Genomic DNA, 911,582 nt, shown 5'->3' on the forward strand with positions numbered 1-911,582 from the left:
GACAGAAACATCACGCTGGACGCCCAGGACGACCGCTGGGAGTGGCGGCGCAAGATCCGTGCGAACCCGCGCAAGCACATGATCTACCGGATCGGCGTCGGCGTGGTCGGGGGCATCTTGATCATCGCCGCCCCGCTCACCGGCTGGCTTCCGGGTCCGGGCGGCATCCCCTTGTTCATCGCGGGTCTGGCCGTGCTGGCCAGCGAGTTCGAGTGGGCCCAGCGCCTGCTCTACCGCGTCAAGGGCTGGGTCCAGGAGCTCACCGCCTGGACCGGCAAGCAACCGGCCTGGCTGAAGGCGCTCGGCACGGCGGCACTCTTCGCGTGTGTGATCGTTGCCATCTGGCTCTACCTGGCAGTGCTCGGCGTACCTGGCTGGCTTCCGGACTCGTGGGAATCGTTCCTGCACACACTTCCGCTGCTCAAGTGACCTGCCGCTGCTGAAGTGATTCGCCGAAGCTGAGGACAACCCGTCAGCGCAGCAGCCATCGCCGAGTGAGTTCGAGCACGTCCTTGCGGCTGCGGTCGCCGTGGCCGGCCGCGATCAGCGGACTGCCGATGCGTAGTGAGAACACCACCAGGCTGCGCACCTCGACGTCCTCGTCGTCGGCGCAGAAGTCGCCGAACAGCGCGCGCAGGTAGTCCATCCGGCGGTTGTCGACGCGCTCGAGCTGGCGGGCGACCTGCTCGTCGCGGCGGGCCCACTCGCGGATCGCGAGATCGGCCGCGGCGCCGGTCATCAGGCCCTCCCCCGAGGCAACCAGGGTGAACAGCCGGTCGAGCTTCGTCCGGCCGTCGCCGCCCGCGGTCTCCACCTGCTCGATCAGCGCCTCGGTGGTCTCGCGCTCCCAGGTGTCGAGGATCTCCGCGAGCAGCGCGTCCCGGTTCCTGAAGTAGCCGTAGAAGCCGCCCTTGGTCACGCCGAGGACCTGCGCCAGCGGCTCGATCCGGACCGCCTCCGGTCCACCGGCCGCGAGCATCCGCAATCCCTCCTCGATCCAGCGGCCGCGCGGTGTCCGCGTCACGCCCATCCTGTGGCTCCTCTCACGCCGGCCCGATCTGTACGGTGCCGTACACAAGGGTCTACGTTGTTGTGTACGGCATCGTATAGAAGGGTCTCCAGCGATGAGACTTCCCATCAGCGAGCACACCGACCGACCCTGGCGGATCCACGAGATCGCGGCCGACTTCGAGGTCGAGGACGTCTGGGCACTGCCGACGCCGGGCGGCCCGAACGACTTCGAGCGACTGCTCAGCCGGTTCTCCGTCGACGACCCCGACGCCCCAGTGCTGATGTCGTCGCGGATCGGGCAACTCCTGATGGCGTTGCGCTGGAAGCTCGGCGCGCTCTTCGGCTGGGACCGGGAGCAGGCCGGCCTCGGCACCCGGGTGCAGACGCTGCGGGACCGCCTGCCCGACGATCTGGCGCAAGGACCGCGCGGACCGGAGCTCACCGGCGTACCGTTCCGATCGGTGTTCCTGACCGACGACGAGTGGGCGGCCGAGATCGCCAACGGCACGGTGCACGCGGTACTGCACCTCGGCTGGGTCCCCGACGGATCCGGCGGCTACCGCGGCCAGCTGGCCGTCCTGGTCAAACCGAACGGCCGCCTCGGTACGGCGTACCTGGCGCTGATCAAGCCGTTCCGCTACCTGTGGGTCTACCCCGACCTGCTGCGGACCATCGCGCGCGGCTGGGACGCCGGCTTGGGAAAGCCCGCGTGAGTGAACCGCGCCCGGTAGTTCGACGCGGTCAGCCCGTAGTGCGACTTGAACCGGCGGGCGAAGTAGTTCTGGTCCGGCCAGCCCACCGACTCCGCGATCCGGCTGATCGGGTCGTCGGTGTGCAGCAGCAGGTCCGCGGCCAGTTCGACGCGGTGACGTGACAGGTAGGCCATCGGCGGCAGACCGGTCGACGACTTGAACAGCCGGACCAGGTAGCCGGGCACCAGGTGCAGTTCGTCCGCCAGCTCGGTCAGCGTCCACTCGTGGGCCGGCTCCGCTTCCAGCATGCGCATCGCGGTCAGTACGGCAGGATGGATCTGCGTCTCCCGCCCGACCACCCCGGTCGCCGCGACCGCGCGCGCCAGACAGCTGAGGAACAACGACAGCCGGCCGACGATGTCGCCGCGGTGCAGGTGAACCAGCTCGCGGCGCAGCTCCCCGAGCCCCTGCAGATGGCCGATGGCTTCGTCGAGCATGACCCGATCGAGATGGGTCGTGAGGATGCCGCGTCGCTGCGCCGAGAACGGCCCCGTCCACAGCAGGTAGCCCAGCAGCGGATCCTCGCGCATCCAGGCCAGTTCACGCTGCATCAGATCGGCCGAGAAGCAGCAGTTGTACAGCTCCAGGTCAACGCAGTCCTCGTACGCGTGCCACACCCCGGGCCGGAGCAGGATCACGTCGCCGACCTCGAGCTCCTGCCGGCCGGCCAGGCTCTCGTGAAAGCCCGTGCCGCCGGTGATCACGGCGACCTCGAAGAAGCTGTGGGTGTGGACCGGATGACCGGTCTCGTGCAGGTACGGCCCGGCGTACGCGACGGCGCCGTCGACGAAGTGCAGCAACGTGCGGGTGTTGCCGACCGGCGGATCCTCCATGCCTCAAGTTAGGCGGCAAAGTGCGTTTTGTGCTAGGTCCGGTGCACTCCGTTCTATCGCCCGTGCGGCGGCGGCCTCAAGATCGGACCTACCAATGAATCGTTTCATCGCTTAGGAGTGCCATGTCGCGATCCGCCGCACCGACACACCTCCGATTCGACCACCACACCGACGCCGGCCCAGTTCTCGGGGTCGGTACCGCCACTCCCCGGCTGTCCTGGCAGATCCCCTCCGCCGACCCCGGCTGGGAGCAGACGGCGTACGAGCTGGAGATCGTTCGGGGCGACGCGGCCCCGCAGACCCACGTCGTCGAAGCCGCCGATCAGGTGCTGGTCCCGTGGCCCGACGACCCACTCAACTCCCGTGAGCAGGCCGTGGTCCGCGTCCGGGTGCGCGGTGCCGAGTGGAGCGAGTGGAGCGAGCCGGCCGTCGTCGAGGCCGGGCTGCTCAGCACCGACGACTGGTCCGCGCGGTTCGTCAGTCCGCGCGAGATCGGCGACCACGACTCCCCCGCTCCCCTGGTCGCCGGCGAGTTCGAGCTGCCGGACGGTATCGTCCGCGCCCGGCTCTACGCGACGGCCCACGGCACCTACGTCCCTGAGCTCAACGGCCGCCGAGTCGGAGATCTCGACCTCGCGCCCGGCTGGACGGCGTACCAGTTCCGCCTCCGCTACCAGACCTACGACGTCACCGACCTGGTCCGCAGCGGCAACAACCGGCTGGAGTTCCTGCTCGGCAACGGCTGGTACCGCGGACGGCTCGGCTTCCACGGCAGGCACGGCCTGTACGGCGACCGCCTGGCCGTGCTCGCTCAACTCGAGGTGACGACCGAGTCCGGCGAGGTCGTCGTGATCGGCTCCGACGACACGTGGACAGCGCGGGAGAGCGCGATCACCGCCGACGACCTGTACGACGGCCAGTCCACGGACCTCCGCCTGAGTCCCGGCGCGGAAAGCCCCGTCGATGTGCTCGACGCGGACCTCGGGCTGCTGGTGGCACCCGACGGTCCGCCGGTTCGGATCACCGACGTGCTGCCGGCCGTGGCAGTGACGACCTCTCCCGCGGGCAAGACCCTGGTGGACTTCGGGCAGAACGTCGTCGGCCGGGTCCGGCTCCGGGTCCGGGGCGGCGCGGCCGGTGACGAGATCGTGCTGCGGCACGCCGAGGTGCTGGAGGACGGCGAGCTCGGCGTCCGCCCGCTGCGCACCGCGAAAGCGACCGACACCTACGTCCTGGCCGGCCCCGACGAGGTGACGCTGGAGTCGGAGCTGACCTTTCACGGCTTCCGGTACGCCGAGGTGACCGGCGTTCCCGAATTGGTTGCCGAGGACATCGAAGCCGTCGTGGTCGGCTCGGACCTGCGCCGTACCGGGTGGTTCGCGTCGTCGAACGAGACGCTCGACCGGTTCCACGACAACGTCGTCTGGGGTATGCGCGGCAACTTCCTCGACGTCCCGACCGACTGCCCGCAGCGCGACGAGCGGCTCGGCTGGACCGGCGACATCCAGGTGTTCTCGCCGTCGGCGAGCTTCCTGTTCGACAGCGCCGGGTTCCTGACCAACTGGCTGGCCGACCTGGCGGCCGAGCAGCACAAGGACGGGTCGGTGCCGTACGTCATTCCCGACGTCCTCCGGGATCCTGGGCCGTCGACGGCGGCATGGGGTGACGCGGCAACAATCGTCCCGTGGGTCGTCTACGAACGGACCGGTGACGTCGGTCTGCTCGCCCGGCAACTGCCCAGCATGAAGGCCTGGGTCGATCGGATGGTCGATCTGGCCGGTGACGACCTGTTGTGGACCGGCGGGTTCCAGTTCGGCGACTGGCTCGACCCCACGGCGCCGCCAGACAACCCGTTCGCGGCCAAGGCGGATCCGGACGTCATCGCGACGGCCCACCTGGCCCGATCCGCGGACGTGGTCGCGCGGGCGGCCGAGGTGGTCGGCGACGCCGACCTGGCCCGCGAGTACGGCGAACTCGCCGACCGCGTACGCCGGGCGTTCGCGGCCGAGTACACGACCGAGGGCGGCCGGGTGCTGAGCGACGCCGCCACGACGTACGCGCTGGCTTTGCAGTGGGCGTTGCTGCCCACCGAGGAGCAGCGGCACCGCGCCGCCGAGCGCCTGGCCGACCTGGTGCGGACGTCGGGCTTCCGGATCAGCACGGGATTCGTCGGAACACCGCTGATGACCGACGCGCTGGCCGATACCGGACATCCTGACCTGGCCTACCGGCTTCTGCTGCAGACAGGATGCCCCTCCTGGCTGTACGCAGTGACCATGGGCGCGACGACCGTGTGGGAACGCTGGGACAGCATGCTGCCCGACGGCAGCATCAACCCCGGCCAGATGACGTCGTTCAACCACTACGCCCTGGGCGCGGTCGCCGACTGGATGCACCGCCGGGTGGCCGGTCTCGCGCCAGGTGATCCGGGCTACCGCACGATCGTCGTGAATCCGTTGCCCACGGCCCTGCTGACCAACGCCTCGGCCCGCCACCTCACGCCGTACGGCGAAGCCGCGGTCGCGTGGAGCCGGGCCGACGGGCAGCTGAAGCTGAACGTCACCGTGCCGGTCGGTTCCACGGCGCAGGTTCACGTGCCCGGTGAGGACGCGCCGGTCGAGGTCGGTCACGGTACGCACGAGTGGACCACGGACGACATCTCCGCCGAGGTGCCGCCGCTGCCGGCCGATGCGAGCATCCGGCAACTGATGGATCACGAGCCGACCTGGGACGCGCTCGTACAAGCTGCCGTGGACCAGGAGGTCGTCACCGACGACGCGGACTTCGCCGCGCGGCTCGGCCGCCACCTCGACCGCCCCGCCAGTCAACTGGTCGACGCCGTCAGCCCGCGGAGCTTCTCACCGTCGGCCGAGGCGCTGCAGTCCGTGCTCGACCGTTTGCTCACCCGCTGATGAACATCCCCTGGAGGTCAACGATGACGTTCCGACGACGCACTTCAGGACTGGCCCTCGCCGCGGCCTGCTCACTCGCACTGACCGCCTGCAGCGCGGGCAGTCTCGGATCCAGCGACGACGCGGGCGGCTCGAGCTCGGTCACCATCACCTACCTGGCCGGCAACCAGGAGCAGGACGTCAAGGAAGCCCAGCAGCTGATCAGGGACTTCATGGCCAAGACGCCGGGTGTGACGGTCAAGCTGGAGAGCCGGCCGGGAGGCACCGAAGGCGACAACATCGTCAAGACCCGGCTGTCCACCGGGGACATGACCGACGTGTTCTCCTACAACACCGGGTCGCTGTTCCAGGCGATCGCGCCGCAGAAGAACCTCGTCCCGATCAGCGACCAGCCCTACATCGGCGACATCGACGAGAACTTCAAGAAGACCGTCACCGCCGGCGACCAGGTGTACGGCGTACCGGCCGGTGGTTTCATGGGCGGCGCGGTGCTCTACAACATCCCGGTCTACACCAAGCTCGGGCTGAAGGTGCCGAAGACGTGGGCCGAGTTCATGGCCAACAACGCCAAGATCAAGGCCGCCGGGGTCGCACCGGTGATCCAGACCTACGGCGAGACCTGGACCTCGCAGCTGTTCGTACTCGGCGACTTCCACAACGTCGCCGCCGTCGAGAGCGACTTCGCCGACCGCTACACCAAGAACCAGGCCAAGTACGCCACCTCCCCGGCGGCCAAGAAGGGCTTCGAGCACACCCAGCAGGTGCACGACGCCGGGTACCAGAACAGCGACTTCGCCTCCGCGAAGCTGCCGGACGGGCTCCGGATGCTTGCCCAGGGCAAGGGTGCGCACTACCCCATCCTGACCGGCGTGGTGAACGACATGATCGACACCTATCCCAACGGCGCCAGGGACGTCGGACTGTTCGCGTTGCCTGGTGACGACGCGAGCACGAACGGCCTGACCGTCTGGACCCCGAACGGCGTCTACGTCCCCAACACCACCACCGGCGACAAGCTGGAGGCGGCCAAGAAGTTCCTCGCCTTCATCGCCAGCCCCGACGGCTGCAAGTCGCTGGCCACCGCCGGCGTCCCGACCGGCCCGTACGCCGTGAAGGGCTGCGAACTGCCGGCCGACGTACCGCAGGCGATCAAGGACATGCAGCCCTACCTCGACAAGCCGGGCGGATCCAGCCTGGCGCTGGAGTTCCTCTCGCCGGTGAAGGGCCCGTCGCTGGAGCAGATCACCGTCGAGGTCGGCTCGGGCATCCGCAAGGCGCAGGACGGCGCCGCCCGGTACGACGAGGACGTCAAGAAGCAGGCCCAGCAGCTCGGCCTGGCGGGCTGGTGACTTGGGTGCGTGAGGTGATGCGAGGACGGGAGGCTCCATGAGTGCCACGTCGGTGCGTCCACGCGCGCAGGCCGAAGCGTCCCCGGCCGCGCCGCCGGCCAAGGGCAAGGTCTACTCGCCGTACTCGAACTGGTTCTACCTGCCGTCGGCGGTGATCTACGGCGTGCTGTTCGTCGTCCCGACGTTCGCCTCGCTGTACTTCAGCCTGACCCGGTGGAGCCTGTTCGAGTCGAAGTTCATCGGGCTGGAGAACTTCCGGCTGTTCTTCCAGGAACCCCAACTGGTCAAGGGCTTCACGAACACGCTGATCTTCGCCGTCATCACGTCCGGGTCGAAGGTCGTGCTCGGGCTGCTGCTGGCGGTTCTGCTGACCTCGCAGATCATCGGCCGCGGGTACCTGCGGTCGGTGGTCTTCTTCCCGGTCCTGGTCAGCACGATCGGCGTCGGCCTGACCTTCACCGTGCTGATGAACCCCGAGCGCGGGCTGATCAACGGCGCGCTGGAGGTGATCGGCATCAACGGGCCGGGCTGGCTGACCGACCCGAAGTGGGCCCTGCTGTCGGTCGCGCTGGTCGACGTGTGGAAGGGCGTCGGGCTCGCGACGCTGATCTACATCGCGGGCATCGTCTCGATCCCCCGCGAGTACATGGAAGCCGCCCGGGTCGACGGGGCCGGGTCGTGGGAGACGTTCCGGCGGATCGTGCTGCCGCTGTCCCGGCCGGCCACCGTCACGGTGATCATCCTGTCGCTGATCGGTGGACTGCGATCGTTCGACCTGATCTGGGCGATGACCCGCGGTGGGCCGGGGTTCACCTCCGACGTGATCGCGTCGGTGATCTACAAGCAGTACCAGGCCGGGTTCTACGGGCTGTCGACGGCGGGCAACGTGGTGCTGTTCGTCGTGGTCACCGCGGTGGTCCTGCCCTTGTTCTGGTACTTGAACCGCAAGGAGGTGGACATGTGAGTACCGCTGAACTCGTCAACCATCGGCCCGGGCGCAGCTACCTGCTGAGCGCCGTGGCGATCCTCGCCTCCATTGTGGTGTTCGTCGTGCCGTTCGTGTTCATCGTGCTGACCGCGGTGAAGGACCGGCAGCAGGCCGCGCTGCTCGACTTCTCCTGGCCGCACCAGTTCCAGTTCGTCGAGAACTTCGTCGCGGTGATCGAGGCGCGCGACTACATGCTGGTGATCGCGTTCATCAACAGCACGGTGCTGACGGTGGTCAGCGTCACCGGCATGGTGGTGCTGGCCGCGATGGTCGGGTTCGTGCTGCAGCGGCGCCGCAGCCGCTGGAACCCGTTCATCAACTTCATCGTGCTGTCCGGGCTGATCATCCCGCCGGCCGTCGTACCGACCATCTGGGTGCTGCAGGGGCTGCAGCTGTTCCGCACGATGACCGGGCTGATCCTGATCGAGATCGCGTTCGGGCTGTCGTTCTGCATCCTGCTGTTCCGGGCGTTCGTCGCGACCATCCCCCGCGAGCTCGACGAAGCGGCGGTGATCGACGGGGCCGGACCACTGCGGTTGTTCTTCCGGGTGATCTTCCCGCTGCTGCGATCGGTGATCGTGACGGTGGTCGTCGTGCAGTCGGTGAACGTGTTCAACGACTTCGTGAACCCGCTCTACTTCCTGCCCGGCGACCAGAACGCCACGGTGCAGCTGACGCTGTTCAACTTCCAGAGTCAGTTCACCACGCAGTACAACCTGCTGTTCATGAACATCCTGCTGATCACGATCCCGCCGCTGGTGATGTTCCTGTTCTTCAACCGCCAGATCGTCGCGGGGATGACGTCGGGCGCGGTGAAGGGTTAGGCGGACTTGCGGTAGATCAGGAAGGCCTGCGCGGTCTTCTCCCAGTCGATCGGCGGCCGGGTCAGCGTCACCACTTCGCTGAACCCGGCCGCCGTCAGGAGCTCGTGGACCGCGGCCGGTTCGTAGGCGTAGACCTTCAGGTCGATCGAGTGCCCGTAGCCCTCGGTCAGGTGGTAGGTGCCGGTGCCGGCCTTGAAGCCGTGGAAGTACAGGCCGCCCGGCGCCAGTACGCGGTGGATCTCGGCGAACACCGTCGGCAGGTCCTCGGCCGGGGTGTGCACGAGCGAGTAGAACGTCAGCGCGCCGGCGAGGCCGCCGTCCGGCAGGTCAAGGCCGAGCAGGGAGCCGACCTCGAACCGCAGCTCCGGGTACTCCTTGCGGGCGAACTCGACCATCGCGGGCGAGAGATCCATCCCGAACGCGTCCAGGCCGAGCTGGGCCAGGTACGTCGTGACGTGGCCTGGACCGCAGCCGAGGTCGCCCACCGGTCCGGTTTCGCCGGCGGCGAGCAGTTCGCCGTACAGGCCCAGCATCGCCCGGTGGTACGGGTCGTCGAACATCGGAGCGACGATCTTGTGGTAGTCGGCGGCGACGGTGTCGTAGGAGCTCCGGGTGCTGTCCAGGTACGAAGTCATGGCCCGGGACCCTAACCATCGCCGCCGACAGTTCTCACACTCCCGCGTAGTACCGCTCGACCGCCTCGTAGTCGACCGACGTGTCCGGCTTCAGCCCGAGCGACTCGTACTTCTTGCGCCGCGCCCGCATGTCGGCCAGCAGGATCGCCCGGGCGTGCACGGCGACCTCGTCGGCGACCTCGGCGGGGACCACGATCACCCCGTCGTCGTCGCAGCCGATCATGTCGCCGGGGTTGACCTGGGTGCCGCCGCAGGCAATCGTCGTCTGGGTTTCGACGACCTTGATCCGGCCCGGGATGATCGTCCGGCCGCGCGCCCGCGAGCAGATCGGCGTGCGCTGCGCGACGATCTCGGCGGTGTCGCGGCAGTACCCGTCGGTGACGATGCCGGCCGCGCCGCTCTGCACCGCGCCCATCCCGTTCTCCGAGCCCCAGAAGCCGACCTCCTTGCCGCCGCCGGCGTCCATCACCACCACGTGCCCCGGCGCGAGGTCGCCCGGCAGCTTGACATTGCCGGTCTCCTCGAACCAGATCCGGTGCGCCTCGACGATGTCCTGGGTGTTGTCCAGCTTCCACATCGGCCGGTTCGACGGGACCGCGCGGATGGTTGCCGCGGGCCCCCAGAACTTCATGCCCAGCCACAACGGCCGCACGTCCGGCGACATCAGCCCGATGTCGAAGTACCCGATGCCGTCCAGGGCGTCGGCGACGTCCACCACCCGCAGGTGCTTGTACAGGCTGCTCAGATCGTTGGCGTCGGCTGTTTCGGTCACAGTCACGGGGAGACCTTTCGGTTGATCCGGTAGTAGTCGGCGGCCGTACCTCCGAGCACGGCCGCGAGTTCGTCCTCGTCCCGCAGCACGCGCTCGAGCGCGGTCCGCAGGTTCGCCCACGCTTCGTCGTACGACGCCCGCAGCAGCACCACGGGCCAATTGCTCGCGAGCATCAGCCGCCGGGCGCCGAAGCACTCGGCCACCCAGCTCAGATACCGCTCCAGCTCCGGCCACTCCCGGAGCTCGGTCAGCAGGTCGATCCCCAGCGACACCTTCATCGCCACCCGCGGACACTCGCTCAGCCGCCGGACCTGTCCCGCCCACGGCTCCCATCCCCCGGACTCGACCGGCGGCCGCCCGAGGTGATCCACGACGATCCGCAACTCCGGTACGGCGTCCGCCAGCCCGAGCACCGCGTCGGTCTGCTCAGCGGTGACCGGTACGACGTCCCAACTGATCCCTGCCGCGGCCAATTCGCGGAACAAGTCCACGGTCGCCGCTTCGGCCAGCCAGTCGAGAGGGTCGCGCCCCACCAGACACCGCACTCCGGCGAATTCCTCGAGTCCATCCAGGCGGTCGATCTCGCGTCGAGCGGCCGCCGCGTCGGACAGCGGCAGCCAGCCGACCACCGCGCCCACGAACGGCGCCTTCTCCGCGTACTGGAGCAGCCGGTCGTTCTCCGCCGGTTCGTCGACCGACTGGATCAGGACCGTGCGGTCGACGCCGGCGCGCGTCAGTTCGGTCGCCAAGTCGTCCGGCGAGTAGTCCCGCGCGATCGCACCGTGCCGGTCGTCGCGCCACGGCTGGTCCTGGGCGGCGACCTGCCAGAAGTGGTGGTGGGCGTCGACGATCATCGGCCCTCCCACTCGATGTCCTCGTGGGCGAGAAAGGCCTTTACGCCGGCCTGGAAGTCGCGGCTGCCGTACACCTCGGCGAGCACGTCCTCGGACTTGGCCGCGGCGCCGTCGCGCAGGATGCGGCGGTCGAACTCCTTCAGCGACGCGAGCGTCAGCGGTGCATTGGAGCAAATCACCCGCAGCAACTGTTCGACCCGCTCGTCCAGGTCCTCCCGCTCGACGACCTCGGTGACGAAGCCCGCGATCGCCGCCTCCGACGACGGCATCAGCCCGGCGGTGAGCAGCAGCGCCATCGTGCGTCCGGCACCCAATCGTTGCTGGAGGCGCGCGATCACCAGCGGCGGCAGCGTGTTGCCGAGCGTCCGCGCGACCGGCGCGCCGAACACCGCGTCGGGCGTCGCGACCACCAAGTCACAACAGGCGGCCAACGCGAGCCCCGCACCGACGGCCGGACCCTGCACCACCCCGACCACCGGCACCCGGATCCGCAGGAAACTCGTCAGCACCGCCGCGATCCGCCGCTCGTAGTCCACTCCCTCCTTCGCGGTCGTGAAGGACGCGAACTGCCGGATGTCCGTCCCCGCCGCGAACGCCTTGCCCCCGGCGCCGCGCAGCACGACCACCCGGATCCCACGATCCTCGGCGACCACCCGCTCCACCGAGGCCAACCCGTCGTACATCGGCCAGGTGATCGCGTTGCGCCGCTCCGGATTCGACAGCGTGAGGCGCAGGATCGCGCCGTCCCGCTCGAGCTGGAGTTCGCTCATTCGCCGAGCACCTCCGCGGTGTGCTCACCGAGCAGCGGTGGGTGCCGCCGGATCCCCGCGGGCGTGCCGCTCAGCCGCACCGGAGACCCGAGTACCCGCACCGTGCCCTCGACCGGATGCTCGATCTCCTGCACCATCCCGCGCGCCTTGACGTGCGGATCCTCGTCCAGCACGTACCGGTAGTCCCGAATCGGCCCAGCCGGTACGCCGGCCGCCAGCAACAGCGCCACCCATTCGTCCGTCGTGGCCGTGGCCAGCCGTTCCTCCAGGACGGCGGCCAGCTCGTCGCGATGAGCCATCCGGTCGGCGTTCGTCACGAACCGTTCGTCGGTGAGCAAGTCGGTGACCTCCAGTGCGGTGCAGAGTCGTAACCACAGGCGCTCGTTGTTCGCCCCCAGCGTGAGGTGACCGTCCTTGGTGCGCAACGCCTGGTACGGCGCCGACATCCGGTTCGCCGAGCCGAGCGGCTGCGGCACCTCGCCGGTCGCCCAGTACTCGGTCGACTCCCACACCGACATCGCCAGCGCCGCCTCGAACAGCGACGTCTCGACGTACTGGCCGACTCCGGTGCGCTCGCGGGCGTGCACCGCCGAGACGATTCCGAAGGCGCAGAACAGTCCGGCGCCGAGGTCCCCGACCGGCAGTCCCGATTTCATCGGCGCGCCGCCGGGTGCGCCGGTGATGCTCATGACGCCCGACATCGCCTGCGCGATCAGGTCGTAGCCCGGCCGGTCGGCGTACGGGCCGGTCTGGCCGAACCCGGAGACGCTGGCGTAGATCAGGCGCGGGTTGAGCGCGGCCAGCGTCTCGTAGTCGACGCCGAGCCGACGGGTCACACCGGGCCGGAAGTTCTCCACCACGATGTCGGCGGTGCGCACCAGCCGGTGGAACGCCGCCAGGTCGTCGGCCGACTTCAGGTCGAGGCAGACGCTGCGCTTGTTCCGGTTGAGGGCGAGGAAGGCCCTGCTGTCCTCGCCGTGCACCGCGTAGCCCCAGGAGCGGCGGGTCTGGTCACCCAGGGCCGGGTTCTCGATCTTGATCACGTCCGCGCCGAGGTCGGCCAGCAGCATCGTGCAGAACGGCCCGGCCATCACCTGGGTCAGGTCGAGCACCCGCAGCCCGTCCAGGGCCCCGGCCGGCCCGGGTGCGTCCGGCGGACCGGCTGTCTGTGCCGTGTCGGTCATCAGCCACCCAGTCCGGCGTTCGCCTCGGTGAAGAACGAGTCGGCCGCCTGCTGCACGGTCTTCTTGCCGAAGGCAATCTCCTCGTACGCCCGGGTGAAGGCCGACTCGAAGGTCGCCTGGTAGCCCGGCGGGTAGAGGATCGTCGGCGGCTTGTTCGCCGCGATCTTCGAGAACAGCTCCAGCTCGTGCTTCTTCAGCGCCGGCAGCGCCGGATCGTCGATCTGGGCCTGCAGCACCTTGGTGTTGGTGGCCGCGCCGTTGTCGGACCTGAACGTCTTGCCGGCCTCGAGGTCGTTGGTGAAGAAGTCGATGAACGCCGCGGCGGTGGGCACGTTGTCGCAGTTGGTCGGGATCGCGAACCCGGAGCTGAACAGCGCGTTGCCCGGGCCACTGGGTCCCGACGGCATCGGCAGCGTGGTCAGCTTCTGTCCACCGGCCTTGCCGGCCAGCGTCGCCGAGGCCGGCGTCAGCGCGTTGCCCGGCATGCTGTCGGTCATCAGCCGGCCTTGGGCGATGAAGTTCTGCTCGGCGCCCTCGGGCTCGTCGGCCTGGGTGTCCGCGCTCATCGTCACGCCCGACTTGCGCAGCTTCTCCCACATCTCCCAGTACTCGACCAGCGACTCCTTGCTGAAGCCGAGCTTGCCGTCGTTGGTGAACAGGTCGGTGCCGTTGGCGAGCTGGTAGGCGATGAAGTAGTTCGGCAGTCCACCGCGGGAACCGGCCGCGAAGACACCCTCGGGCAGCTTGCCCTTGGCGGACGCGATCCAGTCGGTGTACTGCTTCCAGTCGTAGCCCTCCGGCGGCAGCCCGATCCCGGCCTGCCGCGCGAGCGTCTCGTTCACCCCGACCGCGTCGTAGGCCGCGCCGTAGGGCAGGAAGTAGAGCTTGCCGTCCGGGCCGCGGCCGGTGTCGACGACCTCCTTCGGGATGTCGTCGACCTTGATCGCGCCGGACTCGATCATCGGGTCCAGCGGCAGCAGCACCTTGCGCTTGGTGTAGTCCCTGGAGCTGCATCACGCAGGGCAGGGTCTTGCTCGACGCCTGGATGTTGAGCTTGTTGAAGTAGTTGCCGAAGTCGGCGTTCTGCCGGTCGATGGTCACGCCGGGGTGCGCCTTGACGAACAGGTCGGCCACCGCGTTGGTCTTGGCGGCCCGGTTCGCGCCACCCCAGAAGGTGAGCTGCAGGCTGCCGGTCACCTCGCCCTTGCCGTCCTGGGCGCCGGAGTCCCCGGCGGCGCTGTCGCCGACCGACGTACCGTTGCATCCGGCAACCACCAACAGCGCGGCCGTGGCGAGCGCCGCCGTACGAGTGCGTTTCATCGAGAATCTCCAGTCACTTGAGGCCGGTGGTGGCGACGCCCTCGATCAGCAGCTTCTGCGCCACCAGGAAGAAGCCGACGATCGGAGCCAGGGCGAGGGTGGACATCGCGAACAGCGAGCCGTACGCCGATTCGCCGGTGACGTCCAGGAACGAGTTGAGGCCGAGCGAGACCGTCCACAGCTCGGGCCGGTTCAGGTAGAGCAGCGGACCGAGGAAGTCGTTCCAGCTGGCGATGAACGTGAACAGCGCGGTGGTGCCCAGCGCCGGCAGGGCCAGCGGCATGATGATCCGGCTGAAGGTGCGCCAGTGCCCGCAGCCGTCGATCCGCGCCGCGTCGTCGAGCTCACGCGGCAGGGTCCGGATGAACTGCACCATCAGGAAGATGAAAAACGCCTCGACGCCCAGCCACTTCGGCACGACCAGCGGCAGGTAGGTGTTCATCCAGGCCAGTTCGTTGAACAGGATGTACTGCGGCACCAGCGTGACGTGGTACGGCAGCAGCATGGTGGCCAGCAGCACGCCGAACAGGATGCGCTTGAACGGGAACTCCAGCCGGGCGAACGCGTAGGCCGTCAGCGAGCAGGACACCAGGTTGCCCACGATCGACAGCGCGGTGATCGCGACCGAGTTGACGAAGTAGCGGGAGAAGTTGAGCTGTCCCGCGCTCCAGCCGTGCCGGTAGTTGTCCAGCGTGTAGTTCTTCGAGAACAACCCGAGGCTGTTCATCACCTCGGCCGACGGCCGGAAGGAGGCCGCCACCATCCAGATCACCGGGTACAGCATCACGATCAGTACGCCGATCAGCAGCGCGTGCCGCAACAGCCCGATCACCAGCGGGTTCCGGGTCTTGCGCCGGCCGAACAACGGGCGGGCGCCGACCGTCACGGCCGTCATCGCTCGTCCCCGTAGTACACCCACCGTTTGGCGGTGAGGAACAGGAAGCCGGTGAAGGCGGCCAGCACGATGACCAGCACCCAGGCCATCGCCGAGGCGTAGCCCATCTTCAGCTCCGCGAAGCCCTGCTGGTACAGGTACAACGTGTAGAACAGCGTCGAGTCGGCCGGTCCGCCCGATCCCCGGCTGACCACGAACGCGCCGGTGAACACCTGGAAGGCGTGGATCGTGTCGAGCAGCAGGTTGAAGAAGATCAGCGGGGTCATCAGCGGCAAGGTGACGCTGAAGAACCGCCGGATCGGTCCCGCTCCGTCGACCGCGGCCGCTTCGTGCAGTTCGGCCGGCACCTGCCGCAGGCCGGCCAGGAAGATGATCATCGTCGCGCCGAACGCCCACAGGTTGAGCGTGACGATCGTCCACAACGCGGTCCCGGGACTGCCCACCCAACTGCCGTGCGTGATGCCGAACAGCCCGAGCACCTGGTTCACCAGCCCGGTGCTGCCGAACATCTGCCGCCACAGCACCGCGATCGCGACGCTCGCGCCCATCAGCGACGGCAGGTAGAACAGCGCGCGGTAGCCGGACAGAAACTTGATGCCCTTGTTCAGCAGCAGCGCCAGCACCATCGAGACGATCAGCAGCAGCGGGACCGACACCACGACGTAGATCAGCGTGACCTTCACCGACGACAGGTAGCGCGGATCGGCGGTGAACATCCGGCGGAAGTTGTCGAGCCCGATCCAGCGCGGTGCGCTGAGCAGGTCGTAGCTGGTGAACGCGAGGTACGCGGAGTACAGCATCGGCCCGAGCGTCAGCAGCACGATGCCGGCCAGCCACGGGCTCAGGAACAAGTACGCCGTCAGCCCTTCGCGGCCCGTCCGCGTGTTCTTCATGAGCTGCTGCCCTTCCGGGCGCGGGCCTCGACCCGGTCGGCCAGGTGTTGTGCGAGCAGACCGGCCAGAGGTACCTGGACGTCGGACTCGCGCGCGGCCGCGACGACGTCCCACAGGTCCTTGCTCCACGGCCGGTTCCGCACCGGCGTACCGGCTTCGTCGTACGCGGCGGCGACGCGGTCGAAGAAGCCCCAGTTGCGGGTGATCCAGGAATCCCCTGTGCTCGTGGAGACCGCCTCCAGCACCGTCTGCTCCGGTACGCCGTACGCGCCGGCCAGGTCGAGAGCCTCCTGCACACCGGCGAGCGCCGCGAACATCATCAGCTGATTGGCGAGCTTCACCGCGGCGCCTGCGCCCGAGGGACCGACGTGCAGCACGGTCTCCGCGACCGAGTCGAGGACCGGCCTCGCCTGCGCGAGCACGTCCTCCCGGCCACCGGCCATCACGGTGAGAGAACCGGACAGCGCTCTGTCCGCTCCCCCACTGACCGGTACGTCGAGCAGTCCGACGTTCTGGTCCTCCGCTTCGCGGGCCAGCCGTTGCGCCGTTCCCGGAAGGATCGTGCTGTGCACGAGGACCACTGATTCCGCCGCCAGGAGCGGGACCAGTTCGCCCAGGATCTCGGTGACCGCCTCGTCGTCGGGAACGGCGAGAGCGATCACTCCGCACTCGGCCAGGTCCCTCGGACTGTCGACCACGTCGGCCTCCAGCCCGTCGGCGCGCGCCGGTTCCTGGTCCAGCACCTTCAGCGACCACCCGTCTCGTCGCAGGGATTCCGCCATCGGACGGCCCAGGTTTCCCAGACCGGCGAAGCCGATGGTGGTGGTGGTTCGGTCGATTTCCTGGGCCACGAACGCCTCCAGTCCGTCACGCCAACCGTCTATGAACTATTGTCTACAATAGATAATCGACGCTGACAAGAACTCGGGGAACAATGGCCGCCATGACAGAGCACCAGCTGGAGTCGCCGAGCCTCGTGCAGCTCGCCGCCACCGCGATCCGCCGGATGATCCTGGCCGGAGAGCTGGCCGAGGGCGAGCGCCTGATCGAGGAGCGACTGACCGAGCAGCTCGGGATCAGCCGCCCTCCCCTGCGGGAGGCGCTCCGGGTCCTCGAGCAGGAAGGCCTGATCGTCACCCGGCCCCGCCGCGGTTCGACGGTCGCCACCCTCACCGATCAGGACGTCTTCGAGATCCTCACCCTGCGCTCGGCGCTGGAGCGGCTGGCCGTCGAGCTGGGCGTCCCGGTCACGGTTCCCGAGCGGCTCAAGGCCGCCCAGGACGCTTTGCTGGAGATGGAACGCTGCGCCGCCGCCGAGGATCGCGGCAGCCTGGTCCAGGCCGGCTACCGCTTCCACTCGTCACTGGTCGCGCTCGCCGGTCACCGCCGGCTCGAGGAGGCCTACGCCTCGGTGCAGCAGCAGCTCCTGCTCTGCATGGCCCGCAACCTCTACGCCCGCGAGCACTTCTACGAGGACCTGCACGAGCACGTCGCCCGGCACCGCAAGCTGCTCGACCTGGTCGAGGCCGGCGACCCGGCCGCCGTCCTGGCCGAGCTCGCGGTGCACGGCGAGCGCTCGTTCAGCGAGATTCAGAGCAACGTCGGCAGCCGCTCGGCCAGCAACTCGTAGTCGCGCAGACCGTTGTACGCGTGGGCCGACAGCCGGACGAAAACCCGCTCGTCGAAGCCGGTCAGCGTGATCTCGGCCTTCAGCTCGCGCGACACCCTGGCCTTGAACGCCTCCCCCGCCTCCGGCGAGGCCTTCCCGCCGAAGGGCAGCTCCACCAGCCGCATCGTCGCGGCCGGGTGCGCGACGTCGGGCAGGTCGGTGCCGAGCGCCTTCGCGAGCACCTGGGCGCCCTCGTCGATCAACGCCGACAGCTGCGTACGCCGTACCGGCCAGTCCAGCTCGGCCAGCACGCGCAGTGACTCCGGCGCCGCGATCCAGGGCGCGTAGTCCAAGGTGCCCTGCATGTCGAACCGCTCGGGCAGGCGTTCGTCGTACTCGGACCAGGACACGATCAGCGGCAGGGTCGCGGCCCGCCACTTCTCGGCGACGACCAGGCCCGCGGTCGGTCGCGGCGCGGCCGGCCACTTGTGGAAGTTGCCGGTCCAGAAGTCGGCACCGTCCTCGGCCGGCGCGTCCAGCAGCGCCGGGGCGTGGGCGCCGTCGACGATCACCGGGATGCCGGCGCAGGCCTCGACCAGTCGGCGGATCGGGAACACCATCGCGGTCGCCGAGCTGATCTGGTCGACGATCAGCGCGGCGGTGCGCTCGTCCAGCTCGGCCTGGATCGCCGCGACGACCGTGTCGTCGTCGGCCTCGAGAGGTACGTCGACGACGACCACCTCGGCCTGGTGGGCCCGGGCGAACCGCTCGGCCGCGAACAGCACCGCGCCGTACGTGTGATTGGTCAGCACGATCCGGCTGCCCGGCGGGATCGGGATCGCGCCCAGCGCGGCGGTGACACCGGCGCTCGCGTTCGGCACGAAGGCGAAGCCGGCCGGGTCGGTGCCGAGGAAGGCGGCGAGTTCCTGCCGGCTGGTCGTCAGCCGCTCGGCGACCGAGCGGAACCAGAGCATCGGATTGGCCTCGGTCTCGGCCCGCAGCCTGGCCAGCAGCTCCTGGGTACGCCGCGGAACGGCGCCGTACGAGCCGTGGTTCAGGTGCAGGACCTCGGGGTCGAGGGACCACAGGTCGGGGCGGGGGCGAAGATCCGTCACCGTCACCACGGTACATACTTTCGGCTGTGTACCCCTACCTCGACCACGAGGGGCCGATCGCGATGGCCCACCGCGGCGGTGCGCTGCACCCGGACAATCTCGGCTACGAGAACTCGTTGCGCGCCTTCGGGCACGCGGTGAAGCTGGGCTACACCTACCTCGAGACCGACCTGCATGCGACCAGCGACGGCAAGGTCGTCGCCTTCCACGACCACCGGCTGGACCGGGTCACCGACCGGTCCGGGACGATCGCGCAGCTGCCGTGGTCGGAGGTGAGCAAGGCCCGGATCAACGGCCACGAGCCGATCCCGCTGCTCACCGACGTGCTCGAGGAGTTCCCGCAGGCCCGGCTCAACCTCGACATCAAAGCCGACAACGGCGTCGGCCCGGCGGCCGACGTACTGCGGGCGGCCGGCGCGATCGACCGGGTCTGCGTGTCGTCGTTCTCCCAGGCGCGGGTGCAGCGGATCCGCCGCGAGCTCGGGCCCCGGCTGGCCACCGGCTTCGGGCAGAACGAGATCGCCCGGCTGCGGTTCGCGCCGTTCCGGCTCAGCTCGCCCGGCGCGTGCCTGCAGATCCCCGAGGTCTACGGCCGGATCCGGGTGCTGACCCCGGGCCTGCTGCGCCGGGCGCATGCCCTCGGCAAGCAGGTGCACGTCTGGACGGTCGACGACCCGGCCAGGATGCACCGGCTGCTCGACGCCGGAGTCGACGGCATCATCACCGACCGCACCGACCTGCTGCGCGACGTACTGGTCGAGCGGGGGCAGTGGAGCTGATCTGTTACCGATTGGCCCTGCGAAGTACCGGTTGACCTGACACACTCCTGCGCATGGGACTTCTGTCGGCCCCGGCTGCCGTCGACAAGCGTGAGTACTGGGGCTTCAGCCTGTACGACTGGGCGAACTCCGGCTACGTGACCACCACCGGCACCGTGCTGTTCGCGCCGTATCTGACGTCGGTCGCCGAGCAGGCGGCGTGCGGGCGGGTCGGAACCACCGAGGACCCGTGCCACACCAATCTGCAGATCCTCGGCCTCGGTATCGCGCCGGGCTCGCTGGCCTTCTACGTCGTGACGGTCGCGACGCTGGTCTCCGCGCTGTTCCTGCCGATCGTCGGCGCGATCGCGGACCGGTCGCCGCGCAAGAAGCTGCTGATGTGCGGCTTCGCCTGGGCCGGCGCGCTGGCGGCCAGCTCGATGGTGTTCGTGACCGACGGGCGGTGGGCGCTCGGCGCGTTGCTGCTGTTCGTCGGGAACCTGTGTCTGGGCTCGTCGATGGTGGTCTACGACTCGATCCTGATCGACATCGCGCAACCCGACGACCGCGACGACGTGTCGTCGCGGGCCTGGGCGTTCGGGTATCTCGGCGGCTTCATCCTGCTGGCGATCAACCTCGGCGTGGTCACCGCGCACGACGCGCTCGGCATGAGTCAGGGCACCGCGGTCCGGCTCAGCCTGCTCAGCGCGGGACTGTGGTGGGGCCTGTTCACGTTCATCCCGTTCGTCAAGCTGCGCAACCGGCCGCCTACCGGCGTCGTCCCGGTGCGCAGCGGGTCGATGGTCCGGCAGAGCTTCGGGCAGCTCGGCGCCACGCTGCAGCACCTGCGGACCTACCCGATGACGCTGCTGTTCCTGGTGGCGTACCTGTTCTTCAACGACGGCATCCAGACCGTCATCTCGGTCTCCTCGACGTACGGCGAGAAGCAGCTCGGGTTCGAGACGCAGGTGCTGATCGCGACCATCCTGCTGGTCCAGTTCATTGCGTTCTTCGGCGCGATCGGGTTCGGGCGGTTCGCCCGCCGGTACGGATCGCAGCGCACGATCATGGGCGGGCTGGTGATCTGGATGGTGATCGTGGTGGCCGGCTTCACGCTGCCCGAGCGGCAGATCGTGCCCTTCCTGGCGATGGGCGTCGCGATCGGCATCGTGCTCGGCGGCACCCAGGCGCTGTCCCGGTCGGCGTTCAGCCAGCTGATCCCGAAGGGCCGCGAGGCGGAGTACTTCAGCCTGTACCAGGCCGGAGAACGCGGCACCTCGTGGCTCGGCACCCTCGTCTTCGGCCTGGTCCACCAGCTGACCGGCTCCTACCGCCCGGCCATCGTGGCGCTCGGCGCGTTCTTCCTGATCGGTCTGGTGCTGCTGTCCCGCGTGGACATGCGCCGGGGCATCCGCGAAGCGGGCAACACCCAGCCGACGCTGGTCTAGGCGGCGCCGGGGCCGACGTCCGCGGCGGTCAACGGCCGGCGTACGGGCTGGGCGGTGGAGTACTCGTCCGCACCTACGTCGTACGGCGCTGTGCGGGTTTGTCCGTCGAGGTCGTCAACCACCCGGCTGGACTCGGTGGCCGCGTTGATCGCCGCGCTGCCTGCGCCGAGCCGGTGGACGCCGTCGGACCCGGCAACCAGCTTCGGGTCCAGCCGTTCGAAGCCTGACGACGGCAGGTTCCCGTTCGCCGCCGACCCCCAGACGATGTTGCCCGCCCAGGTGATCCCCTGCTGGTACGGCATGTCGACCAACGGATCACCGTCGCCGACCAGCAGGTTGTCGGCGATCCGGCAGCCCAGCGGCGCCAGCGACCGCTGGCTCTCCCCCACCAGTGCCTGGCCGTTGTTCCGCAGGGTGTTCAGCACGATCGTCACCCGGTCGGGCGCGTCGTTGCCCTTCCGCGAATCCGACGACTCCCCGTCGAAGTGGTCACGGACCGACCCGCTGCCGAGCACGATCCCGGCGCCGGCGACTCCACCGACGTAGTTGTTCACGACCAGATGGTCGTTGCCGTAGATCCGGATCCCGTTGCCCCCGGCCAGCACATGGTTGCCCTCGACCCGGTTGTCGTTGCCTTGCCGCAGCACGATCCCGCCCGTCGACGAGCGCAGCGTGTTGTACCGGACGACGTTGCCGGACGACTTCACCGAGATCGCCTCGGGATCGCCGTTCACCCGCTCGAACAGGTTGTACTCCACCGTCGCACCGGCGTCGCTGAGCGCCCGGCTGCTGACGCCGAGCCGGAGCGGTTCACCGCCGTTCAAGCCGGTGAAGCTGTGGTCGCGGAAGTGGTTGCGCAGGATGTGCGTGCGCTGCGCCATCGCATCGCCGGACGGTCCGTCGATCACCAGGTAAGAACCCGCCGTCGACTTGTCGTGAAACACGTTGCGGTCGACCTTCGCGTCGTCGCCGCGGACGACCACCCAGTGCCCGGTCGACGCAGCCAGCGCGAAGTCGTTGCGGGTCAGCCGGATCCGCTGGCAGCTGGCCGGGATCTCCAGCGTCGAGCTCTGCTTCAAGACGAACCCGCTGATCTCGACGTACGACGAGTTCGCCAGCACGAAGCTGTGCGGGCCGGTGAGCGTCACGCCGCCACGGCTCTCGGCGACGATCGAGATCGGCGCGGAGCTGGTGCCGCGCCGGCCGCTGATCGTGATCGGCGCGCCGGACGGTACGGCGTACGAGCCGTTCGCGAGCACGATCCGGCTGCCGGGGGTGGCGCTGTCGATCGCCTGCTGGAGCTGGGCGAGCGAGGTGACGGTGGCGGTGGATCCTGCGAAGGCGTCGGCGGGTCGGGACAGGACTACGGCAGCGGCGAGGCCACCCGCCAAGAAGGTGCGACGGTGCATGAGGAACTCCTAGGGTGGGTCTCCCGGTTCCGCGCCGTAGCGAGCAGGTGCCCGGTGCGGTGGCTCGGTGTGCGGGGGACGAGGTTGCGATGCGAAGCATCGTGGCCTTGGCACCCGTGCAGCGAGATGCCGTGCCGGGTGCCGCGCAGTAGGCGGGGAATCGGGAGACCCGCCCTAGCTGTTGGGGCGGTACAGCTTTCGGTATTCGCTCGGGGTGACCGAGCTGACCTGGCGGAAGACCTTCGAGAAGTACGACTGGTCCATACCGACGGCCGCGGCGATCTCCTCCATCGGCCGGGACGTCGAGGCGAGCTCGCGCTGGGCCCACTCGATCCGGGCCCGCTTGATGTACTGCTTGGGCGACAGCCCGAACTCCGCCCGGAAGTACCGGATGAAGCTGGGCTGGTCCTGACCGAACTGCGCCGCCAGCTCCTCCACGGTCAGCGAATTGCCGAGGTTCGCCTGGATGTACTCGACGACGTCGGATTCGCTCGTCTGCTGCGGGGACAGCTGGACCGTCCCGGGCGGCGCGCTGTCGAGGTAGTGGGCGAACAACGCGGTCAGCGCCGACCGCAGCCGCAGCGGGGTGGCCAGACCGGGCGGGTCCCGATCGGCCGCGCCGACCTGCTCGAACAGCGCTCCCGCCTCCTCGGGCGACTTGCTGCGGACGACGTACGGCAGGGTCAGCACCTCGCCGATGTCGCGGTCGCCGATCAAGGCGGAGAAGTGCAGCCAGTGCTTGCGATAGGTGTTGTCGCTGACTGTCTCGTACGAGATCGGCACCTCGGCCGGCAGGTAGCACAGGTCGCCGGGCTGCGGGTCGAGCACCTGGTCCCCGACGACGAGTCGGCCTTCGCCCTCGAGGATCAAGTAGAGGCGCGAGAACGGGTCGGGCTGCAGCGGGCGGGCCCACTCTCGGTGGACCTTGGTGATCCGGGCGGCGACGACGAGGTCGAGCCGGAGCCGGTCCAGGTGAGTGCGAATCAGCTCGTCCTGCCGGGTGAGGGCGGTGCGCGGCGCGTTCACGAGCTGAACGGCCCGACCTCAGCCGCGGTCAGCGGTCCCCACGCGGGCCGGCGCCGGGAGTATTCGTCCGCGCCGACGTCCGCCCGTCCGTGCCGCTGGTCGCCGTCGAGATCGACCTCGACCCCCGGGTACCAGCGGGTGGCCGCGTTGATCGCCGGGCTGCGCTCCGTCAGCCGCCGTACGCCGTCCGGTCCCGGCGCCAGGCGCGGATCGATCCGCGTGTACGCCGTACCGGGTGCGTTGCCGTCGGCGGCCGCGCCCCAGGTGAGGTTGCCGCCCCACTCGATGCCGTCCGGATACGGCATGTCGATCAACTGTCCTGTGTCGCCCACCAGGAGATTGTCGGTGATCGCGCAACCCAGCGGCGGCAGCGTGCGGTGACTTTCGCCGACGATGCCCGCGCCGCAGTCGAGAATCGTGTTCAAACCGATCCGGACCCCGTCGGGCGCGTCGTTGCCGCGGCGGGACTCCGCGGACTCGCCCGGGAAGTGGTCGCGGATCGAGCCGCTGCCGAGCACGATCCCGGCGCCGTCGATCCGTTCGAGGTAGTTGTTCACGATCAGGTGGTCGTTGCCGTAGATCCGGATCCCGTTGCCTCCGGCCAGCAGATAGTTGCCCTCGACCCGATTGCCGTTGCCGTGCCGCAGCACGATGCCGCCGACGCTGTCGCGAATCGTGTTGCGCCGGATCACGTTGCCCGACGACTTGACCGAGATCGCCTCGGGGTCACCGTGGGCGCGCTCGAACAGGTTCAGTTCGATCACCGCGCCGGCCTTCGACAGGGCCCGCGGGCTGACCCCGAGTCGGATCGGCTCACCGCCGTTGCTGCCGGTGAAGCTGTGGTCGCGGAAGTGGTTGCGCGCGACGTACACGCCCTGGGCCATCGCGCTGGTGCCCGCGCCCTCGATGCCGAGGTAGACGCCGAGCGTGGACTTGCCGTGCCAGACGTTCCGCACGATCGTGCTGTGGTCGGCCCGGACCATCACCCAGTGCAGACCCTCGAGGACGGCCAGCTGGAAGTCGTTGTTGCTGAGCCTGATCCGCCGGCAGTCCGGTGGCAGGTCGAGCGTCGTGCTCTGCTGGAAGACGAACCCGCTGATGGTCAGGTCGGAGGAACTGCTCAGGACGAAGCTCTGCTCGCCGGTGAGCGTCACGCCCCCGCACGACTCGGCGCGCACGGTGATCGGGCGGCGGCGGCTTCCTCGCTTGCCGGTGATCGCGATCGGTTCCGTGACGTTGTAGGTCCCGTCGGCCAGGGCGATGACACTGCCGGGCACCGCACGGGCAATTGCCTCGCGAAGCTCTTCGAGCGAGTGAACCAGGTCCCCGTGAGGGCCAAGGGAGGCAGGCGGGGCGCCGTGGGCAGGCGTGAGACCGAGGGCGCCGCTGCCGGCCATCCCGGCTGCGGTGGCGGTGGCGGTGGCGGTCAGGAAGGTTCTTCGATTCATGAGTTCCTCCGAATCAACGGGGCGGAATGAGGAACAGCTCGATGACCGGGACCGCGACGTCGGGTCGGCGGACGGGGAGCTGAAGGGTGAGAGTGCCCGGCGGCTGAGCACCGGGGCGGGTGTTCTCGGCCGCGCGGGCCGGGTCGTGCTCGACGAGCTGGATCTCGGACGCGTCCGACAGCAGTTGGGCGTAGCTGACCTTCCCGGCCAGCCCCGGCAGGTGCACGTGTTGGAAGGGCCAGCTGAACAGATGCAGGTAGAGCCGGTCCCCGTTCTGCGTGTATCGGCAGTCAGTGGGCGGCTGGTACCGAGAGGCACCGCAGCCGCGGATCGAGCGCTCGTGCAGCCGCATCCACTGCCCGATCGCGGCCAGCCGGGTCTCCGCCTCGGGATCGATCAGCCCTCGCGCGGTCGGACCGACGTTCAGCAGCAGGTTGCCGTCCTTGGACACACCGTCGACGAGCATCCGGACCAGCAGCTCGGGACTCTTGTAGTCGACGTTGTTCCGGTCGTAGCCCCAACTCCCGTTCAGCGTCTGACACGCCTCCCAGGCGACCGGCAGCGGACCGGACGGCTGGTACTGCTCCGGCGTCACGAAGTCCCCCGGCAAGCCGGTCCGGTCGTTGACCAGGAGGTCCGGCTGCAACTCGCGCACCATCGCCAGCAACTCCTGCGCGCCCCAGTCCTCGGCGCCCTTGCCGCCCCACGTGTCCGGGCGGCCGGAGTACGAGAAGTCGAAGAACAGGTAGTCGATCGGTCCGAAGCCGGTCAGCAACTCGCGGACCTGGCCGTGCAGGTACTCCTGGTACGCCGCGATGTCGCGCGGCGCCTGGTGTGTCTCTTCGTCGTCGCGCTGCGGGTGCAACCCGTCGATCGGGAACTGCGGATGGTGCCAGTCGATCAGCGAGTGGTAGAACCCGACCTTCAGCCCTTCCGCCCGGCAAGCCGCCACGAACGGCTCGACCAGATCCCGCCCGTACGGTGTGTTCGTCACCTTGTAGTCGGTGAGCGCGCTGTCCCACAGGCAGAACCCGTCATGGTGCTTGGTCGTCAGTACGACGTACCGCATGCCCGCCGCACGCGCCGTCCGCGCCCACTCGCGCGGATCGTAGAGATCCGGGTCGAAGCGCTCGAAGTACCGCTGGTAGGTGACGTCGGTCATCCGCTCGCGGTTCTTCACCCATTCGTGCCGGGCCGCCAGCGAGTACAGCCCCCAGTGCACGAACATCCCGAACCGCTCGCGCCGGAACCACTCCATGCCCGTCATCCCTTCAACGCCCCCGAGGTCAGTCCCCGCGCGAAGGACCGCTGGAAGAGCAGGAACACCACCACCGACGGCAGCAGCGCCAGCAACGACGCGGCCAGCACGACGCCGGGCGTCACCACGGGGTCGATCCGCAGGGTCCGCAGCGCGAGCGGCAACGTGTACGCCGAGGAGTCCGTTGCCACCAGCAACGGCAGCAAGTACTGGTCCCAGATCATCGTGAAGCCGAACACCCCGATCACACCGAGCGCGGGCTTGCACAGCGGCAGGATGATCTGGGCGAAGATCCGCAGCTCACCGGCGCCGTCGATCCGGGCCGCCTCCTCGAGCTCGCGCGGCACGTCCTTCATGAACTCGGTCATCACCAGGATCGAGAACGCCCAGGCGCCGAGCGGCACGATCATGCCGGCCAGCGTGCCCATCAGGTTGAGGTGCAGCAGCGGCAGATCACCCAGTACGAGTGTCAGCGGCAGCGCGAGAATCTCCTCGGGCAGCATCATCGTGGCCAGGATCGCGACCATCACCAGCGTCATCAGCGGGAACACCTTGCGGGCCAGCGCGTACCCGGCCAGCACCGACACCGCGACCTGCAGCAGCAGTCCGAAGCCGACCACGAAAAACGAGTTCAGCAGGTAGCGCAGTACGCCGTGGTCGAACGCGATCCGGAAGTTGTCCAGCGTCGGACGGCGCGGGATCACGCTCAGCTGCGTCGGGTCCGACACGTGGTTGAAGGAGCTGACCAGCAAGGCGAGCAACGGGCCCGCGAAGACGACGAACAGCCCGGTGTAGACGGCGGCCTTGATCAGCTTCGCGCCGGCGCCTGTGCGTTCGGTCAGGCCGAGTGCGGTTTCGGTCGCGGCGCTCATGCGGCTCTCCTCCTGCGCAGCAGTTGCACGGACACGGTCAGGACGAGCGTCGCGACGAACAGCAGGACCGCGCCGGCCGAGCCGACACCGAGCCGGTTCTGCTCCAGGCCGAGCTTGTAGATCAGCGTCATCACGACCTCGGTGGAGCCGTTCGGTCCGCCGTTGGTGAGCAGGAAGACCTCGGTGAAGCTCCGGAAACCGCGGACGGCGGCGAGCACGAACAGGATCGCGAACACCGGCCGCAGCCCGGGCAGCGTGACGTGCAGGATCCGCTGCCGGGTCGAGGCGCCGTCCACCGTCGCCGCCTCGTACAGGCCGCGGTCGATCCCGGCCAGGCCGGCGAGGAAGATCATCATGTCGTACGGCGCACCACGCCAGATGCCGGTGACAACGATCGAGGCGAGCGAGCTGTCCGGGTGGTTGATGAACCCCGAAGGGCCCAGCCCGACCAGGCCGATCACCTGGTTCATCAGGCCGTCGGCGGTCGGGTGGTACATGATCCGCCACAACTCCGCGACCACCGCCAGCGGCACGACCACCGGCAGGAACGCCGCCGACCGGATGAAGCTGAGCTTGCGCGTCTGCCCCTCGACCAGCAACGCCAGCCCGAACCCGAGCACCATCGACCCGAACGTCTGCCCCACCGCCAGCACGACCGTGTTCCAGGCCGCCGACCGGAATCCCTCCGATCCCAGGATCTCGCTGTAGTTCGCGGCGCCGACCCAGGTGTTGCCGAGATAGGGCTTCACGTCCTGCACGGACATCGAGATGGCCTGCGCCATCGGGATGAACTTGAAGTACAGGAAGAGGATCAGCGCAGGCGCGAGGAACGCCCACGGGATCCACCACCGCCCACTCCGGCGGCGGTCGACCCGCCCGGCCACGCCAGCCGAGCGACGCTTCCCGCCGGCGCCGTCCGCTCTTTCCCCACCCACCACCTGTTGCGACACCGAAGGCGTCGCCTCCTGGGTCGTCACGAAGCCCCGATCCCTTGCTGGCTCAACGCCTCACCCAGCGCGGTGTCCAGCTTCTTCAGCTCCGCCTCGACCGGCAGGTCGCAGTCCGCGATCAGCGCGTTGATGGTGTCCGCGGACGACTGGCGCACAGCGGTCCAGTTCGGGATCGACGGCGCGTAGCGACCGTGCGCCCGGTACGCCTCGGCGTACACCTTCCAGCGCGGGTCGGCACGCACCGAGGAGATGTCGACGGTCTTGTTCACCGGCAGCTGCACGATGAACGCCTTCTCCCCCGCCATGCCGAGCTTCTGTCCCTCGGCCGAGATCGCAAAGCTCGCGAACGCGTCCTGCCCGGCCCGGTTCGCCGACCCGGCCATCAGGTAGACGCTGCCGCCCTCGGCCAGCACCGTCGCGTCCTTCGGCCCGGTCGGCATCGGCACGACCTCGTACTTGTCCTTGCCGAGCGCCGAGTCGAACCGCGGCAACAGATACGGCCCGACGACGTACATCCCGGTCCGCCCGGCCTCGAAGGTCTCGTTGGTCGGCGGCGTGTCCATCGTCGCCGCGCCCGGCTGCACCACCTTCGTCGTACAGGCCAGGTCGCGGAACCACGTGGTCGCGGCCAGCGACGCCGGGGTGCTCATCGCGGGCGTGTACTTGCCGTCGGCCTGCGCGGTGATGAAGTCGCCGCCGGCTGCCCACAGGAAGTTCGAGAAGTACCACGAGGCGTAGCCACGCTTGGTCGAGCCCGGCACCGCGAGCCCGTACGTGTCGGGTTTGCCGTTGCCGTCCGGGTCCTGAGTGGTGAACGCCTTCGCCAGCGCGCCCAGCGCCTCCCAGGAGGTCGGCACCGGCAGGCCCACCTTCTGCCGCCAGTCCTTGCGGATCAGCAGCGCGCTGGCCTGCGCCGAGTACGGGACGCCGTACGTCTTGCCGTCGCCCGCGCGCCCGGCGGCGAGCGCCGGCTCGAGCAGTTGATCGCTGCCCTTGACCGCGGCCAGGTCGACCTCACGCACGATGCCCTGGCTGACCATCGCGCCCAGCTGGGACGAGTCGTTCAGCACCAGATCCGGAAGATCCTTCTGCGCCGCCCGCTGGGACAGCTTGGTTTCGAAGTCGTCGAAGATCGCGGTGACCTCGACCTCCTGACCGCTCGCCTTCTCGAAGGCCGCGGCCAGCTTCTTCATCCCCTTCTCGCCGTCGCCGCCGGGCGTGGTGCGGACCCACAGCTCCAGCGGCGCGGTCGGGTCCTGGGCCACCTCACCGGCGCCGGACGTGCCGCAGGCAGCCGCCACAACGGTGGTGGCCAGACCTGCGGCGACGAGTTTCCACGAGCTGCGCATGCCGTCTTCTCCTGTCGACGAAGAGGCGAATTTGTACTTTCTGCGCCTCATTTCGTCGCAAGATAGCGCTTTCCAAAGGAGCCCGTCAACGGTTCACCACGTCAGCAGCTCCCCCTGCGGGCGCTCCGTGCCCTCCAGCGCCGCGTCCGGCCGGCCGATTCGGCACACTGCCCGGGCCACGGAATGTGTGGCGCGGGACGACCGTTGGCAAGCTCATGGACGCTGACACCAGCCAGCGTTGCTGACGAATGAATTCCGGCTCGCTGGCAACCGGCTGCGGATGGGAATGCTCGTTTCAGACTGTGGTCCGCGACACACGGTCATCTGTGAACAGGCGATGACAGGGGGTCACGACGGGCTCGTCAGGTGCGTACCTTGGCCTCGGGCATGCCAAAATGGGAATGATCCGAGCCGGCCGACCGTTGGCACGGATGACGAAATCTCGGAGGTTTGACATGTCTAATCGCGTTCTGCGTGGTTCGGGGCTGGGTGGGGTCAGCTTCGAGGACGACCGTGGCGTCGAGTTCGCGCCGCGCCAGATGATCACCTACGACTGCCCGCGCGGTCACGTGGTCGAGGTGACCATGGCGCACGACGCCGAGGTGCCCGCTGTCTGGGAGTGCCCGCACTGCGGCAGCGAGGCCGCCCGTTCGACCGGTGAGAAGCCGGAGCCGAAGCAGGAGAAGCCCGCCCGGACGCACTGGGACATGCTGCGCGAACGGCGGAGCATCTCCGAGCTCGAGGAACTGCTCGCCGAGCGCGTCCAGCTGCTGCGCAACGGCGAGATCGGTCCGGCGCACCTGCACCGGGCCCGCAACACCACAGGCAAGCGCACCGCCTGACCTCAGAACTCCCGAACGGGCCGTTCCGCAACGACGCGGAACGGCCCGTTCGCTGTGTTCCCGCTCACACCCCCGCGTCCCTCCAACAGCACCTCTCCCCGCCGAGCCCATTTGATGGGTCAGCCCCCGCCGTGGTGGGTTCCACCGCGTCATGCGGACCTTGAACCCGTCCGTCGTTGGGTTGACCGTCCAAATGCGGACGGCGGGACGGGGCTGGGGCCGGTGGTCTGGGCGGCGCCTCAGGGCGGGCAGTGGCAGGCCTGGCTGGGGCGTCAGCGGTCCTGGGGGCGTGGCGGCTGGTCCGGGTCGATGACCTCGCCCTGGATGACGTCGTCGTTGCGGCGGCGCTGGGCTTCGGCCTGATCAGGCGTGGGCGGGCGGTAGGTGCCGGGCATGAAGCCGGTGATCGGGTTGCCGCCGAGTTGGGCGACGATGCGGCGGCCGAGGAACGCCGACAGCGCGCGGCGGGCGAGCGGCCGGGTGAAGGGCAGGACGAAGAAGAAGCCGACGATGTCGGTGGCGAACCCGGGTGTGAGCAGCAGCGTGCCGCCGATCAGCAGCAGGGCGGCGTCGGCCAGCTCCTTGCCGGGCATCCGGCCGGTGTCCAGCGACGACTTCAGCGCCGCGAACGCCCGTCCTCCCTCGCGCTTGATCAGCCAGGCGCCGAGCGCGCTCTCGACCAGCAGCAACGCGACCGTCGGCCACCCACCGATCACCTGGCCGACCTGGATGATCACGTAGATCTCCACGATCGGGACCACCAGCAACGCCGCGGCGACGAACCAGGGCAGGCCTCGGGTCTTCCGCGCGGGACTACCGGACACGTTGCTCACGGTGCACCTCTCCTACTCCCCGCGCCGACCAGGTCAGACCGGTACCTTCTCAGGACTGGGGGTCGCGGCCGGCGGGGTGCCGGGGTCCGCCGGGCGGCGGGTGCGTCGCGCGACCAGCGCCAGCACTGCTCCCATGATCCCCAGGCCGGTCAAGAGCCACTGCGGCCAGCCGCCGAGCCGGGTCGCCAGCGTGAGCTGGTCACGGACCGGCACCGACGCGACGTACACGTCCGGCACGAACTGGCCCGACTTGTGCTCAATCGTCCCGTCGGGCTGGATCACCCCGGAGATTCCGGACGTCGACGCGATCAGCACCGTCCGCCCGGTCTCGATCGCGCGCATCCGGGTGATCGCGAACTGCTGCTCCGGCTGCCCGGTGCCGCCGTACGTCGCGTTGTTGGTCTGGACGACCAGGATCTGCGCGCCGCCCTTGGCCACGTCGGACACCACGTCGTCGTACGCGAGCTCGAAGCAGATCAGGTCGCCGTAGGTGACCCCGTTGATCGGCATCAAGCCCGGGCCCACGCCGGGCGCGGTCTGCCGGCCGACCATCTCCAGCCGCTTGATGTAGGGCAGCAGCTGGTCGCGGAAGGGGATGTACTCGCCGAACGGCACCGGGTGCCGCTTGGCGTAACGCTGCCCCGGACCGGTGGCCGGGTCCCAAACGATGCCGGTGGTCTGGCGTTCGTTCGGGCCAGGGCCTTCGGTCACCGCGCCGACCAGGATCGGGACCTGCACGGCCTGGACAGCGGTCTCGATGTCCCGCCGGGTCTCGGCGTCCTTGTACGGGTCGATGTCGGTCGAGTTCTCCGGCCAGATCACCACGTCCGGCTTGACCTGCGCGCCGGCCTCGACCTGCTTTTGCAGGTCCAGCGTCGCGTTCATGTGGTTCTTGGTCACGGTCCGGGCCCGGCCGAGGAACTCCAGGCCCTTGCCCGGCACGTTGCCCTGCACCATCGCCGCGGTCACGGACTTGCCGTTGCCCGCGGTCGAGAGCGTGATCAGCGAGCTGCCGCCGACGATCGCGATCCCGGCGACCACCGCAACCGCGCGCAGGCCGAGGCCGCTGCCGCGTCGCAGGACGGCGGCGTAGGCGAGCGCGCCGAGCAGCGCCACGACGAAGCTCAGCCCGGCGATCCCGACCAGCGAGGCGAGCTTGCCGAGCGGTGTGTCGGCGAACGCCCAGGCCAGCCGGCCCCACGGGAACCCGCCGAACGGCACCGACGCGGTCGCGAACTCGGTGGCCACCCACAGGCACGGGATCCACAACAACCACAGCTTGTGTTTGAGGACCTGGCCGGCGAACGCTCCGAAGACGGCGTAGAAAAGTCCCTCGAGGATCGCCAGCGCGATCGCGGCGTCGCCACCGATCACGCTGAGCCATGGCACCAGGACGGCGTAGTAGGTGATACCGAAGCCGGCGCCGACCAGGATGCCGCCCTTGACCGAGACGCCGTTCAGCGCGGCCAGGAACAGCGGTACGGCGACGACCGCGAGCCACGGATGGTCGTGCGGCTCGAAGGCGAGCCCGAGCAGGGCGCCCGCGCCGATCGCCACCACGATCCTGGGCACCAGCCGTGCCAGGGCCTTCAACCGTTCCACTCGGGTCCCCTTCGCCTCACCGTCCGGCACCTACCGGTGCGTACGACGGTACAGCGTGCGAAGTACCAGGAGAGATCCGGCAGAGATCCCGACGGTGTCGGTCAGCTCTCGGGACGGTGTTACGGCTCCGAACAGGCTCGGAAAGCGACGGCCGGCACGAGCGGGGCCGAGGAGCGCGAGCGAGAGAGAGGAAAGAGGCTCGGCCGCCCTTCGGACCAACCGGCGGACCCGCTGGATGCGAGCCGCCCGGCTGTTGTCTACTGGGCGCCGAACCTCTTCCACCTCTGCCCCGCGGGGGGCTGTCCACCGGCGATCTCAGCCCCCGTCGACTCAAGCCTGGCACTGGCCTGGTCAGCGTCGCGGGATCATCCGGTGGCCGAACTTTGTGTGTCCGTTGAAAAAATGGACTCTGACGACTCCCAAAACGATGCTCGCTCGCAGCGGCGGTGTCAACCTCTGCGCCGCCTCCTTCAAGGCGTTGTAACACTTTCGGCTGTCCTCAAGGGAATAACGGTCGCGCGAAAGCGAAGTCACGTTACAGAGCCGTCTCGGCACGCCACGTGTTCGTTACCCAGGGCAACGAACTGTCACGCTACCGGGACAACGACCGTTCCCGTCGCACGGGTGATCAGCAGCGGCTCGGCCAGGACCTCGGCGGCCGACTCCGACTTGTCCGGCCGCCCGCGGCAGACGACGTGGGCGGCGAACTCGAGCTCCCGGCTGCGGGTCCCGACCCGGGAGATCGTCGCCGTCACCTCGACCATGTCGCCGGCCCGCAGCGGCTGCACGAACTGCACGTCGGAGTAGGAAGCGAAAAGACCTTCATCTCCGTCGGCCCGGATGCAGACCTCGGTCGCGACGTCACCGAACAGGCCGAGCACGTACGCGCCGTCGACCAGGTGCCCGGCGTAGTGCGCGTGGCTGTACGGCACGTACCGGCGGTGGGTGACCGACAGACCGACCTCGGCCTTGCTCATGCGCTTCTCCTGTTCGGGGTGCGGATCCGGCGGGTGACCAGGACGTCGACCAGGTAGCTGGCCACCTCGCCCGGCGTCGTGCCGCGGCCGAAGACCCGGTCGACGCCGAGCTCGCCGGCCATCTGCTCGGTGAAACGGGGGCCTCCGGCAACCAAAATCGGGCGGGACTCCTCGGGATAGGCCTCGCGGAAGGCGGCCGACATCTCCTTGGTGTTCAGCACGTGCGCCTCGCGCTGGGTGACCACCTGGGAGACCAGGATCGCGTCCGCCTCCTCGGCCTTGGCGCGCCGGACCAGCTCCGGTACGGCGACCTGGGCGCCGAGGTTGACCACCTTCAGCTCCCGGTAGTACTCCAGGCCCTTCTCCCCCGCGAAGCCCTTGATGTTCATGATCGCGTCGATGCCGACGGTGTGCGCGTCGGTGCCGATGCACGCGCCGACCACGGTCAGCCGGCGGCGCAGTCCCTTGCGGATGGCAAGGTTCGCGTCCTTCGGCGACAGCAGTGGGTAGTCACGCTCGATCACCTCGACCTTGTCGGTGTCGACCAGGTGGTTGACCGGGCCGTAGACGACGAAGAAGGTGAAGTCCGGCCCCATCGGCTTGGCGTGCACGACCAGCGCGGGGTCCATGCCCATCTTGTTGGCCAGCTGCACCGCCGCGCCCTCGGCCCGCTTGTCGTGCGAGATCGGCAGCGTGAACGACATCTGGACCATGCCGTCGCCCGTGGTGTCGCCGTACGGCCTGATGATGCTCACTGCGCCTCCTCGAGCAACTCGATCGCCGGGTTGTAGTACGCCGCAGAGCGCTTCGCCACTCCGTCCAGGCCACGCCCCGCGTCCTGCGGCCGCTTCATCAGCCCGAACGTGCCGTCGCCGATCGCGTTCAGCAGACCGTCGTCGACGATCTTCTCCAACAGCTCCACCGACTCCCCCAGCACCTGCCGGGCCCGGTTGGCGATGAAGCCGTCCGGCGCCGGGTGGAAATCCTCATGAAGGTTGCCGGCAGCACCTAAGACGTAGCGCACGTTCTGCAGCGCCAGGTCGCGGTCGGAGATCCACGGGGTGACCACGGCCTCGGTCATCATGCCGACCAGCAGGATGCCCTGGCCGGTCATCGCGCCGACCAGGTTGAAGAAACCGTCCAGCAGGTAGCCGCGGAACACGTCACCGGTCATGTGCCGGGTCGGCGGCATCCACTTCAGCGGCGCGTCCGGGAACAGCTGACGGGCCAGCATCGCGTGCGCCAGCTCCAGCCGGAACGAGTCCGGGATCTCCGGAGTGATCTCGAACGCGTGCCCCAGGCCGAGCTGCCAGTCCTCCAGCCCCGCCTCCTTGGCGAAGTACTCGTTCAGCAGTTGCGACACCGTGACCGTGTGCGCCGCCTCGACGGCGTCCGCGGTGGTCAGGTAGTTGTCCTCGCCGGTGTTGATGATGATCCCGGCCCGGGCGTGGATCTGGCGGCTGAACCGCTGGTCGACGAAGGTGCGGATCGGGTTGATGTCGCGGAACAGAATCCCGTACATCGAGTCGTTCAGCATCATGTCGAGGCGCTGCAGACCGGCCAGCGTGGCGATCTCCGGCATGCACAGCCCGGACGCGTAGTTGGTCAGCCGGATGTAGCGGCCGAGCTCGCGCGACGACTCGTCCAGCGCCGCGCGCATCAGCCGGAAGTTCTCCTGCGTCGCATAGGTGCCGGCGAAGCCCTCGCGGGTCGCGCCCTCGGGCACGTAGTCGAGCAGCGACTGCCCGGTCGACCGGATCACCGCGATGATGTCGGCACCGGCCCGGGCGGCCGCCTGGGCCTGCGGGATGTCCTCGTAGATGTCGCCGGTGGCAACGATCAGGTAGATCCACGGCCGCTGCTCGGGATCGCCGTGCTTGGCGATCAGCCGGTCCCGCTCGCGGCGCCGCGCGTCCACCTTCCTCAGCCCACCGGCTGCTGCCTTGCGCGCCGCGGCACGAGCCCGTACGGCGTCCCGCCCCTCCGGCAGCCGGAAGGTGACCGACCCCGACGCCGCCTTCTGCGCCAGCACCGCCAGGTCCTCGGCCTCGCCCCGGACCAGCGCGTCCCACACCGGCAGCGCCAGCCCGTGCTCCAGGCCGACGTCGGCCCGAACGGTGTCGGCCAGCCGGTTCACCCACGGGATGCCCTCGGAGTCCGCACCGGCCAGGCCGGCCAGGCGCAGCACGGCCCGCTCGACCGAGACCGTGGTGTGCTGCCGGGCGATGTTCACGATCGGCTTGCCCGCCTTGCGCGCCAGGCTGCGCGCCTTCCGGACGGTGACCGGATCGAGGTCGAGCTTTTTCACCGCACGCGTCACTGGGACCATCCTTCGGAGTCGTACACCAGCCGACCACCGACGGCGGTCCGCAGACAGCTCGGCAGCACGGCCGGGTCGCTGAGATCGGGCAGCACCGGTACGCCGGCGCCCGGGTCGGTCGACCAGGCCGCGACCCGCGGGTCGGGCGTCTGGACGACGAGGTCGGCGTCGATCTCCCACACCGCGTACGTCGAAGCGGAGCCCGGCGCCAGCACGCCGGCGTCGTCGATCCCGGCAGCCCGCCAGCCACCCCGCGTGTGCGCCTGGAACGCGGCCCGGACGGTGATCCGCTCCGCCTCGGTGTGGTGGAACGCGGCCGCCCGCACGGCTTCCCAGCCCCCGAGCGAGGTCACCGGCGCGTCCGACCCGAAGGCCAGCACGACGCCGGCCCGCTGGAGCGTGCCGAAGGGATTCATGCCCTCCCAGCGGTCACCGACGCGCTCGGCGTACATGCCGTCCGGACCACCCCAGTGGCCGTCGAACATCGGCTGCACGCTGGCCACGACGCCACACTTCGCCAGCGTCGCGACGACCGCGGCGTCCGGCATCTCGACGTGCTCGAGACGGTGCCGCGCGGCCAGCAGCGCCGGGACACCGACCTTCTCGGCCGCCAGCTCGAAGCCGCGGGCGATGTTGTCGAGGGCAAGGTCTCCGATGCAGTGGAAGCCCGCCTGGACACCCTTCTCGGTGCAGGCGATCACGTGCTCGGCGATCTGCTCCGGGGTGAGGTACGCGTGCCCGCGGTGATCCGCGCGATCGGCGTACGGCGCTCGCAGCGCGGCCGTGCGTGAGCCCAGCGCGCCGTCGGCGTTCAGGTCACCGGCCAGACCCGCCAGCCCGTACTGGGTGACGTTGTCGAAGACTCCCGTCTCGCCCCAGTACAAGGTTGCCGACAGCCCCAATTCCTCCGCGGCCTGCCGGACCAGCGGCAGCTCCCATACCGGCCCGATGTGCGGCGCGGCCATCTCGTGGAAGGCACCGATCCCCCGCTCGGCCATCGCCTTCACCGCGGCGCGGGCGTAGGCCAGACGCTGGTCGGCGCCGGCCAGTTCGCTCAACACATCCCGTACGGCGTGGTGCGCGTCCCGCTCGACCCGTCCGCTCGCGTCGTATCCAGCCTGGCCGGCGAGCCCGTCGACCGCAGCCGCGAGCGAGGACGAGATGACGCCGGAGTGACCGTCGACGCGGGACAGGTAGACCCTGCGGCCGCCACCGGCGCGGTCGAGCTCCTCGGCCGTCGGCGGCCGGCCCTCGGGCCACTTGGTCTCGTCCCAGCCCGCGCCGTCGATCACCGTGTCCGGGGCGAGCCGTCCGGCGTACGCCGCCAGCCGATCGAGGGCTTCGGTCAGGCTGGTGGTGCCGATCAGATCGAGGCCGGTCAGCAGGGCACCGGTCTGCGCGGTGTGGACGTGGGCGTCGACGAACGCGGGCGTGACGAGCTTGCCCTGCAGGTCGATCACCTCGTCCGCACCGTTCGCGTACGACGACGCGCTGCTGTCGTCGCCGAGCCAGGTGATCACACCGTCGTCGAAGGCGATCGCGGTGGCGTGGGGGTCGGCGGGTGAGTAGACGGATCCGTTCGTCAGAAGTGTGCGCACGGGCTAATCCTGCCCCTCCGCCTTCAGCCGGCTCTCGAAGAGCTGCCGGACACCCGGTTCGGAGCGCAGCAGCTCGAGCGCGTAGTCGGCGTGACCGGGCACGTAGCCGTTGCCGACGAGCATCGTCACGTCCGCCGCCAGACCCTCGGCGCCGAGCGCGGCGGCCGAGAACGAGGTCGCCATCGAGAAGAAGATCACCGTGCCGCCGGAGGCCGTCGCGAGCACCGCGCCGTGCTCGCAGCCGGGCACGTCCACGCACACCACCGTGATGTCGGCCGGTCCCCCGGACGCCTCGACAGCCGCCGCGAGCGCGACGGGATCGCGAGCGTCGGCCAGCGCCACGACGTCGGCCAGACCAGCCGCTTCCAGGCGCTCGCGCTCGGCCTCGACCGGCACGATCCCGATCGTCCGGGCCGCTCCCGACCGACGTGCGGCGGCCAGTGCGAGCGACCCGCTCTTACCTGCGCCGCCAATTACTGACACGACAGGCTTTGTGCCTTTGTCGACATACTCGCGGACCACGCGCGCGGTCAGCGCGGGCGCGCCACAAACGTCCATCACCGCCAGCGACAGCTCCGGAGCCAGGTCATCGGGCAGCTTCGCGACGATCGAGCGGGCGAACAGGATCGCGTGCCCCTCGGCCGGTACCTGCTCACTGCGACCGTCCCAGCGGCGCAGGCCGTCGGTGATCTGCAGCGGCGTCAGGGTCAGCGAGACCAGCGTCGCGACCCGGTCCCCCGGCTTCACGCCGAGCGGCGACTCCGGGCCGACCTCGTCGACGACGCCGACCAGCATGCCGCCCGACCCGGTGACCGGATTCTGCATTTTGCCGCGCTCGGCGACGATCTCCAGCACCGCCTGCCGGACCGCCTCGCCGTCGTGCCCGTGCGCCTCGGCCAGCTGCCGGTACGACGCCGCGTCCAGGTTGAGCCGCTCGACCGCGATCCGGATCTCGTCCGGCCACAGTTCCGGATGCGCGTCCAGCCGGGCCGCGGCCTGCGGCAGCACACCGGCCGGCTCGATCACGCGGTGCAGTCCGACGGGGCTCGACGACACGCTGCCTCCAAGGGTTCGCGGCTCCGAATGAAGCCGGGCAAAATACTACTGATTTCCGGTCTGAGAGGAAATCTTGCGGCGTACTGTTGGATCTGCGGGACGTTCTATCGCTATCCTCACATAAGACCGCATCACCCATGGAGCCCCCGGAGGACTTCTGTGACCGAGCTGATCACCCCGGAGCTGACCGTTCCCGACGGCCAGCCGTACGCCTATCGGCGCGCGGAGCTCGTCGAGCCCGACTGGACCCGGATGCCGGGATTCAAGGACGTCACGGCCGAGCAGTGGCGCTCCGTGCAGTGGCAGCGGTCGCACTGCGTGAAGAACGTCAAGCAGCTGCGCGACGTGATGGGCGACCTGCTCGAGGAGCGGGTGTACGAGGACCTCACCCGCGACCAGGCCGAGCGCGCGACGATGTCGATGCTGCTGCCGCCGCAGATGCTCAACACGATCGTCCCGAACGGCGCCGCCGACTACACCGAGGCGTTCTACGCCGACCCGGTACGGCGCTACATGCTGCCGATGTTCACCGATCGGCGGACGGACTGGCCGTCGCACCCGCACGCGACGCGGGACTCGCTGCACGAGCACGAGATGTGGGCCACGGAGGGGTTGACCCACCGCTACCCGACCAAGGTCCTGGCCGAGGTGCTGCCCACCTGCCCGCAGTACTGCGGGCACTGCACCCGGATGGACCTGGTCGGCAACTCGACGCCGGTGATCGACAAGCTGAAGTTCACGATCAAGCCGCAGCAGCGGCTGGACGACATGCTCGACTACCTGCGCCGCACGCCCGGCGTCCGGGACGTCGTCGTGTCCGGCGGCGACGTGGCGAACATGCCCTGGCCGCGACTGGAGGCGTTCCTGACCAGCCTGCTGGAGATCGAGAACATCCGCGACATCCGGCTGGCCACCAAGGCGCTGATGGGCATGCCGCAGCACTGGCTGGACGACGACGTCCGGGCCGGCGTCGAGCGGGTCGCGACGATCGCGCGGCAGCGGGGCGTGATGGTTGCCATGCACACCCACGTGAACGCGGCCCAATCCGTCACGCCGCTGGTGGCCGAGGCGACCAAGGCGATGTTCGAGGCCGGGCTGCGCGACGTGCGCAACCAGGGCGTGTTGATGCGCGGGGTCAACGACTCGGTGCCGCAGCTGCTCGACCTGTGCTTCGCGCTGCTCGACGGCGCCACGATCACGCCGTACTACTTCTACATGTGCGACATGATCCCGTTCTCCGAGCACTGGCGGGTCTCGGTCAAGGACGCGCAGCACCTGCAGCACGGGATCCTCGGTTACCTGCCGGGCTTCGCCACCCCGCGCATCGTCTGCGACGTCCCGTACGTCGGCAAGCGCTGGGTGCACCAGCTGTCCGAGTACGACGAGGTGCGCGGCATCTCGTACTGGAAGAAGAACTACCGCACCGGCATCGAGCAGCAGGACCCGGAGGCGCTGAACCGCACCTACGAGTACTACGACCCGATCGACACCCTGCCCGCCGAGGGCCAGGACTGGTGGCGCACGCACGCCGGCGACTCGATCGCCGCGGCGACCGAGCAGGCCGCGGCGTCGCGCGCGGCGGCCGAGTCGCAGAAGCTGCTGCAGATCACCTGACGAGGTTTCCGCCGGTGCCGACGGACAGGGGTCGACGGCACCGGCGGAAGACTGCCCACCCGCGGACTGCGTGGTGGATCTGCTACGGGCAGCGACTAACCTTGGCCGGGTGACTGAGCACCTTGCCGCCACGAGGTCGTCGTACGACAACGTCGCGGACGCCTACCACGAGCTGGTCAAGGACCGGATGGCCGGAAACCCGCTCGAGCGGGCGATGCTGACGGCGTTCGCGGAGCTGACCGGCGACCCGATCGTGGATCTGGGCTGCGGCGCCGGCCGGACGACCGGCTTCCTGAAGGCGATCGGCTGCGACATCTCCGGGATCGACCTGTCGCCGAAGATGATCGAGCTGGCCCGCAAGAACTATCCCGGCGTCACGTTCGAGGTCGGGTCGATGACCGAGCTGTCGTTCAAGGACGGCGAGCTCGGCGGGGTACTGGCGTGGTACTCGACCTTCCACATCCCGCGCGCCGAGCTGCCCGGGCTGTTCACCGAGTTCGCCCGTGTGCTGCGACCGGGCGGCCGGGTCCTGATCGGGACGCACTCCGGCCAGGACGAAACGCTGCAGCCGGAGAAGGCGTACGGGATGCCGGTCAGCTACACCGCCTACCTCTACCGGCCCGAGGTGATGGTGGAAGCGCTCGCCGAAGCGGGGCTGGTCGTCACCGCCCAGCTCACCGAGCCCGGCAGCACACCGGGCCGGGGCTACGCCGCCTTCTTCGCGCAGAAGAGCTAGCCTCGCGCGGACGAGCTAGAGCGCCGGAGGCCTGCGCTCGTACGGCGTACTGAGCACGATCGTGGTCGTGGTGGAGACGTTCGCGCGGGCCCGGATCGTGGCCAGCAGGTCCTCGAGCGCGGCCGGCGAGGCGACCCGGACGATCAGCACGTAGCTGGAGTCGCCGGCCACCGAGTAGCACGACTCGATCTCCCGGACGTCGCGCAGCCGCTCGGGCGAGTCGTCGGGCTGCGACGGGTCGATCGGGCGGATCGAGATCAGCGCGGTCAGCGGCAGGTCGAGCGCGGTGTGGTCGATCGTTGCCGCGTACCCCAGGATGATGCCGCGCTGCTCCAGCCGCTTGACCCGCTGGTGCACGGCTGACGTGGACAGGCCGGTCGCCTTGCCGAGGTCGGTGAAGCTCATCCGGCCGTCCGACGCCAGCAGTGCGACGATCTTGCGATCCAGGTCCTCCACGCTGGAGACCCTACTGCCCCCGGGCCCCGGCATGAAAGCATCACCCCATGGCTGAGACTCCCCAGCGTTTGATGCTGCTGGACACCGCGTCGCTGTACTTCCGCGCCTTCTTCGGCGTGCCGGACACGATGAAGGCCGCCGACGGCACGCCGACCAACGCGATCCGCGGGCTGCTCGACTTCATCGCGCGGCTGGTCGAGAACCACCGGCCGACCCACCTGGTCGCCTGCTGGGACGACAACTGGCGGCCGTCGTGGCGGGTCGAGCTGATCCCGTCGTACAAGGCGCAGCGGGTCGAGTTCGTCGCGGCCGGCGGCGAGCAGGTCGAGGACGTGCCGGACCGGCTGGAGGTGCAGGTGCCGTTCATCCGGGCCTGCCTGGACTCGCTCGGCATCGCGATCGCCGGGGCGCCCGACCACGAGGCCGACGACGTGATCGGCACGCTGTCGCACCGGGCGACGATGCCGGTCGACGTGGTCACCGGCGACCGGGACCTGTTCCAGCTGATCGACGACTCCCGCGGCATCCGCGTCATCTACACCGCCGCCAAGGGCGTCGGCCGCGCCGAGGTGTACGACGAGAAGGCACTGCTGGCCAAGTACTCGATCCCCGCCAACCGGTACGCCGACTTCGCCACGCTGCGCGGCGACGCCTCCGACGGCCTGCCCGGCGTCAAGGGCGTCGGTGAGAAGACTGCCGCCTCCCTGGTCACCGCGTACGGCGGCCTGGCCGAGATCCGCGCCGCCGCGGCCGACCCGTCGACGCCGATGGCTCCGGGGGTCAAGCGCAAGATCCTGGACGCCGCCGACTACCTCGACGTGGCCCCCAAGGTCGTCGCGGTCGCGACCGACGCGCCCGTCAACGTCCACCACCCGGAGATGCCGACCGAGGTCGCCGACCCGCAGCGCTGGCTCGACCTGGTGGAGCTGCTCGAGCTCGGCAGCAGCGCCCAGCGGGTGATGCAGGCCCTGAACGTCGGCCCGAAGGACGCCGTATGAGCGACCCGGACAAGCTCTCCGAAATCGCCCAGTTCGTTTTCGACCTCGCCCGCAACGGCGACGACGAGCGGCTCGCCGCCTATCTCGACGGCGGCGTGCCGGTCGACCTGACCGATGCTTCCGGCAACACTCTGGTGATGCTTGCCTCTTACAACGGTCAGCCGTCGACGGTGCAGCTGCTGACCGACCGAGGCGCCGACGTCAACCGGCTCAACGACCGCGGCCAGTCGCCCCTCGCCGGTGCCGTCTTCAAGGCCGAGCCCGAGATCGTCCGCACGCTGCTCGCGGCCGGCGCCGACCCCACGGCCGGCAGCCCGAACGCGCTCGACACCGCCCGGATGTTCGAGCAGACCGACCTGATCAGCCTCCTGGAGGGCACCGAGTGACCAGCACCCTCGACCTCGCCGAGCGGTTCCGTTCCGAGATCGTCGACCTGCGCCGCGCGCTGCATCAGGTCCCCGAGTACGACCTCGACCTGCCCAAGACGCAGGCCCTGGTCCTCGAGGCCCTGGACGGGCTGGACCTGGAGATCACGCTCGGCAAGGAGCTCTCCTCGGTCACCGCCGTCCTGCGCGGGACCGCCCCGAGCGAAGGCGTCCGGCCGGTCGTCCTGCTGCGCGGCGACATGGACGCGCTGCCGGTCACCGAGCGGGTCGACGTACCGTTCAAGTCCCAGCACCCCGGCATGATGCATGCCTGCGGCCACGACCTGCACGTCGCCGGTCTGGTCGGCGCCGCGAAGATCCTGCACGCGCTGCGCGACCAGCTGGCCGGCGACGTGGTGTTCATGTTCCAGCCCGGCGAGGAGACCACTGGCGGCGCGCCGATCATGATCCGCGAGGGCGTGCTCGACGCGGCCGGACGGCGGGCGGACGCGGCGTACGGCCTGCACGTCGGGTCGGCCGGCCAGCCGTTCGGGATGTGGAGCAGCAAGCCCGGCTCGTTCATGGCCGCGGCCGACCAGTTGCACGTGCGCATCGTCGGGGCCGGCACCCACGGGTCGACGCCGTACCGGGGCAAGGACCCGATCCCGGTGGCGTGCGAGATGGTGACCGCGCTGCAGACGATGATCACCCGGCAGTTCGACGTGTTCGACCCGGTTGTGCTGACCGTCGGGCGGATCGCGGGCGGCACGAAGGAGAACATCATCCCCGACGATGCCTTCTTCGACGCGACGGTGCGGACGTTCTCCGAGCAGACCCGGGCCAAGGTGCAGCAGACGTCGGTCCGGCTGGTCGAGTCGATGGCGGCCGCGCACGGGCTGACGACCGAGGTCCAGTACCAGATCGGCTACCCGGTGACGGTGAACAACGCCGCGGAGTACGAGTTCGCCCGCGAGACCATCGTCGACGTTTTCGGCCCCGACCGGTTCCGCGAACGTGCCAATCCGCGCTGCGGGGCCGAGGACATGTCCTACGTCCTCAACGAGGTCCCCGGCGTCTACCTCAACCTCAGCGCCTGCGCCACCTCCGACCCCGAGGCCGCCGCCGACAACCACTCCCCGCTGGCGAACTTCGACGACTCGGTCCTTCCGGACGGTTCGGCGCTGCTCGCCGAGCTCGCCATTCGGCGCATCGCCCGCGGCTGACCGCCGCCCCTCACCCCAGGCCCGCGGTGCGGGCCTGGACGATCGCCTCGGCCCGGTCGGCCACGTGCAGCTTGGCGAAGATGTTCGAGACGTTGTTGCGAACGGTCTTCGGGGACAGATAGAGCTCGGCGGCGATCTGCGGGTTGGACCGGCCGGCGGCGACCAGTGCGAGGATCTCGCGTTCCCGCGCGGTCAGCTGCGGGAACGGGTCGCCGTCCGGCGCCGGCGTAGCGGCGAAGAACTCGGTGACCCGGCGGGCGACCGCCGGTCCGAAGATCGCCTCGCCCTGGGCCACGGCGGTGATCGCCCGCAGGATCTCCGCCTGGTTCGCGCCCTTCAGCAGGTAGCCGCGCGCACCGGCCCGCATCGCCGCGAACAAGGTCTGGTCCTGCTCGGCCATGGTCAGCACAACGACCCCGATATGTGGGCTGTCGGCAACGATCCTGCGGGTGGCCTCGATCCCGTCCAGCCGGGGCATCTGCACGTCCATCACCACTACGTCCGGCTGCAGCTCGCGGGCCCGTTCGACCGCCTCCAGCCCGTCGCCCGCCGTACCGGCCACCTCGACGCCTGGCAGGGACCCGAGCAGCGCGGCCAGTCCGTCGCGGTAGACCGGGTGGTCGTCGACGAGCATCACGCGCACCGACTCAGACATGCAGCACCTCCGGTACGGCGTCCAACGGCAACCTCACCTCGACGACGGTGCCACCACCGGCCGGGCTGGTCACGCTGCACACGCCACCGAGCTCGGCCGCCCGTTCCCGCACCGAGACCATGCCCACCCCGGCGGCGGTCTGCTCGCCGATGCCGACTCCGTCGTCGGTGACGGACAGTTCCAGCGCCGGTCCGGCCCCGATCGCAAGCCGGATCTCGCACCGCGAGGCCGCCGCGTGCCGCGCCACATTGGTCAGCGCCTCCGACGCTATCCGGTACGCCGCGACCTCGACTCCCGCCGGCAGCGGACCCAGCGGCACCGCCTCGACGCGCACCTGCAAGCCGGACAGCCGGAACCGCTCGGCCTGCTGCTCGATCGCGCGCACCAAGCCGAGCTCGTCCAGCGCCGGAGGTCGCAGATCGTGCACCAGCCGCCGGACGTCGGCGAGCACCGAGGCCACCTCGGCCGTCGCCTGGTCGAGCATCCGGTCGGCCTCGTCGGGCGCGGAGCGGGCCAGGTTGCGCGCCGTTTCGATCCGCAGCGCGACCGCGCCGAGCGACGGGCCGAGACTGTCGTGCAGGTCCCGCCGGATCCGGCGTCGCTCCTCCTCGCGGGCCGCGACCAGGCGGCTCCGTCCACGCTGCAACTCGGTGCTCAACTCGCTGGCTCGCGCCGCGGCCGCCGCCTGCCGCGCCAGATCGCCGAGCAGTCGCTGGTCGCGTTCGGACAAGCTGCTGCCGTCGCCCGGGCAGAGCACCAACTGCCCGACCGGCTCACCGCGGTAGCCGACCGGAAGCGCGATCGTGGGACCAGTTTGCCGGCCGTACTCGACGATCGCGCGCTGCCCGATCTCGACCCGTACGTAGGGCAGCCGGAACGCCTCGGCCAGCGTCCGGGCAACCGCGCGGAGTTGCTCGTCCGGATCGGCCGCCGACTCCAGTCGCTCGGCGAGTGTCGCCACCGTGGCGTACGGGTCGTCGCGGGATCCGCGGACCAGCCGCCGCGCAGCGCGCCAGAGCCGGCTGCGCAGCGGGGCGTAGACGACGGCGACCACGGCGATCGCGGCCAGGGCGGCGTCCCGCTCCCCCAGCACTCCGCCCGCCAGGGCGAAGACGGCGAGGTCGACCGCGACCACCAGCAGCGCCAGTACGCCGTACAGGAAGGTGGCCGGCAGCAACCGATCGATCGCGTAGAGGCGGTGCTTCGTGACGGCACCGACGATCGCGGCCGAGGTCAGCGCGATCGCGAGTCCGAATACGATCGCGCCCACGGCCGGCGGGTTCTCCAGCGGGATCAGCAGCACGAACATGTCCACCAGCGCGGCCCACATCAGCCAGCGGATCTGCGCCCGGCGCTCGGACCCGGCGGCGCGGTAGCGGTGCACGGTGACCGCGAACGGGATCACCAGGCTGACCAGCACAGCGGCGTACGCGAACCGCATGATCGGCTCCCACACGGCGTACGGGAGATCGATGCCGAACGGGTCGAGCGGGAGCCGGGTGATCTCGGGCGGGAGCGCGGCGTCGTGGTAGCGGATCATCACGTCGACCGGGACGACCACGAGCAGCAACGGCAGCACGGAGGTCAGGGCCAGGCTGGCGAGCGACAACCAGCGCCACAGCCGAGCCCGCACGAGCCGGCCGTCCGGGAACAGCAGGATCAGCAACGGCAGGCCGAGCAGCAGCATCGCGCCGAAGCGGGAGTAGAACCAGTACGCCGCCGCGGCGCCCGGCAGACCGGGTGACGTGTAGATCGCGTACGCCGCCCAGGTGGACGCGAAGCCGTCGACGATCCAGAGCAGGCCGTTGAGCGTCAGGACCCAGGCGACGGGATGGCGCGGAAGGCGGCGAAGCAGGAGGAGCCCCGGCAGGGTCTGGGCGAGTCCGGAGAGCACGGCCGACCAGCCGGCATCGAGCTCGGCCTGTGGCGGGACCCGACCGTGGTTGGCGAGGTCGAGGGCGACCGTCGCGACGGCGAGCATCACCGCGGCCACGCACAGCGCGGCCGCCGCCTGGCCCGCCCGTCGCGACTCCCCCACCTCGGTCTCCCCCACCTCGGTCACCGTTGCATTGTCACCCAACCGGCGTCCCGCCGTCGCGGGCCGGTTGTCCCGTCTTTCGTCGGGACAACGCCGGGACGTACTTGAGGACCGGCGTCCCTGCCGCCCGGGCCGGGAAGCGCCGCAGGGTGGGTGAAGGGGGTGCGCAGCGTGCCCCAGGGGAGGAAGGAACCACCATGACCGAAACACCGGCCCGCACCCGGCCCGATCTGCCAAGTGCTGGTACCGCACCGTTCGGGGTCCAGCAGATCCGCCGGCTCGGACTCGGACTGACCGCGGGCACGCTGGCCTGGTGCGCGAGCATTTTCGCGTTCTCCACCGTCAGCGAAGGCACCCCCGAACGGATCGGCGACCTCACCGGGCTCGCGTTCCAGCTCGGGCTGTTCTGCCTGCTGACGATCCAGTTCCGCACCCGCGCGACCGGGCTCAGCCGGCCCGCAGTCCTGATGCTCAAGGTGGAAGCGGTCGTGCTCGGCATCGCCAGCGTGTGGTCGCTCCTGCACGGCGTCTTCCCGGCGAGCCTCCAGGACGCCACCTGGCTGATGGTGCTCGACATCTGCTGGCCGCTCTCGATGATCGGCATGATGATCATCGGCATCAAACTCGCCTTCGCCGCGCGTTGGCGAGGGCTGCTGCGCTGGTGGCCGCTGGTCGCCGAGAGCTGGGTGTTCGTGACGATCCCGGCCACCGTGGTCTTCGGGGACGCAGCCGCCCGCTGGGTCGGCGGCGGCCACCTGCTGGTCGGTTACGCGACGCTCGGAGTCCTCTTGGCGCTCCGGCCCGACCTGGTCGTCGCCGACGACGTGCCCCGGCGCTGACCCCGGCGGCCCGACTCCGCGGCGACGATCGCGTCGAGCAGGCCGGGGAACGCCTTACCGACCTCGTCGCCGCGCAACGAGTTCATCCGGGACGTTCCCACGTAGTACTGGCGGATCAGCCCCGCTTCGCGCAGCACCTTGAAGTGGTGCGTGGCGGTCGACGTGCTGACGTCGAGGTCGAAGCCTCCGCACTTCACGTCGTCCGCCGCGTGGGCCAGCTGGGTGAGGATGCTGCGGCGGACCGGATCGACCAGCGCCTCCAGCACCTGCTGCAGCGGAACGTCCCGGGGGTCCGGGTGCGGTGGGATCCGAGCGTCGCTCACCGGACCATAGTACGACACTCGTCATAGTTTGAGAGCCATCAAAGTTTGACAGCCGTCAAACTTGGCGGTTCACTGTCCGGTGTGACGAGTGAACAGGCGACAGTGGTGCGGTTCCACGAGCTGGGCGGTCCGGAGGTGCTCCAGTTGCGGCAGGAGCCGATCGGTGCGCCGGGGCCGGGCGAGGTGCGCCTGCGGGTCGATGCCATCGGCATCAATCGGGCCGAGGCGTTGTGGCGCAGCGGGCACTACATCGAGCCGGTCCGGCAGTTCCCGGCCGGTCTCGGGGCGGAGGCGGCGGGCGAGATCGAACTCACCGGTCCCGGGGTCGGCGACCTGCGCCCGGGCGACGCGGTGAGCGTGGTCCCGGCGTTCTCGCAGAACGACTACCCGGTCTACGCCGACCGCGCCATCGTTCCGGCCGCGGCGGTGGTACGCCGCCCGGACGGCGTGGACGCGATCACCGGCTCGGCCACCTGGATGGCGTTCCTCACCGCGTACGGCGCTCTTGTCGAGGGCGGCGGCGTCCGGCCCGGAGACACCGTGCTGCTCAACGCCGCGTCGAGCAGCGTCGGCCTCGCGCTGATCCAAGTCGCTCGGCACCTCGGCGTCCGCACCATCGCCCTCACCCGGACGTCGGCCAAGAAGCCCGCACTGCTCGACCACGGCGCCGACGAGGTGATCGTCACCAGCACCGAGCACGTGCCCGCTCGGGTCGCCGCACTCACCAACGGCCGCGGCGTCCGGATGGTCCTCGACGCCGTCGCCGGCTCAGGCATCACCGACCTGGCCCGCCTGGTCTCCCCCGGCGGAACGCTGCTCGTGTACGGCGCGCTGAGCGGCGAGCCCACGCCGTACCCGGGCGTCGAGCTCGGTCTGCCCGCGCTCAGCATCCGCTCGTACACGATGCACGAGACCAGCCGCGACCCGCTCCGCCTCGCCCGCGCTGAAGCGTTTATCACTGCAGGCTTGCGCTCCGGGGCCTTCCGGCCGGTGATCGCCGGGACGTTCCCGCTGGACGAGGTTGTTGCCGCTCACACCCAGCTCGACGCCAACGCTCACATCGGCAAGCTCGTTCTCACGGTTCGGCCCTGACACCAGGCGTCAGGCACCAGCTACTCTCACGAGCTCAGGTGACACGGGCTTCCAACCAGTCCATGAACGCCGCGTAGTTCGCGCTGATCGACATCGCGATCTCGATGCCGTCGGCATCGAGCGTCATCCGGCCGATCGGATCCAAAGCGACCCGATGCCGGCCGAACCGGATACCCGGCCACAGCATCGCGGCAGCCAGGGTGAGCGCATCGTGCTGCATCGATCCCGGGTACTGCTCCATCCACCGGTCCAGGTGTGCCCGCAGGACAGGCGCCCACGGCGGACGACCCGCCGTGCCCCACTTCTGGTAGATCGGAGAGTCGGCCAGGATCTCCATCGCCGGGTTGAACGTCACGTCGGACACCACGAACGACGGCACGGACATCTCCAGCACCGGCAGCATACGGATCGCTGCCTCCGGATCCATCCGGAAGTTGTGCTCGGCCCGCGTGGGATCCCGGTAGTTGATCGCGCCACCCATCTGCGTCACGACCATCTTCGCCACCAACTCCGGCCGCGCGTCGTGCAGCGCGGCCAGGTTCGACAGCGGCCCCATTCCCACCCACCGCACCGGCCCCGCGGTTGAACCGCAGACCGTGTCCACAGCCCCGAGCAGATCCGCATCCTGCTTGGCCACGTCCGCCGGGAACAGTCCGTCGGCGAAGTACAACCGGTCGTTCCCGAGATCCGACCCGGCCACCACCGGCACTTCCGGCCGCCCCGCCAAGTCCAGCAGGTACCGGGCAAACCGTGCGCGCTCCCCGCCGTACTCGTCGCTGGTCACCACCAACGCTAGCTCGGGCACGGACCGGGCCGCGACCACCAACGCGACCGAGTCGTCCGGATCCCCACCCGCGTCGGTGTCGATGATCATCGGCGCGCGGGTGATCGCGGCTGGCCCGAGCGGCGGTGGTGGTCCACCGGGCGAATCGCCGATGTCCCCGAACTCCTCAAAGCTCTCGCTCAGCTCCACGATCGCGAGCCACTCCTCGGTCGGGTTCTCGTCGTCCTGCCGCCCATGCAAACCTCCGCCGATCTGTGCTGAGTTGAGGACATTCTGTACGAACACCCGTTTGTCGTCGTCCGCGGCGCAGCGGTCGTACGCCGCCCAGAGGGCTTCCGCGCGTGCCTGCGGAACCCGGGCCTGTTCCAGGGTCCGGTCGAGCAGCTCCGCGTGCTCTTTGTCGGTGCGATGCACAAAGGCGTCCAGAAGATCCTTCAGCCTCGGCTCGACCTCACCGCCGACGATCCAGGCCCGGATCTGGCTACGGTAGCGCCGGGCACCGGCCTCCAACCCGACTCGGTAGTTCTGACCTGCGTCGCGCTGGACAGCAGCCTCCTTCGCGCGGTCAGCGATCGCGTACAGGTTCACGACCTTGACCGCCTCCCGCACCCGCCACGACCGAAGCCGCGGTGAGATCCGGCCACGACTCAGACCTCGCAGCAGCTCGGGCTGGTGGCGTTGACCGGTCTGCACCGGCCGCCCGGCCGCGATTCTCACCGCGGTCGACATCGGACCGTCGAGCAGTTCTTCGACCGCGTTGATCCCGAGCTGGTGCGCGAACGTCTTCGACTCGTCCGCGGGCAGCTCGTAGAACGGCCGGCCCTCCCGCGTCTGGGCGGCGCTCAGGTGGATCTCGTACCCCTTCTTGCTGCCCGGATGCGGATCGTGTGGAGACTCGCCGAGGAACGCGTAGCGCCCGGCGAAGGTCGTCTCCGGATACACGGCCGCGAGAAGCCCCTGCACGGTGCCCTTGAAGCTCGTGTCGAACACGGTGACCCGGCTCTCCGGCATCCCGACCGGCACGCCGTCCGACTGCAGGTACTCACTGAGCACCCGGAATCCGCCGTCCGTGTCGGCCGGATCCACCCGCGGCGCCACTCGTCGATAGCCGTGGACCTGGGGAAACCGCATGGCATGGTGGCGCTCGAGGTCCTGCAGCGCGTTCTCGACCAGTGCGCGCGAAACGACCAGGTTGGACACGTGGCTGCCGTAGAACGCCGGCTCGAGCCTGCGCATCGCGATGGCCAGACTGTGCCCATCGCGCCCCAGCGCCAAGATCCGGTCGGTCCGGCGCGACCCGACATCGTCCCGCAGGTCGGCCAGCATGTCGTCGGCGACCTTGACGATGAGCGGTGCCGCGAACTCGTACGTGGCGAGGTAGGCGTCCGCCAGCGTCTGGAGTCCTGTTCGCCGGGCAGGCCGGCCTTGGTGCCGAAGTGCCGGGCCACCGCGAGGCTCTGACTTCGAACTGTTTCTGGGAGTTCAGTCGCCATGCCTCAAGTACGTCACATCCGTCGACCGCGCGTCGGGAGTTATCCACAGGGTGCAGGCGCCGCCCCGCGTGGGCGGCGCCTGCGACCCGTCAGGGAGTGAGGGTCGACTCGTCCTCGTCGTCCGCCAGAAGCTGGGCGGTGGTCGGGACGGGCGGGACCGGGGTCGGGGCCGACTCGTCCTGGTCGTGGTCCACGACGGCCGCGCTGAACTGGGCGTTGTAGAGCCTGGCATACGCGCCGTTGGCGGCGAGCAGCTCGGTGTGGGTGCCCTGTTCGACGATGGCTCCGTTCTCCATCACCAGGATCAGGTCGGCGTCGCGGATGGTGGACAGGCGGTGCGCGATGACGAAGCTGGTGCGGTCCGAGCGCAGGGCGGCCATGGCGCGCTGGACCAGTACCTCCGTGCGGGTGTCGACCGAGCTGGTGGCCTCGTCGAGGATCAGCAGCTGCGGGTCGGCCAGGAAGGCCCTGGCGATGGTGAGCAGCTGCTTCTCGCCCGCGCTGACGTTGCTGCCCTCCTCGTCGATCACCGTGTCGTAGCCGTCCGGCAGGCTGTGCACGAAGCGGTCGACGTACGTCGCCTTGGCCGCGGCGAGTATGTCCTGCTCGGTGGCGTCGAGGTTGCCGTACAGGATGTTGTCGCGGATCGTGCCGCCGAACAGCCAGGTGTCCTGCAGGACCATGCCGATCCGGGAGCGCAGGTCGTGCCGGGTGAGCTCGGTGATGTCAACGCCGTCCAGCGTGATCCGGCCGGCGTTCAGCTCGTAGAACCGCATGATCAGGTTGACCAGTGTGGTCTTGCCGGCGCCGGTCGGGCCGACGATCGCTACCGTCATGCCCGGTTCGGCGACCAGCGAGAGGTCGGTGATCAGCGGCTCGTCCGGCTTGTACGAGAACGACACGTGCTCGAACTCGACCCGCCCGCGGGCCTGCGTCACCTTCGCCGGCGTGGCCTCCTCCGGCCGCTGCTCCTCGGCGTCGAGCACCTCGAAGACCCGCTCGGCCGAGGCGACCCCGGACTGCAGCAGGTTCGCCATCGAGGCGACCTGGGTGAGCGGCTGGGTGAACTGCCGCGAGTACTGGATGAACGCCTGCACGTCACCCAGCGACATCGTGCCGGAGGCGACCCGCAGGCCGCCGACCACCGCGATCACCACGTAGTTCAGGTTCCCGATGAACATCATCGAGGGCATGATCAGCCCGGAGATGAACTGCGCCCCGAACGCCGCCTGGTAGAGCTCCTCGTTCTTCTTCGCGAAGTTCGCCTCGATCTCCTGCTGCCGGCCGAACACCTTGACCAGCTCGTGGCCGGTGAAGGCCTCCTCGATCTGCGCGTTCAGCGCACCGGTGTGCCGCCACTGCGCGACGAACCGGGCCTGCGAGCGCTTCGCGATCACCGCGGTCAGGATCATCGAGATCGGGATCGTCACCAGCGCGATCAGTGCCAGCAGCGGCGAGACCACGAACATCAGCGTGACCACGCCGATCACCGTCAGCAGCGAGGTGAGCAGCTGGCTCAGGGTCTGCTGCAGGCTGCTCGACACGTTGTCGATGTCGTTGGTGACCCGGCTCAGCAGCTCGCCGCGCGGCGCGCCGTCGAAGTAGCTGAGCGGCAGCCGGTTGAGCTTGTCCTCGACCTCGGAGCGCAGCTCGAACACGGTCCGCTGGACCACGCCGTTCAGGATGTAGCCCTGCATCCACGACAGCAGGAAGGCGCCGACGTACAGGCCGAGCACCAGCAGCAACACGTTGCGCAAGGCATCGAAATCGACGCCGACGCCGGGGATCAGGTCGATGCCGCTGATCAGGTCGGCGTACCGGTTGTTGCCCTGGGCCCGCAGGTTGTCGATCACCTGTTGCTTGCTGACACCCTCGGGCAGGGTCTTGCCGATCGCGCCGGAGAAGATGATGTCGGTGGCGCGGCCGAGCAGCTTGGGACCGAGCACGGACAACCCGACGCTCGCGACCGCGAGCAGGATCACCCCGAACACCTGGACCCGGTGCGGCCGCAGGCGGCGCAGCAGCCGTTTGGCCGACGGGCCGAAGTTCATCGACTTGTCGCCGGGAATACCGCCGGGTGGGCCGAACCCACGCCCGGTCGTCGGTCGCTCGGTTGCTTTGACCGTCGCCGTCCCGCCGCCTTCGGTGGTCTCTTCAGCAGTCTTCTGCTCGGTCATGCCGCCTCCTCCGCGGACCGCTGGGACTCGACGATCTCGACGTACGTCGGGCAGCTCTGGAGCAGCTCGTCGTGCCGGCCGATCCCGACGATCGCGCCGTCCTCGAGCACGACGATCTGGTCGGCGTCGATGATGGTCGAGACCCGCTGGGCGACGATCACCACGCAGGCGTCGGCGGTGACCGGCGCGAGCGCGGCCCGCAGCCGGGCGTCGGTAGCCAGGTCGAGCGCGGAGAACGAGTCGTCGAACAGGTAGATCTCGGGTTTGCGGACCAGCGCGCGGGCGATCGCCAGCCGTTGCCGCTGGCCACCGGACACGTTGGTGCCGCCCTGGGAGATCGGCGCGTTCAGCTGCTCGGGCATCGCCTCGACGAAGTCCTTGCCCTGGGCAATCTCCAGCGCCTGCCACAACTCCTCGTCGGTGGCGTCGGGGTTGCCGTAGCGCAGGTTGCTGGCGACCGTGCCGGAGAACAGGTACGGGCGTTGCGGGACCAGCCCGATCCGCCGCCACAGCGCCTGCGGCTCGATCTCGCGCACGTCGATGCCGTCCACCAGCACCCGTCCCGCGGTCGCGTCGAACAGTCGCGGGACGAGCGAGACCAGCGTCGTCTTGCCGGCGCCCGTGCTGCCGATCACCGCCGTGGTCTGCCCGGGTGACGCCGAGAAGCTGAGGTCGCGCAGGACCGGCTCGGCCGCCCCGGGGTACTGGAAGCCCGCCTTGTCGAAGACCAGCTCGCCGCGCCCGGTGAACGTCGTGATCGGCGTGACCGGCGGGACGACCGTCGACTCGGTGTTCAGCACCTCGCTGATCCGGTCGGCGCAGACCGCGGCCCGCGGCACCATGATCATCACGAACGTCGCCATCATCACCGAGAACAAAATCTGGATCAGGTAGCTGATGAAGGCGGTCAGCTGGCCGACCTGCATCGCGCCGCTTTCCACCCGGGTGGCGCCGAACCACAGCACGGCCACGGTGGACGCGTTGAGGATCAGCATCACGACCGGGAAGACCAGCGCCATCAACCGGCCGGCCCGGACCGCGGTGTCGGTCACGTTCGCGTTCGCCTCGCCGAAGCGCGCGGTCTCGTGCGGCTCGCGGACGAAGGCGCGGACCACCCGGATGCCGGTGATCTGCTCGCGCAGCACCCGGTTCACGCTGTCGATGTTCACCTGCATCTTGCGGAACTGCGGAACCATCCGGCTCGCGATCAGCCCGATCGAGGCGGCCAGCAGCGGGACGGCGACGGCGACCAGCCACGACAGCCCGACGTCCTCGCGGACCGCGGCGACGATGCCGCCGACCATCGTGATCGGCGCGGCCACCAGCATCGTGCAGGAGGTGACCACCAGCATCTGGACCTGGGTGACGTCGTTGGTGCTGCGCGAGATCAGGGTCGGCGCCCCGAACTGGTTCACCTCGCGGGCGGAGAACTGGCCGACCTGGTGGAAGACCGCGGCCCGGACGTCGCGGCCGAACAGCGCCGCGGTCTTGGCGCCGAAGTACACGGCGAACACGGTGCACAGGATCTGCACCACGCTGACACCGAGCATCCAGCCACCGTTCTCGACGATGTAGCCGGTGTCGCCCTTGGCCACGCCGTTGTCGATGATGTCGGCGTTCAGGCTGGGCAGGTAGAGGGAGGCGATCGTCCCGACGAACTGCAGGACGACCACCAGGGTCAGGTTGCCGGCGTACGGACGCAGGTGCGTGCGTAACAGGCGAAGAAGCATCAGGCATCCCCAAGGTGGTGAAGGCGGACACCGTCGAGGGCGAAGTCGACGATCTCCTCGGCGGTCATCGGCCGACCGTCCGAAATCAATGGGTGGGTGGCGGAGAAGGTGACCAGCCGCAGGCGGCGCACCACCTCCTCGGGCGGGACCCGGAACAGGTCGGCGTCCGGCCGGAGCAGATCGGTGAAGATCCGGTCGGCCTGCTCGGCGTCGGCCTTGCGCCTGGCCATGTCCTCGGCGTCAGCCTCGCTGGGCTGCGGCGGCCTTTGCAGCCGCAGCGCGAACATCAGCTTGAAGACCGCCCGCAGCCGGTCCTGACCGACCTCCACCGCCGCGATCATCCGCTCGCGCAGCGGCAGGTCCGGGTCGACCTGACGCAGGCTCTCCAGCAGCGGCGCGGAGTCGAAGGCGGTGCGGACCGCGGCGTCGATCAGCGCGTCCTTGCTGCCGAACGCGCGGAAGATCGTGCCCTCCGCGACGCCGGCCGCTTCCGCGATCTGGCGGGTGCTCACATCGGTGCCGTGCTCCTCCAGCAGGGGCAGCACGGCGGCGACGATCGCGGCACGGCGTTCGTCGGGGGGCATCGGGGTGGCTCGCGGACTCACCCGGCCGAGACTAACTGAGTGAGTACTCACTCACAACTATGTTTTCCTACCGGTCGGCGAGCAGCGCGGCGATACCGTCCAGAACCCGGGCGAGACCGAAAGCGAATCCGTGCTCGGAGTCGTAGGCCGCGTCGAACTCCTCCCCGACCGCGGTCCCGACCCGGCTGGCGAGCGGGAACTTCTGCGCGTCGCCGATCTTGTCCAGCAACGGCGCGTGCGCCAGCCACCAGTCCTTGTCGGTGATGCCGGACGACTGGATCACCCGCTTGGCGTCGACGGCACTCCGGACGGCGCCGTGCACGTAGCCGTTGACCAGCGCGACCGCGGCGTCCATCTCGACGTCGGTCAGGCCGATCCCCTCGACCGCTTCCAGCTCGTACTCGTACTTCGCCATCAGTCCCGGACCCAACGGCGGCCGGCTGCTCGCGACGTACAGCAGCCACGGGTGCCGCAGGTAGAGCTCGCGGTTCTGCAGCGCGACCGCCTCCAGCTTGGCGCGCCAGTCGCCGTCGACCGGGCGGCGCGCGAACTCGCCGTACACGCTGTCGAGCATCACGTCGAGCAACTCGGCCTTGCCCGGCACGTACCGGTACAGCGTCATCGCGCCGACGCCGAGCTCGTCGGCGACCCGGCGCATCGACAGCGCGGCGAGGCCCTCGACGTCGGCGATCCGGACCGCAGCCGCGACCACCTGGTCGACGGTGAGCCCGGGTTTCGGCCCGCGGGTCGGCTTGGACTGCAGTCCCCAGAGCAGCTCCAGGCTCTTCGCGGGATCGCCGGCACCGCTGTACTCGGAATTCATGTGCGTGATTCTCTCCGACTGGCTACACTCCAGCGACTACCCCGTACAGCGTACCCAGTATGGCGAGGGTTGACCTCTAGTTAAGTCGAGGTCCTACCGTCGTCGGAAAGTGTCGGTGGTCCGCGGGACCATCGGCACACCCTGGCCGACCGAGCATGTCCGGAGCACAGCCGTGAGCATGGAAATGACCGCGTGGAACTCGCTGTACCACGCGATGCACGCACAGGACGAGAAACGTCCCTTCTCCAAGGAGACCCTGCGCCGGATCCTGGCCTTCGCGCGGCCGCACCGCAAGCTGCTGATCACGTTCCTCGTGCTCAGTACGGCGGCCGCCGTACTGGCCGTCGCGACGCCGGTGCTGGCCGGTGAGGTGGTCGACGCGATCGTCAAGGGCCGGTCGGTCGAGCTGGTGGCCTGGCTGGCCGGGCTGATCGCGGTGATCGCGGTCGCCGAGGCCGCGATCAGCCTGTTCACCCGCTGGCTGTCGGCGCGGATCGGCGAAGGTCTGATCCTCGATCTGCGCACGGCGGTCTTCGACCACATCCAGAAGATGCCGATCGCGTTCTTCACCCGGACCCGGACCGGCGCGCTGGTCTCCCGGCTGAACAACGACGTGATCGGCGCGCAGCGGGCGTTCAGCGACACGCTGTCCGGCGTCGTGAGCAACCTGGTGATGCTGGTCCTCACGCTCGTGGTGATGCTCAGGGTGTCGTGGCAGATCACGTTGCTCGCGCTGGTACTGCTGCCGGTGTTCGTGATCCCGGCGCGCCGGATGGGCACCAAGCTGGCCGCGCTGGAGCGGGAGGCGGCCAACTACAACGCGACCATGAGCACGCAGATGACCGAGCGGTTCTCGGCGCCGGGCGCGACCCTGGTCAAGCTGTTCGGCCGGCCGGTGCGGGAGTCCAAGGAGTTCGCCGTCCGGGCGAGCCGGGTGCGCGACATCGGCGTCCGGACCGCGATGGTGCAGTGGGTGTTCGTCACCGCGCTGACGCTGGTCTCCGCGCTCGCGCTGGCGGTCGTCTACGGACTCGGCGGGTTCTACGCGCTGCGCGACCAGCTGGACGCCGGCGCCGTCGTGTCGATGGCACTGCTGCTCACCCGGCTGTACGCGCCGCTGACCGCGCTGGCCAGCGCCCGGCTCGAGGTGATGACCGCGCTGGTCAGCTTCGAGCGGGTCTTCGAGGTGCTCGACCTCAAGCCGCTGATCCAGGAGAAGCCGGACGCCCGGCGGGTTCCGGACGGCCCGGTGACGGTGGAGTTCGACGACGTACGGTTCGCCTACCCGTCGGCGGACAAGGTGTCGCTGGCCTCGCTCGAGGAGGTCGCCAAGCTCGACAACCGCGGCGGCGAGGAAGTTTTGCACGGGGTGTCGTTCCGCGCCGAGCCGGGGCAGATGGTCGCCTTGGTGGGCACGTCCGGCGCCGGCAAGTCGACGATCGCGCAGCTCATCCCCCGCCTGTACGACGTGGACTCCGGAGCCGTGCGACTCAGCGGCGTCGACGTCCGGGACCTGACGGCCGAGTCCTTGCGGGAGACGCTCGGCATGGTGACGCAGGACGGGCACCTCTTCCACGACAGCATCCGGGAGAACCTGCTGCTGGCCCGGCCGGAGGCAACCGAGGACGAGCTGTGGGACGCGCTCACCCGGGCGCGGCTCGGCGACCTGATCCGGTCGTTGCCGGACCAGCTGGACACGGTGGTCGGCGAGCGTGGGTACCGCTTGTCCGGTGGTGAGCGGCAGCGGCTGACGATCGCGCGACTGCTGCTCGCGCAGCCGCGGGTGGTCATCCTCGACGAGGCGACCGCCGCGCTGGACTCGACCTCGGAGGCCGCGGTCCAGGCCGCGCTGGCAGAGGCGCTGGCCGGGCGCACGGCCGTGGTCATCGCACACCGGTTGTCGACGATCCGGGCTGCCGATCTGATCCTCGTGGTCGAGGCGGGCGTGGTCGTCGAGCGCGGCACGCACGCGGAATTGCTGGCGATGGGCGGGCGGTACGAGGAGTTGTACCGGACGCAGTTCGACCAGCCGCCGGCGGAGGACCAGGCGGTGGTCGTCGGGGCGTCGTGAGGGGAACGTCGTACCACGCCGGGAGAATCCGGCGGGTACGACGTACGCGCTGCTCGGTGCGGCGCAGTGCAGGCCCGGCGGGGTGGGTGATCGCGAGGAAGGTGTGCGGGGTTGGTAGTGGCAGCTGGGATTTCGGCTGAAGTTGCACGTCTGGTGGCTGTCTTCCGGCCCGCCGATCCACCACGGTCCGGGACCGTCGCGTTCTGGTCCCCCGACGAGTCACCGCTGCCTCTTGGCGTCGGCGAGCACATCGACCTTCAGGTGGTCGCTGCGGTCGACGGTGGAATCGAGCAGCGGGTCGTCCGCGCGGTCGAGCTGCCGGTGAGCGACGTGGTTTCCGTCCTCGGGCGCGCGCGCAAGACTGCCGGCGCCCACGCGTCGGTCAGCTTCTGGGGCGCGGTGTCGCTCGTCGCGCTCCAACTGGTTGCGCGCGGCCGGCTGCTCCCCGGCGTGTCCCCCGCCGGGCACGACGCCTGGCGCGCCGGCCCGTACGACCAGCCCGACGTCGAGCGAGTGCTGCAACTCGCCGAGGCGATGCCGCCCGAAGCCAGATCCGTCCCGCTGGCCCAAGGCTCCCCCGCTCGCACAGCGGTCGGCGCACCTGCACCCCAAGGCTCGCCGGAAACGCACCAGGCAACCGCTCTGCCTGGCGACGACAGCACCGGCGAGGTGCGGCTGCCGGTCGCCGAAGACCTCGTGCGCGCGTTTCTCGACGCGGTCGCCGACGGAATGCCCCGCTCGGCCGCGGCGCCGAAGGCACACGGCACCGACCTGTTCACCGCGAAGGCGCCCCAGCGGGCCGAGCGGTTGCGGTCGTGGGCCGACGAGGTGTCGGCGGGCCTCGACACCGGCGTCCGGATCTCGCTGCGGATCGACCTGATCGAAGGCGGGCACGAGCTCGCGCCGGACGCCGATGACGAGATCGGCGGTGCACACCGGCTCGGATTCCGGGCCAACGTGCAGCTGCACAGCCTGCAGGATCCGACCCTGGTGCGCGACGCGGCGGACGTCTGGGCCGGCGACGTCCCGGGATTCGGGCCGCGGGCAAGGATCGACGCGACGCTGGCGATCCGCCGCGCTGCCCGCGTCTGGCCTCCGCTGCAGCAGTTGCTCGACGCCGCCGTACCGGATCGGATGGAGCTGACCGACGAGGAGGTCGCCGGACTGCTGGCGACCGGGGCGCAGCGGCTCGCGGCGGCCGGCGTCGACCTGCACTGGCCGCGCAGCCTCGGCCGCGCGCTGACCGCGCGGGCCGCGATCACGACCACGCCGGACACTGCCCCGTCCGACCTGCCGGGCTTCTTCTCCGGCGGCAGCACGCTCGACTTCAGCTGGCAGGTTGCTCTGGGCAATGATCCGCTGACCGGTGAGGAGATGGACCGGCTGGCGGAGGCGACCCGCCCGGTGGTCCGGTTGCGCGACCAGTGGATGCTGGTCGACCCCGAGCTGGCCCGCAAGGCCCGCGAACGCATTCTCAAGCCCGTCACCGCGATCGACGCGCTCGGCGCCGCGCTCACCGGCACGGCCGAGATCGACGGGAAGCACGTCGCGGTGACGCCGACGAAATGGCTCGACGACCTGCGCGCCCGGATTGCCGATCCGGACCGCTCCGACGACCTGCTCGAAGCGCCTGCGGGCCTTCAGGCGACGCTGCGGGACTATCAGCTGCGCGGTCTGCAGTGGCTGAACCGCATGACCTCGCTCGGCCTCGGCGGGTGCCTCGCCGACGACATGGGTCTGGGCAAGACGATCACGTTGATCTCACTGCACCTGCACCGGCAGACCAGCGAGCAGACCGCGGGCCCGACCCTGGTCGTCTGCCCGGCATCTCTGCTCGGCAACTGGGAGCGAGAAATCCACAAGTTCGCGCCCGGTACGCCGGTCCGCCGTTTCCACGGGACCAGCCGCTCGCTCGACGACGCCGACACCGGGTTCGTGCTGACGACGTACGGGACGCTGCGGCGGGACGCGAAGAAGCTCGCCGATCACCGGTGGGGCCTGCTGGTCGCCGACGAGGCCCAGCACGTGAAGAACCCGTCCTCCGGGACAGCCAAGGCTCTGCGCACGGTCCCGGCGATGGCCCGCGTCGCCCTCACCGGTACGCCGGTCGAGAACAACCTGTCCGAGCTCTGGGCGATCCTCGACTGGACGACACCGGGACTGCTCGGCCGGCTCGGCACGTTCCGCAGCCGCTGGGCGACGCCGATCGAGGCCGACAAGGACCAGGAGGTCGCCGACCGGCTGGCCACGCTGGTCCGCCCGTTCCTGCTGCGCCGCCGCAAGTCCGATCCCGGCATCGCGCCCGAGCTGCCGCCGAAGACCGAAACCGACCAGACCGTCTCGCTGACTCGCGAGCAGGCCGTGCTGTACGAGGCGACGGTGCGCGAGCTGATGGACGCCGTCCGGGCCAGCGACGCGATGGCCCGGCGCGGACTGATCGTCAAGCTGCTGACCGGCCTCAAACAGATCTGCAACCACCCGGCGCAGTACCTGAAGGAGCCGGCCGGCGCGAAGCTCACCGGCCGCTCGGGCAAGCTCGAGCTGCTGGACGAACTGCTCGGCACGATCCTCGCCGAGGACGGCGCGGTGCTGGTCTTCACCCAGTACGTCGCGATGGCGCGGCTGCTCGAACAGCATCTCGCCGACCGTGGCGTCGCCACCGAACTGCTGCACGGCGGTACGCCGGTGCGCAAGCGCGAGCAGATGGTCGAGCGGTTCCAGGCCGGCGAGGTGCCGGTGTTCCTGCTGTCGCTCAAGGCCGCCGGGACCGGGCTGAACCTGACGCGTGCGGACCACGTCGTGCACTTCGACCGCTGGTGGAACCCGGCGGTCGAGGACCAGGCCACCGACCGGGCCTACCGGATCGGCCAGACCCGGCCGGTGCAGGTCCACCGGTTGATTGCCGAGGGCACCATCGAGGACCGGATCGCGGCGATGCTGTCGAGCAAACGCGCCCTCGCGGATGCCGTCCTGACGGCCGGTGAGGCGGCGCTGACCGAGCTGTCCGATGCCGAGCTGGCCGATCTGGTCGAGTTGCGAGGTGGGGTGCGATGAGCGCGGCGAAGGGGTTCCCGCCGTTCCCGGCGCAGCGCGGGCGCAGTACCCGCGGGCGGTCGTGGTGGGCGCGCGCCTGGGTGCAGGCGATGGAGGACACGTCCCTGGACAACGGACAGTTGCGCAAGGGCCGCCAGTTCGCGAATTCCGGCCAGGTGGGCACGATCACCGTCAGCCCCGGGCGGATCGCCGCGGTCGTGGAGGCGCCGGAGGACCGGTACGAGTCGGTGGTGGTGGTCGACCAGCTGTCCGAGGACGAGTGGAGCAGATTCCTCGACCAGGTCGGGTCACGCGCCGGCCACATCGCCGCTCTGCTGGACGGCGACATGCCGCACGATCTGGTCAGCGCCGCCGAAGATGCCGGCGTCCGGTTGCTGCCGGGCATCGGCGACCTCGACCCGTCCTGCACCTGCGACGCCTGGGAACTCCCCTGCCAGCATGCCGCCGGCTTGTCGTACCAGGTGGCGTGGCTGCTGGACGACGATCCCTTCGTCCTGCTGCTGCTCCGCGGCCGCTCCCGGGAGGATCTGCTGGACGAGCTCCAGCGGCGTGCGACCAGTGGTCCAGTTGACGACGGCAACGAATCGGCCGAGGTCGAGGAGATCGGTGTCGACGCTGGTGCGGCCTTCGCCGCCGAGATCGCTGCGCTGCCATCCGACCCGGAACTGCCCGGCAAGGTGTTGATCGACGACCTGCCGATCACCGGCACGGCCCCGCTGTCCGAGGCTGGAGTCGGCGGTTCGGACACTTCCGTTTCGTTGCCGTTGCTGGTGCTCGATGCCGCTCGACGCGGACGGGCTCAGTTGAACGCGTTGCTGACAGGATCGGCGGAGCCGTGGGCTCTGGACGAGTGGCAGGACTCGGTGCGGCTCGCAGCCGAGTATCCGGAGTTGCGAGCCCGCCTGGACGACACCGATCAGCTCGAGGTCGGCGTCCAGGCCTGGACGTACGGCGGGGCGCCGGGGCTCGACGTACTGGTGAGCTCGTGGACTCCTGACGGCGGCGAATTGGTCCGGGCCCGGACCGAGCTCCAGGCGGCGGCCGACGAGCGGCTGGAGCTGGAGATCTCGGGGAACTGGCTGACCTCGTCCTCGGTGCAACTCCGGCTGGACAAGGTCGGCCGCTGGCATCCCTACCAGCGTGCCGGCGACTCCTGGCTGCCCGCCGGTCCGGCCGATCGGGATCCGGCGGCGGCGTTCGCGCTAAATCAGGCGACGGAGTGATCGGCAGGCAGTAGCGTGAGGGCCCACGATCAGGAAGAGGAGTTGAGGTTGATGACCGCGCGACGTTCGTCCCTGCCCAACTCCCTCTGGTCGAAAGGTTCTTCCGTTGTCTTTCTGGATCACCCGCGCCGAGACGCCCGCTGACGCGGCGGCCGTCGATGCCGTCAACTTCCACGCGTTCGGCCGTCGCTACGAGGCCGACCTCGTCGCCCGCCTGCGTGCCGACAGCACCATCTGGCTCTCCTACGTCGCGACCACCTCGGGCGATGAGGTCGTCGCGCACGCGCTGCTGAGCCGCTGCCACATCGACGACAGCCCGGCCCTCGTCCTCGGGCCGTGTGCCGTCCTTCCGGCGTACCAGCGGTCGGGCGCCGGCAGTGCGACGATCCGCACCGCGCTGGAGGCCGCCCGCACCGCAGGCGAGCACGCGGTCGTCGTGCTCGGCCACGACGACTACTACCCGCGCTTCGGCTTCCGCCAAGCGACCGAGTTCGGCATCCACAGCCCGTACGACGGACCGAACCAGATGGCGCTCGCCCTCGACCCGGACCGTCCGCTCCCCCGCGGCACCATCCACTATCCCGAGGCCTGGCAGGTCTGATCCGGCGTCGCGCCTGTTCCCCTCCGGGAGCAGGCGCGACCGCGCAGGAAATCCTTCACCCGCCATCGCACCGAATCGGTAAAAGGTTGCAGCAAACTCGCCGAACCCCTTGCGCCGAGGGGTTGTATACATGAAACAGTCGACGGAACCGCTCACCCCAGGAGGACGAAATGTTCCGTCGAACTCCGTCGCCACTGAACCGTTCCAGCTGGCGGAGAACCGCTCCCCCCGCCGCCCTGCTCGCGCTGGTACTCGCGGCCACCGCGTGCTCGCCGGTCCAGTCGAACGACGCGCAGACCGGCGGTGACCAGGCCGGCTCCTCGACCCAGGACGTGTTCGGCGACGCGGCCGACCCCGCCCAGGTCAAACCCGGCGGCACGCTGACGGTCGCGCTCTCCGCCGATCCGGACAAGCTGGATCCGACGCTGTCGCGCAGTCTGTACTCGCGCTACGTCTTCCACACCATGTGCGAGAAGCTCTACGACCTCGGCCCGGACGCCAAGATCGTGCCGCAGCTGGCCACCGCGCTGCCGACCGTCGCGGCCGACGGGCTGAGCCTGACCATCCCGCTGCGCGAAGGCGTGAAGTTCGCCGACGGCGCCACGATGGACTCGGCGGCGGTGAAGACCTCGATCGAGCGCGGGCTGACCTTGGCCGGTTCCGGCCGCAAGAGCGAGCTGGGCCCGATCAGCGCGGTCGAGACACCCGACCCGAAGACCGTCGTGATCAAGCTGTCCAAGCCGTTCGCGCCGCTCACCGCCGCGCTGGCCGACCGGGCCGGCATGGTGCTCAGCCCGGCCGCGGTGGCCAAGCTCGGCGCGAACTTCTCCACCGCGCCGGTCTGCGTCGGCCCGTTCAAGTTCGCCAGCCGGGTCGCGCAGAACTCGATCAAGGTGGTCAAGGACCCGCAGTACTACGACGCGGCCAAGGTGCACCTGGACGCGATCGAGTACCGGATCATCACCGACTCCAGCATCCGCTCGGCCAACCTGCGTTCCGGTGACGCCCAGATCGCCGACTCGCTGTCCACCCAGGACGCGCCCGAGCTGCAGAAGGACAGCAGCATGTCGGTCCTGCAGTCGCAGTCGCTGGGCTACCAGGGCCTGACCGTCAACGTCGGCAACGCCGAGGGCATCGGCAAGCCGGTCAAGCAGCTCGACACCCCGATCGCCAAGGACCCACGGGTCCGGCAGGCGCTGGAGGCGTCGATCGACCGCGAAGCGCTGGTCAAGTCGATCTTCAACGGGCTGAACACGGTCGCCTGCTCGCCGATCTCGCCGAAGAGCGAGTTCACCAGCGAAGCGGTCCAGTCCTGTCCGGCGCACGACCCGGCCAAGGCCAAGGAGCTGCTCGGCCAGGCCGGCGTCAGCACGCCGTACAAGGTGGAGATGATCACCTCGAACAACCCGGACTCGCTGCGGCTGGCCCAAGCGCTGCAGGCGATGGTCAAGGAGGGTGGGTTCGAGCTGGTGATCAAGCCGGTCGAGTACGCGTCGCTGCTGGACCAGCAGGACCGCGGTGACTTCGAGCTGCTGCAGCTCGGCTGGTCCGGCCGGGTCGACCCGGACGCGAACATCTTCAACTTCGTCGGCTCCGGCGGCAGCCAGAACGTTGCCGGGTACAACAGCCCGGAGGTGGACAAGCTGCTCACCGACGCCCGGCAGTCCCAGGACAAGGCCGAGCGGATCAAGCTGTACGGCGACGTGGTGACCAAGCTGCAGCAGGACGATCCGCTGATCTACCTGTACCGCCAGCGCAACCTGACCGGGGTCAGCAAGAAGGTGCTCGGCGTCCAGACCTACCCGGACGGGGTGATCCGGACCGCCTTCGCCGGCTTCGCGAAGTAGGCGCCGGCGATGCGCCGCTACCTGCTCGGCCGGCTCTGGCAGTCGGCCGTGACCTTGCTGCTGGCAACGATCGTGGTCTTCCTGGGGGTCCGGGCGCTGCCCGGCGACCCGGCCCTGGCGCTGGCCGGGGAGGACCGCGACCCGGAGTCCCTGCGGGCGATCCGCGAACAGTACGGCCTGGACGACTCGCTGCTGGTGCAGTTCTGGCAGTTCGTCAGCCACGCCGTCCGCGGTGATCTCGGAACGTCGATCAGAACGGGCGAGAGCGTGACCGGCATGTTGCGCGGCGCTCTCCCGGTCACCCTGGAACTGTCGATGCTGGCGATCGCCGTCGCCGGTCTGGTCGGCGTCGGCGCGGGCGTCATCGCGGCCGTGTACCGCGGGCGACCTGCCGAATGGGCGGCGAACGCGCTGGCGCTGCTCGGCCTGTCGGTGCCGAACTTCTGGCTCGGCCTGATGGCGATCCTCTACCTGTCGGTGGCGATGGGGCTGTTCCCGGCGTCCGGCTTCGTGCCGTTCTTCGAGGACCCGATCGCCAACCTGCACCACCTCGTGCTGCCCGCCCTGATCCTCGGGACCGGACTGGCGGCGGTGATCATGCGCCAGACCCGGTCGTCGATGCTGGACGCGCTCTCCGCGGACTACATCCGGACCGCGGAGGCCAAAGGGCTTCCGTCGAGCGCGGTGATCGGCCGGCACGCGCTGCGCAACAGCCTGATCGTGGTGGTCACGATCGTCGGGCTGCAGCTCGGCGCGCTGATCTCCGGCGCGGTCGTGACCGAGCGGATCTTCGCGCTGCCCGGCTTCGGCAAGCTGACCGTCGACGCGGTCTTCCAGCGCGACTACCCGGTGATCCAGGCCGTCGTGCTGGTCACCGCCACGGCGTACATCGTGATCAATCTGCTGGTCGACCTGCTGTACTCCGTGATCGATCCGCGGATCCGCGTCCGAGGGGAGGCGTGATGGCAGTTCCCGATGTCACCGCTGTGACCGTCACCGCCGGTACGCCGCTGTCGTCGCGCCGCCGCAAGGTGGTCAAGCGGATCCTGCGCAACCCGCTGGCGATCGCCGGGCTGGTCGTCTTGCTGATCGCGGTCGTGGTCGCGGTCTTCGCGCCGTGGCTCGCGCCGCACGAACCGACCGACACGCACCTGAACGAGGCCTTCGGCCCACCCGGTACGCCGGGCTACCTGCTCGGCACCGACGACCTCGGCCGCGACGTGCTGGCCCGGATCATGTTCGGGCTGCGGGCGTCGTTGCACGTCGGGCTGCTCGCGGTCGCCACCTCGCTGGTGGTCGGCGTACCGCTGGGACTGATGGCCGGGTACTTCCGGGCCGTCGACGCGCTGATCTCGCGGTTCACCGATCTGGTGCTGGCCTTCCCGTTCCTGATCCTGGCGGTCGGGCTGGCCGCGATCCGCGGCGCGAGTCTGGGCAACGCGGCGATCGCGATCGGCATCGCGCAGATCCCCGGCGTGATCCGGATCGTCCGGTCGGAGACGCTGCGGCTGAAGTCGCTGGACTTCGTCGCCGCCGCGATCGTCGAGGGCGCCGGCGACCTGTGGGTGCTCGGCCGGCACATCCTGCCCAACGCCGCGTCGGTGGTGATCGTGCAGGCCACGGTCGCGATCCCGGCCGCGATTCTCGGCGAGGCGGTGCTGTCGTTCCTCGGGCTCGGCATCCAGCCACCGGCCCCGAGCCTGGGCACGATGCTGTCCGACGCCCAGCAGTTCGCGACCCGGGCGCCGTGGGCGGCGGTGATGCCGGGCCTGGCGATCATGCTGCTGGTGCTCGCGTTCAACATCGTCGGCGACAGCCTGCGCGACGCCCTCGACCCGAAAGCGAGCCGCCGATGAGCATGCCGATGCCCAAGGCAAACAACGGGTCCGCGGGCCCCGGCCGGTCGTCGGCCTCGGCCGCGCCGGTGCTGCGCGTCCGTGACCTGTCGGTCACCTTCCGGACCGAGGACGGCCGGATCTCCGCCGTCGACAACGTGGACTTCGAGGTCGCCGACGGCGAGGTGCTGGCCGTCGTCGGCGAGTCCGGCTGCGGCAAGAGCGTGACCGCGATGAGCCTGGCCGGGCTGCTGCCCCGGACGGCGACCGTCGAGGGCTCGGTCCAGCTCGACGGGGTCGAGCTGATCGGCGCCGGCAAGCGCACGCTGCGGTCGATCCGCGGCCGCGAGATCGCCTACATCTTCCAGGAGCCGATGACCTCGCTGAACCCGGTCTTCACCGTCGGCCGGCAGATCGGCGAGGTCCTCGGCGTGCACAACGGGCTGTCCCGCGCGGCTGCCCGCCGACGCGCCGTCGAGCTGCTCAAGCTGGTCGGCATCCCGTCGGCGGAGCGGCGCGTCGACGACTACCCGCATCAGCTGTCCGGCGGGATGCGGCAACGCGTGATGATCGCGATGGCCGTCGCCTGCGACCCGAAGGTGCTGATCGCCGACGAGCCGACCACCGCGCTCGACGTGACCATCCAGGCCGGCATCCTCGACGTACTGCGAGAACTGCGGGAGCGCCTCGGCACCAGCATCGTGCTGATCACGCACGACCTCGGCGTCGTCGCGGACCTCGCCGACCGGGTCGCCGTCATGTACGCCGGCCGGGTGGTCGAGACCGCCGAGGTGCACGACCTGTTCGCCCGTCCCACTCACCCCTACACGGCCGGCTTGCTCGGAGCATCGCCGTCGGCCGGACGTCACGCGGGCACCGACCGCCTCAACGAGATCCCTGGCCTGGTCCCGGTGCTCGCCGAGCAGCCCGACGCGTGCACCTTCGCCGACCGCTGCCCCCGAGCACTGGACACCTGTACGACAAAGCAGCCGCTCCTGACCGGCGACGCTCACCAGGTGGCCTGCTGGAACCCAGTCCGCGAGCCGGTGGAGGCCCGATGAACGCGCTGGAACTGACCGACCTCGTCATGCACTTCGGACCGGTCCGGGCCGTCGACGGGGTGTCCCTGCGAATCCGCAAGGGCACGGTGGTCGCACTGGTCGGTGAGAGCGGCTCCGGCAAGTCCACGGTCGGCCGCTGCGTCGTCCGGCTGCTCGAACCGACCGGCGGCACAGTCCGACTCGCTGATGCCGACATCACTCACCTCAACCGCCGCCAGCTGCGCAAGCACCGCCGGAACGTGTCGATCGTGTTCCAGGACCCGGCCGGCTCGCTGGACCCGCGGCTGTCGGTCGGCGACATCGTCAGCGAACCACTCCGGCTCATGCGGCAGCGTGACACCGCCGGACCGGTCGCTGACTCGCTACGCCGGGTCGGGCTCCGGCCGGAGGTCGCCCAGCGCTCACCGCACGAGCTGTCGGGTGGTCAGCGCCAGCGGGTCAGCATCGCCCGCGCACTGATCTCCAAGCCGAGTCTGCTGGTCGCCGACGAGCCGACCAGTGCGCTCGATGTGTCCGTCCAGGCGTCGGTGCTCAACCTGCTGGCGGATCTGCAGCGGGACCTCGGGTTCGCATGCCTGTTCATCACCCACGATCTGTCGGCCGTCGAGTACCTGGCCGACGAGGTCGCCGTGATGTACCTCGGTCAGCTGGTCGAGCAGGGGCCGCGCGAGCGGATCTTCGGCGTACCAGCTCATCCGTACACGCAGGCGCTGCTGTCCGCCGCCCCGGTGCCGGACCCGACGACCCAGCGGGCGCGGCGGCCCGTCCTGCTCGGCGATGACCTGCCCTCACCGATCGACCCGCCGTCCGGCTGCCGGTTCCACACCCGGTGCCCGGTCGCGGTGGACAGATGCCGGACGGTCGTCCCGGAGTCGCGGGTGATCGGCGAGGGTGGACACCGGGTCGCGTGCCACCTGGTGAACGACGACGGCACCGGACCGGACGTACGGCGTACGCAGGACACCACCACTGACACAGGAGCTGCCCGATGACCTTCACCACCCGGCCCACGCTGCGCGGTACGTTCGGGATGGTCTCGTCCACGCACTGGCTCGCGTCGCAGTCGGCGATGCGGATCCTCGAGCTCGGCGGCAACGCGTTCGACGCCGCCGCCTGCGCGGGGTTCGTGCTGCACGTGGTCGAGCCGCACCTCAACGGCCCGGGTGGAGAGGTCCCGGCGATCGTCGCGACCGCCGACGACCCGACGCCGCGAGTACTCGCCGGGCAGGGCGTCGCGCCGGCCGGAGCGACCATCGAGCACTACCGTTCGCTCGGGCTCTCGCTGGTCCCCGGATCCGGTCCGCTGGCGGCCACGGTCCCCGGTGCTGTCGACGCGTGGCTGCTGTTGCTCCGCGACCACGGCACGCTGCCGCTGCGGACTGTGCTCGAGCCGGCCATCGACTACGCGCGCAACGGGCACCCGGTCGTCGCGCGGGTCGGTGACACCGTCGAAACCGTGCGGGAGCTGTTCACCGAGCACTGGCCGACCTCTGCCGCGCTCTGGCTGGCCAACGGCCGTCCGCCCGCGCCCAACGAGCTGGTGAAGAACCCGGCGTACGCCGACACGCTGGAGCGACTCGTCACCTCCGGCGAGGAAGCCGGTACGGACCTGGTGGCCCAGATCGAGCGGGCGCGGCTGGCGTGGCGTGAAGGGTTCGTCGCGGAGGCCGTCGACGAGTTCTCGAAGCTGCCGCACCGGGACTCCAGCGGTGAGGACCACGCCGGGCTGATCACCGGGGCCGACATGGCTGCCTTCACCGCGACCTGGGAGGACGCGGCGACGCTGGACTGGCACGGGCACACCGTGGCGAAGACCGGGCCGTGGGGCCAGGGTCCTGCGCTGCTGCAGTCGCTGGCGGTGCTGGCCGAGCTGGGCGATCCCAGTGACCTCGACCTGACCAGTGCGGATGCGGTGCACACGACAGTCGAGGTGATGAAGCTGTCGTACGCCGACCGCGAGGCCTGGTACGGCGACGGCGCCGACGTACCGCTCAAGACGCTGCTCTCCCCCACGTACGCCGCCGCCCGGGCCGCGCTGGTCGGTCCGGACGCGTCGCTGGAGCTGCGGCCCGGCATGCCCGACGGCCGGAAGCCGTTGCTTCCTACGATGACCACCGGCGACGTCACCGTCGACGCGACAGTCGGTGAGCCGACGGTGGCGCCGGACGGCGGGACGCGCGGCGACACCTGTCACGTCGACGTGGTGGACCGCTGGGGCAACGTCATTTCCGCGACGCCGAGCGGTGGCTGGCTGCAGTCGTCGCCGGTGATCCCGTCGCTCGGGTTCCCGCTCGGCAGCCGGGCGCAGATGTTCTGGCTGGAGGAAGGGCTGGCGTCGTCACTGGCTCCGGGCAAGCGGCCGCGGACCACGTTGACGCCGACGCTGGTACTGCGCGACGGCGTACCGGTGCTGGCTTGTGGATCTCCTGGTGGCGATCAGCAGGACCAGTGGCAGTTGCTGTTCCTGCTGCGCCATCTGGCCGGTGGGCAGGAGTTGCAGGTGGCGATCGATGCACCGGCCTGGCACACCACCGGCTTCCCGTCGTCGTTCTATCCGCGCGCGACCGAGCCGGGCGGCCTGGTGCTGGAGACCCGGCTCGGCACGGCGGTTCGGGACGAACTGATCCGCCGGGGACACGTGGTCACCGAGTCGGACGCATGGAGCCTCGGTCGGCTGTGCGCGGTCGGACGCGAGCCGGACGGCGTACTGTCGGCCGGTGCGAACCCGCGCGGCATGCAGGGGTACGCCGTCGGTCGTTAGGGCACGTCTCCCAATTCCGCGCCGTAGCGAGCAGGTGCTCGGTGCGAGGTGCCGTGCCGGGTGCCGCGCAGTAGGCGGGGAATTGGGAGACGTGCCCTAAGGCAGAGCTGCCGCGGCTGCGGCCTCGACATGGGCTTCGGCCGCGGCCACTGCGGCTTCGGCGTCGCCTGCAGCGATGGCGTCGACCAGGCGGATGTGTTCCTCCCAGGAGTGCGGCGCACGCTGTGCCGCACCGACCCGGAACACCCAGTGCACGTGGTGGTACATGGCAGACGACAGCGAAGCCAGCCAGCGGTTGCCACTGATGTCGATCACTGCGACGTGCAGTGCGCTGTTCAGCTCGGCGACCCGCGCCAGATCCTGGGCCTCGGTCGCCTTGCTGGCCTCTGCCAGCAGTGCACGCAGCCTGGCCACGTCGTCCTCGGTGGCCCGCTCGGCGGCCAGCCCGGCGGCCAGGGTCTCCAGCTGCTTGCGGACGGCGAACAGATCGCGGATCGCCGTCTCGTCCAGCGTCGCCACGACCGCGCCACGGCGCGGGAGGATCTCCACGAACCCCTCGCTCTCCACCACCCGCAGCGCCTCGCGGACCGGGTTGCGCGACACCCCGAAGTCGTCGGCCAGCCGGTTCTCGGTCAGCCGCTCGCCCTGCGCGTAGTCCCCGTCGACGATCCGGCGCCGCAGCTCGCTCAGCACCTGCTCCCTGAGCGCGACGTGGTCCGCACCGATCGTGCGCACCTGCTCGCCCCCGTACCGCTGGTCCACCCCGGACTCCCCTCTGCTTCGGCCCGTGCCGTTGCGAGGCACCGTACCGGACCGCGGGGCGCAGAACCCGTTTGCCGCCGGGTGGTGCGGCTGGATACGTTGACGCCTTGTCCATCACGATCACGCCGCTGACCGATCCCGACTACCGGCCGTTCAGCCGCCGGCTCGCCTGGCTCGCGGCCGGCGACCACCCGGTCGGTTCGGCGTACCTGCGGTTGAACAGCAAGCCGACCCAGCAGCACCTGGCCGAGCTGGAGCTCGCCGTGCACCCGGCCGACCGCCGCCAGGGCATCGGCACGCAACTGCTCGCCGCAGCCGTAGAAGGGGCCGCTGACAACGACGCGACCACCGTGCTCGCGGACGCGACGGTCGGCTCACCCGGTGACCACTTCCTCGCCGCGCGCGGCTTCACGGTCGGCCTGTGCCTGGTCTACACGCGGTTGCCCCTGGCGGACCTCGACCCGCGTGATCTCCCCGACCGCCGGTGCGCCGGCTACCGGCTGACCTCCTGGGCGGGTGCTGCTCCGGAAGGTTTGATCGAGTCCTTCACCCGCGCCCGAGCCGCGATGAGCGACGCGCCCGTCGGCGACATCGCGTACGGCGTGGAGGTCTGGGACGTCGAACGCAGCCGGCACGTCGCCGAGGTCGTGGCCCAGCGGGGCGAACTGCTCGAGACAGTGGCCGCGCTCGACGAGGCCACGGGCGAGGTGGTCGCCTTCACCGAACTCGTCGTACCTGGTGACGGGCGTGGCGACGCCCAGCACTACGGCACCGCGGTCATCCCCTCCCACCGAGGCAAAGGCCTGTCGCGCTGGGTCAAGGCAGAGCAGATCCGCCAGACCCGCACCCGGCACCCGCAGCTCGCCGGCCTCCTCACTGACACCGCCGCCACGAACCATGCCATGCGCCGAACCAACGAATCCCTCGGCTACCGCGAGACCCACCAGGTCAACCGCTACCACTACCTGATCACCTGAGCCGCCAGCCGCTGCACTGGGTTGTGTTCGACCCAGTGCACCAGGTCAGGCCAGGTCGGCGTCGTGGGCCAAGAGGGCGATCTGCACGCGGTTGTTCAGGTCGAGCTTGGTGAGGATGCGGGTCAGGTGGGTCTTGACGGTGGCCAGGCCGAGACCGAGGTCGGTGGCGATCTCGGCGTTGCTTTTGCCTTGGGCAACGGATGCTGCGACGTCGCGCTCGCGGTCGGTGAGTTTGGCGAGAGCGGCGACGGCCTGAGCGCGGCGAGGGCCGCCGGAGTCACCGGCGACGTAGTCCATCAGGTGCCGGGTGACGCCGCCGGACAGGATCGGCTCGCCGTCGGCCACCCGGACGACGGCCTCGACGATCTCCGCCGGTGCGGCGTCCTTCAGCAGGAACCCGGCGGCACCGGCGCGCAACGCCTGCAGCAGGTGCTGCTCGGAACCGAAGGTGGTCAGCATGACGACCTCCGGCGCGTCCGGCAGGCGCCGTACGGCCTCGGTCGCGGTCAGGCCGTCCATCACCGGCATCGTGATGTCCATCAGTACGACGTCCGGCCGCAGCTCGCGGACCGTGTCGATCGCTGTCTGCCCGTCGGCGGCGTCGCCGACGATCTCCAGCTCGGCCGCGCCACCGAGCATGCTTCTCAGACCGGCACGTACCAGCGGGTCGTCGTCGACCAGCACCACCCGAACTGCCATCCGCCCATGTTAGTAGCGGACCCCGGACGCTACGCGGTCGGCCAGGGCAACCAGGCGGTCAGCCGGAACTCCCCCGCCCGTACGCCGTACTCCAGTCGCCCGCCGGCCAGCGAGGCCCGTTCGGCCAGCCCCACCAGCCCTACCTGTGACCCCGGTGCAGCACCGCCCGCGCCCAGTCTGTTCCGCACCTCGATCGTCAGCCCGTCGCCCGGACCACCACTCAGCACCACGCGGACGGGCTCCCCCGGCGCGTGCTTGCGCGCGTTGGTCAGGCCCTCCTGCACGATCCGGTAGCCGTGGCGGCCAGTGGTCGCGGGCAGCCCGTCAACCCCACCGGCCAGCGGCTCGAACATCACCCGCGTCCCCGCCGCCACCGACTCGTCGACGAGCCCGGCGATCTCCCCGATGCCTGGCTGCGGCCGCCGTCCGCCCGGCTCACTCAGCCCGGGCCCGCGCAGTACGCCGACGATCTCCCGCAGGTCGTCCATGCACTCCCGCGCACTGGCGCGAATCACTCCGGCCGTCACCGCCAGCTCCTCCGGAGGCATGTCCGGCCGGTACTCGAGCGCACCGGCGTGCACGCTCAGCAGTGACAGCCGGTGGCCCAGCGCGTCGTGCATCTCCCGAGCGATCCGCTCCCGCTCCCGGCGCTGACCCTGCTCGACCCGCAGCTCCTGCTCCGCCTCGGCCCGGCGCGCCCGCTCCTCCAGCGACCGCATCAGCTGCCGCCTGGTCCGGACGACGATGCCCCACGCCACCAGCGCCAGGCAGCTCAACGCAACGAAGCCCACCACGAACTGGTAGCCGTAGGGGATGTCGATGTCGGCGGGGTAGATCCAGAACTGCACCGCAGCCGACGCGACGGCCAGCGCGAGCATCGACAGGCTGACCGCGGGCCGCCGGTGCACGGCGACGCTGAACAGCGCCAGCCCACTGGACGCACCCACCGCGGGGACGAACACCGACAGCACGGTCAGCACGACCACGAGCTCCACCGGCCAGCGCCGTCGCAGGAGCAGGGACACCGCGGCCAGCAGTCCCAGCCACAGGTTCACGCCGTCGGGAACGATCGGCAGCTTGGGGTTCGGCCCCTGAGCGGCCGGCAGCAGACTCACTCCGGCCGCCAGTACGACGAACAGCGCGTCGACCACCCAGTCGCGTGGAGTCCGCTGTCCGTGGCCGGGCGCGGCGCGCGAGCCCGGCGTGAACAGCGCAGCCACGACCCCAGGGCGATCGAATTCCGCGGACATACCCCCAGACGTTAGCTGGCCGCGGCGAGAATCTTCTGGACCGCGGCGGTGGTGATCGGGTGGTAGCCCGGCCGCGCCGACTCGAACACCCGGGCCGCGAACTCCCGGCCGGCCTCCGTCCGGCTCAACGCCCGGTAGACCGGCAGCACCAGCTTCATCCGGCCGACCCGGGTCAGGAACGTCGCCAGCTCGTCGTACGCCGGGGTGTAGGCGCTGGCGGCAACGATCGAGTACCAGCGGCGGGCGATCTCGCCGTTCGCCGTACCGGTCAGGCCGAACTCGCGGTCGAGCTGCTGCAACTGCTCGGCGTCCAGCACGTCCGGCGCGGCGTCCAGGAAGCGGAGCCACTCCTGCGTCGTCCAGGTCTTGCCACCGGCCGGCAGCTCGCCGGTGCTCAGCCAGCTGTGCCGCAACCGGTCCACGACCTCGAACCGGTCGGACTCCGCTCGGACCGCGAACTGCGGAATGCCCGGCTCGTCCAGCCAGGCCGCGATCTCCTCAGCCGACACCACACCGGGCCGCGGTGTGAGCAGGTGCTCCTGCAGGTGCGCCACGAAGTCCTCGGAGTTGATGCTGCGGAACGCGAACCGGTCGAAGTAGCCGCGCAGGAACGGGTCGAACACCTCCCGGCCGAACCGCTCCTCCAGCCAGGACAGGAACCAGCAGCCCTTCAGCGGCCCCAGCGAGGTCGTGCCGTGGTACTCCGAACCGTGGTTGAGCCCGGGCAGCTCCACCGCCAGCTCGGCCGGGCTGAGCGGGTCCAGCTTGACCACCGTCGAGTGCTGCTTGATCGCGGTCTCCATCACCGCCAGCTCGGTCCCGTAGACCGCCTCGACGATCCGGTTCTCGACGTACGACGTGAAGCCCTCGTTCAGCCAGATGTCGTCCCAGCTGTCCTGCGTGACCAGGTTGCCCGACCAGCTGTGCGCCAGCTCGTGCGCGATCACGCTGACCAGGGACTTGTCGCCGATCACCACCGTCGGCGTCGCGAAGGTCATCCGCGGGTTCTCCATCCCGCCGTACGGGAAGGAGGGCGGCAGCACCAGGACGTCGTACCGGCCCCAGCGGTACGGGCCGAACAGCGCCTCGGTGACGCGCATCATCTCCTCGGTGTCGCTGAACTCCGCCGCCGCCCGCTTGGCCATCTCCGGCTCGGCCCACACGCCGGACCGCTCACCGATCGGCTCGAACACCAGGTCACCGGCCGCGATCGCCAGCAGGTACGACGGGATCGGCTCCGGCATCACCACGTCGTACGAGCCGGTACGGCGCGACTGCGTGCCGTTGTCGGCGCTCATCAACACCATCAGCTCGGGTGGCGCCGTGACGTGCGCGGCATAGCTGAACCGGACGCTCGGGGTGTCCTGCACCGGCACCCAGCTGCGGGCATGGATGGTCTGCGACTGGCTGAACATGAACGGCAGCACGCCGCCCGCCGTCATCTCCGGCTCCAGCCACTGCAGCCCGGTCGCGGTCGGTGCGGTCCGGTAGCTCACGCGGACCTGCTCGTGCCCGGCGGTCCGGATGGCCAGCGCGGAACCCAGCTCGTCGTCGGGCAGGCCCAGGTTGTGCTCCAGCGGTTCCCAGCCGTCGGCCGTCGACCCCTCGACCGACAGTACGGTCAGGTCCCGGGTGTCCAGCACCAGGCGATCGCCGGGGCCGCTCCAGGCCAGCGTGTGCGTGGCCGCGCCGATCAGAACCTTCGCGCTGAAGTCGAGGTCGAGCTCCAGGTCGAGGTGGGTGGTGCGGACCAGAGCCGGTTCGGCGTAGGAGTGGCGGTCGTGGGTCACAAGGGGCTCCCGAGCAGGCAGGGGTCGTTGGCCGCGGTCGATCGCAGACGTCGTTCGCAGGACATTACCCAGGCGGCAGGTCGCTGACGCGGCCGATCAGCGCCAGGGGCAGCGCCGTGCCAAGTTGCCCGCCGTGGGCAGGATGGAGGCATGCGACTCACCGTCCTGCTGACTCTGCTGGCGGCCACCGCCTGCACCAGCAGCACTGTGACGCCGACGCCGTCGACCCCTCCGACCTCCGCCCCTGCTCCTACGCCTCCAGTTTCTTCTTCGCGGCCGACACCTCGGCCGTCGCTCGACTCCCCGATGGCGACCGTCCGCCACCTGGCCGGGCTGGGACCGCGTGAAGCGACCAGTGCCACGTATCTGAAGGCGTTGACCTGGCTGGAGCAACGATTCGTCGCCGCGGGCTACCAGGTACGGCGTCAGCGGCTGCAGGTCCCCGCGGGCGACTCCTGGGGAGTCCAGGTCCGTGCGGGCACCACTTGGAACCTCGTCGCCACCAGACCCGGCTTCGACCCCAGCAAGCCGCATCAGGTCGTGGGCGCTCACCTCGACACGGTTCCGCAAGCTCCTGGCGCCGAGGACAACGCATCCGGCGTCGCTGTCCTTCTCCAGGCATCTCAGCTCACCACATCGCGCTCGCTGCGCCTGCCGACCGTCTTCATCGCGTTCGGCGCCGAGGAACCGCGCGGAGACGGCGACAACCGCCACCACTACGGCTCACGCGCCTACGTCGCCGCTCTGCCCGCCGCGCACCGCCGAGCGATGCGCGGCATGGTCTCGCTCGACCGGGTCGGCGTCGGCGACGTCGTACCGGTCTGCTCGGCTACCGACACGCAGACGGCGACGCGGAACGCGGTGCGCGCGGCGGCCGCGCGGGTCGGCGTACCGACTCGGGCGTGTGTGAACAGGTCGAGCGATCACTGGTCCTTCGTCCGGGCCGGTCTGCCGGGCGCGCGCATCGGCAGTACGCCGTACGCGGCCTACCACAGCCCCCGGGACCTCCCGAACGTCGTCAACCCGGCGCAGCTCGACCGGGTGGGCAAGGTCGTCGTCAGCTGGCTCGGCTAACGCAGGTCCGCCAGGATCTGCTCGGCCCGCGCCCCGGTGACGACGCGCGGGCTGAAGTCCGCCCCGATCACGTACGGCGTCAGTCGCGCGGCCTTCAGCGTCTTGCCCCAGTAGGTCAGCTCGAGCAGGACGCCTTCCTGGGTCTGCCGGGCGAAGTCCATGTCGAAGACCAGGTTGCCGAGCGAGTGAACGACGGCTTTGCTGGCGCTGAACTGCGCGCTCTGCACCCAGTGCGGGTGTCCGCCGATCACCAGGTCGGCGCCGGCGCGGGTGAGCGCGGCCGCGACGGTCCGCTGGGCCGGTACCGGCTCGTGCGTGTACTGCTGGCCCCAGTGCGGCAGGACGGCGACGACATCGACCTGTTTGCGAAGGTTCTGGATCGCTGTGGTGAGTGCGTTGAGGTCTGCTTGGTTGAGCGGGCCGGTCCGCGGCGGCATGCGCAGCTCGAACGCGCCGGGCGAGGTCGCGGTCGCCCGCGGCGTCTCGCCGATCGCGTTGAACGCGAGGAACCCGAACCGCACGCCGTCCCGCGTCACCACCACCGGCCGGGCCGCCTCGGCATAGTTGCTTCCGGCACCGACTGGCTGAAGGCCGCCGGCCCTGAGCTGCCGGACCGTCTCGACCAGCGCGCGGTCCTGGAAGTCGCCGGTGTGGTTGTTGGCCAGCGAGACGACGTCCACGCCGACGTCCCGCAAGCCGGCGACGACGCCTGGTGGAGCCGCGAACGAGTCGCCGCCCTGCTGTGCGGTTCCGGCCCGGGAGAGCGTGCTCTCCAGATTCAGCACGGTGAGGTCCGCGGCCTTCAGGCGAGGGCCGATCGCGCGGAGGGGTCGCGCCGCGTCTCCCGTTCGCGCGGCGGCGGTCGCCACCCGGCGGCCGAGCATCACGTCGCCGCCGACTGTCAGGTTCACGACCTGTTGCGGCGTCCCGCCGGCCGTCGTCAACGGGTAGCGCTCGGGGTCCGCCAGCGGATCGACGCCGTTCACGGTCCAGGGCCGCACGACCGGCGACACCTGCGAAGCAGGCACCACCGCCAGCGCCCTCACGTCGCGGGCTACTTGGTCAACGCTCTCCACCACTCGGAAACCACGCCAGCTGGTCACGCCGCCGTTCGCCACTCGCCGAGCGGTTCCGGCATCCACATCCTGCACAGCCCGGGTCGGATGAACCACCAGCGCCAACGGCTCGCGCTGCGGCGCAGGAGAGGGCGAACGCGGAGGTGATCCACTCGGAGGCGTCGCCGACTGACTGGGTCCGCCGTCCCGCGGCGAACCGCCGTCTTCCGAACACGCGACACCCCCGGCGACCGTCGTACCGACGAGCGCCAGCACCACCCAGGGCCTCACCCGCACACCCATGCCGCCAAAGTAGCCGCCCGGTCCCAAACACTCGGGTCTGCGGGGCGGTGTGCCTGTTCGGAGCCGGGAACTTGCAGACTGTAGGCATGATGCCGGAGAGCAGCCCCGAGGTGGTGCTGCAGCGCAGGCCGTTCGGATCGTGGTTGCTGGGGCCGGTCGACCAGAGTCCCCGGATGCTGCGGATCCGCGCGCAGATGCTGCTGACCTTCTTCTCGATCGGCACCAACATGGTCGGCGCCGCGGTCGTGTTCACGCTCGCCGTCTGGGTGCTGCCCGGCCCGCCGAGCGACAGCGACGAGCTAAACCTGGTGCGCTGGGTCGCGTTCCCGGCGTACTTCGTGTTCGCGCTGCTGGTCGGCGCGATCTGGAGCACCCGGTTCGCGCTGCGCGTGACCGACTGGGTGCTCGAGGACCGCCCGGCGACCCGCGAGGAGCAGATCGCCACGCTCCGGCTCCCGTTGCGGCTGACGACGATCCAGGTCCTGCTCTGGCTGCTCGCCACGGTCTTCTTCACCCTGCTCACCCTCGCGCTGGAACCAGAGAGCGTTCTCCGCGTTCTGATCACCACGGTCGACGGCGGTACCGTCACCTGCGCGGCGTCGTACCTGCTGAGCGAGTTCGCACTGCGTCCGATCGCCGCCCGGGCCCTCGCCGACGGCGCCCCGCCGCGTCGGCTGCTGGCTGCCGGACTCAAGGCGCGCACGGTGTTCTTCTGGGCGGCGGGATCGGCCGTACCGGTGATCGGCCTGATGCTGACCGCCGTGATCGCGCTGATCGAGAAGGACGTCTCCGCGACCAGGCTGTCGGTGATCATCCTCGTGATCGGCAGCGCCGTCCTGGTCTTCGGCTGGCTGCTCACGTTGCTGTCGGCAAGGTCCGTGAGCGCACCGGTGCGATCGGTGCGGACCGCGCTCACGCTGATCGGCGACGGCGAGCTGAACGTCCGGATCCCGGTGTTCGACGGCACCGAGCTCGGCTCCCTGCAATCCGGCTTCAACCAGATGGCCGCCGGTCTGCGCGAGCGCGAACGCATCCGCGACCTGTTCGGCCGGTACGTCGGCGCCGACGTCGTCCGCGAAGCCCTGACCGGCGACTCGCTCGGCGGCGAGGAGCGCTTCGCCGCCGTCCTGTTCGTTGACCTGGTCGGCTCGACCGAACTGGCCGCGAACCGGCCGCCGACCGAGGTGGTCCAGCTGCTCAACCGGTTCTTCGCGATCGTCGTCGACGAGGTGGACCGCCACGACGGCTTCGTGAACAAGTTCGCCGGCGACGCCGTCCTGGCCGTGTTCGGGGCCCCGACCGAACTGCCGGACGCCGCGGGGAGCGCTCTGCGGGCCGGCCGCGCGCTGACCCGGCGGCTGGCCGAAGAGTTGCCTGAGGCAACGGCCGGGATCGGCATCGCGGCCGGCACCGTCGTGGCCGGCACGGTCGGCGACGTGCGCCGCTACGAGTACACGGTGATCGGCGACCCGGTCAACGAAGCCGCCCGGCTGAGCGACCTGGCCAAGCAGACCGACCACCACCTGCTCGCAGCGATGGCTGCCGTCGAGGAGTCGGCCCCATCGGAGTCCGAGCACTGGCAGCCCGGCGAGGAAGTCACCGTCCGCGGCCGCTCCACGTCGACCCGCCTGGCCCACCCGAGGAGACACGCGCCCTAGCGGCCGCCGGCGACGTCGACCATCGAACCGGTCATGTACGACGCCCGGTCCGAGGCGAGGAACACGATCAGCTCGGCCACTTCCTCGACCGTGCCCGGACGCCCGAGCGGCGGCGTCGAGCCGATCCGCTCCAGCCGGCCCTCGGCGTGGATCTCGGTCTCGATCAGGCCCGGCCGGATGCCCAGCACCCGGATCCCCTCACTGGCGACCTCGTTCGCCAAACCGATGGTCAGCGTGTCCACCGCCGCCTTGCTCGCCGCGTAGTCGACGTACTCTCCCGCCGAACCGAGCACCGCACCGCGCGACGACACGTTGACGATCACCCCGCCGGCTCCCCGGTGCGCCGTCGACATCCGGCGGACCGCCGCGCCCGCGACCAGGAACGCGCCGATCGTGTTGATCCGGAACACCCGCTCCAGCCGCTCCACGTCGTACTCGTCGACCCGGCCGGCGGGAGACACCACGCCGGCATTGTTGACCACGGCACCGATCGGGCCGAGCGAAGCCGCCACGCCGTCGAACAGCCGCTCGATGTCCTTGGCCTCCGCGACATCGGCCGCGACCGCCACCGCCCGCCGGCCGATCGCCTCGCAGGTCCCCACCACGCGCGCTGCCTCGTCCTGGCGGGTCCGGTAGCTGATCCCGACGTCCCACCCGTCCCGCGCCAGCCCGATCGCCGCCGCGGCACCGATTCCACGACTCCCACCAGTCACCAGCGCGACGCCGCGCGCACCCTCAGTACCAGTCATACCGCCTACCTTTTCACGCCTCGCCGCGGCAGATCGACGGCTACGGCGCGGGTTTGGTCACCTGCACCTGCGTCTGCGTCCCCTCGAACCCGAGCGCACGGTAGATCCGGATCGCCAGGTACTCCGGATCCGCCACCATCACCAGCGTCTTCGCCCCCAACTCCCCCAGCCCGTACTCCGACGCGCGGTGCACGAGCGTGGTCGCGATGCCCTGCCCACGATCGTCCGGGTGGGTCTGCACATTCTGGAACCGGGCCACCCCGGAGCCGTCGGTCAGCAGCCCCAGCGACGCCTGCAGCCGATCACCGTCGAACGCGCCGAACCACTGCCCGTGACCCGCTTCGACCACCGCCCGGTGCGCGGCGACCCGCCGACGCACGAACTCCTCGTGCCCCTCCCGGTCCGTCGGGTTGGCGGCCAGGTCGAGCGTGACCAACTGCTGCCAGTCGTCGTCGCTCGTCAGGAACCGGTACGTCGAGGTGGTGTTCGGGCGGCTCGGCGGGACCACCGCTCGGGCCGTCATCACCGTGCTGCGCTCGATCTCGAGGCCGGCCGCGGTCAGCTCGGGCTCGTCACCGGCCCGGCCGTCCACCGAATCGATGCCAAAGGCAACATGCTTGGCGTCCGGGAAGGTGCTCGCGAAATCCCGCAGGCGCTGGTCGAGTTCACCGGGCTCGATCGGCGACCGGAGCAGCAGGAAGTTGCCCCACCAGTACGTCGGGTTGGCCGGCGTCCGGACGACGACGTGGTCGCCGGCGTCGGTGACTTCGCTCCCGCCGAGCGCCAGCAGCAAGAGGTCGGTGCGGTAGCCGAGGCTGGTGATCTCCATCCATCCATGGTCGGCACGCCGTCAAGACGATTTCGCCTCGTCCGATCCCGCTTGCTGCTCCGCGGCGTGCGCGATGTTGCGCTGCATCCCGCCGAACACGATGCCGTGGAACGGCTTGATCGCCCACCAGTAGAGCTGGCCGGGCAGCCCGTGCGGATGGAAGAGCGCTCGCTGGCGGAAGACCGTCCGGCCCTGGTCGTCCTGGTCGACGATCAGCTCCAGCCAGGCGAGTCCCGGCAGGCGCATCTCCGCGCGCAGCCGCAGCAGCTTCGGTTCGTCGATCTCCTCGACCCGCCACCAGTCGAGCGGATCGCCGACCGACAGATCTTTCGGGTTCCGCCGGCCGCGCCGCAGTCCCGGCCCGCCGAACAACCGGTCGAGCAGACCACGAGCCCACCAGCCCAGCCGCCACGAGTACCAGCCGTTGCCGCCACCGATTCCTTCGATCACCGTCCAGAGCCGGTCGGGCGACGCGGAGATCGCGCTCTCCCGTTCGTCCACGTAGAGGGACCCGCCGGCCCAGGCCGGATCGCTCGACAGCGGGTCGCTCGGTGCGCCCGGCGTGGCGGCGGAGGCCCAGCTCGTGGTGACGTCGAGATCCTGCACCCGCTTCAGCGCCAGCTCGACCGCCTGGTCGAAGCCGATCAGCCCCGGCTGGGGGTCCGGCACGTGCCGCGCGATGTCGTGCTCCTTGCAGACCACTTCGTGGATCAGGCTGTCGACCAGTGGCCGCGCGATGCTGTTCGGCACCGGCGTCACCAGGCCGACCCAGTGGCTGGACAGCGATGGGGTGAGCAGCGGAAGCGTCACGATCCGGCGCCGCCGCAGGCTCGACACGTCGGCGTACCGCTGCATCATGTCCCGGTACCTCAGCACGTCCGGACCGCCGATGTCGAAGCCGCGGTTGACGCCGCCCGGCATCTCCGCGCTGCCGACCAGATAGTGCAGGACGTCGCGGACGGCGATCGGCTGGATCCGCGTGCTGAGCCAGCGCGGCGTCACCATCACCGGCAGCCGCTCGGTCAGGTAGCGCAGCATCTCGAACGACGCGGATCCGGACCCGATGATCACGGCAGCCCGCAGCACGGTCGTCGGTACGCCGGACGCGAGCAGGATCTCGCCGACCTCGCGGCGCGAGCTCAGATGCGGCGACAGCTCCTCGTCGTCGGGGTAGAGCCCGCCGAGGTAGACGATCCGGCCGACGCCCGCCTCGCGCGCCGCGGCCGCGAACGTGCGAGCGGTGTGCCGATCCCGGGCCTCGAACTTCTTGCCGGTGCCGAGCGCGTGGATCAGGTAGTACGCGACGTCGACGTCCTCGAGCGCGGCCTCGACCTGGTGCCGGTCCCCCGCGTCGGCCTCGACGACCTCCACGTCGTCGTACCACTCGCGGCCCTCCAGGCGACGCGGGTTCCGGGCCATCGCGCGGACGCGGTAGCCGGCCTTCAGCAGTTCGGGCACCAGGCGTCCGCCGATGTAGCCGGTCACACCGGTGACGAGGACGAGCTTCGGGCCGTCGGAAGCGGGGGAGGTCACGCCACAGCGGGTTCCCGTTCGCGGGCCTCGCCACGCCGAACGTGCGCAACGGGATCGCCGACGGCGACAGCCCGGCCGAGATTGCGGGCTCCTGCTCCAGTTGACATGCAGCCTGACGGCTGCCTATTGTCGAAAGGCAGCCAGCGGGCTGCCTGTTAGGAGTGGTACAGCGTGATGGACGACGTGTTCCGCGCTCTCGCGGACCCGAGCCGGCGGCGGCTGCTGGACGAGCTGAACGCGCGCAACGGCCAGACCCTGCGCGAACTCTGCGCCGTGCTCGAGATGGCCCGGCAGTCGGTGAGCAAGCACCTCGCCGTCCTGGAGGCGGCCAACCTCGTCACCACCGTGCGGCGCGGCCGGGAGAAGTTGCACTACCTGAACGCCGAACCGATCAACGCCATCGCGGACCGCTGGATCACCCGGTACGACCGCCGGCGGGCGCGCCTGTTCGCCGACCTCAAGACCGCATTGGAGCAGCAGACCATGAGCGACACCGACTTCGTCTACACCACCTACATCCGGACCACGCCCGAACGGCTGTGGCGCGCCCTGACCGAACCGCAGTTCACGCAGCAGTACTGGGGTCTGCACCACGAGACCGACTGGCAGCCCGGCGCACCGATGACCTGGAAGATGGGCGACGTCACGATGGCCGGCGCCGGTCAGAAGGTCGTCGAGCACGAGCCGTACCAGCGGCTGTCCTACACCTGGCACACGATCACGCCGGAGTTCGCGCGCGCGGTGGAGCTGAGCGCCGAGGACGAGGCCGCCACCCGCGCCGAACCGCTGTCGACGGTCACCTTCGAGCTCGAGCCCGACGGCGATCAGGTGAAACTGACCGTCATCCACACCGGCTTCGAACCCGGCAGCCGGATCCGCTCGATGGTCAGCGAAGGCTGGGTCAAACTCCTGTCCGACCTGAAGTCCTTCACCGAAACCGCCGAGGCCCTCCAGGACGCCTGACCCACACCGCGACCAGGCCGTCCTGAGGTGGCGGGATGACTACGGGCGGCGATGGATGAGCAGAGGCAACACAGCCGCAGCCCCGGCCTCCCGGAGTTTGGCGGCGGCCACTGTGATCGGCCACTGGGACGACGACGCGTCGACGACCAGCAGGACCGAGCGACCGGTGACGGACTGCGCCGTGGCGCCGTCGATCTCGATCGCGTCCCGCCAGACCTTGGCCTCCTCGGCGGAGGACAGATCGTCGATCGAGCCGAACGGTTGCAGCGGAAGGTCCGCCCGGTCGAGGCGGCCGATCTCGGCCAGGTGGTCGGCGACGGCGGTCGTGAGGGCGCGGCTGCCCGCGGCGGGCAACGGAACGACGACCTCGGGACGCCGCGACCACGCATCCCGCCAGCGCGACAGCGCCGCTACGCATCCCGCCTTCAGCGCGTCGAGCGCTGCCGGATCCGGAGTGTCTGTGCCGAAGGTGGAGCGGAGCACCTCCCGCCACTCGGGGGCGTCGGCGAAGACGATGGTCCGGCCCGGGTCGGCGAGCAGGCCCGGAGGGATCCGGCCCTTGGCGCCGAAGGCTCCGCCCGGCCACATCTTGCGCGGTTCGAGCACGTGCGTCTCCCCGCGGAGCTGGCGCGTGATCGCCTGCACCGTCTCCGGGTCGGGGCTCGCGGTGAGCGGGTCCGGAAGCAGGCCGAGGCAGACCGAGCACCGGCCACACGGCTCGGCGGTCGGGTCGTCCAGGGACTCCTGGAGAAGTTGCATGAGGCAACGTTCGCCGCGGGTGTAGGCGCGCATGATGTCGGCCTCGCGCCGACGTACGGCGACGATGCCGTCGTAGTGGGCCGCGTCGAAGGTCCACGGCACGTCGGTCCGCACCCAGCCACGCTCGACCCGCTCGACCGCGCCGTCCACAGCCAGCTGCTTCAGCATCAGCTCGACCCGGCCGCGGCGCAGCCCGGTCTCGGCCTCCAGCGACGGCACGGTCGCCGGCTGGTCGGGCCCGTACGCCGAGAGGCCGGCCAGCAGGCGGTTCACCTGCTCGGGCACCGGGATGGTCGCGGTCGCGAAGTAGTCCCACACGCCCGCGTCGGCGTCCGACGGCAGCAGCGCGACGACGGCGTGATCGATCCCTCGGCCGGCCCGCCCGACCTGCTGGTAGTACGACACCGGCGACGGCGGCGAGCCGACGTGCACGACGAAGCCGAGGTCGGGCTTGTCGTACCCCATGCCGAGCGCGGACGTCGCGACCAGCGCCTTCAGCCGGTTCTCTCGCAGGGCGTCCTCGAGACTCTCCCGCTCCCCCGACTCCAGCCCACCCGTGTACGCCGCGACCGGTACGGCGGCGCCGTGCACCTCCTGGATCGCCGAAGCCAGACGCTGCGCGTCGGCGACGGTCAACGTGTAGACGATGCCGGAGCCGGGCAGCTTCGGCAGATGGTCGACCACCCAGGCGAAGCGGTCGAGCGGGGACAACGCGTTCACGACCGCGAGCTGCAGGCTCGACCGCGCGAGCGGACCACGCAGGACCAGCGTCGACTCGCCGAGCTGGTGCGCGACGTCCTCGGTGACGCGGCTGTTGGCCGTCGCGGTCGTCGCGAGCACCGGGGTCTGCGGGTTGAGCTTCTGCAGGACCTCGGAAACGCGCCGGTAGTCGGGCCGGAAGTCGTGTCCCCAGTCGGAGACCGCGTGCGCCTCGTCGATCACCAGCAGGCCGATCTGGCCGGCCAGCCCGTCGAGGACGCGGCGCCCGAAGCCCGGGTTGGCCAATCGCTCCGGCGAGACGAGCAGGACGTCGATCGCGCCCGAACGCAGGTCGGTCTCGATCGAGGACCAGTCGTCGACGTTGGACGAGTTGAGCGTCGCGGCCCGCAACCCGGCGCGCGCGGCGGCGGCCACCTGGTCGCGCATCAAGGACAGCAGAGGTGAGACGACAAGCGTCGGCCCCGCACCCTCGGACCGGCGGATCGCGGTCGCGGCCCAGTACACCGCGGACTTGCCCCAGCCGGTCGCCTGGACGACGAGCACCCGCGCGTTGGGCTCGCACAGCGCGGCGACCGCGGTCTCCTGGTCGTCCCGCAAGCGCGCGGAATCCCCCGCGATCGCCGAGATCACCCCGGCGGCGGTCGCGGCGCGGGACTCGGACAACTTCAACGCATCACCCATGCCGACGACCCTAGACGCCCGCACCCCCAACGCGTGGGCCCCGGACCTCAACCTGTGGAAAACCTGGGGTGAGAAGAGGCGCCTCCGGACCGCTGGAATTTAAGCGCTGACCTCGCACGTGGTGTCCGCGCAGGCGTTGGGGCGGCAGGGAGTGCCGGCGGTGTCCACGAGACGCCGGGGCCCCGGGCCGCGGGCCGCCAACGCGTCGTACGGGTTGGCCAGGGCGCAGCGGTCGAGGGACAGGCAGCCGCAGCCGACGCAGTCCTTGAAGTCGTCGCGGAGTTGTTCGAGCTGGACGATGCGGCGGTCGAGCTCGGCCTGCCAGCACTGGGAGATGCGTTCCCAGTCCTGCCGGGTGGGAGTGCGGTTGTCGGGCAGCAGCGCCAGGATCCCGGCGACGTCGGCGAGCGGGATGCCGACCCGCTGGGCGATCCGGATCAGAGCGACCCGGCGCAGCGTGTCGCGCTTGTAGCGGCGCTGGTTACCGGACGTCCGCCGGCTGACGATCAGGTTCTGGCGTTCGTAGAAGTGCAGCGCGGAGATCGCCACACCGCTGCGTTCGGACAGCTGCCCGACGGTCAGTTCACCCGGTTCGATGTCCATGCCAACTCCTCCCGACCGACCTCAACCGAAGTCGAGGCTAACCCACGGTCAGGCAGCAGGCACCAGGCGCCGTCCGATGCTCGCCGACATCAGCGCCGCCGCGGCGCACAAGCCACCGGCCAGGTACCAGGCCAGGTTGTAGCTGCCCTGCACGTCCCGGATCGCGCCGGCGCCGGTCGCCGCGAGCGCGGCCCCGATCTGGTGCGACGCGAACACCCAGCCGAACACGATCGGCCCGTCCACCCCGAACCACTCCCGGCACAGCGCGACCGTCGGCGGCACGGTCGCCACCCAGTCCAGCCCGTAGAAGATGATGAACACCCAGACGCTCGGCTGCGCGGACGGCCCGAGCAGCGACGGCAGCACCAGCAGCGACAGCCCACGCAGCGAGTAGTACGCGATCAGCAGGTACCGCGGGTCCCAGCGGTCGGTCAGCCAGCCCGAGATGATCGTGCCGCCGACGTCGAACACCCCGACCAGAGCGAGCAGCGACGCGGCCGTCGTGACCGGCATCCCGTGGTCGTGCGCGGCGGTGACGAAGTGGGTGCCGACCAGCCCGTTCGTGGACGCGCCGCAGATCGCGAAACCACCCGCGAGCAGCCAGAACGCCGGCCGTCGTGCCGCGTCGCGCAGCGCCGTCAGCGCTCGCATCGAGCTGCTCCCGGTCGTGGTGACCCGCTGGCCCGCCGTACTGCCCTCCGGGGCGCCGTACGCGCGCAGTCCGACGTCGCTCGGGTAGTCACGCAGGAACAGCAGCACCAACGGCACCACCGCCAGCGCGGCAGCCGCGGCGACGAGCGCCGGCACCCGCCACCCGTACGACGTCGCCAGGGCCGCGATCAGCGGCAGGAAGACGAGCTGGCCCGCCGCGCCCGCGGCGGTCAGGAGGCCGGTCACCAGCCCACGTCGCGCCACGAACCAACGCCCGGTGATCGTGGCGACGAACGTGAGCGACATCGACCCGGTGCCGACACCGACCAGCAGCCCCCAGCACAGCAGCAGCTGCCAGGACGAGTCCATGAAGACCGTGAGCCCACTGCCGAGCGCGATCAGCACCAGTGCTCCGCTGACCACCTTGCGCAGGCCCAGCCGGTCCATCAGCGCCGCCGCGAACGGCGAGATCAGACCGTAGAGCAGCAGGTTGATCGAGATCGCGGCCGAGATCGTCGTGTGCGACCAGCCGAACTCCTCGTGCAGCGGGTCCAGCAGCACACTCGGCACCGACCGGAAGCCGGCGGCGCCGATCAGCGTGACAAAACCGACGGCGGCGACCGGCCAGGCGCGGTGCAGCCGGTAGGTCTTCTTCTCCAGGATCTCGGTCACCCACCGAGTATCGAAGCTTTGCCGCGCCGAAACAGTGGCCTGAATGCCAACATGTGTCAAGATGTGGCCATGGCCGCATCCAGTACGCCGCACCGCATCGCCGTGCTCGCCCTGGACCCGGTGGTCGGATTCGACCTGACCATCCCGTCCACCGTCTTCGGCGCCGCCGCCCGCGCCGACGGCACCCCTCTGTACGACGTGAAGGTCTGCGGGGTCCGCGCCGAGCCGGTGCGCGCCTCGGCCGGTTTCACGGTCGTCCCGGACTACGGCGCCGAGGTGCTGGCCGAGGCCGACACGGTGATCATCCCGGGGACCTACCTCCCGCAGGCGCGCCATGAGGGCACCCTGCCGGACGATGTCGCCGAAGCGCTCGGGCTGATCCGCCCCGGCACCCGGATCGCGTCGATCTGCACCGGCGCCTTCGTGCTCGCCGCGGCCGGACTGCTCGACGGCCGCCCGGCGACGACGCACTGGATCCGCGCCGACATGTTCCGTGCCCTCTACCCGCAGGTGAAGCTCGACGAGGACCTGCTGTTCATCGACGACGGCGACGTGATCACCTCGGCCGGACTGGCCGCCGGCGTCGACCTGTGCCTGCACCTGGTCCGCAGCGACTTCGGCAGCGAGGTGGCCAACCGCGCGGCCCGGCACTGCGTCGTACCGCCGTGGCGGGACGGTGGTCAGTCGCAGTTCATCGAGCGGGCCGTCCCGGACGAGGGCAGCGACGGCACCGGGCCCACCCGCGCGTGGGCGCTGGAGCGGCTCGACCAGGAGATCAGCCTGGCCGCCATGGCGTCGTACGCGCGGATGAGTGTGCGGACGTTCAGCCGGCGCTTCAAGGCCGAGACCGGCCAGTCCCCCGGCACCTGGCTGCTGCAGCAACGGGTCCGCCATGCCTGTCACCTGTTGGAGACGACAGACCTGCCGGTGGACCGGATCGCTGAAGCCGCCGGACTCGGTACGGCGGCCTCACTGCGTCACCACCTGCGGAGCAGCCTCGGCGTCTCGCCGCTGGCGTACCGGAAGACTTTCCGGGCGGTTTAGACGACCAGGAGGTCGTGCGGACGCTGGTTGACCGACTCGACGCCGTTCTCGGTGACGATGACGATGTCCTCGATCCGCGCACCCCACCGGCCCGGCTGGTAGATGCCCGGCTCGACGCTGAACGCCATCCCCGGCTCCAGCACGAGTTCGTTGCCCGCGACGATGTACGGCTCCTCGTGCACGTCCAGGCCGATGCCGTGCCCGGTCCGGTGGATGAAGTAGTCGCCGAACCCCGCAGCCGCGATCACCGACCGGGCCGCGGCGTCGATCGACTCGGCCGTGACACCAGGCCGTACGGCAGAAACCGCCGCCTGCTGCGCCTCCTGCAGTACGGCGTACGTCGCGCGCACGTCGGCGTCCCGCGGCTCACCGACCGCGTAGGTCCGGGTGGAGTCGGAGTTGAAGCCGGACGGCAGCGGCCCGCCGATGTCGACCACCACCACGTCGCCGGCCTCGATCACCCGGTCCGACACGTCGTGGTGCGGGCTCGCGCCGTTCGGTCCGCTGCCGACGATCACGAAGTCCGCCAGGACATGACCTTCCTCGACGATCGCCGCCGTGAGGTCCGCGCCGACCTCTGCTTCGGTCCGCCCGGCCCGAAGGAACTCCGGGACCCGCGCGTGCACCCGGTCGATCGCCGCCCCGGCCGCCCTCAACTCGGCGATCTCAGCCGCGTCCTTGCGCATCCGCAGCTCCCGCACGATCGGCCCGGCCAGCACCTGCTCGGCCGACGGCATCGCCTGCCGCAACGCGAGCACGTGCAGCGCGATGGCGAAGTCGCTGACAGCCACGCGGTCCGCCTTGCCCAGCCGGTCGCCGACCAGCGCGTACGGGTCGTCGCCGTCGACCCAGGTCAGCACGTCGACACCCAGCTCGCTCAGCGGCACGTCGGCGTACCCAGGCGCTTCCAGCTTCGGTACGACGAGCGCAGGGGCGCCGTCGGCCGGCACGACCAGTGCGGTCAGTCGCTCGAACGAACCGCCTCCCTGCCCGATCAGGTAGCGCAGATCGGAGCCCGGCGCGATCACCAGCCCGGTCCCGGCAGCCACCTCCTGCGCTCGCTCCAACCGCCTCCTGAGCACACCCGGCTCCGGAGCTACTTGATGCAACGCTCGACGACTCATGTGCCCGACACTATGTCGGCGGGCCCTGTTAGAACTACCGCCATGCCACTTCACCACGTCTCCTACGGCGAGGGCGTACCGGTCCTGGCCGTGCACGGCTGGACTCCTGACCACCGGCTGATGTCCGGCTGCCTGGAGCCGGTCTTCGCCGACCTCACCGGCTATCGCCGCATCTACCCGGACCTGCCCGGCATGGGACGGAGCCCCGCGGGGTCGATCGACAGCTCGGACGGCATGCTCGACGCCGTGCTGGAGTTCGTCGACGACGAGATCGGCACGGAGCCGTTCCTGCTGCTCGGTGAGTCGTACGGCGGTTACCTGGCACGCGCGATCGCCGCACGGCGGCCCGAGCAGGTGCTCGGGCTCGGCCTGATCTGCCCGATCGGGCTGGCGGTCGAGAACGCCGAACGAACTGTTCCGGAGCATGTCGTCCTGCGTTCCACCCCCGGTCTGCTGGACGGACTGGACGAGCAGGCGGCCGCCGACTTCACCGAGATCACTGTCGTGCAGACGCGCGAGACGCTGCAGGCCTTTCTGGCCGACGTGGCGCCGGGACTGGACGTCGCCGACACCGAGGCGATGGCCCGGATCCGCAAGAACTGGACGCTGTCCACACCTCCTGAAAGCGGACCGGCCTACGAGCGGCCGACGCTGATCCTGTGCGGACGGCAGGACTCGTCGACCGGGTACGCCGACCAGTGGCCGCTGCTGCCGCACTACCCGCGCGCGACGTACGCCGTACTGGACGCGGCCGGGCACAACCTGCAGCTCGAGCAGCCGGAGCTGTTCGCGGCGCTCGTCCGCGAGTGGTTGCGGAGGGTGTCGCTGGAAGCTACCTGAAAGTAATATCGATGGCATGGACAGACGCCCGCCGGGATGGCCGTTGCTCGTCGCGTTGATCAACGGGCGGAGCGGGATCCCGGACGCCCGGCTGAGCGACGCGGTGCGGGACAAGGTCGTGCTGGTCACCGGGTCGTCGTACGGGATCGGTGAGGCGACGGCCCGGCGGCTCGCGGCGGCGGGGGCGACGGTGCTGCTGGTGGCGCGGACGGCCGAGCAGCTGCGGGCGGTCGCGGACGGGATCACGGCGTCCGGCGGGCGCGCGCACATCTATCCGACCAATCTGGCCGATCCAGCGGCGATCGAGCAGCTGGTCGTCGACGTGCTGCGCGACCACGGGCAGGTCGACGCCCTGGTCAGCAACGCGGGAAAGTCGATCCGGCGCTCGATCGCGGACTCCTACCAGCGGTTCCACGACATCGAGCGGACCAACTCGGTCAACTACCTCGGCCCGGCGAAGCTCGTGCTCGAGCTGCTGCCGTCGATGCGGGAGCGCGGCGCGGGACACATCGTGAACGTGTCGACGGCCGGCGTCCGGACTCCCCCTCTGGCGCGCTGGTCGGCGTACCTGGCCTCGAAGAGCGCGTTCGACGTGTGGCTGCGGTGCATCTCGCAGGAGCTCCGGCACGACGGCGTCACCACGTCGACCGTCTACATGGGGCTGGTGCACACGCGGATGAGCCAGCCGACTCCGGTTCTGCACAGCCTGCCGGGACTGACGCCGGAGCAGGCTGCCGACCAGGTCTGCCGGGCGGTGGCCGAGCGGCCGCACAACATCACGCCGCCGCTGGTCCGGCCGGCGGATGCTCTCGGCAACCTTCTGCGGGTGCCGACGGACCGGCTGTTCGAGTTGTACTTCCGGCAGAGCTCCGCACGAAAGCGCACGTCGTGATCCCGATCCGCCCGATCAAGCCGATCCGTCCTCCGGACTGGCTGGTCCGGCGTGCGGCCGAGGCCGGCGCGGTGTCGCTGGCGCTGGCGCGTTCTGGAGTCTGGCGCTCCGCGGGGCCGACGCAGTTGCCCGGGATCGAGCGGGCGTTGCGGCGCTGGGGGCAGTCGATGGCGGCGCTGGGCGCGGTCGCCGCGATCCGGTTCCCGGACCGGGCGGGAGTGATCGACGAGCGGGGCCAGCTGACGTACGGCGAGCTCGATCGCTGGGTGGCGGCGATCGCGGCCGGGATGCACGCGGAGTTCGGACTCGTTGCCGGGAGCAAGGTCGCGGTGCTGTGCCGGAACCACCGGCACTTCCTGGCCGCCACGCTCGCGGCCTCGCGGCTGGGTGCCGACGTGTTGTTCGTGAACACGGAGTTCGCCGCGCCGCAGACGGCCGCCGTACTGGAGCGGCATCGGCCGGACCTGCTGGTGCACGATGACGAGTTCGTGGTCGAGACCGACGTTCCCGCCGTACTGGGGTGGCGGGAGGACGGCAGCGGGCTCGACGACCTCGCGACGCTTGGTGCGCCGGAACCGCCGGCGCCGGACCGGCCGGGGCACATCACGATCCTCACGTCGGGCACCACCGGTACGCCGAAGGCCGCGCCGCGCGCGCCGACCGCGCTCGGACTGGCGGGCCTGACGGCTTCTGCCCTGCAGCGCTTCGGGTTGCGGGCCGGTGAGCCGATGGTGATCTGCCCGCCGCTGTTCCACGGGCTCGGACTGCTGACCTCGATGCTGGCGTTGTTCCTCGGATCGCCGCTCGTGCTGGCCCGCCGGTACGACGCGGCGGCGGTGCTCGGCTCGATCGAGGCGACGCGCGCGGGGTCGGTGGTCGCCGTACCGGTGATGCTGCAGCGGATGCTCGAGCTCGGGCCCACCGAGCTCGCCCGGTACGACGTGCGATCGGTGCGGGCGGTGATCTCCGGGGCGTCCGCGTTGCCGCCGTCGCTGGCGGCGCGCTTCATCGAGCAGTTCGGGCCGGTGCTGTGCGACGCGTACGGATCGAGCGAGATCGGCATCGCGACGATCGCGTCGTCGGCCGACCTGCTGGCCGCGCCGGGCACGGTCGGGCGTCCGTGCCTGGGCAGCTCCGTCCGGATCCTCGGGCCTGACGACCGGCCGGTGCCGACCGGCGAGACCGGGCGGATCTTCGCCGGCGGCGGGCTGGTCTTCGGCGGGTACTCCGACGGCAGCAGCAAGACGGTCGTCGACGGGCGGATGAGCACCGGGGACCTGGGCCATCTGGACGCACACGGGCGGTTGTTCGTGGACGGGCGCGAGGACGACATGATCGTGTCCGGCGGTGAGAACGTCTATCCGGGCGAGGTCGAGGACTGCCTGCTCACGCATCCGTCGGTGACCGACGCGGCGGTGGTCGGCGTACCGGACGAGGACTTCGGTCAGCGGCTGGTCGCGTACGTCGTACTCGACGGCCACGCGACGCCGGAGGAACTGATCGAGCACGTGCGTGGCAACCTCGCGCGCTACAAGGCGCCGCGGGAGATCGTGGTCTTGGACGAGCTGCCGCGGACCGCCACGGGCAAGGTGCTCAAGCGGGACTTGGGGTCAGACTCCGGGCAGTGAGCGCGGGGCCGGGCCCGTGTACGTCGGGTTGATGCCCTTCGGCAGTGGGCCCTTGATGCGGGTCGGCTCGTTGCGCTGCTCCCAGGCGTGCGCGAGCAGGCCGACCGAGCGGGACAGTACGAACAGCCCGCGGGCCAGCTCGGGGGCGAAGCCGAGCTCGGCGTAGATGGCGGCGGTGGCACCGTCCACGTTCATCGGTACCGGCTTGGTGCCTTCGGCAAGCACTTGCTCCAGGGCAAGGACCAGCTCGAGGTAGTCGCCGCGCACTGTGCCCGCTTCGGCGGCTTGCTGGAGAGCGGTGATCAGCGGGTCGCGGCGTGGGTCGCGCGGATGCCAGCGGTGGCCGAAGCCCGGGACGAAGGCCTTGCGGTGCTTGTAGTCGGCAACGAGGGCGCGGGCTGCGGACTCGGGCGTCTCGCCGGCCTCGACGGTCGCCCGTAGCTGGAGAAGGACTTCGAGGCATTGCTGGCCGGCGCCGCCGTGCACATCGCCGAGCAGGTTGACGCCGGTGGCCATCGCGTTGTTGAGGTCCAGGCCGCAGGAGGCCGCCATCCGGGTCGCGGCGATGGACGGGGCCTGGGGGCCGTGGTCGACGGCGGCGACCAAGGTGAGTTCGAGCAGCTTGGCTTCGGCCGCGGTCGGCAATTCGCCGCGGGTCATCAGCCAGACCATCTGCGGGTAGCTGACCGCGCCGATGAGATCCTCGACGGCGTAGCCGCGCAACCGGATGACGCCCGGCCCGATGTCAGTGATCGCGGTCGACCACCAGTCCCCTACCGACTCGCTCATACGGCTCCTTGGGCTCGCAGGTCGGCGATCTCCGCCGCGGTGTAGCCGGCTTCGGCCAGGATCTCGTCGACGTGCTCACCGAGCTGCGGCGGCCGCCGGGCCGGGCCGACCGGTCGTCCGTCGACATGGACGCTGCTTCCGAGAACGCGCAGAGAGCGCTCCCCGGCGATCTCGGACGGCAGCTCGTCGCCTTGGGCCGTCGTGGGCATGGGAACGTCGTGCAGGAGCCGACGCTCGGTCACCTGATCCAAGGCAAGCACTTGCGGCACGGTCAGCACCGGCGCCACCGGCACCCCACTGGTCGACAGCAACTCGTCCCACTCGACGGCAGAGCGCTCTCCGAGCGTTCTCTCCAACTCACCCTTCAGCTCCGCGCGATGCAGTTTGCGCGCCTCCCGGGTCGCGAAGCGCTCGTCCGCGATCAGCTCCGGCCGCCCGACAACCGTGCACAGTTCGACGTACTGCTCCTGCTTGTTCGCCGCGATGTTCAGCGCGCCGTCGGCGGTGGCGAAGGTGCCGGACGGCGCGGAGGTCGCGTTCTCGTTGCCCATGGCCCGTGGTTCCCGGCCGGCGACCAGATAGTCCGACACAACCCACCCCATCGCGGCCACGGCGGTCTCCAGCATCGACACGTCGAGGAAACTGCCGGTGCCGGTGCGGGAGCGCTTCACCAGCGCGGCCGAGATCGCGAACGCCGCGGCGTACCCGCCGAGCGTGTCCGCGATCGGGAACCCGGTCCGCGTGGGCGCGCTCTCCGGCGTACCGGTGACGCTCATCATCCCGGACAACCCCTGGATGATCTGGTCGTACGCCGGCCGGCCGCGCATCGGCCCGGTCTGCCCGAAGCCGGAGACCGCGCAGTACACGAGCCCGTCGTTCAGCGCGTGCAACACCTCCCAGCCGAAGCCGAGCCGCTCCAGGACACCGGGCCGGAAGTTCTCCAGCAGCACGTCGGCGCCGCGGACCAGCCGCTCGAACACCTCGCGACCGCCCGGCGACTTGAGATCGAGCGTGAGAGAGCGCTTCCCGCCGTTCTGGGCCAGGAACGAGATTCCCAGCCCGCGCGCGCTCAGCTCCGGATCGGCACCGAGATTGCGCGCCAGATCGCCGGTGCCCGGCACCTCGATCTTCACCACGTCCGCGCCCATCAGCCCCAGCTGGTAACCGGCGAACGGCCCGGCGAGCACGTTCGTCAGGTCCAGCACCCGCACGCCGGCCAGCAGATCAGCCGACACCCCCGCGGTCGAACCGCTGTCAGGACGCACTGAACCCGCTCCAGCCGGTCGACCCGATCGTTCGGGCGCAGCGTCGTACCGCCTGCACGTAGCCCGGCAACCGGTCCTCGTTGAAGCGCGTCGTCGGTCCGCCGACGCCGACCGCCGCGACCACGCGCCCGTCGGATCGCACGACCGGCGCGGAAACGCCGGAGGCCCCGAGTTCGCGCTCTCCGTGGGTGATCGCGAAGCCCCGCTCCCCCGTCGCCGCCGCCAGCGCCCGCAGCTTCTTCGGAAAGTCGCTGCCGTACGGTGACTCGGCGGCGACGTCGTCGATCACCGACGGATCGGCCGCCAGCACCGGCGGGTCGCTGAGCAGCACCCGCGACGCTGCTCCACCCCACAGCGGCAGCGCCGACCCGACCGCGATCGAGTGCCGCACGCTCAACGTTCCCTGCGCCTGCGCCAGGCAGACGCGCGTCCGCCCGACCCGGATGTACAGGTTGGCCGTCTCCCCTGTGTCGGCGGCCAGCTTGCCCATCGCGGACCGGACGGCCGGCGGGATCTCCATGCTCGCGCTGCTCAACCGCGACCAGCGCAGGAAGCCCGGCCCGATCGCGTAGCGCCCCGGACCGATCGCGGCCACCAGACCACGCTGCTCCAGCGTGGTCACCAGCCGCAGAACCGTTGTCTTGGGCAACTTGCTCGCCACCGTCAGTTCGGCCAGGGTCCAGGTCGGGTGCTCGTCGTCGAAGCGCTCCAGCAGATCGAGAGCCCGGTGCACACTCCGGACTCCCGCCAGCTCACGCTCTCCAGCAGGCCCACCGTCCGTCATGCCGCCCCTTTCCGCCGGTCACTTCCACTGCCGAAGATAACCCGTGGGTCCGCAGAACGGAATCTCTGTACCTCCTGGTGGAATGCTGCTACGGTCGCCAGTGATCCAGGCCACCCCTGCCCCCGCGTGCCCTGAAGGAGGTACCCGATGTCGCGATTCCTGACGCGGCTCGTGCCACGCACCACCGCCGGTCGCCGAACCAGGCGTCCGTCCCGGCGCTCCGCGTTCGTCGCCGCCGGGCTGTCCGTGAGCCTGGTGCTGTCGGGCTGCTCGGCCCTCGAGAGCGACAGCGTGGCCGGCGACTTCCCGTCCCGCAACCTCGAGATCATGGTGCCGGCCGCGCCCGGCGGCGGCTGGGACCTGACCGCCCGCCAGTTCCAGCACGTCGTCCAGGAGGACGACTTCCTACCCGGCCGCTCCACCTCGGTGGTCAACGTGACCGGTGCCGGCGGCGCGGTCGGCGTGTCCCGGCTGGTCACCAAGAGCCGCAAGGACCCGCACACACTGATGATCACCGGCCTGGTCATGGTCGGCGCGCTGACCCTGAACCAGTCCAAGATCACGCTCTCCGACACGACCCCGATCGCCACTCTCACCGCCGAGCAGGAGGTGTTCGTGGTGAAGGCCGACTCGCCGCTGAAGTCGCTGAAGGACCTGGTCGCCAAGTACCAGGCCGATCCGGCGTCGGTCAGCTGGGGCGGCGGCACGATCGGCGGTACCGACCACATCGCCGCGGGGGTCCTGGTGAAGACCGCCGGCGCGGATCCGTCGAAGGTGAAGTACATCAGCTACTCCGGCGGAGGCGAGGCGACCGCCGCGATCCTGTCCGGCGACGTCACCGTCGGGATCTCCGGACTGAGCGAGTTCGAGGAGCAGATCACCGCCGGCAAGATGCGGGTGCTGGCGACCACCGGAACCGAGCCGATGACGGTGGCCGGCAAGCAGTTGCCGACGCTGAAGTCGGAGGGCTACAACACCGAGGTGCTGAACTGGCGGGCGATCGTCGCGCCGCCGGACATCCCGGAGGCCGACCGGCAACGACTGATCGAGTTCGTGACCAAGGTCAACAGCTCGCCCGAGTGGGCCGAGATCCGCAAGAAGCAGGGCTGGACCGACTTCTTCAAGACCGGCGACGAGGCGACGAAGTTCATCGCCGACGAGACCACCCGGGTCGAGGGACTGCTGCAAGAACTGGGGATCGTTTGACGTCCTCCCTGTCCGGTGGACGGGGATTTCAACGACTACGTGGAGGTAGCGAGTTGAGGTTCACGCTTCGGCGAGGCCCTTCCGGGCACCTCTCGGCGTGCGCTGACGGCCCGTCCGGCCGCGATGTTGACGGCCGCATTCACATCCGCATTCGCCCGATGTCCACAAGCCACGCACCGGAACACCGCTTGGCTCTCGCGGTTTTCAGGTGTGCGGTGCCCGCAGACGCTGCAGGTCTGGGACGTGTACGCCGGGTTCACCTTCTCGACCCTGCCCGCAGCCTTGTGCTCGAGGCGTCGCACGAGCACTCCCCAGGCGTTGGCGAGAATGCCTCGGTTCAACCCGGCCTTCGCGCGGCGGCCGTTGGGGAGGTAGGCGCCTGGTCGGTCAGGGTCAGCAGTCGGCGTCGGGCGTCTGGTCAGCTGAGCGACGCGCAGGTCTTCCACGCGGATGACATCGAAGCGCCCAGCGAGTCCGGTGCTGGTCTTCTCCACCCAGTCCTTGCGTCGGTCACGGGCCCGGGCGTGCACCTTCGCTATCGCGACCTTCTTGCGGCGGCGCCGATTCGAGCCACGTCGGCAGCGGGCAAGGCCGCGCTGCAGCTGCTTGAGCCGCGCCAGCTCGCTCACCGACAGACCGGGACACGACAAGAGTTCTCCCGTGGACAAGGCTGCCGACACGGTGACTCCGCGGTCGACTCCGACGACTTCGCCCGTACCAGGTGCGGAGATCGGTTCGGGAACGACGGCGAAGGCGAGGTGCCAGCGCCCCACCCGATCGCGAGTGATCCGGTAGGACTTCGCACTCGGCACGGCACGGGACAGCCGGAACCGCACCCAGCCGACTTTGGGCACACTGACCTTGGCCCACTTCCGATTGATCTTCACCACCCGGGTTGCCTGGCCGCCGACGATTCGGAACCCCTCCTGCAAGCCTGCCTTGCGCCAGGTCGGCCGCCGATGGGTGGCTGCGTAGAAGTTTCGGACGGCCCGGTCGAAATCTCGGAGGGCCTGTTGCTGCACCGTTTGCGATCCGGCCCGCAGCCAACCGACCTCCGCCCGCGCCTCGGTCAACTGCCGTGCTTGCTCGATATACCCAGGCGTTGCGCCTTTGTCGCGGCTCCACATCGACCACTGCTCGAGCGCCAGGTTCCACACATACCGGGCATGCCTGCACTGCTCCAGCAAAGCAGCCTCCTGCGCGGGGGTCGGATCCATCCGAAACCGAGTCACATCGATCACCCAACCCGGCGGAACCGACAGTTTTCGTCGTCGAAGGAAGGGACCTCTCGTGAGTGAGCAAGTCGAACAGGTGCGCACCGCCGACGTCGAGGTCGAGGCGTCGCGGCTGGTTCGCATCATCGCGGCCGTTGTCCTGATCGTACTGAGCGCCACCTTCCTGGTCGGCGTGTTCGACATCCGCAGCCCGAAGGGGCTGGACCCGCAAGGGCCGCGGTTCTTTCCGCTGCTCGTGACGTCCGCGTGGCTGCTGCTGTCGATCGGCTACCTGGTCGAAGGGCTGCGCGCTCCCCGCCGTACGCCGGAAGCCGGACCCGCTGAGCCCACCGAGACCGGCGGCGGCATCGCCGACCGGAGCTGGTTCGAGCCGGTGGCGATCTCGGCGCTGCTCGTGCTCTACGCGTTCCTCGTCGTACCGCTGGGCTACCTGATCGCGACCGCGCTGCTGTTCTTCGCCGCGGCCCGGGTGCTCGGCAGCCGGCAGGTCGCGCGCGACATCGTCGTCGCCGTCGTGCTGTCGGTCGTCGTCTACATCGCCTTCACCCAGTTCCTCGACATCTCGCTGCCGGAAGGGGTGCTCGGCCTGTGATCCCACTTGCCGTCTTCGGTGACCTGATGCACGGGTTCGGCACCGTGCTCGACCCGATGAACCTGCTCTGGGCCGTGCTCGGCGTGACGCTGGGCATGCTGGTCGGCATCCTGCCCGGCATCGGCCCGGCGCTGACCATCGCGCTGCTGCTGCCGATCACGTTCAACTTCTCCGACCCGATCGGCGCGTTCATCATGTTCGCCGGCATCTACTACGGCGCGATGTACGGCGGGTCGACCACCTCGATCCTGATCAACACCCCCGGCGAGTCCGCCTCGGTGGCGACCGCGATCGAGGGCCACAAGATGGCGCTCAAGGGCCGGGCCCGGGCCGCGCTGGCGACCGCCGCGATCGGGTCGTTCGTGGCCGGCACGATCTCGACCGTGCTGCTGACCTTCGTCGCCGAACCGATCGGCAGCCTGGCCAGCAAGTTCCAGGCCACCGACTACTTCGCGATCACGCTGCTGGCGATGGTCGCGGTGACCGCGCTGGTCGGGCACTCGCTGATCCGCGGGCTGCTGTCGCTCACGGTCGGCTTGTTCATCGGGCTGATCGGCTTGGACAGCCTGTCCGGCGCGCAGCGGTACACGTTCGGCACGTTGCGGCTGCTCGACGGCGTGGACGTGGTGATCGTGATCGTCGGGTTGTTCGCGATCGGGGAGACATTGCACGTCGCGTCGAAGTTGCGCAGCGCGCCCGACCGGCCCGCCGTACTGGAGAAGGGGCGGCTGCGGACCGGCTACCTGAACAAGTCGGACTGGTCGCGGTCGTGGGCGCCGTGGTTGCGCGGGACCGCGCTGGGCTTCCCGTTCGGGGCGATCCCGTCCGGTGGCGCGGAGGTACCGACGTTCCTGTCGTACACGATCGAGAAGCGGCGGGCCCGCAAACGCGCCCGGCGGGCCGGACGTCAGCACCCGGACGAGTTCGGCGACGGCGCGATCGAGGGCGTGGCCGGGCCCGAGGCGGCCAACAACGCGTCGTTCTCCGGGGTCCTGGTGCCGCTGCTCACGCTCGGCCTGCCGACGTCGGCGACCGCGGCCGTGATGCTGGCGGCGTTCCAGATCTTCAACGTGCAGCCCGGGCCGCAGCTGTTCGAGGACCAGGGCACGCTGGTCTGGACGCTGATCGCGTCGCTGTACGTCGGCAACCTGATCCTGCTGATCATGAACCTGCCGCTGATCCAGATCTGGGTCCAGGTGCTCAAGGTCCCCCGGCCGCTGCTGTACGCCGGGATCCTGGTCTTCGCCTGCCTCGGCGTGTACTCGCTGTCCGGCTCGGGCTACGAGGTGCTGATGGCGCTGCTGATCGGTGTGATCGGCTTCTTCATGCGCAAGCTCGACTTCCCGATCGCGCCGGTGATCCTCGGCGTCATCCTCGGCCCGACGATGGAGGAGCAGTTCCGGCGCGCCCTGGTGATCTCCAACGGCGACGGCAGTGTGTTCTTCACCCGGCCGCTCAGCCTGATCATCATCGTGCTGACCGTGCTCGCGCTGTTCGTCCCGTACCTGCCGCGGCTGGTCGCCCGGGTCCGCGGCACCCAGCCCACCCGCGACCGCCTCACCTTCGGCGAGGACGACTGACCCCGGACGTGCACCACCCACCAACCGCCGTTTCCGGCGGTCGCGGCGGCCCGGCTGAGCGTGACGCGCCGGATCCGCGAGCGCTTGGTGGGTGGTGCAGGTCCGACCTGATGGGAGAGTGTGAGTTGTGAAGATCCTCGTCGGCTACGTGCCCACCCCCGAAGGAGAGGCCGCGCTGACCGCGGCCGCCGCCGAAGCCGAGCTGCGCGGAGCGGGGGTGCTGCTGCTGAACACCAGCCGCGGCGACGCCTACATCGACAGCCGCTACGCCAACGCCGACGAGCTCGCCGCCGCCGAGGCGAAGCTGCGCGCGCTCGGCGTCGAGGTCACCATCCAGCAGGCCGTCGGCGCCGGCGACGTCGCCGCGGAACTGCTCAAGGCAGCCGCCGCCGAGGACGTCGCCCTGATCGTGCTGGGCCTACGCCGGCGCAGCCCGGTCGGCAAACTCATCCTCGGCAGCACCGCCCAGCGAGTCCTGCTGGAGTCCCCGGTCCCGGTCCTCGCGGTCAAGGTTCCGAGTCCCCGGGACTGACTCAGTCGCGCTGCTGAATGCGGACGATGTTGCCGGCCGGGTCACGGAAGGCGCAGTCGCGGACGCCGTACGGGTGGTCCTCGAGCTCCTGAACGACGTCCGCCCCGGCGGCGCGAACCTGCTCGAAGGTCTTGTCGAGGTCGTCGGCGGCGAACACCAGCATGTAGCCGCCCTTGGCGATCATCTGTTCGAGCACCTTGCGCTCGTCGTCGGTGAGGTCGGCAGCCTCCGGCGGGGTCAGCACGATCGACGTCCCGGGCTGGTCGGGCGGGCCGACGGTGATCCAGCGCATCCGGTTGGCGCCGACGTCGTTTCGGACCTCGAAGCCGAGAACGTCGCGGTAGAAGGCCAACGAGGCGTCGGCGTCGGTGTGCGGGAGGAAGGTCCAGTGGATTGTGAGGTTCATGTCTCGACCGTAGGTCCGGCGGTCCGCGGGGTGCTTCTCGATTCCTGATCGGTTGCCAGGGGGTAATCCGGGTGAGCGATTGGAGTGGGGCATCTAAACTGATCGTTGCCATGCCTGATGCCCGGACCGAGTCGTCCCGTCCCACCCCAGCCACCGGTCCCGCCCAGGACCCCGCGAACGCGACCCCCGACCGCCGACGGCCCCGCCGTCGCGGCAAACGCGGTCGCCCAGCCGGTGACACCCCCGGCGCAGCACGCACGGGAACCGGCTCCGCCGGAGCGGAGGCCGGTGCGGCCGACCGGAGGTCCGGCGCAGCCCAGCGCGGGACCGACGGCACGGGCTCGGGCGAGGCGACCGCCGAAGCGCGGACGGCCTCCGCCGATCGCCGGGCCCGCGGGGCTGAAGTGGACGCCGACGGCGGACCGAGTGTGGCCGAGTTGCTGCCTCGGTTGGAGCAGTTGACGGTTCACGACCGCGAGCAGCTCGGGCGGCGTCTCGAGCGGGTGCGGACGACGCGGGAACCGGCCAAGCGGGCCCAGGCCTTGCAAGGAATGCTCGGCGCGATCGAGCAGGCCGAGCGCCGCGTCGAGCTGCGCCGGCTCGCCGTACCGGAGATCACTTATCCCGAAGAGCTGCCGGTCAGTCAGCTCAAGGACGACATCGCGGCGGCGATCCGGGACCATCAGGTCGTCGTGATCGCCGGTGAGACCGGGTCGGGCAAGACCACGCAGATCCCGAAGATCTGTCTGGAGCTCGGCCGTGGTGTCCAGGGCCTGATCGGGCACACGCAGCCCCGGCGGCTCGCGGCCCGCACCGTCGCGGAGCGGATCGCCGAGGAGCTCGGGACCGAGCTCGGCGACACCATCGGGTACGCCGTGCGCTTCACCGACAAGGTCAGCGAGCGCTCCCTGGTCAAGCTGATGACCGACGGCATCCTGCTCAACGAGCTGCAGCGCGACCGCGACCTGAGCCGGTACGACACGCTGATCATCGACGAGGCGCACGAGCGCAGCCTCAACATCGACTTCATTCTCGGCTACCTCAGGCAACTGCTGCCCCGCCGGCCCGACCTCAAGGTGATCATCACCTCGGCGACCATCGACCCGGAGCGGTTCGCCGAGCACTTCGCCGACGCGAACGGCGTACCGGCGCCGATCGTCGAGGTCTCGGGCCGCACGTACCCGGTCGAGGTCCGCTATCGCCCGGTCAACGACCCCGAGGACCCGAGCACGCTGGAGCGGGACCAGACCCAGGCGATCCTGGACGCCGTCGACGAACTGTCGGTCGAGGCGCCGGGCGACATCCTGGTCTTCCTCAGCGGCGAGCGGGAGATCCGCGACACCGCCGACGCGCTGAACGACAAGTTCGCCCAGCAGCGCGGCCGGCCCGGCGCGGTCGAGGTGCTCCCCCTCTACGCCCGCCTGTCGAACGCCGAGCAGCACCGCGTTTTCCAGCCGCACGGCAGCAGCCGCCGGATCGTGCTCGCGACCAACGTCGCCGAGACCTCGCTGACCGTGCCGGGCATCAAGTACGTGATCGACCCCGGCACCGCGCGGATCTCGCGCTACAGCCATCGCACCAAGGTCCAGCACCTGCCGATCGAGCCGATCTCGCAGGCCAGCGCGAACCAGCGCAAGGGCCGCTCCGGCCGGACCAGCGACGGCATCTGCATCCGGCTGTACTCCGAGGAGCACTTCGAGAACCGCCCGGAGTTCACCGACCCCGAGATCCTGCGCACCAACCTCGCCTCGGTGATCCTGCAGATGACCTCGATCGGGCTCGGCGACATCGCGGCGTTCCCGTTCATCGACGAACCGGACAAGCGCAGCATCACCGACGGCCTGCAGTTGCTCACCGAGCTCGGCGCGATCGAGCCGGCGAAGGCCGGCGAGCGACACCGCCGCCTGACCCCGGTCGGCCGCCAGCTCGCGCAGATCCCGCTCGATCCGCGCCTGGCCCGGATGATCGTCGAGGCGGACAAGCACGCCTGCGTCCGCGAGGTGATGGTGATCGCCGCGGCGCTGTCGATCCAGGACCCGCGCGAGCGCCCGACCGACGCCGAGGCCCAGGCCACCCAGGCGCACGCCCGGTTCCGCGATCCGAACAGCGACTTCCTCGGCTACCTGAACCTCTGGAGCTATCTCAAGAAACAGCAGAAGGAGCTGTCCGGCAACCAGTTCCGCCGGATGTGCCGCAGCGAGTACCTCAACTACCTGCGCGTCCGCGAGTGGCAGGACATCTTCGCGCAGCTGCGCCAGGTCGCCACCCAGATCGGCGTCACACTGAACAGCGGCGAACCGGCCGACCCGCAGAGCGTGCACATCTCGCTGATGTCCGGCCTGCTGTCCCACCTGGGCATGAAGGACCCGGCCAACCAGCACCAGTACTTGGGTGCCCGCGGCACCAAGTTCGCGATTTTCCCCGGCTCCGGCCTGTTCAAGAAGCCGCCGCAGTTCGTGATGGCCGCGGAGCTGGTCGAGACGTCGCGACTCTGGGCCCGGGTGAACGCGAAGATCGAGCCCGAGTGGGCCGAGGACCTCGCCCAGCACCTGATCAAGCGCAGCTACTCCGAGCCGCACTGGGAACGCAAGGCCGGCGCCGTGATGGCCTACGAGAAGGTCACCCTGTACGGCGTACCGATCGTTGCCCGCCGCAAGATCAACTACGGCGCGGTCGACCCCGAGGTCTCCCGCGAGCTGTTCATCCGCAACGCGCTGGTCGAGGGCGACTGGGACACCCACCACAAGTTCTTCCATGCCAACCGCAAGCTGCTCGAAGAGGTCGAGGAGCTGGAGGAACGGACCCGGCGCCGTGACCTGCGGGTCGACGACGAGACGCTGTTCGCCTTCTACGACGAGCGGCTCGGCCCCGAGGTCGTCACCGGGCGGCACTTCGACACCTGGTGGAAGAAGGCCCGGCAGCGCGATCCCGATCTACTGGACTTCGAGCGGTCGCTGGTGGTCCGCGAGGGCGCCGAGGTGCGCGAGGAGGAGTTCCCGCTCACCTGGTCGCAGAACGGCATGACCTTCGACCTGACCTACGCCTTCGAGCCGGGCACCGACGCGGACGGTGTGACCGTGCACCTGCCGCTGCTGGTGCTCAACCAGGTGAGCGCCGACGGGTTCGAGTGGAGCGTTCCCGGCTTCCGCGAGGAACTGGTGACGACGCTGATCAAGTCGTTGCCGAAGGCCATCCGGCGCAACATCGTGCCGGCCCCGGACCACGCCCGCCAGGTGCTGCCCCACCTCGACCCGTCGTCCGGTCCGCTGACCGACGCGCTGGCCCGCGAGCTGCGCAACCTGCGCGACGTCGTGATCGAGCCGTCGGACTGGGACTGGAGCCGCGTCCCGGAGCACCTGCGGATGACGTTCCGGGTCGTCGACGACAACGGCAAGACGGTGGCCGAGGGCAAGGACCTGGCCCGGTTGAAGGAGCGGCTGAAGCCGAAGACGACGGCCGCGATCTCCAAGGTCGCGTCCAAGGCGGTCAACGGGCTCGAGCGCACCGGGCTGACCGACTGGACGATCGGTGACCTGCCGCGCAGCTTCTCCGAGCATCGCGCCGGGCTGACCGTCGCCGGCTACCCGGCCCTGGTCGACGAGGGCAAGACGGTCGCCGTGCGGCTGCAGGAGAGCGAGCGCGACCAAGCCGCCGCGATGTGGGCCGGCACGCGCAAGCTGCTCCTGCTGACCATGCCGTCGGTGGTCGACGTCGTGCAGAAGAACCTGACCAACCAGCAGAAGATGACGCTGCTGGCCGGACCGCACCGCAGTGTCGGCGACCTGCTGGACGACGCGATCTCGGCGGCGATCGACCAGTTGATGGCGGCCGCCGGAGGCCCGGCGTGGAACCTGACCGCGTTCTCGATCCTGCGCGACGCGGTCCGCTCGGACCTCGCCGACACCGTGCTGACGATTTTGCAGCAGGTCGAGCAGGTGCTCGCGCACGCCCGCACGGTCGACAAGCAGATCTCGCGGTCGTCGAGTCCGGCGCTGCTGGCCGCGCTGTCCGACGTCCGCGGTCAGCTCGAGGGGCTGGTGCACCGGGGATTCATCACCGAGACCGGTGCGAAGCGGCTGCCCGATCTGATCCGCTACCTGCGCGGGATCGAGCTGCGCCTGGACAAGATCGCCGCGAACGCGATGCGCGACCGGTCCGGGATGGCGATCGTGCAGATGCTCACCGACGAGTACCAGAGCCGCCTGCGCGCCGTACCGGCCGGCAAGTATCCGAGCCCGGAGCTCCTCGAGGTCCGCTGGATGCTCGAGGAACTCCGGATCAGTCTGTTCGCTCAGACCATCGGTACGCCGTACCCGGTGTCGGACAAACGCATCCGCAAGGCGCTGGCTACGGCGTGACCGGCTGGGACGCCTCGGGCATCGGGGCGTCCAGGAAGCCGAGCACCAGTTCGCGGAACAGGTCGGTGCGGGCCAGGCCGAAGAAGTGCGTGCTGCCGGGCACGACGGCGAGCTGGTGGGGTGGCAGGCCGACGAAGTCGGCGTTCACGTCGCCGCCGAGCAGCTGGTAGACCTTGACCGCGTGCTCCAGCTTGTAGTTGTCGTTGTCGCCGACGGTGATCAGCGTCGGGACGGTGATGCCGCGGATCTGCTCGTCGGTCCACTCCGGAACCCCCTGGTTGAAGGTGCCGAGCTTGTCGAGCAGGGTCTGCAGGTGCTCCAGGTCGGGGTGCGGCGACTTGGCCAGGTAGTCGGCCTCCATCGGCGTCCCGGCGATCATCTCGACCTTCATCTCGCCGACCGCGGAGTTCTCCGGCCGGTCGCCGGCGTGCTGGAACGTCGCCGACGAGATGATCGCCTTGCGGATCAGCTCGGGATGGTCGATCACCAGGTGCTGCGCGACCGCGCCACCGACGCTGAAACCGAACACGTCCACCTGCGGTACGCCGAGGTGCTCGAGCAGGCCGACGACGTCCGAGGCGAGGTCCGGGCAGGTCAGCAGCCGGTCGATGTCGTTGGTCCGGCCGTGGGCCTGGAAGTCGGTGGCGATCACCTGGCGGGTCGCCGCGAGGTGCGGCAGCAACTCGCCGAACTGCAGGTCGATGTTGAACAACCCACCGTGCAGCAGGAGCAACGGCGTACCACCCTCGCCGTGGATCTCGTAGTACATCTCGAGCCCGTTGACGTGGGCGTAGCCGGTGGTCTTCTCGGTCACAGCGTCTCTCCCCTGGTCGGTGGGCCCCCAGTATTGGGTACCGGGGGCCCACTGACTCCGGTTACGGATAGTTGGTGACGTAGCGCTGCTGGGTGGCGGCGTTGGCGGTGCCGCCGGTGTTGTTGATGACGTTGCTGATCGTGCCGACGCCGCCGAGCGAGACCGAGACCAGGCCGTGGAACCGGACGCCCGGGGTGTCGGGGACCTCGAAGGAGCGCGACACCACGATCGACGGGTTGGTGTTGAAGAACGAGTAGCTGCCGACGCCCCACGCCTCGTGGTTGGTGACGCCGTTCGCGACCTTGTACGCCGCCCAGCCCTGGGTGCCGGGGCCGCTGGACCAGCCGGCCTGGTTCGGAACGTCGTACGGGAACTCGTTCTGGAAGAAGTACGTGCGGCCGTTGTTGCCGTTCCAGAGCACCTCGTACTGCTGGTAGTGCTCGACGAACAAGCCGTACATCGTCACGTTGTTGCCGTTGACGACGAGTCCGTTGGCGGCGGTGTTGACGTCCCAGCCGATGCCCTCGCCGTGGTCGCCGCGCCACAGCCAGAGGTGGTCGCCGATCACGTTGTGACTGTTCACCCGGACGCTGACGGTGGCCTTGCCGGCGTGCGCGCCGCCGATCCGGGCGTAGACGTCGTGCAGGGAGGTCGGGTTGGCGGCGTGGTTGGCGTTCGAGCCGGCCGGGCCGACCTCGATCAGGACCGGCGAGTTGACCGGGCCGGCGTCGACCAGGAAGCCGGCCAGTTTCACGCCGTCGACGTCCGCGACGGTGATCGCCGCCTGGCCGGTGTCGGGAATCAGCGTGGCCAGCCCGAGGCCGAGCACGACGGTGTTGGGCCGGGTCACCCGGATGGCGTCGTTGAGGTGGTAGATGCCCGGGGTGAAGAGCAGGTGCTTGCCCTGGTCGAGCGCGGCGTTGATCGTGGCGACCGGGGCGCCGGGCTTGACCACGTAGAAGTCGGCCAGGCTGATCGACGTACCGGCGGCCGGGCCGTTCGACCAGCTGGTGCCGCTCGTGTTGTTGCGCAGCGCCGGGACGAACACCTTGTAGTTGCCGTCGGCCCCGAAGTAGAGGAACGGCTTCTCCCGGATCTGCGGGGTCTGGCCGACCACCGTGTGGGACGGGTTCGGGAAGTTCTGCGGCGGGGCGCCGTTGACGCCGACGAAGACCATGTTCCAGACCGAGCCGGCCCAGCCGTTGCCGAACTCGGAGTTGCGCGACAGCCACTGCTGCTGCGAGCCGGAGACCACGCGGCCGTCGATCTTGGTGTCGGCGAACAGGCCGCCGCTGGCCCAGCCGTCACCGCCGTTCCAGAGCTGGATCTCCGGCGCGCCCTTGAGATGCATCCGCCGGTACGGCGCCGCCTGCGAGACGGCCCAGCGCTCGATCTGGCCAGGTGGTGTGGTGACGGCCAGGTTCTCGGCCGAGCGCCAGAAGTTCTGGGTGGCGTTGCCCAAGTTGTTCGGGTTGTCACCCTGCTGCAGCCAGTCGGCCTCGACCCGGACGTGGCCGTTGAGGTTGACGTCGTCCGGGGACAGGCCGAGGCCGGCGACCTGGGTGTAGAAGCCGAGGTTGACGTCGGCGGTGTAGGTGCCGGGCTTCCAGAGCGCGGCGTACCGCTGGGTGCCGAACTGGTTGGTGTGCATCTCGGCGGCAATCTGGTTGAGCTTGTTCTGCATCTCGGCCTGCGGGGTGCTCGGGCTGAAGACCGAGACGTTCGGGCCGAAGTCGGGGTTGCGCGGATCGGTCGGCGGGATCACGGGCCCGGAGCCTGTGTCGGTGCCGCGGACCGCGACCTCCCAGAGCGAGTAGCCGTAGCCGGTCGCGCGCTGGGTGCCGGTGATCCGCAGGTAGCGGCCGGTGCCGGCGACGTCGAGGGTCTGGTTGCCGCCGGTACCGGTGGTCGTCGCGTAGACCTGGCTCCAGTTGGAGGCGTTGTCGGACACCTCGATCCGGAAGGCCTTGCCGTACGCCGTCTCCCAACTGAGGGCGACCTGACAGATCGGCCGGCTGGATCCGAGATCGATCTGCAGCCACTGGGGATCGGAGAACGCGCTCCCCCAGCGGGTTCCCGGATTGCCGTCGACGGCGGCCGCGGCCGGGACACCGGCGTTCTCGGTGGACGACGCGGTGGCCGGGCGGCCTTGGGCGAGGTTCGCCGTACCGCAGACGGCGGCCTGGTGGTCGACCGCCGCGTCGGCCTCACCAGAGACGACGAGGGCGGTGGCCAGCAGGAAACCGGTGGACACGAGCGCGAGAGACCGGCGCAGGAGCACCGGAGAGCGCGTGCTGAAGGACATGGGCGGGACCAATCAGACGAGGAACAGGGCGGGTGAGAGAGCGCTCTCTCAGAGAGTGACCGGCGCGCGACCAGCTGTCAAGGGAACGTTCCCCGAGCGTGGTTCCGGAACTCGGCGACTACGGTTCTGGAAGCGGGGTGGTGCCTGGTCAGGTGGTTGGTGCGTCGCCGAGCAGGCCGCGTTGGTACGCGATGGCGACCGCCGCTGCCCGGTCCTTCGCCTCGAGCTTGGCGTAGATGTGCAGCAGGTGCGTCTTCACGGTCGCCTCGGTGATGAACAGCCGGCCGGCGACCTCGCGATTCGTGGTCCCGCGGGCGATCAGCGCCAGCACCTCGAGCTCGCGGGGACTCAGTTTCTGGTGCTCCGGCGTCGCGGTCCGGCGGGTCAGCGCGCCGGCGACGGTCGGCGAGAGCACGCTCTCTCCACGGGCGGTGGCCTTCACCGCGCGCCGCAGCTCGGTCCGTGGAGTGTCCTTCAACAGGTAACCGGTCGCCCCCTCGTCGATCGCCGCGAGTACCTCGGCGTCGTCGTCGAAGGTGGTCAGTACGAGGACGCGCACGTCCGGCTGATGTGCGCGCAGTGCGCGAATCAGGCCAGCGCCGCTGAGTCCGGGCATGCGCAGGTCGAGCAGTACGACGTCTGGCGCGAGCCGCCCCGCGAGCGCCAACGCTTCCGAGCCGTCCCCCGCCTCGCCGACCACCTCGAACGCCGCGTCAGCCTCGAAGATCCCGCGCAACCCGTCGCGAACCACCGGATGGTCGTCGACGATCAGCAACCGGATCACTCCCGCACCTCCGCGACCGGCGGGATCACCGCAACGGTCGCGGAGATCGCCGTACCGCGGCCAGGTGCGGATTCGACGACCAGGGACCCCGCCAACCGCGCGACCCGCTGCCGCATCACCACCAATCCGAACGATCCGGCTCCCCCATCGGATCGAGGGACGAAGCCGCGACCGTCGTCATGGATGTCAAGGGCAACTACATCGTCCAGGTAGGAGAGCGTGACGACCACCTGGGTCGCGGCGGCGTGTTTGGTGACGTTGGCCAGCGCCTCCTGGGCGACGCGGAGCAGCGTCGCCTCGACCTCGGGATGCAGTGCCAGCGGATCACCCGTCACGGTGACCGTGGCAGGCACTCCCCCGGCAGCCGACCAGTCGGCGGCGACCTTCTCCAGCGCGGCGGTGAGATCGCTGTCCTGCAAGGGTCCTGGGCGCAGCGCGTGGATCGATCGGCGGGCTTCGGCGAGGCTTTCGCGGGCGAGACCGCCGATGGCCGACAGGCGAGTCCGGGCCGTCGCGGGATCGTCCTCGGCAGCTTCGGCCTGGGTGACGATGCCGGTCAGCCCCTGCGCGATCGTGTCGTGGATCTCCCGCGCCAGCCGCTGGCGTTCGCCGAGCACTCCCGCCTCGCGAGCGCTGGTGAGCAGGCGTGCCTGGAGCTCGGCGTTCTGCTCGGCGAGGGCCGCGAGTTCGGCGCTGGTGCGGCGGAGGTCGGCAATGAGTTGCCGCCGCTGCTCGGACTGGTCGGCGATCTCGGTGAACAGCAGTCCGGTCGCGGAGGCGATCAGCACCGCGACGAGAAACGACGCGATCAGATCACCGGTGCTCTGGCCCGATGACGGCCGAGCCAGCACCAGTACGGCGGCGGTCGCGGCGACCCCGGCGTACGCGAGCTTGCCCGGGAGGACCGTGAAGATCTGCAGGAACAGGCCGACGCCGGTGACGGAGAACAGCGAGTCGGCATGAACCAGTACGCCGAGGATCGCGAGCATGCCGACCAGATAGACGACGGCCAGTGGTCGCCGTGCCTGGAGGCGGTCCGGGCGGTAGAGCAACGCCATCCAGGCCAGGGCAAGCACGCTGACGACCAGGATCATCGGGCGCCAGTCGCCGAGCAGCGCGAAGGTCGCGGGCAGGAGCAGGAACAGATACGGCAGAACCGGCAGAGCGCGCTCCCACGCCGGTACTTCGCCGGCGTCGGCTCGCAACTGGGCGACGGCCGGCTTGCTCATGCGCGGAAGACCCGGGCCGCGAGTGCGGTCGTCGTCACGCTCATGGCCGCCATGACGATCAGGGTAGTGGCGGACAGCGGCTGTCCGGACCAGGCGGCGCGGATCGTCTCGACCACCGGCGCCATCGGGGTCCAGTCGCCGATCGTGCGCAACGCACCCGAGGTCAGCTCGCGCGGGATCATCGCGCCGGACACGAACACCATCGGGAAGAACAGACCGAGCCCGAGCAAGGTCGCGCTGCGGTTGTTCGGTACCAGCGCCCCGATCAGCAGGCCGACGCCGCCGAGACTGGTCGCGCCGAGCAGCCAGGCGAGCAGCACCGTGGCGACGTTCGCCGGTGCGGCCAGATCGAAGGCGAGGACGCCGATCGCCACCAGCACCGCCGTACCGGCAGCGGCCAGGACGAGATGGGCGATCCACTGCGCGCCGAGCAACAAGCCGGGCGCGGCCGGGGTGGCACGCAGGCGCTTGAGGATCCCTCGTTCCCGGTACTGCGCGATCGTGCTCGGCAGGACCACCAGCGCGGCCAGGCCGATCACGAACACGGTCAACATCGGCACGTTCGCGTCGATGTCGCGTACGCCGCCCGGCAGCGAGTCCGAGCTGCGCATCTTCACCCAGAGCAGCACCGCCGGGAACGCCAGCGCGAAGAACGCCGACGACGGGTCTCGCACGATCAGCCGAAGCTCAACGACGACGACTTGCAGCAGGCCTTTCACGACAGCTCCTCTCCGGAGAGCACCAAGTACGCGCTCTCCAGCGACTCCGTGGCGGTCCGCGCCACCAGCTCGGCGGGACTCCCACCGGCAACGACCCGGCCGTCGGCGATCACCAGGACCTGGTCGCAGAGCGCCTCGGCCTCGTCCATGAAGTGCGTCACCAGTACGACGGTGAGCCCGCGTTCGCGTAGCGCCTTGAGCATCGTCCAGGTGGTCCGGCGGGCGACCGGGTCGAGCCCGGTGGTCAGCTCGTCCAGGAACACGATCTCCGGATCACCGACCAGCGCGAGCGCGACGAACAACCGCTGCTTCCATCCACCCGACAGGCTTGCGAACCGGACCCGCTGCTTGTCCGCCAGATCCCAGTCGGCCATCACCGTTCGCCAGTCGCCGCCGTCGTACAGGGCGGCGTACAGGCGGAAGGCTTCGCCCACCTTCAGAGCGTCGGGGAGCGCGGACTCCTGCAGCTGGACGCCGATCCGTTGCTGGAGCTGTCGGCGTTGGGTCCACGGATCCATGCCGAGCACTCGCAGCTCGCCACCGTCGCGGGACCGCAGCCCGGACATGCACTCGACGAGCGTCGTCTTGCCGGCTCCGTTGGCGCCGGCGATACCGAGGATCTGACCGCGCTCCACCCGGAGCGAGATCCCGTCCACCGCGACCTTCGACTGGTAGTTCTTCCTGAGCTTCTCGACCTCGATCACTGTCATGCTTCGAGGCTCCCGTCCGGCGGCCCGCCCGGCATCAACCGATCGGTGGACTGCTCGGCGTCAGGGGACGAAGGCGCGCTGGGCCTGGTGGCGGAACGTCCGCGGCGAGACCTGGTGGGCCGCGGTGAACCGGCGGGTGAAGTACGACTGACTGCTGAAGCCGCAGCGGCGGGCGATCTCGGCGATCGGCGAGGTGGTTGCCGCTAGCAACGATGCAGCCTGCTCGAGCCGGAGGTCGGTGACGTAGTCGGTGGGCGTGGTGCCGTAGGCGGCGCGGAGGGAGCGCGAGAGATGGGCGGGACTGACGCCGGCGAGTTCGAGCAGGCGCGGGACGCCGCCCCGCAGGTTCTCCTCGGCGCGCATCGCCGTACAGGCTTCGGTCAGCCAGGCGGGCGCCGTGTTGCCGGCGCGGGCCGGCAGTTCCTCGGGTGAGACGAGCGGGAGCAGGTCGATCCAGAACCGGAGCAGGTCGTACTGGGCGGGCTCGGCCTGGAAACGAGAGAGCGCGTTCTCGAAGATCTCGATCGCGGCGGCCGGGTCGTGCGGGCGAAACGTCACCGGTTGGCGGGCGGCGTCCCAGCTGCCGGTCGGGTTGGTTCTGGTCAGGTTGAGAAAGCCCTGCCAGGCCGAACTCGGGAACGCGACGTTGACGAACTCCAGACCGTCCGGCGCGCCGCCGCGGATCGCGTGCCGGTCGCGCGGCCGAACCAGCACGACGTCGCCGGCGTCCAACGGGAGCGTGCCGGTCGACAGCAGGTGCTCGCCGTGACCGGAGACGACTCCCATCAACTCGTGGAAGTCGGCGTGCGTGTGCAGCTCGGAGTCACGGGCGCGCGCGGCGAACCGCACCCGCGCCGCGTGGTACGGCCGGCCGAGCGCCGACCACTCGAATCGCAAGACCTGGCTCACCTCAAGAGAGTACAAGTTCCCGTCAGTGCACTGCTAGCGCTCGGCACTCCGGCCACGGACGATCGGAGCACGGCGACCCGAAGGAGCACCCGATGACTTCCGTGGCAGACAACGACATCGGCGCGCAGGCTGTCGCGGCGTACCAGCGGGACGGGTACGTGGTGTTCCGCAACGTGCTCGATCCCGAGCTGATCAAGGAAGTGAACGACCACGTCGACTGGCTGCAGGCCCGGCATCCCGACGTACGGCCGGAGCAGCTCGGGCACGTGTTCCTGCGCGACGACCCGTTCTGGATCCGGCTGGTCAGCGATCCCCGCCTGCTGGAGATCGCCGCGCTGTTCGTCGGGCCGGACCTCGCGCTGTTCGCGTCGCACTACATCTCGAAGCCGCCGTACTCGGGTCAGCCGGTGCTCTGGCACCAGGACGCGGCGTTCTGGCCACTGGACCCGATGAGCGTGGTGACGCTGTGGCTCGCGGTCGACCACTCGACGCCGCGCAACGGGTGCGTGCGGGTCATCCCCGGCAGTCATCGCTCACCCGTGGCGGCGATGCGCGACATCACGAGTGTGGAAAGCGTGCTCGGCAAGGAGATCGCGGTCGAGGTGGACGAGTCGCAGGCGGTGGACATCGTGCTCGCCCCCGGCGACGTCGAGGTGCACCACCCGAACATCGTGCACGGCAGCAACGCCAACACCTCGCCGGACCGGCGGTGCGGACTGACGATCCGCTACATCCCGACCTCGACCCGGATCACGGATCCCGAGGTCCCCTACCCGAGCGCCTTCCACCTGCAAGGCTCCCCCGGTGTCAACAGCTACCAGCCCCGGCCGCGGTACGTCGAGGGTCGCCACTACCCCTTCGCCGGTCGCTCGGAGTGGATCTGACCCGCTGCCTCACCCGCGGTCGCCGCTGGCATGATGGCGCCGTGCCCACCGACACCCTGACCGTGATCGCCGACGCGTTGCGGGCCTGGCTCGAGCCGGACCGCGTCGCGTACGTCCGCACGACCCCCGGCAGCTTCACGATCGACGACGGCGAGGTCACGGTCGAAGTGGCGATGGACGGCCAACGCCTGGTGGCGCGCAAGAGCGTGCGCGGCGCCCACCGCGCCGTGGTGATGGCGTCCGGCGATCCCGCCGATGTCGACCGCTTTCTGACGATGACGTACGCGAGTGGGGTTCGAGCGCGTCGCGGGCTCAGCCGGCTCCGTCCACTCAGGCCGGCGAGCAGCACGCCGGGCAGCATCGCGCCCGGGTTCGAGCTGGTCGGCGACCTCGACCGCGGATTCGAGTTGATCTCGCCCGGGACGGACGGCGAACGGCGGCGCTACTTCGCGAGCGACATCGAGGCCGCCCGTTTCTCCTACTACGCGCAGCTCGACGCCGGCGACCTTCGTCGACGAGTGCTGCGCGCGTCGGACGACCTGCTCGACGAAGCTGTCGAGGTCTGAGACGGCCGGTTCCCGCCCATCCCCCTGCTCACATCGAGGAGACGTTCGTGCTGGAAACGGTGACGGCCCAGTTCATCCGATCGGCCACGCAGTTGCCGCCGGACACGCTGGCCCGAGTGGTCGACGAGGCGCTGGCGCGGTGGCGGCACGGCGGCCGGGAGGCGAGCAAGGCCACCAAGATCCTGTCGGCGCCGGAGTACTCCGCGATTGATCACGCGGTCCGGTCCGCGCTCCTGCCGCGGGCGGAGGAGCTCGACACGTTCCGCAAGCAGCTGCACTCCGACGCCATCGGTACGACGCAGATCGCCGCGCGGGCGGTGCTGAAGCGGACGCGCATCGCAGAGGAGCATCTCCGGGTGCTGGTGGAGCCGTTCACCGCAGCGGGAGTTGCGACACCACCGCGGGACGTCTAGCCGCTGGACCGAAACGGCGAACCGGCCGTGGTCCACATGGACCACGGCCGGTTCGAAGGCCGGGCGGCCCTGCCGGCCGCGCTGGAGCAGCGCTACTCCAGGCAGATCCGGAACGGGTGCCCGGCCGGGTCGGCGTAGACACGCCAGCCGCGCTCGTTCTCCGCGGGCGGGGCGTCCACCGGGTCGAGCGGCTCGGCGCCGAGCGCGACGACGGCCGCGTGCCCGCTGGACAGGTCCTCGACGATCAGGTCGAGGTGGAGTTCCTGCGCTTCGGTTCCCGGCCAGGTGGCGGGGACGTAGTCCTCCGAGCGCCGGAAGGAAAGCGTCGGGAAGCCCAGCGTCGACCCCGGCGCGCTCAGGCTGCGCCAGTCGTCGTCACCGTGCTCGTCGATCTCCAGACCGAACAGCGTCGAGTAGAACCGGGCGAGCTCGAGTGGGTCCGGGCAGTCCAGCACCACCGAGCCGAGCCGCCCGGCGGTACTGCCCGGCTGCTCTGCCACCTGCGTCATCTGTCCTCCAGCTTCCTTGTCAGGAGTTGGGCCCGTCCTGGTCAGAAGGCCCGGCCAACCATGACAGGTCCACCGCCCTGTGCGCACCTTTCGACACGGATGGTTTCCACGTCAGGCTGATCCGCACTCGCGACGCGGGAGACGAACCTGGCAGAGTGCGCCCATGACCGTGCCGCCCGCCGCGTTCGTGAAGCACCGGCTCGACGCTCCGCCGGGATTCTTCGAGGTCGAGGCCGCCGGACTGCGGTGGCTGGCCGTACCCGGTGGCGTCCCCGTGGCCCAGCCGCTCGACGTCACCCCCACCAGCCTGACCACTCCGCACCTGGACACCGTGCCGCCGACAGGTGCAGCAGCCGACGAGTTCGGCCGGCTGCTGGCCGTCACGCACGACGCCGGCGCCCGCTGGTACGGCGTACCGCCGGACGGCTGGCCGACCGACGGCTTCATCGGCACCATCGAACTGCCGCACAGCCTGGAGCCGCTCGACGCGTGGGGCGCGTTCTACGCCAACCTGCGGCTCCGCCCGTACCTGCGCGCGGCGTACGACGCGGGCACGATCGACAGTCATCACCTGAAGGTGTTCGAGCGGCTCTGCCACAAGCTGGAGGGCGGCGCGTACGACGACCCGGCGGAGCGGCCCAGCCGGCTGCACGGCGACCTGTGGTCCGGCAACGTCGTCTGGTGCCCGGACGGCGTGCACCTGATCGACCCGGCCGCGCACGGTGGCCACCGGGAGACGGATCTGGCCATGCTCGGCCTGTTCGGCATGCCGCAGCTGGAGCGGGTGCTGCGCGCCTACGACGAGGCGCACCCGCTCTCCGACGGCTGGCGCGAGCGCGTCGCCCTGCACCGGCTGCACCCCCTGCTGACCCACCTGGTGATGTTCGGCGCCGCCTACGCACCCCGTGCGCTGGCCGTCGCGCACCACTACTAAAGAAGACAGTCGTCCGAAATCTTGACTCGGGCTGTGAGCGGACGAACACTTCCGGTCATGACACGACTCGCCCGCCCCCGTCGTCAGGTCGTCCTGGCCGGTCTCGCCGCAGCCGCCCTGCTGGCGTCTCCACTCCTCGCCACTTCTCCAGCCGCCGCCGAGCCCGCGGAACAGCAGCAGCCTGCTGCGAGCACCGCTCCGGCCTTGATCCCCAAGCCCGCCAACCAGCAGGCCCTGCCCGGCCAGACCTTCACGCTGCAGCCCTGGAGCCTGATCGGCGTCGAGTCGAGCGCCAAGGAGAGCCGCGCGGCTCGCAAGGTCGCCGACGGGCTCGCCGGGCAGCTTCGCCGTTCCACCGGCTACCCCCTCCGGGTGATTCCGGCCCTGCCCGGCCTGGTCGACGTGAAGCTGTCCACGAACGGCCCGGCGTCGCTCGGCGCGGAGGGCTACCAACTGCGCGCCGACCGCTCGGCCCTGAGCATCGTCGCGGCCACGCCGGAAGGCCTGTTCCGCGGCGTGACCACGCTGCGGCAGCTGCTGCCCGCCAAGGCCGAGGCCAAGACCCGCCAGGCCGGACCGTGGCGCATCAGCGGTACGGCGATCGCCGACTCGCCCCGCTACGGCTACCGCGGCGCCATGCTCGACGTGTCGCGGCACTTCTTCTCGGTCGCGGAGGTGAAGCGCTACATCGACCTGGCCTCGCTCTACAAGCTCAACAAGCTGCACCTGCACCTGTCCGACGACCAGGGCTGGCGGATCCAGGTCGACAGCTGGCCGCGCCTCACGACGTACGGCGGCAGCCTGGAGGTCGGAGGAACGCCCGGTGGCTCCTACAGCAAGGCCGAGTACGCCGAGCTCGTCCGGTACGCCGCCGACCACTTCATGCAGGTCATCCCCGAGATCGACACCCCCGGTCACACCAACGCGGCCCTGGCGTCGTACGCCGAGCTGAACTGCGACGGCGTCGCTCCCCCGCTCTACACCGGCACCAGCGTCGGCTTCAGCTCGCTGTGCGTCGGCAAAAACCTCACCTACGACTTCCTCGGCGACGTGTTCCGCGAGGTGGCCGAACAGAACCCCGGTGACGTCCTGCACCTCGGCGGCGACGAGGCGCACTCCACTCCGCACTCCGACTACCTGACCTTCGTGCCGAAGGCGGCCGCGCTGGTCACCCAGCAGGGCAAGCGGGTGATGGGCTGGCAGGAGATCGCCGAGACACCGCTCCCGGCCGGCAGCATCGCGCAGTACTGGGGAACCGACGACGCCCGCTCCCGCGAGCTGGCCCGCAAGGCCGCGGCCCAGGGCGCCCAGGTGGTGCTGTCCCCGGCCAACCGGGCCTACCTGGACATGAAGTACAACGCCAGTACGCCGTACGGGCTGAGCTGGGCCGGGCTGGTCAGCGTGCAGAAGTCGTACGACTGGAACCCGTCGACGCTGATCCCGAACCTGCCGGAGAGCGCGATCGCCGGCGTCGAGGCGCCGCTGTGGACCGAGACGCTGGACGACCTGGACAAGCTCGAGTTCATGGCGTTCCCGCGGCTGCCGGGCATCGCCGAGCTGGGCTGGTCCCCGGCGTCCGCGCTCGACTGGACGACGTACGCCGACCGGCTGGCCGGTCAGGGCTCGCGCTGGGACGCGCTCAGCGTGAACTTCTACCGCGCGCCGGAGATCGCCTGGCGGTGACCTGCTGATTCGCCTGAACTACTGACCAGGGCCCCGGAGACCGCTCTCTCCGGGGCCCTGTCCGTTCCCGAGAACGCGATCGAGCAGCCAGGCCGCGTCCTGGTCCAGGTCCTGCTCGGCGACGACCACAGCGGCCAGTCGGTCGCCGTCGGCGAGCTCCAGCCGGTACACGTAACGGTCGGGCTGCGGGCGGCCCGTGCCCGGCGGCCGCTCGGTCAGCCGTCCGGCGACAGCCTCCAACCGGTCGGCGTCCGGCTCGGCGGAGGTGTCCAGTTCGCCACTGGTCCGCAATCCGGCGAAACCGCCGCTGCGGCTGACTTTGAGAAACACCGAATACTCCCCGGGTCGTGGTCTGCCCAAACCTTCCCGGAGCCATCGGATTCTGTCCAGGTCCGCGCGACACGCCGACGAATTCGAACCTGCCGCGAAGGCCATCACCCGGCGTACAGGACGCGATGTCCGACCTTGTCGCCGGACCGAAAGGCTCGCAGCTCCGGGCGCCGGGACGAATCAGCAGGTCGCCGGGGGTTTCGTTGTCTCCGCACGCTCCGACGACGGCCCGCCGGGCGCGTTGTCGGGCCGTCAGGACCCGGTCACGCAGCGTGGCAGGCGGCAACTTTATGCGACACGTGTTCGTGGTCACCCCTTCCACCAAGCCCCAGATCGGCTACAGTTGTCGCGTTGCAGTTTTGGACTCCCATTGACTTTCGCTGTGCTGCATGGCCGGTTTTGTCGTCTGGGGCCTTTCGGCGACACGTGGCTCATGAGGTGTGGGTCACGGTTTGTTACAAGCCATCAAGGAGATAGACACAAATGGCTGTCGGTACTGTCAAGTGGTTCAACGCTGACAAGGGCTTCGGCTTCATCACCCCGGATGACGGTGGCGCGGACGTGTTCGCGCACTACTCGGCCATCCAGACCTCGGGCTTCCGCTCGCTGGACGAGAACCAGCGCGTCGAGTTCGAGATCACCCAGGGCCAGAAGGGCCTGCAGGCGGAGAACATCCGTCCGATCTGATCCCCGGATCAGCTCGACCCTTCCAGCACGAGACGAACGGGCCGTCCACCTTCGGGTGGGCGGCCCGTTCGCCGTTGCCGGCCGGTCACCGCACCGATTGCCGCGAGCATGGTTCGGGGTACCAGGTCGGCCACAGCGAACCGAGGAGACTGATGACCGAGCAGAACGGCAACTACAGCCGTGAGCACGAGACCGAGGGCGAGCGTCTCGACCGGCACTGGAACGAGTTGCTGCAGGAACTGCGACTGGCCCAGACCGGCACGCAGATCCTTTTCGCGTTCCTGCTCAGCATCGCCTTCCAGGTCCGGTTCCAGGACTCCGACGAGTTCACCCACGGCGTCTTCGCCGTCACGCTGATCGCCTGCGCCCTCAGCGTCTGCCTCTTCCTCGCCCCGGTGTCGTTCCACCGGATGGTCTTCCAGCAACGGCTGCGCGACCGGCTGGTCCCGATGGCCCACCACCTGGCCAGCGCCGGCATGGCTTTCCTGATCCTCGCGATGAGCGGCGGCGTCCTGCTCGCCCTCGACGTCGTCCTGCACCGGACCACCGCGATCATCACCGTCGCGGTCGTCTTCGTTCTCTTCGTCCTGTTCTGGTACGCGCTGCCCGCCTACGTCAGGTCGCAACGCGAAGACGAGGAATGACCTCGGTCGCCACCTTCTCCAGCACCGCTTCGCTGCCGGCGTAGACCCCCTCGGCGCGTGGCCAGTGGGTGATCACGTCGGTGAAACCGAGCGCCGCGGCGCGGCCGACGACGTCCTCGAAGGCGTCGGCGCTGCTCAGCGCGTACTGCTTCGAGTCCAGCGACAGGTACCGGTCGAACGACCGCCCCTCCTCCAGTACGTCGTCCAGGCGGTGGCTCAGGTCGGCGACCGTGGCGAACCAGCTGTCCAGGTCGTCGGCCTTGCCGCCGGTGGTCACCCAGCCGGCGCCGTACCGGGTGGCCAGGCGCAGTGACCTCGGGCCGTTGGCCGCCATCACGAACGGCACACGGGGTTGCTGCACGCAACCAGGCAGCGTCCGGCCGTTGCGGGTCTCGAAGTACTCGCCCCGGTGGTCGACACGGTCGGTGGTCAGCAGCTTGTCGAGCAGCTCGGTGAACTCGGTCAGCCGGTCGACCTTCTGGCGCGGGCTCAGGTCGGGTCCGCCGAGGATCGTCGAGTCGATGCCGCCGCCGGATCCGATGCCACACAGCAAGCGCCCGTTCGAGATGTCGTCCAGGGCGAGGATGTCGCGGGTCAGCGTCAGCGGGTGACGGAAGTTCGGCGAGGTGACGAACGTGCCCAGCTTCACCGTCGACGTGACGAGCGCGGCCGCGGTCAGGGTCGGCGTGGTGCCGTACCAGGGTGAGTCCTGGAGTCCGCTCCAGGTCAGGTGGTCGTAGGTCCACACGTGGTCGAAGCCGAGCTCCTCGGCCGCGCGCCACTTCGGCGCCGCCTCGCTCCAGCGGTACTCCGGCAGGATCGTGATTCCGAATCGCATGCTGCGCAGACTAGACCTCGGCGGCACGCTGTGGCGGGGGCCACACGATAGTTGCATTTCGCCCCGATCTTCGGCACGGTCGTAAGGCAGTTCCCCCGACACTTCGAAAAGGAGGCGCGCCGCAGCGAGGCGTGTATCACCAGTGGCGATCGACATCGACGGTCAGCACGTGTTCCCCGACCACGAGAACGAGCACCCTGCACTGGCAACCCCGCCACCACCTGGCAGCCGAAGTCACGGCTCAGGACTGGACCGCGTCGTCTTCGGTGTGACCGCGGTCATCGCCGTGGCCTTCGTCGTCTGGGGCTTCGCCGACTCCGGCAGCCTCGGTACGGCGTCCGACAGCGCGCTGAGCTGGGTCGAGACCAACACCGGCTGGCTGTTCGTGCTGCTGGCGTCGGGTTTTGTCGTCTTCGTGCTGTGGCTGGCCGCCGGCCGGTACGGACGAATCCCGCTCGGTGCCGACGACGAGCAGCCCGAGTTCCGCACGGTGTCGTGGGTCGCGATGATGTTCAGCGCCGGGATGGGCATCGGCCTGATGTTCTACGGCGTCAGCGAACCGCTGTCGCACTTCACCGCTCCCCCACCGGGCACCGTCGAGGCCGGATCGTCGCAGGCGCTGGAGACGGCGATGGCGACCACGTTGTTCCACTGGACCCTGCACCCGTGGGCGATCTACGCCGTCGTCGGCATTGCGATTGCCTACGGCACCTTTCGGCGCGGCCGCTCGCAGCTGATCAGCTCGGCGTTCGCACCGCTGCTCGGCCGGCGGACCGAGGGACCGATCGGCAAGACGATCGACAGCCTGGCGATCTTCGCGACGCTGTTCGGCTCGGCCGCGTCGCTCGGACTGGGTGCGTTGCAGATCGGGTCCGGCGTGCGGATCCTCGGCTGGATGGACCAGACCGGCAACGGCGTCCTGGTCGGCGTGATCGCGATCCTGACCGCGGCCTTCGTCGCCTCGGCCGTCTCCGGTGTTGCCAAGGGCATCCAGTGGCTGTCGAACATCAACATGGTGCTCGCGGTCGTGCTGGCCGTGTTCGTGTTCGTGGTCGGCCCGACCGTGCTGATCCTCAACCTGGTGCCGACCGCGATCGGCGACTACTTCCGCGACCTGGCCTCGATGGCCGCCCGGACCGAGGCCAGCGGCGGCGACGCGATGGCCAAGTGGCTGTCGGGCTGGACCGTCTTCTACTGGGCCTGGTGGATCTCCTGGACGCCGTTCGTCGGCATGTTCATCGCCCGGATCAGCCGCGGCCGGACGATCCGGCAGTTCGTCACCGGCGTGCTGCTGGTTCCGTCGATGGTCAGCCTGGTCTGGTTCTGCGTGTTCGGCGGCGCCGCGATCGACACCCAGCGCAACGGCGTGGACATCGCCGGCCAGTCGACGTCGGAGGGTCAGCTGTTCGGGCTGCTGGACCAGCTCCCGCTCGCGTCGGTGACCACGATCCTGGTCGTCGTGCTGGTGGCGATCTTTTTCGTGTCCGGCGCGGACGCCGCGTCGATCGTGATGGGCACGCTGTCCGAGCGGGGCGCGATCGCGCCGAAGAAGCCGACCGTGATCTTCTGGGGTGTGCTGACCGGTGCGGTCGCGGCGGTGATGCTGCTGGCCGGCGGTGGCGGCGCCGAAGCGCTGCAGGGCCTGCAGAACCTGACGATCGTGGCCGCGCTGCCGTTCGCGCTGGTGATGGTCGGGCTGGCGGTCGCGCTGGCCAAGGACCTGCGCACCGATCCGTTGATGCTGCGCCGCGAGATCGGCACCGAAGCGGTGGAGAACGCGGTGATCGAGGGCGTGAGCGCGCACGGCGACGACTTCGCGCTGGTCGTCACCGGCAACGGGCACGACAAGCATCCCGATGTCCCGGAGTCGCCGCAGCCGCAGGACGCCGTACCGGCGCCGAAAGGCGCACCCCAGGAATAGATGAGGGCTCAACTACTTGGAAGTGGTACGACTTCCGAGAGGTGAACCCTTTTGGTACAGGGCTGTCGAAGCGCCCCTGGCAGATCGGCTGACTGATGGTCCGGGGCTCGCCCCGGACCATCAGCGGGTGGGAGTCGGGAAGTGCGCCAGGGTGCTGGTGCCGATGCTGCTCAGCCAGACCCTGCCGTCGCGCTCGCGAACACCGGTGGGCATGTGGAACTTCGGGTGCGTGCCTCGCAGGTCGTGCACCAGGCGACCGGCGTCGTCGTACGCCTGGATCTCGATGATGTCGGCCGGTTTCGGCTTCAACGCGTCGGGCAGGGCCCAGACGATCTTGCGCAGGACCGGCGGCTTGGGCAGCAGCACGTCGAGCACGGTGTTGCGCGGTGAACCGATCGCGACCCAGATCAGCCCGTCGGAGCCGCGGGAGATGTTGTCCGGCAGTCCCGGGATCGGGGTGACCAGCTCGGGTTCGGCGCCGTCGGTGGTCAGGTCGAGCTTGAAGAGTCCGTACCCGGCGGTCTCGGCGTAGAACAGCGTCTGCTGGTCGCCGCTGAGCGCCACGCCGTTCGGGAACGCCCGTCCGGTCGCGAGGCGCGTGAGTTCGCCGTCCGGGCGCAGGCGGTAGACGCTGCCGGTCGTCGTGTGCTCGAGCAGGTCGGCCATCCACTCGTCGACGCCGAAGCGGGTCGAGGAGTCGGTGAAGTAGATCGTGCCGTCGTCGGCGACGTCGGCGTTGTTGCAGAACCGCATCGGCCGGCCGTCGACCTCCCCGAGCAGCGTCGTCACCCGGCCGTCGCGATCCATGGTGAGCAGGCCGCGGTTCGCGTCGCAGATCAGCACCTCGCCGTCGGCGAGCCACTCCAGCCCGAGCGGGCGTCCACCCGTGTCGGCCAGTGTGGTGATCGTCCGGCCGTCGGCGCTGATCCGCAGGATCCGCCCGTCGAGCAGGCCGGTCAGCACGCTGCCGTCCTCGTCGATCAGCGTGTCCTCGGGCCCCTCCCCCGGCATCGCGACGACCTCGACCGCCAGATGCTTGGGCTGCCGGATCGGGGGCGAGGGCGGCGGTGTCCAGCGAACCGGCTCGATACGCGACTTCATGGGACCTGAGCCTAGAAGGCTTGGTCCCTCGGTGGGAACAACTCGCGCGTGTCCCCGCCACCGGCCCAGACGCCGATCGCGAACGCGGCCGTTGCCTCCAGCAACCGAGCGCGCTGCAGGCCGCCGGCGTGGATGGGCTCACACCCGAGATCGCGGACCAGTACGGCGACCTGATCGAGGGCCTCCCGGTCGTCGCCGCAGATCGGCACGCCGAGCCGCTGACCGGGTTGCGGCGCTCGGCGCCAGACGCTGTCGGCGGCCAGGTTGAACGCCTTCACGACGCGCGCCTGGTCGGCGTAGCGGCTGATCGTCTCGGCCATCGCGTCGACGGCGAGCACGACGCCGGGATGGGTGATCGCGTTCGTACAGTCGATCAGGGTGCGGCCACGCAGGTCGACGGCCTGGACCGTCGCGATCGCGGCCTCGGCCGGTACGGCGAGCAGGACGACCGGGCCGAACTGCGCGGCCTCCTGCAACGTGCCGCCCCGCGGCGCCGGCTGCGTGCCGCGTGACGCGCGGCTGAGCTGCTCGGCGAGCTTCCGGGCTCGCTGCGGCGATCGGCCGCCGACGAAGATCTCGTGGCCGGCCTTCGCCCACTGCCCGCCGAGGGCTTCGGCCATCAGGCCGTTGCCGAGGATTCCGATTCGCATGCTGCCTCCTTCATGGTCGAGGCCGTGACGCTAGCCGGGACGAAACGCACCTGCTGGTGCCTTTCGCGGAGTGCACACTGGACCGGTGACGACGTTCTACGCGGACTGCCAGGCCCGGGTCGCCGCCGACCTGATCAGCGGGACCTGGCCGATGGTGGTCATCTACTCGCTGTCCAAAGGCCCGGCCCGCCCGGGCGACCTGCGCCGCAAGATCGGCGGCATCAGCCAGAAGGTGCTCACCGAAACGCTGCGCCGCCTCGAGCACAACGGCATCGTCGAACGCCGCCGCTACGCCGAAGCACCGCCACGGGTCGAGTACTCGCTCACCGAGGCCGGTCGCGACCTGCTCGTCCCGATCGAGGCCCTGGGCGACTGGGCTGCCAAGCACGCGTCGACGGTCCTGGACGCGCAGGAGCCGGCCTGACCGCTGGTCCCCGGTCGTGGCGGGCCGCAACTATCGCGGATCGGACGTACCGAGGAGGCGGCGGGTCAGGGTGTCGCGGGCGGACAGCAGTTCGGCGGCTGCGGCTTGTAGGTGCTGGTCGCCGGGAGTCGCGCCGGCTTCGGCGGCGAGCAGGACGGCCCGTCGTACCAGCTCCTTGGCGAAGGAGGCCGTGGTGCCTTCGGTCTCGGCGACGATCCGGTCGATCACCGCCGGGCTCAGGTCGAGGGTCGGGCCGTAGAGCGTGAGCAGACGGGCTCGACCGGCCGCGTCGGGCAGCGGGACCTCCACCGCGAGGTCGACCCGGCCGGGGCGTTCGGCCAGCGCCGGTTCGAGGATGTCGGCGCGGTTGGTGGTCAGCAGGAACGCCACGTCGGCGTCCTCGGCCAGGCCGTCCATCTCGTTCAGCACCTGGAACAACAACGGGTTCTCGCTGCCGTGGAGGTGGTCCCGCGACTCGGCGATCAGGTCGCAGTCCTCCAGGACGACGAGCGCCGGCTGCAATTTCCGGGCCAGCGCGCACGCCTCACCGACGTACCGGATGCTCATGCCGGCCAGCAGCACGACGGTGAACTCCGGCAGTCGCGACAGCAGGTACCGCACGGTGTGCGTCTTGCCTGTGCCCGGAGGTCCGTACAGCAGGACGCCGCGGCGCAGATGCTGGCCGCTCCGCAGCAGCGCCTCCCGATGCTCGGCGACACCGATCACTTCACGCTCGACCCGCTCCAGTACGCCGTCCGGCAGCACCACGTCGTCGCGCGCGATCCCCGGCCGCGGGTGCAACCGGAACGGCCCGACCCCGTGGCCGAAGTCGTGCGGCTCGAACGACACCACCTTGCCGCGGAACACGTTGTGCTCGCGGATCAGGTCTGGCAGCGCCCGCAGCAGCCGCTCCCCCGCGTCCTTCGACGTGGCCAGCACCTCGAGCTGCACCGTGATCCGCCCGAACTGCGGGTTCGCGGCCCGCAGCAACGCTGCGTACCGGTCCTCACCGCGCCGGCCGAGGTAGAAGCCGAAGGCGACACAGTCCATCTCGACGCCGACATCGACCGCGACCCGCTGGTAGTCGACCGCGCCGATCGCGAACCGGCCGTGACCGGCCGCCAGTTCGAGCAGCTCGCCGAGCGAGTGGTGACCGCGGTCGCTGCCGGCCAGACCGATCACCTCCGCGCTGTCGAACCAGCTCTCCAGCGCCAGCTGCACGTTCGGCAGCTCGAACGGCGGGAAGGTCGCCGCGATCACCGGCAAGTCCGCGGGCTCGACCTCCAGATGGGCGCGCAGCCGGTCGCGCAGGTTCTCCCGGGCGATCCCGGTCGGCGTCTGGTGCATCCGTTCCAGGAACGCCCGGAACAGCCGGGCGAACTCCGCGACCTCGTCCTGCTCCGTCATGACGCCCCCAGCCGGGATCGCGGATGTAGCGGAGGGGTCCTCCGATACGCCCTATAGGATTCTCACTATGACATCGACTGAGTCCACCGAGCGCCCGTACGCCGCCTTCCCGGTTCGCATCGGTGTTCAGATCCAGCCCCAGCACGCGCAGTACGCCGACATCCGCCGCACCGTCGCCAAGGTGGAGGAACTCGGCGTCGACGTGGTGTTCAACTGGGACCACTTCTACCCGCTGTCCGGTGAGCCCGAAGGACTGCACTTCGAGGCCTGGACGATGCTGGCCGCCTGGGCGGAGGCGACCGAGCGGATCGAGTTCGGCGCGCTGGTGACCTGCAACTCCTACCGCAACCCCGACCTGCTGGCCGACATGGCCCGCACGGTCGACCACATCAGCGAGGGCCGGCTGATCTTCGGCATCGGCTCCGGCTGGTTCGAGAAGGACTACGACGAGTACGGCTACCCGTTCGGTACGGCGGGCGGGCGGCTCGACGCGCTCGGTGAGGCGCTGCCGCGGATCGAGCAGCGCTGGGCCAAGCTGAACCCCAAGCCGACCCGGGACATCCCGGTGCTGATCGGCGGCGGTGGCGAGAAGAAGACCCTGAAGCTGGTCGCCCAGCACGCCAACATCTGGCACGGCTTCGGCGACGCCGAGACGATCGCGCACAAGCACGCCGTACTGGACGGCCACTGCGCGACGATCGGCCGCGACCCGGGCGAGATCGAGCGGTCCGCGGCGGTCGGCGACAAGAGCCCCGAGGAGGTCGGCAAGGCGATGCTCGACGTCGGCACCCGGCTGTTCACGCTGAGCACCTCCGGCCCGGACTACGACCTCGGCCTGGTCCGCGACTGGCTGGCCTGGCGCGACGAGGTCAACGCCAAGGCCTGATCCGACCGTGGTGCCCGTGCTCGCAGCGTGAGCACGGGCACCTTGCCTTTGCCGGGGGCCACCCTGGGCGGGCTCGGCCGGGGCTTCGCTAGGATTTCCGGCATGCCTACGCTGCCTACGAACGGTTCGGTGCTGCCCATCACGCGGTGGGGCGAGGACGTGATGCACCGGCTGAACAAGCCGGTCACCGACTTCGGCGACGAACTGCAGAAGCTGGTCGCCGACATGGTCGCGACGATGAACGCGGCCGAGGGCGTCGGGCTGGCCGCGAACCAGGTGGGCGTCGACCTGCAGCTGTTCGTGTTCGACTGCCCGGACAAGAACGGCGTCCGCCACCAGGGGGTCGTCTGCAACCCGAAGCTCGAACTGCCCGAGGGCAAGGACCGCCGGCTGGACGAGGGCGAAGAGGGCTGCCTGTCGCTGCCCGGCGCGTTCACCAAGTGCGCCCGCCCGGACTTCGCGCGGGTGACCGGCGTCGACCAGCACGGCGAGCCGGTGTCGTACGAGGGCGACGGACTGCTCGCGCGCTGCCTGCAGCACGAGACCGACCACACGCAGGGCATGGTGTTCGGCGACCGGCTGTCGCGGAAGTACAAGCGCCGCCTGTTCGCCGAGGCCGAGGAGCTCGCCCCTGACTACCCGGCGGACTGGCCGGTCTCCCCGATGCTGAACGTCGAGCAGCACGAGGGCCAGCCGGTCAGCGAGTAGTTGCCGTCGGCCTGACTCGCTCAGCGCGGGTGACGGCCCGACACGTCACTTGCCGGTCAGGGCTTCGGGGGTCCTGGTCGGGTTGAGGGAGGCCGGGGTAGTGGCCGGCTGGGCGAGTTCTGGGGGCTTGGGTTGCTGGGGCAGTTCGGGCTGGGGTTGCTCGGACGGCTCGGGCTCGTCGGCTTTCGCTGTCGCCTTGGACGGCGCCTCGGTGGGTGTCGAGCGTTCCAGGAAGCGCAGCAGCTCGACCGGGAAGGGCAGGACGAGCGTCGAGTTCTTCTCGGCGGCGACCTCGACGACGGTCTGCAGCAGGCGGAGCTGGAGCGCGGCGGGGTGCTCGGCCATCACCTCGGCGGCCTGGCCGAGCTTCTCCGAGGCCTGCAGTTCGCCGTCGGCGGTGATGATCCGGGCCCGGCGTTCGCGCTCGGCCTCGGCCTGGCGCGACATCGAGCGCTTCATCGTCTCCGGCAGCGCGACGTCCTTGATCTCGACGCGTTCGATGTGCACGCCCCAGTCCAGCGCGGGGCTGTCGATCATCAGCTCCATGCCCTGGTTGAGGCGTTCGCGGTTGGACAGCAGGTCGTCCAGGTCGCTCTTGCCGATGATCGAGCGCAGCGAGGTCTGCGCGACCTGACCGATCGCGGAGGTGTAGTCCTGCACGTCGACCGCCGCTCGCACCGGGTCGACCACGCTGAAGTAGACGACCGCGTCGACGCGCACCGTCACGTTGTCGCGGGTGATGCCGTCCTGGGCCGGGACCGGCATCGTGATGATCTGCATGTTGACCTTCTGCAGCCGGTCGACGAACGGGACCAGCATCGCCAGCCCCGGTCCGCGGACCTCCGGCAGTACGCGTCCGAACCGGTAGACCACCCCGCGCTCGAACTGCTTGACCACGCGCACGGACAGCGCCGCTCCGACCAGTACTGCGGCCACGACGGCGAGCATCACGATCAGGAACACCATGTCTCCTCCGATCCCGCCGTTATATCGTAACACGATATAGTCGCGGTGGCGCCGGTGGACGGCGACCGAAGGAGGATGGTTGTGCAGGCCGACAGCAAGCCGTTGACGAAGGCGGATTTCGAGGCACTGGCCCGGTTCCGCTTCGGAATCCGGCGCTACCTGCGGTTCAGCGAGCAGACCGTGCGCGGTCACGGGCTGACACCGCAGCAGTACCAGCTTCTGCTCGCGCTGAAGGGGTTTCCGGGCCGCGAGTGGGCGACGATGAGCGAGGTCGCCGAGCGTCTCCAGCTCCGCCACCACAGCGCCGGCGAGCTGGTGAACCGCGCTCAGTCCCAGGGGTTGGTTCAACGCCTCCCCCACCCCGAAGACGCGCGATCGGTCCGCGTCGAGCTGACGGAGGACGGTCAGGACGCGTTGGCCCGCCTCAGTTCCCTGCACCGCGACGAGCTACGCCGGATGGAGGAGGCGTTGGCCCTGCCACACTGGAGTGAACCGTCCTGAACATCCTTTGCCCATAGCAACTAGTGCGCCTGGAGGACTTCGGTGAACGACGTACCTGGTGCTGTCGCGACCGCCGTCGGTCGGTAGGCGGTCGCGATGCGAGAACTCACGGCCTACGAGCGGGCAACGCTCGAGCTCGACCTGCCGGTGATCCAGCGATGGGCGGCGGCACACCCCGAGCTCGGCGCCGAGGCGGTGGTCGATCGCGACGAGTACGACTCGAACGTCGGGCACGTCCTGCTGGTCGTCTGGTTGCGCGACCACTCGGCCGTACGGCGTACGCGCGAGCAACTGGTCGAGGTGATGGCCCGGCCGGAGCATCTGCGCGTACGCCGGTGGATGCCAAACCCGGCGGAGGTCGAGCGGCTGCGGGAGATCGTACGAGCGATGCGCGCCGAGGGACCGGGGCGTGCGCAGATCAGCGTCACCGGGCTCGACGGCGAGACTGGTTTCTTGGTGGTCGGGCTGGATCGGCAGGACGCGGACTTCGCGGCGGAGATCGAGGCGGTGCGGCCGGGGTGGGTGCGGGTGCTGCCGGACCCGATCGGTGTCGCGCCGCTCGGTGACGACCGGCCGGAGCCCGGCTAGTTGACTCTTGCGTGCTGGGCTCGGGCGTCGGCTGCGGCCAGGCCTGCTCGGAGGGAATCTTGGGCGCCCGGCGGCCACGGGCCTGAGGCGGCCAGGGGGATTTCGGCGATGAAGCGGCGCTCGGACTCCGGGATCTTGGCGGCGACGAGGTCGGGGTTGTTGGCGGCGGTCGCGTAGAGGTTGGGGCCGTCGGCGTAGAAGAGGTCGGCGGCGACCAGTCGGCCGTCGGTGGTGCGCATCACGTTGGACGGGTTGGTGTCGAGCGGGCCGCACCAGGGCAGCTCGCGCAGGGCCTGGTCGTGGATGCGGCGTACGACGTCGACGAGTTCGGCGACGTGCGGGGCTCGCGTGGTGATCGCCTGGTGGAACGCGGTCGCCTCAGCCGCGGGGACCGGGTTGAGCCACTCCATCAACTGGAAGTCGCCACCCCCGGTGAGGCGGCGATGGGCGAACAGCAACGGGACCTGCCAGGTGTGGGCGGCTTCTCGGTAGAGCGCCGCGGTGTACGGCCCGGTGGGATCGAACGGGCTGATCCGCGCCGCGGCAGTGCCGTCCGGGGAGCGCAGCGCGATGGCCCAGTCACCAGCGCCGCACGGCGTCCAGCCGGCGGCGAGAAGCGCTCGCTCGATGTCGCGGTGATCGGCGTCCGGCCCGATCAGCGCGAGCGTTTCGCGGTAGGCGTCGGCGTCGTCCGGTCTCACGGTGTGCTCTCCTCGAGGTGGTCGGTGCCGATCCCCATCTCACCATCCCCGTCCACCGGTTTTCGTCGCTAAGCTGCCCGGGTGCCGTCCATGCCGAGCGAACCAGGGGCCAAGCGCCCGGTCACGCTCGACGACGTCGCGCGGCACGCGGGCGTGTCCCAGCCGACGGCCTCGCGGGTGCTGAACGGCAGCGCGCGCAAGGTCGCCGAGAGCTATCGCGAACGGGTCCTCGCGGCGGCTCGTCAGCTCGGCTACACCCCGAACCTGCCGGCCCAGGCGATGGCCCGCGGTACGTCGCGCACGGTCGCGCTGGTGATCAGCCTGATCGCCGACCCCTACTTCTCCGCGATGGCCGCCGAGATCATGAAGCAGGCCGAGGCGATCGGACTGCACGTGTCGATCGCCGTCACCGAGCGGCACGCCGAGCGCGAGCTCGACCTGGTCCGCGAGCTCCGCGGGCAACAGCCGCGGGCGATCATCCTGGCCGGCACCGGGTACGTCGACCCGCCGTCGGAGCAGGACCTGATCGACGAGCTGCGCCGCTACGAGGAGACCGGCGGGCGCGTCGTACTGATCAGCCGCAACGATCTGCCCTTCGAGACCGTCGACTTCGACAATCACGAAGGCGCGCGACAGCTGGCCCGTGAGGTTGCGCGACTCGGCTACCACCGTTGCCTGGTGCTCGGAAGCGCCACTCCCCTGCTCTCGATGCAGCGCCGGGTCGATGGTTTCGTGCAGGGGCTGATCGAGTCGGGTGCGGGCGACGCGCGGGTGCATCACCCCGAGTTCAGTTGGGTCGGGGCCCGCGACTACATCTTGTCCCTGACCGACGACGAGCTCCGCGACCTGCAGCTGGTGTTCGCCGTCACCGACGACATGGCGCTCGGCGCGCTGGCGGGTCTCCGCGAGCGCGGCCTGCGCATCCCCGAAGACGTCGGCGTGGCCGGCTTCGACGACATCAGCACCCTGCGCGACGTCGTACCGAAGCTGACCACGGTCCACGTCGACCTGGCCGCGGTCGCGGAGGAGGCCGTGTACCGGGCGACAACCCACGACCCGGACCTGGTACGTCGTACGGCGCCCGCGTACCCGGTGCTGCGGGACAGCACTCCCCCCATCAGGCCAGGGGTTTGAGCGCGCGAGCCGAGTTCCACAAGACGCCTCGGTTGCCGCGGTCCGGGTAGGCCTCGACGACGGCAGCGTAGAGCTCCTCGGTGGTGTGGGTGCGCTCGACGATGGCGGCGAAGTCCTGCAGGTAGCGGCGGGTCTCGCTGATCCAGCGCGGGCTGTCGTCGCCGTCGAACGGTTTGTGGCCGGCGACAACTGCTTTCGGGTTCAGGGCTTCCAGGGTGTCGAGCGCGGCCAGCCAGTGCTCGAGGCCGTCGTTGCCGGACTCGGCGAGATAGGGGTGGATGTTGTCGTAGACCGAATCACCGGCGACGACGAGGCCGATCGACTCGACGTACAGGCCGGTGGTGCTGTCGGTGTCGGTGTGGCCGAGGTCGAGGGTGGTGAGTTCCTCGCCTTCGAGGACGAGCGTGCCTTCGAGCGGTTCGGCGACGACCGGGTGGTCGGTGAGCTGGCCGGGGAAGCGTGGGAGCCAGTAGTCGTCGAGCCAGCGCGCGGTGAGCTGGCCACGCATGGCCTCGACTACGGCCGGTGTCGCGACGACCTCGGCGGACGGGAATCGCGCGAGGATCTCCGGTACGCCGAAGAAGTGGTCGCCGTGCCCGTGGGTGATGAAGATCGTGGTCAGTTCCTTGCCCTTGGCAGCGATCCAGCCGGCCAGGTCCTGCCCCTCGGACCGGGTCATCAGGGCGTCGACCAGAACAGCGTCGCGGTCGCCCGTGATCAGCGTCGCGCTCGTCGGCGACCACATCCGGCGGGTCTCCCCCGGCGGCAAGTCGGATGAGACGACTGGTTTCGACGGTGCGATGTACGTGGTGTAAGTGAGCATGCTCGCGTTCCTCGAGTCGAGCGGCGCGGTTGCCGCACTCACCACGGTCCCGCGCTCGGCGGGCGCTCAGAAGGGCGGGACTTCCTAGGTGTCCGGCTCCTACGAAGTCGCGAGCAACTCCAACGCGGCCGCGCTCGGGCTGCCCGGCTCGGCGGTGCCGACCAGGAGCTGCAGTCCAGCAGCGGCCCGGACGTCGAAGGTCTGATACGTGAGCTCGATCCGCCCGGCGCGAGGGTGGAAGAAGATCTTGTACGCCCGGCTGAACCCCCGCGCGGTCTGGTCGGACCAGATCGTCGCGAAGTCCGGCGACGTGGCGAGCAGCTCGTCGACCAGCGTGCGGATCCCCGGGTCGTCCGGGAAGGTCCCGGCGTTCAGTCGTACGGCGTGCACCGCGCGGGTCGCGACGGCGGTCCAGTCGCCGAAGATGTCGCCGGCCTTCGGGTGCTGGAACATCATCCGCAGCATGTTCGTCATCCCGAACGGCGCGAGCAGCGCCTCGGCGACCCGGTTCGCCGCGAGGATCTCGTACGCCGGGTCGAGCACGTACGCCGCGGCCGTCGGGAAGTTGTCGAGCAGCTGGAGCAACGCCGGATGCACGCTGTCGCGCGCCGCCCCCAACGCCGGCGCGGGCGTCAGCCCGGCGAGCCGGAAGAGGTGGCTGCGGGCATCGGCGTCGAGCCGGAACGCGTGAGCGATGCCGTTCAACACCTGCGGCGAGGGGTTCCGCTCGCGGCCTTGCTCGAGGCGGGTGTAGTAGTCCGCGCTGACCACCGCCAGCACGGCGACCTCTTCCCGCCGCAACCCGGCGACCCGCCGGTCCCCACCGCCCGGCAACCCCACCGCCGCGGGATCCACCCGCGCCCGCTGCGCCCGCAGAAACTCCCCGAGCTCGCCGTTGCTCACGACTTCCAAGCTACCGGGCCGCGTCGCGCCAAGCGGCTGCTGTGAGGGAGTAGATCGTCGCGTCGAACTTCACACCGTCCTCCTCGAGCTCCGCGGTGTGGTCGAAGCTCATGCCGAGGCGTCGCATCACGGCGATGCTGCGCAGATTCGGTGTGTCCGTGACGGCGATGACTCGGGGCAGATCGAGGTCGAGGAAGGCGTGAGTGAGCCAGGAGGCCGCCGCCTCGGTGGCGTATCCGTGGCCCCAGTGTTCGCGGGCCAGGCGCCAGCCGAGCTGGAGTTCGTCGGGATACCACTGTTCCCGGCTCAGACCGCAGGCTCCGACGAAGGCGCCGTCGGACCGGCGTTCGATCGCCAGGAACCCGAAGCCGTGGGCGGCGTACTGGGCGTTGACCTGCTCGGCGATCAGGTCGGAGGCGGCGCGGGTGAGCGGTTCGCCACCGAGAAAGCGCATCACCTCGGGGTCGCTGTTCAGCGCGGCCCAAGGGTCCAGATCGGACGCCTGGAAAGGTCTGAGCAGCAGGCGTTCGGTCGTTCGCATGGTCAGGGCCGGGTCGCGTAGAACGCCACGGCGGCCGAGGACGCCACGTTGAGGGAGTCGACGCCGCCGGACATCGGGATGCGCACGATCAGGTCGGACTCCGCGAGCACGTGCGGTTTGAGGCCGTGGCCTTCGGTGCCGAAGATCAGGGCGAGTTTCTCGTCGCGGCGGGCGGTGAGGGCGTCGAGGGTGATGGAGTCGTCGGTGAGGGCGAAGGCGGCGGTGACGAAGCCGTGCTGCTTCAGCTTGGCGAGATCGCCGGGCCACGACGTCAGGCGCGTCCACGGGACCTGGAAGACGGTGCCCATGGAGACCTTGACCGAGCGGCGGTAGAGCGGGTCGGCGCAGGTCGGCGTGACAAGGACCGCGTCGACGCCCATCGCGGCGGCGGCGCGGAAGCCGGCGCCGACGTTGGTGTGGTCGACGATGTCGTCGAAGATCGCGATCCGGCCGTGCTGGACGCCGGTCAGAAGGGTGTCGAGGTCAGCGGGCGGCCGGCGCTTGTACGACGCGAGGGCGCCGCGGTGCACGTGGAAGCCGGTGACACGCTCGGCGAGTTCCTCGGAGACGAGGTAAACGGGTGCCTCCGGCCACTTCTCCACCACGTCGGCGAGGGTTTCCAGCCAGCGCGGGGCGAGCAGGAAGGAGCGCGGCGCGTAGCCGGCGTCGGCGGCCCGGCGGATCACCTTGTCGCCTTCGGCGATGAACAGGCCGTGCTCCTCCTCGAGCAGCCGGCGCAGGTTCACCTCCCGCAGCTGCACGTAGTCCGCGAGCCGCGGGTCGTCGGCGTCGGTGATGTCGACGATCACCCGCACCACCCAGATCCCTCCCACGCGGCCGGTACGCCGGGACGGCCGATGCGGCTCACCGGCGTACCTGCGCTGCGACGTCGACGACGTCACCGATGACAACGATCGCGGGCGCGCCCAACCCGGCCGACTGGGCGGTCTCGGCGATCGTGGCCAGGTCGGCCGTGACCATCCGCTGACCCGGCAGGGTGCCGTCGGCAATCACCGCGGCGGGCGTCGCCGCCGGACGGCCGTGTTCCATCAGCGTGGCGGTGATCTTCGGCAGGTTCTCGACAGCCATCAGCAGAACCAGCGTGCCGGTCAGCTGCGCCAACGCCGCCCAGTTGATCAGCGAGTCCGGGTGGTCCGGCGGGATGTGGCCCGAGACGACGGTGAACTCGTGGGTCACGCCGCGATGGGTCACCGGGATACCGGACACGGCGGGCACCGAGATCGAGCTGGTGATGCCAGGAACCACGGTCCAGGTGACCCCGGCCTCGGCGCAGGCGATGGCCTCCTCGAAGCCGCGGCCGAACACGTACGGATCGCCGCCCTTCAGCCGTACGACGAGCTTGCCGGCCAGAGCCCGGTCGACGAGGATCCGGTTGATCTCCTCCTGCTGCGCCGAGCGGCCGCGCGGCAGCTTGGCGGCGTCGATCAGCTCGACCTCAGGGTGCAACTCGTCGAGCAGCTGCTGCGGCGCGAGGCGATCGGCAACAACGACGTCGGCCTCGGCGAGCAGACGGCGGCCGCGAACGGTGATCAGGTCGGGATCGCCCGGTCCCCCGCCGACGAGGTAGACGCCGGGTTGCTTGTCGAGCGAGTCCCGCGCGCCGAGCGCGCCGGTGCGCAGCTCCTCCAGGATCGCGTCCCGTACGGCGGCCGACCGGCGATGGTCACCGGCCCCGAGCACGCCGATGGTGACGTGATCGTGCTGCCCGGACGCGGGCGTCCAGGCGGTGGCGCGGGACCGGTCGTCGGAGCGGACGCAGAAGATCCGCCGCTCCTCGGCCTCGGCCGAGACCTGGTCGTTGACCTCGGCGTCGTCGGTCGCGACCACGACGTACCAGGCGCCCTCCAGGTCACCGGGCGTGTAGCCGCGCTCGACCCAGCGCAGGTCGGGGTTGGTCAGCAGACCCTCGATCGTCGGGGTGATCGCGGGCGAGATCACGTCGATCTGGGCGCCGGTCTCGAGCAGGCGCGGCAGCCGCCGCTGAGCGACACCGCCGCCACCGACGACCACGACCCGGCGCCCGGTCAGCACCAGGCCCGACAAGTACGGCGAAGGCTCGGTCACGCGTCCTCCCCAGCAGTGATCCCGGCCGACTCGAAAGTCGCCATCTCCGACAGGGCCCGGACGGCGCAGGTGAGAATCGGATACGCCAGTACGGCGCCGGTGCCTTCGCCCAGGCGCAGATCCAGGTCGACCAGCGGCTGGAGGCCGAGGGTCTTCAGCGCGACGGCGTGGCCGGGCTCGGCGGAGCGGTGCCCCGCGACGCAGTAGTCGATGGTCGACGGGTGCAGCGCCTGGGCGACCAGCGCCGCGGCGCCGGCGATGACGCCGTCCAGGATGACCGGGACCTTGTTGGCGGCCGCGCCGAGGATGTAGCCGGTGAGGGCCGCGTGCTCGAGGCCGCCGTACGCCGCGAGGGCGCTCAGCGGTTCGGTGGCGGGGACCTCGTGCAGGGCGAGGGCGGCCTCGACCACGGCCGTCTTGTGCGCCAGGGTGGCGTCGTCGATGCCGGTACCGCGGCCGGTGACCTGGCCGGCCGTCGTACCGGTGAAGGTGGCGATCAGGGCGGCCGAGGCGGTGGTGTTCGCGATGCCCATGTCGCCGGTGAGCAGGCAGCGGTAACCGTCGGCGACGAGCTGGTCGGCGAGCTCGAAGCCGACCGAGACGGCGGCCAGCACCTCCTCGGCGGTCAGTGCGGCACCGACCGACAGGTCGCGGGTGCCGGGGCGGACCTTGGCGTGCACGATGTCCAGGTCGTCCACGTCGGTCGCGACGCCGACGTCCACCACGCGGACATCGACCCGGTTGTTGGCGGCGAACGCGTTCACGGCGGCGCCGCCGGCGGCGAAGTTCGCGAGCATCGCGGCGGTCACCTCCTGCGGCCAGGGGGAAACCCCCTGAGCGTGCACTCCGTGGTCGGCCGCGAACACCGTCACCACGGCCGGAGCCGGAACCGCCGGTGCCCCGGTGCGCGCCCCTGCCATGCCCGCCACGCGCACGGACAGCTCCTCCAGTACGCCGAGTGAACCGGCCGGTTTGGTGAGCAGCTGCTGACGCTGCGTGGCGGCCGCCATCGCCGTCTCGTCGGCCGGGCCGATCCGGGCCAGGTACTCCTCCACCGCAGCTCCTCCAGTTCGTCGTCCGGCCGTCTGGACACGGCCAGCCCTGATCTTCGCATCTCCGCCCCCGTGCCCCGCCCGGAGTGCGCGACAGATGGACAGTAATGTCGGAATCACCACATGTCGCGAGATCCCGGGAGGATCACAGATGTCGCTCGAACGGCCGGTCGCGCAGGACCCGTACGAGAAGCTGCCCGCGGTGGGCTCCTTCACTGTCACCAGTACCGACTTCACCGACGGCGAGCCGCTCGCCGACGCGCAGGTCTTTGCCGGTGGCAACACGTCGCCGCAGCTCAGCTGGTCCGGGTTCCCGGAGGAGACCAAGGGTTTCGTGGTGACCTGCTACGACCCCGACGCGCCGACCCCGTCCGGGTTCTGGCACTGGGTGCTGGTCAACCTGCCCGCCGACGTCACCGAGCTGCCCGCTGATGCCGGCGCGACGGAGCGGCTGTCGAACGGCGCGTTCCACGTCCGCAACGACTACGGCACGAAGAACTACGGCGGCGCGGCCCCGCCGGCCGGCGACCCGGCGCACCGCTACTACTTCGTCGTGCACGCGCTCGACGTCGAGAAGCTGGACGTCGACGAGGAGGCCAGCGCCGCGGTGGTCAGCTTCAACCTGGCCTTCCACACCCTGGCCCGCGCGATCGCCACACCGGTGTTCCAGACGGCCGAGTGACACCCTGTACGGCGGGGAGCCAACTCCCCGCCGTACAGGTGTTCAGTCCTTGATGCCCGACTGGGTGACGCCCTGGATCAGGTAGCGCTGCAGGAACGCGAAGATCAGCACCAGCGGCAGGATCGACACCGCCACCGCCATGAACAGCTCGTGGATGTTGATCGTCTGCGCGGTGACGAAGGTGGACAGCGCGACCTGGATGGTCCACGACGACGAGTCCTGCCCGATCACCAGCGGCCACAGGAACGAGTTCCAGTTGCCGATGAAGGTGATCGCCGCGATCGCCGCGAAGAACGGCAGCGAGTTCGGTACGACGATCCGCCAGAACGTGCCGAAGTGTCCGGCACCGTCGACCCGCGCGGCCTCCTCGAGCTCGCGCGGGAAGCTCAGGAAGTACTGCCGGAACAGGAACGCGGCGAACCCGCTGAACAGCGTCGGGATGATCAGTCCGCGCAGCGAGCTCACCCAGCCCAGCGACGAGACCACGATGAACGTCGGGATGAAGGTCACCGCGCCGGGGATCATCAGCGTCGCCACGACGGCGTAGAAGACCTTGTCGGCGTGCCGGTACGGGATCCGGGCCAGGCCGTAGCCGGCCATCGATGCCAGCAGCAACTGCCCGCCGGTGCCGAGCACCCCGACCACGGCCGAGTTCCACAGCGCCCGGGCGATCGGCACGCTCTCGTCGTTGAACAGCTCGCTGACGTTGCCCCATTGCAGATCCTTGGGGAACAAAGTCCAGTCCGGCGCCGTGATGTCGGCCTCGGTCGCCAGCGCGTTGCGCAGCACCAGGTAGAACGGCAGCAGGAACAGGACCACCGCGATCGCCAGCGCGACCCAGCGCAGGCCCTGGGTGATCCGGCCGAGCCCGGTGCGGGAGTAGCCGATCGGCTGCGGCGTCCCGGTGGTGCGCTCCGCCGTGGCCATCAGTCGCCCGCCTTCCCGAATCCGAAGATCTTGTTCTGCAGCAAGGTGACCAGCATGATGATCGCCGCCAGGATCAGCGCGCCCGCGCTGCCGCGCCCGAGGTCCTGAATCGTGCCGAGCGAGATCCCGTACAGGTAGACCAGCGGCGGCCGGGCGAAGTTGACGTTGCCGAGCAGGTTGTAGAACTCGTCGAAGGCCTGGTACGCCGCGATCAGGTTCAGGATCAGCACCGCGACCGCCGTCGCCCGCAGCTGCGGCCAGGTGATGTGGCGGAACACCTGCCAGCCCGGTTTCGCGCCGTCCACGTACGCCGCCTCGTACAGCGCGGGCGAGATCCGTTGCAATCCGGCGATGAACAGGATCATGTAGAAGCCGAGCTGCAGCCACAGCCGGACGGTGATGATCGGGATCCAGTACCAGGGCGGGTCGACGGTCGACAGCCAGGCGATCTGCTCGATGCCGAACCAGCCGAGCACGGTGTTGGCCAGGCCGAACCGGACGCCGTTGAAGATCGACAGCTTCCAGATCAGCGATGCCACGACGTACGAGCACGCGGTGGGCAGGAAGAACACCGACCGGAAGAACGCCCGGGCCACCTTCACCTGGTTGACCAGCAGGGCCAGGGCCAGCGACAGGACGAAGGTGAGCGGCACGATGAACAGCGCGAACACCGAGAACGTGCCGAGGCTGGACAGGAAGTTGTCGTCGGTCAGCATGTCGACGTAGTTCTGCACGCCGACGAACTTCGTCGGCGTGACGGTGTTCTGGGCCTCGAAGAAGCTCAGCACCAGACTCCACAGGATCGGCAGGTAGCTGAAGATCAGCAGGCCGATCACGAACGGCCCGACGAACAGCCAGAACGACCAGGTGGTGCCGGCGATGCCCGTCGAGGTGGTGCGCCGGCTCATCCGAACAGCCGGGACAGTTCCGTGCCGACGGTCTTCTCGGCCTTGCTGATCTCGGCGGCCGGATCGGCGCCCTTGCGGATGATGTTGGTCAGCATGTCACCGAAGGCGGTGCCCATCTTCGGCGTCCAGGCCGGGTTGTCGGTCCGGCCGTACTGCTCGTTGAGCTTCACCGTCTCGGCCGCGGCACCGGCCTGCAGCTTGGCGGCCTTCGCGGCCAGGCTCTTGCGCGGCGGGATGTGGAAGCCGTAGTTCAGGCACCAGTCCTCCTGGAACTCCGCCTGGTCGATCCACAGCCACTTGACGAACTTCTTCGCCGCATCGACATTCGCGCTCTTGGCGGACACGAACTGCGTCCAGCCGCCGGAGTAGACCGCCGGTGTGCCCTGCGCGTCCAGCGCCGGGAAGGCGAACACGCCGAGGTCGTCGCCGAACGCCTTCTGCATCGCCGGCAACGCCCACATCCCGATCCACTGCATCGCCACCAGGCCCTGCAGGAACGCGCCGGGGTCGGTCCAGTCGGTCGGGGCGCCGAGCAACGTCGCCTTGCTGGTGTACAGCTCGCGCAGCTTGCCGAAGGCCCGTGCCGCGCGTTCGCCGGTGAAGCCGGGCTGGTTGTCCTTGGTCAGGTACGCGCCGCCGGACGACCACAGCGCCGGACCGCCGAGCGCCACGCCGCCGTCGTTGCCGACGAAGATGCCTTTCACCTTGTCGGTGGTGAGTTCCTTGGACGCCGCGATCAGGTCGTCGATGGTCTGCGGCGGCTGGATTCCCGCCTTGTCGAACAGGCTCTTGCGGTAGTAGATCACCTGCGGATCGACGATCATCCGGATCCCGTAGACCTTGCCGTCGACGGTGTTGGTGGACAGATCCTCGGCGCTGAAGTCTTCCTTCACGCCCTCCAGCAGGTCGTCCAGCGCGACCACCTGGTTGCTCTTCACCATCGCGATGTTCAGCTGGCTCTCGAAGACGTCAGGACCCTTGCTGGACAGCAGTCCCGACGACAGCTTGGCGCCGTAGTCGCCCGGCGTCCACTGCACGCTGACGGTCGCGTCGCCGTACGCCTTGGCGTACTTGAGCGCGGCCTCACGGGTGCCGGCTTCGCCGTACTGGTGGTACCACTGCGCGAGGGCGGGTTTGCCGCCACCTCCCCCGCTGTCCGCGGGGCGTCCGGTGTTGCCGCCGCAGGCGGCGGTGAACGCGGCGAGGGCGGCCAGGCCGCCGGTTCGTTTGAGCAGATCGCGCCGGGACAGACCGGCATTCGGGCGACGAGCAGCCATCACTCCACCTCCGCGAGCAGCGTCCGGGACCCGGAGATCCCGGCGGGGTCGGCACTACGTGAATCGTTGGAGAAGTGATCCGACAATGAACGAAAATCGCCGCTCGCGCAAGACCGCGGAACCGCTCAGCTGAAACGTTTCCCCTGTGTGGCCAGCGAGACCAGCAGGGCCGGGGGTTCGAAGCGTTCGCCGTACGACGCGGCGAGTTCGCGCGCCCGGGCGACGAAGCCGGGCAGGCCGCCGTCGTACTGGTTGACGTAGTGCAGAGCTCCGCCGTACAACGTTGGGAAGCCGATGCCGAGAATGGATCCGATGTTGGCGTCGGCAACCGACCGCAGCACGCCCTCGTCCAGGCACTTCACGGTCTCCAGCGACATCGCGAACGTCATCCGCTCCTGCAGATCGGCGAACGGCACGTCGGCCGTCCCGGCGCCGAAGTGCTGCCACAGCCCGCGCCACAACCGCTTGGGACCGTCGGCCGGGTAGTCGTAGAAGCCCGCGCCGGCCGCCTTCCCACGCCGGTCGAACTCGGTCACCAGCCGGTCGGTCACCGCCATGCCCGGGTGCTCGCCGAAGGCGCCCGCGCTGTCCCCGGCCGCCCGGGCCGCGTCGCGGATCTTCTGCGGAAGCGTCAGCGTCACCTCGTCCAGCATCGCCAGCGGCGGCGCGGGGAAGCCCATCTGGGTCGCGGCCCGCTCGATCGTCACCGGGTCGACGCCCTCGGCAACCATCGCGGCGCCCTCCATCACCAGCGTGCCGAAGACGCGCGAGGTGAAGAATCCCCTGCTGTCGTTGACCACGATCGGCGTCTTGCTGATCTGGCGCACGACGTCGTAGGCCTTGGCCAGCGCGCGATCCGAGGTCTTCTGCCCCACGATCAGCTCGACCAGCGGCATCCGGTCGACCGGCGAGAAGAAGTGCATGCCGATGAAGTCGTCCGGACGATCGATGCCGTCGGCCAGTGAGGTGATCGGCAGCGTCGACGTGTTCGAGCACAGCAACGCGTCGGGCTCGACCACGCCGGCGATCTCGGCGAAGACCTTCTGCTTCAGCTCCTCGCTCTCGAACACCGCCTCGATCACCAGGTCGCAGCCGGCCAGGTCGTTCGGGTCGGCGGTCGGCGTGATCCGACTCAGGAAAGCCTCGACCTTCTCCGGTGTCGTCCGCCCCTTCTTGACCTGCTTGGCGAGCAGCTTCTCGGAGTACAGCTTGCCCTTCTCGGCCGCGTCCAGCGAGACGTCCTTGAGCACGACCTCGAGGCCCACCTTCGCGCAGGAGTAGGCGATCCCGGCACCCATCATCCCGGCGCCCAGCACGCCCACCTTGCGCGCCCGGTACGCCGGTACGCCGTCCGGCCGGGACGCGCCGGCGTTGATCGCCTGCAGCTCGACGAAAAACGCGTTGATCATGTTCTTCGCGATCTGCCCGGTCGCCAGCGAGACGAAGTAGCGCGACTCGATCCGCGACGCCGTGGCGAAGTCGACCTGGCTGCCCTCGACCGCCGCGCTCATGATCGCCCGCGGGGCGGGGTAGGGCGCACCCTTGAGCTGCTTGCGCAGGTTGGCCGGGAAGGCAGGCAGGAACGCGGCCAGCTTCGGCGAGGCCGGCGTACCGCCGGGGATCTTGTAGCCGTCGCGGTCCCACGGCTGCTTGGCGTCACCGTCGTACGCCTCGATCCAGTCCTTCGCGCGAGACAGCAGCTGATCCGCGGGCACGACCTCATCGACGATGCCCACCGACTGCGCGTGCGCGGGCTTCATCCGCTGCCCCTGCAGCAGGACCTTCATCAGCGCGTCCTGCAGGCCGAGCATCCGGACCGTGCGCGTCACGCCGCCGCCACCGGGCAGCAGACCGAGGGTGACCTCCGGGACGCCGAGCTCAATCCCGTTGTCATCGGCAACGATTCGGTGATGGCAGGCGAGCGCGATCTCCAGGCCACCGCCGAGCGCCGACCCGTTGATCGCGGCCACCACCGGGACACCGAGCGTCTCCAGGATCCGGAGCTGACGCTTGATCTCCTCGACCGTCTCGAACAGCCGCGCGGCGTCCTCGGGCCGGGCCTGGGAGATCAGTCGCAGGTTGCCACCGGCGAAGAAGGTCTTCTTGGCGCTGGTGACCACGACGCCCTTCAGCGACTCCTTCTCCGCCTGCAGCCGCTCGACCGTCGCGGCCATCGAGCTCAGGTAGAGCTCGTTCATCGTGTTCGCCGACGCGTCCGGGTCGTCCATCGTCAGCGTGACGATCCCGTGCTGCTCGGTCCAGGAGATCATGCCGCCAGCCTCTCGATGATGGTCGCGACGCCCATGCCGCCGCCGACGCACAGGGTGGCCAGACCGTAGCGGAGCTCGCGCCGTTCCAGCTCGTCCAGCAGGGTTCCGATCAGCATCGCGCCGGTGGCCCCGAGCGGGTGCCCGAGCGCGATCGCGCCGCCGTTCACGTTGACCTTCTCGTGCGGCACGCCGAGGTCGGCCATGAAGTGCAGGACCGCGGCGGCGAACGCCTCGTTCATCTCGAACAGGTCGATGTCGCTCACCTCGAGCCCGGCCTTGGCCAGCGCCTTCCGCGCGGCGGGTGCCGGGCCGGTCAGCATGATGGTCGGGTCCGCGCCGCTCACCGCGGCCGCGACGACCCGGCCGCGCGGCGCCCGGCCGAGCGCCTCGCCGGCCTTTTCGTTGCCGACGGCCACCAGCGCCGCGCCGTCCACGATGCCGGAGGAGTTGCCGGCGTGGTGCACGTGCTCGATCCGCTCGACCGTCACGTACTTGTCCAGCGCGACCGCGTCGAACCCGCCGTGCTCACCGATCGCCGCGAACGACGGCGGCAGCCCGGCCAGGGTCTCGACCGTCGTCCCGGGCCGGACGAGCTGGTCGTGGTCGAGGATCCGCAGACCGTTGCGGTCGTCGACCGGTACGACGGAACGCGCGAAGTACCCGTTCGCCCAAGCCTTCGCGGCGCGGGCGTGCGACTCGGCGGCGTACGCGTCGACGTCGGTCCGGGAGAAGCCGTCGATCGTCGCGATCAGGTCGGCGCTGACACCCTGCGGGATGAAGCCGGTCCGCAGCGCGGTCTCCGGGTCCATCGCCCAGGCGCCGCCGTCGGACCCCATCGGTACCCGCGACATCGACTCGACGCCACCGGCCAGGATGAAGTCCTCCCAGCCGGAGCGCACCCGCTGGGCCGCCTGGTTGACCGCCTCCAGACCGGACGCGCAGAAGCGGTTCAGCTGGACGCCGCCAGTGGTCTCCGGGTAGCCCGCGGCCAGGACGGCGGTGCGGGCGAGGTCCATGCCCTGGTCGCCGATCGGGGTGACCACACCGAGCACGACGTCGTCGATCGCCGCCGGGTCGAGGCCCGGATGCCGCGCGCGCAGCTCGGTGAGCAGGCCGGTCACCAGCTGGATCGGCTTCACCTCGTGCAGGGCGCCGGTCGGCTTGCCCTTGCCGCGAGGGGTCCGGATCGCGTCGTACAGGAAGGCTTCGGTCATGGGCGTCCCGTCGTCTGAGGTGAACAGACCGATTGTGACAGCGATGGTGTCACAGTGGTCAAGGGCGGGTGACTAAGATCTCCGCCATGGCCGAAGCGAGCTCGGAGACCGGGCCGGACGAAGCGACGCTCACCGTCGACGAACTCTCCACCCGGGTCGGCATGACCGTGCGAACGCTGCGGTTCTACGCCGGGCGCGGGCTGATCCCCCCGCCGGTCCGCCGCGGCCGCGTCGGGTACTACGGCCCCGAGCACATCGCGCGCCTCGACCTGGTCCGCGAGCTGCAGGCGCACGGCTTCACGCTGTCCGCGATCGAGGGCTATCTGGAACGGATCCCGCCGAACGCCTCACCGCAGGACATCGCCCTGCACCGGACCCTGCTCACGCCATGGATGCGCGACCTGCCGGAGACGCTCGACCGGCCCACGCTGGTACGGCGTACCGGGCGGGAGTTGAGCGACGACGACATCGAGATGCTGGTCGCGCTCGGCGTGGTCGAGCCGACGCCCGACGAAGACGTGTTCCGGGTCGCCACCGCCCACCTCAGCCTCGGCGTCGAGCTGCTCGATCTCGACCTGCCGGTGGACGCCGTGCTCGCGGCCGGGCGGATCTTCAGCGAGCACGGCCGGGCGATCGCCGAGGAGCTGACCGAGGTGTTCCGCACCAAGGTCTGGCCGCACTACCGCGACTCCGGCGGCCCGCCGGAGCACATCCAGCAACTGGTCGAGCGCTTCAAGCCGGTCACCATCCAGGGTCTGGTGCTGGCCTACGAACGCGCGGTCGGCGAGACCCAGCGCGACACCGTCCGGCGCTCCAGCAGCAAACCGCGACGCTGACGGCCGGCGCCGCGACCCGCCCTAGGCGTTGGGCACGCGCAGGTAGGTCAGCCCGCGCAGGTCGACGTAGGTGTCGGTCGGGGTGGTGACGACGCGCAGCAGCACGTCCTCGCAGCCCGGGCAGCGGGCGACCAGACCCGGCGCGTCGGCGTACAGGCGTGCCTCGGCGAAGACGCCGGTGTGGCCGCAGCCGTTGCAGCGGCCGGTCGCGGCGGTGAGGTCGACGGCGAACACCTCGCTGAGCGCGCCCGCCGCCGCGTTGCCGTCCAAGTGGGTCGGGACATCCGCGGTCATCGCGGTCCTCCTGTCGGTCCGAAACGTTCGGTTCTGACCCGGGCCGGGTCGTGGCCGGCGGCGACCAGCAGGTCGGCGACCGTCTCCACGAACGGCGTCGGGCCGCAGACGTAGGTGGTCAGCTCGTCGCTGGGCGCAAAGGCCTTCGCGGCGAGCAGTTCGGCGTCGATCCGGCCGACCCGGGGTTCGCCGGGCGGCGCCTCCCGGGTGTAGACGAAGGTCAGGTCCACGTCGTCGGACGCCGCCAGGGTCTTGAGGTCCTCGCGGTAGATCACCGAGGTCGCCCGGCGGACCGAGTACAGCAGCCGGGCCGGCGCCGTACTGGACGCGTGGGCGTGTTGCCGCAGCATCGCCATCAGCGGTACGACGCCGGAACCGCCGCCGATCAGCTGGATCGGGCCGGTGCTCTCCGGCCGCCAGACGAACCACCCGCCGACCGGGCCACGCACCTCCAACTGGTCACCGACACCGAGCACACCCACCAGGTACGACGAGACCTCGCCGTCCGGCACCTGCTCGACCGTCAGCTCCACGGTCGTACCGGTCCAGGCGGACGCGATCGAGTACGACCGGGAGGCGCGGTAACCGTCCGGCGCCGTGAGCCGGACGTCCAGGTGCTGCCCGGCCAGGTGCCCGGGCCAGTCCGGCAGGTCGAGCACGATCGTCCGGGCGGTCGCGGTCTCCTCGCGAATCTCCGTGACGGTGCCGGCCTGCCAGGTCAGTCGCCGGCGTACCGCTGTTCTTTCCATGGGTCTCCGTACTCGTGATAGCCCGCGCTCTCCCAGAACCCGAGGTCGTCGCTGTCGGACAGCGCCAGGCCGCGGACCCACTTGGCGCTCTTCCAGAAGTACAGGTGCGGCACCAGCAGCCGGGCCGGACCGCCGTGCTCGGCGCCGAGCGGCTCGCCCTCGAACTCGTAGGCGATCCAGGCCTGCCCGTCGAGCAGGTCCTCCAGCGGCAGGTTCGTGGTGTAACCGCCGTAGCTGTGCGCCATCACGAAGTCCGCGCCGGTCTCGACGTCGGCGAACAGCGTGTCGAGAGAGACGCCCTTCCACTCCGACTGCAGCTTCGACCAGCGCGTCACGCAGTGGATGTCCCGGGTGATCTCCTCACTCGGCAGCTGCAGGAACGCCTGCCAGTCCCACTTGTGCACCTCACCGGTCTCGGTGGTGATGCTGAACTCCCAGTGCTCGGGCAGGATCCGCGGGGTCGGCCCGGCCGACAGCACCGGAAAGTCCCGCGTCAGGTACTGCCCCGGCGGCAGGTCCGACCCGCTCCGCCGACCGGTGAACCCCGGCGACACGATTCCCATCAGCCGACCTCCCTCGTTGCACGACTCGCTGCCCGAAGTCTGGCACGAGTTGGCGCCGAATCACCCCAGGGACCTGCCCGGGCGTCAGATTCCCAGGGTCCGGCCGATGACTTCCTTCATGATCTCGGTGGTGCCGCCGTAGATGGTCTGCACGCGGGTGTCGAGGTAGGCCTTCGCGATCGGGGACTCGGTCATGAAGCCGTAGCCGCCGTACAGCTGCAGGCAGCGGTCGACGACCTTCTGCTGCAGCTCAGTGGTCCACCACTTCGCCATCGCGGCGTCGCTGACGGTGAGCGTGCCGGCGGTCAGCTCCTCGATGCAGCGGTCGACGAACACCCGGGCGATCTGGGTCTCGGTGGCCAGCTCGGCCAGCACGAAGCGGCTGTTCTGGAACGAGCCGATCGGGCGGCCGAACGCCGTCCGCTGCTTCACGTAGGCCAGCGTGGACTCCAGCACGTTCTCGCACGCCGCCGCGGCGACGACCGCGATCGCCAGGCGTTCCTGCGGCAGCTTCTCCATCAGGTGGACGAAGCCCTGGCCCTCCTGGCCGAGCAGGTTCGAGGCCGGCACCCGGACGTCGTCGAAGAACAGCTCGGCGGTGTCCTGCGCCTTGAGGCCGATCTTGTCCAGATTGCGGCCGCGCTCGAAGCCCGGTGTGCCACGCTCGACGACGAGTAGCGAGATGCCCTGGTAGCCGGCGTCGGGATCGGTTTTCGCGACCACGATCACCAGGTCGGCGAGGATGCCGTTGGAGATGAACGTCTTCTGGCCGTTGAGCACGTAGGAGTCGCCGTCGCGGATCGCCGTCGTCCGGATCCCCTGCAGGTCGCTGCCCGCGCCCGGTTCGGTCATCGCGATCGCGGTGATCGTCTCGCCGCTGCAGAACCCCGGCAGCCAGCGCGCCTTCTGCTCGTCGGTGGCGTAGTCCAGCAGGTACGCCGAGTTGATGTCGGTGTGGATGCTGAACCCGACCCCGCTCGCCCGCGCCCGGGTCAGCTCCTCGATCAGGACGGCGTTGAACCGGAAGTCGCGCGCGCCGCCCCCGCCGTACTGCTCCGGCACCATGAAGCCGAGCAGGCCCGCGCTGCCGGCCGCCGTCCACAGCTCGCGCGGCACGATGCCGGCCTCCTCCCAGGCGTCGTGGTGCGGCACGATCTCCTTGTCGCAGAAGGCCCGCACGGTTTCACGGAAGGCGTCGTGATCGGGGTCGAACAGCTGACGATGCACGGGCGGTCTCCTCTGGTCAGTCCTGTTCCGGTCAGTTCTGTACGGCGGCACCGGAGCGCAGCAGCTCGTCGACGTCCGTGACACCCCAGTCGGTCAGCGCCTCCCGCGTGTGCTGACCGGGCCGTGCGGGGGCGTCGCCCAGTCCCGTCGCAGTCCGGGAGAACCGTGGCGCCGGCGCGGGCTGCCGTACCCCGTCCTGCTCGCGGAAGATCTCGCGGGCAACGAGATGTGGGTGGTCGCCAGCGAGCGGCAGGACCGGCGCGACGCACGCGTCGGAGTTGTCGAACACCTCGGTCCACTCGGCCTGGGTGCGTTGCCGGAAGGCATCCACGAGTTGTTTGCGCAGCTCAGGCCAGTTCGCCGGATCGTTCCGGTCGGGAACGGCGATGCCGAGACCGGCGATGAGCTGGTCGTAGAAGGCAGGTTCGATCGCGCCGACTCCGACGTACTGGCCGTCCGCGGTTTCGTAGACGTCGTAGAACGGAGCGCCGGTGTCGAGCAGGTTCGTCCCGCGCTGCTGCGACCAGTTCCCGGCGGCCAGTGCGCCCAGCAGCATCGTGGTCAGATGCGCCGAGCCGTCCACGATCGCCGCGTCGACGACCTGGCCCTGCCCACTGCTTCGCGCTTCGTACAGCGCGGCGAGCACGCCGATCACCAGGTACAACGAGCCGCCGGCGAAGTCGCCGAGCAGGTTGGCGGGAACCTGCGGTGGTCCACCCGCGCGGCCGATCGCATGCAGCGCACCGGACAGGCCGAGGTAGTCGATGTCGTGCCCGGCGGTCTGCGCGAGCGGACCGTCCTGCCCCCAGCCGGTCATCCGCCCGTAGACCAGTCGCCGGTTGACCGCCCAGCAGTCCTCCGGACCGAGTCCCAGCCGTTCCGCGACGCCAGGCCGGAATCCCTCGACCAACGCATCGGCCTGACCGACCAGCTGCAGCACGGCTGCGACCGCTTCCGGCTTCTTCAAGTCCAGCGCGACGCTTCGCCGTCCGCGATTGAGCAGCTCGAATTCGGGCGGGCCCATCGCCAGCCCTCCCCCGGGCCGTTCGATCCGCAGCACCTCGGCGCCGAGCTCGGCCAGCAGCATGCACCCGAACGGCGCCGGCCCGATGCCCGCCAGCTCGACGACCCTGACCCCGCTCAGTGGACCCATGCCGCTCATTGTGACAGTTCTACTGTCACAGTCGTCAAGTCATCCTGCGCGCCCGATCCCCGAGGTGGTCGGCGAAGGTGATCGTCCCGTACGACGGCCCGTCGACGAGCCCGGCGCCGTCGGCGAAGGCCCCGAAGATCTGCCCCGGAACGCGCACCGGCACCACCGGCCGCCGGGATCCGCGCGCCGCCTTCCAGACCCGGGCGAGCTCCGGCAGCGGCCGGCGTTCCGGCCCACCGATGTCCGGCGCCCGACCACTGACCGGCTCGGCGACGAGCTCGGTCACACGCGTGGCGACCTCGTCGACAGCGATCGGCTGCAGCGTCATCGCCGGAGCGAAGAGCGCCGGCACCTTCACGCCGAAGATCCGGTCGAGCAGCTCGTGGAACTGCGTGGCCCGCAGGATCGTGAACGCCGTCCGCGACTCGACCAGCCGCTCCGCCTCGAGCTTGTGGCGGTAGTAGGGCAACGGGTTCCGGTCGATCCCGACGATCGACAAGTACAGTACGCGCGTCGTCGCCGGAGTCGCGGCGAGCAGGTTGCGGGTCTGCTGGACGTCGCGTTTGCCGAGGCCCGTGGCGAGATGGACGACCATGTCCACGCCATCGACCGCCGCGGCGACGCCTTCGCCGGTGTTCAGGTCGCCGGTCACCAGGTCCGGTCCGGTTCGGCGGCTGAGCACGCGGACCGTGTGGCCGGCGGCGCGAAGGCGTGCGACGGTCGGCCGCCCGAGGGTCCCGGTGCCGCCGGTGACCAGCAGAGTCTTCATCGTGGTGTCCCTGCTCAGTCCGTGCGGAAGGTCTCCGCGGCTTGGTGGATCTTGCCGTAGTACTCCGACCAGCCGGCCGCGTCGAGCATGTCGGCGTCCGCGCCGCCCGTGCCGTCGATCAGTTCGCGGACGATGTCGGCGTGGCCTGCGTGGTGTGCCGTCTCGTCGACGACGCGGACCAGCAGCACGCCGAACGTCGTACGGCGGTTGCCTTCCGACCAGTGCGGGACCTCAGCGGGAGTGTCCAGGTCGAGCGTCGCCAGGGACTCGTCGCTGTGCGCGCAGGCTTCCCGGTAGAGACCGGTCAGGTACTCACTCGACTCCGACGGCAGGGCCCACATGTCCGCGCCCTCCCAGACCGAGCCGTCCTCCTCCCACGGCAGCTGCCGCTCGGGCGGGCGACCGACGCTTGTGCCCAGGTAGACGTACTCCACGCCGGTCAAGTGTTTGACCAGGCCGAGCAGGTTCGTGCCGGAGGGGACGAGCGGGCGGCGCATGTCGTACTCGCTGAGCCCTTCGAGCTTGGCGAGCATCACCGCTCGGGTGCTTCGCAGGTACTCGTGCAGCACGGGTTTGAGGTCCATGGCCGGACGCTAGTCGACGCCTCCGACAGTTCAGGGCGCCCCGGGCGGGACGAACGGCAGCCCGGCCGGCGCACCCTTCTCGATCAAGGTCAGCAGGGCGCCGGTGTCGAGGTGCTCGTCGATCGCGTCGGCCAACCGGTTCAGCCGGTCCTCGCGCAGGCCCGCGAACGAGACCGTGCCGTCGGGCCCGCGCTTACCGGTCAGCCCGGCGATCTCGCCGAGGAACCGATGCCGTGCCGCGTCGTCGTCCAGCAGGCCGTGCCAGATCGTGCCCCACACGACACCGCTGCGGCAGCCGCCGGGAAACTCCTCCGCGTCACCGGTCACCTCGACCACCCCGTGATGGATCTCGTACGCCGTGGGCGCCGGCCGCGCGAGCACCTTGGCTTCCGCGAACTCGGTTGCCACCGGCAACAATTCGAGCCCGGTGTGCCGGCCGCCGCCCTCCACGCCGTACGGGTCGTCGATCGCGCCGCCGAGCAGCTGGTAGCCGCCACAGATCCCGAGCACCGGGCGCCCCGCGGCGACCCGCGCCCGGACCGCGTCGGCCAGACCGGTTTCGCGCAGCCAGGCGAGGTCCGAAGTGGTCGCGCGGGATCCGGGCAGGACGACGAGGTCGGCGTCGCGAACCTCCGCCGGGGTGGCGGTGAAGAACACGCTGGTGGTCGGCTCGACCGCGAGCGCGTCGAGATCGGTGAAGTTGCTGATCCGCGGGAACCGCACGACGGCGATCGTCAGCACGTCGGGGTCGTGCTCGGTGCGGCGGGCGGGGATGTCGAGCGCGTCCTCGGAGTCGAGCCACAGGTCCGGCAGCCACGGCAGCACGCCGTACGTCGGACGGCCGGTGACCGAGCCGAGCATGTCGATGCCCGGCTGCAGCAACGAGACGTCGCCGCGGAACTTGTTCACCACGAACCCGCTGATCAGCCGCTGGTCCTCGGGCGACAGCAACGCGACCGTGCCGAACATCGAAGCGAAGACGCCGCCCCGGTCGATGTCGCCGACCACGACAACCGGCGCGCCGGTGTGCTGGGCGAGCCCCATGTTCACGTAGTCGGACTGCCGCAAGTTGATCTCGGTCGGACTGCCCGCGCCCTCGCTGACCACCACGTCGTACCGGCTCGCGAGATCGTCGTACGCCGCGAAGGCCGCCTCGGCCAGCTCGGCGCGTTCGGTGAGGAAGCCGCGGGCGGTGAGTTCCCCCCACGGCTCCCCCATCAGTACGACGTGGCTGCGCCGGTCGCTGCCGGGCTTGAGCAGGACCGGGTTCATCGCCGCCTCGGGTTCGGCGCCGGCGGCAACGGCCTGGATCCACTGCGCCCGCCCGATCTCGGCCCCGTCGGCGCAGACCATCGAGTTGTTCGACATGTTCTGCGCCTTGTACGGCGCGACCCGGACGCCCTGGCGCGCCAACCACCGGCACAACCCCGTCACCACGGTCGTCTTGCCCGCGTCGGACGTCGTACCGGCGATCAGCAGCGAGTTCACCCGGCCGATCCTAGGCTCAGACCTGATTCGCCCCGCCGTCGACGTAGAAGTTCGCGCCGACGACGTAGCTGCTCTGCTCCGAGGCCAGGAAGGCCACCATCGCGGCAGCCTCGTCGGGCCGGCCCATCCGCCCCTTCGGCACCGTCGCGGCCACATTCTCCTTGACCGCCCGAGCGGTCTCCTCGTCGCCGAACGCGGCCATGCCGCCAGGAGTCTCGATCCAGGCCGGCGAGACCACGTTGACCCGGATGCCCCGGTCCTTGAGCTCGGTGGACCAGGTCCGCGCGAACGACCGGACGGCCGCTTTCGACGCCGAGTACGCGCCGAACGAGGCCACCCCACGGTCGGCCGCCGTGGAACCGACGAGGATCACCGACGCACCGTCGCTGAGCAGCGGCAACGCCTTCTGCACGGTGAACAGCGTGCCGCGGACGTTGACCCCGAACATCTGGTCGAAGTGCTGCTCCGTGGTCTGTTCGAGCGACACGAACGAACCAACCGCCGCGTTCGCCACGAGTACGTCCAGCCCGTTGCCGCGCGCCCGGACCGCGTCGTAGAGCCGATCCAGGTCGGCGGGTCGGGAGACGTCGCCGGCCACACCCGTCGCCCGGTCCGGCCCGATCGTCTTGACGGCGGCTTCCAGTTCGGCCTCGCGCCGTCCGGTGACGAACACGTACGCCCCCTCGTCCGCGAGCCGTACGGCGGTGGCCAGACCGATCCCGGTGCTTGCCCCGGTCACCACCGCTGTCTTGCCTTCCAGCTGTCCCATGTCCAGTCTCTCCATCAATGTCTCGCTGTCGGTTCTTCCGCTACCGATATTGCTTGCGGAACGCAGTACGATCCATGATGTGAAGTCCACAATTCTTTACGTATCGTCCAGGAGGCGGTGAGCGGTGCTCGGCTTTCAGGATCCGGTGGCCGACGCGATCGGCCTGTTGCGGCCGCGCACGGTGATCGAGCCGAGCCTGCGGGCCGTGGGCACGTGGGCCTTGCGCTTCGACCCGTTCCTGCACGTGCGGATCGGCGGCCTCGTGCGCGGCAAGTGCTGGCTGATCCTCGAAGGTCACGAACCGGTTCTCCTGCACGAGGGTGACACCTTCATGCTGGGCAACCCGCCGCCGTACGTGCTGGCGAGCACGCTCGACGCGAGCGCCCGCCCGGCGGCCCCGGTACTGGCGGGTGCGGACGACGGGTTGGTGCGGATCGGTCCGGAGTCGGAGGACGACCTCTACCTCTGCGCCGGGCACATCACCTTCGACGACCAGAACGCGGCCTTGCTGACCGATCTCCTACCGCCGCTCGTGATCGTCCGCGCAGCCGATCCTCACGGCCGACGGCTCGGGCAGTTGATCGATCACCTGGCCGGCGAGGTCGCGATCGCCGCCGCCGGTGGCCCGCTGGTGCAGAACCATCTCGCCCAGATCCTGCTCGTCCACATGCTGCGGGCACACGCAGGCCAGACAGACCGGCCCACCGGCTGGCTGGGCGCCCTGAACGAGGACGGCATCGGTGCCGCTCTGCGGGCCGTGCATGCGGACGTGGCCCGTCCCTGGACCCTGCAAGAGCTGGCCGAGATCGGTCACATGTCGCGGTCCGCGTTCGCCCAGGCGTTCAAGAGCCACGTCGGCGTCCCACCGCTGGAGTACCTGATCCAGTGGCGCATGAGCCTCGCCCGCGACGCCCTCGCCCGCGACACGCTGTCGATCTCCGAGGTCGCGCGGGCCACCGGCTACCGGTCCGAGAGCGCGTTCAGCACCGCGTTCCGCCGCGTGGTCGGTTCGTCGCCCAGAACCTTCCGGGACGCGGCGCGGACGTCGGCATCCGGCCGGCCGGACCCGCCGGCCTGAGCACACCGGATACCGGCGCCGTCGCGCCGCCGTTGGCCGGATTCGGCTCAGGTGTCCTTGGGCGGATCCTCCTGGTCGCCGCCGTTCGGGACGATCGGGGTGATACCGCGGTCGTTGGCCTTCGTGCTGGGCAGGCGCGGGGTGGTGCCCTGGAAGCGGGTGGACGACGCGCGCTCGCGGGCCGACAACGGGGTCGCCACGTTCTCCAGCGACTGTTGCTCGGCGTCCACGCCGAAGAACCACGCGATCAGTCCACCGACGAGCATCACCACGGCGCCGACGATGTAACCGGCCGTCAGCGGACCGCGGGCCGGGTTGTCGCCCTCACCGATCAGCGACGCGAACAGGAACGGCGCCACCACACCACCGGTCAGCTGCGAGATCGCGAAGAAGAACGAGATCGCCTGGCCACGCAGCTCGATCGGGAAGATCTCGCTGACCGTCAGGTACGCCGACGACGCGCCCGCCGAGGCGAAGAAGAAGACCACGCACCACAGCCCGGTCAGCGTCACCGCGTTCAGCGCACCGGCGTTGAACAGCAGCGCGGTGACGAACAGCACGACCGCCGACGTGGCGTAGGTGGCCAGGATCATCTTGCGCCGGCCGATGGTGTCGAAGAAGTGGCCGAGCAGCAGCGGACCGGCCAGGTTGCCGATCGCGAACGGGAAGAAGTACAGCGCGATGCTGGAGTCGTTCAGCCCGAAGTACGCCTTCAGCACCAGCGCGTAGGTGAAGAAGATCGCGTTGTACAGGAAGGCCTGGGTGACCATCATCGAGAAGCCGAGGAACGACCGGCTGCGGTAGTCACGCAGCATCACCCGGGCGATCTCGCGATACGTCACCGGCGGGTAGTCGATCAGGTTGATCGCCTCGTCGTCGCGGACCTCGCGCAGCTCGCCGCCCTGCCGGCGGACCGTCTCCTCGATCCGGTCGACGGTCGCCTCGGCCTCCGCGACCCGGCCGTGCGTCATCAGCCAGCGCGGGCTCTCCGGGATGTGCCGGCGCAGGTAGATGATCATCAGGCCCATCACCGGCCCGATCAGGAAGCACAGCCGCCAGCCCCACTCGATCGGCACCAGGTCGTCGTTGAGGAAGACCAGGCCGATCGCCGAACCGATCAGGGCACCACCCCAGTAGGTGCCGTTGACGCCGATGTCGACCCGGCCGCGGTACTTCGACGGGATCAGCTCGTCGATCGCGGAGTTGATCGCGGCGTACTCGCCGCCGATGCCCATACCGGCGATGAACCGGCACACGGCCATCGACCAGAAGTCCCAGGTCAGACCGGCCGCGCCGGAGGCGAGCAGGTAGACCATCAGCGTGATGATGAACAGGTTGCGGCGGCCCCAGCGGTCGGTCAGCCGGCCGAAGAACAGGGCACCGACGACTTCGCCGGCCAGGTAGATCGAGGCGAGCAGCCCGACCTGGGCGGTGGTCAGTCCAAGGGTCTGCGACTCCTTGAGCACGTTGCCGACCAGCGAGACCAGCTGGATCTCCAGCCCGTCCAGGATCCAGGAGACGCCGAGGCCGACGACGATCATCCAGTGGAACCGGGTCCACGGCAACCGGTCCATCCGGGCGGGCACCAGGCTCGGTATCGCCTTGCCCTCCTCCAACGCGTGTTCTGTCATACCCCGCCCTCCTCCTGGCCGGTCTGAAGTTGTCCGCCCAAGCCCGTACCCCGGGCGTCACGCGCCGCAAACGCGTGGTCACACGATCGGCGGCTTCCGGCACTCGGGCACCCAGGTCCCCCGCCTGCGGAGGCTGGCTACAGTGGCGGCATGGACAACGACGTGACCGTCGCAGACGCCCCCGAACAGCATCGGTACGAGGCGCGCGACGCCTCCGGTGCGCTGATGGGGATCGCCACCTACCGACGGATCAGCGACCACATCACCTTCCTGCACACCGAGACGATGCCGGAGTTCCAGGGCCGCGGCGTGGCCGGCCAGATCGCCAAGCAGTCACTCGAGGACGCGCGCGCCGCAGGGCTCAAGGTCAAGCCGGCCTGCCCGTACTACCGCCAGTACTTCGAGAAGCACCCCGAGTACGCCGACCTGCTGGGCGAGGTGGCGTCGTAGTGACCGGCCCCCAGCTCGGCAAGCTCGAGTGGCAGCCGGCGGCCGACGTACCGGACCTGCTCGCGGAGCCGGTCCGGGCCGCGGTCGGTGACCTCCCGGCGTACGCGGCGGCCATCGATCCGGAGCTGGCCGACACGGCGGCGTTCTGCGCGCAGTACGACGTCCCGATGGCAGCGTCGGCGAACTGCGTGATCGTGCACGGCAAGCGGGCCGGCGAGTCGACGTACGCGGCGGTGCTGGTGCTGGCCACCGACCGGGCCGACGTCAACGGGGTGATCCGCAAGCACCTCGGGGTCCGCAAGATCTCGTTCGCGGCCCAGGACGACGCGGTCGGCTCGACCGGCATGGAGTACGGCGGCATCACGCCGATCGGGCTGCCCGCCGACTGGCCGGTGCTGATCGACGAGGCGGTCGTCCAGGCCGGACCGGTGGTCATCGGCAGCGGCATCCGCGCGTCGAAGATCCTCGTCGAGGGCGCCGACCTGGCCAAGCTGCCCAGCGCCACCGTGCTCGCCCTGGCCGTCCCGTCGGCCTGAACCGTTCCGACGCCGAAGCCTTCCGGGTCAGCGGGCGGCTGACCGGCGCAAAGCCGCGCCAGATCCGCCCGGGCGGGATAACATCGGGAAGGTCTTCGGGTGAGAGGCAGCTGTCGGGTGCCCGGGACGGGCAGCGCAGGGAGGCTGGGGAAGGCGTGATGAGGTCGTGACCGTGGCAGGCGGGGACGACGGCGGGCCGACCGCTCTGCGGATCATGCTGGGCGGGCACCTGCGCCGGATGCGCGAGGCGGCCGGGATCAGCCGGGCCGAGGCGGGCTGGCAGATCCGCTCCTCGGAGTCCAAGGTGAGCCGGATGGAGCTCGGCCGGGTCGGCTTCAAGGAACGTGACGTCGCCGACCTGCTGGAGCTGTACGGGCTGACCGACGAGCGCGAGCGGGACCGGTTGATGGACCTGGCCCGGGCCGCGAACAACCCCGGCTGGTGGTCCCGGTACGGCGACGTGATGCCGGCCTGGTTCTCCAACTACGTCGGCCTCGAGGTCGCCGCCAAGCTGATCCGCACCTACGAGGTGCTGTTCGTGCCCGGCCTGCTGCAGACCGAGAACTACGCCCGCGCGGTGGTCCAGTTCGGCAAGGCCTACCTGCCGCAGGAGGAGATCGACCAGCGGGTCGCGCTCCGGGTCACCCGCCAGCAGATCCTCACCCGCGCCAACCCGGTCAAGCTCTGGGTGGTGATCGACGAGGCCGTGCTGCACCGGCCGGTCGGCGGCCGCGAGGCGATGTGCGAGCAGATCGAGCACCTGATCAAGATGACCAAACTGCCGAACCTCACCCTGCAGGTGATGCCGTTCAGCAGCGTCGGTTACCCCAGTGCCGGTGGCGCGTTCAGTATTCTGCGCTTCCCCGAAGGCGACCTGCCCGACGTGGTGTACATCGAGCACGCGGCCAGCGCGCTGTACCTGGACAAGGTCGAGGACCTCGACGAGTACGCCGCGATCATGGACGCGCTGAGCATCGCGGCGGCGCCGGTCGGTGAGACCCAGCGATTGTTGCTCGAAGCCCTCGAACGGATGAACTGAAGCTCTGGACGATCAGGATTCTGATCGTCCAGAGGTTCGCGGGATCGCTCAGGCGACCGCGAGGTCGACCTTGATGTTGCCGCGGGTGGCGTTGGAGTACGGGCAGACCTCGTGCGCCTTCGCGACCAGTTCCTCGGCCACCGATCGCTCGACGCCGGGCAGGCTGATCACCAGCGCGACCTCGAGGCCGTAGCCGGCGCCGCCGTTGATCGGGCCGATGCCGACCTCGGCGGTGACGGTCGAGCCGTCACTGTCGACCCGGGCCCGGCGGGCGACCAGCTTCAGCGCGCTGTGGAAGCAGGAGGCGAAGCCGGCCGCGAACAGCTGCTCGGGGTTCGTGCCCTCGCCGTTGCCGCCCATCTCCTTCGGCGGCGCGACGGTGACGTCCAGCTTGCCGTCGTCGCTGGCGGTGTGACCGTCCCGACCACCCTGAGCGGTGGCGCGGGCGGTGTAGACGACTTTCTCGACTGCGATGGTCATGCGGATCGTTCTCCCTGGAATGGAGTTCAGCGGGTGGGGTCGAGCAGGAGCTTGCCGACGGTCCGGCGGGCGCGCATGTCCTCGTGCGCACGGGCGACCTCGGACAGCGGGTAGTCACCACCGACGACCGGGTGCAGCTTGCCGGCGACGGTCAGGTCGAACAGCTCGCGCAGCGGGTCCGCGAGCAGCGCCGGCGTCTTGAAGCAATCGGCCAGCCAGAAACCGGCGATGGTCTTCGACCCCTTCATCAGGCGGCCTGGCGCGATCGCCTCGGCGGCCTGCCGGGACGCCGAACCGAAGGTGACCAGCCGGCCGAACCGGGCCAGGGCGTCGAAGGACTCGTCGAAGGTCTTGCCACCGACCATCTCGAGCACGATGTCGACCCGCTTGCCGCCGTTCGCCTCGATGATCCGGTCCTTCAGTCCCTCAGGCGTGCCGTCGATCGCGGCGTCCGCACCGAGGTCGAGTGTCTGCTTGCGCTTGTCGTCCGACGACGCGGTCGCGATCACCCGGCCGGCACCCCACAGCTTCGCGAGCTGGACGGCGAGGGACCCGACTCCCCCGGCGCCGGCGTGCACGAGCACGGACTCGCCCGGCGCGAGGTGCGTCGAGGTCTTCAGCAGGTGCCAGGCGGTCGTGCCCTGGAGAACGAGCGCGAGCGCGTCGCCGTCGCTCACACCGTCGGGAACGTCGAACGCGTACGGTGCGGCGGCCACGGCCTGCTCGGCGTACCCGCCCGAGCCGACCAGCGCGACGACGCGCCGGCCGTCCGCCGTACGGCCGACGACCTCGCCGCCGGGGATCAGCGGAAGTTCGGTCTTCGACAGGTAGCTGTTCTCCACCTGGTGGGTGTCGGCGTAGTTGATGCCGGCCCGGTCGACGGTGATCAGCACCTGGCCGTCGCCGGCCACCGGCGCGTCGACCTCGCTGACCTTCAGCACCTCAGGGCCGCCGAACTCGGTGATCTGCACTGCACGCACGCCTGACACTTCCTTCCGATGGGGTTTACTCCTTACACCGTACAATACAGTGTACGTTAGCGAATCCGAAGGGTGACCCACGAAAGGTGACGATGCCGACACGGACGCCGAGGAACACCCTCAACCCCGACCTGATCATCGCGACCGCGCTGGAGCTGATGGAGACCCGCGGTTTCGAGGCCTTCAGCCTGCGCGCACTGGCCGGCGAGCTGGGGGTCGGTCCGATGGCGATCTACACCTACTTCCGCAGCAAGGACGACCTGTACGACGCGGTCCGCGACCACCTGATGGGTCTGCTGCCGCCCGCGCCGGACGGCGACGCCTGGCCCGACCAGGTGCGGGCCGTCTGCCGGGGCCTGCGCCGGCTGATGCTGCAGCATCCTTGCCTCGCGCAACTACTCGCCGGCCGGCCACTGAGCGGGCACGAAACCGCGCGGGTGGCCGAGGGACTGCTCGGCGTGCTGCGCTCGGCCGGGTTCGACAAGCAGACCGCGGCGCGGACGCACACGACGCTGTTCACCTACGTGCTCGGGGCGACCTCGTGGGAGATCCAGATGGCCACCGAGCAGCGCGACCCGAAGGGCCTGCGGCGGCTGCGGACCACGATGGCGTCGTTGTCTCCGAGCGAATTCCCGACCGTTGTCGAGCTGGCGCCGGAGCTGGCCCGGACGACCGGCGGCGACGAGCAGTTCGACTACGGGCTCGACCTGCTGATCAGTGGACTCAGCGCCACGGCGACGAGCTGAGGCTCAGAGCACCATCGTGACGATCGCGACCGCGCCGATCAGCACGATCAGGCAGCGCAACGCGACCGGCGGCAGCTTGCGGCCGTAGCGGGCACCGACGAAGCCGCCGATCGTCGAGCCGACCGCGATCAGCGCCGCGGCCAGCCAGTCGACGTCCGCGACGATCACGAACAGGATCGCCGCGACGGTGTTGACGAAGGTGGCCAGCACGTTCTTCAGGGCGTTCATCCGCTGCAGGTTGGCGTCCAGGCCGAGGCCGAGGATCGCCATCAGCAGAACACCCTGGGCGGCGCCGAAGTAGCCGCCGTACACGCCGGTGAGGAAGACCGCCGGGATCACCCACCAGGCGCCGCGATGGGTGTGGGTCGGCACGCTGATCCATTTCGACAGCCAGGGCTGGAACGCGACCAGCACGCAGCCGAGCAGGATCAGGACCGGGACGACGGCGTGGAAGGCCGAGGCCGGCAGGGTCAGCAACAGCACCGCGCCGACCACCCCGCCGATCAGCGAGGCCGGGACCAGCCGGATCATCCGGCCGCGCTGTCCCTCGAGCTCACGCCGGTAGCCGATCGCGCCGGCCGCCGTACCGGGTGAGAGACCGACGCTGTTGCTCACGTTCGCCAGGACCGGTGGAATCCCGACAGCCAGCAACGCGGGGAAGGTCAGCAACGTGCCCGAGCCCACCACCGCGTTGATCGTGCCCGCGCCCACACCCGCCACCAGGACGAACAGCGCCTCGAACCATGTCATCGCTGCCCGACTTTACGCACCTGACCTGACCGGTGGCGCACGCGTCCAGTCGTTGAACGCGCAAATGTCCGGGGCACCAGAACGGCCCGGCGCCCACCGAGAGGTGAGCACCGGGCCGGATGCCTTACCAGGAAGGCGAAACCCTACTGCTGCTGCGGCGGCGACGGCGGGGTGGCCGGCGGGACGGTGTCCTGCGTCGAGGTGACGGCCGGCGTGGCCGGCTGCTGCGCCCGGGAGCTGACCGCGGCACGCTGCGCGGCCTCGATCGCCTCCTGAACGGCGTTGTCGGCCTCGGCGACCGCGGCGTCCGGCGTACTCGACAACTCCGGGGTCGGCTCGTCCTGCTGGACCTCGTGCGGCTCCGGGAACGGGCCCTCGGCCTTCTGCGGGATGCCGGCGATCTGGCCAACGGCGCTGCCCAGGCCCTCCATCGCCTTGCCGATCTCGCTCGGGATGATCCACAGCTTGTTGGAGTCGCCCTGCGCGATCGACGGCAGCATCTGCAGGTACTGGTAGGCGAGCAGGCCCTGGTCGGGCTTGCCGGCGTGGATCGCGTTGAAGACCGTGGTGATGGCCTGCGCCTCACCCTGCGCCTTCAGGATCCGGGCCTCCCGCTCGGCCTGCGCGCGCAGGATCCGGGACTCCTTGTCACCTTGCGCGGTGAGGATCGCGGACTGCTTCTGGCCCTCGGCCGACAGCACGGCCGACTGCCGCATACCCTCGGCGGTCAGGATCGCCGCGCGCTTGTCGCGGTCGGCGCGCATCTGCTTTTCCATCGAGTCCTGGATCGACGGCGGCGGGTCGATCGAGCGCAGCTCCACCCGGTTGACCCGGATGCCCCACTTGCCGGTCGCCTCGTCCAGCACGTACCGCAGCTTCTCGTTGATCTCCTCGCGAGACGTCAGCGTCTGCTCCAGGTCCATGCCACCGATGATGTTGCGCAGCGTCGTCATCGTCAGCTGCTCGATCGCCTGGATGTAGTTGGAGATCTCGTACGTCGCGCGCACCGGGTCGTTGACCTGGAAGTAGATGACGGAGTCGATCGACACCATCAGGTTGTCCTCGGTGATGACGCCCTGCGGCGGGAACGCGACCACCTGCTCGCGCATGTCGATCGTGTAGCGCACCTTGTCGACGAACGGGGTCAGCAGGTTCAGGCCGGGCTGCAGACCGACCTTGAACTTCCCGAACCGTTCCACGATGCCGACGGTCTGCTGCTGCACGACCCGGACGGACTTGACCAACGTGACGACCACCAGTAATGCCACCAGTGCCAGCACGATGAGGAACGCTTCCACGTGACCCTCCACTCGAACGAATCAGGATCGACAGTCTTTCCTATCGACGGGCCACTGCCCAGCCCGGTTCCCTCACGATCCGGCGTCGGGCCGGAGAACGGCCGGCGGCGCTCAGCGCGGCGGGTCGGAATCGGGTTTCGCGTCGGTCGTCGGCTGGGTGTCGGGCCGGTCGGACTCGTGCTGGTGATGGCCGAGCGGCAGGCCGACCGGGTAGACGACGGCGGTCGCGCCGTCGATCTGCATCACCTCGACCCGGGTGCCCGGCGCGATCGTGGTCAGGTCGTCGAACGGCCGCGCGGTCCACAGCTCACCGCCGAGCTTGATCGAGCCGAGGCTGTCGGGGTGGATCTCCTTGACCACCACGCCGGTGCGGCCGACCACGTGCTGGGAGCCGGTCTTCATCTCCACCCCGTGGTGGATCTTGCGCACCAGCAGCGGGCGGATCGCGCCGAGCATCGCGGCCGCGGTCAGCAGACCGACAACGATCTGCAGCCACAGCAGGCCTGGGAACAGTGCGGCCGCACCGGTCGCGGCGAGCGCGCCGGCGGCCAGCATCAGCAGGGTGAAGTCGAGCGTGGCCAGCTCCGCGAGGCCGAGCACGACGGCGATTCCGAGCCATGCCGCCCAGACGTTGTCCCGCAGCCAATCCATCATCTGCCAACCCTATCCGCGATCGGGACCTCTGGCAGGTCCACCACCCGTCGGACGCAGCCCGAAGTCCGGCGGATTCCCCAACCGGGACTTCGAGGGTGCCTGTCTTCGACAGTACCGCGCGGACAGGGCAGACCGGTTGCGGTCGGACGCAACGATTGCGGTGGGGTGGAACGGTTTGCGGCGGGGTCGGTCGCTGAGGATCGCGGGGTGGGCGGAGGGGTCAGAAGGCCCGGGCGGTGTACCGGCCGTCGCTGTGCTCGAGGGTCAGGGCCAGGTCGAAGGTCTCGCTGAGCGTCTCGGCGGTCAGCGCCTGGTCCATCGGGCCGGCCGCGACGACCCGGCCCTGCTTCAGCAGCATGGCGTGGGTGAAGCCGGGCGGGATCTCTTCGACGTGGTGCGTCACGAGCACCATCGCCGGTGCGCCCTCGGCGGTCGCGATCGAGCTCAGCGAGCGGACCAGCTGCTCACGACCGGTCAGGTCGAGACCGGCGGCCGGCTCGTCGAGCAGCATCAGCTCCGGGTCCGTCATCAGCGCCCGGGCGATCTGCACCCGCTTGCGCTCCCCCTCGGACAACGTGCCGAAGGTGCGGTCGCTGAGGTGACCGATGCCCAGCTCGGTCAGCAGCTCCTTGGCGCGCTGGTGGTCGACCTCGTCGTACTCCTCCCGCCAGCGACCCAGTACGGCGTACGAAGCGGACACGACGACGTCGGAGACCCGCTCGCCCTTCGGCAGCCGGTCGGCCAGCGCCGCGCTGGTCAGGCCGATGCGCGGACGCAGCTCGAAAACGTCGACGGTGCCGAGCACCTCGCCGAGCAACCCGACCACGCCGGACGTCGGGTGCATCTGGGCCGCGAGCACCTGCAGCAACGTGGTCTTGCCGGCGCCGTTCGGGCCGATCACCACCCAGCGGTCGGTTTCGTTTACGGTCCAGTCGACGCCGTCGAGCAGACGCGTCTCGTCCCGGACGATCGTGATGCCGGCCAGCTCCACCACTGCAGTCATGAGGCAAAACCTACGGGGTGGCCGAACAGGTCCGGCGACGACCCTGCTGGTGTCGCCGCCGGTACGGCGTGATGGGAGACTTGCGGACGTGCTGACGACTGCCGCCTCGGTGCGTTTCACCGTGTGGACGAACGCGATGCTCGCCGGGACCTGTGACCCCGACACCGCCGCGCACAAGATCGTCGGCCCGGACGTCGGGCACCATGTCGCCGGGCTCGCAGCGCATCCCGAGCCCGCGACGTTGCCGGTGGCGCTCAATCTCCTGCGCGCCGCCGGTGCGCGCGAGGCATACCTGGCCTTGCCCGTGCCGGGTGACCCGATCGGGCTCGCCGGACCGCCGGCGTTCAACGAGTCCGCGCTCGAGGCGGGCGAGGCCGTCGTACTGGCTGGGGCCGGCATCGGGCTGGTTCCGGCGTACGTCGGGCCGGCCGTGCAGTGGTCGGTGCTGGCCGCGCAGACTCCCCCGCCGGCGGACTTCGGTGAGGCCGACCGTGGGTTGCGGGCGGCGCTGATCGAGGCGGCCGAGTCGCTGGCGGCGCTGGACGTCGCGCGATGGAAGCCGGAGATCGCCGACGCGCTGATCGACATCCGCAAGATCGGTCAGGGCCAGGGCGACGACCTCGCTCCCGGGTACGACGCTCGCGCGGTGAAGGCGGCCGCGACGGCGCGGCGTTGTCTGGCGATCGCCGACGCGGCGCTGGAGGACGACGGCGCCGCGGTGACCGGCGCGGAGGCCGATGCTCGTCGCCGTGCTCTGATCGGCCTTGCCGCTGCTGCTCGGCGAGCTCTTGTTGCTGCGTGCGGGCCTTTCACCCTCCGCTGACCTGACGCCGCTCCCCTGCAGTCGGCTCCTTCACATCCCCCAGGGACTCCGGCCACCAGTTGACGGCCGGGTGGCAGGCAGACGGGATGTGGACCGGGCGTCCAGGGGCCGGGCGGACTCGGCTAGCGTTCTGTTCTGCGATGACAGGACAGGCTGAGCAAGAGACGCCCCCGCTGAACCGCCCGACGCTGCTGGTCACGTTGACCGGTACGGACCGTCCGGGTCTGACGTCGGCGGTGTTGTCGACGATCGCGAGTCGCGGGCTCGAGGTGATCGACGCCGAGCAGGTCGTGCTGCGGGGACGGCTGGTGCTCGGGGTGCTGCTGTCGGCGCCGCGGGACCACAAGGAGCTCAAGAAGGAACTGAAGGAGCTGGCCGAGCAGCTCGACGTCGACATCGACGTGAAGAAGGGTGTCGGCGACAACGAACCGCGCCGCAAGGGCCGGACCCAGGTCACGGTGATCGGTTCGCCGTTGACCGCCGAGGGGTTCGCCGCGATCGCCGGCCGGATCTCCGACACCGGCGCGAACATCGACCGGATCAGCCGGATGGCGCGCTACCCGGTGACCGCGGTCGAGATCGCGGTGTCCGGTGCCGACCCCGACGCACTGCGGCCTGTGCTCGCGATGGAAGGTGTCCGGCAGCGGCTCGACGTCGCCGTACAGGCCGGTGGGCTGTACCGGCGGGCGAAGCGGCTGATCGTGATGGACGTCGACTCGACCCTGATCCAGGGCGAGGTGATCGAGATGCTCGCCGCCCACGCCGGTCGTGAGGCGGAGGTCGCCGCGGTCACCGAGCAGGCGATGCGCGGCGAACTCGACTTCGCCGAGTCGCTGCGGCATCGCGTGGCCCGGCTCGAGGGACTGCCGGCCACCGCGCTCGACGAGGTGTACGACGCGATCCAGCTCGCGCCGGGTGCGCGGACGCTGGTCCGGACACTGAAGCGGCTCGGCTACCAGTTCGCGATCGTCAGCGGCGGGTTCAGCCAGATCACCGACAAGATCGCGGCCGATCTCGGCATCGACTACGCCGCGGCCAACGAGCTGGAGATCGTCGACGGCAAGCTCACCGGCAAGGTGGTCGGCGACATCGTCGACCGGGCCGGCAAGGCCGTCGCGCTCCGCCGCTTCGCCGCCGCCTCGAACACCCCGCTGTCGCAAACCGTCGCGATCGGCGACGGCGCCAACGACCTCGACATGCTCGCCGCCGCCGGCCTCGGCGTCGCGTTCAACGCCAAGCCGGTCGTCCGGGCCGCCGCCGACACCCACCTCAGCGTGCCCTACCTGGACACGATCCTGTACCTGCTCGGCATTTCCCGCGAAGAGGTCGAGGCGGCCGACAGCCTCAGCTGAAGGCTGCCGTCGCTCAATCCGGCGCGTAGCCCAGCAACTCCAGGAAGGCCGTGGCCGCTGGACTGCGCGGACCGCGGCCCCAGATCAGATACTCGGCGCGGGCCGGCGCGTCGACGACCTCGATCGCGACGAGGCCGGCCAGCGTCTCGACGTACGACGGCGGAAGCATTGCCACGCCCAGGCCGGCGGCGACCAACCGCGTCAGGTAGTCCGCGTTGGTCACTTCGAAGGCGACCTGGCGAGTGAGGCCGGCGGCGGTGAAGGCCAGGTCGGACTGCGCGCGGCCCGCGGTCTTGGCCGGCAGGTCCACGAAGACCTCCTCGGACAGGCTGCGCAGGTCGATCGTGGTCTCGCCGGCCAGGTGGTGGTCCGGGGAGACCACGGCCACCAGCCGTTCGGTGGCCAGCTCGCGAGCCACGACGCCTTGCGGGCGCGCGGTGGCCGGGATGCCGAGGAAGGCGACTTCGAGCTCGCCCTGCCGGACCTGCTCGGTGAGCTCGTTGCTCGCGCCGACGTCGAAGCTGACCCGCACCTTCGGGTGCCGCTGGTGGAACTGTTTGACGACGGCGGGAAGGTTTACGGCCGCCACCGAGGGGATCGTCCCGAGCGCGAGGTGGCCGCGCACCTCGCCGATCGTCGCCGCGACCTCGGCGGCCGCCCGCTCCGCCGCGTCCAGGCACTGACGGGCGACCGGCAGGAACGCCGCGCCGGCCGCGGTCAGCCGGACCCGGCGGCTGGTGCGTTCGAACAGCCTCGCGCCCAGCTCGTGCTCGAGCCGCGCGATCTGATGGCTGAGCGCCGACTGGACCACGAGGCAGCGCTGGGCGGCCCGGGTGAAGTTGTTCGTCTCGGCGACGGCGACGACGTACCGCATCTGCTGGAGCTCCATTCGATCAATCATGATCGGAGATCAATCGAGTGACAAGCATGTGTTGGACTCATTGATAGGCAACGCCCAAGACTGGGGGCCATGACCACTCGTGAAGACAGGACAGCCACGTCGTCCCAGCAGGTGTCCCCGATCCGGGGATGGCTGGGCGTGGCTGCCATCACCGCCAGCCTGTTCGTCTTCCTGACCACCGAACTGATGCCGATCGGCCTGCTCACCCCGCTCAGCCAGAGCCTCGACGTCTCCCTCGGCGCGGCCGGCCTGATGGTGACGGCTCAGGGAGTCGCGGCCGGGCTCGGCGTACCGTTCATCGTCGCGTGGAGCCGGCGCGTCAACCGGCGCAAGCTGCTGACGACGCTGCTGGCCGTACTGGCAGCCGGCAACCTGATCACCTCGATCGCCCCGAACTACCCGCTGATCCTCGGCACCCGGATGGTGATGGGCTTCGCCAGCGGCGTCTTCTGGGCGATCGGCGTCAGCATGGCGATGCGCATCGTCGCGCCGAAGCACGCCGGGCGGGCCGCGGCCGTCGTGATGTCCGGCATCTCGATCGCCACCGTGGTCGGCATCCCGCTCGGCACGCTGCTGGAGAGCGCGACCAGCTGGCGCACCACGTTCGCGATCTGGGCGGCGCTCAGCGCGGTGGTCCTGCTCGCGGTCGCCGCCACCGTCCCGTCGCTGCCCTCGGCCAACGCGGTTTCGGTCCGCGAGGTCTTTCAGCTGCCGGTCAGGAACGTGTCGCTGCGCGTGGTGCTGCTCATGGTCGTGCTGTTCGTGCTCGGCCACTTCGGCGCGTACACCTTCGTCCGGCCGTACCTCGAGCAGAACGCGTCGGCCGGCGTCGGCTTCGTCACCGTCGTCCTGATCGTCTTCGGGATCGGCGGTGCGATCGGCAACTTCCTCGGCGGCCACACCGTCACCCGCAGCCTGCGCGGCAGCTTCGTCGGCGGCGGACTCGCCATGGTCGCCGCGCTCGTCCTGCTCCTGGTCGCCGGTACGAACGACGCCGGCGTGATCGTCGCGATGATCCTGTGGGGGCTGGCCTTCGGCGTCGTACAGCTCAGTCAGATCTCCATGACCCTCGCGGCCGCGCCGCAGGCGTTCGAGGCCGCGATGTCACTCAACACGATGGCGTACAACACCTGCATCGCGCTCGGTGCGCTGATCGGCGGACTGTTCGCCGACCAGGTCGGCGTGACGAGCGTGGTCTGGTTCGGCATCGTGCTGGTCGCGCTCGCCGTCCTGCTGCGCGGCCTCACCGGATCGGCCCGCGATGTCAGCTGAGGTCGAGCTCACCGATCTTCGCGGCGGGTGGCGGGGTGACGGTCAGCTTCTGGCCGAAGCGGCTGAAGGTGGCGACGACGTCCGCGTCGTCCAGGGTGAACCGCAGCTGGACCGGCAGGCAGCGGGCGTCGACGGCGATCCGCAAGGTGAGTGCCTCAGGCAACTTCTTGGCGTCGGCCGCGGTGAGGAACCCGCCCAGCGCCTCGGCCGCCGTGGCCCGGGGCAGGTCGAGCGTGACGACGTACTCCTGGGCCGCTGCGCCGTTGACCGTCACCCGGTCGCCGCGCTGGAAGGCGGTGGCGTGGGCCGCGCCGCCGATCACCTCGTGGACTCGGGCCGCGCGGACGAGCTGGTCGGCGTACCGGGCGGCGTCACCGTCACCGGCGATCTCCAGCCAGGGCCGCGACCTGCTGTCGGTCAGCGCAGCATCCTTGAGATAGAGCGCCTGGCCGGTCCTGACCACCTTCCGGCCATGACCGTTCGCGACCAGGTCGGTGCCCTCGCGGGTCAGCTTCAGGTCGGCGGTGACGAGCACGACGTCGCGGCCCGGATTCTGGGTCCGGGAGACGACCCGGAACGTTCCCTTCGCCGCCAACTGGCTGAGCAACTCCGACGCGAGGTTCGCGGGCGACAGGTTGTCGTCGCTCCGAGCGGGAGTCGAAGGCGCCGGCGAAGCGGACGACGTACTGACGGACGGCGCCGGCCCGGTCTGCGCCGTACTGTCCGCACCGGCTCCACAGGCGGCCAGCGCCACAACAACGACGGCGGCGCCGAGACCGGCCCTCACGGTACGCACAGCGACACTCCTCGTTGGCGGGAAGGAGGGGCCTTGCTGCTCTGTTCAGGTCGACCCGGTTCGCTCACATCGTGACAGATCCGGGGGTCGCCGCAAACACTGTGTGACCTACCACAACCTGCCACTTTTGCGGAGAGCGGCGGGTGCGGGGCAAGATCCCGCGCATGGCCCCACTCCTCGACCTGCCCGTCGGCTGCACCGCGCGCCCAGCCACGACCGCCGACGTACCGGCGATTCATGCCCTGGTGAGCGCGGTGGAACGCGACCTCATCGGCGTCGTCGAGACAGGCGCCGACGGAATCGAAGCCGCGCTGAACCGTCCGGGCCTGGACGCGGCCGTCGACAGCCTGGTCGTGCACGCCGCGGACGGGCGGCTGGCCGGATGGGCGTGGATCAATCGAGGCCGGCGCGCCCAGGTCGATGTGGATCCCAGCTTCCGCGGTCAGGGGATCGGCAGCGCCCTGCGGGCCTGGACGGAGGCGCGGGCTGCGGAAGTCGGTACGGACTGGGTCGCGCAGACAGTCGACGACCAGGACCTGGCCGGCACCGAACTGCTGCGATCCCGCGGGTACGAGGTGCTGGCGACGAACTGGCAGCTGACGATGCCGACCGCGGACCTCGAGATCCGGATCCCCGACGGGCTCACGGTCCGGCCGTTCGCGCCCGGTGACGAGCAGGCGGCGTACCAGGTGATCGAGGACGCGTTCGACGACTGGCAGCCGCGGCGCAAGTCGTACGACGAATGGGCGCGGCTGAGCATCGAGCGGTCGAGCTTCGCCCCGGAGCTGTCTCCGCTCGCCTTCGCCGGCGACGAACTGGTCGGCGCGGTGCTCAGCCTCGATCTGCCGGACACCGAGGACGGGTACGTCGAGCAGGTCGCCGTCCGCAAGGACCATCGGGGTCGCGGGGTCGCGAAGGCGCTGCTCGCGATCGCGGCGCAGGCGATGCACGCCCGGGGCCGCACGTCGCTGACGCTGTGGACGCACTCCGGGACCGGCGCGCTGGCGATGTACGAGCGGCTCGGGATGACCGTGCGGCGCAGTACGACGGTCTACCGCGGCCAGATCTGACCGCGCGGAATCGTGACGAGCTGTTGACTCCGGGCGATGAGAGCGCTCCCATAGGCGTAACCCATCCAGGGAGGTCATGATGCGTTCCCGCCCGAACACACCGTCCAGGACCAGGCTGAGGACCCTGCTCAGTGCGCTGGTCGCCCCGATCCTGGTCGCCGTCCCGCTGACCATCGCCGCTCAGGCCAGCGTGCCGCCGCCACCGGCGGGCTGGACCACGGTCTGGTCCGACGACTTCAACGGCCCGAGCGGCAGCCTGCCGTCCAGCGCGAACTGGATCGTCGACACCGGCCACGGCTACCCCGGCGGCCCGGCCAACTGGGGCACCGGCGAGATCCAGAACTACACCAGCAGCCCGGACAACCTGTCCCTCGACGGCGCCGGCAACCTGCGGATCACTCCGCGGCGCGACGGCGCCGGCAACTGGACGTCGGCCCGGATCGAAACCCACCGCGCCGACTTCAAACCGCCCGCCGGTGGCGTCCTCGCGATCGAGGGCCGGATCCAGATGCCCAACGTCACCGGCAACGCGGCGCTCGGCTACTGGCCCGCGTTCTGGGCGCTCGGCCAGCCGTACCGGGGCAACTACTGGAACTGGCCGGCCATCGGCGAGTTCGACATCATGGAGAACGTCAACGGGATCAACTCGGTCTGGGCCGTGCTGCACTGCGGCGTCAACCCGGGCGGTCCGTGCAACGAGACCAGCGGCCTCGGCGCCAGCCGCGTCTGTCCCGGGGCGAGCTGCCAGTCGGCGTTCCACACCTACCGGTTCGAGTGGGACACCAGCAGCTCGCCCAACGCGTTCCGCTGGTACGTCGACGGCCAGCAGTTCCACTCGGTCACGCAGGCCCAGCTGCCGGCCGACACCTGGGCGAGCATGACGTCGCACGCGGGCTACTTCCTCCTGCTCAACGTCGCGATGGGCGGCGCGTTCCCCGACGCGCTGAACGGCCCGACCCCGCGCGCCGAAACCGTGCCCGGTCACCCGATGGTCGTCGACTACGTCGCGGTCTCCACCAAGGGCGGCGGCACGACTCCCCCGACCACGCCGCCTCCTGGTGGCACCGGCGCGTACGGGACCTTGCAGGCCGAAGGGTTCGCTCAGCAGTCAGGTGTGGCCCTCGAGACGACCAGCGACTCCGGCGGCGGCCAGAACCTCAGCCAGATCGGCAACGGCGACTGGGCGCTCTACCGCAGCATCGACTTCGGCAGTACGCCGGCCCGCCAGTTCGTCGCACGCGTCGCCTCGGGCGCCGCGGGAGGCGTCAGCGGCCTGGTCGAAGTCCGCCTGGACAGCAGATCCAACGCCCCGATCGGCAGCTTCGCCATCGGCAACACCGGCGGGTGGCAGAGCTGGCGGTCCGTTCCGGCCAACATCTCCGCGGTCACCGGGGTGCACGACGTCTACCTGACTTTCACCAGCGGCCAACCGGCCGACTTCGTGAACGTCAACTGGTTCACCTTCGGCCACTGAGCGCTGCCACCGCGGAGCAGGCTGCCTGCTCCGCGGTGGCAGGATGCGGATACGGGAGTAGCGGAAGCCGTTGTAGGCCAGCGCCTCGGTCCGCCACGACCGCAGCGTCCGCCCCAACCCGGGCGATTTCCGGGATCGGGCAGCGATGGGAGCTCTCGAGTACCGCACCAGAAGCGGTAGCGACCCATCAGATGAACCTCAGCATGTGAAGGGCCGCCCCTGACACCAGGCCTCCACGAAGTCTGCACCGCCCGTTCACCTGCCCAGCAGGCGGTGCAGCCACGCCGCGCGGGCAGCAAACGCGTCCCTGGAGATCGCGGCGGACGGTGCCACGACGTCGAACCCGTGGAAACCGCCGGGCCAGACGTGCAACTCACCGCGGCCGCCGGCCTGCCACAGGCGGCTCGCGAAGGCGACGTCCTCGTCCCGGAACGTCTCGGCTGAGCCGACGTCGATGAAGGTGGGTGGCAGGCCGGACAGGTCCGCGGCGCGGGCCGGCGCGGCGTAAGGGGACACATTCGGCCCCCCGCGCACGCCCTCGCCGAGGAGCGCGTTCCAGCCTGTCTCGTTGGAGCGGTTGTCCCAGATGCCGATGCCGCGCATCTGGCGCGCCGAGGGCGAGTCGTTGCGGTCGTCGAGCATGGGGCTCAGGAGCAGCTGTCCCGCGATCGTCGGGCCCCCACGGTCACGGGCTATGAGGGCGACACCTACGGCCAGTCCGCCTCCGGCGCTCATGCCCGCGACGAGGACGCGCTCAGGGTCTACGCCGAGCTCGTCGGCGTGCTCCGACAGCCAGCGGAGACCGGCGTAGCTGTCCTCGACAGGCCCCGGGTGGGGAGTTTCCGGCGCGAGCCGGTACTCGACCGAGACCACCGCCGTGCCCAGCGGTTCAGCCAAGTCCAGCATCTCGGGGAGGCCGAACCGGTTGTCGCCGACGATCATCCCGCCGCCGTGGATGAAGTAGATGGCCGGAACCGGCGTGCGCACCTGCCGCGGGAGGCAAACAAGTAGCGTGACGTCCGGGTCCCCGTCCGGACCAGGCACGGCCCTCTCGCGCACGAGGTAGGCGCCGTCCCGCGACAGGACGTCGTCGGTCGGGGTCGGTACGCCGGGGACGGGCTGGCGCATCTCGACGATGGTGTCCGGGCGGTACGCGTCCGGGGGCCGGATGCTGGTCAGCACGTCCAGGACGGGGGCGAGTTCGGGATCGAAGGGGGGCGGCGGTCCGACCGGCTGGACGGGGGGCGGTGCGGTGACGTGAGTGGTCATGGGGTTCCTCGTCGGTGACTCATCGAGTGTTCCAAGGGTTGTCTCGACGGGGCGGCCACTCCTTGAGGCCGCCCCCATGGCTCACACGGTCGGGACCGTGCCGCCGTCGATGACGTACTCGGCGCCCACGATGGCCGACGCGCGGTCCGACACCAGGAACCCGACCAGGTCGGCGATCTCCTCGGGCTGGGCGAACCGCCCAAGGGGAACCCCGCCGAGGGAGTCGTAGATCGTTTGCTTGGCGGCCTCGCGGGTGAGCCCGTTGCCCTCGGCGATCCGGTCCACGAACCGCTCGTAGGCCTCGGTCTCGATGCCGCCGGGGCTGATCGCGTTGACCCGCACGCCGCGCGGTGCGAGCTCGTTGGCGAGGCCCTTGCTGTACGTGCGCAGCGCCGCCTTGGCTGCCGCGTACGCCAGCGACGCGTCGTACTGCGGTAGTTCCCGCTGGATCGAGGTGAAGTGCAGCACCACACCCGACCCCGCCCCGGCCATCGCCGGCAGAAGGGTCCGGTCGAGCCGCACCGCACCCAAGAAGTTCAGGTTCAGTTCGGTCAGCCACTGCTCTTCGGTGATGACCGCGAACCCACCCGACGGCGTCGAGGCGCCCCCGACGACGTGCACGAGGACGTCGAGCGCGCCGACGGACTCGGCGATGCGGTCCGCCACGAGCTGCGCGCCATCGACGGTCGCCGTGTCCGCCTCGATGAACCGGTCGGGGCGGTCGTACCCGTGGGGCATCGTCCGGGCCGTGGTCCACACGTCGGCGCCCATCTCCCGCAGGCGGGTGACGACGGCCTTGCCCGAACCCTTCGACCCGCCCGTGACGAGCGCGTGGCGGCCGTCGAGGCGGTCACGTTCCTTGCTGGACATTCTTCCTCTTCCTTTGACAGTTCGGTGGTGTGCGGTCGGGCTCAGGCCTCGTGGTTGGCGATGACGAGCTCGGCCACGAGGTTGCCGCGGAGGGTGAAGCGGTAGTCCAGCTCGGCGACGCCGCCCGGGAAGGTGCCCTCGAGGCGCAGGGTCACCACCCAGTGGTCGTCGTCGACGCGGCGGGCGCCGATCTGCTCGGTGGTGTACTCGAACTCGGCGCCGGCATCGCGCAGGAACGCGTGCACCTCGTCGCGGCCCCGGAAGGTCTCGTTCTGGTCGACGATCACGATGTCTTCGACGAGGAACGACGAGGCAGTGTCGGCGTCGTGCACGGTGCTGGCTGCGAGGAAGTCGCGGACGGTGGTCGGGAGGTTGTCGGAGCGGAGGTCGGTGTGTGTCATGTCGTCACCGTGCGGCCTCGCGGCGCAGGAGGGTCAAGTGTTGGACCCTCCCCCAGGGGGAGCCTCCACACTGGACGCGTGCTGACCATCGGGGAGTTCTCGCGTCTGACCCACCTGAGCGTGCGGACCCTGCGCCGCTACCACGAGGGGAAGCTGCTCGAGCCGGCCGTCGTGGACGAGGCGACCGGCTACCGCTACTACTCGGTCGAGCAGATCCCGACCGCGCAGGTCATCAACCGGCTCCGCGAGCTCGACGTCCCCTTGAGCGACGTGCAGCAGATCCTGCGGACGTCGGACCCCGGCGTCCGGTCGACCCTGGTCGCGGGTCACCTGCGGCGCTTGGAGGCCGAGCTGGATCGCACCCGGGCCGCGGTGACCTCGCTGCGGCGCCTCCTGCAGCCCGATCCCGCGCCGATCGAGGTCGAGCTGCGCGCCGAACCCGCCCGCGAGGTCGCCGCGGTTGAGGCAGTGATCGGCCACGCCGACGTCGGGGCGTGGTTCGCCGGCGCGATGGCCGAGCTCGAAGCGGCCGTAGGCGCAGGTGTGACCGGCCCGCCGGGGGGTACCTACGACAACTCCCTGTTCGAGGAGGGCCGCGGTCGGGTGCTGGTCTACCTGCCGACCTCCACCCCGCCGCGCACCGGACGGGTGCACGCCGTGACCCTGCCCGCCGCGGAACTCGCGGTCACCACCCACGTCGGCGAGCACGAGGGCGTCGACGTCACCTACGGCGAGCTCGGTGCGTGGGTCGTGGAGAACGCGATGTCGGTGGCTGGGCCGGTGCGGGAGGTCTACCGCGTGGGGCCCCGGGATGTGAGCGATCCGGCCGCCTGGCGCACGGAGATCGGGTGGCCGGTGTTCCGCGTGACATGAAGACTTGTGGACAGTGGACCGCCGTCCTGGCCGACGCTGCTCGAGGTCGTGTGGTGTCGGCGGCTGGTTTCCCGGTGCTGGTCTTCACGAGGCTGTGGCCGGTCTCGGGCCCCGCAAGAAGCGCGACGCGATGACGTGACACGTGAGCGCCGCTGGTCTCATGGCGTGCGTGGCGTTTGGTGACGGCCTGTTCAAGCTCCTCGCGGTCTCCGCCAACCTCAAGGGGCCGGAACCAACTTGCCCTAGGCAGCTGGAAGGCGGATGACCATCCGCGTGCCCGGAACAAATGGTGTCGAGAACCGCACAGCGCAGCAATGGCGCCGAAAAGCAAGGCTGCGTCATCGACGCATCCGGGCAGTGAACCACAGGCAAAGGTGGCACCCGCTGCGACCTACGCCGAGACAGCTGGCCGGAACACGGTCCGACGAACATTCATTCGGTGCAGCACCCCGTTGCTCGGGTAGGTCGCCGCCATCACGTTGCATCTCCGAAGAAACAGAGGTCACTGCTTCGTAGGCCCGAAAGCCCACCGCGACCCTCTGCTCTGTTCTCAGGCGATCTCGGCGGCTGCTGGGGCGGTGATCGTCACCGGCTCGCCGAACTTGCCGAAGGTGCCGGTGACCTTTGCGCCGTCGACCTCGTAGGCGGACGTGCGCGGCAGGGACTCGGCGTCCACCATGATGTCGACCGCCAGCGAGGTCACCTTGCTCTGCGCCACCGCGTCCGCCGTGAGGTAATGCCCGAACGCCTTGGCAGCGGAGGCCTTCGGCAGGTCCACGGTCATCGTGTACTTCGTCGTCGCGACCCCGTCGACCGGCTCGCCCGGGGTGGCGTCGAACTTCGTCGCGTACGGCGCACCGGCCACGATCCGGTACTGGTCGAGCTGCGCACCGAGCAACTGCAGCATCCCGCCGGCCAGCATCGCCGCCGGGTCCTTCGCGGCCACGTTCTTCGCCGCCGGGTCGTACTTCACCCACGGCTTGTTCGGGTTGCTGGTCAGCTGGCCGCCCTTGCCGTACAGCGTGCGGCCGATCCGGACGAAGGTCGTCTGTACGCCGGTCCCGTGCGCGTCCGCGGTCGCGCCGGTCAGCCGGATGTTCGTGGTCAGCGTCGCCGGCCCGTCCGCGTCGGTCGTGGTGGTCACCACCTGCAGACCGTCGGACGGAGACGAGACTTGAGCAAGTCGTACCGGGCTGTTCGTGGCTGCTCGAGGAAGCGAGTAACGGCCTCCTGGCAGCAATCGATGTCATCAGGCCTGGACCTTTGGCGAAATCAGGCGACCAACGAACGCCTATTCTCGACGCAAAGAAGTCCCGCTGGGCGGGGAACGAAGAACTCGCGGCGGCGGGGCCTCGATCCGGCAGATCGTCTACGGCGCTACTGAAACTGTCGGACACCTTCCCCTGCTTGGACGCGAGAGCGGCGCCACGTTCTCGCGCTGAAGCAAGAGACGGACGTCACTGCTTCGTCAACCCAACCTACGACAGCTACCAGTACTCTGTTCTTCTCTCTGTTCTTCTCTCTGTTCTTCTCTCTGTTCTTCTCTCTGTTCTTCTCTCTGTTCTTCTCTCTGTTCTTCTCTCTGTTCTTCTCTCTGTTCTTCTCTCTGTTCTTCTCTCTGTTCTTCTGATCCTGGGGCGGCTGGGCTGCGGCGTCGTGGTGGACCGTGCCGCGCCTTGACCTATTCTTCGGCTATGTCTCAACAGGTGGTGAGCAGCGGGCCGGGTGCTCTCTTCGCGATCGGCGGAGCCGAGGACAAGCTCAAGAAGCGCACGGTGCTGCAGGAGTTCGTCGAGGCGGCCGGTGGGCCGAAGGCCCGGATCGTGGTGGTGCCGACGGCGTCGGCGCTCGGTCCGGACGTCACCGACGTGTACTCCGCGCTGTTCTCCGCACTCGGTGCGGCCAGCGTCGTCGGGGTCCGCCCGGAGAACCGCGAGGACGCCGACGACCCGGCGTTCATCGAGCCGCTGGACGAGGCGACCGGCATCTTCATGACCGGCGGCAACCAACTCAAGCTGAGCGGCGTGGTCACCGGTACGGCGTTCGGCCGGGCCGTCACGGCCGCGCACCGGCGTGGTGCCGCGGTCGGTGGTACGTCGGCCGGCGCCAGCATCCTGGCCGAGCACATGATCGCGTTCGGCCGCTCGGGGGCGACCCCGCGGCAGCGGATGAGCCAGCTCGCCGGTGGCCTCGGCCTGGTCCAGGGCGCGATCGTCGACCAGCACTTCGCCCAGCGCAACCGCTACGGGCGGCTGCTCTCGTTGGTTGCCCAGTCCCCCGGTCTGCTCGGCATCGGCGTCGACGAGGACACCGCGGCCGTTGTCCGGGGCACTCATCTGGAGGTGGTCGGGCGGGGTGCGGTGACCATCTTCGACGGCAGCCGGATCACCTCCAACGCACACTTCGCGAAGCGGTCCGAGGCGATGCTCGCCTCCGGCGTCGTACTGCACGTGCTGCCCGCCACCGCGACCTTCGACCTGCGCGACCGGGTGCTGCTGTCGTACGGCTCGCAGCCCCCGGCCGAGGAACTGGCCGAGATCGAGGCGGCCGAGGCGGATCTGCGCAAGCTGGCCCGCGACATCGCGGCCGAAGGCGTCTCCCCGCGCTACTACGCCGAGCAGAAGCGCCGGGCCGGCAAGCGGGTGGCCCGGCGGGTCTCGTCGGCGGCCGAGTCCAGACCGGAGGCGACCGAGCCTTTGAGCGCGGGCGCCGAACTCAGCCGACCTGACACCAAGCCGGCCGCCGAGCCGGCGACACAACCAGACAGTGGGACTTCATGACCGACACCGCCCCCCAGCAGAGCACGACGGCGCTCGGCAGCCCGAGCCCCGATCTGAAGATCATCGAGACCCGGGTCTACCGCGGCCCGAACGTGTGGAGCTACGAACCGGCCATCCACCTGGTCGTCGACCTGGGATCGCTGGAGAACTTCCCGTCGAACACGATCCCCGGCTTCACCGAGCACCTGCTCGCCGACCTGCCCCGGCTCGACCAGCACCACTGCTCGCGCGGCCGCCGCGGCGGCTTCATCGAGCGGCTGGACGAAGGTACCTGGCTCGGCCACATCGCCGAGCACGTCGCCCTGCAGCTGCAGCAGGAGGCCGGCCACGACATGCGGCGCGGCAAGACCCGCCAGGTCAAGGGCGTGCCCGGCCGGTACAACATCATCTACTCGTACGCCGACGAGTCCGTCGGCCTGGCCGCCGGCGAGCTGGCGGTCCGGTTCGTCAACCACCTGGTCCAGCCCGACCCGGAGTTCGACTTCACCACCGAGCTCGAGCGGTTCATCAAGCAGGCCGAGCGGACGGCGTTCGGCCCGTCGACGCAGGCCATCGTCGACGAGGCGACCTCACGCGACATCCCGTGGATCCGGCTGAACAAGGCCAGCCTGGTCCAGCTCGGCCAGGGCGTGCACGCGAAGCGGATCCGCGCCACGATGACCTCAGAGACCGGCTCGATCGCGGTCGACGTGGCCGGCGACAAGGACCTGACCACGCGGCTGCTGGCCTCGGCCGGTCTGCCGGTCCCCCGGTCGGACTCGGTGCGGACCGTCGAGGACGCGGTGGCGGTCGCGAACAAGATCGGCTACCCGGTCGTCTGCAAGCCGCTGGACGGCAACCACGGCCGCGGCGTCTGCCTGAACCTGGCCGACGCCGACGCGGTCCGCGAGGCGTTCCCGATCGCCGCCGACCAGTCCCGCCGCGGCTGGGTGATCGTGGAGAACTTCGTCACCGGCCGCGACTACCGGTGCCTGATCATCAACGGCCGGATGGAGGCGATCGCCGAGCGCGTGCCCGCGCACGTGGTCGGCGACGGCGTGCACACGGTCGCCGAGCTGGTCGAGATCACCAACGCCGACCCGCGCCGTGGCGTCGGGCACGAGAAGATCCTGACCCGGATCACCGTGAACGCCGCCGCCCGCGAGCTGGTCCGCAGCCAGGGCTTCGAGATGGACGACGTCCCGCCCGAGGACGTGATGGTCAAGCTGACGCTGACCGGCAACATGTCCACCGGTGGGATCTCGATCGACCGCACCTACGAGGCGCACCCGGAGAACGTCGAGATCGCCGAGGAAGCGGCCCGGATGATCGGGCTGGACATCGCCGGCATCGACTTCATCTGCCCCGACATCACCCAGCCGGTGCGCGAGACCGGCGGCGCGATCTGCGAGGTGAACGCCGCGCCGGGCTTCCGGATGCACACCAACCCGACGATCGGCGAACCGCAGTACATCGCCAAGCCGGTGGTGGACATGCTGTTCCCGCCGGGCGCGACCAGCCGGATCCCGATCGTCGCGGTGACCGGCACCAACGGCAAGACCACCACCTCGCGGATGATCAGCCACGTCTTCAAGCAGATGGGCCGCAAGGTCGGCATGACGTCGACCGACGGTGTCGTGATCGACGAGCGGCTGGTGATCCGGGCCGACGCGTCCGGGCCGAAGTCGGCCCGGATGGTGCTGCAGAACCCGCGGGTGGACTTCGCGGTCTTCGAGGTCGCGCGGGGCGGCATCCTGCGCGAGGGCCTGGGCTACGAGCGCAACGACGTCGCCGTCGTACTGAACATCCAGCCCGACCACCTCGGGCTGCGCGGGATCGACACGCTCGAGCAGCTGGCCGACGTGAAGGCGGTGCTGGTCGAGGCGGTGCCGCGGACCGGCTTCGCCGTCCTGAACGCCGACGACCCGCTGGTCCGCAAGATGCGCCGCAAGTGCTCCGGCCAGGTGGTGTGGTTCAGCATGGCCGAGGCGGGCAGCGAGGTCCGCGAGTACATCGAGGGGCACTGCCGCCGCGGCGGCCGGGCCGTCGTGCTGGAGCGGTCCGAGCTGGGCGACATGATCATCATGAAGCACGGCCGGCGGTCGATGCAGCTGGCCTGGACACACTTGCTCCCGGCAACGTTCGGCGGCCGGGCGATGATGAACGTGCAGAACGTGATGGCGGCCGCCGCCGCGGCGTTCGCGGCCGGTGCGCCGCTGCACGACATCCGGCAGGGCCTGCGCACGTTCAACACGTCGTACTACCTGTCGCCGGGCCGGCTGAACGAGATCGAGGTGGACGGCCGGCACGTGATCATCGACTACTGCCACAACGCGCCGGCGATGCGCATGCTCGGCGACTTCGTGAACCGGCTGGGCGAGAGCCTGGGTGCGTCCTCCGACGTCGGCCGGCCCTCGCGGATCGGCGTGATCGCCACGGCGGGCGACCGGCGCGACGACGACATGCGCGAGCTGGGCGAGGTCGCGGCGCAGCACTTCGACGTACTGATCGTGCGGGAGGACACCCGGTTGCGCGGTCGCAAGCGCGGCGACTCGGCCGGGCTGATCGTCGAGGGTGTCCGGGCCGCGATGGACAAGGGTGCCCGCTGCCGATCGGTGGAGACGGTGCTGGAGGAGCTCGACGCCGTCCGGTACGCGCTGACCCGGTCGAACCGCGGCGACCTGGTCGTGCTCTGCGTCGACCAGCACCAGTCGGTGCTCGCCGAGCTGGAGTCGGTCTCCCACCTCGCGCAGGCCGGCGCCCGGTCCGGCGACGAGGGCGGCGACCCCGACTTCGTTCGCCCGGACGGGGAAGCTGACACGGCAACGGAGTAGACGGACGGTGAGCGGGGACACACCGCGTGTCCCCGCACCGGAGGGAACTCGGGTCCGGGCACCGTCGTTGGCCTGTCCGTGAAGACGAAGTTGCTGATGGCCTGTGCGGTCGTTGCCCTCCCCCTCCTGCTGTCCTCCTGCGGTTCCAGTGACTCGGCGGCCGCCGCCGACACCGCCCCCTCGGTCAGTACGCCGAGTGTGCTGGTCGAGGACGCCTGGGTACGCACCACGACCGGCGCGAAGGACACCACGATGACGGCGGCGTTCATGTCGCTGACCAACCCGGGCGGCAGCGAGATCAAGTTGACCTCGGCAACTTCCCCGGTCGCGGGAACGGTCCAGCTGCACGAGATGGCGATGAAGGACGGCAAGATGGTGATGCGGGAGAAGGCCGGCGGGATCGCCGTACCGGCCGGCTCGCACGCCCATCTGGCGCCGAGCGGCGACCACGTGATGCTGATGGACCTCAAGCAGCCGTTGAAGCCCGGTGACGAGGTGCCGTTGACGCTGAAGTTCTCCGACGGCAGCAGCCACGATCTGACCGTGCCGGTGAAGAAGTTCACCGAGGAGGAGGAGCACTACCACCCCTCCCAGACCCCCACACCTGCCTCTTGACCTCTGCAGACCAGCCCACCCGGCCCTCGCGCCGACAGCTCCTCGGGTACGCCGGAGCCGCCGCCGCTGGGGCCGCCGTGACCGGCGGCGTTGTTGCCCTCAGCAACCAGCCGGTCCCGGCCGAGGCGACGCCGAGCCGCGTCGTCAGCCCGTACGGCGACCACCAGCCGGCCATCGCGGCGCCCACCCCGAAGCACGCCGAACTCGTCGCCCTCAACCTGCTCAGCAGCACCGACCGGGCCGCCCTCGGCCGGCTGATGCGCTTGTGGAGCACCGACATCGTCGCGCTGACCGAAGGACGTCCGCCGCCCGGGGACACAGCACCCGAGCTGGCCGTTCCGAACACGGCGCTCACCGTGACGGTGGGTTTCGGGCCGCGGGTGTTCACCCGGCCCGGCCTCACGGCGTACAAGCCGAGCGGGCTCGACGACCTGCCGGTGATGCGGCACGACCGGCTGCTCCCGGCCTGGTCCGGCGGTGATCTGCTGCTCCAGGTCGGCGCCGACGACCCCGTCAGCGTCGTGCACGCTGTACGGCGGTTGGTGGCGGACGCGGCACCGTTCGCGCGACCGGTGTGGCGGCAGACCGGCTTCTGGAATTCGACCGGCCCGGACGGCAAGCCGGTGACCGGGCGGAACCTGTTCGGCCAGGTCGACGGGACGGGCAATCCGGCGGTCGGGACGCCGGAATTCGACGCGACGGTGTGGGCCGACGGGCCGGAGTGGTTCCGCGGCGGCACGACGCTCGTCGTACGGCGGATCAAGATGAACCTGGACACCTGGGACGAGCTGACCCGCTCCGAGCAGGAGCGCGCGGTCGGGCGGAAGCTGTCCACCGGCGCGCCGATCACCGGGACGGCCGAGCACGACGAGCTCGACCTGGACGCGCGCGACGCCGACGGGCGGCTGGTGATCGCCGAGAACGCACACGCGCGGCTCTCGCACCACAGCGAAAACGACGGTCGCCGGATCTTCCGCAAGGGCCTCAACTACGTGCACGACACCGGGGCGACCCGGGAGAGCGGCCTGATCTTCCTCAGCTACCAGGCCGACGTGGCCGGCCAGTTCCTGCCGCTGCTGACCCGGCTGGACGCCGCCGACGCGCTGAACGAGTGGACGACGACGATCGGCTCAGCCGTCTTCGCGATCCCTCCGGGGTGGCACGAAGACGGCTGGCTCGCGCGAGACCTGCTGGCTTAGGGAGACAGGCCCTATCCGGCCCGGAAGCTGAGGAACTTGGTGCTCGGGTAGCTGTGGAAGTTGTTGGCCGGCTCGAGCGACGGCGTACCGGAGCAGTCGGCGGTGCGGTACAGCAGCACGTCTTCGGTCGACCAGTTGAACAGCGCGCCAGGCGCGAAGGGCAGCACTGTGCAGGCGGTCGGCACGTCGTCGTAGACGACGCTCTTGCCACCGAAGCTCGTGGTCTCGAAGAAGCAGGCCTGACCCTGCCGGCAGTCGGAGGCGCTGGTCTGCTGCGCGGCGGATGCGGGAGTGACGGAGACAGCGAGCGCGGCAGCGGCGACAGCGGCGGCACCCAGGGCGGGACGAATCTTCACAGTTCTCCTCCAGGGAAGGCGGATTCCCAACTGGAGCCGAGCCTATTGTTGAATGTTCATCGACGTCGTGCGGGGCGGCGCGTCGTTGCGGTTTTACGTCCGGGCAACGCAGCGGCAACAGCCCGCTGCCAGCCTGATCGGCATGGAACAACTGCGGAGATCGGTCGCGGCCGGATCGGCGTGCGACGTCTGCGGGCGGTTACCCCACCCGCATCGCTTCCGGCTGTCGCTGGCCAAGCTCGCCGCCGTCCTCCCGGTCGAGCTCGCCCTGCACGCGCTCGTCCTGGCCGTGCACCCGCCGTACCTGCTCGCGGTGGGGCTTCTGGCCGTCACCAGCACCGCGCTGGTGATCTGGGTGGTCGAGCCCTCGGCGATGCGGCTGCTGCGCGGCTGGCTGCACGCACCGGATCGGCGGACTCGCCGAGCCGCCCACGAAACCATCGAGCGGGCACCGTCGTTGTGGCGGATCCGGGTGACGCTCGACGATGAAACCGGCCAACTGGACCGGCTCACGGGGCAGCTTGCGGAGCTGGACGTCAACATCCTCGACCTGACCGTGCACCCGCTCGCGGACGGCGTACGGGACGAGCTGGTGGTCTGTACGTCGGACACGCTGGCCGCCGACGATCTGCTCGTCGCGGTCGAAGCAGCCGGTGGACGGGACGTACAGCTCTGGCCGACGACCGCCCTGGCGCTGGTCGACGGCCAGACCGAGGCGCTGAACCTCGCGGCCCGAGTGGTCGCCGATCCGTCGGAGCTGCCGCACGCGATCAGCGAGCTGCTCGGAGCGCGAGTGGTCACCGACAGGCTCGCGATCAGCCATGGCCTGTTCCCGTCGGACGGCTCGGTACTCAAGGTGCCGTCACCGTGGAGTGGGCTGATCGTGTTCACCCGCGCCGGAGAGGCGTTCACGCCGGCCGAGTCGGCCCGGGCTCACCGCTTGGCCCAGATCGCCGAGCTCTCTCGTACCGAGCGGCCTCTCGTCGAGCGTGGCTAGGACTGCGGTTCAGCGACCGACTCACGGCGGGCGAGCAGTTTGCGTTCCGGTTCGGCCTGGTCGATCCAGTCGAGGTCGTCGGACAGGACCGCGTCGTTGGTGCGGTCGGCGTACGGGTCCGGGGGCGGGGGTGGCGGCGGCAGGGCGCGCAGCTTGAGGGCGGTCATCGGGATCGCCAGCAGGACGGCGAGCACCATCCACGGCCAGTAGTCGCGCAGCAGAGGTTCGAAGGACTGGAAGAACGCGTCGGTCCCGGCGTCGGCGATGTCGTCGGCCGGGCGGCCCGCACCGGCGGCGACGGCGCGCAGGGCGTCGACGATCGCGAACGAGACCAGGTAGGCCGCGATCAGCACCGGCCAGAAGTACGCCGAGCGCCAGCCGCGCCGCCAGCAGCAGACGTACAGCACGATCGTCAGCCCGACGGCGACGAGCAGCCCGTTGAGCTGCCACAGCCATCGGAAGTCGCCGAGGTCCGCGGCCGGGCGGGCTGCGTACCAGGCCAGTGGCAAGGTCAGCGCGAAGGCCGCGACGACCGAGCTACGGGTGCCCAGGGCACCGAAGAAGGCGCCGAGGGCACTTGCCGCGAGCAACGTGATCAGCAGGTCCCGGGCGGACAGCGTGTGCCCACTGAGCCACCAGGTGCCGCCGGCAACGACCAGGACCAGCGGTACGGCGTACCGGATGCGGCCGAGCAGGAACCCGGCCGCCGCTCCCCCGGCGACTCCGCCGAGCACGAGCAGGTCGACCCGGCCGCTGGTGGCCGGGACGAACATCGTGGACGCGTCGGGCAGCCCGGCCAGGTACGTCGGGGCGAAACCCGCCACGAACCAGCCGACCACGGCGGCCGGAACCGCCCACAGATAACGCATCGCACCTCGATTCCGCCCCCGCGACCCGAGGGCCGGGGCTCAGTGCTGGGCTCGCTCGACCTTGCTCTTCAAGATCTCCGGTGTGTCGACCGTAGCCCCCTCGGACTGCAACCAGTCGTTTAGACTCGCCCGATCCTGCAGAGACATCACCGCGACCACGTCACCGGGCCCGGCTTCGCCGACCAGCGCCTTCGCGGCATCCAGCTCGGTGGGGAACGACGGGACGTCATCGACCCCGACGGAACTCGTCCCACTGCGGAAGACGGCGTCCAGCTCCTCCGGCGGCCGGCCGCGCAGATAGGTGTCCTTGTGCCCGATCACCACCCGGTCGGCGCCGCGGGCCCCGATCGCACCCATCGCCGCGACCATCTCGCCGGACCGGTCACCCGGTGAGCCCAGCGCGAGCAGCAGCCGCCCACCCGGCCGGCGGACGCCGTTCATGATCTCCAGCAGCGCCTCGAGCCCGGCCTCGTTGTGCGCCAGGTCGATCACCACGGTGAAGTCCCGGATCGAGTACATGTTCATCCGGCCGGGGTTGTTCTCGTTCGGCGAGAAGCTGGTCAGGCCCTCGATCACCGCGGCCCGCGGCAGGCCGAGCCCGAGCGCCGCCGAGGCCGCGGCCAGCGCGTTCTCGACGTTGTAGTGGGACAGCCCGGACAGGGTCATCGGGATGTCGACGACCTTGACCAGCGGCTCGGCGTCGCTGCTGTTGTCCAGCACGGTGACGAAGCCGTCCAGCACCGTGGTCGCGCGGCCGCCCTCGTCCAGCACGGTCCGGATCGACGGCGAGTCGGGATCACGGGAGAACACCCAGCACTTGGCCGGCGAGTCCAGCCGCATCCCGAACGTCCGCGGATCGTCGCCGTTGACCACGCACCAGCCCCGGGGCCGGGTGATCTTGGTGATCACGGCCTTCACCTCGGCCAGCTGGTCGACGGTGTCGATCCCGCCCAGCCCGAGGTGGTCCGCGCTGACGTTGGTGACCACCGAGACGTCGTTCGAGGCGACGCCGATGCCGCGCCGCAGGATGCCGCCGCGGGCGGTCTCGGTGACGGCCAGCTGAATCCCCGGCTGCGACAGCACCCGGCCGGCCCCGCTCGGGCCGGAGAAGTCGCCGTACTCGACCAGTTCGCCGTCGAAGTACACGCCGTCGGTGCTCGACCAGCCGACGTGCAGCCCGGCTGCGCGACCGATGTGCGCGATCATTCGCGAGGTGGTGGTCTTGCCGTTCGTCCCGGTCACCGCGACCACCGGGACCTTTGGCCGCAGCGTCGGCGGTGGGTTGCCCGGCGGCTCGTTGCGGACCCGCTCACCGACGGCCGTCACGAGCTCGGCCAGCTCGCTCTGCTCGGCGCCGAACGCGTCGACCACCTCGACGATCGCCGCCGCCAGAGCGCGAGCCCGCTGCTCGTGCGCCCACGGGAACGCGACCACCAGCCGGTGGACGTCGCTCTCCGGCCGCACCCGTACGCCGATCCGCCCGATGCCGGCCTCGCGCGCGATCCGGCGCACGATGTGCCCGACCACGCGGATCGCGAACCGCTGCCGGAAGCCCGACCCGATCCGGCCGGGCCGGGTGGCGCCGAGGCCGAGCGCCGACGCGTACGCCTTCGCGGCCGGCGCGGGTGCGTCGATCACCGCGGACAGGTCCAGCGTCAGCTTGACCGCGGCGCGGCTGAAGTAGAGGTTGGCTCCGTCGAGGACGCGGAGCTCTACCTGAGAAGTTGGCACAGCTAGGCACCCATCGCGTGGTAGCCGCCGTCCACGTGGACGATCTCGCCGGTGGTGGAGGGGAAGAAGTCGCTGAGCAGGCCGACGATGGTCTTGCCGGTCGGCTCCAGGTCGGACGGGTCCCAGCCCAGCGGGGCCCGCTCCAGCCACGGCTCCTCGAACTTCTCGAAGCCCGGGATCGCCTTGGCCGCCAGCGTCTTCAGCGGCCCGGCCGAGACCAGGTTGCAGCGGATGCCCTGAGCCCCCAGGTCGCGGGCCAAGTAGCGGGAGGTCGACTCCAGCGCCGCCTTCGCCACGCCCATCCAGTCGTAGCCCGGCCAGGCCACGGTCGCGTCGAACGTCAGCCCGACGATGCTGCCGCCACGGCTCATCAGCGGCGCGCACGTCACCGCCAGCGCCTTCAGGCTGTACGCCGAGACGTGCACCGCCCGCGACACGTCGTCCCACGGGCCGTCCAGGAACTTGCCGCCGAGGATCGTCTCCGGATTGCCGTAGGCGATCGAGTGCACGACGCCGTCCAGCCCGTCGACGTGCTCACGGATCTTGTCCGGCAGCGCGGCCAGGTGCTCGTCGTCGGTCACGTCGAGCTCCAGCACCGGCGGCTCGACGGGCAGCCGTTTGGCGATCCGCTTGGTGATGCTCAGCGCGCGGCCGAAGTTCGAGATCAGCACGGTCGCGCCTTGTTCCTGCGCCACCTTGGCCGTGGCGAAGCCGATCGAGGAGTCGAGCGTGACTCCGGCGACCAGGATCCGCTTGCCGTCGAGGATGCCCACCGGCGTCCCTTTCTCAGAAGAAGTTGGTGATCAGTGGCCCATGCCGATGCCGCCGTCGACCGGAATCACCGCGCCGGTGATGTAGCCGGCCTCCTCGGAGGCGATCCAGCGCACGGCGTTCGCGATCTCGGTGGTCAGGCCGAACCGGCCGAGCGGGATCTGGCCCAGGTACTGCTTCTGGGTCTCCTCCGGCAGGACGGCGGTCATGTCGGTCTCGACGAATCCCGGCGCGACGACGTTGGTGGTGATGCCGCGGCTGCCCAGTTCGCGAGCCATCGAGCGGGCCATGCCGATCATGCCGGACTTGCTGGCCGCGTAGTTCACCTGGCCGGGCGAGCCGAGCGTGCCGACCACCGAGGAGATGAACACGATCCGGCCCTTGCGCAGCCGCAGCATGCCCTTGGCGGCCCGCTTGGCGACCTTGAACGACCCGGTCAGGTTGGTCTGGATGACCGCGTCCCAGTCGTCGTCGGACATCCGCAGCAGCAGCGTGTCCTTGGTGATGCCGGCGTTGGCGATCAGCACCTCGACCGGGCCCTGCTCGGCCTGGATCGTCTCGAACGCCGCCTCCACCTGCTCGGTGTCGGTGACGTCGCACTTCACACCGAGGAATCCGGCCGGTGGCTCACCGCTGCGGTAGGTGACCGCGACGTTGTCGCCGGCCTCCTTGAACGCGGTGGCGATGGCAAAGCCGATGCCCCGGTTGCCGCCGGTGACGAGTACCGATCTAGCCACGAACACTTCTCCTCACTAGGTGAACCGCTGCTGCGGCACGAACGCTATCGCCCGCCCCCGGCCCGGCCGCGAACCGGGCGGGCACGGGAGCGGCGTACGGCGTACTGCTCAGGCGTCCTCGAGGCGGAAACCGACCTTCAGCCCGACCTGGTAGTGGTCGATCTGGTTGTCGACGATGTGCCCGCGGATCTGGGTCACCTCGAACCAGTCCAGGTGCCGCAGGGTCTCGCCGGCCCGGCCGATGGCGTTCTGGATCGCCGCGTCGACGCCCTCCTTGGACGTGCCGACGAGCTCGGTCACCCGGTAGGTGCGATCTGTCATCGTGCTCTCCTTCACAGCTGGCTGCGGCGCCGCTGGTACGGCGGCGTACCGTTGTCATTGGTGAGGAGAATAGATGCCCAGACGACGTGAGACCGACAGCGATTCGGTCATCTCGGTGACCAGTGCCCAGCCGGGCCACTCCGAGGACCTGGACAGCCGGATCGCGCGCTACGCGTGGATGATGTCGCTGCGGGTCGTCTGCTTCGTCGCCGCGGTGATCGCCCCATCGCCGTGGCGCTGGATCCTGCTGGTCGGCGCGGTGTTTCTGCCGTCGGTCGCGGTGGTTTTCGCCAATGCCAAGCAAAAGCGCACACTGGCCGGCGCCGACCCGTACGACGCGCCGCCGCGGCCGCAACTCACCGACCGGCCTGGACCGGTGGTGCAGGGCGAATACGTGCCCGATCAGCAGTTGCGTGACGACACCGAAAAGTGATCTCGGCCGGGACTGGATTCTGCCACCGGATCCGTGTCAGAATCTCCCGCGTGCTCTGAAGTTCACGGATGAAATTCAGGGACTTGATGCGGCGTCGGACGGCTCCCCCCGTGGCTGTCCGACGTCGCTTCATTTTGCCCAGGCTTTTGATAATTGAGTGGTCAGGAACAATTCCGCATGACTGAAGAAGCACCGGCCTCCGTCTGCTCTGCAAGAGGATGTGGCGCTCCGGCGCGCTGGGCGCTGCGCTGGAACAACCCGAAGATCCACACCGCCGAACGGCGGAAGACGTGGCTGGCCTGTGACGAGCACAAGCAGTCGTTGAGCGACTTCCTCGGCGCCCGCTCTTTCCTGCGCGAGGTCGAGCCTTTCACCGGCTGAGAACAACTCCGGCCGGCATTCAGGGTGAAAAAGTAAATTTCCGGTTCAGATTCGCACGGCGGTGTATCAACCGCCGATGGCCGACATCGGCCGGGCGGGCTGAAGGAAGGACGGATCGGCGATGCCGTGGCCGGGCAGTTTGCCGCGCATCGCGGTGCGCCAGCGGTCGGCCAGTTCCTCGTCGGAGGCGCCGCCGCGCAGTGCCGTCCGCAGGTCCGACTCGGTCCGGGCGAACAGGCAGTCGCGGACCTGACCGTCCGCGGTCAGGCGGACCCGGTCGCAGTCCCCGCAGAACGGGCGCGTGACGCTGGCGATGATGCCGACCGTCTGCGGGCCGCCGTGCACCGTGAACGACTCCGCCGGCGCGCTGCCACGGGTCGCCGCGTCGGTCGGCTCCAGGCCGAACCGGTCGCTGAGCTTCTCGAGGATCTCGTCGGCGGTGATCATCGTCGACCGGTCCCAGCCGTGCTGGGCGTCCAGCGGCATCTGCTCGATGAACCGCAGCTCGTAGCCGTGGTCCAGGCAGAACTGCAGCAGCTCGGGCGCCTGGTCGTCGTTGACACCCCGCATCAGCACGGCGTTGACCTTGACCGGGGCCAGTCCGGCGGCGTGCGCCGCGGCGAGGCCGGCCAGCACGTCCTTGAGCCGGTCACGCCGGGTCAGCTGCTCGAAGGTGTCCTGCCGGACGGTGTCGAGGCTCACGTTCACCCGGTCCAGGCCGGCCGCGCGCAGCGCCTCGGCCTGACGGGCCAGGCCGATGCCGTTGGTGGTCAGTGAGACCTGCGGCCGGGGCAGCAGGTTCGTCGTACGGTCGACGATGCCGACCAGGCCACGGCGCAGCAGCGGCTCGCCGCCGGTGAACCGGATCTCGTCGACGCCGAGGTGGGTGACCGCGACCGAGACCAGCCGGACGATCTCGTCGTCGGTGAGCAGCTCGGGTTTGGCGAGCCAGTCGAGGCCCTCCTCGGGCATGCAATAGGTGCAGCGCAGGTTGCATCGGTCCGTCAGGGAGACCCTGAGGTCGGTGGCGACCCGGCCGTAGTTGTCGGCCAGGCCCAGCTGCGGTGTCGTGGTCACGTGTCCAGGGTACGGTGCCGTGGGCGGCCGCGAGGTGTTTCGGGTGATGGCCTAAGTTCGAGACGTGCGTCGTTTGATGACTTCCCGGTGGATCGGCTCCGCGTTGGTGATCGTGATCCTGGCCGGAGCCTGCGTTCAGCTGGGCCGCTGGCAGCTGCACCGGCTGGACGAGCGGGAGGCGCGCAACCACGTCACCAGCAGCAACCTGGCCGCTCCCCCGGCGCCGCTGGCGGAGATCGTCGGCGCGGACCACGTGGTCGGCGAGCAGCACGACTGGCGGACCGCGGTGGTCACCGGCAGGTACGACGCGAGCAAGCAGATCGTCGTGCGCTACCGCAACGTGAAGGACCGGCCCGGCTTCGAGATCGTCACCCCGCTCGTGCTCGCGGACGGGACTGCGGTGCTGGTCGACCGCGGCTTCCTGGCCCGGCAAGGTGCCGAACTCGCGCCGTCGACGATTCCGCCCGTACCGTCCGGTGAGGTGACGGTGACCGGCCGGCTACGGCGCAGCGAGCACGGTGGCCACACCAGCGGCGGTACGCCGGTCGATGGCACCGCGCGCCTGATCAACGGTCCGGACTACGCGAGCGCGCTGGGCCTGAAGTTGTACGACGGCTATCTCACCGTCGACCAGCAGCAGCCCGCCGCGGATCCGGCGTTCGGCAAGTTCCCCGGCCCGGAGATCGACGACGGGCCGCACTTCTTCTACGCGTTGCAGTGGTTCTTCTTCGCGCTGCTCGCGATCGGTGGGCTGGTCTACTTCTCCCGCCAGGACCTGCAGGACAAGGACGCGGCCGAAGCCGTCGGCGATCCCGACGTTGCCGATCGCAACCGTCCGGCCAGCGCCGTCGGCGTGTCGGACGGTTCACCTCGGCCGCCGGACCAGTAGCCCGGGAGGCTGCTGGGCACGGGCGGCTCGCGATGAGACCCGCGTTCATCAGCTGAGACGGGACGCCGCTCCGGCGGCGCGCGGCTCAGCGGGCCGTGGCGGAGTACGGCAGGATGGTGGCCGTGGACCTCGGACTTCGCGATCGCACCTACATCGTCACCGGCGCCAGCGGCGGGCTCGGTCTGGCCACCGCGCGAGTACTGGCCGCCGAAGGCGCCAACCTGGTGATCTCCAGCCGCAGCGAGCAGTCGATCGCGCGGGCCGCCGCCGAGCTCGGTGAGAACGTGGTCGGCATCCCGGTGGACAACGCCGATCCCGAAAGCGCCGAGCGGCTGGCCGCCACCGCGATCGCCAAGTGGGGCGCTCTGCACGGCGCGCTGATCAGCGTCGGCGGACCCCGCCCCGGTACGGCGCTCGACACCGACGAGGACGACTGGCGGGCGGCGTTCGACAGCGTGTTCCTCGGCGGCCTGCGGATCGCCCGCTCGGTTGCCCGGGCCGGTGCCGAGGGGACGTCGCTGGCGTTCGTGCTGTCGTCGTCGGTGCGCTCCCCGATTCCCGGTCTGGCCATCTCCAACGGGCTGCGTCCCGGCCTGGCGATGGTCGCCAAGACCCTGGCCGACGAGCTCGGCCCGAACGGCGTCCGCGTGAACGGCCTGATGCCCGGCAAGATCGCCACCGACCGGGTCCGCGAGCTCGACTCCAAGGGCGGGGACCCGGACGCCACCCGCCGTTCGGCCGAGAAGACGATTCCGCTGCGCCGGTACGGCACGCCGGAGGAGTTCGGCCGGGTCGCCGCGTTCGTGCTGTCGCCCGCGGCGTCGTACCTGACCGGCGTGATGATCCCGGTCGACGGCGGAGCGCTGCGCACCATCTGAGCGACGCCGTACCGGGTTGCGGAGGGTTCGCCGGGGTACCTCCGCTACGCGTGGGCGGAAGGAGCGACCGGTGGACCAGAACCAGCGAGGTGCGGCAACTGCTCTGGTGCTGATTGCCGTTGTCCTGGCGCTGGCGGCGGCGATCGCGGTCGTGGACATCCGGCGCCCGGACGACGACCCGCTCGGACAGCATCGGCTCGGCCGGGCCACACCGGAGTCGGGCGACGTCGTGGGCGCTGCTCAGCAGAGCTTGATCAGCTACTGGTCCAAGGAGCTGCCGAAGGTCTATCAGCAGGATCTTCAGCCGTTGGCGGGTGGATTCCAGCCGAAGACGCCGGACAGCGAGCCGTTCAGCTGCGGCGGGCAGCGGCAGACGTACGACGACCTGCGCGGCAACGCCTTCTACTGCGGGGCTCCCGACGACGACTACATCGCGTGGGACGCCGCCGAGCTCTTCCCCCAGCTGGCGCAGCGGTTCGGCGGCATCGCACCGGCGATCGTGCTCGCGCACGAGTTCGGGCACGCCGTTCAGGCCCGCGTCGGGGTCGACGCGCCCTCGGTCGTGCAGGAACTGCAGGCGGACTGCTTCGCGGGCTCGTGGACCCGCTTCGCGGAGACCTCGACGGAGGACTCGGTGGAGCTGACCGACGGAGCGTTGGACAGTGCCGTCGCGACCATCCTGACGCTGCGGGACCAGCCGGGCCGGGCGGCGACCGCTCCGCAGGCACACGGTCTCGGGTTCGACCGGGTGAACGCGTTCCAGACCGGCTACGAGCAGGGCGCGAGCCAGTGCGCGAAGCTGCCGTCGGAGGGAGTCGTCACCACGGAGCTGCCGTTCCGTACCCGGGCGGAGGCGGAGTCCGGTGGTGATCTGCCGTTCGCCGAGGCAGTTCAGGTTCTGTCGAGCAGCCTCGACGCGTACTGGTCGTCGATCTTGCCGCGCCTGGCCGACGACCGCAGGTATCAGTCGCCGGCGATCAGCCCGGACGACGGCACCGACGTACCGGAATGTGCGGGCGCGGAGGATCCGGCGGGCCTGATCGCCGACTACTGCCCGGCCACCAGGACGATCGCCTGGAGCACCCCGCGCCTGCTGGCCGCCCACGACCAGATCGGCGACCTCGCCACCGGCGCGACTCTCAGCGACGCCTGGGCCGAGGCCGGCCAGAGCCAGGCAGGCCTCCCGACCTCCGGCCAGGACGCCGGCCTCCAGCGCGACTGCTTCACCGGCGCCTGGATCGCCTCGCTGGCCGGCGACGACCTGTCCCGCTCTCCCCTGTCCCCCGGCGACCTCGACGAGGCACTGACCTCCATCGTCGCCGCCGGCTTCACCGACGAAGCCGAGTCGATGGACCGAGGCGGCGCCTTCGCCCGTACCAAGGCGCTCCGCACGGGCCTCTTCGACAACCTGTCGGGCTGCGTCTAGTCCTTCGGGCGGTCGCGGTCCTTCGAGGGTTGGACTCGTTTGGGCTCGCCGGGCATCTTCGGGTACTCCGGCGGGTAGGGCAGGTCGCCTTCGCCGTGGTCGCGTTCGTGCTTGGCGGACAGTTCGAGCAGGGAGTCGAGGGAGAAGGCCTGCTCGCCGACCGCGGCGTGCAGGTCGCCGACCTCGGCGAAGCGGGCGGGCATGGTCAGTACGTCGAAGTCGTCCGGTACGACGTCCTCCAGCTCCTCCCAGCGCAGCGGGGCCGAGACGCGGGCGCGGGCGTTCGGCCGGATCGAGTACGCCGAGGCGATGGTGCGGTCGCGGGCCATCTGGTTGTAGTCGATGAAGATGCGCTCGCCGCGTTCTTCCTTCCACCAGTTGACCGTGACCTGGTCGGGCAGGCGGCGGGCCAGTTCGCGGCCGAGCGCGATCACCGCGCGGCGGGCCTGGACGAAGTCCCAGCGCGGCTCGATCGGCACGTAGACGTGCAGCCCGCGGCCGCCCGACGTCTTCGGAAAGCCTTCGAGGCCGTGCTCGGCGAGCAACTCGCGCAGCGCCGGCGCGACCGCGACCGCGCTCTTGAAGTCCGTGCCCGGCTGGGGGTCCAGGTCGATCCGCAGCTGGTCCGGGGAGTCGAGCTCCGGACGGCGTACCGGCCAGGGGTGGAAGGTCAGGGTGCCGAGGTTGGCCGCCCAGGCGACGACGGCGAGCTCGGTCGGGCAGACCTCGTCGGCGGGGCGGCCGCTGGGGAACGTGATGGTCGCCGTCTCGACCCACTCCGGCGCGCCCTTGGCGACCCGCTTCTGGTAGAACGCGTCGCCCTTGTTGTCCATCCGGGTGGACAGTTTCGCGCCCTCGAACCAGCCGCCCGGCCAGCGCTCCAGCGTGGTCGGCCGGTCCCGGAGCGCGCCGAGAATGCCGTCGCCGACCGCGACGAAGTAGTTCACGATGTCCAGCTTGGTCAGCCCGCGGTCCGCGAAGTACGGCTTGTCGGGGTTGCTCACCCGGACCGTGCGTCCCGCGATCTCGAGCTCGATTGCCTTGGTCGCCGCCATGGCGCGACGCTACCGCCCGGCGCGGACCAAAACCGCCGGACGCCGCCGGAAAACACAACTTTCCCGAGCTCTGGCCACCCTGGGTGACCGGGCGGTAACGTTCCTGCACCTCGTCCCGGGGCGTGAGGCCCCCGGGACACTCTTGAAGGAGCACGAGGATGAACAGATCCGCCCTTCTCGCCGCTGCCACCGCAGTCGCGACCGCCACCGCCCTCGGTCTCGGCACCGGAACCGCCACCGGCGCCCCGCAGGCGGAACCCGCGCCGTCCCCGGCCACCGCGGTCGCCCGGGCCAAGGCCGCGATCGGCCAGCACCTCGGCCCCCTGCGCGCGACCGGCGCCGACACCTTCGCCGTCCGCCACGTGATCGTCGACCCCGACGGCACCAGCCACGTCCGGATGGACCGCAGCGTCGGCGGCCTCGAGGTGCTCGGCGGCGACGTCGTCGTGCACCAGGCCAAGGACGGCGCCTGGAAGGACGTCAGCCTGACCCTGACCCAGCCGGCCACCGTCCCCCGTACGCCGAAGATCTCCGTCGCCGGTGCCACCGCCAAGGCACTCGCGGGCGGCGGCAAGCTCGAAGGCAAGCCGGCGCTGGTGATCGAGGCCCGCAAGGGTGCGCCCCGCCTGGCGTACCAGGTCACCACCGCCGGCACCCAGGCCGACGGGACCCCGAGCCACCTGACCACGACCGTCGACGCGCTCACCGGCGCCAAGCTGGTCACCGAGCAGCACATCCACACCGCCGGCGGCGACGGCAAGAGCCTGTACAGCGGGACAGTGCCGCTCGACACCACGCCGGCCACCGGCGGCTTCACGCTGACCGACCCGGCCCGCGGCAACGGCTACACCGCCGACGCGAACAACAAGACCGACTCGATCCTGTGCCAGGTGTTCGGCTTCGGCTGCCCGACGCCGACCCGGTTCACCGACGCGGACAACCGCTGGGGCACCGGCCTGAACACCGACCGCGCCTCGGCCGCCGTCGACGCCCATTACGGCGCCGCGAAGACGTTCGACTACTTCAAGCTGCTGCACGGCCGCAACGGCATCTTCAACGACGGCAAGGGCGTGCCGAGCCGGGTGCACTACGGCACCAACTACGTGAACGCCTTCTGGGACGGCAAGCAGATGACCTACGGCGACGGCGACGGCGTGGTGGCCGGACCGCTGGTGTCGATCGACGTGGCCGGGCACGAGATGTCGCACGGCGTCACCACCGCGACCGCGAACCTGACCTACTCCGGCGAGTCCGGCGGCCTGAACGAGGCCACCAGCGACATCTTCGGCACGCTGGTCGAGTTCTCCGCCGGCAACAGCTTCGACCCCGGCGACTACTACATCGGCGAGGAGATCATGAAGGACCGCCCGGCCCTGCGGTTCATGGACAAGCCGAGCCGGGACGGCCAGTCCAAGGACTGCTGGTACGCCGGCATCGGCAACCTCGACGTGCACTACTCCTCCGGCGTCGCGAACCACTTCGCGTACCTGCTGGCCGAGGGCAGCGGCCCGAAGGAGTTCGGCGGTCTGCCGCACGACTCGACCACCTGCAACGGCACCTCGGTGACCGGCATCGGCCAGGAGAAGCTCGGCAAGATCTGGTACCGGGCGCTGACGACATACATGACCACGAGCACCAACTACGCCCAGGCCCGGACCGCGACGCTCAACGCGGCCACCGACCTGTACGGCGCCGCGAGCCCGGAGCGCGCCGCCGTCGCCGCCGCCTGGTCCGCGGTGAGCGTCAACTGATCGCCGACAGCAACTGATCCGCGACCTGGTTGTGGTCAGCTGATCGTTGGACTTGGTCACCGGGCCCTGTCCCACTGGGGCGGACAGGGCCCGGTGATCAAACGCTTTCACCATTGCCGCGGCCGGTGCGCGGATCTACCTTCGATTGCATGGGTGGGGAACCCGGCGCGAAATCGAGCCTGCGCGAGGCGCGGCCGCTGCTGCTCGTCGTCGACCGCGATCCGTTGCGGCTGGACCGGATCGAGAACGAGCTGGAGCGCAGCTTCGGCGTCGACTTCCGGGTGCGCGGCGAGCTGACGGCCGCCGCCGCGCTGTCGTGCCTGGAACTGGCGCACGAGCTGGAGCAACGGGTCGCCGTCGTCCTGGTCGACCACGCGTTGCCGGCCGACGAGCGGTCCGCCGTCCTGACCCGAGCGCGGGCGCTGCACCCTGATGCGCGGCGCGCGCTGCTGATCCCGTGGGGCGCGTGGGCCGAGCGGGACACGGCCGCGGCGATTCTGGCCGCGATGTCGAAGGGCGACATCAACTACTACGTGCTCAAGCCGTGGATCGCGCACGACGAGCTGTTCCACCGGACGGTGGCCGAGTTCGTCCAGGAGTGGTCGCGCAACGAGATCGCGAACCTGCGCGAGGTGGTGGTGATCGCCGACGACCGGTCCGCCCGCGGGCATGCGATCCGGGCGCTGCTCGGGCGCAACGGGATCCCGAGTGCCTTCCGCCCGAGCGGCAGCCCGCTCGCGGACGCCGTGCTGCGGGAGATCGGCGAGCCGGACCCGGGCGACGGCGTCCTGGTGTGGATGCCGGCCATCGGCGGCACGGTGCTGCACGACCCGACCGACGTCGAGATCGCCGAGGCCTGGGGCGTGCCGACAGGTCTGGACGACGGGCAGCGCGACTTCGACGTACTGGTGATCGGCGGCGGACCGGCCGGGCTCGCGACCGCGGTCTACGCGTCGTCCGAAGGCCTGCGCACGCTGGTCGTCGAGCGGGAGGCGATCGGCGGTCAGGCCGGGACCAGCTCGCTGATCCGCAACTACCTCGGCTTCTCCCGTGGGATCAGCGGATCTGAGCTCGCCCAGCGCGGCTACCAGCAGGCGTGGGTGTTCGGCGCGCACTTCGCGCTGATGCGTGAGGTCGTCCGGCTCGATGCCAAGGGCAACGGATCTCCGGCGGGCTTCACGGCCGAGGTCGACGGCGTCGGCGAGGTGTCGGCCAAGGCCGTGGTGCTGGCGACCGGGGTGTCGTACCGGCGGCTCGGCGTACCGGCTCTGGAGGCGTTGACCGGTGCGGGTGTGTACTACGGCGCCAGCGTCTCGGAAGCGCACGGGCTCACGGGCCTCGACGCCTGTGTTGTCGGCGGAGGCAACTCCGCGGGGCAGGCCGTCGTACACCTGGCGCGGTACTGCCGGCAGGTGACGTTGGTGATTCGCGGGCCGGACCTGTCGGCGAGCATGTCGCAGTACCTGATCGACGTGATCGACGCGGCGCCGAACATCGCGGTCCGGCCGTCCAGCGAGATCGTCGACGGTGGCGGCGACGGGCGGTTGCAACACATCACGCTGCGAGACCGGCTGACCGGCGCGCAGGACGTGGTCGGCGTCGACGGGTTGTTCGTGATGATCGGAGCCGAGCCGCGGACCGGGTGGTTGCCGGCCGAGGTCGGCCGGGACGCTCACGGGTTCGTGCAGGCCGGCGCGGACGCGGCCGCGTCGGAGCAGTGGAGGTCGGACCGGGCTCCGCAGCCCTACGAGTCGACGGTGCCCGGGCTGTTCGCGGTCGGGGACGTCCGGTGCGGCTCGGTGAAGCGGGTGGCGTCCGCCGTCGGCGAGGGATCCGTCGTCGTGTCACAGGTCCACGAGCACCTGAAAACGCTACGGATCGCGGAGCAAGCCGCCTCCGATGGTTGACGCTCCCCCGGCTCGGCCGAAGTTCGTGTACTCGGCGGCGATGGTCGTGCTGACCGGCGCCGTCCTGCTGCTCCCGCTGGTCGCGCTGGCTCTGCTGCTGCGGGAGCCCGGGCTCGACGTGCACTGGGAGCACCACCCGTTGCACTTTTGGCTGGTCCTGCTGACCGCCGCGCTCAGCGCCGTACTGGCTCAGGCGATGGGATCCGCGGCACTGCGGCGTGGCGATCCGCGGGTGCTTCTGGTGTCGCTCGCGTTCCTGTCGGCGGCCGGATTCCTGGCGTTGCACGCGTTGGCCACCCCCGGCGTCCTGCTCAGTACGCCGAACGCCGGGTTCGTGCTCGCGACCCCGGTCGGGATCGCGCTCGGGTCGGTCTGCGCGGTGCTGTCGAGCTTGCCGTTCGAGGGGCAGCGGTCGGTGAAGGCTGTGCGCCGGGGCCGGCTGCTGCGGATCGCGCTCCTCGTCCTGATGGCACTGTGGGCCGTTGCCTCGATCACCCGGCTTCCGCCACTGCACGACACCGCCGTACCGGAGGTTGCCGACGGCATCCTCACCGCGCTCGCCGTACCGACCGTCCTGCTGTACGCCGTCGCCGCCGCGCGCTACCTGCGGATGTGGTCCGCGCGTCCGTCGTTGATGCTGCTGTCGCTGGTGTCGGCGTTCGTGCTGCTGGCCGAGGCGATGGTCGCGCTGGTGTTCGCACGGAACTGGGCGCTGTCGTGGTGGGAGTGGCACCTGCTGCTGCTCGCGGCGTTCGTGCTGGTGGTCGCCGGGGTGCGGATCCAGTGGTACGAGGAACGGTTCTCCGACCTGTACGTCGCGGACACGGTCTCCGGGCGCCGGGAGTTGTCCGTGCTGTTCGCGGATCTGCAGGGGTTCACCACGTTCTCCGAGCAGCACGAACCCGGTGAGGTGACCGCGATGCTGAACACGTACTTCGAGAACGTCGTCCCACCGGTGGTCGGGCGGCACGGCGGCGAGGTGGACCGGATCATCGGGGACGCGTTGATGGTCACGTTCAACAAGCGCGGCGACCAGCCCGACCACGCCCGGCTGGCGGCGGCCGCCGGTCTGGCGTTGCAGGAGGCGGCCGAGGTGGTGCGGGCCGGGCATCCGGACTGGCCGCGGTTCCGCGTCGGGATCAACACCGGAATCGCGTCGGTCAGCCTGCTCGGCACGGAGGGTGGCCGGACGCACACGGTGATCGGTGACACCGTCAACGTCGCCAGCAGGATCGAGGGCAAGGCGCCCGGCGGAGGCGTCGCGATCGGGCCGGCCACCAAGGCACTGCTGCCCGGCGCGCTGACCGAGTCGCTGGGCCCGATCAGCCTCAAGGGCAAGGCCGAACCGCTCGAAATCCATCGGCTGATCGCCCTGAACCCCTGACTTCCGCGCATGATCACCCTCGCATTCGGGGCATCGTCAGGAGTTCACGTCCTGGGCCTTGGCGGGGTCGGATCCGGGTGTGAGAATCCGGCTCATGTCTGCCCAGAACCGATCACGGCGCCGCCTGGGCGCCCTCGTGATCACACCCATTCTTCTCCTGCCGGGCGTCGCCGCGATCGCGGCCGCCCCGGCGCAGGCCGCCTCGTCCACCGTGGTCATCACCGAGGTGTACGGCGGTGGCGGCAACTCCGGCGCGGCCTACACGAACGACTTCGTCGAGCTGACCAACAACAGCAGCGCACCGGTCGACCTGACCGGCTGGTCGATCCAGTACGCATCGTCCGCCGGGGTCTCCTGGGCGAACAAGATCACCCTGTCCGGCACGATCGCGCCCGGTGGCGTCTACCTCGCGCAGGGCGCGTCCGGCGGCGCCAACGGCCAGCCGATGCCCGCGCCCGACGCGACCGGCAGCGTGAACATGTCCGCCTCGGCCGGCAAGATCGCGCTGGTCACGTCGACCACCAGCCTGACCTGTACGACGGCCTGCGCGACCGCGCCCGGAGTTGTCGACTTCGTCGGCTACGGCTCGGCCAACGACTTCGAGACCGCCGCGGCGCCCGGGTTGTCGAACACCACGTCGGCGACTCGCAAGGACCCGACCAAGGATGCGGACAACAACGCAACCGAGTTCGAAGCGGTGAACCCGTCGCCCAAGACGCTGACCACCGCGCCGCCGGCCGAGGACCCGCTGCCGGCGAAGATCCACGACATCCAGGGCGCCGCGCACCTGTCCCCGCTGCGCGGCAAGCTCGTCGGCGACGTCACCGGAGTGGTCACCGCGAAGAGCGGCAACGGCTTCTGGTTCCAGGACACCCAGCCGGACGCCGACCCGGCGACCAGTGAAGGCCTGTTCGTCTTCACCAGCTCGGCCCCGACGGTCGCGGTCGGCGACGCGGTCTCGGTCCAGGGCACCGTCACCGAGTTCCGTCCGGGTGGCTCCGGCGGGTCCGACAACCTCACCACCACCGAGCTGACCAACGCCACGGTCACCGTCGTCACCTCGGGCGCCTCGGTTCCCGCGCCGACCATCGTCGGGCCCGGCGGCCGCGTTCCGCCGTCCACGGTGATCGACGACGACTCCGCCGGCGACGTCGAGACCACCGGCACGTTCCAGCCGGCCACCGACGGGCTCGACTTCTGGGAGTCGCTCGAAGGCATGTGGCTCGGCATCGACAAGCCGGAGGTGACCGGGCCGACGAGTTCCTTCCGCGAGCTGTCGGTGGTTCCGGCCGGATCCGGCCTGCGGACGATCCGCGGCGGGATCGTGCTGCGGGAGACCGACAGCAACCCCGAGCGGGTGCTGCTGGACGACGTACTGGCGCCGATTCCGGACGCGAAGACCGGCGACACGCTCGCCGGGACGGTGACCGGCGTTCTGGACTACGGGTTCGGCAACTTCAAGTTCCTGGTCACGCAGACGCCGACCGTTGTCGACGGCGGGTTGCAGCGTGAGAAGACCAAGCCGTCGTCCCCGCTGCAGGTCTCGGTGGCGACGTTCAACGTGGAAAACCTCGACCCGACCGACGGGACCGCCAAGTTCGACGGGCTGGCCCAGGCGGTGGTGCGCAACCTCGCCTCGCCGGACATCATCGGGCTGGAAGAAGTGCAGGACAACGACGGCGCGACGAACTCGGGCATCACCGCCGCGGACGTCACGCTGAACACGCTGGTGGCGGCGATCCAGCGGGCCGGCGGCCCGAAGTACGCCTGGCGCCAGATCGACCCGGTCGACGGCAAGGAAGGCGGTGAGCCGGGCGGCAACATCCGCGTCGCGTTCCTGTACCGCACCGACCGTCCGGTGAAGTTCGTCGAACGCGCCGGCGGCGGCTCGACCACCCCGACCACGATCACCACCGACCGGTTCGGCCGCCCGCACCTGAGCGCGTCGCCCGGCCGCGTCGACCCGGCCAACCCGGCCTGGGAAGCGGCCCGCGTCCCGCTGGCCGGCGAGTTCACCTGGCACGGTCAGAGCCTGTTCGTGGTGGTCAACCACTTCAGCTCCAAGGGCGGCGACGACCCGCTGTGGGGCCGGATCCAGCCGCCGGTGCAGTCCTCCACGGTCAAGCGCCATCTCCAGGCGCAGTCCGTGCGCGGCTTCGTCGACCAGATCCTGGCCAAGGACCGGGGTGCGAACGTGATCGTGCTCGGCGACATCAACGACTTCGAGTTCAGCACCACCACCGACATCCTGGTCGGCTCGGGCCGGACGTCGCTGATCTCCCTGCCGCGCACGCTGCCGGCCAACGAGCGGTACAGCTACGTGTTCGAGGGCAACAGCCAGATCCTCGACCAGATCCTGATGTCGCGGAACCTGCAGCCGGCCTCGTCGTACGACGTGGTGCACATGAACGCCGAGTTCCCCGACCAGATCAGCGACCACGACCCGCAGGTGGTCCGGGTGATCCCGCTGCCGTCGTGGTACCGGTGATTACGGGGCGCTGACGCCGGGGCCCCGGGCGGGGTTTCGCTTGTCCGGCCGCCGATAATGAAGAGGAGCCGGTTTCCCCGGGGAACCGGCTCCTTGACCTTGAGGAGGTACGGGCACCGTGACCGACGGCACCAAGCAGTACGCGATCGACAAGACCGACGAGGAGTGGCGCGCGCAACTGTCCCCCGCGGAGTACCAGGTCCTGCGCAAGGCCGGCACCGAGCGGCCGTTCACCGGCGAGTACACCGACACCAAGACCGTCGGCGTCTACAAGTGCCGGGCGTGCGACGCGGAGCTGTTCCGGAGCGAGACCAAGTTCGACTCGCACTGCGGCTGGCCGTCGTTCTTCGCACCGCTGGCCGAGGACCGGGTGGAGTACATCGAAGACCACGCGCTCGGCATGAAGCGCGTCGAGGTCCGCTGCGCGAACTGCGGCTCGCACCTCGGCCACGTCTTCGAGGGCGAGGGCTACGGCACTCCGACCGACCTGCGCTACTGCATCAACTCGATCAGCCTGACGCTGTCCGAGGCCTGATCACCTGAACGCCGAAAGGCCCGGCACTCGACGAGTGCCGGGCCTTTCGTCTGTCGTATCTCAGATCGGAGTGGCGAGGGCCACTGGATTGCCGTCGGGGTCGAAGGCGTAGGCCTGGCGCTCGCCCCACGGCATGTTGGCCGGTTCCTGGACGATCTGGTAGCCGGCCGCGCGCAGCGTCTCGATCTGGGTCTCGACGTTGTCGACGTACAGGAACAGCTCGAAGCGCGGCGCCGTGCCGACGGTGATGCCGAGTTGCGCCTCGGGCCAGCTGGTGTGGGTCAGGCCGAGCGACGACTCGCCCCGCTCGAGGCCGACGTAGTGCGGGTCGCCCTCGAGCGGGAACTGGTACGTCTGCTCGTAGCCCAGCAGCGTGTAGAACTCGACCGAGCGCCGCATGTTGCCGACGTACAGGACGGGGAACGCTTTGTGTTCCATGTCAGGCGAAGTTGGCGACCAGCTCGCCGAGCTCTGTCCGCTTGCCGGTGTAGAACGGGACTTCCTCGCGCACGTGCCGCCGGGCCGTCGAGGCGCGCAGGTCGCGCATCAGGTCGACCATCCGGTACAGCTCGTCGGCCTCGAAGGCCAGCATCCACTCGTAGTCGCCGAGCGCGAACGACGCCACCGTGTTGGCCCGGACGTCGGGGTAGCCGCGGGCCATCTTGCCGTGCTCGGCGAGCATGTGCCGGCGCTCCTCGTCGGGCAGCAGGTACCACTCGTAGGACCGGACGAACGGGTACACGCAGACGTAGGCCCGCGCCTCCTCGTCGGCCAGGAACGCCGGGATGTGGCTCTTGTTGAACTCGGCCGGCCGGTGCAGCGCGAGCTGGGACCAGACCGGCGCCAGGTGCCGCCCGAGCCGCGACCGGCGCAGCGCGTGGTAGGCCTTCTGCAGCGCGTCGGACGACGGCGCGTGCCACCAGAGCAGGAAGTCGGCGTCGGCGCGGAAGCCCTCCACGTCGTACCAGCCGCGGATCACCACGTCGTCGGCCGCCAGCTTGCCGACCAGGTCGGTCAGCTCAGCGGTCAGCTCGTCGCGGTCCGTGTCTCCCAGCGGGGTCTCCACCTTGAAGACGGACCACATCGTGTAGCGGATCACGTTGTTCAGCTCGCGGGCCTTCGACTTCGCGGGCGTGGCGCTCTCGGGTGCTGCAGGCGTGTCGGTCACCTGGCCATTGTCGCCAATGCGTCCAGGTGGGTTCGCACCCGGGTTGCCGCCTGAGCCCCCGAGGCGACACAGGCCGCGATTCCCACCCCCCGGTACGCCGCTCCGCAGACCGCGAGTCCGGCCTCATCGGCGACGGCCGCCTCGACCCGGTCGACCCGGCCCAGATGGCCGACGGCGTACTGCGGAAGCGCGCCGCCCCAGCGGGTCACCAGCGAACCGGCCACCGGCGCGTCGAGCCCGATCGCCGTGCGCAGGTCGGCGATCGCGAGCGCGGTCAGCTCTTCGTCGGACCGCTGCAGCACGTACTCCTCGCCGAGCCGTCCCACCGACGTTCGTAGTACGGCGAGCTCGCCGCCTGCTTCGGACGACCATTGCCACTTGGCGTGTGAGTACGTCGCCGCTTTGATCGTGCGGCCTTCGTCGGAGGGCACGAGGAATCCGGAGCCGGTCGCGCCGGCCGGCCAGTCGGTCTTGCGCACCGCGAGCGTGACGATCGCCATGCTCGCGTAGTCGATCGCCGCGAGCTCGGTCGATGCCGTGGGCACCAAATCGGCCAGCATGCGGGCCGCGGGGGTTGCGGGCGTCGCGAGGATCACCGCGTCGGCATGGATCAGCTGCGGCGCCGGGACGGGTCCGGTCTCCAGTACGAAGTGGCCGCCTACAGTGCCAGTGTCAGCCGTCCGGGTGATCCGGCGTACGGTCGTCGACCTCCGGATCTCCACCCCACGCGCGGTGAGGTCGGCCTCCAGCGCCTGGATCAGCCGGTTGATCCCGCCGCGGATCCCGGCGAAGACCGGCGAACCGTCCGAGGCCCGCCGCTGGCTGGTCGCCCGCATCTCCGCCGTCGCGGCCAGCAGACTCGGCGCGGTCTTCAGCTTCGCGTACAACTCGGGCACAGCGGCCGCCAGCGAGATCTCCTCGGCGCGCCCGGCGTACACCCCACCGAGCAACGGGTCGATCAGCTTGCTGGTCACCGCCGGGCCCATCCGCTCCGCGACGTACCGGCCGATCGCCACGTCCTCGGTCAGGGCGGGCGCCGACAGTTCGCGCTCACGGGCAACCCGCGCGGCCGCCTCTTCGCCGAGCACGTCCACGGTCTCGGCCGGGTCGACCGGCACCCCCATCACCGTCGGCGGAATCGCCCGGATCCGGTCACCCACCCACAGCCCGGCGGAGGTGGTCGCCGGATGGACGATCTCCTCCCCCAGCCCGACCGCCTTGATCAGCTCGACCGCCTCCGGCCGCCGCGCCAGCACCGACTCCGCGCCGAGATCGACCGGCACCCCTTCGAGCACGTCACCGGCCAGCTTCCCGCCGAGCCGGGGCGAGCCCTCGAGCACCGTGATCCGCGGCGGGTTGGGCCCGGTCGCCAACGCGTACGCCGCAGCCAGCCCACTGATCCCGCCACCGACAACCACCACCGCCCGAGCATCCACGGCCCCATCTTCACTCACCCCTCTAACCCGCCCGACACCCACCACCCCACTTGGTCGGGGGCCGCGGCGGGCCCTCAGCGCTGGATCGTCGCGGCCGCGCGGCGCAAATCGCTGAGCACCGTCCGTACGGCGCGCCGCGCGGCACGCTCCGGGCGGTGGAGCACGTCGATGTGGCGTCCGGTGTGCACGCCGCTGAGCGGCCTGAGCACCAGTGCGGGGTGCGGACGGGCGGTCCACCGCGGCATCAGGGCCAGGCCTCCGCCCGCCGCCACGATCTCGGCGACCACCGCGAAGTCGTTGACGCGGTGGACGATGTCGAGTCGCCGGTTCGCGGCGGTCGCGATGGCGTCGATGGTGGCCATCAGCGGGAAGCCGTCGTGAACCGTGATCCAGGGGTGATCCGCGACATCGCGCGGGGTGAGGCGTCGTTGCGCGGCCAACGGGTGGTCGGCCGGTACGGCGATGTCGAGCGGTTCGCGCAGCAGAGTGACGGCAGTGACTGTGGCCGGCCACGGAGGCGCCTGGTCGAGACGGTGGGCGAGTACGAGGTCGTAGTCCCGGGTCAGTCGCGGGAACTGGTCTTGCGCGACGTCCTCGTCGGCGAGCGAGAGCCGCGGGCTTCCCGGGCGGGCCTCGGCCAGGAGCAGAGGGAAGAACGCGGCGGCCGCGCTGTTGAAAGCCGCGACCGACACCTCGGCGTCCGGCTGGTCGACGAACTCCTCGACGGTGTGCCGTGCCTTGGCCAGCGCGGTCTCCACCTCGATCGCAGCACCGGCCAAGACCTGCCCGGCGTCGGTGAGCACCAGCCGCCGCCCGTCCCGTTCGGTGAGTGGAACCGGGATCGAGCGTTGCAGCAGCCGAAGCTGTTGGGAAACGGCCGAGGGAGTCATCAGCAGCGCCTCGGCGGTCGCGGTGACGCTGCCCAGCTCGCCGAGCTCCCGCAGGATCTGCAACTGCCGTTCGTTCATCCAGAAAGTGTAGTGATTCTTCAGGATCGTTGAAGAAACACGTCCTTGGCTTCACAGTGGAAGCACTGCAGCGTAGGGGCGTGTTCTACGCCCGCCGCACTGACGCAGTGCTTCTGCTCGTCGCCATCGTCTGGGGCTCCAGCTACCTGGCCGCGAAGACCGTGACCTACGTCCTGCCCGTCCTGATCGTGCTGTTCGCGCGGTATGCGATCTCGGCGATCGCGTGCCTGGCCCTCGTCGCCGCCCAGCGCCGGAAGGGGCGATTCACGCGGGACGAACTGCGGGTCGGATCCCTCCTGGGCGTCACCCAGGCCGCCGTCCTGGTGCTCGAGACGTACGGCGTCGCGCACACCAGCGCGGCCAACGCCGGCCTGATCATCAGCCTCACCATCGTGCTCACCCCGCTGCTGGACCGCACGTCAGGCAACGGCCGCCTGCCCCTGCGCTTCTTCGCCGCCACGGGTGTGTGCCTGCTGGCCGTCACGCTGCTGATGTCCGGCAACGGCTTCCAAGCTCCCCGGAACGGCGACCTGCTGATGCTCGCCGCCGCGGTGGTCCGCGCGGTGCACGTCGCGCTCGTTGGGCGACTGACGAAGGACCGCGTCGTCCGGCCGTTGCAGCTGACCACCATCCAGATGGTTGCCGGCTCGGCGCTGTTCGTCGTACCGGCGTCGAGCAGCTTGCCGACGCTGACAAAGGTGGATGCAGCAGTCTGGGGCCAGCTCGTCTATCTCGCCCTGTTCTGCAGCGTGTTCGCGTTCCTCGCGCAGACCTGGGCGGTGCAGAACAGCTCCGCGAGCCGGGCCAGCCTGCTGCTCGGCACCGAACCCGTCTGGGCGGTTGCGGTCGGCATCGGCCTCGGCGGCGAGAAGTTCACCGCCCTGGCGGGTCTCGGGGCGGTGCTCATGGTCACCGGAACGTACTGGGGACAGAGCATCGAACGCGCCACCAACGAGGTGCCGCCGCCACGCCCGGCACCGCCTAGGACGCCGACTTCTCCTGCACGGCTTTGACGATGCGGTGCAGGACCTCCGGGTCGGCGGTCGGGGGGACGCCGTGGCCGAGGTTGAAGATGTGGCCGGGGGCCGCCTTGCCCTCAGTGAGGATGCGGTCGAGCTCGGGCTCGATGGCGTCCCAGCCGGCGAACAGCAGCGCCGGGTCGAGGTTGCCCTGGACCGGCTTCGGCGAGCCGCCGGCGGCGACGACCCGGCGGACGGCCTCGTCCAGCGGGACGCGCCAGTCGACACCCACGACGTCGGCTCCGGCCTCGCTCATCAGGCCGAGCAGCTCGCCGTTGTTCACGCCGAAGTGCAGCCGCGGTACGCCGTACTGCTCCAGCGCGGCGAAGACCTTGGCGGAGTGCGGCTGCACGAACTGCGCGTAGTCACGCGGCGACAGCGCCCCGGCCCAGGAGTCGAAGAGCTGGATCGCCGACGCACCGGCCTCGACCTGGACCGACAGGTACGCGATCGCCACGTCGGCGAGCCGGTCGGCGAGCGCGTGCCAGAGCTTCGGGTCGCCGTGCATCATCGCCTTGGTCCGGGCGTAGTCCTTGCTCGGCCCGCCCTCCACCAGGTACGACGCGACAGTGAACGGCGCCCCGGCGAATCCGATCAGCGGCGTCCCACCCAGCTCGGACACCAACTGCTGAACCGACTCGGTCACGTAGGGCACGTCCGACGGCTCGACCGGCCGGACGGCGGCCAGGTCCGCGGCGGACCGCACCGGCGACGCAATCACCGGGCCGACGCCGGGCTTGATCTCCAGGTCGACCCCGACCGCCTTGAGCGGGAGCACGATGTCGGAGTAGAAGATCGCCGCGTCGACGCCGTAACGGCGTACCGGCTGCAGCGTTATCTCAACGACGAGGTCGGGTCGCGTGCAGGACTCGAGCATCGAGATGCCCTCCCGCACCGCGCGGTACTCCGGCAATGAGCGGCCCGCCTGACGCATGAACCAGACCGGCGTGTGCGGCCCGGGCTCACCCCGGGCGGCGAGCAGGAAAGGAGACCGGTCGAGCGCAGCGGACGGTGTCGAAGGCACGTCCGATGATCCCACGCCGAGGCCGTCGTCCTGACATCTGGTCACCACCGGCGCCCCTCGAACCCCAGCAGCACCCCACATCACACCACCGGCGCGTCGAGACCCGCGTCGGTGCGTGATCAGTCGTAGGCTGCGAAGCATGGGTGCCCGCAAGCAGGTCGACGCGCCACCCGCGGAGTTCGCCGAGGCCCTGACGCAGTTGCGTGAGGCCCGGTTCCGGCCCGAGGTCTTCGTCGAGGAGATGCCCGCGCCGCAGCGGATCGCTCCGCACGCGGCCGCGGTCAGCGCCGACGTGACGGTCGACGGTGACGATGTCGCCACCGGCCGTCTGGTCGTCCTCTACGACCCGGACGGGAACGACGCCTGGCAGTCGACCTTCCGCTGTGTCGCGTACGTGCGTGCGGCCGTCGAGCCGGAGATGGTGACCGACGCGCTGCTCGGTGGCGTGGGCTGGACCTGGTTGATGGAGGCGCTGGCCGACCGGGGTGCCGACTTCCTGGCGCCGAGCGGTACCGTCACCAGGGTGGTGTCGGAGAGTTTCGGCGGGATGGCCGACGACGACGCGACCGCGGAGATCGAGATCCGCGCCTCCTGGAGCCCGATCGCGGGCCCGGACGGCGGAATCGACGTGACGCGGCACGCGGAGGCGTGGGGCGAGGTGCTGTGCACCGCGGCAGGGTTGCCGCCGGTGCCGCCAGGCGTGGTCGCGATGCCTACCCGCCGCGGTCAGCGGGGCCAATGAGCCCGGCCGAGACCCAGCAGTCGCCCGTCCCCGAGGATCCCACCGAGACCCTGCCACTGCTCGAACTGCGCGACGGACTGTCCGAGGTCGTCGACACCGGCAGTGCGCTGAGCGAGGTCGTCGAGGCCTTCCGCAGCGGCACCGGACCGGTTGCGGTGGACGCCGAGCGAGCCTCCGGCTACCGGTACTCCCACCGCGCGTACCTGGTGCAGCTGCGCCGTGAGGGCTCGGGCTCGGCGCTGGTCGACCCGATTCCGTTCGGTGACCTGTCCGCGCTCGGCGACGCGATCGTCGACGCGGAGTGGATCATTCATGCCGCGAACCAGGATCTGGCCTGCCTGGCCGAGGTCGGCATGGTTCCGCGCAAGGTCTTCGACACCGAACTGGCCGGCCGGCTGCTCGGTTATCCCAAGGTCGGTCTGGCCTCGCTGGTCAGCGAAGTCCTCGGGTACCGGATGCGCAAGGAGCACTCGGCCGCCGACTGGTCCACCCGCCCGCTGCCCAGCCCCTGGCTGGTGTACGCCGCGCTCGACGTCGAGATGCTGATCGAGCTGCGCGACGCGATCGAGCTGGAACTGCGCCGCGAGGGCAAGTGGGAGTGGGCCGAGCAGGAGTTCGCCGCGATCCTGTCCGCGCCGCCGCGCGAGCCGAAGCCCGACCCGTGGCGCCGGACGTCCGGCATGCACCGGGTCCGAAACCGGCGCAGCCTGGCCGTCGTACGGGCGTTGTGGGAGGCCCGCGACCAGATCGCCGCGGCCGCCGACATCTCCCCCGGCCGGATCCTGCCCGACGCCGCGATCGTCGAGGCTGCGGCCGCGATGCCGGTCGACCGCGAGACGCTGCAGCGGCTGACCGCGTTCAAGGGCCGCGGCGCGCATCGCCACATGCGGACCTGGTGGGAGGCGATCGACCACGCCCGCCGGCTGCCCGACAGCGAACTGCCCAAGCAAGGCCCCCGGTACGACGGCCCGCCGCCGGCCCGCGCCTGGGCCGACCGCGACCCGGACGCCGCCGCCCGGTTGTCGGCCGCCCGTGCTGCGGTCGGCGAGATCGCCGAGGCGCACCGGCTGCCGACCGAGAACCTGCTGTCCCCCGACACGATCCGCCGGCTGGCCTGGTCTCCCCCGGCCGACCCGCAGCTCGACGTGGTCAGCACGTTCCTGCGCGAGCACGGCGCCCGCGAGTGGCAGATCGGCCTGACCGCGCAGGTCCTCACCGACGCCATCACGGTCACCGCTCCGGCCAAACCGCTGGACTGACCCGGCCGATCGCCCCCACGTCGCTTACGGCCCGTCACCCGCCGCCCACTGCCGGCGGCCGCCGCAACCCCTCACCACCAGCCACCAGCCACGGCCAGATGGTGGGTCAACCCACGAAATGGCCCGTTGGCCCACCAAATACCAGTAGGCCAACGGGCGAATTGCCGGGTTCACCCACCAAATGCCCACCGGTGCGACCCGGATGCGCGAGCGGGTGGGGCGGGGTGAGGTGGGCGGGGGCGTGAGTCTGGGGCGGTGCGGGAGGCCGGGGCGGGGGCGTGAGGCCGGGTGGGGCGAAGGTGGGAAGCGGGGTCAGGCCGGCAGCTGGGCCTCGATGGCTTCGACGACCTCCGGGGATTCCGGGGTGGTCCGGGTGCGGAAGCGCGCCGCGACCGTGCCGTCGGGGGTCACCAAGAACTTCTCGAAGTTCCACTGCACGTCACCGGCGTTGCCCTCGGCGTCCGGGGCGAGCGTGAGCTCCTGGAACAGCGGGTGCCGGTGATCGCCGTTCACCTCGAGCTTGTCGAGCATCGGGAACGTCACGCCGTACGTCGTGGAGCAGAACTCCTGGATCTCCTCGGCCGTGCCGGGCTCCTGACCGCCGAACTGGTTGCACGGCGCGCCGAGCACAGTGAACCCGCGGGACGCGTACTTCTTCTGCAGGTTCTCCAGCTCGGAGTACTGCGGGGTGGAGCCGCACCGTGACGCGACGTTCACGACCAGCACGGTTTTGCCCTTGTACTCCCCAAGCGACGTCTCGGCGCCGGACAGGGTTCGCAGCGGGATGTCGTACAGACTCATGTGGTTCCTCATTCGGCAGGCAGGTGGCGGGACAGGAAAGCGGTGGTGCGCTGCCAGGCCAGCGCGGAGGCCTCGGCGTCGTGGAACGCGGGCATCGGGTTGTCGAACGCGTGCCCGGCGCCCGGGTAACCATGGACCTCGGCGTCGCCGAGCGCGGCGACGATCCGGTCGATGGTGTCCGGCGGCAAGTAGTCGTCGGCGTCACCGAAGTGGTGCAGGCTGGTCGCGTCGACCTTCGGTGCGAGCTCCAGCAGGTTGGGCAGGGCGGAGCCGTAGTAGCTGACCAGGACGTCGGGCGGCGAGACCGCGGCGACGTTGAAGCCGAGCCCGCCGCCGAAGCAGAAGCCGATCACGCCGACCGGGGTGTCGCGGCCGCGCAGGTACTCCAGCGCGGCGACCGCGTCGGAGACGGCCAGGTCCCAGTCGAGGCGTGCGACGACTGCGAGGGCGCGGTCGAGCAGGTCGGGTGCGTCGGGGTCGAGATCGACGTCGTCGAGGCGCCAGAAGATTTCGGGGGCGACGACGTGGTAGCCGAGTGCGGCGAACTGGGCGCCGCGCTCCTGGATGTAGTCGGAGACTCCGAAGATCTCCTGCAGGAGCAACAGACCGGGACCGGTCCCCGAGGGGGCCTCCCAGACATGCACGGGCATCAGGCCGGAGCCGGTGTCGATTTCCAGGGGCACGCCTGCGAGCCTACAGTTTTGTTCGATGTCTTAGCTCTGTGTATCAGCGGGCGTCGACCGACTCTTCCGCGGTGCGGGTGATGCGCTGGAGTCGAGACGACTTGGCCGGGACCCATCTCTTGCACTCGTCGATGGCGGCGCTCAGCAGCCGGTACAGGCGCTCGTCCGGGTCAGGGACGCAGGCCTGGGAGATGCCCTCGACCGCGCACGACACGGCTCGGGGCGCTGTGCGACGGGCGTAGTCCGGCGTACCGCGGTGGGCCTTGGCGGTGAACGCCCGGGCCCACTTGGTTGCTGCCGGGACCGAGTCGAGTGCCTCCTGCGAGGCCGGGTCCAGACTGTCCAGCGGGCGGCCGTCGAGCTGGGCGAGTTGCCTCTCCCCCACGATCAGCGCGACGGCCAGGATGTACTGGCGTTCCTGCGAGACCACCGGCAGGGCTTCCTGGATGCAGACGGCCGTCACCCGCGGAACGACGTGCGGGTCGTCCGGCGTCAGCCCGATCACCGACGGGATCAGCGGCGCCAGCCGGGACCGGCCGGCGTCGGTGGTGCAGTCGTTGACGTCGCGGGCGACTCCCGCCAGCAGCGGGTGCGTGCAGGCGGGGTGGTCCGACCAGGGTTCGCCGGCCAGATAGGACGCGAACTCCATGAAGCAGGCGCCCTTGCGCGGATTGCGGTGCTTGCCCCGGCTCAGGACCGGTACGGCGAGATCGAAGTTGTTCATCAGAGCGACTCCCGAAGCGTGCCTGTGTCCAGCATGCGCCCGATCCCGCCCGCGCGCCACGTCCAATCGCCGCGGAACCTGTGCATCGTCCGGACCGCTGGAAGCGCTGCGTCCCCACCCGCCACCAGGTTGTGAGCAGCCGCACAGGCGTGGCTGCTTGGGGCGGTTCGTTACCCACGGGTAGCATCGGGGTGCTACCCCCTTTCGAAGGCTGACAAAGGAGGGCCTCGTGCCCCGTGAGATCCGCGATGTCGTGTTCGTCGACGGCGTTCGCACCCCGTTCGGCAAGGCCAAGGGCCAGTACGCCGAGACGCGCGCCGACGACCTGGTGATCAAGTGCATCCGTGAGCTGCTGCGGCGCAACCCGTCGCTGCCGCCGGAGCGGGTCGAGGAGGTCGCGATCGCGGCCACCACCCAGATCGGCGACCAGGGCCTGACGATCGGCCGGACCGCCGCACTGCTGGCCGGCCTGCCCAACACCACCCCGGGCTACGCGATCGACCGGATGTGCGCGGGCGCGATGACCGCCGTCACCACCACCGCGTCCGGCATCGCCTTCGGCGCGTACGACGTGGTCGTGGCCGGCGGTGTCGAGCACATGGGCCGGCACCCGATGGGCGAGGGCGTCGACCCGAACCCGCGGATCATCTCCGAGAAGCTGGTCGACACCTCCGCGCTGGTGATGGGCTCCACCGCCGAGAACCTGCACGACCGGTTCCCGACCATCACCAAGGCGCGCACCGACGCGTTCGCGGCCGCCTCCCAGGAGCGCGCCGCCAAGGCCTACGCCAACGACCTGATCCAGCCCGACCTGGTCCCGGTCGCCACCCGCTCGGCCGAGCTCGGCTGGGGTCTGGCCACCACCGACGAGCCGATGCGTCCCGGCACCACGGTGGAGGACCTGGCGAAGCTGAAGACGCCTTTCCGCCCGCACGGCCGGGTCACCGCGGGCAACTCGGCCGGCATCAACGACGGTGCGACGGCCTGCCTGCTGACGTCGGCCGAGGCCGCCGAGGAGCTCGGCCTGAAGCCGAAGATGAAGCTGGTCTCGTACGGCTTCGTCGGCGTCGAGCCCGAGGTGATGGGCATCGGCCCAGTCCCGGCCACCGACAAGGCGCTGAAGCTGGCCGGCCTGACCATCGACGACATCCAGGCCTTCGAGGTCAACGAGGCGTTCGCCGTGCAGGTGCTGGCCTTTCTCGAGCACTACGGCATCGCCGACGACGACCCGCGGGTCAACCCGTACGGCGGCGCGATCGCCTACGGCCACCCGCTCGCCTCGTCCGGCGTCCGGCTGATGAACCAGCTGGCCCAGCAGTTCGAGCAGCGCCCCGAGGTCCGCTACGGCCTGACCACGATGTGCGTCGGCCTCGGCATGGGCGGAACGGTCATCTGGGAGAACCCGAACTGGGAAGGAAACGCCGCGTGAGCGAGCGCCAGCGAGTGAACCAAACAGCACAGCACGGTCTCGCTCACTTGGGCGACGAGCGAAGCGAGGAGTCCAAGTGAACCTGCAGCAGCTGATCGACGAAGCGGTCGCGATCGAGACCGACGAGGTCGTCACGCACGCGCACAGCCGCGACGTCGTGCTGCCGAACAACGCCGGCACACTCGCGCTGATCACGCTCGACAACGGCCACGACCACACCAAGCCGAACACGTTCGGCCCGAAGGGTCTGGCCGAGCTGAACGCCGCGATCGACGCGGCGCTGGCCCGCGACGACGTCGCCGCGATCGCCGTCACCGGCAAGCCGTTCATCCTGGCCGCGGGCGCCGATCTCACCGGCGTACCGAAGCTGGTCGACCGCGAGCAGGCGCTGAACCTCGGCCGGATCGGCCACGGCGTGATGCGCAAGCTGGTCGACGGCGGCAAGCCCAGCTTCGGCTTCGTCAACGGCGTCGCGCTCGGCGGCGGCCTCGAGGTCGCGCTGCACGCGCAGTACCGGACCGTCTCGGTGGCCGCCGGGATGATCTCCACGCCGGAGGTCTTCCTCGGCCTGCTGCCGGGCTGGGGCGGCAACTTCCTGCTGCCGAACCTGATCGGCGCCGACAAGGCCGTCAAGGTCGTGGTCGAGAACGCCCTGAACCAGAACAAGATGCTGTCCGGCCCGGAGGCGGTCAAGCTCGGCATCGGCGACGTGCTGCTGGACTCGGCCGACTTCCTCGAGCAGTCGATCCTGTGGGCGAGCAAGGTGCTGACCGGCGAGATCACCGTCGAGCGCCCGGAGATCGACCGGGGCGACGCGTGGGACGCGGCGGTGGCCCGCGGCAAGGCGTTCGCCGACCTCAAGGTCAGCGGTGCCGCCCCGGCGCCGTACCGGGCGCTGGAGCTGATCGCGGCGGCCAAGGACAACGACCGCGACCGTGGCTTCGCGGCCGAGGACGAGGCGCTGGCCGACCTGATCATGAGCGAGGAGCTGCGCAGCGGGCTCTACGCGTTCGATCTGGTGAACAAGCGGGCCAAGCGCCCGGCCGGTGCGCCGGACAAGTCGCTGGCCCGCCCGGTGAACAAGGTCGGCGTCGTCGGCGCCGGCTTGATGGCCGGTCAGCTCGCGCTGCTGTTCGTCCGCCGCCTCGAGGTGCCGGTCGTACTGACCGACCTCGACCAGGAACGGGTCGACCGCGGCGTCGGCTACGTGCACGGTGAGATCGACAAGCTGCTCGGCAAGGGCCGGATCCGCCCGGACAAGGCCAACCAGCTCAAGGCGCTGGTCACCGGTTCGGTCGACCGAACCGTGTTCGCCGACGCGGACTTCGTGATCGAGGCGGTGTTCGAGGAGCTGCAGCTGAAGAAGACGATCTTCGCCGACCTGGAGAAGATCGTCACGCCGGAGGCGATCCTGGCCACCAACACCTCGTCGCTGCCGATCACCGAGATGGCGGCCGACTTGCAGCACCCCGAGCGCGTCGTCGGGTTCCACTTCTTCAACCCGGTCGCGGTGTTGCCGCTGCTGGAGATCATCCGCGCCGACCAGACCGACGACGCCACCTTGGCGACGGCGTTCGCGGTGGGCAAGAAGCTGAAGAAGTCGTGCGTGCTGGTCAAGGACGCGCCGGCCTTCGTGGTGAACCGGCTGCTGACCCGGTTCCTCGGGGAGGTCAGCGCGGCCGTCGACGAGGGCACGCCGATTCCCGAAGCGGACAAGGCGTTGTCGGCCCTCGGCCTGCCGATGCCGCCGTTCGTGCTGCTGCAGCTGGTCGGTCTGCCGGTCGCGCTGCACGTCGCCGAGACGATGAACCGGGCCTACCCGGACCGGTTCGCGGTGTCGGAGAACCTCGCCAAGGTAGTTGCCGCAGGCAAGAGTTCGTTCTACGTCTGGAGCGCGGACGGCAAGCCGTCGGTCGATCCTGAGGTCGAGGCGCTGGTGACGGTCGGCGACAAGCCGTCCAGCGCCGACGAGCTGCGCACCCGGGTGCTGACCGCGCTGGCCGAGGAGATCCGGATCATGCTCGACGAGGGTGTGGTCGCCGAGGCGCAGGACATCGATCTGTGTCTGCTGCTCGGCGCCGGCTGGCCGTTCCACCTCGGCGGCATCACGCCGTACCTGGACCGCTCGGGCATCGCCGAGAAGGTCAACGGCAAGCGGTTCCTGCCCAAGGGCGTGGCCTCGCTGGCCTGACACCACCTCCCCGAATTGCTGGGGCCGGTCCGGGCCGGAAGCCCGGACCGGCCCCAGCAGCACGATCAGCCGCGGAATTTCCTGACCGCCGCGGCCAGCCCGGCCGGAGTCTTGCCGGTGTGGCGCTTCAGGATCGCGCTGTACGCCGCCTCGCTGGTGCCGTGCACGGCCAGGTCGGCGTACAGGGCAGCGACCTTCTTGATGCCGATGTCGTCGGCCAGGTACTCCACCGCCCACCAGCTCTGGCCGTAGGCGCGATCCCCGTTCTCGTCGAAGCCGGCGCTGTCGGGCAGCTTCTTCATGCCCGGCAGGTACTTCGAGCGCACGCTGCGCCGGTAGGGATCGACGGTCCACTGCGGATCGTCCTCGACCGACCGGCACCGCACGTACTCGGCCAGGCCCTCGGCCAGCCAGATCGGCACCTGGCCGCCCAGCGGCACAGTCGCGACGTGCGTCATCTCGTGCACCAGCAGGTCCTCGTCGAGCTCCTTGCGCAGCGCGGGATTGACCACGATCCGGCTGCCCACCGGCGCGCCCTTGGTGCGCCCGGCCTGGTCTCTGTCGTACAAGGTGACCGCCTTGGCGGCGATCGTCCAGCCGCGGCCGTTCCCCGTCGTCCACAGCGTCGCCATCACGCGCGGCTCGGCCATCGCGACCACCATCACCGAGCCGTCCCACCCCCGCGGCCAGTGCCGGCGGACGGCATCGACCGCGTCCTCGGAGATCCGGGCGATCTTCCGCCCGAGCGCGAGCTCACGCCGGTCGACCACCACGACGACCTTGCCGCGGCGGACCAGCTCGACCTCCTGGAAGTCCCACGGCTGCCGGTGCCCGTCGCGGCTCAGCGTCTCGTCGATCCCGCCGTCCTCGACCAGCAACCACAGGTTCGACCGCTGCACGAATGTGTAGCCGAGATCGGTCTGCACCGGCCGCGGGTCCACTCCGGCGATCTGGTACCGCATCATCACCCGGGTGGTGTACGTCGTGGGGCCGAACTTCTCGGCGAGCTGCGGCGCCGCCCAGGTGTCGGCGGTGAAGTACTTCAGGCTGCTGAACCTGAACTTGCGAAGGTTCACGAACAGCAGCCGCTGCCGCGCGACCAGCTTCGGCTGCTTCGGGTCGACGGCCGCCAGGAAACCCTCCAGGTCGCCCGAGAGCACCGCGACCGCCCGCTTGCCGAGCAGGAGGTCGACCTCGCGTTGCCGGCTCTTCTTCGCCGCCTCGCTCAGCTCCGGCGTCGTCTGGTTGCCCGGAGCACCCAGCACCGCCGCCGTACCGCCGGTCGGTCCACTGCCGTCTCCCGACCGGGTGACGGCCACTGCCCCGGCGGCCCCGGTGATGGCGACCGCGGCCACGGCCGCCACCAGGCGTCTCGGGTGCTTCATGACTCGATCCTGCCCTCAGCCGACATCGACTGAGGGATCGTACCGTCAGGCCCGGGTGATCTCCCCGGTCTGCTCCTCGCGGCCGACGCGACTGCGGCGGTAACCGTAGACGGCGTACAGGGCGAAGCCGATCGCCATCCAGATCGCGAACCGCAGCCAGGTTTCCAGCGACAGGTTCAGCATCAGGTAGATGCAGATCAGCGCGGCCAGGATCGGGACCACCGGGTTGCCCGGCACCCGGAACGAGCGCTCGATGTCCGGGCGGCGCCGGCGCAGCAGCGGGACGGCGATCGCGACCATCGTGAACGCGGCCAGCGTGCCGATGTTCACCATCTCCTCGAGCTTGCCGATCGGGGTCAGCCCGGCCACCAGCGCAACGAGCAGACCGATGCCGAGCGTCAGCCGGTACGGCGTACCGAACTTCGGGTGCGTCTTGCCCAGCTTGGCCGGCACCAGGTGGTCGCGGCTCATCGCGAACACGACCCGCGCGGCGCCGATCATCAGCGTCAGCACGACGGTGGTCAGACCCGCGACCGCGCCGGCCGAGATCAGCGTCGCGAAGCCGGGACGTCCGACCGACCGGAACGCCTCGGCCAGCGCCGCCTCACCGTTGATGTCCTTGTAGTTGACCATGCCGGTGATCACGATGCAGACCAGCACGTAGAGCACGGTGCAGATCGCCAGCGAGCCGATGATGCCGCGGGGCAGGTCGCGCTGCGGGTTCTTGGCCTCCTCGGCGGTGGTGGCGACGACGTCGAAGCCGATGAACGCGAAGAACACCAGCGAGGCGCCCGAGACCAGGCCCATCACGCCGAACGTCGACGGCGTGAACCCGAACAGTGCCTGGAACAACGGGGTCGTGATGCTGACCTCACCGCTCTCGGACGGCACGCTGTCGGGGATGAACGGCGTCAGGTTCGAGCCCTTGACGTAGAACAGGCCGGCGACGATCACGAACAGCACCACGAACAGCTTGACCGCGACCAGCGCCAGGTTGACCCGCAGCGACTCCTTGATGCCGATCGTGGCCAGGACCGTCAGCACGATCACCAGCAGCATCGCCAGCACGTTGACGCTGGAGTCCGGACCGATCGCCTCCGGCCAGCCCAGCCCGATCTGCTCCAGGAACAGCGCGGCGTACGTCGACCAGCCCTGCGCCACGACGCTTGCCCCGAGCATCAGTTCCAGCAGCAGGTCCCAGCCGATGATCCAGGCGAAGATCTCGCCCAGCGAGAAGTACGAGAACGTGTACGCCGAGCCCGACACCGGAACGGTCGAGGAGAACTCGGCGTAGCACAGGGCCGCGAGACCGCAGCAGATCGCGGCGAGCACGAACGACAACGCGATGCTCGGCCCGGCGTAGGCCTGGGCGGCGCGGCCGGTCAGCGTGAAGATGCCGGCGCCGATGATGACGCCGATGCCGAACACGGTCAGGTCCAGCGCGGTGAGGCGTTTCTTGAGCTGGTACTCCGGCTCGTCGGTGTCCGCGATCGACTGCTCGATCGTCTTGGTCCGCAACAAACTCATCAACGCCTCCTTGGATCGGACGGAACATCCCCGAGGGTGCTCCCCTGACGCCATGAGGTCAATCCGCCACTCAGCGTTGGGGCCGGTACGCCTTCAGTGAGATCCACAACGTTGCTTCGGTGTACCCAGTTCGGGTCAGCAGGATGCGGTCGCGATTGGCCTGGTCGGTGCCGTGCCGGGCCAGGTCCTCGTACAACTCCTCCACCGCCCGGATGCCGAGCTCGCGGACCAGGAAGCGCACGGCCAGCCAGCTCACGCCGTACACGTCGGCGTTGCTTTGGTAGAAGCCGAGATCCGACGGCAGCGCGGACAGTCCGGGCAGCGCCTGGTCGATCACCTCCTGCTCCCACTGGGCGACCTCACCCGGCCCGCTGACCGCCTCGATCCCGCGCCAGGACACGTATTCGGCGGCGCCCTCGGCCAGCCAGAGCGGTTCGTAGCCGCCGAGGTCGGCGGTGGCCACGTGGGTGATCTCGTGCGACAGCAGGATCTCGTCGATCCGGTCGCGCTCCTTGGGATTGACCACGATGTACGCGCCGCCGACCGTTCCGTCCGCGGTGTCCTGACCGGGCAGCGAGGTGAACGTCGAGCCGGCGCTGGCCGCGGACTCGACGTCCTCGTCGGCGAACCGCGCGTCCCGGACCTCGGTGTCGTCCAGCGCCGCGATCAGCACCGACCCACGCCAGCGTCGCGGCCAGTAGCCCGCGACCTGGGCCAGCGCTTCGTTGGCCTCGGCAACGATCGCCTCGGCCCGGTCGGTGTCGCCCTTCTCCACGATCGCCAGCACCCGCGGCCCGCGCCGGACCTCGATCCGGCCCAGGTCCCACGGCTCGCGGTGCGCGGTCGGGCCGAGCTCGTCGTCCAGGTCGTCGTCGTCGGTGATGATCCACCGGCCGCCGCGACTGACGAACGTGTAGCCGAGCTCGGTGGTCACCGGGTCGTGGTCGACCTTCGGGATCTGGTACCGCATCAGCACCCGGACCAGGTACGTCGACGGGCCGTGCTCGCGGACCACCGTCTGGTCGAACCGCTCCTCGGCCTGGCTGTAGCCGATCTCGGCGAAGCGCAGGTCGACCAGGTTCGCGAACAGCGTGCGCTGCTCCTGCCGCAGCTTGGTGTCGGCCGGGTCGACGTCGGCCAGGAACAGCCGCTCGTTGCCGGTCCGGACCGCCTTCGCGCGGCGCAGCAGAATGGTGTCCACGGCGAGCCGCCGGGCGGCGATCGCGGCCGCGGTCTTGGACGGCGGCTTGTTGCTCTGGTTCGGTGGGGCGCTCGGAGTGGCGGTCACCGGGGGCCGGCTGCGGGCGTCGTCCTCGCGCTGCTCGACGGCGTACGCGACGCCGCCACAGGTCAGCGCGACCACCACCAGCAGACCCAGCCAGCGGCGGGGTCCGGGGGGCGGTGCCTGAGCACCGCGCCGGGCAGCCTCAGGGGGTGACACACTCACGTCGGGTCGATTCCTCCGGTCCGCCCGTCCAGCGACAGCCCGGCTACCCTACTCGGTCCAGCCGGATCCACCACCGACACGCCGGGTATACAACTTGCCCCGGGATTCCCTGGGAATCCCGGAACCGGTTTCATCATCGGTCAGGCCGCCGCGGCGGCTTTCAGTGCCCGGAAGAGGCCCGCCTCGGTGATGCCGAGATGCTCCATCATGATCCGGTCGCGCTCCCGCTGCGTCTGCCCGAGCGCGGCCATCTCCTGGTAGAGCGTGACCAGCTCCGTACCGCCGTACCGCTCGTGGATCAGGTCGACGGCCAGCCAGGCCAGCGGGTACGACGCGACCGAGTCGCGGAAGAACGTCGCGTCCGGGGGCAGTGCCTTCGCCTTGGCCAGGTACTTGGTGCGGACGGTCTGCCGGTAGGTGCCGACCGCGAGATCCCGCGCGCCGTCCATCGGCAGGAACTCGACCCAGGTCGCGGCTCCTTCGACCAGCCAGCGCGGGGCGAACGGCCCGTACGGCGCGGTGGCGACGTGGGTGAACTCGTGTGCGAGCGTCCGGGCGTCGACCTTGCCGCGGTTGCGCGGGTTGATCACGACGTAGGAGTCGGTGCGCTCCCCCACGCCGCTGACCTCGCCGGGCAGCGACCGGTAGACCCAGGTCGCCATCGCGAGCGCGTCCTCGGCGTTTTTCGGCAGGGTGTAGTCGGCGCCCCGGACGATCTTGTCGTCGAGCGCGATCACGACGCCCGCGCCGGTCCAGCCGCCGGGCCAGCTGCGGCTCACCGCCGTGACCGCGCTACCGGCCTTGGCGAGCAGGCTCGTCGCCAGCCTGGCCTGGTCCTTCTCCACCACGACCAGCGTCCGGGCGCCGCGCTTGACCAGCACCTCGCCGACGTCCCACGCCTCCTGGTGGGAGCCGCGCGGGAGGCGCCTGTCGAGGTCGGTGTCGGAGACGAGCATCCATCGGTTGCCGGGGCGCTGGACGAACGTGTAGCCGAGCATCGTCCGCGCCGGGACCGGGTCGATGCCGCGGATCTGGTAGGTCATCGCGATCGCGACGACGAAGGTGCTCGGGCCGTAGCGATCGGTGATGGCCTGGTCGTACTGCTCCTGGAGGCGCTCGTAGCGCAGGCTGGAGAACCCGAACTGGCGCAGGTTGGCGAACAGCGTGCGCTGCCGGGCGACCAGCGCCTTGTTGGCCGGGTTGACCGCCGCGAGGAACTGGTCCGGCTTGTTCAGCTTGACCGCCTCCGCCCGGGCCGCCAGGACGGCGTCCACCCCGGAGGCTCGCGCGGCGCGATCGATCTCAGGCGTTTTCGGAGCGGCGCCCGTAGCCGCCGGCGGCGACGTACTGCCGGTGCCGGACTTGTGCAGCGCCAGTCCCCCGGCGACGGCGGTCGCCACCAGGAGCAGAGCGATCAGAACCGGCCCGACGCCTCGCCGCCGCGGTGCTGCCGCGTGACGACCCCGGACCGGCTCCGGGTCAGGCGCCGCGGGGCCGGCCGCGCGCGGTGTCGGGCTCACTGGTGATCGCGTCCCCCTGGTGCCGGGTGATCATCTCGATCACGTCGCGGGCCAGTTCCTGACCGGTCAGACCGATCTCCTGCAGCACCGCGGCCCGCTTCGCGTGGTCGAGGAACCGCTGCGGAATGCCGAAGTCGCGGACCGGCGTGCTCACCCCGGCATCCCGGATCGCCTGCGCGATCGCGGCACCACAACCGCCGACGCGGCCGTTGTCCTCGATCGTCACGACGTACTTGTGCTTGCCGGCCAGCTCGACCAGCTCCGGCGCGACCGGCTTGACCCAGCGCGGGTCGACGACGGTGACGCCGAAGCCCTGCGCGCCGAGCCGCCCGGCGACGTCGACGGCCGTCGCGGCCATCGAACCGATCCCGATCAGCAGGACGTCGGTGCCGGTGCGGACCAGGACGTCGGTGCCGCCGATCCGGTCGATCGCCTCGATGTCGGGGAACACCTCGCCCTTGGCGTAGCGCAGCACGGTCGGCGCGTCGTCGACCTCGATCGCCTCGTTGAGCAGTTCGCCGATCCGCTTGCCGTCGCGCGGCGCGGCCAGGCGCAGGCCGGGCACGACCTGGAGCAGCGACATGTCCCACATGCCGTTGTGCGAGGCGCCGTCGTCACCGGTCACGCCGGCCCGGTCGAGCACGAAGGTGACGCCGCACTTGTGCAGCGCGACGTCCATCAGCAGCTGGTCGAAGGCGCGGTTCAGGAACGTCGCGTAGAGGCCGACGACCGGGTGCAGACCGCCCATCGCGAGCCCCGCGGCGCTGGTCACCGCGTGCTGCTCGGCGATGCCGACGTCGAAGATCCGGTCCGGGAACTCCTGCGCGAACGCGGCCAGGCCGGTCGGGTGCAGCATCGCCGCGGTGATCGCGACCACGTCGGGACGGCGATGACCGATGTCGACCAGTTCCTCGGCGAACACGTCGGTCCAGCCGCGCGGCTTGTGCAGCGGGCGGATCTGGTGGAAGTTGTCCTCCTCGTCCTGCTCGGCGGCGGCGTACCCGAAGCCCTTCTGGGTGACCGCGTGCACCAGGACCGGACCGCCGAAGGCCTTGGCCTTGCTCAGCGCGTCCTCCATCGCCTCCCGGTCGTGGCCGTCCACCGGGCCGACGTACTTCAGGCCGAGGTCCTCGAACATGCCCTGCGGGGCGAGCATGTCCTTCAGGCCCTTCTTCACCCCGTGCAGCACCTCGTACATCGGCGGGCCGACGTACGGCGTCCGACCGAGGTTGGTCTTCACCAGGTCGAGGATCTTCTCGTAGCGCGGGTTGGTGCGCAGGCTGGTCAGGTGCGTGGCCAGGCCGCCGACCGTCGGGCTGTACGAGCGGCCGTTGTCGTTGACGATCACGACCAGCTTCAGGTCGTCGCAGGCGGCGATGTTGTTCAGCGCCTCCCAGGCCATGCCGCCGGTCAGGCCGCCGTCACCGATCAGCGCGACCACGTGCCGGTCCTCGCCGCGCAGGCGGTAGGCCTTGGCCAGACCGTCGGCGTACGACAGCGAGGTCGAGGCGTGGCTGTTCTCGACGATGTCGTGCTCGGACTCGGACTGGCTCGGGTAGCCGGACAGGCCGCCCTGCTGGCGCAGCGTGTCGAACTTCGCCGCCCGGCCGGTCAGCAGCTTGTGCACGTAGGTCTGGTGGCCGGTGTCGAAGACCAGCCGATCGCGCGGCGAGTCGAAAACCCGGTGCATCGCCAGGGTGATCTCGACCATGCCCAGATTGGGACCCAGGTGACCGCCGGTCCGCGAGACCGTCTCGACGAGCACGTCGCGAACCTCCGCGGCCAGCTCCGTCAGCTGCTGATCGGTCAGTCCCTTGAGGTCCGCCGGCCCTCCGACCGTGTCCAGCAAGCGCACGAGCTCCTCCGCAGGTTGTCCTCGAATGGTCGAGTCTATGCACCCCGGTGACCGAAACCCGAACGCGGCCGGGCCACCGGAGTGATCTCACCCTACGGGACGCCGCCGAGGCCCGAGTGGTTCACCGGTGCCGCCCATCTCACCTAGAGTAACCGCCATGGAGATGGTGCGGACCCTGTTCCGCAAGTACGACGGCCGCCCGCACCGGTTGATGGAGTCGGTCGACCTCGGCGAGGACGACCACGGCCTGTGGGTCGGCTCCCGCCCCGGCGACCCCGCCCAGCGCGCCGACGGCACCTGGATCACCGTCGACCACCACCGCGTCCGCCTGTTCCCCCGCGGCCAGTGGTGGAGCGCCTTGTTCAACGACGCTCCGCACACCACCGAGATCTACTGCGACATCACCATGCCCGCCGAATTCGGCGTCGCCTCGGTCACCGCCGTCGACCTCGACCTGGACATCCGGCGCCTGCGCGACGGGACCGTCCGGGTGATGGACGAGGACGAGTTCGCGGCGCACCAGGTCCACTACGGCTATCCACCCCAAGTAGTCGCCACGGCCCAGGCGACGTGCGAGTGGATCGTGGCCAACATCACCACGACGGAGCCGTTCCTGACGGTCTACAAGACGTACTTGGACCGCATTCGCGAGCTCAGCGGCTGACCGGCGTACGAGGGACCTCGTCCGTACGCCGGGCGCTCGGTCAGCGGCCGAGGACCTTGTACTTGGCTTCCGCGGTGCCCTTCTGGGGCTCCCACCAAGCGGTGTTGGCCTTGTACCAGTCGATGGTGGCGGCCAGACCCGCGTCGAAGTCGGCGTAGCGGGGGGCCCAGCCGAGTTCGGTGCGGATCTTGGTGGAGTCGTTGGAGTAGCGCAGGTCGTGGCCGGGGCGGTCGTTGACGTGGACGAAGGCGTCCTCGGGCTCGCCCATCAGGGTGAGGATCTTCTGGATGATCTGCTTGTTGCTGCGCTCGTCGCCGGAGCCGATCAGGTAGGTCTCGCCGAGGCGGCCGTCGGTGATGATGCGGTGCACGGCGTCGTTGTGGTCCTCGACGTGGGTCCATTCGCGGACGTTCTCGCCGGCGCCGTACAGCTTGGGCTTGTCGCCGATCAGCACGTTGGTGATCTGGCGCGGGATCAGCTTCTCGACGTGCTGGTACGGGCCGTAGTTGTTCGCGCAGTTCGACAAGGTGGCGGCCACGCCGTACGAGCGGGCCCAGGCGCGGACCAGCATGTCCGAGCTCGCCTTCGAGGCGGAGTACGGGCTGGACGGGTCGTACGCCGTGGTCTCGGTGAACTGCTCGACCGAGTCCAGCGGCAGGTCGCCGAAGACCTCGTCGGTGGAGATGTGGTGCATCCGCTTGTCGTGCTTGCGGACCGCCTCGAGCAGCGTGAAGGTGCCGATGATGTTGGACTTGATGAACGGCGATGGGTCGTTCAGCGAGTTGTCGACGTGCGACTCGGCGGCGAAGTGCACCAGGACGTCGGTGCCGGCGACCAGCTTGTCGACCAGCTCGGCGTCGCAGATGTCGCCGTGCACGAACGTGACCTGCTCGGCGACCGGGTCGAGGTTGCTGCGGCTGCCGGCGTAGGTGAGCGCGTCGAGCACGGTCACCTCGGCGTCGGGGTAGCGCCGCACGGTGTCGTGCACGAAGTTCGAGCCGATGAATCCGGCGCCGCCGGTGATGAGCATCCGTCGCATCGGCACAGGATAGCGATTCAGGAGGTGACCGGCCGCGCCGGTACGGTGACACCATGCGCAAGGTGCGGGTTGTGTATCGCAAGTACGACGGCAAGCTCCACTGGCACCAGTGGATGACGTTCCTGGGAGAGGACCAGTACGGCGTGTGGTTGGGTGCGCCGGCCGGTGCGATCGCCCAGCGCGGCGAGGAGCCGGAGATCGCGATGAGCGCGGCCGTCGCCCAGCTGTTCCCGCGGGACAAGTGGTTCACGGCCAGCTTCAACGACGCACCCCAGAAGACCGAGATCTACTGCGACGTGACCACGCCGGTGACCTTCGGCGAGGACGAGTTCACGATGATCGACCTCGACCTGGACGTGGTGAAGCGGCGCGACGGCAGCTTCTACGTCGACGACGAGGACGAGTTCGCCGAGCACCAGGTCAAGTACGACTACCCCGCCGACGTGATCCGCGCCGCGCAGGCCTCCTGCGACTGGCTGGCCTCCGCGGTGCTGACCGAGGAGCCGTTCCTGACGGCGTACAAGACCTATCTGGACCGGATTCGCTGATCGAGGGTCCTCAGCCCTTGCGCGCGGAATGAGGATCTGCCTGCCACACTGTGCGCGTGGAAATCGCGATCGAGATTGTCGCCCTGGTCGCGCTGGTGGCGACGGGTGCCGCACTGGCCCGCCGGATCGGGGTGTCGGCTCCCCTGCTGCTGGTCGTGATCGGGGTCGGAGTCTCATATCTCCCCTTCGTCCCGCGGGTCGAGCTGTCGCACGAGGTGGTGCTGGTCGGCTTCCTGCCGCCGCTGCTGTACTCGGCGGCGATCAAGACCAGCCTGGTCGACTTCTCCCAGCATCGGCGGTCGATCGGCACACTGTCGGTCGGTCTGGTCGCGTTCACCGCGGTCGGGGTCGGCCTGGTCGCCTACTGGCTGCTCGGCGGCCTGGCCGAGGGTGACGGGCAGGAGCGGTTGCCGCTGTGGGCCGCGTTCGCGCTCGGGGCGGTCGTCGCGCCGCCGGACGCCGTGGCGGCGACCGCGATCGCCAAGAAGGTCGGCCTGCCGCGCCGGGTGGTCACGATCCTCGAGGGCGAGAGCCTGCTGAACGACGCGACCGCGCTGGTCTGCCTGCGGACCGCGATCGCGGCCGCGGTGATCACGCCGACGTTCATGCACGTCAGCCTGGACTTCCTGCGCGCGGCCGGCGGCGGTGTCGTGGTCGGACTGGTAGTGGCGATCACGCTGGCGAAGATCCGCAAGCGGTTCACCGACCCGGTGCTGGACACCACGCTGAGCCTGACCGCGCCGTTCATCGCGTACGTCGCGGCGGAGAACCACTACGTGCACGCGTCCGGCGTCCTGGCCGTGGTCGTGACCGGTCTGCTGCTCGGGCACAAGGCGCCGATCATCCAGTCGGCCGCGTCCCGGATCTCGGAGCGGACCAACTGGCGCACGTTCCAGTTCCTGCTGGAGAACACGGTCTTCCTGCTGATCGGCCTGCAGACCCGGTGGATCCTCGACGACCTGGCGATGAGCCCGCTGTCGGCCGGCACGATCGCGATCGCGACGATCGGGGTCTTCCTCGCGGTCGTGCTGCTCCGGCCGATCTGGATGTACCCGGTGACCATCTTGTCCCGCAAGATCCTCGGCCGCTCGCGCCCGGGACCGGTGTCCTGGCGAGAGCTGACCGTGCTGTCGTGGGCCGGCATGCGCGGCGTGGTGACGCTGGCCGCGGTGTTCGTCCTGCCGGAGGACACGCCGCACCGCGAGGTACTGGTCTTCATCGCCCTGGCCGTCACCGCCGGGACACTGCTGCTCCAGGGCTCGACGCTGCCCTGGCTCGTACGACGGATGCAACTGCCCGGTCCAGACCCGGCTGAGGACGCGCTGCAGGAGGCCGCCGTACTGCAGGGTGCGCACAAGGCCGGCGAGGAGGAGCTGGACCGGGTGCTCACGCCCGACGACCCGCCGCAGGTGGTCGAGCTGCTGCGTCAGCGCGGCGAAGCCCGGGCGCTGGCCGCGTGGGAACGACTCGGCCGGCCCGAAACCGAGTACGAAACGCCGAGTGAGGCATATCGTCGACTTCGGATGACCATGCTGCAGGCCGAGCGTGGTCACATCCTCAAGGTCCGGGACGAGGGCCTCGTCGCCGACGAGGTGCTGCAACGGGCACAGATCGCACTCGACATCGAGGAGTCCATCTTGGATCGCGCAGAAGCCGACGACGTCGGCGGACAGTCCGACGACCTCCGCGTGCCGCCCCCTCCGGGCGGTCCGTGCGACCACCTGGCCCACGCACCACTGGTGCTGGCACCGAACACTCCTGACGGCTGCGAGGAGTGCCTGGCCGAGGGCGGGACGTGGGTGCACCTGCGACTGTGCCTGGGGTGCGGTCACGTCGGTTGCTGTGACTCGTCCCAGCACAAGCACGCCAGCAAGCACTTCGACTCGACCGAGCATCCGGTGATGCGCAGCTTCGAACCCGGCGAGAACTGGCGCTGGTGCTTCGTGGACGAAACCCTCGGCTGATGGCCGACTGCCTGTTCTGCTCGATCGTCGCGGGGTCGACCCCGGCCCACCTCGTGCTGGAGACACCCGAGGTGGTCGGGTTCCTCGACATCCGGCCGGTGTTCAAGGGGCACACCCTGATCGTGCCCCGCGAACACGTCGCGACGATGGTCGAGCTGCCGGACGAGCTGACCGTGCCGCTGTTCGGGGCGGCGCGGTCGGTGGCCGCGGCGGTGCGTACGGCGTACGGGGCGCAGGGGTCGTTCGTCGCGGTGAACAACGTGGTGTCGCAGTCGGTGCCGCACCTGCACGTCCACGTGGTGCCGCGGACCAAGGGCGACGGGCTGCGCGGGTTCTTCTGGCCGCGGACCAAGTACGCCGACGACGCCGAGGCCGCGTCGTACGCCGCCGACCTGCGGTCCGCGCTCGGCTAGAAGTTTTTCGGCGGCCGCTGTCCATCCGGGGCCGGGTCGTTCGTGGTGATGGCGTACCGACCGACCGAACCGAGGAGAACCACCGTGAAGTACCTGCTGCTGATCAACGCCGCCGTCACGCCCGAGGGCGACGTCGAGGGCTGTACGCCGGCCGACTGGATGGCCTACGACAAGGAGGTCCGCGACGCCGGGATCTTCGTGTCCGGGGAGTCGCTGGCCGACCTGGTCACCGCCACGACCGTGCAGGTCGACGCCGACGGGCGCCGCACCGTCACCGACGGTCCGTTCGCCGAGACCCGCGAGGTGCTCGGCGGCTTCTACGTGATCGACGTGCCGGACCTGGACGTCGCCCTCGACTGGGCGGCGCGCTGCCCCGGCTCCCGGGGCGGCAGCAACATCGTGGTCCGCCCGGTCGCCGACTTCGGCTGATGCCCGACCACCCGCCGACCATGTCCACCGAGCACTCGGTGGGCATGGTCGAGCAGGTGTTCCGCGAGGAACGCGGGCGCTTGCTCGCCGCGCTGTCCCGGCGATTCGGGGATCTGGATCTGGCCGAGGAGGTGACCTCCGAGGCGATCGAGATCGCGCTCGAGAAATGGCCCGTGGACGGCGTACCGCCGAAGCCCGGCGCCTGGCTGATGACGACGGCCCGGCGCAAAGCGGTCGACCGGCTCCGGCGGGACAAGACGTACGCCGCGCGCCTCGCCGTCCTGCAGGTGGAAGCCGATCGGACCGGCCCAGCGCCCGCGGCCGACGTCGACGGCGAGCTGCCGGACGACCGGCTGCAGCTGTTCTTCACCTGCGCGCACCCCGCGCTGCCGGCCGAGGACCGGGTCGCCCTGACGCTGCGCTGCCTCGCGGGCCTGACCACCCCGGAGGTCGCCCGCGCGTTCCTCGTCCCGACGGCGACGATGGCCAAGCGGATCGTCCGGGCGAAGAAGAAGATCCGCGAAGCCCGCATCCCGTTCCGCGTCCCGGCGGCCGACGAGTTGCCCGAGCGCCTGCCCGGCGTGCTCCAGGTGACGTACTCGATCTTCACCGAGGGGTACGCCGCCAGCTCGGGCGCCGAGCTGCAGCGGGTCGACCTGGCCGAGGAGGCGATCCGGCTGGCGCGCATCCTGCACGGGCTGATGCCGGCCGACCGCGAGGTGGCCGGCCTGCTCGCGCTGATGCTGCTGATCCACGCCCGCCGCGACGCCCGCACCGGCCCGGACGGCGAGCTCGTGCTGCTCGACGGGCAGGACCGCGGCCGCTGGGATCGCGCGATGATCGAGGAGGGCCACGCGCTCGTCCTGCAGGCGATCACCGGCCCACCCGGCCCGTACGGCGTCCAGGCCGCGATCGCGTCCCTGCACGACGAGGCCGCCGACGTCGCCACCACCGACTGGCCGCAGATCGTCGCCCTGTACGACGTACTGCTGGCGCTCGTGCCGTCCCCCGTGGTCGCACTCAACCGCGCGGCCGCGATCGCACTGCGCGACGGTCCCGAGGCCGGCCTCGTCCTGCTCGACGAACTCACCGACGAGCCGCTGCTGCGCAACTACCACCCGTACCACCTCGCGCGGGCCGACCTGCTCCAGCGCCTCGACCGCCTGCCCGAGGCGGTCGCGGCGTACCGGGAAGCGCTCGAGACGGCCGGCACGGACCCGGAACGCCGGCACGTCGAGCGGCGCCTGCGCGCGCTCGAGGACGACTGCTGATCGACCGAGGCCCGGCTATCGCTGGACGTAGTCCGGGATGTCGGCCGCGTCGTAGTAGATCGGCAGCCCGCGCGCCTCGGCGATCTCCACGTCGCGGTCCGCGCCGTGGGATTCGCCGGACAGGCGGAGGACGGCGTCGCAGTGCTGGAGAAGGCGGCCGGCGACGTCGTACATCACGTCGCCTTCCGGCGCTTCCGCTGGCGCGGGCTGGTCGGCGGCACCGCGCAGGACAGGCAGGGCGACCCACTCGCCGATCATCGGGATGTGGCCCTTGTGATGGATCGGCCAGGCGGCCGATTCCAGGCGGCGCAGGTTGGCGGCGATCCGGTCGGGGTCGCCATCGGTGCCGGAGCGGTAGGGACCGGCGATCAGGACAAGCATCGGTTTGTTCACAGTCCCGACCATAACGTGCAACAATGTGAACAAACAAGGAGGAACGTGAATGTTGGCGGCACAACGACGGGACGTCTTGCTCGAGCGGCTGTCCACCCACGGACGGATCGTGGCCAAGGACGTGGCCGACGAACTCGGGATCTCCGAGGACAGCATCCGCAGGGACCTGCGCGAGCTCGCAGCGGCCGGACTGTGCCAGCGGGTCTACGGCGGAGCGCTGCCGATCTCACCCGCGGTCGCCGACTACACCACCCGGCAGAGCGTCGCGATCGCCGGCAAGAACGTGGTCGCCGGCCTGGCGGCGAGCCTCGTCCGTCCGGGCAGCGCGGTGATCCTGGACGGCGGTACGACGGCGCGGGCGGTGGTCGCCGCGCTCCCACGCACGCTGGAAGCGACCGTGATCACGCACAGCCCGACGATCGCCGCGGCGCTCACCGAGCATCAGGGGATCGAGATCTTCCTGATCGGCGGCCGCGTGTTCAGGCACTCCATGGTGGCCAGCGGCGCCGCGGCGGTGGAGGCTGCGCAGGCGGTGAGCGCTGACTTGTTCCTGCTCGGAGTGACCGGGGTGCACGCGGAGGCCGGGCTGACCACAGGCGACGCCGACGAGGCCGCGATGAAGCGGGCGCTGTCGCGCCGGGCGGCCGAGACGTATGTGCTCGCCAGCGCGGAGAAGCTCGGCACGGCTTCACGTTTTTCCGTACTTGCCCTGCACGATGTCGCCGGGATCCTCACCGACGCGCCCGACGACGATCGCACGGTCCGCGAGCTGCGGGGCGCCGGCGTCCAGGTGACCAACCCGTCCTGACCGCGATCCGGCGGACATTCTTCCGGACCGATGTCCATCCCCGCTTCCGTCGTTCGTGGTGATGGAGAAACCGACCGACGGAAGGAACCCACCATGGAAGACCGCGCGATCCTTGCTCTGACCATCGCCGAGCGGCTCAGCCTCGCCGACTTCTTCGAGAGCCTGAGCGAGGCCGAGTGGCGGGCCGACTCGCTGTGCGCCGGCTGGACGGTGCACGACGTCGCGGCGCACATGACGCTGTCGACGCGGACGACGTTCCGGATGGTCGTCAAGGAGGCGATCCGGGCGCGCGGCAGCTTCGACCGGATGGAGTACACGCTGGCGACCGAGCGCGCCGCCCGGTTCTCCCCCGCCGAGCTCGTCGCCCAGCTGCGCGAGACGGCTTCCTCACCGCACCGCACTCTCGGGGCCGGCATCGTGGACCCGCTGCTCGACGCGCTGGTTCACGGTCAGGACGTCGCGCGCCCGCTCGGGCGTGCTCGTCAGATGCCCGCGGAGGCCGCGGTGATCGCGCTGGAGCACGTGCTCGGCAGCAAGTTCTACGGCGCGCACAAGCGTCTGCGCGACACGCGGCTGATCGCCACCGACCACCCGTGGTCGGGCGGCGCAGGCTCTCGCGAGCTGCACGGCCCGCTCGCCGATCTGATCCTCACCGCCACCGGCCGGCCCGCTGGATTGACCGGCCTGTCCGGCTCGGCGCTTCCCCAGGTGCAAGCCGCACTGGCCGCGGCCTGATGCGTCAGCCGAGGCTGCGGTCCAGCCGGGCCGCCAGCCTCTCCAAGGCCTTCTCCACAGCTGCCCGGACGGTCGGGTCAGGATCGTCACGCAGTGCTTCGATCGCCTCGACGTGCTCGTACTCCCCCGCCGCACCCACCGCCCGTACGCCGGCCGCCCGCACCCGCGGCAGTTCGTGATCGAGCATCGGCAGCAACGAGTCGACCAGCTCGCCGAGCTCGCGCTGGGCGGTGATCCGGGCGACGTGCTCCCGGACCCGCCAGGCGGGATCGTCCGCCACGGCCCGGAGCGCGTCGACCGCCTCGTCGCGCCACGTGTACATCAGCGCCCGAGCGGCCCAGACCCGCACCCAGTAGTAGTTCACCGGGTCGACCGGCTTCGACCACCCGCCCGGATCCGGACTCCCGGTGATCGCGACGAGCTTCGGCAGCTCGGCGCCGAACGCCTCCTCGCCGGAGATCTCGCCGGTCAGCAGCGCGACGCACCAGCCGACGACCACGTCCTCGCCGTACTCGGCGCACGCCGCCCGGACGACGTCCTTCGGATGCCCGCTCATCACCCCAGTACAGCGCGGCCCACCGACAGAAACTCAGAGCACCGACCGGAGAATCACGACCACCGACGAGACCGCGGCCAAGGTGAGCACCGCCTGCCGCAGCCGCGGGCCGTTCAGCCGCTTCTGCAGCGGGACCGCCACGGCGAATCCGATCGCCAACGCCGGCAACCACACCGCGCCGTACGCGAGCTGGTGCGCGGTGAGCTCGCCGCCGATCGCCAGCGCACCCAGCGACACCATCGACCCGACCACGAAAAACGCGCCGAGAGTCGCCCGCAGCCGCGGCCCTGGCTCGTGCTGCAGGACCACCGCGGCCGGTGGTCCGCCGATCGACGCGGCGGTGCCCGAAATGCCCGCGATCGCCCCGGCGATGACCAGGTTGCGCCGGCTGGTCGCGACCCGGAGCTTCCACGCGGTCAGTGCGACGGCGACCAGCACCACGACGCCGACCACCGCGCCGATCGCCCGCGCCGACAACCAGCCGAGCAGCAGCACGCCCAACGGCGTCGTGACCGCGCGAGCGCCGGTCAACCAGCCGGCCTGCGACCAGTTGACGTGCTGCCACTCGTGAATGACCGTCAGGACCGGCAACGCCATCCCGAGCACGAGCATGCCGCCGGGCATCAGCGACGGGTCGAGCAGCGTGACCACCGGTGCCGCGACCAGCATCAGGCCGAGGCCCATCGTCGACTGGACGACGGAGGCCAGCACGATCACCAGCCCGCCCAGTACCAGCACACTCAGCTCCACTGCGCAGATCCTGCCCCACGAAACCCGAACTGACCTGTAACGACGGTCATACTCCCGGACATGGGTGGGGCATGAGGAGTACATCGAGCCTGCCCCCACCGGTGCGGATCGGCGCCGTCCCGGACCACGAGGTGAGGTTCCGGGACCTGTTCGAGCAGCAGTTCCGCGGGCTGCTCGGCTACGCGTTGCGCCGGGTCGGTTCGCCCGACGACGCGGCCGACGTCGTCGCCGAGACCATGCTGGTGGCCTGGCGCCGGATCGACGAGGTCCCCGCCGACGAGACCGCCCGGCTCTGGCTGTACGGCGTCGCCCGGCGCGTAGTGGCCAACCACCGGCGCGGCCAGCTCCGGCGTGACGGCCTCGCCGTACGGCTGCGGCAGCACCTGGCCGAGACGACGCCGGACGCCGCCGACCTGATCGGTTCGGCCACGGTGATCCGGCAGGGCCTGGCCACCTTGAGCGACGACGATCGCGAACTGCTGATGCTCACCGCCTGGGACGGCCTCGAGCCCCGGGAGGCCGCGGTCGTGCTCGGCGTACCGGCGCGCACGATCCGGACCCGGCTGCACCGGGCCCGGGCCCGGTTACGCAAGTCGGTCGGAGACGCCTTCGACGATGCCGGACACGTACGGGAAGACCACACCCCGCAAACAGTTCAGGAGGAGCGATGAACGACAACGAGCTCGACCGCCTGCTGATGCGGGCCAACCCGTACGGCGACGAAACGGTCCGGAAGCTGACGACCGACGACGCCGTGTCCGACCTGTTGGAGGACATCATCAGCACCGACACACCGACTCCGAAGCTGCGGCGGTCCGTCCGTCGCCGCACGGTCGTCCTGGTCGCGGCCGCGGCCGCGGTCGCCATCGCGCTCACCGGCGTGTTCTTCCCCCGGGGCAATCCGGCCGCGCCGGTCTCGGCGTACGGCGCGGAGTTCCGCGCGGTGACCGACGCGACACCGCGGTTGGTGATCGACGATCCGGCCTGGAAGATCGTCGACATCCCGGCGTTCAGGGCCGACGAGGGTGAGATCAGGTTCGGCCGCGACAAGAAGCGGCTCCAGGTGAACTGGTATCCCGTCTCCCTGTACGCCGGTTACCTCCAGGGAACGAAGGATCCCGGAAAGCCTGCGCACGGCAGCCCGATCGAGGCGCTCGGTCAGAAGGGCACGGTCTTCCAGGTCGGCACCTCGACGGATCTGACGGCCTACCTGCCGCCGAAGGGGCGTCACTTCCTGATGATCCGCGGCGATGTCGGTTCGCTTGCGGCGTATCGCAGCCTGCTCGCCAAGCTGAAGACCGTCGACACCGAAGCCTGGCTCGACGCGATGCCGGACACGATCGTGAAACAGTCCGACGCGCCGCGGGTGATCGACGAGATGCTGGCCGACGTACCGGTCCCGAACGGCTTCGACCGGACGCCGTTCCTGAAGATCCTCGTGCTGAGTCGCTACCAATTCGGCGCCAAGGTCACCGGCGCGATCAGTTGCGGGTGGCTCGCCCAGTGGAACGCCGCGAAGAAGGCGGGTGACGCCGAGAAGATGCAGGAGGCCGTGACGGCGCTGGCCGGCAGCCGATCCTGGAAGATCCTCCAGGAGATGGACAAGCAGGGTGGCTGGTCGTACTGGATCTGGGCCGGCGGCGACGCCCTTCGCAAGGGCGACATGGCCAGGGTGGCGACGGCCCTGGACTGCAGAAGCTGATCTGAGTACGGCGAAGGCCGGCAGCCCCCTGTCAGGGCTGCCGGCCTTCGTACGTCGTACGGGGTGACTCAGCTCGCGATCAGCGAGCGCAGCACGTACTGCAGGATGCCGCCGTTGCGGTAGTAGTCCGCCTCGCCGGGGGTGTCGATCCGGACCACGGCGTCGAACTCCTTGACCGCACCGTCGGTGCCGGTGACCGTGACGTGCACGGTGCGCGGGATCTGGCCGTCGTTCAGCGCGGTGACCCCGGTGATGTCGAAGGTCTCCTCGCCGGTCAGGCCGAGCGACTCCGCGGTCTCGCCCTCGGGGAACTGCAGCGGCAGCACGCCCATGCCGATCAGGTTCGACCGGTGGATCCGCTCGAACGACTCGGTGATGACCGCCTTCGCGCCGAGCAGCGCCGTGCCCTTGGCCGCCCAGTCGCGCGAGGAACCGGAGCCGTACTCCTTGCCGGCCAGGATGACCAGCGGCGTACCGGCTTCGGCGTACGACTCGGAGGCCTCGTAGATGCTGGTGACCGGCGCGTCCGGCTTGGTGAAGTCGCGGGTGAAGCCGCCCTCGGTGCCCGGCGCGATCTGGTTGCGCAGGCGGATGTTGGCGAACGTGCCCCGGATCATCACCTCGTGGTTACCGCGCCGCGAGCCGTAGGAGTTGAAGTCCTTGCGGTCCACGCCGTGCTCGGCCAGGTACTTGCCGGCCGGGCTGTCGGCCTTGATCGAGCCGGCCGGGGAGATGTGGTCGGTGGTGACCGAGTCGCCCAGCTTGGCCAGCACGCGCGCGCCGGTGATGTCGGTGACCGGCGACGGCTCCTTGGCCATGCCCTCGAAGTACGGGGGCTTGCGCACGTAGGTCGACTCGGCGTCCCAGGCGAAGGTCTTGCCCTCCGGCGTCGGCAGCGACTTCCAGCGCTCGTCACCGGCGAACACGTCGGCGTAGTCCTTGGTGAACATCTCCTTGCTGATCGAGGAGGCGATCACCCGCTCGACCTCGTCGGCGGCCGGCCAGATGTCGCGCAGGAACACGTCGTTGCCGTCGGTGTCCTGGCCCAGCGGGTCGTTCTCGAAGTCGAAGTCCATCGTGCCGGCCAGCGCGTAGGCGATCACCAGCGGCGGGCTGGCCAGGTAGTTCATCTTGACGTCGGGGTTGATCCGGCCCTCGAAGTTGCGGTTGCCGGACAGCACCGACACGACCGCGAGGTCGGCCTCCTGCACACCGGCCGAGACCTCCTCGGGCAGCGGGCCCGAGTTGCCGATGCAGGTGGTGCAGCCGTAGCCGACCAGGTGGAAGCCGAGCTTCTCCAGGTACGGCGTGACGCCGGCCTTCTCGTAGTAGTCGGTGACGACCTTCGAGCCCGGCGCCAGCGAGGTCTTCACCCACGGCTTGCTGGTCAGGCCCTTGTCGACGGCGTTCTTGGCCAGCAGCGCGGCGGCCAGCATCACCGACGGGTTCGACGTGTTGGTGCAGGAGGTGATCGACGCGATCACCACGTGGCCGTGGTCGAGCTCGACCTCCTGGCCGTTCAGGCTGATCGTCGTCTTCTTCGAGGGGCGGCCGTTCGCCGGGTGCGGCGCGTGCGGCTGGGCCTCCTCGGAGTGGTCACGCCCGTTGGCCGGCGGGTCGCTGGCCGGGAACGACTCGACGACGCTCTCGTCGGCCAGCGACGGCACCGCGTCGATCGCCGCGACGCCGACCTGGTCCTGCTCGGGCACGTAGTCGGCCAGGGCGCCGCGGAAGGCCTGCTTGGCCTCGCTCAGCGCGACCCGGTCCTGCGGCCGCTTCGGGCCGGCGATCGACGGCACGACGGTGGACAGGTCGAGCTCCAGGTACTCCGAGAAGCGCGGCTCGACGTCCGGGTTGTGCCACAGGCCCTGCTCCTTGGCGTAGGCCTCGACCAGCGCGACCTCGTCGTCGGCGCGCCCGGTCAGCCGCAGGTACTCCAGCGTGACGTCATCGATCGGGAAGATCGCGCAGGTGGAGCCGAACTCCGGGCTCATGTTGCCGATGGTGGCGCGGTTGGCCAGCGGGACGGCCGCGACGCCGTCGCCGTAGAACTCGACGAACTTGCCGACCACACCGTGCTTGCGCAGCATCTGGGTGATGGTCAGCACGACGTCGGTCGCGGTCGCGCCGGCCGGGACCGAGCCGGTCAGCTTGAAGCCGACCACCTTCGGGATCAGCATGCTCACCGGCTGGCCGAGCATCGCGGCCTCGGCCTCGATACCGCCCACGCCCCAGCCCAGCACGCCCAGGCCGTTGACCATCGTGGTGTGCGAGTCGGTGCCGACGCAGGTGTCGGGGTAGGCCTGGCCGTTACGGACCATCACCGTCCGGGCCAGGTGCTCGATGTTGACCTGGTGGACGATGCCGGTGCCCGGCGGGACGACCTTGAACTCGTCGAACGCGGTCTGGCCCCAGCGCAGGAACTGGTAGCGCTCGCGGTTGCGCTCGTACTCCAGCTCGACGTTGCGCTCGAAGGCGTCCTGGCGGCCGAAGACGTCGATGATCACCGAGTGGTCGATCACCAGCTCGGCCGGGGCCAGCGGGTTGATCTTGGTCGGGTCGCCACCGAGCTCGGCGACGGCCTCACGCATGGTGGCCAGGTCGACGACACACGGCACGCCGGTGAAGTCCTGCATGATCACCCGGGCCGGGGTGAACTGGATCTCGGTGTCCGGCGCCGCCGCGGCGTCCCAGTTGCCGAGCTTGGTGATGTGGTCGGCGGTGATGTTCGCGCCGTCCTCGGTGCGCAGCAGGTTCTCGAGCAGCACCTTGAGCGAGTACGGCAGAGTCTGCGCGCCCTCGATGCCCGCCAACCTGAAGATCTCGTACGACTGTCCGTTGACCTCGAGTGCACCCTTGGCACCGAAGCTGTCGACGCTGGCCATCAACCTGCTCCTCTGTCCGTCTGTTCCGCTGGAACCATCCTGCCGAGCGCTCCGCCCGGCCGCGAGATCAGGCTGCCCTAACCTCGCCCACCAAGTCTCTCGACATCAAGATACACGACATCGAGCCACCACTCACAGCCCAGCCGGGGGCGGATATTCGTTTGCCGGGTGGGGTGGGCGGCTGGTCGACTGCCGGGTGGCCGAGTCGCGTCAGGACGTGTTGATTGCCGCCTTTGTCCGGTGGACGTGGGTGCGGGCCGTGCTGCACAACGGGTGGTGGCTGGTCACCTCGGTTTACCTGGTGGTGGATGCGGGGCTGACCGCCTCGCAGATTGTGCTGATCGGTGCGGTGCAGGGAGTCTTCGCGCTGTGTTGCGAGGTGCCTGCGGGCGTGCTGGCTGACACGTTCAGTCGTAAATGGTCGCTGGTGCTGTCGCAGGTGCTGATGGCGACCGCGATGGTGACCACCGGGCTGGTGACGTCGTTCGTCGCGCTGCTCGGGACTCAGGTGCTGTGGGGATTGTCGTGGACGTTCGCGAGCGGATCGGACATCGCGTGGATCACCGACGAGCTGGACGCGCCCGAACGCATCTCGGCCGTGCTGTCCCGGACCGCCCGGGCGCAGTTGACCGGCGCGGCGGCCGGGCTGGTGGTGATTGGGGCGCTGGCCTGGGCGACGCGGCGCGATCTCGCGATCGTGGTCGCCGGCTTGGCGATGCTGCTGCTGGGCGGTTACGTCGCCGTGCGGTTCAGCGAGCAGCGGTTCGTGCCGGCTCAGGGTCCTCGGTGGTCGGCGTCGTGGACGACGTTCCGCCGAGGCGTCTCGCTGGTTCGCCGGAGTCCGGAGCTGCTGCGGATCTTCCTGGCGACGTTTCTGATCAACGGTGCTTCCGACGCCGGCGGCCGACTGGCTCCGAAGCAGATGGTCGATCTGGGTCTGCCGGCTCGCCTCGACCCGATCATCTGGTTGACCGGGCTGGGCGTGATCGCGCTCGCCGTCGGCGCCCTGGCCCTGCGGATCGTGCAACGGCGACTCGACGGCCACCACGCGCGCCACTCGTACGGCGTAGCGGCCGCGATCGGGGCGGTGGGAACCGCCGGACTGGCGTTCGCGCCGGAATCGGTCAGCGCCGGCGTGGCGCTGATCGTCGTGTCGGGCATCGCCGTGCCGCTCACCCGGGTGATCGCGATGATCTGGGTGAACGCGCGCACGACCAGCGACGTACGGGCGACCACGCATTCGTTCCTCGCCCAGGCGGAGTACCTCGGCGAGGTGACCTGCGGGCTGCTGATCGCGCTGGTCGCGCACCTGGTCGGGCTGCCGCTGGCCCTCGCGGGGTCCGCCGCACTGTTCGCCGTGACCGCGGCGATCATGCGGCGTCCCGCGAGGGCGCTCGCTCAGGAAACGTGAGGCAGGACGTCCGACGCGATCAGGTCGAGGTGGTCCAGGTCGGTCAGGTCCATGATCTGGAGGTAGAAGCGGTCGGCGCCGAGCTCGGCGAACTGGCCGAGCTTGTCGACGACCTGCGCGGGGGTGCCGCCGACGCCGCTCTTGTGCAGCTCCTCAACGGACCAGCCGGCGGCCGCGGCGCGGCGCTCGACCTCGGCGTCGTCCTTGCCGACGACCACGCGGTGCGCGGCCGACAGGGCGAGGGTCTCCGGGTCACGGCCGGCCGTCGTACAGGCTGCGCGGACGCGGTCGAACAGGACCTTGGTGCCGTCGAGGTCCCGGAAGCCGGCGTTGAACTCGGCGGCGTACTGGGCCGCGAGCGCGGGCGTCCGCTTCTTGCCGGCGCCGCCGACGATGATCGGCGGGTGCGGCTGCTGCACCGGCTTGGGCAGGGCCGGCGAGTCCTTGAGCTGGTAGTGCTTGCCGGCGAAGTCGTACTTCTCCCCCACCGGCGTGTCCCACAGTCCGGTGATCAGCTCGAGCTGCTCGGTGAGCAGGTCGAACCGGCCGGGCGTGTCCGGGAAGTCCAGACCGTACGCCGCGTGCTCGGCCTCGTACCACCCGGCGCCGAGCCCGAGCTCAACCCGGCCGCCGCTCATCTGGTCGACCTGCGCGACGCTGATCGCGAGCACGCCCGGGTTGCGGAAGGTCGCGGAGCTGACCAGCGTGCCGAGCTTGATCCGCTGGGTCTCGCGCGCCAGCCCGGCCAGCGTGATCCACGCGTCGGTCGGCCCGGGCAGCCCGTCGCCGTCACCCATCACGAGGTAGTGGTCGGAGCGGAAGAACGCGTCGAACCCGCACTCCTCGGTCCGGCGGGCGACGGTCAGCAGGTCGTCGTACGAGGCGCCTTGCTGGGGTTCGGTGAAGATCCTGAGCAACATGGGGACAACGCTATCCCGCGGTGATGTACAACTGCTCCAGGTACGACGGCTGCCAGTCGAAGCCGCGGCGGTAGAGGCGGCGGACCAGGCCTTCGACGTCGAGTTCACTCGGCAGGTTGGTGTCCCACCATTCCGGCACCTGGTCGTACCAGCGGTCGATCCGCAGCGTTCGGCCGGCGGCGTCGATGCGGGCGAACAGCCAGCCGCCGTGCTCACTCTGCGCCTCGGCGATCCAGAGGTCGCCGAGCAGTTCGCTCAGGCGCTCGTCGGGCCACTCGGGGTCGTCGACGTCGGCCGGCTCGAGGTCGAAGCGGTACGACGGTCGCGCGGGGTCGAGGACCTGGACCTGGATGGTGAAACCGGAGGGGACGACGTTGGTCCGTACGCGGCACCATGCGCGGAGGGCCTCGAAGGCTGGGGATTCCGCCGGTTTGGGGCGGGGGCGCTCGGGTTCGGCGCGCATCGCCTGCTCTACGCCGAGTGGGAAGGGGACGGGGGTGCCGCGGTTGGTGAGCTCGGGGATGAGCATGGTGGCGGCGGGGTCGGGATGCTGGCCGTTGGGGGCGGTCGTCGGTGCGGCGGGAGGGGTATGGCCGTTGCGGCCGGTCGAGTTGTCCGGGGTGTGGCCGTTGAGCTCGGTTGCGGTGTTTGCTTCCGGGGTTGCGCCGTCGGGCTCGTCGGTCTCGGTGAGGTCGGCGGGCTCGATCGGCTCGGCGGACGCGTCGTCGAGGTCGACTACCTCGGCGGGTTGCTCGGGGTCGACTCCGGCTGCCGCCTCGTTGTCGAAGGCAACGACTGCAGCGGCTTCCTGGGACTCGTTTTCGTCCGACGACTCGTCGGACTCGAGCAGTTCGGCGGCTTCGTGCGGATCGGCCGGCGCTGCGGTTTCCTCGGGCGCGGCATCCTCTGCGGTTGTCTCGGACGCGACGTCCTCTGCGGTTGTGTCGGACGCGACGTCCTCTGCGGTTGTCTCGGGCGTCAGGTCTTCTGCGGTTCGCTCTGGCGTGAGGTCCTCTGCGGATTCCTCCGCCAACGCTTCGTCACGGGGGTCCTGTGCCTCGTCGACCTCAGCCGCAGGCGGCTCCCCCGTCGTCGGATCGTCAACTTCCACCGTTGGCGCTCCAGAGGCCTCACCCTCAACTTCAGGTCGACCTTCACCGGAGGCTTCAACCGATGCCGGTGCCCCAGCGCTCTCCCCCAACTGATCCGCAGTCCAGTCCGCACTGCCGAGAATCTCGTCGTGGAAAACGTCGGTCGCGTACTCGTAGTCGTCGTCCGCCGAACCGCCGTACTGATCACTCAACGGCGGATAGGTCCGCGGCCCGTCACCCACCGCCGCGCTGTCACCGGAGTCGACCCGCGCGATGTCCTCATCCGGCTCGGACGGCAACGCCGCGATCTCGGCGGTCGGCGCCTCGTCGTTGCCATCCTCGATGTCGGCAACCACCGGCCCGTCACCCGCGGCCTCGTCGTCGGCGCGCGGCGCTTCGGCGGTGTCTAGCTCGTCGTCATCAGGTACATCAGCTCCGACGCCGTCAGCAGCCCGGACCTCGACGTCGTCCCGTACGCCGGCCTCGCCGTCACGCACGTCGGCGGTTCCTCGTACGTCCGCGTCATGTTCGTCAAATTCAGGTGCGGCGCGCTGATCGTCTGCTCGTACGCCGAGTGCGGCGGCCTGGTCCACTGCTCGTACGTCGCGCGGATCAGCCTCGGCGCCGTACTGGTGTGCGACTTGATGCGACGGCGCGTCGGACGAGTGGTCCGGGTTGGCCGGGTCGAGGGGATGGTTCCTGCGCTGGCGGCGTGCCGGGCGGGGCGGATGGGCGAGGTGAGGGTTGGCAGCGAGGTACGCGGCGGCGTCCTCGATCCACTCGCCGTTGATCCAGGCACCGCCGACCCACTCGCGTTCCATGGGCGACGGGGGCACGGACTCCGCGGTGGTGTCGGACGCGCCGCGGAAGTCGTCGAGCGGGGAGGTTGGTCGGTGGGGGTCTTGGGGCGCGGTCGGTTCGAGGGCGTCCAGCTGGGCGGTGGGCTGGTCGCCGTCGAAGCGCGAGGGGACATCCAGCGGCGCGGTGGGTTGCTCGCCGTCGAGTCGCGGCGGGACGTCCAAGGGTGATGTCGGGTCCTCGGCCTCCGCGGACGAGGCCGACTGCGGGACATCCAAGAACGCGGTTGGTTCCTCGGTTCCGACTGGCTCCGGGGACTCGACGTTCAAGAACGCGGCCGGCTCCTGGGCCCCAACTGGCTGCTCGACGTCCAGGAGCGAAGTCGGCTGGTTGGGATCCAAGGGCGAGGTGGTGGGGCCGAGGTGCTTGAGGGCCTCGGTGTCGTCGTCCGGGGTGGGCGCGGCGGCCTTGGCGGACGAGCTGGGGTCGGTGATCGGAGGGACGACGCCGGTGTCGTCGCCTGCCGTGAAGGCGTCCACTGTCCCGGCGTCGGCCACAGGCGGGACGAGGTCGACTTCGTCGTCGGCGGCGGACGATCGGGCCACGTCCTCCGGACCGGAGGCGGAGTCGTCAACGTCGCCCGAGTCGCCGACCGACGAAGTACGGCTGGCGTCGTGCGTGGACGACGGTCCGCGTACGTCGTCCCGACCGGCGGTGAACGCGTCAACGGCTGAGTCGTCATCGGCGCTCGACGCCCTGCCGTCGTCCTCCGTGCCGGACCAGCGGTGCTCGTCGATCCGACCAGCGGTGAACGCGTCACCGGACGAGTCGCCATCGGCAGACGGAGGTCTGGCGTCGGCATCCGTCGCCGACCATCGTTTGTCGTCGCGGTCGGCTGTCAACGCGTCGATGGTGCTTGGCTCGGCTACCGGCGTGATGGCTCCGGTGTCGTCGTCGGGCTCGACGGGCTGTGGTTCGAGGTCCGCCGCGGGCTGTTGATGTAGGTCCCGCCGGTCGCTGTCCGCGTCGTCGGACGCCGAGGCCTGGGGATCGGCGTCGACCGGCTCGAAGGCGCCGTCGTCGTCTGCCGCTGAGTCCTGGGCGTCGACAGGCGGGAAAACTCCGGTGTCGTCGTCTGCGGCCGACGCCTGCGGATCGGTGTCGATGGGTGCGAGGGCGCCGGTGTCGTCGTCCGCGATCGAGGTCCGGTCGTCGATCTCGACGGGGTTCAGGACACCGGTGTCGTCCGACGCGCTGGTCGGCGACATTTCAGGGGCGAACGGCCTAGTCGCCTCGGTTGAAGGGGCGGCGGGTGAGCCGGATTCGCGGGACGAGTGGGGTGAGGCGTCGGATGGTGACTGCGCGGAGAGCGCGTCGGATCCGCGGAAGGGCTCGGACGTCCGTTCCAGCGGCGACTGGCCGCCGGCACCTGGCGCGAAGGGCGAACCAGGAACAGCTGACTGGTCGTCGGCCGGCGGCGCGAAGGGCGACCCGGACGGCGCAGACTCGTCGTAGTCCGCCGCGAACGGCGAACGGGTCGGCGGGTGCCCCTCCGCGGAGGCAGGAGAGCCCTCGGCAGGTGTCTCCGGGGCATAGGGCGACTCGCCCGCCCGGTCCTCCAGGAACGGCGTGCCGGCCGTCTTCGCGTCGGGAGTGAACGGGGTGAACGGCGCCGTCTCGTCCCCGGTGGGGACGGCGGCGAGCTCGCTGGTGGCGTCGTCCGGGGACGCCGCGGGGTGCTGCGCGGTGGGGGTGTCGGGGGTGTACCTGACCGCCGCGGGGCCGTCGGCGAAGAGGCTGGCGTAGAAGTCTTCGCCGTCTTCGACCGGGGCGCCTACGCGTGGCGGCTCCGAGGACGGGAGCGGGCGGTCATAGGTCGGCGGGGCGGGAGCAGGCTCGGGGTCGGGGGCCGCGAGGCCGAGGCCTGCCAGGGAGGAGTTCTCCTCCTCGCGTTGCTTCTTCTTGCGGCCGAACAGGCGCGGCTTCTTGCTGACGACGCCGTAGTCCGCGGGCGGCGACTCCGGGGCAGGAGCCGGCGGCTCGTACGCCGGAGCCGGGCTGTACGCCGGAGCCGGGTTGTACGGCGGCTCAGGCTCGTACGGCGGACGCTCGGCGTACGGCAGCTGCGGGTCGTGCGGGGTCTCGGCGCCGATGATCGGGTCGGCGTCGTCGGTGATCGGCTGGTTGGTGAAGGGGCTGACGCCCGGCGGGACGATGAAAAGTTCTTCCTCGTCCTCCTCCTCGGACTCCTCGAACCGCTGCTCGCCGACCAACTCCCCGCGATAGGGCTCCCCGGCATACGGCTCCCCCGCGTACGGCTCCCCCACGTACGGCGCCGCAACCGGCTCCACACCAACCGGCCCAGCAGCCTCGGCACCAACCACCTGATCGAACTGCGCAGCCGCCGCCAGCGCCGCGTACAGATCCGGCTGCTGCGGCGACCTCGGCCCGATGCCCAGCCGCGCGAAGAACCCGTCCAATTCCTCCGCCGACAACCGCGACTCCGCCGCCGACCGGATCAGCGCCACCCCGAGCGGCAGCAGCTCGTCCAGCCCGCCCAGGTAGTCGGCCCACTCCGCCGCCCACTCGACCAGCTCGCGGGCCGACTCCTCGTCGGACGTGATCCACTGGCCGATCGGTGCGAAGCCGTCGTCGACCGGCTGCCACGGGTCGCCCTCGTACGACGCCCGCGCCCACGTCCCGTTGAACGACCCGTAGACGAACCCGAGCGTCCCCGCGGCGATCCGCTGCTTAACCTCCGGCTGCCCGATCCAGTCCGGCGCCCCGGCGAGCAGGTCCGTGCCGGCTGTCCGGCTGTGCTGGGTGTGGTACCCGAACAGCACCGACCGCCCGCCGTCGAGCCGGACCATGCGCAGGTCCGACCCGGTCTCGTCCTGGTGGTACCAGCCGTCGGCGTCGGCGTACCAGCGGCGGTCGAAGCCGGTGGCGTGAGCGACCGCGGCGAGGGCGCTCCAGCGGGCGCGCAACTCCTCCGGGTCATCCAGGTCGACGAGCGGCATCGGGTATCGGGTCTCCAGCAGAATTCCCGGAGCTCACGGTCCGGGGAAAGGTGCAGCGTCAGGTACAGCCAGTACCAGCCCAGAACCGTACCCGAGCCGCCGGGGTCCTAACTAGTCACGGGTTCGAGCACGGCCACGCACTCTATGTGATGGGTCATGCCGAACAGGTCGAAGGCGCGCAGCGAGCTCACGCCGTAGCCGAGCTCAGCGAAGGTCTTCAGATCCCGTGCCAGCGCCGCCGGATCACACGCGACGTAGGCCACCTTCCGCGGCGACAGCCCGGCGATTCGCCGTACGACGTGCTTGCCGGCTCCGGTCCGCGGCGGATCCAGTACGACGAGGTCGACGCGCTCGAGCCCCTGCGCGACGGCCCGGTTCAGCACCCGGTCCACGTCGCCCTGCTCGAGCGTGACGCCCGGCAGGTCGTGCAGGTTGCGCCGGGCGTTCTTGACCGCGGCCTTGTCGCCCTCGATCGCCAGCACAGGGCACCCGGCCTGGGCCAGGAACGCCGCGAACAGCCCGACCCCCGAGTACAGGTCGAGGGCGGTCTCGCCCTCAGCAGGCTCCAGCCCGGCCAGTACGGCGTCGACCAGCGTCGTCGCCGCGGCCGGGTGGACCTGCCAGAAGCCGTCGGCCTCGACCCGGAACCGCCGGTTGCGGACCGTCTCCACGACCCGGCCACCGGACACCGTGTCGGTCAGCACCGCGGTCTTGCCCTCCGACGACACCACCGCCTGCACCGATTCCGTGCCCGGCCAGCGCTGGTCCAGCACCGTCGGCGTGTCCGGGTGGGCGATCAGGCACTTGTCGACCTGGATCAGCTCGTGCGAGCGATGCACGCGCATCGCCGGGCGCCCGTCGGGGCCCACGGCGTACCGCATCCTGGTCCGCCAGCCGAGCCCGTCGTCGCCCGGCGACTCCATCACCACGGTCCGCTCGATCCCGCCGATCCGCCGCAGCGTGTCGGACACGACCGTCGCCTTCAGCCGGCGCTGCTCGACGATGTTGGCGTGCTGGAAGTCGCACCCGCCGCAGCGGCCCGGACCGGCGTACGGGCAGGGCGGCTCGATCCGGTGCGGTGACGGCGTGAGCACCTGGACGACGTCGGCCCGCAGGTACTTGGCGGTCCGCTCGGTCACCCGGGCGTGCACCAGCTCCCCCGGCAGGCCGTGCCGGACGAAAACGACCTGGCCCTCGTAGCGCGCGACACAGTGCCCACCGTGCGCCACCGGGCCGATCTCCAGCTCCAGCACCGTCCCGACGATGTCGTCGTCCCTCACCGATCTCCTGACGTCTTGCGGGCGGGCCGGCGGACTTGCCCGGCCACCCGTTCCACCCGGTCCTGCCGTTCCTGGGCCGCCTCCGAGGAGATCAGCTGGTACGGAACCGATGTGACCATCACACCAGGTGTGAACAAGAGCCGCCCCTTCAGCCGCAGTGCGGACTGGTTGTGCAGGATGTGCTCCCACCAGTGGCCGACCACGTACTCGGGGATGTAGACCATCACCACGTCGCGCGGCGACTGCCGCCGGATGTCGCGCACGTACTGCAGGATCGGCCGGGTGATCTCCCGGTACGGCGAGGCCAGCCGCTTCAGCGGGATCGGGATGTTGTGCTCGTCCCAGTCGGCCTGCAGCGTCTCCGACTCCGCGCGGTCGACGTCGACGGTGACCGCCTCCAGCGTGTACGGCCGGGCCGCCTTCGCGAAGGCCAGCGCCCGCAGCGTCGGCTTGTGCAGCTTGGAGACCAGCACGATCGCGTGCACCCGCGAGGGCAGCATCAGCTGCTCGTCGCCCTCGATCGCCATCTCCTGGCCGACCGTGTCGTAGTGCCGGCGGATGCCCTTCATCATCACGAACAGCACCACCATCGCGATGATCGCGATGTAGGCGCCGTGGGTGAACTTGGTGATCAGCACGATCACCAGCACGGTCCCGGTCATCGTCAGGCCGATCGCGTTGATCACCCGTGAGCGCACCATCTGGGCCCGCCGGGCCGAATCGGTCTCGGTGCGCAGCAGCCGGGTCCAGTGCCGGACCATGCCGGTCTGGCTGATCGTGAACGAGACGAACACGCCGACGATGTAGAGCTGGATCAGCCGGGTCACCTCGGCGTCGAAGGCGAGGATCAGGAAGATCGCGGCCGCGGCCAGGATGATGATGCCGTTGCTGAACGCCAGCCGGTCACCGCGGGTGTGCAGCTGCTTGGGCAGGTAGCTGTCCTTGGCCAGGATCGAGCCGAGCACCGGGAACCCGTTGAACGCGGTGTTGGCGGCCAGCACCAGGATCACGCCGGTGGCCGCGGCGACCAGGTAGAAGCCGGGGCTGAAGTGGTCGAAGATCCCTTTGGCCAGCTGGCCGATCACCGGGTCCTGGTGATAGTCGGGCCCGAGCGGTACGCCGTTGTTCAGCAGCTGCGTGGCCGGATCCTCGGCGAACCGGACCTTCATCACGTTGGCCAGCGTCACCACGCTGATCATCATCGCGATCGAGATCGTGCCGAGCAGCAGCAGCGTGGTCGCGGCGTTCTTGCTCTTGGGCTTCTTGAACGCCGGGACGCCGTTGCTGATCGCCTCGACACCGGTCAGCGCCGCACAGCCCGACGAGAACGCCCGCAGCACCAGGAAGGCCATCGCCAGTCCCCCGGCGCCGGTCGCGAACTGGCCCTCGGGCGCGATGTCGAACGACGCCGTCGCGGCGTCCGGCAGGTCGCCGAACAGCATCCGGCCGAACCCCCAGGCGGCCATCCCGAGGATCGTCACCATGAACACGTACGTCGGGATCGCGAACGCCGTACCGGACTCGCGCACGCCGCGCAGGTTCATCGTGGTCAGGAACAGCACGGCGACCACCGCGGCCGTGGCCTGATGGCCTTCCAGCGCCGGGATCGCCGAGGCGGCGTACTGGGCGGCCGAGGAGATCGACACCGCCACCGTGAGCACGTAGTCGACCAGCAGCGCGCTGGCCACGGTCAGTCCGGCGGTCGGCCCGAGGTTGGTGTTGGCGACCTCGTAGTCACCGCCGCCGGACGGGTAGGCGTGCACGTTCTGCCGGTACGAGGCGACCACCACCAGCATCACCAGCGCGACGACGATCGCGACCTTCCAGGAGAAGGTGAACGCGGTCAGACCGGCCAGCGACAGGGTCAGGAAGATCTCGTCCGGCGCGTAGGCGACCGACGACAGAGCGTCACTGGCGAAGACCGGCAAGGCGATCCGCTTCGGAAGCAACGTCTCACCGAGTTGGGTACTGCGAAGTTTGCGGCCGATGAGCAGTCGCTTGCCGATGTCGCCAAGAGCGGGGGTCACACCGAGGATGTTAGAGGGCACCCCAGGTCGGTGTAGCGTCTACACCGCCGAATGGATGCCAGCGGCCCCTCAACGGGGCAGGGAGTGATCACGGAGTGCACGTCGTCATCATGGGCTGCGGACGCGTCGGGTCGACGCTCGCGCGGACCCTGGAGAAACGCAGCCACACAGTGGCGATCATCGACCAGTCGGCCGACTCGTTCCGCCGGCTGAGCCCGAACTTCTCCGGCCGCACGATCACCGGGATGGGTTTCGACCGTGAGGTGCTGATCGAGGCCGGGATCGAGACCGCCGAGGCGTTCGCGGCGGTCAGCAACGGTGACAACTCCAACATCCTGGCCGCCCGGGTGGCGCGGGAGAACTTCGGCATCGAGAACGTGGTGGCCCGGATCTACGACCCGGGCCGCGCCGAGGTCTACCAGCGGCTCGGCATCCCGACGGTCGGCACGGTGAAGTGGACGGTGGATCAGATGATCCGCCGGCTGCTGCCGAGCGGGTCGGAGCCGGAGTGGCGCGACCCGTCGGGGACCATCCGGCTGGCCGAGGTGCACGTGCACTCGGGCTGGGTCGGCCGCGAGGCGTTCGACATCGAGAAGGCCACCGGCGCCCGGGTCGCGTTCCTGACCCGGCTCGGCGAAGGTGTGCTGCCGAAGGCGGACACCGTCATCCAGGAGGGTGATCTGGTGCACGTCGTCATGCTGGAAAGCGAAGCCGCGGCGATCGAGGCCCAACTCGGCGCCAAGCCTGAGGAGCTGTGATGCGGGTAGCCATCGCCGGCGCGGGCAACGTCGGCCGCTCGATCGCCGGCGAACTGCTGGAGAACGGCCACGAGGTCCTGCTGATCGACAAGGACCCGCGGGCGATCAAGGCCGAGTCGGTGCCGCGCGCCGAGTGGCTGCTGGCCGACGCCTGCGAGCTGTCCTCGCTGGAGGAGGCCGCCCTGCAGCGTTGCCAGGTGGCGATCGCCAGCACCGGTGACGACAAGGTCAACCTGGTCGTCTCGCTGCTGGCCAAGACCGAGTTCGGCGTTCCGCGGACCGTTGCCCGGGTCAACCACCCGCGCAACGAGTGGATGTTCAACGAGGCCTGGGGCGTGGACGTGTCGGTGTCGACGCCGCGGATCATGTCGGCACTGGTCGAGGAGGCGGTCTCGGTCGGCGACCTGGTCCGGCTGTTCACCTTCCGCCAGGGCGACGCGAACCTGGTCGAGCTGACCCTGCCGGAGGACTCCCCGATGATCGGCCTGCGGGTCGGCGACATCGACTGGCCGACCGACACCGCGCTGGTGACGATCATCCGCGAGGGCCGCGTGCTGCGCCCGGATCCCGAGGGCACGCTCGAGCTGAACGACGAGTTGCTGTTCGTCGCCGCCGACGAGACCGAGGAACAGCTCGAGGACATGCTGTCCCCGCACCACCGCAAGTAGCAGCGTGGAAACGAACCGCCCGTACGCCGCCGGCGTACGGGCGGTTCGTTCGTGTTACTTCAGACCGAAGGCCCGATCGATCCGCTGGTCGACCGTGGCGCCGGAACCGCCGGCTCGCGCGCGCAGGCTGACGAAGGCCGCACCCCGTGGCGCGTCCAGCCGCGTCGTCCACCCGTCGCGAGTCTGCCGCAGCGAGACGCTCCGCCACGTCTTCCCGTCGTACGAGATCTCCAGCGTCGGCTTCGCGATGCCGGTCGTGGAGTTCGTCTCCGACCAGCGCGGTGTGACAGTCAGTTCGGAGCGCCGACCGGCCCGGCCGGCTGCGTCGGTGTCGACTGCGTAGTCCAGCTGAATCAGCGACATGACCGTGTCGGTCGCCGCCGAGCTGAAGCCCCATTCGGTCCGCGTGGCCGTCGAGTACGGATGTGGGTAAGTGCCGCGCGTGTTGTCCGCCACCAACCGGTAGGGCAGCCGCTCCGGCTTCAGCCCGCTCACCGACAACTGGTCCCGTTGCTCCTGCCCGACCAGCGTGTCGCCCTGGTACAGGCTCAGCTGCTGGGTGATGTCCCAGTTGCCGAACGCCGTACCGACGTGATCGCCACCGTCACCCCATCCGGGCGACGCCGCGGTGATCCCCTCGCCGTCCCGCACCGGCGACAGGCCCTTGGTCAGCCGCGGCCGCTGCACCGGACCGAACCACTGCAGGCGGGACTGGCTGCCGCCCTGGTAGCTGCGCCAGCCGGACTCGGTCTGCTGGACCTCGCCGGAGATCTCCGCCTTCGCCTGGTACGGCACACCAGCCGTGACCCAGTCGGTGCGGTCGCCCTGCACGGGCGTGCCGGAGGTGTTCATCGCCGACTCCCAGTCGGTGTTCCACACGTCGTACCGGTTCTCCAGCCCGAAGTCCGGCCGGAAGTTGCGGAAGGCAACATCGACGCGGGCGAGCTCACGAACCCCCGGCCGGTACGCCGGTACGGCGGGCACGTGGTCCCAGAAGCGCGACAGGTCGTAGCGGTAGTCCGGCTCAGGGTTCGACGTCACGGTCAACGTGCGCCGGCCGGCGGCGAGCTGACCGATCAGCTGCTCGCCCTCGTCGTGCGTGAGCGTGGCGATGGTGATCGGCGGCGGGTTCGGCGCGTAGATCGAGTCGGTCCACGGCTCCAGCTTGCCCGGGCCGTCGTTGACCACGACCAGCACCTTCGCCCCGGCCGCGGCAGCCGCCGACGCCTGATCCTCCAGCGACACGGTATCCGACCGCCGAACGACCACGGCCTTCCCGCGGTGGCTCCCGGTCCGGTCGGCGATGCCCTGCTCGACGAACACCGCGTCCAACTGCTGACGGCCCTCGGGCAGCGGCTTCGCGGCCCGGCGGACGAGCATGTCGTCGAACGTGCGCGTCGACGACGCCATGGTCAGCGCAGGCTGCTCCAGCCGCCAGCGCGCCCCGGCGACGAAGTCCCCGTCGGTGACCTTGCCGGTCGGCAGCACCCACACGCTGTCGTAGCTCGGGTCCGGCCAGCGCGAGGAGCCGACGGAGAAGTCCCGGCCGAAGTCGCGGTAGACGTTGGCGCGCACCTCGCCGAGCGTGGTCGCCTGCGGCGCGGTGGCGGTCAACCTGCGCGCCTGGCGAGCGTCGTACGTCGCTGTCTTGTCCCGGTCGAGGTGGATGTCGACCAGGGTGAGCACGGCCATGCCCTTGCTGCTCGGGCCGTTCGCGCCTTCGACGTCGGTGGTCAGCCAGGTGGTGTAGTCGCCCGGCGGCAGCCGGAGCTCGGCGCCTTCCTCGCCGACCACGAACTGGCCGTAGCTACCGCGGCCGATCAGAATCGCGTCACCGGCCAGCGGACGCCCGCTGCGGTCCTTGGCGTTCAGGGTGAGCTGGTACCGCTCCCCCTCGCGCCCGACGCCGATCACTGTGCTCAGCCGGACTCCGGCGGAGTTGGTCGCGACCAAGTGCCCGGACAGCTGCTTGTCGACCGGTACGTCGTTCACCGCGACGGTCACCTTGACCTGTGCGGTGCCGTGCGCGGGGACGGTCACCTTGGGACTCGACAGGGCGAACAGACCGGTCGGCGCGTCCTTCACCTGCGTCGACAGGTCGAGCTCGACCGCTTGGTCGCCGTCGTTGGTGTAGGTGACGGTCCGCTCGACCGACTCGTTCGGCTGGACCGGCCACGGGTGGTAGCCGGAGTACACCGACGCTGTGGCGCGCACGGTCGACCTGCTGGCCGTGGCGACGTCGAGCCGGCCGTTGCCGCCCTGGTACGGGATGTAGTCGGGCGTCGGCTTCGCCGTACTGACGATGGCCTCCTTGAGCTGCTGCCCGGTCCAGTCCGGGTGCTGCGCCGCGAGCAGCGCCACCGCGCCGGCCACGTGCGGCGTCGCCATCGACGTACCGCTCATCAACTGGTAGGCGCCGGAGCCCTCGGGTGCGTGCTGCGAACGGGCGGCGAGGATGTCGACGCCGGGCGCGGTGATGTCCGGCTTGAGGCCGCCGTCGCCGACCCGCGGTCCCCAGCTGGAGAACTCCGCGAGCTTGTCGGCACCGTCGACCGCACCGACGGTCAGCGCCGCGTCGGCGATGCCCGGCGCGGACGCGGTGTAGTAGCCCGGCCCGGCGTTGCCGGCCGCGACGGTGAACAGCGCGCCGGTCTCGGCGGACAGCTCGTTCAGCGACTGGCTGATCGGGTCGCTGCCGTCGGTCGGACCGCCGCCCAGGCTCATGCTGACGACCTTCGCGCGCTGGTCGCGCGCGGCCCATTCCATCCCGGCGATGATCCAGGACTCCTGGCCGCCGCCCTCGTTGTTCAGCACCTTGCCGACGTGCAGCCGGGCGCCCGGCGCGACACCGCGCTCGGTTCCGCCGGACGCCTCACCGGTTCCGGCGATGGTCGACGCCACATGGGTGCCGTGCCCGTGCCGGTCGGTGACCTCCTCGTCCGGGACGAAGCTGGTCGCCGCGGCGACCCGGTCGTCCAGGTCGGGGTGCTGCTGGTCGATCCCGGTGTCCAGCACGGCGACGTCGACGCCCGCACCGGTGTTGCCGCCGCGCCAGACCTCCGGCGCACCGATCTGCGCGGTGCTGTCGGCCAGGTCGACGACGAACTTGCCGTCCAGCCAGACCTTCTCGATCCCCCCGGCGAGCGTGGCCGCGCCGGTCGAGCGGGCCGTCGTACCGGCGGTCAGCGACTGCCAGAAGGCGGCCGGCTGGTCGGTGGACAGGGCGGCGCCCTGGATGCTGGTGAGCGACCGCTGCTTGCGGGCACCGGACGGGACCCGCTGGCTGCGCGACCAGGTGGCCGCGTCGGTGTAGGTGACGATCAGCGGGAGCTCGTCGCCGTACCCGTCGGCCAGCAGGCGGGTGACGTTGAACAGGTTCTCGTCCAGCAGCTCGGCCGCGAGGAACCGTGCGGCCGAGCGCGGGTAGACGAAGGTGTCCTGGCCGTCCACGTGGACGTCGTGGTCGGCCAGCCGGCCGTCCGGGCCGGTCACCCGGTACTGCGGCTTGCCGTCGGCGCCGGTGGTCACCTCGACCTTGTCGCCGGTGATCAGGGTGACGGTACGGGGCGTGGTGCTGGGAACTGCGGTCGGCGATGAAGCTGCCGAAGGGGCGGGCGACGCGGCGGCGGAGCCACCGGTCAGGGCCGCGGCGAGAGTCAGGGCCGCCGCGAACACGGCGGTCACCTTCCGCCCGCGACCAGGACGTGGAGTCACGAGTGCCTCACAGGGTTTCTACGGACAAAGTCGCGAAATCGTAGACACCCTGGTCACGCGCAGTCGCGGGAATGCGCTGGCACATAGTTGACACGTCGTCTACGCGACAGCGCCGGACAGCCCCTGGCGCGGGCTTACTTCTTCTTGCCGCCGCCCAGCAGGTGCGTGACGTGGTCCCGGGCCTCGTCCCACTTGTCCGGCGGCATCGAGTTGCGCAGTACGGCGTACGCGAGCCACAGGGCCAGCGCGTACAACGGCAGGCCCATGCCCACCTTCGCGATGCCGAGCGCGTTCAGGCTGCCGGTCAGGTACAGCGGCCCCTGGACGATCAGCCGCAGCGCGAACAGACCGACGAACACCAGCGTGGCCCGGTTGAACCCGCGATACATCGCCGGGTCACGGCGCCAGCCCGTGCCGGTCTGGGTGATCACGCCGTACAGCACGCCGAACAGTGGCCAGCGGATCAGCACGGTGATCAGGTAGAGCAGGCCGTAGCCGATGTTGGTCAGCAGGCCGGGCAGGTAGACGTCCTCCGCGTTGCCGCTACGGTTGGCCACCCAGGCCGAGATCAGCACCCCGACGAAACCGCCGAGCACGTTGCGCAGCGGCTGCTTGCGCAGCAGCCGGAGCACCGCGACCGCGGCCGCGCAGGCGATCGCGACGATCAGCGCGAGCCGCAGGTCGTTGTCGCTCAGGCCGTAGACGATCAGGAACGCGATCCACGGCAGCCCGATGTCGAGCAAGGCGCCCCAGCCACCGAGCGCGTGGAAGAAGTCCTTGTCGGTGGTCTTGGGCTTGGTCTCGGCCGGCTCCTGCCGGTCCGGGCCCTGCCCGTCGGTCAGCTCGTGCTCGGCCGCCTCGAACTCCGGCCGGAGGATCTCGACCAGCGTCTCGTCCAGGTCGTCGTCGGTCCGGCGGTCCCGCGGCCGGCCGGCGTCGGGCCCCAGGGCCGGGCTCGCGCCGGAGTCACGGTCCAGGTCCCGGTCGACGCCGGAGTCCTGACCCGAGCGCGGGTCAGCCATGCGCGGCCGTCGGGCGCAGCTCGTAGCGCGGGTTGAACATCACCCGGTCGCCGTCGACCACACCGATCCGGCCCGACGCGATCAGCTCCGAGCCGGGGTGGATGCCGGCGATCTTGCGCCGGCCGAGCCAGACCAGCTTCACCGTGCCGGTGCCGTCGTACAACTCGCCCTCCAGGGCCGGGACGCCGCCACGCGGGCTGAAGGTGATGGTGCGCAGTGTCCCGTACAGCGTCACCAGCTCCCGGTCGTGACAACCGGTGATCGACCGCGCGCCACAGTCGTGCGCGTAGTCCTGCAGTACCTCGGCGTCCTGCTCGTCCTGGTCGCCGGCCAGGCCGCGGAAGGCACGTCGCCACAATCCCTCGGGTTTGTCGCTGCCCATGAGATCAGTGTAGTCCGCGTCCGGACGTGCTCAGCCGGTGCTCGGGCACGTCGATCAGGCCTCTTCCTCGGCGGCCGGCTGGGCACCGGCGGGCAGCTTCAGGGCGAGCGACTCGCGCGGCGCCATCGGCTCCGAACCGCGGACCACGATCACGTTGCGGAAGGCCTCCTCCATCGGCGGGGCCGCCTCCGGCTCGACCGCCGCGCGACCGAGCACGGTGCCGCGCAGCAGCCAGCGCGGGCCGTCGACGCCGATCACCCGGGAGGTCTGGCTGAAGATCTGGCCCTCGGGGTCCTGGACCGGCACGACCAGCACCAGCTCGGTGCCGAACGGGCCCTCGGTCTCCGACGCCGTACCGCCCATCTTGGTGGCCTCGGCGGCGATCTCCTGGCGGACCTCGTCCCAGATGCCGGCGGTCTTCGGGGCGGCGAACGCGCGCAGCTCCAGCGCGGAGTCCTCCAGCACCAGCAGGATCGCCTGCACGTCGCCGCTCTGCTCGTCGACCTGCAGCCGCAGCTCCATGCCCGGCAGGCCGGTGATCACCAGCGCCCCGAGGTCGATCCGGTCCTCGGCCTCCAGCGTCGCCGGGTCCACCTCGGTGACGTCGAACGGGCCGGCGGCGCTGTTCCCGGCGGCCGGCTCCTCGGTGCCGCCGTCCTGGGCGGTCGGCTCGGTCGTCTCCTCGACGGCGTCCACCGTCGCCGGGGTGTCCTCGTTCTTGGCCTTGCGGCGGAAGATCACTGCTCTTGCCTACTTCCTCGGTCGTCAGTCTCCAGGGGCCGAAACCCCGCCGTAGTCTCGCTCACCCGCAGGTCAGCGGGCCGCACCTGCTCAGCGTGTCACACCACCGAAACCACCGGTCGAGCCGTGTCCCCCCGCACCGCGCGCGGAACCCGGCAGCGTGGTCACCTCGACGAACCGCGCCTTCTCGACCTGCTGGATCACCAGCTGCGCGATCCGGTCGCCCCGGCGCAGCGTGATCTCGGCGTGCGGGTCGTGATTGATCAGGCACACCTTGATCTCGCCGCGGTACCCCGCGTCCACAGTGCCCGGTGCGTTGACCAGCGACACCCCGTGCTTGGCGGCCAGTCCGGACCGCGGATGCACGAACGCCGCGTACCCGTCCTGCAACGCGATCGCGATCCCGGTGCCGACCAGCGCCCGCTCCCCCGGCTTCAGCGTCACGTCGTGCGACGCCACCAGGTCCGCCCCGGCGTCCCCGGGATGCGCGTACGCCGGAATCGGCAGCTCGGGGTCGAGTCTTTGGATCAGTACCTCGGTCATGGGGCCTCCTGGTCTGGACTGAGGAGTGGAAGGAGCGAAGCGACTGGAGCGACGAGGGAAGACCAGGAACCAAGGCCCCAGGACCCACCGCGCCGGAGGCGCGGCATGTGCAGAGTCATGGGTTCACCTCGTAGTCGTGGACTTGCTCGGTCGTCATGTCGGTGCCGTGCTCGACGAAGTGTTCCGGCGGGACCACCACGAACACAGCGCTCGCCCTGAGGGCCACACTGCCTTCCGGACCGCCCAGCCGCCCGACCGCCTTCGCGTACATCCGCCGGCCGGAGAACCCCAGGCACCGGGCCTGCAGGAACAGCGTCGTACCGACCGGCACCGGCCGGATGTAGTCGGTCTCGAGCCGCCCGGTCACCATCGGCCGTCGCAGCAACCACGCGAGGCCGCCCAGCGTCTCGTCCAGCGCCAGTGCCAGTACGCCGCCGTGTGCCAGACCGGGAGCTCCCTGGTGGTCAGCGGTGACGGTGAACTCGCCGGTGATGGTCACCTCTGGGCCGGCCGTCGACACCAGCCGCAGACCGGTCGGGTGCGACGGTCCGCAGGCGACACAGTTCTCGTAGTGCGACGGCAGCACCGTGCCCGGAGCAGGTGCCTCCGGGTGACGCTCCGGCGGCTCCAGCTCACGCTGCGGCGTCGCAGAGCGGGTCGGGGGCTCGATCACGAGAGGCGACCCTACCGACGCCGTTCCCGGAGCCACGTGCCAGGCTGGTGCTGTGGCTGACTCAGGGACTGATTACCGCGAGCGGTTGAGCGTGCCGGTGCGCTGGTGGATCGTCGCGGCCCTCCTCGTCCTCACCATCTGGCTGATCATCGCGGTCCCGGCCGGCCAACTGGCCGGCCTGATCGCCGGTGGAGTCGTCGCGGTCCTGCTGACCGTCCTGTTCATCCGGTACGGCGGTGCGCTGATCGAGGTGGACGCCGAGCGCCTCCGCGCGGGCCGGGCCACGATCGAGCGGGTGCACCTGGGCAAGGCCGAGGCGCTGACCGGCGAAGCGGTCCGCCACGCGTTCGGCCGCGACTGCGACCCGGCGGCGTACCTGGTGCTGCGCAGCTACCTGCCCGGCGCCGTCCGCGTGGAGATCACCGACCCGCACGACCCGGCGCCGTACTGGCTGATCGCGACGCGGAACCCGGAGCGGCTGGCAGCGGCCCTGACGTCCAACAGCGTGGCAAGATCCTGAGTCAGGGGTCCCTAGCGAGGAGGCAACGGTGATCGGAGCCAAGATCGGCTGGAAGCTGGTGCTGGCCGTCTTCACGATGGTGGTCGGACTGGTCGCCAACAAGGCGGTCACCACGGCCTGGAAGCTCGGTTCGGGCGGCAAGCCGCCGAAGGGCAGCGAGGCCGGTTACGTCGAGGTGGTCAGCTGGGCGGTCGCCAGCGGCGCGGCCGCGGCGGTGGCCAAGCGGTTCGCCGAGCAGCGCGCGGCGCAGTACTGGCTGAAGTCGACCGGGCACCTGCCGCCCGGATTCGAGAAGCAGGCTGTCAAGGGTGCCGCGAAGGACGTCGTCAAGGCCTGACCGGCACCCGGTCTCCGCGCCGACCGGCCCTGGCCGCTGAGGTGCCCGGAACGCACCAAGGGACCGGCCCCCGTGCGGGGGACGGTCCCGGGTGGTACGACTCAGCCGAGCAGGGCGACGGTGCTGCTGTTGTCAGGCAGCGCAGTCGCGGCAGATCAGCTGGCCGTTCTTGCTGTTCGCGAGCTGGCTGCGGTGGTGGACCAGGAAGCAGCTCGAACAGGTGAACTCGTCGGCCTGGCGTGGGAGAACCCGTACCGCCAGCTCCTCGTGGCTCAGGTCGGCGCCGGGCAGCTCGAAGCTCTCGGCCGCCTCGGCCTCGTCCTCGTCGACCTTGCCGGAGTTCTTGTCGTGACGGCGAGTCTTCAGCTCTTCGATCGACTCCTCGCTGGAGTCCTCGTCCGTCTTGCGCGGGGCGTCGTAGTCAGTCGCCATGGTGTTTCCCTGCCCTCTTCGTACCCGTGGTGTTGCCTGCTGAGCCCTGGAACGGATAACGCACCCGAGAAATTCCGCCTGGAATCCTCTGGTCCCCCGAAACCCTTGACAGACAGGCTGGGAGCGGACTCGCTTCCGCTCCCGAGGCAGGGATTGTGCCCTATCAACCGGTCTTCGCGCGCGTCAGGGTCCACCTTGTGACCCGCGTGTCGAAGAAATTGTCAGGACCGAACAGATAGTTGCGCATTACCGCCACGTACGGACACTTTGACTGCACAAACGAGCAGGTCCTATGCGCGCAGCGGATCCGCGGCGGCGAGTGCGTCGTGTAACGCATCGAACACCGCCGGCGTGGCGGCGATCGACATCTCCGGCGAAACCTCCGCACCGTGCAGCCCGCCGATCCGGGCGCCGGCCTCGGCGGCGACGAGCGCGCCGGCGCCGTAGTCCCAGGGGTTCAGCCCACGCTCGTACACGGCGTCCAGCCGGCCGCAGCCGACGTAACACAGGTCGATCGCGCCGACCCCGATCCGCCGGATGTCGCGGACCTTGGCGATCAGCTGCTGGACCACCTCGGCCTGCACCACGCGCCGGTCCGGGTCGTAGCCGAAGCCGGTCCCGACCAGCGCCCGGTCCAGCGACGTGCAGTCCGAGACCCGGATCGGCTTGCCGTCCAGGAACGCGCCGCCGCCGAGGGTGGCGGTGAACACCTCGCCCTTGGGCGCGTCCACGACCACGCCGGCGACCGTCCGGCCGTCCTGCTCGACCGCGATCGAGACGGCGTACGTCGGGAGGTCGTAGAGGTAGTTGACCGTGCCGTCGATCGGGTCGACCACCCAGCGGACGCCGCTGGTGCCGTTGATGTCGTCGCCCTCCTCGCCGAGGAACGAGTCGTCCGGCCGCGCGGCCAGCACGCGGGCCCGGATCAGCTCCTCGGACTCGCGGTCGACGGCGGTGACGATGTCGGTCGCCGTGCTCTTGGTGTCCGCGACGGTGATCGTGCCGCGGCGGCGCTCGACGATCAGGTCGGCCGCCTCGGTGGCGACCGTGACGGCCAGCTTCAGCAGCTCCTGCGGGGTGCTCATGCGATGTCCTTCGGTCCTGCGGTCGTGGGCTGGTCGGTCTCGGGAGTCTGCGTCGGCCGGCCCTGAGCGGGCCGGCGCAGCGCTGGGCAGCAGTCCGGGCGGCAGTTGTCCCAGCCCGGCCCCAGCTTGCCCACACAGGGCCGCTCCGGCTGCTCGCCGCGCTCGGCCTGGGCCCGCTCGACCACCAGGTCGCGCAGCATCGTCACGAACCGCGGGTCGGTCCCCGGCGTCGCCGCCCGGGCCATCGGCAGGTGCAGCTTGTCCGCCGTCGCCGCCGCCTCGGTGTCGAGGTCGTAGATGACCTCCATGTGGTCGCTGACGAATCCGATCGGCACCACAGCCACTCCGGGCACACCGGCCGCGGCCAGTTCCTCCAGGTGGTCGTTGACGTCCGGCTCGAGCCACGGCACCTGCGGCGGTCCGGACCGCGAGCAGTAGACCAGGTCGGTCCGCCGGGTGACCCCGGTACGCCGTTCCAGCTCGGCGGTGATCTCGGCGGCCACGTCCTGGTGCCAGGTGATGTACCCGTTGCCGTCCGGCCCGCTGGTCTCGTTCATCGCGGTCGGGATGGAGTGCGTCACATAGGCGATCGCCGCGTCCTCCGGCAGCTCGCTCAACGCGGCCATCGTGGACTCGACGAACGAGCCGACGAAGCCCGGGTGGTTCGCGTAGTGCCGCAGCTTGTCGATCACCGGCGCGTTCTCGACCGCGGCCGTCGCGTCAGCCAGGTTCTCCCGGTACTGCCGGCAGCCCGAGTACGACGGGTAGGCGCTGGTGACGATCACCACAGCGCGGCCAATCCCGTCGGCGGCCATCTCGCGCAGCGTGTCGGTCAGGTACGGCGCCCAGTTGCGGTTGCCCCAGTAGATCGGCAGGTCCAGCCCGATCTCGGCGAAGGACTCGCGCAGCGCGGCCAGCAGCGCCCGGTTCTGGTCGTTGATCGGGCTCTTGCCGCCGAAGCCGTAGTAGTGCTCACCGACTTCCTTCAGGCGCTCGTCGGGGATCCCCCGGCCGCGGGTGACGTTCTGCAGGAACGGCAGCACGTCCGCGGGCTTCTCGGGGCCGCCGAAGGACAGCAGCAGCACGGCGTCGTACGGGGTGGGATCGGTGCGGGCCGGAACAGGCGACACGGGGTGGGGCATGTACCGAGTTTGTCAGGCCGTCCGGATACGGTGTGCACGGTCCCCCATGCTGATGCCCTACGTCCACCTCATGCGCCGTCCCGGTGCCGCCGCGTTCTGCGCCGCCGGGATCCTCGGGCGTATGCCGATCTCGATGATCGGGCTGGGCATCGTGATCCTGATCGCCCAGGAGAGCGGCTCGTACGGACTGGCCGGTGCGGTCTCCGGCGTCGCCGTGGTCGCCGGTGCGATCACCGGGCCGATCCAAGGCCGGCTGGTCGACCGGTTCGGCCAGCGGATCCTGCTGCTGATCGGCAGCGTGCTGTGCACCGTGGGACTGGCCGGGCTGCTGCTCGCCGTCCGGGCCGACGCTCCGACCGCCGTGCTCTACCTGCTCTCGTTTGTTGCCGGTGGCACCCGTCCGCAGGTCGGCTCGTTCGTCCGGGCCCGCTGGACCCACCTGCTCGGCCGCGGCCGGGCCCTGCAGACCGCGTTCGCACTGGAGGCGGTCGGCGACGAGGTGGTCTTCATCATCGGGCCGGTGCTCGTCACCGCCCTTGCCACCCAGGTCAGCCCGTACGTCGCGCTGGCGACCGCCGGTGTGCTCGGCCTGGCCGGCGGCATCTGGCTGGCGCTGCTCCGCCGGTCCGACCCGCCGGGGCGCGGCAAGGCCAACGGAGCCGAGCAGGCTCCACTCCCCTGGCTGTCGCTCCTGCTGCTCAGCCTGATCGGTCTGGGTCTCGGGGCGACGCTCGGTAGCGCCGAGGTCGTCACGGTGGCGTTCACCGCCGAGCAGGGCCAGCCGGGCATGTCGGGCGTCGTACTGGCGGTCTGGGCGTTCGGGTCACTGCTGGCCGGGCTCTGGTACGGCTCGGTGCACTGGCGGGCTCCGGTCGAGCGCCGGCTGCTGATCGGGACGATCCTGCTCGCCATCTCGCTCGCGCCGCTGCCCTGGGTCGGCAGCACGGTCGCGCTCGGCGGAGTGCTGTTCTGCGCCGGTCTGACGATCGCCCCGACGATGGTGGCCGTCACCGCCTGCGTCGAGGAGTGGGTGCCGCCGCAGCGGTTGACCGAGGCGATCACCTGGACGGTGACCGGCATCCTGCTCGGCGTCGCTCCCGGCAACGCGGCCGCCGGGCACGCGGTCGACCTGTGGGGCGCCTCGTCGGCGTACTGGGTGCCGGTGTCGATCGGGGTGCTCTGCGCGGGGGTCGCCGCGATCTCGATCACGTTCGCCCGGCCGAAGACCCGGTTCGCGCACAACTAGCGCGGGAGCGGTGCGTTCCAGCCGCGGCGGATGGCGAGCAGGCGGATCACGAAGCAGATCACCGCGCCGGTGATCGGCACCCACAGCTCCTCGTAGTCGAGCGCCGCCGCCACGACGACGATGCCCGCGCCGAGCAGCGCCGGCGTGGCGTAGATCTCCGACCGCAGCACGACCGGTACGCGGCCGGACAGCACATCACGCACCACCCCGCCGCCGATGCCGGAGATCGTGCCGAGCAGTGCCGCGGGTAACGGCGACAGGCCGTAGTCGATCGCCTTCACCGCGCCGGTCACGCAGAACAGGGCCAGGCCGGCCGCGTCGAAGATGTTCACCAGGCGCTCCACCCGCCCGATCCGCGGATGCAGGAAGAACGTCACCAAGCCGGCCGTCACCGGCACCACGAGGTACCGCCAGTCCTGCAGCGCGGCCGGCGGCGTCGCGCCGATCAGCACGTCCCGCAGGAACCCGCCACCCAGCCCGGTCACCAGTGCCAGCACCAGGATCCCGAACACGTCCAGCTTCTTCCGTACGCCGACCAGCGCCCCGGTGATCCCGAACACGAAGATCCCCACCAGATCCAGCACGTGCAGCACCACAGATCCGTCCACGCCCGCACGGTAGCCGTCCGGGGCCGCGAAGAATTCGGAGGCTCGCGGAGTGGTCGGGCGGCTAGGGTCTGCGGCATGTCCGGGCCGCCAGTTGTCGACTACAGCGCCACCTCCGCGCGCCCGGGGTGGAGCAGTCTGCCCAGCGCTCTGCGAGAGACGCTGGCTGTTGCCCTCGGCACCGAGATCGCCGAGCCCGGCCCGGTGGTCGGCTCGGGGTTCACCGGCGGCTTCGCAGCACCGGTCCGGCTGGCCGACGGCCGCGAGATCTTCGTGAAAGCCGCACCGGACACGATGCACGCGTACGGCGCGTACCAGCGCGAGGCCGAGATCGTGCCGCAGCTTCCGTCGGCAATCCGGGTGCCGGCGATCGTCGCGACGGCGTCTGTCGAGGACTCCGATACCAAATGGTTCGCCGTCGCCTCCGAGCGGATCCACGGCCGGATGCCCGGTGCGCCCTGGACCAGCGACGACTTCGCGACCGTCACCGCCGCCTGCGAGGTGATGGCCGAAGCGCTCACCCCGGCCCCACTGCCCGGCCTCGAGGTCCTCGTCGACGACATCGCCGGCGGCGGCTGGCCGATCGACCTGCCGGCCGCGATCCGATCCGGCGACCGACCCCTGCCGCCCGGCTTCCAGCCCTGGCTCCAGACCGCCCTGCCCGAGCTGTCCGACCTGATCGCGCTCTACCCCGAAGCGCTGACCGGCGACACCGCCATGCACAGCGACCTGCGCCCCGACAACCTCCTGATCGACCAGGCCGGCCAGTGCTGGACCGTCGACTGGAACTGGCTGTCCATCGGCCCGGCCTGGTTCGACTGGCTCTGCCTGCTCCCGGTCGCGCAGTACGAAGGCGTCGACACCCAGGCCGCGATCCGCCGTATGCCGCTCACCGCCGACGTTCCCGCTGATCACCTCGACTGCGCCGCGGCACTCATCGCGGCGTACATGCTGGACGACCTCGACGCCCCGCCGCCGCCCGGCTGCACCCCGGAGCTCCGCCGCCACCAGCGCCTGTCTGCCTGGACCTTCCTCGACTGGCTGGCCCTCCGCCGCGGCTGGACCAGCTAGTCGAGGTGGAAGCCCAGCTCCTTGGCGGCCCTGGTCGGGACCGGGTCGGCCCAGCGGTTGGTGTAGTTCGTGGACGTTGCCAGTGAGCGCGGCTCCAGCTTGTCGACGTACACCGTGCCCGCCAGGTGATCGGTCTCGTGCTGGAAGATCCGCGCCTGCCAGCCGGACAGCGCGAGCCGGCGACGCGCCCCGGCGAGGTCGGTGTAGGTGGCGTCGACCTCGAGCGGTCGGTTCACCACTCCGGTGTAGCCGGGCATGCTCAAGCACCCCTCGTAGAAGCCACGCCGATCCCGCCCGCGCGCCTCGTACGACGGGTTCAGCACCGCGAGGAACTCCAGCGGATACCGCTCCCGCGCCTCCGCGACCTCCTCGGACACCTCCGCCGGGTCTTCCAGCACCGCCATGCGCAGCGGGATCCCGACTTGCGGCGCGGCCAGCCCGACACCGGGCGCTGCCTTCATCGTCCGCCGGAGCAGCTCGACGAACTCCGTCAGGAGCTCGCCGTCCAGCTGTCCGTCGTACGGGTCGGCCTGGCGCCGCAGCACCGGATCCCCGAGCGCCACGATCGGCGCGACGTCGTCGCGGTACAGCTCGACCAGCGCCTCGACGCGGTCCTTGACGGTGCTGGCTGTGCTCATGGCTCCTCGGGAGGTGGTGGTCACGTGGTGGGTCAGCGGTGCGACGAGCGAGCTCGCCAGCAGCGTCCGCCGGGTCATCCGCACGGTGCGCTCCGATCGGTCGGTTCCACCCCGCAGCATAGGATCGACGCCATGGGCAAAGGGCCGGTGACGCGGTACAAGGTCGAGGTGCTGGACGGCGAGACGACGTCACGCCGCGAGGACGTCGTGGTCACCGAGGAGCCGCTCGAGCTGCGCCTGGAGTGGCCGGGCCGGCCTGCCGAGCCGCTGACCGTGACGATGCGCACGCCGGGCTCCGACTTCGAGCTGGCCGCCGGGTTCTGCCTCGGCGAGGGCTTCGCCGTCCGGCCGGACGCGATCCGGACCGTTGCCTACTGCACCGATGTGAAGCTGACCCGCGAGCAGCAGTTCAACACCGTGACGGTCAGCTTCGACGGTCCACCCGACCGCGAGCCCCCGCAGCGGTACGGCGTGACCTCGGCCGCGTGCGGGGTCTGCGGTCAGCAGAGCCTCGACGAGCTGGCCGAGCGCGAGTACGCGCCGGTCGACCCGGTCGAGGTCCCGCTGGACGTCGTACTGCGGCTGCCGGACCTGCTGCGCGAGGCCCAGCCCACCTTCGGCCGGACCGGCGGACTGCACGCGGCGGGCCTGTTCACCGCTGACGGCCGCAAGGTGGTCGTCAAGGAGGACGTCGGCCGGCACAACGCCGTCGACAAGGTGATCGGCTGGACCGTGCTCAACCAGCACAGCCGCAAGGGCCTCGTGCTCACGCTCAGCGGCCGCGCCGGGTACGAGCTGGTCCAGAAGTCCGTCGCGGCCGGGATCGGCATGATCGTCGCCGTCGGCGCGCCCTCCAGCCTGGCCGTCGACCTCGCCCGCAGGTTCGGCGTCACGCTGGCCGGCTTCACCCGCGGCGCGCGCTGTGTGATCTACAGCTCACCGGAGCGTATTCTCCGATAGACCCATCCGCCGCGGTGGTCGCTCCGAATCTCTTCCGACCCAAACGCGGCGAGGGAAGAGGATGTCCGTGACCGAGGAGTCGATGGCCCTTCCGTGGCCGGTGGTGACCGGACCCGGAGGGACGACGCCCGCCGAGCTGATGGCCCGGGTGGCGCGCGGGGACTCCGACGCGTTCACCCAGCTCTACGACCAGATGGCGCCGAGGGTGTTCGGACTGATCCGGCGGGTGCTGCGCAACCCGGCCCAGTCCGAGGAAGTCACCCAGGAGGTGATGGTCGAGGTCTGGCGCACGGCCACCCGGTACGACGCCGACCGCGGCTCCCCGACGTCCTGGATCCTGACGATGGCGCACCGGCGGGCGATCGACCGGGTCCGGTCCGAGCAGTCCTCCAGCGACCGGGAGCAGGCGGTGGCCGCGGCCAGCACCACACCGGCGTACGACGAGGTCTCCGAGGCGGTCACCACGAACCTGGAGGTCGAGCAGGTGCGGCACTGCCTGTCCGCGCTGACCGAGCTGCAGCGGGAGTCGGTGACACTGGCCTACTACGGTGGCTACTCGTACCGCGAAGTGGCCGAACTGCTGGACGCCAAGCTGGCGACGATCAAGGCGCGGATGCGCGACGGCCTGATCCGGCTGCGCGACTGCTTGGGTGTGACAGGGAAGTGAGGGCCATGACGACGCCGGACGTGCACATGCTGACCGGTCCCTACGTACTGAACGCACTGCCCGAGGACGAGCGGATCGGGTTCGAGGCACACCTCGCCGACTGCTCCTCGTGCAGCGCGGAGGTCGCGGAGCTGCGCGAAGCGGCCACCAAGCTCGGTACGGCGGTCGCCGTGCCGCCGCCACCCGCGCTGAAGGCTCGGGTGCTCGCCGAGATCGCGACCACCCGGCAGCTGCCGCCGCTGGTCCGTGATCCCGAGCCGCGACCGGTGGACGAGCTCGCGCAACGCCGCTACAGCCGGCGCTCGGTCTTCGGCCTGGCCGCGGCCGCACTGGCGGTCGCCGGGGCCGGCGGGATCGCCGTCGACCAGTACCGCGACAACCAGCGAACCGAACGGCAGAACGAGCAACTGGCCGCGCTGCTGTCCCAGCCCGACGCCAAGACCGCCCGCGGCGAGGTCGCCGGTGGCGGCCAGGCGACCGTGGTCATGTCAGCCGGCCAGGACCGCGCCATCGTGCTCCTGCACGGCCTGGCGAAGCTGCCGGACGGCAAGACGTACCAGCTCTGGCTGCAGGACCGCTCCGAGGCCATGCACTCGGCGGGCATCGCCGGCCCTGACGACACCAAGCTGATCCAAGGCGGCATCACCGACAAGATCGCCCTCGGCATCACCGTCGAGAACACTCCCGGTGTCCCCGCTCCCACCCAGGCTCCCGCAGCGTTGGTCCCGATGGTCTGAGACACACCACGGCCCACCAGGAACAACAGGCCGTCGCCACCCGCAAGTCCCCCGGCGGCCTGTGATTCAGTCGAGCTTGATGAAGGTTGCCCTCGGCACGTATTCGTAGCGCTCGGGCATGCAGGTGAGGATGATGACCTGGCCGTGGTCGCCGGCGCGGCCGAGCAGGGCGCCCATGTCGCGGAGGCGGGCCTTGTCGGACCAGCCGAGGGCGTCGTCGAAGATCACCGGGACGCTGTTCTCGGTGGTGCTGACCAGGTGGCTGATCGCCAGGCGGGTGATGATCGCCAGCTGCTCCTGGGCGCCGGTGGACAGCGCCTCGACGCGCAGGCGGTTGCCGTCCAGCTCGCGTTCGGCGACGGCCAGGTCGTCGTCCAGCCAGACGCGGAACGTCGGGCCGTAGACGCTGCGGCCGAGCGCCTCGATCCTGCTCTGCAAAGGCTCCGAGTACTTCGTCTGCGCGGCGGCCCGGTGCCGGCCGAGGGTCTCGTACACCCGCCGTGCCGCGTCGGCCCGGCGCTGCAGGTTCTCGTGCTCGGCGCGGATGGCGGCCAGCTCCAGGTCCGCCGCGTCCTGCCGAGTCGCCAGACCGTCCCGCCCGGACTGCTCCAGCCGGCCTTCCGTCGTACGGAGTGAGTCGCGGAGCGCGTCCCGCTCGGCCTGCAGCCGGTTGGCGACCGCCAGCGCGTCCGTCAGCTCGCCCTCGACGTGGTCGGCGCCGGCGGCGTCCACCTGCTCCTGTACGGCGGTCAGCTCGTCCAGCACGGCCTCGACCTCGGCGGTCGCCTTCTCCTCCGCCGCCTCGACGTCCTCGTCGGCCAGCACCGCGCGCGCCGCCTCCAGCTCGGCCGTCGCCGCGGCAACGCGCTCGGCTGCCAGCTCCGCCCGGGCCCGCGCCTGCTGTGCCTCCGACCGGTCCTCGTCAGCCGCCTTGCGCGCCTGCGCCGCCGCGAACTCCGCGTCCGCCAGCAATCGCTCCGCCGTCGCCAGCTCGCTGCGCGCGTCCTCCAACGCCCGTTGGGCGCCCGCCAGGTCGTCCGGCGCCAGCGGCTCCACCAGGTCCTCGAAGTCGAAGGTGTCCTCAGCGAACTCCTCGAACAACGACATCTGGCCCGGCACGTTCTCCACCGCCGGCTGCTGCTTCCCCTTCGGCGCGGCAGCCTCTTCCTCCGGCTCTTCGTCGCCAGTGACGCCCAGCCGCGCGCTCAGCAATGCGATCCGCTCGCCGGGGTCTCCCCCGGCCGTCAACGACCTCTCCGTACGCCGAGCCTCCTGCAGCTCCGCCGACGCCGTGTCGCTCTTGCGCAGCAACTCCCGCGCCGCCTGCAGGTCGCGGACCTTGGCCCGCTTCAGCAGATCCGTCTCACGCCGTACGGCCTCGTCCACCAGCGACCGCAGCGACGCCGCCTCACCACCCGCGCGGACCGTCACCTCCACCTGCCCCGGTACGCCGACGTGCAGTTCGCCCGACACCAGCACCGATACCTCGGCGCCTTCGTCCAGCTCCGACGGCACGGCCGACCCGCCGCCGTCGAGACCGGTCCCCGACAGCGAGACCGTGTCAGCACCGACCCGCCGTACCAGCACATCCGGTACGCCGGCCGCCAGCGCCGCGCGGGCCTCGACGACCTTCGCCCGGGCGTCTTCGAGCTCGGCGACCAGAGCGTCGGTGACCTTGATCCCGTCGAGCACCCGCGACGCCGCCGCGATCCGCGCCCGGACGTCGGCCAGCTCGGCCTGCTGCCCGGTCAGGCGGTCCAGCTCGGCGCGGTCCATCAGCTCCGAGACGCGCTGCTCCGCGTGCTGCACGTCGCTGCGCCGGTCGTCCTTGAGCTCGACCACCTCGGCCAGCGCGGCCTCGGCGGCGTGCAGCGTCTCCATCGACGCCTTCGCGACCTTCTCCGCCTCGGCCTTCAGCTCGGCCAGCTCGGCTGCCGACTGCGTGAACCGCTCGACCTCGGCCAGCAGCCGCTCCCGTTCGAGCCGGGTGCGGGTGTGGTTCTCCAGCCGGGCCCGGGCCGTCTCCGCCCGCGCACGCACCGAGTCCCGCCGCAGCAGGATCTCGTCGGTCTCCTTCTTGCGGACCCGCAGCTCTTCCACGGACTTGAGGTGCTCGGCCAGCCGTGTGCTCAGGTCGTCGAGGTCCAGCGCAAGCCGCTCGGCCCGGCGGATGTCGGCGACGACCTCCTCCATCGCCTTGGCGGCCTGCGTGGACCGCAGCTCGGCCGCGGCCACGGCCTGAGCCGACTTGGCGAAGTCACCGGTCGGGCGGCCGCGCGGCGTCCAGTAGCGCAGGTACTCGTGCTCGACGGCCGACACCAGCGGCATCGACGCGCCGTCGACCGGCGTACCGGACTCGGCGGTGACCGCGGTGATCAGCGGCTCGGCGTCGGCGGGTGTCGGGAGGATCAGCGACTGTCCCTGGGTGACCATGAGGGTCTGCCAGAGCACCGGGTCGACGTTCTCGTTGAAGAGGCGCTCGGCCTCGTTGTGCGCCTCGCGGCCGGTCCACGACCGGCGGCGGCCGTCCGGCTCGACCACGGACAGCTCGGTGGAACGGTTCTTCAGCCAGCGCTTGGTGTAGGTCAGCTCACGGCCGCCCAGCGTCAGCTCGACGGTCACCTCGGGCGCGACGTCGTGGCCGACCGGCTGGACGTCGGCGATCCGCTTGGACTTGGAGTCGTCCGGGTAGTCGAAGACCAGTGTGAACGCCTCGACCAGACTGGACTTGCCGACCTCGTTGTCGCCGACCACGACCGTGGTGCCGATCGCGGGCAGCTGAACAGTGCGGTCCGCGACGCCACGGAAGTTCCGCAGCGTCAAGCTGTGCAGCCTCATCCCGCGTCCCGCGCCAAACGGTGCATCAGGGTCAGCGCGGCACCGGCCGACTCGTCGCCGCCGGCCAAAGCCTGCCGCAGCTCCTCCATCGCGGCCCGGGCCGGACCACTCAGCTGCAGCGCGTCCAGGTCGGCGGCTTCCGGTGCCGGGCGGACGGTCCAGAACTTGGCCCACCGCTCGACACTGGCGAAGACCTCGCCCTGGGCGTCGACCATCGCGTCCAGCCGGCTGAGCAACGGCAGCGGCAACGACCCGTCGGCGGCCAGCCGCACGTAGGTCCGCTCCTTGTCCGGCAACTCGGCGAACCAGTCCTCCAGCGCCTTCAGCGACTCCTCGCCGTCCAGCTCCGCGTGGTGCTCGACCATGTGCCACGCGCCGACGCGCTGCGGCTCGACGGTGATCGAGTCACCGGCCAGCGTCACGGCCAGCACGTTGCCCGGGTCGTTCTCCTCCGGCGCGGTGACCTCCTGCGTCCCGGAGAACCAGATCCGCTCGGTCACCTGGGTGGTCGAGTGCCGGTCGCCGAGGCCGACGTACTGCAGCCGCCCGTCCGCGACAGCCGCTTCGAGCGCCGCCTGGTCGATGGTCGGTACGTCGGACATGCCGCCGCTCAGGCTGGTCAGCTGCCCGTGCGCGAGCAGGATCCGCCGTACGCCGTCCTCGGCCGGCGCGAGCCCGGCGTACCCGGGGGCCGCCGGGTCGGACACCGGCCGGCGCGACCGCCACGGCGCGCCCACGATCTCGACGCCCGGCACGATCTCCAGCGGCGTCGTGCCGGTGACCACGGTGACGTGGTCGGGCTTGTGCGCGGTCCACTGCGCCGAGGTCCACAGCGACCCCGGCTCCAGCGCGTCGTGGTTGCCCGGTAGCAGCACCACCGGCACCGGAATCCGCTTCAATGCCTCGCACGCGCGCAGGATGGTCTGCCGCTCGACCTGGTTGTGCTCGAACACGTCCCCGGTGACCACCAGGAACCGCGCTCCGGTCCGCTCCGCGACGTCACCGATCCGCGCGACAGCGTCCAGCCGCGCCTGACCCCACCGGGCCTGACCGTCCGGCCCCAGGAACCGGCGCATCATCCCCAGCTGCCAGTCCGAACTGTGCAGAAACGTGATCGATTCGTCCATCGCGCGAGAACGCTAACCCGACCCACCGACTACCGCCCAACCCAACACACCCCCAACCCCTGGACTGCCCGGCATCCGAACACTCTTTCGGACCCTGCCTGACTCCTCAGCGACTTTCGGGCCGTCGAACGCCGGTCCGTCGCCGCCCGGCCCGGTCCGCCGATAACCGGTGGCCCCGAGCCCGGTGACCGGTCAGGATCGGCGGTGTGGACATCTACCTGGAGACCGAGCGGCTGGTGCTGCGGCGGTTCACGACCGGGGACGTCGAGCTCCTGGTGGAGCTGGACTCCGATCTCGAGGTGATGCGGTACCTGACCGGCCAGGCGACGCCGCGGGACGAGATCGAGCGGAAGGTGCTGCCGGGGATGCTGGCGGTCTACGCCCGGCATCCGGGGCTGGGGACGTTCGCGGCGCACGAGAAGGCCACCGGCGAGTTCGTTGGGTGGTTCGGGCTGCAGCCGACGACGGCTCCGGCGACGCTGGACGTGGGGTACCGGCTGCGACGGCAGGTCTGGGGGCGTGGGTATGCGACGGAGGGCACGCGCGCGCTGATCGCGAAGGCGTTCACGGACCTCGGCGCCGAGCGGGTGGTGGCGGACACGATGGCGGTCAACACCAAGTCCCGCCGCGTGATGGTCAAGTCGGGGCTGCGGTTCGTACGGGTGTTCCACGTCGCCTTCGAGGACCCGCTGCCGGGCACCGAACACGGCGAGGTCGAGTACGCCGTCGACCGGGAAACCTGGTCAGCCACGGCCCTCGGCGACGCATAGGAGACACTGGCTCCGTGCCTGACGACAAGCCGCCGTACGCCGTACTGGACATCGACGCGACGCTGTCCGACACCAGCAAGCGGATCTACTTCCTGCAGAAGCGGCCGAAGGACTGGGATTCCTTCTTCGCGCACGCCAAGGAGGACGCCGTCCTGGACGAGGGCCGGGCCGTCGCGACCAAGCTGGCCGAGGGGCACGAGATCGTCTACCTGACCGGCCGGCCCGAGCGGCTGCGGCGCGAGACCGTGCAGTGGCTGAAGGACAACGGCTTTCCCGACGGGCAGCTGTTCATGCGCCGCAACAACGACCGCCGCCCGTCGGCCACGATGAAGCTGAACCGGCTGGACCGCCTCAAGCAGGACCGGCCGGTCGCGATCCTCGTCGACGACGACGTCAAGGTGTGCGCCGCCGCCGAGAAGGCCGGCTACCCGACGATGAGGGCCGACTGGGGACTCGACGCGGAGACCCAGCCGACCCTCTTCGAGGCTCAGGAGAAAGAGGGCCGCACCTGACTGCGATCGGTCAGCTGTTCGTCCGCACTCGGATCACGGCGAGATGCCCGGATCCAGTCACGAGTGCTGGTTCGTCGAGTTCCACCACGTCGCCGGACGCCACCGTGACGGTGGCGTCCGCTGCCTGGAGGCTGACTGATCCGTCGACGCCCACGATCACCAAGTGATCGGCCTGTCCGAGCGGCCGCGCGCCCAGCACCTGCTCAACAACGACGGTAGCGCTGGCCCGACCGCGTCGGGTCATGACGTTGAGGTCCCGGGTCGGACCTGGCACTCGGCATCGGACATCGACGCCTCCGTCGAAGCTGAAGGGCTCGAACCGGGTCAGTGCGTGCTCGGTCCCGGACAACTGCAGGGACATCGACTCACCCTCGACCAGCAGGATCGTCCGGTCGACGTCCGGGAACACCGAGAAGTCACAGTTCTCGACGACCTCGGCCATGCTGACCCGCCAGACGAAGTCGGTCGTGGCGCCACCACCCGGCGGGTCGCTCGCCAGCTCCGTGGTCAGTCCAGCACCGTTGCGCCAGGCCACCCGGTTCTGCTCGGAGGCTCGGCGATAGCGCAGACTCATGGTTCCTCAGCTCTGATCTGGAGTGATGGACCTACTTGCTCAGCCCGACGATCAGCGTGTTCGGGTACGGCGGGTAGGCCGACAGGTAGAAGTCCTGCACCTTCGAGCCGTGCAGGAAGCGATGGACTTGAAACCCAGCGAGAGGACGGTAGGCCAGAGTCTTCCACCATCGTGACGCATCTTGAATGGTGAGAATGTCAGTTCACGTAGTGGAGATTTGTAGGCTTCGCGGGAAGAACCGCGGCCCGGCCGGGGTTGTTGACGGGCAACAGCCGACAACCGGTGGGAGAAGCTTGATGAAGGCCGTTGTACACAGTGAGTTGGGCGACGCGGACGTTCTGCGCGTGACCGAGATCGACGTTCCGGAGCCGGCCGCGGGCGAGGTCCGGATCCGGGTCGCGGTGTCCGGGGTGAACCCGACCGACTGGAAGGCGCGCAGCGGCTTGTACGGCCAGGGCGAGATCTCCTTGTCGGTCCCGAACCAGGACGGCGCCGGCGTCGTCGACGCGATCGGGCCGGGCGTCACCGGGCTCGCCGTCGGAGACCGCGTGTGGGTGACGCTCGCGGCGTACGAGCGGCCGGCGAGCGGGACCGCGCAGGAGTACACGGTCGTGCCGGCCCAGCGCGTGTTCCCGTTGCCCGCCGGGGCGAGTTTCGAGCTCGGCGCGAGCACCGGCATCCCGGCCATCACCGCGCACCGCGCGCTGACCGTCGGCGAGGACCTGCCGTCGCGGCTGGCGCCCGGCGTCTTCGACGGTCGGACGATCCTGGTCGCGGGTGGCGCGGGAGCGGTCGGGCATGCGGCCGTCCAGCTCGCCCGGTGGGCCGGCGCGACCGTCGTCACCACGGTGAGCGGAGAGGCCAAGGCGGCGTCCGCGCGAGCCGCCGGCGCGCAGCATGTCGTCAACTACCGCGACGAGGACGCCGCGGAGCAGATCCGCGCGATCGCGCCGGACGGTGTCGACCTGATCGTCGAGGTCGCCGCGGGACGCAACAGCGAGCTCGATCTGGCGGTGCTCAAGCCGCGCGGCACGATTGCGATCTACGCCAACGACGGCGACACCCCGTTCGCCGTGGACGTCCGGCAGAACATGGGCCTCAACACGCGGTACCAGTTCGTGCTGCTGTACTCCGTCGGCTGGGACAAGCTGACCGCGGCGGCCGAGGACATCAACGCCGCGATCGAGGACGGCGCCCTTCCGGTCGGCGACGCGGCCGGCCTGCCACTGGTCGAGTTCACGCTCGACCAGACCGACGACGCGCATCGCGCCGTCGAGTCCGGTGCCGTCGGCAAGGTTCTGATCAAGGTCGCCGACCTCTGAGTGTCACTCCTGGTCGACCAGCTCCCATCGCCGCCGCGGCCACAGCTTCCCGGCGAGCAGTGCGAGCAGAGCGCCGACAACCGCTCCCGGGATCGCCCAGCGCCAACCCGTGAACGCGTCGCTGTCGCCCGTGGTCGTGGTCGCCGTCGTGACGTCATCGGTGACCGCGGCCTCGGGCGTCGCGCCGTCGTCGGACGTCGCGTCGTTGTCTGCCGTCGCGTCGTCGTCTGCCGTCGAGTCGTTTCCCTGCCTTGACAGCAGTCCGAGCTCGCCGAGGACCTTCATCAGCGCCGGACCGTCGGCGGCCGGGTGCCACACCGGCTTGCCGCCGAGCCCGCCCGCGCCGGCGTGATCGTCCTGCGTGGACACCCAGGGACCGCCCTCGGCGTCGGGATAGATGTGGTCGATCCGCCACACCGACATGTCGTGGATGAGCCAGGTCGCCCGGATTACCCGGGAGTTCGTCCCCGGGTGATCCGGATGGTCCTTGGCCTCGGTCCCGATCGCCCGCAGCAGTTCGCCGTACCGCGCGTCGTCGTAGCCGGTGGCAACCACTTTCTGGATCGCCGGCGCACTCAGCAACACACTCGTCGGCCCGCCCGCCGCAGCCGGCACCGCCACCCAGGCCGACATCAGAATCAGCAACACACCGCCCCACCGCACCAAAGTCTTCATGTCTCAGCTACACCGCCGGCGGCCGCGGGGTTCCACGGGTAATCCGGTTGCCGACCTTGCCGTCTGCGACCAGGGTGGTCCCCATGCGTGACTTCGATCCTGCCGCCGCCTTCGGCCCCGCCGTCTCCGCCTGGTACGACCAGACGCCGCGCGGCGACGAGACCGTCGCGGTCGACCTGCTCGCCGAGCTGTCCCACGGCGAATCAGCGCTGGAGTTCGCCATCGGCACCGGCCGGATCGCGCTTCCGCTGGCCGAGCGCGGCGTCCGCGTCGACGGGATCGAGCTGTCCACCGACATGGTCGACCAGCTCCGCGCCAAACCCGGCGGCAGCGAGCTCGACGTCGTGGTCGGCGACATGGCGGCGACGACGACCGGCCGGACCTACCCGCTCGTCTATCTGGTCTTCAACACGATCTTCAACCTGCTCACCCAGGACAACCAGGTCCGCTGCTTCGAGAACGCCGCCCGGCACCTGACCGACGACGGTGTCTTCCTGGTCGAGGCCGCCGTGCCCAGCGCCTGGCTGCCGAGCAACCAGTACGTCAACGCCGAGCAGGTCGAGTCGTCGTACGTCGTACTCGACGTCTGCCGCTACGACCCGGCCACGCAGATCCTCGACGAGAACCATGTCCGGCTCGACACGGGCGGCGTGCGGCTGAGCCCGATCTCCTGCCGGCTGGCCTGGCCGTCCGAGCTCGACCTGATGGCCCGCCTGGCCGGGCTCGAGCTGGTGGACCGCTGGGGCGGCTGGGAGAAGGAGCGCTACACCGGCGAAGGCAAACACGTCTCCGTCTACGGCCGCCGCTAGCGGGTCACCGACGCGGCGATCTCCACGGCTCGGTCCTTACCGACGGCACCTTCCAGCCGGAACGTCAGTCCGCCGTACACCCACACCAGCGTCGGCCCGGCGACCCGCTCGAAGCGCTCCTGGCCGTAGCGGTCCTCCAGGATCAGCTCGTGCGGTGTGCTGAACCAGTAGCCGTTCACCGCCGGTGCGAACTCCAGCGAGTCGTAGTACTTCTTCACGTAGAACGGCGACAGCCGGTCCGCGAACTGCTCCAGCCGGATGACCCCGTCGGCGGTCTCCCAGCTCATCGCGACCTTGCCGCCCGAGGCCTCGACGCCGGTCGGCGCCCCGAGCCGTTGGGGCACCAGCGGCGTCAATCCGGCTCGGCGTCCCGCCTCCTCCACCGACAGCCGTCCGGTGACAGCCGGCGGGCCTGGCGCGCTGGTCGGGCCGCTGGGGACAGGCCGCGCCTCGACGCCACCGATGTTCAGCCACTCGGCCACAGCGGCCCGGACGGGCGGTGCGACTACAGCGCCTGCCACCAGGATCGCCAGCAACGCCAGCAGCGCGCGCCACTTGCTTCGAATGACCTCCACGGCGGTACGGCGTACTGGCTGCTCGGCGATCCGCTCCAGCACTGCGGTGGCCAGGTCAGGAGCGACAGGAGGTGCGACCGAACGGCCGAGCGCACGCAGTTCCTCAGTCAACCGGTCGTCCGTCATCGCTGCACCTCCTTGTCCGGCAGTTGGGTTCGTAGCTTCTGCAGTGCTCGATGCAGCCGCGACTTGACGGTGCCACGCGGCCAGCCGAGCACTGTGGCGGTCTCCTGCTCGTCCAGCTCCAGCAGGTAGCGGCAGGTCACCACGAGCCGGTACTGCTCGGGCAGAGCCTTCAACGCGTCCAGCAACTCGCGCCGCCGCTCCGACGACAGCGCGGCGGTCGCCGGGTCGAGCACCTCGTCCGGGAGCGTCGCCAGCTCTTCCCGGCGAGCCCTGCGGTGTTTGGAGCGCAGCAGGTTGCGCGTCTCGTTGGCAACGATCCGCAGCAGCCACGGCCGGAACGCCGACTCGGTCCGGAAGCTGCCGAGCGCCCGGTAGGCCTTGACGAACGACTCCTGCACCACGTCGTCCGCGTCCGCGCCGGCCCCGAGCAGCACCGCCATCCGCTGCGCCACCTGGGCATGCCGGTTCACCAGTTCCGCGTAGGCGGCCGAATCACCGCCGCGGACCCGGTGCACGATCGCGGCCTCGTCGCTGATGCCGCCTCCTTTCCCGTCCACCCGAACTACACCACGGGCGCCCCGGAGGTTCCGTACGGTCGGCAGCCGACTTTTTCGGGGGTGCTGTCGATTCGGGCGGGGCAAGCGGGTCATCGTGGTGACAGACAACCGACGGCAGGAACTGGTGAGACGATGACGCGGTTCTTGATCTTGCTGGCCGAGCCCGATCACTTCGCCCGCTGGGACGACGCGGACGACGCGACCCGGGAGCAGGCCTTCGCCGACTACCGCGCCTTCACAGCGGCGGTCCGTGAGCGCGGCCGATTCCGCGGCGGGGAGGCCCTGGTCCATCCCCGCGACGCCCGCACCCTGCGGCCCGACGGCGCGGGCCGCCAGGTGACGGAAGGCCCGTACGCGGAAACCGTCGAGCAGCTCGGTGGGTTCTACCTCGTCGAGTTGCCCGACCTGGCCACCGCGATCGAGGTGGCGTCGCTGTTGCCGCGCGACTACACGATCGAGGTCCGCGAGTGCCTCGACGTCGGAGTCCCGGACGAGTGACCCCGCTGGAGATCGCACTGCGCGACCACTGGGGCCGGCTGCTGGCGCTGCTGCTCGCGCAGTTCCGGCGTCTCGACCTCGCCGAAGACGCCCTGGCGGACGCCTTCGAGGCCGCGGCGCGCACGTGGCCTGACGACGGCGTGCCGGCCAACCCGCCGGCCTGGCTCCTGACGGCGGCCCGGCGGCGCGCGCTCAACCGGCTGCGCGCGGAGGCGGTCGCCGCACGATCGATGCCGCTGCTGGCAGTCGAGGCCGACGTCGTCGACGGCGCGCGCCGCGTGCTGGCCGACGGCGCCGGACCGGGCGAATCCGGCGTGGTGGACGAGCGCCTGCGGCTGATCCTGCTGTGCGCTCACCCGTCCTTGGCGCCGGAGGCTGCCGCGGCGTTGACGTTGCGGCTCGTTCTCGGTGTGCCGACGACGGACATCGCGCGGCTGTTCCTCGTCTCGCCCGCGACGATGGCCGCCCGGCTGACCCGGGCTCGCAAGCGCCTGGCCGGTGCACGCTTCGAGGTGCCGACCGGAGAAGCACTCCGGGCGCGGATCTCGGCGGTCGCCGACATCGCGTACCTGGCGTTCACCGCGGCGTACGCGCCCGGATCGGGTTCGGACGTCGTCCGGGCCGCCGAGGCCGGCGAAGCGATCCGGCTGGTGCGGGTCCTCCGCGAGGTCGCGCCTGAAGCGTCGTACGACGTGATCGACCCGCTGCTGGCGCTGATGCTGCTGCAGCACGCTCGCCGGGACGCGCGCGTCGACGGCGGACGCCTGGTGATGCTGCCCGACCAGGATCGCGGCCGTTGGCACGTGACCGAGATTGCCGAGGCACTCCGGCTACTGACACCGCTGGCCCGGTCAGCCGCCTCCACGCCGTACCTGCTGCAGGCATTGATCGCCGCCGAGCATGCGATCGCACCGCGGGCCGAAGAGACCGACTGGTCACGCATCGCGGACTGGTACGAAGAGCTGGAGGCCATCACCGGGTCGCCGGTGGTGCGAATCAACCGAGCCGTCGCCGTCGCCGAGGTGCTCGGCCCGGCGGCCGGCCTGGAACTGCTCAAGGGACTGGAGGTGCCGGGCCATCGCCTCGCCGCCGTACGGGCCGAACTCCTGGCGCGCACCGATCGCCTCGAGGAAGCACTGGCCGCGTACGACGCCGCGCTCGCGACCTGTGGCAACCAGGCCGAACGCGACCACCTGATCGGCCGGCGGGCAGTGGTTCACGACGCGAAATCGTCCGGGACAGGCAGCAGAATGCGGCCATGAGCGCACAGTTCGGACCCCACCGCTGGTCGGCGGGCCACGACCGCACCGCCGACACCGACCGCTTCCACGGCACCCGGTTTCACGTCGCGGACCTGCGCGAGGCCCGCTTCGTCGACTGCGACCTGAGCCGGGTCAAGCTCGTCGACTGCACGCTCGTCGACGTCGATGTCTCCGGCTACTTGGAGAACCTCGTCGTCAACGGCGTCGACGTCACGGCGTACGTCGAGGCCGAGCTCGACCGCCGTCACCCTGAGCGCGTCCAGCTCCGCTCGCTCGCGAGTCTCGACGACTTCCGCGCTTTGTGGGACACGATCGAGGACCTCTGGGCCGCCACCACCGAACGCGCCGAGCAACTGCCAGAACGGCTGCTGCACCAGCGCGTCGACGACGAGTGGTCGTACGTCGAGACGCTGCGCCACCTCGTGTTCATCACCGACTCCTGGGCGAGCCGCACGATCCTCGATCAGCCGAACCCGTTCCACCAGTTGGCCCTCCCCCAGACCGCCTACAACCCGGGCGACGCCGCCGCACTCGGCATGACCCTGGCCGCGACCCCGGCGTACGCCGAAGTCCTTGCCGCCCGCCGCAACCGCCAAGCGGTCGTCCGCACCATCCTCGACACCCTCACCCCCGCCGACCTCGGCCGCCCCTGCCCACGCACCCCCGCCCCTGGCTATCCCGAAGGCGACCGCCCGGTCGCCGAGTGCCTGTCGGTCGTGATGGAAGAAGAAATAGACCACCACCGCTACGCCACCCGCGACCTCACCACCCTCGAGCCGTCGTGACCCGCGCTCGCCACCTCGGCATCTCGACGCGCTCAGGGAACTGACAGACGGTGTCACGAGCCACTAGAACTGACCCATGACTCCGGACAGAACGGCCCTGGCCTTCGGCGAGCTCTTCGGCGGCGTGCGGGGTGAGCTGGACCGGGGCGGTCGCATGCTGCGGTGGATCGAGGCGGGCGACGGCGAACCGGCGGTCGTCTTCGAGGCGGGCGCGGCGACGCCGGTCGTCGGGTTCGCGGCGTGTTTGAAGGCGCTCGCCCCGGACCACCGGGTGATCGCCTATGACCGGGCCGGGTACGGCGTCAGCGACCCGGTCCCACTCGGATTGGACCAGCAGATCGGCGACCTGATCGCCGTACTGGAAGCGGCGGGACCCAGCATCCTCGTCGGCCACAGCTGGGGTGGGCTCCTGGCCGAGCTGGCCGCCTGGGAACACCCGGAGCTGATCGCCGGACTCGTCCTGGTCGACCCGTCGCACGAGTCCGTCCACGCTCTCCACGCGAAGCTCGCTCCGCCGCAGGTCGTCGCGGAGCTGAGACGTCACCCCAGCCGCAGCACGCCCGCGAGTGAGGACTCGCGCAGCGCGGACCTGCTGGAGTCCGCTCGTCAGCGAGCCGCGCAGGTTGCCCGCAGTGTCGGCGGCGACCACCAGGACCAGCTCGTCGAGGCCTACCTGTCCTACCTGGAGACCGACGAGCAGCTGTTCACCCAGCTCGACGAAGTCCCGATGGCCGTCGACCATACCGACGACATCGCCGTACGCCGCGCGCAGAGCGTCTGGCCGCAGGTGCCGGTGGTGGTGCTCACCGCGACGAAGGGCAAACCCGCGCCCGTGCTGGAGCCGATGATGGCCGTCCAGAACGAACTCGTTGCCGCCGCCAACGGCCGGCACGTCGTCGTACCGGACGCCGGCCACGACCTCCACGTCGACCGGCCCGACCTCGTCATCCAGGCGGTCCGCGACGTCGCCGCCGGCCTCGACTCCCACGGCGGGTGAGGCGTTACCGAACCCGCCGCCGCCAGGCGTCCGTCGAAGCCGCACGGAAACCGTCGGGACGACGTACTAAGGTCGTGCCGTGCCTGACCTCGACGAGTCCTTCCTCGCCCTGCCGCGCCACGAGCTGGCCGCCGCCGCCCTGCAACGTGCCAAGGATCTCGGCGCGAGTTTCGCGGAGTTCCGGCTGGAGCGGATCCGGTCGGAGTCGATCTCGCTGCGCGACGGCGTGCTGGAGAACGCCGGCGACGACGAGGACCTCGGCCTCGCGGTCCGGGTGATCCACGACGGCACCTGGGGTTTCGCCGCCGCGGTCGCGCTGACCGTCGACAGCGCGGTCCAGGTCGCCGAGCAGGCGGTCAATCTCGCGCAGGTCTCCCGGCCGATCAACACCGAGCCGATCGAGCTGGCCGACGAGCCGGTCTACGACGACGTCACCTGGATCTCGTCGTACGAGGTCGATCCGTTCAACGTGCCGCGGGCGGAGAAGGTCGCGCTGCTGGCTGACTACAGCCGCCGCCTGCTCGCCGCCGACGGCGTCACTCACGTCACCGCGCACGTCACGTCAGTGCACGAGTGCAAGTTCTACGCGAACTCCGAAGGTACGTCGTACACGCAGCAGCGGGTCCGCGTCGGCCCGTCGCTCCAGGCGGTCGCCGTGGACGCCGAGACCGGCCGCTTCGACACGATGCGGACCTGCGCGCCGCCGGCCGGCCGCGGCTGGGAGTACCTGACCGGCACCGGCTGGGACTGGGACACCGAGCTCGCGAGCATCCCCGGCTGGCTGGCCGAGAAGATGGCCGCCCCGAGCGTCGAGCCCGGCCGGTACGACGTGGTCGTCGACCCGACCAATCTCTGGCTCACGATTCACGAGTCGATCGGCCACGCCACCGAGCTGGACCGCGCGCTGGGCTACGAGGCCAACTACGCCGGCACGAGCTTCGCAACGCTCGACCAGCTCGGCACGCTGAAGTACGGCTCGCCGATCATGCACGTCACCGGTGACCGCACCGCCGAACACGGCCTGTCCACCGTCGGGTACGACGACGAGGGCGTCGCCGGTCAGCAGTGGGACCTGGTCAAGGACGGCATCCTGGTCGGCTACCAGGTCGACCGCCGGATGGCGAAGGTCAACGAGGACGTGCTCGGCACGCCGCGCTCCAACGGCTGCGCGTACGCCGACTCGTCGGGCCACATCCCGATTCAGCGAATGGCCAACGTCTCCCTGCAACCCGCGCCGGACGGGCCCTCGACCGAGGAGCTGATCAGCCGGGTGAAGAACGGGATCTACATCGTCGGCGACAAGTCCTGGTCGATCGACATGCAGCGCTACAACTTCCAGTTCACCGGTCAGCGGTTCTTCAAGATCACCGACGGCAAGCTCGACGGCCAGCTGCGCGACGTCGCGTACCAGGCGACCACGACCGAGTTCTGGGGCTCGATGGAGGCCGTCGGCGGGCCGCAGACCTACCTGCTCGGCGGCGCGCTGAACTGCGGCAAGGCCCAGCCGTCGCAGTCCGGCGCGGTGACCCACGGCTGCCCGTCGGCCCTGTTCCGCGACGTCAACATCCTCAACACCACGCAGGAGGCCGGCCGGTGACGATCGCCATTCAGCTCACCCCGCAGGACACCGTCGAGCAGGCGCTCGAGCTCGCGGCCGCCGCGGGCGCCGAGGGCTGCGTCGTCCTGGTCGCCGAGACCTCCAGCGCGAACCTGCGCTGGGCCAACAACACCCTGACCACGAACGGCGCGATGCGCGGCACCAGCGTCACGGTGATCGCGACCGTCGGCGCGGGCGAGGGCACGGCGGTCGGCGTCGTCAGCCGATCCTCCGTCACCGACACGACCCTGCGCGACGTCGTCGACGCGGCGGTCGCCGCCGCCCGCGACTCCGAGCCGGCCGAGGACGCCCGCCCGCTGGTGGCCGGCACGGTCGGCCCCGGCTGGGACGACGAGGCCGACGAGACCTCGGTCAACGTCTACGCGAAGTTCGCGCCGGCGCTCGGCGAGGCGCTGAGCCGCGCGGGCCGCGAAGGCCGCTGGCTCTACGGTTTCGCCGACCACGAGGTCGTCACCCTGTACGTCGGGTCGTCGGCCGGGATGCGCCTGCGGCACTCGCTGCCCCGCGGTTTCGTCAGCGCCACCGGTAAGTCCTGCGACCTGAGCCAGTCGGCCTGGGCCGGGGCGGCGACGCGCGACTTCAGCGACATCGACCCCCTCGCCCTCGACGCGGAGCTCACCCGGCGACTCGGGTGGGCCACGCGGACCGTCTCGGTCGATGCCGGGCGCCACCCGACGATTCTGCCGCCGGCCGCCGTCGCCGACCTGACGACGTACCTGTTCTGGACGCTCGACGGCCGGGACGCCGCGGACGGCAAGAGCCCGTTCTCCAAGCCCGGCGGCGGTTCCCGGATCGGCGAGGTGCTGTCCCCGCATCCGGTCAGCCTGCGCTCCGACCCGCAGTTGCCGGGCCTGGAAACCTTCCCGTTCGCGGTCGCCCGCTCGTCGGGCGGTGCCTCCAGCGTCTTCGACAACGGTCTGACCCTGACGGCGACCGACTGGATCCGCGGCGGCAAGCTGGAAAACCTGATGCACAGCCGGTTCACCGCGGACCTCACCGGCGCCCCCGCCGTCACGCCCGCGATCGACAACTACGTCCTGTCCGTCGACGGCGCCTCCGGCTCGGTCGACGACCTGGTCGCCGGCCTCGACCACGGCCTGCTGCTGACCTGCCTGTGGTACATCCGCGTCGTCGACCCGCAGACCCTGCTCGTCACCGGCCTGACCCGCGACGGCGTCTATCTCGTCGAGAACGGCGAGGTCACCGCCGCCGTCAACAACTTCCGCTTCAACGAGAGCCCGATCGACCTGCTCAGCCGCTTCACCGCGGCCGGCGCGACCGTGCCGTCGTTCTCCCGTGAGTGGGGCGACGACTTCTCCCGTACCGCGACGCCCCCGCTGCTGGTGCCCGACTTCAACATGTCCACGCAGAGCCAGGCGAGCTGACCGCGCGGCGGGTCAGGCGGGCTTGGCCTGCGTGACCCGCCACAGCTTCCGCGAGCCTTCGTCGTACGCGTCGACCCCGCCGAGCTCCCACCGCTCGGCCAGCTCGTGAACAAGCTCCAGATCGAAGAACCGCCCGGCGAACCCGTCCCTCGCGTACAGCCCGTCACCGACCTCCGGACACTTGCCGAAGTGCGGGTCCTCGGTCGACCACACCGAGTACACGAACAACCCACCCGGCCGCAGCACCCGCCGGATCTCGTTCATCAGCGACCGCAGCTGCGCCCGCGTGAACGCCATGTTCATCAACAGGTTCGCGTACACCGCGTTCACCGTCGCATCAGCAGGCGGTAACGGATCGCGTACGTCGTGCAACGCCGCGGTCACCCGGTCGTCCAGCCCGTCCCGCTGCGCGTCCAGCCGCAGCTGGTGCAACGCGGACGAGCTGAAGTCCGTCGCATGCACGCTGAACCCCTGCCGCGCCAGGTACAACGCGTCCCGCCCGTGCCCCGCACCCAGCTCCAGCACGTCATCGATGCCCGCGGCACCGAACAACCGCACCGTCCACCGCGCCGCCGCCGACGGCTCCGGCCCGTGCAGCCGCGGATCCTCGTCGTAGGCCCGCTGCCACCTGTCCTGCTGAGCCCTGCCGAGCTCCTGCTCAGTCTTCATCCTGCTCCCCGTGGTTCGCCGTGCCGATCGGAAGACCAGCCAGACCGCAGCAGCCTACGCGACGACCACCCCATCCGTCCCCACGCGCCCCGGGGATTCCGTTGCCCCAGGCCCCTTCCCGCGCCTCCACCAGCCCGCGGACGGCACCGGCGGCCGCCTCCGCAACGACCACGCGGCACGACTGTCGCTCAGTCGCAATCTCCGCACAGTGAGAATCCCGGCCGGTCAGGGGCATGGTGGCGCAGGTCGGCGCCGAGGACTCGTGCGTGATCGAAAGTCAGGACATGTCGTCGGCCTGGCGACAGCCCTCCCCCGGTCCGCGACACGAGCCCGCCGGGCCCCCGTTGATTGCCCAAAGCAACTAGTTTCGGCCTGCCGAGCGGCGTCCGCCTCCCGCCACCAGGCCCGCTCTCGCCACCGAGACACACCGACACACCGCGCGGACCGACCGCTTCCGCTCGCATACTGGGTGTGAACCACGATGGAGCCGGGGGGCTGATGGCCAACCGCGATGATCCGGACTCATCCGAAGCCGTCGTACTGACGCATGCGCTGCGGGCGCTCCGGATGCGGGCCGGCGTGGTGCTGGCGCGGCTCGAGGACACCAAGAACGAGGACGTCGCCTCGCTGCTCAACCTGCCCGTGGTCCGCGCGCACGCGGCGCGGCAGGAGATCGGGCGGCCGGACGCGGCGTTGCAGATCATCGCCCAGGCGGTCCGCGACACCGGTGACGCGACGCACCGGATCGTGGCGGACGCCGTACTCGGCCTGGGGGTGCTCGCCGACGTCTACGCGCAGTACGGGATCGACGAGAAGGTGGTCCTGGCCCTGCGCGCGGGAGCCGTCGGACGGCGGCGCGCGGCGCTCTTGGCGAACTGGCGGCGCCTGCACGAAGCGATGGGCGCTCCCGCGACCGAACCGCCGAGCGACCGCACGCTGCGGGGCAGCACCGAGCCCGAGGTACTGCGTCAGCTTGCCCGCCGGCTGATCCAGCCCGGCCCGGTCTCCCCCACCGCAGGCCCACTCTCCAGCGCGAACGAGCCCGACCCGCCGCCGAATGCCCCGGCCGGCCGCGTCATCGTGGTCGGCGGTGCGGTGATGGACGCGATCTTCCGGACCAGGATGATCCCGCAGCACGAGACCTCAGTCCCGGCGCACGACTTCGCGCTCACGCCGGGCGGGAAGGGCGTCACCCAGGCGGTCGCCGCCGCGCGGCTCGGGCTGAAGGTGTCGCTGGTCGCCGCGGTCGCCGACGATCAGTTCGGCCACGACATCGTCCAGCACCTGCGCGCCGAGAACGTCGACACCTCGCTACTGAAGATCGTCCGCGGCGCCCGTACGCCGATGACCGGGGTCTTCGAGCTCTCCCTCGGCGACAGCATCGCGGCGGTCTGGCGCAACGAGAAGGAGATCAGCCTCACCGTCCGCGACGTGGACCTGCTGGCCCGCCAGATCGCCGACTGCGACGCTCTCCTGCTCACCTTCGAGGTCCCCCGCGAAACCGTCCAGCGCACCCTGAGCCTGGCCCACTCGAACCCGGCCACCCGCCCGATCGTGATCGTCACCCCCGGCCAGCCACACTCCGACGGCCGGATCTCGCGGTCGGCCCTCGGGCAGATCGACTACCTCGTCGCCCACGCCTGGGAGCTCGAGCGCTACCGCCCCGCCGACCAGGACCGCTTCGACGCCGACCATCTCGGCGAGCACCTGCTGGACGCCGGCGTCGACACCCTGTGCCTGCTCGGCAACGGCGGCGGCCTGATCTACTCCCGCACCGCGCCCACGATCGACCGCCTCCCGACGGTCTCCCGTTCCCCGTTCAAAGAGGTCTCCATCACCCGCGACGCCTTCTGCGCCGCGCTCGCTGCCAAACTCATCGACGACGGCCCTGTCCTCACCTCACCCATCGCCCGCTGGGTCACCGCCGCGATGGCCTGCGCCGCCGAGGACTTTCCGCTGTCGACCACGATGCCGGATCGCGACCGCATCAACCGCAAGCTGCGCGAGGCCCAGAACTTCTGAAGCTGCCAGTTGGCAACCGAACCGCCGTTTTGGCAACGTCAAGGCCGGTGGGTTGCCAGAATTCAGGTCTCCGGCCGCCGAATTGGCTATGTCCGGACCTGGCGGGGATGCCAAACAAAATCATTGACACCCATTTGCCATGCGCTTCACTGATATCAATCAACCGAAGCGGTGAAGGGACCCAATCTAGCGCACACCGCGAGGAATGCAAGCCCGGAGAAAGTGAGGGGCCGAGATGACCGAGAACAGCGCCCTCGTACTCATCGTGATGCTGATCATCGCCGTCGCCCTGTACAAGTTCTGGAAGCAGATCATCGGGATCCTGGTGATCTCCATCGTGATCGGCTTCGGGTACGGCGTGTACAGCTTCGCCGTCGCGATGACGAACTGACCGACCGGACCGCGATCACCGCGAGGCGAGGCATCCACCGACGACGCTGGATGCCTCGCCTTCCCTTACCAGCTTGGGGTCACGAGCGCCGGCGCACCCGCCGGCGCTCGCCGGGCTCGACCGCCTCGGTCACCCCGCGCACCCGGCAGCAGTAGATCATCGAGTCGGCGAGCGTGGCGCGGCTCTGCTCCGCCAGTACGCCGTACCGCAGCCGCACCTCGGCGAGACTCTGCGTCCCGTACCGCAGCTTCATCTGACGCGGACTGATCGCCATTCCGTCGACATACAGATACGGCCGCGGCCGCACCGACATCCAGTACTGCCAGTTCGCGGCCCGGTAACTCGACCCGGTGAATCCGAGATTCTGGTCGACGACGGTCGTGAGCAGTTCCGCGGTCGGCTCCGATCTCCGCAATTCGTTCCGCACGCCTTTCAGCAGCGACGAAATGGCATTCGCCGGCGCGACGTCGAACGAGTAGACCCGCGAAACGTCCCACATCCGCTCCACCGGTACGCCGAACTGCCGGCTGAGCTGCTTGCCCACCAGCGCCCAGTCCATCGGCGAGACGCTGCACAAGGTCACAGGGCGCCGGTGGATCGGGTCGACGAGCGCGAAATTCCGCGACCCCGGCCGGGCACTGCGCAGGTAGTGCAGATTCCCGAAGATCGCGTCGGCGTCGTCCGTCTCGCACTCGACGAACTGCAGCGCACTGAGCGGATACGCGTCGATCGGCACCAGGTCGATGACCTTGGCCTGATCAGCCCGCAGCAGCACGGCGCTGTTCCGCAACTCGGCATCGAGATCCCGGCGCCGAACCCGCCCGCTGTGCGCCGCAACTCGCGGCAGTTGCAGCAAGGTCCGTACGGCCAGCGCCCGCGGCTCGACACCGTGACGCCGGGCCGAAGCCGCGACAAGCGTCGCGAACGCCTCGTCGCCGGTACGGCAGCCCTCGAGGGTGAACGTGGTACGGGTGGAATTCGGTCGGGCAGAAACTGCTGCCCCGGTGGCAGGGACGCTCATACTCCCGCCTCCTGTCCTGCAGAGGTGCTCGAGGCACGCTGAAACGATGGTACTCAGGCGCGCCGTGGCCGCAGATAGGACGAATCGGGCGCCAAATGGTTCCGCTGCGAGCTGGTGGCTCAGATTCCCCGGGCGAGGTTGGCTTCCAGAACGAGCAGGCGCGGCTGCACCAGGTCCTGCGCCACGTCCCTGGGCGCAAGGCGCGCGCGGTCAGCGGCGTAGTCGACGCCCAGCTGCTCGAGCACCTCGTCGTGCGGCAGACACAGGACCGGATGGCTCCGCAGCGGCTGGATCTGATCACCGGTCAGGTCAATCACGTACCGGTCGGGTTCAGCCGCGAGCCCGACCTCCACCCAGCAGTGCGCGGACAGCAACGCCGACCGGGTGCCGGCGCGGTAAACGTGCCCATAGCAATAGAACAGTGTCGCCTCGTCGACGTGTTCGATCAGCTGTTTGATCAGCCACGCGGAACTCACACCGCATTGACCGCGAGATTCGCTGGTCTGGTCGACGAAGGGCTCCGGCGTGCCGTCGTACCTGGTCCGGTCCGACCAGGCGCCGGACAACCGCGCCCGATGGTTGCCGAGCTCATCGGCCCAGCGGGGCAACGGTCGCCGCGGGATCTCGTGGGACGGCACGTGAGGGGCGACCTCGGTGAGCGACACAGGCTGACGTCCTAACTTGCTGAGCTCGGCGAATCCGTCGTTCCTTGGTACTGCCGTGGTCAGCCCGGTTTCCGGTTGCACCCCGTGCAAGAACGCCCCCTGCCGCCGGACGATCGACCGGCGACGGTAGATCATCTCGCTCCAGGGGTGATCGGGCAACGGTTTCGGCGATCGTCCCGAGACTTGTTGCCCGCTGTTTGCCATCCGCGCGGTGACGCAGAACACATACGGCGTAACAGTACGTCACTCCGCGCGTTTCGGTGGAATCGACGCGGCGGTGTGCAACGCGTTCGGCAGTGTCCCCGCCTTGGGAATCGGTGGGCGGGTGTCGAGATCGCTGTACCCGAGGGTCAGGCGGTAGCCGTTGAGGGGATAGCGGGTGAAGGACTCGCCGGTCAGAGCGGTGGACTCCAGGCGAGCCGCGTGGTGTGGGTTGTTCGCAGCGTAGAGGTCGAGCTCGCCGCGGAGAAGGCCCCAGAGGTCCACTTCGGGGATCAGCGTGGAGAGCGGATTCAAGACCCCCAAAAAGAGCGCATCCACCATGTATTGCCGCAGCACGTGCCAAGGCTTCCGGGGCAGGACCCGGTCGTGAGAGTCCGGCTCCATCCCCCGCTCCGCGATCGGGACCGTGGACAGGTTGACGTCGTCCACCAGATCCTTCACGACCAGCCGGGACGGGAGCCCCGACGGATCGCAGATGATGGCGAGGTTCTCGCCATGCGGGTTGACCGTGATGCCGTAGTGGTGGAGCAGGTGGAGCAGCGGGCGGAGGATCGTGGAGAGAAGATGGCTGATCCACACCTCCGGGTCCACGCCGGAGCGTTTGATGTACGTCGTGACGAGGGGCTCGCCCGTCGGGTCGACGTGCAGAACGGCGGCCAAGGGCCAGGCGGTTTCGCCGGCGCGGAGGCGGGGCTCCAAGGGATCTCGCCAGATACAGCCCAGGGTTTCGGTCCACTGGTAAGGGATCCCAGGGGCCGCGGCCAGTTGCGGGTGGCGAACGGTGACAGAGGCGACCTCGCCCAGGAGTTCGGCTCCCAGGGACTGGATGACCTCGTCGCGGTACCACAGGCCCCGGAGCCACTGCGTGAGCATCGGAGCGGCCAGGGTGCAGTGGATCGGGATGCCCCGGTAGACCGACGTGTTGAGGATCTTCAGCGGCAGCTTGACCTGGTAGCGGCCGGGCTGGGTGATGTTGACCATCGTGCGGATGGACTGTGTCGGCAGGTACTCGTCCGGCCCGTCCCCCAGGACGACGATCTCGCCGGTCGCCAGCTCGCGGGACCACTGGGTGCGGACGACGTGGTCGAGCTGCCAGGGGTGGACCGGGAGCCACACGTAGGAGTCGGGGTCGACAAGCTTGGAGCGGAAGGCGTCCACCGCCTCGGAGCCCAGCTCCCGTCCGACCACCGCGTGCTCCGACAGGTCAGGTGTCCCCCGGAACTCCGCCAGCCCCCGCCGTACGGCGAGCCAGACCAACCGGAGCGGCGTACGGGCTTCGGGGGTGTACCGGGCGCTGTCGGAGGCGGAGAAGCCCAGGCGGCCCTTGTTCGCCACCAGGATCGGGTGGCCGGTCAGGTGGCCTTCCAGCTGGGTGTGGTGGAGGTCGGCGAGCTCAGCGGCCGGCAACGCCGTCTCAGCCATCCGTACGTCGGCCGCGAGTGTGCTCGACAGTTCGGCCATATAGCCGGCCAGAGTCGGCCCGTCCAGGCCCAGCACGCCGGCGGCGTCCAGCATGAACTGCAGCGGGTCGACAGCCGGTTCGCTCTCGTCGTTGCCCAAGATGCCCGCGGTGGTCCGCTGCACCGACCCCGGCCTCACCCGGTACGTCGCGAAGGCGCCCTCGACGTACTCGAAGGTGTACACCACCGACCCAAGCTCCAGCCGCCCGTCCACCGGGGTCAGCAACGCCTCGCTGCAGAACTGCGAGATCAGCTTCGCCAGCAGCTCCTCCGAGCACCGCGTCCAGCTCATGCGGGCAGTCCGAAGCTCGTGAAGGCGGTGGACTTCGGCAATCGGAACACCTCACGCCCGGCAACAGCGTTCAGGATCGTCGCGTTGCGCACGGCACCGATGCCCAGGTCCGGAGCCGCTACGCCGTGACTGTGCAGGTCCGCGTTCGCCACGAACAGCCGGCCGGCCAGCGCCCCCTCAACACTGTGGTCGCGCTTGATCGCCCACCGACCGGCCGCGTCCCGCTCCACCAGTGAGTCGACGGAGGCCTGCAGGAACGTCAGAGGACGGTTCCGGTACCCAGTAGCAGCGACCACCACGTCGCACGAGTGCTGGAAGGTCCGGCCCGTGTCGGTGTGCCGCAGTGTCAGCTCAACGCCGTCGGCGCCGACAGCCGACGACTCCACCGCAACACCGCACTGCAGCTCGACCGGCGCCGAGCCCAGCTCGCGCTGATACAGCAGGTCGTGGATCTGGTCGAGCGTCTCCGACGAGATGCCCTTGTAGTGCCGCCACTGCTCCTTGACCAGCCTGTCGCGCACAGTTTCGTCCAGGGAGTGGAAGTAGTCCACGTACGACGGTGTGGTCATCTCCAGCACCAGCTTGGAGTAGTCCAGCGGCGCGAACGACGCCGTGCGAGTCAGCCAGCTGACAGCAGGCCCATCGGCTCGCAGCAGGTCCAGCGCGCACTCCGCGCCCGACTGCCCCGACCCGACGACCGTGACCCGCCCAGCGCGCAGCAGCTCGTCACGCCGGTACAGATAGTCAGCAGAGTGCAGCAACCGATCAGCAGGCAGATCAGCAAGCGCAGCCGGTACGGCGGGCTCAGTGCCGACGCCCAGCACCAGGTGCCGAGCGGACATGCGCTCACCGCCCACCGTCACCACGAACACCGACCCGTCCCACTCGACCTCCGTGACCTCACGCCCGAAGTGCAGCGAGTCCAGCTGCCCCGCGCACCAGCGCAGGTAGGCCTCGTACTCCCGACGGGTCGGGTGGAACTTCTCCCGCACGTAGAACTGGTACAGCCGGTCGTTGTCCCGCAGGTACGACAGGAACGACAGCCGGTGCGCCGGCTCGACCAGACTGACCAGGTCGGCCAGGAAGGACACCTGCAGCATCGCGTCGTCGAACATCAGCCCGCGGTGCCAGGTGAACTCCGGCCGGCTGTCCAGTACGGCGACCCGCAGGTCCAGCCCGTCCGCGAGCGCGGCCAGCCCGAGGTTGAACGGACCGGCGCCGATCGCGATCACGTCGTACGGGGCGTCACCAGAACCAGGACTCATCTCATGCCTCCACGGTCCGGGGACGGACCATCAGTAGTGCGGTCTTCTCGGGCAGCTGTAGCTCCCCGGCCGGCTCGAACCCGGCAGCGGCGAACGCGCGCACCGACGGGGTGTTGCGGACGTCGGGCTCGGCCACGACGCGGTCGCAGCGGGGATCGGCCCGCAGTACGGCGTCGCCGAGAGCCCCGAGCAGCCGGCGTCCCAGCCCCTGCCCCACCTGGCCGACGTCGCCGATGGCGATGTGCAGTCCCCAGTCGTGTTCCTGCCAGGCGTAGTACTCCGCGAGCCGGTCGTGCCTGACTCGGTACAGCTCGACGTACGCGAGGTCCTCGTCCTTGAAGGCGACCACGCAGGGGATCGAGTGCTCCCCCGCGGCCTGCTCCTGCAGCTCCTGGTCCCAGCGCTCCACGGGCCAGTCCTGCTGCCACCAGGGCACCACGTGCGGCTGCGCCATCCACTGCGCGACCGTGGCCGCGTCCGCCGAGGTGGCCGGGCGGAGGTCGAAGCCGTCGTCCAGGTGCAGCAGCGGCGCGACCTCACACCTCACCGGGCCGCACCCATCCGCAGGGGGTTCGGGATCTCCAGGTAGACCGACTGGTTGTCCAGCGGCGCGACAACCTCGTCGATGCCCTTCAGCCGGGTCAGCATGTTCGCCTTGCAGGGCAGGCGATCTGCGGTGAGCCACCGCTGAGCCAGGCGGTCGCCGTCAGGCCCAGCGGACTTCAGCGACGGTAGTGCGTCGGACAGCCGCTCCCGTACGACGTCCAGCAGGTCCAGCTCGTCGGCCACCCCGTCGACTCCCAGCGCGCTCACCACAGCCAGTGCCTGGTTGTGCAGCAGGTAGTAGGTCAGCCGGTCGTCCACGATGGCGTCCTCGACCACGGCCAGCGTGGAGTCGCTCAGACCGGTGACCGCGAGCAGCCCCTTCAAGTACGACGACGCGAGGTAGTAGCCCTGGTTGTCGCGGTACGCGCCGCCGATGATCCGTCCGGAGTCGTCGAGCCGGACCAGCGTGTTCTGCTGGTGCGCCTCCAGGCCGATGCCCGTCTCGGCGTACAAGCCGAGCATGGGAACGAGCACCTGATCGACGTACGACGCCACCCACGCCCCCGGGTTCTCCTGTACGGCGGGGAGCGCGCTGAGGCGGCTCACTCCGCCGAGGCGCGGCGCGACGAGTCCGGCGAGACAGGCGTAGCTGTCGACGTCGGCCGGGACCTCGCGGACGGCCACGTCGAGGCCGGTGAGCGTCTCGCCGCCTTCGTCCAGCGCGACCCACGCCGGGTCGCGCACGATCGAGAAGCCCGGGTGGGCGGTCGCCGTACCGGCGTTGTACGCCGCGTCGAGCAGCCGGTTGATCTCCAGGCCGCGGCGCAGCTCGGTCGAGGTGGACTCGCGGCGGGAGTTGGTGATCCGCAGGCCGAGGGACAGCTTGAGCATGACCGGCAGGTCCGGGTGGTAGACCGTGCGCAGGCTGGAGGTCGGGTGCCACTGCGCGCCGAGCGGTCCGAGCGGCCGGACCCGGCCCTCGCGGATCAGCTCGGCGACGCGCGGGCGGTGCAGCAGCGACTCGGCCTGCCACGGGTGGGCCGGGATCAGCGCCGCACCCGCGGCAGGCGTCGTACCGGCCAGCGCGGCCATCAGCTGCAAGGCGTCCAGTCCCTGCAGTGAGGGCGCGCCGGCCACCTGGTCGGAGGAGACCAGCTCCTGGTCGACCTCGAACCAGTGCACCGCGAAGCGGCCACCCAGCTCCGGCGAGTACTCCGCCAGCTCGGCCCCGCTCAACCCGTCCCGGCTCTTCGGCGCCGGATGATGCTGGTGCCCGACAGTCAGGGCCTGCTCGTGCTCGAGGAACCGCCCGAGCCCGGTCTCCTGATCGGCAGCCTCCGGTCCGGCGAAGAACGTCGCGACGTTGCGCACCGACTCGGCGGTGCGAGCGGCCAGGTCGTCGACCTCGGCCGGGTCGGCGTCCACCGCCAGGAGCCGGACCAGCTCCTCAGGCGCGGGCGCCTCCCCGTCGACCAGGACGTCGGCGAACAGGTGCAGTCCGGTCGGTGACGCGTGCAGGACCTGAGCGGTCACCGCGGCGTCACCCACCTTGAACGTCAGCAGCCCGGGCGACACCGGCACGCCCGCCTCACGGGTGTAGCAGCGCAGGATCGCGTTCAGGTGGGTGGTGACCGCTGCTGCGGTGGTCGGGGTCATGCCGCTCCTTCGCCGCCGGCCGACCGAACGTCGTGGCCGGTGGCCACGACGAGGTCGAGCAGTTCTTCGATGTCCGACGCGGTCGCGTTCGGGTTCAGCAGTGTCAGCTTCAGCGCGACCGCCGCCGGGCGGTCACCGCGGGCCGGGATCTTGGTCCGGCCGATCAGCACCTGGCCCGAGGTCAGCAGCCGGCGCCGGATCTCACCCTGGAGCGCGTCCAGCCCGGGCGCGTCCAGCTCCCGCGCGGCGACCCGGAACAGCACCGTGGTCAGCGTCACCGGCGCGAGCAGCTCGAGGTTGCTGTCGGCAACGACTCTGGCCGCCGCGGCGTGCGCGAGCTCGTGGCAGGTGTCGAGCATCCTGCCCAGACCGGCCCGGCCGTACGCCGACAGCGTGGTGGCGATCTTCACGGCGTCGGGACGGCGGGTCGTCTGCAGGCTCCGCCCGAGCAGGCCGTCCAGCCCGGAGTCCACGTCGTCAGCCGGGTTCAGGTAGTCGACCGATCGCCCGAGTGCTGCGAACCGTTCCTGGTCCCCGACCAGCAGCACGCTCGTCGCGGCCGGCTGCCAGCCGATCTTGTGCAGGTCGAGCGTCACCGAGTCCGCCGACGGCAGTTCCGCCAGCAACGGCGCCAGCCGGTCGGAGAACAACGCCCCGAACCCGTACGCCGCGTCCGCGTGCACCCAGGCGCCGTACGGGCGGGCCAGCTCGGCGATGCCGGCGATCGGGTCGATCGAGCCGTAGTCGGTCGTACCGGCGGTGGCGACGACCGCGATCGGGGTCCGGTCGGGCCGGGCCAGTTCGTCGGCGAGCACGTCGAGGCGCATCCGGAAGTCACCGTCGGTCGGGATCACGACCACCGCGTCCTCGCCCAGCCCCAGCGCGGCGCAGGCTCGCTGGATCGAGAAGTGCGCGAGCTCGGAGCAGAACACCACCGGCCGGCGCATGCCGTGCACGCCGTGCCGCCGGACGTCGAGACCGGCCGCCGCGGCCGCGCTGTCCCGCGCGATCAGGACCGCCAGCAGGTTGGAGATCGAGCCGCCCGGCGTCAGTACGCCGTCCGAGGCCGGGCCGAAGCCGGCCAGCGCGGCGAGCGAGCGGACCACCCACTGCTCGATCGCCAGTGTCGCCGGGCCGGAGTCGTAGGTGTCCATCGAGGCGTTGCTCGCCGAGGCCAGCGCGTCCGCGTCGACGGCGACCTGCAGAACCGGCGGCTGCAGGTGCGCCGCGGCCCGCGGGTGGCTGAGGTCGATCCCGTAGCTGTTCAGCAGTCCGGCGACCAGCTCCAGCGCCGCGGACTCGCCGACTCCCGTCGACGGCACCTGCGGTTCCCCGAGCACTTCGGCCGTCCGCCGCAGCACATCCGCCGGCAATCCGGCCGGCAGCGGTCCCCGATCGCGGTCCACGACGGTGGACGCCAGTGGCCAGGCCGGGACGGTCAGTTGGTACGGGCTGTGCGGCGCCCGGGCCGATGAGCTCAACGCGGTGAGACCCACTTGCTGCGGCATCCAGCTTCTCCAGGGAAGTTGTTGAGTAAGGCAAGCCTTACTAAGGCAGGCCTAACCTACTTCGTCCCTGGCACGCTGTGTCAACCGCGCTGCACCAGCAGTGGCGAGTTTCACCCCTGGTACGTCGGCCCGCCCGTTCCCGGTCGCCGGCCGTCGACATCGGTGAACCCGTACTCGCGGCCGAGCGCGGCCGACCGGACGACCTGCCCGGAGTACCGCATCACGTCCGGATCGGCCGCTAGCGCCGCCACCGCCCGGCCGATGAACTGCGGGGACTCCGAGTCCGACATGTCGAAGAACTCCGCGGCTCGCAGCACCGACTCCGTGCGCACCAGACCCGGGTAGAGCGACACCGCGGCGACGCCGTGCGGGCGCAGGTCGTGCGCCATGCACGCGACCATCCTGTCGGTCGCCGACTTCGCCACGCCGTAGCTGACCCCGGCGTCGGTCTTCTCCGCGGCGTCCGACGAGACGTTCACGATCAGTCCCGAGCCCTGCGCGACCATCGTCGGCGCCGCGAGCACACTGGTGACGTAGTGGGCGCGGACGCCGGTGCCGAACATCGAGTCCCACCGGGCGATCGGCTCGGTCCAGAATCCGGCCTCGCGCCAGAACTCGGTCCCGTCCCAGAAGTGCTCGTAGCCGCCCCAGACGTTGTTGACCAGCAGGTCGAGGCGCCCGGTCTCCGCGACGACCCGCTCGACCGCCTGACGGCTCTGCTCGTCGTCCGCGTGATCGCAGACCACCGCGACGCCGCGGCCGCCGAGCGCGGTCACCTCGTCGGCCGTCTCCTCCACGGTGCCGCCGAACGGCGTCGTCGCCGGCCCGCCGACGGCGGCACGGCCGGTGACGTAGACCGTCGCGCCCTGCTCACCGAGCCCGAGCGCGATGCCCTTCCCCACGCCGCGACTCGCTCCGGTGACGAGCGCGACCCTCCCCGCCAGCGATCCCATCCACCGACGGTATCAGCGCCCGTACGGCGTCCGGGTGAGGATGAACGTAGCCAGATCCAGGTGCGTGATCCGCTCGCCGTCACGCACCACGCGCAGGCGCTCGCCGGCCACGTAGCCGTCACGCCCTTGGTACAGGTCGACGGCCAGCGGTGAGAAGCGCGAGGTGAACGCGCCGGACATCTGCAGGATGCCGCCGCACACCGAGATCGTGACGGGCGTGTTCCCCCAGTACCAGTGGCCGAGCAACTCCTCGCCCTGCGCGAGCTCGGGCTCGGGGACCCACTCCTGCGGCAGCCAGGGTTCGTGCTTGATCAGCACCCGCATCAGATCCAGCGGGACCGACGCGCACTTGCCGTACGTCGCGTTGGCGAGCGCGACGGCACCGATCCGCCGAACCCGGTCGACGAACAGACCGGCCACGAAGCCCGGCATCGACCCGGTGTGACCGACGAACAGGTACGGATCGTCGGCGTGCAACCGCAGCCCCAGCCCGTACGCCGCGTTGAGCGCCTCGCGGGGATCGGCCGACGCCGGGGTGGCCATCTCCTCGACGCTCTCCCGGCTGAGCACCTCCGGCACCGGGTCGATCCAGAAGCACGCGTACTTCGCCAGGTCCTCGATCGTGCTCCACAACTGCCCGGCCGGCGCCATCGCGCCCGCGTCGTAGGCCGGCTCCTCGGCCAGCCGCCCGCTGAACGGATGCACCGAGAATCCCTGCGCCGCCGGGTCCTGGGGGAAGTACGTCGTTCGCCGCATCTCCAGCGGCGCCAGGATCCGATCGCGCGCCAGCTCGGTCCAGGGCGCGCCCCGCAGCCGCGAGACGATCTCGCCGAGCAGGCCGTAGCCGAGGTTCGAGTAGTGGTAGCGCCGGTCCGGGACGCCCGCGGCCTGCGACTCGTTCATCGCCGCGGCCAGCGCCTCGAACGAGACCCCGGGATTGCGTTCCCACCAGGGGCCTTCCGGCTCGGCGTTCATTCCCCCCGAGTGCGACAGCAGGTGCCGGATCGTCAGGTCCCCGAACGCGATCCCCGGCAGATGCTTGCCGACGGCATCGTTCAGCGCGAGCAGCCCGTCGTCCCGCGCCTGCATCACCAGGACGGCCGTCAGCGTCTTGGTGATCGACCCGATCCGGTACTGCCGCGCCGGACCCGGCAACCCGCCGTCCGCCGTCGCGAACTGCCCGCGCGCCCCGGTCCAGACCAGCGCGCCGTCACGCACGACGCCCGCGGTGATCGACGGCAGCTTCCACTCACTCTGGGCCGCCGCCACCTCGGCGTACAAGGCGGCGGCGGTGTCAGAACGGAGGGTCACTCAAAGGCCTCCGGCGAGGGGCAGGAGCAGATCAGGTTGCGGTCGCCGTACGCGCCGTCGATGCGGCGGACCGGCGGCCAGTACTTCGCGGTCCGGTCGACCGACTGCGGGAACGCGGCCTCCTCGCGGGTGTAGGCGTGCTCCCACTTGTCGTTGATCACCGCGGACGCGGTGTGCGGGGCGTTGACCAGCGGGTTGTCGTCGGCCGGCCACTCCCCCGCCGCGACCCGGTCGATCTCGTGCCGGATCGCGATCATCGCGTCGATGAAGCGATCCAGCTCGCCGAGGTCCTCGGACTCGGTCGGCTCGACCATCAGCGTGCCGGGCACCGGGAACGACATCGTCGGTGCGTGGAAGCCGTAGTCGATCAGCCGCTTCGCGACGTCGTCGACGGTGACGCCGGTCTGCTTGGTGATCGGCCGCAGGTCGAGGATGCACTCGTGCGCGACCAGGCCGTTCTCGCCGGTGTAGAGCACCGGGAACGCGTTCTCGAGCCGCTTGGCGACGTAGTTCGCGGTCAGCACGGCGGCCTTGGTGGCCTGCGTCAGCCCCTCCGCGCCCATCATCCGGATGTAGGCCCAGGAGATCGCCAGTACGCCGGCCGAACCGAACGGCGCCGCACTGATCGGGCCGACGCCGGAGTCCGGACCGGCCTGGCCCAGCAGCGGGTGGTTCGGCAGGTACGGCGCGAGGTGCTCGGCCACCGCGACCGGGCCGACGCCGGGGCCACCGCCACCGTGCGGGATGCAGAACGTCTTGTGCAGGTTCAGGTGGCTGACGTCGCCGCCGAACTCGCCCGGCTTGGCCAGCCCGAGCAGGGCGTTCAGGTTCGCGCCGTCGACGTACACCTGGCCGCCCTTGTCGTGCACGATCCGGCAGACCTCGGTCACGCTCTCCTCGTACACACCGTGCGTGGACGGGTAGGTGATCATGATCGCGGCCAGCTTGTCCGCGTGCTCCTCGGCCTTGGCCCGCAGGTCGTCCAGGTCGATCGTGCCGTCGTCGTTGCCCTTGACAACAACAACCTTCATGCCGGCCATCACCGCGGAGGCGGCGTTGGTGCCGTGCGCGGACGACGGGATCAGGCAGACGTTGCGCTCCTCGTTGCCCTGGGCCCGGTGGTAGCCGCGGATCGCCAGCAGACCGGCCAGCTCACCCTGAGAGCCGGCGTTCGGCTGGATCGAGACCTTGGAATAGCCGGTCACCTCGGCCAGCCAGCGCTCGAGCTGGCCGATCAGCTTCACGTAGCCGGCCGCGTCCTCGATCGGCGCGAACGGGTGCACGTCCGCGAACTCGGGCCAGGTGACGGCTTCCATCTCGGTGGTCGCGTTCAGCTTCATCGTGCACGAGCCGAGCGGGATCATGCCGCGGTCGAGCGCGTAGTCCTTGTCGGACAGCTTGCGCAGGTAGCGCAGCATCGCGGTCTCGGAGCGGTGGGTGTTGAAGACCGGGTGGGTCAGGAACTCACTGGTCCGGACCACCTCGGTGGCCAGGCTCGCGCCGGTCAGCGACGCGTCGTACGTGACGCCGAACGAACCGCAGACCCGGCCGAGCACGGCGGCGTCGGTCTTCTCGTCGCAGGAGATCCCGACGTGGTCGGCGTCGACGAGGCGCAGCCAGATGCCGTTCTGCCGGGCGGTGTCGACGACGTCGGCCGCACGACCGGGGACCCGGGCCAGCACGGTGTCGAAGAACTGGTCGTGCACGACCTCGACGCCACCGGCGCGCAGCGACGCGGCCAGGCTGTCGGCTCCTGCGTGCACGCGCTCGGCGATCGCCTTCAGGCCGTCCGGGCCGTGGTAGACCGCGTACATCGACGCGACGACGGCGAGCAGGACCTGCGCCGTACAGATGTTGGAGGTCGCCTTCTCGCGCCGGATGTGCTGCTCGCGGGTCTGCAGCGCCAGCCGGTACGCCGGGGCGCCGTCGGCGTCGACCGAGACGCCGACCAGGCGACCGGGCAATGACCGCTCCAGGCCGGTCCGGACCGACATGAAGCCGGCGTGCGGGCCACCGTAGAACAGCGGGACGCCGAAGCGCTGCGACGAGCCGATCACGATGTCGGCGCCGGCCTCACCGGGTGCCTCGAGCAGCGTCAGCGCGAGCAGGTCGGAGGCGACCGCGACCAGCGTCTCGCGCTCGTGCGCGGCGGCGATCAGCGGCTTGAGGTCGCGGACCACGCCACCGGAGCCCGGGTACTGGACCAGGAACCCGAAGAAGTCCCCGTCCGGCAGACCGTCGGTGGTGTCGGCGACCACGACCTCGAGGCCGAGCGCCTCGGCGCGGGTCTCGACGACAGCGATGGTCTGGGCGAAGCAGTCGGCGTCGACCAGGAACCGGTTGCTCTTGGACTTGCGGTTCGACCGGTGCGCCAGCGTCATCGCCTCGGCCGCGGCGGTGCCCTCGTCGAGCAGCGACGCGTTCGCGGTCGGCAGGCCGGTCAGGTCGGACACCACGGTCTGGAAGTTCAGCAGCGCCTCGAGCCGGCCCTGGGAGATCTCCGGCTGGTACGGCGTGTACGCGGTGTACCAGGCCGGGTTCTCGACCAGGCGGCGGACGATCACCGACGGCGTGAAGGTGCCGTAGTACCCCTGGCCGATCATCGAGGTGGCGACGGTGTTGCGCGCGGCCAGCTGGCGCAGCTCGGTCAGCGCGTCGACCTCGGAGGCCGGCTCGGGCAGCCGGAGCGGCTCGGCCGAGCGGATCGAGGCCGGCACCGCGGCATCGACCAGCGCGTCGACGTCGGCGTACCCGAGGGTCTGCACCATCCGCGCGACCTCGTCGGCGCGCGGACCGATGTGCCGGTCGGCGAAGGTGGCCGAGAGCTGGGGGGAATCGTTCACGAGAGGCTCCGTTGCTGACAGTCTGCCGGTGGCCTCCCCCTCTGTCACGCGCACAGCGCTTCAGAGTCGCCTGCGGCACCCGGTCCATGGGCCTGAGAGGTTCCGGGGAGGAATTGCCCCTTCGGCGCCCAGGCGAACCTGGGACTCTCCCGAGTGCTGTGTACGGCTCCCCCGAGGCTACCAGTTGCCTGCGTCGAGTTCGGGCAGCAGCCGCCGTGCGGACGTCCGCGCGGCGGCGGCCAGGCGCGGGTCGGCCGAGGCCATCGGCCAGCGGACCCGCGTGCCGACGTCGGCCCAGCCACCGACCGCGGCGAGGAACTTGTCCAGCGCCGGGTTGGACAGGCCGATCTCCTGCAGCGGCGCGATGTGCGCGGCGAAGAACTCGCCGATCCGCCGCTCGACGTCGAGTGCCGCCTGGTGGTCGGACTGCATCAGCTCGTACCACCTGACGGAACCGGTCGGTGAGAGCGCCGCCACGTTCGAGTAGCTGCCGTCCGCGCCGAGCGGCGTCATGCTCGCGAGCCGGTGTCCGGGCACGAACAACGCCAGCCCAGACTCCCGCGCGGCGTCGAACCACGCGGCGTCCCCACCAGCACTCTTCGACCCGACCAGTGCCGGTACGGCGCGCGCGAGATCGGCAAGTTGCTCCGGGCCGACCTGCGTCTTCGCATGCGGTGGGTTGTAGAGCACGAGAGGTACGCCGTCGGCCGCCTGAGCGACGCGATCCAGGAAGACGAGCACTTCGCCAGGGGTGAGCGGCAGCCAGTCCGGCAGGATCACCTGGATCGCCGAGGGACGCAGCGCGGCGGCCCGGCGTACGCGGTCGAGCTGGAGCTGGGCGGAGGGATGACTCGCGCCGAGCTGGAACGGCAGGTCAGCTGCTTCGCAGCGGGTAGCGAGCAACTCGTTGATCCGGTCGTACTCGGACTCGGTCAGGGTCTGGAACTCACCGGCGGTGCCGTGGGCGTAGAGACCGTGCAGGCCGGCCTCGACGAGATGGTCGAGCTGCGTCCCGAGGCGGGCGAAGTCGATCGTGTCGTCGGGTTCCAGGGGCAGCAACAACGTCGCCCACACACCACGCAGACCTTCCGCGGTGAGTGGGCGCACTGTTGTCGCTGAGGCAGATCAGCCGGTCATCCGGGCGCGGCGGCGAGCGGCGAGCTCGTCGTTCGCGTGCGGACCGGACTCCTCGTCGCTTCCGTCGGCGCGCTCGGTCGGCAGCTCCGACAGCGACCCCTCGACCTCGCGCCAGACACCACCGAGCGCGATGCCGAAGACTCCCTGGCCGCCGGCCAGCAGATCGATCACCTCGTCCGGCGAGGTGCACATGTAGACCGAGGCCCCGTCGCTCATCAGCGTGATCTGGGTCAGGTCGTCGATCCCGCGCTTGCTCAGATGGGCGATCGCGGTGCGGATCTGCTGCAGCGAGATCCCGGCGTCCAGCAGACGCTTGATCACCTTGAGCAGCAGAACGTCGCGGAAGCCGTACAGCCGCTGCGTGCCCGAGCCGGTGGCCGGGCGGACCGACGGCGAGACCAGGCCGGTGCGGGCCCAGTAGTCGAGCTGGCGGTAGGTGATCCCGGCAGCGGCGCACGCGGTCGGGCCGCGGAATCCGACGTCCTCCGGCATGGGCCGCAGGTCGTCGTCGAAGAGCAGGCCCTGCACCCCCGCTGCGGCAGCCGCGTCGGCGTGTGCTTCGGACGCCGACTGCGCCGTCAGATCAGTGTCGCCGGTGCGTGTCACGCCTGAGCCTCCCTGGGTACCGACTGGAACGGACTACATCCGTGGAGTTACAACTCCTCACAACTCCTTCAAGGTAAGCCGCCGACTTGAACCGGTCAACGACAACCGCGTGGAGCCGAGAGCGTGTCGCGCTCACAGTCCGAATTGTTACTCGCCCAGGAGAAGCCAAGTACCCAGGTGTAAACGCCGAAACCTCAGCTCTTGTCGAAGTCCTCGGGTGACACCTGGTCCAGGAACTCCCGGAAGCGCTCGACCTCTTCCTCTTCCTCGACCTCGTCGTTCTCGTCGTTCTCGCTGTCGGGCACCGGGATGCCGGCCTCGGCCAGGATCTCCTCGGTGCAGAAGACCGGCGTACCGGTCCGCAGCGCCAGCGCGATCGAGTCCGACGGCCGGGCCGAGATCTCGGTCTTGTCGTCGAAGACCAGGACCGCCTCGAAGACGCCGTCGGTGAGATTGACGATGCGGACCTGGGTCAGCGTGTGACCCAGAACACGGATCACCTCGGCGAACAGGTCGTGCGTGAGCGGACGAGGGGGCTCCATCCCCTGCTGCGCGAACGCGATCGCGCTGGCCTCGGCCGCACCGATCCAGATCGGCAGGTACCGCTCACCGCCGACCTCCCGGAGCAGCACGATCGGCTGACTCGAGGGCATCTCAACCCGGACTCCGACCACGTCGACTTCGCGCACATCCTCAGCCTACTCTCCGGCCCCAGCCCGAGCTGGCTCCCGGGGGCGGCGTCAGCGTTGCCGGAAGGACCGGCGGTAGGCCAGCGGGGACAGCCGCACCCGCCGGGTGAAGTGCTGGCGCAGGTTGATCGCCGTACCGAATCCGCAGTGCCGGGCGATGTCCTCGACCGGCAGTGTGGTCGTCTCCAGCAACTCCTGCGCGTGCCGGACGCGCTGGGTGAGCAACCACTGCAGCGGAGTCGCTCCGGTCTGTTCGCGGAAGCGCCGGTTGAGCGTGCGCGGGCTGACGGCCGCCTGGCCGGCGATGTCCGCGAGCGTCAACGGATCGCCGAGCCGCGCACGCATCCAGCGCATCGTCGGCTCCAGCGATCCACTGTCGTCGGAGGGTTCGTGGTGCACGATGAACTGCGCCTGACCACCGTCGCGTTGTGGCGCCACGACGACCTGGCGAGCCACCTCGGCCGCGACGGCGGCACCGAAGTCGTTGCGCACCATGTGGATGCACAGGTCGAGTCCGGTCGCCGCGCCGGCCGACGTCAGCACGTTGCCGTCGTCAACGAACAGCACGTTGGGATCCACCTCGACCCGGGGATACCGCCGGGCGAGCGTGCCGGCCGACGTCCAGTGGGTGGTCGCGGGCCGCCCGTCGAGCAGGCCGGCCGCGGCCAGCAAAAACGCGCCGGCACAGATGGACGCCAGCCGGGCCCCACGGCTGTGCGCCTGCCGGAGGACGTCCAGCACCTCCGCCGACGGCTCGCCGTCCGTCCGCGCGCCCGGCACGATCACCGTGTCGGCGGACAGTGCCTCACTGAGCTCGTACGGCGCGGTCAGCTGGAACAGCTCGGCGCCGCCCCGCCCGGTCACGTCCAGACCGGGACGCTGGCCGCACATGATCACGTCGTACAGCGCGGTGCCGTCCTCGGAGCGAGCGCTGCCGAAGACCTGGCCCGGGATCGCGAGATCGAGACTGTCGACGCGATCGGCCGCGACCACCGCGACGCGGTGTCTGCGCTGCATGGCGACAATCTATCGGAGACGGGCATTCTTGCCACTGTCGAGGCAATCCGGAGCTCGCGACGATGGGCCGCGTGCCCATCCTTCAGCTTGTCGTCTCCGTCGTCGCCATCCTGCTCATGGCTCTGCTCGGCCGGCTGGCCGACCAGCTGACGCGCCCCGGCCGCGGGTTCAGCGAGGCAGGCGCGAGCGAACCAGCGCGGCGTGCAACCGGACCGCCAGGGCGGCCAGCTCCTGAGTCCGCTCGGTACGCCGCGGGCCGGTGACCTGCTCGATCAGCCCGACCTCGCGATCGGCCGCGGCCCGGAACGGGCGCAGGTGCCGCGGTTCCACGCCGTACTGGCCGAACTGCGCCGCCGCCTTCGCGACCAGGATCGCGTCGCCGTCGTAGTGGTTGCCGCGGGCCACGATGAGCTGGTGACTCTCCAACTGCTCGAGCAGCGCCTCGTCGATGCCCGCGGCCGCCCGCAGCTCCTCGCGGGTCAGCTTCAGCTCGGTCCGGTCGGCGCCGAAGTCCTCGGCGACCGGCAGCCCGGCCGGCTCGGCCGCCTGCGGCGCCGCCGGAGGTCCACCCGGCGTCGGCCGCAACCCGCGGTCCATCGCGCCGAGGTGTTCCTTGATCACCTTCAGCGGCAGGTACTGGTCGCGCTGCGCGGTCAATACGTACCGCAGCCGCTCGACGTCGGACGCGCTGAACTTGCGGTACCCGGCAGCGGTCCGCGCCGGCGTCACCAGGCCCTCGGCCTCCAGGAAGCGGATCTTGGAGATGGTGACGTCGGCGAACTCGGCCTGCAGGACCTGCAGCACCTGTCCGATGCTGCTTCCTCCGGCGTCAGGCTCAGGCCTGGCCACTGGCGTAGTAGACGAGCCGGTACTTGCCGATCTGGACCTCGTCGCCGTTGTTCAGCAGGACCTCGTCGATCCGGTCCCGGTTGACGTAGGTGCCGTTCAGGCTGCCCACGTCGCGGACCTTGACCCCGGCCGGGTCGCGGCGGAACTCCGCGTGCCGGCGCGAGACGGTGACGTCGTCCAGGAAGATGTCGCTGTCCGGGTGGCGCCCGGCGGTGACCACGTCGACGTCGAGCAGGAACCGGCTGCCCGCGTTCGGGCCGCGCTGGACGATCAGCAGCGCGGACCCGGCCGGCAGCGCGCCGACGGCGGCCTCGTCCTCGGCGGTCAGGCCCTCACCGGCCAGGTCGACCCGCTCGGTGTCGGGCTCGGCGCTGATCGGGGTCAGCATCGCGGTGTCGGTGACGCCGGGGGCGGGCACCGGACGGTCCGCGCCAGGGAGCATCGTTCCGCACTGCGAGCAGAACCTGCTGCCCTCGGAGTTCTCGTGCCCGCACTGGTTGCAGAACGGCATGCTGTGATCCTCCCGATCGCCGGCGGTCCGGCGACGTTGTCGTAGATCCCCGTGGTGAACAGTGTGGACTGGGCCTCAACCCTCGACCAGCGGTTGAGGCCGCCAAACCTATCAGTAACCGATCGTCAGCTCTGGTCGAGCTGGCCCTTGTAGGTGTCGGCGTCCATCAGGGCCGCCACCTCGTCCTCGTCGTCGACCCGGATGTCGAGCAGCCAGCCCTCGCCGTACGGGTCGGTGTTGACCAGGTCGGGCTGGTCGGCCAGCGCCTCGTTGACGGCGGTGACGGTGCCGTTCACCGGCGCGAACAGGTCGCTGACGGACTTGGTCGACTCCAGCTCGCCGCAGGCGTCACCGGCCCGCACCGCGGCACCGACCTCGGGCAGCTGCACGTAGACGATGTCGCCGAGAGCGTCCTGGGCGAAGTCGGTGATACCGACCCGCACCGGGCCCTCCTCGCCGGCCTTGACCCACTCGTGCTCGGCCGTGTACTTCAGGTCTTCGGGGTACACCTCGGGTCCTCTTTCACTCAGGATCTCACTTGGTCGGGCTGGGCGCCGGGCGAGCGTAGCGATGCTCCTCCGGGGCGTGCAAGGCGGTGATCTGGACCTGCCGCAACTCGGTCACCTCGGCGGTGCCACCGATCTGCGGGCCGGTCACCTCGCTGACCAGGCCACCGGGGAAGTTGGCCGCCTCGGCCAGGTTGTGCGACTCGCCGATCGCCTCGATCACGTACGGCGAGGTGACCTTCTGGCCGTCGACCCGCACACCGGGCGCGTCGTCGATCAGGTCGGTGCTGGCCACCACCCGGACCGTTCCGTTGATCTGGATCGCCTCGGCCCCGGCGTCGCGCAGTTCCTCGATCGCGTCCAGCAGGTTGCCGGACGTCATCTTGCCCTCCGGGTCGTTCAGCGTGATCCGCACCCCCGGCCCCTGGGCCGGCAGCGTTCCGGCCAGGATGCCGAGGGTCCGGACCTGCTGCTCGGCCTGCTCGCGCGCGGTCTGGGCCTTGTCGGCGCTGGACGACAGCGTGTTCTTGCGCTCCTCCAGCTCGGTGATCTCGCTCTCCAGCCGGCGGTTGTTCTGGTTCAGGCCGTCGAGGATCGCGATCAGGTCCTCGCGGCGGGCGTTCTGGTAGCCGTCGTCGGCGCGGTTCACCCGGACCTGGACGACCGCCGTGCACGCGACCAGCGCCAGCACGACGGCGACGATCGCCTGGCCGCGGGACGGCTTGAACCCGGCCCGCAGCCGGCGCAACGCGAGGTTCGGGCCCTTGGGGCGCGCGGGCGGCATCGGGGTCGGGGCGGCGGGGTGGGCCGGATCGGGCGTCGGAGCGGCAGGTTTGCCTTCGGACGCCGTACTGGCCGAGGCGCCTTCGGACGCCGTACCGGCCGAGGCGCCTTCGGACGCCGTACCGGCCGAGGTGCCTTCGGACGTCGTACCGGCGGGTGTCGGACCGGCGGCGGGCTTCGGGGCTTCGGACGGCTTGTCGGCGCGGTGATGGGCGTCGCCGCGGTGCTGCGGCTCGTGCCGGCGCTTCGGCTCCTCCGGCGGCGTGCCCTGCGGCGGTTGCTGGTCGTCGCTCATGATCAGGCCCGGAAGACGTGCCGGCGGATCGCGGCCATGTTGGTGAAGATGCGGATGCCCAGCACGACCACCACGCCGGTGGACAGCTGCGAGCCGACGCCGAGCTGGTCACCGAGGTAGACGATCAGGGCGGCGATCAGCACGTTCGAGACGAACGAGACGACGAACACCTTGTCGTCGAAGATCCCGTCCAGGAACGCGCGCAGCGCGCCGAAGACCGCGTCGAGCGCGGCCACCACGGCGATCGGCAGGTACGGCTGGGCCCAGTCGGGCACGTCGGGTGCGACCAGCAGGCCGATCACCACGCCGATCACCAGACCGAGCACGGCGATCATCTCGGCCCCACCTTCGCGTATCGCAGCGCGATGGTCGCATCGGCTGGCACCAGCAAGGAGTCCTCCGTCGTGGTCGTCATCCGGACATCGAAGTTGCTCACCAGGTACTGCACCCACTGCCCGCCGGAGCTCTGCGCGAACCGGGCCGGCAACGTCGCGGTCTCACCGATCGCGAGCACCGTGTACGGCGGGTTGAGTGAGCTGTAGTCGACCGTGATCGCGCTGCCGGCGCCCCGGATCGCGGTCAGGCTGGTCAGCCGGTGGCCGTTCACCGAGATCGCCTCGGCGCCCGCGGTCCACAGCCCGTTGACCAGCTGCTGGAGGTCGACGTCGAGCAGCCGGCCCTCCTTGTCGTCGGCGTTCTTGGCGTCGTCGACGACCACCTTGATCCCCGGCCCGGTCACCGCGACCGACCCGACCTGCAGCTCCAGGTCGTCGACCTTCTGCTGCAGCGCCGCGTCGGAGTCGGACAGCGCGCCGGCCTGCAGACCGCGCACCTCCCCGGCCAGCGCGGACTGCCGGTTGCGCAGGTCGTTCAGCCGGTTGTCGGCCTGCTCGACCCGCTCGATCAGCTCGTTGCGCTGCTTCTCCGCGGCCGGCGCGCTGCGGTAGTTCTGCGCCGCGGCGACCGACAGCAGGAAGCCGAGCACGACGAACGCCACCACCAGCATGATCCGGTGCCGGGCCTTCTTCGGCCCGTTCTGCGGTGGGCGCAGCCGGGCGCTGATCGCATACCCCTCGTCGAGCGGGTGCGCCATCAGGTTGTTCAGCAGCGACATCGACGCGTCCACGCGCCGCTGTCCCGGTGGAGCTTGCTGAGTCACGATCGACCCGGTCGCCCGCTGATCGGTTCGACGGTCTGGATCAGGTGCCGCAGCTGCACGAAGTACAGTGCGCCGGCCCAGTAGTACAACGCCGTGCCCCAGATCGCGAACGCCCAGCCGAACACGCGGGCCAGCAGGTTGAGCGTGCTGTCGCCGTCCCCGAGCAGCAGCAGCGGGAACGCGTACAGCAGGCAGAAGGTCGCGGACTTGCCGAGGAAGTGCACCGGCAGCGCGTTGAAGCCGCGGCGGTGCAGCGCCGGCAGGGTGAAGGTGAGCAGCAGATCGCGCAGCGGCAGCGCGATCGCCAGCCACCACGGGATGATGTCGCGCAGCGCCAGGCCGAGCACGGTCGCGAAGATGTAGAGCCGGTCGGCGACCGGGTCGAGCATCTGGCCGAGCCGGGTGGTCTGGTTCATCCGGCGGGCGATCTGGCCGTCGGCCCAGTCGGTGAAGCCGGAGACGGCGAGCACCAGCAGGGCCCAGCCGTCCTCCTCCGGGCCGAGAATCAGCCACAGGAACAGCGGCACACCGAGCAGCCGTGCGAAGCTCAGTGCGTTCGGGATCGTCAGTACCCGGTCGGACACCTCCACGTCCGGCACGCGACCCTCCCCCTTTTCCTCTGGCTCGGTCCCTGGAACCCCAGTCCCGCCGGTAACTCTACTGGGGCCCGCCACTGGGTTTCGCCCCGGCCACACCGGGGTAGCCCCGGATTCGTCCCTGACTACTCGAACGCCTCCGAACCGGCCCCGCTACGCACGTCACCGACCGGTGACCTGATCGAGACCGAAGGGAGACTGCGTGCCTCCGGATGGCGAAAACCCGCCGCGTGGTCAGACCCGGTCGAGCAGCTTCGCCAGAGCCTTCGGTACGCCGGTGCGCCAGCCGCCGTTCATGATCGTGTGGGCCTGGCGCTGGAGCGGGTCGTCGGGGTCGAAGCCTTCGTGCAGCAGGAACAACCTGGTCCCGTGCCCCTCGGGCTGCAGCGTCCAGGTGATGGTCCAGTCGGCGTCTCCGCCGGCCGCGTCGCGCCAGCCGAGGCGGAGCAGCTTCTCGGTCTCGAACGCGAGCACCTCGGCCTCGACCAGACCGGAGAAGCCGCTGGCGGCCACCGGGCGGGACTGCATCGTGTAGCGGTGCCCGACCTGCAGCCGGAAGTCGCCGGGCATCAGCCACTGGGCGATCAGCTCGGGCTCGGTCAGCGCCCGCCAGACCTTGCCCGGCGGGTGCGGGTAGAACTGGTCGACCTCGATCGTGGTCAGGTCCTCGGTCATGCGTCCTCCATCCGGTCCAGCACGTCACCCAGCGCGGCCATCCGCTCGCGCCAGAACCGCTCGTACGGCGTCAGCCACTCCTGCACCTCGGCCAGTGGCACCGGCTCCAACCGGTACAGCCGCTGCCGCCCTTCCTTGCGCTCACTGACCAGCCCGGCGTCGCGCAGCACCCGCAGGTGCTCGGAAAAACTCGGCCGGGCCATCGCGAAGTGCGCGGCCAGCACCCCGGCCGGCTGCGGACCGCCGTCGCGCAGCAGTCGCAACACCTCCCGGCGGACCGGGCTCGACAACGCGGCGAACACCCTGTCTTCGATGCTTTCGGCAACAACACTCGGGCGCGGCGGCATGGGCTCCACTATAGGTAGGTTTAATCCTACATATCAAGTCCTAGGCTGGTCCTCTCAGCGGAGGAGAGGCGACCGATGAAGTTCCTGATCCTGATCTACGGCAATCCCGAAGGGCGTGAGCTGTGGAACCAGCTGTCCGAGGAACAGCGCCGGGAGTCGATGGCCGGCTACACCGAACTGGAGAGCGCGTTGAGTGCGACCGGTGAGCTGCTCGCCAACGAGTCGCTCGACGATCCGGGGCTGACCAAGCAGGTGCTGGTGCGCGATGGAAAGGCAGTCACCACGGACGGCCCGTTCGCGGAGATCAAGGAGCAGCTGGCGGGGTTCTACCTGGTCGAGTGCGACACGGTCGAGCGCGCGACGGAGATCGTCACGCAAATCCCGGAGGCGGCGTTCAGCATCGTGGAGATCCGTCCGGTGCGGGACCTGAGCTTCCTGCGGTGAGCACCGGTACGCCGGACGCGGCGCGGCCGGGTGGGCCGGAGCCGGGTTCGCCGGAACTCGAGGGGCTGCTGCGGGAGCTCGCGCCCCGGATCGTCGGTCCCTTGGTCCGCCGGTACGGCGCGTTCGATCTGTGCGAGGACGCCGCACAGGAGGCGCTGCTCGCGGCCGCCACGCAGTGGCCGGTCGACGGCGTTCCCGACCAGCCGCTGAACTGGCTGATCACCGTCGCGTCCCGGCGCCGGATCGAGCTTCTGCGCAGCGAGGCGGCCCGGCGCAAACGCGAGGAGACCGTCGCCGCCACCGAGCCGACCGACCCCGCTCCGGCGCCGCAGACCGACGACACCCTCACGTTGCTCTTCCTGTGCTGCCATCCGGCCCTCACTCCGCCGTCGCAGATCGCGCTCACCCTGCGCGCCGTCGGTGGCCTGACCACGGCCGAGATCGCCCGGGCCTTTCTGGTGCCTGAGGCAACCATCGGCCAGCGGATCAGCCGCGCGAAGGCGTCGATCAAGGCCGGCGGCGCGACCTTCCGGATGCCGCCGCCCGACGAACTCGGCCCGCGCCTGGCCGCCGTACTGCACGTGCTCTACCTGATCTTCAACGAGGGTTACACCGCGAGCTCGGGCGAGAGCTTGCACCGCGTCGAGCTGAGCACCGAGGCGATCCGGCTGACCCGCCAGCTGCACGAGCAGCTCCCGGCGGAGGGCGAGGTGAGCGGCCTGCTCGCGCTGATGCTGCTGACCGACGCGCGCCGTCCCGCCCGGACCGCGCCGTCCGGCGCCCTGGTCCCGCTTCCCGAGCAGGACCGCTCGCGCTGGCACCGCGCGTCGATCGCCGAAGGCACCGAACTGATCACCCGCACGTTGCGCACGGCCCCGATCGGCCCGTACCAGCTGCAGGCCGCGATCGCCGCCGTGCACGCCGAGGCCCTGGATCCCGCGGACACCGACTGGCGCCAGATCCTGGTCCTCTACGAGTTGCTCGAGACCCTCTCCCCCGGACCGATCGTCACCCTGAACCGCATCGTCGCGGTCGCGATGGTGCACGGACCGCGCACCGGCCTTGACCGCCTCGACCGGGCCGCCGAGGACCCGGCCCTCGCGAACCACTACCGCACGACAGCCGTCCGAGCCCACCTGCTCGAGCTCGCCGGCGACGCCGAAGCCGCCCGGACGGCGTACGAGCAGGCGGCCCGGCAGACCCAGTCGTTCCCCGAACGTCAGTACCTGACCGCCCGCGCCGCAGCACTCTGACCTGGGCCAGTGCGTTCAGACGGTGAGAACGATTTTCGCGCGCGCGTGCTCGACCTCCAGATGACCAATCGCCGCCGGGGCCTGCTCCAGCGGATACTCCCGATCGATGGCCGGGACGATCTTTCCGGTCTCCGCGAGTTCGGCCAGTACGCGCAGGTTCGCGGCGCTCGGCACCGCTTCGAGCACGACCACGCGATGACGGCGGGCGAACTTCCCGATCAGAGCGCCCCGGACGATGAGCGCGATCGGACCGATCAGGCTCCCGCCCCGCGACACCCCGCCGCCCGACAGAACCAGCGTGCCGCCCGGCTTCAGCGTTCGCCGCAACTCCCTCAGTGAGTGGTTCCCGACGAGATCGAGCAGTACGTCGTACCGGGCGCTCTCGCGGGTGAAGTCCGTGTGGGTGTAGTCGACGACATGCTCGGCACCGAGAGAGCGGACCAAGTCGACGTTCCGCGTGCTGCAGACGCCGGTCACCTCCGCGCCGTACGCCGTGGCGATCTGCACCGCGAAGGTGCCGACCCCGCCGGACGCGCCGTTCACCAGCACGTGCTGACCGGCTGTCAGGTCGCGCAGCCCCATCAGTGCCGTGTTGGCGGCGAGCGGCAGAGCAGCCGCCTGCTCGAAGGTGAGGTTGGGCGGCTTGGCGACGAGCCGCGTCTGCGGCGCGCACACGTACTCCGCGAACGCCGCCTCCGCCTCGCCGAACACCTCGTCGCCCGGCTGAACGCTGTGACGCCGGCCCCGACCGACTCGACCACGCCGGCGAAGTCGGTTCCCCGCACCGGTTGCCGGGGACCGCGGCGGCCGAACGTCGTGCGATCCATCAGGCGAGCCACGTACGGGTCGCCTCGCATCAGGTGCCAGTCCCGCGCGTTGACCGCCGCCGCGCGAACCCGCACCAGCACGTCGCTCGCCCCCGGCACCGGCCGGTCGATCTCCCACAGCTCCAGCACGTCCGGCGCGCCGTACCGATCTTGTCCGATCGCCCTCATCCACATCCCCACCCTCGAGCCCCAGGCCGTGCCCCGAACCTAGCCAGCCGGGGTGCGGGTGCGCATCGGGGAGCCACCCCGAGCCGACCCTCAGCGGCCCTGGTCGCCACGACTGCATCGGATGTGGTCTCAGCGGTGGTCGGCGCGGCCTCGGCGTGCTCCTGCCGCGGGGGCGAGCGGCTAGGCCCAGGTCGTGGCGCGGGCCGCGAACTCCTCCGGATCGGAGTGCACCGGGATCACGCACACCAGCTGCCCACCCGGCACCCGCAGCGTCCGGCAGCCCTGCCAGCTCGACACCTCGACCGCTCCGAGCCCGATCAGCCGCGCCGTCTCCGCGTCCACGTCGTCGGTCTCGATGTCCAGGTGGTACCGCGACTCCCCTTGGTCCAGCGCCTGGATCGCGGTCACCATGCCGGGCACCGCGTCGTGCAGGCTGATGTACTGCGGCTCCCCCGGCGGACTGCCCGTCCGCACCCCCAACGCGGAACTCCAGAACTCCGCGGCCCTCGGCGCCTCTTCCCGCGGTACGTCGATCAGCAACGTCGAAACCCGGCTCTTGTGCATGCCACCAGATCGTAGGCGTCAACGCCGGCACGCGCCGCCGGATTCTCGCCGTACCCGAACGAGGTCTACCCCACCGCACGGTCGGCTCCTGCTCGTAGGTGGTGGAGTTGGTGATGAGCTCGCTGGAGACGTCGCCAGGTGGACGGCCGGCGGTGACAGGGCAGGCGGAGATGACGGGCACCGGCGAGGGAATGGCTGGCAGGGCAGGAGATCCGGTACGGCGTCAGGTGGTTTCCGGCGGCGCGTGAGGGACCGGCGGAAGCCCGCACCGCGCTGGGCGGGCAGGGATGCGCGGCGAGGAGATGGCGGCGGGCGTAGCGCAGGTGGCGGTGGGCGGTGAGTCGGTGACGTTGCCGGTGCGCGGCCAGGAGGTGGCGCCGGGCGCAGACCAGCTGCCCCTCGGTCGAGTGGCGGCAGGTGCTGGACACGCCGGCCAAGCCCCAGGTGGTGGGGTCAGTCATAGCTGGCCTCGATCCACCAGTGGGTGTTCTGTACGGCGGCCAGCCAGGCGCGTCCGTCCGCGGTGACCAGCTGGAAGCGGGCCAGCCGGTTCTCGGCCTCTTCGTCCCACCAGCGCTCCTCCACCGGCCACGGGCCCGCCCAGGCGGTGACCGGATGCAGTTTGTTGCTGTCGGCAACTTGCGGCCCGGGCAGCAGGCGGAAGGCGGCGGGGGCGCCGGACAGGCCGCCGCGGGCGCTGACCGTGACCTGCCGCCCGTCGGCCGCCAGCACCTCCGCCGGACGAGGCGAGGGATAGACCAGCGTCGGCACCGGCACCGGCCAGCCCGAGGTGGACGGCAGGGGCAGCGGGGTCGTGGTGCGTGGCCGGCGGGACACGGTGGCGGAGGACTCCTGCCTGGAGGCGCTGGGGGCGGTCGATTCGGAGCTGGAAGGTGAGAAGACCTGAAGACCTCCGATCACGTGCTCGGTGCGAAGGACAGGCACGGAGCTGACGGGCGGGGAAATCGCAGCCAGAGAAGCAGCGGTCTGCGTGGAGAGACCGGAGAACGAGTCGTCAGGCACAGGAGTAGGTGGCGAGGTAGGAGCGGGAAGCGAACCAGGCCAGGGATCGCTGGGCGGACGCGCAGGCGTGAGCGGATCCCCCCAGGGGATCAAGGTCTGGCGTTCGGCATAGCCGCGGCCGCCGCTGATCACCGGGGTGACCACGGCGCCGTGGCCGAGCATGCTCTGGACGCGGGACAGGGCGCGGTGGATCCGTTCGTCGGGACCGCTGCCCCAGAGCGTGTCGACGTGGGCGCCGACCGGGTCGACCCGCTCAGGGACCAGGCGGAGGCGCACCACTGGTGAGGTCAGCTCACTGGTCGCCGTGCCGCTGCCTTGGAGCTGCCAGCGGACCCGGTCGACCACGTCGCCGGGGGCGAACCAGCGGGGATGCAACCACTCCCGCTCGTGCACCCGGCCGGACTCCGTCCCGACCTCGACGCGCAGTGTGGTGCAGACCAGGCCGAGCGCGGCCAGCCGGCCGACCAGCTCCTCCGCGACCGTACGGACCGCGAACGCGACCTGGTCGACCCGGTCAACCGGTGGTTCGAAGTCGAGGGTGCGGGTCAGTTCGGGTGGGACCTCCCGGGCCACCACCGCGCGGTCGTCGTCGCCGCGGGCCAGCCGGTGGGCGAACGCGCCGTCCGGCCCGAACCGGGTCAGCACCTCGGTCGCCGGGAGCCGCGCGAACGCGCCGAGCGATCGCAGGCCGAGCCGCCGCAGCAGATCGGTGAGCTCCGGTCGCTCCAGCGTGTCGATCGTGAGCGGCGCCAGGAACTCGGCCGACCCGCCGGGCGGAATCACCCGCACCCGGGTCTGCGCCGACGCGGCCCGCGCGGCCTGCTCCGCCGCGAACGGGCCGTCGGCGACCCCGACCCGCCCACCCGGTACGTCGTACGTCTCCAGCCGGTCGAGCAACTTCTCCGCGGCGGCCGGCTCGCTGCCGTAGTACCGGCTCGGGCCGCGGGCCTTCAGCGCGCACATGCCCGGGCGGATCACCTGGATGCCCGGGGTGAGCGCCTCCAGGCAGCTGATCACCGGGTCGAACGCCCGCGCGTCGACGACCGGGTCGTACTTGAGCACCAGCAGGTCCGGGCAGCGCGACTGGGCGTCCCGGGCCCGGAGCCCGCGGCGTACTCCCTCGGCGCGGGCCGCTGCCGAGCTGGCCAGCACCCGGCCCTTCTGCAGGACCGCCAGGGCGGCGGACGGCGAAACCCCTTCCACCGAAGCCGCCGCGAGCACCGGCCAGTCCGGCACCCACACCACCATCGTCCGCTGCCCCACCTGCCGGGTGGAACCGGAAGCCTTCAGCTGCTCCGTCACCGTCATCAGCCGACCGCCTCCTGCAACCAGCGGGTGCTGTCGTCGACCACCCCGTCGTCCACCGACCGGATGGTCCCGTCGAGAGCCGGCAGCCAGAGCTGATGCCGCCGAGGCCGTACGGCGGCGCCGCGGCCGGTGACGGCGATCGTCGCCTGCCGGGCGGTGAGGTGGCCCTCACCGGCGCCCAGCCCGCTCCAGGTGTTGGCCTGGACCTCGAGGCGGGCTTCGCTGCCCGGCCACGAGCCGACGGCGATCAGCATCGCGCCCCTGGTGCGGAGCCGGGCGGACAGCCGGGACGCCTCGCCGGAGGTGACCTCGCCAGGCGGACGGACCACCACCACGGTCAGGGCGTCGACCAGCGCGGCGACCACGCTCAACCAGTCGTGCTGCGGGTCGGGGACGAGCACCAGGCGCTCGAGATCGACCCCGAGAGCACGGGCCGCCTCCGCGCCGAACGACGGCATCCCGACCACTCCGCACCAGGCGCCTTCGGCGGACGGGCCGGCCATCATCGCCATCACCAGGGCGCTGGAACCGCGCACGGAGTACACCGCGCCGCCGCGCAGTGGAGCCCCGGACAGCAGTTCGGAAACGGCCGGCAGCGTCGGCAGTGACCGCTCCGCGCCGGCGGTGTCGAGCGCCTGCTGGACCCGGGTCTCGGTGGTGCGCGGCGCCGAAACCGCTCGGGAGCGGGCGGTGTCGAGCGTCGGCAGAGCGGTCAGCACCCCGGACGGACTCTGGGCAGGAGGAGCCGCGGTCTCGGCTTCGCGGGCCGCCTTCTGGGCGTGGGCCCGGGCCAGCAGGTGGCGGGCCTGATCAAGGGCCGTGGCGCGGCGGGCAGGCTTGGGCCGGGCCGAAGCGGCTTCGGCCTGAGTCAGTACTGCTCGGTCTCCCGATGTCCCCGTCACCCCACCATGTTCGAACACCTGTTCGACTCGTGTCAATCGAGTCGTCCACAGGTCCGGCCCCGGGAGTCAGACCCGCAGGTCAGGGCGCCGAGCGCGGATCCAGGCGCCGATCGGCCCGGCCGGCCAGTCGGGATCGAAGGACCCCAGCGGGATCCCGATGTGCCGCTTTCCGGACGCTTCGTCGACGGGCATCGCGGCGAGCGCCTGCCGCATCACCGCGGGTGTCCGGGCCGGCAACGTCACCGTCGACCACCCCTGCACCCCGTGATCGGCCATCGACGCCTGCACGGTCCGCGGGACCGGTCCGGCATGCAAACGCCGCCGCGGCGCGAGCTGCACGTTCACCGGTCCGACCCCGGTCACGTCCGCCCAGGCCACCTCGTGGACGACTCCCCCACCGGCCTGCCAGTGGATCCCCCGGTCGTCGAACCGCAGCACGTTGGCCGCCGTCAGCCGGTTGAGCTTCAGCATCAGGTACGTCACGGCGGCGATGGTGCCGATCGCACTCGCCAGGATCCCGACCACCAGTCCGCCCAGCGACCCGAGCAGCAAGAGCACCACCGCGAACAGCACCAGCAGGCCCACCATCGGCAGCAGCGCCCGCCCGCGGGTCTCCGGAACCATCCGGAACTCGGCAGGCCCCGGCACACCGGCGTACTGACTCATCGGGGCGAGCCTACAAGCCACCTAGACTCGCCTGCATGCGCCGAGTCGACCACCCACGCTTCCGGGCCGCGGTCGCCGAAGTCGAGCAGAGCATCGACGCGGCCTGGCGGCACTTCCGCGCCGACGCCGGTACGACGGACGACCACACCCTGGCCGAGGTGGTCCTGCAGGACCCGGCCGAGTTCGACTGGCGGGTCGTCGACGGCGCCCTGAAACAACTCCGCTGCCCCGACTGCGGCGAGCAGCTCGGAGCCGGCCCGCTGGACTGCCACCGCTGCGAGCTGGCCAACGGCTACCGCTTCGCCGCCCGGGAGACCGACCGCACCGCTGTTGCTGCAGGCAACGAGCATGCCATCCGGGTCGCCTCGGCGGTGGCCCGGACCCGGCACCGGTACACCGAGCGAGCGCGCTGCGGCTACGAGCTGCTCCTGCCCGACCTGCTGGCGGGAGCACTGCCGACCACAGCGCAGGCGCAGCGGTTCAAGGCGCTGATCAACAAGCTCGGCGACGACGAGCTCGAGCAAGTGGTCCATCCGGACGAACTGCTCCGGATGGACTTCGCATGACCGACCAGATCGAGGCCGAGGTCGTCCGGCACCACGAGGACCTCGCCCGCTGGCTGGGCAGCGAGGCGGAGGACGGCCTGCTCGACACCTTCCGCCAGATGCATCACCCGGAGTTCAGTCTGGTCGCCACCGACGGCGCCCGGGTCGACCTGGTCGGGCTGAGCAACGCACTGGCCGGTGCGCGCAACGCCGTGCCCGGACTGACGATCGGGATCGAGCAGTTCCAGCTGGTGATCCGGACCGACCAGGTGGTCGTCTGCCGGTTCCTGGAGCGGCACTCGGTCGGCTCGTCGCGACGCGTCACCGCCGTACTGGTCCCCGACGAGTCAGCCCGGTACGGCGTGCGCTGGCTGAGCGTGCACGAGACAACGGTGCCCTGACCGGCGGGACTAGGGTGGGCGGTATGCCGAGAGCGATTGCCACCAACACCAAGGTCGACCTCGACGGACTGCTGGAGTTCGTCCGTCCGCGTCACCACATGCTGCTGATCACCACCCGCCAGGACGGTACGCCGCAGGCCTCGCCGGTGTCGGGCGGTGTGGACGCCGAGGGCCGGATCGTCATCTCCTCCTACCCCGAGCGCGCCAAGAGCACCAACGTGCAGCGCAACCCGCAGGCCAGCGTGATGGTGCTGTCGGACGACTGGAACGGCGCGTGGGTGCAGGTGGACGGCACCGGTGAGGTCATCCTGCTGCCGGACGCGGTCGAGCCGCTGGTCGACTACTACCGCTCGATCTCCGGCGAGCACCCGGACTGGGACGAGTACCGCGAGGCGATGCGCAAGCAGGGCAAGTGCCTGATCCGGATCACCCCGACCCGCTGGGGCCCGATCGCCACCGGCGGCTTCCCGGCCCACCTGGCCGACTGACCCAGGTCCCGCTCACTGCTCCTTGGTGTACCGCCGGGCCATCGTCTCGCTGATCCGGCGGAACGCACCTTCCAGGTGCTCGCGCAGTGCCGCGTCCGCGCCCTGCTCGTCGTGCGCCAGGCAGGCGTCCAGGATCGCCTGGTGCTCGCGCCGGGTCTGCTCGATCCGCGCCTTGGTCTGGCGCGAGCCGAACCGGTAGCGCTCGCTGTTCTGCCAGACCGGTTCGATCGCGCGCGGCAGCCAGCGCGACCCACCGGCCCGGTAGATCGCGAAGTGGAACTCGGTGTGCGCCTGCCGGGAGGCGATGATGTCGCCCACCTTGGACAGCCGGACGTGCTCGGCCAGCGCCGCCTTGGCGACCACCGCGTCGGACTCGGCGAACCGGGTCGCCGCGGCACGCACCGCGAGCGTCTCCAGCGCCAGCCGGGTCTCGTGGGTGTCGCGCAGGTCCTCCATCGACAACTCGCGCACCCAGGCGCCCTTGTGCGGGACGATCTCGACCAGGCCGAGCGCCTGCATCCGGCGCAGCCCTTCCCGGATCGGCATCTGGCTCATGTCCAGCCGCTTGGCCAGTTCCTCCAGCCGCAGGGCGGTCCCGCTCGGCAGCTCGCCGGACAGGATGAGCTCGTGCAGCTCGGCAGCGGCTTCCTCGGCGAGAGTGCGCCTGCCACTGGGCCCCCCGGGCGTGAGCTCGAGTCGTCGGGTCATCGGGTGCGGGCTGCCTCTCTCGTCCACTGCATACACGTCTGGGAGGTAACCGTAGCGGTGCAGAGGCCCGCGCGGGGGTTCCGGCGGCGGATTGGCCACCGCGCCCCCGCGCCACCGCGTGCCGCGCCGGTCGTGCAGCCGGCCGCCTGACCAGCGGTCCAGCCTGTCATCGCAGCCGCCGCCCGTCCACCGCTCAGCGCAGCCGGGTCAGGTCGAGCAGCACCCGCCGCTCCGCCGTACCGCCGACCAGCCGGTCGAGCGCCTCGTCCACCCGGTACGCCGGGATCATGTCCAGCTCCGGCGTGATCGGTGCCGGCGCGATGTCCGCCAGCACCTGGGACACCGTTCCGGCCTCGATCGTCGTGCGCTGCATGTTCACCGGCAGCACGCGCAGATCCCGCCCGATCAGCTGGTGCAGGTCGAGCGTGGCGAACTCCCCGGCCGTGTAGCCCAGTACGGCGATCCGCCCGCCCGGCGTGATGTGACTCATCACCCCGCTGGTCACCGGACCACCCACTGTGTCGATCACCGCGTCACACCAAGGCAGCTCTCGCCCGACCTGGCCCAGCTCGTCCACCCGGACCACCTGGTCCACCAGCCGGGTCAGCAGGTCCACGGAGTCGCCCGAACGGGCCAGACCGATCACCTTGCCGGCCCCGGCGGCTCGAGCGACCGCAGCACACAGCCGCCCGACCAGACCGGTCGCGCCGGTGACCACGACCGTCTCACCGTGGACGACTCCGGCCACTCGCCGTACGGCGGTGTGGGCGGTCAAGGCCGGCGCCAGCAGGGCCAGCGCCTCGGCCGTGTCGAACCCGATCGGCAGCGGGTGCACTGACGAGTCCGGCACCACCGCCATCGAGCCCCAGGTCCCCGGCCGGGTCACGCCGACGCCACCGCCGCGGATCACCACCCGGGTGCCCGACGGGTACAGCTCCGAGTCGACCACCACGCCGCCGCCTTCGGACCCCGGGACGAACGGCGGTTGCAACTGCTGGGCGAGCTTGCCCGCCAGCACGGTCCGGTCGAGCTGGGTCACCGAGGCGACGTCCATCTCGACCAGCGTCTCCCCCGGTCCGGCGGCCAGCTCGACCTCGTCGGCCTTCAACTGCTGCCCAGGCCCGTAACAGCGCAGCACAGTGCTCTGTCGCGCGCTCATCCACCCACCCCACTCGTGCCCGTCGCCCCCAGTTGGGTTTGATATCTGATCACATCTCGTTGCTGCGGAAAAGCTCTCGTCACGCCGAACGAACCCCCTGTCCGAGCGGACGGGTCAAAGCCTCGGCGGCCTGCGCCCGGCGCGGATCCACCCGGTCACTGCCCATCGGGAACGGCCAGTCGCTGCCGGCCAGTACGTCCCCGAAGGTCGACTCCAGCAGCGGCAGGACGGCCGGATCGTGCACCAGGTCGTCGGCCACGAACCGCTGCAGCGCCTCGGCCACCGCCAGCGACGGCGCCTCGATGCCCGGCCGCTCGGTGTCGATCCCGCGCTGCCACCGCCCGGCCAGCGCGGCCGTCACGCCGCCGCCGTGGCACAGGCAGAACTTGATCCCCGGAAACCGTGCCGGTACGTCGGTGAAGACCAGCTCGGCCGCGGCAAGCCCTGTTTCGTAAGGGTTTCCGAGCAGGTTCGACAGGTAGAACGCGTCCAGCCGCCGGTCCGCGCTGTGCCCGGGATGAACCAGCGTGAACGCGTTCAGCCGGTCCAGCACCGCCCAGACCGCGTCCAGCCCGGCGAAGCCCGGCGTACCGAGGGCGAAGCCGCTGAAGACGCCCTCTTCTCCCAGCGCCGCGGCGATCGCCGGAGCGCTGGCGTGCAGGAGCGGGATGTGCGCCAGCACCCGCAGCTGCGGCCCGGCCAGCTCCCGAAGTCCCTGGTTGAGCAGCGCGGTCCACTCCGCGCCCTGGTCGTAGCGGAACAGCGCGGGCGGTACCGACACCACCGCGCCGTCCAGGTCCTGATCACTGACCCACTGCAGTAGTGCGGCCGGGTCGGCGAGCTTGCCGAGTGGCAGCCGGTGCTGTCCGTCGACCACCAGCGAGTTGCCCTCGACGGACAGGCCGAAGTCGCCGCTGCGGGCAGCAGCGAGCACAGTGGGTGGTATCAGATGCGTGTGGACGTCCCAGCCGGCCATGTCAGCGTGCGTCCTCGTCGTTGTCGTAGAAAGACGGCCGCTCCGGGTAGTGCGGGCCGTCGTACACCTCCAGCAGGACGGAGGTCTCCTCTGCTCGCGTCGGTCCGTGCACGACGCCCTTCGGGTTCCAGTAGAAGCTGCCCTTGGTCAGCGTCGTCCCGGTCGGCAGGTACACGTACCGCCCGGACAGGCAGAACATGAACTGGTTCGACGCGTGCTTGTGCTCCGAAGGGATCCCCGACCCCTGCTCGAACTTCACCAGCGCGATCGACGCCTCGGTCTCCGGATCACGCCACAGCATCTTGTGCGACAGCCCGTCCAGGGACTTGTCCACCCAGTCCAGGTCGTCGGTCTGCAGCAGGATCTCGCGCAGCGGTTCGTCGAACGTCATGACGCCTCCCGGGGAACAGGCCGACCGGTCACTCGCGTGTAGAGCTCCTCGGCAACACCGGGTGCCGCCGGAGCCACCGCGGCGATGTGGCCGTCGGGCCGGATCAGTACGACGCTGTCCGCCGGTACGCCGTACCGGTTGGTCGCGATGCTGCCAGGGTCGAACAGCGACCGGTCGCGCAGCCCGGAGTCGTGCGGCGCGTCCCACCGCGAGACGGCGTAGTGCCGCAACGCCGGCGAGTCGTTGACCGGGATGTCCGGGCGGCGGCGGACGTCGGTGAAGTACAGCGCGACGAACGTGTCCCGGCACAGGTCGTGGATCGTGACCCGGCCGGTCTGACTCTGCAGCGCCAGGTCGGGTGCGCGGTCCCCCGCGCGCACGGCCGGCGGTGTCGTACCGGTCGCGACCATCGACCAGTCGCCCACGCCGTCGACGTCGAGCCGGACGCTGAGCAGCGTGCGGTTGTACGCCGTCGCCCACGCGCCGGTGTCCTCGGTGACCGCACCGCGCTGCAGCGCCATGTACTTGCGCGCGGCCTCGGCCATCTCGCCGGAGCCCTCGACCGCCACCGGCCGCTGCTCCTGCTCGTACCCGTCCAGCAACGACGGGTCGGCCCAGCCGCGCTGCACCCAAGCCAGCCGCCAGGGCAGGTTCGACGCGTCGAGCGCGCCGGTGTTCAGACCGAGCGCCCACATCGGAGTGATCAGGTGGGCGGCGTCGCCCATCAGGAACACCTTGCGGTCCTTGGTCCACTGCTCGGCGACCCGATGGTGCACGTTGTAGACGACCGTGCCGAGCAGCTCGATCCGGTCGACCTCCCCGATGAACTGCTTCACCTTCACCAGCAGGTCCTCCGTGCCCGGTGGCTCCGCGCCGGGCGCCAGCGGGAACAGGAACCGCCAGTTGTCCGGCTGGCGGATCAGCACCATCCACTCGGCGGCGTCCGCGAAGTACGCGAGGTACGGGTAGTCGCGGGCGTTGTCGACGTCCAGGTCGACCGCGACGTCGATCAGCATGTACCGCTCGGGCAGGGTCTCGCCGACCACCTTGACCCCGAGCGCGTCCCGGATCTTGCTCCGTCCACCGTCACAGGCCAGCAGGTACGACGCCTCGAGCTCCTGCGGACCGTCCGGTGTGTCCAGCTGCAGCACGACCCGGTCGTCACGCACCTCGAACGAGGTCAGCCGGTGCCGCGTGCGGACCGGCTGCGGCAGCGCGTCGGCCAGGATCGGCTCCATCATCTGCTGCGGCAGGTTGATCACGAACGGGAACTGGGTGTCGTTGACCAGCTCGGCCAGCTGGACCGAGGCGCGCGGGGTGTTGGTGGCCCGGTCGATGTCGCCGATCTCGTCGATCCGCACCGCGGCGCCCAGGATGCCCTCGACCGCGCCGTACCGGTTCCAGATCTCCAGGGTGCGGCTCAGCGTCGTACCGGCCTTGGTGTCGGAGGACAGCACCGCGTCCTCCTCGAGCAGCACGTACGGCACGCCGTAGTGCGCCAGGCCGAGCGCGGTGGTCAGGCCGATCGGCCCGGCGCCGACCACGGCGACGGGCAGTTGCTGGTCAGTCGAGGTCACTCATCACTCCGTGAGGTCGGTCAACCGGGCGAAAGCGCGCTCCCGGGTCAGCTGGGACCCGGTCATCGCGGCGGCGTCGGAGAGCAGGAACAGCAGCGGTCCGACGACGTCGGCAGGGTCACCGATGCCGGTGGTCTCCCGCCAGTGGTCGAGGTCGGCACCGGCGTTGGCGGCCCGGAACTGGTCGGTGTCGATCACGCCGGGCGCGACGATGTTCACCCGGACCCGGTGCTCGGCCACCTCGGCCGCCAGCGTCCGGGCGAAGGCGGTCAGCGCCGCCTTGCTCGAGGCGTACGCCGCCGCCTGCGGGAAGCCGGTCGCGGCGAGGCCGGAGGTGAACACCACGACCGAGCCGGCCGACCGCTCCACCATGTGCGGGACGACGGCCTGGCAGACCCAGACCACGCCGTCCAGGTTCACCTGCAGCGTGCGGGTCCAGTCGGCCGGGTCCATCGCCAGTACGGCGGACCGCGGCTGCACGGCCGCACCGGCGACCAGCCCGTCGATCCGGCCGTGCCGCTCGACCACCGTGCCGACCGCCTTGAACACCGCGGCCCGGTCGGACACGTCGACCTCGACGTACTCGACCCGCTCGTCGGCCGGCGGGCTGACGTCCAGCACCACCGCCGTACCGCCGTGGGCCACGACGGCCGACGCCAGCGCGGCACCGATGCCGTGCGCACCACCGGTCACGACCACGACCTCGCCGGTCGCGTCGAAGCTCACCTTCATGACGACGTCTCCTTCTGTTTCGACGTCATCGTCTCGGTGATCCGCTGCACCGCGCCAGCCAGGTGGTCACGCAGCGCCTGCTCGGCGGCGTCCGGGTCCTTGGCGACGCAGGCGTCCAGGATGGCCTGGTGCTCCCGCCGGTTCTGCTCGATCTGGAACGGCGTCTGGCGGCTGCCGAAACGGTACCGCTCGCTGTTCTGCCAGACCGGCTCGATCGCGCGGGCCAGCCACTGCGAGCCGCCCGCCCGGTAGAGCGCGAAGTGGAAGTCGGCGTGTGCCTGCCGCGCTCCGATCGAGTCGTCGGCCCGGCACATCCGCAGGTGCTCCTCCAGCGCGACCACGGCCTTCTGCTCGTCCTCGGCCTCGAAGTGCTCGGCAGCAGCCCGTACGGCGAGGCTCTCCAGCGCCAGTCTGGTCTCGTGGGTGTCGTGCAGGTCCTCCAGCGACAACTCGCGGACCCAGGCTCCCCGGTGCGGGATGATGTCGATCAGCCCGAGCGCCTCCAGCCGGCGCAGCCCCTCGCGGACCGGCATCTGGCTCATCTCCAGCCGGTTGGCCAGCTCGACCAGCCGCAACGGCGTACCGCTGGGCAGCTCACCGGACAGAATCAGCTGGTGCAGCTCGGCCGCCGCGGTCTCGGCGAGCGTACGGCGTGCGCCACGACCCCCGCCGGGCAGAAGCTCCAGCCGGCTGGTCATGTCAGCTCCCGGTAGACCAGCGTGTTGCGCAGCTCGCCGATCTTGGCCGCCCGGGTGACGACCTCGTCGCCCTCCTTCAGGAACACCTGCGGCTCGCGGGCGTTGCCGATGCCGGACGGCGTACCGGTGAGCAGGAGGTCGCCAGGGCGCAGGGTCATGCCGAAGGACAGCTCGCTGATCAGCGTGGCGATGTCGTAGGCCATCTGCTTGGTCGAGGCGTCCTGCATGACCTCACCGTTGAGCAGGCACTGCAGCCGGACGTCCTGCGGGTCGCCCAGCTCGTCCGGCGTGACGATCCACGGGCCGAGCGGCATGGTCTGGTCGATGCTCTTGCCCTTGAGCCACTGGCCGCCGTGCGCGCGCTGCAGGTCGCGCTGCGAGACGTCGTTGGCCAGCGTGTAGCCCCAGACGTGGTCCAGCGCGTCCTCGACCTTGATACTGCGGCCGGTTCTGCCGATCACGAGCGCCAGCTCGGCCTCGTAGTCCCACTTGGCCGACAGCGCCGGGTCGTAGGCGATCGGGTCGTACGGCCCGACCACGACGTCCGGGCCCTTGGTGAAGAACGTCGGGTGCTCGGGCCGGTCGACGTCCTGGCCCTCGCGCTTGCCGCGGCTCTCCTCGAAGTGGTCCCAATAGTTCCAGCCGGTGCACAGGATGTCCCGGCGGAACCGCCGCAACGGCGCCCGCAGGTCCTGCTCCCGGAAGGGGATCCGCTCACCGGTCGGCACCACGTCGGCACCGGCCTCGATCACGGCCACCAGATCGTCGTACTGGAGCAGGACGACCTCGTCGCCGTCCAGTACGCCGGGCCGCTCGCCACCGGCGTACGCCACTGTCACGAACCGCATGTCACACCCACTCGACAGAACGCATTTCGATCACCTGCCTTCCTCATGCGATCACCGCGATCGCGGAGATCTCGATCAGGTAGTCGGGGTGGGCCAGCTTGCTGACCTCGACCATCGTCGAAGCGGGCAGCGGCTCGTGGAAGTACCGCGCGCGGACCTCGTGGATCTTCGCGAAGTCCTCCATGTTGCGCACGTACACGTCCACCCGGCAGACGTCGTCCAGCGTGCCGCCGGCCTCGCGGACCGCGGCCTGCACGTTCTCGCACACCTGGCGGGTCTGCTCGGTGACGTCGCCGACCCCGGCGATGCTGCCGTCGGGCCGGCGCGCGGTCATCCCGGAGACGAACACCAGCCGCCCGGTCGCCTCGATCACGGTCGCCTGCGAGAACACCCCGTTCGGGCTGCGCAGCGCGGCGCTGGTCAGTTGGGTCTTCGGCATCAGTTCTGCACCCCTCCGGTCGGAACCACGGCGCCCACCGCGCGGGCCGCCGCCAGCAGACCGTCCAGCCCCGACCGCTCGATCAGGACTCCGGTCCGCCGCTGCTGCCGGGCTCGATCCGCCTCGATCTCCCCCGGCAGGTACACCCGGTCGACACCGGGCGCGGTCGCACTGCCGCGCACCCGCTCGGCCAGCGCCGACGACCGCTGCCGGAACCCCTCGATCCCACCCAGCAGCTCCGGGTCGATCGCGAGGAACAGGTGTGCGCAGTCGTTCGGCCGGTCCGGCTCCCGGTACAGCGGCCGGACCTGCTCCCCCCAGCCACCACCACTCAGTACGCCGGTCAGCACGTCGATCATCAGCGCCAGCCCGAACCCCTTGTGGCCCGCGGCCGGCAGCAGCATGCCCAGGACGGCGGACTCGGGATCCGTGGTCGGCAGGCCCGACGCGTCGGTCGCCCAGGTGTCCGGGATCGGCCGCCCGGCCGACGCCGCCAGCCGAATCTTGCCCAGGGCAACGGCCGACAAGGCCATGTCCAGCACGATCTCGGCCCCGGCCTGCGTCGGTACGGCGATCGCCAGCGGGTTGTTGCCGACGATCCGCTCAGCGCCGCCCGGAGCGGGCATCAGCGGGGTCGTGTTCGACATGGCGATGCCCAGCCGGCCCCTGTCGGCGGCCTGGACGGCCCAGCGGCTGGCGGCCCCGAAGTGGTGCGCGTTGCGGACCGAGACCAGCCCGATCCCGTACCGGCCGGAGCGTTCGATCGCGAGCCCCATCGCCTGCGGGCTGGACAGCTGCCCCATCCCGCCGCGCGCGTCGGCGACGATCGCCGCGCCGGCGTCGTGCAGGATGTCCAGCTCACGTTCCCGGGTGACTCCCCCGGAGTTCAGCCGTTCGACGTACATCGGGACGAGCATGACGCCGTGCGAACTGACGCCGCGCAGGTCGGCCTCGACCAGCGAGTGCGCGATCTGGGCCGCGTCGGCGGGCTCGAAGCCCAGCGCGGTGAAGACCGACGACACGGTCGCCTCGAGCCAGGCCGGCCGCACCAGCACCTGGTGGTCGGCGTCCGGCGCCTGGGTGGTCATCGGGTCTCCTCGGCCCAGGGCAGCAGCAGGTGCTCCAGCAGGACCAGGCCGTAGAACAAGACGATGCTCATGATGCTCAGCAGGCCGATCGCGGCGAAGGCCAGCGGGGTGTCGGCCGAGGCACCGGAGTTCCAGATCACGTAGCCGAGGCCCTCGGTGGAGCCGGCGAACTCACCGATCACCGAGCCGATCACGGCCAGGGAGATCGCCACCTTGAGCCCGGTGAAGATCTGCGGCAGCGCGTAGGTCAGCCGCAGCTTGAAGAACTCCTGCGTCCGGCTGGCCTTCAGCGAGCGCAGCAGCTCGACCAGCTCGGCCGGCGTCGACTTCATGCCCTGCGCGGTCGAGATTACGATCGGGAAGAAGCAGACCAGCAGCGCCATCATGATCTTGGGCAGCTGGCCGAACCCCATCCAGACCACCAGCAGCGGAGCGATCGCGATCTTCGGGATCGCGTTCACCGCCAGCAGCAACGGGTAGACCAGCCGCTCCAGGATCGCCGAGCGCACGATCACCAGCGCGATCGGGATCCCGATCACGATCGCCAGGCCGAACCCGGCCAGCGACTCGACCAGCGAGACCCAGGTCTGCTGGAGCAGGTAACCCGGCTGCTCGAGGAAGCGCTGCAGGACGTCGTACGGGCTGGGGAGGAGGAACTGCTTGATGTCGAAGAGCACGATCACCAGCCACCACAAGGCGATGGTCGCGATCACGCCGACCACCGGCAGCAGGATCGCGCTGGTGCGCGAGGTGGTCAGCCAGGAGGAGCGGGTCTTCATCGGTTCGCCTCGGGAGCGTCCGCGGGGTGGGTCTTCTCGGCCAGCAGTCCGTGCAGACGGCCGCTGATCTCGGCCACCTCGGTCAGGTGGGCGTTGGTGCCCAGGCTGCGCGGCCGCGGGATGTCGATCTCGACGATCTCGCGCAGCCGGCCGGGCCGGGGCGTCAGGACGACGACCCGGTCGGCGAGCAGCACGGCCTCCTCGATCGAGTGCGTGACGAACACGATCGTGGTGGCCAGTTCCATCTGGATCCGCTGCAGCTCGTCCGACATCTCGGTCCGGGTCAAGGCGTCCAGCGCCGAGAACGGCTCGTCCATCAGCATCACCTGCGGCCGCCGGATCAGCGACCGGCACAACGACACGCGCTGCTGCATGCCGCCGGACAGCTCGTGCGGCAGCCGGCGTTCGAACCCGGACAGGCCGACCAGCTCCAGCAGCTCGTGGGCCCGGTCCCGGTACTCCTTGCGGCCGCTGTCGCCCCCGGAGATCTCCACCGGGAGCATCACGTTCGACAGCACCGAGCGCCACGGCAGCAGCGCCGGCCGCTGGAACATGAACGACACGTCCCGCCGCGGCCCAGTCACGGGTTCCCCCGCCACCGTGACCGCGCCGTACGTCGGTGGCAGCAGTCCCGCGATCAGCCGGAGCAGTGTGGACTTGCCACAACCGGACCGGCCGATCAGCGTGACGAACTCGTTCTCCCGGACGTGCAGGTCGATGTCGTCGAGCGCCTGAACCCGGCCCCCGCGGCCCTCGAAGACCTGACCCACTCCGCCCAGCTCGATCATGGTCAGCCCTTCGGTGCCAGCGCGTCGTTGACCACGTCGGCCGGCTTCATCGAACCCTTCGGCTTGACCGCGTCGGCCTCCTCGAGCAGGTTGATGATCTTCTGCACCCGGTTCGGGTCGACCTCACCCAGCGGACCGGTGAAGTCGTCCGGCTTGACGTACGGCTTCATCAGCTGGAGCTCGGCGGTGGCGACGTCGAGGTCGGTGTTCGGCACGTACTTCTTCAGTGTCTTGGCCGCCGAGGCCGGGTCGTCGATGGTGTCCTGCAGACCCTTGAGCAGCGCCGTGGTGAACTTCTTCACCTGGTCCGGGTGGTCCTTGGCCAGGTCGTCCCGGGTGATGATCGCGTTGCCGTACAGATCCGGCAGCAGGTTGCCGTACGGCAGTACGACGGCCTTGCGCTTGTCCGGGTCGGCCTTCTCGACCAGCGGCACCCCGACCACGAACTGGCCGATGCCGTCGACCTTGCCGGCCGCGAGCAGCTGCGGCAGCGCGGGCGGCGGGTTGGCGACGAACTTGGTGTCGGCCGGGTTGATCTTGGCGGCCTTGGCGTAGACCGGGAACATCACCTGGTTGGTGGAGCCCGGCTGGTCGCCGATCCGCTTGCCCGGCAGGTCCTCGGGCCGGTTGATCTTGCCGCCCTCGAGCGCCACGATCGCGGCCAGCGACTTCTGGTGGATCATGCCCACCGTGGTGACCGGCAGCTTCTGGTTCCCCAGCGTGATCACGGTGGCGGTGAAGTCACCGATGCCGTAGTCGGCCTGACCGCCGGCGACCAGCTTGAGCACGTCGACCGTGCCGCTGCCCGGAGTGATCGTGACGTCGAACCCGGCGTCCTTGAAGTAGCCCTTCTCCAGGGCGACATAGGCGTAGGCCTCGCGACCGAAGGTGTTGAACGAGGTCAGGTAACTGACCTTCTCCAATGAAGCGTCCCCGTTCTGGCCAGCCTCGCCGTCGTTGCACGCGCTCACCAGAGCAAGTGCGAGGACCGCCACCCCAGCGACAGCCGAACGTCTGAACCTCATACTGGATTTCTCCTCTCCGATATTTGATCAAACATCAAATATGGAAGAGCGGTCAATCGGCCTCCGGGGACTTCACAGTGTCTTTACGTCCACTGTGGCGGGCCCCCTCAGAACCCTTGTGCCGCCCGTCCTGGAGCCGTTTCCCCATGCCTGTCCGGTCCGGACGGGCAACCCGCCCCGACCACAGACCGTACCCGCCCGGACAGCAGATCGCGACGTCCGAAAGGGTCGAATGTGTGCCTTCCGCGACAAATTTGGGTAAAGCCGCTACCCGCTGTGACTCACGTCATGGGGATGGTTCGGCCGCATCCTGGTCGAGGGCGTGGTGCCCGGCCCTCGAGCCACCCACGCCGTGCCCCTCCGGTGAGGGAGGACGCTCACCCTCCAGAGGGAAGGCAGCGGACCTCGGCTTTGACAGGATGGAGTGGTGGCGAACGTGCTGTTCCGCGGGTCGACGTACCTGCGCTGGGTGTACCTGCTGCTGGGTGCTGCCCTGGTGCTCGCGTTCATCCTGGTCGACAGCGCACTGGTCGCTCTGGTCGCCAGCCTCGGGTTGCCGCAGATTCCCACCGTGTTGCTCGACGCCGTGCTGATTGTCGCCCCGCCGGTGTTGCTCGGGCTCCTGCCCGCCGTGCGCGAGGTCGAGGGCATCGCGGTCGAGTCGTTGCTCGGGGTTCGGTTCGAGGAGCGGCCGCTCGGCCCGTCCCGGACCTGGCCGCAGCGCCGGCGGACCGCGCTGTGGTTCTGCCTGCACCTGATCACCGGCGGCTTCGTCGGCGTGCTCAGCACGATCGTCGTCGGGCTCGGCGCGGTGTTGCTCGCGGCCCCTTTCCGGCAGCCCGGCCGGCACGAGCTGGTGCCCGGAATCGACTACCAGGTCACCGGCAACTGGACCGACCTGTGGATGCCGGCCGCCGCGCTGGCCGCGACGATCGCCCTGATGCTGCTCTCGGCCCCGATCGGCGCGCTGCTCGCCTACTCCGCTCCGCGCATGCTCGGCCCGACCCCGGCCGAGCGGATCGAGCTGCTCGAACGCCGTACGGCGACCCTTGCCGAGCGCAACCGTCTCGCCCGTGAGCTGCACGACAGCGTCGGCCACGCGCTCAGCCTGGTCACCCTGCAGGCCGCCGCCGCGCGCCGGGTGCTCGCCACCGACCCTGCCTTCGCCGAGACCGCACTCGCCGCGATGGAGACCTCCGCCCGGGCGGCGCTGGCCGACCTCGACCACGTGCTCGGCCTGCTCCGCGACGACCGCCGGCCGGGCTCCGCGACCGCGCCCCAGGCGACGCTCGGCGACGTCGCGCGGCTGGTCGAGGCGACCCGGGCGGGCGGAATCACCGTCGAGGTGCACCGCTCGGGCGACCTGTCGACGTTGCCGGCCGCGGTGTCGCGCGAGGCGTACCGGATCGTCCAGGAGGGCCTGACCAACGCGATCCGGCACGCCGGGCGCCCGGCCGGCGAGGTCGAGGTGAACCTGTCGATCAGCCTGGACTCGTCCGGGCTGCTGCTCGAACTGACCAACCCGGTCGCCGCCGTACCGGCCGCCGAGGGTGACTCCACCCGCGGTGGCCGAGGGCTGGCCGGGATCCGTGAAAGGGTCGCCGTACTGCGAGGAACGGTCGAGGCCGGCCTGGTCGGGGGCCGCTGGCGGCTCGCGGTCACCTTGCCGGTGGCGGTGACGACGAAAGGATGAGTGTGAACATCCCGGTGGTCGTGGTGGACGACGAACCGCTGATCCGGAGCGGACTGCGCGCGATCATCGACGCGGAGCCCGATCTGACGGTGGTCGGCGAGGCCGGTGACGGGGCCGAGGTCCTCCCGCTGGTCCGGCGGACGGGCGCGGACGTCGTCCTGATGGATGTCCGGATGCCCGCCCTCGACGGCATCCAGGCGACCCGGCTGCTGCTCGACGCCCTCGATCCCGCGCCGCGGGTGCTGGTCGTCACCACCTTCGAGAACGACGACTACGTGTACGACGCGCTGCGCGCCGGTGCGTCCGGGTTCCTGCTCAAGCGGACTCCCCCGGACGACATCATCGCGGCGATCCGCACGGTCGCCGGCAGCGAGTCGCTGCTGTTCCCGGAGGCGATCCGCAGCCTGGCGCTCGCGCACCTCGACCACCAGCCGCACCAGCCGGCCGGACTCGACCAGTACGACCTGACCGAGCGGGAGCAGGAGGTGCTCCGCCTGATGGCGAAGGGGCTGTCGAACGCGGAGATCGCCGGCGAGCTCGTGCTCGGCGTCCAGACGATCAAAACCCACGTCGCCAACCTGCTCGGCAAGCTGGGTGCCCGCGATCGCACCCAGGCGGTCATTCTCGCCTACGAGTCAGGCTTCGTGCCGCTGCGCTGACCCGCGGCGCCGCCGGCACGGTCCCGGGCTTGAGATCAGCGGGGCTTCACCGGGTGGGGAGTTCTCCGTGCTCGGCCAGCGTGCAGGCGTTGGCCACGGGGTCAACCGCGTTCGCCTGCTGGGCGACGCGCTGCAGCAGCATCCGGAAGACCATGCGCTCGCCGTCGTCCAGACCGCCCATGACCTCGTTCTCCGTCGCGCGAAGGCGGCGTTCCAGGTCGCAGAGCAGCTCCACGCCCTTCGGCGTCGCGACGATCAGCCGCGCCCGCCGGTCCGCCGGATCCGGCTGCCGCTGGACCAGCCCGGCCTTCTCCAGATCGTCCAGCAGGTACGTCATCACCGTCCGGTCGATCTCCAGCTGAGTCGCCAGGTCGAGCTGCCGCTTCGGACCCTCCGCGTTCGCCGTGGCGAGCACCTGGTAGCCGCGCGGCCCTCCTGGCACCTCCTCCAGCGCGGCCGCGCTCTGCTTCGCGTACCGCCGGAAGACCACGCCGAGCGCCCACCCGAGGTCGGCCTCCACGGACGTGCCGCGGACCCCTCCGGTGGTGCTGACGTTCGCTTCGGGCGTTGGGCTGCTCACGCCTCCATCGTACGGGGTGTAGGCCAACTGGAATACGATCTGACTTGAAGATGTTCTGCATGACAGACTATCTTCGGTACAGCTCACTCCGAGCAGACCCCTCTGGAAGGAACGACATGACCACCCTGCTTCGCATCGACGCCAGCCTCCGGCTCGACGGCTCCGTCAGCCGAGCGCTCGCCGACAGCGCCGAGGCGGCCTGGAAGTCCGAGCACCCCGACGGCGTCGTCGTCCGGCGCGACCTCGGACTGCACCCGATTCCGGCCGGTGTCTGGCCTGCCCTGGTCTCCGACCGGTTCGGCTGGGAGGTTCCGACCGGCGCCGACTTCGTGGACCCGTCGGACGCCAAGTCCATTGCCGCCGACGCGATCGCCGAGTTCAAGGCCGCGGACGCCGTGCTGCTCGCGGTCCCGCTGTACAACTACGGCATCGCCTCGCACGTGAAGACGTACATGGACTTGCTGCTCACCGATCAGGACCTGCTCGCCGGTACGGCGGTCGCCGGCCGGCCGATCATCTTCACGCTGGCCCGCGGCGGCGGCTACGGCCCCGGCACGCCGAAGGAAGGCTGGGACCACGCGACGCCGTACCTGAACCGGATCTTCGGCGAGGTCTTCAACATGCACATCCGTACCGCGGCCGCCGAACTCACCCTCGCGCCGGTCACGCCCGGTATGGAGGAGCTGATCGACCTGTCCAAGGTCTCCGAGCAGGACGCCCACACCACCGCGGGCGAACACGCCGCCGAGGTCGCGCGCGCCCTCACCAGCACCGCCGCCTGACCTTCGTCGCTGTTCGAGCGACGGTTCTGCTCCCCGAGTGCCGAGCTCGAGCCGGCACTGGGGGACGTCAGGCAGTCCGCCAGGACGACACGGTGACGGACAAGGTGACGTCCGTCGGATCAGCCAGTACGCCGATCCGCTCGCTCCGCGCCTGCTTGTCGACGTGCCGCGCGCTCGGTGTCATCCCGACCAACTGCTCGATCGCGCCATGGTCGAGCCGCATCGTCGACTCGACCACTCGCTGCCCGACCCGGTCGAATCCCGCGAGCGACTCCACCAGCCGGCGTTCCTTCTCCCCGTCGACCGAGACCATGCCCAGCACGTCGATCAGTTCCCCGAGGTGCGCTTGGTTGGGCGTCACGACGAGCAAGGTCCCGCCCGGGGTCAGCACCCGCGCCATCTCTCCTGCGTTGCGTGGCGCGAACACGTCCAGCACGACGTCTGCCACGCCGTCCCGGACCGGCAACTCTCGCCAGGCGTCGCCGACCACGGACCCGATCGCCGCGTCCACTTTGGCCGCGCGCCGGGCCGCATAGCGGGAGACGTCCACCGCGATCCCCCGCCACGTGGAGAGCTGCGCTGCTGGTCGGGTGTGGATGGCCGACGGCACGTTCGACGATGCACCCTCCGCGTGCTGCTTGTTCCCCGCTTCGAGCACACCCGCCAGGTAGTACGCCGTACCGGCTCCGACCTCCACGACCAAGGGGGCGGCGCTCGTGATCGGCGGCAGGCTCTCGATCAGCGCTTCGCGGATCGGCTCGTACCAGCCTTGGGCGAGGAAAACACTGCGCGCCTCGACCATCTCGGCGCTGTCGCCCTCGATCCCGTTGGATGCCGAGGGCAACAGGTTGAGGTAGCCCTGCTTGGCCAGGTCGTAGGCGTGTCCCTGCCCGCAGCGCGCCGTACGGTCGGTCAGTTCCAACCCGTCGGCACAAACCGGGCAGCGCAGGACGGAGACCAGATCAGCACGCACCGGGCCATTCTCCCCTCCCGGTTCACCCGTTGACGTCGCGGCTGGTCAACCGGGCCCACGCGGCCGCGTAGAACACGGCCAGGTAGGCGCCCTGCATCAGCAGGTTCCGCACGATCGCGTCCCAGTACGGCGGGTCCCGGAGCAGGTCCGCGAACGAGGTCCAGCCGTACATCAGCAACCACGGGTGGATCTCGTCGATCTGCGGGATCGCGCCCAGGATCCCGAACACGATGAACGCCCCGAACGTCGCCGCCATCGCGGCCAGCGGCGTCGAGGTCAGCGAGCTGACGAACAGCCCGATGCCCGCGAGGCCGAGCAGCGAACCCGCGATCAGCACCGCGATCCCGAGCGCCCGCAGCAGGCCGTCGGTGAGTGACACGGTCGAGCCCGACAGCAGCACGACGTCGCCGACCGGGAACAGCACGAACCCCGCGATCAGCCCGCCGAGCCACACGGTCAATGTCGCCGTCAGGCAGAACACCGCGAGCGCGACCATCTTCGCCGCCAGCAGCCGCGATCGCCCGGCCGGCGCGGTCAGCAGACTGCGCAGCGTCCCGAGACTCGACTCACCGGCCAGCGACTCCCCCGAGATCACCGTCACCGCGGTCGGCAGGAAGAACGGCAAGGAAAGACCGAGACTCGCCACGATCAGGAAGAACCCGTTGCCGGCCACCTGCCCGATGAACCCTTCGGCGTCACCCGACGACCCCGACAACCGGATCGCCACGCCGACCAGCAGCGGCACCAGCCCCAGCACGGCGAGCAGCACCCACGTCCGGGCCCGCCCGAACACCAGATGCAACTCCGCCCCGAACAGGGCCAACGTGTGCCGCCCAGCCCCCGGCCGCTGCGCCGACTCTGGCAGCTGTCCTGAGTTCGACCTTCGCGCCACGGCCTGTACGTCACTCGGCGACATCGAAGCCCTCCCCGGTCAGCGCCACGAACGACTCCTCGAGACTCGGCCGCTGCAAACCGAACCCGTGCAGCCGTACGTCGGCCGCGACCAACGCCGCCGCCAGCTTGTCGATCGGCAGATCGCCCGGATCACCCTCCACCGCCGGTACGCCGTCTGTGTGGTCGCCCGGGTTGTCACTTTGCCGACGAAGGTCTCCGACGCCGAGACCCGCCAGCGTCTGCTCGGCCCGCTCGAGATCCGGCGTCCGCACCACCAGCCGCGGCCGCAGCTCGGACCGCAGCTCAGCCATCGTCGACTGCCGCAGCAACTGCCCGCGGCTCATCACCGCGGCATGCGTGCACAACTGCTCGACCTCGGCCAGGAGATGGGTCGAGGTGAAGATCGTCGTACCGTCGTTCGCCAGCTCGCGGATCAGCGAGCGCACCTCGCGAGTCCCCTGCGGGTCGAGTCCGTTGGTCGGTTCGTCCAGCACCAGCAACTCCCGGCGCTGCATCAACGCCACCGCGATCGCCAGCCGCTGCCGCATACCCAGCGAGTAGGCCCGCACCTTCTTCTTGGCCGCGTTCGACAGCCCAACCCGCTCCAGCGCCTCGCCGGCCCGCAGCTTCCGGGTCTTCGGATCAGCGGTCCGATCCGCCGCGTCGAACCGCAGCAAGTTCGCCTGCCCGGTCCAGAACGGGTAGAACGCCGGCCCTTCCACCAACGCACCCACCCGAGGCAGCACCGCCAGCTGAGCCTTGGGCATCGGCTCCCCCAGCAATTGCACCGTCCCCGAGGTCGGCGCGATCAACCCGAGCAACATCCGGATCGTCGTCGTCTTACCTGAGCCGTTCGGCCCGAGAAACCCGAAGATGCTTCCCGCCGGCACCTCCAGATCGATCCCCGCCACCGCAACCTGTCCACCCCGGAACCGCTTCGTCAGGCCCCGCGTGACGATCGGCGCGGGGCCGTCCCCGAACACGGGCTGAACAGCTTGTCCGGAAGAGGCGCGACCGCCCTGCGCGGCGGCAACACCCGCCGAGGCCGACGCGGCAGGTGCCGGCGCAGCCGACCCGGCAGACGCCGGCGCAGCCGACGCGTCAGGCGCCGGCGCGGCGGACGATCCAGTCCCCGCGTCCGCGGTCGAACCTGGCGCGGCGTCTCCGCTCCCGGTCTCCGAAGCCGACCCGATCCCAGCGTCCGCAGTCCGCTCGCCCCCGCGATTCGCACTCGGGTCCGATTCACCGCCCGCAGCCGGGCCACCACCAGGCGCCGATGCGGCATTCACCCCGGTGGCTTCCGGTCTGGCTGGGTCGTCGGTGGCGTCGGACTCGGCGGTTTCGCCTGCGTCGGACTCCCCGCCCGCGGGCGACGGCGTCGTGGCTTCGGCGTACGTGGCCGGGTCGGAGTCTGCGGAGGGGCAGCCGTCGAGGGACTCCGCTGGTTGGCTGGACACGGTTAGCGGGGGGCCTGGGGCGCGGCGGCGGCCAGGGTGTCGGCGGTGACCAGGCCGACGAGGACTCGGCCGTCGTCGGTGATCAAGGCGCTGACCATCTTGCTGGTGAGGATCTTGCCCGAACCCCACGAGCCCTGGACCGTGCGGGCGTTGGCGAGCAGCTGGGCGAGCGGACCGTTGCCGGGATCGAGCTCGACCCCGCGGAAGACCGCGATCGTCTCCCAGCCCTCACCGATCACCGTCGGGCGGTCGGCCGTGGCCGGCTTGTTCGGGTCGGCCTTCGGCAGCGCCTTGGGGGTCGAGTGCTTCTTCGGCGTGATCGCCGGCAGCGTCTTCTCGGTGACCTTGACGCCCTTCGGCGGCGTGAACGCGAACGTACTCGCCGCCGGTACGTCGAACGACACCGACGAGAACCCGACCTGCAGCGCGGGATCACTGCCCGTCCGCGGCAGCACCGTCACCTCGAGCGGTACCCAGGTCTTGGAGTCGATCGCCAGCGTCACCGACCCGACGGTCGTCTTGTCCGTCTTCGGCACCAGCCGCAGCTTGTACGCGTCGCGGCCGGCGACCGATTCGGTGCCGGTCACGTCGACCGCCGTGCTCGGGTCGATCGCGGCCAGGAACTTCTTCGCCACCGCCTGCGGGTCGTACGCCTCGCGCTCGGGCGCCACCTTCGGCGCGGCCGGGCGGGCCGGCAGCGCCAGCTTCACCGCCTCACGCTTCGCGGAGTCATACGCCCAGGCGGTCTTGCCGTCGGTGGTCAGCACCCGCTCGGCCATGTGGTCCAGCACCGAGACGCGGGCCTTGTCCGGCCCCGCGAAGGCCACCCGCGCGGTGTGCTCCCCGGTCAGCAGGTCGGGGATCTGGCTTTCCCCCTCGACGCCGGGCAACGCCGGCAGGCCGAGATCCGCGGCCGAACGCACCGTCCCGCTCAGCCCGTCGACCTTGGCGGTCTGCACCTTGGCGAGCAGGTCCTGCGCTGTGATGCCTGGTAGATCGGGAGAGGCGTCCGCGACCACTGGCCCGAGCGCACCCACGCCCGCCACCACCGCGATTGCCGTGACCGGAACCAACCACCGTCGACTGCGCCTCGCTGCTCCCATGTCCTCAAGACTCGCACCGCGACCGGCCGGAACCAAGGGCTCTCAGGGTCAGTTCACCCAAAAGAGTGAGTCATCCGGTACGACGGGCTACCGCCGTACCGGATGACGTCACGACATCAGCGGCTCTGCAGCGCGTCCAGCGCGACCGTCATCGCGGCGGCGACCCGGAAGTCGACCCGCGAGTCGTGCACGGTGACCCGGTACCGGTCGCGGACCGAGACCTTCCGCTCGACCGACAGCACCGGCTGCCCGCTCGTCCGGTCGGTGAAGTCGAAGTGGAAGATGAACGGCAGCGGGATGTCACCGACGAACGGGACGAACTCCCAGACCCGCCGGACGATCGCGATGGTGGGGTTGCGCTCGGTGCCGTCGGACTCGAAGCCCGGTCCGGTGAGCTGCCAGCTGGACCGCAGCAGGCTCTTGCCGAACTCCTTCTTGAACCAGCCGATCGCCTGCCCGGAGGCGTCGAAGACGTCGTAGCCCGCGCCCAGGTCGAGCCGCTTGCGCGCCTTGAACGAGAACACCACCTCGGCCTTGCGGTCGTCGGTGTAGAAGGTGACCTCCTCCTTGAAGGCCATCCGCTTCTGCTGCGCGAAGGCGAGCAGCGGACCGTCACTGCCGTCGGGGTTGGTCGCGATCAGTTCGTACTTGTTCGCCATCATCGTGATCCGCTGCTTCATCGAGAACGCGGGCACGTGCATGGGCGCTGAGCCTTGTGGTGGGACCGTCATGCGGATGAGTCTGACACCGTTTCCGGCTCATCCTGACCGTTCGCCACGGCACCGCACGCAAGTGCACCCCAGCGAATGCCCTGCGTGAGCCGTTCGGCGATCTCCGACTCGGCGACGCACTCCACCAGCAGTTTCCCGGCGCCCTGCAGCACCAGGTCGCGCGCCACCTCGACTCCGAGCTCGACAGCCTCGTCAGCAGTCCGGGCAGGCCGCCACAGCACACCGAAGTCCGCAGCAGGTCTCTCAGTTCCCACCTGTACGACGAGAACGTCCGCGTCCCCCAGGTGCTCGGCCACCTCTCCGCCATCCACCACCCGCACCCGCACGACCTGCCGACCACTAGCCACCCGCTCAGGCGACTCCGCAGCAGCAACCGCAGCTTGTACGGCGACCGCCGGGCTCGGCTCCTCCCCCGGCAGTCCCCGCTGGCCCCACTGCTCCTGGTGCACCGCCCAGGCCAGCGGACGCCGCGCAGCCCAGCCCGACCGCACCAGCTCGGGCGCAGCCCCGAACTCCGACACATGCCCGACGCAGAGATACCCGACCAGGTCCACATGCGCCGGCAGACCGAGGACAGCAGCAACCTCGCCTGGCTCGAAGAACGACACCCAGCCGACGCCCAGCCCCTCCGCACGCGCGGCCAGCCACAGGTTCTGCACCGCGATCGCGGCGGAGAACCAGACCGTCCGCGGGTCCGCATGCCGCCCCAGGACGTGCCGACCCCCGCGTCCGGGATCGCACGTGACGGCGATGTTCAGCGGAGTGTCCAGGATGGCCTCGATCTTCAGCCCGTCGAACGCCGACCGCCGGTCCGCCGGCAGCGACGCGGCGAACGCGTCCCGCTGAGCCGAGGCGAGGTCGTGGATCTTCCGCCGCGTGGCGACGTCCCGGACCAGCAAAAAGTCCCAGGGCTGGCTCAGCCCCACGCTCGGCGCCCGATGAGCTGCTTCCAGCACGCGCGTCAGCAGTTCGTCGTCGACCGGCTTGTCCAGGAACCCCCGCCGTACGTCACGCCGCTCAGCGATCACCCGGTGCACCACCTCGCGATCACTGAGCGAGTAGCCCGGCGCAGCGACAGCGTTCAACCTCCCGACAGCCACGGTCGCGCCGGGCGACTTCAGCTTCGGCACGACAAGCTCTGCCCCGCTCAGCACCACTGCAGCCTCAGCCACACTCGCCGTCCCGGCCAGCTGCCCCACTTGGTCGCTCGGTGTCGGCACGACCTGCTCGGCCAGCTCCAGCGACGTCGCAGTCAGCAATTGCGCGTTGAGCGATGCCACCAACCGTTGCAGTCCCGGCTCCGACTCTCTGCCCTGGACAGTGACCACACTGCCGACAGAACCCTCTTGACCCGCCAATGCGCGGTTCACCAGGTCACGGAGTTCTCGGTACGGCGTACCGGCGCGCACGCCGATGCCGAGGACCAGCGTCACTGCTCGAGTCCTGCGTAGATCCGTGCGGCGGCCACCAGCCTGGCGGGCACGTCCGGAGTCGCCGTCCAGTGCAGATGCAGGTACGACGCGTGCACCGACGGCCGGGTGATCCCCTCGACCGTGCCGCCCGGCAGGTACCACGCCGGGTCGCCACCGTCGACCAGCTCCACGGCAGTCCGGTGGAACTCGTGCCCGCGGACGCGTCGGCCCTCGTCGAAGAACGCCGTTGTACTAGCAGCGATCGCAGTGCGATAGCCCAGCGTCAGCTTCGGAGTCATGCGGGCCGTGGCGGGCAGTACGCCGGTCATTGCGTGGCCGTCCAGCTCACGGCACAGATAGAGCAGGCCGGCGCACTCCGCGATCACCGGGAGCCCACCGGCGACAGCGGTCGCTACCTGTGTGCGCAGTTTCTTGTTGTCAGACAGCGCCTCGGCATGCATCTCCGGAAAGCCGCCCCCGAGGTACAGCGCAGCCGTCCCCTCCGGTAGCGAGTCGTGCAGCGGGTCGAAGCTCGCGACGTCCGCCCCGGCCGCCGTCAGTAGCTCAGCCGTCTCGGTGTAGCGGAACGAGAACACCGGTCCACCGGCCATCGCGACCACCGGTCGGCCCTCCTCCGCCGGCGTCACCTCAGCCGTCGGGTCCCAGGCCTCGGTCTCCAACGGGCTCGCAGCCCTGGCCGCCGCAACGAAGGCCTCCAGATCAACACCGGCCCGTACCAGCTCCGCAGCAGCGTCCACTGCCGCCTCGGCCTGAGCCCGCTGCTCGTCCGCCGGCACAAGGCCCAGGTGCCGACTCGGTACGGTCAGCCGGGTATCCCTGCGCAACACTCCAAGCACCGGTACGCCGGTGGGCGCGACGCCGGCCCGCGCCTCCGCCTCGTGCCGGTCGGTGCCAACCTTGTTCAGGATCACGCCGACGATCCGTACACCGGTGTCGTAGGCAACAAATCCCTGGACCACCGCGCCGACGCTGCGACCGGCCGCGGACGCGTCGACCACCAGCACGACCGGTGCCTGCAGCAACTTCGCGACGTGCGCGGTGGAGGAGAATCCCTCGGTGCCGAGCGCGCCGTCGTACAGGCCCATCACGCCCTCGACCACGGCGATGCCGGCCCCGGCCGCACCATGGGCGAACAGCGGGGCGACCCGCTCCTCGCCGGACAGCATGGCGTCCAGGTTGCGGCCCGGGCGGCCGGTCGCGACGGCGTGGAACCCGGGATCGATGTAGTCCGGCCCGACCTTGAAGCCGGCCACCGTGTGCCCGGCCCGGCGCAGCGCCGCCATCAGGCCGACGGCGACCGTCGTCTTGCCGGCACCGGACGCGGGCGCGGCGACGACGATCCGTGGGATCACCACTCGATTCCCTTCTGGCCCTTCTGGCCCGCGTCCATCGGGTGCTTCACCTTCGTCATCTCGGTGACCAGATCGGCGGCGTCGATCAGCCGCTGGTCGGCGTTCCGGCCGGTGATCACGACGTACTGGTGGCCGGGGCGGTTGGTCAGCGTGTCGACCACCTCGTCGACGTCGATCCAGCCCCACTTCATCGGGTACGTGAACTCGTCGAGCACGTAGAGATCGTGCGTTTCGGCGGCGATCCGGCGCTGGATCTCACGCCAGCCCTCCAGCGCGTCGGCCGCGTGGTCCTCGTCGGTGCCGGCCTTGCGCGACCAGCTCCAGCCCTCGCCCATCTTGTGCCACTCGACCGGGCCGCCCTCACCCGTTGCCTCGTGCAACTTTCCGAGCGCGCGGAACGCGCTCTCTTCGCCAACCTTCCACTTCGCACTCTTGACGAACTGGAAGACGCCGATGTTCCAGCCCTGGTTCCAGCCGCGCAGCGCCATCCCGAACGCCGCCGTCGACTTGCCCTTCATCTCGCCGGTGTGCACCATCAACAGCGGCCGGTTCCGGCGCTGCCGGGTGGTCAGGCCGTCCTGCGGTACGACGCTCGGCTGTCCCTGCGGCATCAGGCCGCCCTCCGTTCGGTGACCGTGCGAATGAGGTTGCCCGCGGCAACGTCTCCCAGATCCAGGTACTCGGCCCGCAGCGTCGTCGCGAGCTCGGCGGCGAGGCCGAGCCGGACTCCCCGTCGCGGTTCGCAGTCGACGACGACGGTGGGAATGCCCTGGTGGGCGATCCAGCCGGCGGCCTGCTGAGCGCGCGCGAAAGCGCTCTCTCCGTGCGTCGCGCGCCCGTCGGTGACCAGCACGAGCAGCGGCCGGCGGCGCGGGTCGCGAATCGCCGCGATCCGGAGCACCTCGGCGGTCTGCAGCAGTCCTTCGGCCAGCGGCGTACGGCCGCCGGTGGGCAGCGACTCCAACCGGCGTACTGCAGTCTCGACGCTGCCGGTCGGCGGGAGTGCGACGGTGGCCTCGGCGCGGGCGAAGGTGACCAGGCCGACCTTGTCGCGGCGCTGGTAGGCGTCGAGCAGCAACGAGACGATCGCGGTCTTCACCTCGCCCATCCGCCGCTTGGTGCCCATCGAGCCGGACGCGTCGACGCAGAACATCACCAGGTTTCCCTCGCGACCTTCGCGGACGCCGAGCCGTACGTCGGCGGCACGGACCGCGAGTCCCGGGCCTGAGCGTCCCCGCGCGTGCTGGTGCGGCGCTGCGGCCCGGAGGGTGGCGAGCAGGTGTGGGCGGCCGGCCTCCCGGCCGACCCGGGCGCGGTCGCCGACGACGCGGCCGACATCGGTGATCGCGCGGGACCGACGCCCGGCGACGCCGGTGCCGGCGGACTGGATGCTGAGCAGGCGTGCCTTGTACGGCTCGGAACTGGCGGCGACGTCGCCGGTCGGGGCGGCGCCGGAGAGCGCGTTCTCGGAGTTTCCCGAGTTCTCGGGGTTGCCGGGACGGCCGGTTGATGGGAACTGGTCGGCTCCGTCGGAGGATCCGCGGTCAGCGTCTGCCGGGTCCGAGGATCCGGCGTCCGTGGAGCGCGGATCCGAGGTCCCTGCATCCGAGGTCCGTGCATCCGAGGACCCTGCCTCCGAGGAGCGCGGATCCCGGGATTCCGCGTCCGAGGAACGCGCATCCGAGGACCCCCGGTTGCCGTCGGCATCGTTGGGATCGCCGTCAGGGCCCCGGGAACCGCCGTCCGGTCCCGGGTTGTCCGGGTCGTCGTCCGGGTCCCGCGGCGGGGTGCTGTCGTTGATCACCTGGTCGAGCCGGTCCTCGTCCAGACCGGGCGCGTCGAACGGGTTGCGCCGGGTCCGGTGCGGCAGTGCGAGCTTCGCGGCGGCGCGCACGTCCTCGACTTCGACGACGGTCCGGCCCGACCAGGCCGCGTGCGCGACCGCCGTCCGGGCGGTGACCAGGTCGGCGCGCATGCCGTCGACGTCGAACGCGGCGCAGATCTCCGCGATCTGCCGCAGCGCCGGATCGGTCAGGATCACGTCGGGCAGCAGGTTCTGCGCCTTGACGATCCGCTCGGCGAGCTCACGCTGCGACGCCTCGTACCGGCGGACGAACGCGGCCGGATCGGCTTCGTACGTGAGCCGCGCGCGCATCACCTCGACCCGGACCGCGGGGTCGCGGCTCGCGACGACGTCGACGGTCAGTCCGAAGCGGTCGAGCAGCTGGGGACGGAGTTCGCCTTCCTCAGGGTTCATCGTGCCGACGAGGACGAAGCGGGCGGGGTGAGTGATGGAGACCCCGTCGCGCTCGACGGTCGCCCGGCCCATCGCGGCGGCATCGAGCAGGACGTCGACCAGGTGGTCGTGCAGGAGATTGACCTCGTCGACGTACAGGAGTCCCCGGTGGGCGGCGGCCAGCAGGCCGGGCTCGTACGCCGTGATGCCTTCGGAGAGCGCTCTTTCCAGGTGGAGGGATCCTAGGACCCGGTCCTCGGTCGCTCCCACCGGCAGCTCGACCAGCCGGGCCGGGCGGGAGGTGGCCGACGGGGCGGGCGCGTCCGAGGACGTGGAGGTGGATCCGGGCAGATGACCGAGCGGCGCCACCTTTGTGGTCGACGGACCCGACTGATCCGACGGGCTCATCAGCTCCGAGTGCGAACCGAGAGCGCTCTCCGGCGTTTCATGCGGACCATCCGGACACAGCGGATCGGGAGCAGCCGGATCGCACGAGAAACGGCAGCTGGGAACCACCTCGACGGGCGGCAGGATCTCCGTGAGAGCGCGCACCGCGGTGGACTTGGCGGTGCCCTTCTCCCCACGGATCAGCACCCCGCCGATGGCCGGCGACACGGCCGCGAGGACCAGCGCGAGTTGCAGGTCCTCCATGCCGACGACCGCGGTGAACGGAAATCCAGTGGTCGGAGCAGACCGCACGGCGGTACATCCCTTCGTCCTGCGGGTGTCCACGCCCGCGTCGAAAACGGTGCGCCGGGGAAACGCGGAGAGCGCTCCCTGGCGGACGGACGAAGATGTCCTGGCTTCCGGATCACTCCGGTCACAGTGGCGGGACCGCCCCGGACTCCGGCCCGCGGGCCGTCACCGGTGTTCCTCTTCAACCGTCCCGGCGATCATTCCACATCCCCGCCGGCACGCCGCCGCCCGGAGACCAACCTCACCTGCCGCAGGCTGATCCGTGAACCAGCCGATCGCCTCCGTCCCGGCGAGCACGTCACGGCCGAGGCGCGGCGCCGGCGTTTTCAGGTAAGGCCAAGCCGAGGCTCAGGCGAGTTGCTCGTCCAAATACGTCGCAGCCCCGTCGCCAGGCACCTCGCGGATACCGACGATCGGCGTCACCGTCACATACCCGGCGGCCAGCAAGGCCTCGTCGGTGTCGGGCTCCGGGGCGGTCGCCGGCGGTTCGAGCCTGATCATCGGCTCGCCGTTCGGGCTCTGGCCACCCGCGATGCGAGAACGCTCGATCGGGGCGAGCCGCGCCCGGCGTACCCCCTCCAGCTCGTCGAGCGGACGATCAGGCACGTTCACCGTGAGCACCGTCCCGACCGGCTCCGAGATCAGCCAGTCGAGCGCCCGCGTGGCGATCGCCGCCGCGGTGTCCAGGTGTTTGGGATCCTCCGAATCCATGCTGACGGCAATCGCCGAGCGCCCTTGCCCGGCCGCGGTGAGCGCGGCCGCGACGGTGCCCGAGTGCAGGATCGGTACACCGATGTTGTGGCCGTGATTGATCCCCGACACCACCGCGTCCGGCACCGCGCCGAACGAACCCACCAGCGCCAGCGTCACCGCCAGCGCCGGCGTCCCGTCGACACCGATGTACGTGACGCCCCCGGCGGTCTCCTCCGCGGTCCGGATCGGCCGATCCACCATCCCGGCCCTCGCCGAACCAACTCCGCTCTGGTCGTCCAGCGGCGCGACCGCGAGCACGTCGTGACCCGCCGCGGCCAGCGCCGTACCGAGTGCACGGATCCCCCGCGCCTGGTAACCGTCGTCGTTGGTGATCAGGACGCGCAGAGGGGCCATACCTCCACCCAATCACACCTGCCGGAGGTCAGCCGCGATCCTCGATGTCGCCCTCGGTCTCCAGTACGGCGCTACGCAGCGTCTCCAGTGCCTCGGCCGACGGCTCGGCCCACAGCCCGCGCTGGGCTGCCTCGAGCAGCCGCTCGGCGATACCGTGCCGCGCCCACGGGTTCGACTTGCGGAAGAACTCGGCGACCTCGGGGTTCGCGACGTACTCGGTGGTGAGGGTCTCGTACATCCAGTCGTCGACCACCCCGGCGGTGGCGTCGTAGCCGAACAGGTAGTCCACCGTGGCGGCCATCTCGAAGGCGCCCTTGTAGCCGTGGCGCTGCATCGCCGCCATCCAGCGCGGGTTCACCACCCGGGCCCGGAAGACCCGCTTGGTCTCCTCCTCCAGCGTGCGCGTCTTCACCTGCGCCGGGACGGCGGAGTCGCCGATGTAGGCCTTCGGGTTGGCGCCGGTCAGGTGCCGGACCATCGCGACCATGCCGCCGTGGTACTGGAAGTAGTCGTCGGAGTCCATGATGTCGTGCTCGCGGGTGTCCGCGTTCTTGGCCGCGACCTGGATCCGCGCGTAGGCGCGCTCCATCGACGGCCGCGCCTCGGCGCCGTCGAGGTCCTTGCCGTAGGCGTAACCACCCCACACGGCGTACACCTCGGCCAGCTCGGCGTCGGTGCGCCAGTTGCGGGCGTCGACCAGCGGCAACAGCCCCGCGCCGTACGAGCCGGGCTTGGAGCCGAAGACCCGGGCCGTCGACGAGCGCATGTCGTTGCCAGCAGCAACATCGTCGAGCACGTGCGCGCGCAGGTAGTTGTCGGCGGCATCCTCGTCCAGCTCCGCGACCGTGCGGACCGCCTCGTCGAGCCAGGCCACCACGTGCGGGAACGCGTCGCGGAAGAAGCCCGAGATCCGCACCGTCACGTCGATCCGCGGCCGGCCGAGCTCGGCGACCGGGACGACCTCGAAGCCGGACACCCGCCGCGACGCCTCGTCCCAGACCGGACGGCAGCCGAGCAGCCACAGCACCTCGGCCAGGTCGTCGCCCTGGGTGCGCATCGCCGACGTACCCCAGACGGTCAGGCCGACCGATCGCGGCCACTCCCCCGTCTCGGCCTTGTGGCGCGCGAGCAGCGAGTCGGCCAGCGCGACGCCGACATCCCAGGCGTTGCGGCTCGGGATGGCCTTCGGGTCGACAGCGTAGAAGTTGCGACCGGTCGGCAGCACGTTGACCAGACCACGCGTCGGCGAGCCCGACGGGCCGGCTTCGACGAAGCGCCCGTCCAGTGCCCGCAGGACGTTCGTCAGCTCGTCACCGGTCCGCGCGAGCCGCGGCACGACCTCCTCGCAGGCGAAGCGCAGCGACGTCTCCACGCCGTCGGACTGCCGGCCGAGCACCTCCCCGACGACCACGGGCACCTTTGCCGCGTCCCAGCTCAGTGTCTCCATCCCCAGCACCAGCTTGCGAGCCACAGCCTCCAGCAGGTCCACACCGTCCGCCGCACTCACCGCAGGCAGGTCCGCCAGCTCTGACAGCGCGGCCAGCTCAGCAGGCACCGCACGACCCGGATCGGCGAGCAGAGCCGCCTCGTCCACGTCGAACGTCTCCCCGAGCGCCTTCCGCAGTCCCGGTACGGCGCCTGACGCGCCACCCCACATCTGCGAGGCCCGCAGGATCGCCAGCACCAGGTTGACCCGAGCCTCGCCGACCGGCCCACCGCCGAGCACGTGCAGCCCGTCGCGGATCTGCACGTCCTTGATCTCGCAGAGGTAGCCGTCGAGGTGCAGGACGAACTCGTCGAACTCCTCGTCGTCCGGCTTCTCGTCGGTGTGCAGGTCGTGGTGCAGCTGAGCCGCCTGGATCAGCGTCCAGATCTGCGCCCGCAGCGTCGGCACCTTCTCCGGGTCCAGCGCCTGCACGGTCGCGTACTCGTCCAGCAGGTACTCCAGCTTGGCCATGTCGCCGTACGTCTCGGCCCGAGCCATCGGCGGCACCAGGTGGTCCACGACGACCGCGTGCCCGCGCCGCTTGGCCTGCGTACCCTCACCCGGGTCGTTGACGATGAACGGGTAGACCAGCGGCAGGTTGCCCAGGACGGCGTCCGGCGCGCAGTCGGCCGCCATGCCGATGCCCTTGCCCGGCAGCCACTCCAGCGTGCCGTGCTTGCCCAGGTGTACGACCGCGTGCGCGCCGAAGCCGCCCTCCGCCTCCGGCGCTTCCAGCCAGCGGTACGCCGCGAGGTAGTGGTGCGACGGAGCCATGTCCGGGTCGTGGTAGATCGCCACCGGGTTCTCACCGAACCCGCGCGGCGGCTGGATCATCAGTACGACGTTGCCGAACCGCAAGGCGGCCAGTGCAATCGCCGGCTCGGGCCCGGTCGTGTCGACGTACAGCGAGCCGGGCGCCTCACCCCAGGCCTCGGTCATCGCGTCGCGCAGCGTCTCCGGCACCCGGCCGAACCACTGGGCGTACGTCGACAGCGGGATCTTCGCGACCGCACTGGCAAGTTGCTCGTCGGTCAGCCAGTCGACGTCGTGACCGCCGGCCGCGATCAGCCGGTGGATCAGGCCGTCGGCGCCCTCGGCACCCTGCAGGTCGTCGAGGTCGAGGTCCGGGCCGAGGTCGTAGCCCGCGTCCTTGAGCTGCCCGAGCAGGACGACCGCGGACGCCGGGGTGTCCAGGCCGACCGCGTTGCCGATCCGGGCGTGCTTGGTCGGGTACGACGACAGCACCAGCGCGAGCTTCTTCTCGGCCGGCGGAACGTGCCGCAGCCGGGCGTGCGCGACGGCGATCCCCGCCAGTCGCTCACAGCGCTCCGGGTCGGGCCGGTAGCTGGCGATGCCCTCGGCGTCGTACGCCTTGAACGAGAACGGGATCGTGATGATGCGGCCGTCGAACTCCGGGATCGCGACCTGGGTCGCCGCGTCCAGCGGGCTGATCGCGGCGTCGCTGTCCAGCCACTGCTCGCGTGTCGAGGTGAGCGCGAGGCCCTGGATCAGCGGGATGTCGAGCGAGGCCAGCGCGCCGGCGTCCCACGCGTCGTCGGAACCACCCGCGCTGGCGTTCGCGGCGACGGTGCCGCCCGCGGCCAGCAAGGTGGTGACGAGGGTGTCGCACCGGCGGAGCAGATCGAAGAGCTCGGCGTTGTCAGGGCTCGACGGGTCGAGGCCGCGCAAGGTGCCGCAGTAGATCGGCAGCGGCTGGGCGCCCGCCGCGTCGACGGCGTCGGCGAGCGCGTCGACGAACGCGGTGTTGCCGGAGATCTCGTGCGCGCGGTAGTAGACGATGCCGACCACCGGGCGACCGTCCGGCTCGGTCGAACGGCCGGCCCGGACGCCGTACGTCGGGAGGCTGTGCGGCGGGTCGAAGGCGTCGCCGGTGAGCAGCAGGGTGTCGCGGAGGAAGCCGGCCAGGTTGCGTAGATTCTCCGAGCCGCCCTCGCGCAGGTAGGCCAACGCCTCGGTCACCGCGCCGGCCGGCACGGTCGACAGCGACATCAGCTCGGCGTCGGGCGCGGCCTCACCGCTGAGCACCACCACCGGCCGCCCGGAGGCGATGACGGCATCCAGCCCCTCTTCCCAGGCGCGCCGACCGCCGAGCAGCCGGACAACGACGACCTCGACGCCGTCGAGCAGCGCCGGTAGTTCGGCCACCTCGACCCGCGCCGGGTTGGCGACCTTCCAGCCGGCCTGGGCCTGTGAAGCGGCCAGCAGATCGGTGTCGGCGGTGGAGAGCAGCAACAGGTTCGCGGGCATGCGCGTCCGGTCCTTCCTCGGGGTGTCCACGCCCCGGGTGGGCAGTTCGACGGCAGCAGTTCCTGACTCCCACGCGAACGTGGTCACAGTGGCGGGACCGCCCCGGACTCACACCGGGTTCCTGCAAACGACCGTCGATGACACCGAGACTCTAGCCGACCTGGCGCCCGCACCGATCGCCGATGCATCTGTTTCAAGCGCGTCGGCGCGTTGACCGTCGTTCGGCCCAGGTGTAGGCCGGGAAGGACAGCGGCTTGTCTGCGGACGCCCTCCCCGGCTCGCAGCAGCAGTCTCTTCAGCACAGGCCACCCGGCAGCCACTGAAGGAGACAGTCATGCGCCGCACCCACCAGCTTCCGGCGGTCCTGCTCGCAGCCGGCCTCGCCGCGTCGGTCCTGACCGCACCGGTCCAGGCGGCCGGTGAGACCCGTGCGGACCCGGCGGTGATCGTCGGCTGGAACACGATCGCCAGCCGCACCATCTTCACCGAGAACGCCACCCCGATCCCGGCCTCCCCGCTGTACTACGGCTTCGTCTCGCTGGCCGTGTACGACGCCGTGGTCGCGATCGAAGGCGGGTACGAGCCGTATCTGCGACAGCCCCGGGTGCACGGCCCGGCCTCCTCCGAAGCGGCGGCTGCGACCGCGGCGTACGAGGTGCTGCGATTCTACTTCCCAGCTTCGGCGAGCAACCTCGCGACAGACCATGCGGCCTCGCTGGACGCCGTGCCCGACGGCCGGGCGAAGGCGACCGGCATCGCCGTCGGACGGCACGCGGCGGAGAAGCTGATCCGCGCGCGGCACAACGACGGGAGAGGTGCGGCGATCGCGTTCACCCGGGCCCCGCGTACCGGAGTCTGGCGGCCGACGCCGGACGCGCTCGCGCCGATGGCCGTTCCCTGGCTCGGCTTCGTCCGCCCACTCGCGCTGCACTCCCCGACCCAGCTCCGGCTCCCGGGACCGGATCCGGTCCGCTCGAAGGCCTACGCGCGTGACTTCGCCGAGGCGAAAGCCATGGGTTCGGCCACCGGTTCGAAGCGGACCGCGGCTCAGACCCAGACGGCGCTGTTCTGGAACGCCAACGCGGTGCTGCAGTACCAGGTGACGCTCGGCCAGGAGCTCGGCGCGCGCGGCTGGAACCTGGTGCGCACCGCCCGGGCCTTCGCGCTGCTCGGCATGGGTACGGCCGACTCGTTGATCGCCTGCTGGCGCGCCAAGTACGACTACGGTTACTGGCGGCCGATCACCGCCATCCGGCTCGCCGGTGAGGACGGCAACCGTGCGACTCGGCCCGATCCGGCCTGGACCTCGCTGATCCCGGCGCCGCCGTACCCGGAGTACCCCAGCGGGCACGCCTGCGTCACCGGCGCCGCGACCGAGACGTTCGGCCACCTCTTCGGCAGGCGTTCGATCGACGTCGAGGTGTTTTCGTCGGTCACCGGGACGTCCCGGCAGTTCCGCACCGCCGCCGCGCTCGACGCCGAGACGCAGGACGCGCGCATCTGGCTCGGGATTCACTTCCGGCGGGCGATGACGGATGGCAACGAGCTCGGTCATCGCGCCGCCGCTTGGACGATCGCCCACGAACTGCGGCGACGTTGATCCCTAGTGGCCGCCTGCTGAGTAGTGGGCGGCCAACAGGTCGGTGCCCCAGTCGTTGCGGAGGTCTCGCCAGACGGAGTGGATGTGGTTGGCGCCGGACTGGGTGTTGTCGTACTCGGCGAGGAAGGACGGGCCCGCGATCGAGTAGTAGTGACCGGCGCCGGGTTCGCTGGAACCGGCCCAGGCGAAGGTGAGGTGGTCGAGGCCCTGGTCGCGCAGGTCTGCCCAGGCGCGCTCGGCGGTCGGGGCGGCGGCGCGGCCGACGTACTGGTCGATCAGGCGGGTGAAGAGGTCGCGCTGGTCGCCGTCGAGGTCTCCGAAGGCAATGCCCCGGTGCAGGAGCGACGGGTCGGCGACGGGATCGTGGCGGGTGAGGATGTCGTCGGGAGCGTCGGGAGAGACCAGGGCGACCTCACGCTGGGCCGGCTCCAACGCGTGCAGGAGCTGGAAGCCGAGGTCCTGCTCGGCGGCGAGGAACCGGCGGCCGGCGTACGGGCCCTCGCGGACCTCGGCTGGATTGGAGCCGATGAAGTTCGGGACGAAGACGAGCCGGCCGTCGACGACCGTGACGTGCACGGCCAGGTGGTGACCGTTGAGGCGCCAGGCCCACGGGTCCGTGCCGGACGGGTCGCCGAGGATGCGGAGGAAGTAGCGTTCGCCGACGACGGTGCCCTGCCACCCGCCGGTCGCGCCGACGTCCGGCAGGTCTCGCAGGATGATCTCGGCGGCCATTACCGCGAGCGCGTCGCCCACACCGCGTTCGCTGCAGGCCAGCTCGAGCAGCTGGTGCACGTACTGCTCCTGGTCAGCAGTCAGTTCCGCCAGTGTCAGACCGGGCCGGTCGCCCGGCAAGTAGGTCCACTCACGATGGTCCGGAGTGTCGAACGGCGCCGTCGCCTTCGCGCGCTGGTCCGGAGTCAGTGCCGCCAGCAACTGCCGCGCGGCCTCGCGGGTCTGGTCTACAACCATGCCGAACGCTCCCGTTCCGTCGGTTCGTGTTCCGTCCACTGCTCGAACGGCCGGTCCAGCTTGTACCGGAAGTTCGGCTGGCGCAGCAGCACGCGCGTCTCGGCGTTGGCGGGGTTGCGCAGCGTCTCGAAGAACTTTACCGACCAGTGGAACCAGCGCATGCAGAACAGCCGCATGGTCAGTCCGTGCGACACCAGCAGCACGTTGCGCGGCGAGTCCGGCGTGTCGAAGTCGCGGTGCATCGTCTCCAGGAAGCTGGACACCCGGTCGTACACGTCCGAGCCGGACTCGCCGTGGGTGAACCGGTAGAAGAAGTGCCCGTAGGAGTCGCGCAGCTTCTCCTGCCGCTCGATGTCCTCGGTGTCCTGGAAGTTCGCCCAGTCCTGCTCGCGCAGCCGCGGCTCCTCCCGGGCGAGGCCGATCAGGTCGTCGATGCCGAGCGAGTCCAGTGTCTGCAGGGTCCGCAGGTACGGCGAGACGTAGACCCGCACCGGCTCGCCCTCGAACAGCGTGCGCAGGTACTTGCCCGCCTCGGCCGCCTGCTCGTGCCCGTGCGGCGTCAGCGGTACGGAGTGGTCGGGCAGCGTCTCGTAGATCGACTTGTCCAGGTTCGCGACCGACTCGCCGTGCCGGATCAGCGCGATCCGCAGCGGCCGCTGGCTCAGGTTCATCAAGCTCCCCACCTCGTCCCGGACCGCATTTGGCGGGGGCGGGTGATGAGGAGGGCGGCGGTTGCGGCGAGGGCCGCCGAGGCGTACGCGACTCGCCGGGCCAGGACCGCGGTACGCCGTACGTCGGTGACCCCGGGCCGGAGCCCGTCGCCGAGTGTGCCGCGGTCCTCGACCTCGGCGCCGTACGTGTTGGTCCCACCGAGCCGCAGGTCGAGCGCGCCCGCGAACGACGCCTCGACCGGTCCCGCGTTCGGGCTCGGATGCCGGCCGGCGTCCCGCTGCCAGATCCGCCACACCTCGCGCGGCCTTCCCGACGTCAGCCCGGTCAGCACCGCGCAGACCCGCGCCGGCAGCAGGTTGACCAGATCGTCGAACCGCGCCGAGGCCCAGCCGAAGTTGCGATAGCGAGCCGACTTGTAGCCGACCATCGCGTCCAGCGTGTTCGCCGCCCGGTAACCCACCAGCCCTGGTACGCCGAACAGCCCGCCCCACACCAGCGGCGCCACCGTCGCGTCCGAGGTGTTCTCCGCGATCGACTCCACCGTCGCCCGCGCCAGCTCGTCGGCGTCCAAGTCGGTGGCATCGCGGCTGCACAGATGACTCAACCGCTCGCGAGCCTCCGGCAGGTTCTTGGCCTCCAGCAGCCCGGACATCACCGACGCCTCGCGCTCCAGACTCCGGCCGCCGAGCACGGCCCAGGTCGCGGCCGCCGTCACCAGCGTCCGAGCGACCGGCCGGTCCTTGGTCAGCCGCTCGGCGACGACGCCGGCCGCCGTGGCCGACGCCACCAGCACCGCCGCGTACGCCGTACCGGCTGCGCGCGAGTCGGCGTACGTGGCACGCTCGAGGCGGGACGCGAGCCGGCCGAAGCCGGCGACCGGGTGGTAGCGGCGCGGGTCGCCGAGGAGGCGGTCGGCGGCGAAGCCGAGGATCAGGCCGAGTGCTCTGGACACGGGTGCAGTCTGCCAGGCAGTCCCAGTCCGCAAGCCCGCTACATCAGATTGGGTCAGCATGTGGAAAAGTAACCATCATGGCTATTGCTGACCTGCTGGGCGAAGTGGGCGGTCGAGGCGCGTTCGGCGTCTGGCTCGGCCGGCTCGACGGCGCCGCGGTGTTCACTCACGACGCGGACCGTCCGCACTACTCCGCCAGCACGATGAAACTGCCGGTAGCAATGGCGATGCTACGCAAGGTCGACGCGGGTGAGCTCGCCCTGGACCAGCCGGTGACCGTGCACAACGACTTCGCCTCGGCGGCCGGTGGGCGGTTCGGAGTGAACCGGGCCGAGGACGAGGCGCCGGCCACCTGGACGAAGCTCGGCGAGCAGGTCACGGTGGACTGGCTCGCGACCGAGATGATCACCCGGTCCAGCAACCTGGCGACCGATCTGGTGCTGGAACAGGTCGGCGTCGACGCGGCGAACGCGATCCTCCTCCAGTACGCCGGGGACGCGAGCGCGATCCGGCGCGGCATCGACGACGTGGCCGCGCAGGCGGCGGGAATCAGCAACCTGATGACCCCGGCCGGTCTGGCCGCCGTACTGGTTGCTGCTGGCAATGATGACGGGGCCTCGGGCAAGTACCTTCGCGACCTGCTGGCCGCGAACGAGTGGAACGGGGAGATCCCGGCCGGCGTCCCGGCCGGCACCCGGGTCGAGCACAAGAACGGCTGGGACGTGCGGATCCGGCACGACGGCGGCATCGTCCGCCCGGCCGACGCCGAACCCTTCGTCCTGGCCGTCTGTACGACGTCCGAGCTGGCCGACCCCGACGCGCAGAAGCTGATCGCCGCGATCGCCGGCGAAGCCTGGGCCCACCGGCACGACCTGGAGGCGGTGCGCTGATGAAGATCTCCACCCACCTGGTCTCGGCTCCGCTGCACACGCCCTTCGTGACGGCACTGCGGACCGCGACCCACGCCGACTCGTTGCTGGTCTCGATCAGCGACGGTGAGCACACCGGCTGGGGCGAGGCCCCGCAGGTCTGGAAGGTGACCGGCGACTCACTGGCCGGCGCGCAGGCCTGCGTCGAAGGCCCGATCACCACGGCGCTCGACGGACTCGGACCGGACGACCTGACCGAGGCGTTGCGTCGTCTGCAGGGCGCGGCGCAAGGCAACTTCGGTGCGAAGGCCGCGGTCGACGTCGCGCTGCACGACCTGGCGGCGCGCCGGGTCGGGCGGACGCTGCAGGGCTTCCTCGGCTCGACCCGGACGACGGTCGAGACCGACGTGACGTTGTCGGCCGGCGACGCCGACGCGCTGGTCCAGGCCGCGACCGATCGGCTGCGCGACGGGTTCGGCGTACTGAAGGTGAAGGTCGGGACGGGTGACGCGGCCGCCGACTTCGAGCGGGTCCGCCGGGTGCGTGAGGCCGTCGGACCCGAGCCGCGGATCCGCCTGGACGCGAACCAGGGCTGGAACCGTCGCGACGCCGTCACCGCGATCCGCGCGCTGGAGGACGCCGGCTGCGCGATCGAACTGGTCGAGCAGCCAGTTGCCGCCGCCGACCTGGACGCGATGGCCTGGATCACCGACCGGGTCAGTACGCCAATCCTGGCCGACGAGAGCGTGTACGGCGTCCGGGATCTGGTGAACGTGATCCGGTACGGCGCGGCTGACCTGGTCAACGTGAAGCTGGCCAAGTGCGGCGGTCTCGGGCCGGCCCGGACGCTGCTGGAACTCGCCCGTGCGCACGGGCTCGGCGCCATCGTCGGCTCGATGATGGAAAGCCACGTCGGCGTCGGCGCGGCGGCCGCCCTGGTCGCTGCGTACCCGACGACGGCGGTGAACGATCTCGACGCGGCCTGGTGGCTGAAACAGGCGCCGGTCGAGGGCGGGATCAGCTACGAAGGGTCCACCATCCACTTGCCCACGACTCCTGGGCTCGGCGTGACAGGCTTGATCGCATGAAGGTAGTAGCCGCCAAGGTCCCGGTCAGCACCGTGTGGACCTCCCCCGAAGCCCCGCGCGACATCGACGCCCCGGCCGTCGCCGCCGTACCGGACGTCGCCGCGTGGACCAAGTCGATGGACACCGAGACCCGCCTCGGCCTGCACGGCCGGACCCTCACCCAGCTGCTGTACGGCGAACCGGTGATCGTCCGCTCCGAGCGGGACGGCTGGTCCGAGATCGTCGCGCCGTGGCAGCCGTCGTCGGCCGACGAGCTCGGTTATCCCGGTTGGGTCCCATCGGCGCATCTGGGTGAGCTGCCGAGCTCGGCCACGGCGCCGGTCGCCGTCACTGTTCCGGTCGCCACGCTGACGGCCGAGCCGGGAACTGCCCGCTCCGGCTCGATTGGCCTCGACTCGCCGGGCACTGGCGCCGACGCTGCGGGCGCCGGCGCGCTGGCCGAGCTCTCGTTCGGCACGGTGCTGTCCTCGGTCGAGCACGTCGACGGCTTCACCCGCGTCGCGCTTCCCGACGGCGCCCTCGGCTGGCTCGCCGACAACGCCCTCCGGGACGTGGACACCCCGGCCACCACGGAGGAGCGGCTGCGGCTGGGATCGCTGTTCCTGGGACTCGAGTACCTGTGGGGCGGCACCTCGACGTACGGGCTGGACTGCTCGGGGCTGATCCACGCCGTGAGCCGCGTGCTCGGTCAGCGGATCCCCCGCGACGCGCACGACCAGGCGGACGCGCTGGAGTCGGTGCCGATCGACGAGGCGAAGCCGGGTGACCTGTACTTCTTCGGCCGCCCGGGCCGGCAGATCCACCACGTCGGCTTCGTGTCCCCCGAAGGCATGCTGCACGCCTCGGAAACCGGCAAGCGCCTGGAGAACCAGCCGCTGCTGCCGGAACGCCACGAAACCCTGGTCGCCGCGGCCCGCCTCTGACCACGCAAACCACTCGGGCGGCGACCCTTCGAGAACGCTGTCGCGCACCCCTGTCCGCCACCGCCCGACACTGCTAGCGTCATTGCTGCGCCTGGGGGGCGCTGGGGAGGGGGCATCGAGCCACCGGCGTGATTGGTCGCTGACGCGGTGGGGAGCCAGGGCGAAACCGGCCTGCCCAGTTTGCCGAGTACTGGTCAAACTGGAGGTCTGCCATGTCCATCCACAGGTCCATCCATTCGTCTCGTCCTGCCTTGGGTCACGGGCTCCTGGGACGCACCGGCCGGCGGGTCGCCATCGCCGTGAGCGTCCCGGCACTGATCGCCGCCGCGGTGGCGACCAGCCTGCCGTCCGCGTCCGCATCGGTCACCTCGACAGCGTCGGTGACCGACGGCGTGAACGGCGTCGTCTACGCGAGCACCCACGTCGGTGATCGCACCATCATCGGCGGCGAGTTCTCCTGGGCGGGACCGGCCACCGCGGGCGCGGTCCCGGTCGACGGCAGCACCGGCGTACGGACCGCGCTGCCTCGGGTGAACGGTACGGTCAGCACCGCGGTCCGCGACGGATCCGGCGGCTGGTACGTCGGCGGCACGTTCGAGTTCGCCGGCGGCTTCGTCCGCAACGGTGCCGCGCGGGTCACGTCCACCGGAACGGTGACCGCGTGGGACCCGCGGCCGACCGGACTGATCAAGTCGATCGTCAGCGTCGGCAACGTGGTCTACCTCGGCGGGTCGTTCACCGCCATGGGCGGCTCCGCCCGGAGCGGGCTGGCTGCGGTCGACCGCGTGACAGGTGCCCTGCTCCCCTGGAACCCGGGCGTGTCCGGAACGGTCTCCGCACTCGCGGCCAGCGCCGACGGCACCACCGTGTACGTCGGTGGCTCGTTCAGCGAGCTCGGCGGACAGGGCCGCGCCAACCTCGGCGCGGTCGGCAGCAACGGTGCCGTCAGCGCGTGGGCCCCCGCCGTCGACGGTCCGGTCGCGGCACTCGCCGTCCAGGGCGGAACCGTCTACGCGGGCGGATCCTTCGTCAACGCCGGCGGCGCGGCCCGGGCGAACCTGGTCGCGCTCGACGCCGGCGGCTCCGCGCTGGGCTGGAGCGCCGACACCAACGGGCCGGTCAACGCACTCGCTGCGACGGCCGCCACGCTGTACTTCGGCGGTGCGTTCAGTCAAGCCGGCGGACAGGCCCGCTCGGGGCTCGGCGCGGTCGACCTCGCTACGGGTGCGCTCACGGCGTACGCGCCCGCGGTCGACGGTGCGGTCAACTCGCTGACAGTGAACTCGACGGCGACCACGATCTACGCCGGTGGAGCCTTCACCACCGCGGCCGGTCAGTCCCGGCTCCGCGCCGCCGCCTTCACCTCGGCCGGCGCGCTGACCGCGTGGGACCCGCGAGCTGAGGCAACCGTCAGCACTGTCGCCTTGTCCGGTGGCACGGTGATGGTCGGCGGCGACTTCAGCATGCTGAACGGGTACCCGCGCGCCAACGCGGCGGCGATCCGCGCCGACGGCAGTGTCGACCCGACGTGGAACCCGTCCCCGAACGGCATCGTGTACGCCGTGGCCGCGACCGCCGACGGCTCGCGGGTCTTCCTCGGTGGCACGTTCACCTCGGTCGGCCCGTCCGCACGCACCTATCTCGCCGCCGTGGACACCGCCACCGGCGCGACGGATCCCAACTGGCAAAAGGCCGCCAACAACACCGTCCGCGCACTCGCGGTGTCCGGGCAGACCGTCTACGCGGGCGGCTCGTTCACCCGGGCCGGTGGCGGCGACGCGATCCGGCTGGCAGCCCTCACGGTCGCCACCGGTACGCCGGTCGCCGGCTTCTCCGCGAACGCGAACAACACCGTCAAGGCGCTGCTGGCCTCACCCGACGGCACGAAGCTCTACGCCGTCGGCGGCTTCAACGCCGTGAACGGTGCGAGCCGGGCCGGCGCGGCACAGCTCGACGCGGCGACCGGTGCACTCACGGCGTTCGCTCCGAGCGCGGGTGGCGCGGGCATCGCGGCCGCGCTGACCCCGGACGGCACGCGGTTCTACTTCAGCACGACGTCGAACCGCACCTACGCCTACGACCCGGCCGGGGCCTCGCCGAACAACCCGGTGCACACCATCCGGACCGGCGGCGACGTCCAGGCGATCGGTACGTCGGCGACCGAGGTCTATGTCGGCGGGCACTTCACCAACCTGCCGGTCGAGAAGCTCGCCCGGCTGCACGCCGCCGCGTTCTCGGTCAGCACCGGAACGGCGACCGCGTGGGATCCGCAGCCCGACGGCATCTTCGGCGTCTGGGCGATCAGCGTCTCGGCGTCCACGGTCACCATGGGCGGCGACTTCCTGAAGGTCGGCGGCAAAACCCAGCCAGGGTTCGCCCGGTTCGCCGGGACTCCCTGACGCCGCCGCCGGGCGGCTCCTCGCCGGTCCCTTCCCGTTGAGGAGCCGCCCCTGCCCCTGGACAGGACAGCGCCCGCACCGAGTACTCGGTGCGGGCGCTGCTCACGACTGCCGGGTCAGGGCTTCTTCGAGTCCGTCCGGTGCAGCTCGGCCTCGGCCTTGGCCTTGGCGTCCTGGTCCACGACGTCCTGCGGCCGCGGGGTCGCCTCGTCCAGCTCGCCACCGGCGGTCTCGGCCGGGGTGGTCTGGGCGGTGCCGTTGGCTGCCTCGGTGGCCGCGATCTGACGCGACTTCCACAGGCTGAGCACGGTGGTGATGCCGAGCGTGACGATGATGAACCCGAGCGACACCGAGATCGGGATCTCCGGCGCCCACTTGATGTGCTCGCCACCGTTGATGAACGGCAGCTCGTTCTCGTGCATCGCGTGCAGGACCAGCTTGACGCCGATGAACGCGAGCACGACCGACAGGCCGATCGACAGGTAGATCAGTCGCCGCAGCAGGTCGCCGAGCAGGAAGTACAGCTGCCGCAGACCCATCAGCGCGAACACGTTCGCGGTGAAGACCAGGAACGGCTCCTGGGTCAGGCCGTAGATCGCCGGGATCGAGTCCAGCGCGAACAGCAAGTCGGTCGTACCGAGCGCGACGATCACGATCGCCATCGGGGTGAACAGCCGCTTGCCGTTCTTCATCACGGTCAGCTTGACACCGTTGTAGTCGTCGCTGACGTTCAGCCGGCGACGGGCGAACCGGATGACCGCGTTCTCCTTGTAGTCCTCGTCGTCGTTCTCGCCCTGCATCGCCAGGTGGATCGCGGTGTAGACCAGGAACGCGCCGAACAGGTAGAAGACCCAGGAGAACTGGTTGATCGCGGCCGCGCCGACGGCGATGAAGATGCCGCGGAAGAACAGCGCCAGGATGATGCCGATCAGCAACGCGGTCTGCTGGTACTTCCTTGGCACGTTGAACCTGGACATGATGATCAGGAAGATGAACAGGTTGTCGACACTGAGGCTGTACTCGGTCAGCCAGCCGGCGTAGAACTCCCCGGCGTACTGGCCCCCCGAGAACGCCCAGACACCCAGGCCGAAGATGACCGCGAGGCCGACGTAGAAGGCGATCGCGGTGGCCGATTCCTTGGTGCTCGGCTCGTGCGGCCGGCGTCCGATGATGAAGACGTCGAACGCGAGCAGGGCGAGCAGGACCCCGACCGTGATGTACCAGACGTAATCGTGAACGTGCACAGGCATCCTCCGGAGCGCATGCGAAAGTGGACTCCGAAGGTCTCTTCCGCCTGGCTCGAAAACTCGGGCCTGGCCGGCGGCACCGGGCTGGGACAGAACTCCCTGACCGTGATGACGATACCGCCGCGAAGGAATACTCCCCTTCAACGCCCCCATTCTGGCGGGTCGATGTCCGAGTTTCCAAATCGGCGGCCCGGTACCCTCCTGTCGGGATGATCACGCTGCGCGACAGGAATATTTCTGCCGCGTGATCAGGTTGACCCCAATGAGCTGTCTTCAGACGGGCCGGCGGCTCTTGGGCAGCTTGCCGACCACGCTCCGGTACGACGCGTCGACCAGCTCGAGGACCTCGTCGTCCGGTACGGCGCCGCCCAGCCGCACGGTGTTCCAGCCGTAGCGGCCGATGTAGGCCATCGTCGACACGTCGCCGGGGTAGGCGTGCACGAGTTCGTCGGCCTCGTCGCGGTTGCCGCCGTTCTTGATCCCGACCGATTCGTCGCCGAGAAACGCGAAGATCTTGTCGCCCACCTTCGCGACGAGGTCACCCTCCCACGGCTCGTCCTGCCACGCGCCCGGCTTGGCCAGACAGTGCTCGAGCAGGTCCTTCCCGGTCAGTCGCATCGTCGCCTCCCGAACATCAGGAGCAGCGGCACCGATCGCCGCTGCTCCTGTTCAGTGAACCGCAGGTTCAGCTCAGGCGGTTGTAGATCGCGTGGCCGGGGTAGGCAGTGACGCCGAGGCGGGTCGCGTAGCCGCCGTACTGCGCGGTGCCGTGGTAGAAGGTCCAGCCGCCGATCCCGCGACCGTGCAGGTTGGTGTACTGGCCGTTCATCGCCGCGTCGTACGTGCGCAGCCCCCAGTGGACGTGGGCTCCGCTGGCCGCTCCACCGGCGCACACGTCGACGCCGATCACGCCGAGGTAGGCGCTGCGGCCGACCGCCGTTCCGTTGTAGTACGTCGTGCTGTGCATGTGGTAGTAGTCCGTCGAGAACCCGTTCGGGTGGATCACCCGGGTCCAGCCGCCGCCGGCGCCGCACATCGAGGTCGCGGTGCCGGAACCCGACGAGCGCACGATGCCGCTCGCGTTGCCGCCGGCGAAGTCCAGGCTGCTCCAAGGTCCGGAGCCGCCGTCCCAGGCGTGCGGGCCGCCGGACATCGTCATGTAGTAGTCCGGCATCCAGGGCAGCAGCAGACCGGTCGCGGCGAGGGTGCCGTTCGTGGCCGTCGCCTTCTTCTCCGCGAAGGCCTTGAGGGTGCCGCGCTCGGCGGCCGGCACGAGCGGAGACGTCGCGACCAGCCCGGCGAACTCCTGGTCACCTTCCAGCCCGGTCACCCACCGCCCGCCGACGTGCCGAGCGACGAACAACCAGCCTTGCGGCGCTGCGTGCTCGACGCTCGGCGCCTCGATGTACGCGACCCCTCGGGCCCAGCCGGCGGTCGCCGACCTGACGTCCACGACGAGGTCGCGCTTGGCAGCGGCCAGCCGGGAGGCAGCCAACGCGGGCGCGGCGCCACCAGTCTCCGTGCTCTGCGCGAGCGCATCGACCGCTACAGCCTGAGCCAACGCGCGAGTCGACTGGTCGGACAGCGCCCGCTGCGCCGACCGGAGCGTGACGGGCAGCCCGCCCGGCGCTCCCACCGCAGCACCGGCCTCTGAGACTACCGCCGCACCCGAGGCGACGCCGGACTCGGAGCGGGCAGCCGCAGCAGACGCCACGCCGGACTCGGACCCCGCAGCCGCAGCCACGCCGGCTCCGGAGGCTGGGACGCTTTCAGGGACGGGCGCTGCGCCGGCAGCGGTGCTCAGGCCGGTCGCGACCGCCAGGCCGAGCCCGGCGGTGAGGGCGAAGCCGGTACGGCCTGCGGCGAACGGTTTGATCGAACGGGGCCGGACACGAGACAACGGCGAGATGCGCATGGGCGGGCCAATCTCTACGGGGGCGGAACGCTCGCGGGGCGGCGAGCGCACCTAGGTTTTCCCCGACAGTTATCGCCGCGAAACTCTCCGTGTTGGTAATCCTTTGACCATTCACCCGGTCGGCACCTGCCGGCCGACTACCTGGCGCCGGCGTTCACCATCTGCCGCAGCTCCTTCTTCAGCTCCGAGATCTCGTCGCGGTAGCGGGCGGCGACCTCGAACTGCAGCTCGGCCGCGGCCGTGTGCATCTGGTCGGTGAGCTGCTGGATCAGGTCGGCCAGGTCGGACGACGGCATGCCGCCGGCCAGCTCCTTCGCCTTCTCCCCCGCCTTGCCCTTGCCGCCGCCGGGCACCGGAGCCTTGCCGCGCGACTGCGTACGGCCGTTGCCCAGCAGTTCGGCGGTGTCGGCGTCCTCGCGGGCGAGCATGTCGGTGATGTCGGCGATCTTCTTGCGCAGCGGCTGCGGATCGACGCCGTGCTCCAGGTTGTACGCGACCTGCTTGGCGCGCCGCCGGTTGGTCTCGTCGATCGCTTGCTCCATCGACGGGGTGATCTTGTCGGCGTACATGAACACCGCGCCGGACACGTTACGAGCCGCACGGCCGATGGTCTGGATCAGCGACCGGCCCGACCGCAGGAAGCCTTCCTTGTCGGCGTCGAGGATCGCGACCAGCGACACCTCGGGCAGGTCGAGGCCCTCGCGCAGCAGGTTGATACCGACCAGGACGTCGTACTCGCCCATGCGCAGCTCGCGCAGCAGCTCGACCCGGCGCAGGGTGTCGACCTCGCTGTGCAGGTACCTGGTCCGGATGCCCATCTCGAGCAGGTAGTCGGTCAGGTCCTCGGACATCTTCTTGGTCAGCGTGGTGACCAGGACGCGCTCGTTGCGCTCGACCCGGAGCCGGATCTCGTGGATCAGGTCGTCGATCTGGCCCTTGGTCGGCTTGACGATCACCTCGGGGTCGATCAGGCCGGTCGGCCGGATGATCTGCTCGACGAAGCCGTCGGACTTGTCCTGCTCGTACTGCCCCGGGGTCGCGGACAGGTACACGGTCTGGCCGATCCGCTCCAGGAACTCCTCCCAGCGCAGCGGCCGGTTGTCCATCGCCGAGGGCAGCCGGAAGCCGTGCTCGACCAGCGTGCGCTTGCGGGACATGTCGCCCTCGTACATCCCGCCGATCTGCGGCACGGTGACGTGCGACTCGTCGATCACCAGCAGGAAGTCCTCGGGGAAGTAGTCCAGCAGGCAGTGCGGCGCCGTGCCCGGCGCGCGGCCGTCGGTGTGCCGGGAGTAGTTCTCGATGCCGGAGCAGGTGCCGATCTGGCGCATCATCTCGATGTCGTACGTCGTCCGCATCCGCAGCCGCTGGGCCTCCAGCAGCTGGCCGCCGCGCTCCAGCTCGGCCAGCCGCTCGGCCAGCTCCGCCTCGATCGAGTTGATCGCGCGCTCCATCTTCTCCGGCGCGGTGACGTAGTGCGTCGCGGCGCCGATGTAGAGCTCGTCCTCCTCGCTGAGCACCTCGCCGGTCAGCGGGTGCAGCGTCATCAGCCGCTCGATCTCGTCGCCGAAGAACTCCACCCGGACCGCGAGCTCCTGGTACACCGGGAAGACCTCGAGCGTGTCGCCACGGACCCGGAACGTGCCGCGGGTGCCGGCCAGGTCGTTGCGCGCGTACTGCACGCCGACCAGCTTGCGCAGCAGCCCGTCGCGGTCGGTCTCGTCGCCGACCTTCACGTGGATCATCCGGTTCAGGTACTCGTCGGCCGAGCCCAGGCCGTAGATGCACGACACCGTCGCGACCACGATCACGTCGCGCCGGGTGAGCAGCGACCAGGTCGCCGAGTGCCGCAGCCGCTCGACCTCCTCGTTGATCGAGGAGTCCTTCTCGATGTAGGTGTCGGTCTGCGGGACGTACGCCTCGGGCTGGTAGTAGTCGTAGTAGGAGACGAAGTACTCGACCGCGTTGTCGGGGAAGAACTGCCGCAGCTCGTTGGCGAACTGCGCGGCCAGCGTCTTGTTCGGCTGCAGGATCAGCATCGGGCGCTGGATCCGCTCGGCCAGCCAGGCCATCGTCGCCGTCTTGCCCGTACCGGTGGCGCCGAGCAGGACCACGTCCTGCTCGCCGGCGTTGATCCGGCGCTCGAGCTCGTCGATCGCGGCCGGCTGGTCACCCGCCGGCTCGAAGTCCGCCACCACCTTGAGCGGGGCGACCATACGCTGGAGATCCGAGACCTGTCTCATGCCCTCCACCGTACGGGCACCCACCGACAGTTTTCGAGCGAGCGGCCGCCGGGCGCTCAGAAGGAGCGGACCAGGGTCCCGTTCATGTTCAGGATCTCCTGCTTGCGCTGCGCCCAGACCTCGCGCTGCAGGGCCGAGTCGGTCGCCGTGGTCTGGCCGGTGTGGTCCTCGAAGGTCTGGATGAACCCGGAGAACACCACCGGCTTCTTGCCCTTGACCGGCACCACCGCGGAGTAGTTGGTCGCGTAGCACAGCTTGAGCGCCTTGTTCGGGCACTTGCGGAAGCCACCCTTGCCGATCACCACGTGGTGCAGGTTGTTCGACTCGACGTCGACCAGGTGCTCGGCGAACCGCTTGGCGCCCATCAGCCGGGTCTGCCGGATCCAGAAGTAGCCGTCGATCGCGCCCGGCCGGCCCGGCTCGGGCAGCAGGTAGCTGTGGCCGGAGCGGCTCGTGTCGGGGTCCTTGATCCAGCCCTTCGCCGGGGTGAACCAGACGCCCCCGCCGATCTCCACGCCCTTGTCGTACGGGCCCTTGGTGATCTGCGTCGCGGTCGGCGACGGCGTCGGCGGGGTGTACAGCGTGCCGACCGGCTGCGGGGTCAGCGTCTCGGCCGGCGTGGGCGTCGGGGCGGCGACCTCGTCCTTCGGTCCCGACGTGACCAGCAGGACCACACCGGTGGCGATCAGCACGACGGCCAGCGCCGCGCCGCAGATCACGATCCACTGGGTCCGCCGGTGCTTCCGGCCGCCCGGCCGGAACTGCTGGGGGTAGCCGGGCCCGGGTCCCCAGCCACCCGGCCCCGGCGGCGGGTACTGCTGCTGGTTCTGGGGCTGGTACTGGGGAGGTCCGTACTGCTGACTCATCTGGGCCTCTCGCGATGTGTCGTCTGGTTGAGCGGGGTGGTCACAGACTGTCGATGACCGACTGCTTCATCGGTGCCGCGTCGGACTCGGCCTTGGCCGCGTAGTCCGCGCGGCTGCGGAAGTCCAGCGCGGTCACCACGCCGTCCTTGCGGCGGTACGCCTCGACCGAGCCCTTGACCTTGCCCTCCTTGGTGTCGGAGGTGTAGCTGATCGCGACGCACTCCACCAAGACGTCGCGCGGGCACGGCAGGTTCCGTACGGCGCCGAGCTGGGCGATGTCCTTCTCGGTCTCGCCCTCGACGATCGCCAGCAGGTAGGTCTGGGCCGAGACGTTCAGCTTCTGCCGGACCCACAGGAACGCGCGCGGTTCGCGGTTCGGGGCGTAGGTGACAAGCTGCTTGCCCTGCTTCTCGTTGGCGAACACGCTCCAGCCGGCCACCGGGACGATCGAGACGCCGTAGTCGACGGCGATCGCGTTCGCGGGCGGCGTGTACGTCGAGGCCGGCGGCGTGGTCACGGTGGGAGCCGGCGTCGGGTCCTTGGCCTTGTCGTCCCCACCGGTCAGTACGACGAGCGCTACGGCGACCAGCAGCACGACGGCGATGCCTCCGGCGAGCGGCAGCAGCAACGGCGGGACCGGCGGCTTCTTCTTGACCGGCTCCGGGCGGCGCAGCGACGGCGGACCGACCTTGTCGCCCCAGGAAGAGCTGGTCCGGGTCGCACCGCCGGCAGCATCGCCGGACCAGCCACTGGCACCCGTTCCGGCCGGACCGGTCACCCCGGCCTGGCCAGGACCGCCACCGGCGCCCGGAATTCCTGAACCGGCCGTCCCCCAGCCGCCCGCGGCCGCGCCGGCGTCGCCGGCCTTTCCCCAGCCGCCCGCTCCCGGCGTACCGGTGTCGGGAGTGGTGGGCTGCGCCGGTTCGGCCCGGCCCCAGCCGCCGTGGGCCGGAGCGCCTGACTGTGCCGGGCGTGGCGGTACGTCCAGCGACCACGGAGACGGCGGCAGCTCCTCCTGCGGAGCCCCGCCCTCGTCGTCGGCCGGATCGGTCTTGCGGACCCAGGGGTTGTCGGCCGGGCCCTTGTCGCGCTTGTTGCTCACTGGCTCGCAACCACCGACCTGAACATGGCAGTCGTGTCCGGCTGCAACGTCGCGGACTTGTCCTGCCGGCCGTACACCCGAACGACCGTCATGATCCCGTCATTGCGCTCGATCACGCCGACGAACCCGACCACGCCGAAGCTGCCGGCCTGCCCGGTCGCGACGGACTGGAACGCCTGGGTCGAGACCTGCTTCACCGGGCTCTTCTCGTCCGGTCCGGGAGCATCGCGCCGCACCTCTTTGACCTTGAAGCCGGTCGGCTGCGCCTTGCGCTCGGACGCGATCAGCACCGGCAGCACGGTGTCCGCGGTGTCGTTGCCCGCCTTGACGGTCTGCACCATGAAGTAGCCCTCCCCCTGCTTGAGCAGGTAGACGCCCTTGAAACCCTTCAGCGTCCTGCGAAGGTACCCCGCGGCCGGATCGACGAAGACGCCCTCCCCGACCTCGATGCCTTTGTCGGCGTCCTGACTCGGCTGACCGGTCGGCTGCGGGTTCGGGTCGGGCTGGACGTTGTTGCCGTCACTGCGGCCGAAGACCAGCGCCAGCACGACGCCGATCACCACGACCACGGCGAGCGCACCGCCGGCCAGCGCCAGGATCTTCTTGCTGCCCTGGCCCCGACCGCCACCGCGCTGGAACTGCGGTCCCTGTGGCCCCCACTGCTGCGGCGGCGGCCCACCCGGGAACCCCTGCGGCGGGTACTGCTGCTGGTACGGCGGCGGCGGTCCCTGCTGGTACGGCGGCTGCTGCGGCGGACCCTGGTACGGCGGCGGCTGCTGAGCAGGCGGCCCGTACGGCTGCGGCGGCCCTTGATACAGCGGACGCTGCTGCGGCGGCGGCCCGTACGGCGGCTGTCCCTGCTGCGGAGGCGGACCCTGGTACGGCGGCTGCCCCTGCTGCGGCGGAGGCCCCTGGTACGGCGGCTGCCCCTGCTGCGGAGGCGGACCCTGATACGGCGGCCGGCCCTGGTACGGCGGTTGCTGGTTGCTCATGCCACGACCCCTCGCTCCGACTTGGGCACCGACCGCACCGCGTTGCCGCAGGCCGAGCAGAAGTCCGAGTGCGGCAGCAGCGGCATCTCGCACCGGGTGCAGAAGCCCAGCTCACCGGACGCGTGGTTCGACCCGCCACGAGCGGCCGACTCCAGCGCCGCCTCCAGCAGTCCCTTGTGCAGCACGGTCCGGACCAGCACGATCAACGCCCCGAGCAGCAGCACGCCCCAGACCACACCGAGGATCGCCCCGATCCAGGAGCCCTGTCCGCCGACGAAGCCGAGCAGGTACACACCACCCTGGAACAGCGCGTTCACCGCGATCGCCTGCAGCACACCGATCACCCAGCGCGGGGTGAACCCGTCGTAGCCCTCGCCCAGCCCGGAGAACTCCGCGACAGCCAGTCCGGCCGCCGACCCGTAGATCAGCGGCTTCACGAACCCTTGCAGCACGACGATCGAGATCCACGTGCCGGCACCGGAGCCAGGACCGGTGAACCCACCGCTGATCCACCCCCAGTGCAGCACCAGCGTCTCGAAGCAGGCGAACCCGACACCGGCGACCACACCGAACGTGAAGCCGTCCATCAGGTCGTCGTAGCGCGGCCGCGAGGCCAGGTAGAGCGGTCCAGCCTGCTGGATCAGTACCGACACGACCGGCACCAGCAGCAACAGGATCAGCAGGTCGCGTCCGGCCGGACCCGCGTCGTTGCTGCCGATGGTGTCCAGCGACCGACCGATCCGGTCCGACCACAGCCAGGTGAAGACAGCCGCCAGTACGCCGGTCAGCAGGAACGCCGCCGCGACGACCGGGATCGGCTCGTCCTCCCAGAGGTTCACGTCGTACAGGTAGAGGATGTAGACGATCGGGATCGCGAAGGCAGCCACCATGATCGCCACCGGCAGCGCACCGAGCGCCGCGGCCACGACCGTGAGCAGCAGCGCGACGCCGAGCGCGACCTTGTAGGTGTACGGCTGCCGGCCGGAGCCCTGCGGCATGATCGTCGACACCAGCTTGAACGAGGCCACGGGCTCGTCCGGTCTGGCGGCGTACGCGTTCTTGCGCCCGGGGTCCGTCGAGTGCAGTCCGGTGCCACAGTGGTGGCAGAACTGCGAGACGTCGGGGACCTCAGAGCCGCAGCGCGGACACTCCACGCTTCCTCCCTACCTAGGTCGTGCGGGACCGGCGTGATTCTCGTACAGACCGGCCGGATTTCATCATTTCCCGCGCAGGGGTCAAGCGTTCGTGTCCGGACCGTGCCCTGGTCGCCGGGCGGTGAGCTCCGCCCAGACCTCGTCGATCCGCCGGTCCAGGTCGTCCAGACTGCCCGCGTTGTCGATCACGACGTCCGCCGCCGCCAGCCGGTCATCGCGCGTCGCCTGGCTCGCGATCCGCCGCCGCGCCTCGTCCTCGGCCATGCCGCGCTGCGTGGTCAGCCGCTCGACCTGCACCTCGACCGGTACGTCGACCACCAGCACCAGGTCGAACTTGTCCGCCTGTCCGGTCTCCACCAGCAGCGGGATGTCGTGCACGACCACCGCGTCGGCCGGCGCCGCCCGCTCGATCTCGGCGGCCCGCGCCCGGACCCGGGGATGGATCACCGCCTCCAGCGTGCGCCGCGCCACCTCGTCGCCGAACACGAGCTTGCCGACCGCGGGCCGATCCAGCTCGCCGTCGGGCGTCAGTACGCCGTCCCCGAACGCCGCGACCACCTCGGCCAGCCCGTCCGTCCCGCGCGCGACCACCTCCCGCGCCAGCAGGTCGGAGTCGATCACCACGGCACCGCGGTCCGCCAGCCGCCGCGACACCGAGCTCTTGCCCGACCCGATTCCCCCGGTCAATCCGACTCTCAGCACCCGTGCACCCTATCGAGCCCGGCCGACGGCCGAACGAAGAGTGGACCCGCCGAGCGGAGCGAGGCCAAAAACACAGCCGTCCCCGAGAATGGGCGCACCGGCGAGCGGACAGGAGGACCGACGTGGAGATCCGGCTGCTCGGGCCGTTCGAGGCGCTGCGCGACGACGAACCGCTGCCTGGGCTGACCGGTCGGGTCCGGGCGTTGCTGTCGGTCCTGGCGCTCGCCGTACCGGAGTCTGTGTCGGTCGACGCGATCGGGCAGCGGCTGTGGGGTGACGCTCCGCCGGCGAACCTGCGGGCCAGTGTGCACACCACCGTCGCCCGGCTCCGCACACTGCTCGGACCCGAGGTGCGCGTCGACACCACTCCGGGCGGCTATGCCCTCCGTGTCGAGCCGCGGCAGGTCGACGCGTTGCTCTTCACACAGCTGGTCCAGGACGCCACCCGCGCAACCGATCCGCAGGCCGAGCACGAGTTGCTGACCGCAGCACTGGCCCTGTGGCGCGGTGAGCCGTTCGGCGGCATCCGCTCCGACTGGCTCGACCGTGAGCAGGCTCCCCGGCTGACCGAGGCCTACCTGACCGCCACCGAACGCCGGATCGACCTGGACCTCGCCGCCGGTCGCCACGACGTGGTCCTGCCGGCCCTGCGCGAGCTGACGGCCAAACACCCGCTCCGCGAATCACTGTGGCGTCGGCTGCTCACCGCCCTCAGCCGCTCCGGCAGACCGGCCGAAGCGCTCACCCTGTACGACGAACTGCGGCGCCGGCTGGCCGACGAGCTCGGCGTCGACCCGGAGGCCGAGCTGCGTGGCTTGCACGCCGAGTTGCTGCAGGCCTCCGAACCCAGACGCCCCGCCAGGCAGTCGTCGCAGGCACCGCGACAGCTCCCGCCTGGTCCAGCGCGCTTCACCGGCCGGGCGGACGCCCTCGCTCGGCTGGACGCGCTGAGCGCGGCGCACGGCACGAACGGAGCCCTGCCGATTCTCGCGGTCCACGGCCAAGGCGGAGTCGGCAAGACGTCGCTGGCGCTGCACTGGGCACACCGGGTCGCCGACCGCTTCCCAGACGGCCAGCTCTACCTGAACCTCCAGGGCTACGGCCCGGGCGAACCGATGCAGCCAGATGTCGCGCTCGACCTGCTACTGCGTGGCCTCGGCGTTCCTGGAGACCAGATCCCCGATCGCGGCCCGGCCCGTACGGCGATGCTGCGCACGGTGCTCGCGCAACGCCGGGTGCTGCTCGTGCTCGACAACGCTCGCGACGCCGAGCAGGTGCGTCCGCTGCTCCCTGGGCCGGGCTGCCTCGTGCTGATCACGAGCCGGAGCCAGCTGCGCTCCCTGGCCGCACGGGAGGGAGCTCACCGGGTCGCACTGGACCGCTTCGGTGCCGACGACTCGGCGGCGTACCTGATGGCGACCTTCGAGCCGCATCAGGTGCGGGCGAGCCCGGCGGAAGTGGCCGAGCTCGCCGAGCTGTGTGGACAGTTGCCGCTGGCCCTGGCGATCGCGGCCGAACGCGTCACCAGGGAACCGGCGACCGGCGTACGGGCGCTGATCGGTGAGTTGCGGGATCACCCGGACCGGCTGGGTGTGCTGGACGTCGACGAGGACGACGACGGTGCCCTGCGGGTCGTTTTCGACTGGTCGTACCAGGTGCTCGCGCCGGAGCAGGCGCGGATGTTCCGGCTGCTGGGACTGCAGCCGGCGCAGGACATCAGCCTGAACGCCGCAGCCGCGCTCGCTGCGGTCGGCAAGAGCGAAGCGGCCCAGCGCCTGGACGGGCTGGTCGGCGCGCACCTGGTCGAGCATCCCGACAGCAGGTATCAGCTGCACGACCTGCTGCGGCTCTACTCCAGCACTCTGGTTCAGCAGGCCGAGGAGCCCGCAGAACGAGAGGAGGCTCGCGCCCGGTTGCTGGACTGGTACGCGCACTCGGCCCGCAGCGGCAAGGCCGCGCTGGAGCGGTTGGATCCCCTGCTGGACTTCGGCTCGCCCCTGCCCGGCGTCACTCCGCTGACGTTCGACGAGACGGCTGAGGCGGCCGATTGGTTCACCGCCGAGCGTCACGTCCTGATCGCCGCGGTGCACGACGCGGTCCGGCACGGGCACGACCGGGCGGCGTACCGGCTGGTCTTCTCGCTCTGGCCGTACCTGATCTACCTGCGCGCGATCGACGAACTCTTCGAGCTGCAGCAGGTCGGTCTGGAGGCAGCCCGGCGTACGGGCGACGTCGCGGGGGAAGCCGCGTTGGCGCAAGGCCTCGGCAGCGCGTACCTGCAGCGCCGGAACATCCCCAAGACGTCCGAGTACCTCACGCACGCACTGAAGCTGTTCGACTCGATCGGCGCCGAGCGGTGCCGGGCCGCCGTGTTGACCGACCTCGGCCGGATGTACCGGTACGCCGGTGACCGCCCGGCCGCGATCAAGCACCACCAGCAGGCGATCGAGGCACTGGAGAAGTTCGGCTGCGACGTCGAGGTCGCTCGCAACCTGGCGGGCCTGGCCGAGACGTACCTTGCCGACGGGCACCACCAGCAGGCGATCGAAGCAGCCGAACGCTCCGTCCGGCTGAACCACGCGTCCGGCGAGCGTCGCGCGGAGTCGTTCGCGCTGAGCACGCTCGCCTCGGCCCAGCTGGCCGGCGGCAACCAGACCACCGCGATCCGCTACTACCAGGAGTCGTTGGAGATCAGCAGAGCCCTGTCCGATCGCTGGGGCGAGGCCGTCTGCCTCACCAGCCTCGGTCACGCCCACCGGCAGTTCGGCGATCTTCCCCAGGCCCGCCGGTACTGGCGTGAGGCTCTCGCCGTCCTCACCACGAACGGTCTCCCGGGCTCGCCCGAGCTCAACCCCGCCACACTGTCAGCTCTCCTGGCAGATCAGGACTGACGCGCACACTCACCGTAGTCCGCGTTCGGGCCGTCGCCAGGACCACAGCCGGTCGACCTCCCGGAACCCGGCCCGCGCATACAGCCGCTTCGCCGCCGACCGGTCGCGGTCCGGATCGTCAGGCGCGTCGTCGTCGACGAACAAGATCACCTCGTGAGCGCCTCGAGCCGCCAGGATCTCCGCCGCCGCTCCGAGTAACCCGGCTCCCAGTCCTTTCCCGCGGAAGGCCGGTGCGACGGCAATCCACCACAGCACGCCGACTTCGCCGACCGGTTCGCCCACCGTCGCTTCCGCCACCACGTTTCCGTCCCGCACGAGATCCAGCTGCAACCGGCCCGGCTCCTCGCTCGGGCGAACCTCGACCTCGGTGGCAATCGGCAGACCAGACATCGGCAGCCGTGCGTAGAGGTAGCTCCACACGTCTTCGCCGACGAAGCCGGCTGCGACCAAGGCGTCACGAGTCGCGGGGCGATGCCGTACAGGCAGGGCTTCCAGCCCGAGGCTCAGCGCGGAGGCGAAGTCGAACGCGAGGATCGCGCGCTGTGCAAGGCGATCGAGGGCGTGGCCGATCAGCGCGGCGGCAACGTCAGGGGCTTCGCGGCAGTGCAGCCACAGGATCACGCCGACCTGGTCCGACGGGCGTACGGCGTACGAGATGACGCCGAGCACCTCGTCGTCGGTGAGTACCTCGGTGACGGGAGGGTTCAACTCGGTCCAGAAGCTGCTGTCCACCGGCGATCGGCCGGCGAGCGCTTCGGCGAGCATCGCGGGAGTGGTGGGCGGTTGACCGGTCAGGCGGTCGGCTTCGATCAGTGCGAGTACGGCGTGCTCGTCGGTACGGCGGTAGGGCCGCAGCGGCATGCGTCCTCCCGGAAACGGGCGAGACCCCCGCACCCAGTACGGGGGTGCGGGGGTCTCGGGTCCTGCAGGTGGATCAGCCCTGGCCGGTCAGCTTCTCGCGCAGAGCCTGGAGCGCCTCGTCGGAAGCGAGCGCGCCCTCGACGGGAGCGTCGTCCTTCGCGGCCGCGCCGCCGCCGCCGGTGGAGGCGGAGGAGTACGTCGACGCCTCGCCGGCCTCGACGTCCGCGGTCTTGGCGTCCTCGATCTGCTTCTTGTGGGCCTCCCAGCGCGCGTGGGCCTCGGCGTACTGCCGCTCCCACTCCTCACGCTGCTTGTCGAAGCCCTCGAGCCACTCGCCGGTCTCGGGGTCGAAGCCGTCGGGGTAGACGTAGTTGCCCTGCTCGTCGTACGTCGCCGCCATGCCGTACAGCGTGGGGTCGAAGTCGTCGGAGACCGGGTCCAGCCCCTCGTTGGCCTGCTTCAGCGACAGCGAGATCCGGCGACGCTCGAGGTCGATGTCGATGATCTTGACCATCGTGTCGTCGTTGACCTGGACGACCTGCTCCGGGATCTCGACGTGACGCTCGGCCAGCTCGGAGATGTGCACCAGACCCTCGATGCCCTCCTCGACCCGCACGAACGCACCGAACGGAACCAGCTTGGTGACCTTGCCGGGCACGATCTGGCCCATCTGGTGGGTCCGGGCGAACTGCTGCCACGGGTCTTCCTGGGTCGCCTTCAGCGACAGCGAGACGCGCTCGCGGTCCATGTCGACGTCCAGCACCTCGACGGTGACCTCCTGGCCGACCTCGACGACCTCGGTCGGGTGGTCGATGTGCTTCCAGGACAGCTCGGAGACGTGCACCAGACCGTCGACGCCACCCAGGTCCACGAACGCACCGAAGTTGACGATCGAGGAGACGACACCCTTGCGGATCTGGCCCTTCTGCAGCTGGGTGAGGAAGTTCATCCGCACCTCGGACTGCGTCTGCTCCAGCCACGCCCGGCGGGACAGGACCACGTTGTTGCGGTTCTTGTCCAGCTCGATGATCTTGGCCTCGATCTCCTGGCCGACGTACGGCTGGAGGTCGCGGACCCGGCGCATCTCGACCAGGGAGGCGGGCAGGAAGCCGCGCAGGCCGATGTCCAGGATGAGGCCACCCTTGACGACCTCGATGACGGTACCGGTGACGACGCCGTCCTCTTCCTTGATCTTCTCGATCGTGCCCCAGGCCTTCTCGTACTGGGCGCGCTTCTTCGAGAGGATCAGACGGCCTTCCTTGTCCTCCTTCTGGAGAACCAGGGCCTCGACGTGATCGCCGACGTTGACGACCTCGTTCGGGTCGACGTCGTGCTTGATCGACAGCTCGCGCGACGGGATGACGCCTTCGGTCTTGTAACCGATGTCGAGCAGGACCTCGTCCCGGTCGACCTTGACGATGGTCCCCTCAACGATGTCGCCGTCGTTGAAGTACTTGATGGTCTGATCGATCGCCGCGAGGAAGTCTTCCTCCGACCCGATGTCATTGACCGCTACCTGCGGGGTGGTGCGCACTGCGGGGTCGAGAGGTGCCTCGATGCTGGCCGTCATGTGGTGGGTTGCTCCGTGGGCTGATGGTGTCGTGCGGGTGCGCACGGGCCGTTGGATCGCACCAAACCGCTGGAAAGCTCTGAGAGGACAGAATCACCAACCGACTGCTGCGAGCACGAGCCTACTCCGTCCGAGGTCGCGCAGGCCCATAGCGCAACTGACAGAATACGTGTTCCGGCTCGGGCAGCACAACCCGGGGCACCCGGTCGCTACCGGCCGCCCGCCGAGGTCACCCGACGTCCCTGACACAACACCTGCTCTCAATGTACGACGTCCGGATCCGGGCGGCCCGCGGCCAGGTCCCCAGTGTCGGCCATCCGGGTGATCAGCGAGTGCGCGGCGCTGGCCACCGGGTTCTGCCCGGCGCGCGCGGCGAGGTCGATCAGCGCCCACAGATCGGCCCCGCGGCTTCGCTCGACCAGGCGGTCCCCGAGGTCCGGACCGGTCTCCCGGACGACCCGCAGCGCGGCCCGCTCCAGCACCGGGTCCGCACCGAATCGCAGCAGGTTCCCCAGATCGGCGTACGGCGAACCGGCGTGCGCGAACTCCCAGTCGATCAGCCCGGTGATCCTGGCCGTTTCCGGGTCGACCAGCAGGTTCTTCGCGTTGAAGTCGCTGTGCACCAGGCAGAACCGGTCCACCCCGCTGTCGGCCAGATCCTCGGCGCGGTCGATCACCTCGCGCAGGCGGTCCACCTGCTCGCGCGTCAGCCCGAAGGACTCGACGTGGTGGTTCAGCCACTGCGCGAGCCCTCCCGCCCCGAACGACTCGATCCGCAGCTCACTGCCGTGGAACTCCCCGAAGCTCAGGAACGGCATCCCGCTCAGACGCACCAGCAGCTCCCCCAGCTGCGCGCCGACCGACTCCCGCCGCCTGTCGTCGGCCGTCTCGAGGAAGGCCTGCAAGTTGATCCCGGGCAGCCGCTCGGTCAGCACGTACGTCGGATCGCCGCCCACCTGGTCGACCTGCGCGTCCAGCACTCGCGGCACCGGCAGCAGCCCTCGCACCAGCCGAAGCAACGCCGCGTCGACGGCAGCCCGGCCCGGCCGCCGCGCGTACAACTTCAGTACCGCGTCCTCACCGGCCGCGCTGACGGCAAACGTCTCTCCGCCGTACCCACCGGTCAACGGAACTGCGCTGGCCGCGATCGCCTCGAACCCATCCACCCGCCCGATCCTGCCAGCACCGGCCGACCGATCGGTGCCGGCGGGATCTCGGGGGCGGATCCGGCGCCGACCGAACCTCGGCCGGGCCGGATCCGGCGCCGCTCAAACGTTCGCCGGCGTACCGATCGCCGCCAGGATCGGCGGCACCGCGTTGCGCAGTCCGGCCGCGTTCGGGTGCAGCGGCACGAGGCCGTTCGTCGTCGCGCTGGGGATCAGACCCTCGATCCATCGCGTCCCGGCCGGCTTGCACATGTCGTGGCCGACACTCGGCGTCGCCAGGTCGACGTACGTCGCTCCGTGCGCGTTCGCCTGCTCCGCCATCCGCACGTTCAACCGGGTCAGCGCCGCCTGCAGGTAGTCCGCGTCCACGCCCCAGACCGGGACGAACGGCCAGCAGCCGCCCTTCTTGATCCCCGTCGGGTAGCCGACCATCAGGATCTTCGCGTGCGGCGCCCGCTGCCGGATCCGCTCGATCACCGTGCCGTACGTCGGCGCGAAGGCGTCGATCTTCTGCGCGAGCCGGTCCACGCCGCCCGCGGTGTTGGTCGCCTTGCAGGAGGTCCCGATCCCCTGCGGCAACAGGTTCACGCACGAGAGCGCGAGCCCGACCAGGCCGATGTCGTTGCCGCCGATCCCGACCGAGACCACCGTGGTGTCCGCGCTGAGCGCGTCGTACTGCGGGGCCGCCGTGCCCGCGATGATGCCCGGCTGGGGGTTCGCGAAGTGGGCGGTCGTCGCGCCGCCGCAGGTCACGTCGCGGAACTTCGCCGGCTTCAACTGCTGCGCGATCAGCGACGCGTAGTTGACCGCCGAGCGCGCGCAGGTGAGCACCTCCTTGGCCGGCAGCACCAGCGAACCGGCGGCGAACGAGTCGCCCATCGCGACGTACACCAGGGGCGGGGGTGCGGCCGTGGCCGCCGGAGTGGTGACCGAGCCCCCGACGAGCAAGCCCGTCGCCGCGAGCATCGCGGCCGTTCGGGTCCGTACTGATCTCTTCTGCATGCCGCCGCCTTCAACGTTATGTGACTGGTCGGTAACAGGTCGTGCGGATCAGCATGAACATCACTCACCTTTTCGGCAAGGCCTGAAGGGCGAAAGAAATGCATCGCCTTGATTACGCTACTTCGGTATCGTAAAGTCATGACCAGAGGACGCCCCCGCGACACCGCGATCGACCGCAGGGTGCTGGCGGCCGCGGCGGAAGAGCTGCGGCAGGGCGGGTACGACGGCCTGTCGGTCGACCGCGTGGCCGAGCGCGCCGGCGTCGCCAAGACCACGCTGTACCGGCGGTGGGCGTCGAAGGCCGAGCTTGTCGTCGCGCTGATCGCCGACCTGCGCTCCGACGTCCCCTTCGAACCGACCGACGATCCGCGCCGCGACCTGACCGAGCTGGTCAGCGCGATCGCCGCCAATCTCACCGCGACCCCTACCAGCCTGATCGCCGACCTGGCCGCAGCGGCCGCCCGAGACCCGCGCGTCGGCGAGAGCGTCCGCGCGCTCTGGGCCGACCGGCATCGCGCCGTCACCGCGGTGGTCGCCAAGGCGCAGCAGACCGGACTCGTGCTCGACCACGTCGCGCCCGCCGTACTGGTCGATCAGCTGGTCGGCCCGCTGTACTACCGGCTCCTCGTCACCGGCGAGCCGCTCACGCCTGACTACGTGAGGACGCTCGTGCGCAGCGTCCTCGGCCCTGAGGAGCCGAGATGACCGTCACCGCCCACCGAAGTCCCGTACGCCGCCGGCTGCTGATCGGCCTCGGCGCTGTGCTCGTCCTGCTGACCGGCTACAGCGTCTACGCGATCGCCCGCCCGACCGTGCTCCGCACCGAACTGGAGATCGACGCCACGCCCGATCAGGTCTGGAGCGTGCTCGCCGACCGCGCCTCCTACCCCGACTGGAACCCGTTCATCGTCTCCTCGACCGGGGACCTCGTCGTCGGCAGCACGATCACCAACGTCCTGCGGGACACCAAAGGCAAGGAGACCGAATTCGCCCCGAAGCTGCTCGCGGTCGACCCGGGCCGCGAGCTGCGCTGGATCGGCAGGATCGGCCTCGGCGGCGTGTTCGACGGCGAGCACGCCTTCCGGATCGAGGCCCTTCCCGGCGGCCGCTCGAAGCTGATCCAGGAGGAGACCTTCCGCGGCGTCGCCGTGCCGTTCACCACCGGCATGCTGCGCGACACCATCGAGCCCCAGTTCCACGCGATGAACCGGGCGATCGCCGGGCGAATCGAGTTGAAGTTGCCGTAAGGGCAGCCTCTAGCGTCGTACTCGTCAGTCGATGGGAGGACGGGATGGGCTGGTCGATCGCGGAGGTCGCGAAGGCTTCGGGGGTGACCGCGCGGACGTTGCGGCACTACCACGCGATCGGGCTGCTGGAGCCGGCCCGGACCGCGCACAACGGACGGCGGTACTACGAGCAGGAGCAGCTCCTGCGGCTGCAGCGGATTCTGCTGCTGCGCGAGCTGGGGCTGGGGCTGGACGTGATCGCGGACGTGATCAGCCGGCAGAGCAGGCAGGACACGGTCGAGGTGCTCGCCAGGCATCGCGACTGGCTCGTCGAGGAGCAGCTCCGGCTGCGGCGACTGGTCCGGACCGTCGAACGCACCATCGAGAACATCGAGAAAGGAGGAGAGATGGCACCCGACAAGGTGTTCGAGGGCTTCGAGCACAATCCGTACGAGGCGGAGGCGCGGGAACGGTGGGGTGACGACGCCGTCGACGCGAGCTACCGCAAGATGCAGTCGTGGTCGGCCGACGACGCGGAGAAGGCCCGGACCGGCTACAGCCGCGTCCACGAGGAACTGGCCGCGTTGAAGGCCGCCGGCGCGCAGGTGGCCGACCAGCGCGTGCAGGACGTCGTCCAGCTGCACTTCGAGGTGACGAGCCTGTTCTGGACGCCGACCGCCGAGGCCTACCGCGGACTCGGGCAGTTGTACGTCGACGACGAGCGGTTCCGGCGCAACATCGGGTCCGGCGACGACTCGCTGGTCGAGTACCTGCGCGACGCGATGAACGTCTACGCGGACGCCCAGCTGTGAGCATCCCGGGGGGCTGCAGACCCCCGGGATAGGGTGACCGCGTGGTCGAGCCGCAACGTATCGAGCTGACCGAGGCGCAGACCTCGAAAGCCAGCCGGACCTACTGGGACTCCGCGGCGAGCGAGTACCTCGAAGAACACGGCGCCTTCCTCGGCGACGACCGCTTCGTCTGGTGCCCCGAAGGAGTCGACGAAGAACACGCTCAACTGCTCGGCCCGGTCCGCGGCAAGCGCGTCCTCGAGATCGGCTGCGGCGCCGCCCAGTGCGCCCGCTGGCTGACCGAGCAGGGCGCCCGGGCCGTTGCCTTCGACATCTCGGTCGAGCAGCTCCAGCTCGGCAAGGCCCTCGACCGCAAGACCGGTACGCCGGTCCGCACGGTCGCCGCCGACGCGACGGCGATCCCGTTCGCGAGCGAGACCTTCGACATCGCCTGCTCCGCCTTCGGCGCGCTCCCGTTCGTGGCCGACGCCGAAGCCGCGTTGCGCGAGATCGCCCGGACGCTGCGACCGCACGGCCTGCTGGTCTTCTCGGTCACCCATCCGATCCGCTGGAGCATGCCGGACGACCCGAGCCCGGCCGGCCTGCGGATCACCCAGTCCTACTTCGACCGGACGCCGTACGTCGAGGTCGACGAGCGCGGCGTCGCGGTCTACGCCGAGCACCACCGGACCACCGGCGACTGGATCCGCGCGATCACCGGCGCGGGCTTCGTCGTCGACGACCTGCTCGAACCGGAGTGGCCGGCCGGGCACGACCAGATCTGGGGCGGCTGGGGACCCGACCGCGGCCGCCTGGTCCCGGGCACCGCGATCTGGTCCGCCCACAAGGCCTGATCAGCTCGCCGACGGCTGGCGCGATCCGAGCCGCCGGCCGGGTCCGAGCCCACCGGCCGGCCGAGTCGGAACCGGCGGCCGGGCTCAGGCCGCGCGCCGGGCCTTCGGCCGCCGCCACAGGAACCCGGCGGCCGCGAGCAGCACCAGACCCAGGATCAGCGACAGCAACGGCACCCAGTAGCCGATCAGGTTCAGCTGCGAGGCCTTCTCCTGGTAACCACCTTCGGCCCGCCCGTCGACCTGCGCGCCCTCGACGTTCTTCTTCACCGTCGCCTCGTCGTACCCGATCGTCGCGTCCGTTGCGGTGATCTTGGCCTCGCCCTGGTAGTCGATCGTGGCGATCTGCTTCTCCTCGCCCTTGATGATCGCGCCGGTGACCGGCTCGATCCACAGCGTCCGGGTGTTCTGGTAGCTGCGCTGCACCTCGACCGACGGCCGGCCCTTGAGGTCGATCAGAGCGCCCGGCACCTTCAGCGGCGTCACCTGCGGCACCTCCGACTTCGGCACCTCCTGGACGAACTTGTAGACCTTGAGCCCGAGCAACTCGGTCTCGCCCTTGAACTCGATCGGGAAGGCCTTGCGCAGCGTGCTGTCCCAGAACGTGTAGGTCTTCTTCTGGGTGCCGAACGGGAACTTCAGCACCAGCCCCTCGTGCCCCTTGAAGACCGGGTCGCCGGGCCGCTTGCGGTCCTCGGGCTTCAGCGTCGTGGTGATGTACTCACCGCTGTTGTCCTTGCTCGGGTCGGGATCCCAGCGGACCGCCTCGCCGGTGTGCGCGTCGAGCACCACCCGCTCCTGCACGAAGCTGAGCGGCGCCTTCTCGTCGCGCTTGGCGTCGTCCTCGCTCGGGAACTCGTACGCCGGGTCGTCGTCGGTGACCACCGCGGTGTCGAAGACCACCACCTTGCGGTCCAGTGCCTTGCTGATCTTCTCGGCCGCGACCACGTCGCCGCGCACGGTCCGGGTCGAGGTCAGCGGCAGCCGCGTCTCCCGCTGCGTGGCCACCACGAACACCGTGCCGTCCTGCGTCGTCCTGGACGTGGTGTGCGCGACCTGGTCCGGCGGCGCGACCGCCAGCGTCGGATAGGCGTAGAACCTGGCCATCACGGCCACCCCGACGAAGAAGATTCCCAGTGCCAGCAGCACGATGCGACTGCGATTCCCCACAACAACCCCTCCCGGTCTGTCCGCGGGACGCTACCAGCGAGTAGCGTCCTTGAACAGGGATCGTTCGGGGTGGATCCGAACTGAGATATCGTCCCGCCCCATGAGGGGGAACCAGGGCACGCCGGCCCGCGGCCGCACGGCGCCCGACGCGGCAGTTCTGCGCGCCGCGATCATCGCCGTCGCGGTGGTCCAGGCGGTGGTGCTGGGCCTGCTCGCGCGCCGCGGCCACTGGCTCAGCGACGACCTCGAGTTCCTCGTGCAGGGCGGCCGGGGCTTCGCGCCGCGCCAGTTGCTGACGCCGCTGAACGATCACATCGCGCCGGGCCTGCGCTTCGTCTACGCGACGTTCGCCGAGCTCGCGCCGCTGAACTGGGACGTCACCGTCGGCTGGCGGGTTCTCCTGCAGGCGTTGGCGATCGTGCTGCTCGGCCTGCTCCTGTTGCGCCTGCTCGGCTCCAGCTGGTGGGTCCTGATCGGCACGGTCGTCTACGCGCTGACTTCGCTCAGCATGCCGTCGTTCATGTCGCTGTCCAGCGGCGTCAACAACCTGCCGGCCCACGTCTTCGGCCTGCTCCTGCTGCACGCGACCGTCGACTGGTCCGCCGGCCACCGTCGCCGAGCGGTTGCCTATGGCCCCCTTTCGTTGCTGATCTCCTTGGCCTGCTGGGAGAAGTCGGGCCTGGTCCTGGTCACCGCGCTGGCGCTGTCGCTCTACCTGCGCGAAGTCCCCCTGCGGCTGTGGCTGCGCCGGACCTGGCCGTACGCCGCCGCACTGACCGCCTCGGTTGTTGCCTTCGGCATCTTGTACGCCACGCACGGCAACCCGTCGGCGGGAGGGCTGCCGGGCTGGTCCGATCTGGTCGAGCTGGCGGGCCGGTCCTTCGCCGTACCGCTCGGCGCGCTCGTGGGCGGACCGTGGACCTGGAACCCGATGTCCGGAGTCTTCGGCCTCGCGGACGCGCCGGCCGTCGTACCGGTGCTCGGTGGGATCGTCGCGGCCGTCCTGCTGGTGACCGCGTGGCGCCGGGACCGGCGAGTGCTGCTGCTCTGGGCGGCGGTCGGCGTGTACACGGCGGTGACGCTGATGCTGGTGTCGTACGGACGGTTCGGGGTCTTCGGTGATGTCTTCACCGTGCACTACCACTACTGGTCCGACCTCTCGATCCCGCTCACGCTCGCCGTCGTGCTCACCGCGCGGTCGATGCCCGCGCTCCGCTTCGCGCCGTTCGTCGCCATCGGTGCGCTACTCGCCTGGACCGCGGGCGCGGTCGTCTCGATCGTGACGTTCGCGCAGTTGTGGGACGACAACCCGACCCGGCCGTACTTCAGCACGCTGCGCGCCGAGCTGGAGGCGGCCGGCCCGGCGGTGAATCTCTGGGACACCCAACTGCCCGGAACAGTGGCGGCGGTCGCGCTGGCCCGCGATCCGCGCCTCTCCCCCGTGCTCCGGACGGCCGGGATTCCCTTCCAGCTCCAGGCCTCGTCGAGTGAGCCGCGCATGGTCGACGAGACCGGCCGGATCCGCCCGGCGCAGCTGAGCGCCTGGGCCAAGGCCGTCATCCCACCCAAGGGCAAGAAGTTCTGCTCGGTGCACCTTCAGGGTGCCCACACGATCACCCTGCCGCTGCAGGCGACCACCACCGACCGCCCGACGGCCAACTGGTTCGCCAAGGTTGGCTACCTGAGCACCCGGGAGCACACCGTCGAGGTCGAACTGGTCGGCACGAACGGCCGAAGCGTCGCCGTACCGGCGTCGGCCACCGCGTGGCCGGCGGGACTGTCCAACACCTATCTCGGCCCGGCACCCGCGACCGACCTCGCCGCCGTCCGGATCCGGACCACCGACCCGAAAAGCAACCTCTGCATCGGCAGCGTCGAGATCGGCCTTCCGCAGGTGAGTCAATGAGACAGGTGACCGGATGAGACGGACACGCTTTCCCGCGCTGGACGGTCTGCGGGCCGTCGGGGCCCTCGCCGTGCTGACCACCCACGTCGGCTTCCACAGCGGCGCCTCTTTGAACGGGCCCTTCGCCGGCCTGCTGTCGCGGCTCGACGTGGGCGTGGCGATCTTCTTCGCGATCTCCGGCTTCCTGCTCTACCGCCCGTACGTCGTCGCCTGGTTCGGCGAGACCGAGCCGCCGCTGCTGCTGCCGTACCTGCGCAACCGGGCGCTGCGGATCCTGCCCGCGTTGTGGGTGGCCGTCGTGCTCGCAGCGCTGCTGGTCCCCCGCAAGGACGGCGTCACCTGGACGACGTACCTGCTGCACGCATCGTTGGGTCAGGTCTACGTCGACACTCCTGCCGCCGACGGGCTGACCCAGATGTGGAGCCTCGCGACGGAGGGCGCGTTCTACCTGCTGTTGCCGTTCCTGGCCCGGCTGCTGATCAGCTACGAGCGACCGACCCGCAAGGCCGTACGGCGCCGGCTGGCGGTGCTGACCTGCTTCACACTGCTCGGACCGATCTGGATGGCTGCCGTCAACGCGACCGGCAACCCGATCGCCGGGCTCTGGCTGCCCGGGTACCTCGGCTGGTTCGCGGTCGGCATGGGCTTCGCGCTCTGGCAGGTCGCCCGCAGCAGCGGACGGCTCGGGCCGTCCGCACTGGACACGCTGGCCACGATCCCCGGCACGATCTGGGCGGTCGCGGCCGCCCTACTGCTGATCGCGACCGGGCCGATCGCCGGCCCGTACGACCTGACGTCGTCGAGCCCCGGCCAGGCGTTCGTGAAGAACCTGCTCTACACCGCGATCGCCGCCTGTGTGGTGTTCCCGGCGATCATGCCGTCGACGCGGACCGCGGCCATCCTCGGCGGCCGGGTCGCGCACGTCGCGGGCGACATCTCGTTCGGCGTGTTCTGCTACCACCTGATCGTGCTGAGCCTGGTCGAGCAACTCTTCGGCGTGGATCCGTTCGAGGGCCACTTCGCGAAGCTGTTCTGGCCGACGCTGATCGGGTCGGCCGCAGTCGCCGCCGCGAGCTACTACCTGATGGAGCGCCCCATCATGCGGCTCGGCCGCCGGGACCGGTCGTACGACGTCTCGCCGGTCGGCCTGGACAGCACGGCCAGCGCGATGGCGAGCAGCACGGACCCCTGGACCACCCCGGAGGTCAGTCCGGCTCCGCCGTCCGGCCAGGGCTGAGCCGCGGCCACCGCAGTACCGAGCAGGACCGCGACGCACACCGCACCGATCAGGACGATCCTGCGGCCGTCCAGGTACCAGGCCAGCACTGCGGCAACGACCGTGACGGCCAGACCGATCCAGCCGGCCATGAAGGTGCCGGCGACCACCAGCAGGACCGTCGCGGGCCAGGGGCCGAGCCGCTGAGCTTCGCGCAGCCGGTGGCCGGAGTGCCTCGACCGGCGACGCGAGCAGATCGCGAGCCCGGCCACGAGGATCAGAGCGACCAGTCCGACGAGCAGCCCGGCGCGGTAGTCACGGTCGGGGACGAAGCGCGCGGTGACCTGCTGCTCGGGGCCGGCGGGCAGCAGCCAGCCCTGCTGCCATCCCCCGACCCTGATCGGTACCAGCTTGCGACCGGTGCCGTCGTAGGCCTCCCAGCCCTTGCTGAAGTTCTGCGCGACGGTCAGGACCGAGTCCTCCGTGGCGAGCGGAGCTTCCAGGGTCAGCTGGGACGGACTGGGCCGCCAGACGTTGACGCCCTGGGCCGCCGCGTTGGCAGGCGACGCCGCATCGGTCCTCGTCAGTTGCACCTCGACCGGCGTGAAGTCCTTGCTGGCAACGACATCCAGGGCGTGCCGGCCGGCCTGCAGCGGCACCGACGGCTGCTGGCACAGCGAGTACTTCACCGGTCGCCGCTGCAGCACGTCCCGGATCGTGGCGTCCACCTTGGTCGCGGCGGGCACGCCGTCGACGCGGACCGTCGGACCGAACCCACACACCGCACCGGTCGTGGCGTTGGGGTTGATCGGCTTGCGCAGGTCGTTCGCGCCCAGGATGCGCAGCTCCGCGACGCCGACCGGCAGCCGGCGGGACAGACCGGTCGCGGAGTCGACGTCGATCAGGTCCTGCGTCCCGGTGAAGGTCAGCTCGACCGTGCGGAACGCCGTGAACCGGTCGGGGAACGTCACGAACCCCTCCGGCGTCACCGGCAGCGTCGTCGGCGTACCGCCGTCGAAGCGGACCTCCACCTCGCTCGGCCGCGCCGCGGCCAGGTATGGGTCGCTCAGGAACTGCAGCCCCTGCAGCTTGCGGGCCTGCGGCAACTTCAACGTGAGGGTCGGACGCTCGTCCAGCGGCGCTGCCACCCAGCCCGTGCCGAGGTCCTGGTCGACCACCGCACCGGGCCGGCCTTCCGGCGCGGTGACCGCCCGCGAGGAGGCCGTCGCGGTGACCGAACCCGGCACCTCGAGCAGCCGCTCCAGCGAAGCGCCGTCCCGCGGCAACGCCGTTCCCTGCAGCTTGTACGACGCTGCGTCCGGCAGGTCGACGCTGCGATAGAGGCCGGTCGCCTCCTCCGAGTCCTTCGCGACACTCTGCCGGCACAACGGCCGTACGCCGGCGTGCAGGCAGGCCGACCGACCGATCTGCTCGTTGCGGAAGACCAGCGCGTCGGGCTGCTTCTGCAGTCCGCCCGGCACCGCGAGCCGGCTGACCGGAGCCAGCCCGGGCAGCACCACCTCGGCGATCGCGACGCCGTTCGGGTTCTTGCCGTCCGTCACGCCGACGCTCAGCCGCAGCCGCTGCGTGAAGCCGTCCGGCGCCGGGACGCTCTGCGGCCGGTCGGTGCCCTCGACCACTGTCGTCAGCGATCCCGCGTCGGTCTCCACCTGCAGCGTGCGGACCGGGTCGGTCGTAGGCGCCTGCAGCGAGAACTGCACCTTCAGGCCGGACACCTTGCGCGGCGCGGTGAAGTTCAGCTCCAGCCACTCGCCGCTGCTGCGCCCGAACGTTCCGGAGATCCAGCGCGTCGACGGATCGCCGTCGACAGCGGCGAACGGCCCGTTGCCCGGTCCGGTCCGCAGGGTCGCGTCGGCGTCGGCCGCTGACGACGAGGCACGCACGTCGGCGATCCCGCCGTCCCACACCCGAGTCGTCGGCTCGGACGGCGGGTCGAGCAGATAGTCGAGCGTCTTGCGGTTCAGCCGGCCGGGGTCGCTCGCGGTCATCACCGGCGAGTAGTTCTCGGCCGGGCGGCCGACGGACACCTCACGCCGTTGCAACCCGTCGGTCTGGACCAGCGGCAGGTCGAGTCCGGCAGCGGCAGCGTCCGGGCTCAGTACGGCCTCGCGGTTGCCACCCAGCGCGGTCAGCACCGACGGTACGTCCTCCGAGCCGCCGCGGACCGCGACGAGCTGGGACTGCGGGACCAGTCGGGCCGGGCTGACGTCCCCGACGTCGTAGATCTCCACACTCGGATACGGCAGCCGGGTCCGCTCGTCGAGCGTCATTCCGGGCGACTCGATCGAGCTTCCGGTCGCAGGGCCGAAGTACGCCGCCCGCGCGATGCCCGCCTCGGCCAGGCTCTCGTGCACCGCGATCGACGGACTCACCTGCGCGTCGTACCGCAGATCGTTGCGGACGACGACGTACCGGACTCCGGCGCGGGCCAGCGCCTGCTGCAGTGTCCGGTCGCCCACGCCGGAGCCGAGGCGGCGTTCCACCTCGTCCAGCCAGCGCGTCGTACCGGCTGAGCCGAGCGGTACGGCGTCGCGTACTGCCATCGGCCGCTTCAGCAACGCCTGGAACGGCTCGTCCTTCGTGGAGCCCCAGGTGAAGTCCGCGAACGACGCAGCCGGTACGACGAGCACGCTGCCGGTCGTCGGCTGGCTGTCGAGCCAGGACGCGGCTTCGTGCCAGTGTGCGGGGATCGCCTCGTAGCTCTCCGGCCTGGGCAGCTGCGCGAAGATCGCGGGAGTCGCCACGGACACGGCCAGGCACGCGGCGAGCGCGGGCACCAACTGGCGCTGCACGCCCTTCGCAGTCGCCCAGCCCGTCAGTCTGGTCAGCGCGTGCGCGGCCGCGAGGGCCAGGGGCAGCCGCACGACCAGCTCGAACTTATGGGTGTTGCGCAGCGCTGCGAGCGGCCCGTCGAGCAGCTCCTGCACCTGGCCGGACAGGGGTGAGCTGTGGTGGCCAAGTGTCAGCAGGAGCAGGCCGACGACGACCGAGAGCTGCAGAAAGCCCCTGTTCTTGAGCGACCCCATCGCCAACCCGACCAGGCCGAGCAGGGCGATCGCGGCGGTCGCGATGATCAGCGCCGGCTGCGTGACGAACAGCCAGCCGGCGGGCCAACTCGGTCCACCACCGGTGGCCAGGAAGTTGAGCCACTGCGACGTGCCGCGGAACGACTCGAAGATGCTGGCGGTGTTCGTCGTGGTCGCCGCGTTCTCGATCCAGTCCAGGAACGGCGGGCTGTACCGGCCGAGCAGCAGCAACGGCACCAGCCACCAGAACGACACCGCGACGATGCAGCCGAACCACGCGGCCATGATCTTCAGCGTCGACCGGTCCAGCCGGCGGGTCAGCAGCCACAGCGCGGGCAGCACCAGCGTGGCGCCGGTCGCGACCGCGTTCACTCCCCCGACCAGACCGAAGGCCACCGCCGACCAGCCGACCCGCCACCACCCGGAGCGGGCTCGCGGCGTCACCAGCGGCAGCAGCACCCAGGGCGCCATCGCGAGCGGCCAGACCTCGATCGACGTGATCGCGACCTCGCCCAGCATGCGTGGGCTCAGCGCGTACAGCAGCGCGACGGTGAAGCGCGCCCAGGGAGCGCCGTACCCGAGTGCTCCGGCGAGCTTCCAGACACCGACGAACGCCGTACAGAGGACCAGCGACCACCACAGCCGCTGAATCGCCCAGCCGGGCACGCTCACCGCGTCCAGCAGCCAGTGGAACGGCCCCATCGGGAGCAGGTAGCCGTACGCCTGGTTCTGCAGCTGGCCGAACGCGCCCTGCGGATCCCACAGGTGCAGCGCCCGTGCCAGAAAGGCACCCGGGTTGGCTGTGAGATCGAGCTTGGTGTCCGGCACGATCTTGCCCGGCGCCTGATGGAAGCACAGGGCGATCAGCAGCAGGCAGCCCAGGACAAGACGTGCTCGCCAGACCACCTGCTCCGGGCTGCCCGCCCTCAGTCGCTTGAGTGGTCCTCGCAGTAGGCCGCTCATGTCCGCCGCAGCACCAGGACGAGGTTCCAGGTCACGACCTCACGCACCCCGGGCACAGCCAGTACGCCGTACGCCCAGCGCGGGTGGTACCTCGGCACGGCGGCCACCAGCTCGGCCTCCGTGCACTGCCTGGCCCAGCGCAGCCCACCGGCAACGGTGATCGGGAAGAGCGACTCACCGAACTTGTTCTTCGGTGGGTGGCCCTGCTGCTTCTCGTACCGGCGCGCGGCCCGCTCACCGCCCAGGTAGTGCCAGGGCGCGGTCTCGTGACCGCCGTGCGGACCCCACCAGCCGGTGTAGGACAGGAAAACCGTGCCGCCGGGCTTGGTGACCCGGACCATCTCGTCGGCCATCAGCCACGGATCCGGTACGTGTTCCAGCACGTTCGAGGAGAAGCAGATGTCGACCTGCTGGTCGCCGATCGGCAGAGCCATCCCGCTGCCGAGCACGGTGCCCGGTGAGGGCTCGCCACGACCGCTGAGCTCGCCCAGGTCCGAGTCGATCGCGTAGTAGCGAGCACCGGCGGCCCGGAAGGCGTCGGCGAAGTAGCCGGGTCCTCCGCCCACGTCGAGCATCCGCGCACCGCGCAGCTCGACGTACGCCGAGAGCTGGCCGACCGAGTCGGCGGCGAGCGTTCCGTAGAAGGTGTCCGGGTCGCTCTGCTCGACCCCGAACGCCCGGAACAACCGCAGCGCGCGACGCACGTCGGCGGTCCACCTCACGGGGGTGTCAGGGCTCGAGATCGCAACGCGCACAGGCGGGACGATAACCGATCTCACGAGCTCTGGCGGACATCGTTACTCCCTGGTAACCTCGCCGCCCATTACCCGGGGGTAGCTACGTCGAGGGTGGGGGTTGCCGCGTGCGCGGACAGAGCGTGCTGTTGCTGAACTGGCGGGACACGACCAATCCGGAAGGTGGAGGCTCGGAGCGGTACGTGGAGGAGGTCGCACGAGGCCTTGCAGACATGGGCTGGCAGGTGACCGTGCTGTGCGCGGCGTACCCCGGCAGCCCGCGAGAGGCGCGGCGCCACGACGTGCGCTACCTCTACCGGGGCAGCAAGGTCACCGTGTACCTACAGGGCCTGCTGCACACGATGCTGCGCGGGCCGGACCGCGTGGTGGACGTACAGAACGGGCTGCCATTCTTTACCCGCCTCGTACGTCGTACCGGCGTCGTCGTGCTGGTCCACCACGTGCACCAGGAGCAGTGGCCGGTGGTGTACCCGGGTTGGCGCGGGCGGTTCGGGTGGTGGCTGGAGTCGCGGGTGGCACCGAAGCTCTACCGCGACTGCCGCTACGTCACGGTGTCCTCGGCCTCGCGGGACGAACTGGTCTCCCTGGGCGTCGACCGGACGCGGGTGGAGGTCGTGCACAACGGCACCGACCCGGCGCCGGCTCGGCAGGTTCCGCAGTCCGCCGTACCGACGGTCGTGTGCGTCGGGCGGATCGTGCCGCACAAGCAGGTCGAGCACGCGGTCGACGCCGTCGCCGCGGCCCGAGCCGTCTTGCCTGACGCGCGGCTCGTCGTCGTGGGCTCCGGCTGGTGGGAGGACTCACTGCGCGAGTACGTCACCGAGCGCGGACTGCAGGACGCCGTCGAGTTCCGCGGACACGTGAGCGAGGCCGACAAGCACGCGGCGTACGACGAAGCGTGGGTGCAAGCCCTGCCGAGCCTGAAGGAAGGCTGGGGGCTGGTGGTCGGCGAGGCCGCGGGTCACGGCGTACCGACGGTGGCGTATCGCAGTGCGGGCGGGCCGACCGAGTCCGTGCAGGACGGGGTGTCAGGGGTGCTGGTGGACGATCCCGCGGAGTTCAGCGAGACGATCACCGCGCTGTTGCTGGACGAGAGCCGGCGGCGGGCCCTGGCGGCCGGTGCGCTGGCAAGTGCCGGCACCTACACCTGGGCCGCCACGGCGAGCGCCTTCGACCGGGTCCTGACCGGCCGGCCGGCTCTCGAACGGCAGCGGACCTACTTGTTCCCGTAGGCGACGAGCGGTACGTCGGCCTGGCCCTGCGCCGCCTCCGGCGGCGGCTTGGCCGGGTCTTCCTGCACGTTCTTCACCACGCCGATCACCGCGGCCGACGCGATGCCCGCCCCCGCGAGCACCGCAATGACAGCACCGATCAAAGGTCCCATGAAACGTGTCCCCTCCTCGAAGTAAACCGAAGAGTAACAACGAGGCGCGGGCTCGGCTAGAGCCTGGAACGGACGCGTTGGACGGCGGGTAGGGCACTCAGCAGCGTCACCACCAGGACGGCGGCCGCGGCGATCCAGGCGGCGGCGACCAGAACGACGCGCCAGGGCGCGAAGTGCTGGGGAGCGGGTGTTCCGTCCAGGCGGAAGACGGTGACCGTCGTACCGGTGTACTCCTCGGTGAGCCGCGGGATCAGCTGCCGCGGAGGTGGACCACCGGCCTCCCGGTCGACCACGATCCAGCCGATCCCCTGGCGCAGCAACTCCGGCGACGGATCGGCACCGGACCGTACGGCGGTCCGCAGCGCGTTCGCGACCGCGGCAGCGCGCGGGTCCTCGCCGGCCAGCCGGTTGCCGCCGACGATCAGCTCGTCCGGCACCACGGCGGGTTTGTCGAAGTAACGGGGCATCGGGTCAAGCACCGGGCGGCGGGCGTTCCAGCTCGGTGCGCGGTAGGACTCGAAGGGCCAGGGCATCAGGTCGCCCGTGTGCGAGTCCGCGCCGAGCACCTGGCGGGCTCGTTCCCAGTCCGTGGGGTACTGCGAGACGCGGAAGCCTCCGCCGACCAACTGCGGCAGCGCGGCGATCGGCATGAGGACAGCCGTCGCTCCGACCAGCCAGGGCAATGGTGCGAAGCGCAGCAAGGCGGCGACCGCAGCGCCGAAGCCGACGGACTCCAGCAGCGCCAGCGGGCCCAGATAGCGCTGACCGTCCCGGAACAAGCCCGCTCCCGGGACATGAGCCACCAGCCACTCGAACGGCTGGGCGGCCACGACACCGGCCACCGCGATCACCAGTGCCACTCCGGCCGCAGTCACCAGCGCCAGTGCGAGTCGCTCACGCCGGCACCACAGGACGACGCCGACACAGGAGGCCAGCAGCATGGCGAACGCCAGCACGAGCGGGACCAGGTCACCGCGGCTCGCGGGGACGACGTTCGCGTTCCAGACTCCGCCGAGCGTCAGCAGACTCGGCACCGCTCCCCCGTATCCCTCGTCGCGCGCCGCGAAGGCCGGGACGGAAGCTGGGTCGGTCGTGGCGGCCGACGTACGGGCCAGGCCGGCGACAATCCAGGGCAGGTTGAGCAGGACGGCTCCGACCAGTGGGCCCGGTCTGCTGCCCCGCGGCCAGAGCAGGATGAGCGCGGCCACCAGCAGACCGACGATGCCACCGGACGCCGTCAGCGCGCAGAGTGCGGAGGCCAGGAGGAAGCCGACCCAACCCTCGCCCCGACGGAGACGGAGAGCTGAGCGAACCAGCCACGGCAGAGCGGCGTACCCGAGCAGGAGAGCCCAGGCGCCGAGGCGGAGGCGCTCGGCGACGAAGGGGTTCCACATGTAGAGCGTGGCCGCCGCGGCACCGGCCAGCGGTCCGCCGAGTCGCAGCTCACGCCACAGCGCCGTCAGGCCGAGACCGGCGAGCAGCGGTACGGCGACCAGGACCAGTTTGTTCAGCACCTCGCCGCCGGCCACCTCGTCGAGCAGCGCGACCACGACGTCGGAGGGAACTGCGCGCGGTAAGGCAGTTGTGACACCGAAGAGGTCACGCCGTAGCGTGAGGTCCGGCACGAAGACCAGGTCGTAGCCGACCACGTACCCCGGAGCGAGCAGCGGAGCGGTGATCAGCACAGTGAGCAGAACCGGCCAGGACCACGGCATCAGCCGGGCCAGCCGGTTGGTTCCCCCCTCCACGACCGCCTCCTAGCAGTACTGTTCCAGCGCAACCTACTCGCCGACCGACCAGCAGAACAGAAGTTTTATGACCTCAGAGACGACTCCAGACCAGCAGCAGCCGGCCGCACCCAGGCTGGCCTTCCTCCGCAGCGCCACCGTGGTCGCCGTCGGTATGGCCATCATGAACGTGGCCGCCTACGGTTTCACCCTGATTGCGGTCCACCGGCTGATCCCGGAGCAGTTCGGAGCCGTCACGGCCCTGCTCGGGCTGCTGCTGATCGGCAACGTCGCCTCCCTGGGGCTGCAGGCCTCCGGCGCCCGCCGGATCGCGACCCACACCGGTCCGGGCGAGGCCGCGCTGGCCGACAGCATGCTGAAGGCCGGTCGCCGCGCGGCGGTGGGCCTGACGGCGGTCTGCCTGGTCGCGACCCCGCTGATCATGTGGCTGCTGCACATCGACTCGATCGTCGCGGCCGTGATGGTCGCGCCGACGCTGGGTTTCCTCACGGTGATGGGTTCGCAGCTCGGCGTGCTGCAGGGCGGCAAGAACTGGACCGAGCTGGCGGCCGTCTACACGTCCACCGGTGTGGGCCGGTTGGTGTTCGGCGGCGGTGCGCTGTTCGTCCACCCGAGCGTGACGTCGGCGATGATCGGCCTCGCGATCGGCGCCGCCGTACCGGCGCTGCTGGGCACGTACCTGCTGCGCGGCTCGACCGGCGGCTCCGTCGAGCAGGTCAAGGAGGTGCTGCGCGAGACCGTGCACGGCACCCACACCCTGCTCGCGTTTTTTGTCATCGCGAACGCCGACGTGCTGCTCGCGCGCGGCCTGCTCGACAGCCGGGACAGCGGTTACTACGCGGCCGGCGTGATCGTGGCCAAGGCGTGCCTGTTCCTGCCGCAGTTCGTGATCGTGGTCGTCTTCCCGTCGCTGGCCACGAGTCCGGGCGACACCCTGCGTCTGCGCCGAGCCATTCAGGCCGTGGCCGCGCTGGGGGTGTGCACCGTGCTCGGCGCGCTGGTCCTGCCCGACCTCGTCGTCAAGATCGTCGGCGGCCCGGACTACGCCCCTGTCGGCCCGATCGCGTGGTTGTTCGCGCTGGCCGGTTCGTCGTACGCCGTACTGCAGCTGGTCGTGTACGCCGCGATCGCCCAGCAGGAGAAGCGCGCCGCGCTGCTGATCTGGGTCGGCCTGGTCAGCCTGGCGGTCGCCACGTTCGTCATCCTCGGCACCGAGATCGCCACCGGCATGACCGGCGTCAAGGTCCTCGTCGCGATGACCAGCACCTGCGCCCTGGCCCTCTCGATCGCGCTCGCTTCAGGCCTGCACCGCCAGAACACCACCGAAGCGGCCACCACCGACTGATGCGCATCTGCGTCCTCACGGTCAACCACGGCACCACCTCGTACGCCGAACTACTGCTGGCGTCGCTCCTGCACCACCACGACCGCGAGGACCTGGACATCGTCCTGCTCGACAACGCCTCCACCGACCTCGACCGGCTCAGTCGCTTCGAGTCGGTGGAGGTCGTGCAGACCGGCTACACGACCAGCCACACCCTCACCACCCACGGCGAGATCCTGCGCGACGCCGTACTGGCCCGGCCGGACCACGACGCGTACCTGTTCGTCGACTGCGACGTGTGCTTCGTCGCCGACGGAACCATCGACACGATGGCCGCGGACCTCGCCGCCGACCCAGCGGCCTTCGCCGTCCAGGCCCGCTGGCTGACACCCGACGGCGGCGAGCTGCCGCCGTCGGGCGAGGACTTCCACCCGATCTCCTACGTCCGCGAGTCCGTGCGCAGGTCACCGGACGCCGAGTGGTCCGACCCGATCGAGTACTCGCTCGAGCTCCAGCTCACGGACCGCGTGCACCCCTTCTGCGCCCTGCTTCGCAACGACGACGTCTTCCGGCGGACGGTCGAGGTGATCGGCCTGTCCCCCGCCGCCGTGCAGGCCGAGCGTGGCGGCAAGTGGTGGGACACGCTCGGCCTGCTGACGCAGGTGATGAAGACGCACGGCCGGCACTGGAACCTGTCCGCGCACGGCGTCATCCACTTCGGCAACGTCAGCTGGAGCTCGGACTGGGCGGCCGAGAAGGCGGCCGCCCGGGACCGGCTGCTAGCTGCCTACTCGTCAGCGGCAGGCTCACCAGAGGCTGGACTTGGCGAAGCGGCGCGCGAGGGTGTTGGCGACGACCAGTAGAACCAGACCGACCAGCGAGCGGAACAGACCGATCGCGGCCGCGTAGCTGAACTGCGGGATCTGGGAGACGAAGCCGAGCTTGTAGACGTAGGTGTCGATCACCTCCGAGGTCTGCAGGTTCAGCGGGTTCTGCAGCAGCAGGACCTTCTCGAAACCGACCGACATGATCGCGCCGATGTTGAGGATCAGCAGGATCACCGCGACCGGGCGGATCGCCGGCAGGTCGACGTGCCAGACCCGGCGCAGCCGCGAGGCGCCGTCGACGATCGCGGCCTCGTGCTGCTCGGGCGAGACGGCGGTCAGCGCGGCGAGATAGATGATCGCCGAGAAGCCCATCGTCTGCCACGCCGCCGACCAGACGTAGAGGTGCCGGAACCAGTCGGGATTGCTCAGCACCTCGATCGGCCCGATGCCGAGCAGCCCGAGGAACTGGTTCAGTACGCCGGTGTTCGGGTCGACCAGGACGACGATCAGGCCAACCACCACCACGGTCGAGATGAAGTGCGGCGCGTAGGTGATCATCTGCACCGATCGCCGGTACCAGCGCCGGCGGGCCAGGTTCAGCCCGAGGGCGAGCAAAATCGGCAGCGGGAACGTGACCAGAAGCTCGTAGCCGTGCAGCACCAGCGTGTTCTTGATCAGCCGCCAGAACTGGTACGACTCGACGAACCGCTCGAAGTGCTTCAGCCCGACCCAGCGACTGCCGAGGATTCCGTCGATGACGTTGTAGTCCTTGAACGCGATGATCGCGCCGTACATCGGCCAGTAGGCGAAGATCCCGAGCCAGATCAACGGCAGCGCGAGCATCGCGTACAGCTGCCAGTTCTTCTTCATCCGCGCCCCGAGCCCCAACGCGTGCTTGCGGGGCTTCGGAGTGGAGGTCGAGGTGGCGGCCCGGGGCCGCTCGACGGTTTCGACGGCCATGGCGTCAACCCTGCAGGGAGCCGACCATGGCTCCCTTGACGAAGTGCTTCTGGACAAAGGGATAGACCAGCAGCGGCGGGATGGTGGCGATCACGATCAGCGAGAACTTCAGCTGTTCCTGCAGTTCCTTCATCCGCAGCAGTTCCGCGACGTCCCGGACCTGCGAGGGATCGACGTTGCTCTGGACAAGGATCTGCCGCAGCACCAGCTGCAGCGGGAACAGGTGCTCGCTGGTCAGGTAGATCAGCGCGTTGAACCAGGAGTTCCACTGCGCGACCGCGTAGAACAGCAGGTTGACCGCGATGATCGGCTTGCTCAGCGGCAGCACCACCCGCCAGAAGAAGCCGATGTCACTGCACCCGTCGACCCGCGCCGACTCGGCCAGTTCCTCCGGGATCGTGGTCTGGAAGTACGTCCGGGTGATGATCACGTTCCACACCGCCATCGCGGTCGGCAGGATCATCGCCCAGCGAGTGTCCAGCAGACCGGTCCGGTCGACCACGAGGTAGTTCGGGATCAGGCCGCCGTTGAACATCATCGTGAACAGGAACAGCCCGAGGATCAGCCCCTTGCCGGGCAGGTCGCGGCGCGACAGCGGGTACGCCGCGAGCAGCGTCAGCGCGGTCGCCAGCAACGCACCGCCGATCGCGTAGACCACCGAGTTGCCGAAGCCGCGCACGATCCCGTCGTAGTCGAAGATCGACCGGAACGACTCCAGGCTCAGCCCGACCGGCCACAGCCAGACCTCGCCCGACTGGACGTTCCTGGGTTCGCTGAAGGCGGCGCTCAGCACGTACACCAACGGGTACAGGACCGCGAGCGAGAACAGCCCGAGCGCGGTGTAGTTGCAGATCAGCACGATCCGGTCGGCGCGGGTCTCCTTGACCGCGGCCGGCAGGTAGTCGTCGGACTCGCGTTCGGGTGCTGCCGGGGTCGTCGTCATCGCCGTCACCCCTGGAAGCTCTCGTAGGCGGCCTGCTGGATGTCGAGGTACGGCCGCAGCCCGATCTTGTCGAGCCGGCCCAGGTAGTCGTTCCACTGCCCGTCGTCGGCCGGGTCACCCTTGCCGGTGACGAAGCGAGCCATCGTCTGTACCACCTCACCGCTCAGGTCGAGACTGAGCGACGCGTCGAGCGCCGCCTGGTCGCCCTCGAGCGCGACCGGCGGGAACTGCTGCTCGATCGGCACCCGGTACGGGAAGTACCGGTCCCGGGTCTGCTCGTACAGCGGCTTCTCGAACGTCGGCTTTGTCGGGTCGACGCGCTCGGACAGGCGGAAGTCGCCGGAGCGGTAGTTGGGGTTGCGCTGCGCCCAGGTGTCCTTCGTCTTGTCCGGCGCCCACGTCCCGGAGATGCCGAACAGGGCCTGCTTGCCGCTGATCGCCTTGTCGCCGCGCTTGGCGAAGCTCCAGCTGCCGGGACCGGCGTACGCCGCCATCATCACCTCGAGGTCGAGCTGGAAGTCGGCCCAGCGCACCAGGAGATCCGGGCGGCGGCACTTGCGGGTGATCACCAGCCTCGGATCGAAGCCGGTGTAGTGGTCCCAGTTGGCCACCCGGAACCCGTCGGGGCCCTCCAGCGGCGGCAGGGCTTCGTAGTCGTGCCAGCGCGCGGTCGGGTCCTCCACGTCGACGTCCATCGCGCTGCCCCAGTAGTTGCCCTGGAACACGCCGAGCAGTGGGCCGTCCTTGTTGTTGCCGGCACGCTGCAACTGCTCGGCGGTCATGCTGAACGCGTCGCGGTTCAGCAGGCCTTCGGCGTACAGGGTCCTGAGGTACTTCAGCCCCTCGCGCCAGCCGTCCTGGGAGTACGCCGCGTTGACCTTGCCGCCGTCGACCACCAGCCAGGGAGAGGTCGGGTTGTAGAGGAAGGCGTTCATCACGAACTTGTCGACGGTGACCTGGTTGGTGCCGTCCTCCTTGTAGCCGACGAACGGCAGGGTCCGTCCACGACCGGCCGGGTCGGCCTTCTTGAACGCCCGCAGCACCTCGCGGAACTCGTCGGTGGTCTTCGGCATCGCCAGTCCGACCTGCTTGAGCCAGCGGGTGTTGATCCAGGTCCGCGACTTGCCGGCCCGGCAGTGGTAGCAGTCGTTGAAGGACGGGTAGACGTACACGTTGCCGTCCGGGGACGTCGCCAGCTTCTTGGCCAGCGGGTAGTCACGAAACATCTGCTGCAGGTTCGGCGCGTACTTGTCCGTGTACGGCGTTTGGTCGACGAACAGGTTCTGCGCGCCGTACAGGTAGAGCTGGGACTTGCTGAAGTTCACGCCCATGAACGCGTCCGGGATGTCGCCGGCCGCGATCATCGCGTTGACCTTGATCGTCACGTCCTCGTCGGCGCCGGCGATCTGGCGGAACTCGATGGTGATCCCGGTCCGCTGCTCGAGCCACTTGGTGAACTTGTTCTTCGCCCAGTCCCCGACGGTCAGGTCCTGCGGCACCACGACGACGAACTTCGTCGGCTCGGTGACGATCGGCCCGAGCTTGCGGGCGACCGGACCGACGTATCCGTCCGGGTACGGGATGCCGCCGAGCTTCGGCCCGGGCGTGGCCGGTGGCGCCGCGAGACTCTCCGGACTCGCTCCGACCGCCTCGTCCGGGCCGCAGCCGCTGAGCAGCCCGCTGGTGGTCGCCGCGGTCAGCCCCGCCGCGCCGGCGACGAACGTGCGCCGCCGGATCCTGCCTGTCCTCACTGCTGGTTGCATGCTGCCTCCCAGACGGTTCATATGAGATATCCGATAGGATCCAGGATTGTTGAGACGTGAGGATGGCACAGATCCCGTCGGGCCGGAAGCCCTCGGCGTCACGATCAGCTGATCTCTGCTGACTGTCGGCGACTTTCGCTGAACCGCTTTTGTTTGCGTCGCCCGCTTCAGCTTTCTTGCGTCAAGTAACCCGGACCTGACTAGGGTCGGGGGTATGACGACGCCGAAGTTCATCCTCGCCCTGCGCGAGAAGATCGGTCACGATCTGTTGTGGATGCCTGGAATCACCGCCGTGGTGCTGGACGAGCACGAGCAACTCCTGCTCGTCCGCCGCGCCGACGACGGCCGCTGGAGCCTCCCGGCCGGCATTCTCGAACCAGGCGAGCAGCCCGCGGTGGCGATCGTCCGCGAGATCCACGAGGAGACCGCGGTGCACGCGGTGGTCGACCGGCTGGTCCGCGTCGAGTCGCTGCCGCCGTCGACGTACCCGAACGGCGATCAGGTCCAGTACCTCGACCTCTGCTTCCGCTGCCACCCGGTCGGCGGCACCCCGCGCGTCAACGACGACGAGTCCCTCGAGGTCGGCTGGTTTCCCCTCGCCGACCACCCGGCACTCCACCCGCGCGATGAAGTCTGCATCGCCGACGCCCTCGCGGACAATCCGGCGCCGTTCCTCGTCACGTCCTGACGCGCTCGTCCTTCAAGGGAAGGACCAGCACCGCGCCCAGTACCAGCACCGTGCTCAACGCGACGACGTTGAGCGGCACGTCACTGCCGGAGTACATGTGCAGGTGCTGCAGGTGATAGGCGAAGTGCAGTGCGTTGAAGACCGTCCAGGCTGTCGCCGTCAGCCGGACGACGGTGGTGTCCGCCGCCTTCCAGATCGCGAAGACGGTGAGCGCCGCCAGCCCGAGGTACATCGCGCCGACGTCCTTCACCAGATGCTGGTTGTAGGGCCCGAGCACCGGCAGCCAGTGATGCCCGAACCCGGGAAACGTCCGGTACCAGTGCTCGGAGGCGAAGTAGGCCCAGCCACCGACCCCCAGCCCGGACAACGCCAGCAACCCCAGCAGCACCACTCGAACAGATCTCGTCATACCCCGGAGGACACGGCCCACCGCCCCGAACGTGACATCGGACGCCCACTCCCCTCGCCGACCCCCCGGCGCCGCTGCTCGTCACCAGCTGACGGCTACCGCCGAAGCGCCTGCTGAAGCCCGCGCAACCAACGCTCCGACGCGGAGGGCTCGTGGGCGAGCCGATCGGCCAGCCGCCGGCGGATCACAACACCGTCGGGCAGGTTGTACAGGCTGTCGAGCGCGCCCGTCCGCAGGGGCCTGGAGCCCCTGCGGACAGTCTGGTGCGGTCAGTGGGCGGCTTCGTGCCAGGTGCGGCCGACGCCGACCGAGACGTCCAGCGGCACGGCCATTTCCACGGCGGCGCCCATGTCGCGGCGGACCAGCTCCTCCAGCGCTTCGCGTTCGCCGGGGGCGATCTCGAAGACCAGTTCGTCGTGGACCTGGAGCAGCATCCGGGACTTCAGGCCGGAGGCGCGCAGCGAGGCGTCGACCTTCAGCATCGCCATCTTGATCACGTCGGCGGCCGAGCCCTGGATCGGGGCGTTCAACGCCATCCGCTCGGCCATCTCGCGGCGCTGGCGATTGTCGCTGGTCAGGTCGGGCAGGTAGCGGCGGCGGCCGAGAAGGGTCTCGGTGTAGCCGCTCTTGCCGGCCTCGAGCACGATGCTGCGCAGGTAGTCGCGCACGCCACCGAAGCGCTCGAAGTACTCGTCCATCAGGCCCTTGGCCTCGTCCACGCCGATCTTCAGCTGCTGGCTCAGCCCGTACGCCGACAGGCCGTAGGCCAGGCCGTAGTTCATCGCCTTGATCTTGGCGCGCTGCTCCTGCGTGACGTCGCCGGCCTCGACCGAGAACACCCGCGCGGCGGTGACCGAGTGGAAGTCCTCGCCGGAGTTGAACGCCGAGATCAGCCCCTCGTCCTCCGACACGTGCGCCATGATCCGCATCTCGATCTGGCTGTAGTCGGCCGACATCAGCGCCTCGTAGCCCTCGCCGACCACGAACGCCTCGCGGATCCGCCGGCCCTCCTCGGTCCGGATCGGGATGTTCTGCAGGTTCGGGTCGGTCGAGCTGAGCCGCCCGGTCGCCGCGATCGTCTGGTTGAACGTGGTGTGGATCCGGGCGTCGCGCGGGCTGATCGTCTTCAGCAGCCCCTCGACGGTCTGCCGCAGCCGGGTCGCGTCGCGATGCGCCAGCAGATAGGCCAGGAAAGGGTGCTCGGTCTTCTCGAACAGCGACTGCAGCGAGTCGGCGTCGGTCGTGTACCCGGTTTTGGTGCGCTTGGTCTTCGGCATCTGCAGCTCGTCGAACAGCACCACCTGCAGCTGCTTCGGCGACCCCAGGTTGATCTCCTTGCCGATCACCTCGTACGCCGAGGCGGCGGCGTCGCGCACGCCGGTGGCGAACCGTTCCTCGAGCTGCTCCAGGTACGGCCGGTCGACCGCGATGCCGTCGCGCTCCATCGCGGCGATCACGTCGATCAGCGGCAGCTCGACGTCGGCCAGCAACCGCGTGCCGGCCTGCTTGTCCAGCTCGGCGTCGAGCGTGTCGGCCAGGTCGGCGATCGCCCGGGCGCGCAGCATCGTCGCGTCGGCGGCCGGACCGCCCTCGACGTCGTCGAAGCTGAGCTGCCCGTTGTCGGCCTCCTCGGCGCGCAGCTCGCGCTTGAGGTACCGCACGGTCAGGTCGGACAGGTCGTAGGACCGCTGGTCCGGACGCGCCAGGTACGCGCTCAGCTGGGTGTCGGACGTCAGCCCGCCCAGCGTCCAGCCGCGCTCGAGGAACCCGAGCAGCGGCCCCTTCGCGTCGTGCAGCGCCTTGGGCTGGTCGGGGTCGGCCAGCCACGCCTGCCAGGCCGCGTCGTCGTCCGGCGTCAGGGCCGCGGGGTCGAACCAGGCCGCGGCACCCGTCGCGGTCGCCAGCGCGAGCCCGGTGATCTCACCGGTCCCCCGGCCCCAGCTGCCCTGGACCGCGACGCCGGTGCGCGCACCGGTCGACACGTGCTCCTTGATCCAGGCCGCGACCTCGCCCGGCTTCAGCTGCGTGCCCTCGAGGTCGAAGCCGTCCTCGATCGTCTCCTCGACCTGCTCGTGCTCGGCGACCAGCCGCTCGCGCAGCACCCGGAACTCCAGGCTGTCGAACAGCGTGTGCACCTTCTCGCGGTCCCACGGGTGCCGGACCAGGTCGTCGACCGAGACGTCCAGCGTCAGGTCACGGACCAGCTCGTTGATCTGCCGGTTGCGGATCACGTCGGACAGGTGCTCGCGCAGCGACTCACCGGCCTTGCCCTTGATCTCGTTCACCCGGTCGATCAGGTCGTTCAGCGAACCGAACTGGTTCAGCCACTTCGCGGCGGTCTTGGCGCCCACGCCCGGTACGCCGGGCAGGTTGTCGCTCTTCTCGCCGACCAGCGCGGCCAGGTCGGGATACAGCCGCGGGGGGATGCCGTACTTCTCTTCGACCGCGGCCGGGTCCATCCGGGCGATCTCGGACACACCGCGCTTGGGGTACAGCACGGTGATGTTGTCGTTGATCAGCTGGAAGGCGTCGCGGTCCCCGGAGCTGATCAGCACCTCGAAGCCCTGCTCGTCGGCCTGGGTGGCCAGCGTCGCGATGACGTCGTCGGCCTCCCAGCCGTCGATCTCGGTGGTCGGGACGCGCAGCGCCTCCAGCACCTCCTTGACCAGCGAGACCTGTCCCTTGAACTCGTCCGGCGACTTCGACCGGCCGGCCTTGTACTCGGTGTACTGCTCGGAGCGGAAGGTCTTGCGGGACACGTCGAACGCGACGCAGATGTGCGTCGGCTGCTCGTCGCGCAGCATGTTGATCAGCATCGAGGTGAACCCGTACACCGCGTTGGTGTGCTGACCTGTGGTGGTGGAGAAGTTCTCCACCGGCAGCGCGAAGAACGCCCGGTACGCGAGCGAGTGCCCGTCCAGCAGCAGGATCCGCGGCCGGGGCGAGTCGCCCACGACGGGGTCCTTGGTCGTCGTCGAGGTGTCGGTTTCTGGAGCCACACAGAGACTCTAGTGGTTGGCGCCGACAGTTCTGTCACGACCGGCGAAGGTAGTCTGCGCGGTGTGAGCGATCAGAGCAACGAAGGTACGGCGCTGCCCCCGGACATGAACATCGACGGCACGCTACTCAGCGCGATGGGCATCGTCGTCACACAGGCGTCACCCGAGCGGGTCGTCGCGACCATGCCCGTGAAGGGCAACACCCAGCCGTACGGACTGCTGCACGGCGGCGCGTCCTGCGTGCTCGCCGAGAGCCTGGGCTCGATCGGGTCGGCCATGCACGCGGCGCAGTACGGCAAGGTCGCCGTCGGGGTGGACATCAACGCGACCCACCACCGGGCCGTCCGGGAAGGCGTCGTCACCGGCGTCGCCACGCCGGTCTACCTGGGGCGGACCACCACGTCGTACGAGATCGTGGTGACCGACGAGCGGGACAAGCGGGTCTGCACCGCCCGGATCACCTGCCAGCTGATTCAGGTTCCGCCGGGGAGCTGAGGTCGGCGGTCTCGCCGGGGTGCCGGCCGAGCTGAGCCCGGCGGGCGATCACCGAGCGGCGGGACGACAGCATCGCCAGCAGGTTGGGCGCGTGCTCGGCCGCGAGCCGGCGGCGGACGGTGTGCGTCGCGGCGAACCGCAGGACGGCGGCCTGGCTGAGTCCGAGCCGAGCCAGGAATCGGTTCGCCTCGCGGGCCACCGCCGGGGCGACGACGCCCAGGTACGGGCAGTTCTCGTGCTCGGCCCACGCTGCGGCCTCGGCGATCAGCGCCTTGCCCAGGCCGTGCCGCCGGGCGCGGTCGGTGACGTGCAGGTACTCCACCGTCATCGTGTCCTCGGCGTGCCACGGGCTGATCGGCGTACGGCGCAGGTACACCATGCCGCTGAGGTGTCCGTCCAGCTCGCCGACCAGCAGCCGGCCCGCCGGGTCGTTGCCGAGCCGCTCGATGGAGGCCCGGACCGACTCCGGCGTAGGCGCCGCCAGCACCCGCTGGTGCCCGGCGCCGATCGACATCTCACCCCACAGCGTCATCAGGCCGGCGGCATCGTCGGGGCGTGCGTCGCGCACCTCGATGGCAGCAGCCACGTCGGCCTCCTGGTCTGATCCACCCCCGAGGTGAACGGGACCGGCGGATACGCTCGTCCCCGCGCAACAGTAGGGCTTCGGCGGGCCGTTGCAAAGCGACGCGCGCCGCCATGAGGCAGTCCCCCCACCGGCCGTCACGGCCGGCGATCGGAGAGCACGCTTGTTCATCGGAATCGGTACCGTCGTGAACGTCGCGACGGTTCTCGTCGGCTCGGTCCTCGGCGTCCTGATCGGTCACCGTCTGCCCGGCCGGACCAGGGACCTCGTCACCGACGCGCTCGGCCTGGTCACGCTGCTGATCGCGATCACCTCCGCACTCACCGTCGGTGACGCCGCGCTCAGCGACGCCGTCGGCGACAGCGCGCCGGTGCTGATCGTGCTCGGCGCGATGCTCGTCGGCGGCATCGCCGGGTCGCTGCTGAAGATCGAGCAGCGCCTGGAGGGCTTCGGGAGTTGGCTGCAGCACCGCTTCAGCCGCGGCGACAGCGAGAGCACGTTCGTCGAGGGCTTCGTCACCGCGTCGATGGTGTTCTGCGTCGGCCCGCTCACCTTTCTCGGCGCGCTGTCCGACGGCTTGGGCCGAGGCGCCGACCAACTGTTCCTGAAGGCGGTCCTCGACGGCTTCGCCTCCATCGCCTTCGCCGCGTCCCTCGGGTGGGGCGTCGCGGCGTCCGCCCTGGTCGTACTGGTCGTCCAGGGCCTGATGACCGCCGTCGGCGCGCTGCTCGGCGACGTCCTGCCCGAAGCCCACGTCACCGCCCTGGGCGCCACCGGAGGCCTGCTGCTGATCGGCGTCGCGCTGCGGTTGCTGAAGATCAAGCAGGTCGCGGTCGCCGACCTGCTGCCCGCGCTGATCGTCGCCCCGCTGCTGGTCCAGCTCCTGGTTGTCGTCCGCAACTGATCTGTTGCGGACAGCAAAGAGCTCCGGTCCCGCGAGCGGAACCGGAGCTCTTCGTCGCCGTCCGGCCGGTCAGTCCTCGCCGAGGTACGCCTTGCGTACGTCGTCGTTGACCAGCAACTCGCGGCCGGTGCCCTTGACAACGATCTTGCCGACCTCGAGCACGTAGCCGAAGTCGGCGCGCTTCAGCGCCGCCTGGGCGTTCTGCTCGACCAGCAGGATCGTGGTGCCCTGGCGCTGCAGCTCGGTGACCGTCGTCATGATCCGCTTCATCATGATCGGCGACAGCCCCATCGACGGCTCGTCGAGCATCAGCAGCTTGGGCCGGCTCATCATCGCCCGGCCCATCGCGAGCATCTGCTGCTCACCGCCGGAGAACGTCCCGGCCGGCTGCTTGCGCCGCTCCCCCAGGATCGGGAACAGCTCGTACGCCGCGTCCAGGTCCTTGCGGATGGCCGGCTGGTCGTTGCGGGTGAACGCACCGAGCAGCAGGTTCTCCTCGACCGACAGGCGGGGGAAGATCCGCCGCCCCTCGGGCGAGTGCGCCAGGCCCATCGTGACGATGTCGTGCGCCGGTACCTGATCGATCCGCTGACCCTGGAACAGGATCTCACCGCGGGTCGGCCGGAGCAGACCCGAGATGGTCCGCAGCGTCGTCGTCTTGCCGGCACCGTTGGTACCGATCAGCGTGACGACCTGTCCCTGTTCGACCGAGAAGCTGATCCCCTTCACGGCAACGATCTTGCCGTAGGCAACCTCCAGGTCCCTGACCTCGAGCATCGCGGTCATGACTTGCCCTCCTGCTCGGCGACCGTGGTGTCCTGGACGTGGGCGCCGCCGGGGCCGGCCTCGTCGTCATCGTCGTCCTCGCCGGTCCCGATGTAGGCCTCGACCACCCGCGGGTCGGACTGCACCTCACCCGGGGTGCCCTCGACCAGCGCCTCACCGCGCACCAGGCACAGCACCCGGTCGCACAGGTTGAAGATGAAGCGCATGTCGTGCTCGATCACCACCACCGACAGACCCGAGTCCCGGATCTTGAAGATCAGGTCACTGGCCTGCCGGGTCTCCTGCGGGTTCATTCCGGCCGTCGGCTCGTCCAGCAGGACGACCTTGGGGTCGGTGGCCAGCGCCCGGGCGATCTCGAGCCGCCGCTGGTCGCCGTACGGCATGTTGCGGGCCAGGTGCTCGGCCGATCGGCCGAGCCCGACGAACTCCAGCAACTCCTGGGCCCTTGCGCGGGTCTCGGCCTCCTCGCGGCGGAACTTGGGCCCGCGCAGGACCGAGGTCACCGGGCCCGCGGTGGTCCGGCAGTACCGGCCCACCATCACGTTCTCGAGCGCCGTCATGTTCGCGAACAGCCGGATGTTCTGGAACGTCCGCGCCATCCCGGCCCGGACGACGGCCCGCGGCTTGGGCGGCAGCGGCTGCAACGCTCCGGTCGGCTGGTTCGGCTCGACCGCACCGGCGGACGCCGGCTTCTTCGCGGCCTTCGGGACGCTGGCGAACCGGACCTGACCGCTGGTCGGCTTGTACAACCCGGTCAGGCAGTTGAAGAAGGTCGTCTTACCGGCGCCGTTCGGGCCGATCAGGCCGACGATCTCGCCCTCGCGGACGGTCAGGTTCACATTGTTGACCGCCAGCAGACCACCGAACCGCATGGTCACGCCGGAGGCCTCCAGAACGGGCTCGCCGATGGCCGACGCCGGCCGGCGTACTTCGTTCGTGACGGTCATTTCGCCTCCTCGGCCAGTTTGCTCTCGACGGCCACTGCGAGCTGCTCGTCTTCTTCGTGGAACTCCAGCTGCCGGCGCCTGCTGGCCACCAGGCCCTCGGGCCGGAACCGCATCATCAGCACCAGCAGCAGACCGAACAGCAACAACCGGTACTCGGAGAAGAACCGCAGCTTCTCCGGCAGCAACTTCAGGATCGTGGCGCCGAGCAGCACGCCGGCGATCGTGCCCATACCGCCGAGCACGACCGCGGCCAGCAGGAACGCCGACTCCAGGAAGATGTACTGGTCCGGGCTGACCGCGACGTCCTGGTGTGCCTTGATGGTGCCGGCCACGCCGGCCAGGAACGCACCGACGGCGAACGCCAGCAACTTCAGGCCGAAGACGTTCACCCCCATCGCCTCAGCGGCCTTCTCGTCCTCGCGGATGGCGACCCAGCCGCGCCCGATCCGGCTGTCGTTCAGCCGGGCGAAGACCAGGATCACGAAGCCGATCAGCAGCAACAGCAGGAAGTAGTAGTTCGAGAAGCGGCCGAGCTCGAGTCCGGCGACCGTGTGCTCGTCGCCGAAGTTGAAGTTGCCGATCTGCAGTTCCGGGATACCGGGGATGCCGTTCGGGCCGTTGGTCAGCAGCGGACCGTTGGTGCCGTCCAGGTTGAACATCGCCAACCGGAAGATCTCACCGAAGCCCAGCGTCACGATGGCCAGGTAGTCACCCGAGACCCGCAGCGTCGGCGACCCGATGATGAGGCCCAGGGTGGCCGCCACGCAGGCGCCGATCAGCACCACGACCGGGAACGGCGGGTGCCAGTCGATCGTCGCGAACGCCGATTCCGACAGCATCGCGGCGACGTACGCGCCGGAGCCGAGGAAGGCGATGTAGCCCAGGTCGAGCAGACCGGCCAGGCCGACCACGATGTTCAGACCCATCGCGGTGGCCGCGAAGATCAGCACCTGGGTGGCGATCGACATGTTCGCGTCGGAGCCGCCCTGGGTGAACGGGAAGAAGAACGCCACCACGAAGGCCGCCAGCGTGAGTACCTTCTTGTGCCGCTGAGCGACGTGGCCGAACCAGCTCATGACGCCGGTGCGGAACAGCGCCGTGATCACGCCGGTGATGAAGACCAGGCAGAGCACGAACGCCCAGGCCTCGGTCAGGCCCAGCGCGAAGGCCGCGGCGAACAGGATCGCCGCCATCATCAGCGCGATGGTGAGGATCTCGAACCACCCGGGCAGCCGGGCCTGGCCGAGGTCACGCAACTGCCGCAAGGGCAACAGCCGCGAGCCCACCAGGAGCAGGACGGCACCGACCAGGCTGACATAGCCGCCCGGGTTGACGTTGATCAGTCCGTCGGACTCGACCGAGATCGCGATCAGGACCAGCGCCATGTACAGCGTCAGCATCAGGCCGAGCGCCCGCAGGCCCAAGGTGGCGTCGAGCCACTGCCCGAGCCGGCTCTCCAGCGGGCCCTTCTCGATCAGCAGCAGCACCAGGCCGAGCACCGCGAGGATGATCGCGAGGATCTGCAGCGAGCCGGGATAGAAGTTGATCGACAGGTCACCGAGGATCGAACTGTCGTAGCTCCAGGACAGGAACGATCCGGCGATCACCAGCACCACACCGGCCAGGCCGAGGGGCCAGGCCGCGGGGTGGCCGCCGGAGGTGCGCGTTGTCAGATCGCCGCTCATGCGCGGTCCACCACCCTCGCTCCGAGAAGACCCTGCGGCCGGAAGACCAGGACCAGGATCAGGATTGCGAACGCCCAGACGTCCTTCCAGGAACTACCACCGAACTGACCCGGGATGTACTGCGTGGCGAGCGCCTCCACGATCCCCAGCACCAGGCCGCCGACGATGGCGCCCTGGATGTTGCCGATACCGCCCAGCACCGCGGCGGTGAACGCCTTCAGGCCGGCCAGGAAGCCCATCCGGAACTCGATGTTGTTGTTCTGCATGCCCTGCGAGATACCGGCCACCGCGGCCAGTGCCGCACCGAGCGCGAACGCGACCACGATGATCCGGTCGACGTTGATGCCCATCAACCGGGCGGTGTCGCGATCCTGCGCCACGGCCTGCATGCCGCGGCCGAGCCGGGTCCGGTTGATGAAGTACCACAGCAGGGCCGAGCACACCACCAGCGCGACGATCGTGAAGATCGCCGAGCGCTGGATGGTGACGCCGCCGATCTGGAGCGCCTGCCCACTGACCACGTCGAGCTGCGGGAACGGGATGCGCTGCTTCGCGCTCGGCCACTCGATCGTGGCGAGCAGTCGACGGTAGACGAGCCACGAGATCTCCAGCAGCACCGTCGTCACCACCGTGATCGCGGCCAGCGCCTTGACCAGCTCATGGGCGCGTCCTGCGCCGCCGGTGAACCGGGCCACCAGGAAACCGATCGCGGTACCGAGCACGGTGCCCCCGACCACCACGCCCAGCGACACCAGGATCGACAGGTCCCGAACGGCCAGCCGGGCGATGATCCAGACCACCAGCGCGACAGCGCCGGCGGTGAGCAGCGGCGCCCGGTCGCGCCACTTGGTGATCGGGTGGTTCAGCGGCACCGTGGTCAGACCGGCGCCGACCAGGTAGGCCAGGCCGAGCGCCAGCGCGGCCATCACCGGCACGGTCCAGTTCGGACGTTCGTAGAAGATCCGGATGAACTCCTGCAGAAAGACCGAGATGCCGATCGCGGTGATCAGCGGCGCGAGCCGTGGCGCGTTCCGCAGGGGACGGTACGCGACACGTTCCATCAGCACGGCGGTTCCGACCGACGCGATCATCGCGCCGATGATCATCAGCGGCAGAATCCAGATGCCGGTCTGGCCGTCGAAGAACAACAAGTACGTCGTCAGTGCGCCGAACGCACCGATCATGAAGACCTCGCCGTGGGCGAAGTTGATGAGCTGCACGATGCCGTAGACGACGGTGTACCCGACCGCGATCAGCGCGTACAGCGATCCGAGAGTCAGCCCGTTCACGAGCTGCTGAAAGAACTGGTCCACGTCGACCTCCCAACTGCCTCAGTTTTCGACATGCCACGGGGGTGGGACGGCGTGACGTCCCACCCCCGGGTCACGAGGTCGACTACTTGGTTTCGAAGTCCTTGGTCTCCACGGTCGACCACTTGGTGCCGTCGACCTTGTAGACGGTCAGCACCTTGGAGGTGGTGTCGCCGTACTGGTCGAAGGCGACCTTGCCGGTGACGCCGTCGAAGGAGACCTTGCCGAGCTCCTCGACCGTCTTCGGGCGAGCCGTCTCGACGCTGTCGGCGTCCTTCAGCGAGACCTTGAGCGCGTTGATGATCGCGTTCGCGGCATCGTAGGAGTACCCGCCGTAGGCCGCGTAGGGCTCCTTGAAGCCGGCCGCGTTGTAGTCCTCGACGAACTTCTTGGCCGAGGGCAGGGTGTCGACCGGGGCGCCGACCGAGGTGGCCAGGTCGCCGGCGGCGGTCTTACCACCCAGCTGGATGTACTTCGGGTCGTAGATGCCGTCGCCGCCCATCAGCGGCACGTTCAGGCCGGCGGCCTTCATCTGCTGCGACAGCGGACCTGCCTGCGGGTACTCGCCGCCGTAGTACACGGCCTGCGGTGCGGCCGGCTTGACCGCCGAGACGACCGCCTGGTAGTTCGAGTCGTCCGGGTTGATGGTCTCGGCCGCGACGACCGTACCGCCCAGCTTCTTGAACTCCTCGGTGAAGGTGCCGACCAGGCCCTGGCCGTACGCCTTCTTGTCGTGAATCGTGGCGACCTTGGTGATCTTGGCCGTCTCGTACAGGTACCGCGCCGCGAACGGACCCTGGACCGCGTCCGTGGTGCAGGTGCGGAAGTACGTCGGGTAAGGACGCTTGGGGCTCTTCTGCCAGTCGGCGCCCTGGGTCAGGCCCGGGCCGGTGTTGGCCGGCGAGACCTGGACGATGTTCTTCGGCGCGAGCACCGGCTGGACCTGCTGGCTGGTGCTCGTGTTCAGGGTGCCGACGACACCGATCACGTCGGCGTCGGAGGCGAGCGCGGTGGCCGCGTTCTTGCCGACGTCCGGCTTGGCCTCGTCGTCCTGCGCCGAGACCTCGAGCTTCCAGCCCGGGATCGCGTTGGAGTCGTTGGCCTGCTTCACGGCCAGCTCGACCGAGTGCTGGATACCCAGACCAAGCGCCGACAGGTCACCGGAAAGCGGCGCGATCACGCCGATCTTGGCGGTCTTGGTCGTTTCGCCGGAGCCCCCGCCACCGTTGTCGTCGCTGCGTGAACCGCAGGCAGTCAGGGCCAACGACGCAACGATCAGCGACGCGCCGACCCGTACTACGGAACGCTGGTGCACTGTTCCTCCCATGTCTGGATAGTCCGAGCAATCCCCGGACCCCCGCGATTGCCGCGAGCACCCGCAGGTTAGACCCCGCCGAGCAGTCAAGGCGAACGTGACCCAGCGTGTGTTGTGAGGTCGTTACCGCTGTAAGCATCGTCCTGATCGGTCGCCACTGGCTTTGCCGAGCGCCGTTACTCACCGCGAGCAGACGGCGTACGCAGAGCCACATTGGGAACCGATGCGTGCGGGCGCCCTTCGGCCCGGCGCCACGCTGTGTGACGGCCGTCTCATTCTTCGGACGATGCGCGGGTGCGCGCCACGCCAGCACGGGTGGCGAGGTGCCCGGAAACATGGCATGAAGTCGCCCCGGAGGGTCTTCGACCGCCCCCAGGGCCGGAGCCGCCCGGGGAGTCCGGCGGGCGGTCCAGGCGGGCCCTCGCCTAGGAGCCGGCCTCGTCGACGACCAGCTCGGCGACCTGCCGCATCGAGACCCGCTTGTCCATCGCGGTCTTCTGGATCCACCGGAACGAGTCCGGCTCCGACAGCCCGAACTTCGTCTGCAGCACCGACTTGGCCCGGTCCACCAGCTTGCGCGTCTCCAGCCGCTCGGACAGGTCGGCGACCTCCCGCTCCAGCTCCGCGAGCTCGACGTACCGGCTGGCCGCGATCTCGATCGCCGGCAACAGGTCGGTCTTGGAGAACGGCTTCACCAGGTACGCCATCGCTCCGGCGTCCCGGGCCCGCTCGACCAGCTCCCGCTGCGAGAACGCTGTCAGCATCAGCACCGGCGCGATCCGCTCCCCCGCGATCTTCTCCGCCGCACTGAGCCCGTCCAGCTTCGGCATCTTCACATCCAGAATCACCAGATCAGGCCGAAGCTCCGTCGCCAGCCGGATGGCCTCCTCGCCGTCCCCGGCCTGCCCGACGACGTCGTACCCCTCCTCAGCCAGCATCTCGGCCAGATCCATCCGGATCAGCGCCTCGTCCTCAGCGATCACCACACGCTTAGCAGTCACACCGGACACCATATCCAGGTGCCACTCAGCTCTTCGGCCCGACGAACCCATCGAGCGCCACAACACCCTCGCGCCGGCTCACCGCGACCACGTTCACCCGCGGCTGCCGCCAAGGAATCGCGAGCTGATCGAGCGCGTCGGTCAGGATCCCACGGATGTCGGCCGACTCGTTCGAGAACATGTAGCGGATGTACTCGTAGCGCTTCCGGCCGCCGCCCGGGGCCGGTTTGGTCGCCCAGTTGACGAACCGGGACCCGTCGGAGTGGAAGAGCCCCCGCAGCAACAGCTCAGGCTCGGCTCGAACGATCTCGTGCTGCCAGTCGACCAGCGCGATCCGCCGCAGATGCTTGCGCCCCGGCCCGTGCTGCGGAAACACGCACGGCCAGTGCTTCCACCGCGCCTCGATCCGCACCGCCGTCGACCCACCCCGCAGACAGGGACTGGCAGTCGGCTTGACCCGCCGGATCGTTGCCGCGATCTCCTGGTTCAGCACCGGGTACTTCTGGTCGTTGGAGATCTGCAACGTGTAGACCCCACGCCGGGCCGCCACGATGTGCCCGTCCCCCAGGTACCACCCCAGCAGCAACGCGTACGCCGCCTCGTCCAGCTCCGCCCCGTCACACCGCGGACACGGCGTCGGCCGGAACCCCTGCCCCCGCGGCAGTCCACGCCGCTGGTACTGCCTGCGCCACCGCCGAATGGTTTTGATCGCCACGCCGTGGATCTCAGCGTTGACCCGGTCGACGACCCCCGCGTCAGACATCCGCAGGGCGGAGTCCACCGTCTCCTGCGACCGAAAGTGAACCATGTCTCATGCTGACGCACAGCACCGACATTTGTGCCGGGTGTGGGATTCGAACCCACACGCCCTTGCGAGCAACGGATTTTGAGTCCGTCGTGTCTGCCATTCCACCAACCCGGCGAGGTTGCGGGACAAACTCTAACCGAGAGTCCGGCCAGGACGAGCATCACCCGCCGGTCGGGTCCGACGACTCACCCGCCCGGCAAGTTGCTTCAACCACTGCGGCCGGTCACCCGACCGGCCGCAGTCACCACAGACTCAAACTCTCTTTGCGTGCTCTGTTGCTGACTACTCCCGGTACGCCGGCGCCACGCCCGAGATCGCGTCGCCCATGCGGTGGACGCGCAGGGCGTTCGTGGAGCCCGGGATGCTCGGCGGGGAACCGGCGACGATGACGACCATGTCGCCCTTTTCCAGCTTGCCGAGTTCGAGCAGGCGCTGGTCGACCTGGCGGACCATGTCGTCGGTGTGGTCGACGGTGGGCACGATGTGGGTCTCGATGCCCCAGACGACGCTCAGCCAGGCGCTGACCGACGGGACGGGGGTGAAGGCCAGTACCGGGATCTCGGTGCGGTAGCGGGCCAGGCGGAGCGCGGTGTCGCCGGACTGGGTGAAGGCGACCAGATACTTCGCCTCCAGCGCGTCCGCCACGTCTGCGGCGGCCTTGGCGATCACGCCGCCCTTGGTCCGGGGCTCCCAGTCGATCTCCGCGACCCGGCCGAGGCCGTGCTGCTCGGTGGAGGCGACGATCCGGGCCATGGTGCGGACCGTCTCGATCGGGAAGCGGCCGACGCTGGTCTCGCCGGACAGCATCACCGCGTCGGCGCCGTCGAGCACCGCGTTGGCGACGTCGGAGGCCTCGGCCCGGGTCGGGCGCGGGGCGGAGATCATCGACTCCAGCATCTGGGTGGCGACGATCACCGGCTTCGCGTTCAGCCGGGCCTGGTCGATGATCAGCTTCTGGACCAGCGGGACCTCCTCCAGCGGGAGTTCCACTCCGAGGTCACCGCGGGCGACCATGAAGCCGTCGAAGGCCTCGATGATCTCGTCGAGGTTGGCGACCGCCTGCGGCTTCTCGATCTTGGCGACGATCGGAACCCGGTGGCCCTCCTCGTCCATGATCTTGTGCACGATCTGGATGTCGGAGGCCCGCTGCACGAACGACATCGCGATCATGTCGGCCGGCAGGTGCAGGGCCCAGCGCAGGTCCTCCACGTCCTTCTCCGACATCGCCGGCACGCTCACCGTGGCGCCGGGCAGGTTGATGCCCTTGTTGTTCGACACCGGCCCGCCGACGGTGACCCGGCAGATCACGTCGGTCTCGGTCACCTCCTCGGCGACCAGAGCGATGCGGCCGTCGTCGATGAGCAGCGGATCACCGGGCTTGACGTCGCCGGGAAGCCCGTCGTACGTCGTACCGCAGATGGTCACGTCACCGGGGACCTCACGGGTGGTGATGGTGAAGCGCTCGCCGTAGGTCAAGGTGACCTTGCCTTCGGCGAACTCCGCCAGCCGGATCTTGGGGCCCTGCAGGTCGACGAGGATGCCGACGTTCTTGCCGGTCTCCTCCGCTGCAGCGCGAATCCGGTGGTAGATGCGCTCGTGCTCGGCGTGGGCGCCGTGGCTGAGGTTCAGCCGAGCGACGTCCATACCTGCTTGGACGAGTTCCAGGATGCGCTCCGGGGCGGCCGTAGCCGGGCCGAGCGTACAAACGATCTTTGCGCGACGCACGTCACAAAACCCTACTCCTACAAGACCACTGGCTCGCTGGTCCGCCCCCGTTACTGGACGGTCAACATCGCGTGACGAGCGGGAAAACCCGCTTCCGGGGCAGCGATTCGTCAGGCCGGCAAGGGCCGGTAGGCCCCCACGGTGACCTCGCCGGTGAGTTCGGCGGTGACGGTCTGCAGACCCCGCGGCTGGCCCTCGGCGTACGTGATCAGCGTGACCTGCCCCGGCCGGCGCAGCGTGTACCCCAGCGCGAACGCGTACGCCGCTCCCCCGGTCGTCCCGTTCGTGTACGTCGTGACCGAGCGCCCGCCGACGGTCTTCGTCTCCGGCCCGACCTGCCGGTGCAGGTGTCCCGAGACCAGCAGCGACGCGCAGCCGCGCGCAGCGGTCTCCTGGTACGACGAGGGGTCGTGCACCACCATCGTCGAGATCGGCTCGTCCTCGGCCTGGGCGCAGGCGACGCCGGCCAGCCGCGCGGACTGCTCGGCGGTGGTCTCGTCGCCCGGCGTGTCGGCGCTGCCGAGCCCGGTCCGGGTCGGGTCGCTGTCGCCGAGGAAGCGGATCCCCTCGACCTCGACCGGCTCGCTGTCCAGCACGGTGAACTTGTTGCGGCGCATCGTCTCTTCGACGAAGCCGCCGGAGTCGTGGTTGCCGGCCACCGCGACCACCTTCAGGTCCCTGAAGTGCTGGGCCAGCGAGTTGATGCTGAACGCCTCCCAGGACTGCCCCGACGAGGTGTCGTCCCCGGCGTCGATCAGGATCTTCGCGCCGGCCACCTTCGCCACCTCGGCGGCGAACGGGTCCATCCCGATGTTGTCGTGCCGGTCCGAGACCAGCAGCGCGACGGTCTCGCCCTCACCGGCGGCCCGGATCCGCCCGCCGACCCGGCTGACCCGGTCGCGCAGCTGCCCGTAGAACTCGGTGGACCGTTCGTACGTCTCGAACGCCGTCCGGATCACCCCGACTCCCCCGTCGGTGGAGAACCCGGAGGCCACCTCGACGGTCTTCAGCCGGTCGTCGAACGACACCTCCGGCAGCAGGTCCCCGAGCGGTCGCCACTGCGTCGGCGGCGCCTGGGCCTGTCGCATCTGCCCGGGCCCGATCACCGACGCGACGGTCACCAGCAGCGCCACCAGTACGACGATCGCCCGGTGCTGCACCCGTCGTTCCCCCCGGTGCACCAAGGCGAACAGCTCCCGCCGCCGGCGCGGACCGACCATCGCCCACAGCGTCGCGACGAGGACCGCGACCAGCAGCCCCGACCCGGCCCCGGCGACCGCGTTGTCGACCGCCATCTGCTGTACGACCTCGCGGATCCGCGCGATCTCACCGTCGGGCTGGGAGGCGATCAACGCGTCCCGGGTGAGCAGGTCGTTCAGATTGGCGGCGTCGGTCTCCTGGACGTCGAGGTTGACGCCGAGGCCGAGCGGCAGGTTCATGTCCAGCCGCAGCCTGGGCAGGATCGCGCCGAGGTCGATGGTCGCGTGCGAGTCGAAGGTCGGCGAGACCTGGGCGGTGTGCGCGCCGACGGTGACCCGCTCGGAGTCGTTGGCGAACCCCAGCAGACCGACGACGAGCGAGACCACGAACCACAGCGCCACCAACGCGGCCCACGGCGCCGCCCGGCGCAGCCGCGCACGGGTGATCAGTCGTCGAGGCACGACCACCAACTTAGGGGTCCGGATCAAACCCTTGGCTCAGCGGGCGCGGCGTTTCTCCAACCCGCGCCCGCTGTTCACCAGGGGTCAGACCACCAGCGGCCTGGCGGTCGGCGGAATCGGCGTCGGCAGCGTCGACGAACCGGTCAGGAACGCGTCGACACCGTTCGCGCAGGACCGGCCCTCGGCGATCGCCCAGACGATCAGGGACTGCCCGCGGCCCGCGTCACCGCAGGCGAACACGCCGTCGACCGAGGTCTGGTACGACTTGTCCCGCTTGACGTTGCCGCGCTCGTCGAGCTCCACGCCGAGCTGGTCGAGGAACCCTTCCTTCTCCGGGCCGAGGAAGCCCATCGCGAGCAGCACCAGCTGCGCCGGGATGGTCCGCTCGCTGCCCGGCACCGGCGTGAACTTGCCGTCCACCAGCTCGACCTCGACCAGGTCCAGTCCGGCAACGTGACCGTTGTCGTCGGCCACGAAGTTGTTCGTCGAGACGGCGTACACCCGCTCGCCGCCCTCCTCGTGCGCCGATGCGACCCGGTAGATCATCGGGTACGTCGGCCAGGGCTGGCCGGCCGGCCGCTCGTCGGACGGGCGCGGCATGATCTCCAGCTGGGTGACGCTGCGCGCCCCCTGGCGGTGCGCCGTACCGAGGCAGTCGGCGCCGGTGTCGCCGCCGCCGATGATCACCACGTCCTTGCCGGTCGCAACGATCTGGTCCTCGACCGTTTCGCCGAGCGCGACCCGGTTGGCCTGCGGCAGGTACTCCATCGCCTGGTGGATCCCGGCGAACTCACGACCGGGCACCGGCAGGTCCCGGGCGGCGGTCGCGCCGGTGGCGATCACCACGGCGTCGTAGCGCTGCTTGAGCTGGGTCCCGGTGACATCCACGCCGACGTTGACGCCGGAGCGGAAGACCGTGCCCTCCTCCTTCATCTGCTGGATCCGGCGGTCGACCTGGATCTTCTCCATCTTGAACTCCGGGATGCCGAAGCGCAGCAGGCCGCCCGGCGCCGAAGCGCGCTCGTACACCGCGACGGTGTGTCCCGCGCGGGTCAGCTGCTGGGCCACGGCCAGGCCGGCCGGGCCGGAGCCGACGACCGCGATCGTCTTGCCGGTCAGCCACTCCGGCGGCTGGGGCCGGACGTCGCCGGCTTCCCAGGCCTTGTCGATGATCGCGACCTCGACGTTCTTGATCGTCACCGGCTCCTGGTTGATGCCGAGCACGCAGGCCGGCTCACACGGGGCCGGGCAGAGCCGGCCGGTGAACTCGGGGAAGTTGTTGGTCGCGTGCAGCCGCTCGATCGCCCCGGTCCAGTCGTCGCGCCAGACCAGGTCGTTCCACTCCGGGATCAGGTTGCCCAGCGGGCAGCCGGAGTGGCAGAACGGAATCCCGCAGTCCATGCACCGGCCGGCCTGCTTGCCGATGATCGGCAGCAGCGCCTTGCCCGGTCCACCGGGATAGACCTCTTTCCAGTCCCGCTTGCGTTCCTCGACCGGGCGGCGCTCGGCCACCTCGCGCGGAGTGGTCAGGAATCCCTTCGGGTCAGCCATCAGATGGCCTCCATCATCGCTCGCGTGGTGGCGTCCTCGTCCAGCCCGTCGCGCTCGGCGGCCGCCTTGGCCGCCAGCACCCGGGCGTAGTCGCGGGGCATCACCGTGGTGAACCTGGCCTCGGCGGCGGTCCAGTCAGCGAGCAGCTTGGCCGCCCGCTCCGAACCGGTCTCCTCGTGGTGACGGCGGACCAGGTCCTGCAACAGGTCGGACTCCTCGGTGGTGAGCGGGAGCAGGTCGACCAGCTCCGGGTTCACCAGCGCGGGGTCCAGGTCGAGCACGTGGGCCACGCCGCCCGACATGCCCGCCGCGAAGTTCCGGCCGACGGCGCCGATCACCACGACACGTCCACCGGTCATGTACTCGCAGGCGTGGTCGCCGACCGCTTCGACCACGGCGGTGGCGCCGGAGTTGCGCACGCAGAACCGTTGCCCCGCGCCACCGTTGATGAACAGCTCACCCGACGTCGCGCCGTACGCGATCACGTTGCCGGCGATGATCTGGTCGGCCGCGTCGAACCGCGCCTCGCGGTCCGGGCGGATCACCACCCGCCCACCGGACAGGCCCTTGCCGACGTAGTCGTTCGCGTCGCCCTCGAGCCGCAGCGTCACACCCTTGGGCACGAACGCCGCGAACGAGTTGCCGGCCGACCCGGTGAAGGTCAGGTCGATCGTGCCGTCGGGCAGCCCGGCGGCGCGGTACTTCTTGGTGATCTCGTGGCCGAGCATCGTGCCGACGGTGCGGTTCACGTTGCGGATCGGGAGCTGGGCGCGGACCGGTTCGCCGTTCTCGATGGCCGGCGCGCAGATCCGGATCAGCTCCTTGTCGAGCGCCTTGTCCAGGCCGTGGTCCTGCGGCACCGTCCGGTGCAGCGAGGCGCCCTGGGGCAGCGACGGCACGTGCAGCATCGGCGACAGGTCGAGCCCGTCGGCCTTCCAGTGGTCGACGGCGCGCTCGATGTCGAGCACCTCGGCGTGGCCGATCGCCTCGTCCAGCGAGCGGAAGCCGAGCTCGGCCAGGTACTCGCGGACCTCCTCGGCGATGAACTCGAAGAAGTTCACCACGAATTCCGGCTTGCCGGCGAAGCGCTCGCGCAGCACCGGGTTCTGGGTGGCGACGCCGACCGGGCAGGTGTCCAGGTGGCAGACCCGCATCATGATGCAGCCCGACACCACCAGCGGCGCGGTGGCGAAGCCGTACTCCTCGGCGCCGAGCAGCGCCGCGACCACGACGTCCCGGCCGGTCTTCAGCTGACCGTCGGTCTGGACGACGATCCGGTCGCGCAGACCGTTGAGCAGCAGGGTCTGCTGGGTCTCGGCCAGGCCGAGCTCCCACGGGCCGCCGGCGTGCTTGAGCGACGTCAGCGGAGCCGCGCCGGTCCCACCGTCGTGGCCGGAGATCAGTACGACGTCCGCGTGCGCCTTGCTGACGCCCGCCGCGATCGTGCCGACCCCGACCTCGGAGACCAGCTTGACGTGGATCCGGGCCGACGGGTTGGCGTTCTTCAGGTCGTGGATCAGCTGGGCCAGATCCTCGATCGAGTAGATGTCGTGGTGCGGCGGCGGCGAGATCAGGCCGACGCCGGGCGTCGAGTGCCGGGTGCCGGCCACCCACGGGTAGACCTTGTGGCCGGGCAGCTGGCCGCCCTCGCCGGGCTTCGCGCCCTGCGCCATCTTGATCTGGATGTCGTCGGAGTTGGTCAGGTACTCCGCCGTCACGCCGAACCGGCCGGACGCGACCTGCTTGATCGAGCTGCGCCGCGCCGGGTCGTGCAGGCGGTCGGAGTTCTCGCCGCCCTCACCGGTGTTCGACTTGCCGCCGAGCTGGTTCATCGCGATCGCGAGCGTCTCGTGCGCCTCGGCGCTGATCGAGCCGTAGCTCATCGCGCCGGTGCTGAACCGCTTGACGATCGCGCTGACCGGCTCGACCTCGTCGACGCTGATCGGCTGCCGGTCCGACTTGAAGCCGAACAGACCGCGCAGCGTCATCAGCCGCTCGGACTGCTCGTCGACGCGCTGCGTGTACTGCTTGAAGATGTCGTAGCGCCCGGTCCGGGTCGAGTGCTGCAGCCGGAACACGGTCTCGGGGTCGAACAGGTGCGGCTCGCCCTCACGCCGCCACTGGTACTCGCCGCCGACCTCGAGCTTGCGGTGCGCCGGCAGGATCCCGTCGGCCGGGTAGGCCCGCAGGTGCCGCTGGCGGACCTCCTCGGCGACGACGTCCAGCCCGATGCCGCCGAGCTTGCTCGACGTACCGGTGAAGTAGGCGTCCACCAGGTCCGGCGACAGACCGGTCGCCTCGAAGATCTGCGCGCCCGTGTACGACGCGACGGTGCTGACGCCCATCTTGGACATCACCTTGAGCACGCCCTTGCCGAGCGACTTCACCACGTTCTTGACCGCTTGCTCAGGGTCGATCCCGGGCAGGTAGGTGCCGCGCCGGGCCAGGTCCTCGACCGACTCCAGCGCCAGGTACGGGTTGATCGCGGCCGCGCCGTACCCCATCAGGAGCGCGACGTGGTGCACCTCGCGGACGTCACCGGCCTCGACCACCAGACCGACCTGGGTGCGGGTCTTCTCCCGGACCAGGTGGTGGTGCACCGCGGAGGTGAGCAGCAGCGACGGGATCGGTGCCTTCTCCGCGTTGGAGTGCCGGTCGGACAAAACCAGGATCCGGGCCCCGTCGGCGATCGCCGCGGACGCCTCGGCGCAGATCTCGTCCAGCCGCCGCTTCAGCGCGTCGCCGCCGCCCTCGACGTCGTACACGCCGCGCAGCACCATCGTCGCCAGGCCCGGCATGTCGCCGTCCAGGTTGATGTGGCGCAGCTTGGCCAGCTCGTCGTTGGTGATCACCGGGAACGGCAGCACCACCTGACGGCAGGACGCCGGGCTCGGGTCGAGCAGGTTCGACTCCGGGCCGAGCGACGACGACAGCGAGGTCACCAGCTCCTCGCGGATCGCGTCCAGCGGCGGGTTCGTCACCTGGGCGAACAACTGCGCGAAGTAGTCGAACAGCAGTCGCGGCCGGTCGCTCAGTACGGCGATCGGCGTGTCGGTGCCCATCGAGCCGATCGGCTCGGCGCCGGTCTTGGCCATCGGGGTGAGCAGGACCCGCAGCTCTTCCTCGGTGTAGCCGAAGACCTGCTGGCGGCGCGTCACCGACGCGTGGCTGTGCACGACGTGCTCGCGCTCGTGCAGGTCCTCGAACCGGATCAGCCCGGCGTGCAGCCACTCGTCGTACGGGTGCTCGTCGGCCAGGGCGGCTTTCACCTCGGCGTCGGTGACGATCCGGTGCGCATCGACGTCGACCAGGAAGATCCGGCCCGGCTCGAGCCGGCCCTTCTGGGTGACCGTCGCCGGGTCGATGTCCAGGACACCGGCCTCGGAGGCCAGCACGACCAGACCGTCCTCGGTGACCCAGTACCGCGACGGGCGCAGGCCGTTGCGGTCGAGCACCGCGCCGACCTTCGTGCCGTCGGAGAAGACCACCGACGCCGGGCCGTCCCACGGCTCCATCAGCGTCGAGTGGAACTCGTAGAACGCGCGCCGCTTCGGGTCCATCGTGGTGGCGTTCTCCCACGCCTCCGGGATCATCATCAGCATCGCGTGCGGCAGCGACCGGCCGCCCAGGTGCAGCAGCTCCAGCACCTCGTCGAACGACGCGGAGTCCGAGGCGCCCGGCGTACAGATCGGGTACAGCTGCTCCAGGTCGCCCGGGATCAGGTCGCTGGCCAGCAGGGCCTCGCGGGCGCGCATCCAGTTCCGGTTGCCCTGAACGGTGTTGATCTCACCGTTGTGGGCGATGTAGCGGTACGGGTGCGCCAGCGGCCAGGACGGGAACGTGTTGGTGGAGAACCGGCTGTGCACGACGCCGATCGCCGAGGCGAGGTCGGGGTCGGTCAGCTCGGGGAAGAACTTGTCCAGCTGGTCGGTGGTCAGCATCCCCTTGTAGGTGATGGTCCGGCCGGACAGCGACGGGAAGTACGTCGCGGTCTCCCGCTCGGCCCGCTTGCGCAGCCGGAACGCCATCCGCTCCAGCGCCAGGCCGAGCACCCGGCCGGCCTTCGCGGCGACGAACAGCTGGCGGAACACCGGCATCACCGAACGGGCGGTGGCGCCGAGCAGGTCCGGCGTGGTCGGCACGTCGCGCCAGCCCAGGACGGTGAGGTTTTCCTCGTCGGCCAGCTCCTCGATCCGCGCGACGGCCTTGGCGGCGTCGTCGGGATCCTGCGGCAGGAACGCGATGCCGGTGGCGTAGCCGCGCGCGACCGGCAGGTCGAAGTCGCACACCTTGCGGTAGTACGCGTCCGGCACCTGGATCAGGATGCCGGCGCCGTCGCCGGAGTCGGGTTCGGCGCCGGAGGCACCACGATGCTCGAGGTTGCGCAGGGCGGTCAAAGCCTTGGCCACGATGTCGTGGCTCGGTTCACCGGTCAGGGTGGCGACGAAGGCGACACCGCACGCGTCGTGCTCGTGCTTGCCGTCGTACAAACCCTCAGCGGGGAAAGGGGGGCGACCAAACATCCAGGGGCTCCCGTCGTCCTACGGTCAACTACTGGCCGCGGGACAACATTGGCCCAAGCCGGGAGTCCCGAGACTACCTCATGACGCCCGACAGATGGACAGTCGTTTCACCGCCGGACGCCCTTTCACCGTTCAGTGTCACGCCCTGTAAGCAAGCGCTCACTCCGGTGCTCCATCTTCGCAGTAACGACGCCGCCCGACCAGCCGAATCCAGGTGAACATCCGGCGCTTTCTCCGGCAGGCTGGGCGCTGTGCATCCCTCCTGGACACCGCTGACGGCCGGCACTGGGCAGTACACCGGCGGGGTCTGGCGTACGCCGGACGGCGCGGTGGTCAAACGCCTCGTGCGCGGCCCTGGAGAGCCCCGTCACCACGCGTACTGGCGCCGGCAAGCCCTGGTGGGCGAGTCGGGGCTGCTGGAGCACACACCGGGCCTGAGAGCGCCGGAGACGCTTGCCGTCGAGGAGGACGGCGAGGGACTGCTTCTGTGGATGCGGTGGGTCGAGCCGGTGGCGTCGGACGACTTGGTCCTGGCCGCGGCGCTGGGCCGGTTCGCGGCTGCGGCTGTGCCGGAGCAGCCGTGGGGTGCCCGGGACATCCTGCGGGTTCGGTTGGAGACCGTGGCGCGGCGTGGCGGATGGTCGCCGCTCGACGGTGTCGTCGACGGTTCGTTGCTAGCGGCCCTCAAATCGCTGTGGGACCGCCGCGAGTCGTTGCTTGCCGAGCTCGCTGCGCTCCCCCACGTTCCTACCCACGGGGACGCCCATCCGGTGAACCTGATCGGCCGCGCCGGGGACGACGTGGTCGCAATCGACTGGGAGCAATTCGGCCACGGGCCGCTCGGCTTCGACCTCGGCTACCTGCTGCTCGCCTCGTCGCGATCGCTCGACGAACTGGTCGGCGCGTTCGGAGATCCGTCGGTGCGGCGGGGCGCCGTACTGGTTGCCGCGTACACCGCGGCCTCGCGGGCCGCTTGGTTGCTCACGCAGCCGTCGCCTCGTGAGCATCTGCGCCGGTTGACCGAGCTGCGTCACGTGGTGCTGGAGGCGGCTACCTAGCGCGCAGCCAGGCGGTGTGGTAGGCGGTGTAGCTGGGGTAGCGGGTGGTGGTGGCTTCCTGCAGCACGTCGTACTGGGGGTTGGTGCCGCGGAAGGCGTCGCCTTCGCCGAGCAGGACGAGGCCGGTGCGAGCCATCACGTAGGCGGTCGTGCGGTCGTCGACGGGGGCGCCGAGGGCGAACTCCTCGGGGGCCATGAAGCGGGTGCTGCCGAACATGCGGCCCATGGTGTTGCGGTACGGGCCGTGCACGTAGCTGTCGAGGTCCATGACGGTCAGCTGGTGCTGGGTGAAGTCGTAGAGCAGCGCGCCGTCGTAGAAGTCGCCCTCGACCCAGCCGGCGGCGGTGAGGTCGGCGTGCAGGTCGTAGAGCCGGTCGAGTGCGGCGACGATCCGCTCGACGGGCAGCGCGCGGAAGCGCTGGAACGGTGTGGACGGGTCGTCCCGTCGCTCGGCGGGCGTGCCAAGGTGCTCGCCGTCGCGCCAGTCGTAGACGAGGATCGGGCCGCCGGGCGACTCGATCAGCTGGTGGAAGTCCGGGAGCAACGGGTGCCGGACAGTCGTCGCGAGGCGGGCGGCGTTGCGGAGGAGTTGGCCGCGGGCCTCGAAGTCCAGGTAGGGAGCTTGGTCGTCGGGGTCGCCAGCGGTTTTGCAGAAGTAGCGGGCGTCGCCGGTGTCCACGCCGTACGAGATGTTGCCGGAGTCCTGGGTGTCGGCGCCGAACCGGGCGAAGACCCGGCCGAGGGACTGCAGGTAGTCGGCCGGTTGCTGGGTGATCTCTGCGGGAAACACGCGCCGGACGCTACCGGCCCAGGGCTTCGAGGGCGACGGCATTCGACGAGGCGGACGTGCAGCACTCACCAACCTTCCGCCGTCGGCCGGTGGCAGGCGTGGAGGACCGCTGAGCAGGCGCTCCGGGGGTGGTTGGTGAGTGGTGGAGGTCCGGCTCAGCCGATGCCTGGACCGACGAGGGTGCCGACGAAGTACGTCAGCGCCGCGGCCGCGCCACCGAGGAGGAGCTGGCGGAGGCCGGAGTACCACCAGGAGCGGGTGGTGACGCGGCTGACGACGGCGCCGCAGACGAACAGCGCGGTCAGCGACAGCACGAGGGCGGGCAGGACGTTGGAGGCGCCGAGCAGGTACGGCAGGAGCGGGACCAGGGCGCCGATGGCGAAGCAGACGAACGACGACGCGGCGGCGACGACCGGCGACGGGAGGTCGTTGGGGTCGATGCCGAGCTCCTCGCGGACGTGTTCCTCCAGGGCCTGGTCGGGGTCGGCGTGGAACTGCTCGGCGACCTTGCTGGCCAGGTCCGGATCGAGGCCCTTCGCGCGGTAGGTCTCGGCGAGCTCGAACTCCTCGTCGACCGGATGCCGCTGGATCTCGCGCCGCTCGACCTCGATCTCGGCGTGGGCCAGCTCGCGCTGGGAGGCGACCGAGGTGTACTCCCCCGCCGCCATCGAGAACGCGCCCGCGGCGAGTCCCGCGAGCCCGGCCAGGACGATGAACTTCGAGCCGGATTCGGTGCCGCCGTCCATGCCCGCGATCAGCGCGAAGTTGCTGACCAGACCGTCCATGGCGCCGAACACGGCGGGACGCAGCCAGCCACCGGTCACGTCGCGATGGGTGTGGTCGCCGGAGTGCTCCGGCGAACCACCTGGTGCGCGAGGCGCCGACGGCGCAGGTCCGGCGGAGGCCGATGCGACAGGCGCAGCGGAGGCCGACGAAGCAGGCGGCACCGAGGCCGAAGAAGCAGGCGGCACCGAGGCCGCCGCCTGCTCTTCGCCCGCAGGCGGCGTGTTGCCTGCGGGACTTCCGTCAGTCACGAGACCCGTCGATGGACGGCTTGTCCGGGCCGGTCGTCGCGTCGGCCTTCGGCGTGGCTGGGTCCGCGGGCGCCTCGTCCTCCGGGCGGGTGCCTTCGACCACCGGCGTGGGCTCGGCAGGCAGGGCCTCGCCCGGGGTGTCGTCGCCGGCCGCCGGAGTCGTGCGGATGTCCTCCTGCCCAGGCCGCGTGCGGGCGCTGATCACGAAGAACACGACCGCGAGCACGAACAGGATGATCGACGTCCAGACGTTCAGCCGCAGGCCGAGCACGTGTTCGGCGGCGTCGACGCGGAGGGTCTCGATGTAGCCGCGCCCGACGGTGTACGCCGCGACGTACAGGGCGAAGGCGCGGCCGTGGCCGAGCTTCCAGCGGCGGTCGGCCCAGATCACCAGCGCGATCACACCGAGGTTCCAGATCGCCTCGTACAGGAACGTCGGGTGATGCAGCGTCTGACCGATGACGTTGCCGTCCACGTCCTTGGTGTCGATCTCCAGGGCCCACGGCAGATCGGTGACCCGGCCGTACAGTTCCTGGTTGAAGTAGTTGCCGAAGCGCCCGAGCACCTGCGCGAGCGCGATGCCCGGCGCCATCGCGTCGGCCACTGCCAGGAACGGCACCTTGTGCCGGCGGCAGGCGATCCAGGCGCCGAGCGCGCCGAACGCGATCGCGCCCCAGATCCCCAGCCCGCCGTTCCAGATCTTCAGCGCGTCGATCGGGTCGTTCGGGGAGCCGGAGCCGAAGTACTGCCCCCAGTCGGTGAGCACGTGGTAGATCCGCGCGCCGACCAGGCCGAACGGGACCGCCCACATGAAGACGTCGGCGAGCACCTCGGCGGATCCGCCGCGGGCGACCCAGCGCTTCCGGCCGAGCCAGTAGCCGGCGAAGATGCCGGCCAGGATGCACAGCGCGTACGCACGCACCGGCAGCCCGAAGACGTGCCAGACACCCTGGCTGGGACTGGGAATGAAGGCCGGTACGATCACGGCGGTCAGCTGACTAAACATGGCAAGCACGAACGCTACTCGACCGCCCCCACCGCGACCACCAACCGGCGGTCACGATGGGGACTCGGAGTGCAGGGGCGTGGTGACCGAGGGCATGCAGTCGCGAGCAGGTGCCCGGTGCGGTAGCTCGGTGTGCTGGAGTGAAGGCCTCGATGCTTTTCCATCGTGGCCTTTGCTCCAGTGCGCCGAGGTGCCGTGCCGGGTGCCGCGCAGCACGCATGCCCTCGGTCACCACGCCCCTAGCCCTTGGCCTCGGTGACGGCGGCGGTGATGCCTTCGGGGGTGAGCTGGTCCGAGGGCAGCATCTTGTCGTTGACGAAAACCGCCGGCGTGCCCTCGACCTTGCGGGCGGTCGCGGCCTGGCCGACCGACTCCAGCCAGCCGCCGTACTTGTTGTCCTTGACGGCCGCCTCGAAGGTGGCGTCGTCGATCTTCAGCTGCTTGCCCAGCTCGATCAGCTGGTCCTCGGTCCAGGACTTGGCGAAGTCGGCGTACAGCTCGTCGGCGTAGCTGCGGGCCTTGCCGGCCGCGGCGGCCGCGGCGAACGCGTTCGCCAGCCGCGGCGAGGCGTCCCGGCTCACGAACGTCATCGGCCAGTAGGTCACCGTGGCGGTGCCGTCGTCGACCAACTTGTCGATGGTCGAGCTGGTCTCGTCCTCGAAGTCCTTGCAGTGCGGGCAGCGGAAGTCCAGGTAGAGGTCGATGTTCGCCTTCGCGCCCGCCTTGCCGACCTTCACGCCCTGGCCGCTGGTGCCCGGGCCGGTGATCACCGTCGGCTCCGGTCCGCCGTTCGAGCTGACCTCGACGCCGGAATTGCTGCGCCAGTACTGGACGCCGACGCCCGCGCCGAGCGCGAGCACCAGGACCACCACCACGACGACGCCGGGACCGATCCGTCGCTTCTTGTTCTCCACCAGCGGGTTGACCGGGGGTTTCCTCTTGCTCACGACGCCGTTACTCCTGTCGATACGTGGGGATTCGATTCGAGCGCGAACTTGCTGAACGGGCGGGCGAACAGCCAGCCCGCGAGGACCAGCAGACCGGTGTCGCGCAGGACCTCCTGCAGGTACTCGGTCCGACCGGCCGCGACCGTACCGCCGCCGCCGAAGCAGCCGCAGTCGATCGACAAGCCGCGGGCCCAGGCGGACGAGACCGCGGCGATGAACACCACCATGAACACCCCGGCGGCCACACCGGCCGGACGGGTGCCGAAACCGGCGATCAGCAGCAGGCCGATCGCCATCTCGAGGAACGGCAGACCCCACCCCACCGGGGTCACCAGTGCCTGCGGCAACAACTCGTAGGCACGGACGGCCTGGACGGCCATCGCCGGGTCGGCGACCTCGATGGCACCGGCCACCAGCATCACGGCACCCAGCGTCAGCCGGGCCGCCGTCGACACCCTGGGCAGCCAGGCCCGCCGGATCACCGGTTGTCCTCCACCAGCTTGCCGAAGTCGTGCGCCATGTCACCGATCGCGGCGTTGGACAACCACAGCACGGTCGCCTTCTCGTCCTTGCCGAAGCCGAGCACCTGAGCGCCGTGACCGACCTCGTAGCCGCCGGACGGCAGTTTCTTCATGCCCTCCACCGGTACGCCGACCGCCTTCGCGATGTCCTTGATCGAGGCCAGCGACCCGGTCAGCCCGACGAACGACGGGTCGAACCGGTCCAGGTACTTGCGGATCACCGGCCCGGTGTCCCGCGCCGGGTCGGTGGTCACGAACAGCATCTGGACGTCGTTGCGGACCGGATCGTCGAGCTTGGTCAGCGCGGAGGCGACGTCGGCCATCACCGTCGAGCACACGTCCGGGCAGTTGGTGTAACCGAAGAACACCAGCGTGACCGGCTTCTTGGTCGACGTGCGCAGGTTGAACTCGTTGCCCGAGGTGTCGGTCAGCGACTTGGCCGGCAGGGCGTACGGCCGGTCCAGCACCGCGCCACGCAGCCCGTTCGGGTCGGCGGAGGCGGTCCGGATCACCGCCCCGCCGGGGTTGTCGGCGGTTTGCTGCTTCTGCCCGCTCCCGCAGCCTGCGAGGGCCAGCAGAGCCACCGCGGCGACGAGGACGGCCGCGTTCCTGGTTCGACTCACGGGCGTTCTAACGAGCGGCGGCGGCCGTGGGTTCCCGCCGGACGCCCTCGGCGAGACTTTCGGTCAGCGCCCGGACGCCGGCCGGTCCACCGTCGCCCAGCGCCTTGACCAGCGCCGCTCCGACGATCACCGCGTCCGCGAACGCCGCGATGCCGGCCGCCTGGTCGCCGTTGGAGACGCCGAGCCCGACGCCGACCGGCAGCCCGGTCGTCGCCTTGGTCCGGGCCACCAGCGGCGCGGCCAGGTCGGAGGCCTGCTCGCGTGCGCCGGTGACACCCATCACAGCGGTCGCGTAGACGAAACCGCGGCAGTTCGCCGTGGTCAGCGCGATCCGCTCGTCGGTCGACGAGGGCGAGACCAGGAACACCTTGTCCAGGTCGAGCTTGTCGGCCGCCGCGATCCACTCGGCGCCTTCGTCCGGGATCAGGTCGGGCGTGATCAGCCCCGCTCCCCCGGCCCCGGCCAGGTCGGTGGCGAACCGGTCCACGCCGTAGCGCTCGACCGGGTTCCAGTACGTCATCACCAGTACCGGTACGTCGGCGTACGCGGTGATCTTCTCGACCGTCGCGAGTACGTCGCGGGTCCGCACACCGCCGGCCCGGGCGATCTCGGTGGCGCGCTGGATGGTCACGCCGTCCATCACCGGGTCGCTGTACGGCAGGCCGATCTCGATCACGTCCACACCGCCGTCGACGAGCGCCTTGATCCCGTCCACGCCGCCGTCGATCGTCGGGTAACCGGCCGGCAGGTAACCGACCAGCGCGGCGCGGCCCTCGTCGCGGGCGGCCCGGATCGCGCGCCCTGCATTGCCCAGGGCAACCACTTGCTCGCTCATGCCCGTACGTCCTTCGGTTCGATCTTCGCGTCGATCAGGCCGAACCACTCGCCGGCGGTGTCCATGTCCTTGTCGCCGCGGCCGGACAGGTTCACCAGCAGCACGGCCTCCGGGCCGAGCTCGCGGGCGATCTCCAGCGCGCCGGCCACCGCGTGCGCCGACTCGATCGCGGGGATGATGCCCTCGGTCCGGGCCAGCAGCTTCAGCGCGTCCATCGCGGCCGCGTCCGTCACCGGCCGGTACGTCGCCCGGCCGGTCTCGGCGAGCCACGCGTGCTCCGGGCCGACACCGGGGTAGTCCAGACCGGCCGAGATCGAGTGCGACTCGATCGTCTGCCCGTCGTCGTCCTGCAGCAGGTACGACCGGGCACCGTGCAGTACGCCGATCTGCCCCGCCGTGATCGTCGCGGCGTGCCGGCCGGTCTCGTAGCCGTCACCGCCGGCCTCGATCCCGTACAGCTTCACGCCGGTGTCCGGCACGAACGCGGCGAACAGGCCGATCGCGTTCGACCCGCCGCCGACACAGGCGATCGCGGCGTCGGGCAGCCGGCCGAGCAGTTCGAGCGACTGGGCCCGGGCCTCGTCGCCGATGCCGCGGACGAAGTCGCGCACCATCGCCGGGAACGGGTGGCCACCGGCCGCCGTACCGAGCAGGTAGTGGGTGTTGTCGACGCTGGCGACCCAGTCGCGCAGGGCCTCGTTGATCGCGTCCTTCAGCGTGCGCGACCCGGTCTTGACCGGGATCACCTCGGCGCCGAGCAGCTTCATCCGGGCCACGTTCAGCGCCTGGCGCTCGGTGTCGACCTCGCCCATGTACACCACGCACTCGAGGTCCAGGTACGCGCACGCGGTCGCGGTGGCGACGCCGTGCTGGCCGGCGCCGGTCTCGGCGATCACGCGGGTCTTGCCCATCCGCTTGGTCAGCAGCGCCTGGCCGAGCACGTTGCGGACCTTGTGGGCGCCGGTGTGGTTGAGGTCCTCGCGCTTGAGCAGGATCCGGGCGCCGGCCACGTCGGACAGCCGGGTCGCGTCGTACAGCAGGCTCGGGGTGCCGGCGTACTCGCGCAGCATCCGCTCGAACTCGTCGGTGAAGGCCTTGTCGGCCATCGCCTCCTGCCACGCGGCGGTCAGCTCGTCCAGCGGGCCGATCAGGGCCTCCGGCATGAACCGGCCGCCGAAACGGCCGAAGTGCCCGAGCTGGTCGGGCAGCAGTGTGGTCATCTCTTCGCCTTCCGACCCCGGCCGGCCAGGGCCCGGAAACCGCATCGCGGGCCCAACAGAGGTTGAGCCCGCAGACGGTAACAGACCCTGCCGAACAGGGTTCTACGTCTCAGTGACGCTGCTGGATGGCGGGGTGCGATCCGGCAGCGACCAGATCGGCGACCGAGGAGCGGGGATCGCTGCCGGTCACCAGGGTTTCACCGACGAGGACGACATCGGCCCCGGCGCGCGCGAACTCGATTACATCACGCGGGCCGCGCACGCCCGACTCCGCCACCCGGACCAGGTTGGCCGGGATGCCGGGCGCGACCCGGGCGAAGGTGTCGCGGTCGACCTCGAGGGTCTTCAGGTTGCGGTTGTTCACGCCGATCAGCTGAGCCCCGGCGTCGACGGCCCGCTTGGTCTCCTCCTCGTCGTGCACCTCCACCAGCGGGCACAGACCGATCGACTGGGCCCGCTCGATCAGCGAGACCAGCGCCTCCTGCTCCAGCGCCGCCACGATCAGCAGCACCATGTCCGCACCGGCGGCGCGCGCCTCCCACAGCTGGTACGACGACACCACGAAGTCCTTGCGCAGGACCGGGACGTCGACCCGGCCGCGGACCGCGCGCAGGTCCTCCAGGCTGCCGTTGAAGCGGCGCTTCTCGGTCAGCACCGAGATCGCCGCCGCGCCGCCCTGCTCGTACTCCCCGGCCAGCGCGGCCGGGTCGGTGATCTCGGCCAGCGCGCCCTTGGACGGGCTGGACCGCTTCACCTCGGCGATCACCGCGATCCCGTCGCCGCGGAAGACCGGCATCGGGTCCTTGGCATCGGGCATCCGCTGCGCCTCGAGCTTGAGGTCGTCCAGGCTGACCAGCGCCTGGCGCTCCGCGAGGTCCTCCCGGACCCCGGCGAGGATGTCGTCAAGCACAGTCATGTCGTGGTCCGTCCGTCAGGAGTGGTCGCTGGACTTGGCACCGAAGCCGAGCAACTGCATGACCTTGCCGACCAGACCGCCCGCCACCGCGATCGCGGCCGAGATCCAGAACAGCACCCAGTTCGGTCCCATCACCATCGCGATCGCGCCGAGGGTGAAGCCGACCAGCACGATCACCACGGCGGTCCAGGCCGCCGGAGTGCTGCCGTGCAGGCCGCCCGCGTGGGCGTCCTCGCTCTCGTACGTCAGCTGCTGGTCCGTGGTCGTTTTGTCCGTCACCTGCGCCACTCCTCGTCGTCGTCCGTCCTATTGTGGCGGTAGCCCGCCGCGATCAGATCGTCGGGTCCTCACCCGCGTCGATCGCCTTCCACTGATCCGCGGGTGTGGCGGCCGGATCACGCTCGTAACGCTGGGTCGGCCGGCGCCAGCGATGCGCCGTCAGTACGCCGGTCAGCCCCGCCGCGACCAGCGCCAGTCCACCGGCGAGCGCGACCCAGGGAGCCGGTCCGGTCCCCAGTCCGACGTGGTCGGTGACGGCCTGGCTCAGCTCCGGCCGGAGCCGTCCCAGCTCGGTCGTGTTCGGCCGGACCTCCAGCGCCACCCAGACCGCCGCGACACCCATCAGCAGCACGAGGGCCGACAGCACCCGGCGCAGCGCCGTACCGGCGAGCTTGGCCACGACCACCGCGACCACGGCCGCCAGACCGAGGGTCAGCGGCGCACGGCTCACGGCGTACCCGTTGAAGTCGACCGCCGGCCGGCCGCTGCCCGGGTCGGCGGTCGACCAGGTCAGGTAGGCCGACAGGGCGAGCAGACCCAGCGCCGCCAGGGCAAGCAGGTCGACTACACGTTGCGGGCTGCGCATCAGACCTCGGAGAACGTTCCTGCGACGGCGATCGCGTTGAGTACGGCGGCGGCCTTGGTACGGCACTCGGCGTCCTCGGCGGCCGGGTCGGAGTCCGCGACGATGCCGGCTCCGGCCTGCACGTAGGCCGTCGTGCCGCGCAGCACCGCGGTCCGGATCGCGATCGCGGTGTCGGCGTCACCGGCGAAGTCGAGATAGCCGACGACCCCGCCGTACACGCCGCGGCGGGTGACCTCGAGCTTGTCGATGATCTCCATCGCCCGCGGCTTGGGGGCCCCGGACAACGTCCCGGCCGGGAACGCCGCGGTCAGCGCGTCGAAGGCGGTCTTGCCGGCCGCCAGCCGCCCGGTCACGGTCGACTCCAGGTGCATCACGTGGCTGTAGCGGCGCACGTCCATGAAGTCGACCACCTCGACGGTGCCCGGCGCGCAGACCCGGCCGACGTCGTTGCGGCCGAGGTCGACCAGCATCAGGTGCTCGGCGCGCTCCTTGGCGTCGGCGCGCAGCTCCTCCTCCAGCGCGTGGTCCTCCTCCGGCGTCAGCCCGCGGCGGCGGGTGCCGGCGATCGGGTGCAGGATCACCTTGTTGTCGGTGACCTTGACCAGCGCCTCCGGGCTGGAGCCGACGATGTCGAAACCGTCCAGCCGGACCAGGTACATGTACGGGCTCGGGTTGGACCTTCTGAGCACCCGGTAGATGTCGAGCGCGCTCGCGGTCGTCTCCAGCTCGAAGCGCTGCGACACGACGATCTGGAACGCCTCGCCGGCCCGGATCTCCTCCTTGGCGTGCTCGACGGCCTCCCGGTACTCCGCGCTGGAGCGCTGCCGGTGCGGCTCGGGCTGCGCCTGACGATCCGCGCGGACGACGTACGACGGGGTCGGCTGGGCCAGGTCGCGCTCCATCGCGTCGAGCCGGCGGACGGCGTCGGCGTACGACTCGTCGACGCGCTCGTCGGAGTCGTCCCAGTTCACCGCGTTCGCGATCAGCCAGATCTCGCCGGTCTCGTGGTCGAGCGCGGCCAGGTCGGTGGCGAACAGGAAGGTCAGCTCGGGCAGGCCGAGGTCGTCGACCGTTGTGTCCGGCAACTTCTCCAGCCGGCGGACCGCGTCGTACCCGAGGAAGCCGACCATGCCACCGGTCAGCGGCGGCAGATCGGGCAGGCGCGGGGTGTGCAGGATCTCCAGGGTCTCCCGCAGCACCTGCAGCGGGTCACCGGTGGCGGGCAGACCGACCGGCGGCGTGCCGGTCCAGATCGCCTCGCCGTTGCGCTCGGTCAGCGTCGCGGCGCTGCGGACACCGATGAACGAGTAGCGCGCCCAGACGCCGCCGTTCTCCGCCGACTCCAGCAGGAACGTGCCCGGCCGCTCGGCCGCGAGCTTGCCGTACACCCCGATCGGCGTCTCCGCGTCGGCCAGCAGCCGGCGAGTCACCGGAATGACCCGCCGATCCTTCGCGTACTCCCGAAACGTCTCGAGGTCCGGGCTGTTCATGCCTCGACCTCGATCTCGCCGTGCTCGAAGCAGCTGCGCGTGCCGGTGTGGCAGGCGGGACCTTCCTGGTCGACGAGGACCAGCAGGGTGTCGGCGTCGCAGTCGACGAGGATCTGCTTCACGTGCTGGCGATGCCCGCTGGTCTCGCCCTTCACCCAGTACTCCTGGCGGCTGCGCGACCAGAACGTGCTCCGCCCGGTCGCGGCGGTACGGCGGACGGCCTCGGCGTTCATCCAGCCGACCATCAGCACCTCGCGGGTGTCGTACTGCTGCACCACCGCCGGGATCAGCCCGGCCGCGTCGAAGGTCAGCTCCTCGATACTCACCGAACCATTGTCCCTCAGCCCGGGCCACCCCCTGACCAGGAGGTCAGGACTGGACGCACCGGCCGCCTGACAGCCACGGGCCGGGCTGACAGGATGTGGGGATGACGACGAGTGTGGCGCGGGTGCAGACGCTGTTGCAGGAGCATCCGCTGATCGACGGGCACAACGATCTGCCGATCGCCTTCTACGAGTTGTGCGGCTACGACCTGGACGCCTACGACCTGAGCGTGTCGGTCCCGAAGCTGAACACCGACCTGCCGCGGCTGCGGCTCGGGCAGGTCGCCGCGCAGTTCTGGTCGTTGTGGGTGCCGCAGGACGAGCACGCCGTGCGCCGGACGTTCGAGCAGCTCGACTTCGTGCACCGGCTGGTGGAGCGCTTCCCGGAGTCGATGGTGCTGGCCCCGACCGCCGACGACGTCGAGGCCGCGTTCAAGGAGCGCCGGATCGCGTCGCTGATGGGCATGGAGGGCGGGCACTCGATCGGCGAGTCGCTCGGCGTCCTGCGGGTGATGCGCGCGCTCGGCGTCCGGTACATGACGCTGACGCACAACAACAACGTCTCCTGGGCCGACTCGGCCACCGACGAGCCGGTGCTCGGCGGGCTGAACGAGTTCGGCGAGCAGGTGGTCGCGGAGATGAACCGGATCGGCATGCTGGTCGACCTGTCGCACGTCTCGGCCGACACGATGCGGCACGCGCTGCGGGTGACGACGGCGCCGGTGATCTTCAGCCACTCGTCGGCCCGGGCGGTCTGCGACGTACCGCGGAACGTGCCGGACGACGTACTGACCACGCTGGCCGGGAACGACGGCGTCTGCATGGTCACCTTCGTGCCGTACTTCGTCTCGCAGCCGTTCGTGGACTGGGTCGCCGAGGTGCGCGAGCCGGCCGAGTCGCGCGGCCTGGATCCGCTGAAGCCGGCCGACCAGAAGAAGCTCGAGGCGGAGCTCGGCAAGCCGCGTCCGCGGGCGACGCTGGAGGACGTGGTCGCGCACGTCGAACACGTCCGCGAGGTGGCCGGGATCGACCACATCGGCCTGGGCGGCGACTACGACGGCTGCCCGCAGTTCCCGGTCGGGTTGCCGGACGTCGCGTCGTACCCGTCGCTGTTCTACGCGCTGGCCGACCGGGGCTGGTCGGACGAGGAGCTGGCGAAGCTTGCCGGAGGCAACATCTTGCGGGTGCTGCGGGCCGCGGACGAGGTCTCCGGCGCGTAGCCGCCGCGCCGCGTGCTCCCGTCAGGAGCACGCGGCGCACGTGGGCTTGGGCGTTCCTGCCTATTCCTTGCGGTACTGATCCCGCCGCTGCGGCAGCAGCGCGAATCCCGCGCTGCGGTACGTCGCGACCGCCCCCTCGTTGGTGCACGGCGTCAGCACCTGCGCCCTCGACGCCCCCAGCTCGCGCAACGCCGCGGCACCAGCCACCGTCATCGCGCGCCCGTACCCGCGACCGCGGTGCTCACGCACGACCCCGAGCGGCTCGATCAGCCCCGGCCGCCCCTTGCCCGCCGACCACACCGTCACCGCGCCGACCGCGGCACCCCTCGCGTCACGTCCGATCAGACACCGCGCCCGCGCGTACGGCGTACCGTCGGCCATCGCGTGCCACCGCTCGTCGGTGAACGTCGACCCGTCGAACGAAGCCCGCTGAATCGCCGTCCGCTCCGCCGCCGTCTCCGCCGTCACAATCTCGATCGCCAGCCCGCAGTCCTCCACCGGCTCGGCCAAGTCACGCTCCAGCGGCTGCCACGGGTCGTCGGCGTCCCAGCCCTCCAGGAACAACAGATCCCGAACGCGCGACTCCATCGGCGCCTCCAGATACACCTTCCCGGCGATCAGCACGCCCTCTTCCGGGTCGACCGCGTCGGCGACGATCTGCCGCGCCAACTCCTCGTCGCCGTGCGCCTGCGGCGCGATCGCCAACCGCAGCAGATCCGGCTCGTCCAGCATCCCGATCGCCAGAATCTCCCCGTCCCGCGCCCACGTCCGCACCGCGCCGGCCGTCCGCTCCACCCCGAACCGCCAGAACCACCCCAGATCCCCCGGATGCAACTGCACCGGCCCGTCGTCCACCTGCCACTCCGCCAGCCGCGCCGCCACCAACTCCAGCCCACCAACCGCGGGCGTCTCCCGCACGATCGTCATGCCCCGATCCCACACCACCCACCCCCGATCCCGCATGCGACTTTCCGGGCAGGCCACGGGTTTCGCGCAGGCCGTGTTTGATGAATTCCCGATCGGGCACGGGGCGGGCTCACCGTGTCATCGAGACGAGGAGTAGTTGTGCTGACCTTGACCGAGAACGCGACTCTGGTCATCAAGAGCATCACGGGTGTCGACGGAGCGCCGGAGGGCGCCGGGGTGCGGATCTCCCAGGAGAACCCGACCGATCCCTCGCTGGCGGTGACGACGACCGAGGCTCCGGTGCCGGGTGACCAGGTGCTCGAGGAGAGCGGCGCGCGGGTGTTCCTGGAGCAGAACGCGGCGAACGCGCTCGACGACAAGATCCTGGACGCCGCGGTGGACGACAAGGGCGGCGTCGAGTTCCTGTTGGTGCCGCAGCCGGGCGCCGGCCGGGAGAACGGTTCCGTGCCGACGCCGTAACCAGCTCGGGCGTGTTGCCTCACCAACAGGCCCGCCCCGAACGACGAAGCGGGCCGGAGCCCCTTTCCTACTCCGGCCCGCTTCGCCGTGTACGGAGGTGGCGGGAGCGGGATCGAGTACGGCGACAACGCTGCTGAACGGACGTGAGGACCGGACCGCACGGCCCGACGCGGGTTAGCGGCCCCGATCAGCCCGCCGAGCGCTGAGCGATCCAGCTCGAGTGCAACCGCGAGTAGACCCCGCCGAGCCGCACCAGCTCCGCGTGCGGGCCTCGCTCGACCACTCGGCCTTCGTCGAAGACGAGGACCTCATCCGCGGCTTCGGCTGTGGAGAGCCGGTGGGCGATGGTCACCGACGTACGGCCGGTCATCAGCCGTTCGAGCGCCGCGTTGACCCGGACCTCGGTGCCGGGGTCGACGGCCGAGGTCGCCTCGTCCAGCACGAGCAGATCCGGGTCGGCGATGTTCGCCCGGACCAGTGCGACCAGCTGCCGCTCCCCCGCCGACAGCGACTCACCCCGCTGGCCGACCGGCGAGTTGAGGCCGTCGGGCAGCGACTCCAGCCAGTCGGTGAGGCCCAGCGACTCGAAAGCGGCCAGCAGCTCGGCGTCCGTCACCTCCGGGCGCCCGAAGCGCACGTTGTCCGCCAGCGACGAGTCGAACAGATACCCGTCCTGCGGCACCATCACCACTCGCTCCCGCAGCGAGCTGAATGCGATCGTCCGCGCGTCCGCGCCGTCCAGCAGCACAGCTCCGGACGTCGGGTCCATCAACCGTGTCAGCAGCTTCGCGAACGTCGTCTTGCCCGACCCGGTCTCGCCAACGACCGCGACCCGCTGGTGCGGCTCCAGCCGGACGTTCACGTCCCGCAGCACCAACTCGCCTTCGGGGTAGGCGAAGTTCACGTCCGCGAACTCGACCGTGATCGGCCCGCGCGCCTGCGTCACACCGTCCGCGCCGGGGTCGACGACGTCGGCCGGCGTCGCGATCACGCCGAGCACCCGCCGCCATCCCGCGAAGGCGCTCTGCGCGTCGGTCAGCACCTGCGTCGCGATCTGCACCGGGTCGGAGAACAGCGCGACCAGGAACATGAACGCCAGGATCTCCCCCAGCGTCGCCTTCCCGTCCACGCCGAGCAGTACGCCGGCCGTCAGCACACCGGCGTTCGCCAGGCCGGCAGCCAGACCACCGATCGAGAACGTGATCCCGGTGATCGCCTGCGCCCGCGTCGCGGTCTTGCGGTAGTCCTCGATCGAGGCGTCGATGCGCTGCTGGGTCCGCCGCTCGATCGCGTACGCGCGGACCACCTGCGCGCCGACGACCGGCTCCGCGATCGCGGACAGCATCTCGCCGACCTTGGCCCGCACCACGCCGTACGCCGACGACATCAGCCGCTGCAACGACTTCAGGCTGGCGAACAGCGGGATGAAGCAGATCAGCACGACCAGCGCGAGCTGCCAGGAGTAGACGAACATCACCACGGTCGCGAGCAGCATCTGCCCGATGCTGACCAGGAAGATGAACCCGCCGAACTGCAGGAACTGCGACACCGTGTCGACGTCGGAGGTGACCCGGCTGACCAGCGCGCCGCGGCGCTCGGTGCTCTGGGTCAGCACCGGCAGGTCGTGCACGTGCCGGAACGCCTTGATCCGCATCGTCGCGAGGCCGCTCTCGGAGTTCACCGCGAGCCGCACGGTCGTCAGGTACGACGCGAACGCGGTGACCAGGATCCCCGCGGCACAGACCGCGCACATCCACGCCACGAACGACATGTCCGGACCACCGGGACCGGACAGCCCCTTGTCGATGGTCTGCTGCACCGCGATCGGTACGACGATCCGCCCGGCGGTCATGGTCAGCGCGAGCAGACCGGTGATCCACCAGCCGCGGGCCAGCTCCGGCGAGACCTTGATCCCCTGGCGCAGGGTCTCGAGTCCTCCGGCGTTGTCCCCGTGGTCGAGCCGGGTGGCCTCGGCGGCACTCACGCGCTTGCTCCTTCGCTGTCCAGATCGTCCAGTTCGGCCGCGAGCTCGGCCTCTTCCGCGCGCCGCGCGGCGTCCTTCTCGTAGGCGTCGACCAGGTTGCGGTACTCCGGCGACTTCTCCTGCAGCTCCAGGTGCGTGCCCTGGGCCACGATCCGTCCCTCGTCCAGGAACAGCACCTCGTCGGCCAGCGAGATCGTCGCCTTCCGGTACGCGATCACCAGCACGGTGGTGTCCGAGCGCCCACCCTGTACGGCGCTGCGCAGGCCGGCCAGGATCCGGGCCTCGACCTGCGGGTCGACCGCGCTGGTCGCGTCGTCCAGGATCAGCAGCCGCGGGCGCCGGACCAGCGCCCGGGCCAGCGCGATCCGCTGCCGCTGGCCGCCGGACAGCGTCGTACCGCGCTCGCCGACCTTGGTGTCGAGCCCCTCGGGCAGCGACCGGATGAAACCGTCGCCCTGCGCGATCCGCAGCGCGTCCCAGATGTCGTCGTCGGCGTAGTCGCCGCCGAGCGTGATGTTGCCGCGGATCGTGTCGTCGAACAGGAACGCGGTCTGCGCGACCAGCGCGACCGAGCCGGCCAGCTCGTCGCGGGCCAGATCGCGGACGTCGACACCGTCGATCCGGACCGCGCCCTGCTCGGGGTCGACCAGCCGGGTCAGCATCGTTGTCAGCGTCGACTTGCCGGCGCCGGTCGGGCCGACCACGGCGACCGTGCGGCCGGGGCGGACGGTGAAGTCGACGCCGGTCAGCACGTCGCGCTCGGGCAGGTAGCCGAAGTGCAGGTCCTCGACGTCCAGCCGCGCGGCGTGGATCGAGGTGAGCTTCTGGTCGCCGTACTCCATCCCGCCCTCGGCGGTGAGCACGCGCTGGACACGGTCCCAGCCGACGACCGAGCGGGGCAGCTCGCCGAGCACCCAGCCGAGCGCGCGGATCGGGAAGCCGATCAGCGTGAACAGGAACGCGACCTGGACCACGTCGCCGGCGTCCGCCGCGCCGGAGCGCACCCGCCCGACGCCGACCAGCAGCACGAGCAGGACGCCGATCCGCGGCAGCCCCTCGATCACCGGGTCGAAGGCGCCGCGGGCCTTGTTGACCGCGATGTTCGCGTCGCGCAGCGCCATCGTCGGCGCGGTGAAGCGCTCGGTCTCGGCCGCCTCGCGGCCCATCGTCTTGACCACCAGCGCGCCGTCGAACGACTCGTGCGCCACCTCGGACACGTCAGCACGCAACTCCTGGGCGCGGGTGGCGAGCGGCTGCAGCGTGCGCTGGAAGATCACGTTCGCGACGAAGACCAGCGGGAAGACCAGGCACCCGACCAGCGCCAGCCAGAAGTCGGCGGCGAACATCGCCGCGGTGGCGAAGGCGAGCATCGCGATCACGCCGATCGCCATCGGCAGCGGGGCGATCACGAACCAGATCGACTCGACGTCGGCGTTCGCGTTGGACAGCAGCTGGCCGGTCGGGTGCCGGTGGTGCCACTCCAGTGGCAGCTTCAGGTACTGCCGGGTGACCCGGCGCCGGTACGTCGCCTGCAGCCGGAACTGCATCACGCCGGCCCCGATCCGCCGCCCGACCACACCGATCGCCCGCAGTACGGCGATGCCGAGGAACAGTGAGACCAGCGCCGCGATCGCTCCGAAGGTGGTGTCGCCGCGCTCCAGCGCCGGGCGGATCACGTGGTCGGTGGCCCAGCCGAGCGCCCAGCCGTCGGCGACCGTCATCGCGCCGTACAGCATGCTCGCCGCGACCGAGAGCGCGAACACCCACGGCTCCTCGTAGATCGCGACGCGCAGGACCGCGAACCCGCGCCGGGTCACGCTCCCCTTGCTGGGGACTTTCGGCAACGGCACAGGAGACCCTTCGCGACGGCAGTGTCAGGTGTACGGCGTTGTCAGGTGTCAAGGCAGCCAGTGAGACTGACAACGAATGACATTCTGCCATTGGGAACCGACAACTACGATCGGGTTGTGACCGACTACAGCCGGGTGGAACGACTAGCTCTGTGTGATCTGTTCGACCAGGTCGGGCCTGACCAGCCCACGCTGTGCGAGGGGTGGACGACCCACGACCTGGCCGCCCACCTGTACGTCCGGGAGTCCGACCCGATCGCTGGGCCGGGCATCATGATTCCCGCGCTGGCGGACACCACCGAGCGGCGGATGGCCGCGGTCAAGAGCCGGTACAGCTTCACCGAGCTCGTCGGGAAGGTCCGTTCCGGGCCGCCGACGGTCTCGATCTACAACCTGCCGGTGATCGGCCACCAGCTGAACACGACCGAGTACCTGGTGCACCACGAGGACGTCCGGCGGGCGGTCCCCGACTTCCAGGTCCGGGCGCTGCCGGCCGCGCAGCAGGAAGGTCTGTGGAAGCAGCTCAAGCTGGCCGCGCGGTCGATGGTCCGATCGGCGCCGAGCGGGATCGTGCTGCGGCTGCCGGACGGGCGGGAGGCGGTCGCGAAGAAGCCGACGGCGGCCGGTTCGGTCACGGTGACCGGCGAGCCGGTGGAGCTCGTGCTGTTCTGCTTCGGCCGGCAGTCCGTCGCGCAGGTCGACCTTGACGGGGACCCAGAGATCACCGCGCAACTGCAGAGCAAGTCGTTCGGCGTCTGACCTGTGGTCGGGCTCAGCCGGCGTGAGGCTCCGGCTCGCCGGCTGCTTCTGCCCCGCCGGTCTTCTTCCGGCGATGCCGCTGAACCAGGCTGCTGACAACCGTCGTCAGCAGCACCAGCACGATCGCGGCCAGCACGCCCTGCCACGGCTCGTCGAACAGCGCGTACCCGAGCAGGCCGATCGCCATGTAGACCGCCGCCCACAGCGAGGACGCGGTCAGGTCGACCACCGCGAACCGGTGCCACGGGTAGCCCGCGAGCCCCGCGGCCAGCAGCACCGGCACCCGTCCGCCCGGGATCAGCCGGGATGTCAGCAGCACGGTGATCTCGTGCTCGGCCAGTCGCTCCTTCAATGCCTCCAGCGACGCGTTGTCGCGCAGCCAGCCGATCCGCTTGGCCAGCCGCTCCCCGCCCGCGCGGCAGCCGGCGTACACGATCAGGTCGCCGAGATAGGCGCCACCAGCCCCAGCGATCAGTACGCCGAGCAAGCCGAAGACCGGGTTGTTGTTGTGCGAGGCGAGCACCGCCCCGGCCGACACCGCGGCGCCGGTCGGCAGCACCGGCAGCACCGCGCCGAGCAGCACCGCCCCGGCGAGCACGACGAGGTACCAGATGTCGAAGTGGGCGTCACCGCTCACGGCAGCACCACCTCCGTCGACTGCCCGGGCTCCAGGACCTCCACCGTCACGCGCTCGTCGATCGCGGCCATCGCCGCCTTGAACCGGTCCCCCGGCGGCAGGAACAGCTCAGGCTTCAGCCACTCGCAGCCGATCGGCCAGAACGTCCCGAAATGCACCGGTACGGCGTACCGCGCCCCGACCCGCCGAACCGCCTCGGCGGCGCGGACCGGGTCGAGGTGTCCGACTCCGAGCGACGGACCCCAGCCGCCGACCGGGACCAGCGCCAGGTCGACCGGGCCGACCTCCGCCGCCAGGCCGTCGTACAGGTCGGTGTCGCCGGCGAACCAGACGCTCGGTGAGCTGCTGGACTCCACCCGGTAACCGAGCGCGGGCGCGCTGTACGACGACCAGGGCAGCCGGCGGCCGTCGTGGTCGGCGGTGACCGCGGTGATGTCCAAGCCGCCGATCCGCATCTGGTTGCCGGGGGCAACCTCGATGCAGCGGTCCGAGAAGGCCTTGCCGGCGTCGGCGTGGATCAGCCGCGCCGCTCCGCGCGGCACGATCAGCGCGGCGTCCGGCGAGACCAGCGGCAGCGACGTCAGGTGCAGGTGGTCGGCATGCAGATGCGAGATCAGCACCGCGTCGCAGCTCCCGGCATCGGCCAGCGGCAGCGGGCCGCGGCGACGGCGCAGGTGTGCGATCCGGGACGTCAGTACGGGATCGGTGAGCAGCCGGGTGCCCTGGTTCTCGATGGTGGTGGTGGCGTGCCCCCACCAGGTGATCCGCACCGCGTCAGGCCTCCACACTCGCGTCCTTCGGGCCGACCCGCTCGCCCGCGTCGACCAGGTCCACCGTCTCCACCTCCGGCCGCCTGCGCTGACCGAGCTGGTCGAGCCAGCCGATCAGCAGCTCGTGGACCGCGTCGGAGCCTACGGGAGGCTCGTTGACGACCCAGCGGCGCGGGTGCACCAGCACCGCGTCGGTCTGCCAGCCGCCGATACCGCCGTGGCAGCCGACCAGCTCCTCGAACGCGGCCACCTCGTGGGTGTACTCGTCGAGCCGGCTGACCACCACGAGGTCGCCGTTGTGCGGCATCTCGGCCTGCCGCAGCATCGACGCCGCGGCCATCGGCCCGTACGGCGCGAGCGGATCCTCCCCCTCGATCCGCCCGGTCCGCAGCACGTGCACCCCGGCCCGGCCGATTGCCACCGGCCCCTCGGCGAGCGAGTCGATCACGACGAAACCGATGCCCGGATGCGTCGCCAGACCGGGCACCAGCCGCGGGTGCAGCAGCTCGATCTCCTCCAGCGGGACCCGGCCCGGGGTGGTCGCCAGGTAGATCAGGGCGAGGTTGCCGGAGGCCGTGACGACCATCTGCTCGTCGGCCGCGACCGGCGGCTCGCAGTCGCGCGGGCCGAGCTCGACCTCACCCCGTGGCGCGTGGCCGTGCAGCGCCTTGCGAGTCACCGTCCCGGCGACGCTGCGGCGCAGGCTCAGCTCGGTCAGGAACGCGTTCACCGGTCCCCAGCCCTCGGACCGGCCGGTCGCCGCGACCGGCTCCTTGGTGGTGTCGACCAGGTCGTCGACCACCTGCGTCAGGGTCCGGCCGTAGCGCTGCAGGAAGGTCGATCCCTGGCTCTGGCCGTGGTCGGACAGCACGACGATCTCGTACGAGTGCGGCAGCGTGTCGATGATCCGCTGCAGCGCGCCGAGCACCCGGTCGAGGCCTTCCAGCGTCTGCAGCGACTCGGGCCGGGTCGGGCCGGCGTGGTGCGCGACCTCGTCGTAGTCGACGAAGTCGCAGTAGATCACCGGGGTGCCCTTGACCAGTTCGTCGGTGATCAGCGAGACGTTCAGGTCGCGCAGCAGCACGTTGGAGATCGCCCGCAGGAAGATGTAGGCGCCGCCGCGGTTGACCCGCGGGACCAGCTTGCGCCGGCGCTGCCGCCGGGCCTGGTGCAGCTCCTTGATCATCTCGCCGACGCACAGCACCAGTCCGCGGGCGGCACCCTGCGGGCTGGTGAAGAACCGGACGTAGCCGCGGCTGCGGGTCGGCGGCAGCGCGGCGCGACTGAAGACGAGCACCGAGTTCGGCGCGTCGCCGGACCAGTTGTTGCTGATGCTCACTCCGCCGTCGGCCAGCAGGCCGCGACCGGTCGACATCCGGGCCTCGATCTCGGCGGCGTCGCGGGACCGGTTGGTCACCATCACCCGGCCGGTCTCCTTCTCGTACCACCGGAACGCGGGGATCTGCCCGGAGCCGCCGTGCAGGATGCCCGCCTGGCTGGCCGGGGTGGTCGCCGGGACGCCGGTGTGCCAGCCGAGCATCGAATGGCTGCCGTCGCGGATCCAGCCGCCCAGATGCGGCAGGTTGCCCGACATCACCATCCAGTTCAGCAGCGGCTCGGACAGCCCGTCGATCTGGATGATCAGCAGGCCGGTCTTCGGCGCGGGCTGGATCCGGCGGGCCTTGCGGCGCACCCCGCGCATCACCTCGGCGACGTACGCGTCGTCGCTGCCGGCGTACGCGATCCAGCCGACGAACGCGCTGACCGAGGACATCACGATCGAGACCAGGACCGGCGCCTCGACCCCGCCGTGCAGGTTGACGCCGGGGTCGAGGGTGACGCCGAGATAGACCACGCCGAACTGCGAGAGCAGACCGCCGACCAGGACACCGAGCGAGCCGATCAGGATCGCCAGCCCGGCGAGCAGCCACCGCACCAGCAGCCCGATCACAGCCAGCAGCAGCACCAGCCGCAGGACCGGGAGGGTGCCGTCGCTGCTGATCTGCGGCAGGGTCCAGAAGGTGATGACCAGGGAGACCAGCGAGGCCAGACCGCCGAGCAGCAACGCCTGCAGACCTCGGGTGGTCCGGCGTACGTCGAGCCAGATCGGACGCCGGCGCCGGTCGCCGGAGATCTGTTCAGGTGGTTTGGCCAACCTTCGGACTCCCCGTTCGAGTAGTTCACTACTGGAACGAGACTACGAGGCCGGACCGACAGCCGGACCACCGCGCCACGCAACGGACGGGTCCTTCCGGGGAGAACCCTGAGCCCGGCGCGGGTGAACCCTCACTGCAGCTCGAAGTAGTCGACCTCCGCGTAGGCGTTGCCCTTGGTCAGCCGGATGGTGTTCCAGCCGGCGTTCAGCGTCACGCCGACCGAGGCCTGCCGCCAGTTGTCCCAGCCGGTGACCGGGTAGCTGACCGAGCCCTGGCTGTTGCCGTTGACAACCACACCGTGGCTGGCGGTGCTGCCGGAACCGTTCGCATAGCCGACCCACAGCGTGTAGCTGCCGGCTCGCGGCGCGTAGATCGTGTTTTGCACCCACGAGTCCGCGAAGTCGATGTACGCCGCGACCGCGCCGCCCGAGGCTCCGGCCGCGCCGCTACGGACCCGGCAGTTGTTGAGCGTGCCGCGCTCGGCCTCGGTCCGGACCCGGCTGCCGCGGACCACCGGGTAGTCGTTGGCCCAGCCGAGGTCGGCGACGTACAGGTGGCGGGAGCCGTTCACCCAGCCGTGCAGGAAGACCTTGTCGTTGGTGAAGTCCGCGCCGCCCGGGCCGCAGACGTGGTTGTCGAACGTCGCCGTCGTCATCAGCGGGCGATAGGCCGTCGTCCAGGGGCCGGAGAGGCTGGGCGCGACGGCGTACGACGTGAGGTACTCGCAGCCGGTGTAGCTGCCGCCGGAGTAGAACAGCACGTACTGGCTGCCGCGCTGGACCAGGTCGGGCGCCTCGATCACGCCGCCGGAGGAGATCAGCGCGGTGTTGCCGCCGGTGAGGGCAGTGCCGTTGTTCGTCGTACGGGTGAGCCAGAGGGTGGAGTTGACGCCGATCGCGTTGCCGTCGTTCTTCCAGAGCAGGTAGCGGGTGCCGTCGTTGGCGACGAACGTGTTCGCGTCGATCGCGCCGCCGAGATTGAGCGGGCAGATCAGCGGCTGGCTGCCGACGGGGTTGAACGGGCCGAGCGGTGAGTTCGCGGTCGCGACGCCGATGCATTGGCGGCCGGAGGCCTTGTGCCAGGCGGTGTAGGTGAGGGTGAAGCTGCCGTCCGGGTTGGGGTGGACGTCGGGCGCCCAGGTCCGGCCGGACTGGGCCCAGCCGGCGGACGGACCGCCGGGCATCGCGTCGCCGCGGATCGTCCAGGGGCCGTCGGGGCTGGGAGCGGAGGCGGTCGGGACGTGGCCGCGGCCGTTGTTGGTGGAGTAGGCGTACCAGGTGCCGTTCACCTGGATCACGTCCGGGTCGGGGAAGTCCTCGTTGATCACCGGTCGGGGGAAGACCGCGGCGGTGACTCTCTGCTCGGCGGTGGCCGTTTGCTCGGCGGCGACGGCGGCCGGGGCGGGGCTGGTGGTGGCGAGCGCGGTCAGGGCGACCAGCGCGGCCAGAATTCGTCTGCGCATCAGAACTCCTCAGGTGGGGCGGTACCTGTGGAGCCCACTTTTCCATCGATTCACCTGGATGAGTAGAGGCCGGCCCGGACGTGCAGCACCGACCAACCGCGCGACACGCCGTACGGAGCTGGCCTGCGGCGGCGTGTCGCGGGAGTTGGACAGTGCTGCACGTCCGCTTCGCCGATCGCTGGACCCCGGGGCTCCGGGGGTGTTGACTCCGTTTAGTTGTTTTCCGCCAGAGGGGTTGGAGTTCTCGTGAAGTTCTTACCAAAGGTGTCACCACGGGGAGTCGTCGCGGTCGCCGCGGCGCTCGCGGCAACCGCGGGGCTGGTCGGTCAGACCGCCGGATCCCCCGCCGCCGCGCCGACCGGGCTGCAGCAGCAGCTCGACACGTTGCTGGCCGACGCGCGCTTCCAGGGATCGCAGGTCGGGCTGGTGGTGCGCGACGCGACCACCGGCGAGACGCTGTACGACCGCGCCGGCGGCACCCGCCTGCTGCCGGCCTCGAACACGAAGCTGTTCTCGTCCACGGCCGCGATGGACACGCTCGGGCCGGACTACCGCTTCCACACCGACGTACTGGCCACGGCGCCGGTCCGGGGCGGTCAGCTGCACGGCAACCTCTACCTCAAGGGGTACGGCGACCCGACCGCCCTCGAGTCCGACTACGTCGCGCTGGCCAAGCAGGTCGCGCAGGCCGGCGTACGGCGGATCGACGGTGACCTGGTCGCCGACGACACCTACTTCGACCACGTCCGCCTCGGCGACAGCTGGGCCTGGGACGACGAGCCGTTCTACTACAGCGCCCAGATCTCCGCGCTGACGCTCGCGCCGAACACCGACTACGACTCCGGTACGGCGATCGTCGAGAGCCGCCCGGGCAGCACGGTCGGGGCACCGGTGAGCCTGAAGCTGGTCCCGGCGACCAGTGTGATCAAGCTGGTCAGCACGGCGACCACCGGCGCGGCCGGGTCGGCCAACACCCTCAACATCGAGCGTGACCACGGCACCAACGTCGTACGGGTCACTGGTTCGGTCCCCGCCGGCAGCAGTGTCGGCACCGAGTGGGTGACGGTCTGGGAGCCGGAGGTGTACGCCGCCGACGTGTTCCGCCGGGCGCTCGCCGCGCAGGGCGTCCGGGTCGACGGGCGGATCAAGGTCGCCGCGACGCCGGTTGCCTCCGCGCGCCGGCTGGCGCGGGACGAGTCGATGACGGTCGGCGAGCTGATGAGCCCGTTCATGAAGCTGTCCAACAACATGCACGCCGAGACGCTGGTCAAGGCGATGGGCGCGGTCGCCAAGGCCGACGGCAGCTGGTCGAGCGGACTCGGCGTGGTCACCGACTACGCGCGCAGCGTCGGCGTCGACACCAGCAAGATCCGGCTCTCGGACGGCTCCGGGCTGTCCCGCAAGGTCAACGTGACCGCCCAGAGCGTCACCGATCTGCTGATCGCGGCTCAGAAGGAGCCGTGGTTCGCGCAGTGGTACGCCGCGCTGCCGATCGCCGGTAACCCCGACCGGGCCATCGGCGGAACGCTACGCAGCCGCATGGCCGGCACTCCGGCGGCCAACAACGTGCACGCGAAGACCGGCTCCCTCACCGGCGTCACCGCCCTGTCGGGGTACGTGTCCACGAAGGATGGGCGCAAGCTGGTCTTCTCGATGATCAGCAACAACTACCTCACCAGCCCGCGCTCGGTCGAGGACGCGGTCGCGGTCACTCTCGCGTCCTGGTCCGACGCAGCGCCGCCTGCCGCGATCGCCCCGAACGCCAAGCGCACGGCATCGGCGGACGAGGCGTGCGGGGAATGGGTGAAGGCCTGCTGAGGCAGTTCGAGTCGACGAAATTGCGATGGACAGCGCGGTGCGTCGTCTCCACGATGTGGGGATGACCGCCGCGCTGCCCGCAGGGCTCACCGTTCGATCCGCCGAGCTCGCCGACGCGGAGGAAATCGCGGCGCAGATGGGCGCGTACACGTCGGCGCTGCTCGGGTTCCCGCAGCACAGCCCGGAGAACGTGGCCGACTACCTGCGCGATCCGGCGATGGATCTGGCCACCGGCAGTTGGCTGGTGCACGACGGCGACAAGCTCGTCGGCAGTGCGACCGCGGTGCGGATCGCCGATCGGCGGCAGGTCGACGTCGATGTGTTCGCGGCAGATCCGGCGATCGCGGCCTGGTTGTTCGACACCGCCACCGAGGGCGCGATCGACCGCGCCCGCGCCGACGGGTTGCCCGACGTACGACTGCATTTCGGGCAACTCCAGCAGGACGAGACGGCCGCGCGACTGGCGACCGCCCATGGCTTCACCGTGACCACGTCGATCCAACTGATGCGCATCGAACACCCGACCGCGTCACGACCCGCGGCCGCACGCCCCACACCCGAGCGTGACTCGGGGATTGAACTACCCGAGCCGCCGGCCGGGGTGACGCTGCGCGTCGGCGCCTTCGACGAGGCGACGAAGCGGGCCGCGCACGCAGTGATCGCCGGGGCGTTCGACACGCAGCCCGGCTCGGCTCCTCGCCCGTACGACGACTGGGTCGCGTCGCGGGAGTCGCGGTCGACGTTCGACTGGTCGCAGCTGGCGGTCGCCGAGCTGGACGGCGAGCCGGTCGGCGTACGCGAGTGCAGCGACACATTCCTGAGCAGCGACAACTGCAACTACATCGGCCGGCTCGGCGTCCTGCCCCAGGCGCGAGGGCGGGGGTTGGCGAAGTTCCTGCTGCGGGACCAGTTCGCGCGGGACGCGGCGGCCGGGCTGACCGGAACGATGCTGCACGTCGACAGCTCGAACCCGACGCCCGCGGTCGGGCTCTACCTGGGCGTCGGCATGCGGCCGACGGTGATCACGGCCATCTGGGAGAAGAGCATCCCGCTGGCCGACTGACCTCGCCGCCGCCGCCCGCCTGCTCTTTCCTTGTTGAGTTGACAAGCGCAGGGCCGGGATCGAGCAGAGTCGTCCACAGGCACACCGGAAACCAGGGGCGACGACCTCGCCGGGGCGGTCGCGGTCCGCCCCGGCGAGGTGTCAGTTCAGTACCACGCGCTGGCCGGTGGAGCCGGCCAGGATGCGGCGGCTGCCGATGGCGGTGCGCAGGTCGAGTTCGACCTTGACCGGTCCGGTCTGGGGCTTGAGGCACTCTCCGCCGTCCGGCTCGTCCGGCGCCACCACGTAGCGGTACGCCGCGATCCGGACCGTGGTCGCGTCCTGGTCGAGGATGCGGACCATGGTGTGCGGGTAGCACCCCTCGCCGGCCTGACCGGCCCGGGCGGCCTCGACCGCCAGGACCGAAGGAGCGCCCGGTACCGGCCGCACAGCCGTCACCGGGATCTCCTTCTGCAGCAGCATCAGAGTGGTACCGAACTTGAACTGGGCCGGCGGCGGCCCGTCGTCCAGCACGCCGAGGGTCGGCGTACTGATCGGGGCGGACGGCTCGGCTCCACGCTGGACGTCCTGCGTGGTGATCGTGGCGACCGTCGCGACTGCCACCACAGCCGCGACGGCCAGCAGGTTGCGTTGCCGCCGGCGCCGGCGGGCTCCGTGCTCGACGCCGGCGAAAGGCGGGGCCTGCTCGGGGGTCTGCTCGTCGACGTACTCGACCAGCAGCTCGGTCCTCAGCTCAGCCACGGGGCACCTCCTCCTGTACGGCGAGCAGCGGGGCCAGCGCCTGCCGGGCTCTGGCCAGCCGGGACTTCACGGTGCCCGGCGGTACTTGCAGTTCGTCGGCGATCTGGTCGACCGGCAGATCCATCACGTGGTGCAGCACCACCACCGCGCGCTGAGCCGGTGCAATCCGGGCCAGCGCCGCGGCGACGTCGAGCGCGTCGCCGTCCGGCTCCCGAGCCTGCTCCGCGCGGCCGAACAACTTGGCCGACGCCTTCGCCGCGACCTGCTGCCGCCGCAGCCGGCTGATCAACGTCCGTACGGCGACCGCCCGCACCCAGGCCTCCGGGTCGTCGTACCGGCGGATGCTGTCCCAGCGGCCGAGCAGCTTCACGTACGCGTCCTGCGCGACCTCCTCGGCATCGGCCCGGGACCCGCCGATCGACACGAGCACGCCGATCAGCCGCGGCCAGGTCCGGGCGTAGAGCGCCGCGACCTCCGCGTTCGGATCGGTTTCGCTGTGCCTCACACCGCTAACACGCGCCGGCATCGGACCAGGTTCCATCTTTTCTCGAACCATTGCATCAGCGAGATGTGAGAGATTACTCTCGAAACATGTCTCTCAGAAATCCGTACGGCGATTTCGAGGTCACCGACCCGCAGGCGATGCGCGCGCTGGCCCATCCGGTCCGGCTGGCCGCGTTGAGCTATCTGCAGCGGAACGGGCCGGCTACCGCGACCCAACTGTCCGAGCACGTCGGCGCCTCCCCCTCGGTGACCAGTTGGCATCTGCGGCACTTGGCGGGGTTCGGCCTTGTCACCGACGGGCCGCCGCCGGAAGGCACCGCGGACCGGCGGCAGCGCTGGTGGCAGGCCGTCGCGCGCGGATTCCGGTTCGACATGCCGGAGACGCCGGAAGGCGCCGAGGCCGGCCGGCTGCTGCGCGCCGAGGTGATGAACCAGGCACTGGAAGCCGCCCAGCACTGGCTGGCCGAGACCGAGCCGGCGCTCGATCCCGAGTGGAGCCGCGCGGGCGGCTCGTCGAACACGCTGCTGCACGTCACCCGCGACGAGCTCGACCAACTGGAGAACGCGATCCAGGACCTGCTCGCGCCGTACGTGCAGCGTGGGTCGGGCGACGCCCCGGCCGACGCCCGGCCGGTCCGGCACCTCCGCATGCTGTTGCCTGAAGCAACCGACTCCTGAGACCGAAGTGAGGCCGCCGATGAAGACCCTGTCCGCCACCAGTCTGCTGCGGGACCGGCAGTTCCGGACCCTGTGGTCGGCGCAGGCCGTCTCGGAGTTCGGCGATCGGATCAGCGAGCTCGCACTGCCATTGATCGCCGTCACGTTGCTCGACGCCAACGCCTTCGAGACCGGACTGCTGACCGCCGCCGTCTGGTTACCCAACCTGTTCTCCCTCTTCATCGGTACGTGGGTCGACCAGCACCGCGACAAGCGGCCGCTGATGATCGCGGCCGACCTGACCCGGACCGTCGTGCTGCTGTCGCTGCCGGCGGCGTACTGGCTGGACGTGCTGACGCTGGGACAGCTCTACGCGATCGCGATCCTGGCCGGTACGGCGCACGTTGTGTTCAGCACCGCCAACGCGGCGTTTTTCGTCCGGGTCGTACCGCGGGAACAGTTCCTGGAGGCGAACAGCAAGCTGTCGGCGACCCGGTCGTTCTCGTTCATGGCCGGCCCGGCGGTCGGCGGCGCCCTGGTGCAGTGGCTGACCGCGCCGGTGGCGATCGTCGTGGACGCCTTCTCGTTCCTGTTCTCCGCCCTGCAGGTCTCGCGGCTGAAGGTCGAGCCGGGCGCCGCCGACGAGACGACCGAGACGCTGTGGCGTCGGGCGCGCGACGGCATGGGCTACCTGATGCGGCATCCGTACCTGCGCAGCAGCCTGGCCTGCGCGACGACGGTGAACTTCTTCAACATGATCGGGATGGCGCTGCTCGTGCTCTTCGCCAGCCGGAACCTCGGCCTGTCGGCGGGAGTGATCGGTCTGGCGTTCGGCATCGGCGCGACCGGTGGGCTGCTGGGCGCGATCGCCGCGGCGCCGCTGGCGCGTTGGCTGGGCGCCGGTCGATTGATCGCCCTCGGCGCCGTGGTTTTTCCGTTCTCGATCGGCATCCTGGCGCTGGCGGACGGCCCGCTGTGGGCTCGCGCGACTGCCCTCGCGGCCGCCGAGTTCGTCGGCTCCTTCGCGGTGATGTGCTTCGACGTCCCGCTCAACTCGTTGCAGGCCGCGGTGATGCACGACCACATGCGCAGCCGAGTGGTCGGTGCGTTCAGCAGCATCAACTACGGCGTACGGCCGCTCGGCGCGGTCATCGGCGGTCTGCTCGGGACGTGGATCGGAGTCCGCGAAACGCTCGTCGTCTCGGCCGTCGGAGGTGCCTTCTCGGTGCTTTGGCTGCTGCGCTCCCCCATCATCAGCACCAAGTCGCTGGACAATCTGCAGCCACCCGAAGGGGTTCTCGTCAGCAGCGAACGTCGGTGACACCCGGAGGCGTCACCGACGTTCGGCGTCCTGGGGTCAGTCCAGGTCGATCGGCTCGTCGAGCTTCGCGACGGTCCGCCGCAGCGGGACCTCCTTGATGAAGCAGACCGCCACCAAACTCACCAGCGCGCACGCCGCGGCGATCAGGAAGATCCGCCCGGTCGCGTCGCCGTACGACTGACGAACGAGTTCGGCCAACTGCGGGGGCAGGTGGTTGACGTCGAGCAGACTGGTGCCGCCGCCGTCCTGGAGCTTGCCGGCCGCGGCCGCTCCACCCGGGCCGCGCAGCACTCCCTCGATCAGCAGATCCTTGACCCGCGCCGCGAGCACCGCGCCGAGGACCGAGACCCCGACCGCGCCACCGAGGCTGCGGAAGAACGCGACCGTCGCGCTGGACGCACCGATCTGGCTGACGTCGACGGTGTTCTGCACGGCGAGCACCAGGTTCTGCATCATCATGCCCATGCCGATGCCCATCGACAGCATGCCCAGGCCGACGTACCAGTACGGCGTGGTGTGGTCGATCGTGCCGAGCACGACCAGGCCGATCACCAGCAGCACCCCACCGCCGATCAGGAACCGCTTCCACTTGCCGAACCGGGTGATCAGCTGACCGGAACCCACCGACCCGAAAAACGAGCCGAGCATCATCGGGATCGTCAGCAGACCGGCCTCGGTCGGGCTGTAGCCGCGGGCGATCTGGAAGTACTGGCCGAGGAACAGCGCGCTGCCGAACATCGCGACGCCGACCGCGAGGCTGGCCACGATCGCCAGCGCGGTGGTCCGCTCCCGGACGACCTTCAGCGGCACCAGCGGCTCGGCGGCCCGGCTCTCCACGACCACCGCGAGGATGCCGAACAGCACCGTGCCGCCGACGAACAGCGCGGACTGCCACGAGATCCAGCCGAAGTCGTGACCGGCGAAGGTGACCCAGATCAGCGGCAGGCTGGCGGCCGCGCTGATCAGCACCGCGCCGAGGTAGTCCATCCGCACCCGGCGCTTGGTCAGCGGCAGGTGCAGGTACTTCTGCAGCACGACCAAGCTGACCACGGCGAGCGGGACACAAACGTAGAAGCACCAGCGCCAACCCAGCCAACTGGTGTCGACGATGACACCACCGATCAGCGGTCCACTGACGGTCGCGACCGCCATCACCGCACCCATGTAGCCGGAGTACCGGCCGCGGTTGCGGGGCGGGATCGCCGCGCCGATGATCGCCTGCGCGAGCGCCATCAGACCACCCATCGCCAGTCCCTGGAGCACCCGCGCGCCGATCAGGAACGGCACGTTGTGCGCCATACCGGCCAGGGCGGAGCCGACCACGAACAGCGAGATGGCCAGCTGCACGAGCAGCTTCTTGCTCATCAGGTCGGACAGCTTGCCCCAGATCGGGGTGGAGACGGTGGTCGCCAGCAGGCTCGCGGTCAGGACCCAGGTGTACTGCGTCTGGCTGCCCTGCAGGTCGGCGATGATCGTCGGCAGGGCGTTGCTGACGATCGTCGAGCTGAGCATCGCCGTGAACAGCGCGGCGAGCAGCCCGACCAGGATCTCGAGGATCTCGCGGTGGGTGAGTTCCGGCGCGGCAAGGGCGGGCCGGGTCTCGGTGACAGTCATCGTTCTCCAGTCGCAGTGGTGGGACGCCTCACGGATGCGGCAGCCTCGGTGACGGCTCCGGCGATCGTTCGCAGGGTCTCGGCGGCGGCTGCCAGGTCGTCGTCGTCCCAATCGGCCAGAGCGGTGCGCAATCGCTGGGTGTAGCTCGCGTACAGGGCCTCGAGCCGCGAGCGGCCGGCCGGGGACAGCGCGACCAGCGACACCCGCGCGTCGGCCGGATCGGGCCGACGGCTCACCAGACCGTCGGCTTCGAGCGCGGTCAGCTGGCGGCTCACGACGGACGCGTCGACCCCCAGCTTCGTGGCGATCTCCCCACCCCGCTGCTCGCCGTCCTTGGCCAGGACCTTCAGCACGCCGGCGTCGGCCCGGCGCAGGCCGGAGTCGGGCCACAGATTGCGGTGCTCGATACAGCGCACGGCCCGGATCAGGGAGCTGACTCCCTCGAGCACTTCCTGGGCCGGCGTGTCCCGTTCCACCCCCGGGACAGAGGGTTGCTGGGCTAGTTGCATAACCCAACTATATATTCGGATGGTTGGTTTCTGCAACCATATGATCGAGAAGAGCTGTGGCGATTACCCAGGGTGATCAGCCGAGGCCGGAGAGATCAGCTGAGGTCGGCGTTCAGGCGGCCGAGCAGGCGGGCCAGGTCGGTCAGGTCGGCGCTGTCCCAGCGGTCCAGGATGGCGCGGAACTCAGCCTGGCGCTGGGCGCGCATCGCGTCGTACCGCTCGGCGCCCGCCGTGGTCATCCGGAGCAGCCGCGCCCGGCCGTCGTCCGGGTCGCCGACGCGTTCGATCAGGCCGAGCGACTCCAGCTGGCTCAGACCCCGGCTAACCGTCGACTTGTCCAGGCCGAGGGCCTGAGCGACATCGGAGGCGCGGACGCCGGCCCCGCCGGACGCCGTACCGAGGTCGATCTGGGAGATCAGCGCGTAACCGGCGGCGTCCATCTCCGGGTGCACCCGGCGGGCCAGCAGCATCTGCGCGGACCGGGCGCGCCGGAGCAGGATCGACAGCTCCTGCTCGACATCGGCGATCAGACCGGGCGGACGTCCGGTGGAACGCCCGGCGGTCGGTCCGGCGCCGGGCGGCAGTTCGGTCGAGGACTCGGGCGTCTGGGCAGCCGCCATGTCGTTCACCGGACCACGACGCCGGCGTCGCGCAGCGCCTTCTTGACGTCGGCGATCCGCAGGTCGCCGAAGTGGAACACGCTCGCCGCCAGCAACGCGTCCGCACCCGCCTCGACCGCGGGCGGGAAGTGCTCGGGTGCTCCCGCTCCGCCACTCGCGATCAGCGGTACGTCGACCACCGCGCGGACCGCCCGGATCAGCTCCAGGTCGAAACCCTGTTTGGTGCCGTCGGCATCCATCGAGTTCAGCAGGATCTCCCCCGCGCCGAGCTCGGCGCCCTTGCGGGCCCACTCGATCGCGTCCAGCCCGGCCGACTTGCGGCCGCCGTGCGTGGTCACCTCGAATCCGCTCGGCTGGTCCGCGGACCGCCGGACGTCGAGCGACAGCACGAGCACCTGGTTGCCGAACCGATGCGCGATCTCCTGGATCACAGCGGGCCGGTGGATCGCGCCGGTGTTGATGCCGACCTTGTCCGCGCCGGCCCGCAGCAGCCGGTCGACGTCCGCGGCCTCCCGGACGCCACCTCCGACGGTGAGCGGGATGAACACCTGCTCGGCGGTCCGCCCGACCACGTCGTACGTCGTCTCGCGGGAGCCCGACGACGCGGTGATGTCGAGAAAGGTCAGCTCGTCGGCACCTTCGGCGTCGTACAGCTTGGCCATCTCGACCGGGTCACCGGCGTCGCGCAGGTTGACGAAGTTGACACCCTTGACCACCCGCCCGGCATCAACGTCCAGGCAGGGAATCACACGCACGGCGAGGCTCACGGGGACAAGGCTAGCGAGCGCGTCCAGTCCAGACCGCAACTGACCCGGCGAAGGCCGGAACAACCACGCCGCCCGGCACAAGAGCTCACGCGAAGTCACGACCTCCACCACCGACCAAGGCGCTCGGCCCGGCAGACGACGAGCGCGGAACACCTGTCAGCAGGTGTTCCGCGCTCGGTTGGTCGGTGGTGCAGGTCCTACTTCCAGGCGCGGCGCTTGCCGGCCTCGGGCTGGATCGGGGTGGTGGCTTCCCAGACCCGGCGCCAGCGGGCGGCGTCGGGGCCGGACTGGGACGGGGAGGTGCCGGCGGCGACGCGGCGGCGGGCCTCGTACCAGTTGCTGGATTCCTCGTCGAGCAGGGCGGAGACGGCGGCCGCGATCCGGGGAGCGAAGTCGCGGGGGCTCTCCCCCTCGGCGGGGCGGAGCGGGTCGCCGTAGCGGACGGCGACCGTCGGGCGGCCGGGGACCGGCCAGCCGCGGCCGCGTGGCATCGCGGCGAACGAGCCCTTGATGCCGACCGGGATCACCGGGACGCCGTGCTCGACGGCCAGGTACGCCGCGCCCATCCGGAAGCGCTCCATCCAGCCGTCGGGCGAGCGGGTGCCCTCGGGAAAGACGACCACGTTCCACCCGTCGGCGAGCAGGTCGCCGGGCGTCGAGCTGAGCTTGCCGCCGCGGCGCTCGATCGGGAACGTGTTGAACACGATCGCCGACGCGGTCGCCCGCCACCAGGTGTCGAAGAAGTAGTCGGCCGCCGCGGCCACCGCGGTCTTGCGGCGCATCGCGTCCGGCAGCGTGCACAGCACCAGGGGCGTGTCCAGGTGCGAGGAGTGGTTGGCCACGATCAGCGCCGGGCCGTCCAGCTTGACCAGCGAGTCCAGGCCGCTGACCTGCGGGTTCACCTCGAACCGCAGGACCGAGTTGAGCGCGCCCTTCTGCAGCACCTCGCGGATCGCGATCGCGGCGGGCTTGCGGGCCCACTTGGTCGGGAAGACCGAGGTCTCCTTGGGGATCACGTACGGCTCGGCCGAGCGCGGGACCTGGGTCCGGCGGCCCCACCGCCAGCCGCGCGCGACCTGCTTGACGTCGCGCGCGGTGTCCCGGCCGAACTTCACCAGGTTGGCCCCCATCAGCGAACGTCCGCGAGCAGGTGCGGCGGGTTGTGCAGGTAGGTGATCGACGGCGACCGGCCGACCGAGTGGCTGACCATCTCCAGCGCGTCCTGCAGCGTCGAGGCGGACCGGAAGCCCATCCGCTCGACGGTCTTGCGGTTCGCGCCGACCCAGACGATGTCGCCGCAGTGGTCCAGGGCGTGCGAGATCCAGTACCACATGTAGAACGGGTGCACGCCGTGATAGGCGTACGACGTCCGGTACAGGTGGATGTACCACGGGTCCTCGGCGTACTGCTTCTCGAACTTCGCCTCGATGGTGGCCGGGTCGGTCGACTCCGACAGCACCTCCTCGAAGAAGTCCACGTACGACGGGTGGTGCAGCTGGCTGAACTCGTAGTCCACCGGGTGGTACAGGATCACCGCGCCGTCCTTGCGGACGACCGGGTTGCCCCGGTAGGAGTTGAAGTAGTAGCCCAGCCCCATGCAGGCGGCCAGGATCGGGTTCATCACCGAGTTCACGTTGTACGGGCCGACGAACGGCACGCCCATGATCGCGACGTCGGACTGCCCCTGCACCTCGACCAGGTGCTGCTTGTGCACGTTCTCGATCGTCTTCTCGTGCACCGGCTCGATCGAGCCGGCGTGGATCCCGGTCAGCCCGTAGTTCGACCGGACGTCCTGGAAGATCTTGCGCCGGGCCTTGGCCGGGGCCAGCGCGAGCCCGCGCTTGGCGCCGAGCATCGCGGCCTGGTCCTTGATCGACCACTCCCACTCGCGCTTCTGCAGGAACTCCAGCGGACCGCCGAAGATGTCGTTGTTCAGCGTGGTCTCGATCTGGAAGACCTTGACGTGCTGGGTCAGGATCTCGCCCATCCGCCAGGCCGAGTGGTGCATCTTCGAGGCCTTGTGGTCCATGAACGACCGCGAGTGGATCATCGTGTGGCTGTTGTGGTGGTGCTTCAGCGACTTGTACGACGCCAGCCCGATCGACGTCGACTTGTGGCCGCCGTCCATCGCCACCAGGTTCACGTTCACGTAGACCAGCAGGTCGGACTCGGCCGCCCGCTTGGAGATCTCGACGTCCTCGCCGTGCCGGGTCTGGCCCAGGTGGGTCAGGTTCTCGGTGTCCTCGGCGTCGAAGTTGTACAGCTTGCCGTCGGGGAAGAACGACCGGAAGACCCGCTCGCCGACGATCTCGCGCAGCTCGTTCGGGGTCAGCCGGCGGTGCAGCGCGTTGGCCGAGATCAGCTCGACGTCGTCGACGCCGGCGTCGGCGGCCATCGTCAGCACGGCCTCGATGATGCGCTGGCGGATGTCGGGCTTCTTCATCGGCGGCAGCGGCAGCGAGATGTCGTCGAAGGCGATGGTCAGCCGCATCCCCGGCCGCAGCAGCTCCGGCAGCGGCTCGGACTCCAGCGGGTGCAGCAGCGCGTTCTGGATCGCCTCCTCCACGTCCCGGACCGGCGGCAGCGCCTCCGGCGGGTACACCACCCGCGTGCCGAGCGGGAACCGCTCCAGCAGGAAGCCCTCGCCGTTGTGCACGAGCAGCGGCGGCGTCCGGTCGTCCACCTCAAGCACAAACCCTGGCCGAGCCATGTCAGAACCTCTCTCGTCGTACGTTCAACACTGCGTCCACTGCGGCGATCATGAGGCCCTCACGTCGAAAGCCACCTTCACGGTGCCCAGGCGGCCGGCGGACTGCGCGTGGTCCAGCGCCTCACGCCACCGGTAGAGCGGGTAACGCGCCCCGACCACTCCGTCCAGCGGAGCCTTCGCGGCGATCTCGAGCGCGGTCTCGAAGGCGGGCCGGCCGTTCGGCTCCTCCCGCGACGACGCGTAGGTCCCGGTGACGTCCAGCTCACGGAACCACACCGGCGACAGGTCCGCGCCCGTGGACGGCATCCCGGCCAGCACGACCCGGCCCCCGGCCTTGGTGACCCGCAGCACGGTGTCGATCGAGTCCTTGCTGCCGACCGCGTCCACGGCGATGTCCACGCCGCCGAGCAGGAACTCCTTGGCGTTCAGCTCCGGCTGCAGCCGGAACGCGCCGGTGGCCCGGCGGACCCCACGGAAGACCTCGTCGGGCGCGACCACGTCGCTCGCGCCGAACGCCCGGGCCAGCTCGCGCTGCTTGGGGTGCTTGGCGACGACGGTGATCCGGCCGGCCTGGGTCAGCTCACGCAACGCGAGCGTCGCGAACAGCCCGACCGCGCCGGCCCCGCTGACCAGCACCGACTGCCCCGGCTCGACCTTCGCCCGCAGCGCGGTGTGCACCGCGCCCGACAACGGCTCGGTCAGCACGGCCCGCTCGTCGGACAGGCCGTCCGGTACGGCGTACAGCTGGCTGCGGTGGGCGACCATGACGTTGCCCCAGCCGCCACCGGTGTCGGAGCAGAAGCCGGTCTGCAGTCCGGGCGAGACGTGACCGACGGTGATCCGGTCACAGCGGTTGGTGTGACCGGTGGCGCAGCTCTCGCACGGCTCCACGCCGCGGGCGGCGCAGGTCAGGACGGAGTCCATGACCACCCGGGTGCCCTTCGGCAGGTCCTCGCAGTCGTCGAGCAGCTCGCCGACGATCTCGTGTCCCGGGACGAACGGCATCGAGACCAGCGCCGAGAAGTACAGCTTGGTGTGCCCGGTGACCATGCCGAGGTCGGAGCCGCAGATCCCGGACAGGATCGGCCGGATCCGCGCCCAGCCGTCCCGGTCGGCCTTCGGCTCGTTGATCGTGACCAGGCGCAGCGGCGCTGCCGGTCCGGTCAGGATGCCGGGGATCCGGCTGCCGACCGCCTTGGCGGCCAGGAACTTGGCCGGCGAGCGGTACATCTCCAGTGCGAGCATCATCGGGCGTTCACCCCGGGGATCTCCAGACGCGACGAGGTGGACGGGGTCTTCCAGTCGACGATCTGCCAGCGCGCGGCCCGGGCGGCCCGGAACAGCGAGACGTCCGGCGAGACCGCGACCGGGTTGCCGACGGTGGTCAGCATCGGCAGGTCCGAGTGGCTGTCGGCGTAGGCGTAGGACTTCGACAGGTCGATGTTCGTGCCGCGGGCCCGGTGCTTGATCCAGGCCGCGCGGGACTCGCCGACCAGCGGCGGGCCGGTCAGGTAGCCGGTGCAGCGGCCCCGGTCGTCGACGGCCAGCTCGGCCGCGACGATCTCGTCGAACAGCGGCTCGAGCGGCCGGGTCAGGGGCCGGATCGCGCCGGTGATGAGGATCGTCTTGTGCCCGGCGGCGCGGTGCTCGCGGATCCGCCGGACGGCGGCGCCACTGAGCCGCTCGAGCACGTGCCCGGCCAGGACCTCGTCGACGATCTGGTTCAGCTCCTCCAGATCGGCGCCCTCGTAGCGGCGGTAGATCGTGCGCAGGAACGTGCCGCGGTCCTTGCGCTCGGCCGAGATCAGCTTCGGCAGCTTGCGCAGCATCGCGCCGATCTCGCCGGCCCGCTGGTGACTGTCCAGCTCGGGCAGCCGCATCCACAGGTAGGTCTCGATTACGTTCGACGACAACAGCGTGCCGTCCATGTCGAACGCGGCGATCACCTCGGCGTCGTCCGACGGCGTGACCTTCTTCAGCGTGCCGGCCGACTCGGCCAGCGCCTTGTTGCGCTTCTTCCGGACGACGTCCAGCCGGCGCAGCGAGTCGGTGACGCTCGGGCAGTGCACTTCCTGCAGGTAGTGCTGCCAGTCCACGATCGAGGTGTCGCACCAGAACGTGTCCCGGTCCTCACCCTCGAGGGCGTTGTGCAGTGCGAGCACGTTGTCGTCGATGAACTGCAGCTCGGCCTGCGCGTACTCGGCGTACAGGTCCATGTAGCGGCGCAGGAAGTCGAGCCGGCGCTTCTGCACGTCCAGCTCGCGGGCGTACTTGCGGGTCCGCTCGCCGCGCGGGATGTGGGTGATGATCGTGTCGGCGATCTTGTGCGCGCGTTCGCCGTGACGCAGCAGGTTCTCGACCGAGTCGCCGCCGGGGAACTTCCACACCGGCAGCCGGACCGCGCCGCGCTCGCCCAGGTCGAACGGGTGCTTGGAGAAGTACGCGCGCACGCCGGCGTACAGCTGCTCGAAGGTCAGCGGGTTCCGGGCACCGGAGCTGACGTGGTAGTACTCCGGCTTCGACAGCTCGGGCTCGGTCGCCATCACCGCGCAGATCGCGCCGACGACGTGGTCGACGGGGATGATCTCGACCACCGAGTCCGGGCTGGCCGGGAACTCCGGCAGCTCACCGCGGCCGTAGGCCAGGATCAGCGGCTCGGCCATCTTGAAGCCCTCGATCCAGCCCGGGTGCGGGCTCTGCACCGCGGACTCGATGATGGCCGGCCGGACGATCGACGTCGGCAGCTTGCTGGCGAACTCCTCGACCACGCGCTCGCCGAGCGCCTTGGTGAAGGTGTAGCAGTCAGTCCAGCCGAGGCTGCGGGCACGCTCGGTGCCGGTCTCGATCAGCTTCTTGGCGACCCACTCGGTCCGGCGGCGCTCGGTGTCGGCGGCCGCGGTCAGGTGACCGGCCCGGCGGTGCAGCTTCTCGGAGTCCTTGCGGAACTTGGCCAGCATCGGGGCCGAGCGCGACATGCCCTCGATCCGGGCCTTCATCGCCATGCCGGCCTCGGCCTCGGTGCGCCAGTCGACGCTGTGGTCGACCGGTGCCTCGGGGATCGCGCCCCGGCGACGGCCCGCGGTGTACGCCGTGGAGATGTGCACGTAGTGGATCCGGCGGTCCGTGCCCTGGCGGCTCTCGTCGATCCGCTCCAGCAGGCTCTTGGTGCCGAGCACGTTGGTGGTGAACGCCTCGTGGATCGGCGGGTCGAAGCTGACGTCGCCGGCGCAGTGCACGACGATGTCGAGATCGGTCGGCAGCTCCGGGACGTCGGCCAGGTCGCCCTCGACGACCTCGACCCGGGCCGCGGACAGCGCCTCGGCGTCGGCGTACGGGGTGCCTTCGCCGTAGAACGGCTTGAAGATGTCCTTCTTCAGCAGCTGGGCCATCCGGTCGGTGCCCTTGAGCGAGCCCTTCGGCCGGATGATCGCGACCACCGTGGTGCCCGGCAGGTCACCGATGATGCGGTGCAGCAGTGCCTCACCGACGAACCCGGTCACACCGGTGACCAGGACCTTCTTGCCGTCCAGCTTGTCGGCAAGCCTCACTTGTCGCCTCCACGGGTGAATTCGAGTGCCTCGGTCAGGGTGAACGCGCCGGCGTACAGGGCCTTGCCGACGATGACGCCCTCGACGCCGTCGCTGACCAGCGTGCTCAGCGCGCGCAGGTCGTCCAGGCTGGAGACACCGCCGGACGCGACGATCGGCTTGTCGGTGCGCGCGCACAGGTCGCGGTACAGGTCCAGGTTCGGGCCCTGCAGCATGCCGTCCTTGGTCACGTCGGTGACGACGTACCGCTCACAGCCGGCCTGTTCGAGGCGTTCGAGCACCTCGTAGAGGTCGCCGCCTTCCTTGGTCCAGCCCCGCGCGGCCAGCGTCCGGCCGCGGACGTCCAGGCCGATCGCGACCCGGTCGCCGTAGGTCTGGATGATCCGGTCGCACCACTCCGGGTTCTCCAGCGCGGCGGTACCGATGTTCACGCGACGCGCACCGGTGGCCAGGGCGGCTTCCAGGGACTCGTCGTCGCGGATCCCGCCGGACAGCTCCACCTGGACGTCGAGCTTGCCGGTCACGTCGGCGAGCAGCTCGCGGTTGCTGCCGCGGCCGAACGCCGCGTCCAGGTCGACCAGGTGGATCCAGTCGGCGCCGGCCTCCTGCCACGCCATCGCGGCGGCCAGCGGGTCGCCGTACGAGGTCTCGCTGCCGGCCTCTCCCTGCACCAGCCGCACCGCCTGCCCGTCCGCCACGTCGACGGCAGGCAGCAGCACCAGGTTCGACCGGGGCGGTGGGGTGGGGAAAGAATCCAACGCAGACATGGCCCACACCCTAGATGCCCAGGGTTCCGGTTTCGTAACCCACTGCCCGCTTGAGTCGTTGGGATCCGATCTGTCTCAGCGATACCAGTGCGGGTTGTGGTCTGGCCCGTAACATCGTCGGGCATGACCACTGTGGCGGAGCTGGCGGACGATCCGCACGCGGCGTTGGCGGCGGTGCGGCCGGTGGGCTGGCTGGACGCGCTCGGCGGGTGGGTGGTGAGCGGGCGCGAGCTCGCGGTGCGGGTGATGCGCGATCCCGAGACGTTCACGGTCGACGACCCGCGGTTCTCGACGGCGCAGGTGGTGGGGCCGTCGATGCTGTCCCTGGACGGTACGGCGCACGTCGCGCACCGGGCGCCGTTCGAGAAGGCGTTCGGGCTGGCGGAGACGCGGGCGCGGTTCACGGAGCCGGTGGCCCAGACGGTGGCGTCGCTGGTCGAGGAGATCGCGGCGGACGGGGCCGCTGATCTCCGGCGAACGCTCGCCGGGCCGCTGTCCGTGGCGGTCGTGGCCTACTCGCTCGGGTTACCGCCGGCGTCGGCCTCGACGGTGCTCGGGTGGTACGAGGCGATCTCGGACTCGGTGACCGGCGTCGCGGCCGGTCGCCAGGTCACGGCGGCCGGGGCCGAGGCATTCGCGCGGCTGCACGCACATGTTGCCGGCGGCATCGAAACGTCGGACTCGCTGGTCGCCGAGGCGGCCGGTGCGGGCCTGGGCGTGGACGAGGTGGTCGCGAACGCCGCGGTGCTGATGTTCGGCGGGATCGAGACGACCGAGGGCATGATCACCAACTGCCTCTGGCACCTGCTGACGCATCGGGACCAGCTCGAGCTCGTGCTGGCCGATCCGACTCTGCTGGCCAACGCACTGGAGGAGTCGCTGCGCCTCGAACCCGCGGCGGCCGTCGTCGATCGCTACGCCACCCGGGACGTCGAACTGGCCGGCTGCCCGGTGCGTCGCGGGGACCTGGTCACCGTCTCGCTGGCGGGCGCCGGTCGCGACCCCGAGGTCTTTCCCGATCCGGACCGGTACGACGTACGCCGTGCGAACGCGCGCCGCCACCTGGCGTGGGCCAGCGGGCCGCACATCTGTCTTGGGATGCACCTGGCTCGGCTGGAAGCGCTGACCGCACTGCGCGCCGCCCTCGCACTCCCGGGGCTGCGGCTTGATCCGTCGTCTCCTCCCCCGCGCGGTCTGGTCTTCCGCAAGCCGGCGGCGGTGAAGGTGCGCTGGGACGTCGAACAGGCGCCTCCACCTCAGGTCTAGCCGCGCTGCTCCTGGTGCCAGTACGCCGCGGTGGCCGACGTCTGCTTGCGGATCACGTCCGGCGCCGGCTCCGCTGGCCACAGCTGGAGCAGGTAGTGGTCGACGACCGGCTCGTCGCCCAGGACGACATCGACTTCCTTGCCCTTGTCCATCCCGGCGGCGCAGTAGCGGGCCCGGTAGCTGACAACCGGCAACTCGGCCTTCACGAACGGGCCGGAATCCAGCCCGTGCAGCGTCAACGCCGAACCGGCCGGCACGAGCGAGACCTCGACGACTTCCTCCCACTGGTCGTCCAGCGCCGGTTCCGCGTCCAGCCGCTCGACGCGCAGGCCGACGGCGCCGCTGTGCAAGCCGGTCATCAGCAGCAGCCGTCCGGGTTGTGCCGCTCCGCAGAGCCCGTTGACCTGACCGCGCCGGGCGTCGTCGAAGTCCGGCCAGTCCACCCCACCGGTCATCAGGTAGATCTGGCCGAAGGTCAGGCCCATCCGGCCGTCGAAGATCGTCGTCATGTCGCGACCCTAGGGCGACCGGCGCGGAGCCGGCGGAGGATTTGCACGAACGGGCAACGCGCCGGCCGCCCGTACTGTCAGTGCGAGCGCCGGAGCACCATCAAGCTGGCCGGGATCACCGGGGTCTCGCGATCGGGATCGGCCTCGGCGTCGCGGCGGAAGGCCGCGAACCCGGCCTCGATCTCCTCGGCCGGAAGGTGCTCGAACGTCGACAGCGCCCGCGTGCTGACCCGGTCGTACAGCGCGGCCAGGGTGCGCGGCCGCTCGGCGCTGATCAGCCGCAACTCGTCGTCCGGCACGAGACCGGCCGCGCGCGCCATCCGCTGGGTCTCCGCGACCGTGCGGTACATCGCCGCGTCGGCAGCCGGCGCCGACGGGAAGTACTCGTACCAGGGCAGCTCCGGCATCCGGTCCGCGAACTGGCTCCTCAGCAGCACGACACCACCGGGCCGCAGGACACGGTGCAGCTCGCGCAACGCCTGCTGCTGATCGGCGAAATGGTGGAACGACAGGAAGAGCAGCGCCACGTCACACGAGGAGTCCGCCAGGGGGATCGCCTCGGCGGATCCTTCGAGATAGGTGACCCGGGGATGCGGCGGGGACTGCTCGCGCATCCGGGCGGAAGGTTCCACCCCGTACGCCGGCCCGCCGAACGTCTCGGCCAACGCCGGAGTGAAGCGGCCGATGCCGGAGCCGAGATCCAGCACGGTCAACGGGCGCTGCGCCGGAACGACCTCGGCGTACGCGCGCATCCAGGTGTCGATGGTTTCCTGGTCGACGGCCCGGCCGGCCGCGTACACGCGGTGCAGGCGATCGTCGTAGTCGACCATGGCTAGTCCTTCCAGGCCCGATGCCAGACGGGCGGCTGCTCGGCGTGCAGCTCGACGGTGAAGTGGGTGTGGCCCACCTTCATGTGCGAGACGGTAGACCATCCGGAGTCAGTACGACGGTGGCGCCGGAGTCGGCTGCGGCCTGGACCAGTCGCAGCGTCGCCAGGGCCGGGTGGTCGTCGAGCAGCTTGGCCGAGTTCGCCATCGAGCGCAGGGCCGCTGCCTCGCCGCGGGCGCGTTCGAGAGCGGCGCGGCCGCGCTGACGCTCCACCGCGGTCTCGGCCAGCGCGACGCGCAGCTCGCCGACGACACCGAGGTCGCGGATCGCCGCGTCGAGCACAGTGATGCCGAGGTCGGTCGCTTCCGCCTGGACCGGAGCGCCCAAGGCCGCCGCGACCGCGTCCCGGCCTTCGGGGCGCAGCAGCTCGTCGAGCTCGTGCCGGCCGACCGCGTCGCGGACCGCCAACTGGAGAGCGACATGCAGCAGTTCCTCGGGGGCTTCGGCGCGCTCGACGAAGGCGCGCGCGTCGGACACCTTCCAGCGGGCGATCGCGGTGACGCGCACGGTCACGCCGTCGGCGGTGAAGATCTCCTGGCCGGAGACCGACAGCTGGCGGATCCGCAGGTCGATGCGCTCCTGCCGGGTCCGGCGGGCCTGGCGGACGGCGTACCGGCCGGGTTCGAGCTGGGACTCGAAGGCACCGTCGCGGTACACCAGTACCTGCTCGTGCGTCTGCACGGTGATCTTCGCCATCGTCCACTCCCCTTCGTCCGGTCGTCGCCTGCTGTCGTCGCCTGTCTGTGTACGCCGCGATGCGGACGGCCTGTCCCGGTGCTCACCCCGGACCCCGGCGGAGGAACCGGCTCGTGACGAGCAGCCGGGCCTGCAGAGCCGGGGGTCGGGCCAGCGCGAGCACCGGGACAGACCTGGAGAGCCTTGTCCGTTGCAAAGCGGCAGACGTACCGCACCGGGTACAACGCGCAGAACGGTTCCGGCGAACGCCGGCGCCGCTGCTGATCCGGCCGTACGCCGATCAGTGTGCGGGCCGGTGTGGGCCCGGAGCAACCGGATTCCCGATCAGTTTGTTGCCCCGAGCAAGGTTCAGGCGAAGAAGACGTCGTAGCCGAGGCGCAGGATCAGTGCGCTGACCACGACCAGGAAGATGATCCGGACGAACTTGCTGCCCCGGGCGACCGCCGTCCGGGCACCGAGCAGACCACCGACCATGTTGGCGGCACCCATCGCTAGACCGAGGCCCCACAGCGGCGCGCCGTGCGCGGCGAAGACGGCGATCGCGCCGAGGTTGGTGGCGACGTTCGCGATCTTCGCCTTCGCGCTGGCCTGCAGGAAGTTGTAGCCGAGCAGGCCGACCAGCGCGAAGATCAGGAACGAGCCGGTGCCGGGACCGACCGCGCCGTCGTAGAAGCCGATCAGCAGACCGACCGCCCCGGCGGCGACGTAGTGGTTGCGGCCGTCCCACCTCAGCGCGGTCCGGGCGCCGAGCGCCGGTTTGAGGGCGGTGTAGATCGCGACGCCGATCAGCAGTACGAGCACGATCGGCTTGAACCAGCTCATCGGGATCTTGGTCGCCACCAACGCTCCGGCGGCGGCACCGACTCCGGCCAGGATCGTCAGCGGCAGCACGGTACGCCGGTCCGGGCGGACCTTGACGCCGAACGTGACCGCGCTGGTCGCCGTACCGCACAGTGACGAGATCTTGTTGGTGGAGAGGATCTGCGCCGGCGAGGCGTTCGGCAGACCGAGCAGCATCGCGGGCAACTGGATCAGCCCGCCACCGCCGACCACCGCGTCGATCCAGCCGGCCGAGAAGGCGGCGACCACCAGGAAGACGAGGGTCCACAACGAGATGTCAGGCACGGCGGCACCGGCGGCGGGAAAAATTCACGTCCCCCATGATCAAGTAAGGACGTAGTACGGGAAAACCCTTACGTCGCCCGACGTGATCGACCCCACTCGCGCCGGGTTCAAACCAGCGGACACCGACCCCACGACTCAGCACAATGGCGGGGTGAAGTTCCTACTGCTGATTCACAACAACCCCGAGGCGCTGGACGGGCTCACCCCGGAGCAGCGCCGGGCGCTGGTCGGTGGGCGGGAGGTGGCCGAGCGGATCCGCCAACTGCGCGACAGCGGCGAGCTGGTGACGGTCCTCGCGCTGCACGACCCGTCACAGAGCAAGACCGTGCAGGTCGTCGGCGGGACGCCGGTGATCTCGGACCGGCCGTTCCTGGAGACCAAGGAGTTCCTCGCCGGCGGGCTGGTGGTGGAGGTGACGACGCCGGAGCGGGCGCTGGAGATCGCTGCCGAGATCCCGTACGCCGCGGTGCAGCGGATCGAGGTCCGTCCGATCCGCGACTTCGAAGCGGAGGCACTCGCGGACCTGGACCTGGATCTGGGCCAGTGACGCCGGGCTCCCCGGAGGACGTGCCGCACGGGGAGCCGGGCGCTTCTCAGGCTGCGCCGGAGAGTTCGGCGGTCGCGCGCGATGGGGAGCTCGAGGGTGCGATCCGCGCGGCCGCGCCGAAGGCACTGGCGCTCCTCGTCCGCCGGTACGGCGTGTTCGACCAGTGCGAGGACGCCGTCCAGGAGGCGCTGCTCGGCGCGTTGACGCAGTGGCGCGCGAACGGCGTACCGGAGCAACCGGTCGGCTGGCTGATCAGCGTCGCGACGCGGCGGCTGATGGACGGCTGGCGGCGCGACAACGCCCGGCGGCAGCGCGAGGTCACCGACTTCCTGCGCACGCCGGCTCAGCCGGACGAGGACGGCGTCGAGAACACCGACGACACCCTTCGGTTGCTCGTGCTGTGCTGCCATCCGTCGCTGACCCCGGCCTCGCAGATCGCGCTCACCCTGCGCTCGGTCGGCGGTCTGACCACCGCGGAGGTCGCGGCCGCGCTGCTGGTCGGCGAGACCACGGTGGCCCAGCGGATCAGTCGGGCCAAGCGCCTGATCAAGGAATCCGGCGCGCGCTTCGAGCTGCCCACCGGTGAGGAGTACGACGAGCGGCTCCGTGCCGTACTGCATGTGCTGTACCTGATCTTCAACGAAGGGCACACGGCCAGCGCCGGCGACCAGCTGCAGCGGCTGGACCTCGCCGTCGAGGCCCTCCGGATCACCCGCATGCTGCACGAGGCCGCTCCCCGCGCGGGCGAGGTGACCGGGCTGCTCGCGCTGATGATTCTCACCCACGCCCGTCGTGACGCCCGGACCGGACCAGGCGGCACCCTCGTCCCGGCCGACCGTCAGGACCGCACCCGCTGGTACGCCGACGAGATCGCCGAGGGCACGGCCCTGGTCGAGGCCGCGTTGTCCTCGGGCCGCGTCGGGCCGTACCAGCTGGAGGCCGCGATCGCCGCGGTGCACAGCGAGGCCGACTCGGTGGAGTCGACCGACTGGGTGCAGATCGCCGAGCTGTACCGGATCCTCGCCGAGGTCGATCCGGGGCCGATGGTGACGCTCGGCGCGGCGGTGGCGGTGGCGATGACCGAGGGACCCGACGCGGGGATCGCGATCGTCGACGGCCTCGCCGACGACCGGCACCTCGGCGACCACCACCGCCGCCTGTCCGTGCTCGCGCATCTGTACGAGCTCGCCGGCCGGGATGCGGAGGCCCGCGAGCAGTACACCGCAGCGCTCGCTCGTACGCGGAACATCGCCGAGCAGAACTACCTGCGCGAGCGTATCGCCCGGCTCAGCCGCTGACGGTTCAGTTGATCCGCCCGGCCGGCGGGACTGTCAGCGCCGTACGGAACACCTCGGTCGGGTCGACCTCCTGCTTCAACGCCGCCAGCCGGTCGCTGTGCGGCTTCGGGAAGCAGCGTTCGAGGTCGTCCGCCGTCGGATGCGACAAGAAGTTGCCGTAGGCCCGTTCCGGCGCGAGCGCCTGCCACATCGCGTCGAAGTCCTCGATCTGCGCGCCGTGCATCGCGGTGGATCCGAGCAGCGCCGTGTTCACCATGAACCTGGCCTCGCGATGCGCGAAGGCCGTCGCGTCCGGATCGACCGCGCCGAACGCGCCGCCCAGCGCGCGAATGTCCACCGCCATCATCGGCATCCGCCGCCGCGCCTCGGCCAACCGCTGCCCGAACTCCGGCGACCAGCGATCGAACAGCCCGTTGCGCATCCGCGGCGTCCAGTCCGGCGGCATCTGCTCGCTCGCCAGCACCTGCGCGTACGGCATCTCCGCGACCGAGTCGGTCAGCACTGTCCCGAGCGCGCGGAGCGGCGCCAGCAGCGCCTCCCGAGCAGCGAGGTCGCCCGCGATGCACACCGCGACAGCGATCGGCGCCTGCCCCTCCGCCACCATGGTCGGCGGCAGCTGCACCGACGACGACAGGTCCCTCGGCGCGTCGAGCATATACTCGACCCAGCCGGTCAGCACCTGCTCCAATTGCGCCGACGGGAACAGCAAGCTGCCGAAGAGCACCGTCGGCTGGTGCACCGCCGCAAACTCGTACGACGTCACCACGCCGAGGCTGCCCGCCGCACCGCGCACACCCCAGAACAACTCCGGCTCCTCGACCGCATCGACCCGCCGCACCACCCCGTCAGCGGTTACCATTTCGGCCGCCAGCACGTTGTCCAACGCCAGGCCGTGCTTGCGCACCATCCACCCGATTCCGCCGCCGGCGACCAGCCCGCCGACACCGACACCAGCCGTGTCACCGGACGTGATCGCCAGTCCCGAACCGGCCAGCTCCCCGGCTACGCGCCCCCAGGTCGCTCCGGTGCCGACCCGAACCGTCCCGCCCGGCTCTTCGGACAGGATCGTGACTTCGTCCATCGGGCCGACGTCGAGCACCACTCCCCCGTCGTTCGTGCCGAATCCCGCCGGGTGATGGCCTCCGCTGCGCACTGCCACCGGCAGCCCCAGCTCCGCGGCGTACCGCAACCCCGCCGCGACGTCTGCCGGGCCCGTGCACCGCAAGACCACTTCCGGCCTGCCCTGCACCGTGAGCGTCCGGCTCAACCCCTGGTACGCCGAATCTCCCGCGGTCAGCACTTCGCCGACCACCGCCGCGCGAAGCCCGTCGATTCCCTCAATTCGTCCTGCTGCCATCGTCCACCCACTCCAATCACGAGCACCCGTCGTGGGCGCCTCACCTCCTGATCGCAGCCGCTTGCCGATCCTCGACATGTCTGGCGAAGAATTTTCGGAACACCTGGTGGTCGGTGGCGGCTGGTCGGACGAGAGCTCGCGGAAGGAGTGACGGAGGGCGGAGAGGCTGGTTCAGCTCACCGATCGGGACGAGCTGAGCTCGGGCTTGTCACATCAGCAGCGCCTCGAGCTCCGGAAGCCGGCCGTACAGATCCGGCAGACCGCGGACGCCGTTGCGCACCGATTCGTGCGACAGCGCGAGGTCAGGGCCGGTGCTCGCCTCGACGCCGGCGAGGCAGCGGAGGATGTTCCACCTCGTGAACCCGAGCCAGCCGCCGATCAGGAACACGAACCAGCTCGGACCCGGCGGCGGCAGCGCTCCGCCTCCAGCTACGTAGCCGTCGACAACCGAGCGGAAGCTGGCGGGCTGGATGTCGTCGAAGCCAGGTCCCTTCGCGAGGCTCAGAGCGGTCGAGCCGAGTTCACCGGCCAGGTCGAGCGGCCCCGAGAGCTCCCAATCGAGCAACACCGGCCGACCGTCTCGAGCGAGCAGGTTCCACGGCTGGATGTCCCTGTGGGTCAGCACGACGGGACCGGGCCGTTCGCAGGTGTCGACGAAGTGGGCGATGGCGAGGAACGTCTCGACCCGCGAGGCGAGCTCGTCGGCCCACGGCTGACCGGTTTCCGCTGCCCGCTCGGCGAGCTCCGGCCAGTCCCGTGACGCCGGCTCCTCGATCGGCACGTTGGTCCACTTGACATCGAGCGCGTGCAGGCGCGCGAGGATCTCACCGATCTCGAACCCGTACGCCGCCGGTACCGGTGCCTCGGGCACCTTCTCTCCCTCGACCCACCGGTGCACGAGCATGCCGTGGCCGGCCCAGATCGGCTCCGGCATCGGAATGCCCGCCGCGAAAGCCGCCCGCTCCAACCTGAACACGTCCTCGACGTGATAGGCCGAACGGCGGTCGACGAGGTTCAGCTCCTTCACCGCGAACGACCCCTGGTCGGTGTCGAGCCGGTACAACCGGTTGGCGAACCCGCCGTGGACGCGGATCATCGGCCCGCTCGGCGCGCCGAGGAACGAGAGGTGGGAAGGTACGTCGTCCGCGGTCACGCCACGCAATCTAGGGGTCGAAGGTCATGGCCGCACCGGGATTTTCCAAGCCCGGACCGGCATCCACGACGGCCAGAACAGCACCGGGGATGGGGACTGCGACGGGGACGAGGACGGGGAGGGCGACGGCGGTGGGGACGGCGAGCCTACTGGTCACCATCCTGGGTGGCGGGCAGCACCTCATGAGCTAGCGGCGGCACCCACGCCCGCTCCAGCACCAGATGCCGGGACGCCCGAGTGATGGCTCAGCGTCGGGCTTGAGCCGCGGCAACCATCTCGTTCAGGCATGTCCCGTGGGTGCGTCAATCGCCGACGAGCGCCTCGTGGGTCGCGGTCAGCGTCGGGGCCGCGGCGTCGTCGCTGGTCCAGTCGTTCAGCGGGCGGTCGCCGTTCCACCGGGGCACGAGGTGGAAATGGAGGTGCAAGACCTCCTGGCCGGCCGCGCGGCCGTTGGCCTGCAGGACGCTGATCCCGTCGGCGGGGAGCCGGGTCGAGAGGATGCGCGCGGTTGCCTCCAGCGCCGGAGCAACGGCGGCGAACGCCGTCGCGGCGCCCTCGGCGGTCAGGTCGGCGACGTGCTGCCGCGGCACGGCCAAAGTGTGGCCCCGGCGCAGTGGTCGGATGTCCAGGAACGCGATCGCGTCGTCGTCCTGGTAGACAAAGCGCGCCGGGAGTCGTCCCGCAGCGATTTCGCAGAACGTGCAGGCATCGCCCACCGACCTGTCATTCATGACCGGCGATCACCGTCCCTTCATCTCCACCGGCGATCGCCACCCCTCCGATTCATCGGCGATCATCTCCCCGTCGTCTCCGCCGACGTCCACCCCCGTCGTCTCCGCCGGCGCCCACCCCGTCGTCTCCATCGGCGCCCACCCCGTCGTCTCCATCGGCGCCCACCCGTCGTCTCCATCGGCGACCACCATCCCCTGCGATCTCCATCGGCGCCCATCCGGTCAGCCGAACCGCGTTTCCCCCGCGCCAGAAACCGCGGAAGCCCCCGCCGCGACAGGCAGGGGCTTCCAACGAACGGACGAACTACCCGCGGACGACCGCGACCAGGTGGTCAACGACCTCGGCAACCGGGACGTCGGTGCGGTCGCCGGAGCGGCGGTCCTTGACCTCGATGGTGCCGTCGGCCAGGCCCTTGCCGACCACGGCGATCGTCGGGATGCCGAGCAGCTCGGAGTCCTTGAACTTCACGCCCGGCGACACCTTCTCGCGGTCGTCGTACAGCACGGTCAGGCCCCGGGACTCCAGCTCGGTCGCGATCTCCGCGGCCTTGCTGAACACCTCGGCGTCCTTGCCGGTGGCGACCAGGTGGACGTCGGCCGGCGCGATCTCGCGCGGCCAGATCAGGCCGAGCTCGTCGTGGTTGCCCTCGGCGATCGCGGCCACGGCGCGCGTGACGCCGACGCCGTACGAACCCATCGTGACCGTGACGAGCTTGCCGTTCTGGTCGAGCACCTTGAGGTCGAGCGCCTCGGCGTACTTCTGGCCGAGCTGGAAGATGTGTCCCATCTCGATGCCGCGCGCGGTCGACAGCGGACCCGACCCGTCCGGCGCCTCGTCACCGTCGCGCACCTCGGCGGCCTGGATCGTGCCGTCGGCGGTGAAGTCGCGGCCGTGCACCAGGTTGATCACGTGGTAGCCGGACTTGTCCGCTCCGGTCACCCAGGCCGAACCCTCGGCGACCCGCGGGTCGAGCAGGTACCGGATACCGGAGGTGTTGTCCTTGCCGAGCACGCCCGGGCCGATGTAGCCCTTGGCCAGCGCCGGGTTCTTGACGAAGTCGGCGTCATCGAAGGCGACCACCTCGGCCGGCTCGACCTGCGCGCCGAGCCGCTTCTCGTCCAGCGCCCGGTCCCCCGGTACGCCGATCGCCAGCGGCTCGCGCGTGCCGTCGGGGTGCACGAGCATGACGAGCACGTTCTTCAACGTGTCCGCCGCCGTCCACTCCCGGCCGTCGGTGCGCGGGTGCTTGGCGTTCAGCGCGTCGACCAGCGTGTCGATGGTCGGCGTGTCCGGGGTGTCGACCACCTCGGCGGCGGGCACGGCGGAGGCGTCCACCGGCGGCGACTGCGGCACGACAACCGCCTCGACGTTGGCCGCGTAACCACCCGGCGAGCGGACGAAGGTGTCCTCGCCGTTCTCCGCGATCGCCAGGAACTCCTCCGAGGCCGACCCGCCCATCGCGCCGGACATCGCCTGCACGATCACGTAGTCGAAGCCGAGCCGATCGAAGATCGCGATGTAGGCCTTGCGGTGCAGCTCGTACGAGGCCTGCAGCCCGGCCTGGTCGATGTCGAAGGAGTAGGAGTCCTTCATCACGAACTCACGCCCGCGCAGCACGCCGGCCCGCGGCCGCGCCTCGTCGCGGTACTTGTTCTGGATCTGGTAGATCGACAGCGGCAGGTCCTTGTACGACGAGTAGAGGTCCTTCACCGCCAGGGTGAACATCTCCTCGTGCGTCGGCCCGAGCAGCATGTCGGCGCCCTTGCGGTCCTTGAGCCGGAACAGGTTCGGTCCGTACTCGGTCCAGCGGCCGGTCGCCTCGTAGGGCTCGCGCGGCAGCAGCGCCGGGAAGACCAGCTCCTGCGCGCCGATCGCGTCCATCTCCTCGCGGACGATCTTCTCCACGTTGCGCAGCACCCGCAGCCCCAGCGGCAGCCAGGTGTACATCCCGGGCGCGGTGCGGCGGATGTAGCCGGCGCGGACGAGCAGCTTGTGGCTCGGGACCTCCGCGTCCGCCGGGTCCTCGCGAAGGGTGCGGAGGAACAACGACGACATGCGCAGAATCACGGGAGTCTCCAGGCGAATACCAGTAGGACAGTGGAACAGCTGACGTCCAGAAGGATATCCGCCTCCGGGACCTGCTCCGACCCATTATCCCCAGGCCGCGCGCACGCACAGTCACCCGGTCCGCCCGGGAGGTGATCAGCTGGTCTCGCGGGAGGCTTTCAACGCCGCGCGGATGAGCGGGATCTGCAGCGGCAACCGGCCGAACGCGAGCGCCTTCGCCTGCGTCGATCCCTTGCGGTTCACGTCCAGCGCCATCTGCACGTTGGCCGGGAACACGGCGGCCAGTAGCGCCGCGCTCGCGAGCCCGGCGGCCCGCCGCGTCCGCGGGTGGAGCAGCCCCGCGGCGCAGACCAGCTCGGCCACCCCGGAGGCGTAGACCAGCTCCTTCTTCGCCGGCACCGCCTTCGGGATGATCCGCTCGAACGGCTTGGGCTGAACGAAGTGCAGCACACCCATCACCGCGAACAACCCCGCCAGGCCCGTCGTGCTCCTGCTCCGTCGACTCATGCGAGCACCCTATGACCTGCTGCGATCACGGCAGGGTCCCGTACGGCGCCGCCGCGGCCTTCGCGGCGTACAGGAAGGCGGCCTTGTTCTTGGGCCAGAACGTCGAGTCCACACACGAGTACGCCGGGAAGAACCCACTGCACGTCCCGGACACCGCGCCCACCTCGAACGTGTACGACGCAACGCCACGCGTGCCGTACAACCAGTCGTCGGTCGACCCGGGTGCGAAGTAGCCGACCCCGCCGTCGCCGGTCGACACCGGGTACCCGTTGAACGCGCCCATCTTCTTGCCCAGGGCAACCAGCGCGGCCCGGTTCGGCGCGGCGGTGTTGGTGTACCCGTACGGCGCGAGGATGTCGTTGCCGAAGCTGTGCAGGGTCACGAAGACGCCGGTCGTGTCCGCCGCGGCCGGGTCGTCCACGCCGGCCTTCGTGTCCCGGAACAGCTTGCCCAGCAGCCCTTGCACTGCGATCGTCTCCGGCTCCGAGACCGCCTTGGCCCCCGGATAGGTCTCGTCGCACGGTCCGCCCTGCTGCGGGTCCCACTGGAAGTTCGAGTTGCGGTTCAGGTCGACCCCGGCGTCGGCAGCCGGGCACCCACCGACCGAGTTGTTCACGTTCTTGCGGTGCATGGCCGGCCGGCTCGGCGAGGCGGACACCACGTCGACGCCGTCGGGATTGCCGATCGGGACGACCCACAGCTCCCGCGTGTCCAGCACCGAAGTGATCGCCGGGTCCTTGCCGTACGACGACACCAGCAGGTCGATCCATCGGTAGGCCAGCTCGCCGGTCGACAGCTCGCGGGCATGGATCTGGGCGTACAACACGAACTTCGGCTTCTTGCCCGTACTGCTCAGTGCGCAGTCCCCGGCGACGAGCTTGCTGATGCACAGCGCCTGGATGTCGTGACCGCCCTGGCCCTTCGTCTTCTTCCACGAGTCGCCGATGTCGTAGAGCTTGACCAGGTCCGGGTGCGTCGCGGCGACGGACGCGTTGTGCTCCTCGTGCCCGATCGTCGTGTGGTAGCCGCCGTAGAACGTCGTACCGGCCGCGTCAGCGTCGACGCGGTCGAGCGGCTGGTAGACCTCGCCGATCCGGCCGGCCTCGATGCCTCGGTCACGCAGCTTCGCCACCTCGGCGGGCGTCGCGACCAGCACCGGACGGGATCCGTGCCCGTGGCCGATGTCGTAGCCCTCGCGGACCAGCCCGGCGACCGTCGTACCGGCCGGAAGCCTGAGTGAGTAGTAGGCCGGCTCAGAGTCGGCAGCGGGTTGCGTCGCGCTGCCCGAGGGCGCGGCGACGACCGCGGCAGCAGCGAGGGCCAAGCAGGCCAGGGGGACAGCGATTTTCCGCATGGGGTTCCTTCCGCGGGGCGGGGCGGTTCGCATCAGCAAACCTCACCCGCCGTCGCCACACCATCACAGTGAGCGCTCGACCTCAGAACAGGATCGTCGCGAACGTCTCGATGGTGCGGAACCCGACCCGCTCGTACGCCGCTCGCGCGGGCGTGTTGAACGCGTTCACGTACAGCGTCACGACCGGCGCGATCTGACGGGCCAGCTCGACGACCGCCGCCATCCCGGGCGCGGCCAGCCCTTGCCCGCGGCGTTCCGGGTCGACCCAGACGCCCTGGATCTGGCAGACGCCGGTGCCGACCGAACCGACCTCCGCCTTGAACACGACCTTGCCGTCCTCGATCCGCGCGAACGCGCGACCGGCGCGGATCAGCTCGGCCACCCGCGACCGGTAGAAGGTGCCGTCGGGGCCGGTCTGCGGCGGGACGCCGACCTCCTCGGTGTACATCGCGACGCAGGCCGGATAGAGCACGTCCAGCTCGACCGGTTCGACCGCGCGGACCAGCGGATCGGGCTCGATCGCGGGCGGTCCGTCGATCACCATGAACGGCTGCTCGCCGCGGATCTCGCGCGCCGGGCCCCAGTGCGGTTCGAGCGCGGACCACAGCTGGTCGACCGCCACGGCCGGGCCGAGGATCTGGAAACACGTCCGGCCCCGGCGCAACGCGTACGCCGCGAACGCGCGCAGCGCGGCCTCGCCCGCGCCGACCGGAACCATGTTGCCGCCGGCGTGGCACAGCGACTCGAGCACGCCCTTCTCGACGTAGCCCCAGACCTCCGCACCGCGCCGCGGATCGAGCCCGGACGCCTGCACCAGGCTGTCCACGAACACGTTCACGACAGGGTCGCGGGCGATGACGGCCCTCGCCGCTGAGAGGTCACGAGGACCGAGAACCCGTACGCCCACGCGGAGAACCTAGCCGATTCCCGCCACGTGAGCGCGCAACGGGTCGGCTCACGCCCCAGCGGGTCGGGTCAGGGCCCGGCCGGATCCACCTCGGCGGCCAGCCGGCGCAACGGCGAGGTCCAGGCGACCAGAACACCGGTGAACGCGAACACCCCGAGCACCAGCATCGCGGACCGTACGCCGAGGTGGCTGCCGATCACGCCGCCGGTCACCGAGCCGAGGGTCGAGCCGACTCCCCACGACAGCATCCGACCCGCGGTGTTGACCCGGCCGAGCAGGTGCTCGGGCGTCACCTGCTGGCGGTACGAGATCGAGTTGACGATCACCATCACGTACGCCGAACCCCAGACCAGCAAGGCGATCGCGGCCAGCGGCCAGGTTGGCATCAGTGGTGTCACAACGCCGAGCGCGGCCGACGCGGGCAAGGCGTAGAGCGTGATCCCGGCCGGTTGCAGACGGCGGAGCAGCTTGGGCAGACCGACCGCGGCCGCGAGCGCGCCGATCCCCCACGCGCCGTAGACCAGGCCGAACCGCAGTCCCGACGTACCGATGTCGAGCACGCGGTCGGTCCAGACCACCATCAACGCCATGAAGCCGCCGCCGGCGAAGGACTGGATGCTGCCGACAATCGTCATCGTGCGGACGCCGGCGTGCCGGACCAGGAAGCGCACGCCCTCCGCGATGTCGGCGAACACGACCCGGGGCCGCAACGGCGCGCGGCCGTCGCGCTGCTGCGACATCGCCCGCACGATCCCGCGGACCGCGAGCGCCGAGGCGGCGAAGCTCAACGCGTCGAGGGTGAGCAGAGCGGCCGGGCTGATCGCCGCGAGCGACAGGCCGACCAGAGCCGGCACGAACAGCTCGATCAGGCTCGACGCCGTCCAGACCGCGGCGTTCGCCTGGGCGACTCGGGCTCTGCCGACCAGAACCGGCAAGGCGCCGAAGTTGGCGCCGTCGAAGAACGTCGCCACGCCCTGGACCAGGAACGCGACCACCAGCACGTGCACGACGGTCAGCCCGTCGAGCCAGTAGGCGATCGGCACGGAACTGATCAGCAGGGCGTTGAGCAGATCCGCCGCGACCATCACGCGCTTGCGGTTCCACCGGTCCGCCAACGCACCGGCGAACAACCCGGCCAGCAAGTACGGCGCCGCCTCGAGCGCGGTCACCAACGCGGTCAGGAACGGCGACCCGCTCAACCGGTAGACCAGCACCGGCAGGGCGATCGCCGTCACCATCGAGCCCATCGTCGACAAGGCCCGCGCCAGCCAGTACCGCCGGAAGTCGGGGTCGTCGCGCAGGCGTAGCGGCGTACGGGGTTCGGCGGTTGACGCGTCGGTCGCGGGGGCGTCGGTCGCCGGATCGGTCGCCGCGGCACTCACGGCTTCGGCGTCGTCAGAGCGCACGACTCATCCACACCAACTCGTCGCCGAGCTCCCGGGACGGCGTCCACGCCGCCGGGTCGAGCTTCCCCATCACCCAGAACCCCTCCTCCTGGCCGGTCACTCCGACGAGCTCCCCCGCGAATCCGTAACGACCGGTGTGACCCCGCGGACAATCGCGCACTCGACCGTGTCCCGCGAGCGTCGCCCGGCGATCACGCGTGTACCCGAACCGGTTGGCCGTCGGGATCGGTGATGGCAATCGTGGAGCCGGTGAGCTCTGCGGCGTACCCGGCGGCCTTCAGACGAGCCAGGACGTCAGGCAGCGGCTCGGTCGTCCGCAGCTCCAGCCGTACGTCGAACTCGCCGGCGGGCGGGCCGAAGGTGACCTCGGGGCTGCCGAACAGCTCGAGGAACGACGTCCATTCCGCCTCCGCGGCGCCGGACAACCGCGGGACCACCGTCAACCGAGGGTCCGGAGCGGTTCGATGGAGCTTGTAGCCGTAGAGGTCGTCCGAACGCTCGTCGATCCAGATCACCACCCCGCCGGGAGCAGTGACCGACAGGACCCGGCCGTACGCCTCGTCCCAGGTGGTCGCCTCTTCGTGGCCCGCGGCAACCAGTCGGTCCTTGAGCAGGTCGATGTCCGCGGCCTCGAACGAGAGACTGGTGTCCCCGGCCTTGCCACCGGTCGACGACGTCGCGGCGTCGTGCAGCGCGGCCATGCCGCTGCCCGCCACCAGGTCCACCCAGCCTCCCCTCTCCCCCTCGATCCGGGGACGCAGTCCGAGCGTCTCCAGGAACGCGCGCATCGCTTCGACGTCCGCCGTGAACCGCAACGGTCGGATCACCACGTCATTCATCCCGGCCCTCCTTGTGCTTGTCCAGGTACTCGGCCAGCGCCTGCTCGACCAGCGCCGACAGGCTCGCGCCCTCGTCGATCGCCTGGTGCTTCACCCGCCGAATCAGCTCCGGCGGCAGGTACACGTTGAACTGCGCCTTCTTGGCGATGTCGTCCGGCATGTCTAGGATGCTAGCACGCTATCAAGCTATCGGGGAGCCGTGATTTCTGTCGAGGCGCACAACGCAACCAGCGGCCGACCCCATCGGGGCCGGCCGCTGGTTGGCGTCGTCAGACGGCAGCGAGCAGCGCGTCGTCCAGGTTCTTCAGCAGCCAGGACTTCGGCCGGGCGCCGACGACCGACCAGATCAGCTCGCCGTGGTGGAACAGCATCAGCGTCGGCATCGCCATCACCCGGTAGCGGGCCGGGATCTCCGGGCTCTCGTCGGCGTTCAGCTTCACGATGTCGAGCTGGTCCGCGCGCTCGCGCGCGATCTGTTCCAGCACCGGCACGATCTGATGGCACGGCGGGCACCACTGCGCCCAGAAGTCGACCAGGACCGGTTTCGCGGCGCCCAGCACCACCTCGTCGAAGTTGCCTTGGTCAACACTCAGCAGGTCGCTCATGGACGGGTCTCCTTCTCCAGTTCTCGGCATCGGCGAGGAGGCCGGTGAGCTTGCCGCGCAGGTCGGTCAGCTCGGCGATCCGCCGATCCACCTCCGCGATCCGCAGCCGGTACGCCGTCAGCGACGCCGGGCACACGTCGGCCCGGTCGTTGCCCGCCCGCAGGCACTCGATGAACGGATAGGTCTGCTCCGCGGTCAGCCCGAGACTCAGCAACGCCTTCACCTCGCGGACGATCACGACGTCCTCCGCGGTGTACCGGCGATAGCCGTTCGGTTGCCGCTCGGGCTTCAGCAGCCCCTGCGACTCGTAGTACCGCACCGCCTTGACCGTCACGCCGGCCTCGGCCGCCAGGTCCCCGATGTGCATCCCGCCTCCTCGTCACCGACGCTAAACCCTGCCCCTGAGGTCAAGGTCAAGCCTACGGCGGACCGCGAGCGTCGCAGGGGACAGAATGGCCGGCATGATGCTCGGAACCTTCCGGCACGACCCGGACCTCGACCTGACCGGCCGGACCCTGCAGCGCACCGCCGTCCGGGGCGCGCTGTTCCGTGATGACGAGCTGCTGCTGCTCGGTTCACGCCACGGCGACTACAAGTTCCCCGGCGGTGGCGTCGAACCCGGCGAGTCGCCGTCGGAGGCGCTGGAGCGCGAGTTCCGCGAGGAGTGTGGGCTGACCGACGTCGAGGTCGGCCTGTCCTTCGGCAGCACCGTCGAGTACCTGCGGGCGAGCGAGCCGGAGTACAAGATCTTCAAGATGACCTCGCACTACTTCTTCTGCTCGTCCTCCGCGAATCTCGGAGAGCAACAGCTCGAAGGCTACGAGACCGAGTTGGAACTGGTCCCCCGCTGGGTGACCGTCGCCGACGCGCTGCGCGCCAACCTGCAGGTTCAGGAAAGCGGCATCGGCGTCATGCGGTGGCTGGCGCGGGAGACGAAGGTCCTCCAGCATCTGCAGACGCTCGGGCGACCCGAGCCAGTGGACGGGTGAGCGCCGCCGAGACGAGCAACGACCCGACGGCGAGCCCGGTCATCGCCGGCGCGGGCCCGACGAGGTCCGCGGCCGCGCCGGCGACGACCGCGACGATGCCGAAAGTGGTCATCCGCAGCGCCGACTCGAGCCCCAGGACCTGACCGCGGAGCTCGACGGGAGTCGCGTCGGTGAGCAGCTCCTGCTGGGCGAGCGAGGCGCCGTACCCGATGCAGGCCACTGCGACCAGAGCCGCCAGTACGCCGAGCGGCAGGTCGAAGGCGAATCCGAGAAACGGCACGGCGAGCAGGAAGCGCAGGTACGCGCTCACGGTCCGGCGTGACGTCCGGGTGAGGAACCGGCCGACGACCAGATCGCCGGTCATCATGCCGGCGGCTCCGGCGGCCAGGAGCAGCCCCGCGCCTGATCCGGCGTACGGGACGAAGAGGGCCTCGCAGCCCACGATCAGTCCGTTCGGGATGCAGAGGGCGAGCAGGAGCGGCCGGGTGCTCGGGCGCGACAGCAGGATCCGGTTGCCTCGCCAGGTCTCGCGGGGACTCGTCCGGGCCAGCCGTCGCGGCGGGCGGTCGGCCAGACCGAAGCGCAGAACCGGGATCGCCAGGGCGGCGAAGGCCGTCGCCAGCCAGAAGACCTGAGCCGGGTCGAGCACCTGGAGCAGCAGCCCGGCCGCGCCGAAGCCCGCGATCTGCATCGCGCCGACGGACAGGTTCATCGCCGATCGACCGAGCACGAACTGGTCGGGCGCGACCACCTCGTTGAGCAGTCCCCAGCGCACGCCGGCGCCGATCGACAGCCCGTACGCGACCGCCAGGGTGAGCAGCAACCGAGCGGCCGGCGAGAGGTCGAACGCCGCCTGCGCCGCGACCGCGAAGGTCGACAGCATGGCAAGCAGAACCAAGATCCGCCGCGGCCGCGCGGTGTCGGCCGCGGACATCAACGTCGACGCGCCGACCACCTGCGCCAGCGACGGCCCGAACATGACGAACGCGGACAGCAGCGCCGAGCCGGTCCGCTCGTTCACCACGATCGCCAGCGTCAGGCTGGTCATCGTTGACGAGGCGTTGCCGAGCGCGCTACTCAGCCACAGACTGCGGAACTCGGTCCGGCCGAAGGTCTCCCGGTAGGTACTCATGGCGAAACCCTCGCCGCCGATCGCCGGGACGCCTACAGTTTCGGTTGGAGGCGAAACCTTGTCCGAGTTCCTCGTCGACGCCGACGTGCTGGCCAACGCCCGGTTCGGCACGTCACAGCTGACCGAGACGGTGTCGGCGCTGAAGATGCTCCGTCAGCCGTCGCAGCCGTGGTACCGGGCCTGGCGCGAGCTGCACCTGCCCGGGTGGTCGGCACAGCTGGCCGAGCGACCGCTGGGCGCGGCGATCATCGACGCCGCCTTCGGGCCGCGGTGGACGGCCGATTTCCTGACCGTTCCGCCACTCGCGCCTGATCTCACCTTCGAGCAGGAGATCGCGCCGCTCGCCGCACTCAGCGACGACGAGATCCGGGCGGACCTGCTGGTGACCCGCTCACCGTCGCGGCGGACTCGTCCCACCATCGCGGACGACGACGCTCCCCCACTCCCGCGTTTGATTGCCGAGGGCCACGATCTCGCCTCGGAGGTGACCACCCTGCTGCGCTGGATCTGGACCGAGACGGTCAAGCCTGACTGGCCCCGGCGGTACCGCGTGCTGCAGGCCGACATCGTCTCCCGGACGTCGAGCCTCAGCGCGCAGGGCTGGGCCGGCGTACTGCGCGGGCTGGGACCCGACATCCGCTGGCTCGGCGACGGCCGGATGCAGGTCAACCGCGCGGACTTCCCGCCGACCGACGTCCGGGGACACGACCTGATGTTCATCGCCACCCACAGCCTGCGATCGAGCGTGACCTGGCGACTGCCGGGCCAGTTCGCGATCACGTACCCGGTCACCGGCATCTTCGCCTCCGCCCAGCCGCTCGCCGAACCGCTGGTGCGCCTGCTCGGCCGCAACCGCGCCCGCATCCTGGTCGAGGCCGCGGCACCGATCAGTACGACGGCGCTGGTGGCGACCACCGGGCTCTCACTGGCGAGCGTCGCCGACCACCTCCGCGTGCTGTCCGACGCGGGTCTGCTGCACCGTCGGCGCTCGGGCCGGCAGGTCCTCTACTGGCAGACCGCGACAGGCCGGGACGTCACACTCGGCCAGCAGGCCTAGCCGACCTCCTGGCGGACCCACTCGCCCAGGACCTTCGCGCTGGCGTCGACCTGAGCGGGCCAGTCCAAGGCGGCTTCGTCGGCGGAGTCCGAGACGTGCTTGACCAGCCGCACCGGTACGCCGAACTCACGGCAGGCGAAGGCGACGCCGTACGCCTCCATGTCGACCAAGTGCGCCCGCTCGGCCAGGCGCTCCCGGACCGCCGGGTCGGTGACGAAGACGTCGCCGGAGGCCAGGACCGTGCCGTCGCCGCCCTCGATCGGCAGCGACTCCTTCGGATCCAGGCCGATCGCCCGGATCGCGTCGGCGTTGACGTCGTGGTTGACGACCTCGCTGGGAAGGAAGAGACCGGACAGGCCGTCGCGCAGGGCGCCCGTCGTACCGACGTTGAGCACGACCAGGTCGGTCGTGTCGGTCGTCGCGAGCGCCCGCGCGGTGGCCACCGCCGCCGCGGTCTTGCCGATCCCGGTCAGCACGACCGGGATCCCCTCGGGAACGTACTTCGCCTCACCCGCGATCGCGCTGACCACCAGATACCGAGTCACAGGCCGAACAGTAGCCTCCGCTCAGGGCAGGTCGACGTACGGCGCCAGGAAGGTGCGGGCCGACACGGTGTCGAGCCGGTAGACGACGTTCGTGGCGTAGCACGGAACGTCACCGGTGATCGTCGTCGCGGCGAGCACCAACTGGCCGTTCAGGGTCACGAAGTTCGGGCCGCCCGAGTCGCCGTAGCAGGCGCCGCCGTTGCCCTGCGGGGCGATCATCGAGAGCCGCACCCAGGTCTTGTTCAGCGCGTTGAAGTCCTCGGGAGCCTTCAGCCGAACGCCGCCGCCGGGATGCGTGTGGCCACCCGGACCGCGGACCGCCTCCTGCGTGCCGTAGCCGACGACGAGCCACGACGCCGCGTCGAGCGCACGGCTGCCGAGGGAGTCCAACTGGCCGGCGGTCGGCAGGGTGGCCGGGGTGAAGTCCCACACATCGGCCGGAGTGGTCTGCCGGTCGGCGAAGTCGATCACGCCGATGTCGTGGGAGTCGGCCGAGTTGCCCGGGTACGCGGGGTCCTGGTGGGGATCGCCCTCGACGGCGTGCCCGTCGGCGACGAAGTCGGCCGCCGTCTGCGCGGGTGTCAGCCCGGCCGCGGCCGCCTGGTCGAGCAGCGACTGAACGTCCTGCTCGAGCGACACGTAGAACCGCGTCCCGGCCGGCCAGTCGTCGGTGCAGTGGGCCGCGGTCAGATAGGTGTCGTCGTCGATCATCGTCCCGCTGCAGACCCAGTCGAACCGGTCGGGCACGGCGTCACCGGTGGTGTCCCACAGCGCCATGAACGCGCCGACCTCGGTGCGTTCGGGTGCGGGGCTGGAGTTGTAGGAGTTGATCGCGGCGGCCGGCAGGGTGGCCGCGCAGGCGGCGGCTCCGGCGGCGAGCACGGCGATGATCTTGCGCTTCATGATTTGCCTCCCGACGGCCCGCCGCGGAAGTGTGCGGGCCGGTTCGCAGACTATGCGCAAGATCGAGGCGGTGGAAGGCGCCTGCGACAGACGAGGGAAACCCTGCACGCCGGTACGGCGGGGACGGCGTGCGCTCCACCAACCCAGCTCGGGCGGGAGTCCCGAGGGAACAGTCCGGCCTGCTCCGGCCGGACCGTTCCGGGTGGGATCAGCCGACGGTGACCGTCGGCTCGCCGCCCTCGACCGACTCGCCCATCTCCTCGGCGATCCGCATCGCTTCCTCGATCAGGGTCTCGACGATCTGCGACTCCGGCACGGTCTTGATCACCTCGCCCTTGACGAAGATCTGGCCCTTGCCGTTGCCGGAAGCAACGCCGAGGTCGGCCTCCCGCGCCTCGCCCGGGCCGTTCACCACGCAGCCCATCACCGCGACCCGCAGCGGCACCTCCATGCCCTCGAGCCCGGCGGTGACCTGCTCGGCCAGCGTGTAGACGTCGACCTGCGCGCGACCACACGACGGGCAGGACACGATCTCGAGCTTGCGCTCGCGCAGGTTCAGCGACTGCAGGATCTGCAGGCCGACCTTGACCTCCTCGACCGGCGGCGCGGACAGCGAGACCCGGATGGTGTCCCCGATCCCCTTCGACAGCAGCGCGCCGAACGCGACCGCCGACTTGATCGTGCCCTGGAACGCCGGGCCCGCCTCGGTGACGCCGAGGTGCAGCGGCCAGTCGCCGCGCTCGGCCAGCAGCTCGTAGGCCTTCACCATCACGACCGGGTCGTTGTGCTTGACCGAGATCTTGAAGTCGTGGAAGTCGTGCTCCTCGAACAGCGACGCCTCCCAGACCGCGGACTCGACCAGCGCCTCGGGCGTGGCCTTGCCGTACTTCTGCAGCAGCCGCGGGTCCAGCGAGCCGGCGTTCACGCCGATCCGGATCGAGGTGCCGTGGTCCTTGGCGGCCGCGGCGATCTCCTTGACCTGGTCGTCGAACTTGCGGATGTTGCCCGGGTTGACCCGGACCGCCGCGCACCCGGCCTCGATCGCGGCGAACACGTACTTGGGCTGGAAGTGGATGTCGGCGATCACCGGGATCTGCGAGTGCCTGGCGATCTCCGGCAGCGCGTCGGCGTCGTCCTGCGACGGGCAGGCGACCCTGACGATGTCGCAGCCGGCCGCGGTCAGCTCCGCGATCTGCTGCAGCGTGGTGTTGACGTCGGCGGTCAGCGTGGTCGTCATCGACTGCACCGACACCGGCGCGTCGCCACCGACCAGCACCTTGCCCACCTTGATCTGGCGGGTCTTGCGGCGCGGGGCGAGGGTCGGCGGAGGCAGCGCGGGCATGCCCAGGGAGATGCTCATTGGTCCTTTGTCCGTGAGGGGGTGAGGGTCATCCGTTGAACAGACGGATCGGGTTGACGATGTCGGCGACGACGAGCAGCACGCCCATCACCACGATGACGCTGGCCGCCACGTAGGCGATCGGCAGCAGTTTGGCGACGTCCACGTAGCCGGGATCGGGACGGCCGAGCAGCTTGGCGAAGCCGCGCTTGATGCCCTCCCAGATCGCGCCGACCATGTGCCCGCCGTCCAGTGGCAGCAGCGGGATGAAGTTGAACAGGGCCAGGAACAGGTTCAGCGAGGCGAGCAGCTGGACCAGGAACGACAGCCGCGCGGCCACCGCCAGGTCGCTGTTCGAGGCGACCTCGCCGGCCACCCGGCTGGCGCCGACCACGCTCATCGGGCTGTCCAGATCGCGCTCGCCGCCGACGATCGACTTGGCCACCCCGACCAGCTTCTCGGGGAACCGGCCGAGCGCCTGGACGGTGGCCACCGTCATCCGGCCCATCTCGTCGACCACGAACCCGAAGTCCTGCCGCTCGATCTTGCTCTCCGGCGACACCCCGAGGAAGCCGACCGAGACGAACTTGTCCGAGCCCGGCTCCTCGCGGACCTGGTTGACGATCGTGCTGGTCTTCAGTTCCGTCTGCCGGCCGTCGCGCTCGACCATGATGGTGGCCGGCTTGTCGGTGTTGTTCCGGATCAGCGGGGTGAGCTGGTCCCAGCTCTCGATCGGGGTGCCGTTGAAGGAGACGATCTTGTCGCCCACCTGGAATCCGGCCGTCTTGGCCGGCGACTCCTTGTCGCCGCTCTGGCACTTGCGGTCCGCGGAGGCCTGCGAGGCCGGGATCACACAGTCGGTGACGGTGGCGACCGTGGTCTGCGCGACCGGGCTGCCGTACAGCATGTAGAGACCGCCGAACAGGACGAACGCGATCACCACGTTGACCAGCGGTCCGGACGCCATCACGATCAGCTTCTTCCACCACACCTTCTGGTAGAACAGCCGGCCGTCGTCGGCGGCGGAGATCGTCTCGTACTCCGCGGAGCGGGCGTTCTCCACCATCGACTGGATCGGCCCGGTGTTGGCCTTGCGGACCTTGGTCGGGTCCTGGCCCTTGGCCGGCGGCAGCATGCCGATGATCCGGACGAACCCACCGGCCGGGATCGCCTTGATCCCGTACTCGGTCTCGCCGCGCTTGACCGACCAGACCGTCCGGCCGAAGCCGACGAAGAACTGGGTGACCTTCATCCCGAAGGCCTTGGCCGGGAGCATGTGACCCAGCTCATGCAGGCCGACCGAGACAAGGATGCCCACGACGAACAGAACGATGCCGATGAAGGTGAGCAGTGCGGTCATGCCGGTAGGGTCTCCTGGCCGTTGTCGTTCCCGATGGCGGTGAGCTCACGGGCCCGGGCGCGGGCCCAGGCGTCCGCGGCGAGCACGTCGTCGATGGACAGTTCCTCGTACGAGGGTACGTCGTGTTCGGTCACCACCCGGGCGACGGTGTCGACGATCGCCAGGAACGGCAGGCGGCCGTCACGGAACGCCTGCACGCAGACCTCGTTCGCCGCGTTGAACACCGCCGGAGCGGTGCCGCCCCGGGTCCCGGCCTCGCGGGCCAGCTGGACCGACGGGAACGCCTCGTCGTCGAGCGGCAGGAACTGCCAGGTGCTCGCCTCGGCGAAGTCCCATGGCGGCGACGCGTCCGGTATCCGGTCGGGCCAGCTCAGGCCGAGCGCGATCGGCAGCGTCATCGTCGGCAGCCCGACCTGCGCGATCGTGGCACCGTCGTGGAACTCGACCATCGAGTGCACCGCCTGCTGCGGGTGCACGACGACGTCCACCCGGTCGATCGGGATGCCGAACAGCAGGTGCGCCTCGATCAGCTCGAGCCCCTTGTTGACCAGGGTGGCGGAGTTGATCGTGACGACCGGCCCCATCGCGAAGTTCGGGTGGGCGAGCGCCTGCTCGACGGTCACGCCGGCCAGCTCGGACCGGGCGCGGCCGAGGAACGGGCCGCCGCTCGCCGTCAGCAGCAGCTTGCGGACCTCGTCACCGCTGCCGCCGCGCAAGCACTGGGCGATCGCGCTGTGCTCGGAGTCGACCGGCACGATCTGGCCCGGCTTGACCCGCCGGGTGACCAGCGGGCCGCCGATGACCAGGGACTCCTTGTTCGCCAGGGCGAGGGTGTTGCCGGCGTCCAGCGCGGCCAGCGTCGGCCGCAGGCCGAGCGAACCGGTGATGCCGTTCAGTACGACGTCGCAGGGCAGCGCGGCGAGCTCGCTCGACGCGTCCGGCCCGGTGAGGATCTTGGGGATCCGGAACTCGCCCCGCGTGTACCCCCGGCGCTGCGCCTCGGCGTAGAAGGCCAGCTGCAGGTCCTGCGCGACCGTGGCGCGGGCGACGGCCACCACCTCGACCTCGAACTCCAGCGCCTGCCGCGCGAGCAGGTCGACGTGCTCCCCGCCGGCCGACAGGGCGCAGACCCGGAACCGGTCGCGGTTCCGGCCGATCAGCTCCAGCGCTTGGGTGCCGATGGAGCCGGTCGAGCCGAGGATGACGACGGTACGCGGATTCACCCAGCCATTGTTTCAGGTCAGCACGGTCGCCAGCGATTCGCCGTACGACGGCCTGTGGACAGCGGTTTCGACCGGGTCCCGGCGCTACCGTGAACCCATGAGTCTGGAACAGCCGCCACCAGCCCGCCGTGCCTCCGATCGCGACCGGGAGCAGGCCGCCTCGCTGGTGCAGGAAGCCCACGGCGACGGCCGGCTCGACTTCCAGGAGCTGGACGAGCGGCTGACCCAGGTCTACTCGGCCAAGACCGAGCTCGAGCTGCGCGCCGCCACCGCGGACCTGACCCCCGCCGAGCCCACCGGCCCCGCCGAGGTGGTCATCCGGGCCAAGCACAGCTCGCAGAAGCGCGAAGGGGCCTGGCAGGTGCCGGCGCGGGTCGTCACGCAGGCCGAGCACTCCAGCATGAAGCTCGACTTCACCGACGCTCTGGTCCGCCGGCCCGAGGTGCAGGTGGTCGCCGAACTGAAGCACAGCTCGATCACCATCATCGTGCCGAGGGGCTGGGTGGTGAGCCTCGACGAGATCGACGTGGTCGGCAGTTCGACCAGCAACAAGACCGGCCCGGCCGAGCGCGACGGTGTCCGGCTGGTCGTCACCGGCCAGGCGAAGTGGAGCTCGGTCGTCGTCCGGCATCCGCGCACGCGGCGCTGGTGGTGGCCGTTCTCCAGCAAATGAGGTTTTCCGCAGCTGCTGAGGTGAGGCGTTCCACAGGTCACTGTGGGGTTCACCGCAGGGACGGCCGGTGCGGGTTGCGGATAGTTTGACGGCATGACCGTTTCCCTGGATCTCGTGGACGTGGACTCGCTGCTCACCGAGGAGGAGGTCGCGATCCGCGCGACCACCCGCCGGTTCGCCGACGAGCGGCTGCGGCCGTCGCTGCCGGAGTGGTTCGAGGCGGCCAGCATCCCCGCCCGCGAGCTGGCCAAGGAGCTCGGCTCGCTCGGGCTGCTCGGGATGCACCTGACCGGGTACGGATGCGCCGGGCTCGGTCCGGTCGCGTACGGGCTGGCCTGTCTGGAGATCGAGGCGGCCGACTCCGGCATGCGCTCGCTGGTGTCGGTGCAGGGTTCGCTGGCGATGTACGCGATCTGGAAGTACGGCAACGAGGAGCAGAAGACCGAATGGCTGCCGCGGATGGCGGCCGGCGAGGCGATCGGCTGTTTCGGGCTGACCGAGCCGGACTTCGGCTCCAACCCCGGCGGGATGCGGACCAGCGCCCGCCGCGACGGCGACGACTGGATCCTGAACGGGTCGAAGATGTGGATCACCAACGGCTCGATCGCCGACGTCGCGGTGGTCTGGGCGCGGACCGACGACGGGGTACGCGGGTTCGTCGTACCGACGTCGGCGCCGGGCTTCTCGGCGCCCGAGATCACCCGCAAGCTGTCGTTGCGCGCGTCGGTGACGTCGGAGCTGATCCTGACCGACGTCCGGCTGCCGGCCTCGGCGATGCTGCCGGAGGCGCGCGGGCTGTCGGGTCCGCTCGGGTGCCTCAACGAGGCCCGGTTTGGGATCATCTTCGGCGCGATGGGCGCGGCCCGGGACTGCCTGGAGACGGCCGTGTCGTACGCCGGTGAGCGGCAGGTCTTCGACAAACCGCTGTCGGCGTACCAGCTGACCCAGGCGAAACTCGCCGACATGGCCGTCGAGCTGAACAAGGGCATCCTGCTCGCCGTGCACCTCGGCCGGCTGAAGGAGAAGGGCGCGCTGCGGCCCGAGCAGGTCAGCGTCGGCAAGCTGAACAACGTTCGCGAGGCGATCGCGATCGCCCGCGAGTGCCGCACGATCCTGGCCGCGAACGGGATCAGCGGGGAGTACCCGGTGCTGCGGCACGCCAACAACCTCGAGTCGGTGCTCACCTACGAGGGCACGTCCGAGGTGCACCAGCTGGTGATCGGCCAGGCACTGACCGGCCAAGCCGCCTTCCGGTGACCCGACCGCCCGGACGGTTGTGCATGGCAACCGTCCGGGTGGGTACTGGGAGTGAACAAGGTTGACGCAGTGTCACCCGCCCCCGCCCGAGTGGAAACGACCGTGCTTTGAGCCGGAGCCGCCACCTCTGGACAGGGAGGAAGAGTATGCGTATCAGCGTCGGGATCTTCCTGATCGCCGCCGGAGCCATCATCGCGTTCGGCATCCGGGACACCTCCGGACCGATCGACTTCACCGTGGTCGGCATCGTCGTCATGCTGGCCGGTGCGGCCGGAATCTGGCTGTCGTACAGCGTCGCCAACCGCAATCGCGCCCAAACCGACGACACCCCGGTGATCGCCCCGCGGGTCGAGGAGCAGTACAACACCGACCCGCACACGTACCCGCTGCAGCACGAGATCGACGTCACCCCGACCGAGTACAAACCGGACCGGCACTAGTCACAGCCGCTTGATCAGGTAGTCACACGGGTCGGCATGAGACCGAACGATCGCGCCGTCCGCGGCCTTCTCGGTCCAGATGTCGATCACTCGCGGACCTGACCACCTCCGGTACCCAAGACGCTCGTACAACCGCCGAGCGCCCGGGTTGTCGGGACCGACTCCCAGACCGATCACGGGTCGCGCCCACTCCACCGCGACCGCTTCGGCCGCCGCAATCAACGCCGTACCGACGCCTTGATTGGGAGCGTAGGCGTGCAGCCCGTTGATCTCGGCCGGATCCACATCGGCGCGCACTTCGGCGTACTTGGACTGTCGCAGCACCATGCTGTGCCCGACGATTTCGCCCGCCCGATGGGCCAGCAGGAACAGTCCGTCTCCACGCTCCTGCGTCGCCCACCGCTCTCGGGTGTGATGCAACACCACCGGATTGTCGGCGAACCCGTCGATCAACCGCTCGACGTCCGCCAGTGTCGCAGGCCTGATCCGCATCCACCGACCGTACGACGCCGGCCACCGCGCGGCATTCGGATTACTTGGCGACCTCCGTCGCGCGGGACTCGCGGACGACGGTGACACGGATCTGGCCGGGGTAGGTGAGTTCCTCCTCGACCTGCTTGGCGATGTCGCGGGCCATCACCTGCGCGGCGATGTCGTCGACCGCGTCCGGCAGCACCATCACCCGGATCTCCCGGCCGGCCTGCATCGCGAACACCTTCTCGACACCGTCGTGGTGCATCGCGATCTCCTCCAGCCGTTCGAGCCGCTGCACGTAGGCCTCCAGCGACTCGCGCCGCGCGCCCGGCCGACCGCCGCTGACCGCATCGGCGGCCTGGGTCAGCACCGCCTCGACGGTACGGACCTCGACCTCGTTGTGGTGCGCCTCGATGCAGTGCACGACGTCGTCGTTCTCGCCGTACTTGCGGGCCAGGTCGGCGCCGACGATCGCGTGGCTGCCCTCCGACTCGTGCGTCAGCGCCTTGCCGATGTCGTGCAGGAACGCGCCGCGCTTGCACAGCTTCGGGTCCAGCCCGAGCTCGGCCGCCATCATGCCGGCCAGGTGCGCCGACTCGACCAGGTGCTTGAGCACGTTCTGCCCGTACGACGTCCGGTAGCGCAGCAGGCCCATCGTGCGGACCAGTTCCGGGTGCAGATCGGTGATGCCTACCTCGGCCATCGCGTCCTCGGCCGCTCGCTCGCACAGCTCGGCGACCTCGCCCTTGCTGCGCTCGTAGATCTCCTCGATCCGGCTCGGGTGGATCCGGCCGTCCAGCACCAGCGAGTCCAGCGTCAGCCGCGCGGTCTCCCGGCGTACCGGGTCGAAGCAGGACAGCAGCACCGCCTCGGGGGTGTCGTCGATGATCAGGTTGACGCCGGTGGTCTGCTCGAACGACCGGATGTTGCGGCCCTCGCGGCCGATGATCCGGCCCTTCATGTCGTCGCTGGGCAGGTGCACCACCGAGACGACCGACTCGCTGGTCTGCTCCGACGCGAGCCGCTGAACCGCGCCGGTGATGATCCGGCGGGCCTTGCTCTCGCCCTCGTCCTGCGCCTGCCGCTCGATGTCGCGAACGATCGCGTGCGCGTGCCGCTTCGCTTCGGCCTCCATCGCCGCGACCAGCTCGGCCTTGGCCTGCTCGCTGGTCAGGTTCGCGACGCCTTCGAGGATGCGGCGGCGCTCGTCCTCCAGGTCGCGGATCTCGGCGCGCTGCCGGTCGAGTTCGGCGAGCTGGGCGGCCAGCTCGTTCTGCCGTTCCTCCAGGGCGCGCAGCTGTTCGTCGAGGCGTTCCTCCCGCTCGGTCAGCCGGTGCTCGCGGCGTTCCATCTCGAGGCGCTGCTCGCGCAGGTCGTCACGGATCGACTGCGCCTCGGTCTCGGCGTCCCGCCGTACGACGGACGCCCGCTGCTCGGCCTCGCGGCGGATCTCCGACGCACGGTCCTCGGACTCCCGACGCGCCTCGTCCGCGCGCTGCTCGACCTCCTTCGCGCGCTGCTCGGCGTCCTTGCGCAGCGCCTCAGCCTGCTGCTCGGCCTGCCGGCGCAACTCCTCGGCGCGCTGCTCCGCGTCCTTCGCGCGGGTCCGCAGTGCGACTGCCTCGTCCTCGGCCTCGCGCCGGATCCGGTCACCGATCGACTTCGCCTCGGCGACCGCGGTCGCGGCCTCGAGCTTCGCGTTCGCCTCCGCGGCCGCCACCTCGGCACCCTTGCGCCGGGTCAGCGTCAGCCCGATCCAGGCGAGCAGCCCGACCACGAGGAGACCGACCACCACCAACCCCACCGACGTCGCCGGCGGCGTCGCGGCGTACGAGATCACGGCGGCCGGACCCAGGATGAGCTGCGGCATCGGCGTCTCCCCTCATCGAGTCACGCCCCGGGCGTGACCAGCTCTTCGGCGAAGGGATCACCACACAGCGGCCCAGAAGACGGTACGCCGGAACGCGCCGACCGGGATCTCGCCGTCGGCGATCGTGCCGACGGCCTTCGTCCCCCGGTGAGCGCCGGGTCCGTTCCTATGCGGCGGCGGGCGGTTCGCCCACCGTCGGCAAGCTCGGAAGAGCTCTGGTTTCGTATCTCCGGACCACGCCTGCGCGCGCTCCGGTTGCTCGGCCAGCAGGCCGACCTCTGCGATGTCGTCAACCGTCCGGGTGGACAGTTCCCTTGCTGATTCCGAGGCTAGGCGCGGCCATCCACAGGGTCAAGGTGGACACTCGCGCGCGGCGCCACGATCCGGAGCGCGCGCTCACGATCTGCCACCGGGCGACTCCAGGCCCTTCCACCTCTGGTAACGCAGCACCCCAGCCCCGGAGGCTTGGCGCCACCGCGGACTGGGGTGCTGAAGTGGTCTCCGCTCCAAGCGACCCACCTGAACGGGGACCGCTCGTGCTCTGACCGAGTCGACCTGCTGCGACCTACCTCGGGCCCGGAAGCCCTCCGTCCGACGTACCGGTGGCCGTGCCGCCTGTCTCCGCGCCCTCGGTCCGCGAGCCGGCCGAGCTGGCGTCGTTCTCGCTCACGTCGGGAACCTGGCCGCCGACCACTCCACCGTTCGCGGCGGTGCCACCCTCGCTCCCGCTGGAATCGGCGGTGCCGGCCCCAGCCGTCTGCGTCGGCGCGTCCGCCGCACCGTCGTCCGGCCCGGTCGCCGGCTCCCCGCCGGTCTGATCGCTGGGCGCGCCACCGGACTGGTCACCCGCCGCGCCTCCGGCCTGGCCGCTCGGCACACCGCCGGACTGACCGCCCGCGGCACCTCCGGCCGGACCGCCCGCGGCCCCGCCCGACTGCTTCTCGACGTACGTCCCGACCTTCTCCTGCACCGAGTCGAGCTTGTCCGCGTACTTGCCGCCGGTCTGCTTGTCGATCAGGTCGCCGGCCTTCTCCACACCTGCCTTGATCTTGTCCGGGTTCTGCTTGACGACGTTCCGGAGCCAGTTCTTCGCCTGTTCCTGGAAATCGTTCATTGCACCCTCCAAAGAGGTGTCAGGGGCGGATCTCTACAGAAAAATGCCAGCCTACGGACCGGCCCCAAAAGCCGGTCTCTCTTCGGATGAGACACCCGCGGCCGACACCCGTCAACATCCCTCGCCGTCCACCCCCCGCATTGCAACCCGCCCCCACACGGTTCACCGACCCCCGAAAACCCGCGCGAAACCGCCCGAAATCCCGCTCATCGCCCCTGGAAAGCCCCACTCTCCAGGTAGTCCCGGTACAGCCCCAGCACCACCTCGGTCTGTGGCTGCAACACCCCGGGCGGGTCGTCCACCGCCCAGAATCCAGCCTCAATGACCTCCTCCGGCTCCGGCCGCAGCTCCCCCGTCCACCGCCGCGCCTCGAAACAGAGCGCGAAACAGTGCATCCGGTCACCGTTCGGATAGGTGATCTCGTGCACCTCCGGCTCCGACAACGACGCGAACGGCACCAAATCCTCCTCGCACACCCGCAGTCCGGCCTCCTCGAACAACTCCCGAACCGCCGTCCCCCGAAAACTCGACCCCGGCTCCGCCGCCCCTGCCGGAAACTCCCACAACCCCGAATCCCGCCGCCGCTGAAACAGCACCCGCCCCGCTTCCCCCACGACCACCACCTGAGCCCCCGGCATCAGCAGCAACTCCGCCCCCACCCGCTGCCGCAACCGCCATGTGTAAGACCCGACGTATCCCATCGGGCCAGTCTCTCCCGCCCGGCGAACTCACCTGGTCAGGGCGCGACCCCAGGACGATCGCCTGCGTGGCAATCGACGCCAGCACACCTGTCCCCGTCCCTGTCCCCGTCCCTGTCCCCGTCCCCGACCCTGTCCCCGTGCCTGTCCCGGTCCCCCGACCCCGTCCCCGTCCCGGCCAGCTGCCCCGAACCCACGGCTCCCGTCCCGGGCCCCGCCAACTGTCCCGTCCCGATCCGCCCTCTCCCATCTCCGTCCCCATCCCCCGCCCCCTTTTCGGGGGCCAGATCACCCCGGCGAAGGTCAGCAGCACACCGAACGCCCCCCGCCGTCGCGTGCGGGACGAACACGTGCAGCAGTCCGTGACGACGTACGTTGCCGCACGTGGTGGCCGTGGAACCTGACGTGAGCTGACCGCGGACGCACCGGCTCGCCCGACGCGAACAGCACTGCATCCCGCAAGCGCTTTCGCGCGGCGCAGCCGGGCAGCCGACGACCCGGCTGAGTCGGTGCGGCCACCGACAGGCTGAGGTGGTGCGGCCGCTGACCCGGCGAGTCGGTGCGGCCACTGACTCGGCTGAGTCGGTGCGACTACCGACCCAGCCGGTGCGGTTGCTCCCCTCATCACCGCACAGTCGCTCCAGGTGTTCAGGCTCGGCGACGCAGACGCGGGCGATCGCGGGAAGTTGCGTCCTCGACGCCGCTCAGAGGAACGGCCGCACCTCGATCTTGCGATCGCAAACCTTCGATGCCTCGGTCGCCAGCGCGAGCGCCACGTCCAGATCGGGCGCCTCCCACACCCAAACACCCGCGAGATACTCCTTCGATTCCACGAACGGCCCGTCGGTCACCACTGCCTGCTCGCCCCGGTTGTCGATGACCGTGGCCTCGTCGGTGTCCGCCAATCCGCCCGCGAAAACCCAGTAACCCTCGGCGATCAGCCGATCGTTGAACTCGCTGATGGCCGGCTGCCGGTCCGTGCTGCCGGGTTTGCTCTTGTCATCGATCACGGAAACCAGGTACTGCATCTGAACTCATCTCCTTGTGGTGTCGGGAACGTTTGTGCGGTGGTCAGGGCCATCAGGTCGTCGCATACTGCGGGCGCCCGGCCGGCCGATAGCGCTGGATCGTCACGCCCTTGGAGTCGACCCGCGATTCCACCAGCTCGAGCGCAAGATCCGGACCGGTCTCCGCGAACAGTCTCGCGCCCTGACCGAGAATCACCGGGATCACGATCAGCACCATCTCGTCAACCAGCCCGTTGTCCAGCAGCCACCGAGTCAGAGCACCACTTCCGTGCACCTGCAGCTCACCCCCAGGCTTGGCCTTCAACTCGTTGACGCCCGCCACGAGATCACCACGGAGCACAGTCGTGTCCGTCCAACGCGGCGCGGTCAGCGTGTTCGAGGCCACGTACTTGGGCGCATCATTCAACGCCACGCCAATGGGATGCGCACGCATCGATCCCCACGACTCGGCGAACAACTCATAGGTACGCCGACCGAACAGAAACGCCTCGGCACGCTGATAGGCCTGCGTGATGAATGCCCTCGTCTCGTCGTCCCCCGCTCCCCGACCCCATCCCCCACGCTCGAACCCGTCTCGGCGGTCCTCATCCGTTACGCCGCCGTTTCCCTGCATCACTCCGTCGAGCGTCACCTGGGTCATGGTCGTCAACTTCACAATCGCGGTTCCTTCACCTCGGCGCCGCCCGTTCTGGCCGGCCTCACCCCTGCAACGAACCCCACCGCCCCGATCCGACACCACCTCGCGGAGTTCTTCGCAGGTTTCTCCGCGGCAGGAGGCACAGTGCTGGCGATCAGGGGACAGCGCTTCGGCCGAGCACCGGCGCCCAACCAGCGGGCGGCCGGGCTGTGGTGATCCCGTCGCGGTCGCTGCCGCGGCGGCGCCCTACCCAGGTGGTGTTCGCGAGTGGAGTTCCCGCCACGGCGTCAGGTCATGGCCGGGGCGGCGCCGCGTCATACCGCTGAGACTCTCGACGCAGGTCCGTGTCGGGTGGAGTCGTGATCGCCGCGCTGCCCCAGGTCTTCCCAGGAGTCGGTGGGTGGCACCCGCGCACCGGCGACTCCCAGGCCCGCGACTCGCTTCGCCCCGCGACGGTCTGCCCAAAACGCTCCACCGCCGTGAAGCCGATCGCTCCGATCAGGCTCGCCGCCACCAGCACGGGCGTCAGCGGTCCGAGGGCAGTTCGTTGGTCGCGCTCAATCGACAGCACGACTGGTTCGCGGCGACGCGTTGGAGACTGACGAACGAGAGTCCGCAGCGGCGAGCTGAGCACCACGTTGGTCGACCGGAAGCTGACGTGCTCAAGCGCCTTGATCGCGTCCGACAGCGCGCGCTTTCGAACGTGCAGGCTCTTGGACGTGCGCGCTTGGAGGTGCGCGCTGGTGGATGTGCGCGCTTGGAGGTGCGCGCTGGTGGACGTGCGTGCTTGGAGGTGCGCGCTGGTGGACGTGCGCGCTTTCGGAACGCGCTCACTGCGGACGATCTCGTCGACCACAGCGGATCCGCGAAGTCCTGGGCAATCCTCACGGCCGACCTAGGCCGCCATGCCGCGTCCTGCGTCTGCGCCCGCCAGGGCGGCGGGGAGTTACTCGGCTTCGAGACCGGAGTCGTTGAGGAGGGGCAGCTCTTCGTCGGAGGCCGCGAGCTCTTGTTTGACGACGGTCATGGCGAGGCCGCCGGGGTAGCCCTTGCGGGCGAGCATGCCGATCAGGCGGCGCATCGCGACCTGCCGATCGAGCGAACGCATCGAGCGGAGCTTCTTGCGAACCAGCGCGCGGGCAGTCTCCTCCTCCTGGCTCGAATCGAGTTCCTCCAAGGCGTCGCGAGCCAGCTCGTCGTCGACGCCTCGACGACGCAGTTCCTGAGCGAGGGCTCGCTTGCCCAGTCCTCGGCCCCGGTGTCTCGATTCGACCCACGCGGTCGCGAACGCGGCGTCGTTGATCAGCCCCACCTCGGTGAACCGATCGAGCACCTCATCGGCCACCTCGTCGGCAATCTCACGATCCGCTAGTACGTCGGCCAGCTCCGCCCGCGTCCGCGGCTGCCCCGTGAGCTTGTCGAGCAGAATCGTCCGCGCCACCTGGTACGGATCAGCGTCCTGGTCCACGGAAGGATCCGCCGGCATCCCCGGTTCGTCCCCATCCCGAGCACCCCGCCGAGGCCGATTCCCGAACCCACGAGTCGGCCGCCGTCCAGAACGTCCACGAGCCGACCGGCCACTGGATTCAGCACTGACACCGTCGCTGGATCCCGCCCCGACACCGTCGCGCCCCGCCGATGAGCCCGCTTGCGCGCCGCTACTTCCAGCACTCCGGCCACCTATCGGCGATCCAACGCCGATCCCGGTTGACGAGGTGCTCCCAGCGCCTCCACGACCTGTCGGCGATCCGCTCGCAACGCCACCTCGCCTCGGCGACGAACCCTCTTGCGCTCCGCCATCTCCAACATCCCGGACACCGACCGGCGATCCGGTTCCGGCCGATGATGCGCTCTCAGCGCCTCCACCGTCGACCGGCGAACCGCTTCCAGCGCCCCCGCGCCTCGGTGACGAACCCGCGCGCTCCCCACCGTCTCCAGCGTCCCCGCCTGCAACCGGCGAGCCTTCCAAGTCCATGGCGCGACCAGCGCGCCCGGCACCGTCCGCGCGTCCAGGCGCTCTGGTTTCGTCCGAGCCCCGTAGCGGTCTCCCGCTCGCATCCTGCTCCGAGCCTGGCGTGGGTCCAGCACCCGCCGACTTCCCCAGGCTCCTGGTCCGGCCGGAGCTCTTGGCCCGGGCGGACGCCTTGGTGCCGCCGGAATCCACGGCGCTTGTCGCGGCATCGTCAGCTTCTCGCGCACCGAGAAGGTGCGCAGCGGGCGCAGCACCGTTCGTGCCGTCGTCGACCGCAGCGTCGTCCGACGAAGGCGCACGCCGGCGACTCGCCGAAGTCGCGCCCTTGGCATCGAGCGAGTCCCACGGGTCAGCCTCATCGGCCGTCGGTCGGGCTTTCTCGGAACCGGCACTGTCCAGCGAGTCCCACGGATCGGGCTCGTCGGAGTCCGCACCGCTGCTGGGAGACGTACCGATTTCGAGCGAATCCCAGGGATCCGGCTCTTCAGCCTGGGCCTGCCGTCGTTCGGCCTTGCGGCGGCGGGTTTCGTCCTCGAGGGCGTCCCACGGATCCAACAACTCCGGCGCGACGGCACGAATGCCGGAGACCGCGCCGGAGCGACCCTCGTACGACGGCCAGGCGTCGTCTTCGTCAGGGGTTTGCCGAGCGGCGGAAGTCCTGCCCAGGCGGCGGCTCTGCCCCGCTCCGGTCCCAGAGGACTTCGCGCCCCAGGCCCGCGGGGTAACACCAGACGAGTCCCGCAGGTCGGCTGCCTGCGATTCCGCCACGGCGCCGAGTGATTCACCATCTGCCGAAGTAGTTGCTACAGGCAAGTTGTCGGGCTCCGAAGCTCTGCCAGGCGCGGCGTCACGCTTGGCACGAGGTGAGCCCGAGGCCGCTGACGTGCGGCTCTGCCTGCGGGTGGCCCGAGAGGTCTCGGGCCGGGAAGTCTCTGCCCGGGAGGCGTCGCTTGCAGACGTCTCCGAGGCGGGAGAGCTGGACCGCCCCCGGGTGCGGTCCGCGGTGTTGTCGCGGTCCGCACCGTCGGGGGTCCAGAGGGTGGAGCCGGTTGGCCCGTCAGCCAGGAGCTTGCGGGCCAACGCCAGCCGCTCGGCCTGGGTGAGGCCGGTGGCGGGCTGGGGATCAGAAGTCGACATCGACCTCGACCGGCGGCGTGTCGGCAGCGACCTCACCCTGGCCGATGCCCATCTTCTCCTTGATCTTCTTCTCCAGCTCGTTGGCCAGATCGGGGTTGTCGCGCAGGAAGTTCCGCGCGTTCTCCCGGCCCTGGCCGAGCTGGTCGCTCTCGTAGGTGAACCAGGCGCCGGCCTTGCGGACGAAGCCCTGCTCGACGCCGAGGTCCAGCAGGCTGCCCTCGCGGCTGATGCCCTGGCCGTAGATGATGTCGAACTCGGCCTGCTTGAACGGCGGGGCCACCTTGTTCTTCACGACCTTGACCCGGGTCCGGTTGCCGACGAAGTCGGTACCGTCCTTCAGCGACTCGATCCGGCGGACGTCCAGCCGGACCGACGCGTAGAACTTCAGCGCCTTACCACCGGTCGTGGTCTCCGGGGAGCCGAACATCACGCCGATCTTCTCGCGCAGCTGGTTGATGAAGATCGCGGTGGTGTTGGTCCCGCTGACCGCACCGGTCATCTTGCGCAGCGCCTGGCTCATCAGCCGGGCCTGCAGACCGACGTGGCTGTCACCCATCTCGCCCTCGATCTCGGCCCGCGGCACCAGCGCGGCCACCGAGTCGATCACGACGATGTCGATCGCGCCGGAGCGGATCAGCATGTCGGCGATCTCCAGCGCCTGCTCACCGGAGTCGGGCTGGGAGATCAGCAGGGCGTCGGTGTCCACGCCGAGCTTGCGGGCGTAGTCGGGGTCGAGCGCGTGCTCGGCGTCGATGAAGGCGGCGATACCGCCGGCCCGCTGGGCGTTGGCGACGGCGTGCAGCGCAACGGTGGTCTTACCCGACGACTCCGGACCGTAGATCTCCACCACGCGACCGCGCGGCAGCCCGCCGATCCCCAGCGCGACGTCGAGCGCGATCGACCCGGTCGGGATGACCTCGATCGGCGCCCTGCCCTGCTCACCCAGCCGCATCACGGAGCCCTTGCCGCACTGCCGCTCGATCTGCGTCAGCGCGGTCGCCAGCGCCTTCTCGCGATCCGCCGCGGCCCGCTCCGCACTCGCTGCTGCACCAGCCATCTGACTGCCACCTGACCCATCTAGTCGTTTCGGACCGCTGACCCAGCCGCCCGGAGGAATTTCGTTGTCGTCAGTGAAGGTATGGGTTGCCACCGACAATTTCCGAAGCGGTCCTGAATCTGTGGACAACTCCGGGCCCCGCCTGCGAAACCCGTACGGCACAAAATAACCCGAACACGTGTTCGAATCCCAACTGACACGCCGACAACTCCCGAGAACCCGGCGGCACCTACGCTGGCCGACGTGACAGACCGTCCCGACGTCCCCGACTCCGCCGTCGTCCTCGCGCTCAGCCGGGTCGAGTTCGGCATCGACTCGGTGCTCGACGCGCTCCGCACCCAGGACCCGTTCGGCATCCGCAGCATCCTGACCGAGTACTCCGCCCAGGAGCAACCCAACCTCGCCGAGAAGGCGCTCATCCTGACCATCGACCGCCTGCTCCGGATGAGGGTGCCCGGTCACGCCGAGTGGCCGACCCTCCCGCTGGCCGAGCGCTGCGACTGGTGGGTCGAGCGGCTGGGTGGGTTCGCCGCGGTCATCGCGGGACTCCCCCGGCTCAGTGGTGCGGCCGCGGACGCGCTGCCGATCAAGGACACCCTCGGCGCCGCAGTACAGGCGATGGTGATCGGTGCCGTCTGCCGCGAGTACGGCGTGGAGGCGCACGCGGACCGTACGGCGGTGATCGCCCGGGTCCTGACCAACCGGCCGATCACCCCTGACGACGTGCTCCGGTACGACGACCCGACGCAGGCCGGCCAGGACGTGGCCAAGCAACTGGGTCTCGGCGACGACTCCGGGGAGCGCGGCCTGCGCCAGGGAGTCCGGCTCGTGTGGCGGATCTCCAAGCTGTTCGGCGGACTCGGCGAGGTCTTCGAGGACCGCCCGCGCGGCAGCCTCGGCGCACGGGCCATCGGCAAGCTCCCGGGCGTCGGTGTGGTCGGCGGCTTCTTCGACGAGCGCAAGGGCATCCGCAAGGCCGCATACGCCGCCGCGGACCTGCTGACCAGCAGCGTGTTCCGCGTCAAGCCGGTCTGACCCGCCGCGAAGGCGGGCAACCACGACGACCAGCTGCACCTGTGCGAGCTCGGTCCGCGCTGGGATGATCGGGCCATGAGTTCGTCGATCAGCATCGTCCGGCCGGACCCCACCTGGGCGGCACAGTTCGCCAAGACCGCGGAGACCATCCGCAGGATCGTCGGCGACACCGTCACCCGGATCGACCACATCGGCTCCACCTCCGTTCCCGGTCTGGCGGCCAAGGACGTGCTCGACATCCAGGCGACGGTCGCCGGCGAACCCCAGCTCGACGACGCCGCAGAGCTGCTCGTCGCCGCCGATTGGGAGCTCAGACCGCCCCGCCGCGACCATCCGGTTCCGGGGTTACCGACGGAGGAGCTGCAGTGGGTCAAGCGGCTCGTCGTCGAACCGATGTACCGCCGCCGGGTCAACCTCCACATCCGGATCGAGGGCCACGCCAACCAGCGGTACGCGTTGCTCTTCCGCGACTACCTGCGCGCCCACCCGGACACGGCAGCGGCGTACGGCATGTTCAAGGAGCGAGCGGCCGCTCTGCCGTTCGAGACCGTCGGCGAGTACGCCGACCTGAAGGATCCCGTCTGCGACCTGATCTACCTGCCGGCCGAGGAGTGGGCCGCGCGGACCGGCTGGACTCCGTAGCTGTCCCGCACAGCGTGACCGCAGTACTACTCCGGGCTCGTTGACGCCTCCTGCGGGCAGCGAGCACGCTGGATCGCGGGGTGCCGTCGTCGTTGACCCGGCGGACGGCGGGCGGGCGGTCGCCCCGGGGGGCGTGATCGGAGTGAGCGGAATCGGCCGGCTCGCGGCGTTGCCGTGCGGCAAGGTGTCCAAGTGGGTCGTCCTGGTGCTCTGGGTCGCCGCGATCGCGGTGTCCTTCAGCCCGGCCGGCAAGCTGACGGGTGCACAGGACAACGACGCGGTGTCCTGGTTGCCCGGCAACGCCGAGTCCACCGAGGTGCTGCAGGCAACGGCCCGGTTCAGCTCGCCGGACGAGATCCCGACCGTGCTGGTCTACGAGCGGCCCGCCGGACTGACGCCAGCGGACCAGCAGGCCGTCGCCGCCGACGTCACGGCGTACGGCGAACTGCAGGACGTCGACCGGGAGGTGATCGGTCCGATCCCCTCCGAGGACGGCCAGGCGCTGCAGGTGATCGTGCCGATCAACGCGGGCTCCGGCGGTTGGGAGACGCTTGGCGAGCGGGTCGCCGACCTCCAACGGATTGCCGCCGACCGGCCTGACGGGTTGAGCTTCCACGTCACTGGGCCGGGCGGGACCGCCGCCGACTCGCAGAAGGCGTTCGAGGGCATCGACGGCAAGCTGCTCTACTCGGCGGCCGCGGTGGTCGTCGTGATCCTGCTGCTCACCTACCGCAGCCCGGTGCTCTGGCTGCTCCCCCTGATCTCGGCGGGGACCGCTCTGTTCGCGGCCCAGGCCGTTGTCTACCTCCTGGCGTCCAGAGCCGACCTGACGGTGAACGCGCAGAGCGCGGGAATCCTCACTGTGCTGGTGTTCGGCGCCGGGACGGATTACGCCTTGCTGCTGGTCGCCCGCTACCGCGAGGAGCTACGCAGGCACGAGGACCGGCACGAGGCGATGGCGTTCGCCCTCCACCGGTCCGGACCGGCGATCGTTGCCTCCGGCTCCACTGTGGTCGCCGGCATGCTCTGCTTGCTGCTGGCATCGATGAACTCGACCAGCGGACTCGGTCCGGTTGCAGCGGTAGGCATCGTTGTTGCCCTGCTGGCCATGCTCACCCTGCTGCCCGCACTGCTCGTCATCTGCGGCCGCTGGGTCTTCTGGCCGTTGCGGCCGACCTACGGCTCCGCGGACCACACCGAGACGAGCATCTGGGGCCGGATCGGTCGCCGAATTGCGGTCCGGCCCCGGCTGACCTGGGTGACCACCACAGTCCTGCTGGGCGCGGCCGCGCTCGGCATGCTGTCGCTGAACCCGGACGGGCTGTCCAACGAAGAGTCCTTCACCGGTACGCCGGACTCGGTGATCGGCGAGCGGATCGTCGCCGCACACTTCCCCGCCGGGGCCGGCAATCCGCTGGTTGTCGTGAGCAACGCAGACCAGGCCTCCGCCGTCAGTGCTGCGCTGGAGTCGACTCAAGGCGTCGCGGCAGTGGCTGAACCGCGGACGTCGGACGGGCTGGCCTACATCGAGGGAACGCTGCAGGCTCCGGCCGACAGCCAGGCCGCGAAGGACACGGTCGATCGCGCCCGAGCCGCCGTCCACGCGGTGCCGAACGCCGATGCGCTCGTCGGCGGCGGTACGGCGATCCTGCTGGACACGCAGCGAGCCGCCGACCGCGACAACAAGGTCATCATCCCCGCCGTACTGGTGGTGGTCCTGCTGATCCTCGCGGTGCTGCTGCGGTCGCTGCTGGCTCCCGTACTGCTCGTGGCGACCGTCGTACTGTCGTTCGCGGCCGCGCTCGGGATCAGCTCGCTGATCTTCACCCAGGTGCTCGGGTTCGAAGGGGCGGACTCGTCGCTGCCGCTGTTCGTTTTCGTCTTCCTGGTGGCGCTGGGCATCGACTACAACATCTTCCTGATGACCCGGGTGCACGAGGAGGCCAAGCAGCACGGGACCCGGCGTGGCGCGCTGATCGGAGTCGCCGCGACCGGTGGGGTGATCACCTCGGCCGGGCTGGTGCTGGCCGGGACGTTCGCGGTGCTGGCGACGCTGCCGCTGGTGGCGTTCGCGGAGATCGGGATCGCGGTGGCGCTCGGCGTACTGCTGGACACGATCGTGGTCCGGTCGGTGCTGGTGACCGCGCTGAACCTCGACATCGGCCGGCACCTGTGGTGGCCGAGCAAGCTGGCACAGCGGCGTGACCCAGAGCCGGAGGCGCCGATGCCCGAGCCGGAAACGACTCTGGCGAGCAGCTAGGTTCGGCTGCTCGCCAGAAGTGCGTGGACTACTCGTCAGCGTTCGTTGGGCGGGAGCTGGAGGTGCGCCCAGACGGCCCGCCAGACCGTCTTGGCGTGCTCGCCCTCGGCCAGCGCTTCGGCAACCGTTCGGCCGCCGAGGCCGCTGATCACCTGCGTCTCGGCCCAGGTTCGCGAGTACGCCGGGCCGAGCGCGTTGTCCATCCGGTCCCAGAATTCGGTGAGCCTCATGCCCGCCCGTCATCCTGCGGGGGTCGGCCCCAGCCCGGCTGCTGCCCCTGCGGCGGCTGCCCCTGCTGAGGAGGCTGACCCTGCTGAGGAGGCTGTCCCGGCTGCGGCGGCTGGCCCCAGCCACCCTGCTGCTGCGGGGGCTGCTGCTGGTGCGGGGGCTGGCCCCAGCCCTGCCCACCCTGCTGCGGCGGGCCCTGCTGACCACCCCACTGGCCGGGCTGACCCTGCTGCGGCTGCCCCGGGTACTGCGGCTGGCCCGGGTACTGCGGACCACCGGGCGGCCCGTACTGCTGCCCCTGCGGACCCGGCTGACCGTACGGCCCCGGCTGCTGTCCGTACTGACCGGGACCCTGCGGACCGCCGTACTGCGGACCCTGCGGACCCCACTGGCCCGGCTGCCCCGGGTACTGCCCGTATTGGCCGCCACCCGGGTACGGCTGCTGCTTGTTGCGGCTCCGCAGCACGAAGAACACCGCCGCGGCCGCGGCCAGGAGCACCAGGACGATGATCAGGATGATCGCCCAGACCGGGAACGAACTGCCGGCCTCCGAGGTCAGCGAAACCTTGCCGAGCTTGTCCAGGCTGTCGTACGTCGCGGTGCGGCCGCTGATCTGCGCGCCGTCGTCGTGCTCGATGATCTTGCCCGGCATGGTGATCTTGAAGTTGATCACCGGCTGCTGGACGCTGTCCGGGAGCTCCCGGCTCAGGCTGCTGTCCTTGACGCTGACGACGAACTTGTCGCCGTCCTTGCGGAAGCCGACGCCGCTGGTCGTGGAGGTGCCCATGTCGGCGAACGACACGCCGTCGAACGAACACTCCGAGCCCACGTACTTGTCGTCTTCGAACGGCTTGCAGCTGACACCTTCGGTCGCGGTCTTCGTGATCCCGGTGTCGATCTGCTTGCGGATGGCGTCCAGCGACTGACCGCTGGACTCGACCAACTGCTTGTCGACGCCGAGCTTCATGCTGCCCGAGACCGTCTCGTTCGAGTTCACCTTGAAGTCGGCGTCGAGCTTCACGCATCCGGTCAGACCGACCAGACACGCGACGACGACCAGCGCCATGCGCAAGCGGTTCTTCATGGCGCAGATCATTCCAGACCAGGGGGACACCACGCGTCCGGGCTCCGGTCCGTGCCGCGCCGCGCGAAACTGTCGGAGCGACCCGGCAAGATGGACAGCGTGCAGAAGTCCACCGCGCTCAGCCGCTTCTCGCCCGCGACCCGGGCGTGGTTCGGCGACGTCTTCGAGGCGGCCACCCCGGCCCAGCTGGAGGCGTGGGACGCGATCACCGCGGGCCGGGACGCGCTGGTCGTCGCGCCGACCGGTTCCGGCAAGACGCTGGCCGCCTTCCTGTGGGCGCTGGACCGGCTGGCCACCACTCCCCCACCGGACGACCCGAAGCTGCGCTGCCGAGTGCTCTACGTCTCACCGCTGAAGGCTCTCGCGGTCGACGTCGAGCGCAACCTGCGCGCCCCGCTGATCGGCATCCGGGAGACCGCCCGCCGGCTCGGTGAGGCGCCGATCGACGTCGAGGTCGCGGTCCGCTCCGGCGACACCCCGGCGAGCGAGCGGCGCAAGTTCGCGACCAAGCCGGCCGACGTACTGATCACGACGCCGGAGTCCTTGTTCCTGCTGCTCACGTCGCAGGCGCGGGAGTCGCTGCGTGGTGTCGAAACGGTGATCATCGACGAGGTGCACGCGGTCGCCGGGACGAAGCGCGGCGCGCACATGGCGCTCACGCTGGAGCGGCTGGACGCGCTGCTGCCCAAGCCGGCCCAGCGGATCGGGTTGTCGGCGACGGTCCGGCCGGTCGAGGAGGTCGCCCGGTTCCTCGGCGGCGAGCGGCCGGTGACCGTGGTCCAGCCGAAGTTCACCAAGCAGTGGGACCTGAGCGTCGTCGTACCGGTCGAGGACATGGCCGAACTGGCGAACACCGAGATCGAAACCTCCGGCTCGGCGGCCGGCGCACCGAAGCACGCGTCGATCTGGCCGCACGTCGAGGAGCACGTCTTCGACCTGATTTCCGAGCACCGCTCGACGATCGTCTTCTCCAACTCGCGCCGCCTGGCCGAGCGGCTCACCGCCCGGCTCAACGAGATCGCCGCCGAGCGAGCCGAACTCGAACTGCCCGACGTCGGGTCGCCGGCGCAGCTGATGGCGCAGTCAGGCGCGTCGCTGGCCGCGCCGCCGTTGATCGCCAGGGCGCACCACGGATCGGTCAGCAAGGAGCAGCGCGCGCTGATCGAGGCCGACCTGAAGTCCGGGCGGCTGCCGTGCGTGGTCGCGACGAGCAGCCTGGAGCTCGGTATCGACATGGGCGCGGTCGACCTGGTCATCCAGGTGGAGGCGCCGCCGTCGGTCGCCAGCGGTCTGCAGCGGGTCGGGCGCGCCGGTCACCAGGTCGGGGCGACGTCGCGCGGGGTGCTGTTCCCGAAGTTCCGCGGCGACCTGGTAGACACGGCCGTAGTGGTCCAGCGGATGCGCGACGGGCTGATCGAGAGCCTGCACATCCCGGCCAACCCGCTCGACGTGCTCGCCCAGCAGATCGTCTCGATCGTTGCCCTCGACACCGTTGACGTCGACGAGCTGTACACGCTGGTCCGCCGGTGCGCACCGTTCGCGACCTTGCCGCGCTCGGCGTACGACGGGGTGCTGGACATGTTGTCGGGGCGCTACCCGTCGGACGAGTTCGCGGAGCTGCGGCCGCGGATCGTCTTCGACCGGGTCAGCGGGGAGATCTCCGGCCGGCCAGGGGCGCAGCGGCTCGCGGTCACCAGCGGCGGGACGATCCCCGATCGTGGGCTCTTCGGGGTCTTCCTGGTCGGCGAGTCGACCAACCACCGGGTCGGCGAGCTGGACGAGGAGATGGTCTACGAGTCGCGTGTGGGCGATGTGTTCACGCTCGGCGCGTCCAGTTGGCGGATCGAGGACATCACGCACGACCGCGTTCTCGTCTCGCCGGCGCCCGGTCAACCCGGGCGGCTGCCGTTCTGGAAGGGCGACGCGGTCGGGCGACCGGCCGAGCTCGGAGCGGCGACCGGCGCGTTCGTTCGGACGATGGCTTCGCTGCCGCCGGCCAAGGCGATCAAGCGAGCCCGCGACGCCGGCCTCGACGAGTACGCGGCGAACAACCTGGTCGCCTACCTCGGTGAGCAGCGCGACGCGACCAGCCGGGTGCCGGACGACGTGACGATCGTGGTCGAGCGCTTCCGCGACGAGCTGGGCGACTGGCGGGTCTGCATCCATTCGCCGTACGGCGGTCAGGTGCACGGCCCATGGGCGCTGGCGATCGCGGCGCGGCTGCGCGAGCGGTACGGGATGGACGCCCAGTCGGTCTCGGGTGACGACGGGATCGTGCTGCGGCTGCCGGAGACCGACGAGCCACCGCCGGGCGCGGAGCTGGTGCTGTTCGATCCGGCGGAGATCGAGGACATGGTGACTGCCGAGGTCGGCGGGTCCGCCCTGTTCGCGGCGCGCTTCCGGGAGTGTGCCGCGCGGGCTCTGCTGCTTCCCCGGCGCAATCCGGGACGGCGTTCGCCGTTGTGGCAGCAGCGGCAGCGATCCGCGCAGCTGCTCAGTGTGGCCAGCAAGTACGGGTCGTTCCCGATCGTGCTGGAGACGCTGCGCGAGGTGCTGCAGGACGTCTACGACCTGAATGCGCTGAAGGACCTGCTGACCGGGATCGGTGAGCGGCGGATCTCGGTGGTCGAGGTGGAGACTCCGGAGGCGTCGCCGTTCGCGAAGTCGCTGCTCTTCGGCTACGTCGGCGCCTTCATGTACGAGGGCGACGCACCGCTGGCGGAGAAGCGCGCGGCGGCACTGGCGCTCGACCAGAGCCTGCTGGCTGAGCTGCTCGGCCGGACGGAGTTGCGTGAGCTGCTCGACGCCGAGGTCGTACTGCGGACCGAGGCCGAGCTGCAGCGCTTGGCGGAGGATCGCCGGGCGCGCGACGCCGAGGGGCTGTTCGACGTGCTGCGGCTGGTCGGTCCGCTGTCGTTGCACGAAGCCTCGCAGCGCTGTGTGGACGGGTCCGATGCGGAAGCTTGGCTGACGGACTTGGCCGCGGCTCGCCGGGTCGTCCGGGTTCGCGTCGCGGGCGAGCACCGGTGGGCAGTCGTCGAGGACGTTGCCCGCCTGCGTGACGCGCTCGGCGTACCGCTACCGCCGGGGATCGCCGAAGCGCATGCCGAGCCGGTCGCGGATCCGCTGGGCGATCTGGTGTCGCGCTACGCCCGGACTCACGGGCCGTTCCGCGCCGTGGATCTGGCGACGCATCTCGGCATCGGCGTCGCAGTGGTGACGGATGCGCTGCGGCGGCTTGGTGCGGCCGGCCGCGTGGTCGAGGGCGAGTTCCTGCCCGGCGGCATCGCGATGGAGTGGTGCGACAGCGAAATTCTTCGACTGCTCCGGCGCCGGTCACTGGCCGCGCTGCGCAAGGAGGTCGAGCCGGTCGAGCCGGCCGCGCTGGCCCGGTTCCTGCCTGCCTGGCAGGGGATCACGAGCAGCCGTGGCAGAGGGTACGACGTGCTGCTCGGTGCGATCGAGCAGTTGGCGGGATGTGCCGTGCCGGCTTCCGCGCTGGAGTCGATTGTGCTTCCAGCCCGCGTCCCCGGGTACCAGCCCTCCATGCTGGACGAGCTGACCGCGACGGGCGAGGTGATCTGGGCCGGAGCCGGTTCGCTGCCGGGGACGGACGGGTGGGTCTCGCTGCACCTGGCGGACAACTGCGACCTGACCCTGCCCGATCTGGATCCTGCGTTCGAGATCGGTGAGACGCATCAGGCCGTGCTGGATGCCTTGTCCGGGGGCGGCGCGTTCTTCTTCCGGCAGCTCAGCGACGCGGTGGGAGCGGCGGCCGGTGTGGTCGACGACGAAACGCTCGTCGGAGTCCTCTGGGATCTCGTCTGGGCTGGGCAGCTGACGAACGACACGCTGGCTCCGGTGCGTTCGCTGGTCGGCGCCGGTCGCGGAAGCCACCGGACGAAGCGGGCCGCACCGCGCCAACGTCCTGGGCGGGCGCCGCGACCAGGACGACCGGCGATGCCTTCACGCAGCGGTCCGCCGACCGCCGGTGGGCGATGGTCGTTGCTGCCGGAGCGGAGTGAGGACGCGACGCGCCGGGCGCATGCCGCGGCCGAGACGCTGCTGGACCGCTACGGAATCGTCACGCGAGGCTCGGTGATCACCGAGCGAACTCCGGGCGGATTCGCGGCGGTCTACAAGGTTCTGAGCGCCTTCGAGGAGTCCGGGCGGTGCCGCCGCGGCTACTTCGTGGCTGGGCTCGGAGCGGCGCAGTTCGCGCTGCCGGGGGCGGTCGACCGGTTGCGGGCGATGGCTGACGGTGGCGTCGCGCGGCAACAGGAAGAGCAGGCCGCGCGCGCCGTCGTACTGGCTGCGTCGGATCCTGCGAATCCGTACGGGGCGGCACTGCCGTGGCCTGAGCGGGAGAACGCGGGCGGGCATCGCCCGGGCCGCAAGGCGGGTGCACTGGTCGTGCTCGTCGACGGCAAGCTCATCGTGTACGTCGAGCGCGGCGGGCGGACGGTGCTCAGCTTCACCGAAGATCCCGACATGCTGCAGCCGGGCGTCGACGCGCTGGCCCTGGCGATCAGGGACGGGCATCTGGGCAAGCTGAGCGTCGAGACCGCAGACGGCGAGCAGGTCCGCCACACGGCCTTCGGTGACGCACTGGCCAAGGCCGGATTCCACGCGACGCCGCGCGGGCTGCGGCTGCGCGTCTGAGGCGGCTGGCATGCCCGAGGGAGACACCGTCTGGCGCGCGACCAAACGGCTCGACCAGGCGCTGGCCGGGAAGGTGCTGACCAAGACCGACTTCCGCGTTCCGGCGCTCGCCACGACCGACCTGAGCGGCCGGACGGTGGTGGAGGTCGTGCCGCGCGGCAAGCATCTGCTGATGCGGCTGTCGGGCGGGACGACGATCCACAGCCACCTCCGGATGGAAGGTAGCTGGCATCTGTACAAGCCTGGCGAGCGGTGGAAAGGCGGGCCTGACCACCAGGTGCGGGCCGTGCTGGAAACGGGCTCCTGGGTCGCTGTCGGCTATCGGCTGCCGGTGCTGGAACTGGTCGCGACCAGCGCCGAGGACAGCGTGGTCGGGCATCTCGGGCCTGATCTACTCTCGCCGTCCTTCGATCGGGCGCTCGCGCTGGCGAACCTGGCCGCCGAGCCGGACCGGACGATCAGCGAGGCCTTGCTCGACCAACGCAATCTCGCCGGGATCGGGAATCTCTACCGCAACGAGGTCTGTTTCCTGCTCGGACTGCATCCCTGGCGACGGGTGGCGACGGTCGATCTCGAGGCCGCGGTCGACCTCAGTCGGCGGCTGATGAAGGCCAACCTTCGGCACGGTTCGCAAGTCACCACCGGGGTGGACCGACCGGGCCGGCGGACCTGGGTGTTCGAGCGGCGCGGCAAACCGTGCCTGCGGTGCAGCACGACCATTCGGACCGCCCAGATCGGCGAACCGCCGCAAGACCGGGTCACCTTCTGGTGCCCGCAGTGCCAACCCGAGAACTGACCTGTGGACAACCCCTTCGCACTGCTCTGAGACGGATACCTTCTCTGACGAGATCGAACACCTGTTCGACTCAGAGAGGAGAAGGTCATGATCGACGTCCGCCGAGAGCCGCCCAGCGGGGAGTACGCCGACAGGGTGCTGAGGCTGATCGGATCGCACGGCTGGACCGTCGAGCACATCGGGTCGCCGGACGGCCGGAGGCCGGCCATCACGTCGACGGTCGGGTTGTGCTTGCGCGGGCATCCCGAGTTCGTGGTGTTCGGTTGCGACGTGCTGGAGGGATTCATGCTCCTGGAGCCGCTGGCGCTGGCCGTTGAGAACGGGAAGCGTTTTGAGTCCTGTGCTGAACTGACCGACCTCTCCGCGGGTTCGGAGCGGTTCGGGCTGATCTCTTACCCGAACTCCACCCGGCACCTGCCGACCGTGAACGAGTTGTTCCGCCGGGAGGGCACCGCACCGATCCCGGCACTGGTGCTCTTCAGGTCAGGCCTTCCCGAAACGCCGACGCCACCCGGCACGGCGAGGCGTGCGCGATACACGACGTACAGCGTCGCCACGTACGAGGCGATGCGAGCGGCCGCCCGGGCGGAGGCGCAGTGAGCACGCCGCTGTGCGCCGAAACGGCACCGAACTACGCCGCGGCGGCGGTGCAGGACGCCTGCGGATCAGGCCGCAACGACCTCGGGCTCGATCCTCGTGTGGGCCAGCACCAGGGCTTCTTCGCGCGCCAGGTCCTCGCTCACCTCGGCGAAGATCATCGAGAGCGGCACGTCGAGGGCCGTGCAGATCGCTGCCAGCAGCTCGCTCGAGGCTTCCTTCTGACCGCGCTCCACCTCGGAGAGGTAGCCCAGGCTCACCCGGGCCTCGGCGGACACCTCGCGCAGAGTGCGCCCCTGGCGCAGTCGCTTACGCCGCAGTACGTCGCCCAGCAGGCCACGAACCAGCACCATGAGGTTTCTCCCTTCCGCCTGTCGGACCGAACCTACTCGCACCGTAGCTCGACCGTCGGATCCCACGGTACCCGTTGCAAGGTCTCTACTCCTGGCAACGTCCAGCTTCGGTGCGCCGCTCCAGTCTGCCCTACCTGTGCCCATGCTGGTCTCAACACCCCGATCAGCGGGAATCTTCCGCCATCAAGTCTGCCCCGAGCCGCAGGACCGCCTCGACACTCCCCCAGCGAACGGCGCTGCGGTCCCCGTCCAGAGACAGCTTGCGGACCAGGACCGTGTCCGGACCGGCGGCAGCGACATACACCGTGCCCGCCTCGATCCCGGCCTGCGGATCGGGTCCGGCCACACCGGTCGTGGCGAGGCCGTAGACGGCCCCCAGCCGCTCCCGGACGCCCGCTGCCAAGGCCGAGGCCGTGTCGGCGTGCACAGGACCGACAGCGGCCAGCAAATCCTCGGGAACGCCGGCCAGGGAGGCCTTCAGGTCGGTGGCGTAGACGATCACGCCGCCGCGGTAGACGGCCGAGATTCCCGGGACGTCGGTCAGCGTCGAGCCGACCAGGCCGCCCGTCAGCGACTCGGCGGTGGCAACGGTGGCTTTCCGCTGCTTGAGCAGCTCCACGAACCGGGCCAGGGCGTCGTCCAGTCCGCGGTGGTTTCGCCCAGTGACGGAAGAGATCGGCGGGTTTGCGCCGTCCTGCGGCGCGGGCGGGTCGGCCGGCGTCATGGGAGGGGACGTTTGGCGGCCGCGCGGAGGCGAAGCGCGCGGCCCACGTAGTCGAGACCAGTGGCGATCGTCACGAGGACAGCCGCGGCCATGAACGCCACGGCGGTCCAGTGCAGGACGGCCACCGAGTGCCAGGGAAGGAGGTAGAGACCGAGTGCGATCGCCTGCAGAACCGTCTTCAGCTTGCCGCCGCGGCTGGCCGGCATCACGCCGTGCCGGATCACCCAGAACCGGAGCGCGGTCACCCCCCACTCGCGGACCATCACCACGATGGTGACCCACCACGGCAGGTCGCCGAGCAGGGACAGCCCGATGAAGGCCGCCCCGGTGAGCGCCTTGTCCGCGATCGGGTCGGCGATCTTGCCGAAGTTCGTGACCATGTTCCAGCGGCGCGCGATGTCACCGTCGAAGCGGTCGGTGACGATCGCGACCACGAAGGCGGCCGTCGCGAGCAGCCGATTGCCGTCCTCGGCCCCGGCGTCGCGCAGCAGCAACCAGACGAACAACGGCACGAGCGCGAGCCGCAGGACCGTCAGCGCGTTCGCCACGTTCCAGGCGCTCGGAGCGCTGAGCGGACCGGCGGCCGCGCGCGGCACCGGATTCGTCGGCGGGATCGTCACGCGGTCAGGTTAGCTGCCCGGACGACTTCCTGCGGCTGCACGTGCGCGGCGTACTGCGCGACGAGATCCACTCCCTCGCTCGCCGTCACGGTGGCAGCGACAAGATCTCCGACCGCCAGACCGGTGGGCAGACCGGTCAGCGTGGTGGAGCCGTCGACCTCCGGGCCTTGGTGGGCAGCGCGTCCTTCGGCGGTGTCGCCGTCGATCGACTCGACCAGCACCTCGACCGTCTCACCGATCCGCGCCTCGGCGCGGGCCGAGGTCAGGTCCTCGGCCAGCCGGGTGACCCGGTCGAGCCGGGCCGCGATCGTGTCCTCGTCCAGCTTGCCGTCGTAGGTCTCGGCTTCGGTGCCGTCCTCGTCGGAGTACCCGAACACCCCGATCGCGTCGAGCCCGGCGCGGGAAAGGAAGTCGCAGAGAATGTCCACATCTTGCTCGGTCTCCCCCGGGAAACCGACGATCACGTTGCTCCGGATCCCCGCGGTCGGCGCCTGGGCCCGAACCGACTCGATCAGTTCGAGGAAACGCTCCGCGTCGCCGAACCGGCGCATCCGGCGCAGCAACGGTCCGGACGCGTGCTGGAACGACAAGTCGAAGTACGGCACGACTCCCGGCGTCGAGGTCATCGCGGTGATCAGCGTCGGGCGCATCTCGGCCGGCTGCAGGTACGAGACGCGGACCCGGGTCAGCCCCGGAACCGCCGCGATCTCGCCGACCAGCGTCTCGAGCAACCGCAGGTCGCCCAGGTCCTTGCCGTACGACGTCGAGTTCTCCGACACCAGGAAGACCTCGCGCACGCCGTTCTCGGCGAGCCAGTGGGCCTCGCCGAGCACCTCGGTCGGGCGCCGCGACACAAACGCGCCCCGGAAGGCCGGGATCGCGCAGAACGCGCACCGCCGGTCGCAGCCCGAGGCCAGCTTCAGCGGCGCCATCGGGCCGCCGTCCAGCCGTCGCCGCATCACGCGCGGTCCACTGGCCGGCGCGCTCATCAGGTCCGGCGCGTCGATGGTCAGCTCCGACCGATCGGACGGCTTGACCGCGCGGCCCTTCAGCTCGGCGGTCGCACCGGACGTCAGCCCGTCGATGTCCGCCGCGGCGTCGGTGCTGCCGTTCACCGGCTTCAAGGAGGTGGGGATGTGAGAGCCGTTCACCACTACGTCGCCGTGGCCTGGCACCGCCACGTCGTGGACGCCGGCGCGGTCGGCCGGCGCGAGCGGCAGCAGCTTGCGACGGTCGCGCGGTACGTGCGACTGGTGCTTGGTGCCGGACAGGATCGACCGCAGCTTGTCGGAGATGTCCGCGTAGTCGTCGAAGCCGAGCACGGCGTCGGTCTCGGGCAACGCGTCGGCCAACTGTTCGCCGTACCGCTCAGCCAAGCAACCGACCGCGACGACGGCCTGCGTGCGGCCGGAGTCCTTGTAGTCGGAGGCGGCGAGCAGCGTGTCGACCGAGTCCTTCTTCGCGGCCTCGACGAATCCGCAGGTGTTCACCACCACGGTGTCCGCCTCGGAGGCATCCTCCACCAGCCGGAAGCCACCGGCCTCGAGACGGCCGGCCAGTTCCTCGGAGTCCACATCGTTGCGAGCACAGCCCAGCGTGACCAGGGCGACAGTCGTGGGGTTCGTAGTCATCACCCCGAGTATGACTGCTGGCACCCCCGCGCCCATAACCAACCACCTCGTCCGCTGCCCGAACAAGTGCCGGGCGGCCAGGCTCCACCGCACCGCGGACGAGCCGAATCCCCGGTCTACGGAGCCTTCTGGATCGCGCCGGTGGGGGTGATCAGAAATCGTTCCGACTTCGGGGCGACCTTCTGACCGTTGATCGTGATGACGAGGTTGTCCAGCGAGCCCACGGAGACTCTGATCGAGCCGGGATAGGAGACGGTCTGCGTGGAGCCGGTGCCGAGCAGGCCCTGGAAGAGCTTCTCACCGTGGTAGTTGCGCAAGGTGACGTACGAGCCGTCGCCGGTGGCCTTGAGGACCACGACGACCCTGGCGGCCGGGGCCGGCGTCGCGGGCGGCCTGGGCTTCGGGGACGGCGGCGTGGTGGTCGTCGGGTTGGCAGCCGGCGTGGTGATGGCCGGCGTCGGACTGGCGGTGCGGGAGGCATTCGCCTCGACGTCGCTGGGCAGCGTGAACAGGCGGACCATGCCCCAGCCCATCAGACCGACCAGGATCGCGCCGACCACAACCGCCCAGCGGGGACGGACCGGGTGCAGGCGTGGTTTGCGAGGCTCGATGCGCTCGTCACGGCGGGCACGATCGGGCTCGGTGGGCGGATAGGCCTCGTCGAACGAGGCCAGCAGCGGCGCCGGGTCGGCTTTGACGACCCGGGCGATCGAGCGGATGTGACCGCGCGCGTAGAAGTTGCCGCCGCACCGGGAGAAGTCGTCGGCCTCCATCGCGACCAGCAGACCTGTTCTGATCCGGGTCGCGGCGCTCAGCTGCTCCACCGACAGGCCCGCCCGTTCGCGGGCCGCCGTGAGCTCGCTGCCGATGGTCACGCCCCCACCGCCTCTCCACCGCCCGAGTACCGCACCGATCCGCCGACATCAACTCAACGGCGTTGGCCCGACCGGGTCACGGCAGCGTCAGGACTGTTCCCTGACCGGACATCTCGCGTCCGCCAGCAAGTGCAGCGTCTGGACCACTTCCCCGTTCGACGGTCGCGCCGTCAATCCGAACGGTACCGCGAGAGAGGTCCCGGTGAGGCGCCGATTCGCGTCAGTGGTCCTGCGCGTCGCGGCCGGCATCGCGGCCAGGACCGGTCCGGGGTCGAGCAGGTGCACCGCGATCCGGCCGTCGTCGAGCGGGTGCCGGCGACGCAGCACGGTGACTTCCTCGATCTCGTCCCAGCGGGTGCCGATCCACTCGTCGCCGATCCGCAGCCGGATCCCGACCCGGTCGGCGACCAGCATGTCCCCGACCGTCAGCGCGCGGGCACAGACGATCGCGAGCGCGGCGAACGCGGCCGCCGCGATCCAGCGCAGCACACCGGTCGGCGAGGTGGACGCGGACACCGCGAACCCGATCGCGACCAGCGCGGCGCCGACGGCCAGGCCGCCGTGCACCTTCTGCGACGCGCGCACGGTGAACTCGTTGGCCAGCTCGCCCGGTTCGCCGTCGTACTCGGCGGGGTCGAACTGCGCCGCCTCGTACGAACCGGCGGGGTGCCCGGGACCGGCGTCACGCCGGGTGGTGTCGTGCTGTGTCGACTCGAAGCGTCCGGGCTCGAACTGGCCGCGGGGCATGGTGGTATGGGCCGTCACGGCTCACTCTCCTCGCAGGGTGGCGACGAAGTCCTCAAGGTCATCCGGTTTGACCAGGACGTCGCGGGCCTTGGAGCCCTCGCTCGGCCCGACCACTCCCCGGCTCTCCAGGATGTCCATCAGGCGGCCCGCCTTGGCGAAACCGACCCGGAGCTTGCGTTGCAACATCGATGTGGAACCGAACTGGGTGGACACGATCAGCTCGGCGGCCTGGATCACCAGGTCGAGGTCGTCGCCGATCTCGTCGTCCAGGTCCTTGCTCGGGCCCGCGACAGCGGTGACGTCCTCGCGGTAGGTCGGCTGCAGCTGCTCCTTGCAGTGCTCGACCACCGCGCGGATCTCGCTCTCGGTGACCCACGAGCCCTGGATACGCATCGGCTTGCTCGCCCCCATCGGCAGGAACAACCCGTCACCCTGCCCGACCAACTTCTCCGCGCCCGGCTGGTCCAGGATGACCCGGCTGTCGGCCAGCGACGAGGTCGCGAAGGCCAGCCGGGACGGCACGTTCGCCTTGATCAGACCGGTCACGACGTCCACCGACGGCCGCTGGGTGGCCAGCACCAGGTGGATGCCGGCCGCACGGGCCAACTGCGTGATCCGGACGATCGAGTCCTCGACGTCGCGGGGCGCGACCATCATCAGGTCGGCCAGCTCGTCGACGATCACCAACAGATACGGGTACGGCGTGAGGACGCGCTCGCTGCCCGGCGGCGGCTTGACCTTGCCGCCGCGGACGGCCTTGTTGAAGTCGTCGACGTGCCGGAACCCGAACGCCGCCAGGTCGTCGTAGCGCATGTCCATCTCGCGGACGACCCACTGGAGCGCCTCGGCGGCCTTCTTGGCGTTGGTGATGATCGGCGTGATCAGGTGCGGGATGCCCTCGTAGTTGTTCAGCTCGACCCGCTTGGGGTCGACGAGGATCATCCGGACCTCGTCCGGCGTGGCCCGCATCAGCACCGAGGTGATCAGCGAGTTCACGAACGACGACTTGCCGGAGCCGGTCGCGCCGGCCACCAGCAGGTGCGGCATCTTGGCCATGTTCGCGACCACGAAGCCGCCCTCGACGTCCTTGCCCAGCCCGGCCACCATCGGGTGGTGGTCGTTGCGGGCGGTCGCGGACCGGATCACGTCGCCGAGGCTGACGATCTCCTTGTCGACGTTCGGGATCTCGATGCCGATCGCGGACTTGCCCGGGATCGGCGACAGGATCCGGACGTCGGCCGACGCCACCGCGTACGCGATGTTCTTGCTCAGCGCGGTGACCTTCTCGACCTTCACCGCCGAGCCCAGCTCGACCTCGTAGCGGGTCACCGTCGGGCCGCGGGTGTAGCCGGTGACCTGCGCGTCGATGCCGAACTGGTCGAACACCTCGGTCAGCCGGTCGACGACCGCGTCGGACGCCTTGGTCCGCGCCTTGTGCACCGAACCGGGCTTCAGGATCTGGCCGTCGGGCAGCGTGTAGGTGATGTCGCCGGACAGGCTCAGCTGCTCGACCCGCTGCGGCAGCGGCGTGTGCGGCGGCGGCTCCGGCGCGGACTCGGGCTTGCCCGACTTCGACGAGGCAGCCGAGGCGGCGGCGGTCGACGCGGCGATCGGGTCGGAGGCGTCGTGCTCGCCGTCGACGTCGTACGGGTCCTCTTCGACCGGGGGCTTGGTCTTGCGGCCGCGCTTGGAGATCTCGCGACCCTCCAGCACCGGCGAGTCGTACGGCTTGACGGTGGGATCGCCGTCGTCGTCGAGCGCGGCCTTGGCCCGGCGCTCCTTGCGGGTCAGCCGGACCGTGTCGTCGGTCCCGGCGGTCACCGACGGAGCGTCGGCAGGGATCTCGGTGCGTCCGAGCAGTACGTCGAACGCGGCGCGCACCCGCAGCGGGATCGCGTAGATCGGCGTGCCGGTGACGACCAGCGCGCCGAAGATCGTCAGCAGGACCAGCAGCGGCGAGGCGACGTACTGGGTGAGCAGGTCGGACAGCAGCGACGAGACGACGTAACCGATTGCGCCGCCGGCGTCCTGCAGCGGCGGGTCGCCCGCTTGGCTCGGCCGCGGGATGCCGTGCGCGATGTGTACCAGACCGAGGATGCCGAGCGAGATCGAGGTCCAGCCGATCACCTGGCGGCCGGCCGGGCCGTTGCGGTCGGGGTGGCGCAGCGTGCGCAGCGCGATGAACAGCAGCATCAGCGGCACGGCCCAGCCGAGCATGCCGACGCTGCCGCTGACGACTGTGCGGATCGCATCGCCGACCGCGCCGGGCAGCGTCCACCAGATCGCGGCCGCGACGATCACGGCCAGTCCGATCAGCGCCAGACCGGCGCCGTCGCGGCGGTGTGCGGGATCGAGGTCGCGGGCGCCGTTGCCGACGCCGCGCACGATGCTGCCGAGCAGATGGGCGAAGCCGAGCCAGACCTTGATCAGGCCACGGCCCAGGGCGATCATCGCGGCCGCGAACGGGCCCGCTCCCCCACCGGGTTTGGGCGTGCTGGTCCGCGCGGCGGTGCTGCCACCGCGCTTCGCGCTCTGCCCACGCTTCTGGGCGCCTGACGGACGGGAGCGTCCACCGGCCGCCGATCGCGCCGAACTCGGGCGATTGGCTGCCGACTTCTGCGCCCGCGCCGGGGAAGACGTGCGGGTCGCCATGTCTAGCAGGCTACCCCGAGGACCACTCGAGTCACACGTGTCACACGCCGGTCACGCTGCCCCATCCGTCGTGTCACGGCGTGACCAGGCCGCGGTGTAGCGTCCCCGGGCGGGCGCGGATCGCGGGCGCTGCTGACCGAGTGCGGGATCGCGCACCGCGCGGGACGACTGGGAAAGTCGGGTCCGACGCCGAACCGAAGCGGCGCGACCGGCATCCGACCTCACGGTGCACGAGCCTGATCGAGATGCCGGAGGAACTCGGCGGGATCGTCACCGAGGTCGGCGATGACAAGTGAAGGTGGCGAGGGTGAAGAAGGTACGGGTCCGACTCGTCGCGACGGTCGCGGGTCTGACCGTGGCGGCGGCGATCCTCGGCGGGACGCTGGCGTTCCGGCAGGTGCCTCGGCCAAGCTTCAGCGCGGCCGGGCCGCTGTCGAAGGCGCCGGCGACGCCACCGTCGACCGAACAGAAGACCCCGACGCCGGCTTCGGGCACGGCCGCCACACCGCCAGAGGTGAAGGTCGACCTGGCTCGGCTGCCGCTGGGGCGTGGGCCGCAGATGGCGTACCTGGTCGACCGGACCGTGCGCGGCGGGACCGGGCCGGTCGCCGTGGTTCCCGGCAAGCAACCGATCACGGACGTCGTGCGGTTCGGCGGTGGATTGCTAGTGATGCTCTCGTCCGGCGACTTCACCAGCGAACTCAGGAGACTCGAGCCGTACGGCGAGACCTTTTCTCCCGGCCGGGTGACCGGCGTGACCAGTTTGGTCGGTTCACCCGAGGAGGATCTGGCCGCGTATGCCGTGGAGGGCAAGGGCGCGGTCCACTGGGTCGACTCGCGGGACAGCGAGCTCGTCCAGCGATCGTTGCAGCGGCCCGAGTTCGGGCGTACCCAAGTGCTGGCGGTGCGCGGCGACGTTGTCCATTTCGGTGCCGAGGGCAAGGGATATCCGGCCCCGGAGACCTACTACCGGTGGGATTCCAAGACCGGTCAGGTGACCGCGGTGAAGACCGTCCACAGCCTCGAAGGACTCAACACCGCCGGCACGGCGGCGGCCGATTACCTCAGTGGTGCCGCGCAGACCTTCTGCAGTGCCGTCACCGAACTGGCGACCGGCAAGCAGCGGTTCCGGACCTGCGACTACTCGCTCGACGGATTCACGCCGGACGGCCGAACCGTGGTCGCGAGCGAAGACTTCCGGGGCGGCGGCGCCGAACCGCTCGCGGCGGCGCTGGACTCGACCACCGGCCATATCCGGCGGCAGTGGGTGGGACCCGAGTTCGTGATGGCGGTTGCCGAGGACGACGACCACCTGCTGATGGTGGTCGACTCGGGCGAGCAGACGCCGGTCGGCATCATTCGCTGCAGCATCGCGACCGGGACTTGCGAGGCGGCACTTCCGCTGGACCGGTACGGGCGGGACAACGTCAGACTGCTCGGCGCCCGGACCTGATCAGGTACGCCGTAGCCTCAGCACCTGCCAGACGAGCACATAGACGGCGAGCGCGGCGACGGCTCCCGAGGCGAGCCCGGTGAGCGCGAACCGTACGACGGCCTCGCCGACCAGTTCGTCGGACTCCGCGGCGGCGCGCATCACCGTCAGGGCGGCGAACGCGAGAGCCAGGGCACAGGCAGCCGTCAGTACCACGTACCGGGCGGCGGGGGTGAGTCCGGCTTCGCTGGGGCGAGCGGTCGTGCGGCGCCACCAGAGGAAGAGGTAGATCGCGAGGGCGGCGATGCCGCCGGCGCTGCTGACGTACTGGAGCACGCGGTTGACGTCCCAGGTGGGCGTGATCGCAGCGCTGAGGAAGGACCAGTGCTGGACGAAGTAGCCGTCGCCGTGGGTGAAGGAGTCCCACAGCACGTGGGTGAAGCCACCGATGAAGACCGAGACGACCGTCCAGAAAACGCCAAGGCGCTGAGGTGCCGGGAGTCGGCCCGCGAGGGCAGGCGGCGCCAGGGCGATCAGCGGGCGCTTGAGGAGCAGGTGGAAAACGAGCAGCGCCAAGAGTGCGAGGAGCGGGTCGAGCCACAGCGCTGAGGTGAACTCGTGAGTGAGCGTCAGCGTGAAGTTGCCGTGGATGTAGCGGGTGGCGAAGGTATAGAGCGGGCCGATGTAGAGCAGATCGGGGGCCAGCGCCCCGGCGACCAGCGCTGAGGGCACAAAAGGGTGCCGCAGCAGCGGGAGGACGGCGGCCGGGTGGGCCAGCGGGAAGGGCACCGCCGCAGCGTAGGCGGCTAGGGGCTCAAAGCAATCAATACGGACCGGTCAGGCTCCCGTGACGCCGTCCAGGTGTTCGCGGAGCAGGTCTGCGTGGCCGCAGTGGCGGGCGTACTCGCCGATCAGGTGGATGTAGATCATCCGCAGCGTCGACTCCTGGCCGGCGAACGTGAAGCGGTCGTCGAGCGAACGCCCGGCGACGGACGCGTCCGACAGCTTCCACTCGTCGACGAGCGCCTCGTACTCCGCCTGGGCGTTGGCCGCATCGGTCAGTTCGAAGTCGGCGTCCTTGCCCAGCGCGGGATCGAAGACCGGTTCGGCGGGGTCGTCGGCGAAGTGGATGCGGAACCAGATCCGCTCGACCTTGCGCGCGTGCCGGATCAGCCCGAGCAGCGACAGCGTCGACGGCGGCGCGCTGCGCTCGGCGAGCTGTTCGCCGGTCAGGCCGGCGCACTTGTGCAGCAGGGTGTGGCGATAGAAGTCGAGGTAGCCGGCCAGCAGATCGCGCTCGGGTGCCACGAGCGATCCGGACGGGCGCTCGACGGCGGGGGCAGTCCAAGTCATCCCCGCATCTTGCCCTGCGGCTGCAGCATCGCGCACCCAAATACTCGAGCCCCTGCCTCACACACACCCGAGGACTTGCGTGGCGAGGCGCGCAGCCCAGCGGAGACGTACGCCAAGTTCCCCATCTCACGATCCGGTGCTCAATCTCAAGTAATGGGATTGCTGCTGGCGCACCCAGCCCCTCCATGGTTAACGTCTTCGCCAGGTCATGAGAGCCAGCGACAAGCCCCGGCTAGCTGGACGGCAACCCTCCACCGCGGTGGGGTGCCCCGGGTGAGGACCAGGCCGTGCGGACACCCCGTTCGGCAAGTGCGGATTTCCGGGAGCAGCAGCATGTCGATCCTCTCCATTCTCGAGCCGGCCACCAGCACCGCTCAGCGGCCGCCCGTCGCCCGGCTCACCACCGGCACCATTCCCTCCACCGTCGGCGCCGACCTCCTGGTCCCGCTGGCCGACGGCCGGGTCACCGACTACGCCAACTTCGATCACGGCGCGAGCGCGCCGTGTCTGGAGTCGGTCCGGCGCGCGGTCGAGGCCGCGCTGCCGTCGTACGCGTCGGTGCACCGTGGCAACGGGTACGCCTCCCGGATCACCACCCAGTGGTACGAGCGGGCCCGCGCCGAGGTGCACGCCTTCGTCGGCGCCCGTGCGGACGACCAGGTGATCTTCACCCGGCAGACCACCGACGCCCTCAACCTGCTGGCCAAGGCGGTCCCGGCCGACGCGACCGTGATCGTGTTCGAGTCCGAGCACCACGCGGCCCTGCTCCCCTGGCCCGCCGAGCGGACCGTCCGGCTGCCTGCCCCGGCCTCCAGCAACGCAGCCGTCACCGCAGTGGCCGACGCTCTTCGCCAAGCCCCCGAGGGACCGCGGCTGGTCGTCGTCACCGGCGCGAGCAACGTGACCGGCGAGATCTTCCCGATCGCCGAGCTGGCCGCCGTCGCCCGCGCCCACGGTGCCCGCATCTGCCTGGACGCCGCCCAGCTCGCCCCGCACCGCGAGGTGGACATCGAGCAACTGGACGTCGACTGGGTCACCATCTCGGGCCACAAGCTCTACGCCCCGTACGGCGCCGGCGCGCTGATCGGTCGCGCCGACTGGCTCAACGCCGCCGACCCCTACCTGTACGGCGGTGGCGCGACCGCCGCCGTCACCGGCGACCTCACCGTCTGGAACGAGGGCCCGGCCCGCCACGAAGGCGGCTCCCCCAACGTCATCGGCGCGATCGCCCTCGCGGCGGCCTGCGCCACGATCAGCAAGCACCGCGACGCGATCGAGCAGCACGAGCGCAGCCTGCTCGCCCGGCTGCGCACCGGTCTCGCCCAGATTCCCGGCGTCACGACGTACGACATCTTCGGCGCCGAGGCCGACCGCGTGGGCACCGTTTGCTTCACCGTCGAGGGCGTCAGCTCGACTCTGGTCTCCGCGGCGCTGTCGGCCGAGTACGGAATCGGCGTCCGGGACGGCAAATTCTGTGCGCACCCGCTGGTCGGCCACCTGCTGCAGAACTCCCCCGAGCACGGTACGGCGGTCCGCGCGACCCTCGGCCTGGGCACGACCCGCGAGCACGTCGACCGCCTCGTCGGCGCCGTCCGTGCGCTGGCCGGCCCCGGCCCCCGAACCGAGTACACCGAGTCCGCGCACGGCTGCCAGCCGACCGACGACCCCCGCGATCTCGAGGCTCCCCGGATCTGGTGAACCTCCACCACTCACCAACCCGCTGACACCGGCCGACCCACCGCTCGGCGAGGCCGCCCGCGGCGCCCAGGGGCAACGGTTGGTGAGTGCTACAGCTCCGGCTTGAGACCTGTGTGGTGAGCGGCGAACGCCAGCAGGTCGGCCCACTCCGACGCGACCATGGCGGCGGGTTTCCCGAACCCGTGGCCGGTGTCGACCTCGATCCTGGCCAGAACCGGAGCATCGCCCGCCTGCACGTGCTGCAGCGTGGCGACGAACTTGTGGCTGTGCAGCGGCACCACCCGGTCGTCGTGGTCACCGGTGACCACCAAAGTGGCCGGGTACGCCGTACCCTCGCGCAGATTGTGCAGTGGTGAATAGGCGAGCAGATCCTCGAACTGCGAAGGATCGTCGGGCAGACCGAAGTCCGACGCCCAGCCTGCTCCCACGGTGAACAGGTGGAACCGCAGCATGTCCAGTACGCCGACCCCCGGCAGCGCGACGGCGAAGAGGTCCGGCCGCTGCGTCATCACAGCGCCGACCAGCAGACCGCCGTTGCTCCGGCCGTGAATCGCCAGCTGCGCAGGTGTCGTCACGCCGGTCGCGCACAGGTGCTCGGCGACCGCGATGAAGTCGTCGAAGACGTTCTGCTTGTTCTTCAGCCGGCCCGCGTCGTGCCACTCGCTGCCGAACTCACCACCACCGCGCAGGTTGGTGATCACCAGCACTCCCCCGGCTTCGAGCCAGGCGGCCCAGCCCGGCCGGTAGTCGGCGAAGACCGGGATGCGGAAGCCGCCGTACCCCCACTGCAGCGTCGGCCGCGGTGCGTCGACCGGCAAGTCGCTGCGGCTGATCACGTAGTAGGGCACCTCGCGGCCGGGCTCCACGCGACGCGACACAGTCACCGACGGAGGCGTGTACGAAGCACCGGCCGGCACCAGCTCCCGCAGCACCTGCACAGAGCCATCGACCGCTGACACGGCATAAGCGACAGTCGGCTCGACCGTCGAGGAGAATCCGACGAACACCTCGTCCGACTTCGCGCTGGCGTTCAGAGCGACCAGGCCGCCCTCGCCCAGCTCCACGACGCGCGGGTTCCCGCCGTCCAGGTCGTACAGCGTGACGACAGGCTGGGCGTCGACCAGCGACACGGTGACCAGACCGGACGCCGTACCGTGCACCTCGACCAGCGTCGACGACGCTTCGGGGATCACGTCGACGAACGAAGCGGCCAGGTCGCTGCTGACGATCCGACCGCGCGGAGCGTCGCGATCGGTCCGCAGGATCAGCCGGTCGCCGGCCATCCGGACGAACGTCGCCTCGTAGGCGAACTCGTCGATCACCTTGACCGGCTCGCCCAGACCGCCGTCCTGAATCGGGTAGACCCACAGCCGGGTCCGCGGGTCGGTGCCCTCGAAAATGTGCAGCACGACGTACCGGTCGTCCTCGGTCACCTCGACCTCGAAGTAGAGGCGCTCGTTCGGCAGCCGGAGGACCAGCTCGTCCTCGCTCTGCGGCGTGCCGATCCGGTGCAGCTTGAGCTCGCCGGCGCCGAGTGCCTTCGTCTCGGTGCCCTCGCTGCGACCGCCCGAGGGATAGTGCACGTACAGGTACGCCGACGAGTCCGGCAACCAGGTCGCCTCACTGAACTTGGCCTCACGCACCACGTCGTCGACCGGGTCACCGGTGGCAATCTCCAGCAGCCGGAAGGTGACCCAGTCGCTGCCGCTCTCGTTGACGCCGTACGCGAAGTACTTGCCGTCCGGGCTCACGGTGAAGCTGCCGAGCGAGTCGGTGCCGCCCTCGGACAGCGTGTTCGGGTCGATCAGCACCCGGCCGCCGGTGAGCAGCTCGGCGAGCGACTCCGCGACGTACACGACGTCCTGGGCCTGGGTGCCGTCGTTGCGGCCGACGAAGTACCAGCCGGACTTGCGCACCGGTACGCCGGCCCGAGGCCGGGCCAGAATCGCGCTCATCGTCCGCTGGAACCACGGCCGTTCCTCGTACGACGCGAGCTCGGCCTCGGTGAAGGCGTTCTGCCGGTTCACCCAGTCCTTGGTGTCCGCGGAGTCCGGGTCCTCCAGCCAGCGGTAGGGATCGGCGATCTCGCGGCCGTGCAGCAGGTCAACGACGTCGTCGCGGCGACTCGACGGGTAATCCATGGGCCCAACCTAGCTCGGCACCGGGCCGCCACGACGACGGTTTTCCCTACCGCCTCCCAGTCGGCGCGATGTCCTTGCGCCACAGCACCGCACCCCGCAGGTCGCGCAGCGACACCGTGAAGACCTCGGTCCGCGGATCGATCTCGACGTGGCCGAAGAACTGGTTGCCGCCGCTCGGCGGCTGGTTCGGGAAGTCAGCTGCCTTCACGAACTCCAGCCGGGGCCCGAACGTCGAGTCCAGCGCGTTCGGGCCGAAGGTGCCCGCGTTGATCGGCCCGGCGACGACCTCCCAGAACGGGTCGAAGTCGGTGAACGCGGCCCGCGACGGGTCGTAGTGGTGGGCGGCGCAGTAGTGCACGTCCGCGGTCAGCCACACGGTGTTCTTGACCTTGCGGCGCTTGAACTGGCTGAGCACCCAGGCGATCTCGTGCTCGCGCCCACCCGGAGCACCGGCCAGGCCGTTCGCGACCGCCTCGATCTCGGAACCGTCCGGCACCAGTACGCCGATCGGCATGTCGCTGGCGATCACCTTCCAGGCGGCCTTCGACGCGGCGACCTCGCGGACCAGCCAGGCGGCCTGCTCGGCACCCAGGATCGCGACCGGACCGGCGACGCCCGGCGCCGGGTTGGCATCGCGGTAGGTGCGCATGTCCAGGCAGAACACGTCGAGCAGTGGGCCGTAGCTCACCTTGCGGTAGAGCCGGTTCCGGCCACCCTGGTGGGCGATCGGCAAGTACTCGAGAAACGCCTTGCGCGCCCGGGCCGCGAGCACGTCGACGCGCTTCTCGGTGTACCGGTCGTCGGTCAGGATCTCGCCGGGGTACCAGTTGTTGACGGTCTCGTGGTCGTCCCACTGGCTGACGATCGGTACGTCGGCGTACAGGTCGCGCACGTTGTGGTCGAGCAGGTTGTACTTGTACCGGCCGCGGTACTCGGCCAGCGTCTCGGCCACCTTCGCGACCTCCTCGGTCACCACGTTCTTCCAGACCGTGCCGTCGGCAACCTTCACCTCGGCCTCGATCGGGCCGTCGGCGTAGATGTTGTCGCCGGAGTGCAGGAAGAAGTCCGGGTTGGTCCGGTGCATCGCGCGGTAGGCGACCATGCCACCGAAGTCGGGGTTGATGCCCCAGCCCTGGCCGACGGTGTCGCCGGTCCAGACGAAGCTGACGCCGCGGTTGCGGCCCGGCGTACTGAACGATCCCTGGAGGCTCTCGCCGCGCCGGCCGTACGCGTCCTCGAACGCGACCCGGTAGTCGTAGCGCTGCCCCGGCCGCAGCCCCTTCAGCGGGAGCTGGGCGGTGAAGTCGTCGTCCGGCCCGGTGACCGGGCCGCGCAGCCGGATCGCCCGGTCGAACCGGCCGTGGCTGGTCAGGTCGACGACGAGACGGGAGCGGCGGTCGGTGCGGGACCAGACGACGGCGGAGTTGGCGGTGACGTCCCCGCTCATCAGGCCCGACGGCAGGGCCGGACGATCACGCCGTACGACGGACGGCACGGCGGCAGCGGCGGCGACGCCGGGAACGGCGAGCGAGGCACTCGCCACGGTGGATGCGGCCAAGAGCTGGCGGCGGCTCAGGTTCATGCTGCCGAAGGTGCTCCTCGCGGGTGACCGCCGCGTGACGGCGAGGCGAACTGCCTGACAACTCAGCCGCGCTGCTTCGGGCTTGTGCCGGACCCGATGATGGAGACAGTTGCCCGGGAAGGGACGATTCACCGCATGAGCAGGGAACGACGTCTCACCCAGGTCTTCGTCGAGCTGGCCGACACACTCGTCGACGAGTTCGACCTGGTCGACTTTCTCGGCATGCTCGCCGAGGCGACGGTCGAGCTGCTGTCGGTGGACGCCGCCGGGCTGATGCTGGCCGACGACCACGGCGTACTGCACGTGATGGCGTCGTCGGACGACCAGACCGAGCTGCTGGAGCTGTTCGAGCTGCAGCAGGATCAGGGACCGTGCCTGGACGCCTTCCGCACCGGACAGCCGGTGATCGACGCGGACATCTCGCGCTGGCCGGAGTTCGCCGCGACCGCCACTGCCGGTGGCTACCTGTCCGCGCACGCCCTGCCGCTGCGGCTGCGCGGGAAGATCATCGGCGCGATGAACCTGTTCCGTTGCGACGTCGCGCCGCTGGACCCCGACGAGGCCGCGCTCGGGCAGGCGCTCGCCGACATGGCGACGATCGGCCTGCTGCACGAGCGTGAGATGCGCGGCTACATCGAGCTGACCGCCCAGCTCGAGCACGCTCTGGACAGCCGCGTCGTGATCGAGCAGGCCAAGGGAATGCTGGCCGAACGGACCGGCCTGACCCTGGCCGCGGCCTTCACCACGATGCGTTCGCACGCCCGTCGCACCGGGCAGGGGCTGACCACCGTGGCCCGGGCAGTGCTCGACGGCTCGCTGCAAACTTGTGCACTGCCTGCCCATTAGTTGCGTGTCGCGTCCCGCCGTGGTTCCGTTGAGGTTCAGACAGCCACTTACTCGTGGCGCTGCCCCGGACCCGGTAGCGCATCGACTGATGCACTCCCAGGGAACGAGGCGTTTCTTTTGTCACAGGCCATCACCGATGACTCGCGTCCGCAGCAGCGATTCACCAGTCTCTACACCGATCTGTCCCACACCGTGCGGGACCTCGGGCTGTTGCGCCGCCGGCAGGGCTACTACTGGACCCAGATCGGGTTCGTGGTGGCCGCGCTCGCCGGAATCGTCACCGGCTTCGTGCTGCTCGGCAACTCCTGGTTCCAGCTGCTGATGGCCGGTGCCTTGGCCTTGGTCCTGGTCCAGGTCGCATTCCTCAGCCACGACAGCGCCCACCGGCAGATCTTCGACTCCGCGGCGTGGAACGAGTGGACCGCACGGATCCTGGCCGGCGGCCTGGCCGGCATGAGCATCCACTGGTGGCGCGGCAAGCACAACAAACACCACAACGCGCCCAACCAGCTCGGCAAGGACCCCGACATCGCGATCGGCGTGATCGCGTTCACCCCCGACCACGTCGCGCGCCGGACCGGACTGGTCAAGTGGCTCGGTGACCGGCAGGGCTGGCTGTTCTTCCCGCTGCTGACGCTCGAGGGCTTGAGCCTGCATGTCGCCGGGCTGCAGCACGGGTTCCGCCGTGGCGCGAGCAAGGTGGAGCGCGTGGAGGCCGGCGTCATCGTCTCCCGCCTCGGTCTGTACGTCGCCGCGCTGTTCCTGGTCCTGCCGCCCGGCAAGGCGGCCGCGTTCCTGGGTCTGCAGCTCGCCGTCTTCGGCGTGTTCCTCGGCGCGTCGTTCGCCCCGAACCACAAGGGCATGCCGCTGGTCCCCGCCACCATGAAGCTGGACTTCCTGCGCCGCCAGGTGCTGATGTCACGCAACATCCGCGGCGGCGTCGTGGTCGACTTCCTGATGGGCGGCCTGAACTACCAGGTCGAGCACCATCTGTTCCCGAGCATGCCCCGCCCGCACCTGCGGCACGTGCAGCCGATCGTGCGCGAGTACTGCGCCAAGCACAACGTGAAGTACACCGAGGTCGGCCTCGGCGAGTCGTACAAGATCGTCATCGACTACCTGAACAACGTCGGCCTGCGCGCCCGCGATCCGTTCCAGTGCCCGCTGACCGCGGCGTACCGGACCCGCTAGGCCGGCGGAATCTCCCCTGACCCACGAATGGTGAGCTTGACCGGGACGCGCACCGTGCGTCCCGGGCGGTGCGGCTCGGGCAGGCGTTCGGTCATCAGCTGGATCGCGGTCCTAGCCATCACGTCAGCCGACTGCGCGACCGCGGTGAGCCCCGGGCTGAGCAGGTCGCCCAGTGCCAGGTCGTCGAACGAGACGAGCGCGACGCGGTCGCGGCGTCCGGCCATCCCGCGCAGCACCTCGGCGGTGGTCATGTTGTTGGCCGACAGCAACGCGGTCGCCGGCTCCGGCCGGTCCAGTACGGCGGACAGCGTGATCCCGATGCCTTCGGTCGTCGGCTCCGACAAGTGCACCAGGTCCTCGTCGACCTCGATCCGGTGCCGGGCCATCGCCGCGCGGTAGGCAACGACACGCTCCCGGGCGGTGAAGATCCGCTCGTCGTCGCCCAGATACGCGATCCGGCGGTGCCCCTGGCGGACCAGGTGGTCGATCGCCTGGTCGATGCCACCGGCGTTGTCGGCCAGGACGGCGTCCGCCTCGATGCCGTGCGCGGGACGGTCGATCGTGACGACCGCCATCCCGGCGTCCACGTGCGGCGCCAGGTAGTCCTGGGTCTCCCCGATCGGCGCCATGATCAGCGCGTCGGGCCGCCGGGCGACGAACTCCAGGCAGACGTCGCGCTCGCGGTCGGGATCCTCGTCGGTCAGGCCGATCATCACGACCGAGCCGCTGGAACGGGCCCACAGCTCGACCGCGCGCCCGAGCGAGGCGAAGAACGGGTCACCGATGTCGCGGATGACCACCGCGATCGTGCCGGTCCGGCCGCGGCGAAGCATCCGGGCCGACTCGTTCGGCGTGTAGTTGAGTTCCTTGATCGCCGCCTGGACCTTGGCAGTCAGCTCGGGGCTGACGTTCGGCTCCTCGTTGACCACCCGCGACACGGTCTTCAGCGCCACGCCCGCTCGCGCCGCGACCTCTTTCATGGTGGGCCGGCGCTGCCCGGCTCCATTGACACCAGTGACGCTCATGCCTGGCCCACCCCTTCCACCGCTGGTCAGCTCTCCACGACGACCGGGATGATCATCGGCCGTCTGCGGTGAGTATCGCTCACCCATTTGCCGACCACCCGGCGAATCACCTGCTGCAGCTGGTACATGTCGTCCACCCCGCTGCCGATCGCCTTCTCGATCTCCGCCTCGATCTTCGGTTTCAGGTCGTCGAAGACGGTGTCGTCCTCGGCGAACCCGCGGGCCTGGATCTCCGGTCCCGCGGTCAGTTTGCCGGTCACGGAGTCCATCACGGCGATCACCGAGATGAAACCCTCGTCGCCGAGGATCCGCCGGTCCTTCAGCGACGTCTCGGTGATGTCGCCGACCGTCGAGCCGTCCACGAACACGTAACCGCACTCGACCTTGCCGGCCACCACCGCCTTGCCGCCGACCAGGTCGACCACCACGCCGTCCTCGACGACCACGACGTTCTCGGCCGGTACGCCGGTCTGCCGGGCCAGCGCGGCGTTCGCGTGCAGGTGCCGGATCTCGCCGTGCACCGGCATCACGTTGCGCGGCTTGACGATGTTGTAGCAGTAGAGCAGCTCACCGGCCGACGCGTGACCGGACACGTGCACCAGCGCGTTGCCCTTGTGGATCACGTTCGCGCCGTGCCGGGTCAGGCCGTTGATCACCCGGTAGACCGAGTTCTCGTTGCCCGGGATCAGCGAGGAGGCCAGGACGACGGTGTCGCCGGGCTGGATGTGCACGACGTGGTGGTCGTTGGCCGCGATCCGCGACAGCGCCGACATCGGCTCGCCCTGCGACCCGGTGGACACCAGCACCACCTGCTCGGGCGGGTAGTCGTCCAGCTCGCGCATGTCGATCAGCGTCTCGCCGGGCACGTTCAGGAAGCCGAGGTCGCGCGCGACGGCCATGTTGCGGACCATCGAGCGGCCGACGTAGGCGACCTTGCGGTGGTGCTTGACCGCGGCGTCCATCACCTGCTGGACGCGGTGCACGTGACTGGCGAAGCAGGCCACGATGATGCGCTGGTTCTTCGCGTTGGTGAAGACGCGGTCCAGCACCGGCGCGATGTCGCGCTCGTGGGTGGTGAAGCCGGGCACCTCGGAGTTGGTGGAGTCGACGCAGAACAGGTCGACGCCCTCCTCCCCCAGCCGGGCGAACGCGCGCAGGTCGGTGATCCGGTTGTCCAGCGGCAGCTGGTCCATCTTGAAGTCGCCGGTGTGCAGGACCATTCCGGCCGGGGTCCGGATCGCCACCGCCAGCGCGTCCGGGATCGAGTGGTTGACCGCGACGAACTCGCACTCGAAGGGCCCGAGCCGGACCGTCTCGCCCTCGACCACGGTCTGCTGCGGCACGTTGCGGTGCCGGTGCTCCCTGAGCTTGCCGTCGAGCAGGGCCAGCGTGAGCTGCGATCCGAGCACCGGGATGTCGCCGCGCTCGCGCAGCAGGTACGGCAGGCCGCCGATGTGGTCCTCGTGCCCGTGGGTCAGGACGACCGCCACGATGTCGTGCAAACGCTCCCGGATCGGCTGGAAGTCCGGGAGGATCAGGTCGACACCGGGCTGGTTTTCGTCCGGGAACAGCACACCGCAGTCGACGATCAGCAGCTTGCCGTCGTACTCGAAGACGGTCATGTTGCGACCGACCTCGCCGAGGCCGCCGAGCGGGATCACCCGCAGCGCGCCGGGGGCCAGTGGTTCCGGGGCGGCCAGGTCGGGGTGGGGATGACTCATGCAACCAGTCCTGACGTCTTGAGATCGGTGGTGAGCGCGTCCACCTGCGCGGTGGTGGCCTCGACCAGGGGCAGCCGGACGGTCGCGTGCTCGATCACGCCGAGCAGCTTCAGCGCGGCCTTCACCATGATCGCGCCCTGGGTCCGGGTCATGATCGCCTCGACCGCCGGGATCAGCCGCCGGTCGATCTCCCGCGCCGTGACCAGGTCCTGCGCGACCGCGGCGTCGATCAACTGCCGGTACGCCGGGCTGGCGGCGTGCGCGACCACGCTGGCGATGCCGACCGCGCCGATCGACAGCCAGGCGAGGTTGAGCTCGTCGGCGCCGCAGTAGTAGGCCAGGTCGGTGCTGGCCATCACCTTGGTGGCGGCGGCGACGTCGCCCTTGGCGTCCTTGACCGCGACGATGCGCGGGTGGTCGGCCAGGGCGATCAGCGTCTCGGTCCGGATCTCGACGCCGGACCGGCCGGGGATGTCGTACAGCAGGTTCGGCAGGCCGGTCGCGTCGGCGACGGCGGTGAAGTGCGCCTTCAGGCCTTCCTGCGGAGGCTTGTTGTAGTACGGCGTGACGACGAGCAGCCCGTGCGCGCCCGCGGCTTCGGCGGCCTTGGCCAGCTCGACGGTGTGGGCGGTGTCGTTGGTGCCGACGCCGGCGATGACGCGCGCGCGATCACCGACGGCCTCCAGGACGGCGCGGACCAACTGGTCCTTCTCGGCGTCGGAGGTGGTCGGCGCTTCGCCGGTGGTGCCGTTGACGATCAGCGCGTCGTTGCCCTGGTCGGCCAGGTGTGCGGCGACCTTCTGCGCAGCGTCCAGATCGAGTGAGCCGTCGGGCCCGAACGGGGTGATCATCGCGGTGGTCAGCCGGCCGAACGGCGGCTCCACCACGGCGGAGGTTGCGCTTGAGGACATGGGGGTCAGATTACCGCTCCGAGCGCCTCAGGAAATGAGTAGGCCTGGTGGCTGTCCGCTCGGGGGTCCGGGCAGCCACCAGGCTCACTCGTCCTATCGGGCCGGCCCCAGGAGTCGTTACAGCAATCGGCGAAAAAGTCAGAAAAACTTTTTGGAAATACGCTGCGTCGATCGATTTCACTCTCCGCAGCGAAATCCGGCCCCGCTGCGCGGCACAAAGGTGTCACGGTCAGATTCCTGCCACGCCGGATTCCGACAGCCGTTGGGACTCGCCACTGCCACCGGCCGGCCGCAGGCTGATGCCAAGTCCCCGCCGGCCGCTCCCCCGGCGTACTGAAGGAGAAGCATGAACAAGCATCTGGCCTGGCCGATCGCCATCGCCACTGTCGCGCTGTCCGCGTTCGCGGCGGGTCCCGCCCAGGCCGCCCCGACGCAGGACGCCGCGCCGGCGGCGGTGACCGCCACCACCGAGTCGATCGCCGACCAGGCGCGCCGGTTGCTCGGTCCCGATTTGCTCGCCGCGGCGACTGCCGCCAACGAGCGGCTCGGCATCCACGAGTCCCCCGCGCTGCAGGCCGCCCTGCGGGCCATCGACCCGAGCGCCTACGCATGCGCGCCGAGCACCCCGCTGACCGACTGGGTGGCGGGCACCATCACGGACTGGACCCAGCTCGACAAGGTGTACGCGTACGCCGCCGCGCTGACGAACCTGGCGGGCTACGCGAGCATGGTCAACACCCCGCAGGACTCGCCGTACGGACCGAACGGCGAGTTCACCACCGCGATCACGCACACCTTCCGCGATCTGCGGCCGTTCTGGGACGTCCAGTCGGCCGACATCCAGCTGCGGCCGATGCACAGCGCGATCATGGCCGACCGCGACGCGCTCTACCGGACGTACCGGACCGTGCTGCACCGCAGCGAGTTCGACGCCGCGTACTGGGCCGGTGTGTTCTCCACCTGGGCGTCGCAGCCGAAGTTCCGCGACCACCCGCTGCTCAGCCTGAACGCCTACGCGTTCACCGGCGTGGGTGACCCCGATCCGGCGCTGGCCGCGCTGCCCGACCAGATCGTGATGGGCGACGGCATCCTGCAGGGCTTCCGGGCGGTCGGGCTGGGCGACGTCGCGCCGCAGGCGATCCTGGCGCACGAGTTCGGCCACCACGTCCAGTTCGAGAACAACCTGTTCGACTCGCCGCTGACCGGCCCGGAAGCGACCCGGCGGACCGAACTGATGGCCGACGCGTTCGGCTCCTACTACCTGGCGCACTCCCGCGGCGCGAGCATGCAGTGGAAGCGCGTGCAGCTGTTCACCCAGGTCTTCTACGGCGTCGGCGACTGCGACTTCGGTCATGACGGCCACCACGGCACCCCGAACCAGCGCGCCCGGGCGACGGACTGGGCCTACAACCTGGTCACCAGTGCCCCGAACCAGGGCCACATTCTGCCCAGCCTGACGGTCGCCGCCCGGTTCGACGCGGCGCTGCCGGACCTGGTCGCGCCCGACGCCCACTGACCGGCCCCGGCCCACGCCGGAGCCCCACCCCGCTCGTGGGTGACCGAAACGCCCCACTCCCCTGAGTCGGTCACCCACGAGCCCTCCCCTGCCCAGCTCGACCACCATCGACGTTCTGCCAAGGAGTACGGCATGAAGAAGTCCCTCGCCGGATCCGCGATCCTGCTCGCGCTGACGCTGACCGGCGGATTCGCGGCCACCTCGTCGCCCGCCCTGGCCACCGCCACGGCGTCCACGCAGGCACGGACCGGTACCGACGCGCCCAGCACCGGCGCGGCCCTGAGCCCCGCGGCGACGCTGGCGCTGGCCGACAAACTGAAAGCCCTCGAGCCGGTCGGTCTGCCGACCGCCGAGCTGAAGGAACGGCTCGGCGCCGACGAGCTCGGCACACTCGTCGATGCCGCGCTCAACCCGGCCGACTACGTCTGCAACCCGGCCACACCGGTCCGGGACTGGGTCACGGCACAGAAGGCCGGCTGGACTCCGGAGGATGTCCAGCTGGTCGACGCGATCCGCTGGTACGACCCGATCTTCTACGACGCGCTGCTCTGGCCGGGCGAGGCCGGGGCGCAGTTCGGGGTGAACGGTGAATTCACACTGCCGACCACACACACCTTCCGCGATCTGGGCAAGTTCTGGGACATCCGGGCCGACGGCATCCAGCACCTGGTGCCGCTGCACGGCAGCGTGCTGCTCGACCGGGCCAAGATGTTCCGGATCTTCCGCGTCGCCTACGGCCTGTCGGAGGCGACCTCCACCGCGTACACCGACGAGGTGGTGACCGCGATGAACCAGGCGAAGTTCGGCTTCGGCAACCACCCGTTCTTCAGCTTCAACGCGTTCGCGTTCGCCGGCCAGACCGTACCCGGGTTCGGGGTGATCCCGAGCTCGATCCTGATGGGCGACGGCATCCTGACCGCGTTCCAGGCCCTCGGGTACGACGACGTGACGGCGCAGGCGATCCTGGCCCACGAGTACGGGCACCACATCCAGTTCCAGCGCGGCCTGTTCCAGAGCACGCTGACCGGTCCCGAGGCGACCCGGCGGACCGAGCTGATGGCCGACGCGTTCGCGTCGTACTTCCTCACCCACGCACGGGGCGACGCGCTGCAGTGGAAGCGGATCCGGGAGTTCGACCAGGTCTTCTTCCAGCTCGGCGACTGCAGCTTCGGCTCGACCAACCACCACGGCACGCACAACCAGCGGCTCGCCGCGTCCCAGTGGGGGTACGCCGTGGCGGCCGGCGCGGCGAACCAGGGACACGTGCTGCCGACGCTGACGTTCGCGAGCCGGTTCGACCAGAAGCTGCCGGAACTGGTCGCGCCGGACGCATGAGCACGCGCGGTTGAGTCGCCGCGCCTCGTGGTGTCCACCTCGGGAGACACCACGAGCCGCTAACGTCTGTCCCGTGTCGAACCCCCTGAACGTTGCCCGTCCGGCCGCCGCCGCGTCGCTGATGCTGATCGTCCGGACGATGCTGCTGGCCATCCCGCTGATCACCGTCGCGCTGTGGTTCGTGCTCGCCGCCGATGGGCTCGGCCCGTTCCCGCCGGTCTGGGCGCCGTTGGTGGTGGTGGCCGCGGCCGTCGGCGGGTACTCCGTCTGCGAGCTGATCGGCTTCCGTACGGCACCGCTGGAACACGGTGGACGGCCGGCCGACGTCGAGGCGGAGTCGTGGCGGCGGTTCACCTCCTCGACGTTCCTGCGGTTCGCGATCTGCGAGGCGGTGTTCCTGATCTCGCTGCCGCTCGGCTTCCTCGTCGACAGCTTCTGGGTGGTGCTGATCGGCGCGGTCCTCGCGATTCCGCTGGTGACACTGGAGGTTCTGCCCGGGGCGCGCAACCAGCAGCGCTTCGCCGCGTCGCTCGAGGCCCGCGGCGTTCCGTCGTACTTGACCGGGCGCCCGCAGGACTACTGACCGGCTGCTGTGCGGTAGACCAGGCAGCCGCGCCTGGTCAGCGCATGCACCCACTCCGGTACGACGGTGAGGTCGAGCCAGCGCAGGTCGAGCTTCTCCAGCGCCGGGAACGCGTCCGGGTCGAGATCCGGCAGCCGGGTGATCCGGTTCGCGCGGAGGTCCAGGTGCCGCAGGTGCGGGAGTCGGCTGAGCGCGACCGGGAAGTCGGTCAGCGTCGCGCCGCGCAGGCTGACCACGCGCAGCTCGGTGAGCTGGTCGAACGTGCCGGGCAGCTCGACCAGCGGGTTGCGGTCGAGGTGGAGTTCGCGCAGTGCCGACAGGTCGCCGTACGAGGTGGGCAGGGTGGTGAGCTGGTTGCCGTAGAGGCGCAGCTCGACGAGCTCGGTCAGGCGTCCGAGCGACTCCGGGACCTCGGTGAGACCGTTGTCGGTGGCACCGAGATACAGCAGCGAGCTCAGTTCGCCCAGGGAGTCGGGCAGAGCCTTCAGGGCGAGATCGCTGACGTAGAGGAACTCCAGGTTGGTCAGCTGCCCCAGCGTCGACGGCAGCGAGGCCAGCGGTTGATGGCTCAGGTCGAGGATCCGTAGCTCGGCGAAGCCGCCGATCCAGTCCGGCAGGCTGGTGAGCTGGTTGCCGTGCAGGTACAGCTCGCGTACGCCGGTGTGCTCGCGCAGCGCCGGGTCGAGCTCCACCAGGCCGGTCTCGCCGAGGTTGACCGTGCGGTTCATCGGCCCGCCATCCAGACCGAGGTCGTCGACCAGATCGTTGTGGCGAGCTGCTCGACCAGAGCGAGGGCGCCGGGCAGCAGGAGCACGCCGCCGACCACCAGCGCCGGGGCGATCAGCAGATTCTCGACCGGGCCGTTGGTGCGGAAGCGCAGCAGCTTCGGCAGGCGGATCTCGTACCAGGTTTCGCCGCGGATCGGCAGCGGCCACAGCCACGGGCAACCGGAACGGGTCAAACTGTCACCGAGGCAGTGCACGAACATGCCGACGGCAACGGCCGCACCGATCCAGCTGCCGATTTCGTCCAGGCCCCCGCGCAAGGCCTCGACGGCCGACGTCCCCGGCAGCCAGGTGCCCGCGATCGTCCACGCGCCGGCCGCGACGACCACCGCCAGCACCCAGTCACCCAGTACGTCGGCCGCGAGGATCAGCCCGAGCAGTGCGATCGCCAGGACCGTGCGCCAGCCGCCGACCGCGCCCGCCGTCGAGGTGGCGAAGCCGAGCAGGACAGCCGCGACCACCGTGTGGCTGAAGTGCCGGTGCTGACCCGTGCTCTTCTCGTCGCGCGGACCCTTGGTCAGCGAGTAGAGCAAGGCGGAGAACGCCCGGATCACACCGGACACGAAGCCCGTCAGCGGTCCGAGCAACCGGGACGCGCTCGCGCCCGGGTGGTCGAGATCGGGCAGCAGCGCGTAGCCCGCGGTCGCGGCGGCGAACGGCACCACCTCGGCCACCGACGTCAGCCCCACCATCGGCGCGACGGCCAGGCCCGCGCACCAGCCGGACAACGCATGCGAACGCCCCATCACGGCGCCCCACCCCCATCTGTCGTGAGGCACCGATTCTTTCAGCGCTCACCGACACAACGGCGCAGGCACCACGGTCACGCGTCGAAGTCGAGTGTGACGTTGGCCGATGTCGGGTGCGACTGGCAGGTCAGCACGTAGCCGGCCCGGATCTCGTCCGGCTCGAGTGCCCAGTTCGTGTCCATCCGGACGCTGCCTTCGACGACCTTCGCCCGGCAGGTCCCGCACACGCCGCCCTTGCACGCGAACGGAGCGTCCGACCGTACGGCGAGCGTCGCGTCGAGCACCGCCTTCGCGTGCTCACCGAGCGGGAACGTCGAGCGCCGTCCGTCGAGGATCACCGTCACCTCGGCGGCGTCCTCGTCGACGGGAGCCTGTTCGACCCGGGCGACCGGCGCCTCGTCGCCGACGTGGAACAGCTCGGCGTGCACCTGCTCGCGCGGCACGCCCTGCTCCAGCAGCAGTTCCTGCGCACCGACGACCATCGCGTACGGCCCGCACAGGAACCACTCGTCGACCGTTTTCACCGGCAGGATCGCGTCGAACATCCGGCGCAGCCGATCGGTGTCGATCCGGCCGTTGAACAGCTCGACCTCGGTGGACTCCCGCGACAGCACGTGCACCAGATGCAGGCGTTCGGCGTACGAGTCCTTGAGGTCGGCCAGCTCGTCGGCGAACATCACCGAGCCCGCGGTCCGGTTGCCGTACAGCAGCGTGACGCGGCTCAGCGGCTCCACCTGGAGGACGGTCGCCACGAGGGACAGCACCGGCGTGATCCCGCTGCCCGCGGCAACGAACGCGTAGTGCTTGTCGTGCTCGGGATCGAACGTCGTACCGAACCGGCCGAGCGGCGTCATCACCTCGAGCGTGTCGCCGGGCTTCAGCTCGTGCGCGGCGTACGAGGAGAAGTCGCCGCCGGGGATCTTCTTCACACCGATCCGCAGCACGCCCGAGCCGGCCGGCGAGCAGATCGAGTAGCTGCGCCGGACGTCCTCCCCGATACGCCGTACGGTCAGGTGCTGGCCGGCGGCGAACTCGTACTCGGCGGCCAGCTCCGGCGGCACGTCGAAGGTGATCGCGACCGCGTCGTCGGTGATCGCGTCGATCGCCTTGACCTTCAGCGGATGGAAGGTCGCGCGGCGCTTCGGCAGTACGGAAGTCATCTAGATCGCCTTGCTGTGCTGGTTTCTCAAAGGTCTTTGAAGTGGTCGAAGGGCTCGCGGCAGGAGTTGCACCGCCACAGCGACTTGCAGGACGTCGACCCGAACCGGCTCAACTCACTGGTGTCCGGCGAACCGCACAGCGGGCACCGGATCGTCAGCGACACGCTCACCGGTCCCCCGACCGCGCGCTTGCCGGTCGGCGGCGCGATCCCGTACTCGGTCAGCTTCGCCTTGCCCGCGTCGCTCATCCAGTCGGTCGTCCAGGCCGGCGACAGCACCGTTTCGACGCGGCCCTCGACGCCGAGGTGGTTCAGCGTCAGCTCGACCTCGTGCCGGATCAGGTCCATCGCCGGGCAGCCCGAGTACGTCGGGGTGATGGTCACGACGACGTCGTCGCCCTCGTGCCGCACGTCCCGCAGGACGCCGAGGTCAGCGATCGTGAGCACCGGTACCTCGGGATCCGCGACCTCACCGACCGCCGCCCAGATCGCTGCGTCCGAAGAACCGTGCGCTACAGCGCTCGCCTCTTCGGACGCAACGGGGTGGCGGGTCACCATGTCGCTCCCGGGTGCGAGCGGGCGACGTGCTGGAGCTCGGCGAGCAGGTAGCCCAGGTGCTCGGTGTGCTTGCCGTCGCGTCCACCGCTGTGCTGGTACGCCGACGTCGGGCGCTCGCAGGTCGACTCGTCGATCACGCGCGTGACCCGGCGTACCCACTCCTGTTCGAGACCGGCCGGGTCGACCGCGACGTCGAGCCGCTGGACCAGCGGGTCGGAGGCGAACATCTCGCCCGTGTACGGCCACAACGCGTCGAGCCCGGCCTGCATCCGGCGGTGACTCTCGTCGGTGCCGTCGCCGAGGCGCAGCACCCACTGCGTGGCGTGGTCGACGTGGTACGCGACCTCCTTGACCGCCTTGCCGGCCACGCCCGCGAGAATTTCGTCGGCCGAGCCCAGGAGCTGTTCGTACAGCAGGTGCTGGTACGTCGCGAAGTACAGCAGGCGGGCCATCGCGTGCCCGAAGTCGCCGTTCGGGAGCTCGCAGAGCTGGAGGTTGAGGAAGTCGCGCTCGTCACGGAAGTAGGCCAGGTCGTCCTCGGTCCGGCCGGCGCCCTCCACCTCGGCGGCGTACTGGAGCAGCGAGCGGGCCTGCCCCAGCTGGTCGAGACCGATGTTGCCCAGAGCAACGTCTTCCTCGAGCTGCGGCGCGGCCGCGATCCACTCGGCGGTCCGCTGCGCCGCGATCAGCGCGTCGTCACCGAGCCGGAGCGTGTAGGTGAAGAGGTCGTTCACAGGTGGTCGACACCTTCCGGGACCTGGTAGAAGGTCGGGTGCCGGTAGACCTTGTCGCCGGCCGGGTCGAAGAACTCGTCCTTCTCGTCCGGGCTCGACGCGGTGATGTCGGACGCGCGGACCACCCAGATCGACACACCTTCCTGGCGGCGGGTGTAGACGTCGCGGGCGTTGCGCAGCGCCATCGTCGCGTCGGGCGCGTGCAGGCTGCCGACGTGCGTGTGCGACAGGCCGCGGCGCGACCGGACGAAAACCTCCCAGAGCGGCTCGATCACGGGGCCTCCCGGTCTGGACTGAGGAGTGGAGGGAGCGAAGCGACCGGAGCGACGAGGGAAGACCGGGAGCCAAGGCCCCGTGATCCGCCGTGCCGGAGGCGCGGCATATGCACTGTCATGCTGCGGTCTCCTGTTCGCGCGCTTGCTTCTCGGCGTACGCCGCGGCGGCCTCGCGGACCCAGGCACCGTCCTCGTGTGCCTTCACCCGGTGGGCGAGCCGCTGCTTGTTGCACGGCCCGTTGCCCTTCACCACCTGGTAGAGCTCCTCGTAGTCGGGCTCGGTGAAGCTGTAGTGGCCCGTCTCCTCGTCGTACCGGAGGTTGTCGTCGGGCACCCGCAGCCCCAGGACGTCGGCCTGCGGCACGGTCATGTCGACGAACCGCTGGCGCAACTCGTCGTTGCTGTGCCGCTTGATCCCCCACGCCATCGACTGCTCCGAGTGCGTCGACGCGGCGTCCGGCGGGCCGAACATCATCAGGCTCGGCCACCACCAGCGGTCCAGCGCGTCCTGCGCCATCGCCTTCTGGGCGTCGGTGCCGTTGCACAACGTGTGCAGGATCTCGAAGCCCTGCCGCTGGTGGAACGACTCCTCCTTGCAGACCCGCACCATCGCCCGCGCGTACGGTCCGTACGAGCAGCGGCACAGCGGGACCTGGTTGACGATCGCGGCGCCGTCGACCAGCCAGCCGATCGCGCCGATGTCGGCCCAGGTCAGCGTCGGGTAGTTGAAGATGCTGGAGTACTTCTGCTTGCCGCTGTGCAGCAGGTCGAGCAGGTCGGCCCGGTCCACGCCGAGCGTTTCGGCCGCGGCGTACAGGTACAGCCCGTGGCCGGCCTCGTCCTGGACCTTGGCCATCAGGATCGCCTTGCGGCGCAACGACGGCGCGCGGCTGATCCAGTTGCCCTCGGGCTGCATGCCGATGATCTCCGAATGCGCGTGCTGGGCGATCTGCCGGATCAGGGTCTTGCGGTAACCCTCCGGCATCGCGTCGCGCGGCTCGATCCGGCCGTCGGCGTCGATGGTGGCCTGGAAGCTGTCCATGCCGTCAGCATAGCCCAGATGTGACACTTATTCGCTAGATCGGACATGAAGTGTCACATGAGCGGACGGTGGCCTCGGCGGCCCGGGCCCACTTCGGTGACTTTCTCCCCAGAGGTGTCCTGCCGATCGGCGTCCCGGTGTGCTTTGCGAGGATGGAGCCCATGAGCAGCGAGTTCGGCGTACCGGAACCTGAGAGCCTGGCAGCGATGCACGGGGAGTCGCCGATCGCGGAGACCAGCGTGCGGCTGGCCCTGCCCGCGGAGGCGAACGCGATCGGCGAGGTGCAGGTCGCGGCATGGCGCCGGGCGTACGAAGGAGTACTGCCGGCCGACGTACTGCTCGATCTGAACCCGGCGCAGTTCGCCGCGCAGTGGCGGGCCGCCCTGCTGTCACCCGGCGAGGCCCGCAACCGGGTGCTGGTCGCCCTCGCCGGCCGCGACCTGGTCGGCTTCGCCGCGATCACACCCTCCGATGACCCGGACGGCGATCCCCGCAAGGACGCGCTGATCGCCGAACTGGCCGTCAAGCCGGAAGCGACCCGCGCCGGCCACGGCTCCCGCCTGCTGAACGCCGTCGTCGACACGGCGCGCGCCGACGGGTTCAGCCGCGTCACCGTCTGGGTCACCTCCACCGACGACGTCCTGCGCGCCTTCTACACCGACGCCGGCTGGGCCCCCGACGGCGCCCACCGCGAGCTCGACCTGTACGGCGACGGCAGCGTGCGCATCAAGCAGGTCCGCCTGCACGCCGCGCCGGGTACCGACGACTAGGGCGTGAGAGACACGCCCTAGTCCCAGCGGCTGCGCAACCACTTCACCGTCGCCTCGCCCGACCGGGCTGCCGGGCCCGCATGCGGCGCGTCGTTTCGTCGGCCGGCTGACTCGCGGCGTGCAGCCAGTACGACGCCAGTGCGACCAGGAACGCGTCAACGGCCACGGGATCAGCAGCGGCTCCTCGGCTCGACCGCAGAAGTAGCTTGTCCGCGTCAACCCGCCGATCCTTCCGGGCGCCACCGAATTGGCTCAGGCCGGCGAGGGACTCAAGGTGAAGCGGCGACGATAGCTGCTCGGCGTGAGCCCGGTACTGCGTTTGAGTTGCAGGCGAAGGTTGGTGGCCGTGCCCAGCCCGGAGCGGCGGGCGATGTGGTCCAGGCCGGATTCGCCGCGTTCGAGCAGGCGGCAGGCGAGGGCGACGCGTTCGGTGGTGAGCCAGCCGAGCGGAGTCGTCCCGAGCTCGGACTGGAAACGCCGGTGGAGTGTGGCCGGGCTGACGCCCGCGCGGTCGGCGAGGCCCGTCACGGTGAGCGGCTGGTCGAGGTGGGCGCGGGCCCAGTCGAGCAAGGGTGCGAGGGACGTGTCCGCCACGGCCGGGACCGGCTGGTCGATGAACTGGCGTTGACCGCCCTCGCGGTGGGCGGTGAACACGAGCCGGCGACTGACGGCGTTCGCGACCTCGGCGCCGTGGTCGGTGCGGATCAGGTGCAGGCCGAGATCCAGGGCGGCCGCGCTGCCGGCCGCCGTATAGACGTTGCCGTCAGCAACAAAGAGGACGTCCGGCTGGAGCTCGACCGCCGGGAACATCCGCTCGAACGCCGAGGTCCAGCGCCAGTGGGTTGTGGCCCGGCGGCCGTCGAGCACCCCGGCCGCCGCCAGCGTGAAGGCGCCGGTGCAGAAGCTGACCAACCGGGCACCGCGCGCGGCGGCCCGGCGTACGGCGTCGAGAACCGCGGGCGACGGCGGCTCCTCCGGGTCCGGCCGGTTCGGGACGATCACCGTGTCGGCGGTCTCGACCTCACTCAGATCTCCGACGCCGCTGAGCGTGAAGAAGCCGTGATGCATGCGCGTCTCGGGCTCGGGCGTGCAGAGCGCGAAGTCGTACCAGGGCCGGTCGAGCTCCGGCCTACGCAAACCGAACAACTCCGTCGCCACGCCCAACTCGAACGGGTTGGACCCGGCGTCGGCGATCATGACAACCCGAGGCTGCGAGGATTCTTTCGGCACGTGCCATTTCTAGCACTCACTCGGCCGCCCGACCATCGGCAAAGCTGAGCTCATGAACGAACCAGTCGACCTGCACACCGTCCTGAAGACCTTCGACGACCTCTGGAGCCCGCGGATCGCCGCCCGGCTGAACGACTACGACGTCCGCGTGACCAAGGTCGCCGGCTCCTTCATCTGGCACCTGCACGAGACGACCGACGAGCTGTTCCTGGTGCTCGACGGCGAACTCGGCATCGGCCTGCGCGACCCCGACGAGCGGACCGTCACCCTCTCCCCCGGGTCGCTCTTCGTCGTCCCCCGCGGCATCGAGCACCGCCCCTTCTCCGACGGCGGCGCGTCCATCGTCGTGATCGAGCCCGCCGGCATCCCCACCACCGGCGACCGGCACGAGGAGATCCCCGAGCACATCAAGACCCACACCGGCCTCACACTGGAGCCGTGACCTGGACACCGCCGGAGACCCGAGAGCTCTCTCATGACGCCAGAGTCCTGCGGTACTGCGTCTACGGCAGACCTGACGGAACACCGGTGGTTTCACTGCACGGTACGCCGGGGACCCGCTGGGAGCGCCCGGATGTCGTTGCCGCGATCGACGATTCCGGCCTGCGCGTCCTGATCCCCGGCCGTCCGGGCTACGGCTCGACGCGCCACCGGGGCCGATCGGTGGCCGATATCGCGGACGACGTCCGGAGACTGGCTGACGCGGAGGGGTGGGCCCGGTTCGCCGTCACCGGATTCTCCGGAGGTGCGCCGCACGCGCTGGCGTGTGCGGCGTTGCTGCCCGACCGGGTGACACGGTGCAGCACGGTTGCAGGCATCGGCCCGCTGGACGAGCTCCACCTGGACTGGGCAGCCGACGCCCGCCGAGGCGAGCAGTACCTGCGAATCCACCTGGCCCGCCGAGCAACCGAACTGCTTGCGAGGCTCGATGGCCGGCCCGGTGCTGAGTCCGGCGGCAGCCGCCCAGACGACAACGGCCGTCGCCGACGGCTGCACGCCAGCCTCGTCGACGGGCTGGACGGCTGGATCGACGACTACCTCGCGCTGGTCCGCCCGTGGGGCTTCGACGTCGGCGCGATCCAGGTCCCGGTGTCGGTCTGGTACGGCTCGGACGACACCAACAGCACGCTCGACCACACGAACTGGCTGCTCACCCACATCCCCGGTGCGGTTCCCCGCCGCTACCCCGGCGACCACGACCCGCCCGACGCCGTACAGCGCGCCATCTTCGCCGAGCTCAGCGCCGCCTGACCCAGCTGCGTCTGGAACCACTCGCCGCCCTCAATCCCGGGCGCGACAGAGATCCCGCAGCAGGCAGATCTCCGCGCCGTGGTGGATCGTCTCGCGGTTGATGTGTGCGATCAGCGCGAGCATCGAGTCGTCGGCGTACGGGCCGCCCTTCGGGCCCAACGGGCGGGCCAGCGCCTCCTCGTCGAGCGAACGAATGCCGTCGTGCCACCGGGCGTACCAGTGGTCGAGGAACTTCAGCCCGGCGTCGGCGGTCGCCGGCAACTCGGCCGGGATCTGCCGTGGATCGAACATGTCGGCGTCCGCGGGCGTCGTGCCGTCGTTGAAGAAGGCGTTCGCACGCACCGCGAAGCACCCGACGGCGATGTGCGCCATCCGCCACGCGATCGTCGTCACCGGCGGCGGATCCGGCGCCGGGTCCTCCAGGTCGTACGTCACCCGACCGGTCTCGTCGACGCGCAGACTCCAGCTCGGCTGGGCCGGCTCCCAGAAGTACTCCGCGTCGGTCAGCCCGTCGAGCCGAGGTCGCAGATGCACGTCCCAGTAGAACTCCAACTGCCCGATCAGCAGCTCACCGGCTCCCATCACACCCACCTCTCCCAGACGTCGCCTCAACCCTAGGACCCGGCGCCGACAGAACTCCGGTCAGCGTTCGTCGACCAGGTCCAGCCGCTCCACCGTCGCGTCCTGGACGAGCGCGAAGGCCGCCTGCGCCTCCGGCCAAGTCGGCGCCACCGCGGTGACCGCGTCCAGCGCCTCGCCGGACTCCCAGCGCCAGACGTCCAGCCAGGTCTCGTCGTCGACGCGGGCCAGCTTGGTATCGGTCAGGCCGTCGGTGGTCTTGCGCACCGCCTCGATCAGGGCAGCCCGGCGGACCAGCATCTCGTCGACGTCGGTCGGGGTCGCAGCGCCGTTCAGCGTAGGGATCGGCGTGCTTCGCGAAGAGCGGCCCAGCCGTCCGCGACCGGTCCGAGGTGGCCGAGCTTGTCGGGGTTGCTCACCGCATGGATGGTCTGGACCTGCCCGTCGGCGATCTCCAGGGTCCAGACATTGAGGACCTTGCCGTCGCGGTCGCGGAAGATCGCGCCGGGGCGGCCGTTCACCTCGTGTGGCTCCAGGCGGGCGCCGATCCGTGCGAACAGCTCGACGAGGACGGTGAGCACCCGCGCCACGCTGCGGGCACCGAGGTACCGATCGGCCCACTGCGGCCCCTTGCCGCCACCATCGCCGACCAGCTGGACGTCGCCCGCCAGCAGCTCGGTCAGCCCGCGGACGTCTCCTTCCCGGAAGGCCTCCAGGAATCTTCCGGCGAGTGCGTCTCGCTCAGTTCGGTCTGCATCGAACCGAGGCCGTCCAGCGTCCACATGCCGCCGGGCCCGGACGGCGAGTTGGCGGCACGCGGTCTCGGTTCGCCCCACCACCGAGGCGATCTCCGCGAAGCCGAACCCGAACACCTCGCGCAGGACGAACACCGCGCGCTCCAGCGGACTCAACCGCTCGAGAAGGAGCAGGGACGCCATCGACACCGAGTCGGCCAGCTCCGCCGACCGCTCCGGGTCCTGGTAGGGGTCGGTCACCAGGGGCTCGGGGAACCAAGGACCGACGTACTGCTCCCTGCGAACCCGCGCCGAGCGCAGTACGTCGATCGAGATGCGGGTGACCACGGCCGACAGGAACGCCTTGGCCGATCGGGGCGGCTTCGGCGTCGACTCGAACCGCAGCCAGGTCTCCTGGACGGCGTCCTCGGCCTCGCTCACGCTGCCCAGGATCCGGTAGGAGATCGAGAACAGCAGCGGCCGCAACTCCTCGAACTCCATGGCCCTCGTCACGCCGGCTCCGCCTCGAAACCCCGCATCCGCCCACCCCTTCTGACCAGAATCTGTTGCTCCCACACCCAGACACCACGAAGCGGTGATCTGTGACTCCAGCCTGAAATCACCAGGGCACTGGCCCTTCCTCGGCGAAGAACCCTGCGGTCGGCCCGTCCGCGCCGACCGTGGCCAGCCGCACCAGCACAGCGGCGCCCTGCGCGACGGTCAGGAATCCGGTGTGATTGTTGCTGTCGGTGTCGACGAATCCGGGCGCGACCGCGTTCACCAGGATTCCGTCCTTGCGCAGTTCGTTGGCGTACTGCACCGTCAACGCGTTCAGTGCGGTCTTGGACGGCGAGTACGCCGCCGACGACGGCAAGGAAGCCAACGGACCGTCCGGAGCACTGTTGATGGTCAACGAAGCGGCATGACTGGTCACGTTGACGATGCGCGGCTCCGGGGACCTCCGCAACAGTGGCACCATCGCGTTCGTCACCGCGATCACCCCGAACACGTTGGTCTCGAAGACGGCTCGGACCATCTCCAGGTCGACCGTGCTCGGCAGTTGGTCGACGGCGTCCTGGGGCGAGACCTGGCCGGATCCGGTGATCGCCGCGTTGTTGATCAGGACGTCGAGGTGCCCGAACCGTTGCTCGATCTCCCCGGCGGCCCGCTGGATGACGGCTTCGTCGGTGACATCCAGAGTCACCGCATGAACGTCACCACCCGCCGCTCGCAGTGCCGCCGCGGCCTCCTCACCACGCCCCGGGTCCCGTACGCCGAGCAGCACCGTCATCCCCAGGGCGGCGAGTTGCTCGGCCGCCCCTCGCCCGATCCCCTTGTTCGCGCCGGTGACCAACGCAACCTTTCGCTCGCTCACAACCAACTCCTCGTCTTGGGATCCTGCCTTCGGATTCCAAGACGAGACAGCCTGCCCGGCCTGTGACATCCGGCCACGTGGAAGGCGACGAGCCGGGGGTGGTGTTCGACCGCGGGAGGCTGACGTGACAGATTGCGACGGTCCCATCACGAACGGACATCCCTGGAGGATGCATGAAGTTCCGTACCCTGGCCGTTCTCGGCCTCGGTATCAGCCTTCCCGCCCTGCTCGTCGTTCCCGGCTCCGGCGCGACTGCCGCCGTCGAGCCGGCGCCGGTGCTGAACAGACCCCTCTACGTCGCGAACCGCTACCTGGACCAGAAACCGGTCTGGAAGAGCTGCGGCGACCCTGAGTTGCGCGTGACGTGCGCGAAGATCACCGTCCCGCGGGACTGGTGGCACCAGGGATCCCACGCCGACGACATCCAGATCGCGGTCAGCAAGGTCGCGCCGAAGTCCGGCAAGCCGAGCCGGGTCGTTTTCGGCAACCCCGGCGGACCCGGTGGCGCGGGTCTGGGCATGGCGCCGTTCCTGGCCGGCCGTGCCGCGCTCGCCAAGGACCACCTCGCCGTGGGCTTCGACCCCCGCGGCACCGGCGACAGCACGAACGTCAGCTGCGAAGGCGCGCCCGGGTACACGATGGACGCCCGTGACCGCGACCCCGCCAACCTGGACCTGATCGCCGAAGCCACCGAGCTCACCCGCCCGTACTGCGACCGCCAGTCCCGCGGCCTGCTCCCGTACGTCGACACCGCCCAGACCGCGCAGGACATGGACCTGATCCGCCACCTGCTCGGCTACGCGAAGATCGACTACGTCGGGTACTCGGCCGGCACCTGGCTCGGCGCCTACTACCAGACCTTCTTCCCCGAGCACGTCGGCCGCTTCGTGCTCGACTCGAACACCGACTTCACGCGGCCCTGGCTGGACACGTTCGTCGCCCAGCCGCAGGCCTTCGAGCGCCGGTTCCGCGAGGACTTCGCGCCCTGGGCGGCCAAGTACGACAGCGAGCTGAAACTCGGCAACACTCCGCGTCTGGTGCTGCGCACCTACGAACGCCTGCGCGCCGACCTGAAAAAGCAGCCCGCGGTCGAGGAATACCTCGACGGCTCGGTGAAGATCAGCTACGACCAGAACACGCTCGACAACCTCGTGATCGGCGATATGTATACAAAGGCGGATTTCTACAGTCTCGCCGTTGATCTCGCCTTTCTCCGCGACCTGTCCAAGGCCCAGAGCACCGGCGGCCCGCGCGCCGCGCAGCGCCAGGTCGACGCCCTGCCGGTCGAGCGGCAGCGGCAACTCGTCCAGCGTGCGTCGCGGCCGGCCGTCGGACTGAGCCCGTTCAGCCGGCCGTTCGCGGACGACGCGCAGCAGGCCACCTTCACCGCCGTCACCTGCAACGACAGCGACTGGCCGCAGGGCCGCGAGTACGGCGAACTCCTGTCCGCGCGCCTCGGCCCGCACTACCCGCTGCTCGGCTGGGGCATGAACCAGAACCCCTGCCTGGCCTGGGATCAGCCGCGCCGCACCCTGCCGACACCGACCGGCGCCGGACTGCCGACGACCCTGATGGTCCAGTCGGTGCACGACCCGGCGACCAACGTCGTACTGGCTCGGTCGGCCCATCAGCGGTACGCCGGTTCGCGACTGATCACGATCGCCGGCGAGGGCGACCACGGCATCTACGGCGGCGTGAACAAGTGCGCCGACAAGCTGGTCGACGCCTTCCTCGGCTCGGGTCGCGCGCCGGCCAAGGACACCACCTGTCAGGGCGAGGGACTGCCCGCACCGACGATGCCGCCTCCGCCGGAAGGCGGCGAAGGCGCACCATTGCACCGGATCGCCGGATTCACCCGCAACCTTTCCGGTTATCTGCACTGAATTCCGGCCGGGACCGGGTGAACAGGCCCGAATTCAACGGAATTTCCGGTACGGACTGCCAGGTCGTGGTCACACTGCGCGAAAACAACCCGACGCTTTCGTTGTCACCACCGCTTTGTCAGGGCGATGTCAGGGTTGCGTCCCTGTGCGACGGAGCGTGACCAGGACAACCTGGAGTCAGCGCGGGAGAACCGAACGTCGACGGGGAGGGCCGGCGATCGGGGGACATCGCCGACGCGGCTTCGGCCGGCTGTGGGGTGGGGGGACTGCCTGGGGGGTCAGACAGGGAACACAGCCGGCCGGGCCCACGTCCTGCTTTGTAGGCCCGGCACAGATCCCTCGCGGGGTACCTTCGATCCCCCAGGTCGTGGTGCCTCGCGAGGCCGGTCTCGGAGACGGCGGGGCGGTCGTCTCCGGACCACCGGCCCGGGTGGCTCGTCCTGGTGACGCGCCGCCCGGGTCCCGGTGACTGCGGCGGGCTCGATCCCGCCGCAGTACGACGCCGGTCCGCGCGTGAGCGTCAGCGGTGCCGGTCCAGGCACTGCGCCTGGTACAGCGACGGCGGGAACAGCCCACGCCGGTTCGCCCCCTCGATGTAGCCGGCCGGCTGCTCGAACGGCCCGTCCCCGGTGATCACTCCCTGACACCCGATCGCGTAGTTCTGCGCCGTCGGCGGCTTCTGGACGACGAGCTTCGCGGTCCCGGTGTCGCAGTTCCACCCGACCGAGTGCGAGGTCGCCCAGCCGTGACCGGTGCCGTAGTCGCCGCGGTTGTAGATGCCGAGCACCAGGTCGACCTTCGGATCCCGATCGACGAAGTTGTCCCACAGCAACCCCTGGCTCCACCGCCGGTGGCCCTCGCTCGACGCGAGTGCACCCACCGACGTACCGCGCAGGAAGACGATGCCCGACGCGCTGCTCGCGCCGTTGGAGATGAACGCGTGCCGCGCCTTCGTCGCGTGGCAGTCCACGAACAGCACCTGCTGCGAGAACGCCTCGCAGTTGAAGTTGTAGCGCAGCCCGCCGGTCACCACCGACGCCGGATCGAGCGCGTCGCAGTCGCGCACCGTCACCCGCGTCGCCTCGGTCGTCTCCACTCCGGCCTTCGCGAAGTGCAGGAACGTGCTGTTCCGGACCCACGCGTCCTCGACCTGCCGGACCTTCACCGCGACGAACGCGTGCGCCTCGTCGGTGTCCGGGTCGCCCGCGAACTGGATGTCGATCCGCACCCTCTCCACGCCGACCTCGGTGACCAGACCGGCCCGGTCCCAGACGTACAGGTAGGACTGCGAGCGATCCCGGCGCAGGTGCTCGAAGACCGGCACGTCGATCGTGACGGTGGTTCCGCGGATCCCGGTGATCCGGCGGTTGTACGTGATCGGCTGGCTGTCGACCGTCCAGCCTGCGTCGGTCGCCGTCCCGCCGTGGTCGACCGCGGCCAGCCAGGCCTCGGTGCACGGGTGCACGATGATGATGTTGTCGCCCGCTCGCAGCCCGCTCGCGTCGGCCACCTCGAACGAGCGCGACCCGACCTGCACCCAGTCGGACGTGATGTCGGTCCGCGTCCCGGCCACCTCACCGCGCCAGCCGGTCGCAGGGCCACTCCCACCCAGTACGACGACGTCGCGGGACACCGGGGTGTTGCCGGTCGCCTGGATGATCGTGTCGCGGCGCGGGTCGGCGCCGTCACCGGAACCGCGCAGCACCACCCCGGACTGGTTCACCCGCACCGTGCCCGCGACGGGATAGTTGCCGGGAGCAAGCAGTACGGCGCCGCGGTGGCCGGTCCGGCCGAGCGGCCGGGCACCGACTTCGTCGAGCGCGGCCTGGAGGTGGGCGGTGTTGTCTCCCTCGATCGGCCGAACCGTCTTCACGGTACGCACGTGCGGGATCGGGCGGTCGCCGTGGCGGTAGCCGGCATGACTGAAGTCGGGGATGCGGTTGCCTTCGGTGTCCTCGCGGTAGACCAGGCGGTAGCGCGCGTCGTACCGGACGAGCTCGGACTGCCAGACAGTGGTCGCCTCGGCGCCGCGGGTGCCGAGCACCGCGGTCGCGGCGAGGGCGCCGCCGGCTCCGAGCACGCTGCGGCGAGTGAAGTTCTTGGTCATCGAAAACCTTCCTGATGGGCGGATCAGGAGGGACAGTCTGCGGTGCGGGCTACGCCTTGGCAAGCGCTTGCCAGATGATTGAAACGAATTCCCGCCAGGTGGAACTCGGGCAGAGCTACAGCCGGGTCGACCGGTCCGGAGCGGCCCACGGCCCGGGATAACCGTCCGCGACCGCCGACAGCGGCGTCGCACGACCGGCCGACCACGCGGCGCGGAACGCGCGCCGGTCCAGCACCTGCTCGATCGCCTGCCGAGTGGCGGCCCGATCGGCCTTCTCGATCTCCGGGATCGGCGCGCCGATCACCTCACGAATCCCGTCGGCCGCACCGAGCAGGAACGCGGCGTACTCCGTGCGTCCGCGCTCCTGCGCCACGGTCGCCAGTTCCTCCAGCACGCTCGCCGACCGCCAGCGATCCCCCAGGTCCCGGTGCTCGGCCAGGCTCTCGTCGAGCAGGTGCACCGCGCGATCGGTCAGTCCCCGCCGGCGTTCCACGATGCCGAGCTGGTTGAGCGACCAGGCGACGCCCTCTCGATACCCGAGGCGTTGCGACAGTGCCAGGCTCTCCTGCAGCAACTCCTCCGCCTCGCCGAGCTCGCCGCCGTACTGCGCGATGGTACCGAGACTGATCAGCGACCAGGCGAGCCCTTCGCCGTCCCCGAGCGTCCGGAACCTGTCCCGCGCCCGCCGGCATCGCCGGGCTGCGATCTCGAGGTCTCCGCGCAACCACGCCACGAAGCCGAGCTGGTTGTGCGCCCAGGCCATCCCGGCCCGGTCGCCGAGGCTCTCGAACAGGTCGTAGCTGCGGCAGTGAAGGTTCTCGGCGGTCACGTAGTCGCCACGCTCGCGCGCGACGCTGCCGAGCCGTTGCATCGCCAGCGCCGTACCAGCCGTGTCGTTCAGTTCCTCGTACTGCGCCAGTGCTGCTTCGAGTCGCGTGGTCGCCACGTCGTACTCGCACTGGAGGAAGGCGAGCATGCCCGCACCGAGCAGGGCCTTGGCCTTCGCGGACTGCAGCTCGGGCTGGTCATCCACCATTGCAAGTGCGCGTTCCAGCCAGCCACTGCCCTCGGCGTAGTGGCCGCGCAGGTAGCAGAACAGCCACAGTCCCCCAGCCAGCCGGATCGCCTCGGCGCTCGACTCGGTCCGCAGCGACCAGTTCATCGCGGCCCGCAGGTTGTCCAGCTCGCCTTCGAGGCGGTCGAGCCAGGCACCCTGGTTCGCGCCGCGCAGGTTGGTCTCGGCTTCCTCGACCAGAGCGAGGTAGAAGGCCGCGTGATTGCGTGCGACCTCCCCGGACCGGCCACTCGCCGCGAGCCGGTCGGCGGCGAACTCACGGATCACCGCAAGCATGTCGTACCGTCCGATCCCGCCCTCACGACTGAGGCGGATCAGCGACTTGTCCACCAAGCGGCCGGTCAGGTCGAGCGTCTCGGCCCGCTCGCGTGGACCGGGCGTCGTCGTACCGGACAGCACGGCCGCGGCGGCGTTGAGCGTCCAGCCGCCGACGAACACCGACAACTCGGCGAACAGCTCTCGCTCCGGCGCGGTGAGCAGGTCGTAGCTCCAGCCGATCGCGCCCAGCAGCGACTGCTGCCGCGGTCCCGCCGTACTCGCACCGCCGGCTAGGATGCCGAACGACGTCTCCAGCTCGGTCGCCAGTTCCTCGACGGTCAGCACGTTGGTCCGCGCCGCGGCCAGCTCGATCGCGAGCGGCATGCCCTCCAGCCGGCGGACCACTCGGGCGACCTGCTCGATCTGCTCCCCTGGCGCGTTGCCCCGAGCGGTCGCCCGGTCGACGAACAGCCGGACCGCCGGCGACGCATCGGGCTGCTGCTCCAGCTCCGGCAGGGCCAACGGCGGTACGACGTACACGCTCTCGCCCGGCACCCGGAGCAGCTCGCGGCTCGTCGTGAGGACGGACAGGTTGGGGCAAGACTCCAGGAGCCTGCCGCAGACCACCGCCGCGTCGGCGACGACGTGCTCGCAGTTGTCCAGTACCAGCAGGAGTTTGCGGTGTCCGATCAGCTCGGCGATCCCGTCGACCAGCCGGGCACCGTCGAGCGGGTGCAGGCCGATCGCGGCGGCGACCGCCGACGCCACCGCGGCCGGATCGGCGATCGGTGCCAACGGCGCCCAGCACACCCCGTCGTCGAACTTGGGCCCGATCCCGCCGGCCAGCGCAAGCGCGAGCTGGGTCTTACCGACTCCGCCCGGGCCCGTCAGCGTGAGCAGCCGGGTGGCCCGCTCGCCGACCAGACGACCGATCTCGGTGAGGTCGGTGGAACGCCCGATCAGCTGGTTCGCCGGGACCGGCGGTGGCCGCAGCGTCGCGCGGGAACTGTCGCTCTCGCGCCGGGCGGCGGCCCCGAGCTCGGCCCGGTCGGACGCGCCGAGCTGGAGAGCGTCTCCGAGCAGCCTCAGGGTGTGCGGCCTGGGCGCACGGCGACGACCTCGTTCGAGGGCCGCGATCGCGTCGACGCTCAGCCCCGCGAGCTCGGCCAACCGCTCCTGCGACAGTCCGGCCTCTCGCCGGTGCCGGCGCAGCAGATCACCGAAACCCGTGGTTCGCACGTCGTCCGAGCCACGGCGAGACCCGTCAGACGGCACAGGACGGCTCCACCCAGTCTCCGACCCGTACACGGCGGTTGCCGCGCACTCCCTGAAAATAGCCGCAACTCGACCGGGTTGTCTTCCGTTACCACCGGTTCCCGGCGAACTCTCGGATACCGGCCAGTTCACGCAACCGTTTGTTCACAGCCGGTTGCGTCCGAAGAACCGTGCGCTACAGCCCTCAGTTCTTCGGACGCTGTGGTTCCTGGTCGTGGCGGGTGATCGCGGTGCGCATCGAGGCTCGGGCACGGCGCCGGTCGCCGGCCGCGTCGTACGCCGTCGACAGCCGGAACCAGGTACGCCAGTCGTCCGGCTTCGCCTCGACCTCGGCCTGGTACTGCGCGAACGCCGCGTCCGCCGCCGATCGCTCGATCCGCCCGGAGGGACGCCGGGGCAGGTCGTCGACCGGCAGCCCGCCCTCCAGATCGAGCTCGTGGGCCAGCTCCTCGGTCCGGCGGCCGAACTGCAGCTCGCGCCAGACCAGGTAGGCGCCGAGCACCGGGATCACCAGGACGGCGACGCCCAGCCCGACCGCGACCGGGTCGCCGGTGCCGATCAACAGCACACCACGCCAGCCCAGCAGTACGGCGTACGCGACGAACACGACCGCGATCACGATGGCGGCCCGTTTGGCGGTCATCCCCGTGGTCCCGCCGTCAGTCCAGGTCGAGGAAGTGTTCGAGGCCGACGGTCAGCCCCGGGGTGTCGACGATCCGCCGGACGCCGAGCAGAACGCCGGCCATGAACGACTCCCGGTGCATCGAGTCGTGCCGGATGGTCAGCGTTTCGCCGGTGTCGCCGAACAGGACCTCCTGGTGCGCGACCAGGCCGCGCAGCCGGATGCCGTGCACGCGGATCCCGTCGACATCGGCGCCGCGGGCGCCTTCGAGGCCGGTCGTGGTGGCGTCCGGGATCGGGCCGGATCCGGCCTCGCGGCGGGCCGCGGCGATCAGCTCGGCTGTCCGGCGCGCCGTACCGGACGGGGCGTCGACCTTGTCCGGGTGGTGCAGCTCGACGATCTCGACCGACTCGTAGTACTTGGCGGCCTTCGCGGCGAACTGCATCATCAGCACCGCGCCGATGGAGAAGTTCGCGGCGATCAGAACGCCGGTGCCCGGGCTCTGCTCCAGCTGCCGGGCCAGCGTGGCCAGCCGCTCGTCGTCGAAGCCGGTCGTGCCGACGACCGCGTTGATCCCGTGCTCGATGCACCAGGCCAGGTTGTCCATCACGACCTCGGGCCGGGTGAAGTCGACCACCACCTGGGCGCCGGCCTTGGTCAGCTCGGCCAGGTCGTCGCCCTGGTCGAGCCGGGCCACCAGCTCCAGCCCGTCCGCGCCCTCGACCGCCAGACACGTCTGGGCGCCCATCTTGCCCTTGGCCCCCAACACCCCGACCTTGATCATCCGCACCCTTTCCACACGACTCGTCGGGCCAAGGATCTCATTGGCGCCGAGCCCGCCGGACCGCGGTCGGTCAGGTCAGGGACTTGGCGTAGCAGAGCGCGGTGGGCTGGCTGACGTACTTGCCGTACGCCGGGATGCGCCGGTAGCCCATCGCCTCGTACAGCGTGATCGCCTCCGGCTGCCGTACGCCGGTCGCCAGCCGGAGCGAGGTCGCGCCACGGTGCCGCGCGACGGCCTCGGCCGAAGCGATCAGGCGGCGGGCGATGCCGTGCCCCCGATGGTCGGGGTGCACGTACATCCGCTTGATCTCGCCGACGCCGTCAACGATCGGCATCAGTCCGATGCAGCCGACCGCGCGGCCGCCGGCGTCGGCGACCAGGAACGACGTGGCCGGATCGACCGGGTGTGACGTGCTCGCCGGGTATCGCGTGAACAGCTCCGTCAGCGCCAGGTCGAGCAACAGCACCAGGCCGAGGTCATCGCGCGGCCGCGGCTCGATCAGGACTTGGGTCAGCACGCGGTCAGGATGACATGACAGAGGTGTACTCCGCCTGTGCTTTCTCCGCGAAGTGACAGGCCACCTGCTGACCCGACTCGATCACCCGCAGCTCCGGTACGTCGACCGAACACTTCGCCTCGGCCTGCAGGCAACGGGTGTGGAAGCGGCAGCCCGACGGTGGCGAGACCGGCGACGGCGGGTCGCCCGCGAGCACGATCCGGCGGCGACCTCCGTGCCGCGCCAGGCCCGGCTCGGCCGACAGCAGCGCCTGCGTGTACGGGTGCGCCGGTACGTCGTAGACCTCGTGGTGCTGACCGAGCTCGGCCACCTTGCCCAGGTACATCACCGCCACCCGGTCGGAGACGTGCCGGACCACCGACAGGTCGTGCGCGACGAAGATGATGCTCAGCCCGAGCTCGCGCTGCAGGCGCATCAGCAGGTTCACCACCTGTGCCTGGACCGACAGGTCGAGCGCCGACACCGGCTCGTCGCAGAGCAGGACGTCGGGGTTGAGCGCGATCGCCCGGGCGATGCCGATGCGCTGCCGCTGACCGCCGGAGAACTGGTGCGGGAACTTCGTCTCGTCCTCGGCCCGCAGCCCGACGAGTTCCAGCAGCTCGCGGACCCGCTTGCGGATGTCCGTCCCCTTCGAGACGTCGGGGTGCACCTCCAGCGGCTCGGCGACGATCTCACCAACCCGCATCCGCGGGTTCAGGCTGGAGTACGGATCCTGGAACACGACCTGGACGTTGCGCCGCCAGCGCCGCAGCTCGCGGCCCTTCAGCCGCGCCACGTCGACACCGTCGTACAGCAACGAGCCGTCGGTCGGCTTCTCCAGCGCCGCGAGCAACCGGACCAGCGTCGACTTGCCGCACCCGGACTCGCCGACGATGCCGAGCGACTCGCCCTTGCGCAGGACGAGGTCCACGCCGTCGACCGCCCGGACCAGGGTCCTGGCCCCGAACGACAGCGCCGGGCTGATGTCGTAGTGCTTCACCAAATTCGTTGCCACCAGCAACTCGTCCCTCATCGGACGGCCTCCTTCAGAGCGCTGCCGGTACGCCGGATGCAGGCCGCGTCCCGGCCGGGCGCGACGGTCAGCAACGGTGGAACCTCGTGCGCGCACTGCTCGATCGCCAGCTTGCACCGGGTCCGGAACGCGCAGCCGGACGGGATCGCCCGCAACGACGGCGGCGTACCGGGAATCGTCGGCAGCTCCTGGCCCTTGAGGTCGGCCGACGGCATCGACCCGAGCAGTCCTTCGGTGTACGGATGCATCGGCAGCTCCAGCGCCTCGGCCGTCGCGGCCCGCTCGACCACGTGGCCGGCGTACATCACCACCACGTTGTCGGCGACGTCCGCGACGACGCCGAGGTCGTGCGTGATCAGGACGACGCCCATGTCCCGCTCGGCCTGCAGCTCCGCGATCAGCTCGAGGATCTGGGCCTGCACGGTGACGTCGAGCGCGGTCGTCGGCTCGTCCGCGATCAGTACGTCGGGATCGAGCGCGAGCGCCATCGCCAGCATCACGCGCTGCCGCATCCCGCCGGAGAACTCGTGCGGGTAGTCGTTCACCCGCTTGGCCGCCGCCGGGATCCGCACCTGGTCCAGCATCTCCGCGGCCCGCCGCATCGCGTCGGTCCTGGACATGCCCCGGTGCACCCGGTAGCACTCGGCGATCTGCTTGCCGACCGACTGCACGGGGTTCAGCGCCGACAGCGAGTCCTGGAAAACCATCGTGATCCGGTCGCCGACGATCTTGCGGCGTTCCTTCACCGACATCGCGATCAGGTCCTCGCCCCGGTACTTCGCCGTACCGGAGACGATTCGGCCCGGCGGCATCTCGAGGATGCCGGTCAGCGCCTGGGTCGACACCGACTTCCCCGAGCCGGACTCACCGAGGATCGCCAGCGTCTCGCCCGCGCGTACCTGCCAGGAGACCCCGTCGACGGCCCGCACGGTGCCGCGCGGTGTATCGAACTCGACGCTCAGGTCTTCGACCTGCAGCAATACCTCACCGGTTCTCATCGCATCAACTTCGGGTCGAGGGCGTCGCGGATCGAGTCGCCGATGATCATGAAGGAAATGGTCATCGTCGAGATGAACAACGCAGGCCAGATGAACAAGTGCGGAGTGTCCCGGTACGCCGCGGCGACGCCGAACTGCGAGCCCCAGGAGATCGACGGCGGCTGCAGCCCGACGCCGAGGAAGGTGAGCGCCGCTTCCAGGCCGACCATGCCCCCGATGCCGAGTGTCGTCATCGCGAGCAACGGCGCCATCGCGTTCGGGAACACGTGTCTGCGCAGGATGCGTAGCGGCGGAACCCCGGTCGAGCGCGCGGCCAGCACGTACTCGCGGTTACGCACCGAGAACACCGTCGAGCGCATCAACCGCATCCCACCCGGCCAGCCGATCAGCAGGATCACGCCGACGATGATCCAGATGCTGCGGTTCGGCACCGAGTTCAGGATCACGATCAGCACCACCAGGCCAGGGACGGCGAACAGCACGTCGGCCGTCCGCGAGATCAGACCGTCGACGAACCCCGGGAAGTAGCCGGCGAGCAGGCCCAGCGAGCCGGCCAGCAGGAACACCCCGAAGCTGGCGATGATGCTGACCAGCACCGACGGGCGGGCGCCGTACACAACGTTGGCGAAGTAGTCGCAGCCCTGGATGTCGAACCCGAACGGATGCCCCGCGGATCGGCCCTGCCGGCTGCGGGACAACTCGCACAGTCGCGGATCCACCGACGTGAACAGCCTCGGCACCGCTGCCATCGCGAAGAACACCAGCAGGAGCAGCGAGCACAGCACGAACTGTGGCTTGCGTAGCAGCGCGCGCAGGAGCTCACGATTCGACAGCGTGCGCCCGTCACCGAGCTCCTGGGCCTCGGCTCCGACGACCGCCTGGATCTCAGACATGGCGCACCCGCGGGTCGAGGATGCCGTAGAGGACGTCCACGGCGAGGTTGATCAGGATGAAGGAGACGAACGCCAGCGTGGACAGCAGCACCACCACTCCACCTTCCTTCAGTTTGATCGCCTGGAACATGAACTGGCCCAGGCCGGGCAGGTTGAAGATGGACTCGGTGATGATCGCGCCGCCGAACATCCCGGCCAGGTCGAGCCCGATGAACGTCACCACGGGCAGCAACGCGTTCGGCAGGATGTGCTTCCACAGCACGCGCTGCTCCCCCAGTCCCTTGGCCCGGGCCGTCTTCACGAAGTCGGCGTTCACCGTCTCCACGATCGACGTCCGCATCAACCGGGCCAGTCCGGCGAAGCCGAGCAGGCCGATCACCAACGCCGGCAGCAGGTACGAGTGCGGGAAGCCCTGCAGGACGCCGGACACCGGGAACCACTTCAGCTCGACCGCGAACACGTACTGAGCGGCGAAGTACGCCACCAGTCCGGGGACGGCGAGCAGTACCAGCGTGACGAGCAGCAGCGATCGGTCGACCAGACCGTTGCGCCGGAAGCCGGCGTAGATCCCGAACAGCAGACCCAGAGTCCACTGGAACGCGTTGGCGAGCAGCGTGAGCTTCAGTGTCACCGGGATCCGAAGCCGAAGCTGAGCGGCGATGTCGGCTCCGGCGAACGTGGTCCCGAAGTTCCCCGTGAAGATGTCCTTCATCGACAGCAGGTACTGCACGATGAACGGCTGGTCCAGGTGGAACTGCGCACGCTTGGCGGCAAGCACCGCGGCCGGGATGGGCTTGTCACCGGCGAGTTCGCGCAGGGGGTCTCCTGGCATCGCGAAGACGAGCGCGAAGACCCCCAGCGTGACGATGAACCCGATCGGGATCGCGGTCAGCACGCGGCGCAGGACGAAGCGGATCACTTGAACGTCGAGTACAGCGCCTGGACGCCGGTGTACTTCGACACCCGCGGCTCGATCTTGGCCGAGTGCAGGTAGGCGTTCTGCTTGGCGTACAAGGGGATCAGCGGCATGTCCTCGAGCGCGATGTCCTCGGCCTGCTGGTAGAGCTTGATCGCCTTGTCCTGGTTCGGTTCGGCGTCGCCCTCGGCCAGCTTCTTGTCCAGCTCGGGGTTGCTGTAGCCGGAGAAGTTCGCGTCACCGGTGGACTTGAACATCGGGGTGAGGTAGTCCTCGATCGAGGGGTAGTCGTGACCCCAGCCGCCGAACCGCAGGCCGTCCAGCTTGCGGGTGTCGGCCAGCTCGGTGATCTCCGACCCCTGCTTGCCGGTGTACTTGACCTCCACGCCGAGGTTCTGGCGCAGCATGTTGCCGATCGCCTCGGCGAAGATCTGGCCGGTCGCCGACGTCGTGCTGTAGTTGATGTTCACCGGGCCGGAGAAACCACCGGCCTCCTGCAGCAACTGCTTGGCCTTTGCCGCGTCGAACGAGCAGTACTTGCAGGCGTTCTCGCGGTATCCGTTGATGTCCGGTGCGATCAGGCCGGACGACGGCGTGGCCAGACCGACCAGGTCGGACAGCGACTTGCGGTCGATCGCCAGCGAGAACGCGTGCCGCAGCTTCGGGTTCTTGTATCGCGAGTCCCATGCGGGCAGCACCAGGTAGTTCGCGCCCGAACTCTCCGAGGTCACCCACTGGTCGGGGGCATCGTCCTTGAACGTCTTGATCTTGGTGGACGGTACGTCGACGAAGTCCACCGTGCCGGCCAGGAACTCGTTGTACGCCGTGTCGGCGTTCGGGATGAACCGGTAGGTGAGCGCGTCGGCCTCGGGCGGGTTCGGGCCCTTGTAGCCGTCCCACTTGACCAGCTTGATGTCGTCGCCGGGGTTCCAGGCGCCGTCCAGCTTGAACGGGCCGTTGCCGATCGGCTCGCGTTTGTAGGCGTCGGGATCCTTGCGCACCTCCTCCGGCAGCGGGGCCAGGCCGAGGTACTGCAGGGTCAGGCCGAACTGGGAGAACGGGACCTTGAGCTTGACCGAGAAGGTCAGGTCGTCGATCTGCTTGAGGCCGCTGAGCGTCTTGACCGAGGTCGGCTTCGGCGTCGCGCCGTCCGGCGTCGGCGGGTTCAGCGCCTCGTAGCCCTCGACCTTGGAGAAGAAGCCGTTGTTCTTCCAGGCGGTCGAGCCCTGGGCGGTCAGGTTCCAGCTGTCGACGTAGTCCTTGGCGGTCAGCGGCTGGCCGTTCTGGAAGCTGTTGCCGGGCTTGAGCTTGATCGTCCAGGTCCGGCTGGCCTTGTCCGGCGTGACCGAGTCGGCCAGCACGTTGACGGTCTTGCCGGTGTTCGGGTCGGTCGCGACCAGCGGGGCGAACACCGCCTGCGCGATCTGGATCCCCGGGCTGCCGTTCTCGTTCAGCGGGTTGATGAACTCCAGCGGGTCGGCGGCGATCGCGATCACCGCGCTCTTCGCCCCGCCTCCCCCGCTGTCCCCACTGCTGCTGCCGTTGCCGTCACCGCAGGCGCCGAGCACCAGGGCCAGCCCCAGCGTCGCCCCCAGAACACCAGTCACACGTCGCACGTCGTACCAACTTCCTCGGCGGAGAACCGCTAGGCGGGCGGATGTGCCGGATATGTTTGCTGGTCGTTAGTGCGCATGTCAACGTTGTCAGTAACAAAAAGCATGCGCGTAACAAACACGTTACTTAGCGGAGCCATTAGGAAAGACATCAGAGCACCTGACCACGGCGACGGCGTACCATCGCCCATATCTCCGTCAGCGGATCGAAGTCATCAGAGCACAACTCAGGATTTTGCCTGACCGGCGAAGATCTCGGCGAAGCGTCCGGGTGTCGCCGCGAGCAGTTCGTCGTACCGGCCCTGCTGGACCACGACGCCGTCGTCGAGCACGTAGATCCGGTCCATCTCGCGCAACGTCCAGGCCCGGTGCGAGACCACGACGGTGATCCGTTCGTGCCGGGTCCGGCACAGCTCGGAGAAGATCTCCCGCTCGGCCTCGGCATCGATCGCGGACGTCGGTTCGTCGAGGATCCAGACACCGGCGTCGCGCAGGTAGATCCGCGCCAGCGCGAGCCGTTGCCACTGGCCGCCGGACACTCCCGTCCCGCCCCACTGCTGCCCGAGCTGGGCGTCCAGACCGGACATGCGCCTGGTGAACGCTTCGGCCTCGGCGCAGACCAGCGCCCGCCGTACGGCGTCGTCGGTCACGTCGTCCGGCGCGCCGAGCGCGACCACGTCCCGCAACGAGAACTCGAACTTGCCGAACTCCTGCACCAGCAGACCGAAGTGCCCGAGCCGCTCGGCCTCGGTCAGCTCCGCGGCGTCGCGCCCGTCGAGCAGCACCCGGCCCGAGGACGGCGACAGCATGCCGACGAGCGTGTTGACCGCGGTCGTCTTCCCGGCGCCGTTGACGCCGACCAGCGCGATCATCTCGCCACGCTCGGCCCTGATCGACACGTCCCGCAACGCCGGCCGGTCCGTGCCGGGATAGGTGTAGCCGACGCCGTCGAGCTCGATGCACGCCACGTCACGCACGACGACCTGCGGTTCGGCCGGCGGGACCGAGTTCACGAAGTGGCGGTAGATCCTGGCCTGCGGGGCGGCGGTGACGATCATGCCGAAGGCGTAGCCGCACAACCGGATCGCGTTCAGTCCGGAGATCGTCCCGGCCACCGCGGCCGCCGTACCGGCACCGGACGCACCACCTCGGACGAGTGCGACCAGCGCGCCCCCGAACAGCACGGCAGTCGCCAATGCGGCCGCGAGTTCCCACAGCATCGCCTTGCCGATCATCCGATCGAGCACTTGGGTCGCCTCGGTTCGCCGTACGGCGACGAGGTCCGCGACCTTGCGCCCCGAACCGAGGACCGCCAGCTCGGTGCCCGGCCGCTGCTGCACCAGCTGCTCGGTCGCGTACGCCGCCCGCCGGTCGGAGGCGGCGACCAGGGGCCAGCCGCGCGCCTCCATCCGGGAGATGCCGGTGAACGCGAGCACGGTCGGCACCAGCGCGGCGAGAACGAGCAGGCCCGACACCGGGTTGAGCTGCCAGACCACGGCGCACAGGACGACGGAGGTCACTCCGGCCCCGAGCACCTGCAGCGCCTTGCCCGCCACCGCATCCATCACCGCGGTCGCCGTCTGGCTCGCCTCCAGGTCGGTCGTCACGTCCGGCTGAGCCAACCGGCTCGGAGTCAGCCGGGCGGCCGCCTGCGCGAGCTCCGTCCGGTACCTCAGCCGCAGTCGCAGCGCCAGCCGTTGCGTTGCGGCCAGGCCAACTTGGCCGAGCGGGTACATCGCCCCGACGACAACGGTCAGCCCGAGCAACGGCCCCCATGACGACCGGCCGGCCGCCAACCCGTCGACGAGCCGTTCCAGGAAGACCACCTGCCCCGCTGGCAGCACGGCCTGCAGCAGCAGGAGAAGCGCGGAGACCGCCAGCCAGCCGGGCGCCGATCGCGCCGAGTCGACGAGCGAATCTCCGGCAGTACGCACGGACACCCGGAGCGCGTCACGGGTCGAGAAAGCAGCAGCAGGCACGGAGCACCTCATTCATCGCAGGCCGAAGTCCCAGCCGGCGGACCGGCGGGACACGTGGGCCGCTAAATGCGATGCGATTCAGCCAGCGAATCCAGAGGCAGATAACGTACGGCGGTGTCGCCGTGGGCAACTCTGCCACACGGCGACGTCGCGCGCAGCCGAGCACCTACAGGTCGAAGACCGTGGTGTCCTCGTCGAACGGGCCCATCACGGTGAGGGCCGGGGTGCCGGCGTAGAGCTCGGCGGCGAGCGCGTGCACGTCGTCGAGCGTGACCGCGTCGATGCGCTCGAGGATCTCGTCGACGGTCGGCAGTTCGCCGTACACGAGTTCGGCCTTGGCGATCCGGGTCATCTTGGCGCCGGTGTCCTCCATGCCCATCACGACCGACCCGCGCATCTGGCCCTTGCCGCGCAGCAGTTCGTCCGGCGTGATGCCGCCGGCCGCGATCGTGCTCAGCTCGGCGCGGATCACGTCCAGCACCTCCGGCGCCTTCTTCGGCAGGCAGCCCGCGTAGACCCCGACCATGCCGGAGTCCGCGTACGCCGAACCGAAGGTGAACACCGAGTAGGCCAGGCCGCGCTTCTCCCGCACCTCCTGGAACAGGCGCGACGACATCCCGCCACCGACGATCCCGTGCAGCACGCCGGCGACGTACCGGCGTTCGTCGTTGCGCACCAGCCCGGGCATGCCGAGCACCAGGTGCGCCTGCTCGACGTCGCGGTGGTGGACCCGCACTCCCCCGTACGTCGGGAGACGGCGACCCGATCCGCGCCGGACCGGTGCCGGCTCGGCCTCGCCGGTGACCCAGTGCCGCTCGAACGCCTTGCGGACCAGGCGGACGACGTCGGAGTGCTCCACGTTGCCGGCCACGGAGACGACGATGTTCTCCGGCCGGTAGCGGCGCCGGTACCAGCCGACGACCTGGCGGCGGGTCAGACCCGCCACGGACTCCGGCGTACCGGTGATCGAGCGGCCGAGCGGGGTCGGGCCCCACAGCTGCTCGGCGAACAGGTCGTGGATGTGGTCGGAGGTCTCGTCGGCGTGCATCGCGATCTCCTCGTCGATCACGTCACGCTCGGACTCGACGTCGTCCGGAGCCAGCGTCGCCGAGGTGATCATGTCGCAGATCACGTCGACGGCCAGCGGGAGGTCGGAGTCCAGCACCCGCGCGTAGTAGCAGGTGTACTCCTTGCCGGTGAAGGCGTTCATCTCCCCGCCGACGGCGTCCAGCGACGCGGAGATCTCCAGCGCGTCCCGGCGCTCGGTGCCCTTGAACAGCAGGTGCTCGAGGAAGTGCGTGGCGCCGGCCAGCTGGACCGGCTCGTCGCGCGAGCCGACCCCGACCCACACGCCGAAGGTGACCGAGCGGAAGCCCGGGGCGGACTGGGAGAGCACGCGGAGCCCGGAGGGCAGGACGGTCCGTTTGACCGGACCGCCCTGTTCCGGGCTCAGCAACGTGCTGGTGGTGGCTCGACTCACTCGGCGGCAGCGGCCTTGTCATCGGCGCTGTCGTCGTCGGCGGCGTCGGCCTTGTCGCCATCCTCGCCCTCGATCACCGGGATCAGCGACAGCTTGCCCCGGTCGTCGATCTCGGCGATCTCGACCTGCAGCTTCTGGCCGACCGAGAGGATGTCCTCGACCGCCTCGACCCGCTTGCCGCCGGCCAGCGGACGCAGCTTCGAGATGTGCAGCAGACCGTCCTTGCCCGGCAGCAGGCTGATGAACGCCCCGAAGTTGGTCGTCTTCACGACCGTGCCCAGGTAGCGCTCGCCCTTCTCCGGCATGGTCGGGTTGGCGATCGCGTTGATCATCGCGCGCGCCGCGTCGGCCGAGGGGCCGTCGGTCGCACCGATGTAGACCGTGCCGTCGTCCTCGATGGAGATGTCGGCACCGGTCTCGTCGGTGATCTGGTTGATCATCTTGCCCTTGGGGCCGATGACCTCGCCGATCTTGTCGACCGGGACCTTCACCGAGATGACCCGCGGCGCGAACTCGCTCATCTCACCCGGGGCGTCGATGGCCTTCGACATCACGTCCAGGATGGTCAGGCGGGCTTCTTTGGCCTGGGTCAGCGCACCGGCCAGCACGCTGGCCGGGATGCCGTCCAGCTTGGTGTCCAGCTGCAGGGCGGTGACGAAGTCCTTGGTGCCGGCGACCTTGAAGTCCATGTCGCCGAACGCGTCCTCCGCGCCCAGGATGTCGGTCAGCGCGACGTACTCGGTCTTGCCGTCGACCTCACCGGAGATCAGGCCCATCGCGATGCCCGCGACCGGCGCCTTCAGCGGCACACCGGCCGACAGCAGCGACAGTGTCGAGGCGCAGACCGAACCCATCGAGGTGGAGCCGTTCGAGCCGAGCGCCTCGGAGACCTGACGCAGCGCGTACGGGAAGTCCTCGCGCGACGGCAGTACCGGCACCAGGGCCCGCTCGGCCAGCGCGCCGTGACCGATCTCGCGGCGCTTGGGCGAACCCACCCGGCCGGTCTCACCGGTCGAGTACGGCGGGAAGTTGTAGTTGTGCATGTAGCGCTTGCGGGTCTCCGGCGACAGCGTGTCCAGCTGCTGCTCCATCCGGAGCATGTTCAGCGTGGTGACACCCATGATCTGGGTCTCGCCGCGCTCGAAGATCGCCGAGCCGTGCACCCGCGGCAGCACCTTGACCTGCGCCTTGAGCGGACGGATGTCGCTCAGGCCACGGCCGTCCATGCGGACCTTGTCCTTGAGCACGCGCTGGCGGACCAGCTGCTTGGTCAGCGAGCGGAAGGCCGCGGACAGCTCCTTCTCCCGCCCCTCGAAGTCGGCGGCCAGCTTGGCGACCACGGCGGCCTTGATGGCTTCGGTGGCCTCCTCGCGGTCGTGCTTGCCGGCGATCGTGAGAGCCTGCGACAGCTCTTCGGTCGCGGCGGCCTCGACAGCGGCGAACGCGTCGTCCTGGTAATCCGGGAAGACCGGGAACTCACCGGTCGGCTTGGACGCCGCGGCGGCCAGCGCGGACTGCGCCTCGACCAGGGTCTTGATGAAGCCCTTCGAGGCCTCGAGGCCCTCGGCCACGATCTCCTCGGTCGGCGCCTGCTTGCCGGCGGCAACGGCGTCGAAGGTGCCCGGGGTGGACTCGGCCTCGACCATCATGATCGCGACGTCACCGGTGTCGGTCACCCGGCCGGCCACGACCATGTCGAAGACGGCGTCCTCGAGTTCGGTGTGGGTCGGGAACGCGACCCACTGCTTGTCGATCAGCGCGACGCGGGTGGCGCCGATCGGGCCCGAGAACGGCAGCCCGGCGATCTGGGTGGACATCGACGCGGCGTTGATCGCCAGCACGTCGTACAGCGTGTCCGGGTTGAGCGCCAGGACGGTGATGACGACCTGGATCTCGTTGCGCAGGCCGGACACGAACGACGGCCGCAGCGGGCGGTCGATCAGCCGGCAGGTCAGGATGGCCTCTTCGCTGGGCCGGCCCTCACGACGGAAGAACGAGCCGGGAATGCGCCCGGCGGCGTACATCCGCTCCTCGACGTCGACCGTCAGCGGGAAGAAGTCGAACTGCTCCTTGGGCTTCTTGCTGGCCGTCGTGGCCGACAGCACCATCGTGTCGCCGTCGAGGTACGCGGCGGCCGAACCGGCGGCCTGCTGGGCCAGACGGCCCGTCTCGAAGCGGATGGTGCGGGTGCCGAAGCTGCCGTTGTCGATCACGGCTTCGGCGTACTGTGCGCCCTCCATGGGCGCGTTGGTGGATCCCGACACGGGATACCCCTCTCTACCTTGAGACGACGGTGAGGCGCGGGGTCCGGGGGTGCCGGTCTTCGATCGAGGCCCGCGGGTCGAGCGCTGTACCGCTGGGCGCTGTCCCGAAAGCCACTACCGAGGACCGGTCGTTGTCCCGGTACGCGTTCGCGTCGTCTCGTTGTCGTTGATTCTTCAGTTGTGCCACCCCCGGAAGCCCGGGCATGGATACGCGAGAAGCGGCCACCGGAGTGCGGTGGCCGCTTCTCACGACGTCATCGGCGCAGACCGAGCCGCTCGATCAGCGAGCGGTAGCGGTTGATGTCCTTCTTCGCCAGGTAGTTCAGCAGCCGGCGGCGCTGACCGACCAGCAGGAGCAGACCACGACGGCTGTGGTGGTCGTGCTTGTGCTCCTTCAGGTGCTCGGTCAGGTCGGCGATGCGGTGCGTGAGCAGCGCGACCTGGACCTCGGGGGAACCGGTGTCGCCCTCGGTCAGGGCGTACTCGCCGATGATCTTCTTCTTCGCCTCAGGATTGGCAGACGACACGTTGATCCTCTCGATGTCCGTTGCGCGGCGCACCGGGGCTTTTGTCACCCGGGCACTCTCGATCCGCGGCCGTTCAGACGGCAGCGTCCAGGGTATCAGCCTGTGGACAGGCGGGGCTAATTCCCCGCCCCGGCCGGGGTGTCCCCCGCGCCGTCGCCGGTCAGCAGCCGGCGGGCCTGGTCGACGTCGGCCTTCATCTGCACCAGCAGCTCGTCGATGGTGTCGAACCGGATCTGCGAGCCGCGCAGCCGGGCGACGAAGTCCACCGCGACCCGCGCGCCGTACAGCTCGAGGTCGTCGCGGTCCAGCACGTAGGACTCCACCCGCCGGTCGATCCCGTCGAACGTCGGATTGCTGCCGACGCTGATCGCCGCCGGGAACGCCTCCCCGTACGCCGGGGCGCCGGGCGCCGGCTCCAGCACGGTCAGCCGGCCGGCGTACACGCCGTCGAGCGGGATCGCCGAGCCCGACTCGGCCGGGATGTTCGCGGTCGGGTACCCCAGCTCGCGACCCCGCTTGTCGCCCTCGATCACCGTGCCGACGACCCGCAACGGCCGGCCCAGCGCCGTCGCCACCCGCTCGACGTCACCGGCGGCGATCAGCTCGCGGATGTAGGTCGACGACCACGGCTGGTCCTCGCCGCGCAGCGCGAGGCCCTCCACCTCGAAGCCGGCCGCGGCACCCGCCTCGACCAGGGTGTCGACGTGCCCGGCGGCCTTGTGGCCGAAGCGGAAGTTCTCGCCGACCACGACCGCCTTGGCGTGCAGCGTGCGAACCAGGACGCGGTCGATGAACTCCTGCGGCGACCAGGTCGAGGTCTCCTTGTCGAACGGCAGGATCAGCACCGCGTCGGCACCGGCGTCGCAGAGCAGCTGGGCCCGCTCCTCGGGCTCGCTGATCGTCGCCGGCGCCTTGTCGGGCCGCAGCACGGCCATCGGGTGCGGGTTGAAGGTGAGCGCGACCACCGGCAGCCCACCGAGCCGCTCGGCCCGCGCCCGCGCGTGCTCCAGCACCTCCTGGTGCCCGCGGTGCACGCCGTCGAAGTTGCCGATGGTGACGACCGACGGACCGTAGTCGGGGCCCACCTCGTCCAAACCGTGCCAGACACGCATGGCAGAAGGATTCCACGAAACCGTTCGGGCCGGTGCACCAGGTCCCCGATCACCCCTTGTAATCGACCGGTCACACAACCTACTGTGGGCCGCACTGCCCCATCCCGGAGGTCCCGTGAGAATTCCCCGTGCAGTCGCAGCGTTCACCGCGCTCGCCACGATCGGCGCGTTGTCCGTCACGGCCCCCGCCCGGGCGGCCGCACCGGATCGGTCCGCCGTCACGCCGAAGGCGGCGTACAGCAAGTACGTCGCGCTCGGTGACTCCTACACGTCCGCGCCGCTGGTCCCGCTGCCGGAGCTGCTCTCGCTGGGCTGCCTGCGCTCGACCAGCAACTATCCGAAGCTGCTCGCCGGTCTGCTGCGGGTGCAGCGCTTCACCGACGTGAGCTGCGGTGGCGCCGACACCACCAACATGACCCAGCCGCAGAAGACGCCGTTCGGTGTCGCTCCCCCGCAGTTCAACGCGCTGACCCCGGACACCGACCTGGTCACGGTCGGGATCGGCGGCAACGACTTCGGCGTGTTCGGCCGGATCATCGGCACCTGCCCGAAGCTGCGCGCCAACGACGCCGGCGGCGCGCCGTGCAAGCAGCACTTCACTGTCGACGGCGTGGACACGCTGAAGGCCGACATCGCCAAGACGCAGGGCCGGATCACCGAGGTCGCCAAGGCGATCAAGGCGAAGGCACCGCAGGCGACCGTCGTCCTGATCGGCTACCCGAAGATCGCGCCGGAGCAGGGCACCTGCCCGGCCATCCTTCCGTTCGCCGACGGTGACTACCGCTACCTGTACTCGATCGAGCAGGAGCTCAACAAAGCCGTCGAGAACGCGGCGACCGCGGCCGGCGTGCTCTACCTCGACACCTTCGGCCCGTCCACCGGCCACGACGCCTGCGCCCCGAACGGCCAGGCCTGGATCCAGGGCAAGGACATCAACCTGCTCCGTGCCTACAGCTACCACCCGCGGTTCGAGGGTCAGGCCGGTGTCGCGGCGCTGACCGTCAAGAAGCTCACCGGCGTCCCGCAGACGGTGACGGCGGCCGAGCAGGCCAGGTTCGCGCGGCAGGCGCGCGAGCTGAGCAACCAGGCCGCGAAGACCCGCCTGCCGGAGGCCTACCGTGCACAATCGAGGGCCCACTTGGACCGCCTACGGACCGGCGCGCAACGCTGACCCTTTCCAATCCGTACGGCGGACGCCGGGCCGGCCCACTTCACGCGTGGGCCGGCCCGGCGGTTTTTTGGGCCCGCGGGCTGTCTCGTGGAGCCCGGCTCAGCCGAGCGCTTCGGTCAGCTCCGTCAGCGCCTGGCCCAGCGGCAGGTCGACGCGGTGCGTCGCGAGCGGGTCTCCCCGGGTCAGACCGTGGTTGATGATCAGCACCGGCTTGCCGGCCTTCGCGGCGTACCGGACGAAACGGAAACCCGACATCACGGTCAGGGACGAGCCGAGCACCAGCATCGACTCGGCCTCGTCGATCAGCTCGTAGCAGCGCTCGACCCGCGGCTTCGGCACGTTCTCGCCGAAGAACACGACATCGGGCTTCAGCAGTGGGGATCCACAGTTGCGGCACGGAACCAGCTGGAACCCCCGCACGGTCTCCTCCGGCAGGTCGACGTCACCGTCGGGATTGATGCGCAGCGCCTGGCCCTCGAAGTCGGGATTCGCCGCACGCAGCCGGCGGTCGAGTTCCTCGCGCGGGCTGGTGTCGCGGCAGTTCAGGCAGATCACGCGGTCGAGGTTGCCGTGCAGCTCGATCACGTCGCGGGCGCCGGCCGCCTGGTGCAGGCCGTCGACGTTCTGGGTGATCACGCCGCTGAGGTAGCCGCGGGCCTGCAGCGTGGCGACCGCGCGATGGCCGGCGTTCGGGTCGGCGCGGGCGATGGTCCGCCAGCCGAGGTGGCTGCGTGCCCAGTACCGCTGCCGGCCGGACTCGCTGCCGACGAAGTCGCCGTACGTCATCGGGGTGTGGGTCCGCAGACTCCCGGTCGCACCCCGGTAGTCCGGGATGCCCGACTCGGTCGAGATCCCAGCCCCGGACAGCACCACCGCACCACCCGCGGCCACCGCCTCGATCACCGGCGCGAGGTCCGCCGTACCGGGCTCGAGCGCCAGCACCTCAGGACCGGGTGTCCAGCTCAACGTAGGTCGGGAACGCACACCTCCAGCCTACTGACCGCGTTCGACCGCGAGGGTGGCGATCAGGTCTTCGTGCAGCTCGAACCAGACCGTGTGGCAGGAGTCCTTGCCCGACCCGTCCACCCAGGTGTTGTCGCGCGGCACCCGGCCGAGCGCGGTGGCGAAGCGTTCGTCGTACCCGCCGAGACGCTCCAGTACGCCGGACAGCCGGGTGACCAGCTCGTCGAGACGCACACTCAGCGCGGTCAGCGTCTTGACGACCCGGGCGTCCCACGCCGCATCCGTGTGGTCGTTGAACGCCATCGGATCGTCCTCGGACGGTCGCAACTGCCAGTCCGTGCAGGCCTGCTGGAGCCGCGCGTTGAGCGGCAGGAACTCCTGGTACACCTCCCGAAGTACGGCGTCGCCCGCGTCCTTGCGCTCGACGGCGAGCCGTCGTTCGTTCTCCGCCCGCCCGGCCGGTGTCAGCGACCAGCCACCGGTCCCGGCGAACTCGCTCCACGTCACCCAGCCGTAGGCCTGGTAGTCGAGCAGCAGCTCGTCCGCCATCGCCTGGTCGAGGCCGAAGCGGGCCGCGACCGTGCTGACGTCCGCCATCCCCTTCAGCCGTACGGCGTGCAGCACGAGCAGCCCCGGGTCCGACGCCCGGGTCATGCCTCCGCCTGACGCGCTGCCAGCCGATCGAGCCGCTGCTGACAGGCCTGCGGGGAGTTGAGCCCCAAGGCCTGGGCCATCTGCGCCCAGGTCAGCCCGAGCCCGCGCGCCGCGAACAGCAGCCCGGTCTCCAACTGGTCGAGTTCGGCCCGTGCTGCGGGCAGCAGCCGGAGGGCAGCAAGCGCCGCCTCCTGGTCGCCGCCCTTCCAGAGGAAGAACTGGAGGAGGTCCACCGCCGACGGTGGCACCGGTGGCGGCTGCCACGGTCGCCGCTCCAACTCGTCGGCACCCCGGTTCAACAGCTCGCGGCGCGCCTGGCGCTCCCGCTCGGCCTGCTCGTGATCATCGCTTCGCACCCTCGAACAGTCCACCATCAACAGGTTGTTGTCAACAGAATGTTGAGGTCAATCGTACTGGTTGCCCCCTGCACCTATCCAGCCGTTGACAGCTCGTAATCCCTGACCTACGGTCAGATTTCAGTAACTGATTGTGATCGGCAACAGTCGGCCCGATGGGCCGCCGCCGGTCGAACGGGGTGCGAACACGCCACCAGGCGGCAGGACGATGGAAGATCCTGCCGTGCGTGGCGGTCTCCGATGTCCTGTCCGGGCCCAGACCCGCCCGATCGCTAGATGTCGTTCTGACGTCCGCTGATCCTCCTGCGGGACCGAATGTGCTCGGGGCAACAAAGCCGTGCCGATCAGTCGATCGGACCGCGGCTCATCGAGGGACTGAGGATGACACCGACCATGAAATCGTCCATCTCCGCAACGGCCGCCGGCCGGTTGCGCCTGAGCGCCCTTGCCGTCGCGGCAGCGCTCGTCGTCTCCGCCGGCGGGCTGCTGGCCACCGGCGGCACCGCTCAGGCGGCCGCCGTACCGGTGCCGCTCGGAACCGCCGAAAGCTTCGTCGTCCTGGCCGGGGCCGGGATCACCAACACTGGTCCGACCGTGCTGACCGGTGACATCGGCAGCTTCCCGAACCCGTCGATCACCGGGACCGGAACGATGACGATCACCGGCACCAACCACGCGGGCGACTCGGTCACCCAGGGGGCGAAGGACGACCTGGTCACGGCGTACAACGTCGCGGCCGGGGAAGGGCCACCGATCCCGGTCACCGACGACCTGGGCGGCAAGCGGCTGACCCAAGGGGTCTACAACTCGGCGTCCACGCTGGGACTGACCGGCGCACTGACGCTGGACGCGGAGGGCGACGCGGGGGCGGTCTTCGTGTTCCAGGCGGGCTCGAGCCTGACCACAGCTACCAGCAGCAGTGTGGTGCTGGTCAACGGCGCGAGCGCGTGCAACGTGTACTGGCAGGTGGGCAGCTCGGCGACGATCGGCACCTCGACGCAGTTCCGCGGGACGATCCTTGCGCTGACGTCGATCACGATGAACACCGGCGCCACCGCGGTCGGCCGGATGCTGGCCCGCAACGGGTCGGTGACGCTGGACACGAACACGCTGACCAAGCCGTCCTGCTCCCCCACGACGCCGCCGACCACGCCGCCGACGACTCCGCCCACCACACCGCCAACCACTCCGCCCACGACACCCCCGACCACACCTCCGACGACTCCTCCCACGACGCCGCCGACAACGCCCCCCACCACACCTCCGACAACACCGCCCACAACGCCTCCGACAAGCCCGCCGACAACACCCCCGACCACTCCGCCCACCTCACCCCCGACGACACCGCCCACAACACCGCCGAGCACACCGCCCACGACTCCGCCGAGCTCGCCGCCCACCACACCCCCGACGAGCCCGCCGTCCAGTCCGCCGAGCTCCCCGCCCACCACTCGCCCGCCGGCACCCCCGACGTCCCCGCCGCAGCCGCCGACCTCCCCCCGGCCGCCGCAGGTCACCGAGACCCCCGAAGGCCCCGTCGGAACCGGTGACGCGTCCGGCCTGGCGTCGATGTGTCTCATCGAGCCGGCCACACCGTGGTTCGGCTGGATCGGTTCCGGGGCCCGATGAAGACCGGCGCAGCGGTTCTGCTTCTGACGGCCGTCGTGACGGTGACCGGGTGTACCTCTGAGTCGGGCACGGGGCCGACTCAGCCCGGCCCGCCCGCGACCGGCCTCGCAACGAGCGGAACCGCTGCGCCCACCACCAGCGTCATCACCCCGACCAGGCCCACCGCCAGTACGCCGTACCGCAGCACGCCGGCGCGCAAGCCCAAGCCCAAGCCCGACCCCACCCCGAAGCTCCGCCCGGAGCCTTCCGCCGAACCGTCCCGGCCATCATCCCCCGGTCAGGGACGCGGAAAGCCGGTTCCGCTGCGGAGGTCCACCCCGACGCGGGTGAGCATTCCCGCGATCGGGGTGGACTCGAGCCTGATGCGCCTCGGCCTCCAGTCCGACGGCGCGCTGCAAGTCCCGCCGAACGGCTTTCCGGCCGGCTGGTTCACCGGAGCCCCGACGCCCGGCGAGCGAGGCCCGGCCGTCATCGCGGGCCACGTCCGCTGGTCAGGGCGCGCCGGTGTTTTCGCCAAGCTCTCCCGGCTGAAGCCCGGCGACAAGGTCACGGTGACGCGGCAGGACCGCTCGACGGCGGTGTTCCGGGTGAGCCGGGTCCAGCAGTACGCCAAAACCGGCTTCCCGAGCGCGGCGGTGTACGGCGACCTCGACCATGCGGGATTGCGGTTGATCACCTGTGGCGGGTTCGACCCCAGGTCGAAGGAGTACGAGGCCAACCTGGTCGCGTTCGCCGAGCTGATCGCGTAGCCGTTTGCGTCGGACGGCGAAACCGGCGATCATCAACGGATTGTTGTCAACAGTTTGTTGAAGCCGGAGGTAGGCGTGATCGTCGCACTGACCGACGCCACGGTCGCGGTGGCCGGACCCAAAGCGGCGGCGCTCGGCGTGCTGGTCCGCGCGGGCTTTCCGGTTCCAGCAGGTTTCGTGGTTCCCGCCGGTATCGAGGATCTGACCGGCGCGGTGGCCGAAGGGCTGGCCGCTTTGGGCGACGGACCGGTCGCCGTACGGTCGTCGGCTGCGGGCGAGGACACGGCGGGCGCTTCGGCTGCCGGGCAGTACGAGAGCTTCCTCGGGGTCCAAGGGGTGCCGGCGGTGATCGACAAGATTCTGGCGACCCGGGAGTCGCTCTGGTCCGACCGCGCGGTCGCCTACCGCGACGGCCGGACGGCCGCGTCAATGGCGGTGATCGTGCAGCAGCACGTCGACGCCGACGTCGCCGGGGTGTTGTTCACCGTCGAGGGCGGCGACAGCGTGATCGAGGCGTCCTGGGGGCTCGGGGAGAGCGTGGTGCAGGGCCTGGTGACGCCGGACGCCTTCGCTGTCGGCGCGGAAGGCGTTGCCGGGCGCCGCTGCGGGGGCAAGCGGACGCGGATCGATTGCGGACCGGCCGGTCCGGCGACCAGCTCGGTGCCGCCCGATCGGCAACAGGTGCTGTGCCTCACTGACGAAGAGCTTCAGCGGTTGCATCAGTTGGGCCAAGAGGTCGCGGCTCACCTCGGCGGGCCGCAGGACATCGAGTTCGCGGTGCGGAACGGCCAGATCTGGCTGCTCCAGGCCCGCCCGGCCACCGCCGAGCTGCCGTTGCTGGAGGCAACTACCATCACCGCCGCGCGCGGCCCGGCGGATGCCGCGGAACGCGCGGCCGGCGCGGACTGCGCCGAGCGGCCGGAGTCCCCGCTCCTCCGCGGAACCCCCGGCAGCCCAGGCACCGCCACCGGCCCGGCCCGAGTAGTCCACGGCCCGGAAGATTTCAGCCGAGTCCAACCCGGCGACGTCCTCGTCTGCCGCTTCACCGATCCCACCTGGACACCCCTGTTCGGCGTCGTCTCCGCAGTGGTCACCGAGACCGGCGGACGGCTGTGCCACGCGGCGATCGTCGCCCGCGAACGCCGGATCCCCGCCGTCCTCGGCATCCCCACCGTGTTGACCGCCTTCGCGGACGGTCAGCCGATCACCGTCGACGGCACCCACGGCACCGTCGGCTAACCGACAAAAACCGCACTCGGTTTGGCCAGCGGACCGTGCGGCGCGTACAGCGCCAGGAACGTCCCGTCCGGCGCGAACATCGCCGTCTCCCCCGCGTCCAGCTTGAGCCCTGCCAGCGGCCGACCGGTACGAATGGCGGCCTCCTGCTCGGCATCGGCGTCGAAGCGGGCGAACGTCTGCGCGGCGACGTCAGCGATCGGCAGCAGCACGAACTTGTCGCCGAGCGCCTCCAGTGTGTGCGCCGCGGACAGGTCGAACCCGCCGACCCGCGTCCGGCGCAGCGCGGTCAGGTGTCCACCGACACCGAGCACCGCGCCGAGATCCCGCGCCAGCGCGCGGATGTAGGTCCCGCTCGAGCAGTCCACCGAGATGTCGACCTCGATGCCCTGTTCATCCCGCCGGATCTCCCGTACGTCGTACCGGCTGATCGTGACGGCCCGCGCCTTGAGCTCGATCTCCTCGCCGGCCCGGACGCGTTCGTACGCGCGCTTGCCGTCGACCTTGATCGCCGACACCTTCGACGGGATCTGCGAGATGTCGCCGCGGAACGGCTCGATCGCCGCCGAGATCGCCTTGGTGGTGATCGCGGCCAGTGCCTGCGGGGACGCGGTGCTGAGCAGCTCGCCCTCGGCGTCGTCGGTGGTCGTGGTCGCCCCGAGCAGCACCGTCGCGTCGTACGACTTGTCGGCCAGCTGCAGGTGGCCGAGCAGCCGGGTCGCCCGGTTCACCCCGACCACCAGTACGCCGGTGGCCATCGGGTCGAGCGTGCCGGCGTGCCCGACCTTGCGGGTGCCGGCCAGTCGCCGGACCCGGGCGACCACGGTGTGCGAGGTCAGCCCGGCCGGCTTGTCGACGACGACGATGCCGTCGGCAACGATCGGTTCACTCGTCGTCGTCGTCATCGTCCTCGCGGCGCTTGTACGGGTCGGCGTCGCCGGCCGGCTTGGCGCCCGCGGCGGCCTTGGCCACCTCGGCGTCGGCCTGCCGCGCCTTGGCCAGCAGTTCCTCGATCTGCCCGGCGGTCTCCGGGATCGCGTCGAGGTAGAACGCCAGGCTCGGCGCCCGGCGCAGGCCCAGCGCCTTGCCGACCTCGCTGCGGATCAGCCCACGGGCCGACTCCAGCGCGGCCGCCGTGCTCGCGCGCTCCTGCTCGCCGCCGTACACCGTGTAGAAGACGCTGGCCTCACCGAGATCGGCGGTCAGCTTGGCGTCGGTCACGGTGACGAAGCCGAGCCGAGGGTCCTTGACCCGGCGCTCCAGCAGTTCGGCCACCAGGACCTGGATCCGGTCGGCCAGCTGCTTCGCCCTTGCTTCACCCATCCGGGCTCACTCCCTCATTCATACGTAACGTCCGGAGCGGCGGCTGTGACACCGCCGCTCCGGACGTTACTCCGCGAGCTGTCCGCCGGGACCGATGGATCCCGGCGGACGGCTCTTTGTCAGCTTCGCGGCTTCTCGCGCAGCTCGAACGACTCGACGATGTCGCCGATCTTGATGTCGTTGAAGTTGTTCACCGTCAGACCACACTCGAAGCCCTCGCGGACCTCGGACGCGTCGTCCTTGAACCTCTTCAGCGACGACAGTTCGCCGTTCTCGACGATCACCGCACCGTCGCGGATCAACCGGATCTTGGCGTTGCGGCGGACCAGCCCACTGGTCACCCAGCAACCGGCGATGTTTCCGACCTTCGAGGAGCGGAAGATCTCGCGGATCTCCGCCTGGCCCAGCACGACCTCTTCGTAGATCGGCTTGAGCATGCCCTTCAGGGCCGCCTCGATGTCGTCGATCGCGGAGTAGATCACCGAGTAGTACCGGATGTCGACACCCTCGCGCTCGGCCACGTCGCCGGCCTTGCCCGCCGGCCGCACGTTGAAGCCGATGATGACGGCGTTCGAGGCCATCGCCAGGTTGACGTCGTTCTCGTTGATCGCACCGACACCACGGTCGATGACGCGCAGGTTGACCTCGTCGTCGATCTCGATCCGGACCAGCGCGTCTTCCAGCGCCTCGACCGAACCGGACACGTCGCCCTTCAGGATGAGCAGCAGTTCCTGCGTCTCGCCCTTCTCCATCGAGGCCATGAAGTCCTCGAGGGTACGACGTGCGCGCCGCTTGGCGTTGGCCGCCGCACGAGCCCGTGCCTCGCGCTTCTCCGCGATCTGGCGAGCCATCCGGTCGTCGTCGACGACCAGGAACTTGTCGCCGGCGCCCGGGACCGCGGTCAGACCGAGGACCAGGACCGGACGCGACGGCGTGGCCTCGTCGACCGCGTCGCCGTGCTCGTCCAGCATCGCCCGGACCCGGCCGTAGGCCGGACCGGCCACCATCGAGTCGCCGACCCGCAGCGTTCCGCGCTGGACCAGCACGGTCGCCACCGGACCACGGCCCTTGTCGAGGTTCGCCTCGATCGCGATGCCCTGGGCCGGCATGTTCGGGTTGGCCCGCAGGTCGAGCGCCGCGTCCGCGGTCAGCACGACACTCTCGAGCAGCCCGTCGATGTTGATCCGGGACTTCGCCGAGACGTCGACGAACATCGTGTCGCCGCCGTACTCCTCGGGGACCAGGCCGTACTCGGTCAGCTGACCGCGCACCTTGGTCGGGTCCGCCGCGGGGACGTCGATCTTGTTGACCGCGACCACGATCGGCACACCGGCCGCGCGGGCGTGGTTCAGCGCCTCGATCGTCTGCGGCATCACGCCGTCGTCGGCCGCGACCACCAGGATGACGATGTCGGTGGCCTGCGCACCACGAGCACGCATGGCGGTGAACGCCTCGTGACCCGGGGTGTCGACGAAGGTGATCGCGCGCTGCACGCCGTCGACCTCGGTGGTCACCTGGTAGGCACCGATGTGCTGGGTGATGCCGCCGGCCTCCTTGGCGACCACGTTCGCCTCGCGGACCGCGTCCAGCAGCTTGGTCTTACCGTGGTCGACGTGACCCATCACGGTCACGACCGGCGGCCGCTTGACCAGGTCGTCCTCGTCGCCCTCGTTGGTGCCGAAGTCGATGTCGAACGACTGCAGCAGCTCGCGGTCCTCGTCCTCCGGGGACACGATCTGCACGTCGTACTCGAGCTCGGTGCCGAGCAGCTGCAGGGTCTCCTCGTTGACCGACTGGGTCGCGGTCACCATCTCACCGAGGTGGAACAGAACCTGCACCAGCGACGCCGGATCCGCGCCGACCTTCTCGGCGAAGTCCGTCAGCGAGGCACCGCGGGCGAGCTTGACGACCTCGCCGTTACCGTGCCGGACGCGCACGCCGCCGACGGCCGGAGCCTGCATGTTGTCGAATTCCTGGCGCTTGGCGCGCTTGGACTTGCGACCACGACGGGCCGGACCGCCCGGACGCCCGAAGGCACCCTGCGTCCCGCCCCGGCCCCGGTTGCCCGGGCCCGGACGACCGCCGCCACCACCGGGGGGACCGCTCGGGCCACCACCGGGACGGAAACCGCCGCCACCGCCACCGCCGCCACCGCGCGGACCGGCACTCGGTCCACCCGGACCGCCGCCGCCACCGGGGCGACCACGGCCGCCACCCGCCGGAGCGGACGGACGACCGGTGAACGTGCCGGCCGACGACTTCGGCATCATCGCCGGGTTCGGCCGGGGAGCACCCGGTACGCCGCCCGGACGCGGACGGTCGTTGCCGCCGCTGCGAGCCTGCGGCGGGCGCGGGGGCATGCCGGCCGGGCTGGCGCCCGCCGGAGCCTGCGCGCCGCCACCACCCTGACCCGGGCGGGCGCCACCGCGCTGCATGCCCTGGGTCGAGCTGAACGGGTTGTTGCCCGGACGCGGAGCACCCGGACGGGGACCACCAGGTCCACCGGCGCCGGGACCACCCGGACGACCGCCACCGGGACGCGGAGCACCACCCGGACGGGGGGCACCACCGGGACGCGGCGCGGAGCTCGAGCCACCCGGACGGGGAGCCGAACCCGGACGCGGACCGGAGCCCGGCGTACCGGGACGCGGTGCCGGACGGGTGTCCTCACGCGGCGCGCGAGCGGCCGGAGCCTCGGCGGCCGGGTCCTGCGTCGGCTGGCCGGAAGAAGCCGGAGCCGACGAAGCGGCCGGAACCTCGGGCTGAGCCGGAGCGGCCGGAGCCGCCGGGGTGGCCTGCGCGGCCGGAGCCTCGAAAGCCGGCTCGCTGGTCGCCGGGGCGACCGGAGCAGCAGGAGCCTCGGTCCGCGGACCGGGCCGGGGGCCAGGTCGCGGGCCCGGACGAGCCGGCGCCGGGGTGGCACCGCTTGCCGCGGGAGCGCTGGTCTCCTTGGCCGGAGCTTCGGTGACCGGAGCGGCCGGAGCCTGCGCCGCGGGGGCGGAGACCTCGGGAGCCTTCGGTGCTGCCGGGGCCGGAGCGGCCTCGGCGGCCGGCGCGGCTGCGCGCTCGGCCGGTGCCGCGGGGGCAGGGGCTGCCTGCTGCGCGGCGGGCTCCGCAGGGGTGACCGGAGCGGTCGCCTGCGGTGCGGTGGACGTGCTGGCGGCGGCCTTCTTGGCCGCGCGCTTCTTCGGCGGGTTCTTCTCGAACTCCTCCGCCAATCTACGGACTACGGGTGCCTCGATCGTCGAAGACGCCGATCGGACGAACTCTCCCATGTCGTTCAGCCTGGTCAGTACGACCTTGCTGGTAACCCCGAGCTCTTTCGCGAGCTCGTAGACCCGGACCTTTGCCACTACTCTCCCTCTGGTCCGAGCCTTGGGGGCCGCGGACCGTTAGTTGACGTACATGCTCATCGCATTGCACTCATCGTTCGACACTCATCGAGTGGTCATGAGTCGATGACCCGCCTTCATGTCGTCACGGCTCATGGCCGTGGGCGGCCGGGCGGCCGCACTTGGTCGTGCTCTTGGTGCTACTGCTTCTCGACCTGTGCCCGCAACAGACTCAGATCAAGCGGCCCCGGGACCTTGAAGGCCCGCGGAAACGCTTTGCGCCGCTCAGCGAGGTCGAGACACTCGGTCATCGGGTGCAAGTGCGCCCCACGGCCGGGTGCTCGATGCGCGGGATCCGGGAGGACACGTCCTCCGGACACCGTCATCCGCAGCAAGCCGGTCGGACTGTCTCGTTTCCGGCACCCGATACAGGTGCGCTCCCGAAGCTTTCCGGGGCGCGCGTCTGCAGTCTCTGTCACAGTTCCTCAGGGTGTGGTGACGACTCAGTCGACCGACCGAGACATCAGTCTACCTTCTCGTTCCCACGAGTCACATCGGTATCCGGCCGGATGTCGATCCGCCACCCGGTCAGGCGGGCGGCCAGCCGGGCGTTCTGCCCCTCCTTGCCGATCGCCAGCGACAGCTGGTAGTCCGGTACGACGACCCGCGCGGAGCGCGTCGCCGCGTCCACGACCTCGACCGAGGAGACCTGCGCCGGCGACAGCGCGTTGCCGACGAAGGTCGCCGGGTCGTCGCTGTGGTCGATGATGTCGATCTTCTCGCCGTGCAGCTCGTGCATGATGTTGCGCACCCGCTGGCCCATCGGGCCGATGCAGGCGCCCTTGCCGTTCACTGACGGGTTCAGCGTGCGGACCGCGATCTTGGTCCGGTGGCCGGCCTCACGGGCGATCGCGGTGATCTCGACGGTGCCGTCGGCGATCTCCGGCACCTCCAGCGCGAACAGCTTCTTGACCAGGTTCGGGTGCGTGCGGGACACGGTGATCTGCGGGCCCTTGAAGCCCTTGCGCACCCCGACCACGTAGACCCGCAGCCGCGAGCCGTGCTCGTACTTCTCCCCCGGCACCTGCTCCGGCGCCGGCAGCACGGCCTCGATCTTGCCCAGGTCGACCATCACCGAGCGCGGGTCGCGGCCCTGCTGGACGACACCGGAGACGATGTCGCCCTCCTTGCCGGAGAACTCGCCGTAGCGCACCTCGTCCTCGGCGTCGCGCAGCCGCTGCAGGATCACCTGCTTGGCGGTGGTCGCCGCGATCCGGCCGAAGTCGGCCGGGGTGTCGTCGTACTCGCGGACCAGGTTGCCCTCGGCGTCCATCTCCCGGGCGTAGACCATCACGTGCCCGGTCTTGCGGTCCAGCTCGGCGCGGGCGTGCTGCTGCGCGCCCTCGGTCCGGTGGTAGGCGACCAGCAGCGCCTGCTCGATCGCCTCCACCACGACGTCGAAGGCGATGTCCTTCTCCCGCTCCAGCGAGCGCAGGACGGCCATGTCGATGTCCATCAGTTCTCCTCCACCGTGCCGTCGGCGTCGCGCTCGGCAGGTTCGTCGTTGCCGGCAGGCCGGTTGAACTCGATCTGGATCTTGGCCTTGGCCACGTCGGCGTACTGCACCGTGCGGACCTGGCCCTCGACGTCCAGTTCGGCGGCCTCGTCGGAGACCGTCTTGATCCGGCCGGTCAGCTTGTCGCCGCTGTGCAGCGTGACCGTGACCAGCCGGGTGAGATTGCGCCGCCAGTGCCGCGGCTGCGTGAGCGGCCGGTCGACACCGGGGCTGGAGACCTCCAGGGTGTACGCGCCCTCGCCCATGATGTCGTCGGCGTCCAGCGCCTTGGAGATCGCGCGGGTGATCTCGGCGACGTCGTCCAGGCTGATCCCGCCGTCGCGGTCGACCAGCACGCGCAGCAGCCGGCGACGGCCGGCCGGAGCGATGTCGGCTTCCTCCAGGTCGCAGCCGAACTGCGCGACGATCGGCCGGAGGAAGTTCTCGAGGCTCGTGGTGTCCGTGTGGTCAGTCCTTCGGCTCACAGGTAAACCTGCCTCTCTCCAGTTGTGCACCCGTCGTGCCCCGATTCGCAGGGCAGTAGCCCACCTTATCCGGCCCGCGACCTTGTTCTCACCAACGGCTCGACCGCGCCCCGGCCGAGCCGCCGAGCGGATAGGGTTTCGGCCGTGCCGATCGATCCCCACCGCCTGTCGCGCCGTACCGCGCTCCGGACCGCCGTCGTGGTGGCGGGTGCCGCCGCCCTGGCCACCGGGTGCGACGACGACAAGCCGGACGCCGGTACGCCGGGCGCGTCGACCGGCCCGGACGGCGAGGTGCAGGCGCCCGAGCCGAGCACCGACCCGAAGGTGGTCGCCGCGCTGACCACCGCGGCCACGCAGATCCAGCAGCTGGCTCTGCGGGTCAGTCAGGCCGGCCAGTCCGTCCCTGCTCTGCGCGGACAGCTGGCGATCGCGGTGCAGAGCCACGCCGCTCATGTCGCGAAGCTGAAGGAGCTCGGCGACTTCGAGCCACCCCAGCCCGGCAAGCTCCCGCCGCTACCGAAGGCATCGGCCGCAGTGCTGGCCGATCTCGCATCCCGTGAGCAGCGGCTGTCCGTGGCTCACGCCACTGCGGCCGGCAAGCTCACCGGCCCGGCCGCGCGAGCGCTGGCGATGATCGCCGCCTCGGAGAGCCAGCTCGCGGCCTCGCTCACTGCGAAGAAGGTCACCCGATGACGGAGGTCGAAGCGCTGCAGGCGGCGATCGCCGGTGAGCACGCGGCCCTGTACGGCGTGGGCGTTGCCGGGGGCAAGCTCAGCGGCGCCCGGTTCCGGGCGGCGACCACGCTGTACGAGCGGCACCGGTCCCGCCGCGACCAGCTCGCGGCGCTGCTGGTCGAGAGCGGCCAGACCCCGGCCGCGGCCGAACCGGCGTACGACCTGCCTCAGCCGGTCACCAACGCGGCCACCGCCGCGGCGCTGATCCTCGGCATCGAGCGCCGGCTGACCGCGGTGTACGGCGACCTGGTCGAGGCCGCCGAGCAGGACCGGACCCGGGCCTTCGCGGTCCAGGCGCTGATCGCGACCGCACGTGACCAGCTCGGCTGGGGCGGCCGTCCGGCCGCCTTCCCCGGCCAGGTCTGACCAGCTTCAACCAACCGATCGCTTTGTGTGCCCGGTCCGGCACAGAATGCGGTCGATTCCGGCGCGTAACGAATGATTTCCGGTGCGGTTACGCGTTTTGAGCAATTCGTTGTGTACTCCCCTTTACTCCGAGCGTGACCTTCCCTATATTTCCGGTCACGGAGACTGGGGGGTCGCCGGTTTCACCTCGCCGTACGCCGCCGCGTACAGCCGGGTGCTCACCAAGGCTGAATTCAAGCGTCTGGTCCGTACCTTCATTTCCACAACTTCTCGAGCCGCGCGCACACGCGGTTACGGAGGGTAGTGAAGCATGCGTACATTCGACTTACCCACCGGCGAAAGCCTCTTCGTGAACGATCTTCGCGTGGTCCGCTGGGAGCAGTACGGCCTCGGCGCCACGATGCCTTTCCAGGCGATGTGGTACTCGGTCCCGCCGGGCGACGAGAGCCCGATCGACCAGCACCCCGAGCTCGAACTGTCGATCGTCGTGGCCGGTACGGCGCACGTCCTGGCCGGCGGCACCGAGATCGAGGTCCCGCACGGCAACGCGTTCCTGCTGGACAGTTCGGAAGCGCACGTCGTCCAGAACCGCTCCGCCGACGAGGTGCTCACCGTGTTCAGCGCCTACTGGTATCCCGAAGCGGCGGCCGCCGCGGCCGGCGCGCTCGCCCAGCAGGCCGCCGGACCGGCCCTGACCGTGACGGCCGGCCATGACTGATCCGGCCGCGGAGTCAGTCACGGTTTTCACCTTTCCCCAGCCGACCGCGAACGGGCCGCTGCACGTCGGCCACCTGTCCGGTCCCTATCTCGCGGCCGACATCGCCGCCCGGGCCGCGCGGGCCCGCGGCGAGCGGGTCGTGGTCACCACCGGCCTCGACGTACACCAGAACTACGTCCTGACCCGTGCCGAACTCGAGGGTCTCGACGTCGGCGAGATGCTCGCGGACTTCCGGGCCGGCATCCAGGAGACCTACCAGCAGGCGCGAATCGGCTACGACCGCTTCAGCGACCCGCTGTCCGACGAGCACGCGCCGGTCATCCGTGACCTGATGAACCACCTGGTCGTGAGCGGTGCGGCCCCGTTGCGCGAGGTCACCCTGTTCGCCTGCGAGGACTGCGGCCGGACCCTGCACGAGTCCTACCTGAGCGGGCTCTGCGGGGGCTGTCACGCGCCGGCCGCCGGTGGGGCGTGCGAGCAGTGCGGTGCCTTCACCCAGGTCGAGACCATGGTCGATCCGGTCTGCGGCCGCTGTGGCGGCGCGCCCCGCCCGTTCCAGGCGACCGTGCCCGTCCTGCGGATGGAGGACTACCGCGAAACGCTGACCTCGGTCTGGCTCCGGGCCCAGTTGCCACCCGCCGTCCGGGCGCTGATCGGGCGGCAACTGGCGGCCGGGCTGCCGGAGATCGCGCTGGCCTACCCGACCAACTGGGGCATCGAGGGCGACCGGGCACTGACCGGCCTACGGATCGGTCCGTACACCGAGGTGGCACTCACCGACCTGGCGAACATCGCCCGCGCGGTCGATCCGGCGGCCACCGATCTGCCCGGCTATCTGGCCGCCCTCGGCCGGGTGGACTCGCTGTGGCACTTCCTCGGGCTCGACAACGCCTACTGGTACGCCGTGTACTGGCAGGCGCTGTGGGCGGCCTGCGGAATGGCTGAATTGCCGCTTTCCGGCCTGGTCGTGAACGAGTTCTACACCCTCGACGGCGAGAAGTTCTCGACCAGCCGCAATCACGCCGTCTGGGCGAACGAACTGTTGCAGAAGGAAGACCCGTCAATCGTTCGTTTGTTCCTCGCCTGGGACCGTCCGGACCGTTATCGCAGTGATTTCACCTGGAATTCTTTTCGCGTCTTCGCCGACCAGGCCGAATCGTTGCTCGCCGACCGGCCACTGCCGCGTCAAACGCTTGATCCAGCGCTCGCCGAGCGGGAACTGGCCCGGGGCGAGGCCGCTTTGCGCCCGGCCGGTTTCGACCCGGCACTGGCCGCGCGCAGCCTGTTGCGGCTGCTCGACGGAGGGGTCCGCGAGACCGGACACCTCCGGACGGCGCTGACCGGAACGGACGAGTAGCCCGATGCGGATCTGCGTGATCGGTGCCGGAATCGCCGGCACCCTGCTGGCCTGGCGGCTGAGCAACCACTCGGGCACCGGCCCGGCGGTGGCGGTCGACCTCGTCACCGGCGTACCGGGGCCGGACGCCACAGCGGCGTCGGGCGGCGGGGTTCGCGGTTTCGAGACTCATCCGGAGCAGCGCCGGCTCGCGGTCGAGAGCCTGGCCGAGCTGTTCGAGACACCCGGGCTGCTCGACCGGGCCGGATACACCGAGACCGGTTCGACGTACCTGCTCGACGGGTACGCCGGGCTGGAGGACGCCGTCGCCGAGGTGGAGCACGCGCACCCCGGCTCCACTGAACTCGTCGACGGGAGCACGCTGCGCCGCCTCGGCTGGCGCGGGCTGCCGGACGGGACGGTCGGCGTACTGGAGAAGCGGGCCGGATTCATCCGGCCCGACCAACTGCGGACCCTGGTGATCGACCAGCTGGCCCGCACCGAGAACAGCAGGGTCGTCACCGGCCCTGTGCTCGGACTGCGCCCGCACCCCGACGGCTCGGTCAGCTGCCGCACACCCAGCGGCACTGCCCGGTACGACGTCGTCGTGGTGGCGGCCGGTCCGTGGACGCCCGGGCTGCTCACCGGCAACGCGTTGCCGGCCGAGCCGTACCGGACGAAGGCGATCCAGGTCGCCGTGCACCGCGTGGCGGGAGCTCTCCCGACCATGTTCGTCGACGAGACCAGCGACCTGTACGGGCGCCCGACGGCAGACGGCGGTCTGCTGCTGGGCGTCGACACGCACCGCTGGTCCGTCCCACCCGGCAGCAGCGCGCCGCTGCCCGACCTGACGGCCCAGGCCGTCCGGCTCGCGGGCGAGCGACTGCCGCACCTTCGGCTGCTGGAGACCGCGCACACGGTCACCAACGCCGACTGTTACGCCGATCCGCCGGTCCTGACCCTGTGGTCGGTGCTCGGCAGCACACATCGGCTCTTCACCTTCACCGGTGGGTCCGGCGGCAGCGTGAAAACCGCGCTGGCCGCGAGCCGGACGGCCGCGAGCGATCTGCTCGGGCCACTGGCCACCGGTGAGTACACGCGCACCACCACTTCGCGGACGGAGAACAAGCGCATGACCATCATGGAACCCGGCACCAGACGAAGCACGCCGACCACCAGCCTGACCCGTTACCACACGATCGGGATCGGAGCCGGGCCGTCGAACCTCTCGCTGGCCGCCCTGTACAAGAACGTCACCACCGAGCGGCTGGCGCTGTTCGACTCCCGGCCGGTGGCCGGCTGGCACACGCCGCTGCTCTACCCCGGCGTACGGATGCAGACCGGGTGGATGAAGGACCTGGTGTCGCTGGTCGACCCCCGGCACGAGCTGACGTTCCTGAACTACCTGGTCACTTCCGGGCGGCTGTACGCGCTGATCAACTCCCAGTTCGACTCGCTGCCCCGGATCGAGTACGAGCGCTACCTCGCCTGGGCCACCGAGCGGCTCGGCGTGGTGAACTTCAGCTCCCGGGTGGACTCGATCGCGATCACCGACGACGGCTTCGAGGTGTCCGTCGACGGTACGCCGGTCGCGGTGTCGGAGCACCTGGTGCTCGGCCTCGGGACCCGGCCGGTCTGGCCCGACTACGTGCGCGACCTGCCGTCCGGCCGGGCCTTCATCGCCGACGAGCTCGGTGTCCGGATGCCCGACCTCGAGGCTCACAAGGCGGACCCGGTCGCGGTCGTCGGCGGCGGCCAGACCGGTCTGGAGTGCGTGCTGCGCCTGCTCGGCTCCGGGTTCACCGACATCCGCTGGCTCGGCCGCAACCAGTGGTTCCGTAGCATCGACGACTCGCCGATGGCCAACGAGCTGTACCGGCCGTCGCACATCGAGTACCTGCAGGGCCTGACCCGCACCAAGCGCCGCGAGATGATCGTCGACTCCCGCTACAGCGGCGACGCGATCACCCCCGGCGGGCTCCGGGCGCTGTACCAGGCCAATTACGACGGGCTGCTGACGCTGGGCCGGTTCCCGGTCACGCTGCTGCCGGGCCGTGACGTCACGTCGTCCGAGCTGCTCGCCGACGGCATGCTGCGGCTGCGCTGCTCGACGGTCGCCGCGCCGGAGGAGCACGACGTCCGGCACGTGGTGGTCGCCGCCGGCCGCGAGCACGTGCAGGCGCCGTTCAGCGACGACCTGCGGGAGCGGATCGACTACGACGACGACGGCGAGATGCTGGTCGAGCCCGACTACTCGGTGCGCTGGAAGGGCATGAACGGCCACCGGATCTACTCGTTCAACGCCAGCCGGTACAGCCACGGCCTGACCAACGCCGGGCTGACCCAGCTGCCGGTCCGGGCCGCGATCGTGCTGAACTCGATGTTCGACCGGGAGATCTACCCGATCTCCGACGAGCTGTGCGCGGTGCAGTGGTGACCGCCGCCGCTTCCGAGCACCCGCTGGTGCCGGACGTCGACGGCGTCTGGTTCCGGCTGGTGGTCGACGACCCGGCCGGCGGTGCGCCGTACGGGCAGTACCACCGCGACCACGACCTGGTCTGGGCCGAGTTCTACGCCGGCGGCACGCTGCGCTTCGGCCGGCTGGTCGGGCAGTTGCAGGACGACGGCTCGATCCGCGCCGCCTACAGCCTGCTCACCGTGGCCGGTGAGGTGGTCAGCGGCGAGTGCGTCAGCATCCCCGAGTTCGATGCCCGGGGCAACATCCGGATCGCCGACCACTTCCGTCGCAGCGACGGCAGCAGCGGCGTCACCTACATCGAGCAGATCCCCGCTCCGGTCCGGGAGGCCTGAGATGAATCCGACCACCGAACGTCCGCACCTGCTCGTGGTGGCGACCGGGATGCGCTTGTTCCGCGAGTACATCCTGCGCTCGATCGCGCCGCAGTACCGGATCCACATGTTCCTGCACGCCGAGCCGACCTGGGAGAAGGACTATATCGAGGCGTGGACCGTGCTGGAGACCACGCTGGACGCCGAGGCCCTGGTCATGGCCGCGCAGAAGCTGCACGCCGAGCAGCCGATCGACGGCGTGCTCTGCTGGGACGAGGCGCGGATCCTGCAGACCGCCCACGTCGCCGAGGCACTCGGCCTGCCCGGCGGAGACGTCGCGATGATCAACCGCTGCCGCGACAAGCACCTCACCCGGACGGCGCTCGCCGCGCAGGGCGTGCCGCAGCCGGAGTCCGTACTCGTCGACACCGTCGACGAGGCGCTGGTCACCGCCGAGAAGCTCGGCTACCCGGTGATCCTCAAGCCCCGCGCGCTGGCGGCCAGCCTCGGCGTGGTCAAGGTGAACTCGGCCGACGAGCTGAAGGCCAACTGGGCCTTCGCGCACGACACGACGGTGCCCGAGGCGCCGCACTACGACGTCAAGGTGCTGGTCGAGGAGTTCGCCGACGGCTACGAGATCAGCATCGACTCGGCCGTGTACCAGGGCCAGGTGGCGCCGTTCTGTCTGGCCCGCAAGGAGATCGGCTACCCGCCGTACGCGGAGGAGATCGGGCACTTCGTCGACGCGGCCGACCCGCTGCTGGCCGACGAGCAGCTGTTCCAGGTGCTCGCCGCCGCGCACGCGGCGATCGAGTTCACCGACGGCATCACGCACACCGAGATCATGATGACCGCCGACGGCCCGAAGGTCATCGAGATCAACGCCCGGATCGGCGGCGACATGATCCCCTACCTCGGGCTGCAGGCGACCGGTGCCGACCCGGGGCTGGCCGCGGCGGCGGTCGCCACCGGGCGCGCGCCGGAGCTGGTCCCGGACCGGACGATGGTCGGCGGGGTGCGGTTCTTCTACGTCGACGAGAACGACACCGTGCTGGACTCGGTGGAGTTCGACGCGACCGACCTGCCGGCCACGATCGACCAGCTGGTCCCGCTGATGGAAGCCGGGCAGACCACCAGTCCCCCGCCGGAAGGCACGCTGTGGGGCCGGATCGCGTACGCGACCGTGGTGGCCACCTCGCTGGACGACTGCCGGGCGGGACTCGACGCGGCGGAGAAGGCGCTGCGCTGGTCCGGCAAGGTGAAAGAGCCGGAGGAGGCGGCGTCATGACCGAAACCACGGAGGACACCGGCATCTGGGTGACCATCCGGGAAGCGCCCGTCGCGGTCAAGGCCTTGCTGATCGGCAACTTCGTCAACAAGCTCGGCTGGTTCCTGCAGGTCTTCCTGGTGCTGTTCCTGACCACCTCGAAGGGCTTCAGCGACGTCCAAGCCGGTACGGCGCTCGGCGTGTACGGCGGCGGCACGGTGATCGGTTTGATCGTCGGCGGCTCGCTGTCGGACAAGATCGGGCCCCGGGCCGCCGTCCTGATCAGCATGTTCGGCATGGCCGGCTTCGTGCTGGCGATCGCCTACGTGCCGAGCTACACCGCGATCCTCGTCGTCGTCGCGCTGGCCGGAGCGGTCGGGCAGTTCTACCGGCCCGCCTCGGCGGCACTGCTGACCGAGCTGACCCCGAAGCACCGCCAGGTGATGATCTTCGCGGTCTACCGGTTGACGATGAACGTCGGAGCCACGGCCGCACCGCTCGTCGGTGCGGCCCTGGTCGCCGTCTCGTGGGACCTGCTGTTCATCGGCGAGGCCTTGGCCGCGCTGGCCTACGCGGCCGTCGCGATCATCGCGCTGCCGAAGCGGCGGTCCACGGCGACGGAGGCGGCCGAGGAAGGCGAGGTGCAGGACGCACCCGCCGACCGCGGCAACTACCTCACCGTGCTGCGGGACTACAAGTACGTGCTGTTCCTGGTCTGCATGTTCATCAACGCCGCGATCTACATGCAGTACCTCGCGGTGCTTCCGCTGCACATGAAGGCCGACGGGTTGTCGACCTGGTGGTTCAGCGCGGTGGTCGCGCTGAACGGGTTCATCGTGATCACCTGCGAGCTGCTGGTCACCAAGGTGGTCCAGCACTGGCCCGCCAAGCTGGTGGTGATCGCGGGGTTCATCCTGCTCGGTGGCGGTCTGGCGTTCTACGCGCTGCCCGGCGGAGTAGCGATCTTCGTGGTCGGCACCCTGCTGTGGACGCTGGCCGAGATCATCGCCGGACCGACCATGTTCGCCTACCCCGGCATGGCCGCGCCGCCGCACCTGCTGGGCCGGTACGTCGGCTCCGCGCACGCGATGTTCGGTCTCGGCTCCGCGCTCGGCCCGTTCCTGGGTGTGTGGGTCTGGAACAACTCCGGGACCCAGGTGTGGCTGTGGTGCGGACTCGCCGGCGCGGTCGGTGTCGTCCTGGCCTACTTCGGAATGCCCGGCAAACCCGAGGCCGCGGAGGAACCGCCGGCCGCGGTGGACACCGTCGGAGTCGCCGAACCGTTGCCGAGCGAGAGCTCGTAGAAGGAGTTCTTCATGTCTGACTACACGATCATCGTGGACCCGTTGTCCACCGGGCAGGAATACCCTGCCGCGTTCAAGGAGGCCGGGCGGATCCCGGTCGCCGTCCTCAGCGGTCCGGAACCGCCGCCGGCGTACACCACCAGCTGGCATCCGGACGACTTCGAGCACGTGCACTACTTCACCGGGGACGTGGCCGCACTGGCCGAGGAGCTTCGGCGCTACGAGCCGGAGTACCTGATCCCCGGTGCCGAGAGCGGCGTCGAGCTGTGCGACCAGCTGATCGAAATCCTGGTCCCGGGCACCGGCAACGTGCCGGAGCTCGCGTCCGCGCGGCGCGACAAGTGGGAGATGGCCGAGGCGCTCCGCCGCGCGGGGGTTCCCCGGCTGCGGCAGGTGCGCACCGCGGACCCGGCCGAGGCCGAGCGCTGGCTGAAGGAGAACGACCTGCTCGGCCGGCGGCTGGTGATCAAGCCACCGAAGAGCGCCGCCGGCGACGAGGTGTACGTCGTATTCGAGGACGGCGACTGGCGGGAGCGGTTCGACCGGGTGCTCGGGCGGATCAACAAGATGGGCCTGACCAACGACGCCGTCCTGATCCAGGAGTACGCCGAGGGCACCGAGTACCTGGTCGACAGCTACACCGTCGACGGCAAGCACTCGCTGGTCGACGTGTGCCGCTACACCAAGATCAGCCGGGGCGACAAGATCGGCATCTACCACCGGATCGACTTCCTCGCCGCCGACGATCCCGAAGTGCTGGCACTGTGGCCGTACACCCAGCAGGTGCTCGACGCGGTCGGCATCCGCACCGGGTGCGGGCACGCCGAGGTGATGATGACCGCGGACGGCCCGCGGCTGATCGAGGTCGCCGCGCGGCCCGCCGGCGGCGGTCACCAGATGGTCAGCGAACTGGCCACGGGCGACAACCACATCAAGCGGACCGTCGCGCACCGCGTCCGCGGGGAGGTCCAGGACAGCTTCGACCTGGTCCAGCACCTGCGCGGCATCTTCGTCTCGGCCTATCGCGAGGGCTACTTCCGCAACCGCGAGGTCTTCGACGGCATCGAGTCGCTGAAGTCGTTCCACTGGATGAAGATCCTGCACGACGAGGACGCCGTGGTGCCCGAAACCGTGGACCTGTTCACCTGCCTGGCGTGGGTGATCCTGATTCACAGCGACCCGCAGACTCTCGACGACGACTACCACCGCGTGCTGGAGATGGAGGCCGCGATCGTCATCGACGAACCGTAGGACCGCGCGCGGGACTCGGCCTTGACCCCCCAGTCGGTCCGCTGATTCCCCACCCACTCCCTGCCCGGGTACGGACGTTCTCCCGAACGCCCGTGCCCGGGCCGTCGTCCGTTCACCTTCGGTCCGCATACTGCGACTCATGAGCCTGAGCAATCTGGCCACCGGCCGCCGGCGCCTGGCCGCGTACTGCGCCGCCGCTGTCGTGCACGTCGCCGCGGTCGCCGTCGACGCCAAGATCCTCAAGGTGGCCAGCAAGGCGACCTTGATGCCGCTGCTGCTGTCGTGGTCGCGGACGCAGAACGCCTCCGCGCTGCTCCAGGCCGCGCTGCTGGCGTCGGCTGCCGGCGATCTGTTGCTGGAGACCGACTTCCAGCTGGCCGGGATCGCCGCGTTCGCCGCTGCCCACTCCTGCTACCTGGCCGAACTGCTGTCCCAGCCGGGCCAGCGGTCGTGGCGCGTGGTCGCGGCGTACGGCGCGCTCTGGGCGGCGCTGATCGCCGTGCTGTCCCGGGACCTCGGGTCCCAGCGGGTCCCGGTCGCCGCGTACGCGTTGTTGCTGACGGCAACCGCTGTGGTGTCCCGGTGGCACAGCCCGCGCAGTGGCGCGGGCGGCGCGTTGTTCCTGTTCTCGGACGCGCTGATCGCGGTCCGGCTCGCCGGGCACGACTTCCCCGGCCGGAGCACGCTGGCGATGGCGACGTACGCCGGAGGCCAGTACTTGCTGACCTCCGGCGTCACGGATCAGCGCCGGCGTCGCCAGGGACCGGTGATCGCGTAGGTGATCCCCGGCGTGTAGACGTTGAAGAACATCGTCCGGCCGTCGGCGGAGAAGCCGGCGCCGGCGAGCTCGCCGTACTCGGGTTCTGTGGGGGTGCCGTTGTTCACCCGGTTGCGGGCGAACTTGAAGACCTCGCCGTCCTCGGTGGTGCCGAGGATGTGCTGCTCGCCGAGGCCGTCCTCACACATCATCAGCCCGCCGTACGGCGACATTGTGATGTTGTCCGGGGCGTCGAACTCGGGGTCGTCCGAGCCGGGCTTCGGCCGGGTGAAGATGACCTCGAGCCGCAATGTCTTGCGCCGCGGGTTGTAGCGCCAGACCTGTCCGTCGTGGTCGACCTTCGGGCCCAGCTCGGTCCGCGCGAACGAGGACACGAAGTACACGCACCGGTCGAGCGCACCCCACCAGCAGCCCTCGAGCTTGTAGCCGCCGGTGATCGGCTTGGCGTAGTCCTGCGCCCGGACCGACTCCGACCCAGCCAGCGGGTCGGGCACCCTCACCCACTGCACGCCCCCGAACTCCGTGCCCGCCTCCTGCACCACCGACAGGTCCGGCAGGTCCGGGACATGCATGGCCTGCAACTCACCGCCGGCCCGCAGACTGGCCCAGCCGCCGCGCGGGCGGTTCGGCAGGAACCGGTAGAACCCACCGAGCGGCGCGACGAACGCGTCCTCGGTCTCGTACACGATCCCGGTGGCCGGATCGATCGCGACCGCCTCGTGCTGGAACCGGCCCATCTCCATCAGCGGCCACGGGTTCAGATTGCGGCGGCCGTCGTACGGGTCGACCTCGAAGATGAAGCCGTGGTCCTTGGTGTAGCCGCTCTCGCCGGCCTTGAGCTCGGTCTCCTCACAGGTCAGCCAGGTGCGCCACGGCGTGATGCCGCCGGAGCAGTTGATCGCCGAGCCGCCGAGGCTGGTGAACTCCTTGACCGTGCGGTTGTGCCTGTCGACCACCAGCGTGCTGGTGCCACCGGCCGCGCCCGGGTCGTAGGTCAACTCGGCCGGTGCCTTGACCGGGATGGTCGCGGTCGGGCTGCACTCGTGGTTGCGCACCAGCCGGTTGCCGCCGTGGCGGTCCGGGAACGTGCCCATCCCGTCGAACCGGCTCGGTGTCTTCAGCCCGTCCTTGCGGACGTCGCCCTCGCGCGACAGCACCTTGTACCGGAACCCGCGGGGCAGGTCGAGCATTCCCTTCGGGTCCTCGATCAGCGGTCCGTACCCGATCTTGGGCCCGGACGTGCCGAGCGCCGGCTGAGCGGTGTACAGCGCCTCGACGGACCCCACCACACTGACGGCAACACCCGCCGCGGCGGCGCGAGCGACGAACTGCCGTCTGGACAGGGGATTTGATGCGGTCACGGCCGGCCTCCTTGTGCGTACAAGCAGTTGACGCCAGTGAACGTACGGTAAACAACAACCCAACAGCAAGAGAACGAGTGTCAGACACTCACCGTGACCGCTTTCAATCTACTGGTAACAGGGCTTGCTGAACTCGTGCGCGGCCGCCGTCTTGCCGGTGAAGAAGTTCTTCTCCACCGCCACACCGGTCGGCGACGGCGCGTCGACCTTGGAGATCAGGCTCTGCCGGAAGACCCGGTCGTTCGGCTCCCCGCCGTACTTGCCGGCATCGGCCGGGAGCATGCCTTCGTAGTCGACGGTGGTCAGCGACTTCACCGCGGCCAGCAGCCCGGCGCGGGTCAGGTCCTTGCTCTCGACCGCCTTCTCCAGTGCCGCCTTCATCGGGTACGACCAGACCCAGCCGGCGGTGTACCCGTCGCTCGGCGCGGCCCTGAAGGCCGCCTCGCCCACGGTCTCACGCAGCGCCTTGTGCCCCGGCGTGTCCGTCCCGTACGGGCCCCACGGCCCGGACTGCAGGTACAGCGCGGTCAGCGCGGGCGCCGCCGGGCTCTTCAGCAGCGCCGGGTTCCAGGTCGGGCTGGTGCCGATGAACTTGCCCTTGAAACCGGCCTGCGCGGCGCCGCCGACGATCGTCGCGGCCTCGGTCGGGCCGGTGGTCAGGATGACCACGTCCGGCTTGGCGGCCACCAGCTTGGTGATCGCCGCGCCCTGGTTCTCCTGGCCGGGCGCCGTCGGGATGTCGGTGAAGGTCAGCCCGTTCGCCGCGGCGGCGATCTTCGCGCCGGCCGCGGCGTCGTCCCCGTAGTCGCCGGGGAAGTGCACGGCCGCGACCGACTTGGCCTTCAGCGTCTCCGCGCCGTAGTCGACCGAGTTCATCGACTCGAAGCAGTAGTTCGTGCCGGACTCGAGAATCACGTCCTCGAAGGCCCAGGCCGAGGTCCACGACGCCGGGACGGCGATCACGTTGCTCGCCTTGAGGTCGGCCAGGATCGCCGCGGTCGGGGGCGAGCCCAGGGTCTGCGCGAGGCCGAGCACGTTCGGCTTGATCTCGGCGTACACCTCGTTGTGCACCTGCGGGTTGTACTTGTTGTCCTTGGTGTACTTGACCACGTCGACCTCGTAGTCACCGACGCCGCCGGCGGCGTTCACCCGCTTCCAGAACGCCTTCTGCCCCTCCGTCACCGGCACGCCGAGCGCCTTGAACGGCCCTTCGGTCAGGTCGGAGATCACGCCGAGGTAGATGCATCCCTTGGCCTGGTCGACCGCGTCAGGGCACGGTTCCTGGGTCACCCCGACGTCGAACTTGACGCCCTCGCTGCCCTCCTGCGTCTCGGGGGCGTCGTTGCGGCATCCCGCCACCGCCAGTACGGCGGCCACCAGGCCCACCGCGACCGTCCTGCGCCGTGTGTTCATCGCTGTTCCTCCTCGGTCTCCCCAGCGCCGGCCCGGTCGGGTCAGTGCGAGAAGGGCCACGCCTTCCAGTAGGTGCGGATGCGGATCCAGATCCCGAACAGCCCGCGCGGTTCGAAGATCAGGAAGCCGATGATCAACAGGCCGTACAGAATCGCCTCGACCTGGAAGACCGTGATGCCACCGGCGGTGGAACTGCTGCTCACGAACGGCAGCACCGCCGGCAGTTCGCGGGTGAGCCGCGGCAGCAAGGTGATGAACAGCGCGCCCAGCACCGATCCGGAGATGGTCGCCACGCCACCGACCAGGATCATCGCGATGTACTGCACCGACAGCGCGAGGTTGAACGACCCCGGCTCGACGAAGCCGATCATCACGTACAGCAGCGCCCCCGCGACGCCGGCGTAGAACGACGACACCGCGAAGGCGATCATCTTGTACCGGGTCACGTCGACGCCGATCACCTCGGCGGCCAGGTCCCGGTCCCGGACCGCGGCCAGCGCCCGGCCGATCCGCGAGCGGACCAGGTTGCGGGCCAGCACGCCGAAGATCACCAGCAGCACGAACATCAGCAGGTAGAGCTTCTGCGCCTTGGTGAACATCGCGCCGTCGACGGCGAACTCCAGCCCGAACAACTCCGGTACTGCGGCCGGCCGCCCGACCCCCACTCCCCCGGTCAGGTCCCGCCAGTGCTTGAACACGTGCTCCCCGATGAACACCAGTCCGAGCGTCACGACGGCGAGGTACAGCCCGCGCAGCCGGGCGGCCAGCGGAGCGACGATCAGCCCGGCCAGCCCGGCGACCAGACCGGCCGCGAGCAGCCAGACCGGCAGCGACGTGATCCCGAACCCGATCAGCCGCGTGCTGTCCGGATCGCCCGACAGGGCCGCGGCCGTGTAGGCCCCGATCGCCAGGAAGAACGCGTGCCCGAGCGACACCTGCCCGGCGTACCCGGTGACGATGTTGAGGCCGATCGCCCCGATCGCCGCGACGAACGCGGTGGCCAGCACGACGAGCAGATCGTCCTCGAGCACGAACGGCAGGGCGACCGCCGCGACGACCAGCACCAGCGTCCACCAGCGTTTCGCCGGGGTGTTGAGCAATGCCATGTCCTGCCCGTACGACGTGGCGAGCCGGCCGCTCATATCCGTTCCACCTCGCGGGTTCCGAACAGGCCGTACGGTCTGACCAGCAGGACGAGCAGCATCAGCAGGTACGGCACGACCAGGAAGAAGTCGCCGCCGAAGACCGGGCTGAGCGAGCCGCCGTAGTTGCCGACCAGCGCCTCGACCACGCCGATCGCCAGGCCCGCGACCACCGCGCCGCCGAGCGAGTCGAGCCCGCCGAGAATGATCACCGGCAGGGCCTTGAGCGCGGTCAGCCACAGGTTCTGTTCGAGGCCGATGCCGGTGGACAGGAACACGCCGGCCAGTCCGGCCAGCATCGCCGCGAGTGCCCAGGACAGCGCGAACACCGCGCCGACCGAGACGCCTTGGGCTTGAGCGACCTCCTGGTCCGACGACGCCGCGCGCATCGCCAGCCCGGTCCGGGACCAGCGGTAGAAGGCGAACAGCGCCGCGACGACAACCAGGGTCGTGACGAGGGTGGCGAGGTGCCGCTGGTCGATCGTCACTCCGCCGACCGCCAGTTGCTTCAGGCCCCAGGGATCGCCCATTTGCCGGATGTCCACGCCGATGAACGAGTTCACCACCGTTCGGATCACGATGTCGACGCCGAGGGTGATGATCGCGATCACGAACACCGGCTTGCCGATCATCGGCCGCAGCGCCAGTCGTTCGACGCCGGCACCGAGCAGGCCGGTGAGCAGCAGGGCGACCACGACCGCCAGGAAGAAGTTCATCGACAGCACCAGGTAGCTGACGAGCAGACCGCCGACCATCATGAAGGCCGGCTGGGCGAAGCTGATCACCCGCATGGACTTGTAGACGATCACGAAACCGAGCGCAAGCAGCGCGTAGATCGACCCGTTGCCCAGGCCGCGGACCACCGTGGCGACCAGATCGTTCATCGCGCACCCACCCGGTACATCGACTCGACCAGCTCCTCGTACGCCGACGCGACGGCGCTGCGCTTCACCTTCTGCGTCGCGGTGAGCTCGCCGTCCTCGTGCTCCAGCAACTTCGGCAGCAGCCGGAACGTCTTGACCTGCTCTACGGTCGCGAACCGCTCGTTGACCTCGTCGACCACGCCCTGCACGAGCGCGATCACCTCCTGCTTGGAGCTCAGGTCGCGGTACGTCGAGTACGGCAGCCGGCGCTGCTGGGCCCAGTGGCCGACGGTGTCCGGCTCGATCCCGATCAGCGCGGTCAGGTACTTGCGGCCGTCGCCGATCACCACCGCCTCCTTGACGTACGGCGAGGCCTTCAGCGCGTTCTCGATCTCCGACGGCGCGATGTTCTTGCCACCCGCGGTGATGATCAGGTCCTTCATCCGGTCGGTGATGCGCAGGTGGGTGCCGTCCACCCACTCGCCGACGTCGCCGGTGTGCAGCCACCCGTCCGGGTCGATCACCCGCGCGGTGGCCTCGGGGTCGTGCCAGTAGCCGGCGAACGTGCCGTCGTGCCGGGTGAGGATCTCGCCGGTGAGCTCGTCGATCCGGATCTCGGCCCGGTCGTGCGGCTCGCCGACCGTACCGACCTTCACCCGGCCGGGACGGTTCGCGGTGGCCACCGCCGAGTTCTCGGTCATCCCGTACACCTCGTGCATCGGCAGCCCGAGCCCCATGAAGAACCGCAGCACCTCGGGTGCGATCGGCGCGGCCCCGGACGCGGCGTACCGGACCTTGCGCAGGCCGACGCGGTCGAGCAGGGCGCGGTAACAGACCAGGTAGCCGACGGCGTGGACCAGCCGCGAAGCCACCGTGTGCCGGCCGCCATTGGCCGCCAGGACGTCGCCGATCCAGTCCGCCCGGCGCAGCCAGAATCCACCGGCGGACCGCTTGAGCGGGCCCGCCGACGCGATCCGGATCTGTACGCCGGCCGCGATCTTCTCCCAGATCCGCGGGACGCCGAACAGGATGGTCGGCTGCACCTCGTGCAAGTTGCCGGCGACGGTCTCGATCGACTCCGCGAAGTGCACGCAGACCCCGGCGCCGGCGCCGAACCAGCAGCTGAAGACCCGCTCGGCGACGTGGCACAACGGCAGGTACGACAGCACGCTGTCCTTCGGCGAGGGCGGTGCTCCGGTGAAGCCGCCGCGCTCGACCAGCTCCCGGATGGCGAAGTCGACGTTCGCGACGGTCAGCATCACGCCCTTCGGCGGGCCCGTCGTCCCCGAGGTGTAGACCAGCGTCGCCACGTCGTCCGGGCGGGCCTGGTCCATCCGCTCGTCCACCGCCGCGGGGTGGGCGGCCCGGTGTTGTTGGCCGAGGGCAAGGAAATCGGGCCAGGCGAGCAGCCGCGGGTCGTCGTACCGGTTCCTGATGCCGCGTGGCTCCAGGTAGACGATGTGCTCCAGGTCCGGCAGTTCGTCGGCGACCGCGAGGGCCTTGTCGACCTGCTCCTGGTCCTCCGCGACCAGCACCCGGGAACCGGAGTGACGCAGCAGGTAGGCGACCTCGGCGACCGGGTTCGTCGGATAGAGCCCGACCGTGGCGGCCCGCACCGCGACCGTGCCGACGTCGGTGTACAGCCACTCCCGGCGGTTCTCCGAGTGGATCGCCACCCGGTCCCCCGGTTCGATGCCGAGGGCAAGCAACGCGTGACCGACCAGCGTCGCGGTGTCCCAGTACGCCGACCAGCTGACCTGTTGCCAGAGCCCGAGATCCTTCTCCCGCAGGGCGATCACGTCCGGGGTCGTGCGGGCCCGCTCGCGCACCCGCGTCGCGATCGTGGCGAGCCTGGTCCCGGCCGTGACGGTGCTCATGACCGGTCCACGATCCGGTGCTGTTCGCCCAGGTAGGCCCGCACCACGTCGGGATCGGCGGCGACCTCCCGGGGCGGACCGGTCCGAATCGGGCGGCCGAAGTCGACCACCAGGATCCGGTCGGCCAGGTCCATCACCAAGCCCATGTCGTGCTCGACCATCACGATCGGCAGTCCGAGCTCGTCGCGGATGTCGAGGATGAACCGGGCCATGTCCTCGGTCTCCTCGAGGTTCATCCCGGCGACCGGCTCGTCGAGCAGCAGCAGCTTCGGTTCCGCGGCCAGGGCCCGGCCCAGCTCGACGCGTTTCTGGACGCCGTACGGCAGCAGGCCGACCGGCATCCGCCGCCACGGGGCCAGCTCGAGGAAGTCGACGATCCGCTCGACCGCGAGGCGGTTGGCGCACTCGTTGCGGCGGGCCTTGCCCAGCCACGCGAACGCCGCGAGCACGCCGTACGGGTGGTGGTGATGGCGGCCGAGCATCAGGTTGTCGAGCACGGTCAGGTTGGAGAACAGTTCGATGTTCTGGAAGGTCCGGGCGATGCCGAGCCGGGCGATCGCGTGCGGTTTGCGCCCGATCAGCTCGTGGTCGCCGAACCGGACCGAGCCGCGCTGCGGGCGGTACACACCGGACAGCACGTTGAAGATCGAGGTCTTGCCCGCTCCGTTCGGGCCGATCACCGCGAACAGTTCGCCCGGTTCCACGGTGAAGCTGACGCCGTTCAGCGCGGTCACGCCGGAGAACTCCAGCAGCACGTCGTCGAAGCTCAGCACCGGCGGCGGCGCCGGGGCCGTCTCCTCCGGCCGGGTCTGCGTGGCGGTCACGACAGCCACCGCTTCCGGCGCCGGTAGTGCTTCACGTCCCGGAACGACCGGGCGCTGCCCTCGGCGCCGAGCCCGAGGTAGAACTCGCGGACGTCGCCGTCGGCGAGCAGTTCGGCGGCCGGCTTGTCCATCACCATCGCGCCGTTCTCCAGCACGTACCCGTGCTCGGCGATCGCCAGGGCCATCGCCGCGTTCTGCTCGACCAGCAGCACTGTCGTTCCGGCCCGGTTGATGTCGACGATCACGTCCCGGATCTGCTGGACGACCAGTGGCGCCAGGCCGAGACTGGGCTCGTCCATCAGCAGGTACTCCGGATCCGACATCAGCGCCCGGCCGATCGCCAGCATCTGCTGCTCGCCGCCGGACAGGTATCCGGCCACCGTGCGCCGCCGGTCGGCCAGCACCGGGAACAGGTCGTAGGTGCGGTCCAGGTTGACCTTCAACGACTTCGGCCGGACGTGCCCGCCGATCCGCAGGTTCTCCTCGACCGTCAGCTCGGTGAAGATCCGGCGGCCTTCCATCACCTGTTTGATGCCCAGGGCAGCGATCCGGCTCGGCCCCAGGCCGTGCACCGGCTCGCCGTCCAGCGTGATCGAGCCGCGGCTGACCTTGCCGCCGTGCAGGTCCAGCAGGCCGGACAACGCGCGCAGCAGGGTGGATTTGCCGGCCCCGTTCGCGCCGAGCAGCGCGACGATCCGCCCCTGCGGGACCTCGAGGCTGACCCCGCGCAGGACCAGCATCACCTCGTCGTAGACGACTTCGAGATTCGTCGCTGCCAGCACGTCCGGCCTCCTGGATCCCCGAAGGTTCCCACCGTCCTGGCGAGTGAGTGTGACAGCAGCGATGTCGTCTACGGAAGAGCTCCGGCCCGGAAACCGGACGCCGATGCCCGAACCGTGATCGGCGCCCGCGGGCGGCGTTCGTGCTGGTCAGGAGTGAACTGGCGCGACGCCTGGGTACAGCCGGGGGCGGAACGGCTCAGAGCGAGCGGACCCAGTTGGCCAGCAGTTCGGCGCCGGCGTCGCCGGACTTCTCCGGGTGGAACTGGGTCGCCGACAGCGGCCCGTTCTCGACTGCGGCGACGAAGCGGTCACCGCCGTACGACGTCCAGGTGACCTTCGGCGCAACCGACTCGCGGGCGTCGATGAGCTCCCACTCGCGCACGCCGTAGGAGTGCACGAAGTAGAAGCGTTCCTTCTCGATGCCCTCGAACAGCGTGCTGCCGGCCGGCACGTCGACGGTGTTCCAGCCCATGTGCGGGACCGGCTCGGTGCCCTCGGGCCGCAGCCGCTCGACCGTCCCGGGCCATTGCTCGCAGCCCTCGGTCTCGACGCCGTGCTCGATGCCCTTGGCGAACAGGATCTGCATCCCGACGCAGATCCCGAGCACCGGACGGCCGCCGGTCAGGCGCTTGTCGACGACGGCGTCGCCGCGGACCGACTTCAGTCCGGTCATACAGGCCTCGAACGCGCCGACGCCGGGCACGAGCAGACCGTCGGCGTCCAGCGCCTGCTGGTAGTCCGAGGTCACCGTGACGTCGGCGCCGACGCGCTGCAGCGCCCGTTCGCCGGATCGGATGTTGCCCGAGCCGTAGTCGAGCAGGACGACCTTCTTGCTCACAGTGCTGTCCTCACAGGGCGCCCTTGGTGGAGGGAATGCCTGGCTGCCGCGGGTCCAGCTCGGCCGCGTCGCGCAGTGCCCGCGCGAACGCCTTGAACTGCGCCTCCACGATGTGGTGCGGGTCGCGGCCGGACAGCACCCGGATGTGAATGCAGATCGCCGCGTTGAACGCGAGCGTCTCGAACACGTGCTGGGTCAGCGAACCGGCGTAGTCGCCGCCGATGATCGCGTAGACCTGACCGTCGGGCTCACCGGTGTGCACGCAGTACGGCCGGCCGGACAGGTCGACCGTGCAGTGCACGAGCGCCTCGTCCAGCGGCACGGTCGCGTCGCCGAAGCGGCGGATGCCCTTCTTGTCGCCCAGCGCCTCTCGCAGCGCCTGGCCGAGACCGATCGCGGTGTCCTCGACGGTGTGGTGCGCGTCGATCTCCAGGTCGCCGACCGTGTTCACGTGCAGGTCGAGCAGCGCGTGCTTGGCCAGCGCGTTGAGCATGTGGTCGTAGAAGCCGACCCCGGTGGAGATGTCGGCCCGGCCGGTGCCGTCCAGGTCGAGCTCGACCAGGACCTTGGACTCGCTGGTCTCCCGGTCGATCCGGGCTGTGCGACTCATGACTGCCTTCCCACGTCGGTCTTCAGAACTTTCTCCAGCGACGCCCGGAACGTCGCCATCTCGGCGCCGGTGCCGATCGACACCCGCAACCAGCCGTCCGGCCCGGTCTCCCGGATCAGCACGCCGTCGTCGAGCAGCGCCTGCCAGACCGCGTGCCGGTCGGCAAATGTGCCGAACAGGACGAAGTTCGCGTCCGAGTCGACCGCGCGCAGGCCCTGCGCCCGCAGCCACTCGACGGTCTCGTCCCGCTCGACGCGCAGCTGACCGACCCGGCCGAGCAGCTCGTCGGAGTGCCGCAAGGCTGCCCGCGCGACCGCCTGGGTCACCGCGGACAGGTGGTACGGCAGCCGCACGATGCGCAGCGCGTCCACCAACTGCTTGCTCGCGGCAAGATAACCGACCCGGGCGCCGGCCAGCGCGAACGCCTTCGAGGTCGTCCGCGCCACCGCGAGATTCGGGTACGCCGGCAGCAGGCTGACCGCGCTCGGCGTCCCCTCCCGGCGGAACTCCGCGTACGCCTCGTCGACCACCAGCACCGCGCCGATCGACGCGGTGCGGCCGGCGAGTGCTTCGATCAGCTGGATCGGCAGCGCCGTACCGGTCGGGTTGTTCGGCGAGGCGAGCAGCACGACCGAGGGGCGGTGCCGCGAGATCGCCGCGAGCGCCTTGCTCTGGTCGAGCGTGAAGTCGTGCGACCGGCGGCCGACGACCCAGCCGGTGTTGGTGTCGCGCGCGTACTCCGGGTACATCGAGTACGTCGGGGCGAACGACAGCGCCGTGCGGCCCGGACCGCCGAAGGCCTGCAGGAGATGCAGCATGACCTCGTTCGACCCGTTGGCCGCCCAGAGCTGCTCGGCGGTCAGGTGCGCTCCGGACTCCCGGCCGAGGTAGGCCGCGAGGTCGGCGCGCAGGTCCATGAACTCGCGGTCGGGGTAGCGATTGAGCCCGGCCGCGGCCGCGGCGACCGACGCGGTGATGTCCGCGACGACGGCCTCGCTCGGCGGATACGGGTTCTCGTTGACGTTGAGCAGCACCGGGACGTCGAGCTGCGGTGCGCCGTACGGTTCGAACGCTTTCAGCTCGTCGCGGATCGGCAGCCCGTCGAAGCGGCCCATCAGTTGTCCCTGGTGATTCGCTCGGACGCGGCGATCTCGGCCAGATCGCCGGACAGGGACGCGGCGTTCTCGTCGCTGTCCCCGGACGCGGCGGTGCCGGCCCCGGACGCCCCCGGGCCGGGGAAGCGCGCGGACACGGCGGCGCCGTGCGCGGGCAGGTCCTCGGCGTTCGCGAGCGCGACGACGTGGCCGGCGACCTCGTGCAGCGCATCGCGGCTGTAGTTCACCACGTGCATCGCCTTGAGGAAGCTGCGCACGGACAGGCCGGACGAGTGGCACGCGCAGCCCGCGGTGGGCAGCACGTGGTTCGACCCGGCGCAGTAGTCGCCCAGCGAGACCGGGGACCAGCCGCCGACGAAGATCGCGCCGGCGTTGTTGATCAGCGCGGCCCGCTGCTCGGCGTCCTCGGTCTGGATCTCCAGGTGCTCGGCGGCGTACGCGTCGACCAGCGCGGTGCCCTGGTCGAGGTCGTCGACCAGCACGATGGCCGACTGCTGCCCGGCGAGGGCTTCCGTGACGCGCTCGGAGTGCTTGGTCCGGGCAACCTGCCCGGGCAGCTCGGCCTCGACCGCGGCCGCGAGCGACTCGCTCGGCGTGACCAGCACGCTGGCCGCCATCGGGTCGTGCTCGGCCTGGCTGATCAGGTCGGCGGCGACGTGCGCCGGTTCGGCGGTCGCGTCGGCCAGCACGGCGATCTCGGTCGGGCCGGCCTCGGAGTCGATGCCGACCTGGCCGAGCAGGAACCGCTTGGCCGCGACGACGTAGATGTTGCCGGGGCCGGTGATCAGGTTGACCTTGCGGCACCCGTCGAAGCCGTAGGCGAACCCGGCGATCGCCTGCGCGCCGCCCATCGCGTACACCTCGTCGATGCCGAGCATCGCGCAGACCGCGAGCACGGTCGGGTGCGGCAGGCCACCGAACTCCTTCTGTGGCGGCGATGCCACAGCGAGCGACGGGACGCCGGCAACCTGGGCCGGAACGACGTTCATCACCACGCTGGACGCCAACGGCGCACGACCGCCCGGCACGTACAGCCCGACGCGCTGGACCGGCACCAGTCGCTGGGTCACCCGGCCACCCGGCGCCGGCTCGGACGCGACGTCGCCGCCGAGCTCGTCCTCGCTGACCTCGCGGACCCGGCGGATCGACTCCTCGAAGGCAGCACGCACCGTCGGGTCGAGCTCCTCCAGCGCCGTCTTCAGCGCCTCGGCGGGGACCCGGAGGTCGTCCACGCGGACCTGGTCGAACTTCTCGCCGTACTCCCTGATCGCCTCGAGACCACGATGCCGGACGTCCAGACAGATCGGTCGGACGACGTCGAGAGCCTTCTCGACGTCGAACACGGCTCGGGGCACCAGGGCGTGAACTTCGGCAGGGAGATCAAGGAGCTCTCCGGCCGCCACTCGGCCCCGCAGGTCGACGCGGCGAATCATGGGCCCCAGTCTAGTGGTCACCACCCGCGGGCCGTGGCTCGGCGTACAACCTGTGGATGGTTGCCCTAGGCTCGACGGTATGGACTCTCGGCTGCCGCTGCTCACCGTCGAGACGGTGATCTTCCCGGGGCTGGTGCTCCCACTGCCGATCACGGACGTCCAGGGGCGGTCGGTGATCCGCGACCTGGTGGAGAACGGCGGCGAGATGGCGTGCGGCGCGATCGCGGTCCGCGACGGTTACGAGCTGGGCGACCGGGTCTTCCGCTCGCTGTACGGCACCGGCTGCGCGGCCACGATCTCCGAGATCACGCTGGACCCCGACGACGAGGGTCCGGTCGAGGTGACGCTGACCGGCAACCGCCGGTTCAAGGTCGACGAACTGGACAGCACCGGCGACTACCTGGTCGCCGACGTCGAGTGGCTGGCCGAGGAACTCGGCGACGACCCGCTCGGTACGGCGATGATCGCCGTACAGCGCTTCCGCCGGTACGCCGCCGCGGTCACCGAGATCTCCCGCCCCGGCCTGCACATCGGCTCGCTGCCGGACGATCCCGGCACCCTGTCGTACTTGATGTCGGCCGCCACCACTCTGCTCACGCCCGAACGCCAGAAGCTGCTCGAGGCTCCCGACACCACCACCCGGCTGGCGCACCTGATCGGCCTGCTGGACAACGAGCTGTCCGCCATCGCCGCCATCCCGTCACTGCCCGACACCGACATGTCCTGGGCGACGATGCACCCGAACTGAGCCATACCGGAGTGAATCCCACAGTGGTATCGTCGTGGTATGAGCAAGCAGATCACCGTACGCCTGCCCGACGAACTGGTGGAGTTCATGGACCGGCTCGTCGACGACAACAAGGCGCCGTCCCGAGCCTCCGTGGTGGCCCGGGCGATGGAGCGCGAGCGCCGCCGCGAACTGGCCGCGCGTGATCTCGCGCTGCTCGCCGAGTACGGCGAACCGTCCGACCTCGACGGCCTGGCCGCGAGCGCCGGCGGAACCGTGCTCACCGACCTCGACTGATGCGCCCGATCCACATCGCCCGCCTGGACAAACCCCGCCCGGTGGTGGTCCTCACCCGCGAACTGATCCGCCCCCGCCTCACCAATGTCACCGTCGCCCCGATCACCAGCACGATCCGCGGCCTGTCGACCGAAGTCCTGGTCGGCCCCCAGAACGGCCTGGACCACCCCAGCGCGATCAGCTGCGACAACATCCAGACCATCCCGAAGGTCCAACTCGGCCGCCTGATCGGCTACCTGCTCCCCGACCAGGAGCCGGCCCTCACCGAAGCCGTCACCCTCGCCTTCGACCTGGAACTCCTCTGACCCGAGCCGCGCTCCCCCACCGCTGAACGCCCTTCTTGATCGGTTGTTGTGGGGCGAGGCACGAGGTTGCATCCGATCACCGTCCGGCCGGGTCGGTTCCGGCATGATGGCGGGGTGGAGCTCATCGAGCGGATTGAACGGGCCGAGACCGAGCTGATCTGGAGTTTCGGTGACATCCCCGGACCCGGCCCGTCTCTGCTGGGGCTGACGCGCCGCCGGTTCGGCTCGGTCGTGGCTCTGGCGGCACCACGGGACACTTTGTCGTTCTGGTCCCAGGCGTCCGGGTTCGGCCTGGACAGGCCGGTGACCTCGGCTGCCATCGGCGAGGTCCTGGCCTATCTGAAGGCGGCCGGTTGTACGACGGCCAGCCTGAGCATCGCCCCGAGTGCGCTTCCGCCGGATTGGGAGGCCATCGCCACGTCGTACGGGATCACCGCCGGCCAGACCACGGTCCAGGTCGTGCACGCGGCCGCGCCCATCGTGCAGGCACCGTCCGACTTCCGCATCGAGCCGATCGGGCCGCGCTATGCCGATGTGTGGGCGCGGCTTCAAGTGGACGCGTACGAGATGCACGACGACGGTTTCCGCGCCATGCTCGCGGCGTACACCGACTGGCCCGGCGTCACCGCGTACGCCGCCTGGGACGGCGACACGATGGTTGCCACCGGCTCCCTGCATGTCGTGGACGGCGTTGGCCGGCTGCGCAGCGGCGCGACCCACCCGGCACACCGGGGAAGAGGGGCGCAGTCAGCGCTGCTCACCCGCCGGGTCGCCGACGCCTTCGCGCAAGGCTGCGACCTGGTCACCACGGGCTCGTACAAGCCCGAGCCAGGCAGGCACAACCCGTCGCTGGCCAACTTGCTGCGGCTGGGTTTCGAGGCGCTGACAGAGCGCACACCGCAGATCTGGCGCCTTTCTTGACTGGCTACGTCTGCGTGATCGAGCGGTTGGGCACGTCGAGCGTCCCGGTCGGCTGACCGGACCCACGGCGGTCCGGGTCGGCCTGACCCGGACCCGCCGCGATGTGCTCGGGTGGTCAGCCGAGCTTGGTGACGTCTCGGACGGCGCCCTTGTCGGCGCTGGTGGCCATGGCGGCGTAGGCGCGGAGGGCTTGGGACACCTTGCGGTCGCGGGACTTGGGTGCGTAGACGCCGGCCAGGGCCTCGCGGCGGGCGTCGAGTTCGGCGTCGTCGACCAGCAGCTCGATGGAGCGGTTCGGGATGTCGATGCGGATCTGGTCGCCGTCCTGGACCAGTGCGATCGTGCCGCCGGAGGCTGCCTCGGGTGAGGCGTGGCCGATGGACAGGCCGGACGTCCCGCCGGAGAAGCGGCCGTCGGTGACCAGCGCGCAGACCTTGCCCAGGCCGCGCCCCTTCAGGAACGACGTGGGGTAGAGCATCTCCTGCATGCCGGGCCCACCCTTCGGCCCCTCGTACCGGATCACCACGACGTCGCCGGGCTGGACCTGCTTGGCGAGGATCTTCTCGACGGCTTCCTCCTGCGACTCGCAGACGACGGCCGGGCCCTGGAAGGTCCAGATCGACTCGTCGACGCCGGCGGTCTTCACCACGCAACCGTCCTCGGCCAGGTTGCCCTTGAGCACCGCCAGACCGCCGTCGGTGGAGTACGCGTGCTCGAAGTCGCGGATGCAGCCGCCGGCCGCGTCGGTGTCGAGGGTGTCCCAGCGCTCCGACTGCGAGAACGCCGTCGCCGACCGGACACAGCCCGGCGCAGCGTGCCACAGCTCGACGGCCTCGGCGGACGGCGAACCGCCACGCAGGTCCCACGTCTTCAGCCACTCGTCGACCGAGTCACTGTGCACGGTGTGGACGTTCTCGTTGAGCAGGCCGGCCCGGTACAGCTCGCCGAGGATCGCCGGGATGCCGCCGGCCCGGTGCACGTCCTCCATGTAGTACGTGCCGCCCGGCGCGACGTTCGGGGCGACCTTGGCCAGGCACGGCACCCGGCGCGAGACCGCGTTGATGTCGTCCAGGCCGAAGTCGACCTCGGCTTCCTGGGCCGCGGCCAGCAGGTGCAGGATCGTGTTGGTCGAGCCACCCATCGCGATGTCGAGCGCCATCGCGTTCTCGAACGCGGCGCGGGAGGCGACGTTGCGCGGCAGCACGGTCTGGTCGTCGGTGTCGTAGTACCGCTTGGTGATCTCGACGACCGTGCGGCCGGCGTTCTCGTACAGCGCCTTGCGGGCGGTGTGGGTGGCCAGCACCGAGCCGTTGCCGGGCAGCGACAGGCCGATCGCCTCGGTCAGGCAGTTCATCGAGTTCGCGGTGAACATGCCCGAGCAGGACCCACAGGTCGGGCAGGCGTTCTCCTCGATCCGCTGGATGTCGGCGTCGGAGACGTTCTCGTTGACCGCCTCGGACATCGCGTCGATCAGGTCCAGCTTGCGCACGGTGCCGTCGACCAGCGTGGCCCGGCCGGCCTCCATCGGCCCGCCGGAGACGAACACGGTCGGGATGTTCAGCCGCAGCGCGGCCATCAGCATGCCCGGGGTGATCTTGTCGCAGTTGGAGATGCAGATCAGCGCGTCGGCGCAGTGCGCCTCGACCATGTACTCGACCGAGTCGGCGATCAGGTCGCGCGACGGGAGGCTGTAGAGCATGCCGCCGTGACCCATCGCGATGCCGTCGTCGACCGCGATCGTGTTGAACTCACGCGCGATACCTCCGGCGGCGTGGATCGCCTCGGACACGATCCGGCCGACCGGCTGCAGATGCGTGTGGCCGGGCACGAACTCGGTGAAGCTGTTGGCCACGGCGATGATCGGTTTGCCGAAGTCCTCCCGGGCTACCCCGGAGGCCTGCATGAGGGCGCGGGCGCCCGCCATGTTGCGGCCGTGGGTGACGGTACGGGACCTCAATGCGGGCACGACGGTGTCTCCTCGCTACTCGGACTGCTCCCTAGCATGGTGCCACTCCCCGTCCGGATGCCGAAACGCCGGTCCCACATCCCGGCACGCCCGCCGCTGGTGGCCCGACCGGGCGAGTCGTCTCCGGCGTACGGGCGGCTACCGCGAGGCCGAGGTCGGCCAACCCCGCCCGGCGAACTCGACGGCCTTCGGGTCCGGACCGAAGCGGTTCGGTCCGGGTGTCCCGGCGGTCACGCAGAAGACCAGCAGGACGATCCAGCCGACGACCGGCAGGAAGGCCATCAGCAGCCACCAGGCCGTCCGGTCGACGTCGTGCAGCCGCCGGGCCGTCACCGCGACGGTCGGGACGATGATCGCGAGCCCGTACACCCAGGTCAGGACACCGGTGTCCAGCAGGACATCGTCGGTGCCGAGCAGCCAGTCCGCGAACTCGATCACGATCGAGATGATCAAGTCGACGAGGTGAACATCCAGAACTCCCGGCGCCGGGCGCGACCGCTGAACACGGCGTACCGCTTGACGACCTCGAGATACCACCGCACGGGAGTCCCCCTCCGTTCGAGCCGGTCCCGCACCCTAACCTGCGCCGAGGTCCGTACCAGGACAGACGCCGAGCATGCGATCTCTTCTCTGAACACCACCAGCGGCACGTCGGCGCGCCCCACCATCTGCAGACCGCCGAGCAGATCCCGAACCGCTTCGACCTCGGAGATCCAGCCACTCAGCTGACGGCCTTCAGGCGGTGCTGGGTGTGGAGTTTGGTGAGCCAGGCGGCGAAGGCGCGGAGGTCTTCGACGTTGGTTTGGGGCCTCCGGCACGACTGTCCTTGCCCATGTGCGGCTGCCGGTCGCATGCAGCCGGGAGATCTTGTGCCTGCTGCGGTTCGGGCTGCTGCCACTCACATCGTCAACGGGTGAGCCGGAGGCGGCCCTCGCCCGCCGCCGGGCTGAGCGGGAGCTTTTGTCCCGGGCGCGATCTAGCCTGGAGGGATGGAGGACCTCGAGCTGCATGTGCACCGGGTGCATCCCGCGCTGCGCCCGTATCTCGACGAGCTGGTCGGCTACTCCTACCGCGGTGATCCGCCCGCACTGCACCGGGGACTCCCCTCCCGCTCGCTGACAGTCGTGATGACGCTGGACGACCCACTGGGCATCGCGTGGCCGGGTGCGCCGGCGGAGAAGTTCGAGACGTTGGCCGGCGGACTGCATTCGACCGCCGTCCGGATCAGCCAGTCCCCCAACCGGGCCGGGCTCCAGTTCGCGCTGACTCCGGCCGGTAGCCGGGCGTTGCTCGGCCTGCCACCGGGTGAACTGGCGTCGATGGTCGTGCCGCTCGACGACGTGCTTGGCCGCTCGGCGCGTGAGCTGGCCGAGCAGCTCCGGGAGACTTCCAGTTGGGAGCAGCGGTTCGCGATCGTGGAGCGGCTGCTGCTCGAGGCATGGCGGGACGAACCGATCCCCGAGCCCCGCGCCGAGCTCAGCTGGGCCTGGCAACGGCTGGCGCAGTCCGGCGGCGGCGTCGGCGTACAGGATCTGGCGGCCGAGGTCGGCTGGGGGCGTCGGCACCTGACCGAACGCTTCCGCCGGGAGTACGGTCTGGCTCCCAAGGTCGCCGCGCGGGTGATGCGCTTCGAGCAGGCCGTACGGCGACTGCGGAGTTCGCCCGGGACGAAACTCGCCGACCTGGCCGCTGACCTCGGATACGCCGACCAGGCCCACCTGTCGCGCGAGTGGAACGCGCTGGCCGGCTGCTCGCCGCGGCAGTGGATGACCGAGGAACTCCCATACGTTCAAGACGGGGCCGCCGTGCGGCGGGCAGAGTCGCGGGTATGAACACGACACAGAACACAGTGAGAATCGGCGTCTGGCCGACGCTGATCTACCGCGACGGGCCGGCCGCACTGAAGTTCCTCACCGAAGGGCTGGGGTTCACGGTGGTCGCCTCCTACCCCGGCGAGGCCGAGGGATCGATCGCGCACGCCGAACTGCACTGGCCGCACGGTGGTGGGGTGATGGTCAGCTCGGTCGATCGCCACGCCGAACCCAACGAGTTCGACCGGTTCGTCGACCAGGCACAAGGAATCTATCTCGTGCACGACGACCCGGATTCCCTTTATCCACAGGTGATCGCGGCCGGTGCGAAGGTGCTGCGGGAGCTGCGCGACGAGGACTTCGGATCGCGCAACTTCAGCGTCACCGACTTCGAGGGCAACGCGTGGAGCATCGGGACCTACGCCGGGGAGGCCCCGTAATCCACAGGGCCCCACCGGGTGTCCACGGATCTCCGTAGAATCGCCGTGTGGCCGAAACGACACCGGAACTGCCAGACTCCGAAGCCCTGCAGGTACTGCACCGGGTGTTCGGGTACGACGCGTTCCGCGGGCAGCAGCGCGACATCATCGAGACCGTCGTCGGTGGTGGTGACGCGCTCGTCCTGATGCCGACTGGAGGCGGCAAGTCGCTGTGCTACCAGATCCCGGCGCTGGTCAGGTCCGGCGTCGGCGTGGTGATCTCGCCGTTGATCGCCCTGATGCAGGACCAGGTCGACGCGCTCACCGCGCTCGGCGTCCGGGCCGGCTTCCTGAACTCGACGCAGGACTTCGAGCAGCGCCGCGAGGTCGAGCAGGCCTTCCTGTCCGGTGACCTCGATCTGCTTTACCTGGCCCCGGAGCGGCTCCGGGTCGAGTCGACCGTGCGGCTGCTGGATCAGGGCAAGATCTCGTTGTTCGCGATCGACGAGGCGCACTGTGTGTCCCAGTGGGGACACGACTTCCGGCCCGACTACCTGATGCTGTCGGAGCTGCACGAGCGCTGGCCCGACGTGCCGCGGATCGCGCTGACCGCGACAGCGACCGAGGCCACCCACGCCGAGATCGCCACCCGGCTCAACCTGACCGAGGCCAAGCACTTCGTCGCCAGCTTCGACCGGCCGAACATCCAGTACCGGATCGTCCCGAAGGACAACCCGCAGCGCCAGCTGCTCGAGCTGCTGCGCACCGAGCACGAGGGTGACGCGGGCATCGTCTACTGCCTGTCCCGCAACAGCGTCGAGAAGACCGCGACGTTCCTGACCCAGAACGGGATCGAGGCCGTGCCGTACCACGCCGGCCTGGACAGCCGGACCCGGGCGAAGAACCAGTCCCGCTTCCTGCGCGAGGACGGCCTGGTCGTGGTCGCGACGATCGCGTTCGGCATGGGCATCGACAAGCCGGACGTACGGTTCGTCGCGCACCTGGACCTGCCGAAGTCCGTCGAGGGGTACTACCAGGAGACCGGTCGCGCGGGCCGGGACGGACTGCCCTCGACCGCCTGGCTGGCGTACGGGCTGCAGGACGTCGTGCAGCAGCGCAAGATGATCGACACCTCCGAGGGCGACGCCGCGCACCGGCGCCGACTCGGCACGCATCTCGACGCGATGCTCGCGCTCTGCGAGACCGTGCAGTGCCGTCGGGTCCAACTGCTCGCGTACTTCGGCCAGCAGGGCGAGCCGTGCGGAAACTGCGACACCTGTCTGACCCCACCGGAGTCGTGGGACGGCACGATCCCGGCGCAGAAGCTGCTCTCGACCGTGTACCGGCTGCAGCACGAGCGGAACCAGAAGTTCGGCGCCGGTCAGGTGATCGACATCCTGCTCGGTAAGCAGACCGAGAAGGTCAAACAGTTCCGGCACGACGACCTCAGCGTCTTCGGCATCGGCACCGAGCTCAAGGACACCGAGTGGCGCGGGGTCATCCGCCAGTTGCTGGCCCAGCGGCTGCTCACCGTCGAGGGCGACTACGGCACGCTCGTGCTGACCCCGGACAGTGCCGAGGTGCTCGGACGCCGGCGCGAGGTGATGATGCGTCGTGAACCCGAACGGGTCACGCGCTCGCGGTCGTCGTCGGGTGGCGGCAAGAAGAAGATCGTCGACCTGCCGGCCGAGGCGGCGCCTGTGTTCGAGCGGTTGCGCGCCTGGCGCGCGGCGACGGCCAAGGAACAGGGCGTCCCGGCGTACGTGATCTTCCACGACGCGACGCTGCGGCAGATCGCGACCGACCTGCCGAGCTCGCTGACCGAGCTGGGCAAGATCAGCGGCGTCGGCGAGAACAAGCTGGCCAAGTACGGCGACGGCGTACTGGAGGCGCTGGCCGGGGAGTAACCCGTGGGGCGAGCCACAGGACAGGTCTGCGCGGCTGTTCGTTGCCGTCGGCCACGAGGTCGTCCTGCACACCGGCAGCATGCAACACGCGGACGACGCACGCGCCGCGACCCCGCACCGCCGCGGCTTTCCCTTCGGGATGCACCGCGGCGGGCACTTTGTGCTCGACGACCTGGACCAGCCGTCGGAGACGGTGGTGTCGCTGGCGAGACCGATCGTCGGCTGACCGGCGTAGGGCTGGATCAGCCTTCGACGAGGTAGAGCACGTTGCCGTCGGGGTCGTGGAAGGTGAACATCGGCGGGACGCCGGGCCAGCTGAGGAGGTCGTCGACCGGGACGCCTCGCTCGGTCAGGGCGGCGTGCGCGGCGGTCGCGTCGGAGGTGGCGAAACGGATGCCGGTGTCGCCGCCGGCCGGGGTCTCGTCGCCGGCGGGGACCAGGGCGAGCGCCGCGGCCGAGCCGGGCGGCGCGACGACGATCCAGCGGCCGCCGAGCTGTGGCAGCGGAGCGTCCATTTGCAGGTCGAAGCCGAGGGCGTCGACGTAGAAGGCGACAGCCCGGTCCTGGTCGGTGACCGGTACGGCGACGGTGCTCACGGCGGTGATGTGGTTCATCGGTTGTCCTCTCGGGAGTGGTGGTTCACCCCGAGGTAGAAGCTGGATCAGCGGTTTCGACATCGGCCGGAGACGAATTCAGCAATTGCCGCATCCGGGAAGCCACCGTGGGCGGGAAGGCGTAGACGACGAGCCACTGGTGCGGCTGGTCGAGCACGGCGACGACCTCGTAGCCGATGGTGATCGGGCCGAGCTGCGGGTGCCGCAGGCGTTTGCCGCCGGTGACCCGCTCGCGGACGTCGCGTCGGGCCCAGCGGGCGGCGAAGTCGGGGCTGGTGCCGATGAGTTCGTCGACCAGCGCGCGGAGGGCGGGATCGTCGACCAGGTGCCCGGCGGCGGAGCGCAGATGGGCGACGGTGTCGTCGGCGACTTCGGGCCAGTCGGCGAACAGCGTGCGGGCGGACGGATCGGTGAACACGTAGCGGGCGTTGTTCGAGCCAGGACCGGGCCGCTCCCCCGGCTGCGGCAAGCGACCAGGGAAGAGCAGGGTCGCGGCGCGGTTCCACGCGAGCACATCGCCGGTGCGGCCGAGCACCACGGCCGCGGTTGGTGGAACGAGCAGGCCGATCAGCCGGAGCGCCGACTGCGAAACCTGCTCGGTCGGCGGCACGGCCGGTGCGACACTCTGCCCAGCCAGCGCTTTCAGGTGACGCGACTCATCGGCGGTCAGCACGAGCGTGCGGGCGAGAGCGTCGAGCACGGCCGTCGACGGATGCGGCGCGTGCCCCTGCTCCAGACGGGTGTAGTAGCCGACGCTCAGACCGGCGAGTTCGGCGATCTCCTCGCGCCGCAGCCCCGGCGTACGGCGTGGAGTGTCCGGCAGCCCGGCCTCGGCAGGAGTGAGCCGGTTGCGGCGTTCGCGCAGGAACGCGCCGAGCTCGCGTGACCGGCCGGCGAACCGCGACATCGGATCTCCTGACTGTCCCTGACAGGTGCACCCGGCAACCTTTTTCCGGTCGCCGGCACCGACCACGGTAGTAGGCATGGCTGTCACCACCACGACCCGACCGGCGCTCGCGTCCGGCCTCGCCGCCGCGTCCTTCTTCCTGATCACGCTGAACGCGTCGCTGGTGACCGTCGCGCTGCCGTCCATCGGCCGCGACCTCGGCGCGGGGCCCGCCCTCGCCTGGATCCTCACCGGATACTCGCTGACCTTCGCCGTCTGCCTGCTGCCGGCCGGCACCTGGTCGGACCGGATCGGAGCGCGGCGAGCCTTTGTCATCGGGATGATTGGTTTCGTCGCCACCTCGGTGGTCTGCGCGGTCGCGAGCAACCTGCCGGTCCTTCTCGCCGCCCGGGGCATCCAGGGAGCGGCCGCCGCCGCGATTCTCCCGTCGGGGCTGGCGTTGCTCACCGCCGCAGTGCCCGATCCAGTACGCCGTACGCGGGCAGTCGGCCACTGGTCGGCGGCGGGCGCGGTCGCGCTGGTCGTCGGCTCGCCGGTCGGCGGAGCGATCACCACGGCGCTCGGCTGGCCGGCCACGTTCTGGCTGAACGTCGCCGTCGGCCTTCCGGTGCTGATCGGCGCGTTCGGTGTGCCCGCCGGCGCGCGCTCGGGCGCGCGGACGAGGCCCGGTCCGGTCGGCGCGCAGGTCGTGGTGAGCACGGTGACCGGGTTCGCGGTGAACTTCGCGTCGTACGGGGTGATCTTCGGGGTGACGGTCTTTCTGCAGCAGTTGCTGCAACGATCGGCGTGGATCAGCGGGCTGATCTTCGTCCCGATGACACTGCTGATCATTCCGGCCAACCTGCTCGCCGGCCGGTTGACCGCGCGGTACGGGCCCGGGCGGGTGCTGACCGGCGGCCAGGCGTTGATGCTGGTCGGTCTCACCGGGCTGTGCTCGGTCGACGAGCGGGTCGCGCTGTGGGTGCTGGTCGGGTGGCTGCTGCCGATCGGTGCGGGGGCCGGACTGGTCGCGCCGGCAATCACGACCATGATGCTGGACGGAGTCGCAGCGGCGCGCGCGGGCTTCGGCGCCGGTCTGCTGAACGCGAGTCGGCAGGTCGGGAGCGGGGCGGCGGCCGGGCTCTTCGGCGCCCTGCTGGGGGCAGCGCACTTCCTGGCCGGCTTTCGGCTCAGCCTGCTGATCGCTGGGCTGGTGGTTGCCCTCAGCATCCTCTTGGTGCACCTGACAGGTGTACCCACACGGCGCGCGGAGCGGCGAGACTGACCGCATGCCGATTCACTACGAGGACAGCGGCGGCAACGGTACGCCGGTACTCGCGCTGCACGGGACGTTCGGGCGCGGGCTGACCTTCGCGGCCGTGGCCGAGCGATTGGCTCCGGAGTTCCGGGTGATCGCGCCGGATCTGCCAGGGCACGGGCTCACCGCCCAGCACCGCGAAGCGCAGGGCCACCAAGACTTCGGGCGGGATGAGTTCGTGGCTGCGGTGGCCGAACTGGTGGAGCAACTGGAGCTCCCGCCGGTCGTCGTGATCGGGCATTCGCTCGGCGGAGTGACCGCGTTCCAGCTGGCGGCCAGGCGGCCTGAGTTGGTGGCGGCGGTTGTGGTCGAGGACGTCGGGGCGGTGACGGATGCCTCCGTGCTGCCGCAGCCGGTGCTGGACGTGACGGGCTGGCCTACCCGGTTCGCCAGCCGGCAGGCGGCCGAGCAGTTCTTCGCGGCGACACCGGAGCCGGCGTACTTCCTGGAGAGCGTGGTGGAGCGGGACGGCGGCTGGGAGCTGCTGTTCGACCTCGACGACATGATGGCGGTGCAGCACGGCAACGCCGGCGTCTGGTGGGACGACTGGACCGCCGTACGCCGGCCCATGTTGTTGCTGCGAGCAACGGACAGCTTCCTGCTCAGCGCTGCGCTGGCCGACGAGATGATCCGGCGGCGGCCGGCCACCGAGCTGGTCGTGTTCGACCGGACCGGGCACTGGATTCATCGAGAAGACCCGGACCGCTACACCGCAGCGGTCCGGGCCTTCGTCGAGCGCGTGATTACTTCGCGACCACCCGCAGGGTGAAGTCGGCCTGCCCACCCTCGGTGTGGCGGACCGTCACCCCGGCCGAACGCAGTGCAGCGGCGTCCTTGTTGGACTTCAGCTCCTCGCTCAGCGAAGCCATCGCCTCGAAGTCCACGAAGCCGGCCAGTACGGCGCCCTTCGAGTCCGGAATCGCCTGCTTGAAGCTCTCCGACTGTCCGAGGTTGCCGCCCTCGAGCACCTGATCGGCGTAGCTCTGGTCGGTCGCGACCACCAGCGTGTCGTCGTCCTGGGCCCTCTGGACCGGGATGTTCGCGCCGGTGCGGGTGCGCAGCACCTTCATCGCCTTGTCGACCACCACGCCGGCCTTCGCCGGGTCGGTCTCGGTCCGCACAGCGATCTTCGGGCCGTCGTCGCGGTCGCGGTCGACCGCGACCGCGAAGTTCTTGCCGAGCAGCGTCTTCAGGTCGTCCGGCAGCGTCAGCCCGTACTCGGCGGTGAAGTCCCTGGTCAGGTCGTCCAGGTTCAGGCCGCTCGACTTCTTCAGCTGCGCCCACGCCGTGTCGACCACATCCGACCCGCCCGACAGCGCCAGCCCACCGGCCGAGCTCTCCGGCAGCTGCGCCAGCAGGTCACCGGCGTCCGCCGCGCCGACCTTCACGGCGTCGTCACTGCGCACGACCCCCTTCAGCTCGACGAAGTTCGCGTCGAACCGCAGCGCCGCGGCCATCGAACCGGCCGGCACCGCCTTGCGCTGGTCCTCGGTCATTCTCTGGTCGGCCAGCAGCGCCAGCCCGGCGGTGTCGGCCCAGAACGACGCGAAGCCCTGCTCGCCGAGCGCGGACATGTCGCCGTCGAACTTGGCGTTCTTGCTCAGCGGGCTGTCCTTGGCGGTCGAGGCGGCCGCGTCCACGATGCGCTGGTTGTCGCCGAGCAGCACGTAGCCGTCGGTGAAGACCCGGCCCGGCTTCTCGTCCTCCTTCGCGAACAGCTTGTCCAGCCCCGCGTTGGCCTTGCCCTCGTTCTTCACCTGGACGGCGACCACGACGTCCGGCGCCTTGCGGTCACCCGACGGCGGTAGCGCGGCCAGGCCGGCCCGGTCCCCCAGCCACGGCTTGACGTCCTTCTCGAAGTCGACGTCGGCCAGGTCGTCGCCGGCTTCTTTCTTGATCAGCTCGAACAGCTTCTGCCGCAGGTCGTCGTTGTCGCTGGTGAGGCCGATCCGCTCCTTCGCGGACGGGAACTTCGTCAGGTACCGCAGCGCGGCGACGCGCTGGCCGGCCGACGGGTTGAGGTCGATCCGGGCGTAGGCGACCGCCGTACCGGGCAGCACCTCGGCCGGCTGACCGCCGCCACCGTTGAGCCGCGCGTAGGCGAACAGGCCGCCGCCGCCGATCACCGCGAGCACCGCCAGCACGGCGACGAGCGGGATCAGCTTGCCGCGCTTCTTGCGCGGCTCCGGCTGCCACTGCTGCGCCGCCGGACCGAAGCCCGGCCCGTACGGCGGCTGACCGCCACCACCCTGCGGTCCCCCGTACTGCGGACCACCGCCCTGCGGCGCGCCGTCCTGCGGCTGCCCGTACTGGGGCTGTCCGTACTGCGGCTGCCCGTACTGGGGCTGCCCGTACGGCGGCTGCTGCGGCTGCCCATACGGCTGCTGCTGGCCCTGCGACTGCTGGCCGTACGGCTGCTGCTGGCCCTGCTGCGGCCACAACCCTTGGTTGCCCTGAGCCCCGAACTGGTCGCCTTGCGGGCCAGGCGCGGAGTACGGCCCGTTCGGGCCCTGTGGGCCGCCGGTTGCACCGGGGTGGTGCGGGTAGACCGGCGGATTGGTCTGGTCGGACATCGTGCCCCCTCGCGTCACCGGTGAGATGCCACCGGGCCGGAACAGGCTATTTGACCTGCGCCGAGGATTCTGACGCGGCAGATACCGATGTGGTTGCAACTGGTTCCGCGCGCCAGGTCAGCGCGGCGATGATCGCCGCCGCGAGCGCCGCGCCGACCAGCCAGGAGGCCAGCGGGGTCCAGGTGTGCAGCTCGAGCGGAGCGGCAAGCAGATCGCCCGGCTTCGCCGCCTGGAGCCGGGGCTCCAGCGGGTCGTGGCCGAGCAGCATGCCGACACCCCAGGCGACGGCCGAACCGATCACCGAGCCGACGGCCACCACGGCCACCGCCCAGGGACCGTAGTCGCGCAACCACCAGAACAAGGCGGCCCCGAGCAGCAAGGCGGTGAGGAAGCCGATCGCGACGAACGTGCCGTCCGGGCCGAAGACCCGGGTCATCTGCTCCTCGCCGAGCGACCCACCGTTGTCGTCGATCGTGTACTGGGCGAGCGGCGCGTACTGCTGCCAGGCCCACCCGGCGATCGCGCCGGCCACCAGGAACACGGCGACGGTGACCGCGATCGCCCGGCTCCACGGCAGCTTGGGCGCGGGCTCCGGCGGCGCCCCGAAGGAGGCGCCGAACGGCTGCGGCGCGTACGGCCCGCTGCCCCCGGAGTACACAGCACCGGACTGCCCCGACTGACTCGGCGCTGCGGGCGCGAACCCGGATTGGCCCGGCGCAGATCCGGGCTGCCCCGACTGCCCCGGCGTCGCGGGCGCGACGCCAGGCCGGCCCGGCGCCGACCCCGGCTGACCCGGCGCGCCGTGCGCGGTCCCCTGCTGGAACGGGCCTGCGGCCTCGGGGCCCTGGTGTGGTGGCTGACTCACGGGGCCAGTGTGACGTACCGGGTCAACGCTGTCGCTCACCGGTGCCTCAGCCGGCCAGACACGACGGTCCGAGCAATGCCTTCAGGTCGGCCATCAGCGACGACGTCGGGGTGACCCGGAACCGGTCGCCGATCCGCATCACCGTCGTCTTCTGCCGGGCCTGCAGACGCAGCTGAACCTCGGTCATGCCCGGGTGGGACTGCAGTACGTCGCGCAGCTGGTCGACCACCGGCGGGGTGCAGCGGTTCACCGGCATCGTGATCACCACCGGCCCGCTCGGCCCCTCGGTGAGGTCCGGCACGGTCACCTCGTCACCGCTGAGCTCGAGCCGGTCCTCCCGGCGCCGGACCCGGCCCTTCATCAAGATGATCGCGTCGTTGGTCAGCAGGTGCGCGTGCAGCTGGTACGCCGAGGAGAACATCATCACCTCGATCGAACCTTCCAGGTCCTCGATCGTGACGATCGCGTAGATGTCGCCGCGCTTGTTGACCTTGCGCTGGACCGCGGTGACCAGACCGCCGATCGTCACCCGGGTGCCGTCCGGCCGGTCCTCGTCGGCGAGCAGCTGACCGATCGTGCAGTCGGTGCCGTTGGTCAGCACGTGCTCGACGCCGAACAGCGGGTGGTCCGACACGTACAGCCCGAGCATGTCGCGCTCGTGCGCCAGCTTGGTCGCCTTGTCCCACTCCTCGATCTCCGGGACGCGGACCGTGAGCCGGCTGTTGCCGTCGGCGGAGTCGGTCTCCTCGTCGCCCATCGAGAACAGGTCGAACTGGCCGTGCGCCTCGTTGCGCTTGAGGTCGATCGCCTCGTCGACGGCCTGCTCGTGCACCGCGACGACCGCGCGCCGGGCGTGTCCCATCGAGTCGAACGAACCGGCCTTGGCCAGCGACTCGATCACCCGCTTGTTGCAGACCGGCAGCGGCACCTTGTCGATGAAGTCGACGAAGTCGGTGAACCGGCCCTCGGACTCGCGGGCGGCGACGATCTCGGCCACCACGTTGACGCCGACGTTGCGGATCGCCGACAGCCCGAAGCGGATGTCGGTGCCGACCGGGGTGAAGTTGGAGTCGGACTCGTTGACGTCCGGCGGCAGCACCTTGATGCCCATCCGGCGGCACTCGTTCAGGTAGATGGCCATCTTGTCCTTGTCGTCCTTGACGGACGTCAGGACCGCGGCCATGTACTCGGCGGGGTAGTTCGCCTTCAGGTAGGCGGTCCAGTACGAGACCAGCCCGTACGCCGCCGAGTGCGCCTTGTTGAACGCGTAGTCGGAGAACGGGACCAGCACGTCCCACAGCGCCTTGATCGAGGCGTCGGAGAACCCGTTGGCCTTCATGCCCTCGGAGAAGCCGACGTACTCGGCGTCCAGCACCTCGCGCTTCTTCTTGCCCATCGCGCGGCGGAGCAGATCCGCCTTGCCGAGCGTGTAGCCCGCCAGCTGCTGCGCGATGGCCATGACCTGCTCCTGGTACACGATCAGGCCGTACGTCGTACCGAGGATCGGCTCCAGCGCGACGGCCAGCTCGTCGTGCGGGTAGCTGATCTCCTGCTGCTTGTTCTTGCGCAGGGCGTAGTTGGTGTGGCTGTTCGCGCCCATCGGTCCCGGGCGGTACAGCGCGCCGACCGCGGAGATGTCCTCGAAGTTGTCCGGCTTCATCAGCCGCAGCAGCGCCCGCATCGGGCCGCCGTCGAACTGGAAGACGCCGAGGGTGTCGCCGCGGCCGAGCAGCTCGAAGGTGGCCTTGTCGTCGAGGGTCTTGGCCAGCTCGTCCAGGTCGAGCTTGATGCCGCGGCTGGCCTCGACGTTCTTGACCGCGTCGTCCATGATCGTCAGGTTGCGCAGGCCGAGGAAGTCCATCTTGACCAGGCCGAGCGTCTCGCAGCTCGGGTAGTCGAACTGGGTGATCACCTGGCCGTCCTGCTCGCGGCGCATGATCGGGATCAGCTCGATCAGCGGCTCCGAGGACATGATCACGCCGGCCGCGTGCACACCCCACTGGCGCTTCAGGTTCTCCAGGCCGCGCGCGGTGTCGACGATCTTGCGCACGTCCTGGTCGGACTCGTAGAGCTGGCGGAACTCGCCGGCCTCGGAGTAGCGCTTGTGCTGCGGGTCGAAGATGCCCGACAGCGGCACGTCCTTGCCCATCACCGACGGCGGCATCGCCTTGGTGATCCGGTCGCCCATCGCGAACGGGTAGTCCAGCACCCGGCCGGCGTCCTTGATCGCCTGCTTGGCCTTGATCGTGCCGTAGGTGACGATCATCGCGACCCGGTCGTCGCCGTACTTCTCGGTGACGTAGCGGATCACCTCGGGGCGGCGGCGGTCGTCGAAGTCGATGTCGAAGTCGGGCATCGACATGCGCTCGGGGTTGAGGAAGCGCTCGAAGATCAGGCCGTGCTGCAGCGGGTCGAGGTCGGTGATGCGCATCGCGTACGCGCACATCGAACCGGCACCCGAACCACGGCCCGGACCGACCCGGATGCCGTGCTCCTTGGCCCAGTTGATGAAGTCGGCGACGACCAGGAAGTAGCCGGCGTAGCCCTTGGAGGTGATGACCTCGATCTCGTACTCGGCCTGCTTGCGGACGTGGTCCGGCACGCCACCGGGGTAGCGCTTGTGCAGGCCGGTCTCCACCTCGGAGACGAACCAGGACTCCTCGTTGTGACCCTCGGGGCAGGGGAAGCGCGGCATGAACCGGCCCTCGCCCTCGGTGAAGCTGACGTCGCACTGCTCGGCGATCAGCAGCGTGTTGTCACACGCCTCGGGGTAGTCCTTCCAGACCTCGCGCATCTCGGCCGCGGTCTTGACGTAGAACTCGTTCGCGTCGAACTTGAACCGGTTCGGGTCGGACAGCGTCGAGCCGGACTGCACGCACAGCAGCGCCGCGTGCGCCACCGCGTCCTCGGGCTTGGTGTAGTGCAGGTCGTTGGTGGCCACCAGCGGCAGCCCGAGCTCCTTGGCCAGCTTCAGCAGGTCGCCCTGCACGTTGCGCTCGATACCGAGGCCGTGGTCCATCAGCTCGCAGTAGTAGTTCTCGGCACCGAAGATGTCGCGGAACTCCGCGGCCGCCTCCAGCGCCTCCTTGTACTGCCCCAGCCGCAGCCGGGTCTGCACCTCGCCGGACGGGCAGCCGGTGGTCGCGATCAGGCCCTTGCCGTAGGTGTTCAGCAGCTCGCGGTCCATCCGGGGCTTGAAGTAGTAGCCCTCGAGACTGGCCAGCGAGCTCATCTTGAACAGGTTGTGCATGCCGGAGGTGTTCTTGGCCAGCAGCGTCATGTGCGTGTACGCACCGGAGCCGGACACGTCGTCGCGGCCGGAGTTCGCGTCGCCCCACTTGACCCGCTTGCGCTCGCTGCGGTGGGTGTGCGGGGTGAGGTAGGCCTCGACGCCGATGATCGGCTTGACGTCGTACTTCTTCGCGGTCTTCCAGAACTCGTAGGCCCCGAACACGTAGCCGTGGTCGGTGGTCGCGATCGCCGGCTGGCCCATCTCCTGGGCGGTTTTGAACAACTCGTCGATCCGCGCGGCGCCGTCCAGCATGGAGTACTCGGTGTGCACGTGTAGATGCACGAAACTGTCGCTGGACGCCATGTCTGCGCAGACCTCCCAGGGCGTGAGTGAGCGGGACGGGGATCAGCTTAGGCAGGTCCTGGGGACAGTTTCCGCCGACCCACCGTCCGCCGCCGGACGGACCCCTGATAACGCCCGATATCCGGGCGCCCGGCCGATCCCGCACACTGGGATCGTGGTGCGCTTCGCGGTGATCGTGGCAGCGGTGCTGATGCTGGTGCTCGCCGCGATCTGGGGATTCCAGCGGCGTCTCATCTACCTGCCCGACGCGGCCGACGCCGGGTCGGCGGCGACGGTCCTGCCCGGCGCCCGGGACATCACGCTCGAGACCGACGACGGCGTACGCCTCGGCGCCTGGCTGGTCCCGGCAACCAAGGCGGACCGGGGCGTCGCGGTCCTGGTCGCGGCGGGAAACGCCGGCAACCGCGCGACGCGAGCGCCGTTGGCCCGCGCGCTCGCGGCCGAAGGGCTGACGGTCCTCCTGTTCGACTACCGCGGCTACGGCGGCACTGAGGGCCGCCCGAGCGAGAAGGGTCTGGCCCGGGATGTCCGTGCGGCCCAGCGGCACCTCGTCCAGGAGGCCGGCGTACCGGCCGACCGCATCCTGTACGTCGGTGAGAGCCTCGGCGCGGCCGTTGTCACCGAGCTCGCCACCGAGATCGCGCCGGGCGGCCTGGTCCTGCGATCGCCGTTCGTCGATCTCGCCTCGGTCAGCCAGGTCCATTACCCGTTCCTGCCGGTCAGGCTGCTGCTTCGCGACGAGTACCCGCTGGCCGAGCAACTGGCGACGGTGAAGGTCCCGGTCACCGTGGTGCTCGGCGCCGAGGACTCGATCGTTCCGCCGGATCAGAGCCGGGCCGTCGCCGCGGCTGCGCCGACGCTGCGGGACCTGGTCGAGGTCGCCGGTGCGGATCACAACGACCCGGCCCTCGTGCACGGCAAGGCGCTGACCGCGGCCGTCGTCGATCTCGCCGAGGCGGTGACCGCTGGATCGTAGGCGCGCCGATCTATTGACAACATGTTGTCATCATGACAAGCTCTTGTCATGACCGAGAACAGCAAGCGCACCGTCCACCTCGCCGTCTACGACACGCTGGCCGACTGGGAGATCGGGTTCGTCACCGCCCACGTCAACAGCCCGGCCTGGCACCGGAACCCCGGCAGTTTCCAGATCCACACCGTCAGCGCCGGCACCGACCCGGTCACCACGATGGGCGGCCTGCGGGTGCTGCCCGACCTGACGCTCGACGAGCTGACCCCCGACGACAGCGCGATGCTGGTGCTGCCCGGCAACGACCTGTGGCCGACCGAGGCGTACCAGCCGTACATCGCCAAGGCGCGCGAGTTCCGCGCGGCCGGCGTACCGGTCGCTGCGATCTGCGGAGCCACCGGCGGTCTGGCACTGGCGGGCATGCTCGACGACCACGCGCACACCAGCAACGCCAAGGAGTTCCTGGCCGGGCTCGGCTACGGCGGGGCCGAGCTGTACCGCGACGAGCCGGCGGTGAACGACCGCGGCCTGATCACCGGCGGAGCCCAGGCGCCGGTCGAGTTCGCCCGGGCGATCTTCGCCGAACTGGGCATCTACGAGCCGGGCGTGCTCGACTCCTGGTACAAGCTGTACGGCGAGCAGAACCCGGCGGGGTTCTACGAATTGATGGGTGCGTGACCGAGTGAATCGAGACCAGGAGCTGCTCAGTGCGGCGGCGTTGACGGCCTTCAAGCTGAACGGGCAGTTCCTGGAGCTGGCCGAGAGCCTGGCGAAGCCGGTCGGGCTGACGGCGGCCTGGTGGCAGGTGCTCGGCGCCGTGCTCCAGACGCCACTGCCGGTCGCGTCGATCGCCCGCGAGATGGGGATCACCCGGCAGGCCGTCCAGCGCACAGCCGACGTACTGGTGGAGCGGGGACTGGCGGAGTACCGGGACAATCCGGCGCATCGGCGAGCGAAGCTGGTCGCGATCACCACCGAGGGCCTGGACGCCGTACGGGCGATCAATCCCGAGCACGCCAAGCAGGCGAAGCGGCTGAGTGAGGTGCTCGGGCAGGAGGAGTTCGCGCGCGCTGTCGAGGCGCTGACGACACTGTCGAAGGCGCTGGACCAGCTGAACTAGTTGTACTGATCAGGCACGTTGGTTGAGAAAGTGTGACGACACGCGGTGAGTGTGGTTGATGGGTGAAGACCTCCCGGCGTGGAGTGGAGCTGTCTAGGAACCAGCTCTACGCACAGGAGGTCTTCGTGTCCCACGCTAACGCTGCTTTGACGCCTCGTGCCCGTTTGCGGCTGGCGCGTCTGGTGGTGGATGACGGTTGGCCGGTGGCTCGGGCAGCTGAGTTGTTCCAGGTGTCGTGGCCGACCGCGAACCGCTGGGCCGGGCGGTACCGCGAGCTCGGACCGGCCGCGATGACCGACCGGTCGTCTCGCCCGCAGCATCAGCCGAACCGCACACCGGTACGCATCGTGCGCAGAATTGTGAGCCTGCGGCGACGTCACCGTCTCGGCCCGGTCCAACTCGCCGACCGAACCGGCGTACCTGCCTCGACCGTGCACGCCGTACTGACCCGGTGCCGGCTGAACCGGCTGTCCCACCTCGACCGCCACACCGGCGAGCCGATCCGCCGCTACGAACACCCATACCCCGGCGCCATGCTGCACGTCGACGTCAAGAAACTCGGCAACATCCCCGACGGCGGCGGCTGGCGCTACCTCGGCCGGGCCCAGGGCAAGAAGAACCGTGCCGCCACCGCCGGCAAACCCCGCAACAACCACCGCAACCCCAGAATCGGCACCGCGTTCATCCACACCGTCCTCGACGACCACTCCCGCGTGGCCTACGCCGAAATCCACGACGACGAAACCGCCGCCACCGCCACAGCAGTACTGCGCAACGCCGTGACCTGGTTCACCGACCGCGGCATCACCAGCATCGAACGCGTCTTGTCCGACAACGGATCGGCCTACCGCTCCCACCTATGGCGCGACACCTGTCACGACCTCGGCATCACACCCAAGAAAACCCGCCCCTACCGGCCCCAAACCAACGGCAAGATCGAGAGATTCCACCGCACCCTCGCGGACGGCTGGGCCTTCAAACAGCTCTACCCCACAGAACAAGCCCGCCGCGACGCCCTCCCCGCCTGGCTCCACCACTACAACCACCACCGACCCCACACCGCCATCGGCCAACTCCCACCCATCACCCGCCTAACCAACCTTCCTGGGCAGTACAACTAGTCGAGCACGGCGGTGGCTTCGACCTCAACGAGCAGGTCGGGTTCACCCAGCGCCGCGACGCCGAGGAGGGTGATCGGCTTGACCGGGTCGACGCCCAACGTGGCCGCGGCCCGGGCGACCCCCTCCCCCAGCTGCGGTAGCTTGTCCGCGCTCCAGTCGACGACGTAGATCGTCAGCTTCGCCACGTCGTCGAACGAGCCGCCGATCTCGGTCAGCGCGTTGCCGATGTTGAGGTACGCCTGCTCGACCTGGGCCGCGAAATCGCCCGCGCCGACCGGGCGCCCCGCACTGTCGCGGGCGACCGGGCCGGCCAGGAACACCAGTCGCGAACCGGTGGCGACGGACAGCTGCCGGTAGACGTCCGGCTTCGGCAGGCACTCGGGGTTGATCAGTGTGACGCTCATGACGCGCTCCTGTTCGATGGGATGCTCAAACCATAACAGCGTTATGTATAGTTGCGCCATGGCGAGGACGAAGGATCCGGGCGTCCGGGCGTTGCTGATCGAACGGGCCGCGCAGATGCTCCGCAAGCGCGAGCCGATCACGCTGCGGTCGCTGGTGGCCGGCACCGGGGTGTCGACGATGGCGGTCTACACGTACTTCGATGGGATCGACGGGCTCTGGAAGGCGGTGCGGCAGGAAGGGTTCACCCGGCTCACGGGCGTCCTGGCGGGCCTCGCCCCCACGGACGACGCGGTACGGGACCTGGCTGCCCTAGGGTCGGCGTACGTCGCGAACGCGGCGGCCAACCCTGACCTCTACCGGGTGATGTTCGACGCCTCGGTCGAGCTGGAGGACCCCGCCGGAGCGGACGCCGGGCTGCGGCCGCTCGTCGAGACGGTCGCCCGCGCGACGGCCGACGGGCGCTTCTTCGCCGGGACCGATCCTCTCGCGCTCGCCACCCAGAGCTGGGCGATCGGCCACGGCCTGGCGTCGCTGACCATCAACGGTCCGCTGCCGCGCGAGGCGCTCGGTTACGCGGTGCCGATGCTGACAGCTCTGTTCGTCCAGGCCGGCGACGAACCCGATCGTTGTCGGGCATCGGTCAGCCAGGGCTGGGGTTAGACGAGCGTCCGGGTTTCGCCGTTGATGACCAGGGCCTGGCCGTCGCTCAGCGGCACGTACGGTACGGCGGTGCGCTCGTACAGCTCCCGGACCTTCTCGATCAGTTCGGTCTCGGGGTGACCGGGTGAGTTGAGGTGCGGGACGAAGGCTTCGTCGAGTACGCCGAGGCCGTCCCAGACGACGTCCTCGACCTCCGACACGTCGTCGCACAGTTCGAGGCCGCGCAGGCTCGGGGCCAGGACGCAGCCGCCGGCGCTGTAGCCGGCGTAGACGAGCCGCTCGGAGCGGATGAGCTCGGGCAGGATCGCATCCGCGCCGCTGCGGGCCATCGCGGCGCGCAGGACGAAGACGTTGCCGCCGCGCACCCACATCCCGTCGAACCCGGCCAAACGGGCGCGAAGGCCTTCAGCTCCCGGCTCCCCCGGCACGAAGTCCCGCAGGTCGACTTCCTCCGGGCGCAGGCCGAGCTCAACCAGCCAGCGGTGCTCGGCGGCGACCTTCTCCTCGCGCAGCACCGGCTCCTCGCTGTCGATGGCGTTGCAGATCACCGCGATCCGAGCCTTCGGCGGCAGCATCGCGACGAGGTGCTCGGGATGGTCGCCGAGGCGGAACGAGGACAGATAGAGCTTCACTGGGTGTCGACGAGGCGGTCGAGCGCCTGGTCGAGGTCGTCCGGGTACTTGGAGGTGAACTCGACGTACTCGCCGGAGCCGGGGTGGGCGAAGCCGAGGCGCATGGCGTGCAGCCACTGGCGGGACAGCTGAAGGCGCTCGGCGAGGACCGGGTCCGCGCCGTACGTGAGATCGCCGCAGCACGGGTGGCCGATCGCGGCCATGTGGACGCGGATCTGGTGCGTCCGGCCGGTCTCCAGCGTGATCTCCAGCAGTGTCGCGTAGCGGAACGCCTCGAGCGTCTCGTAGTGCGTGACACTTGGCTTGCCGCCGGCCACCACGCCGAACTTGTAGTCGTGGTGCGGGTGCCGGTCGATCGGCGCGTCGACCGTGCCGGTGAACGGGTCCGGGTGGCCCTGCACCAGCGCGTGGTAGATCTTCTTGACCGTGCGCTCCTTGAAGGCGCGCTTGAGCACGGTGTAGCTGTACTCGGTCTTGGCCACCACCATCAGGCCGGACGTGCCGACGTCGAGGCGGTGCACGATGCCCTTGCGCTCGGCGGCGCCGCTGGTGGAGATGCTGAAGCCCGCGCCGGCCAGGTGCCCGATCACGGTCGGGCCGGTCCAGCCCGGTGACGGATGCGCCGCGACGCCGACCGGCTTGTCGACGACGATGATCTCGTCGTCGTCGTGCACGATCCGCAGGTTCTCCACGGTCTCCGGTACGACGGTGACCTCGCCCGGTGGCGGGGGCAGCTCGACGTCCAGCATCACGCCGGCCGAAACGCGGGCCGACTTGGCCGCCGTCGCGCCGTCGACCTGGACCAGGCCGGACTCGATCAGCTCGGCGGCCTTCGTCCGGGACACCCCGAACAGCCGCGACAGCGCCGCGTCGAGGCGCTCGCCGGCCAGTCCGTCCGGCACCATCACGGTCCTGGAGTCGCTCACTTCGCGCTCACGTCCTTGGTGCCGTCGAGCTTGATGCCGCGCAGGGTCTGGATCACCAGCAGGATCGCGGCCGAGGTGACGGCCATGTCGGCGACGTTGAAGATCGCCCAGTGCGGGGTCTGCAGGAAGTCGACCACGTGGCCGTGGAACGGCGACGGCTCGCGGAAGATCCGGTCGGTGATGTTGCCGACCGCGCCGCCGAACAGCAGCCCGAAGGCGACCGCCCAGCCGACCGAGCCGAGCCGGCGCGACAGCCAGATCACGCCGAGCGCGACGACGATCTGGATCGTGCTGATCACCGGCGTGAAGTCGGAGCCGAGGCTGAACGCGGCGCCGGGGTTGCGGATCAGGTTGAACTTGAGCAGCTCACCGATCACGTTCACCGGGTCGCCCGGTGTCAGGTGCTGCAGGGCGAGCGCCTTGGTCAGCTGGTCCAGGCCGAGCACGAGCACCCCGACCACGGCGAACAGACCGACCAGCCGAGGACGGGACCTGGGCTTGACCGGCCCGGCGGCCGCCTCGGCGGCGTCCACGTCCTCAGGCGTCGCCGGCGTACCGGTGGCGCCGTCGGGGGACGACGCCGAACCGGCCGGCTCGAGGCCGGCCGGTTCGGAATGCTCCTGGGCGTCCCCTGAGGAGTGGGACGACTCGGATGGGTTCAGCGGCGTTCTTCGCGTTCTTTGCATGACACGCACAGTGTCGCACGCGGGAACGCCTGCAGCCGTCCCTTGCCGATCGCCTTGCCGCAGCTCTCGCAGACGCCGTAGGTGCCGTCGTCGATCTTGGCCAGCGCCCGCTCGATCTGGTCGAGCATGTCGCGCGCGTTGTTGGCCAGCGACATCTCGTGGTCCCGCTCGAGCGTGGTCGAGCCGACGTCGGCCTGGTCGTTGCCGGCCCCGTCACCACCGTCGCGGAGCAGGCCGACGATCTCCTGCTCGGCGTCGCGGATCTCCTGCTTGAGGTGCACCACGTCCGCTTCGAGCTCGCTGCGCAGCTCGGTCAGTTCGGCCGCCGTCCACGGGGTCTCCCCCTCGCGAACGGTCAGGTTCTCGGCCTTCTTGGGCGTCTTGGCCGGCGCCGTTGCCGGGGTCCTGTTCTCGTTGGTCTTCATGGCCACCCTCTTCGTCGGGGCTTTCCTGGCAGGGGACTTCGGGGCCGCCTTCGTGGCCGGCTCGGTGGATGCCGCGGCGCTCTTCTCGGCCGCGGCGGTGCGCTTTCCGGGGGCGGACTTCTTTGCCGATGTAGCCATGGTCGACTACCCCCTGCCTTCGTCGGAGACTGAAGCGGACTGGTCGCAAGACAGTAGGACACGCAACCCTCACGTGCCAGCCCGACGCGCAGACCGTGGACATACGGTAGTCGCTTCTTCAAGCCCGCTCGACGTCACGCGCGTCCCGAGATGCCCGAAAGTGTCACAGCATTGTCACCGCCGCGCCTCGACCTGGCCAGTGATTAACGATTCGTGGTGGACCGGTGCGGAGTCGTACACTTTTTCCGCCACCGCAAGGCAGCGATGAGGCCATCACCTCGGAGCCGCCGGAAGAACGGTCCTGACGGACTCACTAGACCCGGCAGCGGAGCGTAACGAAGTGGGTGACCCCGGCCGGAGCAGGACACCGGTCAGGTCTCCAAGGAGGGTGGTACCGCGGAGCCCGGCGACGTCGCCGAGCCTCGTCCCTTCGTCCGGCAAGCAGCGCGACGAAGGACGGCCAGTGATGGCGCAGAACACCGGGGACACCCCGACCACTCCGTGGCAGCAGGTTCCGGCACAGGTGGACCTGACGGCGATCGAGCACGACGTGCTCAAGACCTGGGACGACCAGGACACCTTCGCCAAGAGCCTCGCGCAGACCGCGGGCGGTCCGTCGTGGACCTTCTTCGAGGGCCCGCCGACGGCCAACGGCATGCCCGGCACCCACCACATCGAGGCCCGGGTCTTCAAGGACGTCTTCCCCCGCTACCGGACCATGAAGGGCTTCTCGGTCGAGCGCAAGGCCGGCTGGGACTGCCACGGCCTGCCGGTCGAGGTCGCGGTGGAGAAGGAGCTCGGCTTCAGCGGCAAGAACGACATCGAGGCCTACGGCATCGCCGAGTTCAACGCCAAGTGCCGCGAGTCCGTGCAGCGGCACGTCGACGCCTTCGCCACGCTGACCACCCGGATGGGCTACTGGGTCGACATGGACCACCCCTACCGGACGATGGACCCGCAGTACGTCGAGTCCGTCTGGTGGTCGCTCAAGCAGATCTTCGACAAGGGCCTGCTGGTCGAGGACTACCGGATCACGCCGTACTGCCCGCGCTGTGGCACCGGTCTGTCGGACCACGAGCTGGCCCAGGGCTACGAGACGGTCGTCGACCCGTCGGTCTACGTGCGCTTCCCGCTGACCTCGGGCCCGCTGGCCGGCCAGGCGTCGCTGCTGGTCTGGACCACGACGCCCTGGACGCTGGTCTCCAACACCGCGGTCGCCGTGCACCCTGACGTCGACTACGTCGTCGCCACCGATGGCAACGAGTCGCTGGTCGTCGCGGAGCCGCTGCTCGGCACGCTCGGCGAGGGCTGGACGGTCACCAACACCTTCGCCGGCCGCGAGCTGGAGCACTGGACCTACCAGCGGCCGTTCGAGCTGGTCGCGTTCGACGAGCCGGCGCACTTCGTCGTGCTGGCCGAGTACGTCACCACCGAGGACGGCACCGGCCTGGTGCACCAGTCCCCCGCGTTCGGCGCCGACGACCTCCAGGTCGCCCGGGCCTACAACCTGCCGGTGGTCAAGCCGGTCGGTCCGGACGGGCGGTTCGACGCGGACCTGCCGCTGGTCGGCGGGCAGTTCTTCAAGAAGGCCGACGAGGACCTGGTCAACGACCTCGAGAGCCGGGGCGTGCTGTTCCGCCACGTGCCCTACGAGCACCCGTACCCGCACTGCTGGCGCTGCCACACGCCGGTCATGTACTACGCGCTGCCGTCCTGGTACATCCGCACCACCCAGGTCAAGGACGCGCTGCTGCGCGAGAACGAGCAGACCAACTGGTTCCCCGACTCGGTCAAATGGGGCCGGTACGGCGACTGGTTGCGCAACAACATCGACTGGGCGGTCTCCCGGTCCCGCTACTGGGGTACGCCGCTGCCGATCTGGCGCTGCGCCGAGGAGCACCTGGTCTGCGTCGGTTCGCTGGCGGAGCTCGGTGAGCTGGCCGGCCGCGACCTGAGCGGCACCGACCCGCACCGCCCGTACGTCGACGACATCACCTTCGACTGCCCGACCTGCGGGACCGAGGCCCGCCGGGTCGCCGAGGTGATCGACGCCTGGTACGACTCGGGCTCGATGCCGTTCGCGCAGTGGGGTTACCCGTGGGTGGAGGGCTCGAAGGAGAAGTTCGAGCGGTCCTACCCGGCCGACTTCATCTCCGAGGCGATCGACCAGACCCGCGGCTGGTTCTACACGCTGATGGCGATCGGCACGCTGGTCTTCGACGAGTCGTCGTACCGCAACGTGGTCTGCCTGGGGCACATCCTGGCCGAGGACGGCCGCAAGATGTCCAAGCACCTGGGCAACATCCTCGAGCCGATCTCGCTGATGGACAACCACAGCGCGGACGCGGTGCGCTGGTTCATGGCCTGTTCGGGTTCGCCGTGGAAGGCGCGCGGCATCGGCCCGAACGTGCTGAACGAGGTCGTCCGCAAGGTCCTGCTGACGTACTGGAACACGGTCGCCTTCCACGCCCTGTACGCGCGGCTGGCCGACTGGTCGCCGACGGCCGACGCGCCGCCGGTGGCCGAGCGCTCGGTGCTGGACCGCTGGCTGGTCAGCGAGACGCACCGGCTGGTCCGCGACGCCGACGAGGCCTACGCCGGCTACGACACCCAGAAGCTGGGCCTGCTGATCAGCTCGTTCGTCGACACGCTGTCGAACTGGTACGTCCGGCGCTCGCGCCGGCGGTTCTGGTCCGGTGACGCCGGCGCGCTGGCGACGCTGCACGAGACGCTCGACGTACTGACCCGGCTGATGGCGCCGCTGACGCCGTTCCTGACCGAGCGGGTCTGGCAGGACGTGTTCCGGCCGGTCACGCCGGGGCTGCCGGAGTCGGTGCACCTGGCGACGTTCCCGGCGTACGACGAGACGCTGATCGACGACACCCTGGCCACGCACGTGTCGATGGCCAAGCGGGTCGTCGAGCTGGGCCGGTCGGCCCGGGCCGAGGCGAAGGTCCGGACCCGGCAGCCGCTCAGCCGCGCGCTGGTCGGGTCGGCGGCGATCGCGGACCTGTCCGACGAGCTGCTGCGCGAGATCGCCGACGAGCTGAACGTCGGCTCGGTCGAGCCGCTGTCGTCGGCCGGTGCGGACCTGGTCGAGCACTCGGCCAAGGGCAACTTCCGCGAGCTGGGCAAGCGGTTCGCCAAGCAGACGCCGGTGGTGGCCAAGGCGATCGCCTCGGCGGACGCGGCCGAGCTGGCCGCCGCGCTGAAGGCGTCCGGTACGGCGACCGTGCTGGTCGAGGGCGAGCCGGTCGAGGTGAGTGCCGACGAGGTGCTGATCTCGGAGCGGCCGCGCGAGGGCTGGTCGGTGGTCAACGAGCAGGGCGAGACGGTCGCGCTCGACCTGGAGGTCACACCGGAGCTGAAGCAGGCCGGTCTGGCCCGCGAGGTCGTCCGCACCCTGCAGGAGGCCCGCAAGAACGCCGGCCTGGAGGTCTCGGACCGGATCACCGTCTGGCTGAGCGCCACCGACGCCGAACTGGCCGATGCCCTCGGCAAGCACGCGGACGACGTCGCCCGCGAGGTGCTGGCCACGTCAGTCGTGCAGTCGGCGCCGGAAGCCGCTGACGGCCTGGCCACTGGTTCGGACGAGGAGCTCGGGCTGACCTACTGGCTGCAGAAAGCCTGACTTCTTGACACCGTCCGTCGACCCGGCTGCGCCGGGTCGACGGACGGAAAGAGAAAAAGGCGGGACATGGAGGGACCGTCCGGGAGGGCGGCGAATGCGGGCCGGACCGAAGGGCGCGGCGGGGCATGCAGGTGCGGGCCGGGACCTTGGGCGCGGGCTGGCTCAGCGAGGTGGGCGAACCGTGCGGGTTCGTAGTGACGGGCTCGCGCCGAGTTGGTCGATGACCTCGACCAGCAGCATCCGGGCGGCCTCGACGCGGTCGGCACCCAGTGCCTTGCGCAGTTGCCGTTCCACCGCGGCGCGGTGCTCGCGCGCCGCTGCGATCACCGCTTGACCGCGCTCAGTCAGTACGACGTTGCGCGCTCTGGCATCGGCCGGATCGGCCTCCCGTGCCAGGTAGCCGCGCTTCTCCAGGTCCGCGACCGACTTGGAAGCGGCCTGCTGCGTGACCCCGAGTCGCTCGGCGAGCACGCTGATCGTCACCGGGCCGCCCACCAGGTGCTGGAACACCACCCCGTCGGCAAACCGCGCGTCACCGAACCCGTCCGCCGCGAGCCTGGCCTGCAACTCGTCGGCCAGCGCCCAGCCGGCCAGCAGCGACGCGATCGAGAGGTCGGCGGCGGCCGGATCGAACTCCATGCCGACACTGTACAACCCGGGTTGTGTGTTTGCTAATGTACAACCATGGTTGTGCACAAGGAATTCGTGGACAGAGCCCACCGGATCGTGTGGTGCACCGTGGCGACGGTCGGCAGCGACCAGCGGCCCAGGAGCCGCATCCTGCATCCGATCTGGGAACTGGACGAGGCGGGCACGGCACTGACCGGATGGATCGTCACCAAGGCGACCCCGATCAAGGTGCGCCACCTGGCCCACAGCCCGTACGTGAGCTGCAGCTACTGGGAGCCGGGCCACGACGTCGCGGTCGCGGACTGCCAGGCCGAGTGGGTCACGGATACCGCGACGCGGCAACGAATCTGGGAGCTGTACCGGGACGCGCCGGCGCCGCTCGGGTACGACTTCTGGACCGTCTTCCCCGACGGGCCAGCCGCGGAGTCGCCGTCGCTGCTGCGACTCACGCCGTACCGGTTGCGGCTGACCGACGTCGAAACGCTCAGCGGCCGCAAGCCCGTCGCGTCCTGGCCCTGATGCGCCCACAACCGCAGCGGGGCCCGGCCTGGTGATCAGGCTCGGGCCCCGCTGCGGTGCTTCGCGGCTTGTGTTAAGAGTGCGTTCAGTTCATTGTCCGGACGTGATTCTGACTCAGCGTGACCACGGCGGCGCGGTCAGTCAGAAGTTCCCGGACACGACGAAGAGGCGGTGCCGCCGGAAAGCACCGCCTCCTCGTTCGAGGTGTTGTTACACGCCGTGACCGCCGTGCGCCTGCGCACGCGCCTCGGGACGGAACCCGTTGCGCGGGCTGAGCGTGTCGTCGCCGTTGCCGAGCGCCTTGAGCTGCTCGGTGAAGTACGTCTTCAGGCGGCTGCGGTACTCGCGCTCGTAGGCGTGCAGGTCGTCGATCGTGCGCTCGAGCTGGCCCTTCTGCTTCTCCAGGGTCCCCAGCATCTGCGCGCGCCGCTCGGCGATCTCGCCGTCGAGCTTCTCGGCGCGGGCCCGGGCCTCACCGGTCATCCGGTCGGCCTTGCCCCGGGCCTCGTTCTCCAGCCGCTCGGCCTTGGCGCGGGCCTCGCCGATGATCTTGTCGGCGGTGTCCTTCGCCTCCTGGACCAGGTCGTCGGAGTGCTTGGTGGCCATCTCCAGCAGCCGCACGGCGGAGCTGGACGCGTCGCCGACGGTTCCCGCTGCCGCAGCAGCCCCCGCGGCCGCTACCGGAGCAGCAACGACTGGTGGCTTCTCCTCGGGCTTCTCGACCACGACGGGAGCGGGCTTGGGCTGTTGCACGACGGGCGGGAGAGCGGCGGTCTGGTCGACCGGCCGTTCCTGACCCGCACCGGCGCGCTGAGCCGCCGCCAGCTTCGCGCGCAGCTCCTCGTTCTCGGCGAGGAGGCGCTCGAGCTCGGCCTCCACCTCGTCGAGGAAGGAGTCGACCTCAGTGACGTCGTAACCCTCCCGCAATCGGACGGGCGTGAACTGCTTCGAGCGGACGTCATCCGGCGTCAGCGGCATCTTTCACCTCGTTTGTCTGTGTCTTGGCGGAGTCTGGGGCGCAAACCCCGGCGACTCAGTAGATCACGTTATCGCTTCGTTGTGTTCTGGCGGAATCCGGGCCGGGCGGCAACATCGACCAGTTGCCCCGTGCCCGGGTCTGGTTCTACCCCTCCTGCCGATCGCTCAAGCCCCGCGCCGCTGTGCGGCCGGCCACTGCCGGGCTGTTCACAGCGACCGGATCGCGGTGTTGTTGATCGACATCGCCAGCGAGACGAGCACGAACAACATCAGCATGGACAGGTCGATCCGGATCCCCCCGGCCCCGATCGGGGGCAGGATGCGGCGCAGCGGCCGCAGGAACGGATCGGTGGCGGAGTAGACCAGTTCGAACAGCAACAGCAGCGGGCCCTTGGGGTGCCACTGTGGCGCGAACATGACGATCAGACTGAGCACGAACCGCGCCACCAGGATCAGGAAGAAGGCGAGCAGCACCCAGCTGAGAACACTGAGGACGAGCGCTAGAGCAACCATGTCGTCAATGAGTGTAGAAGACCGGTGGTAGCAGCGGTCAGCTCTGGTTGTAGAACCCGTCCGCGGCGATCTTCTCCTTCTCCTCCGCGGCGACCGTCACGTTCGGCGGGCAGACCAGGAACACCTTGGTGGTGATCCGCTCGATGGAGCCGCGGCAGCAGAAGATCAGGCCGGCGGCGAAGTCCACCAGCCGCTTGGCGTCGGCGTGGTCCATCTCGGTCAGGTTCATGATGACGGGCGTGCCGTCACGGAAGTGCTCACCGATCACCCGCGCCTCGTTGTAGCTGCGCGGGTGCACGGTGGTGATGCGGGCCAACTCGGTAACCTCCGGGGACGGTAGAACTCCACGCCGATCTGGAAACTTGCTGACCGTCGCGCCCTGCTCCTCGCGGTCACGCAGGTCACGACCGTCGCGGACCTCGCGACCGTCGCGTGCGTCCCGGGACTCGCGGACCGGCTCGGTCTCGTGGGACTCCCCGTCGACGACGTCGTCCTCGTACTCGTCGTAGTCGTCGTACTCGTCGTCGTAGCGCGCGTTGTAGCGCTCGCCGTCCTCGACCAAGCCGAGGTACACACCCATCTTGCGCAACGCGCCGCTCATGGCCCTCCAGCCCTTCGATTCCGGTCCAACGCCCGACAAGTGAGCCGATCTCGCGATCCACTCGATGTCGACACTAGCCCAGTGAGGGACGCGTTCCGAGTAATGCGCGCCCGAGCCGAACGTGTGTCGCTCCGTGCCGGATCGCCGCTTCCAGATCGCCGCTCATCCCGGCGGAGATCCAGTCGGCACCACCGTGTTCGGAGCGTAGCCGCGAGGACACGTCACGCAGTGCGGCGAACGCTTCGTCGGCGTCGGATCCCAACGGCGCAACGGCCATCACCCCACCGAGCTCCAGCCCGTCGGCCGCGGCCACCGCCGCCGCCAGCTCCGGTACGTCGTCCGGCGCGACGCCGCCCCGGCTCCTCCCGGTCGCGGCGTCCTGAGGCCCGTACGCCGCCAGGCTGACCTGCAGCAGGCACCGCACGGTCTTCTCCTCGGCCACCGCGGCCTTCGACAGCGCGCCGACCAGCGACAACCTGTCGACGGAGTGCACCACCTGTGCGAACCGCACGACCGAGCGGGCCTTGTTCGACTGCAGTTGCCCGACGAAGTGCCAGGTGAGCTCGGACGCGTCGGGCGCCTTGACCTTCAACTCCTGTTCGCGGTTCTCCCCGGTGTCGGTGACGCCGAGCGCCGCGAGCGCCCGGACGTCCTCGATCGGGAACGTCTTGGTGATCGCCACCAACGTGACCGATTCCTCAGGACGCCCAGCGGCCTCGCAGGCCGCGCGGATGCGTTGCCTGACCTGCTCCACGTTGGCTCGGAGCTCTGCCCCGCGTTCGGTTGTCACCGGCCGAGCCTGACCAGTCCGGCCATCCGGCCGCTGACCTGGCCTTCCCTCCGGTAGGAGTACAGGTCCTCGGACTCGATCGTGCAGCGCGTCGCGTCGACCACCTCGACACCGAGCTCGGCCAGCTGGGCGGTCACACCGGCCGCGACGTCGATCGACGGCGTACCCCAGCTCGTCTCCGCGTACGACGCCGGCACGCGCTCGGCGACCTCGGCCCGCATCTGTTCCGGGACCTCGTAGCACCGGCCGCACGCGTACGGCCCCAGGACGGCGGTGATCCGCTCGGCACCGAGATCACGCATCGCCTCGACCGTGGCCGGCACCACCCCGGCGTACAGGCCACGGCGGCCGCAGTGTGCGGCGCCGACGACGCCGTTGGCCGAGTCGGCGAGCAGGACCGGCAGGCAGTCGGCCGCGCGGACCGCGAGCACGACGTCGGTTCGCGTGGTGACCAAGGCGTCGGCCTTCGGGTTCGGCCGGACCGGGAGCTCGTCGTCCGGCCCGACGACGTGCACGTCGCGGCCGTGCACCTGACTGACCCGGACCACCGCCTCCGGCGGCACGCCGAACGCGGCCGAGACCCGGCGGAAGTTCTCCGCGATCGCCTCGGCCTCGTCACCGGCCGCGCTGCCGAGGTTCAGCTCGCCGTACGGCGGAAGGCTGGCTCCCCCGTAGCGATCGGTGAAGGCGAAGCGGACCCTGCCGAGAACCTCGTCGTAGCCGAACACGTCTGAAGGCTACCCAGCGACCGGGATCGACTCGACCACCGCCCGGGCTTCCTCCTCGACGCCGAGCCGCGCCGGCTCGGCGGGCAGCGTCAGGACGTGCTCGACGGCCTCCCGGTACGCCGCGTCGAACGCCTCGGCGGCGGGCACCTCGAGGTCGGGCACCACCCCGACGCCTTCCCAGTTGGTGCCGGAGAAGGGGTTCACCGCACGCTGGACCGGGACGGTCGCCTCCAGGTGCGCGTGCAGCTTGAAGCCCTCGCGCGGATGAGCGCCGCCGCCGGTTCGCTCCCCCACGATCCGGGCGCGACCGAGCTGCTGCAGGTCGTAGGTGAGTTCCTCGCCGCCGGAGAAGGTGGATCCGCTGGTCAGCACCCAGATCGGCTTGCTGCCGCCGAAGCGTGGGCCGGTCACCGGGCCGGTCCAGTACTGGCGGATCGTGCCGGTGGCCGGTGTGACCTGGTCGTTCAGATGGACCGGTTCGGCGTCGAAGAGGTGACTGCAGACGAAGGCGACCTGCTCCGGCGAACCGCCCAGGCAGCCACGCAGGTCGAGCAGCAGCGCATCAGTTGCCGCGAGCAACGACATGGCGGCGCTGACGGCCGCGCCGGCGTGCACGGGGTGGTAGAGCAGCGGCCGGATCTCGAGCAGGCCGATGTTGCCGGCCAGGCGCTCGACCCGCGCCACTCCCCCGGCGTCGAGGCGGGCGCGGTCGGCCCAGTGCTGCTCCTCCGCGACCAGATCGGTCTCGTCGGGAATCTCGCCCCGGTGGAACTTGAGCCGCAGATGCTTGTCCTGGTTGCCGATCTGGAGGTCGGCCGTCACCTGTGCGGCCAACTGCTCGGGGTCGGTCAGTACGTCGTACCGGCCCTCGGTCGCGGCTGCTCTCAGCCGGGCCGCCACCTCCTGGCCGACGTCGGGGAACACGTAGTGCTCGCTTACCAGAGCGGCCAGCCGCTCCACGATGCTTCGGATCTCGTCGCTGTGCATGGCGGTGAGTGAAGCACGCGGTTTGACAAAGCGTCAAGAAGTCTTGACGCTTGATCCATGGACGACGAGTACGAGGTCTCGACCGCGGCGCAGTTCAAGGCGCTCGGGCATCCGTTGCGGCACCGCCTGCTCTTCGCCCTCGGCCACGAGGCCGCCACGATCAGCCAGCTCGCCACCACCCTCGGCACCGCGAAGGGCAACATCGCCCACCACCTCGGCGTCCTGCGCGAGGCCGGCATGGTCGAGGTGACCGAAACTCGCCAGGTCCGCGGTGGGACCGAGCAGTACTACCGCCGGACCGCCCGCAAGTTCAGGTTCACCGGCGAGGGCGCGCGGGAGAACAACACGGTCGCGCTGCAGGCCGTCGCCGCTGATCTGCAGACCGGTGAGGAGCTGCTGCTCAACATCCGCAACCTGCGCCTGACCACAGCCCAGGCCCAGGATCTGGCCGCCCAGTTGGAGCGGATCGTCACCACGCTCGACGACGCGGGGCCCGGTGAAGCCCGGCACGGTGTGGTGGTCGCCGTCTACCGGCCGGAGAACTGAAAAGCCCCGGCCGAAAACGGCCGGGGCTGCAGCGAGCTGCTACTTCAGGAAGTCGGGGATGTCGAGCTCTTCCTCGGGGTCCGGCTTGCGGGTCGGCCGCGTCGGCGGCGTCTGGGTCGCCGGCGCCGGGTTGGACGACGGCGTCGAGTACGGCGCCGGGTTGTGCTGGGCCGGCGGCGGCGTGCGGACCGGCTCGCCGGGCTGCGGGCGGGCCGAGTGCGTGGTGCCGGTGCCGGGCCGGTTCTCGGTGGGAGCCGGGACCGGGACAGTGTCGTCGCTCGGCGTACCGAACTGGCCGTGCGTCACCTGCGCGCCGCCTTGATCCTCGGCCGGAGCCGGGGTCTGGTTGGCCGGCGGGGTGGAGGTCGGCGGCGGGTTGCTGCTGCTGAACGGGATCGTGCCCGGGACCTGCGGCGGCGTGTGCTGCGCAGGCTGACCCTGCGAAGACTGCCCGTGCGAGGTCTGGCCCTGCATCGACTGGCCCTGTGCGGACTGGCCGTGCGACGACTGCCCCTGCCCGGACTGGCCCTGGCTCGACGCGGCGTTGTTCTGGTTGGTCCCCACGCCGCCCGGGCTGTAGCCGGGCGGGTTGTTGCCGGCCGGCGCCTGACCCGGCTGGTGCATCGGGGCCGAGAACCCGCCACCGTCCTGCCGCTGCGCCGAGAAGCCTCCGCCGTCCTGGCGCGGCGGTGGGAAGCCCGTGTTGTCCTGGCGCTGCGGCGGCGCCTCGGCGCTGCCGGCCCGGTTCTGCGGGCGGGCGCTGTTCATCGCCTGCTCGCGGCGCTTCGGCATGCCGCCGTCGAAGCCGGCCGCGATCACCGTGACCCGGACCTCGTCGCCGAGCGCGTCGTCGATCACCGCGCCGAAGATGATGTTGGCGTCGGTGTGTGCCGACTCCGAGACCAGCTGGGCGGCCTCGTTGATCTCGAACAGGCCGAGATCGGACCCGCCGGCGATCGACAGCAGCACGCCGTGCGCGCCCTCGATGCTTGCCTCCAGCAACGGCGAGGAGATGGCCGCCTCGGCCGCCGCGACCGCACGGTCCTCACCGCGCGACGAGCCGATGCCCATCAGCGCGGAGCCGGCGTTCGACATCACGGCCTTGACGTCGGCGAAGTCGACGTTGATCAGGCCGGGCGTGGTGATCAGGTCGGTGATGCCGGACACACCCTGCAGCAGCACCTGGTCGGCCTGCTTGAAGGCGTCCAGCACCGACACGGCCCGGTCGGAGATGGTCAGCAGCCGGTCGTTCGGGATCACGATGAGGGTGTCGACCTCTTCGCGCAGGGCGGCGATGCCGTCTTCAGCCTGGGTCGCCCGGCGCTTGCCCTCGAAGGAGAACGGCCGGGTCACCACGCCGATGGTCAGCGCGCCGAGCGAGCGCGCGATCCGGGACACCACCGGGGCGCCCCCGGTGCCGGTGCCGCCGCCCTCGCCCGCGGTGACGAAGACCATGTCGGCGCCCTTGAGCGCCTCCTCGATCTCCTCCGCGTGGTCCTCGGCCGCCTTCTGGCCGATCGCGGGGTTCGCGCCGGCGCCCAGGCCGCGGGTCTCCTCGCGGCCGATGTCGAGCTTGACGTCCGCGTCGCTCATCAACAGCGCCTGTGCGTCGGTGTTGATGGCGATGAACTCAACGCCCTTCAGACCGTGCTCGATCATCCGGTTGACGGCGTTCACGCCGCCTCCGCCGATACCGACGACCTTGATGAGTGCCAGGTAGTTCTGCGGTGCCGCCACGTCCGCGCCTCTCGCCTCGTTCTGTCCCGTTGTGACCAGTTGGCCGTGTTTCTCAGCCGTTCCCGGCCGTGTTCCAGCGAAAGTTCCAGCGAAAAGACTGAACCTCAAGTGGATGCTTAGAGTTGTCTCGACTTTATCGATTGCGTCGCACGCTACGGGACGCGTTCAGGCAATGTCCACGCGCCTCGCCGCCCGTCCCGTGATGTGGTTCGGGATGTGACGCGTTACCTCTTTTCCCCTTTGGTGACAGGGAGATCGGGGGCGGACACGTCGTACACCTTGGCCTGGCGCCGCATCAGCACGCTGAGTACCTCGGCCTTGCGCGCACTGTCATCGGAACCACCCCAGACCACCTTCACCCCCGCCCCGAGGTTGAGGGTGATCGAGTCCGGCGACGACGCCGAGATCGACCGTACCTCGGACCGCAGCGAGACCGGCAAAGCGGCTGACACGGTCACCACCGAACGGATCGTCACGTCCCGGCGGGCTCCGACGACCAGCGCTTCCGGCAGCCCGTCGGGCCGCGAGGGCACGGTCTTGAACGACGTACCGGTGGCGTCGACGAGCTCGAACTGCTTGCCGTCGGTGACCACCACGACGGGCACCCGCTCGGTGACCACGATCTCCAACTGGTTCGGCCAGGCGCGGGTGACCTGCGCGTCGGCGACCGAGTGGATGCCCCGCACCCGTTCGGCGATCACGCTCAGGTCGACCTTGGCCAGCGGTGTGCCCAACGGAGCCGCGGCGACCTGGGTGACGGTTGCCACCGGCACCGTGTCGACGCCCGTCACCCGGACGCCGTCGACGGCCAGCGCGGACGAGAAGTAGAACAACCAGACGGTGATCGCGGACAGCAGCACCAGCGAGCCGCCGACCGCCCAGGGCAGCCAGCTCTTCCAGCGGACCAGCCGCTGCCGGCGCGCGAACCGCTGCTGGGCCCGGGCCAGGTCGGCGTTCTGACTCATCCTCGGGTCACCCCAGGGCTCACTCGATCATCGCGGCGTTGTGCGCCGCCCGCTCGGCCAGCAACCCGACCACCTCGGGCCCGATCAGCGTCACGTCGCCGGCTCCGAGGGTGACCACCAGGTCGCCCGGCAGGGCCAGGTCGGCGACCACCCGCGGTACGGCGGACCAGGACGGCTCGAACCGCACCTGCTCGGGCTTCAGCGGCACGTGGTTGGCGATCAGGGCGCCGGTGACGCCGGGCTCCGGGTCCTCCCGGGCCGCGAACACGTCCATCACGACGACCTCGTCGGCCAGTGCCAGTGCCTCGGAGAACTCCGCGGCGAAGATCCTGGTCCGGCTGAACAGGTGCGGCTGGAAGCAGGCGATCACGCGCCCCTCCCCCGCGACCTGCCGCGCCGCGGTCAGGTCGACGGCCAGCTCGGTCGGGTGGTGGGCGTAGGAGTCGTAGACCCGGACGCCGTCCTCCATGCCCTTGAACTCGAACCGCCGGCCGGTCCCGGTGAACGACGCCAGCCCTTCGGCCAGGTCGGCCGCGGAGAAGCCCAGGCCCAGCCCGACCGTCAGCGCGGCGGCGGCGTTCAGCGCGTTGTGCTTGCCGGCCTGCTGCAGGTGGACCACCGGGAGCTTGCGGCCGCGCCAGATCGGCACGAACGACTGCACCGCACCGGACGCCGTGATCTCGGTGACCCGCAGGTCGGCGTCCGCGGACTCGCCGTACGTGCGGACGTCGACGCCACGCTCGCGGGCGAACCCGGTCAGCCGGCGTGCGCCGGCGTCGTCGACGCAGATCACCATGAATCCGCCCGGGTTCACCCGGTCGCAGAAGTCCTCGAAGGCCTTGAAGTAGCTGGCCTCGTCGCCGTAGTTGTCCAGGTGGTCCGGCTCGACCGAGGTGACGATCGACACCTCGGGGCTGTAGGTCAGGAACGACTTGTCGGACTCGTCGGCTTCGGCTACGAACAGGGTGCCGGTGCCGTCGTGCGCGTTCGAGCCGGACTCGTTGAGGTTGCCACCGATCGCGTACGACGGGTCGACGCCGCAGTGCTGCAGCGCGACCGTCAGCATCGACGTGGTGGTGGTCTTGCCATGTGTGCCGGCGACCGCGATCGTGCGCCGGCCGGCCATCACCGAGGCCAGCGCGGCCGCCCGCGGCAGGATCGGGATCCCGGCCGCTTGCGCCGCGACCACCTCGGGGTTGGTCTCGCGGATCGCGGTGGAGACCACGACGGTGTCCACGTCGGCGACGTGCTCGGCGGCGTGGCCGACCCAGCAGGTGGCACCGAGGGCGCGCAGCGCGGACAGCACCTTGCCGTCTTTGGCGTCGGACCCGGAGACCTCGATCCCGCGCGAGGCCATGATCCGGGCGATGCCGGACATACCGGCACCGCCGATGCCGACGAAGTGCACCCGGCCCAGCTTCTCGGCGGGCAGCAGGGTGTCAGGAGCGGTGACGATCACGAAGAAGACCTCACCACATCGAGAATGATTCGCGCCAACCGGTCGTCGGCGTCGGTCCGGATCACGCCTTGCGCTGCAGTGGACATGGCGGTCAGACGCGCGCGGTCGTGCAGAAGTTGCGGAACCGTCGCACGAACCCAGTCCGGCGTCACCGCCGCGTTCTCGACCAGCAGCCCGCCGCCCACATCGACCACGGGCTTGGCGTTCAGGCGCTGCTCACCGTTACCGTGCGGCAGCGGAACGTAGATGGCCGGCAGCCCGACGCCGGAGACCTCGGTCACGGTGTTCGAGCCGGACCGGCAGACCACCAGGTCGGCGGCGGCGTAGGCCAGGTCCATCCGGTCGACGTACGACAGCACCCGGTACGGCAGGGGGCCGGTCTGCTCGACCTCGAGCGTGTTCTTCGGCCCGATCGCGTGCAGGACCTGGATCCCGGCGGCCTGCAGGTCGGCGGCTGCCCCGGCGAACGCCTGGTTGAGCTGCTGGGCGCCCTGGGAACCACCGGTGACGAACAGCGTCGGCGAGTTCGGGTCCAGTCCGAAGAACTGCTGGGCCTCGGCGCGCAGCGCGGCCCGGTCCATCGTGGCGATCGCCCGGCGGATCGGCAGGCCGACGTACTGGGCGTGCGGCAGGTCGGTGCCGGGGAACGAGGTGATCACGTTCTCGGTGCAGTAGCGGGCGGCGAACTTGTTCGCGATGCCCGGTACGGCGTTGCCCTCGTGCACCACGATCGGCGTCTTGCGCCGCCAGGCCGCGACGTAGGCCGGTGTGGACACGTAGCCGCCGAAGCCGACCAGTACGTCGGCCTTCGCGTCGTCGAGCACCTTGCGGGCGGCGCTGACCGAGCTGAGCATCTTGCCCGGTACGGCGAACAGCGCCGGCGTGGGCTTGCGCGGCAGCGGCACCGGCGGGATCAGCTCCAGCCGGTACCCGGCCTCGGGCACGACCCGGGTCTCCAGTCCGCGCTCGGTCCCGAGGGCGACGATCTCGATGGTCGGATCGATCCGGCGCAACGCGTCGGCGGTCGCGATCAGGGGTGAGGTGTGGCCGGCGGTTCCCCCACCGGCCAGAACGATGCTCGGCACAGCTTTCAACGCTCCCGCGTGTTCTCACGGCCGCTCGGGCCAGGTGTACGCCACGACGACATCCACCCGAACAACGGCCGCCGGTGTTCCTTCAGGGCGGCCTGCGCGCCGGGCTCGGCCTTCGCGAAGGACAGCAGCATGCCGACCGCGATCAGCGTCGGCAGCAGTGCGGACCCACCGTACGACAAAAGCGGGAGCGGGATTCCCACGATCGGTAGCAGGCCGATCACCGCACCGAGGTTGACCAGTGTCTGGGCCATGATCCAGACCGTGATGCCGGCCGCGCAGTAGCGGATGAACGGCTCGGTCGAGCGGGTCGCGATCCGGATCCCGGCGTAGGCCAGGGTGAGGAAGAGCGCGAGCACGGTCAGCGACCCGATTAGCCCGAGTTCCTCGCCGATCACGGCGAAGATGAAGTCGGTGTGTGCCTCGGGCAGGTTGCCCCACTTCTGCCGGCTGTTGCCGATCCCGACGCCCCACCAGCCACCGGTGGAGAGCGCGTAGAGCCCGTGGTAGGCCTGCCAGCCGACGCCGCTGGGATCCGCGAACGGGTTGACGAAGTTGGTCAGCCGGTCCATCCGGTGCTGCGCGGTGATCACGAAGTACGACGCGATCGCGCCGACCACGACGATCGCGGCGACGAACAGCCGGGTCGGCGCGCCGACCACCCAGATCAGCCCGATCATGATCGCCATCAGCACCAGCGAGGTACCGAGGTCGCGCTGACCGACGATCAGCGCGATCACCAGGCCGCAGACCGGCGCCATCGGGATCAGCAGGTGCTTCCACTGGGTCAGCAGCTTCTGCTTGCGCGCGTACAGGTCGGCGCACCACATCACCAGCGCCAGCTTGGCGAACTCGCTGGGCTGGATCTGCAGCGGGCCGCCGAACGACAGCCAGTTGGTGTTGCCGTTGACGTTCTTGCCCAGGCCCGGCACATAGGTCAGCACCAGCAGGAACGTCGATCCGAGCAGTGCGACGTACGCGAGCATCCGGAAGTGCCGCGGTGTCATCCGGGACGCGACGTAGGCCATCGGCAGACCGACGCCGACCCAGATCAGCTGCCGGTAGAAGATCGCGTACGAGTTGCCGTGGTTGATGTTGTAGGACAGCACGCTGGAGGCCGAGGCCACCATCAGCAGACCGAGCACCAGCAGCAGACCGGTCGCGCCGAGCACCAGGTGGTACGACGTGAGCGGCCGGTCGAGCACGTTGCGCACCGCGGCCAGCAGCGTGTTGCCGGACGCGCGCTCGGGGCCTGACTTCTGCTCGGGCCGGTCAGTGATCGTCACGCGATCCCCTCCGGCGTCAGGAACCCAGCCGGTTCACGGCTTCGGCGAAGGCGTCCCCGCGGGCTCCGTAGTTGGCGAACATGTCCCACGAAGCGCAGCCCGGCGCCAGCAGCACGGTGTCGCCCACCTGTGCGAGCTTGGTCGCCTCCCCCACCACCGTCTCCATGGCTCCAGTGTCCGTTGACTCGACCACGATCACCGGGACATCAGGCGCGTGTCGGGCAAGTGCTTGCGCGATCACCGCCTTGTCCTGGCCGAGCAGAACCACTGCGCGCAGCCGGTCCCGGGCGGCGATCACGAGTTCGTCGAACGTCGCACCCTTGGCCTGTCCGCCGGCGATCCAGACCACGTGCTCGTAGGCCAGCAAGGAGGCCTGCGCGGCGTGCGGGTTGGTCGCCTTGGAGTCGTCCACATAGTTGACTCCGGCAACGTCCGCGACGTGCGCGATCCGGTGCGCGTCCGGCCGGAAGCCGCGCAGCCCGTCGCGGACCGCCGTCGCCGGTACGCCGAAGGAGCGGGCCAGTGCGGCCGCCGCCAGCGCGTTCGCGACATTGTGCGGCGCCGCCGGGACGACGTCGGCGAGCGTGGCCAGTTCGAGCGCCGACGAGGCGCGTTGCTCGACGAACGCGCGGTCCACCAGGTACTCGTCGACCAGGCCGAGCATCGACAGCCCCGGCGTCCCGAGGGTGAAGCCGATCGCGCGGCAGCCCTCGATCACGTCGGCGTCCTCGACCAGCTTCTCGGTCGCCTGGTCGGCGACGTTGTAGACGCAGGCGACCTGGCAGTTGGTGTAGATCCGGCCCTTGTCGGCGGCGTACGCCTCGAGCGAGCCGTGCCAGTCGACGTGGTCCGGCGCGAGGTTGAGCACGGCCGCCGAGTGCGCCGACATCGAGTCGGTGAAGTGCAGCTGGTAGCTGGACAGCTCGACCGCGATCACGTCGTACGGCTCGGGGTCCATCACGGCTTCCAGCAACGGCAGACCGACGTTGCCCGCCGCGACCGCGCGGTGCCCGGCGGCGGTCAGGATCGCGGTCAGCATCTGGACCGTGGTGGTCTTGCCGTTGGTCCCGGTGACGCACAGCCAGGGTGCCGCGTTCGCGGGATCGCGCAGCCGCCAGGCCAGCTCGATCTCGCTCCAGATCGGTACACCGCGCTCGGCCGCGGCGGCCAGCAGCGGGGCGTGCGGCGGGATACCCGGCGAGGTGACCACGATCTCGACGTCCGCAGGCAGCTCGGCCGTGCTGCCCGCGCCGAGCCGGATCTCCGCGCCGAGCGTGCCGAGGATCTGGGCCTTCTCCTGCAGCTGTTCGTTGTCCCGGTCGTCCAGTACGACGACGTGCTCCGCCCCGACCTGCAGCAACGAGTCGGCACACGCGTAACCCGCCGTACCGAAACCGAGGACGACGAACCGTGTGGCCGCCCAGCCCTGGTCAATACGTGATTGGAGAGTCACGGGGCCTCCCGGCCTGGACTGAGGAGCGGAGGGAGCGAAGCGACTGGAGTGACGAGGGAAGGCCGGGAACCAAGGCCCCGTGACACGCCGTGCCGGAGGCGCGGCAAAACAACACAGCTCATCCGGCCACCCACTCCGCGTAGAACAGACCCAGACCCGTGGCGACGCACAGACCCGAGATGATCCAGAAGCGGATCACCACGTTGACCTGTTCCCAGCCGAGCATCTCGAAGTGGTGCTGCAGCGGTGCCATCCGGAACAGCCGTTTGCCCACTCCACCGGTGCGCTTGGTGATCTTGAACCAGCTGACCTGCAGGATCACCGACGCGGTGATGATGACGAACAGCCCACCGAGCAGCAGGACCAGCAGCTCGGTCCGGGTCATCACGCCGAAGCCGGCCACCGCGCCGCCCAGGGACAGCGAACCGGTGTCACCCATGAAGATCTTGGCCGGTGACGCGTTCCACCACAGGAAGCCGAACAGCGCGCCGGTCAGCGCCGCCGCGACCACCGCGAGGTCGAGTGGATCCCGGACCTCGTAGCACTTGGAGCCCGGCGCGGTCGCGCAGCTCTGGTTGGACTGCCAGATGCAGATCAGCGTGTAGGCACCGAACACCATCATCGACGCGCCGGTGGCCAGACCGTCCAGGCCGTCGGCGAGGTTCACACCGTTCGACATGCCGGCGATCAGCAGCAGGATCCAGATCACCACCAGCACCGGAGCCAGGTGCAGCCAGTTGATGTCGCGGATGAACGAGATGAACGGCGAGGCCGGCGTCTGGCCGCGGTTGTCCTCGAACTGCAGCGCGAGCACGGCGAACACCACCGCGACCATCGTCTGCCCGGCCAGTTTCGCCTTGCTGCGCAGGCCGAGGCTGCGCTGGCGGAAGATCTTGATGAAGTCGTCCAGGAAGCCGACCGCGCCCATGCCCGCGAACAGGAACAGCACCAGCAGCGCCGAGGCGCTCGGCGGCTTGCCGGTCAGCAGCTTGGCGGCGAAGTAGCCGACGATGGTGGCCACGATGAACACCGTGCCGCCCATCGTCGGCGTACCGCGCTTGGTGTGGTGCGAGGTCGGGCCGTCGTCGCGGATCTCCTGGCCGTAACCACGCTTGGCCAGGACGGCGATCGCCCACCGGGTGCCGAGCAGGGTCAGGACCATCGAGATCGCGCCCGCGAACAGGATCGAGATCACGACGCGCCCTCCTCGAGCAGCGCGTCGGCCAGGCTGCGCAGGTTCGACGCCTTGGAGGACTTCACCAGGACGACGTCACCACTGCGCAGCTCGGCCCGGAGCAGCTCGAGCGCTTCGGGGATCGTGTCGAAGTACGCCGACTCGTTGCCCCACGAGCCCTCCAGCGAGGCGCCGAGATGAATCGGTTTCGCGCCCGGGCCCACCGCGACCAGCCGGTTCACGTCCAGCCGGACCGCCAGGCGGCCGACCGCGTCGTGCTCGGTGGACGAGGTGTCGCCCAGCTCGAGCATCTCGCCGAGCACCGCCCAGGTGCGGGCCTCGCGGGCGCGCCCGATCGCGACCAGCGCCTTGAGCGCGGCGCGGACCGAGTCGGGGTTGGCGTTGTAGGCGTCGTTGATCACCGTCACGCCGTCCGCGCGCTCGGTGACCTCCATCCGGGCCTGCGAGACCCGGGAGGCCGTGTTCAGCCCGTTCGCGACCTGCTCGGGCGTCAGCCCGACCGCGAGAGCGGCCGTGGCGGCGGCGAGCGCGTTGGAGACGTTGTGCTCACCGATCAGCTGCAGCTGGACGTCGAAGCTCTGCCCGTCGGTGTGCAACGTGAAGCTCGGCCGGCCCTCGCCGTCGACCTTGACGCCCGTGGCGCGGACGTCGGCCTCCGGCGCCTCGCCGAAGGTCCGCACGGTCTGCTCGGTCCGCGACGCCATCGCGGCCACCCGCGGATCGTCGGCGTTCAGCACCGCGATCCCGCCGGCGACGACGTTCTCGATCATCTCGCCCTTGGCCACCGCGATCGCGTCCTGGCTGCCGAACTCGCCGATGTGCGAGTGGCCGACGTTCAGCACCAGGCCGACCTTCGGCGGCGTGATCCGGCACAGGTAGTTGATGTCGCCGGTGTGCCGGGCACCCATCTCGGCGACCAGGAACCGGGTCGAGCTGTCGGCCTGCAGCGCGGTCAGCGGGTGGCCGATCTCGTTGTTGAACGAGCCGACCGGTGCCACCGTCGCGCCGTACGGCGTGAGCAGCTGAGCGATCAGGTCCTTGGTACTGGTCTTGCCCTGCGAGCCGGTCAGCCCGATCACGGTCAGGTCGGGCAGCTGCGCCACGACGTACCGGGCCAGCTCACCGAGCGCCGCCTGGGTGTCGGCCACGACGATGCACGGACAGCCCTCGACCGGCCGGGTGGTCAGCGAGACCGTCACGCCCGCCTCGGTGACGGCCGGCACGAAGTCGTGGCCGTCGACGCGTTCGCCGGGCAGCGCGACGAACAAACCGCCCGGGACCACCTCGCGCGAGTCCTTCGCCACCGCGCCGTCGACGACGGCCGCCGGATCGGCACCGGCGAGCTCACCGCCCACGGCCTTGGCGATGTCACCGCAACTGACAGGGATCACCGGGTCTCCTCCAACAACTCACGCACTGTCTGACGGTCGTCGAACGGGTGGATCACGCCGCCGACGTCCTGGCCTGTCTCGTGGCCCTTGCCCAGCACGACCACCGTGTCACCGGGGCCGGCCAGCTCGATCGCGGTCCGGATCGCGGCCCGCCGGTCGCCGACCTCGCGCAGGTCCACGTCCGGTACGGCGGCGCGCGCGCCCTCGAGCGCGGCGGCGCGGATCGCGGCCGGGTCCTCGCTGCGCGGGTTGTCGTCGGTGACGATCACCACGTCGGCCGCCCGGGCCGCGGCGGCGCCCATCGCCGGGCGCTTCCACGGGTCGCGGTCGCCACCGCAGCCGACCACGGCGTACAGGCGGCCCTTGGTCGCGCCACGGGCGGCGCGCAGCGCCAGCTCCACCGCGTCGGGGGTGTGGGCGAAGTCGACGATCACCGCGAGGCCGTCGCGCTGGAAGGTCTCCATCCGGCCCGGCACCCGCGCGTCGCGCAGACCGGCGGCGATCTCGTCGGCCGGGACGCCGACCTGCCGCAGCATCGCGACCGCGAGCAGCGCGTTGGCCACGTTGAAGTCGCCGGGCAGCACGATCTCGATCGTCAGCTGTTCGTCCGGACCACGGACGTCGATCACCGTGCTGCCGTGCTCGGACTGGTGGGTCCCGGCGACGGTCCAGTCAGCGTCGCGGGTGGTGGAGACGGTCACCAATGGGACGACGGTCTGCGCGGCCAGGCGCCGGCCGTACTTGTCGTCGATGTTCACCACGGCCAGATCACACCGCTGCGGGGTGAACAGCGACGCCTTCGCGGCGAAGTACTCCTCGAACGTCTTGTGGAAATCCAGGTGGTCCTGGCTCAGGTTCGTGAAGCCGGCGACCGCATAGCGGGCGCCGTCGACGCGGCCCTTGGCCAGCGCGTGGCTGGAGACCTCCATCGCGCACCAGGCCACCTGCTGCTCGCGCATCACCGCGAACAGCGCCTGCAGGTCGGTCGCCTCCGGCGTGGTCATCGCGCTCTTCACGACCTGGTCGCCGATCCGCGTCTCGATCGTGCCGACCAGAGCGGCGGGGCCGAGCCGGCGCAGCACCGCATCGAGCAGGAAACTCGTGGTGGTCTTGCCGTTGGTGCCGGTGACGCCGAGCAGCCGCAGCTCCTTGGTCGGTTCGCCGTACACCTTGGAGGCGACGGCGCCGAGCACAGCGCGCGGGTCGGAGACCACCAGCAGCGGCAGCCCGGCCGTCAGCGCACGCTCGACCCCGGCGGGATCGGTCAGTACGGCGACCGCTCCGCTCGCCTGCGCACCGGCGACGAAGGCCGCGCCGTGCGTCGCGGCGCCCGGCAGAGCGGCGTACAGGTCGCCGGGGCGGATCGAGCGGGAGTCGAGCGAGACGCCGGTGACCAGGACCTCGGCGGCACCCGCCGGGACGTCGGCTCCGGCGGTTCTGGCCAGGTCGGCGAGGGCGACCGGTACGGTGTGCCGCGGCCTGATCGCGGCTACGGCTCCGCCTGCGGCGGTAGGGGTGGACACGGCCCCAGAGGCTACCGTTCCGGGGCCTGTGACACCTACCTGACCCTCGGTCACCGTGCGGGCGGTCACCAGGTGATCGGAACGTTCGGCTGCTTCGCACCGGTCGGCGGTACGGCGTATTTCTGCAGCGCGTAGCTCATCACGTCCCGGAACACCGGACCTCCCTGGAAACCACCACCGCGCCCGTTGGTCGGGTCCTGAAGTACGACGTACGTCACGAACCGCGGGTTGTCGGCCGGAGCGAATCCGGAAAAAGACGTCGCCCACTTGCGGTAGCAACCGCAGGCCGAGTCGACCTGCTGCGCCGTTCCGGTCTTGCCGGCCACCCGGTAGCCCGCGATCGCGGCCTGCGGCGCGGTGCCGTTGTCGGCGGTGACCGCCTCCATCATCGTCGAGACCTGCTTCGCGGCCGACTCGCTGACCACGCGGCGCGGCTCGGCGGCCTTGTTCGGCGTGACGTTGCCGTCCGCGTCGATCCAGTTCTTCACCAGCTTCGGCGGCATGTAGACCCCGCCGTTGGCCACCGCGTTGACCGCCGCGGCCATCTGGACGGCGTTGGCCGACAGCCCCTGGCCGAACGCGACGTTCGACCGGGTCAGCTCGCTCCACTCGTCGCCCGGCGGCATCAGGCCGCGGCTTTCGCCGGGGAAGTCGATCCCGGTCGGCTCGCCGAAGCCGAACTTCTTCAGGTAGTGCACGAAGTCCGTGACCGGCATCTGCTGGGCCGCCATGATCGTGCCGACGTTCGACGACTTGGCGATCACGCCGGCCATCGTCAGGTTCAGCACACCGTGGTCGAAGTGGTCGCGAATGGTCCGCCGCTGCACGGTGTAGGAGCCGGGCACCTTGAGCTTGGTGTCCAGCGAGATCAGCCCGGCGTCGGCCAGCGCCGCCATCGTGACCACCTTCTGCACACTGCCCGGCTCGTAGACCTGCTCCAGCGCGCGGTTCTTCAGCGCGCTGGTCTTGACCGGCTTGTTCGGGTCGAAGCTCGGGTAGTTGGCCATCACCGGGATCTCGCCGGTCTTGGTGTCCATCACGACCACCGTTCCCGAGCTGGCCTTCCACTGCTTGACCGCCTGCTCGATCCGCCGCTCGGCGAACCACTGCAGGTCGGCGTCCAGGGTGAGCTGCGCGGTCAGGCCCGGCTTCGGCTCCTCGACGGTGTGGTCGGCGTTCGGGATCTTGTTGCCCTTGGCGTCGACCTCGTACATCGCCTTGCCGTCCTGGCCGGACAGCTTGTCGTTCAGGCCGTACTCCAGCCCGGCCAGCCCCTTGCCCTCGGCACCGACCACGCCGACCACGTTGGCCGCGATGGTGCCGTTGGGGTGACTGCGGACCGGGTCGGCCTCGGTGTAGAGGCCGGCCAGCAACGGTTTGTGCTGATCTTTGGGCAGGCCCTTGTTCTGGTCCTTGATCGCGGTGTTGCGCCGCTTGATCTCGTCGGTGATCTGGTTCCAGGTCTGCGGGCTGACCTGGTTGGCGAGCACGACGTACCGGCCCTTGCCGGTGAGCTTCTTCATCAGCGTCGCGTAGTCGGTCGACGACAGCCGGGGCGCCAGGACGCCGGCCAGCTGGCTCGCGATCTTCGCGGTCTGGGTCGGGTCGGCGGTGATCGCCACCGCGTCCTCGGACACCGACAGCGGGACGCCGTTGCGGTCCAGGATCGAGCCACGCGAGGCGTGCAGCACGAACGGCTTGGTGTTCTCGCGCACCGCGGCGGCGGCGTACCGGTCGGGGTCGACGCCCTGCAGCATCACCAACCGGCCGGCGAACAGCGACAGCACGAAGGCCATCACCACGAACGTCGCCCGCAGCCGCAGCGTCGGCCGCCCGAGCTTCAGCAGCCGCGGCGGCTTCTTCGGCCGCGGCTTGCGCGGCGGCCGCCGGTTCTGCGGCGGGCGCTTGCGCGGAGCCGCGGTCTTCTTGGCGAGCGGCCTCCCGTCCGGGCCGACCTTCCTGGCCTGCGGTCGGCCGTCCGGCCCGACGCGCCGGGCGCTGTCGGCACTCTTGCGCGGCCGGCTGGCGGCGGTCTTTTTGGTGGCTCGCCGCGGTGCTTCCTGCTCGTCCCGCGTCCGTCGTGGCTCTACGGGGCGCCGACGCGGCTGGTCCTCGCGCTGACGTGGTTCTCTGCGCTTCCGCTCGTCCGGAGCCGGGCGGCGGGGACGCTGTGCAGCCGGGCGGCCGCTCTCTGTGGCGGGACGACGGGACGACGGAGCCTTGCGGGGCGGGTTGCCTCGCCCCGGCTCGCCACGTTTGCGTGGTGGCTCGTCTCCCCGTCGTTCCGTCATCCGATCATCCCCCGGTCGGTCGGTTGGTCCCTGTGGTCGTGGCCGCAGGCGGCTTGGTGGTCGTGGCGGCCGGCGGGTTCACCGTCGTACCGGCCGGTGGGTTGGCGGTCGTGTTCGCGGGCGGCCGCGCCGTACCGGCTGGTGGCGGTGAGGCGACCGGCGGCTTCGGCTTCGGCTTCACCGGCTGCTGCTCCGGGCCGAACATGGCAGCGCCGGACCCCGCCTTGCCCTCCTCCGGTACGCCGAGCACCCGCCCGTCGGACAGCCGCAGGAACACCGGGTTCGGGTTCGGCACCATGCCCATCCGCAGCGCCCGGTCGGCCAGGTTCTGCGGCGACTCCAGCGTGCGGACCTGCCGCTCCAGCTGCTCCTGCTGGTCGCGCAACTGGTCGGCCTGCTGGTTCAGCGCCGTCACCTGGAACGTGCCGCGCTGCAGCTCGGTGTTGAGCAGCAGCAGGCCGACCAGTCCGGCCGCGAGCAGCGCGACCACGAACAGGACGAACGGCATCCGCGGCGGCCGGAACGGCGCGCCGTACACGATCCGCAGCTTCGGCTCTTGCTTCTTGACCGGTGCGGCCGGCGTGACCCGTGCTTTCGACGGGCTGAAGACAGTACTCATCAGGCCACCAGCCCTTTCACGCGGACCCGTTCGGCGGCCCGGACCCGGACCGAGGCGGCCCGCGGGTTGTCCGCCAGCTCCTCCTCGGTCGGCCGTTCGGCGCCCCGCGTCAGCAACTTGAGGTACGGCTCGTGCCCGGCCGGGATCACCGGCAGGTCGTCCGGTACGTCGGACTTCGTGCCCGCGGCCAGGGTCTGCTTGGCGATCCGGTCCTCGAGCGAGTGGTAGCTCATCACCACGATCCGCCCGTGCAGCGCGAGCGCCGCGACCGCGGCCGGCAGCGCGCGGCGCAGCACCTCGAGCTCGCCGTTGACCTCGATCCGCAGCGCCTGGAAGGTCCGCTTGGCCGGGTGTCCCCCGGTCCGGCGGGCCGCCTGCGGGATCGCGTCGCGGACCAGCTCGGACAGCCGGGCGCTGTTGGTGAACGGCTCGGTCTCCCGGGCCCGGACGATCCGGTCGGCGATCTTGCGGGCGAACTTCTCCTCGCCGTACTGGAACAGGATCCGGGCCAGGTCGGCCGCGCTGTAGGTGTTCAGGATGTCCGCGGCCGTGGTCGGCGCGGTCGAGTCCATCCGCATGTCCAGCGGCGCGTCCTGGGAGTAGGCGAACCCACGGTCGGTCTCGTCCAGCTGCATCGACGACACCCCGAGGTCGAACAGGATCCCGTCGATCGCGGGAACGCCGAGGTCGTCGAGCACGCGCGGCAGTTCGTCGTACACGGCGTGCACGAACGTGGTGCGATCCGCGTACGGCGCCAGGCGCTCACCGGCCAGCCGCAGCGCGGCGGGGTCCCGGTCGAGCCCGATCAGCCGGGCTTCGGGGCAGCGCTGCAGGAACGCCTCGGAATGCCCACCGAGCCCGAGCGTCGCGTCGACGAGGACGGACCCGGGCTGCTGGAGAGCCGGCGCGAGCAGAGCGACGACCCGGTCGAGCATGACGGGGACATGGCGCTCGGACGGCTGCTGGGGACCGGTCATGGGGCCTCCCGCCCTGGACTGAGGAGCGGAGGGAGCAAAGCGACCGAAGTGACGAGGGAAGGGCGGGAGTTCGAGCCCCATGACCCGCCGTGCCGGAGGCGCGGCATCAGAACGGTCATGGCGTCAGCCCACCCGTTCCCTGCGCGTCGCGCTCAGCACCGTCCATCTCGACCCTTCCGTAGCCGCGGGAGCGACCCTGCCCCCGCGGGTGGTGTGTCCTGCCGTATTGCTTGTGGGGGCGACTGGAATGTCGGGTGGAGCGAAGTGGAGCAAACTGTCCGTCCGGTCAGATCGCGGGTTCGCCTCCCGGGGAAGTACCCGTGGCCTTGGCGCCGGGGAAGTGGCGCCAACACCCGAGTCGGAAGTCGGACCCGTGATCTCACCGGACGTACGGCGACCACTTGTCCTCTTGCGGCAAGGCCTTGCTCGGTGCTGCTCAGAAGATCCCGGGCAGTACCTCCTCGGACAGGTCGGCGAACGCCTGCTCCTGCTCCTCGGAGTACCTGTTCCAGTTCTCCGTGTTCCAGATCTCCACCCTGTTCATCGCCCCGATGACGACGCAGTCGCGATCCAGTCCTGCGTAATCGCGCAGCATCGGCGGGATGGTGACCCGGCCCTGCTTGTCCGGCACCTCGTTCGAGGCTCCGGCGAACAGCATCCGCAGGTAGTCCCGGGCACCTTTGTTGGTGATCGGAGCCTGTTTCAGCTGCTCGGTCAGTTGTACGAACTCGGCTTCGGGCCACACGGACAGCGATCGCTCCTGTCCGCGGGTGATCACCAGACCCTCGGAGAGTTCGTCGCGGAACTTCGCCGGCAGGAACAGCCGTCCTTTGTCGTCGAGCTTGGGGAAGTGAGTTCCGAGGAACACACGCTCCACCTCCCCGTTGCGGACTCTCCGTCTCAGGTCGAGCTGTTGTCCACCACATCAGTACCACTGCGCTCCACCTTACTCCACTTTGCCCCACCGTCAACCAAATCCGCCCCGTTTCGCTCCCCCGCGCCCATTTCGCTCCCCCTCGTACATTGGGTGGGAAGGATCCACGCCGACCGGTGACGAATCAGCGACCGGCGGTGAGGCTTACTTTCGTCCGTGCCGAAACGCCCGGTAACGAAATCCGCGCAGGGCTAGGCCCGACCCCGGGCCCGGGTCAGAATGAGTCGGCCAACAACCAATGGGGAGGACTCAGGGTGAGCACCACCGCGACCAGCTCGGCCATGGACTTCGACGAGCTGACGGAGGTGGCGGGACGGGTCCGCCGAGCCATCGAGACAGTGATCGAAGGCAAACCCGACGTCGTCGAGACAGCAGTCACCGTGCTGCTCGCCGAAGGACATCTGCTGATCGAGGACGTACCGGGCGTCGGCAAGACGATGCTGGCCAAGGCTCTGGCCCGCTCGATCGACTGCACCGTGCGCCGGATCCAGTTCACGCCCGACCTGCTGCCGTCGGACATCACCGGCGTGTCGGTGTTCAACCAGGAGGTCCGCGACTTCGAGTTCAAGCCGGGCGCGGTGTTCGCGAACATCGTGGTCGGCGACGAGATCAACCGCGCCTCGCCGAAGACCCAGGCCGCGCTGCTGGAGTCGATGGAGGAGCGCCAGGTCACCGTCGACACCACGACGTACCAGCTCGAGGCGCCGTTCATGGTGATCGCGACGCAGAACCCGATCGAGATGGAGGGCACCTATCCCCTGCCCGAGGCGCAGCGCGACCGCTTCATGGCGCGCGTCTCGATGGGGTACCCCGAGCCGGCCGCGGAGCTGCGCATGCTCGACGGCCACTCCGCCACCGACCCGCTGAACAACCTGCAGCCGGTGACCGACAGCCAGCAGGTGCTGCGACTGGTCAAGACCGTCCACTCGGTGCACGTCTCGGAGTCGGTCAAGGAGTACGCCGTCGCGCTGGTCGGTGCGACCCGTCGTTCGCAGGAGCTGCGCCTGGGCGCCAGCCCCCGCGCGACGCTGCACCTGATCCGGGCCGCCCGGGCCGCCGCCGCGCTGGACTCGCGCGAGTTCGTGCTGCCGGACGACCTCCAGGAGCTCGCCGTACCGGTGCTGGCCCACCGGGTGCTGCCGGCAGCCGAGGCCCACCTCGGTGGGCGGGGCGCGTCGGACATCATCACCGGGCTGGTCGCCTCCGTGCCGCTGCCCCGCACCCGCCGGGACTGAGACATGAGGCAGGCACTGCGCGGACTCACCACCAGGGGGCGGGCATTCGTCGCTGCCGGGATCACCGCGTCGTTGTGCGCACTGCTGCTCGGCCAGAAGGATCTGCTGCGGGTCGGCATCCTGCTGGTCGCGCTGCCGCTGGTGGCCGCGCTGGTGGTCGGCCGCACCCGGCTCCGCCTGCAGGTACGCCGCAGTCTCGCGCCGGCGCAGGTCTCCGTCGGCAGCCAGGCCACCGTCGAGCTCATGCTGAGCAACGAGGGCCGGATGCCGGCCGGACTGCTGTTACTGGAGGACCGGATCCCCTACGTGCTCGGCCACCGGCCGCGGTTCGTGGTCGACCGGGTCAGCCCGAACTGGAAGCGCACGGTCACCTACCCGGTGAAGTCGGACGTCCGGGGGCTGTTCCAGGTCGGGCCGTTGATGCTGACGGTCGCCGACCCGTTCGGGCTGGTCGAGACCAGCCGGACCTTCGCCCGCAGCCAGCATCTGCTGGTCACGCCGCGCGTGTACAAGCTGCCCGAGGTGCGGCTCGGCTCCGACCGGGCCGGCTCCGGCGAGAACCGGCCGCGCGCGATCGCGTCGGCCGGCGAGGAGGACGCCACCGTTCGCGAGTACCGCGACGGCGACGACCTGCGCCGGGTGCACTGGCGCTCGACCGCCCGCCGGGGCTCGCTGATGGTGCGCCGCGAGGAGCAGCCCTGGCAGAGCCGGTGCGCGATCTTCCTCGACGCCCGCACGATCTCGCACCACGGGCACGGACCGTCGTCCAGCCTGGAGTGGTCGGTCAGCGCGGTCGCCTCGATCGGCGCGGACCGGATCCACCGCGGCTACGTCACCACGCTGCTCGGCGGACCGACCACGCTGTCCGCGATCACGCACCGCAGCTCGACCGCGGTCCACCAGCCGCTCACCACGCAGGAGCTGCTGACCGAGTGCGCCACGGTGGAGGAGCACAAGTACGCCGAGATCGGCCCGCTGCTCGGCGTGGACCGGCACATCCAGGAGCCCAGTCTCGCGATCGCCGTCCTCGGTGCCTGCACCAGTGACGACGTCACCGCGCTGAACCGCTGGCGGACCGGCCAGGCCACCGGTGTCGCGCTGCTGCTCGACGCGGCCACCTGGGCGGTCGGTGCCGAGGGCACCGAAAAGGCCAACCGGCTCGCCGCCGCCACGGAAGCCACCGAGCACGAGCTCCGCCGCAACGGCTGGCGCGTGGCCCGGGTGCGACGCGGCGACCATCTACCGACCGTGTGGTCCGGCCTAGGACTGAGGAGCGGACGAATCGCATGACAGGTCACGTCAGAATCTCGCTCGCCGCGTGGGCGGCGACGGTGCTCGGGTCGCTGGTGCTGGCGCCGGTGTTCTCGGGGCCGTTCCTGTTCATCAGCGCGTTCCTGTGCGCGCTCGTCACCGGCACCGGGATCCTGCTGCAGAACCTGCGCGCCCCGCGGATCGTCGTACCGGTGGTGCAGCTGGCGGTGCTGGTCGAGCTGCTGTCGCTGATCTTCCTGCGCGACACGCTGCGGTTCGGGCTGGTGCCGTGGAAGGAGACCGCGCTCGAGTTCAACCAGCAGATGGTGAACGCGATGAGCGCGATCAACCGCTTCAGCGCGCCGCTGCCGCCCGACGACCACCTGACGCTGTTCGCCGCGTCGGTGATCGCGGCGACCGGACTGCTGATCCACCTGATCGCCGTACAGCTGCGGCAGGCCGCGTGGGCCGGGCTGCTGCTGCTCACCATGTACACCGTGCCGGCCGCGACCGTGCACGGCGGGCTGCCGGCGCTGCTGTTCATCCCGCCGGCCGTCGGCTACATCGTGCTGCTGTCGGCCGAGGGCCGGACCAGACTCAGTCGCTGGGGGCGCCGGATCTCCGGCGTCTCGCACCTGGACGCCTCCGAACCGATCGAGGCCTCGGCGCTCGGCCAGGCCGGCCGCCGGATCGGGCTGACCGTGATCGTGCTGGCCGCCCTGGTGCCCGCTCTGCTGCCGACGTTGCCCGAAGGCGTGATCGGCAACGGCCTGGCCGGCGGCGGTGGCAGCGGCGGCGGGATCGGGGCTTCGATCTCGTCGACCGACCCGATGCTCGACATGGGCAAGAACCTCAAGCGCGGCGACAACGTGACCGCGCTGACCTACACCGGCGGCCCGGCCGGCGGGACCTACCTGCGGCTGACCGCGCTCGACCAGTTCGACGGCAACATCTGGCGGATCTCGCAGCGCAACCAGGGGCAGAAGATCACCAACGCCGACATGCTGCCGCCGCAGGGCTTCAACGGCGACCTCGCCAAGGTGCCGACCACCAAGATGAAGGTCGAGGTGAGCCGGAGCTTCCGGTCCCAGTTCGCCCCGGTGCCGTACCCACTGCGCTCGATCTCGCTGAAGGACCGCTGGCGCTATGACCCGGCCTCCCTCGACGTCGTCTCCACGAACGGCGGGGTCGTCGGCGGCAAGGACTACAACCTGGAGGCCTACCAGCTGCCGCTGACGCCGGAGCTGCTGCGCGACACCCCGCCTGGTGCCGAACCGGACAGCTACACCAGCCAGGTCCCGACCAGCAACATGGACGAGATCCGGCAGCTGACCAACGACGTCGTCGCCGACGCGAAGGGCAACCGGTTCCAGCAGGCGGTCCTGCTGCAGAACTTCTTCCGCAGCAACGGCAACTTCACCTACAGCACCGACACCGACACCAAGAGCGGGATGACGGCGCTGCGCATGTTCCTGCTGGACGACCGGGTCGGCTACTGCGAGCAGTTCGCCACCGGGATGGCGCTGATGGCGCGGGTGGCGGGCATCCCGTCCCGGGTCGGCATCGGCTTCCTGCCCGGCCAGGCCGGCAAGGACGGCCAGTACGTCGTCCGGATGCACGACATGCACGCGTGGCCGGAGCTCTACTTCCAGGGGCTCGGCTGGGTCCGGTTCGAGCCGACGCCGTCGGCGCGGGTCGCGACCACCCCGACCTGGACCGAGCAGGCCGCTCCGGTCCCGTCGACGCCGACCACCGCGCCGACGACCGCGCCGACGACGCCGGGCGCTTCGGTGGACCCGGAGCTCGAGCGCCCCGGCGACCGGAACCTGCCCGACGACAACGGCCTCGCGGTCACCGAGACCGGCAACTGGTTCAGCAACGGCGGCGCCAAGGCGATCGGGATCGGCCTGCTCGTCGTCGTCCTGCTCGGCATTCCGTGGCTGATCCGGTCGCTGACCAGGCGGCGGCGGTTCGCGCGTCCGCCGGGACGTGCCGGGGTCGAGGGGTTGTGGGCGGAGATCCGGGACACCTCGCGTGACCTCGGCCTGGACTGGTCCGACAGCTCCACTCCTCGACAGCTCGGCGAGTGGATGGCCGGGAAGGTGCCGGAGCCGGTCCAGCCGCAGGCTCGCCGGCTGGCGCGCGGCCTGGAGGCCGTCCGGTACGCGGTAGTCACGGACGTCGAGGTCGACCTGCGCAGCGAAGCGGCCGACGTACGGAAGGCCCTGTGGAGTCAGGCGAAACTCGTACGGCGCTGGCGGGCGCGGTTGCTTCCGCCGTCGTGGCGCTGGTACCTGAACCGCGGCAGCGCCGAGGCGTCCGATCTGCTCGACGAGTTCGACCTGTTGCTGGCGAGAATTCGCACGTCGCTGGTCCCCCGGCGCAGCAGGCACGCGGACTGAACGACAAAGAACCCCCGGTCCACCTGGACCGGGGGTTCTTGTTCGTGGGTGGTCAGCGGCTGCGGCGACGGGGCTGCTCGGGCAGGCCGCTGGCCGAGGGATCGAGCTCGACCGTGCGCTCGGTGCTCGGCGGTTGCTCGGTGACCGGCAGCTCGTCGGCCGGCGGCGCGGTGCGCGGCTTGTCCACCGCTTGCACGGGGTCGAAGTGGTCGCCGAGCTCCGACTGGACCGGCTGCGGACTGGTCGACTGAGTGGGGGTGGTCCGCGGCTTGGCCGGCTTCGTCACCGGGGACTTGGACGCGTGACCGTCCGTCACGTGCTCGACGCGGGTGTGGTGCTGGTCGTGCGCGTGGCTCGCCTCGATCGTGCGGTACTGCTCCTCGACCGCCGGATCGATCGCGTCGGTCGGCACCCGGCGGCGGTCGTTGGTGATCTTGTACGACAACCAGATCCCGGCCGCGCCGGCCAGCATGATCACCACCCCGACGACGGTCAGATCGACCGCCCCGGCGTCGTCGTCCCGGATTCCGAAGGCGAGGATCGCGCCGACGGCGATGAGGAAGATCCCGACACCGATGCTCATACTCTCGACTCCCAACGACGACCGTGGCGGTCGGCTGGACCGCCCTGTACGGGTGCGGTCCACCGGTACCCACAGTCACCGGGAGTGATGTATCGCAGCGCAAACCAGAACCACACCCGGCGCGGAGCGCGGGTGTGGTCGCAGGATTCGCTCAGCCGGCGGTCAGAGGTCCTCGTCGCGCCGCCGGCGCCAGCGGTCTTCCATCCGCTCCATGAAGCTGCCGGACGACTCGTGTCTGGTCCGGTGCTTCTTGCTGGGCGGCGGAGGCGGCGGCAGGTCGTCGCCGTCGCCGGCGTTGCTGATGCGTTTCATGCTCAGCGCCGCGACGTACAGACACGCCACCATCACCACGAAGCCGATGACGCCGATGATGGTGTTGGGGATGATCGCGCCGGCCATCAGAATGACGATGCCCAGCACGAATCCAACGCCGGCCAGAACTGCCCGGCGCTTGTAGTACAAGCGCACATTGGTCCCTCGCATGGCGGAGACGAACTTCGGGTCTTCCGCAGCGAGGGCACGTTCGAGCTGCTCGAACTGGCGCTGCTCTTCTTCCGAGAGGGGCACCGTCGATCCCTCCATGGTGAGCGCGATCTCGATAGGCCGAGACCAGTCTAGGCCGCCGGTGCGGTCCACGAAACCCTGACCGCCTGTCCCGCGCGTCACGGTACGGCAACCGATCCGGATCGGCCGATTCCCAACAAGTGTTTAAGTCAGGCACTTGACTTAAATCTGACTGAGAGCGAAGCTGTACGCACAGGCACCGACCGATGACAGAAGGTGACGCGATGCCGCTCGACGCCGCTGCGCAGCCGTCCTATCCGATGCCCAAGGCAACTGGTTGCCCGTTCGACCCGCCGCCGGAGCTGCGCGCCCTGCGGCCGCCGAGCCGCTGTCCAAAGTACGGCTGTTGGACGGCAGTACGCCGTGGCTGGTCACCCACTTCGCCCACCAGCGGGCCCTGCTGGCCGACGACCGGGTCAGCTCCGACCGGAACCAGCACGGGTTCCCGATCCTGCAGCCAAACATTCCCAGAACCGGCAGCTCGGTCGGGTTCATCTCGATGGACGACCCGGAGCACGCCCGGCTGCGGCGCATGGTGACCGCGCCGTTCATGATCAAGCGGGTCCGCGCGATGGAGCCGGGCGTGCAGAAGATCGTCGACAACCTGATCGACGCGATGCTGGCCGGGCCGCGACCGACGGACCTGATGGAGGCGTTCGCGCTGCCGGTGCCGTCGCTGGTGATCTGCCAGCTGCTCGGCGTCCCGTACGACGACCACGAGTTCTTCCAGGTCACCAGCAAGGCACTGATCACGATCGAGACGCCGCTCGAAGAGCGGATGGCGGCGCGCGAGCGGCTCACGGCGTACCTGGACGACCTGGTCGGCCGGAAGACCACCGAACCGGGCGATGACGTCCTGACCGAGCTGGCCGCGCGCGTGACCGCCGGGGAGCTGACCCGCGAACAGACCGCCGGGATCGGCGTCCTGCTGCTGGTCGCCGGGCACGAAACCACCGCGAACATGATCGCCCTCGGCACGCTCGCCCTGCTCGAACACCCGGACCAACTCGCCGTACTGCGGGACTCCGACGATCCGGCCATCGTGAACAGCGCTGTCGAGGAGCTGCTGCGCTACCTGACCATCACACACCTCGGCCTGACCCGGGTGGCGCTGGAGGACATCGAGATCGCCGGCCAGACGATCCGCGCCGGCGACGGCATCGTCTTCCCCAACGACATCGCGAACCGGGACCCGGAGGTCTTCCCCGACCCCGACCGCCTCGACCTGCGCCGCGACGCCAAGCGCCACGTCGGTTTCGGTTTCGGAATCCACCAGTGCCTCGGCCAGCCGCTGGCGCGGATGGAGCTGCGGGTCGTCTACAGCACGCTCTACCGCCGGATCCCGACGCTGCGCCGGGCGGCGCCGCTGGCGGAGATCCCGTTCAAGCACGACGCGATCGTGTACGGCGTGCACGCGCTGCCGGTGACGTGGTGACCTGACCATGACGCTCGAGCAGACCGCTCATCCGGCGTATCCGATGCCGGGGGCAACTGATTGTGCGTTCGAATTGATGTCCCTGGAGGAATCCTCGTGAAGGTCACCGTCGACCAGGACGCCTGCATCGCCTCCGGTCAGTGCGTGCTGACGACTCCCGAAGTCTTCGACCAGCGAGACGAGGACGGCATCGTCGTACTGGTGACGCCGGATCCGCCGGAGTCGTTGTCGTCGCAGGTGCGCGAGGCGGCGGTACTCTGCCCGGCGCGGGCGATTCAGGTGGTCGACTAGCCATCTCTCCTCCCGACGCGCACCACCCACCAACCCCTGTCTCCGGCGCCAAGACGCTGCCGGTGCCCGAGGTCGGTGAGCCGCCGTCAGAGCACGCCGACCTGCTGGTGAACCACGGCGCGACCACGTGGATCTACCGCACCAACCACCCGATCAAGCCCGACGAGCCGATCACCTGGGTCCGCTCACCCCCGCTTCGCGCGCTCTGCGTCAGCGAGTAGCGAGGATGTGCAGCTGAGGCGCCAACGCCCGGAAGGCCGGGTGCTGACTGGCGGCGCGTTCGAGGTCGGCCAGCGCCTCGGCGGCACCTGGCTCGGAGTCGACCATGGCGGCCGGGACCAGATCGGTGAAGGTCCGAACACCATGCACGGTGTGCACCATGAACCCGGCCTCGGCCAGTTGCCCCACGATCGCCGTCTCGTCGAACCGGCGCGGCATCGGGTCCGCCGCACCCCAGCGTCCGTCCGGATCCTGCAGCGCGGTGCGAGCCTCGGTGAGGTGCCCCGCCAGCGCGCGAGCCAGCACCACAGCGTTGCGCTGGGCAACCAACAGGCTGAGTACGCCGCCCTCGCGCAACACCGACGCCATCGCCTGCAGCGCCTGCGCCGGGTCGTCGACGACCTCGAGCACCCCGTGGCAGAGCACCGCGTCGGCGCTCGCCTCGCCCGCCACCTCGGACAGGTCCGCGGCATCGCCCTGGACTCCGCGCACGAGCTTGCTGACGCCCTCGTCGGACGCCCGCCGTTCCAGCGACGCCAGCGCGTCCGGGCTCGGATCGATCACGGTCACCCGGTGCCCCTCGACCGCCAACGGCACCGCGAAACCGCCGGTGCCTCCGCCGAGATCCACGATGTCGAGCCCTGCGGCCGGGTCGGTCCGGAGCCGCCCAGCCAGCGCCACCCGAAGAGCTTCGGCCACCAGCGCCGTCCGCAACGAACGCCGACGTCGGTCGACCATCAAAACCCCTCCTCGTAAGCCCGAACCCCGCTGATCACGCCGGCGGACCCACTGGTCCTCCCGCGTCCCACACCCTACTTGCCACCGCCCCGCCTCCCCCGCACCGGAGCCCCGGTCAACCCCCAAAGGCGTTGCTGCCGATCGCCACGCCGACATAACCGACTCACTGCCGGGTGACCCGGCGCCGGTGCGCCGCCTCGAGGCGGCGCTGCCGCTGTGTCGTGCCGCCGTTCACCATGGAGGAGCTGGTACTACAACCAGTTCACCCGCGAGCGGGGCTGCCGACCAGCGGCCACCGCCAGCCGCGCCAGGTCGCCGAGCCGCCGGCGAGTCAGCGGGGAGCGGCCCCGCTGGCACGGACCCTCGATCCCGCGGTCTGGGACTCGCTGAAGAACCGTTGCGCCGTGTCGGCCAGCCGGGCCTGCCGGGCGAAGCTGTCCCAAGCGACTCCGGACGTGATGCTGACGGACCTGCGGATCCCCGGGGTGAACGTCACGGCGATCAGGGAACTGCGCGACTCGGCCTCCGCTCGCGCGGCGAGGACGCGGAAAGCTGACAGCCCAGGCCCTGCCAGATCCCGACCAGCGGCGAAACCGAACTGGTCCAGCTGCGCCTCGTGCTCATACTCACGAGGTACGACACCGACAGCTACGTCCCTCGGCGATCGAGACGGGTGCCAGCGGCCAACTGTTCAACGACGCCCTGCGGGGCGAGTTGGCTGCCGGGTCGTCCCGCACCGCTTCCCTCGCCGAGTCCGCAGAGCCTGCTCGACATCCTGGTCGACCGGCTGGCCGGCGTGCTCTGGGCGCCGGTGCCGATCCGTGGACGCCCGACCGAACTGGGGTGCGCTCGCGTCGAACGCTTCGACCGCCCGCTGCGTCTCGGAGGGCTCACCTTCTTCGCGCCGGTTCACCGACGGCGTGCACTTGCTGGTGACCGACCAGGCGGCGACGGCAACCTCCCGGTCGCGATCCCGCGTGTCCTGCAGCTGATGCAGGACCTGGGCGACGAGCCCGACGGCGGCAGGGTGATCGCAGCCCGCGCGAGCGCGCTGCTCCGCGATCTGGAGGGTTCGCCGCGGCGGCTGAACGTCGATACCGCACGTCGCCGCGGTGTAGTGCACGCCGTACGGGCTGCCGGGCGGGTCGAGTTGGTCCTCTCCCCCGCTGTCGCCGGGCTGCTGAGAAGCCGGGCGGGCTGCCGGGCGAGCAAGTTGGCGCTCTCCCGCTGTCGCCGGCCTGGTGATGAGCCGGATGAGGGCACCTGTCGCGGGGTGCGCACGCCGTACGGGCTGCCGAGCGAAGCAACTCGGTCCTCTCCCCCGCTGTCGCCGGACGGCTGATGAGCCGGATGAGGACGCCTGTCGCGGGGTGCGTACGCCGTACGGGCTGCCGGGTGGACTGAGTCGGTTCTCTCCCCGTGCCGCCGGACTGCTGAGAAGCCAGGCGAGGACGCGTGCCGCCGTGGCGTGGTGCACGCCGCACGGGCTGCCGGGCGGAGCAAGTTGGTGCTCTTCCGCTGTCGCCTGGCTGCTGATGATCCGGATGAGGACACCTGCCGCGGGATGCGCACGCCGTACGGGCTGCCGGGCGGAGCAAGTCGGTCCTCCCCGCTGTCGCCGGGCTGCTGATGAGCCGGGCGGGGACGCGTGCCGCTGCGGCGTGGTGCACGCCGTACGGACTGCCGGGCGGTGCCGGGTTTCTCGCTTTCCCCCGTCCGAGCCAGCCGCCGGTGAAACCGCGGAAGGACACCCGACGGACTTACGCCGTTCTCCGATGGACACTCCCGCGGACGTACGCCCTACCGCCCGAAGGACTCCCCGCGGACGTACGCCGTACCGCCCGAAGGACTCCCCGCGGACGTACGCCGTACCGACTGAAGCCCTCACCGGCGAACGTGCGCCCTACTGGCCACCGCACCCCCGCACAAGCTGAAGGACCCCGGTGGATTGGCGGGCCGGGGTCCTTCAGGTGGGTGGGCGGGTGATGAGGCCGCCCGGATCGGGGGGTCAGCTCGCTTGCATCCAGGGCTGGGCGAGGACCGACTGGGGGTCGGAGTACTTGGGCTGGGACTGCTGGGTGGTCAGGTGCAGGCTCTCTTCCACCAGGCCGTAGAAGGTCTCGACCTCGCGGATCAGGTCGTCGGCCTCGCGGGTGGTGACGGCGCGCTCCAGGCCGGCCTCGGCGGCGGCGCGCTGGGCTGCGCCGGCGGCGAAGAACGACGCCCACTCGGCGAACTCCGGGGCGACCTCGGCCAGCAGGACCCAGGCGTTGCGCTGGACGCGGCGCCTCGGGCCCGAGCGGACCGGGCGGGCCCGGACGGCGAGCACCGCGGCGGCGACGCGCAGGGCGGCGACGTGGGCGCTGGAGTACTTGAGCAGGTGGTCGTTCGTCTCCCGTGCCTCGGCCAGGGCCGCGCGGGCCCGGGACAGGTCGCGGGTCGCCGACCCCGCGGCGGCCGGGGAAACCGGTGAAACGGTCATCGGTCACTCACCCTTTCCAGTTGCCAGCGGCCGGAGTCGGGGTCGTGCGCGAGGTCGAACATCTCGCGCCGGCCCTGCCGGCCGCAGCCTGCTTCCACGCGGAAGACCGCGCGCTGCGGCCCCCACTCGGAGTCCAACACCCCGACGGCCGCGGATGATGCCCCCGCCATCGCGGTGGCGGTGGAACCGATGCCGGAGCCGATCACGCCGCGCTCCCACCAGGCGGCGGTCTCGGTCCAGTGCGCCTCGACCGAGCAGACCCGCCAGAGGCGTCCGCGCCAGAGGAACTGCTCCGGAGACTCGATGCCGTCCACGACGCCGGAACGCACCTCAACGGCTTCGTCGAACTCCCACATGCTCCATCGCCTCCTGAGTGCGAACGTCTTCCCCTGGGCAGTGGCCCGGTGGGTGGGCGCCAGGTGGGGGTCGAGGTCCACCACGGCGCCCGGCCCACCGGGACCACCGGTCACCGATGCGGCCGCAACTCCGCACCGGAGCCGAGCAGTTGTGCCGATCCCCTCGCACCGGGCTCCCGACGAGCCCGGATCCGAGGCAATCGAACATCTGTTCGAACACTCACAGCGTAGCCCCGCCCGCCGACAGACGTCAACGGGCCGTAATCCCCGGCGCGCCCCACGCCCGGCGCCTTCCGGCCAGACTGGTGCCACCCCTCCGTGGGCCCCACTCCGGACCGGACGAACGAGAGCGAGCGAACCGATGACCCCGAACCGCACGGTGATCGCCGTGGCCGCCGGTGCAGCCGTCGTCGCGGCAGCGGTCGCGCTGCCGTTGTTCCAGCCGTGGCGGGTGTTCACCGACACGGTCGTCGACGAGGCACTGCCGGGCGGGCCGCCGGCGACGGTGTCCACCGCCGGTCCCGCAACGCCCGTCACCGCTTCTCCGTCCGTCATGCCCTCATCCTCACCGGCGCCACCGACAATTTCCGGTGATCGGCCGAGCACGCCCGCCCAGGCGCCGGTCACGCTCGGTCAGGGGCGGCTGATCAGTCACGAGCACGACACCTCGGGCACGGTCGCGATCCTCCGACTGCCGAACGGCTCCCGCACCCTGCGGATCGAGGGTCTGGACACGTCGGACGGCCCGGACCTGAAGGTCTGGCTGAGCGACGCGCCGGTCCGCGAAGGCAAGGCCGGCTGGCACGTCTTCGACGACGGCAAGTACCACAACCTGGGCAAGCTGAAAGGCAACAAGGGCAGCCAGAACTACCCGATCCCGGCCGACGTCGACCTGTCCACGTTCAGCAGCGTCACGATCTGGTGCGACCGGTTCAACGTCTCGTTCGGTGCGGCCGAGCTGAAAACCTGATGCTTCACCGAGCGTCACGCCTCTAGGGTCGGGACGCATGACGGCCTTCACCCCGGCCCGCGAGCTCGGCCGCGGCTTCCACACCGACGTGATCCGTCCGCTGCTCGGCACCACCCCGTACGCCGCGGGCCTGCTCGGCTGGGGTTCCGACGTGCTCGGGTACGACACGCAGCGATCCACCGACCACGGCTGGGGCCCCCGGCTGCATGTGTTCGTGGACGACAGCGACGTCGAGCGGGTCAAGGAACTGGTCGAGCAGAACCTGCCGGACGACTACCGAGGCCACCCCGTCCGCTTCGGCTGGGACACCCAGCATCCGGTCCACCACATCACCGTGACGACCGTCGCCGACTGGCTCGTCGACCTGCTCGGCTTCGACGCCACCACGGACCTCAGTACGGCGAACTGGCTGATCACCCCGCAGCAGAAGCTGCTCGGCGTCGTCGCCGGAGCCGTGTACGCCGACGACGGGCGGCTCCAGCCGATCCGCGACACCCTCCGCTGGTACCCCGACGACGTCTGGATCTGGATGCTCGCCTGCCAGTGGTCCCGGATCGCCCAGGAGGAACCGTTCGTCCAGCGCACGTTCGAGGTCGGCGACGAGCTCGGCTCCCGCATCCTCGCCGCCCGGCTGGCCCGCGACGTGATGCGCCTTGCGCTGCTGATCGACCGCACCTACGCGCCGTACTCCAAATGGCTCGGTACGGCGTTCAGCCGGCTCGACCACCCCGACAAGCTCGACCAGGCGCTGGCCGCGGCCGTCAGCGCCCAGGATCAAGTCGATCGCGAGCACGCACTCGTCACGGCGTACGAACTGGTGGCGCGGCGGCACAACGAGCTGGGCGTCACCGACCACGTCGATCCGACGCCGAGGCAGTTCCACGAGCGCCCGGCGACCGTGCTGGACGCCGGGCGGTTCGCCGAGGCCTGCGTGACGCGAGTACAGGACTCCCGCCTGCGGGAGCTCGAGCTGGTCGGCTCGATCGACCAGTTCGCCGACAACACCGATCTGCTCAGCAACCCGGCAGCGTACCGGCGTCTGATCACCGTCTTCGAGAAGTAAGGTCACGCACGTGAGCACTCATCCCAACGTCCAGCGAGTCGCGGACGCACTGGCAGCCGCCGGCGCCACCGTTGAGATCCGGATCCTCGACGAAGCAGTGCCGACCGCGGCTGCCGCGGCCGCGGAGCTCGGCTGCGAGGTCGGCGCGATCGCGAACAGCCTGATCTTCGACGGCGACGGCACGCCGGTACTGATCCTCACCTCCGGCGCGCACCGGGTGGACACCGCGAAGCTCGCCGCCGAGCTCGGACTGACCAAGCTCAAGCGAGCCACCCCGGACTTCGTGAAGCAGCACACCGGCCAGGCGATCGGCGGCGTCGCACCGGTCGGTCACCCGGCGCCGGTCCGCACGCTCGTCGACACCGCCCTCGACCAGTACGACGTGGTCTGGGCGGCAGCCGGCATCCCGCACTCGGTCTTCCCGACCACGTACGACGAGCTGCTGCGTCTCACCAACGGCACCCCGGTGGTCGTCAATTAGCCCGCTGGAGCACGTCTACTGGATCGGCGGCGGCAGCGGCGCCGGCAAATCGACCGTTGCCCAGCGCATCGCCGCCGAGCACGGCCTGCGCTACTACTCGACCGACGACGCAATGAGCGACCACGCCGCCCGCAGTACGCCGGACAGCGCGCCGGAGCTGCATCGCTTCCTGGCCATGGACATGGACGAGCGCTGGGCGACCCGCTCCCCCGACGTGATGCTGGAGACGTTCCACTGGTTCCGCGGCGAGGGCTTCGAGCACATTGTCGAGGACCTGACCGCCACCCCCGAGCCGGTGGTCGCCGAAGGCTTCCGCCTGCTCCCGGAACTCGTCGCGCCACTCCTTGCCAACAGCAACCAAGCCGTCTGGCTGCTCCCCACTCCGGAGTTCCGCCGGCACGCCTTCGACACCCGCGGCACCACCTGGCACCTCGCGAACACCACCGGCGACCCGACCCGGGCCCTCGGCAACCTCCTCACCCGCGACCACCTGTTCACCACCCGCCTGGCCGAGCAGACGAAAGCCCTGCACCTGAACGCGATCCAGGTCGACGGCGGCCGGACCGAGGACGAGCTGTGTCAGGCGATCGCGGGGATCTTCTTCCGCAAGTAGGTACGCGTCAGTTCGGCGCGGTGCAGGCGCCAGCTGACCGAGTTGTCGAGCGCACCGCCGTACCGGCGGCGGCGGATGTCGTTCACCACGGCCGACGGCGCGTCCAGGGCGATCAGGCGGTCGAGCGCCTCGCCCTTGGTGATCAGCGCGCCGGTCCGCAGCGTGGCCTCGGCGCGGGCGAGCGTGACCAGCCCGAGGTCGACCCAGATGTCCCGCCGCCACGGCGCACGCTTCCTGGTGACCGGGTACCAGAAGGTCAGCAGGTCACGGCGGACGAAGGCGGCCAGCTCCTCGTCGGTGGTTGCCGGGAGCAACGACGAGGGAGGTGGGCCGGTCAGCGCCCGGTCGCCCAGCGACAGCTCGCGCCGGGTGACCGGGGTCACCGGACGACTGAAGTATCGCTCCTGCGCGAAGGTCGGGTGCCGAAGCGCAGCGTCGGCCAAGGCATCGCGAGGCAGATACGTGCAATGCAGCCGGCGCCCGAGCGGCGAGTCCAGGGACCGGTGGATCCGCTTGATCGTCGCCGGATCCGCCGGTCCGGAGGTCACGCACACCAGGTCCAGGTCACTGCGGGACGGGACGAAGTCACCGAGAGCCAGCGAGCCGTGCACCCAGATCGCCTCGACCGGGAGCACCTCGCGAGCGGACGCGACGAAGCCGTCCAGCAGCGACTGGACGGCTTCGTCGGTCATGCGTCAGACGGCCGGACGCAGGTCCACGTCGGCGGCCCGGACGTAGGCCATCCGGTGGCCGAACCAGATCAGGTAGTACCGGTCCTTACCGAGAACCTGGACGTGGTCCGTCGGCGGCTGGCCGTCGAAGGTCGTGGCCCGGTAGTAGTCGGTCTCGATGGTCGCGTCGCCGACCGGGTAGGCCTGGCCCGCGCCGATCGAGTACTGCAGCGGGGTCACCGCCTGGTACGGGATCCCCTCCGGGTACGCCGACTGCTCCGGGTACGCGCGGCCGTAGACCGGCACGGACACCTTGCCCGGCTTAGGCTTGACCACGAGACCGGGCTTCGCGAAGGCGTCAGGCGCCGAGGCCGGGCTCTTGAACCACGCCAGCGCGCCGAGGTACCACACGGCGACCCAGTCCCCCGAGCGCTGTGCCACGACGTACCGCGAACCAGCAGCCGCCCGAGCGCCGATGTCCGACACCTGCGTCGTCGAGGCCGACGAACCCGGGCGCAGGCCGAGGTCCTTGACCAGCGGCGCGGCGTCGTCCGGGGCCTGTCGCAGGTAGACGAAGTTCGTGCCCTGCGGCGCGCACGTCGTCCCGGGGCCGGTGCAGTTGGTGACCACCTGCACGTTGTCGTCGAATCCGGGCTTGATCGTGACGATCGAGCCGGCCTTCACCGGGAAGATCTGGTGCCCGTAGATCGGCGCGCCGAGCAGGTCGAAGTAGTGCTCCCAGTCCCAGTACGGTCCCGGGTCCCAGTGCATGCCGGCCACCGTGGACGGCAGCGTGCCGGGGATCTGGTCGTGGCCGATGATGTGCGCGCGGTCCAGCGGGATGTTGTTCTTCTTCGCCAGGTACTTCACCAGCCGGGCCGAGTTCCGGTAGAGCGCCTCGGTGTACCAGGTCGCGCCCTGGGCGGCGAAGCCCTCGTGCTCGATCCCGATGCTGTGCATGTTCACGTACCAGTTGCCGGCGTGCCAGGCGACGTCCTTGGCCTTCACGTGCTGCCAGGTGTAGCCGTCCGACGAGCGCATCGTGTACTGCCAGCTCACGTACGTCGGGTCCTGCACCAGGTTCAGCGTGCCCTGCCAGCTGGTCTCGGTGTCGTGGATGACGATGTAGTCGATCTTGCCGGTCTTCGGCCGGTTCGCCAGGTCGTGGTTGCCGTAGTCACCCGGCGCGGTCACCTGGTACGGCGCGGGCAGCCACTCGCAGTTCAGCTGAGTCGGGCACTCCACGTCCGACGCCGCCGTGTCCCGGGCAGCACCGGACAGCTTCAGCCGCGACAGCTGCTCGCGCTGCGGCGTCACCTTCAGCGCCGGCATGCTCACCTGCTGGCCGACGTTCGTCGTACGGGCCGCACCGCGGGCCAGGATCGCGTAGACGTCGTCGGCGAAGGTCGAAGCGCCGACGCGGTCCGACGAGCCGGAGTACTGAGCGACGGCGGCGTACCAGTCGGCTGCAGAGGTGTCAGCACCGACCGGCAGCCCCAGCGACTTCTGGTACGACGCCAGCAGCGCGGCACCACCCGCGACGTTGGCCGCCGCGTCGGTGCGCAGCGCAGCCGGGTCCAGCCCGGTCAGATCCGACGCGGTGTACAGAGTGCGCAGCGACTCACCCTTGGCCAGCTTCTGGCCGGAGGAGCGCTCCACCAGCTCACTGGGGTCGGCAGCGGTCAGGTGCATCGGGCCGAAGCCGCCCGACGTACTCGACTGGCCCTTGTGGTCGTCCCAGCGGGTCTCCGCGTACGAGACGGCCAGCAGCACGGACTCCGGTACGCCGTACTGCTGCGCGGCCGACTGGAACGCGGCCGCCAGCCCAGGCGCCGGCGTGGCCGCGACCGCGGCGGGTGGAGCCCCGGACGACACGCCGGTCGCGGCTATGGGCAGCGCCAGCGCGGCCAGTGCGGCGAGAATCTTCGGACGACGACGCATGTTCGATCTCCCTGATCTGGAGTGTGTGGCGGTCACACAGACCGGCAGCCTGTTCACTCTCGGTCGAGGCGAAGCGGATGTCAACGGTTAACTAAAATTCGCGGCGCGACGTTCGTCGTTGACTGCGATCGAGTTCGGAGCAGCAGCATGGAAGCCTTGCCGTTGGCCTTCACGTCCGGCTGGGCGAGCGGGATCAACGCCTACGCGTGCGTTCTGGTGCTCGGCCTGCTCGGCCGCTTCGCCGACGTCGACGACGTACCGGCGGCACTGACCGGCAACGGCGTCCTGATCGCCGCCGGCGCGCTGTTCCTGATCGAGTTCGTCGCCGACAAGATCCCGTACGTCGACTCCGCCTGGGACACCGTCTCGACGCTGATCCGGCCCACGGTCGGCGCGGTGATCGCCGCGCTGATGGCCGGCGACGCGAGCAACCTGGAGCAGGCCCTGGTCGCCACCACCGGCGGTGTGGTCGCGCTCGTCTCGCACCTGGTGAAGTCGAGCCTGCGGCTGGCGATCAACACCTCGCCCGAGCCGGTCACCAACATCGCCGCCTCCTCCGGCGAGGACGTCGCCGTGCTCAGCGTGGTGTCGCTGGCCGCCTTCCACCCGACCGCCGCGCTGATCGTGGCCGCCGTACTGCTGGTGCTCGGTCTGATCGGCGTCTACCTCGCACTCCGCGCGATCCGGCGCGGCCTCGTCAGGTTCCGCGCCTGGCGGGAACAACGCAGCAATCCAGCGACTGGGAGCACCACCCTCTGATGTCCCGCGTGATCGTCATCGGGGCCGGCCTCGCCGGTCTCGCCACCGCCGTCCGCCTGGCCAAGCTCGGCCACCAGGTCACCGTCTGCGAGGCCGAGGACCGTCTCGGCGGCGCCCTCGGCCGGGTCGAGGCCGACGGGTTCAGCTGGGACGCCGGCGCCGCCAGTACGACGCTGCCGGCCGCCCTGCGCGACCTGTTCCGCAAGTCCGGCCGGCCGATCGAGAGCCTGGTCCAGCTCGACCCCGTCACCACTCCGCGCCGGCACCTGTTCGGCGACGGCTCGGTCCTTGACCTGCCGGTCGGCGATCGCGCGGCCCAACTCGGGGCCTGGACCGACCTGGCGGGCGAGCAGACTGCTCAGCGCTGGACCGATCTGGTCGACAGCTACAGCGAGACCTGGCAGGTCCTGCGCAAGACCTCGCTGGAGCCGCCGCTGATGGACCGGCTCCCCCTGCCCGCGATCCGCGAGCTGAAGCCCTGGCAGTCCCTGGAGACCGTCGCAGAGCGCCGGCTCGACGACGACCGGGCCCGGGCCGTCCTGCGCTACTACGCAACCCAGCAGGGCTCGGAGCCTCGGCTCACGCCCGGGTACGTCGGCGTCTGGTCCTACCTGGAACGCACCTTCGGTCGCTGGACCGCCCCCGGTGGCTTCGGCGCCGTCGCGGACGCTCTGGCCCAGCGCGCGGCCGAGCGCAAGATCGACGTCCGCACCGGCGCCGAGGTGGCGAGCGTGACCACCCGGAACGGCGTGGTCACCGGCGTACGGCTCGCCGACGGGACCGAGCTGCCCGCCGACATCGTGGTGAGCGACATCGATCCACGCGTGCTCTACACCCAGCTCGTCGCCGACCCGGCGGCCAAGAAGGTCCGCAAGCAGGTCGAGCGCACGCACCAGGCCCAGGCGGCGTACGTCGTCCATCTCGGGCTGCGGGAGCCGTTGCCGGAGCTGCCGTTCGAGACCGTGCTGCACGGGACGCCGACGGTGACCGTGCGGACCGGCGGTCAGGCGCCGGCTGGGCACCAGGCGTGGTCCGTGCTGGTGCACGGCTACCCCACCGACGACGTCGTCGACCTACTGGTCGCCCGCGGGCTGCACATCCGGGACAAGGTCGTGTCCCGGCAGACGTCCGCCTCATGGTGGGCCGGGGTCGCCTGGGAGGGGTACCGGACCGCCCGCCGCCGGGCTGCGAACACCTCACCGGTGAAGGGCCTGTACTGCGTCGGCGCGGGCGCTCATCCCGGTGGTGGGGTGCCCGCGACGACGCTCGGCGCGGCGATCGTCGCCGACGCCGTCGGCAAGGCCTGAGGCCCAGGGCGGGACCGGCCTGGGGTCGGCCGGGACCGCGCACTAAGATTGATCGTTCATGTGTTCCGTGTCGGGGGAAAGCGCCCCGGCAGTAGAGAGGACCCCGGTGGACCAAACCCCCACGTCACCCGATCCCGAGTCGGTCGAGCGGGCTGAGCTGGAGGCCGAGCAGCAGCATGTCGACCGGGTCTACGACCGGGTCGAAGCGGCCTCCCGGTCGGCGTCCCGGATCGCGGTCGAGGGTCATCAGCGCGCCCAGGCGCAGAACGTCGGCCGGGTCCGCGAGGAGGAGCAGACCGGCCTGTACGAGCGCGACGTCCTGGTGTTCGCGGCCGCCCGGCGGATCGCGGAGCTGGATGCCGAGCACGAAGGCCTGGTGTTCGGCCGGCTCGACTCCGACGGCGGCGAGGACGGGCCGCCCGCGGAGCGCGCGGCCGACCTGGAGAAGCTGTACGTCGGCCGGATCGGCGTCCGCGACGCCGAGTACGAGCCGCTGGTGATCGACTGGCGGGCCCCGGCCGCCGAGCCGTTCTACCGCGCGACGTCGACCGACCGGCTGGGCGTCGTCCGCCGGCGGGTGCTGCGCAACAAGGGCGCGAAGATCATCGGCATCGAGGACGACCTGCTGGCGCCCGAGCGCGCGCCGGAGGACCTGCCGGTGATGGGTGAGGGCGCGTTGATGGCGTCGCTGTCGCGGGCCCGTGGGCACACGATGCGCGACATCGTCGCCACCATCCAGGCCGAGCAGGACCAGGCGATCCGGGCTCCTGCCCGCGGTGTCACGGTGATCGGCGGCGGGCCGGGCACCGGCAAGACCGTCGTCGCGCTGCACCGCGCGGCGTACCTGCTCTACAGTGACCGTCGCCGCTTCGAGCGCGGCGGGGTGCTTGTGGTCGGGCCATCGGCGGCGTTCATGGCCTACATCGAGCGGGTGCTGCCGAGCCTCGGTGAGAACACCGTCTCCCTGCGCGCGGTCGGCGAGCTGGTCGACGGCGTCCGCGCGACCGCGATCGACGAGGCCGACGTGGCCGCGATCAAGGGCTCGCTGCGGATGACCGGCCTGCTGTCCCGGGCTGCCCGGGACCGGGTCCCGGAGGCGCCGACCACGCTGCGCGTCTTCGTCGGCGGCGGAACGGTCGAGCTGGACGCGAACCAGCTCGACAACGTCCGCCGCAACGCCCTGCGCCGGACGCCGCGCAACCGCGCCGCCGCCGAAGCCCGCAAGGGACTCGTCGCGGCGCTGTGGAGCCGGTTCCCCGAGGACCTGCGCAACGGTGTGTACGCCGATCGCGAGTCGTTCGGCGACCAGGTCACCGACCTGCCGGCGTTCCGGAGCTTCTTCGCCGCCTGGTGGCCGGTGGTGACGCCGCTGACCGTGCTGCGCTGGCTCGGCGATCCGCGCCGGCTGACCCGCTGGGCGCGGCACGACCTGACCCCGCAGGAGATCGAGACGCTCGCGGCCGGGATCCGCGGCACCGACGAGATCACTGTCGCCGACGTCGCGCTGCTGGACGAGCTGACCCACCTGCTCGGCCGGCCGCCGGTTCCCGAGGCGGGCAAGGACGAGGAGTTCGACTGGCTGGAAGGCCTGTCGGACGGCGTGAACGAGGTGCTCACCACGTCGGAGCGGCGGGCCCGCGCGGCCGCGGCGGCCGAGGCCGACGAGCCCGAGGAGTACGCGCACGTGCTCGTCGACGAGGCGCAGGACCTGTCCCCGATGCAGTGGCGGATGGTCACCCGGCGCGGTCCGCAGGCGAGCTGGACGATCGTCGGCGACCCGGCGCAGAGCTCCTGGCCGGACCCGGACGAGGCCCGGACCGCGATGGAGACGATGCTGTCGCACCTGCAGCGGCACACGTTCCGGCTGTCCACCAACTACCGGAACTCGGCCGAGATCTACGCGTTCGCCGGTGAGGTGATCCGGCAACAGATCCCGGACGCCGACCTGCCGGACGCGGTCCGCCGGACCGGCGTCGGGCCGGAGCACCGGATCTTCGACGCGGACAAGGTCGCCGAGGCCTCGGCCGACGCGGCCGCCGAGCTGCTCGGCCTGGTCGAGGGCACGGTCGGGGTGATCGTGCCGCCGAAGCTGCGCCCGGCCGTCGACGCGGTGCTTGCCGAACTCAACGATCCCCGGATCGCCACCCTCACCCCACTGGAGTCGAAGGGACTCGAGTACGACGCCGTGGTGGTGGTCGAGCCGGACCGGATCGTCAGCGACACCCTCGGGGGCGTCCGCGCGTTGTACGTCGTACTGACGCGTGCCACCCAGCGGATGATCACGATCAACAGCACGACTCACTGGTTGCCCGCCCGCGCCTCCTGACCGGAGGTAGTTGGGCGTTTGAAGAACGGCGCTGTGCGGGGTGTGGCGATTGTGGCCGCCCGTTGCGTCTGTGACCGCAGTGGTCGCCGGGCAGTTCGGCCCGGCGACCGTGTCACGCTGAAGTGGGGCGCCTGCCCCGACGGCAGCAGGGCAAGGACGACGCGGCTACGACGGTCATCGAGGCGGTGCGGATGCGCCAGGCGCTGAAGGGCTACCCCCGCGGGATGACGTAGGAGACCAGGTCGCAGTCGTCGGGGGCCAGGTCGGACCAGCGGACGGTGTGGTGCAGGACGGTGAGTCCGCTGGTCGGGTACTTGCGGGTCAGCTCGACCCGCTCCGGGCTGGTGCCGTCGAGCGCGAGCTGGTCGGCCAGCCACGGGATGCCCGGCGCGTGGCCGACCAGGATCACCGTGCGCGCCTCCGGCGGAGCCTCCCGGACGACGTCGAGCAGGCCGTCGGTGTCGGCGTTGTAGATCCGCCGGTCGAACCACAGGTCGGCGGTGATCGCACCGGCCTCGGCGGCGTACTCCCAGGTCTCCTGGGTGCGGATCGACGGCGAGCACATCACCAGGTCGGCTTCGATGCCCTCGGCAACCAAGTACCGGCCGACCGCGGCCGCGTCGGCCCGGCCCCGCTCGGCCAGCGGGCGGTCGAGGTCGGTCATCGACTCCGGCGGCACCGCCTTCGCGTGCCGCAGCAGCACCAGCGTGCGATCGATCACCAGGTCACTCGGGTCAGCCATCTGCAAACCCTAGCCGCAGGACGCCGGTGGTCCCACCCGAGCCGTCCGGGCGCCCGTCACTTCCGGCGCCCATCGCTTCCAGCCGCATGCGTGACTGGACTCCCCTGCGTCAGACCGTCGTGCCCTGCAGGTTCAGGTACACCTGGCGCGTCGCGGTCGAGCGGTTGAGGGTGATGAAGTGAATGCCGGGCGCACCACCGGTGAGCAGCTTGTCGCACAGCTCGCTCGCGATCTCGATGCCGACCTCGCGGACCGCCGCCGGGTCGTCCTCGACCGCGTGCAGGCGGTCGGTGACAGCGGTCGGCAGGGCCATGCCGGTCAGCTCGGCCATCCGGTGGATCTGCTTGATGTTGGTCACCGGCATGATGCCGGGCAGGATCGGGATCTCGCAGCCCAGCGCCGAGGCGCGGTCGACCAGCCGGAAGTAGTCGTCGGCGCCGAAGAACATCTGGGTGATCGCGTAGTCCGCACCGGCCTCGGCCTTCGCGGCCAGCACCCGGGCGTCGAAGTCGAGGTCGGCGGCCTCCGGGTGCTTGTCCGGGAACGCCGCCACCCCGACGCAGAAGTCGCCCAGGGACTTGACCAGCTCGACCAGCTCGATCGCGTGGTTCAGCCCCTCGGGGTGCGCGACCCATGGCTGGCGCGGGCCGCCCGGCGGGTCGCCGCGCAGCGCGAGCACGTTGCGGATCCCGGCGCCGGCGTACGCGCCGACGACCGACCGGAGCTCGTCGCGCGAGTGCGCCACGGCGGTCAGGTGGCCGAGCGGGGTGAGCGAGGTGTCCTGCGCGACCCGCTCGGTGACCCGGATCGTGCCGTCACGGGTGGTGCCGCCGGCGCCGTAGGTGATCGAGACGAAGGTGGGGCGCAGCTGCTCGATCTCGCGGATCGACCGCCACAGCACCTCCTCGGCCTCCGGGGTCTTGGGTGGAAAGAACTCGAAGGAGAACGAGGGGTCGCCGGTCGCGAGCAGTTCACGGATCGTCGGCGTGCTGCCGGGAAGCGTCGAAGGGAAACCGTTGACCATCCCGTCAGCCTACCGGGGCATGGGCTCGCGAGAGGCGACCGACTACCCTCCGAGACGTGCATGCCGACGCAGACATCCCCACCGAGATCCAGCGCACGCTGACCGCGTTCCTCGACGTTCAGGAGCAGCGGCTGGCCGAGATCGGTCCCGAGCTGGCCGAGCAGGTCCAGGCCGCGCGGGACGCGACCAGCGGGGGCAAGCGGCTCCGCCCCTCCTTCTGCTACTGGGGTTTCCGGGCCGCCGGCGGCGACCCGGAGCGGCCGATCCTGTCCGCCGCCGCGAGCCTGGAGATGCTGCACGTCAGCGCCCTGGTGCACGACGACGTGATGGACTCCTCCGACACCCGCCGCGGAGCACCGTCGGCGCACAAGCGGTTCGAGGCGCTGCAGCGGGCCCGGTCCGAGGCCAGCGGCGCTGGCGGCGACCCGGTCGGCTTCGGGATCGGCGCGGCGATCCTGCTCGGCGACCTGTGCCTGATCTGGGCCGACGAGATGCTGCACACCTCGGGGTTCGACGCGGCGGCGCTCGCGCGGGCGTCGAAGTTCTTCGACGCGGTCCGGGTCGAGGTGACCGCCGGGCAGTACCTGGACCTGGTCGCGCAGGCCAGCGGCGAATCCGACATGGACCTGGCGCTGCGAGTCCTGCGCTACAAGGCGGCGACGTACACGGTCGAGCGGCCGCTGCACGTCGGCGCGGCGCTCGGCGGGGCCGACCAGCACCTGATCGACTCGCTGTCGGCGTACGGGCTGCCGCTGGGCGAGGCCTTCCAGCTGCGGGACGACCTGCTCGGCGTGTTCGGCGACCCGACCGTGACGGGCAAGCCAGCCGGTGACGATCTGCGCGAGGGCAAGCGCACCGTGCTGATCGCGCACGCGGTCGACCACGCGTCGCCGGTGCAACTGGCCGAGTTCGAGCGGCTGTTCGGCCGGCCGGATTTGGACGACGACGAGATCCAGCTGCTGCGCGAGATCTTGCAGGACAGCCGTTCGGTGCAGGCCTGCGAGGACCTGATCAGCGAACGCACCGCCGAGGCGATGCAGGCCCTCGACCGTTCCCCGATCCAGGACGAGACGTCCCGCAAGGCACTCGCGGACCTGGCGATCGCGGCGACCTCCCGGCACCTCTGACGTCGCCCGCTCGCCTCACCCCTCTTCGCTTCGGCGCCCTGCGTCGCCCCGCCCCGATGTCGTCCCGCCCGCTTCAGCTCACCCCGCTGCGCCCGGCCTCAGCTTCACACCGTCCCCGCCTCGTCTTACCCCCGCGCCGCCTCACCCCGGACGCCTCGCCCGGGTCGCCTCACCCCGCGGTCGCCCCCCCACCATTCGATGGGTTCACCCTCGAAATGGGGAGGTCGGGGCAGGGCGAGGGGCGGAGGGCGGGTCGGACGTCGCGGGTCGGGCGTCCGAGGGTCGCGGGTCGGAGGGCGCGAGTCACGGGTTGGGCGACCGGGGTCGCGGGTCAGCGCTCGGGTGACCGGGGTCGCGAGCCGGCGGTCGGGGGTTCGGGGTCGGGGGCGGCGAGGTCGCGCTCAAGCCCGGCACCACGTCGTACTACCAGGTCGGACGGGGTCCGAGGTCGCGAGGTTGGGATCGGGGCGCCCGGGATCGCAAGTCTGGGCCCGGGTCAGGTTTCGACGATGGTCTGGATCAGCCGGAGCAGGTCGGCGGTGACGTCGAGGTCGCCCAGCACGATGACCGTGAGCACGCCCCGGCTCTCGTCGTACGCGAGTTCGACGCGCAGCCGGCCCAGCCCGCCCTGGTTGATGGACGCGGTGACGTACGTGCTGATCCGGTCGGCCGCCGGGCGGTCCACGCCGTCGATCCGGACGACGCTCGACACCTCCGCGTGTCGCTGGGCCGCGACCGAACCCGGCGCCGGAGTGCCGGTGAACTCCTCCAGGTCCTCACGGGAGATCCGGTACTGCTTGCCGATCCGGGTCGCTTTGAGCCGGCCGTCGCGCACGTAGTTCCGGATCGTCCGGACGTGCAGGCCCAGCTGTTCCGCGACCTGCTCGACCGAGTACAGCTCCTGACGCATCTGATTCCTTAGAATTCCCTATAGAGTCCGCGATAGGGACTTATAGGGTAGTTTACGGATATGACGTACCGATCTTCCACTGGCCAGTCCATCGTGCACGCCCGCTACCGCGAGCTGCTCACTGACTGGCCGGTGCCCAGCGATCAGCGGCTGGTCGATACCCGCCAGGGCCCGACGTTCGTGGTGTCGAGCGGCCCGGCCGGCGCGCCGCCGCTGATCCTGCTGCACGGCTCCGCCGGTACGGCGATCGACTGGTCGTACGACGTCCCGACGTGGAGCCGACACTTCCGCGTACACGCGATCGACGGGATCAGCGAGCCGGGGCTGAGCGCCTCGCCGCGGCCCGAGATCGGTTCTCCGGCGTACGCCGAGTGGCTGGACGATGTGCTCGAGGGTCTGGAGGTCGACCGGTTCTCGATCGTGGCTCTGTCGCTGGGCGCGTGGTTCGCTCTGGACTACGCGACGCGGCGGCCAGGTCGCGTGCACCGCATGGCCTTGCTGTCACCGACCGGATTCAGCCGGCAGAAGGTGCTGCCACTGCTGCCTGCCCTCGCCGTTCGGCCGTTCGGTGCCTGGGGTGTGCGGAAGGCCGTGTCGATGGTGATCGGTCCGCTGCCCGAAGGTCTCGACTGGCAGCACCTGAGCTTCGGGCTGCTGGTCAACAAGCACTTCGAGCCGCGTCGGGTCAGGCTGCCGATCTTCACCGACGAACAGTTGGCGAAGCTGGACCTGCTGGCGATCGTGGGGAGCAAGGACCGGATGCTCGACTCGGCCGGGACCGCGCGGCGGCTGCCGGGGCGGTCGGTGGTGATCGACGGAGGCGGGCATCTGCTGCCGCCGCAGACCGAGCGGGTGCTGGAGTTCCTGGGATGAGCGTCTACGTCAGCGAGAAACCATTGGCCGGCGTGCAGGACGCGATCGATCTGATCGGCGACGCGTCGTACTGGCATCAGGCTGCGTGGGTCGCAGTGCGGATCGAGGATCTGCCGGCTGGGTTCTTCGATCTGAGCAGCGGGGTGGCTGGGGACATCGTGCAGAAGTTCGCGCAGTACGGGATGGGGCTTGCAGTGGTCGGCGACGTTTCGGCGTACGAGGCGGGCAGTACGCCGTTCCGCGACTGGGTGCGGGAGAGCAACCGCGGCTGGCAGTTGTGGTTCGTCGCCGATGTGGAGGCGCTGGAGCGGAAGCGGCGGGAGACCGGGCGCTAGATTGCGCAGATGGGAGAACCCGTCACGCCGAACGCGCCGCCGCTCCCCCGGCCGCGCATCCTGCGGCAGTCGTGGCTGGATCTGACATTCGTGCACTGGGCGGTCGATCCAGCATCGATCGCCCACTTCTACCCCGCGGGTACCCGACCTGACGTCTTCGAGGGTCGCGCGTACGTCGGATTGATTCCGTTCCGCATGGTCGCCACCGGCTTCGCCCGTGGGCCGGCGCTGATCGGCGACTTCCTGGAAACCAACATCCGCCTCTACTCGGTCGACGCCACTGGGCGGCGCGGGGTGTTCTTCCTGAGTCTCGACACCAACCGGCTGGACGTCGTCGCCGTCGCTCGCACGGTCTTCGGGCTGCCCTACCGGTGGGCGAGCATGCGGTACGCCGTGGACGCCGATGTCCACACCTACACGACCACGAAGCTCCGGCACGTCGTCGGGCGGGCGGAAGACACCCGCGCCGCAGACGAGGCGGTCGCGAGCCAGGGCGGGACTGGCGCCGGCACCGGCGAGTCCGACGAGGCGGTCGAGGCCGGCGCAGGCGCAGGCGCAGGCGAGTTGAACGACGCGATCGCCAGCCGGGTCGTCGTCCGCGTCGGCAAGCCCGTCGACCCCAAGCCACTCGAGCACTTCCTCACCGCTCGCTGGGGTCTGCACGTCCGCCGGGCCGGCCGCACGTGGTATCTGCCGAACGAACATCCGGTCTGGCCCCTGCGCTCCGCCGAACTGCTCGACCTCCGCGCCGCCCGCCTCCTGGCCTCAGTCGGACTGCCCGACCTGACCGCCAGAGCGCCCGACCACGTCGCGCACAGCCCCGGCGTACGGTCGTACTTCGGCCTGCCTAGAGGATCGGCAAGTCGCTGACCAGATCAGGAACGTCGGCCGCCTCGCGGAGCAGAACCCGAAGCTGCCCGGATTCCAACGTGTCCTCGCTGAAGATCTGCAGTGCGACCTCGACCGTGTCGTGGTCGTGGTCGAGCAGTTCGCGCCAGCCGTCCCACAGCACGATCTCCGGCTCGCCGGTCGACCGCTCGCCCAGTGAGTCCGCCAGGGCGTCCCAGTTCCGCCCGAACCAGCGCGGCAGGTCGAAGGCGGTCGCGCAGACGTCCAGGAACCCCGCCTTGTCCAGTACGCCGGTGGTGTCGAGCCGCACGAAGCCCCAGCCGGCCACGATCACGCTCGCGCTGACCTGCTCGGCGGGCACGTCGGAGCGCCAGCGGTAGACACCGGGACGCAGTCCGGCGTCCAGCAGTGCGCGCAGCTCAGTCATTCGTCGGTCCCCCCGTCCGCCGCGATCCGGCGGAACGACTGGTAGTGGTCGTCGGTGTAATAACGCTCGCCGCCTTTCCCGGTCACGATCCGGCGTGCGCCGCGGTCCTTCTCGCCGGGCGTCTTCACGGTGTACTCGCGGTAGTACCCGCGGTTCTGCTTGGGCAGGATCTTCTCGAAGTTGCCGAAGACGACGCCGTCGCGGCTGTACGGGTACGGCCCGCCCTGGTCGATCAGCGTCAGCGTCTGCCGCGCCTCCTTCGGCAGGTCCTCGACCGCGACGAACGGCAACCCGCTGACGGGATCCTTCGACGGCTCACCCGACGCCGCGCCGCCCGATGTGCCACCCGACGGGCCGCAGCCGAACAGCGACGCCGCCAGCGTGATCACCAGCATCGCCACGACGACGGCCGCGACGATCCGGGCGGCCTTCGGGTTGTTGATCATCCGGCGCCACGCAACCGCCGCGCGAACTCGCCGGCCGCCGCGGCCGGGTCGTCGGCCTGCGTGATCGCCCGTACGACGACCACGCGGCTCGCTCCGGCCTCGATCACCTGGTCGAGCCGCTCGAGGTCGATCCCACCGATCGCGAACCACGGCTTGGACTGCTGGCGACTCGCGGCGTACGAGACGAGTTCCAGGCCGGCCGCGGTCCGGCCGGGCTTGGTCGGGGTCTCCCAGGTCGGGCCGACGCAGAAGTAGTCCGAACCGGCCTCGGCGACCGCGGCGTTCACCTGACTGAAGGTGTGCGTGGAGCGGCCGACGATCACCTCCGGGCCGGTGAGCGCCCGGGCGTGCTGCACCGGCAGATCACGCTGGCCGAGGTGCAGGACGTCGGCGCCGGCGACGTACGCGATGTCGGCGCGGTCGTTCACGGCGAGCAGCTTGCCGTGCCGCTTGCAGGCGTCGGCGAAGATCTCGAGCGCCGCGAGTTCGTCGGCCGCCTCCATCTCCTTCTGCCGGAGCTGCACGATGTCGACGCCACCGCCGAGCGCGGCGTCGAGGAACTGTTCGAGGTCGCCCTGCTGTTGCCTGGCGTCGGTGCACAGGTAGAGCCGGGCGGCGTCGAGTCGGTCGCGGAGTGGCGCGGTGTGCTCAGTCACAAGCCCAAGCCTGCCATGTGTATACCGAAGTAGTGTTGGCCTATGACGGAGTCGAGGTCCGAGGTCGTGGTGGTGGGCGGCGGACTGATCGGTTTGTCGATCGCGTGGCGGTTGGCTGCAGACGGTATCCAGGTGACGGTATGTGACCCGACACCCGGCAGCCGGACCTCGTCGGTCGCGGCCGGCATGCTCGCTCCCGTCACCGAGGTCGAGTACGGCGAGGACGCCCTGCTCGCGCTCAATCTGGCCGGCAACGCCGCCTGGCCATCGTTCGCCGAAGAGCTCGAAGCGCTCACCGGTCTCCCGGCCGGCCTGCACCGAACCGGCACCCTCTCGGTCGCGTACGACGCCGACGACGCGGCGGCGATTCGCCGGCTCGCCGAGTACCAGCGCCGCCTCGGTCTCGAGGTCGAGGAACTCACCGGCCGCGAGACCCGCAAACGTGAACCCCTGCTCGCCGCCGGCGTGGCGGCCGGTGTCTGGGTGCCCGGCGACCACTCCGTCGACAACCGCCTGACCGTCGCCGCCCTGCTGCGCGCGGCCGAGTTGTCGGGCGTCACGCTGATCCGCCGTTCGATCAGCCGAATTCTGATCGAGGGCACGAAGGCGGTCGGCGTCGAGCTGGACAACGGCGACACGATCCGCGCCGAGCAGTTGGTCGCCGCGGCTGGTCCCTGGACCGCACAGCTCAACGGCATCCCCGACGAGCTTCGCCCACCGGTACGACCGCTGAAGGGTGAGATCCTGCGGCTGCGTGTCCCGGAGGCGTACCGCCCCGTTCTGCACCACACCGTACGAGCGACCGCGCGCGGCTTCTCGGTCTATCTGGTCCCCCGGCCCGGCGGTGAACTGGTCGTCGGCGCGACGACGTCGGAGCTCGGCTACGACACCAGAGTCCTGGCCGGCGGGGTGTTCACGCTCTTGCGGGACGCACGGATGGTCCTGCCGATCACCGACGAGCTCGAGCTGGTCGAGAGCATCGCGGGGCTCCGGCCCGCGACACCCGACAACGCGCCGGTGCTGGGCGCGTCAGGGCTCGACGGACTGCTCTGGGCGACCGGCCACTACCGCAACGGCGTACTGCTGACGCCGATCACGGCGCAGGTCGTCGCCGAGACCGTTCGGACCGGCGTACTGCCGAAGGTGGCGGAGCCGTTCCTGGCGAGCCGGTTCACGCGATCTCACGGGGACGACCGGGCGGGTACCGGCGCTGCGGACGCGCCTAAGGTGATGGGGTGAGTGAGGTCATGAACGTGCTGGTGAACGGCTCCGCCGAGCAGATCGACGCCGGGACGACCGTCGCCGACGTGGTGGAGCGATGGGCCCGCAGCCCGATCGGGGTCGCGGTGGCAGTCAACGAAGCGGTGGTGACCCGGGCCGAGTGGCCGGGGACGGCGCTGGCCGAGGGCGACCGGGTGGAAATCCTCACCGCGGTCCAGGGCGGTTGAGGAGAAGACATGAGTGACGACACCCTGGTGATCGCCGGACGCGAGCTGACGTCCCGGCTGGTGATGGGCACGGGGGGAGCGCCCAGCCTCGAGGTACTGGAAGAGGCGTTGATCGCGTCCGGCACCCAGCTCACCACCGTCGCTCTGCGGCGGCTCGACCCGAACCAGCAGGGCTCGGTGCTCGACGTCCTGCGCAAGCACGACATCGCCGTACTGCCCAACACCGCGGGCTGTTTCACTGCGGGTGAAGCAGTGCTCACTGCGCGTTTGGCCCGCGAGGCGCTGGAGACCGATCTGGTGAAGCTGGAGGTCGTTGCCGACGACCACACCCTGCTGCCCGACCCGGTCGAACTGCTCGACGCCGCGGAAACCCTTGCCGCCGACGGGTTCCAGGTGCTCGCCTACACCAACGACGACCCGATCCTCGCGCGCCGGCTGGAGCAGGTGGGCTGCGCGGCGGTGATGCCGCTCGGAGCGCCGATCGGTTCGGGGCTCGGAATTCGCAACCCGCACAACATCAGCATGATCGTCGAGGCCGCCAAGGTGCCCGTCGTGCTCGACGCGGGCATCGGTACGGCGTCCGACGCGGCGCTGGCGATGGAGCTCGGATGTGACGCTGTGCTACTGGCGACGGCGGTGACCCGGGCCGAACGACCGGCCCTGATGGCCGCCGCGATGCGCGACGCGGTGACTGCCGGACGCAACGCTCTGCTGGCCGGGCGGATCCCCCGCCGGTACCACGCGGCGCAGGCCTCCTCGCCGCTCGAGGGCCGCGCCGAGCTGTAGTTCGCCCCTCCCCATCGATGCCGTCGGCACCTGTTGCCGATGGCATCGGTCGTACGGCAAACCCCTTGTGGGCGCGTCGATTGTGAACCACATCCATGTAGTTCAGGCGTCAACTGTAAACATTACGTAACAGCCGTAACCTCTGCCCCGTCGGTCCCTGTTGTCACATCAGCATCACCACTTACGGTCAAAGGACGTTGACACGGGGAGATGGACAATGACGAACACGAGCGCCACGGCGCCTGAGCCCGAGCACAACGTCCGAACCGAGCCGCGGAACCGGCGGCGTACCGTCGTCAAGATCCTCACCGGCCTCGCGGTCCCGCTGATCGCGGCCGGTGTGATCACCGCCGGATCGCCCGGCTTCGGGCAGTACAAGGTCAAGCAGGGCGACACGCTGAGTCACATCGCCGCCCGGTACGGCACCACGGTCAAGACGCTGGTCGCACTGAACGACCTGCCCGGCAACGGGAACGCGATCTACGCCGGCGAGGTCCTTCAGTTGCCCGGCGGGCCGAAGAAGGCACCACCACGCAGCACGGCCGCCGGACGAGGCCGGATCAGCTACTTGGTGAAGTCCGGCGACACGATCGGCGGGATCGCCCGGCGGTACCACGTCAGCCAGGCCTACCTGCTGTCGGTGAACGGCATGAAGCGCAGCGACCGGATCTACGTCGGCAAACCGATCCTGGTGCCGGTTCCGGTGCCGAAGGCAACCACGAAACCCGGCAAGAAGAAGAACAACACCTTCAACGGGCGGATCTACGCCGACCACGTGGTCGAGGCCGCCGACAAGAACCGGGCCACACTGAAGAACCGCAAACTGCCCAGCCGCGGCCAGATCCGCTCGATGATCATCGCGACCTCGCAACGCTACGGCGTCGATCCCGAGCTGGCGCTGGCGATCTCCTGGCAGGAGTCGGGCTGGAAGCAGCGGGTGGTGTCGCCGGCGAACGCGGTCGGCGCGATGCAGGTGATCCCGTCCACCGGGCGGTACGCCTCGGCGATCGTCGGGCGCAAGCTCGACCTGCTGAAACCGCAGGACAACATCACCGCGGGCGTCGTCCTGCTGGACCGGCTGACCGGCGCGGCCAAGCTCGACATCGCGGTCGCCGGGTACTACCAGGGCCTGGGCGGCGTACGCCGCAACGGGATGTACCCCGACACCAAGCGGTACGTGAAGAGCGTGCTGCAGATCAAGACCCGCCTCGAGAGCGGGTGGAACCCGGCCTGATCTCGCTTGCCGGAGTAGAGGCTCCGGAGCGTGACCGTCAGTGGTCCCGGCGCGGCGGCAAAGCTGCGCCGGGACTGCTTATTTACACTCTCATTGCAGACTGGCTTCGAGAGGCGGCTCACCGCACGTGACGGACGACGTAGACACCCAGGTCGGCGACCGCCTGGTCGGGCGGGTGCTCGACGGGCGGTACCGCGTGGGTGCGCGCGTCGCCAAGGGCGGTATGGCGACCGTCTACGAGGCGCTCGACATGCGGCTGGACCGGGTCGTCGCGCTCAAGGTGATGCATCTGGGCATGGGCGACGACGCCGAGTTCGGCCGCCGGTTCGTCGCCGAGGCGCGGGCCGCCGCGAAGCTGTCGCACCCGAACGTGGTCGCCGTGTTCGACCAGGGCGAGGACGACGGCACACTGTTCCTGGCGATGGAGTACGTACCGGGCCGGACGCTGCGCGACGTCGTCCGGGAGCAGGCTCCGCTGTCGCCGGCGCGCGCGCTCGACCTGCTGATGCCGGTGCTGTCCGCGCTCTCGGCGGCCCACGACGCCGGCATCGTGCACCGCGACATCAAGCCCGAGAACGTGCTGATCTCCCACGACGGCACGGTCAAGGTCGCCGACTTCGGCCTGGCCCGCGCGGTGACGACCACCGGTCAGACCGCGACGCAGGGCCTGCTGATGGGCACGGTCTCCTACCTCGCGCCCGAGCTCGTCACCGACGGCAGCGCCGACGCGCGCTCCGACGTCTACTCGGCCGGCATCCTGCTGTACGAACTGCTGACCGGCAGCAAGCCGCACACCGGCGACACGCCGATCCAGGTCGCGTACGCGCACGTGCACGCCGACGTCCCGGCGCCGTCGTTGCTCGAGCCCGGCATCCCGCCGTACGTCGACGCGCTGGTCCAGCGGGCCACGGCGCGTGATCGCGATCTGCGCCCGGCCGACGCCCGGGTGATGAGCCGGCAGCTTCGCCGGGTTCGCAGCGCGCTGGAGGAAGGGCTGCCGGACGATCCCGAGCTGACCGGCGACCTGACCGTGCCGCTGCAGGCGGTCCGCGAGGAGTCCGGGTACGACGACGGCTACAGGCGCGGCAACGGGTACGTCGAGCACCGCCGCGACAGCTACCCGCCGTACGAGGAACCGCGGTCCAACGGCTACCACCCGCCGGGACGGCCGAACGAGACGATCGTCGTGCCGCTCGAGCGCGATGCGGCACCCGCCACCCGGGTCACGCCGGTGCCGGTGCGCCGGGGTCGTGGCCTGATCGCGCTGATCGCCGTACTGGCGCTCGCGATCGGTGTCGGCACGGCCGGCTGGTACTACGGCATCCACCGCTACACCTCGACGCCGGTCCTGCTGAACCTGTCCGCCACCGACGCGTCGGCCAAGGCGAGCGAACTCGGCCTCACCACGAAGCTGGCGAACCAGGACTTCTCCGAAGACGTCCCGCGCGGTCAGGTGATGGGCACCAGCCCGTCGCCCGGCGAGCGGATCCGCAAGGACGGCGAGATCGCGCTCACCGTCTCGAAGGGCCCCGAGCGCTATCGGGTTCCGCAGTTGAAGGGCCTCGACGAAGAGGCCGCGCGGCGCGCGCTGGAATCGATCAAGCTGGTCACCGGCCGGGTCACCAACAGCTACAGCGAGACCGTGCCGGCCGGGCGGGTGATCGCGTTCACGCCGAAGTTCGACACGGTGATGAAGCCCGGCAACACGGTCAACCTCTGGATCAGTCTCGGCCGGCGCCCGATCACCGTGCCCGACCTGACCGGCAAGACCTACCAGGAGGCCAACCGCACGCTGCGCAAGGCCGGCTTCGTGGTCGAGCGCACCAACGAGTACGACGCGAAGGTCCCGGCCGGCTCGGTCGTCTCCCAGACGCCGAACAACGGCACCCTGTTCGCCAAGGACAAGGTCAAACTCGTCGTCTCCAAGGGCCCGCCGCTGGTCGAGGTCCCCAACGTCCGCCGCAAGGGCCTGGCCGACGCCCAGAAGATCCTCACCGAGGCCGGCTTCAAGGTGAAGGTCGAGCAGGCCCCGTTCCACCTCGGCCTCAACCTGGTCGCCGGCCAGAACCCCGCCGCGGGCCAACAGGCCCAGCCGGGTACGACCGTCATCGTCACGATCGTCTGACGCTCAGCCGGCGGTGCCACGGTCGTCCGACGCCGAGCCGCCGGCGGCGTCGAGCCGCTGCTTCAGACGGGTCATGTTGCCGCGCATCTCGCGGCGGGACTGCGGCCGTACCAGCAGTGGAACCAGGACCTTGCCGATGCCGTGTCCCTCAAAGTCGACGTCGATCCGCACCTTGCACGCGCGGCGTCCGGGGACCGGCTCGACGGTCACGTCGACCGCGGCGCGGATCGGTCCGTCGATCCCGCGCACACCCCAGGCCCGCGGCGGGTCCAGCCGGACCAGCTCGGACACCACCGTCCGTTCGCGCCCACCGATCCGGCGAGTCGTCGTGCACTTCGCGCCGACCTCGGCCGTCTCCCCCTCCAGCTGCCCACCCAAGACGCCGGCCTGCCACTCCGGAAACCGGTCCGGGTCGACCACGTACGCGAACACCTCGTCCGGCGTACCGGCAACCTCCACCGTCGACACGATCGCTGCCATCTCGAACTCCCGTCCTCGATCCACCCTGCAGCAGCTTGACGAACAACGTCTCTCGGAATCGACAGCGACGACTAGGACCTGACGTCGTCCCAGACGTACTCGGTGCGATCGAGGTGCGGGTTGTAGATCGTGACCACGCTTCGGGTCTCGGCGACGCTGACCAGGCGCGACCTCTCCCCCGTCGCTGAACCCGACCGGGTGGGCCGCGCCGACGCCGAGTTCGTCGAGCAGCGCGAGAAAGGCCCGCGCGTCCTCCGCGTAGAAATCCGCGGAGTACTCCCGCGGCTGCGGACCCGACCGGCCCGACCCCGGCAGGTCAGCCGAGACGACTCGGAAGCCGTCCTCCAGCTCAGCCCGCAACCGCCCGAACTCGACCGCGCTCCCCGCCCACCCCGGCAGCAACAACACCGCGTCGCCGCGGCCGGAGTCGTCGTACTGGATCGTTCCGAACGTCGGCATCAGGTCATCGTGGGGCGAGCCTGCGCGAAGGTCCAGCGATGGCCTTCCAGGTCTTCGGCCTCGTAGCGGCGGTAGCCGTGCTGGTGGATCTCGCTGACGATCTTGGCCCCCTGCTCGGTACTGCGGGCGAAATGCGCGTCGAGGTCGTCGACGTACACCCAGACGGCGTGGTCCGCGCGAGGTGCGCTGTCGTCTTCGAGCTCGAAGAGCAGGATCGCGGAGATGCCGACCTGCAACTCGATCCAGGGAGCGTGCTCGCCCTCGGCGGGGATGCGATCCCAGGAGTCGAGGCCGAACGTGGTGTGCAACCAGCGCGCGGCCGCGCCCGGATCCCTGTAGTACAAGGCGATCGAGAGCCGGTCGATCTCGCGCGGCGTGGACGGCGCGGAGTCGCGGCGGGACACCCAGTTCGGGAACCAGCCGATGACGTTGGGCCACATGTAGAAGGCCTTCTCGCCTCCGGGCAGCAGTCTCTGCTCGACGGTGACGCGGGTGCCGGCGTCGACGGGTTCGAACGCGATCTCGGTTTCGGTGTCGTCGACGGAACTGCGGTAGCCCAAGCGCGCGCCCGGCTCCCAGATCGTGATCCGGCCGAGCTCGAGCGCGTCCTCGCCGGAGGGATCGGCCGTGACTCGATAGACCTCCAGGATCCGGCCGCCGACGCCGGGCTCGATCCGCATCTGCACCGCGCGGGCGGAGTCGAAGAAGTTGATCGGGCCGCGGACCCACCACAGGTCGATCTCCTCGGTGAAGATCCGGAATGCCGTCGCCGGATCGGCGGCGACCTCAACGGTTGCGGACGCGGACTGCTCGGTCACGGTGTCTCCCTCTCGTCGACGTGCTTCTTGAACGCCCCCAACTGCTCCTGCCAGTGCGCCTGCACCTGATCGAGCCAGGCCTGCACCGCGACCACCGGCTCCGGCCGCAGCCGGAACACCCTCACCCGCGCGTCCTCCGCGACCCGCTCGTCGGTCACCAGGCCGGCCGCCAGCAGGATCCGCAGGTGCCGGCTCATCGCCGGGGACGAGACACCGGTCGCGGCCGCCAACCGACCGGCGCGCTGCGGCCCCTCTCCCAGCAGACGCACCACCTGTCGCCGGGTCGGGTCCGCCAGCACCTCGAAGAACCGGTCGACCTGATCGTTCACCATGCCGCAATAGTTACGCTGACGGTTAACTATTGGCAAGACCTCGCAGCACCCGGATTTTGGTCGCCCTGTCAGGTGTCTGCTTAGCTTTGCTCGTGAATCACCCGCGCGTCGCTGTGATCGCCCTGCTCGCGGTCGCCGCGGCCTGGGGGTCCACGTTCTTCCTGACCAAGGACCTGCTGGACAGGATGGACGTCGCCGACTACTTGGCGTTGCGCTTCCTGATCGCCGCCGTCGCGCTGATCCTGGTCCATCCCCCGGCGATCGCCCGGCTCAGCCGACTCGACCGTGGCCGCGGCGTCGCGCTCGGCGTCACGTACGGCATCGCGCAGCTCGTCCAGACCGAGGGCCTGCGGCACACGTCGGCGAGCGTCTCGGGGTTCGTCACCGGCATGTACGTCGTGTTCACGCCGTTGCTGGCCGCGGTGATCCTGCGGCACAAGATCGGCCGCTGGGCCTGGATCGCGGTCGTGCTCGCGACGGTCGGCCTCGGCGTACTGTCCCTGCGCGACTTCAGCCTCGGCACGGGTGAGCTGCTCACGCTGGCTTCGGCCGGCCTGTACGCGCTGCACATCATCGGCCTCGGCGCCTGGTCGACACCGTCCAACGCGTTCGGCCTCTCGGCACTGCAGATGGTGGTGATCACCGTCGTGTGCGCGATCGGCGCGATCCCCGGTGGCTTCACCCCGCCGTCCGGCGGTGGCGACTGGGTCCGGGTGGTCTACATGGCGCTGGTCGCGGGAGCGCTGGCGCTGATCGTGCAAACCTGGGCGCAGGCGCATCTCACGCCGACGCGCGCGGCGATCGCGATGACGATGGAGCCGGTGTTCGCGTCCGGGTTCGCCGTACTGTTCGGGTCGGAGAGCGTGACCGCACGGATGCTGATCGGCGGCGCGTTCGTGATGGCGGCGATGTACCTGGTCGAACTGGCGCCACGGAAGAAGATCGAGGCCGAGGTCCAGCACCTCGCCCAGTAGGGAGCCGGTGATGCGGGACGACAGCGCGCGACGGGTCCGGGGATTCCCGGCCGCCGTGATCGCCGTCCTGCTCGCGGTCCTTGCCGGCGGCACCATCTCCAACCTGGACCGGAATCCGCAGCCGCAGCTGGTCGCCGACGGCATCCCCGGCAGACCATTGCCCGCAGCCACCGCCACCACGCCGTACGCCGAACTCGTGCGGCACGCGCTCGCCGATCTCGACGCCCTCACCCTGGCCAACGGCGCGACCTTGGCCGGCAACGACGGGCCGTGGCGGTTCGTCTGGCCGCGGGACGCGTCGTTCGTCGCGGCGGCGCGCTGCGCGATCGGCCAGTACGACGAGGCGGCGCGCGTGCTCGCGTTCCTCGACCGGGTCCGCCCGAGGGCCGGCCGCTGGGAAGCGCGCTACTTCGCCGAGACGGGCGGCGTACCGAACGATGGGCGTGAGCCGCAGCTCGACGGATCCGGTTGGGTGGTGTGGGCGACCTGGTTCTGCGATCGGGACCTGGCGAGGTACTGGCCGATGGTCAAGGAGTCCGCCGACCAGATCGTCGCCGAGCTCGGCCCGAACGGCCTCCCGGGCCCGTCACCCGACTATTGGGAACGGCCGGAAACCGAGGTCACCCTCGGCACGGTCGCTCCCCTGCTCACCGGCCTCCGCGCGGGTCTGGCGATCGCCCGAGAGCTCGGCCATCCAGCCGATGCCGAACGCTGGCAGACCGCGCTCGACCGGTTGTCCAAGGCAACAAATCGCCACTTCGCTCCCGACTACCCGCGCACTCCCGCCCGGTCGGTCAGCCTGCTGGAACCAGGCCTGCGCATCGGCGTCGGCGGCGGCGCCGACGCGATCGTCACGATCCTCGGCCCACCCTTCGCCCCCGCCGATCCCTGGATCGACGAAGTGATCACCCGGACCAGACACGTCCTGACCCAGCCGAACGGCGGCGTCACCCCCGGCGAACAGTGGCGCGCCGACGGCGTCGCCTGGACCCCACAAACCGCTCTCTTCGCTTTGAGCGCCGCAGCCCGCGGCGACCGAGCGACTGCCGAGGAACTTCTGCGGTGGCTCGACACACATCGCACCCCGAGCGGAGCCCTACCGGAGAAGGTCAACCGCGACCTGCAGCCGGCCGGCGAAGCCCCGCTCGGCTGGACGTCGGCGGTCGTCGTACTGACCGTCGCGGCGCTGGATCGCCCGCTTCCGGTGCCCTAGCAGATCTCCATCACGTCATGGGTCGGTGCCTCGGGGCGGGTGGTGCTGGTCTTCGACGAGTAGAAGAACGCCGTCGACGCGATGTCGTCCTGCAGCGGCAGGTAGCGGCCGCCCGAGCGCCAGCCGAGGGCCTGGACGTCGACGCGCAGCGACTCGCGGAAGCGGATCGGGTCGGGTAGGTGGAAGCGGTACATGCCGAACCGCTGCTGGCTCGCGTACTGGCCGTCCGGCCGGATCACCTGCGGCATCCCGAGGTACGGCGTACTGAACTCGGCGTAGCCGCCGCGGTCCGGCCCGAGGTCGAAGTTCCAGGCGCCGCCGAAGTAGTCCTCGGTGCCGGTGCCGCAGATCGTCGGGTACTCCTCGCCGTCCAGGTAGAACTTGACCTCACCCTCGCCCCACCAGCCCGAGCTGTTCACGCCCCACGCGATGTAGGTGCCGACGTAGTGGCCCGGCCCTTCGACGCCGTCGAGCAGGGTGTGCACGGTCTTCGACGGCAGCGGGTTGCTCCGCCGCCACTGCGCATGCAGGTACGCCGACTTGGCCGCCACCTCGCCGAGCCAGTAGTCGACCTGGAAGTAGACGATCACCTTCTCGTCGGACGTGTTCTCGATCGTCAGCCGGGCCTGCTCGCGGAACGGCATCTCCCAGTAGCAGTTGAAGCCGCCGTTCGGGTTCACCGAGACCGGCAGCGCGTTGACCTGGGCGAACCGGCCCCAGCCGGAGCAGAAGAAGTCGCCGACCGGCGCCTCGACCGCGGGCGCCTCGTCGCCGTCCCAGTACGAGCGCAGCACCAGCCGCCGCCAGTTGTCGGTGTGCGTGGTGAGCCAGATGTGGGTGATGCAGCCGCTGCCGGCGATGTCCGCGAGCGTCGCGGTCTCCCCCGGCCCGATCTCGATCGACGGCGACACCTTCCAGCCCTGCCCGAGGTCGCGCGCCGCGTGGGCGCCGGTCCCCTCGGTCCGGCGTCCACCCTGGCCGGGCTCGCCGGTCGGGTTCTCCGCGCTGATCGAGCGGCTCTGGACGTTGGCGACGGCGCTGATTCCGGTCAGATTCCCAAGAGTCATGCCCGGGAGCCTAAGCCGGTGATCGGCCGGATGGTGATGTGAGAAATCGATTTCTCATCTGCTGGACGGCTTGCTCTTACATGCTGATCTGGTTATATCCGGCCATGGCATCTGAGCGCGGCACGCTGCACGCCACCGACGACGGGCGGGTCGCGATCCGCTTCGTCCGGTTGTTCGCGCATCCGCCGGAGAAGGTGTGGCGGGCGCTGACCGACCCGGCGCAGCTGGCGGCCTGGTTTCCCGCAATCGTGGATCTGTCGACGCCGGCCGGGAAGGAACTGTTCTTCGGCGTGACCGAGCGTCAGCGCGCGACGTACGGGATGGCGGACGATCCGGAGCGCACGCCGAACGGCCGGATGCTTCGGAACGAGCCGCCGCACCTGCTCGAGTACGAGTGGATGGGCGAAATTCTCAGCTGGGAGCTCACCGGTACGGCGGACGGGTGCCGGCTGGTGTTCACCAACGTGCTCAGCGATCGCGAGGTTGCCGGGCCTGCGGCCGCCGGGTGGGAAGCCGGTCTCGAGGTGGTCTCGGCGCAGCTCGACGGCGTACCGGTGACGTGGGATCCGTTCGTGCGGGCCGAGGAGCTGGCGCGCGAGTACTGATCAGCAGGCGCGAATCTTCGCCGTGAAGCCGTGCTCGAAGGTGAGGCAGGCCCAGGGGCGGCCCTTGTTCTTGTCCGGGCGCACGATCAGCGGGTACTCGGTCGCACCGCGGGGCTCGGGCGACTTCTCGGTGACCGGCGAGCCGATCGCGCCACCGCGGGCTTCGGCCGCCGCTTTGACGTGGTCGACGGTGACGGCACTCATCGCGTCCTTCGTCGCGGCCGCTTCGGCGTCGTCCGCGACCGCGAGCGCGAAGTCGATCTCCGGTGGGGTCGCCCAGGTCGTCGATGTCACCGGGAAGACGAAGCCGAACATCAGCATCCCGACGCCGGCGATGATCCGCCGGGCGCGGCGTCCGTTCTCAACCCCGAGCACGGCCGCGCAGCCGAGCGCGAGCAGCAGCGTGAGCCCGCGGACCAGCCAGTGCCGATCGAGCCGGCTGTCCACCGCGAGCGCGGCGATCAGCGCGATCAGGACGCAGGCAACCGCGGCGAGCATCGCGCGGACCTTCGGGGAGGCGGTCAGACGCCCGAGGGTGCCGGAGGTCGATGCCGCTCCCGCCCGGCCGTCGGGGGAAACAGAACTCATGCCGCAGACGATAGAGCAGGCGCAGCGGGCCGCCGCGGTCGGCGGCGGCGCGCGGTGGCGCGGCCGTTCGGCGCAGCGAATCGTCCGTTCGTCGCGTGACCCGCCGTACAGGCTCAACGACTACAGACACTGCTGGCAGATTCGGATTCGTCCCACCGCCCCGAGGGATTGGATCCGACCGTGAACCACGAAGACCCCGCTGTCTGGAGCATCTCCCGTCGTCGCGCTCTGCAACTCACCGGCGGCGTCGCCGCGGCTGGATCGCTGCCGATCACCGAAGCCGCGGCCTCAGCCGAGCAAAGGACCGGCGGCAACCACGCCACCTTGACGCAAGGCACGAACTTCATGGTCGCGGTCTCCCCGGACGGACGCCGGCTGGCGTTCGATCTGGTCACCGCGATCTGGGTGACCCCGGCCAGTGGCGGCCGCGCGACCCGGCTGACCGACGACCTGCAGGACGCCACCCGGCCGCGGTGGTCACCGGACGGGCAGCAGCTCGTCTTCCAGTCCTACCGCGACGGCAACTTCCACCTGTGGACGATTCGCCCGGACGGGCACGGACTCCGCCAGCTCACCAAGGGCCGGTACGACCACCGCGAGCCGCACTTCACGCCGGACGGCCGGGCGATCGTGTTCTCCTCCGACCGCGGCGGCAGTAGCTACGGCATCCACCGGCTGGATCTGCGAACCGGCGCGATCGTCGCGCTCACCGACGACCCGACCGAGGAGGCCGAGCCGGCCGTCTCCCCCGACGGCCGGAAGATCGCGTTCACCGTCGACACCGCCGCGATCGTCGAGCTCGACCTGACCACCGGCGCCCGGCGGACCGTCGTACCGGCGCAGGCGGGGACGACGGTGTTCGGGCCGTCGTACTCGCCGGACGGGAAGCTCGCGTACGTCCGGCTGACCGGACCGGCGAGTGATCTGGTGATCGGCGACGCGGTGGTGACCAGCGGCAAGGACGTCTTCGCCCTGCCGCCGTCCTGGGCGTCGGCGAACGAGCTCTTCTACACCGCGGACGGCCAGGTGATGAAGCACCGGGTCGGCGGCGCGGCACAAGCGATCGCGTTCACCGCGGTCGTGCCGGTCACGTCGGGGCGCCCCCGGCCGAAGCGTCCGGACATCGAATCGACCAGGCCTCGAGCGGTGAAGGGGATCGCGAGCCCGGCCGTCTCCCCGGACGGACGGTGGCTCAGCTTCCGCGCGCTCAACGCGCTCTGGCTCGCCCGGACCGACGGCAGCGGCACCCCGCGCAAGATCGTTGCCGACGGCTACTTCAACTCCGACCCCGACTTCTCCCCCGACGGCAAGACGTTGCTCTACGCAAGCGACCGCGACGGTACGGCGGACCTGTGGCTGCACGACCTTGCCAAGGGCACCGACACCAAGCTGTCGTCGTTGCCCGGGGCCCAGACCGCGCCGAGGTTCTCCCCGGACGGCAGGCAGATCGCATACCAGGATCAGGACGGCATCGCCTGGATCCTCGATCTCCGCTCGCAGCAGGTACGTCAGATCACGCCGACGCTGTTCCAGCCCGGCCGGGTCAGCTGGTCGGCGGACGGGAAGACCATCGTGCTGGCGGCGGTCAAACCGTTCTCGAAGCGGTTCCGGGAGGGCACCAGCCAGCTCCTGTACGTCGACGTCGCCACCACCGCCTTCGAGTACGTCGAACCGATGCCGTTCCGCTCACTCGCGACCCGCGGCGACGACGGCCCGGTCTTCTCCCCCGACGGCCGCCGGCTGGCCTTCGTCGTCGAGAGCCTGCTGTACGTCGTACCGGTTGATCGGCGCGGGCGGTTCACCGGCAAGCCGCGCGCCGTGACGAGTGAGGTCACCGATTCGCCGGTCTGGCTGGACGACCGGACCCTGCTCTACCTGAACAACGGGCGGTTGCGCCGTACGGATGTCGACGGCGCTCGGCCGCGGACCGTCCGGCTCGACCTCACCTGGCGACGGGCGACGGTGAACCAGCACGTCACGATCCACGCCGGAGCACTCTGGGACGGCCGCGCTCAGGAGCTGCGCGAGGACGTGGATGTGGTGCTCGACGGGTCGAAGATCGCCGCCGTCCGCCCGCATCGCGGCACTGCCGACATCGACGCGTCCGGATTGACCGTGATGCCCGGACTGATCGACGCGCACAACCACTGGCACCTGCGTGGCCGGGCCTGGGGTGCGCGGCAGGGCAATCTCTGGCTGTCGTACGGGATCACGAGTACGCGCTCTCCCGGCGATCCCGTGTACCAGATGCAGGAGACGCGGGAAGCGCTCTCTCACGGTTCTCTGACCGGCCCGCGGTACTTCGCGACCGGTGAGGCGATCGACGGCTCGCGGGTCTACTACAACTTCATGCGTCCGACGTTGTCGTTGCGGCAGCTCGGAATGGAGATCGATCGGGTCGAGGGCATCGGCTACGACCTGGTCAAGACGTACGTGCGGTTGCCGGTCGAGTACCAGCGGCGGGCGATCGCGGCCGTGCACCGGCTCGGGCTGCAACTGTCGTCGCACTACCTCTACCCCGCCGAGCATCTCGGCATGGACGGGATGGAACACACCGGCGCGACCAACCGGCTCGGCTACTCGCACACGGTCAGCCGGCTCGGCCGCGCGTACGCCGACGTGATCACGCTGTTCACCCGCGCCGGGCTGTCGGTCACGCCGACGCTGTTCAACTCGACCATCGCCCACGTCGACGACCCGTCGCTGCTGACCGATCGGCGGACCACCACGCTCTTCCCGAGCTGGGAGTACGCCGCGTTCCAGGCCGAGGTGAACACCGCGTCCGGACCGGCCGGGGCGACGACGCGCGAACTGCTCCGCGGCAACGTCGACATGGTGCTGCGGATCCATCGCGGCGGCGGGCTGGTGATCGCCGGCACGGACGCGCCGCTGGACAACGTCGCGGTGTCGCTGCACGCGAACCTGCGCTCGATGGTGGCCGGCGGCTTCACGCCGTACGAGGCACTGACGACCGCGACCCGGAATCCGGCGCGCTGGCTGAATCTGGAGGACACACTGGCCGTCGTGAAACCGGGCGCGCAGGCGGATCTGTCGTTCGTACGGGGCAATCCGCTGGCCGACATCCGGCATGCCGCCGACGTGCAGCAGGTGATGGTCGCCGGGCGGCTGCACACGGTCGACGAGTTGCTCGAGCCGTTCGCGACGACGGCCAAGGCGAGCGCAGGGCCGCGGCCGCTACGCCGGGATCAGGCTCACTCGCACGACAGCGAGTACTGGTGGCACGAGCCGGAGTGGCTGCACCGCGTGTGCTGCGAAGGCTGAGGCGATCGGGAGCACCGGGCGTCCGGTGCTCCCGATCTCGTCGCCGTCAGAACGGGAGCTTGGGCTGCGGCGGGCCGTGCGTCGGGTCGACGCCGTCGAACAGGCTGCTGACCGATTCGCCGTCGTGGATCCGCTGGATCGCGGCGGCGAACAGCTTGGACACCGAGCTGACCTGCAGCTCCGGGAAGCCGTCCGGACGCGGGACGGTGTCGGTGCTGATCACCTCGGTGATCGACGGGTGCGCCCGCAACCGCTCGACCGCCTTGCCGGCGAACAGCCCGTGCGTGCAGGCAACCGCGGCCTGCGTGCAGCCGAGATCCTTCAGCCGGTCCAGCAGCTCGATGATCGAGCCACCGGTCGCGATCTCGTCGTCCAGCACGATCGCCTTCTTGCCGGCCACGTCGCCGACGATCGCGTCGATCACCACCCGGTCGTCGGCCAGCCGCTGCTTGCTCCCCGCCGCCACCGGCAGTCCGAGCAACCGCGCGAACTGGGTCGCGGTCTTCGCGTTGCCCAGGTCCGGGCTGACCACGACGGTGTTGCTCAGGTCCGTGCCGCGGAAGTGGTCGGCCAGTACGCCGATCGCGGTCAGGTGGTCGACCGGCACCGAGAAGAACCCGTGCACCTGCGGCGCGTGCAGCGCCATCGTCAGCACCCGGTCCACGCCCGCCGCGACCAGCAGATCGGCCACCAGCCGGGCGCCGATCGAGATCCGCGACGCGTCCTTCTTGTCCGACCGCGCGTACGCGTAGTGCGGCATCACGGCGGTGATCTGCGCCGCCGAGGCCCCCCGCGCGGCGTCGATCATCAGCAGCAGCTCCATCAGGTGCTCCTGCGTCGGCGGCACCAGCGGCTGGACGATGTAGACGTCGCGCTGGCGGCAGTTGACCTGCAGCTGAACCTGCAGGCAGTCGTTGCTGAACCGGTGGATCTCCACCGGCGACAGGTCGACTCCGAGATCGGCACACACCTGCTCGGCAAGGCCGGAATGAGCACTACCGCTGAACACGACGATCTCTCGCACGGCTCTCCCCGGACGCTGTGACCCGACGCCGTCAGCCTACCTTGAGCCCACCCGACGCCCGCCGCCCCTGGCGATTAGTGGACAGCGAACAGCCCGGCGTTCAGGAAGTCCGGGCCGAAGGCACCCTCGACGCCGGACCGGACCGCCCGCAGCTCGACAACGTCGAGCGGCGCGAAGATCGCCGCCAGGTCGTCGAGCGAGAAGGCCATGCCCCCGGCGGTGTCGCCGGTCAGCACGATCTCCTCGTCACCCGGCGTCGCCATCCGCTCGGCCGCGAACGTCACGATCCCGAACCGCCCACCCGGACGCACCAGCGGCAGCACCCGCTCATGGTAGGTGATCCGTCGGTGCGGTGCGATGTGGTGAAAGCAGCCCGAGTCGTACCCGCCTCAGCGTCAAGGACCAGCAGGTTCTGTTGCTCAACGCCTGGGAAGGGCTGTCCGGCAGCGAGCTCGCTGTCGCGCTCGGCTGTTCCACCATCGCGGCCGGAGTCCGGCTGCACCGCGCCCGGCGGCGGCTCAGGTCCGCCGCCGGGATCCAGCCAGAACCCTCGTCACCGCCGGCGCCCGCCGTCGACGCGTCGGATTCGACGGCCAGTGGGTCCGGACGGACAACTGGGACGGCCAGCAGTCGCACGGGCACTCGTACACGATCAGGCCGGCGGACTTCAAGGACGCCACCTTGTTGATCGAGGCAACGGATTTCAACGCCCCGCCGAGCGGCAACCGGTGGATTACCGGGGAACGGATGGGCTTCGTGCGCACCGGCACGTTCGGGCCGTGCGTGCTACGACCGGCCGGTCCGCGCTGACTCGCTCAGTGCAGCAAGCCCGCGATCGTCTCCGCGGCCTGACGGCAGTCGTCGGCCGAGGCGTCGAGGTGGGTGACCAGCCGGAGCTGCGTCGCGCCCACTCCCCCGACCAGCACCCCGGCCTCCTTCGCCCCCGCGACCACCTGGGCGACCGTCCGCCCGGTGGTGGCGAGGTCGGCGACCACGATGTTGGTCTCGACCTGGTCTGGCTTGACCGAGCCGGGGGCCGCGTCGGCGAGGATCTCGGCGATCCGGCGGGCGTTGGCGTGGTCTTCGGCGAGGCGTTCGACGTTGTGGTCGAGGGCGTAGAGACCGGCCGCGGCGAGCACGCCCGCCTGGCGCCAGCCGGCGCCGAGACGCTTGCGCCAGACCCGGGCCTCGCGGATCAGCTCGGCCGAACCGGCCAGGACCGATCCGACCGGCGCACCCAGGCCCTTCGACAGGCAGACGCTGACCGCGGCGGCCCGAGACCCGAACGCGGCCATCGGTACGCCGGTCGCGACCGACGCGTTCCACAGGCGGGCGCCGTCGAGGTGCAGCGGCAGTCCGGCCTCGTCGAGCAGATCGGCCAGCGCGTCGTAGGAGTGCTGGATCGAACCGCCGCCGAAGTTGTGGGTGTTCTCGACCGAGACCGCCGCGGTCTGCACGAAGTACGGGCCGAGGTCGGGCGCGATCAGCTCGCGGATCTGGTCGAGGTCGATCTGGCCGTCGGGGGTGGTCCAGTTCCGGGTGGTGACACCGCTGACGGCCGCGTGGGCGCCGAGCTCGGCGCGGGCGATGTGGGCCCGCGACTCGCACAGCACCTCGGAACCAGGCGGCACCAGCGCGCGGACGCCGAGGATATTCGCCAGCGAGCCGGTCACGACGAACAGCGCCGCCTCGTGCCCGAGCAGGTCGGCGACCCGCTCCTCGAGCGCGGCGATCGTCGGGTCCTCGCCGTACACGTCGTCGCCGACCGGCGCGCTCGTCATCGCCGCCAGCATGCCGGCTGAGGGCCGCGTGACGGTGTCGGAGCGCAGATCGATCACGACTGTGCCCCGCGCAGCCGCTCGGCCACCATGAACGACAGCTCGAGCGACTGGTGCCGGTTCAGCCGGGGGTCGCAGGCGGTCTCGTACCGGTTGACCAGGTCCTCGGCGACCAGTGCCTCACCGCCGCCCAGGCACTCCGTGACGTCGTCGCCGGTCAGCTCGACGTGCAGACCACCCGGCCAGGTGCCGACCTGCTCGTGGGCGTCGAAGAACCCCTGCACCTCGTGCATCACGTCGTCGAAGTTGCGGGTCTTGTAGCCGTTCGGCGTCTCGTAGGTGTTGCCGTGCATCGGGTCGCAAACCCAGGCGATCGGCGAGCCGTGGTCGCGGACCGCCTCCAGCAGCGGCGGCAGCGCCTCGCGGATCTTGCCCGCGCCCATCCGGGTGATGAACGTGAGCCGGCCCTCGATGCCCTTCGGGTTCAGCTTGTCGATCAGCGCGCGGATGTAGTCCGGCGTGGTGGTCGGGCCGATCTTCACCCCGAGCGGGTTGCTCAGCGACGCCAGGAACTCCACGTGCGCGCCGTCCAGCTGCCGGGTCCGCTCGCCGACCCAGAGCAGGTGACCGGACACGTCGTACGGCAGCTCGGTGCGCGAGTCGATCCGGGTCAGCGCGTGCTCGTACTCCAGGATCAGTGCCTCGTGCGAGGCGTAGAAGTCGACCGTGCGGAACTCGTCGGAGGTGGCGCCGCAGGCCCGCATGAAGGCCAGCGCGCGCTCGATCTCACCGGCCAGCCGCTCGTACTTCTGCCCGACCGGCGAGGACCGGACGAAGTCGGTGTTCCAGGCGTGCACCTGGTGCAGGTCGGCGTAACCACCGGTGGTGAACGCGCGGGTCAGGTTCAGCGTCGCGGCGGCCGCGTTGTAGACCCCGCGCAGCCGCTCCGGGTCCGGGATCCGGGCCTCGGGGGTGAACTCGATGCCGTTCACCGCGTCACCCCGGTACGACGGAAGCGTGACGCCGTCGCGGGTCTCGTCGCCGGAGCTGCGCGGCTTGGCGTACTGGCCGGCGATCCGGCCGACCTTCACCACCGGCACGCTCGCGGCGTACTGGAGCACGACCGACATCTGCAGCAGCACCCGGAGCTTGGCGCGGATGTTCTCCGCGGTCACGCCGTCGAACGTCTCGGCGCAGTCGCCGCCCTGGAGCAGGAACGCCTCACCGCGGGCGACGGCGCCGATCTTGGCGGTCAGGTCGTCGCACTCCCCGGCGAACACCAGCGGCGGCAGCTTGCGCAACTGGCCGATCACCTGCTCCAGCGCCACCGGGTCCGGCCACTCGGGCTGCTGGAGCGGTTTGAGGTCCCGCAGCTCGTCCAGGCTCGGCACACCCGGCACCACGCCTTCGTTCAACGTCGCGAATTGCATACGCCAACCATATTCGAGCCGCCACGATCGGTGCGCGGCCGTCTCACTCCAGCGAGCTGAGGTCAGGTGGTACGTCGACCGCGTGCTCGCGCAGCACCGCCAGCGGGATCGTGTCGAGCGCCCGCCGGTGCGTCGAGGCCAGCACGACGGGCGCCGCGACGCCCGCGTGGTACGCCTGCAGCCACCGCACCGCGACCACGCACCACCGGTCCCCCGGCTTCAGCCCGGCGAAGCCCAGCTCCGGCCGCGGCGTACTCAGGTCGTTGCCCACCGACTGCTGGTAGGCCAGGAACTCGGCCGTCATCACCGCGCAGACGGTGTGGCTGCCCAGATCCTCGGGTCCCGTGCTGCAACAGCCGTCCCGGAAGAACCCGGTCACCGGATCGGTCCCGCACTCCTCCAGCTCGGCACCCAGCACGTTCAGCTCGTTCTCCACGGGCACCATCCTCACCTACGTCTGGTCGCCGCGGTGAGGTGCCGATCGACGAGTGAGGCTCAGGAGGCCTTGGTGTCGTCCAGCCGGGGCTTGAGGTGGTCGTCGATGTTCTCGCCGGCCTTGAGCAGTTCCTTGGCCTTCTCGGCGTACATGTCGACGTACTCCTGGCCGGACAGCTCCATCATCGCGTACATGATCTCGTCGGTGACCGAGCGCAGGACGAACCGGTCGCGCTCCATGCCCTCGTAGCGGGAGAAGTCCAGCGGCTTGCCGATCGCGACGCCGGGGCGGACCAGGCGCGGCAGCCGGCGGCCGGGCTCCTTGACGAACCACTTCGGGATCACCGTGCCGGGCGGGTTGATCTTCTCGGTGTCGATCATCGCGACCGGGATGACCGGAACGCCGGCCACGATCGCCATCCGGGCGACGCCGGTCTTGCCCTTGTACAGCCGGCCGTCGGGCGAGCGGGTGCCCTCGGGGTAGATGCCGAACAGCTCGCCCTTGCCGAGGATCTCCAGGCCGGTGTTCAGCGCGGCCAGCGACGCGCGGCCGCCGGAGCGGTCGATCGGGATCTGGCCGATCGAGCGGAAGAACGTGGCGACCAGCTTGCCCTTGAGCCCGGGGCCGGTGAAGTACTCCGACTTGGCCGGGAAGACGATCTGGCGCGGGACGGCGACCGGCAGGAAGATCGAGTCGGAGAACGCGAGATGGTTGCTGACCAGCAGCGCCGGGCCGGTCTCCGGGATGTTCTCCAGCCCGGTCACCTTCGGCCGGAACAGGAGCTTCGCGATCGGAGCGACCAGGAACCGCCTGAGGAACAGGTACAGCACGTGCCCTCCACCTCCACCCTTCGGCCAGCTCCAGTGTCGCTCATCTCCGGGCACAGTGCACCCGCCGGGCAGGACCTTACGTTCCAGCTTCCTCCTCAGGCAACGTCACTGCCAGGGAATGAGGGGGTTGCACTCCGTGTTGACCTGTGGTTGCAGACTGGCACTGTGGCCGGACCGACACCCTGGACGGGGTGGGCGACGGGCCGGCCGGCTGCGACCATTACGACTCAGGCACCACGCGAACGCTGAGGAGCACCTGTGCCCGTGTTAGCCCATGCGGAAGAGTTCCGCAGTCCCGGCTCCGGCCCGAACGCCGGCATCGGGATCCTGCTCAGTCACGGCTTCACCGGGTCGCCGAAGTCGATGCGCCCGTTCGCGGAACACCTGGCCGCCGAGGGGTACGGCGTCGCCGTCCCGCGACTGCCTGGGCACGGCACGCACTGGCGCGAGGCGAACACGACCACCTGGCACGACTGGTACGCCGTGCTCGACAACGAGTTCGAGCGGCTGCGCAAGGAGCACGACCGGGTCTTCCTGGCCGGGCTGTCGATGGGCGGGTGCCTGGTGCTGCGGCTGGCCGAGCAGCACGGCGAGGACGTGGCCGGACTGATCCTGGTGAACCCGTCGGTGCGGACCGACGACAAGCGCCTCGCGCTGCTCCCGGTGCTGCACCGGATCGTGCCGTCGTTCCCCGGCATCTGCAACGACATCAAGAAGCCCGGCGTGGACGAGGGTGCCTACGACCGGATGCCGCTGCGCGCACTGTTCTCGCTGTCGCAGCTGTGGAAGATCACCCGCGAGGACCTGCCGAAGGTGACTCAGCCGGTGCTGCTGTTCCGCAGTACTGTCGATCACGTCGTCGAACCGAGCTCCGGGCGCACGGTGCTGTCCCGGATCTCGTCCCGCGACGTCACCGAGACCCTGCTCGAGGACAGTTATCACGTGGCTACTCTGGACAACGACGCTCCCCGCATCTTCGCCGGCACGACCGACTTCGTCCGCCGGATCGGCACCGATGCGTGACAACGGCCTGACCGCCGCGACGTACACGTCGATGGGCGGCATCGATCCCCTGGTCACCACCCCGGTCCTGTCCGCCCTGGCCGAGGCCGGGATCGCGGCGTACTGCGCGCCGCCGGGGTCGGAGGAGGAGACCAAGCTGTCCGCGGAGCCCGAGCAGCCCGAGGACCTCGCCCCGGCCGACGACGAGCCGATGGTCGCCGACAGTTCGTCGAAGGCGGAGGCCCCGGCGAAGGCGGAGGTGCCGGCACGCAAGGTGCCGGCCGGGTTCGAGGAGATCTTCGTGGACGCCGACGCGGTGGACAAGGCCCGCGGAGTGATCGACCGCAGCACCGAGGACGCCGAGTGGAAGTCGCTGGTCGAGCAGTTCAACGCGCCGTCGGCTCCCGGGCACGACGAGCCGCCGGTGCCGCGCTGGCCGGCCAGTGAGGACGTCGACGAGAACTCGTACGAGCCGCTGATCGACGTACCGGCCGGTCTGATCGTCGGCGACACCGACGAGGAGCCACCGAAGGAGCCCCCGCCGCGGCGCAGTGACGACCCGCACGACCACTACATCCCGCCGGAGCCCGCCCGCGGCCCGCGGCTGGACTGGATCAGCCGCGCCGCCTGGCTCGGCCTGACCGGTGGTCCGCTGCTGCTCATCCTGGCCGCGCTGCTGGACTTCGGCACCGGCCGGATCACGCTGCTCGGCGTGGTCGGCTTCATGGCCGGTTTCCTCACTCTGGTGATCCGGATGAACGACCGCCTGCCGCCCGAGGACACCCCGGACGACGGCGCCGTGGTGTAGCACCTGCTTCAGGCGCTAGAGTGGCGGATCGTCGGACAATCCGACATCCCCGCTGACGGAGGAGGCACCCCGTGCAGGTCACCGAGACGGTCGAGATCACCGGCCACCTGATGGACTCCGGGCTGCTGTCCCGGGTGCTGGACGACATCCGTGGCTACGGCGGCGAGTACACGCTGGACAAGTTCGACCTCGGCTACGACAAGGACGACCCGTCGACGGTCCGGATGACGGTCGGCGCCGAGGACGAGGAAGCGCTGCAGCGGCTGCTGATGCGGATCCAGACCAAGGGCGCGAACCTGGTCAATCCCGGCACGGCGGAGATCACCGAGGTGACCCAGGACGGCGTCTTCCCCGACGGTTTCTACTCCACCACCAACCTGCCGACCAGCGTCCGGCTGGACAACCACTGGGTGCAGGTCACCAACCCGGAGATGGACTGCGGCCTGCTGGTCGAGAACGGCGGCGTGCGGACCATCCCGATGTCGGACGTGAAGGCCGGGATGCGGATCATCACCAGCGCCCAGGGCGTCAAGGTGACCCCGCCGATCGTGGCGAACACCGAGGAGTCGTTCGGCTTCATGGAGTCCGACGTCTCCAGCGAGAAGCCGCAGCGGGTGCTGGTCAAGCAGGTCGCCGACGGAATGCGCGAGGCGAAGGCGAACGGCCAGAAGGTGCTCTGGGTCGGCGGCCCGGGCATCGTGCACACCGGCGCGGCGCCGGCCATGGTCGCGATCGTCGAGGCCGGGTACGTCGACGTGCTGTTCGCCGGCAACGCGCTGGCCACCCACGACATCGAGTCCTCGCTGTACGGGACGTCGCTCGGCGTCGACCTGGCCCGCGGCCGGGGCGTCGAGCACGGCCACGAGCACCACATCCGCGCGATCAACACGATTCGCAAGGCCGGCTCGATCGCGGCCGCCGTCGAGCAGGGCGTGCTCACCTCCGGCGTGATGCACGCGCTGGTGAAGAAGGGCGGCACGTACGTGCTGGTCGGCTCGGTGCGTGACGACGGTCCGCTGCCCGACGTCTACACCGACGTCCTGGAAGGTCAGCGGGCGATGCGGGCCGCGCTGCCCGGCGTCGGCTACTGCCTGATGGCGGCGACCATGCTGCACTCGGTTGCCACCGGCAACATCCTGCCGGCCTCGATCCCGCTCACCTGCGTCGACATCAATCCCGCGACCGTGACCAAGCTGGCCGACCGCGGCTCGTCGCAGGCCCGCGGCATCGTGACCGACGTCGGCCTGTTCATCGAGCACCTGGCCCGTGAGCTGAACCCGGACTACGACCGGGCCAAGTAACCTCGGGTTCTATCGTGGGGGCGAGTCCCAGCGCGCCCACCCGAGGGAGACCTGATGACGTTGCAGTTCGAGTCGTTCCTGCGCCGGTTCGAGGAAGCCAACACCGCCTTCGTCAACGGGGATCCGTCGTTGTGGCTGGCGCTGGTCTCGCGCAGCGAACAGACCTCGATCTTCGGCGGCTTCGGCGGGCACGAGGTCGGCTGGTCGCAGATCGGCCCGCGCTACGAGTGGGCCTCGGCGCAGTTCCGGCCGAGCGGCGCGAAGGTCGAGTTCGAGTACTTGGACAAGCACGCCGGGTCCGACACGGCGTACACGGTCGCGATCGAACGCTGCACGGTGCGGTACGTCGACCGGCCGGGTGAACACCCACACGTGCTGCGGACGACGATGGTGTTCCGCAAGGAGCACGGCGACTGGGCGATCGTCCATCGGCACGGCGATCCGCTCAGCCCGAAGGCACCGCCGTCGTGAGCTGGACCCTGCCGTGACTTGGCGGCAGGGTGTGATCCATGGCACTCCGAACGAAAGCACACTGGTTCGGCGTCGCACTCGACGCACCGGACGCCCGGGAACTCGGCCGGTTCTACCAGCGGCTGCTCGGCTGGCAGATCTTCACCGACGAGCCGAACTGGGTCACGCTCGCGCCGTCCAAGGACGCCGGCTACAACCTGGCCTTCCAGACCGAGCCGAAGTACCAGCGCCCGGTCTGGCCGGCCGAGAACGGCAAGCCGCAGATGTCGATGCACCTGGACCTCGAGGTCGACGACCTGGACGAGGCGGTCGCCCACGCACTCGAGGCGGGCGCGGAACTGGCCGACTACCAGCCCCAGGACGACGTCCGGGTGATGCTGGACCCGGCCGGGCATCCGTTCTGCTTGTACGTGGACTGAGCCGTTTGCCCGTCGACTGAACCCCGGCGCCGAACCTTTCCCCCGCTCCGCCACCCGCCACCTGTCCTCCCTTGTCCGCATTTGATGGGTTAACCCCCAAATGAGGCGAGGCGGGAAGAACGGGATGGGAGGTGTGGGGCCGGTTACGGCGTACGGGTGTGTCGGCAGGGCAGGATGGCTCGCATGAGCGAACTGGTGCATCTCGAGCTGGCCGACGGCGTCGCGACGATCACGCTGGACTCGCCGCACAACAAGAACGCGCTGTCCCAGCAGCTCACCGGTGAACTGCTGGAGCGGCTGGAGACGGCCGGTGCGGACGACGCGGTCCGGGTCGTGGTGATCCGGTCGGCACTCGACGTGTTCTGCTCCGGCGCCGATCTGTCCGAGGCGACGACGGTCGGCATGGGCGTCGGCGCGCAGCGCATGGTCGACGTGCAGCGCGCGATCGTCGCGAACCCGAAGCCGGTGGTCGCCCGGGTCGCGGGGCCGGTGCGGGCCGGCGGGATCGGCATCGTCGCGGCGGCCGACATCAGCGTCGCCGGGACCAGTTCGACCTTCGCGCTGACCGAGGTCCGGCTCGGGCTCGCGGCCGCGACGATCTCGCTCACCGTGCTCCCCCGGCTCACCGATCGCGCCGCCTCGCTCACCTTCCTCACGGGCGACGGCTTCGACGGCACGGAGGCCGCACGCCTCGGACTGGTCACTCGCGCGGTCCCGGACGAGGAGCTGGACGACGCGATCGGCGGCGTACTGGCGTCACTGCTCAAGGGCGCACCGCAGGGACTGCGCGAGACCAAGAAGCTGCTCACCCGCGAACTGCTCGCCGACATCGATGCCCGCGGCAAGGAACTGGCGGAGCTGTCGGCGAGCCTGTTCGGTTCGGACGCCGCGCAAGAGGCGATGCTTGCCTTCCTCAACCGCCGGAAGAAGTAGTCAGGGCTTGAAGCCCCCGTTGCTGTAGAGCAGCTGGCCGTTCATCCAGCCGCCCTGCTCCGAGCAGAGGAAGCTGATCAGGTTCGCGGTGTCGCGTGGAGTGCCGAGGCGGCCCAGAGCGGTCGCCTCGATCCCCCACCGCTTGATCTGCGGCGACATCCAGCCGGTGTCGACGGGCCCCGGGTTGACCACGTTCGCGGTCAGGCCGAGATGCTTCAACTCCTCCGCGGCGGCCAGCGTGATCCGGTCGAGCGCACCCTTGCTCGCGCCGTACGGCAGGTTGTGCGTCGTGTGGTCGCTGGTCAGCGCGACGATCCGCCCGGTGCCGAACGGCGCGTCGTACTGCTCGGCGTACGCCTTGATCAGCAGCCAGACCGCCCGCGCGTTGACGGCGAAGTGCCGGTCGAAGCTCTCGACCGTCGTGTCGAGGATGCTGCTGTCGACGCTCTCGCAGTGCGCCATCACCAGCGCCCGCACCGGCCCCAGGCCTTCGCGCACCTGTGTGATCAGCGCGGCCGGCGCCTCGACGTCCTGCAGATCGGCTTCGACCGCGAGCACTCGGGCGCCGTGTGCTTCCAGTACGCCGGTGAGCTCGGCCCGGGCCTCGGCGTCGGGGCCCCACGGCATGCGTTCGTCGTACCCGGTGAGGTAGCTGAAGGCAACGTCCCACCCGGACGCGGCGAGGCCTTCCGCGATGCCCGCGCCGATCCCGATCCGGCGTCCGACTCCGGTGACCAGTGCGACCGGCCGCTTCGTCTCGCTCATGGCTTCATCCTGCCGTCGAGCTCGGTGCGGCGGCCACTCGTTATTCGGTCAGTTCGATCAACAGGGGAAGGTGGTCCGAGCCCTTCGCGAGATCCTCGCGGGTGACGCCGTCGACGGTCCCGAGCGGGATCACGCGGCCGGTCAGCTCGGGCGACAGGTGCGCGCCGTCGATGCGGCGTTCGGGATTGTCGGAGTGGAACGTCGGGCCCGCGTCGGCGCCGAGGTCGGTGAGGCCTTCGTCGGCCAGCCGCTTCCACACCGGGCCGTCGGGTTCCTCGTTGAGGTCACCCACGAGCAAGAACGGGACGCCGAACGACCTGCAGCCCTTCAGCACCTGCTCCAGCTCGTGCTGCCGGCCGCGGATGTGCAGACCGAGGTGGCAGACGGCGAGGGCAAGGTCGGTCGAGCCCAGGGTGACGCGACCGCCGATGGCGCCGCCGGGGAGCTGGGTCGCGATCAGCCGGAACCGCCGCCGGACGAACGGGCGCCAGACTCGCCAGTGCGAGGGGTCGACCACTTGGGTGCTGCCGGCAACCAAGATCGCGTTGCGCGCGGCACCGGCGACGTACGTCATGCCGAACGTCGCCGCCATCGCCCGGCGCTTGCGCCGCGTCCCCCACCAGGTCGGCGCTTCCTGGATCAGCGCGACGTCCGGCGCGCAGGCCCGGACGACGCGCGCCAAGGCCTCGCGGTCGTCACCCCACCGGTGCACGTTGTACGACAGCACCCGCAGCGACGGGCCCTGGCTCATGCCTCCGGGTCGCCCTGCAGCTCGGCGGTCTTGTTCAGCTGGAGCTGACCGGGCTGCAATTCCGGATCGACAGCGGCGCGCATCCCGGTCCTACGGCTCGCGGACTTGCGGGCGGCGCGATCCAAGCGGGTCGAGCGTCCGCCGCGAGCCGCCGCCGTCTTCGCGGTCACCGCGGTCGTCTTCACCCGGACCCGGCGCAACCAGGTCGCCTCCTCGCGCGCGAGGTCCGCCGCACCGACCATGCCGGCCTCCGGTCCCAGTACGGCGCGCACGATCCGCGCCTCCGGCCGGAATCCCCGCCCGGTCAGCGTGCGCTTGAACGCCTCCCGCGCCGGCGCCAGCAGCAGCTCGCCCGCGTCCGACACCCCGCCGCCGATCACGAACGTCCCCGGGTCGAGCGCGGCCGCCAGGTTGGCCAGGCCGATGCCCAGCCAGCGGCCGACGTCCTCGAGCAGCTCGACCGCCACCGGGTCGCCGTCCTTGGCCAGCTCGGTCACCATCGGCCCGTTGATCTTGCGCGGATCACCCGCGGCGGCGCGCAGCAAGTTGTGCGCGACGGGCGATCCGGACAGCGCGAGCTCCCGAGCCTCGCGGGTCAGCGCGTTGCCCGACGCGTACTGCTCCCAGCAGCCGCGGTTGCCGCACTCGCACCGGTGACCGCCCGGCACCACCTGCATGTGGCCGAACTCGCCGGCGATCCCGAACTTCCCGCGCTGCAGAGCGCCGTCGTTCAGGATCGCGCCGCCGATGCCGGTCCCGAGCGTCACGCAGACCAGGTGGCTCTCGCCCTGTCCGCCACCGAAGCGCCACTCCGACCAGGCCGCGGCGTTCGCGTCGTTCTCGACCACCACCGGCAGACCGAGCCGGCGTTCGACCGCGTCCCGCAGCGGCTCGTGCCGCCAGGCCAGGTGCGGGGCGAACAGCACCGACGAGCGCGTCCCGTCGACGAACCCGGCCGCGCCGATGCCGACCGCGATCACGTCGTGCCGCGACTCCAGGTCCCGGACGATGTCCGCGATCGCGTCCTCGGTCTCGCGCGGGTCCTTGGTCGGGGTGTCCCGGCGCAGCCGGTCCAGGATGTTGCCCTCGGGGTCGACCACCCCGGCGGCCACCTTGGTGCCGCCGATGTCGATCCCGATCGTCAGCGCCTGTGTCAGAGCCATCGCACGACCCTCCTCGCCGTACCCCCAGCAGCCTCCTGGACCACTCCCAGCCAATCACGCCGGACCAACAACCGCCTCCCGCGCAGCACGGCGGGTCGCGAGGCGGCGCCGCGCGTGGCAGCCACCCGCAGGTTCACTGCGGCTGCTCCGCGGCGGCGCCCGGTGCGTCCGAGGGCGCCGTCACCTCGGGCGCCTGGGCAGCCTGCGGCGCCGCCTTCTCCTGCGCAGGCGCTGGGCGACGGGCCAGGTCGGCCGCACCGATGATGCCCGCGTCGTTGCCCAGCTCGGCCAGGCCGAAAGTCGGGTGCGGCCGGTTCGCGCGCGCCGGCAGGTTCTTCTCGAACGCGACCTTCGCCGAGTTCAGCAGCAGCTCCTTGGCCGCGCTCACCCCGCCGCCGATCACGATCGTGCTCGGGTCGAACAGGGTCGCGAAGCTCGCCAGTCCCTCCCCCAGCCACCGGCCGAGGTCGTCCAGCAGCTCGACCGCGCATGGGTCGCCCGCGGCCGCCGCCATCGTGATCATCGGGCCGGTCAGCTCGGCGGGATCGGTGATCCCGCAGACGCTCAGCATCTGCGCCGCCGCCAGCGAGCCGGACTCGGCCTGCGCGCGCCCCTCCCGAACCAGCGCCCGGCCGGACGCGTACTGCTCGAGGCAACCACGCGCGCCACAACCACACCGATGCCCACCCGGTACGACGCGCATATGGCCGAGCTCGGCCGCCACGCCGTGCGCGCCGCGCAGCAGCTCGCCGTCGATCACCACGCCGCCGCCGATGCCGGTGCCGACGGTCACGCAGATCATGTGCTCGACGTCCTTGGCGGCGCCGAACGCGAACTCGCCCCAGGCGGCCGCGTTGGCGTCGTTCTCCACCACGACCGGGACCTGCAGTACGTCGGCGACCCGGCGGCCGAGCGGCTCGTCGCGCCAGGCCAGGTTGGGCGCGAACAGCACGGTCGAACGGTCCGACGAGACGAAGCCGGCGGCACCGATGCCGACCGCCTCCACGTCGTGGTCCGCGATCAGTTCCGCGGCCGCGTCGCAGATCGCCCGGGCGGTCTCGTCGACCGAGTTCGCCGGGGTATCGCGGTGCGCGCGGGCGCCGATCGTGCCGTCGGTGCCGACGACGCCGGCCGCGATCTTCGTACCGCCGACGTCGATGCCGATGGTCAGTCCCATGGTTCGGGGTCCTCACTCACGTCGATCCGGTCCACCCGGGACCGAGCTGGGCGTTGTCTGTCCTGCTCCCCGGCGGCCCGCGACTCTGCGTCCACCTTCGCCTGCCGCGCCGCCTCCGCCGCAGCTTCCACCAGTCCGCGCACCGCTCCCAGCACACCTGCGGCCGCCGACGAGAGCTGCTCGACGGTCTCCGGGCTGGTGGTCCGCACGCGGTTGATCACCTGACACAAGGGACACCATTGACACTCGGGCCCGTGGCCGATCCCGTGCGGCGGGTGGTCTTCGGGGCCGGCGCTTTCTGGACCGGCCTCAGCCTCCGCGGCCTCCCCGGCCGCATCCCCGCCGGCCCCGGCCCCAGCAGCAGCACCAAAATCCGCCGCCCCCGCCGCCCGCAGTACGGCGAACAGCTTCGCGGCCTCCTCGGCCACCGTGCCGACCGGCTCCTTCGCCGTCATCGAGTCGCCTCCGGGATCGCCGTCTCGTCGAACTCCATCTGCTCCCGGAACTCACCGAGCTCCGGCCCACCGACCGGCGTCCGCGGCAACGGATCCCGCGGCGCGAACCGCACCTGCAGCTTCCCGTCGTCCAACCGGGCCCCGGCGACAACACCGCGCGCCAACGCGGCCGGCAACGGAATCACCCGCCGGTAGGACCCGACCGTGACGATCAGCTCGTCCCCGTGCCGCGCGAGCTCCAGATCGGCAGCCGATGCCAGCGGCAACGGCAGCGTCAGGATGTACGTCCGCCCATCGGTGTCGATGTGCCGATCCACCAGCAGCGACGTCTCGTCCGAAGCCCGCGCGAACGGGTCGTCCCCGCCGTACATCTCCACAGCAAACGCCGCCAGTTCCTCGACCCCGACCGGCTCACAGGCCCGGTACGGCGACTCCCAGATCGGCAGCGGGCTGAACGAGTCGGCCACGTCCTCGAGGATTCCCCGCTGCGCCGCGACCCACTGCCGCCGCCAGTTGTCGGCGCCGGCCGCCGGGAACACCCGGTTCGCCACGATGCCGTCCACGCGGTACCCGTACAGCGACAGCGTCGTCATCGACCGCCGCGCCTCCGCCACCACCACGGCCTCGGGCGTCAGCACCAACCGCACCGAGGCATCGGGCCCGGCCAGCAACGCCCGGATGTCGGTCAGATCCCGCTGCAACCGCCGCAGCGCGTCGAAAACATTGTCGTCCGGCATCGGCAAGCCCGACGCCTTGCCGAGCAACGGCCGGAACGACCGCAGCACCTTGCGCTCGGCGTTGATGATCCGGTCCATGTACCAGCTCAGCGCCTCGGGCAGCGCGAGCAGCCGCAGCGTCTCCGCCGTCGGCGCGCAGTCGACCACCACCACGTCCCACCGCCCGGACCGGACGTGGTCGCGCACCTCGAGCAGCGCGAGCACCTCCTCGGCCCCCGGCAGCACCGTCAGCTCCTCGGCCTCCATCGGGTCGACCCCGACGACGTGCAGCACTGACCGCAGGTAGGCCTGGATGTCTCCCCACGAGCGCTCGAACCGCCGCTGCGCGTCGATCTGCTGCACGAACAGCAGGTCGTCGATCTCGGTCGGCTCACCGCCGACCTCGCAGTCGAACGCGTCCGACAGCGAGTGCGCGGCGTCGGTGGACAGCACCAGCGTGCGCAGGCCGCGCAGCGCGGCCAGCGTGGCGGTGCCGGCCGCGGACGTGGTCTTGCCCACGCCACCTTTTCCTGTGTACAGCAGAACGCGCGTCACGGAATCAGGACTCGACGCGCTTCTTCAGCCCCTTGAGGGCCGTGTCGATGATGACCTTCTCCGCCTTGCGCTTGAGCATCCCGATCATCGGGATCGCCACGTCGACGGCCAGCCGGTAGGTCACCTCGGTGCCCTCGGCCCCGAGGTCGCGCAGCACGTACGCGCCGTCCATGCCCTTGACCATCTTGGCCTGCACCAGCGACCAGGTCACCTCGTTGCGGGACCAGACGTAGTCCAGCGTGTACTCGTCGGAGATCGCCCCGGCGTCCACCTTGAACCGGACCTGTTTGGGCCGGCCCGCCTCGTCGGTCGACAGCACCTCGGTCTCCCGCATCGAGTCCGCCCATTCCGGGTACGCCTCGAAGTCCGCGATCACCGCCATGATCGCTTTCGGGGTCGCGTTCACGACGATGGTCGAGGTGGTCTGCTCTGCCATCGATTCACCTCTTCGCTGCCGGGACGGTGGCCGGTCCGCGTGCCTGGTCGGCGGCGCGGCCGGGTGCGGGGCGCCGGTGCCCCTCCCGGAGACTATCGCGGGTTCCCAGCCGGACCTGCGCTCGCCCGCGGCGCGGCCCGTCTCGACTTCGTCCTTGAACCGCCAGATCCGCTCCCGGTACCGCGCGACGTACGACTCCTGCAACCGCCGCAACCCCCGTACGCCGGTACGCCGTACCGGGTCGACGCGCAGGTACCAGTGCACGACGACCCCGTCGCGCACCTGCTCCAGCCACCATTCCGCCGTACCGACCGCGGCGCCGGTGACGGCCCAGCGAACTCCCTCGAGCCCGCGGCGCTCCGACGGCGTCAGCTCCAGCTCCGGCCACCACTCACGCCAGAGGGTGTCCGAGCCGAGCCGCTCCGCGACGTAGGCTGGATCCGCGACGATGAGGTCGTCGCAGCTGATGTCTAGCGAAGGCATGCGCCTGACCTTAGTTCCCTGGGTCACACTGACCTGCTACTTGGGTAAGTGACTGTAACGTGCGCCGGAGCCGACCATCCTGACTGAGGAGACGCGGATGCGTGAGTACACCGTTCCTGCTGTGATCGACCCTCCGACCACGGGTGGACTGGCCGATCCGGTGTGGGCGAACGCATCGTCGCACCCCGACACCGCCGTGTTCAGCCGCCGGGTCGAGGGCGGCTGGCTGGACATCACCGCGGCGCAATTCGCCGACCAGGTCGCCGGGGTCGCCAAGGGCCTGATCGCGGCGGGCGTCGAGCACGGTGACCGGGTCGCCCTGCTGAGCGCCACCCGGTACGAGTGGACGTTGATCGACTACGCGATCTGGACCATCGGCGCGGTCACCGTGCCGATCTACGAGACCTCGTCGGCGTCGCAGATCGAGTGGATCCTGACCGACTCCGACGCGGTCGCCGCGATCGTCGAGAACGCCGCGCACGGAGCCGTCGTCGAGTCCGCCCGCGGCGACGCCCCGGCCCTGCGGGAGACCTGGCAGATCGAGGCCGGCGCCGTCGACGAACTGACCGTGCTCGGCCAGCAGATCAGCGACGCCGAGCTCGACAAGCGCCGTACGGCGGTGACGCCGGGCGACCTGGCCACGCTGATCTACACCTCCGGTACGACCGGCCGGCCGAAGGGCTGCAAGATCAGCCACGCCAGCTTCATGGACGAACTCGGTACGGCGACCAAGGTGCTGCCGAGCCTGTTCCGGCTGGACGGCGCGTCGACGCTGCTGTTCCTGCCGCTGGCGCACGTGTTCGCCCGGATCATCCAGGTCGGCTGCGTGATGATGCGGGTCAAGGTCGGCCACACCGCCGACGTGAAGAACCTGGTCAACGACCTCGGCGAGTTCAAGCCGACGTTCATCCTGAGCGTGCCGCGGGTGTTCGAGAAGGTGTTCAACACCGCGAGCCAGACCGCGCACGCGGCCGGCAAGGGCAAGATCTTCGACGCCGCCGCGCAGACCGCGATCGACTACTCGCAGGCGATGGACAAGGGCCGGCCGGGCCTGGGGCTGAAGGCCAAGCACGCGCTGTTCGACAAGCTGGTCTACACGAAGCTGCGCAACGTGCTCGGCGGGCAGGTCGACTACGCCGTCTCCGGCGGCGCGCCGCTCGGCGACCGGCTCGGCCACTTCTTCCGCGGCATCGGCGTACCGGTGCTGGAGGGCTACGGCCTGACCGAGACCACCGCCGCGGTCGCGGTCAACCTGCCCGACGACATCCGCATCGGCACGGTCGGCCGCCCGCTGCCCGGCGTCACCGTCGGCGTCGCGGACGACGGCGAGCTGTGCTTCAAGGGTGGCCAGGTGATGCTCGGCTACTGGAAGAACGACGAGGCCACCGCCGCCGCGATCGACGAGGACGGCTGGTTCCACACCGGTGACCTCGGCGAGTTCGACGCCGACGGCTTCATCCGGATCACCGGCCGCAAGAAGGAGATCCTGGTCACCGCCGGCGGCAAGAACGTCGCCCCCGCGGTCCTGGAGGACCGGATCCGCCTGCACCCACTGGTCAGCCAGTGCATGGTCGTCGGCGACGGCAAGCCGTACATCGCCGCGCTGATCACCATCGACCCCGAAACCATCGGGAACTGGGCCGACAAGCACGGCAAACCTCGCGACGTCGAGACACTGTGCACCGACAAGGACCTGATCGCGGAGATCCAGACCGCCGTCGACGAGGCCAACACCGCGGTGTCCAAAGCCGAGGGCATCAAGAAGTTCACCATCCTGCCCACCGACTGGACCCAGGAGAACGGCGAGCTTTCTCTGAAGCTGTCGTTGCGCCGGCACGTGGTGATGGAAAAGCACGAGGCGGACGTGGAAGCGTTGTACGCGCAGTAGAACTCAGTTGGGTTGGCCGGGGCTTTCCGCGGCCAACCTGTCAGCCACTCCCGGGCAACCCCGCTTCCTCAGCTGAACGTCGCCTCCGCGGTGGTCGTGATGCCTGCCGTGCGACCTGGCGCCTGGTGGTTCTCCCAGTAAAGGTTGGTGTGGGCGATCACCAGGTCCGGCGTCGGAGCGCCGTACTCGGAGAGGTCTTCGGTCGTGTGCGCGTCGGCGACCAGCGTGGCGTCGTACCCGCGCGTGATGGCGCCGTGCAGCGTGGAGCGGATGCACTCGTCGGTCTGAGCGCCCGAGACGATCAACCGGCCGATGCCCCGCTCGGCAAGCACGGGCTCCAGGTCGGTCGCCTCGAAGGAGTCCGGGTACTGCTTGTGCACCAGCGCCTCACCCTCGGCGCGCACCAGCTCCGGCACGTACTGCCACTCGTCGCTGTCCTTCTTCAGCCCGTCATCGCTGTTGTGTTGCACCCAGACGACATCGACTCCCTCCCCACGGGCCTTCTCGACCAGCGTCGCGATGTTGCTCACGACGCCGTCGCGGTTGTGCGTGCCCGCCATCACGCCGTTCTGCACATCGATGACGAGCAACGCCGTCCTGGGTCGATCGTTCAGCGTGGTCATGAGCCCCTCCCGGCACTGGCAAGCCTGATCTCATGATGCTAGATCCGCCCACCGACAATCTCCGTCGCGCGATGTCGATCCCCCGGCGACCTGTTCGACGCCAGGGTTGAGAGGTGGTCCAGCCGGGATCGCCGGACCTCAAGGAGCGATCGCGCATGCGACTGACACTGCACACCTTCCTGACCTACGACGGCGTCATGCAGGGCCCGGGCGGACCCGACGAGGACCGCACCGGCGGGTTCGACCAGGGCGGCTGGGTGGTCCCGTACGCCGGCGACGAGTTCGGCGAGATCGTCGACAGCTGGTTCGCGCAGGCCGCCGCGATCCTGCTCGGGCGGACGACGTACGACATGATGTTCGCCTACTGGTCCCAGGTGACCGACCCGGACAACCTGGTCGCGACCAAGCTCAACGGCCTGCCCAAGTACGTCGCCTCGCGCACGCTGCGCGATCCCGAGTGGCAGCACACAACCGTGCTGGACGCCGAGGTCGTCGAGCAGGTGCGTGCCCTCAAGGAACAGCCGGGCGGCGAACTGCAGATCCACGGCAGCTGCGGCCTGGCCCGCGACCTGCACCGCGCCGGGCTGATCGACGAGTACCGTCTGATCACGTTCCCGGTCGTGCTCGGCCAGGGCAAGCGCCTCTTCACCGAAGGCCTGCCGCCGACGGCCTTCACGGTGGTCGAGTCCCGTGGCGGGAGCAACGGCATTTCGTACGCCGTACTGACGCCGGCGCCGATCACCACCGGCGGCGAGTACGTCATCGTCGACGGCAAGGAAGCGATCGCCTGAGCGCCTGGTGAAACTCCCTGGGAAAGTGCTCATTGGGTGAGCACTTATCTGTCGTTTGATGGAGTCATCGCGGTGGACACGCCACCGCGAGACCCCAGGGAGACACCGATGTTCCGAGGATTCGCCACCATCAGCTTCTACGCCGACGACCTGGCCGCGGCCCGCGACTGGTACACCGAACTGCTCGGCCAGGAGCCCTACTTCGCCTTCCCACCGGCACCTGCCGCCCCGGCGTACATCGAGTTCCGGATCGGCGACGACGAAGACGAACTGGGCTTCATCGACCGCAAGTACGCCCCGCCCGGCGCCGGCAACGCCCCCGGTGGCGCGGTCATGCACTGGCACGTCGACGACCTGCCGGGGACGTTCGAGAAGCTGCTGGCGATGGGCGCGAAGGAGTACCAGCCGATCACGTCCCACAGCGACAGCGACTTCACCACCGCGTCGGTCGTGGATCCCTTCGGCAACGTGCTCGGGATCATGCACAACCCGCACTACTTGGAAATTGTCGAAGCCCGTCGGGCTGCCCGCTGAGGGTCGGGCGGCGTGGGCTGAGGGGTGGAGGTCCGGAGCAAGTGTCCGGACGGCTGTCGACACCGTTCGCTCCCGGGCGGATCTCCACCACTGATCAACCAGCGCCGAGGACGCCCAGACCGGCGTGTCGACGGCGTGTCGCCCTCGATCGCGCGGCTTGGTCGGTGGTGGGGATCCGCCCGTGGCCGAGCTGAAGCACGCTGCGCGCCCGGGAGCGGATGCCCGCTCGCGGCAGCGAGCCCGGCGCGGGCGGAAGGCTGGGCGACCGCGAGGGCGGACGTGCAGCACTCACCAACCGGCTGGATCTCGCCGCACAAGCCGCGTCGCCCGCTCAGGCCGGCGTGGTTGGACGGGTTGATGAGTGGTGCACGTCCGCCTTGAGCGCGAATGCCTCGACGATCTGCTCGGCGGCCGGCGAGCCGGCGAGGCGCCGCACGGCGCAGCGGCCGGTCCCCGCGGGGATTCCGGCCGTCGCCTCGACCCCGCCGACGGCGAACCGGCCGCCTTCGAGCCGAGCGACGAATGCCGCTTCCCCGCTGGGCCGATCTCCACCACTGATCAACCGGCGCCGCGGACACACCGAGCGGCGTGTCGACGGCGTGTCGGCATCGATCGTGCGGTTGGTCGGTGGTGGAGATCCACGCTTGGGGCGGTAGTGAGCGCGGGGCGTCTGCGCTCTGCGGTGAGCGAGGGTCGACGGCGGAGGGCTAGCGACGGAAGGCTGGGCGACCGCGAGGGCGGACGTGCAGCACTCAGCAAGACATGGCCAGGTTGAGTGATCGTGCGGCGGAGGCGCCTCGATCTCGCCTCGGCCGGCCTCGCCGCCTGCTCAGGCCGGAGTCGTCGGGCGGGTTGGTGAGTGCTGCGCGTTCGTCTCGAAATCGAAGGCCTGGACGATCCGCTCGGCGGCCTGCTGTGGGGTCAGGCTGGTGTTGTCGATCCGGATGTGGTTGTGCTGCTCGATCAGGTCCTCGGCCTTGGTGCGCGTGCCGCCGGTGTTCAGCGTGTACTCGGCGTCGAGGTCGAGCAGGTTGCGCCGGGACCTGTCGAGGTCACGCTTGCTGGCCTTCTGCGCGAGCCGGAACTCGGTCGCGTTGCGCGCCAGCCGCTCCTCCTGCTCGGCGTACAGCTCGACCAGGTGGGCTCGGCCGCCGGCCGACTCGGCGATCTCGATGTACGACGCGATCACGTCGATCTCATGGGAGTCGTCCAGGCCCCACACGAAGGTGAAGACCAGGCCGGGCAGGTCCGAGGTCGCGGCTTCCTCGATCACGCGGCGCCGGAACTCCGAGACCAGCCGATTGAACGGTTCCGAACCGAACGGGAAGATCCCCAGCACCGGCTCGATCGTCGCGTGGTTGTGGAACAGCTTGAATCCGGTCAGCTCGCACAGCGCGTGCCCCACGGTCATCTTGCCGACAGCTGCCGGGCCGAAGACGATCACCAGTTCCATGCCGGACATCGTGCCAGTCACCGGCCGGGCGGACGACCGGATTCAGCCTGCTGCTGCGAGTGCCTTCTCCAGCGCGGGCTCGAGGAATCTGGTGATGCGGCTGATCCGCTCACCGCGCACCGCGAGCACGAATCGCCCGGCGTACCAGACCGTCGTGTCGTCGACGAAGTAGCAGACGAAGCCCGGCTGGAGGTTGCACCCGCTGGGGTCCAGCCGCAGTCGCTTGCCGCGTCGCCCGGCCGCGCTCGCCCGAAGGAACTCCGCGATCGCAGCCGGTCCGTGGTACTCGTGCGGCGCCGGCGGCATCGCCAGCCACGCGTCGTCGGTGAGCAGCCGCGTCACCGCCTCGATGTCATCGGCAACAAAAGCCTCCGCGAACCGCCGGGCCACCATCCACTCCCCCGCCGTCGCCGCGTCCGCCGAGCCCGACCCCGCGCCGATCTCGGCGGTCACCTCGGACGAGCAGTCGGCGGCCGCGCGGCTGTCATCGGAGACGCGTCCGTCGAACCTCCTGCCCTCATCGCCTACAGCCCGCCGCGTGTCGACCGCACCCTCGTCCATCGCTGGACAGCCCGCGGCCCGCCGCTTTTTGACTGCATCGGCCTCCCGGCGCATAGCCGCCCGAGCGCGCTGGAGAGCACCTTTGACCGCGGTCGGACCGGTGTCCATCAGTTCCGCGACCTCGGCGATCGTGAAGCCCAGCACGTCGACCAGGACCAGCACCGCGGCCTGGCGGGGTGGCACTCGTTGGAGCGCGGTGACGAAGGCCAGCTCGACGGTCTCCCGGCGTACGGCACGATCCTCAGGCAGTTGATCGAGCCAAGCGTCCGGGTACGGCTGGAGCCAGGTGACTTCGCCTCGGCGGGTTGGTTCGGGCGGCTCGAACGGAGGCATCGGCTCGGTCGGTGGACGGCGTTTGCCCGCGCGGATCGCGTTGAGACAGCGGTTGGTGGCGATCCGGTAGAGCCACGTCCGGACCGACGACCGCCCGGCGAAACCCGCGAGACCACTCCAGGCGGCGAGCAGGATCTCCTGCATCAGGTCGTCGGCGTCGGTGACCGAGCCGAGCATGCGGTAGCAGTGCAGGTGGAGCTCGCGGAAGTACGGCGCGGTGAGCTCCTGGAACGCGCGCTCGTCCCCACCTCGGGCCAGCTCCAGCACCGAACTCGTCATCGACACATCGTCTCAGCCGGTCCGGACAATTCCCGGGCACTCATCAGGGCGGCACGAAGGGGCGAGCGTTCCGATCGCGGCGTTCGTGGTGTCTGCACTGTCATGAGCATCTCGACCGGAAAGGATCAACCGATGACCGACGCCACCGCACTCGACGTCGCCCTGGCCTACCACCGTGCCTGGACCGGCCACGACTTCGAGGCGGCGATGCAGTACGTCGCCGACGACATCGTCTGCCAGAGCCCGGGCGGGCCGATCGAGGGCGCCGAGGCGTTCCGCGGCTTCATGGAACCGTTCTCGAAGATCCTGCTCGAGTCCGCCCTGCTCTCGGCGTTCGGGGACGAGACGACCGCGCTGCTGATGTACGACACGCGGACCGTCCCGGTCGCCGACGCGCCCGGCGCGGAGCTGCTCACCGTGCACGACGGCCGGATCACGCACCTGCGCATCATCTTCGACCGTCTGCCGTTCACCCAGGCAGCGGCCGCCGATGCGCAGTGATCGCCGCCGCGGCCAGGACCTGCTCGACGAGCTGTCCACCGCGTACGACGGCCTGCCGGGCGTCGACCGCTCGCTCATGTTCGGCAGCGAGGGGCTGCGCGTCGGGACGAAGTTCTTCGCCTTCGTCGGCGCTGAGGGCGAGCTGATCCTCAAGCTCCCGGCCGACCGCGTAGCCGAACTGCTCGCCGCTCGCGCCGCGGAACCGGTCCACATCGGCCGCAACCCCGCCAGGGAGTGGGCGGGTATCCCGTACCCGCCAGCCGACGAGGGTCAGTGGCGCGACCTGCTCGCCGAGGCCCACGCCTTCGTCGCCGCCGAACGTGGTCAGCCACCACGATCGCGTCGGCGCGCCACGGAAGGCAGCTAGCCGGCCCCGGCGCGCCCAAGGAGCACAACCAGCCGGCCTCGGCGCACCTCAGAACAGCTAGCCGAAAGCAACCGTCTTCGCGTGCGGCACGACCTCGACCCGGTCGCCGAGCGCCCACTCGGCGACCCGGGACACAACCGCGGCCGGAATCGCCTCACCCAGCCCGTCAGCCGCCGGTACGCCGGTCGTGCCGTGCGCGTCGTGCGGCAGCACCACGCGATACCCCCGATCCAGCGCCGTGCGAGCCGTCGCGCTCACGCACATCTCCGACATCAGGCCACAGATCGCCAGTGAACGAATGCTCCGCTCGGCCAGCAGCTCAGCCAGCGACGTCTCCCGGAACGCGTCGTCGTGCGCCTTGCGAATCACCACCTCACCAGCCAGCGGCCGAAAGTGAAGCTCCCACCCCGCCGTCCCAGGCTCGTCCACCTGACCCGCATCGCCGTCGTTCTGCACGTGAACCACCAGCGCATCCGCCTCCCGCGCCGCGTCGAGCAGGTCCGCGACCTGCTCGGCGAGCCGAGCGGCGTCAGGTACAGCGTGCTCCCCCTCGACGTGCCCGGCCTGGACATCGATGATCAGCAGGCCTTCAACAGGCTTCACGCTCTCGGACATGCGTGGATCATCGGCGAGCCGCGCCACCTGGTCAACCGGATTCCACCCACACAGGTCGGCGTCACCGCCCGCCGGTGAACGTGATCCCGTTGGTGATCTGCTTTTGCGCCACGAAGAAGATCACCAGGCACGGCAGCGTGATCAGCACCGAGGTTGCCATCAGCAACGGCGTGTCGGTGCCGTTGACGGACTGGAAGCCGGCCAAGGCCAGCGGCAGCGTCTTCCACTGGTCGGAGTTGATGTAGATCGCCGGGCCGAGGAAGTTGTTCCAGTAGCTCATGAACAGCAGGATCGAGACGGCGACCACAGCGGGACGCGCCAGCGGCAGGTACACGAGCAGGAACATCTTGAACCAGCCGCACCCGTCGACCACCGCGGCGTCAGCCAGTTCGGCCGGCATCCGGGAGAAGAACTGCCGGAACAGGAAGATGTAGAACGGCGACCCGAAAAACGCCGGCAGGATCAGCGGGTACAAGGTGTCGATCATGCCCAGGTTGTTGAACAGCATGAACTGCGGAACCATCGTCACCTCCCCCGGCAGCAGCATGGTCGCCAGCACTACGGCGAACACCACACCGGAGAAGCGCACCCGCAGCCGGGCGAACGCGAACCCCGCCAGCGCACAGGAAAACACCGTGCCGACGATCGGGATCAACGTGGTGATCAGCGAGTTGAGCGCGTACCGCCAGAACGGGAACGACGTGATCGCCCGGGTGTAGTTCTCCCAGAGGAACTCGCTCGGCCAGATGCTCGCGCCCGCGCTACCGACCCCGGCGAGCGATCGCAGCGAGGTCGCGATCATCCACAGGAACGGGTAGACGAAGGCCAGCGACCCGAGCGCCAGGACGGCGTACAGGACAAGGGTGAGCGGTAGGTTGCGCCGCCAGTACGGCCGGTCGGCGCGACGGACGGTCGTGCTCGGGCCGGCGGCGTGGCCGGTCTCGACCAGTACGGCCATGGCTCAGCCCTTCCTCAGGCGCGGACGGCGCCGCCGCCCGCCCATCTCGGTCTCGTAGTAGATCGCGAAGGCGCTTCCGCGCAGCGTCACGGCGGTGAGCGCCATGATGATCACGAACAGGATCCACGCCAGCGCGGAGGCGTAGCCCATCCGGAAGTTCTGGAACGCGTTGTCGTACAGGTAGTAGACGAAGAACAGCAGCGAGTCCTTCGGGCCGCCGTTCGCGATGAAGCCCTGGGTGAAGATCTGCAGCGCGCCGATGATCCCGGTGAGCACGTTGAACAAGATGATCGGGCTCAACTGCGGCAACGTCACGTGCCAGAACAGCCGTAGCCGTCCGGCCCCGTCGAGCGCCGCCGCCTCGTACAGGCTGGTCGGCACGTCCTTCAGGCCGGCCAGGTAGATCACCATCGCGCCGCCGACCGTCCACAGGCTCATCAGGATCACCGTCGGCAACGCCCAGGACGCGTCGTTGAACCAGCCCGGCCCCTGGATCCCGGCCTTGCCGAGCACGTCGTTCACCAGCCCGTACTGCGGGTTGAAGACCCAGAGGAACAACACGATCTGGGCCACGCCGGACACCAGGCTCGGCAGGTACCAGATGGTGCGGAACAGGCGAATGCCCGGCAGGTCGACGTTCATCAGCAGGGAGACCGCGAACGCGAGCGCGGTCTGCAGCGGGACGCTGATCACGGCGTACAGCAGGGTGACCTTGATCGCCTGGCCGACCCGCGGGTCCTGGAACGCCTCGGTGTAGTTGGCCACGCCGACGAACTTCGGCGGGGTGATCAGGTCCCACGAGGTCAGGCTGACGTAGACCGAGGACAGCATCGGGCCCACGGTGAAGACCAGGAACCCGATCAGCCAGGGCGAGATGAACAGCCAGAAGGCGATCGTCTTGTCCGCCCGCGGCCACGCCCGCTTGGCCCCGTACGCCGCGAGTCCGATCACGGCGTACAGGGCGACGAGCAGGACCAGGAACGGGACCAGCGGCACCAGGACCGCGGGAACTCCCCAGGACTCCGCGAGCTGGCGGATCCATCCGATGGTCGGGTTCACGGTCTACCTCACTGCTTCAGGGCCGCGGTGCACTTGTCGTTGAGACCGGGCAGGATCTTGGCCACGTCGTCCTTGCCGCTGCCCAGCGGCGTGTAGCTGGTGATGCCCTTGTCGGCGTCACCGGAGATCTGCCCCTCGCGCGGCACCGACGGGCTGATCAGCCCGGTCTTCAGCGCGGTGGTGAAGGCCGCCAGGTTGCGCTCGGGCGGCAGCACCTTCTCCAGCGTCGGCGTCGAGGCCGCGATGATCGGTACGCCGAGCGCCGTGTTGCCCTGGATCAGCAGGTCCTGAGCCACCTGCTGCGTGCTGACGAACTCGACGAACTTCTTCGCGGTCTCCAGCTTCTTGCCGCTCGCGTTCTTGGCGATCGCCAGGCCGCCGACCTCCATCGGGAATCCCTTGCCCGGCACCGGAACGAGAGTCCAGTTCGGCTTGCTGATCTTGGCGAAGTCGGCGACCGTCCACGGCCCGAAGTCGCTGAACGTGCCCAGCCGGCCGGCCGCGAACCACTGCGCCTGGTCCTGGCCCTCGATGTCGATCGAGCTCGGCGCGTAGCGCTGCTTCTGCAGGTCCACGATGTACTGCGCGGTTGCGACGCCCTGCTGGTCGCCGAAGGTGCAGGCCGTGGCGTCGGCGTTGTAGAAACCGCCGCCCGCGGCCGTGAGCCAGCCCTTGAACCACATGTTGCTCGTGCCGTAGACGCGCTTCTTGCCTTCGCCGTGCGACAGCTTCGCGACGATCGTCTTGAACTCGTCCAGGCTCAGCGGAGTGGTCGGGCTCGGCGCCGGGAGCCCGGCGGCCTTGAAGGCGTCCAGGTTGACCGCCATCACCTTCGGCTTCGCGGTGAACGGGGTGGCGTAGTACTTGCCGTCGTACTTGAGGGCTTCGGAGATGTTCGGCTGCACGAACTTCGTGGGGTCGACCTGCTGCTCGGCGAAGCTGGGCGCGAACCCGGCCAGGCTGGTGTTGCTGATCTCGATCACGGTGGCCTGGGTGCCGGCCGCGATCGAGGTCTGCAGCTTCTGCTCGTAGTCGGCCTGGATCCAGTTCGTGGTGACCTTGGTGCCCGGGTTGGCCTGCTCGAAGGCGGCCGCGATCGCCTTCAGCGAGGCGGCCTCGGAGTTGGTGCCCCAGAACGAGAACGTGATGTCGCCGTTCTCGTCGGCGCCACCGGAGTTGGCGGCCGGCTGACTGCCGGTCGCACAGCCGGCGGCGAGCAGCAGTGCGGCGAGTCCGGCTCCGAACGGGAGCAGGCGGTTGCGAAGTTTCATGAGGGGTCCTTCGTCGGAGTGGTCACCCGGGCGGTGCCGCCGGGCGCGATGCTGCAGGGACCGGCGGAGCCGACGGTCACGGTGAGCGGCCCCGGTCCGCTGTGCACGGTGACCTCTGTCGTGTGCCGTCCTTCTTGGGCGATGCGTAGGTCCCACTCACCGACCCGGACGTGGTCCGCGGTCAGCCAACCGATGTCGGCCGGCAGGTGGGAGTCGATGGACAGTGCGGCCGACGCGGCGTCCGGCCGGAGCCCGAGCAGCCCCGCCACGAGGTGGTGCACCACCGTGAAGGAGACCTCGGGGTAGTCGTCGCGGCTGTCGATCAGGTGCCGCAGCCACCGCCAGGCCGACTCGTCGCGGCCGTGCCGGAAGAACACCTCCGGCAGATAGCTGAAGGCCTCGATGTTCCGCGGTGGGGACAGCTCGAGCTGCTTCTCGACGAAGTCCAGGAACAGCTCGTTGCGCGGGCCGTCGCCGGTCAGCCCGGTCATCGGCGCGATCCAGCTCGACTCCAGCCCCCAGCCGAAGTCGAGACCGTGGCCGACGGTCCGCCCGCGGGCGAACCGGCCGAGCTGCTCGTCCCACCACGTGGCCAGGAAATCCTGCTGGATCCGCGTCGCGCGCTCGCGGAACTCGTCGCCGTACAGCTTGCCCAGAGCGTTCAGAGCGGCGTACTGCAAGGCGATTCCGTCGGCCGCGACGATCAACGGGTGGTCGGCGTCCTGCTCGTTGTAGGTCGCCGACCCGACGAAGATGTCACCGGTTCCGGGCGCCTCCGGCACACCGTCGCCGTCGCTGTCGTGCAGCTCGACGAACTCGCCGACCGAGCGCCGGTAATACGCCGCGAGGTCTGGATCGTCGAGCCAGCGCCGGTCGCCGGTCCAGTCGTACTGCTCCAGGGCGCGCCAGGTCAGGTCGAACACGGCGGGGATCTCCCGCACGAAGTCGTCGTCGCCGCGGTAGTCCAGCGCGGCGATCTCGCCGTCGAAGTGGAAGGCCCACACCGGATACCACTTGCGGGCCGCGGTGGCGGACCGGGCGAAGTGGCGCAGCATCGCGAAGTTCTCCGCGTCGAGGCCGAGCAGGTGCGCGCCGCCGGCCTGGTGGCAGACGTCGCGCGAGTAGAACATCGCCCGGGACGGATAGCCCGCCCAGTACGACGCCAGGTTGCCCGGCGCGGCGTCGGTCGTCACCCAGGCCAGCGCCCGCTCACGGGCCCAGACGAAGGCGTTCTCGACGTACGCGCTGTCCGACGTCACGGTCGGTCCGGGCATCGCGGTCCCCTTTCGACGGGTCCGATATTAGCGGTAAAACTAGCATCGATCCGGAATTCGTCAATAGTTGGGACATGATCGATTTTACCGCTATAGTCGATGCCAAGCGTGAAGTGCCGATGACGGGAGTCGCCCCATGACGTCAGCTGTTCCGCAGGCCTCGTTCGAGGTCCGCTCCCCCGACGGCTCGACGGTCCGGACCGCCACCGTCTCGGGCGGCGCGTCGGTCCGGGAGCTGCCCGATCCAGTCGCCGGTGTGCGGCTGATCGAGATCGTGGCCTCGGACCTGCGGGCGGAGCCGGTGCGGATCCGCTGGACCTGGCCGGTGGAGGGCGCCGCGACACTCTGGCGAGCCACGCAGGGATCGCAGCGGGAGTTGCCGACCGACTGGGGCGCGCATCGCGACGTCCGCTCGGTCCGCTCGGCGCCGGTCGCCGCACTGGTCCGGACCGACGACATCAGCCCGCTGACGGTCTCGTTGTCGGCCGGCGTGCGGGGCTGCGACTTCGCTGTCGGGGTGAACGAGGAGACCGCCGAGCAGTTGGTCGAACTGGCGATCGAGGACGTCGAGCCGGTCGAAGGGCAGCATCGCTTCACGCTCCGGATCGACCTGCGCGGCCTGCATTTCGCCGCGGCTTTGCGTGGAGTGACAGCGGCCTGGACGGACGAGCTGGGCGACCGGATCGCGCCGGTGCCGGAGGTGGTCCGGACCGCGATGTACTCGACCTGGTACTCCGATCACCAGCACGTGTCCGAGCAGTCGGTCGAGCGGCACGCGGCGACCGGCGCGCAGTACGGCTGCAGCGCGGTCATCGTCGACGACGGCTGGCAGACGGACAACACGGCGCGGGGCTACGCGTACTGCGGCGACTGGGAGCCGACGAGCAGCACTTTCCCCGACATGGCCGAGCACGTCCGGCGTGTGCACGAGCACGGAGTCGCTTACGTGCTGTGGATCGCGCCGCCACTGATGGGCCGGCACTCGAAGGCGTGGGACCGCTTCAAGGACCAGGCCCTCGGTTTCCTCGACGAGGAGCAGACCACGGTGGCGCTCGACCCGCGCTACCCGGAGGTCCGCGAGCATCTGGTCGAGTGCTGCATCCGGCCGGTGCGTGACTGGGGCGTCGACGGACTGAAGCTCGACTTCATCGACAGCTGGGCCTGGAGAAATCCACCGGCGGCACCGGACGGCGACTGCGCGACGGTGGACGAAGGCGTCGAGAAGTTCTTCGCGGAGGTGAGAGCCGAGCTGCAGCGGCTGCGGCCGGACCTGCTGATCGAGTTCCGGCAGGACTACGTGAACCCGCGGCTCTGGCAGTACGGAACGTTCCTGCGGGCCGGCGACTGTGCGCTGGACGCGGTGGAGAACCGGGTCCGGACGGTCGATGCGCGATTGCTCGCGGGAGACCGGGCCGTGCACTCCGACATGTTGATGTGGCATCCGGACGCGTCGCCGGAAGCTGTGGCGGAGCAGTTCATCGGGGTGCTGTTCAGCGTCGCGCAGGTGTCGGTCGAGCTCGAATCGTTGCCGGCCGCGCACGATCGGGTCGTGCGGTACTGGCTCGGGTTCCTGCGGGACCATGCGGCGACGCTGCTGCGGGGTGAGCTGGTGCCGGTGCGGCCGGACGCGCGGTACACGCAGGTCGCGGCGATCTCCGCCGAGGAGACGATCGTCGCGGTGTACTCCAACCCCGTCGTGCGGCTGGCCGCGCCGGCCGACGTACTGCTGCTGGTGAACGGCGGCAACGATCCGATCCTGCTGCTCGACGGCGCCGGCGATGGCCCGGTCGAGCTCGTAGTGTCGGACTGCTCGGGTGCCGAGGTGGCGCGGAGCAGGACGACGCCGCCGCGGGGGCTGTGGGCGATCGAGGTCCCGGTCGGCGGCGTGGCGAGGGTCGAGCGGGTTTGATGGGTACAACACGGGTCGGCAGGCAGAGCGGGTGGGGCAACGAAGGGACATGATGGCGGCCGAGCAGAAGAAGTCGATCGCGTACCGGCGCACGACGGTGGCCGACGTGGCGCGCAGGGCCGGGGTGTCGGCGATGACCGTGTCGAACGTGCTGAACGCGCCGCACCGGGTGAGCGACCAGACGGTGGCCACGGTGCAGGCCGCGATCGACGAGCTCGGGTACACGCCGAACCACGCAGCCCGCGCCCTGTCATCCGGCCGGAGCCAGGTGATCGGCCTGCCGCTGTACCTCGACGACGACGTGGTGAACGAGCAGAATCCAGGGCTGGGTGGTTTCCTGCACGGGTTGCTCGGTGGGCTGGTCAAGGCGGCGTCCGTCGGCGGGTACGGCGTGCACGTGACGACGCCGACGGAGGGCAAATCCGAGATCGCCCTGTACGAACAGCTGATCGCGGCGCGCCAGGTCGACGCGATCATCGTGCTGGAAACCATGCCGAACGATCCGCGCATCGAGTTCCTCAGCACGCGGGGCTTCCCGTTCGTCGCGTTCGGCCGGACGGGTCCGGGGCACCGGCAGTGCTGGGTCGACGTGGACAACGTGGAGTCGATGGCGACGATCGCGCGCTACCTGCGATCCACCGGGCGGACCCGCGCGGCGTACCTGGGCACGAGAAGCGAACTGCCGTGGGTCCACCAGCGCGAGGAGGGATTCCTGCGCGAGTTCAGCTCGCCGCACTCGACGCGGTCCTTCGAGGATCTGGACGCGGTCGGTGCCTACGTCAGCGCGGCGATGGACGCCCCCGACCACCCGGAGGTTTTTGTCGCCGACAACGACGCCTTCGCCGTGGTCGCGATCCGGGCGCTGCAACGCCGAGGCGTGAAGGTCGGCGAGGACGTCGCGGTCACCGGCTTCAACGACTTCCCGTTCGCCAGCATGCTCGACACGCCGCTCACCACCGCGCGTATCCCCCTGCGCGACATCGCGCACTGCCTGTTCACCCGAGCCCTGCACGAGATCGCCGGCGAACCGGACGAGCCGGGCCAACTCGTCAGCGCTCCCCTGGTGATCCGCGCCAGCGCCTGAGGCTGGGCGCAGCTGGCCGAGAGTGCTCGAGGCAGCGCCGCCGACCGACGACTCCGAGCAGCTCGAGCATCACCCGCTGCTGTTCGCCGCCGGCCAGGATCACCCGCACCAGCTCAGTTCGCGCTGACGACCTTGCGGGCCAGCACCAGCACCGTCAGCACGCCGAGCACTCCGGCGAACGCGATGGTCAGGTTGGGCCGCACGAACGTCCCGACCGCACCGGCCAGCGCGATGGTCAAGCCCTGCACCGTCATCATGCCGCTGGTCTGCACGGTGAACAGCCGCCCCCGGTACGCCGGGTCGGCCGCGGCCAGGATCATCGGATCGACGGCCTGGTTGAAGGCGTGACCGCAGCCCGAGACCGCCAGGAGCAATGCCGCGCTCGCAACCGACGGCGTGAAGACGAAGACGACAGCCGGAAGTTGTGTTGCCAGGAGCAACGGTACGAGGAGACGCCGGCGTGTTCGCGGGGCGAGGCGGGTGCCGACGAGTTCGCCCAGGACCGTGCCGGCGGCGTACCCGGTGAACAGCGCGCCGGCGGCGGAAGCGGCGGCGCCGGTCTGCGCGGCGTACGCGACGGCCAGGCCGTCGGGTACGGCGGAGAACGCGGGCGCTGCCCAGGTGAGCAGGAGAAGGTTTCGCACCTTGGGTGTGGTGAAGAGATAGCGCAGCCCTTCGCGCGACGCCTGCAGGGTGTTGCCGCCGGTGCCGGGTGCCGGCGTGGACGGAGTGCCGAAACGGATCAGCAGCGCCGACAGCGCGAAGGTCACGACGTCGAGGGCCAGGAGCCAGGTCGGGCCGACCGCGGCAACGGCGACGGCACCGAGGGCGAAGCCGCTAAGCACCGTGATCTGGCTGATCGCGCGGAGCAGGGAGCGGCCGGTCGGGAAGAGCTCCGCCGGCAGCAGCTGAGTGAGGCTGGCGGAGCGGGCGCCCGCGAAGATCGGGGCGATCAGACCGGTGAGCAGCAGCAGGCCGAGCAGAGCGGGCACCGGCAGGTCCGGGATCAGCATGACGGCGATGCAGCCGGCGCTGAGCAGGTCGCAGGTGACCAGAAGAGGGCGCGCCGGGTAGCGGTCCGCGATCGAGGAGAGCAGTGTGCCGCCGAGCGCATACGGCAGGAAGGAACAGGCCAGGACCAGCGCGGAGAGCAGAGGCGAGCCGGTGCGGTCGAAGACCAGGATGGACAACGCGACCTGGGCTGCGACGGTGCCGACCATCGAGACGGCGTGGGCGGCGAAGACCGCGCGAAGCCCGGGGACACGCAGGACGGTCAGATAGCCAGTGGCAGCGATCGGTGGAGAGGTCACCTGCCGAGAGTGCTCCCTGCGTCGCCGGCAGGACTATAGTTTCGGAAATGACCGAAAGTTTGCATCGGCGATGACTGTCCTCCGCTTCACCCGCGCGGATGCCGTGCGGTGCCGGTTCGGGATGTCACCGCTGTGGGAGACCGTGTCGGCGGTGCGGGTGCTGCACGGGAGCAAGCACCGGCCGCTCTACTCGCCTTGGATCGCAGCCAAATCCGAGGCCGCCCGAACGCTCGACCTGGGGATGTTGCGAGCTGTGCAGCCGCGCAGCGGGTTCACGCCGGACTTCATCACTCCCCCGCCGAAGGCCTCGCGGGCCAAGTTCAGCACCGAGATCGCGCGGGTCCGCAGTACGCCGCTGGACGTCGTCCGGGCCGAGCTGCGGCGCTCGCGGGACGAGATGAACAATCCCGCCGCCGCCACGATCGACCGGATGCTGGCCGACCCCGCCGGGACGCGGGAGCGGATCGCCGACCAGATCGAGAGCGCTTGGACCACCCTGATCGAACCCGACTGGCCGGCGATCAGCCGGGTGCTCGAGGACGACATCGCCCACCGCGGCGAGCAGTTCACCACTGGCGGGCTCACCAAGTTGTTCGACGATCTGCATCCGACGCTGTCGTGGGACGACGGCGAACTGGTCGCGTCCCGCTACCGCGAACCGGACCGCGAGCTCAGCGGGGAAGGCCTGCTGCTGGCCCCCGGCGTCTTCGCCTGGCCGCACCTGGTGATGATCGTTGCCCCGGGCTACCAACCCACCCTGGTCTATCCGGCGCGCGGAGCAGCCAGGCTCTGGGACGACGCGCCCACCGCGCCCGATCCCCTGGCGACGCTGCTCGGCCGCACACGAGCGACCTTGCTGACGGCGCTCGACCCGCCCGCGACGACCAGCGCGCTCGCGGCGCAGTACGGGCTCGCGCTGGGGACGGTGGCCGAGCACCTGGCCGCTCTGTACGGCGCTGGGCTGGTGACGCGTCGCAGAACGGGACACCAGGTGCACTACCGGCGTACGGACGTCGGGCAGGCCGTGGTCGACGCATCCGTCGGCTAGGCCATCGCAGGGGCCAGAATGCTGGAGTGAACAAGGTCCCGAAGGCAACGGCGCCCAGTACGAAGCACATGCGGCGCTGGCCGGCCTCGCTGGCGGTGCTCGTCGTACTGGCCCTGCAGTTGGCCGTCCCGGCGCAGGTGCTGTCGCTGCCGCGCTGGCTGCTGCCCGCCCTCGGCGTCGCGCTGCTCGTGCCGCTGGTGTGGGCCAATCCCTTCCACCTCCGCCGGGACGAGCCCTGGCTGCGCTGGATCGAACTGGTCCTGCTGGGCGTGCTCGTGGTCTTCAACGGCATCTATCTGGCCGGACTGATCGACTACCTCACCTCCGGCCGGGTGGACAACGGCATGGTGCTGGTGAAGGCCGCACTGCTGATCTGGGTGACCAACGTGGTCGCGTTCGCGGTCTGGTACTGGGAGATCGACCGCGGCGGACCGTTCGCCCGGGCGCCCGAGCACGAGCGGGAGGTGGAGCGCGCCGATCTGCTGTTCCCGCAGATGACCGCCGAGATCCCGGGCTGGGAGCGCTGGCTGCCGGGATTCACCGACTACCTGTTCGTCGCCTTCACCGCGGCGACGGCGTTCAGCCCGACCGACACGATGCCGCTGTCGGCGCGGGTGAAGACACTGATGACCGTCCAGTCGGCGATTTCGTTGCTCGCTGTAGCGGTAGTGGCCGCCCGCGCGGTCAACGTGCTCTGAGACGACCAAGCGGTGAGAATCACCCTCGACGCGGTGTAATGGGTGTGCCAGCATTACGCCCATGACTGAGACAGCTGCCCGGACCAAGTCGATCGGGCTCGGGTTCGCGCTCTTCTCGGCGATCACCTTCGGCGGGTCGGGACCGTTCGCCAAAGCGCTGATCGGCGCCGGGATGTCGCCGCAGCAGGCCGCCTGGCTGCGGATCCTCGGCGCGGCTGCTTTGCTCGTCCCGCTCGTGCTGATCTTCCGCGGCACGGCCGGGCTGCGGGCCGCTCGCGCGTCCTGGCCGCAGCTCGTGCTGTACGGGCTGACCGGGATCGCCGGCTGCCAGACGCTGTTCTTCATCGCCGCCAGCCGGTTGCCGGTCGGCGTGGCGATCCTGCTCGAGTTCTCCGGGCCGGTGCTGGTGGTGGCCTGGCTCAAGTTCGGCCGCAAGGTCGCCGTCCCGAAGTCGGCCGCGCTCGGCGTCGGGATCGCGCTGGTCGGGCTCGCGACGGTGGTCGAGGTGTGGTCCGGCGTACAGCTCGACCTGATCGGACTGCTCGCCGGACTCGGCGCCGCGGCGTGCCAGGCGACGTACTTCATCCTGATCGACAAGCTGACCGGCCTCGCCGATCCGCTGGTGATGACGGCGGCGGGCAGTGTGGTCGGCGCCGTGCTGCTGACCGCCATCGCCGCACCGTGGGGCATCCCGTGGAACGCGCTCACCGACACGATCGCGATCGGCGAGCGGTCGGCTCCGGGCTGGGTGTTCGCGGCTTGGCTGATCGTGGTCAGCACGGTCGTCGCGTACCTGGCCGGCGCCGCCGCGGTACAGCGGCTGTCGGCGGCGATCGGCGGCGCGGTCGCGTACGTCGAGGTGGTGGCGGCGACGCTGTTCGCCTGGTTGCTGCTCAACGAGACGCTGTCGACCAGCCAGGTGATCGGCGGCGCGATCGTGCTGCTCGGCGCGTTCGTCGCGCAGTCGTCGGTCGGCAAGGTGGCACCGCCCGAAATGCCGATCACCGAGGACGTCCCGGAGTCGGTGCGAGGATAGTCGGCATGGAGCCGGTCATCGCGGTCGAGGGCGGACAGATTCGGGGCGTCACGACCGAAGGCGTGACCGCCTGTCTCGGCATCCCGTACGCCGCGAGCCCGGTCGGCTTCGACCCGCCGCGACCGGTGACCCCGTGGGACGGCGTGCGCGAGGCCACCCGGCTCGGGCCGACCGCGCCGCAGCCGCCGTACGATCCGCCCTTCGACGTCCTGCTGGCCAACCCGATCACACCCGGCGACGAGTTCCTCAACCTCAACGTCTGGACTCCGGGCGGCGAAGGCCTGCCCGTGATGGTGTGGATTCACGGCGGCGCGTTCCGCAACGGCTCCAACGCCACCCCCGCGTACGACGGGACGGCGTTCGCCCGCGACGGCGTCGTGCTGGTCGGGATCAACTACCGGCTGGGCGTGCAGGGGTTCGGCGTCGTGCCCGACGCGCCCAGCAACCGCGGACTGCTCGACCAGATCGCGGCGCTGCGCTGGGTCCGCGACAACATCGCGGCCTTCGGCGGCGACCCGGAGCAGGTGACGATCTTCGGCCAGTCGGCCGGCGGGATGAGCGTGGCGACGCTGCTCACGATCCCCGCGGCGCAAGGGCTGTTCCACCGCGCGATCGTGCAGAGTGGGTCCGCCGAGGCGACCGCGCTCGACAGCGACCTCGCGCTCGTGACGGCCGAGGTGGCCAAGCGGCTCGGCGTACCGGCGACGGCGGCGGGGTTCGCGTCGGTGGACGTCGCGGAGTTGATCGCGGCGCAGCGGCAGGTGTCGGTCGAGCTGCGGGCGGCGCCCGATCCGGCCAGGTGGGGCAAGACGACGGTCAGCGCCGGGGGCGGCATCATGCCGGTGCTTCCGGTGATCGACGGCGAACTGATCCACCAGCGGCCGCTCGAAGCGATCGCCGCGGGTGCGGCGGCCGGTGTGGAGCTGATGGCCGGTACGACGCGGCACGAGTTCAACCTGTTCAGCGTGCCGAGCGGACTCGCGGCAGGCATCACCGCGGAGATGCTGCCGCTGCTGCTGCTGCAGAGGGCAGGGCTCGACCCGGCGCTGGCGCTGGAACACACCGGGACTCCCGGCGAGATCTTCACGGCGATCAGCAGCAACCGTGTCTTCACCGAGCCGACGATCCGGTTGGCCGAGGCGCAGCAGGCGGCAGGCGGTACGGCGTACGTCTACGAGTTCAGCTGGGAGTCGCCGCTGGAGGGGCTCAGGTCCTGCCATGCGCTGGAGCTGCCGTTCGTGTTCGACACTCTGGCGACCGCGGCGTCGCCGCTGTTCGGGCCGGAGCCGCCGCAGGAGCTGGCGGACCGGATGCACAAGGCCTGGGTCGACTTCGCGAAGACCGGGAGCCCGGGCTGGTCGCCGTACGACGTGACAGCCCGGGCCATCCAGGTCTTTTAGAGCAAGGAGTCGACCAGCTCGCGGGGCAGGCCATGGGTCTCGTGCAGGTACTCGAAGTCGCTGTCGTCCAGCGGCTTGCGGAACCGGTCGTGGCTGAGCACCTTGCGCCCGCGCTCCAGCAGGTTGGTGAACCGGATCTCCTCGTCGATCATGATCCGCCGCACCAGCGTGACCAGTTCGCCCTGGTGGAAGTGGTTCAGCGTCTGCTGGAACAGCTCGATCGGCAGGTCCGACAGCGACCGCGACTCGTCCTCGCGCCACAGGATGGTCAGCACCCGGCGGATCAGCCGGCGCAGCACGTAGCCGCGCCCGGTGTTCGACGGGTGCACGCCGTCGCCGACGATCACGATGCTCGACCGCAGGTGGTCGATGACGATCCGCTCGGAGGTCTCGTCCAGCTTCCACAGCCGCGGCACGGTCCGCATCCACGGCTCGAACAGGCTGGTCTCGTAGACCGACTGCTTGCCCTCGAGCAGCATCGTCAGCCGCTCCAGGCCGAGCCCGGTGTCGATGTTGCGCTGCTCCAGCGGTTCGAGCGACCCGTCGCCGAGCCGGCGGTAGCGCATCATCACGTGGTTCCACACCTCGACCCAGCGGTCGTCGGTGGTCGGCGTGCCCTCCGGTGACCCCTGGCCGGTCCAGACGAAGATCTCGGAGTCCGGGCCGCAGGGACCGGTCGGGCCGTTCGACCACCAGTTCTCGTCGGTGGTCAGCTCGATCGGCAGGCCGAGCGACTGCCAGGTGCGCAGCGACTCCTGGTCCAGCTCGACCTGGTCGTCGCCGCCGAACACGGTGACGTAGAGCCGGCCGGGGTCGATCCCGAACCGCTCGGTGAGCAGCTCGTAACCCCAGCGCAGCGTCTGCTCGCTGCCGTAGTCGCCGAACGACCACGAGCCGAGCATCTCGAACACGGTCAGGTGAGTCGGATCACCGACCTCGTCCAGGTCGGTCGTGCGCAGGCATCGCTGCACCCCGACCACGCGTCTGCCCAGCGGATGTGGCTCACCCTCCAGGTACGGCGTGAGCGGGTGCATGCCCGAGGTCGTGAACAGCACCGGATCACCGGGGCGTGGGATGAGCGAGGACCCCGTGGTCGGGACGTGGCCGCGCTCGGTGAAGAAGTCGACGAAGGTCTTGGTCAGGTTCATTTCGGGTCCTTGTCTGGATCGGACCGGAAACAGTGCTGGCCTCGGAAACGCGAAAACCGGCGGACCGTTTCCGGTCGCCGGTTTCTGGAAGAAGATGTCAGGCAGCGGCAGCCGGAGAGCGGAAAGCTCGTACGGCTGCGGCGAGGCGGGACATCTGATGCATGGACCCAGAGTACACACATTTGCTCAGACGTCGAGCAGCTTCCGCAGCTTCGCCCCGGATCGGGCCCAGGTCCACTCGGCCTCGACCCACGCGCGACCGGCCGCACCGAATGCTTGCGCCCGGCCCGGATCGGTCAGCAGCTCGACCAGCCGGACGGCGGTCGCAACCGGGTTGTAGGGGTCGACCAGGTAACCGGTCTCGCCGTGCCGCACGGTGTCCGCCGTACCGCCGGAGTCGCCGACCACCACCGGTTTCCCGGTCGCGGCGGCCTCCAGCGTGACGATGCCGAGCGCCTCCGGCTCGAGCCCGAACCGCCTGGTCCGGGTCGGCATCGCGAATACGTCCGCCGCATCGACGTACGGCGGAATGTCCTGCCAGGGCACGGCTCCGGCGAACCGAACCGACCCTCCGAGCGGCCGCGCCAAGGCCTCCAGCCGCTCTCGATCAGGACCGTCGCCGACGAGCAGCAGCACAGCATCCGGTACGTCGGCCAGCACGCGCGGCCAGGCGCGGATCAGGGTGTCCTGGCCCTTCCTCGCGATGAGTCGCGAGACACAGACGACCACCGGACGGCCGCCGAGGCCGAGCTCACCGCGGACCGCCTCTCCCCCACAGCCGGGAAAGAAGCGGGACGTGTCGACGCCTGGCGTCAGGCGCTCGATCGTTGCCTTGGGCGACAGAGCGGGGGCGATGCGCTGCTCGCACCAGGCGGAGACCGTGGTGACGACGTCCGCGGCGTCGCCGATCCGGCGAAGCGCTTGCCGGGTCGCCGGAAGGGAAGCCCACCAGGTCTCGTGACCGTGGCTGAGGGCAACGATCCGGCGTGCACCGGCCTGGCGCAGCGCGGGCGCCATCAGGCCGAGCGGTGCGGCGGCGCCGAAGACGACCCGGTCGGCGTCGTACCGGCGCATCAGGTCGATCGCCCGGCGGGTGACCCGCGGTGTGGGCAACAGCATCGAGGTGCGATCGCGGACGACCGGGAAGGGCAGCGTGGCGTCGTACGCCGTGTCGCCGGGGCTGCGCGAGGTCAGGACGACGAGCTCGGACAACTCGTCGCACAGCGAGCGGACAAAGGTCTCGATGCCACCCTGGCGGGGCGGGAAGTCGTTGGTGACGACGAGAACGGTCATCACTTGACCAGTGGCGGCACCGGGTCGCCGTGCTCGCTCCCCCACGCGCGGCCCATCGCGATCCGCTCCGGCGGCGTCGGGTGGCTGGCGAACATCCAGTACCGCCAGCGGCTCGGTTCGAGGCCGGAGATGTTCCGCACCGAGAGCGCGTGCTGCATCTCGACGAAGTTCTGCGGGTCGTTGGTCAGGCGCAGCGAGTGGTAGTCGGCGCGCGCCTCGATCCTGCGGCTGACCAGGTTCTGCACCGGGGCCGCCAGGGTGGTCCCGGCCACGATCAGCGCCAGCAGCAACGCCGTACGGCGTGGGTCGGCCATCCGGGATCCGAGCAACAACCGCAGCAGCACCACGGCGAACGCCGCGCCGAGCGTGCCGATCAATGTCCCGTGCAGCACGTCGTTCTCCGCGGCGTGCCCGAGCTCGTGCGCGACCACCAGCCGGACTTGCGCCGGCGGTGCGTCCCTCAGCAACGTGTCGTAGACCACCAGCCGCCGGGTCGAGCCGAACCCGGACACGTAGGCGTTCAGCGCGGTCGTGCGCTTCGAGGCGTCGGCGACCAGCACGTCCCGCACCGGGACGCCGTCCTCGCGGGCGAGTTGCATGAACTCGTCACGCTGCGGGCCCGGCGCCATCGAGGTGAACTCGTTGAACCGCGGCTCGACCAGCACCGGATAGGCGAACGAAACACCCAGCACCAGCACCGCGCCGGCGATCGCCGCGGGCACCCACCACCAGGACCGCCACTTCTTCGCCAGCGCGATCAGGCCGAGCGCGATCGCGATCAGCGCGGCCGACATCAGCAGCCAGTTCACGGTGCGGTCGCGCAGCCACAACCCCCAGCTCTCGGTGGACAGGCCGTAGTCGCGGGTGACCTGCTCGGCGAACGCGTCGGTCGGCAGGGTGATCAGCGACGTCAGCAGGCCGAGACCCGCGACGAGCACCGGGACGGCCAGGTACCAGCGGCGGATCCGCAGTACGTCGTACAGGCGGCGGCCGAGCGGGCTGAAGCCGATCACCAGCGGGACCAGCACCGACAGCACCCAGGAAGTGGTTGACCAGGGCAACAGCTCGTGCCGGAACCGTTGCTGGCGGTCGATCTCGCTGGAGGTGAAGTCCAGCGCCGGATCGGGCTTCGGCAGGTCGATCAGGTGCCACGGGGTGGTGGTGACGATGATCACGACCAGCGCGGCGGCGACCAGCACACCGGCGATCCAGGGGATCCGGCGGGCGGCCGCCTCAGACACCGGCGAGCCTCTTGATGTAGTTCTGCCAGTCGGCGACGAACTGCTGCTCGGTGGTGCCCAGCACGGTGCGGAACGCGTCGGCCAGCCCGGTCGGGCTCTTCGACGCGTGCACGGTCCGGTAGAACTTGACCAACTTGCTCTGTCCCTCCCGCTCGGCGATCAGGCGACACGCCAGCCAGCCCGACTCGTAGGCCTGCGGGAGCTCCGTCGACGACGCGGCGAACGCCTCCGGCGCCGGTAGCGCCTTCGGCACCCGGCCCGCGCGGATCGCCTTGAACAGCTCCTTCGCCGCCGACTCGTCCTGCACGGACACGGCGGTGAACGCGACGTAGTCGGCGAACCCCTCGGCCAACCACAACGGTACCGGCGAGGCGGTAGCGGTCGAGGCGACATGGGTGGTCTCGTGGGTCAGCACGATCCGCCGGCCCTGCTTGCCGAGCTCGTCGAACAGCTTCGGGTTCGCCACGATGCGGACCGGCGCGCCGACCTGCGGCGTGTCCAGCTCGGCCATCGTGACGGCCGCGATCTGGGTGTAGGTGCCCTGCTGGGCGCCGAGCACGTTCTCCATCTGGGACTGCTTCGACGGCAGGTAGACGACCGCCTTCTGCCGCCAGTTGCGGCCCCAGACCTTGCTGACCGACTCGACCGCGCGGTCGGTGACCTCGGCGTAGTCGTCGGCGTCGGCCTGCGAGTCCAGGCTGATCACCAGGCTGTGCTCGCTCTTGGCGACGTCGATGCTGCCCAGCGCCCAGATCGGCCGGCGCTGACCGGCGACGAACCGGTCCGAGAAGGACGTGGCGTACGTCGTACCGTCGCGGGTGACGAAGGTCACCGGCAGGGTCTCGCGGGCCGGCTTCGCGTCGTACCCGGACAGTTGCCAGGAGACCTCGACCTGGGCGAGCCAGGACTCGGTGCCGCCGAGGTCGCGGGTCCGGTCCGGCTCGAGCGCGCCCGGGTCGTCGCTGACGTAGCGCATCTGGAACGTGGCGAGGGGAAGCTTGCTCAGGTTGGTGTAGACGGTGCGCGCCTGGTCGGTGAACGACTTGGCCTGCGGGTCGACCGTCTTCAGGAACTCGGCGCGGTTCTCGGCGCGGACGGCGTCAACCATCTTCTGCAGCACCGCCTCGCCGGCCACCGCCCGGCGCACTCCTTCGGAGGCCTCGGGCGGGGTGGTCGAGGTCTGCCCCGGGGTGGGGGTGCCGTTCGCCCCAGCCGGGTCGGCGGGCGCGTCGGCCAACTGCCGGAGCCCAGCGAACGCGGCCACGCCGACCACTCCCACCGCGGCGCCCAGGGCGATCCGCTTGACCAACGGCCGCGGCAGGGGCCAGACGACGCCCTTCCACGGTCCGTCGGCCGGAGGCTTGTCGCCGCCGCCGCTGAGCAGAGCGGTGGAGGCGGCAGGCCGCTCAGTCTTTGCTGTGTCGGTACGAGGGGACGACTGCTCGGTGCGCGTGGTGCCTGCCTCTGCCCGAGGGGACGACTGCTCGGAGTGGGCGGGCACAGCTTTGGTGCTCGGCTGCTCGGTGCGTGAGGCCGGCTGCTCGGAGCGGGCGGCCGGCGCCTCGGAGCGGGAGCTCGACTGGCTGAGGCGGCTGGAGGCTACTGGCGAGATCTTCTGCTCGGCAGGCGCGTCGTCCCACCAGCCGCCTGGTGCCGACGCCTGCTTCGACGGCTGCGGCTGCGGCTTCTCGGCGCGAGATCTCTCGGCCTGGGGCTTGCCCGCACGCGGCTTGTCGGCGCGCGGCTTCTCGGGCCGGCGCGCCGCGTGCTGGGCGGGGATGACCACCGTGGTCTGATCCGACGGCGGTTTGTCGGACCGGGGGCTGTCCGGCCGCGCCTCGGACTTGCCGTTCGGGCGCGACGGCTCGGGATCCGCCGGGGCGTCCGGCTGGCTCGGGATCACCACCGTCGGCTGCTCGGCGGAGGACGCGGCGTGCGGCGGAACGGCCGGCAGGGGCGTCGTCTCGCGCTGGTCGTCGTTCACCTCGGCCCCTTGCTGCTCACCTGCCCCAGTCAGGGGAGTCACTTTATGCGTCCTCCCGGACAGGAGAACACATCCGGTGGTGAAACGACGCGGCCCCGGGGGTCTCGCCCCGGAGCCGCGATCATCGATCGGTGACGCGCCGGGTCAGCCCGGACGGACCGCACCGCTGTACGGCATCTGGTCGATCGAGTCGGTCTTGACCGGCTTGCCCGGACGGCTCGCGTGCACCATCCGGCCGTTGCCGATGTACATGCCCACGTGGCTGATCGGGCTGTAGAAGAACACCAGGTCACCCGGCTGCAGCTGGCTCTTGCTCACCCGGCGGCCTTCGCCGATCTGCGCCCTCGAGGAGTGCGACAGCGAGACGCCGGCCTTGCCCCAGGCCGCCATCGTCAGGCCGGAGCAGTCGAACGAGCTCGGGCCGGCGGCGCCCCAGACGTAGGAGTCGCCGAGCTGGGCCATCGCGTACTGGACGGCGATCGCGGCGCGCCCGCTGGCCGGGACGTTCGGCAGCTCTTCGTCGCCGTCGTCCATCCGGCCGTCGCGGCTGGGCCGCTGCTCGCGGGCCTCTTCCTCTTCCTTCTCGTTCTCGGCCTCGATCCGGGCCCGCTCGTCGTCGCTGAGCTTGTCGAGCACCTTCTCGGCGGCGTCGAGGTTGGCCTGGATCTGCTTCTTCAGGCTGTCCTGCTGCGCCTGCACGGCCTGCAGCGCGGCGAGCTCGGTCTGCTCGCTGGCCTGGAGGTCGGCCAGCTTGCCCTGGGCGGCCTGGAACCGGCGCAGGGCCGAGTTCTGCTGGCCGGCGTACGCCTGGGCGGTGGAGGCCTGGCTGAGGAACTGGTCGGGGTTCGTCGACAGCAGCAACTGGGCCGTCGTCGTCATCCCGGAGGTCTGGTAGCCGGCCACGGCCAGCGAACCGATCTGCCGCTTCACCGCGTCCACCTGGGCCTGCTGCTTCTTGATACCGGTCTGCAGCGCCTTCACCCGGTCGCTCGACGCCTTGATCTGGCCACGCAGATCGTTGGCGGACTCACCGGCCTCCTCGGCCTTGTGCTGCAGTGCCGCGACCTGGGCCCTCGCCTGCGCCAGTGTGGGCTTCGGTTCCGCGTCCGCGGCGCCCTGGACGAACAGCACGCCCGCCACGACGGCGGTGGTGGTGATGGCGGCGAGGGCGATTCCCTTGGTGCGGTTGATGCGTCCGGTGGACACAGCCCGGTTGGTCCCTTCCTCTGCTCACGCCGTCCCCGTCGACCGCGCACTCGTGGCGCCGAACCTATCGCAGCAGGTCCGTCGCCAGCCGGCGGGTCACCCTTCGGCTGGTGCTGCCCGGCCGGTCCGGTAGACCGACACGCTGAGGCAACGAGAGGTAACAGTAGTAACCGATTCGTGACCGGTGCAATTCGCCCCTCGGGTTTGATCCAAAATTAACGTCCACCAACCCCTTGCCCGCCGCACCGGTCGCGGTCAGGGCGCGACCGGACGGCGGTCAGACGGCGTCGGCGGCCGAATCGCCTTCTCCAGCAGTGTTTGGCTCGACACTGCTGACGGCATGCACCAGCCGCAGCGGTGGCACCAGACCGGACTGAGCCAGTACGTCGAGCGCCGCGCGCTCGTCGTCGTCGATCCGCAGCTCGCCGGTCCGCTCGGCCGTCAGCCCGAGCACCACCGTGACCACGCAGTCCTGGCAGCCCGGGCCTCTCATCACGCACGCGTCGCAGTCGATCAGCACAACGTCCTCCAAAGGGGGAAGCATCCGGACTTGCATCCGGCTGACAAGGACGCTAGAGAGCCCCACCGACAGTTTTCGGCAGAGCACCGATTCAGGACGGGTGGATCCGTTGCCGTGACGCGCGAATCAGCGGCCGGGGACGGACGCGGTGAGACTCCTTCAGGCGCGGGCGATCCGGGCGATCAGGCTGGCCGCGGACAGCGCCCGGGCGCCGAGCTGGACGATGCTCTCGGCAACCTCCCGGTCCGACGAGACGACCACGATCGGCCGGCCCGGCGGTTCGGCGCGTACCAGTTGCCGGATCACCTCGTCCGCGATCACCCCGGCCGGGCTGAATCTGACCCGCACCCCGCGCGGCGGCGTCAGCTGCACCGGTCCGGACAGCTCCGCGCCGTCGAAGACCACGGTGACCTCGACCCGGCGCTGAGCCACCAGGGCGCCCAGTGCGGTGACCAGGCGCTGACGCTGCGAGTGCAACGGCGAGTTCGGCCAGGCGGTCTTGGTGACGTTGTACCCGTCGATCACCAGATGCACCTGCGGGAGCGCGAGCAGCTCGTCGAACAGCGCCGGGTCGTCGTCCGGTGCCGATCGCCCGACCGGCGCCGCGGACGGCTCGATCCCGGCGACGGTGTCGGCCGGCCGGAGGTCTCCCCCGGGCGGCAACGCCAGCTCACGCCGTAGACCACCGGCGGCCTCGACCAGTGTGTCGAGCAGCAGTCTGGTCCGCGTCGACGCCATCTCCCGCTCCTGCCCCGCCGTACGACGGGCCGCGTGCTCGACAGCTTCCAGCTCGGTCACCCGGGCGCGCAGCTTGCGCACCTCGCGCTCGACCTCGGCCCGGGCGGCCGCGACGCGCTCGTCGGCGGTGGTCGCCTCGAGCGTGCGCTGCTCGAGCTCGCTCTGCAGACCGTTGATCCGCTGGCGTGCCTCGTTCAGCTTGCGGCGCAGAGTGGTGTTCTCCGCCTTGAGCTCGTTGACCTGCTCGCGCAGCCGCTCACGGACCTGACGGGTCTCGGTCCGGGCCTGGTCGAGCTGCTCGGTGAGCCGATGGACTGCCTGGTCGTCGACGGCGGGCGCCTCCGGCTGCACCTGGGCCGCGGCGAGCACTCGCTCCTCCCAGTCGTCCGGGCGCAGCAGGTAGGCCAGGGCCGCCACTTCGACCGGCTCGGCGGCCGGTACCGCGACGCCCTCGGCGACCGCGTCGCCGAGCGCCGGGTGCTCACGGCGTACCTCGAAGGCGATCAACCGGCGAAAAGGCTCGTCGGTGGCCAGGATCGGACCGAGCACGGACGCCGACAGCTTGGCCCGCTTGGCCGGCGCGAAGCTGGCGAACCGCCGCAGCGGCGCAGGGATGTCGGTCGCGGGCAGCTGACCGAGAGCCTGGGCGGCGAGAGCGAGAACCCGTTGCCGAACCGGTTCGGGCAAGGCGGTGGCAGCGGAGCCGGCGGCGGTGCCTGCCTCAGTCACCGGTCCGCAGTCCGGCCCGGACGGAGGTCTGGCTCAGCCAGTGACGCAGACCACAGAGGCCGGGCGGAAGGCCCGGAAACACGGTGGTCGCATGGATACGCATACCCGCAGCGTAGTCGGTCCGGCCGCGTGTCAGCGCAGGAATTGTCGGCGGGGGCTTCTAGCGTCATGGCCATGAGCAGCCCCTCGCCGGATCCCGCCGCTGCCCCGGCGCCCGGACCGCTCCAGCCGATCCGTGGCGTGCAACCGAGTTTCGACGACCTCGGCACACCGTTGCGCGACGTCACCTTCTGCGTCGTCGACCTGGAGACCACCGGCGGTGCGCCGGGCGACTCCGGCATCACCGAGATCGGCGCGGTCAAGGTGCGGGCCGGCGAACTGCTCGGCGAGTTCCAGACCCTGGTCAACCCGGCCGAGCCGATCCCTCCCTTCATCGCCGTGCTGACCGGCATCACCGATCTGATGGTTGCCTCCTCACCCCGGATCGGCTCGGCGCTGCCGGCCTTCCTGGAGTTCGCCCGCGGTTGCGTGCTGGTCGCGCACAACGCGCCGTTCGACGTCGGCTTCCTCAAGCACGACAGCCAGGTGCACGGGTACGACTGGCCGGACTTCCCGGTCGTCGACACCGCGCTGCTGGCGCGCCGGGTGCTCACGCCGGACGAGGTGCCCAACTGCAAACTCGGCACACTGGCCAAGCTCTTCCGCGCCACCACGACGCCGAACCACCGGGCGTTGTCCGACGCGCGCGCCACGGTGGACGTGCTGCACGGCCTGTTCGAGCGGGTCGGATCGCTCGGCGTACAGACGCTGGAGGACCTGCAGACGTTCTCGTCGCGGGTCGCGCCGGCCGTGCGCAAGAAGCGGCACCTGGCCGAATCGTTGCCGCACGCACCTGGTGTGTACCTGTTCACCGACGACCGCGGCGAGGTGCTGTACGTCGGCAAGTCCAAGGACCTGCGGACCCGCGTCCGGTCGTACTTCACCGCCTCGGAGACCCGGACCCGGATCGGCGAGATGATCGGCATCGCGTCCGGCGTGCGCGGCATCGAGTGCGGCACGTCGCTGGAGGCCGAGGTCCGCGAACTGCGGCTGATCGCGGAGCACAAACCGCGGTACAACCGGCGCTCCAAGTTCCCCGAGCGGCAGCACTGGCTGAAGGTGACCGTCGAGCCGTTCCCCCGGCTGTCGCTGGTCAAGCAGGTCCGCGACGACGACGCCGGCTATCTCGGGCCGTTCAGCTCGCGTAAGACCGCCGAGCGGGCGATGGCCGCCTTGCACGAGGCGTTCCCGATCCGGCAGTGCACCGAGCGGATGTCGCGAACGCCACGGATGTCGCCGTGCGTGCTGGCCGACATGGGCCGCTGCGTCGCGCCGTGCGACGGGCGGATCGACATGGCGGCGTACGGCGAGTTCGTGACCGCGCTGCGGACCGCGCTGGTCTCCGACCCGAGCCCGGTGGTCGACGCGCTGACGCGGCGGATCGACGTACTGTCGGCGGACGAGCGGTTCGAGGACGCCGCCGTGCATCGTGACCGGCTGGGCGCGTTCGTCCGCAGCAGCGCGAAGATGCAGCGGATGGCGGCTCTCACCAGTTGCGCGGAGATCTGCGCAGCCCGGCGGACCGAGGACGGCGGCTGGGAGCTGCACGTGATCCGCCGTGGGCGGCTCGCCGCGGCCGGAATCGCTGCGCGCGGGACGGACCCACGCAAGTACCTGGACATGCTGCGCGCCTCGGCCGAGACCGTCCTGCCGGGCATCGGCCCGGTCGCGTCGGCCTCGCCGGAGGAGATCGAGCTCGTGCTGCGCTGGCTGGACCAGCCCGGAATCCGCCTGGTCGAGATGGACGGCACCTGGACCTGCCCGATCTCCGGCGCCGGCCGGCACCTGCGACGGCTCGACCCGCCCCGGTCGGAGGACCACCAGCACCCGTCCGAGCGGCGCCGCCGCCGGATGCGCCCGGTCGGCCCGGCCCGGATGAGCGGCTGACAACTATGCTTCAGCGCGGCAGGCGGTAGCGGTACGACGGAGAGGACGACATGGTCACGGCGATCGTGTTCATCAAGGCGGACGTGGCACGGATTCCCGAGGTGGCCGAGCAGGTCGCGGCGATCGAGGGCGTCAGCGAGGTGTACTCCGTGACCGGCGGGCTCGACCTGATCGCGATGGTCCGGGTCGCCCACCACGACGACCTGGCCAGCGTGATCCCCGACCACGTCAACCGGGTGCCCGGCGTCCAGAGCACCGAGACGCACATCGCGTTCCGGACCTACTCGACGCACGACCTGGAGGCGGCCTTCAGCCTGGGCCAGGAGGACGGTCTCTGAGCCTGGATCGCCCGGCCTGACTGACACCCCGCTGAAGTTACGGTGAACCCATGAGCAACCCTCCCGCCGGCTGGTATCCGGACCCCACCGGCCAGCCGGACACCATCCGGTGGTGGAACGGGACGCAGTGGACCAACAAGACCGAGCGCGAGACGCCGGACGAGCCCACCCCCGAGCCGGAGGCGACCACCGCCGAGCCGACCACTCCCGAGAGCAGTTCGGGTGGGTCCGACGCGTCCTCGGGAGCGTCTGGGCGTTCGGCCGAGTCGGCCGCGGGTGCTTCGGGGTCCGGAGGGTGGAGCGCTGGGACGTCTGGGCCTGCTGTATGGGGTCAGACCGGCTCTGGAGCTGCGGGGGCCGGTGGCTCGACTGGGACTTCCGGTGCTGGTGGTTGGGCCGAGGTCGGGGCTGCGGCTGCCGGGGACGGGCAGAGCGGCGTACAGGAGACTGGGCGTGATGCCGCTGCTGAGGCTGCGGCCTTCAGTGCTGCGGAGAAGGCCCGCGCTACCTGGACGCAGAAGTTCGCCGGTCCGACCAACTCGCAGCATTGGACTCAGCAGGCGGCTCCGGAAGCAGGCGACCAGACCAGCGGACCAGATCCGGCCACTGTCACCGGTGACGTGGAGCCGGCGCAGAGTGGCTGGACGTTGTCTTTGGCAACAGACCCGGCCAGTACGGCGAACGCCGGAACGTCAGCGGGGACAGACACCGCGACGGGTGGGGACGAGAAGCCTCAGTTGTGGCAGGTGCCGAACGAGACGCCGGGCGACGACTTTCCGGACCACTGGCGGGATCGCGGCGAGCAGCAGTCGGAGCCGGAGCCGGCTACTGGTCAGCAGGGCCAGTGGGGACCGGTTGCGGCCCAGCAGGGTGCTCCAGTTGCTGGTGAGCAGGGACCGTGGGCGGACCAGCAGACCACTCCGCAGTGGCAGACAGCCGGCCAGCACAGCGACCCTTGGCACGCGACCCAGACGGCTGGGCCCCAGCATGCGGCGGCCAGCCAGACCGGCACCGCGGTAGGTGCGGGTGGATGGGGTCCGCAGCAAGGTGGTCCGGCGCAGTGGCAGGCCGCATCGCCTGGCCCGACCGGCGGTGGCAAACGGCAGAAGTCCGGTGGTGACAAGCCGGGCGGTCCGCCCAAGACGATGCTGATCGTCGCCGGTGCCGTCGGGTTGGTGCTGATCATCGTGGCCGGCGTGTTCTTCGTCGCCAACCGCGAAGACAAGAAGGTGGCGCCCGAGCCGACGACCAGCGTGCCGACCGGGACCGCGACCGGTACGCCGAGCCCGTCGCCGACCGCTGCGACGAGCCAGCCGACGACACCGCCCGGCAGCCAGAGCACGATCAAGCCCGGCCAGTCCAAGAACCCGAAGCTGCACGAGGGCGCCCGGATCGCCTCCGACGCGATCTCGTTCCCGCGCCAGCGTCCGCCGTGGTCGGACCGCAAGCGGCTCGTCCCGCAACTGATCAACTCCAGCGGCCAGTACGTGCTGCTGCAGGAGAACTTCGACGGCAAGAACAGCTGGTACGCCGACGCGTTCGTCGGCGCGCTCGGCACGTCCGTCCTGTTCAACGGCGACCCGAAGGCGACCGCCGCCGACCTGTCGACGCAGATCCGCAGCTCGATGTACGGCAACATCCCGGTGCAGTTCAAGTGGGTGCGCGACGGCGCGGTCAAGCGCTCCGGGAAGAACGGCTGGTACTACCAGCAGTCCGTCACCACGACCAGCCCGAAGGTCACCGCCCGGGTGCTCACGCTGACGGTCGCCGTGTTCGACCTCGGCGACGGCACCGCGGTCGCCTACATCAGCGACATCCCCACCACCCGGCCGGACCTGAGGGCCGCCGAGGCCCAGATCTTCAAGGGAATCAACGTTGGCTGAGAACGAACCCCCGCTCCCGCCCCGGCACAGCGCACCCCCACCGGAGCCGCCGCGTCGCCCGGATGCTTCGTCGGACGCGTCTGGGGGCGGTCCGTCGGATGCGCTCGGGGGTCCGTCGGGAGCGCTCGCAGGTGGTGAGGCGCGTCCGCTCCATGGTGATGAGCCTGACGCGCTGGCCGGTGGTCAGTCGGACGCTTTGAGCGGTGGAGCTTCGGACCCGTTGTTCGGACAATCGCCGGCGCCCGCTCCCCCACCTCCACCTCCTCTTCGCGCCGACGAGGCACCAACCGCCGGTGCAGCCGCGCAGACACCCGCCAGCGGGCCGGCCCAGCCGAAGCAGCAGCGGCCGAGCGCGCCCAGCACGCAACCGACTCATCAGCCGAGCGGCGCGCCGCACGTGCCGGCGCAGCCGCCCGGTGCTCCGCAGGCCCAGTCGCAGCAGGTGCAGCAGGTGCAGCCGCCGCAGCGGGTCGCGGTGCAGCAGCAGCCGGGCGCTCCCGGTCAGCATGCACAGCAGCCCGGCAGTCTCGGAGCGCAAGCCGCGCAACAGAGCAGTCCCACCGGGCAGGGGCTCGGCGGGACCGGTCAGCACGCGCAGCAGCCCGGTGGGCCCGGTCAGCAGCCAGGTGGCCGCGGGCCGCAGGGTCAGTCGCCGAGCGGTGCGGGCCAGCATGCCCAGCAGCAGGCGCCGTACGGGCGACCGCCGCAGCAGGGTCCGCAGGGGCCAGGGCAGTACGGACCCGGGCCGCAGGGGCCAGGGCAGTACGGGCCGCAGGCGCAAGGGCCCGGACAGGCAGTGGGCCCGCAGGGACCTCGTGGACCCGTGGGGCCGGTTGGCGGTGCACCGCATGCTCCGCAGGGGCCTGGTTCTGCTGTGCCGTACGGGCAGCTTCCGCTGCAGCAGGAGCAGGGGTCTGCGCCGCAAGGCGGTCCGCATGGACCGTGGCAGGCTGGACCGCAGGGACCTTCGCAGGGTGGACCGCTGGGACCTTCGCAGGGTGGACCGCAGGGACCCTGGCAAGTTGGACCGCACGGACCTTCGCAGTACGGCGAGCCGCAAGGACTCCCGTCAGGTGCACAGGGACCGCAGCACGGAGGTCCCCAGGGGCCCGATCCGCGCGGGCCGCGACCACACACGCACGGGGCGCAGGAGCCTGGCACCCCGGGAGTCGCGCCGCAGGAGCCTGGCACCCCGGAAGCCCCGCCGCAGGAGCCTGATGTTCTTGGCCAGCCGCAAGGAGCGTCCGCAGCGGGGGCTCACCGGCTCGGATCCACCACCACCGGCCGGCGCGCGGCGCGCGGCGGATGGCAGGAGCAGCACGTCACACCGCCCGATGACAGCGGAGACGACGACTCCTACGGCGTCGTCACGCGCCCGCCCGGTGGCAACGTCCACCGCGCCCGCCTGATCGGCGCCGTGGCCCTGGTGCTCGTCGCCGCGTTGACGACCGCGTTCAGCGTGTCGTGGTTGTGGTCGAACGCCGCCGCGGTGTCGCCGGTCGACGTACCGGCGGGAACGGCGGGCGACGTGAAGACGATCAGCCCGTCCCTGCCGCCTTCACCGACGCCGACGCCGGAGGGCAAGGTGATCGGTGGGCTGTTCTACACCGGCACGCTCGACACGATGCCGATGATGTCGTCGGCCTGGAAGTCGTCCTCCGACCGTGCCGGGCTGGCTGCCGGTGCGGGCAGCTATCTCGCCGTGCACGAGAACTACGACGGCAAGGCCGACTGGGTGAGCTACGTCGGCTTCGGCAGTCTGAGCAAGTCGATCCCGTTCACCAACACCCCGGCCGGTCTCAAGGACGCCACCATCAAGGCCACCACCAACGCCCTGGTCGCCCTCTACGACCCGAACGTGAAGCTGATCGGCAAGGCCACCCACCGGCCGATCACCGTCGCCGGGCACCAGGGCCACGAACTGACGATCAAGGTCGACGTGCGCAAGCCCAAGCTGCCCGAGACCTTCTCGACGGTGATGGTCGCGGTGATCGACCGCGGCGACGGTACGGCGGTGGTTTCCGTCGCGGACATCGCCGGCTCCACGCCGCAGTGGCTCCCGGTCTGGCGTACGGCGGTGTCCCAGATCGAGTTCGGCGACTGAACCCAGGACGGCAAGAAAGGCGCCCGCTCCACAAAGGAGCGGGCGCCTTCGACGTCTGACGGATCTGACCGCCGACCGGTGAGGCCGAGCTCAGCCGCGGACTTCCAGGCAGATCGCGATCCACCGCTCCAGCACGTCCTTGGCCGCGCCCGAGTCGATCGCCTCGGCGGCCCGGTCCATCCCGGCCCGGATCCGTGTCTGCACGGTTCCCGGCTGCGCGTCGTACGCCGCCAGCGCGGCACCGGCGTTGAGCAGCACGACATCGCGGACCGGTCCGGTCTCGCCGTCCAGCAGGGCCCGGACGACCTTCGCGTTGTACGCCGCGTCGCCGCCGCGCAGGGCTCCGGTCGGCACCGGCTCGATTCCCAGCTCGCGCGGATCGACCGTCACCGGCCCTTCGACCGTTCCGCCACCGACCGACCAGACCTGCGACGTCGTCATCGTGGTCAGCTCGTCGAGCCCGTCGTCGCCGTGGAAGACCAGCGCGTCGATCCCGCGTCGGGCCAGCACACCGGCCATCAACCCGGCGATCCGACTGTCCCCGACGCCGACCGCCTGGGCCGACGGGTTGCCCGGGTTCGCCAGCGGGCCGAGGAAGTTGAACGTCGTCGGTACGCCGAGCTCGCGGCGCGGGACGGCCGCGTGCCGCAGCGCCGGGTGGAACGCCGGCGCGAAGCAGAACGTGATCCCGGCCCGCTCCCCCACCGCGGCCACCTGGTCGGCGGTCAGGTCGAGCGGAATGCCCAGCTCCTCCAGGACGTCGGCCGCGCCGCACGCCGACGAGGCCGCACGGTTGCCGTGCTTGAGGATCTTCGCCCCGGCTCCGGCCGCGACGATCGCCGACATGGTGGAGATGTTCACAGTGTGGGCTTGGTCACCGCCGGTGCCGACGACGTCCAGCGTGCGGCCGGACACCGACAGCCGGGTCGCGAAGTCGCGCATCGTCGTGACCAGGCCCTCGACCTCGGCGACCGTCTCGCCCTTGGAGCGCAGCGCGACGACGAACCCGGCCAGCTGGGCCGGGGAGGCCGCGCCGGACAGGATCTGCTCCATCGCCCAGGCAGTGGCCGTGCCGTCGAGGTCCTCGTGCCGCAGCAGCGGGTTGAGCACCTGCGGCCAGGTGAAAGAGCTGGTCATCGCCGGATCAGGTCGTCGCGGGCAGCGACGCGACCCGCTGGCGCAGCAGGCCGGCGGTGACCTCGGCGAGCCGGACCGGGTCGATCGGGTGCGAGACCGCGGCCTCGGCGCGCGACCAGGTGGCCAGCCAGGCGTCCTGCGGACGGCCGGTGATCACCAGGATCGGCGGGCAGCGGAAGATCTCGTCCTTCAGCTGCCGGGCGATGCCCATGCCGCCGGCCGGAACGGCTTCGCCGTCCAGGATGGCCAGGTCGATGCCGCCCTTGTCCATGGTCTTGATCACGGCCGGCTCGGTCGCGCACTCGAAGTACTCGAGCTCGGGCAGGTCGGCGGCGGGCCGCTTGCCCAGGGCCAGCCGGACGGACTCCCGCGTCGTACGGTCGTCGCTGTAGACCAGCACCTTCAGCGGACGCTCTGAACTCATCGCTTCATCCCAAGCTCTGTGTGGACCGGCAGATGTCACCGCGCATGCTACCGGGGTCCCTGGCCGGCTCTGCGCGCCTGTTCGTCCAACCGGTCCAGCCGGCGGTCCTCCCGCCGCGCTTCCCGCTGCGACTGTCGCACCCACTGGACGAAAAGCACGCCGAAGAAGATGATCCCGACGATGTCGCCGGAGCCCCAGAGCAGACCGCCGGCGATGTACTGGTCACGCAGGGGCGAGGGCGGCCACGGCCGGGCGAAGGCGGTGTACCAGTCCTCGGCGATCAGCCGGTTGGCCGACATGATCGTGATCCCGAGGAACGCGTGGAACGGCAGCGTCAGGAAGGTCAGGATCAGCCGGAACGGGTAGATCACCCGGCCGGGCACCGGGTCCAGGCCCAGCAGCGGCCAGAAGAACAGCGCGCCGACCGCGATGAAGTGGAAGTGCAGCAGGTCGTGCAGGACCGCCGAGCGCAGCGTCGCGTCGTACCAGTCGCTGAAGTAGAGCGCCCAGGGGCTCAGCACGAACAGCGTGAAGCCGATCATCGGGAAGCAGATCACCTTCGCGAACCGCGAGTGCAGTACGGCGAGCAGCCAGCCGCGGGGCCGCAGCGGAAGAGTGCGCAGAGCCAGCGTCACCGGAGCCCCGAGCGCCAGCGCGAGCGGGGTCAGCATCGACAGGATCATGTGCTGGGCCATGTGCACGCTGAGCAGCACGGTGTCGTAGGTGCCGAGCGCCGACTGGGTGGCGATCACCGCACTGCCCAGACCGAGGCCGACGAAGGCGAACGTGCGGCCCTTCGACCATTTGTCGCCGCGCGCGTGCAGGCGGTGCACGCCGTACAGGTAGAGCGCGCCGATGACCAGGAGCACGGTCAGCAGCACCGGTTCGAAGGTCCAAGCGGTCAGCAGCCGCAGCGGTGTGAGCGGCTCGATCTGATCGCCGGGTCCGGCGTGGAGGGGAAGCACTCTCCCACAGTAGAAACAGCAAAGCGCCGACATGCATGGGGGTGGGCGTGCTGTCAGATACCTCGACCGACATAATGACCGCGTGGCCACTGCAACCGCGCTCCCAGCGTCCCGTGAACACGGACACCACGACCGTCCCAGCATGGTCAGTGTCGGCACGATCGTCTGGCTCTCGAGCGAACTGATGTTCTTCGCCGCCCTCTTCGCGGCGTACTTCACGATCCGGTCGGTGACGACCGCCGCCGCGGCACCGGGCGTCGAAACGCTGTGGGACAGCTCCACAGCGCTTCTGAACATCCCGTTCGCGGCGATCAACACCACGATCCTGGTGTTGTCGTCGTTCACCTGCCAGTTCGGCGTCTTCGCCGCCGAGCACGGCCGGGTCGGCCGGACCGGTTCGGTGCTGAACGTCCGCTCCTGGGGCATGCGTGAGTGGTTCATCCTCACGTACCTGATGGGCGCGGTCTTCATCGCCGGCCAGGTGACCGAGTACGCCACGCTGATCCACGAGGGTATGACTATCGCCTCGTCGCCGTACGGATCTGTGTTCTACCTGACCACCGGCTTCCACGGTCTGCACGTGACCGGCGGTCTGATCGCTTTCGTGTACGTGCTCGCGAGGACGTACATGGCTCGCAAGTTCACCCACGAACAGGCCGTCTCGGCGATCGTCGTGTCGTACTACTGGCACTTCGTCGACGTCGTCTGGATCGCCCTGTTCGCGACCATCTACCTGCTCAAATGAGTGAGAAGAGACTTTCCTTGTCACCGGCGCGCTTCCTGTCTGCGCGACGACGGCACCGGTCAGCCGGCCTCGTCGTGCTCCTGTTCGGCCTGTTGGCAGTGGGGACGGCGTACTCCGCCTTCGCCCCTGACAACGCTGTCGCCGACAACTCGGCCCAGTCACAGCAGATCGAAGAGGGCAAGAAGCTCTTCGCGGTCGGCTGTGCCAGCTGCCACGGCCTGAACGCCGAGGGCGGCAGCAACGGCGAGGGCGACCTGGCCGGCCCGTCGCTGATCGGCGTCGGCGCGGCCGCGGTCGACTTCCAGGTCGGTACCGGCCGGATGCCGGCCATGCAGCCGGGTGCCCAGATCCCGCGCAAGGCCCCGACGTACACCCCGGAGGAGATCGAGGCCCTGGCCGCGTACGTCGCGTCGCTGGCGCCCGGTCCGGCGGTCCCGGCCTCGGAGTCCTACGACATCAGCAAGGCCACCGACGAGCAGGTCACCCGCGGTGGCGAGCTGTTCCGGACCAACTGCACGGCGTGCCACAACTTCGCCGGCAAGGGTGGCGCGCTGCCCAACGGCCGCTACGCGCCGTCGCTGATGGGTGTCGACCCCAAGCACATCTACGAGGCGATGCTGACCGGCCCGCAGCAGATGCCGGTCTTCTCCGACCAGGTGCTGCAGCCCGACGACAAGCGCGACATCATCGCGTACCTGAACGCGCTGCAGGAGCAGAAGGACCCGGGTGGCTTCGGTCTGGGCCGGCTCGGTCCGGTCTCCGAGGGTCTGTGGGGCTGGCTGGTCGGGATCGGCCTGCTGGTCGGCGTAGCGGTCTGGATCGGCGCCAAGGGCGTCAAGGCCAAGGGAGCGAAGGCCGAATGAGCGACAAGTCCAACCTGCCCGCCGTGAGCGGGGACGACGACCACGGCCACGGCGCCGTGGAGCTGTCCGAGCCGATCGCGGATCCGGGTATCGAGCCGCACGAGCTGCGCATCACCGACATCGACCCGAAGGCCGCCGACCGCGCCGAGCGGCAGGTCGCGACGATGTTCGCGCTGGCCGGCCTGCTCTCGCTCGGTGCCTGTGTCGCGTACTTCGCGATCCCGCGCGACGCGATCGTGGAGTTCGGCCCGCTGTCGGGCAACGCCAACAACATGGCGCTGGGCCTGTGCCTGGGCCTGGCGCTGTTCCTGATCGGCGCCGGGGCGATCCAGTGGGCCAAGAAGCTGATGGTCGACACCGAGATCGTCGAGCTGCGCCACCCGGCCGGCTCCTCGCCCGAGCAGCGCGCGGACATCATCGAGGGCTTCCAGACTGGCGCCGCCGAGTCCGGGTTCGGCCGCCGCAAGCTGATCCGCAGCTCGCTGATCGGCGCGATGGCGCTGCTCGGCCTGCCGGCCATCGTGCTGCTGCGCGACCTGGGCCCCGCCCCGGGTCGCAAGCTCTACAACACGATCTGGGCCCAGGGCATCCGCGTCGTCAACGACGTCACCCTGCGCCCGATCAAGCCGTCCGACCTGGTCGTCGGTCAGCTCGTCAACGCCGCTCCCGCGAACCTGGCCCCGATCCAGGAGGAGAGCGCTGTCGAGTACCAGAACGAGAAGGCCAAGGCCGCGGTGATCGTGGTCCGGATCGCTCCGAACGAGATCCGTACGCCGGCCGGCCGCGAGAACTGGGGTGTCGACGGCATCCTGTGCTACTCCAAGATCTGCACCCACGTCGGGTGCCCGATCTCGCTGTACGAGCAGACCACCCACCACGTGCTCTGCCCGTGCCACCAGTCGACCTTCGACCTGGCCGACGGCGCCAAGGTCATCTTCGGCCCGGCCGCCCGTCCGCTGCCCCAGCTACCCTTGGCAGTGGACGCCGAGGGCTACCTGGTCGCGCAGAGCGGCTTCACCGAACCGGTCGGCCCGAGCTTCTGGGAACGAGGGTGACAACAGTGGCCACGAAAGAACTTCCCCCGCCCGTCGCCTGGGTCGACGACCGGCTCGGCATCGCCAAGCTGGGCAAGAAGAACCTGCGCAAGGTGTTTCCCGACCACTGGTCGTTCATGCTCGGTGAGATCGCCCTCTACAGCTTCATCATCCTGCTGCTGACCGGCGTCTTCCTCACCTTCTGGTTCAAGCCGTCGATGGCCGAGATCGAGTACCAGGGCTCGTACAGCCTGCTCAAGGGCCTGCACATGTCCGAGGCCTACGCCTCGACGCTGGACATCTCGTTCGACGTCCGCGGCGGTCTGCTGATGCGCCAGATCCACCACTGGGCCGCGATCCTGTTCGTCGCCTCGATGATGGTCCACCTGCTGCGCATCTTCTTCACCGGCGCGTTCCGCAAGCCGCGTGAGCTGAACTGGGTGATCGGCTTCGGGATGCTGTTCCTCGGCATCATCGAGGGCTTCCTCGGCTACGGCCTGCCCGACGACCTGCTGTCCGGCACCGGTCTGCGAATCACCCAGGGCATGATCCAGGCCTCCCCGGTGATCGGGACCTGGCTGAGCTTCTTCATCTTCGGTGGCGAGTTCCCCGGTGACGACATGGTGTCTCGGTTCTTCACCGTGCACGTGCTGCTGATCCCCGGCCTGATCCTGGCCCTCGTCACGGCCCACCTGATCCTGGTCGTGTACCACAAGCACACCCAGTACCCGGGTCCCGGCCGGACCGAGAAGAACGTCGTCGGCTACCCGCTGATGCCGGTCTACATGGCCAAGGCCGGTGGCTTCTTCTTCGTCGTGTTCGGCATCACCGCGCTGATGGGCGCGCTGCTGCAGATCAACCCGGTCTGGCTGTACGGCCCGTACAACCCGGCCGAGGTGACGGCGGGCTCGCAGCCCGACTGGTACATGGGCTGGCTGGAAGGCTCGGTCCGCCTGATGCCCGGCTTCGAGTCGGAGTTCTGGGGCGTGACGCTGAGCTGGAACCTGCTGATCCCGGCCCTGATCGTCCCGCCGGCGTTCGTCACCCTGGTGGCCCTCTACCCGTTCATCGAGCAGTGGATCACCGGCGACAAGCGGGAGCACCACCTGCTCGACCGGCCGCGCAACATGCCGACCCGGACCGGGATCGGGGCGGCGTTCATCACCTTCTACGGCCTGCTGTGGATCGGTGGTGGCAACGACCTGATCGCCACCCACTTCGGGGTCTCGCTGAACTCGGTCACCTGGTTCCTGCGCTTCGCGGTGTTCTTCGGCCCGGTTCTGGCCTTCTGGGTCACGCGGCGGATCGCGATCTCGCTGCAGCGGGCCGACAACGACCGGCTGCTGCACGGCCTGGAGACCGGTGTGATCATGCGGTCGCCGGACGGTGAGTACACCGAGCGGCACGCGCCGATCTCGCCGTACGAGGCCTACGAGCTGACCGCTCGGGACCGGATCCTGCCGCTCGAGGTCGGTCCGGAGACCGACGAGAACGGCGTCCGGGCTCCGCGGCGCGGGCTGACCAAGTTCCGTGCGGCACTGTCGCGCTTCTACTTCGCCGACTCGGTGCAGAAGCCGACGGCGGCGGAGATCGAGCAGGCCCACGCGCACGGACACGGTCACGACGACCACGAGGAGCTCGGCCACAGCGGCGAGGTTCCCGGGGTCACCGGCACCGTCGAGACGGACGACGAGACCGCACGCGAGCAGATCTCCAAGCACTGACCCGCACCACCTGAAAGGCCCCGGCTCTCAGAGCCGGGGCCTTTCGCTTTCTGCGGAGGTGGACTCAGTTGACCAGGACGATCTTCCCGCGGGCGTGACGGCTCTCGCTGAGCTCGTGCGCGGCCGCGACCTCGGCCAGCGGGAACGTCGCCGCCACTGGGATCCGCAGCCGGCCCTCGTCAGCGAGCCCGACCGCCGTCGCGAGACCGTGCACGGCCAGCGGATCGGCACCCGCTCCGACCGCGGCACCGGTCTCGTCCGCCGGCGCGCTGTGCGACATGTGTACGCCGTGCTGGGCGGCGGTGAAGTCGGCGATCGTCACGACCCGCGCCGGGTCGCCGGCGATGGCGATGAGCTCCGGCAGCGCGCCTCCCGCGCAGTCGAACACCGCGTCCACGCCGTTCGGTGCCAGCGCCCGGACCCGATCCCCGAGCCCCGGCCCGTACGTCGTGGGCTCGGCGCCCAGCGACCGCAGGAACTCGTGGTTGCCTTCGCTGGCGGTACCGATGACCCTCGCTCCGCGGGCGGCGGCGAGCTGAACGGCGACGGTCCCCACTCCCCCGGCGGCTCCCTGGATCAGGACCGTGTGGCCTGCGCGGACGTTCAGCAGGTCCAGGACGCGCGTGGACGTCTCGACGTTGCCGGCGGCCCCACCGGCCTCCTCCCAGCTCCAGACGGCCGGTTTCGGCGCCCAGGCGGCCAGGACCACGAAGTCGGCGTTCGCGGCCCGGTCGGTCATCGTGACGAGGCCGAAGACCTCGTCACCCAGGCTCACTCCGTCGACGCCCTCGCCGAGCTCGTCCACGACTCCCGCGGCGTCGAAGCCGGTCCGGTACGGAAAGGTGACCGGCACGAACTCCCGGAACCGCCCGCCGCGGAGCGCGGTCTCTCCCGGCGACAGCCCGGAGGCCTTCGCCGCGATCCGGATCTGCCCCGGGCCGGCGTGCGGCTCGGGCGTCTCGGCGACGCGCAGGACGTCAGGTGGTCCGTACTCGGTGAACTCGATCGCTCTCATGCCGCGAACGTAGCGGAACACCCCGTCCGGTTCGGTAAAGTGAGAGCAGTGACTACTCAAGTGGGAACGCCGGTCGCAGGGCGGCCCGCCGGCGCGCTGCGCTCGGACGCCCGGGACAACCGTGAGCGCATCCTGGTGGTCGCGCGGCTGGCGTTCGCGGCCGAGGGACTCGACGTGCCGATCCGCGAGATCGCGCGGCGGGCCGAGGTCGGCGTCGCGACGCTCTACCGGCACTTCCCGACCAAGGAGGCCCTGCACGTCGCGGCCTTCGCCGAGCAGATGACGCTTTGCTCAAGGATCGTGCAGGACGGCCTGGACGCGGCCGACCCGTGGCAGGGCTTCAGCCAGCTGATCGAGCGGATGATGGAGCAGCACGCCCTCGACCGCGGCTTCGCCCGGGCCTTCACCTCCAGCCTCCCACCGGCCGCCGGGTTCGCCGCCGAACGGGACCGGACGCTGCGCTCGCTGCTCGAACTCATCCAGCGGGCCAAGTCCGCCGGTGCGCTGCGCGAGGACTTCGTACTGGAGGACCTCTTGCTGGCCATGATGGCCAACGAGGGCATCCGCGCGGCGTCCCCCGAGCAGCGCGTGGCGGCCTCCCGCCGGTTCGCCGCCCTGATGCTCCAGTCGTTCCAGGCGAATCCCGTCGCGGCGCCCCTGCCGCCGGCCGTGCGGCTCCCTGTCAGCAGGTGACCGCGGGCCTCTCGGTGGATCCAGGCGGGCGCGTCAGGTCAGCATCGTGCAGCTCGCCTGGTCAGTCCGCCGAGTCGCCGTGCCAGGACCGCCACAGCGCCGCGTAGGCACCGTCCCGCTCGAGCAGCTCCTGGTGCGAGCCGAGCTCGATGATCCGGCCCGCTTCCATCACCGCCACCCGGTCGGCGTCGTGCGAGGTGTGCATCCGGTGCGCGATCGCCAGCACCGTGCGGCCGTCCAGAATCACCGCCAGCGCCCGCTCGACGCTCCGAGCCGTCGTGGGATCCAGCATCGAGGTGGCCTCGTCCAGCACGACCGTGTGCGGATCAGCGAGTACGACGCGCGCCAGCGCGATCTGCTGCGCGTGCGACGTCTCGAGCGCCAGTCCACCGTTGCCCAGCACCGTGTCCAGGCCGTCCGGCAGGTCGTCGATCCAGCTTGCCCCCACGGCCGCCAGCGCGGCGCGCAGCTCCTCGTCGGTCGCCGTCGATCTGGCGATCAGCAGGTTGTCGCGGACCGTGTCGGCGAACACATGGTGGTCCTGGGTGACCAGGACGATCTGCTCGCGCAGCCGTTCGGGCGGAAGCTCGGCGACCGAAACCCCGCCCACAGTGACCGACCCGGTCCGAGGATGCTCGATACCGGTCAGCAGACGACCCAGCGTCGACTTCCCGGCCCCGGAGACTCCGACGATCGCCAGATGCTCCCCCGGCTGGATGGCCAGGCTGACGTCGGTCAGCACGTCAGGGCCGCCCGGATACGCGAAGCTGACGCCGCTCACCTCGATCCGGTCGCCGACCGGCTCGGCTGACGTCGTCCGGGCGGGCCGGGCCATTGTCTCGATCCCCTCCAACCGGGCGAAGGAGGCCGACGAGCTCTGGATCTGGTCGATCAGCAGCTCCAGCACTTCCAGCGGCCCGGCCAGCTGACGAAGGTAGAAGACGGCGGCAATGATCGCGCCGAGTGTGAGCTGCCCGTTGCCGTACAGGGCCCCTCCCACGAGCAGTACGCCGACCAGCGGCAGCACGTAGGAGACATCGACGACCGGGAACAGCACGGTCCGCAGTGCCAGGGTCCGTAGCCGGGTGTCGCGGGAGTGCTCGATCGCCTCGACACTCGCCCGCAGCCTGCGTTCCTGGAGCCCGAAAGCCTCGACGGTCCGGCCACCGGAGACCGTCGCCGTGAGCACCTCGGTCAACGTCGACGCGGCGGCGCCGGCCTCCAGGTACGCCGTACGCGCCCTGGCCAGGTACCAGCGGCCGGCGAACCAGATCCCCGACAGGCCGACCACGGCACAGGCACCCATCAGCGGATCGACGGCGAACACCGCGACGAAGATGAACAGCGTCTGCAGGACGGCGATGAGGGCATCCGGTACGGCGTCCCGCAGCGTGTACGCGACCGAGTTCACGTCGGTCGCCGCCCGCGAGGTGATGTCGCCGGTCGGCACCCGCTCGGCGACGGCGGCCGGCAGCCGCAGCACCCGGCCGAGGAACTGGTCGCGCACCTGCGCCGAGGTCCGTTCGCCGAACCGCGCTCCGACGTTGCGGGCCCAGCGCGTCAGCACCAGCTGCAACAGCGCACACGCCACGATCAGCAGGGCCAGCCGGTCGATCTGCTCTCCCCCACGACCGCTCGCGACCGCGTCGACGATCTTTCCGAACAGCCAAGGGCCGCCGAGTGCGGCCACGGTGGCCAGCACGTTCAGCAGCACCATCAGGGCGAAGGTTCGCCGCGCGGTCCGAATCAGCGACAACCCGGCCCGCCACGTCTCCCGCTTGGTCGCCACCGGAAGATGACCGTCCGGCCCGATCGGATCGCCGGCCATCAGCTGCGTCTCGACGTCGGCGTCTCGCCGGAGTCCTGGTCCGGCGCGGACTCACCGAGGGCGCGGGAAACCAGCAGCTGATAGCCCGGTACGGCGTCCAGCAGTTCGTGATGCGTGCCGGTCGCGACGACCTTCCCGTCGGCCAGGAAATGCACCACGTCGGCCACATCCAGGACCGCCGGTGAGGTGGTCGCCACCAGGGTCGTCAGCTCTGCACGGGCGGCTCGCAAGCGCTGCGCGATCAGCGTCTCGGTGTACGCGTCGACCGCCGAGGTGGGTTCGGAGGCCAGCAGGAGTTCAGGCTCCGCCGCGACGGCCCGGGCCAGCCGGATTCGTTGCCGCTGGCCCCCTGAGAAGTTCCGTCCCTGCGGGGCAACCCTGGTCGCCAAGCCGTCGGGCGCCGCGGCCAGGATGTCGTCCGCCGCGGCAGTGTGCAGTGCATCGACCAGCAGCGCGTCGTCCCGGTCGACCCGTCCGGACACCACTTCGCGAAGCGTTCCGGCGAAGAGGTCGGCGCCGTTGTCGGCCACCAGAATCCGCCGCCGGACCTCGGCAGGGTCAATCGCTGCCAGCCGCCGGCTGCCCCACGTGACCTCCGACCGGGTGAAGCCACCCAACCGGTCGATGACGACCAACGCATCGCCAGGGCGAGCACTGGCGACCGCGGTGAAGCTGCCCGGCTGGAGTGTCACGCCGGAGTCCGGATCACGCAGTACGGCTCCGGCGGCCGGTCCCGGCTCACCCGCAACCTGCTGCGAGTCCGGGCGGGCGCCCAGGAAGTCCACGACCCGCCGCGCGGCCACGAGGCCCTGGTTGATGTCCGACGCACTCTCGATCAGCGCCGCGAGCGGTACGACGAGAAACGCGACGTAGCCGTAGGCACCGATCAGCTCACCGACCGAGAGATCCCCGGCGACGACCATCCGCGCAGCCAGCCAGGTCACGCCGGCGAGGAAGACCACCGGCGCTCCGACCCCGATGGCCGGGATCCAGCTCGCGATCGCGGCGACCCGGTAGCCCTCGTCGCGTAGCTCGCCCGAGCCCTGCGCGTAGCGGCTGGCGAACCGCGGCTTGCCGCCCACGCCGTTCAGCACGTGCAGGCCCTGGACGATGTCCACCAAGCGCGCGGTCAGGTGTCCCTGACGCTCGCGGTAGACCGTCGCGCGGTTCTGCAGCCGGCCGAGGATCGGCCCGATCAGCACGGCGATCACGGGCAGCCCGAGCAGCACGACCACGGCCAGCAGCGGCGACATGGAGAACAGCAGGAGCGCGACGACGACACAGGCCACGACCGCGCCGACGCCCGGACCGACCACAGCCAGCGTGTTGCCGATCACCGAGGCATCGCTGATGCCGATGGTCGCCAGCTCGCCCGTGGTGGCCTTCCGGTTCAGCTCGTTGCCGAGCACCGTCGAGTGAACGACGACGGCGTGCACGGTCCGGTAGGCGCCGTCCAGCCTGACCTTCGTCATCGTGCGATGCCGCAGGATCGACACGAACGCGGTCAGCACCCCGGTCGCGAGCAGAGCACCGATCCACGGCAGCAGCGTCGGAAGCCCGCCTCGGCGCAGCCCTTCGTCGGTCGCCCGCGCCAGCAGGTACGGCGTCAGGACGAGCAACATGAACCAGACGATGCTGAGGAACGACCCCAGCGCCGCCCGGCCGCGCTGACGACCCACCAGCCACAACAGGTACCGCCGAGCGCTCCGCAGCGCACCTGGTCGAGGTACGCCGTACGTCGCGGTCACCGCGGCCCGATGGCTGGATCGATCAGGCGAGCGCCGAGCCGGCCTTGTACGCCGTCCAGGACTGGTTCCAGTCGGTCCAGCCGTTGCCGGACTCCATACCCCGGGTGGTGCCGGTGACGATGACAGGGTCGCCGCGCAGCGTCTGCGCGAAGTACCACGCGCCGTCCTTGAGGCTCATGCCGACGCAGCCATGGCTGACGTTCTCAGTGCCCTGGCTGCCGCTCGACCACGGAGCGCCGTGGATGAACTCGCCGGAGCTGGTCACCCGCTGGGCGTACTGGACGTCGTGGATGTCGTAGTACTCGGGGTCGCCGGGCTGAATGCCGACGGTGCGGGCGTCCATCCGCTTGGTCCGGTACTTCTCCATGATCACCTTCACCCCGCTGCGGGTGGTGAAGCCGTCCTTGCCGGCGGTGATCGGGATGGTCCGGGCGAGCTTGCCGTTGATGGTCACGGTCATCGTGTGCTTCTTCACGTCGACCTTGCTGACCACCGACTTGCCGATCGCGAAGTTGATCTGCCGGCTCGCCGAGCCCCACACGCCGTTGCCCGCGTTCACGCCCTGGGTGGCGATGTTCACGGTGATCTTGGTGCCGGCCGGCCAGTAGTCCTTCGGCCGGTAGTTGACCTGCTTGCTGCTCACCCAGTGCCAGCTGCCCTCGACCGGGACCGAGGTCTTCACCGACAGCCGCTTCTCGACCGCGGCGCGGTCCTTGACCGGGTTGTTCCAGTAGATCTGGACCGGCATCGCGACACCGACCGTCTCGCCGTTCAGCGGCGCCACTGACGCCTTCAGCCGGGCACTCGCGGCCAGCGTCTTGAACGTCGAGCTGATCTGCACGGTCTTGCCGTCGCTGCCCTGCGCGGAGCCGGACACGGTGTACGTCGTGCTCGGCTTCAGCTGCGGCAGCGAGGTCCACTCCGACTTGGCGTCGTTGAACGTCCCGCTGACCTTGCCGCCGTCGCCGTCGCGAACAGTGATGTCCGTGAGCGTTCCGGAACTGGTGACCACCTTCACCGGCTGGTCCGGCCGGACCGCGGACGCGTTTTTCGCCGGGGTCACGGTCACGGTCGCCGCGGCCGGATCGGCCGACGGGCTGTTGCTCGTGGTGGTACTGGCCCCCGGGGTGGTCGACGCGCCGGGCGTCGAGCTGCTCTGGGAGCCTCCGGCGGGTGGGTTGCCGGCCTCGGAGTCACTGCATCCCGCGGCGACCACCAGCATCGCGCAGATCCCCGCCACGGCCAGGCCGCGCTTGCGCACCGAACTACCCAACACCCTGTTTTCTCCCCTGAATTCCGTCCACCGCCGCGGCAAGCCTAGCTCGCGCCCCCGTCGGCCCCAACGCACCGGATCGTCACCAGCACGGCGGGCCACCGGGCCCGCAGTACTGATGACGATCGGTACGGCGAAATAGTTCGGTTGTCCCGGCCCCGGAGAGCCGGTGTCACGCACGGTCAGTGCGCGTGGTCACCACGGTAGTACTCGAAGATGAAGCCGGACAGCGCGATGATGCCGAGTCCGCAGCCGATGATGAACAGCCACCAGCCGAACACCAGGCCGAGCACGACCACCGACAGCGTCGCGGCACACCACAGCGGCCACCACGAGTACGGCGGGAAGAAGCCCAGCTCACCGGCGCCCTCGGCGATCTCGGCTTCCTTGCGGTCCTCCGGCCGGGGGTCCATCCGGCGGGCGGTGATGCTCAGGTAGAACGCCACCAGCAGCGACAGGAAGAACGTCATCACCAGCGCGGTCGTACCGGTCGGGTCTTCCGACATGATCCAGTAGATCGGGGTGACGATCAGGACGAACAGCGTCAGGATGCCGAAGACCCAGGCCTCGACCTTCATGCCTTACCCTCTCCGTTCCCGGTCGTGCCGGTGCCCGCGTCGATGTTGCGTTCCAGGTTCTCGACCCGGCCCTGGTCCTCGCCGGCGTCGAGCAGGTTGTCCCGCGGCGCCCCACTGTCGCCGTACTCCGACAGGGCGATGTCCGGGTGGTGCAGGTCGAACGCCGGGCTCTCGGACCGGATCCGCGGCAGCCGCAGGAAGTTGTGCCGCGGCGGCGGCGAGCTGGTCGCCCACTCCAGCGAGCGGCCCCATCCCCACGGGTCGTCGACGCCGACCAGCGGCGCCTTGCGCGACTTGTAGACGTTGTAGAAGAACGGCAGCATCGACAGGCCGAGCACGAAGGCACCGATGCTGGAGACCTCGTTCAGCGTGGTGAAGCCCTCGTTCGCGCCGTACGACGCGTAGCGCCGCGGCATGCCCTCGACGCCCAGCCAGTGCTGCACCAGGAACGTGGTGTGGAAGCCGATGAACAGCAGCCAGAAGTGCAGCTTGCCGAGCTTCTCGTCGAGCATCCGGCCGGTCATCTTCGGCCACCAGAAGTAGAACCCGGCGAACATCGCGAACACCACCGTGCCGAACACCACGTAGTGGAAGTGCGCCACCACGAAGTACGAGTCCGACAGCTGGTAGTCCAGCGCCGGCGAGGCCAGGATGACGCCGGTCAGACCGCCGAACAGGAACGTCGTCAGGAAGCCGATCGACCACAGCATCGGGGTGTCGAACGACACCGAGCCGCCCCACATCGTGCCGATCCAGTTGAAGAACTTCACGCCGGTCGGTACGGCGATCAGGAACGTCATGAACGAGAAGAACGGCAGGTTCACCGCTCCGGTGACGAACATGTGGTGCGCCCAGACCGCCACCGACAGCACGGCGATCCACAGCGTCGCGCCGACCAGGCCGATGTAGCCGAAGACCGGCTTGCGGCTGAACACCGGCAGGATCTCGGTGATGATGCCGAAGAACGGCAGCGCGATGATGTAGACCTCGGGATGGCCGAAGAACCAGAACAGGTGCTGCCACAGCAGTGGACCGCCGTTGGCGGCGTCGAAGACGTGAGCCCCCAAGGCTCGATCCGCCTCCAGCATCAGCAGCGCGCCGGCCAGGATCGGGAACGCGATCAGCACCAGGATCGAGGTCACCAGGATGTTCCAGGTGAAGATCGGCATCCGGAACATCGTCATGCCCGGAGCGCGCATGGTGATGATCGTGGTGACGAAGTTGACCGCACCCAGGATCGTGCCCAGACCGGCCAGGTACAGACCCATGATCCACAGGTCACCGCCGACGCCCGGCGAACGGACCGCGTTCGACAGCGGGGCGTAGGCGAACCAGCCGAAGTCGGCCGCGCCGCCCGGGGTGAAGAAGCCGCTGATCGTGATCGTGCCGCCGAACAGGAACAGCCAGTAGCTGAACATGTTCAGCCGCGGGAACGCGACGTCGGGGGCGCCGATCTGGATCGGCATGATCACGTTGGCGAAGCCGACGAACAGCGGTGTCGCGAACAGCAGCAGCATGATCGTGCCGTGCATCGTGAACAGCTGGTTGTAGACCTCTTCGTTCACGATCTGCAGGCCCGGCTTGGCCAGCTCGGCGCGGATCAGCAGCGCCATCACGCCGCCGATCAGGAAGAAGACGAACGAGGTGATCAGGTACAGGTGACCGATCAGCTTGTGGTCGGTGGTGGTCAGCCACTTGACCGCGATCTGGCCCTTGCTGCGCCGCCTCGGCAGCGCTGCCGCGGCCGCTGTGGCGCCGCTGCGCTCGGCGAAGTCGGTCACTTCTCGCCCTCCTGCTCCCCGGTGCCGGGAATGGTGGTTGCGTCCTGGCCACCGGTGGCGGCGCCGGTCTGGCCCTTGGCCGCCAGCTCACGCAGGTGCGCCTGGTACTCGTCGGCCGAGACCACGCGGACGGTGAAGACCATCCGGCTGTGGTAGAGGCCGCAGAGCTCGGCGCACTTGCCCGCGAAGGTGCCGGTCTTGGTCGGGGTCAGCTCGAACCGGTTCGTCCGGCCCGGGATGACGTCGAGCTTGAAGTAGAACGACGGCACCCAGAAGGAGTGGATCACGTCCGGCGAGGTCAGCTCGAACTCGACCGACTCGTTCACCGGAAGCACCAGCTCGGCCGGCTGGTCGAGCGTGCCGGTCTCCCAGACGCCCTGCTGCCCGTCGACGGTGTCCTTGTAGTTGAAGGTCCACTGCCACTGCTGGCCGACCACGTTGATCCGGTGCGCGGAGTTGCCGGAGTTCGCGGTGACCTGGTTGCCGTTCTCGACGGTGTAGAAGAACAGCACACCGATGATCGCGAACGGCGCCAGCGTGTAGAGCACCTCGAGCGGCAGGTTGTAGCGCGTCTGCCGCGGGGCGTCCTCGCTGCGCCGGCGGTACCGGACCACGGCGAACAGGATCAGGCCCCACACCATCACACCGATGATCAGGGCGGCGATCCACGCCCCGATCCACAGGCTTCTGACTGCCTCGGTCCGGTCCGAAGCACCCTCCGGCAGTCCAAGTCGTTTCCACTGCGCGTTGGTCTCGGCCGAGCAGCCGGTCAGCATCAACGTGCTGACCACTACCACTGCCGGGACCAGCAGGCGTCGCTTCGCCGGACGTGCGGCGGCGCGGGTCTGCTGACCCGCCGCTCGCGCGACCACTCCGGACGTGCCGTTCGAACCCACGGGGCGCCTTTCCCTTCCCAGGTGAGACTGACGACAGAACACTACTGGACTGCCTCTGCCGTTCTGCGCATAGGTAGGGCTTAGCGTTTCCCGTGTGAGCAACCGTGCATATCTGGACGCCGCAAGTGCCGAGGAACTGCACCCTGCCGCGCGGGAGGTGTTGCTGCAGGCACTCGATTCCGGGTGGGCGGATCCGGCCCGGTTGCACCACGAGGGACGGACCGCGCGGCTGCTGCTGGACAACGCCCGGGCGGTGCTCGCCGAAGGCCTCGGCGTACGGGCTGACGAGCTGTATCTGACGACGTCCGGGACGGCCGCGATCCATACCGGTCTACCCGCGGTGGCGGCGGCCCGGCGACGGATCGGGACGACCGTGGTGCATTCCGCGGTCGAGCATTCGGCCGTGCTGCACGCTGCGGCATCAGCCGGTACGCCGTACGAGGTGGGCGTCGACCAGTCGGGTCGCGTGGATGCCGAGGCGTTCGCGGCCCAGATCCGGCAACCGGGAGTAGCGGTCGCCGCGGTGCAGACGGCGAATCACGAGGTCGGCACGCGCCAGCCGGTGACGGAGCTCGGCGAGGTGGCGGCCGCCGCGGGCGTCCCCTTGTTCGTGGACGCCGCCGCGACGGTCGGCCACGAGGAGATCCCTGGCGGCTGGTCGGTCCTGACCGCCAGCGCGCACAAGTGGGGTGGTCCCGCCGGGGTCGGCCTGCTCGCCGTACGGAAGGGCACGCGGCTGGCGCCGGCCTGGCCGGTGGACGAGCGCGAGGACGGCCTCTCCCCCGGCCATCCGAACGTCCCCGCCGCGCTGGCCGCCGCAGCCGCGCTGCAGGCGCGCCTGACGGAGGCCGAGGAGCTCGGCAAGCAGCACCGCGCCTGGATCGCCGAGCTGCGGACCCGGGTCGCCGCCGAAATCACGGACGTCGAGGTGGTCGGTGACCCGGAGGATCGGCTCCCTCACGTCCTGACCTTCTCTTGCCTGTACGTCGACGGCGAGGCCCTCGTCACCGCCTTGGACGCCGAGGGCTTCTCGGTCTCCAGCGGATCAGCCTGTACGGCGAGCACGCTGCGCCCGTCGCACGTGCTGGCCGCGATGGGCGTTCTGACCCACGGCAACGTCCGGGTCTCCCTCGGTCGCACCAGCACGTACGACGACGTGGACCGCTTCGCGCGGGTGCTGCCCGGTCTGGTCCAGCGGATCCGTGCGGAGGTGGGGATGTGACGACGCTCGACTGCCGCGGCATGCTCTGCCCGCTCCCGGTGATCAAGCTCGCCCAGGCGTTCCCGGAGCTGGCCGTCGGGGAGACCATCGCGGTGCTCGCCGACGATCCGGCCGCCGCGACCGACATCCCCGCGTGGTGCCGGATGCGCGCCCAGGAGCTGGTCTCCGCCGACGACGGCCGGTACGTCGTCCGCAAGCTGAGCTAAAACCGTTGGCGCCCGGCAACCCGAGCAGCTCAAGCTACCGATCGTGACCGATTTCTCGTACAAGCCGACTCTGACCGGTGAGCTCGTTGTCCTCCGGCCGCTCGGGGAGCAGGACTTCCCGATGATGAAGGCCGCGATGGACGACCCCGAGGTGGCCAAGCTGACCGGGAGCCACGGCACGATCAGCGACGAGAAGGCGCTCGAGTGGCTGCGGACCCGCAAGGACCAGCCGGACCGGCTCGACCTGGCGATCGTCGACAAGGCCAGTGGTGAGGCGGTCGGCGAAGTGGTGCTCAACGAGTACGACCCCGACAACCGCTCCTGCAACTTCCGGATCCTGATCGGCCCGGCCGGCCGCAACCGCGGGCTCGGCACCGAGGCGACCCGGCTGATCGTCGGCTACGGCATCGAGCGGCTCGGCCTGCACCGGATCAGCCTGGGCGTCTACGCGTTCAATCCGCGCGCCCAGCGGGCCTACGAGAAGGCCGGGTTCGTGGTCGAGGGCCGGCTGCGCGACGAGCTGTACTGGGACGGCGAGTGGGTCGACTCGATCGTGATGTCGGTGCTCGAGACGGAGTGGCCGGTAAGTTCGCCGATGTGACCGAACGATTCGCCGTACTGACCGGGGCCGGGATCTCGACGGCGTCCGGCATTCCCGACTTCCGTGGGCCGCAGGGACTGTGGACCAAGGACCCGGCCGCGCAGGCGATGTTCGACATCGACGAGTACGTCGCGTCGAGCGCGGTCCGGGCCGCCGCCTGGAAGCACCGGCTCGCCGCCCCGATCTGGACGGCCGAGCCGAACGCCGCCCACCGGGCGCTGGCCGATCTGGAGCGTCAGGGCCGGCTGACCGCGCTGATCACCCAGAACATCGACGGCCTGCACCAGAAGGCCGGATCGACCAACGTGCTGGAGCTGCACGGCACGGCCTGGTTCGTCGACTGCCTCGACTGCCACCGCCGGATCCCGATGGCCGAGCTGCTGCCCCGGCTTGACGCCGGCGAGGAGGACCCGGCGTGCCTGGTCTGCGGCGGGATCCTGAAGTCCGCGACGGTGTCCTTCGGCCAGTCCCTCGACGAGCAGGTGCTCGACGCCGCCGTCGCCGCGACGAAGACCTGCGACACCTTCCTGGCCGTCGGCACCTCGCTGCAGGTCTATCCCGCCGCGGGGCTGTGCGACGTGGCCCTGACGGCGGGCAAACGGCTGGTCATCGTGAACGCCGAGCCCACGCCGTACGACGAGCAGGCCGACCAGATCCTGCGCACCCCGATCGAGAGCACGCTGCCCGAACTGCTCGCGTCGTGACCTGAGCGCGACCTTCGAGGCCTTCCCCCACCCGGAGTCGCGGGCTAGCGTCCCGGGCAGATTGTTCTGTCTTGGGAGGGGAACCCGCGATGCTCAGGTTCGTCATGCGCCGTGCCCGCCTGCTGGCCGGAGCGACCGCGGTCGCCGTGGCCGCGGTCGGGCTCGGTACGCCGTCCGCCGCACCCGCCGCCACGTCCGCCGAGCGAGTGATCACGCTCGCCGGGTCGCTGCAGAACGAGCTCGGCTGTGCCGGCGACTGGGACCCGGGCTGCGCCGCGACCACGCTCGGCACAGCAGCGCCGTACGGGAAGGTCTTCGAGGTGCCGGCCGGCTCGTACGAGTACAAGGTCACCGTCAACGGCGGCTGGGACGAGAACTACGGTGCCGGCGGCGTGCTGAACGGCGCGAACATCCCGCTGACGCTCGAAGGCCCGGCCAAGCTGCGGTTCAGCTACGACGACACCACGCACGTGGTCAGCGTCGCGCCGGTGGACGTGGCCGGCCCGACGCCGACTCGGGCCGACAAGGCGCTGGCGAGCCCGAGCCTGCGGCAGGACCTGACCAAGGAACGGTTCTACTTCCTGATGGCGGACCGGTTCGCCAACGGCGACAGGTCGAACGACGCCGGCGGCCTGACCGGTGACCGGCTGACCACCGGGCTCGACCCGGCCGACAAGGGCTTCTACCACGGCGGCGACCTGGCCGGCGTGATCCAGAAGCTGGACTACATCAAGTCCCTCGGGACGACGAGCATCTGGCTGACGCCGTCGTTCAAGAACCGGCCGGTGCAGGGCTCCGGCGCGGACGTCAGCGCCGGGTACCACGGCTACTGGATCACCGACTTCACCCAGATCGATCCACATCTGGGCACGAACGCGGACATGCAGAAGCTGATCCAGCTCGCCCACGGCAAGGGCATGAAGGTCTTCTTCGACATCATCACCAACCACACCGCCGACGTGATCGCCTACCAGTCCGGCCAGTACGGCTACGTGCCGAAGAGCACCTCGCCGTACAAGGACGCCGCCGGGAACGTCTTCGACGACAAGCAGTACGCCGGCGGCGACACCTTCCCGCCGCTGGACAGGAACGTCAGCTTTCCCAACGTCCCGGTCTTCCGGACCCCGGCCGACGAAACCGTCAAGGTGCCGAACTGGCTGAACGACCCGACGCTCTACCACAACCGCGGCGACTCGACCTTCGCCGGGGAGTCGGCCGAGTACGGCGACTTCGTCGGCCTGGACGACCTGTTCACCGAGCAGCCGAAGGTCCGCGACGGCATGATCGACGTCTACAAGGCGTGGGCCGAGATGGGCATCGACGGATTCCGGATCGACACCGTCAAGCACGTGAACCTGGAGTTCTGGCAGAAGTTCTCGCCGGAGGTCCTGAAGGCCGCGAAGGCCAAGGGGTCGAAGGACTTCTTCATGTTCGGCGAGGTGTTCGATGCCGACCCGCGGTTCATGTCCACCTACACCACCGCCGGCGCGCTGCAGGCCACGCTGGACTTCGGCTTCCAGCAGAACGCGGTCGCTTTCGCCAAGGGCGACCCGAGCACCAAGCTGCGCGACTTCTACGCAGGCGACGACTACTACACCGACGCCGACTCGAACGCCTACCAACTGCCGACGTTCCTCGGCAACCACGACATGGGCCGGGTCGGCACGTTCCTCAAGCAGGCCGGGGCATCCGGTCAGGAACTGCTGCAGCGCGACAAGCTCGCGCACTCGCTGATGTTCCTGACCCGCGGCCAGCCGGTGATCTACTACGGCGACGAGCAGGGCTTCACCGGTGCCGGCGGTGACAAGGACGCGCGCCAGGACATGTTCGCGACCAAGACCAGCGAGTACGCCGACGACGAGGTGGTCGACGGCACCGGGACCTCGACGATCGGCAGCAAGGACTCGTTCAACGTCAACGCGCCGATGTACCGGCACATCGCCGGGCTGCAGAAGCTGCGGGCGAAGTACCCGGCCCTGGCCGACGGCACCCAGATCCACCGGTACTCGTCGAACACCGGCGGCCTGTACGCGTTCAGCCGGCTCGGCGCGGACAAGGTCGAGTACCTGGTCGTCTCGAACAACTCGACCACCGCCAAGACCGCGACGATCCCGACGTACGGGTCGAAGGTCTTCCGGCCGGTGTACGGCGGTTCGAAGTCCTTCGTCACCGACCGGGAAGGCCGGGCGCAGCTCACCCAGCCGCCGTTGTCGGTGACCGTCTACCAGGCGCTCTCCAAGGTCCCGTCCCGGTCCAAGGCGCCCGCGGTCTTCATGAGCTCGCCGGAGCCCGGCGCGACCGTCGGCGGCCGCGCGGAGATCGCCGCGGCCGTGCCGGCGAACACGCCGGTCACCGTCACCTTCGGCGTCCGCCCGGTCGGTACGACGGCCTGGCAGCGGCTCGGGTCGGACGACAACGCGCCGTACCGGGTCTTCCACGACGTCTCGAAGCTTGCCAAGGGCACCCTCCTGGAATACCGCGCCGTCCTGAAGGATGTGTCCGGCAACTACTCGGTCTCCAGCTCGTACGGCGTGGTCGGCGACCCGCCGGCGCCCGGCGGAGGCGGTGGCGGCGGGACGGGTCCGGTCACCCAGCCGGCCAACGTCAGCGTGCCCGGCGACCACAACAGCGAGATGGGCTGCCCGGCGGACTGGTCGCCGGACTGCGAGCAGGCTCAGCTGACGCTCGACCCGAAGGACAAGGTCTGGAAGGGCACGTACTCGATCCCCGCGGGTGAGCACGCGTACAAGGCGGCGATCAACAAGACCTGGGACGAGAACTACGGGGCCGGCGGCAACCTCAATGGCGCGAACATCTCCTACACCGCGCCCGCGACGCCGACCACGTTCTACTACGAGCACGGCCGGCACTTCGTCACCTCGGACGCGCAGGGGCCGATCGTCACCGTGCCGGGCTCGTTCCAGTCCGAGCTGGGCTGCCCGGCCGACTGGTCACCGGACTGCATGCGACCCTGGTTGACCGACCAGGACGGCGACGGCACGTTCACCTGGTCGACGAGCGAGTTGGGAGCGGGCAGTTATGAGGCGAAGGTCGCGCACGGTCTGTCCTGGGACGAGAGCTACGGCGCGGGCGGCAGCCCGACCGGTGCCAACATCCCGATCACCGTTCCCGGGGACGGGCTGGTCGTCACGTTCTCGTACGCACTCGCGACCCATCAGCTGACCGTGACGACCTCCAAGCCCGGGGCACAGCCCGATCTGAAGCAGGCCAAGGCGTACTGGTTGGCCAAGGACGTGCTCGCCGTACCGCCGGTCGCTCACCCGGAGCGGTCGCGGTGGCGGCTGCACTGGTCGCCGACCGGCTCGCTCGCGGTCGACGCGGACGACATCGGCGGCTCGTCGGCCGGTCTGCGGGTGGATCCGGCGGGTCTGCCGGCGAAGGTGCTGGCCAAGTTCCCGGCGCTGAAGGGGTACACCGCGTTGCGGCTCGACGGTGCCGATGCGCGCAAGATCCTGACCGGGCAGCTCGGCCTCGCCCAGTACGACGACGCCGGGCGGCTGCTCGACGCGACCGGGGTGCAGATCCCCGGCGTACTGGATGACCTGTACGGCGCGGCGGCCGGTCGCTCGTACGGCGTGACGTGGCACGGCGGGGTCCCGCGGTTCACCCTGTGGGCGCCGACCGCGCAGAACGTGGCTCTGCTGGTCGGCTCGCAGCGAGTGGCCATGCGGCGCAACGCCGACGGCTCGTGGACCGCGGACGGGCGACGGGCGTGGTCCGGGGCGCGGTACCGGTACGAGGTGAAGGTGTTCGCGCCGAGCACCGGGAAGGTGGAGACGAACCTTGTCACCGACCCGTACTCGGTCGCGCTGACCACCGACTCGACGTACTCGGTGGCGGTGGATCTCGACGACCCGGCCGGAAAGCCGGCGCTCTGGGCGAAGACGCCGGCGCCGAAGCTCGCGCGTTCGGTGGACTCGACGATCTACGAGCTGCACGTGCGGGACTTCTCGATCAACGACACCACTGTGCCGGCAGCGCATCGCGGCACGTACCTGGCGTTCGCGGACGAGGGCGCCGGGACCAAGCACCTGCGCAAGCTGGCGCAGGCCGGGCTGAACACGGTCCACCTGCTGCCGACGTTCGACATCGCCTCGATCCCGGAGGGCGCGCAGGAGAAGCCCGCCTGCGATCTGAAGGCGCTGCCGCCGGACTCGGAGCAGCAGCAGGCGTGCGTCGCCGCTGTGGCGGCCAAGGACGGCTTCAACTGGGGCTACGACCCGTACCACTGGCTCGCGCCGGAGGGTTCGTACGCCGTACAGAAGGACGGGCTGAGCCGGGTCGCGGAGTTCCGGACGATGGTCGGCGGCCTGCACAAGTCCGGCCTGCGGATCGTGCTCGACCAGGTCTACAACCACACGCCGGCCGCCGGTCAGGCGCCGACCTCGGTGCTCGACAAGGTGGTCCCCGGCTACTACCAGCGGCTGAACGCGTCGGGCGCCGTCGAGACCTCGACGTGCTGCAGCAACATCGCGACCGAGCACACGATGGCCGAGAAGATCATGGTCGACAGCACGGTCTCGTGGGCCCGCAACTACCGGGTCGACGGGTTCCGGTTCGACCTGATGGGGCATCACAGCAAGGCGAACATGCTGAAGGTCCGCGCGGCACTCGACCAGCTGACGCCCGCCCGGGACGGCGTCGACGGCAAGAAGGTGTTCCTGTACGGCGAGGGCTGGAACTTCGGCGAGGTCGCGAACGACGCGCTGTTCGAGCAGGCCCGGCAGGGCAACCTCGGCGGCACCGGGATCGCGACGTTCTCGGACCGGCTGCGGGACGGCGTCCGGGGCGGTGGGCCGTTCGACGAGGATCCGCGGGTACAGGGCTTCGGCTCGGGCGCGGCGAGCGACCCGAACGGTGCCCCGGTCAACGGTTCGCCCGCCGATCAGGCGAAGCGGCTGGCGCACGACACCGACCTGGTCCAGCTGGGACTGGCAGGCAACCTCCGGGCGTACTCGTTCCGGTCGGCGGAGAGCGGGGCCGTCGTACGGGGTGACGGGGTGGACTACAACGGATCCCCGGCGGGGTACGCCGACCAGCCGGACGAGGTGATCACCTACGTCGATGCCCATGACAACGAAACCTTGTGGGACTCGCTCACCTTCAAGCTGCCGGCGACACTGCCGATGGCCGACCGGGTGCGGATGAACACGCTGTCGCTGGCCACGACCGCGCTGGCGCAGACGCCGTCGTTCTGGCACGCAGGCACGGATCTGCTGCGCAGCAAGTCGCTGGATCGCAACTCGTACGACTCGGGTGACTGGTTCAACCTGCTGGACTGGACGGGTGCGGACAACGGCTTCGGGCACGGGCTGCCGCCCAAGCCGGACAACGAGGCGAAGTGGTCGTACATGAAGCCGCTGCTCGCCAATCCGGCTCTGAAACCGACGGCCGGCGACGTGGCAACGGCTTCCGCGGCGGCCGCCGATCTGCTCGAGCTGCGCTTCTCCACTCCCCTGTTCCGGCTGGGTTCGGCGGAGCTGATCAACCAGAAGCTGAGCTTCCCGTTGAGCGGCACCCCGGCGGCCGTCCCAGGAGTCGTGACCATGCGCATCGACGACTCCGTCGGACCGAACGTCGACCCGGCGCTCAAGGGCGTCGTGGTGGTCTTCAACAGCACAGGGTCGACCGTCACCCAGCAGGTCCCGGGCCTGACCGGCGCCAACCTGTCGCTGTCACCTGTGCAGCTCAACGGCTCGGACCCGGTCGTCAAACAGACGACCTGGACAGCCGCGACCGGCACGGTGTCGGTCCCGGCGCGCACGATCGCGGTGCTGGTCCAGCGCTGAGCCGTACCTGCACCACTCACCAACCCCGGGCCCGGCGCCGACGGCACGCCTCACGGCTGTCGGCGACCGGGTCTGGCGGGAGGTTGGTGAGTGGTGCACGTCCGCGTCACCGCACGGCGCCACGCCTGGACCACTCGGCCAGGGCGGTCACCCGCCGGCGACCCGGCGGACGGTCCTCCGTCAGTTGCCCGGGATCCGGACGACCAGCGCCGACGGGTCGACCTCGGCGCTGAGCGTGCGGCCGTCCTCGATCGTGTCGCCGTCGAGCTGGCGGCCGACCACCCTGGACGCGCGGACCTGAATGCGCTCGCCGGTGAACCGGTCGATGTGGCTCTCCCGCAACCGCTTGATCAGCAGGCTGAGCGCGAGCCGGGGCCACTGGCCGACCCGGCGCGGTGCCAGGACGACGGCGTCGATCCGGCCGTCGTCGGGCGACGCGTCGGGCAGCAGCGGGATGTTCGCCTGCAGGGTGCCGACGTTGCCGATCACCACCGTGCGGGCCCGGCGCCGGACCGGCGGCTGGTCGTCGACGGTGATCTCGACCCGGATGAACGGGTGGTTGAGGTTCTTCACCGCCGAGATCACGTACGCCGCCCAGCCGACCTTGGCCTTCAGCTCCGGCCGGGCGTCGGCGATGATCGCGGCGTCCAGGCCGAGCCCGGCCATCACCACGAACCGGTCCGTGTCGAGCTGGTCGCCCGTGATCATCACGCTGTCGATCCGCTTCTCGGAGCCGTCCAGCAGCTCCGCCAGCGCGACGTCGAGGTCGAGCGTGATCCCGAGGTTGCGGGCCAGCAGATTGCCGGTGCCGGCGGGCAGGATGGCGACCGGGATGTTGGTCCGCGCCAGTTCGGCGCAGACCACCCGGACCGTCCCGTCGCCGCCGGCCACCACGACCAGGTCCGCGGTCTCCTCGATCGCCCGGTGTGCCATCGCGTAGCCGGCGTCGTCGACGGTGGTCTCCAGCCAGAGCGAGTCGTCGTACCCCCGCTCGGACAGCGCGGCGTCGACCTTGGCGCGGAACTCGTCGGCGTCCGGCACCTTGATCGGGTTCAGGATCACCGCGGCCCGCGGTCGGCCAGTCGGTTCTGGCTGGTCGTGGGTTTCAGGGTTCACCGGGTGCCTGTCCGTTCGGGAGTCGTACTGGGAGGGAGCAGCATTCCACGCTGTGCCCCGGAAACCCAGTTGTACTCGCCCGGCGCTCAGACCGGCCGGTAGACGGTGTGCAGCACGCCGGTCGAGAACGTCGTGGCGGAGACCAGCTCGAGCGGCACGGTCTCGCCCTCGTCGAACAGGCGGGCTCCGTGACCGACGGCGATCGGGTGGACCAACAGGTGCAGTTCGTCGAGCACCTTGGCCCGCAGCAGCGACCGAACCAGCGTGGAGGACCCGACGACGCTGATGTCCTTGCCCGGGCTGTCCTTCAGCGCCGTCAGGGACTCGAGCGGGTCGCCCTCGACCAGCGTCGAGTTCTGCCAGTGGTCGACGCTGTCGAGGGTGGTGGACACGACCAGCTTCGGCGTGTTGTTCATCTGCGCCGCCATTTCGTCGGTCGACGAGGGCCAGTACGACGCGAACTCCTCGAACGTCCGGCGGCCGAGCAGCATGGTGTCGGCACTGGCGCTCAACGCGCCGACCGCCGCGCCCATCTCGTCGTTGAAGTACGGGAAGTGCCAGGTGTCGGGGGCCTGCGTGACGCCGTCGAGGGAGATGAACAGGCCGGCCACGATCTTGCGCATGAGGGTGCTCCTTGGTCTTGGGCTGGACTTGCTTCTGCCCGTGCGTCGACCGGGCCGGAACGGAATCGACATCGGTGCCGGAAACTTTTTCCGGCCGGGCGTCTCACCGGCGAAGAAGGCGGATGAGTTTGTCGGTGCCGAGGGCTAGCGTGCTGTCGGTGACCAACCTTCCGCGCAGTACGCCAGAAGCTCAGGGACTGTCCAGCGCCGGGCTGGAGGGGTTCGTCTCCGCGCTGGACGCCTCCGGCCAGGGGATCCAGACCATGATCTTGGTGCGCCACGGGCATGTGGTGCTCGAGCGCGAGTGGTCGCCGTACCGGCTGAGCGACCGGCACCTGCTGTTCTCGGTGTCGAAGAGCTTCACCTCGATGGGGGTCGGGCTGGCGGTCGAGGCCGGGCTGCTGTCGGTGGACGACAAGGTGGTCTCGTTCTTCTCCGGTGACGACCTGCCGGACAAGATCAGCGACAACCTGGCCGCGATGGAGGTCCGGCACCTGCTGACGATGTCGACCGGGCACGACGCCGACACCGTCGACCGGCTGGGCCGGACCGGGCGGATGGTGCAGGGCTTCTTCCAGCTCGACGTGGAGAACGCCCCGGGTGCGCCGTTCGTCTACAACAGCGGCGCGACGTACATCCTGTCCGCGATCGTGCAGAAGGTGACCGGCGAGAAGCTGATCGACTACCTGCGGCCCCGGTTGTTCGAGCCGCTCGGTGCGACCGAGGCGATCTGGGAGACCTCGGACGAGGGCATCAACATGGGCGGCTGGGGACTGAGTCTCAACACCCACTCGCTGGCCAACTTCGGGCAGCTCCTGCTGCAGCGCGGCGTCTGGAACGGCGAGCAGCTCGTGCCCGCGGAGTGGATCGACGCGGCGACGTCGGCGCAGGTCGACAACAGCGTGGAGTCGAACCCGGACTGGCAGCAGGGCTACGGGTACCAGTTCTGGCGCGGCCGGCACAACACCTACCGCGGCGACGGAGCCTTCGGTCAGTACTGCCTCGTGCTGCCCGACCACGACACGGCGCTGATCATCACCAGCGCGACCGCGGACATGCAGGCGACGCTCGATCTCGTCTGGGACCGGTTGCTTCCGGTTCTGAAAGGTGCGGGCGGCGCGGGCGGTGCGGGAGCGACCGGTGAGCTGAAGCTCTCGCCCCCGAGCGGCCCCTCCCCTGCGCCCGGCGACGGGCGGACCTACACGTTCCCGGCCAACGACGCGGGCATCTCGGCGATCCGGCTGGACCCCGACGGCACCGGCACCTTCACGTTCGTCGCCGCGCGGCCCTGGGAGACCGGCTCCCAGGAGATCGTCTTCGCGCCCGGGGACTGGAACGAGCAGTCCTACACCCTCACCGACCCGGTCCAGCGCATCGTCACCTCCGCCCACGGCGACGGCGAGACCTTCGTCGGGACCCTTCGCGTGCTCGAGACGCCGTTCGTGCTCACGCTGCGCTGCCGTCCGACGGGCGACCACCTGACGGTCGACGTCAGCTACAACGTGGGCTTCGGCACGACCGACCACACCATCGTCTCCGGGTAGCCCGCGATGACCACGCGGACCGAGCGGGACGTGCTCGACCGGATCGACGAGCAGCGACTGGTCGAGCTGACCCAATCGTTGCTGCGGGCAACCGGCGAGAATCCGCCGGGTGGGGAGGCGGCGACGGTCGCCGTCCTGGCGGCCGCGGCGGCCGAGCTCGGCCTCGACGTCGTCGAAACCCCCGTCGAACCCGGCCGCGGCAACCTCAGCATCACCCTGCCCGGCGGCGACGAGCCGGGACTGCTCCTGCTCGGCCACACCGACGTCGTACCCGTTGGTGGCGGCTGGACCACCGACCCGTACGGCGGCGAGCTGATCGACGGGCGGATCCACGGCCGCGGCGCCTCGGACATGAAGGGGGGCCTGGCCGCGTCCCTCGCGGCGCTGGCCGCATTGCGAGGCGTCGGCCTGTCCGGTTCCGTCGAGCTCGCCGCGCTGGTCGACGAAGAGGAGACCGGCAAGGGCATCCGCGCGTACGTCGGTTCGGTGGACCGCGCGTTCCGTGGGTGCATCACGACCGAACCCACAGACCTGCAGACGATCATCGGCGCTCGCGGCGACTCCTACCTGCGGGTCGAGGTGCACGGGCGGGCCTGTCACGCGGGCAATCCGGCGGACGGAGCCAACGCGATCTACGGCGCAGCGGCCGTGGTGGCCGTAATCGAGCGGCTGCACGCGGAACTGGCGCGCGCGCCGCATCCACTGCTCGGCCCCGCGACGTGGAGTGTCGGGCAGATCAGCGGTGGCACCGGCGGCTCGATCGTGCCGGCGGAGTGTGTGCTGGTCGCCGACCGGCGGCTGCTGCCCGGCGAGTTGCCCGCAGCCGTGCTCGACGACCTCCGGGAGCGCGTCGCCGCACTCCACCTCGAGGACCGCGGCCTCAGCGTTGATCTCGCGATGCCGATGGAGATGCCCGCTTTCGAAACCCCCGCCGACGCCGACCTCGTGCGGATCACCGACACCGCACTCAGGGCGGCAGGCGGCCCGGGCCTTCCCCTCGGCGGCTGGACCGCGGCGTGCGATGGCGGGTACGTCGCCCGCGACCTCGGCGTACCGGTGGTCGTCCTGGGTCCTGGTTCGGTCACCACGCAGGCGCACCGCGCCGACGAGTCCGTCGCCGTCGACGAGCTGCTGACGGCCGCCCGCGCCTACACCCTGACCGCGCTACGCCTGCTCACTCCGGGAGCATGAAGTTCGCGCTCTGCACGTACTCCATCGCCGCGATGTACTTCGGGTCGGCCATCCGTTCGGCCATCTCCCCCTCGGACAGGTCCGCGACCCGGGTCTGGAGCCAGTAGAGGTTGCCGAACGGATCACGGACCCGTCCGACCACGTCGCCCCAGAACAGCTCGGTCACCTCGGTCACCGAGGTTCCCCCCGCGGCGACCGCCTGCCGGTGCGTCGCGTACGCGTCCTCGACGTACAGGCGCAGGAAGGCCGGGGTCGGGGGCCATTCGGGTCGCGCGTCGAACATCATCACCATCGCGTTCCCGATCCGCATCTCAGCGTGGCCGACCACGCCCTGGTCGTCGACCACCCGGCCGCAGTCCTCGGCGCCGAACGCCCTGGTCAGGTAGTCCATCAACGCGGTGGTGTCCGGCGAGATCATCCACGGTGTGACGGTCGTGTAGCCGGCGGGGATCGGGTTGACGGTCATCTCGGTGCCTTCCTGCTGCGGTTGCGGACAGCAAGAACGCTAGGGGTCGTAGTGGCCAGGAGCTGTCCTCTACTCCGGCCGGTTCGCACAGCCGGCAGGTTCAGCGGGCATTCTGGCGGCGGCGGGTCGGGGTGAGCACGAAAACCGTGGGAGTCGCGCCGGAGTACTTCAGCAGGCGGTCGCGGACCAGCTTCAGGCCGGGGGTCCGAGCGACGGCGTCCTTCAGCAGGCGCTTGTCCTCGGTCAGCAGGACGGCGCGACCGTCCGGTCGCAGGACCCGGGCGATCTCCTTCAGGGCGGCCGGATAGAGCTTCGCGTTGTCGCCGTGGCTGCCGACGAGTTTGCCGAACGGCAGGTTGGTCACCACCCGGTCGATGGTGCCGGAGGCAACGGCCAGCTTCTCCGCAGGACCGACCGACAGCTCGGCCCGGACGCCCGCGCGGGACAGGTTGGCGCGAGCGAGTTCGATCGCCTTCTCGTCACGGTCGGAGCCGATCAGGCGTCCGTAGGCGAACGGGTGCGCCGCCAGCAGGATGGTGCCGGTCCCGCAGAACGGGTCGAGCAGGTGGTGCTCGGTGCCGACCTTCGCCAGCCGAATCATCACCTCCGCGACCACCGGCTTGGTCGACCACGGGAGCCGGTCCAGCTGCGGGTAGTTGCGCGACCAGTGCAGCGGACCGATCTCGCCGAGCCAGCCGCCGGCCGGGTCAGCGACGAAGTTCACCGCCCAGTCCGAAGGGTCTTCGGCCCACCCGAGCTTGTCGACGAGCAGGTCCCACAACGCGCGCGCGTCCGGCGTACCGGGGGCGATCCGGAACCGCACCGGACCCTCGAGCGCGGACAGTACGCCGGACTCGGCCGAGCGCAGTACGGCGGCTGCATCCACGAGCTGGACGGCGGCGGTGATGTAGAGCCGCGTCTCGGACAAGGCTCGCAGCGGCCCGTCGACCCGGCAGGTGACCGCGCCGTCGGAGCGGCCGACGACGTCCAGTCCGGCGATCAGGTCCTCCGCACCGCCGACCGTGGTGAGCACGAGCTGATCCTGGACAGGACGATCCAACAGCAAGGTGACTCCCGAGATGAGCGCCGGAGACGGCAGCCACCGACCGTACCAGCTTGCTCGTGGTCGTCGCCGTTCTCAGTCCCGCGGCACCATCGACGCGAGGCCGGCGACGATCACCTGGGCGCCGAACTCGAACCGGTCGTCGCCGCTCGCGCCGGTCGTCATCGCCGCGGCCAGGGCGATCGTGAGCGGGAACCGCGCCGGGTCCAGCGAACCGAAGTACGACCGCAGCTGGTCGACGAAGACATCGAGATCCTCCGGTGCGACGCCGGCCGCGCCCTGCACACTCTCCTCGAACGCCGTCGCGGTGATGAACAGCGGAATCAGGTCGACCGCCCATGCCGCCGCCTGGTCCGGAACGCCGCCGGCCTTGAGAATCGCCAGCATCCGCTCGGTGGTCAGCAGGGCGTGCTCCCCCAGCGGCACCTGCCCGATCGCCGCGCGCGCCAGCCCGGGGTAGGCCCGCATCACCCGGAGGATCTCCCGCATCGCCGCCTTGAGCTGCTCCTGCCACTGCTCGGGATCGACGTCCGGCAGGTCCATCTCCGCCGCGGCGCGGTCGAGCATCAGCTGGTCGAGCTCCTTCTTGTTCGCCACGTGGGCGTAGAGCGAGGCCGGGCCGGTGCCGAGTGCCTGCGCGACCTTGCGCATCGAGACCGCCTCGTAGCCCTGCTCGACCAGCAGACGCAGCGCGGCGTCGACGATCCGCTCCCGCGTGAGCGGCTCCCGGGAGGCGCGGACCGGCTTGGCGGGACTGATCGGCTGCCACGGCGTCTGATTCACCCGTCCACTGTAGCGAACACCGTACTTGACACGAACACCATTCGTGCGTAGAACGATGTTCGTCAACGAACAGTGTTCGAAAGTACGCCGCACGCCTCAGGGAGAGCGCCCGTGACCACTTCAACCAACACCTCGCCCGGCGAGGTGACCTCAGCCACCGGTACGCCGTACCGGTGGCGCTGGATCGTGCTCGGCACCGTGCTGGTCGCCGAGATCATGGATCTGGTCGACGCCACGATCGTGAACATCGCCGCGCCGTCGATCCAGGCCGACCTCGGCGGGTCGAACGCCGCGGTGCAGTGGATGCTGGCCGGGTACACGCTGGCGTTCGCGATCGGGCTGGTCAGCTTCGGCCGGCTCGGGGACCTGGTCGGGCGGCGCCGGCTGTTCGTGATCGGCGCGGTCGGCTTCACCGTCGCCTCCGCGCTCTGCGGGCTGGCCACCTCCCCCGAGCTGCTGATCGGCGGCCGGGTCGCGCAGGGTCTGCTCGGCGCGGTGATGATCCCGCAGGGCTTCGCGATCCTGAAGTCGGTGTTCCCGCCGGACGAGCTGGGCAAGGCGTTCGGGCTGTTCGGGCCGGTGATGGGTCTGTCCGCGGTCGCCGGGCCGGTGCTGGCCGGCGTACTGATCGACGCGAACTGGTTCGATGCCGGGTGGCGGATGATCTTCTGGATCAACGTGCCGATCGGGCTGGCGGCCGTCGTCGGGGCGCTGCGCTGGATGCCTGAGGTGAAGACGCCGGACGCGCGCGGTCTGGACCCGGCCGGCGTGATCCTGGTCAGCCTGGGCGCCGGGCTGCTGATCTACCCGCTGGTGCAGGGCCGCGAGCTGGGCTGGCCGTTGTGGAGCATCGCGATGATCGTCGCCGCTGCGCCGGTGTTCGCGCTGTTCGGCCGGCGGGAGCGCCGGTCGGGCAACCCGGTGATCGACCCGTCGCTGTTCCGCAGCCGCGGGTACGTCGCGGGGCTCGCGGTGATCAGCACGTTCTTCCTGGCGATGTCCGGTTTCACGCTGGTGCTCAACCTGTTCACCCAGCTCGGCCTGCACTACAGCCCGTTGAAGGCCGGCCTGGCGATGGTGCCGTTCTCGCTCGGGATCGCGATCGGCGCGGGACTGTCCGGCGGGTGGCTCGCGCCGAAGCTCGGCCGGATCGCCCTGCAGCTCGGCATCGGCGTGATGACGGCGGCGATGGTGTGGGTGTGGTTCACGCTGGTGCGCAACGGCGACGCGACCACGATCTGGGACCTGGTGCCGCCGCTGCTGGCGGTCGGGATCGGTTCGGGCATCGTGTTCGCGCCGCTGTTCGACATCATCCTGGCCTCGATCGACGACCGGGCGGCCGGGTCGGCGTCCGGCGTACTGACCGCGATGCAGCAGTTCGGCGGGGCGATCGGGGTCGCGGTGATCGGCACGATCTTCTTCCAGCTGCTGCCGTCGGCCGGCTTCCTGGACGCGGCGAAAACCAGCACGCTGGTCGCGACGGGCCTGTTCGTCGTGTCGCTGGCGCTGACCTGGCTGTTGCCCCGGCGGGCCCGCGCGGAGACCGGCGCCCACTGAGCCTGCGGACACGACGAAGCCCCCGGCACCATCAGGTGCCGGGGGCTTCGAAGGGGCTCAGTTGAACGAGTCGCCGCAGGCGCAGGAGCCGGTCGCGTTCGGGTTGTCGATCGTGAAGCCCTGCTTCTCGATCGTGTCCACGAAGTCGATCGACGCACCCTTGAGGTACGGCGCGCTCATCCGGTCGGTGACGACGCTCACACCGTCGAAGTCGGCGACCACGTCACCGTCGAGCTGACGCTCGTCGAAGAACAGCTGGTACCGCAGGCCGGAACAACCACCCGGCTGCACGGCGACACGCAGCGCGAGGTCGTCGCGACCCTCCTGGTCCAGCAGCGCCTTCACCTTGGCGGCGGCCCCGTCCGTCAACAGGATCCCCGTCGCGGCGGCGGTGGCCTGCTCGGTCTGCGCTTCAGTCATTCCTGACTCCAGTCATCATCGTGAGCGCTCGACTGCGAGTGGGCAGCCAGTCGGGCGCGAAAGTTCTGCTGTCAACACGGGCCAACAGCTGCCGGCCCGTCTTCATTCCCATGGTCGCACACCAATTTCGCAGATCAACATCCGTGCCTGCGGCGTGGTCAGCGCGCCCAGGTCCGGGCCACGCGCTCGGCGACCGCGGCCAGCGAGCCGTGCGGATCGGCGAAGGCCTGCTCCTCGCCCACCGCGTCGACCAGCGAGTACGCCGACTCGACGCCCATCGTGCGCATCTCGCGGGCGCCGATCAGGACCTTGCCGGCCAGCACCACGCAGGGCCGCATCGCGTCGTTCGCGACCTTCGCCACGCCGGCGATCACCTTGCCGTCGCGGGACTGGAAGTCGAACGCGCCCTCGCCGGACAGCACCAGGTCGACCCGCCCGGCCTTCTCCTTCAGCCCGGTCAGCTCGGCCACCAGATCGATGCCCGAGACGCGCTCGGCACCGAGCAGGAGCAGCGCGTAGCCCAGTCCCCCGGCCGCGCCCGCGCCCTTCTTGTCGGCCGTCTTGCGGTCGGCGAGCTCGGCGAAGTGGGTCAGCCAGCCGTCCACGACCGGCTTGCGGTCGTCGGTGACGCCCTTCTGGCTGCCGAACACGTTGGTCGCGCCGCGCAGACCGAGCATCGGGTTCTCCACGTCGCTCGCGGCGACGAACTCGACGCCCGCCATCCGGCTCCGGGCCGGCTCCAGGTCGACCCCGGTCAGCCCGGCCAGACCTGCCGCACCCGCGTCGAGGCTGCCGCCTGTGCCGGTCGCGCCGAGGGCCGCGAGCAGGCCCGCGCCCGCGTCGTTCGTACCGGACCCGCCGAGCCCGAGGATGATCCGCTTCGCCCCGGCGTCCACCGCGGCCGCGATCAGCTGGCCGACGCCGTACGTCGTACCGTCCTCAGGCCGCCGGTCCGCCGGCTCGACCAGGTGCAGCCCGCACGCCTGCGCGGTCTCCACGTACGCCGTCTCGCCGGCCACCAGCACCGTCGCGGGGACCTCACCGCCGAGCGGTCCGCGTACGGTCACCGACAGCAAGTCGCCGTCGACAACAGCCGCCAGGACGTCGATGAACCCCGGCCCACCGTCGGCCATCGGCGCCACCAGCACCTCGGCCTCCGGGTCCCGCCGACGCCACCCCTCCTCGATCGCGGCCGCAGCCTCGACCGCCGTCAGCGTCCCAGCGAACTTGTCCGGAGCAATCAGCACGCGCATGGGCCCATCCTCGCAAACCGGTGGCCTGTGGTGCGCCACCGCAGCCCACCCACCGGACGCGGGAGTCGGAACCGCGCCGGCGGCCGATGTGCTGCGGCCTCTGCCCGGTCGGCCCGCGGGGCCGTCGTCGCGGGCGCCCACCCGGTAGCCTGCGCCCGGTGCATCCGAGTGTCGACGAGGCGATCGCGATCCAGGAGCGGCTTCGCGCTCAGGTCGACGCCGTCGGGCCGGGCCCGCAGCACCCGCGGTACGTCGCCGGGCTGGACGTCGCGTACGACGGCGACGAGTACGCCGCGGCGGTGGTGGTGCTGGAGGTCCTCGGACGGGGTGACCGGGGATCGGCGGACCCAGGATCGGCCGACCCCCGACCGGTCGAGCTCCGGGAAGTCGATCGCGCGGTTGTGCGCGGCCGGACCAGCTTTCCCTACGTCCCAGGGCTCTTCGCGTTCCGGGAAGTTCCTGGACTGCTGGCCGCGCTCGACCGGCTTCAAGTGACCCCCGACCTGCTGGTTTGTGACGGCCAAGGCCTCGCGCATCCCCGGCGATTCGGCCTCGCGTGTCACCTCGGCGTGGTGACCGGACTCCCGAGCATCGGAGTCGCCAAGACCGCCTTCGTCGGCGACTGGGACGAACCAGGTCCGCTGCGCGGGAACGCGAGCGACTTGGTGCTCGACGGTGACGTCGTCGGCAAGGTCCTGCGCACGCAGAACAAAACCAAACCGGTGTTCGTCTCGGTCGGGCACCGGGTCTCCCTGGCGACGGCGGTGGAGCGGGTGCTGGAGCTGGCGCCGCGGTACCGGCTCCCGGAGACGACGCGGGCGGCCGACCGGGCGTGCCGGGACGGACTGGTGGCGCGATGACCAGCACCCGCGAGTCTGGAGACCACTACGCCAGGTACGCGGTGACGGCGTTCGCCGCCCGCCGGCCAGAGACTAGGGCACCCTGCAGCGAGGCGGTGTCCCGGTGGTCGCCCGCGACGAAGCGCCCCTCGCCGAGGTCGACCGGGTGCCGGACGTCGAGCGGCGGCGGCTGGTGCGGCAGGGCTTCCGCGATGTCGTGCCGTACGACGAGCTCCCACGCGCCGGCCGATCGCCCGTACATCCGGGTCAGCTGGATCCGCACGTCACTCTCGACCGCCTCGGCCGGCCAGAGCGTGGTCGCCTGGATCAGATGCCGGCCCGGCGGCGCGTACGACGGCGCGACGTTCGACATCACGGCGGTGTTGACCACCGGCCCGTCCCGCCGGCCGTCGACCACCAGCAGCTTGTCGGTGCGCGGTGGCTCGTCGGTCGCGTACCAGTACGTGCTCAGCCCTTTCATCCGCGGCGCCCGCACCCGCACGAGGTCGGCCGCCGACGACGGATCCGTGGCCACCACCACGGCCCTGGCCCGCAGCTCGCCCTCGCCGGTCCCGACCACCACTTCCCCGTCGACCGGCCGGACCGCCGTCGCTCCGACTCCCAGCCGCACCGAGTCCCGAAGCCGCCCCGCCAGCTGCTCGGGCAACGCCCGCATCCCGCCCCCAGGCAGTGCCGGTGTCCCGAGCAGGAAGCTCCGCACCAGCAGCCGCACGAATGCCGCCGAACTCGACCCGTCGTCCTCCGCCAGCACCCCGGCAAGGAACGGCTCGAGGATCTCCCGCCGTACCCGTCCCTCCACACCCGCCCGGTCGAACGACTCCCGCAGCGTCAGATCTCCTCGCTCCGCGTCGGCGAGCAGGCGGTGGACCGGCCCGAGCGCCGGCGCGGCCCAGGCAGCGAGCCGGGTCAACTCCTTGGGCTGCACATAGCCGCTCGCCAGCGACCGGCCGATCAGGCCCGGGCTACGTCGCGGATCCGCGACGACCGTCGTACCGGCAGCACCCGCCACCGCGACTCCTGCGGCGAACGAATGGAGGTCGAGCGCGGCCAGGTCGACGTACCGGCGTACGGCGGGATAGGCGGGGTTGAGCAGCTGGAAGCCGCGATCGCAGAGGTAGCCGTCGATGGCGTCTGTGCGCACCCGCCCGCCGACCGCGTCGCCGGCCTCCAGCACCGTGACTTCCAATCCGCACTGCTGCAGCGTGAGGGCGCAGTTCAGCCCGGCGAGTCCGGCTCCGACGACGATGACGTCTGCCATCTCCCGATGCTTGCACAGGCGACCACCAGGCGCGGGGAGGTTCGCGGGTTTCGCATTCTGGGCAGTGACGTGGACCACGCGGTCCGGCGGCCCAAGCGTGCGACGATGTTGACGTGACGACGATTGCCGAAGGCGCGAAATCTCTTCCGCTGCTGTTCCTGGGCCGCGACACCGACCCGCACTCCGAGCGTGGGGTCGAGTGCCCGGGGGCGCTGCCGCCGGCCTCCGACCCGGACCTGGTCGAGCGGGCGCAGAAGGCCAAGGCCGCGCTCGGTGACCAGGTGTTCGTGCTCGGTCACCACTACCAGCGCGACGAGGTGATCCAGTTCGCGGACGTCACCGGTGACTCGTTCAAGCTGGCCCGGGACGCGGCGAACCGGCCGGACGCGCCGTACATCGTGTTCTGCGGTGTGCACTTCATGGCCGAGTCCGCCGACATCCTCACCAACGACAACCAGACGGTGATCCTGCCCGACCTGGCGGCCGGCTGCTCGATGGCCGACATGGCCCGGATCCAGCAGGTCGAGGCGGCCTGGGACGCCCTGGCCGACGCCGGCGTCGCGGACGTCACCGTGCCGGTCACCTACATGAACTCCAGCGCCGACATCAAGGCGTTCTGCGGCCGCAACGGCGGCGCGGTCTGTACGTCGAGCAACGCCGACGTGGCGCTCGACTGGGCCTTCCAGCAGGGCGAAAAGGTGCTGTTTCTGCCCGACCAGCACCTCGGCCGCAACACCGCGGTGCTGAAGATGGGCATCAGCCTGGACGAGTGCGTCGTGTACGACCCGCACAAGCCGGGCGGCGGCCTGACCAAGCAGCAGCTCGCCGACGCGAAGATGATCCTGTGGCGCGGGCACTGCTCGGTGCACGGCCGGTTCACGCCCGAGTCCGTCGACGACGTCCGTGCGCGGGTCCCCGGGGTGAAGGTCCTGGTCCACCCCGAGTGCCGCCACGAGGTCGTCACCAAGGCCGACCTGGTCGGATCGACCGAGTACATCATCAAGGTCCTGGACGAGGCCGAGCCCGGTACGTCGTGGGCGGTCGGCACCGAGCTGAACCTGGTCCAGCGGCTGGCCAAGCAGCACGCCGACAAGAACATCGTCTTCCTCGACAAGACCGTCTGCTACTGCGCGACGATGAACCGCATCGACCTGCCGCACTTCGTCTGGACCCTGGAGAACCTGGTCGCCGGCCACGTCGTCAACCCGATCAAGGTCGACGCCGACACCGAGCACTACGCCAAGATCGCGCTCGACCGCATGCTCGCCCTGCCGGGCAAAACCGCGCGCGACTGAGGAACTCCGCCGATACGATCGCAGCGTGAGCGACTCCTCGTACCACCTGGTGGCGACCGGGACCGACCTGCTCGACGCGGTCGGCCCGGTCGACCGCCTGCTCGCGCTCAACGGCGCGGACCAGGTGCTGGTCGACGTCGAGTGCGAGACCGACACCCACGCGCTCGCGCAGTGGTTGTCTGTGGCAACTGCCGACCGCACGGCGGCCGAGATGCTGTTGCCTCCGGCAACCGCAGTGGAGATCGAGCACCTGCTGGTCGCCGACGGACGGTCGCGCGCCGGTGTGGACGGTCCCGACGGGGTTCACCTCTGGGTACACCCGACCGACACGGCCGCGCTCGACCGACTCTCCACGCTGCCACCCTTTCCCGTCCGCGTGTACGTCACAGAGCTGCCGCCGAGCGACTTCTCCTGGGACCTGATCCCACCCGCGCCCGCGCGGACGTTGGTGTACTGGACCGACTGCTGGTGGCCGCCCGCTCCGGGCTTCCGGGGCGAGTCCAAGCACGCCGGAGTCGCCTTGGCCGTCAACGCCTCGACGCTCTGGGACCTCTACCCCGGACCGACCGGCTTCCGGGCGTACGTCGAGACTCGGCGGGACGACGTCGAACTCGCCCGCCGACTCGCCGCGGCCGCCGGGCTCGCGGTCATGGCCGAGCCGGAGTCCCTCTGACGCTCAGGGGTTGGTGACCCGCGCGTCGGCGTACCAACGGGCGAGCAGCGCAGGCAGGCGGTCCGGTCCCCAGCGGTCGACCGGGGTGATCCGGCCCTTCAGCGACGCGAGGCCCTTGGCGAGTCCGCCGACGACATCCCCACGCCAGTCGACGACGACGCCTTCGTCAGGGCCGACGATGACGGACGGGCCGCCGCGGTCGACGCAGACGACCGGGCAGCCGCTGGCGAGGGCTTCGGTGACGGCCCAGCCGGCGGCCTCGCGCAGAGCGGGAGCCAGCAGGGCGTCGGCGCGCAGCAGCGCGGCCAGGACGTCTTCTCGCGGAAGCTGACCGGTGAACTCGACGCGGTCGCGGACGCCCAGCTGCTCGGCGAGGCGTTCGGCGCGGCGCCAGTCGGGGCCGTCGCCGACGACCCGGAGCTCCCAGCCCGCCGCCTCGGGTCGCGCCAGCGCGCTGATCGCGAGCAGCAAGCCCTTCCACGGGATCAGCCGGCCGACGAACAGCGCCGTCTTCACCCCGGGCCCACCGAACGGCTCGTACGGGCCGGAGGCACTGGCGAAGCGCCGGATCGCGACGTTCGGCTGGACGACGATCTCGTGGGCGTGCGGACCGAAGACCTCGGCCACGTCGTTGTTCTGGGCAACGACCAGGTCGGCCTGCTGCGCCAGCTGCCGGCCGATCAGTCGCCGGGCGACCCCGGTCCACGCGCGCCGGACCAGCTCCCCGATCAGACCTTTGGCGCCCAGCCAGTGCGCCATCGACAACGGCACGGCGGTCGATCCACCGATCGGCCCCCAGATCACCTTCGCCGTCGTCCGCCGCACGACGCCCGCCGGCATCCAGTCGACCGCGAACGTGAGGTGGTGGATGACGTCGAAGGACTGCTCGCGGTGCAGCCGCTCCGCCGTCCGCCCGGCCTTGCGCTGCCACAGCGGGTAGTACCAGTACACGTCCGCGGGCCGCCGCCGCAGTTTGAGCAGGAACTTCGACAGCTCCAGCGGTACGACGGTCAGCCCCGGCACCGGCCGGACCGCCAGCTCCTCGGCGATCTCGTGCGCGAACTTGCCGCGGGTCAGCAGCCAGACGTCATGGTCCTGCGCGGCCGCCTTGGCCCACGCCCAGCCCGCGCCCGGCTCCGACCCGCCCTTGGGCCGGCAGGCGTACGCGCTGACCAGGATCTTTCGCCGCGCCGGGCGGCCACCGGCCGGGACCGGATCCGTCCCGGTGCCACTTGCGGGATTCGTCGCCGGATCGGTCACAGCGTCCCCTCCAGCAGTCTGCGCAGGTCCGTGCTGGAGGTCGACGCGGTGTACGGGAAGTAGTGCACCCGGGCCCCGACCTCGCCGAGCAGCTTCTCCAGCCGCATCCCCTTCTCGGTGCCCTTCCAGTCGTCACCCTTGAACAGCACGTCGTAGCGCAACTGCTTCCACATCTCGAACTTGTCGCTGGACCAGTCCTCGACCACCTCGTCGACGATGCCGATCGCACGCACGACCTCCATCCGCTCGTCGTGCGGTACGACGGGCGGCCGGCCCTTGATCCGGGCCACGACGTCGTCCTCGACGACGCCCGCGATCAGGTGGTCGCAGTGCTCCCGGGCCCGGCGCAGGATGTTCAGGTGCCCGATGTGGAACATGTCGTAGACGCCCGGGGCGTAGCCGACGACACCCATCAGCCCTGCACCCGCGCGGCCGGGGCCGGCTGCAGCGCCGCCATCTCCCGGTACCACTTCGCGATCGCGGCCAGCAGGAACAGCAGGTTCGCCAGCAGCATCAGCCCGTACAGAGCGGTGAACAGTGTGGGCCGGCCGAAGGTGAGGAAGACCAGGCAGAGGATCCCGTAGTCGGTCGGTGCGATCACCAGCGACTTCAGCACCGAGTCGCCGCGCGCGTTGGCGGTCGAGGCTCCGTGCCGGCGGCGCAGCTGGTCGATCAGGATCAGCCCGAAGAACATCACCGCCGACACGCACAGGTACGCCAGTGGGACCAGCAGGACGAGTTCGTTGCTGAAGGCATCGAAGCGGTAGAGCGAGATGAGCACCGCCGAGTGCAGCAGCGCGATCTTCACGCAGTCGATCATGTGGTCCAGCCACTCGCCGAGCGGCGAGCCACCGCCACGCAGCCGGGCCAGCTGGCCGTCGGCCGAGTCGAGCGCGTAGCCGAGCACCAGCAGCGCGGTGACCACCAGCGCCAGCGGCACGCTCGGCTCGATCGTCGCGATCAGCACGATGCCGATCAGCGAGCACAAGCCGCTGGTCAGGCTGACCTGGTTGGGCGTCCGGTTGAGCAGGAAGGCACCGGCGGCCAGGTAGCGGCCCAGCTTGCGGTTCACGAAGCGCGAGTACACCGGCGTACCGGCGGACGGCTTCTGTGCGCGCACGAGTTCGGCGACCACGTCGCCGTAGGACCGGCGGCTCATGCGACCGAACTGCGCGACTGCCGCTGGTCGATCGCGGCGCGCAGGATCTGGCTGCGGGAAGCGCGACGGCTGGGCAGCTCGCTGATCAGATCGGCGGGAACCTCGTCCAGCTCGTCAGCGGCCAGCACTCCGTCGGTCCCGTCAGCGGCGAACACGGTCCCTACCCCCAGGACTCCGGTCAGCCAGTCGGCCTCGACGCCGTTCACCACGACCACCTCGTCCACGCAGCGCAGCTGCTCGAGGATCTGCGCCCGCTCGACCACCGGCACGAACGGCCGTGCACCCCAGGCCTCCAGCGCCCAGTCGTCGGTGAGCACGCCGACCACGAGCCGGTCGCACTGCTGCCGGGCCTGTTCGAGCACGTCGAGATGACCGACGTGGAACAGGTCGAAGACCCCGGTCAGATAACCGATGCGTTGCGGCACCCTGCGCTCCCCCACTGAGCCTTCGCGGACTCTTCCCGCCGCCGGTTCCCGCCGGCGGTCGACGTGACCCCCCACGCCTGCGCGCACTTTATACCGCGTGATCGGTTCCGGCCCAGGACCCGGGGCGCTCGGCGATCGCTGCTCCGGCAGGTACTCCTGGGGCAGGCGGCCGCTTCACTGGTCGGCCGCGTGCCGCGCGATCGCATCGGCGTAGATCCTCTCCGTGGCCGCCAGATCGCGCTCCGGGGTGAAGCGCTTCAGATAGACCTGGCGGGCCCGCTCGCCGCAGGTTACCGAAGTCACCGGATCAGTGACCAACCGCAATGCCGATCGCAACGAGACCGGATCACCCGGCTCGGCCAGCGCACCGGTCACGCCGTCCTCGACGAGCTCGGCCAGCGCGCCGATCCGGGACGCGACCACCGGCACGCCGTGCGCGAACGCCTCCACCACGACGAGCCCGAAGGTCTCGTACGACCGTGCCGGTACGACGACGGCGCGCGCGGTGCGGACGACGTCCATGCTTTCGGCCCACGGCAACGCCCCGAGCACCCGCACGGACGGATCGACCGCGGCGCGGGCGTCGGCCGCCGCGCGCAACGGCCCGTCGCCGACGACGACCAACTGCCCCAGGGAGGAGTCCCAGGCCTCGAGCAGATCGGCGAACCCCTTGTCCTCGGTGAGCCGGCCGAGAAAGACGACGGCCTCGCCGGGACCGGTCCGGACCTGCCCGGCGAACGCGACGGCATGCGGTTTGACGACGATCTTGTCCGCCGGGAATCCGCCGGCGACGTACCGGGAGCGGACGAACTCCGATGGCGCGATCAGCGTCGTGACGTACCGCTGCCAGGTGCGCAGGCCCTGGTGGGCGGTGATTCCGGCGACCAGCGGAAGACTCTGCACGGTCGACTCGCGGTAGCAGCCGTGCACCACCCCGCGCCACGGGATCTTGCCGACGCAGGACTCACACGGGCGCCCGTCGCGCTGCAGTACGGCGTTCGCGCACATCAGGCGGAAGTTGTGCAGGGTGGCGACGACCGGCAGGTCCGCCTTCCGGGTGGCGCGCAGTACCGACGGGCTCCACAACGGAAAGGTGTTGTGCACATGCACGATGTCCGGACGCCGTTGCTGTAAGCGGAACGTCAAATCGCGTTCGGCCGAAAATGACCAGACGGAGCGGAACGGTAACAGCGCGCGATCTTTGCCCGGCATCGTCGCGATCGTGTCGCTGTGCTGCTCGTACAGCTCGACGCTATGTCCTGAGCTACGCAGAAAATCAGCTGTTTGATCGACGACCGTGTTCTCGCCACTGGGTTGACCGGAACGATAACGGTTGTGCAACATGGCGACCCGCATGGCACCACCTTAGATGTGTCGCGGTGGTGACAACTGGTTCGTGGGGCCGCACCCGGGGGAAGTTGTACCGCGCGCCGATCACCCGGAGGGTGCTTTGAGAAGGACGTCGTCCAAGCGGCTGCTGCTCGCTGGTGTTGTCGCCACCGCCCTGGCTGCCGGTGCAGTCGCCTACCCCGTCGTCTCTCACCAGAAAAACGCGGCGACCGCGGGAAAGTTACGCGCCACCGACGAGAACGCCGGCGGCGGCACGGGAATCCTTCCCTCGCAGCGACCGACGCGGAAGCCGACCGCGGTTCCGCCCCCGCCCGCCACGACCCGGCCACCGGGCCCGGCGACCAGCCCGCCGCCGACCGTCGTACCGCCGACCAAGCCCACGCCGTCGGCCCCCGCCAGTACGCCGACGCCTTCGGAGCCCACGGCGACGACCACCGGCAAGCCCGTCCCGGTGCCCGGCGAGGACAGCGCCGGACCGGCGTTCGCGGGACCGTGCAGCGGCGTCACGATCGAGCCGGGCCAGGACGCCCAGTCGGTCGTCAACGCCCACCCGGCCGGTACGACGTTCTGCTTCGCGGCGGGGCTGCACCGGATCGGTCAGACGATCCGCCCGAAGGCCAACCAGACGATCGCCAGCGACGACCGCGCCGTGCTCACCGGCTCCGTGCCGCTGACCAGCTGGACCCGCTCGGGCGCGGTCTGGGTGACCCGCGGCGCGCTGCCGCCGGCGTACGGCAAGGCGGGGCAGTGCGAGGACAACACCGCGAACATCTGCAGCCTGCGTGAGCAGCTCTTCCTGGACGGCAAGCACCTGACCCGGGTCGCTTCGCAGAGCGCGGTCGAGGCCGGCACCTTCTACGCCGACTACGCCGCCGACGCGATCTATCTGGGCAGTGACCCGGCCGGCCGGTCGGTGGAAATGGCGAAGACCGCGACCGCGATCGAGTCGAACCAGCCCGGCGTGACCGTCCGCGGGCTGACCGTCGAGCACTTCGCGAGCGCGGCCCAGGCCGGCGCGCTGGTCTCCGGGCCGGGCTGGACGGTCCGCGCCAACGAGGTCCGCTGGAACAAGTCGGTCGGACTGATGCTGGTGAACGCCGACGACGCCCGGATCGAGCGCAACCTGGTGCACCACAACGGCCAGCTCGGCCTCGGCCAGTACAGCTCGGCGAACGCGAACGTCACCCGGAACGTGATCAGCCACAACAACACCGACGGCTTCTGGATCGCCGACTGGGAGTCCGGCGGGATGAAGTCGACCCGCTCGTCGGGCACCGTCAGCGGCAACCTGATCCAGGCCAACCTGGGCGTCGGGCTGTGGGCCGACGTCGCCGACGACGGCCGGCTGATCAGCGGCAACCGGATCGTCGGCAACGCCGCGGACGGGATCCGGTTCGAGATCAGCCGCAACGGCACGATCGAGCACAACACGATCACCGGCAACGGCTTCGGCACCGGCCGTGGCTCCGGGACGTCGCTGTGGGACGGCGGCGGCATCAACGTGAACACCTCGTCGAACGTGACGGTGCGCGGCAACACCGTGATCGGCAATGTGAACGGGATCGCGATCCAGTCCCGGACCCGGGGCGACGGTCCGTGGGGCCGGTACCTGCTGCGCGACGTGCACGTCACCGGGAACACCGTGGGCATGACCGGCGGCACGCAGGCGACCGGCATGGTGCAGAACTCCGGCGCCGAGGTACCGGCCGGCGAGCTGGTGTTCAGCGGGAACCGGTACCAGCTGGACCGGCTCGCCGCGCAGCGGTTCGGCCGGTTCGGCGCCAAGCTGACCGCCGAGGGCTGGCGCGCCGCCGGCCACGACACCGCGGGGAGCTTCCTGGCCGGCTGACCGGCGTGTCGCGGCGCGGAAATGCTTGCGCCGCGCAACCGAGTACACGCCTCAGGCAACTTCATAGGGGCAAAACGCAACAGAATGTGTCGCGAAGGCCACGCGGGGTATTAGTCTGCCGGTGTAGTTGCACCGGGGGGTGCCGATGGAACAGTCATGCCCCGGAGGCCGACCAGATGAACAAACTGGTGACAACGCTCGCCGCGACGACGCTCGGAACCGCGACCGTGGTCGCGGCCGTAGGCCTGACCACGCCGGCCACCACCACACCGTCCGCGTCGCTCGCCGCCGCGCCGTACGGGCCGGCTCCCACGCCGCCGCAGCCCACCGTGGTGCCCGCATCGACGCAGCGCCCGGACGTCACGACTCCGCCGCCGAGCCCCACGTTCACGCTGCCGACCGTCGAGCGGCCGACGATCACGATCCCGACCATCCGGCGGCCCTCGATCCAGGCCACCACGCCCTCCCCGTCGCCGACCCCTACCCCCACGCCCACGCCCGGCACTCCGGTGAAGCCGGGTCCGTCCGCGGCTCCGGCGTGCTCCGGTGTCCTGGTCAAGCCGACCGACAACGCCGCCGACGTGGTGGACAGCACCCCGGCCGGCGGCACGATCTGCTTCGCCGCCGGGCTGCACCGGATCGACCGGCCGCTGCGACCGAAGGCCAAGCAGACGCTCGGCAGCGACCAGGGCGCCGTACTGACCGGGTCGGTCCCGCTGACCGGGTGGACCGCGAACGGCGGCGACTGGGTCGTCAAGGACGTGCTGCCGGAGCCCTACCGCCAGATCGGGCAGTGCGAGGACAACGTCACCAACATCTGCCACCTGCGCGAGCAGGTGTTCGTCGACGGCAAGCACCTGAAGCGGGTCGCGTCCCGTGAGCAGGTCGTACCCGGCACCTTCTACGGCGACTACGAGCACAACGCGGTCTGGATCGGGGACAACCCGGCCGGGCGTGCGGTCGAGATGTCGAAGACGCCGACCGCGATCGACGGCGGCCAGACCGGCGTCACCGTGCGCGGGCTGACCATCGAGCACTTCGCCTCGGCGCCGCAGGCCGGCGCGGTGGTGCTGAGCGGTGGCTGGCACGTGTTCGCGAACGACATCCGCTGGAACCACGCGGTCGGCGCGATGCTGGTCAACGCCGACGGCGCCACGCTGGAGCGCAACCTGATCCGCTTCAACGGGCAGCTCGGCGTCGGGCAGTACAGCACCACCAACGGCACCATCGCGGACAACCAGGTCAGCGGCAACAACACCGACGGCTTCTGGATCGCCGACTGGGAGTCCGGTGGCATCAAGACCACCTGGTCCAACGGCGGCTCGGTCCGCGGCAACCTGATCAAGGCCAATCTCGGCGTCGGGCTGTGGAGCGACGCCTACGACGACGGGCGCACGTTCAGCGACAACCGGATCGTCGACAACGCCGCCGACGGGATCCGGTACGAGATCGGCCGCAACGGCGTGATCGAGAACAACACGATCACCGGCAACGGCCTCGGCACCGGACGCGGTTCGGGCCGGTCGCTGTGGGACGGCGGCGGGATCAACGTCAACACGTCGTCGAACGTGACGGTTCGCAACAACACCGTCGCGGACAACGTGAACGGCATCTCGATCCAGTCCCGCACCCGCGGCAACGGCCCGTGGGGCCTGAACCTGCTGCGGGACGTCGTCGTCACCGGCAACAAGGTGACGATGAAGGTCGGCACGGCGGCGACCGGCATGGTGCAGAACTCCGGCGCCGCGATCCCGACCGGCGAGGTCGTGCTCAAGGGCAACAACTACACGCTGGACAGTCTGACCGCGGACCGCTTCCAGAAGTTCGGGCAGTGGTTCAGCGCGACCGAGTGGCAGAAGGCGGGCTTCGACACCGAAAGCCAGTTCACCACCGGCTGAGAGCGGTTCCGTCAGCGGGTGAGTGTGCTGACGTGGTCGACCAGCAGGGCGCGGAAGGTGTCGTTCTCCCGCAGGTCCTCGGGGAAGACGGTGTCCACCGCGAGCAGCGCGTCGACCAGCGCGGTCGGCGTCGTGGCGTCGGCGGTCGCTGCCTTCAGGCGGTCGGCCTGGGGGTCGTCGACGGTGGTGGCGCGGGCGACGTAGACCATCCACGCCGCGACGGCGAGGCTGGCCGAGTGGGGTTCGGCGCCGGCGGTGAGGCGGTCCTGGACGGTGCCGAGCAGGCGAACCGGGAGTTTGACCGAGCCGTCCATGGCGACCTGGGTGGTGCGGTGCTTGAGCGCCGGGTTCGCGAACCGGTCGAGCACCGATTCGCCGTACGCCGTGAGGTCGAGACCGTCGGGCGGGGTGAGCGTGGGGCCGACGTCGGCGCTGAGCAGTTCGCGTGCCGCCGCGGCGAGTTCGTCGTCGCGGACCGCCTCGGCGATGGTCTCGTAGCCGCGCAGCGCGCCGAGGTAGGCGAGCATCGAGTGGGTCGCGTTGAGCATCCGGAGCTTGGCCTGCTCCCAGGGCGCGACGTCCGCCGTGAGGACGGCACCGGCCGCGTCCCACGCGGGACGGGCGCCGGCGAAGTGGTCCTCGATGATCCACTGCAGGAACGGCTCGGCGACCACCACCGCCTCGTCCCGTACGCCGAGCAGCCGCGCGGCCTCGTCCCGGTCGGCGTCCGTCGTGGCCGGCACGATCCGGTCGACCATGCTCGCCGGGAACGCCGCCGACTCGAACTGCTCGCCGCCCAGCCCCGCCGCGTCGGCGTACTGGCGCACGAGCCGCTGCAGGAACGGGCCGTTGGCAACGAGGTTGTCGCAAGAGACGATCGTCAGCGCCTCGCCGGAACGTCGCGCGAGCCCGGCCGCGAGCTGCCCGACCACGGTGCGCGGCGGGCGGCCCGCGAGGTCCGCCTGGATCTCCGGGTCGGACAGATCCAGCCCACCGTTCGCCGCGCGGTAGCCCTTCTCGGTCACGGTCAAGGTCACGACGGACACGCGCGGATCGGCGATCCGGGCGACCACCGCGTCCGGGTCCTCCGGCGCGGTCAGCACCTCCCGGATGCTGCCGATCACGTCGATCGAGGTGGAGTCGGTGCCGCGCGTCAGGACGGCGTACAGGCCGTCCTGCGGCGCGAGCTGCTCCCGTACGGCGGCCGACCGCTGGCTCACGCCCGTGATGCCCCAGCGGGTCTCACCCGTGAGCTGCGCCGCTCGCTCGGTGAAGACCGCCTGGTGCGCCCGGTGGAACGCGCCGAGGCCGAGATGGACGATGCCGACGGTCAGCTCGTTCGGGTCGACCGCGGGTTTGGTGGGGAGGTTGGTCAGGCTCAGGCGGGTCGAATCGGGGCGGTTCATGCGGTGACCTCCGTCGTGGCGGCGTGGGCCTGAATTTGACTCAACGTGGGGACATGGCCCGTGCCGCCGAGACCGCCGACGGACAGGGAAGCTGCTGCAACACCCAGCCGGACGGCATCCAAGAGCTGGTCGCCGAGGGCCAGCCGGGCGGTGACCGTGCCGGCGAACGAGTCGCCGGCTCCGGTCTGGTCGACCACCCGCGGCGCGGGAATCACCGGTACGTCGGTGAGCCGGCCACCGTCGTCCAAGAGGATGCCGTCCTCGCCGCGGGTCAGCGCGACGGCCTGGATGCCGAGCGCGCGCAGCGTCGTACAGGCTTCCACCGGGTCGTCCGTGTCGGCGACGAGCTGGGCCTCGCGGGGCCAGCCCGGGGTGATCAGCCGCGTGTACGGCGCGACGGCGCGCAGGTGGTCGGCGGCGCCGGCGGCGGAGACCAGGCGGGGGCGCCAGTTCGGGTCGTAGACGAAGCACTTGCTGTGCTGGGCGGCGACCCGGACGGCCTTCGCGGACAGCGGGGAGATCGCGCAGGCGATGCCGCTGGCCAGGACCGCGCCGACTTCGGCGACCAGGTCGACCGGTACGTCGCCGGGGCCGAGGCCGGAGCCGGCGCTGCCTCGGCGTACGTAGGTGAACTCGCGGGCGCCGGACGGGTCGGCGTGCTGGAGGTAGATCCCGTGCTGGCCCTCGACCCGGCGGACCAGCGAGGTGTCGATGCCCAGGGCAACCACTCGCTCGAGCAGGCGGTCGCCGAGCTCGTCGTCGGGAACTCGGGCGAGCAGGGCGGTCCTGGCTCCGGCGGCGGCTGACGCCGCGGCGGCGTTGAGCGCGTCGCCGGAGAAGTTGAGCGTCAGGTGCGTGCCGGCGTCCAGGGGCTCGGTCGAGCTGAGCTCCACGAGGATCTCCCCCAGCACCAGCACATCAGGCATCACCATCAGCAAACCCTTCGGACAATGGGGCGGGGGCGGGTCATCGCGGGGGCTCGGCGGTGGAGGCTCGGACCATCAGGTCGCCTTGCAGGGTTCGGCGTTCGGGGGTGGTGGCGGGGCTGTCGAGCAGGGTGAGCAGGAGTTCGACGGCAAGACGGCCGGCTTGTTCCTTGGGCAGGCGGATGGTGGTGAGGGCGGGACGGGCCATCGCGGCCATGGCGATGTCGTCGATGCCGACCACGCTGATCCGCTCGGGGACGGCGATGCCGCGCGCGTGCAGGCGGGCCAGCAGGCCGATCGCGACCAGGTCGTTGTAGGCGATCACCGCCGTGGCGCCGGTGGCGACGACCTGGTCGGCCGCGGCCATGCCGCCGTCGTAGTGCGGCGGGAAGTGGCCGACCTCGATCAGCTCGACGCCGTGATCGGCGGAGGCCTGCGACAACCCCTGGCCGCGCTGGTCACTGGACCACGAAGCGGCCGGCCCACCGACCCAGGCGATGCGACGGTGGCCCAGGGCGGCGAGATGGGCGACGGCTTGGCGCATGCCGTCCTCGTGGTCGAACACCACCGCCGGCAGATCGTCCACCAAGCGGTTGAGCAGGACGACGGTGGTGTCGGCGGCGATCGCCTTCAGGTCGTCGCCCTCGGCGCGGGGAGAGCAGAGGACCAGGCCGTCGACCTGCTGGGCCAGTGCCCGGATCAAGCCCATCTCGGCGGCGACGTCCTCGTCGGTGTCAGCGACGAACACGGCGACGTCGGCGGCCCGGGCCCGCGCCTGCACACCCTTCACCACACTGGGGAAGAACGGGTTGCCGAGATCCGGCAGCACCAGCCCGAGGTTCCCGGTCCGCCCGGTGATCAGACCGCGGGCGGCCTTGTTCGGTTCGTAGCCGAGGCTGTCGGCGGCCGAGCGGACCCGCGCGCGGGTCGCGGGATTGACCAGGTCGGGCAGCGACAGCGCACGGGACACGGTCGAGGTCGACACCCCGGCCAGCCGCGCGACATCGCGAAGGGTCGCCGCCACGTGCACCTCCCACCTCAGACCCGGATCCAGCGTCCGCCGAGTGTGCAATCGGTTGCAAGCTGCTGTCAACAGCTCTCGCTCTTGTGCTTCCCAGAGCCTACTGCAATCCTTTGCAGTGCCGTTGCAGTCCACGCTCTGGAGGAAACGAATGCCGAAGGCCCTGCAGCCCCATCCGGACCGTGCGCTCCCGGCCGGCGAGGCGCGTGAGCTCGCCCGCCGGATCCACGCCTCCACGAAGGATCTGCCGCTGCTCTGCCTGCACGGTCACGTGGACGCCGAGCTGTTCGCCGGCGACCAGCCCTTCGGCAACCCGGCCGAGCTCCTCGTCGTACCGGACCACTACGTCACCCGCATGCTGATCTCCCAGGGCGTCTCCCCCGACCGCCTCGGCCTCCCCCGCCGCGACGGCACGACGACCGCCGAGCCGCGCGAGATCTGGCGTGAGTTCTGCTCGCACTGGCACCTGTTCGCCGGTACGCCGAGCCGCTACTGGCTCGAGCACGAGTTCGCCGAAGTGCTCGGGCTGACCGTCGCGCCGTCCGCCGAGACCGCCGATCAGCTGTACGACGAGATCTCCGCCCGCCTGGCCGCGCCGGAGTTCCGCCCGCGCGCGCTGCTCGACACGTTCAACATCGAGCTGCTGTCCACCACCGACGCCGCCACCGACGACCTCGCCCCGCACGCGAAGATCGCCGCCGACCTGCCCGGCCGCGTCGTCCCGACCCTGCGCCCCGACGCCGTCGTCCATGTCGACCGGCCCGGCTGGAGCGACCTGATCACCCTGCTCGGCGAGCGCGCCGGCACCGACACCACGTCGTACGCCGGGTTCCTGCAGGCGCTCCGGCAGCGGCGGCAGGTTTTCATCGAGGCCGGCGCCCGGGCCACCGACCACGGTCACCTCAGCGCGGACGCGACGCCGCTCACCGACGCCGAGGCCGAGCGGATCTACGCCGGCGCGCTGCGCGGCCAGGTGACGCCGGAGGACGCGCAGGCCTTCGCGGGCAACATGCTGTTCCAGATGGCCGCGATGTCCGCCGAGGACGGCCTGGTCATGCAGCTCCACCCCGGCGTACTGCGTGATCACCACCCGGGGATCCACGCGACGTACGGGCCGGACCAGGGGCACGACATCCCGGTGGCGACCGAGTTCACCCGGTCGCTGCGGCCGGTGCTCGAGCGGTTCGGGCACGCGGAGGGGTTCCGGATGGTGCTGTTCACCGTCGACGAGACGACGTACTCGCGGGAGCTCGCGCCGCTGGCCGGGGTCTACCCGAGTGTCCGGCTGGGCGCGCCGTGGTGGTTCCTGGACAGCCCGGACGGCATGCGCCGGTTCCGCGAGCTGGTGACCGAGACGGCCGGCTTCTACAACACCTCGGGCTTCGTCGACGACACCCGCGCGTTCCTGTCGATCCCGGCCCGGCACGACCTGGCCCGGCGCGTCGACGCGGGCTACCTGGCCGGTCTGGTCGTCCAGCACCGGCTGGAGGAGGACGACGCCTTCCAGATCGCCCAGGACCTCGCCTACAACCTGGCCCGCACGACGTACCTGAGCTGATTGGGTGGGGTGGGAGTGGCTGACCCGTAGCACTACAGTTGGGCGACTTGCTGCTGGGGTGTTGGGGGATGGATGAAACGCGTCGCCGGGGTTGTGCTCGCCTTCGGTCTGCTGGTCGGCTGCACCGATACCGCGCCGGAGGCGGCATCTGAGCCTCAGCCGAAGCCGACGCCGGCCGCTCTCCCGGCTGCGGCCACCACGAAGCTCGGCGCGACAGGTCCCAGTACGGCGCCCGCCTGCGACGGCATCCGGATCGCACCGGGTCAGGACCCGCAGCAGGTGATCGACCAGAACCCACCGGGCTCCACCTTCTGCTTCGCCAAGGGGCTGCACCGGATCACCCGCGCGATCCGCCCGACCGAAGGCTCGACGCTGGCCAGTGACGAGGGCGCGGTGCTCACCGGCTCGGTCACGCTGACCGACTGGCAGCGCGACGGGCAGCACTGGGTCGTCCGTGGCGTGCTGCCCGCGCCGTACAAGCTGAAAGGGCGGTGCGAGGACGAGCGCACCAAGCCCTGTCAGCGCGGTGAGCAGTTGTTTGCCGACGGCAAGCATTTGACCCGGGTGATGAGCCGCGCGGCATTGCGGCCCGGCACGTTCTACGGCGACTACACGGCCAACGCGGTGTACGTCGCCGACGACCCGGCCGGGCGCCGGATCGAGATGTCGAGGACCGAGACCGCGATCGAGAAGTCCGCGCCGCGGGTGACCGTGCGCGGCCTGACCGTCGAGCACTTCGCCAGCCGGCCACAGGGCGGCGCCGTCCAGGCCGGCACCGACTGGACCGTGGAGGCGAACGAGGTCCGCTGGAACCACGCCGTCGGCATCATGGTGATCGAGGGCGACCGTGCCACCGTGCGCCGCAACACCGTGGCCGACAACGGGCAGCTCGGCGTCGGGCAGTTCCGGTCGGCCGAGGGCCGGATCGTCGAGAACCTGATCACCCGCAACAACACCGACGGCTTCTGGATCGCCGACTGGGAGTCCGGCGGGATCAAGTCGACCCGGTCGTCCGGCGAGGTGACCGGCAACGACCTGGTCGCCAACCGCGGGATCGGGATGTGGAGCGACATCGCCGAGTACGACCGGCGGATCAGCGCGAACCGGATCCGCGACAACGCCGCCGACGGGATCCGCTACGAGATCAGCTACAACGGCGTGATCGAGGCGAACGTGGTGGAGAACAACGGTTTCGGCACCGGGCGGGGCTCCGGGCCGAGCCTGTGGGACGGCGGCGGCATCAACGTGAACACGTCCGCCGACGTGAAGGTCGTCGGCAACCTGGTCCGCGCCAACCGCAACGGCATCTCGGTCCAGTCCCGTACCCGCGGCGAGGGTCCGCGCGGCCGGTACGTGCTGCGCGACGTCCTGATCGAGGGCAACCAGGTCGTGATGGACGAGCAGACCGCGAGCACCGGCGTCGTGGAGAACAAGGACTCCCCCGCGCCGGCCTCGGTCCAGTTCCGCCGCAACACCTACCGGATCGGCGACCGCGGCGCGGAACGCTTCGCCTACAAAGGCGCGACGATGACCTGGGAGCAGTGGCAGGCCGCCGGTTTCGACACGGACAGCGTCACGGGGTAGAAGCCTGCTCCTGAGCCGCGGTGGCGGCCAGGGTGCCCAGCAGGCGAAGGGCTTCGGCGCTGCTCGAGCCGGGCTCGGCGTGATACACGACCAGCTCCTGGCCCGGCGCCGACCGTACGTCGAACGCCTGCATCCGCAACGTCAGTTCGCCGACCGACGGATGCACGAACCGCTTCGTCTCCAGCGTTTTGCCGCGCGCGTCGTGCCGCTGCCACAGCCGCCGGAAGTCCTCGCTGCGCTCCAGCAACGTCGCCAGCACCGCCCGGACCCGCGGGTCGTCGGGTGCCTCGCCGTGCCCGAGCCGGAAGCCGGCGACCGAGTTGACCGCGACGGTCGGCCAGTCGGCGTACAAGCGGCGTGCCCGCGGCTCGAGGAAGATCAGCTCCATCATGTTGCCGGAGTAACCGCCGAACAGCGCGTCGGCGATCGCGTTGCTCGCCAGCAGGTCGTACGCCCGGTTGCAGACCAGCGCCGGGTTGTCGGGCCAGGCATCCATCAGCTGCAGCAGGTTCGGGTCGACCCGGTCGGTGACCACGGCTGAGCGCGGGCGGGGAGCGAGCCCGGCCAGGCGGAACAGGTGCAGCCGGCCGTCTTCGTCCAGCCGGAGTACCGCCGCCAGCGCGTCGAGCACCTGCGCGGACGGGTTGCTCTCGCGGCCCTGCTCCAGGCGGACGTAGTAGTCGACGCTCATACCGGCCAGCAGGCTGACCTCCTCGCGCCGGAGTCCCTGCACCCGGCGCAGCCCGCTGGACGCCAGTCCCGCACTCTGCGGTGAGACGAGCGCGCGACGACTGCGCAGGTAGTCGCCCAACGGTGTCGATGCCATGCGATCAGCCTACGAGCGGTCCGGCCGGCGTGCCTGGTAGCAGCACTCCCAGGAACCCGGCGGTCTCCCGGGCGCCGTTCGAACGCCTGAGGATCGGTGGTGACCCCGACGAACTCAGGAGAACCCGATGAACACCACCACCCCAGAACCGAAGGTCGTCCTGGTGACCGGCGCCAGCAGCGGCATCGGCGCCGCCGTCGCCGAGCACCTGGCCGCGATCGGCCACCACGTCGTGGCCGGCGCTCGCCGGGCCGACCGGATCGCCGACCTAGTGGACAAGGTCCGCGCCGCGGGCGGCAGCATCGAGGGCCGCGCGCTCGACGTGACAGATCGTGCCGACGTCGAGGCGTTCGTCGCCGCCGCGGTCGAGCGGCACGGCCGGGCCGACGTGATCGTGAACAACGCCGGCGTGATGCCGCTGTCGAGGCTGGACCGGCTGCTGGTCGACGAGTGGGACCGGATGATCGACGTCAACGTGCGCGGCCTGCTGCACGGCATCGCCGCCGCGCTGCCGGTCTTCCAGCGCCAGGGCAGCGGCCATTTCGTCACCGTCGCCTCGATCGGCGCCCACCAGGTCAGCCCGAGCGCCGCGGTCTACTGCGGCACCAAGTACGCCGCCTGGGCGATCACCGAGGGCCTGCGGCTCGAGGTCGACCCGTCGATCCGGGTCACCACCATCTCCCCCGGCGTGGTCGAGTCCGAGCTCGCGACGACGATCAGCGATCCCGGCGCGCAGCAGGCGATGGAGACGTACCGGGCCGAGTCGATCCCGGCGTCGGCGATCGCGGAAGCCATCGCGTACGCCGTCGAGCAGCCGGCGGGCGTCGACGTCAACGAGATGGTCATCCGCCCCGCCCGGCAACGCTGAACGATCGCCGGGGCGCGGTCCGCGACCGCGGGCCGCGGGCGGAAGGGGCGGCCGCAGAGCGGCCGGGGCAGGGCCCGGGGCGCTGCCCCGGCGGGACCGGAGGGCCCGGGCGCAGCCCGGCGGGACCGGGAGAGCCCGGGGCGCAGCCCGGCGGAAGCGGAGAGCCCGGCGGAAGCGGAGAGCCCGGCCTGGCTCAGCGCGGGCGGTTCCCCGGCTTCCGCGCCCTGGACTGCTGCTGAACCGGCAGCAGCAGCGGCAGTGGCTCGTACGGTTTCTGCTGGGCGGCGGCTCTCGACCGCTGGCGTAGTCGGTCGGAGTCGCAGACCGCCGCCGCGACCAGCAGGTGCAGCGTCATCGAGCTCAGGTCGGACAGGCCGCTCTCGTTCAGCGAGGCGACCGAGACATAGCCGAGCAGCACAGCGCCGCAGGCCTTCACGTACGGCGTGGGCGCGCGCAGCACGGAGATCCAGGCGACGATCATCGCGATGCCGACGATCGTGACGGCGAGCAGCCCGGTCTCCCAGTACAGGCCGAGCCAGCTGTTGTCGATCGCCATCACGTCGATGTCGCCCTCACCGCGGCGCAGCAGGACGCGTTTGTTGCCCAGGCCGTGGCCGATGATGGCGGTCTGCAGCGAGACCTCCTCGTCCAGCACGTACTGCCAGCTGGTGGTCCGGCCGCTGAGCGAGGTGATCTGCCGGGTCCCCTGGCCGCGCAGCAACCATGTGTGCAGCGACGGCACCACCAGGAACATCAGCCCGACCAGCCCTGGTACGCCGAGAGTCAGGATCCGGCCGACCCAGGTCTTGCGGGTCAGCAGCAGGGCGAGGACCAGCCCGAACGCGATGGCCGCGGCCGCCGTACGGGTCCGGCTCAGCGCGACCAGGACCAGGCCCGCGCCGATCAGCGCGGTGGCCGGGATGAACGACAGCTTCCGGGCGACCAGCGCGACGATCGCCAGGCCGAGCATGATCGCGCCGACCTCGCCGACGCGGGGCGGCAGCATCGGGATGATGACGCCTTGCAGGCGGAAGCCCGTACCGAACGAGGACAGCGGCCGCCAGGCCTGTTCGGGCACGTAGATCACGCTCAGCACCACGGTCGCGGCCAGCAGCGCGTGCGCCCACAGGTGCGCACGGATCAGCCGCTCGGGCACCTGGATCAGCGGTCGCCAGAGCAGGAACAGCAGGATCAGGCCGATCATCAACCGGGCCAGCCGCAGCAGCGGTCCGGTCGGATCGGCGAGCAGGAAGCCGGTCGCGGTGGCGAACAGCACGTAGACGACGTACAGGTTGGTGACCGGGCTGATCCGGGTCCGGAAGCCGGGCCGGGTGGCGGCCAGCACGACGAGGAAGATCGCGCCGAGCAGCGCGCCCTTCATCAAGCTGTTCGTCGAGCCGGTGGTCCCCTGCGGCGCGGCGGCTCGCGACGACCACGGCTGGACACCGAGCACCAGCAGGCACCACAGGATCATCCAGAACAGCGTCGGCTTCTCGCTCACCTTGCCGTCCGTGGTGCCCGGCACCACCGGCGCCGTCAGGGTCATCGCCGCACCGTCAGCGCATCGGCAGCGTGGACGAGGAGTCGGCCGGCTTGAAGTTCAGCGGGATGCCGAGCGTTTCGTCGTGCGGCGACGCGCCGATCAGGACGACGCCGAGCACCGGCGCACCGGCGAACGCCAGCGCGGCGGTCAGCCGGCTGACGTCGGTGTCCTTGTCGTGCCCGACCTGGACGACCAGGATCGAGGCGTCGACCGCGGCGGCCAGCGGGGTGATCCCGTGCCGGCCGACCGAGGCCGGGCCGTGGATGACGACCGAGTAGCCCGGCGGCAGGTCGGCGACGATGCCCGGCACCAGCGACGGGCCGACGGCCAGGGCGGTCTCGTCCTTCGACAGACCCGGCGGCAGCACGTAGAGGTCGGCGACCGTGCCGGGACGGAACAGCTTGCGGGCCCGGACCGCGCGGGTGGGAGCCGGTTCGGCGACCAGGTCGGTCAGGCCCTCGTGGTCGGTGACGTGCGACAGCACCGGCGTACCGCCGAGGTCGGCGAGCACCAGCAGGGTCTCGCGGCCGTCGCGCGCGCTCGCCTCGGCCATCGCGAGCGCGATCCCGGCCGAGTTCGGCGTCGGCGAGGAGGAGACGACCAGCAGCGCGCCGGCGCCGCTCGCGCCGATGCCGCGCGGGTTGAGCTCCCGGCGGGCCAGCGCACCGCTCGCCTCTGCGCCCAGCGCGGTGAGCTCGGACGGCGGCAGCTGCGGCGCGGCCCGGCGCCAGAACCGGCGCTGACCGAGTGCCGCGGTGATCACCGGCGCTCCGGCGGCCCGGGCAGCCTGGTCACGGGTGAGCACGAACGGGCTGAGATGTGTGCTGAGCAGGGCCAGACCGAAGCCGAGCACCAGACCGAGGATTCCGCCGACCAGGATGTCGCGGGACACGATCGGCGACGAGGTCGCCGACTCCTTCGTCGCCGGGGTGACCAGCTCGCTGCTCGCACCGACGCCGGACAGCGCCTTGCGCATCGCGGACGCGTCGTCGGCGGCCTGCCGGGCCTCCGTGGCTAGGCCGACCCGCTGGTCGCGCAGCGCGGCCGCGGTCTGGGTGTCGCCGCGGGCGATGGCCTCCGAGATCTGGCTGACCAGGCTCTTCGACTGGGCGGTCGCCGTCCGGGACCGGTCCTGGGCCTGCCCGGCCAACGTGGTGAGCAGGGCCTTGGCCTCGTTGCTGCGCTGGGCCAGGTAGATCCGGGCGATCGCGTTGGCTCGCCGTACCGCCTCGTCGGCGGTCGGGCCGTCGATCATGATCAGGTACGCGTTGTCCGTGACCGCCTTGACCCGGGTGACCGCGGCCAGCGACTGCACCGACTCGTCGCTGGTCGGCAGCTCCAGCGACTTGGCCACCTCGCGCAGCAGCGCCGGGCTGGACATCACCCGGGCCTGCGTCTCGGCGGGCAGATCCATGCCCAGCGGACCGGTCTTGTCCGAGCCGGTGGGCAGCTTGCCGACCAGCGCCGGAGGCACCGCCGGGCCGATCACCACCTGGCTGGACGCCGTCCAGCGCTCGGTCTGGGACAGCGAGAAGACAGCGGCGCCGACGACGCCGAGCAGGACGCAGCCGAGGATCAGCCACTTGTGCCGCAGCAACGACTGCGCGGTGTCGCGCCAGACCACTGTGCCCGGTTCCATCCGGTCCCCCACTTCCTTGCTCGACCACCCGGCGTCCGTGCCGTCGCGAAAACCGGCTCATGTCTGGTCACGCTTGGTGATCGGCTGCTGCCGCAGCACAGGATACCGGGCCCTGCCCACTCGGCGCCCTGATGCCCTACCCTCGTCCCGGGGGTCCGGGGGACCAAGCACTTCACACAGCGCCGTCACGGCGTACATGTCCAAGGGGGGACATCGCGGTATGAACAAGAGATGGCTGTTCGCGCGCCTGGTGCTGGTCGGCGTGCTGCTGGCCGGGGCGCTGGCGCCGACGCCGGCCCAGAGCATCAGCGCGTCGCTGTCGGCCGAGCACAGTCCGGTCTGGCAGACCAACGGCAGCGTCCAGGGCCTCGCCGTGGCGGCAGGCAAGGCGTACGCCGGCGGCCGCTTCACCAGCGTCCGCCCGCCGGGCTCGCCGCTGGGCACCAACGAGGTCGGGCAGGCCTACCTGGCCGCCTTCGACGCCACCACCGGCGACCTGGTGGCCGCGTTCAACCCGGTCCTGAACGGCCAGGTGTACGCCGTCGCGGCATCGGCCGACGGGTCGCGGATCTACGTCGGTGGCGACTTCACCCAGGTCAACGGCGTGACCCGCAACCGGATCGCCGCCTTCGACACCGCCACCGGCCAGCTGGTCAGCAACTTCAAGCCGTCGGTGTCGTACCGGGTCAAGACGATCGCGGTCTCCGGCAACACCGTGTACTTCGGCGGCTCGTTCGGCCTGGTCAACGGCCTGGAGCGGCTGCGGCTGGCCGCGGTCTCCGCCGACCTCGGCACTTTGTTGCCCTGGGCACCTGCGGTGAACGGCGACGTGTACGCCGTGGACGTGGCCGACGACGGCTCGAAGCTCTACGCCGGTGGCCAGTTCAGCACCGTCAACGGCACCAACCAGAACACCGTCTCCAGCCTGGACCCGGCGACCGGCGCGGTGCTGCCGTTCCCGGCCGCCTCGGCGGTCCCGCCGCCCAACGGCTCCTGCACCACGCGGGTGAAGACGATCGACGCCAGCGGCGACAAGGTCTACTTCGGCAACGGCGGTGACGGCGGCGGCTGCTTCGACGGCACCTGGGCCGCGGACGTCGCGACCGGCGCGCTGATCTGGAAGAACCAGTGCCTGGGCGCCACCGAGGCCGTCAAGGTCGTCAACGGCTGGCTCTACAAGGGCTCGCACGCCCACGACTGCGCCTACAACGGCGCGGGCGGCTTCCCGCAGGGCTTCGGCTACCGCTTCCTGCTGACCGAGTCGCTCACCGACGGCACCATCGGTCCCTGGTTCCCGAACACCAACGCCGGTCCGCCCACCGAGGTCGGCCCGCTGGCGTTCGCCACCGGCGGCTCCGACCTGTGGGTCGGCGGCGACTTCACCACCAGCAACGGCGTCGGCCAGCAGGGCCTGACCCGGTTCACCAACGCCGGCCCGGGCGCCGCTCCGGCCAAGCCCGCGAAGCTGACGCCGTACAGCGTGCGGCCCGGACAGGTGGAGATCCACTTCCCGACCGTGGTCGACAACGACGACAGCACGCTGACCTACCGGCTGCTGAAGGGCTTCACCAACACCACGATCGCGACCTGGACCGCCACGTCGACGCCGTGGGACAAGCCGTGGCTGCACTACACCGACACCGCGGCGACGCCCGGCGAGGTGACCAACTACCGGGTCGAGGTGACCGACGGTACGACGACGCTGCGCGGCAACTACTCCGATCCGATCACGGTCGCGAGCACGACCTCCACGGCGTACGACGAACTGCTGAAGGCCGACGGCCCGCAGGCGTACTGGCGGCTCGGTGAAGCCGCCGGCACCACCACGTCGGCGGACTCCTCCGGCCAGAGCAACAACGGCACCTACAACGGGATCACGCTCGGCACGCCGGGAGCGATCGCCGGCAACACGGCGGCCACGACCAGCTCCACCGGCCGGATGGTCGGCGAGAAGGCGTACAGCATGCCGCAGCAGTTCACCGTCGAGGCGTGGGTGAAGCAGAGCTTCCTGCGCGGCGGCCGGATCATCGGCTTCGGCAACTCCAAGACCGGCAACAGCGCCGACGGCGGGGACCGGATGCTCTACATGCGCAGCAGCGGCGCGATCAGCTTCGGCGTCAACGACGGCACCCGTCGCGTGCTCACCAGCGCGTCGAACAAGAACGACAACCAGTGGCACCACGTGGTCGGCACCTACGCCGACGGCACGATGAGCTTGTACGTCGACGGCGTGTTGGCCGGCACCCAGAGCGTCGGGACGGCCGCGTTGTACTACGGTTGGTGGCGGGTCGGTTACGACAACACCAGCAACTGGTCCGGCGGCGGCGCCACCCAGACCGGGATGGCGATCGACGAAGCGGCCGTGTACCCGTACGCGTTCACCGCGGTACAGGTCAAGGCGCACTACGACGCACGCTGAGCGGACAGTCAGCCTGCTATAGCACAACGTGATAACGCTGGTGGGAGGTCGCCTTCCACGGGGCTTCCCACCACCGCTAGATTTCGCGTGCTGCAACAGACAGGCCCGCCCGCTTTCTGAGGACATCGATGAAGAAGTTAGTTCTGGTACTAGTCACCGCCGCGGCCGTCGTGGCCGCGGCGCTGATCCCGCCCGGTGCCCCGGTGGTGGCCGCCGCGCCCGGGTTCGGTACGGCGGTCTCGGCGGTGAAGCAGAGTTCCTGGCAGACCAACGCGCCGGTGAACGCGATCGCCATCGCCGGTAACAACGTGTTCGTCGGGGGCCTGTTCACCCGGGTCCGGCCGCCGGGCAAGCCGGCCGGGCAGGGCGAGGCGGTGCGCACGTACCTGGCCTCGTTCAGCCGCACCAGCGGCAACGCCTCCGGCTTCGCGCCGAAGCTGAACGGTCCGGTGTGGAGCATCGCGACGTCGCTGGACCAGAAGTGGATCGTGGTCGGTGGGGACTTCACCACGGTCAACGGCCAGCCGCGCAACCGGATCGCGATGTTCAACGCCGCGACCGGCGCGCTGAGCAGCTTCCGGCCCTCGGTCAACTTCCGGGTCAAGGCGGTGGCGATCTACGGCAACAGCGTCTTCTTCGGTGGGTCCTTCGGCCGGGTCTCCGGGGTGGAGCGCAACCGGCTGGCCGCGGTCGCGCTGAACAGCGGTGCGCTGCTGCCGTGGAACCCGAACGCCAACGACGACGTGTACGCGATCGACGTCGCCGACAACGGCACCAAGGTGTACGCCGGCGGTCCGTTCACCACCGTCCGCGGCCAGCACCACAACACGCTGGTCGCGCTGAACAACAGCACCGGCGTGCCGTACGCCATGCCGGCCGCGTCCGCCATCCCCGAACCGGTCCTGGTTCCGCCCAACAAGTGCGTCACCCGGGTGAAGGACATCGACACCTACGGCTCGAAGGTGTTCGTCGCCAACGGCGGTGACGGGACCGGCTGCTACGACGGCATCCTCGCCGCGGACGTTGCCACCGGCAAGCTGTTGTGGCAGAGCAAGTGCCTGGGCGCGACCGAGGCGGTCAAGGCGATCGGCAACTGGCTCTACAAGGGATCGCACGCGCACAACTGCAGCCCGGACGAGCCGAGCTACTTCAAGGACGGCTCCGGCACGCACTACCTGCTCGTGCACAGCGGGGTGACCGGCAAGCTCGGTCCCTGGTTCCCCAACACCGACGCCGACCCGAACAGCTCGACCAAGGTGGGTCCGCTGGCGATGGCCGCCACCGGCACCGACCTGTGGGTCGGCGGCGACTTCCTCAAGGTGAACGGGACCGGCCAGCAGGGCATCACCCGGTTCACCAACGCGATCGGTGGCGCGAAGGCACCGGCACCGGCCGCCCCCGCGGCGAACAGCCCGGTCGCGAACAAGGTCGGACTGTCCTTCCGGACCGTCGTCGACCCGGACAACATCACGCTGACCTACAAGGTCTACCAGGGCACCCGGCTGGTCGGGACCTGGAACCGCAACACCTACAAGTGGCAGGCCTCGCAGCTGGTCACCTACACCGACACCGGCGTGAAGAGCGGGCAGCAGGTCAACTACCGCGTCGAGGTCCTCGACGGGCGCAACGTGGTCAAGTCCGCCACGTCGGCCACGGTGGTCGTGAGGTAACGAACCTCTAGAGCACGGACGTGGTGGGTCCCGCTTCGGCGGGCCCACCACGTTCTGTTTCACCCGCCGCGCGGTGGGCGGCGAGCGCCCGGTGGGCCTCGTGCCACCACAGGAGCAGGGTGAAGAAGGCCGCGGCGGCCAGGCCCCAGGCAGCGCCTCGCGCGCCGTTCAAGGCGGCGCCGGTGACGCCCGCGGTGATGAGCACGACCGACGAGATCAGCCTGACCCGCAGACCCCGCCCGGCCGCCGCCAGCGCGCGCATGATGGCGAAGGCGCCGGCGTTGGAGGCACCGAGGGCCTGCAGCAGGATGACCGGCACCATGACAGCACTGGCTTCGGCCCAGACGCCCGGACCGAGCAGGGCCCGGCCGATCGACTCCGGCAGCAGCAGGAAGACCGCTCCCCAGGCCAACGCGCCGGCGCCGACTCCGGCCGAGATGACCAGGCCGACCCGCCACAGCCGCCGGTACGAGTGCTTCAGCGCCCGAGCCGCCTCCGGTACGGCGACCGCCCGGATCCCCTGGTTGAGCACGTTCACCGGTCCGAGCAGCACCTGGGCGCCGCGGATGCCGGAGACGGCCGCGATCCCGGCGGCCGCGGTGATGCCGAGCATGTAGACCTGGATCGTGCCGCTGACCGCGAGCATCTCCCCGACGTACTTGGGGGTGAGGTCGCGGTTGGCCTTCAGCCAGTGCCTGACCAGCTGGAAGCGCGGCGTCAGACCGCTCTGGAACCGCCCGAACACCGCGGCGATCACCGCACCGAGTCCCCAGCACAACGTCAGCGAGAACGCCGACGCCGCGCCGGTCAGGTAGAGCCCGCCGAACAGCACGGCCATCGCGATCAGCCAGACCAGGTCGTTGAGGAACGCCCGGCGGCCGTCCCCCACGACGAAAAAGGCCCAGCGCCACGCGTCCTGCAGCAGCAGCCCGGGCATCGTCACCGCGAACGCGACCAGCACCCCGGGCGACGGTACGCCGGGGAACGCCGCGATCAGCAGCCCGACGACGAGCGCCGCGAGTCCGGCGAGCAGGGCGGTCGCCGTACTGGAGCGCACGGCCTTCTCCCAGGCCGGGGTGCGGGCACCGGAGTGCCGAACGCCCAGCGGCTCGGTCGCGACCGCCCGGGAGACGTTCAGCGCGATCGTGTAGCCGCCGAAGGCCAGCGCGTAGACACCGAAGTCGGCGACGCTGCTGCTGCGCGCGACGAGCACGCCGACGGCCAGGTTGCTGAGGCTGGACAGCCCTTGGTCCGCCAGACCCCAGCCGGCGCGGCCCGCCGGTCCGGCGAGCTTGCTGAGCTTGGGAAGTTTCAAGAAACCGGCTTCGGCGGCCGCAGCAGGATGCCCGCGGCGAACCGCGGGATGCCGAGCAGGTAGCGCTTCCAGAGCCGGCGCGGTTCCTTGTAGAGCCGGTAGCTCCACTCCAGCCCGGCCTTCTGCATCCAGACCGGCGCCCGGTCCAGCCGCCCGGTGTGGAAGTCGAACGCCGCGCCGACGCCGATCAGGATCGCCGCGTCCAGCCGGTCGCGGTGCTCGGCCATCCAGCGCTCCTGCTTCGGCGCGCCGAGCCCGACCCAGACGATGTCCGGCCCGGCCGCGTTGATCTTCCCGACGATCTCCGCGTCCTCCTCGGCCGACAGCGCCCGGTACGGCGGGGAGTAGGTGCCCGCGACGAACAGCGACGGGTGTTTGGCGACGAAGTTGTCCCGCAGCTGCTCGGCGACGCCGTCGGCTCCGCCGTAGAAGTACTGCGACCAGCCGCGCTCGGCCGCCTCGGCCATCACGCGCTCGATCAGGTCCGGCCCACAGACCCGGGCCATCCGGTCGAACCCGGCCCGCTTGCCGGCCCAGACCAGCGGCATGCCGTCGGCCAGCGTCAGGCCGGAGGTGTTGTAGACCTCGGTGAGCTCCGCGTCGGCCCGGGCGTGCAGCAACGCGTTCATGTCGGACACGCAGACCAGGTGCCGCTCACCGGCGGCGATCCACCCGGCGAACGTCTCGACGGTGTCGTCCATGTCGGTGACGCTGACGTGGATACCGAGCACGTCGACCCGCTGGTCCCAGCCGTTGCTGTCACCGCTGCGGGTGCTGGTGGCTGTCTCGGTCTCTTCGACACTCATGCGTTCGCCTGCTCGGTCAGGGCCGCCAGGTCTGCGTCGACCATGATGCGGACCAGCTCGGGCACGTGCACCTGGGCCTTCCAGCCCAGCTCGGCCTGCGCCTTGGACGCGTCGCCGATCAGCGAATCCACCTCGGTCGGCCGCTCGTAGCGCTGGTCGTGGTCGACGTGCGCCTCCCAGTCCAGCCCCGCGTGCTGGAACGACAGCTCGACGAAGTCCCGCACCGAGTACGACGTGCCGGTCGCCACCACGTAGTCGCTCGGTTCGTCGTGCTGCAGCATCCGCCACATGCCCTCGACGTACTCCGGCGCGTAGCCCCAGTCCCGGCAGGCGTCCAGGTTGCCCAGGTACAGCCGCTTCTCCAGGCCCAGCTTGATCCGCGCCACCGCCCGGGTGATCTTGCGCGTCACGAACGTCTCGCCGCGCCGCGGGCTCTCGTGGTTGAACAGGATCCCGTTCACCGCGAACATGTCGTAGGCCTCGCGGTAGTTACGCGTCATCCAGAACCCGTACACCTTGGCCGCGCCGTACGGCGAGCGCGGGTAGAACGGGGTCAGCTCGTTCTGCGGCGGCGGCGTCGCGCCGAACATCTCCGACGAGCTGGCCTGGTAGAACCGGCAGTCCAGCCCGATCATCCGGATCGCCTCGAGCAACCGGGTGGTGCCCATGCCGGTGGTGTCGCCGGTGTACTCCGGCTCGTCGAAACTCACCCGGACGTGGCTCTGCGCGGCCAGGTGGTAGACCTCGTCGGGCTGGATCGAGGCGAGCAACGTGACCAAGCGCGAGCCGTCGGTCAGGTCGCCGTAGTGCAGGAACAGCCGCTTGTCCGGCTCGTGCGGATCGGTGTACAGGTGGTCGATCCGGCGCGTGTTGAACGTGCTGGCCCGGCGGATCAGGCCGTGCACCTCGTACCCCTTGGCGAGCAGCAGCTCGGCCAGGTAGGACCCGTCCTGACCGGTGATCCCGGTGATGAACGCCTTCTTCATGCCTGCTGCTCCAGGTACCAGTCGTAGGTCGCGGCCACACCCTCGTCGAGACCGATGGACGGCTTCCAGCCCAGAGCCCGCAGCCTGCTCACGTCGAGCAGCTTGCGGGGGGTGCCGTCCGGCTTGGACAGATCGTTGCTGATGGCACCGGTGTAGCCGACCACCTTCGCGACCAGCTCGGCCAGCTCGCGGATCGTCACGTCGGTGCCGACGCCGACGTTGATCGGCTCCGGCTCGTCGTAGTGGTCCAGCAGGTGCACGCACGCGTCGGCCAGATCGTCCACGTGCAGGAACTCGCGCCGCGGCGTACCGCTGCCCCACAGCACCACCTCGGGCGCCTCGGACACCTTCGCCTCGTGGAACCGGCGAATCAGCGCGGGCAGCACGTGCGAGCTGGTCGGGTCGAAGTTGTCGTTCGGCCCGTACAGGTTGGTCGGCATCGCGGAGATCCAGGACAGCCCGTACTGGCGGCGGACGGCCTGGACCTGCATGATGCCGGCGATCTTGGCGATCGCGTACGCGTCGTTGGTCGGCTCCAGCTCACCGGTGAGCAGGCTGGACTCGCGGATCGGCTGGTCGGCGTACTTGGGATAGATGCACGACGAGCCGAGGAACAGCAGCCGCGGCACCCGGACCGCCAGCGCCGCGTCCATCAGGTTGACCTGGATCCGCAGGTTGTCGCTCAAGAACTCCGTCGGGTGATCCCGGTTGGCCAGGATGCCGCCGACCCGCGCGGCGGCGTCGATCACCACGGCCGGGCGGTGCTCGGCCAGGAACGCCGTCGTGGCCGCGCGGTCGCGCAGGTCGAGCTCGGCCGACGAGGCGCCGATCAGGTGGCTGAACCCGGCCGCTTCGAGCCGGCGCCAGACGGCTGAGCCGACCAGACCACGGTGCCCCGCGACGTACACCGGCGACCGGGGGTCGATCGTCATCAATAAGCTCCAGATCCGTAGAACACTGCCCGCAGCGTCTTCCAGAGGATGAGCAGGTCCAGCGTCATCGACCAGTTGTCGACGTAGCGCAGGTCGAGCCGGACCGATTCGTCCCAGGACAGATCACTGCGACCGCTCACCTGCCACAACCCTGTCATGCCTGGTTTGACCAGCATCCGGCGGGAGTCGTCGGCGGCGTAGAGCGCGACCTCCTCGGCCAGCGGCGGCCGGGGCCCGACCAGCGACATCTCACCGCGCAGCACGTTGAACAGCTGCGGCAGCTCGTCCAGCGAGAACCGCCGGATCCACCGGCCGAGCGGTGTCATGCGCGGATCGTCACGCACCTTGAACAGCACACCGTTGCCGTCGCTCAGCGCGTAGAGATCACCGAGCCGCTGCTCGGCGTCGGCGTACATGCTGCGGAACTTGAGCATGGTGAACTCCGCGCCCGCGCGGCCGACCCGGCGCTGGTGGAACAACACCGGACCCCGGCTGGACAGCTTCACCGCCAGCGCCAGACCGATCAGCAACGGGGCGAGAGCCACGATGATCGCGAGCGCGACGACCCGGTCGAAGATCGCCTTCATCAGGTGCGGACCGCCGCTGACCGACGGCCGCTCCAGGTGCAGCAACGACAATCCGGCCACCGGGCGGACCGAGATCCGCGGGCCCGCCACCTCGATGATGCCCGGCGACACGATCAACTCGACACCACGCTGCTCCAGCGCCCACGACAGCCGCCGCAACGACTGACCCGCGAGCTCCGGATCCGTTGCGACCGCCACCACCTCCACGGCATGCCGATCCACCGCGGCCAGGATGTCGGCCTCGTCCAGTTCGTCGGGTTGCAGCGGCCCGCTGCGGCGGCCGGTCCCACGCGGGCGGCAGGTCGCGACCACGCGATATCCGTCCGAGGGGCGGCTCTCGAGGTGTTCGCACAGCGTCGCGGCCGGATCGGTCCGGCCGACCACGAGCACCCGATGCATGCACCGGCCACGCAGCCGGTGCCGGTGCAGGTCCTTGCGCAGCGCATACCGCAGGACCAGCGCGGCCAGCACGGTCACCGGAATCGCCAGCACGACGAATCCACGAGCGATCTCACTCTTCGTCGCGTACGACAGGATCGCGATCGCCGCGGTCAGGCCGACTCCGGCGCGCAGCAGCGACCGCAGCTCCTCAGGCCCGGAGCCGTAGTAGCGCGCGTCGTACCCCTTCGACAAAGCCACTCCGGTCACCCAGGCCAGCGGCAGCAGACTGCTGATCACCAGGTAGGCGCCACCCACCTCGTAGCCGAACCTGGTCAGCAGCGCGATCGAGATTCCGATCACCGCTGCCATCAGGTCTCCGCCGAGAGCGGCCCAGCGATAGACGCCGATCCAGCGCGGCTCGGTCGACCGCGACGAGCGCGGAACGATCGCGGGCACCTCGTGCGGAACGACCCACAGCGGCCCCGAGCCGTCGATCACGCTCGCCTCGACGGCGACCGTACTCATCGATCCGGGCACCACCGCCGTCCGCGCCGGGCCTTGTGACGGCACCGTCGGCTCCGGCGGTATTCCGGCGGTCGGGGCACTCCCGGGCGCGGCCCCGCGCGGCTCCGCGGGCACGCGATTGCCTCCGCTCACACCGGCCCCTCGTCTCAAGCTGCCCCATGACAGCTGTGCACCCCGCCGTCGGGCAGTTTGCAGGCCTCCCGACGGGCGTGTCAATTCGCCACGCCATACAGGGTGTAGCCGGGCGGGAACGGACAGTCCGCGAAAATCGGGTGGTTGCGCCGGGGTTCGGCGACCTGCTGGCGCCCGGGGAGGGAATAGGCGAGACTGGAGCCCGGTGACCTTGCGTCACCGGGGGGATGTCCGGGGAACGGCGAGTGCCGCCGGGCCGGTTTCACAGCTGGGGGGCTGTTGTGCTGGAAGACGTCAGACCTACATCGCTGCCCGAGGACCGACCGGTTGCAGCGCCGGCTGGGCCCGTGCTCTGTCCGGGTGAGCGGGTGGTTGCCGACCTGTGGCTGGCCGGGCATGGGATCAGGCCGCCGTTCGCCGTCCTGGGTCACGACGCTGCAGGAGAGCCGCCACTGGCCGGCCGGGTTCGGATCCCGGCGACCGCGGACGAGATCGGCCGCGCGCTGGCCGCCGGTGCGCTGACGATCGCCGACAGCGAGTCCACGCCGGTTGCCGCGCTGACCGACCTGACCTCGCCTCGCGATCCGGCCGACGGCGGATGGATCGAAGGGCGTCTGGTCGAGCTCGAGCCGCTCGCCGTCCCAGCGCGTTCCGGGCCGGGCCGCGTGGTCGTCGTACCGCAGCGGCCGGTCACGTCGGCGGACCTGCAGGACATCGCCGACGCCGGCATCGACGACGTCGTCCTGGTCCTGCCGAGCGCCGGCGCCACCCCGGACGGCGTACCGGCGGCGACGTTGCGCGAGTGCCTCGTCGAGGCCGTCCCGGACAGCTTCGCCCAGATCACGCTGCCGGTGAGCTGGCGCGGGAACGAGGCGGACGAGGCATTGGCCGCCGCCGTGGCGATCGGCCTCGACGCCACCCGCCTGCTGCGGCTCCGCCCGGCGTCGGAATTCGAGGCCACCGGCCCGAATCCCACGGCCGGCCCCGATCGACACCGCGGCACGGCGGATACCGGGGACAAGCGATGGCTCGAAGCACTGGCCGAGGTGCGGCAGGCCATCGACACGATCGCGGTGGTCGACGACCCGGTGCTCAATCGCGCGCTGCCGACGCTGGCCCGCTGGCGGCCGCCGCGGCGGGAGCGCGGGTTGGTCGTCTTCTTCACCGGCCTGTCGGGCTCGGGCAAGTCGACGCTCGCCAAGTCACTCACCGAAGAGTTGACCAGCCAGGCCGGTCGCGCCGTCACGTTGCTCGACGGCGACGTCGTCCGGCGGATGCTGTCGTCGGGTCTCGGGTTCGACCGGGCCGGCCGCGACCTCAACGTGCGCCGGATCGGTTTCGTCGCCGCCGAGGTCGCGCGGCACGGCGGCATCGCCGTCTGCGCACCGATCGCGCCGTACGCCGACAGCCGGGCAGCCGTGCGCTCGATGGTCGAAGCCGTCGGGGACCTGGTGCTCGTGCACGTGGCGACTCCGTTGGCCGAGTGCGAGCGACGCGACACGAAAGGCCTGTACCGCAAGGCCAGGGCGGGCGTCGTCACCCAGTTCACCGGCATCAGCGACCCGTACGACGAACCGCTGGACGCCGATCTGCGGCTGGACACCTCCGCGGTCTCGCCGGCCGAGTCGCTCGCCGAGCTCACCGGGTATCTGGCCGCGGGCGGCTGGATCCCCTCGGCGCAGCCCGATCGCACGGTGGGACCGGCTCCGGCCGGCCCGGTCACCGGCGGCTGACCATGGACTTCGCACTCGCGGCGGCCGCGTTCGGAGTCGGAGTGGTGGTCGGGCTGACCGGAATGGGCGGCGGTGCGTTGATGACGCCCGTGCTCGTGCTGTTCTTCGGCGTCCCGCCGCTGACCGCCGTGTCCAGCGATCTGGTGGCCAGTGCGGTGATGAAGCCGGTCGGCGCGGCCGTCCATCTGCGCCGGGGCACCGTGCACCTCAAACTGGTCGGCTGGTTGTGCCTCGGCTCGATCCCGGCCGCGTTCGCCGGCGTTCTGATCGCACGGTCACTCGGCGACGGTGAGGACGTCCAGCAGATCATCCAGCGTGCGCTGGGCATCGCGCTGCTGATCGCGGCGGCAGGTCTGACCGTGCGGGCCTACATCCGGCTGGCCGAGCGGGCACGCAAGCGCGACGGTCTGCTGCCCCCACTCCCCCAGGGCCGGCCGCGCGTCAGTGCCCGTCCGCTGCCCACCGTGCTGGTCGGCGTGATCGGCGGACTCGTCGTCGGCATGACCTCGGTGGGCTCCGGCTCGCTGGTGATCATCGCGCTGATGGCCCTGTATCCCGGGCTCAAGGCCAGTGAGCTGGTCGGCACCGACCTGCTCCAAGCCGTGCCGCTGGTGGCGTCGGCCGCTCTCGGTCACCTGCTGTTCGGCGACTTCCAGCTCGACCTCACCGTGTCCATGCTGGTCGGCTGCGTGCCCGGCGTCTGGCTCGGCGCGCGGATCTCGTCGCGGGCACCGGGCGGCCTGATCCGGCGAGCGCTGGCCTTCGTGCTGCTGGCGTCCGCGCTGAAGCTGCTCGGCGTACCGAACGCGGAGACCGGCGCGGTGCTGGCGGGCACGGCGCTGATCGCGCCGCCGCTGTGGATGCTGATCCGCCGCCGGCACGGCTTCCCGTTGCTGGCCAGGCGGTCCCGGGGCGGCGAACCGTCCGACGATCCAGCGGACCAGGTCCGCGAACAAGCAGGAGGGAACCGGCGATGAGCCGCGAGACGGTGGTTTTCGAGAGCTGGCGGGGCAAGTACTCCGATAGCCCGCGGGCGGTGTCCGAACGGCTCGGCGAGCTGCGGCCCGACCTGCGCCGGATCTGGGTCGTCTCCGGCCCGGACGTCCAGCTGCCCGACGACGTCGAGCGGGTGGTCCGCAACACCCCGGCCTACTTCCTGCGGATCGCCTCGGCGCGGTACTTCCTGTCCAACGACATGATGCCGCGCTACCCGCTGAAGACCCGGCGGACGACGTACGTCCAGCTGTGGCACGGTACGCCGCTCAAGCGGATCGGCTTCGACGTGCCCGACGCGAAGTACGCCGGCGCCGACGTCTACACGCGCCGGCTGGCCAAGGACGTGCGCCGCTGGGACCACCTGGTCTCCCCGAACCGCTTTTCCACCGGCAAGCTGCGGCAGGCCTTCCGCTATGCCGGCTCGGTGCTGGAGATCGGCTACCCGCGCAACGACGTGCTGTCCGGGCCGGGCGCGGACGACCTGCGCGCGAAGGTCCGGGCCGAGCTTGGGCTGGCTCCGTCGACCCGGGCCGTGCTGTACACGCCCACCTGGCGCGACGACGCCCTGACCGGCTCGGCCGCACCGAACCCGCTCGCCGCCGAGGCGGAGCAGGTGCTCGGCGGGCTGCCCGACGACACCGTGCTGCTGTTCCGGTTCCACCATCTGGTCGCGGCGACCTCACCGGTACCGCGGCACCCGCGGGTGATCGACGTGAGCGATCACCCCGACATCCAGGCGCTCTACCTGGCCGCGGACCTGATGATCACCGACTACTCCTCGACGATGTTCGACTTCGCCGTCACGGGCCGGCCGATGGTCTTCTACACCTACGACCTGGCCGGCTACCGCGACCAGTTGCGCGGCTTCTACTTCGACCTCGAGGCGGAGGCGCCCGGTCCGCTGGTGACCACAGCGGACGAGCTCACCGCGGCGCTGGCCGACACCGACGGGCTGCGCCGCCGGTACGCCCCGGCGTACGAGGCGTTCCGGCGGCGCTACTGCCACCTGGACGACGGCCGGGCCACCGACCGGCTGATCGAGGAAGTCTTCAGCTGAACGGCGGCGTCAGTTGCGCAGGTAGCTGACGTTGTCGATCCGGCCGTTGAACTGGTCGGTGGACGAGCGGACGATCTCGCCGTCCTCGCCGATCTTGGCGCCGATCGCCAGCGGCTCGGAGCCGATCAGGTCGAGCGAACCGATCGCGCCGCTCTTGGCGACCTTGCTGGGCGCGGTGCCGGCGGTGAGATCGGTGATCGTCAGCGTGACGGTGGTGTCCAGCCGGTGGCAGGTCAGGCGGTACCACCGGGCCGGATCGAGGGCCGGCTTGGACTTCACCACCACCGATCCGTCGGTCCCCCGCACCACACAGGACGGCCGGTGCCGGTCGACCTGGATCTTGAACTGGGCCGAGTCCGCGAACAGTCCGCGCTGCATCACGTTGTCACCGTTGTCGACCGTGCTGCCGCTGGACTTGCCGTCGAGCCGGACGTCGGCCCCGAAGGTGAACTCCGACGTTCCGGGCGACAGCCACTCCTCCGGCTCGACGCGCAGCGCCGCGAACGACCCCTTCGCGGTGCCCGCGTAGGCGGGCAACCGCAGCGCGATGCCACCGTCACGGCCGGCTTCGTACGCCGTGGTCGGCTTGTTCACGCTGAGCAGGTCGACCGTTGCCGCGGCCGCCCCCTCACCGCGGATCTCCCGCCCGGCCGCCGGGCCCACCTGCTGATCGTCGAAGGTCAGCAGGAGTTGCGGCCGGGGCGGCGGGTCGGACGCGGCCTCCGGGTCCGGGCCGCCCACGTCACCGGCGACCGATCCGCAGGCAGCGGTCAGCAGCAGTGCAACCAGCGCGACACCGGCCATCGCCCCGCCCTTCGTTGTCCTCGGCACCATCAGCCTCCTGTCCGCAGCCTACGGTCTCATCGCGGACTCAGCAGGAGGGTCCACATGTTCGCTGTCGAATTGGAACTGTTGGCCGTCGCGGTCAGCCCGCCCTGTGAACCGGTCGGCACCGCCGCGCCGCTGTCGGTGAGCAAGGTCGAGATGTGACCGCTCGGCGAGCCGAACGACGTACTGCGCACCTGCTCTCCCGCCGGAGCCGTCCACGCGGTCGTGGCCGACGACTTGTCGGCCCAGTACGACACCCGCCACGCGCCCGGCACGGTGCCGGCGACCACCGGTGTGGTGTGGGCCGCCCGGGTCACCGACTCGGTGGCCGAGGCGAAGGCCGCGACCGGACCCGACGAACTGGTCCCCGAGTACGCCGCGACGGTCAGACCGGCCTTGCTGTACGACGCCACGTTGACCGACACCGTCTGGCCGGCGTCGTTGGCGCCGGCCACCTTCTGCCAGACCCTGGTCACGAACCCCGAGCCGGTCACCGTCCGCAGCAACGACCAGCCGGTGACTCCGGTCGGCCCGGTCAGCGCTGCGGTGCTGTTCTGAGTGAAGAACAGCAGCAGCCCGTCGCCCGCGCTGGTCGTCGGCGGCACGGTCACCGAATGGGTCAGCGCGTTCTGGTTCGAGGCGTTCGCGCCGACGAACTCGATCGGGTTCGCCACGTTCGAGACCGTCTGTGGCCGGCTGTCCGTTCCGGTGGCCGCCTCGTTGTCGGTCACCGTCAGGGTCACCTGGTACGAGCCCGGCGCCGCATAGGTGTGCGCCGGCGACGGCCCGGTCGCGGTGGTTCCGTCGCCGAAGTCCCACGCGTACGACGCGATGCTTCCGTCGGGATCGTTCGAGGTCAGCCCGGAGAACTCGCACTCGAGCAGGTCGCAGCTGCCGGTCCAGGCGGCCGAGGGACGGATGTTCGGCACGGGACCGCTGCCGGCCAGCAGGAAGGTGCCCTGCGACCGCCAGTCCTGACCGTCGATCCCCGGCCCGCTCGTCACCACCGCGGTGCCGGCGACCGGGACGTTGTTCGCGAAGTTCACCCGGTGCAGGTTGCCGTCGGTGCTGGTGCCCCAGTAGAGCTGGTTGCCGGAGCGGAACATGCCGGACACCTGGCTCCAGTTGACGCCGGTGAGGTTGCCGCTGGCCACGAACCGGGTGGCGCCGATCACCTGGCTCTCCGGCGTGAAGTAGCGGTAGTACAGCGACGACTGGCCGGCGACCGTGTAGAACAGGCGACCGTTGGCGAAGAACATGCCGGTTACGGAGCGCAGGTCGGTGGCGAACGCGGTGAGCCCGCGCAGGTTGACCGTCGTGGCCGGGCCGAAGGTGCTGCCGTTGAAGCTGCGCCGTGTGAGCGTGCCCTCGGCCGTACCGGAGTACAGGAAGCCGTCGATCATCACCGCGCCACGGGCCCCGGCGAAGCTCGTCGTGCCGGTGTTCACCGGACTGGCGGCGCCGGCCGTCGTTCCGTCGTACGAGCGGACGGTGGTGGTGCTGCCGAGGCGGTAGACCGGGCTGGGCAGCTGGCCGGTGTAGCCCGGCGGTGGGGTGAGCGGTGAGTTCGGGAACAGGGCGAGCCGGCCGTGGAACTCGTAGTTCTGCCCGGTCCGGTCGGTGTCGCTGCCCATCAGCAGTCCGCCCGGGACCGAGGTCAGGTCGAAGACCCCGACGCCGCGGGTGCGGGTCGGATTCCACGAGTACGGCAGGCCGTTCAGCGGGTCGAGCGCGGCCAGGCCTTCGCGGGAGACCGCGCCGGCCCCGGCGGAGTTGCTGCCGAACGGGTTGTTCACCCAGCGCTGGTGACCGCCGATGTAGACGGCGACCCCCGTGATGCCGACGCTCCACAACGTGTCGCCGCCGGTGTAGTTGACCCACGACGGCTGCAGGTTGCTGCCGACCGCGTCGGTCTCCCAGCGCGAGGCCGAGTCGCAGAGCCGGTTCATCGGCGTACCGCCGGTGGTCACCACGACGAAGTAGGCGCCGTCCGGCGAGATGTCGATGTCGTGCACGTAGGTCCAGAACTGGTCGGAGCAGTCGGGCTCGAACCGCGCGGTGTGCCAGTTGCGCACGGCCGCCGCCGGGCCGGACAGGTCGAGCATCGCGATCTGCACCCGACGCTGGCCGCCGACCAGCGAGAAGTTGCCGATCGCAACAAGCTTGCTGCCGTCCGGGGTGATGTCGAACTTGTCGACCTGCAGCTCGGCGCCGCGGACCGGGGCGGCGAAGGTGACGTTGACGAACGGGTCGACCGCGCCGGTGTCGGGGTTCACCGCGGCGAGCACGGTCCGGGTCTGGCCGCCCACCACGGTGAACAGGCCGCCGAGGTAGAGCCGGCCGCCGGACAGCTTGATGTCGTAGACCTGCCGATTGACGCTGGGACGGAACGAGGTGACCAGGCTGCCGTTGGTCAGGTCGACCCGGGCGAGCCGCGGCTGGCTGGTTCCGTTCACGGTGGTGAAGCTGCCGCCGAGATAGACCGACTGCCCGTCGGCGCTCGCGACCAGGGTGTCCACCGAGCCGTTCAGGACCGGCAGGAAACTGTTGTCGAGGGCACCGGTGGTCGCGTTGTAGGCGAAGATCGCCCGGCGACTGATCTGGGTGGAGCTGGTCGCCGACCGGATCGTGGTGAAGGTGCCCCCGACGATCACCCGGTTGCCGACCTGGATCAGCGCGTGCACCTCGCCGTTCAGGGCATGCGGCGTCCAGTCGACCGGGTCGGCGCTGACGATCGTCGACTGCGGCAATTGCACCGCGTCCGCGGCCCGCTCGGTCCCGACGGTCAGGACCGAAGCGAGCAGCGCAAGCAGTACAGCGACCAATGGCGTGCGGCGTAGAGCCATCCCATTCCCCCGACAGACCTTGTGGTTACGGTGCCGGCGCCACGACGACGCTGAACATCAGTGCCCGCGCGGAGGCCGAGTCGGCCGTCGCGGTGAGACCGCCGAGCGTGCCCGGTCCGAACGGTCCGCTGTCGCCGGTCAGCGACGTGATCCGTCCGGAACCACTACCGGTCGTGGCGGACCGGACGGTCAGACCGGCCGGCGGCGTGAGGGTGGTCGTCGCCGACGACTTCTCGCCCCAGTAGCTGACCAGCCGCGCCCCGCTCACCGTCGACGACACCGGCGGCGTGGTGTGCGTGTTCTGGACGAGCGTCTCGCTGGCTGCGGTCGCCGCCGCCACCGGCGTGGTGCCGGAGACCCCGGAGTAGACGATCAGCGTGGCGTTGGCCTTGGTCAAGATCGACGTGGTCACGGCCACCGTCGTCCCGGCGTCGGCAGCCGTGGCCGTCCGCCGCCAGACCCGGGCGTTCTGGTTGGTCGAGCTCGCGGTCTGGACCTGCGTCCAGCCCGCCGGAGCGGTGATCGTCGCCGCCGGGTCGTTGTCGGCGAAGAAGAGCAGCATCAGCGCGTTCGCCGGTGTCGCCGCGGGCACGGTGACACCGAACGAACTGCTGTTCAGGTTGACCGCGCTCGCGCCCACGAAGGTCACCGGGCTGGTGCCGCCCGCGGTGACCGTGACGTCCTGCGTTCGCTGTCCGGTGGCGCCGTTGTTGTCGGTCACGGTCAGCGTGACGGTGTAGATCCCGGCGGCGGCGTACTGATGCGCCGGGTTCGGTGCGGCCGAGGTCGCGCCGTCGCCGAACGACCACTGGTAGGACTGGATCGTGCCGTCCGGATCGCTCGAACCCGCCGAGGAGTACGTGCAGTCGAGGTTGCTGCAGCTGATCCCGGCCTGGGCGACCGGCGGCTGGTTCGGCGGCGCGGCCACCCCCTGGAACAGGAACAGCGCCCGCGCCCGCCACTCACCGGTGGACACCGTCGTCGACGTTCCGGTCGGTACGCCGGTGGCCGGCGACCAGCCCGAGCGGCGCAGGTCTCCGTCCAGCGAGCTGGCCCAGTAGAAGCCGGTCGGCGTGACGAACATGCCGTTGACCTGGGAGAAGTTCACGCCGGCGACGTTGCCGGTCGCGGTGTAGCGGGCCGCGCCCACCACGCCGCTCTCCGGCGTGAAGTAGCGGTAGTAGAGGTTCGACTGGCCGGCCAGCGTGTAGTAGATCCGCCCGGTGTCGAAGAACATGCCGGTCATCTGCGCGACCTCGCCGTGCCAGGTCGTCATCGGGACCAGCAAGTCACCGGTGTTGATCGCGGTCGGCGTGCCGAAGGTGCTGCCGTTGTAGGTCCGGCGGTTGAACGAGCCGTCCGACCAGCCGGCGTACAGGACGCCGTTCAGCATGAACGCGCCGCGATTGGTCGTGCCCCAGGTGAGGCCGCCGTTCGGTACCGAGGCCGGCGCGCCGAACGTGGTGCCGTCGTAGGCCGTCCGGGTGACGGTGTCGGCGACCGGGGCGCGCGGACCCGCGACGTACAGGTTGTTCGGCAGCGTCGGCGTGTTGTTCGGCGGGATCACCGTGCCGCCGGCCAGCGGGAAGAACGCGATCCGCGGGTGGTACTCGAAGTTCTGGCCGAGGTGCTCGGTGTCGGAGCCGACCCACAGCCCGGTCGAGGTCGCGAGCAGATCGAACACGCCGACCCCGCGCTCGCGGGTCGGGTTCCACGACAGCGGCAGGCCGTTGACCGGGTCGAGCGCTGCGATGCCCGGACGCGACACCGCGCCCTGTCCGGCGCGGTCACCGGCGAACGGGTTGTTCTGCCAGCGCTGGTGGCCGCCGATGTAGACCGCCGTCCCGGTGATCGCGGCCGCGTACAGGGTGTCGCCGCCGGTGTTGTTGAGCCAGTAGTAGCTCAGACCGCTGCCCCGGGCGCTGGTGTTGAAGCGCGCCGTCGAGTCGCAGGCGGTGCCGGCGCCGCCGTACGCGCCGGTGGTGGTGATGACGAAGTACGAGCCGTCCGGCGAGATGTCCAGGTCGCGCATGTAGGTCTGGAACGAGCTCGAGCAGGCGGTGTTGTAGAAGTTCGTCTGCCAGTTCTCCACCGCAGCGGCCGCCCCGGTGAGGTTCAGCATGAACACCTGGTGGTGCTTGACGCCCTGGATCGTGTCGAAGTTGCCGATGGCAACCAGTTGACGGCCGTCCGGGGTGACGTCCAGTTTCATCACGGTGGTGTTGCCGCCGTTGTGCACCCCCGCGATCGCCAGGCCCATGTAGGGATCCCACGCGCCGGTGGTCGCGTTCACCGTGGCGAGCGCGGCCTGCGCGCGGCCCGCGACGTGGGTGAAGGTGCCGGCCAGCCACAACCGGGTGCCAACCAGCCGCATGTCCTTGACCCGTCCGGACAGGGTGGGCGGGACGAACGTCGCCACCCGCGCGCCGGTGAACGCGTTGATCCGGGCCGTGCTCACCGACGACACACCGCCGACGGTGTTGAACGAGCCGCCGAGGTAGACGGTCGAGCCGTCGCCGGACGGCAGGATCGTGGTGACCTCACCGTCCGGGTTCGGCGCGAAGGTGGTGCTGATGGCCCCGGTGGTCGCGTCGAACGCGGCCAGGTTGCGCCGGGCCAGCACCGGTCCGCCCGAGGCGGCCTGGATCTGGGTGAACAGACCACCGATCAGGATCGTGTTGCCGACCTGCACGATGGACTTGACCGACCCGTCGAGCACGTTCGGAGTGAAGTTGGCCGGATCGTCGCTGACCACCCGGTCCTGTGGGACCTGAACGGCCTGCGCGCCGTGGGCCGGCAACAACCAGGCGGTGACCGCCAAGACCATCGCCAGCAGGACTGAACAACTCTTCTTCCGCACGATCTTCCTTCCCTGCACAGCGTGTTCGACGTCGATCGGATCAGCTCGGCGCCAGGACGACGCTGAACATCAGTGCTCGGGCGCTGGCCGAGTCGGCGGTCGCCGTCAGGCCCCCAACGGTGCCCGGCACCACGGGATCGTTGCTGTCGACGGTCAAGGCGGTGATCCGGCCCGAACCGGAGCCGGTGCTGCTTGCCCGTGTGGTGGTCCCTGCCGGTGGGGTGAGCGTCGTGGTCGCCGACGACTTCTCCGCCCAGTAGCTGACCAGCTTGCCGCCCACCGTCGACGTGCTCAGGGTCGGCGTGGTGTGCGCGGCCTGGCTCACCGTCTCGCTCCCGGTCGCCGATCCGGAGATCGGATCGGCCGCCGTACCGCGGTACGCGAGCAAGGTCGCATCGGCCTTGGTCAGCGTCGAAGTCACCACCTGCACGGTGCTGCCGGCGTCGCTCGCGGTCGCCGTACGACGCCACAGCCGGCCCACCTGGTTGGTCGAGGCCACGGACTCCACGAGCGTCCAGCCGGCCGGGCCGGTGATCACCGGGCCCGGGTCGTTGTCGGCGAAGAACAGCAGCAGCGCGTCCCCGGCGCTCACCGCGCTCGGCACGGTCAGCGTGAAGCTCGCGGCGTTGCCGTTCACCCGGCTGGAGCCGACGAAGTCGATCGTCCGGGCCGGGTCGACGACCGTCACGGACCGCGTGGTGGACGCCGTCGCGCCGTCGTTGTCGGTCACCGTCAGGCTGATCGTGTAGGTGCCCGCGGCCGCGTAGGTGTGCGATGCCGTGGCCCCGCTGCCGGTCCCGCCGTCACCGAAGGTCCATGCGTAGCCGGTGATGCTGCCGTCGGAATCCGTCGAGCCGGCCGCGTTGGTGCCGCAGGCCAGATCGGTGCAGTCGGTGGTGAAACTGGCCGTCGGCCCCTGGTTCACCCGGGTCACCGTGACCGGGTGCGACGTCGTCTTCGTGCCACCCTCGTTGTCGGTCACCGTGAGCGTCACCGTGTAGGTGCCGCTCGCGCCGTAGGTGTGCGACGGCTTGGCGCCGCTGCCCGTGGTGGAGTCGCCGAAGTTCCAGGCGTAGCCGGTGATCGGGCCGTCCGGGTCACTCGACGCGGAGCCGTCGAAGGCACAGGTCAGGCTGTCACAGGACTCTCCGAACGTTGCTGTCGGCAACGTGTTGACGTGGGTGACGGCAACGTTCTGCACCTTGCTCGCGGTGCCTCCGCGGTTGTCGGTGACGGTCAGGCCGACCGAATAGGTACCGGCCGCGGCGTACCGGTGGGTGGGGTTGGCGTCGGTGCTGGTGGTGCCGTCACCGAAGGTCCACGCGTACGACGCGATCGTGCCGTCGGGATCGGTCGAACCGGCCGACGAGTACGTGCAGTTCAGGTCCGTGCAGTTGACCGCCGCCTGCGCGGTGGGCGACTGGTTCGGCCCCTGCCCGGTCGGGTCCTGGTACAGGAACAGCGTCCGGGCGCGCCAGTCGATACCGGTCGACAGCGTCTGCGCGGTGCCGGCCACCGGCGTTGCGGTGGCGGGGTTCCACGTCGCCTTGCGCAGCGTGCCGTCGGTGGACTGGGCCCAGTACAGCGTGTTGCCGGCCAGGACCATGCCGTTGACCTGGGAGAAGTTGATCCCGGTGAGGCTGCCGGTGGCGGTGAAGACGTTCGCGCCGACCACGTTGCTCTCCGGTGTGAAGTACCGGTAGTACAGGTTCGACTGGCCCGACCGGGTGTAGTAGATCCGGCCGGAGTCGAAGAACATGCCGGTGATGTTCTGCACCTCGCCGTGCCAGGTGGACATGTTCGTGAGCAGGTCGCCGGTGTTCACCGCGGTCGCGGCGCCGAAGGTGGTGCCGTCGAAGCTGCGCCGGTCGAAGGCGCCGTTGGACCAGCCGGCGTACAGCTGACCGTTGAGCATGAAGGCACCGCGGTTGCTGCCCCAGGTGACGCCGTTCGGCACCGAGGTGAGGGCGGTGGCGGTGGTCCCGTTGAACGACGACCGGCTCAGCGTGTTGTCCCAGGTGACGGACAGCAACTGCTGCTTGCGGCGGCCTGCGATGTACAGGTTGTTCGGCAGAGTGGGCGTGTTGTTCGCCGCGATCACCGTGCCGCCGGCGAGCGGGAAGAACGCGATCTTGCCGTGGTACTCGAAGTTGCCGATCCGGTCGGTGTCCGACCCGACCCACAGGCCGGCGGGAGTGGCGAGCAGGTCGAAGACGCCGACTCCGCGCTCGCGGGTCGGGTTCCACGACAACGGCAGGCCGTTGACCGGGTCGAGCGCGGCGATGCCCGGACGCGAGACCGCACCCTGACCGGCCGAGTCGCCGCTGAACGGGTTGTTCTGCCAGCGGGCGTGCCCGCCGGTGTAGACCACCGAACCGGTGATCGCGACCGCGTAGGTGGTGTCACCGCCGGTGTTGTTGATCCACTTGGCCTTCAGGTCGGAGCCGCGGGCGCCGGTGTTCCACCGCGCGGTGGAGTCGCAGGCGGTGAGCGAACCGCCGTACGCGCCGGTGGTCGAGATGACGAAGTACGAACCGTCCGGCGAGATGTCCAGGTCGCGCATGTAGGTCTGGAACGAGCTCGAGCAGGCGGTGTTGTAGAAGTTCGTCTGCCAGTTCTCCACCGTCGCGGCCGGGCCGGTCAGGTTCAGCATGAACACCTGGTGGTGCTTGACACCCTGGATCGTGTCGAAGTTGCCGATGGCCACCAGGTTGCCGCCGTCCGGCGTGATGTCGATCTTCAGCACGGTGGTGACACCGCCGTTGTGCAGGCCGGCGATCTGCAGCGCCATGTACGGGTCGTAGGCACCGGTGGCCGGGTCGACCGTGGCCAGACCGGCCTGCGGATGTCCTTCGATCGTGGTGAACAGTCCGGCCAGCCACAGCCGGCCGTTCGACAGCCGCAGGTCCTTGACCCGGCCGTCGATCCGCGGGAAGTGGAAACCGGACACCCGGGCGCCGGTGGTGACGTCGATCTTGGCGACACTCGGCGAGCCGCCGCCGCTGATGTTGTTGAAGTAGCCGGCCACGAACGCGCTGGCGCCGTCGCCGGCCGGGATGATCGTGGTCACCTCGCCGTCCGGGTTCGGCGCGAACGACGCGTCGATCTCACCGGTGGTGGCGTTGAACGCCGCCAGGTTGGTCCGCGCGTACGTCGTGGCACCGTCACGGGACTGGACCTGGGTGAACTCGCCGCCGATCAGGATCCGGTTGCCGAACTGCTGGATCGTCTTGACCGACCCGTCCAGCACGTGCGGCGTCCAGTTCGCCGGGTCGTCGGTGACCACCCGGTCCTGGGTCACCTGGACGGCCGAAGCCGACGGGCCCAGCACGACCAGGCTCCCGGTCAGCGCCGTCAGCAACGCCAGGAGCACACAGAAACAGGACTTACGCACGATCGTTCCTCCCCCGCCCCGCAGCGCACTGAACGGCGATGCGGGACAACCACCCCTTGCCTGGCACACCCCCCGGCGCTCCAGGTCCCCTTGAACGGACAGTAAACACCTTCCGGCCGGTTGCCGCAGCAGCTCGACGGCAAATCGGCGGCCGGGGCCCGAATCCGCCCGCCCAAGTGACCACACAGCAGCCGGCCGCGACGCTCAGTGACGAAAATCAGGACAGTCGAAGCGGCCGGCGCCGACTGCTCGTCACGGACAGGTGCCGAAAACGTCACCGGTCATTGGCGATCCGTTCTCCTGCACCTATCCTCGGTGTGGGGAGAGCACCAGCTTGGCCGGGGGGCCGGGGTCGCAGGTGCTCGGGAGCACGGGTGGGGGAACTCAGTTTGTCGTCACACAACGTCGCCGCGGCGGCCGGGACCGTCGGGGCCGGCGGCGCCGCGCCACGCCGCGACCGCTGGTGGGCCGGCTGGCCGTTGTCGGTGCTGTTCGTCGGGTTCCCGTTGTGGTGGGTGCTCGGCATGACCGAGTTCGTCTTCTTCCTGGCCGCCGTACCGATGGCCTGGTCGCTGATCAGCCGCAAGACGGTGATCGCTCCGCGCGGGTTCGGCTGGTGGATCGCCTTCCTCGCGGTCGTGCTGGTCAGCGCGACGATGCTGACCAGCGACGCGCCGTTCAGCACCACCGGCCCGCTCGGCGGCACGCTGCTCACCTACACCTACCGGCTGTGCTGGTACGTCGTGGTCACCGTCGTGCTGCTCTACGTCGGCAACACCGACAAGACGCGGCTGCCCACGCAGCGCGTGGTCCGGTTGCTCGGCTACATGTTCGTGGTGACCGCGTTCGGCGGACTGCTCGGCGTCCTGGCGCCGAACTTCGAGTTCAGCTCGGCGCTCGAGCTCGTGCTACCGCACTCGATCGGCTCCAACAAGTTCCTGCACGCGCTGATCCACCCGGCCACCGCCGACATCCAGAACGTGCTCGGCTTCGCCCAGCCCCGGCCGCGGGCGCCGTACGCGTACGCGAACTCGTGGGGCGCGAACCTGTCGTTCTTCCTGCCGTTCTTCCTCTACGGGTGGTTCGGGCGGGAGTCCGGCTGGCGGCGGATCGCCGGCTGGCCGGTGCTGGTCGTCGCCGCGATCCCGGTCGTGTACTCGCTGAACCGCGGACTGTGGGCCGTGCTCGTCGTCGGCGCCCTGTACGCCGTCGTGCAGGTGATCCGGCTGCGCGGCTTCCACGCGATGGCGTGGCTGGCGCCGGTCGCGGTGGTGGCGGTCGTGGCCGCGCTGCTGTCGCCGCTGCCGACCATGATCAGCGAGCGACTCGCCCACCAGCACAGCAACGACCGGCGCAGCGAGCTCGCGGTCAAGACCATCGAGTCCACCGTGAAGGGCTCACCGCTGATCGGTTTCGGCAACACCCGTGACGTCGAGGGCAGCTTCGGCTCGATCGCCGGTGGCGCGACGCTGGGCTGCCCGGCCTGCGCCGTGCCGCCGTTCGGGACGCAGGGGCACCTGTGGCTGGTGGTGTTCACCCAGGGGCTGCTCGGGACGGCGCTGTTCCTGGCCTTCTTCCTGGTCCGGTTCGCGCGGCACGTGCGCAGCCGGGAGCCGATCACGATGATCGGGCTCGCGGTGCTGCTCTTCTTCCTGATCGAGATCCTGGTCTACGACACGCTCGGCGCGCCGCTGTTCACACTGATGATCGCGCTGGGCCTGATGTGGCGGGACGACCGCGACGCGAAGGCGGTGACGACCCGATGACCGTCACCGCGGATCTCACCACCGACCGCCTCGTCCGTACGGTCGAGCGACTGTGGCCCGATCGCGCCGTGCAGCTGGTCCGCGGCCGCCGCCGTACGCCGGGCGCGCAGGACCTGATCTTCGTCCCGTCCCGCTCGGCGCCGCGCCTGCTCGTCCCGGCCGGGCGCCGGGCCGCCGCGTCGAGTGGGCTGCGCCGGTTCAGCCGCGCCTTGTCCGGCAAGGAACGCGCCGTCCGGCTGATCGGTTCGGCCGCGCTGCGGGTCGGCGGTGAAGGGCTGCTGGCCGACCGGATCCGGATCGGTCCGCCGGCCGGCGGCGACTCGATCGAGCGGCACCTGTCCGGGATCCTCGGCACCGACGTCGTGGTGGGACTCGGCGTCGGGACGTTGCGCGCCAACCAGAAGCCGATCCTGCAGGTCTTCGACCGGCGCGGGCGCTGCGTCGCGTACGTGAAGGTCGGCGACTCCGACCTGACCACGGGCCTGGTCCGCCAGGAAGGCGCCAACCTGGCCGAGCTCGCCCGCCACGACTGGAGCCTGCTCGAGATCCCCGCACTGCTCCACCTCGGCAGCTGGAACGATGTCGAACTGCTCGTGATCTCCGCACTCGACACCGCGGCCAGGCCCGGTCCCGGCGTGTTGCTGCAACCGCCGTTGGCACCGCTCGACGAGCTGTACGACCGGTACGACGAAGGCTCGGCCGCGCTCGCGACGACGGCGTACTGGCGGGAGCTGCGCGGCACCGCCGACCGGATCGAGGACGCCGGCCGGCGCGCGTCGTACGAGGAGGCGCTGGAGCGGATCGAGCGGAGCCGTGGCGACGACGTGGTCCGGCTGACCGCTTGGCACGGCGACTTCGCGCCCTGGAACCTCGGTCATCGCGGCGGGCGGCTGCAGCTGTGGGACTGGGAGCGGTTCGCCACCGGCGTACCGGTTGGGCTGGATCGGGTGCACTACGTGGTGCACACGAGCACCCGTGCGGCGGGTTTCTCCGACCAGGTGCTCGACACCGCTCTGACCAGCTCGTACGTCAGCCATCCGCGGTGTTCGCCCGATGAGCAGGACCTGCTGGGCGGGCTCTATCTGGTTTCCCTCGCGGCGCGCTACCTGATCGGAAGCCAGGGCGCGCAGGGCGAGGTCCTCGGTCCGACGACCCGGACCGTGCTCGACGCACTGTCCCGGCACAGCCGGCGGATCACCGCCACGAAGGGAGCCCGATGACCGCCGGTCTGACCGCCAGGAGCACCGCCGTGCTGCGATCCACCCGGGACGTCGTTCCGGACGGCGCGCAGAACGCCATCCGCACGGCGACCCGTGCCGTCGGCCGCGCCACCTCGGGGGTGCGGATGCTGCCCGACCTGATCGTGGCCGGTGCCCAGCGCTGCGGGACGACCACGCTGTACCGGCTGCTGGTGGACCACCCGGCGATCGTGCGACCCCTGTTCCACAAGGGCATCGGGTACTTCGACATCGGCTACGACCACCCGTGGTCCTGGTACCGCGGACACTTCCCGGTCGCCCCGGTGGCGGCGGCCCGGACCCGGCGGGTGGGCCGGCCGATGACGTTCGACAGCAGCGGCTACTACATGTTCCATCCCCTGGCGGCCGAGCGGATCGCCCGGCACCTGCCGGACGTCAAGGTGGTCACGCTGGTCCGCGACCCGGTCGAGCGCGCGTTCTCGGCGTACAAGCACGAGAAGGCCCGCGGCTTCGAGACCGAGGACTTCGAGACCGCGCTGGCGCTGGAGGACGAGCGGCTGGCCGGCGAGGTCGAGCGGATCGAGGCGGACCCGTCGTACCAGAGCTTCCACCACCGCCACCACGCCTACGTCGGCCGCGGCCGGTACGCCGAGCAGATCGTCCGGCTGCAGCAGGCGCTGTCGCCGGAGCAGGTCTTCGTGATCGACGCGAACCGGTTCTTCGCCGAGCCGGTCGAGCAGTTCGCCCGGTTGCAGCAGTGGCTCGGCCTGCCGGTGCACAACCCGGCCAAGGTCGAGCAGGCGAACGCCCGGCCGAGCAAGCCGATGGCGGACTCGCTGCGGTCGACGCTGCTGGAGCGGTTCGAGGCGTCCGACCGCGAGCTCACCGGCATTCTCGGCGCGACACCGAGCTGGCGGTCGTGAAGCCCGGCCGCCCGGCGCGCGACGACGCCGTCGAGCTGTCCGCCTACCTGCGCGCGATGCGCAGGGGCGTGGTGGCCGTCGCCGTCTGCGCACTGGTCGGCGCCGTCGTCGGTGTGGCCTGGACTCTGCGGACGCCGCGGGTCTACTCCTCCACCTCGGCCGTCCTGGTCGCGGACGTTCCGCTCTACCTGGCCCGGCGGGGCGCGGAGGGAGCGAAGTGGTTCACCATCGACACCGAGGCCGCCCGGCTGGTGTCGGCGCCGATCCTGCAGGCAGCCCGGCAAGCCACCGGTGAGAAGAACATCGAGACCAAGGTGCACATCTCGGCGGTGCCGACCACCAAGGTGCTCAAGGTGACCTACCAGTCCACGGACCGGCGGGCCGCCGAGAGGGGCGCGGTGGCGATGACCACCGCGTACCGGACGCTGCGGCGCAGCGAGTTGGAGGCCCGTCGCGACCATCGGGCGGAGCTGATCGGCCAACAGATTGCCACGCTGAACGCGCGGCTGGACGCAACGCTGATCACCGGCAATCCCACGCCGGCCAAACTGGCCGAGCAGCGCGCCACCCGGCAGGCGATCGCGGCCCAGATCGCCGCCCGGCAGACCGAGTCGCGGCAGATCCTCGCCACCAGCGCGTACCCGGGCCAGGTCGTCCGGGTCGGCGGTACAACGTCCGCGCGGCGGGTCAACCCTCTGGTGCCTCCGGTGGCAGGGCTCGTGCTCGGCGGACTCGCCGGTCTGCTGCTGTCGGCTATCCGGTCCGGCCGGCTGGGCAGCGTCAGCGACGTGACCCGTCTGGTGCCCGGTAGCGCGGTGGTGAAGCTCCGGCTGCACAAACCGGGCCAGCCGGGCGGGCACGACTGGGACCCGATCACCACCGGCGTACTGGGGATGGGGGCGGGCGCCGTGGTGGTCGCGCCACCGGACCGGCCGCCGGGCGAACCGGAACGGGCTGCGGCCGACCAGCTCTCCGCCGCGCTGCGGCACCACGGGCGGCGGGCCTGGGTCGTCGACCACAGCGTGCTGCCCGTCGACACCGTTCCCGTCGTACGAACCCGGGCCCGAGCGAGCACCGTCCTGGTGACCAGCGACGGCGTCACCAGCGAGCCGGGCTCCGTGCTGGCCGCGCTCGCCGGGAACGTCGTTCTGATCGTCACCCCGCGCACCCGGCACCGGGCGCTGACCGAGGCCGTACACCGGATCGCCGAGGTCGGCGCCACTGTCCAGGGAGTCGTGCTGCTGACCGGGGTCCGGTCGCTCACCGACCGATTCGTTCCACCCGTGCTGAGAAGGAGCACCTCATGAGTACACCGCCCACTGCTCCTTCGGTGAGCGTCGTCGTCGCCACCCGCAACCGGCCGGAACTGCTCCGCAAGGCGCTCAGCTCGATCGCCGCACAGAGCTACACCGGTCCGGTGGAGCTGGTCGTCGTCTACGACCAGAGCGAGCCCGAGACCGGACTGGCCGCCGACCTGCCACTGACCGGGCAGGCCGGTGAGCGAGTCGTCCGGGTGGTCACCAACACCCGGACACCGGGCCTGGCCGGCGCGCGCAACAGCGGCGTGACCGCCTCGACCGGCGAGTTCCTGGCGTTCTGCGACGACGACGACAGCTGGCGGCCGGACAAGCTGAGCACCCAGGTGGCGATGCTGATCACCACCGGGGCCGGGCTGTCGGTGTGCGGGATCGAGATCACCATCGGCGACCAGACCCACGTCCGGGTGCCGACCCCGGCCGACGTGACGGTGGCCGAGCTGGCCCGCCGCCGAGTGATGGAGGCGCATCCGTCCACTGTCGTGGTCCGCCGCGACGCGTTCCACCGGATCGGCTGGGTCGATGAGGACCTGCCCGGCGGGTACGCCGAGGACTACGACTGGATGCTGCGGGCGCTGGCCGCGGAAAAGGTGGCCGTGGCCAGCAAACCACTGGTCGAGGTCCTGTGGCACCCCGGCTCCTTCTTCACCACCCGCTGGGCGGTGATCATCGAGGCGCTGGACTACATGATCGACAAGCACGAGGTGATCCGGGACAGCCCACGAGGGCTGGCGCGGATCTACGGCCAGAAGGCCGTGGCCTACGCCGCGCTGCAGCAGCGGTCCGATTCATCCCGGTGGGCGCTGCGGGCCCTCCGGCTGGCACCTGGTGAGAAGCGCGGGTACCTCGCGCTGGCGATCGCTTCTGGGGTCGTCCCGGCGAACAGAGTTCTGCAATGGGCGAATGCGAGAGGGCGGGGAATATGAGCGGCACAACGGAGACGGCCGGCGCCGTACAAGGCAGCAGATTCACCTGGTCGGGCCTCGCGCGCCGGCTGCCGGTGATCGTCGCCCTGCTGGCGGTCGGTACCACGCTGGGATTCCTCGGCGCACGGCAGCAGCCGGCCGCCTACACAGCGACGGCGACCGTGCTGGTCGAGCCGGCCAACGGCAACCCGTACGCGCCCGGCGCCCGGGGACAGAACCTCGCGAACCTCGGCACCGAGGCACAGCTGGTCAGCTCCGACGCGGTCGCCCAGCTGGCCAAGTCGACGCTGCGCAGCAAGGCGTCGGTCGCGGCCCTGGTGGAGCAGCTGGCGGTCACCAACCCGCCGAACTCCCAGGTCCTCGAGGTGGCCTACACCGACCTGAACCCGGCGGCGGCGCGCGACGGCGCCAACGCCTTCGCCAACGCGTACCTGGTGGCCCGGGAGCGGCGTGCGGCCGAGTCGGTCCAGGCACAGATCAACAACCTGACCAAGGCCCGCAACGCCAACCAGTCCGCCCTGCAGCGCAACCTCGCCGCGCGCGACAAGACCACCGCCGGTACGCCGGCTCGCGTCCTGGCCGACCAGCGAGTGGCGACCACCACCGCCGAGGCGACGAAGCTGGAGAACCAGATCAGCGACCTGCGGCTGTTCCAGGGCGACCCTGGACAGGTGCTGTCGCCGGCCACCCTGCCGACCGGTACGGCGGGCCTGCCGGGCTGGATCATGCCAGTCGCGGGAGCCGGCATCGGTCTCCTGCTCGGCCTGGTCCTGGCGATCATGCGGGCCCTCAACGACCGCACCCTGCGCACGGTCGGCGACGTGAAGGCGCTCGGTTACCCGGTGCTCAGCACGGTGACGCCGGTCACCGACGAACAGGCCGACGCTCTGCTGGTCGACGCATCCGCCGGACTGCCCGACGGGGCCCGGCTGCTGCGCAGCGTGCTCGGCGTCGCCAGTCCGGACGGCGGCGCGGTGCTGCTCGTTCCGGCGGGCGCGGCCGGGGCACACACCACCACTCCCCTGGCTCTCGCAGCCGCGCTGGCCCGGTCGGACCAGACCGTCACCCTCGTCGACACCGATGGCGAGCTCACCCGGGCGACCCGGCTCGGTGACGTCGACGGTGTCGCGGAGGTGCTGAACGACACCGCCGAGGCGGACGAGGTGGCCACGGAGTACCAGCCGAACCTGCGGTTCGTTCCGGTCGGTCCGAAGTACTCGACATCGGTGGACAAGCTGGCCTCGCCGCAGATGCGGGAGTTCCTCGAGGGGTTGTCACCGGACTCGCAGTGGGTCCTGGTGGCCGGCCCGATCGCCTCGGCGCCGGAGACGCTGACGCTGGCGGATCTGTGCACCGACGTGATCATCCTGGTCAGCCTGCGGCAGACCACCTCGGTCGACCTCCAGCACGCGGCCGAGGCGGTCGCCCGCGGTGGCGCCCGGCTGGTCGGTGTCGTGGTCGATCACACGCCCCGTGGTGGCCTGCTGCGCCGGAACCGGACCGAGCCGGACAAGGAGTCGCCGGCCGTCGCGAGCCCGGCGCCCGAGACGGCCGATGCCCCGGAGGTACCGGTACGCGAGACCGCCCAGGTCTCGGCCGCCACGGCGCCGAAACTGGTCGCGGTGGACGAACGGACCGAGGAGCTGCCCGCGCTCGAGGACCGGCCCGCGCCGGACACCGAGAAGATCGATGCTGAGAGCAACGATCGGACCCGGCAGCCCAACGGCCAGGTCAACGGCCGGGAGAACGGGCCGGCCAAGGAGACGCCGGCATGGTTCCCGGACGCCGACGCGAGCGACGACGAGGAAACCGGCTACGCCGCCTCACGGAGAACGGTGTAGTGACTGCGCCCCTCGCCGAGACGACCGGCCCGCACCCGGCCAGTCTGAGCAAGATCGCCCGCGGCGGCTCCGCCAACCTGGTCGGAGCCGCCGGCGGCGCCGTGCTGACCCTACTGCTCACCTGGGTGGTGACCCAGGGCACCGAGGCCGGGGTGGCGGGCAGCCTGTTCGCCCTGACCGCGGTGTTCCTGATGGTCGCGGCGATCGCCGAGCTCGGCTCGGATGTCTCGCTGTCGAAGTTCCTGCCGCATTTCCTGGTCGAGGACCGGCTGGCCGACGCCCGGGCCACCGTCCGGATGGCTGCCCTGGTCTCCTTCGCCGGCGGCAGTGTCGTGGGTGCCGTGCTGCTCGTCCTGCGGAGCCAGGTGGCCGACGCCGTCCTCGGTGACACCAGCGGTACGCCGGGAAGCCGGGCGGTCGCTGTCCTGGCCGTTTGCGTCCCGCTCGCGGCGGTGACGAACACGGTCTTGTCGGCCACCCGCGGGCTCACCGCGATCCGGCCGACCGTACTGGTCGACAAGATCGGCCGGGCCCTGCTCCAGGTCGGCTTCGTCGGGGTCGCCCTCGCGGCCGGCGCCGGACTCGGTGGTCTGACGCTGGCCTGGGCGCTGCCGTACGTCGTGGCCACCGTCGTCGCGATCAGCTGGTTCCTCGTCATCGAGCGCCGGCTGGTCGCCCGCAGCGGACCGGGCCTGCCGCCGTCGGCACGCCGTGACCTCTGGCGCGAGTACGCCGTCTACACGTGGCCCCGGGTGATCTCCCGGATCAGCCAGGCCATCCTGCAGCGGGCCGACATCGTGCTCGTCGCCGCACTGCGCTCGCCGGCCGAGGCGGCGGTCTACACGGTGGCCACCCGGCTGTTCGTGATCGGGCAGCTCGGCACCCAGGCGATCCAGCAGGTCGCCGCGCCGCACACCAGCGCGCTGCTCGCCTCCGGGGACGACCGGGCCACCAAGCGCGTCTTCCAGACCGTCACCGCCTGGACGATGTCGCTGACCTGGCCGTTCTTCCTGGCCTGTCTCGCGCTCGCGCCGTTGCTGCTGCACGTCTTCGGCGGTACGCAGTACCGGGCCGGGGACGACGTGGTGATCGTGCTCGCGGTGGCCGCGCTGCTGGCCGCTGCCGGCGGTCCGGTCGACCTGATCCTGCTGATGTCCGGCCGGAGCGGGCTGAGCCTGGTCAACGCGTTGGTTGCCCTCGGCATCAACCTGGTCCTGAATGTGCTGCTGATCCCGCCTCTGGGCATCGTCGGCGCGGCGATCGCCTGGGCCGCGGCGATCGTGGTGCGCAACGTGCTCGGCATGATCCAGGTGTCGCTCACCCTGCACTGGCTGCCGTTCAGCCGCCTGTCGGTGATCGTCGGCGGCTTGGCGCTCGGCTTCTTCGCCGTACCGGCGCAGTTCCTGAAACTGGTCGCGGACCCCTCCGACGGAGTGCTCGTGGCCGTGCTGGCGGTCGGGGCCGCCGGTTACCTGGTCGCGTTGTGGAAACTGCGCGACCACCTTGCCCTGACGGCGTTCACCGCGATGCTGCGGCGCCGTCCTCACCCCGAGCCGGCCGGTGTGCTTCCGACCGCGGACGAGACGAAGCCGGTACCGATGTCATGATCCTGCGCTCTGTCCCTCACCGCTTCACGCGCCCTGCCCTCGCCGCCCTGGCGCTGCTGACGGCTGCCGCCGGGCTGAGCGCCTGCGCCAAGGCCCAGCCGCTCGCCGAACCGTCCGCCGCCGGACCGACCAACACCGGCGGCCTGGTCCTGTCGAGCGGGTTCTCCGACGCCGGTCAGCTCGGCCGGTCCGCGCCGACCGGAATCCGGACCAGCTTCGGCCCGGTACTGGACCGAGGCGGCGCCGCTTTGGTCGGAGTGATCGCCCTGGCCGCCGGCGAGCAGCACTCGCTGGCCCTGCTGCAGGACGGCCGCGTGCTGGCCTGGGGAGCCAACGACGACGCGCAACTCGGCAACGGCACCCGGGCCCCGTCGGTCGTCCCGCTACCGGTCCGCGCGCCGGACGGTGCGCCCGGCCTGCTGACCGGCGTGACCGACATCGCCGCCGACTCGAACACATCCGTTGCCCTGCGCAAGGACGGCACGGTGGTGATGTGGGGCCGGGCGAACTCGGGCCAGCGGGGCAACGCGGACACCACCGCGAACCCGACCACTCCGAGCGTCGTACTGAACCCGACCGGGACCGGCCCGCTGACCGGCATCCGGGCGATCTCCGCCGACGGCGGCAGCGAGCTGGCCCTCACCGACCAGGGCACGGTGCTTGGCTGGGGCAACAACGAGTACGGCCAGCTCGGTCCGTCGGCGCCGAAGGTGGCCACGCTCCCGGTCCTGATCACCGGGCGGGACAAGGCACCGCTCACCGGCGTCCGGGCGGTCGCCATCGGCGGGCAGCACTCGGTCGCGCTGCTCGGCGACGGGCGCGTGCTCACCTGGGGACGCAACGACGTCAAGCAGCTCGGCGACGGAACGGCCACCAACCGCAGCGTTCCCGCCGAGGTGTTGCTGGCACCGGGCAAACCGCTGACCGGGGCCACCGCGGTCTCCTCGGCGGAGAAGCACACGCTGGCCCTGCTCAAGGACGGGTCGGTGGTCGGCTGGGGGCTCAACAACGGCGGCCAGCTCGGCAACGGCACCGTCACGACGCAGCCGTTCGCGACGCCGGTGCGCGGCGACGGCGACGCCGCGAAACTCCTGGCCGTGCAGCACATCATGGCCGGTGAGAGCTACAGCGTCGCGGTGCTGCAGAACGGCGGGATCCTGACCTGGGGCGCCAACGGGCGCGGTCAGCTCGGCAGCGGTGACCGCCGCGACCGCAACAGACCAGGACCGGTGACCGTGGAGAACGGCGTCCCGGCGCCGAGCTGGGTCACCGCCGTCGGCGTCGGCCGCCGGCACGTGCTGATCGCGCTGCGATGACCCGTCGCCCGCCGTTCACTTCGGTACGGCGGGAGGCGTGAGCCGAGGCGACCGTAGCGCCTTGCGAAGGGCCTTGACCGCCGGATCACCGGCCCGCAGCTCGGTGGCGCCGATGTCGGGGAAGTCGGTCTCGTTCCAGTACACCAGCGCCTTCACCTGGGGAAAGGCCGCGAGCTGGTCCGGCATCGTGGCGAACACCGCGCTGCGCTTGTTCTCCCCCAGATTGCGGCTCACGCCCCACTCCGCCAGCATGATCGGCTTGCCCGGGTGCTTGGTGGTCGCCCAGGTGTAGAAGCCCGGCCAGCGCGGGTACGCCTTCTGGGTGCGGTTCACCGCCTGCCCGATCCCGCCGGAGAACTCCGGGTCCGGACCGAAGATGTAGGGGTCCTCGGCGATCCAGTCGACCACGTCGTCACCGGGATACAGCTGCTCGAACCACGGTTGCGAACCCCAGTGCGGCGAGCCGCGGTACGTCATCACCAGGACGGCGTTCGTCGCGCCCTTCGCCTTCAGCCGCAGCGCGACCCGGCGGTACATCGCGGCGTAGTCCGCGGCGGTGAAGCCCGATCCGGCCTCGGGCCGGACCTCCTCCTCCGGCTCGTGGTGGATGGTCAGGAAGAACCGCTCCGGGAACGACGTCCGCAGGTGGTCGGCCTGCGCGTCGATCGCGGCGTCGACCTCCGGGTCCCCGGCCGCCACCTGCGCCCAGGTCCGGCCCATCTCCGGCTTCCAGTTGAGCAGCAGGATCCGCTTGCTACCGGGCTCGCGGGCCCGCTTGATCATGTCCGCGGTCGGGAACAGCTTCGGGCTGGCGTTGTAGTAGTGCGCGATGTCGACGGTCTGGCCGAGCACCTTCTCGAACGCCGGCAGCGCCTCGTCCCAGGACTCCTCGCCCAGCGGGTTCGCCGCGGCACCGAACCAGACCCCGCACGACGGCACCAGCAGCGCGGACACGGTGCACGTGGAGGTCGGCTGCGGCCGGGGGGCGGCGTCGTTGCGTCCGGGCGGCCGGTCGTCGTCGCGCACCAGGGCACAACTCACCAGCGCGACAGCCGTAGCCAGCGCACAGCAGCCCGTGACCATCAGCCAACGGGTCCAGCCCCTCGCCCCGCCCGGGGGTTGTGAACTCATCACCTGATGCTACTGCCGAGCAGCTCGACGAGGGCAGGAGCCGACCGCTGATTTCGCCAGGACCGTTGTCAGCGCACAACCGGATCGTTAGTGTGAATCACCAGCCTGTGGGGGGCTGTGCTATTGGGGTGGGGGAAATCGCATGACACGTGCGCTGGGCCTTGGTGCCCACCGAAGCAACAAAGGCGACCGCGGCGTCGAGAAGCGTCTCACCGCGCTCGCCGGGCTGACCGAGCTGTCGGGCCGGCGGCTGCTGGACGTCGGCTGCGGGGACGGGACCTACACCCGCCGGCTGGCCGGCGGATTCGACGAGGTCACCGCGGTCGACGTGGAACCCGAGCGGCTGGCCGTCTTCCGGTCCGAGGTCGAGGGAACCGAACTGGCGGCGAAGCTGCGGATCCGGCAGATGCCGGCCGAGCAGCTGGATCTGCCCGACGAGTCGTTCGACGTGGTGACCACGATCGAGGTGCTCGAGCACGTCGCCGACCTGGACGCCTCGCTGCGCGAGATCCACCGGGTGCTGGTACCCGGTGGACGGTTCCTGATCACCTCGCCGAACCGCTGGTTCCCGTTCGAGACGCACGGGTTCTTCGTGCTCGGCAAGCGCCGGCCGCCGCGCTACGGGCCGTTCCTGCCGTGGATCGTGCCGCTGCACCGGCGACTGGCCGACGCGCGCTCGTTCACCGTCCGCGGCCTGTCGCGGCAGATCGAGGCCAAGGGCTTCCGGCTGGTCGGCGTCGACTACATCATGCCGCCGTTCGACCGGTCCGGTCTCGGCGGCAAGATCCGCCCGGTCACCGACGCGATCGAGCGGTCTCGTCTCGAGTTCTTCGGGATGGCGCTGATCCTGGTGCTGGAAAAGGTCTGAGACGGCAGGACCCCCGTCCCGGGCCGGTGCCGATGGCATCGACCGGGACGAGGGTCTCGTCGCGTCGTACGGACTACTTCAGCTGCCGGGCGAGCAGGCCGCTGTTGAAGACCTCACGGGCCGCGGCCTGGGTGGCCGCGGACGAGTCGAGCCTGGTCGTGCCCACGGTGTGGAAGGTGCCCTCGTTCCAGTAGACCAAGGCCTTCACCTGCGGCATCTTGCGCAGGCCGTCCTGCACCGTGCGCAGGACGTCGGCCTTGCTCATGCCGAGCATGGTCTGCTCGTCGATGCCCCATTCGCCCAGCATGATCGGCTTGCCCGGGTGCTTGGTGGTCGCCCAGGTGTAGAAGCCCGGCCAGCCGGGGTTGGTGTAGGTGTCCTTGCGGTTGACGCCGGTGGTGAACGGGCCCCACCAGTTCGCGTCGTCGCCGAAGATGTACGGGTCCTCCGCGATCCAGTCGACCACGTCGTCACCGGGGTAGAGGTCCTCGAACCAGGGCTGCGAGCCCCAGTGCGGAGTCCCCATGTAGTTCATCACGTAGACGGCGTTGGTCACGCCGTTGGCCCGCATCCGCTGGACCACGTGCCGGTACATCGCCCGGTAGTCCTTGGCGGTGTAGCCCGAACCGGCGGCCGGCTTGACCTCTTCCTCGGGCTCGTGGTGGATCCCGAGGAAGAACTTCTCCGGGAACGTCGACTTGAGGTACTGCGCCTCGGCGTCGATCGCCTTGTCCACCTCGGGGTCACCGGCGGCGACCTGGGCCCAGGTACGGCCCATCTCCGGCTTCCAGTTCAGCAGCAGCATCCGCTTCTTGCCGGGTTCGCGGGCCCGCTTGATCATCTCGGCCGTCGGGAACAGCTTCGGGCTCGAGTTGTAGTAGTGCGCGATGTCCACGGTCCGGTTGACCGTGTTCTCGAACGCCGACAGTGCCTGGTCCCAGGTCTCGGAGCCCAGCGGGTTCGCCGCCGCACCGAACCAGGCGCCGCAGGAGGGCACCAGCAGCGCGGACACCGTGCAGCCCGGCGCGCTGGTGGGCGTCGTGGTCGGCGTGGTGGTCGGCGCAGTGGTGGTCGGCGTCGCCGTCGGCCGCGTGGTCGTCGGAGTGGCCGTCGGCTGGGTGGTGGTCGGCGTCGCGGTCGGCGCGGTGGTGGGCGGCCTGGTGGCCGTCACCGTCGGGCTGGCCGTCGGCGCGGTGGTGGTCGGCGTACCGGTCGGGGCGGTCGGTTGCGGACCACCCGTTCCTTCCCGGACGTAGCTGATCTCCAGCTTCGTCTGGGTCGCGCCGGACTGCAGGGAGCCGAAGACCGCGCCACCACGGCCGGCCGACTGGGTGAGCGCCAGATCGAGGGCGCCCGCCTTCGTCACCCCCGCCGAGATGTCGACGCGCAGTTCGCGCGACGTACCGTCGTCGGCGGCGGCGGCGATCGGTGCACCCGGCTTCGGCGCGGTGGCGGCGGTGACCGCCTCGGTCCAGCCGCCCGGGGCGGCGGACACGTGGATCGTGCTCGGCTTGCTACTGGTCAGCCGGGTCAGGACCAGGGTGGCCTTGCGGTCGTAGCCGTCGGCAACGGCCGGGACGGCGTACCGGAGGAAGCTGGTCGCCTCGTTCTGCTTGACGACGAGCCGCGTCGACCAGCCGTGGCGCTGGGTCGGGGACTTGGTGGACACGTAGGCGTCCGCGGTCGCGGTGACGGTCACCGGGGCGGGTACCGGCTCGTCGGAGCCGAGCGCCGCGACGCCGAGGCCGCCGGTGGTGAGAAGGAGCGCGCCCGCCGCCACGATCGGGATCACGGTCCTTCGGCCCGCCTTCACGGCAGGTTCGTTCAGTACGTCGGAGGGAACGGCAGCCCGATGTCGAGCGTGCCTACGGGAGGTTTCGTCCCGCATGGGGGGCAGTCCTTCCTGCACGCCTGTGAGGTTAGCTGTCGGGCTCGGGTCGGAAGTGTTACCCGGCCGCTCGCGCGGCTTCGCCCCAAGGACCGCCGGTCAGGCCGGCGTTCCGCGGAACCTGTGGTTCCCCCACTTCCGCCCTCTGCTGCTGGGTGGTAGGTAGGTCGCCGGCCCGGAGGGCGGAACTCGGCGTTGCGCGCCGGCGACAGTGGTCTTGCCTCGCACGTCCCCAGGCCGGGCCAGGCGCGGGTGAGCTTACGCAGGTCCGCGCGAAGACCTCAAGACGTCGCATCGGGGCCTTAACGTCACGTTCGGTAGCCGCCTCACGCAGCGTCACATCACAGACCGATAACGACCCGGATTGTCACCCGCTGTCGACCAGGGCCTGCTATCCGGACACCAGAGGCGACTATTCGCTCTGCCTCTCGGCCGGAGATCACCACGTTCTTTACGTCACACCGGCAGAGCGGACGCCGCTCAAACGCTTGTTTTCAAGGCGTCCGGAGGCGCCGCCGGGCGTGCTGGACCGCGAGTCCGTCGATGATGCGACCGGTGACGTCCACCGCCGCCATCAGCTGCAGACTGTCACGGTGGTTCTCCTCGGCCGACACGGTGTGCGCCGCCGGATCGGCCAGCACCGCCGACACCGCCGCCAGGAAGGTGGCCCGGTCCTCGCACAGCGTGACCAGGCCCATCGCCCCCATCCGCCGGGAGAACTCCTGCTGGTGCTGGTCGACGTGCTCGTTCAGCAGCGGGTCCCGCGGTACGACGACCGGCTTGCGGCCCTGCTTGCGGACCTCCAGCATCGTGGCCGGGCCGCCGTGCGTCACGACGGCCGTCGAGCGCCGCATCAGTGCCTGCAGCTCGTCGTACGCGACGATGCCGACGCCCTGGGCCCGGCGGGGTGCGGTCGTGGAGCCCAGCTGCACCAGCGCCGTCCGGGCCTCGTTGCCGGGGAGCTCGAGGAAGTCATCGACCCAGCCGACCAGCCGGTCGAACCGGTGGTGATCGGTGCCGAGGATGACCAGGACGTCCCACTCGTTCACAGCAACCTCCCGACGACGGCGGACCCGGAGTACAACTGCTGCTGCTCTTCCCACTGCACCAGCATCCGGCTGGTGAACGGCCGGCACAGCCGGGCGGTCAGCGTCGGGTGGTCGATCCGGTCGAACACCTCGATGTAGACGGTCGGGACACGCGACAGCTTGCCCAGCACGAAGAACGGCAGCGCCACGCCGGCACCGGTGGTGACGATCACGTCCGGCCGCTCGCGGCGCAGGACCCGCACGGCCAGCAACGTGTTACGCAGCAGGTTCTTCACGTTCCGTGTGGTCGGGTAGTAGGCGTACACCGCCCGCTGACCGGCCAGCAGCGACTTGCCGTCCTCGGTCGGGAACGTCACCCAGCAGACGTCCCGCTGCGACCACCACGGCCGCAGCGTCATCAGCTGCGCCAGGTGGCCGCCGCTGGAACACACCATCAGGACCCGGATCGACGGCGCCAGCGCCTCGTCGACCGGCCGGGGCTCGGTGGTCGTCATCGTGCCTCGTTGACCATGCCGGCGCCGACGGTCCGGTTGGTCGCCTCGTCGATCAGGACGAACCCGCCGGTGTACCGGTTGCGCTTGTACTCGTCGCACAGCAACGGCTGGGTGGTTCGCAGCCTGACCCGGCCGATGTCGTTCAGGCCCAGGTACTCCGCGCCGAGGTCGCGGTGCAGCGAGTTGACGTCCAGCCGGTACTGCAGGTCCTTCACCATCGCCCGCGAGGTCCGGGTGGTGTGCTTGATCGCGAACTTCTGCCCCGGCCGCAGCGGCGCGTCGTCCATCCAGCAGACCATCGCGTCGATGTCCTGGCTGACCGACGGCGCGTTGTTGACCCGGCAGATCATGTCGCCCCGGGAGATGTCGATCTCGTCGGTCAGCCGGATCGTCACCGACATCGACGCGAACGCCTCCTCGACCTCGCCGTCCGCGGTCTCGATCGAGCGGATCGTCGAGGTGAAGCCCGAGGGCAGCACCATCACCTCGTCACCGGCCCGCAGCACTCCCCCGGCCACCTGCCCGGCGTACCCGCGGTAGTCGCGGTACTGGTCGGACTGCGGCCGGATCACGTACTGGACGGGGAACCGGACGTCGATCAGGTTGCGATCGCTCGCGACGTGCACGTTCTCCAGGTGGTGCAGCAGGCTCGGGCCCTCGTACCACGGCATCGCGGTGGAGCGGGTGACGATGTTGTCGCCGAGCAGCGCCGACACCGGTACGACGGTGAGGTCGCCGATGTCCAGCTTCGCGGCGAACTCGGTGAACTCCGCGCGGATCGTTTCGAACACGTCCTCGGAGTAGCCGACCAGGTCCATCTTGTTCACGCACAGCATCAGGTGCGGCACGTGCAGCAGCGTCGACAGGAACGCGTGCCGGCGGCTCTGCTCCAGCAGGCCCTTGCGGGCGTCCACCAGGATCAGCGCCAGGTCGGCCGTCGACGCGCCGGTCACCATGTTGCGGGTGTACTGGATGTGGCCGGGGGTGTCGGCGACGATGAACTTGCGCCGCGGCGTCGCGAAGTACCGGTAGGCGACATCGATCGTGATGCCCTGTTCCCGCTCGGCCCGCAGGCCGTCGGTGAGCAGCGCGAGGTTGACGTAGTCGTCGCCGCGGTCCCGGCTGGCCCGCTCGACCGACTCGATCTGGTCGGTGAACACCGACTTGGTGTCGTACAGCAGCCGGCCGATCAGCGTGCTCTTGCCGTCGTCGACGGATCCGGCCGTCGCCAGTCTGAGGATGTCCACGTCAGAAGTACCCTTCCCGCTTGCGGTCTTCCATCGCGGCCTCACTGAACTTGTCGTCGCCGCGGGTGGCGCCGCGCTCGGTGATCCGGGTGCCGGCCACCTCGGCGACGACCTTCTCGACGGTGTCCGCGTCCGAGCGCACCGCGGCGGTCAGCGACGCGTCGCCGACCGTGCGGTAGCGAACCGTCGCGGTGAAGGTCGGCTCGCTCGGCCGCGGCACACAGAACTCGTTGACGGCGAACAGCATCCCGTTGCGCTCGAACACCGTGCGCTCGTGCGCGTAGTAGATCGACGGCAGCTCGAGCCGCTCCTGGGCGATGTAGTGCCAGATGTCCAGCTCGGTCCAGTTCGACAGCGGGAACACCCGGATGCTCTCGCCGAGATGGACCCGGCTGTTGTACAGGTTCCACAGCTCGGGCCGCTGGTTCTTCGGGTCCCACTGGCCGAACTCGTCGCGGAACGAGAAGATCCGTTCCTTGGCCCGGGCCTTGTCCTCGTCGCGGCGAGCGCCACCGAACACCGCGGTGAACTGGTGCTTGTCCAGCGCCTCCAGCAGCACCGGCGTCTGGATCCGGTTCCGCGTCCCGTCCGGCGGCGCCTGCACGAACCCGCGGTTCAGCGCGTCCGGAACACTTGCCACCAGCAACTGAAGGTCCAGCTCCGCGGCCCGGCGGTCGCGAAAGGCCAGTACCTCGGGGAAGTTGTGGCCGGTGTCGACGTGCAGCACCGGGAACGGGATCCGCGCCGGGTGGAACGCCTTCTGCGCCAGCCGGAGCATCACGATCGAGTCCTTGCCGCCGGAGAACAGCAGCACCGGCCGCTCGAACTCCGCCGCCACCTCACGGAAGATGTGCACGGCCTCGGACTCGAGGGCCTCGAGCTGGGTCAGCTGGTACCGGCGGGTCATCGGCCCGGCTCCGGATCCGGGCCGAGGTGCGGCGCGATCGCGGCGAGCAGCTCGTCGGCGACCTCCGGCCGGCAGACCACCAGGTCCGGCAGCTTCGGGTCGGGCTGGTTGTAGCGCAGTGGCGAACCGTCGATCCGGCTGCAGAACAGCCCGGCGGCCCGCGCCACCGCGACCGGGGCGGCCGAGTCCCACTCGTACTGCCCACCGGCGTGCACGTAGGCGTCCACCTCGCCCCGCAGGACGGCGGTCGCCTTCACGCCGGCCGATCCCATCGCGACCAGCTCGGCGTCCAGGTCGACGGCGAGCTTCTCGACCAGGGCCGGCGGCCGGCTCCGGCTCACCGCGATCCGCAACCGGCCACCGTCCCGCGGCACCAGCGGTGCGGGGTCATCGGTGCCGTGGACAACGTTCATCGCGGGCAGCGCGACGGCGCCGGCGGTGAGCTGACCGCGTTCCCACAAGGCGACGTGCACCGCCCAGTCGCGGCGCGGCGGCTCGCCGTACTCGCGGGTGCCGTCGAGCGGGTCGATGATCCAGACCCGATCGGCGGACAACCGCTGCGCGGTGTCGGCCGACTCCTCACTCAGTACGGCGTCAGCCGGCCGGTGATCGCGCAGGCCGCGGATCAGCAGCTCGTTCGCCGATCGGTCGCCCTCCGCGCCGAGCGCGCGGCCCGCCCCCCGGGCCGCGCGCAGCGTGAGCAGCAGCCGTCCCGCGTCCGTCGCGAGTTCCGCGGCCAACCGGCCGTCTTCGGTCGCCATCCGTTCCCCCTCCATCGAAATGTCCCCCCGGCGACAGCTGTCGCCACCGAACGCCCGTCCCCCGACGGCCGTCGGCTCAATACGCGCCAGAGCCCTTCAGCACCGCGCGAGCGGTCTTCCACAAGATCAGCAGGTCCAGCGTCATCGACCAGTTGTCGACGTAGCGCAGGTCGAGCAGCACCGACTCGTCCCAGGACAGGTCGCTGCGGCCACTGACCTGCCACAGCCCGGTCAGTCCCGGTTTCACCAGCATCCGGCGGGTGTCGTCGGCGGCGTACAAGGCGACCTCACGCTCCAGCGGAGGCCGCGGCCCGACCAGCGACATGTCGCCACGCAGGACGTTGAGCAGCTGCGGCAGCTCGTCGAGCGAGTACCGCCTGAGCACCTTGCCCACCCGGGTCACCCGCGGATCGGAGCGCAGCTTGAACAGCACCCGGTTGCCGTCGCTGCCGCCGGTCAGCTCGACCAGCCGGTCCTCGGCGTCGACCGTCATCGTGCGGAACTTGAACATGGTGAACGCGACGTTGCCCCGGCCGACCCGGCGCTGCTTGAACAGCGCCGGTCCCTGGCTGGTCAGCCGGACGGCCAGCGCGATCCCGAGCAGCAGCGGCAGCGCGAGCACCAGCAGGATCAACGCGGTGACCCGATCGAAGATGCTCTTCAGCAGGTGCGGCCCGGCGCTGGACGACGGACGTTCCAGGTGCAGCAGCGACAGACCCGCGACCGGGCGGATCGAGATCCGCGGTCCGGCCACCTCGATGATGCCGGGCGACACGATCAGCTCGACCCCGCGCTGTTCCAGCGCCCACGACAGCCGGCGCAGCGACTGGCCGGCCAGGTCGGGATCGGACGCGATCGCGACCACGTCGACCGCGTGCCGGTCCACCGCGGCCATGATGTCGGCCTCGTCCAGGCCGTCGGGCGGTACCGGAACGCCGGACCGCGACTCACCGCGCGGCCGGCAGGTCGCCACCACGCGGTACCCGTCCGCGGGCCGCTCCTCGAGGCGTTCGCGCAGCGTCGCGGCCTGGCCGTTGCGGCCGACCACGAGGACGCGGCGCATGCAGCGGCCGCGGTAGCGATGGCGGCTGAGATCGCGGCGCAGCAGGTAGCGCAGCAGCAGCGCCAGCACCATCGTCGCCGGGATCGCCAGGACCACGAAACCCCGCGCGATCTCGCTCTTGGTCGCGTACGACACGACCGCGACCACCGCGGTCAGCCCGAGGCCGGACCGCAGGATCGAGCGGAACTCGTCCGCGCCGGCGCCGAACGAACGCGACTCGTAGCCGCGCGACAACGCGACCGCGGCCACCCAGGCCAGCGGCAGCAGACTGCCGAAGACCAGGTAACCGCCACCGATCTGGTACCCGAACCGGGTCAGCAACGCCACCGACGCGCCGATCACGGCCGCCAGCAGGTCACCACCGATCGCGGCCCAGTGGTAGACCGCGACCCAGGGCGGCCGCGTGGCCCAGGTCGAGCGTGGCACGACCGCCGGCACCGTGTCCGGAACGACCCACACCGGCCGGCGCCGATCGGGCACGTCCGCGATGAGTGGTCCTGGAACTGGTGTGGCTTCTTCCCCCGCGACGGCATTATCCGTCACCCTCCGTCACCCCCCGGTGAACACCGCCCCGTTCCCCCCGGGTGCGGTTTGCCGCATGTTCGCCGCCTGGTCGGCAGCGGTTCAGCTGAGCGTACTACGCGTGACCGCTCCCGAACAGCACATCCGGGCAGTGATCGACGGTTCCTTCAGCACCACTGTGTGTGCCCGGATCCACACAGCAGAAGGGCCGATCCGTTCGGATCGGCCCTCTCCACTCGATGCTCGTACCCGGCGACGGCCCGTCAGCAGGGGCATCCCGGACCGTCGCCGCCGACGGTCAACCGGCGATCAGGCCGTCGCCGCTGATCAGTTCACGCATCTCGGCCAGCGTGCTGTCGCCCGGCGGCAGGATCGCGTCGGAGTCGTGCAGCTCGTTGTCCGGCACCCGCTCGCCGTTGCGGACGAACTCCAGCAGCGCGGTGAAGGCGGTCTTGAAACCGTCCTCGTCGCCGGCCGAGACGGCCTTCTCCAGGTCCGTGTCGACCGCGTTCAGCTGCTCCAGCTTGTCGTCGGCCAGCCTCCACTGACCCTCACCCATGATCCGAACGATCATCGAACGTCTCCGTCCTGGGGGCGGGCCGGCTGCTGCACCGGCTGCTGGGCAGGCTGAGCGGGCTGCGCCGCACCGGGCGCGTCCTGGGACAGCTGCTTGGGCGCCTCGGAGCCACCGATCTGGGCCTTCAGGGCGGCCAGCTCGTTCTCGACGTCGGAGTTCGACGACATCCGCTCCAGCTCGAGGGTGATGTTGTCCTTGCTCGTGCCCGAGGCGTCGTCGAGCGCGCCGGAGGCGAGCAGTTCGTCGATCGCGCCGGCCCGGGCCTGCATCTGCTGGGTCTTGTCCTCGGCGCGCTGCACCGCCAGACCGACGTCGCTCATCTCCTCGGAGATGCCGGAGAAGGCCTCGTTGATCCGGGTCTGCGCCTCGGCCGCGGTGTAGGTGGCCTTGATCGTCTCCTTGCGGGTCCGGAACGACTCGACCTTGGCCTGCAGCCGCTGGGAGGCCAGCGTGAGCTTCTCCTCCTCGCCCTGGAGCTGGGCGTGCTGCGCGGTCAGGTCGTCGATCTGGCCCTGCAGACCGGACTTGCGGGTCAGCGCCTCCCGGGCGAGGTCCTCACGGCCCATCGAGAGCGCCTTCTGGGCCTGCTCCTGCAGCTTGGCCGACTGGGCCTGCAGCTGCGAGGCCTGCAGCTCCACCCGCTTGCGGCTGGTGGCGACGTCGGCCACACCACGGCGTACCTTCTGCAGCAGCTCGAGCTGCTTCTGGTACGAGTAGTCAAGGGTTTCGCGAGGATCTTCGGCCTTGTCCAGGGCTGTGTTCGCCTTGGCCTTGAAGATCGTCGACATCCTCTTGAAGATGCTCATCGATATCCGTACCCCTTCTGTGCCGGAGAGTGGACCCGGCGTGCGTGTCATCCACCCTATGTCCCCATGGGTCACCACACCATCAGGACCGGCCCCGATAAACTGGCCCGATCCTCCGGGGACCACCCCGAGTGACCAGCCCGGTTTGACAGCGCAGCCCGAATGAGGTCCAGCTCCCGTGTTCCGTCGTAACAAGTCCGAGACACCGTCCGCGACATCCGCCGGGTCCGCCACCGAGCAGCCCCAGGGCAAGGTCGGGGGCAAAGGCCGCCCGACCCCGACCCGCAAGGAGGCCGAGCAGGCGCGCAAGGCGGCGCTGAAGAAGCCGCGCACCCGCAAGGAGGCCGCGGCGTACCGGCGGGAGAAGATGCGCGCCGAGCGGGCCAAGATGCAGGAGGCGATGAAGACCGGCGACGACCGGTACCTGCCGGCCGCCGACAAGGGTCCGGTCCGCCGGTTCGCCCGCGACTACGTCGACGCCCGCTGGTCGGTGATGGAGTTCGCGCTGCCGGTGCTGCTGGTCGTGTCGCTGATCGGCGTGGTCTTCTCCACGGCCTTTCCCTGGCTGGCCGGCCTGGTGAACCTGGTGTTCCTGGTGATGATCGCCTGCATCGCCGCCGACTGGTTCTTCCTGTCCAGCGGCCTCAAGCGCGCGATCGCCAAGAAGTTCCCGAGCGAGTCCACCCGGGGCATCGGCTTCTACGCGGTCCGCCGCACGATGCAGATGCGCCGCTGGCGGCTGCCCAAGCCGATGGTGGCCCGCGGCGAGAAGCCCGCCTGACCGGTGCGACCGGTCCTGCGCGGGCCTGCCGTTCTGAGCACGCTGTACGGCGCCGCACTGCACAACCTGCTCGACGTCAACGTCACCGCCGCCGGATTCGTCCGGGCCGGCGGTGGCTACGACGATCCCTGGACCCGCGACGCGGCGATCAACTGCTGGCACGCTGCCAGCCTGCTCGCACCCGACGTGGCCCGCTCGACGCTGTTCGCGGTCTGCGAGCCGGACCGGCGGGTCGTCGCCCAGGACAACCAGTGGTGGGACCAGATCATCTGGGTGATCGGCGCCTGGCAGCACGTGGTGGTGACCGGCGACACCGCGTTCGGCGCCGCGGCGTACGAGATCGGCAAGGCGTCGCTGGAGATCCTCGACAAGGAGCGCTTCGACCCCACCACCGGCCTGTACGCCGGCCCCGCGCTGATGCAGGACGGCATCAGCGGCCTCCCGGTCGCCGAGGGCGAGTCGTCGTTCGTGCTCGACTACCCCGGCACGGCCGAGATCCGGTGCCTGTCGACCAACGCGGTCTACGTCCGGGCGCTGCGCTGCCTGGCCTTGCTGGGCGGCGATCCGTCGTACGACCGGCGGGCCGACGCGTTGACCGACGCGATCAACCGGCACCTCTGGGATTCCCGCAGCGGCACCTATGGGTACTTCCTCGGCCCGGACGGCCTGGACCTGCACCAGGAGACGGCCGGCTTGGCGCTGGCCGTCGAGTTCGGCATCGCCGGTCCCGAGCGGACCCGGCGGATCTTCGCGAACGCCCACCGCGAGCCCTTCGGCATGGTCAATGTCTGGCCGCACTTCCCCCGGTACGACGACGAGCACCCCGGCCGGCACAACGCGATCTGCTGGCCGATGGTGATGGGCCTGTGGGGTTCTGCCGCCGCCTCGGCCGGCGACACCCGGCTCTTCGGCCAGACGCTCGACGACCTGACCCGGCTGTTCCACTCCAGCAACGACGAACTCTTCGAGCTCTACAACGCCACCACCGGCGCGGTCGACGGCGGCTGGCAGGTCAGCCGCCAGTGGGAGTCCCTCCCCCACCAGACCTGGTCGGCCACGGCGTACCTGCGGCTCATCCACGAGTGCCTGTTCGGCCTGCACTTCACCCCCGAGGGAATCGAGATCCGCCCGGTCGTCCCCGAAGGCCTGGGCGACCTCCAGCTGACCGGCCTCTCCTACCGCGAGGCCACGCTCGACATCACCCTCACCGGCTCCGGCACCTACGCCCACGTCACCCTGGACGGCGACCCGGTCATCTCGGTGCCCACCAGTCTGACCGGACGCCACACCCTGGCGATCGAGGTCAGTTGACGGACTGGCAGCAGGCCCGACGCCGTCCACGGTCAGGGCGTCGCCGGGCACGTGTCGGCGGGTGGACGTAGGGTTCGGGGTATGGACTTTCGGTATCTCGGAAACAGTGGACTGAAGGTCAGCGAGATCTCCTACGGGAACTGGCTGACCCACGGGTCGCAGGTGGAGAACGAGCAGGCGAAGGCCTGTGTGAAGGCGGCGCTCGAGGCCGGGATCACCACGTTCGACACCGCGGACGTGTACGCGAACACCGCCGCGGAGACCGTGCTCGGCGAGGCCCTGGAGGGACAGCGGCGCGAGTCGCTGGAGATCCTCACCAAGGTCTACTGGCCGACCGGGCCGGGCGGGCCGAACGACGTCGGCCTGTCCCGCAAGCACATCCACGAGTCGATCAACGGCTCGCTGAAGCGGCTCAAGACCGACTACGTCGACGTCTACCAGGCGCACCGGTTCGACACCGAGACGCCGCTGGAGGAGACGATGGAGGCCTTCGCCGACGTCGTCCGCCAGGGCAAGGCGCTCTACATCGGCACGTCGGAGTGGACCGCCGACCAGCTGCGCGAAGGCCACCGGCTGGCCCGTGAGCTGCGCGTCCCGCTGGTCTCCAACCAGCCGCAGTACAACATGCTCTGGCGCGTCATCGAGGCCGAGATCGTGCCCGCCTCGGAGGAGCTCGGCATCGGCCAGGTGGTGTTCTCCCCGATCGCGCAGGGCGTGCTGACCGGTAAGTACAAGCCGGGCCAGCAGCCGCCGGAGGGTTCGCGGGCGACCGACACCAAGGGCGGCGCGGACATGATCGGCCGCTGGCTGAAGGACGACGTGCTGGAGCGCGTCCAGGAGCTGCAGCCGATCGCCGACGAGGCCGGCCTGAGCCTGTCGCAGCTGGCGATCGCCTGGGTCCTGCAGAACCAGAACGTCTCGTCGGCCATCATCGGCGCCTCCCGGCCCGAGCAGGTCACCGAGAACGTGAAGGCGGCCGGCGTGAAGCTCGAGGACGCGCTGCTGAAGCGGATCGACGAGGCGCTCGGCAACGCGATCGAGCGCGACCCGGCCAAGACCGCGCAGAACGCGCCGCAGACCCGGCCCGGCTCGTGAGCTGGACTTGGCGGTTCGAGACCGCGACCGGTGAGCCGGCCGACCCGGGCGACCTGGGCACCGCGGACTTCTCCGCCCAGGGCGATGCGGAGAGCTGGCTCGGCGAGATCTGGCGCGACCTGGCCGACCAGGGCGTCGCCCAGGTCTACCTGCTCGAGGACGGCCGCGAGGTCTACGGCCCGATGAGCCTGGCCGCTCAGGAGTAAGTAGCCCCACGAGCCCGTACGGCGAACTGTGGCCTGCCGCACGTTCGCCGTACGGGCTCACGCATGCCTGGCGCGGCAGCGGTAAGCTGCGCCCGAACCACTGCTGTGCCGCAGGGAAGCCGGTCCGAAGCCGGCGCTGACCCGCAACCGTAGGCCGCGACCGGACTCCACCGGGCCGCGGCGAGCCGGAACACTGCGTCCGAGCAGCAGGCTCACCTATCCCGCCGAGGACCGCGGGAGGAGCCCGGCCCCGTGTTCCCGGCGTGGCGTCCCTCCTCTCGTCAGGCCCCGGCCCGAACGAGGACACGAGATGACAACACACCGGACCCTGCGACTGGTCCTCAGCCTGCTGGCGGGTCTCCTGCTGGCGGGGACCGTCAGCGTCAGCACCAGCCAAGCCGTCAGCGCGGCCCCGGCCGAGGACGGCTACCGCTTCTGGGGCTACTACCAGTGGACCAACGGCCAGTGGGCCTTCGCCCAGAAGGGCGCCGAGCAGGTGGTCCCGGCCGACGGCTCCGTCGAAGGCTGGCGGTACGCCCTCGGCGGAACCAAGCCGCGGGTCCCCCGGGCCGCCGGTGACTTCGCCGCGATCTGCGGCGCGACCCCGGCCGAGCCCGGCAAGAAGCGGGTCGCCCTCGTGGTCGACCCCGGCACGCCGGCCGACTCGCCGTCCGGCGCCACCCCGCCGCCGGCCACCGGGACCTGCGTGGTCACCGACCAGAAGGCGACCGGCGCCAAGGTGCTGGCCGCGACCGCGCCGGTGCGGATCGAGAAGGGCCTGGCCTGCGGCATCGACGGCTACCCGGCGACCGGCTGCGGCCAAGAGGTGAAGAACATCCAGGTCCCGGCCACCGACGAGCCGGTGAAGCTGGAGATCGCCCCGGCCGTCGGCTCGACCGCGACGCCTTCTGCCACCCCGACCGACGCCTCCCAGCCCGCCGCCGCGCAGTCGGACGACGGCGCGCCCTGGGGCGGCATCGTGCTCGCGGCGGTCGTCGTACTGCTGCTGGCCGGTGGTGGCTTCGTGCTGGCTCGCCGACGCGCGCAGAGCTGATCCGGTGCGCGCGGTCCACCACCTCACTCTCCCCCGGGCTCTGCACCCGGGGGCGTGGTGGTTGTGGGCCCTCGGCCTCGCCGTCGCCGCCAGCAGGACTCGCAACCCGGTGCTGCTGGTCCTGATCCTGGCGGTGGCCGGCTTCGTCGTGGCGGCTCGCCGCAGCGACGCCCCGTGGGCGAACAGCTATCTCGCCTTCCTCAAGCTCGGCCTGGTCGTGATCGGCGTCCGGATCGTCCTGCAGGCGCTGCTCTCCACGCGTTCGCAGGGCAACACGCTGCTGTTCACGCTGCCGCAGATTCCTCTGCCCGACTGGGCCAGCGGCGTGAAGCTGGGCGGCGAGGTGTCGGCCGAGGCCGTCGTCACCGCTCTGTACGACGGCGGCCAGCTCGCCGTCATGCTCTGCTGCATCGGCGCGGCCAACGCCCTCGCCAGTCCGCGCCGCCTGCTCAAGTCGTTGCCCGGGGCCCTCTACGAGATGGGCGTCGCCTGCGTGGTGGCGCTCACTTTCGCGCCGCAGCTGGTCACCGACGCCCGCCGGATCCGTGGCGCTCGCCGGCTGCGCGGCCGCACCCGCGGCTCCTTCCGTACGACGGCCATGCCGGTCCTGGAAGGCGCACTGGACCGCTCGGTCGAGCTCGCCGCGGCAATGGACTCCCGCGGCTACGGCCGTACGGCGCATGTCCCGCGCCGCCAGCGCCGGATCACCGGGGCGTCGGTCCTGCTCGGTCTGCTCGGCATCATGCTCGGCGTCTACTCGCTGCTCACCGATGCGATGGCCTTCCCGGTTGCAGCCGGAGCACTGGCTTTCGGCGTACTGCTGGCGACCGGTGCGATGGCTGTCGGGCGTCAGCGGGTGACCCGCACGCGCTACCGGCCGGATCCGTGGGCCCTGCCCGAGTGGCTGGTCATCGGCTCCGGTGCGGTCGCCGCAGCCACTCTGATCGTCGCGGCTGCCCGCGGCGTCGAGGGGCTGGTGCTACCGGGCCCGCTGGTCGTGCCGCCGGTCCCGCTGCTGCCGGTGCTCGGCATCCTGATCGGTCTGGCGCCTGCGGTCGCTGCTCCTCCCCTGATCCGTCGACGTGAGCTGGTGCCCGCATGATCGAGTTCAATCGCGTCACCGTCACGTACGACGGTGCTGCCGAGCCGGCGCTGCGCGACGTCAGCTTCACCGTGCCCGAAGGTGAGCTGGCGCTGGTGGTCGGCCGGACCGGTTCCGGCAAGTCCACGCTGCTCCGGGCGATCAACGGGCTGGTCCCGCACTTCACCGGCGGCACGCTGGCCGGCCGGGTCCTGGTGAACGGCCGCGACACCAAGGACTACCGCCCGCGCGACCTGGCGGACGTGGTCGGCATCGTCGGGCAGGACCCGATGGCCGGGTTCGTCACCGACACGGTCGAGGACGAGCTGGCGTACAGCATGGAGTCGCTCGGCGTCCCTCCGGACGTCATGCGCCGCCGCGTCGAGGAGACGCTCGACCTGCTCGGGCTGGCCGACGTACGGGACCGGCCGCTGACCGCGCTGTCCGGCGGGCAGCGACAGCGGACGGCCATCGGGGCCGCGCTGACCTCGCACCCGGCTGTGCTCGTACTGGACGAGCCGACGTCCGCGCTGGACCCGCAGGCCGCCGAGGAGGTGCTGGCCGCGCTGCAGCGACTCGTACACGACCTGGGCGTCACTGTGGTGATGGCGGAGCACCGGCTCGAGCGAGTCATCCAGTACGCCGACCGGGTGATCGAGATCTCGGGTGCGGTGTCGACTGGTCTGCCGGCCGACCTGATGGTCACCGCGCCGGTCGCGCCGCCGGTGGTGGAGCTCGGACGACTCGCCGGCTGGTCGCCGTTGCCGCTGTCGGTCCGGGACGCCCGCCGTGCGGCCGGCGTACTGCGGGAACGGCTGGGTGATCACCGGCCTGCCCCGCGGGTGGCCGTGATCGGCGAAGAGCTTGCCCGGTGCAACGACCTGGTCGTCAGCTACGGGAGCGTGCCTGCGCTGCGCGGCGTGTCAGTGGCGCTCCGAGCGGGTGAGGTGGTCGCGCTGATGGGCCGCAACGGCGCGGGCAAGTCCACGCTGCTCAACGCCCTGGTGGGACTCGTCCAGCCGCGCTCCGGCAGTGTCGTCGCGGCGGGGATCGACCCACGGCGTACGAAGCCCAAGCAGTTGATCAAGGCGGTCGGACTGGTTCCGCAGGAGCCTGCCGACCTGCTCTACGCGCCGACTGTGGCCGAGGAGTGTGCTGGGGCTGACAGCGACTTCCACGTGACGCCTGGCCGCTGCCGCGCCCTGCTGGAGCGGCTGGCGCCGGACATCGACGACGAGATGCACCCGCGCGACCTGTCGGAGGGACAGCGGCTGTGCTTGGCGCTGGCCGTCGTACTGTGTGGTGCTCCCCCGCTGTTGCTGCTGGACGAGCCGACCCGCGGGCTGGACTACGGCGCGAAGAGGCGGCTGGTCGAGATCCTGCGCGAGCTTGCGGCGGACGGCCACGCGGTCGTCCTGTCGACCCACGACGTCGAGATGGTGGCGGAGGTCGCGACCCGGGTGCTGGTGCTGGCCGACGGCGAACTGGTCAGCGACGGCGACACCGCCACGGTGATCGCCGGGTCGCCGGCGTTCGCGCCGCAGGTGGCCAAAATCCTGGCGCCGCTGCCGTTCCTGACCGTGGGCGAAGTCGCCACCGCGCTCGAGCGGGCGTCGTGACCGCACCGCGGCTGGTCCGGCTCAAACCCCGCAGTACGGCGACGCTGGTGCTGGCGTCGGCCGTCGGGCTGCTGGCGTTCTCCTGGCCGCTGATCTGGCAGACCGACCAGGCCGGGGCGTCGGCGATCGGGCACACCACCGACGCGCCCTGGCTGTTCGTCCTGCTGCTGCCGCTGCTGGTCGCCGTCGTCCTCGCCGAACTGGCCGAGGCCGGCATCGACGCGAAGGTGATCTCCCTGCTCGGCATGCTCGCCGCGGTCGGGGCCGCCCTGCGCGCCCTCGGCCCCGGTACGGCGGGACTGGAACCGGGCTTCTTCCTCCTGATCCTGGCCGGGCGGGCCTTCGGCGCCGGCTTCGGCTTCGTCCTGGGCGCGATCTCGCTGCTGGCGGGCGCGCTGATCAGCGGCGGCGTCGGGCCGTGGATGCCGTTCCAGATGCTCGCCTGTGCGTGGGTCGGCTGCTTGGCCGGGCTGCTGCCGCGGGTCGGCGGGCGGCTCGAGGTGCTGCTGCTCGCGGCGTACTCGCTGGTCGCCGGGATCCTGTACGGCGTGGTGATGAACCTGTGGTTCTGGCCGTTCGCCACCTTCGGCAGCGACTTCTCGTTCATCCCCGGCGACGCGCTGGCCGACAACCTGCACCGGTACTTCCTGTTCGTCGTGGCGACCTCGCTGGGGTGGGACATCCCGCGCGGGGTGCTGTGCGCCGTACTGGTGCTGGCGCTCGGTCGTCCGGTCCTCAAGGCCTTCCGCCGGACCGCGCGGAAGGCCGCGTTCGACGTACCGGTGAGCTTCGAGCGGAGGCATGATGGCTGAACTGGTCACCGGCGAAGGCGGCGCCGTCGTCGATGGCGTCCTGCGCTTGAGCGCCGACGGCTTCACTCCGGTCAACGGGTACCGCGTCACCACGACTCGCACGCCCACCGGCATCCGGTACGACGTACTGACGCCGGCCGGTGACCAGCTCTCGTGGACCGCATCCGGTGCCGGCGGCTCGCATCATCAGCTTGCCTTCGCTCGCCGGACCCTCATCCTCGGCGGCGCGCGCTCCGGCAAGTCCACCGAGGCCGAGCGCCTGATGGCCGACATCCCGGACACTCTTTACGTCGCGACCGGTGGTGACGGCTCGACGGATCCCGAGTGGGCCGACCGGATCGCCAAGCACCGCGCCCGGCGGCCCGCTTCATGGGGTCTCGCGGAGACGATCGACTTGGTCCCGCTGCTCGAGGCCGACGGCCCGGCGCTGCTGGTGGACTGTCTGACGCTCTGGCTCGCCCGGACGATGGACGCCTGCGACATCTGGGAGCATCCCGAGAACGTCGACGAGGTCGAGCAGCGGATCGAGGACCTCGCGGCCGCGTGGTCCGCGACCCCTCGCCGAGTCATTGCCGTCAGCAACGAGGTCGGCTCGGGCGTGGTTCCCGCCGACGCCGGCACCCGGCTGTTCCGCGACCTGATGGGCCGCCTCAACGCCACGATCTCCCGCCACTCCGACACGGTCCTGTGGTGCGTCGCGGGAAGAACCGTCGCGCTGTGAGTGCGCGGGACGCGGGGACGATGAGGGTGCGAGACGCCGGGACGAGGCCTGGTGCCTTGCCGGTGCGGGGCGCCTTGCCGGTGCGGGATGCCGTGCCGGTGCGTGGCGCCAACCGACCCGGTGAAAGCCGGACGTCCACCACTCATCAACCTGCTCCTGTCGGCGGGCCCCACGCTCGGCGATCACCTTCGAACCCGTTTCCGAGCACTTTGGTGAGTGCTGGACGTCCGGGGGTGGCACGTGACGCTTGACGGATTGCGGCTGGCGTTCGGGACTCTGACGGTGCTGCCCACTCCTGCGCCTCAGCGGGTGGATCGGGCGGTCGCCGGTGGGGCGATGCTGCTCGCGCCGGTGGCCGGGGTGGTGATCGGCGGGCTGGCGGCTGCGGTGGTTGCCGGCGTCCAGGCCGTGCAGCCCGGCGCGGATCTCCTGGCGGCGGCGCTGGGAGTAGTGGCCTTGTGCGTTCTCTCAGGCGCCCTGCACCTCGACGGGCTTGCGGACACGGCCGACGCCTTCGGCAGCCGCCGTGACCGGGAGACCAAGCTCCGAATCATGAAGCAGAGCGACATCGGCCCGTTCGGCGTTGTCGCGATCGTCGCCGTGCTGCTGATCGACGTCGCGGCGCTCACCACCTGCATCCAAGCCGGCTTCGGATGGCAAGCCGTGCTGGTCGCCACCGTGGCCAGCCGACTCACCCTGCCCTGGTCCTGCCGCGTCGGCGTCCCGTCCGCCCGCCCCGACGGCCTCGGCGCGATGGTCGCCGCCACCGTCCGCCCGTACGCCGCCGCACTGGTCACACTCGCGGTACTAGCCCTGGTTCTCGCGCTCGCCTGGCTCACGGCCCCCTCGCCGGACCTGGCCTCCTCGACCACTCTCAAAGGCGCCCACGAAGTGTCAGCCGGCCTGACCATCCTCCCGCCCGTCGCGCCCGATGACCGCGCCTTCGCTCTCTGGCCGGCGCTCATCGGCACCACCTTGGCCATCCTGCTCACCGTCGCCCTCGCGCTGGCCGCCACCCGCCGCGCCCGCACCTCCCTCGGTGGCATCACCGGCGACACCCTCGGCGCGACCGTCGAACTGGCCCTCCCTCTCGCCTTGCTCACCATCGCCCTCGCGCTCTGACCCAACTCACCCGCACCCGCCTCTCCGACCACCCACCGAAGCCACCCGAGCACCCCTCGTGGTCCTCGGTTCACCACTCCGTGGGTCTGGTGCTCCTGGGACTGGAGGTGCATTAATGTCGCGGCGGACGTCCTGACGGGCAGGACTACGCGTAACGGCGAGGACACATGGCGATCACGGTCAGGCCGACGGCCGGTTATCCGGCGACGGAATCCCTTCGATCCGTTATCTTTATGTAATGAACGCAACCCGCCCGGCACCAGGCTCACAGGCTTCGCTGCGCGAAGCCAACCGTGAGCGTGTCCTGGGGGTTGTCCGGCAGCACGGTCCGCTGACGCAGGTCGAGATCGCCGCCGCCTCCGGATTGTCCGCCGCGACCGTGTCCAACATGGTCAAGGAACTCGACCAGGCCGGTCTCGTGGGAGTGTCCCCCAGCATCCGCAACGGCCGTCGCGCCGTCCTGGTCTCGCTCGCCTCCGGCGGCGGGCTGCTGGCGGGTGTCGCGTTCGGCGAGCGGGACGTCCGGGTGGCGATCGCGTCCGAGAGCCGCGAGATCCTGGCTGAGCAGCTGATGCCGCTGCAGGCCGATCACGTCGCCGACGACGGGATGGAGCGAGCCGCGCGCCTGCTCGCCGACCTCGCCGAGACCGTCGGCCAAGGTGTCGAGGACATCGGCGCGATCGGCTTCGGCCTGCCCACGCCGGTCGACTCGGTCAGCGGCGAAGCCGGTTCCGACTCGGTACTACCGGGCTGGCGCGGCGTGAACGTCGCCGCGGCAATGTCCGGCTACCTGCGCGCTCCCGTTGCGCTCGACAACACCGCCAACCTCGCCGCTCTCGGCGAACTGCGGTCCGGCGCGCTGCGCGGCGTCCAGCACGGTTGCTACATCAAGTTCTCGTACGGCGTCGGCGCGGGCATCGTGCTCGGCGGCGAGGTGTTCCGCGGCTCGGCCGGAACGGCGGGCGAGATCGGCCACCTGACGATCGACGAGAACGGCCCGATCTGCCGCTGCGGCAACCGCGGCTGCCTCGACACCTTCGTCGGCTCCCGCGCCCTGCTCAACTCACTCGCCGCCTCGCACGGCCCGCTGCGGCTGCGCGACGTGATCACCCGCGGCCTGGCCGGCGACCTGGGCTGCCGCCGCGTGATCGAGGACGCCGGCCGCCGCGTCGGCGTCGCCGTGGCCGGTCTGGTGAACCTGTTCAACCCCGAGGTTATCGTCGTCGGCGGCAAGATGGCCGAAGCCGGCGACCTCATCCTCCACCCGATGCGCGAAGCCCTCGACCGCTGCGCCATCCCCAGCGCCGCCGCCACCGTCGAACTCCGCCCCGCCGAACTGGGCGACGCCGCCGACGTCCTCGGCGCCATCGAACTGGCGTCCGTCCTCAGCCACTCCCGCGTAGCCCGCGCGTAGGCGCTCAGCCACTCCCGCGCACCCCGCCCAGCGCACAGCCGAAGGCAACGGCCAGACCCCGTACGCCGCCCGGCGCCAACCCCATAGGGTCAACCCCCGAAATGGGGCCTGGGGGCAACCGACGTTTCCAGCAGGTTGCGCAGCCGCGATCCACGATCACGGAGCAGATCGCCTCCGTACCGGCGCGTACACGCCCAGGCGGGAGCGCTCTCCCGAAGAAACAGCCGTGTGACAACGATATGTCTACTTCTTGAATTCAAGCCTTGACGTCAAGGCTAGAGCGGGCTTGACTCTGCTCAGGCCTACTCGGGCCCTCACGTCAAGGAGTCACCGCATGTCCGTTTCCCCAACTCGTCTCGTCGGCCTCGGCATCGCCGTGTCGGCTCTGGCTGTGTCCCTGGTCGCCTGTGGATCGGACGACTCCGGCTCGGCCGGCAGCAGCTCCGGCGGCGGCAAGAAGATCGCCCTGCTGCTGCCCGAGTCCAAGACCACCCGGTACGAGGCGCTCGACCGGCCGCTGTTCACCGAGGCACTCAAGGCCGCCTGCGCCGACTGCGAGCTGATCTACAGCAACGCCGACCAGGACGCCGCCAAGCAGCAGACCCAGGCCGAGGCCGCGCTGACCCAGGGCGCCAACGTGCTCGTGCTCGACCCGGTCGACGGCAAGGCCGCCGCCGCGGTCGTCGCCTCCGCCAAGGGCCAGAACGTCCCGGTCATCGCCTACGACCGGTTCATCGACGGCGCGAACTTCTACGTCTCGTTCGACAACGAGACCGTCGGCAAGCTGCAGGCGCAGACCCTGGTCGACACGCTGAAGGCGGCCGGCAAGACGTCGGGCAACCTGGCGATGATCAACGGTGCGCCCACCGACCCGAACGCGGCCGACTTCAAGAAGGGCGCGCACAGCGTGCTCGACACCTCCGGCTACAAGATCGCCGCCGAGTTCGACACCCCGGACTGGAGCCCGGACAAGGCCCAGGCCTGGATGGAAGGCCAGCTGAGCGCGATCAAGAACGGCCTGGTCGGCGTGTACGCCGCCAACGACGGCACCGCGGGCGGTGCGATCGCGGCCCTCAAGGGTGGTGGCGTGAAGCCGCTGCCGCCGGTCACCGGTCAGGACTCCGAGCTCGCCGCGATCCAGCGCATCGTCGCCGGCGACCAGGCGATGACCATCTACAAGGCCGTCAAGCCGCAGGCCGAGGCCGCCGCGAAGGCCGCGGTCGCCCTGGCGAACGGCGGCAAGGCCGAGTCGACCGGTGACTTCAAGGGCGTCCCGTCGACGATCCTGGACCCGATCGCCGTCACCAAGGCCAACATCAACGACACTGTGGTGAAGGACGGCATCTACAAGGTGACCGACATCTGCACCGCGTCGTTCGCGACCGCCTGCGCGGCGGCCGGCCTCAAGTAAGGCTCCCGCCCTGGTGGCGCCCCCGGCTCTGAGGAGGCCGGGGGCGCCACCGGGGTCGCGGCCGTGAACGAACCTCAATGGAGCTGAATCGATGACTGTCACACCCACCCCCGTCGGGACCGGCACCGTGCTGGCGCTGCGGGGCGTCTCCAAGCGCTTCGGCGCCGTCCAGGCCTTGAAGAACATCGAGCTGGACGTCCGGGCCGGCGAGGTGCTCGCCCTGGTCGGCGACAACGGCGCCGGAAAGTCGACGCTGGTCAAGACCATCGCCGGCGTCTACACCGCCGACGACGGCACGATGGTGTTCGACGGGCGGGAGGTACGGGTCGGCAGTCCGGCCGAGGCGCAGCAGCTCGGCATCGCCACCGTCTTCCAGGACCTGGCCCTGTGCGACAACCTCGACGTGGTCGCGAACCTGTACCTCGGGCGCGAGCTGCGCAAGGGCCGGGTGCTCGACGAGGTGGAGATGGAGCGGTCCTCCTGGGAGCTGCTCCGCCAGCTGTCGGCGAAGATCCCGAGCGTCCGGATCCCGGTGGCGAGCCTGTCCGGCGGCCAGCGGCAGACCGTCGCGATCGCCCGCAGCCTGCTCGGCGACCCGAAGGTCGTGATGCTGGACGAGCCGACCGCCGCGCTCGGCGTGGCCCAGACCGCCGAGGTGCTGAACCTGGTCGAGCGGCTGCGCGAACGCGGCCTCGCGGTCATCCTGATCAGCCACAACATGGCCGACGTGATGGCCGTGGCCGACCGGGTCGCCGTGCTGCGGCTCGGCCGCAACAACGGCGTCTTCACGGTCAGCGAGACCAAGACCCAGGACATCATCGCCGCCATCACCGGCGCGACGGACAACGCCGTCTCCGAGCGCGCGGCGCGCCGGACGCAGCAGGAAGGTACGCCATCATGACCACCCCGGTCGACAAGGCGCCCGTGCAGGACACGGTGCCCGAGGCAACGAACGGTGGCGCCGTGCTGCCGGCCGACCTGCAGGACGAGCGGCTGATCGCCAGCCACGGCATCAGCGGCGCGGTCTCTGCGTTCACCGCGCGGCTGCGTTCCGGCGACCTCGGCTCGGTCCCGGTCGTGGTCGGCCTGGTGATCATCTGGGCGGTCTTCCAGATCGCCAACAGCAACTTCCTGTCCAGCCGCAACCTGGTCAACCTGACTCTGCAGACCACCTCGGTCGGCGTGATCGCGATCGGCATCGTGCTGGTCCTGCTGCTCGGCGAGATCGACCTGTCGGTCGGTTCGGTCAGCGGTCTGGCGGCCGCACTCCTCGGCGTCACGTTCGTCAACGAGGGCTGGCCGCTGGTGCTCTCGCTGATCGCCGGCGTCGTGCTCGGTCTGGTGATCGGGTTGTTCTACGGCGCGCTCTACAACCGGTTCGGGGTGCCGAGCTTCGTCATCACGCTGGCCGGTCTGCTCGGTTTCCTCGGTCTGCAGCTGCTGGTCCTGGGCAAGGAGGGTTCGCTCAACCTGCCCTTCGACTCCGTGCTCGTCGGATTCGCCACCCGCAGCTTCCTCTCCCCCGCGCTGGCCTACGGGCTGGTCGCCGCCGTCGTCGTCGTGTACGTGCTGACCCGGCTGCGCGGCAGAGGCGCCCGCGCCGCAGCCGGTCTGTCGTCCGCACCGACGTCGATGATCGCGATCAAGGCCGGTGCTCTGGCCGTCGTACTGCTCGTCCCGGTGATGGTGCTGAACAGCGACCGTGGCGTGTCCTCGATGTTCGTGCTGTTCCTGGCGCTCGTGGTGGCCACCGACTTCGCGATCCGCAAGACCCGCTGGGGCCGCTCGGTGCTGGCGGTCGGCGGCAACGTCGAGGCCGCGCGCCGGGCCGGTATCAACGTCCGGTTCATCTACCTGTCGGTGTTCGCCGCCTGCTCGACCTTCGCCGCCGTCGGCGGTCTGCTCGCCGCGGCCCGCCTGGTCGCGGTGAACCAGAGCAGCGGTGGTGGCGACACCAACCTGAACGCGATCGCCGCCGCCGTCATCGGCGGGACCAGCCTGTTCGGCGGCCGCGGTTCGGCGTACTCGGCACTGCTCGGCGCGCTGGTGATCATGTCGATCTCCAACGGCCTGGCGCTGCTCAGCCTGGACTCCAGCGTCCGCTACATGGTGACGGCCGGCGTGCTGCTGGTCGCCGTCACGATCGACTCGCTCAGCCGCCGCAGCCGTCAGGCGCACGGCCGAGCCTGAAGCCCGGTGGGCTGCTGCCTGACTCCCCTGCATCGGCAGCAGCCCGCCGTTCCAACGAACGGATCGCCACTCTCCGCCCGGAGTGGTGGTCCGTTTCTTCTTGTCCTACAGGGCGTTCACGGCGCGGGTCGCCACCAGCGCACCCCGCCGTACGGCGCGTTCGAGGGTCCAGCGGCGGGCGGCGAAGTCGGCCGACGGCAGCGAGATGGCCACCGAGGCCAGAACGGCGCCGGCCGAGGAGCGAACCGGAGCGGCGAGACAGGACAGGCCGTCCTGGAACTCGCCGATCTCCAGGGCGACGCCGGACCGGCGGACCTTGTCGAGATGGGCCTCCAGGGCGCGGCGGTCCGTCATCGTGTTCGCCGTGCACTGGCGCAAGCCGACCCGATCCAGGTAGGCGTCCCGCGCCTCCTGGCTCATCGCGGCCAGCATCACCTTGCCGAACGCCGTCGCGTGGGTGGCCTCGTGGAAGCCGATGTCGAGAACCTGGACGCGAGGACGCCGTTCGGAGTCGACGACGTGAGCGATCACCACGTCGACCTCGCGATAGACCGCGTAGTACGCCGCCGCGTCGGCCTCGAGATGCAGGCGCCGGACGGCGGACGCGATCAGCGCCGGGACCTCGAGCTGACGTTGCAGTCCCTGCTCGAGAAGGCGGACCCGATAGCCGAGGCCGTAGCGGTGGTTCTGGGCGAGATGGACGAGGTAGCCGGACTCGGTGAGCGTCGCCAGCAGGTGGTACGCCGAGGGCAGCGCGAGCTGGAGATGGGCGGCGATCTCCTTGGCGGTGACCCCGTCGCGGCTGGCGGCGACCAGCTCCATCGCCTTCAGCGCGCGGGAGACCGACTGCACCGTCCCTGCCGCGGGCGCACCGGTCGTCGCCGGTGGGTCGAAGGACTGCGCGGACATGCTCACCCTGACAGCCTGCCCCGAAACCAGCGCCGTCGCACTACCGCGCCGTGCCGCCCGAGCGCCGGAACCACGCTCGGACGGCACCTCCTCGGCCGCCTTCACCCGACCGCCTGGTCGACACCCGCCGGGCGCGGCAGCCCGTACCGGACACTCAGCAGCCCGCGGCACAGCCCGGAGTTGCCCTCGATGCTGATCCGGGTGGTCTTCGCCATCCGCAGCTGCAGGGGCAGATCGACCGCGGTGATGGGAGTGCCGTCGTCCTGGACGAGCAGCGCTGCCTCGGGTCCGCTGGACAGCCCGAGCTCGGCTCGCCGCCGCCGCAGGCGCTCGAACTCGATCAACGCCTGCTCCTCACTCAACCTTGTGGCGGCCAAGGCCGCTCGTGCCTCACCCAGCGTGGTGCCGGCGAGCGCGAGCATGGTCCAGCCGGCTTTCAGCAGACGGGCGGCGACCTGTTCCTGGCAGGCTCGGTGGGCTTTGCGGCGGAACGTCAGCCGGAGTTCCTCCAGCTCTCCGTCGGCCAGGCCCGGGAACGTCCCGGTGAAGCCCCGCGACGCCGCGACGCCGGTGTTGATCTCGTCGGAGGCGAAGTGGTCGACCAACCGGACCACCACCCTGTCTACCCCAGGCACGGCCGCCACCGCGTCGTACGCGTCGGCGACCATCAAATAGGCGAAGTTCGGCGCGCAGAAGTACGTCGGCAACCGCAGCTCGACCGTCACGTCGCCGCCGTCCTGCTCGATCGCGGCGACGAAACCGAGCTCGGTGATCGGTGCGTCCAGCTCCGGGTCCCGCACCGTCGCGAGCGCCTCGGTGATCATCACGCCACCGGCACCGGCTCGGACCCGATCGCACCGTCGGCCGACTCGGGCAGGCGGAGCTCCGCGGGAACCTCGATGTCGTACAGCTTGGCGGCGTTCAGGCCGAGGATCTTCTTCTTCGCCTGGATCGTCAGCTCCGGGTACTCGGTCAGCTCCTCCGGATAGCCGAAGTCGACGAACCGCTCGATCAGCCAGGCCGGCGTCCAGATCGCGTAGTCGCTGGCGAAGGTGATCCGGTCCTCGCCGATCCAGTAGAGCAGCTCCCCGATGATCTGGGCGAAGTACTTCGGCCGGCTGTGGATGAACGGCATCGCGACGGCCAGACCGCCGTACACGTTGGGCTCCTGGGTCGCGATCCAGCAGAAGTCCTCCAGCCTCGGCAGCCCGACGTGCTCCACGATGAAGTTCAGTCCTGGGAACGCCGAGGCGACGTCGTCCACGTCGGCCACGTCGAAGGCGTCCCGGTTCAGCGGGTAGATCGTCGGGCCCTTGTGGATGTGGATGTTGCGGATGCCGAGCTCCTCGCAGCGCTCCAGGTACCGGTACGACCACGGGTCGGTCAGCTTCCAGCCCTTCGAGTCGCCCTTCCACTCCGCGGTGTAGAGCTTCACCCCGCGCAGGTTCCAGCGCTCGGCCAGCTCGCTGAGCTTGTCCAGGCCGGCTTCGCCATCACGCGGATCCCAGGATCCGTTCACGATGAACTTGTCCGGGTGCTTCTCGGCCAGTACGCCGTCCTGCTCGGTGGTGTTGAACCCGTTGACGAAGAAGTCGGTCAGGTAGGTCGGCTGGAAGATCGCCCGATCGACGTACCCGTCGGTGAACAGGTCCTGGATGATCCGCTGCTCGGACTGCTTGTGGAACTCCTCCAGCGTCCAAACCTTGTCGGCCGGCGACAGGTTGCGGTGGTAGTCGTAGAAGCAGTTGATGAAACCCTCGCCGTACCGGTTGGCCTGGTTCGCCGGGGTCGCGTCCCACGCGTGCACGTGGCTGTCGACGATGAAGTAGCTGTTGCCGTCCTTGCTGTACATGGGGTGCTCCTCAGCTCGTCAGAATGGCGCGGCCGCCGGGGACCCGGCCGCCGTCCAGGTCGTCCAGCGCGGTCAGCGCGTCGTCCAGGGAGTACTGCTTGGTCGCCAGCCGGACCCGGCCCTGCGCGGCCAGCTCCATCAGGTCGGCCAGGTCGTTGTAGGAGCCGACCAGGTTGCCGACCACGTTGATCTCGCGGGAGATCACGTCGATGGTCGGGACGTCGACGGTGCCGCCGTACCCGATCACGAAGTACGAGCCGGAGTTGCGGGTCATCGCGATGCCGTCGGCCTCGGTGCCGTTCTCGCCGACGAAGTCGAGCACCACCTGGGCGCCCTCGCCGCCGGTCTCGTCGAGCACCTTCCCGACCTGGCCCCCGTCGCTGAGCACCGTCGAGTGCGCGCCGAGCGCGAGCGCCTTGTCCAGCACCTCCTGGGACCGGTCGACCACCGTCACCCGCGACGGCGTCATCGCGACCAGGCACTGCAATCCGATGTGCCCGAGCCCGCCGGCGCCGATCATCACCACCCGATCGGCCGGGTGCAGCAGCGGCACCGCCTTGCGGACCGCGTGGTACGCCGTGAGGCCCGCGTCGGCCAAGGCGGCGACGTCGGCCGGCGCGAGCCCCTCGTCCAGCTTCACGATCGAGCGCACCGATGTCCGCAGGTACTCGGCCATGCCTCCGTCGCTGTCGATCCCGGGGAAGCGCGAATCGGCGCAGTGCACGTCGTCACCGGCTCGGCAGGCGCGGCACAGTCCACACGTCACCAGCGGGTGGAGGATGACCTTGTCGCCAGGCGCGACGGTGGAGACCGCGGCGCCGACCTCCTGCACGGTTCCGGCGTTCTCGTGACCGATCACGTAGGGCAGTTCGACGCCGCTCTTGTCGGCCCACTGCCCTTCGATGATGTGCAGGTCGGTCCGGCAGACGCCGGCCGCGTCGACCTTCACGATCATGTCCAGCGGTCCCTGCAGGCTCGGGTCGGGGAGGTCGTCGAGGGTGGGTGGTTTGCCGTACTCGTGGACGCGCACTGCCTTCATCGTGGCCACAACCTTTCGGGGTCTACGACGGTGGATCCGATGGTGTCGGCGCGCCGTACGGCAGCGGAAGGGGCGTTATCGCCTTCCGATAACGCGGCGCGGCACAATGTCGGCCATGAGCACACGCAGGACGCCGATCCGGGCGCAGGCCACCTCCGAGGATCAGTCCGTCACCACGCTGGAGCTGTTCTTCGACCTGGTCTTCGTCTTCGCGCTGACCCAGATCACCGCGCTGATGGCGCACGAGCTGACCTGGCACGGCGTGATTCGCGGCGTACTGCTGATCGGCCTGCTCTGGTGGAGCTGGATCGGCTTCTCCTGGCTGTGCAACCTGGTGAAGGCCGACGAAGGCTCGGTCCGGGCTGTGCTGCTGCTGGCGATGGGGGCGATGTTCCTGATCGCGCTGGCGATCCCGGAGGCGTTCCACGACCTGCCGGGCGGGCTGTCCGGACCCGTGGTGATCGCGATCGCGTACTTCCTGTTCCGGGCGCTGCACCTGGTGCTGTTCTGGGTGATCGCGGACGGCGACAAGGCGCTGCGACGGACGCTCGTCCGGTTCGCCCCGTCGATGCTGGCCGGTACGGCGCTGCTGCTGGTCGCCTCGCAGTTCCACGGCACCACCCAGACGCTGCTCTGGGCGGCCGCGCTGGCCGCCGACTACGGCGGCACCTACCTGATCGACGCACGCGGCTGGCGGTTGCGCTCGGCCGCACACTTCGCCGAGCGGCACGGCCTCATCTTGATCATCGCGCTGGGCGAGTCGATCGTCGCGATCGGCGTCGGCGTGACGGACCTGCCGATCTCCTGGCCGATCGTGATCGCGTCGACGCTCGGGCTCGGGGTGGCCGCGGCGCTGTGGTGGATCTACTTCGACGCCACCGTTCACTACGGCGAGCAGGCGCTCGCGGCGGAGCCGGCGGAGACTCGGCCGAAGCTGGCCCGCGACGCGTACACGTTCCTGCACTTCCCGATGGTGGCGGGCGTCGTACTGCTGGCGCTGGGGCTTAAGAAGGTGCTGGAGTACGTCGGCGACACCGAGCACCACCACCTCGACGACCCGCTGAAGGGCATCGGGTTGTACGCGCTGTTCTTCGGCGTGGTGCTCTACCTGCTCGGCCATGTCGGCTTCAAGCTCCGGACGACCGGGGCGGTCGGGTGGAGCCGGTTGATCACCGCTGGACTGTGCGTGGTGGCGGCGTTCGCTCTGGTGAAGGTGCCCGCACTGGCCCAGCTCAGCGTGCTCGCGGCGCTGCTGGCCGGTCTGGTCGCCTTCGAGTCGGTGCGGTTCGCGCAGGAACGCGACCAGCTCAGGCACGGCGACCACTCACCTTCGAGCTAGCTGAAGGTTTCCCGGTAGGCGCCGGCTCCTACGCTGCGACGCGTGAAGCTCGTAGCAGATCAGCAGGAGTTGGCGGCCGGCATCGGCTGGGTCGCGAAAGGCCTTCCGCACCGTACGAGTACGCCGATTCTGCTCGGCCTGCTCCTGACGGCCGGCCCTGACCGCGCCACCATCGCCGGGACCGACCACGCGATCTCGACGCAGCTCGCGCTGGACTGCCAGGTCGATGCCGAGGGCACCTGTCTGGTGCCCGGCCGGATGCTGGCCGAGATCGTCAAGCTACTGCCGCCCGGCCCGGTGACGCTCGCCGCGGCGGACAACCGGTTCACCGTCCGCTGTGGGGATGCTGTCTACACCCTTCCTCTGCTCCCCGTGATCGACTACCCGGCGACCACGGACGCTGAGGCAGAGCACCGTGCCGCGGTGGATGCTGCCGAGTTCGCCGCGGCTGTCGGGCAAGTGGCGGTTTCCGCCGCGCGGGACGACGTCGTGCCGGCGCTGGCGGGGATCAACCTGAGCTTCGCGGACGAGACGGTCGAGCTGGCGAGCACTGATCGCTATCGGCTGGGGATCGCGCGGGTCGGATTGACCTCGCCGGTGCAGCCGTTCGACGTACTGGTCCCTGCGAAGGCATTGGTCGACTTGACGCGGGCGTTCGCCGCCGACGGCGGGCAACTGCTGCTGTCCGTCGCCGACGAGACCTTGCTGCTGCACAACCTCACCAGATCAGCCCGGGTACGCACCTTGAGCGGCCCCTACCTGCCGTATCGCCGGATCGTTCCGGACGAGACCCCGATCAGAGCCACCGTCGAGCGCGCCGCACTGCGCGACGTCGTCAAGCGGCTGAGCGTCGTCGCGGACGGCATGACCCCGATCTGGCTCGAGTACGGCGTGGGCTCGCTCCGGGTCCGCGCCGGGTCGGCCGACGACGCGTCCGGCGCGGAGACGCTGGCCGCCAGCGGCACCGGCGACTCGTTGACCGTCGCCTTCACCGGGCAGCTCCTGCTCGACGCGATCAACTCGTTCGGCACCTCGCACCTGACCGCGTCGTACACCGGCGCGCGCAAGCCCGCCGTACTGACCGGCGCGACCGAGACCGGTGAGCCGGACGGGGACTACCTGCACGTCGTCACCCCACGCCTGCTCCCCCAGCAATAGAACGAGGCCCCACCCGTGACGGGTAGGGCCTCGATCCAGGTGATGCTCAGGCCGTGGCGGCGGTCAGGTCGACCTTCGGCTCGGCGAAGTGGCAGGCCGCGGTGTGGCCGGCCGCGGAGCGCGGTTTGATCTCCAGCAGCGGCTCCTGGGTGGCGCAGATCTCCTCCGCCTTCCAGCAGCGGGTGCGGAACCGGCAGCCGCTCGGCGGGTCGATCGGCGAGGGAACGTCGCCGACCAGCCGGATCCGCTCCTTCGCCGGAACACCGCGGATCGTGCCCAGGTCCGGCGCGGCCGACAGCAGCGCCTGGGTGTACGGGTGCTGCGGAGCGGTGTAGATCTGCTCCCGCGGGCCCTGCTCGACGATCTTGCCCAGGTACATCACGGCGACGGTGTCGCAGAAGTGCCGGACCACGCCGAGGTCGTGCGCGATGAACACGAACGCGATGCCCAGATCGCGGCGCAGGTCCTCCATCAGGTTCATCACCTGGGCCTGGATCGACACGTCCAGCGCGGAGACCGGCTCGTCGGCGATGATCACCTCGGGCTCGACCGCCAGCGCCCGGGCGATGCCGATCCGCTGGCGCTGACCGCCGGAGAACTCGTTCGGGTAGCGGTTGTGGTGCTCGGGGTTCAGGCCGACCCGCTCCAGCAGCTCCTGGACCCGCTCGAGCTCCTTGCCCCGCTTCACCAGGTTGTGCACGCGCAGCGGCGTACTGATGATGTTGCTGACCGTCTGCCGCGGGTTCAGCGAGCTGTACGGGTCCTGGAAGACGATCTGCAGCTCCCGGCGGAACGGGCGCAGCTCGCGCTCCTTCAGCTGGGCGATGTCGGTGCCCTTGAACAGGATCTGGCCGGCCGTCGGGGTGAGCAGCCGGGTGATCATCCGGCCGGTGGTCGACTTGCCGCAGCCGGACTCGCCGACCAGGCCGAGGCTGCCGCCCGGCGCCAGGTCGAAGCTGACGCCGTCGACGGCCTGGACCACCTTGCGGGTCCGGCCCAGTCCCGCGGCCTCCTTGATCGGGAAGTGCATCTTGAGGTCGCGGACCTGCAGCAACGGAGTGCTCTGCGCGGCCGGAGTTGTGTCCTGCACGGGGTTGTTCATCTCTCTCCTCAGCCCAGTCTCGGTGCGACCTCGGCCTCGTAGATCGAGGCCTTGTCGTGCAGGTGGCAGCGGGACGTGTGCGCGCCGGCGCCGTCGACCGGCAGCAGCTCGGGCAGGTCGGTGGTGCAGCGCTCGCCCTTGACCCGGTCCTTGTAGGGGCAGCGGGGGTTGAACGAGCAGCCGCTGGGCAGGTTCAGCAGGCTCGGCGGCAGGCCCTTGATCGGGCGCAGCCGCTCGCTGGCCGCCGACACCGTCGGGATCGACTCCAGCAGACCCCAGGTGTAGGGCATCCGCGGCTGGGCCAGCACGTCCTGGGCGGTGCCGTACTCGACGCAGCGGCCGGCGTACATGACCAGGACGTCGTCGGCCATCTCCGCGACCACCCCGAGGTCGTGGGTGATCAGCACGATCGCCGAGCCGAACTCCTTCTGCAGGTTGTTCAGCAGGTCCAGGATCTGCGCCTGGACGGTGACGTCGAGGGCGGTGGTCGGCTCGTCGGCGATCACCAGCTTGGGGTCGTTGACCAGCCCCATCGCGATCATCGCGCGCTGCCGCATCCCGCCGGAGAACTCGTGCGGGTACTGCTTGAACCGGCGGATCGGGTTCGGGATGCCGACCAGGTCGAGCATCTCCAGGGCGCGCTTCTTGGCGACGTCCTTGGAGACCTTGTGGTGCACCAGGTACGCCTCGGCGATCTGGCTGCCGACCGTGTAGAGCGGGTGCAGCGACGACTGCGGGTCCTGGAACACCATCGACACCGCGTCGCCGCGGATCTTCATCAGGTCGTTCTCGGCCAAGCCGACGATCTCGTCGCCGCCGAGCTTGATCGAGCCGGTGATCCGGGTCCGCTTGCGGTCGTGCAGGCCCATCACCGCCATGCTCGAGACCGACTTGCCCGAACCGGACTCCCCGACGATCGCCAGTGTCCGGCCGAGCGGGACGGCGTAGCTCAGCCCGTTCACCGCGCTGACCACACCGTCGGCGGTCGGGAACTTCACCGTCAGGTCGGTGACCTCGAGGTACGGCGTCTCGCCGCTCGGGTTGAGCGACCCCTGCCGGCGCTCGCGGGTCGCGATCGACGGACCGCGCTTGGCCTGTGCTGCCGCGTCGGCTCCGCTCATCGTGTTCAGGCCGTCCTTTCCGAGGGTGTCAGCCGTCCCGGGTTCGTTGGCGGGTGTGCTCATGACAGCCTCACCCGCGGGTCGATCAGGCTGTAGGCCACGTCGACCAGGAAGTTCATCGCGACCAGGATCACCGAGGCGATCAGCACCGTGCCCATGATGACCGGCAGGTCGTAGCTCTGCAGACTGTCCAGCACGAGGTTGCCCAGCCCCGGGAGGTCGAAGATCCGCTCGGTGAAGATGGCACCGGCCAGACTGCCGGCGATGTCCAGGCCGAAGATCGTGATCACCGGGATCAGACCGGATCGCAGCGCGTGCTTGTAGGTCACCTTGCGGTCGGACAGCCCCTTGGCCCGGGCCGTCCGGATGTAGTCCTCGCTGAGTGCCTCCACCATCGAGCCGCGCGAGTAGCGCGCGTACTGGGTGCAGTTGTAGATCCCGATCACCAGCCACGGTGTCAGGAACCCGACGAACCACTTGCCGGGGTTGTCCGACAGTGGCGTGTAACCACCGCGCGGCAGGATCGGGTAGAGGATCGTCAGGTAGAGCGAGATCATCAGCGCGACGATGTAGTAGGGCACCGAGCTGACGATCAGCGTGCTGCCCATCAGGATCCGGTCACCCGTCGTGCCCCGGCGCTTGGCGGCCATCGAACCGACGAACACGCCGATGGTCAGCACCAGGACCGCGTAACCGGCCACCAGCGACACCGTGACCGGCAAGCGCTCCTTCAGCATGTCGGTCACCGGCCGGTCGTTCTTGAACGAGAAGCCCAGGCAGGGCGCGTCGCACTTCTGCACCACACCGGCGGTCTCGAAGGTCCGCCCGGCGAAGATTCCCGCCGTGTACTCGGCGAACTGCTGCACCTTGGGTCGGTCCAGGTGCAGGTTCTCCTTGATCTCGTTGTAACGCTCCTGGGTGCAGTTGCGCTCACCACAGATCGCCGCGGCCGGGTCGGTCGGGGCGACGAAGAACAGCGCGAAGGTCGCGATGAGCGTGACCAGTACCACGCTGAGCGCGCTCACCAGCCGGCGCGCCACGAAGTAGAGCACGGGGGTTTTCTCCTCACCGATCGAGGTGGTGACCGAACCGAGGTCCGGTCACCACCCCTCCATCAGATGATCAGACTGCTAGGTGTCCGGCGAACCGGATCAGGGCTGCTTCAGGTAGATCGAGGTGAACTCGGGCATGCCCTGGGTCACGTCGTTGATGGCGTGACCGATGTTCTTCCCGACCGGGAACGTGCTCGCGCTGTAGTACAGCGGAACACCCGGCAGGTACTGCTCCATGATCTTGCGGTCGACCTTCGACCACTCCTTGAGCTGCTCGTCCGGGCTCAGCGCCGCGACCCGGTCGATCTCGGCGTCCAGCGCCTTGTCCTGGATCATGCCGATGCTGTTGCTCAGCTTGACCGCGTCGGACTTGAACAGCACCGGGAACCAGCTCGTACCCGACGGCCAGTCCGAGCACCAGCCCGCGGGGCCCTGGCCGATGTTCACCGGGGCGCTCGGGTCGTTGGTCAGGGTGCGGATCTTGGCCTTCGAGACGCCGACCGACTTGACCTTGAACCCGGCCTTCTCGAAGGTCTGGGTCCACAGCTGGTTCTGCGTCTGGCGGATCTTGTCGTCGTTGGAGTAGTACCAGCTCAGCTCGAAGTTCTCCTTGCCCAGCTCCTTCAGCTTGGCCTTGATCTCCTCGGCGACGGCCGGGTCTTCAGCACCCTTGCCGGTGCCGGTCAGGCCGGGCAGCTCGTACTTCTCGTAGCCCGGAACGGCCGGCGGCAGGATCGTCGACGCCGGGATCGCGCTGTCCGGGGTCAGGCCCCGGACCTTGCGCCAGCTGTCGAACGGGAACGCCTTCGCGATCAGCTGACGGACCTCCAGCGGGATCTTGCGGGTGTCCATGCCGAGGAAGTTCGTGCACGGCGACTGGCCGCGGATGATCTGGCTTTCGTCCTTGACCTCGGGCTTCAGGCTGGCGTCGAGGTTGGTGTAGCTCAGCGCGTTCGCGTCCTGACCGGAGCTGGCCAGCACCTGGCGCTGCACCTTGAGCAGGTCCTGGGAGAACTTGAAGTCCCACTTGTCCGGGTACTGGTGCCGCACCGGGTCGGTGTTGGGGTCCCAGTTCGGGTTCTTGACCAGCCGCAGTTCCGAACCGGCGTTGTAGCTCTCGACCATGTACGGGCCGGTCGCCATCGGCTTCTGCTCGTAGTTCTTCTTGGTGTCCTTGGCCTTCGGGATCGGCGTGAACATCGGGAACGCCGCGTAGAACGGAAGGTCGTCGAACTTCTTGCGCAGGTGGATGATCAGCGTGCTGTTGTCCGGGGTCTCGACGCCGGAGTAGTTGTCACCGCTGGAGTACGGACCCTCGTACTTGTCGCCGTCCTTGAAGAACTCCATCTGGTACGCCGGGCCGGCGTCGTACAGGTCGTGCGCGAAGGACCGCTTGATCGCGTACGCGTAGTCCTCGGCCTTGACCGGGGAGCCGTCCATGTACTTGATGCCCTGCTTGAGCTTGAACGTCCAGGTCAGGCCGTCGGCCGACTTGGTGCCCAGGTCCTCGGCCAGGTCGGGAACGAGGATCGGCTTGCCGGTCTTGTCGTCCAGCTTGTACTGGGTCAGCGCCCGGTACATCAGCTTTCCGATCTGGTTGCCGTCGGTGTAGTAGATGTTGGTCGGGTCGAAGGTGTCCGGCGTGACGTCGGACAGCACCGTGACGGTGCCACCCTTCTTCGCGCCCTCGACCTCGGGCGCCGGGCCCTTCAGGGTCGCGTCGGTGGCCTTCTCCTGTGCCGAACCCGCGTCGCCCGCGTTCCCGTTGCCGCTGCCGTTGTTCGACGACGGGCTGCCACAGGCCACGGCGGCCAGCATGACCGTCGCCGCGACAGCGGTGATCCGCTTCCACTGCATTGTCGTGTTTCTCCTTTTCTGCCGCTGGGGCAACGCCGGGCTACCGGCGAGTCTTGGGGTCGAAGGCGTCCCGCACCGCGTCGCCCAGCAGGGCGAGGGCGAGCACCAGGGCCGTGATGCCGAGCACCGGCAGCCACAGGTACAGCGGGTCGGCCTTGAACCAGTTGGTCGCCGAGGCGATCGTCTGACCCCACGACGGGATCGGCTCGATCAGCCCCACCCCGAGGAAGGACAGGCCCGCCTCGGCCGTGACGTAGGCCGGCAGCGCCAGTGATGCCGAGATCACGATCGGGGCGACCAGGTTGGGCAGCAGTTCCTTGAACAGCACCTGGCTGGTCGGAACGCCGATCGCCTTGGCCGCGAGCACGAACTCCCGCTCGCGCAGGGACAGCACCTCACCGCGGATGATCCGCGCCAGGCCGGCCCACCCGAAGAACGAGAGCACGAAGATCAGCACGAAGAACCGGGTCGAGGCCTGCTCGTCGGGCGTCAGGTTGAACGAACCCCCACGCAGGTTCTCCACGATCGGCACCATCGCGATCGCGAACAGCAGGTAGGGAAGGCTCAGGACGAAGTCGATGATCCAGGAGATCACCCGGTCCACCCAGCCGCCGAGGAAGCCGGCCAGCAGCCCCATCACCACGCCGACGATGGTGCCGAACAGCGTGGCGACGAACGCGACGACCAGCGACGGGCGGGCGCCGTACACCCAGCGGGCGAAGTTGTCCCGGCCGGTCTTGGGCTCGACGCCGAACCAGTGGTCCGACGTGATGCCGATGGTCGGGAAGCCGTACTCGTCGACCAGGTCGGGCTTGAACGAGCTGATGTCGCCGCCCTCGAGCTTGGCCAGCAGCGGCGCGAAGATCGCGATCAGGATGAAGAACAGCACGACGAAGGCGCAGATCATCGCGACCCGGTCCTTGCGCAGCCGGTCCATCGCGATCCGCGTCGGCGATTTCCCGTGCGCCATTCCTGCGTCCCGCACCGGCTCCGCGGACGCCGGGTGGTCCTCGACACCTACGGTCGAGTCGGGTGAACCGATGCTCATGCGCACTCCGTCAGCTTCTGTCAGCCAGATTTCTCAGATGTCGACCGGCCACGATCTGTTGATCGCGGAGGGTCTGGAGCCCTGCACCTAGTTGCAGCCAAAAGGCCTTGACAACGACCGGCCTGTGGACCGCGGGCCAGCCTGCCCGATACATCGGCGGCAAAACCAGCAGTGCCCCGGAGCAGTGTACAAATCGTTACCGGAACGGGTACCCCGGGAGTACATTTGAGACGAATATTTACTTAGAGTTAGCAATTCTCCACAAAACGCGGCGGCACAGCACCGTCAATGGCCATTTAGTGCCAGATTGTCACTCCGCGTGCAGACGGCCAGCGCTTCCAGTTTCATCACTCTGAGTGAACAGGGCCGCCAGAGGGCCGTCGGCGGTTCGGAATCCCGGTGCGGAACGGCAGCGGCGCCGCAGCCCACTCGTGGGACCGCGGCGCCGCGGGTCCGGGGTGCTGCCCCGGACCGGATGGCTCGCCGGCGTCAGCTCTGGCGCACGTTGACCGTGACGAACGGGGGCTTGACCACCTCGAAGGCCTCCTGGCGGCCGCGGATGTCGACGGTGACCTGGTCGCCCTCCACCACCGCGGCGTCCAGCAGGGCCAGGGCGATGCCCTTCTTCAGGGTCGGGGAGAAGGTGCCGGAGGTGACCTCCCCCAGGGGCGTGCCCTCGGCGCCGGCGACCGTCATGTGCGGGCGCGGGATGCCGCGGCCGACGGCGCGCAGGCCGCGCAGGATGCGGGCCGGGCCGGCCTCCTTCTCTGCGCGCAGGGCCGCGTCGCCCCAGAAGTGCGGCTTCTTCCAGCCGACCGCCCAGCCCGACCGTGCCTGGACCGGGGTGATCTCGGGCGAGATGTCCTGGCCGTGCAGCGGGTATCCCATCTCGGTCCGCAGGGTGTCGCGCGCACCGAGACCGGCCGGCACGATGCCGTACTGCTCGCCCGCGGCCAGCAGCGCGTCGAACACGGCGACGGCGGCGGCGTTCGGCACGACCAGCTCGTAGCCGCGCTCACCGGTGTAGCCGGTGCGGCAGACGACGACCGGCGTACCGTCGTGGTCCGCGACGGCGAAGGCCATGTAGTCGTGGCCGGTCGGCAGCCCGATCGCCGCGACCACGTCGTCGGAGTGCGTGCCCTGGACGGCGAGGATCGCGTAGTCGTCGTGGGTGTTGGTCACCACGACGCCGTCGGGCGCCTGCTCGGCCAGCCGGCGCACCACCTCGGCGGTGTTCGCGGCGTTCGGGATCAGGAACACGTCGTCGTCGGCGTGCAGGTACGCGATCAGGTCGTCCACCACGCCGCCGTCCTCGGCGCAGCACAGCGTGTACTGCGCCTGGCCGGGGCCGATCTTGCCCAGGTCGTTGGTCAGGCACGAGTTCACGTACGCCGCGGCGCCCGGCCCCGTGACGGTCGCCTTGCCCAGGTGGCTCACGTCGAAGACGCCGACCGAGGTCCGGACCGCGGTGTGCTCGGCCACCACGCCGCCGTACTCCAGCGGCATCTCCCAGCCGCCGAACTCGGCGAACTTGGCTCCCAGGGCGACGTGCCGCTCGTGCAGCGGGGACTTCTTCAAGCTGGTCATGCTGCGGAACCTACCTGACCGGACCGGTCCGGTGTCAGCGCGCGAACGGGCCGCGGCGGCGGTGTGGCACGCGTCTCCCACCGCGTCGCCCCGTAGCATGCTGCGTGCGTTGTCGGGCAGCATTCACGTACCGTCACGACCGGCGCACCGCCATCCGTCAAGGAGGACTGAGGATTTCGTGAGCACCATCACCCTGAGCAAGTCAGATGCGGCCGGCGTCAAGACCGACGTCGTCGTTTTCGGTGTCGTCAAGCTCGGCGGCGGCGTCGCGCTGCCGGCCGGCACCGAGTCGCTGAACGCCGCGTACGACGGCCGGCTGGTGGAGGTGCTGTCCGGACTCGGAGCCACGGGCAAGGCCGGCGAGGTGACCAAGGTGCCGGTGCCGGGCAGGTCGGCGACGCTGATCGCGGTCGGCCTCGGCCCGGCGCCGGACGGCGCGCTGAAGACCGAGGACCTGCGCGTCGCCGCGGGCGTCGGCGTCCGGGCCGCGAAGACCGCGCAGTCGGTCGCCTTCGCGCTGCCGACGCCGGACGCCGACTGCGTCCGGGCCGTCGCCGAGGGCGCATTGATCGGCCGCTACTCCTTCAACGCCTACAAGTCGGAGGCGTCGACCGACGCGCCGGGCAACCTGACCGTGCTGACCGACCTGGCCCGCAACAAGGACGCCAAGGCCGCGCTGGAGCGCGCGCAGGTGGTCGCCGACGCGGTGCACCAGGTCCGCGACTGGGTGAACACTCCCCCGTCGGACCTGCACCCGGCCGAGTTCGCCGTGCACGCCCAGAAGCTGGCCCGCGAGTACGGCGTGAAGGTCGAGGTGCTGGACGAGAAGGCTCTGGCCAAGGGCGGGTACGGCGGCATCCTCGGCGTCGGCCAGGGCTCGACCAACCCGCCGCGGCTGATCCGGCTCAGCTACACCCCGAAGAAGCCGGTCACCCACCTGGCGTTCGTCGGCAAGGGCATCACCTTCGACTCCGGCGGCCTGTCGCTGAAGACGGCCTCGGGCATGGTCAGCATGAAGGCCGACATGGCCGGTGCGGCCGCCGTCGTCGGCGCGACGATCGCGATCGCGCGGCTCGGACTGCCGGTCCAGGTCACCACGTACGCCGCGATGGCCGAGAACATGCCGTCCGGTTCGGCGGCCCGGCCCTCCGACGTCCTGACCATGTACGGCGGCAAGACGGTCGAGGTGCTGAACACCGACGCCGAGGGCCGGCTCGTGCTCGGTGACGCGCTGGTCCGGGCCAGCGAGGACCAGCCCGACCTGATCGTCGACGTGGCGACGCTGACCGGCGCCTGTGTCGTTGCCTTGGGCACCAAGGTGGCCGGCGCGTTCGCGAACACCGACACCGCCCGCGAGCGGGTCGTCGACGCCGCGATCGCGGCCGGCGAGGCGATGTGGCCGCTGCCGATCCCGAGCGAGATGCTGGACAAGCTGCGCTCGCACTCCAAGGTCGCCGACCTGGCCAACATCACCGGCGAGGCATGGGGCGGTGCCCTGGCCGCGGCCGCCTTCCTCGGCGACTTCGTTGCTGACGGCATCGACTGGGTGCACCTGGACGTCGCCGGCCCGGCCTTCAACGACGGCGGCCCCTCCGGCTACACCCCCACCGGCGGCACCGGCTACTCGGTCCGCACCCTGGTGGAACTGGCCGCGGCCGCCAGCTGAGTCTCCTGATTCGCTACCCGGTCGGATCGGCCGGGTAGCGAATCTCCAGCATCGTGCAGCCGTCCTCAGTCCGGTACGGTCCGTGCGGCATGCCCGGGCGCCGGGCGGCGTACTGGCCTGGCCCGAAGGTCTTGCCGAGGGTCAGGTCGGTCAGCGAACCCTCCAGCAGGTAGACCTCCTCGAAGTACTCGTGCCGGATCACCTCGTCGCCCGAGCTGGTTCCTGGCGCCCAGTGGGCGATTCGGGTCAGCTCTCCGTCGTGGCCTTCGCTCAGCACTCGCTGGCTGGTCCCGCCGCCGGCATCGGTCCACGCCACCTGGTCGACCGGGAAGAACTCGTGCTCGGCCTTCATGTCAGTCCCAGGCCGCGGCCAGCTGCTCCACGGCGTACTCGATCCGGCTGGTGAGGCCGCGCGGATCGGTCAGCTCCACCCGCCAGGCGTCGGCGAACTGATCCACTCCGGCGATCATCGGGATGGTCCCGCTGAGCAGGACCGTTCCCGGCCGCAGCAGGTTGCCCAGCTCCTTCACCCAGTACGCCGGCGGCAGCAGCTGCGCCAACGTGCCGTCCTGGATGAGCTGCTCCTCGCCACCGTGCCGCACCCACGCCTTGAGCGTGAACTGGTCCAGCTCGTGCTCGATCGACGCCAGCGGCCACGCGACGTCGCCCAGCAGGTCCGGCGCGGTCTGCTTGCTCCACGCGACCCCGTGCACCTCCAGCGCCCGGTCGGTGTGGTCGCAGGCGGCGGTCAGCAGCAGGTCGTCCGGCCCGTCGCCGACCACGAGCGCCCACTCCGCCTCCCCCGACGTGCGGTTGTGCGCGACCTGGACGACCTCCGGGCGGCTCACCAGCGAGATCGACAGCGGATAGAGCGTCGGAATTCGCCGCGGCGCGGGCACGCCGAGCTCGGCCAGCTCGTCGACGTGATGCTGGACCTGCGCGGTGTCGCGGCCGGCGTACCCGGCATTGAGCGCGTAGCGCACCTCGATCTCCCGCGGAGTGCCGTCCGGGAGCGTGAATCGCAGGGTCTGGGACACGGAATCCTCCACCGATTTGTCGGACATCGCTTGCGTGAACACGTTGTATACGACGAGTATGGAGCATCGTCCCAAGGAGGTCCACCGATGCCCTTGCCCCCTGCTCCCGGCCCGGCCCCGACGCCGGCCACATCCCAGGGCGACCGCCGGAGTCTGTACAAGGCGTTCGCCGCGAGCCTGTCCGGCACGTCGCTGGAGTGGTACGACTTCGCCGTCTACAGCTCGGCCGCCGCGCTGGTCTTCGGCGACCTGTTCTTCCCCGGCAGCGATCCGCTCACCGGCACGCTGCAGGCCTTCGCGACGTACGCCGTCGGGTACGTCGCCCGCCCGCTCGGCGGCATCTTCTTCGGCCGCCTCGGTGACGTGATCGGGCGCAAACGCGTGCTGGTCGCGACGCTGCTGCTGATCGGCGTGGCCACGTTCTTCATCGGACTGCTGCCCACCTACGCCCAGGCCGGTGCGATCGCCCCGGCCCTGCTGGTCTTCCTGCGCTTCGTGCAGGGCGTGGGAGTCGGCGGTGAGTGGGGCGGCGCGGTCCTGCTCAGCAGCGAGTTCAGCGAGGCCGGTCAGCGCGGCTTCTGGGCGTCCGCTGCACAGGTGGGCCCGCCGCTCGGCACGCTGATGGCGAACGGCGTACTGGCGGTGCTGGCGGGTGCGTTGTCCGAAGACGCGTTCCTCAGCTGGGGGTGGCGCATCGCCTTCCTGCTGTCCGCCGTACTGGTCGGCTTCGGTCTGTTGATCCGGACCAAGCTGGAAGAGACACCGGTGTTCAAGGAGCTGGAGGCGCGCGGCGACCGGCCGACCGCACCGGTCACCGAGGTGTTCCGGACGCAGGGCCGCGGACTGGTGGCCGCCATCCTGGCTCGGGTCGGGCCGGACGTGCTCTACGCGATGTTCGCCGTGTTCGTGCTGACCTATGCGACACAGGAGCTCGGTATGAGTCGCGGCCAGGCCGTCACCGCCGTACTGGTCGGGTCCGCGTTCCAGGTCGGGCTGATCCCGTTGTCGGGCTGGCTGTCCGACCGGTACGGGCGCCGGCTGGTCTACGGGATCGGTGCGATCGGCGGAGCGCTCGGGAGCGTGGTGTTCTTCACCATCGCGTCGTCGCTGGCGACTGTGCTGCCCGGTGTGGTGATCGGGCTGGTGTTCCACTCACTGATGTACGGGCCGCAGGCGGCGTTCGTGGCGGAACAGTTCACCGCTCGGCTGCGCTACACGGGCAGCTCGCTGGCCTACACGCTGGCCGGAGTGATCGGTGGTGCGCTGGCACCGCTGGCGTTCACGTACTTCCTGGCCAAGACCGGTACGGGCTATGTGATCGCGGCGTACATCGTGGTGGCCTGTGTGGTCACGCTGGTCGGCCTGCGGCTCGGCCGGGCGGTGCAGGACGACGTGGAGGCCGGACCGCAGGACGCGGTCACCACCGCTAGCCCTGCATGAGGATCGAGCCGGTGGTGTCGAGGTGGCGAAGGATCGCCGCCTCGGCCGCCGCCGTGTCACCCGAGGCCAGGCCGTGGACGATCGCCTGGTGCTCGGCCAGCACGTCCTGTCGCCGCGTGGCGCTGCGCTGGAGCGCCACGACTCCCAGCAGCACGTGCCGCGCGCGCAGGCTGTCGTACAGGCGGCCGAGCACCGAGTTGCCGGCCGCCTCGATCAACAGCGCGTGGAACTGGCTGTCCAGCTCGATGAAGTCCTTGGCGTCGCCGGACTCCACGATCGCCCGCTGCTGCTCCAGTACGGCGGACATCGGCGCGACCGGCGTCGTCCCGGCGGTCAGGCAGGTGGTCGCGGCCCAGCACTCGATCACGCCGCGGGCCTGCATCATCTCGGCGATCTCGCGGCCCGGCACCGGCGCGACGAACGCGCCGCGGTGCGGGACCAGCTGGACCAGGTCCTCGGCGGCCAGCATCAGCAGCGCCTCGCGGACCGGCGTACGGGAGACGCCGACCTCGGTCGCGACGGCCTGCTCGTTGATGAACGTGCCGGACACCGCGGGGTCGCTCAGCACGGTCCCCCGCAGGTACTGGTAGGCGCGGTCGCGGCCGGAGTCCCCACTCAATTGCATACTCAACGTATACAGCCTTGGAGGGTTCATGACAGCTCTGTCCACGCTACGGGTCGCCGCCGCCCAGATCCTGACCACCGCGGACCCGGTCGCCAATCTAGCCGTCGCGGTCGACGCCGTCCGGCGGGCCGCGGCCGACGGCGCCTCGCTGGTCGCCTTGCCGGAGGCGACGCTGGCGGCGTTCGGCAGTGATCTGCGGGCGGTGGCCGAGCCGCTCGACGGGCCGTTCGCGACCGGGCTGCGCAAGGTCGCGGAGGAGACCGGGGTGGTTGTCGTCGCGGGGATGTTCGAGCCGGCGGAGGACGGGCGGGTGCACAACACGCTGCTCGCGACCGGGCCGGGCGTCGAGGCGTCGTACCGCAAGATCCACCTGTACGACGCCTTCGGCTCGCGGGAGTCGGACTTGGTCGCGCCGGGCAAGGAGCTGGTGGCGTTCGAGGTCCAGGGCGTGACGGTGGGGCTGGCGACTTGCTACGACCTGCGGTTCGCGGACCAGTTCACCGCGCTCGGGCGACTGGGGGCGCAGCTGATTGTCGTACCGGCGTCTTGGGGTGCTGGGCCTGGTAAGGAAGAGCAGTGGGACCTGCTGACGCGCGCCCGGGCGTCGGACGCTCAGGCATGGCTACTGGCCTGCGACCAGGCGTGGACTCCGCCGGTGGGCACTGATCCACTGGGAATCGGCCGGAGCGTACTGGCCGACCCGCTGGGCCGGGTGAGTGCGCGGCTCGGATCCGAGAGTGGGCTGCTGCTGGGCACGGTCGACACCGAGCTGGCCGCGACCACGCGCCAGCGGGTGCCCGTCCTGTAGGGACTAGGCGAGCCCGTTCTTCTTCTGGCGGGCGTTGTACTCCCGCATCCGCGGCGGGTAGCCGACCACGGCCGCGTCGTACGACGGGATGCCGAGCTTGTTCAGGAAATTGTGCGCCCACTCGACCGAGGGGACCCGGCGACGAGTCCACTCGCCGTCGACGGCGACCAGGAGCAACGTGTACTCGGTCACCGCGGTGCGCGGCTCGACGAACCCCTCGACACCCTGCCGGGTCTGGACGAACTCCCGCAGGTGCGCCTGGTCGGGGGTGTCCGACTTGCGCATCGTGCCGGGCTTTTGCCGGCGACCGAACCACTTCATGGTCAAAGTGTCCCCTATCACCGCAAGTTCCTCCCGGATCCGGCCGCCCGCCACCACGTGCCGCCGCGGCCACCCCTCACTTGCGGCCACCTGAGCGGAGGCCACGACCGTGGCAGCACGTGGTGCGCGGACCGTCCGTTCCCCCGAGGACCCCCGCCTCCGGACGGCCCGTCGTACGGGCTGCTCAGTACGACGCGGTCTGGCCGGCGAAAGTTCGGAACCGGTCGCCGGACGCCGGCCGGGGCGGCGGCGTCCTCAGCGGACACCGCCGCTGAATCGCGGGCGCCGAACGGCGAGCCCGAGCACGACGTGGCGCCGCCGCGGTGACAAGATGACGCCCGGGCCGGAACTCCGCGATCCGGGGCCGCCCGCCGACCTGTTGACCCACGGAGGAACCTGTGACGACCACGGCAGACAGCACGCAGACCTACGACCTGGTGATCCTCGGCGGTGGCAGTGGCGGGTACGCCGCCGCGCTGCGCGCCGCCGTACTCGGGATGTCGGTCGCGCTGGTCGAGAAGGACAAGCTCGGCGGCACCTGTCTGCACCGTGGCTGCATCCCCACCAAGGCGCTGCTGCACGCCGCCGAGGTGGCCGACTCCGCCCGCGAGGGCGAGCAGTTCGGCGTCCGGACCACGCTCGAGGGCGTCGACATGGGCGGCGTGAACAAGTACAAGGACGGCGTCGTCGACCGGTTGTTCAAGGGCCTGCAGGGACAGATCAAGGCCCGCGGCATCACCGTCGTCGAGGGCGAGGGACGGCTGACCTCCCCGACCACGGTCGAGGTCGCCGGTACGACGTACACCGGTCGCAACGTGATCATCGCGTCGGGCTCGTACTCCCGGTCGCTGCCGGGCCTGCAGATCGACGGGCAGCGGGTGATCGCCAGCGAGCACGCGCTCACCCTCGACCGGGTGCCGGAGTCCGCGGTGGTGCTCGGCGGCGGCGTGATCGGGGTCGAGTTCGCCAGCGCGTGGACGTCGTTCGGGACCAAGGTGACGATCGTCGAGGCGCTGCCGCGGCTGGTCCCGGCCGAGGACGCCGACTGCAGCAAGACCCTGGAGCGGGCCTTCCGCAAGCGCAAGATCGGCTTCAAGACCGGTACGTCGTTCGAGTCGGTCGAGGTGACCGACAACGGCGTGAAGGTGACCGTCGCCGGTGGCGAGGTGCTGGAGGCCGAGGTGCTGCTGGTCGCGGTCGGCCGCGGCCCGAACACCGCCGGACTCGGCTACGAGGAGGTCGGCGTCGCGCTCGACCGCGGCTTCGTCACCGTCGACGAGAACCTGCAGACCAGCGTGCCGGGCGTGTACGCCGTCGGCGACATCGTGCCCGGGCTGCAGCTCGCGCACCGCGGTTTCCAGCAGGGCATCTTCGTCGCCGAGCACATCGCCGGGCTGAACCCGGCGCCGATCGACGAGGCCGGCATCCCGCGCGTCACCTACTCCGAGCCGGAGGTCGCCTCGGTCGGTCTGACCGAGCAGCAGGCCCGCGACACCTACGGCGACGTCGAGATCCTGAACTACAACCTCGGCGGCAACGGCAAGAGCCAGATCCTGAAGACCCAGGGGTTCGTGAAGCTGGTCCGGGCCAAGGACGGCGCGGTGGTCGGCCTGCACATGGTCGGCTCCCGGGTCGGCGAACTGATCGGCGAGGCCCAGCTGATCTACAACTGGGAGGCGTTCCCGGCCGACGTCGCGCCGCTGGTGCACGCCCACCCGACCCAGAACGAGGCCCTCGGCGAAGCGCACCTCGCGCTGGCCGGAAAGCCTTTGCACTTCCACGAGTAAGTTGGTGGTGCGCCGTGACGGGCGTGTCCGCCGTGACCCGGCGGCAGCCCGTTCCGGCCGCACCGTAGGCTGACTTCGAGACCGATCGACGAAGGAGCAACGACCGTCATGCCGACCTCTGTATCCCTGCCGGCCCTCGGGGAGAGCGTCACCGAAGGAACCGTCACCCGCTGGCTCAAGCAGGTCGGTGACACGGTTGCCGTCGACGAGCCCCTGCTGGAGGTCTCGACCGACAAGGTCGACACCGAGATCCCCTCCCCCGTGGCCGGCACGCTGCTGGAGATCAAGGCCGCCGAGGACGAGACCGTCGAGGTCGGCGCCGAACTGGCCGTCATCGGCGACGCCGGCGAGTCCACCGGCGGCGGCTCCGGCGACTCCGGCGCGTCGACCGACCAGCCGGAGGCGTCGTACTCCGGCTCCGGCTCCGGCACCCAGGCGTCCGACGAGGCTCCCGCCGCCCAGGCCCCCGCCGAGCAGGCGGCCGCGGACGCGGGGACGGCGCCCGGCGGGTCGGCCCCGGCCGCGCCCGCTGCGGAGCAGCAGGCCGCGCCGCAGGCGCAGGCCCCCAGCAACGACTCCTCCAACTCTTCTCCGTCCGAAGCGGCCTCCCCGGCCGCATCGGCACCGGCCTCCAGCGGCACCTCCGTCACCCTCCCCGCCCTCGGCGAGAGCGTCACCGAAGGCACCGTCACCCGCTGGCTCAAGCAGGTCGGCGACGACGTCGCGGTCGACGAGCCGCTGCTCGAGGTCTCCACCGACAAGGTCGACACCGAGATCCCGTCGCCGGTCGCCGGCAAGCTGCTCGAGATCAAGGTCGCCGAGGACGAGACGGTCGAGGTCGGCGCCGAGCTCGCCGTCGTCGGCTCCGGTGACGCGGCCCCGGCCCAGCAGGAAGCCCCGAAGCAGGAGGCTCCGGCCGCCGCTCAGGCTCCCGCCGAGCAGGAGGCCCCGAAGCAGGAAGCCCAGGCTCCGGCTCAGGCCCCTGCCCCGCAGCAGGCCCCGCCCGCCCAGGCCCCGACTCAGGCCCCTGCCCCGCAGCAGGCCCCGCCGGCCCCCGCCGCGCAGCCCGCGGCCCAGGCCCCCGCCCCCCAGGCGGCCCCGGCCCAGCCGGCAGCCCAGGCCCCCGCGGCCCAGCCCTCCCAGTCCTCTTCTCCGGCCGCCGCAACCTCGGCCCCCGCAGCCTCCCCGGCCGCATCGGCACCGGCCGCCAGCTCCAACGGCTCTTCCAACGAAGGCCCGAACTACGTCACCCCGCTGGTCCGCAAGCTCGCCGCCGAGCACAACGTCGACCTCGGCGCCGTCCAGGGCACCGGCGTCGGCGGCCGCATCCGCAAGCAGGACGTCATCGCCGCCGCCGAAGCAGCGAAGGCCGCTCCCGCCCCCGCGGCAGCTCAGTCCTCGTCGGCGCCGGCGGCCAAGGCTCCGGTCAGCCCGCTGCGCGGCACCACCGAGAAGATGAGCCGGATCCGCAAGGCGATCGCCAACCACATGGTGAACTCGCTCAAGGTCTCTGCCCAGCTGACCACGGTGGTCGAGGTCGACGTCACCGAGATCGCCAAGCTGCGTAACGCGAAGAAGGCCGAGTTCGAGGCCCGGGAGGGCGTCAAGCTGTCCTTCCTGCCGTTCTTCGCGCTCGCCGCGGTCGACGCCCTGAAGCAGTACCCGAAGCTCAACGCCTCGATCAACGAGGAGGCCGGCGAGGTCACGTACCACGCCGCCGAGCACCTGGGCATCGCCGTGGACGCCGAGAAGGGCCTGATGGTCCCGGTCGTGCACAACGCCGGCGACCTGAACATCGCGGGTCTGGCCAAGAAGATCGCCGACCTCGCCGAGCGCACCCGCAACAACAAGGTGCTGCCGGACGAGATGGCGGGCGGCACGTTCACGATCACGAACACCGGCAGCCGCGGCGCCCTGTTCGACACCCCGATCCTGAACCAGCCGCAGGTCGGCATGCTCGGCACCGGCGCGGTCGTCAAGCGCCCGGTCGTCATCACCCACCCGGAGCTCGGTGAGACCATCGCCATCCGCCAGATGGTGTACCTGGCCCTCACCTACGACCACCGCCTCGTCGACGGCGCCGACGCCGCGCGCTACCTGACGGCCGTCAAGCAGCGCCTGGAAGAAGCCCAGTTCGACGTGTGATCCCGGCCGGCGCCGAGCCACCCGCCCGGCGCCGCCCACCCCAGCACCACCGCCGACCCGCCTCGAGCCTCACCGCCCGCGGCGGGTCGGTCCGTTTCAGGCCCATCCGCCGCAAGGTTTCAGCCCGTCCGCTCTAAGACAGTCCCCGTCCCGACACCTGCGACGTCAACTAGACGACCACCCCCGCCCACCGCCCGCAACCTCCCCTTCCTCCCCTCGTCCCCCGGAGATTCCGCGATGAAGTACGTGCTGGCCGGCGCCTCCGGCTTCCTCGGTACGGCGCTCACCCGCGACCTGACCGCCGCCGGCCACCAGGTCACCCGCCTGGTACGCCGTACTCCGTCCTCCCCCGACGAACTCCGCTGGAACCCCGCCACCGGCCACCTCGACCCCGCCGCCCTGGCCGGCGCCGACGTGCTGGTCAACCTCGCCGGCGCGAACATCGGCCTGCGTCCCTGGACCCCGACGTACCGCAACGTCCTGCGCGAGAGCCGCGTCAGCACCACCGCAGCCCTCGCGCAAGCCGCCGCGCAGCTCGACCGCAAACCGGTCTTCATCACCCAGAGCGGCGTCGCCGGCTACGGCACGGACTGCGGCGACCGCATCCTCACCGAATCCTCGCCGCTCGGCGACGGCTTCCTCGCCGAGGTGGTCCGCGTCTGGGAAGGCGCCGCCGACCCGGCCCGCGCCGCAGGCTGCCGAGTAGCCGCCCTCCGCACCGGCATCGTCCTGGGCCGCGACGCCCCCGCGTTCCAGCTCCTCTCCCTCCCCTTCCGCCTCGGCCTGGGCGCCCGTTTAGGCTCCGGCACCCAGTACTTCCCCGTCGTCTCCCTCACCGACTGGCTCCGAGCCGTCCGCCACACCGCCGAACAGGACACCGTCGAGGGCCCCGTCAACATCACCCTCCCCACCCCCACCACCAACCGAGCCTTCACCAAGGCCCTGGCCGCCCAACTCCGCCGCCCCGCCGTCCTCCAGGTCCCCGCCCCCGTCCTGACGACCGTCCTGGGCGAGTTCGCCTGGGAACTCCTGGGCAGCAAACGCGCCCTCCCCACCACCCTGCAGAAGACCGGCTTCACCTTCACCCACCCCACCGCCCACGAGGCCCTGGCCGCAGCCCTCGCCCGCTGACCACCCTCGGAGCACCGCCCGCTGACCACCTCGCCGCAGCTCGCCCCCTACGCCCCGGCGCAGCCTCCGCTCGCTGACGCCGCGCCGCAGCCCTCGGGCCCGCTGAGACCCTCGGCGTAGCCACCGCCCGCTGACCGCGCTACCTCGACGCTCGCGCCAAGGCGGCACCAGAAATGTCGCACCACGATCCAGGCACGCACTGCGCGCATCGGACGCCGGATCGGGCCCCCGCGGCGATCGAGCGCCGAACGTCGGGCTCCAAGCCTCGACCTGCCGGCGTACGGTCGCTCGCCGGGTCCAGCTGTTGATGGTCTCTGGACTAGCGCTTCTCCGAGGGCGAGAACGCGGGCAGCACGGTGGCAGTGATGTAGTCGGCGGCCTTGTCGGGGGTCAGGCGGCCGGCGGTGATTTCGTCGGCGGCGCTGTGCATGACGCTGTGCATGACGCTGACGAGCCAGCTGGTCGGGAGGTCGGTGCGGAAGGCTCCTTCGGTGCGGCCTCGTTCGACCAGGCGCTCTACGCGTTTGACGGGGCCGGCGTGGAGGTCGCGGATCTTGCTGGGCGGGAGGACGTCCTGGGCGGCGATCAGGAGTGAGCGGGACTGGTTGACCAGTTGCCAGCTGGAGTCGATGAGGCGGGCGAGGGCTTCTCGTGGGTCGCCGGTGAGGTCTACGGCGTCGAGGGCGGCGTGGCCGTCGTCGATGGCTTGGGTGAGTGCTGCCTCGACCAGGTCGGCGCGGTTGGGGAAGTGGCCGTAGACGGTGACACGACCGACGCCGGCGGTTTTCGCGATCTCGCTGACGCTCGCGTCGGGGTTGCGGCTCAGGGACTCGATCGCGGCGTCGAGGATCGCCGCGATGCTGCGCTGCGCGTCCGCTCGTCGCGCCGGGGCGGCCGGCGAACGTGTCGACGCGGTTGAGCTGCGCGGCTTTTCGTGGGTCGTGGCCACCCGAAACTCCTCTTGTCGAACACCGGTGTACGAGTTAGTGTAGCGCAAATAACTCATACATCGCTGTACGAACTGGAGGTTCTCTCGTGTCTGGACTACCCGCCGGCGAGCCAGAAGCCGTGACTGCAGATCCCCGCCGGTGGCGTCTGCTCGCGCTGCTGGGCGTGGCGCAGTTCATGCTGATCCTGGACGTGACCGTCGTCGCGATCGCGCTGCCGCACATCGGTACCGACCTCGGCCTCGAGCGCGACACCCTGACGTGGGTGGTCAGCGCGTACACCTTGGTCTTCGGCGGTCTGATGCTGCTCGGCGGTCGAGCGGCCGACCTGTTCGGTGCTCGCCGGGTGGTGCTCACCGGCTTGCTCGTCTTCACCGTGGCGTCCCTGGTCACCGGCCTCGCCGAGAACGCGACGATGGTGATCGGTGGCCGGATCGCGCAGGGGCTCGGCGCGGCGATGCTGTCGCCTGCCGCACTCTCGGTGGTGACCAAGACGTTCCACGGCGACGAGCGCAACAAGGCACTCGGCATCTGGTCGGCCCTCGGCGGCGGCGGTTCGGCGATCGGCGTACTGCTCGGCGGGCTGCTGACCGCGGGACCGGGCTGGCAGTGGGTGTTCTACATCAACGTGCCGATCGGCATCGCGGTGCTCGTCGCACTGAGCCGGACGCTGCCGACCGACCTGCCGACCGGACCGACGGCTCGTCTGGACGTACCGGGCGCACTCCTGGTCACCGCCGGTACCGGCACCGCGATCTACGCGCTGATCAACGCCGGCGACTGGGGCTGGCTCGACGGCAGAACGCTCGGCACGTTGGCCGGCGCGGTGGTGCTCTACGCGCTGTTCGCGGTCGTGCAGCGGACCGTCAAGTCGCCGCTGATGGATCTCCGCATCCTCGCCCGCCGCCCGGTGGCTTCGGGAACGTTCCTCATCCTGGTCGCGACGGCGCTGATGATCGCGGTGTTCTTCCTCGGCTCGTTCTACCTGCAGCACCACCAGGGGTACGGCGCGCTGCGCACCGGTCTGCTGTTCCTGCCGGTGGCCTTGGCGACCATCGTCGGGGCGCAGGTGGCCGGCGGCGTCATCGGTACGGCGGGCGGCCGTACGGTCGCCGTGATCGGTCTGCTCATCGCCGCGGTCGGCACTGGCGTCGCGGCCCTGGGACAGGGGCCCGTCACGGTGGTCGTCGGAATCAGCGTCGGAGCGGCCGGCATCGGCGCGGCATTCGTCGCCTCGTCCGCGACCGCGCTCGGGCAGATCGCTCACCACGAGGCGGGTACTGCGTCGGGACTGCTCAGCACCTTCCACGAGTTCGGCGCGGCTGTTGGAGTCGCGGTGGTCTCGAGCATCGCAGCCGCGAGTATCGCGGGAACCACCGACGCCGGATTCACCGATGCGTTCACCTTCGCCGCAGTGACTGCTGCTGTCGCGGCGCTGCTGGCTCTGGCTGTCGTGCCGTCGCTGAAGCCGGGGGCTGACGTCACGACTCCCGCTCACTGACGACCCGATAAGCAAGGTGACGCTTCGGGATCGGCTGGTTGGTCGCTGAGAACCGTTGAGTGGCTTGACTGAAGACGGAGGGAGCATGCGGTCCGGGGCGGAATTCTGCTCCGGATCGCTTGCAGGGAAGGGAATCACGCTGGACCGATGCTGGTGATGCGCCAGGTCTTGCCGGTGGGGATCAGGGTGATCCGGCGGGTGGTGGAAGGGCCGGGAGGAAAGGGGGTCCGTCGGCCGGTGGGAGTCAGGGCAGCACCGGAGACGAGGCGGTCGGTGACTCGGAGGATAACGGCGGGTCCGGGGGTCGGTTCTTGCTGCAGGTGCTGGATCTGGAGGCGGAGGTCGGCGATGCGGATCCTCTGGACCTGGTACGACGCGAGCAGGGCACGGTCGGCGGACCAGGGAGCGCTGCCGGGTTGGTAGACGGCGTCGAGTTCGGCGGGGTTGAGGGTCCAGAAGGCGTGGGCTCGGCGTTGGTCGAGGGACTCCAAGGTTTTGCGCCAGGGGCTGGCGGCGGAGGTGGGCTGCGGGGTTGCGGGCGGGATGGCGGAGGGCTTCGGGGTCGCGGATGGGATGAAGGAGGGCTTCGGGGTCGTGGATTGGACGGACGGTGGCGCCGGGGTTGCCGGAGCGGCGACTGGGGTTGGGGAGGTCGACTCGATGGGGGTTGGAGAAGCCGACTCGGTGGGAGTGGGCGAAGGAGGAGCGGCTGCGGCGGGGTTGGTGGTGGGCGTGTTGAGGATGCCGAGGGTGGTCAGGGCGATGGCGGTGACGACCAGCGCGGCCAGGGCTGAGGCGGCGACAACTCCGTAGGCCGTTCGGCGGGAACGCGGGGCTCGATGGGTGGTGGCGAGGATCTGGTTGAGCCGGGTGGTGTTGTCTCGGCGGGCTCTGCGGGTGGTGTCCCGGCGGGACCGGCGGCGGGTGCGGGAGCGTCGAGAGCCAAACGTCGGGGCCGCGCGGAGGGTGGAACCGGCCAAGGTAGGCGTGGCACCGGCGAAGGGGGGCGTGGCACCGGCGAAGGTGGGCGTGGCGATTGGCCTCGGGTCGGGTGCGGCGGGGGCGGACGTCGGGCTGGACACAGCAGGTCCGGACGCAGGCTCAACCGTGGTGGGGCCGAGCGTCGATTTGCGTCTGGTCCCGGGTGCGGAGTCCGGCGTTCGAAGGGTTCTCGGGATGGGTGGCGTGGCGGCCGTCGGCGGGAGCTGGATCGAGGGCACACCCTCGGCTTGTGAGGTGGACGAGGCCACGGAGTGGTCAGGGAAAGCAAGGTTGAGCGGAGTGGGTGGCGACAGGTCGAGGACCTTGCGGGCAAGGACGGATGCGTTCGTGTCGATGAAGAGCGTCGCTGGGAACGACGTCGTGGTGCCGGCGGCGAGCTCGGTCAGCGCCGACAACGCCGCGATGTCGTCGGCAGGAGTCGTCGTGGGATCTTGAGACCGAAGAAACGTGTCAGTGATGACGGGACGTCCGTCGGCGTCGAAGAGGATGTTCTCGGGCGTCAGACGGCCGTGGTGCAGGCCCTTGGTGTGCAGGATCGCGACGGCGTCGGCCAGTGGGCTGATCAGTGTGACCAGTTCGCCCAGGGTGAGGTCGCCTCGGCGGTCCACGAGTGCGGTGAGGTTCCCGGCCGGGACGTGCTGGCCGAAGAGCAACCAGTCGTTGTTGGCCTGGCGGACCTCGATCAGCCGGGCGATGTGGGGATGATCGATGGCCAGCAGCGTGGTCAGGTCGCGCTCGAAGGTGGTCGGGTCGGTGATGGACGGGGCTGGGATGCGTTTGAGTACGGCGTGGCGGCCGGAGGCGAGGTCGCGGACCAGCCAGACGGTGCCGACGGATCCGGACCCGAGCCTCCGGCGCAAGCTGTAGCCGGCGATGTCGTCGAGTGCCATGCCAAGAGAGTGCACGAATCAGCACCGCCGGCCGTGAGGTTATCCACAGCGCAGCACCAACGGAGGCCCTGTGGACGGTGGCCGACGTCCGACCATGGGCGAGGCATACACTCGAAGACGTGAGGGCTATCAACTACGTGGAGGCCGGATTCGGCGCCGAGGCGGTCGACTACGAGCAGGCGTGGGAGGAGCAGCGGCGGCTGCACACCGCGGTTGCCGAGGGCACCGGTGCGGACACGGTCGTCCTGCTCGAGCACCCGCCGGTCTACACCGCCGGCAAGCGGACCGAGCCGCACGAGCGGCCGATGGACGGTACGCCGGTGGTGGACGTCGACCGCGGCGGCAAGATCACCTGGCACGGCCCGGGCCAGCTGGTGGGTTACCCGATCGTCAAGCTGGCGTCGCACGTGTACGTCGTGGACTACGTCCGGCGGCTGGAGGAGGCTCTGATCGCGGTCTGCGCCGAGTTGGGCGTACGGACCGGGCGGGTCAAGGGGCGGAGCGGGGTGTGGGTGCCGGCCGACGAGCGCGGGCGTGAGCGGAAGATCGCGGCGATCGGGATCCGGGTGGCCCAAGGCGTGACCATGCACGGGTTCGCGCTGAACTGCGACAACGACCTGGCGTGGTTCGACCGGATCGTGCCGTGCGGGATCTCCGACGCCGACGTGACCACGTTGTCGAAGGAGCTCGGGCGGGAGGTGAGCGTCCGGGAGGTTCTGCCGACGGTCCGGCGCGAACTGGACCGGATGCTGGCCTGGGACGAGTACGAGCGCACGCCCGATCTCGACCACGCGGACCCGGCACCGACCGGCATCACGTACGGGTTGGCCGTCACTCCCTAGCAAGGGCGGGGCCGTCAGTCCCCAGCGAACCGGGGTCGGCGACGACTCCCACCATCGCGCGCCTCGTGACAGTGCGTAGGTGAAGCTCCGATGGAGCGCCGAAGTGTCGTCGCTGTGTGTGGGAAAAACGTCGCTACGGTGGGCGTGTGTCCAAAATCCTTGGTTTTCTTCTCGGGATCGTCGCGGCGCTGGCAGGTCCGGCCGCGTTCGGAGTGCTGACCGCCGAGGGCGGGGTCGAGCTGAACGCGAAGGAGATGGCGCTTGCCTACGGCATCGGAGCGCTGATCTTCTGGGCGCTGGTGTCGTACTTCTCCGGAGCGGCGGCGCTCGGTGCCGCGCTGACGCTCGGCGCGATGATCTACGCGGTGCACTGGATCCCCAACCGGACGACGAACTTCCTCAACGACGTCCCGGCCGTGACCACCGGCATGATCAACGGCATCAAGGCCTACACGCTGAACGGCGTGGTGCCGATCCTCGCGGTGATCTCACTGGTGTACGCGATCCAGCTGATCGTCCAATCCGTACGCCGGCGCCGCCGCGAGCGGGCCGAGGCCGAGCGGCGGCAGCGCGAGCAGGAGCTCGCGCAGGCGCAGCAGGAGGCCGAGGTCGCGGCGGTCTACCCGTCGGCCGGTGCGGAGTACGCGCCGCCGGCCGGGGACAACCGGTTCCAGAGCTTCGGCAACACCAGCTACGACGACCTCTTCGAGGACGAGCCGGCGCCGGTGCAGCCGCGGAGCCAGGCGGACGAGAACACGATGCAGTTCAGCGAGGCGGACGCCCGGGTGCGGCCCGAGCAGACCGCGGCGGTCGGTGCCGTGAGCAACGATGCGGACCGGACGGCGCGCGCCGAGGCGGCCGACGACGAGACCCACAAGGTCGCGCCCGAATCGGACGCGACGCAGGTCGTTGCCGCGGACTCGGACGCGACGCAGACACAGGCAGGTGCCGCAGACTCCGACGACGCCACGCAGACACAGACAGCTGCCGCAGACTCCGACGACGCCACGCAGACACAGGCAGCTGCCGCGGACTCCGATGCGACACAGCAGGTGCCGGTCGACCGGGACGCGACGCAGCAGATGCCGGTCGCCGAGGCGCCGCAGGACAAGAACGACAAGGACGATCAGCCGCCGGCCGCGAGCACCGGTGCGACTGCGCTGGCCGCAGCGCCCACGACTGCCCAGCTGCCGAGCACACCGCCGGCAGCCCCTCAGCCGCAGGCCGAAGCCCCGAAGGCTGAAACCCCGAAGCCCGACGCCCCGACTGCTGAGGCGCCGAACGCCGCACCCGAGGCGGTCCAGCCGAAGGCGCCCGAGGCCGCCCCACCCAGATCCCCCGAGCCGCCGAAAACCCCCGGCCAGCAGGCGTTCGCACGCCCCGTGGAAGAGGTCGGCCAGCAGTACCGCGAGCGGATGGACGACCCCGAGGAGACCGGCGAGTTCTTCGTCGGACAGTTCCGGCCCGCCGGAGCCTGACGGCACACTCACACAGGCCCGGTCGCACCAGCGACCGGGCCTTTGCCTTGCCGCGCGCGACCTCGAAAAACGGCCTGCACCCGAAGCGCCGCCGGAGTTAGGCTCGGCGAATGAGTTTGTTATGGGAACAGGTCATCGTTCACTCGGCGGATCCGAGGGCCCTCGGACAGTGGTGGGCCGACGCGCTCGGCTGGGTGGTGGTCTACTCCTCCGACGACGAGTTCGAGATCCGTCCCGCGCCGGACCAGATGCCGGGCCTGGACTTCGTCCGGCTCGAGGAGGCGAAGAAGTCCAAGAGCCGCCTGCACCTCGACTTCAGGCCGGACGACCAGGAGGCCGAGGTGGCCCGGCTGATCGCCCACGGTGCACGGCGCGTCGACGTCGGCCAGGGCGAGGCGTCGTGGGTCGTGCTCGCGGATCCCGAAGGCAACGAGTTCTGCATCCTCGGCCAGCCAAGCCAGTAGGCCGCTGCCAGAACCGAAAGATCAGGCGACGTGCATGCGCTGGTGCTGACCCCACCGCGCATGCTCGGCGAAGGCCTCGTCGTACGCCTGGCTCGCCATCTCGCACACGTCCGCGGCCATCTGCGCGCGCGGCGACTCGGTGCTCCAAGCAACAGGCGGCGGTGGATCGGGTCGCCGGCCAGGGGCCGGGTGGTGACGTCGCTGGACAGCATCCGGTACGACGTGGGCGAGATCAGCGAGACCCCCTGCCCGCTGGTCACGAAGCCCATCACGACCGACGTGTCGACCGAGTGGTGCTCGATCCGCGGCGTGAACCCGGCCTGCTCGCACGAGGCCCGGAACAGCACGTGGAAGCCGCTGTCGTCCGGCGGTTCGCCGATCCACTCCTCCCCCGCCAGGTCGGCCAGGTCGATCTCGCCGCGGTGGCGGCTCGCGATCGCCAGCGGGTGGTCGGCGGCCATCACGACGTACGCCGATTCGGACTCGACGATCGTGCGCGCGTCGACGCCGGTCGGCAGCCGGAGCTCGAAGCCGGGGAACTCGCGCAGCAGCGCGAAGTCCAGCCGCCCGCTCTCGAGCTGCTGCAGCAGCACGCTGGTCGCCCACTCGACCTCGATGCTGACCTGCTCGATCTCCCCGTGGGCGCGCAGCCGGGACGCGATGCCCGACATCGGCGCGGTCGGGAACCCGCCGAGCCGGACCGCGCTGGACTCGACCGCGGTCATCGCCGAGACCGTCGCGGACAGATGGTCGACGTCGACCAGGATCGCGCGGGCCCGGTCCACGGCGTACCGGCCGAGGGCCGTCGGGGTGACACCGGTGCGGGAGCGTTCGAACAGCTCACCGCCGAACGCCGCCTCGATCCGTTTCAGCTGCGCGGTCAGGCTCGGCTGGCTCACCTTCAGCCAGCGAGCCGCCCGGCCGACGGACCCCGCCTCTGCCACCAGGACCACCACCCGCAGGTGGCGCAGCTCGACGTTCATGCGTTGTGACCGTAGTCGAGGTGACGCAGCGGTACACAGCGACTGTATTGCGGTTTCGTCACAGCCGGGCAAATCGCTGTAACGTTTGCCCGGCTGTGACGATGAGTCAGGACGGTTCGAGCGTCAGTGCCTCTCGGTAACCGAGCTTGCGCCCGGTCTGCAGCAGCGTCCGCTCGTACAACCGCGCGCCGAGCCGGATGATCAGCACGGTCGCGAGCAGCAGCAACGCGATCGCGACCAACGGCTGCCACAGCGGCACGTCCTCGGTCAGCATCCGCCCGGGCATCGCCATCGACGACGCGATCGGTACGAACGAGGCCACCGTCTTGGCCGTTCCCCCGGCGAACACCGAGAAGAAGAACGGCACCATCAGGATCATCTGGCCGGGCAACGTGGTCGAGCCGAGGTCCTCCTGCCGGGTGGCCAGCGAGCCGGCCACCGCCCACAGCCCGGCCAGCGCCAGGAACCCGAGCACGAAGAACACCACGAACCAGCCCGCGACCGGCGCGATCACCTCGAGGATGTCGGCCTGCCCGGTGACCAGCAGCCCGATCAGCGACGCGGCCGCGATCACCACGATCTGGGCCAGCGCCATCACCGTGTTGCCGACCACCTTGCCCCACAGCAGCGCCCGGATCGGGATCGCGGCGGCCAGGATCTCGACCACCCGGCTCTCCTTCTCCTGCACGACGCTCTGCGCGATCATCATGCCGAAGCCGAGCGCGGTCATGTAGAAGGCAAGCGCCAGCCCGATGTTCACGAAGTTCGCCACGATCTCGGGCAGCGGTCCGGGGTTCAGCAGCTGCTCCTGTACCGCCGTACCGGCCTGCAACTGCTCCGGTGTCAGCCCCGCCTTCGCGGCGTTGGCGAACATGCCGAGGCTGACCGCCGCCTCGCGCAGGCTGTTCCCGATGCCGGAATCGACTTCGTCGTCACCCAGTACGACGTAGCCGTTGTCGGCCGGCAGCAGCGCCACCGCGACGTCCCCGTCGGTCACGGCCCGCTCCGCCGCGGCCCGGTCCGCGACCCGGGTCACCTCCAGGCTGTCGTCGCCGTTGACCAGGTCGGCCTGCTGGACGACCCGCGCCCCGGCGTCGTCCAGCACCGCGACCTTGTCCGGCGAGTCGTTGCCGGCCAGCAGCGCCGGGATGATCACCGCCGCCATCACCACGATCAGCATGAACACCGTCGAGCCGATGAACGTCTTGTCCCGCAGCTTCGTGCTGATCTCGCGCAGCGCGACCAACTGCCACGGGTGCTGCAGCCTGGTCCTGCTCTGCTGGGTGCTCATCGGGTCGCCTCCCGGAAGACGTCGCTCAACGCCACACGCTCGGCCCCGAACTCGAGCACCTGCCCGCGACTCATCGCCTGCTGAAGGACCAGTTGCTCCTGGCCCGCTTCGGTCACGTCGAACAGCCCGGACGAGCCGTCCACGTCGCGCACGGTGATCCCCCGGACGTCGCGCAGCCAGCCCGCGTCGCCGTCGGTCACCAGCCGGTACGTCGTACTGGAGCCGGCGGCCAGCGAGGCGACCGGGCCGGCGGCAACGACCTTGCCGCGGGACAGCACGACCAGGTCGTCGCACAGCCGCTCGACCAGTTCGAGCTGGTGGCTGGAGAACAGCACCGGCACCTCCGGCGTGACCTCCTCGCGGAGCAGGTCGACCATCGCGTCGACGGCCAGCGGGTCGAGTCCGCTGAACGGCTCGTCGAGCACCAGCGCGATCGGCTCGTGCACCAGCGCGGCGGCGATCTGGACGCGCTGCTGGTTGCCCAGCGAGAGCGTCTCCAGCATGTCGCCGGCCCGCTCGGTCAGGCCCAGCCGGTCGAGGATCTTGTCGGTCCGCTCCTCGGCCCGGACCGGGTCGAGACCGTGCAACCGGCCGAAGAACACCAACTGGTCGCGGATCTTCATCTTCGGGTACAGCCCACGCTCCTCCGGCATGTAGCCGAAGTCGCGGCGCACCTCGTGGGTCAGCGGTACGCCGTTCCACAGCGCCTGTCCCGCCGTCGGTGCGAGCACCCCGAGCACGATCCGCATCGTCGTGGTCTTGCCGGCCCCGTTCGCTCCGACGAAGCCGGTCATCCGCCCCGGTACGACGTCGAACGTCACGTCGTCCAGGGCGAGGTGATCACCGAACCGCCGGGTCAACCCAGCAACGCTCAGCATCCCGTTCACCGTTCCTCTGCTGCTTCGGCCCCTGGCCGGACGCACGCCCGGCCGCTCCCGGTGTCCGGGAGTGGTTCCAACGCTAGTCAGCCGGGCGTGTCCGCACGTCGGCCCCCAGTGTGACCACCAGGGTCATCCGTACGAGGGACCTCCCGGTGCCAGGCGGTGAGTTTGGCCGGGTTGAGGATGAGCCACAGGTGGGTGACGACGACTCCGGCGCCGTCCACGCACAGCACGGCCTGCGCCCGGCCGGAGCGTCGTACGACGATCGCCGGCCGGCCGTTGGCGTGCTCGACGGACAGGTCCGCGCCCGGCCGGGTGCAGTGGACGGTGACCAGCCGGGCGATCTCCACGACGTCGTGGACCGGGCGCAGTGGAGCGGCGACCTGCCCACCACCGTCGGAGACCAGTACGGCGTCCGGTGCGAGCAGGTGCTCCACCTGTCCCGACCGCAGGGCCGTGACGAGGTGGTCGATCATCAACTCACACCGGCGAGCTTGTTCGGGTTCATCTGCCAGTAGATCTGGTTGATGCCCTCCGCCGACGCGACCACGGTGACCGCCGCGAAGACCGTGCCGTCCATCCGCAGCAGTCCCATCGCTTCACCGTTGACCGTGGCGATCTCCACGTCGACACCGGCCCAGAAGCGATCGGCGAAGGCCCGGTAGTACTTGGCGACCCGCTCCACGCCGTGCACGGGGATCTTGGAGGCCCGAACGATCCCACCACCGTCGGAGTAGCTGGACACGTCCGCCGCGAACAGGTTCTCCAGTGCGACCAGGTCCCCCGTCCGGGCCGCAGTGACGAACGCACTGAGCAGCCGGCGCTGCTCCGCCTCGTCAACCGGCGTACGGCGGTCGCCGCTGACCCGCTTGCGCCCCCGGCTGACCAGCTGACGCACAGCCGGCTCACTGAGCTGCAGGATCTCCGCGATCTGCGAGTACGGGTAGTCGAACGCCTCCCGCAGCACGTACGCCGCCCGCTCGTTCGGCGACAGCCGCTCGAGCAGGATCAGTACGGCGAACTCCAGCGCCTCTCCACGCTCGGCACCGAGCAACGGGTCGGCGCTGGTGTCGACCGGTTCGGGCAGCCACGGCCCGACGTACGTCTCGCGACGCACCCGGGCCGACTGCGCCGCGTTGATCGCCAGCCGGGTGGTCGTCGTCGCCAGGTAGGCCGCCGGGTTGAGCACGACACTGCGGTCACAGGTCTGCCAGCGCACCCAGACGTCCTGGACCAGGTCCTCGGCCTCGGTCGCGCTGGACAGCATCCGGTAGGCGATGCCGAACAGCCGCGGACGCAGCTCGGCGAACACCCGGGCCGCTTCCTCCAGGTCGTCCGCCTCGCTGACAGCTGTTTCGTCCACGGGTTCGGGCATTGCCTCCATCTTCACCTCAGACGTCGTCCGGGCGGGGCAACTCGCCCTCCATCGCTTCGACCGCGCCGAGCAGGCTGCGCAGCGCCACCTCGTCCCGCTCCACCTCGGTGGGGTCGACCAGCCACTCACTGACCGGTACGACGCGCTCCGGCTCGCTGGCCGCGATCATGTCGAGGTCGAGCCGCACCTCGTGCTCCAGCTCGTGCAGCGTCTCCGGCCCGTACATGCTCTCCGCGTCGCGCAGGAACGAGCTCTCGTCCGGCGTGCTCATCGGTGCTGGTCCCCCTTGGCCCAGTCGGTGTAGCGGATGTGCCCGAGCTGGGCGTCGCCCTCGGGGACCAGGCTGCCGTCGAGCAGCTCCGAGCCGAAGTAGGTGGCGTGCTCGTCGACCAGCACCTCGCGCGGGTCGTTGTGCAGGGCAAGCGCCTCGCGGATGAACTCGTCCATCCGGTACTGCTCCGGCCCGGCGATCTCGAGCCGGCCGTTCAGCGGCGTACCGACCGCGACCTTGGCGACCGCGTCGGCCACGTCGTCACCGGCCATCGGCTGGAACTTCACCGGCGCGATCCGGACCTGCCGGCCGGTGGTCGCGGCGTCGGCGATCCCGATCGCGAACTCGAAGAACTGGGTCGCGTGCACCAGCGAGTACGGCACGCCCGACTTCTCGATCAGCTGCTCCTGGGCGATCTTGGCCGCGAAGTACCCGTTGTCGGGCAGCCGCTCAGTGCCGACGATCGACAGCGCGACGTGGTGCCCGACGCCGGCCTCGGCCTCAGCGGCCAGCACGTTGCCGGTCGAGGTGGTGAAGAACTCCATCACCGCGGCCGGCTCGAACGACGGCGAGTTCGACACGTCGACGACCACGTCGGCTCCGACCAGGACCTCGGCCAGCCCCTCGCCGGTGAGCGTGTTGACCCCGGTGTTCGGCGCGGCCGCGACCGCCTCGTGCCCGTGCGCGGTGAACCGGCGGATCAGCTTCGACCCGATCAGCCCGGTGCCACCGATGACGACGATCTTCATGCCCGACCTCCTGTCCCGTCCGGGGGCCTGCCGCCGCCCGGTCAGCAGCTATGACCGGACAGCCCCCGCGGCTGTGACAGGTTCGGCCGACTTTTTGGTCAGCGAGCCCGGTCACAGACCGGCCCGCTGCGCTGTCTGTGCTGGCGAGAGCCGACCAGCCCAGGAGCCGAACCATGCCCGCAGCCGTGATCAGGGCCCGGATGCGCCCGCGCCGACCCGACGAACAGCACCGCACCGCCAGTCCGCTCGAGCTGCTGTTCGACCTGACCTTCGTGGTCGCGGTGGCGGCCGCCGCGGCCGAGCTCGCGCACAGCCTCGCGACCGGGCACTACGCCGTCAGCGGGTTCCTGCAGGTGTTCTTCGCGATCTGGTGGGCGTGGATGAACTTCACCTGGTTCGCCACCGCCTACGACACCGACGACGTGCCCTACCGGCTGCTCACCATGGTGCAGATGGGCGGAGTGCTGGTGCTGGCGGCCGGCGTACCGGCCGCGGCGGCCGATGCCGACTTCCGCGTCGTCACGCTCGGGTACCTGATGATGCGCGGCGGCCAGATCGTCCAGTGGCTGCGCGCCGCGGTCGAGGACCCCGACGGGCGCCGTACGGCGATCCGCAACGCCGTAGGGATCAGCCTGCTCCAGCTGGGCTGGCTGGTCCGGCTGGCAACCGGCGAGACCACCACACTCACCTTTGTCTGCCTGGCCGTGCTGGAGCTGACCGTGCCGTGGTGGGCGCAGCGCAACGGCGACACCGGCTGGCACCCGCACCACGTCGCGGAGCGGTACGGGCTGTTCACCATCATCCTGCTGGGCGAGAGCGTGCTCGCCGTCAGCAACGCGGTCCGGGCCACCGAGCTCAGCCCGGCGATGGTGATCGTGGCGGCCGGCGGTCTGGTGCTCCTCTTCTCGCTGTGGTGGCTTTACTTCATCCAGCCGGCCGGTGCCGGTCTGGAGGAGAACCGGGACAAGTCGTTCGTCTGGGGCTACGGCCACTACGGCCTGTTCGCGGCGCTGGCGGCACTGGGCGCCGGACTGGAGGTCGCGGTCGAGCAGACGAGCCACCACCTGCCGCTCTCCCCCACCGCCGCGGGCTACGCCATCGCCGTACCGGCGGCGGTGTTCGTCGTGCTGCTGTGGGCGGTGAACCGCACGATTACCCAGACCCCGCTGCTCCGGCCGAGCACGAGCGTCGCGGGCATGGTCCTGATCGCGTTGGCACCACTGCTCGCGCCGTACGGCGGGGTGCCGCTGGTCGTCGTACTGGTTGCCGCGGTGTGCGTGCTGGTGGTCGCGGTGACGCTGCTTCAGGCCGTGGCGTCGTCGCCGGGGA

The 911,582-nt window shown here is 70.2% G+C and carries 836 protein-coding genes, 1 tRNA gene, 6 pseudogenes and 5 riboswitches (3 of these 848 only partly in view); of the genes and pseudogenes, 321 read left to right on the plus strand and 522 right to left on the minus strand.

The genetic code is table 11. The annotated features are described in order from the left end of the window. Window positions 1-429, plus strand: the 3' portion of a protein-coding gene (locus BWI15_RS21640) for a PGPGW domain-containing protein (RefSeq protein WP_237771397.1). The gene continues 30 nt to the left of window position 1, outside the view; the window shows 429 of its 459 coding nt (coding positions 31-459); the start codon falls outside the window, past its left edge; it ends in the stop codon at window positions 427-429. A 43-nt stretch (window positions 430-472) separates the two neighbouring features. Here the strand turns inward: BWI15_RS21640 and BWI15_RS21645 are convergent, their stop codons facing one another. Next, window positions 473-1,030 (minus strand): TetR/AcrR family transcriptional regulator, encoded by a 558-nt coding sequence (locus tag BWI15_RS21645; protein ID WP_077016306.1) that lies wholly within the window; start codon window positions 1,028-1,030, stop codon window positions 473-475. Window positions 1,031-1,124: 94 nt separating this feature from the next. Between BWI15_RS21645 and BWI15_RS21650 the strand changes: the two genes are divergently transcribed. Further along, complete coding sequence (locus tag BWI15_RS21650; RefSeq protein ID WP_077016307.1) at window positions 1,125-1,724, plus strand: DUF2867 domain-containing protein; 600 nt, start codon at window positions 1,125-1,127, stop codon at window positions 1,722-1,724. Here BWI15_RS21650 and BWI15_RS21655 read toward each other — a convergent pair. After that, window positions 1,661-2,596 carry a helix-turn-helix transcriptional regulator gene (locus tag BWI15_RS21655; protein WP_077016308.1) on the minus strand — a complete coding sequence of 312 codons (936 nt, stop codon included), beginning with the start codon at window positions 2,594-2,596 and terminating at the stop codon, window positions 1,661-1,663. The two genes, BWI15_RS21650 and BWI15_RS21655, sit on opposite strands and share 64 nt — an antisense overlap. 122 nt (window positions 2,597-2,718) lie before the next feature. Here BWI15_RS21655 and BWI15_RS21660 point away from each other — a divergent pair, with 122 nt between their 5' ends. Genes BWI15_RS21660 through BWI15_RS21675 form a run of 4 tightly spaced genes read left to right on the plus strand, consistent with a single transcriptional unit; the run spans window position 2,719 to window position 8,669 of the window. Next, window positions 2,719-5,508 (plus strand): family 78 glycoside hydrolase catalytic domain, encoded by a 2,790-nt coding sequence (locus BWI15_RS21660; protein WP_077016309.1) that lies wholly within the window; start codon window positions 2,719-2,721, stop codon window positions 5,506-5,508. Between the two features lie 23 nt (window positions 5,509-5,531). After that, entirely contained in the window at window positions 5,532-6,857 is a 1,326-nt protein-coding gene (locus tag BWI15_RS21665) for an ABC transporter substrate-binding protein (RefSeq protein ID WP_077016310.1), read from the plus strand. Window positions 6,858-6,894: 37 nt separating this feature from the next. Then, window positions 6,895-7,821, plus strand: coding sequence for a carbohydrate ABC transporter permease (locus BWI15_RS21670; protein ID WP_077016311.1), 927 nt, complete (start codon window positions 6,895-6,897; stop codon window positions 7,819-7,821). After that, window positions 7,818-8,669 (plus strand): carbohydrate ABC transporter permease, encoded by an 852-nt coding sequence (locus BWI15_RS21675; RefSeq protein WP_077016312.1) that lies wholly within the window; start codon window positions 7,818-7,820, stop codon window positions 8,667-8,669. The genes BWI15_RS21670 and BWI15_RS21675 overlap by 4 nt, the downstream gene beginning before the upstream one ends. Here the strand turns inward: BWI15_RS21675 and BWI15_RS21680 are convergent. The 9 genes and pseudogenes from BWI15_RS21680 to BWI15_RS21720 all read right to left on the minus strand — a co-directional run bounded on the left by BWI15_RS21680 (window position 8,666) and on the right by BWI15_RS21720 (window position 16,843). Continuing rightward, window positions 8,666-9,304 (minus strand): class I SAM-dependent methyltransferase, encoded by a 639-nt coding sequence (locus BWI15_RS21680; RefSeq protein WP_077016313.1) that lies wholly within the window; start codon window positions 9,302-9,304, stop codon window positions 8,666-8,668. The two genes, BWI15_RS21675 and BWI15_RS21680, sit on opposite strands and share 4 nt — an antisense overlap. A 34-nt stretch (window positions 9,305-9,338) precedes the next feature. Next, window positions 9,339-10,082, minus strand: a complete 744-nt coding sequence (locus tag BWI15_RS21685; protein WP_077016314.1) for an RraA family protein — start codon at window positions 10,080-10,082, stop codon at window positions 9,339-9,341. Next, window positions 10,079-10,930: an amidohydrolase family protein gene (locus BWI15_RS21690; RefSeq protein ID WP_077017178.1), complete on the minus strand. Its 852-nt coding sequence runs from the start codon at window positions 10,928-10,930 to the stop codon at window positions 10,079-10,081. Before BWI15_RS21690 ends, BWI15_RS21685 begins: the two co-directional genes overlap by 4 nt. Beyond that, window positions 10,927-11,700, minus strand: a complete 774-nt coding sequence (locus BWI15_RS21695) for an enoyl-CoA hydratase (RefSeq protein ID WP_077016315.1) — start codon at window positions 11,698-11,700, stop codon at window positions 10,927-10,929. The genes BWI15_RS21690 and BWI15_RS21695 overlap by 4 nt, the downstream gene beginning before the upstream one ends. After that, window positions 11,697-12,884, minus strand: coding sequence for a CaiB/BaiF CoA transferase family protein (locus BWI15_RS21700; protein WP_077016316.1), 1,188 nt, complete (start codon window positions 12,882-12,884; stop codon window positions 11,697-11,699). Before BWI15_RS21700 ends, BWI15_RS21695 begins: the two co-directional genes overlap by 4 nt. After that, window positions 12,884-13,873 (minus strand): annotated as a pseudogene (locus BWI15_RS21705) (ABC transporter substrate-binding protein); the annotation flags it as partial. The pseudogene BWI15_RS21705 and the gene BWI15_RS21700, both read right to left, overlap by 1 nt. Before the next feature lie 344 nt (window positions 13,874-14,217). Next, on the minus strand, window positions 14,218-15,099 hold the full coding sequence (locus tag BWI15_RS21710; protein ID WP_077016317.1) for a carbohydrate ABC transporter permease: 882 nt from the start codon (window positions 15,097-15,099) through the stop codon (window positions 14,218-14,220). After that, window positions 15,096-15,992 carry a carbohydrate ABC transporter permease gene (locus BWI15_RS21715; protein ID WP_083750926.1) on the minus strand — a complete coding sequence of 299 codons (897 nt, stop codon included), beginning with the start codon at window positions 15,990-15,992 and terminating at the stop codon, window positions 15,096-15,098. Before BWI15_RS21715 ends, BWI15_RS21710 begins: the two co-directional genes overlap by 4 nt. Next, window positions 15,989-16,843, minus strand: a complete 855-nt coding sequence (locus BWI15_RS21720; protein ID WP_083750927.1) for an NAD(P)-dependent oxidoreductase — start codon at window positions 16,841-16,843, stop codon at window positions 15,989-15,991. Before BWI15_RS21720 ends, BWI15_RS21715 begins: the two co-directional genes overlap by 4 nt. Window positions 16,844-16,935: 92 nt before the next feature. Here BWI15_RS21720 and BWI15_RS21725 point away from each other — a divergent pair, with 92 nt between their 5' ends. Then, window positions 16,936-17,622 (plus strand): GntR family transcriptional regulator, encoded by a 687-nt coding sequence (locus BWI15_RS21725; protein WP_077016319.1) that lies wholly within the window; start codon window positions 16,936-16,938, stop codon window positions 17,620-17,622. Here BWI15_RS21725 and BWI15_RS21730 read toward each other — a convergent pair. Then, window positions 17,583-18,716 (minus strand): aminotransferase class V-fold PLP-dependent enzyme, encoded by a 1,134-nt coding sequence (locus BWI15_RS21730; RefSeq protein ID WP_077017180.1) that lies wholly within the window; start codon window positions 18,714-18,716, stop codon window positions 17,583-17,585. The two genes, BWI15_RS21725 and BWI15_RS21730, sit on opposite strands and share 40 nt — an antisense overlap. Before the next feature lie 26 nt (window positions 18,717-18,742). On the opposite strand from BWI15_RS21730, the gene BWI15_RS21735 reads away from it, so the two are divergent. Beyond that, entirely contained in the window at window positions 18,743-19,495 is a 753-nt protein-coding gene (locus BWI15_RS21735; RefSeq protein WP_202817706.1) for a glycerophosphodiester phosphodiesterase, read from the plus strand. Window positions 19,496-19,548: 53 nt separating this feature from the next. Continuing rightward, window positions 19,549-20,922 carry an MFS transporter gene (locus BWI15_RS21740; protein WP_077016320.1) on the plus strand — a complete coding sequence of 458 codons (1,374 nt, stop codon included), beginning with the start codon at window positions 19,549-19,551 and terminating at the stop codon, window positions 20,920-20,922. Here the strand turns inward: BWI15_RS21740 and BWI15_RS21745 are convergent. The 7 genes from BWI15_RS21745 to BWI15_RS21775 form a co-directional block, all read right to left on the minus strand. Beyond that, window positions 20,919-22,331 carry a polysaccharide lyase 6 family protein gene (locus BWI15_RS21745; RefSeq protein WP_077016321.1) on the minus strand — a complete coding sequence of 471 codons (1,413 nt, stop codon included), beginning with the start codon at window positions 22,329-22,331 and terminating at the stop codon, window positions 20,919-20,921. The two genes, BWI15_RS21740 and BWI15_RS21745, sit on opposite strands and share 4 nt — an antisense overlap. 174 nt (window positions 22,332-22,505) lie before the next feature. Beyond that, a complete protein-coding gene (locus BWI15_RS21750; protein WP_077016322.1) occupies window positions 22,506-23,357 on the minus strand; it encodes an AraC family transcriptional regulator in 852 nt (283 codons plus the stop codon). Then, window positions 23,354-24,805 carry a polysaccharide lyase 6 family protein gene (locus tag BWI15_RS21755; protein ID WP_083750928.1) on the minus strand — a complete coding sequence of 484 codons (1,452 nt, stop codon included), beginning with the start codon at window positions 24,803-24,805 and terminating at the stop codon, window positions 23,354-23,356. Before BWI15_RS21755 ends, BWI15_RS21750 begins: the two co-directional genes overlap by 4 nt. A gap of 13 nt (window positions 24,806-24,818) precedes the next feature. Next, window positions 24,819-26,063, minus strand: coding sequence for an alpha-L-fucosidase (locus BWI15_RS21760; protein ID WP_237771398.1), 1,245 nt, complete (start codon window positions 26,061-26,063; stop codon window positions 24,819-24,821). Between the two features lie 5 nt (window positions 26,064-26,068). Continuing rightward, window positions 26,069-26,935 carry a carbohydrate ABC transporter permease gene (locus tag BWI15_RS21765; RefSeq protein WP_077016324.1) on the minus strand — a complete coding sequence of 289 codons (867 nt, stop codon included), beginning with the start codon at window positions 26,933-26,935 and terminating at the stop codon, window positions 26,069-26,071. Then, on the minus strand, window positions 26,932-27,912 hold the full coding sequence (locus BWI15_RS21770; RefSeq protein ID WP_237771399.1) for a carbohydrate ABC transporter permease: 981 nt from the start codon (window positions 27,910-27,912) through the stop codon (window positions 26,932-26,934). The genes BWI15_RS21765 and BWI15_RS21770 overlap by 4 nt, the downstream gene beginning before the upstream one ends. Beyond that, window positions 27,909-29,234 carry a sugar ABC transporter substrate-binding protein gene (locus tag BWI15_RS21775; RefSeq protein WP_077016326.1) on the minus strand — a complete coding sequence of 442 codons (1,326 nt, stop codon included), beginning with the start codon at window positions 29,232-29,234 and terminating at the stop codon, window positions 27,909-27,911. Before BWI15_RS21775 ends, BWI15_RS21770 begins: the two co-directional genes overlap by 4 nt. A gap of 455 nt (window positions 29,235-29,689) precedes the next feature. Here BWI15_RS21775 and BWI15_RS21780 point away from each other — a divergent pair, with 455 nt between their 5' ends. Continuing rightward, entirely contained in the window at window positions 29,690-30,076 is a 387-nt protein-coding gene (locus BWI15_RS21780; protein ID WP_077016327.1) for an RNA polymerase-binding protein RbpA, read from the plus strand. 272 nt (window positions 30,077-30,348) lie between these two features. Here the strand turns inward: BWI15_RS21780 and BWI15_RS21785 are convergent, their stop codons facing one another. From BWI15_RS21785 to BWI15_RS21815, 7 genes are all read right to left on the minus strand, one after another. Beyond that, the gene (locus BWI15_RS21785) at window positions 30,349-30,909 is read right to left on the minus strand and encodes an FxsA family protein (RefSeq protein ID WP_083750929.1); all 561 of its coding nucleotides are present in this window, start codon (window positions 30,907-30,909) and stop codon (window positions 30,349-30,351) included. 33 nt (window positions 30,910-30,942) lie between these two features. Further along, the gene (gene lnt / locus BWI15_RS21790; protein ID WP_077016328.1) at window positions 30,943-32,511 is read right to left on the minus strand and encodes an apolipoprotein N-acyltransferase; all 1,569 of its coding nucleotides are present in this window, start codon (window positions 32,509-32,511) and stop codon (window positions 30,943-30,945) included. 587 nt (window positions 32,512-33,098) lie between these two features. Continuing rightward, window positions 33,099-33,488 carry a hotdog domain-containing protein gene (locus BWI15_RS21795; protein ID WP_077016329.1) on the minus strand — a complete coding sequence of 130 codons (390 nt, stop codon included), beginning with the start codon at window positions 33,486-33,488 and terminating at the stop codon, window positions 33,099-33,101. After that, a complete protein-coding gene (locus tag BWI15_RS21800) occupies window positions 33,485-34,243 on the minus strand; it encodes an OAM dimerization domain-containing protein (protein ID WP_077016330.1) in 759 nt (252 codons plus the stop codon). The genes BWI15_RS21795 and BWI15_RS21800 overlap by 4 nt, the downstream gene beginning before the upstream one ends. Continuing rightward, window positions 34,240-35,808 carry a lysine 5,6-aminomutase subunit alpha gene (locus tag BWI15_RS21805; RefSeq protein ID WP_077016331.1) on the minus strand — a complete coding sequence of 523 codons (1,569 nt, stop codon included), beginning with the start codon at window positions 35,806-35,808 and terminating at the stop codon, window positions 34,240-34,242. Before BWI15_RS21805 ends, BWI15_RS21800 begins: the two co-directional genes overlap by 4 nt. Continuing rightward, window positions 35,805-37,406, minus strand: coding sequence for an amidohydrolase (locus BWI15_RS21810; protein ID WP_077016332.1), 1,602 nt, complete (start codon window positions 37,404-37,406; stop codon window positions 35,805-35,807). The genes BWI15_RS21805 and BWI15_RS21810 overlap by 4 nt, the downstream gene beginning before the upstream one ends. A gap of 3 nt (window positions 37,407-37,409) precedes the next feature. Next, entirely contained in the window at window positions 37,410-38,462 is a 1,053-nt protein-coding gene (locus BWI15_RS21815) for an L-erythro-3,5-diaminohexanoate dehydrogenase (RefSeq protein ID WP_077016333.1), read from the minus strand. Window positions 38,463-38,621: 159 nt separating this feature from the next. Between BWI15_RS21815 and BWI15_RS21820 the strand changes: the two genes are divergently transcribed. Both BWI15_RS21820 and BWI15_RS21825 read left to right on the plus strand, forming a co-directional pair. Continuing rightward, window positions 38,622-40,076 carry a KamA family radical SAM protein gene (locus tag BWI15_RS21820; protein WP_077016334.1) on the plus strand — a complete coding sequence of 485 codons (1,455 nt, stop codon included), beginning with the start codon at window positions 38,622-38,624 and terminating at the stop codon, window positions 40,074-40,076. A gap of 109 nt (window positions 40,077-40,185) precedes the next feature. Continuing rightward, window positions 40,186-40,812, plus strand: coding sequence for a class I SAM-dependent methyltransferase (locus BWI15_RS21825; protein ID WP_077016335.1), 627 nt, complete (start codon window positions 40,186-40,188; stop codon window positions 40,810-40,812). 15 nt (window positions 40,813-40,827) lie between these two features. Here BWI15_RS21825 and BWI15_RS21830 read toward each other — a convergent pair whose 3' ends face one another. Next, window positions 40,828-41,268, minus strand: a complete 441-nt coding sequence (locus tag BWI15_RS21830) for an Lrp/AsnC family transcriptional regulator (RefSeq protein ID WP_077016336.1) — start codon at window positions 41,266-41,268, stop codon at window positions 40,828-40,830. A 71-nt stretch (window positions 41,269-41,339) separates the two neighbouring features. Between BWI15_RS21830 and BWI15_RS21835 the strand changes: the two genes are divergently transcribed. From BWI15_RS21835 to BWI15_RS21845, 3 genes are read left to right on the plus strand one after another with little or no spacing between them, the layout of a single operon-like run. Next, the gene (locus tag BWI15_RS21835; RefSeq protein WP_077017184.1) at window positions 41,340-42,266 is read left to right on the plus strand and encodes a 5'-3' exonuclease; all 927 of its coding nucleotides are present in this window, start codon (window positions 41,340-41,342) and stop codon (window positions 42,264-42,266) included. After that, window positions 42,263-42,652: an ankyrin repeat domain-containing protein gene (locus BWI15_RS21840; protein ID WP_077016337.1), complete on the plus strand. Its 390-nt coding sequence runs from the start codon at window positions 42,263-42,265 to the stop codon at window positions 42,650-42,652. Before BWI15_RS21835 ends, BWI15_RS21840 begins: the two co-directional genes overlap by 4 nt. Then, entirely contained in the window at window positions 42,649-43,854 is a 1,206-nt protein-coding gene (locus BWI15_RS21845) for a M20 metallopeptidase family protein (protein ID WP_077016338.1), read from the plus strand. Before BWI15_RS21840 ends, BWI15_RS21845 begins: the two co-directional genes overlap by 4 nt. Before the next feature lie 10 nt (window positions 43,855-43,864). Here BWI15_RS21845 and BWI15_RS21850 read toward each other — a convergent pair whose 3' ends face one another. Both BWI15_RS21850 and BWI15_RS21855 read right to left on the minus strand, forming a co-directional pair. Continuing rightward, a complete protein-coding gene (locus BWI15_RS21850; protein WP_077016339.1) occupies window positions 43,865-44,509 on the minus strand; it encodes a response regulator transcription factor in 645 nt (214 codons plus the stop codon). Further along, entirely contained in the window at window positions 44,502-46,571 is a 2,070-nt protein-coding gene (locus BWI15_RS21855) for a sensor histidine kinase (protein ID WP_083750930.1), read from the minus strand. The genes BWI15_RS21850 and BWI15_RS21855 overlap by 8 nt, the downstream gene beginning before the upstream one ends. Before the next feature lie 173 nt (window positions 46,572-46,744). Here BWI15_RS21855 and BWI15_RS21860 point away from each other — a divergent pair, with 173 nt between their 5' ends. Beyond that, entirely contained in the window at window positions 46,745-47,386 is a 642-nt protein-coding gene (locus BWI15_RS21860) for a hypothetical protein (protein WP_077016340.1), read from the plus strand. On the opposite strand, the gene BWI15_RS21865 is transcribed toward BWI15_RS21860, so the two are convergent. Then, a complete protein-coding gene (locus tag BWI15_RS21865) occupies window positions 47,314-47,709 on the minus strand; it encodes an ArsR/SmtB family transcription factor (RefSeq protein ID WP_143465768.1) in 396 nt (131 codons plus the stop codon). The two genes, BWI15_RS21860 and BWI15_RS21865, sit on opposite strands and share 73 nt — an antisense overlap. A gap of 81 nt (window positions 47,710-47,790) precedes the next feature. Here BWI15_RS21865 and BWI15_RS21870 point away from each other — a divergent pair, with 81 nt between their 5' ends. After that, window positions 47,791-48,801, plus strand: coding sequence for a zinc-dependent alcohol dehydrogenase family protein (locus BWI15_RS21870; protein WP_202817707.1), 1,011 nt, complete (start codon window positions 47,791-47,793; stop codon window positions 48,799-48,801). A 34-nt stretch (window positions 48,802-48,835) separates the two neighbouring features. On the opposite strand, the gene BWI15_RS21875 is transcribed toward BWI15_RS21870, so the two are convergent. The 5 genes from BWI15_RS21875 to BWI15_RS21895 form a co-directional block, all read right to left on the minus strand. After that, a complete protein-coding gene (locus BWI15_RS21875; protein ID WP_202817708.1) occupies window positions 48,836-50,911 on the minus strand; it encodes a nucleoside hydrolase in 2,076 nt (691 codons plus the stop codon). Window positions 50,912-51,167: 256 nt separating this feature from the next. Continuing rightward, on the minus strand, window positions 51,168-53,255 hold the full coding sequence (locus tag BWI15_RS21880) for an ABC transporter ATP-binding protein (protein ID WP_083750931.1): 2,088 nt from the start codon (window positions 53,253-53,255) through the stop codon (window positions 51,168-51,170). Beyond that, entirely contained in the window at window positions 53,252-54,985 is a 1,734-nt protein-coding gene (locus BWI15_RS21885; protein ID WP_077016343.1) for an ABC transporter ATP-binding protein, read from the minus strand. Before BWI15_RS21885 ends, BWI15_RS21880 begins: the two co-directional genes overlap by 4 nt. Further along, complete coding sequence (locus tag BWI15_RS21890) at window positions 54,985-55,590, minus strand: TetR/AcrR family transcriptional regulator (protein ID WP_237771400.1); 606 nt, start codon at window positions 55,588-55,590, stop codon at window positions 54,985-54,987. Before BWI15_RS21890 ends, BWI15_RS21885 begins: the two co-directional genes overlap by 1 nt. Before the next feature lie 46 nt (window positions 55,591-55,636). After that, window positions 55,637-56,392 (minus strand): TetR/AcrR family transcriptional regulator, encoded by a 756-nt coding sequence (locus tag BWI15_RS21895; RefSeq protein WP_077016345.1) that lies wholly within the window; start codon window positions 56,390-56,392, stop codon window positions 55,637-55,639. A gap of 184 nt (window positions 56,393-56,576) precedes the next feature. Here BWI15_RS21895 and BWI15_RS21900 point away from each other — a divergent pair, with 184 nt between their 5' ends. The 10 genes from BWI15_RS21900 to BWI15_RS21945 all read left to right on the plus strand — a co-directional run bounded on the left by BWI15_RS21900 (window position 56,577) and on the right by BWI15_RS21945 (window position 70,845). Continuing rightward, window positions 56,577-58,463, plus strand: a complete 1,887-nt coding sequence (locus BWI15_RS21900) for an ABC transporter ATP-binding protein (RefSeq protein ID WP_202817738.1) — start codon at window positions 56,577-56,579, stop codon at window positions 58,461-58,463. Window positions 58,464-58,616: 153 nt separating this feature from the next. Continuing rightward, complete coding sequence (locus BWI15_RS21905; RefSeq protein WP_237771401.1) at window positions 58,617-61,517, plus strand: DEAD/DEAH box helicase; 2,901 nt, start codon at window positions 58,617-58,619, stop codon at window positions 61,515-61,517. Beyond that, the gene (locus tag BWI15_RS21910) at window positions 61,514-62,740 is read left to right on the plus strand and encodes an SWIM zinc finger family protein (RefSeq protein ID WP_077016347.1); all 1,227 of its coding nucleotides are present in this window, start codon (window positions 61,514-61,516) and stop codon (window positions 62,738-62,740) included. The genes BWI15_RS21905 and BWI15_RS21910 overlap by 4 nt, the downstream gene beginning before the upstream one ends. Before the next feature lie 106 nt (window positions 62,741-62,846). After that, a complete protein-coding gene (locus tag BWI15_RS21915; RefSeq protein WP_077016348.1) occupies window positions 62,847-63,341 on the plus strand; it encodes a GNAT family N-acetyltransferase in 495 nt (164 codons plus the stop codon). A 170-nt stretch (window positions 63,342-63,511) separates the two neighbouring features. Then, window positions 63,512-65,188, plus strand: coding sequence for an ABC transporter substrate-binding protein (locus tag BWI15_RS21920; protein WP_083750932.1), 1,677 nt, complete (start codon window positions 63,512-63,514; stop codon window positions 65,186-65,188). A gap of 9 nt (window positions 65,189-65,197) precedes the next feature. Beyond that, window positions 65,198-66,151, plus strand: coding sequence for an ABC transporter permease (locus BWI15_RS21925; protein WP_077016349.1), 954 nt, complete (start codon window positions 65,198-65,200; stop codon window positions 66,149-66,151). Next, window positions 66,151-67,044, plus strand: a complete 894-nt coding sequence (locus BWI15_RS21930; protein ID WP_077016350.1) for an ABC transporter permease — start codon at window positions 66,151-66,153, stop codon at window positions 67,042-67,044. The genes BWI15_RS21925 and BWI15_RS21930 overlap by 1 nt, the downstream gene beginning before the upstream one ends. Before the next feature lie 8 nt (window positions 67,045-67,052). Further along, window positions 67,053-68,084, plus strand: coding sequence for an ABC transporter ATP-binding protein (locus BWI15_RS21935; RefSeq protein ID WP_077017189.1), 1,032 nt, complete (start codon window positions 67,053-67,055; stop codon window positions 68,082-68,084). After that, window positions 68,081-69,076 carry an ABC transporter ATP-binding protein gene (locus BWI15_RS21940; RefSeq protein ID WP_077016351.1) on the plus strand — a complete coding sequence of 332 codons (996 nt, stop codon included), beginning with the start codon at window positions 68,081-68,083 and terminating at the stop codon, window positions 69,074-69,076. Before BWI15_RS21935 ends, BWI15_RS21940 begins: the two co-directional genes overlap by 4 nt. Further along, window positions 69,073-70,845, plus strand: a complete 1,773-nt coding sequence (locus BWI15_RS21945; protein WP_077016352.1) for a gamma-glutamyltransferase family protein — start codon at window positions 69,073-69,075, stop codon at window positions 70,843-70,845. The genes BWI15_RS21940 and BWI15_RS21945 overlap by 4 nt, the downstream gene beginning before the upstream one ends. A gap of 96 nt (window positions 70,846-70,941) precedes the next feature. Here the strand turns inward: BWI15_RS21945 and BWI15_RS21950 are convergent, their stop codons facing one another. After that, window positions 70,942-71,607 (minus strand): GntR family transcriptional regulator, encoded by a 666-nt coding sequence (locus BWI15_RS21950; protein ID WP_077016353.1) that lies wholly within the window; start codon window positions 71,605-71,607, stop codon window positions 70,942-70,944. Window positions 71,608-71,714: 107 nt separating this feature from the next. Here BWI15_RS21950 and BWI15_RS21955 point away from each other — a divergent pair, with 107 nt between their 5' ends. Beyond that, window positions 71,715-72,584, plus strand: a complete 870-nt coding sequence (locus BWI15_RS21955; RefSeq protein ID WP_077016354.1) for a GNAT family N-acetyltransferase — start codon at window positions 71,715-71,717, stop codon at window positions 72,582-72,584. 45 nt (window positions 72,585-72,629) lie between these two features. On the opposite strand, the gene BWI15_RS21960 is transcribed toward BWI15_RS21955, so the two are convergent. From BWI15_RS21960 to BWI15_RS21970, 3 genes are read right to left on the minus strand one after another with little or no spacing between them, the layout of a single operon-like run. Next, complete coding sequence (locus BWI15_RS21960; RefSeq protein WP_077016355.1) at window positions 72,630-73,283, minus strand: response regulator; 654 nt, start codon at window positions 73,281-73,283, stop codon at window positions 72,630-72,632. Window positions 73,284-73,312: 29 nt separating this feature from the next. After that, window positions 73,313-74,533: a sensor histidine kinase gene (locus tag BWI15_RS21965; protein ID WP_077016356.1), complete on the minus strand. Its 1,221-nt coding sequence runs from the start codon at window positions 74,531-74,533 to the stop codon at window positions 73,313-73,315. 11 nt (window positions 74,534-74,544) lie between these two features. Further along, window positions 74,545-76,323, minus strand: a complete 1,779-nt coding sequence (locus tag BWI15_RS21970) for a M1 family metallopeptidase (protein ID WP_077016357.1) — start codon at window positions 76,321-76,323, stop codon at window positions 74,545-74,547. Between the two features lie 150 nt (window positions 76,324-76,473). On the opposite strand from BWI15_RS21970, the gene BWI15_RS21975 reads away from it, so the two are divergent. After that, window positions 76,474-77,397, plus strand: a complete 924-nt coding sequence (locus BWI15_RS21975; RefSeq protein WP_077016358.1) for a M28 family metallopeptidase — start codon at window positions 76,474-76,476, stop codon at window positions 77,395-77,397. Here BWI15_RS21975 and BWI15_RS21980 read toward each other — a convergent pair. Next, on the minus strand, window positions 77,394-78,473 hold the full coding sequence (locus BWI15_RS21980; protein ID WP_168197357.1) for a CapA family protein: 1,080 nt from the start codon (window positions 78,471-78,473) through the stop codon (window positions 77,394-77,396). The two genes, BWI15_RS21975 and BWI15_RS21980, sit on opposite strands and share 4 nt — an antisense overlap. A 368-nt stretch (window positions 78,474-78,841) precedes the next feature. On the opposite strand from BWI15_RS21980, the gene BWI15_RS21985 reads away from it, so the two are divergent. Beyond that, entirely contained in the window at window positions 78,842-80,413 is a 1,572-nt protein-coding gene (locus BWI15_RS21985; protein ID WP_077016360.1) for an adenylate/guanylate cyclase domain-containing protein, read from the plus strand. Here the strand turns inward: BWI15_RS21985 and BWI15_RS21990 are convergent. From BWI15_RS21990 to BWI15_RS22000, 3 genes are read right to left on the minus strand one after another with little or no spacing between them, the layout of a single operon-like run. Beyond that, on the minus strand, window positions 80,410-81,162 hold the full coding sequence (locus BWI15_RS21990; RefSeq protein ID WP_077016361.1) for an SDR family oxidoreductase: 753 nt from the start codon (window positions 81,160-81,162) through the stop codon (window positions 80,410-80,412). The genes BWI15_RS21985 and BWI15_RS21990 overlap by 4 nt on opposite strands. Before the next feature lie 40 nt (window positions 81,163-81,202). Beyond that, complete coding sequence (locus tag BWI15_RS21995; protein WP_077016362.1) at window positions 81,203-81,991, minus strand: GNAT family N-acetyltransferase; 789 nt, start codon at window positions 81,989-81,991, stop codon at window positions 81,203-81,205. Between the two features lie 21 nt (window positions 81,992-82,012). Continuing rightward, window positions 82,013-83,524: an SDR family oxidoreductase gene (locus BWI15_RS22000; protein ID WP_077016363.1), complete on the minus strand. Its 1,512-nt coding sequence runs from the start codon at window positions 83,522-83,524 to the stop codon at window positions 82,013-82,015. A gap of 174 nt (window positions 83,525-83,698) precedes the next feature. Between BWI15_RS22000 and BWI15_RS22005 the strand changes: the two genes are divergently transcribed. Beyond that, window positions 83,699-84,487: an ArsR/SmtB family transcription factor gene (locus BWI15_RS22005; RefSeq protein ID WP_077016364.1), complete on the plus strand. Its 789-nt coding sequence runs from the start codon at window positions 83,699-83,701 to the stop codon at window positions 84,485-84,487. A gap of 39 nt (window positions 84,488-84,526) precedes the next feature. Here the strand turns inward: BWI15_RS22005 and BWI15_RS22010 are convergent, their stop codons facing one another. The 3 genes from BWI15_RS22010 to BWI15_RS22020 form a co-directional block, all read right to left on the minus strand. Then, on the minus strand, window positions 84,527-86,647 hold the full coding sequence (locus BWI15_RS22010) for a RecQ family ATP-dependent DNA helicase (RefSeq protein ID WP_077016365.1): 2,121 nt from the start codon (window positions 86,645-86,647) through the stop codon (window positions 84,527-84,529). A gap of 99 nt (window positions 86,648-86,746) precedes the next feature. Beyond that, window positions 86,747-87,250 (minus strand): redox-sensitive transcriptional activator SoxR, encoded by a 504-nt coding sequence (gene soxR / locus BWI15_RS22015; protein ID WP_077016366.1) that lies wholly within the window; start codon window positions 87,248-87,250, stop codon window positions 86,747-86,749. A gap of 48 nt (window positions 87,251-87,298) precedes the next feature. Continuing rightward, window positions 87,299-88,573: an MFS transporter gene (locus tag BWI15_RS22020; protein WP_077016367.1), complete on the minus strand. Its 1,275-nt coding sequence runs from the start codon at window positions 88,571-88,573 to the stop codon at window positions 87,299-87,301. Between the two features lie 69 nt (window positions 88,574-88,642). Between BWI15_RS22020 and BWI15_RS22025 the strand changes: the two genes are divergently transcribed. After that, the gene (locus BWI15_RS22025; protein WP_077016368.1) at window positions 88,643-89,617 is read left to right on the plus strand and encodes a GlxA family transcriptional regulator; all 975 of its coding nucleotides are present in this window, start codon (window positions 88,643-88,645) and stop codon (window positions 89,615-89,617) included. Here BWI15_RS22025 and BWI15_RS22030 read toward each other — a convergent pair. Further along, window positions 89,614-90,684 (minus strand): M24 family metallopeptidase, encoded by a 1,071-nt coding sequence (locus BWI15_RS22030; RefSeq protein WP_237771402.1) that lies wholly within the window; start codon window positions 90,682-90,684, stop codon window positions 89,614-89,616. The two genes, BWI15_RS22025 and BWI15_RS22030, sit on opposite strands and share 4 nt — an antisense overlap. A gap of 99 nt (window positions 90,685-90,783) precedes the next feature. Between BWI15_RS22030 and BWI15_RS22035 the strand changes: the two genes are divergently transcribed. The 3 genes from BWI15_RS22035 to BWI15_RS22045 are packed head-to-tail and all read left to right on the plus strand — an operon-like array spanning window position 90,784 to window position 94,101. Continuing rightward, window positions 90,784-91,581, plus strand: a complete 798-nt coding sequence (locus tag BWI15_RS22035; RefSeq protein WP_077016370.1) for an alpha/beta fold hydrolase — start codon at window positions 90,784-90,786, stop codon at window positions 91,579-91,581. 16 nt (window positions 91,582-91,597) lie between these two features. Then, entirely contained in the window at window positions 91,598-92,473 is an 876-nt protein-coding gene (locus tag BWI15_RS22040) for an SDR family NAD(P)-dependent oxidoreductase (protein WP_077016371.1), read from the plus strand. Beyond that, window positions 92,470-94,101 carry an AMP-binding protein gene (locus tag BWI15_RS22045; protein ID WP_237771403.1) on the plus strand — a complete coding sequence of 544 codons (1,632 nt, stop codon included), beginning with the start codon at window positions 92,470-92,472 and terminating at the stop codon, window positions 94,099-94,101. Before BWI15_RS22040 ends, BWI15_RS22045 begins: the two co-directional genes overlap by 4 nt. On the opposite strand, the gene BWI15_RS22050 is transcribed toward BWI15_RS22045, so the two are convergent. From BWI15_RS22050 to BWI15_RS22060, 3 genes are read right to left on the minus strand one after another with little or no spacing between them, the layout of a single operon-like run. Next, on the minus strand, window positions 94,084-94,890 hold the full coding sequence (locus tag BWI15_RS22050; protein ID WP_077016372.1) for a citryl-CoA lyase: 807 nt from the start codon (window positions 94,888-94,890) through the stop codon (window positions 94,084-94,086). The two genes, BWI15_RS22045 and BWI15_RS22050, sit on opposite strands and share 18 nt — an antisense overlap. Beyond that, window positions 94,887-96,155: a CaiB/BaiF CoA transferase family protein gene (locus BWI15_RS22055; protein ID WP_237771404.1), complete on the minus strand. Its 1,269-nt coding sequence runs from the start codon at window positions 96,153-96,155 to the stop codon at window positions 94,887-94,889. Before BWI15_RS22055 ends, BWI15_RS22050 begins: the two co-directional genes overlap by 4 nt. Next, complete coding sequence (locus tag BWI15_RS22060; protein WP_077016373.1) at window positions 96,145-96,939, minus strand: IclR family transcriptional regulator; 795 nt, start codon at window positions 96,937-96,939, stop codon at window positions 96,145-96,147. Before BWI15_RS22060 ends, BWI15_RS22055 begins: the two co-directional genes overlap by 11 nt. Window positions 96,940-97,086: 147 nt before the next feature. On the opposite strand from BWI15_RS22060, the gene BWI15_RS22065 reads away from it, so the two are divergent. Continuing rightward, entirely contained in the window at window positions 97,087-98,145 is a 1,059-nt protein-coding gene (locus tag BWI15_RS22065; RefSeq protein WP_237771405.1) for a Bug family tripartite tricarboxylate transporter substrate binding protein, read from the plus strand. 35 nt (window positions 98,146-98,180) lie between these two features. Here the strand turns inward: BWI15_RS22065 and BWI15_RS22070 are convergent, their stop codons facing one another. Continuing rightward, window positions 98,181-99,362 (minus strand): RNA-guided endonuclease InsQ/TnpB family protein, encoded by a 1,182-nt coding sequence (locus tag BWI15_RS22070; RefSeq protein WP_237771406.1) that lies wholly within the window; start codon window positions 99,360-99,362, stop codon window positions 98,181-98,183. A 73-nt stretch (window positions 99,363-99,435) separates the two neighbouring features. On the opposite strand from BWI15_RS22070, the gene BWI15_RS22075 reads away from it, so the two are divergent. The 3 genes from BWI15_RS22075 (at window position 99,436) to BWI15_RS22085 (ending at window position 102,084) form a co-directional block, all read left to right on the plus strand. Continuing rightward, the gene (locus BWI15_RS22075; RefSeq protein ID WP_077016374.1) at window positions 99,436-99,972 is read left to right on the plus strand and encodes a tripartite tricarboxylate transporter TctB family protein; all 537 of its coding nucleotides are present in this window, start codon (window positions 99,436-99,438) and stop codon (window positions 99,970-99,972) included. Continuing rightward, window positions 99,969-101,552: a tripartite tricarboxylate transporter permease gene (locus BWI15_RS22080; RefSeq protein ID WP_143465770.1), complete on the plus strand. Its 1,584-nt coding sequence runs from the start codon at window positions 99,969-99,971 to the stop codon at window positions 101,550-101,552. Before BWI15_RS22075 ends, BWI15_RS22080 begins: the two co-directional genes overlap by 4 nt. A gap of 127 nt (window positions 101,553-101,679) precedes the next feature. Then, window positions 101,680-102,084 (plus strand): universal stress protein, encoded by a 405-nt coding sequence (locus BWI15_RS22085; protein WP_077016375.1) that lies wholly within the window; start codon window positions 101,680-101,682, stop codon window positions 102,082-102,084. Between the two features lies 1 nt (window position 102,085). Here BWI15_RS22085 and BWI15_RS22090 read toward each other — a convergent pair whose 3' ends face one another. Next, a complete protein-coding gene (locus tag BWI15_RS22090) occupies window positions 102,086-102,490 on the minus strand; it encodes a VOC family protein (RefSeq protein ID WP_077016376.1) in 405 nt (134 codons plus the stop codon). 110 nt (window positions 102,491-102,600) lie between these two features. Between BWI15_RS22090 and hrpA the strand changes: the two genes are divergently transcribed. Next, window positions 102,601-106,848 carry an ATP-dependent RNA helicase HrpA gene (gene hrpA, locus BWI15_RS22095; RefSeq protein ID WP_237771407.1) on the plus strand — a complete coding sequence of 1,416 codons (4,248 nt, stop codon included), beginning with the start codon at window positions 102,601-102,603 and terminating at the stop codon, window positions 106,846-106,848. Here hrpA and BWI15_RS22100 read toward each other — a convergent pair. The 7 genes from BWI15_RS22100 to BWI15_RS22130 all read right to left on the minus strand — a co-directional run bounded on the left by BWI15_RS22100 (window position 106,838) and on the right by BWI15_RS22130 (window position 114,318). Beyond that, window positions 106,838-107,662 carry an alpha/beta fold hydrolase gene (locus BWI15_RS22100; protein WP_077016378.1) on the minus strand — a complete coding sequence of 275 codons (825 nt, stop codon included), beginning with the start codon at window positions 107,660-107,662 and terminating at the stop codon, window positions 106,838-106,840. The genes hrpA and BWI15_RS22100 overlap by 11 nt on opposite strands. Before the next feature lie 61 nt (window positions 107,663-107,723). Next, window positions 107,724-109,967 carry a discoidin domain-containing protein gene (locus BWI15_RS22105; RefSeq protein ID WP_077016379.1) on the minus strand — a complete coding sequence of 748 codons (2,244 nt, stop codon included), beginning with the start codon at window positions 109,965-109,967 and terminating at the stop codon, window positions 107,724-107,726. A 148-nt stretch (window positions 109,968-110,115) separates the two neighbouring features. Then, complete coding sequence (locus BWI15_RS22110) at window positions 110,116-110,751, minus strand: response regulator (RefSeq protein ID WP_077016380.1); 636 nt, start codon at window positions 110,749-110,751, stop codon at window positions 110,116-110,118. Beyond that, window positions 110,748-111,980: a sensor histidine kinase gene (locus tag BWI15_RS22115; RefSeq protein ID WP_077016381.1), complete on the minus strand. Its 1,233-nt coding sequence runs from the start codon at window positions 111,978-111,980 to the stop codon at window positions 110,748-110,750. Before BWI15_RS22115 ends, BWI15_RS22110 begins: the two co-directional genes overlap by 4 nt. Further along, window positions 111,977-112,699: an ABC transporter permease gene (locus tag BWI15_RS22120; protein WP_077016382.1), complete on the minus strand. Its 723-nt coding sequence runs from the start codon at window positions 112,697-112,699 to the stop codon at window positions 111,977-111,979. Before BWI15_RS22120 ends, BWI15_RS22115 begins: the two co-directional genes overlap by 4 nt. After that, entirely contained in the window at window positions 112,696-113,409 is a 714-nt protein-coding gene (locus BWI15_RS22125) for an ABC transporter ATP-binding protein (protein WP_077016383.1), read from the minus strand. The genes BWI15_RS22120 and BWI15_RS22125 overlap by 4 nt, the downstream gene beginning before the upstream one ends. A 60-nt stretch (window positions 113,410-113,469) precedes the next feature. Then, a complete protein-coding gene (locus BWI15_RS22130; RefSeq protein ID WP_077016384.1) occupies window positions 113,470-114,318 on the minus strand; it encodes a helix-turn-helix transcriptional regulator in 849 nt (282 codons plus the stop codon). Between the two features lie 92 nt (window positions 114,319-114,410). Between BWI15_RS22130 and BWI15_RS22135 the strand changes: the two genes are divergently transcribed. From BWI15_RS22135 to BWI15_RS22145, 3 genes are read left to right on the plus strand one after another with little or no spacing between them, the layout of a single operon-like run. Continuing rightward, window positions 114,411-115,202 (plus strand): phytanoyl-CoA dioxygenase family protein, encoded by a 792-nt coding sequence (locus BWI15_RS22135; protein WP_077016385.1) that lies wholly within the window; start codon window positions 114,411-114,413, stop codon window positions 115,200-115,202. Between the two features lie 41 nt (window positions 115,203-115,243). Further along, entirely contained in the window at window positions 115,244-115,768 is a 525-nt protein-coding gene (locus tag BWI15_RS22140; RefSeq protein ID WP_077016386.1) for a hypothetical protein, read from the plus strand. A gap of 47 nt (window positions 115,769-115,815) precedes the next feature. Continuing rightward, window positions 115,816-116,181 (plus strand): hypothetical protein, encoded by a 366-nt coding sequence (locus BWI15_RS22145; RefSeq protein ID WP_077016387.1) that lies wholly within the window; start codon window positions 115,816-115,818, stop codon window positions 116,179-116,181. A gap of 92 nt (window positions 116,182-116,273) precedes the next feature. On the opposite strand, the gene BWI15_RS22150 is transcribed toward BWI15_RS22145, so the two are convergent. Beyond that, a complete protein-coding gene (locus BWI15_RS22150) occupies window positions 116,274-116,690 on the minus strand; it encodes a VOC family protein (RefSeq protein ID WP_077016388.1) in 417 nt (138 codons plus the stop codon). Window positions 116,691-116,853: 163 nt separating this feature from the next. Between BWI15_RS22150 and BWI15_RS22155 the strand changes: the two genes are divergently transcribed. Both BWI15_RS22155 and BWI15_RS22160 read left to right on the plus strand, forming a co-directional pair. Then, window positions 116,854-117,624 (plus strand): fructosamine kinase family protein, encoded by a 771-nt coding sequence (locus BWI15_RS22155; RefSeq protein ID WP_077016389.1) that lies wholly within the window; start codon window positions 116,854-116,856, stop codon window positions 117,622-117,624. Window positions 117,625-117,681: 57 nt separating this feature from the next. Beyond that, entirely contained in the window at window positions 117,682-119,307 is a 1,626-nt protein-coding gene (locus BWI15_RS22160) for a beta-N-acetylhexosaminidase (protein WP_077016390.1), read from the plus strand. Window positions 119,308-119,325: 18 nt separating this feature from the next. On the opposite strand, the gene BWI15_RS22165 is transcribed toward BWI15_RS22160, so the two are convergent. Continuing rightward, a complete protein-coding gene (locus BWI15_RS22165; RefSeq protein ID WP_077016391.1) occupies window positions 119,326-119,637 on the minus strand; it encodes a protealysin inhibitor emfourin in 312 nt (103 codons plus the stop codon). 483 nt (window positions 119,638-120,120) lie between these two features. Here BWI15_RS22165 and BWI15_RS22170 point away from each other — a divergent pair, with 483 nt between their 5' ends. Then, window positions 120,121-120,324: a cold-shock protein gene (locus BWI15_RS22170; protein WP_012921273.1), complete on the plus strand. Its 204-nt coding sequence runs from the start codon at window positions 120,121-120,123 to the stop codon at window positions 120,322-120,324. A 152-nt stretch (window positions 120,325-120,476) separates the two neighbouring features. Continuing rightward, window positions 120,477-120,968 carry a DUF6328 family protein gene (locus BWI15_RS22175; RefSeq protein ID WP_077016392.1) on the plus strand — a complete coding sequence of 164 codons (492 nt, stop codon included), beginning with the start codon at window positions 120,477-120,479 and terminating at the stop codon, window positions 120,966-120,968. Here the strand turns inward: BWI15_RS22175 and BWI15_RS22180 are convergent. Further along, window positions 120,940-121,806 (minus strand): LLM class flavin-dependent oxidoreductase, encoded by an 867-nt coding sequence (locus BWI15_RS22180; RefSeq protein WP_077016393.1) that lies wholly within the window; start codon window positions 121,804-121,806, stop codon window positions 120,940-120,942. The genes BWI15_RS22175 and BWI15_RS22180 overlap by 29 nt on opposite strands. A gap of 142 nt (window positions 121,807-121,948) precedes the next feature. Between BWI15_RS22180 and BWI15_RS22185 the strand changes: the two genes are divergently transcribed. Further along, window positions 121,949-123,727 carry a BCCT family transporter gene (locus BWI15_RS22185; RefSeq protein ID WP_077016394.1) on the plus strand — a complete coding sequence of 593 codons (1,779 nt, stop codon included), beginning with the start codon at window positions 121,949-121,951 and terminating at the stop codon, window positions 123,725-123,727. A gap of 120 nt (window positions 123,728-123,847) precedes the next feature. Here the strand turns inward: BWI15_RS22185 and BWI15_RS22190 are convergent, their stop codons facing one another. Next, the gene (locus tag BWI15_RS22190; RefSeq protein ID WP_083750935.1) at window positions 123,848-124,828 is read right to left on the minus strand and encodes an SMP-30/gluconolactonase/LRE family protein; all 981 of its coding nucleotides are present in this window, start codon (window positions 124,826-124,828) and stop codon (window positions 123,848-123,850) included. Window positions 124,829-124,839: 11 nt separating this feature from the next. Further along, a complete protein-coding gene (locus BWI15_RS22195; RefSeq protein ID WP_077016395.1) occupies window positions 124,840-125,478 on the minus strand; it encodes an NADPH-dependent F420 reductase in 639 nt (212 codons plus the stop codon). Window positions 125,479-125,563: 85 nt separating this feature from the next. Between BWI15_RS22195 and BWI15_RS22200 the strand changes: the two genes are divergently transcribed. Further along, window positions 125,564-125,902 (plus strand): winged helix-turn-helix transcriptional regulator, encoded by a 339-nt coding sequence (locus tag BWI15_RS22200; RefSeq protein ID WP_083750936.1) that lies wholly within the window; start codon window positions 125,564-125,566, stop codon window positions 125,900-125,902. Window positions 125,903-125,932: 30 nt separating this feature from the next. Here the strand turns inward: BWI15_RS22200 and BWI15_RS22205 are convergent, their stop codons facing one another. Next, window positions 125,933-127,309, minus strand: a complete 1,377-nt coding sequence (locus BWI15_RS22205; RefSeq protein WP_077016397.1) for an AAA family ATPase — start codon at window positions 127,307-127,309, stop codon at window positions 125,933-125,935. A gap of 67 nt (window positions 127,310-127,376) precedes the next feature. On the opposite strand from BWI15_RS22205, the gene BWI15_RS22210 reads away from it, so the two are divergent. Both BWI15_RS22210 and def read left to right on the plus strand, forming a co-directional pair. Beyond that, window positions 127,377-128,195, plus strand: a complete 819-nt coding sequence (locus BWI15_RS22210) for an LLM class F420-dependent oxidoreductase (RefSeq protein WP_077016398.1) — start codon at window positions 127,377-127,379, stop codon at window positions 128,193-128,195. A 102-nt stretch (window positions 128,196-128,297) separates the two neighbouring features. Beyond that, complete coding sequence (gene def / locus BWI15_RS22215; RefSeq protein WP_077016399.1) at window positions 128,298-128,903, plus strand: peptide deformylase; 606 nt, start codon at window positions 128,298-128,300, stop codon at window positions 128,901-128,903. A 45-nt stretch (window positions 128,904-128,948) separates the two neighbouring features. On the opposite strand, the gene BWI15_RS22220 is transcribed toward def, so the two are convergent. Further along, a complete protein-coding gene (locus BWI15_RS22220) occupies window positions 128,949-129,869 on the minus strand; it encodes a slipin family protein (protein WP_193432181.1) in 921 nt (306 codons plus the stop codon). Window positions 129,870-129,950: 81 nt separating this feature from the next. Here BWI15_RS22220 and BWI15_RS22225 point away from each other — a divergent pair, with 81 nt between their 5' ends. Further along, on the plus strand, window positions 129,951-130,370 hold the full coding sequence (locus tag BWI15_RS22225; RefSeq protein WP_202817709.1) for a MarR family winged helix-turn-helix transcriptional regulator: 420 nt from the start codon (window positions 129,951-129,953) through the stop codon (window positions 130,368-130,370). 96 nt (window positions 130,371-130,466) lie between these two features. Further along, window positions 130,467-130,958: a hypothetical protein gene (locus tag BWI15_RS22230; protein ID WP_077016400.1), complete on the plus strand. Its 492-nt coding sequence runs from the start codon at window positions 130,467-130,469 to the stop codon at window positions 130,956-130,958. On the opposite strand, the gene BWI15_RS22235 is transcribed toward BWI15_RS22230, so the two are convergent. Next, window positions 130,955-131,659 (minus strand): hypothetical protein, encoded by a 705-nt coding sequence (locus BWI15_RS22235; RefSeq protein WP_077016401.1) that lies wholly within the window; start codon window positions 131,657-131,659, stop codon window positions 130,955-130,957. The genes BWI15_RS22230 and BWI15_RS22235 overlap by 4 nt on opposite strands. Before the next feature lie 90 nt (window positions 131,660-131,749). Between BWI15_RS22235 and BWI15_RS22240 the strand changes: the two genes are divergently transcribed. Next, the gene (locus BWI15_RS22240) at window positions 131,750-132,793 is read left to right on the plus strand and encodes a LacI family DNA-binding transcriptional regulator (protein ID WP_077016402.1); all 1,044 of its coding nucleotides are present in this window, start codon (window positions 131,750-131,752) and stop codon (window positions 132,791-132,793) included. On the opposite strand, the gene BWI15_RS22245 is transcribed toward BWI15_RS22240, so the two are convergent. The 6 genes from BWI15_RS22245 to cobT all read right to left on the minus strand — a co-directional run bounded on the left by BWI15_RS22245 (window position 132,777) and on the right by cobT (window position 138,200). Beyond that, window positions 132,777-133,616: an MBL fold metallo-hydrolase gene (locus BWI15_RS22245; protein ID WP_077016403.1), complete on the minus strand. Its 840-nt coding sequence runs from the start codon at window positions 133,614-133,616 to the stop codon at window positions 132,777-132,779. The genes BWI15_RS22240 and BWI15_RS22245 overlap by 17 nt on opposite strands. A gap of 99 nt (window positions 133,617-133,715) precedes the next feature. After that, on the minus strand, window positions 133,716-134,519 hold the full coding sequence (locus BWI15_RS22250) for a helix-turn-helix transcriptional regulator (RefSeq protein ID WP_202817710.1): 804 nt from the start codon (window positions 134,517-134,519) through the stop codon (window positions 133,716-133,718). 10 nt (window positions 134,520-134,529) lie between these two features. Beyond that, window positions 134,530-135,060 (minus strand): GNAT family N-acetyltransferase, encoded by a 531-nt coding sequence (locus BWI15_RS22255; protein ID WP_077016405.1) that lies wholly within the window; start codon window positions 135,058-135,060, stop codon window positions 134,530-134,532. Window positions 135,061-135,062: 2 nt separating this feature from the next. Further along, complete coding sequence (locus BWI15_RS22260; RefSeq protein ID WP_143465849.1) at window positions 135,063-135,875, minus strand: TrmH family RNA methyltransferase; 813 nt, start codon at window positions 135,873-135,875, stop codon at window positions 135,063-135,065. Between the two features lie 49 nt (window positions 135,876-135,924). Next, window positions 135,925-137,145: a uroporphyrinogen-III C-methyltransferase gene (gene cobA, locus BWI15_RS22265; RefSeq protein WP_077016406.1), complete on the minus strand. Its 1,221-nt coding sequence runs from the start codon at window positions 137,143-137,145 to the stop codon at window positions 135,925-135,927. Further along, a complete protein-coding gene (gene cobT / locus BWI15_RS22270; protein WP_077016407.1) occupies window positions 137,142-138,200 on the minus strand; it encodes a nicotinate-nucleotide--dimethylbenzimidazole phosphoribosyltransferase in 1,059 nt (352 codons plus the stop codon). Before cobT ends, cobA begins: the two co-directional genes overlap by 4 nt. 148 nt (window positions 138,201-138,348) lie before the next feature. Here cobT and BWI15_RS22275 point away from each other — a divergent pair, with 148 nt between their 5' ends. Further along, window positions 138,349-138,879, plus strand: a complete 531-nt coding sequence (locus BWI15_RS22275) for a YbhB/YbcL family Raf kinase inhibitor-like protein (protein WP_077016408.1) — start codon at window positions 138,349-138,351, stop codon at window positions 138,877-138,879. A 42-nt stretch (window positions 138,880-138,921) separates the two neighbouring features. Here the strand turns inward: BWI15_RS22275 and BWI15_RS22280 are convergent, their stop codons facing one another. The 5 genes from BWI15_RS22280 to BWI15_RS22300 form a co-directional block, all read right to left on the minus strand. Next, the gene (locus BWI15_RS22280; RefSeq protein ID WP_077016409.1) at window positions 138,922-139,806 is read right to left on the minus strand and encodes a carbohydrate ABC transporter permease; all 885 of its coding nucleotides are present in this window, start codon (window positions 139,804-139,806) and stop codon (window positions 138,922-138,924) included. After that, on the minus strand, window positions 139,806-140,714 hold the full coding sequence (locus tag BWI15_RS22285; protein WP_077016410.1) for a carbohydrate ABC transporter permease: 909 nt from the start codon (window positions 140,712-140,714) through the stop codon (window positions 139,806-139,808). The genes BWI15_RS22280 and BWI15_RS22285 overlap by 1 nt, the downstream gene beginning before the upstream one ends. Further along, window positions 140,711-141,991 carry an ABC transporter substrate-binding protein gene (locus BWI15_RS22290; RefSeq protein WP_077016411.1) on the minus strand — a complete coding sequence of 427 codons (1,281 nt, stop codon included), beginning with the start codon at window positions 141,989-141,991 and terminating at the stop codon, window positions 140,711-140,713. Before BWI15_RS22290 ends, BWI15_RS22285 begins: the two co-directional genes overlap by 4 nt. Before the next feature lie 125 nt (window positions 141,992-142,116). Beyond that, the gene (locus BWI15_RS22295) at window positions 142,117-144,261 is read right to left on the minus strand and encodes a 3-hydroxyacyl-CoA dehydrogenase NAD-binding domain-containing protein (RefSeq protein ID WP_077016412.1); all 2,145 of its coding nucleotides are present in this window, start codon (window positions 144,259-144,261) and stop codon (window positions 142,117-142,119) included. Then, a complete protein-coding gene (locus BWI15_RS22300; protein ID WP_077016413.1) occupies window positions 144,258-145,475 on the minus strand; it encodes an acetyl-CoA C-acetyltransferase in 1,218 nt (405 codons plus the stop codon). The genes BWI15_RS22295 and BWI15_RS22300 overlap by 4 nt, the downstream gene beginning before the upstream one ends. Before the next feature lie 86 nt (window positions 145,476-145,561). Here BWI15_RS22300 and BWI15_RS22305 point away from each other — a divergent pair, with 86 nt between their 5' ends. Next, window positions 145,562-146,311 carry a MerR family transcriptional regulator gene (locus tag BWI15_RS22305; protein ID WP_077016414.1) on the plus strand — a complete coding sequence of 250 codons (750 nt, stop codon included), beginning with the start codon at window positions 145,562-145,564 and terminating at the stop codon, window positions 146,309-146,311. Window positions 146,312-146,332: 21 nt separating this feature from the next. Here the strand turns inward: BWI15_RS22305 and BWI15_RS22310 are convergent, their stop codons facing one another. The 9 genes from BWI15_RS22310 to BWI15_RS22350 form a co-directional block, all read right to left on the minus strand. Continuing rightward, the gene (locus tag BWI15_RS22310; RefSeq protein ID WP_077016415.1) at window positions 146,333-146,605 is read right to left on the minus strand and encodes a DUF6510 family protein; all 273 of its coding nucleotides are present in this window, start codon (window positions 146,603-146,605) and stop codon (window positions 146,333-146,335) included. Beyond that, a complete protein-coding gene (locus BWI15_RS22315; RefSeq protein ID WP_077016416.1) occupies window positions 146,602-147,354 on the minus strand; it encodes a ferredoxin reductase in 753 nt (250 codons plus the stop codon). Before BWI15_RS22315 ends, BWI15_RS22310 begins: the two co-directional genes overlap by 4 nt. Further along, window positions 147,324-147,917, minus strand: coding sequence for a sulfite oxidase-like oxidoreductase (locus BWI15_RS22320; protein ID WP_077016417.1), 594 nt, complete (start codon window positions 147,915-147,917; stop codon window positions 147,324-147,326). Before BWI15_RS22320 ends, BWI15_RS22315 begins: the two co-directional genes overlap by 31 nt. A gap of 84 nt (window positions 147,918-148,001) precedes the next feature. Beyond that, a complete protein-coding gene (locus BWI15_RS22325) occupies window positions 148,002-149,144 on the minus strand; it encodes an acyl-CoA dehydrogenase family protein (protein WP_077016418.1) in 1,143 nt (380 codons plus the stop codon). 31 nt (window positions 149,145-149,175) lie between these two features. Then, window positions 149,176-150,297, minus strand: coding sequence for a CaiB/BaiF CoA transferase family protein (locus BWI15_RS22330; RefSeq protein ID WP_077016419.1), 1,122 nt, complete (start codon window positions 150,295-150,297; stop codon window positions 149,176-149,178). 34 nt (window positions 150,298-150,331) lie between these two features. Continuing rightward, window positions 150,332-151,066: an SDR family oxidoreductase gene (locus BWI15_RS22335; RefSeq protein WP_077016420.1), complete on the minus strand. Its 735-nt coding sequence runs from the start codon at window positions 151,064-151,066 to the stop codon at window positions 150,332-150,334. A gap of 14 nt (window positions 151,067-151,080) precedes the next feature. Further along, window positions 151,081-151,650 carry a DinB family protein gene (locus BWI15_RS22340; RefSeq protein WP_077016421.1) on the minus strand — a complete coding sequence of 190 codons (570 nt, stop codon included), beginning with the start codon at window positions 151,648-151,650 and terminating at the stop codon, window positions 151,081-151,083. Between the two features lie 30 nt (window positions 151,651-151,680). After that, window positions 151,681-153,138, minus strand: a complete 1,458-nt coding sequence (locus BWI15_RS22345; protein ID WP_077016422.1) for a cobyric acid synthase — start codon at window positions 153,136-153,138, stop codon at window positions 151,681-151,683. A 16-nt stretch (window positions 153,139-153,154) separates the two neighbouring features. Continuing rightward, window positions 153,155-153,907 carry an SDR family NAD(P)-dependent oxidoreductase gene (locus BWI15_RS22350; protein ID WP_077016423.1) on the minus strand — a complete coding sequence of 251 codons (753 nt, stop codon included), beginning with the start codon at window positions 153,905-153,907 and terminating at the stop codon, window positions 153,155-153,157. 124 nt (window positions 153,908-154,031) lie between these two features. Here BWI15_RS22350 and BWI15_RS22355 point away from each other — a divergent pair, with 124 nt between their 5' ends. Continuing rightward, window positions 154,032-154,985 carry an AraC family transcriptional regulator gene (locus tag BWI15_RS22355; protein WP_077016424.1) on the plus strand — a complete coding sequence of 318 codons (954 nt, stop codon included), beginning with the start codon at window positions 154,032-154,034 and terminating at the stop codon, window positions 154,983-154,985. Window positions 154,986-155,032: 47 nt separating this feature from the next. Here the strand turns inward: BWI15_RS22355 and BWI15_RS22360 are convergent, their stop codons facing one another. Further along, a complete protein-coding gene (locus tag BWI15_RS22360; protein WP_077016425.1) occupies window positions 155,033-156,616 on the minus strand; it encodes an MFS transporter in 1,584 nt (527 codons plus the stop codon). Window positions 156,617-156,766: 150 nt separating this feature from the next. Here BWI15_RS22360 and BWI15_RS22365 point away from each other — a divergent pair, with 150 nt between their 5' ends. The 3 genes from BWI15_RS22365 to BWI15_RS22375 all read left to right on the plus strand — a co-directional run bounded on the left by BWI15_RS22365 (window position 156,767) and on the right by BWI15_RS22375 (window position 158,641). Beyond that, window positions 156,767-157,066 (plus strand): GNAT family N-acetyltransferase, encoded by a 300-nt coding sequence (locus BWI15_RS22365; RefSeq protein WP_077016426.1) that lies wholly within the window; start codon window positions 156,767-156,769, stop codon window positions 157,064-157,066. Beyond that, window positions 157,066-157,602: a YbaK/EbsC family protein gene (locus BWI15_RS22370; RefSeq protein ID WP_077016427.1), complete on the plus strand. Its 537-nt coding sequence runs from the start codon at window positions 157,066-157,068 to the stop codon at window positions 157,600-157,602. The genes BWI15_RS22365 and BWI15_RS22370 overlap by 1 nt, the downstream gene beginning before the upstream one ends. A 214-nt stretch (window positions 157,603-157,816) precedes the next feature. Continuing rightward, window positions 157,817-158,641 (plus strand): helix-turn-helix domain-containing protein, encoded by an 825-nt coding sequence (locus BWI15_RS22375; protein ID WP_077017198.1) that lies wholly within the window; start codon window positions 157,817-157,819, stop codon window positions 158,639-158,641. Window positions 158,642-158,689: 48 nt separating this feature from the next. Here the strand turns inward: BWI15_RS22375 and BWI15_RS22380 are convergent, their stop codons facing one another. Continuing rightward, the gene (locus tag BWI15_RS22380; RefSeq protein ID WP_077016428.1) at window positions 158,690-159,121 is read right to left on the minus strand and encodes an organic hydroperoxide resistance protein; all 432 of its coding nucleotides are present in this window, start codon (window positions 159,119-159,121) and stop codon (window positions 158,690-158,692) included. Window positions 159,122-159,147: 26 nt separating this feature from the next. Further along, the gene (locus BWI15_RS22385; RefSeq protein WP_077016429.1) at window positions 159,148-160,101 is read right to left on the minus strand and encodes a quinone oxidoreductase family protein; all 954 of its coding nucleotides are present in this window, start codon (window positions 160,099-160,101) and stop codon (window positions 159,148-159,150) included. Between the two features lie 92 nt (window positions 160,102-160,193). Here BWI15_RS22385 and BWI15_RS22390 point away from each other — a divergent pair, with 92 nt between their 5' ends. Further along, the gene (locus BWI15_RS22390; protein ID WP_077016430.1) at window positions 160,194-160,847 is read left to right on the plus strand and encodes a TetR/AcrR family transcriptional regulator; all 654 of its coding nucleotides are present in this window, start codon (window positions 160,194-160,196) and stop codon (window positions 160,845-160,847) included. A gap of 3 nt (window positions 160,848-160,850) precedes the next feature. Here the strand turns inward: BWI15_RS22390 and BWI15_RS22395 are convergent, their stop codons facing one another. The 4 genes from BWI15_RS22395 to BWI15_RS22410 all read right to left on the minus strand — a co-directional run bounded on the left by BWI15_RS22395 (window position 160,851) and on the right by BWI15_RS22410 (window position 164,552). Further along, window positions 160,851-161,597, minus strand: a complete 747-nt coding sequence (locus BWI15_RS22395) for a sulfite exporter TauE/SafE family protein (protein WP_077016431.1) — start codon at window positions 161,595-161,597, stop codon at window positions 160,851-160,853. Window positions 161,598-161,740: 143 nt separating this feature from the next. Beyond that, window positions 161,741-162,895, minus strand: coding sequence for an SPFH domain-containing protein (locus tag BWI15_RS22400; protein WP_077016432.1), 1,155 nt, complete (start codon window positions 162,893-162,895; stop codon window positions 161,741-161,743). A gap of 111 nt (window positions 162,896-163,006) precedes the next feature. Further along, the gene (locus BWI15_RS22405; RefSeq protein ID WP_077016433.1) at window positions 163,007-163,549 is read right to left on the minus strand and encodes an NfeD family protein; all 543 of its coding nucleotides are present in this window, start codon (window positions 163,547-163,549) and stop codon (window positions 163,007-163,009) included. A 220-nt stretch (window positions 163,550-163,769) separates the two neighbouring features. After that, window positions 163,770-164,552: an ABC transporter ATP-binding protein gene (locus BWI15_RS22410; RefSeq protein ID WP_077016434.1), complete on the minus strand. Its 783-nt coding sequence runs from the start codon at window positions 164,550-164,552 to the stop codon at window positions 163,770-163,772. Window positions 164,553-164,640: 88 nt separating this feature from the next. Here BWI15_RS22410 and BWI15_RS22415 point away from each other — a divergent pair, with 88 nt between their 5' ends. Both BWI15_RS22415 and serB read left to right on the plus strand, forming a co-directional pair. Continuing rightward, complete coding sequence (locus BWI15_RS22415; RefSeq protein WP_083750938.1) at window positions 164,641-165,375, plus strand: hypothetical protein; 735 nt, start codon at window positions 164,641-164,643, stop codon at window positions 165,373-165,375. A gap of 140 nt (window positions 165,376-165,515) precedes the next feature. After that, window positions 165,516-166,727 (plus strand): phosphoserine phosphatase SerB, encoded by a 1,212-nt coding sequence (gene serB, locus BWI15_RS22420; protein WP_077016435.1) that lies wholly within the window; start codon window positions 165,516-165,518, stop codon window positions 166,725-166,727. Between the two features lie 13 nt (window positions 166,728-166,740). Here the strand turns inward: serB and BWI15_RS22425 are convergent, their stop codons facing one another. Further along, window positions 166,741-167,616: a LysR family transcriptional regulator gene (locus BWI15_RS22425; protein ID WP_077016436.1), complete on the minus strand. Its 876-nt coding sequence runs from the start codon at window positions 167,614-167,616 to the stop codon at window positions 166,741-166,743. Window positions 167,617-167,697: 81 nt separating this feature from the next. Between BWI15_RS22425 and BWI15_RS22430 the strand changes: the two genes are divergently transcribed. Further along, window positions 167,698-168,900 (plus strand): MFS transporter, encoded by a 1,203-nt coding sequence (locus BWI15_RS22430; RefSeq protein ID WP_077016437.1) that lies wholly within the window; start codon window positions 167,698-167,700, stop codon window positions 168,898-168,900. On the opposite strand, the gene BWI15_RS22435 is transcribed toward BWI15_RS22430, so the two are convergent. Then, window positions 168,893-169,696 carry a hypothetical protein gene (locus BWI15_RS22435; RefSeq protein WP_077016438.1) on the minus strand — a complete coding sequence of 268 codons (804 nt, stop codon included), beginning with the start codon at window positions 169,694-169,696 and terminating at the stop codon, window positions 168,893-168,895. The genes BWI15_RS22430 and BWI15_RS22435 overlap by 8 nt on opposite strands. Window positions 169,697-169,860: 164 nt before the next feature. Between BWI15_RS22435 and BWI15_RS22440 the strand changes: the two genes are divergently transcribed. Together BWI15_RS22440 and BWI15_RS22445 are read left to right on the plus strand one after the other, a co-directional pair. Further along, the gene (locus BWI15_RS22440; RefSeq protein WP_077017200.1) at window positions 169,861-170,766 is read left to right on the plus strand and encodes a GNAT family N-acetyltransferase; all 906 of its coding nucleotides are present in this window, start codon (window positions 169,861-169,863) and stop codon (window positions 170,764-170,766) included. A 79-nt stretch (window positions 170,767-170,845) separates the two neighbouring features. Continuing rightward, complete coding sequence (locus tag BWI15_RS22445; protein WP_077017201.1) at window positions 170,846-172,240, plus strand: glycoside hydrolase family 16 protein; 1,395 nt, start codon at window positions 170,846-170,848, stop codon at window positions 172,238-172,240. A 255-nt stretch (window positions 172,241-172,495) separates the two neighbouring features. Here the strand turns inward: BWI15_RS22445 and BWI15_RS22450 are convergent, their stop codons facing one another. The 3 genes from BWI15_RS22450 to BWI15_RS22460 form a co-directional block, all read right to left on the minus strand. Continuing rightward, window positions 172,496-173,509 (minus strand): alpha/beta hydrolase, encoded by a 1,014-nt coding sequence (locus tag BWI15_RS22450; RefSeq protein WP_077016439.1) that lies wholly within the window; start codon window positions 173,507-173,509, stop codon window positions 172,496-172,498. Between the two features lie 81 nt (window positions 173,510-173,590). Next, entirely contained in the window at window positions 173,591-174,379 is a 789-nt protein-coding gene (locus BWI15_RS22455; protein ID WP_077016440.1) for an SDR family oxidoreductase, read from the minus strand. A 41-nt stretch (window positions 174,380-174,420) separates the two neighbouring features. Further along, entirely contained in the window at window positions 174,421-174,780 is a 360-nt protein-coding gene (locus tag BWI15_RS22460) for a nuclear transport factor 2 family protein (RefSeq protein WP_077016441.1), read from the minus strand. A 78-nt stretch (window positions 174,781-174,858) separates the two neighbouring features. On the opposite strand from BWI15_RS22460, the gene BWI15_RS22465 reads away from it, so the two are divergent. Next, window positions 174,859-175,653, plus strand: a complete 795-nt coding sequence (locus tag BWI15_RS22465; RefSeq protein WP_077016442.1) for a MerR family transcriptional regulator — start codon at window positions 174,859-174,861, stop codon at window positions 175,651-175,653. A 550-nt stretch (window positions 175,654-176,203) separates the two neighbouring features. Here BWI15_RS22465 and BWI15_RS22470 read toward each other — a convergent pair. After that, window positions 176,204-176,800, minus strand: a complete 597-nt coding sequence (locus tag BWI15_RS22470) for a hypothetical protein (protein WP_077016443.1) — start codon at window positions 176,798-176,800, stop codon at window positions 176,204-176,206. 547 nt (window positions 176,801-177,347) lie between these two features. Here BWI15_RS22470 and BWI15_RS22475 point away from each other — a divergent pair. The 4 genes from BWI15_RS22475 to BWI15_RS22490 all read left to right on the plus strand — a co-directional run bounded on the left by BWI15_RS22475 (window position 177,348) and on the right by BWI15_RS22490 (window position 183,060). Further along, entirely contained in the window at window positions 177,348-178,433 is a 1,086-nt protein-coding gene (locus BWI15_RS22475) for a cyanophycinase (protein ID WP_077016444.1), read from the plus strand. After that, window positions 178,430-181,246 (plus strand): cyanophycin synthetase, encoded by a 2,817-nt coding sequence (gene cphA / locus BWI15_RS22480; RefSeq protein ID WP_077016445.1) that lies wholly within the window; start codon window positions 178,430-178,432, stop codon window positions 181,244-181,246. The genes BWI15_RS22475 and cphA overlap by 4 nt, the downstream gene beginning before the upstream one ends. A gap of 78 nt (window positions 181,247-181,324) precedes the next feature. Beyond that, entirely contained in the window at window positions 181,325-181,861 is a 537-nt protein-coding gene (locus BWI15_RS22485) for a copper chaperone PCu(A)C (RefSeq protein ID WP_083750939.1), read from the plus strand. Beyond that, on the plus strand, window positions 181,858-183,060 hold the full coding sequence (locus BWI15_RS22490) for a Dyp-type peroxidase (RefSeq protein ID WP_077016446.1): 1,203 nt from the start codon (window positions 181,858-181,860) through the stop codon (window positions 183,058-183,060). The genes BWI15_RS22485 and BWI15_RS22490 overlap by 4 nt, the downstream gene beginning before the upstream one ends. A gap of 11 nt (window positions 183,061-183,071) precedes the next feature. Here BWI15_RS22490 and BWI15_RS22495 read toward each other — a convergent pair whose 3' ends face one another. Then, window positions 183,072-183,416, minus strand: a complete 345-nt coding sequence (locus BWI15_RS22495; RefSeq protein WP_077016447.1) for a peptidase inhibitor family I36 protein — start codon at window positions 183,414-183,416, stop codon at window positions 183,072-183,074. Between the two features lie 142 nt (window positions 183,417-183,558). On the opposite strand from BWI15_RS22495, the gene BWI15_RS22500 reads away from it, so the two are divergent. Beyond that, window positions 183,559-184,413: an amino acid-binding protein gene (locus BWI15_RS22500; protein ID WP_077017203.1), complete on the plus strand. Its 855-nt coding sequence runs from the start codon at window positions 183,559-183,561 to the stop codon at window positions 184,411-184,413. Here the strand turns inward: BWI15_RS22500 and BWI15_RS22505 are convergent. The 5 genes from BWI15_RS22505 to BWI15_RS22525 all read right to left on the minus strand — a co-directional run bounded on the left by BWI15_RS22505 (window position 184,410) and on the right by BWI15_RS22525 (window position 188,842). Then, window positions 184,410-185,282, minus strand: a complete 873-nt coding sequence (locus tag BWI15_RS22505; protein WP_077016448.1) for a hypothetical protein — start codon at window positions 185,280-185,282, stop codon at window positions 184,410-184,412. The two genes, BWI15_RS22500 and BWI15_RS22505, sit on opposite strands and share 4 nt — an antisense overlap. Before the next feature lie 39 nt (window positions 185,283-185,321). Further along, window positions 185,322-187,013, minus strand: a complete 1,692-nt coding sequence (locus BWI15_RS22510) for a Mur ligase family protein (protein ID WP_077016449.1) — start codon at window positions 187,011-187,013, stop codon at window positions 185,322-185,324. Between the two features lie 2 nt (window positions 187,014-187,015). Further along, window positions 187,016-187,786: an enoyl-ACP reductase FabI gene (gene fabI / locus BWI15_RS22515; RefSeq protein ID WP_077016450.1), complete on the minus strand. Its 771-nt coding sequence runs from the start codon at window positions 187,784-187,786 to the stop codon at window positions 187,016-187,018. 30 nt (window positions 187,787-187,816) lie between these two features. Then, window positions 187,817-188,521 (minus strand): 3-oxoacyl-[acyl-carrier-protein] reductase, encoded by a 705-nt coding sequence (gene fabG / locus BWI15_RS22520; RefSeq protein WP_077017204.1) that lies wholly within the window; start codon window positions 188,519-188,521, stop codon window positions 187,817-187,819. Between the two features lie 108 nt (window positions 188,522-188,629). Further along, window positions 188,630-188,842, minus strand: a complete 213-nt coding sequence (locus BWI15_RS22525; protein ID WP_077016451.1) for a dodecin — start codon at window positions 188,840-188,842, stop codon at window positions 188,630-188,632. A 73-nt stretch (window positions 188,843-188,915) separates the two neighbouring features. Here BWI15_RS22525 and BWI15_RS22530 point away from each other — a divergent pair, with 73 nt between their 5' ends. Both BWI15_RS22530 and BWI15_RS22535 read left to right on the plus strand, forming a co-directional pair. Continuing rightward, window positions 188,916-189,275 (plus strand): DUF3099 domain-containing protein, encoded by a 360-nt coding sequence (locus BWI15_RS22530; protein WP_077016452.1) that lies wholly within the window; start codon window positions 188,916-188,918, stop codon window positions 189,273-189,275. A 177-nt stretch (window positions 189,276-189,452) separates the two neighbouring features. Further along, a complete protein-coding gene (locus BWI15_RS22535; RefSeq protein WP_077016453.1) occupies window positions 189,453-189,656 on the plus strand; it encodes a hypothetical protein in 204 nt (67 codons plus the stop codon). Between the two features lie 66 nt (window positions 189,657-189,722). On the opposite strand, the gene moaA is transcribed toward BWI15_RS22535, so the two are convergent. Beyond that, window positions 189,723-190,733: a GTP 3',8-cyclase MoaA gene (gene moaA / locus BWI15_RS22540; protein ID WP_193432182.1), complete on the minus strand. Its 1,011-nt coding sequence runs from the start codon at window positions 190,731-190,733 to the stop codon at window positions 189,723-189,725. Between the two features lie 76 nt (window positions 190,734-190,809). On the opposite strand from moaA, the gene BWI15_RS22545 reads away from it, so the two are divergent. From BWI15_RS22545 to BWI15_RS22555, 3 genes are all read left to right on the plus strand, one after another. After that, a complete protein-coding gene (locus BWI15_RS22545; protein WP_083750940.1) occupies window positions 190,810-191,622 on the plus strand; it encodes an SURF1 family cytochrome oxidase biogenesis protein in 813 nt (270 codons plus the stop codon). A gap of 113 nt (window positions 191,623-191,735) precedes the next feature. Next, on the plus strand, window positions 191,736-192,500 hold the full coding sequence (locus BWI15_RS22550) for an SDR family oxidoreductase (protein ID WP_237771408.1): 765 nt from the start codon (window positions 191,736-191,738) through the stop codon (window positions 192,498-192,500). A gap of 70 nt (window positions 192,501-192,570) precedes the next feature. Then, window positions 192,571-193,926: a neutral zinc metallopeptidase gene (locus BWI15_RS22555; protein ID WP_077016454.1), complete on the plus strand. Its 1,356-nt coding sequence runs from the start codon at window positions 192,571-192,573 to the stop codon at window positions 193,924-193,926. Here BWI15_RS22555 and ligD read toward each other — a convergent pair. Then, window positions 193,923-194,981, minus strand: coding sequence for a non-homologous end-joining DNA ligase (ligD, locus tag BWI15_RS22560; RefSeq protein WP_077016455.1), 1,059 nt, complete (start codon window positions 194,979-194,981; stop codon window positions 193,923-193,925). The genes BWI15_RS22555 and ligD overlap by 4 nt on opposite strands. A 158-nt stretch (window positions 194,982-195,139) precedes the next feature. On the opposite strand from ligD, the gene BWI15_RS22565 reads away from it, so the two are divergent. The 5 genes from BWI15_RS22565 (at window position 195,140) to msrB (ending at window position 203,046) form a co-directional block, all read left to right on the plus strand. Then, entirely contained in the window at window positions 195,140-196,732 is a 1,593-nt protein-coding gene (locus BWI15_RS22565) for a M4 family metallopeptidase (protein WP_077016456.1), read from the plus strand. 149 nt (window positions 196,733-196,881) lie between these two features. Further along, entirely contained in the window at window positions 196,882-198,639 is a 1,758-nt protein-coding gene (locus tag BWI15_RS22570) for an FAD-dependent oxidoreductase (protein WP_077016457.1), read from the plus strand. Continuing rightward, on the plus strand, window positions 198,632-200,023 hold the full coding sequence (locus BWI15_RS22575; RefSeq protein WP_077016458.1) for an adenylate/guanylate cyclase domain-containing protein: 1,392 nt from the start codon (window positions 198,632-198,634) through the stop codon (window positions 200,021-200,023). Before BWI15_RS22570 ends, BWI15_RS22575 begins: the two co-directional genes overlap by 8 nt. A 94-nt stretch (window positions 200,024-200,117) precedes the next feature. Then, the gene (locus BWI15_RS22580; protein ID WP_077016459.1) at window positions 200,118-202,511 is read left to right on the plus strand and encodes a lamin tail domain-containing protein; all 2,394 of its coding nucleotides are present in this window, start codon (window positions 200,118-200,120) and stop codon (window positions 202,509-202,511) included. A gap of 118 nt (window positions 202,512-202,629) precedes the next feature. Further along, entirely contained in the window at window positions 202,630-203,046 is a 417-nt protein-coding gene (gene msrB / locus BWI15_RS22585) for a peptide-methionine (R)-S-oxide reductase MsrB (protein ID WP_077016460.1), read from the plus strand. A 60-nt stretch (window positions 203,047-203,106) separates the two neighbouring features. Here the strand turns inward: msrB and BWI15_RS22590 are convergent, their stop codons facing one another. The 4 genes from BWI15_RS22590 to BWI15_RS22605 all read right to left on the minus strand — a co-directional run bounded on the left by BWI15_RS22590 (window position 203,107) and on the right by BWI15_RS22605 (window position 206,618). Further along, window positions 203,107-203,484, minus strand: coding sequence for a VOC family protein (locus BWI15_RS22590; protein WP_077016461.1), 378 nt, complete (start codon window positions 203,482-203,484; stop codon window positions 203,107-203,109). Between the two features lies 1 nt (window position 203,485). After that, entirely contained in the window at window positions 203,486-204,214 is a 729-nt protein-coding gene (hemQ, locus tag BWI15_RS22595; protein WP_077016462.1) for a hydrogen peroxide-dependent heme synthase, read from the minus strand. Further along, window positions 204,211-205,650: a protoporphyrinogen oxidase gene (gene hemG, locus BWI15_RS22600; RefSeq protein WP_077016463.1), complete on the minus strand. Its 1,440-nt coding sequence runs from the start codon at window positions 205,648-205,650 to the stop codon at window positions 204,211-204,213. Before hemG ends, hemQ begins: the two co-directional genes overlap by 4 nt. Before the next feature lie 74 nt (window positions 205,651-205,724). Further along, a complete protein-coding gene (locus BWI15_RS22605) occupies window positions 205,725-206,618 on the minus strand; it encodes a LysR family transcriptional regulator (protein ID WP_077016464.1) in 894 nt (297 codons plus the stop codon). A 107-nt stretch (window positions 206,619-206,725) separates the two neighbouring features. Here BWI15_RS22605 and BWI15_RS22610 point away from each other — a divergent pair, with 107 nt between their 5' ends. After that, window positions 206,726-207,631, plus strand: coding sequence for a DMT family transporter (locus BWI15_RS22610; protein ID WP_237771409.1), 906 nt, complete (start codon window positions 206,726-206,728; stop codon window positions 207,629-207,631). On the opposite strand, the gene hemE is transcribed toward BWI15_RS22610, so the two are convergent. Continuing rightward, a complete protein-coding gene (gene hemE / locus BWI15_RS22615; protein ID WP_441327725.1) occupies window positions 207,600-208,571 on the minus strand; it encodes a uroporphyrinogen decarboxylase in 972 nt (323 codons plus the stop codon). The two genes, BWI15_RS22610 and hemE, sit on opposite strands and share 32 nt — an antisense overlap. A 229-nt stretch (window positions 208,572-208,800) precedes the next feature. Between hemE and BWI15_RS22620 the strand changes: the two genes are divergently transcribed. Together BWI15_RS22620 and BWI15_RS22625 are read left to right on the plus strand one after the other, a co-directional pair. After that, on the plus strand, window positions 208,801-209,403 hold the full coding sequence (locus BWI15_RS22620) for a DUF3000 domain-containing protein (protein WP_077016466.1): 603 nt from the start codon (window positions 208,801-208,803) through the stop codon (window positions 209,401-209,403). Beyond that, on the plus strand, window positions 209,400-210,662 hold the full coding sequence (locus BWI15_RS22625) for an HRDC domain-containing protein (protein ID WP_077016467.1): 1,263 nt from the start codon (window positions 209,400-209,402) through the stop codon (window positions 210,660-210,662). Before BWI15_RS22620 ends, BWI15_RS22625 begins: the two co-directional genes overlap by 4 nt. A gap of 312 nt (window positions 210,663-210,974) precedes the next feature. On the opposite strand, the gene BWI15_RS22630 is transcribed toward BWI15_RS22625, so the two are convergent. Genes BWI15_RS22630 through BWI15_RS22640 form a run of 3 tightly spaced genes read right to left on the minus strand, consistent with a single transcriptional unit; the run spans window position 210,975 to window position 212,870 of the window. After that, window positions 210,975-211,463: a glutathione peroxidase gene (locus BWI15_RS22630; RefSeq protein ID WP_077016468.1), complete on the minus strand. Its 489-nt coding sequence runs from the start codon at window positions 211,461-211,463 to the stop codon at window positions 210,975-210,977. A gap of 8 nt (window positions 211,464-211,471) precedes the next feature. Then, on the minus strand, window positions 211,472-212,146 hold the full coding sequence (locus BWI15_RS22635; protein WP_083750941.1) for a dienelactone hydrolase family protein: 675 nt from the start codon (window positions 212,144-212,146) through the stop codon (window positions 211,472-211,474). Window positions 212,147-212,189: 43 nt separating this feature from the next. Next, window positions 212,190-212,870, minus strand: a complete 681-nt coding sequence (locus BWI15_RS22640) for a hypothetical protein (protein WP_077016469.1) — start codon at window positions 212,868-212,870, stop codon at window positions 212,190-212,192. A gap of 229 nt (window positions 212,871-213,099) precedes the next feature. Between BWI15_RS22640 and BWI15_RS22645 the strand changes: the two genes are divergently transcribed. Both BWI15_RS22645 and BWI15_RS22650 read left to right on the plus strand, forming a co-directional pair. Further along, window positions 213,100-214,299 carry a thiolase family protein gene (locus BWI15_RS22645; protein ID WP_077016470.1) on the plus strand — a complete coding sequence of 400 codons (1,200 nt, stop codon included), beginning with the start codon at window positions 213,100-213,102 and terminating at the stop codon, window positions 214,297-214,299. Between the two features lie 76 nt (window positions 214,300-214,375). After that, window positions 214,376-216,490 carry a 3-hydroxyacyl-CoA dehydrogenase NAD-binding domain-containing protein gene (locus tag BWI15_RS22650; RefSeq protein ID WP_202817712.1) on the plus strand — a complete coding sequence of 705 codons (2,115 nt, stop codon included), beginning with the start codon at window positions 214,376-214,378 and terminating at the stop codon, window positions 216,488-216,490. Between the two features lie 65 nt (window positions 216,491-216,555). On the opposite strand, the gene BWI15_RS22655 is transcribed toward BWI15_RS22650, so the two are convergent. From BWI15_RS22655 to dxs, 5 genes are all read right to left on the minus strand, one after another. Further along, window positions 216,556-217,875, minus strand: coding sequence for a peptidase MA family metallohydrolase (locus tag BWI15_RS22655; RefSeq protein ID WP_077016471.1), 1,320 nt, complete (start codon window positions 217,873-217,875; stop codon window positions 216,556-216,558). Window positions 217,876-217,920: 45 nt separating this feature from the next. Continuing rightward, window positions 217,921-219,402 (minus strand): APC family permease, encoded by a 1,482-nt coding sequence (locus BWI15_RS22660; RefSeq protein ID WP_077016472.1) that lies wholly within the window; start codon window positions 219,400-219,402, stop codon window positions 217,921-217,923. Between the two features lie 70 nt (window positions 219,403-219,472). Beyond that, a complete protein-coding gene (locus BWI15_RS22665) occupies window positions 219,473-220,849 on the minus strand; it encodes a hypothetical protein (RefSeq protein WP_077016473.1) in 1,377 nt (458 codons plus the stop codon). A gap of 140 nt (window positions 220,850-220,989) precedes the next feature. Next, window positions 220,990-222,249 carry a hypothetical protein gene (locus tag BWI15_RS22670; protein ID WP_237771411.1) on the minus strand — a complete coding sequence of 420 codons (1,260 nt, stop codon included), beginning with the start codon at window positions 222,247-222,249 and terminating at the stop codon, window positions 220,990-220,992. Window positions 222,250-222,328: 79 nt separating this feature from the next. Further along, the gene (gene dxs / locus BWI15_RS22675) at window positions 222,329-224,224 is read right to left on the minus strand and encodes a 1-deoxy-D-xylulose-5-phosphate synthase (protein WP_077016475.1); all 1,896 of its coding nucleotides are present in this window, start codon (window positions 224,222-224,224) and stop codon (window positions 222,329-222,331) included. Between the two features lie 157 nt (window positions 224,225-224,381). Here dxs and BWI15_RS22680 point away from each other — a divergent pair, with 157 nt between their 5' ends. Next, window positions 224,382-224,888, plus strand: a complete 507-nt coding sequence (locus BWI15_RS22680) for a DUF402 domain-containing protein (protein WP_077016476.1) — start codon at window positions 224,382-224,384, stop codon at window positions 224,886-224,888. 40 nt (window positions 224,889-224,928) lie between these two features. Here the strand turns inward: BWI15_RS22680 and rfbB are convergent, their stop codons facing one another. Further along, window positions 224,929-225,927 (minus strand): dTDP-glucose 4,6-dehydratase, encoded by a 999-nt coding sequence (rfbB, locus tag BWI15_RS22685; RefSeq protein WP_202817713.1) that lies wholly within the window; start codon window positions 225,925-225,927, stop codon window positions 224,929-224,931. A 53-nt stretch (window positions 225,928-225,980) separates the two neighbouring features. Between rfbB and BWI15_RS22690 the strand changes: the two genes are divergently transcribed. From BWI15_RS22690 to BWI15_RS22710, 5 genes are all read left to right on the plus strand, one after another. Next, entirely contained in the window at window positions 225,981-226,475 is a 495-nt protein-coding gene (locus BWI15_RS22690; RefSeq protein WP_077016478.1) for a DUF402 domain-containing protein, read from the plus strand. Window positions 226,476-226,531: 56 nt separating this feature from the next. Further along, a complete protein-coding gene (locus BWI15_RS22695) occupies window positions 226,532-228,439 on the plus strand; it encodes a Na+/H+ antiporter (protein ID WP_077016479.1) in 1,908 nt (635 codons plus the stop codon). Continuing rightward, the gene (locus BWI15_RS22700) at window positions 228,439-228,852 is read left to right on the plus strand and encodes an HIT family protein (RefSeq protein WP_077016480.1); all 414 of its coding nucleotides are present in this window, start codon (window positions 228,439-228,441) and stop codon (window positions 228,850-228,852) included. The genes BWI15_RS22695 and BWI15_RS22700 overlap by 1 nt, the downstream gene beginning before the upstream one ends. Before the next feature lie 84 nt (window positions 228,853-228,936). After that, window positions 228,937-229,281, plus strand: a complete 345-nt coding sequence (locus tag BWI15_RS22705) for a YciI family protein (protein WP_077016481.1) — start codon at window positions 228,937-228,939, stop codon at window positions 229,279-229,281. Then, a complete protein-coding gene (locus BWI15_RS22710; protein ID WP_237771412.1) occupies window positions 229,281-230,552 on the plus strand; it encodes an RNA polymerase sigma factor in 1,272 nt (423 codons plus the stop codon). The genes BWI15_RS22705 and BWI15_RS22710 overlap by 1 nt, the downstream gene beginning before the upstream one ends. 15 nt (window positions 230,553-230,567) lie before the next feature. On the opposite strand, the gene BWI15_RS22715 is transcribed toward BWI15_RS22710, so the two are convergent. After that, a complete protein-coding gene (locus BWI15_RS22715; RefSeq protein WP_237771413.1) occupies window positions 230,568-230,945 on the minus strand; it encodes a DUF4406 domain-containing protein in 378 nt (125 codons plus the stop codon). 49 nt (window positions 230,946-230,994) lie between these two features. Between BWI15_RS22715 and BWI15_RS22720 the strand changes: the two genes are divergently transcribed. Both BWI15_RS22720 and BWI15_RS22725 read left to right on the plus strand, forming a co-directional pair. Further along, the gene (locus BWI15_RS22720) at window positions 230,995-231,753 is read left to right on the plus strand and encodes a DeoR/GlpR family DNA-binding transcription regulator (protein WP_077016483.1); all 759 of its coding nucleotides are present in this window, start codon (window positions 230,995-230,997) and stop codon (window positions 231,751-231,753) included. 93 nt (window positions 231,754-231,846) lie between these two features. Beyond that, a complete protein-coding gene (locus BWI15_RS22725) occupies window positions 231,847-232,488 on the plus strand; it encodes a maleylpyruvate isomerase family mycothiol-dependent enzyme (RefSeq protein ID WP_077016484.1) in 642 nt (213 codons plus the stop codon). Window positions 232,489-232,492: 4 nt separating this feature from the next. Here BWI15_RS22725 and BWI15_RS22730 read toward each other — a convergent pair whose 3' ends face one another. Beyond that, window positions 232,493-233,044 (minus strand): HEAT repeat domain-containing protein, encoded by a 552-nt coding sequence (locus tag BWI15_RS22730; protein ID WP_077016485.1) that lies wholly within the window; start codon window positions 233,042-233,044, stop codon window positions 232,493-232,495. 33 nt (window positions 233,045-233,077) lie between these two features. Next, window positions 233,078-233,794: a sulfite exporter TauE/SafE family protein gene (locus BWI15_RS22735; protein WP_077016486.1), complete on the minus strand. Its 717-nt coding sequence runs from the start codon at window positions 233,792-233,794 to the stop codon at window positions 233,078-233,080. Window positions 233,795-233,865: 71 nt separating this feature from the next. On the opposite strand from BWI15_RS22735, the gene BWI15_RS22740 reads away from it, so the two are divergent. After that, on the plus strand, window positions 233,866-234,465 hold the full coding sequence (locus BWI15_RS22740) for an RNA polymerase sigma factor (protein WP_077016487.1): 600 nt from the start codon (window positions 233,866-233,868) through the stop codon (window positions 234,463-234,465). After that, a complete protein-coding gene (locus tag BWI15_RS22745; protein WP_077016488.1) occupies window positions 234,462-235,496 on the plus strand; it encodes a hypothetical protein in 1,035 nt (344 codons plus the stop codon). The genes BWI15_RS22740 and BWI15_RS22745 overlap by 4 nt, the downstream gene beginning before the upstream one ends. A 68-nt stretch (window positions 235,497-235,564) precedes the next feature. Here the strand turns inward: BWI15_RS22745 and BWI15_RS22750 are convergent, their stop codons facing one another. Then, on the minus strand, window positions 235,565-238,381 hold the full coding sequence (locus BWI15_RS22750) for an aconitate hydratase (protein WP_077016489.1): 2,817 nt from the start codon (window positions 238,379-238,381) through the stop codon (window positions 235,565-235,567). Window positions 238,382-238,640: 259 nt separating this feature from the next. On the opposite strand from BWI15_RS22750, the gene BWI15_RS22755 reads away from it, so the two are divergent. Further along, entirely contained in the window at window positions 238,641-239,792 is a 1,152-nt protein-coding gene (locus tag BWI15_RS22755; protein WP_237771414.1) for an MFS transporter, read from the plus strand. Here BWI15_RS22755 and BWI15_RS22760 read toward each other — a convergent pair. From BWI15_RS22760 to BWI15_RS22775, 4 genes are all read right to left on the minus strand, one after another. Continuing rightward, on the minus strand, window positions 239,780-240,712 hold the full coding sequence (locus tag BWI15_RS22760) for an LLM class F420-dependent oxidoreductase (RefSeq protein ID WP_077016490.1): 933 nt from the start codon (window positions 240,710-240,712) through the stop codon (window positions 239,780-239,782). The two genes, BWI15_RS22755 and BWI15_RS22760, sit on opposite strands and share 13 nt — an antisense overlap. A 10-nt stretch (window positions 240,713-240,722) precedes the next feature. Then, window positions 240,723-245,621 carry a hypothetical protein gene (locus BWI15_RS22765; RefSeq protein ID WP_077016491.1) on the minus strand — a complete coding sequence of 1,633 codons (4,899 nt, stop codon included), beginning with the start codon at window positions 245,619-245,621 and terminating at the stop codon, window positions 240,723-240,725. 107 nt (window positions 245,622-245,728) lie between these two features. After that, on the minus strand, window positions 245,729-246,901 hold the full coding sequence (locus BWI15_RS22770) for a class I SAM-dependent RNA methyltransferase (protein WP_083750942.1): 1,173 nt from the start codon (window positions 246,899-246,901) through the stop codon (window positions 245,729-245,731). Beyond that, complete coding sequence (locus BWI15_RS22775) at window positions 246,898-248,928, minus strand: APC family permease (protein ID WP_077016492.1); 2,031 nt, start codon at window positions 248,926-248,928, stop codon at window positions 246,898-246,900. Before BWI15_RS22775 ends, BWI15_RS22770 begins: the two co-directional genes overlap by 4 nt. Window positions 248,929-249,023: 95 nt before the next feature. Between BWI15_RS22775 and BWI15_RS22780 the strand changes: the two genes are divergently transcribed. Next, the gene (locus tag BWI15_RS22780; RefSeq protein ID WP_077016493.1) at window positions 249,024-249,686 is read left to right on the plus strand and encodes a potassium channel family protein; all 663 of its coding nucleotides are present in this window, start codon (window positions 249,024-249,026) and stop codon (window positions 249,684-249,686) included. Further along, the gene (locus BWI15_RS22785) at window positions 249,686-250,354 is read left to right on the plus strand and encodes a potassium channel family protein (RefSeq protein ID WP_077016494.1); all 669 of its coding nucleotides are present in this window, start codon (window positions 249,686-249,688) and stop codon (window positions 250,352-250,354) included. Before BWI15_RS22780 ends, BWI15_RS22785 begins: the two co-directional genes overlap by 1 nt. 54 nt (window positions 250,355-250,408) lie before the next feature. Here BWI15_RS22785 and BWI15_RS22790 read toward each other — a convergent pair whose 3' ends face one another. The 6 genes from BWI15_RS22790 to BWI15_RS22815 form a co-directional block, all read right to left on the minus strand. Next, window positions 250,409-254,029, minus strand: a complete 3,621-nt coding sequence (locus tag BWI15_RS22790; protein ID WP_077017213.1) for a S8 family serine peptidase — start codon at window positions 254,027-254,029, stop codon at window positions 250,409-250,411. A 173-nt stretch (window positions 254,030-254,202) separates the two neighbouring features. Further along, the gene (locus BWI15_RS22795; RefSeq protein WP_077016495.1) at window positions 254,203-255,090 is read right to left on the minus strand and encodes a DUF3159 domain-containing protein; all 888 of its coding nucleotides are present in this window, start codon (window positions 255,088-255,090) and stop codon (window positions 254,203-254,205) included. Next, a complete protein-coding gene (locus BWI15_RS22800) occupies window positions 255,083-255,472 on the minus strand; it encodes an OB-fold nucleic acid binding domain-containing protein (protein WP_077016496.1) in 390 nt (129 codons plus the stop codon). Before BWI15_RS22800 ends, BWI15_RS22795 begins: the two co-directional genes overlap by 8 nt. Window positions 255,473-255,526: 54 nt before the next feature. Further along, on the minus strand, window positions 255,527-256,213 hold the full coding sequence (locus BWI15_RS22805) for a DUF3710 domain-containing protein (protein WP_077016497.1): 687 nt from the start codon (window positions 256,211-256,213) through the stop codon (window positions 255,527-255,529). 90 nt (window positions 256,214-256,303) lie between these two features. Next, window positions 256,304-256,756 (minus strand): dUTP diphosphatase, encoded by a 453-nt coding sequence (dut, locus tag BWI15_RS22810; protein WP_077016498.1) that lies wholly within the window; start codon window positions 256,754-256,756, stop codon window positions 256,304-256,306. Window positions 256,757-256,871: 115 nt separating this feature from the next. Beyond that, entirely contained in the window at window positions 256,872-257,429 is a 558-nt protein-coding gene (locus BWI15_RS22815) for a PaaI family thioesterase (protein ID WP_077016499.1), read from the minus strand. A 52-nt stretch (window positions 257,430-257,481) separates the two neighbouring features. On the opposite strand from BWI15_RS22815, the gene BWI15_RS22820 reads away from it, so the two are divergent. Together BWI15_RS22820 and BWI15_RS22825 are read left to right on the plus strand one after the other, a co-directional pair. Next, entirely contained in the window at window positions 257,482-257,949 is a 468-nt protein-coding gene (locus BWI15_RS22820; RefSeq protein ID WP_083750944.1) for a DUF3093 domain-containing protein, read from the plus strand. Between the two features lie 28 nt (window positions 257,950-257,977). Then, window positions 257,978-258,286: a DUF4235 domain-containing protein gene (locus BWI15_RS22825; protein WP_077016501.1), complete on the plus strand. Its 309-nt coding sequence runs from the start codon at window positions 257,978-257,980 to the stop codon at window positions 258,284-258,286. Window positions 258,287-258,418: 132 nt separating this feature from the next. Here BWI15_RS22825 and BWI15_RS22830 read toward each other — a convergent pair whose 3' ends face one another. The 3 genes from BWI15_RS22830 to BWI15_RS22840 all read right to left on the minus strand — a co-directional run bounded on the left by BWI15_RS22830 (window position 258,419) and on the right by BWI15_RS22840 (window position 260,945). Continuing rightward, a complete protein-coding gene (locus tag BWI15_RS22830) occupies window positions 258,419-258,718 on the minus strand; it encodes a DUF4193 domain-containing protein (protein WP_012921380.1) in 300 nt (99 codons plus the stop codon). 290 nt (window positions 258,719-259,008) lie between these two features. Then, window positions 259,009-259,803, minus strand: a complete 795-nt coding sequence (locus tag BWI15_RS22835; RefSeq protein WP_077016502.1) for an inositol monophosphatase family protein — start codon at window positions 259,801-259,803, stop codon at window positions 259,009-259,011. After that, a complete protein-coding gene (locus tag BWI15_RS22840; protein ID WP_077016503.1) occupies window positions 259,800-260,945 on the minus strand; it encodes a ferrochelatase in 1,146 nt (381 codons plus the stop codon). The genes BWI15_RS22835 and BWI15_RS22840 overlap by 4 nt, the downstream gene beginning before the upstream one ends. Before the next feature lie 46 nt (window positions 260,946-260,991). On the opposite strand from BWI15_RS22840, the gene BWI15_RS22845 reads away from it, so the two are divergent. Next, window positions 260,992-262,191 carry an MFS transporter gene (locus tag BWI15_RS22845; protein WP_077016504.1) on the plus strand — a complete coding sequence of 400 codons (1,200 nt, stop codon included), beginning with the start codon at window positions 260,992-260,994 and terminating at the stop codon, window positions 262,189-262,191. Here BWI15_RS22845 and BWI15_RS22850 read toward each other — a convergent pair. Beyond that, window positions 262,188-262,799 (minus strand): trimeric intracellular cation channel family protein, encoded by a 612-nt coding sequence (locus BWI15_RS22850; RefSeq protein ID WP_077016505.1) that lies wholly within the window; start codon window positions 262,797-262,799, stop codon window positions 262,188-262,190. The genes BWI15_RS22845 and BWI15_RS22850 overlap by 4 nt on opposite strands. 75 nt (window positions 262,800-262,874) lie before the next feature. Between BWI15_RS22850 and BWI15_RS22855 the strand changes: the two genes are divergently transcribed. Beyond that, window positions 262,875-263,867 carry a phosphotransferase family protein gene (locus BWI15_RS22855; protein ID WP_077016506.1) on the plus strand — a complete coding sequence of 331 codons (993 nt, stop codon included), beginning with the start codon at window positions 262,875-262,877 and terminating at the stop codon, window positions 263,865-263,867. Here the strand turns inward: BWI15_RS22855 and BWI15_RS22860 are convergent. Further along, window positions 263,864-264,505, minus strand: a complete 642-nt coding sequence (locus BWI15_RS22860; RefSeq protein ID WP_077017214.1) for a peptide deformylase — start codon at window positions 264,503-264,505, stop codon at window positions 263,864-263,866. The two genes, BWI15_RS22855 and BWI15_RS22860, sit on opposite strands and share 4 nt — an antisense overlap. 132 nt (window positions 264,506-264,637) lie before the next feature. Between BWI15_RS22860 and fdhD the strand changes: the two genes are divergently transcribed. The 3 genes from fdhD (at window position 264,638) to BWI15_RS22875 (ending at window position 266,869) form a co-directional block, all read left to right on the plus strand. Beyond that, window positions 264,638-265,465 (plus strand): formate dehydrogenase accessory sulfurtransferase FdhD, encoded by an 828-nt coding sequence (gene fdhD, locus BWI15_RS22865; RefSeq protein ID WP_077016507.1) that lies wholly within the window; start codon window positions 264,638-264,640, stop codon window positions 265,463-265,465. A 61-nt stretch (window positions 265,466-265,526) separates the two neighbouring features. Beyond that, window positions 265,527-266,132 carry a sigma-70 family RNA polymerase sigma factor gene (locus tag BWI15_RS22870; protein ID WP_083750946.1) on the plus strand — a complete coding sequence of 202 codons (606 nt, stop codon included), beginning with the start codon at window positions 265,527-265,529 and terminating at the stop codon, window positions 266,130-266,132. 5 nt (window positions 266,133-266,137) lie between these two features. Further along, window positions 266,138-266,869, plus strand: a complete 732-nt coding sequence (locus BWI15_RS22875) for an anti-sigma factor (protein ID WP_077016508.1) — start codon at window positions 266,138-266,140, stop codon at window positions 266,867-266,869. A 66-nt stretch (window positions 266,870-266,935) separates the two neighbouring features. Here BWI15_RS22875 and BWI15_RS22880 read toward each other — a convergent pair whose 3' ends face one another. Together BWI15_RS22880 and BWI15_RS22885 are read right to left on the minus strand one after the other, a co-directional pair. Next, window positions 266,936-269,707, minus strand: a complete 2,772-nt coding sequence (locus tag BWI15_RS22880) for an AAA family ATPase (RefSeq protein ID WP_077016509.1) — start codon at window positions 269,705-269,707, stop codon at window positions 266,936-266,938. After that, a complete protein-coding gene (locus BWI15_RS22885) occupies window positions 269,704-270,834 on the minus strand; it encodes a metallophosphoesterase family protein (RefSeq protein WP_083750947.1) in 1,131 nt (376 codons plus the stop codon). Before BWI15_RS22885 ends, BWI15_RS22880 begins: the two co-directional genes overlap by 4 nt. A gap of 206 nt (window positions 270,835-271,040) precedes the next feature. Here BWI15_RS22885 and BWI15_RS22890 point away from each other — a divergent pair, with 206 nt between their 5' ends. Both BWI15_RS22890 and BWI15_RS22895 read left to right on the plus strand, forming a co-directional pair. After that, on the plus strand, window positions 271,041-271,604 hold the full coding sequence (locus tag BWI15_RS22890) for a GNAT family N-acetyltransferase (protein WP_077016510.1): 564 nt from the start codon (window positions 271,041-271,043) through the stop codon (window positions 271,602-271,604). A 14-nt stretch (window positions 271,605-271,618) separates the two neighbouring features. Next, window positions 271,619-272,116 carry an HAD family acid phosphatase gene (locus BWI15_RS22895; RefSeq protein WP_077016511.1) on the plus strand — a complete coding sequence of 166 codons (498 nt, stop codon included), beginning with the start codon at window positions 271,619-271,621 and terminating at the stop codon, window positions 272,114-272,116. A 10-nt stretch (window positions 272,117-272,126) separates the two neighbouring features. Here BWI15_RS22895 and BWI15_RS22900 read toward each other — a convergent pair whose 3' ends face one another. After that, the gene (locus tag BWI15_RS22900) at window positions 272,127-272,690 is read right to left on the minus strand and encodes a HutD/Ves family protein (RefSeq protein WP_077016512.1); all 564 of its coding nucleotides are present in this window, start codon (window positions 272,688-272,690) and stop codon (window positions 272,127-272,129) included. A gap of 296 nt (window positions 272,691-272,986) precedes the next feature. On the opposite strand from BWI15_RS22900, the gene BWI15_RS22905 reads away from it, so the two are divergent. Continuing rightward, window positions 272,987-274,012 (plus strand): NADPH:quinone reductase, encoded by a 1,026-nt coding sequence (locus tag BWI15_RS22905; protein WP_077016513.1) that lies wholly within the window; start codon window positions 272,987-272,989, stop codon window positions 274,010-274,012. A gap of 3 nt (window positions 274,013-274,015) precedes the next feature. Here the strand turns inward: BWI15_RS22905 and BWI15_RS22910 are convergent, their stop codons facing one another. Continuing rightward, on the minus strand, window positions 274,016-274,687 hold the full coding sequence (locus tag BWI15_RS22910) for a hypothetical protein (protein ID WP_077016514.1): 672 nt from the start codon (window positions 274,685-274,687) through the stop codon (window positions 274,016-274,018). Between the two features lie 83 nt (window positions 274,688-274,770). Here BWI15_RS22910 and BWI15_RS22915 point away from each other — a divergent pair, with 83 nt between their 5' ends. Beyond that, window positions 274,771-275,496 (plus strand): class I SAM-dependent DNA methyltransferase, encoded by a 726-nt coding sequence (locus BWI15_RS22915; RefSeq protein WP_077016515.1) that lies wholly within the window; start codon window positions 274,771-274,773, stop codon window positions 275,494-275,496. Here BWI15_RS22915 and BWI15_RS22920 read toward each other — a convergent pair. Together BWI15_RS22920 and BWI15_RS22925 are read right to left on the minus strand one after the other, a co-directional pair. Beyond that, complete coding sequence (locus tag BWI15_RS22920; protein ID WP_077016516.1) at window positions 275,493-276,197, minus strand: hypothetical protein; 705 nt, start codon at window positions 276,195-276,197, stop codon at window positions 275,493-275,495. The genes BWI15_RS22915 and BWI15_RS22920 overlap by 4 nt on opposite strands. Beyond that, window positions 276,194-276,754 (minus strand): RNA polymerase sigma factor, encoded by a 561-nt coding sequence (locus tag BWI15_RS22925; RefSeq protein WP_077016517.1) that lies wholly within the window; start codon window positions 276,752-276,754, stop codon window positions 276,194-276,196. Before BWI15_RS22925 ends, BWI15_RS22920 begins: the two co-directional genes overlap by 4 nt. Before the next feature lie 132 nt (window positions 276,755-276,886). Between BWI15_RS22925 and BWI15_RS22930 the strand changes: the two genes are divergently transcribed. The 6 genes from BWI15_RS22930 (at window position 276,887) to BWI15_RS22955 (ending at window position 283,299) form a co-directional block, all read left to right on the plus strand. Next, window positions 276,887-277,252, plus strand: a complete 366-nt coding sequence (locus BWI15_RS22930; RefSeq protein WP_077016518.1) for a YciI family protein — start codon at window positions 276,887-276,889, stop codon at window positions 277,250-277,252. Further along, window positions 277,249-278,514, plus strand: coding sequence for an RNA polymerase sigma factor (locus BWI15_RS22935; RefSeq protein ID WP_077016519.1), 1,266 nt, complete (start codon window positions 277,249-277,251; stop codon window positions 278,512-278,514). The genes BWI15_RS22930 and BWI15_RS22935 overlap by 4 nt, the downstream gene beginning before the upstream one ends. Next, complete coding sequence (locus BWI15_RS22940) at window positions 278,511-279,299, plus strand: DinB family protein (protein WP_077016520.1); 789 nt, start codon at window positions 278,511-278,513, stop codon at window positions 279,297-279,299. Before BWI15_RS22935 ends, BWI15_RS22940 begins: the two co-directional genes overlap by 4 nt. Before the next feature lie 76 nt (window positions 279,300-279,375). Then, entirely contained in the window at window positions 279,376-280,296 is a 921-nt protein-coding gene (locus tag BWI15_RS22945; RefSeq protein WP_077016521.1) for an alpha/beta fold hydrolase, read from the plus strand. Window positions 280,297-280,375: 79 nt separating this feature from the next. Next, window positions 280,376-281,893 carry a TldD/PmbA family protein gene (locus tag BWI15_RS22950; protein WP_077016522.1) on the plus strand — a complete coding sequence of 506 codons (1,518 nt, stop codon included), beginning with the start codon at window positions 280,376-280,378 and terminating at the stop codon, window positions 281,891-281,893. Beyond that, window positions 281,890-283,299 (plus strand): metallopeptidase TldD-related protein, encoded by a 1,410-nt coding sequence (locus BWI15_RS22955; protein WP_083750948.1) that lies wholly within the window; start codon window positions 281,890-281,892, stop codon window positions 283,297-283,299. Before BWI15_RS22950 ends, BWI15_RS22955 begins: the two co-directional genes overlap by 4 nt. Window positions 283,300-283,311: 12 nt before the next feature. On the opposite strand, the gene BWI15_RS22960 is transcribed toward BWI15_RS22955, so the two are convergent. Beyond that, window positions 283,312-283,968: a class I SAM-dependent methyltransferase gene (locus tag BWI15_RS22960; protein WP_077016523.1), complete on the minus strand. Its 657-nt coding sequence runs from the start codon at window positions 283,966-283,968 to the stop codon at window positions 283,312-283,314. A gap of 498 nt (window positions 283,969-284,466) precedes the next feature. Here BWI15_RS22960 and BWI15_RS22965 point away from each other — a divergent pair, with 498 nt between their 5' ends. Then, the gene (locus tag BWI15_RS22965) at window positions 284,467-285,990 is read left to right on the plus strand and encodes a PfkB family carbohydrate kinase (RefSeq protein ID WP_077016524.1); all 1,524 of its coding nucleotides are present in this window, start codon (window positions 284,467-284,469) and stop codon (window positions 285,988-285,990) included. Window positions 285,991-286,225: 235 nt separating this feature from the next. Continuing rightward, the gene (locus tag BWI15_RS39475) at window positions 286,226-286,381 is read left to right on the plus strand and encodes a hypothetical protein (protein WP_168197358.1); all 156 of its coding nucleotides are present in this window, start codon (window positions 286,226-286,228) and stop codon (window positions 286,379-286,381) included. Between the two features lie 79 nt (window positions 286,382-286,460). Here BWI15_RS39475 and BWI15_RS22970 read toward each other — a convergent pair whose 3' ends face one another. The 23 genes from BWI15_RS22970 to BWI15_RS23080 form a co-directional block, all read right to left on the minus strand. Beyond that, window positions 286,461-287,402, minus strand: coding sequence for a Mom family adenine methylcarbamoylation protein (locus BWI15_RS22970; protein ID WP_077016525.1), 942 nt, complete (start codon window positions 287,400-287,402; stop codon window positions 286,461-286,463). Between the two features lie 119 nt (window positions 287,403-287,521). Next, on the minus strand, window positions 287,522-288,292 hold the full coding sequence (locus BWI15_RS22975) for a hypothetical protein (protein WP_143465778.1): 771 nt from the start codon (window positions 288,290-288,292) through the stop codon (window positions 287,522-287,524). Between the two features lie 18 nt (window positions 288,293-288,310). Then, window positions 288,311-290,041 (minus strand): IucA/IucC family protein, encoded by a 1,731-nt coding sequence (locus tag BWI15_RS22980; RefSeq protein WP_077016527.1) that lies wholly within the window; start codon window positions 290,039-290,041, stop codon window positions 288,311-288,313. After that, complete coding sequence (locus BWI15_RS22985) at window positions 290,038-291,306, minus strand: lysine N(6)-hydroxylase/L-ornithine N(5)-oxygenase family protein (RefSeq protein WP_077016528.1); 1,269 nt, start codon at window positions 291,304-291,306, stop codon at window positions 290,038-290,040. The genes BWI15_RS22980 and BWI15_RS22985 overlap by 4 nt, the downstream gene beginning before the upstream one ends. Before the next feature lies 1 nt (window position 291,307). Then, window positions 291,308-291,853 (minus strand): GNAT family N-acetyltransferase, encoded by a 546-nt coding sequence (locus tag BWI15_RS22990; protein WP_077016529.1) that lies wholly within the window; start codon window positions 291,851-291,853, stop codon window positions 291,308-291,310. Next, complete coding sequence (locus BWI15_RS22995; RefSeq protein ID WP_077016530.1) at window positions 291,850-293,508, minus strand: IucA/IucC family protein; 1,659 nt, start codon at window positions 293,506-293,508, stop codon at window positions 291,850-291,852. Before BWI15_RS22995 ends, BWI15_RS22990 begins: the two co-directional genes overlap by 4 nt. Continuing rightward, complete coding sequence (locus tag BWI15_RS23000) at window positions 293,505-295,016, minus strand: pyridoxal phosphate-dependent decarboxylase family protein (protein WP_077016531.1); 1,512 nt, start codon at window positions 295,014-295,016, stop codon at window positions 293,505-293,507. Before BWI15_RS23000 ends, BWI15_RS22995 begins: the two co-directional genes overlap by 4 nt. A gap of 110 nt (window positions 295,017-295,126) precedes the next feature. Next, window positions 295,127-295,969, minus strand: coding sequence for an SDR family NAD(P)-dependent oxidoreductase (locus BWI15_RS23005; RefSeq protein WP_077016532.1), 843 nt, complete (start codon window positions 295,967-295,969; stop codon window positions 295,127-295,129). 12 nt (window positions 295,970-295,981) lie between these two features. Then, entirely contained in the window at window positions 295,982-297,280 is a 1,299-nt protein-coding gene (locus tag BWI15_RS23010; RefSeq protein ID WP_077016533.1) for a serine hydrolase domain-containing protein, read from the minus strand. Continuing rightward, window positions 297,277-300,123, minus strand: a complete 2,847-nt coding sequence (gene gcvP / locus BWI15_RS23015; RefSeq protein ID WP_077016534.1) for an aminomethyl-transferring glycine dehydrogenase — start codon at window positions 300,121-300,123, stop codon at window positions 297,277-297,279. Before gcvP ends, BWI15_RS23010 begins: the two co-directional genes overlap by 4 nt. Window positions 300,124-300,193: 70 nt before the next feature. Then, a riboswitch (glycine riboswitch) is annotated at window positions 300,194-300,285 on the minus strand. 15 nt (window positions 300,286-300,300) lie between these two features. Further along, on the minus strand, window positions 300,301-301,197 hold the full coding sequence (locus tag BWI15_RS23020) for a dihydrodipicolinate synthase family protein (RefSeq protein ID WP_237771415.1): 897 nt from the start codon (window positions 301,195-301,197) through the stop codon (window positions 300,301-300,303). Between the two features lie 51 nt (window positions 301,198-301,248). After that, the gene (locus BWI15_RS23025; RefSeq protein WP_077016536.1) at window positions 301,249-301,866 is read right to left on the minus strand and encodes a MerR family transcriptional regulator; all 618 of its coding nucleotides are present in this window, start codon (window positions 301,864-301,866) and stop codon (window positions 301,249-301,251) included. Window positions 301,867-302,060: 194 nt separating this feature from the next. Next, on the minus strand, window positions 302,061-302,555 hold the full coding sequence (locus BWI15_RS23030) for a bifunctional nuclease family protein (protein ID WP_077016537.1): 495 nt from the start codon (window positions 302,553-302,555) through the stop codon (window positions 302,061-302,063). Window positions 302,556-302,606: 51 nt separating this feature from the next. Then, complete coding sequence (locus BWI15_RS23035) at window positions 302,607-303,572, minus strand: GlxA family transcriptional regulator (protein ID WP_077016538.1); 966 nt, start codon at window positions 303,570-303,572, stop codon at window positions 302,607-302,609. Between the two features lie 168 nt (window positions 303,573-303,740). Next, window positions 303,741-304,376, minus strand: a complete 636-nt coding sequence (gene ftsR / locus BWI15_RS23040) for a transcriptional regulator FtsR (RefSeq protein ID WP_237771416.1) — start codon at window positions 304,374-304,376, stop codon at window positions 303,741-303,743. Between the two features lie 31 nt (window positions 304,377-304,407). Beyond that, entirely contained in the window at window positions 304,408-304,932 is a 525-nt protein-coding gene (locus BWI15_RS23045; RefSeq protein ID WP_077016540.1) for an FHA domain-containing protein, read from the minus strand. Between the two features lie 125 nt (window positions 304,933-305,057). Next, a complete protein-coding gene (gene gcvH, locus BWI15_RS23050; RefSeq protein ID WP_077016541.1) occupies window positions 305,058-305,441 on the minus strand; it encodes a glycine cleavage system protein GcvH in 384 nt (127 codons plus the stop codon). Between the two features lie 25 nt (window positions 305,442-305,466). Further along, a complete protein-coding gene (locus tag BWI15_RS23055; protein WP_237771417.1) occupies window positions 305,467-306,516 on the minus strand; it encodes a DUF881 domain-containing protein in 1,050 nt (349 codons plus the stop codon). A gap of 2 nt (window positions 306,517-306,518) precedes the next feature. Further along, entirely contained in the window at window positions 306,519-306,851 is a 333-nt protein-coding gene (locus BWI15_RS23060; RefSeq protein ID WP_077016542.1) for a small basic family protein, read from the minus strand. Beyond that, window positions 306,848-307,630 carry a DUF881 domain-containing protein gene (locus BWI15_RS23065; RefSeq protein WP_168197359.1) on the minus strand — a complete coding sequence of 261 codons (783 nt, stop codon included), beginning with the start codon at window positions 307,628-307,630 and terminating at the stop codon, window positions 306,848-306,850. Before BWI15_RS23065 ends, BWI15_RS23060 begins: the two co-directional genes overlap by 4 nt. A gap of 41 nt (window positions 307,631-307,671) precedes the next feature. Beyond that, on the minus strand, window positions 307,672-308,274 hold the full coding sequence (locus BWI15_RS23070) for a CDP-alcohol phosphatidyltransferase family protein (RefSeq protein ID WP_077016544.1): 603 nt from the start codon (window positions 308,272-308,274) through the stop codon (window positions 307,672-307,674). A gap of 231 nt (window positions 308,275-308,505) precedes the next feature. Next, a complete protein-coding gene (locus BWI15_RS23075) occupies window positions 308,506-308,946 on the minus strand; it encodes an SRPBCC family protein (RefSeq protein ID WP_077016545.1) in 441 nt (146 codons plus the stop codon). Continuing rightward, on the minus strand, window positions 308,943-309,293 hold the full coding sequence (locus BWI15_RS23080; protein WP_077016546.1) for an ArsR/SmtB family transcription factor: 351 nt from the start codon (window positions 309,291-309,293) through the stop codon (window positions 308,943-308,945). Before BWI15_RS23080 ends, BWI15_RS23075 begins: the two co-directional genes overlap by 4 nt. A gap of 75 nt (window positions 309,294-309,368) precedes the next feature. Here BWI15_RS23080 and BWI15_RS23085 point away from each other — a divergent pair, with 75 nt between their 5' ends. After that, the gene (locus BWI15_RS23085) at window positions 309,369-309,737 is read left to right on the plus strand and encodes a YciI family protein (protein ID WP_077016547.1); all 369 of its coding nucleotides are present in this window, start codon (window positions 309,369-309,371) and stop codon (window positions 309,735-309,737) included. Beyond that, window positions 309,734-310,990 carry an RNA polymerase sigma factor gene (locus BWI15_RS23090; protein ID WP_083750949.1) on the plus strand — a complete coding sequence of 419 codons (1,257 nt, stop codon included), beginning with the start codon at window positions 309,734-309,736 and terminating at the stop codon, window positions 310,988-310,990. The genes BWI15_RS23085 and BWI15_RS23090 overlap by 4 nt, the downstream gene beginning before the upstream one ends. Before the next feature lie 15 nt (window positions 310,991-311,005). On the opposite strand, the gene BWI15_RS23095 is transcribed toward BWI15_RS23090, so the two are convergent. The 6 genes and pseudogenes from BWI15_RS23095 to BWI15_RS23115 form a co-directional block, all read right to left on the minus strand. Beyond that, complete coding sequence (locus BWI15_RS23095) at window positions 311,006-311,701, minus strand: NAD(P)-dependent alcohol dehydrogenase (RefSeq protein WP_237771418.1); 696 nt, start codon at window positions 311,699-311,701, stop codon at window positions 311,006-311,008. Beyond that, a pseudogene (locus tag BWI15_RS40745) lies at window positions 311,701-311,991 on the minus strand (alcohol dehydrogenase catalytic domain-containing protein); the annotation flags it as partial. The pseudogene BWI15_RS40745 and the gene BWI15_RS23095, both read right to left, overlap by 1 nt. Window positions 311,992-312,165: 174 nt before the next feature. Then, window positions 312,166-312,549, minus strand: coding sequence for a VOC family protein (locus BWI15_RS23100; protein WP_077016548.1), 384 nt, complete (start codon window positions 312,547-312,549; stop codon window positions 312,166-312,168). Between the two features lie 453 nt (window positions 312,550-313,002). Next, window positions 313,003-314,880: a DNA polymerase Y family protein gene (locus BWI15_RS23105; RefSeq protein ID WP_077016549.1), complete on the minus strand. Its 1,878-nt coding sequence runs from the start codon at window positions 314,878-314,880 to the stop codon at window positions 313,003-313,005. Beyond that, window positions 314,880-315,782 (minus strand): hypothetical protein, encoded by a 903-nt coding sequence (locus BWI15_RS23110; protein ID WP_237771419.1) that lies wholly within the window; start codon window positions 315,780-315,782, stop codon window positions 314,880-314,882. The genes BWI15_RS23105 and BWI15_RS23110 overlap by 1 nt, the downstream gene beginning before the upstream one ends. A 66-nt stretch (window positions 315,783-315,848) precedes the next feature. Continuing rightward, window positions 315,849-316,448, minus strand: coding sequence for a hypothetical protein (locus BWI15_RS23115; protein ID WP_077016551.1), 600 nt, complete (start codon window positions 316,446-316,448; stop codon window positions 315,849-315,851). A gap of 35 nt (window positions 316,449-316,483) precedes the next feature. Here BWI15_RS23115 and BWI15_RS23120 point away from each other — a divergent pair, with 35 nt between their 5' ends. From BWI15_RS23120 to BWI15_RS23130, 3 genes are read left to right on the plus strand one after another with little or no spacing between them, the layout of a single operon-like run. Next, window positions 316,484-317,014: a hypothetical protein gene (locus BWI15_RS23120; RefSeq protein ID WP_077016552.1), complete on the plus strand. Its 531-nt coding sequence runs from the start codon at window positions 316,484-316,486 to the stop codon at window positions 317,012-317,014. Then, window positions 317,011-317,394, plus strand: a complete 384-nt coding sequence (locus tag BWI15_RS23125) for a hypothetical protein (protein WP_077016553.1) — start codon at window positions 317,011-317,013, stop codon at window positions 317,392-317,394. The genes BWI15_RS23120 and BWI15_RS23125 overlap by 4 nt, the downstream gene beginning before the upstream one ends. A gap of 23 nt (window positions 317,395-317,417) precedes the next feature. Further along, window positions 317,418-317,882 carry a PPOX class F420-dependent oxidoreductase gene (locus BWI15_RS23130; protein WP_077016554.1) on the plus strand — a complete coding sequence of 155 codons (465 nt, stop codon included), beginning with the start codon at window positions 317,418-317,420 and terminating at the stop codon, window positions 317,880-317,882. Window positions 317,883-317,894: 12 nt separating this feature from the next. On the opposite strand, the gene BWI15_RS23135 is transcribed toward BWI15_RS23130, so the two are convergent. The 13 genes from BWI15_RS23135 to BWI15_RS23195 form a co-directional block, all read right to left on the minus strand. Then, complete coding sequence (locus BWI15_RS23135) at window positions 317,895-318,590, minus strand: GntR family transcriptional regulator (RefSeq protein WP_077016555.1); 696 nt, start codon at window positions 318,588-318,590, stop codon at window positions 317,895-317,897. Between the two features lie 193 nt (window positions 318,591-318,783). Continuing rightward, window positions 318,784-319,749, minus strand: coding sequence for a quinone oxidoreductase family protein (locus BWI15_RS23140; protein ID WP_077016556.1), 966 nt, complete (start codon window positions 319,747-319,749; stop codon window positions 318,784-318,786). Between the two features lie 79 nt (window positions 319,750-319,828). After that, window positions 319,829-320,725: an amidohydrolase family protein gene (locus BWI15_RS23145; RefSeq protein ID WP_077016557.1), complete on the minus strand. Its 897-nt coding sequence runs from the start codon at window positions 320,723-320,725 to the stop codon at window positions 319,829-319,831. A 1-nt stretch (window position 320,726) separates the two neighbouring features. Continuing rightward, window positions 320,727-321,116: a cupin domain-containing protein gene (locus BWI15_RS23150; protein ID WP_077016558.1), complete on the minus strand. Its 390-nt coding sequence runs from the start codon at window positions 321,114-321,116 to the stop codon at window positions 320,727-320,729. After that, window positions 321,113-322,693 (minus strand): FAD-dependent monooxygenase, encoded by a 1,581-nt coding sequence (locus BWI15_RS23155; RefSeq protein ID WP_077016559.1) that lies wholly within the window; start codon window positions 322,691-322,693, stop codon window positions 321,113-321,115. Before BWI15_RS23155 ends, BWI15_RS23150 begins: the two co-directional genes overlap by 4 nt. 3 nt (window positions 322,694-322,696) lie before the next feature. Beyond that, on the minus strand, window positions 322,697-323,425 hold the full coding sequence (locus BWI15_RS23160) for an SDR family NAD(P)-dependent oxidoreductase (protein WP_077016560.1): 729 nt from the start codon (window positions 323,423-323,425) through the stop codon (window positions 322,697-322,699). Next, complete coding sequence (locus BWI15_RS23165; RefSeq protein WP_077016561.1) at window positions 323,422-324,123, minus strand: GntR family transcriptional regulator; 702 nt, start codon at window positions 324,121-324,123, stop codon at window positions 323,422-323,424. Before BWI15_RS23165 ends, BWI15_RS23160 begins: the two co-directional genes overlap by 4 nt. Then, complete coding sequence (locus BWI15_RS23170) at window positions 324,120-324,971, minus strand: fumarylacetoacetate hydrolase family protein (protein ID WP_077016562.1); 852 nt, start codon at window positions 324,969-324,971, stop codon at window positions 324,120-324,122. The genes BWI15_RS23165 and BWI15_RS23170 overlap by 4 nt, the downstream gene beginning before the upstream one ends. Window positions 324,972-325,014: 43 nt before the next feature. Further along, a complete protein-coding gene (locus BWI15_RS23175) occupies window positions 325,015-325,410 on the minus strand; it encodes a RidA family protein (RefSeq protein ID WP_077016563.1) in 396 nt (131 codons plus the stop codon). Further along, the gene (locus BWI15_RS23180) at window positions 325,410-326,498 is read right to left on the minus strand and encodes an Ldh family oxidoreductase (RefSeq protein ID WP_077016564.1); all 1,089 of its coding nucleotides are present in this window, start codon (window positions 326,496-326,498) and stop codon (window positions 325,410-325,412) included. The genes BWI15_RS23175 and BWI15_RS23180 overlap by 1 nt, the downstream gene beginning before the upstream one ends. Continuing rightward, the gene (locus tag BWI15_RS23185; RefSeq protein ID WP_077016565.1) at window positions 326,495-327,277 is read right to left on the minus strand and encodes an ABC transporter permease; all 783 of its coding nucleotides are present in this window, start codon (window positions 327,275-327,277) and stop codon (window positions 326,495-326,497) included. The genes BWI15_RS23180 and BWI15_RS23185 overlap by 4 nt, the downstream gene beginning before the upstream one ends. Beyond that, entirely contained in the window at window positions 327,274-328,065 is a 792-nt protein-coding gene (locus BWI15_RS23190; RefSeq protein ID WP_077016566.1) for an ABC transporter ATP-binding protein, read from the minus strand. The genes BWI15_RS23185 and BWI15_RS23190 overlap by 4 nt, the downstream gene beginning before the upstream one ends. Window positions 328,066-328,067: 2 nt before the next feature. Next, a complete protein-coding gene (locus tag BWI15_RS23195; protein ID WP_077016567.1) occupies window positions 328,068-329,090 on the minus strand; it encodes an ABC transporter substrate-binding protein in 1,023 nt (340 codons plus the stop codon). A 427-nt stretch (window positions 329,091-329,517) separates the two neighbouring features. Between BWI15_RS23195 and BWI15_RS23200 the strand changes: the two genes are divergently transcribed. Both BWI15_RS23200 and BWI15_RS23205 read left to right on the plus strand, forming a co-directional pair. Then, complete coding sequence (locus BWI15_RS23200; RefSeq protein ID WP_077016568.1) at window positions 329,518-330,783, plus strand: sensor histidine kinase; 1,266 nt, start codon at window positions 329,518-329,520, stop codon at window positions 330,781-330,783. Beyond that, window positions 330,780-331,442 carry a response regulator transcription factor gene (locus tag BWI15_RS23205; protein ID WP_077016569.1) on the plus strand — a complete coding sequence of 221 codons (663 nt, stop codon included), beginning with the start codon at window positions 330,780-330,782 and terminating at the stop codon, window positions 331,440-331,442. Before BWI15_RS23200 ends, BWI15_RS23205 begins: the two co-directional genes overlap by 4 nt. A 46-nt stretch (window positions 331,443-331,488) precedes the next feature. On the opposite strand, the gene BWI15_RS23210 is transcribed toward BWI15_RS23205, so the two are convergent. Continuing rightward, window positions 331,489-332,022, minus strand: a complete 534-nt coding sequence (locus BWI15_RS23210) for a MarR family winged helix-turn-helix transcriptional regulator (protein WP_077016570.1) — start codon at window positions 332,020-332,022, stop codon at window positions 331,489-331,491. Window positions 332,023-332,138: 116 nt separating this feature from the next. Here BWI15_RS23210 and BWI15_RS23215 point away from each other — a divergent pair, with 116 nt between their 5' ends. Continuing rightward, the gene (locus tag BWI15_RS23215; protein ID WP_077016571.1) at window positions 332,139-332,804 is read left to right on the plus strand and encodes an FMN-dependent NADH-azoreductase; all 666 of its coding nucleotides are present in this window, start codon (window positions 332,139-332,141) and stop codon (window positions 332,802-332,804) included. 67 nt (window positions 332,805-332,871) lie between these two features. Here BWI15_RS23215 and BWI15_RS23220 read toward each other — a convergent pair whose 3' ends face one another. The 11 genes from BWI15_RS23220 to cobN all read right to left on the minus strand — a co-directional run bounded on the left by BWI15_RS23220 (window position 332,872) and on the right by cobN (window position 348,540). After that, window positions 332,872-333,777 carry a putative RNA methyltransferase gene (locus BWI15_RS23220; RefSeq protein ID WP_077016572.1) on the minus strand — a complete coding sequence of 302 codons (906 nt, stop codon included), beginning with the start codon at window positions 333,775-333,777 and terminating at the stop codon, window positions 332,872-332,874. Between the two features lie 22 nt (window positions 333,778-333,799). Continuing rightward, window positions 333,800-334,693 (minus strand): ABC transporter permease, encoded by an 894-nt coding sequence (locus BWI15_RS23225; protein ID WP_077016573.1) that lies wholly within the window; start codon window positions 334,691-334,693, stop codon window positions 333,800-333,802. After that, entirely contained in the window at window positions 334,680-335,582 is a 903-nt protein-coding gene (locus BWI15_RS23230) for an ABC transporter ATP-binding protein (RefSeq protein WP_083751028.1), read from the minus strand. The genes BWI15_RS23225 and BWI15_RS23230 overlap by 14 nt, the downstream gene beginning before the upstream one ends. A gap of 548 nt (window positions 335,583-336,130) precedes the next feature. After that, entirely contained in the window at window positions 336,131-337,165 is a 1,035-nt protein-coding gene (locus tag BWI15_RS23235; RefSeq protein ID WP_237771420.1) for a LolA family protein, read from the minus strand. Window positions 337,166-337,347: 182 nt separating this feature from the next. Then, window positions 337,348-337,962 (minus strand): hypothetical protein, encoded by a 615-nt coding sequence (locus tag BWI15_RS23240; RefSeq protein ID WP_077016576.1) that lies wholly within the window; start codon window positions 337,960-337,962, stop codon window positions 337,348-337,350. Next, window positions 337,959-339,395: a 5,6-dimethylbenzimidazole synthase gene (gene bluB / locus BWI15_RS23245; protein ID WP_077016577.1), complete on the minus strand. Its 1,437-nt coding sequence runs from the start codon at window positions 339,393-339,395 to the stop codon at window positions 337,959-337,961. The genes BWI15_RS23240 and bluB overlap by 4 nt, the downstream gene beginning before the upstream one ends. Then, the gene (locus tag BWI15_RS23250; RefSeq protein ID WP_077017220.1) at window positions 339,392-340,747 is read right to left on the minus strand and encodes a cobyrinate a,c-diamide synthase; all 1,356 of its coding nucleotides are present in this window, start codon (window positions 340,745-340,747) and stop codon (window positions 339,392-339,394) included. The genes bluB and BWI15_RS23250 overlap by 4 nt, the downstream gene beginning before the upstream one ends. Further along, window positions 340,744-341,358 carry a cob(I)yrinic acid a,c-diamide adenosyltransferase gene (gene cobO, locus BWI15_RS23255; protein ID WP_077016578.1) on the minus strand — a complete coding sequence of 205 codons (615 nt, stop codon included), beginning with the start codon at window positions 341,356-341,358 and terminating at the stop codon, window positions 340,744-340,746. Before cobO ends, BWI15_RS23250 begins: the two co-directional genes overlap by 4 nt. Then, the gene (locus BWI15_RS40750) at window positions 341,358-343,634 is read right to left on the minus strand and encodes a magnesium chelatase subunit D family protein (RefSeq protein WP_083751029.1); all 2,277 of its coding nucleotides are present in this window, start codon (window positions 343,632-343,634) and stop codon (window positions 341,358-341,360) included. The genes cobO and BWI15_RS40750 overlap by 1 nt, the downstream gene beginning before the upstream one ends. 144 nt (window positions 343,635-343,778) lie before the next feature. Continuing rightward, a riboswitch (cobalamin riboswitch) is annotated at window positions 343,779-343,856 on the minus strand. Window positions 343,857-344,027: 171 nt separating this feature from the next. After that, the gene (gene surE / locus BWI15_RS23265) at window positions 344,028-344,786 is read right to left on the minus strand and encodes a 5'/3'-nucleotidase SurE (protein WP_077016579.1); all 759 of its coding nucleotides are present in this window, start codon (window positions 344,784-344,786) and stop codon (window positions 344,028-344,030) included. 28 nt (window positions 344,787-344,814) lie between these two features. Continuing rightward, a complete protein-coding gene (cobN, locus tag BWI15_RS23270; RefSeq protein ID WP_077017222.1) occupies window positions 344,815-348,540 on the minus strand; it encodes a cobaltochelatase subunit CobN in 3,726 nt (1,241 codons plus the stop codon). A gap of 34 nt (window positions 348,541-348,574) precedes the next feature. Further along, window positions 348,575-348,691: riboswitch (cobalamin riboswitch) on the minus strand. A 183-nt stretch (window positions 348,692-348,874) separates the two neighbouring features. Here cobN and BWI15_RS23275 point away from each other — a divergent pair. Further along, entirely contained in the window at window positions 348,875-350,140 is a 1,266-nt protein-coding gene (locus BWI15_RS23275; RefSeq protein WP_077016580.1) for a vanadium-dependent haloperoxidase, read from the plus strand. A gap of 3 nt (window positions 350,141-350,143) precedes the next feature. Here the strand turns inward: BWI15_RS23275 and BWI15_RS23280 are convergent, their stop codons facing one another. The 3 genes from BWI15_RS23280 to BWI15_RS23290 are packed head-to-tail and all read right to left on the minus strand — an operon-like array spanning window position 350,144 to window position 352,733. Further along, window positions 350,144-351,109 carry a DUF3500 domain-containing protein gene (locus BWI15_RS23280; protein WP_077016581.1) on the minus strand — a complete coding sequence of 322 codons (966 nt, stop codon included), beginning with the start codon at window positions 351,107-351,109 and terminating at the stop codon, window positions 350,144-350,146. Beyond that, window positions 351,100-351,780 carry a phosphoglycerate mutase family protein gene (locus BWI15_RS23285; protein WP_077016582.1) on the minus strand — a complete coding sequence of 227 codons (681 nt, stop codon included), beginning with the start codon at window positions 351,778-351,780 and terminating at the stop codon, window positions 351,100-351,102. The genes BWI15_RS23280 and BWI15_RS23285 overlap by 10 nt, the downstream gene beginning before the upstream one ends. Then, complete coding sequence (locus tag BWI15_RS23290; RefSeq protein WP_077016583.1) at window positions 351,780-352,733, minus strand: cobalamin biosynthesis protein; 954 nt, start codon at window positions 352,731-352,733, stop codon at window positions 351,780-351,782. The genes BWI15_RS23285 and BWI15_RS23290 overlap by 1 nt, the downstream gene beginning before the upstream one ends. Window positions 352,734-352,810: 77 nt before the next feature. Here BWI15_RS23290 and BWI15_RS23295 point away from each other — a divergent pair, with 77 nt between their 5' ends. From BWI15_RS23295 to BWI15_RS23310, 4 genes are all read left to right on the plus strand, one after another. Next, window positions 352,811-353,623 carry a serine hydrolase gene (locus BWI15_RS23295; protein ID WP_077016584.1) on the plus strand — a complete coding sequence of 271 codons (813 nt, stop codon included), beginning with the start codon at window positions 352,811-352,813 and terminating at the stop codon, window positions 353,621-353,623. Further along, entirely contained in the window at window positions 353,623-354,690 is a 1,068-nt protein-coding gene (locus BWI15_RS23300) for a mandelate racemase/muconate lactonizing enzyme family protein (RefSeq protein ID WP_077016585.1), read from the plus strand. Before BWI15_RS23295 ends, BWI15_RS23300 begins: the two co-directional genes overlap by 1 nt. Then, window positions 354,687-355,613: a C40 family peptidase gene (locus BWI15_RS23305; RefSeq protein WP_077016586.1), complete on the plus strand. Its 927-nt coding sequence runs from the start codon at window positions 354,687-354,689 to the stop codon at window positions 355,611-355,613. Before BWI15_RS23300 ends, BWI15_RS23305 begins: the two co-directional genes overlap by 4 nt. Window positions 355,614-355,912: 299 nt before the next feature. Beyond that, window positions 355,913-358,012 (plus strand): hypothetical protein, encoded by a 2,100-nt coding sequence (locus tag BWI15_RS23310; protein ID WP_143465780.1) that lies wholly within the window; start codon window positions 355,913-355,915, stop codon window positions 358,010-358,012. A 116-nt stretch (window positions 358,013-358,128) separates the two neighbouring features. Here the strand turns inward: BWI15_RS23310 and BWI15_RS23315 are convergent, their stop codons facing one another. The 9 genes from BWI15_RS23315 to coaE all read right to left on the minus strand — a co-directional run bounded on the left by BWI15_RS23315 (window position 358,129) and on the right by coaE (window position 368,233). Next, window positions 358,129-359,256: a TerC family protein gene (locus BWI15_RS23315; RefSeq protein WP_077016588.1), complete on the minus strand. Its 1,128-nt coding sequence runs from the start codon at window positions 359,254-359,256 to the stop codon at window positions 358,129-358,131. A gap of 276 nt (window positions 359,257-359,532) precedes the next feature. After that, on the minus strand, window positions 359,533-359,877 hold the full coding sequence (locus BWI15_RS23320; protein WP_193432183.1) for an MmcQ/YjbR family DNA-binding protein: 345 nt from the start codon (window positions 359,875-359,877) through the stop codon (window positions 359,533-359,535). Between the two features lie 67 nt (window positions 359,878-359,944). Continuing rightward, the gene (locus BWI15_RS23325) at window positions 359,945-361,003 is read right to left on the minus strand and encodes a M23 family metallopeptidase (protein WP_077017224.1); all 1,059 of its coding nucleotides are present in this window, start codon (window positions 361,001-361,003) and stop codon (window positions 359,945-359,947) included. 308 nt (window positions 361,004-361,311) lie between these two features. After that, a complete protein-coding gene (gene uvrB, locus BWI15_RS23330; RefSeq protein WP_077016589.1) occupies window positions 361,312-363,417 on the minus strand; it encodes an excinuclease ABC subunit UvrB in 2,106 nt (701 codons plus the stop codon). A 56-nt stretch (window positions 363,418-363,473) separates the two neighbouring features. Further along, a complete protein-coding gene (locus BWI15_RS23335; RefSeq protein ID WP_077016590.1) occupies window positions 363,474-364,283 on the minus strand; it encodes a hypothetical protein in 810 nt (269 codons plus the stop codon). A 40-nt stretch (window positions 364,284-364,323) separates the two neighbouring features. Then, window positions 364,324-365,385: a hypothetical protein gene (locus tag BWI15_RS23340; RefSeq protein WP_077016591.1), complete on the minus strand. Its 1,062-nt coding sequence runs from the start codon at window positions 365,383-365,385 to the stop codon at window positions 364,324-364,326. Further along, the gene (locus BWI15_RS39735; RefSeq protein WP_077016592.1) at window positions 365,382-366,377 is read right to left on the minus strand and encodes a hypothetical protein; all 996 of its coding nucleotides are present in this window, start codon (window positions 366,375-366,377) and stop codon (window positions 365,382-365,384) included. Before BWI15_RS39735 ends, BWI15_RS23340 begins: the two co-directional genes overlap by 4 nt. Next, entirely contained in the window at window positions 366,374-367,531 is a 1,158-nt protein-coding gene (locus BWI15_RS23350) for a PrsW family intramembrane metalloprotease (protein WP_077016593.1), read from the minus strand. Before BWI15_RS23350 ends, BWI15_RS39735 begins: the two co-directional genes overlap by 4 nt. Window positions 367,532-367,612: 81 nt before the next feature. Further along, window positions 367,613-368,233 carry a dephospho-CoA kinase gene (coaE, locus tag BWI15_RS23355; protein ID WP_077016594.1) on the minus strand — a complete coding sequence of 207 codons (621 nt, stop codon included), beginning with the start codon at window positions 368,231-368,233 and terminating at the stop codon, window positions 367,613-367,615. A gap of 122 nt (window positions 368,234-368,355) precedes the next feature. On the opposite strand from coaE, the gene BWI15_RS23360 reads away from it, so the two are divergent. Next, window positions 368,356-371,124, plus strand: coding sequence for an AfsR/SARP family transcriptional regulator (locus tag BWI15_RS23360; RefSeq protein ID WP_077016595.1), 2,769 nt, complete (start codon window positions 368,356-368,358; stop codon window positions 371,122-371,124). A 9-nt stretch (window positions 371,125-371,133) separates the two neighbouring features. On the opposite strand, the gene BWI15_RS23365 is transcribed toward BWI15_RS23360, so the two are convergent. The 4 genes from BWI15_RS23365 to BWI15_RS23380 all read right to left on the minus strand — a co-directional run bounded on the left by BWI15_RS23365 (window position 371,134) and on the right by BWI15_RS23380 (window position 375,723). After that, window positions 371,134-371,985, minus strand: a complete 852-nt coding sequence (locus BWI15_RS23365; RefSeq protein ID WP_077016596.1) for a GNAT family N-acetyltransferase — start codon at window positions 371,983-371,985, stop codon at window positions 371,134-371,136. Window positions 371,986-372,058: 73 nt separating this feature from the next. Next, window positions 372,059-373,555, minus strand: a complete 1,497-nt coding sequence (rpsA, locus tag BWI15_RS23370; protein ID WP_077016597.1) for a 30S ribosomal protein S1 — start codon at window positions 373,553-373,555, stop codon at window positions 372,059-372,061. A 260-nt stretch (window positions 373,556-373,815) separates the two neighbouring features. Next, entirely contained in the window at window positions 373,816-374,721 is a 906-nt protein-coding gene (locus BWI15_RS23375) for a phosphotransferase family protein (RefSeq protein ID WP_077016598.1), read from the minus strand. A gap of 102 nt (window positions 374,722-374,823) precedes the next feature. Further along, a complete protein-coding gene (locus tag BWI15_RS23380) occupies window positions 374,824-375,723 on the minus strand; it encodes an SGNH/GDSL hydrolase family protein (protein ID WP_193432184.1) in 900 nt (299 codons plus the stop codon). Between the two features lie 138 nt (window positions 375,724-375,861). Between BWI15_RS23380 and BWI15_RS23385 the strand changes: the two genes are divergently transcribed. From BWI15_RS23385 to BWI15_RS23400, 4 genes are read left to right on the plus strand one after another with little or no spacing between them, the layout of a single operon-like run. Beyond that, on the plus strand, window positions 375,862-376,428 hold the full coding sequence (locus BWI15_RS23385; RefSeq protein WP_077016600.1) for a TetR/AcrR family transcriptional regulator: 567 nt from the start codon (window positions 375,862-375,864) through the stop codon (window positions 376,426-376,428). After that, window positions 376,425-376,970: an SRPBCC domain-containing protein gene (locus tag BWI15_RS23390; RefSeq protein ID WP_077016601.1), complete on the plus strand. Its 546-nt coding sequence runs from the start codon at window positions 376,425-376,427 to the stop codon at window positions 376,968-376,970. Before BWI15_RS23385 ends, BWI15_RS23390 begins: the two co-directional genes overlap by 4 nt. Before the next feature lie 44 nt (window positions 376,971-377,014). Further along, the gene (locus BWI15_RS23395) at window positions 377,015-377,761 is read left to right on the plus strand and encodes a MerR family transcriptional regulator (RefSeq protein ID WP_077016602.1); all 747 of its coding nucleotides are present in this window, start codon (window positions 377,015-377,017) and stop codon (window positions 377,759-377,761) included. Between the two features lie 41 nt (window positions 377,762-377,802). Beyond that, entirely contained in the window at window positions 377,803-378,594 is a 792-nt protein-coding gene (locus BWI15_RS23400) for a methyltransferase domain-containing protein (RefSeq protein ID WP_077016603.1), read from the plus strand. An 84-nt stretch (window positions 378,595-378,678) separates the two neighbouring features. On the opposite strand, the gene BWI15_RS23405 is transcribed toward BWI15_RS23400, so the two are convergent. Next, window positions 378,679-379,761, minus strand: coding sequence for a DUF3068 domain-containing protein (locus BWI15_RS23405; RefSeq protein ID WP_083750954.1), 1,083 nt, complete (start codon window positions 379,759-379,761; stop codon window positions 378,679-378,681). Window positions 379,762-379,861: 100 nt separating this feature from the next. Between BWI15_RS23405 and BWI15_RS23410 the strand changes: the two genes are divergently transcribed. Together BWI15_RS23410 and BWI15_RS40165 are read left to right on the plus strand one after the other, a co-directional pair. Beyond that, window positions 379,862-381,667 carry a hypothetical protein gene (locus tag BWI15_RS23410; protein ID WP_077016604.1) on the plus strand — a complete coding sequence of 602 codons (1,806 nt, stop codon included), beginning with the start codon at window positions 379,862-379,864 and terminating at the stop codon, window positions 381,665-381,667. 13 nt (window positions 381,668-381,680) lie between these two features. After that, window positions 381,681-382,691 (plus strand): annotated as a pseudogene (locus BWI15_RS40165) (acyltransferase family protein); the annotation flags it as partial. A gap of 53 nt (window positions 382,692-382,744) precedes the next feature. Here BWI15_RS40165 and BWI15_RS23420 read toward each other — a convergent pair. Next, window positions 382,745-386,893: an alpha-(1->3)-arabinofuranosyltransferase gene (locus BWI15_RS23420; protein WP_077016606.1), complete on the minus strand. Its 4,149-nt coding sequence runs from the start codon at window positions 386,891-386,893 to the stop codon at window positions 382,745-382,747. Next, window positions 386,890-387,597 (minus strand): class I SAM-dependent methyltransferase, encoded by a 708-nt coding sequence (locus tag BWI15_RS23425; RefSeq protein WP_237771422.1) that lies wholly within the window; start codon window positions 387,595-387,597, stop codon window positions 386,890-386,892. The genes BWI15_RS23420 and BWI15_RS23425 overlap by 4 nt, the downstream gene beginning before the upstream one ends. Window positions 387,598-387,755: 158 nt before the next feature. On the opposite strand from BWI15_RS23425, the gene BWI15_RS23430 reads away from it, so the two are divergent. Further along, window positions 387,756-388,880, plus strand: a complete 1,125-nt coding sequence (locus tag BWI15_RS23430) for a glycosyltransferase family 4 protein (RefSeq protein ID WP_237771423.1) — start codon at window positions 387,756-387,758, stop codon at window positions 388,878-388,880. Here the strand turns inward: BWI15_RS23430 and BWI15_RS38895 are convergent. Further along, window positions 388,865-389,032, minus strand: a complete 168-nt coding sequence (locus BWI15_RS38895) for a DUF2613 family protein (RefSeq protein ID WP_143465784.1) — start codon at window positions 389,030-389,032, stop codon at window positions 388,865-388,867. The genes BWI15_RS23430 and BWI15_RS38895 overlap by 16 nt on opposite strands. Before the next feature lie 56 nt (window positions 389,033-389,088). After that, the gene (locus BWI15_RS23435; RefSeq protein WP_077016608.1) at window positions 389,089-390,780 is read right to left on the minus strand and encodes a hypothetical protein; all 1,692 of its coding nucleotides are present in this window, start codon (window positions 390,778-390,780) and stop codon (window positions 389,089-389,091) included. A gap of 67 nt (window positions 390,781-390,847) precedes the next feature. Between BWI15_RS23435 and BWI15_RS23440 the strand changes: the two genes are divergently transcribed. Next, window positions 390,848-392,125: a polysaccharide biosynthesis protein gene (locus BWI15_RS23440; protein WP_077016609.1), complete on the plus strand. Its 1,278-nt coding sequence runs from the start codon at window positions 390,848-390,850 to the stop codon at window positions 392,123-392,125. Next, a complete protein-coding gene (locus BWI15_RS23445; protein WP_077016610.1) occupies window positions 392,125-392,967 on the plus strand; it encodes a hypothetical protein in 843 nt (280 codons plus the stop codon). The genes BWI15_RS23440 and BWI15_RS23445 overlap by 1 nt, the downstream gene beginning before the upstream one ends. Here the strand turns inward: BWI15_RS23445 and BWI15_RS23450 are convergent. Genes BWI15_RS23450 through BWI15_RS23460 form a run of 3 tightly spaced genes read right to left on the minus strand, consistent with a single transcriptional unit; the run spans window position 392,911 to window position 396,597 of the window. Next, complete coding sequence (locus BWI15_RS23450) at window positions 392,911-393,891, minus strand: ABC transporter permease (protein ID WP_077016611.1); 981 nt, start codon at window positions 393,889-393,891, stop codon at window positions 392,911-392,913. The two genes, BWI15_RS23445 and BWI15_RS23450, sit on opposite strands and share 57 nt — an antisense overlap. Before the next feature lie 4 nt (window positions 393,892-393,895). Further along, a complete protein-coding gene (locus tag BWI15_RS23455) occupies window positions 393,896-394,834 on the minus strand; it encodes a carbohydrate ABC transporter permease (protein ID WP_077016612.1) in 939 nt (312 codons plus the stop codon). 5 nt (window positions 394,835-394,839) lie between these two features. Beyond that, complete coding sequence (locus tag BWI15_RS23460) at window positions 394,840-396,597, minus strand: extracellular solute-binding protein (RefSeq protein ID WP_168197361.1); 1,758 nt, start codon at window positions 396,595-396,597, stop codon at window positions 394,840-394,842. 214 nt (window positions 396,598-396,811) lie between these two features. On the opposite strand from BWI15_RS23460, the gene BWI15_RS23465 reads away from it, so the two are divergent. Further along, a complete protein-coding gene (locus tag BWI15_RS23465) occupies window positions 396,812-397,285 on the plus strand; it encodes an NUDIX hydrolase (protein WP_077016614.1) in 474 nt (157 codons plus the stop codon). On the opposite strand, the gene BWI15_RS23470 is transcribed toward BWI15_RS23465, so the two are convergent. Together BWI15_RS23470 and polA are read right to left on the minus strand one after the other, a co-directional pair. Next, entirely contained in the window at window positions 397,275-397,694 is a 420-nt protein-coding gene (locus BWI15_RS23470; RefSeq protein WP_077016615.1) for a hypothetical protein, read from the minus strand. The genes BWI15_RS23465 and BWI15_RS23470 overlap by 11 nt on opposite strands. A 269-nt stretch (window positions 397,695-397,963) precedes the next feature. Next, a complete protein-coding gene (polA, locus tag BWI15_RS23475) occupies window positions 397,964-400,693 on the minus strand; it encodes a DNA polymerase I (RefSeq protein WP_237771424.1) in 2,730 nt (909 codons plus the stop codon). 105 nt (window positions 400,694-400,798) lie between these two features. Here polA and BWI15_RS23480 point away from each other — a divergent pair, with 105 nt between their 5' ends. Continuing rightward, entirely contained in the window at window positions 400,799-401,188 is a 390-nt protein-coding gene (locus tag BWI15_RS23480; RefSeq protein WP_083751030.1) for a hotdog fold thioesterase, read from the plus strand. Here the strand turns inward: BWI15_RS23480 and BWI15_RS23485 are convergent. Beyond that, window positions 401,151-401,774, minus strand: coding sequence for a GNAT family N-acetyltransferase (locus BWI15_RS23485; RefSeq protein WP_077016618.1), 624 nt, complete (start codon window positions 401,772-401,774; stop codon window positions 401,151-401,153). The two genes, BWI15_RS23480 and BWI15_RS23485, sit on opposite strands and share 38 nt — an antisense overlap. A 160-nt stretch (window positions 401,775-401,934) precedes the next feature. On the opposite strand from BWI15_RS23485, the gene BWI15_RS23490 reads away from it, so the two are divergent. Further along, complete coding sequence (locus BWI15_RS23490; protein ID WP_077016619.1) at window positions 401,935-402,675, plus strand: DUF554 domain-containing protein; 741 nt, start codon at window positions 401,935-401,937, stop codon at window positions 402,673-402,675. Between the two features lie 69 nt (window positions 402,676-402,744). On the opposite strand, the gene BWI15_RS23495 is transcribed toward BWI15_RS23490, so the two are convergent. The 12 genes from BWI15_RS23495 to gltB form a co-directional block, all read right to left on the minus strand. Further along, window positions 402,745-403,461: an ABC transporter ATP-binding protein gene (locus tag BWI15_RS23495; RefSeq protein ID WP_077016620.1), complete on the minus strand. Its 717-nt coding sequence runs from the start codon at window positions 403,459-403,461 to the stop codon at window positions 402,745-402,747. After that, window positions 403,458-404,408 carry an ABC transporter ATP-binding protein gene (locus BWI15_RS23500; protein ID WP_077016621.1) on the minus strand — a complete coding sequence of 317 codons (951 nt, stop codon included), beginning with the start codon at window positions 404,406-404,408 and terminating at the stop codon, window positions 403,458-403,460. Before BWI15_RS23500 ends, BWI15_RS23495 begins: the two co-directional genes overlap by 4 nt. Next, window positions 404,405-406,093, minus strand: coding sequence for a branched-chain amino acid ABC transporter permease (locus tag BWI15_RS23505; protein ID WP_077016622.1), 1,689 nt, complete (start codon window positions 406,091-406,093; stop codon window positions 404,405-404,407). The genes BWI15_RS23500 and BWI15_RS23505 overlap by 4 nt, the downstream gene beginning before the upstream one ends. After that, window positions 406,090-407,406, minus strand: coding sequence for a branched-chain amino acid ABC transporter permease (locus tag BWI15_RS23510; RefSeq protein WP_083750956.1), 1,317 nt, complete (start codon window positions 407,404-407,406; stop codon window positions 406,090-406,092). The genes BWI15_RS23505 and BWI15_RS23510 overlap by 4 nt, the downstream gene beginning before the upstream one ends. An 82-nt stretch (window positions 407,407-407,488) precedes the next feature. Continuing rightward, complete coding sequence (locus BWI15_RS23515; protein WP_237771425.1) at window positions 407,489-408,730, minus strand: branched-chain amino acid ABC transporter substrate-binding protein; 1,242 nt, start codon at window positions 408,728-408,730, stop codon at window positions 407,489-407,491. 413 nt (window positions 408,731-409,143) lie between these two features. After that, window positions 409,144-409,731, minus strand: coding sequence for an ANTAR domain-containing response regulator (locus tag BWI15_RS23520; protein ID WP_077016624.1), 588 nt, complete (start codon window positions 409,729-409,731; stop codon window positions 409,144-409,146). 13 nt (window positions 409,732-409,744) lie between these two features. Next, entirely contained in the window at window positions 409,745-410,527 is a 783-nt protein-coding gene (locus BWI15_RS23525) for a transcriptional regulator (protein WP_077016625.1), read from the minus strand. A 31-nt stretch (window positions 410,528-410,558) separates the two neighbouring features. Continuing rightward, window positions 410,559-410,641 (minus strand) — tRNA-Leu (locus BWI15_RS23530). A 168-nt stretch (window positions 410,642-410,809) separates the two neighbouring features. Next, the gene (gene pyk, locus BWI15_RS23535; RefSeq protein WP_077016626.1) at window positions 410,810-412,252 is read right to left on the minus strand and encodes a pyruvate kinase; all 1,443 of its coding nucleotides are present in this window, start codon (window positions 412,250-412,252) and stop codon (window positions 410,810-410,812) included. Between the two features lie 110 nt (window positions 412,253-412,362). Further along, window positions 412,363-413,913 (minus strand): metallophosphoesterase family protein, encoded by a 1,551-nt coding sequence (locus BWI15_RS23540; protein WP_077017228.1) that lies wholly within the window; start codon window positions 413,911-413,913, stop codon window positions 412,363-412,365. A gap of 84 nt (window positions 413,914-413,997) precedes the next feature. Beyond that, window positions 413,998-415,464 (minus strand): glutamate synthase subunit beta, encoded by a 1,467-nt coding sequence (locus tag BWI15_RS23545; protein WP_077016627.1) that lies wholly within the window; start codon window positions 415,462-415,464, stop codon window positions 413,998-414,000. Next, window positions 415,464-419,987 carry a glutamate synthase large subunit gene (gene gltB, locus BWI15_RS23550; protein ID WP_077016628.1) on the minus strand — a complete coding sequence of 1,508 codons (4,524 nt, stop codon included), beginning with the start codon at window positions 419,985-419,987 and terminating at the stop codon, window positions 415,464-415,466. The genes BWI15_RS23545 and gltB overlap by 1 nt, the downstream gene beginning before the upstream one ends. Window positions 419,988-420,238: 251 nt before the next feature. On the opposite strand from gltB, the gene BWI15_RS23555 reads away from it, so the two are divergent. Continuing rightward, window positions 420,239-421,045, plus strand: a complete 807-nt coding sequence (locus BWI15_RS23555; RefSeq protein ID WP_077016629.1) for a phosphotransferase family protein — start codon at window positions 420,239-420,241, stop codon at window positions 421,043-421,045. On the opposite strand, the gene BWI15_RS23560 is transcribed toward BWI15_RS23555, so the two are convergent. The 13 genes from BWI15_RS23560 to hisI all read right to left on the minus strand — a co-directional run bounded on the left by BWI15_RS23560 (window position 421,038) and on the right by hisI (window position 431,618). After that, the gene (locus BWI15_RS23560) at window positions 421,038-421,835 is read right to left on the minus strand and encodes a serine/threonine protein kinase (protein ID WP_143465786.1); all 798 of its coding nucleotides are present in this window, start codon (window positions 421,833-421,835) and stop codon (window positions 421,038-421,040) included. The two genes, BWI15_RS23555 and BWI15_RS23560, sit on opposite strands and share 8 nt — an antisense overlap. Window positions 421,836-421,990: 155 nt before the next feature. Further along, complete coding sequence (locus tag BWI15_RS23565; protein WP_077016631.1) at window positions 421,991-422,659, minus strand: VIT1/CCC1 transporter family protein; 669 nt, start codon at window positions 422,657-422,659, stop codon at window positions 421,991-421,993. Between the two features lie 202 nt (window positions 422,660-422,861). Then, window positions 422,862-423,875, minus strand: coding sequence for a prolipoprotein diacylglyceryl transferase (lgt, locus tag BWI15_RS23570; RefSeq protein WP_083750958.1), 1,014 nt, complete (start codon window positions 423,873-423,875; stop codon window positions 422,862-422,864). A gap of 239 nt (window positions 423,876-424,114) precedes the next feature. Continuing rightward, window positions 424,115-424,822 (minus strand): DsbA family protein, encoded by a 708-nt coding sequence (locus BWI15_RS23575; RefSeq protein ID WP_077016633.1) that lies wholly within the window; start codon window positions 424,820-424,822, stop codon window positions 424,115-424,117. Next, complete coding sequence (locus BWI15_RS23580; RefSeq protein WP_077016634.1) at window positions 424,819-425,304, minus strand: MauE/DoxX family redox-associated membrane protein; 486 nt, start codon at window positions 425,302-425,304, stop codon at window positions 424,819-424,821. The genes BWI15_RS23575 and BWI15_RS23580 overlap by 4 nt, the downstream gene beginning before the upstream one ends. Continuing rightward, complete coding sequence (locus BWI15_RS23585) at window positions 425,301-425,966, minus strand: SCO family protein (RefSeq protein WP_077016635.1); 666 nt, start codon at window positions 425,964-425,966, stop codon at window positions 425,301-425,303. Before BWI15_RS23585 ends, BWI15_RS23580 begins: the two co-directional genes overlap by 4 nt. A 7-nt stretch (window positions 425,967-425,973) precedes the next feature. Further along, window positions 425,974-426,801, minus strand: coding sequence for a tryptophan synthase subunit alpha (trpA, locus tag BWI15_RS23590; RefSeq protein WP_077016636.1), 828 nt, complete (start codon window positions 426,799-426,801; stop codon window positions 425,974-425,976). Further along, window positions 426,798-428,021 (minus strand): tryptophan synthase subunit beta, encoded by a 1,224-nt coding sequence (gene trpB / locus BWI15_RS23595; RefSeq protein WP_077016637.1) that lies wholly within the window; start codon window positions 428,019-428,021, stop codon window positions 426,798-426,800. Before trpB ends, trpA begins: the two co-directional genes overlap by 4 nt. Window positions 428,022-428,130: 109 nt before the next feature. Continuing rightward, window positions 428,131-428,937, minus strand: coding sequence for an indole-3-glycerol phosphate synthase TrpC (gene trpC, locus BWI15_RS23600; RefSeq protein WP_077016638.1), 807 nt, complete (start codon window positions 428,935-428,937; stop codon window positions 428,131-428,133). Between the two features lie 15 nt (window positions 428,938-428,952). Next, the gene (locus BWI15_RS23605; RefSeq protein WP_143465788.1) at window positions 428,953-429,216 is read right to left on the minus strand and encodes an HGxxPAAW family protein; all 264 of its coding nucleotides are present in this window, start codon (window positions 429,214-429,216) and stop codon (window positions 428,953-428,955) included. Between the two features lie 52 nt (window positions 429,217-429,268). Next, window positions 429,269-429,802, minus strand: a complete 534-nt coding sequence (locus BWI15_RS23610) for a Trp biosynthesis-associated membrane protein (RefSeq protein WP_077016639.1) — start codon at window positions 429,800-429,802, stop codon at window positions 429,269-429,271. Beyond that, the gene (locus BWI15_RS23615; protein ID WP_077016640.1) at window positions 429,802-431,292 is read right to left on the minus strand and encodes an anthranilate synthase component I; all 1,491 of its coding nucleotides are present in this window, start codon (window positions 431,290-431,292) and stop codon (window positions 429,802-429,804) included. Before BWI15_RS23615 ends, BWI15_RS23610 begins: the two co-directional genes overlap by 1 nt. Beyond that, the gene (gene hisI, locus BWI15_RS23620) at window positions 431,289-431,618 is read right to left on the minus strand and encodes a phosphoribosyl-AMP cyclohydrolase (protein WP_077016641.1); all 330 of its coding nucleotides are present in this window, start codon (window positions 431,616-431,618) and stop codon (window positions 431,289-431,291) included. The genes BWI15_RS23615 and hisI overlap by 4 nt, the downstream gene beginning before the upstream one ends. 101 nt (window positions 431,619-431,719) lie before the next feature. Here hisI and BWI15_RS23625 point away from each other — a divergent pair, with 101 nt between their 5' ends. Next, window positions 431,720-432,835 (plus strand): dipeptidase, encoded by a 1,116-nt coding sequence (locus BWI15_RS23625; RefSeq protein WP_077016642.1) that lies wholly within the window; start codon window positions 431,720-431,722, stop codon window positions 432,833-432,835. Between the two features lie 60 nt (window positions 432,836-432,895). Here BWI15_RS23625 and BWI15_RS40475 read toward each other — a convergent pair whose 3' ends face one another. Then, complete coding sequence (locus BWI15_RS40475) at window positions 432,896-433,762, minus strand: GNAT family N-acetyltransferase (protein WP_077016643.1); 867 nt, start codon at window positions 433,760-433,762, stop codon at window positions 432,896-432,898. 138 nt (window positions 433,763-433,900) lie between these two features. On the opposite strand from BWI15_RS40475, the gene BWI15_RS23635 reads away from it, so the two are divergent. Beyond that, the gene (locus tag BWI15_RS23635) at window positions 433,901-434,221 is read left to right on the plus strand and encodes a Fe-S cluster assembly protein HesB (RefSeq protein ID WP_077016644.1); all 321 of its coding nucleotides are present in this window, start codon (window positions 433,901-433,903) and stop codon (window positions 434,219-434,221) included. A 187-nt stretch (window positions 434,222-434,408) separates the two neighbouring features. Here the strand turns inward: BWI15_RS23635 and BWI15_RS23640 are convergent, their stop codons facing one another. Both BWI15_RS23640 and BWI15_RS23645 read right to left on the minus strand, forming a co-directional pair. Next, complete coding sequence (locus tag BWI15_RS23640; protein WP_077016645.1) at window positions 434,409-436,205, minus strand: ABC transporter ATP-binding protein; 1,797 nt, start codon at window positions 436,203-436,205, stop codon at window positions 434,409-434,411. After that, on the minus strand, window positions 436,202-438,055 hold the full coding sequence (locus tag BWI15_RS23645; protein ID WP_077016646.1) for an ABC transporter ATP-binding protein: 1,854 nt from the start codon (window positions 438,053-438,055) through the stop codon (window positions 436,202-436,204). Before BWI15_RS23645 ends, BWI15_RS23640 begins: the two co-directional genes overlap by 4 nt. Before the next feature lie 117 nt (window positions 438,056-438,172). Between BWI15_RS23645 and BWI15_RS23650 the strand changes: the two genes are divergently transcribed. Further along, window positions 438,173-438,814: a TIGR03085 family metal-binding protein gene (locus BWI15_RS23650; protein ID WP_077017230.1), complete on the plus strand. Its 642-nt coding sequence runs from the start codon at window positions 438,173-438,175 to the stop codon at window positions 438,812-438,814. 13 nt (window positions 438,815-438,827) lie between these two features. Here BWI15_RS23650 and BWI15_RS23655 read toward each other — a convergent pair whose 3' ends face one another. From BWI15_RS23655 to BWI15_RS23670, 4 genes are all read right to left on the minus strand, one after another. Beyond that, window positions 438,828-439,451 (minus strand): DedA family protein, encoded by a 624-nt coding sequence (locus BWI15_RS23655; RefSeq protein ID WP_077016647.1) that lies wholly within the window; start codon window positions 439,449-439,451, stop codon window positions 438,828-438,830. Continuing rightward, window positions 439,448-440,221, minus strand: coding sequence for an MBL fold metallo-hydrolase (locus BWI15_RS23660; protein ID WP_077016648.1), 774 nt, complete (start codon window positions 440,219-440,221; stop codon window positions 439,448-439,450). Before BWI15_RS23660 ends, BWI15_RS23655 begins: the two co-directional genes overlap by 4 nt. Before the next feature lie 4 nt (window positions 440,222-440,225). Then, window positions 440,226-442,376, minus strand: coding sequence for an alkaline phosphatase family protein (locus tag BWI15_RS23665; protein WP_237771426.1), 2,151 nt, complete (start codon window positions 442,374-442,376; stop codon window positions 440,226-440,228). Between the two features lie 131 nt (window positions 442,377-442,507). After that, window positions 442,508-443,839 (minus strand): family 43 glycosylhydrolase, encoded by a 1,332-nt coding sequence (locus BWI15_RS23670; protein WP_077016649.1) that lies wholly within the window; start codon window positions 443,837-443,839, stop codon window positions 442,508-442,510. A gap of 246 nt (window positions 443,840-444,085) precedes the next feature. Here BWI15_RS23670 and dacB point away from each other — a divergent pair, with 246 nt between their 5' ends. Further along, window positions 444,086-445,657, plus strand: coding sequence for a D-alanyl-D-alanine carboxypeptidase/D-alanyl-D-alanine endopeptidase (dacB, locus tag BWI15_RS23675; protein ID WP_077016650.1), 1,572 nt, complete (start codon window positions 444,086-444,088; stop codon window positions 445,655-445,657). Between the two features lie 61 nt (window positions 445,658-445,718). Beyond that, a complete protein-coding gene (locus BWI15_RS23680) occupies window positions 445,719-446,720 on the plus strand; it encodes a GNAT family N-acetyltransferase (protein WP_077016651.1) in 1,002 nt (333 codons plus the stop codon). Window positions 446,721-446,861: 141 nt separating this feature from the next. Here BWI15_RS23680 and BWI15_RS23685 read toward each other — a convergent pair whose 3' ends face one another. Both BWI15_RS23685 and BWI15_RS23690 read right to left on the minus strand, forming a co-directional pair. Further along, on the minus strand, window positions 446,862-447,461 hold the full coding sequence (locus BWI15_RS23685) for a hypothetical protein (RefSeq protein ID WP_077016652.1): 600 nt from the start codon (window positions 447,459-447,461) through the stop codon (window positions 446,862-446,864). Further along, window positions 447,454-447,987 carry an RNA polymerase sigma factor gene (locus tag BWI15_RS23690; protein ID WP_077016653.1) on the minus strand — a complete coding sequence of 178 codons (534 nt, stop codon included), beginning with the start codon at window positions 447,985-447,987 and terminating at the stop codon, window positions 447,454-447,456. Before BWI15_RS23690 ends, BWI15_RS23685 begins: the two co-directional genes overlap by 8 nt. A 65-nt stretch (window positions 447,988-448,052) precedes the next feature. Between BWI15_RS23690 and BWI15_RS23695 the strand changes: the two genes are divergently transcribed. Next, the gene (locus BWI15_RS23695) at window positions 448,053-448,643 is read left to right on the plus strand and encodes an ArsR family transcriptional regulator (protein ID WP_077016654.1); all 591 of its coding nucleotides are present in this window, start codon (window positions 448,053-448,055) and stop codon (window positions 448,641-448,643) included. Between the two features lie 19 nt (window positions 448,644-448,662). Continuing rightward, entirely contained in the window at window positions 448,663-449,943 is a 1,281-nt protein-coding gene (locus BWI15_RS23700) for an MFS transporter (RefSeq protein ID WP_077016655.1), read from the plus strand. Between the two features lie 36 nt (window positions 449,944-449,979). On the opposite strand, the gene BWI15_RS23705 is transcribed toward BWI15_RS23700, so the two are convergent. The 9 genes from BWI15_RS23705 to priA all read right to left on the minus strand — a co-directional run bounded on the left by BWI15_RS23705 (window position 449,980) and on the right by priA (window position 460,478). Then, window positions 449,980-451,557 (minus strand): MFS transporter, encoded by a 1,578-nt coding sequence (locus BWI15_RS23705; RefSeq protein WP_077016656.1) that lies wholly within the window; start codon window positions 451,555-451,557, stop codon window positions 449,980-449,982. Further along, on the minus strand, window positions 451,554-452,066 hold the full coding sequence (locus tag BWI15_RS23710; RefSeq protein ID WP_083750961.1) for a MarR family winged helix-turn-helix transcriptional regulator: 513 nt from the start codon (window positions 452,064-452,066) through the stop codon (window positions 451,554-451,556). The genes BWI15_RS23705 and BWI15_RS23710 overlap by 4 nt, the downstream gene beginning before the upstream one ends. Window positions 452,067-452,161: 95 nt before the next feature. Beyond that, window positions 452,162-452,686, minus strand: a complete 525-nt coding sequence (locus BWI15_RS23715) for a MarR family winged helix-turn-helix transcriptional regulator (protein ID WP_237771427.1) — start codon at window positions 452,684-452,686, stop codon at window positions 452,162-452,164. A 5-nt stretch (window positions 452,687-452,691) separates the two neighbouring features. Beyond that, the gene (hisF, locus tag BWI15_RS23720; RefSeq protein ID WP_077016658.1) at window positions 452,692-453,453 is read right to left on the minus strand and encodes an imidazole glycerol phosphate synthase subunit HisF; all 762 of its coding nucleotides are present in this window, start codon (window positions 453,451-453,453) and stop codon (window positions 452,692-452,694) included. Window positions 453,454-453,650: 197 nt separating this feature from the next. Next, window positions 453,651-454,583: a lysophospholipid acyltransferase family protein gene (locus BWI15_RS23725; protein ID WP_077016659.1), complete on the minus strand. Its 933-nt coding sequence runs from the start codon at window positions 454,581-454,583 to the stop codon at window positions 453,651-453,653. Continuing rightward, window positions 454,583-456,136, minus strand: coding sequence for a lactate racemase domain-containing protein (locus tag BWI15_RS23730; protein ID WP_237771428.1), 1,554 nt, complete (start codon window positions 456,134-456,136; stop codon window positions 454,583-454,585). Before BWI15_RS23730 ends, BWI15_RS23725 begins: the two co-directional genes overlap by 1 nt. 75 nt (window positions 456,137-456,211) lie before the next feature. Continuing rightward, entirely contained in the window at window positions 456,212-457,411 is a 1,200-nt protein-coding gene (locus BWI15_RS23735) for a zinc-dependent alcohol dehydrogenase (RefSeq protein WP_077016661.1), read from the minus strand. Then, window positions 457,408-459,711 (minus strand): HAD-IB family hydrolase, encoded by a 2,304-nt coding sequence (locus BWI15_RS23740; RefSeq protein ID WP_077016662.1) that lies wholly within the window; start codon window positions 459,709-459,711, stop codon window positions 457,408-457,410. The genes BWI15_RS23735 and BWI15_RS23740 overlap by 4 nt, the downstream gene beginning before the upstream one ends. Next, the gene (gene priA, locus BWI15_RS23745) at window positions 459,708-460,478 is read right to left on the minus strand and encodes a bifunctional 1-(5-phosphoribosyl)-5-((5-phosphoribosylamino)methylideneamino)imidazole-4-carboxamide isomerase/phosphoribosylanthranilate isomerase PriA (RefSeq protein ID WP_077016663.1); all 771 of its coding nucleotides are present in this window, start codon (window positions 460,476-460,478) and stop codon (window positions 459,708-459,710) included. Before priA ends, BWI15_RS23740 begins: the two co-directional genes overlap by 4 nt. Window positions 460,479-460,601: 123 nt before the next feature. Between priA and BWI15_RS23750 the strand changes: the two genes are divergently transcribed. Next, window positions 460,602-461,744, plus strand: a complete 1,143-nt coding sequence (locus BWI15_RS23750) for a cytochrome P450 (RefSeq protein WP_077016664.1) — start codon at window positions 460,602-460,604, stop codon at window positions 461,742-461,744. Here the strand turns inward: BWI15_RS23750 and BWI15_RS23755 are convergent. The 4 genes from BWI15_RS23755 to BWI15_RS23770 all read right to left on the minus strand — a co-directional run bounded on the left by BWI15_RS23755 (window position 461,741) and on the right by BWI15_RS23770 (window position 464,962). Continuing rightward, window positions 461,741-462,253 carry a hypothetical protein gene (locus BWI15_RS23755; protein ID WP_077016665.1) on the minus strand — a complete coding sequence of 171 codons (513 nt, stop codon included), beginning with the start codon at window positions 462,251-462,253 and terminating at the stop codon, window positions 461,741-461,743. The genes BWI15_RS23750 and BWI15_RS23755 overlap by 4 nt on opposite strands. Window positions 462,254-462,330: 77 nt before the next feature. Further along, window positions 462,331-463,083: a class I SAM-dependent methyltransferase gene (locus BWI15_RS23760; protein ID WP_077016666.1), complete on the minus strand. Its 753-nt coding sequence runs from the start codon at window positions 463,081-463,083 to the stop codon at window positions 462,331-462,333. 79 nt (window positions 463,084-463,162) lie between these two features. After that, a complete protein-coding gene (locus BWI15_RS23765; protein ID WP_077016667.1) occupies window positions 463,163-463,837 on the minus strand; it encodes a slipin family protein in 675 nt (224 codons plus the stop codon). Window positions 463,838-464,185: 348 nt separating this feature from the next. Further along, entirely contained in the window at window positions 464,186-464,962 is a 777-nt protein-coding gene (locus BWI15_RS23770) for a sulfite exporter TauE/SafE family protein (RefSeq protein ID WP_077016668.1), read from the minus strand. A gap of 151 nt (window positions 464,963-465,113) precedes the next feature. Here BWI15_RS23770 and BWI15_RS23775 point away from each other — a divergent pair, with 151 nt between their 5' ends. Further along, on the plus strand, window positions 465,114-465,509 hold the full coding sequence (locus tag BWI15_RS23775; RefSeq protein ID WP_077017233.1) for a YciI family protein: 396 nt from the start codon (window positions 465,114-465,116) through the stop codon (window positions 465,507-465,509). Further along, window positions 465,506-466,807 (plus strand): RNA polymerase sigma factor, encoded by a 1,302-nt coding sequence (locus tag BWI15_RS23780; RefSeq protein WP_237771429.1) that lies wholly within the window; start codon window positions 465,506-465,508, stop codon window positions 466,805-466,807. The genes BWI15_RS23775 and BWI15_RS23780 overlap by 4 nt, the downstream gene beginning before the upstream one ends. A 4-nt stretch (window positions 466,808-466,811) precedes the next feature. On the opposite strand, the gene BWI15_RS23785 is transcribed toward BWI15_RS23780, so the two are convergent. From BWI15_RS23785 to BWI15_RS23845, 13 genes are all read right to left on the minus strand, one after another. Next, entirely contained in the window at window positions 466,812-468,164 is a 1,353-nt protein-coding gene (locus BWI15_RS23785) for an FAD-binding oxidoreductase (protein ID WP_077016669.1), read from the minus strand. A gap of 208 nt (window positions 468,165-468,372) precedes the next feature. After that, window positions 468,373-469,317 carry a phosphotransferase family protein gene (locus BWI15_RS23790; protein WP_237771430.1) on the minus strand — a complete coding sequence of 315 codons (945 nt, stop codon included), beginning with the start codon at window positions 469,315-469,317 and terminating at the stop codon, window positions 468,373-468,375. Window positions 469,318-469,619: 302 nt separating this feature from the next. Further along, window positions 469,620-470,048 carry an HIT family protein gene (locus BWI15_RS23795; protein ID WP_083750964.1) on the minus strand — a complete coding sequence of 143 codons (429 nt, stop codon included), beginning with the start codon at window positions 470,046-470,048 and terminating at the stop codon, window positions 469,620-469,622. Between the two features lie 9 nt (window positions 470,049-470,057). After that, entirely contained in the window at window positions 470,058-470,204 is a 147-nt protein-coding gene (locus tag BWI15_RS39485; RefSeq protein WP_168197362.1) for a hypothetical protein, read from the minus strand. Window positions 470,205-470,352: 148 nt separating this feature from the next. Continuing rightward, complete coding sequence (locus BWI15_RS23805; RefSeq protein ID WP_077016672.1) at window positions 470,353-472,116, minus strand: proline--tRNA ligase; 1,764 nt, start codon at window positions 472,114-472,116, stop codon at window positions 470,353-470,355. Window positions 472,117-472,251: 135 nt separating this feature from the next. Continuing rightward, on the minus strand, window positions 472,252-472,623 hold the full coding sequence (locus tag BWI15_RS23810) for a DoxX family protein (RefSeq protein ID WP_077016673.1): 372 nt from the start codon (window positions 472,621-472,623) through the stop codon (window positions 472,252-472,254). Between the two features lie 25 nt (window positions 472,624-472,648). Next, entirely contained in the window at window positions 472,649-473,977 is a 1,329-nt protein-coding gene (locus BWI15_RS23815; RefSeq protein WP_077016674.1) for a M14 family zinc carboxypeptidase, read from the minus strand. Window positions 473,978-474,059: 82 nt separating this feature from the next. Beyond that, complete coding sequence (locus BWI15_RS23820) at window positions 474,060-474,884, minus strand: GNAT family N-acetyltransferase (protein ID WP_077016675.1); 825 nt, start codon at window positions 474,882-474,884, stop codon at window positions 474,060-474,062. A 68-nt stretch (window positions 474,885-474,952) separates the two neighbouring features. Continuing rightward, complete coding sequence (locus BWI15_RS23825; RefSeq protein WP_083750965.1) at window positions 474,953-476,290, minus strand: MFS transporter; 1,338 nt, start codon at window positions 476,288-476,290, stop codon at window positions 474,953-474,955. 191 nt (window positions 476,291-476,481) lie between these two features. Then, a complete protein-coding gene (locus BWI15_RS23830) occupies window positions 476,482-477,129 on the minus strand; it encodes a VOC family protein (protein ID WP_077016676.1) in 648 nt (215 codons plus the stop codon). Beyond that, window positions 477,122-477,289 (minus strand): CopG family transcriptional regulator, encoded by a 168-nt coding sequence (locus BWI15_RS23835; protein WP_077016677.1) that lies wholly within the window; start codon window positions 477,287-477,289, stop codon window positions 477,122-477,124. Before BWI15_RS23835 ends, BWI15_RS23830 begins: the two co-directional genes overlap by 8 nt. Before the next feature lie 109 nt (window positions 477,290-477,398). Beyond that, window positions 477,399-477,734, minus strand: a complete 336-nt coding sequence (gene trxA, locus BWI15_RS23840) for a thioredoxin (protein ID WP_077016678.1) — start codon at window positions 477,732-477,734, stop codon at window positions 477,399-477,401. Continuing rightward, entirely contained in the window at window positions 477,712-478,101 is a 390-nt protein-coding gene (locus BWI15_RS23845) for a MerR family transcriptional regulator (RefSeq protein ID WP_077016679.1), read from the minus strand. The genes trxA and BWI15_RS23845 overlap by 23 nt, the downstream gene beginning before the upstream one ends. A gap of 94 nt (window positions 478,102-478,195) precedes the next feature. On the opposite strand from BWI15_RS23845, the gene BWI15_RS23850 reads away from it, so the two are divergent. Then, entirely contained in the window at window positions 478,196-478,723 is a 528-nt protein-coding gene (locus tag BWI15_RS23850) for an NUDIX domain-containing protein (protein ID WP_077017237.1), read from the plus strand. Here BWI15_RS23850 and BWI15_RS23855 read toward each other — a convergent pair. Further along, a complete protein-coding gene (locus BWI15_RS23855) occupies window positions 478,644-479,855 on the minus strand; it encodes an MFS transporter (protein WP_077016680.1) in 1,212 nt (403 codons plus the stop codon). The genes BWI15_RS23850 and BWI15_RS23855 overlap by 80 nt on opposite strands. A gap of 58 nt (window positions 479,856-479,913) precedes the next feature. Here BWI15_RS23855 and BWI15_RS23860 point away from each other — a divergent pair, with 58 nt between their 5' ends. Next, complete coding sequence (locus BWI15_RS23860) at window positions 479,914-480,912, plus strand: ArsR/SmtB family transcription factor (protein WP_077016681.1); 999 nt, start codon at window positions 479,914-479,916, stop codon at window positions 480,910-480,912. Here the strand turns inward: BWI15_RS23860 and BWI15_RS23865 are convergent. From BWI15_RS23865 to dxr, 5 genes are all read right to left on the minus strand, one after another. After that, the gene (locus tag BWI15_RS23865; RefSeq protein WP_077016682.1) at window positions 480,909-481,457 is read right to left on the minus strand and encodes a nucleosidase; all 549 of its coding nucleotides are present in this window, start codon (window positions 481,455-481,457) and stop codon (window positions 480,909-480,911) included. The two genes, BWI15_RS23860 and BWI15_RS23865, sit on opposite strands and share 4 nt — an antisense overlap. 21 nt (window positions 481,458-481,478) lie before the next feature. Further along, complete coding sequence (locus tag BWI15_RS23870) at window positions 481,479-482,360, minus strand: trypsin-like serine protease (protein ID WP_077016683.1); 882 nt, start codon at window positions 482,358-482,360, stop codon at window positions 481,479-481,481. A 208-nt stretch (window positions 482,361-482,568) separates the two neighbouring features. Beyond that, a complete protein-coding gene (gene ispG / locus BWI15_RS23875; protein ID WP_077016684.1) occupies window positions 482,569-483,720 on the minus strand; it encodes a flavodoxin-dependent (E)-4-hydroxy-3-methylbut-2-enyl-diphosphate synthase in 1,152 nt (383 codons plus the stop codon). A 28-nt stretch (window positions 483,721-483,748) separates the two neighbouring features. Continuing rightward, window positions 483,749-485,059 (minus strand): M50 family metallopeptidase, encoded by a 1,311-nt coding sequence (locus BWI15_RS23880; RefSeq protein ID WP_077016685.1) that lies wholly within the window; start codon window positions 485,057-485,059, stop codon window positions 483,749-483,751. Beyond that, window positions 485,056-486,282, minus strand: coding sequence for a 1-deoxy-D-xylulose-5-phosphate reductoisomerase (gene dxr / locus BWI15_RS23885; RefSeq protein ID WP_077016686.1), 1,227 nt, complete (start codon window positions 486,280-486,282; stop codon window positions 485,056-485,058). Before dxr ends, BWI15_RS23880 begins: the two co-directional genes overlap by 4 nt. Before the next feature lie 97 nt (window positions 486,283-486,379). Here dxr and BWI15_RS23890 point away from each other — a divergent pair, with 97 nt between their 5' ends. The 3 genes from BWI15_RS23890 (at window position 486,380) to BWI15_RS23900 (ending at window position 488,652) form a co-directional block, all read left to right on the plus strand. Then, window positions 486,380-486,955: a DUF1707 SHOCT-like domain-containing protein gene (locus tag BWI15_RS23890; RefSeq protein WP_077017238.1), complete on the plus strand. Its 576-nt coding sequence runs from the start codon at window positions 486,380-486,382 to the stop codon at window positions 486,953-486,955. 93 nt (window positions 486,956-487,048) lie between these two features. Continuing rightward, entirely contained in the window at window positions 487,049-488,212 is a 1,164-nt protein-coding gene (locus BWI15_RS23895) for an acyl-CoA dehydrogenase family protein (RefSeq protein WP_077016687.1), read from the plus strand. Window positions 488,213-488,358: 146 nt separating this feature from the next. Then, on the plus strand, window positions 488,359-488,652 hold the full coding sequence (locus BWI15_RS23900; protein ID WP_077016688.1) for a DUF6458 family protein: 294 nt from the start codon (window positions 488,359-488,361) through the stop codon (window positions 488,650-488,652). Here BWI15_RS23900 and BWI15_RS23905 read toward each other — a convergent pair whose 3' ends face one another. From BWI15_RS23905 to recA, 9 genes are all read right to left on the minus strand, one after another. Next, window positions 488,653-489,144 carry a GNAT family N-acetyltransferase gene (locus BWI15_RS23905; protein WP_077016689.1) on the minus strand — a complete coding sequence of 164 codons (492 nt, stop codon included), beginning with the start codon at window positions 489,142-489,144 and terminating at the stop codon, window positions 488,653-488,655. A 40-nt stretch (window positions 489,145-489,184) separates the two neighbouring features. Then, window positions 489,185-490,996 carry a ribonuclease Y gene (gene rny, locus BWI15_RS23910; protein ID WP_077016690.1) on the minus strand — a complete coding sequence of 604 codons (1,812 nt, stop codon included), beginning with the start codon at window positions 490,994-490,996 and terminating at the stop codon, window positions 489,185-489,187. 565 nt (window positions 490,997-491,561) lie between these two features. Next, window positions 491,562-492,110: an antitoxin gene (locus tag BWI15_RS38900; RefSeq protein ID WP_077016691.1), complete on the minus strand. Its 549-nt coding sequence runs from the start codon at window positions 492,108-492,110 to the stop codon at window positions 491,562-491,564. Window positions 492,111-492,316: 206 nt separating this feature from the next. Further along, window positions 492,317-492,811, minus strand: coding sequence for an NUDIX domain-containing protein (locus BWI15_RS23920; RefSeq protein WP_077016692.1), 495 nt, complete (start codon window positions 492,809-492,811; stop codon window positions 492,317-492,319). 701 nt (window positions 492,812-493,512) lie between these two features. Next, window positions 493,513-493,836 (minus strand): YciI family protein, encoded by a 324-nt coding sequence (locus BWI15_RS23925; protein ID WP_077016693.1) that lies wholly within the window; start codon window positions 493,834-493,836, stop codon window positions 493,513-493,515. A 52-nt stretch (window positions 493,837-493,888) separates the two neighbouring features. Further along, a complete protein-coding gene (locus tag BWI15_RS23930) occupies window positions 493,889-494,491 on the minus strand; it encodes a dihydrofolate reductase family protein (RefSeq protein WP_077016694.1) in 603 nt (200 codons plus the stop codon). A 274-nt stretch (window positions 494,492-494,765) separates the two neighbouring features. Further along, complete coding sequence (locus tag BWI15_RS23935; protein ID WP_077016695.1) at window positions 494,766-495,329, minus strand: hypothetical protein; 564 nt, start codon at window positions 495,327-495,329, stop codon at window positions 494,766-494,768. A gap of 90 nt (window positions 495,330-495,419) precedes the next feature. Continuing rightward, window positions 495,420-495,941 (minus strand): regulatory protein RecX, encoded by a 522-nt coding sequence (locus tag BWI15_RS38460; RefSeq protein ID WP_237771431.1) that lies wholly within the window; start codon window positions 495,939-495,941, stop codon window positions 495,420-495,422. A gap of 1,627 nt (window positions 495,942-497,568) precedes the next feature. Further along, window positions 497,569-498,639, minus strand: a complete 1,071-nt coding sequence (gene recA / locus BWI15_RS23945) for a recombinase RecA (protein WP_077016697.1) — start codon at window positions 498,637-498,639, stop codon at window positions 497,569-497,571. 243 nt (window positions 498,640-498,882) lie between these two features. On the opposite strand from recA, the gene BWI15_RS23950 reads away from it, so the two are divergent. The 3 genes from BWI15_RS23950 to BWI15_RS23960 all read left to right on the plus strand — a co-directional run bounded on the left by BWI15_RS23950 (window position 498,883) and on the right by BWI15_RS23960 (window position 502,576). Next, window positions 498,883-499,674, plus strand: a complete 792-nt coding sequence (locus tag BWI15_RS23950) for a hypothetical protein (RefSeq protein ID WP_077016698.1) — start codon at window positions 498,883-498,885, stop codon at window positions 499,672-499,674. Between the two features lie 75 nt (window positions 499,675-499,749). Then, on the plus strand, window positions 499,750-500,316 hold the full coding sequence (locus tag BWI15_RS23955) for a GrpB family protein (protein WP_077016699.1): 567 nt from the start codon (window positions 499,750-499,752) through the stop codon (window positions 500,314-500,316). A gap of 142 nt (window positions 500,317-500,458) precedes the next feature. Then, complete coding sequence (locus BWI15_RS23960) at window positions 500,459-502,576, plus strand: MMPL family transporter (RefSeq protein ID WP_077017239.1); 2,118 nt, start codon at window positions 500,459-500,461, stop codon at window positions 502,574-502,576. A gap of 35 nt (window positions 502,577-502,611) precedes the next feature. Here BWI15_RS23960 and BWI15_RS23965 read toward each other — a convergent pair whose 3' ends face one another. After that, on the minus strand, window positions 502,612-502,806 hold the full coding sequence (locus BWI15_RS23965) for a DUF3046 domain-containing protein (protein ID WP_077016700.1): 195 nt from the start codon (window positions 502,804-502,806) through the stop codon (window positions 502,612-502,614). Continuing rightward, entirely contained in the window at window positions 502,803-503,888 is a 1,086-nt protein-coding gene (locus tag BWI15_RS23970; protein ID WP_077016701.1) for an LppM family (lipo)protein, read from the minus strand. Before BWI15_RS23970 ends, BWI15_RS23965 begins: the two co-directional genes overlap by 4 nt. 90 nt (window positions 503,889-503,978) lie before the next feature. Here BWI15_RS23970 and BWI15_RS23975 point away from each other — a divergent pair, with 90 nt between their 5' ends. From BWI15_RS23975 to BWI15_RS23985, 3 genes are all read left to right on the plus strand, one after another. After that, a complete protein-coding gene (locus BWI15_RS23975) occupies window positions 503,979-508,550 on the plus strand; it encodes an ATP-dependent helicase (RefSeq protein WP_077017240.1) in 4,572 nt (1,523 codons plus the stop codon). A 10-nt stretch (window positions 508,551-508,560) separates the two neighbouring features. Next, window positions 508,561-509,346: an Fpg/Nei family DNA glycosylase gene (locus tag BWI15_RS23980; protein ID WP_077016702.1), complete on the plus strand. Its 786-nt coding sequence runs from the start codon at window positions 508,561-508,563 to the stop codon at window positions 509,344-509,346. 87 nt (window positions 509,347-509,433) lie between these two features. Next, window positions 509,434-509,946, plus strand: coding sequence for a DUF4262 domain-containing protein (locus tag BWI15_RS23985; RefSeq protein ID WP_077016703.1), 513 nt, complete (start codon window positions 509,434-509,436; stop codon window positions 509,944-509,946). 65 nt (window positions 509,947-510,011) lie between these two features. Here the strand turns inward: BWI15_RS23985 and BWI15_RS23990 are convergent, their stop codons facing one another. From BWI15_RS23990 to BWI15_RS24020, 7 genes are all read right to left on the minus strand, one after another. After that, window positions 510,012-510,296 (minus strand): helix-turn-helix domain-containing protein, encoded by a 285-nt coding sequence (locus BWI15_RS23990; RefSeq protein ID WP_077016704.1) that lies wholly within the window; start codon window positions 510,294-510,296, stop codon window positions 510,012-510,014. A 163-nt stretch (window positions 510,297-510,459) separates the two neighbouring features. Continuing rightward, entirely contained in the window at window positions 510,460-511,020 is a 561-nt protein-coding gene (locus BWI15_RS23995; protein WP_083750967.1) for a CinA family protein, read from the minus strand. Next, window positions 511,017-511,640 (minus strand): CDP-diacylglycerol--glycerol-3-phosphate 3-phosphatidyltransferase, encoded by a 624-nt coding sequence (gene pgsA / locus BWI15_RS24000; protein ID WP_237771432.1) that lies wholly within the window; start codon window positions 511,638-511,640, stop codon window positions 511,017-511,019. Before pgsA ends, BWI15_RS23995 begins: the two co-directional genes overlap by 4 nt. Beyond that, window positions 511,637-513,271, minus strand: coding sequence for a 30S ribosomal protein S12 methylthiotransferase RimO (rimO, locus tag BWI15_RS24005; protein WP_077016705.1), 1,635 nt, complete (start codon window positions 513,269-513,271; stop codon window positions 511,637-511,639). Before rimO ends, pgsA begins: the two co-directional genes overlap by 4 nt. A 116-nt stretch (window positions 513,272-513,387) precedes the next feature. Then, window positions 513,388-514,146: a helix-turn-helix domain-containing protein gene (locus BWI15_RS24010; protein WP_077016706.1), complete on the minus strand. Its 759-nt coding sequence runs from the start codon at window positions 514,144-514,146 to the stop codon at window positions 513,388-513,390. 87 nt (window positions 514,147-514,233) lie between these two features. Continuing rightward, window positions 514,234-514,911, minus strand: a complete 678-nt coding sequence (locus BWI15_RS24015; RefSeq protein WP_077016707.1) for a hypothetical protein — start codon at window positions 514,909-514,911, stop codon at window positions 514,234-514,236. A gap of 3 nt (window positions 514,912-514,914) precedes the next feature. Next, window positions 514,915-517,545: an FtsK/SpoIIIE family DNA translocase gene (locus BWI15_RS24020; protein ID WP_202817716.1), complete on the minus strand. Its 2,631-nt coding sequence runs from the start codon at window positions 517,543-517,545 to the stop codon at window positions 514,915-514,917. Between the two features lie 307 nt (window positions 517,546-517,852). Here BWI15_RS24020 and BWI15_RS24025 point away from each other — a divergent pair, with 307 nt between their 5' ends. Next, the gene (locus BWI15_RS24025; RefSeq protein WP_143465792.1) at window positions 517,853-518,998 is read left to right on the plus strand and encodes a hypothetical protein; all 1,146 of its coding nucleotides are present in this window, start codon (window positions 517,853-517,855) and stop codon (window positions 518,996-518,998) included. On the opposite strand, the gene BWI15_RS24030 is transcribed toward BWI15_RS24025, so the two are convergent. Together BWI15_RS24030 and BWI15_RS24035 are read right to left on the minus strand one after the other, a co-directional pair. After that, window positions 518,999-519,766, minus strand: coding sequence for a DUF4184 family protein (locus tag BWI15_RS24030; protein WP_077016710.1), 768 nt, complete (start codon window positions 519,764-519,766; stop codon window positions 518,999-519,001). A 48-nt stretch (window positions 519,767-519,814) separates the two neighbouring features. Beyond that, on the minus strand, window positions 519,815-520,330 hold the full coding sequence (locus BWI15_RS24035) for a DinB family protein (RefSeq protein WP_077016711.1): 516 nt from the start codon (window positions 520,328-520,330) through the stop codon (window positions 519,815-519,817). A 204-nt stretch (window positions 520,331-520,534) separates the two neighbouring features. Then, window positions 520,535-520,648, plus strand: a riboswitch (SAM riboswitch). A gap of 15 nt (window positions 520,649-520,663) precedes the next feature. Here BWI15_RS24035 and BWI15_RS24040 point away from each other — a divergent pair. After that, a complete protein-coding gene (locus tag BWI15_RS24040) occupies window positions 520,664-522,028 on the plus strand; it encodes an aminotransferase class V-fold PLP-dependent enzyme (protein ID WP_083750969.1) in 1,365 nt (454 codons plus the stop codon). Window positions 522,029-522,117: 89 nt separating this feature from the next. On the opposite strand, the gene BWI15_RS24045 is transcribed toward BWI15_RS24040, so the two are convergent. Then, window positions 522,118-524,169, minus strand: coding sequence for a prolyl oligopeptidase family serine peptidase (locus BWI15_RS24045; RefSeq protein WP_077016712.1), 2,052 nt, complete (start codon window positions 524,167-524,169; stop codon window positions 522,118-522,120). 46 nt (window positions 524,170-524,215) lie between these two features. Continuing rightward, complete coding sequence (locus BWI15_RS24050; protein ID WP_077016713.1) at window positions 524,216-525,751, minus strand: alkaline phosphatase D family protein; 1,536 nt, start codon at window positions 525,749-525,751, stop codon at window positions 524,216-524,218. A gap of 135 nt (window positions 525,752-525,886) precedes the next feature. Here BWI15_RS24050 and BWI15_RS24055 point away from each other — a divergent pair, with 135 nt between their 5' ends. Together BWI15_RS24055 and BWI15_RS24060 are read left to right on the plus strand one after the other, a co-directional pair. Further along, window positions 525,887-526,597, plus strand: a complete 711-nt coding sequence (locus BWI15_RS24055; protein ID WP_077016714.1) for a GAF and ANTAR domain-containing protein — start codon at window positions 525,887-525,889, stop codon at window positions 526,595-526,597. A 117-nt stretch (window positions 526,598-526,714) separates the two neighbouring features. Then, window positions 526,715-527,788 (plus strand): fatty acid desaturase family protein, encoded by a 1,074-nt coding sequence (locus BWI15_RS24060; RefSeq protein ID WP_077016715.1) that lies wholly within the window; start codon window positions 526,715-526,717, stop codon window positions 527,786-527,788. On the opposite strand, the gene BWI15_RS24065 is transcribed toward BWI15_RS24060, so the two are convergent. Genes BWI15_RS24065 through dapA form a run of 3 tightly spaced genes read right to left on the minus strand, consistent with a single transcriptional unit; the run spans window position 527,785 to window position 531,421 of the window. Beyond that, entirely contained in the window at window positions 527,785-528,813 is a 1,029-nt protein-coding gene (locus BWI15_RS24065) for a LacI family DNA-binding transcriptional regulator (protein ID WP_077016716.1), read from the minus strand. The two genes, BWI15_RS24060 and BWI15_RS24065, sit on opposite strands and share 4 nt — an antisense overlap. A gap of 26 nt (window positions 528,814-528,839) precedes the next feature. Then, window positions 528,840-530,534, minus strand: a complete 1,695-nt coding sequence (locus BWI15_RS24070) for a ribonuclease J (protein WP_077016717.1) — start codon at window positions 530,532-530,534, stop codon at window positions 528,840-528,842. After that, a complete protein-coding gene (gene dapA, locus BWI15_RS24075) occupies window positions 530,531-531,421 on the minus strand; it encodes a 4-hydroxy-tetrahydrodipicolinate synthase (protein WP_441327726.1) in 891 nt (296 codons plus the stop codon). The genes BWI15_RS24070 and dapA overlap by 4 nt, the downstream gene beginning before the upstream one ends. Window positions 531,422-531,791: 370 nt before the next feature. Between dapA and BWI15_RS24080 the strand changes: the two genes are divergently transcribed. From BWI15_RS24080 to BWI15_RS24090, 3 genes are all read left to right on the plus strand, one after another. Beyond that, entirely contained in the window at window positions 531,792-532,961 is a 1,170-nt protein-coding gene (locus tag BWI15_RS24080; RefSeq protein WP_077016719.1) for a hypothetical protein, read from the plus strand. A 132-nt stretch (window positions 532,962-533,093) separates the two neighbouring features. Then, window positions 533,094-534,296: a hypothetical protein gene (locus BWI15_RS24085; RefSeq protein WP_077016720.1), complete on the plus strand. Its 1,203-nt coding sequence runs from the start codon at window positions 533,094-533,096 to the stop codon at window positions 534,294-534,296. Window positions 534,297-534,369: 73 nt separating this feature from the next. Then, complete coding sequence (locus BWI15_RS24090) at window positions 534,370-534,879, plus strand: hypothetical protein (protein WP_077016721.1); 510 nt, start codon at window positions 534,370-534,372, stop codon at window positions 534,877-534,879. Here BWI15_RS24090 and BWI15_RS24095 read toward each other — a convergent pair. The 7 genes from BWI15_RS24095 to paaA all read right to left on the minus strand — a co-directional run bounded on the left by BWI15_RS24095 (window position 534,873) and on the right by paaA (window position 540,181). Beyond that, on the minus strand, window positions 534,873-535,607 hold the full coding sequence (locus tag BWI15_RS24095) for a leucine-rich repeat domain-containing protein (protein ID WP_077016722.1): 735 nt from the start codon (window positions 535,605-535,607) through the stop codon (window positions 534,873-534,875). The two genes, BWI15_RS24090 and BWI15_RS24095, sit on opposite strands and share 7 nt — an antisense overlap. Continuing rightward, window positions 535,604-536,410 carry a metal-dependent hydrolase gene (locus tag BWI15_RS24100; protein ID WP_077016723.1) on the minus strand — a complete coding sequence of 269 codons (807 nt, stop codon included), beginning with the start codon at window positions 536,408-536,410 and terminating at the stop codon, window positions 535,604-535,606. Before BWI15_RS24100 ends, BWI15_RS24095 begins: the two co-directional genes overlap by 4 nt. Before the next feature lie 77 nt (window positions 536,411-536,487). Further along, a complete protein-coding gene (gene paaE / locus BWI15_RS24105) occupies window positions 536,488-537,573 on the minus strand; it encodes a 1,2-phenylacetyl-CoA epoxidase subunit PaaE (protein ID WP_077016724.1) in 1,086 nt (361 codons plus the stop codon). Between the two features lie 26 nt (window positions 537,574-537,599). Continuing rightward, complete coding sequence (gene paaD, locus BWI15_RS24110) at window positions 537,600-538,130, minus strand: 1,2-phenylacetyl-CoA epoxidase subunit PaaD (RefSeq protein ID WP_077016725.1); 531 nt, start codon at window positions 538,128-538,130, stop codon at window positions 537,600-537,602. After that, on the minus strand, window positions 538,124-538,864 hold the full coding sequence (gene paaC, locus BWI15_RS24115) for a 1,2-phenylacetyl-CoA epoxidase subunit PaaC (protein WP_077016726.1): 741 nt from the start codon (window positions 538,862-538,864) through the stop codon (window positions 538,124-538,126). Before paaC ends, paaD begins: the two co-directional genes overlap by 7 nt. Beyond that, window positions 538,861-539,139, minus strand: a complete 279-nt coding sequence (gene paaB, locus BWI15_RS24120) for a 1,2-phenylacetyl-CoA epoxidase subunit PaaB (protein WP_077016727.1) — start codon at window positions 539,137-539,139, stop codon at window positions 538,861-538,863. Before paaB ends, paaC begins: the two co-directional genes overlap by 4 nt. A 115-nt stretch (window positions 539,140-539,254) precedes the next feature. Continuing rightward, on the minus strand, window positions 539,255-540,181 hold the full coding sequence (gene paaA, locus BWI15_RS24125; protein WP_077016728.1) for a 1,2-phenylacetyl-CoA epoxidase subunit PaaA: 927 nt from the start codon (window positions 540,179-540,181) through the stop codon (window positions 539,255-539,257). Between the two features lie 161 nt (window positions 540,182-540,342). Between paaA and BWI15_RS24130 the strand changes: the two genes are divergently transcribed. Next, on the plus strand, window positions 540,343-540,951 hold the full coding sequence (locus BWI15_RS24130; protein ID WP_083750970.1) for a GNAT family N-acetyltransferase: 609 nt from the start codon (window positions 540,343-540,345) through the stop codon (window positions 540,949-540,951). Between the two features lie 252 nt (window positions 540,952-541,203). Here the strand turns inward: BWI15_RS24130 and BWI15_RS24135 are convergent, their stop codons facing one another. Next, window positions 541,204-542,148, minus strand: a complete 945-nt coding sequence (locus tag BWI15_RS24135; RefSeq protein WP_143465794.1) for a GlxA family transcriptional regulator — start codon at window positions 542,146-542,148, stop codon at window positions 541,204-541,206. Window positions 542,149-542,233: 85 nt separating this feature from the next. Between BWI15_RS24135 and BWI15_RS24140 the strand changes: the two genes are divergently transcribed. Continuing rightward, complete coding sequence (locus BWI15_RS24140; protein ID WP_077016730.1) at window positions 542,234-542,623, plus strand: cupin domain-containing protein; 390 nt, start codon at window positions 542,234-542,236, stop codon at window positions 542,621-542,623. Window positions 542,624-542,709: 86 nt separating this feature from the next. Continuing rightward, a complete protein-coding gene (locus BWI15_RS24145) occupies window positions 542,710-543,432 on the plus strand; it encodes an alpha/beta fold hydrolase (protein ID WP_168197363.1) in 723 nt (240 codons plus the stop codon). A gap of 30 nt (window positions 543,433-543,462) precedes the next feature. Here BWI15_RS24145 and BWI15_RS24150 read toward each other — a convergent pair whose 3' ends face one another. The 4 genes from BWI15_RS24150 to BWI15_RS24165 form a co-directional block, all read right to left on the minus strand. Next, a complete protein-coding gene (locus BWI15_RS24150) occupies window positions 543,463-544,014 on the minus strand; it encodes a DinB family protein (RefSeq protein WP_077016732.1) in 552 nt (183 codons plus the stop codon). 60 nt (window positions 544,015-544,074) lie between these two features. Next, on the minus strand, window positions 544,075-544,311 hold the full coding sequence (locus tag BWI15_RS24155) for a hypothetical protein (RefSeq protein WP_077016733.1): 237 nt from the start codon (window positions 544,309-544,311) through the stop codon (window positions 544,075-544,077). A gap of 32 nt (window positions 544,312-544,343) precedes the next feature. Further along, complete coding sequence (locus BWI15_RS24160; RefSeq protein ID WP_077016734.1) at window positions 544,344-545,258, minus strand: RNA polymerase sigma-70 factor; 915 nt, start codon at window positions 545,256-545,258, stop codon at window positions 544,344-544,346. Window positions 545,259-545,364: 106 nt separating this feature from the next. Next, complete coding sequence (locus BWI15_RS24165) at window positions 545,365-546,120, minus strand: SDR family NAD(P)-dependent oxidoreductase (protein ID WP_237771433.1); 756 nt, start codon at window positions 546,118-546,120, stop codon at window positions 545,365-545,367. Between the two features lie 173 nt (window positions 546,121-546,293). Here BWI15_RS24165 and BWI15_RS24170 point away from each other — a divergent pair, with 173 nt between their 5' ends. Next, on the plus strand, window positions 546,294-548,003 hold the full coding sequence (locus BWI15_RS24170) for an alpha/beta hydrolase (RefSeq protein ID WP_077016736.1): 1,710 nt from the start codon (window positions 546,294-546,296) through the stop codon (window positions 548,001-548,003). Window positions 548,004-548,523: 520 nt separating this feature from the next. Here the strand turns inward: BWI15_RS24170 and BWI15_RS24175 are convergent. The 15 genes from BWI15_RS24175 to BWI15_RS24245 form a co-directional block, all read right to left on the minus strand. Next, a complete protein-coding gene (locus BWI15_RS24175) occupies window positions 548,524-550,110 on the minus strand; it encodes a hypothetical protein (protein WP_077016737.1) in 1,587 nt (528 codons plus the stop codon). A 115-nt stretch (window positions 550,111-550,225) separates the two neighbouring features. Further along, on the minus strand, window positions 550,226-552,682 hold the full coding sequence (locus BWI15_RS24180; RefSeq protein WP_237771434.1) for an ATP-binding protein: 2,457 nt from the start codon (window positions 552,680-552,682) through the stop codon (window positions 550,226-550,228). Window positions 552,683-552,902: 220 nt separating this feature from the next. Then, on the minus strand, window positions 552,903-553,361 hold the full coding sequence (locus BWI15_RS24185) for a hypothetical protein (protein ID WP_077016739.1): 459 nt from the start codon (window positions 553,359-553,361) through the stop codon (window positions 552,903-552,905). A 16-nt stretch (window positions 553,362-553,377) separates the two neighbouring features. Next, complete coding sequence (gene dapB / locus BWI15_RS24190) at window positions 553,378-554,124, minus strand: 4-hydroxy-tetrahydrodipicolinate reductase (protein WP_077017245.1); 747 nt, start codon at window positions 554,122-554,124, stop codon at window positions 553,378-553,380. A 70-nt stretch (window positions 554,125-554,194) separates the two neighbouring features. Further along, complete coding sequence (locus tag BWI15_RS24195) at window positions 554,195-554,641, minus strand: GNAT family N-acetyltransferase (RefSeq protein WP_077016740.1); 447 nt, start codon at window positions 554,639-554,641, stop codon at window positions 554,195-554,197. A gap of 4 nt (window positions 554,642-554,645) precedes the next feature. Next, complete coding sequence (locus BWI15_RS24200) at window positions 554,646-555,653, minus strand: ABC transporter ATP-binding protein (protein WP_077016741.1); 1,008 nt, start codon at window positions 555,651-555,653, stop codon at window positions 554,646-554,648. Then, on the minus strand, window positions 555,650-556,651 hold the full coding sequence (locus BWI15_RS24205) for an ABC transporter ATP-binding protein (protein ID WP_077016742.1): 1,002 nt from the start codon (window positions 556,649-556,651) through the stop codon (window positions 555,650-555,652). The genes BWI15_RS24200 and BWI15_RS24205 overlap by 4 nt, the downstream gene beginning before the upstream one ends. Continuing rightward, window positions 556,648-557,544: an ABC transporter permease gene (locus tag BWI15_RS24210; protein WP_077016743.1), complete on the minus strand. Its 897-nt coding sequence runs from the start codon at window positions 557,542-557,544 to the stop codon at window positions 556,648-556,650. Before BWI15_RS24210 ends, BWI15_RS24205 begins: the two co-directional genes overlap by 4 nt. After that, window positions 557,537-558,463 (minus strand): ABC transporter permease, encoded by a 927-nt coding sequence (locus BWI15_RS24215; RefSeq protein WP_077016744.1) that lies wholly within the window; start codon window positions 558,461-558,463, stop codon window positions 557,537-557,539. Before BWI15_RS24215 ends, BWI15_RS24210 begins: the two co-directional genes overlap by 8 nt. Further along, on the minus strand, window positions 558,460-560,067 hold the full coding sequence (locus BWI15_RS24220; RefSeq protein WP_237771435.1) for a peptide ABC transporter substrate-binding protein: 1,608 nt from the start codon (window positions 560,065-560,067) through the stop codon (window positions 558,460-558,462). The genes BWI15_RS24215 and BWI15_RS24220 overlap by 4 nt, the downstream gene beginning before the upstream one ends. 233 nt (window positions 560,068-560,300) lie before the next feature. Further along, window positions 560,301-562,052 (minus strand): ATP-binding cassette domain-containing protein, encoded by a 1,752-nt coding sequence (locus BWI15_RS24225; RefSeq protein WP_237771436.1) that lies wholly within the window; start codon window positions 562,050-562,052, stop codon window positions 560,301-560,303. A gap of 166 nt (window positions 562,053-562,218) precedes the next feature. Beyond that, window positions 562,219-563,532: a M16 family metallopeptidase gene (locus BWI15_RS24230; RefSeq protein WP_077016747.1), complete on the minus strand. Its 1,314-nt coding sequence runs from the start codon at window positions 563,530-563,532 to the stop codon at window positions 562,219-562,221. Beyond that, window positions 563,529-565,772: a polyribonucleotide nucleotidyltransferase gene (locus BWI15_RS24235; protein ID WP_077016748.1), complete on the minus strand. Its 2,244-nt coding sequence runs from the start codon at window positions 565,770-565,772 to the stop codon at window positions 563,529-563,531. Before BWI15_RS24235 ends, BWI15_RS24230 begins: the two co-directional genes overlap by 4 nt. Window positions 565,773-566,050: 278 nt before the next feature. Continuing rightward, a complete protein-coding gene (gene rpsO / locus BWI15_RS24240; RefSeq protein WP_012920573.1) occupies window positions 566,051-566,323 on the minus strand; it encodes a 30S ribosomal protein S15 in 273 nt (90 codons plus the stop codon). A gap of 116 nt (window positions 566,324-566,439) precedes the next feature. Further along, entirely contained in the window at window positions 566,440-567,435 is a 996-nt protein-coding gene (locus tag BWI15_RS24245; RefSeq protein WP_077016749.1) for a bifunctional riboflavin kinase/FAD synthetase, read from the minus strand. A gap of 115 nt (window positions 567,436-567,550) precedes the next feature. Between BWI15_RS24245 and BWI15_RS24250 the strand changes: the two genes are divergently transcribed. After that, the gene (locus BWI15_RS24250) at window positions 567,551-568,606 is read left to right on the plus strand and encodes an SGNH/GDSL hydrolase family protein (protein WP_077016750.1); all 1,056 of its coding nucleotides are present in this window, start codon (window positions 567,551-567,553) and stop codon (window positions 568,604-568,606) included. A gap of 99 nt (window positions 568,607-568,705) precedes the next feature. Here BWI15_RS24250 and BWI15_RS24255 read toward each other — a convergent pair whose 3' ends face one another. The 3 genes from BWI15_RS24255 to BWI15_RS24265 are packed head-to-tail and all read right to left on the minus strand — an operon-like array spanning window position 568,706 to window position 570,579. Next, a complete protein-coding gene (locus BWI15_RS24255) occupies window positions 568,706-569,590 on the minus strand; it encodes an NAD-dependent protein deacetylase (protein WP_077016751.1) in 885 nt (294 codons plus the stop codon). 9 nt (window positions 569,591-569,599) lie between these two features. Continuing rightward, window positions 569,600-570,223, minus strand: a complete 624-nt coding sequence (locus tag BWI15_RS24260; protein WP_077016752.1) for a transcriptional regulator — start codon at window positions 570,221-570,223, stop codon at window positions 569,600-569,602. Then, window positions 570,220-570,579 (minus strand): hypothetical protein, encoded by a 360-nt coding sequence (locus tag BWI15_RS24265; protein WP_237771437.1) that lies wholly within the window; start codon window positions 570,577-570,579, stop codon window positions 570,220-570,222. Before BWI15_RS24265 ends, BWI15_RS24260 begins: the two co-directional genes overlap by 4 nt. Before the next feature lie 393 nt (window positions 570,580-570,972). Here BWI15_RS24265 and BWI15_RS40480 point away from each other — a divergent pair, with 393 nt between their 5' ends. After that, a complete protein-coding gene (locus tag BWI15_RS40480) occupies window positions 570,973-572,208 on the plus strand; it encodes an ice-binding family protein (RefSeq protein WP_077016754.1) in 1,236 nt (411 codons plus the stop codon). A gap of 79 nt (window positions 572,209-572,287) precedes the next feature. Here BWI15_RS40480 and BWI15_RS40485 read toward each other — a convergent pair whose 3' ends face one another. Beyond that, window positions 572,288-572,419 (minus strand): hypothetical protein, encoded by a 132-nt coding sequence (locus BWI15_RS40485; RefSeq protein ID WP_269087192.1) that lies wholly within the window; start codon window positions 572,417-572,419, stop codon window positions 572,288-572,290. Window positions 572,420-572,510: 91 nt separating this feature from the next. Here BWI15_RS40485 and BWI15_RS39490 point away from each other — a divergent pair, with 91 nt between their 5' ends. Next, on the plus strand, window positions 572,511-572,957 hold the full coding sequence (locus tag BWI15_RS39490) for a class F sortase (RefSeq protein ID WP_269087190.1): 447 nt from the start codon (window positions 572,511-572,513) through the stop codon (window positions 572,955-572,957). Window positions 572,958-573,032: 75 nt separating this feature from the next. Next, entirely contained in the window at window positions 573,033-574,196 is a 1,164-nt protein-coding gene (locus BWI15_RS24280) for a PEP/pyruvate-binding domain-containing protein (RefSeq protein WP_077016755.1), read from the plus strand. On the opposite strand, the gene truB is transcribed toward BWI15_RS24280, so the two are convergent. The 6 genes from truB to rimP form a co-directional block, all read right to left on the minus strand. Further along, a complete protein-coding gene (gene truB / locus BWI15_RS24285; RefSeq protein WP_077016756.1) occupies window positions 574,193-575,098 on the minus strand; it encodes a tRNA pseudouridine(55) synthase TruB in 906 nt (301 codons plus the stop codon). The two genes, BWI15_RS24280 and truB, sit on opposite strands and share 4 nt — an antisense overlap. After that, entirely contained in the window at window positions 575,079-575,516 is a 438-nt protein-coding gene (rbfA, locus tag BWI15_RS24290; protein WP_077016757.1) for a 30S ribosome-binding factor RbfA, read from the minus strand. The genes truB and rbfA overlap by 20 nt, the downstream gene beginning before the upstream one ends. Before the next feature lie 119 nt (window positions 575,517-575,635). Further along, window positions 575,636-578,869: a translation initiation factor IF-2 gene (gene infB, locus BWI15_RS24295; RefSeq protein WP_077016758.1), complete on the minus strand. Its 3,234-nt coding sequence runs from the start codon at window positions 578,867-578,869 to the stop codon at window positions 575,636-575,638. Between the two features lie 179 nt (window positions 578,870-579,048). Further along, window positions 579,049-579,327, minus strand: coding sequence for a YlxR family protein (locus BWI15_RS24300; RefSeq protein WP_077016759.1), 279 nt, complete (start codon window positions 579,325-579,327; stop codon window positions 579,049-579,051). A gap of 44 nt (window positions 579,328-579,371) precedes the next feature. Continuing rightward, window positions 579,372-580,364, minus strand: a complete 993-nt coding sequence (nusA, locus tag BWI15_RS24305) for a transcription termination factor NusA (protein WP_077016760.1) — start codon at window positions 580,362-580,364, stop codon at window positions 579,372-579,374. Then, complete coding sequence (rimP, locus tag BWI15_RS24310) at window positions 580,364-580,888, minus strand: ribosome maturation factor RimP (protein ID WP_077016761.1); 525 nt, start codon at window positions 580,886-580,888, stop codon at window positions 580,364-580,366. Before rimP ends, nusA begins: the two co-directional genes overlap by 1 nt. Before the next feature lie 144 nt (window positions 580,889-581,032). Here rimP and BWI15_RS24315 point away from each other — a divergent pair, with 144 nt between their 5' ends. The 10 genes from BWI15_RS24315 to BWI15_RS24365 all read left to right on the plus strand — a co-directional run bounded on the left by BWI15_RS24315 (window position 581,033) and on the right by BWI15_RS24365 (window position 591,432). After that, the gene (locus BWI15_RS24315; protein WP_077016762.1) at window positions 581,033-581,581 is read left to right on the plus strand and encodes a cell division protein FtsK; all 549 of its coding nucleotides are present in this window, start codon (window positions 581,033-581,035) and stop codon (window positions 581,579-581,581) included. Next, on the plus strand, window positions 581,578-581,988 hold the full coding sequence (locus BWI15_RS24320) for a ferritin-like domain-containing protein (protein WP_077016763.1): 411 nt from the start codon (window positions 581,578-581,580) through the stop codon (window positions 581,986-581,988). The genes BWI15_RS24315 and BWI15_RS24320 overlap by 4 nt, the downstream gene beginning before the upstream one ends. 310 nt (window positions 581,989-582,298) lie before the next feature. Next, window positions 582,299-582,706: a cupin domain-containing protein gene (locus BWI15_RS24325; protein WP_083750974.1), complete on the plus strand. Its 408-nt coding sequence runs from the start codon at window positions 582,299-582,301 to the stop codon at window positions 582,704-582,706. Continuing rightward, window positions 582,699-584,063: a class I tRNA ligase family protein gene (locus BWI15_RS24330; RefSeq protein WP_077016765.1), complete on the plus strand. Its 1,365-nt coding sequence runs from the start codon at window positions 582,699-582,701 to the stop codon at window positions 584,061-584,063. Before BWI15_RS24325 ends, BWI15_RS24330 begins: the two co-directional genes overlap by 8 nt. 4 nt (window positions 584,064-584,067) lie before the next feature. Continuing rightward, window positions 584,068-586,479 (plus strand): FAD-dependent oxidoreductase, encoded by a 2,412-nt coding sequence (locus BWI15_RS38465; protein WP_083750975.1) that lies wholly within the window; start codon window positions 584,068-584,070, stop codon window positions 586,477-586,479. Further along, a complete protein-coding gene (locus tag BWI15_RS24345) occupies window positions 586,476-586,853 on the plus strand; it encodes a hypothetical protein (protein WP_143465798.1) in 378 nt (125 codons plus the stop codon). The genes BWI15_RS38465 and BWI15_RS24345 overlap by 4 nt, the downstream gene beginning before the upstream one ends. Before the next feature lies 1 nt (window position 586,854). Then, window positions 586,855-588,120 (plus strand): ATP-grasp domain-containing protein, encoded by a 1,266-nt coding sequence (locus tag BWI15_RS24350; RefSeq protein ID WP_077016766.1) that lies wholly within the window; start codon window positions 586,855-586,857, stop codon window positions 588,118-588,120. Continuing rightward, entirely contained in the window at window positions 588,117-589,403 is a 1,287-nt protein-coding gene (locus BWI15_RS24355) for an MFS transporter (protein WP_077016767.1), read from the plus strand. The genes BWI15_RS24350 and BWI15_RS24355 overlap by 4 nt, the downstream gene beginning before the upstream one ends. Window positions 589,404-589,415: 12 nt before the next feature. Further along, window positions 589,416-590,654, plus strand: a complete 1,239-nt coding sequence (locus tag BWI15_RS24360; RefSeq protein WP_077016768.1) for an ATP-grasp domain-containing protein — start codon at window positions 589,416-589,418, stop codon at window positions 590,652-590,654. 139 nt (window positions 590,655-590,793) lie between these two features. Beyond that, a complete protein-coding gene (locus tag BWI15_RS24365; protein WP_083750977.1) occupies window positions 590,794-591,432 on the plus strand; it encodes a lysoplasmalogenase family protein in 639 nt (212 codons plus the stop codon). On the opposite strand, the gene BWI15_RS24370 is transcribed toward BWI15_RS24365, so the two are convergent. The 11 genes and pseudogenes from BWI15_RS24370 to hisD form a co-directional block, all read right to left on the minus strand. Further along, a complete protein-coding gene (locus BWI15_RS24370) occupies window positions 591,396-592,793 on the minus strand; it encodes an alkaline phosphatase PhoX (protein ID WP_143465800.1) in 1,398 nt (465 codons plus the stop codon). The genes BWI15_RS24365 and BWI15_RS24370 overlap by 37 nt on opposite strands. 108 nt (window positions 592,794-592,901) lie before the next feature. Next, window positions 592,902-594,206, minus strand: coding sequence for an ABC transporter substrate-binding protein (locus BWI15_RS24375; RefSeq protein ID WP_077016769.1), 1,305 nt, complete (start codon window positions 594,204-594,206; stop codon window positions 592,902-592,904). Between the two features lie 41 nt (window positions 594,207-594,247). Continuing rightward, on the minus strand, window positions 594,248-595,348 hold the full coding sequence (locus tag BWI15_RS24380) for a branched-chain amino acid ABC transporter permease (RefSeq protein ID WP_077016770.1): 1,101 nt from the start codon (window positions 595,346-595,348) through the stop codon (window positions 594,248-594,250). Next, window positions 595,345-596,232 (minus strand): branched-chain amino acid ABC transporter permease, encoded by an 888-nt coding sequence (locus BWI15_RS24385; protein ID WP_077016771.1) that lies wholly within the window; start codon window positions 596,230-596,232, stop codon window positions 595,345-595,347. The genes BWI15_RS24380 and BWI15_RS24385 overlap by 4 nt, the downstream gene beginning before the upstream one ends. After that, entirely contained in the window at window positions 596,229-598,088 is a 1,860-nt protein-coding gene (locus BWI15_RS24390; RefSeq protein ID WP_077016772.1) for an AMP-dependent synthetase/ligase, read from the minus strand. Before BWI15_RS24390 ends, BWI15_RS24385 begins: the two co-directional genes overlap by 4 nt. Next, window positions 598,085-598,912 (minus strand): ABC transporter ATP-binding protein, encoded by an 828-nt coding sequence (locus BWI15_RS24395; protein ID WP_077017251.1) that lies wholly within the window; start codon window positions 598,910-598,912, stop codon window positions 598,085-598,087. Before BWI15_RS24395 ends, BWI15_RS24390 begins: the two co-directional genes overlap by 4 nt. Then, complete coding sequence (locus tag BWI15_RS24400) at window positions 598,909-599,694, minus strand: ABC transporter ATP-binding protein (protein WP_077016773.1); 786 nt, start codon at window positions 599,692-599,694, stop codon at window positions 598,909-598,911. Before BWI15_RS24400 ends, BWI15_RS24395 begins: the two co-directional genes overlap by 4 nt. Window positions 599,695-599,890: 196 nt before the next feature. Beyond that, window positions 599,891-600,532, minus strand: a complete 642-nt coding sequence (hisH, locus tag BWI15_RS24405; RefSeq protein ID WP_077016774.1) for an imidazole glycerol phosphate synthase subunit HisH — start codon at window positions 600,530-600,532, stop codon at window positions 599,891-599,893. A 10-nt stretch (window positions 600,533-600,542) separates the two neighbouring features. After that, the gene (gene hisB, locus BWI15_RS24410) at window positions 600,543-601,142 is read right to left on the minus strand and encodes an imidazoleglycerol-phosphate dehydratase HisB (RefSeq protein WP_077016775.1); all 600 of its coding nucleotides are present in this window, start codon (window positions 601,140-601,142) and stop codon (window positions 600,543-600,545) included. Beyond that, window positions 601,139-602,257: a histidinol-phosphate transaminase gene (locus BWI15_RS24415; protein ID WP_077016776.1), complete on the minus strand. Its 1,119-nt coding sequence runs from the start codon at window positions 602,255-602,257 to the stop codon at window positions 601,139-601,141. Before BWI15_RS24415 ends, hisB begins: the two co-directional genes overlap by 4 nt. Window positions 602,258-602,382: 125 nt before the next feature. Further along, window positions 602,383-603,690 (minus strand): annotated as a pseudogene (hisD, locus tag BWI15_RS24420) (histidinol dehydrogenase); the annotation flags it as partial. Window positions 603,691-603,769: 79 nt separating this feature from the next. Here hisD and BWI15_RS24425 point away from each other — a divergent pair. The 4 genes from BWI15_RS24425 to BWI15_RS24440 all read left to right on the plus strand — a co-directional run bounded on the left by BWI15_RS24425 (window position 603,770) and on the right by BWI15_RS24440 (window position 605,940). Continuing rightward, a complete protein-coding gene (locus tag BWI15_RS24425) occupies window positions 603,770-604,438 on the plus strand; it encodes an LON peptidase substrate-binding domain-containing protein (RefSeq protein ID WP_077016777.1) in 669 nt (222 codons plus the stop codon). Between the two features lie 39 nt (window positions 604,439-604,477). Then, complete coding sequence (locus tag BWI15_RS24430; protein WP_077016778.1) at window positions 604,478-604,714, plus strand: ribbon-helix-helix domain-containing protein; 237 nt, start codon at window positions 604,478-604,480, stop codon at window positions 604,712-604,714. Next, window positions 604,714-605,019 carry a type II toxin-antitoxin system PemK/MazF family toxin gene (locus tag BWI15_RS24435; protein ID WP_077016779.1) on the plus strand — a complete coding sequence of 102 codons (306 nt, stop codon included), beginning with the start codon at window positions 604,714-604,716 and terminating at the stop codon, window positions 605,017-605,019. The genes BWI15_RS24430 and BWI15_RS24435 overlap by 1 nt, the downstream gene beginning before the upstream one ends. Window positions 605,020-605,133: 114 nt before the next feature. Next, a complete protein-coding gene (locus BWI15_RS24440; RefSeq protein WP_077016780.1) occupies window positions 605,134-605,940 on the plus strand; it encodes a GNAT family N-acetyltransferase in 807 nt (268 codons plus the stop codon). Between the two features lie 115 nt (window positions 605,941-606,055). Here BWI15_RS24440 and ilvD read toward each other — a convergent pair whose 3' ends face one another. Next, complete coding sequence (gene ilvD / locus BWI15_RS24445) at window positions 606,056-607,906, minus strand: dihydroxy-acid dehydratase (protein WP_077016781.1); 1,851 nt, start codon at window positions 607,904-607,906, stop codon at window positions 606,056-606,058. Window positions 607,907-608,044: 138 nt separating this feature from the next. Then, the gene (locus BWI15_RS24450; protein ID WP_269087187.1) at window positions 608,045-608,344 is read right to left on the minus strand and encodes a DUF805 domain-containing protein; all 300 of its coding nucleotides are present in this window, start codon (window positions 608,342-608,344) and stop codon (window positions 608,045-608,047) included. Window positions 608,345-608,895: 551 nt separating this feature from the next. Here BWI15_RS24450 and BWI15_RS24455 point away from each other — a divergent pair. From BWI15_RS24455 to BWI15_RS39495, 4 genes are all read left to right on the plus strand, one after another. After that, the gene (locus BWI15_RS24455; protein ID WP_077016782.1) at window positions 608,896-609,738 is read left to right on the plus strand and encodes an AraC family transcriptional regulator; all 843 of its coding nucleotides are present in this window, start codon (window positions 608,896-608,898) and stop codon (window positions 609,736-609,738) included. After that, window positions 609,735-610,157 carry a VOC family protein gene (locus BWI15_RS24460; protein ID WP_077016783.1) on the plus strand — a complete coding sequence of 141 codons (423 nt, stop codon included), beginning with the start codon at window positions 609,735-609,737 and terminating at the stop codon, window positions 610,155-610,157. Before BWI15_RS24455 ends, BWI15_RS24460 begins: the two co-directional genes overlap by 4 nt. A 47-nt stretch (window positions 610,158-610,204) precedes the next feature. Further along, window positions 610,205-612,043, plus strand: coding sequence for a DNA helicase RecQ (recQ, locus tag BWI15_RS24465; RefSeq protein WP_077016784.1), 1,839 nt, complete (start codon window positions 610,205-610,207; stop codon window positions 612,041-612,043). 79 nt (window positions 612,044-612,122) lie between these two features. Beyond that, window positions 612,123-612,269, plus strand: a complete 147-nt coding sequence (locus BWI15_RS39495; protein WP_168197365.1) for a hypothetical protein — start codon at window positions 612,123-612,125, stop codon at window positions 612,267-612,269. A gap of 16 nt (window positions 612,270-612,285) precedes the next feature. On the opposite strand, the gene BWI15_RS24470 is transcribed toward BWI15_RS39495, so the two are convergent. Both BWI15_RS24470 and BWI15_RS24475 read right to left on the minus strand, forming a co-directional pair. After that, window positions 612,286-612,657: a VOC family protein gene (locus BWI15_RS24470; RefSeq protein ID WP_077016785.1), complete on the minus strand. Its 372-nt coding sequence runs from the start codon at window positions 612,655-612,657 to the stop codon at window positions 612,286-612,288. Between the two features lie 25 nt (window positions 612,658-612,682). Continuing rightward, complete coding sequence (locus BWI15_RS24475; protein WP_077016786.1) at window positions 612,683-613,564, minus strand: helix-turn-helix transcriptional regulator; 882 nt, start codon at window positions 613,562-613,564, stop codon at window positions 612,683-612,685. A gap of 76 nt (window positions 613,565-613,640) precedes the next feature. On the opposite strand from BWI15_RS24475, the gene BWI15_RS24480 reads away from it, so the two are divergent. Together BWI15_RS24480 and BWI15_RS24485 are read left to right on the plus strand one after the other, a co-directional pair. Beyond that, window positions 613,641-614,828 carry an MFS transporter gene (locus tag BWI15_RS24480; protein WP_077016787.1) on the plus strand — a complete coding sequence of 396 codons (1,188 nt, stop codon included), beginning with the start codon at window positions 613,641-613,643 and terminating at the stop codon, window positions 614,826-614,828. A gap of 4 nt (window positions 614,829-614,832) precedes the next feature. After that, window positions 614,833-615,630 carry an alpha/beta fold hydrolase gene (locus BWI15_RS24485; protein ID WP_077016788.1) on the plus strand — a complete coding sequence of 266 codons (798 nt, stop codon included), beginning with the start codon at window positions 614,833-614,835 and terminating at the stop codon, window positions 615,628-615,630. Here BWI15_RS24485 and BWI15_RS24490 read toward each other — a convergent pair. The 3 genes from BWI15_RS24490 to dnaE are packed head-to-tail and all read right to left on the minus strand — an operon-like array spanning window position 615,605 to window position 621,894. Continuing rightward, a complete protein-coding gene (locus BWI15_RS24490; RefSeq protein WP_077016789.1) occupies window positions 615,605-617,434 on the minus strand; it encodes a DUF3352 domain-containing protein in 1,830 nt (609 codons plus the stop codon). The two genes, BWI15_RS24485 and BWI15_RS24490, sit on opposite strands and share 26 nt — an antisense overlap. Window positions 617,435-617,480: 46 nt before the next feature. Next, a complete protein-coding gene (locus BWI15_RS24495) occupies window positions 617,481-618,299 on the minus strand; it encodes a hypothetical protein (RefSeq protein WP_237771439.1) in 819 nt (272 codons plus the stop codon). 46 nt (window positions 618,300-618,345) lie between these two features. Then, window positions 618,346-621,894 (minus strand): DNA polymerase III subunit alpha, encoded by a 3,549-nt coding sequence (dnaE, locus tag BWI15_RS24500; RefSeq protein ID WP_077016790.1) that lies wholly within the window; start codon window positions 621,892-621,894, stop codon window positions 618,346-618,348. Between the two features lie 154 nt (window positions 621,895-622,048). Between dnaE and BWI15_RS24505 the strand changes: the two genes are divergently transcribed. The 4 genes from BWI15_RS24505 (at window position 622,049) to BWI15_RS24520 (ending at window position 625,105) form a co-directional block, all read left to right on the plus strand. Further along, complete coding sequence (locus BWI15_RS24505) at window positions 622,049-622,870, plus strand: alpha/beta hydrolase (protein WP_077016791.1); 822 nt, start codon at window positions 622,049-622,051, stop codon at window positions 622,868-622,870. A gap of 48 nt (window positions 622,871-622,918) precedes the next feature. Then, window positions 622,919-623,542, plus strand: a complete 624-nt coding sequence (locus BWI15_RS24510) for a DJ-1/PfpI family protein (RefSeq protein ID WP_077016792.1) — start codon at window positions 622,919-622,921, stop codon at window positions 623,540-623,542. Then, window positions 623,535-623,984, plus strand: coding sequence for a MarR family winged helix-turn-helix transcriptional regulator (locus tag BWI15_RS24515; RefSeq protein ID WP_237771440.1), 450 nt, complete (start codon window positions 623,535-623,537; stop codon window positions 623,982-623,984). Before BWI15_RS24510 ends, BWI15_RS24515 begins: the two co-directional genes overlap by 8 nt. Before the next feature lie 125 nt (window positions 623,985-624,109). Then, window positions 624,110-625,105, plus strand: coding sequence for an IS481 family transposase (locus BWI15_RS24520; protein ID WP_077016794.1), 996 nt, complete (start codon window positions 624,110-624,112; stop codon window positions 625,103-625,105). Here BWI15_RS24520 and BWI15_RS24525 read toward each other — a convergent pair. Next, window positions 625,102-625,509, minus strand: a complete 408-nt coding sequence (locus BWI15_RS24525; RefSeq protein ID WP_077016795.1) for a RidA family protein — start codon at window positions 625,507-625,509, stop codon at window positions 625,102-625,104. The two genes, BWI15_RS24520 and BWI15_RS24525, sit on opposite strands and share 4 nt — an antisense overlap. A 58-nt stretch (window positions 625,510-625,567) precedes the next feature. Here BWI15_RS24525 and BWI15_RS24530 point away from each other — a divergent pair, with 58 nt between their 5' ends. Beyond that, window positions 625,568-626,170: a TetR/AcrR family transcriptional regulator gene (locus BWI15_RS24530; protein WP_083750979.1), complete on the plus strand. Its 603-nt coding sequence runs from the start codon at window positions 625,568-625,570 to the stop codon at window positions 626,168-626,170. On the opposite strand, the gene BWI15_RS24535 is transcribed toward BWI15_RS24530, so the two are convergent. The 4 genes from BWI15_RS24535 to BWI15_RS24550 are packed head-to-tail and all read right to left on the minus strand — an operon-like array spanning window position 626,167 to window position 628,839. Beyond that, a complete protein-coding gene (locus BWI15_RS24535) occupies window positions 626,167-626,802 on the minus strand; it encodes a Type 1 glutamine amidotransferase-like domain-containing protein (RefSeq protein WP_077016797.1) in 636 nt (211 codons plus the stop codon). The two genes, BWI15_RS24530 and BWI15_RS24535, sit on opposite strands and share 4 nt — an antisense overlap. Then, window positions 626,799-627,707, minus strand: a complete 909-nt coding sequence (locus BWI15_RS24540; protein ID WP_077017252.1) for an RluA family pseudouridine synthase — start codon at window positions 627,705-627,707, stop codon at window positions 626,799-626,801. Before BWI15_RS24540 ends, BWI15_RS24535 begins: the two co-directional genes overlap by 4 nt. Window positions 627,708-627,724: 17 nt before the next feature. Further along, a complete protein-coding gene (gene lspA / locus BWI15_RS24545; protein ID WP_077016798.1) occupies window positions 627,725-628,414 on the minus strand; it encodes a signal peptidase II in 690 nt (229 codons plus the stop codon). Beyond that, the gene (locus BWI15_RS24550) at window positions 628,387-628,839 is read right to left on the minus strand and encodes a TraR/DksA family transcriptional regulator (RefSeq protein WP_202817717.1); all 453 of its coding nucleotides are present in this window, start codon (window positions 628,837-628,839) and stop codon (window positions 628,387-628,389) included. The genes lspA and BWI15_RS24550 overlap by 28 nt, the downstream gene beginning before the upstream one ends. A gap of 604 nt (window positions 628,840-629,443) precedes the next feature. Here BWI15_RS24550 and ileS point away from each other — a divergent pair. After that, window positions 629,444-632,608, plus strand: a complete 3,165-nt coding sequence (gene ileS / locus BWI15_RS24555) for an isoleucine--tRNA ligase (protein ID WP_077016800.1) — start codon at window positions 629,444-629,446, stop codon at window positions 632,606-632,608. Between the two features lie 162 nt (window positions 632,609-632,770). Here the strand turns inward: ileS and BWI15_RS24560 are convergent, their stop codons facing one another. Next, window positions 632,771-633,247: a MarR family winged helix-turn-helix transcriptional regulator gene (locus BWI15_RS24560; protein ID WP_077016801.1), complete on the minus strand. Its 477-nt coding sequence runs from the start codon at window positions 633,245-633,247 to the stop codon at window positions 632,771-632,773. 45 nt (window positions 633,248-633,292) lie between these two features. On the opposite strand from BWI15_RS24560, the gene BWI15_RS24565 reads away from it, so the two are divergent. Then, a complete protein-coding gene (locus BWI15_RS24565) occupies window positions 633,293-633,757 on the plus strand; it encodes a pyridoxamine 5'-phosphate oxidase family protein (protein ID WP_077016802.1) in 465 nt (154 codons plus the stop codon). Window positions 633,758-633,967: 210 nt separating this feature from the next. Here BWI15_RS24565 and BWI15_RS24570 read toward each other — a convergent pair whose 3' ends face one another. The 6 genes from BWI15_RS24570 to BWI15_RS24595 form a co-directional block, all read right to left on the minus strand. Beyond that, window positions 633,968-634,735, minus strand: a complete 768-nt coding sequence (locus BWI15_RS24570; RefSeq protein WP_077016803.1) for a DivIVA domain-containing protein — start codon at window positions 634,733-634,735, stop codon at window positions 633,968-633,970. Window positions 634,736-634,942: 207 nt separating this feature from the next. Then, window positions 634,943-635,248, minus strand: coding sequence for a YggT family protein (locus BWI15_RS24575; RefSeq protein WP_077016804.1), 306 nt, complete (start codon window positions 635,246-635,248; stop codon window positions 634,943-634,945). Window positions 635,249-635,285: 37 nt separating this feature from the next. Then, on the minus strand, window positions 635,286-635,849 hold the full coding sequence (locus BWI15_RS24580) for a cell division protein SepF (RefSeq protein ID WP_077016805.1): 564 nt from the start codon (window positions 635,847-635,849) through the stop codon (window positions 635,286-635,288). Between the two features lie 73 nt (window positions 635,850-635,922). After that, entirely contained in the window at window positions 635,923-636,639 is a 717-nt protein-coding gene (locus BWI15_RS24585) for a YggS family pyridoxal phosphate-dependent enzyme (RefSeq protein ID WP_077016806.1), read from the minus strand. Then, complete coding sequence (pgeF, locus tag BWI15_RS24590) at window positions 636,636-637,367, minus strand: peptidoglycan editing factor PgeF (RefSeq protein ID WP_077016807.1); 732 nt, start codon at window positions 637,365-637,367, stop codon at window positions 636,636-636,638. The genes BWI15_RS24585 and pgeF overlap by 4 nt, the downstream gene beginning before the upstream one ends. 9 nt (window positions 637,368-637,376) lie before the next feature. Further along, entirely contained in the window at window positions 637,377-638,354 is a 978-nt protein-coding gene (locus BWI15_RS24595; RefSeq protein ID WP_077016808.1) for a S41 family peptidase, read from the minus strand. A 57-nt stretch (window positions 638,355-638,411) separates the two neighbouring features. Between BWI15_RS24595 and BWI15_RS24600 the strand changes: the two genes are divergently transcribed. Continuing rightward, the gene (locus BWI15_RS24600; RefSeq protein WP_077016809.1) at window positions 638,412-638,900 is read left to right on the plus strand and encodes an ArsR/SmtB family transcription factor; all 489 of its coding nucleotides are present in this window, start codon (window positions 638,412-638,414) and stop codon (window positions 638,898-638,900) included. A 39-nt stretch (window positions 638,901-638,939) separates the two neighbouring features. Here the strand turns inward: BWI15_RS24600 and BWI15_RS40755 are convergent, their stop codons facing one another. The 14 genes and pseudogenes from BWI15_RS40755 to mraZ all read right to left on the minus strand — a co-directional run bounded on the left by BWI15_RS40755 (window position 638,940) and on the right by mraZ (window position 655,755). Further along, window positions 638,940-639,206, minus strand: a complete 267-nt coding sequence (locus BWI15_RS40755) for a hypothetical protein (protein WP_441327701.1) — start codon at window positions 639,204-639,206, stop codon at window positions 638,940-638,942. 251 nt (window positions 639,207-639,457) lie between these two features. Next, window positions 639,458-640,637, minus strand: a pseudogene (ftsZ, locus tag BWI15_RS40180) (cell division protein FtsZ); the annotation flags it as partial. 224 nt (window positions 640,638-640,861) lie between these two features. After that, the gene (locus BWI15_RS24610) at window positions 640,862-641,602 is read right to left on the minus strand and encodes a cell division protein FtsQ/DivIB (RefSeq protein ID WP_077016811.1); all 741 of its coding nucleotides are present in this window, start codon (window positions 641,600-641,602) and stop codon (window positions 640,862-640,864) included. Between the two features lie 19 nt (window positions 641,603-641,621). Further along, complete coding sequence (murC, locus tag BWI15_RS24615) at window positions 641,622-643,061, minus strand: UDP-N-acetylmuramate--L-alanine ligase (RefSeq protein WP_077016812.1); 1,440 nt, start codon at window positions 643,059-643,061, stop codon at window positions 641,622-641,624. Continuing rightward, window positions 643,058-644,146 carry an undecaprenyldiphospho-muramoylpentapeptide beta-N-acetylglucosaminyltransferase gene (murG, locus tag BWI15_RS24620; RefSeq protein ID WP_083750981.1) on the minus strand — a complete coding sequence of 363 codons (1,089 nt, stop codon included), beginning with the start codon at window positions 644,144-644,146 and terminating at the stop codon, window positions 643,058-643,060. Before murG ends, murC begins: the two co-directional genes overlap by 4 nt. Window positions 644,147-644,151: 5 nt before the next feature. Further along, window positions 644,152-645,438, minus strand: coding sequence for a putative lipid II flippase FtsW (gene ftsW, locus BWI15_RS24625; RefSeq protein WP_077016813.1), 1,287 nt, complete (start codon window positions 645,436-645,438; stop codon window positions 644,152-644,154). 16 nt (window positions 645,439-645,454) lie between these two features. Beyond that, the gene (gene murD, locus BWI15_RS24630) at window positions 645,455-646,891 is read right to left on the minus strand and encodes a UDP-N-acetylmuramoyl-L-alanine--D-glutamate ligase (protein ID WP_083750982.1); all 1,437 of its coding nucleotides are present in this window, start codon (window positions 646,889-646,891) and stop codon (window positions 645,455-645,457) included. Between the two features lie 118 nt (window positions 646,892-647,009). Further along, window positions 647,010-648,086 (minus strand): phospho-N-acetylmuramoyl-pentapeptide-transferase, encoded by a 1,077-nt coding sequence (gene mraY, locus BWI15_RS24635; protein WP_077016814.1) that lies wholly within the window; start codon window positions 648,084-648,086, stop codon window positions 647,010-647,012. Beyond that, entirely contained in the window at window positions 648,083-649,477 is a 1,395-nt protein-coding gene (locus tag BWI15_RS24640; protein WP_077016815.1) for a UDP-N-acetylmuramoyl-tripeptide--D-alanyl-D-alanine ligase, read from the minus strand. Before BWI15_RS24640 ends, mraY begins: the two co-directional genes overlap by 4 nt. Then, a complete protein-coding gene (locus BWI15_RS24645; protein WP_193432186.1) occupies window positions 649,474-651,000 on the minus strand; it encodes a UDP-N-acetylmuramoyl-L-alanyl-D-glutamate--2,6-diaminopimelate ligase in 1,527 nt (508 codons plus the stop codon). The genes BWI15_RS24640 and BWI15_RS24645 overlap by 4 nt, the downstream gene beginning before the upstream one ends. A gap of 65 nt (window positions 651,001-651,065) precedes the next feature. Next, a complete protein-coding gene (locus BWI15_RS24650; RefSeq protein WP_077016816.1) occupies window positions 651,066-653,291 on the minus strand; it encodes a peptidoglycan D,D-transpeptidase FtsI family protein in 2,226 nt (741 codons plus the stop codon). Between the two features lie 4 nt (window positions 653,292-653,295). Next, on the minus strand, window positions 653,296-653,910 hold the full coding sequence (locus BWI15_RS24655) for a hypothetical protein (protein WP_077016817.1): 615 nt from the start codon (window positions 653,908-653,910) through the stop codon (window positions 653,296-653,298). Continuing rightward, window positions 653,910-654,887 carry a 16S rRNA (cytosine(1402)-N(4))-methyltransferase RsmH gene (rsmH, locus tag BWI15_RS24660; protein ID WP_077016818.1) on the minus strand — a complete coding sequence of 326 codons (978 nt, stop codon included), beginning with the start codon at window positions 654,885-654,887 and terminating at the stop codon, window positions 653,910-653,912. The genes BWI15_RS24655 and rsmH overlap by 1 nt, the downstream gene beginning before the upstream one ends. A 436-nt stretch (window positions 654,888-655,323) precedes the next feature. Beyond that, window positions 655,324-655,755, minus strand: coding sequence for a division/cell wall cluster transcriptional repressor MraZ (gene mraZ / locus BWI15_RS24665; RefSeq protein ID WP_077016819.1), 432 nt, complete (start codon window positions 655,753-655,755; stop codon window positions 655,324-655,326). A 362-nt stretch (window positions 655,756-656,117) separates the two neighbouring features. Between mraZ and BWI15_RS24670 the strand changes: the two genes are divergently transcribed. Genes BWI15_RS24670 through BWI15_RS24680 form a run of 3 tightly spaced genes read left to right on the plus strand, consistent with a single transcriptional unit; the run spans window position 656,118 to window position 660,709 of the window. Continuing rightward, entirely contained in the window at window positions 656,118-657,056 is a 939-nt protein-coding gene (locus BWI15_RS24670; protein ID WP_441327727.1) for an AAA family ATPase, read from the plus strand. Between the two features lie 3 nt (window positions 657,057-657,059). Then, window positions 657,060-658,346: a DUF58 domain-containing protein gene (locus BWI15_RS24675; RefSeq protein ID WP_077016820.1), complete on the plus strand. Its 1,287-nt coding sequence runs from the start codon at window positions 657,060-657,062 to the stop codon at window positions 658,344-658,346. Next, entirely contained in the window at window positions 658,343-660,709 is a 2,367-nt protein-coding gene (locus BWI15_RS24680; RefSeq protein ID WP_077016821.1) for a transglutaminase family protein, read from the plus strand. The genes BWI15_RS24675 and BWI15_RS24680 overlap by 4 nt, the downstream gene beginning before the upstream one ends. Window positions 660,710-660,761: 52 nt before the next feature. Here the strand turns inward: BWI15_RS24680 and BWI15_RS39740 are convergent, their stop codons facing one another. After that, window positions 660,762-661,292, minus strand: coding sequence for a DUF6458 family protein (locus tag BWI15_RS39740; RefSeq protein ID WP_193432187.1), 531 nt, complete (start codon window positions 661,290-661,292; stop codon window positions 660,762-660,764). A gap of 162 nt (window positions 661,293-661,454) precedes the next feature. Next, on the minus strand, window positions 661,455-661,928 hold the full coding sequence (locus tag BWI15_RS24690) for a DUF3040 domain-containing protein (protein WP_237771441.1): 474 nt from the start codon (window positions 661,926-661,928) through the stop codon (window positions 661,455-661,457). Window positions 661,929-662,133: 205 nt separating this feature from the next. Between BWI15_RS24690 and BWI15_RS24695 the strand changes: the two genes are divergently transcribed. From BWI15_RS24695 to BWI15_RS39500, 3 genes are all read left to right on the plus strand, one after another. Continuing rightward, window positions 662,134-663,291: a cytochrome P450 gene (locus tag BWI15_RS24695; protein WP_237771442.1), complete on the plus strand. Its 1,158-nt coding sequence runs from the start codon at window positions 662,134-662,136 to the stop codon at window positions 663,289-663,291. Between the two features lie 96 nt (window positions 663,292-663,387). Beyond that, complete coding sequence (locus BWI15_RS24700; protein ID WP_077016822.1) at window positions 663,388-663,582, plus strand: ferredoxin; 195 nt, start codon at window positions 663,388-663,390, stop codon at window positions 663,580-663,582. A gap of 62 nt (window positions 663,583-663,644) precedes the next feature. Then, window positions 663,645-663,803, plus strand: coding sequence for a hypothetical protein (locus tag BWI15_RS39500; protein WP_168197366.1), 159 nt, complete (start codon window positions 663,645-663,647; stop codon window positions 663,801-663,803). Here the strand turns inward: BWI15_RS39500 and BWI15_RS24705 are convergent. Together BWI15_RS24705 and BWI15_RS39505 are read right to left on the minus strand one after the other, a co-directional pair. Continuing rightward, window positions 663,793-664,539 carry a class I SAM-dependent methyltransferase gene (locus BWI15_RS24705; RefSeq protein ID WP_077016823.1) on the minus strand — a complete coding sequence of 249 codons (747 nt, stop codon included), beginning with the start codon at window positions 664,537-664,539 and terminating at the stop codon, window positions 663,793-663,795. The two genes, BWI15_RS39500 and BWI15_RS24705, sit on opposite strands and share 11 nt — an antisense overlap. A gap of 331 nt (window positions 664,540-664,870) precedes the next feature. Beyond that, on the minus strand, window positions 664,871-665,035 hold the full coding sequence (locus BWI15_RS39505; protein WP_168197367.1) for a hypothetical protein: 165 nt from the start codon (window positions 665,033-665,035) through the stop codon (window positions 664,871-664,873). Window positions 665,036-665,212: 177 nt separating this feature from the next. On the opposite strand from BWI15_RS39505, the gene BWI15_RS39510 reads away from it, so the two are divergent. Further along, the gene (locus BWI15_RS39510) at window positions 665,213-665,881 is read left to right on the plus strand and encodes a hypothetical protein (protein WP_168197368.1); all 669 of its coding nucleotides are present in this window, start codon (window positions 665,213-665,215) and stop codon (window positions 665,879-665,881) included. A gap of 666 nt (window positions 665,882-666,547) precedes the next feature. Here the strand turns inward: BWI15_RS39510 and BWI15_RS24715 are convergent. Together BWI15_RS24715 and BWI15_RS24720 are read right to left on the minus strand one after the other, a co-directional pair. Further along, window positions 666,548-667,021, minus strand: coding sequence for an SAV_6107 family HEPN domain-containing protein (locus BWI15_RS24715; protein WP_077016825.1), 474 nt, complete (start codon window positions 667,019-667,021; stop codon window positions 666,548-666,550). Further along, the gene (locus BWI15_RS24720) at window positions 667,018-667,377 is read right to left on the minus strand and encodes a DUF6504 family protein (RefSeq protein WP_077016826.1); all 360 of its coding nucleotides are present in this window, start codon (window positions 667,375-667,377) and stop codon (window positions 667,018-667,020) included. The genes BWI15_RS24715 and BWI15_RS24720 overlap by 4 nt, the downstream gene beginning before the upstream one ends. Before the next feature lie 361 nt (window positions 667,378-667,738). Between BWI15_RS24720 and BWI15_RS24725 the strand changes: the two genes are divergently transcribed. The 4 genes from BWI15_RS24725 to BWI15_RS24740 are packed head-to-tail and all read left to right on the plus strand — an operon-like array spanning window position 667,739 to window position 670,504. Then, window positions 667,739-668,347, plus strand: a complete 609-nt coding sequence (locus BWI15_RS24725; RefSeq protein WP_077016827.1) for a DM13 domain-containing protein — start codon at window positions 667,739-667,741, stop codon at window positions 668,345-668,347. A 37-nt stretch (window positions 668,348-668,384) separates the two neighbouring features. After that, window positions 668,385-669,410 (plus strand): DUF4037 domain-containing protein, encoded by a 1,026-nt coding sequence (locus BWI15_RS24730; RefSeq protein ID WP_077016828.1) that lies wholly within the window; start codon window positions 668,385-668,387, stop codon window positions 669,408-669,410. 10 nt (window positions 669,411-669,420) lie between these two features. After that, window positions 669,421-669,891: a YbaK/EbsC family protein gene (locus BWI15_RS24735; protein WP_077016829.1), complete on the plus strand. Its 471-nt coding sequence runs from the start codon at window positions 669,421-669,423 to the stop codon at window positions 669,889-669,891. A 22-nt stretch (window positions 669,892-669,913) separates the two neighbouring features. Next, window positions 669,914-670,504 (plus strand): AAA family ATPase, encoded by a 591-nt coding sequence (locus BWI15_RS24740; protein ID WP_269087191.1) that lies wholly within the window; start codon window positions 669,914-669,916, stop codon window positions 670,502-670,504. Here the strand turns inward: BWI15_RS24740 and BWI15_RS24745 are convergent. Then, window positions 670,471-671,196 carry a nucleotidyltransferase domain-containing protein gene (locus BWI15_RS24745; RefSeq protein ID WP_077016831.1) on the minus strand — a complete coding sequence of 242 codons (726 nt, stop codon included), beginning with the start codon at window positions 671,194-671,196 and terminating at the stop codon, window positions 670,471-670,473. The two genes, BWI15_RS24740 and BWI15_RS24745, sit on opposite strands and share 34 nt — an antisense overlap. A gap of 3 nt (window positions 671,197-671,199) precedes the next feature. Next, window positions 671,200-673,116 (minus strand): N-acetylmuramoyl-L-alanine amidase, encoded by a 1,917-nt coding sequence (locus tag BWI15_RS24750; RefSeq protein ID WP_077016832.1) that lies wholly within the window; start codon window positions 673,114-673,116, stop codon window positions 671,200-671,202. Between the two features lie 147 nt (window positions 673,117-673,263). Here BWI15_RS24750 and BWI15_RS24755 point away from each other — a divergent pair, with 147 nt between their 5' ends. From BWI15_RS24755 to BWI15_RS24765, 3 genes are all read left to right on the plus strand, one after another. Next, window positions 673,264-673,875 carry a DUF4126 domain-containing protein gene (locus tag BWI15_RS24755; RefSeq protein WP_077016833.1) on the plus strand — a complete coding sequence of 204 codons (612 nt, stop codon included), beginning with the start codon at window positions 673,264-673,266 and terminating at the stop codon, window positions 673,873-673,875. After that, the gene (locus BWI15_RS24760; RefSeq protein WP_077016834.1) at window positions 673,875-675,182 is read left to right on the plus strand and encodes a phytoene desaturase family protein; all 1,308 of its coding nucleotides are present in this window, start codon (window positions 673,875-673,877) and stop codon (window positions 675,180-675,182) included. The genes BWI15_RS24755 and BWI15_RS24760 overlap by 1 nt, the downstream gene beginning before the upstream one ends. 106 nt (window positions 675,183-675,288) lie before the next feature. After that, window positions 675,289-677,508, plus strand: coding sequence for a HelD family protein (locus tag BWI15_RS24765; protein ID WP_077016835.1), 2,220 nt, complete (start codon window positions 675,289-675,291; stop codon window positions 677,506-677,508). A gap of 211 nt (window positions 677,509-677,719) precedes the next feature. Here the strand turns inward: BWI15_RS24765 and BWI15_RS24770 are convergent, their stop codons facing one another. Together BWI15_RS24770 and metF are read right to left on the minus strand one after the other, a co-directional pair. Continuing rightward, window positions 677,720-678,250 carry a SixA phosphatase family protein gene (locus tag BWI15_RS24770; protein ID WP_077016836.1) on the minus strand — a complete coding sequence of 177 codons (531 nt, stop codon included), beginning with the start codon at window positions 678,248-678,250 and terminating at the stop codon, window positions 677,720-677,722. Between the two features lie 109 nt (window positions 678,251-678,359). Next, window positions 678,360-679,274 (minus strand): methylenetetrahydrofolate reductase [NAD(P)H], encoded by a 915-nt coding sequence (metF, locus tag BWI15_RS24775; RefSeq protein WP_077016837.1) that lies wholly within the window; start codon window positions 679,272-679,274, stop codon window positions 678,360-678,362. A gap of 56 nt (window positions 679,275-679,330) precedes the next feature. Here metF and BWI15_RS24780 point away from each other — a divergent pair, with 56 nt between their 5' ends. Then, window positions 679,331-680,401, plus strand: coding sequence for a polyprenyl synthetase family protein (locus tag BWI15_RS24780; RefSeq protein ID WP_077016838.1), 1,071 nt, complete (start codon window positions 679,331-679,333; stop codon window positions 680,399-680,401). A 496-nt stretch (window positions 680,402-680,897) separates the two neighbouring features. On the opposite strand, the gene BWI15_RS24785 is transcribed toward BWI15_RS24780, so the two are convergent. Next, window positions 680,898-681,311, minus strand: a complete 414-nt coding sequence (locus tag BWI15_RS24785; protein ID WP_077016839.1) for a helix-turn-helix domain-containing protein — start codon at window positions 681,309-681,311, stop codon at window positions 680,898-680,900. 60 nt (window positions 681,312-681,371) lie between these two features. Here BWI15_RS24785 and BWI15_RS24790 point away from each other — a divergent pair, with 60 nt between their 5' ends. From BWI15_RS24790 to BWI15_RS24800, 3 genes are read left to right on the plus strand one after another with little or no spacing between them, the layout of a single operon-like run. After that, a complete protein-coding gene (locus tag BWI15_RS24790) occupies window positions 681,372-682,184 on the plus strand; it encodes an alpha/beta fold hydrolase (protein ID WP_077016840.1) in 813 nt (270 codons plus the stop codon). Further along, the gene (locus BWI15_RS24795) at window positions 682,181-682,519 is read left to right on the plus strand and encodes a DUF4180 domain-containing protein (protein ID WP_077016841.1); all 339 of its coding nucleotides are present in this window, start codon (window positions 682,181-682,183) and stop codon (window positions 682,517-682,519) included. The genes BWI15_RS24790 and BWI15_RS24795 overlap by 4 nt, the downstream gene beginning before the upstream one ends. Window positions 682,520-682,528: 9 nt before the next feature. Beyond that, on the plus strand, window positions 682,529-683,389 hold the full coding sequence (locus BWI15_RS24800; protein WP_077016842.1) for a YqjF family protein: 861 nt from the start codon (window positions 682,529-682,531) through the stop codon (window positions 683,387-683,389). On the opposite strand, the gene BWI15_RS24805 is transcribed toward BWI15_RS24800, so the two are convergent. From BWI15_RS24805 to thiE, 3 genes are read right to left on the minus strand one after another with little or no spacing between them, the layout of a single operon-like run. Further along, complete coding sequence (locus BWI15_RS24805; protein ID WP_077016843.1) at window positions 683,367-683,795, minus strand: barstar family protein; 429 nt, start codon at window positions 683,793-683,795, stop codon at window positions 683,367-683,369. The two genes, BWI15_RS24800 and BWI15_RS24805, sit on opposite strands and share 23 nt — an antisense overlap. Continuing rightward, on the minus strand, window positions 683,792-684,241 hold the full coding sequence (locus BWI15_RS24810) for a ribonuclease domain-containing protein (protein ID WP_077016844.1): 450 nt from the start codon (window positions 684,239-684,241) through the stop codon (window positions 683,792-683,794). Before BWI15_RS24810 ends, BWI15_RS24805 begins: the two co-directional genes overlap by 4 nt. Further along, window positions 684,238-684,897 (minus strand): thiamine phosphate synthase, encoded by a 660-nt coding sequence (thiE, locus tag BWI15_RS24815; protein ID WP_077016845.1) that lies wholly within the window; start codon window positions 684,895-684,897, stop codon window positions 684,238-684,240. Before thiE ends, BWI15_RS24810 begins: the two co-directional genes overlap by 4 nt. A 42-nt stretch (window positions 684,898-684,939) precedes the next feature. On the opposite strand from thiE, the gene thiO reads away from it, so the two are divergent. From thiO to pknB, 5 genes are all read left to right on the plus strand, one after another. Further along, window positions 684,940-686,136, plus strand: coding sequence for a glycine oxidase ThiO (gene thiO / locus BWI15_RS24820; RefSeq protein WP_077016846.1), 1,197 nt, complete (start codon window positions 684,940-684,942; stop codon window positions 686,134-686,136). Continuing rightward, window positions 686,133-686,345, plus strand: a complete 213-nt coding sequence (gene thiS / locus BWI15_RS24825) for a sulfur carrier protein ThiS (protein ID WP_237771443.1) — start codon at window positions 686,133-686,135, stop codon at window positions 686,343-686,345. Before thiO ends, thiS begins: the two co-directional genes overlap by 4 nt. Window positions 686,346-686,354: 9 nt before the next feature. After that, window positions 686,355-687,131 carry a thiazole synthase gene (locus BWI15_RS24830; protein ID WP_077016847.1) on the plus strand — a complete coding sequence of 259 codons (777 nt, stop codon included), beginning with the start codon at window positions 686,355-686,357 and terminating at the stop codon, window positions 687,129-687,131. Window positions 687,132-687,348: 217 nt separating this feature from the next. Next, on the plus strand, window positions 687,349-688,365 hold the full coding sequence (locus tag BWI15_RS24835; RefSeq protein ID WP_077016848.1) for a lytic transglycosylase domain-containing protein: 1,017 nt from the start codon (window positions 687,349-687,351) through the stop codon (window positions 688,363-688,365). 127 nt (window positions 688,366-688,492) lie between these two features. Then, window positions 688,493-690,490 (plus strand): Stk1 family PASTA domain-containing Ser/Thr kinase, encoded by a 1,998-nt coding sequence (gene pknB / locus BWI15_RS24840; protein WP_077016849.1) that lies wholly within the window; start codon window positions 688,493-688,495, stop codon window positions 690,488-690,490. 3 nt (window positions 690,491-690,493) lie between these two features. On the opposite strand, the gene BWI15_RS40185 is transcribed toward pknB, so the two are convergent. Genes BWI15_RS40185 through BWI15_RS24860 form a run of 3 tightly spaced genes read right to left on the minus strand, consistent with a single transcriptional unit; the run spans window position 690,494 to window position 692,579 of the window. After that, the gene (locus BWI15_RS40185; protein ID WP_237771444.1) at window positions 690,494-691,429 is read right to left on the minus strand and encodes an alpha/beta fold hydrolase; all 936 of its coding nucleotides are present in this window, start codon (window positions 691,427-691,429) and stop codon (window positions 690,494-690,496) included. After that, a complete protein-coding gene (locus BWI15_RS24855) occupies window positions 691,429-692,247 on the minus strand; it encodes a VOC family protein (protein WP_077016850.1) in 819 nt (272 codons plus the stop codon). Before BWI15_RS24855 ends, BWI15_RS40185 begins: the two co-directional genes overlap by 1 nt. Next, complete coding sequence (locus tag BWI15_RS24860; RefSeq protein WP_083750984.1) at window positions 692,244-692,579, minus strand: ArsR/SmtB family transcription factor; 336 nt, start codon at window positions 692,577-692,579, stop codon at window positions 692,244-692,246. The genes BWI15_RS24855 and BWI15_RS24860 overlap by 4 nt, the downstream gene beginning before the upstream one ends. A gap of 92 nt (window positions 692,580-692,671) precedes the next feature. Between BWI15_RS24860 and BWI15_RS24865 the strand changes: the two genes are divergently transcribed. Together BWI15_RS24865 and BWI15_RS24870 are read left to right on the plus strand one after the other, a co-directional pair. Next, window positions 692,672-693,553, plus strand: coding sequence for a DMT family transporter (locus BWI15_RS24865; protein WP_077017261.1), 882 nt, complete (start codon window positions 692,672-692,674; stop codon window positions 693,551-693,553). 10 nt (window positions 693,554-693,563) lie between these two features. After that, window positions 693,564-694,766, plus strand: a complete 1,203-nt coding sequence (locus BWI15_RS24870; RefSeq protein ID WP_077016851.1) for a glucoamylase — start codon at window positions 693,564-693,566, stop codon at window positions 694,764-694,766. Here BWI15_RS24870 and BWI15_RS24875 read toward each other — a convergent pair. Next, window positions 694,763-695,833 carry a glycoside hydrolase family 172 protein gene (locus BWI15_RS24875; protein WP_077016852.1) on the minus strand — a complete coding sequence of 357 codons (1,071 nt, stop codon included), beginning with the start codon at window positions 695,831-695,833 and terminating at the stop codon, window positions 694,763-694,765. The genes BWI15_RS24870 and BWI15_RS24875 overlap by 4 nt on opposite strands. A 104-nt stretch (window positions 695,834-695,937) precedes the next feature. Here BWI15_RS24875 and BWI15_RS24880 point away from each other — a divergent pair, with 104 nt between their 5' ends. After that, entirely contained in the window at window positions 695,938-696,438 is a 501-nt protein-coding gene (locus BWI15_RS24880) for an SRPBCC domain-containing protein (RefSeq protein ID WP_077016853.1), read from the plus strand. Here BWI15_RS24880 and BWI15_RS24885 read toward each other — a convergent pair whose 3' ends face one another. Then, window positions 696,439-697,026 (minus strand): hypothetical protein, encoded by a 588-nt coding sequence (locus BWI15_RS24885; protein ID WP_237771445.1) that lies wholly within the window; start codon window positions 697,024-697,026, stop codon window positions 696,439-696,441. Between the two features lie 180 nt (window positions 697,027-697,206). Here BWI15_RS24885 and BWI15_RS24890 point away from each other — a divergent pair, with 180 nt between their 5' ends. Next, window positions 697,207-700,308, plus strand: a complete 3,102-nt coding sequence (locus tag BWI15_RS24890) for a DPP IV N-terminal domain-containing protein (protein WP_077017262.1) — start codon at window positions 697,207-697,209, stop codon at window positions 700,306-700,308. A gap of 46 nt (window positions 700,309-700,354) precedes the next feature. Here the strand turns inward: BWI15_RS24890 and BWI15_RS24895 are convergent, their stop codons facing one another. Both BWI15_RS24895 and BWI15_RS24900 read right to left on the minus strand, forming a co-directional pair. After that, complete coding sequence (locus tag BWI15_RS24895) at window positions 700,355-701,332, minus strand: ribose-phosphate diphosphokinase (RefSeq protein WP_077016855.1); 978 nt, start codon at window positions 701,330-701,332, stop codon at window positions 700,355-700,357. Window positions 701,333-701,406: 74 nt separating this feature from the next. Then, on the minus strand, window positions 701,407-701,655 hold the full coding sequence (locus tag BWI15_RS24900; protein WP_077016856.1) for a hypothetical protein: 249 nt from the start codon (window positions 701,653-701,655) through the stop codon (window positions 701,407-701,409). A gap of 29 nt (window positions 701,656-701,684) precedes the next feature. On the opposite strand from BWI15_RS24900, the gene BWI15_RS40760 reads away from it, so the two are divergent. After that, entirely contained in the window at window positions 701,685-702,020 is a 336-nt protein-coding gene (locus BWI15_RS40760; protein WP_077016857.1) for a sigma factor-like helix-turn-helix DNA-binding protein, read from the plus strand. Between the two features lie 127 nt (window positions 702,021-702,147). On the opposite strand, the gene BWI15_RS24910 is transcribed toward BWI15_RS40760, so the two are convergent. Genes BWI15_RS24910 through BWI15_RS24925 form a run of 4 tightly spaced genes read right to left on the minus strand, consistent with a single transcriptional unit; the run spans window position 702,148 to window position 705,806 of the window. Continuing rightward, window positions 702,148-703,170: a threonine aldolase family protein gene (locus BWI15_RS24910; RefSeq protein ID WP_077016858.1), complete on the minus strand. Its 1,023-nt coding sequence runs from the start codon at window positions 703,168-703,170 to the stop codon at window positions 702,148-702,150. Next, a complete protein-coding gene (locus BWI15_RS24915) occupies window positions 703,167-704,540 on the minus strand; it encodes a class II 3-deoxy-7-phosphoheptulonate synthase (RefSeq protein WP_077016859.1) in 1,374 nt (457 codons plus the stop codon). Before BWI15_RS24915 ends, BWI15_RS24910 begins: the two co-directional genes overlap by 4 nt. Window positions 704,541-704,583: 43 nt before the next feature. Beyond that, on the minus strand, window positions 704,584-704,985 hold the full coding sequence (locus tag BWI15_RS24920; RefSeq protein WP_077016860.1) for a DUF2237 family protein: 402 nt from the start codon (window positions 704,983-704,985) through the stop codon (window positions 704,584-704,586). Between the two features lie 50 nt (window positions 704,986-705,035). After that, window positions 705,036-705,806: a lysophospholipid acyltransferase family protein gene (locus BWI15_RS24925; protein ID WP_077016861.1), complete on the minus strand. Its 771-nt coding sequence runs from the start codon at window positions 705,804-705,806 to the stop codon at window positions 705,036-705,038. Between the two features lie 258 nt (window positions 705,807-706,064). Here BWI15_RS24925 and BWI15_RS24930 point away from each other — a divergent pair, with 258 nt between their 5' ends. The 6 genes from BWI15_RS24930 to BWI15_RS24955 all read left to right on the plus strand — a co-directional run bounded on the left by BWI15_RS24930 (window position 706,065) and on the right by BWI15_RS24955 (window position 710,740). Continuing rightward, window positions 706,065-706,829 (plus strand): alpha/beta hydrolase, encoded by a 765-nt coding sequence (locus BWI15_RS24930; RefSeq protein ID WP_077016862.1) that lies wholly within the window; start codon window positions 706,065-706,067, stop codon window positions 706,827-706,829. Continuing rightward, on the plus strand, window positions 706,822-707,616 hold the full coding sequence (locus tag BWI15_RS24935; protein ID WP_077016863.1) for a hypothetical protein: 795 nt from the start codon (window positions 706,822-706,824) through the stop codon (window positions 707,614-707,616). Before BWI15_RS24930 ends, BWI15_RS24935 begins: the two co-directional genes overlap by 8 nt. A gap of 71 nt (window positions 707,617-707,687) precedes the next feature. Then, window positions 707,688-708,917 carry an ornithine cyclodeaminase gene (locus BWI15_RS24940; RefSeq protein ID WP_077016864.1) on the plus strand — a complete coding sequence of 410 codons (1,230 nt, stop codon included), beginning with the start codon at window positions 707,688-707,690 and terminating at the stop codon, window positions 708,915-708,917. Between the two features lie 54 nt (window positions 708,918-708,971). Then, window positions 708,972-709,388: a YybH family protein gene (locus BWI15_RS24945; RefSeq protein WP_077016865.1), complete on the plus strand. Its 417-nt coding sequence runs from the start codon at window positions 708,972-708,974 to the stop codon at window positions 709,386-709,388. 38 nt (window positions 709,389-709,426) lie between these two features. Further along, the gene (locus tag BWI15_RS24950) at window positions 709,427-709,807 is read left to right on the plus strand and encodes a VOC family protein (RefSeq protein ID WP_077016866.1); all 381 of its coding nucleotides are present in this window, start codon (window positions 709,427-709,429) and stop codon (window positions 709,805-709,807) included. Between the two features lie 183 nt (window positions 709,808-709,990). After that, window positions 709,991-710,740 (plus strand): enoyl-CoA hydratase family protein, encoded by a 750-nt coding sequence (locus BWI15_RS24955; protein WP_330359536.1) that lies wholly within the window; start codon window positions 709,991-709,993, stop codon window positions 710,738-710,740. Here BWI15_RS24955 and BWI15_RS24960 read toward each other — a convergent pair whose 3' ends face one another. The 7 genes from BWI15_RS24960 to BWI15_RS40190 all read right to left on the minus strand — a co-directional run bounded on the left by BWI15_RS24960 (window position 710,741) and on the right by BWI15_RS40190 (window position 717,241). Continuing rightward, complete coding sequence (locus BWI15_RS24960) at window positions 710,741-711,505, minus strand: SDR family oxidoreductase (RefSeq protein WP_077016868.1); 765 nt, start codon at window positions 711,503-711,505, stop codon at window positions 710,741-710,743. It abuts the gene before it with no gap. A 40-nt stretch (window positions 711,506-711,545) separates the two neighbouring features. After that, window positions 711,546-712,256: an endonuclease/exonuclease/phosphatase family protein gene (locus BWI15_RS24965; RefSeq protein WP_077016869.1), complete on the minus strand. Its 711-nt coding sequence runs from the start codon at window positions 712,254-712,256 to the stop codon at window positions 711,546-711,548. Continuing rightward, window positions 712,253-713,419, minus strand: a complete 1,167-nt coding sequence (locus BWI15_RS24970; RefSeq protein WP_077016870.1) for an ROK family glucokinase — start codon at window positions 713,417-713,419, stop codon at window positions 712,253-712,255. The genes BWI15_RS24965 and BWI15_RS24970 overlap by 4 nt, the downstream gene beginning before the upstream one ends. Before the next feature lie 133 nt (window positions 713,420-713,552). After that, entirely contained in the window at window positions 713,553-714,596 is a 1,044-nt protein-coding gene (locus BWI15_RS24975) for an ROK family glucokinase (protein ID WP_077016871.1), read from the minus strand. Continuing rightward, window positions 714,587-715,051 carry a hypothetical protein gene (locus tag BWI15_RS24980; RefSeq protein WP_077016872.1) on the minus strand — a complete coding sequence of 155 codons (465 nt, stop codon included), beginning with the start codon at window positions 715,049-715,051 and terminating at the stop codon, window positions 714,587-714,589. The genes BWI15_RS24975 and BWI15_RS24980 overlap by 10 nt, the downstream gene beginning before the upstream one ends. After that, a complete protein-coding gene (locus BWI15_RS24985) occupies window positions 715,048-716,322 on the minus strand; it encodes an ArsA family ATPase (protein ID WP_083750986.1) in 1,275 nt (424 codons plus the stop codon). The genes BWI15_RS24980 and BWI15_RS24985 overlap by 4 nt, the downstream gene beginning before the upstream one ends. Before the next feature lie 4 nt (window positions 716,323-716,326). Continuing rightward, the gene (locus tag BWI15_RS40190; RefSeq protein ID WP_143465804.1) at window positions 716,327-717,241 is read right to left on the minus strand and encodes an SRPBCC family protein; all 915 of its coding nucleotides are present in this window, start codon (window positions 717,239-717,241) and stop codon (window positions 716,327-716,329) included. A 97-nt stretch (window positions 717,242-717,338) separates the two neighbouring features. On the opposite strand from BWI15_RS40190, the gene BWI15_RS24995 reads away from it, so the two are divergent. Then, window positions 717,339-719,129: an AMP-dependent synthetase/ligase gene (locus tag BWI15_RS24995; protein ID WP_077016873.1), complete on the plus strand. Its 1,791-nt coding sequence runs from the start codon at window positions 717,339-717,341 to the stop codon at window positions 719,127-719,129. 68 nt (window positions 719,130-719,197) lie between these two features. Here BWI15_RS24995 and BWI15_RS25000 read toward each other — a convergent pair whose 3' ends face one another. Continuing rightward, entirely contained in the window at window positions 719,198-719,752 is a 555-nt protein-coding gene (locus tag BWI15_RS25000) for an isochorismatase family protein (protein ID WP_077016874.1), read from the minus strand. Between the two features lie 155 nt (window positions 719,753-719,907). Here BWI15_RS25000 and BWI15_RS25005 point away from each other — a divergent pair, with 155 nt between their 5' ends. Beyond that, entirely contained in the window at window positions 719,908-720,543 is a 636-nt protein-coding gene (locus BWI15_RS25005; protein WP_077016875.1) for a dihydrofolate reductase family protein, read from the plus strand. 108 nt (window positions 720,544-720,651) lie between these two features. Continuing rightward, entirely contained in the window at window positions 720,652-721,077 is a 426-nt protein-coding gene (locus tag BWI15_RS25010) for a VOC family protein (protein ID WP_077016876.1), read from the plus strand. A gap of 829 nt (window positions 721,078-721,906) precedes the next feature. On the opposite strand, the gene BWI15_RS25020 is transcribed toward BWI15_RS25010, so the two are convergent. Further along, a complete protein-coding gene (locus tag BWI15_RS25020; protein WP_077016878.1) occupies window positions 721,907-722,530 on the minus strand; it encodes an AAA family ATPase in 624 nt (207 codons plus the stop codon). 42 nt (window positions 722,531-722,572) lie between these two features. Then, window positions 722,573-723,703, minus strand: a complete 1,131-nt coding sequence (locus BWI15_RS40195) for an RNA polymerase subunit sigma-70 (protein WP_237771447.1) — start codon at window positions 723,701-723,703, stop codon at window positions 722,573-722,575. A gap of 132 nt (window positions 723,704-723,835) precedes the next feature. Here BWI15_RS40195 and BWI15_RS25035 point away from each other — a divergent pair, with 132 nt between their 5' ends. Together BWI15_RS25035 and BWI15_RS25040 are read left to right on the plus strand one after the other, a co-directional pair. Continuing rightward, window positions 723,836-724,204, plus strand: a complete 369-nt coding sequence (locus tag BWI15_RS25035; protein ID WP_077016879.1) for a nuclear transport factor 2 family protein — start codon at window positions 723,836-723,838, stop codon at window positions 724,202-724,204. Further along, complete coding sequence (locus BWI15_RS25040) at window positions 724,194-724,571, plus strand: MmcQ/YjbR family DNA-binding protein (protein WP_077016880.1); 378 nt, start codon at window positions 724,194-724,196, stop codon at window positions 724,569-724,571. Before BWI15_RS25035 ends, BWI15_RS25040 begins: the two co-directional genes overlap by 11 nt. Window positions 724,572-724,628: 57 nt before the next feature. Here the strand turns inward: BWI15_RS25040 and BWI15_RS25045 are convergent, their stop codons facing one another. From BWI15_RS25045 to BWI15_RS25065, 5 genes are all read right to left on the minus strand, one after another. Further along, complete coding sequence (locus tag BWI15_RS25045) at window positions 724,629-725,186, minus strand: cysteine hydrolase family protein (protein WP_077016881.1); 558 nt, start codon at window positions 725,184-725,186, stop codon at window positions 724,629-724,631. A 61-nt stretch (window positions 725,187-725,247) separates the two neighbouring features. Next, entirely contained in the window at window positions 725,248-726,144 is an 897-nt protein-coding gene (locus BWI15_RS25050) for a carbohydrate ABC transporter permease (RefSeq protein WP_083750987.1), read from the minus strand. Window positions 726,145-726,147: 3 nt separating this feature from the next. After that, window positions 726,148-727,203 carry a carbohydrate ABC transporter permease gene (locus BWI15_RS25055; protein WP_202817720.1) on the minus strand — a complete coding sequence of 352 codons (1,056 nt, stop codon included), beginning with the start codon at window positions 727,201-727,203 and terminating at the stop codon, window positions 726,148-726,150. An 8-nt stretch (window positions 727,204-727,211) separates the two neighbouring features. Then, window positions 727,212-728,474, minus strand: coding sequence for an extracellular solute-binding protein (locus BWI15_RS25060; protein WP_077016882.1), 1,263 nt, complete (start codon window positions 728,472-728,474; stop codon window positions 727,212-727,214). Then, complete coding sequence (locus BWI15_RS25065; RefSeq protein WP_077016883.1) at window positions 728,471-729,748, minus strand: hypothetical protein; 1,278 nt, start codon at window positions 729,746-729,748, stop codon at window positions 728,471-728,473. The genes BWI15_RS25060 and BWI15_RS25065 overlap by 4 nt, the downstream gene beginning before the upstream one ends. A gap of 136 nt (window positions 729,749-729,884) precedes the next feature. Here BWI15_RS25065 and BWI15_RS25070 point away from each other — a divergent pair, with 136 nt between their 5' ends. Then, window positions 729,885-731,657, plus strand: a complete 1,773-nt coding sequence (locus tag BWI15_RS25070) for a glycoside hydrolase family 36 protein (RefSeq protein ID WP_077016884.1) — start codon at window positions 729,885-729,887, stop codon at window positions 731,655-731,657. Window positions 731,658-731,688: 31 nt separating this feature from the next. Beyond that, the gene (locus BWI15_RS25075; protein ID WP_143465806.1) at window positions 731,689-732,741 is read left to right on the plus strand and encodes a LacI family DNA-binding transcriptional regulator; all 1,053 of its coding nucleotides are present in this window, start codon (window positions 731,689-731,691) and stop codon (window positions 732,739-732,741) included. A gap of 113 nt (window positions 732,742-732,854) precedes the next feature. Here the strand turns inward: BWI15_RS25075 and BWI15_RS25080 are convergent, their stop codons facing one another. Next, the gene (locus tag BWI15_RS25080; RefSeq protein WP_237771448.1) at window positions 732,855-734,051 is read right to left on the minus strand and encodes an MFS transporter; all 1,197 of its coding nucleotides are present in this window, start codon (window positions 734,049-734,051) and stop codon (window positions 732,855-732,857) included. Window positions 734,052-734,121: 70 nt separating this feature from the next. On the opposite strand from BWI15_RS25080, the gene BWI15_RS25085 reads away from it, so the two are divergent. From BWI15_RS25085 to BWI15_RS25100, 4 genes are all read left to right on the plus strand, one after another. After that, complete coding sequence (locus tag BWI15_RS25085; RefSeq protein WP_077016885.1) at window positions 734,122-735,099, plus strand: DUF5937 family protein; 978 nt, start codon at window positions 734,122-734,124, stop codon at window positions 735,097-735,099. Between the two features lie 26 nt (window positions 735,100-735,125). Continuing rightward, complete coding sequence (locus BWI15_RS25090) at window positions 735,126-735,797, plus strand: DUF1345 domain-containing protein (RefSeq protein WP_202817721.1); 672 nt, start codon at window positions 735,126-735,128, stop codon at window positions 735,795-735,797. 61 nt (window positions 735,798-735,858) lie between these two features. Beyond that, the gene (locus BWI15_RS25095) at window positions 735,859-736,833 is read left to right on the plus strand and encodes an EamA family transporter (RefSeq protein WP_077016887.1); all 975 of its coding nucleotides are present in this window, start codon (window positions 735,859-735,861) and stop codon (window positions 736,831-736,833) included. A gap of 5 nt (window positions 736,834-736,838) precedes the next feature. Further along, window positions 736,839-738,233: a carboxylesterase/lipase family protein gene (locus BWI15_RS25100; protein WP_077016888.1), complete on the plus strand. Its 1,395-nt coding sequence runs from the start codon at window positions 736,839-736,841 to the stop codon at window positions 738,231-738,233. Here the strand turns inward: BWI15_RS25100 and BWI15_RS25105 are convergent. The 7 genes from BWI15_RS25105 to BWI15_RS25135 form a co-directional block, all read right to left on the minus strand. Then, window positions 738,230-739,381 carry an alanine--tRNA ligase-related protein gene (locus BWI15_RS25105; protein ID WP_077016889.1) on the minus strand — a complete coding sequence of 384 codons (1,152 nt, stop codon included), beginning with the start codon at window positions 739,379-739,381 and terminating at the stop codon, window positions 738,230-738,232. The genes BWI15_RS25100 and BWI15_RS25105 overlap by 4 nt on opposite strands. Window positions 739,382-739,567: 186 nt before the next feature. After that, window positions 739,568-740,674, minus strand: a complete 1,107-nt coding sequence (locus BWI15_RS25110) for a glycosyltransferase family 4 protein (protein ID WP_083751040.1) — start codon at window positions 740,672-740,674, stop codon at window positions 739,568-739,570. Beyond that, a complete protein-coding gene (locus tag BWI15_RS25115) occupies window positions 740,674-741,915 on the minus strand; it encodes a M48 family metallopeptidase (protein WP_077016891.1) in 1,242 nt (413 codons plus the stop codon). The genes BWI15_RS25110 and BWI15_RS25115 overlap by 1 nt, the downstream gene beginning before the upstream one ends. After that, a complete protein-coding gene (locus tag BWI15_RS25120; protein ID WP_237771449.1) occupies window positions 741,908-743,941 on the minus strand; it encodes a hypothetical protein in 2,034 nt (677 codons plus the stop codon). Before BWI15_RS25120 ends, BWI15_RS25115 begins: the two co-directional genes overlap by 8 nt. A gap of 102 nt (window positions 743,942-744,043) precedes the next feature. Continuing rightward, window positions 744,044-745,105, minus strand: a complete 1,062-nt coding sequence (locus BWI15_RS25125) for a C40 family peptidase (RefSeq protein ID WP_077016892.1) — start codon at window positions 745,103-745,105, stop codon at window positions 744,044-744,046. 277 nt (window positions 745,106-745,382) lie between these two features. Then, entirely contained in the window at window positions 745,383-745,637 is a 255-nt protein-coding gene (locus BWI15_RS25130) for a hypothetical protein (RefSeq protein WP_330359537.1), read from the minus strand. 147 nt (window positions 745,638-745,784) lie between these two features. Continuing rightward, window positions 745,785-747,092: an NYN domain-containing protein gene (locus tag BWI15_RS25135; protein WP_077016894.1), complete on the minus strand. Its 1,308-nt coding sequence runs from the start codon at window positions 747,090-747,092 to the stop codon at window positions 745,785-745,787. Window positions 747,093-747,266: 174 nt separating this feature from the next. On the opposite strand from BWI15_RS25135, the gene BWI15_RS25140 reads away from it, so the two are divergent. The 4 genes from BWI15_RS25140 (at window position 747,267) to BWI15_RS25165 (ending at window position 753,403) form a co-directional block, all read left to right on the plus strand. Next, window positions 747,267-749,078, plus strand: a complete 1,812-nt coding sequence (locus BWI15_RS25140; protein WP_077016895.1) for a DEDD exonuclease domain-containing protein — start codon at window positions 747,267-747,269, stop codon at window positions 749,076-749,078. 50 nt (window positions 749,079-749,128) lie between these two features. Continuing rightward, a complete protein-coding gene (locus BWI15_RS25145) occupies window positions 749,129-749,416 on the plus strand; it encodes an Lrp/AsnC family transcriptional regulator (RefSeq protein ID WP_077016896.1) in 288 nt (95 codons plus the stop codon). 50 nt (window positions 749,417-749,466) lie between these two features. After that, a complete protein-coding gene (locus BWI15_RS40200) occupies window positions 749,467-751,299 on the plus strand; it encodes a DUF2510 domain-containing protein (protein ID WP_077016897.1) in 1,833 nt (610 codons plus the stop codon). Between the two features lie 1,417 nt (window positions 751,300-752,716). Further along, window positions 752,717-753,403, plus strand: coding sequence for a hypothetical protein (locus BWI15_RS25165; protein ID WP_077016900.1), 687 nt, complete (start codon window positions 752,717-752,719; stop codon window positions 753,401-753,403). A gap of 90 nt (window positions 753,404-753,493) precedes the next feature. Here BWI15_RS25165 and trpD read toward each other — a convergent pair whose 3' ends face one another. Genes trpD through BWI15_RS25180 form a run of 3 tightly spaced genes read right to left on the minus strand, consistent with a single transcriptional unit; the run spans window position 753,494 to window position 755,929 of the window. Continuing rightward, on the minus strand, window positions 753,494-754,540 hold the full coding sequence (gene trpD / locus BWI15_RS25170) for an anthranilate phosphoribosyltransferase (RefSeq protein WP_077016901.1): 1,047 nt from the start codon (window positions 754,538-754,540) through the stop codon (window positions 753,494-753,496). 7 nt (window positions 754,541-754,547) lie between these two features. Beyond that, entirely contained in the window at window positions 754,548-754,964 is a 417-nt protein-coding gene (locus BWI15_RS25175; RefSeq protein WP_077016902.1) for an Rv3143 family two-component system response regulator, read from the minus strand. A gap of 47 nt (window positions 754,965-755,011) precedes the next feature. Next, on the minus strand, window positions 755,012-755,929 hold the full coding sequence (locus BWI15_RS25180; RefSeq protein ID WP_077016903.1) for a cytochrome c oxidase assembly protein: 918 nt from the start codon (window positions 755,927-755,929) through the stop codon (window positions 755,012-755,014). Window positions 755,930-755,960: 31 nt separating this feature from the next. On the opposite strand from BWI15_RS25180, the gene ctaE reads away from it, so the two are divergent. From ctaE to qcrB, 4 genes are read left to right on the plus strand one after another with little or no spacing between them, the layout of a single operon-like run. Beyond that, entirely contained in the window at window positions 755,961-756,674 is a 714-nt protein-coding gene (ctaE, locus tag BWI15_RS25185) for an aa3-type cytochrome oxidase subunit III (RefSeq protein ID WP_083750989.1), read from the plus strand. Further along, window positions 756,671-757,537 carry a cytochrome bc1 complex diheme cytochrome c subunit gene (gene qcrC / locus BWI15_RS25190; protein WP_077016905.1) on the plus strand — a complete coding sequence of 289 codons (867 nt, stop codon included), beginning with the start codon at window positions 756,671-756,673 and terminating at the stop codon, window positions 757,535-757,537. Before ctaE ends, qcrC begins: the two co-directional genes overlap by 4 nt. Next, entirely contained in the window at window positions 757,534-758,592 is a 1,059-nt protein-coding gene (gene qcrA / locus BWI15_RS25195; protein WP_083750990.1) for a cytochrome bc1 complex Rieske iron-sulfur subunit, read from the plus strand. Before qcrC ends, qcrA begins: the two co-directional genes overlap by 4 nt. A gap of 5 nt (window positions 758,593-758,597) precedes the next feature. Then, a complete protein-coding gene (gene qcrB / locus BWI15_RS25200; protein ID WP_077016906.1) occupies window positions 758,598-760,295 on the plus strand; it encodes a cytochrome bc1 complex cytochrome b subunit in 1,698 nt (565 codons plus the stop codon). Between the two features lie 64 nt (window positions 760,296-760,359). Here qcrB and BWI15_RS25205 read toward each other — a convergent pair whose 3' ends face one another. Then, window positions 760,360-761,310 (minus strand): NADP-dependent oxidoreductase, encoded by a 951-nt coding sequence (locus BWI15_RS25205; RefSeq protein ID WP_077017271.1) that lies wholly within the window; start codon window positions 761,308-761,310, stop codon window positions 760,360-760,362. Between the two features lie 48 nt (window positions 761,311-761,358). On the opposite strand from BWI15_RS25205, the gene BWI15_RS25210 reads away from it, so the two are divergent. Beyond that, window positions 761,359-762,003 carry a TetR/AcrR family transcriptional regulator gene (locus BWI15_RS25210; protein ID WP_202817722.1) on the plus strand — a complete coding sequence of 215 codons (645 nt, stop codon included), beginning with the start codon at window positions 761,359-761,361 and terminating at the stop codon, window positions 762,001-762,003. Window positions 762,004-762,064: 61 nt separating this feature from the next. Here the strand turns inward: BWI15_RS25210 and BWI15_RS25215 are convergent, their stop codons facing one another. From BWI15_RS25215 to ctaC, 6 genes are all read right to left on the minus strand, one after another. Continuing rightward, entirely contained in the window at window positions 762,065-763,831 is a 1,767-nt protein-coding gene (locus BWI15_RS25215; RefSeq protein WP_077016907.1) for an ABC transporter ATP-binding protein, read from the minus strand. Continuing rightward, entirely contained in the window at window positions 763,831-765,579 is a 1,749-nt protein-coding gene (locus BWI15_RS25220; RefSeq protein ID WP_077016908.1) for an ABC transporter transmembrane domain-containing protein, read from the minus strand. The genes BWI15_RS25215 and BWI15_RS25220 overlap by 1 nt, the downstream gene beginning before the upstream one ends. A gap of 22 nt (window positions 765,580-765,601) precedes the next feature. Beyond that, on the minus strand, window positions 765,602-766,840 hold the full coding sequence (locus tag BWI15_RS25225) for an Ig-like domain-containing protein (RefSeq protein ID WP_237771451.1): 1,239 nt from the start codon (window positions 766,838-766,840) through the stop codon (window positions 765,602-765,604). A gap of 194 nt (window positions 766,841-767,034) precedes the next feature. Next, on the minus strand, window positions 767,035-767,430 hold the full coding sequence (locus BWI15_RS25230; protein ID WP_077016909.1) for a cytochrome c oxidase subunit 4: 396 nt from the start codon (window positions 767,428-767,430) through the stop codon (window positions 767,035-767,037). Then, window positions 767,427-769,163 (minus strand): aa3-type cytochrome oxidase subunit I, encoded by a 1,737-nt coding sequence (ctaD, locus tag BWI15_RS25235; protein ID WP_237771480.1) that lies wholly within the window; start codon window positions 769,161-769,163, stop codon window positions 767,427-767,429. Before ctaD ends, BWI15_RS25230 begins: the two co-directional genes overlap by 4 nt. Window positions 769,164-769,207: 44 nt before the next feature. After that, the gene (gene ctaC / locus BWI15_RS25240) at window positions 769,208-770,107 is read right to left on the minus strand and encodes an aa3-type cytochrome oxidase subunit II (protein ID WP_077016911.1); all 900 of its coding nucleotides are present in this window, start codon (window positions 770,105-770,107) and stop codon (window positions 769,208-769,210) included. A 94-nt stretch (window positions 770,108-770,201) separates the two neighbouring features. Here ctaC and BWI15_RS25245 point away from each other — a divergent pair, with 94 nt between their 5' ends. The 5 genes from BWI15_RS25245 (at window position 770,202) to pulA (ending at window position 778,650) form a co-directional block, all read left to right on the plus strand. Further along, window positions 770,202-771,329 carry a cysteine desulfurase family protein gene (locus BWI15_RS25245; RefSeq protein ID WP_077016912.1) on the plus strand — a complete coding sequence of 376 codons (1,128 nt, stop codon included), beginning with the start codon at window positions 770,202-770,204 and terminating at the stop codon, window positions 771,327-771,329. Continuing rightward, window positions 771,326-771,535: a sulfurtransferase TusA family protein gene (locus BWI15_RS25250; protein ID WP_077016913.1), complete on the plus strand. Its 210-nt coding sequence runs from the start codon at window positions 771,326-771,328 to the stop codon at window positions 771,533-771,535. Before BWI15_RS25245 ends, BWI15_RS25250 begins: the two co-directional genes overlap by 4 nt. Window positions 771,536-771,578: 43 nt before the next feature. Continuing rightward, window positions 771,579-772,136, plus strand: a complete 558-nt coding sequence (locus BWI15_RS25255; protein ID WP_077016914.1) for a GNAT family N-acetyltransferase — start codon at window positions 771,579-771,581, stop codon at window positions 772,134-772,136. After that, complete coding sequence (locus BWI15_RS25260; RefSeq protein WP_083751042.1) at window positions 772,133-772,840, plus strand: SIR2 family NAD-dependent protein deacylase; 708 nt, start codon at window positions 772,133-772,135, stop codon at window positions 772,838-772,840. The genes BWI15_RS25255 and BWI15_RS25260 overlap by 4 nt, the downstream gene beginning before the upstream one ends. An 89-nt stretch (window positions 772,841-772,929) precedes the next feature. Beyond that, window positions 772,930-778,650, plus strand: coding sequence for a pullulanase-type alpha-1,6-glucosidase (pulA, locus tag BWI15_RS25265; protein ID WP_083750992.1), 5,721 nt, complete (start codon window positions 772,930-772,932; stop codon window positions 778,648-778,650). A gap of 180 nt (window positions 778,651-778,830) precedes the next feature. Here pulA and BWI15_RS25270 read toward each other — a convergent pair whose 3' ends face one another. Together BWI15_RS25270 and BWI15_RS25275 are read right to left on the minus strand one after the other, a co-directional pair. Next, window positions 778,831-779,766, minus strand: a complete 936-nt coding sequence (locus BWI15_RS25270) for a diacylglycerol/lipid kinase family protein (protein WP_077016916.1) — start codon at window positions 779,764-779,766, stop codon at window positions 778,831-778,833. Between the two features lie 86 nt (window positions 779,767-779,852). Further along, a complete protein-coding gene (locus BWI15_RS25275; RefSeq protein ID WP_077016917.1) occupies window positions 779,853-780,389 on the minus strand; it encodes a dihydrofolate reductase family protein in 537 nt (178 codons plus the stop codon). A gap of 158 nt (window positions 780,390-780,547) precedes the next feature. Here BWI15_RS25275 and BWI15_RS25280 point away from each other — a divergent pair, with 158 nt between their 5' ends. Together BWI15_RS25280 and BWI15_RS25285 are read left to right on the plus strand one after the other, a co-directional pair. Further along, complete coding sequence (locus tag BWI15_RS25280) at window positions 780,548-781,933, plus strand: serine hydrolase domain-containing protein (protein ID WP_237771452.1); 1,386 nt, start codon at window positions 780,548-780,550, stop codon at window positions 781,931-781,933. Window positions 781,934-781,939: 6 nt separating this feature from the next. After that, the gene (locus BWI15_RS25285) at window positions 781,940-783,124 is read left to right on the plus strand and encodes a M20 family metallopeptidase (RefSeq protein WP_077016919.1); all 1,185 of its coding nucleotides are present in this window, start codon (window positions 781,940-781,942) and stop codon (window positions 783,122-783,124) included. Here BWI15_RS25285 and BWI15_RS25290 read toward each other — a convergent pair. The 3 genes from BWI15_RS25290 to BWI15_RS25300 all read right to left on the minus strand — a co-directional run bounded on the left by BWI15_RS25290 (window position 783,108) and on the right by BWI15_RS25300 (window position 785,436). Further along, window positions 783,108-783,590 (minus strand): VOC family protein, encoded by a 483-nt coding sequence (locus BWI15_RS25290; protein WP_077016920.1) that lies wholly within the window; start codon window positions 783,588-783,590, stop codon window positions 783,108-783,110. The two genes, BWI15_RS25285 and BWI15_RS25290, sit on opposite strands and share 17 nt — an antisense overlap. 100 nt (window positions 783,591-783,690) lie before the next feature. Next, complete coding sequence (locus BWI15_RS25295) at window positions 783,691-784,623, minus strand: TRM11 family SAM-dependent methyltransferase (protein WP_083750993.1); 933 nt, start codon at window positions 784,621-784,623, stop codon at window positions 783,691-783,693. Window positions 784,624-784,728: 105 nt separating this feature from the next. Beyond that, window positions 784,729-785,436, minus strand: a complete 708-nt coding sequence (locus tag BWI15_RS25300; protein WP_077016922.1) for a TetR/AcrR family transcriptional regulator — start codon at window positions 785,434-785,436, stop codon at window positions 784,729-784,731. A 111-nt stretch (window positions 785,437-785,547) separates the two neighbouring features. On the opposite strand from BWI15_RS25300, the gene BWI15_RS25305 reads away from it, so the two are divergent. After that, window positions 785,548-786,993: a DHA2 family efflux MFS transporter permease subunit gene (locus tag BWI15_RS25305; RefSeq protein ID WP_077016923.1), complete on the plus strand. Its 1,446-nt coding sequence runs from the start codon at window positions 785,548-785,550 to the stop codon at window positions 786,991-786,993. A gap of 57 nt (window positions 786,994-787,050) precedes the next feature. On the opposite strand, the gene erpA is transcribed toward BWI15_RS25305, so the two are convergent. Further along, window positions 787,051-787,413: an iron-sulfur cluster insertion protein ErpA gene (gene erpA / locus BWI15_RS25310; RefSeq protein ID WP_077016924.1), complete on the minus strand. Its 363-nt coding sequence runs from the start codon at window positions 787,411-787,413 to the stop codon at window positions 787,051-787,053. A gap of 158 nt (window positions 787,414-787,571) precedes the next feature. Beyond that, complete coding sequence (locus BWI15_RS25315) at window positions 787,572-788,666, minus strand: glycerate kinase family protein (RefSeq protein WP_077016925.1); 1,095 nt, start codon at window positions 788,664-788,666, stop codon at window positions 787,572-787,574. Window positions 788,667-788,824: 158 nt separating this feature from the next. Between BWI15_RS25315 and BWI15_RS25320 the strand changes: the two genes are divergently transcribed. Next, window positions 788,825-789,526, plus strand: coding sequence for an endonuclease V (locus BWI15_RS25320; protein WP_237771453.1), 702 nt, complete (start codon window positions 788,825-788,827; stop codon window positions 789,524-789,526). Between the two features lie 25 nt (window positions 789,527-789,551). Here BWI15_RS25320 and BWI15_RS25325 read toward each other — a convergent pair whose 3' ends face one another. Further along, window positions 789,552-790,784: an NAD(P)/FAD-dependent oxidoreductase gene (locus BWI15_RS25325; RefSeq protein ID WP_077016926.1), complete on the minus strand. Its 1,233-nt coding sequence runs from the start codon at window positions 790,782-790,784 to the stop codon at window positions 789,552-789,554. Window positions 790,785-790,897: 113 nt separating this feature from the next. Here BWI15_RS25325 and nadA point away from each other — a divergent pair, with 113 nt between their 5' ends. Further along, complete coding sequence (nadA, locus tag BWI15_RS25330; RefSeq protein ID WP_077016927.1) at window positions 790,898-792,079, plus strand: quinolinate synthase NadA; 1,182 nt, start codon at window positions 790,898-790,900, stop codon at window positions 792,077-792,079. Window positions 792,080-792,104: 25 nt separating this feature from the next. Further along, on the plus strand, window positions 792,105-792,752 hold the full coding sequence (locus BWI15_RS25335; protein ID WP_077016928.1) for a hypothetical protein: 648 nt from the start codon (window positions 792,105-792,107) through the stop codon (window positions 792,750-792,752). A 3-nt stretch (window positions 792,753-792,755) separates the two neighbouring features. Here the strand turns inward: BWI15_RS25335 and BWI15_RS25340 are convergent, their stop codons facing one another. The 6 genes from BWI15_RS25340 to BWI15_RS25365 form a co-directional block, all read right to left on the minus strand. After that, the gene (locus tag BWI15_RS25340) at window positions 792,756-794,012 is read right to left on the minus strand and encodes a glycosyltransferase (protein WP_083750996.1); all 1,257 of its coding nucleotides are present in this window, start codon (window positions 794,010-794,012) and stop codon (window positions 792,756-792,758) included. Continuing rightward, window positions 794,009-794,425 carry an adenylyltransferase/cytidyltransferase family protein gene (locus tag BWI15_RS25345; RefSeq protein WP_077016929.1) on the minus strand — a complete coding sequence of 139 codons (417 nt, stop codon included), beginning with the start codon at window positions 794,423-794,425 and terminating at the stop codon, window positions 794,009-794,011. The genes BWI15_RS25340 and BWI15_RS25345 overlap by 4 nt, the downstream gene beginning before the upstream one ends. Further along, window positions 794,425-795,171: a CDP-alcohol phosphatidyltransferase family protein gene (locus BWI15_RS25350; RefSeq protein ID WP_077016930.1), complete on the minus strand. Its 747-nt coding sequence runs from the start codon at window positions 795,169-795,171 to the stop codon at window positions 794,425-794,427. Before BWI15_RS25350 ends, BWI15_RS25345 begins: the two co-directional genes overlap by 1 nt. Beyond that, window positions 795,168-795,596, minus strand: a complete 429-nt coding sequence (locus tag BWI15_RS25355; RefSeq protein ID WP_083750997.1) for an adenylyltransferase/cytidyltransferase family protein — start codon at window positions 795,594-795,596, stop codon at window positions 795,168-795,170. The genes BWI15_RS25350 and BWI15_RS25355 overlap by 4 nt, the downstream gene beginning before the upstream one ends. A 174-nt stretch (window positions 795,597-795,770) precedes the next feature. Then, complete coding sequence (locus tag BWI15_RS25360; protein ID WP_077016932.1) at window positions 795,771-796,952, minus strand: glycosyltransferase family 4 protein; 1,182 nt, start codon at window positions 796,950-796,952, stop codon at window positions 795,771-795,773. Window positions 796,953-797,135: 183 nt separating this feature from the next. Continuing rightward, window positions 797,136-797,381 (minus strand): hypothetical protein, encoded by a 246-nt coding sequence (locus tag BWI15_RS25365; RefSeq protein ID WP_077016933.1) that lies wholly within the window; start codon window positions 797,379-797,381, stop codon window positions 797,136-797,138. A 16-nt stretch (window positions 797,382-797,397) separates the two neighbouring features. Here BWI15_RS25365 and BWI15_RS25370 point away from each other — a divergent pair, with 16 nt between their 5' ends. Together BWI15_RS25370 and BWI15_RS25375 are read left to right on the plus strand one after the other, a co-directional pair. Further along, a complete protein-coding gene (locus BWI15_RS25370) occupies window positions 797,398-798,795 on the plus strand; it encodes a right-handed parallel beta-helix repeat-containing protein (protein ID WP_237771454.1) in 1,398 nt (465 codons plus the stop codon). 176 nt (window positions 798,796-798,971) lie between these two features. After that, the gene (locus BWI15_RS25375; protein ID WP_077016934.1) at window positions 798,972-800,693 is read left to right on the plus strand and encodes a right-handed parallel beta-helix repeat-containing protein; all 1,722 of its coding nucleotides are present in this window, start codon (window positions 798,972-798,974) and stop codon (window positions 800,691-800,693) included. An 11-nt stretch (window positions 800,694-800,704) separates the two neighbouring features. On the opposite strand, the gene BWI15_RS25380 is transcribed toward BWI15_RS25375, so the two are convergent. Genes BWI15_RS25380 through BWI15_RS25390 form a run of 3 tightly spaced genes read right to left on the minus strand, consistent with a single transcriptional unit; the run spans window position 800,705 to window position 804,049 of the window. Further along, a complete protein-coding gene (locus BWI15_RS25380) occupies window positions 800,705-802,099 on the minus strand; it encodes a mannitol dehydrogenase family protein (protein ID WP_077016935.1) in 1,395 nt (464 codons plus the stop codon). Beyond that, window positions 802,096-803,025 (minus strand): sugar kinase, encoded by a 930-nt coding sequence (locus BWI15_RS25385; protein WP_237771455.1) that lies wholly within the window; start codon window positions 803,023-803,025, stop codon window positions 802,096-802,098. The genes BWI15_RS25380 and BWI15_RS25385 overlap by 4 nt, the downstream gene beginning before the upstream one ends. Before the next feature lie 40 nt (window positions 803,026-803,065). After that, window positions 803,066-804,049 (minus strand): LacI family DNA-binding transcriptional regulator, encoded by a 984-nt coding sequence (locus BWI15_RS25390; protein ID WP_077017278.1) that lies wholly within the window; start codon window positions 804,047-804,049, stop codon window positions 803,066-803,068. Between the two features lie 148 nt (window positions 804,050-804,197). Here BWI15_RS25390 and uxaC point away from each other — a divergent pair, with 148 nt between their 5' ends. Both uxaC and BWI15_RS25400 read left to right on the plus strand, forming a co-directional pair. After that, window positions 804,198-805,604 (plus strand): glucuronate isomerase, encoded by a 1,407-nt coding sequence (gene uxaC / locus BWI15_RS25395; protein ID WP_077016937.1) that lies wholly within the window; start codon window positions 804,198-804,200, stop codon window positions 805,602-805,604. 72 nt (window positions 805,605-805,676) lie between these two features. Beyond that, window positions 805,677-807,188 (plus strand): right-handed parallel beta-helix repeat-containing protein, encoded by a 1,512-nt coding sequence (locus BWI15_RS25400; RefSeq protein WP_083750998.1) that lies wholly within the window; start codon window positions 805,677-805,679, stop codon window positions 807,186-807,188. Here BWI15_RS25400 and BWI15_RS25405 read toward each other — a convergent pair. After that, a complete protein-coding gene (locus tag BWI15_RS25405) occupies window positions 807,178-808,014 on the minus strand; it encodes a helix-turn-helix domain-containing protein (RefSeq protein ID WP_077016938.1) in 837 nt (278 codons plus the stop codon). The two genes, BWI15_RS25400 and BWI15_RS25405, sit on opposite strands and share 11 nt — an antisense overlap. A 127-nt stretch (window positions 808,015-808,141) precedes the next feature. On the opposite strand from BWI15_RS25405, the gene BWI15_RS25410 reads away from it, so the two are divergent. Continuing rightward, window positions 808,142-808,882, plus strand: coding sequence for an SDR family oxidoreductase (locus BWI15_RS25410; protein WP_077016939.1), 741 nt, complete (start codon window positions 808,142-808,144; stop codon window positions 808,880-808,882). Window positions 808,883-809,075: 193 nt separating this feature from the next. On the opposite strand, the gene BWI15_RS25415 is transcribed toward BWI15_RS25410, so the two are convergent. Together BWI15_RS25415 and BWI15_RS25420 are read right to left on the minus strand one after the other, a co-directional pair. Continuing rightward, window positions 809,076-810,428: a hypothetical protein gene (locus tag BWI15_RS25415; RefSeq protein ID WP_077016940.1), complete on the minus strand. Its 1,353-nt coding sequence runs from the start codon at window positions 810,426-810,428 to the stop codon at window positions 809,076-809,078. A 10-nt stretch (window positions 810,429-810,438) separates the two neighbouring features. Continuing rightward, window positions 810,439-812,064 (minus strand): Wzz/FepE/Etk N-terminal domain-containing protein, encoded by a 1,626-nt coding sequence (locus BWI15_RS25420; RefSeq protein WP_077016941.1) that lies wholly within the window; start codon window positions 812,062-812,064, stop codon window positions 810,439-810,441. Window positions 812,065-812,284: 220 nt separating this feature from the next. On the opposite strand from BWI15_RS25420, the gene BWI15_RS25425 reads away from it, so the two are divergent. Both BWI15_RS25425 and BWI15_RS25430 read left to right on the plus strand, forming a co-directional pair. Beyond that, on the plus strand, window positions 812,285-814,483 hold the full coding sequence (locus tag BWI15_RS25425) for a LamG-like jellyroll fold domain-containing protein (RefSeq protein WP_077016942.1): 2,199 nt from the start codon (window positions 812,285-812,287) through the stop codon (window positions 814,481-814,483). 128 nt (window positions 814,484-814,611) lie between these two features. Beyond that, a complete protein-coding gene (locus BWI15_RS25430; protein WP_077016943.1) occupies window positions 814,612-816,153 on the plus strand; it encodes a delta-60 repeat domain-containing protein in 1,542 nt (513 codons plus the stop codon). A 7-nt stretch (window positions 816,154-816,160) separates the two neighbouring features. Here BWI15_RS25430 and BWI15_RS25435 read toward each other — a convergent pair whose 3' ends face one another. Genes BWI15_RS25435 through BWI15_RS25455 form a run of 5 tightly spaced genes read right to left on the minus strand, consistent with a single transcriptional unit; the run spans window position 816,161 to window position 821,685 of the window. Further along, complete coding sequence (locus BWI15_RS25435) at window positions 816,161-817,468, minus strand: hypothetical protein (RefSeq protein WP_077016944.1); 1,308 nt, start codon at window positions 817,466-817,468, stop codon at window positions 816,161-816,163. Next, window positions 817,465-818,274 (minus strand): WecB/TagA/CpsF family glycosyltransferase, encoded by an 810-nt coding sequence (locus tag BWI15_RS25440; protein WP_083750999.1) that lies wholly within the window; start codon window positions 818,272-818,274, stop codon window positions 817,465-817,467. Before BWI15_RS25440 ends, BWI15_RS25435 begins: the two co-directional genes overlap by 4 nt. Then, window positions 818,271-819,260, minus strand: a complete 990-nt coding sequence (gmd, locus tag BWI15_RS25445; protein ID WP_077016945.1) for a GDP-mannose 4,6-dehydratase — start codon at window positions 819,258-819,260, stop codon at window positions 818,271-818,273. Before gmd ends, BWI15_RS25440 begins: the two co-directional genes overlap by 4 nt. After that, window positions 819,257-820,192, minus strand: coding sequence for a GDP-L-fucose synthase family protein (locus tag BWI15_RS25450; protein ID WP_077016946.1), 936 nt, complete (start codon window positions 820,190-820,192; stop codon window positions 819,257-819,259). Before BWI15_RS25450 ends, gmd begins: the two co-directional genes overlap by 4 nt. Beyond that, window positions 820,192-821,685, minus strand: coding sequence for a sugar transferase (locus BWI15_RS25455; protein WP_237771456.1), 1,494 nt, complete (start codon window positions 821,683-821,685; stop codon window positions 820,192-820,194). The genes BWI15_RS25450 and BWI15_RS25455 overlap by 1 nt, the downstream gene beginning before the upstream one ends. Before the next feature lie 500 nt (window positions 821,686-822,185). Here BWI15_RS25455 and cysC point away from each other — a divergent pair, with 500 nt between their 5' ends. From cysC to BWI15_RS25470, 3 genes are read left to right on the plus strand one after another with little or no spacing between them, the layout of a single operon-like run. Then, window positions 822,186-823,550 carry an adenylyl-sulfate kinase gene (gene cysC / locus BWI15_RS25460; RefSeq protein ID WP_237771457.1) on the plus strand — a complete coding sequence of 455 codons (1,365 nt, stop codon included), beginning with the start codon at window positions 822,186-822,188 and terminating at the stop codon, window positions 823,548-823,550. A 2-nt stretch (window positions 823,551-823,552) separates the two neighbouring features. Next, window positions 823,553-824,527 (plus strand): sulfite exporter TauE/SafE family protein, encoded by a 975-nt coding sequence (locus BWI15_RS25465; protein ID WP_077016949.1) that lies wholly within the window; start codon window positions 823,553-823,555, stop codon window positions 824,525-824,527. Next, window positions 824,524-825,603, plus strand: a complete 1,080-nt coding sequence (locus tag BWI15_RS25470) for a CDP-glycerol glycerophosphotransferase family protein (RefSeq protein WP_077016950.1) — start codon at window positions 824,524-824,526, stop codon at window positions 825,601-825,603. The genes BWI15_RS25465 and BWI15_RS25470 overlap by 4 nt, the downstream gene beginning before the upstream one ends. A 9-nt stretch (window positions 825,604-825,612) precedes the next feature. Here BWI15_RS25470 and BWI15_RS25475 read toward each other — a convergent pair whose 3' ends face one another. Genes BWI15_RS25475 through BWI15_RS25490 form a run of 4 tightly spaced genes read right to left on the minus strand, consistent with a single transcriptional unit; the run spans window position 825,613 to window position 835,531 of the window. Beyond that, complete coding sequence (locus tag BWI15_RS25475; RefSeq protein WP_143465808.1) at window positions 825,613-826,437, minus strand: hypothetical protein; 825 nt, start codon at window positions 826,435-826,437, stop codon at window positions 825,613-825,615. A 26-nt stretch (window positions 826,438-826,463) separates the two neighbouring features. Next, on the minus strand, window positions 826,464-829,277 hold the full coding sequence (locus tag BWI15_RS25480; RefSeq protein WP_077016952.1) for a PKD domain-containing protein: 2,814 nt from the start codon (window positions 829,275-829,277) through the stop codon (window positions 826,464-826,466). 25 nt (window positions 829,278-829,302) lie between these two features. Next, complete coding sequence (locus tag BWI15_RS25485; RefSeq protein ID WP_237771458.1) at window positions 829,303-832,137, minus strand: PKD domain-containing protein; 2,835 nt, start codon at window positions 832,135-832,137, stop codon at window positions 829,303-829,305. 40 nt (window positions 832,138-832,177) lie between these two features. Beyond that, on the minus strand, window positions 832,178-835,531 hold the full coding sequence (locus tag BWI15_RS25490) for a PKD domain-containing protein (RefSeq protein WP_237771459.1): 3,354 nt from the start codon (window positions 835,529-835,531) through the stop codon (window positions 832,178-832,180). Between the two features lie 374 nt (window positions 835,532-835,905). Between BWI15_RS25490 and BWI15_RS25495 the strand changes: the two genes are divergently transcribed. Genes BWI15_RS25495 through BWI15_RS25530 form a run of 8 tightly spaced genes read left to right on the plus strand, consistent with a single transcriptional unit; the run spans window position 835,906 to window position 846,425 of the window. Further along, window positions 835,906-837,297 (plus strand): hypothetical protein, encoded by a 1,392-nt coding sequence (locus tag BWI15_RS25495; protein WP_237771460.1) that lies wholly within the window; start codon window positions 835,906-835,908, stop codon window positions 837,295-837,297. Beyond that, on the plus strand, window positions 837,294-838,517 hold the full coding sequence (locus BWI15_RS25500) for a hypothetical protein (RefSeq protein WP_143465810.1): 1,224 nt from the start codon (window positions 837,294-837,296) through the stop codon (window positions 838,515-838,517). The genes BWI15_RS25495 and BWI15_RS25500 overlap by 4 nt, the downstream gene beginning before the upstream one ends. Further along, window positions 838,514-839,419 (plus strand): sulfotransferase family protein, encoded by a 906-nt coding sequence (locus BWI15_RS25505; RefSeq protein ID WP_077016954.1) that lies wholly within the window; start codon window positions 838,514-838,516, stop codon window positions 839,417-839,419. The genes BWI15_RS25500 and BWI15_RS25505 overlap by 4 nt, the downstream gene beginning before the upstream one ends. Next, a complete protein-coding gene (locus BWI15_RS25510) occupies window positions 839,416-840,726 on the plus strand; it encodes a hypothetical protein (RefSeq protein WP_077016955.1) in 1,311 nt (436 codons plus the stop codon). The genes BWI15_RS25505 and BWI15_RS25510 overlap by 4 nt, the downstream gene beginning before the upstream one ends. After that, window positions 840,723-841,661, plus strand: a complete 939-nt coding sequence (locus BWI15_RS25515; protein ID WP_077016956.1) for a glycosyltransferase family 2 protein — start codon at window positions 840,723-840,725, stop codon at window positions 841,659-841,661. Before BWI15_RS25510 ends, BWI15_RS25515 begins: the two co-directional genes overlap by 4 nt. After that, window positions 841,658-843,502 (plus strand): cellulose synthase operon protein YhjQ/BcsQ, encoded by a 1,845-nt coding sequence (locus tag BWI15_RS25520; protein ID WP_077016957.1) that lies wholly within the window; start codon window positions 841,658-841,660, stop codon window positions 843,500-843,502. Before BWI15_RS25515 ends, BWI15_RS25520 begins: the two co-directional genes overlap by 4 nt. Continuing rightward, the gene (locus BWI15_RS25525; RefSeq protein ID WP_077016958.1) at window positions 843,502-845,109 is read left to right on the plus strand and encodes an oligosaccharide flippase family protein; all 1,608 of its coding nucleotides are present in this window, start codon (window positions 843,502-843,504) and stop codon (window positions 845,107-845,109) included. The genes BWI15_RS25520 and BWI15_RS25525 overlap by 1 nt, the downstream gene beginning before the upstream one ends. Beyond that, window positions 845,106-846,425 (plus strand): RCC1-like domain-containing protein, encoded by a 1,320-nt coding sequence (locus tag BWI15_RS25530; protein WP_077016959.1) that lies wholly within the window; start codon window positions 845,106-845,108, stop codon window positions 846,423-846,425. Before BWI15_RS25525 ends, BWI15_RS25530 begins: the two co-directional genes overlap by 4 nt. 15 nt (window positions 846,426-846,440) lie before the next feature. Here the strand turns inward: BWI15_RS25530 and BWI15_RS25535 are convergent, their stop codons facing one another. After that, window positions 846,441-847,556 (minus strand): hypothetical protein, encoded by a 1,116-nt coding sequence (locus tag BWI15_RS25535; RefSeq protein WP_143465812.1) that lies wholly within the window; start codon window positions 847,554-847,556, stop codon window positions 846,441-846,443. A gap of 142 nt (window positions 847,557-847,698) precedes the next feature. Between BWI15_RS25535 and BWI15_RS25540 the strand changes: the two genes are divergently transcribed. Then, window positions 847,699-848,424, plus strand: a complete 726-nt coding sequence (locus BWI15_RS25540; RefSeq protein ID WP_077016961.1) for a class I SAM-dependent methyltransferase — start codon at window positions 847,699-847,701, stop codon at window positions 848,422-848,424. A gap of 73 nt (window positions 848,425-848,497) precedes the next feature. On the opposite strand, the gene BWI15_RS39745 is transcribed toward BWI15_RS25540, so the two are convergent. The 9 genes from BWI15_RS39745 to BWI15_RS25595 all read right to left on the minus strand — a co-directional run bounded on the left by BWI15_RS39745 (window position 848,498) and on the right by BWI15_RS25595 (window position 857,738). Further along, window positions 848,498-850,216 carry a CBM96 family carbohydrate-binding protein gene (locus BWI15_RS39745; protein WP_193432188.1) on the minus strand — a complete coding sequence of 573 codons (1,719 nt, stop codon included), beginning with the start codon at window positions 850,214-850,216 and terminating at the stop codon, window positions 848,498-848,500. A gap of 102 nt (window positions 850,217-850,318) precedes the next feature. Continuing rightward, window positions 850,319-850,480, minus strand: a riboswitch (cyclic di-AMP (ydaO/yuaA leader). Between the two features lie 326 nt (window positions 850,481-850,806). Next, on the minus strand, window positions 850,807-851,361 hold the full coding sequence (locus BWI15_RS25560; protein ID WP_077016965.1) for a glycosyltransferase: 555 nt from the start codon (window positions 851,359-851,361) through the stop codon (window positions 850,807-850,809). Next, window positions 851,358-851,855 (minus strand): PssD/Cps14F family polysaccharide biosynthesis glycosyltransferase, encoded by a 498-nt coding sequence (gene pssD / locus BWI15_RS25565; RefSeq protein WP_077016966.1) that lies wholly within the window; start codon window positions 851,853-851,855, stop codon window positions 851,358-851,360. Before pssD ends, BWI15_RS25560 begins: the two co-directional genes overlap by 4 nt. Continuing rightward, the gene (gene cysN / locus BWI15_RS25570) at window positions 851,852-853,096 is read right to left on the minus strand and encodes a sulfate adenylyltransferase subunit CysN (protein ID WP_202817744.1); all 1,245 of its coding nucleotides are present in this window, start codon (window positions 853,094-853,096) and stop codon (window positions 851,852-851,854) included. The genes pssD and cysN overlap by 4 nt, the downstream gene beginning before the upstream one ends. Window positions 853,097-853,103: 7 nt before the next feature. Further along, window positions 853,104-854,009: a sulfate adenylyltransferase subunit CysD gene (gene cysD / locus BWI15_RS25575; protein WP_077016968.1), complete on the minus strand. Its 906-nt coding sequence runs from the start codon at window positions 854,007-854,009 to the stop codon at window positions 853,104-853,106. Beyond that, window positions 854,006-854,770, minus strand: a complete 765-nt coding sequence (locus BWI15_RS25580; protein WP_077016969.1) for a 3'(2'),5'-bisphosphate nucleotidase CysQ — start codon at window positions 854,768-854,770, stop codon at window positions 854,006-854,008. Before BWI15_RS25580 ends, cysD begins: the two co-directional genes overlap by 4 nt. 76 nt (window positions 854,771-854,846) lie before the next feature. Beyond that, window positions 854,847-856,313 carry a sugar transferase gene (locus BWI15_RS25585; RefSeq protein WP_237771461.1) on the minus strand — a complete coding sequence of 489 codons (1,467 nt, stop codon included), beginning with the start codon at window positions 856,311-856,313 and terminating at the stop codon, window positions 854,847-854,849. Window positions 856,314-856,653: 340 nt separating this feature from the next. Next, window positions 856,654-856,929 (minus strand): PspA-associated protein PspAA, encoded by a 276-nt coding sequence (pspAA, locus tag BWI15_RS25590; protein WP_077016971.1) that lies wholly within the window; start codon window positions 856,927-856,929, stop codon window positions 856,654-856,656. Further along, the gene (locus BWI15_RS25595) at window positions 856,926-857,738 is read right to left on the minus strand and encodes a PspA/IM30 family protein (protein WP_077016972.1); all 813 of its coding nucleotides are present in this window, start codon (window positions 857,736-857,738) and stop codon (window positions 856,926-856,928) included. Before BWI15_RS25595 ends, pspAA begins: the two co-directional genes overlap by 4 nt. A 178-nt stretch (window positions 857,739-857,916) precedes the next feature. Here BWI15_RS25595 and BWI15_RS25600 point away from each other — a divergent pair, with 178 nt between their 5' ends. From BWI15_RS25600 to BWI15_RS25665, 14 genes are all read left to right on the plus strand, one after another. Beyond that, entirely contained in the window at window positions 857,917-858,519 is a 603-nt protein-coding gene (locus BWI15_RS25600; RefSeq protein ID WP_077016973.1) for a DUF3043 domain-containing protein, read from the plus strand. Window positions 858,520-858,522: 3 nt separating this feature from the next. Then, a complete protein-coding gene (locus BWI15_RS25605; protein WP_077016974.1) occupies window positions 858,523-859,830 on the plus strand; it encodes an MGH1-like glycoside hydrolase domain-containing protein in 1,308 nt (435 codons plus the stop codon). 81 nt (window positions 859,831-859,911) lie between these two features. Beyond that, window positions 859,912-860,925 (plus strand): aldo/keto reductase family protein, encoded by a 1,014-nt coding sequence (locus tag BWI15_RS25610; protein WP_077016975.1) that lies wholly within the window; start codon window positions 859,912-859,914, stop codon window positions 860,923-860,925. Further along, window positions 860,922-861,131, plus strand: a complete 210-nt coding sequence (locus tag BWI15_RS25615) for a hypothetical protein (RefSeq protein ID WP_077016976.1) — start codon at window positions 860,922-860,924, stop codon at window positions 861,129-861,131. Before BWI15_RS25610 ends, BWI15_RS25615 begins: the two co-directional genes overlap by 4 nt. A 310-nt stretch (window positions 861,132-861,441) precedes the next feature. Next, the gene (locus tag BWI15_RS25620; protein ID WP_077016977.1) at window positions 861,442-862,185 is read left to right on the plus strand and encodes an SCO2322 family protein; all 744 of its coding nucleotides are present in this window, start codon (window positions 861,442-861,444) and stop codon (window positions 862,183-862,185) included. Between the two features lie 4 nt (window positions 862,186-862,189). Continuing rightward, window positions 862,190-863,287, plus strand: coding sequence for an energy-coupling factor transporter transmembrane component T (locus BWI15_RS25625; RefSeq protein ID WP_077016978.1), 1,098 nt, complete (start codon window positions 862,190-862,192; stop codon window positions 863,285-863,287). After that, a complete protein-coding gene (locus BWI15_RS25630) occupies window positions 863,284-864,885 on the plus strand; it encodes an ABC transporter ATP-binding protein (protein ID WP_077016979.1) in 1,602 nt (533 codons plus the stop codon). Before BWI15_RS25625 ends, BWI15_RS25630 begins: the two co-directional genes overlap by 4 nt. Next, a complete protein-coding gene (locus BWI15_RS25635) occupies window positions 864,882-865,697 on the plus strand; it encodes an ECF transporter S component (protein ID WP_077016980.1) in 816 nt (271 codons plus the stop codon). The genes BWI15_RS25630 and BWI15_RS25635 overlap by 4 nt, the downstream gene beginning before the upstream one ends. Further along, window positions 865,690-866,418: a bifunctional adenosylcobinamide kinase/adenosylcobinamide-phosphate guanylyltransferase gene (locus BWI15_RS25640; RefSeq protein ID WP_077016981.1), complete on the plus strand. Its 729-nt coding sequence runs from the start codon at window positions 865,690-865,692 to the stop codon at window positions 866,416-866,418. Before BWI15_RS25635 ends, BWI15_RS25640 begins: the two co-directional genes overlap by 8 nt. Window positions 866,419-866,658: 240 nt before the next feature. Next, window positions 866,659-867,540: an adenosylcobinamide-GDP ribazoletransferase gene (locus BWI15_RS25645; protein WP_077016982.1), complete on the plus strand. Its 882-nt coding sequence runs from the start codon at window positions 866,659-866,661 to the stop codon at window positions 867,538-867,540. A 238-nt stretch (window positions 867,541-867,778) separates the two neighbouring features. Continuing rightward, window positions 867,779-868,954, plus strand: coding sequence for an ROK family transcriptional regulator (locus BWI15_RS25650; protein ID WP_077016983.1), 1,176 nt, complete (start codon window positions 867,779-867,781; stop codon window positions 868,952-868,954). 334 nt (window positions 868,955-869,288) lie between these two features. Then, complete coding sequence (locus BWI15_RS25655; protein ID WP_077016984.1) at window positions 869,289-870,365, plus strand: ABC transporter substrate-binding protein; 1,077 nt, start codon at window positions 869,289-869,291, stop codon at window positions 870,363-870,365. Between the two features lie 91 nt (window positions 870,366-870,456). Further along, window positions 870,457-871,266: an ATP-binding cassette domain-containing protein gene (locus BWI15_RS25660; protein ID WP_193432189.1), complete on the plus strand. Its 810-nt coding sequence runs from the start codon at window positions 870,457-870,459 to the stop codon at window positions 871,264-871,266. Next, a complete protein-coding gene (locus BWI15_RS25665; RefSeq protein WP_143465814.1) occupies window positions 871,263-872,555 on the plus strand; it encodes a sugar ABC transporter permease in 1,293 nt (430 codons plus the stop codon). Before BWI15_RS25660 ends, BWI15_RS25665 begins: the two co-directional genes overlap by 4 nt. Before the next feature lie 105 nt (window positions 872,556-872,660). Here the strand turns inward: BWI15_RS25665 and BWI15_RS25670 are convergent, their stop codons facing one another. The 4 genes from BWI15_RS25670 to BWI15_RS25685 form a co-directional block, all read right to left on the minus strand. Then, window positions 872,661-873,464 carry an IclR family transcriptional regulator gene (locus tag BWI15_RS25670; protein ID WP_077016985.1) on the minus strand — a complete coding sequence of 268 codons (804 nt, stop codon included), beginning with the start codon at window positions 873,462-873,464 and terminating at the stop codon, window positions 872,661-872,663. 101 nt (window positions 873,465-873,565) lie between these two features. Then, window positions 873,566-874,288: an iron-sulfur cluster assembly protein gene (locus tag BWI15_RS25675; RefSeq protein WP_077016986.1), complete on the minus strand. Its 723-nt coding sequence runs from the start codon at window positions 874,286-874,288 to the stop codon at window positions 873,566-873,568. Beyond that, window positions 874,288-875,316: an amidohydrolase family protein gene (locus tag BWI15_RS25680; protein WP_077016987.1), complete on the minus strand. Its 1,029-nt coding sequence runs from the start codon at window positions 875,314-875,316 to the stop codon at window positions 874,288-874,290. The genes BWI15_RS25675 and BWI15_RS25680 overlap by 1 nt, the downstream gene beginning before the upstream one ends. Window positions 875,317-875,326: 10 nt before the next feature. Beyond that, window positions 875,327-876,355, minus strand: a complete 1,029-nt coding sequence (locus BWI15_RS25685; RefSeq protein ID WP_077016988.1) for an NAD(P)-dependent alcohol dehydrogenase — start codon at window positions 876,353-876,355, stop codon at window positions 875,327-875,329. A 115-nt stretch (window positions 876,356-876,470) separates the two neighbouring features. Here BWI15_RS25685 and BWI15_RS25690 point away from each other — a divergent pair, with 115 nt between their 5' ends. Next, on the plus strand, window positions 876,471-877,694 hold the full coding sequence (locus BWI15_RS25690) for a low temperature requirement protein A (protein WP_077016989.1): 1,224 nt from the start codon (window positions 876,471-876,473) through the stop codon (window positions 877,692-877,694). 42 nt (window positions 877,695-877,736) lie between these two features. Next, window positions 877,737-878,852, plus strand: a complete 1,116-nt coding sequence (dnaN, locus tag BWI15_RS25695) for a DNA polymerase III subunit beta (RefSeq protein WP_077016990.1) — start codon at window positions 877,737-877,739, stop codon at window positions 878,850-878,852. A 46-nt stretch (window positions 878,853-878,898) separates the two neighbouring features. Here dnaN and BWI15_RS25700 read toward each other — a convergent pair whose 3' ends face one another. From BWI15_RS25700 to gcvT, 6 genes are all read right to left on the minus strand, one after another. Continuing rightward, window positions 878,899-879,954 (minus strand): ABC transporter ATP-binding protein, encoded by a 1,056-nt coding sequence (locus tag BWI15_RS25700; RefSeq protein WP_077016991.1) that lies wholly within the window; start codon window positions 879,952-879,954, stop codon window positions 878,899-878,901. Window positions 879,955-879,962: 8 nt separating this feature from the next. Continuing rightward, a complete protein-coding gene (locus tag BWI15_RS25705; RefSeq protein ID WP_237771462.1) occupies window positions 879,963-881,138 on the minus strand; it encodes an ABC transporter ATP-binding protein in 1,176 nt (391 codons plus the stop codon). Then, window positions 881,135-882,127 (minus strand): ABC transporter permease, encoded by a 993-nt coding sequence (locus tag BWI15_RS25710; protein ID WP_077016992.1) that lies wholly within the window; start codon window positions 882,125-882,127, stop codon window positions 881,135-881,137. The genes BWI15_RS25705 and BWI15_RS25710 overlap by 4 nt, the downstream gene beginning before the upstream one ends. Window positions 882,128-882,226: 99 nt before the next feature. Continuing rightward, entirely contained in the window at window positions 882,227-883,984 is a 1,758-nt protein-coding gene (locus BWI15_RS25715) for an ABC transporter substrate-binding protein (RefSeq protein ID WP_077016993.1), read from the minus strand. 40 nt (window positions 883,985-884,024) lie between these two features. After that, the gene (locus tag BWI15_RS25720; protein WP_077016994.1) at window positions 884,025-885,032 is read right to left on the minus strand and encodes an ABC transporter permease; all 1,008 of its coding nucleotides are present in this window, start codon (window positions 885,030-885,032) and stop codon (window positions 884,025-884,027) included. A gap of 489 nt (window positions 885,033-885,521) precedes the next feature. After that, window positions 885,522-886,619, minus strand: a complete 1,098-nt coding sequence (gcvT, locus tag BWI15_RS25725) for a glycine cleavage system aminomethyltransferase GcvT (protein WP_077016995.1) — start codon at window positions 886,617-886,619, stop codon at window positions 885,522-885,524. Window positions 886,620-886,797: 178 nt separating this feature from the next. Here gcvT and BWI15_RS25730 point away from each other — a divergent pair, with 178 nt between their 5' ends. Continuing rightward, window positions 886,798-888,285: a leucyl aminopeptidase gene (locus BWI15_RS25730; RefSeq protein ID WP_077016996.1), complete on the plus strand. Its 1,488-nt coding sequence runs from the start codon at window positions 886,798-886,800 to the stop codon at window positions 888,283-888,285. A gap of 13 nt (window positions 888,286-888,298) precedes the next feature. Here the strand turns inward: BWI15_RS25730 and BWI15_RS25735 are convergent, their stop codons facing one another. Both BWI15_RS25735 and BWI15_RS25740 read right to left on the minus strand, forming a co-directional pair. Next, window positions 888,299-888,637 (minus strand): cupin domain-containing protein, encoded by a 339-nt coding sequence (locus tag BWI15_RS25735; protein WP_077016997.1) that lies wholly within the window; start codon window positions 888,635-888,637, stop codon window positions 888,299-888,301. Between the two features lies 1 nt (window position 888,638). Then, entirely contained in the window at window positions 888,639-889,322 is a 684-nt protein-coding gene (locus BWI15_RS25740) for a DUF2848 family protein (protein WP_202817725.1), read from the minus strand. An 87-nt stretch (window positions 889,323-889,409) separates the two neighbouring features. Between BWI15_RS25740 and BWI15_RS25745 the strand changes: the two genes are divergently transcribed. Next, window positions 889,410-890,762: an MFS transporter gene (locus BWI15_RS25745; RefSeq protein WP_077016998.1), complete on the plus strand. Its 1,353-nt coding sequence runs from the start codon at window positions 889,410-889,412 to the stop codon at window positions 890,760-890,762. Here the strand turns inward: BWI15_RS25745 and BWI15_RS25750 are convergent. Next, window positions 890,749-891,387: a GntR family transcriptional regulator gene (locus BWI15_RS25750; protein ID WP_077016999.1), complete on the minus strand. Its 639-nt coding sequence runs from the start codon at window positions 891,385-891,387 to the stop codon at window positions 890,749-890,751. The two genes, BWI15_RS25745 and BWI15_RS25750, sit on opposite strands and share 14 nt — an antisense overlap. Before the next feature lie 28 nt (window positions 891,388-891,415). Between BWI15_RS25750 and BWI15_RS25755 the strand changes: the two genes are divergently transcribed. Continuing rightward, on the plus strand, window positions 891,416-892,195 hold the full coding sequence (locus BWI15_RS25755; protein ID WP_077017000.1) for a carbon-nitrogen hydrolase family protein: 780 nt from the start codon (window positions 891,416-891,418) through the stop codon (window positions 892,193-892,195). A 3-nt stretch (window positions 892,196-892,198) separates the two neighbouring features. Here BWI15_RS25755 and BWI15_RS25760 read toward each other — a convergent pair whose 3' ends face one another. After that, window positions 892,199-892,516 carry a hypothetical protein gene (locus BWI15_RS25760; protein WP_077017001.1) on the minus strand — a complete coding sequence of 106 codons (318 nt, stop codon included), beginning with the start codon at window positions 892,514-892,516 and terminating at the stop codon, window positions 892,199-892,201. A 398-nt stretch (window positions 892,517-892,914) separates the two neighbouring features. On the opposite strand from BWI15_RS25760, the gene lpdA reads away from it, so the two are divergent. The 3 genes from lpdA (at window position 892,915) to BWI15_RS25775 (ending at window position 897,579) form a co-directional block, all read left to right on the plus strand. Further along, on the plus strand, window positions 892,915-894,303 hold the full coding sequence (gene lpdA / locus BWI15_RS25765) for a dihydrolipoyl dehydrogenase (protein WP_077017002.1): 1,389 nt from the start codon (window positions 892,915-892,917) through the stop codon (window positions 894,301-894,303). Between the two features lie 108 nt (window positions 894,304-894,411). Then, window positions 894,412-896,448, plus strand: coding sequence for a 2-oxoglutarate dehydrogenase, E2 component, dihydrolipoamide succinyltransferase (gene sucB, locus BWI15_RS25770; protein WP_077017003.1), 2,037 nt, complete (start codon window positions 894,412-894,414; stop codon window positions 896,446-896,448). Between the two features lie 237 nt (window positions 896,449-896,685). Further along, on the plus strand, window positions 896,686-897,579 hold the full coding sequence (locus BWI15_RS25775) for a TIGR01777 family oxidoreductase (protein WP_077017004.1): 894 nt from the start codon (window positions 896,686-896,688) through the stop codon (window positions 897,577-897,579). Window positions 897,580-897,898: 319 nt separating this feature from the next. On the opposite strand, the gene BWI15_RS25780 is transcribed toward BWI15_RS25775, so the two are convergent. Next, complete coding sequence (locus BWI15_RS25780) at window positions 897,899-898,528, minus strand: TetR/AcrR family transcriptional regulator (RefSeq protein ID WP_237771463.1); 630 nt, start codon at window positions 898,526-898,528, stop codon at window positions 897,899-897,901. A 119-nt stretch (window positions 898,529-898,647) separates the two neighbouring features. Between BWI15_RS25780 and BWI15_RS25785 the strand changes: the two genes are divergently transcribed. Continuing rightward, window positions 898,648-900,027, plus strand: coding sequence for an MFS transporter (locus tag BWI15_RS25785; RefSeq protein ID WP_330359538.1), 1,380 nt, complete (start codon window positions 898,648-898,650; stop codon window positions 900,025-900,027). A 134-nt stretch (window positions 900,028-900,161) separates the two neighbouring features. On the opposite strand, the gene BWI15_RS25790 is transcribed toward BWI15_RS25785, so the two are convergent. After that, window positions 900,162-901,919, minus strand: a complete 1,758-nt coding sequence (locus tag BWI15_RS25790) for a protein kinase domain-containing protein (protein ID WP_077017006.1) — start codon at window positions 901,917-901,919, stop codon at window positions 900,162-900,164. A gap of 119 nt (window positions 901,920-902,038) precedes the next feature. Here BWI15_RS25790 and lipB point away from each other — a divergent pair, with 119 nt between their 5' ends. The 3 genes from lipB (at window position 902,039) to BWI15_RS25805 (ending at window position 904,703) form a co-directional block, all read left to right on the plus strand. Further along, a complete protein-coding gene (lipB, locus tag BWI15_RS25795) occupies window positions 902,039-902,761 on the plus strand; it encodes a lipoyl(octanoyl) transferase LipB (RefSeq protein WP_077017007.1) in 723 nt (240 codons plus the stop codon). Window positions 902,762-902,907: 146 nt separating this feature from the next. After that, window positions 902,908-904,239: a hypothetical protein gene (locus tag BWI15_RS25800; RefSeq protein ID WP_077017008.1), complete on the plus strand. Its 1,332-nt coding sequence runs from the start codon at window positions 902,908-902,910 to the stop codon at window positions 904,237-904,239. A 110-nt stretch (window positions 904,240-904,349) separates the two neighbouring features. Then, complete coding sequence (locus tag BWI15_RS25805) at window positions 904,350-904,703, plus strand: VOC family protein (RefSeq protein WP_077017009.1); 354 nt, start codon at window positions 904,350-904,352, stop codon at window positions 904,701-904,703. A 182-nt stretch (window positions 904,704-904,885) separates the two neighbouring features. On the opposite strand, the pseudogene BWI15_RS25810 reads toward BWI15_RS25805, so the two are convergent. The 7 genes and pseudogenes from BWI15_RS25810 to BWI15_RS25840 all read right to left on the minus strand — a co-directional run. Next, window positions 904,886-905,686 (minus strand): annotated as a pseudogene (locus tag BWI15_RS25810) (LysR family transcriptional regulator); the annotation flags it as partial. Between the two features lie 106 nt (window positions 905,687-905,792). Further along, on the minus strand, window positions 905,793-906,977 hold the full coding sequence (locus tag BWI15_RS25815; protein WP_077017010.1) for an ABC transporter permease: 1,185 nt from the start codon (window positions 906,975-906,977) through the stop codon (window positions 905,793-905,795). Further along, window positions 906,974-907,855 (minus strand): ABC transporter ATP-binding protein, encoded by an 882-nt coding sequence (locus tag BWI15_RS25820; RefSeq protein ID WP_077017288.1) that lies wholly within the window; start codon window positions 907,853-907,855, stop codon window positions 906,974-906,976. The genes BWI15_RS25815 and BWI15_RS25820 overlap by 4 nt, the downstream gene beginning before the upstream one ends. Window positions 907,856-907,941: 86 nt before the next feature. Beyond that, complete coding sequence (locus tag BWI15_RS25825) at window positions 907,942-908,334, minus strand: hypothetical protein (RefSeq protein ID WP_077017011.1); 393 nt, start codon at window positions 908,332-908,334, stop codon at window positions 907,942-907,944. Continuing rightward, complete coding sequence (locus tag BWI15_RS25830) at window positions 908,334-909,233, minus strand: RNA polymerase sigma-70 factor (RefSeq protein WP_077017289.1); 900 nt, start codon at window positions 909,231-909,233, stop codon at window positions 908,334-908,336. Before BWI15_RS25830 ends, BWI15_RS25825 begins: the two co-directional genes overlap by 1 nt. Window positions 909,234-909,249: 16 nt before the next feature. Beyond that, entirely contained in the window at window positions 909,250-909,504 is a 255-nt protein-coding gene (locus BWI15_RS25835; RefSeq protein WP_077017012.1) for a hypothetical protein, read from the minus strand. Further along, window positions 909,501-910,253: an SDR family oxidoreductase gene (locus BWI15_RS25840; protein WP_077017013.1), complete on the minus strand. Its 753-nt coding sequence runs from the start codon at window positions 910,251-910,253 to the stop codon at window positions 909,501-909,503. Before BWI15_RS25840 ends, BWI15_RS25835 begins: the two co-directional genes overlap by 4 nt. 173 nt (window positions 910,254-910,426) lie before the next feature. Between BWI15_RS25840 and BWI15_RS25845 the strand changes: the two genes are divergently transcribed. Beyond that, window positions 910,427-911,582 carry the 5' portion of a low temperature requirement protein A gene (locus tag BWI15_RS25845; RefSeq protein WP_077017014.1) on the plus strand. The gene runs 20 nt beyond the window's last position, so 1,156 of the gene's 1,176 nt are visible here — the first part of the coding sequence; the start codon lies at window positions 910,427-910,429; the stop codon falls past the right edge of the window. Continuing rightward, a protein-coding gene (locus tag BWI15_RS25850; RefSeq protein WP_077017290.1) for a response regulator crosses the window boundary here: on the minus strand, window positions 911,557-911,582 show its 3' end. It continues 634 nt past the right edge of the window; the window shows 26 of its 660 coding nt (coding positions 635-660); its start codon lies beyond the right edge, outside the window; it ends in the stop codon at window positions 911,557-911,559. The genes BWI15_RS25845 and BWI15_RS25850 overlap by 46 nt on opposite strands.

The organism is Kribbella sp. ALI-6-A (assembly GCF_001984195.1).
Lineage (GTDB): Bacteria > Actinomycetota > Actinomycetes > Propionibacteriales > Kribbellaceae > Kribbella.

Bases quoted from the DNA above. Each gene is read 5' to 3' on its own strand.
- BWI15_RS21645 (WP_077016306.1), bottom strand. From the start codon at position 1,030: ATGGGCGTGACGCGGACACCGCGCGGCCGCTGGATCGAGGAGGGATTG.
- BWI15_RS21650 (WP_077016307.1), top strand. From the start codon at position 1,125: ATGAGACTTCCCATCAGCGAGCACACCGACCGACCCTGGCGGATCCAC.
- BWI15_RS21655 (WP_077016308.1), bottom strand. From the start codon at position 2,596: ATGGAGGATCCGCCGGTCGGCAACACCCGCACGTTGCTGCACTTCGTC.
- BWI15_RS21660 (WP_077016309.1), top strand. From the start codon at position 2,719: ATGTCGCGATCCGCCGCACCGACACACCTCCGATTCGACCACCACACC.
- BWI15_RS21665 (WP_077016310.1), top strand. From the start codon at position 5,532: ATGACGTTCCGACGACGCACTTCAGGACTGGCCCTCGCCGCGGCCTGC.
- BWI15_RS21670 (WP_077016311.1), top strand. From the start codon at position 6,895: ATGAGTGCCACGTCGGTGCGTCCACGCGCGCAGGCCGAAGCGTCCCCG.
- BWI15_RS21680 (WP_077016313.1), bottom strand. From the start codon at position 9,304: ATGACTTCGTACCTGGACAGCACCCGGAGCTCCTACGACACCGTCGCC.
- BWI15_RS21690 (WP_077017178.1), bottom strand. From the start codon at position 10,930: ATGATCGTCGACGCCCACCACCACTTCTGGCAGGTCGCCGCCCAGGAC.
- BWI15_RS21695 (WP_077016315.1), bottom strand. From the start codon at position 11,700: ATGAGCGAACTCCAGCTCGAGCGGGACGGCGCGATCCTGCGCCTCACG.
- BWI15_RS21700 (WP_077016316.1), bottom strand. From the start codon at position 12,884: ATGACCGACACGGCACAGACAGCCGGTCCGCCGGACGCACCCGGGCCG.
- BWI15_RS21710 (WP_077016317.1), bottom strand. From the start codon at position 15,099: ATGACGGCCGTGACGGTCGGCGCCCGCCCGTTGTTCGGCCGGCGCAAG.
- BWI15_RS21715 (WP_083750926.1), bottom strand. From the start codon at position 15,992: ATGAAGAACACGCGGACGGGCCGCGAAGGGCTGACGGCGTACTTGTTC.
- BWI15_RS21725 (WP_077016319.1), top strand. From the start codon at position 16,936: ATGACAGAGCACCAGCTGGAGTCGCCGAGCCTCGTGCAGCTCGCCGCC.
- BWI15_RS21740 (WP_077016320.1), top strand. From the start codon at position 19,549: ATGGGACTTCTGTCGGCCCCGGCTGCCGTCGACAAGCGTGAGTACTGG.
- BWI15_RS21745 (WP_077016321.1), bottom strand. From the start codon at position 22,331: ATGCACCGTCGCACCTTCTTGGCGGGTGGCCTCGCCGCTGCCGTAGTC.
- BWI15_RS21755 (WP_083750928.1), bottom strand. From the start codon at position 24,805: ATGAATCGAAGAACCTTCCTGACCGCCACCGCCACCGCCACCGCAGCC.
- BWI15_RS21760 (WP_237771398.1), bottom strand. From the start codon at position 26,063: ATGGAGTGGTTCCGGCGCGAGCGGTTCGGGATGTTCGTGCACTGGGGG.
- BWI15_RS21765 (WP_077016324.1), bottom strand. From the start codon at position 26,935: ATGAGCGCCGCGACCGAAACCGCACTCGGCCTGACCGAACGCACAGGC.
- BWI15_RS21775 (WP_077016326.1), bottom strand. From the start codon at position 29,234: ATGCGCAGCTCGTGGAAACTCGTCGCCGCAGGTCTGGCCACCACCGTT.
- BWI15_RS21780 (WP_077016327.1), top strand. From the start codon at position 29,690: ATGTCTAATCGCGTTCTGCGTGGTTCGGGGCTGGGTGGGGTCAGCTTC.
- BWI15_RS21795 (WP_077016329.1), bottom strand. From the start codon at position 33,488: ATGAGCAAGGCCGAGGTCGGTCTGTCGGTCACCCACCGCCGGTACGTG.
- BWI15_RS21835 (WP_077017184.1), top strand. From the start codon at position 41,340: ATGCTGCTGGACACCGCGTCGCTGTACTTCCGCGCCTTCTTCGGCGTG.
- BWI15_RS21840 (WP_077016337.1), top strand. From the start codon at position 42,263: ATGAGCGACCCGGACAAGCTCTCCGAAATCGCCCAGTTCGTTTTCGAC.
- BWI15_RS21850 (WP_077016339.1), bottom strand. From the start codon at position 44,509: ATGTCTGAGTCGGTGCGCGTGATGCTCGTCGACGACCACCCGGTCTAC.
- BWI15_RS21860 (WP_077016340.1), top strand. From the start codon at position 46,745: ATGACCGAAACACCGGCCCGCACCCGGCCCGATCTGCCAAGTGCTGGT.
- BWI15_RS21875 (WP_202817708.1), bottom strand. From the start codon at position 50,911: ATGCTGGCCGACCTGCGGGACGATGTCGGGTCGCGCCGGACCGACCGG.
- BWI15_RS21880 (WP_083750931.1), bottom strand. From the start codon at position 53,255: ATGACCGAGCAGAAGACTGCTGAAGAGACCACCGAAGGCGGCGGGACG.
- BWI15_RS21885 (WP_077016343.1), bottom strand. From the start codon at position 54,985: ATGCTTCTTCGCCTGTTACGCACGCACCTGCGTCCGTACGCCGGCAAC.
- BWI15_RS21895 (WP_077016345.1), bottom strand. From the start codon at position 56,392: ATGAATTCCGAGTACAGCGGTGCCGGCGATCCCGCGAAGAGCCTGGAG.
- BWI15_RS21900 (WP_202817738.1), top strand. From the start codon at position 56,577: ATGACCGCGTGGAACTCGCTGTACCACGCGATGCACGCACAGGACGAG.
- BWI15_RS21910 (WP_077016347.1), top strand. From the start codon at position 61,514: ATGAGCGCGGCGAAGGGGTTCCCGCCGTTCCCGGCGCAGCGCGGGCGC.
- BWI15_RS21920 (WP_083750932.1), top strand. From the start codon at position 63,512: ATGTTCCGTCGAACTCCGTCGCCACTGAACCGTTCCAGCTGGCGGAGA.
- BWI15_RS21925 (WP_077016349.1), top strand. From the start codon at position 65,198: ATGCGCCGCTACCTGCTCGGCCGGCTCTGGCAGTCGGCCGTGACCTTG.
- BWI15_RS21930 (WP_077016350.1), top strand. From the start codon at position 66,151: ATGGCAGTTCCCGATGTCACCGCTGTGACCGTCACCGCCGGTACGCCG.
- BWI15_RS21935 (WP_077017189.1), top strand. From the start codon at position 67,053: ATGCCCAAGGCAAACAACGGGTCCGCGGGCCCCGGCCGGTCGTCGGCC.
- BWI15_RS21940 (WP_077016351.1), top strand. From the start codon at position 68,081: ATGAACGCGCTGGAACTGACCGACCTCGTCATGCACTTCGGACCGGTC.
- BWI15_RS21945 (WP_077016352.1), top strand. From the start codon at position 69,073: ATGACCTTCACCACCCGGCCCACGCTGCGCGGTACGTTCGGGATGGTC.
- BWI15_RS21960 (WP_077016355.1), bottom strand. From the start codon at position 73,283: ATGGCAGTTCGGGTGGTGCTGGTCGACGACGACCCGCTGGTACGTGCC.
- BWI15_RS21965 (WP_077016356.1), bottom strand. From the start codon at position 74,533: ATGTCCGCGGAATTCGATCGCCCTGGGGTCGTGGCTGCGCTGTTCACG.
- BWI15_RS21975 (WP_077016358.1), top strand. From the start codon at position 76,474: ATGCGACTCACCGTCCTGCTGACTCTGCTGGCGGCCACCGCCTGCACC.
- BWI15_RS21985 (WP_077016360.1), top strand. From the start codon at position 78,842: ATGATGCCGGAGAGCAGCCCCGAGGTGGTGCTGCAGCGCAGGCCGTTC.
- BWI15_RS21990 (WP_077016361.1), bottom strand. From the start codon at position 81,162: ATGACTGGTACTGAGGGTGCGCGCGGCGTCGCGCTGGTGACTGGTGGG.
- BWI15_RS21995 (WP_077016362.1), bottom strand. From the start codon at position 81,991: ATGGAGATCACCAGCCTCGGCTACCGCACCGACCTCTTGCTGCTGGCG.
- BWI15_RS22005 (WP_077016364.1), top strand. From the start codon at position 83,699: ATGGACGACGTGTTCCGCGCTCTCGCGGACCCGAGCCGGCGGCGGCTG.
- BWI15_RS22010 (WP_077016365.1), bottom strand. From the start codon at position 86,647: ATGGGTGATGCGTTGAAGTTGTCCGAGTCCCGCGCCGCGACCGCCGCC.
- soxR (WP_077016366.1), bottom strand. From the start codon at position 87,250: ATGGACATCGAACCGGGTGAACTGACCGTCGGGCAGCTGTCCGAACGC.
- BWI15_RS22025 (WP_077016368.1), top strand. From the start codon at position 88,643: ATGGCCGCATCCAGTACGCCGCACCGCATCGCCGTGCTCGCCCTGGAC.
- BWI15_RS22035 (WP_077016370.1), top strand. From the start codon at position 90,784: ATGCCACTTCACCACGTCTCCTACGGCGAGGGCGTACCGGTCCTGGCC.
- BWI15_RS22040 (WP_077016371.1), top strand. From the start codon at position 91,598: ATGGACAGACGCCCGCCGGGATGGCCGTTGCTCGTCGCGTTGATCAAC.
- BWI15_RS22050 (WP_077016372.1), bottom strand. From the start codon at position 94,890: ATGAGCGAGTCGGTAGGGGACTGGTGGTCGACCGCGATCACTGACATC.
- BWI15_RS22060 (WP_077016373.1), bottom strand. From the start codon at position 96,939: ATGACGGACGGTGGGCCTGCTGGAGAGCGTGAGCTGGCGGGAGTCCGG.
- BWI15_RS22065 (WP_237771405.1), top strand. From the start codon at position 97,087: ATGTCGCGATTCCTGACGCGGCTCGTGCCACGCACCACCGCCGGTCGC.
- BWI15_RS22070 (WP_237771406.1), bottom strand. From the start codon at position 99,362: ATGGATCCGACCCCCGCGCAGGAGGCTGCTTTGCTGGAGCAGTGCAGG.
- BWI15_RS22090 (WP_077016376.1), bottom strand. From the start codon at position 102,490: ATGAACCTCACAATCCACTGGACCTTCCTCCCGCACACCGACGCCGAC.
- hrpA (WP_237771407.1), top strand. From the start codon at position 102,601: ATGCCTGATGCCCGGACCGAGTCGTCCCGTCCCACCCCAGCCACCGGT.
- BWI15_RS22105 (WP_077016379.1), bottom strand. From the start codon at position 109,967: ATGTCCTTCAGCACGCGCTCTCCGGTGCTCCTGCGCCGGTCTCTCGCG.
- BWI15_RS22115 (WP_077016381.1), bottom strand. From the start codon at position 111,980: ATGAGCAAGCCGGCCGTCGCCCAGTTGCGAGCCGACGCCGGCGAAGTA.
- BWI15_RS22125 (WP_077016383.1), bottom strand. From the start codon at position 113,409: ATGACAGTGATCGAGGTCGAGAAGCTCAGGAAGAACTACCAGTCGAAG.
- BWI15_RS22135 (WP_077016385.1), top strand. From the start codon at position 114,411: ATGACTTCCGTGGCAGACAACGACATCGGCGCGCAGGCTGTCGCGGCG.
- BWI15_RS22150 (WP_077016388.1), bottom strand. From the start codon at position 116,690: ATGACGCAGGTGGCAGAGCAGCCGGGCAGTACCGCCGGGCGGCTCGGC.
- BWI15_RS22155 (WP_077016389.1), top strand. From the start codon at position 116,854: ATGACCGTGCCGCCCGCCGCGTTCGTGAAGCACCGGCTCGACGCTCCG.
- BWI15_RS22160 (WP_077016390.1), top strand. From the start codon at position 117,682: ATGACACGACTCGCCCGCCCCCGTCGTCAGGTCGTCCTGGCCGGTCTC.
- BWI15_RS22170 (WP_012921273.1), top strand. From the start codon at position 120,121: ATGGCTGTCGGTACTGTCAAGTGGTTCAACGCTGACAAGGGCTTCGGC.
- BWI15_RS22175 (WP_077016392.1), top strand. From the start codon at position 120,477: ATGACCGAGCAGAACGGCAACTACAGCCGTGAGCACGAGACCGAGGGC.
- BWI15_RS22180 (WP_077016393.1), bottom strand. From the start codon at position 121,806: ATGCGATTCGGAATCACGATCCTGCCGGAGTACCGCTGGAGCGAGGCG.
- BWI15_RS22190 (WP_083750935.1), bottom strand. From the start codon at position 124,828: ATGAAGTCGCGTATCGAGCCGGTTCGCTGGACACCGCCGCCCTCGCCC.
- BWI15_RS22195 (WP_077016395.1), bottom strand. From the start codon at position 125,478: ATGCGAATCGGAATCCTCGGCAACGGCCTGATGGCCGAAGCCCTCGGC.
- BWI15_RS22205 (WP_077016397.1), bottom strand. From the start codon at position 127,309: ATGACGGAGCAGGACGAGGTCGCGGAGTTCGCCCGGCTGTTCCGGGCG.
- BWI15_RS22210 (WP_077016398.1), top strand. From the start codon at position 127,377: ATGACATCGACTGAGTCCACCGAGCGCCCGTACGCCGCCTTCCCGGTT.
- def (WP_077016399.1), top strand. From the start codon at position 128,298: ATGCCTACGCTGCCTACGAACGGTTCGGTGCTGCCCATCACGCGGTGG.
- BWI15_RS22220 (WP_193432181.1), bottom strand. From the start codon at position 129,869: ATGGTGTTCCTGATCGTGATGCTCGCCGTCGTGGCCGCAGTACTGGTC.
- BWI15_RS22230 (WP_077016400.1), top strand. From the start codon at position 130,467: ATGCGAGAACTCACGGCCTACGAGCGGGCAACGCTCGAGCTCGACCTG.
- BWI15_RS22240 (WP_077016402.1), top strand. From the start codon at position 131,750: ATGCCGAGCGAACCAGGGGCCAAGCGCCCGGTCACGCTCGACGACGTC.
- BWI15_RS22245 (WP_077016403.1), bottom strand. From the start codon at position 133,616: ATGCTCACTTACACCACGTACATCGCACCGTCGAAACCAGTCGTCTCA.
- BWI15_RS22255 (WP_077016405.1), bottom strand. From the start codon at position 135,060: ATGCGAACGACCGAACGCCTGCTGCTCAGACCTTTCCAGGCGTCCGAT.
- BWI15_RS22275 (WP_077016408.1), top strand. From the start codon at position 138,349: ATGTCGCTCGAACGGCCGGTCGCGCAGGACCCGTACGAGAAGCTGCCC.
- BWI15_RS22280 (WP_077016409.1), bottom strand. From the start codon at position 139,806: ATGGCCACGGCGGAGCGCACCACCGGGACGCCGCAGCCGATCGGCTAC.
- BWI15_RS22285 (WP_077016410.1), bottom strand. From the start codon at position 140,714: ATGAGCCGGCGCACCACCTCGACGGGCATCGCCGGCACCACCTGGTCG.
- BWI15_RS22290 (WP_077016411.1), bottom strand. From the start codon at position 141,991: ATGGCTGCTCGTCGCCCGAATGCCGGTCTGTCCCGGCGCGATCTGCTC.
- BWI15_RS22295 (WP_077016412.1), bottom strand. From the start codon at position 144,261: ATGATCTCCTGGACCGAGCAGCACGGGATCGTCACGCTGACGATGGAC.
- BWI15_RS22300 (WP_077016413.1), bottom strand. From the start codon at position 145,475: ATGACCGAAGCCTTCCTGTACGACGCGATCCGGACCCCTCGCGGCAAG.
- BWI15_RS22305 (WP_077016414.1), top strand. From the start codon at position 145,562: ATGGCCGAAGCGAGCTCGGAGACCGGGCCGGACGAAGCGACGCTCACC.
- BWI15_RS22310 (WP_077016415.1), bottom strand. From the start codon at position 146,605: ATGACCGCGGATGTCCCGACCCACTTGGACGGCAACGCGGCGGCGGGC.
- BWI15_RS22315 (WP_077016416.1), bottom strand. From the start codon at position 147,354: ATGGAAAGAACAGCGGTACGCCGGCGACTGACCTGGCAGGCCGGCACC.
- BWI15_RS22320 (WP_077016417.1), bottom strand. From the start codon at position 147,917: ATGGGAATCGTGTCGCCGGGGTTCACCGGTCGGCGGAGCGGGTCGGAC.
- BWI15_RS22330 (WP_077016419.1), bottom strand. From the start codon at position 150,297: ATGGGTCCACTGAGCGGGGTCAGGGTCGTCGAGCTGGCGGGCATCGGG.
- BWI15_RS22335 (WP_077016420.1), bottom strand. From the start codon at position 151,066: ATGAAGACTCTGCTGGTCACCGGCGGCACCGGGACCCTCGGGCGGCCG.
- BWI15_RS22340 (WP_077016421.1), bottom strand. From the start codon at position 151,650: ATGGACCTCAAACCCGTGCTGCACGAGTACCTGCGAAGCACCCGAGCG.
- BWI15_RS22350 (WP_077016423.1), bottom strand. From the start codon at position 153,907: ATGGGACAGCTGGAAGGCAAGACAGCGGTGGTGACCGGGGCAAGCACC.
- BWI15_RS22360 (WP_077016425.1), bottom strand. From the start codon at position 156,616: ATGACAGAACACGCGTTGGAGGAGGGCAAGGCGATACCGAGCCTGGTG.
- BWI15_RS22365 (WP_077016426.1), top strand. From the start codon at position 156,767: ATGGACAACGACGTGACCGTCGCAGACGCCCCCGAACAGCATCGGTAC.
- BWI15_RS22375 (WP_077017198.1), top strand. From the start codon at position 157,817: ATGCTGGGCGGGCACCTGCGCCGGATGCGCGAGGCGGCCGGGATCAGC.
- BWI15_RS22380 (WP_077016428.1), bottom strand. From the start codon at position 159,121: ATGACCATCGCAGTCGAGAAAGTCGTCTACACCGCCCGCGCCACCGCT.
- BWI15_RS22390 (WP_077016430.1), top strand. From the start codon at position 160,194: ATGCCGACACGGACGCCGAGGAACACCCTCAACCCCGACCTGATCATC.
- BWI15_RS22395 (WP_077016431.1), bottom strand. From the start codon at position 161,597: ATGACATGGTTCGAGGCGCTGTTCGTCCTGGTGGCGGGTGTGGGCGCG.
- BWI15_RS22405 (WP_077016433.1), bottom strand. From the start codon at position 163,549: ATGATGGATTGGCTGCGGGACAACGTCTGGGCGGCATGGCTCGGAATC.
- BWI15_RS22410 (WP_077016434.1), bottom strand. From the start codon at position 164,552: ATGACTGCAGTGGTGGAGCTGGCCGGCATCACGATCGTCCGGGACGAG.
- serB (WP_077016435.1), top strand. From the start codon at position 165,516: ATGACAGGACAGGCTGAGCAAGAGACGCCCCCGCTGAACCGCCCGACG.
- BWI15_RS22425 (WP_077016436.1), bottom strand. From the start codon at position 167,616: ATGGAGCTCCAGCAGATGCGGTACGTCGTCGCCGTCGCCGAGACGAAC.
- BWI15_RS22430 (WP_077016437.1), top strand. From the start codon at position 167,698: ATGACCACTCGTGAAGACAGGACAGCCACGTCGTCCCAGCAGGTGTCC.
- BWI15_RS22440 (WP_077017200.1), top strand. From the start codon at position 169,861: ATGGCCCCACTCCTCGACCTGCCCGTCGGCTGCACCGCGCGCCCAGCC.
- BWI15_RS22445 (WP_077017201.1), top strand. From the start codon at position 170,846: ATGCGTTCCCGCCCGAACACACCGTCCAGGACCAGGCTGAGGACCCTG.
- BWI15_RS22450 (WP_077016439.1), bottom strand. From the start codon at position 173,509: ATGACCACTCACGTCACCGCACCGCCCCCCGTCCAGCCGGTCGGACCG.
- BWI15_RS22455 (WP_077016440.1), bottom strand. From the start codon at position 174,379: ATGTCCAGCAAGGAACGTGACCGCCTCGACGGCCGCCACGCGCTCGTC.
- BWI15_RS22460 (WP_077016441.1), bottom strand. From the start codon at position 174,780: ATGACACACACCGACCTCCGCTCCGACAACCTCCCGACCACCGTCCGC.
- BWI15_RS22475 (WP_077016444.1), top strand. From the start codon at position 177,348: ATGTCTCAACAGGTGGTGAGCAGCGGGCCGGGTGCTCTCTTCGCGATC.
- cphA (WP_077016445.1), top strand. From the start codon at position 178,430: ATGACCGACACCGCCCCCCAGCAGAGCACGACGGCGCTCGGCAGCCCG.
- BWI15_RS22500 (WP_077017203.1), top strand. From the start codon at position 183,559: ATGGAACAACTGCGGAGATCGGTCGCGGCCGGATCGGCGTGCGACGTC.
- BWI15_RS22505 (WP_077016448.1), bottom strand. From the start codon at position 185,282: ATGCGTTATCTGTGGGCGGTTCCGGCCGCCGTGGTCGGCTGGTTCGTG.
- BWI15_RS22525 (WP_077016451.1), bottom strand. From the start codon at position 188,842: ATGACAGATCGCACCTACCGGGTGACCGAGCTCGTCGGCACGTCCAAG.
- BWI15_RS22530 (WP_077016452.1), top strand. From the start codon at position 188,916: ATGCCCAGACGACGTGAGACCGACAGCGATTCGGTCATCTCGGTGACC.
- BWI15_RS22535 (WP_077016453.1), top strand. From the start codon at position 189,453: ATGACTGAAGAAGCACCGGCCTCCGTCTGCTCTGCAAGAGGATGTGGC.
- BWI15_RS22545 (WP_083750940.1), top strand. From the start codon at position 190,810: ATGACTTCCCGGTGGATCGGCTCCGCGTTGGTGATCGTGATCCTGGCC.
- BWI15_RS22550 (WP_237771408.1), top strand. From the start codon at position 191,736: ATGGTGGCCGTGGACCTCGGACTTCGCGATCGCACCTACATCGTCACC.
- ligD (WP_077016455.1), bottom strand. From the start codon at position 194,981: ATGGCGGCGACCAAGGCAATCGAGCTCGAGATCGCGGGACGCACGGTC.
- BWI15_RS22565 (WP_077016456.1), top strand. From the start codon at position 195,140: ATGAACAGATCCGCCCTTCTCGCCGCTGCCACCGCAGTCGCGACCGCC.
- BWI15_RS22570 (WP_077016457.1), top strand. From the start codon at position 196,882: ATGGGTGGGGAACCCGGCGCGAAATCGAGCCTGCGCGAGGCGCGGCCG.
- BWI15_RS22575 (WP_077016458.1), top strand. From the start codon at position 198,632: ATGGTTGACGCTCCCCCGGCTCGGCCGAAGTTCGTGTACTCGGCGGCG.
- BWI15_RS22580 (WP_077016459.1), top strand. From the start codon at position 200,118: ATGTCTGCCCAGAACCGATCACGGCGCCGCCTGGGCGCCCTCGTGATC.
- BWI15_RS22590 (WP_077016461.1), bottom strand. From the start codon at position 203,484: ATGGAACACAAAGCGTTCCCCGTCCTGTACGTCGGCAACATGCGGCGC.
- BWI15_RS22605 (WP_077016464.1), bottom strand. From the start codon at position 206,618: ATGAACGAACGGCAGTTGCAGATCCTGCGGGAGCTCGGCGAGCTGGGC.
- hemE (WP_441327725.1), bottom strand. From the start codon at position 208,571: ATGCGTCAGGCGGGCCGCTCATTGCCGGAGTACCGCGCGGTGCGGGAG.
- BWI15_RS22620 (WP_077016466.1), top strand. From the start codon at position 208,801: ATGGGTGCCCGCAAGCAGGTCGACGCGCCACCCGCGGAGTTCGCCGAG.
- BWI15_RS22625 (WP_077016467.1), top strand. From the start codon at position 209,400: ATGAGCCCGGCCGAGACCCAGCAGTCGCCCGTCCCCGAGGATCCCACC.
- BWI15_RS22630 (WP_077016468.1), bottom strand. From the start codon at position 211,463: ATGAGTCTGTACGACATCCCGCTGCGAACCCTGTCCGGCGCCGAGACG.
- BWI15_RS22640 (WP_077016469.1), bottom strand. From the start codon at position 212,870: ATGAACAACTTCGATCTCGCCGTACCGGTCCTGAGCCGGGGCAAGCAC.
- BWI15_RS22655 (WP_077016471.1), bottom strand. From the start codon at position 217,875: ATGAAGCACCCGAGACGCCTGGTGGCGGCCGTGGCCGCGGTCGCCATC.
- BWI15_RS22660 (WP_077016472.1), bottom strand. From the start codon at position 219,402: ATGAGTTTGTTGCGGACCAAGACGATCGAGCAGTCGATCGCGGACACC.
- BWI15_RS22680 (WP_077016476.1), top strand. From the start codon at position 224,382: ATGGAGATGGTGCGGACCCTGTTCCGCAAGTACGACGGCCGCCCGCAC.
- rfbB (WP_202817713.1), bottom strand. From the start codon at position 225,927: ATGCGACGGATGCTCATCACCGGCGGCGCCGGATTCATCGGCTCGAAC.
- BWI15_RS22690 (WP_077016478.1), top strand. From the start codon at position 225,981: ATGCGCAAGGTGCGGGTTGTGTATCGCAAGTACGACGGCAAGCTCCAC.
- BWI15_RS22700 (WP_077016480.1), top strand. From the start codon at position 228,439: ATGGCCGACTGCCTGTTCTGCTCGATCGTCGCGGGGTCGACCCCGGCC.
- BWI15_RS22710 (WP_237771412.1), top strand. From the start codon at position 229,281: ATGCCCGACCACCCGCCGACCATGTCCACCGAGCACTCGGTGGGCATG.
- BWI15_RS22720 (WP_077016483.1), top strand. From the start codon at position 230,995: ATGTTGGCGGCACAACGACGGGACGTCTTGCTCGAGCGGCTGTCCACC.
- BWI15_RS22725 (WP_077016484.1), top strand. From the start codon at position 231,847: ATGGAAGACCGCGCGATCCTTGCTCTGACCATCGCCGAGCGGCTCAGC.
- BWI15_RS22730 (WP_077016485.1), bottom strand. From the start codon at position 233,044: ATGAGCGGGCATCCGAAGGACGTCGTCCGGGCGGCGTGCGCCGAGTAC.
- BWI15_RS22740 (WP_077016487.1), top strand. From the start codon at position 233,866: ATGAGGAGTACATCGAGCCTGCCCCCACCGGTGCGGATCGGCGCCGTC.
- BWI15_RS22745 (WP_077016488.1), top strand. From the start codon at position 234,462: ATGAACGACAACGAGCTCGACCGCCTGCTGATGCGGGCCAACCCGTAC.
- BWI15_RS22750 (WP_077016489.1), bottom strand. From the start codon at position 238,381: ATGGCCAGCGTCGACAGCTTCGGTGCCAAGGGTGCACTCGAGGTCAAC.
- BWI15_RS22760 (WP_077016490.1), bottom strand. From the start codon at position 240,712: ATGTTGCTCAGGATCTTCACCGAACCCCAGCAAGGCGCCTCGTACGAC.
- BWI15_RS22765 (WP_077016491.1), bottom strand. From the start codon at position 245,621: ATGCCGCTCGTCGACCTGGATGACCCGGAGGAGTTGCGCGCCCGCTGG.
- BWI15_RS22785 (WP_077016494.1), top strand. From the start codon at position 249,686: ATGCGGGTAGCCATCGCCGGCGCGGGCAACGTCGGCCGCTCGATCGCC.
- BWI15_RS22795 (WP_077016495.1), bottom strand. From the start codon at position 255,090: ATGGCTGACCCGCGCTCGGGTCAGGACTCCGGCGTCGACCGGGACCTG.
- BWI15_RS22800 (WP_077016496.1), bottom strand. From the start codon at position 255,472: ATGGGCAGCGACAAACCCGAGGGATTGTGGCGACGTGCCTTCCGCGGC.
- dut (WP_077016498.1), bottom strand. From the start codon at position 256,756: ATGACCGAGGTACTGATCCAAAGACTCGACCCCGAGCTGCCGATTCCG.
- BWI15_RS22830 (WP_012921380.1), bottom strand. From the start codon at position 258,718: ATGGCGACTGACTACGACGCCCCGCGCAAGACGGACGAGGACTCCAGC.
- BWI15_RS22835 (WP_077016502.1), bottom strand. From the start codon at position 259,803: ATGAGCACCCCGCAGGAGCTGCTGAAGCTGGCCGTCACGGTCGCCACC.
- BWI15_RS22840 (WP_077016503.1), bottom strand. From the start codon at position 260,945: ATGCCCCACCCCGTGTCGCCTGTTCCGGCCCGCACCGATCCCACCCCG.
- BWI15_RS22845 (WP_077016504.1), top strand. From the start codon at position 260,992: ATGCTGATGCCCTACGTCCACCTCATGCGCCGTCCCGGTGCCGCCGCG.
- BWI15_RS22855 (WP_077016506.1), top strand. From the start codon at position 262,875: ATGTCCGGGCCGCCAGTTGTCGACTACAGCGCCACCTCCGCGCGCCCG.
- BWI15_RS22860 (WP_077017214.1), bottom strand. From the start codon at position 264,505: ATGAGCACAGCCAGCACCGTCAAGGACCGCGTCGAGGCGCTGGTCGAG.
- fdhD (WP_077016507.1), top strand. From the start codon at position 264,638: ATGGGCAAAGGGCCGGTGACGCGGTACAAGGTCGAGGTGCTGGACGGC.
- BWI15_RS22870 (WP_083750946.1), top strand. From the start codon at position 265,527: ATGTCCGTGACCGAGGAGTCGATGGCCCTTCCGTGGCCGGTGGTGACC.
- BWI15_RS22875 (WP_077016508.1), top strand. From the start codon at position 266,138: ATGACGACGCCGGACGTGCACATGCTGACCGGTCCCTACGTACTGAAC.
- BWI15_RS22880 (WP_077016509.1), bottom strand. From the start codon at position 269,707: ATGAGGCTGCACAGCTTGACGCTGCGGAACTTCCGTGGCGTCGCGGAC.
- BWI15_RS22885 (WP_083750947.1), bottom strand. From the start codon at position 270,834: ATGGACGAATCGATCACGTTTCTGCACAGTTCGGACTGGCAGCTGGGG.
- BWI15_RS22900 (WP_077016512.1), bottom strand. From the start codon at position 272,690: ATGAGTCTGCGCTATCGCCGAGCCTCCGAGCAGAACCGGGTGGCCTGG.
- BWI15_RS22905 (WP_077016513.1), top strand. From the start codon at position 272,987: ATGAAGGCCGTTGTACACAGTGAGTTGGGCGACGCGGACGTTCTGCGC.
- BWI15_RS22910 (WP_077016514.1), bottom strand. From the start codon at position 274,687: ATGAAGACTTTGGTGCGGTGGGGCGGTGTGTTGCTGATTCTGATGTCG.
- BWI15_RS22915 (WP_077016515.1), top strand. From the start codon at position 274,771: ATGCGTGACTTCGATCCTGCCGCCGCCTTCGGCCCCGCCGTCTCCGCC.
- BWI15_RS22920 (WP_077016516.1), bottom strand. From the start codon at position 276,197: ATGACGGACGACCGGTTGACTGAGGAACTGCGTGCGCTCGGCCGTTCG.
- BWI15_RS22930 (WP_077016518.1), top strand. From the start codon at position 276,887: ATGACGCGGTTCTTGATCTTGCTGGCCGAGCCCGATCACTTCGCCCGC.
- BWI15_RS22940 (WP_077016520.1), top strand. From the start codon at position 278,511: ATGAGCGCACAGTTCGGACCCCACCGCTGGTCGGCGGGCCACGACCGC.
- BWI15_RS22945 (WP_077016521.1), top strand. From the start codon at position 279,376: ATGACTCCGGACAGAACGGCCCTGGCCTTCGGCGAGCTCTTCGGCGGC.
- BWI15_RS22960 (WP_077016523.1), bottom strand. From the start codon at position 283,968: ATGAAGACTGAGCAGGAGCTCGGCAGGGCTCAGCAGGACAGGTGGCAG.
- BWI15_RS22965 (WP_077016524.1), top strand. From the start codon at position 284,467: ATGGCCAACCGCGATGATCCGGACTCATCCGAAGCCGTCGTACTGACG.
- BWI15_RS39475 (WP_168197358.1), top strand. From the start codon at position 286,226: ATGACCGAGAACAGCGCCCTCGTACTCATCGTGATGCTGATCATCGCC.
- BWI15_RS22970 (WP_077016525.1), bottom strand. From the start codon at position 287,402: ATGAGCGTCCCTGCCACCGGGGCAGCAGTTTCTGCCCGACCGAATTCC.
- BWI15_RS22980 (WP_077016527.1), bottom strand. From the start codon at position 290,041: ATGAGCTGGACGCGGTGCTCGGAGGAGCTGCTGGCGAAGCTGATCTCG.
- BWI15_RS22985 (WP_077016528.1), bottom strand. From the start codon at position 291,306: ATGAGTCCTGGTTCTGGTGACGCCCCGTACGACGTGATCGCGATCGGC.
- BWI15_RS22995 (WP_077016530.1), bottom strand. From the start codon at position 293,508: ATGACCCCGACCACCGCAGCAGCGGTCACCACCCACCTGAACGCGATC.
- BWI15_RS23000 (WP_077016531.1), bottom strand. From the start codon at position 295,016: ATGCCGCAGCAAGTGGGTCTCACCGCGTTGAGCTCATCGGCCCGGGCG.
- BWI15_RS23005 (WP_077016532.1), bottom strand. From the start codon at position 295,969: ATGGGATCGCTGGCGGGGAGGGTCGCGCTCGTCACCGGAGCGAGTCGC.
- BWI15_RS23035 (WP_077016538.1), bottom strand. From the start codon at position 303,572: ATGCAGCGCAGACACCGCGTCGCGGTGGTCGCGGCCGATCGCGTCGAC.
- BWI15_RS23045 (WP_077016540.1), bottom strand. From the start codon at position 304,932: ATGCCGTTCTGCAACCAGTGCGGGCACGAGAACTCCGAGGGCAGCAGG.
- BWI15_RS23055 (WP_237771417.1), bottom strand. From the start codon at position 306,516: ATGAGCGACGACCAGCAACCGCCGCAGGGCACGCCGCCGGAGGAGCCG.
- BWI15_RS23060 (WP_077016542.1), bottom strand. From the start codon at position 306,851: ATGATCGCCGTGCTCGGTCTGGTGATCGGCGTGGTGATCGGCCTGCTG.
- BWI15_RS23065 (WP_168197359.1), bottom strand. From the start codon at position 307,630: ATGTCGCTGCTGAACAACCTGATGGCGCACCCGCTCGACGAGGGGTAT.
- BWI15_RS23075 (WP_077016545.1), bottom strand. From the start codon at position 308,946: ATGACCGAGGACCTGACCACGATCGAGGTCGACCAGTTCTACCCGCAC.
- BWI15_RS23080 (WP_077016546.1), bottom strand. From the start codon at position 309,293: ATGCCGCCGCGCCCGAGTGTTGTTGCCGAAAGCATCGAAGACAGGGTG.
- BWI15_RS23085 (WP_077016547.1), top strand. From the start codon at position 309,369: ATGAAGTTCCTGATCCTGATCTACGGCAATCCCGAAGGGCGTGAGCTG.
- BWI15_RS23100 (WP_077016548.1), bottom strand. From the start codon at position 312,549: ATGCACAAGAGCCGGGTTTCGACGTTGCTGATCGACGTACCGCGGGAA.
- BWI15_RS23105 (WP_077016549.1), bottom strand. From the start codon at position 314,880: ATGACGGTGACGGAGCAGCTGAAGGCTTCCGGTTCCACCCGGCAGGTG.
- BWI15_RS23115 (WP_077016551.1), bottom strand. From the start codon at position 316,448: ATGAGTCAGTACGCCGGTGTGCCGGGGCCTGCCGAGTTCCGGATGGTT.
- BWI15_RS23120 (WP_077016552.1), top strand. From the start codon at position 316,484: ATGCGCCGAGTCGACCACCCACGCTTCCGGGCCGCGGTCGCCGAAGTC.
- BWI15_RS23125 (WP_077016553.1), top strand. From the start codon at position 317,011: ATGACCGACCAGATCGAGGCCGAGGTCGTCCGGCACCACGAGGACCTC.
- BWI15_RS23130 (WP_077016554.1), top strand. From the start codon at position 317,418: ATGCCGAGAGCGATTGCCACCAACACCAAGGTCGACCTCGACGGACTG.
- BWI15_RS23135 (WP_077016555.1), bottom strand. From the start codon at position 318,590: ATGACCCGACGACTCGAGCTCACGCCCGGGGGGCCCAGTGGCAGGCGC.
- BWI15_RS23140 (WP_077016556.1), bottom strand. From the start codon at position 319,749: ATGAGCGCGCGACAGAGCACTGTGCTGCGCTGTTACGGGCCTGGGCAG.
- BWI15_RS23145 (WP_077016557.1), bottom strand. From the start codon at position 320,725: ATGGCCGGCTGGGACGTCCACACGCATCTGATACCACCCACTGTGCTC.
- BWI15_RS23150 (WP_077016558.1), bottom strand. From the start codon at position 321,116: ATGACGTTCGACGAACCGCTGCGCGAGATCCTGCTGCAGACCGACGAC.
- BWI15_RS23160 (WP_077016560.1), bottom strand. From the start codon at position 323,425: ATGAAGGTGAGCTTCGACGCGACCGGCGAGGTCGTGGTCGTGACCGGT.
- BWI15_RS23165 (WP_077016561.1), bottom strand. From the start codon at position 324,123: ATGACCAGCCGGCTGGAGCTTCTGCCCGGCGGGGGTCGTGGCGCACGC.
- BWI15_RS23170 (WP_077016562.1), bottom strand. From the start codon at position 324,971: ATGCGGTTCGTGACAGTGGCGTACGCCGGTGGCGAGCGGCCCGGCGTA.
- BWI15_RS23175 (WP_077016563.1), bottom strand. From the start codon at position 325,410: ATGCCGAAGACCCAACTGACCAGCGCCGCGCTGCGCAGCCCGAACGGG.
- BWI15_RS23180 (WP_077016564.1), bottom strand. From the start codon at position 326,498: ATGACCACCCAGGCGCCGGACGCCGACCACCAGGTGCTGGTGCGGCCG.
- BWI15_RS23185 (WP_077016565.1), bottom strand. From the start codon at position 327,277: ATGAAGACCCGCTCCTCCTGGCTGACCACCTCGCGCACCAGCGCGATC.
- BWI15_RS23190 (WP_077016566.1), bottom strand. From the start codon at position 328,065: ATGATCGAGCTGGGCGGAGTGGGTCAGGTCTTCGAGGGCCGCGGGGGC.
- BWI15_RS23195 (WP_077016567.1), bottom strand. From the start codon at position 329,090: ATGAGGTTCAGACGTTCGGCTGTCGCTGGGGTGGCGGTCCTCGCACTT.
- BWI15_RS23205 (WP_077016569.1), top strand. From the start codon at position 330,780: ATGAGTGTGAACATCCCGGTGGTCGTGGTGGACGACGAACCGCTGATC.
- BWI15_RS23215 (WP_077016571.1), top strand. From the start codon at position 332,139: ATGACCACCCTGCTTCGCATCGACGCCAGCCTCCGGCTCGACGGCTCC.
- BWI15_RS23225 (WP_077016573.1), bottom strand. From the start codon at position 334,693: ATGTCGCCGAGTGACGTACAGGCCGTGGCGCGAAGGTCGAACTCAGGA.
- BWI15_RS23240 (WP_077016576.1), bottom strand. From the start codon at position 337,962: ATGACGGTCCCACCACAAGGCTCAGCGCCCATGCACGTGCCCGCGTTC.
- cobO (WP_077016578.1), bottom strand. From the start codon at position 341,358: ATGCCGCAGGGACAGCCGAGCGTCGTACCGCAGGACGGCCTGACCACC.
- BWI15_RS40750 (WP_083751029.1), bottom strand. From the start codon at position 343,634: ATGGAGGACCTGCAACTCGCGCTGGTCCTCGCGGCCGTGTCGCCGGCC.
- surE (WP_077016579.1), bottom strand. From the start codon at position 344,786: ATGGCCCCTCTGCGCGTCCTGATCACCAACGACGACGGTTACCAGGCG.
- cobN (WP_077017222.1), bottom strand. From the start codon at position 348,540: ATGCCCGCGAACCTGTTGCTGCTCTCCACCGCCGACACCGATCTGCTG.
- BWI15_RS23275 (WP_077016580.1), top strand. From the start codon at position 348,875: ATGCGCCGCACCCACCAGCTTCCGGCGGTCCTGCTCGCAGCCGGCCTC.
- BWI15_RS23280 (WP_077016581.1), bottom strand. From the start codon at position 351,109: ATGGTTGTAGACCAGACCCGCGAGGCCGCGCGGCAGTTGCTGGCGGCA.
- BWI15_RS23285 (WP_077016582.1), bottom strand. From the start codon at position 351,780: ATGAACCTGAGCCAGCGGCCGCTGCGGATCGCGCTGATCCGGCACGGC.
- BWI15_RS23295 (WP_077016584.1), top strand. From the start codon at position 352,811: ATGGCTATTGCTGACCTGCTGGGCGAAGTGGGCGGTCGAGGCGCGTTC.
- BWI15_RS23300 (WP_077016585.1), top strand. From the start codon at position 353,623: ATGAAGATCTCCACCCACCTGGTCTCGGCTCCGCTGCACACGCCCTTC.
- BWI15_RS23305 (WP_077016586.1), top strand. From the start codon at position 354,687: ATGAAGGTAGTAGCCGCCAAGGTCCCGGTCAGCACCGTGTGGACCTCC.
- BWI15_RS23320 (WP_193432183.1), bottom strand. From the start codon at position 359,877: ATGCGACTGACCGGGAAGGACCTGCTCGAGCACTGTCTGGCCAAGCCG.
- uvrB (WP_077016589.1), bottom strand. From the start codon at position 363,417: ATGAGACAGGTCTCGGATCTCCAGCGTATGGTCGCCCCGCTCAAGGTG.
- BWI15_RS23335 (WP_077016590.1), bottom strand. From the start codon at position 364,283: ATGAGTCAGCAGTACGGACCTCCCCAGTACCAGCCCCAGAACCAGCAG.
- BWI15_RS39735 (WP_077016592.1), bottom strand. From the start codon at position 366,377: ATGAGCAACCAGCAACCGCCGTACCAGGGCCGGCCGCCGTATCAGGGT.
- BWI15_RS23365 (WP_077016596.1), bottom strand. From the start codon at position 371,985: ATGCCGCTGCGGCCCTACCGCCGTACCGACGAGCACGCCGTACTCGCA.
- rpsA (WP_077016597.1), bottom strand. From the start codon at position 373,555: ATGACGGCCAGCATCGAGGCACCTCTCGACCCCGCAGTGCGCACCACC.
- BWI15_RS23380 (WP_193432184.1), bottom strand. From the start codon at position 375,723: ATGCAGAAGAGATCAGTACGGACCCGAACGGCCGCGATGCTCGCGGCG.
- BWI15_RS23385 (WP_077016600.1), top strand. From the start codon at position 375,862: ATGACCAGAGGACGCCCCCGCGACACCGCGATCGACCGCAGGGTGCTG.
- BWI15_RS23390 (WP_077016601.1), top strand. From the start codon at position 376,425: ATGACCGTCACCGCCCACCGAAGTCCCGTACGCCGCCGGCTGCTGATC.
- BWI15_RS23395 (WP_077016602.1), top strand. From the start codon at position 377,015: ATGGGCTGGTCGATCGCGGAGGTCGCGAAGGCTTCGGGGGTGACCGCG.
- BWI15_RS23410 (WP_077016604.1), top strand. From the start codon at position 379,862: ATGAGGGGGAACCAGGGCACGCCGGCCCGCGGCCGCACGGCGCCCGAC.
- BWI15_RS23420 (WP_077016606.1), bottom strand. From the start codon at position 386,893: ATGAGCGGCCTACTGCGAGGACCACTCAAGCGACTGAGGGCGGGCAGC.
- BWI15_RS38895 (WP_143465784.1), bottom strand. From the start codon at position 389,032: ATGGGACCTTTGATCGGTGCTGTCATTGCGGTGCTCGCGGGGGCGGGC.
- BWI15_RS23440 (WP_077016609.1), top strand. From the start codon at position 390,848: ATGACCTCAGAGACGACTCCAGACCAGCAGCAGCCGGCCGCACCCAGG.
- BWI15_RS23445 (WP_077016610.1), top strand. From the start codon at position 392,125: ATGCGCATCTGCGTCCTCACGGTCAACCACGGCACCACCTCGTACGCC.
- BWI15_RS23450 (WP_077016611.1), bottom strand. From the start codon at position 393,891: ATGGCCGTCGAAACCGTCGAGCGGCCCCGGGCCGCCACCTCGACCTCC.
- BWI15_RS23455 (WP_077016612.1), bottom strand. From the start codon at position 394,834: ATGACGACGACCCCGGCAGCACCCGAACGCGAGTCCGACGACTACCTG.
- BWI15_RS23460 (WP_168197361.1), bottom strand. From the start codon at position 396,597: ATGCAACCAGCAGTGAGGACAGGCAGGATCCGGCGGCGCACGTTCGTC.
- BWI15_RS23465 (WP_077016614.1), top strand. From the start codon at position 396,812: ATGACGACGCCGAAGTTCATCCTCGCCCTGCGCGAGAAGATCGGTCAC.
- BWI15_RS23470 (WP_077016615.1), bottom strand. From the start codon at position 397,694: ATGACGAGATCTGTTCGAGTGGTGCTGCTGGGGTTGCTGGCGTTGTCC.
- BWI15_RS23480 (WP_083751030.1), top strand. From the start codon at position 400,799: ATGAACATCGACGGCACGCTACTCAGCGCGATGGGCATCGTCGTCACA.
- BWI15_RS23495 (WP_077016620.1), bottom strand. From the start codon at position 403,461: ATGACCGCGATGCTCGAGGTCAGGGACCTGGAGGTTGCCTACGGCAAG.
- BWI15_RS23500 (WP_077016621.1), bottom strand. From the start codon at position 404,408: ATGACCGTCACGAACGAAGTACGCCGGCCGGCGTCGGCCATCGGCGAG.
- BWI15_RS23505 (WP_077016622.1), bottom strand. From the start codon at position 406,093: ATGAGCGGCGATCTGACAACGCGCACCTCCGGCGGCCACCCCGCGGCC.
- BWI15_RS23515 (WP_237771425.1), bottom strand. From the start codon at position 408,730: ATGGGAGGAACAGTGCACCAGCGTTCCGTAGTACGGGTCGGCGCGTCG.
- BWI15_RS23520 (WP_077016624.1), bottom strand. From the start codon at position 409,731: ATGGTGTCCGGTGTGACTGCTAAGCGTGTGGTGATCGCTGAGGACGAG.
- BWI15_RS23525 (WP_077016625.1), bottom strand. From the start codon at position 410,527: ATGGTTCACTTTCGGTCGCAGGAGACGGTGGACTCCGCCCTGCGGATG.
- BWI15_RS23545 (WP_077016627.1), bottom strand. From the start codon at position 415,464: ATGGCTGACCCGAAGGGATTCCTGACCACTCCGCGCGAGGTGGCCGAG.
- gltB (WP_077016628.1), bottom strand. From the start codon at position 419,987: ATGTTTGGTCGCCCCCCTTTCCCCGCTGAGGGTTTGTACGACGGCAAG.
- lgt (WP_083750958.1), bottom strand. From the start codon at position 423,875: ATGTTTAGTCAGCTGACCGCCGTGATCGTACCGGCCTTCATTCCCAGT.
- trpA (WP_077016636.1), bottom strand. From the start codon at position 426,801: ATGAGCGAGCAAGTGGTTGCCCTGGGCAATGCAGGGCGCGCGATCCGG.
- trpB (WP_077016637.1), bottom strand. From the start codon at position 428,021: ATGACCACACTGCTGCCCGACCAGCTCGGGCACTTCGGCCGTTTCGGC.
- trpC (WP_077016638.1), bottom strand. From the start codon at position 428,937: ATGACTGTGCTTGACGACATCCTCGCCGGGGTCCGGGAGGACCTCGCG.
- BWI15_RS23610 (WP_077016639.1), bottom strand. From the start codon at position 429,802: ATGCGCAGCCCGCAACGTGTAGTCGACCTGCTTGCCCTGGCGGCGCTG.
- BWI15_RS23615 (WP_077016640.1), bottom strand. From the start codon at position 431,292: ATGAACAGCCCGGACCTCGAGACGTTTCGGGAGTACGCGAAGGATCGG.
- BWI15_RS23625 (WP_077016642.1), top strand. From the start codon at position 431,720: ATGACGACGAGTGTGGCGCGGGTGCAGACGCTGTTGCAGGAGCATCCG.
- BWI15_RS40475 (WP_077016643.1), bottom strand. From the start codon at position 433,762: ATGACGATCGTGCGGGAGACGCCCGCGGTTGGTGGGCTGGAGTTGGTG.
- BWI15_RS23670 (WP_077016649.1), bottom strand. From the start codon at position 443,839: ATGCGCAGACGAATTCTGGCCGCGCTGGTCGCCCTGACCGCGCTCGCC.
- BWI15_RS23680 (WP_077016651.1), top strand. From the start codon at position 445,719: ATGACCGCCGCGCTGCCCGCAGGGCTCACCGTTCGATCCGCCGAGCTC.
- BWI15_RS23690 (WP_077016653.1), bottom strand. From the start codon at position 447,987: ATGCCGGCGCGTGTTAGCGGTGTGAGGCACAGCGAAACCGATCCGAAC.
- BWI15_RS23695 (WP_077016654.1), top strand. From the start codon at position 448,053: ATGTCTCTCAGAAATCCGTACGGCGATTTCGAGGTCACCGACCCGCAG.
- BWI15_RS23700 (WP_077016655.1), top strand. From the start codon at position 448,663: ATGAAGACCCTGTCCGCCACCAGTCTGCTGCGGGACCGGCAGTTCCGG.
- BWI15_RS23705 (WP_077016656.1), bottom strand. From the start codon at position 451,557: ATGACTGTCACCGAGACCCGGCCCGCCCTTGCCGCGCCGGAACTCACC.
- BWI15_RS23710 (WP_083750961.1), bottom strand. From the start codon at position 452,066: ATGCAACTAGCCCAGCAACCCTCTGTCCCGGGGGTGGAACGGGACACG.
- BWI15_RS23715 (WP_237771427.1), bottom strand. From the start codon at position 452,686: ATGGCGGCTGCCCAGACGCCCGAGTCCTCGACCGAACTGCCGCCCGGC.
- BWI15_RS23725 (WP_077016659.1), bottom strand. From the start codon at position 454,583: ATGGGGGCCAACCTGGTGAAGTTCGGCCGGGACACCGCGCGCGACGTC.
- BWI15_RS23735 (WP_077016661.1), bottom strand. From the start codon at position 457,411: ATGATGCTCGCACTGGAGATGTACCGCTCGCCGGCCAAGTTCCTGGCC.
- priA (WP_077016663.1), bottom strand. From the start codon at position 460,478: ATGTCTGCGTTGGATTCTTTCCCCACCCCACCGCCCCGGTCGAACCTG.
- BWI15_RS23750 (WP_077016664.1), top strand. From the start codon at position 460,602: ATGACCACTGTGGCGGAGCTGGCGGACGATCCGCACGCGGCGTTGGCG.
- BWI15_RS23755 (WP_077016665.1), bottom strand. From the start codon at position 462,253: ATGACGACGATCTTCGACGGCCGGATGGGCCTGACCTTCGGCCAGATC.
- BWI15_RS23760 (WP_077016666.1), bottom strand. From the start codon at position 463,083: ATGGTCGACTACGACGATCGCCTGCACCGCGTGTACGCGGCCGGCCGG.
- BWI15_RS23765 (WP_077016667.1), bottom strand. From the start codon at position 463,837: ATGGCGAAGATCACCGTGCAGACGCACGAGCAGGTACTGGTGTACCGC.
- BWI15_RS23785 (WP_077016669.1), bottom strand. From the start codon at position 468,164: ATGGCAGCAGGACGAATTGAGGGAATCGACGGGCTTCGCGCGGCGGTG.
- BWI15_RS23795 (WP_083750964.1), bottom strand. From the start codon at position 470,048: ATGAATGACAGGTCGGTGGGCGATGCCTGCACGTTCTGCGAAATCGCT.
- BWI15_RS39485 (WP_168197362.1), bottom strand. From the start codon at position 470,204: ATGGAGACGACGGGGTGGGCGCCGATGGAGACGACGGGGTGGGCGCCG.
- BWI15_RS23810 (WP_077016673.1), bottom strand. From the start codon at position 472,623: ATGAGTCGACGGAGCAGGAGCACGACGGGCCTGGCGGGGTTGTTCGCG.
- BWI15_RS23815 (WP_077016674.1), bottom strand. From the start codon at position 473,977: ATGCGGAAAATCGCTGTCCCCCTGGCCTGCTTGGCCCTCGCTGCTGCC.
- BWI15_RS23830 (WP_077016676.1), bottom strand. From the start codon at position 477,129: ATGAATGACGTGGTGATCCGACCGTTGCGGTTCACGGCGGACGTCGAA.
- BWI15_RS23835 (WP_077016677.1), bottom strand. From the start codon at position 477,289: ATGCCGGACGACATCGCCAAGAAGGCGCAGTTCAACGTGTACCTGCCG.
- trxA (WP_077016678.1), bottom strand. From the start codon at position 477,734: ATGAGCGACCTGCTGAGTGTTGACCAAGGCAACTTCGACGAGGTGGTG.
- BWI15_RS23845 (WP_077016679.1), bottom strand. From the start codon at position 478,101: ATGCACATCGGGGACCTGGCGGCCGAGGCCGGCGTGACGGTCAAGGCG.
- BWI15_RS23850 (WP_077017237.1), top strand. From the start codon at position 478,196: ATGATGCTCGGAACCTTCCGGCACGACCCGGACCTCGACCTGACCGGC.
- BWI15_RS23855 (WP_077016680.1), bottom strand. From the start codon at position 479,855: ATGAGTACCTACCGGGAGACCTTCGGCCGGACCGAGTTCCGCAGTCTG.
- BWI15_RS23870 (WP_077016683.1), bottom strand. From the start codon at position 482,360: ATGAAGCGCAAGATCATCGCCGTGCTCGCCGCCGGAGCCGCCGCCTGC.
- ispG (WP_077016684.1), bottom strand. From the start codon at position 483,720: ATGAGCATCTCCCTGGGCATGCCCGCGCTGCCTCCGCCGACCCTCGCC.
- BWI15_RS23880 (WP_077016685.1), bottom strand. From the start codon at position 485,059: ATGACCGCACTGCTCACCTTCATCGGCATCGTTCTGTTCGTCGTGGGC.
- BWI15_RS23890 (WP_077017238.1), top strand. From the start codon at position 486,380: ATGAGTCTGGAACAGCCGCCACCAGCCCGCCGTGCCTCCGATCGCGAC.
- BWI15_RS23895 (WP_077016687.1), top strand. From the start codon at position 487,049: ATGACCGTTTCCCTGGATCTCGTGGACGTGGACTCGCTGCTCACCGAG.
- BWI15_RS23900 (WP_077016688.1), top strand. From the start codon at position 488,359: ATGCGTATCAGCGTCGGGATCTTCCTGATCGCCGCCGGAGCCATCATC.
- BWI15_RS23905 (WP_077016689.1), bottom strand. From the start codon at position 489,144: ATGCGGATCAGGCCTGCGACACTGGCGGACGTCGAGCGGTTGATCGAC.
- rny (WP_077016690.1), bottom strand. From the start codon at position 490,996: ATGCCGCAGCTCATCCTGGGTCCGGCCGCCGTGATCTCGTACGCCGCG.
- BWI15_RS38900 (WP_077016691.1), bottom strand. From the start codon at position 492,110: ATGAACGATTTCCAGGAACAGGCGAAGAACTGGCTCCGGAACGTCGTC.
- BWI15_RS23920 (WP_077016692.1), bottom strand. From the start codon at position 492,811: ATGGGATACGTCGGGTCTTACACATGGCGGTTGCGGCAGCGGGTGGGG.
- BWI15_RS23925 (WP_077016693.1), bottom strand. From the start codon at position 493,836: ATGCAGTACCTGGTTTCCGTGATCGATGACAAGAGCAAACCCGGCAGC.
- recA (WP_077016697.1), bottom strand. From the start codon at position 498,639: ATGGCTGGTGCAGCAGCGAGTGCGGAGCGGGCCGCGGCGGATCGCGAG.
- BWI15_RS23955 (WP_077016699.1), top strand. From the start codon at position 499,750: ATGAGTTCGTCGATCAGCATCGTCCGGCCGGACCCCACCTGGGCGGCA.
- BWI15_RS23965 (WP_077016700.1), bottom strand. From the start codon at position 502,806: ATGAGGCTCACCGAATTCTGGGACCGGATGGACAACGCGCTCGGCCCG.
- BWI15_RS23970 (WP_077016701.1), bottom strand. From the start codon at position 503,888: ATGAAGAACCGCTTGCGCATGGCGCTGGTCGTCGTCGCGTGTCTGGTC.
- BWI15_RS23975 (WP_077017240.1), top strand. From the start codon at position 503,979: ATGGACAGCGTGCAGAAGTCCACCGCGCTCAGCCGCTTCTCGCCCGCG.
- BWI15_RS23980 (WP_077016702.1), top strand. From the start codon at position 508,561: ATGCCCGAGGGAGACACCGTCTGGCGCGCGACCAAACGGCTCGACCAG.
- BWI15_RS23985 (WP_077016703.1), top strand. From the start codon at position 509,434: ATGATCGACGTCCGCCGAGAGCCGCCCAGCGGGGAGTACGCCGACAGG.
- BWI15_RS23990 (WP_077016704.1), bottom strand. From the start codon at position 510,296: ATGGTGCTGGTTCGTGGCCTGCTGGGCGACGTACTGCGGCGTAAGCGA.
- BWI15_RS23995 (WP_083750967.1), bottom strand. From the start codon at position 511,020: ATGACGCCGGCCGACCCGCCCGCGCCGCAGGACGGCGCAAACCCGCCG.
- rimO (WP_077016705.1), bottom strand. From the start codon at position 513,271: ATGACTACGAACCCCACGACTGTCGCCCTGGTCACGCTGGGCTGTGCT.
- BWI15_RS24020 (WP_202817716.1), bottom strand. From the start codon at position 517,545: ATGGCGACCCGCACGTCTTCCCCGGCGCGGGCGCAGAAGTCGGCAGCC.
- BWI15_RS24035 (WP_077016711.1), bottom strand. From the start codon at position 520,330: ATGACTTGGACTGCCCCCGCCGTCGAGCGCCCGTCCGGATCGCTCGTG.
- BWI15_RS24040 (WP_083750969.1), top strand. From the start codon at position 520,664: ATGTCGATCCTCTCCATTCTCGAGCCGGCCACCAGCACCGCTCAGCGG.
- BWI15_RS24045 (WP_077016712.1), bottom strand. From the start codon at position 524,169: ATGGATTACCCGTCGAGTCGCCGCGACGACGTCGTTGACCTGCTGCAC.
- BWI15_RS24050 (WP_077016713.1), bottom strand. From the start codon at position 525,751: ATGAACCTGAGCCGCCGCCAGCTCTTGGCCGCATCCACCGTGGCGAGT.
- BWI15_RS24055 (WP_077016714.1), top strand. From the start codon at position 525,887: ATGAGCAGGGAACGACGTCTCACCCAGGTCTTCGTCGAGCTGGCCGAC.
- BWI15_RS24065 (WP_077016716.1), bottom strand. From the start codon at position 528,813: ATGAGCGTCACTGGTGTCAATGGAGCCGGGCAGCGCCGGCCCACCATG.
- BWI15_RS24070 (WP_077016717.1), bottom strand. From the start codon at position 530,534: ATGAGTCATCCCCACCCCGACCTGGCCGCCCCGGAACCACTGGCCCCC.
- BWI15_RS24080 (WP_077016719.1), top strand. From the start codon at position 531,792: ATGAACAAGCATCTGGCCTGGCCGATCGCCATCGCCACTGTCGCGCTG.
- BWI15_RS24085 (WP_077016720.1), top strand. From the start codon at position 533,094: ATGAAGAAGTCCCTCGCCGGATCCGCGATCCTGCTCGCGCTGACGCTG.
- BWI15_RS24095 (WP_077016722.1), bottom strand. From the start codon at position 535,607: ATGAACCGCACGGTCAACCTCGGCGAGACCGGCCTGGTGGAGCTCGAC.
- BWI15_RS24100 (WP_077016723.1), bottom strand. From the start codon at position 536,410: ATGGGGCGTTCGCATGCGTTGTCCGGCTGGTGCGCGGGCCTGGCCGTC.
- paaE (WP_077016724.1), bottom strand. From the start codon at position 537,573: ATGACTTCCGTACTGCCGAAGCGCCGCGCGACCTTCCATCCGCTGAAG.
- paaD (WP_077016725.1), bottom strand. From the start codon at position 538,130: ATGGTGACCCGCCACCCCGTTGCGTCCGAAGAGGCGAGCGCTGTAGCG.
- paaA (WP_077016728.1), bottom strand. From the start codon at position 540,181: ATGGACAGCTTCCAGGCCACCATCGACGCCGACGGCCGGATCGAGCCG.
- BWI15_RS24130 (WP_083750970.1), top strand. From the start codon at position 540,343: ATGAGCAGCGAGTTCGGCGTACCGGAACCTGAGAGCCTGGCAGCGATG.
- BWI15_RS24135 (WP_143465794.1), bottom strand. From the start codon at position 542,148: ATGATCGCCGACGCCGGGTCCAACCCGTTCGAGTTGGGCGTGGCGACG.
- BWI15_RS24140 (WP_077016730.1), top strand. From the start codon at position 542,234: ATGAACGAACCAGTCGACCTGCACACCGTCCTGAAGACCTTCGACGAC.
- BWI15_RS24150 (WP_077016732.1), bottom strand. From the start codon at position 544,014: ATGGGAGCCGGTGAGCTGCTGATCGGGCAGTTGGAGTTCTACTGGGAC.
- BWI15_RS24155 (WP_077016733.1), bottom strand. From the start codon at position 544,311: ATGCTGGTCCGCCGGGCTGCCCTGATCGAGGCGGTGCGCAAGACCACC.
- BWI15_RS24170 (WP_077016736.1), top strand. From the start codon at position 546,294: ATGAAGTTCCGTACCCTGGCCGTTCTCGGCCTCGGTATCAGCCTTCCC.
- BWI15_RS24175 (WP_077016737.1), bottom strand. From the start codon at position 550,110: ATGACCAAGAACTTCACTCGCCGCAGCGTGCTCGGAGCCGGCGGCGCC.
- BWI15_RS24185 (WP_077016739.1), bottom strand. From the start codon at position 553,361: ATGACCGCCAAACGGGCCGCCATCGTGATCGCGGTCGTGTTCGTCGCG.
- dapB (WP_077017245.1), bottom strand. From the start codon at position 554,124: ATGATCAAGGTCGGGGTGTTGGGGGCCAAGGGCAAGATGGGCGCCCAG.
- BWI15_RS24200 (WP_077016741.1), bottom strand. From the start codon at position 555,653: ATGAGGGACGAGTTGCTGGTGGCAACGAATTTGGTGAAGCACTACGAC.
- BWI15_RS24205 (WP_077016742.1), bottom strand. From the start codon at position 556,651: ATGAGAACCGGTGAGGTATTGCTGCAGGTCGAAGACCTGAGCGTCGAG.
- BWI15_RS24210 (WP_077016743.1), bottom strand. From the start codon at position 557,544: ATGTCTGAGATCCAGGCGGTCGTCGGAGCCGAGGCCCAGGAGCTCGGT.
- BWI15_RS24235 (WP_077016748.1), bottom strand. From the start codon at position 565,772: ATGGAGGGCGCACAGTACGCCGAAGCCGTGATCGACAACGGCAGCTTC.
- BWI15_RS24245 (WP_077016749.1), bottom strand. From the start codon at position 567,435: ATGCGTGTCTGGCACGGTTTGGACGAGGTGGGCCCCGACTACGGTCCG.
- BWI15_RS24260 (WP_077016752.1), bottom strand. From the start codon at position 570,223: ATGACCCGGGCGTCGGACCCGGGGCTGCTCGTGCTGCACGCCGTACGG.
- BWI15_RS40480 (WP_077016754.1), top strand. From the start codon at position 570,973: ATGAAATCGTCCATCTCCGCAACGGCCGCCGGCCGGTTGCGCCTGAGC.
- truB (WP_077016756.1), bottom strand. From the start codon at position 575,098: ATGACGACGACGACGAGTGAACCGATCGTTGCCGACGGCATCGTCGTC.
- rbfA (WP_077016757.1), bottom strand. From the start codon at position 575,516: ATGGGTGAAGCAAGGGCGAAGCAGCTGGCCGACCGGATCCAGGTCCTG.
- nusA (WP_077016760.1), bottom strand. From the start codon at position 580,364: ATGGACATCGACATGGCCGTCCTGCGCTCGCTGGAGCGGGAGAAGGAC.
- BWI15_RS24320 (WP_077016763.1), top strand. From the start codon at position 581,578: ATGACGGAGGTCGAAGCGCTGCAGGCGGCGATCGCCGGTGAGCACGCG.
- BWI15_RS24325 (WP_083750974.1), top strand. From the start codon at position 582,299: ATGCGTACATTCGACTTACCCACCGGCGAAAGCCTCTTCGTGAACGAT.
- BWI15_RS24330 (WP_077016765.1), top strand. From the start codon at position 582,699: ATGACTGATCCGGCCGCGGAGTCAGTCACGGTTTTCACCTTTCCCCAG.
- BWI15_RS38465 (WP_083750975.1), top strand. From the start codon at position 584,068: ATGCGGATCTGCGTGATCGGTGCCGGAATCGCCGGCACCCTGCTGGCC.
- BWI15_RS24350 (WP_077016766.1), top strand. From the start codon at position 586,855: ATGAATCCGACCACCGAACGTCCGCACCTGCTCGTGGTGGCGACCGGG.
- BWI15_RS24355 (WP_077016767.1), top strand. From the start codon at position 588,117: ATGACCGAAACCACGGAGGACACCGGCATCTGGGTGACCATCCGGGAA.
- BWI15_RS24360 (WP_077016768.1), top strand. From the start codon at position 589,416: ATGTCTGACTACACGATCATCGTGGACCCGTTGTCCACCGGGCAGGAA.
- BWI15_RS24365 (WP_083750977.1), top strand. From the start codon at position 590,794: ATGAGCCTGAGCAATCTGGCCACCGGCCGCCGGCGCCTGGCCGCGTAC.
- BWI15_RS24375 (WP_077016769.1), bottom strand. From the start codon at position 594,206: ATGAACACACGGCGCAGGACGGTCGCGGTGGGCCTGGTGGCCGCCGTA.
- BWI15_RS24380 (WP_077016770.1), bottom strand. From the start codon at position 595,348: ATGAGCGGCCGGCTCGCCACGTCGTACGGGCAGGACATGGCATTGCTC.
- BWI15_RS24385 (WP_077016771.1), bottom strand. From the start codon at position 596,232: ATGAACGATCTGGTCGCCACGGTGGTCCGCGGCCTGGGCAACGGGTCG.
- BWI15_RS24390 (WP_077016772.1), bottom strand. From the start codon at position 598,088: ATGAGCACCGTCACGGCCGGGACCAGGCTCGCCACGATCGCGACGCGG.
- hisB (WP_077016775.1), bottom strand. From the start codon at position 601,142: ATGAGTCGCACAGCCCGGATCGACCGGGAGACCAGCGAGTCCAAGGTC.
- BWI15_RS24415 (WP_077016776.1), bottom strand. From the start codon at position 602,257: ATGGGCCGCTTCGACGGGCTGCCGATCCGCGACGAGCTGAAAGCGTTC.
- BWI15_RS24425 (WP_077016777.1), top strand. From the start codon at position 603,770: ATGGACTCTCGGCTGCCGCTGCTCACCGTCGAGACGGTGATCTTCCCG.
- BWI15_RS24430 (WP_077016778.1), top strand. From the start codon at position 604,478: ATGAGCAAGCAGATCACCGTACGCCTGCCCGACGAACTGGTGGAGTTC.
- BWI15_RS24435 (WP_077016779.1), top strand. From the start codon at position 604,714: ATGCGCCCGATCCACATCGCCCGCCTGGACAAACCCCGCCCGGTGGTG.
- BWI15_RS24455 (WP_077016782.1), top strand. From the start codon at position 608,896: ATGGAGGACCTCGAGCTGCATGTGCACCGGGTGCATCCCGCGCTGCGC.
- BWI15_RS24460 (WP_077016783.1), top strand. From the start codon at position 609,735: ATGAACACGACACAGAACACAGTGAGAATCGGCGTCTGGCCGACGCTG.
- BWI15_RS39495 (WP_168197365.1), top strand. From the start codon at position 612,123: ATGCAACACGCGGACGACGCACGCGCCGCGACCCCGCACCGCCGCGGC.
- BWI15_RS24470 (WP_077016785.1), bottom strand. From the start codon at position 612,657: ATGAACCACATCACCGCCGTGAGCACCGTCGCCGTACCGGTCACCGAC.
- BWI15_RS24475 (WP_077016786.1), bottom strand. From the start codon at position 613,564: ATGTCGCGGTTCGCCGGCCGGTCACGCGAGCTCGGCGCGTTCCTGCGC.
- BWI15_RS24480 (WP_077016787.1), top strand. From the start codon at position 613,641: ATGGCTGTCACCACCACGACCCGACCGGCGCTCGCGTCCGGCCTCGCC.
- BWI15_RS24485 (WP_077016788.1), top strand. From the start codon at position 614,833: ATGCCGATTCACTACGAGGACAGCGGCGGCAACGGTACGCCGGTACTC.
- BWI15_RS24490 (WP_077016789.1), bottom strand. From the start codon at position 617,434: ATGTCCGACCAGACCAATCCGCCGGTCTACCCGCACCACCCCGGTGCA.
- dnaE (WP_077016790.1), bottom strand. From the start codon at position 621,894: ATGGCGTCCAGCGACAGTTTCGTGCATCTACACGTGCACACCGAGTAC.
- BWI15_RS24510 (WP_077016792.1), top strand. From the start codon at position 622,919: ATGACCGAGAACAGCAAGCGCACCGTCCACCTCGCCGTCTACGACACG.
- BWI15_RS24525 (WP_077016795.1), bottom strand. From the start codon at position 625,509: ATGAGCGTCACACTGATCAACCCCGAGTGCCTGCCGAAGCCGGACGTC.
- BWI15_RS24530 (WP_083750979.1), top strand. From the start codon at position 625,568: ATGGCGAGGACGAAGGATCCGGGCGTCCGGGCGTTGCTGATCGAACGG.
- BWI15_RS24540 (WP_077017252.1), bottom strand. From the start codon at position 627,707: ATGGTGCCGGACGGACTGGCCGGCGAGCGCCTCGACGCGGCGCTGTCG.
- lspA (WP_077016798.1), bottom strand. From the start codon at position 628,414: ATGCAAAGAACGCGAAGAACGCCGCTGAACCCATCCGAGTCGTCCCAC.
- BWI15_RS24550 (WP_202817717.1), bottom strand. From the start codon at position 628,839: ATGAAGACCAACGAGAACAGGACCCCGGCAACGGCGCCGGCCAAGACG.
- ileS (WP_077016800.1), top strand. From the start codon at position 629,444: ATGGCGCAGAACACCGGGGACACCCCGACCACTCCGTGGCAGCAGGTT.
- BWI15_RS24560 (WP_077016801.1), bottom strand. From the start codon at position 633,247: ATGGAGTTCGATCCGGCCGCCGCCGACCTCTCGATCGCGTCGCTGCTG.
- BWI15_RS24565 (WP_077016802.1), top strand. From the start codon at position 633,293: ATGGTTGTGCACAAGGAATTCGTGGACAGAGCCCACCGGATCGTGTGG.
- BWI15_RS24570 (WP_077016803.1), bottom strand. From the start codon at position 634,735: ATGCCGCTGACGCCGGATGACGTCCGCTCGAAGCAGTTCACGCCCGTC.
- BWI15_RS24575 (WP_077016804.1), bottom strand. From the start codon at position 635,248: ATGGTTGCTCTAGCGCTCGTCCTCAGTGTTCTCAGCTGGGTGCTGCTC.
- BWI15_RS24580 (WP_077016805.1), bottom strand. From the start codon at position 635,849: ATGAGCGGCGCGTTGCGCAAGATGGGTGTGTACCTCGGCTTGGTCGAG.
- BWI15_RS24595 (WP_077016808.1), bottom strand. From the start codon at position 638,354: ATGCACAGCGACGAGATCCGAAGCATCGTGGAGCGGCTGGCCGCTCTG.
- BWI15_RS24600 (WP_077016809.1), top strand. From the start codon at position 638,412: ATGGACGACGAGTACGAGGTCTCGACCGCGGCGCAGTTCAAGGCGCTC.
- BWI15_RS24610 (WP_077016811.1), bottom strand. From the start codon at position 641,602: ATGAGTCAGAACGCCGACCTGGCCCGGGCCCAGCAGCGGTTCGCGCGC.
- BWI15_RS24650 (WP_077016816.1), bottom strand. From the start codon at position 653,291: ATGACGGAACGACGGGGAGACGAGCCACCACGCAAACGTGGCGAGCCG.
- BWI15_RS24655 (WP_077016817.1), bottom strand. From the start codon at position 653,910: ATGAGTACTGTCTTCAGCCCGTCGAAAGCACGGGTCACGCCGGCCGCA.
- rsmH (WP_077016818.1), bottom strand. From the start codon at position 654,887: ATGACCGGTCCCCAGCAGCCGTCCGAGCGCCATGTCCCCGTCATGCTC.
- BWI15_RS24675 (WP_077016820.1), top strand. From the start codon at position 657,060: ATGAGGCAGGCACTGCGCGGACTCACCACCAGGGGGCGGGCATTCGTC.
- BWI15_RS24680 (WP_077016821.1), top strand. From the start codon at position 658,343: ATGACAGGTCACGTCAGAATCTCGCTCGCCGCGTGGGCGGCGACGGTG.
- BWI15_RS39740 (WP_193432187.1), bottom strand. From the start codon at position 661,292: ATGAGCATCGGTGTCGGGATCTTCCTCATCGCCGTCGGCGCGATCCTC.
- BWI15_RS24705 (WP_077016823.1), bottom strand. From the start codon at position 664,539: ATGGTCGACCGACGTCGGCGTTCGTTGCGGACGGCGCTGGTGGCCGAA.
- BWI15_RS24715 (WP_077016825.1), bottom strand. From the start codon at position 667,021: ATGACCGTTTCACCGGTTTCCCCGGCCGCCGCGGGGTCGGCGACCCGC.
- BWI15_RS24720 (WP_077016826.1), bottom strand. From the start codon at position 667,377: ATGTGGGAGTTCGACGAAGCCGTTGAGGTGCGTTCCGGCGTCGTGGAC.
- BWI15_RS24725 (WP_077016827.1), top strand. From the start codon at position 667,739: ATGACCCCGAACCGCACGGTGATCGCCGTGGCCGCCGGTGCAGCCGTC.
- BWI15_RS24730 (WP_077016828.1), top strand. From the start codon at position 668,385: ATGACGGCCTTCACCCCGGCCCGCGAGCTCGGCCGCGGCTTCCACACC.
- BWI15_RS24745 (WP_077016831.1), bottom strand. From the start codon at position 671,196: ATGACCGACGAAGCCGTCCAGTCGCTGCTGGACGGCTTCGTCGCGTCC.
- BWI15_RS24750 (WP_077016832.1), bottom strand. From the start codon at position 673,116: ATGCGTCGTCGTCCGAAGATTCTCGCCGCACTGGCCGCGCTGGCGCTG.
- BWI15_RS24755 (WP_077016833.1), top strand. From the start codon at position 673,264: ATGGAAGCCTTGCCGTTGGCCTTCACGTCCGGCTGGGCGAGCGGGATC.
- BWI15_RS24760 (WP_077016834.1), top strand. From the start codon at position 673,875: ATGTCCCGCGTGATCGTCATCGGGGCCGGCCTCGCCGGTCTCGCCACC.
- BWI15_RS24770 (WP_077016836.1), bottom strand. From the start codon at position 678,250: ATGGCTGACCCGAGTGACCTGGTGATCGATCGCACGCTGGTGCTGCTG.
- metF (WP_077016837.1), bottom strand. From the start codon at position 679,274: ATGGTCAACGGTTTCCCTTCGACGCTTCCCGGCAGCACGCCGACGATC.
- BWI15_RS24785 (WP_077016839.1), bottom strand. From the start codon at position 681,311: ATGCGTCAGGAGCTGTACTCGGTCGAGCAGGTCGCGGAACAGCTGGGC.
- BWI15_RS24790 (WP_077016840.1), top strand. From the start codon at position 681,372: ATGACGTACCGATCTTCCACTGGCCAGTCCATCGTGCACGCCCGCTAC.
- BWI15_RS24795 (WP_077016841.1), top strand. From the start codon at position 682,181: ATGAGCGTCTACGTCAGCGAGAAACCATTGGCCGGCGTGCAGGACGCG.
- BWI15_RS24800 (WP_077016842.1), top strand. From the start codon at position 682,529: ATGGGAGAACCCGTCACGCCGAACGCGCCGCCGCTCCCCCGGCCGCGC.
- BWI15_RS24805 (WP_077016843.1), bottom strand. From the start codon at position 683,795: ATGACTGAGCTGCGCGCACTGCTGGACGCCGGACTGCGTCCCGGTGTC.
- BWI15_RS24810 (WP_077016844.1), bottom strand. From the start codon at position 684,241: ATGATCAACAACCCGAAGGCCGCCCGGATCGTCGCGGCCGTCGTCGTG.
- thiO (WP_077016846.1), top strand. From the start codon at position 684,940: ATGACGGAGTCGAGGTCCGAGGTCGTGGTGGTGGGCGGCGGACTGATC.
- BWI15_RS24830 (WP_077016847.1), top strand. From the start codon at position 686,355: ATGAGTGACGACACCCTGGTGATCGCCGGACGCGAGCTGACGTCCCGG.
- BWI15_RS24835 (WP_077016848.1), top strand. From the start codon at position 687,349: ATGACGAACACGAGCGCCACGGCGCCTGAGCCCGAGCACAACGTCCGA.
- BWI15_RS40185 (WP_237771444.1), bottom strand. From the start codon at position 691,429: ATGCCGACGTTCGGAACGATCCAGTACGACGACTCCGGCCGCGGCGAC.
- BWI15_RS24860 (WP_083750984.1), bottom strand. From the start codon at position 692,579: ATGGTGAACGATCAGGTCGACCGGTTCTTCGAGGTGCTGGCGGACCCG.
- BWI15_RS24870 (WP_077016851.1), top strand. From the start codon at position 693,564: ATGCGGGACGACAGCGCGCGACGGGTCCGGGGATTCCCGGCCGCCGTG.
- BWI15_RS24875 (WP_077016852.1), bottom strand. From the start codon at position 695,833: ATGACTCTTGGGAATCTGACCGGAATCAGCGCCGTCGCCAACGTCCAG.
- BWI15_RS24880 (WP_077016853.1), top strand. From the start codon at position 695,938: ATGGCATCTGAGCGCGGCACGCTGCACGCCACCGACGACGGGCGGGTC.
- BWI15_RS24885 (WP_237771445.1), bottom strand. From the start codon at position 697,026: ATGAGTTCTGTTTCCCCCGACGGCCGGGCGGGAGCGGCATCGACCTCC.
- BWI15_RS24915 (WP_077016859.1), bottom strand. From the start codon at position 704,540: ATGCAATTCGCGACGTTGAACGAAGGCGTGGTGCCGGGTGTGCCGAGC.
- BWI15_RS24920 (WP_077016860.1), bottom strand. From the start codon at position 704,985: ATGGTGCCCGTGGAGAACGAGCTGAACGTGCTGGGTGCCGAGCTGGAG.
- BWI15_RS24935 (WP_077016863.1), top strand. From the start codon at position 706,822: ATGCGTGACAACGGCCTGACCGCCGCGACGTACACGTCGATGGGCGGC.
- BWI15_RS24945 (WP_077016865.1), top strand. From the start codon at position 708,972: ATGACGTTGCAGTTCGAGTCGTTCCTGCGCCGGTTCGAGGAAGCCAAC.
- BWI15_RS24950 (WP_077016866.1), top strand. From the start codon at position 709,427: ATGGCACTCCGAACGAAAGCACACTGGTTCGGCGTCGCACTCGACGCA.
- BWI15_RS24955 (WP_330359536.1), top strand. From the start codon at position 709,991: ATGAGCGAACTGGTGCATCTCGAGCTGGCCGACGGCGTCGCGACGATC.
- BWI15_RS24960 (WP_077016868.1), bottom strand. From the start codon at position 711,505: ATGAGCGAGACGAAGCGGCCGGTCGCACTGGTCACCGGAGTCGGACGC.
- BWI15_RS24965 (WP_077016869.1), bottom strand. From the start codon at position 712,256: ATGAGCCAGGGCCCGTCGCTGCGGGTGCTGTCGTACAACGTGCACCGG.
- BWI15_RS24970 (WP_077016870.1), bottom strand. From the start codon at position 713,419: ATGGCTCTGACACAGGCGCTGACGATCGGGATCGACATCGGCGGCACC.
- BWI15_RS24975 (WP_077016871.1), bottom strand. From the start codon at position 714,596: ATGGGACTGACCATCGGCATCGACGTCGGCGGTACGAAGATCGCGGCC.
- BWI15_RS24980 (WP_077016872.1), bottom strand. From the start codon at position 715,051: ATGACGGCGAAGGAGCCGGTCGGCACGGTGGCCGAGGAGGCCGCGAAG.
- BWI15_RS40190 (WP_143465804.1), bottom strand. From the start codon at position 717,241: ATGCCTTCGCTAGACATCAGCTGCGACGACCTCATCGTCGCGGATCCA.
- BWI15_RS24995 (WP_077016873.1), top strand. From the start codon at position 717,339: ATGCGTGAGTACACCGTTCCTGCTGTGATCGACCCTCCGACCACGGGT.
- BWI15_RS25000 (WP_077016874.1), bottom strand. From the start codon at position 719,752: ATGACCACGCTGAACGATCGACCCAGGACGGCGTTGCTCGTCATCGAT.
- BWI15_RS25005 (WP_077016875.1), top strand. From the start codon at position 719,908: ATGCGACTGACACTGCACACCTTCCTGACCTACGACGGCGTCATGCAG.
- BWI15_RS25010 (WP_077016876.1), top strand. From the start codon at position 720,652: ATGTTCCGAGGATTCGCCACCATCAGCTTCTACGCCGACGACCTGGCC.
- BWI15_RS25020 (WP_077016878.1), bottom strand. From the start codon at position 722,530: ATGGAACTGGTGATCGTCTTCGGCCCGGCAGCTGTCGGCAAGATGACC.
- BWI15_RS40195 (WP_237771447.1), bottom strand. From the start codon at position 723,703: ATGACGAGTTCGGTGCTGGAGCTGGCCCGAGGTGGGGACGAGCGCGCG.
- BWI15_RS25035 (WP_077016879.1), top strand. From the start codon at position 723,836: ATGACCGACGCCACCGCACTCGACGTCGCCCTGGCCTACCACCGTGCC.
- BWI15_RS25040 (WP_077016880.1), top strand. From the start codon at position 724,194: ATGCGCAGTGATCGCCGCCGCGGCCAGGACCTGCTCGACGAGCTGTCC.
- BWI15_RS25045 (WP_077016881.1), bottom strand. From the start codon at position 725,186: ATGTCCGAGAGCGTGAAGCCTGTTGAAGGCCTGCTGATCATCGATGTC.
- BWI15_RS25050 (WP_083750987.1), bottom strand. From the start codon at position 726,144: ATGGCCGTACTGGTCGAGACCGGCCACGCCGCCGGCCCGAGCACGACC.
- BWI15_RS25060 (WP_077016882.1), bottom strand. From the start codon at position 728,474: ATGAAACTTCGCAACCGCCTGCTCCCGTTCGGAGCCGGACTCGCCGCA.
- BWI15_RS25065 (WP_077016883.1), bottom strand. From the start codon at position 729,748: ATGCCCGGACCGACCGTGACGTCGGACAGCGCGTACGTCGAGAACGCC.
- BWI15_RS25070 (WP_077016884.1), top strand. From the start codon at position 729,885: ATGACGTCAGCTGTTCCGCAGGCCTCGTTCGAGGTCCGCTCCCCCGAC.
- BWI15_RS25085 (WP_077016885.1), top strand. From the start codon at position 734,122: ATGACTGTCCTCCGCTTCACCCGCGCGGATGCCGTGCGGTGCCGGTTC.
- BWI15_RS25095 (WP_077016887.1), top strand. From the start codon at position 735,859: ATGACTGAGACAGCTGCCCGGACCAAGTCGATCGGGCTCGGGTTCGCG.
- BWI15_RS25100 (WP_077016888.1), top strand. From the start codon at position 736,839: ATGGAGCCGGTCATCGCGGTCGAGGGCGGACAGATTCGGGGCGTCACG.
- BWI15_RS25105 (WP_077016889.1), bottom strand. From the start codon at position 739,381: ATGAACCTGACCAAGACCTTCGTCGACTTCTTCACCGAGCGCGGCCAC.
- BWI15_RS25110 (WP_083751040.1), bottom strand. From the start codon at position 740,674: ATGACCGTTCTCGTCGTCACCAACGACTTCCCGCCCCGCCAGGGTGGC.
- BWI15_RS25140 (WP_077016895.1), top strand. From the start codon at position 747,267: ATGAGCAGCCCCTCGCCGGATCCCGCCGCTGCCCCGGCGCCCGGACCG.
- BWI15_RS25145 (WP_077016896.1), top strand. From the start codon at position 749,129: ATGGTCACGGCGATCGTGTTCATCAAGGCGGACGTGGCACGGATTCCC.
- BWI15_RS40200 (WP_077016897.1), top strand. From the start codon at position 749,467: ATGAGCAACCCTCCCGCCGGCTGGTATCCGGACCCCACCGGCCAGCCG.
- trpD (WP_077016901.1), bottom strand. From the start codon at position 754,540: ATGACCAGCTCTTTCACCTGGCCGCAGGTGCTCAACCCGCTGCTGCGG.
- BWI15_RS25175 (WP_077016902.1), bottom strand. From the start codon at position 754,964: ATGAGTTCAGAGCGTCCGCTGAAGGTGCTGGTCTACAGCGACGACCGT.
- ctaE (WP_083750989.1), top strand. From the start codon at position 755,961: ATGCATGGGGGTGGGCGTGCTGTCAGATACCTCGACCGACATAATGAC.
- qcrC (WP_077016905.1), top strand. From the start codon at position 756,671: ATGAGTGAGAAGAGACTTTCCTTGTCACCGGCGCGCTTCCTGTCTGCG.
- qcrA (WP_083750990.1), top strand. From the start codon at position 757,534: ATGAGCGACAAGTCCAACCTGCCCGCCGTGAGCGGGGACGACGACCAC.
- BWI15_RS25205 (WP_077017271.1), bottom strand. From the start codon at position 761,310: ATGAGAGCGATCGAGTTCACCGAGTACGGACCACCTGACGTCCTGCGC.
- BWI15_RS25215 (WP_077016907.1), bottom strand. From the start codon at position 763,831: ATGGCCGGCGATCCGATCGGGCCGGACGGTCATCTTCCGGTGGCGACC.
- BWI15_RS25230 (WP_077016909.1), bottom strand. From the start codon at position 767,430: ATGAAGGTCGAGGCCTGGGTCTTCGGCATCCTGACGCTGTTCGTCCTG.
- pulA (WP_083750992.1), top strand. From the start codon at position 772,930: ATGCTCAGGTTCGTCATGCGCCGTGCCCGCCTGCTGGCCGGAGCGACC.
- BWI15_RS25275 (WP_077016917.1), bottom strand. From the start codon at position 780,389: ATGCGCAAGATCGTGGCCGGCCTGTTCATCTCCCTCGACGGCGTCACG.
- BWI15_RS25285 (WP_077016919.1), top strand. From the start codon at position 781,940: ATGACCACGCGGACCGAGCGGGACGTGCTCGACCGGATCGACGAGCAG.
- BWI15_RS25290 (WP_077016920.1), bottom strand. From the start codon at position 783,590: ATGACCGTCAACCCGATCCCCGCCGGCTACACGACCGTCACACCGTGG.
- erpA (WP_077016924.1), bottom strand. From the start codon at position 787,413: ATGACTGAAGCGCAGACCGAGCAGGCCACCGCCGCCGCGACGGGGATC.
- BWI15_RS25315 (WP_077016925.1), bottom strand. From the start codon at position 788,666: ATGCGCGTGCTGATTGCTCCGGACAAGTTCGCTGGGACGCTGACGGCG.
- BWI15_RS25325 (WP_077016926.1), bottom strand. From the start codon at position 790,784: ATGGCAGACGTCATCGTCGTCGGAGCCGGACTCGCCGGGCTGAACTGC.
- BWI15_RS25345 (WP_077016929.1), bottom strand. From the start codon at position 794,425: ATGGGTGTCGTCGGCTACGCCCCGGGCGTCTACGACATGTTCCACATC.
- BWI15_RS25350 (WP_077016930.1), bottom strand. From the start codon at position 795,171: ATGAGCCGCCGGTCCTACGGCGACGTGGTCGCCGAACTCGTGCGCGCA.
- BWI15_RS25360 (WP_077016932.1), bottom strand. From the start codon at position 796,952: ATGCGGGTCGCCATGTTGCACAACCGTTATCGTTCCGGTCAACCCAGT.
- BWI15_RS25375 (WP_077016934.1), top strand. From the start codon at position 798,972: ATGAACAAACTGGTGACAACGCTCGCCGCGACGACGCTCGGAACCGCG.
- BWI15_RS25380 (WP_077016935.1), bottom strand. From the start codon at position 802,099: ATGAACCGCCCCGATTCGACCCGCCTGAGCCTGACCAACCTCCCCACC.
- BWI15_RS25385 (WP_237771455.1), bottom strand. From the start codon at position 803,025: ATGCCTGATGTGCTGGTGCTGGGGGAGATCCTCGTGGAGCTCAGCTCG.
- uxaC (WP_077016937.1), top strand. From the start codon at position 804,198: ATGCCGAAGGCCCTGCAGCCCCATCCGGACCGTGCGCTCCCGGCCGGC.
- BWI15_RS25400 (WP_083750998.1), top strand. From the start codon at position 805,677: ATGAAACGCGTCGCCGGGGTTGTGCTCGCCTTCGGTCTGCTGGTCGGC.
- BWI15_RS25405 (WP_077016938.1), bottom strand. From the start codon at position 808,014: ATGGCATCGACACCGTTGGGCGACTACCTGCGCAGTCGTCGCGCGCTC.
- BWI15_RS25410 (WP_077016939.1), top strand. From the start codon at position 808,142: ATGAACACCACCACCCCAGAACCGAAGGTCGTCCTGGTGACCGGCGCC.
- BWI15_RS25415 (WP_077016940.1), bottom strand. From the start codon at position 810,428: ATGACCCTGACGGCGCCGGTGGTGCCGGGCACCACGGACGGCAAGGTG.
- BWI15_RS25420 (WP_077016941.1), bottom strand. From the start codon at position 812,064: ATGGAACCGGGCACAGTGGTCTGGCGCGACACCGCGCAGTCGTTGCTG.
- BWI15_RS25425 (WP_077016942.1), top strand. From the start codon at position 812,285: ATGAACAAGAGATGGCTGTTCGCGCGCCTGGTGCTGGTCGGCGTGCTG.
- BWI15_RS25430 (WP_077016943.1), top strand. From the start codon at position 814,612: ATGAAGAAGTTAGTTCTGGTACTAGTCACCGCCGCGGCCGTCGTGGCC.
- BWI15_RS25440 (WP_083750999.1), bottom strand. From the start codon at position 818,274: ATGAGTGTCGAAGAGACCGAGACAGCCACCAGCACCCGCAGCGGTGAC.
- gmd (WP_077016945.1), bottom strand. From the start codon at position 819,260: ATGAAGAAGGCGTTCATCACCGGGATCACCGGTCAGGACGGGTCCTAC.
- BWI15_RS25450 (WP_077016946.1), bottom strand. From the start codon at position 820,192: ATGACGATCGACCCCCGGTCGCCGGTGTACGTCGCGGGGCACCGTGGT.
- BWI15_RS25455 (WP_237771456.1), bottom strand. From the start codon at position 821,685: ATGAGTACGGTCGCCGTCGAGGCGAGCGTGATCGACGGCTCGGGGCCG.
- BWI15_RS25465 (WP_077016949.1), top strand. From the start codon at position 823,553: ATGGACTTCGCACTCGCGGCGGCCGCGTTCGGAGTCGGAGTGGTGGTC.
- BWI15_RS25470 (WP_077016950.1), top strand. From the start codon at position 824,524: ATGAGCCGCGAGACGGTGGTTTTCGAGAGCTGGCGGGGCAAGTACTCC.
- BWI15_RS25475 (WP_143465808.1), bottom strand. From the start codon at position 826,437: ATGGTGCCGAGGACAACGAAGGGCGGGGCGATGGCCGGTGTCGCGCTG.
- BWI15_RS25480 (WP_077016952.1), bottom strand. From the start codon at position 829,277: ATGGCTCTACGCCGCACGCCATTGGTCGCTGTACTGCTTGCGCTGCTC.
- BWI15_RS25500 (WP_143465810.1), top strand. From the start codon at position 837,294: ATGACCGTCACCGCGGATCTCACCACCGACCGCCTCGTCCGTACGGTC.
- BWI15_RS25505 (WP_077016954.1), top strand. From the start codon at position 838,514: ATGACCGCCGGTCTGACCGCCAGGAGCACCGCCGTGCTGCGATCCACC.
- BWI15_RS25515 (WP_077016956.1), top strand. From the start codon at position 840,723: ATGAGTACACCGCCCACTGCTCCTTCGGTGAGCGTCGTCGTCGCCACC.
- BWI15_RS25520 (WP_077016957.1), top strand. From the start codon at position 841,658: ATGAGCGGCACAACGGAGACGGCCGGCGCCGTACAAGGCAGCAGATTC.
- BWI15_RS25530 (WP_077016959.1), top strand. From the start codon at position 845,106: ATGATCCTGCGCTCTGTCCCTCACCGCTTCACGCGCCCTGCCCTCGCC.
- BWI15_RS25535 (WP_143465812.1), bottom strand. From the start codon at position 847,556: ATGAGTTCACAACCCCCGGGCGGGGCGAGGGGCTGGACCCGTTGGCTG.
- BWI15_RS25540 (WP_077016961.1), top strand. From the start codon at position 847,699: ATGACACGTGCGCTGGGCCTTGGTGCCCACCGAAGCAACAAAGGCGAC.
- pssD (WP_077016966.1), bottom strand. From the start codon at position 851,855: ATGACGACCACCGAGCCCCGGCCGGTCGACGAGGCGCTGGCGCCGTCG.
- cysD (WP_077016968.1), bottom strand. From the start codon at position 854,009: ATGACCCGCCGGTACCAGCTGACCCAGCTCGAGGCCCTCGAGTCCGAG.
- BWI15_RS25580 (WP_077016969.1), bottom strand. From the start codon at position 854,770: ATGGCGACCGAAGACGGCCGGTTGGCCGCGGAACTCGCGACGGACGCG.
- pspAA (WP_077016971.1), bottom strand. From the start codon at position 856,929: ATGATCGTTCGGATCATGGGTGAGGGTCAGTGGAGGCTGGCCGACGAC.
- BWI15_RS25595 (WP_077016972.1), bottom strand. From the start codon at position 857,738: ATGAGCATCTTCAAGAGGATGTCGACGATCTTCAAGGCCAAGGCGAAC.
- BWI15_RS25610 (WP_077016975.1), top strand. From the start codon at position 859,912: ATGGACTTTCGGTATCTCGGAAACAGTGGACTGAAGGTCAGCGAGATC.
- BWI15_RS25620 (WP_077016977.1), top strand. From the start codon at position 861,442: ATGACAACACACCGGACCCTGCGACTGGTCCTCAGCCTGCTGGCGGGT.
- BWI15_RS25630 (WP_077016979.1), top strand. From the start codon at position 863,284: ATGATCGAGTTCAATCGCGTCACCGTCACGTACGACGGTGCTGCCGAG.
- BWI15_RS25640 (WP_077016981.1), top strand. From the start codon at position 865,690: ATGGCTGAACTGGTCACCGGCGAAGGCGGCGCCGTCGTCGATGGCGTC.
- BWI15_RS25650 (WP_077016983.1), top strand. From the start codon at position 867,779: ATGAACGCAACCCGCCCGGCACCAGGCTCACAGGCTTCGCTGCGCGAA.
- BWI15_RS25655 (WP_077016984.1), top strand. From the start codon at position 869,289: ATGTCCGTTTCCCCAACTCGTCTCGTCGGCCTCGGCATCGCCGTGTCG.
- BWI15_RS25660 (WP_193432189.1), top strand. From the start codon at position 870,457: ATGACTGTCACACCCACCCCCGTCGGGACCGGCACCGTGCTGGCGCTG.
- BWI15_RS25665 (WP_143465814.1), top strand. From the start codon at position 871,263: ATGACCACCCCGGTCGACAAGGCGCCCGTGCAGGACACGGTGCCCGAG.
- BWI15_RS25670 (WP_077016985.1), bottom strand. From the start codon at position 873,464: ATGTCCGCGCAGTCCTTCGACCCACCGGCGACGACCGGTGCGCCCGCG.
- BWI15_RS25675 (WP_077016986.1), bottom strand. From the start codon at position 874,288: ATGATCACCGAGGCGCTCGCGACGGTGCGGGACCCGGAGCTGGACGCA.
- BWI15_RS25680 (WP_077016987.1), bottom strand. From the start codon at position 875,316: ATGTACAGCAAGGACGGCAACAGCTACTTCATCGTCGACAGCCACGTG.
- BWI15_RS25685 (WP_077016988.1), bottom strand. From the start codon at position 876,355: ATGAAGGCAGTGCGCGTCCACGAGTACGGCAAACCACCCACCCTCGAC.
- BWI15_RS25690 (WP_077016989.1), top strand. From the start codon at position 876,471: ATGAGCACACGCAGGACGCCGATCCGGGCGCAGGCCACCTCCGAGGAT.
- BWI15_RS25700 (WP_077016991.1), bottom strand. From the start codon at position 879,954: ATGAACAACCCCGTGCAGGACACAACTCCGGCCGCGCAGAGCACTCCG.
- BWI15_RS25705 (WP_237771462.1), bottom strand. From the start codon at position 881,138: ATGAGCACACCCGCCAACGAACCCGGGACGGCTGACACCCTCGGAAAG.
- BWI15_RS25715 (WP_077016993.1), bottom strand. From the start codon at position 883,984: ATGCAGTGGAAGCGGATCACCGCTGTCGCGGCGACGGTCATGCTGGCC.
- BWI15_RS25720 (WP_077016994.1), bottom strand. From the start codon at position 885,032: ATGAGCATCGGTTCACCCGACTCGACCGTAGGTGTCGAGGACCACCCG.
- gcvT (WP_077016995.1), bottom strand. From the start codon at position 886,619: ATGACCAGCTTGAAGAAGTCCCCGCTGCACGAGCGGCACGTCGCCCTG.
- BWI15_RS25735 (WP_077016997.1), bottom strand. From the start codon at position 888,637: ATGAAGGCCGAGCACGAGTTCTTCCCGGTCGACCAGGTGGCGTGGACC.
- BWI15_RS25745 (WP_077016998.1), top strand. From the start codon at position 889,410: ATGCCCTTGCCCCCTGCTCCCGGCCCGGCCCCGACGCCGGCCACATCC.
- BWI15_RS25750 (WP_077016999.1), bottom strand. From the start codon at position 891,387: ATGCAATTGAGTGGGGACTCCGGCCGCGACCGCGCCTACCAGTACCTG.
- BWI15_RS25755 (WP_077017000.1), top strand. From the start codon at position 891,416: ATGACAGCTCTGTCCACGCTACGGGTCGCCGCCGCCCAGATCCTGACC.
- BWI15_RS25760 (WP_077017001.1), bottom strand. From the start codon at position 892,516: ATGAAGTGGTTCGGTCGCCGGCAAAAGCCCGGCACGATGCGCAAGTCG.
- sucB (WP_077017003.1), top strand. From the start codon at position 894,412: ATGCCGACCTCTGTATCCCTGCCGGCCCTCGGGGAGAGCGTCACCGAA.
- BWI15_RS25775 (WP_077017004.1), top strand. From the start codon at position 896,686: ATGAAGTACGTGCTGGCCGGCGCCTCCGGCTTCCTCGGTACGGCGCTC.
- BWI15_RS25790 (WP_077017006.1), bottom strand. From the start codon at position 901,919: ATGGCACTCGACGACATCGCCGGCTACAGCTTGCGCCGGAGGCTCGGG.
- BWI15_RS25805 (WP_077017009.1), top strand. From the start codon at position 904,350: ATGAGTTTGTTATGGGAACAGGTCATCGTTCACTCGGCGGATCCGAGG.
- BWI15_RS25815 (WP_077017010.1), bottom strand. From the start codon at position 906,977: ATGAGCACCCAGCAGAGCAGGACCAGGCTGCAGCACCCGTGGCAGTTG.
- BWI15_RS25820 (WP_077017288.1), bottom strand. From the start codon at position 907,855: ATGCTGAGCGTTGCTGGGTTGACCCGGCGGTTCGGTGATCACCTCGCC.
- BWI15_RS25825 (WP_077017011.1), bottom strand. From the start codon at position 908,334: ATGATCGACCACCTCGTCACGGCCCTGCGGTCGGGACAGGTGGAGCAC.
- BWI15_RS25830 (WP_077017289.1), bottom strand. From the start codon at position 909,233: ATGCCCGAACCCGTGGACGAAACAGCTGTCAGCGAGGCGGACGACCTG.
- BWI15_RS25835 (WP_077017012.1), bottom strand. From the start codon at position 909,504: ATGAGCACGCCGGACGAGAGCTCGTTCCTGCGCGACGCGGAGAGCATG.
- BWI15_RS25840 (WP_077017013.1), bottom strand. From the start codon at position 910,253: ATGAAGATCGTCGTCATCGGTGGCACCGGGCTGATCGGGTCGAAGCTG.